Below are 922746 nucleotides of genomic sequence, written 5' to 3' on the forward strand. Positions count from 1 at the left end.
CAATGTGGCAAATGAATTAATGGGCGACGAGCAGCTGCGCCGCCGCTACCAGATCTGGCAGGTGTACTACCCCAGCAATGCGCCGCTGGCGGCCAACAACGCCGCCATCCGCCAGGCACTGCAAGCCACGCTGGCGCAGTTCGACCCTTCGGCCAAGGCCGATGCCGCGAACGACATGGTCTTGATCGGCCACAGCATGGGCGGCGTGCTGGCGCGCCTGATGGTCTCGGACGCCAGCAACACCCTGCTCGACGCCATCACGGAAGAATACAATTTGAAGGGCAAGAAGGCGGAAAAAGTACGCGCCGGGCTGGCGCCCTATCTGAATTTCACGGCCATGCCGCAGGTAAACCGCGCCATCTTCATCGCCGCGCCGCACCGCGGCACCTCGTTCGCCAATCACAAGGTGGCGCGCTGGATCGCCAACCTCGTCACCTTGCCCATCACCATGCTGGACCAGTTGTCCGACGCGGCCGGCAGCCTGGCGCAGCTCGACACGGGCAGCAGCGAACCGCTGCGCATCCCCAACAGCATCGATAACCTCAGCGACAAGGACCCGTTCGTGCGCCTGGTGGCCGACCTGCCCATCAGCCCGAAAGTGCGCTACTACTCCATCATGGGCAACGATACGCCCGAGCTGCCGCTGGCGGAATCGAGCGATGGCGTAGTGCCCTACGCCAGCGCCCACCTCGACGGCGCGCTGTCGGAAAAAGTCATCCCCTCGTGGCACAGCGTGCAGGAAAGCCCGCAGGCGATCCTGGAAATACGGCGGATTTTGCGGCTGCCGGACTAGGCGAGTGCCATCGTTCTACGCCGGCTCGCGCCACTTGTCCTTGATCTCCAGCATGGCCGGCAAGTGTTCGACAAACAGCGCCAGCAGGTCCGGGTCGAAGTGCGTGCCGCTGTCGCGCTGCATGGTGGCGATCGCGTCCGATACCGTCCAGGCAGGCTTGTACGGACGTTCGCTGGTGAGCGCATCGAAGACGTCGGCGATGGCGACGATGCGTCCTTCGTGGGGGATTTCCTCGCCTTTCAAGCCGTGCGGATAGCCGCTGCCATCCCATTTCTCGTGATGCGTCAGGGCGATGGTGCGCGCCATTTTCAACAGGCCGCCCGCGTGCTCGCCGATGATGGCCGCGCCGATTTCCGCATGGCGGCGCATGACATTCCATTCGTCCGCATCGAGTTTGCCCGGCTTTTGCAAAATGGCGTCGGGGATGCCGATCTTGCCCACGTCGTGCATGGGCGCCGCGTTGAGCAGGTCTTCCGCCCTGCCCGCGCTGTAGCCGGCCGCCAGCGCCAGCTGGCGCGCGTAATAGCTCATGCGGATGACGTGCATGCCCGTCTCGTTATCCTTGTATTCGGCCGCCTGGCCCAGGGTCTGAATCACCTGCAGGCGCGAGCGGCGCAACTCCTCTGCGTCCACCAGCGACAAATGCGTGCGCACGCGGGCGCGCACGATGGGCGGGCTGACCGGTTTGGTGATGTAGTCGACGGCGCCGGCGTCAAATCCGTCCGCCTCATCCTTCACGTCGCACAGGGCGGTGACGAAAATGACGGGGATGGACGCGGTGGCCGGCATGGCTTTGAGCTGGCGGCACACTTCATAGCCCGTCATGGAGGGCATCATGATGTCGAGCAGGATCAGTTCGACGGGGTTGTTCTGCGCCAGTTCCAGCGCCTTCTCGCCATCCTTGGCATACAGCAGGCGGTAATCGTCCTGCAGGATCTGGCGCAGCACCTGCAGATTTGTCGCTTCGTCGTCCACCAGCAGCAGGATCGGTTTTTCTTCGTGTAAGGTCATCGTTAGCCCAATATCAGGAAAGGTCGGCAGGTGCCGGTGCTGCCAGCCACGCCAGCAACTGGCGCAGCACGCCTGCTGCACGCGCAAATTCAAAGTCGTCAATGGCACTGGCCAGCGCCTGCAGGCGCTGCTGCTGACCGTGCGGCGCCAGCATGGCGGCGATCTGCGCCATCAGGACGTCGTCCAGCTGCCCGCCTTCCAGGCTGGCGATGGCTTGCCGCAGCAAGGCGTCAGCGGCGGGCGCATCGAGCGGCGCGCTGGCAGCCGGCGCTGGCATGGCAACGGGCGACACCAAAGGCGCCTCGGCGCCCGCCTCCAGCTCACCGGCGAGCGCCATGAAGGCGGCCGCCAGCTGCACCAGCAATTCGGTCGCCGGCAGCTGGCGCGCGATCGCTTGCTCGATGCGTCCCAGCAGGCTTTCCACCTGCACGAGGCACAGGTTGCCCGCCGCGCCCTTGATACGGTGCAGCAGGTGGCCAGCCACGCTGCCGCCGCCACGTTCCAGCTCTGCGGCCAGCATGGCGGCGCAATCGCCATTGGCCTGCACGAAGCGGGTAATAGCCCGCTGCAAGGGCTCGCGGCCGCCCCACAGCGCGATGCCGCGCTGCCAGTCCACCTGGCCGGCGGCGGCACGCGCCGCCGCGCCGGCCGCAGGCGGCGGCATGGCCACGGCGATATCGAGCAGGCGGGCGATTTCCGCCGTCAGCTTGTGCATTTCCAGCGGCTTCGAGGCGAATCCGTTCATGCCCGCCGTCTGCGCGGCCCGCCGGTCCTGTTCCAGCACACTGGCCGTCAGGGCGATGATGGGCGTCGCCTTCAGGCCCTGTTCGCGCTCGTATACACGGATCAGGCGCGTCGCTTCCAGGCCATCCATGCGCGGCATCTGCACGTCCATCAGGACAATGTCGAAGCTGCCCTTGCTGAATTCACGCACGGCGCTCTCGCCATCGCTGGCGGCGATCACCTGGTGGCCGGCCGCGCCCAGGCTGATCAGGAGCAGCTCCACGTTCTGCGGCACGTCGTCGGCCGCCAGGATGCGCAGCGGCGGCAAGGCCACCACGGGCTGCTCGCTGCGGCGCGCCACAGCCTTGCCCGGCGCCAGCGGCAGCAGCACGTGGAACACGCTGCCCACGCCCAGGGTGCTTTCCACCGTGATGGTGCCCCCCATCAGTTCGACCAGTTGCAGCGAAATCGTCGTGCCCAGGCCCGTGCCGCCAAAGCGTCGGCTCATCGAGGAATCGGCTTGCGTGAACGGGGCGAAGATCTTGTCCAGGCGGTCGGCGGGGATGCCGATGCCCGTATCGTGCACGGCGATATGCACCTGCTCGCCCTGCATGGCGACGGCCACGCGCACATGGCCTACTTCCGTGAACTTGACGGCGTTGCCGATCAGATTCGTCAGCACCTGCTGCACCCGGCGCGCGTCGCCCAGGAAGAACTGGCCCATGCCCGGATCGACATCCACATGCAGCACCAGGTCGCGCGCCTGCGCCGTGACGCGCAGGGAGGCCGCCACGTGGTCGACCAGGTCAGGCAGCGAAAAGTCCACCAGTTCCAGCTCGGTGGCGCCTTTTTCCAGCTTGGCCGTGTCGAGGATGTCGTTGAGCAGTTCGAGCAGCGAACGCGCCGACTGGCGCACCGTGCCCAGATGGCGGCGCTGCAGGCTGTCCAGGGCAGTCCCCAGCAACACTTCCGTAAAGCCGATGATGGCGTTCATCGGCGTGCGAATTTCATGGCTCATGTTGGCCAGGAAGCTGGTCTTCGATTCGGCGGCCAGTTCGGCGCGGTCTTTCGCCGCGCGCAGGTTTTCCTGCATGGCGCGCCGTTCGCTCACGTCGGTGGCCAGCTTGACCACCTTGAACGGCTTGCCGTCCGTGTTGAAGATAGGGTTGTACGAGGCCTGTATCCACACTTCCCCGCCATGCTTGTCGATGCGCTTGTACTCGCCCGTGTTGAACTGGCCATTGGCCAGCTGCTGCCAGAACGCAATGTAGTCCGGCGAGGTGACATACCCCGGTTCGCAGAAGATGCTGTGGTGCAGGCCCAGCACGTCGTCGAGCTGGTAGCCAACCAGGTCGAGGAAGTTCTGGTTCGCCGCCAGGATGCGTCCCTGCAGGTCGAACTCGATGACGGCCATCGCGCGCGAGATGGCCGTCACCTTGCCTTCGTATTCGGCGTTGCGCAATTCGCTTTCCGTGATGTCGAGGATGACGCCGTCGATCCAGCGCACCACGCCATCGTTGTCGAGCACGGGGCCGCTGCTTTCGCGCACCCAGCGCTCGCGCCCATCGCGGTGGATCAGGCGATAGACGTTCTCGAAATCGCGCCGTTCGCCGGCAGCCTGCACGCAAGTGTCGTTGACGCGCTGGCGGTCATCGGGATGCACGAGGTCGAACAGGCTGACCCGCCCTTCGATGAAGTCCTGCGGCATCCAGCCTGTCAGGTTGAAGACGGCATCGCTGATAAAAATCATCTTCCATTCGGGTCCGAAGCTGCAATGGAAGGACACGCCGGGAATATTGCGGATCAGGGTACGGTACTGGCGCTCGCTGTCCTTCAGCGCCTGCTCCATGCTGCGCGAGGAGCGCATATCCGTGACAAAAGCCACGAACAGGGGTTGGCCCGGCGTGTCGATCTTGCCGATCGCCACGCGCATGGGCAGTACGGCGCCATCCTTGTGGCAACCATCGAGTTCCCGGCCACTGTCGAGGATGCGCGAGGCGCCCGTTTCCAGATAGTCGCGCAGATAGCCTTCGTACTCGGCGGCGTCGGCCGGCTGCAGCAGCACGCTGGCGTCGCGCCCCACGATCTCCGCTTCGCGCCAGCCAAACAGGCGTTCCGCGGCGGGATTGAAGGAACGGACCTGGCCCTGGCCATCGATGGTGATCAGGCCATCGGCCGCCGTATCGACGATGGCGCGCAGGCGCGACTCGCTGGCGCTGGCATGGCGCAGCAACTGGCGGTAGCGCAGCAAGCCGTTCGCGGCCACCACGAAGACGGTCAGGGTGACGGTGATCAGGGCCACGGCCAGGGCTACGAACGAAGCTTGTACCGTAATCGTGTTCTCGCCTGCCGTGGGCGTGCCGGAAAAGCGCGCCGCCAGCATGCCCGTGTAATGCATGCCGGAAATGGCCAGGCCCATCACCACACTGCTGACCAGCAGCGCCGCCAGCGGACTGAGGCGCTGACGCAAGGCATTCAGGCCGAAGCGTATCCACAGCGCCAGCATGGCCATGACGACGGCCACCAGCAGCGACAGGACGAACAGCCACGGTTGATAATGCAGGGTCAGCGAAGTTTGCATGGCGGCCATGCCGCTGTAATGCATGGAGCCGATGCCCAGCCCCACCAGCACGCCGCCCACCACCAGCTGGCGCCAGCTGATGCGCGGGCGCGCCAGCAAGTGCAGCGCCACCCACGAAGCGGCCACGCCTGGCAGCATGGACAGCAGGGTCATGCTGGGCTCGAAGGACACGCGCGTGCAGATGTCGAAGGCCAGCATGCCAATGAAGTGCATCGACCAGATGCCGCCGCCGAGCGCGATGGCGCCCGTGATGATGGCTGTCTGGCGCTGGAAGCCCCGCTCGCTGCTGCGCGCCATGCCGGCGATCTGCAGGGCCATGAAGGAGGCGAAAATGGCGATGCCGATGGAAAACAGCACCAGCCAAGCATTGTGCGTGCCATAGATATAGGCAAGCGTATTGTCCGATACATCAAACATGGAACTAAGCATACTGTCGTGGCATAAGGTGAGTGAAACGTGACGTCGTAAAACATGACGGCGCACCGCGCGTGCCGGTGCCACGCCTTTTACTAAAGCGGCAACACAGCGGAAATGACAACGGTAGCAGTCGACCAGGGCAAGGCTCGGTCATCACGCCCGCGCCTGCCGCGCGGGGGAAAGGTGCTTTTTACACAATGAAAAAGCGGAATGCGTACGAACTCTGGCGCGGATGTCTGGCCGCCAGCGTGACGATGATTTTCTAAAGAGCCATGAGTATAGTTGCTTTGCGAACATATTCATAGGACTTCAGCAATATAATGGCAATAAAAGCAACATTCTGCGGCCCTGATGCGACAAGGCCCCGCCGCTCAGGCTGACGGCCACTGGGCGCGTATTGCGGACGATGCCTGATAGGAGGGACCGGCCCGCACGGCCACGGGGATACCGGCCAGCGTACAACGGCGACTCAGCTCGTCCTTGATCTGCCGCAACGACCAGCGCTGCGGAACGGGCAAATCCATGCCGACTACGCGGATCAGCGGGCAGTCCTCAAGGGTCGTGTGCAGCAGCAGCTCCAGGCGCGCCATCGGTGGCCCGCCGCGGTAGACATCCACCGGGCCCGCGTAGCTGACCACCTCCAGCTCGCGTATCTGCTGCGGCGCCAGCTGCAGCTCCCTCTCATGGCCGGGCAAGCGCCGCGCCACCCGGCGCAGCAACAGGCCAGCGTCGTTGATCTCGACATGAAAAGACAGATTGGTATCCGGCAGCAGGACCAGGCCGACAATCCAGATGACCAGCGCCGGCAGGAGCAGCAGCACTGCCTCGCCCGCGTACGACACATCGCGCCAGACGGCTTGCAGGACAAAGGCGAGGATCAGGGCGCAGCCACCCAGCAGCACGCTGCGCCACAGCACGGGACGCAGATTGGCCATCATCGCCGCATGCGAGCTGGCATCGTCAGCCGGCGAAAAACGGATCCATTCGGCGCGCGCCGGCTTGCAAGGCCTGGCGCGATTAGCGCTCAAGCGTCGGGCGCCAGCATGCCGCGGAACCACGCCAGTTGTTCGCGCGTCAGGTAATTGGCGCCATCGCCATGCAGGAGGACGATCTCGATCTCGGGAGGAATCGAAGCGATCAGCTGCGCTCCCGTGATGGGAATCTTGGGGAAGGCGATACCCGCCAGGAAAGCCGGGTCTTCCGCCACCGTCACGCACTGGCGCTCGGGATTGGGCGATGGCACGAGGAACAGGTCGATCTGCTCGCTTTGCCCGCCGATGACGACATGCAATTGCGCGGCCAGCAGTTCGGGCAGAATCAGCTCGATGTTATTCTCGGCGCGCGATTGCTGGAAAGCGCTTTTCAGGGGCGTGAGGACTGGCGTGGCGGACATGGGAGCAGTGTAAAAGTGAAGACGGCGGCAGTGTAGCAGAGGCGCCGCCAGTGCGCGCTCCGCTGGTGCGCCGAAGTAAGGGCTACAGCTTGTAGTTCAAGGACAGCAGCACGCTGCGCGGCGCGCCGTAACGCTCCAGCCCGCCCGACCAGGAATAGCCTAGGCCCTGGTAATAGCGGCGGTCCAGCACGTTATCGACACTCACGCGCAACTGCAGCTGCTCGCTCAGGCGGTAGGCTGCCGTCAGGCCGACGATGGCGTAGCCGCCCTGCTGCGTCAGGTAAGCCGTGTCGCGGCGGTCAATCTTGTCCTGCGCGTAGACGGAGGCGCCCAGATTCCACCGCGCCAGGCTGCCGCTCAGCTGCACAGTCGTGTACAGCTTGAACAATTGCTTCGGCTCATCCGTGGCGATGCGCTGGCCGATGTTCGCCGTCACGCTGTCTTTCGTATACTTGGCCAGTACATAGGTGTAACCGCCCGCGATCTGCCAGCCCGGCACAGGCGATCCCGACAATTGCAGATCGATGCCTTCGCTCTGCACCTGCCCTGCCGCTCGGGCGCAATAGATGGCGCCGCCCGTGGGACAATTGAGCTCGTCGGCCATGGCGCGGTTGTTTTGTTTGATGCGGAACAAGGCGCCGCTGGCATTGAGCCTGCCGCCAAAATACTCGCCCTTGATGCCCGCCTCCAGGTTGGTGCCGCTCAAAGGCGGCAAGGTATTGCCCTTTACATCGAGTACGCTTTGCGGCTGGAAGATCTGCGTGCCGCTCGCATACACGGAATGATGCTGGTCCAGGTCGTAGACCAGGCCCGCATACGGCGTGAACTTGGCGTTTTCCGTCAGGTCGCGGCGCCATGTGGCGTTGGTGGCATACCAGCCCGTGACATCCTGCGCATACCAGCCGAAGCGCCCGCCCAGCACCAGGCGCAGCGGATCGGCCAGGCTGAAGTTGCCGGCCGCATACAGGCCCTTCTCCTCCGTCTTGCGGCCCCAGTTATAGGGCTCGAACGGCCCGCCGCGCATCGGGTAGGCACGGGGATTCCACTGGCGCAGATCGAACAGGCGCGTCCCGGCGCCTTCCCAGCTCTGGCCCGCATCCGAATCGTCATGGCGGTAGCTGGCGCCAACGATGACGTCATGCTGGCGGCCGAACCAGGTGACGGGGCCGCTCAAGCGCCAGTCGGCCACGACTTGTTGCGTGTTGTACTTCCAGCCCGTTTCCGACTGTTCCAGCAAATACGCTTCACCATCGACGCGGCTGTTGGTGGTATTGCGCGTCGATGAAGAGGCATCGATGCGCGTGACGGCGAAGCGGCTGCGCCAGCCCTTCTCCAGCCGCGTTTCCAGGTCCGCGAAGACGACGTTGTTGTCGCGTTTCTGGAAGGAATCGGCATTGTTCAGGAAAGTCGAGCGGGGCAAGTCCATGTGGTGGCCGTCGGGCAAGGTCGGCAAGCCGACGAACACGCCGTCGGTGCGGCTGTGCTGGCGCGAAAAGCCGATGCCGGCCGTGGTCGAAGGCGTCAGGTCCGCTTCCACGATCGCATACACGGTGCCGTTGGTGTTGTTAACCACGTCGACAAAGCTGTCACTGTCGCGCCAGCTGGCCGCCACCCTGCCGCGCACGCTGCCCGATTCATTCAGCGCATTGCTGGCATCCACCGTCAATTGCCGGTCCTTCCAGCTGCCCAGGTGGGCAGACGCGTTCAGCAATGGCGTGGCCGTGGGACGCTTGCGTATCATGTTGATGCTGCCCGACGGCGCGCCCGCCCCTTCCATCAGGCCCGTGGCGCCGCGCACCACTTCCACGCGGTCATACATCAGCATGTCGGCCGAGACGTTGCGTTCATTGAAACCCGTGACATCGAGCGGCAAGCCATCGACATTCACGTGGCTCAAGGCGAAACCGCGCGCAAAATACGTGGTTTCCTGGTCGGATACGCCCTGCGTCTTGCCATACAGGCCGGGTGTGGCGCGCGCCACGTCCTGCAAGGTGGTCAGGTCGAAATCTTCCATTTGCTGGCGCGAAATGACACTCACCGTTTGCGGCGTGTGGCGCTGCGACAGGTTCAGGCCCGTGGCCGTCGACATGGCGCGCGAGGTATATAAACCCGTGCCTTCCGTGGCACGGTCCGCCTCGGCGCTGACGACTACGGCGGGCATGCTGTCCAGGCCGCCGTCGGCCGTGCTGACATTAATCTTGCGCAAAAGATAATTTCCATTGCCACCATCCGTCACTTCCAGGCCGCTGCCCTGCAGCAGTTTTTGCAGGCCGGCGGAGACGCCATGGCGCCCCTGCAAGCCCGGCGTCGCCAGGCCGTCGAGCGCCGTGCCCTGGGTAGACAGGTTGATCCCTGCGGCGATGGCGAACGTGGACAGCGCATCGCGCAGGCTGCCAGCAGGAACGCTGTAGTCGCGCACAGTGGCGGCCGGGCTGGACTCGGCAGCCAACACCGCCTGCGGCACGCCGGCGCCGGCCCCTGCCACGGCGAGGAGCAGGACCAGCGCGGCGCGCACGGCGCCGGTGGTGGGATGGAGCGGCATGCGTGCTGTTGTCAAACTGCGGTGCTGCAAAGCCATGTGGACCCTTTCGATGGTTCGGATTGTTCGTTCTCTACCTTGTATGACGAAGCAAGCCGCAAAAAGGGACAGGCAAGAAGTAAATTGGAGCACGTCGGCTTACGCCCTGCGGGCTAAGCCGACCTACCATACCCGACAGGCGTAGGTCGGCTTAGCGTGGCAAGGCCACGCGTAAGCCGACAATCTCAAGCCGCCTCGACACTGATCCAGTAGCGCGTGCGGCGCGCCAGCCGGATCGGCAAGGAGCGCTGCAGCAAGAGCAGGATGTTGTCCGGGTCGTTTAACTGGAAGATGCCGTCCACGGGCATGGCAGCGCACGCGGGATCGCAGCGCAGCACGCCGTAGCGATAGCGCGCCACCTGCGCCAGCACTTCGCCCAGCGGCATGCGCTCGGCGATCAGCACGCCCTGCACCCAGCCGGCAGCGTGCGGCGCCAGCGGCGTCAAGGCAGAAACGGCATCATCATCGAAACTGCCCTGCCGGCCCGCATCGACCCTGCGCAAGGCACCGGGAGCTTCATTTGGCTGTATCTCGACGGCGCCTTCGCTGACAGCCACCTGCGTGCGCGGCGCCAGGACGCCGCCACCCAGGCGCACGCTGAAGTGCGTGCCCAGCGCGCGCACGATGCCATTGCTGCTGCGCACGAAGAATGGGCGCGCGGGCACCGCCCCGTCGTGCGCCGTGGCGACATGGAGTTCGCCCGCATGCAAGACCACCAGCCGCGCCGCGCCGTCAAAGCGCACATCGATGGCCGTGTCCGTATTGAGCACCAGTTGCGTGCCATCCGGCAATGTCATGTGGCGGATTTCCCCCCTGGCCGTGCGGATGGTGGCACGCCACGCTTGCCATGGTAGCGAATGGCTGGCCAGCCACAATGCCGGTCCGGCCGCGATCAGCCCGGCCAGGCCGTAGAGCACGGCGCGCCTCTGCGGCGACTGCGGCGCCGCGTCCGCCGTCCGGCGCAGCGCGGGCGGCACGCTGCCCAGGGTGCTGCACACCAGTTCGGCCCGCTGCCACGCCGATTCGTGCGCGGGGTCGCTGGCGCGCCAGGCCTGGAAAGCTTGCTCCTCTTCTGGAGTCAAGGCGCCCCCGTGCAGGCGCACCAGCCATTGCGCCGCCGCGCGGGCGGCGCGGGGATCGATGGCAGTCAGGTTGGCGCTCACAGAATCAGCAGAATGCAGCGCTCGAACGCCTGCACCATGTAGCGCTTGATGCTGCGCTCGCTCACGGCCAGGCGCCGGGCGATTTCCCCGTAAGCAAGGCCATCGACATGGGCCAGCAAAAAAGCGCTGCGCACCAGCGGCGGCAAGCCATCGAGCATGGCATCGATGCGCTGCAAGGCTTCCAATACCAGCAAGCGCTCTTCCGGCGACTGCATCAGCAGATCGGGCTGCTGCGCCAGGGTTTCCAGCCATGCCTGCTCCAGGGACAGGCGCCGGTAATGGTCGATCAGCAGGCGCTGCGCCACGGTGGTCAGGTAGGCGCGCGGTTCGCGCAAAGTCTGCCGGCCTTCGGGCGGCGCCGCCAGCACGCGCACGAAAGTATCCTGCGCCAGGTCGGCCGCATGGTCGGCGCACTGCAGCTTGGCGCGCAGCCAGCGCATCAGCCAGCCGTGGTGGTGGCTGTAAATGACTGCGATCGACTCGCTGGACTGCGCAATGCTCACTAGGGACTCCGATGCGCTCAAGGCAAGGCGCGGCTAACTGATAATAATTCTCATTATCACAAACCATTGCCTCCGGCGTCAATGCCGGCGCCTGCCCATGCCTGGAAACTGTTGTTTCAGCGTGGCTGCCAGTGCTTTATATACTGTCGTGGTCGATCAGGTGGTCGCGGGCGATTATGCCGGATGGCGTTTCTCTGGCCTTGCGGCCAGCACGAAGGGAATGGCAAACGGCCCAAGAAACACCACCAGGATGGCCCTGACAGCAGTTGTTTTCAAAGAGCGGCGTTTGGCAATGAAGAGGCAGACGAAGGCCGACAGCGACCAGATCAAGGCAGGCAGATAGGTACTCATCATGGACTCCGGATGCGCCTCGGAAGGCAGGAAAACCATGCTGACACGGAAATGTGGGCGCCGCAACGGCAGATTGTGCATCCTGCCTGCGGTGCGCCGGTGTGGACGCATCTTTCAGGCATTCTTAAGTCTGCAGCGACGCTTGCCGGCTTGTGCGCGCAGCGCCAAGCCGGCTTACGCCGTTTCCAACTATGCCATGCTTAGTGCTGGCCGATCTTCATGATTTTCAGCGCATTCGTGCCGCCGACCTTGCCCATCGGCTCGCCCCAGGTCAGCACGACGGTGTCGCCCTTGGCCACGACTTTATGTTCCAGCAGCAAGTCTTCCGCCTGTTGCAAGACCTTGTCGCGGTCCGTGCCAGACGTCAATTCCAGGGTGCTGACGTTGCGGTACAGGGCCAGCTTGCGGCGCGTGCCCACGCTCGGGGTCAGCGCGACGATGGGGATATCGATGTTGCAACGGCTCATCCACAGGGCCGTGGAACCCGATTCCGTCAGGGTGGCAATGGCTTTCACGCGCAGGTGATGGGCCGTAAACAGGGCGCCGTAGGCGATCGACTGGTCGATGCGCGAGAACGTGGCGTTGAGGAAATCGGCGTCCAGCTTGCAGGTATCCCATTTTTCCGCGTCCAGGCAGATGGCGGCCATCGCTTCCACCGTCTCGATCGGGTAGCGGCCCGAGGCCGTTTCCGCCGACGTCATGACGGCATCCGTACCGTCGAGCACGGCATTGGCCACGTCGGATACTTCGGCGCGGGTCGGCACGGCGTTGACGATCATCGATTCCATCATCTGCGTGGCCGTGATCGCCAGCTTATTCGACGCGCGCGCCATCTTGATCATGCGCTTTTGCAAGGCCGGCACGGCCGCATTGCCCACCTCGACCGCCAGGTCGCCGCGTGCCACCATGATGCCGTCGGACGCGTCGAGAATCTCTTGCAGTGCAGGAATGGCTTCCGCACGCTCGATCTTGGCGATCATCATCGGCTTGTGGTCCCACGCTTCGCCGGCGATATTGGCCAGCTGGCGCGCCATCACCATGTCGGTGGCGTTTTTCGGGAAGGACACGGCCACGTAATCGGCCTGGAAACTCATCGCCGTTTTCACGTCTTCCATGTCTTTCGCTGTCAAGGCCGGCGCCGACAGACCGCCGCCCTGGCGGTTGATGCCTTTGTTGTTGGACAACTCGCCGCCGATCTTGACGGTGGTGTGGATTTCGCTGCCGACGACTTTATCGACCGTCAGCACGATCAAGCCGTCGTTGAGCAGCAGCACGTCGGCCGTGCGCAAGTCGCGCGGCAATTCCTTGTAATCGAGGCCGCAGCGCTCGATGTTGCCCAGTTCGCCGTTTTCACCCCATTTCGCGTCGAGAATGAACTTGGCGCCGTTTTCCAGGAAAATTTTGCCATCTTCAAATTTGCCGACGCGAATCTTCGGACCTTGCAAGTCGGCCATGATGGCCACTTCGCGACCGCACAGGGCTGCCGCCTCGCGCACCATGCGGGCGCGGTCGATATGGTCTTGCGCCTTGCCATGCGAAAAGTTCAGACGCACGACGTCGACGCCGGCCTTGAACATGCGGACCAGGGTATCGATATCGTTCGAAGCGGGGCCGATGGTGGAAACGATCTTGGTGGCGCGTTGCTGTACTTGCATGGTCATGGTGTGCTGCTTTCTATAATGAGTTACTACAAGGGCCAGCCTTGTGGGCCGGCCGTCCTGGTGCGCTGGATCAGCGGTGGTTCTTGACTTACTTGGCCGCCATCAGGGCGACCGTGGTGTCGAGCATGCGGTTCGAGAAGCCCCACTCGTTGTCGTACCACGACGACACTTTCACGAGGCGGCCCGAGACCTTGGTCAGGGTCGAATCGAAGTTCGACGAGGCGGGGTTGTGGTTGAAATCGATGGAAACGAGCGGCTCCGTCTGGTACGTCAAAATACCTTTCAGGGTGCCTTCCGAGGCCGTTTTCAGCAAGGCGTTGACTTCCTCGACCGTGGTGTCGCGCTTGGCGATGAAGGACAGGTCGACCAAGGAGACGTTGATGGTCGGCACGCGGATGGCGAAACCGTCCAGCTTGCCATTCAGTTCCGGCAAGACCAGGCCGACAGCCGCCGCCGCACCCGTTTTGGTGGGGATCATCGAATGCGTGGCCGAGCGGGCGCGGCGCAAGTCTTCATGCATCACGTCGGACAGCACCTGGTCATTCGTATAGGCGTGCACCGTGGTCATCAGGCCCGATTCGATGCCGATGGCGTCATTGAGCGGTTTGACCAGCGGCGCCAGGCAATTCGTCGTGCACGAAGCGTTGGAAATGACCGTGTCCGATGCCTTCAACACATGCTGGTTGACGCCGAACACGATGGTGGCGTCCACGTCCTTGCCACCAGGGGCCGAGATGATGACTTTTTTCGCCCCACCCTTCAGGTGGGCCGAGGCTTTTTCCTTGGTGGTGAAGAAACCCGTGCATTCGAGCACGACGTCGACGCCCAGTTCGCCCCACGGTATCAGGGCCGGGTCGCGCTGCGCGAAGACACGGATGCGGTCGCCGTCGACGATCATATTGTCGCCGTCGATGGTGACGACGCCGGGAAACTTGCCGTGCACCGTGTCGTAGCGCGTCAAATGCGCATTCGACTTGGCATCGCCCAGGTCGTTGATAGCGACGATTTCGATATCCTGCTGCTTGCCGCCTTCATAAAACGCGCGCAAGACATTGCGGCCGATGCGGCCATAGCCATTGATGGCAACTTTGATGGTCATGCTGTCTCCTTGTTGTTTTACTTAAAAGCAACCCAAGTGCAAAATCCGGGGTCAGACCTTAAGGTCTGACCCCAGCATTTGTTGTTGGGTTAGAAAGAATCAACCACTATTTCTCAGCCCTGCCGCGATGCCGTTGATCGACAAATGGATGCCCGTGCGCGCCGCCGCATCCTGCTTGCCTTCGCGGAAGCGTTTCAACAGCTCCACCTGCACGTGATTGAGCGGGTCGATATACGGGAAACGGTTGCGTATCGAGCGCTGCATCAGCGGATTGGCTTGCTGCAACTCTTCCTGGCCCGTGATCAGTTTCAAGGCGTCCAGGGTGGCCGCGTATTCGGCGCGGATGCGTGTAAAGATGGCCTCGCGCAAAGCCTTGTCCTTGACCAGTTCCGCATACTTGCCGGCAATGGCGATATCGCTCTTGGCCAGAACCATATCCATGTTCGACAGCAGCGAGGTGAAGAATGGCCAGTCCGTGTACATGCCGCGCAGCACGTCCGCACCATCGGTGGGATGGGCGGCCAGGTAGGCTTGCACGGCGGAACCAAAGCCGAACCAGCCCGGCAGCATCAAGCGGCATTGCGCCCAGCTCAAGACCCAGGGAATGGCGCGCAAATCCTCGATGGACGTGGATTTCTTGCGCGACGCCGGACGGCTGCCGATATTGAGCGCGGCAATTTCCGCGATCACCGTCGATTCCCAGAAATACTGCTCGAATCCTTCCGTGCCGTAGACCAGGTCGCGGTAAGCGTTCAGGGCCGTGCCGGACAGCTCTTCCATTGCGGCCAGGTGGCCCGCGCCGGCCGAGGCCTTCGGCTGCAGCTGTGCCTGTGGCAACAGGGTCGACTGGATGGTGGCAGCCACCAGCACTTCCAGGTTGCGGCGCCCTACTTCCGGGTTCGCATACTTGGCCGTGATGACTTCGCCCTGCTCCGTCAAACGGATCTGTCCCTGCACGGCGCCCGCTGGCTGGGCCAGGATGGCTTCATAGCTGGGTCCGCCACCGCGGCCGACGGAACCGCCGCGGCCGTGGAACAGGCGCAGCTTGATCTGGTATTGCTTGAAAACGGTCACCAGTTCGATCTCGGCCTTGTAGAGTTCCCAGCCGGACGTGAGGAAGCCGCCGTCCTTGTTGCTGTCCGAGTAGCCTAGCATGACTTCCTGCTGGTCAGCGCGCGACGCAAGCAAAGCCCGGTAGAACGGCAGGCCAAAGGCGCGCGCCATGATGGCGGGACCGGCGCGCAAGTCGGCGATGGTTTCAAACAGGGGGATGATGTTGACGTCCACTTCGCGGCTGTCCTGGCGCAGCAAGCCCACTTCCTTCAGCAGCAGCGCCACTTCCAGCAAGTCCGAGACGCTGGCCGCCTTCGAAATGATGCAATTCGGCACCGATTCACGGCCGTACTTGACATGGGCTTCGCGCACGGCGCGGAAAATGTCGAGTTCAGAGGTGGTTTCCTCCGAATAGTGCGCATACGGCGACGTCAGCAGGCGTGGCGACTCCAGTTCGGCCAGCAGCACGGCGATGCGCTGCTCTTCATCGAGGTCCAGATACACGAGGCCCGGCTGGGCGCCCGCGAACAGTTCACCCACGACGCGCTCGTGCACGTCGGAGTTCTGGCGCAAATCGAGCGGCGCCAGCGAAAAGCCGAACACCTTGACGGCGCGGCGCAGCTGGCGCAACCGGCCACGCGCCAGCGCGCGCAAGCCATTGCTGACCAGTGAATGCTGGACCACGTCCAGATCGGCCAACAATTCAAACGCCGCAGCGTAGGGCTGCACGCCTTCGGCTTGCTTGCCCTTGCCGCACAAGGCGACGCGCGTGGCTTCCAAGCGTGCATGGATGCCATGCAGCGCGCGACGGTACGGCTCGTCGACCCGGTGCGGCGAGGCATCGGCCGAGCGTTCGGCCAGCGCGCGCAGCGGCTCGCTGCATGCATTGAGTATTTGCGCCAGGGACAGTTGCGAAGCGAGCTTGCGCAATTCGCCGAGGTAGAAATCGAGCACTTTGTCGGCCTGCGTCTGCAGGGTGCTGCGCAGGATGTCGGCGGTGACAAAGGGATTGCCGTCGCGGTCGCCGCCTATCCAGCTGCCGACCTTCATGAAATTGGGCAATTCCGCATCTTCCCAGCGGGCATCGCGCTGGGCCAGCATCGTTTCCAGCGAGGAATACAATTTCGGCAGTTCGCGCAGGATGGTGTGGTCGTAGAACGACAGGCCATTGGCCACTTCATCCATGACGGACAGTTTGCTCGTACGCAGCAAGCGCGTCTGCCATAGCGTGACGATGCCGCGGCCCAGCGCTTCTTCGTTTTGCTCCGCCTCTTCCGGCGTCATTTGCACGCGGTCGCGCTCGCTCAACAGGCGCGCGATGGCCATCTGGCAATTCTGGATACTCTTGCGCTGCACTTCCGTCGGATGCGCCGTGAAGACGGGGCTGACGAAGGCATCTTCAAAGAAGGTTTCCAGTGCATCGGCCTTGCCCGCGTCAAATACGTTGCCGACGGCATGGCTGAGGCTACCCTGGCGCGGCGGCGAACCGGCGATCAAATGGGCGCGCGTGCGGCGGATGTGATGTTGATCTTCCGCAATATTGGCCAGCAGCGAGAAATAGCTGAAAGCGCGCGTCAGTTGCGTGGTTTCTTCCTGCGACAGCGCTTGCAGCGCGTCCGACAGCTGCGCGCGCGCCGCTTCATCATTGTCGCGCCGGAAACGAATGGCCAACTGGCGCACATGTTCGATGCGCTCGAAGGCGGGGTCGCCCAGGTGGCTGCGGATGGCGTCGCCCAGCAGACGGCCCAGCTGGCGGATATCGCTGCTCAGCAGCTCGTCTTTCACTTCATTCATTTGCATGGTATTCATTTCCCGGGGCGGCCACGGCGGCACCGCACAGATTGCGTAGTACGCGCTTCCCGGCCCGGGAAACGCCCATCATCCATTTTGTAGTAAATTTACCTTATTGTCTCACCATCCTCTTGATTTTCATCAATAAAAGCCACGCCCAAAGGGTCGCGAAGGGCCTACAAGCTGTTTAGCAGGGCAATAATATGAAAATTTACTACGCATTTACGCGAAAGGCAATCAACTTTTGTCTTTCCAAGCTGAAAAAGTGATGGCGCAAGTCACATGGCGGTGGCAATGGCCAGGCACTCTCCTGTATGCTGGCGGCTTGAAACAAGGATGTAATCCACATCTTTATAAGCGAACCTCATGCGACTGACTGCCTATACCGACTATACCCTGCGCACCCTGATGTATCTGGGCGTGCACCGCGACCGCCTCGTGACCATCCAGGACATCGCCGACCTGCATGCGATTTCAAAGAATCACTTGATGAAAGTGGTGCACCAGCTGGGCCTGTCAGGCATTGTGGAAACGGTGCGTGGAAGGAATGGCGGTCTGCGCCTGGCGCGCGATCCGGCCGAGATCAATATCGGCACGGTGGTGCGCGAGACGGAAAACGATTTTTTCATGGCGGAGTGTTTTAACAAGGAAAACAATACCTGCCCGCTGACGCCAGATTGCCTGCTGAAAGCCAAGCTGGGCCAGGCCACAGCCGCCTTCCTGGCCGTGCTCGACACGGTGACCCTGGCAGCCATCCTGGAGCCCGCAGGCAATGCGCCGGCAGCAGCGGCGGGCGTGATTCCCCTGCACCTGGCAAAGTAAGCCCGAGGGTAAGCACGCCAAGCGGTGCGCTAAAACAACAATGCCCGGCAAGCCGGGCATTGTTCATTTCTAACGCGACAGGATCAGTTTAGTGCGCGCTGGCACCGGAGGCGCCGATACCCGTTTCCGAACGCATTTGCTGCGCTTCATAGCCGGCGCGGTCGATGCGTGCGCGCGGGCTCTTGTCGAGCACCGAGAACAGCCAGATGCCGACAAAGCCTGCCGTCATCGAAAACAGCGCCGGCGAGGCGTACGGGAACAGCGCTGCCGGATGACCCAGCACGTCGACCCACACGGACTTCGACACCACCGTCAGCGCGACGGCCGTGGTCAAGCCCAGGAAGCCGCCTATGGTGGCGCCCCGGGTAGTGCAGTCTTTCCACAGCACCGACATGAACAGCACGGGGAAGTTGGCCGAGGCGGCGATGGCGAAGGCCAACGAGACCATGAAGGCGATATTCTGCTTTTCAAAGGCGATACCCAGCACCACGGCGATAATGCCCAGCACGATCGTCGTCACGCGCGACACTTTCAATTCATTGGCGCCCGTGGCCTTGCCCTTCTTGATGACGGTGGCATACAGATCGTGCGATACGGCCGAAGCGCCGGACAGGGTCAGCCCCGCCACGACGGCCAGGATGGTGGCAAACGCGACAGCAGACATGAAGCCGAGGAACACATTACCACCCACGGCCTTGGCCAGATGCACGGCCGCCATGTTATTACCACCCAGCAACTTACCGGCAGCATCCTTGAACTCGGGATTGGTACTCACCAGCACAATGGCGCCAAAACCGATGATGAAGGTCAGGATGTAGAAGTAGGCGATCCAGGTGGTGGCCCAGAACACGGACTTGCGCGCTTCCTTGGCGCTAGGCACCGTGAAGAAACGCATCAGGATGTGCGGCAAGCCGGCCGTACCGAACATCAGCGCCATGCCGAAGGAAATGGCCGAGATCGGGTCCTTGATGAAGGAACCGGGGCCCATGATGGCTTCCTTGGTGGCATGCACGTCCACCGACTTGGCGAACAGCGCTTCCGGGCTGAAGTTGAATTGCGCCAGCACGGCCACGGCCATGAAGGTGGCGCCGCCCAGCAGCATCACGGCCTTGATGATCTGCACCCAGGTGGTGGCCGTCATGCCGCCAAACAGCACGTAGATCATCATCAATGTACCGACCAGGACGACGGCGATCCAGTATTCCAGGCCGAACAGCAGCTTGATCAGCTGGCCTGCCCCCACCATCTGCGCGATCAGGTAGAACGCCACCACGACCAGGGTGCCGGACGCCGAGAAAATGCGGATCGGCGCCTGCTTGAAGCGATAGGCGGCCACGTCGGCAAAGGTATAGCGCCCCAGGTTACGCAAGCGCTCTGCCATCAGGAAGGTGATGACGGGCCAGCCGACGAGAAAACCGATGGCGTAGATCAAGCCATCGTAGCCGTTCAAGAAGACGGCGGCGGAAATGCCGAGGAAGGAAGCGGCCGACATGTAGTCGCCCGCAATGGCCAGGCCATTCTGGAAGCCCGTGATGCCGCCGCCGGCCGTGTAGAAATCGGAGGCCGACTTGGTCTTCTTGGCTGCCCACTTGGTGACGAACAGGGTAAAGATGACGAAGGCGGCGAACATGGTGATCGCCGTCCAGTTGGTGGGTTGCTTGACTGCCTGGCCCAGGTCGGCGCCGGCCGCCAGCACGCTGTTGCTGGCGCCAGCCAGCAAGGTCAGGGCTGCGAGGCAGGCGAGCTTGCGTTGCGTCAATGGAGCGCCGTTCATGCTTGCACCCGTGCCTGAATGGCGCTGGTCAGATCGTCGAATTGCTTGTTGGCGCGGCGCACATAAATGCCGGTGATCACCACGGTAAACACGATGACGAACAGGCCGATCGGCATGCCCCAGGTCATCACGCCAGTGCCCGTTTTAGTGGCAAGAAATTCCTTGTTGAAGGCGATGAGCAGGATGTAGCCGTAGTACACCAGCATCATCAGGCCCGTCAGCGCCCAGCCGAAGCGTGAGCGCACCCTGAGCAATCGATGATAATTGGGGTCGCTCTTGAGTTTTTGTACCAGATCGTCATGCATGTGTTGCCTCCTGTTATGTGAGCGTGCTCTTTTCTTTTCGAGCTTGCATTCACAATACGGCGCGAGACTTACCCGCCCCTTACGGCAGCGTTTTTTTCTCGCAGCAGCAACACGGGGCAGGCAAGGTCAATTCAGCGCGGCGGCCGGTCCGAAGAACTCATGGTGCGTCTGCTGTTCCGGCACGCCCAGCTCGCGCAAGTATTGTTTGACGGCGCGCATGAACGGCTGCGGCCCCAGGAAATAGGCATCGACGTCGCGCGAGGCCGGCAGCCAGTGCGCCAGCTGCTCTTTATCGAGCAAGCCGACGGCGTCCGGCGCGACGGCGTCCGGCACATCTTGCTCGCCGCCATGTTCCGCGTAGCAGTAATAACGCTGCAGCTGCGGGTGCTGTGCAGCCAGTGCGTCGATCTGCGCACGGAACGCATGCACGCCCTGGTTGCGCGCCGCATGGATGAAATGCACGGGGCGCTTGCCGCGCAGGGCCGCCGTCAGCATGGCCAGGGTCGGCGTGATGCCCACGCCGCCACTGATCAGTACCAGAGGTTTTTCGCTGTCGCGCAGCACGAAGTCGCCCGAGGGCGGCGTCAGCTGTACCGTGTCGCCCGCCTGCACATGGTCGTGGAAGAAATTGGACACCTTGCCGCCCGCTTCCCGCTTGATGCTGATGCGGTACGTCTGGCCGTTGCTGGCGGCCGACAAGGAGTACTGGCGGCGCATGGGCACGCCATCGACGCTGGCCAGTACGCCGATATACTGGCCTGGCGCAAAGTCGAGCACGGGCTGGTCATCGGCGGGCGCCAGCAGGAAGGAAGTGATCTCGCCGCTTTCCACCGTCTTGCTGCGCACGGTAAAGTCGCGTGCGCCGCTCCAGCCGCCGGGCGCGGCCGCCTGCGCCTTGTAAATGCGCCCTTCCTCGCCGGCCAGGATGTCGGCCAGCTGGCCATAGGCCGCGCCCCAGGCGTCGATGACGGCGTCGCTGGCCACCTCGGCGCCCAGCACTTCTCGGATGGCTTGCAGCAGGCTGGCGCCCACCAGCGGATAGTGCTCGGCGCGGATCTGCAAGGCCACGTGCTTGTTGACGATGGTGGCCACCAGGTCGCCCAGCGCAGCGAGTTTATCGATATGTTTGGCATACATCAGCACGCCATTGGCCAGCGCGCGCTGCTGGTCGCCGCTGTGCTGGTGCGCCTGGTTAAAGTACGGCAGCACTTCGGGATGGTCGCGGAACAGATTCTTGTAGAAATGGCGGGTCAGCGCTTCACCGCCCTGTTCGAGGATGGGGACGGTGGCCGTGATGATGGCGCGTTGTTCTTGGGTCAGCATGTAAAACTCCTGTATGTCTATTAATTAGTAAGCGGTCTCATGCCAGCGTTTCAACGGCTGGATATAACTCGGTGTCTTCGCGCCGCATGCGCTGGTACAGCGCGTGCAGCACGGTATTGGCTTCGCTGCGGAACGCTTCCGGCTCGGCGGCCAGGCGCATGGGCGTATTCCAGCGACCGGCAAAGTCCAGGTAGGCACCGGCGATGCCGTGCATTTCATGTTCGTACTGGCGCCCCAGCCGGGCCACCTTGGCCACGCCGCAGGCCTGCGCGGCCGGATACAGGTAGCGCTGCTCGACGGCCAGGTGCAGCTTGATCAAGCCGCTCATGGCGATGATCTGTTCGGCAATCGCCTGCGCACGTGCGGCGACACCGCCGCGCGCCAATTGGCGCAAGTCATCGATGGCGGCCAGGATGGCCAGGTGCTGCTGTTTGAACTTGTCGATATTCATGGCGTGTTTCTCTTGTTGAGAGTTGCCAGTGTAGCGGAGTTCGCTTAAACATGCAAATTATATGCATGTTTAAAACTTCCGTGTTTCCTGCGGGAATCTGGATCGACATGCGCCACTATGTGCGGCACAGAACACAAGCCACGGCCCTCCCTGCCTATAATTTATTCATCACAGCGCGTGCCCGTTTGCGGCCGTGCCGCACCCTCCACTCCAGCCAAGGACCAGCATGAAAATCAAGACGGGCACGGGCCAGGCGCAGCAACTGGCCGGCATCATCAACGAGCACCACACGGAACTGCTGGAAGGCTGGATGGCCGGCCTGATCGCCCGTCTGGTACGACGCGACAAGATCGCGGAAAACGAGCTGCGCCAGCAGGCAGCGCAATTGCTGCCGCTGCTGGCGGGTGCGCTGGAAAGCGGCGACTCTTTCGACATCGAAGGCGGCGCCTGGGACGACACACGCGCGCTGCTCGCGGAAATATCGCAATCACGCGTGCGCCAGGGCTATTCGCCGATCGACACGGCCAGCTTCATGTTCGCCCTCAAGGAGCCGCTGTTCGCTTACCTGCGCAAGGAAATCACGGCGCAACCGCAGGAACTGGGGGACGCCATCGTCAGCACCAGCAAATTATTCGACGAGCTGGGCCTGCTGACCATTGCCATTTACCAGAAGGCGCGCGAACAGGTGATCTTGCGCCAGCAGCAGGAATTGCTGGAACTGTCCACGCCCGTGGTGCAGCTGTGGCAAAACGTGCTGGCCCTGCCCCTGATTGGCACTCTCGACAGCGCCCGCACGCAGGTGGTGATGGAAAGCCTGCTGCAAAAGATCGTCGACACGGGCGCCCTGATCGCCATTATCGACATCACTGGCGTGCCCACCGTCGACACCCTGGTGGCGCAGCACCTGCTGAAAACCATCGCCGCCGCGCGCCTGATGGGCGCAGACTGCATCATCAGCGGCATCCGCCCGCAGATCGCGCAAACCATTGTGCACCTGGGCGTCAACCTGGAAGACGTGATCACCAAGGCCACCCTGGCCGACGCCTTTGTCGTGGCCCTGAAACGCACGGGCTCCAGCATCACCTACCAGCAGCAACAACACTGAGGCGCCTATGGAAAGAATCCCCATTTTACGCATGGGTCGGCTGCTGCTGGTGACGATCCAGGTGGACATGCATGACCGCCTGGCGATGACCTTGCAGGACGACCTGACCACGCGCATCGTGACGGACCGCGCCACGGGCGTGCTGATCGACATTTCCGCGCTCGACATCGTCGACTCCTTCATCGGCCGCATGATCAGCAACACGGCGGCGATGGCGAAAATCCTCGACGCGCGCACCGTGGTGGTGGGCATGCAGCCGGCCGTCGCCATCACCCTGGTAGAGCTGGGCCTGGCGCTGGAAGGTGTGAGCACGGCGCTCAACGTGGAACGGGGAATCAAGCTGCTGGAACGGGGCGGCACATGCGCGTGACGGGGGCGCCGTGCTAGGCGCGCAAGCACAGGAACGCGCGCAGGCAGTGGCGCAGATCCTGCCCCTGCACAGCGATGAAGATGTCGTGCGGCTACGCAAGCAGGTACGCGACAGCATGGTCGCCATGGGTTTTGGACTGATCGAACAGACCAAGATCATCACGGCGGCGAGCGAACTGGCGCGCAACACCCTGCGCTACGGCGGCGGCGGCGAAGCGCGCATCGCGCGCGTCAGCGATGGCGCGCGCCAGGGCCTGGAACTGCGTTTCATCGATGCGGGGCCGGGCATCGACGATATTCCCCTGGCGCTGACCGATGGCTATACCAGCGGCGGCGGGCTGGGACTGGGGCTGGGTGGCGCCAAGCGCCTGGCCGACGCCTTTCACATCGACACGGCGCCCGGCGTGGGCACCACCGTCACCATCGCGAAATGGAAGCTGTTTTGAACCACCTTGACCAAGCCCCTGACATTGCCAGGCAACGCAGTTTTCCCATCGGCGAACCGAGCGAGATCGCTGCGGCCCGCCGCGCCGGCAACGAACTGGCGCGCCGCATCGGTTTCGACGACGTGCGCACGGGCCAGCTGGCCATCATCATCAGCGAAGCGGCCACCAACATCGTCAAGCACGCGCAGCGCGGCGAAATCCTGCTGCGCAAGGTGCTGCGCGGCGGCACCAGCGGCATCGAAGTGCTGGCCATCGACAGCGGTCCCGGCATGGCCAATGTGCGCCAGCACATGCAGGATGGCCATTCCACCACGGGCACCTACGGCGTGGGACTGGGCGCGATACGCCGCCTGGGGCAGGAATTCGACCTGTACACGGCGCCCGGCAAGGGCACGGTGCTGATGGCGGTGGTCTGGGGGCAGCATGCCAGCAGCGCCATTCCCGCTCATCCGAACTGGCGGATCGGCGCCGTATGCCTGCCGCTGGCGTCGGAACAGGTGTGCGGCGACGCCTGGAACGTGGTCTGCGAGGGCCATGAATTGAGCCTGATGGTGGCCGATGGCCTGGGCCACGGCCCCCTGGCTGCGCGCGCCTCGGAATGTGCCAGCGCGCTGCTGGAACACGACACGCCCGGCCTGCCGCCCCTTCCCGCGTCCTTCATCGAACTGGCCCACGGCGCCCTGCGTAACACGCGCGGCGCAGCGCTGGCGGTGGCGCATATCGATAGCGCGCGCCGCGAATTGCGCTATGCGGGCGTGGGCAACATCGCCGCCTGCGCCTTCGATATGCAGCAGCGCCGGCATTTGCTGTCGCATAACGGCATCGTCGGCAGCAACCTGCGCAAGGTGCAGGAATTTTGCTATCCGTGGCAACTGGGCGCGACACTGATCATGCATACCGACGGCCTGCATACGCGCTGGGATCTGGAACAGTATCCGGGTCTGATGCACTGCCATCCCAGCATCATCGCCGCAGTGCTGTACCGCGATTTTTCGCGCGGGCGCGACGACGTCACGGTGGTGGTGCTGCGCGAACATGAGGACCACCAGGCTGTTACAGCAGAAGGGACAGGTGCGGCATGACACAACGCATATTGACAGCCCATATCGGCAGCGAACTCGATGTGGTGGGCGCTCGCCAGCGCGCGCGGCAGATTGCCGCCCTGTGCGGCTTTGGCGCGCAAGACCAGGTGCGCATCGCCACGGCCGTGTCGGAACTGGCGCGCAACGTCTACAACTACGCCGGCAGCGGAAAGGTGCATTTCGCCATCGATGGCCTGACGGCGCCGCAGGTGCTCAGCATCCGCATCGAGGACCAGGGCCCCGGCATCGCGCAGCTCGAACAGATACTGGCCGGCACTTACCGCTCGCACACGGGCATGGGGCTGGGCATCCTGGGCGCGCAGCGATTGATGGACCGCTGCCACATCCGCAGCGCGCCGGGCGATGGCACGCACATCACCTTGCAAAAGTTATTCCCGCGCGACGCGCCCCTGCTCGACGGGCAGGGCATCGGCGCCCTGTCCGGCAGCCTGCAGGCGCTGCCATCGGACATCACACTCTCCGAAGTGCAGCAACAGAACCGCGAGCTGCTCGCCACCCTGGCCGAACTGAAGACGCGCCAGGACGATTTATTACAGCTGACGCGCGAACTGGAAGACACCAACCGGGGCGTAGTGGCGCTGTTCGCGGAACTGGATGAAAAAGCCGACCACCTGCGCCGCGCCGACCAGATGAAATCGCGCTTCCTGTCGAACATGAGCCATGAATTCCGCACGCCGCTCAGCTCCATCCGTGCCCTGTCCAAGCTGCTGCTCGACCGCATCGACGGCGAACTGTCGGAAGAGCAGGAAAAACAGGTGCTGTTCATCCTGCAAAGCGCCGTCAGCCTGAGCGACCTGGTGAACGACTTGCTAGACCTGGCCAAGATCGAGGCGGGCAAGGTCGACGTGCATGCCAACAATTTTCAGGTCGCCGATCTGTTCAGCGCACTGCGCGGCATGCTGCGCCCGCTGCTGGTGTCCGATTCCCTCTCGCTCACCTTCATCGACCCCGATCCGGCGCTGCACATTCATACGGATGAAGGCAAGCTGTCGCAAATCCTGCGCAACTTCATCTCCAACGCCCTCAAGTTCACGGAAGCGGGCGCCATCGTCGTCAGCGCCACGCCGCTGCCAGAGCAGAATGCCATCCGCTTTTCCGTCTCCGACACGGGCCTGGGCATCGCCGCCGAAGACGTGCAGCTGATTTTCGAGGAATTCAGCCAGGTGGAAAACCACATGCAGCGCAAGGTCAAGGGCACGGGCCTGGGCCTGCCCCTGTGCCGCAACCTGGCCACCCTGCTCAATGGCACCGTGTCCGTGGAAAGCACGCCGGGCCAGGGTTCGCTGTTTTCCGTCGTCCTGCCCACCAGCTACCATGCGCCCGAAGGCAGCCTGCCGCCGTGCGCGCCGGCCAACGACAACGGCAATGACCAGCGCATCGGCGTGCTCGTGGTGGAAGACAATCCGCCCATCCGCCTGCTGTATGAAAAATTTCTGGCCGGCAGCGAATTTCGCGTGATCCCCGCGCGCAGCGTGCGCGAGGCGCAGGAGCGCTGGGAACAGCAGCGCCCTGCCGCCGTCATCCTCGACATCCTGCTACACGGCGAAACGGCATGGTACTGGCTGGCCGAGCTGAAAAACGATCCGCTGCGGCGCCAGGTGCCCGTCATCGTCGCCACCGAGATCGACGACGTGCGCAAGGGCCTGGCCCTCGGCGCCGACGCCTACTATGTCAAGCCGCTGCTGCGCCAGCAATTGCTGGCGACCCTGCGCGCGCTGATAGGCAATCCACACCACCGGCAAGAGCCGGTTCCGCCGCAAGGCACAACCACCTGGGACAATGCGCATGCTACCGGATAACAATAGCGATGCTCTGATCCTGAACGTCGATGACAGCGACGGCGCCCGCTACGCCAAGTCGCGCATCCTCAAACGCGCCGGCTTCAAGGTCATCGAAGCCTCGAACGGGGGCGACGCGCTGCTGCGCGCCCGCCAGGACCGGCCCAACCTGATCCTGCTGGACGTCAAGCTTCCCGACATCAACGGCCTGGAAGTGTGCCGCCAGCTGAAAGCCGGCGCCGAGACAAACACCATCCTGGTGCTGCAGACGTCCGCGTCCTGTATCGGCACGGCCGACAAGATCCGCGCCCTGGACGGCGGCGCCGACAATTACCTGGTCGAACCGATCGAGGCGGATGAACTGATCGCCAACGTCAAGGCACTGCTGCGCCTGGGCCGCGTCGAGCGCGCACTGCGCGACGTGGACCGCCGCAAGGATGAATTCCTGGCCACCCTGGCCCACGAACTGCGCAACCCGCTGGGTCCCATCCGCACGGCGCTGGCCCTGCTGTGCAAGCTCGATCCCGTCGTGCCGGCCATGCAGGATAACGCGCGCCGCACCATCGGGCGCCACACGAGTCACCTGGTGCGCCTGGTGGACGACCTGCTCGACGTGTCGCGCATTTCGCAGGGAAAAATCTCGCTGCAATGGGAAAGGGTGAGCATGGCAAGCGTCATCCGCAGCGCGCTGGAAACGAGTTCGCACAGCGTCGAAGCGCGCGGCCATGCGCTCGATGTGAGCCTGCCCCGGGAAGAACTGTGGGTCTGCGGCGACGCCGTGCGACTGTCGCAGATCGTCGCCAACCTGCTGCTCAACGCAGCCAAGTTCACGGCGCCGGGCGGGCGCATCACGATTTCCGCCGCGCGCGAAGACGACAAGGTGCGTATCCGCCTGAGCGACAACGGCATCGGCATCGCCGCCGCCAGTATCGACAGCATCTTCGACCTGTTCGAGCAGAGCGGCCACGCGCCCGACCGGGTGCAGGATGGCCTGGGCATAGGCCTGTCGCTGGTGCGCAAGCTGGTGACCTTGCACGGCGGCCAGGTCAGCGTGCACAGCCCCGGCGTGGGGCTGGGTAGCACCTTCGAGGTCGTTCTGCCGCTCGACGCCCAGGTGCCGCCTCCGGCCATCGCGCCAGTGCCGGAGACGGCCAGCGGCGGCAGCCAGCGCATCCTCGTTGTCGACGACAACTGCGATGCAGCCGACACCCTGGCCGAATTGCTGGAAATGTACGGCCACACGGTGCGCACCGCCTATACGGGCGCGCAAGCAATCGAGCGCACCCTGGAATTCACGCCCGACATCGTCTTTCTCGACATCGGCCTGCCCGACATGAGCGGCTACGAGGTGGCAGGCAAGCTGCGCCAGTTGCCGATACCGCAGCAATTCCTGCTGGTGGCGCTGACCGGCTATGGCCAGGAACACGACCGCCAGACGGCCCTGCAGGCCGGTTTCAATGAGCACTTCGCCAAACCCGTCGATTTCGGCAAGCTGGCCATGCTGGGACTGCATATCGGGCCATGACGCTGGACTGGCAGCGAGTTGGTCTTTTATATAACGCTTCGGCTATAATCGGCCGTGCGAAACGCGACTGTTTCGGGCCACCTGGGATGAACAATTGCGGCAACAACCGATGTGTAACGGCGCTGCTGTGCCTTTTCTTCCATGGCTGCGCCCCCGTGCTTGGGTGGCCGCCTTGGCCGCCACGGCCTTGTTGGCGGTGCCGGCCAGCGCCGAAGAAGGCTTGCCGGCCAGGCTGGTATGCCATGACGATCTCTTCGTACCTTACTTCATGCAGAAGCACGGCCGCATCGAAGGATTGAACGTGGATGTGCTGCGTGAGGCGGCAGCCCGCCTGGGCATCGCCATTGAATTTCGCGCCATGCCATGGCGCCGGCTCGAAAGTGAGCTGGCCAGGCCGCAGGGCACGGTCGATTGCGCCTTCGCCATGAGCCGCACGCCGGCACGCGAGCAGTACCTGGAATTTGGCAAGGTAGCGCTGCAGCCGACCGAATATGCGCTGTTCGTGCGGCGGGACGACACGCTGCCGGCCGTGGGCAAGCTGGACGACCTGGCCGGCAAAGTGATAGGCGTGCGCGCTGGATTCCGCCTGCCCGAAGCCATCGCCGCCGGCGTCGCGCAGGGCCGCTGGAGCGTCGCCGAAGTACCGACGGATGCCGCCAATTTCCAGAAACTGGCGCTGCGCCGCATCGATGCCGTGCTGGCGGACGGCGTCGTCGGCCAGTACACGGTCAAACAGCTGAAACTGCAAGGCATCGTCCGCGTGGCGCCGCAACTGGCCCGCTTCGACAACTATATCGTGTTTCGCAAGAATAAAGGCTCGCCCGCGCTGGCCGCCGCCTTCGACCGCGCATTCCGGCGCATGCGCCAGGATGGCAGTTTCACGCGCATCACTTCCGCCTATCTGGGCGCACCGCTTCTGGAACCTTGACATGACAACCCGCACGCCGCTGCTGCGCATCACGATGATACTGGGCGCCCTGCACGCCCTGCTGGGCTGGCTGCTACTGCCTGCGCTGCCCGTCGGCCTGGCCGGCTGGCTGCTGGGCGGCCTGGCCTTGCTGGCTTCGACCATGTTGATGCCGATGACCATCTTCGCCCGCGCCGTCACGGCCAATGCGCGCCTGGCCGACCGTTTGAGCTGGGCCGGCTCGCTGTGCATGGGATTTTTTTCCTCGCTGTTCGTGCTCACCGTGCTGCGCGAACTGCTCATGCTGATTCCCGCCAGCCGCCCCCACGCGCAGGCGTCCGCCGTGGCGGCACTGGCCCTGGCGCTGCTGGCTACCATCCTTGGCTACATCAACGCCCGCAAGGTGGCGCGCGTGCGCGAGGTCGATGTGCCCATCGCCGGCCTGCCGCCCGCCCTGCAGGGTTACACCATCGTGCAGCTGAGCGACATCCATGTGGGCGCCACCATCAAGCGCGCCTACGTGGAGGCCATCGTCGCGCGCGCCAATGGCCTGCAGGCGGACCTCATCGCCATCACGGGTGACGTGGTCGACGGCACGGTGGCCCAACTGGGCGCGCACACGGCGCCGCTCGGCGACTTGAAGGCGCGCCATGGCGTCTTCCTCGTCACGGGCAACCATGAATACTATTCGGGCGCCGCGCCCTGGGTGGCGGAATTTCGCCGACTTGGCTTGCGCGTGCTGATGAACGAACACGCGGTCCTCGAACACGGCGGCGCGCGCCTGGCCCTGGCCGGTGTCACCGACTACAATGCCGCCGCCTTCGATACCGCCCAGGCTAGCGACCCGCAGGGTGCCATCGCCGGCGCGCCAGCCGGAATCCCGCGCATCCTGCTGGCGCACCAGCCGCGCAGCGCGCCCGAAGCCGAAGCGGCTGGTTACGACTTGCAATTGTCGGGCCACACGCACGGGGGACAATTCTGGCCGTGGAATTTGTTCGTGCCGCTGCAGCAACCGTACGTGGCAGGCCTGCACCGGCGCGGCCGCCTGTGGATTTATGTCAGCCGCGGCACAGGATACTGGGGTCCGCCGAAACGTATAGGCGCGCCGGCGGAAATTACGAAGCTGAGGCTGGTAGCGGCTTAAGCTTCACTCCTCCCAGCCGGTCATCCATGCCTCGAAACGCGCTACCACCGCCGGTGGATTCAAGCGCGCCATCGCGCCTTCCACTGGCTCGCTGTCGCTGACATCGAACAGCAGCACGGATTCGTCGCGCCGCGCGCCCGTGCCGAACACGCCTTCGGCGTCAACCTGCGCCAGCGCCGCGATGCAGGCGTCGAACACGCCCGTGCGGAAAGTGGCGAAATCTACATCGAATGGCAAGTCGCGGTGCGCCTGCAACAACAGGCGGTAGGCGCTGTCGAAGTAGGCGCCGCCGTCGTCATGCGCCCATTCGGCCGGATTCCACAGCATCTCTTCTGCATAGTCCGAGGCGGCCAGCGCTTCGCGGCTGTTGGCCATGGGGCCGATAGTCATGGCGCTGTCGTCGCTCACCAGTGCGAAAGCGTTGATATGCTGCTCCGGATGCGCACGGCGTACGGCATCAACGGCCAGGCGCGCGGCACCCGCCACCAGTGTTTGCAGCAGCGCGTAATCAAACACGGCCGGGTCGATGACGCTCTCGCGCGCCAACGTATAGCCATCAGCCAGAGCGCTGCGGCAATGCGCCTGGTAGGCGGCATGCGCTCCAGCGACACTGGCGTAGTCCTTGCGCGTCTCTTCGCCCCATGTCTGGACCGCGCCGGCTGCCGTCCATACGGTCGCGCCAAACACGCGCGCTTCCTGGAAGCGGGCCGGCTGATCGCCGTCAAAGGTGTAAAACAGGCTGTAATTGCTATACATAAGTGCGTCTCATTGTTTAATCGGGCCGCATCTGCGCGGCGAAATCGCGCTGGCGGAACTGCTCCAGCAAAAAATCGACGAACACGCGCGTCTTCGCCGGCAAGAGCTTCTTGCTGGCATAGTACACGGACAGCGGGCCTGAATCGGCATGCCAGCCGGGCAGCAAGCGGATCAAGGCGCCGCTGCGCAAGTGCTCCAGCGCGTGCGCCATGGGCAGCAGCGCCACGCCGACGCCCATGACGGCAGCCTGCGCCATCGCGTCCGGGTCGTCGAAGATGGCGCGCGGGCGGTACTCGGCCACGCCTTCGCCGCCCGAGCCATTACGCAATATCCAGCTGCGCAGTCTCCCGCTGCCGGCCGAGCGGCGCGCCACGCCGTCGAAGTGCGCCAGGTCCGACGGATGCACAGGCATGACCTTGCCCTGCATGAAGGCGGGCGACGCCGTGGCGACGACGTGGACGTGGCCCAGTTCGCGCGCCACCACGCCCGGCGCCAGCTCGATGCCCCCGCCGATGGCCACATCAAACCCTTCGCCGATCAAGTCCACTTGCCGGTTATCGAAATGGCAGTCGGGAACCACGCCCGGGTAGCGGGCGATGAAGTCGCCCAGCAGCGGGACCACGTAGCTGCGCCCGAACGACGGCGCCATGCTGATCTTCAGGATACCGGCCGGCTGGCCGCCCTCTTCGGCCACGCCGGCGATCGCCTCGCGCAAAGTGGACAGGGCGCCACCGATCTGCTGCAGGAAGCGCTCGCCCCCTTCCGTCAGGGTCAGGCGGCGCGTGCTGCGCTGGAACAACCGCAGTCCCAGACTCGCTTCCAGCCGCGCCACGTTCTTGCTGACGGCCGCCGGCGTCAGTCCCAGGCGGCGCGCGGCCGCCGAAAAGCTGCCCAGCTCGGCAGACAGCACGAAGGATTGCAAGTGATTCAAGGCGTCCATGCACCTATTTTACCCGCTCATTTGATAGTAATGGTTGAAAGTGATTGTAGCGATTCATGGCTTCCGCGCAGGCAATGGAAGGCAGATACTGACCTTCTCGACTCCTCACACAGAAAGCACATCATGCAAACCCAAGCTACCAGCAGCACTTCCCTGCCACTGCAAAACAAGATCGCCTTCGTCACGGGCGGCTCGCGCGGCATCGGCGCCGCCATCGTGCGCCGCCTTGCCAGCCAGGGCGCCAACGTCGTCTTCACCTATCAAAGCTCGGCCGCCGAAGCGCAGGCGCTGGCCGCCACGGTGGAAGCCAGCGGCGGCCAGGCGCATGGCGTGCAGGCCGATGCGGCCAATGCCACCGCCCTGACGGCCGCCATCGACAAGGTGGCCGCGCAGTTTGGCCGTCTCGATATCCTGGTCAACAACGCGGGCGTGTTCCTGCCCGGCGCCATCGACGACTTTACTCTGGCAGACTTCGACAAGACCTTGAACGTCAATGTGCGCGCCGTGTTCGTGGCCATCAAGGCGGCCGTGGCGCACATGCAGACGGGTGGGCGCATCATCAATATCGGCAGCACGAATGCGCACCGCATGCCGTTCGGCGGCGCGGCTGCCTACGCCATGAGCAAATCGGCGCTGAGCGGCCTGACGCAAGGCCTGTCGCGCGACCTGGGCCCGCGCGGCATCACCATCAACAACGTGGAACCGGGCCCCGTCGCCACGGACATGAACCCGCCCACGGGCGACTTCGCAGACCTGATGCACGGGCTGATGGCCTTGCCCCGCCACGGCACGGCCGATGAAATCGCCGGCATGGTGGCTTACCTGGCCAGCGAAGAAGCGGCATTCGTCACGGGCGCCGGGCTGAAGATCGACGGCGGTTTTGCCGCCTGATCCAGTCCGAACATCAGCGAGCGGTGTGCCGCTATGCCCGCCATGGCGCCATCAGCCACCGCGAACGCCACGCTGCCGGCCATGCGCCCCGCATCGCCACAGCAAAAGACGCCGGGCACGCTGCTGGCCTTTTGCTCGTCGGTGCGCACGAACGGTCCCATGGCACCCTCTTCCAGCAAGCAGCCCAATTCGCCAGCCAGGGAACTGGCCAGGCGGGTACGGGTCGCCACGAACAGGCCGGCCATCACGTGGCGGCTGCCGTCCGCCATCAGCACATCGGCAACCCCGTCGATCTGCGCCACAGGCGTGCGCACCAGCTTTACGCCACGCGCATCCAGTTGCGCCAGCTGCGCCGCGTCGGGTTCGAAGGCGCCATTCAGAAAAAAGGTGACCGTGCCCCAGTCGGGCAGCATCAGGGCATGGTGCATGGACAGGGGCCCGGTGGCCAGCACGCCGATGGCGCCCTGCTCCAGCTCATAGCCGTGGCAATACGGGCAGTGAAAGACGCTGCTGCCCCAGCGTTCGGCCAGGCCTTCGACGGTCGGCAATTCGTCGATCACGCCGGTCGCCAGCACCAGGCGGCGCCCGTGCACGACAATGCCGTCCGCCAGGGTCACGTCAAAGCCATCGCCATCGCCATCGCCATCGCTGCAGGCTACCGCCTGCGCGGCCGTGCCGTCCAGCCAGGTGACGGTGGCATACGCCAGCAATTGCGCCTTGCCTTCGGCCGCGATGGCGGCCGTTCCACTGCCGTCGCGGGTCAGGAAACCATGGGAATGGCTGGCGTAGCGGTTGCGGCGCTGGCCGCCGTCGATCACCAGTACGCGGCGGCGGGCGCGCGCCAGTTGCGTGGCGGCGGACAGGCCAGCATAACTGCCGCCGACGATGATGGCGTCGAACGGGGCGCGGGTCGTGGCGCCGTCCGCGCCCTGGGGTTCAGAAATGTGCATGGGGTGCTCCTCGATGTATGGCGTATTGTTGGCTGAAACGTTCGGCCAGGTCGGCCAGGGTGACGGCGCCGAAGCGCTGGATCAGCAACGCCTCGGCTTCATCAAAGGCGCCGGCCAGCGACTGGTTGACCACTTGCTCCACCAGGCAGCCCGGCTGATCGACGCGATTGCCCATGGCGAAGATGGTGGGCGAACCCACGGCCCCGTAAATGTCTTGCAGGGTCACGCTGTGCAAGTCGCAAACGATGCGCCAGCCGCCGCCATGGCCCTTGACCGACGCCACGTAACCGCGCTCGCGCAAGCCGGCCATTACGCGCCGCACCAGCACGGGGTTGGTGTCCAGATAGCCGGAGAGTTCATCGGACGTCATCGGGCGTCCCGCGTGGGCCATGTGCAGCAGCACATGGAGGATGGATGATAGTTTGCTGTCGCGTCTCATGTAACTAATGATAGTACATAATCCGCACACATGCAAACGAGTTGCAATACCTGAGCAAAAAAAGGGGCCAGACCCAGTCAGGTCTGCCCCCCAGCCTTTGCCATGATTTCAGGCTTACACCGCCTTGCTCCGCCGTCCCCGCCACCACAGCAGCAAGGCCAGCAGCACCAGCACGCCGACGATGATGCCCGCGCGGGCAAGGCCGATCAGGTTGGACGGCACCCCACCGTTGCGCAAGGTCGTCACCTGTTCCGCCGTCACTTTGACGTCGGGATTGCCGTACATCTTCTGCACGTAATTGCCCAAGGTGACGATCTGCTCGTCCGACAGGGTCTGGCGGAAGGCGGGCATCAAATGTCCCGCAGTATGACTACCCTTGCCATCCTGCCGTTCCACGCCATCGAGGATCGCCATCACCAGGTTGTTACTGTTGCTGCGGCCGGTCACCGAGTTGTGGAACAACGGCGGCAAGCTGCCGTCGAAACTGCCCTCGCCCCTGGCCTGGTGACAGCTGGCGCACTGCGCATCGTACAGCTGCGCACCCGACATCTTGTTCAGGTTTTGCGGCAGCGGCACGCCACGGATCGCGTTCAAATCGTCGCCAGCCTTGCCCCATTGCGTCACCGCTTGCGTGTCCGCCTTGTCGCGGATGGCGGGTACGGTTTTCAGGTAATGCGCCACGGCGTTCAAATCCGCATCGCTCAGGTGCTTCAGGCTATGGTCGATGGCTTCAGCCATCGGTCCGGCAGCCTGCGCCCTGTTGACCGCGCGCCCCGTGCGCAGGTAGCCGGCCAGCTCATGCTGGCTCCAGCTGCCGATGCCGCTGTTGACGTCCGAGGTGATGTTCGGCGCGTACCACGTGCCCAGGTCCGCGCCACCCAGCTCTTTCGACAGCTGTTCTGCCATCAGCACATTGCGCGGCGTATGGCAGGTGGTGCAGTGGGCCAGGCCTTGCGCCAGGTAGGCGCCGCGGTTCCACTCCATGCTTTTCGACGCATCGGCCACGAACGGCTTGGTATCGAGGAACAGCAAATTCCAGCCCGCCATCGACTGGCGGATATTGAACGGAAACGGCAAGTCCGTCTGCGTTGCCGGTGCCGTATCCACCGCTGCCACGCCATGCATGAAATAGGCGTACAGGGCTGCCGTGTCGTCATCCGTCACCTTGGCATAGGCCGTGTAGGGCATGGCCGGGTACAGGTGTGCGCCATCGGCCCGCACGCCGCGGCGCAGCGCATCGGAAAACTGCTGCAAGGTATAGTTGCCGATACCATGCGTTTTCGATGGCGTGATGTTGGTGGCAACGATGGCGCCCAGCGGCGTGGCCAGGGCCAGGCCGCCCGCCATCGGCTTGCCGCCTGGTACGCTGTGGCAGGCGATACAGTCGCCCGCCGTGGCCAGGTAGCGGCCACGTTCGACTGCCTGCACATCGGCGCCGGGGGCGTCCGCCGCCAGCACCGGCAAGGCCACGAGGGACAGCAAGGCGGCACTGGCCGCCAGTCGGAAGCTTGCCATCATGCTGCCACCCCCTGTTCGTCGAGAATGTGCTTGACGGTGCGCAAGGCTACGGCCAGGCCGTTTTCCGTCGAATTGCAGGTGCCGGACGTGGGCAACACGCCGGTGCTGCACAGGAACAGGTTGGCGTGATCAAAGGTGCGGCCCCATTGGTCGCACACGGCCTTGGCCGGATCGGAACCCATCGACAAGGTGCCGCAGATATGCTGGTTGTTGGCAAACACGCCTTCCTTGCTGTGGCGCAAATTGGTGCCGCCCATCAGCTTGGCGATCTGCTCGAAATCCTGCTTCGAGCGTTCGTGGCCCCGCTTGGTGTAGTCATCGATCGCATAATGCGCCTGCGGCTTGGGGATGCCCATGGCATCCTTTTCGCTGCTCAAGGAGATGCGGTTTTCCGGGTTCGGCAGCACTTCCAGCACGTTTTTCAAGCTCATTTCGCGCGCCGAGCGGAAACGCAGCTGTTGCTCGAACTCGGCGCCAAATACGCCCTTGCCGATCAACTCCCTGGTCGCGCCATCCACGCGCGAGATGTTGGTGAAATCCAGGCGGTACGGCGAATGCTGGCTGCGGAAGCCGCCGTCACGCATGCTGTTGATGGAATTGGGGCTTTGCGGGCCCCGGCCCAGCCACAGGTCTTCATCGGCGTCGAAAGTGATCGAAGTGCTCGGGTGATCCATCAGGTTGCGGCCTACCATGTCGCTTCTGTTGGCCAGGCCGTTCGGGTACTTGTCCGAGGCGGAAACGAGCAGCAAACGGGGGCTTTCGATGCCGTTGGCCGCCAGAATGAAGGTCTTGGCCGTGACTCGATGACTGTTCTTGTCGACGTCGTAGTACAGCGCGGCCGTGATGCGGCCCTGAGCGTCGTGTTCCAGCTTGTAGACGTTGGCATTGCACAGGATCTTGACGCCCGCGTCTTCGGCCTGCTGCGCGGCGATGCCGCCGTGGTATTGCGCGTCGATGGGGCAGATCGGCTGGCAGCTGTTGTTACCGCAGCAGGCCGGGCGGCCACCGTAGCTGACGCTGTTGCGCGCCACCGTGTTGCCGACCACCTTGAACGACGGGTCGAGACGCTCGCGGATGCGGCGCATGGCGTACGGCTCCGTCACGGACTCCATCGGAAATGGCTGCTTGCGCGGCGAACCCGTGTTCTCGGCACCCGAGACGCCCATGATGTCTTCCGCTTCCTGGTAGAACGGCTCCAGGTCGTCGTAGCTGATGGGCCAGTCCACGCCTACGCCATACAGCGTATGGATGCGAAAGTCGTTCGGCACATTGCGCCAGGCCTGCGCGGCCCAGTGCCACGAGGTGCCGCCGAACTGGCGGATGTATTCGGCCGGATACGGGTACGGGCCGGCCTGTACCAGGTAACCGTTATCCTTCGGCTGGTAGATAGGGTGCGGTGCCGTGGCCACCGAGGGATAGGGCGACATCCAGTCGCTGCGGCGCGTCGTGTTGCGGAAACGGGCGACGATTTCGCCGCGCGACACGCGCGGGCCCGCTTCGAGGATCAGCACCGAGGCGCCAGCCAGCGCGAGTTTGCGCGCGGCCAGCGAGCCGATGATGCCCGAGCCGATCACGAGGTAATCGGCAGTGAGTTGTTCAGCCATGATGGCTCCTTAAATTGGTTTTCTGGCCCAGCTGCCGTAGGCGCCGTAGGAATACGTGGGAGGTTTCAGCACATCGGCCACGACGGCGGCGTTCAGCGCCTGCTCGTAGGCGACGCAGACGGCCGCCTCGCCCGTGCCGACGATGCCCAGGTACCAGGCGCTGGCGATCTGGCGCGGCAAGGCCGCCAGCGGCAACTGCACCGGATCGAGCGCATCGAGCGCTTCCTGCAGGCCGGCCGCCTGCAAGCCCTGCGCATTGATCAGGGTCAACAGCGCACGCACCTTGGCGGGAAAGGCGGCGTCCTGCGCCACCAGCGCGTCATACAGGCGCTTGGCCAGTACGGGGTTGAGCACCTGGCGCCCGACCAGCATGGCCGACACGCCCAAAAAGGCGCCCTGCTCCGCATTGGCGACCGGCTCGGCCAGCGCCCAGGGAATCAGTGCCGCGGCTGATGCCGACAGCAAGCCGGCCAGCACCATGCGGCGGCCAGGATTGAGAGGGCCGCGGCCCTCCTTGTTATGTGTAGCGTCCAATTGAAGCTCCCGTGAGTTCAGCAACCGTTCAGAAAGAATGCTTGAGACCGACCATCACCACTGTCTGGCCACCATTCGACGATGGCGTGCCGTTTTGTGAATCGCCCACCGAGGCGACTGCGTCGACGATGGCGCCGCCCTGGCCCAGGGTCTGGCCGCGCGCCAGCTGGCGCGCTTCGATCAGGTAGATCGCCGTACGCTTGGACAGCGCATAGGTCTGCTCGAACGACAGCTGGCGGTAGCGCGCGCGGTCCGACACGCCATTGGCGCGGCTGGTGTAGGTGTCGCTGTAGCCGGCGGCCAGGAACCACTGCGGCGTCAGCTGGTAGCTGGAAATCAGGCCGGCCGTGTTGAAGATGGCGGTGTCGCGGAAGGTGGAGTGGCTGCCCGCCTGGTACTGCACGTTGCTGGCATTGGCGCCCACCATCCACTTGCCCATGGTGTAGCGCGCGCTGGCGGCAATGAACGCTATGCTTTCGGCCGAGGCATAGCCCCGGTTGAGGGCCGAGATACCGAAGCTGCCCGATGCGTTGTCGCTCCAGCCAGCGCCATTCTGTCCATTTTTCAGTTTCAGATAGCCGAGCGCGAATTCCGCCGGCGAGGTGCTGTACTTGACGGCGGCGCTGAAGCTGCTGCCCACGGCATTGCCGTCGGCCGCTTCACCGAAGCCGTATTGCGCGCTGGCCTGCAGGCCGCGCCAGGCTGGCATATTGTAGGTGACGGAATTGCTGATGCGCACGGTCGTATCGAGGCCGTCGATATCGCCCGGGTGGGCGCCGGTCGCGCCCGTCAAGACATTGCTCGACGCCAGCGAGCCCACCAGCAGATAGTACGGCGTGTACTGGCGCCCGGCCGTCACGCTGCCGTAGGCCTTCGATTGCAAGCCCACGTAGGCCTGGCGGTTGAACAGGGAGCTGGCCGAACTCTGCGCGCCCGTATCGCTTTCAAAGCCGTTTTCCAGCAAGAACAGCGCCTTTAGGTCACCGCCCAGGTCTTCCACGCCCTGGAAACCGATCTTGCTGGCGGACAAACTGCCGCTGCGCATATAGGTATTCGACTTGCCTCCCTGGTTGCTGGCGTAGGCGGTGGCCGCATCAACTACGCCGTAAATGGTGACATTGCTTTGGGCGCAAACGTTTGCGCCGATGAGCGAAGTGACGGCCAGCGCCGCAGCGCGCATGCATATAGTGTTCATTTTTTCCTGATTTTCCTGTTTTGTTGTACGTACAACAAGCATGTCCACCGCGATGGCGGAACACACGCTGTGACGCTGCGTTGCCGCCCCATCCGGCGATGGGGGCATCCGCTGTTCTTCTTGATTTGGATCAAGTGCAGCAAATTATACGCTTATTTGCTCACATGTAAGTGATTAACTATAAGGCGTAGTCTTATAGCAAAACATGGATAGCTCTTATAGCAAAACCGATAGATGCGCGGGCGCAAGCCCGGCATAATGGGGAAAAGCGTGGAACAGGCGTGACAAAAGCAGCGGCGGCGCGTGTTAAAAAAACACGCGCGGCGGAAGGTCAGACAGGCAGAAAACGGGGGGGACTGGACGATTCAGCGCAGGATGGCGGGCGCCACCGGCAGGGTTTCCAGGGCAATAAAGGCTTCCAGGGTACGGCGCATGTCTTCAAACACTTGCTTGCCGTAAGCCGCTTCCAGGTGTTCATATTGCAAGTCAATCAACTTGCCCATCTGCAGCAACAAGCTGGCGCCCGATTCCGACAGGTGCACCTTGCGGCGGCGCTGGTCGCCTTCAAACTTGCTACGCCCGATCAAGCCGATTTCTTCCATGCGCGCCAGGATGCCGCTCATGCTGGGACTGGAAATCTGGCAGATATTGCACAGCTCGCGCGGTTCCAGGGTAGGGCTTTCGTTCAGCGCGCGCATGATGCGCCACTGCTGCTCCGTCACGCCGAAGTGATTGAGGATGGGGCGGAAATGCTGGAGCAGGCTGTCGCGTGCCTTCAGCAGCAGTTGCGGCATGTTCGGATAACGGATCGGTAGCTGCAAGTGGAACTCCAGGGTGGCCAGCACAATGAGCGTAATTATACGACTCGCCCGAGGAAAATAGCGGCAAAAATGCCTTTCCCTGCCGCTCTTGATGCCATGGCGTCAGCCCCTGGCTTTTCTCTGCTCGGGAATAAAGTGTTCGCGCACGGCCTTGGCCAGCAGGCCAGGCGGCAGCAAACCCTGTCCCAGCAGGAAGTTGTTGAAGGCCAGGCGGTCGAATTTCTCGCCCAGCGCCAGCTCCGTTTCCGCGCGCAGCTGCAGGATGCGCGTATAGCCATAGAAATAGCTGCCCGCCTGCCCCGGCATATTGAAGGTGTAGCGGTCCAGCTCCTGGCGCGCCATCGCTTTCGACAGCATCACTTCATCCGTCAGGATGCGGCCCGCTTCTTCACGGGTGACCTGCCCCAGGTTCAGCATCGGGTCGAGCATGGCGCGTGCCGCGCGCAGCATGCGGAACTGCAGCGCGATGAACTGGCCTTCGGCCGGTTCGTAGGGAATCATCTCCGCTTCCGCATACAGCGCCCAGCCTTCCACGTTGACGCTGTTGAACGCGTACAGGCTGCGCGCCTGCGACACGCCCCGCTCCACCATGGCGCTGAACTGCAGCTCGTGGCCGGGCCGGCCCTCGTGCGCGCTCAGGGTCCATGCCGCGCCCGCGAAGTTGAAATCGTCATATGCTTCGCCCTTGCCGCTGGTGGCCGGATTGCTGACGGGGAGGACGAACTGGCCGTGTTCTCCCGTATTGCCGATCAGCGGAGGCGGCCGCATGTGCGGCGCCGGCTGGGCCGCCGATTCGGCATTCGATGCCAGGCGCATGGTCATGGCGCGCGCAGGAATATCGACGACGCGCTGCTGGGCGATGCGCTCTTCCAGCTGCGTATTGACGCCCTTGTAGTGCGCTTCCAGCTGCTCGTTCGGGATGGAATCGACTTTCAGCGCGCGCAGCACCTGGCGGTAATCGCTGCCGTCGACGCCCTTCAACGCCAGCCCGGCCGCCACCACGGGCGCCAGCGCCTGCATGGCGGCGCGCGTTTCCAGGTAGGCCACTTGCGCCCGTTCGACCAGCGCGCGCGGCTCGATGTCGATGCCCACCTGTTTCAGGCGGAAGGCGTACAACTCGGGCGCCATGCGGAAATCCGTGCGCGACAGGGGCAGCACCACTTGCTTCTCCCACGCCGCATATTCGTTCAACTGCTGTTCCATCGCCGCCAGCGCAGGTTCGGCGTCCGCGATCTGCATGTCGGCAAACAGCTTGCGGATGCCGGCGATATACGTCGGCACGTTTTCCAGCGACTGCTCCACCTGCAGGCGCACGGGACCGGCCAGGCCAGGCTTGCTGATTTTTTCCGTGAAGCGCGCCTTGGCCTGCTGCGTGATCGGCGTGCTGCCCGGGAACCGGCCCACATAGCGCTGCAAACGTTCGAGCGCCTTGGCGCGTCGCGCGGCCGGACGCTGCTCCTGCAGCAAGCTTTGCATGCTGCCAAAAACCATTTGCGGCACATCGACCCACGGTAAGGTGTACTTGGCGTCCAGCTGGGCGCCGGTGATTTCCTGGTCCACAGCCTGCGTCAGAATCTGCAGATCCTGACGGACGCGCTCATCTTTTTCCATCGCCAGCTTTTGCTGCAATTGCGCGCGCGCCTGCCGCATGGCTGCCACATAACGTTCGGTGATCTTCGGCCCCAGGTCGGCGGCCAGGCCGTCGTACTGCGCCAGGCCTGTGTCGGAAGCGTTTTCGGGCGAGAACTTCGCCTGCGCCGCCAGCACGATGGCCGCGTTACGGTTGCTGGCCTCGACCCAGGCCGATTCGGCGCCAGCCGCTGCCGGGGCGGCGGCCATGGCGGGCATGGCAAACGCTATGGAGAGTGCTGCGGCAAGCACGGTCTGGTGCAATTTCGGAATAAGGTACATCGGGGTTTCCTTCCTGGCAGAATCGGCGAACAAAACGGCGAACGAAGCGGCCAGTATCGGCGAGCGCCAGGGTGCTGTCAATCGGACGGGGACAGGCCGCGCCAGGCGACCCGTCCCGCGCCTGTCAGTACGCCAGCCCGTCGCCGAACTTGTACAGCGGATGGGCCGTGTCATACGGCACGTCCGATTTCTGCATCTGCACTTCGGCCATCGACGACGGCAACTCGAACGGCAGTTTGCCTTGCGGCTTGGCCTTGCCCGTCAGGACATCGAACAGCGCGCCGTCGCTCACGCCAAAGTTGGCGAGAATGGCGCTGGCCTTGTCCTGCACGTTGCCGAGGATGGCCGGACGGTCCAGGTACACCGTCACCACCGTCTTCGGCGCGTATTTCGCCGCGTTCTTGATCGCCTCGTAGTCGGCATTGCCATCGACGTAATCGAGGCGGCCTTCGTGCTGCATGCTGCCGAAGATGTAATTCGGGTGCAGGGTTTCATAGGGCGCGGCCACGCGCAGCAGGGCCACGTCCGCTTCCTGCGGCGTGGCCACCACCGTGTAGCCGTACTGCTTCGCCACGGCCGCATCGATGCCATACAGGTAGACTTTCTTGACGCTGGCCGCCAGCGGCAAGACCTTGTCCTTGTTTTCCAGCAAGACCAGCGAACGGCGCTGCGCATCCAGGCCAGCCTCGACGAATTCCGCCTTGCCCACCGTGGTGGATGCCTTGGCCGCATCGACAAACGGATGCTCGAACAGGCCTTGCTTGAATTTCTGGATCAGGATGCGCCGCGCCGAGGCGTTGATGCGCGCTTCCGTCAACTGGCCACGCTGCACGGCTTGCGTCAGGTACGGCGCTTCCGTCACGCCGCCAAACTGGTCCATCCCCGCCGTGACGGCCTTCACGTAACGTTCGGCCTTGGTGGCGTCTTCCATGCCCCACGGCGTGCCAAAGCCGATGAACGAAGGCGCGACGCCTGGCGGCGTGCCGTTGCGGCAGTTGGCGTCGCAGTCGGAAGTGATGCCCCAGTCGGACAGGATCACGCCTTCGAAGCCGTATTTGCCGCGCAGCAGATCGGTCAACATGGTCTTGCTGAAACCGGCCGCCACCTGCTCCAGGGTGATGCCGGCTATGGTGATATTACCGTCTGGCAGGGCGTACGTCGGCATGACGGAAGCCGCCTTGGCCGTGAACGCCCCTTCGAAGGGCTTCACGTGGTAAGCGAAGTTGTTGCCCGGGTAGGTCATGTAGCGGCCATAGTAATTGTGGCCGTCAAAGCCCTCTTTCGTGGCGCCGTAGCCTACCCAGTGCTTGACGACGGCCACCACACTGCCGTCATGCAAGCCCGTATTGCCATCCTGGAAGCCCTCGATATAGTGCTGCACCATGCGCTTGGCCAGGTCGGCGTCTTCGCCAAACGTGCCGTTGATGCGCGACCAGCGCGGCTCGGTGGCCAGGTCCGCCTGCGGTGATAGCGCCTGCGTAATGCCGACGGCCAGGTATTCCTGGCGCGCGATATCGCCGAAACGGCGCACCAGCGCATCGTCGCCGATGGCGGCCAGGCCCAGGGTTTCCGGCCACTGCGAGAAGCCCTTGGTACCGGCGCTGGCGCCCACCGTGTACTGGAAATGGTGGCGCGGATCCGTGCTGATGGACACGGGGATGCCATGGCGCGAGGTTTCGCTCAGGGCCTGCACCTTGTTGTACTGGGCCGCCATATTGGCCGTATCGCCCGCCATGCGCGTAATAAACGTGTTGACGTACTGCTTGACGATCAGGTCTTGCAGGGCCACCAGGTCATACGCGCCGCCCAGGCCGATGCCGGAAGGGTCGGACACGGTGGGCGCCGTGCCGTGCATCATCAGGCCTGCCTTTTCATCGAGGCTCATGCGCGACAGCAGGTCGTCGGCGCGCGCCTCGGCCGTCAGGCGCCAGTCTTCGTACGGCTCGATCTTGCCGTTGCGGTTCATATCCTTGAAGGTATAGCCGTCGACCTTGAGCTGGGTGTAAGTAGTGGCGCCGAACGCGGGCTGCGTGTAGCCCTCGCTTCCGGTATCGCTGCCGCAAGCGGCCAGGGCAAGCGTGGCGACGCAGCCGGCAACCACGCGGGCCATCGGTTTCAAAGTGCAATTCATCATTATCTCCAAGACTGTTTTTGTAGGTATAGGGCGCGGCAGCAAGGCCGGCCGAAAACAATATAGCGTGAGAATGCGTGAGTTTCTTTACCGCGCAGCACCCGTTTTATACCCGCGAGAACAATTTTTGGTGAGACGGCATGACAAGCAACAATCTCCTACAAAGTGCTAATATTTGTGAAAAAATACTACAACAAGCAGGAGACACCCTTGCACAAACCCGACACGCGCACGGTTTCGAACCGCATTGCGCAACAATGTGCGCGCACCATGCAGGCTGATGGCCACGATCCCGCCGACTTTTTCCGCCATACGGGCATCACGCCGGCGCAACTCACGGAACCTGGCGGCCGCATCAACGCCGAGCGGCACCGCCGCATGACGGCCTACGCCCAGCAGTTGCCGCAGCACCGGGCCATTCTCGATCTCGACGTGACGCACTGGTTCGCGCATTACTCGGGTATCGCCCACGTCTGCTTCAACCGCCCCACCCTGCGCAGCGCGCTGCACGAGCTGCTGCACTTGCGGGGTCTGATCGGCGAATTCGATTTCATGCTGATGAGCGAGAGTGGCACGCGCATCGAGATCGAATACCTGTCCGAGTTCTGCCCCATGGGGGGGGCCATGCAGGCGCTGGCCAATTTCCGCATGTTGTCGCTGGTGGCGCGCGCCTACGACGATGGCATGGCAACCGCCTTCCGTGCCAGCTTCCAGGGCAAGGCGCCATGGTTCGCGCCAGCCATTGCCGAGTGTTTCGGCGCCGCCGCCACCTTTGGCCAAGCGCGCAATACATTGACATTTGACGCGCCGGCGCTGGACCGTCCCTTCGCGCAGTTCAACGCCATGCTGGCGCCGCACGCGCTGCGGCACGCGCAGGGGCAATTGCAGCAGTTGCAGAGGGCGCAGCTGTTTTCGGCCCGCGTGGAGCAAGCCATCATCGATTTACTGGGCCAGCAAGGTGCGGGCGATACCGATGGCGCCTCGCTGCTGCCGGCCCTGTGCGACGGCCTGGCGATGAACCGCTGGACCTTGCAGCGCCAGCTGCAGCAGGAGCAGACATCGTTCCGCGCGCTGGAATTGCGCGCCAAGAGCCGAGAATCGCGCCGTTTGCTGCGAGAAACGAGCCTGAGCGTGGCGGAAATCAGCGACCGCCTGGGCTTTTCCTCGCAAAGCGCGTTTACCCGCTTTTTCAAGAACCAGTTCGAACTGCCGCCAGCGCGCTACAGGCAGGATGCCGCCGGAGCCTAGAGAAAGAGACAAGCAACAAGCAAACCGGCAAACCACGAATGGCCCTAGTCGAAGAGACGGGTTCCCCGGGCCAAGCGAGCCTGAAAAATGCCGAGGGCAAGGCGCAGCGACGCAGACAGTACGCAAGTACGGCAAGGAAGCTGCAACGCCGCCATCGGCATTTTCTCAGTCCCGCGTCTCCGGCCCGCTGTTCAAGCTATACAGCCTGCGGCCGTATTCTGAACCAGATCGCATACATCGCCGGCAGAAACACCAGGGTCAGCACCGTGCCGGCAAACGTGCCGCCGATCAGGGTGTAGGCCAGCGTTCCCCAGAAGACCGAATGGGTCAGCGGAACGAAGGCCAGGATGGCCGCCAGGGCGGTAAGGATCACCGGTCTGGCGCGCTGCACGGTCGCTTCGACGACGGCATCGAAAGGCACCAGCCCGGCCGCCTCGTTATGGTGGATCTGGCCGATCAGGATCAGCGTGTTGCGCATCAAAATGCCCGACAGTGCGATCAAGCCGACCAGCGCATTGATGCCGAACGGCTGCTGGAACAGGATCAGCGTGGGCACGACGCCGATCAAGCCCAGTGGACTGGTCAGGAAAACCATGACCATGGCCGAAATCGAGCGCACCTGCAGAATGATGATCAGCAAGGTCAACGCCAGCATGATGGGGAACAGGGGCAGCATGGCCTTCGTCGCCTTCGCCGATTCCTCGATCGAGCCGGCCTGCTCGATGCGGTAGCCGCCTGGCAGTGTATCGATGATGGACCGCAGCTGCGCCGTGATGGCGCCCGACACGTCGGGCGGCTGCATGCCGTCGGCGATGTCGCCGCGCACGGTAATCGTCGGCTGGCGGTCGCGCCGGCGCATCACCGGTTCTTCCCAGCGTACCTCGACCGTGCCCACCTGCGACAGCGCGATGCGCTCGCCGTTGGCGCCAGCCAGGGTCAGGTCGGCGATACGGGCAGGGTCCTGGCGCATGTCGCCGGCCGCGCGCGCCACCACCTGCACCGTGCGGATATCTTCACGCACGGCGGTGACGGCTACGCCGCTGAGCAGGAACTGCAACTGCTGCGCCACGGCGCCTGAGCTCAGCCCCATGGCTTGCAAGCGGTCCTGCTGCAGGCTGAAATGCAGGGTGGGCGTGCGCGTGCCCCAGTCAGTATTGACGGTGCGCATCATGGGACTGGCCTGCATCACGCGCTGCACCTGGCCGGCGATGGTGCGCAGCACCTCGGGGTCCGGGCCGCTGACGCGGTAGGCGACGGGAAACGGCGAGTATGGGCCGAACACCAGTTGTGTGACACGCACGCGCGCCTCCGGTGCCAGGCCTGCGGCAACGGCCACGCGCAAGCGCTGTTTGAGGGTGTCGCGCGCTTGCTGGCTGTCGGTGCGCACGACGATCTTGGCAAACGAAGGATCGGGCAATTCCGGCCCCATTGCCAGGTAAAAGCGCGGCGCGCCCTGGCCAACATAGGCCGTGACGATCTTCGCCTCGGGCTGGCGCGCCAGCCAGGTTTCCACTTTCATCGCCGCACCGCTGGTCTGCCCGATCCCGCTGCCGTAAGGCAGTTGTACTTCGATCAGCACTTCAGGACGGTCGGAGACGGGGAAAAACTGTTTCTTGACGATGGCCATGCCCAGCACGGCCAGCACGAACAGGCCGATCACGGTGGCGAACACCAGCCATTTGCTGGCGATCACGCGGCCCAGCAGGCGGCGAAAGCGGTGGTAGCGCGGCGTGTCGTACAACGCATCATGGCCGCCGGCGACCTTTTTCAGCTCGGGCAGGAGCTTCACGCCCAGATAAGGTGTAAACAACACAGCCACCACCCACGAGGCGATCAGGGCGATACCGACGATCCAGAACATATTGCTGGTGTACTCGCCGGCGCTGGAGCGGGCAAAGCCGGTGGGCATGAAGCCGACGGCCGTGACCAGGGTGCCCGCCAGCATGGGCGCGGCCGTATGGCTCCAGGCATACGCGGAGGCGGCAATGCGGCTGTAGCCCTCCTCCATCTTGACCACCATCATCTCGATGGCGATGATGGCGTCGTCCACCAGCAGGCCCAGGCCCAGGATCAGGGAACCGAGGGTGATGCGGTCGAAATTCTTGCCTGTCGCGGCCATCACGATGAACACGACGGCAAGGGTCAGCGGCACGGCGGCGGCAACGACGATGCCGACGCGCCAGCCCATGCTGACAAAACACACCAGCATCACCACCAGCAGCGCGGCGAGGAACTTGAGCATGAATTCATCCACGGCCGCGCCGATATTGACAGCCTGGTCGGTGACCTTGGCCAGGCTCATACCCAGCGGCATTTCAGTGCCGATGGCCGTCACTTCCCGCTCCAGCGCCTTGCCCAGGTCCAGGCCATTCCAGCCATCGCGCATGACCACGCCCAGCAGCAGCGCCGGCTCGCCGCCATTGCGCACCATGAAGCTGGCCGGGTCCTCGTGGCCGCGACGCACAGTGGCGATATCGGACAGGGCCAGCGTACGGCCCTGCGCCACCACCGGCGTGTCGCGGATCTTTTGCAGCGCGTCGAGCGCGCCGTCGAGGCGGATGAACACTTGCGGCCCCCGCGTCTGGACCGAACCGGCTGGCGTGAGCGCATTCTGGCCGTGCAGCGCCGCAAACACGTCCTGCGCCCTGACGCCCAAAGTGGCAAGGCGCTCCTGAGAAAACTCGACATAGATGCGTTCGGCCTGCTCGCCGATGATATTGACCTTCTTCACGCCCGGCACGTGCAGAAGGCGCTGGCGCAAGGTTTCAGCCTCGCGCACCAGCAGGCGCTGCGGCTCGCCCCGCGCCTTGAGCGCAAACAGGGCAAAGGTGACGTCCGCGTATTCGTCGTTGATCATGGGACCGATGACGCCGGACGGCAGGTTGGCCGCCTCGTCGCCAGCCTTCTTGCGCGCCTGGTAGAACTCGGCCTGCACCTGGTCGGGCGGCGTGCTGTCGAGCAGGGTCAGGGTGGTAAACGCCAGGCCGGGCGTGGTATAGGTTTCGGCGCGCTCGTACCAGCGCAGCTCCTGCAGGCGCTTTTCGATCTTTTCGGCCACCTGGTCCTGCATTTCGCGCGCGCTGGCGCCTGGCCAGGCGGTGACGATGGTCATCACCTTGACCGTGAAGGCCGGGTCTTCCGCCCGTCCCAGCTTGAAGAAGGACAAGAGGCCGGCCAGCGATATCAGGCAGATCAGGAACAGCGTGACGGAACGCTCGCGCACGGCCAGCGCCGACAGGTTGAAGCCCCCGCTCATGGCCGCGCTCCCGCACCCGCTTGCTCAAGTGCGACCTGCTCGCCGTCGCGCAGCAGGTGAGCGCCCAGCGCAACGATGCGTTCGCCGCTTTTGAGCTGGCCGCTGACGTCGGCGCCGTCATCGTGCAGGCGGCGCACCTTGACGGGCCGCCAGGCCAGCCGCGCCGGCTTACCCTGGATCAGCCACACGCCCGGCCCCTTGCCCCCATCGTGCAGGGCCGCGAGCGGTACCCGCACGGCATCGCCGGCATCGGCGCTACCGGCAATGCGCACCGTGACGGTGGCGCCCAGTGGCGCGCCCGACAGCGCTGCATCGAGCACATAGCGCGCCTCGAAGGTGCGCGTTTGCCGGTCCGCATTCTGCGACAGCTGCCGCAGCGTGGCCGGCACGCTGGCGCCCGGCCTGCCAAATAGCGTGGCCTGGGCGGTCGAACCAAGTGCCGGGCGCAAGGTTTCCGGCAACTGGATCGCCGCTTCGCGCCGCCCGTCATGGGCCAGGCGCACCGCCGGCTGCCCGGCAGCGAGTACCTGGCCCGGTTCGGCCAGCGTATCCGTCACGATGCCATCGGCATCGGCCACCAGCACTGCGTAGCGCAGCGCATTGCGCGCCACGTCGGCCTGGGCCTCGGCTGCCTTGAGCTGGGCAGCCGCGGCGTCGGCCAGCGCCCTGACCTGGTCGTACGCTGATGCCGAGATGGCGCCGGTGCCGCGCAAGTCGCGGTAGCGCGCCTCCTCGTCGGCCGTCTGGCGCGCGCGGGCGCGCTCGGCCGTGACCGCGTCCTGGCGTGCCTGGGCCAGCAGTTGCAAGTCCTGCGCATCCAGGCGCATCAAGGCTTGGCCACGCCGCACGGTCTGGCCGGCATCGACCAGGCGCTCCTGCACCTTGCCGGCGACCCGAAAACCCAATTCGCTTTGCACGCGTGGCGCGACGACGCCGGTAAAGGTACGCGCACCCGACTCGGCACCCTGCACCGTTACAGCGCGCACCAGCGGCATGGCGGTACGCGGATCGGCTTGCGCCTTCTCGCCGCAGGCGGTCAGGCCCAGGGACAAGGCCAGGGGCAAGGCGGAGATGACAGCAGATGAGGCAAGACGGCGCCAGCGCATAAGAATCCCATGAACGAATTGAATAGGGTTCTCATTCTGGTACTGGTGACCAAATAAGTCAACAGTCACAAACCGGCATTGTGACTAGGGTGACAAGCTGCGCAACACGAGGCTGGACAATTGTGCCGGCGCCGTCTCGCTCGTCTCCAGGCTGTGCTGCAGCAGCAAGGGATTGATGTAGGGGCGCATCACCAGGTAGATCGCGCTTGCTGTTTCGTCGAGCGGCGTCTTGCGCTCGAAGTCGCCCGTCTTGCGGCCCTGCTGCAAGATATCCTGCAGCAAGGCGCCCATGGCCAGCTCATAGGCCTGCACCGTCGGCCAGCGCCCGGTGGCGGCCGAGGCGGCGATGTCGTACAGCTTGCGGTCCTGGAAGAACAGCCGCAGGCTGGCCTCGACACTGGCCTTGAACATGCGCCGCAGCTTCTCTGGCGGCTGACCGGCGGCATCCACCGCTGCCCTGACCTCGGTTTCAATCTGGCGCAGACAGTTGCCGCAGATATGTTCGCCGATAGCTTGCTTGGACTCGAAGAACTTGTAGATATAAGCCTTGGAAAAGCCGATGGCCTTGGCCAGGTCGGACACGGTGGTCTTTTCGTAGCCATACAGGCTGAAATATTCGGTGGCGGCGACGACGATCTGATCGCGCACGTCGTGGCCGGCCGGGCCGCGCGCGGGCGACGGATTTGTTGGATGAAGTGTGGTGTGGTTCATGGCCACAGCTTAACGCGCCGCGCCAAAATGCACAATAAGTGACCAAAATGTATTATAGTCACACTCATTTTCTTTTTTTAACGAACAGGACAATCCCTATGCCCATCCCAGCCCTTCTGCGCCTCCCCTTCGTGCTGTGTGCCGCCGGCCTGGCCGCGGGCTGCACCGCCGGTGCCGATTACCACCGGCCCGCACTGCCGCAAGCGGCGCAGTATCTGCACCAGTCGGCAGTCGGCTTGCGCCAGGACGCCGATACAGCCGAACTGCAGCAGTGGTGGACGGCGTTTGGCGATCCGTACCTGACTCGCCTGGTGACGCTGGCACTGGCGCAAAACCTCGACCTGGCGCAGGCTGCAGCCAGGGTGCACCAGGCGCGCGCAGTGCTTGGCGCGGCCGATGCCGCATTGCTGCCCTCGGCCAATCTCGAAGGCCAGACCGCGCGCGCCTATCAATCGGTGCAGACGCCACTGGGCAAGGTGCTCGATGCCACGCCCGGGTTCGCGCGCGCCGGCAGCGCGCACGAAGTCAACCTGGAAGCGTCATGGGAACTCGACCTGTTCGGCGGCCTGCGCCGCGAACGCGAAGCGGCGCGCGCCGACTACGAGGCGACGGCAGCGGGATGGGCGGCAGCGCGCCTGGCCGTGGCGGCACAGACGGCCGACTTGTACCTGACCATCCAGGGCCTGCAAACGCGGCGCGATCTGGCACGCAAGCAGGTCGACACCCAGGCGGCGGCGCTGGACATCGCGACACTGTTGTACGGCAAGGGGTTGGTGAACGAGCCGACGCTGCGGCAAGCCGAGGCGGCACTGTCGCAGGCGCGCGCGGCCATGCCAGGCCTGGAAACGGCGCGCGAAGTGGCACTGCATGCGCTCGACGTGATGCTGGGCGCGGCGCCCGGTACCCATGGCCACGAACTGCCCGCCAGCGGCATCATCGCGGTCGCGCCACGCATCACGGCCGGGGGTACGCCAGGCGACCTGCTGCGGCGCAGGCCCGACCTGATCGTGGCCGAGCGGCGCCTGGCCGCAGCGAGCGCGCGCACCGGCGCGCAAATGGCCGAATACTATCCCAAACTGAGCCTGGGCGGCCTGCTCGGCAGCACCACCGCCGGCGGCTCCCTGTTTGCCAGCGGGTCCGGCCAGGTTGCGGGCGTGCTCGGCATGCGCTGGCGCCTGTTCGATTTCGGCCGCATCGCTGCGCAGATCGACGCCGCCCGGGGCCAGGAAGCCGAGTTACTGGCGGCCTATCGTCTGGCCGTGCTGCGTGCCGCGGAAGACGTGGAGAATGCCTGTTCGGCACTGCTCGGGTACGAACAGCAGGCAGGCCTGCTGGCGCAAAGCGTCGATGCGCTGCAGCGCGCGCGTGCCTCTGCACTGGCGGTCTTTCACAAGGGAGCGATCAGCCGCCACGATGTGCTGCAGGCCGACGCCCAGCTGTTGCGGGCCGAGGATGCGCACGCGCAGGCGCAAACGGCCGCCGCACGTGCGGCGGTCGCCACCTACAAGGCGCTGGGCGGCGGCTGGCAGGCGCCAGCGCCTGCGGCCCTTGCTGCGCGGTAAAGCCGGGACAGCGCTCAGAAAAAGTGGCGCATCCCCGCCATCACGCCATTCTGCGTGCGGCCCGCGCCCACGGTGCCGCCCGCGTCCAGCGCCACGGCGGCAGCGCCATCGTTGTCCATGCGGCCGATGGCGCTGTAGACGGCCGTGCGCTTGGACAGGTGATACGTCAGGCGCACGGTGGCCAGGGTGGCATCGTTGGGACTGTGCTTGACGGCCAGCCTCGCGATTTGCCCATCGAGGACCAGCGCGGGAGCGACCGGCCAGGCGGCGCCCACATACAGCAGTTGCGAGTCGACTTGCCCCGTGGCGGCGCGGATGGTGCGGTCGATGATGCCGCCGCCGATTTTCAGCTTGTCAGCCATGGCGTAGGCGCTGGCGATCACGCGGCGGTCGAAGTTGCGGCTCGATGTGAGGCCGTTGGCCGCGCCCGCGTTGCCGTACATGATGTCGTACGACGCCGTGGCGCCGTAGCGGCCTGTGTCATAGCCCAGCAAGGCAGTGATTTGGCGGCAGGCCTTTGCATTGCCCGCCACTTCGCCCGCGCAGCCCGTGGCCGCCGGCCCGCCCGCTGCCGAGGCATCGCGCCCCAGGCTGTAGGTGGCGCCCACCGTCACGTCGGAAAACGTGCCCAGGTAGCCGATGGCGTTGTCGCTGCGCGCATTCGGCAGGTACAGATCGAGGCTGCTGATGGAAAACAGGGCCGGGCCCATGATGTCGGACTTTTGCGTGGCCCAGAACGACATATTCATTTGCCGCCCCAGCATCACGCTGCCATAGCGCCCCTTCAAGCCCACGTATGACTGGCGGCCGAACAATCTCCCGCCCTGCCCCGCGATGCCCGTATCGACGCCGAAGCCCGATTCCAGCGCAAAGATCGCTTGCAAGCCGCCGCCCAGGTCTTCCACGCCCTTCAAGCCGAAGCGCGATGGCAATGAACCCGTCAAGGTGGGCATCTTGGTGACGCTGTCGCCGGCCGCGTTGGCATTCGTCGTGTAGGCCACTGAGCTGTCGAGCACTCCGTACAGGGTGACGCTGCTTTGCGCGTGGGCGCTGGTGCTCACGCCGTGGGCGCACGCGCCCAGCAGCGCCATGGTGATGGCGTTGATTTTTCTCATGCTTGTCTCCGTTTTTTGTGGTTTTATTCTGCGTCTGGCTGCACATCGGGGTGCGCCTGCTGAAAAGCCGGCAGCGCCTCGCAATGCGCGACGATGCGCAGGATCGTCGGATACGGCGCCAGGTCGCACTTGAATCGCAGCGCGTTGTATACCTGCGGCACCAGGCAGCAGTCGGCCAGTGTCGGCGTGTCGCCATGGCAGAACATGCCTGTATGTGCGCTGCTCGCCAACTCCGCTTCCAGCGCGGCCAGGCCCAGATGGGTCCAGTGCTGGTACCACGCATTCTTCTGTTCCTGCGACAGCGCCAAGGGCCCCGTCAGGTAATTGAGCACGCGCAGGTTGTTCAGCGGGTGGATGTCGCAGGCGCAGACCATGGCCAGCTGGCGCACGCGGGCGCGGCCCGGCGCGTCGGCCGGCAGCAGTTTTTGCCCCGCCTGTGTCTCGTCCAGGTATTCGATAATGGCCAGCGATTGCGTCAGCACGGCGCCGCCGTCCTCCAGCACGGGCAGTAGCTGCTGCGGGTTAAGGCTGGAAAACGCGGGCGTGAACTGCTCGCCGCCATTACGGCTCAGGTGCACATAGGCCGTATCGGCGTGGAGGTTCTTCAGGTTCAGCGCGATGCGCACGCGGTAAGAGGCGGAGCTGCGGTAATAGCCATGCAATTTCATACGGTGCTTTCAGTCAGGGTAGCTGGAACGGCGGCAGAGCGATTCCGGACGCGCATCAAACGACCCATGGCCAGCAGCGCCAGGGACGCCAGCACGGCCGGGATGGCCAGCAGGAAGAAGATGGTTTCGTTATCGAGTTTCAGGGTCAGCATCAGGCCACCGGCCATGGAGCCCAGCACGGAGCCGCTGCGGCCCACGGCGGCGGCCCAACTGACGCCTGTGGCGCGGCTTGACGTGGGGTAGAACGCAGCGGCCAGCGCATTGGCGCCCACTTGCGAACCGCTGACGCCAAAGCCCACGCCGAAGACGGCCAGCACCAGCAAGGCCAGGCTGCTGCCCGACAGGGCCACGACGACGATGCAGCCGGCGGCCGCCAGGTAGGCGATGCTCAGCACTTTATGGGGGCTATAGCGGTCCATCCAGCGGCCCAGCAGGATGGCGCCCACCGTGCCGCCCACCTGGAACATCACCGTCACCAGAGAGGCGTTAGACAGGGACAGGCCATTGCCGTTAAGCAAAGTCGGCATCCAGCTAGAGAGCAAATAGATGATGAGCAGGCTCATGAAGAACGTGGACCACAGCAGCAAGGTGCCACCAATCACGCCGGGACGGAACAGTTCCGCCATGGGGGAGCCTGCGAGTTTTTTGTCGCTGACCACGAGGCGCGGCAAGGCGGCCAAGGCGGGCGCGATGCGGCGCACGATGTTCAACACCTGGCTACCGTCGCGTCCTTTCAATACCAGCCAGCGCAGGGACTCGGGCAGCGCCAGCAGCAGCACAGGCACCAGCAGCAGGGGCAAGGCACCGCCCAGCATCAGCACCCCGCGCCAGCCGATCAGGTGCAGCAGCTGCGCCGAAGCCAGGCCGCCCAGCGCGGAACCGATGGTAAAGCCGCAGAACATCATGGTCACGAGGCCGGAACGGCGCTGCTGCGGGCAGTATTCGGACGTCATGGTCACCGACGTCGGCATGGCGCCGCCCAGGCCCAGCCCCGTGAGGAAGCGCAACACCAGCAGCATCGTCAGATCCGTCGACCAGGCCGACAGCAGGCTGGCCGCGCCGAAGAAGGCGACGGACACGATCAGCACAGGACGGCGGCCGTAGCGGTCCGCCAGGGGACCGAATAAAAATGAGCCAGCCATCAGGCCAAACAGCCCGGCGCCGAACAGGGGCGCCAGCGCGGCGGGGGTCAAACCCCATTCGGCGCGGATGGCAGGCGCGATGAAGCCGATCGAGGCCGTGTCGAAGCCGTCGATGGCGACGATCAAAAAGCATAGCCAGAGAATCAGCTTCTGGTAGCGGGAAAACGGGTGACTGTCGAGGAAGTGCTGGACGTCGGTGCTGGCATTGCTGTTCATGCTGTCTCCATTCTTGTTGGTGGCATTACCGGGCTGCGCGATCTGTGCCGCGCTGGCCCGGGGATGTTTATTGCACGGCGACGGTGATCGGCGTCAAGCCTGCGATGCGCGCCTCCATGGTTTGCCCGCTGGTGACGGCACCCACGCCTTCGGGCGTGCCCGTCATGATGATGTCGCCCGGCTGCAGCTCGAACAGGGTCGACAGATTGGCAATGACTTCATTGACGGACCAGATCAGGTGCGTGAGGTCGCTCGTCTGCACGACCTTGCCGTCCACTTCCAGCACGATGGCACCCGTGGTGATCTCGCCGGACGCGGCGATGGGCGTGAGCGCGCCAATGGGGGCAGAATAGTCGAAGGCCTTGCCGATTTCCCACGGGCGCCCCTGTTCGCGCATGCGCATCTGCAGGTCGCGCCGCGTCATGTCCAGGCCCACGCCATAGCCGAAGATGTGCGACGGCGCATCCTCCAGGGCGATATTGCTGCCGCCTTTGCCGATAGCGACCACCAGTTCGATTTCATGGTGGTAATTCGACGTCTGCGCCGGATATGGCACGTTGGCCGTCACGCCGGGCGGCACGGGCACGACGGACTTGTCGTCGTTCGGCTTGCAAAAAAAGAATGGCGGTTCGCGGTCCGGGTCAAAACCCATTTCGCGCGCATGGGCCGCGTAATTGCGGCCCACGCAATAGATGCGGCGCACGGGAAACTGGCTATCGGTGCCGACGATGGGCAGGCCGGCGATGGCTTGGGGGGCAAAGATGAAGTTGGTCATGTCAAAGTCCTGTCTGAAAAATCAATCGGTCAAAAACTGCTCGCGCAGCACGCCCATCGCTTGCTGCACGGGGCGGTCGGAAAAACTGAACAGCACCACGTCTTCCTGCGGGCAATCGAAGGAAACGGCGGCCCATGAAGGCACGACGAAGGTGTCGCGCGGGGCGAAGTCGAATAGCTGCTCGCCTATCGTCACCGTGCCACGGCCTTCGACCACGCTGTAGACAGTGCCGTCCGTGCTGCGCGCGCGCTTGCCCGCAAACCCTTTGGGCAGCAGTTGCATGAAGGTGGCCATGGTCGGCATGGGCGAGCCACCCGTCAGGGGGTTCACATATTTGAGCTTGTAGCCGTGCCAGCAGTCGATGGCGTCCGTGCGCGACAGCAGGTCCAGCGCTTCGCGCGAGCGGGCATACGGGTAGTTGAAGATGGGCGACGTGGCGCCCTCGTGCAGCCGCTTCACGGGCGCCATGTTGTAGCCGTAGCGGGCGAAGCTCTGGCCTTCCGGGCGGGTGACGGTCTGGCTGTCTTCCGTGTCGTTTTCCGCGAAACCGGAATCGAAATAGCGGAGCATGGGAATGTCGAGGCCATCGAGCCACACGACAGGCTCGCAGACGCCATCCACACCCAGGTTGCCATGGTCATGCCAGGTCCACGAGGGAGTAATGATGAAGTCCCCCGGATGCATGGTGGTGCGCTCGCCCGCCACGGTCGTGTAGGCGCCCTGCCCGCTCACGACAAAGCGCAGCGCCGACTGGCTGTGACGGTGCGACGGCGCCACTTCTCCGGGCAAAATCAGCTGCAAGCCCGCGTACAGCGATTGCGTAATCGAGGAGCGGCCCGGCAAGGCCGGGTTTTCCAGCACGAGGACGCGGCGCACGGCTTCGTGGGCCGTAATCACCTCTCCGGCGCGCGCCAGCTGCGGCGCGATGTCGGCATAGCGCCACAGGGCGGGAGCATACGGCGCCGTCGGATGGGGCGGCACCAGGGTGTGCAAGGATTGCCACAGCGGCGACAGATGCATGCCGCTCAGGGCTTCATATAAAGCCTCGCGTTCGGGCGTTTGATGGGAAGTCATGCTGCGTCCTTCTCGGTGGTGGCCAGGCAGGTTTGCGCCGTCCAGCCATACAGCCAGGCCAGCGCCTCATAGAATTGCGCGGGCGTGCGGCCGCGCCACAGGTCGTTACGCACCAGGCGTTCGACGCCTTTGGCGTGATACAGACGGCCCATTTCGCGCGCCGACAGCACGACGCGCGCGGTGCGGGCGATGCGCGAGGTTTGATACAGCTGGAAGGCGGCGGCCATGTCGAAATCGCAGGCGCGCACGGCCTCGCCCAGGGTCACGGCATCTTCCAGCGCCATGCAGGCGCCCTGCGCCAGGTATTGCAGCATCGGGTGGGCCGAGTCGCCCAGCAAGGTCATGCGCTTCGTGCTCCAGTTGGCGACGGGGTCGCGGTCGGCCGTGCTCCAGCGTTTCCACGAGGTAGGCTTGTGCAGCAGCTGGCGCGGCTGCGCGTGGACGCCGTCGAAGTAGGACAGCACTTCTTCCTTGCTGCCGTCCTTGACGCTCCACGCTTCCTGATCGCGGCTGTGGAAGGTCACTACCAGGTTGTATTGCTCGCCATTGCGCAGCGGGTAATGCACGAGGTGGCAGTTCGGCCCGGCCCAGACGACGGGCGCGTTCCAGCGCAAATCGGCCGGCATGTCGGCGGCCGGCACCACGGCGCGGTAAACCACGTGGCCGGAGACGCGCACCGCATCGCCCACGATACGCTCGCGGATCACGGACTTGACGCCGTCGCAGCCGATCAGTACATCGGCGCGGAAGCTGCGTCCCGCCGCATCGACCACGGTGACGCCCGTGTCGTCTTCCGTCACGTCCGTCACCTGCGACGACGTCACGAACGTGATCAGCGGCGAGGTGCGCACCGCGTCGAGGATGGCGCCGTGGATGTCGGCCCGGTGGATGACGGCGTAGGGATTGCTGAAGCGCTCACGGAAGGCCGTATCGACGACAAAAGTGCCTACCTCGGTCGCGTCGACGGCATCCATCATCACCAGGCGTTCCGTGAAGACGGCCTTGGCACGCGTGCGTTCTCCCACGCCCAGCGCGTCCAGCGCGGCGAAGGCGTTGGGCGCCAGCTGGATGCCGGCGCCGATCTCGCCCAGGGTCGAAGCCTGTTCCAGCACGGTGACGGCCAGCCCCAGGCGCGACAGGGACAGGGCGGCGGCCATGCCGCCAATGCCGCCGCCGACGATCAAGACCGACGGTTTGTGGGGTGCTTCCATTTCTTTCCTCCAATTGATCTGTGTGCTTGCGCGATGCACGTTTGACGTGCTCTTGGTATGACAAGCAGTGTGCCGACAGCTCAATATTTGGTAAAGCGATGGAATACAATAGCAACAATCAGGTTTTTAAATAATGGTAGGGAGGCTAGTCCATGTCGCGCTTCGATATCGAACTGCTGTTCATCTTTGACGAGATCTATAAAAGCCGTAATGTGACGCGCGCGGCGGAAAACCTGGGCTTGCCGCAGTCGACCGTGAGCATTGGCCTGGGCAAGCTGCGCACGCATTTCGGCGACCGCCTGTTCGCGCGCACCTCGAAAGGCATGGAGCCGACACCGCGCGCGCAAAACGCCGTGCAGGATGTACGCGCCGCAATTGCCGCCTGGCAGCACGCACTGGCCGACCAGCCCGTGTTCGACCCGGCCGCCAGCACGCGCGAATTTGCCATCTGCATGACGGACATCAGCGAAATCGTGCTGCTGCCCACGCTGCTTAACCATCTGCAGCAGATCGGGCCTGGCATCACCCTGGACGTGTCAAAGATCGCCACCGACACGCCCGAGCGCCTGGAAGGAGGCGAAGTGGACCTGGCCGTGGGCTTCATGCCGCACCTGGAATCGGGGTTTTATCAGCAGAAGCTGTTCGACCAGCACTTTGTCTGCCTGGTATCCAGCAGCCACCCGCGCATCCGCGACAGCATCACCGTGGAACAATTCCTGCAGGAGGGGCATATCGAAGTGAAAAGCTCGGGCACGGGACATTCCATCGTGGAAAAGGTCCTGGCGGCGGCTGGCGTGCAGCGGCGCATCGTGCTGAAACTACCCAGCTTCCTCGGTGTATCGCGCATCGTCGCCGAAACCCAGTACATCGTCACGGTACCGTACCGCTACGCGCTGCAAATGCAGGACCACGAAGCGTTCCGCATCCTGCCCCTGCCCGTGGCGCTGCCCAGCTTTTCAGTCAAGCAGCACTGGCACGAGCGCTACCATGAAGATGCATCGAACCGCTGGCTGCGCCAGACGATGGCGCAGCTGTTTGGGGCTGGCGACGCCACAACCTTGCCTATCGGATAATTTTTCCGCATACTGCCACACCTAGCCTTTTCACTGCCTTCCACTATGCCCATCAGCCTGCGTGCCGTCACCGCCGACAATTTTGACATCATCAGCGAACTGCCTTTGCTGCCTCAGCAGCGCGACTATCTGGCCAGCAACGACTATTCCATCGCGCAAGCGAGTTTCCATCCCGCCACCATGCATACGCGCGCCGTGTATGACGATGAGGAGGTGATCGGTTTCCTGATGTTCGTCTCGCCCGACGACGACGATCCGCCCGGCCACTACCAGATCTGGCGCTTCATGATCGATCACCGGCGCCAGGGACAAGGCCATGGCCGGACCGCCCTCGCTCTGGCACTGGCGGAAATCCGCACGCGACCGGATGCGCGCAGCATCGAAATCTGCTACAAGCCTGGTAATGCCAACGCGAAACAGTTCTATGCGAGCATGGGTTTCGTGGAAAAAGGCATGGATGCCGATGACAATGACATGCTGGCCGTCATTGATCTGACCTAACTGAGCTGACCTTCGGGGAAGGCATGCGCCGGGAAATGCCGCCGATCATGCGGCGTAGGTACAGCTTGATTGTCTGGCTGCGGCGGAAACTGTTTCGGCGCAGCCAGACTGGGCATGGCAGGCAAGAAAGGGCAAGATGCGCTAAGCTGCTTCCGCCCCAACACTTTACAAGGACCACCATGACCCTGATCGTCGTCGCCACCATCGATGCCCAAGCTGACCATATCGACGCCGTGCGCGCCGCCCTGGAAGCAGTCGTACCGCCCAGCCGCGCGGAAAGCGCCTGCCTGCGCTACGAGTTGCACATCGACAACAAGATTCACACGCGCTTCATCATGCTGGAAGAATGGGCCGACCAGGCGGCGCTGACGGCGCATTATGCGACGCCCCACTTCAATACGCTGGTCGCCGCCGTGGGCGACAAGGTCGTCAAGATCGACGTGGCTGAGTTGAGCAAGCTGAAATAAGGGCAAGCGCGTGGCCATAAAGAAATGTTGCCATCTATAATATGGCAACTATTCCTTATGGCCATCATGACACCATTTCCCAAGATACGCGGCGCCGCAGCGGCAGCCGCCTTGACTCTCTGCACCGGCGCCTCGGCGCAAGCGCCCATGCCCAAGCTCGCGGGCGAGTACAACTTGCTCTCCTCGACGACCGTGCCGCCCAGTACCTGGGGCTATTCCAAGGCCCGTGTTTCAATCAAGCAGCTCGACGACCGTCACCTGCTGATCCTGCTCGCCTGCGAATGGAAACGCGAACCGAAGGCCGTCTGCGGCGATTACTTCTATGCCCAGTGGCGCGACGAGGGCCTGTACCTGCAGGATATGAACACCTTCGCCATGCGCCTGTATTTCGATCCCGCCTCGCGCAAGCTCACCATCATTTCGCGCGGCGCCGACGCCAAGCAGAGCGTGCGGCACGAGGTCTTCGGCACGACGACCGCGCCGCTGGTCGACACAGCCCTCGTGCGGCGCATGAAGCGCGAGCAATCGAATGCCGACAGCAAGGAAAACCGGCGCGTGTTCGGGCCCCACACGAAGTGGGACTACCAGGAAAACCGCATCGAATTCCAGCGCCAGGACTTGACGGCTCCATGATGTCGCGTCTGATCCAGCCCATGCGGCGCCAGCTGCTGCGCCTTGCCGGCACCTTGCTGTGCTCTCCCATGCTTGCGCGTGCGGCCGATGACGGCCTGCCCGTCGCCGTGCGCCAGCGCATCCTGTCCACCCTCGACTCTCCGCTGCCCAAGGTGCTCAATGTGCACCATCTGGCGCTGATACGGCGCTTCAACATCGGCTGGTCGCCCGTGGAAAGCGGCGCGCCCATGCTCAATCCGGCCTACCCGCTGGGCAAAGGCGATACCCTGGCGCTGGCCATGCAAGCCATCGCCAGCAAGGATGCAGCGCTGGCCGCGCAGCGCCTGATGGAAGCGTCGCAAATGCTGCCCCACTTCGTGCACATGGCCGACCTGAAACCGGGCAGCTATGCCAACGGCAAGGCGCCCTTCGTCCTGACCGGACAACATGTGACATTGCTGCGGCAGCAGTCATGGATGTCGCTGGAAATGCTGGGCATGGGCGCGGCCGAGGATTACCTGGCCGAGGGCTACTGGCCCACCCCGTCCGTCGACGGCAAGCGCCCGTATGGCGACTTCACGAATTACCCGGTCGAGATGGCGCAAGCGCTGGGCCTGCCCGTGCGCCAGCAAGCGGACGGCAACCTGGCCATCACGCCCGCGCTCCGGACGGAGCTGAAGGTGCTGCACCAGCAAACCATGCCTGCACTGCAAGTGTTCGTGCGGCAGGCGGGGTTGAGGCGCAATACGCTCTAAGCGTGCCGGGCCGGATTGCCCGGCTTTACAGGGAATCGAGCCTGGCCAGCATACTGGCCGCCTGCTGCCGGAAATCCGCTATCGTCGCCGCGTCCATTTTCTCCAGCTGGCGATACGCCATGCCTATGCGGGGATTGCGTTCCAGGGTGTCCGCGTTGCGATGAAAAAAATCCCAGTACAGGGCATTGAAGGGGCAGGCACGCTCGCCGATGCGCGCCTTTTTATCGTAATGGCAGCCTTTGCAATAATCGCCCATGCGGTCGATATAGGCGGCGCTGGAGACATATGGCTTGGTGGCCAGCAAGCCGCCATCGGCGAACTGGCTCATGCCGACGGTATTGGGCAACTCCACCCATTCGAAAGCATCGATATAAATACCCAGGTACCAGCCATGCACCCTGGCAGGATCCAGGCCGGCAAGCAGCGCGAAATTGCCGATCACCATCAGGCGCTGGATATGATGCGCGTGTGCCTGCTCCAGTGACTGGGTGATCGCCTGCGACAGGCAATGCATCTTCGTCTTGCCATCCCAGAACCACGAAGGCAGCGGGCGCGTGTGGCCAAAGAAGTTCTTCTCCGCATAGCCGGGCATATGCGCCCAGTAAACACCACGCACATACTCGCGCCATCCGAGTATCTGGCGGATGAACCCCTCCACCGCAGCCAGGGGCGCATGGCCGGCGTGATAAGCCGATTGTGCCCTCGCGACGACTTCGCGCGGCTTGAGCATTTTCACGTTCAGCGCGAACGACAGCAAAGAATGAAACAAGCGCCATGCCTTGCTGCTCATCGCATCCTGGAAATCGCCAAAATGCGGCAATGCATGGGCGATGAAGGCATCGAGCTGCTGCAGCGCTTCGTCCCGGTTCAGCGCCCATGGCAGCCGGTCGGCCTGGGGAGCGCCAAAGCTTTTCACGCCTGCGGCGACGATGGATTGCCATAATTGCCCATGATCGTGCAGCGTGCGCGGGTCTTGCGGCTCGGCGGGCGTACCGCGCCAGGGCTTGCGGTTATCGTGATCGAAGTTCCATTGGCCGCCCACGGGTTTTTTCGCGTCTTCCATCAGCACCTGATGCGTGCTGCGCATCTGGCGATAGAAAAACTCCATCAGCCATTGCTTGCGTCCGGCAAAAATATCGGCCACCTCGTTGCGGGCCGTATAGAAATGGTCGCTGTCGACCATCAGCCAGGGGATGGTCGAGCGTCGTCCCGCCTGGTAGAGCTGCTGGTCAAGGCGCCATTCGTCCGGTGCCTGGTATTCGAAGGCGCCGGCGTCATAACGGGTAATCAGCGCTTCGATATTCTCCGGTATCGAGCGCGTGCTTGCCGCCTCGTCGATGGCGATGTAATGGACTGTGTGGCCGAGCTGGCGCAGCTGGCGCGCCAACTCCCGCATGGCTGCGAAGATCGCCAGGATTTTCTGCGCATGATGCAGCACGTAATCCGTTTCTTGCCGCACTTCCATCAGGACATAGATGGTGGCGTCATCGACTTCGGTGAACCAGCGATGCTGCGCATTGAGCTGGTCGCCGAGTATCAGGCGCAGTGTGGGCTTGTGTGAGGTCATGATTATTCTTTGCGATGGTTGAATTTGCCATGGCGGCGGCGCCTACCCTTGCGGCACCGGGACCGGCACCGGCGCCGGAGCGGGTTGCGGTGCCGGGGATGGCGCCGGCTCCTGCACCGCCTTGCCATGCGACTCCTGTCCACCCTCGCCTTCGGCCGGCATGGCCAGCGGCGCTGGCGGCGCGCCTTCCTGCAGCAAGTTGCCCGGCTCTTCCACCGGCTCATCCTGTGGCTCCTCGACCACTTCCACATGGCGTAGCGGCGGTGGCGGCTTGCCGCCGGGGAAGATGGCGTCGCGCGACAGCTTGCCCGTATCGAGCGCCGTCTTGAAGAAGTCGCCCACCACCAGCACGGCGTTGTGGCCGCCCTGGCCCCAGTAATTGCTGCGCATGGTGACCCTGGCGTCATTGAAACCTACCCAGGCCCCGCCCACCAGTTCCGGATGCATCAGGATAAACCAGCCATCCGCATTGTTTTGCGTGGTGCCGCTCTTGCCAGCCACGTCGGAGCGGATGCCGAAGCGGCTGCGGATGGCCGTGCCCGTGCCGCGGTCGATCACGCCGCGCATCATGTCCGTCAGGGTGGCGGCCGATGCCGCCTGCATGGCGCGCGTGGGCTTGTCTTCGCCAAAACGGGCGATGACCGTCCCTTCGCGGTCTGTGATGTGCGTCACGACGAACGGCAGTCGCGCCTCGCCCTGGGCCGCGATGCTGGCGTAGGCGTTGACCATTTCCAGCAAGGTGACGGGACTGGTGCCCAGCGCCAGCGACGGCACTTTTTCCAGCTTGCTGTCGCGGATGCCCAGTGCGCGCGCCAGCTTGATGATAGGCGGCAAGCCGACATCCTGCATCACTTGCGCCGTGATGGTGTTTTTCGAGTAGACGAGACCGTCTCGCATGGTCATGTCGCGCCCCGTGGTGCCGCTCATGTCCGTGGGTCGCCATATCGTGCCGTCGGATGCCTTGATATCCATCACGGCATCGCGGTAGACGTGTTCGGGACTGAGGCCCTTTTCCAGCGCCGCGCCATACACGATAGGTTTAAAAGTGGAACCGGGCTGGCGTGCCGCCTGCGACACATGGTCGAATTGTTCGCGCGCAAAGTCGCGGCTGCCTACCCAGGCGCGCACGGCGCCCGTGGCCGGGTCCATGGCCGCAAAGCCCGCTTCCAGGCGCGTCTTCGACTTGCGCAGGGCCGCCATGAAGGCGCGGTCGCCTTTCAGCTGCGCCAGCGCTGCCTCTGGCGTGCCGCCGGCGGCCGTCAGCTTGCGGTAGTCGCCCGACTCGCGCACGAAGGCGTCCAGCAGGGCCGGATGCGATTTCCAGAAGTAATCGAACGGCACGCTGCCGCCCTGCATGCCCGCATACATTCCCGTCGAGGTAGACGACGGCACCCCGGCGCGGCTCCATTCCACGTCGGCAATGGCCTGCAAGGCGTTCGCCTGGCGCTCGACGGCGCGCTCGGCCGCCTGCTGCAAATCATGGTCGAGCGTGGTGTGCACCACCAGGCCATCGCGCTCCAGGTTGTAATCGTTCTCGTCAGCCCAGTCGATCAGCCACTTGCGCACATAGGCCGTGAAGTGGCTGTCCGACTGCGCCCGCTCGCTCTGGCGTTCGAAATGCAGGCGCAGCGGACGCTTGATCAACTGCTGGTAACGCGCTTCGTTGATAACATCATGTTTGCGCATCTGGCCCAGCACCACATTGCGCCGCTGCAGGGAACGCTCGGGATTGCCGACGGGATTGTAGTAATTCGTGCCCTTGAGCATGCCAACCAGGGTGGCGCTTTCCAGGATGTCGAGGCGCGACGCGGGCTTGTCGAAATACGTACGGGCCGCCATTTCGATGCCGTAGGTGTTGTACAGAAAAGGTACCGTGTTCAGGTAGGCTTCCAGGATTTCCGTCTTGCTGTAGGTGGCCTCGATCTTCAGGGCCGTGATCAGCTCCTTCAGCTTGCGGTTCAGGTTGCGCGAGCGGCCAATTTCCTCGGGGAACATATTGCGCGCCAGCTGCTGCGTGATGGTGGAACCGCCCTGGGGGTTGCCCCCGGCCGTGTGCAGGATGGCGCCGGCAGTTCGCGTGAAGTCGATGCCGTGGTGTTCGTAGAAACGGTGGTCTTCCGTCGAGATCAATGCGCTGATCACGTTCGGCGAAATCTGCTTCAAGGTGACCCGCTCCTGCAAGCCCTGGTCGAAACGGACCAATTCCTTGCCATCGGCGCTGACCATGGTGCTCGGTGCGGCCGCGCGCGCCTGGCGCAAGTCGTGGATGCTGGGCGTCAAGGGGATCAGCAGCAGCATGTACAGCGTCACCATGCCCAGCACGGCCAGGAAAGACCATAGTCCCAGCACCAGCGCGCGTCGCACGGGCGGCAAGGTCATCAAGTGCGCGTGGCCGCGCCGGTACAGCGCCACCGCCTTGACCCACGCCAGCCCCGCCACGCGAACGACCTGCGCGCGCGCCTGTATCAATGCCTGCCGTGCTTTTTCCTGAAACTGCTCCATGCCTGATGCCATGCTTGTAACCTTGTCTGATGCCGGATGATCCGTTTCAGCAAGTATATAGGGCGGGCAATGTGGCGGGATGGAAATAAGTAAGCGGAAGTACGGAAGATGTCAGGATTATTGCCCATCCGTACAACAAGCAGTTATTATCGGGAGGCAACCCAGCCACACTCAATGAAGGACGAAGCGATGCCAACTCTGTCTGCACGCCAGCAACTGCAAGCCATCTTCCTTGCCTCCTGCGGCTTTGCCGTGTTTTGTTTTGGTATCCGGCTCGGTTATCAACTGGCCCATCGGCTTCTCTCGGGGGCCTAAGCGAGACAGGCATCGAGCCGCGCCAAGGTGATGCCCACGTGCTCGCCCACGCAGCGTGCGTCCCGCGTATAAAAAGCATCTTCCACTAGCAGCAGGCCGCAGTCGCACACGACGGGGTCGACGCTGATCACCTCGCCCAGCGCCAGGTAGCGCCAGCCTTCGAGCCGCAGCAGGCGCTTTTCGCGGCCAGGATTGGCGCTGAAAATGCCGTCCCAGTCATCGCGCTCGCTGGCCATGGGCCACAGTTCGGCCTGGAACTGCGTGCCGGCGGCCATTTGCCCGCCGCCGAACTCGTCCATCACGTGCAGGCGCTGGCCGCCCACCTCGATCACGGCTTCCAGATAGTCGCCCTCGGTCACAATGAAGGTGGCGGCAACGATGCTGGCCGTCACTTCTGCGCCTGCTCCAACAGGGCCGGCAACTCTTTCAGCATGGCGTCGCGCGTGCGCAGTCCCGCCGATGGCAGGCCTTTCTGCTCGTCCTGCACCAGGCGCGCGAAGACGATGCTGCGCTCGCCCTTGCTGGCCCAGCCCACGAACCAGCCATAGCCATGCGCTTCGTCAAAGCTGCCGTCGGCCTTGCGCGGGAAGGCCGCACCCGTCTTGCCATGCACTTGCCAGCCGCCCACGTCTGCCAGGCGCGTCAGGCGCTGCGTTTCCTGCATCGCCTGCTTGCTCACGGGCAACTGGTAATTGACCAGCTTGCGCAAGAAACCCAGCTGTTCCAATGGTGAAATTTTCAGCGAAGAGCTGATCCACGAGCGCTCCAGGCTATTGTCCTTGCCCGGGTCGCCCGAGACGTCCGCATTGCCATAGCGCAAAGCCCTGGTGTATTTCTGGAAGCGCTCGGCGCCCAGCGCCTGCGTGATCTGCTGCGAATACCAGACGACGGAATACTGCATCCAGCGCGACGGGTCCGTATCCTGGCGCCACGCTTCACCGCCCCAGTCCACATAGCCCTGGCGGTATGGCAGGATGGGCTTGTGCTCATCCTTGAGGAAACCGGCGTCATAGCCCATCAGGCTGAGCGCGATCTTGAACGTGGAGGCAGGGGTAACGCGGTCGATGCAATTGCCTTCTTGCAGCAAGACGGCGCCCGTCCTGGCGTCGGCCATGGCGGTGCAGATGGTGGCGGCCTGGGCTTGCGAGACGGCCAGAGTGGCGCCTGTCAGGCCGAGGATGAACTGGAAAAATGCGCGATATTTCATGGGCCTCCGGGGTTGGGGGAGCAGAACAAAGCGAAATTGTACCGGGCAGCGCGGCGCGATGCCAGCGGCCATCGATCACCGTGGCCCTGTGACCCTGCAAACTAGCGCCCTGCCGGCGCGCCCGGTTGGCGTTCCCGCTTCAGGTGCTCCTCTTCCAGCTCGTCCATGCCCAGCTTTTCCTCGTCGATCAGCGCATGGTCGCGCCGTTCGCGCTCGAGTTCCTCTTCCAGGCTGGCTTCGCCAGGCTCCTGCGTGATTTTCTCCGGCATGCGGTCTTCCTCCACGGTGGTTGAGTGAAAAGCTCAGGCAAGCTGGCCCGCCTGTGCCACGGCATCGTGCGGATGCAGGCTTTCCATATGCCGTACGGTAACACGCGCCTGCGCATAAGGTGGCGCAAGCGCCGCCTGCACGCGGCGGGCCGCGTCTTCCACATACATCAGATTAGCACCATTGAGGCGCGCGAACGCCTGCTCGTCGGCCCGTTTCACGGCCGTCTGCAGCGGCGTCGCCAGCGCTGCCTCTACAAGGTCGATCAGGGGAAACAGGTTCAGCTCCGCCTGTTCCGTCAATGGCACGGTGACCGTCGCCGTGCTGCGCTGGCTGTGCGGCGTGGCCAGGCTGGCGTGCTCCCGCAGCCAGGCGCGGGCGGCAGCGGCGTCGACGCTTCCTCTGCCGAACTGCGCAGCAAAGGCGTCGGCCAGCAACTGCCGCGCCAGCGCCGCCGAACATGGACAGGTCGACGAATAGCCGATCTCCACCGTCAGGGACAGGGCAAAGCCCTGCGGGGAGCAACTGGACTGCAGACGCACGGGATACGATTTCCAGCCCGACAGTCCCGCCGTCAACAGCGCCGGCTGCCGCCGCAGCACGGGGAACGCCAGCGCCATGCGCGCCTGCGTGCTGCCGCAATCGGCGTGACTGTCCACCATGCGCCGCAACACGGCGGCCAGCGCGCCTGCATCGAGCGGCTGCGCGGCGGCAAACGCATCGAGCAGCAGATACAGGCGTGACATGTGGATGCCCTTGACGTGCGGGTCGGGCAAATCGACTTGCACGTCGGCCCAGGCATGCACTTGCTGCGCCTGCCCACCCTCCTCCAGCCACAGCGGCAAGGCGATGCCCTGCATGCCCACCCACTCCAGCGGCAAGGGGCTGCCCAGATGGGGGCCGGCCGCCACGTCGGGCAGGGGCGAGGAAAGGCAAGTGCGCTTCATGGTGATGACTCCATATGCAAACAAGTTGCATATGATGCAGAAACTCACCCTCTTTTGCAAGTTAATTGCATTACTGGGGCAGGTGCACGCACAGCCTGGCGCCAGCTCAGGCAGCCTTGCGGAACGTCAGATTGATTCGCTGCGCGCCCAGCAGCGCGTGTTCGCCCTCCTTCAGGGGCGCCACGCCATGGAAGCGCAGGCGGTCGGCGCCGCCCCACACCACCACGTCGCCATGCTGCAGGGCGATGCGCGCCGCCTTGTCACCGCGCTCGGCGCCGCCGAACAGGAAAGTGGCGGGCAAGCCCAGCGAGACCGAGACGATGGGCGCGTTGAAATCGCATTCATCGCGGTCCTGATGCAGGGCCATGCGCGCGCCAGGCGCATAGCGGTTGACCAGGCAGGCGTCGGGCGTGAAGCCCGGATAGCCGGCTGCCAGCGCCGCCTGCCGCGCCAGGCGCAGGAATACGGGCGGCATTGGCGGCCACGGAAGGCCGCTGGCCGGATCGAACCGCGCATAGCGGTAGCCGCGTCCATCCGTGATCCAGCCCAGGGGGCCACAATTACTCATGGCAACCGACATGCGCAAGCCCCCCGGCGTGGCCATGTGGCGCAGGGGCGCCGCCAGCACGATGGCGTCCAGCGCCGGCAGCACCTCGTCCAGGTAAGGCAGAGCGAAGCCGCGCAGCAGAACCGACGCGGACGTGCCGGGCACCAGCGGCGCCGGGCCGGCCTGGGCGTAGTCTTCATCGGCAAACAGGGACAGGTTCATGCAGCCTATTGTAGGCCTCACATGGAAAAAGCGCGCGCGCCTGGCCCATGGTGCGCTACAGTAGCGTTTCCAGCCACTACCACCCGCCACCACGATGGATCATTACGCCGATTTGCTGCACACCCTGGCGCAACAGGAAGAATCCCTGCAATTCGAACGCTTCGACAATGACGCCGCGCTGGCCGTGGGCCTGTGGATCGTCGAGGAAGTGCGCCGACGCGGCAAGGCCGTCACTGTCAACATCACGCGCAACGGTCAGATCCTCTTCCACCACGCCATGACGGGCGCCACGGCGGACCAGGCGGACTGGATACTCCGCAAGAACAATACGGTACAGCGCTTTTGCCGCAGCTCCTACTACATGGGTATCTCGTACAAGAGCCGCGGCAGCACCTTCGAAGACGTGAAATACCTCGATGACATCGAGTACGCGGGCCACGGCGGCGCCTTTCCCCTGTTGATACGCGGCGTGGGCCTGGTCGGCACGGTAACCGTCTCCGGCCTGGCGCAGGCCGACGACCATGCGCTGGTGGTGGCCGCGCTGCAGGCGCAGCTGGATACGCAGCTGACTCGGTAATCAGGCGGCCAGCGCCCTGCGCAAGGCCGCGCGCGCCAGCAGCCGCGTGGAGTCCAGGGTCGGCAGCGGCGAATTGGCATCGCTGATGATCAGCGGGATTTCCGTGCAGCCAAGGATGACGGCGTCGCAGCCCTGCTCCCGCAAGCCAGCGATGATGGCCTGGAAGCGTGCCACGCTGTCCGGTTTGACCACGCCCGGCACCAGTTCTTCCATGATGATGCGGTTGATCTCGCTGCGCGCATCCTCGTCGGGCCGCACGCAAGCGATGCCGTGCGCCGCCAGCATGTCCTGATACACGGCGCTGTCGACCAGCCAGCGCGTGCCCGTCAAACCGACTCGCTGGTAACCACGCGCGGCCGCTTCGGCGGCCACGACATCGGCGATATGCAGCCAGGGCAGCGGCGAATGAGGCGCCATCAGGGCAAACGCCTGGTGGATAGTGTTATCGGGGCAGATCAGGAAATCGGCGCCGGCGGCGGCCAGCTTGTGCGCCGACGCCAGCATCAGCCCGGCCACACCGGCCAGGTCGCCCCCGTTCAGGCAATCCACATAGCGCGCCAGCGACGGCGTGTGCAGCGTCACTTCCGGGTGTTCATACGCGCCCAGCGCATGCGCGCCCTCTTCGCAAATCGTGCGGTAGCACAGGGCCGCGCCTTCGGCCGAGCAGCCGACGATGCCGATATGTTGTGTCATGTGCTCTTCCCTTTCAATTAAATGCGCTGGCCGCCGTCGATGGGAATTTCCGCGCCCGTGATGTACGAGGCGCGCTCGCTGCACAAAAACTCCACCAGGTCGGCCACTTCAGCCGTCGTGCCCAGGCGGCGCAGGGGAATTTGCGTATCGACGATGTGCGAGGTGCCGGGCGACAGGATCGCCGTGTCGATCTCGCCCGGTGCGATGGCGTTCACGCGCACGTTCAGCGGCGCCATGTCGTTGGCCATTTCGCGCGTCAGCGACGCCAGGGCCGCCTTCGAGCTGGCGTAGGCGGAGCCGGCGAACGGGTGCACGCGGTAGCCGGCAATCGAACACAGGTTCACGACAGAGCCGTGCGCGTTCGACAATTCCTGCGCAAAGCCGCGCGTCAGCGCCAGCGGGGCAAAGAAATTCGTGTTGTACATTTCCTGCCAGGTCTGCATGTCGGTGGTCAGCGAATTGACGCGCGAGCCGCCCGGCCCCTTCGGCGACACGCCCGCGTTGTTGACCAGCGCGTGCAGTTTCGAGTCGCCCAGCATGGGGCGCAGCGTATCGACCATCTGCCCGATCTGGCTCAGGTCCGACAAATCCATGCACACATGTGTGTTGTGCTCCTGGCTGCGCGGACAGCCGCCGGGAATCGGGCTGCGCGACACGGTGATGACCCTCCAGCCCAGGCTGCGGAAGCGTTCCGCGACGGCATGGCCGATGCCGCGGCTGGCGCCCGTGACGATGGCCGTTTTCTGTTCAATCTTGTGCTTGATATGCGTCATGTTCATCCTTGTCTTGTAGTGTTGCGCCGGCGTGGATGCGCTCCTGGCGCATGACATAGGCCAGCATTTGCGTGCCGCCGTCGAGAATGTCCTGTTCGATGGCGCGCCGCGCGGCCGCGCTGTCGCGCTGGCGCAGCGCGCTGATGATGGCGTGGTGATGACCGACACGCATGTCGGGCGAAAAGCTGGCGTAGCCGGCGGCAATCAGGGGCGCCGTTTGCATCCACAAATGGTCGACAAAGCGTTTCAAGGTCGGCATGCCGGCAGCTTGCGCCAGCGCCAGGTGAAACGCCTGGTTGCATTGCAGGGCCGCAGGCAGGTCGTGCCGCGCGATGGCGACTTCATTCGCTTGCAGCAGGCGTTCCAGGTCGGCCAGGGTGGCGCCGTCGATGCGCTGCGCCGCTTCAAACGCGCCCAGCCCTTCCAGTTCCAGGCGCAGCGCGCGGATTTCCAGGTAGCGCGCCACGCTGAGCACGGGCACGCGGAAGTCGCGCGGCGAGCGCAGCACCAATGCCTCTTCCTGCACCAGCTGCAGCATGGCGTCGCGCACGGGCGTGACGCTGGTGCCCAGCTGCAGCGCCAGCTCGCGGATGCGCAGCCGGTCATTCGGCTGGAAGCGCCCCGCCGCCAGCGCGTCGCGCAGCGTCGCATATACGGATTTTCCCAGATTGACGTGCACCAGGCTGTCCAGCGGAGAGTTCATTGGTATTTTGAGTAAGTGCTTTGAAATTGGCATTATGATGCATCATACATCAACATGAAAACAAGCGTTTTCCCATGCGTGCGCAAGAGACAGGAGGCGCCGCAAGAACGTACAATCAGCCGCCACCGTATCGAAAGGAGCGCACTTGAACTGGGACTATCCGCACGCCCACACCCTGCCCGTCATGCCCGTAGCGGCCGACATCGACGGGCTGCAGCATACGAACAATGCCGTCTACGTGCGCTGGTGCGAACATATTGCCTGGCATCACTCGGCCGCTCTGGGGCTGGATCTGGACGATTACCGGCGCCTGGACCGCGCCATGGCGATACGCCGCGGCGAATACGATTACCTGCTCCCCACCAGGATGGGTGAAGCGCTGACCCTGGCCACCTGGCTATGCGCCAGCGATGGCCGCTCCAGCATGGAACGGCGCTTCCAGCTGATCCGCGACAGCGACGGCGCCACCGTCGTGCGCGGACGCTGGGAATTGATCTGCATCGAACTGAGCAGCGGCCGCGCGCGCCGCCTGCCGCCCGAGTTTCTGGCCGTGTACGAACCTGCCATCGTCGCGGCGCGCCAACCGGCGCAGGATTAAGCGGTCAGGCGCGCCGGCTCCAGCGCGATCAGGACGAGCAAGATGCCCAGCGGCACGGCCAGCGCGGCAAAGCCCACGGCCAGGTAGGCAAAGGCGGCCAGGATGGCGCCCACGGCAAAACCCAGCAGGGGCCAGAAGAATTTGAGGCAGCGCTCGCGCGTGGCGCCATCAGCAGCGCCGCGCAGCACGTCGACCGTATCGATCACCAACTGCGTCACATTGCCTGTCATCATGGACGTGGGCGCCAGGTGCGCCAGCAGCAGCCGGCTGATGGCGCTATGCGCGCCCATGGCGGCCGCGCCGAACAGTCCTGCCGTCATGGCCAGCGCGCCCGGCTCCGCAGCCAGCGGTTCGGCCAGCACGCCAGACACCATGAAACCGAGCAGCAGCGCCAGCTCCAGCAGCAGCGTCAGGCGCAGCGCCGGTCCGCCGCGGCGCTCGGCCGCCACGCTCAAGAGCCGCGCCGCCGCTACGCCCAGAATAAACGCGGGAAACGCCAGCAGCTTGAGGGCGATCGAGGCATGCGTGGCATTGGCCAGCGCCGCGCCGATCAGCACGAAGTTGCCCGTCACATGGGCTGTGAACAGGCCAAACAGGGCGACAAAGCCCAGGGTGTCGACATAGCCGGCCAAAAAGCCCAGGCTGATGCCTTGCAAACGGCTGCGCTGCGCAGGGTTCATACACGCTCCTTGAAATTTGCCATCATGATACCGTGCCGCGAGCGCAGCCTGCAGCGGTTTTACACGCCGTTCGGCGAAGTTGCGGGGCTTTTCTTGCGCCCCCGCAGTGCAACATGCATTTCGCTCCTGATTTGCACGCCCATGCTTTAGAATCAGCGACCTCAGCCCCGTAAAAACAGGATAAAACATATGACGGCAGTCGGGAATACCGAACCACAAGAGCTCAAGCGCGGCCTGAAAAGCCGTCACATCCAGCTCATCGCCCTGGGCGGCGCCATCGGCACCGGCCTGTTCCTGGGCATCGCGCAAACCATCAAGATGGCCGGCCCTTCAGTACTGCTGGGCTATGGCATCGCCGGCGTCATCGCCTTCCTGATCATGCGTCAGCTGGGCGAGATGGTGGTCGACGAACCCGTCGCCGGCTCCTTCAGCTATTTTGCCGACAAATACTGCGGCCACCTGCCCGGCTTCCTGTCGGGCTGGAATTACTGGGTACTGTATGTACTGGTCAGCATGGCCGAGCTGACGGCCGTCGGCATCTACGTGCAGTACTGGTGGCCGGGCGTGCCTACCTGGGTCTCGGCACTGATTTTCTTCTGCGCCATCAACGCCATCAGTTTGTTGAATGTCAAAGCCTTCGGCGAAATGGAATTCTGGTTCGCCATCATCAAGGTGGTCGCCATCATCGGCATGATCGTCTTCGGTGCTTACCTGCTTGCTTCCGGCGACGCGGGCCCGCAGGCGTCGGTGGCCAATCTGTGGCAGCACGGCGGCTTTTTCCCGAATGGCTGGCAAGGCCTGGTGATGGCCATGGCCGTCATCATGTTCTCGTTCGGCGGCCTGGAACTGGTGGGCATCACGGCGGCCGAGGCAGATGACCCGAGCACGACGATTCCGCGCGCCACCAACCAGGCCATCTACCGCATTTTGATTTTCTATATCGGCGCACTGGGCATTTTGCTGTCGCTGTACCCGTGGCAAAACGTCGTCACCGGCGGCAGCCCCTTCGTGCTGATCTTCCATGCGCTCGACAGCAACCTGGTGGCCACGGCCCTGAACGTGGTGGTGCTGACGGCCGCCCTGTCCGTCTACAACAGCGGCGTGTACTGCAACACGCGCATGCTGTTCGGCCTGGCCAAGCAAGGCAATGCGCCGCGCGCCCTGCTGCACCTGAACCGCCGCGGCGTGCCGCTGGCGGCGCTGGGCGTGTCGGCCCTGGCCACGGGTGCCTGCGTGGTGGTCAATTACTTCATGCCGGGCGAAGCGTTCGAAGTGCTGATGGGACTCGTGGTGTCGGCGCTGATCATCAACTGGGCCATGATCAGCTGGATCCATTTGCGCTTCCGCGCGCAGAAAAAGATCGAAGGCAAAACGACCTTGTTCCAGAGCCTGGGCTACCCGTTTACCAACTACCTGTGCCTGGTCTTCCTGGCCGGCATCCTGGTGATCATGTACCTGACGCCGGGCTTGCGCATCTCCGTCTACCTGATTCCCGTGTGGCTCGCCGCGCTGGGCGTCGGTTACTGGATCAAGCAAAGCAAGGCCAAGGCGTAAGCTGTTTGCGCCGCATCAAACAAAAAGCCCGTCTTCGCAGGAAGACGGGCTTTTTGCATTGGACGCGCTCAATCGCTAAGCGGCGACGGCCTTGTCCTGCTCCGGCAGCACATCGGCTTGCCACAGGCTGATGGTCCGGCCCGCATACGACTGCAGCAACACGTCATCGCTCAAGGTCAGCAACGCCTGCTTGCGCTGTTCCAGGCGCGCCTCGGACGTCATGTCCTTTTCGCCCGACTTGTACGGCCCCAGCACGGGCAGCAAGTCGCGCAGCACGGAATAATTGCCCGGCGTGGTCTTGTCCGACTCCAGCTTGCCCAGGAAATACTTCATCACGTGCTCGGACTGGTTGCCCTCCTGCCGCAAGCTCGCCTTCACCATCTTGCCATCCTTGTAAGCCACTTGCGCATCGCTGTTGGCCGTATCCTCGATCTGGTGGTAGGTGTAGTTCTGCGATTCCGTATTGTCCAGCAGGCGCAGCGGCACGCCGGGGACCAGCGTTTCATGGAAGCTGGCGCTCAGCTTCGATTGCTGCTGCTGCCTGATTGAACGCGAGTCCTGACTGGCGCCGGCCTGCTCCGTCTTTTGCGACACTTCGTAATTGAAGCCATCCTTTTCCGCGCTGCGCATGGGATTGCTGAATTTCACAGTTTGCGACACGGAGGCGCTGAAATCGGCCAGTCCCGTCAGAATGGACTTGTCCTCGGCCGCCAGGCGCCACTTGCCCGTCGCGGGATTGTCCGTGGCCACTTGCGGCGCGGCGGCATTGCTGTGCAAGGCCGTGAAGCTATCCTTGAGCATGGCCACCAGGCCCGCGTCGCCATGGCCGCGCGACGCCGCCTGGTCGAACTGCTTCATATAACTGTCCAGCGCCTTGGCTTGCCGCTCCTTGCTGCCCAAGGTATTGAGTTGGCTGGCGTCAACCTTCAGGTCCAGGCTGCCGGCCTCGCCGCTGAAGCTGACCTTGCGCTGCGCGCCGTCGGCCTGGAAATCCAGGGTTTGCACGCTTTCCGGCTCGCCGCGCACCTTCACTTCCGCATGCAGCTTCACCGACTCCAGCACTTGCTGGTCGAACTGCATCAAGCCTTCGAGCTTGATTTTCGGCGTACTTTGTCCCATGCCGTCGATGGCTTCCTGAAAACCTTTTGCCAGGTCGCCCAGGGCGCTGGCTTCAGCGTCGCTGAGGTCGCCGCTCGTCGTCATCTTCACGGCCAGTCCATCGCCCTGGCTGTCGAGTGCCAGCTTGACTTCCACGCCGCTTTTCGTCGTGATGCTGAGGGTAACCCGGTCTTCGCCATTACCGTGCAGGCTACCCGGCGCGATGCTGGACGCCGCATAGACATTCGGCGTGGTGCTCGGCGGCGGCTGGCGCATCGCCTGCGAGAAATTGTAGTTGCCCAGCTTGGCCTGACCCAGCATGGCCGCGCCCAGGCCGCTGAAGCGACCGCCAAACGCATACGAAGAGAAGCTTTTCGTCATCGCCTCGCTCACCTTGTCGCGCGACGCGCTTTCCCACACCATCGGCGAAGGCACGAGAGATGACGCGGCCGGCGGGCCGCCGAAGGCGACGATGGCGGAAGGGGGCGACGCCGGGGATGAGGGCGTGTCCGCCCTGCTTGCCGTAGCGGCAGGCACGCGGGACGGGCTTGGATTCCAGCTCGGGATCGGGGAGACGGAGGTCATGGTCGTTATGCCTTGCTAAACGAGTAGTGGTGTATGGGTGAGATATTCATAACTTTCAGTTTTTGATAACAATCAACCGTCAAGCTAGCCCACTTTCAGCAAGACGTGGGATACACGCCGCTTCAGGTGCCAGGCTGACACAGCTATAACGACGCGAAAGGTGAAATCATGAGCGCAATGTGGCATGAAAATTTTTCATTCTTGATACAAATCACGTTCCGCTGCCAGGCCAGCGTTCGCATCTGTTCGCCATCTAACTCATTCTTCACTGTCGTCGCAGGTATATTTCTACTGTTGCTCAAATGCTGAAAGTGACTATGTGTGACATTCCACCAGCCCGCAATCACTATGATCGCTGAGTGCTTTGCAATAAATCCGCATTAGCTTATGCGAAACAGCAAGCACGGCCTTAAGGAGGCAGCATGAGATCTCTGAACTTGACCATCGCCAAGCGGCTCGGCCTGGGCTTTGGCCTGGTCGCCCTGTTCCTGTTGCTGGTCATCGCGCTGGGGCTGACCAGCATGCGGCAAATCCAGGACCGCATGGATGAAGCGACCAAGGTCAACGACGTCGAAACCAGGCTGGCCCAGACGATGGACTTGACTGTGACCGAGCGGGCGCTGGCGCTGCGCAATCTGATTTTGCTGAAAGAGGACAAGGAAATCCAGATCGAGGTCGCGCGCATCGAGGAGCAGGAAAAGAAGTACGCCATCGCCCAGCAAAAGCTGGGGGCGATGTTTGCCAGGCTGCGGGGAACGTCGAGCGAAGAAAAGAGCCTGCTCGAACAGATCCGCACACAAAGCGAGCTGGCGGCCCCCTTCATACAACGGGCCGCCGCGCTGGCGCTGCACCAGAAGCAGGACGATGCCTACAAACTGCTGCGTTATGAATTCCGCCCCGTGCAAAAGCGCTGGTGGGAATTGCTGCGCACCTTGATCGCCGTCGAGGAAAAGCAGAATAACGAAGCGTCAATCAATGCCGAGGCTGCCTACAGCCAGGCACGCCTGGTGATGCTGAGCATCGGCTCGCTGGCCCTCGTCACCAGCCTGCTGGCCGCTGTGCTGATCACGCGCGGCGTGACGCGCCAACTCGGTTGCGAACCCGATGAAGCGGCGGCGATTGCCGGTCAAATCGCCAGCGGCAACCTGGCCGTCCCCATTCATACCCGCGCCGGCGACACGCACAGCCTGCTGTACGCCATGCAATCGATGCGCGACAGCCTGGCGCAAATCGTCCAGCAAGTTCACGCCAGCACCGAGACCATCGCCACGGCGGCGGGACAAATCGCCATGGGCAACCTGGACTTGTCTTCGCGCACGGAGCAGCAGGCCAGCACGCTGGAGCAAACCGCATCGTCCATGGAAGAACTGACCAGCACTGTGCGCATTAACACCGACCATGCGCGCAAGGCCAACGGACTGGCCGAATCGGCCTCCGATGTCGCCACCAAGGGCGGCGCCGTGGTGGCGCAGGTGGTCGACACCATGGCGGCCATCGATGTCTCGGCGCGCAAGATCGTCGACATCATCGCCGTCATCGACGGCATCGCCTTCCAGACGAATATCCTGGCGCTGAACGCGGCGGTCGAGGCGGCACGTGCCGGCGAACAGGGGCGCGGCTTTGCCGTGGTCGCCACCGAAGTGCGCAATCTGGCGCAGCGCTCGGCCGCCGCGGCCAAGGAAATCAAGGATTTGATCGGCGATTCGGTCGACAAGGTCCAGGCCGGCAACCGCCTGGTGGAACAGGCAGGATCGACCATGCACGAGGTGGTCGCCAGCGTCAGACGCGTCACCGGCATCATGTCTGAAATGATGTCCGCCAGCCAGGAACAATCGGCCGGCATCGAGCAAATCAATATGGCCGTGACGCAAATGGACAATGTGACACAGCAAAATGCGGCGCTGGTCGAGGAAGCCGCCGCCGCCGCACAAGCGATGCAGGAACAGGTCAACAGCCTGAACGAGGTGGTCAGCGTCTTCCGTTTAGGCAACATCGCCAGCGGCCGCGAAGCGCCACCACGCGTGCTCAGCCGTCCGCCACCGCCGCTGGCGGCGCGACGCCTGCCCGCCACGACGAAGCCGGCACGGCCAGTCGCCGCCAAGCCCAGCGAAATCGAATGGGAGCAGTTTTGAGCCGGCAACGGGGGAGTGGCGCACGTGGGTAAACGAGAACAGATCGCCGCTGCGGGCGGCGGGGCGCAACACATCTTCCCGCATACGGGCCATATCGGCAAGGAGCAGCGGGGTCTGCTGGCCGGCCAGCGGGCCGCGACGCTGTGGCTTACCGGCCTGAGCGGCGCAGGCAAGTCGACGCTGGCGTACGCGCTGGAAAGGCGACTGCTGGCGGAGGGCCGCCTGAGCTGCGTGCTCGACGGCGACAATATGCGGCACCACCTGAATGGCGACCTGGGCTTTTCTCCCTGCGACCGCCGGGAAAATATCCGCCGCAGCGCCGTCGTGGCCAGGCTGATGAACGATGCCGGCATGATGGTCATCTGCGCCTTCATCTCGCCGCTGCTCAGCGACCGCGAGATGGCGCGCCAGATCATCGGCAGCGACGATTTTATCGAAGCCTACATCAGCACGCCATGCGCGCTGTGCGAGGAACGCGATCCCAAGGGACTGTACCGGAAAGCGCGCGCCGGACTGATCCCGGCATTTACGGGCGTGTCGGCGCCCTACGAAGCACCGCAGGCACCGGCGCTGACGCTCGATACCGGCACGCTGTCTCTGGAACAGGCGTGCGAACGGCTGTTCCAGCAGCTGTGCCCGCGCTTCATCTGATGCCGCGCGCCCAAATTTCGAGGAATGATGAGATGAGCAGCAGCCCCCCTCCCGGCCACGGCGCGCGCCCGCGCCCTGTCATGATGATCCCCCTGCGCCGCTGCGGCAGCCATGCGCTGCGCCTGCGCCTGAACCTGTCGCCCCAGTTTTATTCACCGTATCCGCTGCACCTGGTCGATATGATGCCGCTGCTGCCCCTGTACGGCGACTTGCGCGACGACCGCGCCTACTTTCGCCTGGTCGTCGATGTGGTGGGCCTGGCGGCAGTCAGCATGGTCAAGTGGCCGGGTGGCGACTTCGATCCGGTGGAAGTGTTCGAGACATTGCGCGGCCAGCCGCGCAGCATCCACCGCGTGGCATGGGAGCTGCTGCTGCGCGCGGGCGAACGCCGCCAGGCACAGGTGGTGATGGACAAGTCGCTCGACAGCGTGCACTACGCCGACGACATCGTGCGGCTCTATCCGGACATGCTGTTCCTGAACGTGGTGCGCGATCCGCGCGCGCAAGTGGCGTCGATGAACCGCGCCATCATCCACGACTTCGACACGCTGCTCAATGCCAGGACCTGGCTGGCCGCCCACACGGCCGCCGACCAGGTCCTGCAACGCCATCGGCAGCGCGTGCTGACGATACGCTATGAAGATTTCCTGTCGCGGCAACAAGAGACGCTGGAAGCGGTATGTGACTTTCTCGGCATCGCCTTCATGCCGCAGATGCTGGACGTGGCCGCGTCGGCGGAAGCGCGGCACATCGCGCAGTTGTCGTCGCTGTGGTCGGCCAATTGCTATGCGCCGATCGCGGCCAACATCGACAAATTCAGGCAGCAACTGTCGGACGATGACATCAACCTCATCGAAACGCTCACCGGCCCGTACATGGACCGCTACGGCTACACACGCCTGAGCCGGGGCGACGCCAGCATCACGCCCGCGCGCATCGAGATGGCCGGCAGGCACTCGGCGCAAGGACGCGAACGCGCCTGGCGCGACCTGGAACAGGATAACTTCCGCGATTACGTGCTGCGCCGCTGCCGCGCCGACTATCTGGCCCAGCTGCATGCACGGCTCAGCCAGGCCAGCGACGTACCGGGCAGTAGCAGCATCGTGACGCTGGATCACCTCGACCCGGGCGCGTTTGTCGTCAGCGATTAAAAGCCTGGCCATCGCCTGCCCCAGGCTGCGCTCCTGCGTCTGAATGCGACTTTTTGACCGGATACCTCCCCCGCCGCAACAAGCATCGGTACGCCGCCGCTGCCGGCCCGGCAAGCCGTAATCAATGCCCTTTGTTTTCTAAAAACAACAATTTCAATATTGATCGGCAATGTCCACTAGAATAGTGAACATATGAAACACATGATTAGCGCGCCGGTCGCCAGTTTCACCGATTTACTGCTCGACGCCGTGTGCATGGTCGATGTGAACGGGCGCTTTGTCTTCGTCAGCGCCGCCTGCGAACGCATCTTCGGTTACACGCAGCAGGAAATGATCGGCAAGCTCATGCTCGACCTGGTCGCTCCCGCCGACCGTGCGCGCACCCTGGCCGCCGCGCAAGCCATCATGGATGGCCATGCGCAGACGCACTTTGAAAACCGCTACCTGCGCAAGGATGGCAGCCTGGCGCACATCATGTGGACTGCCCGCTGGTCCGTCGCCGACCAGCTGCGCGTGGCGGTGGCGCGCGACATCACCTTGCTGAAACAGGCACAGGCAAAGCAGGCCGCGCTGTACGCCATTTCCGAAGCCATGCAGGCGACACAGGACTTGCCCGCCTTGCTGCACCGCATCCAGCACATCATCGGCGAACACTTGCCGACGCGCAGCCTGACCTTGCTGCTGCATGACGAACACGGCGCACAGCCTCCCATAAGCTGCCATGCCGACGACAGCGCGCCCCAGCCAACGTCGTCCCTGGCCAGCCTGCTGTGCGACGAAGTCCTGCGCAGCGGCCGCCCCCTGCTGCTGCAGGCGGGACAACTGGCCGGTCTGCCTGCAGCGCTGCAAACGGCGGCCTGCTCCCTGTCCTCTTGCTGGCTAGCCGTGCCGCTGTATTCCTCCATGGGCAGCATCGGCGCGCTGGCCTTGCAAGGATGCCAGGACGCCGTCATCGGCACGGAACAGGATCAGGATTTGCTGCAATTTGTCGCCAAGCAACTTGCCACCGCCATCGAGCGCCGGCAGTTGCAGACGCAAATGCAGTTCATGGCCATGCACGATGAGCTGACCCGCCTGCCGAACCGCCGCCTGTTTCTCGACCGCCTGCACACGGCGTTCGCGCGCGCGCACCGCCAGGAAGGCCGGCTGTCGCTGCTGTTCCTGGACCTCGACCACTTCAAGCGGGTCAACGACGAGCACGGCCATGCTTGTGGCGACCTGCTGCTGCAGACGGTGGCGAGCCGCCTGCGCGATTGCATGCGCGAAACCGACACCCTGGCCAGGATGGGTGGCGATGAATTCGTCGTGCTTCTGGAAAGCAATGCCACGCCGGTGGACGTCGGCCTGATCGAGCAGAAAATCCACGCGGCCCTGGCCACGCCGCTGCTCCTGGGCAACGGACAGCAATTGCGGATCGCCGTCAGCATCGGCGTGGCCCACTATCCGGAAGATGGCGATACCATGCAGCTGCTGCTGCGCCATGCGGACCGGGCCATGTACGCCTCGAAGGTACTCACCGCCGCCTCGCGCTAGCGGTCGCCTGCTCTTGGCGGCAGTGCCCCTATGCTATACTTTTCGGCAATGCTAAGACTCTTCAAAACATGGCTGATCCTGCTGTTGATCACGGCGGTGCCGCTGCAAGCGGCCGCTGCGGCCGCCACGCGGACGTGCGCGCCGCTCGCTGCCCTGCCTGCCGCCACGATGGCAGCGGACTGCCAGCAGCATCATGCCCAGCCATCCGCCGCCCAGGACGGCGCTGGCACGCCAGAAGAAAATACAAGCCCTGCCAAGCACCCCGCGTGCGGCGCCTGTTCGAGCTTTTGCCTGGGTGCACTGATGCCGCCCTGCCTCGCCCTTCCTGCCGCGGGCTGCCCCGGCGCGCAACAAGTCGCCATCGCAACGGCCACCTTGCTGACGGGATTCATTCCCGACGGCCCGCGCCGGCCCCCGCGGCCGCTTTCTGCTTAACTACCAAGCAGGCCACCCGCGTGGCCACGATAGACCCTCTCCGTCTGAAAGCAACACATGATCCAACTTTTCCTATTGCGCGGCACCTTCGCCGCCATGCTGGGCCTGCCCACGTTCGCCATGGCAGCCCTGCCCGTCATTGAAGTCTACAAGAGCGCTTCCTGCGGCTGCTGTTCCGAATGGATCAAGCACCTGGAAACGAACGGCTTTACCGTGCGCGCCAAGAATGTCGAGATGCCGGCGCAATACCGCAAGCTGGCCGGCATTCCCGACCAGCTCGGTTCCTGCCATACGGGCCTCGTCAACGGCTACGCCATCGAAGGCCATGTACCGGCCAGCGAGATCAAGCAGTTGCTGCGTGACAAACCCAAGGCCAGGGGCCTGGCCGTACCGGCAATGCCCATGGGCTCGCCAGGCATGGAAGGGCCGCGCAAGGATGCGTATGACGTCTTGCTGGTCAAAAACGATGGCAGCACCAAGGTCTACAAGCACTACCGGTAAGACTGCGGGACAATGAAAAACGCCGCCGGGATCACTCCCGGCGGCGTTTTTTATCTTGCAGCAGTAAACAACTTACTGCCTGTCAGGACCGTATCAGATGCTGTCGAGCACGGCATTCAGGCTGGCGCTAGGACGCATGACCGCTTCCGTCTTCGCCGGATCCGGCAGGTAGTAACCGCCGATATCCGTTTCCTTGCCTTGTACTGCTTTCAGCTCGGCGACGATCTTCTCTTCATTCTCGGCCAGGGCATTCGCCAGTGGCGCGAAATGCGCTGCCAGTTCCGCGTCGTCCTTCTGCGCTACCAGCGCTTGCGCCCAGTACATGGCCAGGTAGAAATGGCTGCCGCGGTTGTCGAGCTCGCCGGTACGTGGCGATGGCGACTTGCTGTTGTCCAGCAGCTTGCCGGTGGCTTCGTCCAGGGTTTTGGCGAGGATTTTGGCCTTCGCATTGCCCGTCTTGATGCCCATGTCTTCCAGCGACACGGCCAGGGCCAGGAATTCACCCAGCGAATCCCAGCGCAAATGGTTTTCTTCCACCAGTTGCTTGACGTGTTTGGGGGCCGAACCGCCCGCACCCGTTTCGTACATGCCGCCACCGGCCATCAACGGCACGATCGACAGCATCTTGGCGGACGTGCCCAGTTCCAGGATCGGGAACAGGTCGGTCAGGTAGTCGCGCAGGATGTTGCCGGTCACCGAGATAGTGTCCAGGCCGCGGAATGCGCGTTCCAGGGTGTAGCGCATGGCGCGCGTCTGCGACATGATCTGGATGTCCAGGCCCTTGGTGTCGTGCTCCTTCAGGTAAACCTGTACCTTCTTGATGACTTCATTCTCGTGCGGACGGTAGGAGTCGAGCCAGAACACGGCAGGCATGCCCGAGTTGCGCGCACGGGTGACGGCCAGCTTGACCCAGTCGCGGATCGGCGCATCCTTGACCTGGCACATGCGCCAGATATCGCCCTCTTCCACCGTTTGCGTCAGCAGCACTTCGCCCGTTTCCAGGTCGGTGATGTTGGCAGTGCCGCCTTCAGGCACTTCAAAGGTCTTGTCGTGCGAACCGTATTCTTCCGCTTGCTGCGCCATCAGGCCAACGTTCGGCACGGTGCCCATGGTCTTCGGATCGAAGTTGCCGTGCCATTTGCAGAAACCAATCATTTCTTGGTAGATACGCGCGAAAGTCGATTCCGGCATGACTGCCTTGACGTCTTTCGGACGGCCATCGGCACCCCACATCTTGCCGCCGATACGGATCATGGCAGGCATGGACGCGTCGACGATGATGTCGTTCGGCGAATGGAAGTTGGTGATGCCCTTGGCCGAATCGACCATGGCCAGTTCCGGACGATTCGCATGGCAGGCGTGCAAATCTTTCAACACTTCATCTTTTTGCGACGCTGGCAGGGTTTCGATCTTGTCGTACAGGTTGCTCATGCCATTGTTGACATTCACGCCCAGCTTGTCGAACAGTTCAGCGTGCTTGGCGAACGCATCCTTGTAGAAAATACGTACGCAGTGGCCGAAGACGATCGGGTGCGAGACCTTCATCATGGTCGCCTTGACGTGCAGCGAGAACATCACGCCCGTCTTGAAGGCGTCGTCGATTTCTTTCTCGTAGAACTCCAGCAGCGCTTTCTTGCTCATGAACATGCTGTCGATGATTTCGCCCGCTTGCAGGGAAACCTTCGGTTTCAGCACGATGGTCTTGCCGGAGGCGGTGACCAGTTCCATCTTGACATCGCGTGCCTTTTCCAGGGTCAGCGATTTTTCGCCATGGTAGAAATCACCATGATGCATGTGCGAGACGTGGGTTTGCGATGCCTGGCTCCACTCGCCCATCGAATGCGGGTGCTTGCGTGCATACTCTTTGACAGCCTTCGGCGCGCGGCGGTCGGAATTGCCTTCACGCAAGACCGGGTTGACCGAGCTGCCGATGCACTTGCCGTAACGGGCCTTCAAGGCTTTTTCTTCTTCCGTCTTCGCGTCTTCCGGATAGTCCGGCAGCTTGTAGCCACGGCCTTGCAATTCGCGCACGCAAGCGATCAATTGACCTTGCGAGGCGCTGATGTTCGGCAGTTTGATGATGTTGGTGTCCGGATTCTGGGTCAATTTGCCCAGTTCAGCCAGGGTATTCGGGACTTTTTGCGCGTCCGTCAGGAATTCGGGAAATTCGGCCAGTACACGCGAGGCCACCGAAATATCAGTGGCGACCACGTCCACGCCAGCCGGCGCGGTGAATTTTTTGATAATTGGCAGCAGGGAATACGTCGCGAGCAGCGGCGCCTCGTCAGTCAGCGTGTAGATGATTTTGGATTTTTGTGTTGCCATGTTCATTCCCTTGTATGCGGTGAGGCCTGGTGGTTAACTTTCTTCATTCCAAACACAGGACGGTTAGCCTTGCTTTGGACGGCTAGTGTGCCGGCGGTGACGCCGTGCTTGCCCACCACGTATTTTAGACTGTCCTGCCGCTGTTTGTGTATCAGATGCCGAGGAATCTTATATAAGACAGCAAATATGCCCGGTAGACAGGTGCAGTTGACGGTTTTCCGCAGTGAAATAGGTGCATTCGGTCCGGCAAGCCATGTACAAGATATAGGAAACAAATATTTTTTTACAAATAAAATCACTTAAACGCTGTCACGAGCGCTCGTTCTTTACGATGCCACGCACGTTCGTCAGCGCCAGGCAAGCATTCAGGACGATCAGCGCCCAGGCCCCGTCTTGCCAGCCCCAGCAGACCCACAGACCATTGCTGAACAAAAATACCCAGAAGCCCGCAAAGCGCCGAGCGGCCGCGCGCGACCCCACCAGCCAGGCCGCCAGCAGCGAGGCGGCCATGGCGGGCCACTGCAGCAATTCGATGATATCGGGCATGGCGGCTCCCTTGCGTGAAAGATTAGACAATATTGGCGTTTTTGCCGGCTTCCTGGCGCGCGCCTGCCACTTCTCCCTCACTTCCGCGCAATATCGACTTGCCACGGGCAGCCAAGACCAACCTGATCGCCTGATCCAGCGACGTGTTTGCGCATGGCCAGCCGTTCGTCAACAGGGCTGCATCAGCATTTACGGCAAGTTTTCAATCAACCTGGCCGTGAACGTCAAGTCGCATCCCTATTTTCGCCCGCCGCGAGCGGTCAAGCGGCCAAGCGGCTCACTGCCGGCTTGAAGGCAGCCCGCGAGAGAGGCGCCTTGATGGCGACATGACTGGTATTGCGGCTACCTTCGGGATCGGCGGTGAGCTGGAAAACGCCGACCACTTCGGCTAGCATCAGCGCTTCTTTCTGCAGCGATGCGGCTGCGCTGCTGGCTTGTTCGACCATGGCGGCGTTCTGCCGGGTCGCTTCGTCCATCTCGCCTACGGCTTGGTTGACCGACTCGATACCGGTGCTTTGCTCCTGGCTGGCCAGGCTGATCTCTGCCATGATGTCGGTGACGCGTTTTACGCTACGCACAATCTCTTCCATCGTAGTGCCTGCATCGTCAACCAGGCGCGCGCCTATATCAACCCGCTGCACGGAACTGCCGATCAGGGCCTTGATTTCGCTGGCGGCCGAAGCCGAACGCTGAGCCAGGTTACGCACCTCGGTTGCCACGACAGCAAAGCCGCGGCCCTGCTCGCCGGCGCGAGCCGCTTCCACCGCGGCATTCAGCGCCAGGATATTGGTCTGAAATGCAATCGAATCGATCACGCCGATGATGTCGACAATTTTCTTTGACGATTCGTTGATTGCAGCCATAGTCTCAACCACTTGCGCTACCACGGCACCCCCACGTACGGCAACTTCGGATGCGGACTCTGCCAGTACATTGGCCTGCCGCGCATTGTCGGCATTCTGACGCACGGTGCTAGTTAAGTCCTCCAGAGACGATGCGGTCTCTTCCAGCGTTCCTGCCTGGCGTTCGGTGCGCGATGAGAGATCAAAGTTTCCGGCTGCGATCTCGGTCGAAGCGTTGAAAATTGTTTCGGTGCCGGTCCGCACCTGCGCAACGATATCGACCAGGTTGTCGCGCATTTTTTTCATGGCGAACAGCAGGCTGCTGTGGTCGTCTTTCGCTGTGTGAATCGCGACGGACAGGTCGCCAGCAGCGATGCGGGTGACGATACTGACGGCATAATCCGGTTGCCCGCCGAGCTGCTTCAGCAACCCGCGACCGATATACCACGCACTGCTTACGCCGGCGGCAATGGCTACCGAACACAGCACTAGCATCCAGGTGAAGAAGCTGCCGCTCAGCGCGCGGGCACCGGCGGTAGCGTCCTGGCTCATCTTTTCCTCCAGGTCGATCAGCTTATTCACCGACGCCAACCAGTCCACGAAGGCCGGGCCGACCTGTTGCGCCAGCAGGCTGGAAGCTTGCGCAAATTGCTCGGCACTCCGCAACTCAATCACCTTGGCGATCAACGGTTGCACGCGGCGCTCGGTGTCCTTGATATTGCTCAAGGCTGCTTTTTCATCGGCAGTCACGGCACCGGCAAATAAGGCATCGAGGGGGGCCGCCGATTGCTGGTATTTTTCATCAAGCGCCTTGATTTTGTTCACCTGCGCCTGGACGGCGGCGGCGTCAGTGGCCAACACCACGTCGCGCACGGCAATCGCACGGTCATGGACGCTGCCGCGGAAGTTGATCGCGTGGCGCTGTTTGACGTTATTGACATCGTTGACGCGGCTGAGCGTCTGATCGATACTGCCGACTCGATTCATGGCTAGGCCGGTGAGCAAGATTGTCAACGCGAAAGTGATGCCGAAACCTATCGTCAGACGGGTGCCGACGGTTTGAGTGGAATTGTTCATACAAGTCTTTATGTAGGTTGCCGGACAGCGCGATAAGGAAGCCATTGTCCGATAAATGATGATTCTTTGCGGCAACGTCTTTAGCGAGCAGATAGCGGTTGCAAATTTAAAATTAGCAATCTTTAATTTCTTGCAATGGGCACGCAGCGCGGAAAGGCAGGATTTTTCTAAAAGGCGTGAATTTATTCAGGACGGAAACTGCCTATCTGTTTCTCAGCCGTTGCTTGTGTAGCGTTTCTTGTTGTCGAGGATGAAAGTTGGGCCATCAGCTGCCTGATGGGTCATCGCGCCTTGCCTCATGCATGGCTGGCGAAGCTGGTGGCAAGCAGGCTTGCAGCAGCGACGACAGACAACTGTAGCCTCAGCGGTAAATACCACCCGGGCAGCCCGGCGTGCCTGAATAGCCGCCAGTCCTGCAAGTAATGGACGCCAAAGCCGGTCGCCAGCAAGGCACTGCCGGCAAGCGGGTCAAGCGCCAAGGCCAACCAGGCCAGCAAGGCGGGAATCACACTCCAGGCAAAGCAGACGTTGCGCTTACGATCACTGACGAATGGCACGCTCATGGCAAAACCCCAATGCAGCGCGCCTACAAAACTGAGGATCACAGCGCCGTATTGAAGTGATAATTGCTGCCAGACACTGCTACGCTGCGCATCGAGCCAGCTCGCCGCCAATAAGGCAAGGAACGGTATCAGGCCAGCGTAAGCGAGGCCGGCAACGATGCGCGGCGTGCTGCCCCGGCTCATTTGAACCACCCCATGCAGCTTGTGGCGCCACCGCTGGCGCACAACTGACAGGCAACACAGCGTATCTTTTCCTGCGCCAGACTGGTAACGGCATCGGGCGGGGCGGCCCCCTCCAGCTCGCCGGCCACCGCCGCATTCAATGCTAGCTTGTTCATGCAACCCTCTTTGTTTATCAATGTCATGCGGCGTTTATCGCTGCACTAGCAAGTATGGCGAGATTGTAGCTATAATGAACCGCATAGTCCAATATAAACTGGTTCAATGTAGGTTCACCGCAACAAGTGATAACAATTTGAAGAGGCCATATCATGCCCAATCCTGACGAAAACAGTGTCACGACAACCGTTTTTTTTGATGGCTCCTGCCCTTTATGCCGATGGGAAATCAGCCTCTATCAAGGTGCTGTGCCGACAAGTCCCATCCAATGGATCGATGTCAGCGATACCAAGCAAACGGCAATCGAGGGTTGCAGTTGCAGGGAGTTGATGGCGCGATTTCATGTGCAAACCAAGGAAGGCGCCATGCTGAGCGGCGCGGCGGCGTTCGTTGCCCTCTGGCTGTTATACCCGTCGTGGCGCTGGCTAGGGAAACTGGGCTCCTTACCCGGCATGCAAGCGCTGCTGGAGTTGCTTTATCGTGGCTTCTTGCACCTGCGTCCCGGCATCCAGTGGCTGGCCAGACAATTCGCCACTGCCAAGCGGTAGTAGTGCAAGTATTGTCGGGCACGGCGTAGCTTCAACAACTGCCGATACAATGAACCGAATATGAACCGTCTTTGACACAGGAAACAGCAAAACACGCTGGACACGCACAACGCCGGCCGATAAGCTCAAGCTGGGAATCGCGAATTGCAGGTTCGTCCGACCAGATCCAGTTGCCATGGCCAAGTCGGTATGAGCGCCAGCGTGCTTTGTAACGGCAGCAACAACAAGGAAACTGAGGATGAGAAAATTATCCTGTCCACAGGCTCCGGCGCACAGTTTGCGCAGGGCCAGTACAGGCAGCGGAGTCGGCATAGCGAAGTCAGGCAACGCTCACAGGCACTTGAGGAAACAGATAGCTACACCCCCACCTTTGAATGGAGCAGCATGCCATGATGTCCAGCCTTCCTGATCAGTTTAACGCGCTAGTGCTTGGAGCGTCGGGCGCGATCGGCGCCGCATTCGTCGACCTGTTGAGCGCCATGCCACGCTGCGCATCTGTGTGCGGCCTGCATCGCCACTCGACACCACGACTCGACTTTACCGACGAAAACAGCATTGCCGAGGCCGCAAGAGAACTTGCCACCAAGCCCCGCTATCACCTGATCATCAACGCCGCAGGCATGCTGCACGACGGCAATCTCATGCCTGAGAAACGCCTGGCCGACCTGAATTATCAGCAGATGCAGGCAATTTTCCAGACCAACACCATGGGGCCGGCACTAGTCATGCGCCATTTCTTGCCCCTGCTCGATGGTGAACGCGCCATCATGGCCATGTTATCGGCGAAAGTGGGCAGCATAGGTGACAATCAGCTAGGCGGCTGGTACAGCTACCGCGCTTCGAAGGCCGCACTCAACATGCTGGTCAAGACGGCAGCCATTGAATTGGCGCGCAACCAGAAGCACAGCGTGCTGGTCGCGCTGCATCCGGGCACCGTCAACTCCCGGTTGTCGCGGCCATTTCGCGGTGAGCTTATAGGACGTCCGGCACATGACGCCGCCAGCGACATGCTCACCGTGCTAGACACCCTGAGGCCGTCTGACAGCGGCACATTCCTGGCATACGACGGCACGCGGCTCCCCTGGTAGTACGCACTGCGCCGGCACGCGCGCCACGCTTAAGCGGAGCCGGCAATGATGCGTTGTGCCAGTGCATGACCGCTAAGCCAGGCAGCCTCCACTGTGCCACCGTTCAGCCAATCGCCGCAGATACCCAGACCCTGCCCTGCCTCCCAAATGCAGACATCGTTGCGCGCCTGGGGCGTACTGGCATAGCGCCAACGGTGTACGCTCCAGCGTTGCGGTACCTGCCCGCCCAAACTGATAAAGGCTGCGAGCAGCTGCGCGGCAATGCTATCGGCATCGAGCTCAATGTGCCTCTCGCTCCATTCGGCACTGGCATGCAACAGCCAGCTTTCGCGACCGCTACGGCCAGGCTTGGCGCTGTCGCGTGCCACCCAGCGCAGCGGACCGGAGTTGAGGAAAGCCGCATTGAAGTCCAATGCCAACGGCTGCGCAAACTCCAGCATCATTGCCCAGCAGCCTGCCATGCTTGTCCCAGCCGCCAGCGCGGCCTGCAATGGCGCCACCTGATTCAGCAGTGGTACCGCCTGCGGCGCCGGCACGGCAAGCACTACCATGTCATAGCGCTGCGCAAGAGGCCCCTCGTCCTGCACATGCAAGCGCCAGGCGCTGTCTTCACGTTGCAAGGCACTGATCGCAGTCTCTGTGTGCAATGCCAGATCTGCGGCCAGCCACGCGGCGATAGATGACATGCGCGGAACGCCGACGAAGCGCTCGACGGGTGCACCGCCGCTGCATCCGTCGGCATCGGGGCTGCGCAGCTGCAGCTGCCAATGCCCAGCCACGCCGGCCTGCTCCCAGCGGGTCACCTCGGCCCGGAATTCAGGGTTGCGCGCAGTAAAGTACTGTGCGCCATGGTCGCATTGCCAGTCGGCGCCGCGCCGTGTGCTCATGCGCCCTCCCGCGCCGCGGCTTTTGTCAAACAGACTCACCTGGAAGCCTGCCTGCCTCAAGGCCGTGGCACAGGCCAGACCGGCGATGCCGGCGCCAATGATGGCGATGCGAGAAGAGCTCGTCATGAGATTTTCAGCCTCTTGCGCAGTGCGCAGTGGGCTTTTGTGATGGTGGAATACGGCATAGTGCTCCTGATAAGTGATGACCTTGCGCTTACAGGCCCGCCGGCAAAGGCAGGGCCTCCGCCCGGGCAAGCCGCAACAGTGCTTCCTCCAGGACCATGCGGGCGGTTGCGGCGGCGTGCCCCAACTGCTCATGCAGCAGCGCGTCGGCCACATTGCGCGACGAGCATTGTTCGCTGTAACGCTCGAAGCTGTTGATCATTAACAAGATGTCCGTCAGATGGCGCGGGCACTCACAGTGGACAGTACTGCTGGCCGCCGCCAGCTCCGCCAAAGCCCGGTCGTCGAAGCGGCGCGGGACAGGCGCCGCCGGGCGCTGCCGCGCAAGCTGAGCTTGCGCCAAGGGCAACGCAGCCAGCGCCGCCTGGCACAGCAACACTATTTCTGCCACATCGCTGGGTACGCGCGCAACCAGGCAGCCCTGAGCGCGCAACTGGCGTATGGTCGCGCTGGCGCCGAAACGGTACAACACCACCAGCGCCATTCCCAGTGTTTGGCGCAGCGCGCAAATCGCCGGCACCACGTGCTCATCGAGTTCCGATATTTCCATCAACAGCAGTTGCGCACCGGTGCCGGCCCATGCCGCGGCCGCATCGTCCAGATTCTGAAAGTTGGCGACGATATCGAGCGCCAGCAACTCTCGCCCGCCGACGGCCAGGCGTCGCGCCAGAGCCGCACCCATCAGCGCCAGGCGCAGAGGCTGCATAGGCACGCCAGGCTCCGGTACCAACGCAAACTGGCCCAACTGTTCCAACTGCAGCTTCGCCAGCGCGCCAATTGGATGACCCTGGTCGACCAGTTGCTTCATAAGCCGCAGCCGACGAACCTGATCCTCGGAATACAAGCGCTGGCCATGCGCGCTACGGCCGGTGTCGGAGATGCCGTAGCGACGCTCCCACACCCGCAACGTTTCAACCGGCAAGCCAGCAAGTCTGGCGGCGACCCCGCTGCGATATTGAACAGCCTGGCTGTTGTCGACCTGAGGAGGGAGTAAAGATTGCACCATAGCTAGAACCGATAATGAACCTATAATATCTGATTATATCGCGCAATCGGCAGACAACAGACGAAAAATACCGAAGACAGCGGTGCAAATCCAGTTCATCGCCACAGCAACTCCTGGTGAGACGGGGACAGACCCCACTTTTTTGAGTTAAAAGCAACAAAATTGAACATGAACCCGCCGCAAACGGCTGATTCCTCGACAGATTTCGTGCAGATGAGATGGCGCGTCGCCCTTATGCCCGGCCAAGGACCGCAGCGCCAGCCATCAGCTCGTCGACCAGCGAGAGCGAACTGTCTCCGCCAAGTGCGAACGGATCGAACTCGGGAAGCATCGAGTAGCGCAGCAGCGTGCCCGGATTGAGCTTGTCGAGGTTGGTCTGCCCCATCGTCCAGCCAGCGTAGCGACGCTCGCTCATTTCTTCATAGTGCAGCAGTGTTACTCCCGTGTGTCGTGCATCGGCGAGAATGCGGGCATACAGGATATTGACCTGTTCGCGTCCGCCTTCGATCAGCTGCAGGTAAAACCGTTCGCTGTGGCATAGGACGCCGGTGATGCCGCTGGGTGGATTGTGGCGGCGGGACTGCTGGAGTATGGCGCCGATGGTAGCGACATCGATAGTGCCCGTGGTGCGGCTGGCATACAGTAAACGGACGAGCATAGGAACTCCTTTGGATGGTGTATCAGCGTTTGATCAGTGAGAGGAACTCGCGCCGCAGCGCGGGGTCCTTGAGGAATGAACCGTGCATGACGCTATTGATCATACGCGCGTCATTGTCTTTAACGCCACGCCACTGCATGCAGAAGTGATCGGCCTCCATGATCACGGCCAAACCGTCCGGCTTGACCTTTTCCTGCAGCAGTTCTGCCAGCTGGACCACGGCTTCTTCCTGGATCTGCGGGCGGCTCATGATCCATCCCGCCAGCCGCGCATACTTGGACAGGCCAATCAGGTTGGAGTGCTGGTTGGGCATCACACCTATCCACACCTTGCCCATGACGGGGCACAAGTGGTGCGAACAGGCGCTGCGTACGGTGATGGGACCGATGATCATCAGCTCGTTCAGGTTGGCGGCGTTGGGAAATTCTGTCACGGGCGGCGGGGCGATGTAACGCCCGCCGAACACTTCCAGCAAATACATCTTGGCCACGCGGCGCGCCGTATCCTGCGAGTTATGGTCGTTGGCGGTGTCGATCACCAGACTCTCCAGCACGCCCTGCATGCGCAGGCTGACCTCGTCCAGCAGTTCATCCATTTCGCCGCTTTCGATGTAGTCGGCGATATTGTCGTTGGCGTGGAAACGGACACCGCTCGCCATCAAGCGGGCGCGTATGCGTGCGGAGGCAGGCGTGCCGGCGACACGGTAGTTAAGCTGCTTTTCATTCGTCATGGGAATTCCTTGTTGTTGGTAGTGCGATGTATCGTTTATCCGAGCAGTACAGGGTTGCGCTGCCAGATGCTGAAGCACAGTACCCCGGCAAAGCTGACCCATGCCAGGTAGGGCCATAGCAGCATGGCGGCGAGGCGTTCGCGGCGGCCGAACAGCACGATGGCAGCCGCGATCATCAGCCACAACACGACGATGCACACAAACGCCGCCGCGCCCCGATGCCAGGAAAAAAATAGCCAGCTCCATAGTGCGTTGACCGCCAGCTGCGCCAGATAGAGCAGTAGCGCCGGGTACGCGCGCGGTGCAGCCGTGCGACCGATGCGCCAGGCGGCGATGGCCATCATCAGATACAGCAAGCTCCACACGGGACCGAACAGCCAGGCGGGCGGTGCCCAGCCGGGGCGGTCCAGCTGCGCATAAAACACGGCCGCGTGAACGGAGGCGAACGCGCCCAGCGCCGCAAAAGCGGCGGTCAGCGCGATCCAGCCGGCCAGCTGAAGGAATGCGCCCGGCTTCATGGACTTGGCCGCGCTCATGCCCTCCTCCCCTTTGTTGCTGCATCGGGCACCGGTACGCGGAAGCGGCCGCGCAGCCATCGGATCGGGGCGCCGACCAGTGGCAGCTTTTCCAGCAGCTCTTCGGCGGCATCCCAGTAATCGCGGTGCATCACGACCAGGCCGTCCGCATTGAAGCGCAAATGGCTGCCGCCGGAGATCTGATACGGCACGCCGCGCAAGTGGAACACGAATAGCCAGGTGACGAAGGCCTGGTCGCCCTGCACCACGCGCTCGCCGATGATGAAGCGCGGCTGCTCGGTGTGGACAAACATGTGGCGAAAGATCGCAACTATCGCTGCAACGCCGCACACATCGTTGAACGGATCGCGAAACTGCGCGTCCGCCGCGTAGAATCCGCCCGCCCGTCCAACGGTGTCCGGGGTCAGCGAGGCATACCATGCCAGGAGTGGTTCAGTATCGTTCATTTTGCCAGCAAAAAGTAAGTGAGGGCGATGGGCCGGTTCAAGGGGCGCATGCGCGCCCGCCGAACATCAGCGTGACCTGGCCCAGGCGGCACAGCAACGTCATGGCCGACTAGGCCTTCTGGAGCAGGAATTGAACAACATCGGTTCGCCCCTCGTCAAAGGCAGCCTCGCAATAGGCGAAGTACATATGCCAGATCCGCATGAAGGGTTCGTCGAAGCCCAGGCCCGCGATCTGCGGATGGTGCAGGCGGCAGCGAGCATCCCAGCGGCGCAGCGTTTCGGCGTAGTCGCGGCCGAAGGCGTGGCGTTCGACCGGGCGCAGGCCGCTGCGGGCCGCATGGCGTTCGAAACGTTCGACGCTGGGCAGCATTCCGCCGGGGAAAATGTACTGCTGGATGAAATCGGTGCTGCTGCGGTAGCGCGCAAAATGCTGTTCGCCGATGGTGATTGACTGTACCAGCGCCTGTGCACCGGGCTTTAGCCGCGCCGCGACGGTGCGGAAATACTGCGGCCAGTACTGCTCGCCCACGGCCTCGAACATTTCAATCGACACCACGGCATCGTACTCGCCACCCAGGTCACGGTAATCGCACAGCTCCAGCTGCACGCGTTCGTTCAGCCCCAGCGCCTGCACGCGGCGCTGCGCCACCTCCAGCTGCGACGGCGAAATCGTCACGCCATGCACGTGAATACCTTGCTGCGCGGCATGCTCGGCAAAGCCGCCCCAGCCGCAGCCGATTTCCAGCACGCACTGGCCGGGCCGTAGCTCTAGCGTGTCGATGATGCGCTGGTATTTGCGCCGCTGCGCGTCCTGCAGCGTCAACTGGTAGTCGCCGTCGAACAGCGCGCTGGAATACGTCCAGCTGGGATCGAGCCAGAGCTGGTAGAAGTTGTTGCCGATGTCGTAGTGCGCGTGGATATTGCGCTGACTGCCCTTGCGCGTATTGGGGCGCAGCCAGTGCCGCAGCCGGTACCAGCAGCGCGCCAGCGCGCCGCCGAACACCAGCTGGTCCAGCGACGCTTCGTTGCGCAGTGCCAGGCGCAGCAGCGCGGTCAGATCGGGCGTGCTGGCCCAGCCAGCCGCGTAGGCCTCGGCAAAGCCGATGTCACCCGCGCGCAGTATGCGCTGGCAGGCGCGCCAGTCGTGCAGCTTGAGCGTCGCGCCGGAAGACGCATGGGCGTCGCCGAACACCATGCGCGTATCGCAGGGTGTGATCAGTTCCAGGTGCCCGTGACGGATATTGTTCAGTAGCCTGAGGAATAGCCGCGCGCCAGCGGGGGCGGACAGCGTGGCGGTGGACAAGGTGCGATTCATCGGACAGTCTCCTGGTGCACGGTGGTTTGATGGGCGGGGGCAGGCGGCTTGCTGAAGAACGGAACGTGTTTCAGCCAGAGCCTGAACGCCTGCCAGTGAATGCGGAACACAATGCCGAGCCCCAGAAGCGGATAGCGCAGCAGGGCAACAGCCAATGCGCTGTCGGTCATCGGCACGGGGCGGCCGCTGAGCGCGGTGCGCAGTAGCACGCCGTCGCCGTCGTGATAATCAAGCCCGGTGCAGTGGCTGGCACCGTCCAGGCGAAAGCGAAAGCGATAGTGTCCCTGCACCTCGCAGAACGGCGACACGTGCAACTGCTTGACAGCAGTGGCCGTGGACGCCCCACCCGCCGTGTTGCCGATGCGCATCAGGTAGCGGTGGCTTTCGCCGAAGGTGTTGTTGACCTCGGCCAGCACGGCGCGCAGCTGCCCAGCCGCGTCGTGGCAATGCCAGAAGCTCACGGGATTAAACACATAGCCAGCCACGCGGGGAAAGGTTTGCAGCCAGATTTCGCCGTCGGCGTCGATGTTGTGGTCGCGCAGTAGCGCGCGCATCCATTGTTCCAGACTGGAGCCATCGCGCGGGCCATAGTCGCGCCGCCATATCGACAGGGGCCGCCAGCGGTCCACGCCGAACCAGCGAGAATGACATTCGTCCAGCCGGTCCAGGTTCAAGCGCACATAAAATAGCGGATAGACGAAACGGTGCGGCACCGGGCGCAGGCGCACATGCGTCACCTGGCCGTGCAACAGTTGGGCGGCAGGCTGCTTCATGGCAGCACACTCCAAAGTGGCGCCGTATCGAATGCCGCAGCGATGCGCAGTGCCGATTTGAGGCCGTCTTCGTGGAAGCCGTAGCCGGTCCAGGCGCCGGCGAACCAGACACCGCCCTTGCCCTGGATCTGCGCAAGCTGCTGCTGCGCGCGTACGGTGGCCAAGTCCATCACCGGGTGGGCGTAATCGAACTTGGCCAGCATTTTGCTGTCGGCCGGCAGGGTGTGCGGATTGAGCGTCACGATCACTGGTGTTTCGAACGGCAATGCCTGCAGCTGGTTCAGCCAGTAGCTCACGCACACGGGACGCTGTCCGTCCGACTGCGCGCCCGCCAGGTAGTTCCAGGCCGACCAGACCTTGCGCCGCCGAGGCATAAGATTCGCGTCCGTGTGCAGGTAGGCCGTGTTGGGCTGGTAGCGCACGCCGCCGAGGATAGCGCGCTCTGTCTGGCTGGCGTCGTGCAACATGGCCAGCGTGGTCGGCGCGTGGATAGCGAACACGACGGCGTCGAACTCGTCGGCGCCCGCTCCATTGCTCCACACCTGCATCCTGCCAGCGCTGCGCCGCACGGAATGCACCGGCGTGTTCAGACGAATGTCAGGCAGCGTGGCGGCGATCTTGTGGACATAGTGGCGGGCTCCGCCTGCGACCGTGCGCCACTGCGGACGGTCGTTGACCTGCAACAGACCGTGGTTCAGACAGAAACGCAAAAAGGTCGCTGCGGGAAACTGCAAGATATCGCTTGGCGAACTGGACCATATTGCTGCCGCCATCGGCAGCAGATAGGCGTCGCGGAAGCGCGCGCCATAGCCCTCCTGCTGCAAAAGCTGTCCCAGCGTCAGCGCTGTCTGGTTCGACCATTGCAGAAAGCGCTCCGCGTTGCGGTTGAAATGCAGGATGTCCCACAGCATGCGCAGGAAGGAAGGCGAGCCGGCGTTGAGGCGCTGCGCGAACACGGTATCGAGGCTGGAGCCTGCCCATTCCAGCGCTCCGCCGTCCATGGACACGCCGAACGACATGTCGCTGGCGATGCTGTCGACGCCCAGCTCGTCGAACAGCGCCACAAGGTTGGGATAGGTGCGCTCGTTATAGACCAGAAAGCCCGTATCGACGCCATGGCAGCGCCCTTCCAGCGTCACATCCACGGTGTTGGTGTGGCCGCCAAGATAGCCGCCGGCCTCGAACAGCACGACGTCGTGCTTGCGGTTGAGGAAATAGGCGCTGGCCAGGCCTGAGATGCCGGAGCCGATAATGGCGATACGTTTACGTGGCGGGTTCATGTAGTTTTGTTGTATATGCTGACCATTTTATTACTGGCATGCTAATATTACTACCATCGAACAACAAAAGCTACTGATTAGTATCGGAAATTTACCAATGAGTATCATCCCAAGACTAAGCTTTAAAAATCAAGCATTTAAGCTGCGCGAGAACGCTATCCTGGATGCCGCGACGGCGGTACTGAGCCAAAAAGGCTATGACTTGATGACCATGGATGACGTCGCCGGCATGGTGGGCATCTCCAAACCCAGCCTTTACAAGCACTTCAAATCAAAGGAAGAGCTAGTCGGTGAGGCGCTGATACGCCTGCTCGACGGCGCTCTCGATTATGTCGCTGCGCTAGACACCTCACTCAGTCCGCTGCAGAAATTGTCCTCCCTGCTGGAGTGGGCGCTGCGGGTACGCCTGGACGGCGGAATGCCGTTCCTGCCATCAACCAGCCCGCACGTGCGCGACATGTTGATCCGCAATGTGAAGTACATGCTGCGCGTCATGAAACTGAACCGGCAACTGGAGGCCTTGGTCAAGCTGGCGCAGCAGCAGGGGCAGTTGAACCGCGAACTGCCCACCGACGTTATACTATTCAGCTATTACGCTCGAACCTGTGACCCTGCGGTCGAGTATTTACAGAAATACAGCAAGATGGAATCTGACGATATCATCCGCCATATGCTCAAAGTATCGTTTGAAGGCTTGAAGTGAAACAGACTCAAGCGCCCTACCCGCGCTGCGCCAACTGGTGGCACGACTGGGCGCTGCTGCGCCGTTTTGTATCGGACCTCATGCATGCTGAATTGCTCATGATGCGGCGCGGGAGCGCCGGTTTGCCGTCGTTGCCGTGGGTTGATGGCCTGAAGCTGGAAGCTGACTTGGGTATCGATTCACTGGAGCGCTACACCCTTGCGACGGCGCTGTCCGCTTGCCTGCACCTGCACGAGAGTGGCGCCGACCAGGCGTTGCTGGGGTGCACCACGCTCGAGCAGTGGATCGCCTGCGCCAGTAACGGCCTGGACCAGTACAGCGCCGCGCAGAGCTTTACAAGCTCCGGCAGCAGCGGCGTGCCCAAGTCCTGCCCCCACAACCTTGACATGCTATGGCAAGAGGCGTGCTTTTTCGCAGCACAACTGACGCAGACGCGGCGCGTCTTATATACCGTTCCTGCGCATCACATTTACGGCTTCCTGTTCAGCGTGCTACTCCCGCTGGCATGCGGCCCGGTGCGCGCCTCGCTGGTCGATGCGAGAAATATGCTTCCAATGGAGTTGATCGCGCAGGCCACGGACGGGGACGTGATCATCGGCTACCCGGAACTTTGGTCCGCCGTTGCCCGACACGCCCCCATTTGGCCCAATGGTGTTACGGGCGTGACGTCGACAGCGCCCTGCCCGCCCGACCTGGCGCTGCAACTGACGGCGTCCGGCCTGTCTATGGTAGAAGTATACGGTAGCAGCGAAAGCGCAGGTGTGGGCTGGCGCACCGATGCGCGCCGGCCCTATGTCTTGCTGCCGCACTGGCGGCGCTCCGCGTCCGGCGACACTTTGCTGCGCCAGGTGCCGGACGGCACCGAGCTGCGCTGCGACTGCCCGGACCAGATCGACTGGCAGGGCGAGAATGATTTCGTACCCGTGGGACGGCGCGACCAGGCAGTACAGGTCGGTGGCACGAACGTTTATCCGGCGCAGGTGGCAGAGGTGCTCAAGCGCCATCCTGGCGTCAGCGAGGCCCACGTGCGGCTGATGCGTGCGGACGAAGGGCAGCGGCTGAAGGCGTTCGTGGTGGCCGCGCACTTCGGCGGAAGTGAGCGCCTGCCGGACCAGTTGGCGTCCTGGGTCAGGGAGCGCTTGCCACCTGCGGCGCGCCCTGTGTCGTTCACCGTCGGCGCCGCTCTGCCGGTGAACCGGCAAGGCAAACCAAGCGACTGGATCATCAGCGATGGCCCCTGGGCAGACGAAGCGTAATATAGATGACCAAGCGACGCTCGTATGGACGCGCTACTGAGTGAGGCGTGGATACCCGATACAGCGTGATTAACACGACAACAGAGATCCACTTGCGATACGTACAGGAGCAGCCAACAATGAACATGCAAGCAGAAATACAGTTTGACCAGCCTGGCATCTCCATGCTCCTGGAGACGATGGATGAAGCCGCGCTGAATGCACTCGACTTTGGTGTCATCGGCTTCGGAAGGGACGGTCGGGTTCAGCGCTACAACACCTTCGAATCGAAGGCGGCAGGCCTCGGCGTCGAGCGCGTGCTGCAGCAGGAGCTGTTCACGGTGATCGCGCCGTGCATGAACAATTTCCTCGTCGCGCAGCGATTTGCGGACGCGTATGAAAGCGGGCAAGCCCTGGACGACACGATCAGCTATGTGCTGACACTACGCATGCGGCCGACAAGGGTCAAGCTGCGTTTGCTGTCGGATCCGGCGGCCGAACTATCCTACGTCCTGGTGCACCGTTTATGAGCAACCTCAGCCATTCTACGGAATCTCAGGAATACGAAGCATTGCTTCAGTTTCTGTACATGGCGCCGGTCGGCCTGGTTCAACTCTCGTCGGACGGTACCATCATCATGCTCAATCCGCTTTCGGCCCAACTGCTGATGCCGCTGAGCCGAGATGGCGAACTGACCAACCTATTCGATGCGCTCGCGCCGGTTGCACCAGACCTGCAACTGCAGTGCAGCAAGTTTAGTGCAAGCTATGGCCAAATCTGCGATGCAACTCGGCTGTACCTGCACGCGGACGGCGCGGCCAGCGGCCCGCAGGTGCTCTCGTTGAGTATGCTGAAGCTGGATGCGGAGCGGCTGATGGCGGTACTGAACGATATCACCATGCAGGACAGGCGCGAACGACAGCTGCGCAAGACCGATGCCTGGCTTAACGCGATCATGACCAATATTGCCGACTACGCCTTGGTTAGCTTGGACAAGCGAGGTCGCATCGAATCCTGGAATGAAAGCATTGGCCGAGTAACTGGCCATACACCGAGCATCAAGGGGCAGCCATATGCCATTTTTTACCCCTCCGAGGCTACTATCCCAGAACAACAACTGGACCGTTTGCGGGAGGCAGACGAGAACGGCTGGGCTTTGGATGAGGGGGCGAGGCTACGCGCCGACGGCAGCGAATTCTGGGGCAGTTCAATGATTTCGCCACTGCCCATCCGTATCGATGAGAGCTCTCAGCCCATTCAGTTCAACGATGAAGAAGCTGCCTATTGCATGATCCTTCGGGACATTTCAGATAAGCGTGATGCCAGCGAGAATCTTCGCAAGGCAGCATATTGCGACCACCTCACCGGCCTGTCAAACCGCCGTGCTTTTTTCGAGGCTGCCGATCTGGAGCTACTGCGCCGCAAAAACGCCTTGCGGCCGGTGTCGCTGATCATGCTCGATGCCGACCACTTCAAGGCAATCAACGACCAGTACGGTCATCCGGCAGGCGATGCAGTGTTGTGCCATCTGGCAGCCACAATGAAGAGCGTATGTCGACAGGTTGACGTACTGGCGCGTATCGGAGGCGAAGAATTTGCGGTGATTTTACCCTCTGTGGATCTGGCCGATGCAATGGCGGTGGCGGAGCGCTTAAGGGCCCAGGTACAACGCATTCCCGCCATATATGAACAGCATGTCATCGCATACACTATTAGCATAGGCGTTGCGGCAATGGACGATAGCCTGACGGGATTCGACGGGCTGATGAAACGCGCCGATCAAGCCCTGTATGCAGCAAAACGCGGAGGCCGAAACCAAGTCGCATTCTTTGACACTGATGCAGCTGATTTTCCTACATAACATTTAGGAGTAGGCCATGAGCGGTGAAAATGACAGTGCCTATGAGGCCTTGATACAGTTTTTGTATCGTGCTCCTGTTGCCCTCATACAGCTGCAAAAAGACGGCAGTATAGAGATGCTCAATCCTATGGCTTCACAATTGCTGATGCCGCTCTCTCTGGACGGGGATCTTGTCAATTTTTTTCAGGTGCTACAGCCGTATGCACCGGGTCTGCTGCGCCTGTGCACCAACTTCACACCTGAGCAAGGACTGATCTGCGAAAGCATGCGGGTCGCGGTCAATGAGAATCACCGACATCATCCTGAAAGTCCCGCAGTACTGTCATTAGGCCTGCTCAAGATTGATGACAATCGCTTAATGGCAATATTGCTGGACGCGACCCATGAGGTAGTCCGGGAGCAAAGCATACTGGCTAGTCGCCTCGCGAGTGCAGCAAAGCTGGATGCGTTGACACAGTTGCCCAATCGCGCGGGCGCACTGGAATTGTTACATGCGATGACGCAGCGCGCACGTGCCCGCAGTGGCGATTATTGCGCGGTGCTGTTCGTCAACTTTGATCGCTTCAAGCAGATTAATGACACTTTAGGCAATGAGGTCGGAGATCAGGTCATTGTTCTTGTGGCGGAACGCCTGCGCACGACGCTGAGATCGCTTGGCCAGCTACCTGGAAGGCACACTTCGACTGCGCTGACAGCAAGAGTGGGGGGTGACGAGTTCGCAGTGCTATTGGATGGACTCGCTGATCCTGGCGTCGTATCAGGCATTGCTGCGCGCTTGCTCGACCGCCTGAGCAAACCCTACATCATTGGGAATCATGAGCTCACATGCACGTTCAGCGCCGGTGTAGTGGTGCTGAACTCTGAAGCCTGTGATGCTGATGATCTGCTTCGCGACGCTGCGATAGCCATGGCCATTGCCAAGGCCGAAGGAGGAGACCGTTTTGAGGTATTTCGCCAGCAGATGCGCGAAGATGCGCTGCGGCGTGGAGGCATGGAAACCGATCTCCGATATGCAATAGAGCGAGGCGAATTATATAATTTATACCAACCTGTGGTCGGACTCCTGGCGGGCGGAAAATTTGACCCGGCAGCCGGCGTCGAAGCCTTGGTAAGGTGGCAACATCCGGTACGAGGAGTCGTCGGTCCCGTGGAGTTCATCGGCATCGCCGAGGACTGTGGCCTGATCGGTGCAATCGGTGAAAAAGTGTTGGAAATGGCATGCCGCGATTTTGTACGCTGGAAGCAACGATTGGGAGCGCGAGCGCCGCGGCTGCTCGCAGTCAACTTATCACGCGCACAACTGAGCCAAGACGATTTATGCGACAAGGTGAATGTCATTCTTTCCGCCAGTGGAATGGAGCCAGACAAATTGCAGTTGGAGATTACCGAAAGTTTGGCGGCCCAGGGGAAAGATATCCAAGAACAGTTACTCCGCCTGAAAGCGCTTGGGGTCAAGCTTGCCCTGGATGATTTTGGAACCGGTTATTCCTCGCTATCGAGCCTGCACCTATTGCCCGTCGATACCGTCAAGATTGACCGTTCCTTTGTTACCTTGGTCGGTACCAGCCTCCATCACGAAGTTTTGATAGAGGCAACTGTGAAAGTCGCGCGTAGCTTGGGCATGAATACTGTCGCGGAAGGAATAGAGACTGAACAGCAAGCAGCCGTGGTTTACTCCCAGGGATGCGACAAGGGCCAGGGCTATCTATATAGTCGGCCTATCTCCGGAGACGCAATTGAGGAATGGTTAAGTGAAATGGCTTAGTTTAAACAGTACAGCGTATACCACTGCCCTTCCCCCGCCATGACGAACGGTACTCCCCCCCCCATTTTTAGAGCACGCTAACAGTCGAAATTGAATGACCAAGGCGAGTTTCTGTTTCGGCGCGATGCCGCCAAATTCCGTGTTGGGCCGGTCGTGATTGTGAGTCCACAGCCAGCGGCTTGCAAAATCCTGGATCTCATCGAGCGTTTCAAACTGGTGATGGGCCAAGCAATCGTAGAGCGCCGTGCGCTTATAGCGTGCAACAGTGGCATTCTGTTGCGGCTGGGCAGGCTGGATAAAGTTGATGCGTATGCCACGCTTGGCCGCCCAGGCTAAGGTCACGGAGCTGCTGTACTCCGAGCGGCAACGGTTCTTCCCGCACCAGCCGACGACGTGGCTTGATGCGCAGGTTCAGGTCCAGTTCGCGATAGATCCGATAGACGCGCCGTGCTTCCATGTAACCCCCTTCACGTTGCGCAAATACAGGAAGCAGAGGCCAAAACTCCAGTTGCGCTGCTTGTTGCTCAGGCGTACCAGCCAGTCAGCCGCGCCAGCGTTTTCCGCGTCGAGCTTGGCGCGATAGCGATAGCAGGTCTGGCAAATGCCAAACGTCTATTTGTAGAACGTGGAATGTCCACCCCGCATACGCCACTGCCGCGGCACATGGCGGGTTCGAATGCCTGAATGGTTATCATTTTATAACTCTCCTGTCGTGCCTGTTACCGGACAATAGGCCCGATATGGCCAGGAAAATAGCGCGGCGGCACAATGTGCCACATGTATTTGCAAAAACATTGATCTCGCGATGGCTGACTTGCAAATACCCGGATTTTTCATCGCGCGATGACCTTCGGGTAAGTATGATGTCAGCATGAACTGCCATGCTCAGGTGGTTATCAAGGAGAGCAAGCGATGTTCTTAGCGCGCACATGCATGGTGCTGTCTGCCCTGGTTTTCAGCAATGCGGTCCATGCGGATGTCCACTGCACGGATCCGATTGCCGACTGGAAACCTCGCGAGCAATTGCAGCGGCAAGCCGAACAGCGCGGCTGGACGGTCCAGCGCATCAAGATCGATGATGGCTGCTACGAGCTCAGAGCCATTGATCGCAACGGCAATAAAATCAAGGCCAAATACTCCCCGGCGTCGCTGCGCATGCGCAGCCTGGCGGTGGACTTCGGCAGTGACGGAGACGCCGCCGACTACCTTGCCCCCGTGCCGCAGGGGCCAGTCAGGCGGCGTACAGGCCCAACATCCCATGGGGAAAAGCAATGAAAAACATGACAGTCTGCGCCTGCCTTGCAGGTGCATTGGCGCTGCCCGGTCTCGTCCAGGCACGCCCGGTCACACTCACCGCGCAACTGAAGAACTACGCCGGCAACGGCGCCTACCTGGCGGTGTATGTCACGGATGCCGCCGGCAAGTACAAGAAAACGTTGTGGATAGCTGGAAAGAAGACGAAGTATTACAAGCACCTGAGCGACTGGGCACGCGGCAGCGGCCTGAAGGCGAGCGAATTTGACGGGGTCAGCGGAGCGAGTGTCGGCAGCGGCAAGACCCTCAAGGTGACGGTCGAACTGGCCGACACCCTGATTGATGCAGGCTACGAGATCCGGGTCGACAGCGCGGCAGAGGACGGGCGCGATAATCCGGCCGACGTGCGCACGCCACTGAGCAAACAGGGTGCCGGCAAACCCGTCGGTGGACGCGGCTACGTCAAGTCCTTCATTTACGACATGTAGCCACTGCCCCGCATGTTGCGACAGATACATTCGCTCGCTGGCCTGATCAGCGCACTGCTGGTCATCCTTATCGGCTTGACGGGCGCCGTGCTGTCGATCAACCCCGCGCTCGAGCGGCTGGCGACCAGCGTGCCGGCGGGCGTCAGCGTTGCCGAACTCGCGGGCCGGGTGGCGCGCCACTATCCGGGAGCCGAGCAGATCCAGCGCACGGCCTCCGGAACCATCATCGTCTACTACAGCGCCGGCGACGTCTCGGGCGTGGACCGGGTCGACCCGTCCAGCGGCAAGGCGATCGCGCCCTATGCGCCGCCGGCGTACGCGCGCTGGTTCAAGGAGTTGCACAGGTCACTATTGCTCGACACGCCCGGCAGCGCCGCAGTCGGCATCACCGCCCTGCTGATGCTGTTGGTATCAGTCTCCGGGCTACTCCTGCTGGTCAAGCGGGTGGGCGGTTGGCGCCAGCTGGCACGTCCACCGCATGGCAATCGCAGCCAGCGCTGGCACGCCGCGGTTGCCCGTTTTGCTGTTGCCGGCCTGCTGTTGTCCGCCTTGACCGGCAGCTATATGTCGGCGGCGACCTTCACCCTCATTGCCGATGGCAGCCAGGACGAACCCGATATCCCCGCCACCACGTCCGGCGGCTCGCCGCTGCCCGCTGCCCGCTTGCCAGCCTTGCTGGCAACCAGGCTGGTCGATCTGCGCGAGCTTTCCTTTCCGCTTGCCGGTGACAGCAGCGCCGTCTATACCTTGCGCACCCGGCAAGGCGACGCCTATGTCGACCAGTCCAGCGGCGCGCTGCTTGCATTCCGCGCGCACAGCAATGTCCGGGAAGCCTTTGAACTGATCTACCAGTTGCATACGGGCGAAGGCCTGTGGTGGCTGGGTCTGGCGCTCGGCCTGAGTGCGCTCGGCGCGCCCTGGCTGGCGGTGACGGGCATCGCCGTATGGTGGCAGCGGCAGCGGGCCAAACCGCGCATCGCCAACAACTCGGCTCCGGCTTCGGCCGACAGCGTGATCCTGGTGGGGAGCGAAAACAACAGTACCTGGGGCTTTGCTCGCGCGCTGCACGATGCCTTGCGACAGGCCGGACAACGCGTGCACACGGCGCCGATGAACCAGTTCTCATCGCGCCACAACGCCGCGCGCCAGTTGTTCATCCTGACGGCGACGTATGGCGATGGCGACGCCCCCGCCAGCGCCACGCACTTTCTGACCAATTTGGCCGGTATTGCCCCCAACCAGGCGGCAAGTTACGCTGTACTCGGTTTCGGCGACCGCCAGTTCCCCACGTTCTGCCAGTTTGCACAGGAGGTCGACGCGGCGATGGCGGCGCGCGGATGGCGCCGCTTGCTGGAACTGGCCCTGATCGACCGCCAGTCGCCGCAGGAATTCGCGCGCTGGGGGAGCCAGGTCGGCGCGCTGCTGGGCCACGAGCTCGTACTCGACTATGCGCCGGCACATCCGCACACGCATGCGCTGCAGTTACGCGAGCGCATCGCCTACGGCGAGGAGGAGCACGATCCCACAGTGGTGCTGCGCTTCATAGCCGCCCCGCCGCCGGCCAGCGCCGGTTGGATGAAAAGCCGGCTTGCCTCCCACCGACTGCCCCGCTTCGAGGCCGGCGACCTGGCTGGTGTCATGGCGCCCGGCAGTTCCATGCCGCGCTTTTATTCGCTGGCGAGCGGATCGGGTGACGGCGTACTGGAAATTTGCGTGCGCAAGCAGCCCGGGGGCGTGTGTTCGAGCTACCTGCACAACTTGCTGCCGGGGGACCGCATCGCGGCCTTTATCCAGCCCAATCCGCAATTTCGTCCGGCTCTGGGCAAGGCGCCTGTCATCCTGATCGGTGCCGGTACCGGGATCGGGCCGCTTGCCGGTTTTATACGCAACAATACCGGCAAGCATCCGATGTATTTGTATTGGGGTGGGCGCCATCCCGCTTCCGATTTTCTGTATGAGCCCGAACTGCGCAACTATCTGGCCGACCGCAGGCTGACGCAGCTGCACACGGCCTTCTCCAGGGTCGAGAACGGCGTCCGCGTGCAGTCCCGGCTGATAGACGACGCTGACAATATGCGCCGCCTGATTGCCGACAATGGCCAGGTACTCGTCTGCGGCAGCCGCGCCATGGCTGCCAGCGTGAGGCAGGCCCTGGACCAGATACTCGCACCGCTCAAGCTGGATGTGTCGGCGCTGCGGGAAAAAGGAAGGTATCGTGAAGACGTCTTCTGAACAGGCGCTGCGGCGCTACAGCCTGAATGGCGAGACCATGGGCGGCCGCTATACGGCCATATTCTATGCGGCCGCACAACCGGACCTGGCCGCCATCGCCGCCAGCCTGTACGCCGCCGTCGACAGGGTCGACCGGCAGATGTCGACCTGGAACACCGCCTCGGATCTGTGCCGCATGAACGCGGCGCCGGAAAACACCTGGCTTCCTGTGCCGCGGGAGCTTGCGCAGGTGCTCGCTGCGGGGCTGCTGGTCAGCCGCGAATCGGGCGGCGCCTTCGACATGGCGGTTGGCCAGCTGGTGGAGGACTGGGGATTCGGTCCGTCGCAATGCGTGCCATCGCCGCAGATCGCGGCCCAGCATGGCAAAACGTACTGCCCGGCCACGGAGGCCTTGGACGTGGATCTGGCGGCTCTGCAGGTGCGCAAGCGCGCGCCGCTGACGCTCGACCTGTCGGGCATCGCCAAGGGTTTTGGCGTCGACCAGCTGGCGCATTGCCTCGATGGCTGGTCCATCGCCAGCTACCTGGTCGGTATCGATGGAGAAATGCGCGCGCGCTCGACCAGACCCGATGGCGAGGCATGGACCGTGGCGATAGAAAAGCCGATACCTGGCATCCGTGAAATCGGTGGCGTGATGGAACTGCACGACATGGCCATTGCCACCTCGGGCGACTATCGCCGCTGGGTCGACATCGACGGAACCCGCCATGCGCACACCATGCATCCGGCCTTGCATCAACCGGTAGCGAACCGTCTCGCGGCCGTTACCGCACTGGCCCCCAGCTGTATGCTAGCCGATGCCTGGGCCACGGCGTTCATGGTCCTGGGCGAGGTAGACGGTGTCGCGCTGGCCAGGAAACGGAGCATGGACGTGCTGTTCGTCCTGCGTCACGGCGCCTTGCTCGAGGAAATTCTGATCATTGACGGGAAGATTGTCTGATCTGCATTGCCGTGCATCAATGCACGGCCGCGCCACGCGGCCATCGCCATTTCGGCAAGCCCCACTTGACGCACTCGAACCAGATGATGCCGAGCACGGCGACAAATGCACACTGCATCAGCAGTGGCAGGTCCGGGAGCGCGAAGGCAAACAGCTCGCGGATCGCCGCCACGCCCAGCACCAGCAACAGCAACAGCGAGGCAGATATGCTGATCCATGCGAATGCCCGGTTCGACTTCAGCCCCCTCCTCCATGACGGCTGGGTCCATTGGCGGTTGACATAGATCAGTCCCAGGTTCGACGCTACAAGGCTGAGGAAGGTCGTCGTGCGCGCCACCTCGTCGGAATGGCCAGCCCACCGCACCAGCACGTGGAAGCAGACCAGCATGGCCAACAATCCTGCCCCCTGCAACAAGCCGCGCAGCAGTATTTCACGATCGAACAACTGCATGTCCGGCCTTCTGGGTTTGCTCACCATGGCATCGGCTTCGATCGGCTCGGCCTCGAACACGATCGAGCAGGCGGGGTCGATCACCATTTGCAAGAACAGTATGTGCACGGGCATCAGGAGCAAGGGCCAGCCCAGCAGCACCGGCAGGATGGACAGGCCAACGATGGGCACATGCACGGCGACGATGAAGACGATGGCCTTGCGCAGATTGGCAAACAGGCGGCGGCCATGCTGCACCGCCAGCAGCAGGGAAGAAAAGTCATCCTTGAGCAATACCAGCGCTGCCGCTTCGCGCGCGACATCGGTGCCACGGGCGCCCATGGCCACGCCTATGTTGGCCGCCTTCAATGCGGGCGCGTCGTTGACGCCGTCGCCGGTCATGGCGACGATATCGCCACGGCGGCGAAAAGCTTGCACCAGGCGCAGCTTCTGCTCCGGCGCGATGCGGCAAAAGACGTCGGTATCCGCCAGGCGCGCCTGTAGTGCCGTGTCGTCCAGCGCAGCCAGGTCCATGCCGGACATCAAACCGCTGGCCATGCCGGCGATACCGGCCTGCTGCGCGATCGCCAGTGCCGTGGCGGGATGGTCGCCCGTGATCATCACCACGCGTATCCCCGCCGCGTGACATTGCGCCACCGCATCAGGAACTTCCGGGCGTACCGGGTCATGCAAGCCTAGCAGCCCAAGAAATTGAAAATCAAAGACATGCTGGTTGTCAGGCAGGGGCGGCGCGGCAAAGGTGGCGCTGGCGACGCCAATCACACGCAAACCGCCGTTCGCCATGGCCAGCACCTGCGCCGCGATGGCGGCGGCGCGTGCCGGCGCCAAATGGCACAGATCGATGATGGCCTCGGGCGCGCCCTTCGCCGCCACCAGGAACTCGGAACGGTCCGGCGATTGCCATACCCGCGACATGGCCAGCATTTTCCGCGACAGCGGATAATCGTCTATCAGCTGCCAGTCGGCATGCAGGTGCTCCGTATTTGCCAGCAGCCGGGCGCCGGTCTGGCTGATGGCAGACTCCATCGGATCAAACGCCCGCCTGTGGCTTGCCAGGACGGCATACTCGAGCAATCCATGCAACTCCTCCTGCAAGGCCCCGGGGTGACTGCTGTGACAATCATGGGCGCAGGTTTCCGACCACAACTGGGCCACGTCCATGCGGTTCGCCGTCAGCGTGCCCGTCTTGTCGACGCACAGCACCGTCGTCGCGCCCAGCAATTCGATCGCGGGTATGCTGCGCGCCAGGATGCTTTCGCGCCCCAGGCGCCAGGCGCCCAAGCCCAGGAAAAGCGTCAGTATCACCGGCAATTCTTCAGGCAGGATCGCCATGGCCAGCGTGAGACCTGCCAGCAGTCCTTGCAGAGCGTCGCCGCGCAGCCACCAATAGGCCAATGCCAGGCCTGCGGCGAGACACAAGCCGCCAATGGCGACATTCCTGACGACGCGGCGTGTTTCCAATTGAATCGGTGTCAACTCGCTCCCCATGGTGGCAAGCGAGGCGCCGATGCGGCCAAGCGCGCTGTGCGGGCCGGTGGCGACCACCAGGCCGCTCGCCGTGCCTTGCGTGATCAGGGTACCGGAATACACCAGGCTGGCCGGACTGGCGCCAGTCTCGGCGGAGCCATGCTTGACTACCGGCACGGACTCGCCCGTGAGCATGGACTCATCGGCCGTCAAATTCGATGTACTGAGCAGTTCGATATCGGCGGGCACGCGGTCTCCCTCGGCAAGCAGCACCAGGTCTCCGGGCACCAGGTCCCTGCCAGCGATGCGCTCCTGTTTCCCATCGCGTATCACCAGGGCCCGTGGACAGGAGAGATCGCTTAGCGCATGCAGCGAGCGCTCCGTGCGCCTGCGCTGAAAAAAAGTGATGCCCATGACGAGGCAAACAAAGCCCAGCAGCATCAGCGCTTCATTGCGGTCGCCAAGCAGCAGATAGATGACGCCGCAGGCGACCAGCAGCAGGAACATCGGTTCGGAAACGACATCGAGCAGCAGGCGCCCGGCACTCAAGGGACGCGAGGCGGGCAAGGCATTCGGCCCGTTTTCCAGCAAGCGCTGCGCGGCCTGCGCAGCTGTCAGCCCGTCACTGCTTTGCGGCTCCGTCATGGCATCGAACCTTTCCCTGCGTGGCAGATCGTAGTGCTTAATCGTGCCAGAGATGCGTGTGGATTGAGGCTTGAGCGTAGCACAATTGCAACGCCAAAGCGCCACAAGTTCATGCTCTGCAGCCATATGGCCGCCAGGCCAGGTCAAAGGGTATCCCGGACGCTGCTCTCCTGCCAGGTGACCTCGTCAGCTTGCTTCGAGCATGCTCAACATTTCCAGTATCAGGGTAAGGTGTTGCGGCAGCAGCAGCAGCAGCAGCAGCAGTAGCAGCAGTAGCAGTAGCAGTAGCAGCAGGCAATGCGAGCGAACCCACATCCGGATTCGGCTTTTTTCAAGATGTCGCGCTCCTTGGTAACGCGCTTCAATTCTGCCTTCAGTCGCCGCATCTCGTCAGACTGGGCGTCCTGAGCTTGGCGCTCGGCTTCGGGCACGTCCTGCGCTTTGTCCACGCATACATGCTGTGGATATTGGCTGCCGCCTCGGCGCGCCAGTCGCGGAACGAAGAACGGGAACCATGTACGGTAATGTCGTCAAACTGCATGCAGCGCAAGACTGCCGTCAAACTCATGTCCGACAACTGAGCGCTACGCTTGCGACCTGAAAAGATGACGTCCCCTTGACGCGGACTGCGCGCAGCAGCGCAAGCGCCTCACCAGACAGCGGCACGCGATGCTCCTTGCCGGCCTTCATCCGCTGCGCTGGAATCGCCCACAGCGCCGCCTCCAAGTCAATCTCCCGCCACCGCGCCCGCCCCCTGACCTCTCCTGAGCGGGCGGCCGTCAGAATCGCAACGCCAGCGCAGCGTTCCTCTCGTTGTCCTGCATCGTCCACATTGATCCAAGACTGTTTCCCGTACTTTTCCCGTACCAAACAAAAAAGGCCTACACTGGATCAGTGTAAGCCTTTGATATAAAACGAATTCTTGGTGGGAAGTGCAAGTTTCGAACTTGCGACCCCTGCAGTGTGAATGAGGGGGTCCAATTCGTCGACTTCATAGGGGAAACATGCGCTTAGCGCGGGCGAATAATATCATTTTGGTGGAATGTTTGTCGAATTTGTCTGTGCGACGCACGAACATGTTTGCATTCGCCACTAAGCGGCTGCGGACGGCGCATTGACGGGCGGGGCTAAAGCAATCATAAATTGAGCTATACTTACTGGACATTTAGGAGGAGCTATGAAGCAGCGTGAAAAAATTTCGGTGATGCGGTTTGCCCAGGCAGACCGAGGAGAGGCGCGCGGCCCGTCGAAGCGATCTGCAACTTCCTCGGTGAAGAGTTTCGTGCTTAGTTCGCAGCAGCAGGCGCTTTACGGCAAAATCACTGAGGAGAACGGTTTCTCCATGGACGCCGAATTGGAGCGTTTGCAACGGGCAAAGCCAATCAAAACGTCTTGCTAGCTAAGGGGATTTGCTTGGGCAAAATGCTTATCCGATTCACTCCACAGTTAGAGCAGTCGCTTACCCCCGCAGACAGAGCCCAGTTTCTTTCCGACTTCAAAGAGTGGAGAGGGATGCCGAACAACGCGAAGCAAACGGCCGTGTTCGGCAGAAACGTCCTGAATAATGGCTCGATATATCTCAGGCATGTCCACATGGTGCCATTCACTCCCGGCCCTCCGCCCGTTATCGCCACGGTGGCTGTCCCGGCCGCGTCCGGCCCTGCTGTGTCTGTGGTGACCTCACCCGCCCCCTCGCCAGCAATGCTTGCGCTTCAAAAGTGGCGTGATGTTTATAACCATAATCAACAGCACAGCGCGAACCAAGATCAAACAAGCAATCGCTACTTGTTCTACGCGATGGACAAAAACCATGGATTTTTGCTGATCGCAATGATCAACATCGGGGCGCATAGCATTTGGGATTCGAAATACGCACCAGTGCTGAGCAACTGGGAGAGCATAGCTAGCGATTTTGTAAATCTTGGCACCATACCTGATGCGTAATTTCCCGGATGAAACTGCCCTTATGCCATTGATAATGCAGCAATACCTACGTGCAACTTTTACTAGCTAATTTCATATAGTATGACTGCGGTGTATAAGCTTGGAATGCGCATCATCAGTCCCCCTATGGTCCCCTTCTGTATCACGCCAACAGTTTCACGCCAAGGTGTTCAACAAAAGTAATGGCACTGCTCTGTTTAAGAGTTGGCGCTCCAAATGCGGCAGGCATGAGGTGTTTAGGACGTTTTCCGATCTCCTAGGATTCTTGTTGCCACCCCAAATAAACCTTGAGCGCCTCACATCACCATGCCAGCTCCGGCCCTTCAAACATATCAAAAAAAATATGCCAAAGAACGGATACCCTCCTCTGCTTTTCAACATCTTGGAAGGAATGTATTACAACCCTCACATTGAAAATCCGGACAAGGCGAAGACCAAGCAGCTGTGGCAAGAGCTCATGCGGCAGATGATAGACGCGCCTCCTCTGAAGCCTGAGGATTCAAAGACCTTTCACCTCAGGTGGACAGAGAGCGCTCACAAAATGCGCGAGCTAGTGGCCGATGACTATTTGCTTCTGGACATGCTGAGAATTTGGTTGCCAGCTTACTCTGGACAGGACCACATCCTGTATCGAGGCGAAAGCATCGAGCGTTGGGAGGATGGCTCTGTCGGGAGTGGCTGGACACCAAAACTTGAAACGGCGCAAATGTTTGCCGGGGGTCTAAACAACGTAGGAAAGGGCGGTGTCGTGCTCAGCACGGCGGCCCCGCACGCATCAATCATCGCGGGGCCCTCCTCGCACAGCATCTATCTTCAAGAGTTCGAACACACGGTCGATCGACGCAAGCTCAACCTCGTGTCGGCGGTTGAGTTTTTCCGAACAGGCTGAGCTCGCAACTATTCTGACAATTCAGAAATAAGCTGCTCGCGCAGTGGATGTGGATGTTCTTTCTGCTGGCCTTGTAGCAAGAGCCACGCGGAAGCTCCATCCTCGGCCTCCAGTTCTAGGTCTGCCCCAGCATCGAAGAGCAAGTAAAACGTTCTGTCGATGTCTTCGTTCCATGTCGCGTTACCGCATAGAGTAGTCATCGGCGTGTCGCCCGTCGCAGATTGAATGTTGACGTTTGCGCCGTTTTCAATGAGGTGATGCACAGCCCTTGGATGCGCTCCCCTGCCCCATTTCAAATTGCACATGGCATGGAGCGCAGAAATGCCGCTATCCTGTGTTTGACCATTCACGTCGAAGCCGCCCCACATCAGCGCGCGCAGGCAAGCAATCTCACCGTGCAGGCCCTCGAAGTCCATCTTATTCAGCGCGGCCCATGCGATCAATGGCAAATGCTTCGGGAGGCCCATCTCCATGCACACGAACGCGGCGATCATGTAGTTGTCCATCATGTCAGTCTGGACTTGGCTCACAAGGATCTCAGGATCGCTCATGTAATTGAGATAGGTGCGACGGAAGTCGCTGCCGATGTCGTGCGCACTCATAGCCGCTCTCGCTTGCTCGCACACAGCAGCGAAACCGACTTTAGACTGGTCTCCTTGCAAGTCCTCGGTGATCAAAGCTAACTTGAATGATTTATCGTCATTGATGCTGAACATCGTGCCCCCTATAAGTTCTAGCTAGCGCAAACCTCGTCCTGTCGTGTGCGAATGCGAGCCATCGCGCACCGTGGCATCCAACTCAGCTCCTCTGCTTTGTAGAAAGCTTTGGACGACGCAACTGCGGCCCGCCCGCCAAATTCGTGGATAGTCAGGCGCTCGGATACGCCCGTAAGCCGGCCCGTTAGGATGCCCGCGCAGATGTCCATGGGGCGGCCGTCCGGTTGGCTCGAAAACGGCCAAGTTCCATAGGCGTCGCGTTGGCCAGCCAAGATTGAAAACCCATAATAGCTATTGTTGTCGCCCTACCAGGCGCGAAGTCAGACCAAATCATCCAAACATTAGTCGGTGGAATACCATGATTGATAGCGCCCAGAAGTAATGGCGGCCCCGTCCTTTTTTTCAATTTGGTTGCAATGCACGCAGAGCAATTGCAAATTGCTGACGTCATTTAGTCCGAACTGCGCGAGAGAAACAATGTGATCATAGTTTTCCACATTCTCGATATTCGCCAAACCAGATAAATCACTGTCGCACAAGACGCAGCGCCCACGGTCTCGATAGAAAACGGCGCGTTGCGCCCACTTTGGCGGCCTTACTCGAAGCAGAGTTCCGCGAGGAGAAAGCAATGTATGATCCAAATCCTCCGCATCCTCGATGGTAGCGCCACTCAGAATACTCGACATGTAATCATTGAAATTTAATAACAATTTCCGATTTTGAAACAACACATGGAAGACCTCCCCAACCGTTTGATCCATAAGCTTTTCATATGACTCAGACAACCATATCTCATTCATGAAATCATATACATCATCGTCATCGGCATCAAGGTATGACTTGCCCAAATCGGCCAAATGATCCGCAAAGCTCTGATAATCAATACCGTGATGATCAAAGGCATTTTCAATTGGAAGCTTGTAAACATAAGAATCACCAAATTTCATGACTATCTTTCTGCCTAAATCCGTCATGCTATGGCAAGAGGGCAACTCCACCTCTTCCGCCTGTTCGGAGTGAACATCCCGGACAACAAATTCAATGAACTGATGGAATACGGAATATTTTTTGTAGGGAGCAAGCCATCCAGCCCATTGCCCATCGCAATGAAATGCCTCCAAAGCCACGATATTCTCAAACCTGTTCTTTAATATTCCATCAACGATAGAACATAAATAATAGGTGTCGTAAAATTTTGCCTCAATATGCATGCTATGGATCTGCTTAAACTAGACGTTGAATTCAGTCATTCGCGCCCTGCGTTTGACCCAAGATAAAAACACTATGATAGAAATCCCTACGCCCACACAACACGACACGCGAGATATTCGCTGAGCACAATATGCACGTAATTACCGTCAGTCTGCCCGGCAAGATACCGGTATCGCCCATCTTGAACCTCTATCCAGCCGTCTGCGACCCTCGCTCCGGATGGTAAAGCTCTCATGAATGCCCTCGATCCCAACTCGGGCCAGACAGCCATCACACCAAGCTCAGGACTCTCGAAAAACGCCTGTTGGGCCTCATCCATAAGGGCAAACGGGACGATTTCGAACACGTCCGGCTCTCCAAACTCCTGGATGCTGAGTTCGTAATCAAGATGCCCCCGCGCGAGCTTCAAGACCACATTTCGAACCCGATCCATCTCAACACTCCAAGTCTTATCTCCAAGTAAGTCCAAGGACATCGACGATTGAATCTGCGCGGCAAGCTGTGGAACCTGCAGGAGAATACGCCGGATATTGTCGCGCCGGACTAAAGCAGGATCTGCCGATCCACATATCACGCATTCCACTAGGCATGCCAAATATCGTTCGTCACTTGAAAACGACTGATTACATTGTTCACATGCTGCCACGACTGGGAGGTTCAATGGAAAGGGTTCGTCGAGCAAAACTTTTGACGGACAATGATCCCGGGTATCAGGCTTGGCTCCGCAAAAAATGCACATTCCGGTCATACGCGCATCAACAAAAAGCTTCTTCGGATCATTCACCAGTGAGCCCAATCAAAGAAAAATCTCACGAAAAGTGTCATTTAGATAACATCGAACAGTCTCCACTTTATCAATAACAAGGATTCTGCCGAGCCCCCTGCATTTATCGCACTTTTTTACAATTGTAAAATAAGCTTATTGAAAAATGAACATGAAGCGTGCTGTCTCTAGCCATCTGCTGTAGAATTTACCCAAATACAAGAAATTTGTTTATAACACAATTTGGCAGCGAAAACATGCCCAGCGGAACGTCGAAAATATCAAATAAACAATGCAACATGACAGCGACAAAGTGTCTAAAAAGTTTCATTTTTGAGCGCAGTCACTTCGCGGCAGAGGCCCGGACGCAAACGTGCGGATGATCGACACGAATATTGCCGACATGCGTCCTCTCAATCGTTTCCTAAAAATGGCAGTCGTGGCAGGAGTCGAGAGCGCGGTTCGAATTCACATCGATCGAGGCGACGATCTCAATGCGCGAGATGGAAATGGACTCACGCCCCTGATGCTGTCGGCGGCCAGAAACAAATTTACTATATGTAAACTCCTGCTCGACGCAGGAGCGAACAAAGGTTTACTAGCCCCGTCAGGAAAAACAGCGCATGCCATCGCCGTTGACGCAGGAGCGCACGAAGCGGCTTCGATATTGATGCCTGTGATTTTTCCGATCGATACATCTGACGGATCGCTCCCTAACGTGGCTCCGTCTCCAAGAGAAGCTTGCTCCTCCCCAGGCAATCCAGCCGTAGAGCCGCCCCTAACCTTCGGCGCCACGAACAGAGCTGAGGATATCGCTCTACTCAATATCCAAATCGACATAAAAGAGGACGAGCTGGAAACAGGGCTCGAATTTGACTTGTCCGGCTGGGAGCCGGAGGAGGACATGCCCCCTCCCGCGGTCGATCCGTCTGTGGCCCAAGCAGCAAGCACGCTCCAAGAGTCCATTTCAAAGCACGAGCCAATAGATTCATCGGAAGATTGGGAGGACATTGATCTATACCTGCCGGAGCGCTCGATGCCGTTGGCTCGCACTGGCGACGCCGAAACCCGCGAACTGCTGCGCGCATTGCTGCTTCGAGCTTCTCGAGAGGGCAGCGTTCCTCGTGCGTCGCTCGAAGCCTTGTCGCTAAACGATGACCAATCGGAAAACCCCGAAGCTGAGGCTCTGCTAACCATGGTTATCAACGATCTTGGTGCCGAAGTTGATGAGCGACTCGAATACGTCAGTTCAAACGAGAATTTCGAGGTCTTCGTCAAGCCCGAGGAAAATCCGGATGAGGAAGAAATAGTTGCGGATACGTTAGCATTTATTGACAACGTGGCTAGTCGCTACTCAGAACCTCTCCGCATCTACCAAAAGGAATTCCAGCGAGAGAGGCTAATTTCGGCCGACGAAGAGGTCGAGCTAGGCAAAGCCATGGAAGTCGAACTTGAACGAGCGCTTGACGTCTTGGCAACTTGGCCTCGCGGGATTAGCCTTGCGCTGGCCGCCGGGGGCATGATCAAGTCCAAGCAAAAACCTCTAACTTGGCTATCGCGTGGACCGACCGAAGCGCAACCAGATCTTGAATCAGAGCCTGATAGCGAAAGCGATGCCGAGATGGCTGGCATAGATCAGTCTGATGAAGAAGTCGAATCCGATGAAGACTCGCAATTCGACGTCAGCCTCCCACTTGGGGATTTCGCGTCAGAATTCTCAGATGCGGTGGACAGACTTGCCAGCCTTCCGATAGTTCCAGCTCAGCGCGGAGCTCAATGGCAGGCCGTCCGCGACACGCTATCGTCCCTCCGATTGAACCGCCGCTTTCTCTTGGAGCTGGCTGACGCTGAACCCAATGGTAATCCAGGCTCTGCGGCATTCGAATATAACAACGCTATGAAGGCTTACCAAGCCGCCCGAGAGCGGATGGCGGCCGCAAATTTAAAGCTCGTTTTCCATCTCGCAAAAAAGTATCTCTATAGTGGCGAACCCTTGGACGACTTGGCGCAAGAGGGAAACATCGGCCTGTTGAAAGCCATTGAACGCTACGATTGGCGCCGAGGATTCAAATTTTCCACTTATGCTACCTGGTGGATACGCCAGCAAATTGGGCGCCATGTCGCCGACAAAGGCAGAACAATTCGCGTTCCTGTCCATGTTTATGAGAAGACTCAACGTCTCACTCGCGAAACCCTTGCGCTTGAATCCGAGATTGGACGAGAGCCTGATCTGAATGAAGTCGCGACCCGCATGGAAATGTCTGCCCGGAAAGTATCAGCGCTTCTAAGCATAGCTCCTGAACCGCTACCAATACATGATCTACCTATTGATGAAATGATTGCCGTCGATGCACAGTCGGATTTCGTTTCGCCTGACCCTTTTGACATCGCGCTCAAATCCGACGTGCACAAAACAATTGGCAGAGTTCTGGCCACGCTCAAGCCGAGGGAAGAGCAAATTATTCGGCTACGCTACGGGATCGGGGTCGGCGACTCATTGACGCTAGATGACATTGGCCAGCGATACGAGGTCACAAGAGAACGCATTCGCCAGATCGAAGCCAAAGCAATCCGAAAGTTGATGCAACCTAGCCGCATCGATGCTTTATCGAGCGCATTCTTTGGATATCCATTTCCCAAAGAGGAGGTTGCTCAAGACGCTCCTTCCCAGCCTAGCGAGGCCGCGCACTCACAAGAAGCCAATCAGATACATTCAGATGCCTCTGCCATACATTCGCCTGCGATCGCCACCTCGCCTGCAAAGGCGTCAAGCATAGATAGACTAATAGAGCAGGCCACGGGCTTAGGTATTTCTATTGTCGATGAGCGTATAGGAACAACAGGAAAAATATGGATCAATTTTATTGATATACCTGACGACCGCTATCGAAAATTGACCCGCAAACTAATGGCTTTAGGATTCGAGTTCATGCTAGGGAAAGGCTATTGGAAATGAGTTCAAAAACACGAAGCGCGCCCCCACGCGCGATGGCAATGCTCGAATCTTTACGCGGATTAGGATACTCGACAGCAGCGGCTTTGGCCGACATCATCGACAACAGCATTTCTGCCGATGCAGAAGAAGTCCGCATTGACTTCACATGGGACGGGCCGAGTAGCCGCGTTACCATTCTCGACGATGGTCGTGGCATGGATGACGCCGAACTCGAAAGCGCGATGCGCCTTGGCGACAAAAACCCACTCGATGCTCGCTCCGCCCACGACCTCGGACGTTTTGGCATGGGCCTTAAAACATCGTCGTTATCACAATGTCGTAGACTAACTGTGGCTACAGTCAAAGGAGGCGTCACAAGTTGCCTACGCTGGGACCTAGACGAGCTCGCCGCGAATCCAGAGGGAGGCTGGCTTCTTTTCGAAGGCTCAGCCCACGGATCGAAACCCTTCCTCGCGGGCTTGAAAGGAAATAAGACCGGCACACTGATCCTATGGGAAACAATGGACCGTGTGGTCACTTCCGGCTACACATCAGACGACTTTCACGATCTCATTGACAACGTCGAGTCTCATCTGGCGATGGTCTTTCATCGGCTAATGCAGGGCCCTCGGCCAAAGCTTAAACTTTTTTTGAATGGACGTCTCGTCTCGCCTTGGGACCCGTTCATGTTAGGACATCCAGCAAAGCCATGGACATCGCCGACCACAAACCATACCACCAGCTACGGAATCGTGTCGGTGCAATGCCACGTGTTGCCGCACCGTGACAAGCTAACCGCTGCCGAATTCGAATCTAACGCCGGTCCCGGCGGTTGGACAGCGCAGCAAGGCTTCTACGTCTACCGAAACGAGCGGCTCTTGGTTGCGGGTGGATGGTTAGGGCTTGGCAATTCCCGCGCATGGAACAGGGAAGAAGCCCATCGACTAGCGCGAATACGCCTAGATATTCCTAACACAGCCGATGCTGACTGGAAAATCGATGTTCGAAAATCGACAGCCCGTCCGCCTGTATCGCTTCGCCCTTGGCTTATGCTCTTGGCCGAAAATACCCGCGAGCGGGCCCGGCGCGTATTCGCCTATCGTGGCACGCCAGCGCCCGCGAAAGGCAATATTCCCATTGAGCAGGCTTGGCGTGTAGAGCGCGTCAAAGCGGGCATGCGGTATAGGATAGAAGAGACTCACCCCTCCGTTGCTGCCGTCCTGGAAAGTGCCGGAACGCTCGCTCCTTTGATCAAGTCAATGCTTCGGGTAATCGAAGAGACTGTTCCCGTGCAGCGCATCTGGCTGGACACTGCTGAAAACAAAGAGACACCACGAACAAGCTTCGAAGGTGAGCCCAATTCGGCCGTAATCGAGGTCGCCGGAGTGCTCTTCAATGATCTGATCGAGCGCAAGGGCCTTAGCGTAGAAGACGCGCGCAGGTCTATGGCGCGCACAGAACCATTCCAAAAATATCCTGCGCTCGTCGCAAAACTAGGGAGTTAGAAATGATTGCAGCAGAAGAGGCCGTCGCGCAAACACAGCTACTCGAAGATGTCATCGCCACCGCGCAGCGACTAGTGAAGGCAGAGAAGGATTCGTCGAAGATTACCCCCTCCTACATCGCTGCCAAGGTGAAGTTGGCAGCGGCGATGTTCGCTACCGATCCACCTATCCCTTTGGACGAAGCCAAAGTAGTTGCCACTCTAATCCAACGGTTCAGTCATCGGATGGGCAAGGCAACTACCCTCGTCGACATCGCGGGGCACTTCGATTGGTTGAATGCCGCCCGCAAGAAAGAATGGCATTACTGGCGACGCTACCGCGACTATCAGGAGTCCAAATTGTCAGACGTGGTCGTCGATGGACTAGACGAAGCGACTGATGACATTCTCGGGCTTCTCGAAGATCCTCTGCGAACCGATTCCTGGGATCGACGGGGGCTCGTCGTGGGGCATGTGCAATCAGGGAAGACCAGCAACTACACGGGCTTGATCAATAAGGCTGCAGACGCCGGCTACAAGATCATCATTGTGCTGGCAGGCATGCACAACAACCTGCGCTCACAGACCCAGATGCGTCTCGAGGAAGGCTTCCTGGGATACGAAACAACGGCAGACCGCGACGCTGGCGCGGCCATCGGCGTGGCTGCGTATGGCGAGGACCTGAAAACAAACTCAGCGACGACCAGGGCAGAAAATGGCGATTTCAGCAAAGCCATCGCGAAACATTTTAATGGTATTTCCCCTGAAGAGCGACCTTGGATCTTCGTGGTTAAGAAACAAAAAACTGTGCTGACAGAGCTCCTTAAATGGATTCAAGCACGTGTAGCCGATTCACCAAGCTCAATGCCCAATTGGAAATTGGTCACCAAGCTGCCGCTTCTGATGATCGACGACGAAGCTGACAACGCCTCGGTGGATACAGGCGAACAGGCTTTCAACGATGATGGGACCCCCGACGAGGAACATCAGCCAAAAACAATCAACAGCCTCATCCGTCAACTTCTCCACTCCTTCACGCGAAAGGCGTATGTGGGATACACGGCCACGCCATTCGCAAACATCTACATTCATCATAAAGGCGCCACCGCAAAGGAAGGTCCTGACCTCTTTCCAAAAGCTTTCATCATCAACCTAGCCGCCCCATCGAACTACGTTGGCCCCGCCCGCATGTTTGGCAAACTGACCAAGGACGGCCGCGTGGGGGCTCTGCCGTTGGCACGCAGCATCTTGGACCACTATGATCCCGATTCCGACTCGGGATGGATGCCGCCCAAACACAAGAAGACACACCTCCCGCTCCATAAGGGCCAAGAGACGATACCGCTGTCGCTGCGCAACGCTATCCACTCCTTCGTGCTTATATGCGCGGCGCGAGAATTGCGCGGCCAAGGGATCGAACACAGCTCTATGCTGATTCACGTCACTCGATATGTAGCCGTCCAAGACCATGTGCGTGAGCAAGTAGAGGAAACAGTGCGCCGCATGCGCCAGAAGATCACCCGTGGCAGCGACGCTAATGAACTGCTTGCACAAATGCGCAAGCTCTGGGACGAGGACTTCATCCCCACACGAGATATGGTCGCGGAGCTCTCGCCCTCTGAGGAGCGCCCTCCTGAACTACCCTCATGGGATGATGTGGTAGCGAAGCTGCCAGATGTGCTCGGCGATATTGCCGTTCGCTCCATCAATGGAACGGCCAAGGACGCATTGGACTACGCCACACCCGGTGCAGCTCTAAAAGTCATCGCCGTCGGCGGGGACAAACTTGCTCGCGGCCTGACCCTTGAAGGCCTCTGCATAAGCTATTTCGTTCGCACGACCAAGATGTATGACACCCTTATGCAGATGGGACGTTGGTTCGGCTACCGCCCTGGTTATTTGGACCTCTGCCGACTCTACACATCCCCAGACTTGGTGAAATGGTTCGGCCATATCGCCGATGCATCCGAAGAACTCCGCGAAGAATTTGATTTCATGGCGAAGGCGAATCTCACACCGGAGCAATACGGCCTCAAAGTCATGTCGCACGAGAGTCTCACGGTCACGTCGCCCATGAAGATGCGCAACGCGCAGACACTGTCTCTGACTTACAGCGGCACGAGGCCTCAAACCATCCTGTTTCATCGGGATGCCAATATCCAGAAGGCAAATCTTGCCGCGACAGATGCGCTGATCTCCTCCCTTGGTATGAACTTCGTGCCCGGGCCGAAATACTCACGTGACGGCCAAGCCGATTCGTGGCAAGGAGCTCGCCTATGGAGAGACGTGGACGCCTTGAATGTGCTCGCATTCTTAGGTGCCTATGCTACCCATCCAAATGCAACGAGCGCCAAGGCGGGAGTGCTGACGGATTTCATCACAAAAATGATAGCCATCGGCAAGTTGAAGCAATGGAGTGTCGCCCTTGTTACCGGCGGCGAAGGGGCTGGTGAAAAGCACGTCTTCCCTGGCGACTTTGAAGTCGACTCCTTCCAAACACGCTGGACCGAAGATCCTGATACGCCAGGCGCCAAAGACCCGACCATGTTTGCGATCGGCGTTCTCACCGATCCAAAGGACGAGGGCATAGATCTCAATGATGATGCATGGCGAGATGCACTCGCGCGCACTCGCGCTGCATGGAAGCCAGAGCCAGCCCGAGGCCGCATTACGTTGCCGATCACTCCTAGCGGCAAAGGGATTCGCGAATCGCGAGACCGGCTTGGTGGCGATGCTGATCGCGGTCTGCTACTGCTCTATACGCTTGCCCCATACTACAAAGGCAAAGAAAAACTCCCTGAAAACCTCATTGTGCCTGGCTGGGACAAACCCATCATGGCTTTCGCCATCGCGTTCCCTGCAAGCGAAAACGGAATCCGGGTGGAATACGAAGTGAACCTTCTCTATTGGACACAGCAATATGGCCCGACCGAGTAACGAATTTCTCATGGCATGGACGTCGCTTACTGGCGCCGACATTGAGCCAGGATGGCAGGCCATCTCCCTGCCTTCGGCAGGGCCACTTCAAGTGCGCGCCGGCCGCCGCTCGCCTGACAACACTGAGGCGGTGTTGGTAGGCTTCCCCACCGTGCGGCTCGCCGCAGCCGACAAACTCCCCGAAGGCCAGGGCTTCTCGGTCGAGCGGGCCGACCCAGAAGGCAGCGGCAAGCTTTGGCTTGCCTTGACACGAAAGTCTGCGGGTAGCGCGGAGCTCTTCGCGGCCATGGCGTGCGATGTAGTCGGAGCTCTAGATGACGCTGTGATGGCCGGTGCCGACGAAAATAAACTCCTGCGAGTCTTCACAGGGCGCGTAGGGGCTTGGCAGGAATTCATGCGCAAAGGAACGCAAGTTCTCAGTCCTGAATCCGAGATCGGCTTAATTGGGGAGCTCACGCTACTACGCGCCATCGTCAACGCTGGCATCCCTTCGGCGCTAGCCATTGAATCATGGGTTGGCCCACTCGACGGAATACAGGACTTCGAGTTGGGCACTGGCGCGCTGGAGGTCAAAACCACACTGTCAACGGCAGGCTTCACAGCCAAGATCGGCTCGCTCGAGCAACTGGACGATTCGACGCGGCAACCTCTCTTTGTGGCCGGCGCTCGGCTCCGGCAAACCGAGAGCGGCCAGAACCTGCCGGAGATAGTCGATGCTATGCGGTTGACAATACGGGGCGATGCCGAGGCGGAGCGGCTCTTTACTGAGCGCCTGCTCGCTGCTGGCTACATCGACGCACACGCTGAGCGCTATCCACGGCGATTTGAGCAAGCAGAAACGCGCATTATCGAAGTAACGAGCGACTTCCCACGCCTAACCTTGGGATATGTGCCTGCGGGTATCATGAAGGCTATGTATGAAATTGACCTCGAGAAGGTGCCTGGCGAAAACGTTGGCACAGAGGGAGCATTAAGAAAATTGGGAGCAATTTAAGTATGAATTTGACTGAATTCCTGTGCGAGACGCAGGCCACCGTCCGCTCACAAATGCGTGACGGCGCGTTATACGAAGAATTGGTATTCGCGGGTATCGTAATGGACCACATGTCGGAAATAGGCATGACGTTCGAACCTGTCGAATGCCATTTTGAAGGCAAAGTGGGCAATGCGAATTTAAGGCTCAGCGGCTATTCCGTGTCGGAAGATAGCGACCAACTCGACCTGTTCGTCAGCCTATACGCCAACGTCGATATCCCCACGCCGATCCCGGATTCCGAGACGAAGACCGCTGTCGAGCAGTGTCTGCGTTTTCTGACACTATGCGCCGAAGGCAAGTTGGCTCCGAAACTTGATCCTTCAAGCGACGTGCGTTCGCTGGCGGAGACACTGCACGGCATCTACAACGACTTGGAGCAAATCCGCGTATACGTCATCACCGACAAGGTCGCCAAATCCAAAAGCTTCAAGACGCGCGACATAGGCGGCAAGGCCGTGCGTCTCGAAGTCATGGACATCGAACGGCTTCATCGCCATTGGTCCGAGGGAAAACCTCGCGACGAGCTGGTCGTGGATTTCAACGAGGTCTCCGGCGGGCCTCTTCCCTGCGTCTTCGTGCCTGGTGAAAACGATGACTACGACTACGCGCTTACAGCCGTCCCCGGAGAGGCTCTCCGACTGCTCTATGAGAAGTTCGGCGCTCGGTTACTTGAAGCCAACGTCCGCTCATTCCTTAGCGTCAAAGGAAAAGGAGTCAATGCCGGCATTCAAACCACTTTGCGTTCAGCGCCTGAGCGGTTCATGGCATATAACAATGGCATCGTAATCGTGGCCGATGAAATGCGCTTGGGCAAAAATGGCGACGGCGCGACGGGAATAGCGTGGCTTAAAGGACTTCAGATCGTCAACGGTGGCCAAACGACTGCCTCGCTCTATTTCACCAAGAAAAAATATCCCGACACCGATTTGAGCCATGTCAGAGTTCCGGCCAAGATTATAGTGATGAAGACCCAGGACTCAACCAAAGAGGAGGCGCTGGTCTCAGATATATCGCGCTTCGCCAACAGTCAGAATGCAGTCAAGCAGTCGGATCTCTCGGCGAACAAGCCCTTCCACGTCGAAATCGAAAAGCTCTCTCGTTCGGTATACTGCCCGGACGGTGTCGGCCAGTGGTTCTACGAGCGCGCGGCTGGTAGCTATAACACCCTGCTAACCCGCGAAGGCACAACACCAGCAAAACTAAAAGCGCTAAAGGATGCGATTCCGACGGCGCGGCGCATCACCAAAACCGATTTGGCAAAATACATCACTGCGTGGGACCGCAAACCGGATGTCGTTAGTCTAGGGTCTCAAAAGAACTTCGACCGCTTCATGGCTGCCCTCACTTCCTCCGATGGCCAAGAGGTGCCTGTGCCAACAGTTCCAGAGTTCAAGGCCATGATCGCAAAAGCCAAAATTTACCGAGACTCCCAAAAACTTTTGCGCCCAATGTTTCAAGCATTTCAGGCCAACGTTACTGCGTATACGGTCTCACTGCTATCGGAAAAACTTGGGTCCCGCATTGATCTCGACCGTATTTGGGCAAAGCAAGCAGTTTCCTCTGAGCTTCTTTCGCAGATTGCAGTTTGGGCCAAGGAAGTCAACGATGTGCTACATTCCTCCGCCGGTGGTCGCATGGTTTCTGAATGGGCCAAGCGGCCAGAATGCAAAGAAGCAGTGATGAGCGCCAGCTACTCGATAGCCGCTTCCAACATACCAGAGGTCAAGGTGGGGTAGGATATCCATGACGGAGGCAATCGACATTGGGGGATCGGCGCATGGCTGACATCGTGCCACCATCGGTCAGAAGTCGAATGATGTCCGGCATCAAGGGTAAGAACTCTCAGCCCGAGATGCTGGTCAGGCGTATGTTATTTGCCGCTGGATTCAGATTTCGGCTGCACCGACGCGACTTGCCAGGCACGCCCGACATTGTCATGCCAAGCCGAAAGATCGCCATATTTGTGCATGGCTGCTTTTGGCACGCTCACAAGGAATGCAAGTATTTTAAAATTCCGGCTACGCGGCCTGACTTCTGGGTTGAGAAACTGCAAGCCAATGTCGATCGAGACCAACGAGCCTTTGATGCGCTAACAGCCATGGGTTGGCGGGTTTTGTGTGTTTGGGAATGTGCCACTCGCGATCGAGAGACAGTCAAAACATTGTCCGACAGAATCACAGCGTGGATCAACCAAGACACCCCGTGCGGGGAAATTGGTCGAGGGTGAGTAAGCCACCGAATCGTTTTTCTTATGTCAATGGCTTACTCTTCACGGGAAGCTAAGAATTTATAGATAACCTTTGCTATTTTTCGCGCCAATAAAGGAGGGACCGCATTTCCGATCTGTCCATACTGCTCTGTCCTGTTTCCTTCAAAGAAGTAATTATCCGGGAATGTTTGCAATCTTGCCGCCTCACGAACCGTGAGGCTTCGGCATTGGGCAGGATCAGGATGTATGTAGTAATGGCCATCCTTTTTGATGTGGGCCACAACTGTAGATGAAGGCGCACCGCCAAGCTGGACCCTAAATCGATCTGCAAAAGGAATGCTCTCCTTTTCGGCATTCATATGGTCAGGCATAAGTTTGGGTGGGAAGTCATACAGTGTAGGCGCATAACCTCTTTCTTTTGCGAAACAAGCCGCAAATAGATAGCGATGCAAATCCGAGCGCATATGGCTACGCGTTTCGTGTTGTAGCACTCCACCTAGCCGGCTATCGAGATACCAAGAGCGCAATTCTTTGGGCATTTCTACACCAGGAGTCACTACCATAGGGATGAACGTTCCTCCCGAGGATGGTAATTTCTCTGCGGCCTCGACTGCGTTCTTCATCCGCGTTTCAATCTGGGTTCGTAAAGGCAAGCGCCACAAATTCAAACTCAATGGAGCTACTTTCATGACCCCGAGCCACGTCTTGTGCGAATCCGGTTCTTTGGAGATTCGACTACGCAGTGGCGGCAGACCCGACAATGCGGCATTTACGCTCGGCCTTGGAAAGGTTTTTCGCAGCAGGAATCGTCGTGGATTCCTCATAAGTTCTGGTGTAGCCTCAACAACATCGGACCTGATGCCAAACAGAATCACACGGTGGCGGCTTTGTGGGATGCCATAATCGTCCGATTCAATTACGTAATCCCGCGGCTTCAGTTCATTGCCATCCACAACCAAAGAGCGAATCTGATAGCTGAGACCATTTTTGGGCGCGGACAAGTCGGCCAAAATGCGTTCAAAAATCTTGGACTCGCCATGCTTGGAACTAAGCATCCCCTTGACGTTTTCCATGACAAAGACCGATGGCTCAAATTCCTGAATGATCCGAAGATACTCTGTATATAGAAAATGCCTCTTATCGCTCTCAAACGCTTCCGGGTCCTTCCCCCTAAGGCGCGAGCGTCCAGCCATCGAGTAAGCTTGGCATGGCGGCCCGCCGATCAACACCCAATTTCTCTTGCCGCCTATACCTTCTTTTATCCAAGCATCAATAGTTTCATGGGGTGTCGCGCCTAACTCTGCACAGCGAGCCTCTTTCGAGGCCTCTTCCGCAGCGTCTTTAATCTCCGGGTGGCTCAAAAATTCTTCGCGAGTCATGCCCCCACGGACATACTCGTAATAGCTAGCAGGCGCATTGCCTTTGGGAAATTTCCGGAACAAAGCCCTCAGCATCAAAGTTCGATGGGCAACCGGGTCTTTTTCGATGGAAACCTTAACGCCGAATCTTGGAAACCCATTTTCGTCCACAATGGAAGAAAAACCCTCACAAAGGCCACCCGGACCGGCAAACAAGTCGATAACGGGAATTTTGCTACGCTGTGCCATCAATTTTTTCTTCATATCATTATTCCAGGGATCACTCAGACCCCCGATAGAACGGCGAATACCACAACCGCTACGCCACCACTCAAAACTTTTCAAAACCCATCATTTTATCTCATATCAATCACAACGTCGCGAACGATGTGAAGGCCAAAACATCGATGATGTCTCCAGAAACATAACCAATATGCAAAAGTAAAAAAGGTAGCCTTTGTTCACCTTAAGTTATTAGATGTATCATTTTTTGTCGTATTCGGCGCCCTATTTCTTATGGCTCTCTATGGTAGTCATCTGCCTCTCCAAACCAAGCATGTATTCCGCCATCAAGTCAGCGTCCTTCACCGCTGACTTGATGGCCATCGGGTCAGCGCTCACAGCCTTGATCCAGTGCTGGAAGCAGGCCGCGAGGTTATCAATTTGACGTTGGGACATTGGCACACCTATCTCGGCACTGCGTCGCCGCGGGCCGGGCCAACTACGTGTGACTGTCGGGGGACATTGAATGAAACCGCAGAAAAAATTCATACTCACAAGAATTCTTAGCGCATAGATATTTTCATGAGAGCAACATTAGTAGGTTAAAATCATTCTTTTCGCTTGGCGAATCGTGTCCCGATTTTTAAGAGCGCCTATTGTGATTCGTGCAACCCTGAAGGAAGACATGGCTCCGTCCAACATGCAGCTCAAGCAACAACGACTCGACGCGTTGTTCGAAGAATGCCAACAGCACGTCTTCTCCCAGATTATCGGCCCATTCGGGCTATCGCCGGCCATGTTCGCCGACAAGGCCGGCGGCAATGTCACCACGGTCCAGAATTTCGAGAAAGGCATCGTCGCCACAGAAAGCGACAAGGCCTTGCACGACTCACTCACAGAGGCGTATGACCGGAGCAAGTATGAGCTGTCCCAAAAAGAATGGGCCGTAAAGCGTGATGAGCGGATCGCGCGTGGCGTGGATGAATACACCAATGAAGCGCTTTCGGCCAAACCAGAACTCGACCATTTCATCCCGATAAAAGAGGTAGCAACGAACGCCAAAATGCATCTGGCCCTCGGGGAAGTCAAAGACGGCAAGGTCTCGGTCGAGAAGATCAAGGCGCTGGTTAATGACGACGTGAATTTGGCGGTCACGGACATATCCATCAATCGTTCCAAGAAGGACCACGACGCGAAAGAATGGAGCGAGAAGGTGTCGACAGCGGACGCGGAAAAAAGCAACGCCGAGCGCTTCGCGATCGACCCCGACGCAGTGGCTAAGAAGCACGCCGAATCCAAAGAGAAATTCGACGGTGAGACAAACTCCGCCATGTTCAAAAAACAGGGTGGCGAGCTTCTCAAAACTGGGGGCAAGCAAGCTCTGGCCATGGGCCTGAGGCAATCTCTAGGCATCCTGCTAACGGAGCTAGTCAACGGGCTGTTCAACGAATTCAAAATCATGATTAAGGAAGGCTTCGCGCTCGCGGAGAATATGTTAGCGGACATCGGAGAGCGGCTTGGACGAGTCGCTCGCTCAGTAACGAAGAAGCTGCCAGACGCATTCAGTGCGCTCTTCGAAGGCGGCGCCAGCGGCTTCATGAGCAATCTGTTGACCTTTGTGATCAACTCCTTCGTAAGCACGGGCGAAAAGCTGGTTCGGGTGATACGCGACGGCCTGCTGGGTCTTTTCAAGGCCTTCAAGCTGATCGCTTTTCCTCCCAGGCACATAAGCCATAGCGATGCTGCCCAACAAGGTTTGAAGATCTTGACGACTGTCGTCATCACGTCCTTGGGCGTCATGATCGAACAAAGTGCAATCACTTTCATGGCCACGATACCATTCCTTAAGCCCTTGGCCGACATTGTCGCGCCGGTGCTGGTCGGGATCATGGTGGGCCTGCTTTCAGCCGTGGTGGCATATCAGATCGACCGGCTGTTCGACGCGTGCACCAATGCTGGCGACGAGCGCCGCCTCGATGAGTTAATTGAGGACTCGCAGCGCGTGGAAGCGTTTGCCACCGCAATGGAGGAACAGATCGGCTTCTCGCTAGCGAACCTCAACAACTACGCGACATCCATCGAGCTTTACAAGGATATCGGAGCGTCCTTCGGATCCGCAAGCAACGACGCTAATCTCATGCGGCTGAGCTTGGAAGCGAGCAATGCGGAGATGGCGCTCCAAATCGAAAGCACGACGGCGACGGTGGCTTACATCGAATCCTCGCAGCTCGAAATCGAACGCTTCTTGAAACATATGTGATTCGATCTACCTAGTCACCAAATCACTGAAACGCCTCAGAAAAAATCTCCAATGCAAACATCATCCGCTCCATCCACGCCACCGTCCGACAGTGCCTATGAATCTACTACTCCTAGGACTGACCTCGCTCTGAGCGAAATGCAAATCGTCGAAGCGTTTTCGAATGTCACGGTGCCAGAGGATATTTTAAGGAACAGCAACGTTCCGCAAATGGTCGAGGACATGAGGTCCACGAAAAAGCGTTTGGAAACCTCGGAGGAGAGGTTGAGCCAACTCCGCAGAGAGAAAAACGACGGCAATTTCATCTCGAACATATGGAATGACCGAAGCGATCAGATCGACGACGCCAAGGACAACGTGAACAATGAGTTCCGAAAGCTCGGCGTGCTCTCCTCAAATCTCCTGATACTTAATACGGCCATGGCCAAGATCATGAATGGTCAGCAAAAGGCATTGCAAGGTCAACAGATTGCGCTAGACCACCAAGCCAGCGACATCAAGAAGCAGAACAGCAACATCAAAGAACACCAAGAGCTTCATGCGAACACGCTACGCGAATTTAGCAAAGTGGTCGACTCATTGAAAGAAACCAAAAGTCTGACGCAGGCTCAAGCGATCGACCTTATTAAATGCGCGCAAAAGCTGGCTGAATCCGAGAAGGCTATGATTAAATCCCATGAGCTCCTCATAGACAAAGTCGAGGAGCGGCTGCGACTTATGTCTGGCGACTGGACAGAAATTATAGCCAACCGGCTTGCTCAATTCGACCAAGTCCATATGGCTATCGAAATGCGCGTAGCGGAGCGTTTGGCCATGAGCGAAACCACCGCACGAGATAAGTTTGTAGAAGCGGAGGCTTTGCAGCATAAACTCGATGTGAAACTCGAAATGATGGCCGAGCGCGAAGCCGGACTTTCACGAGCTCTCGAAACGCAGCGTAAAGGCATCCGCACGCATCAGATTATCCTCGCACTGGAAGGCGTGGCAATTGTCGCGTTTTTTATTTGGATGGCTATTGGCCAGCGCATTCTTCCGTCATAACCGGGGCTAAGGGGTCTCAATAAGGTTAACAACACAAATACATCGGCTCTGTTCAGGTTAAGAGTGGATAGTGAAAGTGCAGAAGGCATGATAGATTTGGGGAGTTAATAAGGATGATCATGACAAAAATGGCTTGGCGCCATACGTCGGAACGATAAGCCGGCTGATAATGCCCGCCGTCGTGATCGCCGGCGTCAACGCCTACACGCTTCGGCCAGGATCGCCATGCGGGCGAACCCATGCCAAGCGAGGCGAGCGCACCGCTGTGGTAGTGGCGCTGCGGCGACTGCTCGTAGAGGTAGCCGATCCCAGGCCTTTTGCCGCATAAGCATCCAAACACTAGACGCAGGGATGGCATGGACAAGGACGGCTCAGCGGAGTTCTTCGAAAACAACATCGCTGGAAGTTGGTTCGGCCTCGCGGCGTCAATTTTCGTGAGGCACCCACAAGTCAAATGACAAATGCCGTGATAGACGCCGCGCCCCTTAGACGCTGTGGTTGACGATGTAACTGGCCCGTTCGTAGAGCTCGTCGAATGTGATGATCTCGGGCCATACCGTGTTGCGGCGATAGAGCTCAAACGACCGGTATTGGTCTGCATTGACCCCGTGCTCGCCCATGAATTCGCTCAGGCTACCTATCACCAAAAACGAGCGTGGCTGGAAGCTGAAAGCCTCTTCGCCCGTCGGCGCGCCATGCTCATCCTTGCCGACAAATTTGTTTCCAATCTGCTCGACGGCCCCTTGGACTGTTCCCTGCACTTGAGCGACCGCCCCGACAAGCTCTGCCGAGGGTGCCCAGCATCCAACGCGATACGGTTTGTTGGACAACAGTTTGGTGGTGTGGATTTTTATCTCTACAAAGCAGAGGCTTGATATCAACCCGCGCGTCTTCATCAACGCATCCACTCTCTTTCCATGCGAGGCGACCGAGTGGCCTTGGACGACGCTTTCAAGCTTCTTGTCGTCGAGCGACGATAGGAACAAGTAGCCAAGGCCATATCCGAAGAACCACGTGTTCTTCTCAAAGAACCTTTGCCAAAGAGCCTCTCCATTGCATCCCTTGAACTCCTCGGCATGCACGAAATATTCAGGCTCATTGAGCAGACGCGCATACGCCGCTAGCTGCTCTTTGCGGTAGGCGATGGCGACAATATCTTCCTTGGTTATTTTGGTGCGGAGAACTTCGGCGAGTATATCTGGATTGTCTGTAAGCAGTTTGGTCGCTTGGCGCTCGGAAAGAATGAATCGACGAAGCTCGTCATCGGTGATGTTGACCCCGTGGTCATGATGGAAAATGTATTCTTGGATGTGCTTAGCGAACTCCAAGAATTTGGTGATCTCGTCGCCGATCAGGGCGAAGTTTGACTTGTGCGGAGAGCCAGTCGCTTCGGTGTAGGATTGGAGATTGAGCACGCTAACGGTGCGAGAGTCCTCGAAGAACGTCGCTTTGACTATCCGCTTCCCGCCCTCCTTCTGCCGAAGGAGTATCTCTTTTTTTACCGTAGCAAAGATCAACTCGTTGCTAGAGGCGTCGAAAGCCTTCGATGCGATGCGAACCTTGCGCTCCTTGTCGCTAAAGCCTTGCAGGGCTCGACTCATGTAAGTTTTGTCGGAGCGCTTGTTGATGTCGTAGTCTGAGTCGTCCATCGTTTCTCTCCGCGCGTCGATTCGCCACCACTAGATAGGATGGCGGCGATGACGCCACTGTGGGTGGCGGCCGGGCTAGGACCTATTATTCGTCGGCGGTCATTGGCTAGCGCTTTTCAAGCATGGCCAACATGTAGGCCGAAACCGTTCCGACGACTTCTATGCTGGCCTTTGCCTCGTGTTTGGACAGGCTTGCTGGATCTGGCCGGCCATGGCCCGTTCCCTGTTTGTTCCGCAAGCGGTTCACCGCGCAAGCCGATTGGAACATGGCGCGCTCAAGTCCGCGAACAGACTCTTCGCCAGGCTGGGCGGGCAATTCGGGGACGGCCATCCCCAATGCCATGAATGCCATGCCCAACAGCATTTGGAAGTTTGCGCCGGTGGCGGGATAGTTTCCATTGATCGTTTGCAGAACGTGCGCGGCGGTCGCCTCCATCAAATCCTTGCCGGTCCCCGCGACTAAAGCCGCGTCCTCCGCGCCTCGCTGCGCGCGCGCAGCATACGCCTTCAATGCCGCCGTCATCTCTGCGCCTTTAAGCGCGCTGAGAACCTTGGGGGCGACGGTGCCATCCGAAGACAGCACGAAGCCCTCAACCTCGAAGGCGGCGGCGAGATTCGCGATGGCCTCTTTGCCGACATAATTTGGCGATGCCTCTCGGAAACCGCCGCACGAGCGCACTTTTGAGATTAACGCTTCAATCAGCTTGGCGCCGGCGGCCTCGTCCTCGGCCAGCGCGTGCGTCAAAATTGTGCGGACCCTCTTGGCCTTGCCCACGGGTCCTTGGCGCGCCGGATCTGCGTGCAACAGTCTGGCGCTGCCGACGTAGAACTCGATGTCGGAGTGGGTGGGTTCGCGATAGACGCCTCCGCTCTTGGAGTCGTCGATCAGCTTCGATACAGACCCAATGATGGCGTCGTTGATTGGCAATGACATGTATTTACTTGGATGTTGCCAAGCCCACTGTTGTTGATCAATATATATTTATAAATAATAGTAGTTTATAGTCGTGTATTCATGCAACTACTGTTGAAGAGCGTCATGTAGTTGCCGAAATCCAAGTGAGCTAGAGTTTCAGGGGGATGCGCCATGCGCCATCGGCCGCCCTTGGTAACTTTTTTGGCCGACAACCCGTCGACAATTTGAGAAGGAACCGCAGATGAAATTGATTCGCGCGCGCGTGCAAAATTATCGATCCGTTGAAGACAGTGAAGAGTTTGAAATCGGGGACTTGACCTGTTTGGTAGGCAAGAACGAAGCGGGAAAGACGACGCTTCTCAACGCGTTGCGAGGTATCAAGCCCGCCCAGCCGTTTATCTATGACAAGGTGACGGATTATCCGCGTCGATTCTCAGCGCGATTCGATGAGCGCCATCCTGATGGAAAATCGGAGGTGGTGGAAACGTTGTGGCTTCTCGATCGCACCGATTTGGATGTTGTTGAGCAGCGTTTCGGCCCGAAAGCGCTGAGTGGGAACACTTTCACAGTCAAATTTGGATTTGGATACGAGCGACGAACTTGGACCTTGGAAGTCAACGCCGCCAAGTGCCTGTCGCATCTCATCAAACATCATGCCCTTGATGACACGGAGCGGGCGGTGCTTCTCGATGCGAAAGATGCGCGCCAAGCGGAAGAGGTCTTATCCAATTTGCCTGACCGAACTGCCGCGCAAGAAGAACTGTTTCAAGACATCAGAAGCTGTCGCGATCTGAACTTCACTTTGGCTGTCTACGATTTGCTTGGACCGAGGATGCCGAAATTTTTCTTCACGTCGCATTTCGAACGGATGTCTGGCGAGATATCAATAGAGCAGTTGCAGCTTGATCGCCAGGCAGGAGAGCTGAAGCCTGGCGATCAGATTTTCTTAGACTTTCTCGCCTATGCGGGGACGACGCCCGAAGAGCTCGCGGCGGCGGACAAGCGGGAAGCGTTAAAGGCCCAATGTGAGGCCGCAGGCAACGATATCACCGAAGAAATATTTCAGTTTTGGAGTCAGAACAACGCGCTGGAGGTGGTGATTGATTTTGATGCCGGCAGACCCGGTGATAAACCTCCATTCAACGCAGGCACTGTGGCGCAGGTGCGGATCAAAAACACCCATCACAAAGCGACGCTGCCGTTATCCGAGCGCAGCTCTGGCTTCGTTTGGTTCTTCTCCTTTTTGGCGCAATTCAAGCAACTCAAAAAGACCAACCCCAACGCCATCATATTGCTTGATGAACCTGGTCTGACGCTTCATGGCAAAGCCCAAGGGGATCTGCTGCGCTACATCGTCGAACGGCTTCTTCCCGAACACCAGGTCATTTTTACCACCCATTCGCCGTTCATGGTTCCAATAGGCCGGTTGGCCGATGTTCGGATTGTCGAGGACGTTGTCGAGGGCGACGGCCCGAGGCCTTTGGTGAAGGGAACCAAAGTGCGGTCGGATGTGCTCGAGGTCACAGGCGACACGCTTTTCCCACTCCAAGGCGCCTTGGGATACGAGGTGAGCCAGACGTTGTTCATCGCCCCAAACACTTGGCTTGTCGAAGGACCTTCGGACATCATCTATTTGCAGGTTCTTTCCCAAGCGTTGAAGAAGCGCAACCGCGAAGGCATAAGCGAGAAGTGGGTGGTGTGCCCAACCGGCGGGATCGACAAAATCGCGCCATTCATTCGCCTCTTCGGTGGAAACAAAATAAACGTCGCCGTGCTGTCCGACATTGGCAAGGGCGAAGTGGGCAAGATCGACAAGCTCAAAAAGTCGGACATCATGAAGGCCGGGCAGTTCTTCACCATCGCGGATTTCCTCGACCAAGCAGAGGCTGACATCGAAGATATTTTCGCCACGGAGCTTTTTGTCGACTTGCTGAATCAAGCATACAAGCCTCCACACACGCATACCGTGACATTTGAGTCGCTTGCCGCCGCAGACGAAACGACGCCGCGCTCAGTCAAAAAAGCGGAAGCGCTGTTCAAACTCATGCCGGAAGGCGTTCCTGAGTTCGACCATTTCAGTCCCGCGCGTTGGTTGCTCCAAAATCCCAACGTGTTGGATGGCGACTCAGCGCAGGTTTTGACTACGCTAGCGCGCGCCGAAAAGATCTTTTCGACATACAACCAGATGCTTAATTAGAGTGCCAGAGCCAGTCGATAGAGTCGCGAGGTGGAGCAAAGCGGCGCCTTGCATATATTGACAAGCGTGATTGACGGCGCATCGCTGCGCCTAAACTGGCTAGTGGTTTGATACTGTGGCGAGAATGCTATCGTTGTAATGTTTCGAATCTAGCAGAACCGTTGAACCTAAAGGCAAAAATGCAGCTTTGGACATGCGGGTGCTGGGCTCAAGAGGACGTGCCACAAAGTGTATTACTTTTAGCCTCGGCAAAAGGCTTTAAAAATTGCATGAGTGATCACAGATACAGAGGCAACATCTGATAGCACGCTCGTCACAGCCAGCTTAACAGTCGTTAGCATTTCAGTTCTTATCAAATGAGGGGCCTGAAAGCAAGGCACAGCCGCTAACAATTGCGATCATATTCCACGATCCATTCCTTGTGCACCTCCATGGAGATCATTTGTTTTTCCAACCCGAGCATGTATTCCGCCATTAGCTCGGCATCCTTGGCTGCTGAGAAGATAGTCATCGGGTCAGTGCTCACAGCCTTGATCCAGTGCTGAAGGTAGGCCGCGTGGTTGTCGATGTGGCTTTGAGACATTGGCACGCCTGTCTCGGCCGCCAGGATCGCCGAGCAGATCTCCGCCCTCAGCTCTTCCACGGCATATGCCTCGTCGCCCCAACGCTTGGCGATCGCCTCCTGCCGGTCCAGCCGCTTCTTGTGCAACGTGCTGTGCGCCCCCTCGTGAAGGGCCGTCGCATAGTAGTCATAGACGCTATGGAATGACTTTTTGGCCGGCAGACGTATTTCATCCAGGGCCGGCACGTAGCATGCATCGGTGCCACCATGAACGACGAGTAAGCCCGTCTTTTCTTTGAGAGCCTGGATCACCGCCTCCGCCCGGGCAACAGGATCGAACAGCTTTTCAGATGGGGCTTCAAGAGGTGGCACGCCATTCATTTGCTGAGCATTGAAGACGACGTATCGGCGAAGCGCGAAAGCCTTGCGCTCGGTCTCAGCTGTCTGCGCATTCCGCCCGCCTGAAGGTCCGCCTCCCGCGTCACCCCCTCCCCCACCCCTTCTACTTCCACTTCCGGCATTTGTATTGGCATTAGATCGAACGCTGTCGGCAGGCTGCCGATTGCCAGCCGAAGAGCTTTGATGCGCATCCGGGCTCGCAGATTTCCCGACTTCAACCAACTTCACGATCGGGGTCCCTTTCTCACCACGCCTGACCTGCCAGCCATTTGCTTGCGCCTGCTGATAGGTCGCCCACCGAGGATCGGAGCGTCCCTCGGCATTAAGACAGCTCCCCAAAGCAAGCAGCAGCCTATTTATGCCTCGATATCCATTGTTCGTGGCGAGATTCACTGGCCTGAGAGCTTGCGCCGCCCAAGGTCTTTGCCAGGGGGTATTCCCGCTCTTCATCGCTTCAATCAGTGTGAGAGCGATCTCAGATTTCACGTCTGCTTTATTTCCAACATTTTCGCCTGCAGAGCGAGCATGTCCGTTAGATTGCACAGCTGGGTTTTCGACACGCATGTCTCACCTCTTATTTTTGCCACTATGAAGACCTGATCAGATCGTTCCTCCCTACATTACAAAGACCTATTGGGGATCAATATCCTGATGCCCCCCTTCTGGTCCTGGGAAAACGCGCGCGGCGCTAGGCTTGCACCGCAAATTCTTTGATGAACTCGATCCATATGCGCCTGGTCCGTTAGCATTTTTCGGATCACATTTGCCAGTTCCCGCGACAAGCTGGCTCGCTCCACACAGCCACGTTCCTTTAACTTGCTGTGCAAGTAAAAGCAAAGTTCCAGCTTTACAAAAAGCATCCCCGCGTATTTTTCCTTGTCAGCTTGCTGATCTTGAATGCAAATCTTTCGAAATTTAGTATTGAGCTCGTCAATGGGGGCTTCCTCTTCAATAGGGGCTTCAATAGGGGCTTCAATGGGTGCGCCAATACCTGCTCGGTCACTTGAAGACGCCAAATCCTGGTCGTTGCCCAAGTCCCCAACAAGGTCGACATCCAGATCAGCTAGGACCTCGTCTTCGTTAGCAATGGCTTGAGTGGCTAACGAGGCACCTCGTGGGCTTTCGCGCACCTCCGCAAGGCACAGCCTATTGATGATGAAACCCGAGCAATTGAAACCGTTTTCTCGTCTTGATTTCATTTTTTTCATCAAACCTCCCATACAGCATGTTTTCGACATCCAACACCTGGCTTCTTGCTCCGGCCCTGCCCTCCCACCGCCTTCGCCGCTGATGCTGGCCACGTCCCCGCACCATTCCTTGCGGCCCTTGCCGGCAGCATTAGATATGCTTCTTCCGTTCAGCTATGCACGGGACTGCTTTGGCGCGTGGTTATTCGCCGATTGCTTGCCAGGAAATTGGCAAGACTGCGACGAGCGGTCGCCAGTCTTTTTGGATGCCCTCTTTTTTTTAAGATCAAGAGCTTCATTCAGCATAGCTGATAGCTCCTCCACGCTCGGCAAGCCGTGCAAATCGCTGGGCAGCTCACTGCGCACCGGCTCAATTTTGGTCAATGGCGCAAGTTCCGGGCGAAAATCTGTCCTCGATGCTGGCGAGTCAACGCTGGCTCCAAGTGGAACACGGGAAAAAGCGAACGAGCCAGACGAATCGGGATAAAAAGTGTTTGGCTCAGTGTGCCCGGCTGGAATTAGAGCCGTGCTTGCTGCTGGCACTGCTGATGCAGGAGCTGCCACTGAGGTTGTGCTAGAGATTGGAGCTGCCTTTGCGGCTGGCGATATTGTTGCAACTGGGGTTGCTGCTGGGGTTGCTGCAGGAATTGGCGCTGCGGCTAGGGTTGATGCTGTGATCGAGGCTTCGGGTGACACAGAAGGGCTACCAATAAACCCTACCCCTCTGCTAATTTCTTTTGTCCAAGCGGCTGGCACGTGAGCCTCCCTGGCCTTTTTCATTTTGTAATGTGGCCAGAACAGCTCGTATGCCTGGCCGCCGGTAAAGAGCGCCAAGCGCACCCCTTTACCATCTGCGGTCGGGCCAAGACGCGAGCCCAGCTCCGATGGCTTGTAAATGGCGATCTCGTCGCGCGCGAACGAAAGTGTCGTCGAGCTGCCTGAGCCAGTCCCTCCGCTGCCACCGTAGGAAATATTTGAGCGCTCGACCTCTCGGGAGCCCAAGGCCTTGCACATTTGCTCCGCGGTGTCTCCTTGCATGAGCTGCCCGACCAGGACGGTGCCGGCCATCGACACCATCGCCTTCACCATGAGCGCGCCATGGATCTCCTCCAGCTGCGCCAAGTCTTGGCAGGCCAGGATGCAGCGCACGCCTCGCGAGCGGCCGACCTCCAAAAGCGGCCGGATCGGAACCTTGCCCATCTGCGCCGACTCGTCCGCGATGATCCACAGCTTGCGGCTCTCGTCGTCATCCATCTCCACGCTGTTCACAATCGCAGAGACGGTGCCAATGATTCCCTCCAAATAGCCCTTGGTGAGCTCCGGATAGGCGCCATGCCCTTGAAGAATGATTTGCCGGCGCACGCCCCGGGAATGTTTCCCGCTACTTCTACGGCCACCTTCCCGCTCAACTTCACCGGCTCCTTTCGAGCTACCTTTCCGACGGGCTTCCCCTTCAACTGCCTCCCCGCCCTTCCTTTTACCTTTCCGGCCCGCACCTCCCTCAACGGGCTCACCATCATCTATGGCGCCGCGACCTTCAATGGCCTCGCCAACATCATTGGCTGGTATCCCGCCATGCGCCCATTCCACAAAGCTGACACGGCGATCCTCCGGTGTTTCGCCCCAAGCATCGGCCAGGTCAAAGATCGGCGCACAAAATGAAGACAAATTGATCAAAATGCCCTGCGTGGTGACGGATGCCCTCTCCACCGACCGCATTGCCTCTGGATGGCACGCCTCCATGATTTGCAGAATATTGGCCTGCGGGATGGACATCATCTCTGCCAGCTCGCGCCATCCCCACCCATTCCCTCGCGTCGTCTTCAAATAGATCATGAAGCCGACAACGATCTGCCGCGCCGCGTTGGACCACATCGGATCTTGGGCCTCCCTGATCATGGCTGCGGCAAAGCGCCGCATGTCCCCGATGTTCCGCATGTCCTTCGCGATGTCCCACGCCAGGGACCGGGCATCCCACGGCGCCATGATCTCGGGTTCGCCAAAGCCCTTTGTGAACTCTCCCTTCGGATCGAAAAGGAGCAGGCTCTCGCCCGCCTCGATCACCGCTTGGATCATCGGCTTGAGCGCCGTCGATTTGCCAGAGCCCACGCCTCCCACCACCAGGACGTGCCTAGTCCACATGTCAGCTGGATAAGGCACGTCCGGGGCAATCGGATGATCAGGCCGGCGCTTGACCCGGTCAGCGAGCATCAGATTCAGCGCCTCGACCGCTTGGGCGCCAACATGGCGCGCCGATCCTCTCAGCACAAGCAGGCCATTGCGCGGAGCGAGGTAGATTTTCGCCAGGAACACCGCGGGCAGGCACGCGACCCACAGCGCAAACATCAAGCGAGAAATCAAAGCAATTCTATCCCCCGCAGACAGCGATTCCAGAAATTGGGCATAGCTGCGGGCAGCATCTGAAAATGCCCAGCTCCAAACGCCATGCAAGGCCGAGCGAATGAGGTAGCTGAAATGGAGCGAGATGGAGCCCGGAGGGTCATTCAGCCAGGGCAGCGCCCGCCAGGACAACATCAGCGCCAAAATCCCGAGAAAAACTCCAAGCGTGGCGCTGGCGCCGATCCATCCCACCACATTCACCCGCCCCACTGATGGCGCGGCCGGGGCAGAAATGCCCCAGTCATATTCAGTCCGACCATTGTCGCTGTTCATCGCCTCTCCCAATTCCAATCAGGGCACTGCGGAGGGAAATCAGCTTCGGACATTGGCGCCGGCCGTCTTGACGAGCGGCCAGCGCCGCCGCTGATCAGACAAACAAATCCGGCTAGGCAGAAGACTCTTTCAAGTTGCAGTCGAAGGCAGGAAGACAATCACTCGGAGGAAGCAATGACAGCAATGACTCAATATGGAACGGTAGAAGAAACGATGCTCGCTTATACCAACATCAGCGCCCGCGAAAGGCAAATCTTGCAAGGAGTGGCCAGAAGATACATAAAGGGAACCCATTTCACCGAGCCCCTGGATCTGATGCATGAGGCTCTATACCTGACCGTGGAGCAGCGCCGCCGCTGGCCCAAAAGCGTTAATTTTGAAATCTACCTGGTCATGACCATGCGCAGCATTGCCGGCGCCGATCGCAACAAGCAGTTGACGCAGGCGGCATCGGGCATTCCAGTCGAGGACATTCTTGAGTGGTCTTTCCTGGGCGAGAACTTTCACATCTCCGCCGAAGAGACTGTCCTTCGCGCCGAGGAGCGCTTGGCCGATAGCATCTCCACAAAGACGATACTAGGCCAGCTCCGTGCCGGGGCCGACAGAGTCGCGGGGGACGTTCTTGCATGCCTTCTGTCGGACATGCCGGCTCGGGAAATCAGATCCTCGCTCGGCCTCACCGTTGGCGCATATGACGCGGCAAGAAAGCGGGTCTTGCGAAAGTTTAAAAAGTCGGAGAGACTCTGATCCGGCTGTGACGGCGGAAGCACTCTTCCTGCCGCTCATGCCACGCTGAGATCGCGGCGCATGGCGAAACGAAGAGGCTCTCTCCGATGATTCGAAACACTAAGAAAAATGGCGCGGGGAAGCCCGCGCCCCGTTCAAACCCCAGCAAGGCCAAGCCCGCAAGCGCCGGGCTCTCGCCACTCGAGGCGTTCATCATTGCTAGTGGCGAATTCTCCGCCGATGACATTGCGTCAATGACGAGCGACGACACCTTGCCCCAAAAGGAAACATCTGCGGAAGCGCCGTTGGAGCCCTATGGTCAGTGGCTCAGCGCCAGAAAAAACCGTGATGACGAGCCCTTCCCAACTCAAATGCGCTCCTCGATTCAGATCCCATCGACGACAGGCGCTGGCATGACCGCTGAGGAGAAGCACGTTGCGCGCATCGCCTCGGCAATTACACATGCAAAAAAACAAGTGCGCATTAATGGCGACTCGATGCGCGACCTTGGAATCAAGGACGGCGACATGGTCGACGTCGAGCTCAATGCCGAGCCAAAGGATGGCGACATCGTGTGCGCGGATGTAATAGGCATTGGCAGGATTATTAGAACACTAAGAATCATAGACGGCGCTCATATCTTGACCGCAGCGAATCCGGCAGTTGAGGCCATTCCGATCATCGACAGATCGCACATGCGCATCTTGGGCATCGTGATCACTCTTTCCAGCAGCATTCATTGATTTCATGCGTAAATGGCCTGGCGCTTGGGAGACCGTCATCTCCCAAGCGCCAGGCCATTTTTTAGCAAAAGTCATCGCCTCGGCCGAAAAACCCTAGAGCGTGGACTGCTATCAGCCAGCCCCATCGTAGCCAAGGCATCATCAACAATCGAGGTTGCCCGCGCCCGCGCCATGGCCTCCTCTTTCATCTTGCGAACGTGGGCGGTCTCTTCCTGCTCGTTTTTCTCGAGCGCCTCGGTCTCGGCAGCCTCCAGTGCCGAAAGGCAATCGCGCGCACAATACCACTCGACCAGGTCGTCTATGCAGACCATGGGGGTGAAATTGAAGATCTGATAGGGAATGAAAAATTGCCTATTGCGAATTAGTCTCCAAATAGTAGAGGGTGAAATGCCGAGGATGCGGGCCAGCTTGGTGACATTGATGAACGCCGATTCCACCTGATAGTCGTTGATGATCATAAGCTTCACGCGCATGCGCTCAGCTTCCGCAATGTCCGCAAGAGACGGGTTGTCGGCGGAGTCATCTTTTGAGCAGTCACATTGCCCGACGCAATTGCATTGTTTTCCATAAAAGCAGCTCATCTTTTCTCCGTTGAGTGAATGGCCGTGGCCGGTTGGCTGCGGCAGCCAATAGCACTGCTCAGAGTTAGCGAGCTCAGACTCTTCGCCGACAGAAGGTAGCTCTGCGACCTTCTGTCGGGGTCCACCACATTGCTGTTGGCAAACATGCCATCGACACCGTTGGGTTAGATCGACTCTTACATCCTTCGTTCAGTATGAATCTCCCACAACCACTTGATGGCGGTTGGTTATCAGAGCATCCTGTTTGTTGAAAACTTACAATTTGACGGCACATCCAACTTAATTCATACAAGTGTTGCGTTGTGCAGCCGGTGATGTATAGTTCGTGTATAGTCATTTTCAAAGTGAGTTTTAAGTGATTGATCGGACAGGCGTTCTGCCAAACCAACCGCTCTTTTATGTCTTGGCGTCGTTGCGCTTTCAACGGTGGCTCTCGCTACCGCATAAGATTGCCGAACTTCAAGACGCACTGCGCGAGCGGTTTCCCTTAATTAACCAGATCCATTATGGAGACCGTTCGCAAGAGTCCTCCACGCGCATGCCATCGTCCGAGCCGGCAGCTTGGGCGTTTCACACCGCTGACAGGAGCATGGGCTGCCAGATCATGCACGAGCAAATCGTGGTCCATACAACGCGCTATACACGGTTCACTGAATTTGCGGAAACGTTTCGATTTGTCTTGGAAGCAATCCAACCGCATATGAAACATTTCGACGTTGGCGCCATAGGCATCCGATATTTGGATCGGATCGCGCCCCGCCAAGGAGAAAATCTATCCGATTATCTGCCTGCCGAATACCTACCCAAACCTCTTCAAACTGCCGAATTTAGCGTGGAAAGCGGCCTATCGCAAACTGTCTACCGGACGAAAACAGGGATGCTGCAAGCTCGATTCTGGGCTGGCCGACAGTATGTGTCGGTCCCAGACGACTTGGTGCCCTTGTTTGTGCTGACACAAGAGTTCGGTCCTGCGGGGCCGGCGCTTCCTCCTTTAGAGATGGGGCATGGCGTGTTGGATTCGGATTCAATCTGGACAAGTTTGATTCCCGTGAGGATCGACGTGGACGAGGCGGTCGCAAAACTCAGTGCCCTGCACTCGCATTCCAATGAATTTTTCCGGACCGTTTGTGCGGAAAAAGCCTTCGCTGTATGGAGAGGAGAAGCGTAATGTCATTAGCTGTCATGGAATATGAGGGCTCTCGCTCATTGCGGGCCTTGAATCGCTCGCTGACGACGTCCGGCGTCGGAGCAATGGCAGAATCAGGGTCACGCCCGGTGCTCGACTTTTACTCAACATCCCCATCAATCGCTCGCGGCTACCAGCTTGTGATCGTGGAAGAAACAACGTCCGCAGCACTGGCTACTGACGTCGAACATTCTGGATGGGTTATCGGAATATTCGACGAGCTTTCAAGATTTGTTTGCACGGCACAATCAAGCTCGAAAAAAACGACTTTTGAACAAGCCTCCAAAATCGATGATGCAATCAACACCGTCAGCGACATCGCTTGGTTGCGCACAAACCTTGAGATCAGCATGAGCGAAATCGCCTCGTTATTTGGAGTTACTCGCAAGGCGGTCTACGATTGGACGAATGGAGCAAGAGCGACAAACGCCAGCTACATTGCTTCGGTAAAAACGATGATCGAGCAAGAGCTTCGAGCCGAATTGCGTCCCTACCTTAGGCAATTTTGGAATTTTGACGAGGCCGGAGGCGAGGCTCTGGTAGATATTTTGAAGTCGGGTGACGTGAGGCGGCTCGCGACCGCTCGTGGTGTGTTGAGCACGCTGTCTGGCCCCATTGGCAATTACGTTGCAAAGATTCGGTCAAGTCTCGACGAGACCGCGGTTTCCCACCTCCACAACCATGATGAATATAGATACCTCTGATGCCATTGTAAGCAAAATCAAAAACGCGGAATGGTGGCAAGGCTCAGTAGTTGAAGACGGAACGCTCCGCTCGGTCGAGCCCAACCTTCCCGAAGGTTTTGCTTATTGGATCATGGCAAGCCAAACATGCAATCTTTACAATAATGATTTTCAAAAAATAAGTAAGGTCGAGTGGATCGCCGCCAACGTCGTGAAACAAAGCACGACCGCGTGCCGAGGCGGGCGCAATCCTCGATTGCTGGAGACCAAAGCGTCTAGCTCCGAAGGAGAGACATGGTTGATATGCGACACGCAGGAACGCCACTGGGGTCGACGCGAAAACTTAGCTCTGTTAGCACCGTGCATGGCGCTTAAAAACATCCCAGCATTGGGTCAGTCCGAGCAACATAAAGACAACTTCTCCGCGTGGCTCGCACGAGGCTATACACGATTAGAGCTGTCCGATGAGTTGAACACAGCCCTCACTAAAGGGAAATTCATGTCGGCCATCGACAAATTGCTTACAGCTCACGAGGCGGATATTTTCGGGATTTTCATCAAGGTCTCAGATAATAACAAGAACTCACCAGAGCATGTTAAGCCGCCATGTGACATGGATTTACGAGTCGTGGTGTCAAAAGAAGCAACATTAAAGGATGTGAGAACTAAACTCGCAGAACTTTTTTCAACGGCAAACATTAAGGTGGAAAAGGGTGAAGCTAAGACGTCACGAGAAAAAATTCTGGCGGAAGATTTTTCTATCATCTTGGACCAGCAAGCACTACCTGCTCTTCGCTGGGACGCGACATTGATTGAGCAGCATTTGCGATTTAATTTCAGAGATTATCTGTCGGGGCCCGAAGAAGATGCCATGGAATAAATAAGAAAAAATAGAAAGCTATAAAAAAGCCGGTTTCCAACCGGCTTTTTTTATGGCTTTCCGCTGTGCGATCTTCAACGAATTTTGGCAGCGTAGAGTAAATATGCCAAGCACATCGCTAGCAGCCACGGGCTGTCCAAATCAAGTCAGCATGCACTAATTGTGTTGAACACATATAACATTTGGAGAAGGCGAAAAATAGGCCTTAGCCGTGGCCAGATGGCTTCGGCGGCATTAGGACGGCAAACGAACAGGGGTTTCTGTCGCCATGCAGACAGGCAACGGCTCGGCACCGCCTGTCCAATACGAGACACTGAGCGGAAGATCCACTCGCGGCCCGGCAAGCTTTAAAGGCTCAGTTGCCCTTGCTTGCGCAAGACACGGCGGGGAACATCTGGCCAACGGCGCTTTCCGCTTCAGAAAGCTGACGAGGCCAATCAACCGACGCGACGAAAACATGCTCAACCACTACGGAAAAGATGGCGCTCCATTGGACGCCTTGGCGCCAGAAGACGACTGGGACCTTCCTCAGCCGCCTCGGCAGCCGCCAAGACGCGAAGACCTACCTCCCCCGCCGATCAAGCACGAGCAGTCGCCAGCATCAGGGGAATTTGCGCGATCCGTGATTGAAAATGTGCCATCGCGCCTGCCAAGCCAAAGAGGCCTCGACCGATGTCCCGCATTCATGGTTAGAAGCGCCCTTTTCCGGGCTGGCAGGATCGTCTTAGGGGTAAGCCACGATGGCCCTGTAAAGGGACAAGGAAGCTATGATTTGACGCTGTCGGGGGAACGGCTGTATATGCGGGACAAACAGGTGTGGCAAGCGGTGATCAGCATCGTCAAACGAGCGCCTCGTCACGATGTTCCTATACGGATTGAGTTGGCGGCGATCGCAACAGTGATGGGTTCATCCGACCACTGCGGCGGAGCCTTGAGACGAATCTGGCAAAGCGTGGAAAGATTGTCGCGCGCAGCCATTCAGGTGAAGCTTAGCGACGGTCAAGTCCACGAGGGCAAACTGCTCTCGGCCGCATATCGTCAAGAAAAGAAGTATTTCGTTGAGCTGGACATGCAATGGATGGCCGCGGCCATGTGCTTGGATTATCAATTCAAAATAGACTGCAAGCGCCGCAACGGGCTGACCACCTCGCTAGCTCAGTGGCTTCATGATTTTTTGTCGACTCACAAAAGCTCTCCGGGCCTCTCGGTCGGCTACATGCGTGAACTGTGCGGCTTCGATGGACAAAATAGGAAATTTCCAGCGGCGATTCGCACCGCCCTGAGCGAGCTGAAAATCTCCGCAGCTGCGCTTGTCGCAGACTTTGAGATTATCAAAAACGGCAGATCCAGCGACGCTTGGACTGTAGTCATTGTGCGCGGCCCAGAACAGCCATCATTCTCCGGTCCGTCATCGCCCAAAGCCTTCGACGTGATGGAAAGCCTATGTATTCCAAAGTGTCGCAGGGTCGCGCTTTGAATGTCCGACCTGGCTTGCCGGAATCTGCTCATCGACAAGCCAGGCTGTCGGGTTTAACGGAGCAGATGACTTTGCGAATGCTCGCCATCTCGGGTGTAACTGGGAGGTTTCTCGGGTTTAAGGGGGAAGTTCAGCCAGACAGCTCGGGTTTAACCGGGAAGATGCTCGGGTTTAACCAGGAAGTTCCTCGGGTTTAACTGGGACGCACGGCCCACATCTATAGATGTTAATAAATATAAAAATAGAAGACCGTCGACTGCGGCCTTGCCTTGGGCAAGCCGCGTCTAGCCTATATACCCAGTTCCAAGCTTCCGCAGCGCCATCGCCGCGAATTTATTGGAATCCAAACCCCGCGCGATCAACGAAAACCGACGCTCGACCAGATCTAAGGATGTGTCGATAAATACCGCTTGTCCGAAACTTTTCCGCTGCAGCGGACTGCAGCGGAAAAAACATTTGCTCTAAATACTCCAAAAAATGTGCAATACAAGACGTTTTGGTGCTCAAAAGGCCATATTTTGTTGCAACGGAACGTATTTTTCTGTCTTTCTAGCAGGAATTTGGTGCCAGCGGCAGTAACTTTTCCGACCATACATAAAAAAATGGTGCGTCCGTAAACTCTTGCAAACCTTAGTTGTTTACGGGATCGGTTCCGTGTGGGCTGCTGCGCTGCAAATGTGCTGCAGAAACACTGTTCTAAGCTCCGACGAGCGGGTGGCTGAAAAGCCCTTTCGTCGGTAATGAATAAACCCACTTTTCAAAGCCGAACCAAGGAGAAAAATATGGCTACCATCATAGAAAGAACACGCAAAAACAAACCAAGCACTTGGCAAACAACAGTTAGAATCAAGGGGCAACTGCCCGTAACACGAACTTTTACTAACTGGGATGACGCCGATAAGTTCGCGCAACGCATTGAACTCGAGCTTAGAAAACTTGCGCTTGTAGAAGCCAAGAAAAAGGAGCGCCTTAAGCCAAAACAGGCAGGGGTTGAAAGCTTGCTTGATGAACGCTTGGACGAAATTTTGCAAAAATACTCCGTCAGCGGCGACTCGACTGAACGACAAAGGAAAAATCTACCGACGATCATAAAATTTGTCCGCCTTGTGCGCAGTGCTGAAAGTGTCGGCTGCAATTCTCTGCGCCAAATCACATCCTCTTGGAACAAAAAATACGTCGAACGTATGCGTAGGGAAAAAACAAGACGGAAAACAATTTTCTCCTATGAGACAATTTCTGTTCACTTGCAAATTATGGCGATTGCCTGCAAGTGGAGGGCCGAATGTTTAGATATGCCCGCTCCTGAACTCAACTTTTCAAGAAGGCACTTCCCCAAGCATTGGGAGAACAAACGGTCTCGACGCCTATCTGCCGACGAGCAAACACGCCTAGAAGCGACCATTGCCAGCCACCAGGCCCCATCAAAAGATCAATGGCTCCTCCTAATGCGATTAGCTTTGGAGACAGGTGCTCGCCTTCAAGAGCTGGTTCTTGCGGATTGGGCAGAATTTGCACTGCCTAGGAAGTTGTGGACCATACCTGCAGCCAAAACCAAGTGTAATAAGGAGCGCGCTGTTCCACTTTCCTCCTTGGCATTGGACTATATGAGGGAACTGCAGAGCGATGCACTTGATGGCAATACCCGTGTATTCCACCGGCTAGGCCAACCTCTTAGCGTCTCCGCGGGGTTCCACAAGTTCGTGAAAAAGACGGGGCTGATTGATTTTAGGTTCCATGACCTTCGCCACGAAGCGATCAGTCGGATGGTGCTCTACAAGCGAAGGCTGTCGGTCTTTGAAATCATGGCGATTGTTGGCCATAGCGACCTGTCCATGCTGGTCCGATACGCAAATCTTAGGGGCGATGAGCTGGCCGAACGGATGGACTAATGCTCGGCTTGGGGTGGCTTCCGAGCCGCCCTTTGTTTTCTCCCCTTTCTGGGAAAGGGACATTTGATATCAGAGGCGCCAGAAACAAGCGAGCTTGCCCCTCAGAAAGGAGGCGTCATTTGCTTTCAATCACGAAGATAAATTCCTCAACGAATCAAGTTAAGAAGGGGCATGGCTCCAAGAGATACCTTCATTATCTCGGAGGCCCGACAGACACGACCCGACAACGAGGCGACTTCGACGATTATGCTCGGGGCCGGGATGAGGATTTGGGGCCTCCGCCATTCTGGGCCGGCGGCGGAGTGCCACTGCTTGGCCTCGCCGGCTTGGCGGAGCGCGAGCACGTCGAGCGCCTGGCCAAAGGATTCCATCCGATTACAGGAGAGGCATTGGTCAAGGGAGCCGGCGAAGACCACGTGATGGGCCTGGATATGACCTTCTCCGCCGTCAAGGATGTCTCCGCGATCTTTGCCGGGGCAGACAAGGAGACGCGAGACGCGCTCATCGCATGCCTGCAGGACTCTGCAAAAAGCGCTCTTGCCTATGTGGAGAACAACTCGATCACTAGGCACGGCAAAGCAGGCAGAATAAAGCAGCAGGCGGGCGCCACGATCTCAGCCTGCTATACGCATTTCAGCAGCCGTGCCGGCGAACCCCAGTTGCATATCCATGGCTTCTTCTTCAACTTGGCCAAGCGCAAAAACAGCAAGGAATGGAGCGCCCTGGAACACCGCGCCCAGTTTGAGGCGAAGATTGCCACCGGCATTCTCTTTCGCGTCGAGCTCGCGAGCCGGCTGCGAGGCCTTGGCTTCGAAGTGGAGCCAGCAGGCCCCTACTTTACAATTCGCGGAATCGACCAGGCACAACGGGATGCCTTGTCGACGCGCTCCAAGCAAATTGCAGAATATGTGCGCGAATGCGGCATGCTTGAAGTGGATGGTGCCGTCGCGCGGGAAATTGCGGCCCTCAACACCCGCTCCGCCAAGTCCGAGCCCTCGCTGCCGGATCTTCTTAAAAACTTCAAGGAAATGGCCGCAAAGCTGGGCTTGACGCCTGAAACCGTCACATCAATGCGAACCGGCCACGACAAGCCTGCGCAGCCTGACATTGAAACACCTTTTGAAATTGATCGCGATGCAGTCTTGGCCGAGCTTTTGGAGAGCCAATCGTGCGCGACCGCCCAAGACGCCCTCACCCTCATCTGCGAAAAGGCCATGGGCCACTGGAACGCGGAGGAATGCCTGGCGGAGCTCGAAAAGTTCCTGGCTCACTCCAATGTCGTTCAGCTGGGCCGCACTGAGCATCTCACAGAGATCTTCACTTCGAAGGCCACCCTAGATCTTGAAGCCTCGATCAGCGCCTCGGTGGAGCGGCTCTCCCTGGATCGAGCGCACCAAGTCGCCCGCTCCGTCGTCGGCCGTGAGTTCGACCGCCTGGAACAGGAGCTCAAAGCCAAGCTGGGAGTCGGCGTCTCCCTGGAGCAACAGCGCGCCGCGGCCCTGCACATCGCCTGCGACACCGGCAGGCATGCCTTCGTGGAAGGCTGGGCGGGCACGGGTAAGACGACGCTCTTGAAAGCCTTGGGCGTGGCATATGCGGCCGCAGGGTTCAACGTCTCGGGCTGCTGCCAGTCGGCTGCGGCAAGCTTGAACTTGGCGAGAGAGGCGGACATCCCTTCGCGCACGATCGCCAGCCTGCTCCTGTCGCTTCAGAAGGGCAGAATGAAACTCGATTCCAAAAGCATCTTGATCCTCGACGAGGCTGGCATGGTCGGCTCCCGCGAGTTTGGCCTCCTGCAAGCGGAGGCCATCAAGGCCGGCGCGAAGCTGATTTCGGTCGGCGACGCAAAGCAGCTGCAGCCCATCGACGCGGGCGGGATCTTTCGGGCGCTTGCCATCCGCCACGGCAAGGCCGAGATTTCCAACATCCAGCGACAGCGAACCGACTTCTCGCCCCTGCTCAAATGGCTCGAAGAGCGCGGGAGTCTGTCGAAGATTCAAATCCAAACCTTGCGCGAGGCGCCGGAGGAGGCGCGGCTGGAGGCGCTCGAATCGATTTGCTCGGGCGACGCCAAGCTGGCGCGGGCCTTTGAAAAATGGAGGGGCCGCTACGATTTCGAATGGATGCGCAAGGCCGTGAAGCTCTTCGCCACCGGCGAGGCACGCGCCGGCCTGGAGATGCTTGACGAGCGCGGACGACTCAAGCTGGTCTCGGGGCACTCCGCCACCGTTGCCCAGTTGGTCGAGGCGTGGGACCAAGACAAGGCCGCATTGCCGCAGAAGGCGATCATCGCCGGCACGCGCGCCGAGGTCGCGGAGCTCAATGCCAAGGCGCGGGCCGCTCTTGTCGAAAGAGGCATCGTTCGCGATGCGGATGGAATTGAGGCCGAGATCATCCACCGCGACGACACTACCGACATCAAGCGCTTCGCGCCTGGTGATCGCATCGTCTTTACAAAAAATGACAGGTCGCTGGGCATCTCAAATGGCGTGGCGGCCAGCATTGCGGCAATTGAGCCCGCCGCGGCCGGCGTCATGCTCGTGGTGGAGCTCGACGAGCCAAACGAGCGCCAGGAAAAGATTGTTCGCATACCCGCGTCGTTTGGGCGCTTTGACCATGCCTTTTGTCTGACGAATCACAAGAGCCAAGGGCGCACATTCGAATCGGCCTATGTCCTGGTGAATCCACGCATGGCGGATCGCGAATGGAGCTATGTTGCCGCCAGCCGCTCCCGCTTCGCCACCACCCTTTTCGCAAACCTTGGCGCCTTGGGAGCTGGCGACCCCGAGTCCCATCAACAGCAGGACGGAGCGCCAAGCGAACGAAGCAAGGCGATGGATGTCTTGGCCTTTGGCATGAGGCGCAGCCGCGCTAAGGGGACCACGCTCGATTATGAGTCGCCAAAGGCGCCAGTGAGCGCATCTTCCCCAAGCTGGACAACATCGTTCCGAAATCTCATTTCGAGGGCAATTCGGCGAATGCGTTCGGGCTATCGGCCTTTCGGCCCCACTGCCAACGGCATCGCCAATCCCAATATCATGGCCAATGTCGGCGCCATCTCCCCAGCGCCATGCTCTATCCGCTTCTCTCCATTATCCACCTGGCTTCCCTCTTCCCCCATAGGTTTAGCTGTGCACTCCACCTCTGGCCCTCGGGACTCGGCCCATGGGCAGGTTCCATATAAAAGGCCACCGGCCATCCTGCTTGGAGAGCCCGAGTTAGGTCTGGTTCGCTAGAGATTTTTCAGTTCGGAGAACGGGTGAGATGAATGCTAGGAGCGCTGCTATGAGTGGTGTAAATGACAGGGTGATGCGTTGAACGAGAGAAATGTGACAAATCATGTGGAGCATATGAACGATATGAAAATGCCTATGGACGCAGCCAAGCAGCCCAGCAAGCCCAACCTATGGGAAAGCCGAGGCGTCTATCTACAACTCAATCCAAAACGAAAATCGCGGCTTCGTGAAATTGCCCGCTCAAGGGGAGTCGAGGAATCCCCGCTCAAAGCGCTGGCCGCATACATTGACGAGGCGCAGGACGGCCCGGACGTGTCATTGAAGGCCACGGAGTTCGACACTGCCGGCGACATTGACGATCTGCGCTCGTTGCTTTGCGGCCGCATCGACAGGCTGGAACAATCCATAGGGCAGATTCATCACTTGGTAAAAGAAAGCGCCAGCAGCAATCCTGGCATGGAGCCTGCCCTGGCTGCGCCAATGAAAGAAGATATCCTGTCATATGAGACCCCATCACTTCTCGCGTGGCTCGACTCGCCCATGGCGGAAGGTGGCCTAGAAGTGTATAGCTTGGCGTTGCTGCAAGCCTACTGGATTGCCACCAGGGCAGACGGTAGCGCCCTAGGCAAGATCGCCTTGGAGCTAAGTGTTGAGGCCTTGCATGTGGATGGATGCGCTGTAGACGACGGCGCTGAGATGCGAGTGATTCTGGAAAATATGGACCCGCAATGCGCGCTAGCCGCTGGCATAGCGCAGGCCCCGTTCGATCCCATTACTCTTGTTTGCAAAAAAAATGCCCAAGGCGGATGGCATATCGGCACCCTCCAGAGAAACGATGCCACTGGGCGCGGCGAGCAGCTCGCTTGGCATGGCCAATAGCATCATCGCACTGCTAGGCACTTTCAAATCCCACTATTCGGCATCAAGCGCGACCTGAAGCGAGTCAATATTCATGCTCTCGTCAAATGCCACCGACCAAACAGCCACATTGCGCATATCGTCTGGCGAGGTGTCCACATAGCGCTCCACCGCCGAGATGCCCGCGGACCAGACCGCAGGAGGACAACGATGCTCCTTCAAGATAGCATCCACGCGCGGGCGTTGAGCAGCCGCAAGGATCAAATGGCCATTTTGAATTATCAGGCGTTCTCCGGTCAAATCATCAATCATGCGATCCCCTTCATAGCCCCAGCTCAGAAACGGGGCGACATATGACTTAGAGAGTGCTGGGAGGTCCATCTCAGCGCTCATAGCAAAAGCATATACCAACGGTGCGTCAGGTGTATAAAAAAATGGGCTTCCGAATCGCCTCGGACGCCCGTTTCCCTATGAAAGTTAGAATGTCGCGTTTGTAAGGTTCACGAACCAGAGCCGCGCATCCCCATCAATGGCTCCCTGATATCCCATTTTGACGAATAGGGAGGAAAAAAGGTAATCCCCATTGGAATAAAATGTAGCGTCTTCGCCTGTTGACCGCGGCAAAAGTTGCGCCGGAATTCGTGGCCCTGCTGTTCGGAGTTGCCGGGAAGAATACATTGAAGGAGACATAAGTCCGCGATAAGCGTTCATGGCGCCAATGGACAAATATCGGTCATCTGGCTTGATATCCACGCTGCAAATCACAACACCCTCAATTTTTTGCGATTTCTTCTCAGAGGTCCATATCATCGCAGTGAATTTGATGCACTCCAACGGACGCGCCTCCTTCGCTAATTGCGAATATCTGGTGCTGGAATGCTCGCTTGACGCTAGTGTTTCAGAATAGTCATCAACATGGATACTCACGCGTGGCCAGTAATTCCCATAGCTCTCCAACGGGTAGCGCTCAAACAGCTTGTAAAGCGGAGTGCTCTCGATCGACTTCCCTACCCAGCGAGGATCTTTCGGGCGAGGACCGTCAATGATAATTCTTGACCCACTGATTACCTTGGGAGTGCCTTCACCGGCAGCGATAGTGGGGGCTGCTGGCCGGCTAGTTGGGTTAGTGGCAGTTGCCGAAGTCGGCACAGTCCCATTAAGCATGGCGCCCACCGTGTTGATGGCCTGCTGAAGCTGGACATTCGAGCCGCCCTGCATTCCGGGGTTGGCGCATGCGGACAGCACAAATGGGACGAGCGCAATCAAAGGCGCGGATAAAATTTTACGCATCAGTATTTCCTATAAGTTAATTAAAACAGATGAATGCTGTGGCCGCAGCAGCGGCAACGATCACTGGGCGAGGCGTGTGCCTTGCCCAGCGTCCTAGTCCAGCGCCTGCTATCGAGCAAGGATCTCAATTCGATCGATCCAGGTTGTAATTTGCGCCTTCGGATAGCCAACCATGAGCTGGAAGCGGCGCTTGCGGAGCTGCGAGCGCTCAAACTCGTCATCCTTGACGACTATTCCCAGCGCAAAGGTGGGCGCGGCGCCGTCGGTTTTTGCGGGAATTTCATCCAAGCTCGCCGTCGCGCAAGCGTCTTTGAGTGACCCGATCCACACGTCGCCATTCAACTCAACTACAGCGCGGCCACTCTTGTCGGCAGCAATGGTCCACGCTAGCGAGCCGTTGTCATACAGGGCATTTTCTAAAAATGCCTCGCCAAGACCTGCAAGCTCTTTAAGCTCGCTCACGCGCGCCATGCTAATTTCGCGTTCAGCCTTCCATGCAGCGCGTGCGCTAAGCCTTACCGCAGCCAAGCTATCCTGATGCTCGGTGACATAGGCATCCGCTCTCGCGTGTCCCATTGAAAATATTCTTTTTTGAATCGGCATCCAGTAACGATTGAAGTCGCTCGCCAGCACCGGGCCGATCTCCTTGAAGGATGCGTCAAAGTCAGGCGTGGAATGCCATTTTCGTTCAAGGCGGGCAGAGCCTTCTCTGACAAGCTCGTCGCCTCGCCATTTCACACTGATAGGTGTTCCAACCACAACCTCTTGAGAAAATGCAAAAAAGTAAATGCTAGTGCTATTTTCCTTGACGGCACAGGCCAGGTCTGACAACCGGAAAGCGCGATCAAAACGCGTCGAAATATCGTCTTTAATACCCAAGATAGTTACACCGACATTGTCGACATGGGATACCAACCTTGCCTCGTCGCGCTCGAAATTGATCATCAAATCGAACCGAGAACAGGAATAGCCCCACTCCGCTCCGTTCACGTCGCCACTGGCGACGCCGGCCTTGTCTGCGTAGGTGGGCGGCGCGGCGGCGCGAACCGCAGCTTTTTGCCGGTTGAGGAATGCCAAATCCACGATCCAAAAAATAATCACCGCGGGAATGCCAAGCATCGGGTAGACCACCGACGCCATGATTGAGAGCACGAATTTGTGTTTGAATTTACTGAACCACACCGCTCTGGGATTCACACTTTCACCCCGCTTCAATGCCGCTTTGAGGGCGACGAGGCCGCGCCGGTAGTGTGCGACCAATTGCCAAATCCAGAAAACAAACACCGCAGCTAACACCGCAGGTTTGGGCGTGGTCACTACCGCTACCACCGAACACAAAACTTTGATCGCGAAATATATGATGCTAGCGAGCAAGCTTTTCGGGGAATTAGACATTCTTACACCTTTCAATTTGTTGCCTGTTCAAACCTAGGGGTTCCGGGACATTGCATGAGAGAAAAACATGCAGCGAACGAATAATAAACTATTTTAGTTGTGTTTCAACTTTTTAAGTCCTTCAAACAAATAAGCCTAGTAGCCACCATTCGGGTTGAACCATCACAAGGACGCCCCATGGAATCTCAACGACTCAAAAAAATTTCCCAAACAGTGGGCGCCGCCATCGCGAGCCACAGAGTCCGAGTCGGCCTCACGCAAGAGGATGTTGCCGAGCGCTTGGGAATCGGCAACGAGGCCATCTCGCGACTTGAGCGCGGCATCGTCTTGCCATCGATCCCGCGCCTGTCAGAGCTCGCGGAGCTCTTTGATTGCAGAATGAATGAATTGCTGCTGACATCCAGCGATCGCAAAACCGACCAGGCCGCGGCCATTGAAGCCCATCTCAGCGGCCTTTCCCCAGAGGACCGAGCATTCGTCGTCGATCAGGCGCGCGCCACTGCCGTCTACCTGCGGGAAAGGGCTAACAACTACTTTTGCTCAACCATTTCTTCCCCCGACACTCCCTCAACGGGACAACACAAGAAAAATACAAAAAAATCTTGAAATAGAGAGCGCAAACTCCTGCGCCGGTGATTAAGCATTCCATTGCTCTCCGACAACCAGAAAAATAACGCAACGGCTGTCGAAAAGATTGAATCTATGCGACACCAGCAAACAGATTGGCAATATTGACGATATTGAAATTGAGGCTATTGAACTCAGATCGGCCTCAGAGCGAGATGCCATCCCAAGCGAGGGACTGCTAAATGGGATGTCTGCGGAGCGCGAGGCGTGGCGCAAGAGGAGCCACGAATGCTCGCGAGTTGAATCCGGGGTAGATATAGGCGGACGTAAATGGCAAACCAGCGAACAAACGCGGCAACCCGCGCATGCGGAGTCACCGCTCGCGACCGAATGTTGGCGCGCGCCCTACATGCCATCAGATAGAACTATGTCGGCAGCAAGAAGAAGTGGAATTGGAAGTGAAAATGGAAGGGAATAAAGAAGGATGTGGCCTTTAACGCCTGTCAAAGCCCACGTTAAGAGCGATCAAAGCCCAGGCTGTCGAAACCCTCAGCAATAAAGGGCTTATGACAAGATGGGCAGTTAAAGGCTGGGGCTTAGCGCTGGCAAAGTATTTTGGCTAAGGCGCATCAACTTGCGCATGAGACTAGGAGGCATTCCCGATGCGGTTTGAAATGCCCTGGTCATGTGGGCCAAATCAGAAAAACCTTCGTCAAAGGCAATCATCGTAAGGCTATCCAAGGATGAGAGGCGATGCGATGCGCGAACCAAACGCGACGCTTGCCTAAGCGCTTCGGCCGTTATACTTGACTCCCGCAACCGGCGCTCCAAAGTCCGCTGGTGACAACCCAGCTTGCGAGCAACACTTGCGATGGGAATGTGTCCCTCGCTTTCAAACACCAGAGCCACTTCTCCGACAGCGGACGTCTCCACACCCAGAATCTTGGCAGTGGTGGTCAAGCTGCGCCTCTCTGCTCCGCTCGGCAACTGCGCATTGCGTCGTGTGGTCGCCATCATGGTCTCCACAATCGCCAAGGTGCCTTGGCGACAGCTATCAGGATCGTCGCCATGAGCCATGAGCGATCCATCTGCGCCATTGGCATTGGCATTGGCATTGGCATTGTGCGAACTGTTGCGCGAGCCGCTATTGAGCCGGCGCGCGTAGCCACTTGAGCCGAGGCTGGTTTGCACGCCGAGTTTCGCGGACTGGTTATAGGCGTTAAACGCGACAAGCACATCGGCTTCGCGCTGGAATGACGAGAGAAGCAGATAGCCAGGGTTGATGTCGGTGGCGAGGAAGTCGTTGACCATGCGCTCGACGACACCGGCCCCAGCTCCCTCAGCCGTTCTGGCACGGCCGGCTGCATGGTAGCGCTGATACGGCAGGTGGCCACTGATGGCGTGCGACACCGCGGAGACGAACCTGGACATCGGCGTCCAGCCAGCCTTACCCTCGAGTGCATTTACGACAACGTGATAGGCAAGCGAGTTCGGCATTCCAGATTCCCAGTTTGTTATTTTGACGATGCTTCGGCAAGCGCTGGATCTATGCAAAGCGAACAACGGTTTCCCGTAAACGAAAATGGCCGCGAAGGTCGCAGCCATGGAATCATGCTTACAACGGGGAAATCCCCTGAGTGCCTCAATCGACAAACGCCAGTTACGAATTGCCATACTACAACACGGCTGGCGAAAAATGGCGTTTATATAAACATTATTATGTTCTATATCTTAAAAAATCAATAGCCAATGCCTCCATGCATGCGCATCAATAAGCGGCTACACAGCAGCCCATGAGCCATTCCTGCTCTTTTACGCCGACGCCAAGCATCTTGAATGTCGTGCTAGCTCTGACATCGCAGAATGCTTGGATAGATGGGCGCACTGGGCATCATCGAGGTGACGCCGTCGGCAAGCGATCCTATTTCTCTACGGAGCCCTTCTTCTCCGGCGCCATGTTCGCGTAACGCGCGGTCGTTTGCCCGTCCTTGTGCCCAACGACTGATCGAAGCTCCTCCTCAGTTTGAATGAAGCCAGCGTCGATCATATTGCCTTGCCGGATGCGCTCGATGGTCCGCTTCTGCAAGTTCGCCACGCTGCGGGCGCCAATCATATCTGCAATGGCCACTGGCGAAGAGGTGATGTCTTTAAGCACTCTTGAAATGAAGGAGCGACGAGTGTCATGCATGTGAATGCCATCAAGCTTCGCCCGCTCAAGCACTCGGCGGAATACGGTCTTGAAGCCCTCGATCTTGTAGTGAAAGACTCGCTCGTCCACTCGCGGAATAACCTTGAAGGCTGCCACCGCCTCCGGCAGCAAGATGACCAGGCGCTCCTCGTCAGCTTTCGTCTGATCCGCATCGAGATTGATGACGCCGCGCTCGATATCGATCTGGGACCATAGAAGGCCAAGGATCTCGGCCCTTCTCATGCCCGTGGATATGGCGACGGCAAAAATGAGCGGCATTTCCTTGTTCCGGCATTTGCGCAGCTCCTTAAGCAGCGCTTCCTCTTCGTCCGGCGAGATGATCCGCCGTCGGCGCCGCTCGCCGCCCTTCACCTTGGCCTTGTCTGCTTCTGCAAAGGGATTATGGCCGTTGAGGCGCTTCCACGCTTTATTGTCCGTGAAGCGCAGCTTGTTGACGACGGCTTGCAGGGCATATATCTCGCGCTTGACCGTGCTCTTGGCCTTGCCCTGCCGCAATCTGACATCGATGTATTCGGTTGTCTCCTGCTCCGTCAGGTCGTCGATATAGAAATCTCCGATCTTTTGCTTGGCGAAGCCCTTGGCATGCTCCCTCAGGCCTGCAAGCGGCCCTGACGGGACGACAAAACCGCTTTTGATGTAGGAGATCTCGATGTTTCGGCAGCTTTCCAGGCGCGCTCTGGCGGCCTTTGCTGTTTGCTGGACCTTGTCTACACCGCAATCTATCAATGGGGTCACGTAGGCACGCAGATAGCTGTCGATGGCATGACCAAGCGTGCAGCGCCCTTCCATGATGAATTCCGCGGCAAGGCGCTCGATCTCGGAAACCATCAGGCTCGCGCGGTCTCGCCCTTGGGCGATCAGAAGCCTGCCTTGCGGCGTCTTGGTGTCTGCCAAAAATATCTTGGCGCGCTCAAGCTCGTCTTGCCCGAATGAGCGGTCGACAACGAAGTCGCCACGCTCAACGCGCACTCTGTAACGTATGGATTTTGTTTTGTCGGCGTTTTTCCAGTCAATGACCCGGATGCCGCGAGGAATGGATGATGCCATGATTGGCCTTTGGCGTTGGTGGAATCGTTTGTCGAATTCCCCTATTTTTCACCATCAAGCCGGCATTTGCCGATGCCTTGAAACCTGCCGGCGAACGCCAAGACCTTGATTTCAAAGCTTAAATTTGGTGGGAAGTGCAAGTTTCGAACTTGCGACCCCTGCAGTGTGAATGCAGTGCTCTACCCCTGAGCTAACCTCCCGAAGCGAGGCGAATTATCGCATAGGTGTTGCGGCATCTGCAAGGGCTGGCAACAGTAAATTTGCCACGCCCACGCTTTTTTCTCAGGTGGCGGCCGGGGGAGCCGTGACGGCGGTCCAGATGCACTGGCCTTTGGCTGCCTTGTCGAGGCCAGCGATGGTCGCTTCGTGGGCGGCAAGCTCGTCGGCCGTGGTGCTCTGGAAGATGACTTCGGCCAGGGGCACGATTTCCAGCACCCCGCCATCGGCGGCTACTTCCACTTCTTCTTCCATGCTCAGGCTGTTCTGGCCGCGCGTCATGGCCAGGTAGACGTCGGCCAGCAATTCGGAGTCGAGCAGCGCGCCGTGCAGCTTGCGGTGGGCGTTCGACACGCCATAACGGTCGCACAGGGCATCGAGCGAGTTGCGCTTGCCTGGATGCATTTCCTTCGCCTGCACCAGGGTATCGATCACGCCATGCACTTGCTCATGCACGGGCGGCAGGTTCAGGCGCTTGAATTCAGCGTTGAGGAAGCCGATATCGAACGGGGCATTGTGGATGATCAGCTCGGCGCCGGCAATAAACGCGCGGAATTCTTCCGCGATTTCCGCGAACTTCGGCTTGTCGCTGAGGAATTCCGTCGTCAATCCGTGGACGGCCAGCGCGCCCTCTTCCGAATCGCGCTCGGGATTGATGTAATGGTGGAAATTATTTCCCGTCAACATGCGGTTGTTCAGCTCGACCGCCCCGATCTCCAGGATGCGGTCGCCCGTGCGCGGGTTCAGGCCGGTGGTTTCAGTATCGAGAACAATTTGACGCATGGCAGATTCAGTCGTAAAAGCAAAAAGCGAAGGGCACAGTATAGCAAACCTGTGCCCTTCGATTACGCCCTGCCCGCCGTTTCGCGACAGGAATTTTTAACATCAGGCGCGCACGGTTTCCACGCCCAGATTAGCCAGTTCATCGGCCCGCTCATTGCCCGGATGTCCATTGTGGCCGCGTACCCAGCGCCATTCCACTTCATGGACGGCCTGGGCCGTATCGAGGGCCTGCCACAGGTCGACGTTCTTGACGGGCGCCTTGGCCGCCGTTTTCCAGCCGCGCGCCTTCCAGCCATGGATCCATTCGCTGATGCCCTTCTGGACATACTGGCTATCGGTATACATCACCACTTGGCAGGGGCGTTTGAGCGCCGTCAATGCTTCGATCACGGCCTTCAATTCCATGCGGTTATTCGTCGTGTTCAGTTCCCCGCCGTAAATTTCTTTCTTGGCGCCATCGGCCACCATCAGCGCGCCCCAGCCACCCGTGCCTGGATTGCCCTTGCATGCGCCATCGGCGTAAATTTCTACCTTATCTTCAAACTTAGCCATCTTGCTGTTCCCGCCTTTTATTCGTGACCGGTGCGCCTGCGGGCGCCGTCGCCGGTTTCTTGGTCCACGCCGGACCGATCAAACGCATCCCTTTGACGCGCTTGATCGCCTGCACTATATACACTGCGCCCAGATATGGCCACCAGCGCGCGCCCGCCTTGTCCATGAAGGCGTTGCGGCGCAGCCATTTTTCTGTCCTGCAGGCTGGTGCGTAGCAGCCGAAATGGCTTTGGCTGACGCCCATGTTCAGCAATTTTAACCAGTCTTTCATACGCGGCATAGAGATCAGCTCGCCCGCCTGCGGCAGGTAATGACGTCCCGTGACCCGTCCCAGGCCCTGGCGCATGCCCCACAGGCTGGCCGGATTGAAGCCGCAGACGATCACGCGCCCCTCGGGGATCAGCACGCGCTCGACCTCGCGCAAGACCTGATGTGGCTCGGCGGCAAATTCAAGCACGTGCGGCAAGACCACCAGGTCCAGGCTTTGCGAGTCGAATGGCAGCTCGTCGAAGGCCGATACCAGGGTCAGGCGCCTCTCCTGCGGCGGACGCGACGGCAGACGCGAATCGAGCAGCCATTTGTTCGGCATGCGGCTGGCAGCCAGCGCGTCGAGCTGGGGCAAGCCAATCTGCACCGCATTAAAACCGAAGATGTCGACAGTCAGGCTATCGAGGCATTGCTGCTCCCAGGCGCGCACGTAGAGACCGGCCGGCGTCTGTAGCCAGCCGTCAAGCGCTATAATGGATTTTTCGGATGCTGCACTGTCCATTCAGTTTTCTCTTTTGCTCATGACACACTCCCCTGAACACGCTTTATCGGTACTTGCCGTGCCCGCCTTTGCCGACAACTACCTGTGGCTGATCCATGACGGCCGCCACGCCGCCGTGGTCGACCCTGGCGATGCAATGGCCATCCTCGATGCGCTGCAGGCCCATCAGTTGACCTTGTCCGCCATTTTACTCACGCACCACCACGCCGACCACACGGGTGGCGTGCCTGAATTGTTGCAGCACTTCGCCGTGCCCGTCTTCGGTCCACGCAATGAGGCTATCACAGCCATCACGGAACCGCTTGCTGAAGGCGATGTCGCCTATGTGGCCGAGCTGGGTTTGCAGATGACGGTCATCGACGTGCCCGGCCATACCAAGGGACATATCGCTTACGTGCGCCAGCGCGACGACCGCAGCGGCGCACCATGGCTATTTTCCGGCGACACCCTGTTTGCCGGCGGCTGCGGTCGCCTGTTCGAGGGCACACCCGGCCAGATGGCCGACTCGCTGGGCAAGCTGGCCGCCCTGCCCGACGATACCGAGGTATTTTGCGCGCATGAGTACACCTTGTCCAATCTGCGCTTCGCCAACGCCGTCGAGCCGGGCAATGTGGCCTTGCAGGAACGCATCGCCATCGACACGGAAAAGCGCCAGCAGGGTTTGTCCACCGTGCCGTCGACCATTGCCATGGAAAAAGCCACCAACCCCTTCCTGCGCTACCGCGAGCCCGCGATTTTGACCAGCCTGAAGGTGGAAGGCAAGCTGGCCACCGACGCCTCGCCCGTGGAAGCGTTCGCCGCGCTACGTATGTGGAAAAACAACTTTTAAGGTTCTGCTTCTAAAAAGAAAATCCCGGCGGCGCCATCAGGCATCGCCGGGATTTTTTTATGCTTCTATTTGATCAGGATCAGATTTCTTCGTAAAGAGGCAAGGTCAGGAATTCGGCGAACGATTCCGACGTCGACATTTCCTCGAAAATCTGGCCGGCGCGCACATAGGTTGGGCCGTCGCCGCCTGGCGCATCGCGCTGCACCTTGGCCAGCTCTTCCGGAATCATGGCGCGCACCATTTCGGCCGTCACCTTGCGGCCATCTTCCAGCACGCCCTTGCTCGAACGAATCCACTGCCACACTTGCGAGCGGCTGATCTCGGCCGTGGCCGCATCTTCCATCAGGTTGTGGATAGGCACGCAACCATTGCCGGCCAGCCAGCTGCCCAGGTAGTGGATGCCCACGTTGATGTTGTAGCGCAAACCCGCTTCCGTGATCGGCGCTTCCGGCTGGAAATTCAGCAAGTCAGACGCCTTGACGTCGATATCGGGACGCTGCTTGTCGATCTGATTTGGCTTGTCGCCCAGCACTTTGGTGAACTCGCCCATGGCCAGCTCCACCAGACCCGGATGAGCAACCCAGCCGCCGTCATAGCCGTCGGTGGCGTCGCGCGCCTTGTCGTTGCGCACGCCGCCCATGGCGATGTCGTTCTTTTCGGGATCGTTCTTGATCGGGATCAAGGCTGCCATGCCGCCAATCGCTGGCGCGCCGCGTTTGTGGCAGGTTTTCAGCAGCAGCAAGGCGTAGGCGCGCATGAATGGCGCCGTCATCGTGACCTTGGCGCGGTCTGCCAGGCAGAAATCCTTGTCCAGCTTGAATTTCTTGATGCACGAAAAGATGTAATCCCAGCGGCCCGCGTTCAGGCCCGAGCTGTGTTCTTTCAATTCGTACAGGATTTCATCCATTTCAAAGGCGGCCAGGATGGTTTCGATCAGCACGGTCGCCTTGATCGTGCCTTGTGGCAAGCCCAGCTCGTTTTGCGTCATGACAAAGATATCGTTCCACAGGCGCGCTTCCAGGTGCGATTCCATCTTCGGCAGGTAAAAGTATGGGCCGGCACCGCGCGCCAATTGCTCCTTGGCATTGTGGAACATGAACAGGGCAAAATCGAAGATGCCGCCGGAAATGCGCTTGCCGTCGACCAGCACGTGCTTTTCATCAAGGTGCCAGCCGCGCGGACGCACGACCAGGGTAGCGATCTTGTCGTTCAGCTTGTACGACTTGCCATTTTGCTCCAGCGAAATCGTCTTGCGCACGGCGTCGAACATATTGATCTGGCCCGTCAGCTGGTTATCCCAGTTCGGCGTGTTCGAATCCTCGAAGTCCGTCATGTAGCTGTCGGCGCCGGAATTGAAGGCATTGATGACCATCTTGCGCTCGACGGGGCCGGTGATTTCCACGCGGCGGCATTCGAGCGCCTTCGGAATCGGCGCGATCTTCCAGTCGCCGTCGCGGATGTGCGCGGTTTCTGGCAGGAAATCAGGACGCTCGCCCGCGTCGAGGCGCTTGGCGCGCTCCACGCGCACGGCCAGCAATTGCTGGCGGCGCGGCTCGAATTCACGCGTCAGCTTGGCCACCAGCGCCAGTGCCGCAGGCGTCAAAATCTGTTCGTAGCCGGGCTGGATTTCACCCGTGATTTGCATGCCTTCGGGAAGTGCGATCGTGTTCTGCGTCATGAAGTTCTCCGGTTTTTAATAAATGTAAGCAAAAGTAATCTGGTGATCCAAGTATAAGCTGAACGACTGTGCGGGCAAGCTGGACAGAGGTGCAAAGACACCCTGCCGGGCGGCGCGTTTATTCTATAGTATTGCACTATAAGGCATGGAAACGAGATTAAAAATCACTTCATCTATGCGTTTTTATCACAAGTGATGGCACCGCGGGAGCACGGCATGGGACAGTTCAGACAAATATCAACGTTCGTGGAAGTCGTGGCCAAGGGCAGCCTGTCGGCGGCCGCGCGCGCGGAAGGGATAGCGCCGGCCATGATAGGCCGGCGCCTCGATGCGCTGGAGCAGCGTCTGGGTGTCAAATTACTCCAGCGCACGACGCGCAAGCTGGCGCTGACGAATGAAGGCGTTGCCTTCCTGGAAGATTGCCAGCGTATCCTGGGCGAACTGGAAGAGGCGGAAGCGGCCGTGGCCGAGCGCAGCGTGAAGGCCAGCGGCCATTTGCTCATTTCCGCACCGGCCGGCTTCGGACGCCAGCATGTGGCGCCACTGATCCCCTCGTTTGTCGCCGAACACCGCGACGTGACGGTGTCGCTGAACCTGAACGACCGCCTGGTCGACCTGATCGGCGAAGGCATCGACGTGGCCATCCGCATCGCCAGCCTGTCCGATTCCACTCTGGTGAGCACGAAACTGGCCGATAACCAGCGCGTGCTGGTCGGTTCGCCCGCCTATTTGAAACGGGCAGGCACGCCGCGCATCCCCGCCGACCTGGCGAAACATAATTGCCTGGCGATCAGCAGCGAAGGTAGCCAGCGGGGCTGGACCTTCCGCGAAAACGGCAAGAACGTCATTTTAAAGGTGGCGGGCAATATGGTGTGCAACGATGGCGAAGTGCTGCACGACTGGGCCCTGGCCGGCAAGGGGCTGGCGTGGCGCTCGATGTGGGAAGTGGGTGCCGAAATCGCCTCGGGCCAGCTGGTGACGGTGCTCGATCAGTTCGCCGCGCCGGGCAACGACATCTACGCCGTGTTCGCCCAGCGCCGTCATTTGCCGCTGCGCATACGGGCGTTTGTGGATTTTTTGCGGCATAGCTATTCGCAAGCCGATTACTGGCGCGAACGCGCTATCTGAGGACGCCGGACCAACGCTGCTGCGCGTCTGCACAAGCCGCCTGCGATGCTCACCACCTCGGCGGCCCCGTACTGACGACGGTTGCGCTTCTCGGCCACCTCTGCCTTCCGCTTGCAATGGTGTTGTCCGGGTCGAGACGTCAATGGAGCAAATCGCAGCGGAGCAGCCTGGCCCCTGACGAAAAGTACGCAAAAAAGAGCTGCGGAACCCATAAAACACACGCAAAACCCATGCTTCACGGAAATTTAGGCGAAAAAAAATCCTCGGAGACCGAGGATTTCTTTATTTCGTTTGATCCAGCGTATTAGATTGGCTGAATGTTCGAAGCTTGCTTGCCTTTAGGGCCAGCGGTCACTTCAAAAGAAACGCGTTGGTTCTCTTGCAGGGACTTGAAGCCGTTCGACTGGATAGCCGAGAAGTGAGCGAACAGATCTTCGCCGCCTTCGTCAGGGGTAATAAAGCCGAAACCCTTCGAATCATTGAACCATTTTACGATGCCAGTTGCCATTACAATTTCCTATTTCAGTTAAGTTGGGCTTGCGCCCGTTATATCGTTTGAAGCAAGAAAGAAATGACAGACTAACTGCACTACTACCTCGAATCCAACGATGTCCAATTATACCAACAAAACCGAGAAAAACCATTCTTTCGCAAAATAAACTTGCGAACACTACTTTGATAGCCAAATCCCAGTCTTGCGGCGCCCCGTACCAGCGGCTTGAAGACACTATATCCTAATCTGCGACGCCGATGCTTTGCGTTGCATCAAATGAATCATAGTAACCACAATGCCTAGCTGTACTTATTCACACGCTGAAATGGGTGGCGCCCGCGTCGCGTGCGGCCCAGTGCAACAAGGCCTCCACTTGCCCCCGCACGGAGGGCCATTCCGCCACCGCCTGCGCCGGCGCATTGAGCATGGCGCGCACCTGCTGTTCGATGCGCCGGCATTCCTGGCCCAGCGCAGCGAAACCGAAGGTGGCGGCCGAGCCGGCAACCGCATGCAGCGCACGGTGCAGCTCCGTCAACGGTTCCAGGCGAGGGCCTTCGCTATCGCAGCGGCCGCTGGCCTGCGTGATCGCTTGCATCAGGGCTGGCACGCCGGCCGCATACTTCTCGTTCAGGGCGCGCAAACGCGCGCGATAATCCGGGTCGATCAAGGTTGCCATCGCAATACTCGCCTGAATGCGCTTACTTGGTGCCGAAGATGCGGTCGCCGGCATCGCCCAGGCCCGGCACGATGTAGGCGTGATCATCCAGGTGCGAATCAAGCGAGGCGCAGAACATCTTGACGTTCGGATGCGCGTTCTGGAACACGGTCACGCCTTCCGGTGCGGCCACCAGCGCCAGGAAGATGATCTGCTCGTCCGTCACGCCCCGCTTCTTCAGCACGTCAACGGCGTACACGGCCGAATTGCCGGTCGCCACCATCGGGTCGCACAGAATGAAGGTGCGCTCGTTCAGGTCCGGCAGGCGCACCAGGTATTCCACCGGCATATGCGTGGCCGGGTCGCGGTACACGCCGATGTGACCCACGCGGGCCGATGGCACCAGGTTCAGCAAGCCATCGCTCATGCCGATGCCGGCGCGCAGGATGGGCACAATCGCCAGTTTCTTGCCTGCAATAACAGGCGCGTCTATGGTCACCAGCGGCGTCTTGATTTCGCGCGTGGTCAACGGCAGGTCGCGCGTGATTTCATAGCCCATCAGCAAGGTGATTTCCTTGAGCAATTCGCGGAAGGTACGCGTCGACGTGTCGTGCTCGCGCATGTGGCTCAGTTTGTGCTGGATCAATGGATGATCGGTAATGAACAAATTCGGGAAGCGTGGATCTTGTTTCATCTTGTTTTTCTTTCTCTGCTATCTGGCGCGGCGGCAAGCATGGCCGCAGGCGCGTTGTGTGTCGATAAAATGATGGATTGCCGCATTATCCCAGCCCACAGCCCGCCTGTGGCTGGAATTTTCGAAATAATCGGATTTATCGGGGTCAATACTCGCGCAGAGCGCGCCTCAGGATAGCCGCGCAATCAGTGCCCGCCGGCAAGCGCCCATACGCGCCACCCGGCGCTTGCAACAGGCGCGACTGCAGGAATGCCTGCGCAACGAAGGGCGGCGCATGGCGCAGCAGCAATCCCGCCTGCACGGCCAGCACGATGCGCTCAGATAATTGCCTGGCGCCAAATTCATCGGCCTGCGGCCCGTCCAGTTCGGCCATCAGGCGCGTCCGGTACTCAGCAAAGGCGGCGTCGGTATCGCCGGCCAGCGCCAGCTCGGCCGCCAGGGCGTCGCGCGCGGCCGGCGACTTGCCGAAAGCGCGCAAGACGTCGAGACACATGACGTTGCCCGAACCCTCCCAGATCGAGTTGACGGGCAGCTCCCGATACAGGCGCGCCAGCGGCGCATCTTCCACATAGCCAGTGCCGCCCAGCACCTCCATGGCTTCCGCGCCGAAGCCGGGACCGCGCTTGCAAATCCAGTACTTGCCGGCCGGTGTCAGCACGCGGGCCAGCATGGCTTGCTGCGGATCGTCCTTTTCATCGAAACAACGGGCCAGGCGCAGGGCAAACGCGGTGGCGGCTTCGGATTCAAGCGCCAGGTCGGCCAGCACGTTCTGCATCAGGGGCTGCTCGACCAGCGGCTTGCCGAACACGGCCCGCTGGCGCGCATGATGCAGCGCCTGCGTCAGGGCGGCGCGCATGATGCCGGTGCTGCCCAGCACGCAATCGAGGCGCGTGTGGCTGGCCATTTCCAGGATGGTGGGAATGCCCCGCCCCGGCTGGCCCACCAGCCAGCCGTAGGCATTGGCAAATTCCACTTCCGACGAGGCATTCGAGCGGTTGCCCAGCTTATCTTTCAGGCGCTGTACACGGATGGCATTGCGGCTGCCGTCGGGCAGGTAGCGGGGCAAAAAGAAACAGGACAATCCCCCCTCTTCCGCCTGCGCCAGGATCAGATGGGCATCGCACTGCGGCGCCGAGAAAAACCATTTGTGGCCGACGATGCGCCAGGCGCCGCCAGCCTCGTCGCCGAACAGGGCCCGCGCCTCGTCCGGCGGCACGGGTACGGCGCGCGTGGTATTGCTGCGCACATCCGAGCCGCCCTGCTTTTCCGTCATGCCCATGCCGACCAGGGCGCCACGCTTCTGTTCCACGGGGAGGGAGCGGGGATCGTATTCGCGCGAGAGGATTTTCGGCAGCCAGCGCTGCGCGATTTGCGGCAGATCAAGGGCCTGGCGCAAGGCGGGCACCGAGGCATACGTCATCGTCACAGGACACTGCGTGCCGTTTTCCACCTGTCCTACTAATAGATAGGCGGCCGCGCGCGCCACCTGGGCACCGGGCCCTGGCGACGCCCAGGGCGCAGCGTGCGCGCCGGCGCCCACGAGGATAGCCATCAGCTCATGCCAGGCCGGATGGAATAGCACTTCGTCGATGCGGCGCCCGGCCCGGTCGAACTGCTGCAGCTCGGGCTTATGGATATTGGCCAAGCGCGCCAGCGCGTAGGTCTCGGCGTGGCCCAGCTTTTCGCCCAGCGCGTCGAGCTCCTGCAGCGCGGCGCCGCCGCCCTCGCGCAGCAGCGCTTCGATCAGCGCGGGATCGCTGGCGAAGAGATTGACGTTTTCAAACGGCGTGGCCTGGTTGAAAACTTCATGCGTGTCAAAGGCATTCATGGGGGTCTCCCGCGTTTTGTTATCATGGCGCCCTTGCCGTCGCTGGCGCACCGTCAACACCGTCTGCCAGCCAGACTAGCCTAAAGCGCATGTCAGGGCAAGCGCGCTACAGGAGACAGGTGCGGCAGAAAGTTTCCACAGGGAACGAAATGCCTGCGCATGTCGCGCGGGATGATTTTTTTCATGGAAGACAGGAATATTTACAAAACCTGAAGTAATGTTGCTCTATTTCATGTAATCGAATGCTTTTCAATGATACATTTCGTGTAGATCGCGTTCAGATATTTGCCCGCCGGCCCGCTGTGGCGCGCGTAGCGCACGATGCACTGTTTCCGTTGGCGCCCTGCCCTGCAGCGAGCGCCGGCACTGATAATAAAAAGGTAAAAGCCAGCACGATGTTTTCCAGTACCCCATCCGCCGCCCACCGCGAGGCACGCCACGAGTTGGACAACCTCATGGAAGAGGCCGGCGACGTCGTGTTCCGGCTCGATACGGACGGCCTGATCCTGTTCGCCAGCAAGCGCGCAGCCACCCTGTTCGGCGCACCATCGGGCCTGACCGGCCATTTGCTGCTGCCGCTGGCGGCCGAAGCGTCGCGCGCGGCGCTGCAGGCCGCGCTGGAAGATTCCCTGGAAGAACCTGGACGCCTGGAAGTGCGCCTGCAAACGCCGGACCAGGAAATCTGGTTCGAGCTGCGCCTGTCTTCTTATATGAACGCGGACGGCATCGCCGAATTGCTGGTGGTCGGGCGCGACACGTCGGCCCAGCACAACACGGAAGAACGCTTGCGCCACATGGCCACGCACGACGCGCTCACCGGCCTGCCGAACCGCCTGTTGCTGTCGGACCGTATCCGCATGGTCATCGCCCAGGCGGCGCGTTCGGGCCAGGGGTTTTCGGTCGCCACCATCGGTCTCGATGGTTTTAAAAAGGTCAACGATGGCCTGGGCCACCCCGTCGGCGACGCCGTGCTGCGCCTGGCCGCCGCGCGCCTGCGCAAGACCTTGCGCGACAGCGATACCCTGGCGCGCGTGGGCGGCGATGAATTTGTCGCCGTGCTGCCCGGCAGCGCTACCGATGCGCAAATCAAACTGGTGACGGGCCGCCTGCTGGCCACCCTGCAAGCGCCGTTCGAAGTCGATGGCCACACGATCTACGTGGGCGCGTCCGTCGGCGTAGCTATCTATCCGCAGCATGCGGAAGATGAAGTGCGCCTGGTGGCGCTGGCCGATGCAGCCATGTCGCGCGCCAAGGAAACGGGCAAGGCCCGCTGCCTGGTCTATAGCCCGCGCCTGAATGGCCCGTCGGAACATGATATTTCGCTGGAAGCGGCCATGTTCCACGCCGTGCGCGAAGGAGAATTTCTGCTCTTTTACCAGCCCATCGTCGATGCGCACACGCGGCAAATCCAGGGTTTCGAAACCCTGATGCGCTGGAAACACCCGACCCTGGGCCTGGTGCCGCCCGTGCGTTTCATCCCGATCGCCGAAGCCAATGGCCTGATCAACCTGCTGGGCGCCTGGGCGCTAAAGGCTGCCTGCGTGCAGCTCAAGCAGTTCCAGGAAGTGGCCAAGCGGCCGCTGTACATCTCCGTCAATATCAGCCCGCGCCAGTTCCGCAACGACAAATTCCTCGACGTGCTCGATGACGCCATCGCGTTTTCAGGACTCTCCGGCGAACACCTGGTGCTGGAAATTACGGAAGGCACCCTGATGATCGACCCAGTGCATGCGGAAACCATCCTCGTCAAGATGACGGAGCGCCGCGCGCGCATCGCCATCGACGATTTCGGCACCGGCTATTCCTCTCTCGCGTATCTGAAGCGCTTCCCCATTTCAGTACTGAAGATCGACCGTACCTTCATCAAGGACTTGCCCGAATCGAGCAAGGATGCGGCCATCTGCAACACCATTCTCGACCTGGCCAAGCATTTGAATTTGTCCGTGGTGGCCGAAGGCGTGGAAACGGAGGAGCAGATGCACTTCATGGAGTCGCGCGGCTGCCAGTATGTGCAAGGCTATTTGACGGGCAAGCCGATGCCGGCCCATGCCGCGCTATCGGCCTTGAGCGAAAAAACCTATGCGGCGCTGGTGCCCACGCCGTCTGCCAATGAACAGCGCGGAGGGGTGCAATGAATCCAGGTCATTTCACAGTGCCGACACAGCTCGGCAAAAACACCCTGGACCTGCTGTGGGCACGCACGCGCCAGCAGGGCGACATGCCCGGCTTCGCCAAGGCCATCAGCGCCATTCTGGGGGCCATGCGCGGCGAGGATGACCACGAATTCGATATCACGCAAACGGTGCTGTCGGATCCTGTCCTCACGCACAAGGTGCTCAGGCTGGCCAACAGTGGCATGTACTCGGCCTTCGGCCAGCGGGTCAACACCGTCTCGAAGGCCGTGCTGGTGCTGGGTATCGACGCCATCGGCCATCTGGCGCTGGGCCTGAAACTGATCGAGGAGCTGTCGCAGGCGTCGCCCGACTCCGTCAGCGCCCACGTGGAAATGGAAAAGGCCGTGCTGGCCGGGATGGTGGCGCAGCAGGTAGCCACCAGCGCCGGCAGCTTGCAGGCGGAGCAAGCCGTCGTCTGTTCGATGCTGCACACCCTGGGGCGCATGATGGTGACGTTCTACATGACGGACTTCTGGGCGCGCATGCAGGCGCATGCGGGTCCCGGCAATGAAGCGGCCGCCGCGCGCGAAATCCTTGGCCTGTCGCTGCCGGAAGTGGGCTATGCCACGGCCGCCCACTGGGGCTTGCCGCAGCACCTGATCAACGGCATGCGTCCGATGGATCCGTCGCCCGACAACGCGCCCGTCAGCGGCGCCGACTGGATGGCAGGATTGTCGACCATGGCGGCGCGCTGCGCCGACTCGCTGTGGCATGACGATGCGGCCGGCGCGGCACAGGTGCATGCGCTGATCGACGACTATGCGGGCACCCTGGGCATCACGGCGACGGACCTGGTGGTGGCCGTGGACAAGGCCAAGGCGATGGCGGCGGCCGACCTGTCGATCGCGCCCCTGTCGAAACCGGCCGAACGGCGCGCGCGCCAGCTGGCCTCGACGCGCATGCGCGCCGAAGGCAATCGCGTCTTGATCAGCGGCCTGGCAGACCTGCGCGGCGCCATCGGCAGCGCCAACCCGGGCCAGATGGTCTCGATGGCGCTCGAAACGCTGCACCAGGGCTTTGATTTCTCGCGCTCGGTGGCTTTCGTGCGCAACCACCGGGATCATTTGTACTCGGCGCGCATCAGCATGGGCGAAGGCATGGCCGACCTGCAGGACTTGATGGTGTTTGGCGACACGTATGAACCGAACGTGTTCCACGCGGCCCTCAATAGCGACCGCGTGATCTTCATCGACAATGCGCGCGACCCGAAATTTGCCGCCAAGCTGCCGCAATGGTGGAAAGCCACGCTGTCGGAGGCGCGCAGCTTCGTCGTGCTGCCCCTGTCGGCCAACGGCCACCCCACGGGGTTCCTGTACGGCGACTGGGACGACAGCTTCCCGCCGATCCAGCTGAACCAGACTGAATTTAACCTGATCAACGATATCAGGGCGTTACTGGTGCAGTCGGTGGAGATGCGGCACCAGCTCGAGCTGGTGGCAAATAAGGTAGCGTGACAGAAAACGCCAACGATGTTGTCGGATTACGCGGGGCGATGCCCCGCTAATCCGACCTGCACATGGCATGGGTCGTAGGTCGGATTAGGGCCGCAGGCCCGTCATCCGGCAACATTCAACTTACTTCAACTTCGGCGTATTCACCGACACATCGCCGCATTGCGCGCGGTGCATCAGGGCGTGGTCGATCAACACCAAGGCCAGCATGGCTTCGGCGATTGGCGTGGCACGGATCCCCACGCAGGGGTCGTGGCGGCCGAAGGTTTCCACCATCACGGGATTGCCCTCTTTATCGATCGAGCGGCGCGGCGTGCGGATCGACGACGTTGGCTTGATGGCAATCGACACTTTGACATCCTGTCCCGTCGAGATACCACCGAGTACGCCACCGGCGTTATTGCCGATAAAACCTTCCGGCGTCAGTTCGTCGCCGTGCTCGGAACCCTTTTGCGCCACCGAATCGAAACCGGCGCCGATTTCCACGCCCTTGACGGCATTGATGCCCATCATGGCGTAGGCGATGTCCGCGTCTAGCTTGTCGTAGATGGGCTGGCCCAGGCCGACCGGCACGTTTTGCGCGATCACGTCGATGCGCGCACCGATGGAATCGCCGTCGCGGCGCAATTGATCCATGGCCTCCTCCATACGCGCGATCAGGTCCGCGTCGCCGCTGGCAGCAAAGAACGGATTCGCATGCACGTGTTCCCAGGACTGGAATGGCACGGCAATATCGCCCAACTGGCTCATGCAGCCCTTGAAGGTGGTGCCGTATTGCTGCAGCAGCCATTTCTTGGCGATGGCAGCCGCGCCCACGACGGGCGCCGTCAGGCGCGCCGAGGAGCGCCCGCCGCCGCGCGGGTCACGCACGCCGTATTTATGCCAGTAGGTGTAATCGGCGTGGCCGGGGCGGAAGCTTTCCGCGATATTGCCGTAATCCTTGCTGCGCTGGTCTTCATTGCGGATCAGCAGCGCGATGGGCGTACCCGTCGTCACACCCTGGTACACGCCCGAGAGAATCTCCACCGTATCCGATTCCTGGCGCTGCGTCACGTGGCGCGACGTGCCCGGCTTGCGGCGGTCCAGCTCGGGCTGGATATCGGCTTCCGACAGGACCAAGCCCGGCGGACAGCCATCGATCACGCAACCGATGGCCGGGCCATGCGATTCGCCGAAAGTGGTAACAGTAAACAGTTTGCCAAAAGAATTGCCGGACATAGTAGGAAGTGTGAAAGACTGGAAAACTCAATTCTACCAGCCTGCGGGGCATGCCATGCCGCTAATGCCGCAGCAAGGCCCGATATTCCCCAGCCCACATCGCAATTTTCATATCCCGTGTGTTTTTTTCAACTAAAAAACACCAAGTATGAGTTGCAATCATGCAATACAAGAAATATTGCTCGACGGAATAGATTTAAAAAAACATTTTGCTTGTTAAATAGCTATATACTTGAACGATAGCGCGCCGACCATGTCCGATGCCAAGCCGGATTTGGGCTGCGCCGAGAGCACGTCACAACATGCCCGGGGCTAGGCGTCGTTGCCGAAGACAGTACGCGAGTACGGCGAGGCAGCGCAACAACACCATGGGCTTCTTTGACGTGCTCGTAAAAAATATCGAGTCATCTTGGAGAAGCTATACATGCCCGCACCGATCATCCCCCTTGACGCCAACAAGGACGATCACGACGACCTGGTATTCCTCGATGAGCAACCAGCGCCGCTGGCCGTCGCACCGCGCAGCGTCTGGCGGGTGATGATCATCGACGACGATGAAGACGTCCACTCCACCACCACTTTCGCCCTGGGCAACCTGGAAATGCAGCACCGCCCGCTGGAATTCGTGCATGCGTATTCAGCCGGCCAGGCGCGCGAACGGCTCAAGCATGAAGACAACATCGCTGTCATCCTGCTCGACGTGGTGATGGAACAGGATGACGCGGGCCTGCACCTGGTACGCTACATTCGCGAAACCCTGAAGATGACGGATGTGCGCATCATCCTGCGCACGGGCCAGCCCGGCTATGCGCCGGAAATCGACGCCATCCGTGATTTCGACATCAACGATTACAAGACCAAGTCCGAACTGACACGCATCAAGCTATTTACCACGGTGACGGCGGCCATCCGCTCGTACGAGCAGATACGTTCGATCAGCAACAGCCGGCGCGGCCTGGGCCAGATCGTCCACGCCAGCACGCAGCTGATGGCGCTGCACGGCGTGCAAAATTTCTCGGCCGGCGTGCTGGCGCAGATCGCCGACCTGCTGGACATCCGCGCCGACGGCGTGCTGTGCGTGCAAGACTTGCAGGACAGCGGCGCCAGGGAGCTGCTCGTCTCGGCCTGCACGGGCAGCTTTTCCGGCTTGCCGCACAGCGCGCTGTGCGGCCTGCAAAACCCCCGCGTGATGGCGGCCATCGAACACACGCTGGCGCAGCGGCGCAATGTCTACACGCACGACTACGCCACCCTGTACTTCGCGGGCAAGGCCAGCCGCGACGCGGCCGCCTACCTGGTGCTGCCGCGCCCCCTCTCGGCCATCGATGAAAGCCTGCTGGAAGTGTTCTGCAGCAACGTCGCCGTGGGCCTGGACAATGTCGAACTGGTATCGCACCTGCACAATGCCGCCTTCTACGACCAGTTATCGAAGCTGCCCAACCGCACGCGCCTGGTGGAAATCCTCGACGCTGCCCTGGCCGGTCCGGCGCGCGACGATGCCACACTGGCGCTGGTCGATCTCGACCACTTTGCCGAGACCAACGACGCGCTGGGACACCAGTTCGGCGACACCCTGCTGATCGCCGTGGCGGGCCGCCTGCAAACCCAGCTGGGGGCCCAGCTGACCGTGGCGCGCCTGGGCGGCGACATCTTTTGCGTGCTGGGCGACTCCTCGCAAGTCAATCCGGCCAATATCCTGGCCCTGTTCCAGGCACCGTTCAGCATCGATGGCCAGGATGTGCAGCTGTCGGCCACCCTGGGCCTGGTACGGCTGGGCGAACATGCGGGCACGGGCGCCGATGCGCTGAAGGATGCCGATATCGCCTTGAAACGGGCAAAAAGCCAGCAGCGCGCCGGGCACTTCTATTTCTCGCGCAGCATGGGCATCGAAATCCGCGAACGGGTGCGCATGATGCACGCGCTGCGCACGGCCTTCAGCCAGGACCAGCTGTTTGTCGTCTACCAGCCGCAGATCGACCTGACCACGCGCCGCCCGGTAGGCGCCGAAGCGCTGCTGCGCTGGCAGACGCCGGATGGCAAATTCATCTCGCCTGACCGTTTCATCCCCATCGCCGAGTATTCGGGCATCATCATCGACCTGGGCGAATGGGTGCTGCGCACGGCTTGCCGCGAACTGGTGCTGCTGCGGGAGCAGGGCCACCGCAACTTCGTCATGTCCGTCAACGTGTCGCAAGTGCAGTTCCGCCACCCCCTGTTCCTGGAAATGCTGCGCGCGGCGCTGGAAGAGACACAGGCACCGCCCGAGTTCATCGAGCTGGAAATCACGGAATCGATGGCCATGGAAGAGCCGGACATGCTGATCAAGATGTTGTGGCAGATCAAGCAGACGGGCGTCAGCATCGCCATCGATGACTTCGGCACGGGCTTTTCCTCACTATCGTACCTGCAGCGGCTGCAAGTCGACCGCCTGAAAATCGACCGCGCGTTCGTGACGGAAATCACGGGTTCCGCGCGCGGCAGCAGCATCGCCGAAATGGTCATCCAGCTAGGCCGCAACCTGGGCCTGGCCGTGATCGCCGAAGGCGTGGAAGACGAGCGGCAAGCACAAATTTTGCAGGCGCTGGGCTGTCCCATGGCGCAAGGTTTCCTGTTCGCCCGCCCCATGACGGCCACGGCGCTGGGCACCTGGCTGAACAACGAGGCGCTGCAGGGCGCGGCATAGGCGCCACTCGCCCCTGCAATGCAAAACGCCGGCAGTTGCCGGCGTTGCCTTTTATTGCATGAGTGAAGCTTAGTCGGTAGTTTCGGCCGGCCAGTCGCGGATATACGCCTTGAGCATCTGGTTTTCAAAGCTTTGCGCTTCGAGCACGGCGCGCGCCACGTCGTAAAAAGAGATAACGCCCAGCAAGGTCTTGGCGTTCATGACGGGCAGGTAGCGCGCATGCTTTTCCAGCATGATGCGGCGCACTTCGTTCACTTCCGTATCCGGGGTGACGGTGATCGGGTGGTCGTCCATGTGCTTGCGCACGGTGCCGCCACCGATCTGGCCCGCGTTTTCATGCAAGGCATTCAATACTTCGCGGAAGGTCAGCATACCGACCAGGTCGCCAAATTCCATGACCACCAGCGAACCGATGTCTTTTTCAGCCATGGTATTGGCCGCGTCAAGCAGGGGCTGGTCAGGCGTGACCGTGTAGAGGATGTTGCCCTTGACTTGGAGAATTTCAGATACTTTCATATTGGCCGTCCTGTCCGCGTGATTGGTATTTTAGTTATTCTAGCCCTTACTGCGACTGTAGCCTATGCCTGCGGAAAAATCCAGCCTTGCGCGCAATCAAATCGAAGAGGATTGCGCGCAACTTTTCATCACGCGCGGCGGCGGAACCAGCCTGCGATCGAAAGGCGTTCATGCGCCGTCGGCAGCACCTCGTGCAGCATCTCGCCCGACAGGAACATGGCCATGCGGCCAGCTACCGGCGCGATATCCACGTGGTCGCCGTCCTGCGGGTGCAAACGCAGCGCGCCGCCGTGTTCGGGCAGCCAGTCGTCGTTCAGGTACAGCACGACGGACACGGTGCGCTTGTCGTCGTCGCGGAAACGGTCCAGATGGGCGCGGTAAAAGGCGCCCGGCGCATACAGGGCGAAATGACTTTCGTATTCTTCCAGCCCCAGGAACAGCTCACGGTTGAGTACCTGGCGCAAGGCTTCCATGTGTTCCAGATAGCGGTCACAGACCTCTGAACGGCCCGCTTCCAGCCATGCGATATGGTCGCCGCGGATATCCGGCTGCAGCAGCGGCGCATGACCACCGCCCACGCCGGCACCCTTCATTTTGCCGCTGAGCATGGATTGCACGCATTCGGCGGCCAACTGGTGGCTGAGCTCAGGGGAGATAAAATGCTCTTGCATGTGCCAGCCTGCGCGGCACAAGCCGTCGACGATAGATGGTCCGGGCACGGCTAGGTCGCCGTCGAACGATATTGCGAGCATAAAATCTTTCCTGGTGGACATACATGAGAGTGCGCCTGAAGCCCAGGATTTCGTTCGCTTGCAGCTGTTTCCCCGCGGTGCGGCGCACGCGCAAAGGTCGAACAGCCCGAATATCGCTGACACGGCATCCTACCACCGCCACACATTGCCGGTCACATTTTTTCGACTTCAAGTTACACGCACGGCCCGCCAGGACGGCGCCATGCGCCCTGCACGCCAGCCCTTTTACTCGACTGCAAATCAGGTTACGATCTTGCCACTATAAAACTTGGCGGAGACACCATGAGCGGCCCGAAATACCCCGGTTTCGACACTTTATCCCTGCATGCGGGCGCGGCGCCTGACCCGGCCACGGGCGCGCGCGCCACGCCCATCCATTTCACCTCCTCGTTTGCCTTCAAGAGTTCGGAACATGCGGCCTCGCTGTTCAACATGGAACGGGCCGGCCACGTGTACTCGCGCATGTCGAACCCCACCAACGCCGTGCTGGAAGAGCGCATCGCCGCGCTGGAAGGTGGCGTGGCCGGCATCGCCACGGCCAGCGGCCAGGCCGCCATGCACCTGGGTTTATGCACCATCGCCGGCGCCGGCTCGCACATCGTTGCCTCGCGCGCCCTGTACGGCGGCTCGCACAACCTGCTGGCCTACACATTAAAACGCTTCGGCATCGAGACGACGTTTGTCGACCCGCGCGACGTGGATGCCTGGCGCAGTGCGATACGCCCAAATACGAAAGTGCTGTTTGCCGAAACCCTGGGCAATCCCGGCCTCGACGTGCTCGATATCCCGACGATTGCCGCCCTGGCGCACGAACACCAGCTACCGCTGATGCTCGATTCAACGTTCACCACGCCGTATTTGCTGCGCCCCTTCGAGCATGGCGCCGACCTGGTGTTCCACTCGGCCACCAAGTTCCTGTGCGGGCACGGCACGGCCATCGGCGGCTTGCTGGTCGATGGCGGCACCTTCGACTGGCAAGCCGCGTACGACAGGACGGGCCGTTTTGCCGAACTGTGCGAACCGTACGACGGTTTTCACGGCATGGTCTTCGCCGAGGAATCGACGGTGGCGCCGTTCGCCCTGCGCGCGCGGCGCGAAGGCTTGCGCGATTTCGGCGCCGCCATGAGCCCGCACAATGCCTTCGCCATCCTGCAGGGCATCGAAACCCTGGGCCTGCGCATGGACCGCCACGTGGCCAATACACGCAAGGTGATCGACTTCCTGCTGGCCAATCCGGCCGTGGATGCCGTGTCCTACCCCGAACTGCCGTCCCACCCCGACTACGCACTGGCGAAAACCCTGCTGCCGAAAGGCGCGGGCGGCGTCTTCACGTTCCGCCTGCGCGGCGACCGTGCGGCCGGCCAGCGCTTTGTCGATAGCCTCAAAATCTTCTCGCACCTGGCCAATGTGGGCGACGCCAAGTCGCTCGTCATCCACCCCGCCTCCACCACGCATTTCCGCGTGCCCGACGATCAACTGGCGCAGGCGGGCATCACGCAGGGCACCATGCGTCTGTCGGTGGGCCTGGAAGACGCAGACGATTTAATTGAAGACCTGGCCCGTGGCCTGAAACTGTCGCAGAAAGGCGCCTGAGATGTTATTCACCATCGAGAACACGAGGGCCTACTGTTATACGGGCGGCAAACCATTCAATCCGAGCCAGCCCACGGCTGTCTTCATCCACGGCGCGCAGAACGACCATTCCGTGTGGGCCCTGCAAACGCGCTATTTTGCCCACCACGGCTGGAACGTGCTGGCCGTCGATTTGCCCGGCCACGGGCGCAGCCTGGGCGCGGCGAAAACTAGTGTGGAAGCACTGGCGCGCTGGATCCTGGCCGTGCTGGACGCGGCTGGCGCGGCCAAGGCCCTGCTCATCGGCCACAGCATGGGCTCATTGATCGCGCTGGAGGCGGCGTACCTGGCGCCGGATCGCATCAGCCACCTGGCCATGCTGGGCTCCACCTACCCGATGAAAGTCTCGCCAGCGCTGCTGGAAACGGCGCTCAAGGACGAACAGGCGGCCATCGACATGGTCAATATATGGTCGCATTCGTCGATCGCGCAAAAGCCGTCGTTCCCTGGCCCCGGCTTTTATGCCATGGGCGGCGCGCGGCGCTTGAAACAGCGCATCGCCGCCCTCAACCCCGATCACGTGTTTCACACGGATTTTTTCGCCTGCAATGCCTATACGAACGGCGAAATCGCCGCCGCTTCGGTACACTGCCCCGCTTTATTCATTTTCGGCGCGCGCGACATGATGACGCCGCCCAAGTCGACCCGGCTGCTGACAGCGGCCATGGCGCATGGCACCGTGGTGCAGGTCGACAGCGGACATGAATTGATGGCCGAGCAGCCCGATGCCGTGCTCGACGCGCTGTTTGCGTTTGCGCAAAGCACGCCGGCATGACGCCATGACGCCATGCCACGCACACTTTTTTAGGATAGATCGATGATGTTGTTAAATACCCTGCTCGATGAATTGACTGGCCGCGGCAGCGGCACGGAAGCGGAACGGCACGAACGCTACAACTGGCTGGAGCAGCTGCGCTGCACCAATCCCCAGGCGGACGAAAATGGCCTCATGGCCGGCATACCCAGCTACCACTGGTTCCGGCTGCCGCAGGCGCTGCAGGTGGCGGGACAGCAGTCCGACCTGCTGGCCGGTACCATGAACGCCCAGTACCTGGTCTTCGAGGGCCGCCATGCGGCGGCGTTTGCGGCCGAACTGGGGCTGCAATACGACGCCAACAACCGCATCGACCGCCCCGGCGGCATCGACGAACTGCTCGACGCCTATGAAGAGCAGGACGACGGCAGCTGGACCACCGTGCCGAATGAAGCGCCTGCCCCACCGCTGGCCGGCTGGGACGACGTGTATTTCCGCGTGCGTGACCTGAGCGACGGCATAGCCATCCAGAGCGTGACCACCATCGCCTACGAGAGCAGCCGTTTTCCCGGCTACACCCTGCTCGGCACGACCCTGGTGGGCGCGGGCGCCATCGCCCACGACGACGAGACGGCGGAATATTTGCAACAAATCTTCGCCGACTGGGCTATCCAGCGCGAATGCGCCGCTACCTGCCTGCCTTCATCCACGCCCTGGCCATGCACGCCGCGCCAGGCGCCGCCCGCACCGTTCGATTGCGCCCGCAACCTGACTTACCTGGACGCGCTGCTCGCTGCCTACGGACGCGCGCAGGCGCAGGCGGAAATCGATGGCGGCGATGACGCGTACTGGGCGTGCGCGGCCGCCAGCACGGCTTATCAGGTATTCTCGCTGCGCTACACGGCTGGCTTGCCCTTGCTTGACGTGGAAACGGCGCTGGAAACGGCGATTGCCGCCTGCGAAACGGCGCGCGCGGCCCTGGCCGCCGCCTACGATGACGACGCCTTGCCCGCCTTTGATTTCGAACAATTGACGGACTATGCGCGCACCTTGCAGTTGCTGGGCGCCGCCCTGCTGTTCGGCCGCCACGACCTGGCTGCCCGCCTGGCCGCCCTGCAAACGGCATTCGATGGCGAAGACGGCGTGTATGAGGCACTGCTGTCGACCATCGATCCACAGCGTCCCGCCGTCGACGAATGGTATTTCGCCGAGCCCTATTCGGCCCTGTTCGAGTGCCTGGACGCGGACGATCCCGCACAGCAGCTGGAACACCTGCGGCAGTATCTGGCCAGCTGGCATGGCGCGCTGGTGCACGAAGACTGGTTCAACGGCCATTTGCGCGCGCAAGGCCTGGGCGGCTACTACGGCCTGTGGGCCTTCGAGGCGGCCGCCGCGGCAAAGCAGCTGGGACTCGATCGCAGCGCGCTGGCGCACTGGGTCATGCCGCCATCGCCCTGACTACCCCGTTCACCTTTACATAAATATCAATGATCAATACCGCAGCCCTGTTCAGCACCACCTTCCTGCCCGGCCAAGCCGGCTTCGACACTGACGCCATCACGGGCCTGGCTGAATGGCGACTGGACACGCCCATGCTGTTCAAGCTGCTCATCGGCGCCGATGCGCAAACCGTCGCCTGGCCCATCTACGGCGATGGCGAAGACTGCCCCTGCGTGCTGGCCGCGCCGATGGCGCAGGCGCAGGTCAGCTGGCAAGCATTGTCCGCGCTCATGGACAAGCCGCGCGACGCGGCCGCCATCGTCGCGCGCAGCGCCATCAGCGCCCTGCTGGCCGGTGGCCAGGCGTGGCTGATCCTCGATTGCGTGCAGCTGATCCCCCACGATATCGACACGCCGGAAACCGCCGCCGCGCTCGAGGCCCTGCGCGCCGAAGCGCAAGCCTTGCACTCTGCCCTGCAGCGCGGCGACCGGGAAGCGCTGGCGCCCCTGCTGGCCGCTGGTTCTGCAGCGCCTGCGACCGGCTACTGGTCTGCGTCCGCCATCGCGCAGCTGGCCAATGTCGAGGAACTCGGCGCGGAAGAGCTGCCTTTCCTGCAAGGCCTGGAAGTAGTGAGATGGAAGGAAGACGCGCTGTGCTATGAAGTAAGCACCGCCGGCGAACCGGCCGTCACCGGGCTGGTCACGCCTTATGGCCGCTGGATCGTGCCGCTGTCGCAGCGCTATGTCGACCTGTGTGCACACGATGCGGAAGAGGGCTGGATCACCTTTGCCACGGCAGACGCACCCGATGCGCACGGCGTGCTGGATCTCAATGGCACAGTGGTGCTGCCGCCCGCCCCCGGCGCCCTGTATGTGATCAGCCCCCATCTGGTGCAGCAGATCGATGCAGACGGCGCCAGTCGCTTGTTGCGCTTGCCCGATGGCGCGCTGCTCATCGACAGGTTAAACAACATGTGCGAGCGCGAAGACGGCTATATCGACATCGAGCGCCAGACAGACAATGACGACGAACGCAATGTCTGCGGCGTGCTCGACAAGACAGGCAAGGTCGTGGTGCCGCCGGCCTACAGCTCCGTGCAGGATTTCGGCACGAAGAAAAAAATCGCCGTCGTCAGTCAGCGCATCGCCGGGCGCTTCCTGTTTGGCCTGATCAATAGCCAGGGCGAACTGCTGGCGCCCTGCCAGTACGAAGCCATCGATAGCGCCACCACCTCGTCGCCGCCAAAAGTGCGCAAGAACCTGATCTTCGCCATCGACGCGCAAGGGCTGGCCTGCATGCTGACGCTCGATGGAAAACAGGCCTTCACGCCCCTGTATCCGCCCGCCCACCATTTGCGCGGCGTGGCCGTGCAAAGCGACTTTTTATATGTGGTCAAGGATGGCATGGCCTGGAGCATGGATTTCACGGGCCAGCTGCTGGAGCAGTTCGACACCGTGGAAAACTTCAAGGCGGCCATCACGGCCCAGTTGAGCGAGGCCATGGGGCTGAGCAAGAAAAAACCCGTCAGGCGCCGCAGCTTTACGCCCGCGCAGATCCTGGCAAAGGCTGACCGCGAGCAGTTGCGCGCCATGGCCGCCCTGCTCTTGCTGGGCGATGCGGCACTGGCCGCGCGTTGCGTGGACATCACTTTGGAAGAGCTGGCAGAGGACGACCCGGAAGAGGAATACGAAGGCGACACACCCGAAGCGGCATGCTTCTTCCTGCTCTGGTCCACGGCCGCCGATGCGCTGGGCCACGGCACCACCCTGGACTGGAAATCAGTCGATGAAGTGCCGCGCATCGGCCAGCATATCGGCCTGCCCGCGCTGCGGGACTTCCGCTGGACGGACCGGGAAGATGACGACGCGATGGCCGAGGGCCTGACCGCCATCGCCGCCCACTTGGCGCCGCACCAGCTGCGCCTGGTGAACATGCACGGTGGCGAAGACACGTATTACCTGGGCGTGGTGCGCGCGTCCGATGCGTCGGCGTTCAGCAAGTTGGCGCTGCAGGCGGCCTTGCGGCCCGTGCTGCTGTAAGTTTTTCCACCCGGCGGCGGCCATGCGGCCACGCCAGTTCAAGACAAGGTAGCCATGCGCGCGAAAAAATTCATCGATGATGTCGTCGCATCCAATGCTTCGCTTCTAGCGCTATATGCGCAGGGACGCGAGGGACAGACCCGGCTTGGCGCCCTGCTAGACGGGCTTGCACTGGCCGAGGGGCAGCGCGAGCAAATCCTGGCGATGCTCAAGCTGGCGATCGATGACACCACCTACCAACTGGTGTGTGGCATCGAGGGCAGCGCCTCGCTCGGCGACAGCCAGCGGGATTACACGCTGCTCGACGAAGAGGGCAATACGCTGACGGGCGCACTCGATACCCTGCTGTACGACAGACTGAACACCTGATCGTCCGTCAGGCGCAGCGCACTTCGCCAAAATGCTGTGCCAGGGTCAGGCCCAGCCCCTGCTCCACGGCGTTTTCCACCTGCGCCGCCAGGGCGGCCGCTTCTTCCGCCGCCTTGATGTCGCGTTCATTGGTGGAACCGACCGGATAACCGGAGTTCACGCGCATGCCGCCGAAGACGAATAAACGGTAGACGTCGGCCAGGCTGATGCGGTTGACATTGCCCAGCAAGACCCAGTGATCGGAACTGTCGGCCACGCGCTTGCCCCACTGCACCCGCACGGCGCCATCCACGTTGACCCTGCCCACCCAGCCCTGCTGCACCATCTTGTCGAGCAGGGTTTCCATCTCTTCGAAACCCAGGCGCGTGCTGCGGCGGATTTCGGCCGCCCCCACCAGGGCCGAATCGGCGCAGTGGCAGGCCTGGTGCAGCACTTTCAGGATGGCGACCGCGTCGACGAATTCGCTGCCCGGTGCCGCCTCGTACCACCAGCGTTCGTATTTCACGACGGGCAAGGCGGCCACCAGCAAAGCGCCCACCAGGGTGATCATCCAGCTCAGGTAAATCCACACGAGGAACAGCGGCAAGGCGGCCAGCGCGCCATAGATGCGCGAATACGTAGGGAATTCCTGGATGAATTCACCGAAGCCACGCTTGGCCACCTCGAAGGCCAGTGCCGCCAGCAAACCGCCCCAGGCCGCGTCGCGCCAGTCCACGTCGCGGTTCGGCACGGCGATGTACAGCAGGGTAAACGCCAGCATGGTCAGGCCGATCGACACCAGGGTATAAAACACGGCGCCGAGGAAAGGCACGGCGCCCACCACGCCGCTGGTGGCCATGAAGAGGCGCGAGGTCACCGTCAGCGACACGCCCACCAGCAGCGGGCCCAGGGTGACGATGGCCCAGTAGACGAGCAGGCGCTTGGTCCATCGGCGTTCCTGGCGCACGCGCCAGATGCGGTTGAAGACGCGCTCGATCAAGCCCATCATGCCCACCGAGGTGACGATGAGGGCGCCCGCGCCGATGGCCGACAGGCGCGTCGCCTTCGAGGCAAACGTGGTCAGATAGTCGAGGATGGTGTTCGAAATGCCCTTGGGCATCACGCTTTGCACGAAATAGTCTTCCAGCGCGTGGCGGAAGGTATTAAACAGGGGGAAAGTGGTGAAGATAGCCAGGGCCAGTGTGAGCAGGGGCACCAGCGCAAACACGGTGGCGAAGGTCAGGCTGCCGGCCACTTGCGGCAGGCTTTCCTCGCGCACGCGGCGGCGCGCGAACTGCAGCAGGTCGCGCGTTTCGGACCATGTCAGGCCGCGCACGACGGCCAGTCCCATGCTCAGGGCGCGCCACAGGTATTGAAAGAGGGGGAGTATATATTTTGAAAACATGTGCAAAATCAGAACGGCGCCATGACAGCAGTCGTATCAGGCTGTAAAGCGCCCTATAATACCAATGATGAAGCCAACCAATCTGATTATTCTCGTATTGTTTTATTCACGCCATGGCGCCACGCGCCAGTTGGCCGAGCTGATAGCCCAGGGAGTGGAAAGCGTGCCTGGCTGCGACGCGCGCCTGCGCACCGTGCCCGCCGTCTCCACGGTGACGGAAGCGACGGCGCCGGAAGTGCCGCCTGATGGCGCTCCTTATGTGGAACTGGAAGACTTGCAGGAATGCGCGGGCCTGGCCCTGGGGTCGCCCACGCGCTTCGGCAACATGGCCGCCGCCATGAAGTACTTCTGGGATGGTACGGCCAGCGACTGGCTGGCCGGCAGCCTGTCCGGCAAGCCCGCCTGCGTGTTTACGTCCACGGGCAGCCTGCACGGCGGCCAGGAATCGACCCTGCTGTCGATGATGATTCCCCTCTTCCACCACGGCATGCTGGTCATGGGCCTGCCCTACACGCATGCTGAACTGATGACGACGTCCACGGGCGGCTCGCCGTATGGCGCCACGCACTGGTCAGGCATGGCTGGCGACAAGGCACTCAGCGAGGATGAAAAACGCCTCGCCATCGCCCTGGGCCGGCGCCTGGCGGAAAACGCCGCGAAACTGGCAGGCGCATGATGCACGGCGTACTGCACAAGTATTTTCACTGGGGTGCCATCGCCAGCCTCGTCACCCTGATCATCTGGTGCCTGCTGTGGGAAACCATCGTCGCGCCGCTGCAGCCGGGCGGCTCCTGGGTCGTGCTGAAAGCCGCACCACTGCTCATTCCCCTGTACGGCGTCATCAAGCGTGACGTGTACACCCTGCAATGGTCGTCGATGGTGATCCTGCTGTATTTTACCGAGGGCGTGGTGCGCGGCTACAGCGACACGAACGCCACCTCGGCCCTGATGGCCTGGGGCGAGGCGGCCATCGTCTGCATTTACTTCTTCTGCGCCGTGCTGTATCTGCGCCCGTACAAAAAGGCCGCCAAGCGCATGGCCAGGGAACTGCTGGAAAAAGTGAATAAAGTGAGCATCAAGAAATGAGTGATCAAGACTATGAGTGAGCAAGCCGATTTCCTTACCGCCTGCCGCAACCTGCTGGGCGACACCTATGTACTCACCAGCGACGCCGAAATGTCGCCCTTCCTTACCGACTGGCGCGACAGGTTCACAGGCAAGGCGCTGGCCGTGCTGCGCCCCGCCAGCGTGGAGCAAGTGGCAGCCATCCTGCGCGCTTGCGCGCAATGGCAGATTCCCGTCGTACCGCAAGGCGGCAATACGGGCCTGGTATTGGGCAGCATCCCGGACGACGCCGGCACGGCCATCGTGCTGTCGCTGGCGCGCCTGAACAGCATCCGCGCGCTCGACCCCGTCAACCGCACCATTACGGTGGACGCGGGCTGCATTTTGCAAACCATCCAGGAAGCGGCCAGCGCCGCCGGCTGTCTGTTCCCCCTGTCGCTGGCGGCCGAGGGCAGTTGCACCATAGGCGGGAACCTGGCGACGAACGCGGGCGGCACGGCCGTGCTGCGTTACGGAAACACGCGCGAACTGTGCCTGGGCCTGGAAGTGGTCACGCCGCAGGGCGAAATCTGGAGCGGCTTGCGCGGCTTGCGCAAGGACAATACCGGCTACGACTTGCGCGACCTGTACATCGGCGCCGAGGGCACCCTGGGCGTGATCACGGGCGCAGTCATGAAACTGTATCCGCAGCCGAAGGCCTGCATCACGGCGCTGGCCGCCATGCCCTCGCCCGCCCACGCCCTGCGTCTATTAAGCCTGATGCAGGACCATTGCGGCGCCAGCCTGACGGGTTTTGAATTGATGTCGCAGTATTGCTTGCAACTGGTGGCCGAGCAGTTCCCCCAGCTGCCGCGCCCCTTTTCCTCCCCGCATGGCCAGTACGTGCTGCTCGAATTGTCCAGCAGCCAGTCCGAGGCGCACGCCGTGGAATTGCTGGAAGCGAGCATAGGCGAGGCCCTGGAAGACGCGTTGATCGAGGACGCCGTCGTCGCCAGTTCCGTGGCGCAGTCCGAAGGCCTGTGGCAGCTGCGCGAGCACATTCCGCTGGCGCAGGCGCAGGCGGGCAAGAACATCAAGCACGATATCTCGCTGCCCATTTCCTGCATCGCCGATTTCATCGCCGTTACGGACGTGGCTTTGGCAACGACCTTCCCCGGCTGCCAGCTCGTGTGCTTCGGCCACCTGGGCGACGGCAACCTGCATTACAACGTGGCGCCGCCTCCCGGCATGACGGACACGGATTTCCTGTCCAACCAGGAGGCGATCAACCGCATCGTGCACGACCAGGTCCATGGCTTCGGCGGCTCGATATCGGCCGAACACGGCATCGGCGCGCTGAAGAAGGATGACCTGGCCCGCTACAAGTCGCCGCTGGAATTGCAGCTGATGCGCGCCGTGAAGCAGGCGCTGGACCCGCAGAACATCATGAATCCGGGGAAAATCCTGTGAAATCGCCTTCCCTCCTGCTCTGCGCCATGGCCTTGCTGGCCGGTTCCGCCAGTGCGCAGGACGTCTACAAATGCGTGCAGGATGGCCAGACCAGCTACAGCGCCACGCCATGCACGGGCGGCCAGCTGCAGATCCTTGAAATCCCCTCACCGCCGCCTGCCGTCGACAAGGGTGCTGCCACGCGCCAGGAGCGTGTCGCCAGCCAGATGGAAGCGGCGCGCAAGAAGCGCGAACGCCTGGAAGACCAGGCGCGCGAACGGGCCGCCAAGCAGCTTGAGGCGCGCGACAGGCATTGCGCCCAGCTGCGTCTGGATCAGAAATGGGCGGCGCAGGACGCCGTCGGCGCCGGCGACAAGAACCGCGACGCGGCGCAATTGAAAGCGCGGCGCGCCGGCGAACGCCTGGCCGTCGAATGCGGCAATTGAGTGCGCCACTGGCCAGCGCGGCGACGACGCGCCTGCTGTCGCGCTGGCTGCTGCTGGGAGAATGGCGCGCGCATCCCGTGCGCGCCCTCGTCGCCATCCTCGCCATCGCCATCGGCGTATCACTGGGCTTTGCCATCCACCTGATCAACGCGGCCGCCTTCAATGAGTTTTCCACGGCCGTCAAAAGCCTGTCAGGCCAGGCCGACGTGCAGGTGTCCGGGCGCGAAGCGCTGTTCGACGAAGCCATCTATCCTTGGCTGGCGCAGCGCGATGGCGTGGCCGTCGCTTCGCCCGTGCTGGAGCTGCAAGCCGGCGTGGCCGGCAAAAAAGACGGCGGCCCGCTGCACATCCTGGCACTCGACGTCTTCCGCGCCGGCTTCATCTCGCCCGACCTGATCGGCGCGCCAGCCGAGGGGCAGCCTTTCGACACCCTGGCCGATGACGCCCTCTTCCTGTCGCCGGCAGCCTTGCGCTGGCTCAATGTCGCCGAAGGCGGCCAGGTCGCGCTGCAATCGGGCACGAGCACGGTGTCGCTGCGCGTGGCCGGCTCCCTGCAGCGGGCGCGCGCCGGACAGCGCATCGCCGTGATGGATATCGGCGCGGCTCAGTGGCGTTTCAACAAGCTGGGCAAGCTGTCGCGCATCGACTTGAAACTGCGCCAGGGCGTCAACCGCGACGCCTTCCAGGCGGCGCTGAGCAGCGCGCTGGAAGCGCAGTATCCGGGGCGCTACCAGGTGGGGCAGCCGAATGACGAGAACCAGAATAGCCGCAACAATAACCTCAGCCGCGCCTACCGCGTCAACCTGACGGTGCTCGCCCTCGTGGCCCTGTTTACGGGCGCCTTCTTGGTATTTTCCACGCAGGCCTTGTCCGTCATCCGCCGCCGCGGCCAGTTCGCGCTGCTGCGCGTGCTGGGCATGGAGCGGGGACAATTGCTGCGCCAGGTACTGCTGGAAGGCGCCAGCCTCGGTATCGTCGGCGCCGCGCTGGGCATCGCTGGCGGCTATGCCATGGCGGCCGTCGCCCTGCGCTTCTTTGGCGGCGACCTGGGCGCCGGCTATTTCGCTGGCGTGCAGCCGCAGGTGCAATTCACGCCCGTCGCCGCCTTCGTGTATTTTGCCCTGGGCCTGGGCGTGGCCTTGCTGGGCTGCGCCGCACCCGCGCTGGAAGCGGCGCGCGCCGCCCCCGCCATCGCCCTGAAATCGGGCAGCGAGGAAGTCGTGACGACGCGCCTGGCGAAAACCTGGCCCGCACTGGCTTGTTTGCTGCTGGCCGGCGCCCTGACCTTGTTGCCTCCCGTGTTCGAGCTGCCTCTTTTCGGCTATCTGTCCATCGCGCTGCTGCTGATCGGCGCCATCGCCCTGATGCCGCAGCTGGCGGCCGTCGTCTTCCGTTTCCTGCAGCGCACCTGGCTGCGCACGGGCGTGAGCAGCCACGCACCCGTGCGCAGCCTGACCCTGGCCCGCCTGGCGAATGCCTCGGGCCAGGCCGGCATCGCGCTTGGCGGCGTGCTGTCGAGTTTTAGCCTGATGGTGGCGATGGCCATCATGGTGTCGAGTTTCCGCGTCTCCGTCGACGACTGGCTGCTGCAGATCTTGCCGGCCGACCTGTATGCGCGCACGGCGGCCAGCGGCGGGACGGCAGGCCTGAATCCGCGCGAACAAGCCGCCATCACCGCCCTCCCCGGCGTGGCCAGGGTGGATTTCCAGCGCCTCCGTTCGCTGTCGCTGGCGCCCGACCGCCCGAACGTGGTGCTGCTGGCGCGCCCCATCAATTTACAGGACCCGGGCAAGAGCCTGGTGCTGGTGGGAAATACATTGCCCGTGCCAGATGGCGCGAAAGCCGTGTGGCTGTCCGAGGCGGCCGCCGACCTGTATAGCGTCAGACCGGGCCAGCAGTTAGACCTGCCGCTGGCGGGCGGCCTGCACCAGTTCTTCGTCGCCGGCATCTGGCGAGACTATGCGCGCTCCTCCGGCGCCATCCAGATGCCGCTGGACGACTACCGCGGGCTGACGGGCGACCTCGATGTCAGCGATGCGGCCCTGTGGCTGGACAAGGATGCCACTGGCGAACAGCTGCAGCAGCGCCTGAAAGCCCTGCCCTTCGGCGCCAGCCTGGAAGTATCGAATCCCTCGGCCATCCGCGCCCTGAGCCTGCAGATTTTCGACCGCAGCTTTGCCGTCACGTATCTGCTGGAAGCCATCGCCATCGTCATCGGCCTGTTTGGCGTGGCCGCCACGTTTTCCGCGCAGACCCTGGCGCGCGCCCGCGAATTCGGCATGCTGCGCCACGTGGGCGTGACGCGCGGCCAGATTTTAGCCATTTTGGCGCTGGAAGGCGGTGCGCTGACGGCGCTGGGCATCGCCACCGGTTTTGTTTTGGGCCTCTTGATCAGCTTTGTGCTGGTCTTCATCGTCAATCCGCAATCGTTCCATTGGACCATGCAACTGCACCTGCCGTGGCCCTTGATCGCCACCGTGGCCGGCGCCCTGCTGACGGCAGCCGCCCTCACTGCCCTCATCGCGGGCCGGCAAGCCCTGTCCGCTGGCCCCATCCGCGCCGTCAGGGAGGACTGGTAATGCGCCGTTTGACTTGTTTATTGTTGTTCTGCAGCGCCGCCGCCATCGCCGCGCCGCCCGCGTTCGCCCCCGTCACGCCGCTGCCGGCCGGTCAAAGCCTGCGCCTGCCGCACGACTTTGGCGCCCATCCCGCGTATAAAACGGAATGGTGGTATGCCACCGGATGGGTCAAAACCGCCGGCGGTGAACAACTGGGTTACCAGGTAACCTTCTTTCGCAGCGCCACGGCCACCGACACGATGAACCCCAGCGCCTTCGCGCCGAAACAGCTGATCATCGGCCACGCGGCCCTGTCCGACCCGAAGGTGGGCAAGCTGCTGCATGACGAGAAAAGCGCGCGCGAGGGGTTCGGCCTGGCCTACGCCAAGGTGGGCAACACGGATGTCAGGCTGGACGACTGGCGCATGCAGCGGCAAGCAGACGGCAGCTATCAGGTCAGCCTGGCCGCGCGCGACTTTAGCTTGCAGCTGACCCTGGCCCCCACACAAACCGTGCTGCTGCAGGGCGAAGGCGGCTACTCGCGCAAGGGCGCCCGGCCCGCGCAATCGAGCTACTACTACAGCGAACCGCAGCTTGCTACCCGTGGCACGATCGCGCGCGCGGGCGGCAAGGCGGAAGCCGTGACGGGCACCACCTGGCTCGATCACGAGTGGTCCAGCCAGGTGCTCGATGCGGATGCCAGCGGCTGGAACTGGATAGGCGCCAACCTCGCTGATGGCGGCGCCCTGATGGCCTTCCAGATCCGCAGCAAGACAGGTGCTAAACTATGGGCGCACGCGACATGGCGCGATGCGTCCGGTAAGATGACGCAGTTCGCCCCAGGGGACGTCGATTTCACGCCCACGCAGCTATGGCGTTCGCCCCGCACACAGGCCGAATACCCGGTCGCCACCGAGATCCGCACGGGCACCACGCGCTGGCAGATCAAGCCATTGCAAACCGACCAGGAGCTCGATTCGCGCCGCTCGACAGGCGCCGTGTACTGGGAAGGCGCCGTGACGGTGGAGCGCGACGGCCAACCGGTCGGCCGCGCCTACCTGGAAATGACGGGCTACGTGCAGCCGATGAAATTATAAGCAATTATAAATAAGCAATACCGGATACAGTACCTACTAAGCGAAAAACAATGACAACCAGCACAGATACAGGCAATACCAGCAGCACCGCAGCAAGCGCAGCCCCCTCCCCCGATACCGGCAGCAGCCGCGAACTGAAAAAAGGCAGCCTGGCCGCCTTCAAGGGCCTGATGCCCTTTTTGACGCCGTACCGCAAGCAGTTCTTCCTGGCCGGTATCGCGCTGGTGGTGGCCGCCGCCTCCACCCTGGCCATCCCCGCCGCGTTCAAGCAGATGATCGACCTGGGTTTCGGCGGTGCGGCCGGCTCCAAGAGCATCCAGCACGTCGACCTGGTGTTCCTCGCCCTGTTCGGTGTGGCGTCCATCCTGGCGCTGGCCACGGCGGCGCGCTTTTATACGGTATCGTGGCTGGGCGAACGGGTCACGGCCGACATCCGCAGCGCCGTGTACCGCCACGTCGTCACGCAAAGTCCCGAATTCTTCGAAACCACGCAGACGGGCGAAGTCCTGTCGCGCATCACCACCGACACGACCTTGATACAGGCCGTAGTCGGCACCAGCATCTCCATGGCGCTACGCAATGTGCTGCTGTTCCTGGGCGGCCTGGTGATGCTGTTCGTCACCAGCGCCAAGCTGGCCGGCATCATCATCGGCTTGCTGATCCTCGTCGTCGTGCCCATCATCGTGTTTGGCCGCCGGGTGCGCAAGCTGTCGCGCGATTCGCAGGACCGCATCGCCGACGCTTCGGCCATGGCTGGCGAAATCCTCAACGCCATGCCCACCGTGCAGGCGTTCACGCACGAGAAAATCGAATCGAAACGCTTCGGCGACTCCGTCGAAGGCGCCTTCATGACGGCCATGCGCCGCATCCGCGCCCGCGCCCTGCTGACCATGATCGCGATTCTGCTGGTGTTCGGCACCATCGTCTTCGTGCTGTGGCTGGGCGCGCGCGCCGTGCTGGAAGGCTCGATGACGGGCGGCGACCTGGGACAGTTCATCCTGTACGCCTCCATCGTGGCCGGCGCCATCGGGGCCCTGTCCGAGGTCATGGGCGAAGCGCAGCGCGCCGCCGGCGCCACCGAGCGCCTGCTGGAACTGATGGCCGTCAAATCGGAAATCGAGTCGCCTGTCGCGCCCCTGCCGCTGCCCGCGCGCGCCGCGAATGGCGCTTCGCTGTCGCTGGACAATGTCATGTTCTCGTATCCGTCGCGCCCGGATACCCATGCGCTGGACCATGTCAGCCTCGATATCCGCGCCGGCGAAACGGTGGCCGTGGTGGGGCCGTCCGGCGCCGGCAAGACCACGCTGTTCCAGCTGTTCCTGCGCTTCTATGACCCGCAAAGCGGCAGCATCCGCCTCGATGGCGTCGACATCAAGCAGCTCGACCTGCATACCCTGCGCGACGCCATCGGCATCGTGCCGCAGGATACCGTGATCTTCTCGGCCGATGCCATGGAAAACATCCGCTACGGCCGCGCCGGCGCCAGCGACGAGGAAGTCATCGCGGCGGCAAAAATGGCAGCCGCCCACGAATTCATCGAACGCCTGCCGAATGGCTATAAATCCTTCCTCGGCGAACGGGGCGTGCGCCTGTCCGGCGGCCAGCGCCAGCGTATCGCCATCGCCCGCGCCCTGCTGAAAAACCCGCCGCTGCTACTGCTCGACGAGGCGACCAGCGCGCTGGACGCTGAATCGGAGCGCCTGGTGCAAAAGGCCCTGGAAGCGGCCATGGTGGGCCGCACCACCGTCATCATCGCGCACCGCCTGGCCACCGTGCAGCGGGCCGACCGCATCATTGTCATGGAAGACGGCAAGATCGTCGAGACGGGCACGCATGCGTCGCTGGTCGCCTTGGGTGGCATTTACGCTAATTTAGCGGCCCTGCAATTCCATCACGTACAGCTCAATCCAGCAGAATAATCATGAACGCACTTTTTCACGCCAACCTGGGCATCACCGATTTCTGGACCTTTTTACTGGGGACCATCTTCATCGTCATCCTGCCCGGCCCCAACTCCATGTATGTGCTGTCGGTGGCCGCCCAGCGCGGCGTGCGGCCCGCCTACCAGGGCGCCTTCGGCATTTTCGCCGGCGACCTGATATTGATGGTGCTGTCGGCCTGCGGCGTGGCGTCGCTGCTGAAAGCCAGCCCGGCCCTGTTCTACGTGGTGAAATACATCGGTGCGGCCTACCTGGGCTGGATCGGCCTGCAAATGCTGATCGGTTGCTGGCGCAAGCTGCGCGCGCCAAGCCTGCCCGATGGCGAAACGCCTGCGGTACCCAACCCCGTCAAGGAAAGCGATCCATTCCGCAAGGCCCTGATCATCAGCCTGATGAACCCGAAGGCGATTTTGTTCTTCATCTCGTTTTTCATCCAGTTCGTCGACCCGGCCTTCCCGAATCCCGTGCTGTCCTTCATCGGCCTGGGGCTGATCTGCCAAATAATCAGCTTCACCTATCTGACGGCCATCATCTTTATGGGTGCGCGCCTGGCAGAGACCTTCCGCCGCCGTCGCCGCCTGTCGGCCGGCATGGGCGGCGGCGTGGGCGCCATGTTCATTGGATTCGGCGCGAAACTGGCCACCGCCACACTTTAACTGTACTGGAGATGCGCCGTGACCGACTTGAATGAGCTTGAACTGCGCCAGCGCTGCCATACCGTCCTGCCGGGCCACCGCCAGCCTACGCCAGCGGCCACTTTCACCGCCATGGCCGCCTGGTGCGACGCCAACGACATCGCGCACGACACCTATGGCGAAGGCGCGCTGATCGAACAGTTCGAGAAAAAGGTCGCCAGCCTGCTCGGCTTCGAGTCGGCCGTATTCTGCATCACGGGCACCATGACGCAAGTGACGGCCCTGCGCCTGGCCTGCCAGGACCGGGGTTCCTCCCTGGTCGCGCTGCATCCCACTTCGCACATCCTGCGCCACGAACGGGGCAACCATGCATTGCTCGAACACTTCACGGGCCTGATGATCGGCGACCCGCATCGCCCGTGGACGGTGGACGACTTGCGCGCCGTGCCCGATGCGCTGGGCGCCGTGCAGGTCGAACTGCCAATGCGCGAAATCGGTGGCCAGTGCCCTTCCTGGGAAGACTTGAGCCAGATCAAGCGGCACTGCCGCGAGCACAATATCCACCTGCACATGGATGGCGCGCGCCTGTGGGAAGCACAAGCGGGTTTTGGCCAGACCCTGCCCGCCATCTGCGACGGCTTTGATTCCGTGTATGTCTCGCTGTACAAGGGCATCGGCGGCCTCGGTGGCGCCATGCTGGCCGGCAGCTGCGGCTTTGTCGAACGGGCGCGCGCATGGTTTCACCGCCAGGGCGGCAATATCGTGCACCGTACACCCTACGTGGTCGCCGCCGCCATGCAGTTCGACGCGCGCATCGCCGCCATGCCCCGCTATTTCGAGCGCACGCAGTGGCTGTATGCGCTGCTGCGCGACTATCCGGCGATTGCCGTCAACCCTGCCCAGCCGCAGGCCAACATGCTGCACTTGCACTTGCCCGTCTCGCGCGAGCGGGCCATCGCCATCCGCAACCAGGTGGCCGCAGACCACGGCATCTGGCTGTTTGCCCGCGCCAGCCACGCAGCCCTGCCCGGGCATAGCGTGGTTGAATGGTATGTAGGAGATCAGTTGCTGGAGCTGCCGGACGACACGGTACGGCTGGCTTTGACCCTGCTGGATCAGGGCATGCGCGCCAGAGAGTAATCGACACAGGTCGGCGTCGGCCGGGTTAGCGTAGCGTAAGCCGACACCACCACCATCGTAACACCCAAAAAAAAGCGCCCGAAGGCGCTTTTTTCATTTCATGGCGGCCGGGTTGGCCGCCACTACCTGCTTAGAACTTGTAGTTATAAGCGAGACCGATCAACTGCATGCGGGTCTTGAACAGGCCCTTGGTGGTTTCACCGTTGCCGGTGCAGCCAGTCTTGACAGGCGAGCAGTCGTTTGTGTAGTTGACGTCAGCATCCTTGAAGTCGATATAGCTGTAGGCCAGGTCAAGCGAAGAATTGGCGTTCAGCTTCCAGTTCGCGCCGATCGAGTACTGCATGCGGTCGCTGTCTGGCAAGGCCGGGTGGCGCAGTTCGGCGCTGCGGACCGGCGCCTGGTCGTGGGCGATACCGGCGCGCAACATCAGGCTTTCGCTGTACTTGTAGTTGGTACCCAGCGAGACGCGGTAAGTGTCTTTCCAGCTCTGGCGGATACGCTCGGCGCCTTCGGCCGTCGGCGGGAACTGGATGTCCAGGTTCTCCAGGCGCGAAGTGCGGGTCCAGGTCACGTCGCCCATCAACGCCCACTTGTCATCCATCTGGTGGAAGGCGTTGACCGACAGGGTTTCCGGCGTGCGCAATTCCACCAGCGCCTCGGAATTGACCTTGTTCGAGGCTTTGGCGATGAAGGCGTTCACGGCAGGATTGCTCGTCACCTGCGAGAAGTCCCAGATGGTGCTGCCCTTGAGCTTGTGCGAAATCGACGAGCGGTAAGCGATACCGAAACGCGTGCCTTCATTCAGCTGGTACAGATAGCCCAGGTTGAAGCCGAAGCCCCAGTCATGGCCATCCATCGAAGCGTGGCCATCCTTGATTGGACCTTGCAGCGCGGCGCCGGCAGCTTGCGCCGCAGCCAGGCCTTGCGTCTTGGCGATATTGGCCAGGAATGCCTGCGATGCGCCAGGCGCAAACTTGCCCAGGAAGGCAACCGAACCCGGCACGTCCACGCCCTGGCCCAGTTCCGCCTTCATGTATTCGGCCGTCACGCCGAAACCGAACGAGTGGTGCTGGTCCAGCTTGAACGATACGGAAGGATTCAGTGCAATGGCTTCCAGTTTGATATTGGTGATCGCATAGCGGCCAAACCAGTCATTGCCGTAGTCGAGCTTGGCGCCGTAGGGCACGAACAGGCCAGCGCCGACGGTCCACTGCTCATTGATTTTCTTGCTGGCGTACAAGGCAGGCGCGAACACCGCGTCCGGCGCGTAGTCCTTGGTTTGCGCGTATGGCGCGCGATTGCCCGGGAAGAAAGGCTTCGAACCCGCATCCGTGTAGGTCGAATGCGGTACCACCAGGGTGCCGCCGCCAACGAACTGCGTGCCTTCCAGGCGCGACAGGCCGGCCGGGTTGTAGAAAATGGTCGACGCGTCGGCCGCTTCGGCGCCGCTGGCATCGGCCGTGCCTTGGGCGGACACGCTTTGCGAGCCAAAACGATAGCCCGATGCTTGTGCGGTGGAGGAGATGCCGGCGAAAGCGGCAACGATCAGGAGGGGCAGATATTTATGTTTCAAGTTAGTCTCTCTTTATTATATGAAATTGTCTTCGGCACACTATCGCGGGCATCACAAGCTGCCCCGTCTTGCACTTTTCTTGCCGCCGTGAACTCCAATTCACTGACGGCATGAGCGAAGCATATAATATTTTTTAGAAAAAAGCGAACGTTCGCTCTTTTTATGAAACAGCGTTGTTTTCCTCGTCAATCACGGGGCTGTAGGGTGGCAACACGGGCGCTGGAAGCGGTATCAGAAAGCGCTGGTGCATCAGCGCCAGCATCTGTTCGGCCGGCACAGGGCGCGAAATGAAATAGCCTTGCACTTCATTGCACTGCAACGCGCGCAGGATGTCGAGCTGCTCGCGCGTTTCCACCCCTTCGGCCACCACGCTCATGCCCAGCGCATGCGCCATCGACAGGATGGCGCGCACGAAGACCTCGCCCTGCTCCGAACGGCCCAGCTCCATGGTGAAGGCACGGTCGATCTTCAAGCCATCCATGGCGAACTTCTGCAACTGCGACAGCGAAGAATAGCCGGTGCCGAAATCGTCGACCAGCAGGCGCACGCCCAGCGCGCGGATGGCAGATAGCTGCTCCACGGCGCGGTTCTGTTCATCCATCATGGCCGATTCCGTGATTTCCACCTCGATCAGGCGCGCATCGATGCGGTGGCGCGTCAGCGCGGACGCCAGCACCTGGTGCACATCGCCACGGCCAAACTGGCGCGCCGACACGTTGATGGACACGGGCACCAGTTCCAGTCCGCTGGCCTGCCAGCGCGCCATTTGCAGGCACACTTTCTCGATGACAACTTCGCCCAGCTGCGAAATCAGGCCGCTGCTCTCGGCCACGGGGATGAATTCCAGCGGCGGCACCATGCCATGCTGCGGATGCTGCCAGCGCACCAGCGCCTCCATGCTGCACAGCTGCCCGCTCATGGCGTCGACCCTCGGCTGGTAGACGACAAGGAACTGGTCCTGCTCCAGCGCCGCCACCAGGCTTTGCTCCAGTTCGCGGCGGTTGCGGATGGTTTCAAACAATTCCGGCTGGAAGAAGCGGTGATGGCCCTTGCCTGCCACTTTCACGGCGTACATGGCGATATCGGCGTTCTTCAGCAGCACTTCCGTTTCGGCGCCATCGCGCGGATACAGGCTGATGCCGATCGAGGCGCCCATCTTGTGGCGTTCGCTGCCCAGGTAAAACGGTTCATCGAAGGCGATGGCGATGCGCTGCGCCACCTGCTCGGCGCGGCTGTCGTCTTCTACCGGATCGAGCACGACGACGAATTCGTCGCCGCCCAGGCGCACCACGTGGTCGCCCGGCCGCAGCACGGCCTTCAGGCGCAGCGACGCGGCGCGCAGCACCTTGTCTCCCTCCGCATGGCCCTGCGTGTCGTTGATATCCTTGAATCCGTCGAGGTCGATGAACAGCAGCGCCAGCATCTGCCGCGCAATGGCGGCGCGCCCCAGGGCGCCAGGCAGGAATTGCTGCAGCCAGTAGCGGTTGGGCAAGCCCGTCAAGCCATCTTCATTGGCCAGGCGGCGCAAATCGCGCTCGTGCTCCTTGGCCGTGCTGATATCTTGCAGGGTGACAGCCAGGCGGTCGCCGCTGCGCACCAGGCGCCGGCGTATCCAGCGCAGCTTGAATGGATTCCCTTCCGGCAACTCGATCTCTTCCTCGGAAAAACCGGACTGCATGGCGGCCCGGTAATTATGGATCAGGTCGCGGAAATACGGCTCGTGGGCGCGCGACTGCAGGCGCATACCCAGCAACTGCTCGCGGCGCACGCCGAAGTAGCCGGCGCCCGGCTCGTTGCAGTCAACGATCTCGAAATCGAGGATGCTGCCATCCTCGCCGCGCAGGGCGGCAATGATATAAAAGCCATCGCTCGTGCCTTCGGTGGCCATGCGGTAGGCATTGCGCACGCCTTCGGACTGGTGGTGGCGCCAGGCCAGGCGCAGCGACAGCATGGTGGCGACGGCGGCAAAGGCCAGCAGCAGTACGGTGACGGCCAGGGCGATGCCGATATAAATGGTGCGCGTTTCCGCGTAGGGGTGCAGCATTTCACCGTCAGACAGCCCGACCACGGCCGTAAACGGATAGGCTTTCAGCGCCTGCCAGCCTACATAGCGGCTTTGCTTGTCGGAAAACGCGATCCTGCCGCCCGAATGCACGGCACCGCTCTCCGTTTCCAGGAAGCTGGTGTCGAGAAACGGCGTGCCTTTGCCGCTCTGGCTCGGCAGCACGCGCGAACCGAGGCGCGTGCTGAACAGCTCGCCCTCTTCGCCCACCATGGCGGACATACCGAACTTGCCGAAATTGACACTATTGTAGAATTCGGAAAAATAGCTGGAATGGATGGAAATGAGCAGCACGCCGTCAAAATTGCCATCCTCGTCTTCCAGCCGACGCGTGAAGTGCACCAGGCTTTCGTCGGCGCCCGGGGTAGCCGGCGCCGCCTCGCTGGCCCTCCCCAGCGCGATGCGCAGCGCGCTGGAATTGCTGCGCCAGTGGCGCAGCAGGAAATCGCTGCGCTCATTGACCCGCAGGCGCTGCAGCGGTGCCGTGGCTGTCACGGGGTGGCCCTTGCGGTCGAGGATGGCGACGATGGCAAATTGCGGCAAGGCATACATGCCCTGCGTCTTCAAATGATCGAGGCGCAGCTGGCCGCGCGAATTTTCCCACTCATACTTGAGCTGCAAGGTCAGCTGGTCCATCTGTTCCAGGGTGCGCAGCAGATACTGGCCATACGCTTTCGACAGCGAAGACACGCTGTCAAGCGCCTGCTGCTGCGCCACCTTCTTTTCCGCTTCCAGCTGCAGCAAGGTGGCCGTCCACAGCACCGCGCACAGGACCAGCCCTAGCAAGGGCCAGGCCAGCATCAGACGCAGGTTGGCCTTGAGAAAATCGGCCCTGCTCATTTCCACCACGGCGGCGTTATTATTATTTACAATTTGTCGCAAGAACATGGTGCAGCATCTGCCGTTTCTGTGTATTTCTTTAAGGACACACAAATTACCACAGAGTCATGTTTGCAGGTGAAACGGCAGCGCATTTATGTGCGTGGACGGCAGCCCGCCTGTCGCGCCTGCGTTACAATCACCGTCCTTACCGTTGGAGAAATACATGCAGCAATATCAAGATTTGATCAAGACCGTGCTCGAAACGGGCAGCTGGCAAGACAACCGCACGGGCATCCGCACCCTGAGCGTGCCGGGCGCCATGATGCGTTTCGACTTGGCCAACGGCAGCTTCCCTGCCGTGACAACCAAGAAACTGGCTTTCAAATCCGTGATTGGCGAACTGTGCGCCTTCCTGCGCGCCTCGCGCAATGCGGCCGAGTTCCGCGCGCTGGGCTGCAAGGTGTGGGACCAGAACGCCAACGAAAATGCGCAATGGCTGGCCAACCCCTACCGCGAAGGCGAGGATGACCTGGGCCCCGTGTACGGCGTGCAATGGCGCTCATGGCCCGCGTACAAGCTGCTCGATGCCGACAAGCCGGCACAGATTGCCGATGCGCAAGCGAACGGTTTTACGCTGGTCGCCCCCATCGTCGACGATGGCGTGCAAAAAGTGCTGCTGTACAAGGCCGTCGACCAGTTGCGTGCATGCCTGGACACCATCATGAATAACCCGGGCAGCCGGCGCATCCTGTTCCACGGCTGGAACCCGGCCGTGCTGGACGCCGTCGCCCTGCCCGCCTGCCATTTGCTGTATCAATTCATCCCGAACGCCAGCACGCGCGAAATTTCCCTGTGTTTATATGTACGCAGCAACGATATCGGCTTGGGCACGCCGTTCAACATCGCCGAAGGCGCGGCCCTGCTGCATCTGGTGGCGCGCCTGACGGGCTATACACCGCGCTGGTTCACCTACTTCATCGGCGACGCGCATATCTATGAAAACCACCTCGACATGGTGGAAGAACAATTGAAGCGCACGCCCTTCCCCGCGCCGCGCTTCGTCATTTCCGACCGCGTGCCAGACTATGCGAAAACGGGCAAGTACGAGCCGGAATGGCTGGAAAAGATCGAACCGTCGGATTTCTCGCTGGAAGGCTATGAACACCATGCGCCCATCAAGGCGGCGATGGCCGTCTGATGGCGGTCGCTCCGCTGGCCGCCCTGCACCGCAAGCTGTTTGACGAAACGGATGGCAGCAAGTTCGCCCGGCTGAAGGAACGGCTGCTGAAAAAGCATGCGCCCGACGACCGGCTGGCCGTGCTGGACATTCTGATGGCGTATGCGCGCGATGGGCAACTGCTGCACTGGCGCAGCTTCCTGATGACGGATATCGTCGCGCTGGTCGAACCCGGCGAGCACGGCACATTTTTCAGCTGGAGTCTCGAGATGGCCGGCCTCGCCTACTGGGGCGTCGATGGCATGCTCAAAAGCATGGGCAAAGCGGCGTATGGCCCGCTGCTTGCGCTGGCCACCGCAGAACATACCACGCTGAGCGTGCGGGCCAAGGCCGTGAAAAGCCTGGCCGTCTTCAGCCGCCAGCCTTTCGATGCAGGTTTGCCTTACGATCCCGGTCACTGGAAGGCAGAGCAGCTGCAACTGGACGCCGTACTGGCCTGGCAGCGCGATGGCTATCCGGATGGCGCAGGCCACGCGCTGCCCGCCACGCATGCGGCGCTCGATGATCCGCGCACGCCACTGGAAAAAGCCGCGGCCATGCTGGATAAAAAGCTGGCGGCCAGACGCAGGAAAGAGCAGGACCTGGCGCAGCCATCGAACTGGCTGACCATCGCCAGCGCCGCCGACATGGCCGGCATCGCGCAACGCTGGGCCTTGCCGGAACACTACCGGCGCTTCCTGGCTTGCCATTCGCCGCTGCGGGTATGTATCGACAGCCCACAGTATTTCCAGGGTTTGAGCCTGTACGGCGCGGCAGAACTGATCAAGGCTCAGCACGGTTACGCCTGGAATCCCGTCAGCGGTGACGCCATCGCCGGCTGGCCGGAACAGTACCTGGTGATTGCCGACGCGGGTGCCGATCCGTATTGCCTGGACCTGGGCGCCATTGCCGACGGCGATGCGCCCGTGTACACGGCCGAGCATGGCACGGGCGCATGGTGCTTCGAGCACCATGCGGATAGTTTCATCGACTTCCTGAACGAGATCGCGACAGCGGCCTAGCCTGCTTCGCCTGCCGGTCCGCCCGGGCCTGGACCGCCCGGCCCGCGTCCGCCGGGCGGGCCGAAACGCGGTTCCCGCTCGCCTTCTTTCGCCGCCGTGGTGGCGCCGCCGAGGCGGTACGACAGCCCCACATAAATCATGCGCCCATCGAAGCGGCGTGTGCTCGTCTCGCGCAAGGAGGCACTGTTGATGACGGTTTCCATTTTGTTGGTGCTGAACACATCGGTCACATTCATGACCAGGCTCAGCTGCGGGGTTACCGTGTGGCGCAGACTGAGGTTCAAGGTGTTGTTCGGCGAGCGGTAGCCCTGTCCCGACAGCATCTTGCCTTGCATTTGCAGGGCCAGTTGCAGCTGGTTAGCCGGATTGATCTGGTAATTCAGGCGTGCGCGACCGCTCAGGGCATTCGCCGTGCGCGTGCTGCGGTTACCCAGGTCGTCCGAGCTGGTTTGCTGGCTGCGCGCCAGGTTGCCGCTCGTGTTCAGGGTCAGGGACGGCGTCAGCTTGCCGCTGACGCTGAATTCCAGACCGCTCGCATGGCTGCCTGCGCCGTTTTCGCGCGTGGTCAGCAGCACATTGTCGCTAATAAAATAGCGGTAATCGACGATGGCGTCCGTGTCGCGCCGGTGATAGGCGCGCAAGCTGCTTTCCAGGCCAAACAATTTGGTTTCATAGCCGATCTCGAACGAGTCCGTTTGCGTGGGTTTCAGCTTGGGATTGCCAGCCGACACATTGAACTCGTCGCGGTACACCACGTACGGGTTCAGGTCGCCCGCGTTGGGGCGGCGCAGGCGGTGCGCATAACTGAAGCGCAAATTGCTCTCGTCGCTGACTTTATAAGTGGCGAACAGGCTGGGAATGTAATTGACGTAGTTGTTGCTGGCCTCGACGCCGCCCGTGATCTGGCGCACGTTCAAGTCCGTGTATTCGGCGCGCAAGCCGGCCAGCGCGCCCCAGCGTTCGCTAAGGCGCATCTGGTAAGAGCCGTACAGCGCGATGGTGCGCTCATCCATCTCGAAACGATTGCTGCGCATGGGGTTGACGATCTCCGCCAGGCTGGCCGGGTTGATGTCCGTGTACAGGGTGTCGAAGCTGCTCTTGTTGTCGGCCACCTTGTAGCCCAGCTTGGCCGTGCCGCCCGCCAGCGGACGCTCGTAATCGCCGCTGAAGTCGATGATGCGGTTGCCCGTCTCGCTATGCTGGCGCGCGCGGCTGTCGAAGGCATTCACGGGCGTCACCGTGTAGGTGTTGGCGTAATCGCTGTCGCTCTCGTTGGTGGACGAGGACACGCGCAAGTCAATTTTGAGGGTTTCGCCCGGCAGTTCCCCCTTGTGGTCGTAGCGCGCGCCCCAGCTGTAATTGCGGCTGTCGCCATTGCGCACGGTGCTGCGCACATAGTCGACTATGGTGCCGCCCATGGTGTCGCCATTGATGTAGCGGTCGAGCGAGCGCTGGTCGTTGCTGCGCCCGTTATACGACATGCTGGCGGCCAGGGTGTCATTCGTATTCAGGTTGTAATTCACGGTGCCGTGCAAGCCCAGCGAGTCATTCAAGCCATTGCTGATGGAGCTTTGGCTGCTGGGGGCAAAGGCACCCATACCGGGCTCCAGGCGCTCGCGGCTGACCTCGCCCACGGAATTGCGGCCGTCGTGGCGCACATTGATGCCGCCCTGGTAGCCCCACGGACCTTCATTGTAGCTGCCGGAGACGGCGCTGTTATAGCGCCCGGCAATGCCCGCATTCGCATTCACGGTGGCAAAGCCACCCGGCTTGCGGTTGCGCCGCATCACCAGGTTCAGAATCGGGCCGCCACCGGCCTCGTTGCCGAACTGGGCGCCGGGATTGTTGATCACTTCCACCGATTCGATATCGTCCGCCGCCATGGCGTTCAGGGTGGCGCCGCGCGAGTCGCCCTGCAGCATGGCCGAAGGCTTGCCATCGATCAGGATTTGCACGTTGCTGCTGCCGCGCAGGGACACGGAACCGTCGGGGTCGACGGCCACCGACGGTACATTGTTCAAGGCGTCGGCCGCCGTGCCATTGCTGCTACCCACGTCGGACTTGACATCGTAGACTTGCCGGTCGATGCGGCCCGTGGGACGCTCGGCCGTCACGCTGACGGACGGGGTATCGGTGGCCGGCGCCTTGGCCGATACTGGCGCTGGCGCTGGTGCTGGTGCTGGTGCGGGCTTGATGACGGTGTCGCCGGTGACAGTTTGCGCCTGAACAAAGGCGCCGGAGACCAGCAGGCTACTGCCCGCCAGACAGTGGAAAAGGATTTTATGCATTTGGCTAAAAAATAATCGAGACGCTACGGATGAGGCGCTACGCCGCAGCGTGAGGGCACCGTCAAAGCATGCCACGAGTCCCGGGACCAAGGCAAATGCGAACCATTGTTATTTACTTCAATTTACAAATCTCTTCCACTTGGGGTCGTACAGCCTCATCCGATGAGCTTTGCGCCAGCTTTACACTATCTCAGCAAGCCCTTGCCGCGCGCCAGTGTCAGCCAGCCCGGATATTCCGTCATCAATAAGTCATACAGTTCCGCATCGCTGTGCTCGTCGGGCGAGCTGACGGAAAAGTAATTGGCGTTATCGACCAGGCGTCCCTGCAGTTCGTCGAGCTTTTCCAGGAAGGGGAAGTCGGAATCGGCAAAGGCGGCGAGGAACTTGCTTTTCGATTTGCGTCCTTTGCCGATGCCCATGAATTGCCAGAAAATCGGCTCATTGCTGGCCCAACGCAACTGTTTCTCTGTCGTCGCCTGGTCGCTCGTGCCGCCATCGGTCACGAACATGACGTACACGGGTAATTCCGCCGCGACCGCCCGCGTGCGCTCGCCGCCAGCCGCGTCGGGGAAATAGAACGCACGAATGGCTTGCATGGCAGCGCCATAACGGGTGTCGCCTTCCAGCGGGTGGCGCTGTATGGCTTGACCCACATAGCTATTGCAGTTGCTCAAGGCCATGGGCGCCGGATGGTGGACGTTCTTGCCGAACAAGAAAACATCGATCTCGCCATCGTCATCGAACTTGCAGCCCAAAGCGAGGATGCGCTCGGCAAAGCGCTGCACCAGGCCTTCTTTATACAGCCGTCCCATGGAACCGGAAATATCCAGACATAAACAGACCTTGGCGCGGTGGTCGGACAAGCCCACTTTTTGCAGGGACACGCCCGCCTGCTTGACCAGGCTGACCAGTTGCGGCGCTTCGCGTTCAACGCGCTTTTCCAGGTTGATCTTCGCCTGCATGACGGCCGAAGCCGCCGGGGCCGCCGCAGGAGCGGCCGGCGCGGCCTGGTCGACTTCGCCGCCGAAATGGCGCACCAGCGCATCGAGGCCCCCATTGAAACCCTGGTCCACGGCCATGCAGCGCCAGCCGCCATCCTTGCGGTAGAGTTCCAGCAGCATGACGGCTTTTTCTTGCGCAAAATCAGACCCTGCAAAGGTAAAGCGGGCCAGTTCGCGCCCGCCCGCCTGCAAGCGCACGTGGCCAGCTTGCAACTGCGACATCACGCCGCCGCCATCGATGGACGCCGTCACGACAAGGCGGTCGATATTGGCCGGCAAGCGCGCCAGCTGCAAGGCAAATTCTGCCATGTCGCCACCACTGCCGGCGCGCGCTTCCACGCCGCCGCACGGCGTGCGCGGTTGGTTGAAAAAAGTCATGTAGCGCTCGTCGGACAGCTTGCCCGCAGCATCGAGGCCAAAACAGGCCACGTCGAGCGCCAGCCCCTGCGCGGCAACGCCGACCTGCAGCACGCCATCGGGAACAAGATTGGCCAGCGGCAAGCGCTGACCCTTGGCCAAGGTTTCCATCAGTGCCTCCTAGGCGATATAGCGGCGCGGATTGTCCGCATTGAAATCATCCTCATCGTCCTTGTCCTCACCCTTGAAGACGACGGGGCCATTGAAGACCAGCTGCAGGTTCTCTCCCTGCCAGCTCAGCCACGGCGTCGCTTCGCTGCCGGGATCGGACGTCTTGCCGGACGGCTCCAGGATAATGCTATCCGGCGTGATGCGGGCCATGCCGATCACATAGGTGTAGACCGTGTCGTCCTCGGCCGCCTTGGACAGGCGGAAGTCGAAGTCGCACTCGACGATTTGCTGGCCGTATTGCATGACCATTTTCGGCCGCATGGACGCCACCGGGACGGCGCCGTTGGCCAGCGCAGAATACACGCTGAAAACGAGGCCCACCGTGCCGCCGTAATGCTGCGCCAGCGCTGGATTGACTTCCACCGTTTCCGTGGCAGGCTCCTTGCCTGACGCGCCCGCCACATCGCCCAGGTGGCGTACATACGGCATGGCGTCAAAGCTGCCGGGCGTGTCCGGCGCCTGGATGAAGCGCATCTGGCCATTCGGCAAGAGGATGCCGACCCGCAAGTCGAGATCGTCGTTATCATCGTCCCCATCGCCGTTATCGACCCAGGTGGCCTTGACGGTCAGTTTGCTGGGCGCGCCAGCGCCTTTTTCCAGCGACACCTTGTGCGTCTGGCCCGCCTTGGTCAGCGAGATTTTCGACAAGGAAATCTTGGGGGACGGCGCCGGTTCAGCGGCCGGCTGCGCCACTTCGCCGCCGAAATGGGCCACCAGCGCGTCCAGGCCACCATTAAAACCCTGGCCCACGGCCATGAAGCGCCAGCTGCCGTCCTTGCGGTAGAACTCGCCCAGCATGACGGCTTTTTCTTGCGCAAAATCAACGCCCGCATACGCGTAGCGGGCCAATTCACGCCCGCCGTCGAGCAAACGCAGGTAGCCGCTGCCCAACTGCGCCATAGTGGCCGCGCCATCGATGGCGGCCGTGACGACCAGGCGTTCGATGGACGCAGGCAAACGCTCCAGCTGGTAGCTGAAGCCGGCCGCATCGCCGGACGGCGCCGATGTTTCCACGCCGCCGCACGGCGTGCGCGGCTGATTGAAGAAGGTCATGTAGCGCTCGTCGGACAATTTACCGGCGGCATCGAGGCCGAAACAGGCAAAGTCCAGCGGCACGCCGGCGCTGGCGAGGCCCAGTTGCACGACATTGCCCGTGACGAGGCCGGACAGCGCCAGGCGCTGCCCCTTGATCAGGTTTTCCATGGGATCAGGTAGTAAGAAGGGTGATACAAAGGATAAGCAAAACCGGGCAGCGTGGCCGCCCGGCAAAGGTACGCCCTTTCAGGCGTCAACATGCTTTTTAAGCATTAATACCAAAGGAACGCGCCAGAGGGCCCAGGCCGCCTTTAAAGCCTTGACCAATCGCCTTGAATTTCCATTCGCTGCCGGCGCGGTAGATTTCGCCGAAGATCATGGCCGCTTCCGTCGAGCCGTCTTCCGACAGGTCGTAGCGGGCGATTTCCGTGCCGTTGTCGCCGTTCAGGCAGCGGATGTAGGCCTTGCCCACCATGCCAAAATTCTGCTTGCGGGCTTCCGCGTCGTGAATCGTGACGGCCACGGCGATCTTGTCGATGTCGGCCGGCACGTTGGCCAGGTCGACGGCGATTTTCTCGTCATCGCCATCGCCGCCGCCCGTGGTGTTATCGCCCGCGTGGACGATGGAGCCGTCCACCGACTTCAGGTTATTGTAAAAAATGAAATCAGCGTCGGAACGGGCCTTGCCGTCGGTTTTCAGCAGGAAGGCGCTGCCATCCAGGTCGAAAGCGGCGCCATCGGTGGCGCGCGGGTCCCAGCCCAGGCCAATCACGATTTTCTTCAAGCCAGGGGCTTCCTTGCTCAGGTTGACATTGCCGCCTTTTTGCAAACTGATCGCCATGGTATTTCCTCTTTAAAGTGGGGGTTGCATTCGGTGTTTCAGGTCACGTCGCCGTTACTCCGGCTTGATGAGCCATGAGCCTACCATAAAGTTACTGCTTGCCAGCCGCGCACTATTGAAAATAATGCCATACGGAAAAGACGGGGCCACTGCCCGGAGGCGCAAAATGACGGATAATGCCGCTCGACAAAAACTTTCACCATCCTGTACCCAGGCTTGTCCTTGAACAATACCAAAATACGACTCGATTGCATTCCTGGCACCTTGTGCGACGAGCGCCTGTGGTCGCGCCTGGCGCCTGCCCTGGGCCACGCCTTTGATCTGCAGCACGTGCCCCTGCACCAGGCGCGCACGCGCCCGCAAATGCAGCAGATGATCGCCAGCCATAGCGCTCCACAAGCCCATCTGGTGGGCTTCTCGCTGGGCGCCTACCTGGCGCTCGAACATGCGCTGGCGCACCCGCAGCGCGTGAAGTCGCTCACGTTGATCGCCAATTCGGCCCAAGGCTTGCTGCCGGCGGAAATTGAAGCGCGCCAGCGCATCGTCGCCATGCTCGAGCGCAATGCCTATGCGGGCATCACGCGCCAGCGCCTGCGCGAACTGCTGCACCCATTGCACCTCGACGATGTCGCCATCACGGGACTGATCCAGCAGATGGGGCTGGACCTGGGCAAGGACGTGCTGCTGGCGCAATTTCTCACCACGATAGACCGCCCCGACCTGATGGCGCGGCTGCCCGAGCTCGATTTTCCCGTGCTGATCGTGGGCGCCGAAGACGATAAGCTGGTCAATCCCGACGACCTGCGCGCCATGGCGGCCCGGCTGCCGCAAGCCACCCTGCACTTGCTCAAAGATAACACCGGCCACATGATCCCGCTGGAAGCGCCAGGCGCGCTTGCGCAAGCCATGCGTGCGCATCTGGAGGCGGCAAGCGATTTCAACGATAATGACGGGCATCGGGTCATGCCCCCACCACTTTTACAGAACCAATGAGCCATTTGACCATCATCGTCGCCACCGACCAGCAAGGCGGCATCGGCATTGACAACACCCTGCCATGGAAATTGCCGGAAGACCTCGCGCACTTCAAGCGCTTGACGACGGGCCATCCCATCCTCATGGGCCGCAAGACCTTCGATTCCATCGGCCGCCCGCTGCCGAACCGCCGCAACATCGTTATCACGCGCAATCCGGACTGGCGCCATGAGGGGGTAGAAGCGGTGTCGTCGGTGGAAGCGGCCATCGCCCTGCTCGATGGCGCGGAAGGCTATGTCATCGGTGGCGCCGAGATCTACAAACAGTCACTGACCCTGGCGCAGCGTTTGATCATCACGGAAATCGGCCAGACGTTTGACTGCGACGCCTTTTTCCCCGCCGTGGATCACGCCACGTGGCAAGAAACCGCGCGCGAAGCGCATGTCTCGGAGAAATCCGGCCTGCCTTACGCCTTTGTCACGCTGCAACGCAAAGCCTGATATGGTGATATAGATAGCCAGAATGTTGCTGTAATACCCCTGTCACACCCATGCGTCACGCTAGCGCAAGCGTGTGACGCTTTGCTACGATATTTTTTTCCCGCAGACGCCGCATTTCTGCGAGAATCCCGTTCTTATTTTTTTTCTGCGGCTGCCGGGTTGCACTACCGCCTGACCGTCGCGCCCTAGTCCGCCCCTTCACATCTGTCAGGGGCGGCTTGCTTTTTTGGAGACATGCATGAAATTTCGTTTCCCCATCGTCATCATTGACGAGGATTTCCGTTCTGAAAATACGTCCGGCCTGGGCATTCGCGCCCTTGCCGCCGCAATGGAAAAAGAAGGCATGGAAGTGCTGGGCGTGACCAGCTACGGCGATTTGTCGCAATTTGCCCAGCAACAATCGCGCGCGTCGGCCTTCGTGCTGTCGATCGACGATGAAGAATTCGGCGCCGGGTCCATCGAGGAAACCGATCACGCGCTCAAGTCGCTGCGCGCCTTCGTCGAGGAAATCCGCTACAAGAACGCCGACATCCCCATCTATCTGTACGGTGAAACGCGCACCTCGCGCCACATCCCCAACGATATTCTGCGCGAACTGCATGGTTTCATCCACATGTTCGAAGATACGCCGGAATTCGTCGCGCGCCACATCATCCGCGAAGCGAAATCCTACCTGGACGGCCTGTCGCCGCCCTTCTTCCGCGCGCTGGTGCACTACGCCAACGACGGCTCCTATTCGTGGCACTGCCCCGGCCACTCGGGCGGCGTGGCGTTCCTGAAGTCGCCGATCGGCCAGATGTTCCACCAGTTCTTCGGTGAAAACATGCTGCGCGCCGACGTCTGCAACGCCGTCGAGGAACTGGGCCAACTGCTCGACCATACGGGCCCGGTCGCCGCGTCGGAACGCAATGCGGCGCGCATCTTCAATGCCGACCATTGCTATTTCGTCACGAATGGCACGTCGACCTCGAACAAGATGGTGTGGCACTCGACGGTGGCGCCAGGCGACATCGTCGTCGTCGACCGCAACTGCCACAAGTCGATCTTGCATTCGATCATCATGTGCGGCGCCATTCCCGTGTTCCTGATGCCGACGCGCAACCACCTGGGCATCATCGGCCCCATCCCGCTGGCTGAATTCACGCCGGAAAGCATTGCCCGCAAGATCGAGGCAAATCCGTTCGCGCGCGAAGCGAAGAACAAGAAGCCACGCATTTTGACCATCACGCAATCGACCTATGATGGCGTGATCTACAACGTGGAAACCCTGCGCGAAATGCTGGACGGCAAGATTGACACCCTGCACTTCGATGAAGCATGGCTGCCGCACGCCACCTTCCACGACTTCTACAAGAATATGCACGCCATCGGCAAGGACCGTCCGCGCGCCAAGGAATCGATGATCTTCTCGACCCAGTCCACGCACAAATTGCTCGCCGGCCTGTCGCAAGCCTCGCAAATCCTCGTGCGCGAATCGGATACGGTCAAGCTGGACCAGGACGCCTTCAACGAGGCTTACCTGATGCACACCTCGACCTCGCCGCAGTACTCCATCATCGCCTCCTGCGACGTGGCTGCGGCCATGATGGAAGCGCCGGGCGGCACCGCCCTGGTGGAAGAATCGATCATGGAAGCGCTCGATTTCCGCCGCGCCATGAAGAAGATCGACCAGGAATGGGGCCAGGACTGGTGGTTCCAGGTCTGGGGTCCGGAAAACTTCAACGACGAAGGCATGGGCCAGCAGGAAGACTGGATGATACGTGCCGAGGATGACTGGCACGGCTTCGGCGATCTCGCTCCCGGCTTCAATATGCTCGACCCGATCAAGGCGACCATCGTCAACCCGGGCCTGTCGCTGGACGGCCAGTTCGGCGAGACGGGCATCCCCGCGTCCATCGTCACCAAATACCTGGCCGAGCACGGCGTCATCATTGAAAAATGCGGCCTGTACTCCTTCTTCATCATGTTTACCATCGGCATCACCAAGGGCCGCTGGAATACCCTGCTGACGGCCTTGCAGCAGTTCAAGGACGACTACGACAAGAACCAGCCGATGTGGCGCATCCTGCCGGAATTCGCGGCGGCCAACCCGCGTTACGAAAAAATGGGCTTGCGCGACCTGTGCCAGCAAATCCACGACTTCTACAAAGCCTACGACGTGGCGCGCCTGACGACGGAAATGTATTTGTCGGACATGATCCCGGCCATGAAGCCGTCGGACGCCTTCGCCAAAATGGCGCACCGCGAAATCGAGCGCGTGGCGATCGACGAACTGGAAGGCCGCATCACGTCCATCCTGCTGACGCCGTATCCACCGGGCATTCCCCTCTTGATCCCGGGCGAGCGCTTCAACAAGACCATCGTCGACTACCTGCGCTTCGCGCGCGACTTCAACGAGCGCTTCCCCGGCTTCGAGACGGATGTGCATGGCCTCGTGAAACGCGAAGTCGATGGCAAGCGCGGCTATTTTGTCGATTGTGTGAAATTGGATGAGAACGCCTAAAAACGTCATCGTTCCTTGAACTGTAGTCATGGACGCCGCCTGATGCAAATCTGGCGGCGTTTTTCATTTCAGGCCAGCGCGCACGCTTGCGCCAGATCAGACGGCGGGAATATCAGGCTACCCGCCTGAGTGACTCGTGCCAGGTTGTCTGGTTCGCGCCGCTTCAGGGCCAGCGGCGAAGCACCATGCGGAGAGAGCCTGCCCGGCGCAGGAGAAGAGCGGCTTGGTATGGCGCACGGCGTTTCGCCAATAGCGTATAAACCATCGTTTCCGAAGCTGCGGGTTTCCTTGTCAAGATGAGCGTTCAAACAAGCTTAATTGGCAGGAATGATTACGTCGCTTATACGCCACAGTGCACGTGCTCGACAAAAAGTAATTTTCATTTTCAAAAAGGAAACTTTGCACTAGTTCGGCAAAAACATCCTCAATTACACGCCAACACCAATTAAAAGCAAACCAGACCAATATGCAGCCAGTTAATTGGAAACAGGATTTTGTTCAACAAGCCCTACACTGAACGGGCGAGATTTTTATTGCCCGAAAGAAACCAAATGACTCATCCTGCTTTGCACCGTGTGCTGGTCATCACCCTACTCAGCCTGCTTGCCGCCTGCGGCGGAGGCGGCGACAGCAAGACCGGCGCCACCCAGAACCCGGACATCTCGGCAGTGCCGCCAGCGACCGCCGGGCCTGGCACCACGCCGGGCGACACTATTGCACCGCCGCCTCTGACCACGCCGCCGTCCAGGCAGACAGCCACCTTTACGCGCCTGGAAGCGTCGCGTTTCCTGGGCCGTGCCACGTTCGGGCCGAACATCGCGGCCATCGAGGCGCTGGCCGCCAGCGATAGCGACGCCTGGCTCCGCGCTCAGTTCTCCAAGCCGCAAACCCTGCACCGCAGCTACATCGACGCCATGCTGGCAGCGCAGGCCGCCGGCGGGCAAAAAGTGGGGGTTACGGGGGTATATGAAACCTTCTGGCAGCAGGGCATCCGTGGCGAGGACCAATTGCGCCAACGCATGGCCTTTGCCCTGTCCGAGATTTTCGTTATTTCCATGCAGAATGATGCCGTACGGCCGCAGGTGCGTGGCGTGGCCAGTTATTACGACATGCTGGGCCAGCATGCTTTTGGCAACTTCCGCGACTTGCTGGAAGGCGTGGCCCTGCATCCGATGATGGGGCTGTACCTGTCCCATCTGCGCAACCAGAAAGAATCGGCCACCCGTACGGCAGATGAAAACTTCGCCCGCGAAGTGATGCAACTGTTTACCATCGGCCTGTACCAGCTGAATGCGGATGGCAGCCTGAAACTGTCCGGTGGCAAACCCATCGACACCTATACGCACGACGACGTGGCGGGCCTGGCTCGCGTCTTTACAGGCTGGAGCTGGGCCGGTCCGGACCAGAGCGCTACGCGCTTCTATGGCGGCACGGCCGATCCCGACCGCGACTGGAAGCCGATGCAGAACTACGCGGCCTATCATTCCAGCGGCGACAAGCGCTTCCTGGGCCAGAGCATCTCCGGTGTCAGCAGCGGCCAGGCCGACCTGAAACTGGCACTCGATACCCTGTTCAATCATCCCAATGCGGGACCGTTCTTTGCCCGCCAGTTGATCCAGCGCCTGATCAGCAGCAATCCCAGCCCCGCCTACGTGGGCCGCGTGGCCGCCGCGTTTGCAAATAACGGTAGCGGCGTGCGCGGCGACATGCAAGCCGTCATCCGAGCAGTACTGCTCGACCCGGAGGCGCTGGCCCCAAGCGGCAGCACCTTGCGCACAGGCAAGCTGCGCGAGCCACTGCTGCGCCTGGCTGGCTGGATGCGCGCCTTCGATGCCAAGCCAGCTGGCGGCCGCTACAGCCTGTATTACCTCGACGATCCTTTGAGCGGGCTGGGCCAGAGTCCCTTGAATCCGCCTTCCGTATTCAGTTTTTTCCGCCCCGCTTATACGCCGCCCAATTCCGCCCTTGCCAGCGCGGGCCTGGTGGCGCCGGAACTGCAAATCACGGCGGAACCGTCGGTGACGGGCTACCTGAACTTCATGCAAGACGCCATCAATAGCGGTGTGGGCGAGAGCCGTGAAGTCAAGCCCGACTACACGCGTGAACTGGCGCTGGCAAGCGACACGGGTGCCCTGCTCGACCGCATCGACCTGCTCCTGATGCATGGCAGCATGCCAGCCAGGCTGCGCGGACAAATCCTGACCGCCGTCAATGGCATCAGCATCCCCACGGCGACGGCCAGCAATGCCACGCAAGTTGCCACCGCCAAGGCCAACCGCGTCAAACTGGCCATTTTCCTGACCATGGCCTCGCCGGCCTACCTGGTGCAAAAGTAAGAGCGATCACATGCAAAATTTCCCCTTTTCCCGCCGCCGCTTCCTCGGCTCCATGCTGAGCCTGGCCGGTACCACGGCCACCCCCTTCGCCATGAACCTGGCCGCCATGGGCAACGCCGCCGCGCAATCGGCCAACGACTACAAGGCCATGGTTTGCCTGTTCATGGCAGGCGGCAACGACGCCTTCAACACGGTGCTGGCCACCGATACGACCTCATGGAATGAGTACTCGCGCCTGCGCAACACGGGCGGTGCCGATTCCATCCATCTGCCCGGCGTGGGCGAGACGGGCGGCGTCTTGCCGGTCACGCCCGCCACCGTGCAAACGGGCCGCGCCTTCGCCCTGCATCCCCAGCTGGCGCCACTGAAAGACCTGTTCGACAATGGCCGCGCCGCCATCGTGGCCAATGTAGGCACCTTGATCCAGCCCGCCACTCTGGCGCAGTACAAGGCGGGCAGCGTCGCCCTGCCACCCAAGCTGTTCTCGCACAACGACCAGCAATCGACGTGGCAATCGGGTTCGCCGGAAGGCGCCAGCGTGGGCTGGGGCGGCCGAATGGCCGACGTGGCCGGCTCGCTCAATACGAATGCGATGTTCACGGCCATTTCCGCCGCAGGCAACACCGTCTTCCTCAGCGGGCGCCAGGTGCGCCAGTTCCAGGTGGGGCAGGCAGGTGCCGTGCCCATCCGTGGCCTGGGCGGCAGCCTGTATGGCAGCACGGGCGGCGCGGGTGCGCTGCAAGCGATCGTCAACGATGCGGGCAGCGACCTGATCGAACAGGAACACGTGGCCGTCGTGCAACGCGCCATTTCCAGCCAGAGCATCCTCAACGGCGCCATGCTGGCAGCCGGCGCGGGCGGCGTGCCCAATCCCCCACCCTACATCAATCCGAACACGGGCGTGTCCGGTGTCAATCCGCTGGCCGTGCAATTGCAGACGGTGGCGCGCATCATCGGCGGGCGCGGCGCCCTGGGGGCGAAACGGCAGGTGTTTTATGTGACACTGGGCAGTTTCGACACGCATGACCGGCAAAAAGTGCTGCATGCCGACCTGATGGCGCGCCTGGCGCACGCGCTGGCGTATTTCGACGCGACACTGGCCGCCCTGCAGGGCGCGGACGTGCGGCGTCAGGTGACAACGTTTACGGCGTCGGACTTCGGCCGCACCTTCAGCAGCAATGGCGACGGCACGGATCACGGCTGGGGCGCGCACCACTTTGTCGTGGGCGGCGCCGTGAAGGGCCGCGACATCTACGGCACCTTCCCCGTCACGGGGCTGGGCCATGCGCTCGATGTCGGTTCCGGCGCCCTGCTGCCGACCACCTCCGTCGACCAGTACGGCGCCACCCTGGCCAAATGGTTCGGCGTGGCCGACAGCCAGATGGCCGAGGTGTTCCCGAACATCGGCAACTTCAGCCGGCGCGACCTGGGCTTCATGACGGCAACTTAACCGTTCACGGCCACCGTCAGGGTCGCCACATAGCCCTCTGTGGCATCGCCCGTTACCGCGGCCATCTGCAGGCAGGTGCCGTCGCGGAAGATATTGTCGGAGGCATAGCTGATCTGCGCCAGGTTGTGCACGCTGGCCGTGTAGCCGCTGGCCGCGTAGACCTCGCTTAACGTTGCCATCGGAAAGGTGAACTGCGAGGTCTTGAGGCGGTTCGCGGCAGAGGCCGCCTTGGCCAGGCTGGGATAGACCTCGAGATGCACGTGCGGCATGCGCCCCGCGTAGCAGCCGGGAAAGATCGTCGTGAAGGCAAGGTTGCCGGCGCTGTCCGTTTCCTGCACGCCCCGCAAATAATTTTGCGCCGTCACGCCGCTCGAATACAGCGAATACTGGCCGTCGCGGTCACAATGCCATAAATAGACGGCGTAGCCGGCCAGGCTGGCGCAGCTGCCGCTGGCGTTGAGCAACTGCAGCTTGATAGTGAGTGGCACGCCCGCCGCCATACCCGTGGCGCCATTAAAACTGGCGCGAATATCGCTGCGCACCACCCCCGACTGGTTCAGCACGTTGATGATGCTGCCGCCATTCGTATTCGTGCCGTCGGCCGGATACGGCCCACCCGTTTCTTCGGGGATCACCGGACAGGCGCCCACCGTCGGTATCGTGACGGTGCCGCTGCCGGAAATGCCTGTGCTGGCAACGCTGGCTGCCACCGTGCCGCTGGCGTCCGAACCGCCGCCGCAGCTGCTCAGGGGCAAGGTAGCGGCGCCGGCCAGCAGCCAGCGCAGGACTTGCCGCCGCTCAACCGCATGGCGCATCATTTCGAGGTCGGATGCCAGACCGTGATCATGTAATTCCATACATATTCCAACAAGTGGGGCAAACCCGCCAAGGCAGGACTCAGGCTGGCGCACAGGAACAGCGCCTGCGTGGCCCGTGGCGAGAGCGCCTTCCTGGCAACCAGGGCGAGCTTGCGTTCCATGGTTCAGGCCGTTGTATTGACCAGGTTGCCGCTGGATGGCAGGCTGGCACTGCTGCCGGAAGCCCCCAGGCTGCCCGATAGCGCCTGCAAGAAACTGCTCAACTTGGCGCTGCTGTCGCCGCTGGTGCTGGCGCCGCCGCCCAAGGCAGTGATCAGACTGGAGAAGCTTGATTGCAAGTCCGAAACGCTGCTGTTATCGCTGCCCGTGCCGGACGACAGGGTCTGGATCAGGCTTTGCAAGTCCGATTTGATATTGCCATGCCCCCGTGCCCGTACCCCGCCGCCGTCCTTGTCGCCGTCCTTGTCTGCGCCGGCGCTGGCGCCAGAGCCACCCTGGGCATGCAGGCTACCCATCAACTGGTGCAGGAACGCTCCCAATGCCTGGCCGGCATCGCTGCTGCCGGCGGTGCTGGTGTCGGCGGTGCTGGTGTCGGCGCCAGTGCTGTCGGACGATACCGTGTCGGGCAGCGTCACGCCGATCGACGACAGTGCGCTGGAAACGGCATCGAGAAAGCCCTTATCGTCCTGCCTGGGCGGCCGCGCGCCGCCCACGCTGTCGGCGCTGCCGGTATTGCTGCCGCTGACGCGGTTGAAAGCACTCAGCTGGGTAGCGGCGCTGCTGGAACTCAAGGCACTGATGCTCATGCTCAATCTCCTGTCGTTGGATGATGTCGTTACTGGGGACGGTGCGGGCCGGGGCGGCTGTCGCGCCGCTGCTGCGCCTGCTTGCGTTGCTCCGGCGTCAGCACGGCCAGCAATTGCTGCTCCAGCCGCGCATGCAGCAAGCTGATCTGCGCCAGGGCTTGCGCCGCCGTACTCGCCAGTGCGCTGGCCTTCGCATCGTCATAGGCGCTGGATCCTGCCAGCTCGCGCAACTGCGCATGCGCCTTGAAGGCGATTTTTTCCTGTTCGCGCAGCAAGGGCGCCTGGGCGTAGGTGGCGGCGAAAACCTTGTCCTGCTGCGCTTCGCTCAGATCGATGCCGTGCAGAAACGGCGGCAAGCCTTGCGCGCCGGGGCCGCCCGGACCGTGACCGGGGCCATGGCCAAAGCCGGGTGGCGGCCCCGGCATGGCGCGCGGCGGCGTGCCGTCCGGCGCAGGCTCCTGCTGGGCCAGTGCGAGCAGCGGCATGCTGCAGGCGGACAGCAGCAACAGGGATACGGCGATACTCAGGTGTTTCATTGGGTTTTCCTTTCGTGGCGACCAGCCCTGATTGTCGGCGTCTGGCATGTAAAGCAACGTTAGGCTGGGGTAAAAGCGTGTAAAGGAAGGGGCGGAAATGTAAGCAGAGGTATGTAAAAGCGGGTAAAACCGTCCTGAACAGCCCCCCTTGACTGCTATCATCGGGCGATATTCACCCGAAAAAAGCACAGGCATGAGCAAGGTTTTGTTAATCGATGACGACGTGGAACTGGTTGGCATGTTTCAGGAATACCTGACGCAGGAAGGTTTTGACGCCCGCGCCGTGCATGACGGCGAAAGCGGCGCGGCCGAGGCACTGACAGGCCTGTACGCCATCGCCGTGCTCGACGTCATGATGCCGCGCATGAATGGCCTGGAAACCCTGCGCCGCATTCGTGGCGGCAGCAACCTGCCCATCCTGATGCTGACGGCACGCGGCGACGACACGGACCGCATCGTGGGCCTGGAGCTGGGTGCCGACGATTACGTGACCAAGCCGTGCACACCGCGCGAGCTGACGGCGCGCATCCGCGCCATCCTGCGCCGTTCGCAAGCGGCGCCGCACGATAGCTCGGGCCTGGCGCCGCTGACCGTGGGGCAACTGACGATGTGGCCGGAACAGCGCCGCATCGCCTGGGCCGGCACGCACCTGGAACTGACAAGCACTGAATTCAACCTGCTGGAAGTGCTGGTGCGCCATGCGGGCAAGCCCGTGAGCAAGAATCAGTTGTCCGAACTGGGCCTGGGCCGCCCCATGGCGCGCTTCGACCGCAATATCGACGTGCACTTGAGCAGCCTGCGCCGCAAGCTGGGCAGCCTGGCCGATGGCCGTTCCTGCCTGCAGACCGTGTACCGTCTCGGCTACCAGCTGATCAAGGAATAAGCGTGGGCCGTCTGTTCTGGAAGTTTTTTCTGTGCATCATGCTGGCGCAAGTCACGGCCACCATCGGTATCGGCGGCACTTTCTGGCTGAAAAACCGGGCGGCGCAACAGGAGCGGGCCCTCGACATCGATACCAGCCCGCCCGCACAGATGGCCATCGAAGCGGCCAGCGCCACCCTGGAAGCGGGCGGCAGCAAAGCCTTGCAGCAGTTTCTCGGCAAGATGGAACGCATGCGCGTATTTGCCGTCGATGAAAAAGGACAAGAACTGATGGGCCGCAAGGTCCATCCGGCCATACTCGGCAAGGCGCGCGCGCTGCTGGCGCAAGGCTCGCCCCATGCCGTGGTGCGCGAGGTCATCGGCAGCGACGGCGTGCGTTACCTGCTGTTCCTGCCCTCGTCCGTCCGCTTTCGCACTGCCGAGGCGGGCGCCGCGCGCGACACGCTCAACGCCGTCACCCTGAGCGGCCCGCGCGGCATGGGCGCCCCCCGTTCCGAAGCGTCCGGCATGCCGCCGCCGCACGCCGACTACCAGCGCGGAGGTCCGCGCGAGATGGGTGGCATGGGCGGCATGCCGCCGGGACCGCGCATGGACAACCCCTACCGCACCTTCATTCCCCTGGCCGCCGCCATCGCCGCCAGCCTGCTGTTCTCTTTCTTGCTGGCCTGGTATTTTGCGCGTCCCATCCGCGACCTGCGACAAGCGTTCGAGGCCGCCTCGCACGGCGACCTGGCGCCCCGCTTTCACGCCAGCGGCAAGCGCGGCGATGAATTGACGGACCTGGGCCGCGATTTCGACCGCATGACGGGTCGTTTGCGCAATCTCATGGAGAGCCAGACGCGTTTGCTGCATGACGTGTCGCACGAACTGCGCTCGCCGCTGGCACGCTTGCAAGCGGCCATCGGCCTGGCGCACCAGCAGCCGGACAAGATGGACGCCTCGATGCAGCGCATCGAACGCGAAAGCGAACGCATGGATAAGCTGATCGGCGAGCTGCTGACCCTGTCGCGGCTGGAAGCTGGCGCTGGCTCACCGCTCAGCGAAGACGTCGGCATCGCCGACCTGTTGCACGACATTATGGAAGACGCCCGCTACGAAGCGAAGGCGCGCCAGGTGGAGATAGCCCTCGCGGGCGACGCGGCCATCGCCGACGCCGCTGTCACGGGCCGGCCGGAGCTGCTGGCGCGCGCCGTGGAAAACGTGGTGCGCAATGCCGTCAAGCACAGTCCCGATGGCGGTACGGTGGAAGTGAATTTGTCGCGCCAGCATGATTGGCTGCGCATCGCCGTGCTGGACCGGGGACCCGGCGTCGCAGGTGCCGACCTGGCCAGCATTTTCCAGCCGTTCTTCCGCGCCAGCAATACCCAGCACAGTACGGACGGCCATGGCCTGGGCCTGGCCATCGCCCAGCACGTCATCAGCGCCCATGGCGGGCGCATCGGGGCCAGCTTGCGTAGCGGTGGCGGGCTGTGTGTGGAAATGTTGCTGCCCACCAAAACGCCAGGCTGACCTTCCGGCGAGCCTGGCGGCGAGCATTGCCGCTAACCTTGTTACGCCTGGGTATCGATGATGCTGCCCAGGGTCGACGAGCTTGATTTGGCCGGACTCGTCGCCGTATCGGCGCTGCTGGTCGTCTGAGGAGCTTGCTGCGCCGCCTCTTGCGCCGCTGCCGCCTGTAACTGGGCAATTTGCGCCTGCAAGGCCTGGATTTGTTGCGCCAACTGCTGCTGCAGCTTTTGCGACGCGTCCGTCTGCGCGCCCTTCTGCGATTCCGTCAACTGCTTTTGCGCCGCCGTGATCTGCTTTTGCAGCGCCGCGATCTGCGAACTGCTGCCCGAGCTGGCGCTACTTGCCGCACTGACCGCGCTGCCTGAACCGATTGCCGCTACCATGATGCCTCCTCAGTGTTTCACTACCAAGGTTAACGGCAAGCATGGGCGCGGATGTAGTGCTGCGGGTGTAAAGGCAGGTAAAGAAGGGAAAGACGGCTGGCGCCCCGCCCTTCCAGCAATCAGGTCTTCGGCAGGGTCACGCCAACCTGGCCCTGGTATTTGCCGCCACGGTCCTTGTACGAGGTTTCGCACACTTCATCGGATTCGAAGAACAGCACTTGCGCCACGCCTTCGTTGGCGTAGATTTTCGCCGGCAACGGTGTCGTATTCGAAAACTCCAGGGTCACGAAACCTTCCCATTCCGGTTCGAACGGGGTGACATTGACGATGATGCCGCAGCGCGCATACGTGCTCTTGCCCAGGCAAATCGTCAATACATTGCGGGGAATGCGGAAATACTCGACCGTGCGGGCCAGCGCGAACGAGTTCGGCGGGATGATGCAATAGCCCTTGCCAGACACATCGACGAAGTTATTCGCGTCAAAATCCTTCGGATCGACGATGGTAGTGTTGATGTTGGTAAACAACTTGAACTCGTCGGCGCAACGGATGTCATAGCCATAGCTGGACGTGCCGTAAGAAACGATGCGGTTGCCGTCGCGTTCCTTGACCTGGCCCGGTTCGAACGGCTCGATCATGCCCGTTGTTTCCGCCATGCGGCGTATCCATTTATCGCTTTTAATCGTCATCGCAGGGGCTCTTTCTAGAATATCGGAATGGCGGGGGCCGCACGCCTGCTGCAGGCGCGGCCCGAATGGCAGGATTTTACGCGAAAACCCGCCACTGTTGGCCCTTGCAAGATGAAAATCGTTGGCGTCAGGCTACTGCTTCGCCAGCAAGGAAGCGATCATCTCGCGCACCACTTGCGCCGTCAGTTCCGGGTTTTCCATGGGAAACAGATGGCCGCCCGGCACCTGGCGGAAAAACCTGCCGACCAGCTTGCGCGTGGCCTTCAAACCCGCCTGGCGGCATTCCACCGATGCCGTGCCGCCGATAAAACCGATGGGCACGGGAAAGCCATCCTTGACGAGGCCGCCGATATGATGCGGCAAGCTGCGATAAACATCCGTTTCCACTTCGCGCGTAAAGCGCAGCTGCACCCCGTCCGGGTGGGGAACCAGGCCGCTATCGATATAGTCGCGCAAGACTTGCGGCGCCCAGATCGCGAACATGTCTTTGGAGGCAAAGTGTGCATACGCGGCTTGCGCATCGGGCCACAACTTGCGCCGCCGGGCGGAAAAGCGCGACGGAGAAAACCGTTCGCCCAGCGCCGTATTGCGCGCCAGGCGCACCAGCAAGGCGCGCCAGCCCGCCACCACGGGCGAATCGAGCAAGACCACGCAGCGCACCAGGTCGGGGCGCTGCTTGGCCACCATGACGCTGAGCATGCCGCCAAGCGAATGGCCGACGAGGATCACGGGCGCGCTGTAGCGGCGTTCCAGGTCGTCGATGTATTCGCGCACCAGCTCGGGCCAGCCCGTGCTGACGGGGTAAGCGGGATCGTGCGCGTGCATGTCGAGCGCCTGCACGCTGTAGTGCTGACCCAGCAAGGCGAACAGCCTGCGGTAGGTGCCTGCAGGATAACTGTTGGCATGGGCAAAGTGCAGTTGCGGGAGTGTCATCGTGGGATGGTGCCGGTGAATGCGATAGGCAATTGTAATGGCATGCCGGCAAGCCGTATCAGAGGAAGGCCTCTAATTGCCGGGGTGCTTGCGCCATGCCGGGCACGAAGGAGGCCAGCACCGCGCCCAGCTCGGCACTTGATTCCACTATGCAAAAGGCGTCGTCGAACGCATGCTCGCGGTTCATATGATTGCGCACGATGATGCATTCCAGCCCGGCAGCCTTGGCGGCGCGCAAGCCGCGCGGCGAATCTTCCACGGCCACGCATTGGGCCGCGGCCAGCCCCAGGCGCTGCAAACCCAGCTGGTAGCCGTCGGGCGCCGGCTTGCTTTCCCCATACATTTCACGCGTCAGCACGAAGTCGAAGTGCGGCAACATGCCCGTGGCCGCATGGCTGAGCTGGAAATGCTGTGCGTAGGCGCTCGTCACCACGCCCATGGCAACATGCGGGCGCAGCGCCGCCAGCACTTGCCCGATGCCGGGCATGGCCAGCTGGCGCGCCTGGCGCAGCCGTTCCGCAAACAGCACGGTACGCTCGGCGCGCAGGCGATCGACCAGTTCGATAGCGTGGCCCTGTCCCAGCAGCACATGCCAGGCGCCGTAGTTATTGTCCAGGAACCAGTCAAAGAATTGCTTTGGCGTCAAGTCTATGCCGTAGGGCATGAGCAAGTCGCGGTTGCTTTCATAGAACAGCTGCTCGGTGTTGACCAGCACGCCATCGTTGTCCCACAGCACGCCCTGGATGGTTTTCATGGCTTGTTGTCGTTTAAAAACTTACTTGAAGAAGATGTCGTAAGACAATTTCACAATCAGCAGCACCAGGAGCACGAGGAACAGGATGCGCACGAAGGCGGCGCCGCGCCGCACGGCGATCCAGGTGCCCGTCAGGGCACCCAGGATGTTGCACACAGCCATCGGTGCGGCCACGGCGTATACCACGTGGCCGGCGGGAATGAAGAAGGCCAGGGCGGCCACGTTGGTGGCGATATTCACCAGTTTCGAGCAGGCCGAAGCGAGGATGAAATCAAAGCCGAAAACGCGGATGAAGAGGAAAATCAGGAAACTGCCAGTGCCTGGCCCGAACAGACCGTCATAAAAGCCGATGGCGCCGCCAATGACGATGGCAAGGATGCGTTCGCGCGGACCGATGGGGCGCGCTTCGCGCGTCGTGCCGAAATCCTTCTTGATGAAGGTGTAGATGGCCATGATGATGATCAATACCAGCACCATGGGGCGCACCACCTGTTGTGGCACATACGACACGGCGGCCGCGCCGATGAAGGACATGATGAAGGCGCTGGCCACGGCGGGCAGCACCAGCAGCCACGGGATATGCACCTTGCCGACAAAGGAGCGGGCGGCAAACGTGGTGCCGCAGGCGGACGCCAGTTTATTCGTCCCCAGCAAGGACGTGGAAGCCATGTTCGGCATCAGGTTGAACAGGGCCGGCAGCTGTATCAGCCCGCCCCCGCCCACGGCGGCATCGATCAGGCCGGCAAAGAAAGCAAATAAACACAGCAGCGAAATGGTCAGCATGATAGGCAATAAGGAATGGGCGACAGCGGCAGTATAGGCGCCGTGGATTTTTCCGGATGCAACTTCATATTGCGGAAAACGCAATCACACGTAACGCTTGACGGAATACGCCCCGTGCGGTCTACTGGCCTCTTTTGCCGGGAGTCACACGATGTCGATGAAACTGATGTGGGAGATCCGCGCCTTTTGCACCGTCGTCGAAAAGCGCAGCTTCATCCACGCGGCGCGCATGCTGGGACGCTCGCCGTCGGCCGTCACGCGCGCCATCCAGTTCCTCGAAGACGCCATCGGCGCCGAGCTGATCCTGCGCACGCAAAAGCAGTTCACCCTGACGACGGCCGGCGAAACGTATTACGCGTCGGCCAAGCACTTGCTGGAAACGCAGGCCGAGGCGGAAGACCAATTGGCCGAGCTGAGCAACTCACCGCAAGGCTGGGTGCGCCTCTCGGCGCCGGAAATCCTCTCGCTGGGCTTCTTGCCGAAGGTGGTAGCACAATTTTCGCGCGACTACCCGAACGTCTCCGTGGACATCCATTTTTCGGACAAATCAATCGACCCCATCCAGGAAAAGCTGGACTTCGCCATCCGCGGCGCCTTCCCCCAGTCGAGCGAGCTGATCGGTTATCCCCTGTGGAATTACCGCCGCTACATGTACGCTTCGCCCAGCTATATAGCCCGCATGGGCGCGCCGGACGAACCGGAAGAGCTGGCCGGCCACGACATCATCATGCACTCGGCCCCGCGCATCCTGCGCGACTGGCATTTCGTCTCTGCTACGCGCAATGTGCGCTACCAGGTGCAACCGCGTTTCCGCTTCACTTCCGGCATCGCCACCTTCCAGGCCGCCCTCGAAGGCGCCGGCATCGTGCGTCTGGCCAGCTGGCTGGCCGAGCCTGCCGTGGCCGCCGGCACCCTGCGCCGGGTCTGCACGGCGTACCGGCTGACGTCGTCAAAGGAGCTGGACCCCAGCATCCACGCCGTCTACGGCACCTCGCGCATGGCCAAGGGGGCGCGGCTGTTTCTGGAGTATGTGCGGCAGCGGGGGCTGGAGATACCCGACGAACGGGCAAGTTAGCGCCTATTGCGCGACGACGGCATCGCTATACACGGCAAACTGCGCGCCATCGAAAACAAAACCGGCCACTTCGCGCATGCCCAGCCTCTCATGCGCACGCAGCGAGCCGATATTGTCGTGCCGGATGAACAGCACCGCCTCCGCCCCGCCATGCTGCGCGCGCAGGGCTGCGTACAGCAGCGCCAGCAAGCCCTGCCCCCGCTCCGAGTCCGCAATGCAGACGGGGCCATACACATAGGCGTTGTCACTTCCCGCATACGCGGCAAGCATGGCCAGCACCACGGGCGCCTGCACGGTGGCTGGCGCCGCACTGAACAATACGCCAACGACAGGCCCATCGGCCACGCGCCGCGCCACGATGACGGGCGAAGCGCCATCCGCCATGGTCGCCACCTTTTCCAGTGAAAACTCGCCCGTCAGGCTGCCGCCCTGAGAAGGGGAGTTGGCTTGCAGCAAGGCAGTGATGGCGTCGATATCGGCGGTTTTGGCCGTGCTGACAAGATAAGTTGTGCCGGGGTACGTCAATTCATTCTCCCTTGAGCATCGCGACGGCGAGCCCGGCGCGCGCAGCAATTGGCGATTATTTTTTCACGTAAATGCAAAGCGGCGTATCCAGCACGCATGCCACATCATAAAGTGGCGCCTCGCCACGAAACGATATCGCGATCAGCATCAGCGGCGTCAATGTGCCGTGAGCAATAAACGTCTCCACATAACCCTCGGAACCGACGTGGTGGTAAGCCACCTCCGGCGCTTTCGGTGACGGCACTTCCCCGACCATGGAGCTTCCCTTGAATTGAAAAATCAGCGCACAGCCTTTTCTTTCCGCCTGTTGCGCCGCGCCTTGCAGTTCCTGAGACAGTGTCACGTAGGGGAAAATGCCCTGCAGTTGCCGCGAGTTCACGATAGCCTCGGCGGTTGGAAGGTCCGTCACATGAAACAGATACGGATGTTGCAGGCGAACGGCGTCAGTTTGCCTCCCCTGCAAGTCAAACTGACGGGACTTTGCCGGCTTGCTTTGCAAACGGATACGTTCCTCAAAGCCGACCTGCGGCATGGCCGCTTCTTTCTTGCACCAGTCAAACAGCCCCATCTTTATCCTTTTAGCATGGTCCAGGCAGCGACGTGCGCCGCCAAACCCCAATCATAGAGAGATGTGGCATGAAACTCAACGACCCAGGCCACTAGCGCCCATGCCAGTAGCGCGGCCGGCTGCTGCGATACAGCGTCACGTCAATATCCGCGCCAAACGCCAGCACCACTGCCCCCGTCACGTCCGTGCGCAAGCGGGTAATCCCCATGTCGCCATAGCGCGCATATACCTGCGCTTTCGGATGTTTATAGCGGTTGCGATGTCCGACCTGGAAAATCGCCAGATCGGGATGGACGGCGTTCAAAAACGCCTGTGTCGACGAGGTGCCGCTACCATGATGGGGCGCCAGCAGCACGTCGGCCGCCAGGTCGCCGTGCGCCGAGCGCGCCAGCAATTGCGCTTCCTGCGCCGCTTCGATGTCGCCGGCCAGCAAAATTGCATGCTTGCCCGCAGTGATTTTCACGGTGCAGCTGCGGGCGTTCGGTTTCAATGAAATGTCCGTGTGGCTGACGGGCAAAGGGTGCAACATGGTGAACTGTACGCCTTCCCAAGTCCAGCTCTGGCCCGCCATGCAGTGCAGATAGGGCCGGTGCAACTCCCGCCGGGCCTCGATGGCCGGGTGACCGTCGAACAGGGACGAGGCCAGCCAGCCCACGTCTATGTTTTCCAGCAAGGACATGGCACCGCCCGCGTGATCGAGGTCGCTGTGGGAAATAATCACGCCGTCGAGCTTGGCGATGCCGCGCGCACGCAAGTACGGCACGATGACCCTGCTGGCACCATCGGAATCGAGGCTGTAGGCGGGCCCCGTGTCGTACAGCAGGCGGTGGCCGTGGGTTTCCACCAGCACGGCCATGCCTTGTCCCACGTCAAAGGCCGTGATCCACATCTGGCCAGCTGGCGGGCTCGATGGCAAGGCTGTCAGCAGGGGCAGCCAGCCCAGCATGCCCGCCCAGCGATGGGGCCATCCCCTGGGCGCCAGCAGCCATGCCGTGCCAAACAATGCCCAGCAAAAACTCCACATTGGCGGCGCGGGCGCCGTCCACACGGCAAAGCGGCGTGCGCCCAGCCAGTCCAGCACTTGCGCCAGCACTTGCACGATGGCGTGCGCCAGCAGCAACAGCCAGTCGCACAGAGGCGCGGGCAGCAGGCTGCCAGCCAGCGACAGGGGCGTGACGACCAGGCTGATGACGGGAATGGCCAGCGCATTGGCCACGGGGCTGACCAGCGACACTTGCGAGAACAGCAGCATCGTCAGCGGCACCAGCCCCACCGTCACCACATACTGCGTGTGCGCGCCCAGCGCCACGGCGGCACGCATACGCCGCCAGCGGCTGGCGTTCTCTGGCAAGGGGGCCGTGGTGCGGCCCGCCGTCGCGTACAGCATGGTGGCGACGGCGCCGAATGACAGCCAGAATCCGGGCCACAGCACGGCCCACGGATCGAGCAGCAGCACCACGCCCAGCGCCAGGCACAGCACGTGGCCTATGCTGGTGATGCGCCCCAGCCACAAGGCCAGTGCCACCACCAGCAGCATGTATAAAGTGCGCTGCGCGGGCACGCCGAAGCCGGCCAGCAACACATAGACAAATGCCGCCAGCGCGCCGGCCAGCGCCGCCACCTTTTGCGCCGGCAGCAGCAAAGGCAGTTGATTGTCCGTGAAAAACGAGCGCCGCCACAGCGCGCCCGCTCCCAGGGCGAACAGGCCCGCGATCATGGTGATGTGCAAGCCGGAGATCGAAATCAAATGACTGACGCCCGTGCGGTTGAATACTTGCCAGTCCGACTGGGGAATGGCACGCTGGTCGCCCACCACCAGCGCCACGATCACGCCTGCATACTGTTTTCCTTCCAGCCTGCGCAGGATACGCGCGCGCAGTGTCGCGCGGCTGGCCTCCACCACATTGCCGAAAGCGGGCACGAAGGCTGCCAGGCGCAGGTTCGGCGTATCGGCGCGCGGCTGCGGCCGTACATAGCCCGTGGCGCGCACGCCCTGCTCCAGCAGCCACGCCTCGTAGTCAAAACCCATGGGATTCGCATTGCCGTGCGGACGCTGCAGCCGTACTGTCAAACGCCAGCGCTCGCCAGGCTGCACGTCGCCCACCTCGTTCGTCACTTCATCGCGAAAGCCCGCGTACCAGGACAGGGCGATCAGGGGCGGCACCTTCGCCCCCACCGACTTTTCCACGGCAAAATTGAAACGCACACCCTGCTCGAAGCGGTACGGCAGGCTGGCGACCGTGCCAGTGACGGTGATGGCCTGTCCTTCATCGGCCAGCGCCAGTTGTGGCGACAAGGCGGCCTGGGCCAGCCAGGCGGCCCAATAAAAGCCCAGTGCCACGCCAGCGGCGAAGCCGACAATGCAGCGCCAGTATGTGTGATGGCGCAGCAGCAGTACAGTCATCAGCGACACACCAGCGATCACCCACAGCAGCGCGCGCGCATGCGGCGGCAAGCTTGCCTGCGTCTGCAGCCAGGCGGCGCCAGCGGCAAAGCCAAGTATCAGGGTGCGCATGGGAAGGCAGGATCAAGGCAGGATCGTCGCTCGCTGCGAAAGGTACTCGGATACTCTGATCGTTTTCCACTCTTTGCCGTCTGATCTGGCGCAATGGTGACGTGGATAAGGACGTCCATGCACGCCATCCGTTGCCACCATTGACAATACTTCCCCCATGCTAAGATGACCATCCGGCGCCCGGGCGCCATGACTTGGCGGACCTTGCATGAGCCCACTGACAGCGGCCGAAACCTATTTGCACGACTTTCATCAAAGGCAAGTCGGCGTGACCAGTGCCGCGTTTGCCCACCTGCCCGCCCACTCCCCAACGGGCACCTGGGACTCATCCTATGCAGCACTGACCGACCTCGTGCCGGTCGGCAATAGCCCCTTGACGGTGCTCGACCTGGCCTGTGGCGACGGCCATCTGCTGGGCTTGCTGGCCGCCAGGCGGCAGCCAGCACTGCATTTGACCGGTATCGACATGAGCGACGCTGAACTGGCCGTCGCGCGCGCCGCCTTGCCCGCATCCGTACGCTTGCAACAGGGACGCGCCCAGGCGCTGGACTTGCCATCGTCCAGCGTGGATTATCTCGTCTCGCACATGGCGCTGATGCTGATGGACGATGTCGAACAGGTCATGCGCGAAATGCGCCGCGTGCTGCGACCCGGCGGCCAGTTGGCCGCCATCGTCGGCCGGACTTTTTTACTGGGCGAGGTGAATGACGTATTCATGCGCGTCTTCAAGCCCATCGCCAGCGACGCGCTGCCGCAGCTGCGCTTCGGCGACCGGCGTGCGGGGTCGGAGGCCGGCTGGCGCGAGCTGCTCGACGGCAGTTTCGACCACATCGCGTTTGACGACATCGACGTGCCCTGGTCGCCCACGCCAGGCGAACTGTGGGACGCCTTGCTGGACACCTACGATATTGACCGCCTGGACGATGACGCCAGGCAGCGCCTGCGCGGCGCGTTCCTCGATGCCGTGGCGCATCTGCAAACCGGTGACGCAGTGATCACCACCGGCTGGGGGCTGCGCCTGGTGCGCGCGCGCGCCGCCTGAAAACGCTGCACGGAAAATTACTTTCATAGTAATATTGCCTTTATGAAAATTATCGTTGACACCACGGCGTCGAGCGCAGTGTATGGTAGCGATAGGACACCATAAGGACACAGGCATGCCCCCATTCAAGAAACTGATCCTCGTCGCCATGCTGAGCTACGGCGCCACGGCAGCATCCGCTGCCAGCGTAGCCGAGTACAACAGTCCCGACAGATATGACTGGTGGAAATACTTGCAGTTACTGGAGAAAAATGTTCAGCAGGAAATGCCGGCCGGCTCTACAGTCCAGGCCTCGGATGCGCAGCGCATGCAATTGTTGCGCGCCGTGGGCTCACCGCTGCAGCGCCTGGGCACGGCGCGCGCGATGCTCGGTGACAGCATGGGCGCCATCGCCGCCTTCGATACCTTTGAGCAGCTCACCCTGTATCAGCAAAGAAAGGGGCAGCCGCATGCCGACGACGATGCGCGCCTGGCCGCCGCCACGCCTCGCGACGCCATACACGCCATTGTCGAAGCGGCCAGCAAGCGGCAGATCGTCATCCTCAACGAATCCCACCATGTGCCCATGCACCGGGCGTTTGCCGCGGCGCTGGCGCGCGAGCTGCGCAAGATCGGCTTCGACACCCTCGCGGTGGAGACCTTTGGCACGACTCCGAATGCATGGCCCTACATCCATGAACAGACCGGCTACTATTCGAATGAGCCCGTGTTTGGCCACTTCTTGCGCGAGGCGCGCCAGGACGGATGGGCCTTCGTCCAATATGAAGAAGAGCGCGCGGACCGTGGCGCGGACGACTATCCGCGCCAGCGCGAACTGGAACAGGCCGAAAATATCCAGTCCAGGATCTTCGCCAGCCGCCCCAATGCCCGCGTATTCATCTATGTCGGCTATTCGCACAGTGTGGAAACGCCCATCGCGAACAAAAGGGAGGACGACGTCCGCATGGCCTCGCACGTGCGCCGCATCACCGGCATCGATCCACTGACGATAGACCAGACCGTCATGTACGCGCACGCGGCGCCGGGTGCGGAACAGGCGTCATACCAGCAGGCGCAGGCCAAGTCGGACAGCCAGCGCCCCTTTGTGCTGCTCGGGCCGGGCGGACAACAGGAAGTATTTGGCGCCTACCGCAACGGCGTGGACATGCAGGTCATCCATCCGCGCTACGCCGCCGGCGCCAGCGGGCGTCCGGGATGGTACGCCATGCTGCCCCAGCTTCAGCCACATAGGATTCCCGCCAACCTCTACCCCGCCACCGGCAGAAAGCTGATCACGGCGCGCGCCACTGGCGCGGACCTGCATGCCGTGCCTTACGACGCCATCGTGATTTCGGCCGATGCGCCAGCACCGCAGTTGATGCTGCCGCCCGGCTCCTACACGCTGCTGGAAAGCCTTTGAAGGAGGCGGCGCCACCGTGCGCCGGGCAAAATCTTTTGCCCGGCGCACGGTATAATCGGCCTCGCTTACTTCAACACCCAGGCACGACATGACTTCCTCCGCACCTCCTCCCGATACTTCCACCGCCATTTCCGACAGCACCGAAGACAATAACGACGCAACCCTGGTCGCGGAACTGGGGGAACTGGCCGAGCATATCCGCCTGGTCAAGATGGAGGGGCGAGTCTTCGTGCGCTTTTCCGGCGTGGTCAAGGCGGGTCACCTGGTGGTGCCCTATGCGCTGGTGCCGGCACAGGGCGTGCTGGCGCGGCCGGCCAAGTGGCGCAAGATGGACCGCGAAACCAAGCTGGCCCTGGTGCGCGAACGGGCCAGCGCGGCCATCTTCGATGAGTTGCGCCAGCATGTGATGGATTTCGTCGCCGATATCGCTGGCCTGAGCGAAGACGTGGACACGGACCCGATGGTCTTCCTGCACACCTTGGCCGACATGCAGACGTCGGAACCTGCAGGCATGGTCTTCGACCGCATCCGCCAGCGCTTCAACCACGCCATCGAGCGCCAGCAGGAAGAGCAGCACGCAGCGCGCACGCGCCAGAGCATCAACCTGGCCGAGTATCCGGCCTCGTTCGAGATGGCGCGCCGCCTGCCGCGCCGCTTCATCGCCCTGCTGGGCCCCACGAATTCCGGCAAGACACACCGCGCCATGGAAGCGCTGGTGAAGGCGAAAAGCGGCATTTATCTCGCGCCCCTGCGCCTGCTGGCCCTGGAAAACTACGAACGCCTGCAGGAAGCCGCGCCGCATGGCAAGCCGCTGGCCGTGAGCCTGATCACGGGCGAGGAGCGTCGCGTCGTCGAGGGCGCCACGCACGTGGCCAGCACGGTGGAAATGCTGGACACGAAAACCGTCGTCGAAGTGGCCATCATCGATGAAATCCAGATGCTGGCCGACCCGGACCGGGGCGCCGCGTGGACGGCGGCCGTCTGCGGCGCGCCGGCCCACACCGTCTACCTGGTAGGGGCGCCCGAAGCGCGGCGCGCCATCGAAGCGCTGGCCGAACGCCTGGACTGCCCGCTGGAGGTGCATGTCTTGAAGCGCATGGCGCCCCTGTCGATGGAGCCGACCGCCGTGCGCAAAGTGCGCAACTTGCGCCGCGGCGATGCCGTCATCGCCTTTTCTCGCCGCGAAGTGCTGATGTGGCGCGACATGATTACGGAAACGGGGCTGTCGGTGGCCACCGTCTACGGCAACCTGTCGCCCGAAGTGCGGCGCGCGCAGGCGCAGCGCTTCCGTGACGGCACGGCCGATATCGTGGTCGGCACGGACGCGCTGGCGATGGGCTTGAACATGCCGATCGCGCGCATCGTCATGACTACCTGCGTCAAATACAATGGCCGCGAAGAAGAAGAGATTTCAGCGGCGCTGGCGCGCCAGATCGCCGGGCGCGCGGGCCGCTATGGCGTGCATGAAGAGGGTTTGGTGGCCGGCTACGACAACGAGACGCATGAAGTAATGCGCGCGCTGCTCCAGGAAAAGCTGCACCCGCTGAACACCAGCGGCTTTGCCGTGGCGCCATCGCTCGAACATCTGCACCGCATTTCGTCGGTGACTGGCGAGCTGTCGCTATCAAAACTGCTGCGCCGCTTCATCCACAATATCGACGTGCCGGACGGCTTTTTCTTCCCCCGCATCACGGAAGACCAGAAGGAGCGCGCCATCTGGCTCGACACCCTGCCCCTGTCCGTGGCCGACAAGTTCACCCTGTCGCTGGTACCTATCTCCAGCAAGGTGCCGTCCTTGCAAACGGCGTGGGAACACTGGTCGAAGAATCTGTCGTTGGGCAAGACCTCAACCCTGCGCCAGCACGCGTATGGCGGTGGCACACAGAATCTGCAGCAAGTGGAAGACACCTGCCGCTACTACTCCGCGTATGCGTGGCTCAGCTACCGCCTGCCAGAATTTTTCCCCGACATCGCCGTGGCGCAAAACCTGTCACGCGACGCCTCGGAACGTGTCGATTCCATCCTGCGCGCGCACAATGCGGCATCGCGCGGACGCTCCGGCAAAAAGTTCAAATAAGCGTCCGCTGATTTCCAGAAGCCAGCCCTGGTCGGTGGTGGGATGCCTGGCCGGTCGTAGAGCAATGAGGCGACCTCGCACTGAGCGAGGGCAGGCCATCGGCATTAAGGTTTGGGCGTCTCATAGTGCAGCTTCAGCACCAGGCCATTATGGTCATCGGCCATATAGATGTCGCCATCCTGTCCCAGCTTCACGTCGACGGGCGCGCCCCTGCCCTGCTTGCCCTTGCGCTCCCAGTTGCCGATCAACTCGACGGACTTGCCCAACGGCGCGCCCGCCTTGTCGGGCAGCAGGGCCACGAGGCGGTGGCCATTGCTGCGGTAGCCGTGGTAGCCGATGATCAGACTGTTCTTGTACAGATCCGGGAAGCGGCTGGCCGTATAGAACGTCATGCCCAGCGGCGCGGCGTGGCCGGGCAGCAGGCGCTGGGGCGCCGCGTATTGGGCGGAGCAAGCCGTCTTCGGATACTCCGGGCTGGCCACGTTGTCGTCATAGCAGTACGGCCAGCCGTAGTGGCGATCTGCCTTGATCAGATTCAGTTCTTCATGCGGCAGGTTCTCGTCGCTTTTCAGCTGCGGCAAGGCGGCCTGGATGGCGTCGCGCGCGTTTTCCGCTTGCCACAGCTCGCCCGTGGCCGGGTGGAAGGCCAGCGCCATCGAATTGCGCAAGCCGCGCGCATGCGTGCGCCAGCTTGTCACCGTGCCGGCAGGCCAGTCCATTTTGTATTCGCGGATGGCACCCAGCGCCTCCGGCCCCTCCGCCGAGGCGCATGGTTTGCTCGCATCGGGCGCCTTGCCATCGTTCTCGCAATGGTCGGTGCTGGAACCCACGTTCACATACAGGTCGCCCCTGGGGCTGAAGCGCATGTTCGTCAGCAGGTGCAAGCCCATGCCCGGCAGGCGCGGCGTCTTCGCCGTGCCGCCGATCACGTCGGTGCGGGTGCGCGTGGTGTCGCGCAAGTCGAAGCGGAAAATGCGTCCCACCTCGCCCACGTAGACCATGCCGTCCGGTCCCTGCACGATGCCATTCGGGCGATCGAGCTTGTCGAGCAGCAGCTTGCGCTCGTAGCCGGCGCCGGCAGCCTTGCGCTGCAACAGCCACAATTTACCTAGCTTTGGCGCCCATCCCGCCATGTCCGTAACGAGGATGTCGCCATTTGTCAGCGGCAGCACGCCACGGGGGAATTTCAGGCCGTCGGCCAGCACGGCCACGCAAAAGCCGGGCGGCGTGGTGACATCGAGGCGCGGCATGCCGTCGCACTGGCTGCTGGTCGTCGCCGCCATGGCGTGGCCAAACACGGTGGACATGCAGGCTGCCATGGCGCCCGCGAGCATTTTCTTGTTCATGGTCTCATTCCATCAAGGGTAAACGGGGCAGCACGGCGCGCGCATTGGCGCTGGTTTGCGCCGCAACGTCAGCAAGCTCCAGGCCGCGCAATTCGGCCAGCACGGCGCCGATGCGCGGCAATTCTTCGGGGCTGTTGCGGCCAGGGTGGATCCAGCTGGGAGAAATATCGGGCGCGTCCGTCTCCAGCACGATGGACGCCAAAGGCAGGTCCGTCGCCATGCGGCGTATCTGCAGCGCGCGGGTAAACGTCATGGCGCCGCCGAAACCGAGCTTGAAACCGAGATCGATATAACCCTGCGCCTGCTGGAAGCTGCCATTGAATGCATGCGCGATGCCGCCGTTCGGGCGGATCTGGCGCGCATGCTTGAGGACGATGTCCTGCGAGCGGCGCACATGTGTCAGCACGGGCAGGTCGAAGTCGCGGGCGATTTTCAGCTGCTCGCGCAAAAAATGCTCCTGCTTGGCGCGCATGGCCGGTTCGCACAGTATGGGAATGAAGAAGTCCAGGCCGATTTCGCCGATGGCGACGAAACGCGGGTCATTCATGGCCTGCGCCACTGCATCGCGCAGGGCGATCAAATCGTCTTCGGTGGCGTGCGGCACGTAGATCGGGTGTATGCCAAGGGCAAAGCAGGCGTTGGGCGCCATTGCCGCCAGGTCGCGCACGATGCTGAAATTGGCCCGTTCGACGGCGGGAATGACGATCATCGCCACGCCTTGAGCGCTTGCATGCGCCGCCACCTGCAGCGATTCGCTGCCGAATTCGTGCGCGTCGAGGTGGCAGTGCGTATCGATCCACAGCATGGCGGCTCCTTGGTATTGCTCAGTATTGGTAAGGCTGCAGCCCCTCATCCGTCAGGCGCAGCACGCGGTCGCAGCGCTTGGCCAGTTCGATATCGTGCGTGACGATGACGAAGGCCGTGCCCAGAGTGCGCGACAGTTCCAGCATCAGGTCAAAAATTTGTTCGGCGGTGGCGTGATCGAGGTTGCCCGTCGGTTCATCGGCCAGCACGCAGGCCGGCTGCGTGACGAGGGCGCGCGCCAGGGCCACGCGCTGACGCTCGCCGCCCGACAATTCGCCCGGCGTGTGCGTAACGCGCTTGGCCAGGTTCACCCGCGTGAGAATTTGCTGCGCCAGGTCGGTGGCCTGGGCGCGCTTCATGCGCCGTATCATCAGGGGCATGGCGACGTTGTCCAGCGCGGAAAACTCGGGCAGCAGGTGGTGGAACTGGTAGACGAAGCCCAGCGAGGCATTGCGCAAGTCGCCGCGCGCCTTTTCGCTGAGGGTGGCGAAATCCTTGCCCAGCAGGGTCACCTTACCACTGGTGGGCGTATCGAGCCCGCCCAGCAGGTGCAGCAGGGTCGATTTTCCGGAACCGGAAGCGCCGACGATGGCGACCCGTTCGCCACGGTGGATATCGATGTCGATGCCGGCCAGCACCTGCACCTTGTAGCTGCCTTGCGTGAAAGTCTTTCCCAGGCCTCGGCAGGACAGGACGGCAGAATCAGCGGAAGCGCCGTTGGAGGCAGGTTTGTTCAGATCGGTCATGGTAGTAGTCAGTGGTTTATTCATAGCGCAGGGCTTCCGCAGGTTTGACGCGGGCAGCCCACCAGCTTGGGTACAGGGTCGCCAAAAAGGCGAGGATCACGGCCAGCACGCCGATCTTGGTGACGTCGGGCCAGCGCAGGTCGGACGGCACGGTGCTGATGAAGTAAATGTCCTTGGAGAGGAATTGCACGCCCAGCAAATGCTCGATGAAGGGCACGATGACGTCGATGTTCATCGCCACCAGCACGCCGCCGCCCACGCCCAGTATCGTGCCCAGGATGCCCACCAGCGCGCCCTGGATCATGAAGATCTTCATGATGGAGCGGGGCGAGGCGCCCAGGGTGCGCAGGATCGCGATATCGGCCTGCTTGTCCGTCACCGTCATCACCAGGGTCGACACAAGGTTGAAGGCGGCCACCGCGATGATCAGGGTCAGGATGATGAACATCATGCGCTTTTCCGTCTGAACGGCGGCGAACCAGTTGGCGTTCAGTTTCGACCAGTCGCGCAGCCACAAGTCGCCCGGCATGGTCTTTTTCAGTTCCGCCGCCACTTGCGGTGCCTGGTTCATGTCGGCCAGACGCAAACGCAGGCCGGACGGGCCGTCGAGGCGCAGCAGGCGCTGGCCGTCTTCGATATTGATGAAGGCCAAACCGGCGTCGAATTCATTATGGCCCGCCTGGAAGATGCCGCTGACGGTGAAGCTGCGCATGCGCGGCAGCACGCCGGCCGGCGTGACCTGGCCCTGCGCCAGCATCAAGGTGACTTTTTCACCGAGGTTGACGCGCAGGGCGCGCGCCAGCTCGATGCCCAGCACGATACTGAAGGTGCCCGGCTGCAGCGCCTTGAAGCTGCCCATGCGCGTCTGGCCGGCCACGTCGGAGACATTCGGCTCTTCCTCGGGCAGCACGCCGCGCACGATGGCGGGGCGCAGCGCATCGTCGCGCAGCAGCATGCCCTGCGTTTCCACGAATGGCGCGGCGCCCTTGACAGCGGGATTCTTGAATGCCTGCGCAGCTTCCGCGCGCCAGTCCGGCATGCTGCCGCTGTTGTCGAACACTTCCACGTGGGCCAGCACGGACAGCATGCGGTCCGTCACTTCCTTCTGGAAGCCGTTCATCACGGACAGCACGACGATCAGCGCCGCCACGCCCAGGCCAATGCCGGCCATGGAAATGAGCGAGATAAAGGAGATGAAACTGTTGCGGCCACTGCGCTTGCCGGCCCGCGTGTAGCGCAAGCCGACCAGCCATTCGAAAGGAATATTTTTTAACATGCTCATTGATTCGCTATTTCTAAGGGGTCAGACCCGCCGGGTCTGAGCCCAGCAGTTTGTTGATCAGCCATTTACTCATAGCGCAGCGCCTCGGCCGGCTTGACACGCGCGGCGCGCCAGCTCGGGTAGATGGTCGCCACCAGCGCGAGGCCAAAGGCGATGAGGCCGATCTGCGCCACGTCCAGCCAGTGCACGTCCGACGGCACGGCGCTGATCTGGTAGATTTCCTTGGAGATGAAGTGCAGGCCGAAGATGCCTTCGATGAAGGGCACGATGACGCCCACGTTTAGCGCCAGCACGACGCCGCCGATCACGCCCAGGGCACTGCCCAGCAAACCCACCAACGCGCCCTGGATCATGAAAATCTTCATGATGGAGAATGGCGAGGCGCCCAGGGTGCGCAAAATGGCGATGTCGGCCTGCTTGTCGGTGACCGACATCACCAGGGTCGATACCAGGTTGAACGCGGCCACGGCGATGATCATGCTGAGGATGATGAACATCATGTTCTTCTGGCTTTGCACCAGCGCATACCAGCTGGCACTGGCGCGCGACCAGTCGCGCATCCACAGCTGGCCCGGCATCGACGCTTTGAGTTCGCGCGCCACCTGCGGCGCCTTGTTCATGTCGTGCAGGCGCAAACGCAGGCCGGATGGGCCATCGAGCTGCAGCAGCTGCTCGGCATCCTGCATGTTCACAAACGCCAGGCTGCCATCGAGTTCATTGTGACCTGCCTCAAAGATGCCGGCCACCTTGAGCGCGCGCATGCGCGGCATGACGATGCCGTTGGCCGGGTCGCCCGCCTTCGGCTCGCGTTCCAGCATCAGGGTGACGTTCTGCCCCACTTTCACGTCGAGCGCCTTGGCCAAGTCGATGCCCAGCACGATGTTGTACGAGCCTTGCGTCAAGTCCTTGAAACTGCCCTGCTTCATCTGGGAGGCCACGCTGGAGACGGTCGCTTCCTGCTGCGGCAGCACGCCGCGCACGATGGACGGGCGCATGGTTTCGTCATTGAGCAGCATGCCCTGAGTTTCCACGAACGGCGACACGGCCTTGACTTGCGGATTGGCGTAGGCGGCGCGCTCCTGCGCCTGCCAGTTGGGCATGGAGCCGCTGGTATCGAACACCTCGACGTGGGCCAGCACCGACATCAGACGGTCGGTGACTTCCTTCTGGAAGCCGTTCATGACGGAGAGGACGACGATCAGGGCGGCCACGCCCAGGCCGATGCCGGCCACGGAAATGAGGGAGATGAAGGAAATGAAGCTATTGCGGCCACTGCGTTTCCCGGCACGCGTATAGCGCACGCCAACCTGCCACTCAAAAGGAAATTGTTTGATGATGCTCATGCGCTCCCGCGACAACGATAATATGCGAGCGCGCAGTGTGCCACACAAATGACACTCATGCGTGAAACACATCACCGGGGCGCCACTTTTCGCGCGCCCGCCGCCAAGGGAAAAACCGCGGGGACTACTCCCCCGGCGCCACAATCGCCTACAATCTCGGGATGAATCAACTTACCCTCGTCCTGCCCTTCGCCTTGCCCAATGCCGAGCTGGCTGCCGACCTGCTCAAGGTCTTGCAGGCGCCCGCCCTGGCGGCACTGCTGTCACGCACCTCCACCTGCAATTTGGAAACTTTTGACAACGCCAAGCGCCTGCTGCCACACGAAACGTGGCTGGCGCACGCGCTGAGCCTGTCGCCCGCGCCCAACGGCGAAGCGGCGCAGGCGGCCTTTGCGGCCCAGGCCATGCGCGGCTACGGCCTGGCGCCGGAACCGGGCGCGCGCTATTTCCTGCTGCATCCAGCCCATCTGGCCATCGCCCGCAGCCATATCAGCCTGGAAGACTTGCGCCAGCTCAAGCTCAGTGAAGTGGACGGCCGCGCCCTGTTCGACATTGCGGCCCCGTATTTCGACGAAATCGGCCAACCGCTGGCGTATGGCGACGCAAGCACCTGGTTCATGCGCGCCGATGCCTGGAGCGACTTGCAGTGCGCCTCGCCGGATGCCGCCACCACGCAGGACCTGTCAGTCTGGATGCCGGAAGGCGAACACGCGCGCGCCGCGCGCCGCCTGCAAAACGAAGTGCAGATGCTGTGGCATGAACATCCCGTCAACGCGGCGCGCGAAGAACGTGGCCTGAAAGCCATCAACTTCTTCTGGATCTGGGGCGCCAGCGTGGCCACGGCTGAACCTGTGCGCTGCGCGGCCAGCCTGCATACCAAGGACGCAGCCGGCTGGCTGGCCGCGCTGGCGGAACCAACGCTGCGCGATGCCAGTCCAAACAGTGTGCTGGCAAGCAAACAGGACGCGATTGTCGTGCTGGGCGGCCTGATCGAGGCGGCGCAGGCCCAGGAATGGGGCATGTGGCTGCAGCAGTTGCAGGCACTGGAAGCCGACTGGTTCGCGCCCCTGCTGGCGGCCGTAAAAGATGGCCGGCTTGCGCAGCTGCGCCTGGTGCTGAGCCACCGCGACGCCTGGCTAGCTTGCAGCACCAGCAAGCATGCGCAGCGCAAATTCTGGCGCGCGATTACCCTGAACAAGTTGAAAGCATCATGACCCGCACCCGCATCGCCACCCGTCCCTGCCCTTACCGCGAATCCGAACTGCTGCGCCAGGGCGGCATCCATCCCGTGCTGGCCCGCCTGTACGCCTCGCGCGGCCTGTCCGACGCGAAAGAACTGTCGAGCGAACTGGCGGCCCTGATGCCGCCGTCCGGCTTGCTGCACATCGGCGCGGCCGGCGTCTTCCTGGCCGACGCGATTGCCGCCAAGAAGCGCATGGTCATCGTCGCCGACTACGATTGCGACGGCGCCACCGCCTGCGCCGTGGCCATCCGCGGCTTGCGCGCCATGGGCGCCGACGTCGATTTCATCGTGCCCAACCGTTTTGAGTACGGCTACGGCCTGACGCCGGAAATCGTCGAACTGACGGCCCGCGAAAAGTCGCCCGACATCATCATCACCGTCGATAACGGCATCGCCAGCATCGACGGCGTGGCCGAGGCCAACCGGCGCGGCATCCAGGTCGTCGTTACCGACCACCATTTACCGGCCGACACCCTGCCCGACGCGGCCGTCATCGTCAACCCGAACCAGCCCGCCTGCGGCTTCCCCAGTAAACATCTGGCCGGCGTGGGCGTCGTGTTCTACGTCTTGCTGGCCCTGCGCGCAGAACTGCGCCGGCGCGGCATCTTTGATGCGCAGACGCAACCCAAGCTCGATAATCTGCTCGACCTGGTCGCGCTGGGCACAGTGGCCGACGTGGTGCGCCTCGATACGAACAACCGCATCCTCGTCGCGCAAGGCTTGAAACGCATGCGCAAGGGCAATATGCATGCGGGCGTGGCCGCCCTGTTCCGCGTGGCGGGCCGCGAAGCGCGCAGCGCCACGCCATTCGACCTGGGCTTTGCCCTGGGACCGCGCCTGAATGCGGCCGGGCGCCTGCAAGACATGTCACTGGGCATCGAATGCCTGATCACGGATGACGAAGGCCGCGCCTGGGCGCTGGCGCAGCAACTCAACGATATCAACCTGAAGCGCCGCGAAATCGAGGCGGAAATGCAGGACACGGCCCTGCTGCACCTGGACGACTTCGAACCGGCCAACAGCAGCACCATCAGTGTGTTCGACGAGTCCTGGCACCAGGGCGTGATCGGCATTGTCGCCTCGCGCCTGAAGGAAAAGTTTTATCGCCCAACGATCACATTTGCGCCCGGCGCGGACGGTTGGATCAAGGGTTCGGGCCGCTCGATTCCCGGCTTCCACTTGCGCGATGCGCTCGACCTGGTGTCGAAACGGGCGCCCAGCCTGATTGACAAGTTCGGCGGCCACGCCATGGCCGCAGGCTTGACCATCCGCGCCGACGCCTTCGAGGCGTTTTCCAAGGCCTTCGAAGCCGTGGGCCAGGCCTGGCTCAGCCAGCAACAGCTGGAAAGAGTGGTGGAAACGGACGGCCCCCTGGAAGACGCGTATTACACGACGGCTTTCATCGAACTGATGGATGGGCAAGTGTGGGGCCAGGGTTTCGCCCCGCCCGTCTTCTGCGACGAATTCCGCGTCGTCAGCCAGCGCATATTAAAAGAGCGCCATTTGAAACTGCTGCTGGAAAAGAACGGCGTGCGCTTCGACGCCATCTGGTTCGGCCACACGGACGCCCTGGGCGAACGCACAAGGGTCGCCTTCCGCCTCGATGCGAATGAATACAATGGCACGACCAAGGTGCAACTGATGGTGGAGCACGCCGAACCTATCTGATGGCACCGGCCCAAACCTACTGCGCGTCGCGCTTTGCGGCCGGCGATGCTCAACGTGCCCTGGCACGGTTGCGCTTCTCGGCCACAAATCACTGCCGCTCGCTACGGTTTGGTCAGGTGCCGTGATGTTTGTGGTCTTGTTGCTGTATCTCAAACTTGTGTGGAACAAAGTCATATCAAATCATGGCGATGGCCGACACAGGCCTACCCCACCTAAAAGGTGCCAAGCACCATGTTGACCGGCCTGAACCACCTCACGCTGTCCGTGCGCGGCCTGCCGCGCAGCGCCGTATCCAGGCATGGTGTTCGAAGCTGATGCTTGAAACATTATATTTGATAAATTCATTAAAATCATTACCCCACCAATAAGATCAAGCGTCGTTGCTGTAAAAAACGCTGTCACACATCGATACCGCTCTGATAACCTTGTCTTTAAGGCTTAATCAGGCTGGCAAGATTGCCTCCTGCAATAGGCAAATCTGCCACGTTCCATTGCAAAAATAAAAATATTGATTGAAAATAGTTAACACTTATTTGGCAAATTCGCTAGAATCGATAGCGCATCAGGGTAAGTAGCGATGTATGATCAATTCTGAGGGCAAACCCGTCGAAAGACGGGGACGCAAAGCCACCGGCCTACCGCGCGCAAGCGCCACGGCAGCGGGGCTGCCAATGCAGGGCCGGGACCGCCAGCGCGGCACCATGCCAGGATGCATTGTCGAGATGTGGCCCTCGCCAACTCGGAGAGTTTCGCCATGAAAAAATTCAGCCCCCTGCATCCCCGTCACGGGCACCTGCTTCTGGGCGCCACTGCCGCCATCCTGCTGGGCGCTTGCGGCCCCGGCCAGGAGACATCGGCGCCGCCCGCCGTGATTGCCACGGCGGCAACCCAATTCACTGTCGAGGTACCCGTCATCCCCGCCGCCGTCGGCGCGCTGGTGGCGCAGCCGATGTTCCATGCGGCCCCCGCCCTGCTCGATGCGCCTGACGGGCGCGACAGCGCCAACAGCAGCGGCTCGGCCCACTGGCGCCCGCACATGCAGCGGGTGCCCGACGCCATGGCGAACATCAGCACGCGCCGCCTGACGGCGCAAAAGATCGCCGCCGCGGAACAGACGGCACAGGACATCGCGCCGCTGCAAGCCGGCGGCGCGGCGGACACCGCCGCCCCCATGGCTGGCAGCAGCGCGGTGGCAACGTACTCTCCCGCGCAAATCCGCGCCGCCTACGACTTGCCCGCATTACCGGCAGCGGGCACGGCGCTGACGCCAAGCCAGGCAGCCCAACTGGGCGCGGGGCAAACGATCTATATCGTCGACGCCATGCACAACCCGAACGCGGCCGCAGAACTGGCCATCTTCAACCAGAAGTTCGGTTTGCCCGGCTGCACCACCAAGGCCATCGCCACCAATGCCACCCTACCCTTGCCACCAGCGCCGGCCAGCGGCTGCGAGTTTTCCGTCGTCTACAACACGCCATCGAGCACCATGACGGCCACGGCGCCCGCCTATAACTCGGGCTGGGCCATGGAAATCGCGCTCGATGTGCAGTGGGCGCATGCCACGGCGCCGCTGGCACGCATCGTGCTGATCGAGGCGCCAGACGCTTCCATCAACAGCCTGCTGGGCGCCGTGCGCCTGGCCAACCTGATGGGGCCTGGCGTCGTGTCAATGAGCTTTGGCGCCGCCGAAGGCAGCTGGACGGCTTCCGTCGACAGCGCCTTCACGGGCAAGAACATGAGCTATCTGGCCGCCACGGGCGACTCGGGCAGCGGCGTGTCCTGGCCGTCCGTGTCGCCCAACGTGCTGGCCGTGGGCGGCACCACGCTCAGCTACAGCGGCAGCGGCGTGCGCAGCGAAGCGGCCTGGTCCGGCACGGGCGGCGGCATCAGCGCCTATACGGCACTGCCCACTTACCAGACGGCCAGCGTACCCGGCCTGAACAATCTGCTACGGCGCAACGTGGCCGACGTGGCCTTCAATGCCGACCCCGCCACTGGCCAGTACACGGCCGTGATGGCGCAGGGCAGCAGCACCGCCAGCTGGCTCAGCATCGGAGGCACCAGCCTGTCCACCCCACAGTGGGCCGGCCTGGTCGCCATCGCCAACGCCAGCCGCGCGCTGCAGGCCAAAACGGCGCTCGGCTTGCCGCACAACATGCTGTACGGCCAGATCGCCACCGTGCCCGGCACCTTTGCCAGCAGCTTTGCCGACATCACGCGGGGCAGCAACGGTAGCTGCAGCGTTTGCACGGCCAGGATCGGCTATGACCCGCTGGGCGGCCTGGGCACGCCGAACGTGAAAAACCTGCTGGCCAGCCTGTCGGGCACGCAGATCGCCCCCGCCGCCCCCGTGGTGGCGCCTGCCAGCATCAGCGGCGCAGCCGGCAAGCCTCTATCGTTTACCGTCTCGGCCAGCGCATCGAACCCCCTCAGCTACACCATGCTGGGCGCGCCGGCCGGCATGAGCATCGCCGCCACGGGCGTGGTCAGCTGGGCCGCCCCCATTGCGGGCAAGTATGCCGTGACCATGGTGGCGCGCGATACCGTCAGCGGCCTCAGTGGCCAGGGCGCCTACAGCATCGTCATCACCCCTGTCGCGCCGCCCGTCGTCGCCGCCGGAGCCATCACGGGCAAAGTTGGCACGGCCCTGGCATTCAATGTCAGCGTCACGGCCGCCAATCCCGTCAGCTACGCGCTGAGCGGCGCGCCGGCCGGCATGAGCATCAGCGGCACCGGACTGGTGAGCTGGGCCACCCCCGTTGCCGGCACCTATGCCGTCACCGTGACAGCCACCGACAGCAAGACTGGCCTGAGCGGCAAGGGCATCTATACGGTAGCCATCGCCGCCCTGCTGCCACCCGTGGTGTCAGTAGCCAGCGTCAGCGGCAAGCCCGGTGTTGCCCTGTCGTTCGCCACCACGGTAGTGGCGCCCAACCCCGTCACCTACAGCCTGTCGGGCGCGCCGTCCGGCATGAGCATCAATGCCGCCGGCGTCGTCAGCTGGGCCAAGCCCGTGCTGGGCAGCTACAACGTGACCATCATCGCTAAAGATAGCAAGACGGGCTTGAGCGGCCAGGCCGTGGCCACAGTGAAAATCGCCGCTGCCGGTCCCACGATCAGCGCCGCCGCCATGACGGGCGTGGCGGGCAAGGCCATGAGCGGCAGCATCGTGCTGACGGCACCTGGCGCGAACGCGCTGCAGGTCTCGATCAACGGCGCGCCGCTGGGCATGCAGTTTTCCATGAGCGGCCTGACCATCACGGCCTACTGGCCGCAGCCGGTGGCCGGCAGCTATACGCTGAAGCTGGTGGCGCTGGACAATAACGGCTTGACGGCGCAACTGACCGTGCCGGTCACCGTCACGGCAAAATAAGCCTGCACGGCCCGCCAACGGGGCGCACCGGGACACACGTCCTGGCGCGCCCCGTTTTTCATGCATGCGACCGTTGCAAAGAATCCGGAAAAGGAGTATATATAGTCCATAAACAGAGTTCCATTGGAGGAGTGCCATGAATCTCGCCTACGCCTATCCGAAAAGCCGCTTCGAGCCGGCCGTGCTTGTCGACTTGAACGCCAAAGCCGAACGCGAGCGCTTGTCGCAGGCGGCACTGAAGGGTTTTTTCAAGCTGGCCGCCGCCTGGAAGCTACGCGACGATGATGCGCGCGAATTGCTGGGCGGCCTGTCCAGCAGCGCCTATTACGAGTGGAAGAAGCACCCGGATCGCGTGCTGGAAGTGGACCGCATCACGCGCATTTCCTATTTGCTGGGCATCTACAAGGCCTTGCACATCCTGTACGGCGACAAGCTGGCCGACGAATGGGTGAGTTTGCCCAACAAGAACCCCATCTTCGGCGGCCGCACGCCCCTGTCGCAGATGCTGGCCGGCGGTTTGCTGGCCATGCAGACCGTGCGCAAGCTGCTCGACGCGCGCCGCGGAGGGCTGTAATCGTGCCTGCCGCCGCGAATGCACACCTGCCGCCGCTGGCCGCCCTGCGCCAGATCGACACTTGCCGTTTGATACCCTCGCGCTTTGCCGACATGGAAGACTCCGTGCTGGCGCCCCTGGCCGAGGACGACGAGCACCTGCGCGAGCTGTTCGAACTCGATAACGCGACCAACGCGCGCCTGGTGGCCGAGTATGGCGGCGCGCCAGGAATTGGCGTGGACGAGCTGGTTTTTGGCGTACCGAACTTTCGCATCATCAACGCCGCCTATACCTACGCCCGCCCGGAAGGGGCGCGTTTCAACGATGGCGAGCGGGGCGCCTGGTATTGCGCCTTCGACATGCAAACGGCGCTGACCGAGATCATTTTTCATAAAACCGTGGAATACCAGGAAATCGACTATTTCGACGACAGCGTCAGCTACCAGTCGCTGCTGGCCGATTTTTCCGCCAGTTTCCACGACCTGCGCGGCCAGGAGCACTACCAGGCTTGCCTGGACCCGGCCAGCTATATCGCCTCGCAAGACCTGGCCGCCATCCTGCTCGAAGCGGGCTCCATGGGCGTGATCTTCCCCAGCGTCCGGCACGCCAGCGGCACCAACCTGGCCTGCTTCCGCCCTGCCCTGGTGGGCAATGTTCGCAAAGGCGCCGCCTATCGGTTAACATGGCAGGGTACGCCGACGCCGCGCGTGGAAGCCCTGTAAGGCAAGCCTAGCGCGCGCAACGGCACCCGACTCACCGCAACTTGATATATCGCATGCAAACCAATCCTGAAAAAGACACCGAACTGCGCCTCAAAGTCAACAGCGAAACGGCCCGCCTGGCCTGGAGCGAACTGGAAAAGCACTTCGCCCAGGGCAATGTCGTCTGGGTCGCCAATGAACTCGATCTGGTCGAAGTGGCCGTGCGCATCTCGCACGACGACAAGGCCAGCATCACGCAATGGATGGTCGATGGCAAAGTGGCCAAGGTGTCGGACCAGCAGGCGCTGGACTGGCAAGCGGCCGATGCGGCCCTGTGGGCTGTCGTCGTCAGCCCGTTTATTCTGGTGCAGCAGGACAAGCCGACGAAACACTAAAGACTGCGTTCGAGCATCAGGCGCAGCGATGTATGCCTGGAATGCGGTGTCGTTGTACGCATAACGCCCTGCCTACACTACGGAAAGTCGTATCGCGCAGCGTGGCAGGTTCGACAATGCGCAGCAAGCGCATTGTCAGCGTACTGTCAGCTCGTCAGTGCCCGCCGCCCAGGTAGGCCGCAATCACCTTCGGATCATTTTTCAGGCTGTCGGCCGGGCCATGCACGGAGATGCTGCCGTTTTCCAGTACGTAGCCGTAATCGGCCACGTTCAGGGCGGCGGCGGCGAATTGCTCCACCAGCAGCATGGTCACGCCTTCCGCCTTTAATCTCGTGATGATGCGGAAAACCTCCTCGACCAGGATGGGTGCCAGGCCCATCGACGGCTCGTCCAGCAAGATCACTTCCGGATTCAGCATCACGGCGCGGGCCATGGCCAGCATCTGTTGCTCGCCGCCCGAGAGCGTGCCAGCCAGCTGGTCGCGCCGCTCCTTCAGGCGGGGGAACAGCTCCAGCGCCTTGTCCAGGTCGCCCTTGATGTCGCCTTTCGGGCGTGAGCGTGTAAAGCGGGGAAAGGCGCCCAGCAGCAGGTTGTCCGTCACCGACATGGAGGCGAACACGCGCCGGCCTTCCGGCGAATGGGCCAGGCCGGCGCGTGCGATGCGGTGCGAGTCGAGCCCCGTGACATCCTTGCCGCCCAGGGTGACAGTGCCCGATTTGGGTTTCAGCATGCCGGAAATGGCGCGCATGGTGGTGGTCTTGCCGGCCCCGTTCGAGCCGATCAGGGTCACCAGCTTGCCCTTCGGTACGTTGAGCGAAATGCCGTGCAAAACTTCGACTTTGCCGTAGGCGGCGTGCAGATTTTGAATGGTCAGCATGGTCTTCCTCTCAGTGCGCCGCAGGGCTTAGGGTGTCGGCGCTGCCGCCCAGGTAGGCTTCAATCACTTTTGGATCGCTCTGGACAAGCGCGGGTGCGCCTTCGGCGATCTTCTGGCCGAAGTCCAGCACCGTCACCACGTCCGACAAGGCCATTACCACGTCCATGTGGTGCTCGATCAGGATGATGGTGATGCCATGCTCGCGGATCTTGCGGATGATGGCCATCAGTTCCTTGATGTCGGGCGCCGTCAGGCCCGCCGCCGGTTCATCGAGCAGCAGCAAACGGGGATTGAGACCCAGCGCACGACCGATTTCCAGCAGCCGCTGCTTGCCATATGGCAGATTGCGCGCTTCTTCGTTGGCCAGGTCGGCCAGGCCGACAAATTCCAGGATGCTGGCGGCCCGCTCGCGCGCCGCCTTCTCTTCGCGCTTGTAGCGGGGCGTGTGCAGCATCACGTCCAGCACGTTCGACTTGAAGGTGTTGTGCAAGCCCACCAGCACGTTCTCGGTCGCCGTCATCTCGCCGAACAGCTGCACGTTCTGGAAGGTGCGCGCCACGCCGCCCAGCGCGATCTCGGACGGCGTACGGCCGGAAATCACGGCGCCGGCAAATTCCACCTTGCCCGCCGTCGGCTTGTAGATGCCCGTCAGCACATTCATCATCGTGCTCTTGCCCGAGCCGTTCGGTCCGATCAAGCCGTGCACGGAGCCCTGCGTGACGTTCAAGTCCACCTGGTTCAGCGCTTTCAGCCCGCCGAACTGCATCAGGGCCTGGTCCACGCGCAGCAGCGTTTCGCCGCGCTGGCCGCCCAGAGCGTGGTCAAAAGGCGCCACCCCGTGCGAAGCGACGGCCTGCACATGGCGCCGGCCCTTGCCGATAAAGCTCATCAGGAACCCGACGATGCCGTCCTGCAGGTAGTAGACGACAAATAAAGTCATCAGGCCGAAGATGGTCAGGCGCCAGTCGATCATATTATCCAGTTTATAGGAATATGCGGCCAGGCCGATGGTGGCGACCAGCGGCACGAGCACGCCGCGCACCGTGGAGCGCTTCTTGGCCAGCATGTAGATGGAACCGATCACCCCCAGCACGGCGGCAGCGACGGCGATCTTGCGGAACAGTTCGATGTCCGCCAGCAGGCTGGGCAGCATGACGACGATCAGGGCGCCGATCAGCGCGCCCGAGCGCGTCTTGCGCCCGCCCATGATGACGGCCAGCAGGAACAAGATCGTCAGCTCGAAGTTGTAGGTATTGGGCGAAATGTATTCTTCCGAATACGCGTACAGGCTGCCGGCCAGGCCGGCGAAACCGGCGCTGATGACGAAGGCATAGACTTTATAGCGATAGACGGAGACGCCCATGCAGTCCGAGGCAATGGGACTGTCGCGCAATGCTTCAAACGCCCGCCCCAGGTTCGACTTCAAGATACGGTGCACGACCACCAGCGAAATCACCATCAGCGCGGCGACCATGTAGTAGTACTCCACTTCCGACAGTTTGTGCCCGAACATGACGGGCTTGTGGATCTTGATGCCCATCGGGCCTTCCGTCAGGAAGCTCATTTCATTGATGAGGATTTGCACGATAGTGCCGAAGGCCAGGGTCACCATGGCCAGATAAGGACCCGTCACGCGCAGGGCCGGCAACGCCAGGATGGCGCCAAACAGGGCCGCCCCCACGATGCTGGCGGGGATGGCAAGCCAGAACGGCAGGCCCAGTTTGAACACCAGCACGCCCGTGGCATACGATCCGATGCCGAACAGGCCCGCGTGGCCCAGCGATACCTGCCCCGTGTAACCGACGACGATATCGAGGCCGAACAGCAGGATGGCGTAGATCAGGATGGTCTCGGCCAGGTGGATGTAATAGGGATTCGGGATGACGATGGGGAACAGCACGAGTGCGGCCAGGCCCGCCGCGCTCAACGCCAGCATGGTGATTTTCTTGTTCATGTGATCCTCAGACTTTCTTGATCGCGGCTTTGCCGAACAGGCCGGACGGCTTGATGGCCAGCACCAGCAGCAGCAATAGCAGGCCAGGCACTTCCTTGTAGCCGGTGGAAATGTAATAGCCGGTGGTCGTCTCGGCGATGCCCAGTATCAGGCCGCCGACGATGGCGCCCACGCCCGAGGTCAGGCCGCCGATGATGGCCACGGCAAAGGCCTTCAGGCCCAGCGAGGCGCCCATGGTGGCGCCCGTCAGCGTCAGGGGCGCCACCAGCACGCCTGCGAAGGCAGCCGTGGCCGATGACAGCGCGTAGGAAAAGGTGATGACCATGCCCGTGTTGATGCCCATCAAACCTGCCGCGTCGCGGTCGTTGGCTGTCGCTACCACGGCCTTGCCGTAGATCGATTTGCGGTTGAACATTTCGACGGCCAGCATGATGGCCAGCGCGCCGACGATGACGGCCACCTGCATCGGCTGTACGTTCGCGCCCAGCACCTTGAATGGCGCGGCTGATAGGGGCGACGGGAATGTCAGGTCATCCTTGCCCCAGATATTTTCCGCCACGTTCTTGAAGATGATGGCCAGCGCGATGGTCGACATGATCCAGCCGAATTCGGACTTGATCTTGATCGCGGGCCGCACGCCTATCCATTCGACGAACACGCCCTGCAAGGCGCCGAAGGCGATGACGACGGGGATCATCAGCAGATAGCTCATGTAGGGGCCGCCGTGGATGGTGCCCACCAGAGAGAGGCCCACGAGCGCGCCCAGCATCAGGGATTCGCCCTGGCCGAAGTTGAGGGTGCCGGACGTGGCAAAGGTCAGCTGGTAGCCGAAGGCGATGACGGCATAAATCATGCCCAGCGCGATGCCGCTGAAGACTAGCTGCAGGAAGATTTCCATGGTATTCCCCGAAGGACGGAAGATAAAAAAATGGCCAGTCCTGATTCCTCAAGGCTGGCCATGGCGTGGCAGGTGTCCGCCAGGCTTATTTCGCGAGGACGACCTTGCCGTCCTTGACTTCACCGAAAACGGTCAGGTCGGCCGTGATCGCCTCGTGGTTGGTCTTGCTGAACGGCTTGTTGTAGGTGGTGACGGCGCCTTCCACTTTTTCCGTCAGGTTTTCCAGCGCGGCGCGCACTTTCGGGCCATCGGTGCCGCCCGCCTGCTTGAAGGCCGCGGCCAGCAGGTAGATGGAATCGTAGCCTTGCGCAGCCGACACGGCCGACGGCATGCGGCCGCCCGATGGCTTGTAAGCGGCCACATAGGCGTCGATGAAGGCCTTGCGCTTCGGCGTGCTGGCATCCTGGATGAAGGTTTGCGGCATGCGCGTGCCGTCGCCGTTCTTGCCCGCGTTATCGATGAAATTGCCCATGGCCAGGGTCCAGCTGCCGATCAGCGGCACTTTCCAGCCCAGTTTTTCCATGCCGTTGGCAATCTGCGCCAGTTCCGGGCCGATGCCGTAGGTCAGCACGACTTCCGCCCCCGCCTGCTTGGCTTTCAGCAGCTGGGCCGTCATGTCGACGTCCTTGATGTTGTATTTTTCAACGACAACGGGCTTGATACCTTTCTTGTCCAGCGCCTTTTCCAGGTCTTCGCGGCCCAGCTGGCCATAGTTGGTGGAGTCAGCCAGGATCGCCACTTTCTTGAACTTGCGGTTTTCGATCGCCTCGTGCACGATCATGCCGGATTGGATGGTGTCATTGGCCGCATTGCGGAAGATGTAGTTTTCCGGCTGGTCGGCGAATTGCTTGGTGACGATGGAGCCCGTCGCCACATTGTTCATCACGGGAATTTTCGCTTCCTGGTAGAAGCGCTGCGAAGCCAGGGCCACGCCCGTGTTGATGTAGCCGACGGTGGCGGCGACCTTTTCCTTGTTGATGAGCTCCTGGGCGATCTGCACGCCCCGTTCGTTCTTGGCTTCATCATCGCGTTCGATCAGCAGCAGGGAACGTCCCAGTACGCCGCCCTTGGCATTGATTTCAGCGACAGCCAGCTTGACGCCGTCGCGCATTGACACGCCCATCGGCGCGGAACCGCCCGTGAACGGACCGGACACGCCGATCTTGATGGGGTCGGCTGCGACTGCCGCCTGCGAGAATCCCAAAACCAAACTTGCCACGAGCAATTTCTGTTTCAAATTCATTGTCATCTCCTCTGATACAACGTTTTTAATGCCACTTATTTTTATAGTCGTACGCTGGATAACCGCCCCATCGATAAATCATTGTAGGTGAGTAAACATGCACCAGCAACAACTACATATGACGCATCGCAACATGCAGAAAAGACCGGTTTTCTGGCCCGATGTCAGTCTTTTGTAAGGAAAATATGACGCTAATTTGCGCAGCTGCGCCATTCGCCAACCTGACTGTGGCAAAACGCGACAGGCAAGCAGACGAGCTCTGCTATTCCCCCGGCCCCTGATCTGGCGCAATACGGGCACTGTCCAGCATGCTAACGTCGGCCATGCCAGCGCGTGCGCGCCGGTCCAGTCAACCGCACCTACCACATGGAGGCCATATGCAGCGCCCGTCGAACACCTCCCTTTTTTCCCTGCTGCCTGGCGCCATCGCCAGCCTGCTGCTGGGCGGTTGCGCCACCGACCTGGCGCCCGTGCGCACCTTCGCCGAACAGACGCAGAAAATGTCGGTCCACTTCGACCCCATGCTGGCGGGCGGCGTCCACAGCTGCATGGACAAGGCCATGCGCAAGCGTCTGATCCTGGCAGAGCGTTTCGATGCGCAAGCCAGCGAGCAGGCGGCGCGCGCCGATTGCGCCGCCATCGCGCAGGCCAGCGCGTCGGTCGCCAGCCTGAACGACGTCCTGCTGCGCTATGCCCACACCCTGGCAGCGCTGGCCGGTGACAAGCTGCCTGTCTACAAGGAAGAGCTTGGCGAACTCGGCGATGCGCTGAGCGGCCTGGCACAGCCGGATGGCGGTGCGCCCCTACTCGATGCGGGCAAGCTGGACAAGGTGATGAAACTGAGCGAACACCTGAGCCGGCTGGCCACGCAGCGCCTGCAGAAATCGGCCTTGCGCGAACTGCTCGACGAGCAGGAAGCCATCGACATTGTCAGCAATGCGCTCAAGGAGTATGCCCAGCGCAGCTACCGTGCCGGCTTGCAGGATGAATTGCGCGACCTGGACCTGCTGCGCGGCGCCGTCGACAAGTCCGCGCCGCGCGAACCGCTGGCCGCCAACTACATCCGCACGCGTCTGTACCTGGAAGGACGGCAATTGAAAGAAAGGGAAAAGATCGTCGCCGCGTATGTCGCCGCCGTCGACGCGCTGCAAGCCAGCGTGGCCGCGCTGCGGAGCAATCTCGACCACCTGCAGGCGCCCGAACTGGAACGGCAACTGGCGCAGTTTTCACGCCACGTCGACACGCTGCAAAAACAGGCTGTTTTCTATGGCCCCGCCCGCTGGTAAGCGGCGCGCACACAGGAGTATCCCATGGCCCAACTGACCGAACTGACGAAGGACCAAAGCTACGCCATCGCCGACAGCCTGGCACAAGCGTCAAACCTGGTGCTGGAATTGCGCATCCGCGAACGGGAGGCGCTGACGCCAGACGAGCGCGCGCTGCTGGAGCAATATGAAGACCACCTGGACCAGATGGTGGCCCTGTTTCGGGCCTATGGCATTTACCTGACCGCCGCAGGCGCCGAGCAGGCACGCGGCGATATCGAGGGCGCCATCGCCAAGGGCAAGCTGCAGCTCAAGCGCATCGCCGACATCAAGGCGGCCATAGTCGCCGCTGCCAGGCTGGTCGACCTGGGCGCAGCCATTCTGTCGCGCGACCCGTTCGCCATCGGCGAGGCTGCGGCCAGCCTGCGGGCCAAGCCAAAAAAAGGTGTGCCAGGCTAGCTCAGGGTTCCGGCGTGCGGTGTCCCATCGCGTGCGTGGCCATTTTCAGGTACAGGAAGGACTGCTCCTCGTTGTGCGCATAGCCCATGCGTCCCTCCGCCAGCGCCACGGATTTCTGCTGCAGCGCTTCCGGGTAGTTCAGGTCGCAGGCAGCGTCGAGCCAGAAACGCGCCATGCCCTCGTCGCTATCCTGCAGCATGTTCGCCACGATAAACATGGCCGGCGCCACCTGGCGCTGCGCGGCCAGCTCCAGCCAGCGCAGCGCGGCGGCGCTGTCCTGCGCTCCGCCCATGCCGTTTTTCAGCATCAGGCCCAGGTAATACGCAGCGGGGCCGCTGCCCTGCCCCGCCGCCTGTTCGAACAGGGCGCGCGCCTGCGGCTGGGACGCTACTCCCGCGCGCATCAACACCTTGGCCCGGGCCGTGACATCGGGCGCCGCCAATGCCAGGGGTGACGCCAAGGCGGCTGCCAGCAGCCATGCCGCCCGCTTCATTTGGACAGGTCGAGCTGGTACTGCGCAAAGCCCTTGCCCGCGCCATCGTCGGCCTTCAGCTGCGTGACGTTATCGATACCGGCAGCTTTCGCCAGGTCGATCACGTTCGGCGCCGAATGGAAGACCACCGGGCCTTTCGTGACGACTTTGGCAAAGCGCCAGCTGCGCGCCGAGCCGTTTTTCGCGCGCGTCAGGTTTTTCTGCTGCGTGACGTAGGCGATCAGCAGTTCGCGGTTGTTGTCGGGCGAGGCCACCACCGTCTTGCTGCCGTCGAGGCCGGGGAAATTGCCGCCGCCGCTGGCGCGATAGTTATTTGTCGCGATGAGGAATTCCTGGCCCGCGTCCATCGGCTTGCCCTTATAGGTAAGCGCCTTGATGCGCTGGCCCGGCGGTTGCGTGACATCGATTTGGTAGCGCACGTCGGCGCTGGTGAGCGTATCGAAGTTGTAGCTCGGGTGCGCCGTGTTGACCAGTTCCTGCGGCTCCATCTTGTGCGGGGCGATGGTATTGAAACGCTGCGCCGACTGCTCCAGCCAGGCTTTCAGCTCTGCGCCATTCATCTTCACGCCATACAGCGCATTCGGATACAAATACAGGTCGGCCGCGTTGTTCAGCGCCACATTGCCTGCCTTGACGTCCGTGTAGTCGGACACGCCGGCCGAGCCGCTCTTGAACGGCGATGACATCGACAGCACGGGCAGGTGCGCATACTGCGGCAAGTTCGCCTTGACATAGGCGGCCAGGTAGCCCGATTGCGCCTGGTTCACCACTTCGATGGCGCTGACGTCGCCCACGTCGGCGAAATACGTCGACATGCGGAAGTCCGTGGCACCCACGGGCGTCTGCACGTAGGCGATGGTGGCCGCGTGTTCCTCGGCCACCAGTTTGGCGATGGCCGCATCGGGCTGGACATAGCTTTTGTCCGCATTCTGGATGCCGCGCGCTTCCACCGTGGTGGCACTCTTGTCGATGAGCCACTGCTTGCCGTCATGGCGCAGGCGCAAACCGATCACGCCCAGGTGCTTGCCCCACAAATTGGCCATCACGGTAGGCACGCCATTGACCAGGCCACGGGCCTTGTCGACGCCGGGCAAATTAAACTGCGGCACCGTGCTGCTGGCGTTCGGGAACAGCTGGTGCGAGTGGCCGATCAGCATGGCGTCCACGCCCGGCACTTGCGACAGGTAGTAATTGCCGTTTTCCATGGTGGGCGAGTACGGGCTGTTATCCAGGCCGCCGTGCGAGATCGCCACCACCAGCTCGGCGCCCTTGGCGCGCATCTCGGGAATGAATTTTTCCGCCGTCTCGCGCACGCCCTGCGTGTACACGCGGCCTTCGAGCCAGCGCTTGTCCCAGGCCATGATGGTGGGCGGCGCAAAACTGATGATGCCGACCTTCACGGTGCTCGTGATGGCCTTGCCATCGGGGCCGGTCGCCGTGATCTGCTTGTTTATGATGTGATACGGCGCAAACAGGGGCTTGCCCGTCTTGGCGCTGTAGACGTTGGCCAGCACTTGCGGGAACGCGGGGCCGGCGCAGCGCGGCTTGGCCGCGTCGACGCTGTCGACGTCAAAACGGTTGCCCGTCACCTGGCTCAAAAACGCCAGGCCGTAGTTGAATTCGTGGTTGCCGATGCCGCCGCCATCGACCTTCAGCAAATTCATGGCCTTGTAGATGGCCAGGGTCTGGTCGCAGGCCAGCGGTTTCACGAGGGCCTGGTAGTCGGCCAGCGCCGTGCCCTGGATGGTGTCGCCGTTGTCGAGCAGGAGATTGTTCGGGAACTCGGCACGTGCCTGCGCGATCAGTGCCGCCGTGCGTTCCAGGCCGATCGAGGGCTCCGCCTGCAGCTTGTAGTAATCATAACTGAGTACATTCGCGTGCAAGTCCGTCGTCTCCAGCAGGGCCAGGGTGGCGCTGCTGCCCGCCGGCGCCGCTGCCAGAGGCCGGGCCGGTTCGTGGGCGGCGGGCGGCAAGGCGCCGCAGCCGGCCAGCAGCAGCGGTAACAGGGCGAGACGGGGGAGTTGGCGCAAGGGTTGGCACATGAGTTATTCCTGTGGAAAGACAATATGGCCAGCATCATACGCAGCACGGCAGCCATCTTCAAGGCAAAAATATTGTCGCAAATATAGCAAAATCGTCATTTTATTGCCCGGTGCAGCAGCAATTGCGCCGCAGCGGCAGCGGAAACGCGCCGCGCTCGCGTATAATTCAAGGTTTGATTTCACCATAGAAGACCAGAACATTATGGAAGCCGAACGCATCAATATCATCTCCGCCCTGCTCAACGACCTGACGGTCCGCGAAGCCGAACTTCGGAGGTATCTTTGACTTCACTGTCAAGTCGGAGAAACTAGAGCAAGTCAACGAAGAACTGGAAGATCCGACCGTCTGGAACGATCCCAAGCGCGCCCAGGACCTCGGTAAAGAGAAGAAGGCGCTGGAAGCCATCGTCTTCACGCTGACCAAGGCTGATGCCGACCTGCGCGACACTCGCGACCTGTTCGACATGGCCCGCGAAGAAGGCGACGACGATACCCTGGAAGCGATCGAGCAGGACGTGCAGGAAATCCGCAAGGTCATCGAAAGCATGGAGTTCCGCCGGATGTTCAACAATCCGATGGACCCGAACAACTGCTTCATCGACATCCAGGCCGGCGCCGGCGGTACGGAAGCCCAGGACTGGGCTTCGATGCTGCTGCGCCAGTACCTGCGCTATTGCGAACGCAAGGGCTTCAAGGTCGAGATCCTGGAGCAGTCCGACGGCGAGGTTGCCGGCATCAAGACGGCCACCCTGAAGGTCGAGGGCGATCACGCCTACGGCTTCCTGCGCACGGAAACGGGCGTGCACCGCCTGGTACGCAAGTCGCCATTCGACTCGGCCAATGGCCGCCACACCTCGTTTACGTCGCTGTTCGTGTATCCGGAAGTCGACGATTCGATCGAGATCGACGTCAACCCGGCCGATATCCGCGTCGATACCTATCGCGCGTCGGGCGCCGGTGGTCAGCACATCAACAAGACCGACTCCGCCGTCCGCATGACCCATGCGCCGACCGGGATCGTGGTGCAGTGCCAGAACGACCGTTCGCAGCACCGCAACCGCGCCGAAGCGATGGAAATGCTGAAAGCCAAGCTGTACGAACATGAACTGCGCAAACGCATGAGCGAGCAGCAAAAGCTGGAAGACTCGAAAACGGACGTGGGCTGGGGCCACCAGATCCGCTCCTACGTGCTGGATCAGTCCCGCATCAAGGACTTGCGCACCGGTTTCGAGACGGGCAATACCAAGGGCGTGCTCGATGGCGACATCGACGAATTCATCTCCGCCTCGCTGAAACAAGGCGTGTAAGGATGAATGCATCCGTTCCAGCCCGGCGTGCCTTCCTGTTCGACATGGATGGCACGATCGTCGACAACATGGCCTTCCACACGACCTCGTGGCTGGCGTTCTTTGAACGACAGGGCCATGCGCTGGATGCGGACGCCTTTTTCCGCGACACGGCAGGACGGCAAGGACACGAAATTATCGCCAAGTACCTGGGCGAGGATGCCGACCATGTCACCCTGCTGGCTGAAAAGGAAGTCGTCTACCGCGAACTTTATGGCCCGCACCTGGCCACGGTGGCCGGTTTCGGCCAGCTGATCGCCAGCGCGCGCCAGCACGGCGTAGCGCTGGTGGTGGGCACCGCCGCACCAGACGAGAACATCGCGTTCACGCTCGACGGCCTGGACCTGCGGCACCGCTTCGACGCCATCGTCGGCGCCGCCGACGTGGAACGGGGCAAGCCGCACCCGGACGTGTTCCTGAAGGGCGCGCTACTGGCCGGCGCACTGCCGCAAGACTGCATCGTCTTTGAAGACGCGCCCCTGGGCGTGGAAGCGGCGCGCCGTGCCGGCATGCGCGTCGTGGTACTCACCACCACCCTGCCGGCCGAGGCGTTTGCCGCCTTCGACAACGTCATTGCCATCGTGCCGGATTTCTCCGCACTCGAGGTCGACGCACTGTTTGCCAGCGTGGCGCCAGCGCTGGCGCCACATCATCAATAATCACCAACGAAGAACACCATGACTACGGATATCCAAGAACAAGCCGCCGCCCCCGATGAAAACAAGATCATCGCCGAGCGCCGCGTCAAGCTGGCAGCACTGCGCGAACAAGGCGTCGCCTTCCCGAACGACTTCCGCCCCGAGCACAAGGCAGCCGACCTGCATGCGCAATACGGCGCCAAGACGCGCGAAGAGCTGGAAGAAAACCCCGTACACGTAGTGCTGGCCGGGCGCATGATGCTCAAGCGCGAAGCGGGCAAGAAAGCCGCCTTCGCCACCCTGCAAGACGCTTCCGGCCCGAAAGCCGACGGCCGCATCCAGATCTACGCCACGCTCGACCTGACGGGCGAAGCGGCCATGGCCGCCCTGCACCACTATGACCTGGGCGATATCCTGGGCGTGCAAGGCACACTGTTCAAGACCAAGACGGACGAACTGACCATCAAGGTCACCGAACTGCGTTTGATCACCAAGTCGCTGCGCCCGCTGCCGGACAAATTCCACGGCCTGGCCGACCAGGAAACGAAGTACCGCCAGCGCTACGTCGACCTGATCATGAACGAAGAGACGCGTCGCACCTTCAAGGCGCGTACCGCCGCCATCTCGTCGATCCGCCGCTTCATGGAAAAGAACGAGTTCATGGAAGTGGAAACGCCGATGCTGCACACGATCCCGGGCGGGGCCGCGGCCAAACCATTCATCACGCACCACAATGCGCTGGACATGCAAATGTTCCTGCGTATCGCGCCCGAGCTGTACCTGAAGCGCCTGGTCGTGGGCGGCTTCGACCGCGTGTTCGAAATCAACCGCAACTTCCGCAATGAAGGCGTGTCGATCCGTCACAACCCTGAATTCACGATGATGGAATTCTACGCGGCCTACACCGACTACAAATGGCTGATGGACTTCACGGAAGCCGTCATCCGCCAGGCCGCCATTGATGCGCACGGCACCGCCACCCTGACCTACGGCGGCCGCGAGCTGGACCTGGCCAAGCCGTTCCACCGCCTGACCATCGTCGAAGCGATCAACAAGTACGCTCCGGGCTACACTGCCGAGCAGTTGAACGATGCGGAATTCATCAAGGAAGAACTGAAGAAATTCGGCGTCAAGCCGTTCGCCACGGCCGGCCTGGGCGCGCTGCAACTGGCGCTGTTCGAAGAGACGGCTGAAGCGCAGCTGTGGGAACCGACCTACATCATCGACTACCCTGTCGAAGTGTCGCCACTGGCGCGCGCTTCCGACACGGTGGCCGGCATCACCGAGCGTTTTGAACTGTTCATGGTGGGCCGCGAAATCGCCAACGGCTTCTCCGAGTTGAACGACGCGGAAGACCAGTCAGCCCGCTTCCTGGCGCAAGTGGCCGCCAAGGACGCAGGCGATGAAGAGGCGATGTTCTACGACGCCGACTACATCCGTGCGCTGGAATACGGCATGCCGCCAGCCGGCGGCTGCGGCATCGGCATCGACCGCCTGATGATGATCATCACGGATTCGCCGAACATCCGCGACGTCTTGCTGTTCCCTCACCTGCGCCGCGAAGACTAATCACGGACGCAAGCCAGTAAAAAGCCGCCTGATCGCAAGATCAGGCGGCTTTTTTACTGATGCGGCCTGCTATCAGCCGGCCAGGGTCACGCGCTGGTGGCTGCGGCTGGCCTGCTGCGCCGCCAGCGCCGTGGCCAGCGCGCGCATGCCATCGTCGCCAGTGGCGGCCGGCTGCCCTTCGCCGCGCATGGCGCGCTGGAAGGCGCGCACCGAGCGCACATACAGGTTTTCATGTTCGACGGGGATGTCGACGCTGCCGCCATCACGGGTCAGGCAAATGGTGCCGATGGGGCGCTGCGTCATCACGCCGGTGGCGAAGATGGTGCCCTTGCTGCCGATGATTTCCACTCCCGACAGCGAATACGGCGCATTGAACGCGTCGTGCACCTGCACCAGGGTGCCGTTATCGAACTCGATGACGGCCATCAAACCCTCTTCCAGCCCGGCGACCGTCATGCCGCCGCTGGTGGCACAGGCGGTGACGTGGCGCGGCTCCGAGTCCAGCAAAAAGCGCAAGGTGTCGACGTCGTGCACGAACATGTCGAGCGTGACGCCACCCGATTCCGGCGCGTCCAGGCGCCAGCCGCGCAGGTGCTGCGGGAGGTTGTTCGCGTGCAGCACGCGGCAATACAGGGGCTGGCCGATCTCGCCCGCGCGTATCAGCTCGCGCACCTTGCCGTGGCTGGCGGCGTTGCGCAGGTGGTGGTTAATCCCCAGCACCACGCCCGCTTCGGCGCAGCCGTCGACCATGCGGCGGGCGTCGTCCATGTTCAGCGCCAGCGGCTTTTCGCACAGCACGTGCTTGCCCGCGCGCGCCGCCTGCAAGGTCTGCGCCATGTGCCACTCATTGGTGGTGCTGATGTACACGGCCTCCGCGCCCGGATGGGCCAGCGCCGCATCCAGGTCGGTATAACTGGCGCCGATGCCGAACTGCTCGGCGAAGGCGGCGCCGCGCGCGGCATCCGTGCTGACCAAGGCCAGCACTTCCGCGTCGCCCTGCTGGCGGATCGCGTCGACCATCCATTCGCGCGCCACGGTGCTGGCGCCGACCAAAATCCATCCGATCTTCTTCATTCGATTCTCCAGTTAAAAAGTGTGGCGCAGGCCGAGGTTCCAAGCCTGGTTGCCGCTGCCGTTGTCAGTGGCGTTGCCCACCACGTAGGCGGCGCCGTTGCGGTTGTCGATATGCGCATAGGCCGCGTACAGCGTGCTGCGCTTCGACAGCGCATAGGTGTAGCCGATGCCGATCTGGGAAGCGTCGCCGTTGGCGGCGCGCCGGTCGTCGCGCCGCACGTACGAGAAAGATACGCGGTGCGGGCCCACCGGCAAGGTGGCGCCCAGCATCAGGTCCGCGCTATCGACCGTGGTGGCGGCGCCCGCCGAGCTCTTGCTGACGGCAACGGCGCCGTGCGCCTTGACCACGCCGAAGTCCCAGGTGGCGCCAAGCACCGTGTTGCGCGCCCTTCCCCTCACCAGCGCGGCCGACAGGGTGTTGGCGTCCTGGTGTGCCATGCGCACATACAGTGGCCCGCTGGCATAGGTGGCCGCGGCGCCGGTGTAGCGCTTTGCCGCCGCGTCGCCAGGTACTTCGCCGTAGCCGTACGCCAGTTCGCCGGAAAGGCCGCCGCGCACGGGCGAGCTGTAGGTGATGCTGTTATCGACCCGGCTGATGTAGCCGGCCGTGAAGACATTGCTCATCCTGCCCGCAAAACCAAGGTAAAACGGATCCAGCGCGCCCAGGCTGCTATCGATAAAAGTGTACTGGCGGCCCAGCCGCAGCGTGCCCGCCTCGCCGGCGAGGCCGACGAAAGCCTGGCGCCCGAACAGCAGGCCGCCCTGAGCCGAAGCGCCCGTGTCAGCCAGGATGCCCGCATCCATCGTAAAGATCGCCGTCATGCCGCCGCCCAGGTCTTCGCTGCCCTTGAAACCCAGCCGCGAGCCGTTGGCGATGCCGCTGGTCAGCTTGAGCACCCTGCCGCCAGCACCGCCACTCTCGGACACCACGCCCAGGTCCGCGATACCGTACATGGCCACGTTCGACTGCGCCGAGCACAGGCCGCCGCAAGCGCCGGCGCCGATGATCATTGCTCCTACAACCTTGTTCTTCATGTCTTGCCCTGTCTGTCTTTTTATCGATACTGTTCTTAGCTCACCAGGTAGCGCGGACGCTCGCCGCGCAAGCCGGCCAGCAGGTTGTCCACGGCCTGCTGCGCCATGGCGTAGCGCGTTTCATGCGTGGCCGAGCCGATGTGCGGCAGCGCCACCACATTGGCCATGGCCAGCAGCGGATTGTCCGGCGCCACCGGCTCGCGCTCGAACACGTCGAGGCCGGCGCCATGGATCTGGCCCTGTTGCAGCGCCTCGATCAGCGCCGCCTCGTCGACGATGCGCCCGCGCGAACCATTGATAAAGATGGCGCCGGGGCGCATCAGGGCGAACTCGCGCCGGCCCATCATGCGTTCCGTCTGCGCCGTCAGCGGCAGGACCACGCAGACGAAGTCCGACCCGGCAAGCAGCTCGTCGAGCGCCACCTGGCGCGCGCCCAGCGCAGCCTCCACCTCCGGCACCGCTTCGCCGTTCACGTACAGCACCTGCATGCCGAAACCCAGCGCGGCGCGGCGGGCGACGGCGCGGCCGATGCGGCCCATGCCCAGCATGCCGATGGTTTTTCCATGCACGTTGACGCCGTACTGGCTTTCGCCCACGCTGCGCGTCCAGCCTCCAGCCTTGACGAATTCGGCCAGTTCGACGACGCGCCGCGCGCTGGCCAGGATCAGCGCAAAGATCGTGTCGGCCGTCGTTTCCGTCAGCACGTCCGGCGTATTGGCCAGCAAGATGCCCCGTTCGCGCAGGTAATCGACGTCGAACTGGTCGACGCCCACCGAAATGGTGGAAATGATGCGCAGCCCGGCAGCCGGGTCCAGCAGTTCTCGGTCCAGGCGCACGCTGGCACCCAGCAAGCCGTGCGCGCCACGGATGGCGGCGGCGAACGCGGCGCGGTTGCCCGCATCGATGGCCTCGAAATACGTCACATCGCATTCCGCACGCAGGCGCGCCAGCAGCGGTTCGGCCAGCTTTTTATAGACAACGACATTTTTTTTCATGTGTTTCCCCTGTTCGGTTCAAGATTGGACCAGCGCATCGAGCTGGGCGCGGGTCGGCAAACCTTCCATGTCGCCGGCCACCTGGATGGCGAAGGCGCCGACCCGGTTGCCGCGCCGTACCGCCTGCGCCAGCGGCAAGCCTTCCAGCAAGGCGCTGACCAGGCCGGCCGCAAAGCCGTCGCCGGCACCCACCGTGTCGACCACGTTGACCACGCGCTCGCCCGGCACCATGCCGCTGTCGCCATCGGCCGTGCGGTAATAGGCACCCTCGGCACCCAGCTTGATGACCACCAGCCGCGCGCCCTGTTGCAAATAAAAGCCGGCGACGTCGTGCGGCAGGTCGTGACCGGTGAGGATTTTTCCTTCCCCCAGGCCGGGCAGTACCCAGTCCGCCTTGGCGGCGAGGCGGTTGATCTGTTCGACCATGACGGCTTGCGAAGGCCACAGCGAGGGCCGCAGGTTCGGATCGAACGACACGCTCCGACCATGGTCGCGCATGAAGTCGAGCGCCTGACCGGCGAACGCCAGGCTGGTCTCGGATAGAGCCGCCGCCACGCCGGTGGCGTGCAAATGGCGCGCGGAAAGGAAATAGGCGGGGTCGAAGTGCTCGGGCGCCAACCGGCTGGCGGCGGAACCCTTGCGGAAGTATTCGACGATCGGGTCGGCGCCGTTCTCGGCCCTGGCCTTGAGCTGGAAGGCGCTGGTCTGGCCGGCGACGGCGACGACCCGGCTGCAATCGACGCCTTCGGCCTGCACGCTGGCGCGGATGAAGCGGCCGAAGGAATCGTCGCCCACCCGGCTCAGCCAGCCGACTTTCAGCCCCAGGCGTGCCAGGCCGATGGCGACATTCGTCTCGGCGCCAGCCAGGCGGCGCGTAAAATGCGCCACGGCCGCCAGGTCCCCCGTTTCCTCGGCAACGAACATCGCCATCGCCTCGCCGTAGGTGACGACGTCGAGCGCATACGCAGCCTGCCCCTCTTCTACCCGGCCCTCCTCATGCGGCATCATGCGGCCTCCAGCATCTGGATGTAGCGGCCCGTTTCGGCCACCAGGTCGGCGCCTTCGAGCGGGAATTCGATGGCCCGCTGCACGCCCGGTGCAAAGTGCGCGAAGACGGCGCGCCAGGCCGGATCAGCCTCGGAGACAGCACAGGCGGACAGCCGGCCCGCGTCCTCCAGGACAGCCTTGCAATGCACGTAGCGCACATACGGCGCCAGCAGGCGTGCCGCCTGCTGCGCATCCTCGCCCACCCAGCGCCAGTTGCCGATGTCGAACGTCAGTCCCACCGGCAGCCCGTCATCGCGCGCCGCCGCCAGGAAGCGCGCCATAGTTGACAGCTTGCCGCCATGGGCCGTCTGGTCGTTTTCCACCAGCAGCGCCACGGGCGCCGCCGCCAGCTGCGCGTTCAAGGCCTGCAGGTCCGGCGCGTCCGGGTAATGGCCCAGCGACACCTTCAGGTAGCGCGCCCCCAGGCGCGCCGCCTCGTCCAGCATCTGCTGCAGCAGCTCCTGCTGCAGCAGTCCGTCCGCGCCCCACAATTCGATGGGCGTGGAATACACGCTGTACAGGCCGCGCGCGGCCACTGCCGCGCCCATGCGCGCCAGGTCCGGCAAGTCGGAGGTGAACAGTTCGCGACGGATTTCGATGCCTGCGCCGCCCGCATCGGCCACCACGTCGATGAAATGGCTTTGACCCAGCTGCCTTACCCTGCTTGCGCCGTAGGCCGACGCTGCCACCAGGACGGGGCTCATTTGATCGCTCCCGCGCCGACGAACTGGCGCGCTTCGGGCGTTTGCGGGTTGCTGAAGAAGGCTTCGGACGGCCCGCTCTCCCACACCGTCCCCTGGTGCATGAAGACGGTGACGTGGGCCATGCGCCGCGCGAACTCCATCTCGTGCGTCACCAGCAGCATCGTCATGCCCGCCTGCGCCAGCTCTTCCATCACCTTCAGCACTTCCTGCGTCAGTTCCGGGTCGAGCGCCGACGTCACTTCGTCGAACAGCATCACCTGCGGTTCCATCGCCAGCGAACGGGCGATCGCCACGCGCTGCTGCTGGCCGCCCGACAGCTGCTCGGGATAGGCGTCGCGCTTGTGCTCCAGGCCCACCTGCTTGAGCACGCGCAGCGCCGTGGCGCGGCCTTGCACGTCGGGCACCTTCTTGACGATGCGCGGCGCCAGCATGACGTTTTCTTCCACCGTCAGGTGGGGGAACAGGTTGTAGCTCTGGAAGACCATGCCGACATCCTTGCGCAAGTCGAGCAAATGCTCCTGGCGCGCCGTCAGCGTATGGCCTGCCACGACGATGCTGCCGCTGTCGATGGTTTCAAGGCCGTTGATACAGCGCAGCATGGTGCTCTTGCCGGAGCCGCTGCGCCCGATCACGGCGATGACCTGGCCACGCTCGACGGCGAACGAAACGCCCTTGAGCACGTGATTGGCGCCGAAGCTCTTGCTGATATTGTCAATTTCAACGATGGGCATGGAATTTCCTTTCCAGTGAATGGCTGTAGCGCGACAGTGGGTAGCACATCGCGAAGTAGATCAGGGCGACGACGGGGAAGACGATGAAAGGCAGGAAGGTCGCGTTGCTGACCAGTTGCCCTGCCCGCGTCAGTTCCACCACGCCGATGATCGAGGTGATCGAAGTGTTCTTGATGATCTGCACCATGAAGCCCACCGTCGGCGGCAACGAATGGCGCAGCGCCTGCGGCAGGATGACGTAGCGCAGCTGCTGGTAGCGGTTCAGCGCCAGCGCGGCCGATGCTTCCCATTGCTGCCGCTGCACGCCTTCGATGCAGCCGCGCCAGATCTCGCCCAGGTAGGCGCTGGCAAAGATCGTCATCGCCGCGCCGGCCGCGATGATCGGCGACAGCTTGTAGCCGAACAAGGCCAGGCCGTAATAGGTGAGGAACAGCACGATCAGCACGGGCGTGCCCTGGACCAGCTGGATGTACAGGGCGCTGATGAAGCGCAGGAACGGGCTGCGCGCCGTGCGCAGCAGCGCCACCGCGAAGCCGGCGATGCCACCCGTGATGAAGACGATCAGCGACAGGCCGATGGTCCAGCGCGTGGCCTCAAGCAGAAATTGCAGGTTATCCCAGGAAAAATCACTGATCATGTCATGCTCCCATGCGCACCGCGCCCAGACGGCGGCGGCGTTTGAAGACGATCTGGCCCAGTACCCAGAAGCTGAAGCGGAACAGCAGGGCCAGCAAGATGTACAGCACCATCACGACGATGTAGATCTCGAAGCTGCGGAAGGTTTCCGCATCGAGCAGGTGGGCGGCGGCAGTCAGCTCTTCGGCGGAAATGGCCGACACCACGCTCGAGGCGAGCATCATCAGCGTGAACTGGCTGGCCAGCGCCGGATACACTTTTTCCAGCGCCGGCAGCAGCACTACATGGCGCATCACTTGCCAGCGCGTCATGCCCAGCGCCTGCGCCGCCTCCAGCTGCGACGGATGCACGGCGCCTATGCCGGCGCGCACGATTTCCGCCGCATAGGCGCCCAGGTTGACCGTCATGGCGACGAGCGCGGCGCCATTCGCGTCCAGCTGCAGACCCAGCGACGGCAAGCCGAAGTAAATAATGAACAGCTGCACCAGAAACGGCGTGCTGCGGATCACCTCGACATACGCGCGCACCAAAGCGCGGGCATAGGCGGGACCGTTCTTCAGGATGACGGCGGCGCACACGCCCACCGCCAGTCCCAGCACCATCGCCAGGGCGCTCAGGCGTATCGTCAGCGCCGCGCCCCACAACAGACGGTCCAGCGATTGCATGACGAGCTCGAAATGAAATTCATACGGCATACTCAACTCCTTATCTACGTGCACATCCCCGGCGGCGCCACCATGGTGGCGCGCCGTACGGACCAACACTTTCCCTATGCGGCTTGCGGTATCAGAAGGTCGGCAATGGCGGCAGCGGCGCGCCGCTCCACTTGCGCGCGATGGCGTCGAGTTCGCCGTTCAGCTTGACGTAGTAGATGAAGTTGTTGAGCCACTGATGCAGCTCGAAGTCGCCGCGGCGCACCGCCATCGAATTCGGTTGCACGGAATACGTGAACCTGACCTCGATCTTGCCCGCGCCGCGGGTCTTGATGATGTCGAGCGCCATCGTGCTGGGGATCGACACGGCGTCGACCTGCTTGCTGAGCAAGGCCTGGGTGACGGTGGCGTCATCCTCGAAACGCACGATGGCCGTGCCGGCCGGCGCCATGCGGCTCAGCGCCGTGTCATTCGTGGTGCCGCGCGTCACGCCCACCTTCTTGCCCTTCAGGTCGGCCAGGGCCTTGAATTTGCCGCCGACCGGCGCGACGATCGCCAGTTCGAACGCGCTGTAAGGCATGGTGAACATCAAGGTCTTGGCCCGTTCCGGCGTGGGCGCCAGGGTCGCCACAAGGAAATCGACCTTGCCCGACTCCAGCGACGGCACGCGTGAGGGCGCCGTCAGGGGCACCACTTCCACGGGCAGGTTCATGTATTTGCCGATCAGGTTGGCGACATCGACGTCATAGCCGACGGGCGCGCCCTTGGCGTCGATGCTGCCAAACGGCGGCGTGCCGCTGACCACGCCGATGGTCAGCTTGCCTTTCTTGATGAGGTCGCCAAGCGTCTGGGCGCCCGCGTCGGCGGCCGCGCCCAGGGCGCAGGTGGCGGCGAGCGCACAAGCCACGATCTTCGCGTAAAACAGTGTAGTCATCTTCATGCTTCAGTCTCCTGTGATCCCGGTACCGGCCTCGTCGAGGCACTTCCGGGAATATTGTCAAATGGACGATTTAGTTCGTCTCTTGCCGTGTCGTTTCAACCTCGTGCCAACCTCGTGCAACCATTGCCCTGCCTGCCTATCCATACTCCTTTCCAGTGAGAACATCTTCTATGAAACCGGTTCCATACCTTCCCCAAAAAAAAGGGCAACGCCCTCTTCCCCGTCAATCTGCACTCTTGCCCGCAATTCCTCCCTGGGTCGAGTTGCGCACAATCAACTTACCCGGCAACAGCACCTCGCGCGGCGGGCACTGCTCGCCCTGCAGGCGCGACAACATGCACGTCATCGCCGAAAAGCCGATCTCGTAAGTCTGCTGCTCGATCGTGCTCAGGCCCGCCAATGGCGACCACGGCAATTCGTCAAAGCCCAGCAGGCCCACGTCTTGCGGCATGCGCAGCGCGAGGCGCTGCAGCATCAGCGCCAGTTCCAGCGCCACCATGCCGTTCGACGCCAACAGCGCCACGCGGCGGCCGCGCCACTGCGCCAGGCATCGCCGCACATGCGCGTCGATGGAGGGCCGGTCGTCCAGGTCCACCGCCAGTACTTCGCCCACGCAGCCGGGATGCTCGGCCATCACGGACTGAAAACCCTCGGCGCGCATCAGCCGCGAACTGACGCCCGTCAATGGCGGCGCGACGAAGGCGATGGCGTCGAAACCCTGTTCGATCAGATGCGAGGTGGCCAACCTGCCAGCCTGTACATTGTCCAGGCCCACCAGGTCGAAATCGGCGCCCTCGATGCGGCGGTCGACCAGCACGATGGGCATGTCCGCCTGCTGCAAGTCAGACGATTGAATGTTGCGCCCCTGCGTGTTGACGATCAGCCCTTCCACGCTGTACGAGCGCAGCGCTGCCAGCGACTGCCGTTCGCGCAGTTCGTCATTGCCTGTATTACACAAGATCAAGGTATAGCCATGCTGCTGGCAAGCCGCCTCCACGCCTTGCAGCACTGCCACCGTGTAAGGGTTCAGCATGTCCGCCACGACCATGCCGATCAGGCGCGTGCGTCCACGCTTGAGGCCGCGCGCCATCTGGTTCGGCTGGTAGCCGAGGCGCGCGATGGTGCTGGTGATCTGCTGGCGGATATTCTCGGACAAAGCGTCCAGTTCGCCGCCGAGAAAGCGCGACACGCTGGTCTTCGACACGCCCGCCTCGCGCGCCACTTGGGCGATGGTCACGGGCCGGGCTGGCTCGCCGGAAACTGTTTTTTTATTGCCGCGTACTGAATCCAAGGTTGCTCTCCACTACCTGTTGACGTTCATATTTTTATTTTGGAACCGGTTCCAAAGATAGCACCCACGCATCGATGACGCAAGCGATTTGATTACTTGTGGTGGCGAAAGCACGCTGGGGGCAAATGTGAAAGGCGCCACCCTCCCCCGGCAAACGCAGGGAGAGAGCGGACGGTGACTTGCAACACCTGACAAAACCGTAGCGAGCGGAAGGAAGGCTGGGCGCCCCCGATGGCTCGGGAAGCGCAACTGTACGAAGTACGGGGCCGCCGAGGCAGTGAGCATCGCAGACCGCCAATTACGACGCGCAATAGGTTTTGATAGGTGTTACTAAGTAGCTTACTGGATCACGGTATAGCAAGGTACGTATGCCGTACCGGCCAGCTTCATGCGGTGCTGCGCCACGAAGGAGGCCAGCAGCGCATCCATGGGACCCATGATGTCCTTGTCGCCATGGATTTCGAAGTTGCCGTGCTCTTCGATCGAACGGATGCCGTCGTCCTTGACGTTGCCCGCCACTACACCGGAAAACGCGCGGCGCAGCTGGGCTGCCAGCAAGTGCGTGGGCTGGTTCTTGTGCAGGCTCAGGTTACGCATGTTTTCATGCGTGGGGTGGAACGGCTTCTGGAACTCGTGGTCGATCTTCAGCAGCCAATTGAAATAATAGGCATCGCTGTGGGCCTTGCGAAATTCGCGTACCAGGCGGATGCCTTCGAGCATTTCGCGCGCCACCAGTTCCGGGTCGTCGATGATGATTTTATAGCGCTGCTGCGCTTCCGGACCCAGGGTGTCGCTGATGAACTGGTTGATCTGCACGAAGTACTCGCGCGAGGTTTCCGGGCCCGTGAAGATCAGCGGGAAGGGAATATCGGCGTTGTCCGGGTGCAGCAGGATGCCGAGGATATACAAAATCTCTTCGGCCGTGCCCGCGCCGCCGGGGAACACGACGATGCCGTGGCCCGCGCGCACGAACGCTTCCAGGCGTTTTTCGATGTCCGGCATGATGACCAGGTCATTGACGATGGGGTTCGGCGACTCGGCCGCGATGATGCCCGGCTCGGTGATGCCCAGGTAGCGGCCATTGTGCAGGCGCTGCTTGGCGTGGCCGATGGTGGCGCCCTTCATGGGCCCCTTCATGGCGCCCGGGCCGCAGCCGGTGCAGATGTCGAGGCCGCGCAAGCCCAGCTGGTAGCCCACTTCCTTCGAATAATTGTATTCGGCGCGGTTGATCGAATGGCCGCCCCAGCATACCACCAGGTTCGGGTTGAGCTGGGTTTGCAGCACGTTCGCGTTGCGCAGGATATGGAAGACGGCGTCCGTCACGCCTTCCGTGCTCTGCAAGTCGAATTTCGGATTGCCCGTGACTTCATCGCTGACGAAGATAATGTCGCGCAGCACGGCAAACAGGTGTTCGTGGATGCCCTTGATCATCTTGCCATCGACAAAGGCGATGGCTGGCGCGCCCTTGATGTCGAGCTTGATGCCGCGCTCGCGCTGAATGATGGAGATTTCAAACGATTGGTAGCGCTCCAGCAAGGCGCGGCCATCGTCGATGGTGCTGCCGCAATTCAAGACCGCCAGCGCGCAGCGGCGGAAAGTGTTGTACAGGCCGCCCTGGCTGGTGTCGAGCAGTTTGTTGACTTCAGTCTTGGAGAGCACGTCCAGGCGGCCTTCCGGTGAAACCAGAGTATCGATAACGTCGTGTTCCATAATGCGAAAAATCCCTTTAAAAATCGATGCTCGAAGGTCTTGCAGCCTTAATATACGACAAGTCAGGCAAGTTGTGCTGTGCCGCCGCAAAATCGCCGGGGCCGCCCTTGCCTGCAAACCGGTTTGACTAATATGAAACAGTCATTCTTGCTAATGCAAATCGAAACTTACGCTCAGCGCAATTTGTAGATTAGAATGCCAGCCTATTGGAATTCCCGTGCGTGAGGTTCTTCATGAGAGTCCCCGCCGCCCGCAGGCTTCCATAAGTTTTTTTATCGATTGACTATAATAATTTTTCAGGAGGAACCGCATGAGCGGTGCGACTACGCCCAACAAGGAAGCCGTTATTCCCGAGTTCAAGCAGATTATGGGCCATCCAGGCCCATTATGGATGTTGTTCATGACTGAATTCTGGGAACGCTTCGCGTTCTACGGAGTTCGCTGGGCGCTGGTACTGTACATCGTTGCCCAGTTCCACGGCGGCGACGGTTCGGGACAGGCAGCGGCCAACCTTACCTACGGTTCCTTCCTCGCGCTGGTGTACGCCGGCGCTCTGTTCGGCGGTTACATCGCCGACCGCGTCATCGGTTACCAGCGCTCCATCCTGCTGGGCGCCGTCTTCATGGCCGCCGGCCTGTTCTGCATCTCGGTACCGAACCAGGACATCTTCAACCTGGGCCTGGCCACCATGATCGTCGGTAACGGCATGTTCAAGCCGAACATCTCGACCATGGTCGGCAAGCTGTACGCGACCGCCGATCCGCGCCGCGACAGTGGCTTCACGATCTTCTACATGGGCATCAACATGGGCGCCATGGCCGCGCCCGTCTTCACGCAATGGCTGGCAGGGTCGATCTTCGGCACCAGCGATATGCCTGCGTACAAGATGGTCTTCATGGCTTCCGGTTTCGGCATGCTGATCAGCCTGGTATGGTTCTTCATCGGCCGCCGTGCCCTGAAGGGCATCGGCGCACCTGAAGCCGGTGCCGGCAGCCCGATGCGCGTCGTCTGGGTGGCCGTCGGCTCGCTATGCGTGATCCCGCTGATGTACTTCCTGCTGACCGTTGGCGCTGAAAAGTTGCAAATCGTCCTGACCGTGTTGTTCGCCGGCCTGGCCGTCATGCTGATGATCGAAGGCATACGCAATGGCAAGGTGGCGCGCGACCGCGTCATCGCCATGCTGCTGATTTTCGTCTTCAACATCCTGTTCTGGATGTTCTTCGAACAGGCGGGCAGCTCATTCACCTTCCTGGCCGACAAGATCGTCAACCGCGACCTGGGCTTCGCGATCTTCCCGACCGCCTACTTCCAGACCGTCAATTCGGTGGCCATCATCGTCTTCGCGCCTATCATCGCCGCCGTCTGGGTCTACCTGGCGCGCCACAACGTCAATCCATCGATTCCGCGCAAATTCGGCCTGGGATTGCTGGGCAATGCATTGGCTTTCGGCTTGCTGATCTTCGCTCTGTCGAGCCTGGTTGGTGCTGACAACAAGATCCCGTTCTGGACGCTGGCGACCGTGTACATGCTGCAATCGATCGGCGAACTGTGCCTGTCGCCTATCGGCCTGTCGATGGTCACCAAGCTGGCCCCTGTGCGCCTGGTTGGCCTGGGCATGGGCGGCTGGTTCCTGTCGACCGGTATCGGCAACAACCTGTCGGGTATCTTCGCCAGCTACGTCAGCGGCGAAAGTGGCATGTCGGTGCAGTCGGCCCTGTCCGGCTATACCTTCGGCTTCTGGTCCCTGCTGGGCGCCGGTGTCGTACTGTTCCTGATCGCACCGCTGATCAACAAACTGATGCACGGCGTGAAGTAAGCGTCTTGTACTAGCTCAAAACGGCGGCCTGCGGGTCGCCGTTTTTCATTCCGCCAGCCGTTTCACCCTGGCCTGGCGGTACAATACCGCCATGGCCAGCGGCCACCCGACCAACCCCGATAAAGAATCCCATGTCCAGCATCTCCACCACCACGCCCCTCTCCGACGACGAATACGCCGAACTCGACACCCTGCTGGCCGCGCCCGCCCTGGCCGACGCCGCCATGGACGTGTCGATGCTGGAAGGTTTCCTCACGGCCGTCGCCCTGAGCCCGAAACAAATTACCGTTGAGCAATGGTTGCCCTGGGTCTGGGACAAGGCGGCGGGCAGCGCCGCGCCCGCGCCGGACGAGGCCAGCGAACGGGCAGCCAGCCTGGCGCTGCGCCACCACGCCTACATGGTCGAATGGCTGACGAAGGACCCGGACAGCTTCGAGCCCATCTACGTCTGCGGCCCCGAATGGAGCGTGCCCGCCTGGTGCGCAGGCTTCCTGCTTGGCACCAGCCTGGACAAGCCCCAGTGGGCGGCCCTGGCCGTCAGCCACCCTCAATACCTGGCGCCGTTCCAGCACCTGGCCACGGCCAGCGAGCTCGACGACGAGGCGGCCGAAACGGCCATGGATGGCGTGATTCCCGCTGTCATTGCCATCAATGCCGCCTGGGCGCGCCAGCGCCACCTGAAAAGTCAGGTGCAAAGCCAGTCCGGCGCGACGGTCTTGCGCGACGTACCGAAAACGGGCCGCAACGACCCGTGCCACTGCGGCAGCGGTAAAAAATATAAAAAATGCTGTGCCGACGCCGATAGCGCGGCTGGCCAAGGCTAAAGCGACGCCTCCTTGCGCCAGCTGCTGACGGCCCTGTTGCGTTTCCTGCTGCGCCACGCGCTGCAGTTCGCGCTCTTTATCGTCATCCTGCTGGCCGGGCGCTTGCTGCTGGCCGAATGGCGCGCCTACAGCGCCGCCAGCGAGGCCGTCACCGCGCTCAGGCTGGCCGCCAGCGGCGCCGATCATCATGGCGCCGGCCTGGCGGATGCCGCCACATCCAGGGTCAACGCCCTGCAAACAATCTCACAAACGGCCATCACCGCCCGCCTGGCGCAAGTACAAGCGCAATTGCGCCAGCTGCGCGCGCAGCAGCAGCCGTCGCTGTTTACCCTTCCCCTGCCCGACACGAGCACCTTGGCCATGCACGCACGGGAAGAAGCCACGCGCCGCGTGGAAATCGAGGTGCTGGCGCAGGAAGAACACTATTTGACCGCGCTTCAGGCGGCCCTGAACGGCGAGGATGCGCGGCATACCCTGGCGCGCCTGCATGCGGAACATGTCGACGCGTATGCCGCGCTGCAAAATAATGTGCGCCAGCGCCGCGAACTGGAAGCGCAGCACCCCGTGGCCGCGCGCCTGCCCGGCAGCGATGCTCACGCGCAGCTGTCGCAGCTCGAAGCGCAAGGCCAGCGCCTGCGAGACATCAACCTGCAAGTCTACAAGGCCTGGACAGCACAGCGGGCGCGCACCAACGATGCGGCCCGCCCCGCGCCCTTCGCCATTGACGACAGCGCGCTGGCCGGCGCACTGGCGCCCGTGCAGGCGGCGATTACGGCAGGAGAAGCACAGCTGGCGAGCAACTGGATCGCCCGCTGGCGCGGCCCGGTCATGGACGTGGTGCCCACGGCCGCCCTGCTGGTGCTGTCGGCCATCCTGCTGCCGCTAGCGATCAAGGCCTTCTTTTACTTCGTGCTGGCGCCATTGGCTTCGCGCCTGAAACCATTGTCCATCGGGCACGCGCTGAACGTGACAGCCACTACTCTCCCCCTGCCGCCCGATGGCCAGTCCCGCATTTCCGCCGTCTCGCAGGCGCTGCAACTCGGACCTGGCCAGCAGATGCTGATCCACCCGGCATACCTGCAATCGTCGCCCGTCAGCAGCACCAAGCGCACGCAGTGGCTGCTGGACTGGCGCTTCCCGTTCACCAGCCTGGCCGCCGGCATGGTGGCGCTGACCCGTTTGCACAGCGACGCGCCAGCGTCCGTGACGATTTCCGCCAGCGACGACCCGCTGCTGGAAATCGCCATCGTCCACCTGCCTGCCGGCAGCGCGCTCGTGTTTCAGCCGCGGGGCCTGGTGGGTTTGATCTGCGACTCGGGCCAGCAGTTGGCGATATCGAGCCACTGGCGTCTGGGCAGCCTGCACGCCTGGCTCACTTTGCAGCTGCGCTTCATCGTCTTTCGCGGCCCCGTCACCCTGATCGTGCGAGGCTGCCGCGGCGTGCGGATGGAGCGGGCAGGCCAGGGCCGCAGTATCAGCCAGTCCGCCACCCTGGGTTTTAGCACCGACGTGCTGTATTCGACCCTGCGCAGCGAAACCTTCATCCCCTACCTGCGCGGCCAGCAGGCCCTGCTCAACGACCGCTTCGACGGCGACAACGGCGTCTACCTGTACGAAGAAACCCCGCGCCACGGCAAGCAGCCGGGCAAGGTGGGCAGCTGGTTCGAGGGTTTCACGGACGCCCTATTGAAAGTGTTCGGCATCTAGCCGAAGCAAGCAAGATGAACGACTTCCTGTTTGCCGATTTTCTCGAGGACCAGGCCGTGTATGCGGCGGTAGAGGCCTACTGGCAGGCACGCCTTGCCTTCCTCAACGGTCTATGCGCGCCGTATCTGCGCACCGCGTTTGCCAATGGCCAGCCGTTCAATGACGGCAATCCCATCGTCAACCTGGCGGACCGGGCCGCTGGCAAGGCGGCGCGCATCGTGCAGGAATGCCCGCTGGAGTTCGGCCCCTGCTACACAAGCTTCGAGCAAGCCATCGAGCTGGCCTGCAGCGATGGACAGCGCCCGGCGCGGGAAAAAATCATCGTGCTGACCTTGACCGCAAACTCGGCGCAACGCGCCGAGGAAGAACTGCGGGCCTGGTTTGATCCAGCGTAAGGCCGCGCGCTACCAGAGGTAGGCCATGCGCAGGCCGACATTGCGCTGCTCGCCATAATTACAGGCCCGCGCCGAGAAACACGAGGCGACATGGTATTTGTCGAACAGGTTCTTGACCGTCATGCTGACGCTCAGGCCGCGCCAGACGCTGCGGGCCTGCCCCAGGTCATAGCGCAGCGACAGGTCGGCCAGGGTGAACGCCGGCACCTGGAAAGTGTTCTCCGCATCGCCCCAGCTGGCACCGACATGGCGCACGCCAGCGCCGGCCGACAGGCCGCGCAAGCCGCCGGCAAAGGCGTAATCGGCCCAGGCCGAGGCCATCTGCCTGGGCACTTCAAATGGCGACTTGCCCTGCACGTTCGAACCCCACCTGTCCGGATACGCCTTAGTCACTTTCAGGGGATTGTAGGTCAGGGACGCCAGCAGTTTCAGCTGGCTGCTCGGCTGTGCCGCCACTTCCAGTTCGATGCCGCGCGAGCGCACTTCTCCCTGCTGGATCGAAAAGTTCGGGTCATCCGGGTCCGTCGTCAGCACATTCTGGCGGCGCAGTTCAAATGCGGCTGCGGTCACGGAAAGATGCGCGCCAGGCGCGTACTTCACGCCGACTTCCACTTGCCGGGCCGTTTCCGGCGCGAACGGACGGTCCAGGCGGTCCGCGCCGGAGACGGGCGAGAACGATTCGCTGTAACTGGCGTAAGGCGCCAGGCCGTTCGCCGCCAGATAAGTGATGCCCGCGCGCCCAGTGAATGCCCTGGGCTTGCGCAAAGTCGTGGTCGAAGGCGATACCAGCAGATTGAGCTGCTCCTGGCGCGTCCAGTCCTGGCGCCCGCCCACGGTGAAGACCCAGCTGCGGTACTGCATGCGGTCTTGCAAATACGCCCCCAACTGCCGGTTATGCTCGCGGCGCAGGGCATCGGGTGCCAGCGCCGCCAGGTTCAGCGGACTGCCGTAGACGGGGCGGTAGATATCGATCTGCGGACCGTCGGCAATATACGAGCTGAACGAAGTATTGCTGCGGCTGTAATCGATGCCGGCAACCACCTCATGGCGCAGCGCACCTGTCGCCACATGGCCCGTCACGCTTGTATCGAGCGAGTACACGCTGCCCTTGCCGTCGCGCGTATCGATCTCGCGGTTGGTGATCGCCTTGTCGATCAAATTGCCGTAACGAAACATGTACTGTTCATGGTTATCCGCGTGCAGGTAGCGAAAGTTCTGCCTGACTGTCCATCCGTTGTCGAAGGTGTGGCGCGCCGCGTAGCCCGCCGAAGCGACGCGCGTTTCCTCACGGTCGAAGCCGGGCTCCCCCAGGAAACGCGTCAGCGGCAAGCGGCCGTTGGGATTGCTGCCGTTCAGGGCCTCCCACTGCACGTTCGACGATTGCATGGCGCGATTCTTCTGGACAAAGCCCAGCAAGGTGATGCTGGTGCGGGCGCTCGGCGTCCACGTCAGGCTGGGCGCCAGATAGTAGCGGTCGTCCCTCATGTCATCGATCTGCTGGTCCGCATTGCGCGCCAGCCCCACCAGGCGGTACTGCAGGCTGCCATCGTCCGCCAGCTTGCCGCCCACGTCGAGGGCCAGTTGCTTGCGCGCGTAGCTGCCGAGCGATAATTCGACCTGGTTCAGCTGGTCCGCCGCGGGGCGCTTGGCGACGAAATTGACGATGCCGCCCGGTGCGTTCTGGCCATATAACACGGACGAAGGCCCCTTCAGCACTTCCACCCGCTCGGCACCGTATGGTTCCACACCGAAGAAGCCCAGCGTCCCCATGGGCATCAGGCGCATGCCATCGAGGTAGAACGCGCCCGAGAACTGGCTGAAGCCGCGCACCGCCAGGCTGTCGTCGGCAGGATTGGCGCCTGCCGTGTTGCTGCGCAAGCCGGCCGTGTACTGAATCGCGTCGTTCAGGGTACGCACGCCCTGGTCATCCATGCGGTCGCGCGTGATGACGGATACCGATTGCGGCACTTCCAGCAAGGAAGCGTCGGTCTTCGTGGCGGTACTGCCGCGCCGCGCCACATAGCCGCTGACCTTGCCCCAGGGGTTTTCCTCTTCCGCCTGCGCGCTGACGGTCACGGGCGCCATCGTCTGCACGCCATCGGCCGCTGCGCCAGTAGCGGACGCGGTGGTGGCGCGCAGCGCATAGCCGCCACCGGCCGTACGCACGGCATCCAGCCCGGTGCCGGCCAGCGCGCGAGCGAGCGCATCGTCCACCGCATAGCTGCCGCTGACGCCACGGCTGCGCAATCCTTCCGTCGTGGCCGACCCAAAGGCGATCAGCAAGCCCGCTTCACGCCCCAGCCGGTTCAGCGTCGCTTCCAGCGGCCCGGCCGGGATGGCGTAGTGGCGCAGGGCCTCGGCCTGTCCGGCTGTCTGTGCCTGCGCCGGCGCGCCGGCCAGGCTGACCACGGCGCCCAGGCACAAGGCATGCACCAGGTGGGCGAGCGGCTTCATTGCCAGCAGGCCCGGTAGCCGGCTGCGCGTGGATGGGAGGAATGTGCTGCGATCGTTCATGGCATGCCTTCGTATCATGGGATGGGTGGAACGGGCCAAAACCTGTGCCCTCACTTCCCTTGACAAGGCAGCGTACAAAAACAGTCCATGTATTTTCAGTTTATTTTTTCGTGGCGCGCGGCCGCAGCGTGACCCAGAAGCGCGTCAGATAATGCAGCTCTACGGGCAAGGCCTCCACCAGCGCCAGTAGCGCCCTGTCGGTATCGGCCAGCGGATAGGCGCCCGATACCAGCAGATGCGCCAGCGCCGGGTCGCATGCCAGATGGCCGCGCCGATGGCGCGACAACTCCAGCAGGAAGGCGTCCAGGCGCATGTGCGCGGCGACCAGCATGCCGTCAACCCAGGCGCCCGCGCCGGCATCAAGCGCATGCGCCGCGCCCAAGCCGTCGCGGGTAAAACTGCCCTCCTCGCCCGCCTGCAGCACGCGTGCCTGGCCATGGGCCGCCGCAGGCCGCAGCTCGACAGCTCCTTCCAGCACGCCGACCTGCACGAAACCGTCGCGCTGACGCACGATAAAACGCGTGCCCAGCGCCCGCGCCGTGCCATCGGCGGTGTGCACGAGGAAGGGCCGCCGCTGCGCGTCGGGCGCCGTCTGCAGCAGTACCTCGCCGCGCAGCAGCTGCACCGCGCGCGCGCTTGCGTCGTAGCGCAGTTTGATGGCGCTGTCCGTATTGAGCACCAGCGTGCCGCCGTCCGGCAGGCGCAAGCTGCGCCGCTCGCCCGTGGCCGTGCTGGCATCGGCATTCCACGACTGCCAGACGGGTGCCTGGCGCAACAGGGCGGCGCTGCCGCCCGCAACCACCAGCGCCGTCAGCAGGCGCACCGCGCGGCGCCGCTGTGCGCCTGCAGGCGCGGCCAGAGCGGCGCTGGCCAACGGCGGCGGAATGCCCGCCAGCTGGCCGCTGACCGCCTCGATGCGCTGCCAGGCCCGTTCATGTTCGGCGTCCTCGGCGCGCCAGCGCTGCCAGGCATCGAGTTGTGCGGCAGTGGCGTCACCGCCCTGCACCGCCAGCCACCACTGCACGGCCCGCCGCGCCACGGCGGGCGCCACGCGTGCGGCGGCAACCAAGCTGCCCAGCGGAAGCTGTAGCTCTTCATCCATCGTGCTGCTCCGGGAAAAAGCAGCGCAGGGCCGCCCTGGCCAGATGGCGCTTGACGGTGGACAGGGAAATTCCCAGCTCGGCGGCGACCTCCTGCTGCCCCATGCCGTCGAGCTGCACCAGCAGGAAAGCTTGCCGGGCCTGCCCAGGCAGCGCGGCCAGGCGGCGGTCCAGCTCCACCAGCCGTTCCAGGAACATCAGGCGCACCTCGGGAGGCGGCGCCACCGGTTCCGGCATCAGGGCAAGAGCATCGAGGTAGGCCTGCTCGATGGCGCGCCGGCGCACATGGTTGATCAGCAGGTTGCGGGCGATCGTCGTCAGATACGCGCGCGGCTCCTGCACGCCTTGCATGCCTTGTGGCGCGAGCACGCGCAGGAAGGTGGCCTGTGCCAGGTCGGCCGCGTCGAAGGCGTTGCCCACCTTGCGCTGCAGCCAGCCACGCAGCCAGCCGTGATGCTGGCGATACAGAATGGCGATGTCATCGAAGTCATGCAGGGAGACGTGGTCGGCGGACATGGAGCGGCGGGTCTGGCGGATAGCACAAACTTAATGAGAATTATTCTCAATTATAGGCAGAAGTGAGCGACTCGGCAAGATCAGTGGCTGCCGCGGCCAGCGCAGGCGGCTCAATCCGCCCTGAAATCAGCCTGCAGCAAAGCGTAGACATGCAGGTCGACAAACACGCCGTTTAACCATTCCGCCTGCCGCAACACACCTTCGTGGGCAAATCCCAGCCGCCCGGCCAGCGCCATGCTGGCGTGATTGCCGGCCGCGCATTGCAACGCGATGCGATTCAATTGCAGCACGCCAAACGCATGCGCCAGGACGGCGCGTACCGCCGCGCTGGCGATGCCCCTGCCCTGGAACTGCCGTCCGACGTAATAGCCAATGCTGGCCTTGCGGTCCGCTGTATCGGTCTCTTTCAGGCGGATGCTGCCGCATAAGGCCGTGCCGGAAAAAATATGCCGTTCCAGAATGTCACCGCTGGCGGCGCGCGCGGCAGCGGCGCACAGATACTCCCGGGCATCGTCGACGCACGCCAAATGCACCACGGCGGGCAGGAAGGCGTGCAGGTGCTCACGGTTATGCCCCACCAGTTCAGCAAGGGCTTCGGCGTGTTGCGCCAGGGTTGGAACAATAGAGATATCAGGAAATGCTGAAAGATTCACGCACAAAACCCTGGCGGGCCGAAAAAGTGAAAGTAGAAAAAACTGGCTTGACCGCTACGCCGCAATCGAATGCGACACCGTCAGCCACTCGCCCGGCTGCAGCTTGGCCGCTGCCTCGCGGGTGGCCAGCACGCTGTCGGGGTCCAGGTCAGACCGGTTCAGCTTGTAGGAATAGGCGAAATCGTCGGCATCGAATGCCTGCCCCGCCTTGACGTAATACTTGAAGCCGACAAAGGAGTCGGGATTGGTGACGACAGTGTATTCAAGCGTGACGCTGTTCATGGCGGGCCTCGTCGACGTTGGTAAAGTATTCATTATGCGTCAATTCCGTCGGCAGCGACGCAGCAACGGCGCATCGCCGTCATGCGCACCCATAAAAAAAACCGCCCGGGTCGTTATGACACCGGGCGGTTTTCATTGGATAGGCTACAGCATCACGCCTGCGGGCTGTCCGCCTTTTTCTCTCTAGCGACGACGTACAGCAGCACGATGATGAGCGCATACGGCAGCAGTGACAGCGCGTCCGAATGCAGGCCCGCATAAAACGGGTTGCCGTGCTCGGCCCAGTCGGCCATCATCTGGTCGAAGTGCGTCAGCACGCCGGCTGTAATCGCAATGATGATGCCGGCCAGCGCGCCGCCGGCGATGTAGCCGGACGCCAGCAGCACGCCCGAACTGCGGTCGCCCGCCAGCTGGCGCTCTTCCTCGTTCAGTTTCGCGTTGTGTTCCAGCTTGTTGTTGCGGCGGTCCGCCAGCCAGCGCACCAGGCCACCGACGAAGATCGGCAAGGTCGATGACAGCGGCAGGTACACGCCCACGGAAAATGCCAGCGACGGGATGCCGGCCATTTCCAGCACCACGGCGATCATCACGCCGAACAGCACCAGGGTCCACGGCAGTTGCTGGTCGAGGATGCCCTTGATGATGTAGGACATCAGCACGGCTTTCGGCGCATCATATTTTTTCACTTCCGAGCCATCCGGACGCTTGCTGTAATGGCCATTGATGCCCGGGTCGACCAGGTAAGCCAGCTGGCCATCTTCCTTGACAAAATATTTGCCGGCCGGGCCGCCCACGGTGTCCGTCTTTTGCCAGACTTTATACGTATTGTGGTCAGCGTCGGCTTGCGGGCCATGCAGCTCGCCCGTCACGGTCAGCTTCGACGCGTCCACCGTCAGGCCAGGCGCTACTTGCGCGGCCGGCACGTAGACGGTGCTCGCCTCGTTCAGTTTCAGCAAAATCGGACCGAGAATCAGGGCGGACGACAGCGCGCCCGCCAGAATCGCATACTGCTGCAGGCGCGGCGTGGCGCCCACCAGGTAGCCGGTTTTCAAATCCTGCGACGTGGTGCCGGCATTGCTGGCGGCGATGCACACGATGGCGCCCACCGACAGGGCCGTCACATAGTAACGCCCGCCCGTCCAGCCCATGAGGAGGAAGATCAGACAGGTAAACAGCAAGGTGGCCACGGCCATGCCGGAGATCGGGTTCGACGAGGAGCCGATTTCGCCCGTCAGGCGCGAAGACACGGTGGCGAACAGGAAGCCGAAGACGAGGATCAGCAGCGCACCGAGGAAATTCATGTGCAGCGGCGTGGCGAAGGTGATCACGGCGATGATGGACAGACAGCCGATGATGACCCATTTCAGGGGGATGTCCTGGTCGGTGCGCAAGGTGGAATTGCTCTTGACGCCCTTGCCGATGCCTTTCAGGCCAGCCGACAGGCTGCGCCAGATCATGGGCATGGCGCGCACCAGGGAAATCAGGCCGCCGGCGGCCACGGCGCCCGCGCCGATATACAGCACATAGGCGCTGCGGACGTCGTCGGCGCCCATTTCGCTGATCAACTTGGTACCCGGCGAGAGCACGGTGGTCAGGCTGTCGCCAAAGAACTTGATCATCGGGATCAGGAGCAGGTAAGACAGTACGCCACCGGCCGCCATGGTGGCGGCGATGCGCGGGCCGATGATGTAGCCCACGCCCAGCAACTCAGGCGAAATCTCGGCGCCGATGGAGCCGCCCTTCAGCGGCGCGGCAAATTCCACGCCCGGCGTGTCCTTCCAGCCCTTGAACGAGATATTGAAGACCTTGTACAGCAAGCCGACGGCGAAACCGCCGAAGATGATCTTGGCGCGGCGCTTGGCGTCCAGCGCGGCAGCCGAATCCTTCTCGATGCTTTCGCCGGCGGCGATGCGCGATTCTTCCGTGGCGGCCGCCTTCAGTACTTCAGCGCAAGCCGTGCCTTCGGGGAATTTGAGTTCCTTGTGCTGGTCGACGATCATGGTGCGGCGCATGGGGATCATCATCAGGATGCCCAGCAGGCCACCGAGGATACCGACCAGCATGACGCGCGAGATTTCCAGGTCGAAGCCGAGGATAAGGATGGCGGGCATGGTCACGCCAAGGCCGAAGGCCAGCGATTCGCCGGCCGAACCGGCCGTTTGCGTGATGCTGTTTTCCAGGATTGACGAATCCTTGCCGCCCACCTTCTTGGCCAGGCCGAACAGGGTGATGGCGATCACGGCGACGGGGATCGAGGCGCTGACAGTCAGGCCCACTTTCAGCACCAGGTAGAGCGAGGAAGCGCCAAAGACCATCCCCAGGATGACGCCCATGAACAGCGCGCGGAAGGTCATCTCGGGCAGCTTCGCATCGGCCGGAATATACGGCTTCACGGCGCTCGGCATTGCATCTTTTGCCATAAATAAATCCTTAATTGTATAAAATAAACAGCCCGGATTGACGCCCGGGCTATTTGCTTGAAGCCGAGACTATCGCACAGCCACGTTTCGATGAAAAGGTTTTTTGCTCCCCGTCCCTGCGCCCCGGCCGCACAGGAAGCGCCGGCGCATTGGTCTATAATCGCTGCCACCGTGCCTTGCACGCTACTGTGAGACTGCCTTGACTGCCAAACGATCAGGATTCCCCTGGCCTTCCCGCCGCGCCACCATGCGCGGCTTCATCATCGCCGGCTGCGCCGCGCTGGCCGCCGCCGTGCTGCTGGCCGCCTACCTGTTCCTGTACGTTCGCCCCCGCCTGCCCGAGCTGGGCGTCATCACTGACTACCAGCCGAAGATACCGCTGCGCGTGTACACGGCCGACAATGTGCTGATCGGCGAATTCGGCGAAGAACACCGCGACTTCGTGCCGATTGCGCAAGTGCCGGAAATGATGAAAAAAGCCCTGCTGGCCATCGAGGACAGCCGCTTCTACGAACACCACGGCATCGACTTCGTGCGCGCCGGCGGCGCCGTGCTGTCGAACCTGCGCCACGGCTTCGGCCACGGCGGCGGCTCCACCATCACCATGCAGGTGGCGCGCAATTTCTTCCTGACGCGCGAAAAAGTCGCCTCGCGCAAGCTCAATGAAATCATGCTTGCCCTGAAGATCGAAGCGGCCCTGTCGAAAGAACAGATTCTCGAGCTGTACATGAACCAGATGTACCTGGGCCAGCGCTCGTTCGGCTTCGGCAGCGCGGCGCAGACGTATTTCGGCAAGCCTTTGTCCGAACTGTCGATCGCCGAAATGGCCATGCTGGCCGGCTTGCCGCAAAACCCCTCGCGCCACAACCCGATCAGCAACCCGAAGAAGGCGCACGCGCGCCAGCAACTGGTGCTGAAACGCATGCGCGAACTCGATTACATCAGCGAGGGCCAGTACCAGCAGGCGCTGGCGCAGCCCCTGCATATCAACAGCCGCGGCAAGCAGGGTTTTGATACGCACGCCGAATACGTGGCCGAACTGGCGCGCCAGGCCGTGTACGCGCAGTTCAAGGAAGACAGCTATACCAAGGGCATCAGCGTCTACACGACCATCCTGAAAGCCGACCAGGACGCGGCCTACGCCTCGACGCGCCGCAACGTCATCGCCTACGACCAGCGCCACGGCTACCGCGGCCCGGAAACCTTCATCGACATGCCGGCTGACCCCGAGCAGCGCGACGACGCCATCGATGCTGCACTGCAAAAACGCCCGGACAGCGACGGCTTGATCGCCGCCGTCGTCACGGAAGTCGGCAGCGGCAAGGTGGTGGCCGACACGGGCGACGGCGACGCCAAGGCCATCACGGGCGAAGGCTTGCGCTTTGCCGCCCCCGCGCTGTCGGCCAAGGCGAGCGCAGGCATCAAGCTGCGCCCGGGCGCCGTCATCCGCATCACCAGGGACGGCAAAGGCCATTGGTCCATCACGCAAGTGCCGCTGGTGGCCGCCGCCTTCGTCTCGCTGGACGCGGACACGGGCGCCTACCACGCCATGGTGGGCGGCTTCGACTACAACCTGCAGAAGTTCAACCACGTCACGCAGGCCTGGCGCCAGCCCGGTTCGGCCATGAAGCCCTTCGTGTATTCGGCGGCGCTGGAAAAAGGCTTTTCGCCGGCCACCCTGATCAACGACGTGCCCCTGGAAATGCAGGCGGGCGGCAAGGTGTGGGCGCCGCAGAACGACGACTTCAAGTTCGACGGCCCCATCACCATGCGCTACGCGCTGGCGCAATCGAAGAACGTGGCCTCGGTGCGCATCCTGCGCGCGCTGGGCGTGTCCTACACGCACGATTTCCTGGAAAAATTCGGCTTCGACCCGGCCCGCCAACCCAGCAATCTCACCATGGCGCTGGGCACGGGTTCCGTCACTCCCGTGCAGATGGCGGGCGCCTACGCCCTGTTCGCCAATGGCGGCCACCAGGTGGAGCCGTATCTGATTGACCGCATCGTCGACGCCAAGGGCACGGTATTGATGCAAACCAAACCGCCTGTCCCGAACGACGACAAGACCCTGGCGCTAGACCCGCGCAACGCCTTCGTCATGGACAGCATGCTGCGCGAAGTGGCCCGCACCGGGACGGGCGCGGCGGCGACGAAAAAACTGGGGCGCAGCGACATCGCCGGCAAGACGGGCACCACCAGCGACGCCGTCGATGGCTGGTTCGCCGGCTACGGCGGTGGCATCGTGGCCGTGGCGTGGATGGGCTATGACGAGCCGAAATCGCTGGGCGGACGCGAATTCGGCTCGACCCTGGCCATGCCGATCTGGATCGACTACATGCGCACAGCGCTCTCCACGCGGCCACAAGTGACGCGCGCCGTGCCGGCAGGCCTGAGCCAGGTCGATGGCGAGTGGCTATACGACGAGTTTATCGACATGAATGGCGTCAAGACGCTGGATATGGATGTGGAGACGCCGACGGACCCGGCGGCAGTGCCGGAGACGCTCCCCATAGAAACCACGAACTGATGAACCCGTAGGTCGGGTTAGCCGGCACGGCGTAACCCGACATGCGCCGCCGTCCGCGCGTGTCGGATTACGCTACGCTAATCCGACCTACCTCGCCTACGTCTTGACCATGCTCAGATACCCGCGCACCGTACTGACGACGCTATCGGCAAAATCGTCGACATTAACCTTCGCCGCGCGGTACTTCCAGCGCTTCACGTACCAGTCCTGGAACAGGGCCAGGCAGTGGGCGGCCAGCAAGGTGGGGTCGCCCTGCGGCTCCGGCTCGATTTCCCCGATGGTGGCGGCGATCAGCGTCTGCACATACAGTTCCGAATTCTTCGCCATGCTGCGCTGCTCTACCTGCAGCACGCGCGAATCCATGAAGACAAAATAAAACCACGGCTGCAGCACTTCGGACAGGTAGATCGACGAGCGTATCATCGCCTCGAGCCGGTCCAGCGGCGACTTCACGTCGGCAAACAGCAGCGGCAAGGCTTGCGTGGCGTGGCGCACCACGTCCTCGATCATTTCGGCCAGTTGATCCTTGCTGGTGATGTAGCCATACAGGCCGCCCATCGACAGCCCGGTCTCGCGGCACAGGTCGCGCAAGCTCATGGCGCGGAAGCCCACGTCATTGGCCAGACGGAAGGTGGCGACAAAGATGCGTTCGAGATTTTCCAGCGCCGGCTTGCGGCGCTTGACGCCGATACGTTCCGCGTGGCGGTCAAGAATATATTCCCAGATGTTTTCGCCATTTAAAGGCGTCATCTGCTGAAACTGTTCAAAATTAAAATGGGTCGACAAGTGCATTCCCAAGTAGCGGTGTAAGAGCGAGGTCCAGGCAATGCCTGTACGCGGCAAGGCAAGACGGCGGGACGGCTGATGCCGGGCCGATTATAGCTCAGGAAAACAAGTATTTGACCTTTCAACTATGCAATGGGCGCATACGCAACGCCAACTATCCACAGTTATTGCACTGCATCATACAATTCACTGCAATTTACATCCAGCAGTGCTACATTCAAAAAACCGAGCGCTCGCTATCTTTAATGCATCGATAGAATGTGAAGGGGCACACGGCACATCGCTACAGCATCGACATTTCCACTATTAATTGACTATGCATATAGTCGATCACTAATACATAACGGAGACAAAATGAAGACTCGCTTCTGGCAACTGCTATCCACCCTGCTGCTTTCCCTCGCCATCCTGCCTGGCAGCGCCAGCGCCGCCGGCTACACGCAAACGAAGTACCCGATCGTGCTGGTGCACGGCCTGTTCGGCTTCGACAAGCTCGGTCCCGTCGAATATTTCTATGGCGTGCCCGCCGCCCTGCGCAGCGGCGGCGCGCAAGTGTATGTGACTACCGTATCGGCTGCCAACAGCACCGAAGTACGCGGCGAGCAATTGCTGTCGCAGGTGCGGCAAATCCTCGCCGCCACGGGAGCTGCCAAGGTCAATTTGATCGGCCACAGCCACGGTGGCCCCACGGCCCGCTATGTCGCTTCCGTGCGGCCCGACCTGGTGGCATCCGTCACCAGCGTGGCCGGCGTCAACAAGGGTTCCAGGGTGGCCGATATCCTCAGCGGCGCCATTCCCAACACCAGCGGCGCGCTGGGCAATGCGCTCGCCTCCCTGATCGGCATTTTGTCGGGCAACAAGGGACTGCCGCAAAACGCGGGCGCCTCGCTGACCTCCCTGTCCACGGCCGGCTCACTGGCCTTCAACAGCCGACACCCGCAAGGCATCCCGACCACCGCCTGCGGTGAAGGCGCCTACCAGGTGCAAGGCGTGTACTACTTTTCGTGGAGCGGCGCGCAACCGTATACGAATCTGCTCGACGTGGGCGACCCTGCCCTGGCGGCCATCAGCCTGGCCTTCGGCGGCGTCAAGAACGATGGCCTGGTCAGCAGCTGCTCCAGCCACCTGGGCAAGGTGATCCGCGACGACTACGCCATGAACCACCTCGATGAAGTCAACCAGTTCGTCGGCATCGTCAACCTGTTCGAAACGAACCCCGTCACCGTCTTCCGCCAGCAAGCCAACCGCCTGCAAGGCCTGGGACTGTAAGGAGATGCGCATGCACGCGAAATGGATCATCGGCGGCAGCCTGGCAGCCCTGGCCCTGTACCTGGTGCTGCGCCCGGGCGAACCGCCCGCCCCGCCACAGGAAAAGCCGGAAGCGGACCTGTTCGCGTTCGTGCGCTCGATGCAAGGCACGCGGCCCGACGGCAACGTGACGGTGGCCGCCGGCGACAAGCTGGTGGTCGACGCGGAACTGGGCCATCTGTTCGACTACTACCTGGCGGGGCTCGGTGAAAAACCGCTGGCGGCCATCCGCAGCCAGATCGAGGCGGAACTGGACAAGCGCCTGGCGCCCGTCCCCGCCCGCGAAGCCAAGCGCCTGCTGGATGCCTGGCTGGCCTACAAACAGGCGCTGGCTGGCACGGAACAAGCCTTGCCGGCGCAAGCCGATGCGGCCCTGGCGGCGCGCGCACGCCTGCAGGCGATGCGCGCGCTGCGCGGCAATTATTTTACGCCCGAGGAAAGCGCGGGGCTGTTCGGCGCCAGCGATGCGTATGACGACGATGCCGTGGCACGCATGGCCATCCTGGGCGATGCGGGCCTGGACGAAGCACAGCGCCAGGCGCAATTGGCGGCGCTGGATCAAAAAATGTCGCCGGCCCAGCGCGCCGCGCGCGATGCCCCGCTGCAGGTGGCCCAGCTGGACGCCTCTGTGAAGACGCTGCGGGCACAGGGCGCCGGCGAGAATGAAGTCTATCGCCTGCGCGCCAGCACCTTCACGCCGGCAGCGGCGGCGCGCCTGGCGGAACTGGACCGCGAGGAATCACAGTGGCAGCAGCGCATCATCGCCTATCAGGCACAGAAGGCGCAGCTGGCCAGCCTGCCCGGCGGCGCGCAGGATACGGCAGCCATGCAGCAGCTGCGCGACGCCAGCTTCACGCCGGAAGAACAGCGCCGGCTGGGCGCCTACGAATAGCCATCAGGCCAGCTGCACCAGCAAAGCCGCAGCCGCCATCACGTCCGTGGTTTCGCGCCCCTGCCGGTAGCCGGCATGGACAGGGGCCAGAACGGCGTGCGCGGCGGCGCGGCGTCCTTGCACCAGCAGAACGGTCGCCAGGCTGGTGGCGCAGCGCAGTTCCCAGCCTGGCGCCTGCTGGCCTCTGGCCAGTTGCAACGCCTCTTCCAGCTGCACCCGTACGGTTTCCAGGCCGAGCGCATCGCCTTGCGCCAGCGCCCGCCAGCGGTGGTGCGCATCGCGGCGCAGCACTTCCGGCGCACTCCACGGCGCCACGCCCATGCGCGCGCGCCGCAGCGCCTGGCTATCGGCGGCGGCGTCGTGCAGGGTGGCCATCAAATCGATTTGTATAGGCCAGCTGCGCACCGAGGGCCAGGGAAACTCCGTCATCGCCTCGCCCGCATCGAGCAGGCGCTGGTAGGCGGCACCCCAGGCGCTCCAGTACAGCAGGCCATATCGGGCAGCATGCTCGCACAGCAGGCAAGTCCAGGCATGCGCCAGTCCTTTCTGCCCGCACCACAGGGCGACGGGGATGGCATTGATGGCCAGTGCCACGCACAGTGTGACACGATTGTGCTCGAATCCCACCGTCACCGCCTCGCGCGCCAGCGCCAGCGCATCGTCGGGACGGCCCTGCATCCACAGGCAGCGCGCCAGCGTGCCGCGCAGGCAGACCTGGTGATCGGCCAGCAAGGCATTGTTGAAGCCAAGCTGGCCGGCGCCCTCGGGGTGCGCCAGCACCATGCGCGCCAGTGCCGCCGACTGCGCGTAGCGCCCCCGCAAATACTCGCCCGCCGAGCGCATGCGCGCCAGCACCAGCCGCATCGCCGTGTCGTCGCGCGCTGCGCACAGGGCGGCAAGCTGGACCACGTAATTGTCGGCGCCCTGGAAATCGGCCATCTTCAGGCTGCAGATCCACATGCCGCAAATCGCCTCGGCGCGGCGGCTGTCGTCGTCCGTGCGCATGGCCAGCGCATAGCCGCGCTGGAAGGAGCGCAGCATGGTGCCGGTGACGCCCTGCGTATGCAGCAGCAGGTGCGCCAGCGAGGCATGCAGCTGCATCTCGCTGTCGGGATCCTCCACCGCATGGGTGGCCATGCATTCGAGCGCCCGCTCGACGCGCACGCGGTATTCATCCATCAGCGACAGCTGATAGAACAGGGTTTGCGCCGCCAGGGTCAGGGCCACGCCCAGCGCCACGTCACCGTCCTCGCCGAAGGCCCAGTCGATGGCTGCGCGCAGGTCATCGACATGGCGGCCGTAGCGCGCGCTCCAGTGCGCCGGGGCCATGCTTTCCCAGTCGGCGGCGATGCGTCCGGCCAGGCCCAGGCAATGGCGTGCATGGCGCAGCAGCACGGCGCCCGCGCCCCCGCTCGCCGATAGCTGGGCCGCAGCGTAGGCGCGCGTGGTGTCGAGCAGGCGGTAATACACATGCTGGCGGAAAAATTCGATGCTGACGAGGGACTTGGCCGCCAGGTCGGCCACCGTGTCGAAAACCTCGCAGCCCACCACGGCGCTGGCCGACTCCAGGCGGAACCGGCTCCTGAACACGCTCAGCGCCTGCAGCACCTGACGCTCCTGCGCATCGAGCAAGCCGTAGCTCCAGTCCAGGGTGGCGCGCAGGGTCTGGTGGCGCAAGGGCATGTTGCGCGCGCCGCGTGTCAGCAGACGAAAGCGGTCATCGAGCTGGCGGCGCAATTCGTGCAAGCCGAAATGGCCGATGCGCCCGGCCGCGAGCTCCAGCGCCAGCGGGATGCCGTCGAGCCGCCGGCAGATATCCACCACCACAGGCACATCGGCGTCGGCCAGCATGAAGGCATCGTCGACGGCCGCGCAGCGTTCGCAAAACAGCTGCACCGCCGCGAAATGGCGCGCCGCAGTCACATCGGGCACGGCATCGTCCGGCGGCAATTCCAGCGCGGGCAGGCGCAGCAACTGTTCGCTGGAGATGCGCAGCGGCTCGCGGCTGGTGGCCAGCACGTGCAGCAGCGGTGCGCCCTTGAGCAAGGCATCGGCCAGCGTGGCGGCCGCGCCGATCACGTGCTCGCAGTTATCGAGCACGATCAGCATGTGGCGCGGGCGCAGGTAGGCCAACAGGGCCGGCATGGCGTCGCCGGCCGGCACCGCCACTCCCAGCGCCGTGGCCAGCGCCAGCGGCACCAGGCGGCCTTCGTCCAGCGGAGAAAGGTCGACGAAACACACGCCGTCGGCATAGCGGCGCAGCACGCGCATGGCCAGGACGACGGCCAAGGTGGTCTTGCCGATGCCACCGGGGCCGGCAATGCACAGCAGGCGCAATTGCAGCAACTGGTTGGACATCGTTTGCAGCGCCTCGGCGCGGCCCAGCATGCGCGTCAGCATGACGGGCAGGTTATGCCACGGCTCCACGCCAGCCGTACCGGACTCCGGCCGGCCCGTGTGTGTCAGCGGCGCCAGGAAGCCGTAGCCGCGCCCGGGGATGGTGGTGATGTAGCGCTGGCCATCACGGCCATCGCCGAGCGCCTTGCGCAGCGCCGCCAGGTGCACGCGCAAGGTCGCGTCATCCACCACGGCATGGGGCCAGACGATGTTCACCAGTTCATGCTTGTCGACGATGTCGCCGGCGCGCTCCAGCAAGGCCAGCAGCAAGTCCATGGCCCTGCTGCCCAGGCGCAGCGCGCGGTCGCCCTCGAACAGCAGGCGTTCTAGCGGCAAAAGGCGAAACGGACCGAATACATAGGCCGGGACGGGACTGTTTATCATTCTTGCGTGGGGGAGAAAGTGGTCAAGCATGCGGCTGGCAGTGACCATATTTTACTGAGCATCCGCGCCACGCCGCATGGCGCCATGTTGCGGCGCTGTTACACGGCAGGCCGGCGCGCCAGCGGCCAGCAGCGCGGCCACGTCGGCCGCAGGTGCCGGGCGGTGCAGGTAAAAGCCCTGAACCTGGGGGCAGCCCAGGCGCCGCAGCTGCGCCAGCTGTTCGCCGTTTTCCACGCCCTCGGCCAGCACCTGCAAGCCCAGGCCGCGCGCCATTGCAATCGTCGAGGCGACGATCACAGCATCGCAGCCACTGCTCCCCAGGTCGCGGATGAAGCAGCGGTCGATCTTGATGGTCTGAATCGGCAGCATCCTGACATGGCTCAATCCCGAATGACCGGTACCATAGTCGTCGAGCGAAATGACCAGGCCCAGCGCGCGCAGGCGGCATAGCACCTGCGTTGCCTGCGCCATGTCGTCGATGCAGCAGCTTTCCGTCACTTCCAGCTCCAGCAGGGCGGGAGGAATGGCGTGCCGCTGCAGGCAGCGCAGTACAAAATCGGGCAAGTGCGGCTGGCACAGCTGGCGCGCAGAGACATTCACCGCGACAGGCACCAGAGGCAGGCCCGCCACGCGCCACTGCGCCAGCTGGCGGCAGGCGGCATCGATGCCCCAGTTGCCCAGTGCGGCGATGGCGTCGGTCTGCTCGGCCAGGCCGATGAAGGCGTTCGGGTAGATCAGGCCATGGTGCGGATGGTCCCAGCGCAGCAGCGCTTCCAGGCCGACCAGGCGCAGTTGCGCCGTATCGAACTTGCCTTGGTAGTGGAAGCAGAATTCGCCGTCGACGATGGCGCTGTCCAGGCGCGCCTGCAGCTCGCTGCTGCGCGCCGATGCGGGGGCTATGCCGCCTTGCCCCAGCAGCAACCGGCGCCGCGCCCACCACAGCATGGCGCAGCCCAGCGCCAGCGACATCAACGCCACCTGCGCTACATGCCGCAATGGCGCGCCGTCCAGCCAGATGCCCAGCGGCAGGCAGGCGGCCAACGCACAGCACAGCAGCGCCCGCGCGCGCGGGCCGCGCCTGAACCTTGCCAGGCGCGCCACTAGGCCAGCAGGCGCGGCACGGCCCGCGCAGGGCGACCCGCCAGAACCGCCGGCCCCTGCTGCAGGCGAAACACGCTGACCACCTGCAGCAGCTTTGCCGCCTCGCCTTCCAGCGATTGCGATGCCGCCGCCGCTTCCTCCACCAGGGCGGCGTTCTGCTGCGTCACTTCATCCATCTGCAGCACCGCCTGGCTGACCTGGCCGATGCCCGTGCTTTGCTCGGCGCTGGCAGCCGTGATGTCGGCCACCATCTGGCTGACCCGGCCCACGGCGGCCACCACGTCCTGCATGGTGGCGCCGGCCCGCGCGACCAGGGCGGCGCCTGCGTCAACCTGCTGGGTGGAATTGGCGATCAGGGCACGGATATCGCGCGCCGCCGCCGCGCTGCGCTGTGCCAGGTTGCGTACTTCCGTCGCCACGACGGCAAAGCCGCGCCCCTGCTCGCCCGCGCGCGCCGCTTCCACGGCCGCATTCAGGGCCAGGATATTCGTCTGGAAGGCTAGCATGTCGATTACGCCGATGATGTCGGCAATCTGCGCCGACGACGCGCTGATGGCGTCCATGGTATGGATCACCTGCCCCACGGCTTGCCCGCCGGCGCCGGCGATGTTCGCCGCCTCGATGGCCAGCACGCTGGCATGGCGCGCATTGTCCGCGTTCTGCTGCACGGTGGAGCTCAGTTCCTCCATGGCCGACGCCGTCTGTTCGAGCGCGCTGGCCTGCTCCTCGGTGCGCGACGACAAGTCGATATTGCCGGCCGCGATCTGCGACGATGCGGTGGCGATGGTATCCGTGCCGCTGCGCACCTGCTGCACGATCTCGAGCAGGTTGCCGTTCATGATGCACAGCGCGTCGAGCAGCTTGCCCGTTTCATCGCCGCCGTGACTGCCGAAAGTCGATGTCAGGTCGCCTGCGGCCACGGTCTGCGCCACTGTCAATGCGTGCAGCAGCGGCTTGACGATGCTGCGCGTGACCAGCCAGGCGGTGACGAGCGAGAACAGCACGGCCAGCGCGCTCAGCGCCAGCATCATCTTGCGCGCCGTGGCGTATTCCGCGTCCACCTGGGCGCCCGCCTCCTCCATCAGCTCATGCTGGAGCGTGATCAGGTTTTCCAGCGCCGCCATGTAGCGCAGCTGCTCGCCGCGCACCGTGCCGAGCAGCAAACTGGCCGCTTCGTCGCGCGCGCCCTCTTCCAGCAGGGCCAGCACCTTGTCGCGCCCGCCGTTGAAGGCGGCGCGCGCCTGGGTCACGGCCGCCATCAGTTGGCGGCCCTGTGGCGACAGCACCACCTTGTCCAGCTGCGCCAGTTCCTTTTCCGTTTCGGCGCCAGCCCGGGCGATGGTGGCGCGCTCCTGCGCCAGCTGCTGCGGCTCGCTCATCAAGAGCAGGTTGCGCGAGGAGCGCGCGATGATGTTGACATTCTTGATGATGTCGTTCGCCAGCACGGTTTTCGGATATTTATCATCGATCACGTCGCGCATGCGCTGTTCCAGGCTCGACAGACGCAGCATGCCCAGCGCGGCGGTCGCCAGCAGCAGCAAGGTCAACAACGCAAAGGAGCAGCGCAGGCGCGTGCCGATTTTCATATTTGCCATCTATTCGCATCCTTCAGTGTGGTGCATCGGCCATCGCGCCGGACTCGCATGCAAGGCTGACGGCAATGGCTGCCGCCTGCCACGAATGGCCGGACGCAACAGGCGAAGGGGGCAGCCGGGATGTGGCCGAGGCGGGAACAAGGGGTGGTACGGCAGGCAGTGTGAGTTATCTCACAAGCAATGTCGCGTTAAGTTTTGAAAAGATTTGCTTAGATAGCAAAACAGCTATTTATGTAACGCTGTTTTTTTAGTAAGTAGTAACCGCAGTGCACGCGTGGGCACGCAGGCAAAAACGGCCGCGCAGGGCGGCCGTCCGGAAGCGCATGCTGGCGCCGTCAATCCATCAGAACACTTCCCACTCGTCGTCGCGCGGCGCGCTGTTGCGCGAGGACGGTACGGCGTGCAGGGCCGGGCGGCCCGCGGCAGGTCGCGATGGCGGACGCGGTGCCGGCCGCTTCGGTACGGCGCTGGCCATCACGGCGCGCGGCGCGGGCGCCTTCGTGCGGGCGGCGGGCGCCTGTGCGCCATCGAGCTTGAAGACGCTGACCACACCAGCCAGCTGGCCCGACTGCTCCTGCAAGGATTCGGCTGCGGCGGCCGCCTCTTCCACCAGGGCCGCATTTTGCTGCGTCACCTGGTCCATCTGGCCGATGGCTTGGTTGATTTGGTCGATGCCCGAGCTTTGCTCCTGCGTCGCCAGGCTGATTTCCGCCATGATGTCCGTCACGCGCTGCACGCTGGAGACGATTTCGGCCATCGTGCTGCCCGCCTCGGCCACCAGCTTGCTGCCAGCGTCGACCGCCACCACGGAGTCGCCGATCAGGGTCTTGATTTCCTTGGCCGCCGCCGCCGAGCGTTGCGCCAGGTTGCGCACTTCTGTCGCCACCACGGCGAAACCGCGTCCCTGCTCGCCCGCGCGCGCCGCTTCCACGGCCGCATTCAGGGCCAGAATATTCGTCTGGAAGGCGATGCCGTCGATGACGGAAATGATGTCGACGATCTTGCGCGAGGAATCGTTGATGGCCTCCATGGTCTCGACCACCTTGCCCACCACCTCACCGCCCTTCACGGCGACGCCGGAAGCACTCAGCGCCAGCTGGTTGGCCTGCTGGGCATTGTCGGCGTTCTGCCGCACGGTGGAGGTCAGCTCCTCCATCGACGATGCCGTCTCTTCCAGCGAGCTGGCCTGCTCTTCCGTGCGCGAGGACAGATCCAGGTTGCCGCTGGCAATTTCCGACGATGCCGTGGCGATGGTCTCCGTACCGCTGCGCACCTGGCCGACGATGTTGACCAGGCTGGAATTCATGTCTTTCAGCGCCTGCAGCAGCTGGCCCGTTTCTTCCGTCGTGTGCACCTCGATGTGGCTGGTCAGGTCGCCCGAGGCCACCGTTTGCGCCACTTTCACGGCCGAATTGATCGGCTGCGTGATGGCGCGCGTGATGTAGGCGGCGCAGCCGATGCCCAGTGCCGACGCTAGCAAGCCCAGAAGCAGCATCAGGCTTTCCGAACGCACCACGGCAGCGCTGCCATCCTTGACGCTGGCATCGGCCACGCCATTATTGAGCTTGATGATCTCATTGAGGGTGGCTTCGGCCTTGCCGAACAGGCTGCGCGAATCCAGATACTGCTTGTAGAACGCCACGAACAGGGTCTTTTGCTGCTGCTCGTCGCGATTGTCGGCCAGCTGGCGCAGGATGGCGCGCACCCTGTCGTCGTCCGCCTTCCAGGCCGTCCACTCGCCCTGGAAGCGCTTCCACAGCACGGCTTCCTCCGGCGTCTGCGGCAACGGCTCGTACAGCTTGCGGCCCGCCTCGATATTGCTCCAGGCCTTGGTGCGCAGCTGCAGTGCTTCCGCGAACTTGTCTTGCGCCTGGTAATTGTTTTCATAGATGGCGGCCGTCAGGGTGGCGGCAGCGACGGCCGTCTGGCCTTCGCTGATCATCATCAAGCCCTGGATCGACGGCAGGCGCACCACGCCGATTTCATTGACTGCGGTGCCCACGGTGGCGATACCCGTGTAACCGCAGATGCCCACCACCAGCAAGGCCGCCATCATCACGGCGACGAGGGTCGCCAGCTTCCATTTGATCAGTAAATTCTTAAACATGGCTAGGTCCTTTATAAAGTCACGACGACTGCTGGCGAGGTTCGGGCTGGCATGTTCGAGTAAAACAGCTGACACTTGTATAAAGGTGGCGGGGATGGGGCGTACGCTTCGTTACAATTGGCGAGAATTCATAAGTGGAAGCATAGAGGAAAAATATGTTTATGGCTGATACATACTTGATACAAAACAAGATTTATTTCTTTACTGTGGCGCGTATTGCACAGCGGTCAGAAAAAATGGCCTGGCGCCCAGCTTTGGTGCAAAAAAATCCCCGTGCGCCACTACTGGCTGCGCAGTTCATAGTCGTATAAGATAGTCAACACGTACACCACAGGAACAGCATGGCTTATCCTATCGAACACAAACTGGTGATCGGGGTCGCTTCCAGCGCCCTGTTCGACCTGGCCGAATCGCACCAGGTCTACCTCGACAACGGCCCCGAGGAATACCGCAAGTACCAGGAAACGCATATCGACACGGTTTTGCCGCGCGGCGTGGCCTTTCCCTTCATCCGCCGCTTCCTGAACATCAACAAACACTATCCGCGCCAGTCGCCCGTGGAAGTGGTGCTGTTTTCGCGCAATTCGCCCGAAACGGGCTTGCGCGTCATGCACAGCATCGCCCACTATGGCCTGGACATTTCGCGCGCCGCCTTCATGACGGGCAAGTCGCCCTACCCCTACCTGCCCGCCTTCAACGCCTCGCTCTTCCTCAGCGCGAATGAAGACGACGTGCGCAGCGCGCTGGCCTGCAACTATCCGGCCGGGCTGGTGCTGCCGTCGCGCACGGAAGACGACGAAAACGACGAAGAACTGCGCGTGGCCTTCGATTTCGACGGCGTGATCGCCGACGACGAAGCGGAAACCGTGTTCAAGCGCAACAATGACGTCGATGAATTCCACGCCCATGAAACCCTGAACGTGGGCACGCCGCACCGCCCCGGCCCGCTGGCCGACCTGTTCCAGAAACTGGCCACCATGCAGCGCCTGGAAGAAAAGGCGCAGCGGCGCGACCCCGGCTACAAGAAGATACTGCGCATTGCCATCATCACGGCGCGCAACGCACCGTCGCACGAACGGGTCGTGACGACCCTGAAAAGCTGGGGTGTGGCGGCCGATGAGACATTTTTCCTCGGCGGCATGGACAAGTCGCGCGTGCTGGCCGTGTTCAAGCCGCATATTTTCTTTGACGACCAGCTGAGCCACCTGAAATCGGCGGGCGGCACCATCCCGATGGTGCACGTCCCCTTCGGCATTGCCAATGTCCGCGCATGATAAAACCTGCTGCGCGTCGCGCTTTGCGGCCTGCGATGCTCACTGTGCTCAAGCACAGTTGCGCTTCTCGGCCACAAATCACTGCCGCTCGCGACGGTTTTCTCAAGCGCGGAGATATAAGTGATGGTCTATAATCTCGCCTGTCAGCGCCGTCACTGGCGGCGCTGCGCGCACCACAGCTGTCCCACTCAACTGCCTCTGCCACTAGTGTCATCGCCTGCATGTCCTTAGACTTAAAAAAAGCTCTCCCCAAGCCTGGCAACCGCTACGCGCTGCCCGCCCTGTATGGTTCATCCGACGCCTATGCCCTGGCGCTGGCCGCTTTGGCCTTGAAAGCGCGGGGCCAGATGCTGGCCGTTGTGGTGGCGCAGGCCAGCGACGGCCAGCGCCTGCTCGATGAAATCCCGTGGTTTGGCGGCACGGAACTGCGCTGCCATCTGCTGCCGGACTGGGAAACCCTTCCCTACGACGCCTTTTCGCCGCACCAGGACCTGGTCTCTGAACGTCTGGCCACCCTGCACGAAATCCAGACGCGCCAGTGCGACGTGCTGATCGTGCCGGCCACAACGGCGCTGGTGCGCCTGGCGCCACCGTCCTTTTTGGCCGCCTACACCTTCTTCTTCAAGAAGGGCGAAAAGCTCGACGAAGCACGATTGAAGTCGCAACTGACCCTGGCCGGCTACAGCCATGTCTCGCAAGTGATGTCGCCCGGCGAATACTCGGTGCGCGGCGGCCTGCTCGACCTGTTCCCCATGGGCTCGGCCCTGCCTTACCGGCTGGACCTGTTCGGCGACACCATCGAAACCATCCGCACCTTCGACGCCGACACCCAGCGCTCGCTCTACCCCGTGCACGAAGTGCGGCTGCTGCCGGGGCGTGAATTCCCCATGGACGAAGCGGCGCGCACGACCTTCCGCAACCGCTGGCGCGAGCAGTTCGAGGGCGATCCATCGCGCTCGGTCGTCTACAAGGACATCAGCAGCGGCATCGCCTCGGCCGGCATCGAATACTATCTGCCCTTGTTCTTCGAGCAGACGGCCACCCTGTTCGACTACCTGCCGCCTGACGCCTCGCTGGCCCTGGTAGGCGAGATCGATGCGGCCATCGGGCGCTTCTGGACCGATACCCAGTCGCGCTACCGTTTTTTGAAGGCGGACCGCGAGCGGCCGATCCTGCCGCCCGAAGCGCTATTCCTGTCCGACGAACAGTTCTTCGGCCTGGCCAAGCCGTATCCGCGCCTGGCCATCACGAAGTCGAACGACGCCCTGGCCTCCGAACTGTCGGCGCCCGTGCCGAACATCGCCGTCAACCGCCGCGCCGACGACCCGCTGGCCAACCTGCGCAGCTATCTGCTGCAATCGGGCCGCCGCGTGATGATCTGCGCCGAATCGAACGGCCGCCGCGAAACCCTGCAGCAGTACTTTACCGAATACGATCTGCACCTGACACCAGTGGAAGGCTGCGACGGCTTCCTGCAGTCCGACGCCAAGCTGATGCTGGGCGTGGCGCCGCTGCACGCGGGTTTCGAACTGTTTACGCCAGAAGGCAATCTGGCCTTCATCACCGAGACGGAGCTGTATGCCGGTTCCGGCCGCCGCGTCGGCACCAAGAAACAGGAAGGCGTGACGCAGGTCGAATCGATGGTGCGCGACCTGTCGGAGCTGAAAATCGGCGACCCCGTGGTGCACATCAACCATGGCATCGGGCGCTACATGGGCCTGACCAGCATGGACCTGGGCGAAGGCGAGACGGAATTTTTGCACCTGGAATACGCCAAGGACACGAAACTGTATGTGCCCGTGTCGCAGCTGCATGTGATCTCACGCTATTCGGGCGCCTCGCCGGAAGACGCGCCATTGCACTCGCTCGGCTCGGGCCAGTGGGAAAAAGCCAAAAAACGTGCAGCCGAACAGGTACGCGACACGGCCGCCGAGCTGCTCAACCTGTACGCGCGCCGCGCGCTGCGCCAGGGCCACTCCTTCGAATTCTCCGCGCACGACTACCAGCGCTTCGCCGACAGCTTCGGCTTCGACGAAACGCCGGACCAGGCCGAGGCCATCCACAACGTCATCAAGGACATGACTTCCGGCAAACCGATGGACCGCCTTGTCTGCGGCGACGTCGGCTTCGGCAAGACGGAAGTGGCCTTGCGCGCCGCCTTCATCGCCGTCATGGGCGGCAAGCAGGTAGCGATACTGGCGCCCACCACCCTGCTGGCGGAGCAGCACGCGCAAACCTTCGCCGACCGCTTTGCCGACTGGCCCGTGCGCATCGCGGAATTGTCGCGCTTCCGCAGCGGCAAGGAGATCACGCAGGCATTCAAGGGCATGGCCGACGGCACGATCGATATCGTCATCGGCACGCATAAACTGCTGTCGGACGACGTCAAATTTACCCGACTGGGTCTGGTCATCATCGACGAGGAACACAGGTTCGGCGTGCGCCAGAAGGAAGCCTTGAAGGCCTTGCGCGCGGAAGTGGACGTGCTGACCCTGACGGCCACGCCGATTCCCCGCACCCTGGGCATGGCGCTGGAAGGCTTGCGCGACTTTTCCATCATCGCCACGGCACCGCAAAAGCGCCTGGCCATCAAGACGTTCGTGCGCAGCGAGGGCGAAGCCATCATCCGCGAAGCGTGCCTGCGCGAGCTCAAACGGGGTGGCCAGATCTACTTCCTGCACAACGAGGTGGAAACCATCCAGAACCGCCTGGCCATGCTGACGGAACTGCTGCCCGAGGCGCGCATCGCCGTGGCGCACGGCCAGATGCACGAGCGCGACCTGGAAAAGGTCATGCGCGACTTCGTCGCCCAGCGTTTCAACATTTTGCTGTGCACGACGATCATTGAAACGGGCATCGACGTGCCGACGGCGAACACCATCATCATGCACCGCGCCGACAAGTTCGGCCTGGCGCAGCTGCACCAGCTGCGCGGCCGGGTCGGACGCTCGCATCACCAGGCCTACGCCTACCTGCTGGTGCACGACGTGCAGGGCCTCACGAAACTGGCGCAGCGCCGCCTGGACGCCATCCAGCAGATGGAAGAACTGGGCAGCGGCTTTTACCTGGCCATGCACGACCTGGAAATTCGCGGCGCCGGCGAGGTGCTGGGCGAGAGCCAGTCGGGCGAGATGACGGAAATCGGCTTCCAGCTGTATTCGGACATGCTCAACGAAGCCGTGCGCTCGCTGAAAGCGGGCAAGGAGCCGGACCTGGCCGCACCGCTGGCCTCGACGACGGAAATCAACCTGCACGTGCCGGCCCTGCTGCCGGCGGACTTCTGCGGCGACGTGCACGAGCGCCTGTCGATCTACAAGCGCCTGGCCAACTGCGCCACGCAGGAGAAGATCGACGATATCCAGGAAGAACTGATCGACCGCTTCGGCAAGCTGCCCGACCCCGTGAAAGCGCTGATCGAGACGCACCGCCTGCGCATCGCCGCGAAAACCGTGGGCATCGTCAAGATCGACGTGCATGGCGAGGCGGCCACCCTGCAATTCATGGCCAAGCCCCCCATCGACCCGATGCGCATCATCGACCTGATCCAGAAGAACCGCCATATCAAGCTGCATGGCCAGGACAAGCTGAAAATCACGGCCGCCATGCCCGACCTGGCCGCGCGCGTGACGCAGATCAAGACCACCATCAAGCAATTGACGGTGTAAACAATTTCGATAATCTATGCAGGACTGCCCCATGACCAACACGACTTCCATCACCATGAATCTGATCCTGCAGGGTCTCGACGGCGACATGGCCAGGCTCGATCGCATCGCCGCCCTGGCCGCGCCGACGTCCATCACGCGCCTGGGCCCAAACGCCGTGCGCTGCGAAAAGATCGCCTATTCGCCCGCGCTGCGCCCCACCATCGAGGTGGCGGCCCAGGCGGCCCAGCTGGACGCCACCTACATGATGGGCCAGCGCGAACTGAGTGAATTCAAGCTGGTGGCGATGGACATGGATTCGACCCTGATCACCATCGAGTGCATCGATGAAATCGCCGACATGCAGGGTCTCAAGCCGCAGGTGGCGGCCATCACGGAAGCGGCCATGCGCGGCGAGCTCGATTTCGCCGCCAGCTTGAAGCAGCGCGTGGCCCTGCTCGAAGGCCTCGACGCGTCGGCCTTGCAGCGCGTCTACGACGAGCGCCTGAAACTGTCGCCTGGCGCCGAAAAAATGCTGGCGGCCGTACAGAAGGCCGGCCTGAAAACCCTGCTGGTATCGGGCGGCTTCACCTTCTTCACCGAGCGCCTGAAGCAGCGCCTGGGCCTCGACTACACGCACGCGAACGAGCTGGAAATAGTCGATGGCAAGCTGACGGGGAAAGTGTTAGGGGGCATCGTCGACGCCGAAGAAAAGCAGCGCACGGTGGAAAGAGTCTGCGCGGATCTGGGCATTACGCCATCGCAGGCCATCGTCATGGGCGACGGCGCCAACGACTTGAAAATGATGGGCATCGCCGGCCTGTCGGTCGCCTTCCGCGCCAAGCCCGTGGTGCGCTCGCAGGCCGATGTGGCGCTGAACTTTGTGGGTCTCGATGGCTTGCTGAACGTATTGACCTGACTTGGCGCCTGGTGGTGCGCGCACGATCGCATATTTTTGCTATATTGCAAACTTGTGATTACCAAGCTTGCCCACCGTGAAAGAACACCGCATGCCGCCATCGCTGCCAGAAGAGGTACAACGCCATCTGGACTTGTTTGTCGCCGCCGCGCAAACGGCATTCGGGGATGACCTTGTCGCCGCCGTGCTGTTTGGCTCGGCCGCCGACGGCCAGCTACGCGCCACGTCCGACGTCAACCTGCTGTTGCTGCTCAAGCGCTTTGCGCCGCCAGCGGCCGATGCGCTGCGCGGGCCCTTGCGCATGGCGCACGCCGCCATCGATTTGCAAGTGATGTTCCTGCTTGAAAACGAATTGACGGATGCGGCCGACGCCTTCGCCGTCAAGTTTGCCGATATTATTGCGCGCCATCAAGTGCTGCTGGGCAATGATCCCTTCGCCAGCCTGCATACCAGCCGCGACGCCGTGCTGCGCCGGCTGCGGCAAGTGCTGCTGAACCAGCAAGTGCGCATGCGCGAACGCTATCTGCTGCTCAGCCTGAACGAAGAACAGCTGGCCGGCGCCATCGCCGACGCTGCCGGCCCGCTGCGCTCGGCCGCAGCCTCGCTAGCGCAGCTCGATGGCCGGGCGCCGCTATCTGGCAAGCAAGCGCTCGAAGCGTTTGTCGACCAGCTGGGCGAACCTGCCCTGTACTCTGCCTTGCAAGCCATGTCGACGGCGCGCGAAACGGCGCGCCTGGCGCCGGGCCAGGCCCGGCCCGCCTTTACTGGCCTGATGACCATTACCGAACGCTTGCGCGAGCACGCGGAGCACATGCAGTGAACGGCGCGAATCCGTTTGACTGGAGCGGGCCGTGGTTCCTGCTGGCCTACCTGGTTTTCGGCCTGCTCGTGTACTACCTCGCGCGCGAATGGCTGATACGCCAGGAATTGCGCAATCCGCACGCCCAGCTGTCGCTGGCCGATGATCCCTACCGCATCGCCTTCCTGCGCGGCGGCGCCCTCGAAGCGGTGAAAATTGCCGCGATCGTGCTGGTCGACCGCGGCTTGCTGCGCGCCCAAGGTCCGCTGCTGGAAACGGCCAGCGCCGACAGCCTGCGCTTCGCCAGCCATGACATCGAACGCGACGTGCTGCGGCTCTACCTGGGCCGCCAGGGCCACAGCAAGGAACTGGCCGTGCAGGCCGACACACTGCCTTCGTGCCGCGCCTACCAGGACAGCTTGACGCAGCAGGAATTGCTGCTCGGCCCGCCGCTGCTGCGCCGGCGCGAACGCATCACCTGGGTCGCACACTACCTGCTGCTGACGGTGGCCGCCGTCAAGGCCGTCATCGCCATCGGCAACGGGCACTACAACCTGCTGTTCCTGGCACTGCTGCTGGCGATATTTTTGCTCAAGCTGCGCGGCTTGCGCAAGCGAACGGCCAGTTGGGGCGCGCAGCGGCTGCTGACCGACCTGCGCATGCTGTTTAGCCGCCTGAACATGCGCGCATCACGCCTGCAGGCGGGCAGCAGCAGTGGCGACATGGCACTGCTGGCCGCCATCTTCGGCATCGGCGCCCTGCCGCCGTCGGTGTACGCGTATGTCGCCGAGCTGTACCCCGTGCCCCGGCAAAGCACGGGCGGCGACGCGTCGTCCGGCGGCACGGGCGACTCGGGCGGCTCCTCCTCGGGCGGCGACGGCGGCGGCTCTTCGTGCGGCAGCGGCTGCGGAGGTTGCGGCGGTGGCGGCGGCTGTGGCAGCTAGCAAGGGGGCCGCACGCGACCGCGTCGGCCTGGGCTGGCGCGGCGAACTGGCTGCCGGCATCCTGTCCAACCTGGCGCAGATCGACATACTGGAAGTGATCGCCGACGATTATTACCACGCCCCGCGCGCAGGCATCGCCGCCCTGTGCAGCCTGGCGCGCCAGGTGCCGCTGAGCCTGCACAGCGTGGGCATGGGACTGGCGTCAAGCATTCCCGCCGACCCGCGCCGCCTGCATGCGATGGCGCGCCTGATGAAGACGGTACAGGCGGAGTCATGGTCCGAGCATCTGAGTTTCGTGCGCGCGGGCGGCGTCGAAATCGGCCATCTGGCGGCGCCGCCGCGCACGCCGCACACCGCCGCCGGCGCCGTGGCCAATATCGCGCTGGCCACCCGCATCGTCGGCAGTGCGCCGCTGATGGAAAACATCGCCACCCTGGTCCAGCCTCCCGCCAGCACGATGGCTGAAGCCGCATGGCTGGCGCAGATTATCCACGGCGCGCAAGTGCCGCTGCTGCTGGACCTGCACAACCTGTATGCGAATGCCGTCAATTTTGGCGAGGCGCCGGAGGAACTGCTGCTGCGCCTGCCCCTGGCCAGGGTCGGCGCCGTGCACCTGAGTGGCGGCCACTGGATAGCCGCGCCAGGCGGCGCTGGCAAGCGCTTGCTGGACGACCATTTGCACGATGTACCGCCCGCCGTCTTCGCTTTATTGACCTTGCTGGCGCGCCATGCGCCGCAGCCCCTGACGGTGATCGTCGAACGCGACGGCAATTACCCGTCGTTCGACCATGTGCTGGGTCAGCTGGAACTGGCGCGCGCTGCCTTGCGCGCGGGGCGGTGCGCATGAGTTCCGCCGCACTGGAAACCTATTTGGCAAGGCTGTACACGGACGACGCCCTGCGTGCTGCCTTCCTGCTCGAACCCTGGAAGCAAGCTTTGCTGCACGGCTTGTCTCAGCAGGAAGCCGAGGCGATGGCGGCGATGGACCTCATCGGCCTGCAAATGGCGGCGGCCAGCTATCGCGCCAAGCGCGACGGGCGCGCCGAACGCGGCCCCAAGGCCACGCCGGCGCAACGCTGGTGGCGACGGCTGCTGCAAGTCTGGCGCTGACGGCCCGCTACAGCGACTACAACTGCCACAGTCGCAGCGGCAGCAAGCCCCACCAGGCCAGCACCAGCAGCAGTTGCAATGCCGCCAGCAAGCCTACCCAATCCCATTTCGCCCACGAGCCGGCCTCGGCCGCCGTGCCGCGGCTGCGCCAGCAGCGCGCCAGGCCAAACGCCATGGCCAGCGGCAGCGCACCCGTGACCAGCGCCAGCAGCACGCTGGCGACAGTGACATCGCCCAGGCGCAGGTAAGACTGGAAATAGAACAGCGGCAGGGGCAAGAGCAGCGACAACAGAGACAGCAGGGGCGCGAACAGATGGTCGCCCCGTCGCAGGCTGCGCAGTGCGGCGCGCCAGACGCCCACCACCAGCACATACAGCAAGCCCGCCATGCCCAGGGCCAGGCTGCCCCACAAGACCAGCATGCGCAGCATCGACACCCGCTCATAGCTGCGCAAGCCGTCGCTGAGGATATGCTTGCCATCCTCTTGCATCAGCACATGCGACGCGGTGCTGCGGTCGCTGGCGCGGAACAGCAAGCCGCCCACCGGTTCCAGTTCCTTCGGCTCGCCCTGGAACGGGATCAGGAACAGCGACTCGCCATCCCATTTCAGGCGCGTAAAGCCGAAGACGGCATCGACCCAGGCCATGCTGGCCATGGGGCTGGGCGACGGCACGTACACACCCTGCCAGTTTTCCACCGTGGGGGCGGGCGTGCCCTGCGGAGCCGGCGCGCGCAGCGGCAGCTCCAGGTCGCGCAGCAGCAGACGGTTGAAGCGTTCATAGTCGGCCTGCTCCGCATCCGTATTGAAGGCCACGAAGAAGGCGCTGTCCTGCTCCGGGTAGATGCACAGCATGGCGCGGAAACCCACGGCCGTGCCCGGGTGGCAAGCGCCCACCACATTATGGCGGTCGCGTACGGCCAACGCCAGGCCGTGGCCCGTTGCCAGGCCCGCCTGCGCCGCATCCGTGCCGGCCGGTTCGGACAAGGCGCCCATCAGCGCCAGGTCGATGAAGCGCTTGCCCTGCAACTTGCCGTCGCCCATCAGGAATTGCGCCAGCTTGCCCATGTCGGCCGCCGTGGTGGTAAATTGCGCGGCCGGACGCAAATACTGCGGCACGGCCGGTTGCGCCACGCCATGCTCGAAGTGGCCCATGGCCAGGCGCGGATCCGCATGCGCGCCTGTCTGCGTGACGAAGCCAAACGTGCTGTCCGCCATGCCCAGCGGCTGCAGCAGCTGCGCATCGAGATAGCGTTCGTAGGGCTGGCCCGTGACTTTTTCGATCACCATGCCCAGCAAGCCATAGCCCATATTGGAATACGCATAGCGGCTGCCGGGCCGGGCGCGCACGCGCAGCAGATTGCCGTCGCCGTCAAAAGACTCGGCCAGCGGCGTTTCCGGTGCCGGGTTCAGGCTGAACGCCTGCCAGAAGCGCACATTGTCCAGGCCGGACGTATGCGCCAGCAGGTGACGGATGCGCACGGGGTCGCCGGTCTGCCACGGGTTTTTCAGCGCCAGTTCCGGCAGCACCTGCTGCAAGGGCGTGTCGAGCGTGAGCCTGTCTTCGCTGACCAGGCGCAAGACGCCCAGCGCCAGCGCCACCTTGCCCACGGAACCCACCTGCACGCGCGTGTCCGCCTGCATGGGCAATTTCTTGGCGACATCGCGCTGACCGGACGCGCCAACTTTGACTGTCCCATCTGGCAAGACTTCGCTCCAGACGGCGCCCGCCAGGCCCTCTTCCTTCAAACCAGAAACAAACTCCGCCTCCAGCGTAGGGCCGGCGGCATGGGCCACCGTGGCGCACAGCAGCAAGGCCGGCAAAGCGCAGCGCAGCCATGATCCGGCGCGCGCGGCCAAGGTGGGATGTGGATCTGCTTTCAACAATGTATTCCGCCTTTTTTCATGGATTGCACTCCTGCGCAACAGAGCTTGTTACAATAAAAAACTGATTCAAACATCCAGCAGGAGCCTGCATGTCACAAGATATGATTCTCGATACCCCACTCCAGCAGACCAGGAACCTCGCCTGGTGGCTGTACCTGATACATGGCGCCAGCTTTGTTTTTTCGCTGGGCGCGTTTTCCTTCATTCCGCTCATCATCAATTATGTGAAACGGGACGAGGCGGCCGGGACCTTCGTGTACAGCCATCACAGCTGGATGATCCGTTCCTTCTGGTGGTATGTGGCCTGGATCGTCGTCGGCGCCATCCTGTGGATCACGCTGATCGGCATTCCGCTGGCGCTCGTCGTGTGGGGAGTGGCCTGGCTGTGGAAAGCCTACCGCTTGCTGCGCGGCTTCCTCGACCTGAACAACAACACCCCCGTCCCCATGTAAAAGGTGCTTCGCGGCAAGCCAACGGCTTGCCGCTTCCTACATCGCCGCGAACGCCCGCTCGATATCGGCAATCAAATCCTGCGGATCTTCCAGCCCCACGTTCAGGCGCACCAACTGACCCGGCAACTGCCAGCCCTTGCGCATGGCGGCGATACGGTAGGGCATCACCAGGCTGTTCGCGCCGCCCCAGCTGTAGCCTATCTTGAACAACTGCAAGGCATCGACGAAACGGTCAGTGTGTGCCTCCGTATAGCGGGCATCGAACAGCACGGAAAACAGGCCTCCCGCGCCCGTGAAATCGCGCTGCCAGATGGCGTGGCCCGGGCAATCGGCGAAAGCCGGATGCAACACGGTGGCGATCTCGCTGCGGTCCTTGAGCCAGCTTGCCACCGTGCGCGCGCCCGCATCATGGGCATCGAAGCGCAGCTTCATGGTCGGCAAGCCGCGCAGCACCAGGTAGGCATCGTCCGCCCCCACGCCCATGCCAAGGCGCATGTGCGCCTGCGCCAGGCGCTCATGCAGCGCCCTGTCCCGCGTGATCAAGGCACCCATCAGCACATCCGAGCCGCCCGACTGGTATTTCGTCAGCGCCTGCATGATGATGTCCACGCCCAGGTCAAAGCCGCGCAGGGCCAGTCCGGCCGACCAGGTATTGTCCAAAGCCACCAGCACGCCGCGCGCATGGGCGGCCGCGCAGATGGCGGGCAAGTCCGGCACTTCCATGGTCACGGAGCCTGGCGCTTCCGTCCAGATGAGCTTGGTATTCTCCTGAATCAGGGCGGCGATGCCGGCACCGATCAGCGGATCGTAATAGCGGGCCGTAATGCCAAAATCCTGCGCCAGCCAGCGTCCCAGTTCGCGGTTCGGGTTATAGATGTTTTCCGGCAGTAAAACGTCGTCGCCCGTTTTCAGCAGGGCAAAGTCCGCCATGGCGATGGCCGCCAGCCCCGACGGCGCCAGCAGGCAGTGCTTGCCCCCTTCAATTTCAGCCAGCCGCGCTTCCAGCGTGAACGTGGTGGGCGTGCCGTGCAAGCCGTAGGTGTAGGCGTTCTTTTCTTTCCAGTCGCCCGAACGCATGGCGGCCACGTCCTTGAACAGCACGGTCGATGCATGGTGGATGGCGTTGGGAAAGGCGGCAAAGCCTTGCGGCGCCTGGTAATCGCTGTGGATCAGCGCCGTCTGGGGAGATTTGGGTGTGGTCATGGCATCGGCATCGAATCGTAGGCAAATAAAAAGGCGGGCCAGCAATTGCTGATCCGCCTTGATTGTAAGGGCTTATGCCCTTGCCTGCCGTACGTCTGACAGAGTGTTACACCTGCATAAAAAACGTTCAGGCCAAGGCGCGCTGCCGAAGACAGTACTTTACTGTACGGCAAGGCAGCGCAACGCAGGCATGGACGTTTTTTACTCGGCGGCGCCCCACAGGTCGTGCGCATCGGCCGAAGTGATTGTCACGTCGACGAATTGACCGACCGCCAGCTTGCGGTGGGGTTCGAATGGCGGCTTCACATACACGACGCCGTCGATTTCCGGCGCGTCGGCGGACGAGCGGCCCACGCCGCCGGTGCGGGTGACTTCATCGATGAGCACGCGCACGGTCTTGCCGACCTTGGCTTGCAGGCGTTTTTTCGAAATTTCTTCCTGCAGCAGCATCACGCGGCCGCGGCGCTCTTCGCGCAGCTCTTCCGGCACGGGATTGGCGATGGCGTTGGCGGTCGCGCCTTCGACAGGCGAGTAGGCGAAGCAACCCAGGCGGTCGATCTGCGCTTCCTTGAGGAAATCGAGCAAATACTCGAATTCCTCTTCCGTTTCGCCAGGGAAACCGGCGATGAAGGTCGAGCGGATGGTCAGGTCCGGGTTGATGGCGCGCCAGGCCTGGATGCGGTCCAGGTTTTTCTCGCCGCTGGCCGGGCGCTTCATGCGTTTCAGTACGTCAGGATGCGCATGCTGCATCGGAATGTCCAGGTATGGCAGGATGTGGCCGCCGCTCATCATCGGGATGATCTGGTCGACGTGTGGGTAGGGATACACATAGTGCAAGCGCACCCAGGCGCCGTAGGACTTGGCCAGTTCGCCCAGCGCTTCCGTCAGCTGCGTCATGTGGGTCTTCACGGGACGGCCATTCCAGAAGCCGGAGCGGAATTTCACGTCCACGCCATACGCCGAGGTGTCTTGCGAAATGACCAGCAATTCCTTGACGCCGGCCTTGAACAGGTTTTCCGCTTCGATCATCAGTTCGCCGATCGGACGCGACACCAGATCACCGCGCATCGACGGGATGATGCAGAAACTGCAACGGTGGTTACAGCCTTCGGAAATTTTCAGGTAGGCATAGTGCTTCGGCGTCAGCTTGACGCCTTGCGGCGGCACCAGGTCGAGGAATGGCGCATGCGGTTTCGGCAGGTGCAAGTGGACGGAATCCATCACTTCGGCCAGCGCATGCGGACCCGTGACGGACAGCACTTTCGGGTGCACCTTCATGATGATGTCGTCGCCGGCAGCATCTTTCTTGGCGCCCAGGCAACCGGTGACGATGACCTTGCCGTTTTCAGCCAGCGCTTCGCCGATGGCGTCGAGCGACTCTTGCACGGCAGCATCGATAAAACCGCAGGTATTGACGATCACCAGATCGGCGCCAGCGTAGGATTTCGCCGTTTCGTAGCCTTCGGCGCGCAGTTGGGTCAGGATTTGTTCGGAGTCAACCAGCGCTTTCGGGCAGCCGAGCGAGACAAAGCCCACTTTCGGCGCCGCACCTGGCATGGCCAGCATGGCCTCGGGCTGGGCGGAAGGAACAGGAATACGGTGAATTTCAGACATAGTTGGCAGCTAGTAAAATGGTGAGGCGAATCGGCTATTGTACCCCGAGCCGCCCCTTGCTGGCAGAACTATGCTGTTTTGATGACGCCAATACAACTCCCGGGCACTGAATGGCCCGTGAGTGCCTGGGTTTGACTACTTCTTGTCCGTTGGGGGAACAGGCGGAACGAAGGGGAAGGTGCCGAACAGATTCTTGCTCTGGCTCTGCATCTGCTCCTGCATCTGCACGAACAGACTCTTGCTCTGGTCGATGTAGTTGTTCATCATGCCTTGCATCATAGGACCCTGAACATTCATGAACTGGGTCCACATTTCCGGGCTGAATGGCTTGCCTTCGAAACTGCCGGCCGACGTGCCAGTGAACTTGTGCTGGATATCGGTGAACGCTTGCACGTTCTTTTCCAGGTAGGATCCCATCATGCCCTGCATGGCGTGGCCATAGTAGCGGATGATCTGCGACAACACGCTGCTCGAGAACATGGGCGCGCCGTTCGCTTCTTCTTCCAAAATGATTTGCAGCAAGATGCTGCGCGTCAAATCTTCATTGGACTTGGCATCGACGACCGTAAACACTTCATTGTCCAGCACCAGCTGCTTGACGTCCGTCAAGGTGATGTAGGAACTGGTTTGCGTGTCATACAGACGGCGGTTGGGATATTTTTTAATCAGGCGGTCTATACTTTTTTTTGCACTACTCATCACAAGTTCCACTTATTGCGCCGCAGCGCGTACAGAGTTAATCCGAAAAAAAAGCGAACGTGGGTCCGCTTTCGCACCTGCCTACTTTTTCCATTATAGAGTGGAAAACGGCTCCATTGCACATCAGGGTAGTAGATTCCCGCATTTATTGCAACGCAACTAAAAGTAGATTCCTGACAAGACCGGAGATTACGCCGGTCTTGCCTGGCGAGAAGCTTTCATACACTAATCTGCCCTGACTTTAACATACCGTCCTGGCGCCGCCTCGATTGCCGCGTGCCGCTTGTTCCCCGGCTTGCCTGGCGCCTTCACCTGCGCGCCGCCGTGCTCGGCCAGGAAAGCTGCCCATTCGGGCCACCAGCTGCCCACGTGCTCGGTCGCGCCTACCATCCATTGCTCGGCGCTCAATGGCTTGGCTTTCGCCGTGCGTGGCTGGTCATTGCTCCAGTAACTGCGCTTTTTCTTCGAGGCCGGGTTGATCACGCCGGCGATATGGCCCGAGGCACCGAGGATGAAACGGTTGGCTTTCGGCTTTTTCGGATTCAGCAAGGCCGTGCTGGCGTAGGCTGCGCCCCAGGGCACGATATGGTCTTCGCGCGAACCGTAGATGAAAGCGGGCGCGTCGATGCTGCTCAAGTCGACCTGTTCGCCGGCCACCGTCAGCTTGCCCGGCACTTTCAGGCTATTTTCCAGGTAAGTGTTGCGCAGATACCAGCAAAACATGGGGCCGGGCAAACCCGTGCCGTCGCCGTTCCAGTACAGCAAGTCGAATGCGGGCGGCTCCTTGCCTTTCAGGTAATTCGACTGCACGTAGTTCCATACCAGGTCGTTCGGCCGCAGGCTGGAGAAAGTGCTGCCCAGGTCGCGCCCCGTCATCAGGCCGCCCTTGGCCAGGCTTTGCTCGCGCAACGCCACTTGCGGCTCGTCAATGAAGACGTCGAGCGCGCCCGCGTCGCAGAAATCGAGGAAAGTGGTCAAGAGGGTCAGGCTGGCGGCTGGATTCTCACCCCGCGCCTTGAGCACGGCCAGCGCCGTCGAGACGATGGTGCCGCCCACGCAAAAGCCGAACATATTGAGCTTGTCCTGGCCGGAAATGTCCTGCGTCACACGGATGGCTTCGATCACGCCTTGCTCGACGTAATCGTCCCACGTCAGGTGCTGCATGCTCATGTCCGGATTGCGCCAGGACATCAAAAACACGGTATTGCCCTGCTCCACCGCATAGCGCACGAGCGAGTTTTCCGGCTGCAAGTCAAGGATATAGAATTTATTGATGCACGGCGGCACCATCAGCAGCGGCCGCTGGTGTACCGTGGCCGTCGTCGGCGTGTACTGGATCAGCTGGAACAAGGCGTTTTCAAACACCACCGTGCCCGGCGTGGTGGCCACGTTGCGGCCCACTTCGAAGGCCGATTCGTCGGACTGCGAAATGCGGCCCTTGCCCATATCGGACAGCATGTTGCTCAAGCCCTTGGCCAGGCTTTCACCCTTGGTCTCGATCAAGGTTTGCTGGGCGTCGGGATTGGTGGCAAGAAAATTGGCAGGCGACATGGCGTCGACGATTTGCTGCACGGCAAACGCAATCTTTTGCTTCTGGTGCGGCGTCGCTTCCACGGCATCGGCCATGGCGCTGAGAAACTCCGCGTTCAGCAAATAAGCTGCCGCATTGAAGGCCGACAGGGGGCTGGCGTGCCAGGCGGGAGCGGCGAAACGGCGGTCTTTCAGCTCCGGCGCCTTGCCGGCCATAAAGTCAGTCCACAAGCCCGTCAGCTTGGCCACATAGTCATTTTTCAGTTGCTCGATCGCTTCCGGCTTGATGCTGGCGCCCGCATCCTGCAAAATGCCGGCAATCGGATTGCCTGCCGGCTGCGGTACCATGTTGAACCACGTTTTCCACTGCTCAGGATTGCTGATCTGCGCCATCCATTCCTTGGTCATCATTTGAGGATCGGGCATATTCATAAAATGTAAGTCCATTCAAGAATTAATAAATAATTACTTCCGGGCCAACTGCATGCAAACTTTTACTGACTGCCACTACTCATGATGCTCATGACCGCTGTTGCCTGGATCTATGTCGTCGGCCTCATGGCGCTGACGGAACCATCCATCGTCGCCGGGGTGATGACCTTCGTGCTGTACTGCGTCATCCCGCTGTCCATCCTATTCTATCTGACGGGCTCGCGGCGACGCAAACGCAAGGCTGAGCGCGTCGCTGAACTGAAGGCGCGCGCCCTCGCCTCAGCAGACGATAAAACAAAAACGGCAGACACATAAGTGTCTGCCGTGCAGATTACTTGCGCCAGATCAAGCTGGCCTGTCTTCCCGTGACGCCATCGCGCCGGTACGAATAAAACTGCGCCACATCGCTGACGGTGCAGTATTCCCCGCCCGCCACTTGCGCCACGCCATCACGCAGCAGCATGGTACGCGCCAGGGCATAGATATCGGCCAGGTACTTGCCCGGCTTGCCGTCGATGGCAGCGAACGCGGCGCTCAACACTTGCCGCTCGGCAGCATCACGCGCGCCATCGCGAAACGCCTGCAGCACGTCCTGCCCTACCTCGAATTGCTGCGGACCGATAGCCGGCCCCAGCCAGGCGAGGATATCCGTCGCACCTTGCGCGCGCATGCTGTCCACCGTGCGCTGCAGGACGCCGTTGGCCAGGCCGCGCCAGCCCGCGTGGGCCGCGCCGACGACCAGACCATCGCTTGAGCTGAACAGCACCGGCAGGCAATCGGCTGTCATCACCACGCACACGGCGCCCGCCTGCGTGGCGATACTGGCATCGGCATCGGGCACGCAACCGTGCAGTTTGGCTGCGTCCGCCACGGCTACGCCATGCACCTGCGACAGCCAGGCGGGCTCGGATGGCAAGATGGCCGCCAGCCGCGCGCGATTGGCGGCCACGTGCGCGGGCTCGTCGCCCACGTGCGTGCCCAGGTTCAAGCCACCGCCGCCCTGCCCGTCACCATATGGTTGCTGGCTGACGCCGCCCGCACGCACGGTCGCCAGCGCGCCCACGTTGGCGGGCAGGCCGGGCCAATGGGGTATCAGGCCAGGCAACGGTGCCGTCATCAGACCTGTTCTGGCTCGGGAATGCCCGCTGTGGCGATCAGCTCGGCGAAATCATCGGCCAGCGGCACGATCCACTCGCACGCTTCCAGGGTGCCCGGATGCACCAGACCCAGGCGGCGCGCCTGCAATGCCTGGCGCGAGAAGACGGATACCAGGTGCTGCTTGCCGTATACGGAGTCACCGACCAGTGCAAACCCCAGATGCTGCATGTGCACGCGAATCTGGTGCGTGCGGCCTGTTTCCAGGCGGCATTGCATCAGGCTGACGGGACGCCGGTCGAGTTCGCCGCTGCCGATCAATTCATAATGCGTGATGGCGGGCTTGGCGGTGAAATTCTCCGAGACGGCCATCTTGACCCGGTCGCGCGGATGGCGTGCGATGGATGCGTCGATGGTGCCCGCCATTTTCGGCGTGCCCCACACCAGCGCAAAATACTCGCGCTTGACGGTGCGCGCCTGCAACTGGCGCACCAGGTCCGTTTGCGAGGCCAGGGTCTTGCCGACCACCATCAGGCCGCTGGTATCCTTGTCCAGGCGGTGCACGATACCGGCGCGTGGCACGCCAGCCAGTTGCGGACAGTGGTGCAGCAAGCCGTTGAGCAGGGTGCCCGACCAGTTGCCGGGGCCAGGATGCACGACCAGTCCGGCCGGTTTGTTGATCACGATGATATGCTCATCTTCGTGCACGATGTTCAATTCCATCGCTTCCGGCTTAAAAGCCTCGTCTTCCGGCGCGCTTTGCGGCAGAATGACGATCTTTTCGTCGCCATAGGCGGTCATGTTGCGTTTGGCAACTTTTCCATCGACGGTCACGAAACCGGCTTCCAGCCACAATTGCAAGCGGCTGCGCGAGTATTGCGGCACCAGCTTGGAGATGACTTTATCGAGGCGGTGGCCGCAGGCGTCCGGCGTCAGTTCCAATGTAATCGGGGCCATGATCTCGAAGGCGTCGTCGGCGGCAAAATCGCCGTCAAACGCATCTTCGGCGCCATGGTCAGAAAGGGAGTCAAACGCGGAGTCAGCCAAATTAGGCTTCGGAGTTAATATCACAGCATTCCCATCGGCTATAATCAGCCTATTGTAAAATCTTGGTTAAAACCTTCTTGCAAAACGTCATGCAAAAAAAATTATCGTTGGTAGTCGCTTCAGTCGTTCTGCTCGGCATGTCCGCTTGCAGCTTGTTGCCTGAAAAAGTGGATGAGACCAAAAACTGGTCCGTTACGAAATTATACTCGGAGGCGCGTGAAGAAATGGCCGGGCAGCACTATGAAGCTGCAATCGGCCTGTTCCAGAAGCTGGAGGCTAACTATCCTTTCGGCAACTATGCTCTGCAAGCGCAGATGGAGATCGCTTACGCGTATTATAAGGCGGGAGACCAGGCGCAGGCACTGGCTGCCGTCGAACGCTTCATCAAGTTGCATCCGAACCACGCCAATGTAGACTATATGTACTACTTGCGTGGCCTGATCAGCTTTAACGATCAGATCAGCTTCCTGAACTTCCTGTACGAGCAAGACCCGACCGAGCGCGACCCGAAAGCCACGCGCGAAGCGTTTGCGGCCTTCAAGCAACTGGTCGACAAGTTTCCAAATAGCAAGTACGCGCCCGATTCGCTGGCCCGCATGAACTATTTGATCGATGCAATGGCGAAATACGAAGTGCACGTGGCGCGTTATTACTACCGCCGCGGCGCCTACCTGGCCGCCGCCAACCGCGCGCAAACGACGGTCAGCGACTTTGCCGCTTCGCCCGCCATCGAAGAAGCGCTGTTCATCATGTACCGCTCGTATGACAAGCTGGGCCTGACCGACCTGCGCGACGACACTTTGCGCGTGCTGACCAAGAACTACCCGAACACGGCATTCCTCAGCCCGGAAGGGGTGAACAAGGAACGCAAGTGGTGGAAATTCTGGCAGTAAGCTGCAATAAAAAACCGGGCTAGCCCGGTTTTTTTACTTATTCAGCTACTTTGCGCCGGAACACCCAGCTCTTATCGTTCGACGCTTCCGGCACATACGCATAGCCATCGACATCGAACTGTTTCAGCTGCTGGGGATCGCGGATCTGGTTGACGGCCGCATAGCGGGCCAGCATGCCGCGCGCACGCTTGGCGTAAAACGAGATGATTTTATACTTGCCATTCTTCCAGTCCTCGAACACGGGCGCGATGACGGGCACGTCCAGCTGGCGCGGCTTGACGGATTTGAAATATTCTTCGGAAGCCAGATTGACCAGCACTTTCGCGCCCTGCTCTTTTGCCGTGCGGTTCAGGCCATTGGTGATGGTGTCGCCCCAGAACGCATACAAATCCTTGCCGCGCGCGGTCGACAGGCGCGTGCCCATTTCCAGGCGGTGCGGGTGGATCAGGTCCAGCGGGCGCAGCAAGCCGTACAGACCCGATAAAATACGCACGCGCGACTGGGCATAGTCGAGCTGTGCAGGCTGCAGGCTGCGCGCCTCGAAACCGGCATACACGTCGCCATTGAAGGCCATGATGGCCTGGCGCGCTTCCGCCAGCTTGGGCGTCCAGGAGGCGTAACGGGCCACGTTGAGAGCGGACAAGGCGTCGGAAATGCCCATCAGGCTACCCACTTCGGCGGGCGAGAACTGACGCATGCGCTCGATGAGCTGGGCGGAATGGTCGAGAAAATCGGGAGTGCTGTGCAACGAGGTTGTTGGCGGCGTCTCCAGGTCGAGACTCTTGGCGGGCGAAAGCACGATCAACATAAATTATCACTACAGAATAGAATTGCCGACATGATACCTGCTCCACAAAAACTCGTCCTCGACACCAACGTTTGCCTCGACCTCTTCGTCTTCAACGACCCCCGCTGGGCGGGCCTGCTGGCGGCCATGGAAAGCGGCGCCGTGCACGCCATCACGCGCGAAGATTGCCGCGCGGAATATCTTGTCGTATTGCATTACAAACACCTGCCGCTCGACGAAGCCAGCCGCGCGGTTGCCGCCGCCCGCTTCGACGCCCACATCACGGTGGTGGCGCCGCCCGTCTCCGGCGTGCGCCTGCCCGTCTGCACGGACAAGGATGACCAGAAATTCCTCGAACTGGCGCGCGACGCCAACGCCGACATTCTCATCACCAAGGACAAGGCCCTGCTGAAACTGGCCCGCAAGACGGCCAAGGCCGGCATGTTCAAGATCATGGTGCCGGAAGGCTGGGCCTTACCAGGCTGAGCCATCGCGGCCTGCACGGATCGACACGCGCTGCGCTAGAATGAGACACGATTCCACTTTGCGCACCGCGACCCTACCGTTCATGAACAGCCAGTCCCTGCCCCATCTGACTCCCAGCCTGACCTCCCGCTTGCCTCTAGTGGGCACCACCGTATTTACCCGCATGTCCAGCCTGGCGGCCCAGCATGGTGCCGTCAACCTTGGCCAGGGCTTTCCCGACTTCGATTGCGACCCCGCCCTGGTCGATCTCGTCAGCAATGCCATGCGCGCCGGCCACAACCAGTATCCGATGATGACGGGCGCCGCCCCCTTGCGCGAAGCGATTGCCGCGAAGATCGCCAGCCTGTACGGCCACAGCTATGATGCGGGCACGGAGATCACCGTCACGGCCGGCGCCACGCAGGCGCTCACCACGGCCATACTGTGCTGCGTGCACCCGGGCGACGAAGTCATCGTCATCGAACCGGCCTACGACAGCTACCTGCCCGCCATCGCGCTGGCCGGCGGCGTGCCCGTGCTGGTAGCCATGCAAGTGGGTGAGCAAGGCTACAGCGTGCCCTGGGACAAGCTGGCCGCGGCCGTCAGCCCCAGGACGCGCTTGATCATCATCAATACGCCCCACAACCCGACTGGCACCATACTGCGTCCTGCCGATGTGGCGGCGCTGGCCGACATCGTGCGCGGCACGCAAATGTTGATCCTCTCCGACGAAGTGTACGAACACATGGTGTACGACGGCGTGCCGCACGCTTCGCTCTCACGCCATCCGGAACTGGCGGCGCGCAGCTTCATCGTCTCCAGCTTCGGCAAGACGTATCACGTGACGGGCTGGAAAGTGGGCTATGTGGCGGCACCGTTGGCCCTGACGGCGGAATTTCGCAAGGTGCACCAGTACAACGTTTTTTCCGTCAACACGCCGATGCAGCACGGCATTGCCGGCTACATGGCCAAGCCGCAGCCCTACCTGGACTTGCCCGCGTTTTACCAGCGCAAGCGCGATTTGTTCCGCGACGGCATGGCCGGAAGCCGCTTCACCCTGCTGCCGGCCGACGGCACGTATTTCCAGTGCGTGCGCTACGATGCCATTTCGCAAGAGACCGAAGCGCAGTTTGCCGAATGGCTGACGACCGAGATCAAGGTGGCCGCCATTCCTGTCTCCGCGTTTTACGCGCAAGGCAAGGAGTCAAACATCGTGCGTTTCTGCTTTGCCAAGCAGGACGACACCTTGCGCCTGGCGCTGGAGCGCCTGCGCAGCATATAACTGGGTACCGCTCCGCCACGTCGGAGCAAAGGATGACAGCATGGTACAACGTCGCATCGGCCCGGCCGACCTGGTTCCCGGCGAACCCCTGCCCTGGGATCTGTATCTGGCTGACCATAGTGCCGGCCCGCAACTGCGCAAGGGGCAGATCATCACCGACGGCACGCAGTTGGGCCGTTTGCTGCAGCTGGGCCTGTATGTGGGCACGCCCGAGCAGCCGTCCGTCTTGCGCCTGGTCAACGAGGCGGCGCAGCGCCTGGAACGCCTGCTGCTGGACTTGCGCAGCGAAAGCAATGCCGAGCGCGACGTGCGCGACATCGCCCGCGACCTGCTGCGCGCACTCGAGCACGATGCCGACATCTCCCTGGCCAGCATCTTGCTCAACCAGATCGCCGGCACCTACGCCGTGCGCCACTGCATCGAAACGGCGCTGCTGGCCATGCTGGTGGGGCGCAGCATGCACAAGTCCCACGATGAACTCATACTGATCGGTGCCGCCGCGCTGACGATGAACGTGGGCATGTTGCGCCACCACGACAGCTTCCAGGACCGGCGCGGCCCCCTGAATGACGAAGAAATGCGCATCGTGCGCAAGCATCCGCAGGAAAGCACGGAACTGCTGCGCTGCGCCGGCGTCGACGACGAGGAATGGCTCAGTTGCGTGCTCTTGCACCATGAAAACGACGACGGCAGCGGCTACCCGCAAGGACGCACGGCCGATGAAATCCTGCAAAACGCCAAGCTGATCGGCCTGGCCGACCGCTATTGCGCCCGCGTCTCCGCGCGCAACTACCGCCGCTCCATCGTCCCCGACCAGGCGCTGCAGCATACCTTTCTCGACCAGGGCATGCCCATTGACCCGTTGCTGGGAGAACAGTTTGTCAAGCTGCTGGGCAAATATCCGCCCGGCACATTGGTCCGCCTGCGCAGCGGCGAACTGGGCGTCGTCACGCAACGGGGCGCCGCCCACGTGCATCCGCTGAGCGACCCGCTGGGCGCGCCGCTGGCCGCCGCCGAGCTGGCGCAACTGTCTCCCCGCGACACGGCCGACAGCCGCTTTGCCATCGTTTCGTCGCTGCATGAAGACGATGTCGGCTTGCATTTCAGCATGCGGAATGTGTGGGGCGATGAGGCGCGGCTGTAGCGCTGCTACAGGAACGCAAATTCAGAACTCTGGCGCATGTGTGGCCGTCGATTCCCGCAATCAGCCATCCAACGCCAGTGGAACACTGCTGGATCCTGCGCCTCAGTCCTGGCATGAGCGTGTGAATTGATACGTTTCCTACCGCACAGTTGCACTCAGCGTATCAAACAGCGGATGTGATTTTTTCTTTCGCCATGTTCTACATCATGTTGCACATGGAAAACTTATGAGACCGCGCGGAATTCCCCGTGTACACTCGTTCAGGCACCTGCCTTTCACATGGAGAGGTCAGCGATTAACCGCAGAGGTCATTCAATGAACATGCTCACTCATCTCATTTATGCAAGCACCTCTCCTCGCGAATTCGACAGGCAAGAACTCTTGATATTGCTAAAGAAGGCGCGTGCGGCAAATGCCATGCTCGACATAACAGGCATGCTTCTGTACGAAAACAAAAACTTCTTTCAGGTGCTGGAAGGATCCGAGTCGGCAGTCATGCAGCTGTTCGAAGAAATCTCCGCAGACAAGCGCCATCAAGCCATCGTCCGTATCATCCAGGAGCCCATCGCCAAGCGTTCCTTTTGCGATTGGACAATGTCCTTTTCGAACGTTTCTCGTGAAGAACTTTGCAATATCGAGGGGTTGAACGACTTCTTCGAAGGCAATTCGGTATTTTTGCAATTGGACGGCGGGAGAGCGAAGAAACTCCTGGCGGCATTCCAGCGCGGACGTTGGCGGCACAAGTTGGCCCCGCATCCAACGATGGCATTGGAGCATGTTGCATGACCGCCATCTTTACACCTTGCAATTCAGAGAGCCATGCCGCATCGATTGAATTCGGACATGCTTTCCAGCCCATTATCGACGTGGCCGCTCACAGGATTGTCTCGTATGAAGCGCTCATACGTGGAGCTCACGGCGAAGCAGCATCGCAAGTGTTCAGCTCTGTGGCACCAGAGGATATGCATCGCTTCGATGCCGCCGGCCGCGTGGAGGCAATCCGGCTGGCTGCCCAGCTAGGTATCGGCTGCGATCTCAACCTGAATCTATTGCCACAAAGCCTGCTGCTTTCCTCGTCGTCAATCGACAGCATGCTCGATGCCGCCGCAGAGTGCGGGCTTCCTGTCAGGCGCCTCGTGATCGAGGTTGCCGAAGGTGAAATGATACATGATCACGCACGCTTCTCTCAACTGATCAACGTGTATCGCAGGGCAGGTTTGAAGGTATCCATCGATGATTTTGGCGCTGGATATTCGGGCTTGAATTTGCTGGCGGAACTCCAGCCCGACCAGATCAAGATGGATATGGCTTTAATACGCGGCATAGAAAGCAACGGTCCCAGACAGGCCATCGTGCGGGCGATTGCCAGTGTATGTATCGATCTTGGCATTGATTTAATGGCCGAGGGCGTTGAAACACTGGATGAGTTCCAATGGCTGAGGGGTGAAGGCATACAGCTTTTTCAGGGTTATTTGTTTGCGAAACCCAGTTTCACGAGCCTTCCACCAGCGCAATTTCCAGACTGATTCCACGATTCATTGGCAACAATAAAATGCTCTTCGAACTGGCAAGCGACGCCAATCATAGCCTCAGCAACATTGAGCAACACTAGCGCCGGGGCATAAGTTCACTTGAGAGCACCAACGAAGTCTGGCGGTCAATGGCAATGCCATGACAGTCTCCACTTGCCTTCTTTAAAAGCCCCTAATACTGTCTTGGCCCTGCCCTTCGTAGTCATGACACATGCACGACGGGAGCAACGTTCACTACCTCCGTGGTCGTAAAGCACACAGTATTGGGGGCATCGGGGAATGTCCAGGCAGTGGTCATCTTGTTTGCGGGATCATCCGCTTCAGTCAAGTGGTACAAGTCCATCCCCCCATAGCTTGCGATGCTGCTTGCAGGGGGAGATGAAAGTTGTGCGCTAGGCCAGCGCTTATTTGGCGGTCGCCGCCGTCAACTGCACCAGCTTGCGCTCGACAAACGCCTGCAGCTGGGGCGACAGGGTTTGCAAGCCCTTGGCCCGTTCGTAGGCCTGGCGCGCCTGGGCCGGATGGTTGTCGGCTTGCAGGGCTATCCCCAGGCCCATCCACCATATGCTGTTGTCGGGCGCCGCCTGCAGGGCCAGCTGGTATTGCTCGGCTGCTTCGCGGTAGCGCTGTTCGCGCTGCAGCACGCCGGCCAGGAAGGCGCGGTAGTCGCCGTTATCGGAAGCATGTGGCAGGCTGCGCATCAGGGTATCGAGGGCGGCTGGGCCGTTGGCCTTGTCCAGCTGCAAACGGGCCAGCATCATCGCCTGCGCCGGCTGTTTCGGGTCCAATGCCAAACTCAGCTGCAATTGGCGGGCTGCGTCATCGGGGCGCTGCGCTTCGAGCAGCAGGCGCACCAGGGTTTCGCGTGCACCCTGGTGGCGCGGGTCCAGCTGCAGGGTCTGCTGCAAGGCCAGCATGGCGTCGGAGACGCGGCCATCCTGCAACTGGGCCAGCGCGCGCCGGTATTCATTTTCCACGCGCTGCTGGGGCGTAACTTGTTTTCCGTCCAGGATACGCTCGCTGGCGGCGGGCACTGCCGTCTTCACCACGGGGACAGGGACTGGGACAGGCCTGGCAGGTTTTCCCGTGATGCGGCGCAACTCCGCAGCACGCACCTCGGCGGACGCGGGGACGGCCTCCTCGGCAAGGAACACGGGCTCGGGTTTTGCTGCCACGACGGGCGCCGCCGGGGCGGCCACCACCGGTGTGGGCGCTGCGGCGACGGGCACAGGTACGGGCACCGGCGCAGGCGCCGGGGCCAAGGCCGGGATGTTGGCCACGCTGACCAGCACGGGCGGCACGGGCGGGCGTTTCAGGTAGACCCAGCCCAGGGCGATGGCGGCGGCCGTCAGGCCGGCCGCACCGCCGAAGACCAGCGCGCGAGAGACACCCCGCTCGCGTTCGGGCACGGAGCGGATGCCGGCCGCGTCGCCGCGTCCATCGGGGGTGCCGCGTGCATCGAGGTCTTGCAACATCTTGTTAATCAGGCTCATCTACAGGCTCATCTTCGTCATCGGTTCAATAAGGTCCAGCTCACGCCGCAAGCGGCGGCCAGCACACCGGCGCCGGCCAGCCACGGCCAAGGCTTCTGCCAAAAGCGGGCCTTGCTGGCCAGGGTATCGCTGGCGGCCAGCGCCACGTGGCGGCCGCTGACTTGCTGGCGGCCTTCGCCGTACGCCACCATCAGCGCCTTGTGCGCCATGATGTTGATCAGGCGCGGGATGCCTCCGGACGCCTTGTACAGCTTGCTCACGCCGCCACGGCTGAACAGGCGCGCGCCATCGAAACCGGCCACGCGCAGGCGGTGCGCCACATAAAAATCCACGTCGTCGCGGCACAAAGGCCCCAGGTGATAGTGAAAGGTGATGCGCTGCGCCAGCTGGCGGATTTCCGGCAGGGCCAGCTTGACGTCCAGCTCGGGCTGGCCGAACAGCACGATTTGCAGCAGCTTGCGCTTTTCCGTTTCCAGGTTCGTCAGCAGGCGCAAGGCCTCCAGGCTGTCGACGGGAATCGCCTGCGCTTCATCCAGGCACAGCAGCACGCGCTTGCCCTGCGCCGCCAGGTTGAGCAAGCGCAGGTTGAGCGACTTGAGGAGCTGATGCTGGTCAGCATCTTTCTCCAGCAGCACATCGAGGTCGTCGGCCAGCGCCAGGATCAGCGAACGGGGCGGCAAGTTCGGATTCGGGATGTAGGCCGTGACGAAATCCGGGCCCAGGGATTGCATGAACTTGCGGCACAGAAAAGTCTTGCCGGTACCCACTTCGCCAGTGATCTTGATGAAGCCCTCGCCATTGCGCGCCGCCACCAGCAAGGTGTTGAGCGCCTTTTGCGATTGCGGGCCGTTGAAGAAGAAACTGGTATCGGGCGTGAGGCCGAACGGCGCCTCACGCAAGCCGAAATGGGCCTGGTACATTTAGCGCCGCTCCGAAGGACGGCGCGGGTCGAGCGCCTCGATGCGCCGGCCCGAATCGAGCAAGTCCTCGTTCCAGCTGTTGGCGCCCTCGACGATGGTGGGCTTGATCAGCACCACCAGTTCGCGCTTCTGGATCACTTGCCCCGTATTGCGGAACAAGGCACCCAGCACGGGAATATCGCCCGCGCCCGGCACTTGCGAGCGGTCCGAGGTGGTGGCCTGGCGCATCAGCCCGCCGATGGCGACAATACGTCCATCCTGGCTGCGCACCATGCTGTCCATCTCCGAGGTGCTGGAAGCGGCCAGTGGCAATTTCAGCGAACCGGCACTGCCCAGGTCGATTTGCTTGTTGACGGTCGTCACCTGGCTGACGGACGGGTGCACGTGCAGGATGATGTTGCCCTGTTCGTCGATCTGCGGCGTCACGTCCAGCACCACACCGGAAAAGAATGGCTGCAGGGTGACGTTCGGGCTGGAGGTGGTGCCGCCCGTGGTGCCGGTCGACGTCACGGTGGTGCTCACGCCGGTGACGAAGAATTCGTCCGTGCCTATTTTCAGCACGGCCTTCTGGTTGTTCATGGTGGCGATGCGCGGGCTCGACAGCACGTGCACGGCGCCCTGCGACTCCAGGAAGGTAATCATGGCGGCAAAGTTGGCAGTCTGAAAGGCCAGACCGAACATCGAACCGGCCGCTGTGGCCGCAGAGCTCAAGCCAAAACCGCTGCTGGCCGTCAGCCCGTTGCCATTCGTCATGTTCGGCGGCTGGCCGCCGTTGAACGGCAGCGGCGCCAGGGTGCCGCCCGGCTGGATGAAGCCCGTCGAAATGCGATTCGTGTGGCCGCTCTTGATGGAGGCAAACGAAGCCCAGTTGATGCCGGTCTGGAAATTATCGTTCAGTTCCACTTCGAGAATCTTGGCTTCCAGGATCACCTGGCGGTCCACCGACAGCTGCGTCGCCTTCAGGTACAGGTCGACGGCGCGCAATTCCTCTGGCATGCCGCGCACGACGACGACGCCTGACTGCGGGCTGATCACCACCTTGCGGCCGTCGGCAGTGCCACCGATGATGGCGCCCAGCGACTCTTTCAGTTCGGCCCAAAAATTGCTGTCGGACGTGGTGCTCAGGTTGGAACTGTCCTGCACCACTTGCTCGCCCGGCTGGCCAGGCTGCTGCTGGTTCTGCTGCGACTGCTGGCCGTTGTTGCCCCCGCTCTGGCCGCTGTTGCTGATGCCGGCATTCGACACCGACGTCGAGGACACGCGCAAATTCGACGTGCCCTTGCGGTTGCCCGTCAGGTAATTGACCTGAAACATGCGGGTTTGCATGGTGAGGGGCCGTATCGAAATGCGCGTGCCATCGACCTTGTAATCATAGCCATACATCTCGCGCATGGCGTCAAGCGCCTCGAACAGGGTCACATCTTTCAGGTTGGCGGAAATGCTGCCCTGCACATCCGGATGCACGAGCATGTTGTAGCGCGTGCCGTTGACGAGCGAGTGAAAGAACTGGCGTGCCGGAACGTTGTTGAACGCGACATTGAAACGCTCGTCCAGCACGCCGCGCGCCTTCGGCAACTGCGCGGCCAGCGCGGACGCCGGCGGCAACAGTGCGTTTTCCACCGCAGCCGATTGCGCCGCCGGGCTGGTGGTGGCCACTGCGCCTGCCACCTGCTCCTTGATTGCATTGTAGGTGTCGCGCTTCACAGGCGCGACGTTGCAGGCACACAAACCCGCTGCAAGTCCCAGGACGCTTGCCCGCTTGCTTATTTCAAATATCTTACGCATTCCCGCCTTGTGTTTATTGGGTGACATGAACCTGTTTCCTTCGTACATGCATTGCATCATTCGCATCGACCGTCTTCGGGTACAGCCGCAGCGTTTCCAAGGTCTTGCCGCGCCGCAGCGCCACGCTCGCCTCGTCTATGCTGACGACGACAGCGCCGCCCACCTTGTCGCCCGCGCGCACGCTGCGGCCATCGATCACGGCCAGGCGCCGTCCGCCAGGCTGATGGGAGATCAACACCGATTGCAGCTGCGGCCGCGCCGCGCGGGCGGACACGGCACTGCCCTCGACAGGCGCCGCATCGGGCGGTCTGGTCGGATCGACCAGGCCCTGTCCAAAGGCCCATGGCGCCAAGGCCAGCAGCACAGTACCAACAGCGGCGCAGCGCCTGGCGCGCATCACAGCGCGATCCATTTCTCGTCCAGGCTGAGCGTGTACAGGGTCAGGCTCAGCGTGGCATTCGGGTACTGCTCGACTTGCATATTGACCTTGCCCCAGAACACATGGGCCGGCATGGCCTCCACGGCATCCATATAATTCACCATATCCAGATAATTCCCACGCAATACGATTTCCACACCATGACGGTATAGCAAGGCCGGCGCCTTCGCCGGTTCGGCATCCGCTGGCGACTGCCCGGCAGGCGCGGCCGCAGGTGCGGACGGCGCCGCCTTGGTGGCGACATGGCCGCCCTGCCCCATGGCGCCGGATGGCAATGTGGCCAGCGACACCAGGCGCAAGTTGGCCTGCTGTTTCAGCAATTGCTGCAGCATCGGCACGATGCGCTCGGGCGCCACCAGGCCGTTTTGCGTCGCTTGCAGGGATTGCCGCATCTGCTGGACTTCCTGCCTGATCCGTTCGAGCCGGATGCGGTCCTGCTGGTTGGGGTCGCCCGCATGCGCTGCCATCCTTTGCGCCATCTCGACATCGATGGCCGCGACGGCCTGCTGACGCTGGGCAATCGTGTCGGCCAGCGCCTTGCGCCTGGTCAACAGCGGATCGACGAACAGATAAACAACCATGAAAATCAGCAGCCCGGCACTGGCGCCAAAGACCATGATCCGTTCCCGCACGCTGAGCGCATCAAATTTCAGGGCAAATTGTTGCCATTGCTGTTTCATTGCTTGACCGCCCCTGCATCGCTGGCGGGTGCCGCCGACGATTGCAAACTGAATTCGATAAAGCGCGGCGCCGGTGCCGCCACGGCAGCGGCCGGCGCTGCGCCTGGCAATGCTGGCGCTGAGACGGCGGCCTGGGCAGGAAGCTGAGCGGTGGCCATGTCCAGGCGCGCGAACGATTTGCCTTGCAACGCCGATTCCCTGGACAGGGCGCTGATGTACTGGGGCAGCAAGTCCGGCTGCACGACGCGCCCCCGCAAGCCAATTTCCTTGCCGGCGCCGGCGATGCTCGCCCCCGTCAGCCACAAGCCATTGACTCTGGCGCGCGCGAAGGCGCGGAAATAATCGGCATAGCCCTGTGTATTGCCCAGTTCGCCGCCCTGCAGAATTTGCCCGGCTTCCAGCAAGGCGCCGCGGTCAGCCTCTGCCTGGCCCAGCGCGCCCGCGATCAGCGGGTCCTTGCCGGGCACGGGAAACCGCGCGAACACATCCGCCCGCCGCGCCTCGCGTGCATCGAGCACGACCTTGGCGTCGGCCGCCGTCCGCTCCAGCGCGGCCACCTGGCGCGCGCCGAACCAGACCACTGCCACACTGGCGGCAAGGACCAGACCCAGGCCACGCAGCAAGCCCACCGCCGACATCGCCTGCTTCTGTTTTTCAAACGCGGGGTTGAACAGATTGATTTGCTGGCTCACGCTGGCATCTCCTCCTGCCGCAGGGCCGCACCCAGGGCCAGGAAAAAGCGCGCCTGGCCGGCAGCGGCCAACAGGTCCGGCACCTTGGAAAAATCAAACAGGGCCGTCAGATCCAGCGCCTCGACCGGCATGTACAAATTGTCTGCCAGGTAAGCATGCAGGCCGTCGCTGCCGGTCGGCGCCAGAACCAGCCTGGCAACGGAAATAAAATGAAATTGACGGTCGAAATGGTCAAAGGAACGCTGCAGTTCCAGCGTGATCCTGTCGTAATACTGCTGCCGCTGTGTGTCGCTGGTATCGGCCAGCTGCGCCACGGTCACGTCGATGCGGCGCGCCAGATACAGTTCCCCATCGAACGTCACGGTCAACAGCCCCCCTTCGTCATCGAAAGACAGCATGGCCAGGCCGCGTCCCGGCGTTTCCATCAAGCCCGCGATATTTCGCTGGGCCATTTCCGGGATATCGATGACCGACAGGGCGATCTTGCTTTCGCCATACAGCGCCTGGCGCTGGGCCACGGCAGTGTTGCGCGCCGCGACGGCGAACAGCGATTGCGCGCGTCCCGGCCCGTTCTTGTCGGCGGGAATATCGATGACGTCGACGGTGGCGTCCGCCGCAGGAAAGTCGATCATGTCCTTCAGGCGCCAGCGGACGGCGGTCTTGAGCTCGTCCGGCGGCACGTTCGGCGCGTCGAGCGTCAGTATCTGATACTCGCCCGCGCCGAGCAAAGTGGTGTTTCGATAAGACTGGGCATGCACATCCCGGTTCATTTTTTCCAGGGTCGCCGCCGCCAGCGGCTTGCGTCCGGGATACATGACCGCCGCCTGCACCAGCGGCTTGTCATCCGCGCGCCGCTTGACCACGGCAGCGCACACGCCTTCCGCTGACAATGATGTCGCCAGCCAACCCTCGTATTTTTTTGCTTTTGCGAATAAACCCATGCCACCGATCCAGATAATGAAATGCTACGACAGCGGTGCCGTCCGAATGATGCATTCAGTCAATTTTAATTCATAGCAGGTATGAACAGGTTAAAAAAGAAAACATTGGCAACACATTTACAGGAAAACATCACGAATGTCACGACGCGCCGAAAAATCGCATGCCCTTCAATACATTTCGCGCATGTACAGCATGAACTCGCTCTTGAACGTGCCGATGGTTTGGCGCGCCTGTCCCGGCAGGTACGGTATCAGCGACTGTAGCGTAAGCGTGCCTTTTTTCGTCACGGGTGCGGCGGGCTTTGCCATCAGCACGCTGCCGGCGCCCTGCTGCAGCAAACCACTGTCGAGCGGCAAGGTGGTCGCGGCAGGCAACTGCGCATCCGTCAGGTTGAGATAATCCTTCAAGATGAAATTCTTGCGCAGCAGGGCCGTGCAATTGTCCAGCGTGTTGGCGGCATATGCGCTGCCGTTCCAGTATTGCGCGACCAAGGGCACCAGCAGCGCGCGCTTTTCCGAGCCATACATACTGTTGATGCGCAAGCGGCCATGACGCAGGCGGGTATCGCCGATGGCAACGCTGGCGGCGGGCGCGACCGCCAAGCCATTCACACTGGAAATGAGCGCGCCGTCGCTGTCGCTGATACCCACCACCAGCGAAAAATCGTCGTACGGGCCATCCTGGCCGCTGGCCAGTCGGTCAAAGCTGTGCAGTACCGTGATGCCGGTCGTGCCGCTGGGAATCGCCTGCTGCAGACCAGGCGCGGCGAGCGTAATGCTACCCGCGCCGGCAGTGCCTGCCTGCACCGTGTAGATGGCGCCGTCGCCGCCAAACTTGATCAGTTCGCCCGCCGACAGGCCGCCGCTGCCTGCCACCACCACTTGCGTGCTGCCGGCGGCATAAGCAGCACCATCGGTCGTGTAGGAACGCCCGCTGCGCCCCTGGTTCCACGCAAAGGCGGGCAAGGCTGGCGCCAGGCGGCCGATGGACAGTGCCGCGCCGGCATTGCCCGCACCCACGCTGACGCTGGCGATTCCGGGATAGGCGCTGCCATAGCGGGCCAGAATCTGGTTGCTCTTGCTTAATGCCGTCGCACCCAGCACGACGCCCAGTTCGCGCTGACCCATGTAGGTGAAGTCGCCGCAGGCCGCCGTCAGTGCGCCCGTGAGCGCGTAGTGGTCAGGGAAAAAGCGGCCGAAGACGGGCGCCGGGGTTTGCGCCTGGTTGGCGATATTGCAGCCAAACTTGCCATTCACGGCCGTATTGCTGCTGCTGCCAATGACGCAATCGGCAGGCTGGTCGACGCTGGTGTAGGCATTGTCGAGCACGGCCTCGGGCAGCATGCGGAAGGTGCCGACATCGCCATAGGTCACGCCGCTGTTGCTGGCCAGGCCGCTGGCCAGCACGGCCTGCCCCAGCGGAAACGGGCTGGCATTGGATGTCGACGCGAGGCGGTTGGAGTAGTCGGTGACACTGAGGAAACCGGTGATTTTCTGGCCTGCCGCGGTATTGTCGACCAGCGGCGTGCCGTTATAGCCGGCGACAGCCGCTGCGCTCAAGGTAAACTGGGCGCCCGCCGCCAGGCTGGGCGTGCCGCTCAGGCCGCTGTTGCTCATGTTGGAACTGAGCGTGAACTGCTGTGGCCGCACCGCGAAATTGTCGGTTGAACATCCCACATTGGCCGTGCCGCACACGGCCGCGGTGCAAGTCACGCGCACACGCACATCGCGGTAAGCGCTGTACTTGGGCGCCACGGCGCTGATGGCGCTGGCCGGGATGATCACATTGGCACTCGAATAGCCGCCCGTGAATGCCACCAGGCCCAGCGGAATGACCGCCGTCTGGGTCAGCGGGCAGTTATTCGCCCCCAGCGCGACGCCGGTGGCGGTATTGACCAGCAAATCCACCGTGGCCGCGCCGGCGAAATTCGTTTCCAGGCTGGCATCGGTTTTCAGTTTCACCAGGTCGAGCTTGAAGGCCGTGTCGGCCAGCTTGGTATTGAGGCGCGCATAGCTGATACTGCTGGTGCTGGGCACGCAACGGGGCGAGGTCGCCTCGCAGGCGTTGAAGCGCGCCACCGCGCACGCCTTGATCACCAGCGACTGGTCTTCCTGCTCCGTGAACTGCCCATCCGTCACATTGACGCTGACGGTGGCTGCCGTGCCGCTGCTCAGGCCAAACACGGCCTGGTACTCGCCGTTGAACAGATAGGTCGCCACGCCGTCGTTCAGCGCGCCATTGGAAAGCACGCCATAGCCCGAGATCAGGGCCCAGTCGCCGATGCCGTTCGAGGTACTCAGCTGGATTTGCGTGGTGTTGTTGGGCATCACAATATTGTTGTGATTGACGTCATGCGCCGTGACCGTGAGCGTGCTTTGCTGGCAGGTCAGGCCGGTACCCGTATTCGTCACCGCGTAATGGTTCAGGCAGCCCGCCTGGCTCAGGTTCTGGTCGCGCTGCACCAGCGCCAGGCCGCCTTCATAGTTATAGGCACGCAATTCGTCGATCGCGCCATCGGTGGAATTGCCGCTGCCGTTCTGCCCCGTAAATGCGCTGCGGTTGTCGCCGACAAACAGGGACCCGATGCGCGGCGACACTACCGCCGCCGTGGTAAACGCCGACTCCTTTTGCAGCACGCCATCGACATAGATACGCAAGTGGTCGCTATTGGACGCCGCCAGCGCATTGAAGCTCCAGCTCACGGCGATATGCTTCCAGGTGCCGGCGGGCACGCTATTGGCAGCCGTTTCCACTATGCGCTGGTTGCCCAGGCTGTCCGTGACGACGAAGCGCAAGGCGCCCGTGCTGCGCCGCACGAGAAAAAACCATTCGTTGTTCAGCTGGGTGGCGTCGAGCAGTTGCGCATCGCGCGCGCCGCTGCCCGACCAGGCCGTGTTGGCCTTGTACCAGAACGTGATGGTGCCGGCACCGCCCATACTGCCGGGCACGGAAAGGCCGCTGTCGACCGCATCGATGGCGGAGGTGCTGGTGTTGAGGGGGAAACTGGCGGCACGGCAGACGCGACCGGCAGCTATCGTCTGCGCGCCACCCAGCACCGTGCCATCACGACCGTTGCCGCTGGTATCGCTGACTTGCGCCGGCGTATTGTTCCAGCTGGGCTGCTCCATGCGGTACTCGAGCACCGGACGGGGAATGTAGAACTTGATCGCCGAGTTCGTCACCGGAAACCCTGTTTGCGGTGTGTCGTAATCGTTGCTGTCCGCCTGCCAGCCTATCTGCCCCAGCTTGGCGGACGGCCCCGCCACGGCGGCGCCATACTGGTAAACGAATTCACCGTTTTCCTGCAAGATCAATTGCAGCGTGTAGGAGCCCGTGGGATTGGCGCCCGTGGTCCATTCCGGCACATTATTCCAGGTCACAACGAAGCTGCGGTATGGCGCCGTGCCGATGGTGGCGTAACTGACATAGCAGGTGGTGCGGCTGGCGCAGGCGGTATTGTAGGTGGGCAGTTCCAGTTTCGAGGTGGGATCGAGATCGTTGCCATAGATGCGCATGGTGTAATTCAAGCTGCTGTCCGGATACGGCAGCGTCTGGACCGGGCTGCCATAGCCGCAGGTGACATTGTTATTGAATTGCACCCGGCCATTCGTCATCACGCGCAAGGTGGTGAAGGCCACGCCCGAATACATGAAGCTGAAACCGATAGGCAAGGCATCACTGAGCGTATCGTCGAGAATGGGCGGCGAGGTACCGCAGCCGGCAGAGCCGTTAAATCGGTAGGGCGTGGTGTTATAGCCGAGCTTGGCATGATTGCTGGCTTCGATCCAGCTGTAGGCAAAACTGGTGTTGGCGTAGGTTGCCGCCTGGGCTGGCGCGCAAGCAAGCAGGGCCACGACGGCTATCCATAAGGCGATGATTGCCTGCATATTACTCCTTTAACGTGCCGTGTTTAAAACTCCGCCTGCACGACGCGCTGCACATAATCGGGATTGTTGGTGGCGTTGGCAGTGGCGCAAACGCTGCCCACCGGCTGGTTGCAGGCGGTCGCAATCACTTGAAAACGGGGCAGTGCTCCCGCCGCCTGCGTGCAGCGCACGGTGACGCTGAAACCGCTCAGCGTGCCATTCGCGGGCAAGGCAAAACTGTTACTTGGCTCGCAAATGCCATTGATGCGCTGCTGGTACACGCCCCACTCCATGCCGGCCCGTGCCGCCTGGTAGGCGCGCGCGCCCTGCACGTCCAGCGCCGACTCGGCGTGCTGCATGGTCGAGATGGAAACTAGCGCCACGCCCAAGGCGGACAGCACCACCAGCAGGAAGATGGCGGTGATGATGCTGAAGCCGCGCGCCGGGCGGCATGGGCGCCGTCCACGCGGCATGGGGTAAATGGCTATTCTCATGGCGAATTATTGACCTGTGCCTGTTGCACCAGCGTGATCTGGCCCGCGTTGCCGCCGGACGTGCCCAGGGTCAGGCTGACACTGACCAGGCCCCGCTGCAGGTTGGGTAGCGTAGCGAAAGAAAAACCGCAAGCGGCGACCTGCGTCGCCATCAGTGCTGCCGACGGCGCGCCGTTGAGCGGCAGGCCAACGGTACTCTCCGGCTGGGCCACCTGGATCGTATAGCCGGCATAGCGCGTCAGCGTGCCCGTGCCGTTCGCATTCGGCGCGCAATGATAAGTCACGGCCGTACTCACCACCTGGAAACGATAACTGAGCGAAGGCATGGATGGTGTTTGCTCGACAAAGGGGTTCTTGGCCAGCGTGACATTGGTGCCGCTGATGGATGCGACCTGGGCGCGGTTGCACTGCCCACTGCAGTCATAGGCATTCACGGGAGGCTGGTCACCCAGATTGTTGACGACGATAAAGTCGCCGGGCACGATGGCTTGCATGCCGGACGGCGCGGCGCCAACGATGGTAAAGACGTTCGCAGTGCTCATCGGCGTGAGGGGATCGAAGGCAAGCACATTGCCCGGCACTAAGTTAGGATTATCGTCTTCCGACAGATAGCGTCCACCCGCCTTGGTCAGCAGCAGCTCCAGATAACTGCCGCTGCTATTGCTCGTCACGCGCACGCTGTTGGGCAGCGCCAGGCGCACGTCGCGCGTGATGCGCCGCGATGCCGTATCGGCCGCGTCGGCCAGTTCGGCGCGGGCGGTCACATCCAGATAGCTTTGCACGGGGGCACGGATGAACACCGTCACCATGCCAGCGACGATGGCCGTGATGATGATGACCACGATCAGTTCGATCAAGGTAAAGCCACGCGCGCGGCGCAGAGGGAAATAAGTGTTCATGGAATACTGTTCGGCGCGTAGCGCGTGCGGTAGCCGTCCAGCACGATCTGCTGATTCGCACCGTATGACACAGTGACCGTGATGCGCAGCGCCGTGGGATCGGTGGCCGAGGGAGCGTGCTGCAAACCTTTGTCATTTACCAAAACAGGGCTGATGACCACATCGGCGACATAGCCCTTCGGAAAGTCATTGCCAGCCACATCGGTGGTGGTATACGTATATGGCGGGTTGATCAGATTGTAATCGCTTACCCTGTAATAGGGGCGTATCGAATTTGCAGGCCCTTCCGCCAGCGTGCAATCGGCCACGCTGGTGGCCGTTTCCGCCGCGGGATCGTCCGCCGGACAATATGTAAACCGCGCCCCTTCGATCTCATCGAGCATGGCTTCCGCGATGGCCAGCGCCTGCTTGCGCAATTGCGGATCGGCGCTGCTGGCCGTGGTGCGGGCGAAAATTTGCAGCAGGCCAACGACGGCGATGCTGACCACCACGATGAAGATGACCAGTTCGATCAAGGTCACGCCCCGCTGCCCCGGCCCGCGCGCCGCGATGATGGCGCCCCTAGTAATGGACATAGCCGGTTTCCCCTTCGACCACGATAGTGCGCGGGATGCCGCCGCCGCTGATGCCGATGCTGACGCGCGCGGGAAAGCTGGAGACAGGTTCGGTGTCAGTGGACTCGTAAGGACGGCCCAGGGCATTGAAGTAAAAGGTTACCGCTTCCTGCGGCACGCTGTAGCTGATCTTGTCGGGCGCACCCTCGCACAGCCACGCAGTAGCATTCGCACAGGCGGCCAGGGTGGCCTTGCGGCCGCTGTTGCCGCCGGCTGGCGGCAAGACGCGATTGGCCGCCTCGCAGGCGGCGCTAAAGCACAGGGCAATGCGACTGCCGTTAAGCAGCACGAAGACGGGCCGGTTTTGCGCGATCGCCAATTTTTGCGCATAGCGCAGCATGCTCACGTTTTGATCGGCAAAACTGCGCGCATCAAAACTGTCTTGCTGGAAGAAGCGCGGCATGGCGACGGCGGCCAGGATGCCACCCACCACCAGCACGGCGATCAGCTCGACCAGGGTGAATCCGCGCTGCTGGCGTCCACGGCTGGCCGGTCCGGCAAACATCAAACCTGCTGGAGACAGCATTGTGTACACCTGTGGCAATGAGCGGCATGACGGCTGAAACATGCCGGGAAGAATAAAAACGCCTGGCGAGCCAGGCGGATTGCATGCAACGCGGATTGTCGCCGCATGCGGGGCTCACGTCATTGACAATTGGCAAGGGTAGGCGGGACGCTCACCGCCGCCGCCGCAGTCGCCGTGGCGACTGTATAGGTAAACGCGCAGGTAAGATGGTTCGCATCGGCGGCAATCGATACCGGTGCCGTACCCGTGACACTGTAGTCATTCAAGTCACCGGCCGCGATTACGATGCCTGCCGCATCGGGATAACCGTTCACCATGGCGATGGTTTTGCCATCCATCGTGACAGGAGGAATCGTACCGGTGGCAGTATTATTGACCAGCCATTGCGCATGGGCCAGGGAAGCAGCAGCCTGCACCGATGCGCGAGCACCGTTGACTTTCGCCAGACGGGCATCGGCAGACAAATTGATAAAACGGGGAATCGCGGTGGCCGCCAGGATGCCCAGGATGACGATGACGACGACTAACTCGATCAGCGTAAAGCCCGCTTGGGCACCTTGTTGAAAACGACGAATCGACTGCTTACTATTGCTGATCTTCATGCTGATCTCCAAAAAATCAAAAAAACCACTGGCAAAATTTACCCGCAGAATACAAAAACTATTTCAGCCCGCCCGCCTCGCCCATCTGCATCAATGCCAACTGCGGCGTATCCACCGGGCTTGAGGGCTTGGCCGAAGCAAGGGGCGCTTGCTGCAAGCTTACCTTGAATTGAAGCAACTCGGAACGGTATCCGCCAAAAATGTTGCCTCGATTTAATATATATATTAATTCTGCATTACTTTGATCAAAAAACCAATGACTTTGGGGAAGTTTTTCTATCGCCGGCGCCGTATATGTACCCAAATAATTGGCCGGCTTTTCAAGCAACCAATCGACGGGATTTTGCCCCGCCAGCGCCGGCAACTGGTTTTGCTGGCCAGCCACATATAGTTGCAGCACTTTCATGCGCAGGCCCGCGCGCAAAGCCGCGACCGTTTGCTGTACCGCGACCCGCTCCGCTTCCTGCTGCACCACTGTTATCCGGATCAGCAGCACGCCCGCCAGCACAGCGATGAGGGACGCCACGACGGCCAGCTCAAACAAGGTAAATCCCCGCTGCCTTGCCGAGCCAGCCACAACGTTGTTTTTTGGCGAATGGCACTTTGTCATTTATGCAGGGCGACCTTGCCCAGGTCCCACACTGGCAAGAAGATGCCCAGCGCCAGCACCAATACCATGACACCAAGAAAGGCGATCAGGATGGGTTCGATTTGCGCGGACAGGGTCTTCAATTCGTAGTCCACTTCCCGCTCGTACATCTGGGCGATTTCATTCATCAGCTCGTCCAGCGAGCCGGACTCTTCGCCGACGGCGATCATTTGCAGCACCACCGGCGTGAAAACGCCCGCCGCCACGGAGGTGCGCAGGATGCTGTCGCCGCGCTCGACGCCGTCGCGCATCTGTTCGACCCGGGCGCACAGGTAGGCGTTATCTACCGTTTGCGACACCACCGTCAACGCCTGCACGATGGGCACGCCGCTGGTGCTGGACAGGGCGAAACTGCGCGCGAAGCGCGCCATCGTGCCTTTCAGGATAATCTTCCCGGCGATGGGGAAGCGCAACTTGTAGCGGTCCCACGTGTAGCGGCCAGGCACGGTGCGCAACCAGGCACGAAAAGCGGCTATTGCGGCTATCGTCACTACCAGCAGCACCGGCCAGTACGCCACCATGAAGCCCGACGTGCCAATCAGGATGCGCGTCATCAAAGGCAGTTCGGCATTGAAGCTGGCGAACACTTTCACGAACTGGGGAATCACGAACATGTTGACGATCACCATGGCGACGACCATGGCCACGATCACGAAACTGGGGTAGCGCGTGGCCGTCTTCACGCGCGCGCGCATGTCGCGGTCGAATTCCAGGTGGTCGAACAGGCGCAGGAACACTTCATCGAGCCGCCCCGTCATTTCGCCCACGCGCACCATCGACAGGTAAAACTGCGAAAACACGGTGGGGTGGCGCGCCATGGCAGCCGACAGTTCGCGGCCTGCGTCAAGCGACTCGCGCACATCCTTGATGACGCGGCCAAATGCGGGGCTGATGGCGGATTCCTGCAGGCCGGCCAGGCCGCGCATGATGGGCACGCCCGCCTTGAGCAGGGTGTACAGTTGGCGGCTGAACAATTGCACGTCCATCGAGCTGACTTTTTTCTCCGTCAGCCTTTGCCACCAGCCGATATCGGCGCCGGTAGTGGCGGCTTTTTTAGTCGCCAGGATTTCCACCGGCGTCGCGCCGGTGGAAAACAACTGATCGGCCACGGCGCCGCTGTCGGCGCCTTCCATCACGCCGGTCAGCAGTTCGCCGCTGGCATTGCGCGCCTTGTAAGCAAAAAATGGCACCTCAATCCTCGCTCTGGTTGCTGATGCGCATTGCTTCCATCACCGTCGTGCGACCTTGCACCACCAGCTGCACGGCGTGGCGGCGCAGGGTTTCGCCCGCCATCTGCTCCATCGCCACCCTCATGAAGTGGGAAGGATCGGCATGGTTGGCGGCGTCGGCCACGGCGCGCGTAATTTCCAGCAATTCGTACACGCCCGTGCGGCCCCGGTAACCCATGCCGTTGCAATGCGAGCAGCCCTTGCCATGGAAATACTGGTTGCGTTCGACCAGCTCGCCCAGTTCCAGGCGCAGCCATTCGTATTCGTTGGGCGTGGGCTGGTACGGCGTGCTGCAGCTTTCGCAGATCACGCGCACCAGGCGCTGCGCCAGCACGGCTTGCAGCGAGCTGCCCACCATGTAGCGGGGCACGCCCATGTCCATCAGGCGCAGCGGTGTGCTGATGGCGTCATTCGTATGCAGGGTCGACAGCACCAAATGGCCCGTCATGGCGGCGCGCAGGCCGATTTGCGCCGTTTCCTGGTCGCGCATCTCGCCCACCAGCACGATATCGGGATCCTGCCGCAGGGCCGAGCGCAGCACGCGGGCAAAACTGAGCTCGATCTTGTCGTTCACTTGCACCTGGTTAATACCGGGCAAACGGTACTCGACGGGGTCTTCCACCGTGATGAGCTTTTTTTCCACAGAATTGAGCTCGGACAAGGCGCAATACAAGGTCGTCGTCTTGCCGCTGCCGGTCGGCCCCGTCACCAGCACCAGGCCATTCGGGCGGTTCACGATGGCGCGGAACTGTTGCACCAGCTTGGGCGGCATGCCGATGGCGTCCAGGCGCAAGGTCGTGCCGCCCTGGTTCAACAGCCGCATCACCACCGATTCGCCATATTGCGTCGGCATGGTGGAGATACGCACGTCGATGCGCTGATTTTTTACGCGGATGGCGAAGCGGCCATCCTGCGGCAGGCGCTTCTCGGAAATATCGAGGTCCGACATCAGTTTCAGGCGCAGCGCCAGCGAACTGGCGATCTTGCTGTCCGCTTCCGTCTGCAGGTGCAGCACGCCGTCGATGCGGAAACGGATCTGCAGCCGGCCTTCCTGCGGTTCAATGTGGATGTCCGAGGCGCGCACTTGCGTGGCGTCCTCGAACACCGATTGCAGCAACTTGACGATGGGCGCCTCTTCCAGGCCCGGATTGGCGGCCAGGGCGCCAAAGTCGACGGACACGTCGCCCAGGTCCTGCTCCAGCTCGCGCGTCAGGGTGGAGATATCTTCCGTCCGACGGTAGATGCGGTCGATGGCGGCCAGCACTTCCGTTTCATTGACCACGGCCAGCTCGATTTGGCGCTTGACCAGGCGCGCAATCTCATCGTACGCGAACAGGTCGGTGGGATCGGACATGCCAACCAGCAAGCCCTCGCGCCGGTCTTCCAGCACCAGCGCGCGAAAACGGCGCGCCTGGGTTTCCGGCAGCAGGCGCACCAGCTCGGAATTGATGTTGTAGAACTTCAGGTTGATGTAGGGAATGTCCAGCTGGCGCGCCAGCGCGCCCGAAATCTGCTCTTCCGTGACAAAGCCGTGTTCAACAAAAACGCGGCCCAGCTTGCGCCCCGAGCGCTTCTGTTCCGTCAAGGCCTGGCCCAACTGTTCTTCCGTCAGCAATTGCTGCTGCACTAAAATTTCACCGAGCCGGACTTTCTCTGGCCTTGCCATGCTTGCTCCTCGACAGATTCATCAGACGATGCACGCCAGCGGCGCGTGGGGGTATTTTATTCCAGAACCTGTTGTTTCTTAAAGAAAATACATTCCGTCACTTGATTTTCGTGCATTTCAACACTCTGCAAGGAAACACTTGCCGTGCACCTGCGCCCGTGCCAATAATGGTGACCGTACGCCGTCTTGCCTGCTGACCATTGCCCCTATGACCACCTGTTCCATCGAGTTTCACAACGTGCATCTGCAGTTGGCGGGCATCGCCGTGCTGCGCGGCGTCGACCTGCAGGTACGCGCGGGCGAACTGTTCGGCCTGGTCGGCGTGAATGGCGCGGGCAAGACCAGCCTGCTCAAATGCCTGCTGGACTTTTGCACGCCCGAGCGGGGCAACATCGCCATTTTCGGCCAGCCGCACCGGCACGGCACGGCGCGCCAGCCCCTGTCCTTTCTGCCGGAACGTTTCCAGGCGCCCTACTACCTGACGGGTGGCGACTTCCTGCGCTATTTGTCGCGCCTGCACAATGTGCGCCCCGATGCGGAAGCGCTGCAGCAAGCGCTGGGCGCGCTGGACCTGGCGCCCGATGCCTTGCTGCGCCCCGCGCGCGACTACTCGAAAGGCATGATGCAAAAACTGGGGCTGGCCGCCTGCTTGCTGTCGGGCAAGCCGCAATTGCTACTGGACGAACCGATGAGCGGACTCGACCCGAAGGCGCGCGCCCAGTTCAAGCAAGTGCTGCGGCAAGCGCGCGCCCAAGGCCGCGGCGCCCTGTTCACCTCGCATGCACTGGCCGACGTGGAAGAACTGTGCGACCGCATGGCCATCCTGCATGCGGGCCGCATCGTGTTTACGGGCACGCCCGCCGAATGCCGCGCACGCCACGGTGGCACGGCGGACGCCAGCCTGGAACAGGCGTTCCTCAATTGCATCGCAGCATGAACGCCGACACGCACGCCCCTCTTCCTGCGCCGCCCGGGCGGCCTTACGCACCGTCCCCGCACGGCATGTATCTGCGCCATTTCGACTTGCGCACCGCGCCCTTCGGCATCACGCCGGACCCGGCCTTCTTCTACCCCGGCAATACACGTGGCGAACTGCTCGCGGCGCTGCTATATGCCGTCACGCAAGGCGAAGGCATCATCAAGCTGACGGGCGAAGTGGGCAGCGGCAAGACCATGCTGTGCCGCATGCTGGCCGAACGCCTGCCGCCCCACGTCGATGTGGTCTACCTGCTCAATCCCCGCCTGGAACCGGACGAAGTCTTGCACGCCATCGCCGCCGAACTGGGCCTGGCGCTGGATGGCTGCCGCGCCGATGCCGTGCTGCGCGCCCTGCATAGCGAGCTGATCGCCAGGCATGCGGCCGGGCGCCAGGTGGTGCTGCTGGCAGAAGAAGCCCAAGCCATGCCGGGCGCCACCCTGGAAGCGCTGCGCCTGCTGACGAACCTGGAGACGGCCAGCCACAAGCTGCTGCAAATCGTCCTGTTTGGCCAGCCGGAATTGCAGCACACCCTGGACTTGCCCCAGTTCCGCCAGTTAAAAGAGCGCATCACCCACAGCTTCATCGTACCTTGCCTGCCGCAGGCCTTGCTGAACGACTATCTGACGTGCCGCCTGGCCGCCGCCGGCCGCACGGCGCCGCTCGTTTTCACGCCGGCCGCCCTGCGCCAGCTGGCGCGCTCCTCGCAGGGCATCGTGCGCAGGGTCAATGTCCTGGCCGACAAGGCCTTGCTGGCCGCGTATGCAGACGATGCTCAACAAGTGAGCGCGCGCCATGTGCGCCTGGCCATCGCCGACACTCCCTTTTATCGCGCACCCTGGCATGCGGGCAAGCTGCTGGCGGGCGCCTTGTGCGCGCTGATGCTGCTGCTGGCCGCTGCGCTGCTGTGGCAATGGCTGAGGCCGGGCCAGACAACGGGCATGGCGGCGCCAGCCACGCTGCAGGCAGCGGTCCAGCACCCCCGCTTGCCAGCGCCGTCAACGCTGCTCAACAGCAAGCTGGCCGAATCGCGCGGCTGGCTGGAACAGCAGGGGCCGCAGCAGCTGGTACTGCAGATTGCCAGCCTGCCTGCCAGCGAGACGGCCGCAGCAGAAACCTTTTTGCAGCAGGCGCAGCAAGCCATCGGCTTGCATGACGTCCACGTCTTTCGCCTGCCTGGCACAGCGCCCGCCAGCGCGACCGCGCGCCTGGCGATCGTCTATGGCAGCTTTGCCGACCGGGCCAGCGCCGAAGCCGTCTGGGCCAGGATAGCCCCCGCATCGCCGCAGAAAATATTGCTTAGAAGCATAGGTAGTATCCGCACGGAAATTAATGCCGCGATCCCGGCACAAGCAGGGCGTGGCGCACCCTAACTTTATTTCTCCATATTGCGTCCCGGGCCTGCACAGCCGATTGCTTTTAGGCGATCATGCTGGTTAAAATTACAAAAGCACAACACGACTCAAAGGGCGAACTTTTCATGAATCAACACCCTATTCCTGTGCTGGCCTCTTGGGTCACCCTCGCATGCAGCGCCATGCTGGCCGGTTGTGCCGCACATCAACCGCAGCTATCGCCTGGCCACATCAATGCCGCGCCCCCACCTGCTGGCGCCATTCCCGAACCGGTGCAGCAAAGCAGCGCGCTGGCCGCGCCCCTGCCCGCGCCCAAGGTGGAAACCTACAGCGTCACCGTGCACAAGGTGCCCGTGCAATCGCTGCTGTTTGCGCTGGCGCGCGATGCTGGCATGAACGTCGACATCCACCCGCAGATCGAGGGCAGCGTCACCCTGAATGCGCTGAACCAGACCCTGCCGCAACTGCTGTCGCGCATCGGCAAGCAAATCGACATGCGCTATGAAATCGATGGCAAGAACCTGACGGTGCTGCCCGACGCGCCCGTGTGGCGCAATTACAAAGTCGATTACGTCAACATGGCGCGCAGCACCAACAGCAGCGTGAATATCGCCACGCAAATCTCCACGGCGGGCGGCGGGTCGAACAACGCCAGCAATCCAGTGGGCAGTACGCAAGGCGGCAATGGCAACAACAATTCGACCACCCTGGTGGTGAATCGTTCGGAAAATAATTTCTGGTACAGCCTGGAAAAAAATATCCGCGACCTGCTGCGCGAGACCACGCTCAACGATGTGCAGGTGGACCCGCTGGCGCAGCTGAACCAGCAATTGACGAGCGTGCCCGGTCAGCAGGCGCAACAAGGACAGCCAGGCCAGCAGCAGAACCAGGCCGGCAATTTCCCCGCGCCGGGGCAGGCGGGCCAGTACGGCGCCCAGCCGCCGATGCAGAATACGGTGCCGAATGGCGGACAATATGCGCCGGGCCAGCAGGTGCCCGGCCAGAACGCGAACCCTGGCCAAGCGCTGGACGCGAACGGCATGCCGCTGCTGAAACTGGCCAACAAGGGCGGTCCCTCGTCCGTGGTCGTCAACGTCGAGGGCGGGCTGATCGCGGTGCGGGCCACGGGGCGCCAGCATGAAAAGATCGCTGAATTCCTCGATGCGGTCTTGCACAGCGCCAAGCGGCAAGTGCTGATCGAGGCGACCATCATCGAAGTGCGCCTGAGTAATGAATACCAGCAAGGCATCAACTGGGCGCGCCTGACGGGCAGCCTGCAGCTGAGGCAGGGGCAAGTGGGCACGTCGGTACTGTCCAGTGGCGTCACGCCCAATGTCACGCCGGGCATCTTCCTTCTCAATTATGTGAAAGACAGTTTTGCCACCACCATCCAGCTGCTCGAATCGTTTGGCAAGGTGAAAGTGCTGTCCAGCCCGAAGATCAGCGTGCTCAACAATCAGACGGCCATGCTGAAGGTGGTGGACAACAATGTCTTCTTTACCATCAAGGTGACGCCCGCCGTGATCAGCTCGACGGGCACCATCACCACGCCGGCCACCTATGAATCGAAGCTCGAGACGGTGCCCGTGGGCTTCGTCATGAGCGTCACGCCGCAGATTTCCGACAGCGATGAAGTTACCCTGAACGTACGCCCCACCATCACGCGCATCGTTGGCTACGTGCAAGACCCGAATCCGGCCCTGGCCACGGCGAATGTGCAAAGCCGCGTGCCCGTGATCCAGGCGCGCGAGCTGGAATCGATCATGAAAGTGAGCAATGGCCAGATCGCCGTGATGGGCGGCCTGATGCAGGATTCCGTCGACAATGCCAAGGATGGCGTACCGGGCCTGTCCAGCCTGCCTTTGGTGGGCAATTTATTTACTTATCGCAATGAGGCGAGCAGCAAGACGGAGCTGGTGATTTTCATGCGCCCCGTGGTGGTCAAGGATGCCAGCATCGACGGCGATTACCGCGACTACCGCTACCTGCTACCCGGCCAGGCGCCGCTCAACAGCCAGCCGTACACGGATGGCCCGCCAGCGCCCGCCGTCCAGCCGCAGGCACGCCTGCAGGGAGACTTCCCATGAGCTTGCTGATGCAGGCGCTCAAGAAGGCCGAGCGCGCCAAACAGAACAGCCTTTCCGACGAGGAGCTGGAAAAGCCGTCCGAAGCCTACGACCAGGTGCTGGAACTGGCGCCGGCCGACGCCGTGCAGCCCCTTGCCATGCCTGCCGCGCCGCCCGTGCAGGCGGCCAGCACCCTGAGCCTGGAACCGATGCCGGACGCCCCCGCGCCGCCGCCCGAGCCCAGTGCTGCCCAGCCGGGTTCACCGCCAGACCCGCAACCGGGTGCGCAGCAGTCCCCTCGCCCCGAAGCGCCGCCCGCCCGGCCACGCGCCAGCCGCAGCAATACGCCGCCAAAAGGCCCCACGGGGCCCATCAGCGTGGACCCGGCCACCATGCGCCTGGCCGTCCTGCTGGCGATTCTGCTGCTTGTGGCCGGTTCCATGGCGTACTGGTACTGGCGCGCCAGCACCAACCCAGGCGCGGGCGCCAACCTGCCCGGCGTGCCCATGCCGCTTACGGACGCCCCGGGCACGGCCGGTGTTGCCGGCCCTATCGTGGTGGTGCCGGGCGCAGGCACGCCAGGCGCGGCTACAGCCCCTGCGCCACAACAGCAAGCATTGCCGCCTGAATTACAGCAGGCGCCGCGCCAGCAAGCCGACGCGGCGGAACAGCAAGCCATGATACAGGCAGCGGCCGAGGCTGCCGTGGCCGCGCAACTGGCGCGCATGCCGCCGCCAGCACCGCCCAGCCTGCCGCCCGTGGCCGCGCCCGACAACAGCCAGATTCAGGTGCAACGCAGCGTCGCCGCGCCGCAAATCAACCCCGGCGTGCAGCAAGCCTATCAAGCCTTCAATGGCGGCCAACTGGGTCTTGCTCGTCAACAATACGAAACGGTGCTGCGGCAAGATGCCAACAACCGCGATGCGCTGCTGGGGCTGGCGGCCCTGGCCCTGCGCGAGAACCAGGGCGCGCAAGCGGCGTCGCTATACGTGCGTTTGCTGGAAATCAATCCCGACGATGGCGAGGCGCTAGCCGGCCTGATCGGGCTGCGCCAGGGCGACGTCGTGCAGAGCGAAGCAAAGCTGAAAGCCATACTGGCGCGTACCCCCGACAGCGCCCCCGTGCTGTTTGCACTGGGTAATGTGTACGCCAAGCAGCGCCGCTGGAACGAGGCGCAGCAGCAATTTTTCCGCGCCTATGGCGCCGCGCCAGGCAATCCCGACTATGCCTTCAACCTGGCCGTGGGCCTGGACCGGTTGAACCAGCCCCGGCTGGCCGCCACGTATTACCAGCGCGCATTGACCCTGGCGCAAGCCACGCCCGCCGCGTTCGACCGTGCCGTGGTACAGGCGCGCCTGCGCGACCTGGCAGCCCCCGCGCCGGCAGCAGCAGTGACAGTCCCGGCCCCGGCCGAGTCGGCCACTATTACCCCCCGTCAGGAATAAGTATTACATGGCAGAACAAGCAAAACTTCCGCTCGGCAAGTTGCTGATACAGAAAGGTGTGATCAGCGAAGACCAGCTGCGCATCGCCCTCATCGAGCAGCGGCGCAGCAGCGAACCGCTGGGCAAGCTGCTCATCACTTTGGGCTTCGTCACGGAAGCGACCGTGCGCGAGGCGCTCAGCGAAAACCTGAAACAGGTCAGCGCGGACCTCGCCAGCCTGGTGGTCGACGCCATCGCCCTGAAACTGATTCCGAAAGACGTGGCCAAGCGCTACCGTGTGTTTCCCATCGTCTACGAGCGGCAGGCGGACAATCTGATCCTGGCCATGGCCGATACCAGCAACATCGTTGCGCTCGATCAAATCAGCGCCATGCTGGTCAAGGGCATCACGATTTCCACCGTGCTCGTCAACGAATCCGATATTTCGCGCGCCATCGACCAGTACTATGGCTTCGAGCTGTCGATCGACGGCATCCTGCACGAAATCGAAACGGGCGAAGTCAGCTATCAAAGCATGGCTTCGCCGTCGGACGAGTACAGCCAGCCCATGGTGCGCCTGATCGACGCGCTGCTGGCCGACGCCGTGCAAAACGGCGCCTCGGACATCCATTTTGAGCCGGAACAGTCGTTCCTGCGCATCCGCTACCGCATCGACGGCATCCTGCGGCAAATCCGCAGCCTGCATAAATCGTACTGGCCGGCCATGGCCGTGCGCCTGAAGGTGATGTCGAACATGAATATCGCCGAGGCGCGCGCACCGCAGGATGGGCGCATCAGCATCAAGTTTTCCGGGCGGCAAATCGACTTCCGCGCCTCGGCCCAGCCCACCACGCACGGCGAAAACGTCGTGCTGCGCGTGCTGGACCGGCAAAAAGGCCTCGTGCCGCTGGACGCCCTGGGCCTGGCCGAGTCGGAACTGAACTTGCTGAAACTGATGATAGCGCGCCCTGACGGCGTGATCCTGGTGACAGGCCCGACGGGCAGCGGCAAGACCACCACCCTGTATTCGATACTCAACCATATCAATACGGAAAGCGTCAACATCATGACGCTGGAAGACCCGGTCGAGTATCCCATGAACATGATACGCCAGACCTCCGTCAACGAATCGGTCAAGCTGGGCTTTGCCGACGGCATCCGCTCGATGATGCGGCAGGACCCGGACATCATCCTGGTGGGCGAGATCCGCGACCGCGAAACGGCGGAAATGGCCTTTGCCGCCGCCATGACGGGCCACCAGGTGTATTCCACCCTGCATACGAGCTCGGCCATCGGTTCCGTGGCGCGCCTGCTCGACATCGGCATCCTGCCCGACATCATGGCTGGCAATATCATCGGCATCGTGGCGCAGCGCCTGGTGCGCCGCTTGTGTCCGCATTGCAAGGAAACCGTGATCGCCGACGACGTCGAGCGCCGCCTGCTGGGCCTGGCGGCAAGTGATGCGCCCGTGTCCATCTGCCGCGCCGTGGGCTGCGAACGCTGCGCACACCAGGGCTACAAGGGCCGCCTGGCCATCATGGAAATCCTCAAGATGACAGCCGAACTCGATGAATTGACGGCGCGCCGCGCCAGTAGCCGAGAATTGAAGAACGCGGCGCGCGCGGCCGGTTTCAAGGGTATCGTCGACGACGGTATGCGCCGCGTGATGGAAGGCGTGACCACCCTGGAAGAAGTGGGCCGCGTGGTCGATCTGACGGAAAGGCTGGCCTGATGCCGCAATATGTCTACCGCGCCATGGATGCCGCCGGCGGCTTGATTCCCGGCAGCATGGAGGCGGCCAACGTGCCGGACCTGGAAGCGCGCCTGCACCGCATGCAGCTCGACTTGATCGACTGCAAGATCACGGGCCAGTATCTGGTACTGCTGGGCAAGCGGATCATCCACCGCCGCGACCTCATCAATTTCTGCTTCCACATGGAACAATTGACGGGGGCGGGCGTGCCCATCCTGGAAGGCTTGAACGACTTGCGCGAAAGCACGGACCACCCGCGCCTGCGCGAAGTCGTCACGGACTTGATTGAAAGCATCGAGGGCGGTTTGCCTCTGTCGGGGGCGCTGGCCCAGCATGGCGACATTTTCGACGCCACGTTTACCAGCCTGATACTTGCGGGAGAACAAAGCGGCAGGATCGCCGACGTGTTCAAGAACCTGTCGGAAAGTCTGAAATGGCAGGACGAGCTGGCGTCGCAGACGCGCAAGATCATCATGTACCCCATCATCGTGGCCGTGGTAGTGGCTGCCGTGACGTTTTTCCTGATGATTTATCTGGTGCCCCAGCTGACCGCCTTCATTCGCAACATGGGCGGCGAGCTGCCGCTGCATACGCGCGTCCTCATTTTTATATCGAATGTCTTCATCGCTTACTGGTATCTGCTGCTGGCCTTGCCCGTGCTGCTGTTTTTCGGCCTGCGCGCACTCGTGCGCCGCAGCAGCGCGGCGCGCTACGCCTGGGATGGTCTGAAACTGCGGCTGTGGCTGGTCGGTCCCGTGCTGCACAAGATCATCCTGGCCCGCTTCGCCACTTTTTTTGCCTTGATGTATGCCTCCGGCATCACGATACTGGAATGCATCCGCCTGTCCGAAGGCATTGCCGGCAACCAGGTGGTGGCGGCCGGCCTTCGCCGCGCCGCGCAGCTGATCAGCGAGGGCTACGGCGTCACCGCCGCCTTCCAGCACACGGGCATCTTCCCACCGCTGGTGGTGCGCATGCTGAAGGTGGGCGAAGCGACAGGCTCACTGGACACGGCCTTGCGCAATGTCAGCTATTTCTACAATCGCGAAGTGAAGGAATTGATCGAAAAAGTGCAGGCCATGATCGAGCCAACCATGACGGTCATTCTGGGCCTGCTGCTGGGCTGGATCATGCTGTCGGTGCTGGGGCCGATTTACGACACCATCAGCACACTCAAGACCTGAGGCCGCCGTGTTCCGCAAACTATTACTCTACATTACCAGCGACGCCCTGTGCGCCTACGACTGGGACCACGGCGTGCTGGGCCAGGGCCAGACCTTCCCTGCCAGTACGGCCGGGGTGGACGGATTCGCCGCATGGCTGGAAGAACCGCAGGGACAGCGGCTCGATGTGCCCGCCTACCTGCTGACGGACCTGATCGAGGAAGATTTCCAGCGCCAGCTGCTGCCCCACGTGCGCGGCAAGGCGGGCCGGGCGCTGCTGGAGCGGCGCAAGCAGCAATTGCACCGCGATACACCCTACCGTGGCAGCACCTTGCTGGGCCGCGAAGACTCTGGCCGCCACGACGACCAGGTACTGTTCTTTGCGCTGACCAATCCCGCCTTGCTGCAGCCGTGGACAGAGACGCTCGAGCACTTGCGCGTGCCCGTGGCCGGCATTTATTCGACCAGCCTGCTCAGTATTGCGCTGGTAAAAAAGCTGTCGATCGCGCACGAACACCTGCTGCTGGTCACGCAGCAATCGGGCGGCTTGCGGCAAAGCTATTACGAAAAAGGCCAGCTGCGCTTTTCGCGCCAGACACTGGCCATCGCGCTCGATGGCGTGGCCGTGAATATTGCGCTGGAAACGGAGAAGACGCGGCAATTTCTCACCAGCACGCGCATGCTGGCGCGCGGCGACGTCTTGAACACCGTCATCCTCGCGCCGGCCGTGCAAATCGCCAAGCTCGAACTGCTGTGTGACAACGGCCTGGAAGTGGCTTACCACTTCATCGACCTGCAGCTGGCCGGCAAACGGGTAGGCTTGCGCCGGACGCCGGCGCTGGCCGACGAATTGCTGCTGACCTTGCTGGGCAAGCATCCGCCGTCCAGCCATTATCCGCCCGGCGCACTGGCCCGCTATTATCACTTCCAGCGCGCGCGCAACACGCTGTATGGCCTCAGCGCGCTGATCGGTGGATCGGCAGCCCTGTGGTGTGCAATTAACTTGCTCGGCGGCATTGCCGACGGTGCCGCCACGGAGCGCCTGGCGCAGGAAACGGCGTCCTACCAGCAGCGCTACCGCATAGTCATGTCGACACAGCCGCCGGCGCCGGCCAAGACGCAGAACATGAAAGTGGCCGTGACCCTGGGCCAGATGATCGCCAGCCAGGCGCCGGAACCGGGCCGGCTGCTGGGCATCCTGGGCGCCGCGCTGGACCAGGCGCCGCAGGTAGCGCTCAGCCAGTTGCACTGGCATGCGGGCCAGGCCCCCGCGCGCGCAGCCGGCAGCCAGCCAGCGCAGCAGCGAGGCGCCAGCTTGCAGGGCGGCAGCGCCCTGGCCGGCATTCCTGTCGCGCCGCCGCAGGCGCTGCGCATGGAAGCGGACGTGGCCATGCCGAACAATGACTACCGCGCCGCGCTGGCCACCATCACGGCCTTCGCGCAAACCCTGGCGCGCCAGCCGGGCATGCAGGTGACAATCGAGGAAACGCCGCTGGACTTGCGCCCCACCGTGGCCCTGTCCGGCAAGAGCGCCGCTTCGTCGCCGGACAGCCAGGCCCGCTTTACCCTCTTGCTCGCGTGGCAGCCATGAGCGGCCCCGTCAAGCAGCCGCCCCTTCCCGGCATGCAACGTGCCGGCAGACCCGCGCGCGCCCTGCCCGCCTGGCTTGGCGAACTGCATCTGGTGCGTAACGCCCTGCTGTGCTTTGCGCTGACCCTGCTGGCCAGCATGGTGCTGCTCAGCCTGAGCGCCACCTACCGCGCGCGCGAAGCGCAGCAGCTGGACATGGCGCACCGCACACGCTCGGCGGCCACCACCCTGTTCAACCACGCGGAAGCGGAGAAGCAGGAAATCCGCGCCTACGAACCGCAATTTCTGGCCCTGCGCCAGCGCGGCCTGATCGGCGAGGAAAACCGCCTGGCCTGGATCGACGCCATACGCCGCAGCCAGGAACAACGCAAATTACTGCCGATCAGCTACGAAATCAGCCCGCAACAAGCGCTGCAAGTGCCATTGCCCATGGTGATGGGGCAATATCATCTGCGCGGCAGCCACATGCGCCTTCGGATGGACTTGCTGCACGAGATGGACTTGCTGAACCTGTTTGACGATTTGCGCCAGGCCGGCTATTTCGCCGTGCAGGATTGCACGCTCAAGCGCCAGGCAGCGGCCGGGGGCGCCAGTGGGGCGCCGCCTACCCTGGGCGCCGAATGCGAGCTGCTGTGGCTGACTCTGGGCAGCGTGGCCGTGCCCGAACTGGGGCGGCCATGAGACGCGCCCTTGTCCTGTGCGCACTGCTGGCTTGCACCGCGCTGACGGCCCGCGCCCAGTCTTCCCATCTGGGACGATTGTTCCTGTCGCCCGAGCAGCGCGCCCAGATCGACGCGCAACGCTACGGGCCGCCGCCCGCCGATCCGGCCCTGGCGCCGCCCCCGCCGCCGCCGCCGCCCGGCCCGCCCGTGGAATTAAATGGCGTGGTGGTGCGCAGCAGCGGCCGCTCCACCGTCTGGCTGAACCAGGAAACGCAGAACGAGCCACACAACCGTCTCGCGCGCGACAAGTCCGGCATGCCCGGCACATTGACCTTGCGCCTGTCGACGGGCCAGGTGGTGCGGCTCAAGCCCGGCCAGCGCTACGACCCGGCCAGCGGCACGGTCACCGAGGCGCAGGAGATGCAGCAATGACGCCAGGACAGAAGTATCGCCAGCGCGGCGCCGCCCTGTTGCTGCTGCTGGCCGTACTGGGCCTGGGCGCGGCCAGCCTCCTGATCGGCGCCTTCGGCCGCAATACGGGCGAGGCCGCACGCCAGCAGCGCACCCTGGCCACCCTGGCGCAGGCGCGCGAAGCCTTGCTGGGCTTTGCCGCCACGCAAGGCCGCCTGCCCCGTCCAGCCGCCTCCGCCCTCGACGGGCGCGAACGGGCCGGCGACTGCGCCGACGACGCCCAGTGCAGCGGCTTCCTGCCGTGGGTGGCGCTGGGCGTGGAGGGCAACGACGCCTGGGGCAAGCTGCTGCGCTACAGCGTCACTCCGGCAATGGCGCGCGCGCCCATCGTCTCATTTTCCGCCATCGCCGACCGCGTCGTCCTCACACGCGATGGCCGCGGCGACTTCGCCTTCGTGGCGGGCCAGGAGCAATGCGACATCAGCGCCCAGTGCCTGCCTGTCGTCGTGTTCTCGCAAGGCAAGGATCATTACGGCACGGCCGCCAGCGGCGTGACCCAGATCAATACGGCGCACGGCAATATCGATGAAGCCAGCAACGACAGCGCCAGCCGCAGTTTCATTGCCCGTCCCGCCAGCGACAATGCCGCGCTACCCGGTGGCGCCTTTGACGATATCCTGAGCTGGATCACCTTGCCCACCCTGTATCAACGCATGCGCGCCGCGCGCAACCTGCCATGAGCAACATCTACTGCTCCCGACGCCGCCAGGGTGGCTTTTCCCTGATCGAAATCGCCATCGTGCTCGTCATCGTTGGCCTGATGATAGGCGGCCTGGTCACGCCATTGACGGTGCAGCTGGAACAGCGCAAGGTGGCCGAGACGCAAAAGGCCCTGGACGAGGCGAAGGAAGCGCTGACGGGCTACGCACTGCGCTACGGCTACCTGCCGTGTCCGGCCATCTCCGCCGGCAATGGCCTGGAAGACCGGCGCGGCGCCCGCTGCACGGGCGAAAAACGCGCCGGCTTCCTGCCGTGGGCCACCCTGGGGCTGGCTCAAGGCGACAGCTGGAGCAATCTGTTCCGCTACAGCGTGACGCCCGCTTTCAGCGACAGCGACCAGCTCTTCAGCCTGTCCACGCCGCGCGACATCAGCATCGTGACGCGCAATGGCGGCGCGCTGCTGCAGGCGACGGCGCTGAACGACATCCCCGCCATGATCATGTCCCATGGCAAGAACGGATTTGGCGCCACGAGCGTGCAGGGCCAGCGCCGGGCTGTGCCTTTTGGCAACAATGTCGACGAACGCAACAACGCGTCGAACGCCACCACCGTCATCAGCCGCGCCGCCAGCGGCCCGCAGCAGCCCGGCGGCGAGTTCGACGACCTCGTCGCCTGGCTGTCGCCGAACATCCTGTTCAACCGCATGGTGGTGGCACAGAGGCTGCCACGCTGATGCCGATGCTCTTGCCCACCTTCACCATCGCCCGCTACACGCTGCTCGAAGCGCTGCGCAGCCGCCTGCTGTGGCTATTCGTGCTGGCCGCCTGCGGCGCTGCCGGCCTGGCAGGCTTCCTGCAGCAACTGGCGCTGACGGAAAGCGGCGCCGTGCAGGCGGCGCTGCTGGCGGCCACCTTGCGCCTGGCCAGCGTCTTCCTGCTGGCCACGTTCATCATCACCAGCATGGCGCGCGAAGCGGCCGACCGGGGCCTCGAGTTGCTGCTGGCCCTGCCCATGCCGCGCGCCGCCTACCTGCTGGGCAAGCTGCTGGGCTATGGAGCGCTGGCGGCCGTGCCCGCCGTGCTGTTCGGGCTGCTGATGGCGCTGTTCGCCGCGCCCGCGCACAGCGCGCTGTGGGCGTTGTCCCTGCTGGGAGAACTGTGGATAATCGCCGCCTTCAGCCTGCTGTGCGCGGCCAGCCTGCAACAGGCCTTGCCTGCGCTGGCCGCCACCGGTGGCTTTTATGTGCTGGCGCGCATGCTGGGCAGCCTGCAACTGCTGGCGCACGGTCCACAGGCGGGCGACTCCTGGCTGCAGCGGGCCACGGCCGGCACCATCGACGTGCTGGCCCTGCTCCTGCCCAGCCTCGACGCCTTTACGCGCACAGACTGGCTGCTGTACGCGACGGGCGACTGGCAAGCCCTGGGCCGCGTGGCGGCGCAAACCATCATCTATGTCGGCTTGCTGGGCAGCTGCGCGCTGTGCGACTTTTACCGGCGCAACATCTGATGGCCAAGACCACCCAGCGCCCCTGGTCCAGCGTGCCGCGCCCCCTGTGCTGGCTGCTGGCGGCCTGTCTGCTGCTGCAGCTGGGCTGGCGCCTGGCGCAGCAGCACTCGCCGGCTCAGCCGCGGCCCCTGCCTGCCGCGCCGCCGGCAGCCGTGGCGCGCCTGGCCAGCTTGGGCGAGCCGCTGGCCATGGCTAAGGCCATGCTGCTGTACCTGCAATCGTTCGAGGACCAGCCCGGCGTCAGCCTGCCATGGCGCCAGCTCGACTATAATCGCCTGGCCAGCTGGCTGGAGACGGCGCAAACGCTCGATCCGCGCAGCCAGTACGCACTGGTGGCCGCCAGCGAAGTATATGCAGGCGTGGCCGATCCGCAGCGCGCGCGGCGCATGCTGGCCTTTGTCGCCGCCAGCTTCGCCGCCGACCCGGACCGCCGCTGGCCCGCCATGGCGCAGGCGGCGCTGGTGGCCAAGCACCAGCTGCACGACCTGCCGCTGGCGCTCAGCTACGCGCGCCAGCTGCGCCAGCTGGCGACAGGGCCGCAAGTACCATCCTGGGTGCGCGAGATGGAAGCGTTCATCCTGCAAGACATGGACCAGCTCGACAGCGCCCGCCTGGTAATCGGCGGCCTGATCGCCAGTGGCCAGATCAGCGACCCGCACGAACTGGCCTTCCTGGCGCGCCGGCTCGACGAACTTGCCAAGCAGATTGCCGCAAAGAAAGCAAAGATGCCGCCATGACCCGCAGCCTGAAATGCCATGCGCATCCGGCGCCAATTGCAGTAAACTGCGATATCAAGTCCCAGCACTTTTTTTCCAAGGAATCCCCATGCTCCCACGCCGCCAGCACGGCTTTACGCTCGTAGAAATCGCCATCGTCCTGGTCATCATCGGCCTGCTGCTCGGCGGCGTGCTCAAAGGGCAAGGCTTGATCGACAGCGCCAAGGTGAAAAACATCATCCAGCAGTCGAATGCGCTGACGGCCGCCGTCAACGCCTACCAGGACAAGTTCCGCGCCCTGCCCGGTGACGATATCCAGGGCACCACCCACGTGCCCAACTCGGCCGGCAACGGTAATGGCGACGGCCAGATCGGCGACGGCCAGCCGCGCGAATTCACGCTGGCGCCGCAGCACCTGGCGCTGGGCGGCTTCATTACCGGCTCCTACAACGGCACCTCGCAATTCATGACCAGTGCCCAGGGCGGCGCCGTCTACCTGTACAACGATGAAGTGGGCGGCCGGGCCGGCAACGGCATCCGTTTCGACAACCTCCCCGAAAGCTACGCCGAGCAGATCGACAGCAAACTCGACGATGGTGTGGCCAACACGGGCAGCGTGCGGGCGAACGCGCCCTATGGTAATACCGGTGCTATCATTCCCCGTACCGCCGTGTTTTTCTGACAAGGCAGTCACTATCAAAGGAGTACCATGTCATTGCACCATAAACTCATCGTCTCCCTGGCCGCCGCTTGCGCCTTGCTGGCCGGCAGCGCGCAAGCCCAGTACGTGGGACCGACGGCTGGCCCCACCGCGCCCAGCAGCGTGGCCGCCATCCTGAAAAATCCCGTCGACGACCAGGCCATCGTGCTGCGCGGCCACCTGCTGCGTAAAGTGGGCAAGGAGAAATACACCTTCTCCGATGGCACGGCGGAAATCCGCGTGGACATCGACGACAAGGTCTTCATGAACCGCAAGATCGATGCCAAGACCCAGGTGGAAATCCGTGGTGAAGTGGAAAAAGACTTCATGGAAAGCCCGGAAATCGATGTCGACGTGCTGACCCTGGTCCCGTAAATTTCCTTGCCATCCCGCCGCCATGGCGGGATGGGCGTTACCCCTCCTCTGTATGCCTTGCACAAGCTTTTTTCCATCCCAGAAACTAGGCTTGTCAGAACAATCAATTTCGTCTAGCATCTTTTCATTCAAGGTCAGCCAGCGCCAGCGTGAGCCTGCCTGTCTACTCATCCATTCTGGGAGCTTTCCGGGTGCAAGATTTGCCTTCGATACGCTCAAGAATTTCGTGGCTGGTGCTCGCCTGGGTCATTCCGACGGCGCTCGTGTTTCTCCTGCTCGTCGCGCATAGTTACACGCGCGAACGCGAGCATGTCGTCAGGGAAACGGCGCAAGCGGCGCTGGCGGTCGCCGCCGCCGTCGAACGCGACTTGAACGGCGCCCAGATGGCTGGGCGCATCCTGGCCACCTCGTCCGCCCTGCAGACCGACGACGTCGGCGCCCTGCGCGCCTTGAGCGACAGCCTGTTGCAGCCGGGTCTGGCCGTCAGTGCCTTCATCGTCTCCGACGCCAGGGAACGCCAGCTGATTAATACTGCACTGCCCGCCAGCCAGGCGGCGCCTCCCCTGCCGCAAAAATGGGCCGCCAGCATCGAGCGCACGCGCGAGTACGGCAAGCCGCGGCTGACCAGCCTGCTCTTGGCGCCGGACGACGTGCCGCGGCTGGCCCTGAACCTGCCCTTGCCTCGGGACAAGGGGCCCGCCTATGTGCTGACCGCGCTCTACCCGCCCGACTATCTGTCCGTGCTGCTGCGCGAGTTGCACCTGCCAGCCTACCTGGGCGCGGCCATCATCAATGCCGACGGCATCAACGTGGCGCGCACCCTGGCGCCGCAGCGCTATGTGGGCCAGCGCAGCACGGCGCCCCTGCTGGAACAGATACGCCAGGCGCGCGAAGGCGTACTGCGCCATGCCACCCTGGAAGGCCTGGACGTCTACACGGGCTTTCGCCGCGCTCCCGACGACAGCTGGACGGTGGCCGTCACCATGCGCACCAGCACAGTAGCCGAAGCCCTGCTGCGCTCGGTAGTCACGGGTTCCGTCATCCTGGCCCTGCTGCTGGGCGCCGGCTTTGCCCTGGCCTGGCGCGTGGGCGGCCGCCTGGCCAGCACTCTGGAGGAACTGACCTTGCAGATCCACGCGCTGGCGCAGGGCAAACCGCTGCTCTCGAACAGGCACACGGACCGCGAATCGGCCGACATGGCCAATGCCCTGGGCGCGCTGGAACGCGACCTGCGGCGCCACCGCACGCAGCTCGAAAGCCTGGTGGCCGAACGCACGCTGGCCCTGGAAAAATCCACGCGCCTGCTGGAAACCGTGTATGCGACCGCGCCCATCGGCATGCTGTTCGTGGGCCTGGACTTGCGCATCGTCATGATCAACCACTACCTGGCCGCCATCAACGGCGCCAGCGTGACGCAGCACCTGGGCCGTCCCGTGGGCGCCATGCTGTTCGACGACGCCGTGCGCGCGGACGTGGAGCGCTGCGTGCGCCAGGTACTGGAAACGGGCATCCCCATCGTCGACATGGAGTTGAAAGGCCATAGCGGACAGCAGCGCGAACAGCTGAGCCACTGGATCGTCTCGTATCACCCGATTTTCGGCCCGGACCAGCAGTTGCTGGGCGTATCGGGCCTGTGGCTGGACGTCAGCGAGCGCAGGCGCAGCGAAGCGGAATTTCGCCGTTCGAAACATCTGTTCGGCACCATTATCGAAAACATCCCGGCCATGGTCTTCGTCAAGCGCGCCGACAAGCTGAGCTTTGAAATGGTCAACCGCCACGCCGAACTGACCCTGGGACGCTCGCGCGAGCAATTGCTGGGCAAGACGGACCACGACTTCTTCCCGCCACAGCAAGCCAGCGCATTCATCAGCGCCGACCGCAAGCTGCTGGCCACGGGGCAGATGGTGGAAATCGAACAGGAGGCGATCAATACGGCCGACGGCACCACGCGCCACTTCACCACGCGCAAGGTGGTCTTGCGCGACGATGCCGGGCGCGCCAGCCACGTGCTGGGGGTATCGATCGATATCACGGAACGCAAGCGCGCCACCGAGGTGCTGCACGCCACCACCTTGCGCCTGGAACAGAGCGAACGCTTCATCCGCACCGTCACCGACAACCTGCCCGGCATGGTGTCGTACTGGGGCGCCGATTTGCGTTGCCGCTTCGCAAATAATTTCTATAATGAATGGTTTGGCCGCAACAGCGCCGAGCTGGCCGGCATCCACATGAGCGAATTGCTGGGGCAGGAACTGTTCGACGTGTATGCGCCCCATGTCGAGGGCGTGCTCGCGGGCCGGCCGCAAAGCTTCGAGCGCGACCTGCTCGATCCCGCCGGCCAGGTGTGCCATACGTGGACCAACTACATCCCCGATGTCGACGACGGCGGCGGCGTGCGCGGCTTCTTCGTGCTTGCCTCGGACGTGTCCGAACTCAAGCGCACGGAATTGCGCCTGCACGAGCTCAACGAGCAAATGGTGCGCGCGCGCGACAAGGCCGAGGCGGCCAGCACCGCGAAGAGCGAATTCGTCGCCAACATGAGCCATGAAATCCGCACGCCGATGAACGCCATCATCGGCCTGGCGCGCCTGCTGGAAGAGTCGCCGCTGGAGCGGCGCGAGCGCAGCTATGTCGGCAAGATCCAGATGGCCACGCAGTCGCTGCTCAATATCGTCAATGACGTGCTCGATTTTTCCAAGATCGAGGCGGGGCAGATGGTGCTGGAACAGCACCGCTTCCAGCTCGAACGCATGCTGGACAGCGTAGGCGTCTTGCTGGCCAGCAGTGCCTGGGCGCGCGGCGTGGAACCCGTGTTCGTGCTCGGCCCCGGCGTGCCGGACGAACTGGTCGGCGACGCCCTGCGCGTGGAACAGATCCTGATCAACCTGGTGGGCAACGCCGTCAAATTTACTTCGCATGGTGAAGTGGTGCTGGCCATCGCCAAGGTGGCCGAGGATGCGGCCAGCGCCACCCTGGAGTTTTCCGTGCGCGACACGGGCATCGGCATCGGCGCTGCGGAGCAGGAACGCATCTTCGACGCGTTTTCCCAGGGAGACAGCGGCACCAGCCGCAAGTACGGTGGTACGGGACTGGGGCTGGCCATCTGCCGGCGCATGGTGGAATTGATGGGAGGCAAACTCAGCGTGAAAAGCGCGCTGGGCGAAGGCTCCGACTTCCGCTTCAGCTGCCGCTTCGACAAGGTGGCGCCGCCGTCCGAGCCGCCCGCCAAGAGTGCGCCCAGGGCGCTGTCGCTGCTGATCATCGACGACAATGCCAGCGTGCGCGCCATGCTGGAAGACTGGTGCGCGGCGCAGGGTTGGCACAGCCGCAGCGCCGACAGCGGTGCGGCCGGCCTGGCGCTGCTGCGCGCCAGCGCCAGCGGCATGGACGGCTTGCCGCCGGCTGACCTGGTGATGCTCGACGCGGCCATGCCAGGCATGGATGGCATTTCCATGCTCACCGAGGCACGCGCCGACGAACACCTGGTGCTGCCGCCCGTGATCATGCTGGTGGCCGACCAGGATAGCGAAAACCTAGAACGCCTGGCCGACAGCCTGATGCTGGCCGGCATCGTCTCGAAACCGGCCACCCCGGCGCGCCTGCTGGCGGCCGTGACGGCCGTGCGCGAAGGCCGCAGCGCCCCGTCCGCACTGCCCGTGTCCACACCCCTGTCGGGCTTGCTGGAAGGCATGCGCGTGCTGCTGGTGGAAGACAATGAAATCAACCAGGAAGTAGCGCAGTACATTCTGCTGCACTCGGGCGCGCGCGTGGCTGTGGCCGCCAACGGCAAGCTGGCCGTCGACTTGCTCACCAGCACGCCGGACGCCTGGGATGCGGTGCTGATGGATTTGCAGATGCCCGTCATGAATGGCTACGACGCCACCCTGGCCATCCGCGCGCTGGGCTTGCCGGACCTGCCCATCATCGCCATGACGGCCAATGCCATGGATGAGGACCGCCTGCGCGCCATCGCCAGCGGCATGAATGCGCACGTGGCCAAGCCCATCGATGTCGACGAGATGATCCAGACCCTGACCCGGCTGGTGCAGGCGCCCCAGGGGAAGGGCAATAGCGCTGTCCACGCAGGCAATGCCGGCACGGAAACGCTGGAAGTGCCGGCCACGGTGCCCGGCATCGACCTGGAAGCGGCATTGCACCGCTTCGGCGGTGATTATGGCGCCTTCCTGGCACTGCTCAAGCGTTTTGAGAATTCGCAAGGCGATGCCGTCGAGGAAACCCGGCGCCTGCTGGCTGCTGGCCAGGCGCGGCAGGCGGCACAGCTGCTGCACCGCGTGTGCGGCGTGGCAGCCAACCTGGGCGCCGTCCACATCGCCAGCCTGGCTGGCGATGTGGAAAAGGCGCTGCAAGGGGGCCGCGCGCACGCCACCGCAGCCCTCCTCGGACAACTGGAACTGGCGATGGCCGAGGTCATCGAAGCGGCGCGCGCCCTGCCCTCGCCCCTGCGGCGCAGCCAGCCGTTGCCCCCCGCGCCCGGCAGCGGGCCAATCGACCTGCGTGCCGGCCTGGCCGAGCTGCTCGTCTTGATCCGCAACAATAACCTGAAGGCGCTGGCACAATTCCACGCGCTGCACCCCGCCTTGCAACAGTCAGACCGGGAAGCGGCTCTGGCGATGGCAAACGCGATCGAGACCTTGAATTTTTCCGAAGCGGAAAAGCTTGTGCTCGATCAGCTGAAACGAGAGGAAAACAAGTGAGCTGGACCAACCTTGCCATGAACGGGCGCATCCTCATCGTCGATGACGCCATGGAAAACATCCAGATCCTGCACCAGTTGCTGCGTGAGGAACACGACGTGCTGTTCGCCCTGAACGGCGAGAAGGCGCTGGAAATTGCGCATAATCAACTGCCCGACCTGATCCTGCTCGACGCCGTCATGCCCGGCATGGATGGCTATGCCGTCTGCAATGCGCTGCGCGAATCGACCATCCTGAGCGCCATTCCCGTCATCTTCGTCACAGCCCTGAACCAGCCAGAAGACGAGACGCGGGCGCTGGAAGCGGGCGCCGTCGATTTCATCACGAAACCGTTCAACGCAGCCGTCGTGCGAGCCCGCGTACGCAGCCAGCTGACCATCAAACGGCAGGCCGACGCCATGCGCGAACTGTCGCTGACCGACTCGCTGACGGGCGTGGCCAACCGGCGCAGCTTCAATGACACCATGGACAGCGAATGGCGGCGCTGCGCGCGCGATGGCGTGCCGATGGCCCTCATCATGGCTGATATCGACCACTTCAAGGATTACAACGATACGTATGGCCACCAGGCGGGCGACCTGTGCCTGCAGCAGGTGAGCGCCGCCCTGCGCCGCTGCGCCGTGCGCCCCCCCGACCTGCTGGCGCGCTATGGCGGCGAGGAATTCATCATCCTCCTGCCGCAGGAAACGAGGGACGGCGCCGAAGTGGTAGCCCGGCGCATGCTCGACGAAGTGCGCGCCCTGCACATCGCGCACGCCAGATCAAGCGTCGGCCCGCATGTCACGATCAGCCTGGGCGTGGCCAGCGTCATGCCCACCGAAGGCATGGACCCCAGCGCCCTGATCCGCGCCGCCGACGCCCTGCTGTACCGCGCCAAGCATACGGGGCGGAACAGGTATTGTGCGTCGGACGGGGCGTGAGATTGATTATTTACGGATAACAGCGCATCAAAAACTCCGCCACGCACACGGGTTTCGGGTCACCCTCGCGCTCCATGGTGACGGCCCAGTTCACTTGCGCCCCCTCCGGCAGATCGTCGACGCAAAGAATGTCGAGCCGCGCGCGCAATCGGCTGCCGACGGGCACGGGCGCGGGAAAGCGCACTTTATTGAGCCCATAGTTGATGGCCATGCGGATGCCGGCCATGTGCAGCGCCCCCTGCAGCATGGCGGGCAGCAAGGACAAGGTCAGGAAACCATGCGCCACGGTGCAGCCGTAGGGCGACTCGCGCGCGCAGCGCTCGGCGTCGACGTGGATCCACTGATGGTCGTCCGTGGCGTCGGCAAAGGTGTCGATGCGCTGCTGGGTGATGGTGAGCCAGTCGGAGACAGCCACGTGCTGCCCCGCCAATGCTTTAAAACCGGCAATGCCGGCGATATCACGCACGCGCCTGCTCCTCTTGCGCCACCGGGCGGCGGCCGAACATGCCCATGCCTTCCACCGTCGTCACCACGTCGCCATGCTGGTTGCGCACGCTCCACACGGAAATGACGATGCCACGGTCCGGCTTTGACGTCGATGGCCGCACCTCCTTGACCTGGTAGGTCAGGTGCAGGGTATCGCCCGCACGCACGGGTTTGAGCCAGCGGATGCTGTCCAGGCCGGGTGAGCCCATGCTGGACGAGTGCTTGAGCAGATTATCCACCACCAGGCGCATCATCATGCCGCAGGTATGCCAGCCGCTGGCGATGACGCCCTTGAAGATGGTCTTCTCGGCAGCCGCATGGTCGACGTGGAAGGGCTGCGGGTCGAAATCTGTGGCGAAGGCGATGATTTCCTTTTCCGTCACATGGCGCTGGCCCAGGTCGATTTCCAGGCCTTGCGTAAAGTCTTCGAAATACCAGTGTTTGGGTTTGATTCCGGTCAATGCGGTCATGCGGTCTCCGTCGGCAAGAAGCCCGGCTGGGCGATAAAGCGCTCGATATGGTGCTCCACGTCGCCCAGGGTCAGGCCGATCATGGACAGGCGCTTGAAGTGGTGGGCGGCGGGCAATTCATCCGTCACGCCCATGCCGCCATGCAATTGCACGGCTTGCTGGCCGACAAAGGTGGCGGCCAGTCCCACCCGCGCCTTGGCGGCGGAGACCGTTCGGCGGCGCTCCGCCACGTCGTCGCTATCGACCTTGGCGGCGGCCAGCATGGCCATCGAACGCGCCTGCTCCAGGTGAATGAACATGTCGGCCATGCGGTGCTGCAAGGCCTGGAATTTGCCGATCGGCGCGCCGAACTGCTGACGCGTCTTCAGGTACTCGAGGGTGGCGGCAAAGATGGCATCCATGGCGCCCACGGCTTCCGCGCACAGCAGCGTGGCGCCGTAATCCACGGCAGCATCCAGCACGGGCCAGCCTTGCTCCGCCTGGCCGAGCAGCGCGTCGTGCCCCAGTACCACCTGCACAAAGGTGACAGTGGCAGCGCGCTGGCCGTCGATAGTGCGATAGTCGCGCACGGAAACGCCCGGTGCGTCAACAGGCACGAGAAACAGCGAGATGCCGTCCGTCTCATCCTGGCCGCCGCTGCTGCGCGCCGAAACGATCAGGGCGCCCGCCTGGGCGCCGTGAATGACGACGGTCTTCTCGCCATCCAGCACGAAACCGTCGCCGCTGGCGATGGCCGTGGTGGCGATATCGTGCATATCGTGGCGCGACTGGCGCTCGCCCAGCGCACAGGCCAGCTTCAGGCTGCCGCTGGCGACCTGCTCCAGCACGCCATCATGGCCGCCGGCCAGGGTCAGAAAACGCGCCCCCAGCATGGTAGCCAGATACGGTTCGACCACCAGGCCGCGCCCCAGTTCCTGCATCACCAGCAGCATGTCCACGGCAGAGCCGTCGAAGCCGCCCGCGCCGGCCGGCAGCGGCAAGGCCGTCATACCCAGCTCGGCCAGGGTGGCCCAGGCGGAATCGGACGTGCCCGTGACCGAGTGGACGATTTGCTTGCGCGTTTCAAACGGGTAATCCTTGTCGACCCAGCGCCTGAGCGCGTCGGCAAATTGCTGCTGTTCCTGATTAAATTGGAAGTCCATGTCGTCTCCTTCTGGCTTACAGGCCCAGGATCATCTGGGTGATGATGTTTTTCTGGATTTCATTCGAGCCGCCATAGATCGATGTCTTGCGGTAATTGAAGTAGTAGGCGGCCAGCGGCGCGGCCAGGTCGTCGCCGCCAGCGCTGTGCGGCGCGCTGCCATCAAGAAAGTCGGGGTCGAAAGGCAAGGCTTGCGGGCCGAGCGCTTCCACCATCAGTTCCGTCAGTTGCTGCTGCAGTTCCGAGCCGCGCACCTTCAGCATGGAAGCCTGCGGTCCCGGTCCCTTGCCCTCTTCGCTGATGACGCGCAAGACCGTCATTTCCAGCGCCATCAGTTCGATTTCCAGATGGGCCACCTTGGCGGCAAAAGCGGGATCATGCAGCAGCGGCGCACCGCGCTTGGATTGCTGCATGGCCAGCTGCTTGAGGAAAGTCAGCTCGCGCTTGGAGCGGCCCACGGCGGCGATGCCCGTACGCTCGTGCCCCAGCAGATACTTGGCGTAAGTCCAGCCCTTGTTTTCCTGGCCCACCAGATTGCTGACGGGCACGCGTACATTGTCAAAAAAGACTTCATTCACTTCATGTTCTTCATCGAGCATGATGATGGGGCGCACGGTGATGCCCGGCGTTTTCATGTCGATCAGCAAGAAACTGATGCCTTCCTGCTTGCGCACCGTGCTATCCGTGCGCACCAGGCAAAAGATCATGTCCGCGTGCTGGCCCAGGGTGGTCCAGGTTTTCTGACCATTCACGATGTAATGGTCGCCGTCGCGCTGGGCCGTGGTTTTCAGGGAAGCGAGGTCGGAACCGGCGCCCGGCTCGGAATAGCCCTGGCACCACCAGTCGTCGCAGTTCAAAATGCGCGGCAAATAATAGGCTTTTTGTTCGGCGCTGGCGAAGGCCATGATGACGGGCGCCACCATGTTGATGCCGAAAGGCAAAATCGGCGGCGTGGCGGCGCGCGCGCACTCGTCTTCCCAGATATGGCGCTGCACGGCCGTCCAGCCCGTGCCGCCATGTTCGACAGGCCAGGCCGGTGCGGCCCAGCCTTGCTGCGCGACAATCTTGTGCCAGCGCACATAATCATCACGGTTCAGGCGCAGATGCTGGCGCACCTTGCGCTGCAAATCCGCTGGCAAATGCGTGTCGAGGAAGGCGCGCACCGTGTTGCGGAACGCCGTTTCCTCGGCCGTGTAATGCAAGTCCATGTCTGTCTCCTTGTTCTTATCGGTTGCCGTATTGACTGCACGCAAGGAAGCTCAGCGCACAAAAAAGCACGACCGTTCTCAAGGATTGTACAACAGAATGGGGGCGGCGCCAGGGGTTTTACAAAGGCTGGCGCGGAGAGGGAGTTGACTCGAATTGGCCAGCCGCCACAGACGGCGACCAGTGAGCCCATGCCCGATTGTAATGGCAGACACAGCCGCCATAGCTTCGCGACACAGTCAGGAATGCATATCCCAGAGTGAAGGAATAGGCCAAAACGGCATGTACTCATGCCAACCTACGAAGAATGAGAAGACTGCGTGGATTGCCGGCGACGAAGCAAAGGCCAGCAACACGTACCAAGCGAACTCGCTGCGCTGCATGCGCAACGCCAGCGGAGGAAGTGCAAGTGTTGCGGCAGCCGGGACGCCATAGTAGACCGGCCATGGAAACCCGGCGGTCGCACCGAACTTGGCAAAACACATGCCGACAACTACGACGACGAAAGCAATGCCGCAAGTGAGGCTAGCGGTCGGCATCACCGGCTTGGCACGCAAGGTCCAGCGCAGGATGCCGATGAATACGAGCAATGAAACCACAATGAAGATGAAGAAACGCGTGGGTGGCAAGTTTATTCCTTCAAGTAGGTGTGCATTACAGCCCGCTTTTGGCCGATAGTCGAAGTTCCCAGGAGCCTCGCCCACGTGTGTCGGTATTTACTGGCGGTTAGCTGGCTTTATTGTCGATCGATGGCCGAAAAAATCATGGCAAACATGGGTATTGCGGGAATTTTCTCTGGCAGCCTACGGATGATCTTGAATGCACTTTACGCCCTCGGCGACGTGCTCCGCCCAACCGGTTTTATGCGTTGCAAACCATGCCTCAATTTGTGGCTTTGTAGCACCACAATCCAAGGCAATTTTTTCAATTTCTTCCAGACTCTTCTCGGGCGGAGATTCGCTACATCCGGAAATGAAAGATACCAAAACGACGGTACCCAACCATAAATTATTGCTCATCAATTTCTTTCCTGTTTCAGTAGCACCACCAGCGCGGTCATCTGTTTGAGCGACTCCGGCAGGATACGGCCCAAGAGCTTAACGAATTGCCAATAAGAAAAATTCACACATTGTCACATCGATGCGAATATTTGCTGTTGGCCTATTGTGTTGAAAGACGCGGGCAAGCTGAAGTTTAGATAGAAATCCAGGCAAAAATCACCCATACAAATGCAGCAGCACCTGCACGGCGACGATCTTGACGATGGTCATGCTGGGGAAAATCATGGCATAGCCGAGGTTCGGGCGGTCCGACTTGGCCAGGCGGTTGGCGAACACCAGCACGGCCGGGTTGCCCGTGGCGCCTGCCGCAATGCCTAGCAATTCAGGAAACGGCAGGCGCAGGAAAATCTTGCCAAGAATCACGACGAGCGCCACTACCACCAGCACCGTCACGGCACCGAGCGCCAGCATGGGCAAGCCATCGGCGCCCACCTGCTGCACGAAGGGCAAGCCGGACGCCATGCCAACGGAAGCGAGGAAAATCGTCAAGCCATAGTTGCGCATGACCAGGTTGGCCGACAGGGGCAGGCGCCAGCTGATCTTGCCGACTCTGCCCAGGCGCCCCAGGATCAGCGCCATCACCAGCGGGCCGCCCGCCAGGCCCAGGCTAAACGAGCCTATCCAGGGCAAGGGGATCGGCACCAGTCCCAGCAACACACCCAGTACCATGCCCATGCCCAGCGAGACATAGCTGAATTCGGCCGTGGCCGTGATGGAATTGCCGAACAGCTTGCGCACGTCGGCCGCGTGTTTCGCTGGCGCAATGGCCATCACCCTGTCGCCAAATTCCAGGGTCAGGAAGGGATGGGGCAAAATCATGGCGTCGCCGCGGCGTATGAAGGCGATTTGCAAGGGGAAGTCTTTCGACAGGTTCAGTTCGCCCAGCGGCACGCCAACGATTTCCGCGTCGGACACAAACACTTCCGTGCCGTCGAACGCGCTGCGGTCCTTCATCAAACGGCCCGGGTCCAAATGGCCCAGCGCCGTGCGCGCCGCTTCCACGCCCCCCACCGTGCCCGACACCATCAACGCATCACCCACGCCGAGCACCAGCGATGGATCGGGCAAGCGGTTCTGGTGCCCCTGGCGCACGCCGATCACCTGCACGCCGGCCAGCGGGCCATCGGCCAGTTCGGACAGGGCCGCGCCCGCCAATTTCGCTTCGTCGATGGTAATTTCCGACACGACGATGGGCGCGGGCGGCGGCGTCAGCACGGGTTTCAAGATGCGCCCGGCCAGGTACAGACCCAGCATGGGGCCGACGACGCCGAAAGGATACGCGACGGCATAGCCGACGGCTGCGTCGCCATTGCCGTGCGACGCTTCCAGTGCCGCCTGCAGGGCCGCCGTGCTGGTCATGGCGCCGGCAAACACGCCGCTGGCCATGCGCAGCGAGATATCGATCCACTGCCCGCCCCATACGGACACGGCCAGGCCGCCCATGACGGCGGCAAACGCGATCAGATTGTGTTTTTGGCCCGCGCCACGCAAACCGGCGAAAAACTGCACGCCATACTGCACGCCTATGCCATACAGAAACAACAGCAAGCCGATGGAGCCGACCATAGTCGGCGGCACGGAGCCGGGAGCGAATGCGCCCAACGCCAGCCCCGCGAACAGCACGCCGCCCACGCCCAGCGAAAAACCGAACACGCTGATACGCCCCAGCGCATAACCGGCGCCGATGACGAGAAACAGGGCGAGGATGGGCGTCGACTCCAGCGTGTGGCGAAATAATTGAAGCATCAGACAACCTTGATCTGGAGAAAGCCCAGTTTAGCATGCACAAAAGCAACACGATGGCGATGATGACGAGCAAGCGTGCGCACGTTCATGCGGTCAAAAACGGGCAAAAAAAAGCCCGCTGCGGGAGCGGGCTGAATCTAATTCCTGTGAGGAAGTAGAGGAGACAGGTGCAATGATGCCGCGTTGCAGCATAACAATCCAATTGCATGTTGTGATGATAGAAATATGCTTTATCAATATCTTATGCCCGTTGCCGCGATGCTTCCCTGTGCATGGCTTCGCGCACGGCCGGTCTGGCGCCTATGCTTGCCAGCAAGGCCCTCACCTGCGGGAAAGCTTCCAGGTCGACTCTGGCAACATCCGACCAGCTGAGGATGGTGTACAGGTAGGCATCGGCCACGGTAAAGGTATCGCCCAGCAGGTACGGCCCGCAGCTGGCCAAGTGCCGCTCGACGTGGTCGAGCCGCGCGGCGATGCGTGAGCGGGCCACATTCTGCGCCTGCGTGCCGTATTCCGGGTGGAACAGCCAGGGACTGAAGGCCTTGTGCAGCTCGGTGGCGATAAACCCCAGCCACGATTGCAGCCGCACGCGCGCCAGCGAGCCCGGCGGCGGCGCCAGGCTGCTGTCCGGCGCCAGGTCGGCCAGGTATTGCACGATGGCTGTGCCTTCCAGCAAGATGGTGCCATCGTCCAGCGCCAGTGCGGGCACATACAGGTTGGGATTCACCTGCGCGTAATCGGCGCCCGTTTCCGTGACGCGTGGAATCTTGCGAATATCGACTCTTTCCAGCTCCAGCGCGATGCCCGCCTCGATGGCCACGATGTGCGGCGACAGGGAGCACGTTCCCGTTGCGTAATACAGTTTCATAATGCGCTCCTCGAAAAAGTTAGACGGACGCGGGATCGATTTTTTCCACGTCGATCCCGTATTGGGCGATGGCATCGCTAATCTTGCTGCGCGGCAGTTGTCCAGCGTCGGCCACCGCCGTCAGCGCGGCCAGCACGATGAAATGGCGGTCCACCTCGAAGAAGGTGCGCAAGGATTCGCGCGCATCGGAGCGGCCGAAGCCATCCGTGCCCAGGGCAACAAAGCGCCGGTCCGTCACGAACGGGCGCACCTGGTCGGCCACGATCTTCATGTAGTCGGTGGCGATCACCACCGGGCCTTGCCGGCCAGCCAGGCATTGCTGGATATATGGCACGCGCGGTTCGCTGCCAGGGTGCAGCATGTTCCAGCGCTCCACGGCCAGGCCATCGCGTCGCACCTGCGTCAGGCTGGTGGCGCTCCACACGTCGGCCGCCACGCCGAAATCCTGCTGCAGCAGAACGCCGGCAGCCTGCACTTCTCGCAGGATGGAACCGCTGCCCATCAGCTGCACGCGTGGCACAGCGGCTTCCGGGCTTTCCTGCAGCAGATACAGGCCCCGCAAGATGCCCGCCTCGGCTCCTGCCGGCATGGCCGGGTGCGGATAATTTTCATTGAGCAAGGTGATGTAATAGAAAATATCCTCTTGCTCGGCAAACATGCGGCGCATACCGTCGTGAATGATGACGGCCAGCTCGTAGGCATAGGTGGGATCATAGGAAATGCAGTTAGGAATCACGGACGACAGCACGTGGCTGTGGCCATCGTCATGCTGGAGACCTTCGCCCATCAGTGTCGTGCGGCCCGAGGTGGCGCCCAGCAAGAAACCGCGCGTGCGGGCATCGGCCGCCGCCCACGCCAGGTCGCCCACGCGCTGCAGGCCGAACATGGAATAGAAGATGTAGAACGGAATGGTGGCCAGGCCGTGGTTGCTGTACGACGTGCCGGCGGCGATCCACGAGGAAATCGCGCCCGATTCGTTGATGCCCTCCTGCAATATCTGCCCATCCTTGGCTTCCTTGTAATAGCTGAGCTGGCCCGCATCCTGCGGCGTGTACAGCTGGCCCAGGTAGGAATGGATGCCGATCTGGCGAAACAGCCCTTCCATGCCGAAGGTGCGCGACTCGTCCGGCACGATGGGCACGATGATCTTGCTCAAGGCGGGGTCTTTCAGCAGGGTGCCCAAAATGCGCACGAAGGCCATGGTGGTGGACGCGCCCCGCTCGCCGCTATCCTTGAGCTGGGTAGCGAACGCGGACAGCGGCGGTATGGGCAGCGGCGCCACCTTGCTGATGCGGGCGGGAATGTAGCCGCCCAGCTGTGCCCGACGGGCCGCGAAGTAACGCGCTTCCTCGCTGTCCGGCGCCGGCTTCAAATACGGCATCTCTTCCAGCTGGGCATCGCTGACGGGCAGCGCGAAGCGGTCGCGGAAGGCGCGCACGGCGTCGGCGCTCATCTTTTTCAGCTGATGGTTGATATTCTGCCCTTCGCCCGCCTCGCCCATGCCGAAACCCTTGACGGTTTTCGCCAGGATCACGGTCGGCCGGCCAGTCGTGCGCATGGCTTCCGCGTAGGCCGCGTGGACTTTTTCGGGATCGTGGCCGCCACGCGTCAACTGCCAGATGTCGTCATCCGTCATGTGCGCCACCAGCGCCAGCAGTTCCGGATACTTGCCAAAGAAATGCGCGCGCACATACGCGCCATTCTGCGATTTGAAGGTCTGGTAATCGCCGTCCACGCATTCCATCATGCGCTGGCGCAACAAGCCGCTCGTGTCACTCTGCAATAAAGCATCCCAGCCGCTGCCCCAGATGACCTTGATGACATGCCAGCCCGCCGCGCGGAAGGTCCCCTCCAGCTCCTGGATAACCTTGCTGTTCCCGCGCACGGGACCGTCCAGGCGTTGCAAATTGCAGTTGACTACAAAGATCAGGTTATCGAGCCGCTCGCGACCGCCCAGGGAAATGGCGGCCAGCGATTCCGGCTGGTCCATCTCGCCATCGCCGAGGAAAGCCCACACCTTGCGTCCCTGGTGCGGCTTCAAGTCGCGGTACTCGAGGTAGCGCATGAAACGCGCCTGGTAGGCGGCCGTCAGCGGCCCCAGTCCCATCGATACCGTGGGGAATTGCCAGAAATCAGGCATCAAACGGGGATGCGGATACGATGACAGGCCCTCGCGGCCTGCTTCGCGGCGGTAATTGTCCAGCTGCGCTTCCGTGATCCGGCCTTCCAGATAGGCGCGGCCGTAGATACCGGGCGCGGAATGGCCCTGGATGTAGACCAGGTCGCCGGCAAACTGGTCCGTATGGCCGCGGAAGAAATGGCTGAAGCCCACGTCGTACAGCACGGCCGCCGACTGGTAGGTGGCGATGTGGCCGCCCACGTTCGAGTGCTTGGCTGCGCGCAACACCATCACCATGGCATTCCAGCGGATGTAGGCATTCAGGCGGCGCTCGATGGCCAGGTCGCCGGGATAAGCGCTCTGGCGCGCCGTGGCGATGCTGTTGGTGTAGGCGGTGGTAACGCGGCCGTGCATGCCGCCGTGCTGCGCGGCGTCAATTTCGACCAGCTGGTCGAGCAGGTAGTGGGCGCGCGGGCGCCCTTCCACGGCAACGACGGCCTGCATCGCCTCCAGCCATTCTTTGGTTTCCTGCGGATCGATATCGGGTACAGCGAGGGATGAGGTCATGGCAGTCTCCTGGGGGTGGGCATTCATCGTCATTATCGATTGCCATTGCAATCATTGCATTTGCAATCGTTATGCCGGCCATTGTATAGCGCTATAATTGCATTTGCAACTGTGATCGTTTTGGAGGAGTACCGATGTCCGCAACTGAGTCTGCAAGCAAGTCCGCAACCGCGCCCGACCTGTGGTTTTCGTTCGTGCGCTCGCACCGTTTGATGATCCGCGAGATCGAGCGCCGCCTGGCGGCGGCCGACCTGCCCGTATATGCGTGGTATGACGTGCTGTGGGGACTCGAAAGCGGCCCGGACGGTTCGCGCCGCATGCACGAACTGGCCGACGCGCTGGCCATTGAGCGCTACAACCTGACGCGCCTGGTGGACAAGCTGGAAACGGACCGGCTGGTGACGCGCACGCGCTCGCCGGAAGACGGGCGCGCCGCCTTCGTGTCCATCACGGAAGATGGCAAGGTCTTGCGCAAGAAGATGTGGACCATCTACCAGGCCACGGTAGCCGACCTGTTCCTGGCGCAATTTGACAGTGCCGAGCAGCAGGACTTCAGCGCCGCCCTGGCCCGCGCCGCCGAGGCGGCACGCGATGCCGCTCAGAGCAAGGCGTAACGCCGCAGCGCGTATTCGACGAACTGCAGTGGCAGCGCGCCGTCGTCGGCAAGGGCCTTCAAGGCGGTGACGGCCAGCCATGGCGCACTCGTTTCCATCCTGGTATCGGCGCCGACGGCGATGAAGCGCCCGCGCACGTGGCCGCCGATCTGCCCCGCGATGTGCTGCCCGTAGCCGGTGACGGCGATGACGGGTGCGGCACTGTCGCCGAGGCAACGCCGCACATGCGCCAGTCTTGGAGTGGCGCGCGGGTGATGCAGGTTCCACTGCTCCGCCGCCTGCGCATCGCGCGCCAGGCGCGTATAGCTGGGGCAACTCCACACTTGCGTGGCGATATCCCAGTCTTCCTTCAGCAGGCGGGCGGCCTCGGCAACGACAGCCAGCATCCTTCCCGCGCCGCACAGCCGCACCCGGCATGATGCCGGACCCGGCGACGGCATGCGGTACATGCCCAGGCTGGCCGCTGCCGCATCGGCGGCCGACAAGGGCGCCGCCGCAGCACCCTCATTCGCATCTTCATCCGCACCTTCGTCATGGATGGCCAGATAGTAATAGCCTGACTGCTGTTCCAGGTACAGCGTTTCCAGTGCCGAGCGCAGGATGGCGCGTACTTCCTCGCCCGTCGCCGGGTCGAACGGCGTGCAATTGTGCTGTGCGGCAAGCCAGGCGGGCAGCGCGGGCTGCACGCCTTTCGGCCAGCGCGAGGCTTGCGTTTCAGCATCGTTGCAGACGATGCCACGCTCACCCGACTCGACCAGCAGCGCGCGCAGGGCCTGCAGCGTGGCGGGGCTGCACAGGTAGAGCAGCGGCTTTTCTGCCTGGGTCGCGGCAGGGCGATAGCGCATAGCCCAGGCGCCCGCAGACGCTCCCACATCCCAAGAGTCGCCGTCCGGGCATGGCGGCGCCTGCGTACCCACGCTGCGCACCCGCGCCACCACGGCGCCGCCCTGCTTCAGGCTGCCGGCCATGGCGCCCAGCGCGCGGCGCGGCGAAGCAGGTGGCAGCAGGAGTCCTGACGCTGGCGCCAGCGCGGCCAGGCAGGCATGGGCGACGTGGCCCGTTTCGCCGCCTGGCAGTGGCGGCTGGAAAAATGAAGGGGGTGTATGCATGGCGGCTCCTGTCTCGGTTTCGCTTGCGCATGGCAGACATTGCCTATACGATTGCAAATGCAATGATTGTAGTTGCAATCCTTTGCGCGGACAAGGGACACACGAGCCAACCGAAATTCCTGCCTTCAAGGTGAAAAAATGACGCTGAACAATCCTGAAACCGTGCGCATGGCCTATGCCGTGAAACTGACGAATGCGCAAGTCGAGGCGGCCAAGCGCCTGTATGCCGCGCATTTCGGCACCACGGACAACCCGCAGGCGCTGGCCGCCATCATCGCGGCGCTGGCACGCAATTACAGTTCCGCCGTAGCGGCGAACGTGCTGTAGCGCACGACGCATGACGCGGGCAAAAAAAAGCCCGCTACGGGAGCGGGCTGAATCTAATTCCTGTGAGGAAGTAGAGGAGACAGGTGCAATGATGCCGCGTTGCAGCATAACAATCCAATTGCATGTTGTGATGATAGAAATAGCTATTCCCTATATCTGCCCTCTCCCCCTGCCTTCCTCAGGCGACGTTGTCGCCGCGCAAGGTTTTTGCCGCCGCCACCATGTTCGCCAGCGCGGGAATGACTTCTTTCCAGCCACGCGTCTTCAGGCCGCAATCGGGGTTGACCCACAGGCGATGCGCGGGGATGCGTTCGGCTGCCTTGCGCATCAGCTTGACCATCTGTTGCTGGCTCGGAATGTTGGGCGAGTGAATGTCGTAGACGCCAGGGCCGATTTCGTTCGGATACTTGAAATCATCGAAGGCGTCCAGCAATTCCATGTCGGAGCGTGAGGTTTCTATCGTGATGACGTCCGCATCCATGTCGGCGATTTGCGCGATGATGTCGTTGAATTCCGAATAGCACATGTGCGTGTGGATTTGCGTTTCGTCAGCCACGCCATTGGCCGTGATGCGGAACGATTCCACGGCCCAGCGCAGGTACTCGGCCCACTGCGATTTACGCAGCGGCAAGCCTTCACGCAGTGCCGCTTCGTCGATCTGGATCACGCGGATCCCGGCCTGTTCCAGGTCCCGCACTTCGGCGCGGATGGCCAGCGCCAGCTGGTAGCACGATACGGAACGGGGTTGGTCGTCGCGCACGAAAGACCAGTTCAGCATGGTGACAGGCCCCGTCAGCATGCCTTTCATCGGTTTGTCCGTCAGCGACTGGGCGTAGGTGCTCCACTCGACCGTCATCGCACGGGGGCGGCTGATGTCACCGAACAAGATGGGTGGTTTCACGCAGCGCGAACCGTACGATTGCACCCAGCCGAACTGGCTGAAGGCGTAGCCGTCGAGTTGTTCGCCGAAATACTCGACCATGTCATTGCGTTCCGCTTCGCCGTGCACGAACACGTCCAGGCCCAGGGTTTCCTGTTCCCTCACGCAATGGGCGATTTCCGCCTGCATCCGTTTTTTGTAGCTGGCGTCGTCCAGCTGGCCGCTGCGGAACTGGCTACGCGCCTGGCGGATTTCCGCCGTCTGCGGGAAGGAACCGATGGTTGTCGTCGGATACAGCGGCAGTTGCAGCAACGCGCCTTGCTTGGCGGCACGCACGGCATAGTCACTGGCGCGCTGGCCCAAGGTCGCATCGATGCGGGCAACCGCCGCTTTCACCTCCGGATTGTGCACGCGGCTCGACTGGCGACGCGCTTGCACGGCCGCATGGTTGGCGTCCAGCGCCGCTTGCACAAAGGCGCGGCCATGGTTCAGTGCGCCGGCGATGGTGTGCACTTCATCGAGCTTTTGGCGGGCAAAGGCCAGCCAGGAACGGATATCGGCATCGAGCTTTTGCTCACTGTTCAGGTCGACGGGTACGTGCAGCAGCGAGCACGACGGGGCGATCCACAGGCGCGACTGCAGGCTGCGGTGCACGGGTTCAAGCCATGCCAGCACTGCGTTCAAGTCCGTCTTCCAGATATTGCGGCCGTTCACCACGCCCAGGGACAGCACGCTGGTGGCGGGCAATTGGGTGATGACTTGCTCGACTTCATCGCGGGCGCTGATGGCGTCAAGGTGCAAGCCTTGGACTGGCAATTTGCACGCCAGTTCCAGGTTCTCTTGCAGCTTGCCAAAATACGAGGCCAGCAGCAGTTTGACGTGATTGACCTTGCTCAATGCGTCATAGGCCGTGACCAGCGCCTGCTGCCAGGCGCTGTCGAGTTCCGTGACGAGTATCGGTTCGTCGATCTGCACCCATTCCACGCCTTGGGCGGCCAATTCCTGCAGCAGTTGCACGTAGACGGGCAGCAAGCCTTGCAGCAGCGCCAGTTTGTCGGAGTCATCCTTGGCCTTGCCCAGCCACAGGTAGGTAACGGGGCCGATCAGCACGGGCTTGGCTTTCACACCCAGCTGGCGCGCCTGCGCCAGTTGCAGCAGCAGGCGGCTGCTGTCGAGCTTGAATTGCGTGTCGGCAGCGAATTCCGGCACGATGTAGTGATAATTCGTGTCGAACCATTTCGTCATTTCACCGGCATGCACACAACTGCAATCGCTGTCGCTGGCCGAGCGGCCACGGGCCACGCGGAAATAATTATCGATCGCCGCACCGCCCAGATTGCGCACGCGCTGTGGCAAGTTCCCCAGGGTAAAGCTCAGGTCCAGCACCTGGTCATAGAAGGAAAAGTCACCGACGGGCGCCAGGTCCAGCGCGCTCTGGTCTTGCCAGTGGCGCTGGCGCAATGCGGCGCCATGGCCTTCCAGCGCTTCCAGGCTGCTTTGGCCCTTCCAGTAATCTTCCAGGGCGAATTTCAATTCGCGTTTGGCGCCGATGCGCGGGTAGCCCAAATTATGTGTCGTGACGGTCATGGTGGTAATGCCTCCTCGTGAAGTATGGAGACATCATAAAGGCTTCTATCCATGAAAAATAATGGTAAAACTTCATGCATTCATGATTGATATTCATGTGAACTCATGCTCGAACGCATTCACCTGGCCGTGCTGCGCGAAGTCGACCGCCTCGTTCGCCGAGCGTGCCGGCCGGTACCAAGGCCAAGACGACAGGCAAAAAAAAGCCCGCTGCGGGAGCGGGCTGAATCTATTTCCTTGGAGGAAGATAGAGGAGACAGATGCATGATGCCGCGTTGCAGCATATAAAACCACTTTATATTCGTGATGTCAGAAATACGCAGCAGTGATATTAGGGGCAACACATCATTCTATGCGGCAACTTTTTACGCTGCTGTTTCCGTTTTCCCGTCGCCGGAACGCAACATATTCTTGATGCCGCGTAATGCTTGCCGCACCCTGGCTTCGTTTTCGATCAGGGCGAAGCGCACGTATTCGTCGCCGTATTCGCCGAAACCGATACCGGGCGAGACGCTCACCTTGGCTTTTTGCAGCAGCAGCTTGGCAAACTCGAGCGAACCCAGGTGGCGGTAAGCTTCCGGGATATGCGCCCAGATATACATCGAGGCCTTCGGCTTTTCTACCATCCAGCCCGCTTCATGCAAGCCTTTCACCAGCACGTCGCGGCGACGCTGGTACTGGGCGCAAATTTCCGTCACGCAGCTTTGATCGCCTTCCAGTGCGGCGATCGCCGCCACCTGCACGGGCGTAAAACTGCCGTAGTCGTGATAGCTCTTGATGCGCGCCAGGGCCGACACCAGTTCCGCGTTGCCCACCATGAAACCGATGCGCCAGCCCGCCATGTTGTAGCTTTTCGACATGGTAAAAAACTCCACTGCCACGTCGCGCGCACCGGGCACCTGCATGATGGATGGCGCCTTCCAGCCATCAAAAGTGATATCGGCATAGGCCAGGTCATGCACTACCAAAATATTGTGCTGCTTCGCCAGCGCGACGACCCGTTCAAAGAATTCCAGCTCCACGCATTGCGCGGTGGGGTTGGACGGGAAGCCCAACACCATCATCTTCGGTTTCGGGTAGCTTTCGCGGATGGCCCGTTCCAGTTCGGCAAAGAAATCCACGCCAGGGCCCATGCGCACGGAACGGATGTCGGCGCCTGCGATCACGGCGCCCCAGATGTGGATGGGGTAACTGGGATTGGGCACCAGCACCGTGTCGCCACGGTCGAGTGTCGCCAGCATCAAATGGGCCAGGCCCTCTTTCGAGCCGATGGTGACGATGGCTTCGCTGTCCGGGTCGATATCGACCTCGTAACGCTTCTTGTACCAATGTGCAATCGCGCGGCGCAGGCGCGGGATGCCCTTGGAGGCGGAATAGCCGTGCGTGTCGGGGCGTTTCACCGTTTCGACCAGCTTGTCCACGATGTGGGCCGGCGTGGCGCCATCGGGATTGCCCATCGACATGTCGATGATGTCCTCGCCACGGCGGCGTGCGGCCATCTTGAGCTCGGCAGTGATATTGAAAACGTAAGGGGGAAGACGATTGATGCGCGAAAAGCTGCGCGGAGCTTGGCTGTCGGTCATGATATCTCTATACGTAAGCGCCCGGATCCGTCCGAGCGACGTTGGCGCAATGGGTGCGCCTGCAACGATACTAACCCGGTTTGTGCAGCACTGGCAAGGGTGCTGCAGAGCCGTTACAATGCAGGCAGATCGAAAATGAGCGCACCGGTTGGTAACCCGGTAAGTGCCTGGCGCAGTCCAGCATGCTCCCGCCCACGCGGACCCACGGCGCTGACCCTTGGCTGTTACACCAGCCGGGGAGGTGTTCTGGTTCGTGCATGTTTTTCGCCGCGCCATCCCTCCCCTGCTTTTTTTACTTTAGGAATGAGACGGATGGCAACACACGACACTGCAGCAAGCAGCATGACCCTGGATCGCGCCGGCATCGAGCAGCAACTGGCGCAATCCGTGCACCATTTCATCGATTGCACCTTCGATGGCGAAGATTTGTCGCGCCTCGATCTGCAGGGCTGCACCTTCGAGCGCTGCACCTTTGCCGAAACCAGCTTGTTCGCCAGCAAACTGGCGCGCAGCACCTGGCGCCGCTGCCGCGCAGGCAGCGCCGATTTCGAATCCGTGGACGCCGTCGATGCCACGTTCGAAGGCTGCGACCTGAACAACACGAAATGGCGGCGCGCCAAGCTGGCCTCGGTCACGTTCCGGGGCTGCAAGCTGACGGGCGCCTCGTTCGAGGAAGTGGCCCACCTGGGCCTCACCTTCGAAGACAGCCTGCTGGTGGGCGCCGACTTGCGCGGCTTCTCCTTCCGCAAGGCCATCTTGAAACAACTGGACTTTTCCGATGCCTACCTGGCAGGCTGCGACTTCCGCGACGCCGTCTTCGAAGGGGGCAGCTTGCGCAATGCCACCATCAAACTGGCGAAGTTCCAGGGCGCCGACTTGCGCGGCGCCGACATCGACGGTTTCAAGCTGAGCGAAGCGTCCTTGCTGAAAGGCGCCGTCATCACGCATGCGCAGGCAGCCAACTTCATGCGCGCGCTCGATCTGGTGGTGATTTAATCTCAACAGGCAAAAAAAAAGCCCGCTGCGGGAGCGGGCTGAATCTATTTCCTTGGAGGAGATAGAGGAGACAAGTGCATCTTGCGGCATTGCGGCATATCACGCCACTTTATATTCATGATGATAGAAATACCTGTCAGTGATAATGGGGCTGCATCAGCGCTTCAAGCCGTACGGCGCGTGGCCAGCGGCAAAAATTCTGCCAGCCACACCAGCAAGGCCAGGCCCGGCAACGCCATGCCGGTCAGCAAGGTCGCTGGCCAGCCATAGCTGGCGTACACCCAGGCGCCGATGGCCGAACCGGCCGCGCCACCGGCAAAGAACAGCGCGAAATACAGGCCGTTCAGGCGGCCCCGCACTTCCGCGCCCAGGCTGAAGATGGCGCGCTGGCCCAGCACCAGATTCGCCGCCACACCCATGTCGAGCACGATGGAAGCGATGACCAGCAAAGCCAGCGCCACATGTTTTGATTCCGGTGCCAGCATCGGCAAGGCAAAGGCGACGATGCCCAGCACCAGTGCAGCGGCCGTGGCCGGCAAGGTATGGCCCGCATCGGCCAGGCGGCCGGCGATGGGCGAGGCAACGGCGCCTGCCATGCCCACCAGGGCAAAGATGGCGATGCCCGTTTGCGTCAGGCCGAACGCGGGGCTGGCCAGCACCAGCGGCGTGACGGTCCAGAACAGGCTGAAGGCGCCGAACAGGCCGGCATGATAGGCGGCGCGGCGGCGCAGCACGGGCGTGCCCAGCAGCAAATGCCACAGCGAAGCCATCAAGGCCGGATAGCGCATGTTCGAGACAGGCTGGCGCACGGGCAAGGCGCGGCGCAGGACTGCTGCCAGGGCCAGCATCAGTACGGCGGCGCCGCCGAACACCACGTGCCAGCTCGCATGGGCCGCCACCAGCGAGGCCACGGGTCGGGCCAGCATGATACCCAGCAACAAGCCGCTGACGACCTTGCCCACGGTTTGTCCCCGCGTCGCTTCCTGCGACAGGTGAGCGGCAAACGGTACGATCACTTGCGCCGCAACGGAACCGAGGCCAATGGCCAGCGCGGCAGCCAGGAATACCACGGCGCCCGTGGAGAGGGCCGCCACCACCAGGGCCGTGGCCGTCACCAGTAAGGCGGTGATGATCAGGCGGCGGTTTTCCAGCAAGTCGCCCAGGGGCACGACAAACAAAAGTCCTAGCGTATAGCCCACTTGCGTCAGGGTGACGATCAGCCCGGCCGCCTTGGCAGACAGGCCCGTCGAGGCGCTGATGGGCCCGACGAGGGTTTGCGCGTAATACAGATTGGCCACGATCAGGCCGGAAGCGATGGCCAGCAGCAGCACCATGGCTGGCGCAATGTCGTGGGGAGCAGAAGATGAGGCCTTGTTCATGTTGTTTCCTCGGTTCGATAGGGATGTCGCCATTCTAGGCAAAACCGGGCCTCAGATAATTAGGGCATAATCCACTTACACCTTTCACATAAGATGAACAATTAAAACGAAAGCTATCCCTTGGACAAGATCAAGGCCATGCAGACCTTCGTGCGCATCGTCGAAGCCAACAGTTTTTCCAAGGCGGCCGAGACCTTGAATTTGCCGCGCGCCGCGCTGACGGCCACCCTGCAAAAGCTGGAAGCCTACCTGGGCACACAATTGCTGCAGCGGACCACGCGCCGGTTGTCCCTGACGCCGGAAGGCGCCGAGTACTTTCACCACTGCATCGACATCCTGAAGGCCGTCGACATGGCGGAACTGGCATTCCGCGGCCCAGACGCGAAAAAACCGCGCGGCTTGCTGCGCATCAACCTGCCCAGTACGGTGGGTCGCCGTCTCGTCATACCGCATATCGCGCAATTCCACGCTGCCTATCCGGACGTGCAATTGCAGCTGAGCCTGACGGACCGCCTGGTCGACCTGACGCAGGAAGGCATCGATTGCGCCTTGCGCGTGGGCACCTTGCAAGATTCCGCCTTCATCGGCAAACAGGTCGGCCTGATGCGCTTCGTCACGTGCGCCGCACCCGCCTACCTGGCACGGCACGGCACGCCGCAGACCCTGGCCGACCTGGCCGCGCATCAGGGCATCATGCATTACTCGGGCCGCACGGGTCGCGCCTTCGACTGGGATTTTTTTCAGGGAAATGAAGTGCAGCGCGTGCAGATGGCCGGCCCCATCGCCGTCAACGATGCCGACGCCAGCGTTGCCTGCGCCTTGCAGGGGCTGGGACTGGCGCAGGCCGCCGTATATCAGGTGCGCGAACACCTCGACAGCGGCGCGCTGGTCGCCGTGCTGGCCGACCACCCGCCGACGCCCATGCCCATGTCGCTACTGACGCCGCAAGGGCGGCTGGCCACGCCCAAGCTGCAGGCGTTTGCCAGCTGGATCACGGCCCTGCTGGGTGCCCAGCCCGACGTGCAACTGCCCACGCACAAAATCTGAGGCAAAAAAAAGCCCGCTACGAGAGCGGGCTGAATCTATTTTCTTGGAGGAGAATAGAGGAGACAAATGAATTATGCTGCATCGCGGCATATTGATCCAATTGATTGTTGGAATGATAGAAATACGCCAAACGGATAACTGATCGGGGCAAAAAAAAACCGGCGCCGCAAGGAGCCGGTTCTTCACGCCACAACAAGCCTTACTTCGCTGCCGTCACCGGCGTCGCCTTGGTATCTGCGCCATACGGCAAGACCTTGGATGCCATGCGAGTATCGGCCTTGATCAGCGCCACTTCGTCGGCCAGGATGCGCGCCGCTTCGTTCAGCAGCACGTCCTTGGCGCTCTTGGCGGCCGTTTCGGCGTCCAGCTCGGCGCTAAGGGCCCGCTCGTCGCCCTGCAAGCCATCGTCGGTGCGCAAGGCGCCCTTCACGGCGGCGATCTGCTTGGCAGTCTTGCTGGCCGCTTTCGCACCCTTCAGCACATCTTTCGGATCGGGAATCACCACCAGGTCGTCGGCAGGATTCGAAATCTGTGCGATCAGGCGTTTTTCACGGGCCTTGGCGCGCGCTTCCTGGGCATCGCGCTCCTTGCGGCGCACGGTTTCGTTGAGCGAAATCTGGTTTTCCTTGCGCTGCTTGACGACGAGGGCTATGTCATCGAGCAAGTACTGGAAATCCTTGTCCTTGGCCACGCGCGCTTCATGTTTCTTGTCCAGCAGCGGCACGATCTCCTTCAGGTCGCCCGTCGGCATGTAGGGCGCCGGCTTGATGGCCACCCAGGGCAGAGCATTGTCATAGCTCGATTCGCCGAAGTTCTCCGTGTCCGACATGGCTGGCAGCTTGATGTCGGGGGTGACGCCGCGCAACTGCGTGGTACCGCCATTGATGCGGAAGAACTGGGCGATGGTCATTTTCAGCTCGCCAAAACGGGCTTTCTCGCTGCCGCCAAAACGGTCGAGGTTGAACAGGGTCTGCACCGTACCCTTGCCGAAGCTGCCTTCGCCGATGATGACGCCACGGCCGTAATCTTGCACGGCGGCGGCGAAAATCTCGGAAGCGGAAGCCGAGCCGCGGTTGATCAGCACGCCCATCGGGCCATCCCATGCCAGACCGGCATTGGTATCGCTTTCCACGTCGACCTTGCCTTCGGCATTGCGCTGCATCACGACCGGGCCCTTGTCGATGAACAGGCCCGTCAGTTCGACGGCTTCGTTCAGCGAACCGCCGCCGTTGTTGCGCAAGTCGATCAGCACGTTGTCGACCTTATCCTTCTTCAACTCGACCAGCAAACGGCTGACGTCGCGCGTGGCGCTTTTAAAGTCTTTGTCGCCACGGCGGCGCGCTTCGAAATCCTGGTAGAACGTCGGCAGGGAAATCACGCCGATGCGGCGCTTGACGCCGTTTTCCCGCACTTCGATGACCGATTTCTTCGCCGCCTGCTCTTCCATGCTGATTTTCTTGCGCACCAGCGGCAAGACCACGTGCTTGGCGTCCGGGCCGGCGTCGGCCGGCAGGATGTCGAGGCGCACCACGGAATCCTTGGCGCCGCGGATCAGCTGCACCACGTCATCGATGCGCATGCCCAGCACTTCCGTGATGGGGCCGCTTTCGCCCTGCCCCACGCCGACGATGCGGTCGCCAACTTTCAGCTTGCCCGACAATCCCGCCGGGCTGCCCGGCACGACTTCGCGCACCACCGTGTATTCATCGCGCGTCTGCAGCACGGCGCCGATGCCTTCGAGCGACAGCCGCATGGCGATGTCGAAGTTATCCGAGGCGCGCGGGCCCAGGTAATTGGTGTGCGGTTCGATCGACATGGCATACGCGTTCATGAAGATCTGGAACACGTCTTCGCTGTTGAGCTTGCGCGCACGGGTCGTGTAGCTTTCATAGCGCTTGTCCAGCGTCTCGCGGATGGCCTTGTCTTCCTTGCCCGCCAGTTTCAGGCGCAGCCAGTCGTTCTTGACGCGCTTGCGCCACAGGTCGCGCACTTCCTCGTCGTTCTTCGGCCAGGCGGCCTTTTCGCGGTCCAGCTGGTAGCTCTCGTCGGCGGCGAAGTCAAACTTGGTTTTGAGCAATTCACGCGCATACGCCATGCGCTCGTCGAAACGCTGCTGGTAAAGGTTGTAGATGGCAAATGGCGCCGTCAGGTCTTCATTGATGATGGCGTCATCGAGCTTGGTGCGCAAGGGCGCGAAGCGGTCGACATCGGCCTGCACGAAAAACAGTTTCTCCGCGTCCAGGGACTTGAAATAGCGGTCGAAGATTTTCTCCGACATGGCGTCGTCGAGCGGCATGGCCTTGTAATGGACGCGCGTCAATACGCGCGAAGCCCACAAGGCGGCCTGCGTTTGCTGGGCCAGTGGCTTCATGGTTAGCGGAGGAGCGGCGCTCTTGTCCGTCTGGGCTGCGCCAGCGTGGGCTGACAGGGCAAGCACCAGGGTGACCAGCATCATTTGCTTCTTCATCGGCTTCTCCGAAAATTAGTTAAATCAATTCCAGGCGGCGCAGCTACACATGCGCCAGCCAGCAAGACAGTAAGGGGAATACACGACTGGTCTGCATATTATTCTACAGGATACGGCCTGGCAGTCTCCCATGGAATATCAGTTTCTTCCCGGAAGCTTAAACGCGGATTAAAGGCGGCGTCTCATTCATTACAAAGTGAAACATTCGTGAGGAAATACTTCGCCCGGCAGTGCCGAATATTCAAATCCGTAATACGAAACTCAAAAAGTCAATGGGTGACTTCATGAATCCTTGATGCAGATGATGTTTTTATGCGAAATAATGGTTCCTGCGGGAAACACTTAGTAACAAAAAGCAAGCGACATGCTATCATCTCGGCCTGAAATTTTGCATGCCTGTGCACGCTTTCCTAGCGGGCACGCCGCCGTTTCAAGCGTATTCCCCACCAGATCCCCTCCCCGCGTGTCATGTCATGACCAGGAATGGCCGAGCTGATTACCCTTTGCCAGACTCAAACTATGCCTACCAATTCGTTCTCCCTTCGTCACTTTAGTGTCGGGGGCAAGATTACCGCCTTCACGTTTGCGCTGGTCAGCCTGATCCTGGCCAGCCTGACTACCCTGATGACCAACCATACCTCGCGCGTGCTGGAACAGCGCGCCGAAGCGGCCGTCATCAGTGAGCTCAATAGCGTCATGACGACCACGGAAGTATTCCATACCGCCATGGTCAACGAAGCGGCCAGTTTCGCCCGCCTGTTCGCGGCCGAATTCCCCGGCCCGTTCACGGTCGACACAGGCGCCATGGTGGCCGTGGCCGGCAAGGCCACGCCGGCCCTGGCCAACGGCGGCAAGGTGCTCAACCTCGACACGGCCATGGTCGACCGCTACACGGCGCAAACGGGCGTGATCGCCACCATCTTTGCCGCCAATGGCGATGAATTCGTGCGCATCAGCACCTCGCTGAAAAAACAGGATGGCGAACGGGCCATCGGCACCCAGCTCGACCACAACCACCCCAGCTATGCGCCGCTGCGCGCGGGCCAGCGCTTCGTCGGCATGGCCACCTTGTTTGGCAAGCAATACATCACCCAGTACGACCCCGTGCGCGATGCAGGCGGCAAGGTGGTAGGCGTGCTGTTCATCGGCCTCGATATCAGCAAGAATCTGGCCATGCTGAAAGACAAGATTCGCCAGGTCAAGATTGGCCAGACGGGCTACATCTATATCGTCGACACGGCCCCCGGCGCCAATTACGGCCACCTGGTGCTGCACCCGAACAGCGAAGGCAAGAGCGCGCTCGATTTCAAGGCCAGCGATGGCCGCCTGTTCATCCAGGAAATGCTGGCGCAGCAAAATGGCGCCATGCGCTACACCTGGACGGCGCCAGGCGAAACGGGCGCCAGCGCGCGCGAAAAGCAGCTGTATTATCGTCAATTCAAGGATTGGCAATGGATCATCGCAGGTGGCACGTTCACGGACGAGATCACGCTGGAGGCGCGACAGCTGCGCAACCAGCTGGCCATTTCCGGCTTCGTCGCGCTGCTCGTCTTCGTCCTGCTGCTGTACTGGCTGGTGCGCGCCCTCGTGTCGCGCCCGCTGGCGGCCGCCGAAACGGCCGCCGCGCAAATTGCCGCCGGCGACCTGACCGTCCACCTCGAGACGACCAGCCACGACGAAATCGGCCGCCTGCTGCTCGCCATGAACCGCATCAGCGACAAGCTGTCGCAAGTGGTCAGCAACGTGCGCGGCAGCGCCGGGCAAATCGCCACGGCGTCCGGTGAAATCGCCAGCGGCAACCTGGATTTGTCGAGCCGCACGGAACAGCAAGCCAGCTCGCTGGAAGAAACGGCCGCCTCGATGGAAGAACTCAGTTCCACCGTGCGGCAGAACGTTGATCACGCACAGCAAGCGAGCAAGCTGGCACGCGACTCGTCGACGCTGGCAGCCGAAGGCGGCGCGGCCGTGGCGCAAGTGGCCAGCACCATGGATGCCATCCGCAGCTCATCGGGCAAGATCGCCGACATCATCGGCGTGATCGACGGCATCGCCTTCCAGACGAATATCCTGGCCTTGAACGCGGCAGTGGAAGCGGCCCGTGCGGGCGAGCAGGGACGCGGCTTTGCCGTCGTCGCCACCGAGGTTCGCACCCTGGCGCAGCGCTCGACGGCCGCGGCGAAAGACATCAAGGATTTGATCCAGGCGTCCGCCGGCACAGTGGACCTGGGCCATGCGCAAGTGAGCCAGGCCAGCGCCACCATGGACACCGTGGTGGCCAGCGTGCAGCAAGTGAGCACCATCATGGCCGAAATCGCGCAGGCGAGCGAAGAACAGCGCAGCGGCATCGAGCAAGTCAACCAGGCCATCGCCCAGATGGACCAGGTGACCCAGCAGAACGCGGCCCTGGTGGAAGAAGCGGCAGCGGCCGCCGACGCCCTGCAGGAGCAGGCGCAGGATCTGAACCAGGTGGTGGGCGTGTTCAAGCTGTAAGCTCAAGCCTGGTGCTAAGATGGGGACGAACCCACCTTGCCAGGAGACGCGATGCACGACGACTACGTTTTAATAGCCCGGCTGATGATACCGACGGATGCGCACGTCATTCGTGGATGCCTGGCAGCGGCCGGCATCGACGTGCTACTGACGGACGACCAGCACATGCAGGCCGACATGCTGCTGGCGGCCGCCATTGGCGGCGCCCGCGTCATGGTGCGTGAACACGACGTGGCGCGCGCCAATGAAATACTGGCCGCCTTCGAGCGGGGCGATCTGGCCTTGTCAGATGATGCGGACGTGGGCGCGCCCGTCGCCGAATAAGCCTACGAGTAGAAACAGCGCCCGCATGCCTGGCGGTAACTCTCGTTGCCGCCAATACTGATCTGCTCGCCTTCCTTGATGCGGCGGCCCTGCTCATCCACGCGGATGTTCATCGTGGCCTTCTTGCCGCAGGTACAAATATTTTTCAATTCCTCGATATCGTCGGCCAGCGCCAGCAGATAGGCCGAGCCGGGAAATGGTTCGCCCTTGAAATCCGTGCGCAAGCCGTAGCAGATGACGGGCACGCCCTTTACTTGCGCCAGCTGGTGCAATTGTTGCACTTGTGCCGTGCTGAGAAATTGCGCTTCATCCACCAGCAGGCAAGCCACCTGGGGAATATCGTTGAGGAAATTCGTATCGGCATGGAAGATATCGACCTGGCGCTGCGGGCCCAGGCGCGAAGTGACACGGCCCACGCCGTAGCGGCTGTCGATGGCTGCCGTGTACAGGCGCACCTGCTGGCCCTGCTCTTCATAGTTATGCGCGACTTGCAACAAGGCTGTCGACTTGCCCGCGTTCATCGCGGAATACCGGAAATAAAGTTTTGCCACTGCCGCCTGCCCTGTTTGGTTGATTTTCAATACTATTTAGTATCTTTTCGAGGCGTGATTATAAATCGCAATGGTGAGCTTGCGGCAGCTTAATACGCGCGTCGCTGGCGCGGCAAGCGGGCGAAAAACGGCGCATACTCGAATCGCCCGCGCTGCAAGCGATATGCACAGGGCGCATATGCAAGCATGGAAACATTCGTTCGCCGCACTCGTCCACCCGCCTACACTGCGCGGCACGGAAGGCTGCTCGGGACACAATCCGGAGCGGCTGTTTCTCTGACAGGAGCCACCATGAATGATCGAATGCCATCCCCATCCCAGCCGCCAGCGCTATACAAGCTGATCGGCAATACCCCACTGGTCGAAGTGACCAGGCTCGATACGGGCCTGTGCCAGCTGTTCCTGAAACTGGAATCGCAAAATCCCGGCGGTTCCATCAAGGACCGCATCGGCCTGTCCATCATCGAAGCGGCCGAAGCCGACGGCCGCTTGCAGCCGGGCGGCACCATCATCGAGGCCACCGCCGGTAACACGGGCATCGGCCTGGCGCTGGTGGGCCGCATCAAGGGCTACCGCGTGATTCTCGTCGTGCCAGACAAGATGTCGACGGAAAAAGTGCTGCACTTGAAAGCCCTGGGCGCTGAAGTGCACACCACGCGCTCGGACGTGGGCAAGGGCCATCCCGAGTACTACCAGGATTACGCGGCGCGCCTGGCGCGCGAACTACCGGGCGCCTTCTTCGCCGACCAGTTCAACAATCCCGCCAATCCGCTGGCCCACGAAACGACGACGGCCCCCGAAATCTGGGAGCAAAGCGGGCACGACGTGGACGCCATCGTCGTCGGCGTGGGTTCGTCGGGCACCCTGACGGGCCTGACGCGCTACTTCCGCAAGGCGCAGCCCAAGCTGGAATTCGTACTGGCCGACCCGCAAGGCTCCATCCTCACCGAATACATCGATACGGGCAAAGTCTCGGACACGAGCGGCTCGTGGGCCGTCGAAGGCATCGGCGAAGATTTCATTCCGTCCATCGCCGACATGGACAGCGTCACGAAGGCCTACACCATCACAGACCAGGAAAGCTTCGACAGCGCGCGCGCCCTCTTGCGCGCCGAAGGCATTTTAGGCGGCTCGTCGACGGGCACCCTGCTGGCCGCAGCGCTCAAGTACTGCCGCGAACAGACCACGCCAAAGCGCGTCGTCACTTTTGTCTGCGACACGGGTACTCGCTACCTGTCAAAAGTCTACAACGATGGCTGGATGCGCGACCAGGGCTTATTGCAGCGGGCCGTGTCGGGCGACTTGCGCGACCTGATCGGGCGCCGCTACGACGAGGGCGACGTCGTCAGCGTGGCGCCGGGCGACACCCTGCTCACAGCCTTCAACCGCATGCGCGCCAGCGACCTGGCGCAGCTGCCCGTCATTGATAGCGGCCAGCTGGTCGGCATCCTCGACGAATCGGACTTGCTGCTGCACGTCTCCGGCGACGCCGCCCATTTCGCGTCGCTGGTGGGCGCCACCATGACGACGCAGATCGAAACGCTGGCCCCATCAAGCGGCTTGCCCGCCCTGCGCGCCACCCTGGACCGGGGCTTGACGGCCGTCGTCGCCGACGCTGACGCCTTCTATGGCCTGATCACCCGCTTCGACCTTCTCAACCACTTACGCAGGACACTATCTTGAGCAAAGAAACTATCCGCAAGCGCCACCTCGCCACGCGCGTCATCCACGCCGGCCAGTCGCCCGACCCGTCGACGGGCGCCATCATGCCGCCCATTTACGCCACCTCCACCTTCGTGCAGGAGAGCCCCGGCGTGCACAAGGGATTGGACTACGGCCGCTCGCACAATCCCACGCGCTGGGCGCTCGAGCGCTGCGTGGCCGACCTGGAAAGCGGCAGCGCGGCCTTCGCGTTTGCCTCGGGCCTGGCCGCCATCTCGTCCGTGCTGGAGTTGCTGGACGCGGGCAGCCACATCGTCGCCGGTGACGATATGTACGGCGGCACCTACCGCTTGTTCGAGCGCGTGCGCCGCCGCTCGGCCGGCCACCAATTTACCTATGTCGATCTGACGAATCCGGAAAACCTGCTGGCCGCACTGCGCCCGGAAACAAAGATGGTGTGGGTCGAAACACCCACCAACCCGATGCTGAAACTGGCCGACCTGCGCGCAATTGCCGACATCTGCCGCGCACGGGGCATCATCGCCGTGGCCGACAATACCTTCGCCAGCCCGCTGGTGCAGCGTCCTCTGGAACACGGTTTCGACATCGTCGTCCATTCGACCACCAAGTACTTGAACGGCCACTCGGACATCATCGGCGGCATCGCCATCGTCGGCGCAGAAGAACGCCAGGCGGAATGGCGCGAGCAGCTGGGTTTTCTGCAAAATTCGGTGGGCGCGATTGCCGGGCCGTTCGACAGCTTCCTCGCCTTGCGCGGCGTAAAAACCCTGGCCATCCGCATGCAGCGCCATTGCGAAAGCGCCCTGGCGCTGGCGCAGTGGCTGGAGCAGCAGAAAGAGGTAAAACAAGTGTTTTATCCGGGCCTGGCCTCGCACCCGCAGCACGCGCTGGCGCAGCGCCAGATGGATGGTTTCGGCGGCATCATCTCCATCGACCTCGATACGGATTTAGCCGGTGCGCGGCGTTTCCTGGAGCGTTGCGAGGTGTTCGCCCTGGCCGAGAGCCTGGGCGGCGTGGAAAGCCTGATCGAGCATCCGGCCCTGATGACGCACGCCAGCATCCCGGCCGAGCAGCGGGCCAGACTGGGCATAGGCGATGGCTTGATCCGGCTGTCGGTGGGGATTGAAGACCTGGAAGACCTGCGGCATGACTTGCGCACGGCGCTCGACGCGATTTGATCGGCCGGCTCCTGTTTTTCCAGGGTGGTAGCGGCGCTCCAGGCGCTGTTCCACCTGTTCCGGATAAACAGCACCTCCTTGAACTCACCCCGCGCATGCATGGCCGCCTGGTCCTGGAAATGGGGTGAGCGCGGATCGCTGCTCTGGCCCTACGCGGCCAGCGCGCGCCACTTGCCCGAAGCGTAAGGCACGCGCGAACTGGCATGGTCAACTCCGCATCAGGACGCGTCGATCAAGGCTGCAATACGCTGCTCGAGTTCCGCGTTTTGCGCCTGCAGCTGCGCCACCCGCTGTTTCAGGCTGGCGATCTCGCCGCGCAGGCGCTCCGCTTCGGACGGTGTCTGGGCAGCATTTTCCGCCCACGGCTCATTGCCCGTCTCCGGCGTATCTTGCGAGACGTGGCCTTTCGGCGCGCGCGGCGTGCGCGTGGCGGCGCGCTGTTCGCGGATTTCCTTGGCCGCCTGGCGTAATAACTTCTTGCCACCGGCGACGGCCGCCACCTGCTCTTCCGGCGGCAGGGATGCCACGGTGGCGGCCGCATTGATGGAGATCGTACCCGAACGGACCGCTTCCACCAGTTCCGGCGACGCCGCCTTCTGAATCTTTTCGATCTGGCTGATCTGGTTGCTGCTCAGGCGGGCGGCCTTGGCCACCTCTTCGCGCGTGCTCATGGGCGGCTTCGGCGCATTTTCGCCGTCCGGCGCATCCTGGGTGCTGACGGGAGCCGGGCTGCGCGCGGCGACGATTTCCTTCTTGCGCAGGGCCAGCACGCCGCGCTGGAAGTCCGAGACGCTGCGCCGCGCCAGGTGGTTGTCGATCATCCACAGCATGACGTCGTCGAGCGAGGTAAAGCTGGTGTTCTGGATGGTCTTGAATTCGATGCCGTGCTGGCGGCAGATGGCGTAGCGGTTATGCCCGTCGATCAGCACGTCGTTCCACAGCACCAGCGCGTCGCGGCAGCCTTCGGCAAGCAGGCTGCGCTCGAGCGCCGCGTATTCGCTGGCGGTGAGCGGGTCGATATACGACTGCAGCACCTGATTGATAGTGATATTCATGGTTGTCCTCAATATAGCGGCGCGATGGTCCGCGCCGGCACGAATGCTACACCATCCGCCTCCCCTGGCCGGGTAAAATCATGGCGGCACAGCTCAATCAAAAACACGGACCATGAAAAGAAAGTACGCCACCGCAATCATTTTTACCGTTGCCGCCATCGGCTTCACCTGGGTCAGCCCCTACATCGCCATGTACCGCATCAGCATCGCGGCGAAATCCGTGCGCCTGGAAAACCTGGCGCAGCAGGCGGACCTGCCCGCCGTGCGCGCCAGCGTGGCGCGCCAGTTGCGGGCGGCCGGCGACACGGCCAGCGAAGACGACTTCAAGGAAATGCTCGACACCATCGTCTCGCCGCCCGGCATCACGGTGCTGATCCTGCACGGCAAACAGGGGGCCGACGGCAAGCGCCACGACTTCGGCATGGCTTACCGCTCGTGGAACGAAGTGGTGTTGCGGCGCAGCGGCGCCGGCCCCGCCGCCAGCCAATTTTTGCTGCGCCGCCACGGCATCTGGGACTGGAAACTGACGGATATTACCTTGCCGCCAGAATTACTCTGATGAAACTTGATCTAAAACAACACTTACTTAAACCGTCATATTGATTTTGGGAAATATTATGTAGAATGCCAACACTTCAGGCGCACCGGGTCGCCAGGCATCCGAGAGATTGCACGATGAAAAGAATGATGCTTCTCGCTGTAGTGGCACTGGTCGCGCTGGCCGGCGTCTTCTATGGCAGCCCGTATTTCACCATGAACAAGATTCGTGCGGCGACCATGGACGAAGATAGCCAGGCCTTGGCTGCGCAGATCGACCTGGAGCTGCTGCGCAGCAGCCTGGGGCAGCAACTGCACACCCTGTTCTCGGCGCCGGAAGTGGCCGACGATATCAGCCCCGACGTCATTGACCCCTTGCTTGATACCATGCTGATGCCTGAAGGCATCGTCGCCTTGATGAAGCTCAATGACCGCTACGAGAAGCCAATCGCCAAGGTCAGCGACATCAGCGGCCGCAAGCGCAATGCCAAGCCCGACTACAAGCTGCGCTACACCTCGTGGGACAGCGTCGTGGTGCAGCGTGCCCACAGCAAAAGCCATATCGGCGAGCTGACCCTGACGCGCGATGGCATGTGGGGCTGGAAGCTGACGTCGGTGGCACTGCCCAGGAATCTGCTGGCCGACGCGTAAAACGGCCGCGCACTGCTATCATCTGTCCATCCACATTCATTTGGAGGCAGCATGACTGACCTGGTACACCACGCACTGGCCCACGCGGCCAAACCGGCCACCACGCCCTGGGTCGTCACCCTGGTCAGCGGTGAAAAGCTGACAGGCCCCATCACCGCTCTGGCCGACGGCTGCTACGCGATCGGCCTGGGGCAAATCAAGTATTTTTCCAGCGACAAGGTCGCCAGCCTGAATGTCTCGGGCGCGGGCGCGTTTCCTATCTGAGCCATCTGATGCGTTTTCCTACGGACGGTGCGGATCTGGCAGCGCATTTGCAGGCGCTGGAAGCGGCGCTGCAAAGCCGGGCTGTGCGCGCCGATAGCGTCAGCCTGGCGGCATTGCTAGCTGACGAGTTCGTCGAATTCGGCAGTTCCGGCAATGTCTGGACACGGGCGGCGACCCTGGCTGACCTGCCTGCGGAACAATTTATCTCGCGCAGCATCAGCGAGTTTCAGGCGCAGCTGCTGGCCGAGGACATCGCGTTTGTTACCTACCGCTCGCAGCGGCACGCAGCGGGCACCCAGCCCGCCAGCGCCAGCCTGCGCAGTTCGCTATGGAAGCGACGTGATGGCCGCTGGCAAATGGCGTTTCACCAGGGCACGCCCATTCCCGCCTGAGACAGCTCCCGCTCACGCCGCCAGGCGCGTGCCGTCAGGTTGCGCGAGGTCGGGCAAGCACGCCAGCGCCGCTTTCAGGGCGGCAAAACACTGCGCGTCGATGGCTGTGCCCACCGTCTCGGCCATGATCTCGAGCGCTTTGGGTATCGGAATTGGTCCCCGATAAGGCCGGTCGGCCGTGATGGCGTCGAAAATATCGGCCGTGGTGATAATGCGCGTTTCCAGGCTGATGTCGTCGGCCGTCAAACCCCGCGGATAGCCCTTGCCATCGAGCCGTTCATGGTGCGCAGCTGCCACGACAGCCAGTTCGGCAAACGCATCAATGCGTGACAGAATCGTTTCCGTATAGTGTGCGTGCTGCTGCACTGCCAGCCACTCATCGGCGTCGAGTTTGCCAGCCTTGTCCAGCACGCTGTTGCTGACGCCAAGCTTGCCGACGTCATGCAGCAAGGCACCCCGCTTGAGCCAGCGGCGCCGCTCCGGCGTCACACCCAAGGCTTCGGCGATCATGTCCGTGTACAGCGCAACGCGCTCGCTGTGGCCGCTCGTGTACGGGCTTTTCGAATCGACCACCTGGCCGAACGCGGCAGCGATGTCGTCGAGATAATCCTCATCCACCGGCACGGAACGGTTCGCCGGTTCCAGCGCCGCCACGGCGGCCGTCAGGTCCTGCGAGCGCAACATGGACCAGAAGGCGCCCGACTGCGCCACCCGCTCGAATGCCTGCACCAGTTGTGGATCAAACCAGGTCGCCGAGCGCTGGCGCACTTCCGCCTGGGCCGCGCGCGCGCCATCGGCCGTATGAAAGACGTCGACCACCTGCGCCAGCAGGGCAATGCGCGAAAACAGGGGAATCGCCTGGCCTGCCAGTTTGTCCGGCTTGCCCTGGCCGTTATAGTGTTCGTCGAGGCTGTAGATGCCCTGTGCCACGGTTTCCGGAAAGCGCAGCAGGCGCGCGATGTCGGCGCCGCGCTGGCAGCGCGTGGCGATCAGCTCCTGCGCGATGTGCGGGCCGTCGCGCAAGATCGTCATCACGGCGCGGAAGCGCTCGGCCAAGCCGGCCTTCAGGCCCGTGTGCTTGAGGACGAATTTGAGCACTTGCGGCAGGCTGTCGCCCACAGTCTTGAAGCCTTGCTTGAAAGACAGATCATCCGTCAGGTAGAGCTCGCAGATGCGCGCGGCATTGCTGCTGCAGCCCAGGTCCTTGAGCAGCAGGGTGTAATACAGATTCCACAAGTCTTCATCCGCCATGCCCAGTTCGCGTCCCACATGCATGCCGATCCAGCAACAACGGATGCAATGGCCTTCCGGCTGCCCCTCCGTGATGTCCAGGGCCTGGCTGAGGGCGGCGATCAGTTCGGAGAGCCGGATGCCGTCAACGGCCGGTGCACTTGCAGATAAAATTATCATGGCAGAAATATAAGTTTCCAATTTGCAATAGATTACATTCTACGCGAAATCCTGCATGTAGATGCCTTGTGGCAACCTCATTGCCCCTGCATGCGCCGCGCGGGTGCAACTGGCAGGCAACATGCCATCCCATGATGTGGCAATACAACAACATCGCATGGCAAAAAGAAAGAGGGGGAACTGTCGTATTTTTCGCACTGCGCACTGGCCGCTCACACGCCATGGCGTCGGCATGTTTGCGCTGTCGCAGGGAAAACCTTCGGTGGCCAAGCGGCCGTCTGCGCTGGCAAAAGCCTTGCGGCACCTCACTATGCACCCGCCCGATATTGACGACAAATACGATTTTATTCAGGTATTGAGTCGAAACGAATATAAATAGTTTGGCCTGGAAAATGGCATGAATACCAAAACTTTCCGTGCTAGCATGATTTTTCGTCTAGCGGACTTGCGCCTGCCTGGACCTTACGAACAAACTTGACCGACAGGAGCCGTTTCATGATGACACCGCATGCCAGCACACACGCCAGCACAATCCGCCACACCCTGATTGCCCTGGCAATCACTGCCGCCTTTCCCCTGCAGGCGCTGGCGCAAGACAGCGTCCCGGCGCCAGCCGCCGACGCACCTGCCGCTCCGGTGGCACAGGCCGGCCCTGGCCAGCTGGAAACGGTCATCGTGACGGCGCAGCGACGCGCGGAAAACATCAAGGACGTGCCCATGTCCATCGCCACCCTGAAGGGCGACAAGCTCGACACCCTGACGGCCGGCGGCGCCGACATCCGCTTCCTCAACAGCCGTTCGCCCAGCGTCTCGGTCGAATCTGATTACGGCCGCACCTTTCCCCGCTTCTATATTCGCGGCCTGGGCAACACCGATTTCGACCTGAACGCCTCGCAGCCCGTGGGCCTGGTGATGGATGACGTGGTGCAGGAAAACGCCATGCTGAAGGGTTTCCCCGTGTTTGACGTGGATCAGGTCGAGGTGCTGCGCGGCCCGCAAGGCACCCTGTTCGGCCGCAACTCGCCGGCCGGCGTGATCAAGTTCGATTCGGCCAAGCCCGTCTTCAAGACGGAAGGCTACCTGAGCGGCGGATTCGGCAAAGATGGCATGAAGAACCTGGAAGGCGCTTTCAACGTGCCCGTCAGCGACACCGTTGCCCTGCGATTTTCCGGCCAGACGCAGCGCCGCGACGACCGCGTGCACAACCCGCGCCCCACCGGCACGCGCGACTTTGAAGGTTATGAAGACAGCGCCGCCCGCCTGCAAGTGCTGGTCAAGCCCACGCGCGACTTCACTGCCCTGTTCAACGTGCACGCGCGCGACCTCGATGGCACGGCGACGCTGTTCCGCGCCAACATCCTGAAACAGGGCACCAATGACCTGGTCGACAATTTTGATTATGGCTCCTACCCTACCGATGGCATCAACCGCCAGCACCTGAAAACCAAGGGTGGCAGCATGCGCCTGAAATGGGACTTGCCCGGCGTCACCCTGCACTCGATCACCGGCTACGAAAAGCTCGACTTTTACAGCCGCGCCGACGTCGACGGCGGCTATGGCGCCGTGTACGCCCAGCCGATGGGCCCCGGCTTCATTCCTTTCGTCGTGGAAACGGCCGACGTGATTCCCAAGCACAAGCAGATTTCGCAGGAATTCCGCGCCGAATCGAGCGCCAAGGGCCCGCTGCAATGGATAGGCGGCCTGTTCTACTTCAAGGAAGATATCCAGATCGACAGCATCAGCTTTGACAGCCTGGCGCCCGGCAATCCGCAAAACAGCGCCTACGCCACGCAAAACCAGAGCTCGAAGTCGTACGCGGCCTTCGGCTCGCTCAACTACACGGTCTCGGACGCCCTGAAACTGCGCGCCGGCCTGCGCTACACGAGCGACAAGAAGGATTTCTCGGCCAAGCGCGTGGAAGCGACCACGGCCGGGCCATTCAACCTGAATGACACCTCGCACAACGTCAGCTGGGACCTCAGCGGCACCTATGTGCTGACGCCGGAAACCAACGCCTACGCGCGCATCGCCACCGGCTACCGCGCGCCATCGATGCAGGGCCGCCTGAACGGCCTGGCCGACCGCCCTTCGTTTGCGGGCGCCGAGAAAGCGCTGTCCGTCGAGGCGGGCATCAAGCAAGACCTGTTCGACAAGCGCGCGCGCCTCAGCCTGGCCGTGTTCCAGTACCGGGTCAAGGACAAGCAACTGACAGCCGGCAGCGGCGCCGTCAACATGAACCAGCTGATCAACGCCGACAAGGCCACCGGCCGGGGCGTGGAACTCGATTTCCAGGCTAACCTCAGCGATTCGCTCAGCATGACCCTGGGCGGCAGCTACAACCACACGGAAATCCAGGACAAGAAGCTGTTCGTGCAAAGCTGCGGCAACGCACTGAACAACCCGGCCAGCGGCTGCACCGTCACCGACCCCGTCGGACCATTCAAGGGCACATCCTATATCGACGGCAACCCGCTGCCACGCGCACCGGAATGGCAAACCAACTTCACCCTGAAATACAGTATCCCCCTGGCCAATGGCGAGTTCTACGCCTACACGGACTGGGCCTATCGCACCAGCTACAATTTCTTCCTCTATGAAGCGAAGGAATACAAGGCCAAGGAACTGCTCGAAGGTGGCTTGCGCGTCGGCTACAAGTGGGACAAATACGAACTCTCCGCGTATGGCCGCAACATCACCAACCAGATCCAGTCACTGGGCGCCATCGACTTCGACAACCTGACGGGCATCGTCAACGAACCACGCACGTATGGCGTGCAGTTCAAGGCGACGTTTTGATGGCGGGTAGATGAAACCAGGCTGTCCGGTGCGAACCGGACAGCATTTTTCTCCCACCACGGCAGAAACCTGGCTGTGGATGCGAGACCATCGCTCCGGCACAAGATGGCATTACGGGCATCACCTGTGCTAGAATCTCGCCGCGCTGCCCGGATGGTGAAACTGGTAGACACTGGAGACTTAAAATCTCCCGCCTGTAAGGGCGTGCCGGTTCGATTCCGGCTCCGGGCACTTAGAGACATTTTTGCAGCACACGATAAAAGGCGATAAACCCAATAGAATCAAGGGTTTATCGCTTTTTTTTCGTTCCGTCAGGCGTTAGTAATTGCTATACGAGACGTTTAAAAAGCTGCACCAACTCCCCAAAAACTCCCCAGAACGTCCCTAATTCCGTTCACTTAAGCAAAAAAAGCACCATTTCCTAAATAGGATTTGGTACTTTTTTCATGGAACTTCTGCCTAAATCACTCGTTTTTTTAGTCCGCAATGAGGAGACAAACCCTTAACTGGACGGCATCACCATAATGGCCCATGTTTTCCTCGGGAGATTACCTTACCATTTGCCAAAATTTACCAATGAATTTACCAAAATGCCAATCCCGGTCCAGGATGGCAAGTTTTGGCGATATCGCTTCATGCTCAAGGGTGTCCGGGTGTTCGGCACTTTCAAAAAAGTGGCGGCCGCTCGCTATGACTTCAGGCGGTTCGCCGAGTGTGGTTTTGTCCATCGTCATACGTATCCTTTCTAGGGATAAATTTTATCGTATGACATCTTTTACACAAAAATCTGACCGGCTAGGGCTCGGACAAAATCAACCAGCGCTTCCCAGCTATGGTGCGCAGGCTCGATGCATCCATGGAATACCTAACTATTTGCCAATAAACCGGGCGCGATCACGCCGAGCCAGAACCGGCGTGAAGGCAGGACTCGGTACCATGTACTTCCGCCAATGAGTTCGGGCATTCTTCTTCCTTGACGTATAAAATACTTGCAATATTGCATAGAAATTGTGGCCAGCATTACCTCGCTCTCGTCAATTCTGCGTAACAGGCCTGCGGACCGCGTCCAATCATCGCTCGCAGAGTGCCCGGCAGTGCCGACATTTTTGCAACAACGTCCATCGTTCCTCTCGCTACTCCACGACTTCCTACTGATATAATACTTGCAATGAAGTAAGACTCCGAAATGTGCGCCTCCAGGCTCCCGCAACCGTCTGTGTACTGCTAGCCCAGCCCATGAGCTCCCTTTTCGACCACGAGATCATCAAACAGCTGCACAGCGGTGACCGTTCACGCGTTTACCGCGCCAGGGCTACCGATGGCACCACGCTGATCGTCAAGAAGCCCAATCAGCAGTTCCCTTCCTTCCAGCAGCTGGCACAATTCAAGCGCGAGTATGCGATCGCGCGCCGCTGCCGCCATCCTGGCGTGGTGCGTCCGCTTGCACTGCAGCTGCACGGAGGATGTTGGACGATGATCCAGGAAGATGCCGGTGGCCAGGCGCTCGACCAGGTTTTACGCACCCAGGTAGCGGCGCGCAGGACGACGGCGCAGCCGGCGCTGGCGCTGGACGATTTTTTCGACATCGCACTGCAACTGTGCGCGGCGCTGGAAGAGGTCCATCGTCATGGCGTGATCCACAAGGACATCAATCCATCCAATCTGGTGTGGAATGCCGATCGACGTCTGCTGCAACTGATCGATTTCGGCATCGCCTGTGAACTGCCATACGAAAGCCATGGCATCGACAATCTCCAGTCACTGGAAGGTACGCTGCGCTACATGGCGCCGGAACAGACCGGGCGCATGAATCGGCGGGTCGACTGGCGCGCCGATTTCTACGCGCTCGGGGCCACATTGTACGAATTGCTGGTCGGCCAGGCGCCATTCGAGGCGGGCGACGAGATGGAACTCGTGCATTGCCACATTGCCCGCAGTCCGGACTGGTCGCACCCGGCGCTTGCCGGCTTGCCTGGCCAGCTGCTGCCGATCATCCAGCGCCTGCTGGAGAAAAATGCCGATCAACGCTACCAGAGCTTGCAAGGCCTGCGCAGCGACCTCGAAGCATGCCGCGCAGACAAGCCGGCGCGGGCGCTCAAACTGTCCGATCACAACGGCCGCTTCCTTGTGCCACAAACGCTGCACGGGCGCGAGGATGCCATCGCAGCGCTGCTGGCGGCGTTTGAGCGCAGTGCGGCCGGCACCTGCGAGATGCTGCTGGTGGCCGGCCATTCAGGCATAGGCAAGTCGGCGGTCGTCAACGAGGTGCAGAAGCCCATCATCGCCCGGCGCGGCTGTTTTTTGTCCGGTAAATTTGACCAACTCCAGCGCGACGTACCCTATGCCTCGCTGATCCAGGCCTTCCAGGGGCTGGTGCACCAGCTGCTCGGCCAGCCCGAGGAAACATTGAGGCAATGGTCCGGCAAACTGCGCGATGCCTTGGGCAGCGGCATGGGCGTGCTGGTCGAACTGATTCCCCAACTGGCCTTGATCGTCGGCCCCACCGATGCGACGCCCGCGTCGGCGCCGGCACAGGCCCGGCTGCGCCTGGACCGCCTCTTCCCCCGCTTCGTTGAAGTATTCGCCTGCGCCGGGCATCCGCTGGTGCTGTTCCTCGACGACCTGCAATGGGCCGACGCGGCCACGCTGCGGATGATCGAACTGCTCATGGTGTCCTGCGACAAGAGCTGCATGCTGTTCATCGGCGCGTACCGCGACAACGAAGTGAGTGCCGCGCATCCGCTCACCGCCCTGCACGACAAGCTGCGCGCGCGCGGTGTGCGCCTGTCCACGCTGTTACTGAACCCACTGACCGAGCCGCAGCTTGCGCAAATAGTGTCGGCCACCGTGCGCGTGGCGGCCCCTGACTGCGCACCATTGACCCGCATTTGCTACCGCAAGACCGGCGGCAATCCATTTTTCCTCAATCAGTTCCTCGCTTCGCTCAATGAGACGGGCCATCTGCGCTACCGGGCCGACGACGATTGTTGGGACTGGGACATGCGCGCCATCGAACAGGCCAAGTACACCGACAACGTAGTCGAGGTGCTGCTGGAGAAAATCCGCCGCCTTCCCACGGCAACCCAGCACCTGCTGCAACTGGCCGCCTCCAGCGGTAACCGCTTCACGCTCGACACGCTTGCACTGGCAGTGGAGCGCGCGCCGCGTCACACGCAGCAAGCCTTGTGGCCGGCGCTCCATGCAGGACTGATCCAGCCGCTCGACGAACGCTATAAATACGTCAATGGCGACACCCGCGCCGGCCAAAGCGGCGTCAAGTACCGGTTCCTGCACGACCGGGTGCAACAGGCAGCCTACCTGGTCGCCGATGCCAATGCCCGCACGGCCAACCATCTTCGCATCGGCCGCCTGCTCCTGCGTCATGCGACGCCGGAGCGTCAGGATGGCGCACTGTTTGAAATCGTTGAACAGCTCAACGCCGGTCGCGCGCTGATCGACGATGCGGGCGAGCGCGTGCATCTGGCGACGCTCAATCTGCAGGCCGGCGTCAAGGCACGGCGTTCTGCCGCGTTCCAGGCCACGCTGGAGCACATGCGAATTGGTCTGGGCCTGCTGCCGGCGGATGCATGGAGCGTCCACGCCGACCTCTGGCTCGACCTGCAGCTCGGCGCGGCCGAAGCGGCTTACCTGTGCGGGCAGTTCGATACCGCCGAGGCGATCTATCCACTCGTGCGCGCCCGCACTTCGAGCCCGCTGCTGCAGGTACGCTGCATTGCCATCCAGGCGCACCAGTATCAATTGCAGGGCCGCCTGCTCGACGCCATCGCCGTGCAGCGCGAAGGCCTGGCGCAGTTGAACATCGCCATACCGCACGATGTCGCGCACATGAAGGCGCACTTCGACGAAATCCTCGCCGACATCGGGCGCCTGCATGGCACGCAGACGCCCGACACGTTGCTGGAGGCCGGCGAAATGTGCGAGCCGGACGCGGTGGCCGCGATGCAGATGATGCAGGGCCTGTGGATGGCCAGCTATTATGCCGGCCAGCAGGACCTCAGCGCCCTGATGGTGGTATCGATGACGCGGCTGTCCATGCAGCGGGGGAACAGCGATTTCAGCGCCGTCGCCTATGTTGGCTACGCGATGATGCTAGCGCTGTACGGCGGCGACGTGGCGCGCGGCTACGAATTCGGCGCGATGGCGCTGGCGCTAGCCAGGCGGCGTGCCAATCTGCAGACGCGCACACTCACGGGCCTGATGTTCGGTGCGCTCATCAGCCACTGGACGCGGCCCCTGCGCAGCTCCGACGCCCTGTACGAAGAAGCCTTTGCCTGGGCACTGGAAATCGCCGATTTCGTGCAGGTCGGCGTGGTGGTGGCCGTGCGCGCCACCGAGCGCATGATCCTCGGCGACTACCTGCCGCACCTGATGCACGACATAGAGCACGACCTGGCGCTGATGCGCGCCAACGGCCAGCAGGCGATGGCCGACTGCTGCGTCGCCGCAGCGATCCAGCCGATCAAATGCCTGATGGGCAGCCTTGCCCATCAAACCAGCTACGATGATGCGACGTTCAGCGAGGCGCGCTTCCTCGAACAATATGGCGGCTCGCAGCTGTACCGCGCCTACTATTTGCAAGGCAAGATCCGCAACGCCTACCTGTTCGACGGCGCCGACGCCGAACTGTTGGCGGGCCAGTTAGGCATCGTCACCCAGATCATGCGCGGCCAGGCCAAGGTTGTCGAATCGAGCTTCTACGCCGCGCTGATATGGATCCGCGCCTTGCGGCGCGACCCGGAGCGCCCTGATGCAAACGATGTGCTGGCCGTGATCGACGCACTGCAGGCGCGCCTTGCCGGCTGGGCCACCGAGGGCTCGGACAATAGCAACGCCAAGCATCTGCTGGTGATGGCCGAAATGGCACGCTACCGGCACGATTTGCAGCTGGCCACGCGCCATTACCGGCAGGCGATCGACGCCGCCGGCCTGGCTGGCTACGTCAACGTGCAAGCGCTGGGCAATGAACTGTGCGGCGAATACTGGTGCGAGCAGGGCCACGCGCGCGTGGCCGCCGTATTCATCCAGGACGCCATGGCGCACTACGGCCAGTGGGGCGCGCAGGGCAAGGTGGAGCAACTGCGGGCACGCCACGCTGCGCTGCTGCCGAGGATGGATGGCCGCGCCACGCTGTCGCATGTGGGCCCCAACACGCACGGCAGTTCCGCGCTCGACCTGGTGTCGCTGTTGAAAGCGGCGCAGATCCTGTCGAACGAGGTCGGCTTGCGCAATGTCCTGACACGCCTGATTTCCATCGTGTGCGAAAACGCTGGCGGGCAAGTGGCGCGTCTGCTGCTGCTGTCAGAAGGCAGCTACCAGCTGGAGGCCAATATCGATGGCGATGGCGTCACCGTCCTGCAAGCGCGGCGGCTCGACCTGAATGCCGCCAGCGACCCGCAGTTCCCGCTGTCGCTGCTGCGCTATGTGATTCGCACTGGCGCGGAGGTGATCGAAGACAGTATCACAGGCGTCTCGCGCTTTGCCGCCGACCCGTACGTGCAGCTGCAGCGGCCGCGTGCCGTCATGTGCCTGCCGATACGGCACGGCGGCCAGATCGACGGCATCCTGTACTTCGAGAACCGGCTTGCAGAAGCCTCGTTCACGCAGGAGCGCGTCGCGTTCCTGCGCATGCTCGGTGTACAGGCGATGATCTCGATCTCCAGCGCCAGGCTGCATGACAGCCTGGAGCGGCGCGTTGCCGAACGCACGGAACAGCTGGAAGACGCCAACCGCAAATTGGCAACCCTGTCCATCACCGACGGCTTGACCGGCCTGGCGAACCGGCGGCATTTCGACGACGTGCTGCGCAACGAATGCGCACGTGCCACGCGCGTCGGCCAGCCGCTTGCCGTCATCATGCTCGATGTCGACTACTTCAAGCGCTTCAATGACCGGTACGGCCATCAGGCCGGTGACGCATGCCTGATCCGTGTCGCGCACGCGCTGGCGAGCGGCATGCGGCGCGCGGGCGACCTGACTGCGCGCTACGGCGGCGAAGAGTTTTCGATCGTGCTGCCGAACACCGGCGCGGACGAAGCGCGCCAGATCGGCGAAGCGCTGCGGCGCGCCATCGAAGAGCTGGGCATCTCCCATGAAAGCGCGGATGCGCAGCAGGTTACGATCAGCGTCGGCATCGCGATCCATTCGGCGCCGGGCGCCGCCGATCCGGATGCCCTGCTGCGCCTGGCCGATGCCGCGCTGTACCACGCCAAGGATGCGGGGCGCAATTGCGCGGTGCTCAAGGTGCTGCCGCCTTGCTGATCAGCATGCGCCGCGCGCCGTGTCCACGGCGTGGGGCGGGTCCTCAATCGCTGCCGTGACTGTTCTCGCGCGCCTGGTCCCTCGCCACTTCCTTTGAGGCCAGGCCATTGAAGAACAGATTGAGCAGCACGGCTACGATGGCAGCCAGCAGGATGCCACTGTGCAGTAACGGCGACAGGGCCTTGGGCATGTGCTGCGCGTATTGCTCGGCCACCAGCGGCAGCATGCCGAAGCCGATCGACAGGGCCACGATGAACAGGTTGTTACGGTTGCTTTTGTAGTCGACGCCGGCCAGGATGCGGATGCCCGTGGCGGCGACCATGCCGAACATCACCAGCCCTGCCCCGCCCAGCACGAACGCCGGCACGGCTTCGGCCGTTTGCGCGATCTTCGGGATCACGCCCATGACCACCAGGATGATGCCGGCCGCGACACAAACCCAGCGGCTGCGCACGCCCGTCACGCCCACCAGGCCCACGTTTTGCGAGAACGAGGTATACGGGAAGGTATTGAAGATGCCGCCGATGAGGGTGCCCAGGCCATCGACGCGCAAGCCGCGGCTGATATCGTCCTGCGTGATGCGCTTGTCCGTCATTTCGCCCAGCGCCAGGAACATGCCCAGCGATTCGATCATGACGACGATCATCACCAGACTCATGGTCACGATGGCGACCACGTCGAAGGTAGGCATGCCGAACTGGAACGGCGTGACGATGGCGAAGGCCTTGGCGCTGGCCACCTTGGCGAAATCGGCCTTGCCCAATACAAACGACAGGGCCGTGCCGGCAATGATGCCGATCAATACCGCGATATTCGACAGGAAACCCCGGCCATACTTGGCCACCAGCAAGATGACGGCCAGCACGAAGAAAGCGATACCCATATTATCCAGCGCACCGTAGCCGGGGTTGGCAATCAGGGGCACGGGACCGGCAGGCGCAGGCAAGCCGGCTGCCGTGGCAGCAGCGGCCATCTTGAGGAAGGCGGGATCGGCAATTTGCGCCATGGCGGGCGGCCCGCCCATGGCCCAGTTCACGCCCACGCGCATCAGCGACACGCCAATCACGGCGATGATGCTGCCAGTGACCACGGGCGGAAACAGGGCCAGCAGGCGGCTGATGAAGGGAGCGATCAGCATGGAGACGACGCCGGCGCCAATCACGGCGCCAAAGATGCCGGTGATCCCCAGGGTCGGGTTGTTCGCCATGGCCAGCATGGGACTGACGGCGGCAAAGGTCACGCCCATCATGACGGGCAGGCGGATGCCGAAGTACTTGCCTATCCCCAGGGACTGGATCAGGGTCACCAGGCCGCAGCAGAACAGGTCGGCACTGATCAGTGCCGCCACCTGCTCGGGTGGCAGCTTGAGCGCGCGTCCGACAATCAGCGGTACGGCGATGGCGCCCGCATACATGACGAGCACATGCTGCAAGCCCAGGGTAAACAGCTTGCCGGCAGGCAGGATTTCATCGACGGGCGATGGCGCTACAGGCATGGTGCCGGGCACGCTGCGATGGATGGATTTCAGACGGGGAGTGGCCATTTACGCTCCATTTCCTGGGTGACCGCAGCCCGGATGGGCGCAGGTGAAAGGGAAAAGCAAGAGAGAAACGGGACAACAGGAACACGATGGTGACCGATGATGCATGCGAAGCTCCTTGGATGGGACGACTCCAGCAAGCCATGCACGCTTCGTGCCAGGTAGTGTGTATACAGTTTATGGCGACAAACCAGCATGACTGAGCATGGTGCTTCCCCCTTCGCACCGATTTCAGGCGCGCCGCTTGGTCCATGCACTAAAAGAGGACGCCAGCGCCGTCAACGTCGCGCCCGCACCTCCTTGACGGCAGCGGCAGCGTCCGCCGCCAGTTCACCGATATCCTTGTCGCGGCGCCGGTCGAACCAGCGCACGCTGGCACTCACCAGCCACCACGCCGGCAAACCGACGAGCGCCATCAGCGGTGCGGCGATGAACAGGAAGCCCGTGGCCGGATCACAGCCATACAGCGCCGCCACCGTTTGCGCGCTGTCAAACAAGCCGGGCCACCACGCCAGCACCGCCGACACCAGGACGGGACCGGCAAAGGTGGCAATGATGATGCTGGAGCAAATACGGATGAGCGCCTCCTTGCAGTTGCGTGGCCACATGACCATGAAGCTGAGCAAGGTGGCAAAGAAGGCGGCCAGCAAGGGGACGCCCAGCAGCTTGATCCAGGCAGCCCCTGCGGCGGTGATATCGATATGCATGATGTGCTTTCAGTTGCGGCAAGAAAAAGCTGCGCTTGGCAGCTTGCTTGCTGTCATTCATTTGAGAAGGCCGCTTGCCACCCTAAGCTTGTGCCGGACCAAACAACGCCGCCACCAGCGGATCGCGACGCGCCGCACCGCCTGGCCAGCAGGCCGTGCGGCGCACTTGCGGCGGCAGTTCGGCCCAGCCGTCAACGTCCTCGTCCTGTTCTCCCAGTGCGTACAGGGCGGGCCGCTGGCGCCCCGGCTCCGTGCAGTGGCGCTGCGCCAGGTGAATCTGTCCCATGCCGCACATGTAGCGCAAATAGCGACTCATGGTGCCTGCATCGAGTCCCAGCAAGGCGGACAATTGCGCCGCGCTGGCCTGGCCCTGCTCTTGAATGTACTGCACGATGCGGGCGATATGCAGCTGCGACTTCTTGTTGCGTGCCTGTAACTGGCGCCCCTGCCGCGGCACCGCCCTGCTTTCCACCAACTGACTGCTGTTCAACATTTGCCTGACCTCCCGTGGTGTCGCCAAGCCGCAAACGCTGTAGTGCGTTTGCGACAGGCAACGAGTGGACTTTATCAATCGCTAATGTTAAAGTCAAGCATTTGGTAATTTATCAAACGGTAAATTTCGGGTTTAATGTGGAGATGAATATGTATCAATACAGACGCGACCGCCTTCTGGCCCTGATCCGCGAGCACTACGACAACACGCGCAAGAAGATTTCCGACGTCAGCGGCTGGAGCGAGGCGCGCATCTCGCAAATCCTCTCGCCCACGTACCGCGAGGGACGCGCCTTCAGCGAAAAAATCGCGCGCAAGCTGGAAGCGGACTTGCAGTTGGACAGCATGTACTTCGACCAGGGCGCGGCGCCCGACCAGGCGGAACTGGCTGCGCGTGCCTTGGGCGCGCTGGGTGAGGCACAGCCGGTGGTGGTGGTCGATGGCGAAGATGCGCGCTTCTACCCGATCCGCAAGGTCAAATTGCGCCTGTCAGCCGGTATCACGGGCTTTGCGATCGAGCCGGAAACGCACGACGGCAGCACCATCAGCGTGCCGCGCAGCTGGGTCGAGCGCAATGGCTACCACCCTGAAAAACTGGTGGCGATCAAGGTCAAGGGAGAGAGCATGGAGCCGGCCCTGTACGAGGACGATGTGGTGATCATCAATACGGCCGACAACCGGCCGGCCGACGGCATCGTGTTTGCCATCAATTACGAAGGCGAACCCGTGGTCAAGCGCATGGCGCGCGATATCGGAGAATGGTGGCTGACGTCGGACAACCCGGACCAGCGAAAATACCACCGCAAGCTGTGCCGCGGCAATGAATGCCTGATCGTGGGCAGGGTCGTGCGCAAGGAAAGCGACCGGATTTGAGAACGAAGTGTATCAATTGATAAATTTCGTTCTCGTCACGGAACTTACGCCAATGCTGCCTGGATCTGCTGCAGCGACGCCGGATCGTCCATCGACGTCAGGTCGCCCGGGCTGCGACCTTCGCAGATGGCCTGGATCGAGCGGCGCAGCAACTTGCCCGACCGCGTCTTCGGCAACTGCAGCACGAACAGCACGCGCGCTGGCCGCGCCACGGCGCCCAGCTGGCGGTCGACCACAGCCATCACTTCGCGTTCCAGCGCCGCTTTCGCGTCAAGGCTGTCGAAACCCTGCGGGTCCTTCAGGATCACGAAAGCCATCGCCACCTGGCCTTTGAGCTTGTCTTCCACGCCCACCACCGCTACTTCCGATACATTCGGATGGCTGGTGATGCTCTCCTCGATTTCGCGCGTGCCCAGGCGGTGGCCGGCCACGTTGATCACGTCATCGGTGCGGCCCAGAATGAAGTAATAGCCATCCGCGTCGCGCACGCCCCAGTCGAAGGTGGAATACACTTGCCGGCCGCTGAAGGTGGACCAGTAGGTCTCGACGAAACGCTCGTCGTCGCCGTAGACCGTCTGCATGCAGCCGGGCGGCAGCGGACCTTCCAGCACCAGCACGCCCTTCTCGTTGGTGCCGCACTCCTCGCCCGTCGCTTCGTTGAGCAGCTTGACCTGGTAGCCATACATGGCCAGGCCAGGGCTGCCCAGGCGCGTCGGCGTGTCGGACACGCCTTTCGCCACCGACAAAATCGGCCAACCCGTCTCCGTCTGCCAGTAGTTGTCGATGATGTCCACTTTCAGCTCGTCGGCGATCCATTGCGAGGTGGTTTCATCGAGCGGCTCGCCCGCCAGGTACAGCGCCTTCAGGGAAGACAGGTCGTGCTTGCGCATCAGTTCCACAGGATGCTTGCGCAGCACGCGGATGGCCGTAGGCGCCGAAAACATGCGCGTGACCTTGTATTTTTCAACGATGCTCCACCAGATGCCTGCATCGGGACAAACCGGCAAGCCCTCATACAGGATGGTGGCCATGCCGGCGATCAGCGGGCCATACACGATGTAGGAATGCCCCACCACCCAGCCGATATCCGAGGTGGCAAAAAAGGTTTCACCGGGCTTGCCGCAGAAGTTGTACTGCATCGACGACGCCAGCGCCACTGCATAGCCGCCCACATCGCGCTGCACGCCCTTGGGTTTGCCCGTCGTGCCCGAGGTGTACAGCACATACGACGGCTCGTTCGATTCGAGCCAGGTGACGGGCACCTGCGCATCGAGGTGCTGCTCGCGCAGTGTCGCGTAATCGACGTCGCGGCCTGGCGTCAGCGCCATCGGCACGAGATGGCGGTCGACCAGCAGCACTTGCTGCGGCTTGTGCGCGGCGATGCGGATGGCTTCATCGAGCAGCGGCTTGTAGGCAATCGCCTTGCCGTTGCGCGAACCGGCATCGGCGGAAAACACCAGCTTGGGCTGCGCATCGTCGATGCGGCTGGCCAGGCTGTTGGCGGCAAAGCCGCCGAACACCACGGAATGCACGGCGCCGATGCGGGCGCAAGCGAGCATGGCGAACGCCGCCTCGGCGATCATCGGCATGTAGATCAGGACGCGGTCGCCCTTGACGACGCCCAGTGACAGCAAAATGGCGGCGCAGCGTTCCACTTCGCGCTGCAGTTCGCGAAAGCTGTAAGTGCGCTCGGTATTGGTTTCGGTGGAAATGGCGATCAGCGCAGCGGCATCGCCCTGGCTGTCCACCCAGCGGTCGACGGCGTTGTGGCACAAATTGGTGGTGCCGCCGACGAACCATTTGGCGAACGGTGGACGGGAATAATCGAGCACTTGCGAAAACGGGGTATGCCAATCGATCTTGTCCGCTTCCTCGCGCCAAAACGCCTCAGGCGTGTCGATCGAGCGTTGATAAAATGCTGCGAAATTCATATCTCCTCCGGTATGCGTGCAATCTGTGTCGAGCTTGGGCGAACTGGCCTGGCCGCCACTTGATGTGTGCCGCCTGGGTGTCATCTGCCTGCCATCTGCCTGCGTATTTCCTCCTACAACGCGTCGCCGGGAATGCGCACAGCCCCTTCCATCAGCACGCGCGCGCTGCGGCTCATGATGGCCTTGGTGACGCTCCATACGCCATCGGCGAGCGCCGCTTCCGCCCCCACCATCAGGGTGCCGGACGGGTGACCGAAACGCACGGAGTTGCGGAGACCACCGCCAGCCGCCAGATTGACCAGAGTGCCGGGAATGGCCGCTGCCGTGCCGATGGCGACAGCCGCCGTGCCCATCATGGCGTGGTGCAGCTTGCCCATGGACATGGCGCGCACCAGCAAGTCGATCTCGCCTGCGTCCACCTTTTTTCCGCTCGACGAGACATAGCTGGCCGGCTTGGCGACAAAGGCCACTTTCGGCGTATGCTGGCGCTTCGCCGCCTCGTCGAGGTGGGCAATGAGCCCCATGCGCAGGGCGCCACGCGCGCGGATGGTCTCGAAGCGGGCCAGCGCGGCGGGATCGCCATTGATGGCGTCCTGCAGTTCCGTGCCCGTGTAGCCGATGGCGTCCGCATCGACAAAAATCGTCGGTATACCGGCATTGATCAGGGTGACTTTCAACATTCCGATACCCGGCACGTCGAGGTCATCGACCAGGTTTCCGGTAGGGAACATGGCACCGCCGCCGCCCTCTTCCTCGGCTGCCGGATCGAGGAATTCCAGTTTCACTTCGGCTGCAGGGAAGGTCACGCCATCAAGCTCGAAGTCGCCTGTTTCCTGCACTTCGCCATTCGTCATGGGCACGTGAGCGATGATGGTCTTGCCGATATTGGCTTGCCAGATGCGCACCGTGGCCACGCCGTTGTGCGGCACGCGTGCAGCGTCCACCAGCCCACTGGCAACGGCGAACGAACCGACGGCCGCCGACAGGTTGCCGCAATTGCCGCTCCAGTCGACGAAGGGCTTGTCGATGGAGACCTGGCCGAACAGGTAATCGACGTCGTGCTCCGGCCTATCGCTGGCCGCCAGGATCACCGTCTTGCTGGTGCTGGAGGTGGCGCCTCCCATGCCGTCGATCTGCTTGCCGTACGGGTCGGGGCTACCGATCACGCGCAGCAGCAAGGCATCGCGCGCCGCGCCAGGCACTTGCGCGCTGGCGGGCAAATCCTGCAGGCGGAAAAATACGCCCTTGCTGGTGCCGCCGCGCATATAGGTTGCGGGGATGTTGATTTGGGGGGTGTGGCTCATTGTATATTTCCGCAGAAGTTCTTTGCACGCGCTGCGAGGACGACAGCCTCCCCGCAGCACAAAGCTGGGGTCAGACCCGGCGGGTCTGACCCCTGGTTTACGTACCCGTCAGGCTGCCTTGGACGACTCGAGGAAATCTTGCGCGAAGCGCTGCAAGACGCCGCCGGCCTCGTAAATCGACACCTCTTCCGCCGTATCGAGGCGGCAGGTGACGGGTACATCGAGCGTTTCACCGTTCTTGCGATGGATGAGCAAGGTCAAGGTGGAGCGCGGCGTACGCTCGCCCACGACGTCGTAGGTTTCGCTGCCGTCCAGGCCCAGGGTCTTGCGATTCACGCCTGGCATAAATTCCAGCGGCAAGACGCCCATGCCCACCAGGTTGGTGCGGTGGATGCGCTCAAAACCTTCGGCCACGATGGCTTCCACGCCGGCCAGGCGCACGCCCTTGGCGGCCCAGTCGCGCGAGGAACCCTGGCCATAGTCGGCGCCGGCGATGATGATCAATGGCTGCTTGCGCTCCATGTACACCTCGATGGCTTCCCACATCCGCGAAATGGTGCCTTCCGGCTCGATGCGCGTGAGCGAACCGGCCTTCACCTTGCCATCTTCGATTACCATCTCGTTTTTCAGCGTCGGGTTGGCAAACGTGGCGCGCTGCGCCGTCAAATGGTCGCCCCGGTGCGTGGCGTAGGAATTGAAGTCTTCCTCCGGCAAGCCCATCTTCGCCAGATACTCGCCGGCCGCGCTATCGAGCATGATGGCGTTCGATGGCGACAAATGATCGGTGGTGATGTTATCGCCCAGGACGGCCAGCGGACGCATGCCTTTCAATGGGCGTGCGCCAGCCAGCGCGCCTTCCCAGTACGGCGGACGGCGGATGTACGTCGTCTGCGGGCGCCAGTCGTACAGGGGGCTGACCTTGATGCCATCGTCCGCCTGCGCGGCAAACATGGGGATATACACCTTGCGGAACTGCTCCGGCTTGACGCTGGAAGCGACGATGGCGTCGATTTCCTCGTCCGATGGCCAGATATCCTTCAACTGGATAGGCTTGCCGTCCGGGGCAATGCCCAGCACGTCCTTCTCGATATCGAAGCGGATGGTGCCGGCGATCGCGTAGGCCACCACCAGCGGCGGCGAGGCGAGGAAAGCCTGTTTCGCGTACGGGTGAATGCGGCCGTCGAAGTTGCGGTTACCCGACAAAACGGCCGTAGCGTACAGGTCGCGCGACACCACTTCATCCTGGATGACAGGATCAAGCGCGCCCGACATGCCGTTGCACGAAGTGCAGGCAAATGCCACCACGCCGAAGCCCAGTTGTTCCAGCTCGGTCATCAGACCCGCTTCCTGCAGATACAGTTCCACGGTTTTCGAACCGGGTGCCAGCGACGATTTCACCCAGGGTTTTCGCGTCAAACCGAGACGGTTCGCATTGCGTGCGATCAGGCCGGCGGCGATCATGTTGCGCGGATTGTTCGTGTTGGTGCAGCTGGTGATGGCGGCGATGATGACGGCGCCGTCCGGCATCTTGCCCGGCTCGTTTTCCACCACGCCGGAGATACCCCGCGCAGCCAGTTCCGATGTCGGCACGCGGTTGTGCGGATTCGATGGCCCCGCGATATTGCGCACGACGGACGACAGGTCAAACGTCAGCACGCGCTCGTATTGCGCGTCGACCAGGCTGTCGGCCCACAAGCCCGTTTCTTTGGCATACAGTTCGACCAGTTTCACCAGCTCATCGTCGCGGCCCGTCAATTTCAAGTACTTGATGGTTTGCGCGTCGATGTAGAACATGGCGGCCGTGGCGCCAAATTCCGGCGCCATATTGGAAATCGTGGCACGGTCGCCCAGGGTCAGGTGCGATGCTCCCTCGCCGTAGAATTCCAGGTAGGACGAGACGACCTTCTGCTTGCGCAGAAATTCCGTCAGCGCCAGCACCGTATCCGTGGCCGTGATGCCCGGCTGCGGTTTGCCCGTCAGCTTGACGCCGATGATGTCGGGCAAACGCATCCACGAGGCGCGGCCCAGCATCACGCTTTCCGCTTCCAGGCCGCCCACGCCGATGGCGATCACGCCCAGCGCGTCGACCATCGGCGTATGCGAATCCGTGCCGACCAGGGTGTCGGGATAGGCCACTCCATTTTGCACCTGGATCACGGGCGACATGCGCTCGAGGTTAATCTGGTGCAGGATGCCATTCCCCGGCGGGATCACGTCGACGTTTTTAAAGGCTTTCTTGGTCCAGTCGATGAAGTCGAAACGGTCTTCATTGCGACGGTCTTCGATGGCGCGGTTCTTGGCGAAGGCATCGGGGTCAAAGCCGCCGCATTCGACGGCCAGCGAATGGTCGACCACCAGCTGCGTGGGCACGACAGGATTGACCAGGGCCGGGTCGCCGCCCTGGGCTGCGATGGCGTCACGCAGGCCGGCCAGGTCGACCAGGGCAGTCTGGCCCAGGATGTCATGGCAGACGACGCGGGCGGGGAACCATGGAAAATCGAGGTCGCGGCGGCGCTCGATGAACTGGCTCAGCGACGCGTTCAGGGTGGCAGGGTCGCAGCGGCGCACGAGGTTTTCGGCCAGCACGCGCGAGGTATAGGGCAAGGTTGCGTAAGCGCCTGGCTGGATCGCATCGACGGCGGCACGCGTGTCGAAGTAGTCTAGCTGGGTGCCCGGCAAAGGCTTGCGATGCAGGGTGTTCATATTAGGGGTCATTATTTGCGGTCCTTGATCGGCACGAATTCCAGGTCTTCCGGGCCCACATAGTTGGCGCTCGGGCGGATGATCTTGTTGTCGATGCGCTGCTCGATGATGTGGGCGGCCCAGCCCGAGGTGCGCGAAATGACGAACAGCGGCGTAAACATCGCCGTCGGCACGCCCATCATGTGGTAGGACACGGCGGAGAACCAGTCCAGGTTCGGGAACATGTTCTTGATTTCCCACATGACCGATTCCAGGCGCTCGGCGATATCGAACATTTTCGTGGAACCGGCTTCCTGCGACAGCAAACGGGCCACTTCCTTGATGACTTTATTGCGCGGGTCGGAAATCGTGTAGACGGGGTGACCGAAGCCGATCACCACTTCCTTGTTGGCCACGCGCTCGCGGATGTCCGCTTCCGCTTCGTCGGCATTGTCGTAGCGTTTCTGGATATCCAGTGCCACTTCGTTCGCGCCGCCGTGTTTCGGGCCGCGCAGCGCGCCGATGGCGCCCGTGATGGCCGAATGGATGTCCGAACCCGTACCGGCGATGACGCGGCTGGTGAAGGTCGAAGCATTGAATTCGTGTTCCGCGTACAGGATCAAGGACGTGTGCATGGCTTTTTCCCACGACGCGGACGGTTTTTCACCGTGCAGCAGATGCAGGAAGTGGCCGCCGATCGAGTCGTCGTCCGTTTCCACCTCGATGCGCTTGCCGTTATGGCTGTAGTGGTACCAGTACAGCAGCATGGAGCCGAACGACGCCATCAAACGGTCGGCGATATCGCGTGCGCCCGGCGCGTTATGGTCGTCTTTTTCCGGCAAGGTGCAGCCCAGCACGGAGACGCCCGTACGCATCACATCCATCGGGTGGGCGGCGGCCGGCAGCGCTTCCAGCGCCAGCTTCACGGCCGACGGCAGGCCGCGCAAGGACTTCAACTTGGCCTTGTAGCCTTTCAATTCTGCGGCGGTCGGCAACTTTCCGTGTACCAGCAGGTAGGCGATTTCTTCGAATTCGCAGCTGTCGGCCACGTCCAGGATGTCATAGCCGCGATAGTGCAAATCGTTGCCGGTCTTGCCGACCGAGCACAGCGCCGTGTTGCCAGCGGTAACGCCGGACAGGGCGACGGATTTTTTAGGCTTGAAAGTAGCGACTTGCGATGCGGTCATTGTGTTCTCCAGAAGATGATTGTCAGTCCAGTGCAGCGGGCCAGGGCCTCCCATGACCCGCTCTTTTGTCGGTGCTTACTTCTTTTGCGCGGCGAACAGCGCGTCGAGCTTTTGCTCAAAATCATGGTAGTTGATCGATTCATACAACTCCATGCGCGTCTGCATGGTATCGACAACATTCTTTTGCGTACCGTCGCGGCGCAGTGCGCGGTAGACGTTGTCGGCCGCCTTGTTCATCGCGCGGAAGGCCGACAGCGGGTACAGGGCCAGGCCCACGTGGGCGCTGCGCAATTCGTCCAGGGTGAACAGCGGCGTGGAACCAAATTCCGTGATGTTGGCCAAAATCGGCACATTGACTGCCTTGGCAAACGTGGCGTACATGTCCAGGTCCGTGATGGCTTCCGGGAAGATCATGTCGGCGCCCGCCTCGACGCAGGCGACGGCACGCTCCAGCGCCGCTTCCAGGCCATCGACGGCCAGCGCATCGGTGCGCGCCATGATGACGAAGTTCGGGTCCGTGCGCGCATCGACGGCCGCCTTGATGCGGTCGACCATTTCTTCCTTGCTCACGATTTCCTTGCCCGGACGGTGGCCGCAGCGCTTGGCGCCTACCTGGTCTTCGATGTGCAGGCCGGCGGCGCCGAACTTGATCATCGATTTCACGGTGCGCGCCACGTTGAAGGCAGACGAACCGAAGCCCGTGTCGGCATCGACCAGCAGCGGCAGGTCGCACACGTCAGTGATGCGGCGGATATCGGTCAGCACGTCATCCAGACTGGAAATACCCAGATCGGGCAAGCCCAGCGAGCCGGCCGCGACACCGCCGCCGGACAAATAGATGGCCTTATAACCGGCGCGCTTGGCCAGCAAGGCGTGGTTGGCGTTGATGGCGCCGACGACTTGCAACGGGGATTCTTCCTGGACGGCCTTGCGGAATGCGGCACCTGCGGAGTATTGAGTCATGTGTTCACCTTATGGGATTCGGGTCGTCCCGAATGTTTCATGGACTTGCTATGAGCATCACTATTGCAATTGCCGTGCCAGGGTCGCGCGGCACCCCGGAAAGTACGCAGAACCACAGTGAAATACGAGGGAAACGGCCATGTATGGGCGTGGCGCGCAGTGTCACGCAAGGGAACATCAATGTCACAATAAAGGTCAGAGATGTTTCACCTATGTTTCAATTATTTCACATGAAACATCATATTGAAACATGAAACAGGCCGTGTATTTAGAGGGATGAGCGCAGAACTTGCGGCGCACCAAACGCAAAACAGCCGGCGGGCGCCGGCTGCTGGAACACAATGAGACTCAAAAACAAAAAACTAGGCCAGCCGCACCAGCGGGTTGGCGATGATGTTGTCGATCTGGCGCACGGCCTCTTCGCAGGCAGCGGCAATCGCGCCATCCTCGTCGTCGCGCACGAATTGCATGGTCGAGCCTTCGAACACTTCCAGGCCTTCCGCCGTGGCGCGTTCGATGTCGCAACTGGCCGACCATTTGCCGTCGGTAGTAGGCACGGCCAGGGGAACGATTTCCCAGCCTTTATAGTGAATTTTAGAACTGTTATCCATGGTGTGCCTCCTTCGGGACTGACTCAATAGTGGAAATCGTAGCATGAAGCGGGATCGCTAGCGACGTGTTTCACGCACGAACGGCGCAATCGGGCTAAACGATTTACGCTGACTCAAGGACGCAGCAGATTATCCACTTCCGTCCTGGCCACTTCCAGGCCGGCCGTGCAAGCCGTTTCTGGCGCCGCGTAGCCACCCAGGGTACGGCTGCGCGTGATCGCCTGCGCCGCGCTCTCGCCCTCGCGCTGCAGGCGATAGGTAAAATCCCATAAATCGTCGTTATCCTTTTGCGGGGTCACCGAAATCGTAAAACCGCGGTACTGTTCGCTGCGTGCAGTGGTATCGTCCATAAACTCCTCCTTGTAGAACGAGGTTACCACGCTGCAAGCGCCAGGGTGCGCACGACTGTGACGGGCGCATGCATGCGCTCTTATCTGTTTTTCGCATGTTCAATGTCAATTCTCAACATTTTTTTAGCCTGCTCTGGCGATATAATGCACTTCCCTGTCCGTACCTTGCCGCCGCGATGACTCCACAAATCCAAGCTTTCTTCGACCCCGCCACCGCCACTGTCACCTACGTCGTGTACGAGGCAGATGGCCAGGACTGCGCCATCATCGATTCCGTGCTCGACTACGATCCGAAGGCGGGCCGTACCTCGACCGCGTCGGCAGACAAGGTGATCGCCTTCGTGCGCGAACACGGCTTGCAATGCCGCTGGCTGCTGGAAACCCATGCGCATGCCGATCATCTTTCCGCCGCGCCCTACCTGCAGCAGCAGCTGGGCGGCGATGTGGCCATCGGCGCCGCCATCCAGACGGTGCAGCAAGCCTTTGCCGCCGTCTACCACCAGGATGACGCCCGGGCCGACGGCTCGCAATTCGACCAGTTGTTCGCGCCCGACCAGGTGTTTCATATTGGCAAGCTGGAGGTGCGCGCCCTGCACGTGCCAGGCCATACGCCGGCCGACCTGGCTTACCAGATCGGCGACGCCGTCTTCGTAGGTGACACCCTGTTCATGCCGGACGTGGGTTCGGCCCGCTGCGACTTTCCAGGCGGCTCCGCGTCCCTGCTGTACCGCTCCGCGCAGCGGCTGCTGTCGCTACCGCCGCAAACGCGACTGTTCATGTGCCACGACTACCCGCCCAACGGCCGCGCGCCGCGCTGGGAAGTGACGGTGGCCGAACAGCGCGCCAGCAACATCCATTTGCGCGACGGCATCACGGAAGAGCAATTCGTTGCCATGCGCACGGGCCGTGACGCCACCCTGGACATGCCGACATTGATCCTGCCCGCCATCCAGGTCAATATCAATGCGGGCAAGCTGCCCGAGCCGGAAGAAAACGGCGTGCGCTACCTGAAGATACCGCTGAACGCGATCTGATTCCCCGGGCGTTCCCCGCCCGGCGCTCCTCCTTTCTTGACACCACGCAAACTCCAGCCCAGGCAATCCGCATACAGTGCAGATTGCCTGGGTTCGCTTGGGCACCGCTTTTTCAAGTTCAACATTGACGGAGCGCCCATATGTCGCCCGACCCTACGCTCGATACGAATTGCATCCTGCTCGCCGAGGCCGATGGCGCGTATGCGCCCTACCGTTCCCAGGGCAAGGGCGATGCGCAAGCCGAGGCGGCTAGCAAGGAATTCAATGCCTGGCGCAAGCAGGAAATCCAGAACTACCTGGCCGCCAGCCAGCTGGCGCAGGCGCTGACCCTGGAAGTGCCGGACTTCGACTTCCTGCCACAGACCCTCAATTCGCCAGCGCTGCTGGGTGAAATGGGCGCCGGCACGGCGCTGACCAACGTGGTCCTGGGCATCGCCCACGCGAACCACGTCGGCAAGAGCGTGCTGGTGGCGGGCACCAGCGATCCTGACAGCGCTAGCTGCGTGCTGGTGTTGCCGCCGGCCACCGTGCGGCCCATCAATCACGAGAAACCGTGGTGCCGCGCGCGCGGCGAAAACAATGCCTGCTTGCCGTGGTGGGGCATCCGCCACGATGCGGCCGACGATCTGCAGGGTTACTCGCAGTGAGGAGGCGAGCCCCCCTTACTCCGTTTGCTCCGGGGCCCGCCCGATCTCGCCATCAATATTGGCCAGGAACCAGGCCAGCGACGACATCAGCGCCACGTTGCGCTTCAGGTTCTCCGGGTCGACCTTGTCCAGCGTGTCGGCCGGCGTGTGATGGTAGTGGAAGTAGCTGTGGCTGTCGACCAGCGGCTCGAAGCTGGGCACGCCGCCCGTTTCCAGGCGGTGCAAGTCACCCGTGCCCAGCGCGTCGCGGCGCGTGAACGCGTGCGCACCGATTGGCTGCAAGGCGGCGCGCAGGGGCGCGAACAGCTTTTCCGACTTCGGCCCGACGCTGGCCAGGATGCCGAACGGGCGGCCGGCGCCGCTGTCCATCTCGATGGCCGCATATTGCTTACCAAGCGCCTGCTTGTGGGCTTCGAAATAGGCCTGGCCGCCACGGCCGCCATTTTCCTCGTTCATCCACGCGATCACGCGGATGGTGCGGCGCGGGCGGTAATCGAGCTTTTTCAGGGTTTCCACCACGCCCATGGCCGCCACCACGCCGGCGCCGTCGTCGTGCGCGCCCGTCGCCAGGTCCCAGGAATCGAGGTGGCCCGAGACCACCACCACTTCGTCAGCCTTGTCCGTGCCCGGCCAGTCGGCGATCACGTTATAGCTGTCCGCCTCGGGCAGGTTTTGCGGCGTCAGTGTCAGGTGCATTTTCAGGGGACCGCGCGCGGCCAGGCGGCCGATCAACAAGGCGTCTTCCACCGTGACGGCGGCGGCGGGAATGCGTTTATTGTCATCGAGGCCCGTGGCGCCCGCATGCGGGATGCGGAAGTTCGCGCCGCCGATCGAGCGCACCAGCGCGGCAGCCGCGCCCAGGTCGGCCGCCGCCTTCGGTCCATTGAAACGGAAGCGCGAACCCTGGCCGTAAGTCACGCCGGCCAGGCCCCGTTCGGCCATCTCCTGGTCGAACGGCGTATCGATCAGCACGATGGCGCCCTTCACTTGCGCCGCACGCGCCTTGAGCTCCTCCAAGCTTTTGACAATGATGAGGGGCGCCGTCAGGCCGGCGGCCGGAGTGGCACCGGAGCCGCCCAGTGCGGTGAGCACCACGCGTTGCGACACGCCCTGCGGACGGCCCGCATAGTCGACGATTTCCGCCGTTTCCACACCGCGCACCCAGTGCGGCACTTTGACGGGCTGCAAGGTGACAGTGGCGCCCAGCTGGCGCATGGCCTCGGCCACCTGCTGCACGGCGGCGGCAGCGCCGGCGGAGCCAGACAGGCGCGGGCCGATCAAATCCGTCATGTCAGCCAGGCGGGCATACGCCCAGTCGCTTTGCAGCGCCGTGTCGCGCACCTGCGCCAGCGCCTGCGGCGCATCTCCTGGCGCGGCGGCAAAGGCGCTGGTGACGCAGCCAAGGGCGATGGCAATGGCGATGGACAAGGACGAACGGCGCAGTGGCGCGCCAGTCAAAATGGTATGCATGTGATTTCAGTTCCAGTCAACAAGGTCGAAGCGGATACGCCGTGGCCAGGGGCAAGGCGCGGCTTTCTACGATAGCGTATTTATTCTGTCATTGCAGCAACTTTTACGGGATCGATTGCCTCTTTCCTCCAGAGTCGATACCATGCAAAGCGTGATCGTTACCGGATACCTCCATGCTCAAGGGAACACTCTGTACCGTCCGGCATTTGCAGGCTGCGGACCTGAATGCCTATATTTCCCTCGTCAACGACCTGCCCTCGCGCGGCGAGTTTTTCTCCATGCAATTCAAGTCGCCCGAGGCCATGCGGCGCGATTTCCTGCAATCGGGCTTTGTCACCGAGGACAGCGAATTGTTCCTCATCGAAGACAAGGCCCAGCACATCATCGGCACGATCACGCATTTCAAGAGCCGCACGCCAGCCTCGCGCGAGATCGGCTACCGCCTGTTCGACCGGCAGCGCGATGGGCAGGGCTACATCAGCGAAGCGACGCGCCTGGTGATCGACTACCTGTTCAACGCCTATCCGTATCACCGCCTGGAACTGCTGATGGATCCACTGAACATCGGCTCCGAGCGCATCGCGCAAAAGAACGGCTTTACCCAGGAAGGCTTGATGCGCCAGGCCTTTTTTATCAACGGCGCGATGCACGATGTCAAAATGTACAGCCTGCTGCGGCCCGAATGGCAGGCGCGTGCACGCTGACTTGTTACCATCGGAGCAGGATTGTAATAAGTTGTATTAGACATGGAACAAGCGGGGAGCAGCAGATATAGTCCAGTCCATGCAGATCATTGTGATCTCGCCGGAATGGAAGGAAATGCCATGTTGAACAAGAAACTCCTGGGTGCGGTAATGGTAGCGGCAGTGGCTGTGTCTTCGGCCGCAGTCGCCGGTGACCGCGACTTCAATACCGTTGCTGGCGCCGTCGTCGGAGCGGCCATTGGCAACAGCACCGGCGGCCGCAATGGCGCGATCGTCGGTGGCGTGCTTGGCGCCGCCGTCGGCAACAGCATCAGCACGAATGACCGCTATTACGACCGTGGCGGCTATCGCGGCGGCTACCGCGAAACCTATTATGCGCCTGCGCCGCAACCGGTGTACTACGCCCCGGCGCCGCAACCCGTGTACTACGCGCCGCCACCGCGCTACTACGGCCCGCCGGCTGTCGTCTACGTGCAACCGGGCCGCGGCTACTACCGCGACCATGGCCGCCGCGGCTACTATGACCGGGACTACCATGACCGCGGCCACGGCTGGGGCCATCGCCGTTAAGCACCGCCCTGCACCATGCGAAACCTGCGCCAGCCTGCTGCCGCAGGTTTTTTTGCGAGATAGGCAAGGTATCACCGCTGCACAATTTCGGCTAAGCTGTGTCCTATGATCAACTTAACTGGCCGCCTGGACCGCACCGACCGATGCATTTAATCAAAGACGCGCTTGACTTCGGCCCCTGGATCGATGCCGCCGCCGGCACCAGCGTGGGCGCCGGCCCCATGCCGCGACGCGAAAACCAGGATAACTTCCTGCTGATCGATGCCAGCGGCCACGCCGTCTGCCTGTCGCGGCAGGCGCCATTCCACTGCCAGGTGCCGGGCTGGCCGCGCGGCCATGTGCGCGCAGCCGTGCTCGACGGCATGGGCGGCCACGGCCATGGGCGCGAGGCGGCGGAAGCGGCCGTGCAAGGCTTGCTGGCCATGCCCGCTTGCCTCGACACGACTACCCTGGCAGCCAGGCTCGACGCCTTGCACACGCGCTTGCAGGACAGTTTCGCAAGAAGCGCACCCGCCCAGGCGCGCCCCCCCGGCACCACCCTGACCTTGCTGGAAGTGCCGCCCGGCGAAGCCCCGCTGCTGTATCACGTGGGCGATTCGCGCCTGTATGAGCTTGCCGACGGCGCGGCCAGCATCCTGACCGTCGACCACGTGCCAGCCACCGTGTACGCCATGCGCGGCGCGCTCGACGAGACGCGCTGGCGCGCTGCCGTGCACGGCGAGCACCATCCGCAAATTTCGCAGGCATTTATTTTAGGCAACGCCATCAGCGACAGCTTGCAGCTCGACAAGCCCCTGCGCGGCCTCGATGCGGCCACCTTGCCGCCCTTCCTGGCGCATCTGGGCGACCGCCGCGTGCTGCGCGTGCGGCCCGGCGCCCACTATGTGCTCGCCAGCGATGGCTTCTGGGCCTGTGACGATCCGCTGGCTCTCACAGGCCGCTGGCCCGCCTTGTGTGCCGGCAAGAGCGCAGCACAGGCCGTCGGCGCCCTGTTTGACGACTTCCTCGCCCACCCGCCAAAAGGCTTGCATAGCGACAACATTACCTTGCTGGCGCTGCGCTTCGATGCGGCGTTCACCGGCCCAGGCGGCTAGCTGCCAGATAACCGGCCGTTGCCGACGCGGCCGACAACACGCTGCCCCAGGCCATGTCGATCATCGTCAAGCCCAGCGGCCAATCGCGCAAGGTCGCGTAATTACTCAAGTCATAAGTACCATAGGCAAGCAGGCCGAGCAGCGCGCCCAGTGCCGCCGCCGTGCGCCCGCGGCGCGCACGCAGTCCGGGCAGGATGGCAAAGACCAGCAGCCCCGCCACGTACAGCAGATAAAACAGCGTGGCCGGCGCCCAGCGGGGCGACTCCGCCAATAGCGGCCCCAGCGCCGCGGCATACACGGGCCGCATCAACACCGCCAGCCACAGGGCATCGATGGCCAGGAACACAGACAAGGTGGCGCCATAGGCTATGGCAAGCTGAAGCGGGCGTTGGGCAGGCATAGTCGTCTTTCGATTCAAACGTGAGGGGATCGGCTGCGCCAGCATAATGCAAAACGTCCCAGGCTCGCATCGCGGGCGTAAAAATACCCAGCCGGCGCGCACGTGCATCGAGGGGAAGCGATTCCATGTAATATCAGAACAACATATCAAGAAAGATATAAAATATGTTTTTGAGCAATGGTTTCCTTGGCGCGTATTGCATGGTGTGACCGGGAACATGAATTCGGGCAAAAAGAGCGCATTCCGGCGCTGCGAAAGTTGCCAAGCAGGCGCAAAAGCGCGTAAGCTCTCATGTAGAACAGAGGGCAAAATGCCCCCGCTCGATTCGAGTCAGAATGTCATGAAAAAATGCAGCAACCCGGAGCACCCGCACTGTACGTTCTGGGTCTTGCCTGGGGAAACAGTCTGTGCGGGCAACCACCCGCAAGCGACCAATGCCCCCAGCAGCTACGACCTGTTGACCGCACTGCGCAGCGCCCGTTCCGAGCCATCGGCAACGGCGCTTTCGCACGCCCCGGCCCATGATCCAGCCTTTCAGGCCGTGAGCAGCAATGTGCCGCTCTCCACCGCGCCTCCGCCATTCACGCCAGCCGCCGTTGCCGCGCCAGCGGCTGCGCCGGCCTACCAGCCCGTACAAACCCATCTGCACATCAGCGGCTTCGATCCCCGTGCGGCAGGCGGACGGCAAACCCTGAAAATGGAACTGCGCGGCATGAGCGCCGCCTGTGCGCCGCAACTGACCTTGCGCCTGCGCTCGGACCTGATACCCCGTGGCCATGTGCAGCATGATTTCGTGCGTACCACCCGCGGCGACTGGCGCCCCGTGTTTGTCGAGTTCTCCTCGCGCAACAAGGAACACGGGCAGTACCAGATCGAAGTGGAAGTGCACAGCCATGTCGACGGCGCCGTGGCGCAGAAATGGGTGTGCACCTTCGTCATCCTGGTGCCGCGCCGCGATGCCACCCTGACGGAAATCCACCAGATCTTCCTCAGCACGCACAAGAATGTGCGCGTGATGGCCGACGACGCCTCGATCGCCCGCGTCACGGGTGGCGACGGCTGTAACCTCGACGTGACGGCGCGCAATGCCGGCATCGCCCACGTGGATTTATCTGCGCCGCAAGGCAAGATCGACATGGGTTTTACCACCATCGCCTGGGACGAGGAGTTGATCGAAGTCGACCTGCCCGCCGCCAGCCACTGCCATCCGCATCCGAGCCAGGCCGCCTGCCTCGTCAATGCGGCGCCGGAAGCGGGCGAACAGCGCCAGATCCGCCTGTTCGCGCTGGAAGAATGCATGCTGGGCCGCTTCGAGCTGGTGGACCCGGAAGCCGATGTGCTGCTCAGCCATTTCAACCCCGACGGCCAGGACAACAATGGCTTGACACGTCGCCTGTCAGGCCGCCATGCCATCATCCGCCGCGGCCAGCAAGGCTTTGAAATCGAGGACGTGTCACGCTATGGTGTGTTGCTCGACGGCGTATGGCCTGGCAAGCACAAGCCAGTCGCCCTGCGGCTGGGCATGCGCATCGAACTGTCTGCCAGCATCAAGGGCATCGTCGTGCTCAGCGTCACGGCCATCCTTGCGCACGGCGTAATCCTGCACCGCATCGACCACGGCGCCCGCGCCGAATGTTTTTACCTGCTGCTGCCGGAAGCCCAGCCCTCGCCAGCCACCCACCTGGCCACGCCGCAGGCCAGCTGCCTACCCGTGCTCTTCCACCGCAACGGCGGTTTCTGGCACCTGGACACGGCCAGTGGCAAGGAAACAGCACTGGCCCCCGCTACCGCTCTGGATAAACTCAGCGGCTTCGCGCGGCACAAACGCTTCGCCAGCGAACCGTATCCGGAATGCTGGATCATCCGCACCGAGGGTGCGGCGCTGTGCGATAGTAGTACCATGCAAACCGCCTGATACAACGACGTCCTGCACCTCCCTGATCGCTAGCGCGGCACCAGTACGAGAAAAATCATCGACAAGCCGAGTATAAACACCGCTTCCAGCGTAAACACGATGGCGGGGATCTGCAATTCGCGCGGGATTTTCATGGCAAGACCTCTTCAAAACGTAGGACTACCTTCAGCATAGTGCGCCCCGCGCCAATTGCATTATCAGCCACACAATACACTTGACTGGCCGGCATGCGTTGCCGAGCTCGCTGGCAAGGCCATTCCGACACACAATTTAACAAATTATCGCCAGATATTCTGCAAATACTCCCCCTTCACGCCCTTGCATACTGTATATTCATCCAGTTAATATCCCTTGCATTTCACAAAGCGCCCGCATAGCGTTTTACATTTCCTATGGCTTCCAACAAAGCGCACCATGCGACCGGCTGGGCTGCCGGCGTGATTGCCGCGGCCCTGGTCGCGCACGCTGACGCCGGTGGACCCTATCAAGTGCTGAGCATGCTCGCCTTTATCATGGGCGCGCTGGGCGGCACGGCGCCCGACTGGCTGGAAGTGGCCTGGTGGGCGCGCACGCACCGACTGTGGATCACGCACCGCACCTGGACGCACTGGGGCCTGGCCTGGATCGCCCTGCTCATCTACACCTACCTGCAATTGCCGCACCACCTCTGGGCGCCGCCCCTGTTCGGCTTTGCGGCGGGCGGTATCATGCATCTGCTGGCCGACTGGCCCAATCCGCTGGGCGTGCCGTGGATCTTTCGCCGCCACTCTCTGCGCTGGTGGAAAAGCGGCCGCCATGACATCATCGTCATCGCCGCCGCCTGGCTGGCCGCCACGGTCGTGGCCGACCATGTATTTTTCGATGGCATCCACCTGCGGCGCACCCTGCTGGCGCTCGACAGCCTGCTACACTGGTCCGCCACTGCCCTGCAGCAAGCCTGGGCGGATCTGCAACAGTGGCAGGAACGCTGGCGCCTTGGTGGTGGCGCCAATTGACGCCGGCGGCGTGGCAATGTGATAATGAGTATCATTCTCAAAAAGCCCAGCCAGCCGGCACACCGCGTTCCGTCAGCCCAGCTCTTCCCTTGCCTGGAGAACGCAGTGAGTACCGTCAGCCCCACCCATGCCAGCCACCTGAGCACCCTGTACAGCGAGCACCATGGCTGGCTGTATGGCTGGCTGCGCGGCAAGTTGGGCAATCGCGCCGAGGCGGCCGACCTGGCGCAGGACACCTTTTTGCGCCTGCTGGGCAAGCGCGATGCGGAGTGCCTGCGCGAGCCGCGCGGCTACCTGGCGACGATTGCGCGCGGCTTGCTGATCGACCGCTACCGACGCCAGGCGCTGGAGCACGCCTACCTGGAAGCGCTGGCCCAGCAGGCCGAACCGGTATCGATGTGCGCCGAAACGCATGCCATCATCATTGAAACCCTGCTCGCCATCGACCGCCTGCTCGACAGTCTGGGCGCGCGCACGCGGGCCATCTTCCTGCTGGCGCAAATCGAGGAGCTCAGCTATGTGGATATCAGCCGGCGCCTCGGCATATCCCTGCCGACCGTCAAGAAACACCTGGTGCGCGCCTACACGGAATGCCTGATGCTGGCGGCCGGCTGATGTTTGGCCCTTCCGCCCCGCATTCAGCCCCAATCCCCCGCAATGTGCTGGCCGCCGCCGCCCACTGGCATGTGGAACTCCAATGCGGCAGCGCCGACCCGGCAGCGCTGCAGGCATGGCGCGACGCCAGCGCCGAGCATGAACGGGCCTGGGAACTGCTGCAGCGCATGGATGGCCAGCTGGGCACGATACCCGCCAGCCTCGCCCTGCCCGCGCTGCAGGCGGCGCAGCAACGCCGGCGCGCGGCCGCCAAGATACTCGCGCTGCTGGTGGCGGCCGGCGGCGGCATCGCGCTGGGCCAGGCAGGCCTGCAGTCGAGCCCATGGCAAGCCTTGACGGCGTCCTTGCGCACGGCGCCGGGCCAGCGCCGCCACGTCACCTTGGCCGATGGCGGGCGCCTGGAGGTCAATACGGATAGCGCCCTGGATGTCGCCTACAGCGCCACGCAGCGCCGCATCCGCCTGCACCATGGCGAAATCATGATCACGACGGCGCCCGATCCGCGCCCCTTCCTGGTCGACACCCGGCACGGCGTGATCCGCGCGCTGGGCACGCGCTTCGGCATACGATGCGACGCCGATGGCAGCACCGTCAGCGTCTTCGAGCACGCCGTAGAAGTGCGCTGCGCTGCACGACCGGACGCCGTGCGGCGCCTGGAAGCGGGTCAGCAGCTACGCTTTGGCGAAACTGGCGCGGATAATGTGCAGGCCACGCAAGCGCACCAGGACAGCTGGCTGCGCGGCATGCTGGTGGCCACCGACTGGCCCCTGCAGCAACTGGTGCGGGAACTGGCGCGCTACCGGCGCGGGCGCCTCGTATGCGACGCCAAGGTGGCGCGGCGGCCCGTCACGGGCACCTACCGCCTCGACGATATCGACGCCGCGCTGGAAAGCCTGTGCGCCTCGCACGGGCTGCAAGTGACCTACTTCACACGCTACTGGGCCACGGTGGCGGCCAGGCCCGCATAATTATTTTCAGCCTTTTTGCGCCAGGGGTTGGTGTTTCGATGCGCTGCTTCGGCTTGATAAGTAAGAAGCAGATTCAGCCACCATTTACCACACCCTGAGCAGAAAGACCGAGCATGCAGCTGACCACCCCCGTCCTCCATCCCGCCGCGCGCGCCATCCGCCTGGCCGTCCTCGCCATGGCTTGCGCCGCCCCCGCCGCCTTCATCGCCGCACCCGCCCTGGCGCAAGGCCAGGCTGCCGCCGCAGCACCGCAACCCTACGCCGTGCCAGCCGGCCCGCTGGCCACCGCCCTCAACGATTTTGCCGTCGCCGCCGGCGTCAGCCTGTCGACCGATCCCGCGCAGACGCGCGGCCTGCGCTCGCCCGGCGTGCGCGGCAGCTTCAACGTAGCCCAAGGCTTTTCCCAGGTGCTGGCCGGCAGCGGCATGGAAGCGGTGCAGCTGCCGAACGGCGCCTACGTGCTGCGCCAGGCGGCGCCATCCTCCACCTCGGAGGCTGGCGTAGAAAAGACCATGGCGCCCGTGATGGTCAGCGCCAGCATGGAGCGCGACCCCGTCAGTGAGCACAGCAGCTCGTACGCGGCACGCGCCGTCACCGTCGGCAAGGGCGTGCAGACCCTGCGCGAAATTCCCCAATCCGTCAGTGTCGTCACGCGGCAGAAAATGGACGACCAGAACCTCAGCACCATCGACGCCGTGCTGGCCAATACCACCGGCATCACCATGTACGATAGCCCCATGGGCGGACGCTATGTGTATTCACGCGGTTTCATGGTCGAGACCTACCAGTTCGATGGCGTCAACCGCGCCATGTACTACCCGCAGGCGAACAGTTTTACCAGCAATACCGCCATGCTGGATCGCGTGGAAATCGTGCGCGGCGCCACGGGACTGCTGCAGGGCACGGGTTCGCCGGGCGCCGCCATCAACATGGTGCGCAAGCGCCCGCTAGCGGAAAAACAGACGCAACTTGCGCTCAGCGCGGGCCGCTGGAACGACGTGCGCGGCGAAGTCGACGTCACCGGCCCCTTGAACGAGTCGGGCAGCATCCGCGGCCGCGTCGTGGCTGCGCACGACCAGCGCGATTATTTTTATGACGTGGCCAACAGCCGCACCGACGTACTGTACGGCGTGCTGGAATTCGACCTGGCGCCGGGCAGCAAGCTGACGACGGGCGCCAGCTACGAAAAACTGCACTCGACCCCGTTTTTCTCCGGCATGCCCCGCTACCTCGACGGCAGCGACCCGAAACTGCCCCGCTCGACCTACCTCGGCGCCGATTGGAACCGGTGGGACAGCCGCCAGACGGCCGCCTTCGCCGAATTCGAGCACCGTTTCGATGCCGACTGGTCGCTGAAAGCCAGCGCCAACTACACGCGCGAACAGCATGACGTGAAATACATGTTCAACCTGGGTGCGCTCAACCCCGCCACCCTGGCCGGCATGATGATGTACGCCGGCGTGTTCGACTATGGCACCACCAACAAGGGTGTCGACTTGTCGCTCGATGGCAAATTCAACGCCTTTGGCCGCCGCCACGGCTTCAGCGCGGGCATCAGCACGAACCGGCTGGAAAACGACAGCGATTACAGCCTGGCCATGATGAAGCTGCCCAATAGCGCCCTGCAACCCAATCACGGCGTAGCGGAACCGAGCGATGCCTGGCTTCGCGAAAATCGCTATGGTGGTGCTCACAGCCTGACGACCATGACGCAGACGGGCGCGTATGGCGTGGCCCGTTTCAGCGTCAGCGACCCGCTCACCGTGGTGGCCGGCGCGCGCGTGTCGAACTACAAATCGAGCAGCGTGTACCGCGACACGGGCGAGGTGTATCTCGACCCCTACCGCGAAAACGGCGTCGTCACGCCGTATGGCGGCGTGATCTACGCATTCGACAAGGACTGGTCCGGCTACGCCAGCGTCTCCGACATCTTCCAGCCGCAAAACCAGCGCACGGCCGATGGCGCCTTGCTCGACCTGCTCAAAGGGCGCAACCTGGAAGTGGGCGTGAAAGGTGAACTGTTCAACGGCAAGGTCAATACCTCGCTGGCGCTGTTCCGCATCGAGCAGCGCAACCGCGCCGAGGCCGATCTGGTCAATATCTGTACCAGCGGCACGGAGTGCTATTTCTCGACGGGAAAGGTGCGCAGCGAAGGCCTCGACGCTGAAATCAGCGGCGAAGTGGCGCCGGGCTGGCAGCTGTTCGCCGGCTACACCTTGAACAACTTCAAATACCTGGACCAGACCTCGATTGTGGGCGTGATGTTCGCCAGCACCTACTCGCCGCGCCACATGCTGCGCGCGTGGAGCGACTACCGCCTGGCCGGCGCGTTGCAGAAGTGGAGCGTGGGTGGCGGCGTGAACTTCCAGACGGAGAGCTCGCGCACCACGCGCGACGTGAAGGTGGCGCAAGGCGCGTACGCCTTGTGGAGCGCGCGCGCCGCCTACCAAATCGACCGCAACTGGACGGCGGCGCTGTCCGTGACGAACTTGCTCGACAAGCGCTACTACCAGACGGTGAGCGCGCCTGCGTGGGGCAATTTCTATGGCGAACCGCGCAAGGCGCAACTGACCTTGCGCGCGCGTTTCTAAACGAAATGCCTATGCCGAAGGCCGCAATGGCGCCTTCGGCAGCGGAATGAATTCCGTCTCGCCCGGCACCTGCCCCATGCGCTGGGCGCTCCAGTCGTCGGCCGCCTGCGACAAGCGCTCCTTGCTCGATGAGACGAAATTCCAGAACAGGAAGCGGTGGCCGTCCAGCGGCTCACCGCCGATGACAACAAACTGCACCGGGCCGCTGCCTGCCGTCACGACAGGCACCTTGCCCTCCTCCAGCAAGGCCATGGTGTGCGGCAGCAGCGCCACGCCATCGACCAGCACGTCCCCGCTGATCGGGTAAATCGCCGCTTCCGCCGGCAAGCCCTCCAGGCGCAGCGCCTTGCCCGCCTGCAGCGCCACGTCCAGGTACAAGGCCTGCATATAGGTGCGCACGGGCGAGGTCTTGCCAAACGCCGTGCCGATCAACACTTTCACGATGGCGCCATCGAGCGGCACGACGGGAATGTCGGCCTGCGGCGTGTGCGTGAAACTCGGTTCATCCTCTTCATGCGCCTTCGGCAGCGCGGCCCACAGTTGCAAGCCGTGGGTACGGTGCGGTTGTCCCGCCAGGTCGTGCGGCGTGCGCTCGGAATGCACGATGCCGCGCCCGGCCGTCATCCAGTTGATGGCGCCCGGTTCGATGCGCTGATAAGACCCTATGCTGTCACGGTGGTCGATCGCGCCTTCGAAGAGATAGGTGACGGTGGCCAGGCCAATATGCGGATGGGGGCGCACGTCGTGGTTGGCGTCCGGCGCCACGTCGATGGGGCCGAAATGGTCAAAGAAAATGAAGGGGCCGACGGCCTGTTTTACTGCAGAAGGCAGCAAGCGCCGCACGACGAAGCCGCCCCCGAGGTCCTTTTCGTGGCTTTTCAGGATAGCCGCGCTCATGCCAGCACCGTCGTCACTTCGGTGGTCACAGCCGTCATCAGCTTGTGCAGCGGGCATTTGCCGGCTGCGGCCAGCAATTCCTGGCGCTGCGCGTCGCTCAAGTCACCGGTCAGGTGCAGGGTGGCGGCCAGGCGGTACACGCCCTTGCGCTCTTCGCTGGCATCGCGCTCGGTCGATACTTCCACGTGTTCCAGGGGGATGCCCTTGTGCCTGGCATACCAGACCACCGTGAGCGCCTTGCAGGCCGACAGGGCCGCGTCGTACAGGTCGTGCGGAGACGGGCCGGCATCGCCGCCACCTTCCTCTATCGAGGCGTCGGCGGAGATGATGTGATCGCGCACGTGCACGATGTGGCGCATGGGTTGCGACTGGTCGCGGATGGCTTTGATGGTCATGGCGTTCCTTGGTGCGTTTGGAAAGCCACAATTTACACCGTTTGCCCGCTTTGCGCAGCCCGCTCCCGGGGCGCCTGGCTATTTGATGCGGAACACGGCGTCGACCGTCTGCGCCATCTTCAGGCTGGTGACGATCAGCATGTCGTCGGGATTTTTCTGCGCGCGACTGTTGGCGCGCTGGTAACGATCGGACGGCACCAGGCCCACCGCATTACCCAGGTTTTTCAGCTGGTCCGACGAGATGCCGGCCACGGCGCCCGCGCGCTTGCCGAAGCCGCGCGCCATCGCGTCGGCCTTGCGCTGCGCATCCTTGACGGCCTCGCCCACCAGTTCCTCCTCCAGGCGGACGCGCTGCGTGGCGCCGAAGGTGGTGGCAAACGCATCGAGATTGGGCATGGCCAGCAGCGGGCGCATGACGGCGGGCCACTTTGACAGATCCGCCACGTTGATATGCACGCTGGCCTTGATCAGGTACTGCGGATTGGCCGGGTCCTGCTCGGCGCCCTTGCGGATTTCCTTGCGTACGTCGCGCACCTCGATGCCTGCCGCCGCCTCGGCCAGGCCTTGCTCCAGCAACAGCGCCTTGATTTCCGTGATGCGCGTCTGCACGAGGGCCGTGGCCACCTCCGGCACGGGGTCGTAGACGCTGACGTCGAAGTCGATCTCGCCCAGGTCCGGCATGATGAAACTGTAGGCCGTGCCCGTCGCATGGATGAAGGGGTAGGCAGGCAAGTCGCCGGCAAGGGCAGGCATGGGCAGGCAAACGAAGAGGATGGACAGCAGGCGGTTCTTGAACACGGATACTCCAGCGCAGTTAAGATGCATGAAGTATCCGTCAAGATGACACTTTTGACAATTAATTAGTCGAGCGTGCGCGCCACCCGGAAGCCCACGATGTCGTTCGACAGCACGGTGGAAAAGCTATTGCGCACGGCCGAGCGCAGGTAGCGCGGGTGGTACAGCCAGGAGCCGCCGCGCAGGATGCGCCGGCTGCTGTCGCAGCCCTCTTCCCACGCGCTGCCATCGACGGGCGCGCCTTCGTAATTGTCGTGCACCACGTCCTGCACCCATTCCCACACATTGCCATGCATGTCGAACAAGCCCCAGGAATTCGGCGCGAAGCTGCCCAACGGGCTGGTGCCGCCGCGGTACACACCGCGCGGGCCGCCATTGTAGACATACAGGCCATCGTAGTTGGCTTGCTCGGTGCTGATCGTTTCGCCCACGTTGAAGGCGGTGCGCGTGCCGGCGCGGCAGGCGTATTCCCATTCGGCTTCGCTGGGCAAGCGGTACTGCCGGCCCGTGCGGTCGCTCAGCCACGCCAGGTACAGCTGCGCATCATTCCAGCTCACGCCCACCACCGGGTGCTGGTCGTTCTGCACGAACCCAGGATTGTCCCAGTCCGTTTCGGAACCGCCCGCCCATTGCGTCGCTTGCACAAAGGCGCGCCATTCTCCCACGCTGACGGGATGGCGCGCCAGCGCGAACGGACGCTCGATGCCGACCCAGTGCTGCGGCGTCTCTCGCTCGAGCCAGGCCTGCTGCGAGCCTGCCTGGATGGCGGCCTTGTGTTCCGTCTCGTGCGCACCCATCTGGAAGCGGCCGCTGGGAATGAGCACCAGTTCCGGCCCCTGCCCCGGGCCATCGAGGAAATCATCGCGCAAGATGCCTTCGGCATTGGCCACCGGTGCCACGTGTTCCGTTTCTGCTGCCGGCACGGATGCCGGCGCCGGGACAGATGCGGCGGCGGCGCGGCTGGCCTCTTCCCTGCGCGCGCGTTCCTGCTCGGCGCGATAGGCCGCCTCCGCCTTGGCGACGATGGCCTTGCGCTGCAATTCCTGGTGTTCCTGCAAGGCGGTGGCGGCATCAGCTTCGCGGCGCGCGCGCAACTGGCCGCGCAGCGCTTCCTTGCGCAGCTTGCGCGCCTCTTCGGCTTCGAAATGGCGCTGCGCCTCCTGCTCGCGGCGCAGTTTGTCCTGCCGCTGCTTTTCCAGCGCAGCGGCCTGGATTTCCGCCTTGCGCCGCTGGTCCAGTTCTTCCTGGCGCGCGCGCGCTTCCTTCAGCGCCGCTTCGCGGGCCTGTTCGGCGGCCAGCGCCGCCTGCTTTTGCTGCTGCGCCGCCCGCGCCTGCTGCTGGCGCGCCTGTTCCGCCAGTTCTTCAGGCGACGGTCCGGCGGCGCGCTCCAGCCCTTCCAGCAAGGCTTGCACGGAGTGCGGCCGCAATTCCGCCATCAAGGAAAAGCCGTTCTGCAGCACCTGCCACTGCGCTGCATTGAGCGACTGCGGTGACGACGGCAAATGGCTGGCGCTGCGCGCATCGTCGAACGGCATGCGCCCTTCGAGCATCTGGTAAATCATCACGGCCACCGCATAGACATCCAGGCGCGGGCTGGGCTGGCGCTGATTGGCGCCTGCCTCGGGCGCCCGATAACCGTGCGTGCCCGCATTCGGCGTTTCCAGCGCCAGGCTGCTGTCCGCATTGCGCACGCGTGTAGCGATGCCGTAATCGAGCAGCTTGATGTCGCCTTTCGCCGTCAGGAAGACATTCCCCGGCTTGATGTCGCGGTGCACCAGCTTGTGCTTTTCCCACGCATACGACAAGGCATCGGCTACCGGCTGCAGCAATTGCTGCACGGTCGACAGAGGCAGCGTGCCCTGGCGCCCAAGATAGTGCTCGAGGTCTTCTCCATCGAGGCATTCCATGATGATGAAATAGCTGGCCGTGGCCGGGTCTTGCGCCCACTCATAGACGCGCACGATGTTTTCATGCGCGAGTTTGCGCGCCTGGGTGGCTTCCTCGATCAGCAGCTTGGCATGCGTGGCGCTCTGCGTCAGCTGCGCCGGCAAGATCTTCAGCGCCACCATTTCGCTGCTGCCCAGCTCCGCGTGCGTGGCCAGGTCGGTGGCTTGCCACACCTGCCCCATGCCGCCCGTGCCGATCAGCCGTTCGAGCCGGTAGCGGCGGTTTTGCGGGCCGATTTCCTGGCCCGTCATGAAGCCCAGTTCCGTACCCTGGCGCACGGGCAGAGGCGCGGGCGCGGCGCCCGGCGGCGCGTACTCGGCGTCAAGGATGGCGTTCTTGCGGCGTTCAAATTCCTGCTCGCTGAGCAGCCCGTCGTCGTGAAGGGCGCGCAGTTCCCGCAGTTTGTCTCGTGCTTTTTGCATCATCTGGGGTGAAACGCTTCCATCAAGGCTGCAGGGCGACGCCGCAGGCGGCGCAGAATTTATCTTCCGGATGGCCTGCGCGCTGCGCATGGCCGTTCTTGCAGCGTGCTGGCGCGGCAGCAGCGGCACCTGGCTGCAGCGCCTGCGCCACGGCCACACCCAGCTGCGCCTGCGCCGACAGGCCATGCGCGTGCGCAGCGTTGTGCAAGTTGATCAGGTCCAACTGCTGGCGCCGTTCACGCTCCGCCTGGCCTTCCAGGTAGCTGCGCTCCTGCGCCACGCTGTCCTGCGCCATGCGCATGGCATCCAGCGGCGCGACGCTGTTCTCGGCCGCCGCCAGCGCAGCCAGCGCGTGGATCTGCTCGGCGCTCATGCCTGCCTGCAACTGTACCTTCAGCACTTGCGCCAGCGCGGCCGCATTCTGCCCGGCGGCCATGGCCACCTTGCCCGTGTCGCTCAGCGTGCCGATTTTCTCGATGCGATCGATGTCGATGCGCGCCAGTTCGGCGGCATGCGCCTGTTGCGCCAGCAAGGCTTCATATTCGCCCTTCCAGCGCGCGTAGTCGCTTTCGCGCTGCTGCGCCATGGCCAGCAGATCGCGCTGCCATTGCGCTTCCTGCTCCAGCTGGCGCAGCTGCTGGCGCTGTTCCTCGATGGCCAGCGCGTCGAGCTGCGCCAGCTGTGTTTGCTGCTGCAACTGGCGTGCGTGCACGCCATCGGCCTCGATGGTGCGCAGCAGCTTTTCCTGCTGCGCGATGGCGTCCTCGCGCGCGCCGCCGCGCCGCAGCACCGCCACTTTTTCCGCGATTTCTGCCGCCTGCACCTGGGCCGCTTCATCCTTGTGCGCCTCGGCGCGCAGCAGCTCGCGCTGGCGCGCCAGCTGCATCTGGTCTTCCCACTCCTGCACCCGCTCGGCTTCGCGTTTGCGCGCCGCATTCGCCAGCATCAGGCCCTGCCAGGCTGCCTGGTGCTGCTCCGCCTCCAGCTGCGCCTCGCGCTGCGCCGCATCCGCTTCGGCCTGGCGCAGGCGCGCCAGCTGGGTGCGGCGCCCGGTTTCGTCGTCGATCAGCAGCGCGCTTTCAATTTGCTGCGCGATCGACTGCAAGTGGACTTGATGGGTAAAGCGCTGCTGCGCCAGCTGGATTTGCTCGCGCCCATGCAGTTGCGACAGTTCCAGCTCGCTGCGCATCTTGATGGTGGCCAGCGCGCGCACGTGTTCCCAGTTGGCCGCTTCATCGGCGCGCTGCGCGCCCTTTTGCGCCAGTTCCTGTTCCAGCTCACCCAGCGCCAGCGCGGCGCCATGGTCGAGCGCCTGGCGCCGCGATTTCGCTTCCAGGATGCGGCCATAAAGGTCGATCTGGCGCCCGCGCAGCGCTTGCAGGCGCTCCGCTTCCTGGTAGCCCTGCTCCGCCTTTTCCACCGTCGCATCCTGCTGCAGCTCTGCGCGCCGGTGCGCATGGCGCGCCGCCAGCTCTTCGCGGCGAATGCGCTGCCACTCTTCCTCGTCATACAGCTGGTCGAGCTGCTTCATGCGCTCCAGGCTGTGCTGTTCCAGTTCCTGCGCCGGCAAGCCGCCCAGCCACAGGGTGCCGATGGCTGCGTCGCCGTTGCCCTCGCGCTTGTCGTGCCGCAGGCTGAGGGTGTCCACGCGCGCCACGGCCAGGCCGCTGGGCGCCAGGCGTTGGGTCAGGGCCGATTGCAGGCGTTCGTTCAATTCGGGCCGCAAGTCGGCATTCGCGTCCATTTCGCGCAGCGCGCGGCTGCCGATGAATTCCAGCGCAATCTGGCGCACGGACGGCAGCAGCAAGGCGTGCAGGTGGGCGCGCGTGACGGCGCCCGGCGCGCGCATGAACTGGCGCGCGAACGCATCGGGCTGGCCCAGCGCGATATCTACGCGCAGGGATGCGGCGACGTTCAGCAACTCCGTGCTGGCCAGGCCGGGCAGGTCGAATTCCAGGCTGACCGCGTCGGCGCGCGCAATCAGCACTTCCGCCGGACGCGCCGGCAGCAGTGCAGGCAGGCGCGCAAAGAAGGTGGCGCTATCGTAGTCGCCGGCTGGTATCAAGGTGAAAGCGTCCGATTGCACGATCCAGGCACGCGACTCGGCGGGCACCTGCAGGCGGCGCGCCGCGCCGCCGAACAGCGAGGACAGTTCGCGCACGCCGAAGAACAGGGCCAGTTGCCCATCGGCAAGATGCCACTGATTGGCGTGCAGCACCGCGTCGCTGTCGGGGGCGCCCAGCGACAAGCCGCAATGCGCGCAATAGCCGGCGGCAGCGCCGTTCTTGTGCTCGCAGCGCGGGCAGCGGGCGCCGCCAAAACCAAACAATTGGAACATGTGTGACTCCTGATGAGAATGATTGTGTGCACAAGTATGTGCAACACCGCTGCCATGCCGATTCTAGCAGGACAGCTGGCGCAGCACCTGGCACGCGCCATGTGTGCGCGACGCGGCTCACAACAGGCGCACAACACTGTGCAGTGTCAAATAATGCCATAGGGAAATTGCATTCATATCTAGGGATACAGGGCGAATTAGGCCTCAATTCAAGCGGTCGCCCCCAGTACCGGGCGCAGGCATTTCAGCGCCGTTTTTTTGCAGGCCATCCCGCCAAAACCACGGCTGGTCGCATCCGCATGGCGCATGGGCGCGCGCATGGCTACAGTGCAGACATACCCACCCGCCACCAGAAAGGAACGATCATGAAAGCCTTGAAAAACATGGAAGCCATCTTTACCGTCGCCGTCGCCGTCGCCATCGCCTGCGGCGCCAGCTATGCCAGCTTCGCCCAGCCAACGGCCACGAAAACAGCCGCTGCGACGCAAGCCGGCGCCATCCCCGTGGTGGTGGTCAGCGCCAAGCGCCTGACGGAACAGGAAAAGAAAATCTCGCTGATCGAGGAACGGCAAGCCTTGCTGGGCAACGCCACCGCCAGCACCATGTGAAGCATCCATGCTGACTCCACGCCGCCTGGCGCCCCACGGCTAGCCAACGCGTCAGGCCGCCATTTGTATCTGCCACGGATACACGGACACACATTATTGTGTCAATTGTAATAAGTTGAATCAAAGGCGAAAAACCGCCAGCAAGCGCCTATAGTCCATTTCATGCAATCACCGAAATGGAGAACACCATGAAACCCATCACACTCTACGCAGCAGCCATGCTTGCCATCAGCGCCGCGGCCTTCTTGCCCGTGCAGGCCATGGCACAGAATCAGCTCGGCGTCAGCATTGTCGTCGGCAACGCCCCGCCTCCCCCACGCTTTGAAAGCGCGCCAGCTCCGCGTGCCGGCTATGTCTGGGCACCGGGCTACTGGAACTGGGATGGCCAGCGCCATGTCTGGAACAGCGGCGAATGGCTGCGCGAACGCGGCGGCAACGAGTACCGCCGGGCCGCCTGGATACAAGAAAACAACCGCTGGCGCCTGGACCGTGGCGGCTGGGTCGCCGCGCAAGTGCAGCCCGTGCGCTATGACGAGATCCGCATCGCCCCGCCGCCACCGCGCCGCGAAGCCATCCCGCGCGCGCGCCACGGCTACATCTGGGCGCCCGGCCACTGGGAATGGCGCGGCCAGCGCTACGCCTGGACGCCAGGCGTGTGGATCGCCGAACGCCCCGGCTATGTGTATGCGCCGCCCGCCTGGAACCAGCGCGATGGCCGCTGGCAGATGGAGCAAGGCCGCTGGTCGCCACGCGGGCCGAACGGCGACCGTGACCGCGACGGCATCCCCAACCGCTATGACCGCGACAATGGCAATCGCCACGACCGCGACGGCGATGGGGTACCGAACCGCGACGACCGGCGTCCGAACAACCCGAACCGCAGCTAATACGCGGCAGTAGTTCCCACCAAGGCCACCCATCGCGGTGGCCTTGTCATTTTCCGGACATATCCGTGTATTAAAATCTCGCGACGATCAATCACACTGCACGAGAAAGATTCACGATGGCGATGGAAACTGCCGGTTTCACCTATGGTTCGGACACCTCGGGCCTGGTCTGGGGCTTCCTGTTTGGCCGCGCGGTGCAGCCGCTGGCGCTCGACTCGACGGCCGCGCTGGCCTGGCTGGCCGATGGCGCAGCCAGGCCGGCGCAGGAATTTGTCTGGCTGCATTTCAATTTGTCGCATGCGGCCAGCGAAAAATGGCTGATGACGCATACGCAGCTGGCCGACGAATTCTATGAAACCCTGCACCAGGGTTCCCGCTCCACGCGTATCGAACAGGCGGAAAACACCCTGATCGCCGTGGTCAACGATGTGGTGCACAATTTCTCGTTCGAAGCGTCCGATATTTCCACCATGTGGGCCAGCGTGGCGCAAAACCTCGTCATCACGGCGCGCCGCGCGCCGCTGCAGTCGATCGAGCGCCTGCGCCAGGCCGTCATCAAGAACCACGAGCCGATCCGCTCGTCGGTGGAACTGCTGATCCATCTGCTGCGCGACCAGGCCGACGTGCTGGTCAACATCGTGCGCGATGCCGTGGCACGGGTCGACGATATCGAAGACCATTTGCTGGCGGGTCGCCTGGTGCCCAAGCGCGAAGACCTGGGCGCCATGCGACGCGTGCTGGTGCGGCTGCAGCGCCTGCTGGCGCCGGAACCGGCAGCCCTGTTCCGCCTGCTGCAACGCCCGCCGGCGTGGGTATCGGAGCTGGACAGCCTGGAACTGCGCCAGTCTACGGAAGAATTTTCCGTGGTGCTCAGCGACATGTCGTCCTTGCAGGAACGCATCAAGCTGCTGCAGGAAGAGATTGCCGCCAGGGTCAACGAGGAAAACAGCCGCAGCCTGTTCGTGCTGACCATCGTCACCGTGCTGGCCTTGCCGATCAATATTATCGCCGGCATGCTGGGCATGAATGTGGGGGGGATTCCGCTGGCCCAGCACCCGCAGGGTTTCTGGATCATCGTTGCCATTATCATCACGTTTACCGTCGTGGCGGGATGGCTGGTGGTGCGCGTGCAACGCAATAGCTAATGATTGGAAACACGGCCAGACAGGCGAACGGCAGGCGCCGTCCGCCATCACGATTTAACGGTGGTATTCGCCGGCCCGTTCAGGCTGATAAACGATTTCCTCGATCTTCACCTTCACCACGCCGCCCGGCATGGGCCAGGCGATGCTGTCGCCGATGGATAAGCCCAGCAGTGCGCTGCCGACGGGCGCCAGCACGGAAATGCGATCAGCCTGGCCTTCCACATCCTTCGGATACACGAGCGTCAGGCAGAATTCCTCCTTGTTTTCTACCGTGAAGCGCACGGTGGAATTCATCGTCACGACGGTGGGCGGTATTTCTTGTGGCTCGAGCACCTCGGCACGGCCCAGCTCATCGAGCAAGGCGGCCTTGTCCGGCGACAAGTTATTTCCCAAGGCATACAACAACGCTTCCAGTCGTTCCAGGTCTTGTGACGACAAAATAATTTTTGGTTTTTTTTCCAAGATATCCTCACTATTGATCATTAGGGCGACGTCCGGTTTTGCTGGCGGCAGTTTACTTGGCCGCGGCAGACAAAACAAACAGCATCAGAACGTCCATCATCAGCGGATTATGGACGAACTCGCGGAGCAAGGCCATAGCGTTCTCGCATTCTTCATTAAAATTTATTAAAATCAATGACTTGCAATGCCCGATACAGACAAAAATATTAATCCCTGCTGAGATGACAGGAGGCAATCAAGTTATTCTTCATGACATTTTGTTTACCTGCAGCATGTTTTTAAGAGAAAAAACCCACCAGCAAAAAAAGGATTAAAATTCAGTCTGCATTATTATTAGAAAGACACGCCCCGCATTTTCCGCCTGACTTGTCGCCTTGCATGCGGCCATCGGCCTGCGGCATGGCCACTAAATTGCCGCGCACCCTGTACTTTCACGCTGCGAAATGACAATATATCGGCCTTAACAACACGTTGAGAGTTCCGGCTCACTTCGGTTTTCATCAGACTGGAACGTAAAGTATGGCAGGGCGAGGCGGGATCACACGGGGCGGCGGCAAGCGGGGCCGGCAGGAGAATGCGTCATGATGGCGCCATTGATGCTGCCCTTGGTGCAGTTGCGTGGTGACCGAATAGCCAGGCTGAATCTGCTGGCCGCAGCGGCCATGCTGGCCACGGCCAGCATGCTGCTGATCCTCTTCCAGTTGTTTTCCCTCCAGGCATCTTTCCAGCGCAACCTGCGCATCCACGCCGACATGCTGGCGCCTGCTGCGACACTAGCCATGCGCCGGGATGATCGTCTTGCGGCGCAACAGCTGCTCGCTCCCCTCGCCGCCGTCCCGCATGTCCAGCAAGCGCTGCTCTACAGTCCGTATGGCACGCCATTCGCCCGCTACGCACGCAGCGCCAGCGACGCCGCGCCCACGGCGCCGCGCACCGGCCTGCAGATCGATTACCTGGACGGCAGCGCCGCCCTCCTCAAGACCTTGCCCGGCGGCGGCGCACTGTATCTGCGCGCCAGCCTGGCGCCGCTGTTTGGCAGCCTGGCGCAATTTGCCACCTTCACCCTGCTGGTCTGCCTGTGTGCCTTCGGCCTGACGCTCCTGATGGTGCGGCGCACGCGCACCGCCGCCGAGCAAGCGGAAAGCCATTTGCACTACCTGGCCCACGTCGACCCTGTCACGCAACTGCCGAACCGCCATGAATTCAACGGCGCCCTGGCCTACGCGCTGGCGCGCGCCGACCGCCAGGACAGCAGCGTGGGACTGCTGCTGCTGGACCTCGACAACTTCAAGGTGGTCAACGATACGCTGGGTCACCACTGTGGCGACCAGCTGCTCAAACTCGTCGCCGAACGCCTGGTGGAGATCCTGCGCGGCACCGACATCACCTGCCGCATCGGCGGCGACGAATTCGTCGTCATCGTCGAACCGGCCGACGACGCCTCGGAAATGGCCAGCGTGGCGCGCAAGATCCTCGCTGTGCTGGCCCCGCCGTTCGCACTGGACGGCCACCAGCTGTATGTCAGCGCCAGCATCGGCGTGAGCCTGTATCCGTTTGACGCGCAGGACGTGGCCACCCTGACCCGCAATGCCGACACGGCCATGTACCACGCCAAGCACCAGGGCAAGAACCGCTACGCCGTGTTCAAGGCCGAAATGGAATTGCGCGCCCAGCGCCGCCTGCGCATGGAAGCGAACCTGCGCAAGGCCCTGCAAAACGAAGAACTGTATCTGCACTACCAGCCGCAAATCGACTTGCGCAGCGGGCGCATCGTCGGCGTGGAAGCGCTGATACGCTGGCATTGCCACGAGATGGGGCAGCTCAGCCCCAGCGAATTCATTCCCGTGGCCGAGGAAAGTGGCATCATCGTCGAACTGGGGCACTGGGTGCTGCAAAGCGCCTGCCGCCAGGCGGCCCTCTGGTGCAAGGCCGGCCTGCTTGATTCGCTCGAACACGTGGCCGTCAACCTGTCGGCCTGCCAGGCGCGCGACCCAGGACTGATGGACGGTATCCGCGCCATCCTGCATGAGACGCAACTGCCGCATGGCTTGCTGGAGCTGGAAATCACGGAAGGGGTCTTGATGGACAATATTCACGCCAACGTGGAACTGATGCGCCGCCTGCAGGAAACGGGCATCCACCTGTCGATCGACGATTTCGGCACTGGCTATTCCTCGATGTCGTACCTGAAGCGCCTGCCCATCGATCAATTGAAAATCGACCGCAGCTTCGTGCACGACCTGCCCGGCGAGGGCGAAGCCATCGTCACGGCCATCATCGCCATGGCGCACAGCCTGCATCTGAAAGTGGTGGCCGAAGGCGTGGAAACGGTGCAGCAGGTGGAGTTTTTAAGAAAGGCCGGCTGCGACAACGTGCAGGGCTTTTTCTTTGCGCGCCCCATGACGGCGGCGCAGTTGACGGCATTGCTGCTGGAGCGGCGCGACTGGAGTACGCGCACCGTCATGACGGCATAAAAAAAAGCAGAACCGCTGGTTCTGCCTCTCAAGCTTACTGCAGATGCATCAAGCCAGCTTGGCCGAGTGTTCCCGCGTCGCATGGAACGTCAGCTTCGGCCAGCGCTCTTCCGTCAGGCGCAGGTTGACGCCCGACGTGGCCAGGTAAGCCATGTTGCCGGCCGCATCGTAGGCCACATTGTGGCCCAGTGCGTTCTCGAAGTCCTGCAGGACGCGCTTGTCGTCGCAGCTGACCCAGCGGGCGCTGCTGATGCTGGTGCCCTCGAACACGGCATCGACGCCATACTCGTTGAGCAAACGGCTGGCCACCACTTCGAACTGCAGCACGCCGACGGCGCCCAGTACCAGTTCGCCGCCCTGCACCGGCTTGAAGACCTGTACCGCACCCTCTTCGCCCAGCTGCTGCAAGCCCTTGTGCAACTGCTTGATTTTCAAGGGATTACGGATGCGCACGGAGCGGAAGAAGTCTGGCGCAAAGTACGGAATGCCCGTAAAGGTCAGCATCTCGCCTTCGGAAAAACTGTCGCCGATCTGCATGTTGCCGTGGTTCGGCAAGCCGATGATGTCGCCCGCGTATGCCTCTTCCACCTGTTCGCGCGAGGACGCCATGAAGGTCACCACGTTCGATACCTTGATCTCACGCCCCAGGCGCAAGTGCTTGACCTTCATGCCGCGCTCGAAACGTCCAGAGCACACGCGCAAGAAGGCGATGCGGTCGCGGTGCGCCGGGTCCATATTGGCCTGAATCTTGAAGACGAAACCGGTAAACGGCTGCTCGGACGGCGCCACCGACCGTACGGTCGCGTCGCGCTCGCGCGGTGCGGGCGCCCAGTCGACCAGCGCGGAGAGAATCTCGCGCACGCCGAAGTTGTTGATGGCAGAACCGAAGAACACGGGCGTCTGCACGCCGGAGAGGAATTCCTCCAGGTTAAACGGATTCGACGCGCCGTGCACCAGCTCCACTTCCATGCGCAACTGATCCATCTCCAGCGGGAACATCTCCTGCAGGCGCGGGTTGTCGATGCCCTTGATGATTTCGAAGGCGCCGTCAGCTTTTTCTTCGCCGGCCTTGAACAGCATGATCTCGTCATTCAGCAGGTGATACACGCCGCGGAAGTTCTTGCCCATGCCGATAGGCCAGGTGACGGGCGCGCACTGGATCTTCAGCACCGATTCGAGTTCGTCGAGCAGGTCCAGCGGATCGCGCGTCTCGCGGTCCATCTTGTTCATGAAGGTGACGATGGGCGTATTGCGCATGCGGCAGACAGCCAGCAGCTTGATCGTCTGCGCTTCCACGCCCTTGGCCGCATCGATCACCATCAGCGCCGAGTCAACTGCCGTCAGCACGCGGTAGGTATCTTCCGAGAAGTCCTGGTGGCCCGGGGTGTCGAGAAGGTTGACGACGTGGTCGCGGAATTCGAACTGCATCACCGAGGATGCGACGGAAATGCCGCGCTGCTTCTCGATCTCCATCCAGTCCGATGTCGCGTGGCGACCCGATTTACGGGCCTTGACGGTACCGGCCATCTGAATCGCACCCGAGAACAGCAGCAGTTTTTCCGTCAGGGTGGTCTTGCCCGCATCCGGGTGGGAAATGATGCCGAAGGTGCGGCGGCGTTGTACTTCACGCGCGATCACGGCAGGCGCCTTGCTGCTGACTGACGCTGCGGCGTTGTCCGCATTGTCAGTGGAATCGGGGGTAGTGATGTCGTTCTCGTTGGCCATATTGGTGACCATAATATGGCCCTCGCAAAAAACCCTCGATTTTACAGAAGGATCGCCCTTCCGTGTGAACTGCTTCACTGTGGCGGAAAGCAAAATCGCCCACTTCATCAAGGGGTCACAATCCGCAGGCAACATTGCACTGCAGAAATGTTGTAACCCTACCCTGGAAACCCGATGAAAATCCTCCTCACTCCCGCCATCCGACTCATGCAGCGCTTGCGCCTGCTGCCCAAATTCATGCTTGTCTGCCTGGTCTTCCTGCTGCCGCTGGCGCTGGCGACCACCTTGCTGATCTCGGAGCTGGGCAAGTCGCTGGCCCAGGCGCAGGATGCGCAGCGGGGCGTGACCTATGTGCGCCAGCTGCAGGAAAGCACGCGGCTGCTGCAGCAGCGGCGCGGCCTCGAGCACTTGCGCCTGAACGGCAAGTCGGGCATGGACAACTCGGCCCTGAATGCGCGCATCACGGCCGCGCTGGCCTCCCTGGCGCGCTTGCCCGCAGGTGCTGGCCTGCCCCAGGCGGCCGAGCTGACGAAGCAGTGGCAAGCCCTGCTGGGCCGCCAGGCGGGCCTCGCGGCGCGCGACAGCTACGCGGCGCACACGGCGCTGCTGCGCCAGGCGGCCAAACTGGGCCAGCTGGTAGCCGACCGTTCGCACCTGAGCCTGGACCCGGACGCAGGCGCCAACCACCTGAGCGCCGCCTTCACGGCCACCCTGCCCGACCTGGCCGAGAGCCTGTCCGACATCGCCGGGCGCGGCGCCGCCTACATCGACACGGGCCTGTTCGAAGCGAACGAAGATCAGCTCGTCAACGCCAACGCGCTGATCGCGCGCCACGAACTGGAGCGCCTGCCGGCACGCTTCGACGAAATCCTCGCTGCCAAGCCGGAATTACGCACCAGTCTGCAAGGGGCGCTGAAAGCAGTGCCTGCGGCGCTGGCCTTCCTCGAGCGCACGAAAAATGAAGTGACGAATTCCTACGACCAGACCTCGGGCGCGCAATTCCACGCCGCTGGCATGCAAGCCATCGACGCCTTGCAGGCGCTGTCCGGTGCCTCCGCTAGCGCCCTGGACACCCTCCTGGCGCAGCGCATCGCCCGCGACGAGGCGCGCCGCGGCCTGATCCTGGCGGCCATGCTGCTGGTGCTGCTGGCCGCCGCCTACCTGTGCGCGGGCTTCTACGCCGCCTTCGCGCGCGACGTGACGCAACTGCGCGTGGCCGTCGGCGCGGCGGCGGCGGGCGACCTGTCACAACGCATCACTTCGCAGGCGCACGACGAGATCGGCGACCTGGTGCGCGACTTCGGCGCCATGACGCATGGCCTGGCCACCCTGGTGCAGGAAATCCGCGGCGGCGCGGCCGTCATCGCGGCGGCAGGCGCCGATATCGCTCAGGGCAATGCTGCCCTGTCCGGCCATACGGCCACGCAAGCGGACGCGCTGGGCGCCACCGTGGACTCGATGCGCGAGCTGACGGCCACCGTGGGCCGCAACGAAGCCCATGTAGGACAGGGGCGAACCCTGGTGGCCACGGCGGCCGACGTGGCCCTGCGCGGCGGGCAGAGCGTGGGCGCCGTGGTCGAGACCATGGCCTCGATCAAGGCCAGCTCGCACAAGATCGTTGACATCATCGGCGTCATCAACGGCATCGCCTTCCAGACGAATATCCTGGCCCTGAACGCGGCCGTGGAAGCGGCGCGCGCGGGCGAGCAAGGGCGCGGCTTTGCCGTCGTGGCCTCCGAAGTGCGCAGCCTGGCGCAGCGCTCGAACGAGGCTGCGCTGGAAATCAAGCGCCTGATCGGCGATTCCGTGGCCACCGTGGATGCGGGTGGCGACCTGGTCAATGCCGCCGGCAGCACCATGCGGCAAGTCGTCGATGCGGTGCAGCAAGTAGCCGTGGTGATCGGGCGCATCAGCAGCGCCGGCGCCGAGCAGAATGGCGAGATCGCGCGCATCAACCAGGCGCTGGCACAAATCGACGACATGACGCGCCAGAACGCAGGCCTGGTCGACGAGGCGCGCGCCGGTTCGCAGCGCCTGCACCAGGAAGGCGAGGCCCTGACGCAGGCGGTCAGCCGCTTCCGTCTGGGTGAACACGAGGTGCCTGGCGCGCGCCAGGCGAGCGCCGCGACCATGCGCGACGGCTTGCCCAGCGTGCGTCCGGCCGGCCTGCGGAGCGCCAATAAACCACGCGTCATATCACAAAATCGCGCAGAACGGCGCAAGGCTAGCTAGTCAAAAGTGTGCGCGTAGGACAAGGACTACAAATCCGCCTCAAAAGAGACTACAAAGTGGCGACTGCTAATCTTATGTTCGCCACTTACATAAGCTTTTAAAGTAGCTACATCGCGATCTGCAGCGCGCGGTCGAAAAAAACGTCGTTACCACTTTGAGTCGGCGGCTTTTTTGACCAGCAACGCGGCAGTCGCACTCCGATGTAAAAAGCCTGTGAGGAATACTATGAGCCATACTCAACTTATCGCCCCGGTCCAGAAGAACCAGTTGCTGCCGCGCGCCATGCCGGCGGCAGGACGGGAAATCAAGCTTGCGTCGCGGGTTAGCCTCAGCAGTGCACAACAAAATGAATTGCTGGCCGCCCTGCCGCGCGCCGCGCTCGAATCGCTGTTCGAAGACCTGGAACTGGTGGAACTGCCTTTCGGCAAAGAACTGTATGCCTACGGTAACAACCTGGAATACAGCTATTTCCCCACTACAGCCATCATTTCGCTGCTGTATGTCATGGAAGATGGCGCCACCACGGAAATCGCCGTCGTCGGCCATGAAGGTGTGGCTGGCGCCTCGCTGCTGGCAGGCGAGCGCGCCATGTGCACGGCTGTCGTGCAAAGCGCCGGCTACGGCTACCGCCTCAAAACGCAAAGCTTGCGCGATGCCTTCAATCAAGGTGGCGCCCTGCCCCAGTTGCTGATGCGCTATACCAACGCCTTGTTTGCGCAAATGGCGCAGAACGCCGTTGGCGGCCGCCACAGCTCGATCGAGCAAAAACTGTGCCGCTGGCTGCTGGACCGCCTGGACCGTTCACCATCAAACGAATTGAAAGTGACGCAAGAGCTCATTTCCATCATGCTGGGCGTGCGCCGCGAAAGCATCACGGCCGCCGCCGGCAAGCTGCAGGAAGAAGGCTTGATCCATTATCGCCGTGGCAATATCACCGTGCTGGACCGCGCCGGACTGGAATGCTATGCGGGCGAATGCTACAAGGTCGCCAAGACGGAATATGACCGCTTGCTGCGCGACGTGTCACGCTGCTGATGCGAAACGGCCGCTGACACGGCAGCATGAACAAAAAAATGGCCGGGCTACATGCCCGGCCATTTTCTTGCATCCAGAAACACTCAAACGCTGGCGTCTTCGTCGATCTCTTCCGGTTCCGGCGTCAGCGGCAAGGGAATCACGGCTTCCACACAAGTCCCCTTGCCTTCCGGCCCCTGGCGCACAGTCAGGGTGCCGCCCAGCAGCAAGGCCCGTTCGCGCATGCCCAGCAAGCCGTGCGACATGGGTTTTTGCAGGGCATCTTCGGTGATGCCGATGCCGTCATCGGTCACGCGCAGCACCAGGCCATGTTCATTGCGTTTCAAGGTCACGCTGACCATGCCGGCGCGCGCATACTTGAGGATATTCGTCAGCGATTCCTGCACGATGCGGAACAGGGCGATCGTCAGGGTCGCTTCGCGGTTGTCGATATTGATGGCCACGTCCGTTTCGCAGCGCACAGAGCTCATGCGGGCAAAATCCTCGCAATAGCTTTCAATGGCGGCACACAGGCCCAAGTTATCCAGCAGGCTGGGGCGCAAATCCTCGACGATGCGGCGCTTCAGTTCCACCGTTTCCAGCAGGGTGGCCTTGGCGCGGCGCAATTGCGCGGCCAGTTCCGGCCGCGTGTGGGCCAGTTGCTGCGTGACGGCGCCCAGGTCCATGCTGATCGAGGTCAAATTGGCGCCCAGTTCATCGTGCAGCTCACGCGCCAGGCGCGCCTTCTCCACTTCATTGACGCTGATCAAATGGCGCGACAGCACGGATAGCTGCTCCGTGCGCTTGCTGACTGTCGATTCCAGGTTGTCGTTGGCATTTTGCAGCGCATACTCGACGGCCGCGCGGTTCTGGAAGCTGCGCCGCACCAGCTGGTAAAACATGATCAGCACGAGAATGGCCAGGGCATTGATACCGATGCCAAGCAGCACGGCTTTCTGGTACTCATGATAAAAAGCCGCACTGCCGGACGACAGTGCCTCATTCTGCTCGCGCGTCATGATCACCACCTGCAGTCGGATTTCGTCCATGGTGGCGCGATCATCGGTCACGCGCGAGATATTGACGATTTCGGCCAGCCCGCCCTGCTTGTAGACCTCGATCGACTCTTGCAGCATCGACATCTTGCGACGGATCAAGCTTTTCAGCTGGCCCAGGTTTTTCAGCTGCGTGGGACTGCCTGCGAGCAAGGTTTGCAACTCCTTGAATTCGTTTTCGATTTCGGTGTTAGCCGTCTTCGACGGCCCCAGATATGTTTCGGAGCCGGAAATGAAATAGCCGCGCAAGCTGCTTTCCGCGTCCAGCACGAGCACGTTCAAATACTGCAGGCGGTCCGCCACACGGGCGCTTTGGCTGAGCAAGGCGTTCGTGCCCTTCAGCGATTGCAGATTATGGAAGAGACTGAAACCATTGAGTACAAGCAACAAGGCGCAAGCCACGCACAGTATCGTCTTGTAGAGGGGCAGGCGGTGATTCGGGGCCGGTTCAACGGTGAAATACATCCTGATGTGCATCCTTAGCAAGGTTCGGCGCGGGAGAAAGCGCCGGCGCCGGCCAATTATAGTCCTCGCCACAGACTGCTGCACCGCACAAATCGTGCTAGCTAGCTGGCTGAGCGATCATGTTTCCATGATCGCACTGCAGCGCTAGTCAAGCAAATTGTTTTTCATTGCGTAATAGGTCAAGTCGCTGTTCGATTGCAAGCCCATTTTTTCCATGATGCGCGTACGGTAAGTACTCACCGTCTTGATGCTCAGCGACAAGGCCACACCGATATCGGACACGGTGGCGCCACGCGCCAGGCGCAGGAAGACCTGGAATTCGCGGTCCGACAATTCTGTATGCAGTGCGGCATTCGTGTCGCGGTCGAACGACTGCGCCAGCAACTCGCCCACGGTGGAACTGACGTAGCGGCGCCCCTGGAACACGGTGCGCACGGCCGTCATCAGCTCATCGGCTTCGCATTCCTTGTTCAAATAGCCATTCGCGCCCATCTTGAACAGGTTCAGCGCGTATTGTTGCGCGGGATAGCCGCTGAGTATCAGCACGGGCAATTCCGGCTGGCCCTGGCGGATCGTGCGCAAGGTATCGATGCCGCTCTGATCGGGCATGGCGATATCGAGCAGCAATACATCGCATATTTCGCGGCGGGCGATATCGAGCGCTTCACGCCCCGTACCGGCTTCCGCCACCACACTGAAATCGCTTGACGACGAAAAAATTTGCTTGAATCCAGCTCGTACTATTTGGTGATCATCACAAATGGCAACGCGTATCATTGTTTCCCCTTAAATTTTCCTGGCTTGGGAAAGACTACCGGAACCTGAACGCTGCTCCGGCTTAGCGTCACTAACAAAAACGCAACATTAACATTATATTCAAAATAGGGCGCGCCGCAGGCTACCGGCAGCGCCCGGGCAGCCAGCCCATGCAATATAGTCAGCCCGTATTGGACAACCTCACCTATATTGGTACAAATCTTATTTTAGCAAGTTTAAAATCGCAATTAATTCATTGCGTATCCACGCGCGGTCCAGCGGCTCTTCCTGCGGCACGACGGGCATGGCCGGCAGCACAGGCAACTCATCAAGGATGGCATGCGATGCACCACGGCTATCGAGCTTGTTGCGCGCACCACTGATGGTAAAGCCTTGCTCATACAGCAATTCGCGGATACGACGTATCAGCAGCACCTCGTGGTGCTGATAATAACGGCGATTGCCACGTCGTTTGACCGGCTTGAGCTGGGAAAACTCCTGCTCCCAATAGCGCAGTACGTGCGGTTTGACCCCGCACAACTCGCTCACCTCGCCGATCGTGAAATAGCGTTTCGCCGGAATGGGCGGCAAGGCGATCAACTCGGTTTTACTGATGCGCTCGTTCATCGCCACTCACTCAGGCAGCACGTGCCAGCGGACTAGTCTCTTCGACCATGCTCTTCAGCTTCTGGCTCGCATGAAAGGTCACGACACGGCGTGCGGTAATGGGAATCTCTTCGCCCGTCTTCGGATTGCGGCCCGGCCGCTGCGGCTTGTCGCGCAGTTGGAAATTGCCGAAACCGGACAGCTTGACGGCCTCGCCACGCTCGAGCGCATTGCGGATCTCATCGAAAAAGGTCTCGACCATATCCTTCGCTTCGCGCTTGTTCAGACCCACTTGCTCGAACAACAGTTCGGCAAGTTCCGCCTTGGTCAAGGTGGGTAAATCTTTTTCCGCTTCCTGGCGCACTTTGGCAACCAGCATGGCCCGATGCAGATCGGCGGCCAGTGCTGATTGCAGTACGGCGGAATCAACGTCGCTGTTATTAATTTTCCTGCCCTGCCTTTTCTGTGCGCCCGAGCCCGCCACATGGCAGGCTCGTCTACTGTTGACGACGGAAAGGCCGTCACGCTAGGCGACGGCCAGTCCGCAAATTACGAACGCAGTTTAGCGTCGTGGCCCTGCTTGGCGGCATCGATCAGAACAGCCATCAAGCCATCGACGACATCGTCCTGCAGGGTGTTTTGAGTATCTTGCAAGCTAATCCGGAAAGCAAGGCTTTTTTCATCCGCTTCCAGCCCTTTTCCACGATATTCATCAAATAAAACAATGGCTTGCACGATACGCGCTGCAGGGCTTGCCTTGACGGCAACGTGGAAGCTGTCGAGCAGATCCTGCACCGCCACCGATTGCTTGACGACCACGGCCAAGTCGCGGCTGGCGCCAGGGAATTTGGAGATTTCCTGGTACACGGGCACGACTCTTTGCGTCAAGGCAGCGGCGTCGACTTCGAACAGCACGGGCGCCAGCGGCAAGTCGTACTTTTGCATCCAGCGCGGGTGTAATTCGCCGATGAAACCGATGACTTTGCCATCGAGTTCCACGTTGGCCGAACGGCCCGGATGCAGGGCCGGGTGCTCCGCCTTGGTGAAACGCAAGACCAGCGGCGCGAACAGCGCTTCCAGGTCTGCCTTCACGTCAAAGAAATCGACCGTGCGTGTAGCCTGGCCCCACTGCTCGTCGGCCACCGGGCCATACGCCATGGCTGCCACACGCTTCGGCTGGGCGTAGCCAGCCACCGACAAGGGGCCGTTTTCCACGCTGTCATCGCGCTGGTAGATGGCGCCCACTTCGAAGATGCGCACGCGGTTCGTCTTGCGGTTCAAGTTGTAGCGCACATTGGCGATCAGGCTGCCGATCAGCGAGGAACGCATCACGCTCATCTGACTGGCGATCGGATTCTGCAATTTGATAGGATTCGTGTTGCCCGAGAAATCGCGCTCCCATGCCGTATCGACAAAGCTCATATTAACCACTTCCTGGAAGCCCAGGTCGGCCAATTCATGACGTACCGCAAACAGGGAGCGAGTATTTTCTGGTGCAATCTGCATCACGTTCGCTGCCACGGGCGGCAGGGTCGGGATGTTTTCAAAGCCGTACACGCGCGCCACTTCCTCGATCAGGTCTTCCTCGATCTCGATGTCGAAACGGTAGCTGGGCGACGTCACGGAAAAAACGCCGTCCGCCAGGGTGAATGGCAGGGCCAAACGCGTGAAGATATCGGCGATCAACTCATCGTTGAGCGGCACGCCGATGACCTTTTGCGCGCGCGCCGTGCGCATGGACACTGGCTGGCGTTGCGGCAAGTTCACAACATGGTCGTCCACGGGGCCGACGGTCGTTGCCGGCGTACCGCAAATTTCCACGATCAGGGCCGTGATGCGCTCGATGTGCTCGACGTTGGTGGCGAAATCGACGCCGCGCTCGAAGCGGTGCGCCGCATCGGTGGAGAAATTCAAACGGCGGGCGCGGCCTTGAATCGCGTTAGGCCACCAGAATGCCGCTTCCAGGTAGATGCTGTCCGTATCGTCCGATACCGAACTGGCGTCGCCGCCCATGATGCCTGCCAGCGATTCGATTTCCTGGTCATCGGCAATGACGCCGATCCACTCGTCGACGGCGACGGTGTTGCCATTCAACAGTTTGACCGATTCGCCCGCCTTGCCCCAACGCACGTCGAGGCCGCCGTGGATCTTCGCCAGGTCGAACACGTGGCTGGGACGGCCCAGTTCCAGCATCACATAGTTGGAAATATCGACCAGGGCCGACAAAGGACGCTGGCCGCTGCGCTCGAGACGCTGCTTCATCCAGTCAGGCGTGACGGAACGGGCGTTCAAGCCGCGGATGACACGGCCCGTGAAACGGCCGCACAGGTCCGGCGCGCTGACTTTTACGGGCAAGACTTCGTCGCTGGACACCGGCACGGTGCGGAACTGCGGCACATTCAGCGCCACGCCCGTGAGAGCCGACACTTCACGCGCCACGCCCAGCACGGACAGGCAGTCCGCTTTGTTCGGCGTCAACTTGATGGTGAATTTCAAGTCGTTCAAAGCAAAGTAATCACGGAAATTCTGGCCAATCGGCGCGTCATCCGGCAATTCCATCAAGCCGGCGTTTTCTTCCGACAATTTCAATTCGCGCGCGGAGCACAGCATGCCTTGCGACTCGACGCCGCGCAGCTGGCCAACCTTGATTTCAAACGGCTTGCCATCGGCGCCAGGGGGCAGCACGGCGCCCGCCATCGCGCAAACGACTTTCAAGCCCGGGCGCACGTTCGGCGCGCCGCAGACGATGTTGAGCATGGTGCCCGTGCCGACATCGACCTGGCACACATTCAGGCGGTCCGCATTCGGATGTTTTTCCATCTCCAGGACCAGGCCTACCACCACGTTCGAGAACGGTGGGGCGACGGGATCGACGTCCTCGACTTCAAGACCGGACATGGTCAGCAGATGGGCCAGTTCGTCCGAAGTCATCTTCGGATCGACCATGGTACGGAGCCAGTTTTCGGAAAATTGCATAATCAAGCCTTCAAAGGGTCAAAGCTCACAGCGCGAGCGCACAGGCGCTCAAGCGCCATGAATCAAACGGAACAACGCTTTAGTTGAATTGCTTCAAGAAACGCAAGTCGCCTTCATAGAACAGACGCAGGTCGTTGATGCCATAGCGCAGCATCGTCAAGCGTTCCAGGCCGGAGCCGAAAGCAAAACCGATGAATTTCTCAGGGTCGAGGCCGAAGTTCTTCACCACGGTCGGATGGACCTGGCCGGCGCCTGACACTTCCAGCCAGCGGCCCTTCAATGGACCCGAGCCAAAGGCGATGTCGATCTCGGCCGACGGTTCCGTGAACGGGAAGTACGACGGACGGAAGCGCACTTGCAAGTCGTCCGTTTCAAAGAAGGCCTTGACGAAATTCAGGTACACGCCCTTCAGGTCGGCAAAGCTGATGTCTTCGGCGATCCACAGGCCTTCGACCTGGTGGAACATCGGCGAATGGGTAGCATCGCTGTCGACGCGGTAGGTGCGGCCCGGCGCGATAACCTTGATCGGCGGCGTATGCGTGCGTGCATAGCGCACTTGCATCGGGCTGGTATGCGTACGCAGCAGCAAAGGCTTGCCATCCGTGTCGTTACCGTCGATATAGAAGGTGTCCTGCATGGAACGGGCTGGATGGTTTTCCGGGCTGTTGAGCGCCGTGAAATTGGTCCAGTCGTTTTCGATTTCAGGGCCGTCGGCCACGTCAAAGCCGATCGAGCGGAAGATTTCCTCGACCCGCTCCCACGTACGCATCACGGGATGGATGCCGCCGGGCATGCGGCCACGGCCTGGCAGGGTCACGTCGATCGCTTCGGCGTTCAGACGGCCTTGCATCTGGGCATCGGCGAGTGCATCACGGCGCGCCGTCAGCGCATCCTCGATCTGCACTTTGACGGCATTGATCAGGGCGCCCTGCGCCTTGCGCGCGTCCGGGTCCAGTTTGCCCAGGCCCTTCATCATTTCGGTAATCTGGCCAGTCTTGCCCAGGTAGCGGGCTTTGGCGTTTTCAAGTGCGGCAGCGTCTGCGGCGGCGATAAAGTCAGCCTGAGCCGAGACGACGAGTTCTTCTAGGGAGTTCATGCGGCATTTCCTGTTTTGGACATCAATTCTGGACTCGGTTATCAAAAGTCCAACAATCAAAAACGGAAACGGGGCATAAGGTTCACACCCCTGCCCCGCTCTTTATGACGTCACCCTACGGATGACGTTGTGCAATCACCGATGCTTACGCAGCGATTTTTGCTTTAACTGCGTTGACAATCGCAGCGAATGCTGGCTTGTCCATCACAGCCATATCGGCCAGGACTTTACGGTCCAGTTCGATATTTGCTTTTTTCAAGCCGTTCATGAATACGCTGTACGTTACGCCATGCTCACGGGAAGCGGCGTTGATACGGGCGATCCACAGGCGGCGGAAAACGCGCTTCTTGTTGCGGCGATCGCGGTAAGCGTATTGGCCAGCGCGCATAACTGCTTGCTTGGCAACACGGTATACACGGCTGCGGCGACCACGGTAGCCTTTAGCTTGAACAAGAATCTTTTTATGACGGGCACGAGCTGTAACCCCACGTTTTACTCTAGGCATAGTAACTCCTTAAATTGAGTGTGAGATTAAGCAGTCGGCATCATGCGGTAGACGGATTTCACGTCAGACGCAGCGACATTGGTGGTACCGCGCAGAGCGCGTTTCAGCTTGGTGGTTTTCTTGGTCAAGATGTGGCGTTTGAACGCATGACCACATTTAACAGTTCCACCCGGACGCACGCGAAAACGTTTTTTCGCAGAGCTTTTGGTCTTCATTTTAGGCATAGCAATCTGTCCTCTTACGGACAGCTCCATTTATAACAGGATTGCAGGTGGCAACACGACGCTGCGCTTAGATGCCTGCTTTCACATGTTGTGCAGCGGATGCGAGTCCGCTACAGTTTGCGCGGCCCGCACATTGCTGAGCGGGCCGCGCAAATTCTGCCTGGAATCTGGTGTCGCACCAATGCTGGCACAAACCACGTCGATCCACAGTAAAACGCTATTGTAGCTTACTTCTTCTTCTTAGGCGAAAGAACCATGATCATTTGGCGCCCTTCCATCTTCGGGAACTGCTCGACCTGGCCGTACGGCTCCAGATCGGCTTTCAGACGTTCCAGCATGCGGAAGCCAATATCCTGATGCGCCATCTCACGACCGCGGAAACGCAGCGTGATTTTGGTTTTATCGCCATCCTCAAGGAACTTGATGAGATTACGCAACTTGATATTGTAGTCACCATCATCAGTCCCCGGACGGAATTTGACTTCCTTCACGAGGATGATCTTTTGCTTCAATTTGGCTTCGTGAGCTTTCTTTTGCTCCGAATACTTAAATTTGCCGTAGTCCATCAAACGGCACACCGGTGGCTGCGCGGTAGGCGCAATTTCCACCAGGTCGACGTTTGCCTCTTCCGCCAGGCGGAAGGCTTCAGCCAAACTTACGATACCGAGTGGCTCGTTATCGACCCCGCTTAAACGCATTTCAGGGGCAGTGATTTCGCCATTGATGCGATGTGACTTGTCAGTAGCTATTGTAATTTCCTTTAAAAATCTTGTAAGACGGTCGTGCAGCGAGTTTCCTCGTCAGGCCTTGGTGTCGACTTCATGTTTGAGTCGCTCAATCAGGGCATCGACGGACATGACGCCCAGATCGACATTGCCCCGCGCCCGCACGGCCACTGTATTTGCATCCCGCTCTTTGTCGCCAATTACTAAGATGTAAGGCAATTTTTGTACGGAATGTTCACGTATTTTATAGGTAATCTTCTCGTTACGCAAATCAGCCTGTACGCGCAGCCCCGCTTTGCGCAGTTTTGTTGTAACTTCCTGTACATAGTCAGCTTGAGCGTCGGAAATATTCAACACCGACACTTGCACCGGCGACAACCACAACGGCATGGCACCCGCATAGTGCTCGATCAGGATGCCGATGAAACGCTCCAGCGAACCCACGATCGCGCGGTGCAGCATGATCGGCACCTGGCGCGTGTTGTCCACGGCCACGTATTCGGCGCCCAGACGGCCTGGCATCGACGGATCGATCTGCACGGTACCCACTTGCCATGCGCGACCCAGACTATCTTTCAGGTGATATTCGATCTTCGGACCGTAGAACGCGCCCTCGCCCGGCAATTCCGTCCATTCCACGCCGCAGGCGCGCAGGGCCGAACGCAAGGACTCCTCGGCGAAATCCCAGGACTCTTCCGTGCCGATGCGATTATCGGGGCGCAAGGCCAGTTTCACGTCGATATTCGTAAAGCCGAAAGCCGTGTACACATCCATGGCCTGCTGGTGGAAAGCCGTCACTTCGCCGGCGATCTGTTCTTCCAGGCAGAAAATGTGACCATCATCCTGCGTAAAGCCGCGCACGCGCATCATGCCGTGCAAGGCGCCCGATGGCTCGTTGCGATGGCATTGACCGAATTCGCCGTAGCGCAATGGCAGGTCGCGGTAGCTGCGCATGCCATTGTTGAAAATCTGGATATGGCCAGGGCAATTCATCGGCTTCAGCGCATACGCGCGGTTTTCCGATTCCGTGATGAACATGTTTTCACGGTAATTGTCCCAGTGACCCGTTTTTTCCCACAGGCCGCGGTCGAGGATTTGCGGCGCCTTGACTTCCTGGTAACCATTGACCTGGTACACATTGCGCATGTATTGCTCGACCTGCTGCCAGATCGACCAGCCCTTCGGGTGCCAGAAGATCAGGCCTGGCGCTTCTTCCTGGAAATGGAAGAAATCGAGCTGCTTGCCCAACTTGCGGTGATCGCGCTTTTCCGCCTCTTCCAGGTTGTGCAGGTACAGTTCCTGGTCTTCCTTCTTGGCCCAGGCCGTGCCATAGATACGCTGCAACATCTCGTTTTTCGAGTCGCCGCGCCAGTAGGCGCCAGCCAGCTTCATCAGCTTGAAGACTTTCAGCTTGCCCGTCGATGGCACGTGGGGGCCGCGGCACAAGTCCGTAAACTTGCCTTCGGAATACAGCGACACTTCCTGGTCGGCCGGAATCGAACCGATCAGCTCAGCCTTGTAGGCTTCGCCGATACCCTTGAAGTATTCGATGGCTTCATCGCGGGCAACAACCTTGCGCGTGACTTGCTCGTCCTTCTTGGCCAGTTCGGTCATTTTCTTTTCGATCGCCGTCAAATCTTCCGGCGTGAACGGGCGTTTGTAGGCGAAATCGTAGTAAAAGCCGTTGTCGATCACGGGACCGATGGTCACTTGCGCTTCCGGGAACAATTCCTTGACGGCATACGCCAGCAAGTGAGCCGTCGAGTGGCGGATCACTTCCAGGCCATCGGCGTCCTTGTCCGTGACAATCGCCAGTTCCGCGTCTTGCTCGATCAAATAGGAGGTATCGACCAGCTTGCCATCGACCTTGCCGGCCAGTGCAGCCTTGGCCAGGCCAGTACCAATATTGGCCGCAACCTGGGCCACGGTGACCGGCCCGTCAAATTGACGGACGGAACCATCGGGAAGTCGGATTGTAAGCATATTGATCTCCATATCGGCGCTGACGCCAGGTAAAACTGCGATGTGATGGGTGAAATAACTGAAAGGAAAACGCAGACGCAAAAAAACGCGGACTAGCCGCGTTTTTCACTTTCTTGAGACAAAGGAAACCCGTTCGACTAGCGTCACTCCCAAAGCTTGGTAGTAGTTCGCGGTGTCATAACCGGTTTTACCTTTCTCTCTAACTGCATTCTGGTGGGCGGTGAGGAATTCGAATCCCCGACCCCTTGGATGTCGACCAAGTATTCTAACCAGCTGAACTAACCGCCCGTAAAACTTTTGTTGATCATTGTATTTCAAATGACCGCTTGCGGCTTGCGCCAGCTTAAAACCATCTACTGCCAAATTCTGGTGGGCGGTGAGGAATTCGAATCCCCGACCCCTTGGATGTCGACCAAGTATTCTAACCAGCTGAACTAACCGCCCCGAAGACCAGCATTATAGAGAGGCTTTCCCAGAATGACAAGGGCTGTTTTGCAGGAAACTTTAATCTGTTTTTCATCCGCCTCCCGGGCGTCAGCCCCCTTTATACAGAGTCGGCCCGGCGCACGCGGAATGCCGCTAGAATCGCGGCATGAACTCCACCTTATTAGCCTGGCTGAAAACCCTGAGCCGCGTCTGCGGTTTCGAAACGGCCGATTCCTTCCCGCCCGGCCACCCGTATGCGCGCACGCGCTGGAATGCGGCGTACTTCGATATCGCTTCCGACGTGAAACCGGACGAGATGGAACGGCGCATCTGCGCGGCCATTGCCAACACGCCGAGCGTCTTCGCCTACATCAGCAATCCCACGCCGCGCATGCAGCGCGCGCTGCTGAGCGTGATCCACGACCGGCTGCGGCGCCAGCCCGGTGCGGGGGCCACGGACCTGGTCTTGTTATTGATCAATGCCTACGCCAGTCCCCACATCACGGAAGCCGTGCCCGGCCTGCGCACCCTGATCTTCAACACGGAACATGAAGACACAAATCTGCGCGTGCATGCCATCCTGGAATTGCTGGTGGGCACGCCACGGGGGCTGGACGTGATCGATATGTAGTGAACGAGCTGTCAATCAGGCGTGATTGGCGGGAACATAGCGCGCCCGCAAGCGCATGAATGGTGTTTCCACCACTCTATACAAGAGCCAGCCCGTGACGATGCTGAGCACTATCATCAACAGCATGGCCGGCAAGCTGTCCGGCCCGTAACCCATATCCTGCAAGATCGGGCGCAGCAGGATGCACAACTGCTTGTGCAACAAATAAATCGCATACGACCACAACGCCAGGCTGGCAGCACCCGGCACGCGCACTGTGTAGAGGACACTGGCGGGACTCAGCGCGGCAATCAGCAGCAGGGTAAAGCTGGCGGCCAGCACCGGATAGCCGAACACCGTCACCCAGTAGCCATAATGATCGGCAAGAAACACATAAAACATCAGTGCCGTACCAGCGATACCCGCCAGCAAGGCGCGGTTGCCATATGAGGTCAGGCGCGTCCAGGCGCCCGGATGGTAGTTTTTCAGCAGCGCCAGCGCCACGCCCGCCACCAGCTCGTCGAAGCGGCACCAGGATGCGTAGTAAATGTACTTGTAATAGCCGAGGCCGCCGCGCGGCACTTGCACATATTCATCCCACAGAGTCGCGCGCACCAGCATGCCGACGATAAAGCTGGCGGCCACGGCCACCCACGCCCACAGCAGCGACTTGCGGCAGGCGGCGACAAGCAAGGCCACGGCCGGCAGCAGCACATAGAACTGCTCTTCCACACATAGCGACCATGCATGGGAAAACGCCGTGCCCGGTGTCAAATTGATGTTTTGCGTAAAGGTGAGGAATTTCCACAGGGGCAGCAGCGCACTATCGCCGCGAAACGCGGGCCACAAATAATACAGGGCCAGCACGACATAGAAATTGGGCAAGGTGCGCAGGAAGCGCCGCGCATAGAAGCGGGGCAAGGAAAAGCCGCGCTCGCTGCGCAAGGAGGCGAAGATCTGGTTGCCGATCAGATAGCCGCTAAGGGCAAAGAACAGGTCCACACCCGTCCAGCCGATTTCTCCCCAGAAACCAAATGCCCCGCCATCGCTGACGAACAACAAATAGTGGTTCATGAACACCAACACGATGGCCAGCGCGCGCAAGGTATCGAGACCGTACAGGCGTGAAGAAGATGAAGACGACATGGATATCAGCAATGGAAAACAACGGTGGCGCCGATCATGCCATGCCGCACACTGCCATGGTCAACTTTTTCCAGGCGGCCAAGGCGAATCCCGCTAAAATATGCCGACCCCGCTTTCCCTTCCCGCAACCGCATAGGATATGTCCAGCATGAGCAGCGCACTCCACTTCAAGTCCATCAACTACACGGGCCAGGGCAGCGGCCCGCGCCTGATCGTCACGGGCGCCGTGCACGGCAATGAAACCTGCGGCACCAAGGGCATCCACCGCGTAATGGCTGAACTCGACAGCGGCGCCCTCTCCATTCTGGCCGGCAGCGTCACCTTCGTGCCCATCACCAATCCACTGGCCTACGCCAAAGGCGTGCGCAGCGGCGACCGCAACCTGAACCGCAATCTGTTTCCGAACGACAATCCGCAGGATTTCGAAGACCGCATCGCCAACTGGCTGTGCCCCTTGCTGGGCCAGCACGACGTGCTGCTGGACTTGCACTCGTTCAATGCCGACAGCCAGCCTTTTGTCATGGTGGGACCGCGCAACAACGACGGCCCGCTGCAACCGTTTCAACATGAAGACAAGGAACGCGCGCTGGCGCGCCGCCTGGGTGTGCGCCGCTTCGTTGATGGCTGGCTGCACGCTTACGGCCAGGGCGTGCAACGCCGCCTGGGCAATAGCGACCAAGTGGGCCTGGTCTTGCGCTACGGCGTGGGCACCACTGAATACATGCGCTCGACGGGTGGCTACGCCTTGACCCTGGAATGCGGCCAGCACGCGGACCCTGCTGCGCCGGATGTCGCCTACCGCGCCATCAAGAATACGCTGGCCTTCCTCGGTTTCATTGATGCACCGCAACCGGAAGCCATCGCGGACGCCGACATGGAAGCACTCAATATGGTCGTCGTGCACGACAAGCTGCACGCGGACGACCGCTTCATCAAGACCTGGTCCAGCTTTGACAAGCTCAAACAGGGCGAGCAGATCGGCGTGCGCGCGGACGGCACCCCCGTGACGGCCGAATTCGACGCCTACATCCTCTTCCCGGACGTCAACGCGCAAGCCAATGCCGAGTGGTATTACCTGGCAAGAGTTGCCGCCAGTTTCTGATTAATGACCCACTGACTTGGAGAAAAGGTTAATCACCAGCACGCCGGCAATGATCAGCCCCAGGCCGATCAAGGCTGGCGTATCCAGGCTCTGCTTGAACCAGAACCAGCCCACGGCAGAAATGAGCACGATGCCCACGCCGGACCAGATCGCATACACGATGCCGGTAGGAATGACCTTCAAGGTCAGGGACAAGCACCAGAAGGCGATACTGTAGCCGACCACGGTGATGACGCTGGGCCACAAGCGGCTAAAGCCCTCGGACGCCTTCAAGGCGCTGGTAGCGACGACTTCGGCGACGATGGCGATGGCCAGGTAGAAATACGTCATGGCAAGGCTCATGCGACAGTCCTTTCAAGGTAAATAGGAACAACAACGCCCCGCCCGCCCACCGCCTGTTCGATCATGGCGGCACGGCGGCGCAGGGCGCATCGGGGAAAACCACGTTACTGCGGGCTGAGCAGCTTCAAGCCCAGGATGCCGGAGACGATCAATGCGATGCAAGCCAGCGCAGCCGCCTTAGGTATTTTTTTGCTAAATACGGAAGCGATGCCCTCCCCCACCAGCCAGCGCCCGTCGCGGACTTTGCAAACCTGCACCGCACTGTTTTCAGCAAAACCTGTCTGCGCCGGTACGAAGGCATTCGATCAACTGTCGCTGAAAAAAGTAGCGCTCTGTTTTTTCGAAGACAACCTTGGCATCAGTCATGATGCGAAAACGCACGTCATTGATTTCAGTCTTTCCGTAATTTCATCCATTGCGATTCCCAGCTGCAGCAGACTCGGAGCCTCACCCTGGCAACCGCCATTATGACCCATATGGTGTTATCAAACTTCAGGATGCCGCAGCCGCGCACGCATGGCCGGCGAATGCCGGAAGCAATGAGGGCCCTCTTCGAGATCATCGCCACCGAATAGTCCGGCAGATACCCTCTTCGCCACTTGAACACAATGTTAGATCGCTCGCTCCAACTGAGATAGCAATATGACCGGTGCATAAACCTCAACAGTCACCTTCAGCCTGAAGCTGCGTGGAATTCATGGATGGAAAGTTTGCCCCCTTACAGCCAAGCTAACTTAGGCCCCCTGAAGCACTCAATTTGATCTGACAGTCACAGGCTTGAAACCGAATAATTGTCAATGATAGCTCGATCATTACAGCTCGATCCGTTCGCATGTCACTAGCCCAGACACGGATTTTTTTGCGGAAGTTGAAATGAAATGTCTACCTGAATTTCCTCAACTCCACCTAAGAATTCGAACTCTTAATGGCCTTTATAGTTACATAAAAGATATTATTGCCATGTTTGAATTTATGATGTAGAGTTGCAAGAAAATTCACTAAATACTTCCTGGAGTGGACTGTCAAGTGTGTACGATACTTCCCGTCGAGGAAAACACGATTTCTCAACGACTGATCCGGCGGATAGCCATTTTCTTGCGCGTTCGGCTCGCAATTACTAATGTGATTTTACTTATTTCAGTGGCATTTTGCACAAACGCGCTCGCGGAGAATTTTTCTTATATGCATAGCCTAAAGTCAGCTGAGAAGTCCATTGGGGATCTAGATATTTTTTCCAGGCTTGAAAACTTGAGCCCGGACAAAGTAGAGTCGCTGTACGAGAGCAAGGGCAATGACATTCAGAAACTAATGACAATGCGTTCTCTTACTGGAGACTCAACCGGTGCGGCTGAAGCCTTCCGCTGGCGGTATTTTCTGTCAAAATCAAAACCAAGCATTGCTCAAGAAAATCAGGAAACATTGGAATCAGTAACTGCAGAAAATGCACTTGAAGCGATTGTGGCAAAGGCAAAAATGCATCAAATCGTTATCCTCAATGAAGCTCACCAAGAACCGATACATCGTGTTTTTGCGGCTAAGGTCGCCCGCGAGTTGAAAAAAATCGGATTCAATTATCTGGCAGGTGAAACGTTCCGGCCGAACATTCCACAACAGCCAGGGTACGTCGACACCAGTATGGGGTTTTATTTACGTGAACCTATGTTCGGAGAATTTATACGGAATGCGATTAAAGACAAATGGAACTTCGTTGGATATGACGTCTATCCAGAAGGCCAAAATATCGCCGATCTGGCCAGGGAACGGGAATTTGGTGCGGCGCAAAATATCATCCGCCAGATTTTTTCCAAAGATCCTAATGCCAAGGTATTTATTTATGTCGGCTACGGACATGCCCGAAAAGAACCCGCATATACGGACGAAAAAACATACGCTTCATTGGCAGCAGTGCTGCAGCATCGGCTCGGTGTAGAACCACTCACAATCAATCAATCGGATATGTTTAGCCACGGCGATAAAGAAACAGATAATCCAGTATATCGGAAGGTGCTTGAGCGCTTTCCAAGTTCAAATCCCATTGTTCTCAAGAAAACAGAAGGAGAATATGCAGTTTTAAGCGGCCGACCGGGATATGACATGGAGGTATTTCATCCCGATGGCACAATGCTGTCAGAGACTGGACGCCCAATTTGGATGCAGAAAGCAGCTGGCCTGCATGCTCTCGCTATCCCGTCTGAGCTTTTACCGAAGGACAGGCGACGACTAATCCAGGCATTTCACGTAGAGGACGGTCCGAATGCCGTTCCAGCTGACATGGTAATGGTTGAAGTCGGTCGCCCGCCCAAGGCTTTAATGCTACCAGCAGGCAAATTTCGTCTGACTTACGAGGAGTGAACAACCAGTAACCCCCCATTTTTAGAGCGCGCGAAAAGTAGCGGTTGTGCAGCAAAGACAAGCTTTTGTTTTGGCGTGATGCCGCCAAGTGCCATATTGGGCCGGTCGTGATCGTAAGCCCACCACCAGCGGCTTGCGAAATCCTGAATCTCATCGAGCGTTTCAAACAGGTGATGGGCCAACCAGTCATAGCGCGCCGTACGGTTATAGCGCTCGACATCAGCGTTCTGCTGCGGCTGGCCAGGCTGGATAAAAACGATGCGTATGGCATGCCTGGCGGCCCAGGCCAGCATCACAGCACTGATGTACTCGGGGCCGTTATCGCCGCAAATGACCTGGGGTTTGCCACGCCATTCGGTGATCCTCTCGAGTACCACATGGCGCATCAGGAAATGTATTACTGCGGGCTGAGCAGCTTCAAGCCCAGGATGCCGGAGACGATCAATGCGATGCAGGCGATGCGCGCGGCGCTGGCCGGCTCACCGAGCACCATGATGCCGAAAATGGCAGTGCCGACAGTACCGATGCCGGTCCAGATGGCGTACGCCGTGCCCAGCGGCAAGGTGCGCAAGGCCAGGCCCAGCATCACCACGCTGCCCAGCATGGAAACGGCCGTCAGTGCGGAGGGCACGAGGCGGGTAAAACCGGCACTGTATTTGAGACCGATGGCCCAGCCAATTTCAAGCAAACCCGCCAATACCAGAATGATCCACGCCATCTCTTTTCTCCCGAGGCGGCAGGGTCGTCCCCGCCATACAGCCCCCACATCGAGCGGGGTCGTCCCCACAGGAGCAAAGGGAAAAGTATACCATTGGGTGAAAAGTCTTGCCGCAAGCACACTATCGCTAGTACGGCCGCTCTAATCGAAAATTGCCAGAAAACAGGCGCTTGGCAGCATAATTGCTGCATCCATTCACTCTCGGGAACAATGATGCTGCTTATGGCCCAAATCCTTACCGCCCTCATCTTGCTGCTGCACGTCTACATCGTGCTGCTGGAAACCGTGCTGTTCGATGCGCGCGGACGCAAGGTGTTTGGCCTGTCCAAGGAAAAAGCGGAGATCGTGCGCCCCGCCATGTCGAATCAGGGTTGCTATAACGGCTTTCTTGTCGCGGCGCTGGCGCTGGGCTTTTTTCACCCGGACGCCGCCATCGCCCATGCGTTCACCGTGTTCGGCCTGGCCTGCATCGCCGTGGCCGGCGCGTGGGGTGCGGTGACCGTCATGACGCGCATCCTTTACCTGCAAACCGTGCCTGCCGTCATCGCCCTGCTGCTGTTCCACTTCAATTGATTCCTGCCGGGCGGAGCTGACGGCCGCCCATCCCCTTCCCTCCTTGAAAAATGCACGCCGCCAGCACGTTATTTACTTATATCGTACTATAGCGATATTGAAATTTACAAAAGACGATACATATATCGTCCACAGACGAACATCGACAGGAGAAACACCATGGACATCGACGCCATCCACAAGGCGCTGGCCAATCCCGTGCGGCGACAGATCCTGCAATGGCTGAAGGAACCGGAGCAGCATTTCGCCCAGCAAGACCATCCGCTCGACTTCGGCGTCTGTGCCGGACTGATCGACCGCAGCCTGGGCCTGTCGCAATCGACGGTCTCGGCTCACCTGGCCACCTTGCAAAAGGCCGGCTTGATTTCCGCCAGAAAAGTCGGGCAGTGGAGTTTCTTCAAGCGCAATGAAGCCACCATCCAGGCTTTTCTGGAACATATGCAGCAAGGTTTGTAACCGTAGCCCATCCATATCGCCGTCCGCGGCACTCTCGACAGGAAAAATAGCAATCATGACAACCTTATTCGACCCCATCACCATTGGCAGCCTGCAACTGAAAAATCGCATCATCATGGCGCCGCTGACGCGTTCGCGCGCCGGCAATCCTGGCCGCGTCCCCAACGCCCTGATGGCCGAGTACTACACGCAGCGCGCTTCGGCCGGCATGATCATCTCGGAAGCGACGGCCGTCACGCCGCAAGGCGTGGGCTATGCCGACACGCCGGGCATCTGGTCAGAGGAACAGGTAGAAGGCTGGAAACACATCACCAAGGCCGTGCATGACGCAGGCGGCTTGATCGTGCTGCAACTGTGGCATGTCGGCCGCATTTCGGCGCCCGCCTTCCTCGATGGCGACTTGCCCGTGGCACCCAGCGCCGTCAAGCCGGCCGGCCATGTCAGCCTGCTGCGCCCGAAACAGGAATTCGTCACGCCGCGCGCGCTAAATACGGAAGAAATTCCCGGCATCGTGGCGGCTTACCGCCTGGGCGCCGAGAATGCGAAAAAAGCCGGCTTCGACGGCGTGGAAATCCACGGCGCGAACGGTTATTTGCTCGACCAGTTCCTGCAGGACAGCACCAACTTGCGCACCGACAACTACGGCGGCTCGATTGAAAACCGCGCACGCCTGATGCTGGAAGTGACGGATGCATGCATCGAGGTATGGGGTGCCGACAAGGTGGGTATGCATCTGGCACCGCGCCGCGACGCGCACGACATGGGCGATTCCGACCCGCGCGCCACCTTCGGTTATGTGGCACGCGAGCTGGGCAAGCGCGGCATCGCCTTCATCTGCGCGCGCGAAGCGCTTGGTGAAGACCGCCTGGGTCCGTACTTGAAGCAGGAATTTGGCGGCGTATACATTGCCAACGAGAAAATGGACAAGGCGGCGGCCGATGCCTTGCTGACCAAAGGCGAAGCCGATGCCGTGGCCTTTGGCCTGTGGTTCATCGCCAACCCCGACCTGCCCATCCGCCTGCACAGCGACGCGCCATTGAATCCCCTGAATCCGGACACGCTGTACGCACCCGATGCGGCCGGCTACACGGACTACCCGGCACTCGCGGCACAGGCTTAAACAACACTCCGGACGACAGCAGCGGCACTTCGTCGCTGCTGTCTGTCCCTCAGCGCCATCGGCGCCTTGCCGGCCGGGCCGGGCGGCGCGCGTGCACACTGCTGAACACACGGCGTATCACCTCGGCCGGCACCGCGAGCCCACGCAAGCAGGCTGTCGCCACCGTCCGGCCAAGGGCGTGATGAAACGCCACACCCCGCTCGACGAGCCCGGCCATCACCTTGTCCGTTCGGACATGCTCCCCCGCCACTTCATCGATACTGTTTTTCATGCCATGGCTCCCTGTCGCGTGGATCTACCTTGCATCAAGTTTTGACCACATTGTGTGCATTTGGTGCCCGGCACTGTGGCAAAGCATCGTTAAAATAGCAGCAATAAACACCCCGATGCCGCATGAATAGCGGCCTCGGCTGCTTGTCGCCACCGCCAGCCCCGTATAGAATGCCTGCGCAGAATTTTTGCTTCAAGGAAAATGGCCGCTAGCGCCATCCCATTAAGAATAGTGTCACTGAAGGGTATCAATGGACGATTTATTTGTACAAGCGGGCGACTTGCCGACCTGGCACCAGCGTTGCGCGCTGCGCGTGCTGCAGCTGTTTGGCTGGCGCATGCGCTTCCGCCCCTTGCCGGGGCCGCGCGGCATCGCCGTCGTCTACCCGCACACGTCCAACTGGGATTTCATGGTGGGCCTGTTCGGCAAATGGGCGCTGTCCCTGCCGTTCCGCTGGCTGGCCAAGGATTCCTTGTTCCGCGGCCCCATGGGCAAGGTGCTGCGCTACCTGGGCGGCGAACCCGTCGACCGCAGCACCACCAGCGGCACCATCGGCCGCCAGGCCGAGCGCATGCAGGCCGCCGACTGGTACTGGCTGGCCATCACGCCGGAAGCGACGCGCAGCTACCGACCGAACTGGAAAAGCGGCTTTTATCACCTGGCCCTGGCCGCCAAGGTGCCCTTGCTGCTGGTCTATATCGACTATCCGAATAAGGTGCTGGGCGTCGTCGACCATTTATACTTGACGGGCGACAAGGACGCCGACATGGCGGCCATCGCCGCCGTGTATGCGGGCCACCAGGGCTTGCACCCGGAAAAGGCGGCGCCCATCGTCTTGTCGGACAAGCGCCCCGGCGCTTAAGCAAGCCCCATCAAGACCACGCCGGCGGCCGTCAAGGCCACGCCGGCCACGCGCAGCATACGCTCGGCCAGCACCTGGCCAAGGAGACGCCCGGCACACAGCAAGCTGGCCGAAGCCAGCATGAAGCCGCACGCGGCCGAGGCGGCTGGCAACTCCTGGCCATGCGCATTGCCGTGCGCCAACGCAAATACGCCCACCAGGCCCATGCCGAGCCAGTTCGGCAAGGCCAGCGCCAGCGCGATGGCCAGCCCCACCAGGGCCACCGTGGCGGCGACGCCCGTTTCCAGCCCGGGCACCGTCAAGCCCGCCATGCCGGCCAGCGCACCGAGCAGCATCATGCCGAGGAAGGTGGCGGGCTGGGCCAGGCTGCGGCGCTGCTGGCCGCCCCATATGCCCACACCCAGCATGGCCAGCAAATGGTCGATGCCCGTGAACGGATGGGCGAAACCGGCCAGGAAACCCGCGCTCTCGCCATGGCCGGGATGCGCCATGGCGGGCAAGGCCAGCAGGCACAGTGCCGCCACGGCGGCTGTTTTTATCATCACTCTTGCACTCATTGCAGCTCCTTGCCTGGTTGGTCGAGCAAACCTTGCTCGCGGATAAAATCGATGACGACCTGCACACCGTCGCCGCTGCGCAGGTTGGTAAACACAAAGGGGCGCTCGCCGCGCATGCGCTTGGCATCCTGCGCCATCACGTCCAGATTGGCGCCCACATACGGCGCCAGGTCCGTCTTGTTGATAATGAGCAAATCCGAGCGCGTGATGCCGGGACCTCCCTTGCGCGGGATTTTTTCGCCGCCCGCCACGTCGATCACGTAAATCGTCAGGTCCGACAGTTCCGGGCTGAAGGTGGCGGCCAGGTTATCGCCGCCCGATTCGACCAGGATCAAGTCGAGATTCGGAAAATCAGCTTGCATGCGCGCGATCGCTTCCAGGTTGATCGATGCATCTTCGCGGATGGCCGTGTGCGGACAGCCGCCCGTCTCCACGCCCATCAGGCGCTCGGCCGGCAAGGCGTCCGCGCGCAGCAGAATTTCCATGTCTTCCTTGGTGTAGATGTCATTCGTGATGACGGCCATGTCGTAGCGCTCGCGCATGCCCTTGCACAGCATTTCGCACAGGGCCGTCTTGCCCGAGCCGACCGGGCCGCCGATGCCTACGCGCAGGGGATTTGAGGTAATCGATGTCATGTTGTAGTCTCTCGGTGTAGTGTTCAGGAACGGTACAAACGGCTGTACTGCACTTCGTGCCGCATCGACAGCAGCGACAGGCCGGGCGCCCAGTTGTCCATCTCTTCGTCTTGCAAGGTTTGCGCCGTGCGGGCCGCCGCTTCCAGCTCCGGCCGCAGCGACAGCAGCAAACGCTGGCCCGCTACCTGCCCCAGCGGCACGGATTTCACGCAGACCAGCACCTGGTTTTCCGCCCAGGCGAACAGCATGGCCAGCAGCGCCTCTTCGCGCGGAATGGCCAGCGCCGCCACGGCGCAGGCATAGGCCGTGGGCAGCGCCACTTCCGGCTGGCCCTGCAGCATGTCGATCAACACGCCATCAGCCACGCCCAGCTCGGCCAGCAGCTTGGTCAATGAATAGCCCATCTGAATGGTTTCGGCGCGAAATTCCGCCGTGTCGCGCGAGGCGATGAAGCGTTCGCTCCAGCGCTGCACGCCACACAAATCCTGCGCTTCGAAGGCCTGGATCAAACGCCAGCACAGGGGCGCTTCCCAGCGCGCCACCACCAGCGTCAGATGCTGCGCGATCCAGTCGCGCGCCGTGGCCGCATCCACCACCAAGCCGCATTCCAGGGCCGCTTCCAGCCCCTGCGAATAGCTGTAGGCGCCAATCGGCAAGGCCGGGCTGGCGAACTGCAGCAAATGCAGCAGGGCCGATGCCTGCATCATGCGGTGCCCGGTGTGTCGCTGGGGCGGTGAATCTTCTGGCGCAGCGGCACGGGCGCCAGCAAGTGCTGGCCATGGCCGTCGTGGTGGCCATGGCCGCCGCCATACGCGCCCGCTTCCGGCTCGAATGGCGCGCTTTCCTCCGTCACACTCGCCTGCAAGCCTTCCAGCATCTCCTTCAGCACCACGTCCTTGCGGATGCGCAAAAAGCCGTCACCCACCTGCGCCTGCGTGTGGCGGTTACCCAGGTGGAAAGCGCAGCGCAGCAGGGTGTGGGCGTCAAGGCAGCGCACCAGGTAGGTCGGTTCGCGCGCGGCGACGATCTGCACTACGAGCCCTTCCGGTCCCGTCATGCGCTCGCCGTCGCGCAGCACCGTGCCGCGCACGGTGAACACGGCTACCTCGTCGCCATTCGACAGCACGGCGCGCAGCCGGCATTTTTCGCGCTGGTCATAGGGCAACACAAGTTGGGCAACGGCGGCGCGACTATCGTCAGCCGCCAGCTTGGTATGCAAAGTGAGCATGATGTCTCCTGCTTAAAATAAAAAATAGCGCTGCGCCATGGGCAGCACGGCGGCCGCCTCGCACACCAGCAGCTGGCCGTCGGCGCGCACGGCATAGGTTTCCGGGTCCACTTCCATGTGCGGCGTGGCGCTGTTATGTATCATGTCGTGCTTGCGCAAGCCGCGCATGTTCTTCACGGCGATGACGGATTTATTCAGTTTCAGCTGATGCCCGATATCGAGGTCGTAGGCCGCCTGCGAGACAAAGGTGAAAGACTTTTTCAGACCGCCGCCGAAGGCGCCGAACATCATGCGGTAGTGCACGGGCTGCGGCGTGGGAATCGACGCATTCGGGTCGCCCATCTGCGCAGCGGCGATCATGCCGCCCTTTAAAATCATCGATGGCTTGACGCCGAAGAAGGCGGGCTTCCACAGCACGATGTCGGCGATTTTGCCCGCCTCGATGGACCCGACCACGTGGGAAATCCCATGCGTGATGGCCGGGTTGATCGTGTACTTGGCGATATAGCGCTTGGCGCGGAAGTTGTCGCTGCGCGCCGTGTCGGGCGCCAGCGGCCCCCGCTGCACCTTCATCTTGTGCGCCGTCTGCCAGGTGCGCATGATCACCTCGCCGACCCGGCCCATGGCTTGCGAGTCCGACGACATCATCGAGATGGCGCCGATGTCGTGCAGGATATCTTCCGCGGCGATGGTTTCGCGGCGGATGCGCGACTCGGCAAACGCCACGTCTTCGGCAATCGCCGGGTCCAGGTGATGGCACACCATCAGCATGTCCAGGTGCTCGTCGAGCGTGTTGACGGTAAACGGGCGCGTCGGGTTGGTCGACGAGGGCAGCACGTTGGACTGTCCCACGGCGGCGATGATGTCTGGCGCATGGCCGCCGCCCGCCCCTTCCGTGTGAAAGGTGTGGATGGTGCGGTCCTTGAAGGCGGCAAGGGTGTGCTCCAGAAACCCGCCCTCGTTGAGGGTATCGCTGTGCAGCGCAACCTGAATATCCATGCGGTCCGCGACGGACAGGCAATTGTCGATGGCGGCCGGCGTGCTGCCCCAGTCCTCGTGCAGTTTCAGGCCGATGGCGCCCGCGCGCACCTGCTCCTCCAGTGGCAGCGGCAAGCTGACGTTGCCTTTCCCCATGAAGCCAAGATTCATCGGGAAGGCGTCGGCGGCGGCCAGCATGGCGTGCAAGTGCCATGGTCCCGGCGTGCAGGTGGTGGCGGCCGTGCCCACGGCCGGCCCCGTGCCGCCGCCCAGCATGGTCGTCACGCCGCTCATCAGGGCTTCCTCGATCTGCTGCGGGCAAATGAAATGGATGTGCGTATCGACGCCGCCGGCCGTAACGATCATGCCTTCACCGGCGATAATCTCGGTCGCGCCGCCGATGGGCAAGGTCACGCCAGGCTGGATGTCCGGGTTGCCCGCCTTGCCGATGCCGAAGATCAGCCCATTCTTCAAGCCGATATCGGCTTTCACGATGCCCCAGTGGTCGAGGATGACGGCATTCGTGATAACGGTATCCATCACCTCGGCCGCGCAGCGCTGCGACTGGCCCATGCCGTCGCGTATCACCTTGCCGCCACCGAATTTCACTTCTTCGCCGTAGATCGCATAGTCATGCTCGATCTCGATGAACAGTTCCGTGTCGGCCAGGCGGATGCGGTCGCCCGTGGTGGGGCCGAACATTTCGGCGTATGCGCTGCGGGGAATGCTGGCCATCTCAATCCTTTCCTGGTGGAGTGTCTTGCAGTTCGCCCATGACTTCACCATTGAAGCCGTAGACCTTGCGCTCCCCCGCCAGCGCCACCAGTTCCACCGTGCGCTGCTGGCCCGGTTCGAAGCGCACGGCCGTGCCGGCCGTGATGTTCAGGCGCATGCCGTAGGCGCGCCAACGCTCAAAGGCCAGCGCCGGGTTGACTTCAAAAAAGTGAAAGTGCGAACCGACCTGTATCGGCCTGTCGCCCCGGTTGGCCACCACCACGGTGGCCGTGGCGCGGCCCACATTGAGGCTGATTTCGCCTTCTTCCAATTTGTATTCGCCTGGGGTCATGAGGGACTCCTTCAAAGATCGCGTTACGCTTGCCGGCGGGTCGCCAGCGCAAAAACAGCCATGACGCGGGTGGCGCCCTGGCCAATCAAAAAACTACGGTATCGGGTGGTGCACGGTCACCAGCTTGCTGCCATCGGGAAAGGTCGCTTCCACCTGGATATCGGGGATCATCTCGGCGATGCCGTCCATAACGTCCGCACGTGAGAGTATTTTCGTACCGTCCGACATCAGCTGCGCCACCGATTTTCCATCGCGCGCACCTTCCATGATGGCGGCGCTGATCAGGGCCACCGCTTCCGGGTAATTGAGCTTCAAGCCGCGCGCCAGGCGCCGTTCGGCCAGCAGCGCGGCCGTAAAAATGAGCAGCTTGTCTTTTTCGCGGGGAGTCAGGTCCATGGTTTTCCTTGCGCTTCTTTCCTGATTAAGTGTTCCAGATGCGGGGCACGACGGCGTCGCGTCCCAGCATGGCGGGGCGTAGCAGCTGCCAGGCGGCCAGCATGATCGTGCGCGCCGCCTCGCTGTCGCCGCACAGCAGGCGCACCACCACCAGCGATTTCATCTGCGTGGCGCCAAACGCGGCGCCGGCAGGCACCTTGATCTCGCGCAAGGCAGCCAGCACGGCGGCAGAAACGGGTGTGCCGACGGCGATCAGGGTGGCGCACACCGTGTGCCCCCCCAGTCCCAGTGGGCTGGCCATCAGCGCGCCGCCGGCGGCCAGCACGCCCTGCTCCCACCACAGCAGCTTGCCGCCGCGGCGGATCTGCACCTGCTGGGCGATGCTGCCTTCATTAAAAATTTCGCCAGAGGCGCTGCGGCCCAGGCAGACGATGTCGCAGCCGATATAGCTGGCGTCCGCCGCCAGTTCCACCTCGTGACGCAGGCGCACGCACGCCTGGTCGAAGAAAATGCTTTCCTGCGGCAGCCACTCGATGGAAGCGCCGCTACCGGCGCGCAGCACGATGTGCTGGCCCGAGACGTGGCCATTCGCGCGGTACCACTTGGCCGCCCCCGGCGACGTGAGAAACGCGTGCGCGCCTTCGCCCACCGTGACGTCGACAGCCAGCTGGTCGCCGCCCACCACGCCGCCGGGCGGATGGATGATGATGGCGTGGCAGACGGCATCGCCTTCCGGATACAAAGGCTTTTGCACGCGCAGGGGGCCGCTGTGCGTGCGCTCGACCAGACGGCTGACGCCATCGTGCCAGGCAAATCCCAGGCGCAAGTGCGCCTGCCAGGCGTCATGTGCGTTGGCCTGTGAGGGCATGGCTGGGTGAGTACTATCTGGCATGCGGGGCAATCGCGTAAATAAGCGATTACCTAAGCAGGATATGTGCCAGCATCAAGGGATGGAACCGTGAGAATTGCGCACCACGCTGCGGCAGACGCACCCGCATGGTGCATCGGCCGCACCGCGGCGTCTACGCCACGGCCAGCGCGCGCCGTTCGCGCAGCAAGGCCGTGAATGGTGCAGCAGCCAGGGGACGGCTGAAATAATAACCCTGCATTTCGTCGCAGCCGTGTTCCGTCAGGAAGTCCACCTGTTCGCGCGTTTCCACGCCTTCGGCGATGACGCGCATGTCCAGGTTGTGCGCCAGCGAGATGACGGAACGCGCGATGGCCGCGTCGCTGCTGCTGGTGGTGACGTCGTCGACGAAGGATTTGTCGATCTTCAGCACGTCGATGGGAAAGCGCTTCAGGTAACCCAGGCTGGAATAGCCGGTGCCGAAGTCATCGAGCGAAATGCCCACGCCGATATCCTTCAGGCGCGTCAGGGCGGCCACCGCCTTGTCCGGGTCGCCCATCACCGTGCTTTCCGTGATCTCGATGCCCAGGCAGGCGGGCGCGATGCCGTATTTGCGCAATGCCGCTTCGACGAAAGGCACCGTACGGTCCTGCGCGAACTGTTTACCAGACAGGTTGACGGCCACCTTGATGCTGCCCAGGCCCGCGTCGTGCCAGGCACGGATCTGCGCGCAGACGGTTTCGAGCACCCATTCGCCGATGGCGGTGATCAAGCCGTATTCCTCGGCCAGCGCGATGAACAGACCGGGCGGCACATTGCCCAGCACCGGGTTATTCCAGCGCAGCAGAGCCTCCGCGCCCAGCATGGCGCCCGTGCGCAAACACATTTGCGGCTGATAGTGCACTTCGAATTCCTCGCGGCCGATGGCGCCGCGCAGCTGCTGCTGCATGGCCAGGCGGGCGCGGATATCGCTGCCCATGCGCTCCGTGAAGAAAGCGTAATGATCGCGCCCCATTTCCTTGGCGCGCACCAGGGCCGTGTCGGCGTGGCGCAGCACGTCGTCGAGGCTGTCGCCGTCGGCCGGGCACATGGCGATGCCGATGCTGGTGGTCAGCGCCAGGCGCTCGCCACCGACACTGAGCTCTTCGCGCAAGCCGGCCAGGATGGTCTGCGCCAGCGCCAGCGTGCGGCCCAGCAGGGCATCGTCCTGCAGCAGGATCTGGAATTCGTCGCCGCCCTGGCGCACCACGGTGTCGCCCTCGCGCACGCAGCCGGACAGAAAACGCGCCACCACTTGCAGCGCCTTGTCGCCCACGGCCTGGCCGTGCGAATCGTTGATGTTCTTGAAGCGGTCCAGGTCCAGGCACATCAGCACCACTTGCTGGCTGTCGCGCAGGGCGTTGGCGCGCGCCTGTTCGAAGCGCTCGCGCAGCAGCACGCGGTTCGGCAAGCCAGTCAGCGCGTCGTGGTAGGAGAGGAAGTCGATCAGATGCTGCTCGGCCTTGCGCTCGCTGATATCGAGGAAGACGCCCACGTAGTTGACAACGCCGCCGTCCGGGCCATGCACGGTGGACACGCTGAGCAAACAGGGATAGGTGTCGCCGCTCTTGCGCCGCGTCTGCACCTCGCCCGACCAGCAGCCGCTGCTGCGCAAGCCCTGGCGCATGGCCAGCAGCACCGCTTCGCCCGTATATTCGGCGTGCAGGCGCATGATGTCCGTGCCCACCACATCCTGCGCCGCGTAGCCAGTGATGCGGGTAAAGGCGGGATTGGCCGTGACGATGATGCCGGCCGGATCCGTGATCAGGATGGCGTCCTGAGTGGCTTCGAAGACCTGGCCCGAGAGGCGCAGCAATTCCTCGTTGGCGCGGCGGATTTGCACTTCGCGCGCCAGGGTGCTGGCCACCTGTTCCAGTTCGGCCGTGCGTTCGGCCACGCGCCGTTCCAGGTTGGCGCGCTCCTGCGCCAGCTGCAGCTGCGCCCGCGCCAGGCGCACATGCGCATCGGTGCGGGCCAGGATTTCCTCGGCCTGGAAGGGCTTGGCGATGAAATCGACGGCACCCAGCGCAAAGCCGCGCACCTTGTCGTCCGTATCGTACTGGGCCGACAGGAAGATTACCGGCACCTGGCGCAGGGACGGAATCTCCTTCAGGCGGCGGCAGACTTCAAAGCCGTCGAGACCCGGCATGCGCACGTCGAGCAGGATCAGCTCAGGCGGGCGCGCCTGAGCCGTCCACAGGGCCAGCTCACCGTTCGGCGCCTGGCGCACCGCATAGCCGGCGCCGCCCAGCAAATCGCTCAACAGCTTCAGCGAAGCCGGCGTATCTTCAACGATCAGTACTTCGCCCTTAGCATTCACTTCGGAAAAATCGCGGTGCATGTAGCAGTTCTCTCAGCTTTGGATGAGGCGCGGCGGTCAGTTGCCACGCTGGACAAGACATTTCTTTGCGGTGAACTACGTACTATCATCATAATCTTTATTGCAATTTAGCACCATCCATCGGCGCCACTTAGTCCGTCTTTTCATCGAATCCGATGTTGTCAGCCCACACTTTCAGGCATGTGCCAGCGCGCCCTCGCTATCCAGCAAGACACACAACTGACGGTACTGGTGCTGGTCGAGCATGGCCTGCAGCGGCGCCAGCAACGGCGCCGCCGACGCAGGCATGGCCGCCAGCAGCTGTGCCACCCGGGCCAGGTTCAATTCGCGCAGCGCCACCAGCAAGGCGGCGCGCTCTTCCCAGGCCAGCAGACGCAAGTCTTGCGCCTGCAGTGCAGGCAGCACTGCCGCCTGCGCTGGCGGGGCCGGCGGCACGGATGCCAGCATCCGTGCCTGCGCCGCCTGCGCTGGAATACTGAAACGGAAGGTGGCGCCCTGCCCCGGCGTGGACTCCACCGTCAGCTCGCCCTTCATTAACTGCACGAATTCGCGCGAGATGGCCAGGCCCAGGCCCGTGCCATCCTTCGGTCCCGCGCTATCGGCCTGCACGAAGGGTTCGAAGATGCGCTGCTGGTCTTCCGGGGCGATGCCGATGCCCGTGTCGCTGACTGCGAAAGACAGGCGCCACGTGGCATCGTCGCGCCGCTCGCCGCGCACGCGCAAGGTGACCTTGCCGCTGCCGGCGAACTTGACGGCGTTCGACATCAGGTTCAGCAGCACCTGGCGCAAGCGCGTCGCATCAAGCAGTACCGCAGCCGGCAGGTCCGCGCAATCGAGGTGCAGGACCAATCCCTGCTGCTCGGCGGGCATGCCCAGCATGTCCATCACTTCCTGCAACAGCGGCGCCAGCGCCACCACGGTCGCCTGCGCCTGCAAGCGCCCCGCCTCGCCCTTCGACAGTTCGAGGATTTCATTGATCAAAGTCAATAAATGATTGCCGGAGCGGTGGATGATGGCCAGGTTGCGTTTTTCATCGTCCTGCATGTTGGGCGAGGCGGCCATCAGGCGCGAAAAGCCGATCACGGAATTCAAGGGCGTGCGCAGTTCATGGCTCATGTTCGCCAGGAAGGTGCTCTTGGCGCGGTTCGCCGCCTGCGCCTGGCTGACGGCCACCGACAGGGCGCTCGTGCGCTCGACCACCAATTCTTCCAGGTGATGGCGGTGGCGCAGCAGTTCCAGTTCGGCCTCGCGGTGCGCGGTGATGTCGTAGTTTGAACCCACCAGGCGCACGGGCCGGCCCCGCCCGTCGCGGAAGATCACGGCATCGGCCTTGATGTAGCGGATGGCGCCATCGGGCCACAGGATCCGATACTCGTGCGTGAACGCATGGCCTGTGCCCAGTACGGCGCGCAAGGCCTCCTTGGCGGCCGGCACATCGTCCGGCACCAGCGCCGCGCGCCAGATCGCCGCCGGCGACATGTTGCCGGACGCATCGGCCTTGAATTGCGCGTACATCTGTTCATCCCACTGCAATGCGTCGCTGCTGACGTTCCAGTCCCATATGCCGATGCTGGCCGCGCCCGTCGCCATCTGCACGCGCTCCTCGCTGCGTTGCAGGGCGCGGTAACGGCTGTCGAGCAGCGCCACCATGTCGCGGATGGAACGGTACAGGGTGCGCAGCTCGCCCAGGAACCACGCTTTCGGCGGCGTGCCGAAGGCTTCGCCCTGCCCCGCCTTGACGCCGGCCGCATACTGGCCAATCGCCTTCAGGGGCTTGAGCATCAGGCACCACATGAGCAGCCAGATGCTGGCCACCAGGATCACGTCGAGCGCCACGATCATGGCGCCGATGCCCAGCGCGCGCTGCCGCAGCTGCGCGTGCAGCAAGGCCGGCGTCGCATACACGGCGACGCTGCCGATGACTTGTCCACCCATCGTCACGGAGCGCCGCTGCACCAGCCAGCCCGGTTCGGCGGGCAGCGCGGCGAGGCTGTCGATGGCGCCGTCCGCATTGCGGCGCAGGACCAGCGCTTCCTTGCCGATGCCCGGCGTCAGGGAGCTGGCCACCAGTTCGCGCTTGCCCAACATGCTGCGCATGATGGCCTGCATCTGCTTTTCATCCAGGTTCCACAAGGGCAGTTCGATGGCCACGGCCAGCTGGTCCGCGCTGACGGCCAGGCTTTGCTGCAGCTGCTGCCAGCGCTGTTCGCGCTCGGATTGGTAAAACAGCACGGCAAACACCAGCAGCAGCACGGTGACGACAAAGGTCAACGTTACGCTGACGGCCAGCACGATGGACACGCCGCCCAGGCGGGCGCCCTTGGGTGCGTAAAAAGTCATGCGTCTTCGCCCTGCGGTTCGCTGGCCATCTGCGCCAGCAAGGCGCACAGTGGCTGGTACTGGTGTTGTTCCAGCATGGCGGCGATATGCGCGGATAGCTGCGGCAGGCCAGTTGCCACGCTGGCCAGCACAATGGCGCTGCGCCGCAAATCGAGCGCCTGCACGGATTCGAGCAGCGCCTGCCGTTCGGCTGCACCCAGCTGGCCCAGCGCCTGCGACAGGTCAAAGGCCGGCGCGGGCACGCGCGGCGACGCGGCGGTGGTGCGCTGGAAGCGCACGCCCAGTTGCTGCTCCAGCATGGCGAACAGGTGTTCCTGTTCGATCGGCTTGCGCAGGAAACCGTCGGCGCCGGCCGCCAGCGCCTCCTGCTTTTCTTCTTCGAAGGCGGAGGCGGTCATGATCACCAGGCGCGGCTGCACCAGCACCGGCTGCGCGCGCAGCCAGCGCGTCAGCGCCAGGCCATCCATGCCTGGCATGCGCCAGTCGCTCAACACCATGTCGTAGCGCTGCGCCGCCAGCATGGCTTGCGCCTGCGCGCCGCCCGCCGCTTGCTGCAACTGGAAGCCCAGTGGTGCCAGCAAGCCGGCCAGCAGCTTGCGGCAGTTGTCGTCATCATCGACCAGCAGCACCATGCGCCCGCGCTGGCCCGGCGGCAGGCGCGCCACGCGGCCCGGCGCCAGCGCCGCGATGGCCGGTTGCTGCAGCACCGGTGCGCGCAAGTCGAAACGGAATACGGAACCCGCTCCCAGCGTGGAATCGACGCGCAACTCGCCGCCCATCAGGCGCACGAATTCGCGCGAAATGGTCAGCCCCAGTCCCGTGCCGGCCTGCGCCACGGCGCTGTCGGCCTGCACAAACGGTTCAAAGATACGTTCCAGATCCGCTTCCGCGATGCCGCTGCCCGTATCGCGCACGGCAAACGACAGCGCCGTCTGCCCATCTTCTGCCGCCTGGCACGCCAGCGACAAGATCACACTGCCCTGCTCGATGAATTTGAGCGCGTTCGACAACAAATTGAGCAGCACCTGGCGCAGCTTGGCGCCATCGAGGCGCACCAGCGGCGGCACGCCGGAACGTTCGATCTGCAGCGCGATGCCCTGGTCGCTCGAGCGCATGCGCACCATCTCGAGCACCTCGTCGAGCAAACCATTCAAGTCCACGGGTCCCGTTTGCAGCTGCATGCGGCCCGCTTCGATTTTCGACAATTCCAGGATATCGTTGATCAAGGTCAACAAGTGGTGGCCGGCGCGGTTGATGATGGCCAGGTTATGCTTTTCTTCCTCGAACATGCTGCTCGAATCGGCCATCATCTGCGAAAAACCGATCACGGAATTCAATGGCGTGCGCAATTCGTGGCTCATGTTGGCCAGGAAAACGCTTTTCGCGCGATTCGCCGATTCGGCCTCGGTGACGGCCACAGACAGGGCGGCCGTGCGCTGCTGCACCAGTTCTTCCAGGTGGTCGCGGTAGCCGAGCAATTCCTGCTCGCTGTGCTTGCGCTCGGAAATGTCGACGATGCCGCTGCGTACCAGGCGCCGCCCTTCCATGGGCAATTTGACCAGCCGCACCTCGCAGGGAAAAATGCTGCCGTCGGCACGCCGCACATTGCGCTCCACCAGGACAGGCTCGCCCAGCATGGCGCGGCGCAGATGCTCTTCCATCATCAGTCCCAGCGGAAGGCCATCGGGCTGCTTGCCGGTATACAGGTCGAACGGCCCGCGCGCCAGCAGCGCTTCGCGCGACAGGCCCAGCATGCACTGCGCGCTGCTGTTGGCGTCGACGAAGCGATCCAGGTCCAGGTCGTACACCAGGATGGCTTCCGGCGCATGCTCGACCAGGATGCGGAAGCGCTGCTCGCTCTCGCGCGCATCGCTCTCGGCGCGCCGCAGGCGCCGCCGCTGCAGCAGCAAGGCGCTCAGCAAGCCGACCATCACGATAAAGACGCCGCCCACCAGCAGCACGGCAACGCGGTGTTCATGCCACAGTTGCGGTGGCCGGTTGAGGAACAGCGTGTGCGGCGGCAGGCGGCTGATGTCGGCATCCCAGCGCTGCAGCTGTTCCCAGTCGTACATGGGCACCGGGCGAGCGGGCTGCAGCAAGGCGCCCGGCGCCGCGGGCGCCTTGCCCGCCAGCACCGCGAGCGACATTTGCGCCACCTGCTGCGCGGCCTGTTCGATGTGCAGGATGGAGCCACCCAGGATGCCCTTGCCGACCGTCGCGTTGTACATGCCAAAGGTGGGCACATTCGCCAGCCGCGCCAGTTGCACGGAAAACTGCACGGGCGTGGCGATGGCGCCGTCCACGTCGCGGTTGACATTGCCCGCCACCAGCACGGCATCGGAGGGCAGCCGCGCCACGGCCGCGCGCATCTGCTCCAGGGTCAGGTTGTCGAGGTAGCGCATGGCCACCTTGCCCTGCCACGCCAGCGCCGCCTGCTGCATGTTGCGCTTCAAGACCTGGTCGGCCTCGCTGGTACCGACGGCCATGACGATGGTCTTGGTGTCAGGGAACAGCGCCATGGCTTGCGCCAGTGTGCCGGGAAAATCGACATTCGCCTTTTGCTGCCAGATGGCAGCCGGGCTGCCGGCAGGCAAGGCCATGCCTGAGGTGTTAATCGCCAGCACGGGCACGTCGCGCGCCAGCGGCGCCAGGTCCGACAGCAAAAAATCGAGCGCTGGCTGCTGCATGGCGACGATCAGGTCGGCCTTGCGCCCCATTACCTCAGTGTATCTTAAAAGCAACAAATCGCGCATCTCATTGCGCAGCGCCGGGTCTCCCTGGGTATTCATGTTCAGGTGCTCGACCATGATGTCTTCGCTGGCCAGGCCCGCGGCGGCCATGGCGGCGACATAGGTGCGCGTGTACGATTCCACGCCGGCGCGGCCATAATCGTAAGCGTTGAGGAACAGCACGCGCTGCCCCTGGTGCGGCGACGCGGCGGCGGGCGCCGATGCCGGCAAAGCGGCGCAGGGCGCGGCGACACAGAACGCCAGCAGCAATGCGCGGCAGCAACGGCGCACCGCTGCCCTGCCCTGCCCACCGCCCGGCACTTCACGCATCACTCGCCATGCCCATGCTCACTCCCGCCTGTCACCATGTTTCAACCATGCGCTGGCTGGTCAGCCACCGACACTTACAAAAACATGATAACGTCAACTGCAGGGGCAAGTCTATTGCTTAGGACAATCTTTTCACGATGCACCCAATCCCAACGCCAACCATCGTTACGCGGCGGTGCCGCTGATACCGAACAATTCCAGCTTCAGCCCTTTTATACCAGACGGCACATAAATCGCAATCGCCTGGGCCTTGATCATGCTGTCATAAATACTGCCCTTGTTATCGATCGAAAAGTAATACGTATTCGGGCGCACCGGCACTTCAGCAGGAACCTGTGCCATATGCCGCAACTCAGCACCCGGAAGTGCCCGGCTCAGTAATAGTTCGATATTGTCCGGAGACGAAATTTTGAATTGCAACGGCACCGTGGCGACCAGTTCCAGCGCAGGCATATCGGCGTTTACCGCAAGACAGAATTCGGTCTGACGGTCAATCCGCGTGGCATCGAGCAAGCCGTGATAGTGGGTGTTTTGTTGCATGTCATTGTTCAATGCAATCGGGAAGTAACGCGACAGGAGCACAGTATCGATCAGGTCGCGAATGATGCCATCGAGCTTGCCGAAACCGGGAGCAGCGTCATCGTGACGATAAGCCGGCAAGTCGTTCAATGTGTATTTTTTGGAAAATGTCATCAAGCCGCCAGCCAATGCCATCAATTTTTCAAACAAATACACGGGATGGTGGCGCCGGTAACTGGCGCAATGACTGAGCGTGGCACCCGCCGTGCTCAACGTATTGAGCATCCAGAACGAGGAGACGTCCCCGCCATGAAATTCAACCGTATTTTTACCGGGCTGACGGTGACGGCTGTACAGCGCTTCAATTTTCGCGCCCATACGATCGATCAGCGAATCGAGCATTTTCTGCAGCGAAGACTCGGCGCTGATGGTCAGGCAAGGCGGAATGAAGGAAGTATCGATTTCAAAGCCGCCGTTACCCGCGCGGTACAAGCGGATCACCGGGATGGCAAGGTAATCATTCAGTGGGTCCAGTTGCGACAGCAGGTGCACGCGTTTTTTCAGGTAGGCCACGTCTATGCTGACTGCCTCGCTGTACAAATCCGGGGTCTCGATATCCGCCTGGACATAGCGCGCGCCCGCAGAGCTCAAATTGCCGCCATGTGCCTGCATCCCGGGCAGCGCGGCATAAAAAGTAAAACTATGTTCACTGGAAGGTAGCTTGGACAGGTCTACAGCACTGGGCAGTACGTCGCCAAGCGGCGCTTCGAACAGTTCTCCATCCTGAAAGACGAGCGACATGGTGTCCGCCCGCAGGCTATTGTTGGCCAGTGCATCCGCATTCCAGCTGACGCCATGCACGCCCCATAAATGTGGATTAATTAATGAGGCCAGACGCTGCAGGCGCGCTTCATGGTAGCGGTCCAGTTGCTGGAATTGCTGGGGACCGATGGCCAGGCCCTCGGACCACAGTAATTTGGATGGCAATGTCATTGCGTTCTCCATGTTGACCGTTGGAATCTTGCTGCCTTGCCATTCTGATGTTGCCAGCTTGGACGTCCTTGATGTTGCGCAGCAACCCTGTTCAATTATTTGCGCAAACGCAATTTCCCCTTGAGCAAACGCTCGGATACTGGCCATTCCACCGCAAAGACACAGGGAAAGTGAGATGGAGGACTTGCTGCCGTATTTCGAACGCGAGCTGGTGATGCTGCGGCGGCATTGCCGTGAGTTTGCCGAACGTTATCCGAGAATCGCAGGCAAATTGCACATGTCCGGCGAGTCTTGCGAAGATCCGCACGTCGAACACTTGATCGAATCGGTGGCCATGCTGGCGGCACGCATTTCAAAACGGCTTGATGACGACTTTCCGCAATTTACCGAAGCCTTGTTCGAAGCCCTGTTCCCACATTATCTGCGCCCCTTCCCATCGTGCACCATCGTGCACCAGTCCGCCCCGGCAGCCGGAGCGGGCGTATTGCACCTGCCGGCCGGCAGTGAAATGGACGCAACGCCTGTGCGCGGCGTGCGCTGCCGCTTCAAGACGGCCTACGACATGACGACAGGAGCATCGATACTGGAAAGCGCAGGTTTCGATGCGAAGATCAAGGCACCGCCTGGCGTACGCCTGCCAGCATCGGCCAGCTCCTCGCTGAACATCGGCATCCGGCATCTCGATGCGGCGCCCGCATCCCTGCGCGTGTTCATTGATGGTGAAGCTTCTTTTTCCGCCGCATTGCGCGATGCCTTGTTCATGCACACAGTCTGCGCTTTTGTGTCAATCGACGCGGCACAATGGATGGCATTGCCCGCCGTGCCTTTGACGCCCGTCGGCTTCGCCGACACGGATGCCTTGATACCTTTCGGTGCCCGCTCGCAGCCGGCCTACCGCATCTTGAGCGAGTATTTTGCATACCCGGAAAAATTCAATTTCTTTGACATTGATATCGCGGCGCTGGGTGCGGCCCTGCCACCTGGTTGCCAGCGCTTTGGCCTGCATCTGTGCATGGCCGGCTTGCGGCCCGATTCCGCTTCGGCACGCATGTTGTCCAGTATTTCCAGCGCAAACTTGAGACTGGGCTGCAGTCCCGCTGTCAATCTCTTCCGCCAGGAAGGCGTGCCGATTGCCGTCACCCGGCAGAAAACCGACTATTCCGTGCTGGCACATGCTACCCATGCCCATGGTTACGAAGTCATCACTGTCGATGCGGTGCGTTTGTTGCGCCAACGGGGAGGCGAAAGCACGCTGACCGAATTTCGCCCGCTGTACAGCCTGCGCCATGGAGAGGGTTCGGCGCAACAAGGCCATTACTGGATCATGCGGCACGACATGGCTTTGGCCATCAGAAGTCCTGGCCATGAAAAGAAAATCACATTGGTCGATAGCGACTTCAATCCCCTGATCCATGAAAAGGCAAGCCTGTCGCTGTCGCTGACATGCAGTAACCGAGATCTTCCCCTTGCACTCAAATACGGCCAGCCGCAAGGAGACTTGCAGCCGTGTGACGGCGGACCTGCGCTGCACATGCTGCGACGTCCCAGCCAGCCACGGCGTTTTTCACCGGGCGCGGGCCTGCACTGGCGCCTGATTTCGCATCTGGCGCTGAATCATCATGCACTGGTCCAGGAAGGCATGCCGGCGCTGCGCGAAATGCTGACGCTGTACGACTTATCCCAATCGGCCACCTCGCAACGCCAGATCAGCGGCATCGTCGCGTTGGCGCACTCGCCGACCACGACGTGGCTGCGACACAAGCGCGGCACCTCTTTGGCGCATGGCGTGGAAGTGCGCATCACGCTTGACGAGGAAGCGTTCGTCGGCAGCGGCATGCACCTGTTTGTGCAGGTGATCGATCACTTCCTTGGGCTGTATGTGCAAATCAACAGTTTCATCGAACTGGTGGTGCTATCACTGCAAAGCGGAGAGGAGCTGATCCGATGCAAACCAAGAAGCGGACTGCAGAATCTGGTGTAGTCCGACACTTGCTAGCCGAGCCGTACCGTTACCAGTTCGTGCAGGCGGTACGTATTCTGCTGTGCTGGCTACGTAGTCAGCATGTGTCACAGGCGCAAGCCTTCAGCCAGGTGTTGCGCTTCAAGAACAGCATGTCCTTGAATTTCCCCGCCAGTGAAATTGAGCACCTCTCGCTCGACGACAATGAACAACTGATATTGATACCGACGTTCATGCGTTTTCTGGGCGTCGGCGGCACCTTGCCCTTGCACCACTCAGAACGCATTGCCGCCTACCGCATGTCGAGCAAAGACGCTGGCGTCTCGGCCTTCCTCGATATCTTTTCGCACCGCATGGTCGTGCTGTATTACCAGGCGTGGGAAAAGTATCGATTGGAATCCACGCTCCAGACCCAGGCAAACGATGCCCAATTGCCCTTGTTGCTGGCACTGGCCGGCGTGCGGCGCACTGCGCTGCCGTCGAGCGCCGAACCTGAAGCCGTGACACAGGACGTCGCGGCCTGGTACGCGGGTCAGCTGCGCTGCCGCCCCGTCTCCGCGCAAGCGATTGGCCCCGTACTGGCCGAGTACTGCGGTGTGCCAGTCGTCCTGCAACAATTTGTCGGTGGCTGGGACTATCTGGGAAAAAATCGGCGCAGCCTGCTGAGCAGTGCCAACTTTACCCTGGCGCGCGGCGCAACCGTTGGCCTGCGGCTTTGGCGCCAGGACATGCGCGTATGCCTGCATATCGGCCCGCTGGATCCCGCCGGCCTGCAACGTTTCCTGCCGCGCAGCGCAGGTGCGGCGGCACTGGCAAAGATGCTCGCGCTGTTCGGCGTACCAGACTTGCAGTATGAAGTTCGGCTGATATTGAGTCCGCCATGCATTACCCCCCTGCTCCTGAGTTCCCAACTTTCAGAGAGACGACGCCTTGGCTGGACGACGTTTCTGCAGACAGCACAAGGCAAGGCAGGCGGCGCCGAAGTGCGTTATTTGCTGCACCTGGCTTGAGCAGTCATCCCTGGAAAGCGAGGCAAACATGAAACATGCGGGACGCGGCGTCATCCGGCTAGGAGACGCAACTGATCACGGCGGGAAGGTCACCAGCGCATCGTCTGGCAGCACCGTGATGGGGAAGACGGCGGCGCTGGCAGATGACACGACCTTCTGCCCAAAGTGCAAAGGCAGCTTTCCGATCACGCCGGATGGCGCTGGCGCAAAACACATGGGCAAGGCGTACGCCTATGACGGCGATGCCACCGCCTGTGGCGCCCACCTGATCACATCCCTATAACGGAGGCAGGCCATGCATGCAAGCATCCAGGCGGCACTGTCGGCCTTCGACCTCGCCGCGCAAGAGCGGCGCCTGCTGAAGATCGACTTCCCCCATGAAGATGGACCGGGCGGCACCATCCTGCTGGTCAATTCGCTGACCGCTAGGGAAGAGGTATCGCGCGACTTCCGTTTCGAGGCCGAATTGCTGTCCGATGACGCGCACATCGCGCTCAAGGCCATGATGGGCCGCATGGTAACCATTTCCATGGTGCGCGACGATGGCACGCTGCGCCACTTTAACGGCTATGTGGGCGAGTTTTGCCTGCTGCGCGCCGATGGCGGCTTTGCCTGGTACCGCATGGTGCTGCAACCCTGGCTGGCCTTCGCCCGGCTGCGTCAGGACAATGTGTCCTTTCATGGCCAAAGCGTGATGCAGCTGACCGAAACAACATTTGCGCACTACGGGCAGCGCGACTGGAAAACCAGCATTCAGGGCGACGATCCACAGCTCACCTGCGCCAATCAGCACAATGAAACCGACTACAACCACCTGCACCGGCGCTGGGAAGCGCTGGGCTGGCATTACTGGTACGAGCACCGCGCCGACGGCCATACGCTTTGGCTCGCAGACAACAGCACCCTGGCGGACATGATCGCCACGCTATCGGGCGACGGCGCGATGCGCTTCCACTGCGAATCGGGTTCCATGGAAGACGATGGTCTACGACAGTGGCAAGCCGTGCGCCGGATCGGCTCCGGGCAGCTGACCTTGGCCAGTTTCGACTATAAAAATCCGCAGCCACGGCTTGCCAGCGGCTACTCCCTGAACCGCCAGGGTGATGTATTTGCCCACGAACTGTACGAAAACACGGGCGCCTATGGCTATAAGAATGTCGATGATGGGGAATCGCTGGCACAACGCCGCATGGAGGAAAGCGACCATCTGCGCCAGTATTTCGAGGCGGCCGGCAATCACCGTGGCGCACAGTCTGGCCTTTGTTTCCGGCTCGATGGACATTTCAGCGCCGAGGAAAAACGCTACCAGCCTGGCCAGGAGCGCCCTGACAGTATTGCCGAACGCGAATACCTGATCCTGTCAGTGCTGCATAGCGCCAGCAATAATTATCAGGTTGGCCCGAACGCCCCCTCCCACTATGTCAACAATATGATGTGCGTGCGCCGGGACATCCGCTGGCGGCCGGGCCGTGGCTACAACAGCACGCCATGCATCGTTGCCGGCGTGCAGACGGCGCTGGTGGTCGGGCCGGCCGGAGAAGAAATCCATACCGATGCCCTGGGACGCATCCGCCTGCAATTTCACTGGGACCGCCTGGGTACATTCGATGAGCGCAGCTCGCCATGGATACGCGTCATGATGCCGATGGCGGGCCCGCAAATGGGGCAAATCGCCTTGCCGCGCGTGGGTCAGGAAGTCGTCGTGCAATTCCAGGACGGCAATATCGACCATCCCATCGTCATCGGCGTGGTCTACAACAGCGCCAATCCGCCTCCTTGGCAATTGCCACAGCAACGCGCCCTGTCCGGCTTGCGCAGCCGCGAACTGGGCGCCCGCAGCGCCAACCATCTCGTGCTCGACGACACCAAGGGCGCGATCCAGGCACAGCTGCGCAGTGCGCACCAGGATAGCCGGCTTTCATTGGGCAATATCACCCGCATCGACGACAATGCTGGTCGCAAGGAAGCGCGCGGCGTTGGCTTTGAATTGGCCAGCAACTCCTGGGGTGCACTGCGCGCAGCCAAAGGCATGCTGATCACCACCGAAACATCAACAGGAACGGAATCAGTCAAACAGCTCGACGAAACACAAGCCCGCCTGGCGCAGGCACGCCAACTGCAAGAGGGACTGGCCGGCATGGCCGTTGACGCGGGTGCGCAAGACAGCGCCGCACAACAGGGCGCCGTCGCCGTATCCATCCAGCGGCAAAACGCCGCCATCAAAGGTGCCGGCGACGATTTCCCTGAGCTGTCCGAACCACATCTGCTGCTGGCCAGCCCGGCCGGCATCGAACTGAGCACGGCCCAGTCCATCCACCTGGCCGCCAGCGAGCATGTGGCGCTCACCAGCAGCGAGCATATTTCACTCGCCAGCGGCGACAGCATGTTTGCCAGCATCGCCAAAACCTTCAGCCTGTTCGTGCACAAGGCCGGTATGAAACTGATCGCCGCCAGCGGCAAGGTATCCATCCAGGCGCACAGCGACGAGGTCGAAATCCTCGCCCAAAAAGTGCTGTCGCTGATCAGCGAAGCAGACTGGGTCAACATCAAGGGCAAGAAAGGCATACGCCTGCACGGCGCCAAGCACATGCTGGAAATCAGCGACAAGGTGCAGTTCTTCACCTCATCCCCCGTGCTCTTCAACGGCAACCTGGAAACCTTGGCGCCGAAGAGCGTGTCGCAGGAATTTAATGAACGGCCAGTAGCGCGTTTTGATCAGGCCGTTCGACTGCTGCAAGTCGATGGCACACCCGCTCCCGATATAGCTTTTGAGTTAATACGCGAAGATGGCCACAGAATCAGTGAAAAGAGTAGCAGTGGTGGACTTACCCCAGTACAGAAAGGGGACGGCATGGATAGCTACACAATACGCTACAAAGGAGAACTTCCATGAATGACGATACGGATCTGAATGAACACGGCAATCACCAAGGCGAGTTTCGGCAGAGTGTTGGCGGATGGGCTGAATACACCGTCAATATGACTGAAATAATAGATACGATTCGTCATGACGTAACTATTCCGCCCAGGAAAATAATACCAATCATATTTCTACCGGGTGTTATGGGTAGTAACTTAAGAATGACAAAAAAACGTCAAGATGATCTGAAGCGACCAGATAACAGATCATGGAGGCCTGATGACATGGTAGACAAATCTGGAAATTTGGCGGTTGCAACCGGTAGCGGTCTAGGTGGTTGGTTCAGGAGTGCGTCCCCCAGAGATCGACAATTGGCTTTTGATCCGAATGAAACTGAAGTTGAGTACTATCAATATTCAATTGAAAATGAACGCTTCTTTCCAGGTGGTGATATCACCAAAGGATCCGACGTACGCCACAATAATGTTCCTGACGATTTCCTTGGAGTTCCACCATTGATTTCTGTTAGCACTAAAAAGAATGCACAAGTAGATTCTATTCAGAAACCTGGAGTAATGGGAAGATTTATTCCCCGCGAGGTACGTGAAACGCCAGCACATATTGCACGGTGGCGCGGATGGAGTGAAGTTCTTTTCGCCGGAGCCTATGGAGAAATGCTTCAAAAGACAGAATTTTTCATGAATAATATAACAAGAAAAGGACAAGTTTTACCTCATTGGAAAATTGATCCTTCCGATCAACAAACTGGTAGATATTCATTTGGCCAACAAGCCTACCCACCTATTGCCAAGCTTCTGATAAAAGATCCAAAAGAATTTGGCGGTTCTTCCGGAGTACCAATTAACAATTCTGACATGCTAAAGATTGCTCCATGTTGGTATCCGGTTCATGCGTTGGGATACAACTTCCTACAGAGCAATGCCATTTCTTCCACTGTTATTGCCGAACGCATACGCGGCATAGTAAAAGGATATCAGAAATGCGGCTTCAAATGCGGCGAGGTCATTCTCGTCACGCATAGTATGGGAGGTTTGCTCGCCAGATCCTTGATGCACCCTAGATATGGAAATATGCTTAATGACAAGGATATAAAAATACTTGGAATATATCATAACGTGATGCCTACCTTAGGCGCCGCCAGTGCATATAAACGCATGCGTTTCGGTTTTCAGGAAAAGAGTGGCCCATTAAATACTCTCGCAGCCCAAGTTCTTGCCATTGACGGCGAACATGCCACAGCAATTCTCGCAAATACGCCAGCTCCTCTAGAGATGATGCCCGGCATGGCATATGGTCAAGAGTGGCTCAAAGTTGTTGACGCAAGTGATAAGTTGCTTTGGAGTTGGCCACGAGATAAGGAGAGTGCGCTGGAGGGCATTTACCTGCAACCTGCAAATGCTTGGTGGAGGCTAATAAATCCTTCGTGGGTGAACCCGGCAAATATTCCACTTAACAAAGGAGGAGGCATCGACAATGTCATGCAACGATTGAAAGATGCCTCTGCCTTATTAAAGGAAATAGAGAAAATTTTTCATCCAAATACATATGCAAGCTATTGCGCATCAAAAGAGTTCCTAAGCTATGGAGAAATAACGTTCAAAGTCATTGAAGGTCTTGAAATAAAAAAATCAGCCAACCAGGAAAATACAACGCCCCCACCAAATAAATGGAGGCTACTGACTGATGATGCAAAAGGCAACCTTACTATACAGGCGGGAACACGTGTTTTGAAGCTAAAATTACAACCAGCAAATTCCGCTGGCGATGAAACCGTCCCATCGGATCGTTCAGCAAAACACATACCTGGAAAAAAATTTGTCCATGGAGAGAAAGCTGGAACTGGATATGAACATCAAAATAGCTATACTCATCCACATGTTCTAGCATCTATGCTTTATTCAATTGTGCAAATTGCAAAAACAGCCAAATGGGAATGAGTATGCCAAATTATAAAAAAGTCCTTATATTCATCATTTCTATTCTATCGATCCAAACAAAGGCAAATGAGATTGAGCCGCAAAAAATACATGAGGCAAAAGAAATGAACGAAAACAGCATTCAAAGAAGAAAAATAGAAACATTATTCCAGAGGACAAAAAATATATGCTTTGGCAGATACCTGTTAAATCTACCGAACGAAGCAGAATTAATAGTCGGAAATTCGGCAGTGGATTTATTTAAAGGAGGCCCGGATAATTTAAAACGCCAGGCAGAAATTGATTTAAAAAAGATTCAATCCTTGAACATCTCACCTGAAATTATTTACAATGACAATGGTCCAATAGAAAACAGCTGGCAACTTCGATACTACAATAGCAGCTCAGCCAAAGAAGCCAATTTTATAATTTACCGGACGTTAATCAACAAAGGGGATTTCATATTTGCCATAGGCGATGCTGTAGGTAATGGCGACACCGAAAGAGCAACTGCAGAAAGACAGCTCATTCAAGCAAAAAGTCTCCGCTTGCGCGCTACTGAAGAGGTGCCAACCATGCCAGGCATTTGCGTAGAACACGGATTCATGAGCGAAAATCAGTATAAATATCAAGAAATAGACGACGTAGGTATTTATTTACCCAGCTTGCCAGATGTTACTTTCTCCATCAGCTCAAATAAAGATGCATACGGTGACTACCCACCGGCAGAATTTGAGTCAAGATTGCGCGGAGAACTATCGCTACTCCATCGCATACAAGACGCAAAAAAAATTCAAGGCAACAACTACCCCAAGCGCACTCTGCTGCGCGAAGGCAAGCGCACAGTTCAACACTGGAAAGGCGAAGAGTCGCTGATACGACGTACCGATGGCGTACATGATTTTGAATGGGCATTGGTGGGCAAACCGAAAGACATCGCAAATCCGTCTGTGCTGGAAGTCAAGATGTACACCAAAGTCGCCCACAACATGGTCGGTGCCGCCGAAGCAGCGTCGCTGACCGACGAGGAGGCGATAGCCTTGTGGGACAAGCTGCTGTCGGGCTTGAAGTTCCGGGTGAAAGTGCCGGGGGCACCGCCGGGTTCGTATTATATCGATCCGGACAAACCGGCGCAGTGACAGCTGGATAAGCTCATGCTGGCGCCATGCCGGCGATTACGCTAGCATGGCCTTTTGCCCGGAGCTTCCATGCCCATCACCCTGCGCCCCGCCCTGCCCGACGATATCGACGCCCTGTGGGCCTTGCGCACGGTAGCCGTGCGCGTCAGTTGTGCCACGCATTATGCGCCGGAGCAAATTGCTGTATGGACGGCTTCGACCGTGCCGCCTGCGTATGCCGCCATGCTGGCCGCAGGTGGCGGCATCGTGGCGATGCAGGATAATGCCATCACCGGCTACGCCATGCTGGACGCAAATAAGCAGGAAGTCGATGCCGTGTTTGTCGACCCCGCGTGCGCGGGCCTGGGCATCGGCAAGCGGCTGCTGGCGGCGCTGGAGCTGCTGGCGCGCCAGCGCGGCATAGTCCGCCTGCACCTGTCCGCGTCGCTCAATGCCGTGCCGTTTTACGCTGCCGCCGGCTTTGTTGCCTTGCGCGAGGAAGCGTATGCGCATCCCAGCGGCATCAGCCTAGCCAGCGTGGCGATGGAAAAGGCGCTGGCGGCCGCCTGAGCCGTCAATCGCCTGTCGCAGCAGCTTCGGACTCGGCCAGGCAGTGCTGCAGTTTCGCGATCAGGGCGCGCACTTCGTCGCCGGCCAGGTCCAGCGGGTCGCCCTGCGCGCCGACGGCGATCAGGCAGATGGCCGAGCCGTCGTACCAGGCGTCGAGGCGTTCTTCCTGATTATTCATAGTGTCTGGCTTCCTCTCGCAGGTCGGCAAGCAGATCAGCAGGCGCCGCGATGCTGGCGCTGCCCTGCGGCACGGGAAACACGGAAGCCAGCTGGTGATTGCTCGCCATGCCAGGCAGCCACTTGTTCAAAAAATCGTCGAGGGCGATGGCGCGCGGCTGGAAATACTCCCAGTCGCCGCTGGCGCACGCTTGCGCGAATACCGCTTCCGGCCAGAACGGGATGACGACCTTGCCGTCGACTTGCGCCGTGGCCCAGCCGTCGTGGTACAAGCCCCACACTTCTTGCGTATCGGCCACTTTGCGCACAAAGTAGGCATGGCGTTCGGCGGACGGCAGCCCCGCCACCTGCTTGAACTTTTCAGGATGCACGGTTTTCCCCTACCCCGTCCCAAACCCGTAAGTGCGGCGCGCACCAGCCCGTCACCATGTCGAGGGCGTCCAGTATCACGTCTTCCAGCGGCCCCTCCTGCGTGGCGGGGCGCAGTTCGTGCAGCAAGGCGGCCACTTGCGCGGCCGTCACGCCGCTGGCCTTATAGCGCAGCAAGATGGCGCGCAGCGCGAGCAAACCTGCCCTGGCGTCCAGCGCGGCCAGCAAGTCCCGGTCGATGTCGGCGATGATGGTTTGCGTGGTGTGCGCCATCTCAATCCGCCTCCCATGCGATGGCGGCCGGCCGCGCGCCGCCTGTCCTGAAAAACGCGACAAAGGCACGCTGGCAGTGTTCCACCTCCACGCACCATGCCTCGGGATACTCGTCCACCTGGCCATTGGCCAGCAGATAGCTACAGGTGCCCTCTGCCTCCTCGTCACCCAGTGTATGAAAACTCAAGTCGTCCTGCCCCGACAGATACATCAGCCAGGCATTGCCGCCATTGCGCAGCATGCACAGGGCCGGGCCCTGTTCCGCCTCCGTGGCCCTGGTCAGCCACAATTCGCATTGCGCCAGCGCACACGCTTCCTGCAGTGCCTGTTCCAGCGCCTGCACGCTGTCGAGCACACGCGGCTCGCCATGCAAATTCAATTCCATCATCATGTTTTGCTCCCGCTCAGATCGTTTGTCGCCAGCGCCGTGCTCAGGTACAGCTTGCCGCTCAGGTCTTGCAGCAGGCTGCTCTGGCGCAGGCGGTCCATCACGGGCCCTTTCACCTCGGCCAGGTTCAGGCTGATGCCGCGCTTGATCAGCGCGCCGTTGAGCTCGATCAAGCCCAGCAAGGCCGTGCTGTCGATCTGGTTGACGGCCGACAAGACCAGCACCAGGTGGCGCGCCGTCGGATGGCCACGCAATTCGTCCTCGACGCGCTCCGTGACGGCTTCCACATTGCCGAAGAACAGGCCGGCATCGATACGCAGCAGCAACACGTCCGGCAGGGTTTGGGCCTCGTAGCGCTCCACGTTGCGGAAGTGCTCGCTATTCGGAATACGCCCCAGCACGGCGATGTGCGGACGGCTCGCGCGCCAGATCAAGGTGCCCATCGACAGCAGCACGCCGATCACCACGCCCGCCTCCACGCCCAGCACCAGCACGCCGGCCGTCGTTGCCAGCAGGGCCAGCGCATCGCTGCGGTCGTAGCGCCATGACAATTTCAAGGTGTCCCAGTCCAGCAGGCTGGCCACGGCAAAGATGATGGTGGCCGCCAAGACCGGCAGCGGCAACAGTGCCAGCCAGCCCGTGGGCGCCACCAGCGCCAGCGCCAGCAAGCCCGCAGTGATGATGCTGGCCAGCGGCGTATTCGCGCCCGCCTGGAAATTGACGGCCGAGCGCGAGATGGAACCGGTGACGGGGAAGCCGCCCGACAGCGCGCTGGCCACGTTGGCGGCGCCCAGGCCCAGCAGTTCTCGGTTCGTGTGCAGTTTTTCACCGCGCTTTTGCGCCAGCGTCTGGGCGGCGGACATGCTCATCAAAAAGATGATGAAGGCGATCAGCAGCGCCGGCGACAGCAAGGTGCGCCAATGAGCGCTGGAGGTGGCCAGGTTCAGGCCCGGCAAGCCGCTGGGCACGTGGCCCGTCGTCTGCACGCCCATCGCTTCCAAGCCGCCATAGGCGACGAGCGCGATGCCTGCCAGCACCAGCGCCATCGGCGCCAGGCGCGCGCCCACGTCGGCCACCACCTTGTTCAAGCCGCAACGCTGCATCAGGCGCGACGCGTAGCGCTTGGCCAGCCACAGGAACAACAGGCCAGACAGCCCCAGCACGAGGCTGGGCGCATGCCAGTGGGGAATGCTGGCACCCAGCAAGGGCGTGATTTGCCCCCAGATGATCAGGATGGCGGCGCCATTGCTGAACCCGCTAATCACGGGGCGCGACAAAAAGCTGGCCATGAAGCCCAGGCGCAGCACGCCGCACAGCAGCAGGACCAGGCCGCTGATGAAAGCCAGCTGGGCGGCCAGGACGATATATAAGGAGGAACCGGGGTCGGCCAGCGGCGCCAGCGCGGCGGCCGTCATCAGCGAGACGATGGCCATGGGGCCTACCGATTGCGTCATGCTGCTGCCGAACAAGGCGTACAGCACGGGCGGCAGGATGCTGGCATAGATGCCCACCACGGGCGGCAAACCGGCCACCAGCGCGTAGGCCATGCCTTGCGGCACCATCATCATGGCGACAACGATACCGGCAGTGATGTCCCCGGCCAACAGAGGACGCCGGTATTGCCTGAGCCAGAGCAGCATGATGAAATCCCAAAATCTGAAAACCGAAGCCTATCATGCGACGAGGCTGGCTGACAGGGGGAGCGTGCTTAGTCTGCCAGCAATTGCGCCTTCACGGCATCGAGGATTTCCGCCGACAGGGCCTCGTCATCGACGGATCGGGCCAGCACCATGGCGCCCACCATGGCGGCAAACGTGGCGATCGCCTGCTGGCGACGCTCTTCCGGCGCACTATCGGGCAGCAAATCCTGCAGCAGCGCGAACTGCTGCTGCGTGGCTTGCGTAAACGCAGGACGCGCGCCAGGCGACATGCGTGCCGCATCGACGCCCATGGCCGCCGCCGGGCAACCGCTGCCCGGCTGGTCGCGGTGCCTGGTGGTCAGATAGTTCTCGATAATGGCCGGCAGCGCCCGCTGCGGGTCGCTGGCAACCTTCCCCCGCCAGCCTTCCAGCGATTTATTCAAGGCATGCTGGCACGCCTCGATCATCAAGTCTTCCTTGGACGCGAAATGACCGTAGAAGCCGCCATGCGTGAGGCCAGCGTTCTTCATCAGGTCAGCCACGCCGATGCCGTCGTAACCCTTTTCGCGGAACAATCTGGCCGCCACGTCCACGATGCGCTCGCGGTTCAACGCCGCCTGTTCCCTGCTCACTTTCATGCTGGCCTCCCACTATGATGTCAATCATCATATAATTTTACACCCGTTTGCGCCACTCTGTTAGCAAGCGCACCGTCGGATGCTGGCGCCGCGCCGATACTGAATCTTCGTTTCCACGGAGGCCAGCATGAACGAGAACAAGGACCAGTCCGCCGGTAACTTGCAGCGCCGCATACAGCAGGAGCAGGATGGCCGCGATGCAGCCAAGCCCACCGAGCAAAAAAGCAAGTCCCCCGTGCAGACAGGCAGCCGTAGCCAGCCAGTCCCTCCCCTGCCCGCCCAGCACCTGGCCAAGCCCGGCATCGAAGCGCAGATGCAGTTGAAACCCCGCTTCCTGGCACCCGACTACTGTGGCAGCGGCAAGCTGGCCGGCATGGTGGCCATCATCACGGGCGGCGATTCGGGCATCGGCCGCGCCGTGGCCGTGCTGTACGCGCGCGAAGGGGCCGATGTCGCCATCATTTACCTGAACGAACACGCGGACGCCAACGAGACGCGCCGCTATGTGGAAGCGGAAGGCCAAAGCTGCCTCCTGATCCCCGGCGATGTGCGCGAACAGGGCTTTTGCCAGCAAGCCGTCAGCCAGGTGATGGAACGGTTCACACACATCGACGTGCTGGTCAACAACGCGGCCTTCCAGGAACATGCCGAATCGCTGCTGGACTTGAGCGAGGAACGCTTCGACCTCACCATGAAAACCAATGTGTACGGGTACTTTCACATGGCCAAGGCCGTGCTGCCCCATTTGCAGCGCGGCGCTGCCATCATCAACACGGGGTCCGTGACGGGTTTGCGAGGGTCGAAGCACTTGCTCGACTATTCCACCACCAAGGGCGCCATCCATGCCTTCACCATGGCGCTGGCCGGCAACTTGCTCGACAAGGGCATCCGCGTCAACGCCATCGCACCGGGCCCCGTCTGGACGCCGCTTAACCCAGCCGACAAGACGCCGGAGGACATCCAGAAATTCGGCGCGGACACGGACATGCGCCGGCCGGCCCAGCCGGAGGAATTATCACCCGCCTACGTCTTCCTGGCTTCGCCCGCCTGTTCCAGCTACATCACGGGCATCGTCCTGCCCGTCACCGGCAGCGCGGGAGAATAAGCGATGGCGCGCGCACTGTGGAAAGGCGCCATCAGCTTCGGCCTCGTGCACATCCCGGTCGAGCTGATTTCAGCCAGCCTCGAGCACGAACTGGATTTGTCCATGCTGGATCGGCGCGACTTCGCGCCCATCGGCTACAAGCGCTACAACAAGCGCACGGGCAAGGAAGTCGAGTGGGACGACATCATCAAGGGCTATGAGTACAAGAAGGATGAATACGTGGTGCTGTCCGATGAAGATTTAAGGCAGGCGAATGTGAAGGCCACGCAAACCATCGCCATCGACACCTTTGTCGATGCGGTCGAGGTGCCGCTGACCTTTTACGAGCACCCGTATTACCTGCTGCCCGCCAAGGGCGGCGAAAAAGTCTATGCGCTGCTGCGTGAAACCTTGCGCAAGGCCAATAAGGTGGGTATCGCCAGCGTGGTCATGCGCACCAAGCAGCACCTGTGCGCGCTTGTGTGCGTCGGCGACGCCATCGTGCTCAACACCCTGCGCTACGCCGATGAACTGCGCCCTACGGATGACCTGGACTTGCCCGGCAGTACCCTGAAGGCAGCGGGCATATCCGAGAAAGAACTCAAGATGGCCATGTCGCTGGTGGAAGGCATGAGCGACACGTGGCAAGCGGCGCAATACCACGACAGCTATCGCGCAGACGTGCTGGCGCTGGTGAAGAAAAAGATCAAGGCGAAACAGACCAGGACCATCACGCCGCCTGCGCCCGAAGCGGCCGAAGAACGCAGCGGCAATGTGATCGACCTGGTCGCCCTCTTGCAGCAAAGCCTGGGCAAGAAAATGCCCGCCGCGCCAGTGCGCAAGCGCACGGCCTCCTCCACCTCCCGAAAACCGCCGCCAGCCAGACACAAGGCGGCCTGAAGCACGTATGGCCCCCGGGAGACTCTTTAATAATATAAATGCATTGACTTTGATCAAGCTTCTCGCTAGCGTATGCACACAGCCTGCCGCCCGGCAAGCCCTGTCATGCCTGCGGAAGAACAATGGATGCCGAGTTAGATCAGCTTATCCTCAACGGCGCCCCTGGCGGCGTTGTCATCACCAACGAAGAGCATGTCATCGTGCGGTGGACCGCCGGGGCGCAGCGCATTTTTGGCTATGCCATCGACGAAGCACTGGGCCGCACACTGTGGGAACTGGTCTCGCTGCCGGGTCAGGCGGAAGCGGCCCCGCTCATCAACGAGCAACTGGCGCTGCATGGCTGCTATGACCGCGAATCGCTGCGGCGACGCAAGGATGGCGAACTCATCTACGTCGATGTGGCCTGCCAGGCCGCACGCGCCACGCCCGACTCCCCCTGCTACCTGATTTCCACCATGAAGGACACGACCTTGCTGAAGGCGGCGCGCGACGCCCAGTTTGTCGATGTGCGCTACCGGGTGCTGTTCGAATCGACGCCGGACAGCGTCATCATGGTCAATGCCACGGGCGCCATCGTGCTGGCCAACGAGCAGGCGCAGCGCCTGTTCGGCTATGCGGAGGGCGAATTGAGCGGCCGGCAAATCGATACGCTGTTGCCGCAACGCCTGCGCCACGCGCATGTGGGACACCGCGTGCGCTACTTTGACCAGCCCCGTACGCGCACCATGGGCGCCGACCTGGAATTGCTGGGCTTGCGCAAGGACAATGTCGAGTTCCCCGTCGAAATCAGCCTCTCTCCCATCCAGACGGAGATCGGCACCTTCGTCATCAGCGCCATCCGCGATGTCAGCGACCGGCGCCGGGCCGAGCAGAAGTTCCGCGGCTTGCTCGAATCGGCGCCGGACGCCATCGTCATCGTCAACGGCAATGGCGAGATTGTGCTCGTCAACTCGCAAACGGAACGCCTGTTCGGCTATTCCCGCGCGGAGCTGCTGGGACGCAATGTGGAAGTGCTGATCCCGGCCCGCTACGCGCATGATCATCCGCAACACCGGCAAGCCTTTTCCACGGCGCCGCGCGCCCGCTCCATGGGCGCAGGCCTGGAACTGTATGGCTTGCGCCGCGACGGCACCGAATTTCCCGTCGAAATCAGCCTGTCGCCGCTGGAAACGGACGAAGGCGTGCTGGTTTCGTCAGCCATCCGCGACATCACCGAGCGCAAGCGCATCGAACACACGCTCAATGAGCAGAAAATCGAACTGGAACGGGCCAGCCAGGCGAAGGACCGCTTTCTCACCAGCATGTCGCACGAATTGCGCACACCGCTGAATGCCATCCTCGGCTTTGCCCAGCTGCTGGCCAACGAATCGCTGCCCGCGACCGTGCTGCAAAAGCGCGCCTTCGTGCAAAACATCGTCACCTCGGGCCGCCACCTCCTTACCCTGATCAATGAAATCCTCGACCTGGCGAAGATCGAGTCAGGCAGCCTGAGCCTGTCGATCGAGCCGGTGGCGCTGCCCGCGCTGATCGAGGAAGTGCGCGTGATGATGGAAGAACAGGCGCAGCAGCGCCAGCTCGAGATGGCCTTTTCGGACTGCGAGCAGCTGACCGTCAGGGCCGACCATACGCGCCTCAAGCAGGTGCTTCTGAACCTGCTGTCGAACGCCATCAAATACAACCGTCCCTCCGGCAAGGTAGTGCTGGAAATTTCGCAGCCCGATGTGCAGCGCGTGCGCATCGCCATCCGCGACACGGGCAAGGGCCTGGACGAGGCGCAGATGGAAGAACTGTTCCAGCCGTTTAACCGCCTGGGGCAGGAAGCGGGCAGCGAGGAAGGTACGGGCATCGGCCTGGTCGTCACCAAGCGCCTGGTCGAACTGATGGGCGGCACCATGGGCGTGCACAGCTGCGTCGGCGTGGGCAGCGTGTTCTGGATAGAACTCGACACCATGGCCGCGCCGCCCGAAAGGATGTCACTGGCCACGGAGGGGCTGGCCGAGCCTGCTGGCGACGCCGCGACCGATGCCGGCGGCCAGGCCCTGCTGCTGTACGTGGAAGACAATCCGGCCAGCCTGCGGCTGGTGGAAGACATTGTCAGCTTCCTGCCCCATCTGCGCATGATCTCGGCCACCGACGCGCGCCAAGGCATCGCGCTGGCGCTGGAGCGCCGCCCTGATGTGATCTTGATGGATATCAACCTGCCCGGCATGAATGGCAACCAGGCGCAGCGCATCCTGCGCAACGATCCGCGCACGGCGCACGTCCCCGTCATCGCGCTGACGGCCAATGCCATGAAGGGCGACATCCGGCACGGCCTGGCCGCGGGCTTTTTCCGCTACCTGACCAAACCCGTCGAGATTCCCCAGCTCAACGCTGCCATCGACGAAGCCCTGCAACTGACGCGCGCCGCCCTGCCATTCAAGCCGGCGGACTGAAACCCAGCTTTTTCATGGCCGCATCGATGCCCCTGGCGCTGCGCGCATAGCCAGCCCAGGGCGCATTGCCCACGTCGAGGCGGCTGTGGACGTTGCTCACCGTCCATTGATCGCCTGCCTTCAGCTTGTCGAGCTCATCCCAAGCCAGCGGCACGGAAATACCCAACCCCGAACGCGTGCGGGCCGACCACGCGCATACGGTGGTGGCGCCCCGGCCATTGCGCAAATAATCGATGAAAGTCTTGCCGACGCGGTTGGCGGGACCGCTCTTGACGACAAAACGCGCCGGTATATGCTGCGCCAGGTGCGCCACGATGGCTTGCGAAAACGCCTTTACGGTATCCCAGTCGTATTTCGGGCGGATCGGCACGACCACATGCAAGCCCTTGCCGCCGCTGGTTTTCAACCAGGCGGGCAGCCCCAGCTCCGTCAGGAAGGCGCGCAGCAGCACCGCCGCTTCGCGGATGGCTGGCCAGACCACGCCCTTGCCCGGGTCCAGGTCGAACACCAGGCGGTTCGGCATGTCGTAGGCGCTGGCGAGCGCGTTTTGCGTGTGAAATTCCACCACATTCCACTGCGCCGCCGACAACAAGCCCTGTACGCTGGCCACTTCCAGCATGGGGGCATGCTGCGGGTCCAGGCCGGGATCGAGCTGTCTGATACCCGGCATTGTCGCGGTATCCGCGTGCTTCTGGAAAAACAGTTCGCCGCCCACGCCGGCCGGCGCGCGCACCAGCGACACGGGCCGGCCCCGCAGATGCACGAGCATCAGCTTGCCCACCAGCGCGTAGTAGCGCACCAGGTCGATCTTTCTGGCGCCGCTGTCCGTGTCGATCACCCTGTCCGCATGGCTGACCTTGAAACTGGCCGGCAAGACGCTGTCGGGCGTGGATTGCTTCTGCATGGTCTTCTCCCTGTCGATCCGCTGCGCCCGCTCGCGCACGATGGCGGCCGGCTTTTTATCCTCGCGCAAGCCGTGAAACACGGCGTGGCGCACGGCACCGCCACTGGTCCATTGCGCAAAACTCACTTCGGCCACCAGCTGCGGCTTGACCCAGATGGGCTGGCGCACGCCCCCCGCCTTGCCCGCGAACGGACTGGCATTAACGGACAGAGCGTCGAGGCGGCGCCGCAAGTCGCGCAAGACGGCATCGTCAAAGCCGCTGCCCACATTGCCTGCGTAGCGCAAATCCCCGTGCGCATCATGCACGCCCAGCAGCAGTGAACCGATCCCTACACGCGCGCCCTGCGGCACCGTATAGCCACCGATGACGAATTCCTGGCGCAACCCGCATTTGAGCTTGATCCAGTCGCCGGAGCGCCGCGTGACGTAGGGCGAACCGCGCCGCTTGCCGATCAACCCTTCCAGCCCCAGGCGGCAAGCCTGGTCCAGCAGTTGCTGCGGCGCAGCATCGAGCGCCACACTGAAACGCACCAGGGGCGAGACGGGCAATTTTTCCAGCAACCCCTGCAGCAGTGCCCTGCGCGCCTCGACGGGCTGGCTCCGCAAATCGTGACCATCGAAATACGCCACGTCGAACAGGTAATACACAATGTCGCTGCTCGTTTGCGCATCGAACGCGCGCTGCAAGGCACCGAAATCCGGATGGCCGCTGGCGTCGTTGACGACGATCTCACCGTCGTACCAGCCTGGCGGCAAACCCATCTTTTCCAACGCCTGCCGCAGCGTCGGCAATTTGGCCGTCCAGTCATTGCCATTGCGCGTGATTAAAACAACATGATCACCATCGCTACGCGCGAGCAGGCGGTAGCCGTCGAATTTCACCTCGAACAACCATTCCTGCGGGTCTGGCGGCGGAGCGTCAACCAGGGTGGCCAACTGGGGCGACAGGGTGGCGGGCAGCCTGGCGGCTGGCGCTGCAGCCTGCTCCACGCTCTTCTTACGCCTGGGCATGGCCTTGTTCTTGACGCTGTCGGGGAATTCGTCCACGACGGAAAATTCCACTGCCGGCCGGGCAAACGCGTCTTTTTCCTTGATCAGCAGCCAGGCAGGCTGCTTTTCGCTGCGCTTGTCTCCCCCGCCTTTCATGCGCACCAGCACCCAGTTCCCCTGCATCTTATGGCCATGCAAGGTGAATTTCAGCTCGCCGGCCGCCAGAGCCGCGCGCGCGTCCGGCGTCGCAGACTGCGCTTGCCATGTCCCGTGGTCCCATATGATGACCTTGCCCGCGCCATACTGTTTTTCGGGGATCGTGCCTTCAAAACCGGCGTAGGCCAGGGGATGGTCTTCCACCTGCACCGCCATGCGCTTGTCGCGCGGGTCGTAGCTGGGCCCTTTCGGTACGGCCCAGCTTTTCAGCGTGCCATCGAACTCCAGGCGAAAGTCATAGTGCAAACGGCTGGCCCAGTGCTTCTGGATCACGAAGGTGAGCACCTCATTCGCATCCTCGCCGCCACCTGCCGGCTCCGGCGTGGCGGCGAAATTGCGCTTGGCTTGATAGGTTTTCAAGGCGGCTTTCATGGCGGACCCATGCGGTGACGATGGCATCGAGTCTAGGCTGCCGAAGGCTGTGGCGCGGTACGCCAGCTAACAGAGTGCGTCTACGCTGCAGGCCATGCGGCAAGGCAGTCACACGGCAAGTGTAAGTATTTGTAATGGCGTGTCAACGCAATTGCCGCACGGCGCGTTTTTGGCTCAGTGACAGGGGAAATGCATCTCCTGAACGACAACCCACTTCTCGAGGAACTGCACCATGAAAAAAGTAATCGCTACTCTGATCGCCGGCTTGTTCGCTACCGCAGCCTTCGCTCAAACGCCAGCAGTGCCTGCCAAGGCCGAAGCCAAGCACACCAAGGAAGTGGCTAAAGCAGAAGCGAAAGAAACCAAGGCTGTCGTGAAAGCCGATGCCAAGGAAGCCGCCGTCGCAGCTGATGCAAAAGCCGATGTCGCCAGCGCCAAGGCCGATGCCAGCGCCACCAAGGCCAAAGCCCATAAAAAAGCGAAAAAAGCCAAGGCCAAGGCTGACGAAGCCAAAACTGAGGCAACCGCAGCAGCAGCCAAGTAATCAGTTCCGCGCGTTTTCCGCGCCACATAAAAAGACAGCTTCGGCTGTCTTTTTTCGTTTTCATGCCGCCATCATTCAGCAACAGCCAATAAAACAGCTGATTGTAAGAAAGTGTAAACAAGGTCAACGGCAAGCTTGCGGGGCGCGTTTTATGCTCAGTGACACGGGAATCATCCCGGCACCAACAGACATACCAGACAAACCACCACTGAGGACTGCACCATGAAAAAACGCATTTTCAACCTGAGCGCTACCCTGATCGCCGGCCTGTTCGCTACCGCTGCCTTTGCTCAAACACCCGCAGCGCCAGCAGCCTCGGTTCCCGCCAAAGTGGAAGCGGCCCATACCAAGGCTGTCGTGAAAGCCGACGCCAAGGAAGCGCAAGCCGTTGTGAAAGCGGATGCCAAAGAAGCGAAAGCCGTCGTCGCCGCTAAAACGGAAGTGGCAAGCGCCAAGACCGAAGCAACTGCCACCAAAGCAAAGGCACATCACAAGGCCAAGCACACCAAGGCCAAGGCCGACGCAAAAATGGCTTCGGCCACCGCTGAAGCAGCACCAGCAGCAGCCAAGTAATCATCGACACACCATCGCTCACCACTCGCCAGGAAAACAAAATGAAAAAAGTTATCGCCACCCTCGTCGCCAGCCTGTTCGCTACCGCAGCCTTCGCCCAAACCCCTGCCGCCCCGGCAGCGCCCGCCAAGGCGGAAGCGGCCCACACGAAAGCCGTGGCCAAGGCAGAAGCCAAGGAAACCAAGGCTGTCGTGAAAGCAGATGCCAAGGAAGCGGTCGTCGCCGCCGATGCAAAAGCCGATGTCGCCAGCGCCAAGGCCGATGCCAAAGCCACCAAGGCCAAGGCCCATCACAAGGCAAGCAAAGCCAAGGTGAAAGCGGATGCAGCGAAAGCGGCAGAAACCGTTCCGGCAACGCCAGCACCAGCGAAGTAAACGCGAACACAGCCACGGGAGCGCGTCCGCCGGGTCTGCGCTAGCGTGGCCACTTCGCCTGCAATACCAGGGACAGCTTCGGCTGTCCCTTTTGCATGGCGCAGTCTCCGCCGCGCCTTCATGCGAACTTCATCGAACAGGTCAGCTTGCGCGCGACAAAGCGCTGCACATGAGCGACACTGGCACTCCGTCCATCGCCACGAAAGCTGTCCATGCGCCGCCTGCCCCTGTCATTCCTCGCTACTCTCCTCATGTCCTGCGCCGCCCTGGCGCAGGACAGCGCCTCCGCCACCATCGCGCAAGTCCTGCAAGCCCAGGACGGCGACATCCATGGCGACCTGCGCGCCGTCGTCGTGCTGCGCGACGGCGCCATCGTGGCCGAGCGCTATTACAACGGCGAGACGGCCGACACCCTGCACGACATCCGCTCGGCCGGCAAAAGCATCACCGCGCTGCTGGTGGGCGCGGCCGTGGAGCGTGGCCAGCTGGCGACAACAAAAACGGCGGGCGACTACTGGCCGGGAGTGGCAGGCAGCCCAGCAGGCAAAATCATCCTCGACGACTTGCTCACCATGCGTTCGGGCCTGGCCGCCTTTGACGAAGACGAACACTCGCCGGGCAATGAAGACAAGCTCGACGAGGCGTCCGACCCCGACGCCTTTGTGCGCGGCGTGCCGGCCGCCGCTGCACCGGGCAGCATCTACCGCTACAACTCGCTGGGTTCGTATATCGCCGGGCGCGTGGTGGAAAGCGCCAGCGGCGCCGACCTGGAAGACTATGCCGCCAAGGTCCTGTTCGCGCCGCTGGGCATCACCCGCTGGAGCTGGGGCCGCGACGTCGCCAACCACCCGAAAGGACAGGGCAATCTGTCGCTGCGCGCACGCGACACGGCGAAGATTGGCCAGATGGTGCTGGACAAGGGCACGGTCGATGGCCGACCGGTCATCGACGCCGCCTGGCTGCAAGCCGCGCTGGCGCCGCGTGCAGCCATCGGCGCCGTGGACCGCTACGCCGACAGCTACGGCTATTTCTGGTACGCGAAAACGCAGGACATAGGGGACAAGAAGATCGCCGTGCATTTCGCCTCGGGCAATGGCGGCAACAAGATCTATGTGATCCCCGCGCGCCGCATGGTGGTGAGCATCGCATCGAGCGCGTATGGAAAGGGCTATGGACAGCGCCGTTCGGAAGACATCCTGAAGGCCATCCTGAAGGCGGATGCAACGCAGATGTAAGCGTTTGTAATGACCGTCAACGCAAGCGTTCGGGGGCGCGTTTTATGCTCAGTGACACGGGAATCATCCCGGCACCAACAGACACACCAGACAAACCACCACTGAGGACTGCACCATGAAAAACGTAATCGCCACCCTGATCGCCGGCCTGTTCGCTACTGCTGCCTTTGCTCAAACGCCTGCAGCTCCTGCCACCCCGGCAGCCTCGGTTCCCGCGAAAGTGGAAGCGGCACACACCAAGGCCGTCGTGAAAGCGGACGCCAAAGAAGCCAAAACGGTCGTCAAAGCCGATGCGAAAGAAGCGAAAGCAGTCGTTGCCGCGAAAACGGAAGTAGCCAGCGCGAAAACCGACGCTGCCGCTACCAAAGCCAAGGCGCACCACACCGCCAAGAAAACCAAGGCCAAAGCTGACGAAAAGCTGGCATCGGCCACCGCCGCTGCACCAGCACCGGCACCAGCCAAGTAATTCCGACACACTATACTGACCACACCATACCAAGGATCTCATCATGAAAAAAGTTATCGCCACCCTGATCGCCAGCCTGTTCGCCACCGCCGCTTTCGCCCAGACGCCAGCCGTCGCGCCAGTCGCTCCCGTGGCACCGGTTCCTGTCGTCGCCCCTGTCGCCAAGGCAGAAGCGCCGGCAGCCGCAGTCAAGCCAGCGGCGCACAAGAAAGCCAAGCATCACAAGGCGAAAAAAGCCGCAGCGGCAACGCCAGCAGCTCCGGCCGCAGCGGCAGCTTCCGCACCGGCAGCAGCGCCAGCCAAGTAATCGCAGCGGCACCAAGCAAAAAGACAGGGTTTTCCCTGTCTTTTTTTTCGTCCGATTTTTCGTCTGTTTATTTCGGCATCAGCACCGTGTCGATGACATTGATCACGCCATTCGATTGATACACATCGTAGGTACTGATGTTGGCGCTATTGCCGCCCTCATCCATTACGACGATGTTGTGCATGCCGTTCATGGCGAACATCAGCTTGCCCCCGCTGGCCGTGGGCAGGATCGCTTTGCCGTCGTGCATCTTGATTTCCTTGGCCAGCGCCTTGAAGTCATATTTGCCGGGCACCACGTGGTAGGTGAGGATTTTGCTCAGCGTCGCCTTGTTTTCGGGTTTGACCAGGGTCTCGACAGTGCCGGCGGGCAGCTTGCCGAAGGCCGCATTCGTCGGCGCGAACACGGTAAATGGCCCCTTGCCTTTCAAGGTATCGACCAGGCCGGCAGCCTTGACGGCAGCCACCAGGGTCGTGTGGTCAGCCGAATTGACAGCGTTATCGACGATGTCCTTGGACGGATACATGCTCTGACCACCCACCATGGTCGTCATGTCGGCGGCAAAGGGGGCGCTGGCGGCCAGCATGGAAGTGATGAACAGTGCTGCGGGAACGAAGGTGCGCATGGTGATATCTCCTGGATGACTGCGTTTGCGTGATTGCAGGAGTATTTACGCGCCCTTTGCGCAAACGGATTCAACTGACTGCAAACAAAAAAACGGCGCCGTGCAAACGCACGACGCCGTTCCCGATATGCATCCCTTGCCGCGGGCAGGACACTCCAGCCCGCGGTGCCGGGAAACTAGTTGGCCGCGACCTGCGGCTCCGCCTCGCCCCAGCCGCCGCCCAGGGCGCGGATCAGCGCCACCGTGGTGACGGCGCGGTTTCCGCGCAATTGGACGGCGTTGCGCTCGATGGTCGCCAGGTTGCGCTGTGCGTCGAGCAGATCGAGGTAGCTGGAACGACCCGCGTCGTACAGCTTTTGCGCCAGGTCGGCCGAACGGCGCGCCGAGACGACGGCTTCGTCGATCTGCTGCGTCTGGCCCGACAGGATGCGCAGGCCGGCCAGGTTGTCTTCCACCTCGGCGAAGGCCACCAGCACGCTCTGGCGATACGTCGCCACCGACTCTTCCAGCTGCGCTTCGCTGCGGCTCACGGCAGCTTTATTACGTCCGCCGTCGATGATGGGGATCGACATCAGGGCGCCCAGCAGCCAGGAGCGGCTGCTCCACTTGAAGATGTCCGAGAAGGTGTCGGACGCACCGCCGCCGGAGGCGTTCAGGGTCAGGGCCGGGAACATGGCAGACTTCGCCACGCCGATGCGCGCATTCGACGCTTCCATGGTGCGCTGCGCCGACGCGATGTCGGGACGGCGCTCCAGCAGGGACGATGGCATGCCGGCCGGGATCACGGGCAGGAAGCCGCTGTCCTGCAGCGGGTTGACGGTCGCCGTGAAGCTGGCGGCCGGCTTGCCCAGCAGGACGGCCAGCGCATGTTCGCTGGTGGCGCGCTGGCGCTGCAGACCGATGGCTTCGGCGCGCGTCGTCGACAGCTCCGTGCGGGCACGGGACAGGTCGAATTCGCCGATGTCGCCCAGGTCATAGCGGCGCTGGTTCACATGCACGCTTTCCTCGCGCAGGCGCACCGTCTGTTCCAGGGTCGCCAGTTCGGCATCCGTGGCGCGCAGCTGGAAGTAGGTTTGCGCCACGTCCGCCTGCAAGGACAGCAGCACCGAACGGTAGGTCGCTTCCACGGCCAACGCATCGCTGCGCGAGGCGCTGACATTCGATGCCACCCTGCCGAACAAATCGACTTCGTAGCTGGCCGTCAGGTTGGCCTGGTAGACGTTGGTCGCCGCCACCGGTGCGCCGTTCGGCAAGCCGAGCGACACGGCCGAAGCGCGGTTGCGCTGGCCGCCCACGTTGACGCCCACTTGCGGAATGCGGTCCGCTTCTGCGATGCCGGCAATGGCCCTCGCCTGCTTGACGCGGGCCGCGGCCACCGCCAGATTGGCGTTGGCTTGCGTGGCTTCGTTGATCAGGCTGGTCAACGCCGGATCATTGAAGGCCAGCCACCATTCGCCGCGCGCCTGGCGCTCGGCAGGCACGCCCTGCTTCCAGCGCGTGCCATCGGCTGCTGTCTGCACGGCCGGCAAGGTTTGCGCTTCCTTGAACGCCGTCGGCGTCTCGATCTGCGGCTGCTTGAACTCCGGCGCCGCGCAGGCGGCCAGCAGCACGGCGGCGGCCATGGCGGTCAGCACGGGCTTGACGCGCCCGACGATTTCCTTGGTTTTCAATATATATCTCCTTCCAGGTCCAGCGCTGGCGCGGCGACAGGCTTGGCGGCAGCGGCGGCTGGTTTTTTCTCAAAACGCTGCGCCAGGGTGCGCAGCAGTACATAGAACACGGGCGTCAGGAACAGGCCGAAGAAGGTCACGCCCAGCATGCCGGCGAACACCGCCACGCCCATGGCATGGCGCATTTCCGAACCGGCACCGTGCGAGAACACGAGGGGCACCACGCCCATGATGAAGGCGATCGACGTCATCAAAATCGGACGCAGACGCAAACGGCACGCTTCCAGCGCCGCTTGCACGACGGTGCGGCCATGTTCTTCCAGTTCGCGGGCAAATTCCACGATCAGAATCGCATTCTTCGACGCCAGTCCCACCAGCACGAACAGCGCGATCTGGGTGAACACATTGTTGTCGCCACCGGTCAATTTGACGCCCAGCAAGGCGCACAGGATCGACATCGGCACGATCAGGATCACGGCCAGCGGCAGGGTCCAGCTTTCGTACTGGGCAGCGAGCACCAGGAACACCAGCAGCACGCACAGCGGGAACACATAGATCATCGTATTGCCGGACAAGATGTCCTGATAGGTCAGCTCCGTCCATTCATACGAAATCCCCTGCGGCAGCACTTCCTTGGCGATGCGTTCCAGCGCGACTTGCGCCTGGCCGCTCGATACGCCAGGGGCTGCGCCGCCGTTGAAATCGGCTGCGGCGTAGGCGTTGTAGCGCTGCACGCGGTCCGGACCATAGCTGTCCTTGACGCGCATCAACGACGACAACGGGATCATTTCGCCCTTGTTATTGCGGACTTTCAGCTGCGCGATATCCTGCGCATGCGAGCGGAACTCGGCATCGGCTTGCACGCGCACCTGGTAAGTGCGGCCAAACTGGTTGAAGTCATTCACGTACAGCGAACCGAGGTTGATCTGCAAGGTCTGGTAAATCGTTTGCAGCTGCACGCCCATCTGCTTGGCCTTCACGCGGTCAACGTCGGCGAACAGCTGCGGCACGTTGATCTGGTAGCCCGAGAACACGCCCGCCAGTTCCGGCGTCTGGTACGCTTTCGCGGCCAGCGCCTGGGTGGCGTTGTACAGCGCGTCGTAACCGAGGTTGCCGCGATCTTCGATCATCATCTTGAAGCCGCCGATGGTGCCCAGGCCGTTGACCGGCGGTGGCGGGAAGACCATGATGAAGGCGTCCTGGATGCCGCCCAGGCGTTTGTTGATCTCGGCCGCGATGGCACCGCCCGACAATTCCTTGGTGGTACGCTCGTCGAACGGCTTCAGCGTGGCGAAGACGATGCCGGCGTTCGGCGCATTGGTAAAGTCGTTGATCGACAGGCCGGGGAAGGCGATGGTCGACTCGACGCCAGGCACCGACTTGATGACGTCGGACATACGGCGCACGACATCTTCCGTGCGGTCCAGCGAAGCGGCGTCAGGCAATTGCGCAAAACCCACCAGGTATTGCTTGTCCTGCGCTGGCACGAAGCCGGCCGGCACGGACTTGAAGGTGAAAATGGCGGCGACGACCAGCAGTGCATACACGCCCAGCGAGGCGCTCTTGCGGCCCAGGACGCCCTTCACGCCCGCTTCATAGCGGTGCGAAGCGCGGCCGAAGAAGCGGTTGAACCAGGCGAAGAAGCGGCCGAAGACCATGTCCATGCCGCGCGTCAATGCGTCTTTCGGCGCATCGTGCGGTTTCAGCAGCGCGGCCGACAGGGCGGGCGCCAGGGTCAGCGAGCTGAAAGCGGAGATCACGGTCGAAATGGCGATGGTCAGCGCGAACTGGCGATAGAACTCGCCCGACAAACCAGGCACGAAGGCGATCGGCACGAACACGGCGCACAGCACCAGGGCGATGGCGACGATGGGACCACTGACCTCTTTCATGGCCTGGATGGTGGCGTCGCGCGGCGACAAGCCTTCCTCAATGTTGCGCTCGACGTTTTCCACCACCACGATGGCGTCATCGACGACGATACCGATGGCCAGCACGAGGCCAAACAGCGACAGCGTGTTGATCGAGAAGCCAAAGCCCAGCATCACGGCAAAGGTACCAACGATGGAGACAGGAACAGCCAGCAGCGGAATGATGGACGCGCGCCAGGTTTGCAGGAAGATGATCACCACCAGCACCACCAGGGCGATCGCCTCGAGCAGGGTATGGATCACGGCTTCGATGGACGAGCGCACGAACTGCGTGGGGTCGTACTCGATACGGTATTCCACACCCTGCGGGAAGTCTTTTTTCAGCTCGTCCATCTTGGCGCGCACGTCGGAAGACAGTTGCAGCGCATTGGCATTCGGCGCCTCGAAAATACCCATGCCGACGGCAGGATTATTGTTCAGCAGCGAACGCAGCGAGTAGCTGTTGGCGCCCATTTCCACGCGCGCCACGTCCTTCAGGTGCGTCACGGCGCCGTCGGCATTGGTGCGCACGATGATGGCGCCAAATTCCTCGGGCGTCTGCAGACGGCCCTGGGTATTGACGGTCAGCTGGAAGTCCGAGTTCTTCGCTGGCGAAGCGCCGATCACGCCGGCGGCCACCTGCACGTTCTGCTCGCGGATGGCGTCGACGACGTCATTGGCCGTCATGCCGCGCGCCGCTACCTTTTGCGGGTCGAGCCAGATACGCATGGCGTAATCGCCCGCGCCGAAGATCTGGATGTCGCCCATGCCGGGCAGACGGGCCAGCTGGTCCTTGACGTTCAGCACCGCATAGTTACGCAGATACATGTCGTCATAGCGCTTGTTCGGCGAGACCAGATGCACCACCATGGTCAGGTTGGGCGAGGACTTGACGGTCGTCACGCCGATCTGGCGCACTTCCTCGGGCAGGCGCGGCAAGGCGCGCTGCACGCGGTTCTGCACCTGCGTCTCGGCCTGCTCGACGTTGGTACCGATCTTGAAGGTCACGGTCAGCATCATCGAACCATCGGACGTGTTTTGCGAGGACATATAGAGCATGTTCTCGACGCCGTTGATCTGCTCTTCGAGCGGCGCGGCCACGGTTTCGGCGATCACTTTCGGGTTGGCGCCCGGGTACTGCGCGCGCACCACCACCGATGGCGGCACGACGTCGGGATATTCGGAGATGGGCAGGCCGAATATCGACAGCAGCCCGGCCACGAATATGACAATCGACAGCACCGCCGCGAAAATCGGCTTGTCGATGAAAAAGCGGGAAAAATTCATGTTTATTCCTTGGAAGTCGATGCTGCTTTCGCGGCGATCTTGGCGTCTTTTACTTCAGGTTTCGCAGGGACGACTGGTGCGGTCGGGTCAAAATCCATGGCCACCATCTGCGGCGTCACGGGCGCGCCGGGGCGTACGCGCTGCAAGCCGTTGACGACGATCTTTTCGCCCGCTTTCAAGCCTTCGCGCACGACGCGCAAGCCGTCCGAGTTCGGGCCCAGCTTGACGGCGCGGTATTCAGCCTTGTTGTCTGCGCCTACCACGTAGACGTATTTGCGGCTCTGGTCCGTGCCGACGGCACGGTCGCTGATCAACAAGGCCGTACTTTGCGCATGCGGGCCATTGCCGCCATCGAGCTGGATGCGCGCGAACAGGCCGGGCACCAGCTGGCGCTCGGCGTTGGCAAAGGTGGCGCGCATGCGCACGCTGCCTGTGGCCGGGTCGAGCTGGTTGTCGACGAATTCCAGCTTGCCTTCATGCGGGAAGCCCGTTTCATTGGCCAGGCCCACCTTGACGGTGACGGGCGTGCCCTTTTGCGCCGTGCCGGCCACGCGCAAATACGTATCTTCATCGCCGTCGAAGCTGGCGTAGATGCGGTCCGTCGATACCACGGAGGTCAAAATGGCGGAAGCGTCGATCAGGTTGCCGACCGTGATTTCCGCCTTGCTGGCACGGCCGCTGATCGGCGCCTGCACCTGCGTGTAAGACAGGTTCAGTTTGGCCGCTTCATACGCGGCTTGCGCCGAGCGGGCGTTCGCGTCCAGCTCTTTCAGACCCGAGGCCTTTTCATCGAATTCGCGCTGGGCGATGGCTTTTTCAGCCAGCAGCTTTTCAGCACGCGACAGTTCCAGCTTGGCCAGTTCCGCCTTGGCACGGGCCGAGGCGGCCGTACCTTCGGCGCGCGACACTTCGGCCTGGAAGGGGCGTGGATCGATGACGAACAGCACATCGCCCTTTTTCACTTCGCTGCCCGGCTTGAAGTTGACGGCGGTGATGAAGCCGCCGACGCGCGAGCGGATTTCCACGCGCTCGATCGCTTCCAGGCGGCCCGAGAATTCCTGTGTTTCCGTGATCTGTTTTTCGATGACGGCGGCGGCCGAGATGGGCGGGCCGCCGGCCGCTGGCGCGTCGGGCACCTTGCTATTGGCCGTATCGCAACCGGCCAGGCTCACGGCCACCAGTCCTGCCAGCGCGAGCGAGGCAGCCAGGGGCTTCAGCAGAGTGGAAAATTGTTGAACGTTTTTCATTTTATTTCCCTGTTTTATGAAAATTTCTAATGGTATGGGCGACAGAAAGCAACCCAGCTAAAAGTGGAAACTACAGCGTATGGTGGTGCCATGGCGCCCGACGGCGCTCGATCAAAGGTAAACAGGCCGCCAGCTGCGTAAAAGCGGACGGGGACGACGAAGCTGGCTGTGCGAGCGCACAACGCAGACAAGATGGGAACTACACTGCGTAGTGTAGCAACCGAAACTCAAAAAGTAAACTAGTTAGTGTAAGTTTTTTTGCGTTGCCGCAGATGGCGGCGTCATGACTCGGGCTCCTGCCCCAGTCCAGCGACAAAGCTGGCGATTTCACCCAATACCTGCACCTTGCAGGCGCACTCATTGCGGGCACCTGCATCCTGCAGCGGCGCGGCGGCCATGCGCCGTACGGTGGTCTTGATGCCGCAGGCGATCAATTTGCTGCCGTATTGTTCAGCCTCGTCGCGCAATGGGTCATCTTCGCTGGACAATATCAAGGCTGGCGGCAGGTTCTTCAGGCGACTCGACTGCAATGGCGACGCGTACGGATGGGTACGGTCAGCGGCATTCGGCAGGTAGCCACGGTAGGCGGCGGCGCATTGATCGGCCACTTCCGCCAGGTCCGGACAGGTCGGCAAGTGGCGCATCGAGCAGGTCGACAGGCCGGGGTCGAGCATGGGCATGATCAGCACCTGGCCCGCGAGGGGCGGTCCGCCCCGGTCGCGCGACATCATGGCGCATACGGCAGCCAGGTTGGCGCCCGCTTCGATGCCCGACACCACCATCTGCTTGCCCGTCCAGCCCAGCTTGGACTTGTTCTTTTTTGCCCACAACAGCACGGCATGCGCGTCTTCCACGGCGGCGGGGAATGGCCGCACCTTCGCCAGCGTGTAGTTCGCGGCCAGCACCACGTGGTCGGGATTGCTCAGTACGAGGCAGCGCAGGAAATCGTCCGCGTCTTCCAGGTCGCCGTCGACAAAACCGCCGCCATGGAAGAAGACGATCAGGCTGGACTGCTTGGCGCCCGGCACGCCGGCCGTGTAGACGCGCGCGGCGAGCGCATCTTGCGCGCCCTGCACCTGGATGTCGCGTATCTTCAGCGCCTGGCCAGGTGCCAGTTCGGCCGAGGTCTCGGCAACGCTCATTGCGCTACCACCGGCTGCACCGCAACATCGCGTACCGCGTCGTTCAGGCACAACAGGGCGACGCCGCCCACCTCATGGGTCAGGGCGCTATACGCACTGGCTTCGCTTTGCGCCGCCAACGAATATGCATCCGTCGATACCATCGCGGCCAGAGCGAGCGAGCTCATGGCGAGAGCAAGCACTGCAAAGATTCCATTCCGATGACCCATGATTTTTCTCCTGTTGTACTTCCTGCGGCATCACATTTATGCTGCAGTACAACAACTATAGACTTGATCTACAATCTAATAAAGAGTGCAATGACGAATTGATTGTTCAGGATTACGAACAATCGCGCATAACATGATAAGGAATCAAGTGAACAAGCTGCAAGCCATGGAAGTTTTCATCCAAGTCGTCGATGCGGGCGGCTTTACGCGCGCGGCGGAAAACATGCAGCTGCCGAAAGCCACCGTATCGACGCTGATCCAGTCGCTGGAAGCGAGCCTGTCGGTCAAGCTGCTCAACCGCACCACGCGCCATGTCAGCATCACCTCCGACGGCGCCGCCTATTACGAACGCTGCGTGCGCATCCTGTCGGACGTGCGCGAGGCCGAGGAATCGCTGTCGCGCACGCGATTGAGCCCCAGCGGACGGCTGCGCGTGGATGCGCCCACGGCTCTGGCTAGCGAACTGATCATCCCCGCCCTGCCCGACTTTTTCGCCCGCTACCCCGACATCTCGCTGGAGCTCGGCTGCAGCGACCGCCCCGTCGACCTGATCGAGGAAGGCGTCGACTGCGCCGTGCGCGGCGGCGAGCTGGGCGACCTGAACCTCATCGCGCGCCGGGTCGGCGTGCTGCATTTCATCACCTGCGCGGCGCCCGGCTACCTGGCACGGTATGGCACGCCCCTGCACCCGAACGACCTGGCGCAGCACCGGGGCGTGAATTTTTTCTCCGCCAAGACAGGCAAGACGTTCGACTGGGATTTCACCCGGGCCGGCGAACGCATCCAGATGTCCATGCCCAGCCATATCGCACTGAACGACTCGAACGCCTACGCGGCGGCCGGCCTGGCAGGCCTGGGCATCGTGCAAATGACGCATTTCATGCTTGCGCCGCTGATAGAACAGGGCAAAATGGTGGAATTGCTCGATGAATGGGAATCCGACCCGCTGCCCATCCACGTGATCTATCCGCCCAACCGCCATCTGTCCGCCAAGGTGCGCGTGTTTGTCGAGTGGGTCGCCGACATGTTTACCAACCACCCGGCCACGCAACTGAAGGGCAAGAGCAATCTTCCCGCGCGTGCCGCCCAGACCGAGGCCCAGCCATGACCGCAGCAAGCACAACGCCCCACCGCATCGTCTTTCTCGACCGCGACAGCCTGATCGCCAAAGTGCGTCCGCCCGCCTTCGACCACAGCTGGGAAGAGTATCCGCACACCAAGGGCAGCGAACAGACGGTTTCCCGTCTGCAAGGCGCCAGCATCGCCATCACGAACAAGGTGCCGCTGCGCGCAGCTGAGCTGGACCAGCTGCCGGACCTGAAGATGATCGCCGTAGCCGCCACCGGCACGGATATCCTCGACCTGGCCGCCTGCCGCGAGCGGGGCATCGTGGTGGCGAATATCCGCGACTATGCGCGCGCCACCGTGCCCGAGCATACGCTGGCCCTGATGCTGGCCCTGCGCCGCCAGCTGGTCGCCTACCGGGCGGACGTGGACGCGGGCCTGTGGCAGGCATCGGAGCGCTTCTGCCTGTTCGGCCACCCGATCCGCGACCTGGCCGGCAGCCGCCTGGGTTTGCTCGGCTATGGCGCGCTGGGCAAGTCCGTGGCCCAGCTGGGGCGCGCCTTCGGCATGCAAGTGCAGGTGCACAATCGCTCGCCCATCGAGGACAACGGCGTGACGCAGGTGAGCTTCGACGAACTGCTGGCCACGTCCGACGTACTGAGCCTGCACCTGCCGCTGACGGACAAGACGCGCAACATCATCGGTGCGCAAGAACTGGCGCGCATGCAGCCCACGTCGCTCCTGATCAACACGGCGCGGGGCGGCCTCGTCGACGAGGCGGCCCTGGCCACAGCATTGACGAACGGCGTCATCGCCGGCGCCGGTTTCGACGTGTTATCGAAGGAGCCGCCGCTGCCCGACAACCCGCTGTTGAACTTGCGCCTGCCCAATTTCATCCTCACACCGCACACGGCCTGGGCCAGCGGGGAAGCCATGCAAAAGCTGGCTGACATCTTGATCGGCAACGTGGAAGCGTTCGAACGGGGCGCCCCAACGAACGTCGTGGCATGAGCGTATTGCACGAGCTCGATGAACTGCTGTGCAGCGACGACGAATACGACCGCCTCGACCTGTTTCTCGAAGCGGCCGAGCTGATCGGGCAACTGCGGACGGCTGACGTGCCTGCGCTGCTGGCCCTGTGGCAGCAGCGCGATCTATCTTGGCAGCAGCGCTACACGCAAGCGAGCGCTTCCATCGACGGCGCCGTGCTGCGCGCACTGCTGGCGGGCTTGCCGCAGATCAAGGAGACACCGCACGGCGTGTTTGAACTGATGACACGCTTGCCTGCGACAGCCGACGCCTCCCCGCTCAGCGACGCCCTGCTCGACTACGCCGAGCAAGCCTGGCATGCGAACCAGGAGCGGCAGCGGCAAATCCAGATGAGCTGCTGGAGCTGCGGGCTGTCGGGCCGGCTGCTGAAGCGGTTGGGACTGGCATCGTGGAAGGATGCGGGGCTGTAGGAACTACGGCGAGCCAGGTCGCTCGAATGAAAATCCCGGCGCATAGGCGTGATAGCCGTCGAAATCGCCCTTGCCGATGGCCGCGCCGGCGCTGCGGGCGATCGCATACGCCATGCCGAAGTGAAAATAGAAATTCGGCAGGATGTACAAGTTCAGATATTCGCCGGCAGGCAGCGCGATGTCGGCGAAGCCGGCGCGGTCGCGGCAGATGCGGCCGGGCGGCCCGTCAAAACGTTCCGCAGGAATGGCCATGAGGTAGCACATGGTTTGCGCGATCTGTTCCTGCAGGCTGGGGGCGGCGCTGAAATCGGCCACGTCCAGCCCCGCCAGCGGGCAGCAGCCGCGCAGGGAAAAGCTCACGGCCGCGCGCACTTGCTGGGCGAATGGCAGCATGTCCGGGTGCAGACGCGCCGCCAGCAGTTCCGGTGCGGTGCCGGTCTTGTCGAGCATGGCGGACAGCTGTGCCAGCGAGCGGCAAAAGATGGTGGCGGGGTTGGTCCGCATCAGCTCCGTCATGACTGGCCCTCCTGTGTGGCCACCTTCTTCAGCACGCGAATCAGCCGGCGTTCATGGCGACCCACGGCATCCCAGTGCCAGGCGTCGGGCGAACCGAATGCCGGGTAATGGCGCTGCCATTTTTCCGCGCGTTTCTGCGTATTGACGCTCACGTTCGAGTCCAGGCCCTTGCCGCTGGACAAGCGCAGGTAGACGCGGATGACGCCCCAGCCTTCGCACACGTAGCGGTAGGTGAGACCATCGCACTTGGCCGGGTCGAGCGCGATACGGGTCGGGGCAAACTGCCCGCCCATGTCCGGGTAATGCACGGCCAAAAGAACCTCGCTGGCGCCTGCGGCCTCCAGCCTGGCCGCATACGCACACAGTTCCGTCGCCGAATGAAAATGCAGCGTTTCCTGTTCCGCCTCCGAATACGCTTCTGCCACAGCTGCGCCGGGCTTGGCGAAGATTGCCTCGGCCATGGCCGCGATACCTGCCTCTGACATTGCCAACGTGCTACCCCTTCCCCTGATTTGCCGCATAGCACTGCAGCGATGGCCGCCATCCTAGCATGGCGTCAGCGGCGATGGCGGCTGAAAAATTCCCACATCACCTCATTCGCATCGATGGCGCGCGTGGTCTTGCCGATGGGCAGGCCGATATTGAAGGCATCGGCGCCGGGCCACGTGTGGCCGCCGTCCTGGACGGTGAGCAAGGCTACACTGACGCCGCCGGCACCCTGCTCCAGCCAGCTCACCTGCGTGGTGTCGCCAGCCGCGCCAGGGAGCAAGCGCGGTTGCGGCGTGGCACCGCCGATGCCGTTGTGCCTGCGCCAATAGGCGAAGGTGTCTTCCGCCGACAGGTAGCTGGCAGCCTTGCCCTCAAACAGCACCACCTTGTCGGCCCTGCCCTGTATCAGCAGCATGCCCACCTTGTCCGTCTTCTGGTGATGCTGCAGCACCGGTTCCGGCATGGGCGCGCCCACCGAGGCGACGGCAGCGAACTGCTGTGGAAGCTCGGCCGCCAGGCGCAGGGCAAAGAAACCGCCGCGTGACAGGCCCGTGGCATACACGCGTTTGTCATCGATGCGGTAATCCTGCTTGAGTTTACGCAACAAGGCTTGCGTGAAACCGACGTCATCCGTGCCCGCCAGATAATCCATGCCGAAACCCACGTTCCAGTCCTGCTGGATGCCTTGCGGATACACGACGATGAACTGGTGCCGCTCGGCCGCCCCGTTCATCTGCGTGTACAGCATGTGCTCCGCCATGCTCATGCCGCCGCCATGGAAATTGAAGACGACGGGAAAGGATTGCTGCGGCTGGCTTTGGTAGGCTGCGGGCGTATAGACGATGTAGCGGCGTTTTTCGCCTTTATGGACGAGGCTGCTCACTTGCGCCAGCGCGGGAATGCATGTGCACGCCAACACGAGCAGGCTGATAAACAATTTCATGCGGCTTTCTCCGTTGATCAAGAGCTTGCAGCTTAGGCAGGCGCCGGTGAAATCGCGGTGAAATCCGTCTGGTTTTTATTGTTTTTGGAGAGTGAAAATATCGACTCGGTAGTGCGCCTCGCCTGGATGAAAACGGATGTCCCAGCGCATGGCCTGGGCCAGGCGCAGCAGCAGGTTCTGGCCGTGCGCAAAACCCTGGACGCGCTGTGGCTGTCCCGGCGGCACGGTATTGACGATGCTCAAACGGCCTTGCGCAAACGCCATGCTGATGCGGCAATCGGGACCGCCATGGAACAGGGCATTGGCCAGGCAATTATTGATGAGCAACATGATCAGCTGCCCGTTGCCGGCCACGTCCAGCCGCTCGGGCAGCTCCAGGGTCAGCAAACCGGCATCCCATGAGAAATCGTCAAGCAGGCGCAACAGGCACTGCTCTATGCAGCCGCGCAACTCCACCAGTTCGCCGGGCAGCTGCTCGGCCCGCGCCAGCGCGAACAGCACCTCGATGGTGGCGCGCATGTCGTCGACGGCCTGCTGCAGCTGCGCCTGCCCTTTTGCCGTCAAGGGATGCGCATCGGCCAGCGCCAGGGTGTTGTGCATCAGGGTCAGCGGCGTGCGCAGTTCGTGGCTGACGTCGCGCGCGAAGGCGTGCTCGCGCTGCAACGCCGATTGCAAGGCGTCGAACGTGGTTTCCAGGCGACGCGCCAGGAAACCGATTTCGTCGGGGCGGTCGCGCGCGCTGAAATGGACGGCGCTGCCGGGCGCGCATTGCTTTGCTTCCTGGGCCAGGCGTTGCAAGGGCTGCACGAGACGCCGCGCCAGCCAGTAGGCCAGCAGCAGGGCCAGGGCGATCAGCGCCAGCGCCACGCCCAGCACGACGCCGCCCACTTCCGGCAACAGGCGGGACACCACCAGCACGGGCGCCACGTCGGCCAGCAGATAGCTGCGCTGCGGCTGGCCAGCGGCAACGAGGTCCAGCGCCAGCACGTGATAATGCTGGCCCGTCGTGGTAAACACTTCGGCACGCGTGGCCGATGCTGGCATCTTCTCACGCACCGCTTGAGGCAATGCAAGGTAGCTGCCATAAATCGTGATGAGGTCGCTGCCAGACGGCGTCAGCTCACCGTGCTGTCGCAGGCGCTGGCCGACCGCCACCGCTTCGCGTTCGAGCAGGCGCTGCACCAGCATGTCTTCCGTCACATACGCAATCACCAGCGCCAGGCCCGTATAACACAGGCACAGCAGAACGGTGAAGCCGGCCAGGGCCGCGAACAGGCTGCGGCGGATCGACTTGCTCATGGGGGCGCCGCAGAATCGAGCGCAAGGCGGTAACCCAGCTGCGGTATGGTCACAAGCACACCCGCCGCGCCGGCCAGCTCCAGTTGCTTGCGCAGCGCATAGATATGCGATTTCAGGGCGTCACTATCGGGCGGCTGGCTGCCCCACAGATGTTGCAGCAAGGCCGAGCGCGATACGGCATGCGGATGTTCGCGGCACAGCAGCAGCAAGATCTTGACACCCGTCTGTGTCAGCGGCAGCGCCGCATCGCCGTACGTGGCGCGTCCTGTGCGCGTCTGCAAGGTAAACGGCCCCACGCGCATTTCCTGGTGCACGTGCAACTGGTGGCGGCGCGCCAGCGCTTCACAGCGCAAGGCCAGTTCACGCAAGTCGAAGGGCTTGGTCAAATAATCGTCGGCGCCATCGCGAAAGCCCCGCGCCTTGTCTTCGTAGGCGTCGCGTGCCGTCAGCATCAAGATCGGCACATTGCTGGGCGCCCCCGCCTTGATGGCGCGGCACACTTGCAAGCCATCGATGTCAGGCAGGTTCAAGTCCAGCAGCACCACGTCATAGCCGTTGCGCGTCGCCAATTGCATTGCTAGCGCACCCGTGCCCGCATGGTCCGTCTGCCAGCCCAGGCCGTCGAGAAAATCGAGCACCTGGCGCGCGATGCCCAGGTGGTCTTCCACCAGCAGGATGCTCAAGGGAAGCTTGCTCATGACATGCCGGCAATGCACGCGTACAGCCAGAAGTTACCGGATCTTCCACGAATTTGCCGGTAGCTGCGCAGATAACCTTCGCGTGCAAAATGGCAGCGCTCCAGCACGCGGATCGAACGTTCATTGCTCTCCAGTACGGTCGCCTGGATGCGCAGCAAGCCGAGGCGATGGAAGCTCCAGCCCACGACAGAATTCACGACGGAGGTGGCCACGCCCTTGCCCCACACGGCAGGCGACAGGTCGTAGGCGATCTCCGCCGTGCGATGCTGGAGGGAAATGGCATTCAAGCCGATGGTGCCCACCAGTTGGCCACCGTCGCGCAGCACGACGGCCAGGCGCATGGGCGACGCAGGCCGGGCCGACGCATAGTCATCGACATTGGACTGCAAGTCGTCTATGCTGCGCAAGTCCCAGCTCGTGTGCTCCACGACAACAGGGTCGGCCAGATACGCATACCAGGCGCGCGCATCGTCGCGCTCCAGGTGGCGCAAGGTCACCAGCGGATGGGCGGAACAGGGCAAGTCAGCCGGTTTCATCGTTCGCTCCTGCAATACTTCAATCGACGGGGCAATCGTCGGCCAGCCAGGCCGCGAAATCATCGGCCGCCAGTTCGAAATCGTCGCGCTGCATCGAACCATGCCCCACCAGGTACACAGCCGTTGAGGCGCCATCGAGCGCCAGCATGACGGCGCGCCCGCCGCTGTCATCGCCGATGGCGATATAGCCGGGACATGCTTGCTGCGTGTCATACGTTTCGTTACGTTCCCGCAAGCTGTCCAGGCCGTACAACATGACCTGTTCGCCGCGCAGGCCATCTTGCCAGTCCGCGAGAAAACGCAGGTAGTGCGCCGGCAAGGCGTGGCCCAGCCAGCGCTGGACGGCGTCGATGTCTTGCCCGCTCACGCGGCGCCCTTGCGCCGTGCTTCCCACGTGCGCCGCAGCAAACCGTACAAGGCCGAGTCGCTGACATGGCCGTCGACGATCCAGCGTTCGGGCAGGAAACCCTCCTGGTTAAAACCCTGGCGCTCCAGGGCGCTGGCCGAACCGGCGTTGTGCGGGTCGATATCGGCTTCCAGGCGGTTCAGGTCGCGCTCGATGAAGGCGAATTCCAGCAGTGCCGACAGGGCTTCGTGCATATAACCGTTGCCCCAGTACGGACGGCCCAGCGCATAGCCGATCTCGGCGCGGCGGTTCTGCCGGTGCTCGGAAAACAGGCTGCAACTGCCCAGGTATTCACCCGTCGCCTTCAGCTCGATGGCGAAGCGGAAAAAATCCTCCTTCTCGAAAGCGGCGATATCTTCGGCAATCTGGCGCGTGGCGCGGCTGGCATCGGCCCATGGCGGTTCGCTGAAATAGCGCATTACTTCCGGGTCGGCATGCATGGCGAATTGGGCCGCTTCATCGGATGGCTGCGGCTTGCGCAGGATCAGGCGTTCAGTGCTAATGGTCTTGCTGTAGGTCATGGCGCTCCAGTATGGCGGCAAACGGACGAATGCTTATTATTCCATGCAACTATAACGATGTGGCAACTTTGCGATCTTGTTTTTTAATGTAGTATGGCAAGGTTTTACCATATCATTGATGCAACTTCATGATCCGCTTATGCATGCAGCAGAGAATGCCACACACACCGAAGCCGACCATGTCCATCCCTAGAATCCACCTCACCATGCCGCTCGCCGTCGGCGCACTGGCCGTCTGGCTGTGCTTGAGCCTGGGCGGCCGCTGGCTGGAATCGGCCGGCTACGCCTTACCGGGCGCAGCCGTCACCGGCCGTATCGGCCTGTCGTGGGCGCTGGCCGCCGTGTTTGCACTGGCGCTGCTGCTGGCATCAAGCCGGCGCCGCGAAGCGGGCCTGGGTGCGCCGCAGCCATGGAAAACGCTGTGGCTGGTCTGGCCGCCCCTGCTGTATGCGCTGCTGATGCTGTTGCTGGCCTGGGCAGGCGGCTGGCCACAGCCGCGCGTGCTGCTGATCGTGGCCTGCAATGCGGCGCTGGTGGCCATTTCGGAAGAACTGATGTTCCGCGCCATTTTGCTCCAAGGCATGCTGGATCGGTACGCCGTCTGGCCTGCCGTCTTGATTTCCTCGGCGCTGTTCGGCCTGGCCCACACGGCCAATGGCCTGGCCACGGGCGACGTCAGCGGCGCCCTGTGGCAAGCCGTCGCCGCCACCTTGCAGGGCGTCGGCTATGCCGCCATCCGTCTGCGCACCCGCTCGGTATGGCCCATGGTGCTCGTACATGGACTGTGGGATTACGCGCTGGTGACGGCCACCTTGCCGAACCCTGCCGAAGACGGCGCGTCTATCCTGCCGACTATCGCCCTGCTGGCCGTGCTGCCCCTGTGCCTGTATGGCGTCTACCTGCTGCGCCCCAGCCAGCGCGCCACCATATCGCAGCTACAACTATAATATTGCGACAAGATTTTCCATCCATAGACTGAGGAAGGTGCATGGCGTTTTTTTCACGTGATTACGAAGTGTTCCTGCTGCTGGCGGCGCCCGATGCTCCGCCGCTGTGGGAGGCGGCGCAATGGCTGCCGTTTGCCGCCAGCCTCGATGGTGTCGTGGCGCAAGCACGAGGCAAGGCCAGCGTGCGCAGCCATCAATACAATCCCAAGGGCAAGCCGATTCCCTTTGGGCGCCTGGGCTGGGACGCCAAATCGCACGCCAAGTGGACGCACACGCCGCAGACGACGGAAGTCCGCTTCATGAGCCTGGAAGCGTGGGCGCCCACCTGGACCATTTGCGAAAAAGACGACCAGGCACCCGATCTGTTCCTCGCACTGGCCAATGAATCGTTGCTGGGACTGGCAGGCAAAACCTTGCAGTTCAGCCAGCGCCTGGTGTGCGCCATCGCCACGGACATGGGCCCGGAAGCGGCCGCCACCTTGCGGCTATCGCTGGCCCAACTGGCCGCGCAGCAAGAGGCCGTCGTCTTCGCCCACACGCAGCGCCAGTGGGGCCGCGCCGCGTACGGCGGCTTCACTGGCGCCATCCAGGATATGCTGATCGGCGGCCTGTTCCAGCCCGACGACCCGCATGCGCGGTCGATCGATGCGGCCACGTTCCGCGAGCCATGGACGCGCATGGAGCAGGCTTGACAGTGCGAGCCATCGCATGGCATCGTTCAGCCATGCAATCGACATTTCCTCCCCTGACCACCATTATTGCCACCATTCGACCGATGGTGGCTTAACAGGATAATGATTGCCAAAGCCGCCTGCAGGGCGGCTTTGATATGCAGCAACTGGTCAAGACGTCTCGCAGGTTTTATTTTTCACTTCAGCGAGCGACCATGCACACCACTTCCAGCATCCCAGTTACCCCCACCCTGCACCTCGTGTGCGGCAAGATAGCATCCGGAAAATCCACGTTGACGGCCCGGCTGGCCTGCGCGCCGCAGACCGTGCGCATCAGCGAAGACAGTTTGCTGGCGCAGCTGTATCCGGGCCAGATCGCCTGTCTTGCCGACTACGTGGCCTGCGCGGCGCGGCTGCGCGCGGCCATCGCCCCTTTGTGCTTGCAGATGCTGCAGGCGGGCGTGTCCGTCGTGCTCGATTTTCCCGCGAATACGCCCGCCAGCCGCGCCTGGATGCGCGAACTGTTCCAGCAGGCGGGCACGCCGCACGTGCTGCATTACCTGGACGTGCCGGACGACGAATGCAAGGCGCGCTTGCGCCTGCGCAATGCAAGCGGACTGCACCCGTTCTCCACCAGCGATGCTGATTTTGACGCCATCACGCGCCACTTCGTGCCGCCCGACGCGTCGGAAGGCTTTGATATCGTGCGGATCGCCCCTTAAAACGTGCCCGGCAGCAGGATTTTCTTGTCCACATGCTGCAAGTCGCGCAAGCCGCAAAAGGCCATCGTCAAGTCCAGTTCATTGCGGATGATGTCCAGGCATTTGGTGACGCCGGGGCCGCCCATGGCACCCAGACCGTACAGGAAGGGGCGGCCGATGTACACGCCTTTCGCGCCCAGGGCCACGGCCTTGAGCACGTCCTGGCCCGAGCGGATGCCGCCATCCATGTGCACTTCGATCTGGCTGCCGACGGCGTCGACAATGGCAGGCAAGGCTTCGATCGACGATTGCGCGCCGTCGAGCTGGCGCCCGCCGTGGTTCGAAACGATCAGCGCGTCGGCGCCACTGTTGACGGCCAGGCGCGCATCGTCCGGGTCCATGATGCCCTTGATGATCAGCTTGCCACCCCAGCGCTGCTTGATCCATTCCACGTCCGCCCACGACAGGCTCAGGTCGAACTGCTGCTGCGTCCAGGCCGACAGCGAGGACATGTCGGAAACGGACGTGGCGTGACCGACGATATTGCCGAAACCGCGGCGTTTCGTGCCCAGCATGCCCGCCACCCAGCGCGGCTTGGTGGCCATGTTGATGATGTTGGGTATGGTCAGTCTCGGTGGCGCCGACAGGCCGTTGCGCAAATCCTTGTGGCGCTGGCCCAGCACCTGCAAGTCCAGTGTCAGCACCAGCGCGCCGCACTTGGCGGCCTTGGCGCGGTCGATCAGGCGGTTGATGAATTCGCGGTCTTTCATCACGTACAGCTGGAACCAGAACGGTTTTGTCGTGTTCGCCGCCACGTCCTCGATCGAGCAAATGCTCATGGTTGACAGGGTGAACGGCACGCCGAATTTTTCAGCGGCCTGGGCGGCAAGGATTTCGCCATCCGCATGCTGCATGCCCGTCAGGCCCGTGGGCGACAGGGCCACCGGCATCGATACGTGCTGGCCCACCATGGTCGAGGCCAGGCTGCGGTTTTCCAGGTTGACGGCCACGCGCTGGCGGAACTTGATCCTGGCGAAATCGCTGTTGTTGGCGCGGTACGTCGATTCCGTCCAGGAACCGGAATCGGCGTAGTCGTAAAACATGCGCGGCACCCGTTTCTGGGCCAGCACGCGCAAGTCTTCGATGCAGGTGATGATACTCATGCGTTTCCTCGGTCGATGGCAAGTCGAACCATGATCGTGCATTTGCCGGCAATTGTCTATCCGACAGGCAATGCCAGCGGCCCTGGCGCCACACTTACCAGTCGCGCGCGCCAAGGATCTTCTCGCCCAGCGCAGTCAAGCGCGCCTGCGGATAGCGCAGCTTTTCCTTTTCTTCGGGGTCGCCGGGAAACGCATAGCCCTGCGGCGCGCTGCGCTCGCGCCAGCTTTGCACACGCCAGCCGCGCAAGGTTTGATTGTCTTGCTGGGCTGGCGTAAAGGAAATGTATTGTGCCAGGCGCACCTGGTCGGTCGACGTGTTCGGGCGAATGCCGTGCGCCAGCAGGCTGTTGAAGATCAACAACTCGCCTTTCTTCATGGCGATGAATTCCATCGGGTATGGCACCGTCTCCAAATCCGGCTGCCATGGGTTGCGATCGAGCGGCACGGTCTTGCGCCACGCCAGCAAGTTGTTGAACAGTTCTGGATAGCATTGAAAACCGCCGATCTCGGGCGTGGTATCGGACAGGGCCAGCACGCCCTGCACGTTGACGGGCAGCGGGTCGAGCGTGGTGTCCGCATCCCAGTGGATGAAGCCGCCAAACTTGCGCTTGCCCTTGTTCGGCGTGTTCAGGTTGGCGCGGTCGATGGTCACCCACAAGTCTTCGCGGTCCCAGATATCGACAAAAGCGTCGTACACGCGCTGCGTCTGGCGGTTATCCCACAAGGTCTGGTTGTGATAGGCCTCGACCATGCCGGAACCATTGAGTTCCTTCATCGCGTGGTCGCGCAGCTGGTCCCGGTTCCAGGTGGCGGGGTCGTGCTGGTCCAGCCCCTGGAATTCCCACAGGAAATCCGTCGTGCGCCGTACCTGCTCGGGCGACACTGCATCCTTGACGATGACGTAGCCATAGGTTTGCCAGTGCAAAAAATCACTGTCGGACAGCACGCGCAAAGGCAGCTGTTTCTGGATGTCGCGCAACTGGGTCTGCTCCGTGTAGGCTACGGACGGATTGCCAGGACGGCCTTCGCCGTATTGGTATGGGATCTGCATTGCTGTCTCCTCTGTTGGTATGGGACAGATTGTGCGATGGCACGGCCAGTTGAAATGCGCGCTAAGCGGCCAATACTGATACTATCCTGACTATCCATACCATCAAATCGTCACAATGACGCCTTTATTCGAACAAGTCACGATCCCCGTGGGCCACTCCTGGGGCTTGCTGTGGCGCGAACTCGAGGCCATCCCCTTCATCTGGCATTACCACCCGCAGTTCGAGCTGACCCTGACGGTCAATGCCAGGGGCCAACGCTATATCGGCGACCACCTGGGCGACTTCGAGCCGGGCGACCTGGTGCTGCTGGGGCCGAATTTGCCCCACACCTGGTCAGCCAGCGAGCGCATCGATCGCGCGCAGCCCATGCTGGCCGTCGTCGTGTGGTTTTCACTGGAATGGGTGGAGCAGCTGGCGGCCTGTTTTCCCGAGTTGCACAGCTTGCGGCAACTGGTGGCACGCGCCGGTCCCGCACTGCACTTTTCGCCGGCAACGAGCGCGCACAGCGCGGCCAAACTGCTGCAACTCAATGCCCTTACCGTGCCGCAGCGCTTGCCGCTTCTGCTCGACGTGTTGCTGGCACTGGCCGGCGATGCAGGTGCGCGGCCGCTGGCCTCAACAGCGCAGGCGCCGATGCCCGATGGCCAGCAAAAGCGCATGGCCAACGTGTTTGATTTCATGCACGGGCATTTCAGGGAAGAGATCGCACTGGAAACCCTGGCGCGGCAGGCGGCCCTGTCGCTGGGCGCCTTTCACCGCTGCTTCAAGCGCCACGCGCATTGCACGCCGGGCGAATACCTGGCACGGCTGCGTATCGGCCGCGCCTGCCAACAGCTGATCGAAAGCGATCTCGCCATCGCCGTCATCGCGCAAGAGGCGGGCTATCGCAACCTCGCGCATTTCAACCGCCAGTTCCGCGCCGCCAGGCAAGTCACGCCGCGCGCGTTCCGCCTGCAATACCGGCGCGGCGCCAAAGGCGCATCATAAATCCATTCGGAAACGAAAAAGGGGATCAGATTTTACAATCTGACCCCCAATATTCTGGTGCGGCTGGCAGGAATTGAACCCACGACCCCTTGGTTCGTAGCCAAGTACTCTATCCAGCTGAGCTACAGCCGCCTAAGACAAGATTATAGCAGGGCTTTGCAGAATGGCAAAGGGCGTCGCGGCGATATTTCACAATTGACGGCCGCCCCTGTTTTTCAACAGCAGGCAGCACCGCTGCCGCCCGGACGAACGAACGAACGAAAAAAAACCCGGAAAGTCACCTTTCCGGGTTTTTTTTTACTGCTGATACTGGTGCGGCTGGCAGGAATTGAACCCACGACCCCTTGGTTCGTAGCCAAGTACTCTATCCAGCTGAGCTACAGCCGCAAACTCTGACACACTTCGCCGAACGGCACGAAGCTTGAAACTTTCATCAAAACCAGGCAGACCTGATCTTGGCAATACTGGTGCGGCTGGCAGGAATTGAACCCACGACCCCTTGGTTCGTAGCCAAGTACTCTATCCAGCTGAGCTACAGCCGCAAAACTTCTACAACAGCTCCGGTACAACATGGAGGTCAAACTTTTTACAACAAAACCAGGCAAAGTCTGATTTTCAGTATTCTGGTGCGGCTGGCAGGAATTGAACCCACGACCCCTTGGTTCGTAGCCAAGTACTCTATCCAGCTGAGCTACAGCCGCGCAGGCAAACATTATAGCGTATTCATTTCGCTTTGAAAAGTTCGATTTTTCAATCGCTTAGCTGATTTTGCAGAATACCGCCCCGCACCATCGCCCACTTTTTCACTGCCGAAAAGCCTACGCCTTTCATCGATGTACACCGCTGCTTTCACAATGGTATCCAGCGTATCGAGAAGTTGCTGTCTCGAAAGAAGCGGGATTATAGGGACTGCCTTCCCGCCTGTCCAGTGCTATCTGCAGGCGGCAGGCAAGCGTGCGGTGGCGCCGCCCCGCTTGGGGCTACAATACCAGCCAGACAGGGACACTTGTGCCTCCTCTGCTTCATGACGGCAGGCACTCCCCTCATGACCCATTAACTGAGCTTAGCGACGGCGGCCCGGCTGGGCAAAAGCCCGTGCGGCAGACTCACCGTTGCAGGATTTCCGATGGCTAAGCATGACCGCAAGCAGGATCTGCTACCCCCATCAGCGCCGCTGAGCCTGTCAGACGAGCGCTTGACCAACTTGCTGGAGAGCATAGCAGACGGCTTTTGCCTGCTCGACCACGATTGGACCATCCGCTACATCAATACGCGCGGCGCCGACATGCTCGCGCCGCAGCGCCCGCCCGGCAGCCAGCTGGCAGGCAGCAGCCTGTGGCAAGCCTGTCCTCACTTGCAGGGCACGGAACTGGAAGTGCAATACCGACGCAGCATGGCGCAGCAGCACAGCGGCAGTTTCGAACTGCAGTATCCGCCGCTGGGGCGCTGGCTGGAAGTGCGCATCTTCCCGTCCAGCGAAGGCTTGACCACGCATATCCAGGACATCAGCCAGCGCAAGGCGGCCGAGGAAAGCTTGCGCCAGAGCGAGGACGATTTGCGCACGCTGGCCAATTCCATCCCGCAACTGGCCTGGATCGCCAGCTTCGACGGCACCATCGCCTGGTACAACCAGCGCTGGCACGACTACACGGGCACCAGCGCGGAACAGATGGCGGGTGACGGCTGGAGCATCGCCTATGACGCGCAATACCTGCCGCCCATGCTGCAAGGCTGGAAGGCCGCTTTGCACGATGGCACGCCCTTCGAAATGGAATTTCCCATCCGCGGCGCCGACGGTCAGTACCGCTGGTTCCTGACGCGCGCCAATCCCGTGCGAGACCGGGGCGGCCAGCTGCTGCGCTGGTTTGGCACGAGCACCGACGTCGACCAGGTCAAGCGCGTGCAGGAAGCCTTGCGCGATGAAACCTGCGTGCTGGAATTGCTCAACAACACGGGCGCGGCCCTGGCCGCCACCCTGGACTTGCCGGCCCTGCTGCAGGAAACCGTCGATGCGGCCACGCGCATCAGCGGCGCGCGCTTCGGCGCCTTTTATTATGACGATGCGGGCGATGTCCACCCTGCGGCACGCGCCGTCAACGGCATCAGCCTGCGCCAGGCCGAGACCATCGCCACGGCACTGCGCCAGGGACCGGCTATGTGCCAGAACGACTTGCTGGCCGCGCCCGAAGCCAGCGCCGATGGCGCGCCGCCCCTGCGCAGCTGCCTGAGCCTGCCCATCAGCTCGCGCTCTGGCCTGTTGCTGGGGCGCTTGCTGCTGGGCCATCCACAGGCGGGCATGTTCAGCGCGCGCAGCGAACGCATCGTCTCGGCCATCGCGGCGCAGGCCGCCGTCGCGCTCGACAATACGCGCCTGTACGCGGCCGCCACGCGCGCCGCCGAAGAGCGCAAGGTGCTGCTCGACAGCGAACGTGAGGCGCGTGCCGAGGCCGAGCGCACGAACCAGCTGCAGGATGATTTTCTCGCCACCCTGTCGCATGAACTGCGCACGCCACTGTCGGCTATCCTGGGCTGGGCCCAGGTGCTGCGGCGTGGCACGCGTGACCAGGCCGACCTGCACCGTGGCCTGCAAAGCATCGAACGCAATGCGCGCGCGCAGGCGCAACTGATCGAAGACTTGCTCGACATGAACCGCATCACCTCCGACAAAGTGCTGCTCGACCTGCAGCCCCTCGCGCCCGCCAGCGTCATCGCCTCGGCCATCGAAACCCTGCGCCCGGCGGCCGACGCCAAGCACATCACCATCCACAGCAGTATCGCCAGCGATGCGGACACGATCATGGGCGACCCCGGCCGTATCCAGCAAGTGATCTGGAACCTGCTGTCGAATGCCCTGAAGTTCACGCCGCAAGGGGGACAGGTCGATATCGGCGTGTGCCGCGAGGCGACCCGTCTAGCCATCACGGTGGCCGACAATGGTGTGGGCATCAAGAAAGACTTCCTGCCCCACGTATTCGACCGCTTCCGCCAGGCCGATGCCTCCACCACGCGCAAGCATGGCGGCCTGGGGCTGGGACTGTCGATCGTCAAGCACCTGGTGGAGCAGCATGGCGGCACGGTCACGGCCAGCAGTGCCGGCGACATGCAGGGCGCCAGTTTCACCGTGCGCCTGCCGCTGGGCACGCCGGCCACTGCGGCGCGCAAGGCGGTCGGCGTCCCGTCCGCCAGCCATGACTTGCGCGGCATCAGGGTGCTGCTGGTCGATGACGAAGCCGATGGGCGCGAACTGACGCAACGCATCCTGCGCGACCACCACGCCGAAGTGCATGGCGCCGGCAGCGTGGAGCAAGCGCTGCAACTGCTGGCGCAGGTGCGCCCACATGTGCTGGTCAGCGACATCGGCATGCCCGATGCCGACGGTGTCGACTTGCTGACGCAAATCCGTGCGCACACTTCCCCGGGTACCGCCCGGCTGCCTGCGTTGGCGCTGACGGCGTTTGCGCAAGCGCAAGATCGCCAGCGGGCGTTGGCCAGCGGCTTCCAGGCCTGGGTCGCGAAACCGCTGGACCCGGCCGAATTGGTGGCAGCCGTGGCGCAACTGGCGGCGACGCGCGTCACGGCTACGCCCTTAAAAAGATGATGCAAAGAAATACATAGTGCAGAATAAAATGACTATTTTTGTGGGTTGGCCTTCCTACTTCCAGACGCGGCACTGTCCTACAAGCAACTAAGCTGAAGTTTGCTACACTTAAATGCAGTAGCACACCTGCACGGCAGGCAGGAGACAGGCAGCCTTGGCTGCCATCAGTGGCAGAAGCGAGTTCAAGCGCTGTTGTGCGCCTCATCTTGTTGCAAGGCGCTACTATCTTTCTCACCGCCGTCAGCCGATCACCAGCGGTAGAAGCCAGCGTTGCATAGACCGTATTAACCGAGACCCTACATGCCCAGCCAAGATGAGATTTTGAAAGCCAAAATTTTGGTCGTCGACGATTCGCCCGACAATGTCGACCTGATGCTGGAAATCCTGCGCGATGCCGGCTATACCAATGTCACGGCCACCATGCGTCCGGCCCAGGTCTGCCCCCTGCACCGGGAGCATTGCTACGACTTGATCTTGCTGGATCTGCAAATGCCGGAACTGAATGGTTTTCAGGTCATGAAGGGCTTGAAGGAAATCGAGCATGGCGGCTACCTGCCCGTGCTGGCCCTGACGGCGCAGCCGAGCTTCAAGATCGCCGCCCTGGAAGCGGGGGCGCGCGACTTCATCAGCAAGCCCTTCGACCTGATGGAAGTGCACAAGCGCATCCATAACATGCTGGAAGTGCGCCTGCTGTACAAGGAACTGGCCCAGTACAGCAAGCAGCAGCAGGAACTGGCCCTGCACGACCCGCTCACGGGCCTGCCCAACCGGCGCCTGCTGGAAGACCGCATCGAACATACCTTGCGGCAATCGGCCCGCAACCGGGGCAAGTCGGCCATCCTGTACCTGGACCTGGACGGCTTCAAGACCATCAACGACAGCTACGGCCACGGCTATGGCGATGAGATCCTGAAGATGGTGGCGGCGCGCCTGGTGGGCGCCTCGCGCAAGGAAGACACGGTGGCGCGCATCGGCGGCGACGAATTCGTCATCGTGCTGGGCAACCTGGCCGGCAAGGGCGACGCGCGCGAACCCGCCGCCAAGCTGATCGAGGTAATTTCCGAACCGTATTTCATCAACGACCTGACCCTGCGCCTGTCGACCAGCATCGGCATCGCCATCTACCCGGACGACGCCAGCACGGTCGAATCGCTGCTCGGTGCAGCCGACACGGCCCTGTATGAAGCCAAGCGCGCGGGCAAGAACCGCTTTTGCTGCTCGCCCCACGAAGTAATCGCCTCGCAGGTGAACATGCAGAAAAGCGGCATGCCCTTGATCGCCTGAGCTTACTTTCCGCGCGACACATGAAAAAACCGGCAAGCCTCACGGCAAGCCGGTTTTTTTCTGCCTGGGAGGCTTTATTTCTTGCCAGCCGTCACTTGATGCTGGCCCGCGTGCTGATGGTCCGTTTGCGCATTCACGGTGTCCGGCGCCACTTCGATGCGCGTGATACCCGCATCGACGGAAATCGGGTCGCTGGCGGGGAAAGTCATTTCCACGGCGTCGTCGAGCAGTTCTTCCTTGGCCCGTTCTTCGCCGCTCATGCCCTCCTCATCGGCCAGGATGGCCAGCGCACTGGCCCATTTGACGAAATTGAGGTTGGACAGTTCGCGCACGGTGTGCACGCCAAACGCCTGCTGCAAGGCCTTGGCATCCTTCGCGCTGACGCCGCGCAGGGCGCTGATGGGGGCATTGACGATGTCGCGGAAGCTTTTGTCGGCATATTCCTGGTCGACGATGGTATCGATATTCATGGCATGTCCTTTCGTTTCGGTAAGCGGGCCTCTGCGCCCTGCGCCGCGAGGCGCCAAGGCTGCAGGGGGTAATGCACAGCCCCACTATGGCAGCGTGCGGTGTCCCGGTATGTGCGCAGCCGTACGTAACGACGGTAACTGTGCCCCCTTGGCGCAAACGATAATCTTGCCTATGATATAAAAATGATGGGAGGAGATTAAAATTGCCGAAAAGACAGAAATTTTCCATCCATGCGCCCTGTGATGAAATCCTCATGTATGATCCACCACTTGAATTTGGTCCACCTTTCACCATTCACGGGGCGCTATGTCCGCACAAACAGATCCGAACAAGGAAGCGGCCCAGGCCGATGCGGAACGCGCCGCCGATCTCAGCGAGTTGCTGGGTCATGTCAACACCAGCTGGGATAATGAACGGCGCGCCCTGTCGCGCCAGCTGCACGACAGCCTCGGTTCATCGCTGACGGCGCTGACCATGCACCTGTCGCTGCTGACGCAAAAAATGCCGCAGGAAGCGGCCCTGCTTGACCGTGCTGCGACCATGAAGCAATTGCTGCTGAATGTGATTGAAACCAACCGGCAAATGCAGATGAAGCTGTGGAACGACAAGCTGGAGTTTCTTGGCGTCAATGTGGCGCTGGGCGAACTGGCCGCGCAGTTTGCCGAACAGCACAAAATCACCGTGCGCTGCAGCCTGCCCGACGATGAACTGATTTGCCCCCGTAACGTGGGCGTGGCGCTGCTGCGCACACTGGAAGAGGCGCTCAGCAACATCGCCACGCACGCCAACGCCACAGAAGTGGACATCATCATCGATGACAATGACGAAGCGCTGATGATGACCGTCAAGGATAACGGCAATGGACTGCCGGCCAGGGAACCCGTCGAAATGAGCAAGCACGGCCTGCGCTCCGTGCGCGAGCGCGTGCACTACCTCGGCGGCAGCCTGAGCCTGACCGCCAACCCGCAAGGCGGCACGGCCCTGACCGTCGTTTTGCCGCGCATTAGTCCGAAAGAATAGTCCTTACCAGGCAGCACCAAGCCAGATGCCTGCGGGAGCGCTCTGCCCCGCGCAGCGATTCGACGACAGGAGACCTCATGCAACGACTCATCCCCACCCTGCTGGCAGCGCTGCTGGCCATGAGTACCGCCCAGGCTGCGGAAAAAACCGTGCCGCCGCCCGAAACCGTGGACAAGCTGGCCTGGCTGGCCGGCTGCTGGAACGTCGACGGCGCCGAACCCGGCTCCGGGGAACAATGGAGTACGGCCGCCGGCGGCACCCTCCTCGGCACCAGCCGCACCGTCAAGGGCGGCAAGACGACAGCCTTTGAATTCGTGCAGATCCGCCTCACCGAACCGGGCCAGTTGGCCTACATCGTGCAGCCGTCAGGCCAGCCGCCTGTGATTTTCAATCTATTGCGCCAGGACAAGCCGAATGAATTCATCTTCGCCAACCTGGACAATGACTTTCCCAGCCGCATCATCTACCGCCACGACAGCGAGCGCATCTTGCACGCCAGCATCACCGGCACGATGAAAGGCAAGCTCACCACCATAGCCTTCCCCATGACGCGGGGCCGCTGCGAAGCGGCGCCAGTGGCGCGAAGCAAATAAAAAGGGGCCGCAAGGCCCCTTTTTATTGTTGACATCAACGGTTTAATGCAGCTTGACCTGCGGCGTACTGCGCTTGATCAGGAAGCGCCCCATGGCCATGACGGCCGTGCGCACGCCGCCCAGCACGGCATTGTGGTGCATCAAATGCAGGCTGACATACATCATGCGCGCAACAAATCCTTCCACGAACCAGCTCAGCCCCTTCAGGGAACCCATCAGGGTGCCCACGGAGGTAGTACGTCCGAACGACACGAGCGATCCGTAGTCGAGGTACTCGTACGGCTTGGTTTGCGGCGGCTTGCCCTTCGCTTGCAGCAGGAAGGTTTTCAGCAGGTAATCGGCTTGCTGGTGGGCAGCCTGGGCGCGAGGCGGCACCAGCTTGCCGTCCGGCCCCGTGCAGGCGGCGCAGTCGCCCAGCGCGAAGATATTCGCATGGCCCTGCACATTGAGCATGCCCGTCACTTCCAGCTGGCCGGCGCGGTTGGTCGGCAAGCCCAAAGTCGACAGGAATTCCGGCGCGCGGATGCCGGCGGCCCACACGCAGATATCGGCCGCATAGCTGGTGCCGCTGGCCACCGTCACCTTGTCGGCTTCGATCGTGGTGACGCGCGTATCGGTCACCACGCTAATGCCATGCTTGTGCAGCAGTTTCGAGGCGGCGATGGACACACGCTCGGGCAGCGGCGCCAGGATGCGCGGCGCCCCTTCGAGCAGGGTGATGCGCACGTCCTTGATGGCGTTGAGATTCTGAAAACCATACGCGGCATACACGCCACTCGCTTCGCGCAATTCGGCCGCCAGTTCCACGCCCGTGGCGCCGCCGCCGATGATGACGATGTCAACCCCAGGATGACCTGCATCGCCCTGGCGCTGCTCGGCCATGGCCAGCAGTTTCAACAGCGTCAAACGGAAACGTTCGGCGTCTTCCGTGGCATTCAGGGAAATGGTGTTTTCCTTGGCACCGGGCACGCCGAAGTAATTCGAGGTGCTGCCCACGGCCAGCACCAGTTGGTCATAGCTGACCGTGCGCTGCGGCAAGAGCTGTTCATCCTTATCGGTGGCGATGGCGCCCACGGTGAGGCTGTTCGACGCGGCGTCGAGCGCGATCAGGGGGCCATAGACATAGGTAAAACCATTGTCATGCGCCAGCATCTGGTACGACAGGCCCTCTTGGTGAATATCCAGGGTACCGGCCGCCACCTCATGCAGCGACGGCTTCCATATATGGTAGAGGCGGCTGTCGACCAGGGTCACCTGGCCGGGGCCGAGCTTGCGGCTGAGTTTGCAGGCCAGCTCCAGGCCGCCTGCGCCGCCACCTACGATGACGATTTTACTATGCAAATATCCTCCTGCTTGCTTGTTTAGTCCCTGCGCCCGTTGCCGTTGCCATGGCCTCTGCCCGGATTGTCATCATGCTTGTCGCGCCTGCCTTCATGCTTGTCGCGCTTGTCATCATGCTTGTCATCATGGCCGCGATCACGGTCATGGTCATGGTTGCCGTAGTCCGGGCGGCCATGCTGTTGCGGCGGACGTCCACCGGGACGACCATGATCGCCATGCTGCTGGCGATAGCGGGGAGCATATTGATTGTTATACCAACTATCTTGGACGAAATACACCTCTTGGTTACAGGCATTATACCTGCGGCAGTGCTTGGACCAGTTTTTCGCATGGCCGGGCGGCACGCGCAAATAGATGGGCCGGGCGGCACGCGCAAATAGATGGGCCGGGCCGAATAGTATTGCGGGCGCTGCACGATGACTGGCTGGGCGTAGATCAATTGCGGCGCGGGATAATCGCCGATGTCGAGGCGTCCGTAAAAGCCGGGCTGGCCGACGGTGACGGAGACACCGACCTGGGCAACAGCGGCGGTGGCGGCCGACAGCAAGACGGCGGCAAGCACAAGGGTTTTCATGGGGACATTCCTTTTATCAGTTATGCCGCCATTGTAGACCTTGTGCGCCACCCTGTTTGTTCGCAAGGACACATAAGGAATGGCGTTACCATCTCACCACAGCTTGCCCAAAGGCACGACCAGTCCGCTGAATAGCGACCAGTCCGGCGACGACGCCGTCAAGCCCCGCGCCATGCCGATATCGACGGCCAGCCGTGGCGTGGGACTGTAAGTGGCTGCCAGCAGCAACTGCGCCGTGGCCGGCGCACCGCGCAAACGCGTTCCAGACACTTCCGCCGTGGCACCCCAGCGCGCGCTGACTGGCGTGGAAAAGGAGGCCGCCCAGCCCGTTTGCACCCTGCCCGTCGCCGGGTCGGACGCGCCCAGGCGCGTGGCGTTCAGGTTGACGTCCATGTGCACGGCGCCCAAGTCGCGGCTGACAATGCCGTTCAGCGACACGTCGCTCTTGCCGCTGCCGATGGCGTCCTTGGCCGTCGCTAACTTCCAGCCCAGTTCCAGGCCCAGCGCCGTTGCGCTGTCGAGCTCAAAGGCGCGCTTGAGCACGACGGTCGTGTCGCCCAAGCCCGTCTCGCGCCGGCCCGTTTCATCGCGCGCACGCACGATCCCCTCGCCTTCGAGCAGCACGCCCCATTCGGGCGTGAACGCCAGCTTGAAGGTGTATGGCAGGCTGGCGCGGCGCGTATCGTCCGTTTTCGACAACAGGCCACCGGCCTCGAATTCCAGCTGGCCCGGCACGGGCAGCTGGGCGGGGCTGGCCACGGAAGGCCGGTAAGGCAGGACAGGATCACCGTCCTGCGCCAGCGCCAGGGCCGGCAAGGACAGCAGGGAGAAACACAGCAACGGCAAGCGGAGAGAAGACATGGAAGACCCGGAAGTGGCAAATGCGCAAAAGCGACAGCCTACCACCAAGCCCAGGCGTGCGTGTTGCGCCCGGTACTGCCGCGGTCAAGCCAGGCGCCGCACTCCCTGCCTGGCGGCGGGCGCTGGCCGGCGCAGCGGCGTGACGTTGCTGGCCGGGGCCGCGGCCAGCTGTTGCGCCTGGGCATGCAGGCGGAACACGCCCACCAGTTCCGTCAAGGTCTGCGCCTGGTCTTGCAGCGATTCGGCGGCGGCGGCAGCCTCTTCCACCAGGGCCGCATTCTGCTGTGTCACCTGGTCCATCTGCAGCACGGCCTGGTTGACTTGCTCGATGCCGGCGCTCTGTTCGGCGCTGGCGGCCGTGATTTCCTGCATGATATCGGCCACCTGGCGCACGCTGGCGACGACTTCATCCATCGTCTTGCCCGCGTCATGCACGAGCCTGGAACCGATTTCCACCTGCTCGACGGAGTCGCCGATCAGGGTCTTGATTTCCTTGGCGGCCTGGCTGGACCTTTGTGCCAGGTTGCGCACTTCGGACGCCACGACGGCGAAACCGCGCCCCTCCTCGCCCGCCCTGGCCGCTTCCACTGCCGCGTTCAAGGCGAGGATATTGGTCTGGAAGGCAATGCTGTCGATGACGCTGATAATGTCGACGATCTTGCGCGAAGAGGCATTGATCGATTCCATCGTCTGCACCACCTGCCCCACCACGGCGCCGCCCTTGCCGGCCACGTCGGACGCGGCGCCGGCCAGCGCATTAGCCTGGCGCGCATTGTCCGCGTTCTGGCGCACGGCCGAGGTCAGCTGCTCCATCGAGGACGCCGTTTCTTCCAGCGAACTGGCCTGCTCTTCCGTCCGGGATGACAGGTCGAGGTTGCCCTGGGCAATTTCACTGGAGGCCGTATGGATGGTGTCCGTACCCGAACGCACCTGGCTGACGATGCCCACCAGCTTGTCGCGCATGGTTTTCATGGCGAACAGCAGGCTGGCGTTGTCATGGCTGACCGTGCGGATATCCACGGTCAGGTCGCCCTCGGCGATGGCGCCCGCGATCTTGACGGCATACGCCGGCTCGCCGCCCAGCTGGCGCGTCAGTCCGCGCGTGATCAGCGCGCCCAGCGCCAGACCGGCCGCCATACTGCCCAGCACCAGTGCGAGCATGAAGCTGCGGCTGGCCTGATACACGCCCGACGCCTGCGCCGCTGCGGCCTTGGCGCGCTCTTCTTTCTGCAGCGAGAGTTTATCCAGCATGCCGTCGAGCTCGTCCGCATGCTGGCGCGTCTTGTTGAGCAGTTCAAGCAGTTGCGCGCTGCGCTGGGACAGCGGCTCGGCTGCAGCCAGCGCCAGCGCCTGTTGCATGGTGGCGATATATTCCGCTTCGACGGCGGAAAAACGGGCAAACAGCTCCTTGGCGGCCGGCGTGACGAACAGCGGTTCCGCCTTGGCAAGGTAGCTTTTGTTTAATTCGAGGAATTTTTCGATGTCGGCCTGGCGCATGGCGCGCTCCTCGGCGGTAGTGGCCAGCAAGAAATTACTACGGGCGCGGCCCACTTTGATCAGGGCGATGTTGGCTTCCTTGATGTGCGACAAGCCCAGCAATTCGCTGTTGTACATCTGCCCCGCCATGGTATCGATCTTGCCCATATTGAAGATGCCGATACCGGCCACGACGGCCCCCATCAGCGCAACACAAAAAAATGCCGCCAGCAAGCGCGTTCCCACCTTCATCCGGTTCAACATGTTTTCTCCCATAGACTGGCCGATACTCGATGCAACTGGAGCTTACTGGCTTGAATATAAAGAAAAAACACAGAAAAAAATGCTCGGATTGTCACCAAATAATAATTCCTTGATATGCAACAACATGCAAAACGGCTTGCCATGCTAGGCAAGCCGTTCGACCTGACACCGGTCATGCGGGAGACTAATGCCCGCTGTGGCCGGCCGGCTTGCGCACCGTCATCTCGACGCCGCCCTTCACGGCCGGTTTGCCGGCGCCCTGGCCGCGCACCGGCTCCGGCAACGCGCCCGTCCATTCATAGGCCACGCTGCCGGCCGGGTGCTTGTACCAGCCCGGGTCGCGGTAGTCGCCCGGCTTCTGGTCCTTGCGCACCTTCACCGTGGTAAACATGCCGCCCATGCCGATGGCGCCGAAGGGGCCGTCGCCGGCCATCATCGGCAAGGTATTGTCGGGAATCGGCATCTGCATCTCGCCCATGTCGGCCATGCCGCGCTCGCCCATCACCATGTAGCCGGGCACAAGCTGGTTGATCTTCGCCGCCACGCCCTGGTGGTCGACGCCGATCATGGTGGGCACGTCATGCCCCATGGCATTCATCGTGTGGTGCGACTTGTGGCAGTGGAAGGCCCAGTCGCCCAGGTCCGTGGCCATGAATTCCACGGCCCGCATCTGGCCCACGGCCACGTCCGTCGTCACTTCGGGCCAGCGCGATTCGGGGCGCGTCCAGCCGCCATCGGTGCCCGTCACCTCGAATTCATGGCCATGCATGTGAATCGGGTGGTTGGTCATGGTCAGATTGCCCACGCGCACGCGGACCTTGTCGCCCTGGCGCACCACCATGGGATCGATGCCTGGGAAGACGCGGCTATTAAACGTGAACAAATTGAAATCCGTCATGGTCATGATCTTCGGCGTGTAGCTGCCGGGATCGATGTCGTAATTACTGAGCAAGAAGACGAAATCGCGGTCCACCTTCATGAAGTTCGGGTCTTTCGGGTGCGTCACCCAGAAGCCCATCATGCCCATGGCCATCTGCGTCATTTCATCCGCATGCGGGTGGTACATGAAGGTGCCAGGCCGCTTGGCGACGAATTCATACACGAAAGTCTTGCCGGGAGGAATGCCCGGCTGGGTCAGGCCCGTGACGCCATCCATGCCGTTGGGCAAACGCTGTCCATGCCAGTGCACGCTCGTGTGTTCCGGCAATTTATTGGTGACAAAAATGCGCACACGGTCGCCTTCCACCACTTCGATGGTGGGGCCAGGCGACTGGCCGTTGTAACCCCACAGGTTGGCTTGCATGCCGGGCGCCAGTTCGCGCACGACAGGCTCGGCCACCAAATGGAATTCCTTGACGTTGTTGTTCATGCGCCAGGGCAAGGACCAGCCATTCAGGGTGACGACGGGGTGGTACGGACGCCCGTTCGGTGGTGGCGGCGGCGCCTTGGTGTCGGCGCCAGCCATGCTGACGGCTTCCGGCAACGATGCCGCACCCACGCGACTCACCGCTGCCGCACTCAGGGCGACGGCACCCGCATTCATGAAAAAGTTTCTACGTGTAATCATCATTATTCCTTCGCGGCTGGGCCGCTGCCATTGATGGCCGATTGCAATTCGGTTTGGGCGATCCAGAAATCGCGCTGGGTCTCGATCGCGCTGTTCACGCTGGCGACCTGTTCGCGCGCATCGGCCAGCAATTCGAACACGCTGGCCAGCATACCGTTGTAGCGCAGTAATACTTCATGCGAGATCGTCTTGCGCAGCGGCACGACTTCATCGCGGTAGTGGCGCGCCAGGTCGTAGGCCGTGCGGTAGCTGGAATACGCTACGCGCACTTCGGAGCGGGCCTGCACCGCCGTGCCTGCCGTGCGCTGCAGCGACTGCTCATACAAGGCTTGCGCCCTGGCGTTGCGCGCCGAGCCCCAGTCGAACAGGGGCAATTCCAGCGACACCTCATAGCCATTCTCGCGCGGCGCCTCGCTCGTGCTCTTGTTGGTATAGCCCACGTCGAGCACATTGACGAAACCCGTGACCTTGGCCAGGCCCAGTGCGTCGGCCGTGGCATGCGCATCAAGTTTCGCTCTTTGCACGTCGAGGCGCTGTTCCATGGCCTGCGCCTCGATATTGCCCGCCTCCACCGCCTGGGCCGGCAAGTCGGGCAGGCGCGACGGTAAAGTAAAGCTGGCCTGCTTGCCCCACAGGCCCAGCAGACGCGTCAGGTGCTCACGCGTCACCAATGCCTGATGGCGCGCGCGGGCCAGGTCGCCGACAGCATCGGCATAAAACACTTGCTGGCGCGCCTGGTCGAGGCGGCTCCAGTTGCCCGCCTGCTGCAAGCGCGTGGCCAGCTCGGCACCCGCCTCGGCCGACAGCAGTGCCCGCTGCATGAAAGCTTCCGTCTGCACGGCGGCGACAGCATTGAAGTAGGCGCGACGCGTGTCCGACGCCAGTTGCACGGCGCTGATGGCTGCCTGCAGCTTGGCTTGCTCGAAACGGCCCCGCTCGATATTCACGCGCATCGGCATGGTCAGCAGGCCGGCCAGGTCGAAACTGACGCCCCGGTCGATTTCATTGCCATGGCTACCATGCGAGCGGCCGAATGACAGGCCGGGATTGCGCAAGCGCCCCGCCTGTACCAGGTCCGCCTCGGACGCGCCAAGTTCGGCCAGCGCCACTTTCATGCCGTGGTTGTTCATCAGGGCGATGCGCACGGCGCTGTCGGCGTCCAGGGGTTGGGCCAGCAATTGCGCCAGCCTGTCTTCGCCTTTGTCAGCCAGCGCTGCGGGGACACCCGTGCGGGCGTCGGCCAGCGCGGACACCGTTTGCATGCCGCCATCCGGGCTGAAGCTGGCGCAGCCACTGAGCAGCAGGACGGCCGCCAGCGCCAGCGGCGTGAGGCAAGTTGATTTTGTGAAACGGGCCATGTCAATGTCCTTCATGCTGGTGTTGCGGAGCCGGCTGGGGGGCCGGCTTGGCACTGGGCTTAGCCATTGGCGTCTTGTGGCCTTCCATCTTGTGGCCCTCCATCTTCATCATGCCCATGTGGCCGCCCGCCTTGCCGACTTTCTCGTTGAGGGCACGCCAGGCCTGGTCGGGCGTGGCGTCGTCTTCGGCGGCGGGTCGGTAGCCCGCGAAGGCGGAGCGGTATGTGGTGGCAGGCACGGGCGCTTGCGCCTCTTGCGGGGCGGATGGAACTGGCGTCGATGCGGCAGGGCTGGCAGCACTGGCGGCCAGCGGCAGCACGGCCAGCGCGAGGCTGAACAGGTGTTTCATGGTATTCCTTGATTGACAGGGTATGGCGCGGCAGGCGCGCTACTGGAACGCTGGCGCGGCCGGTGCAAGCTGCAGGATCAAGATGCAGGGACGTGCGACGGCGGCACCGCCAGGTTCAACGGGCGGTCAGGCGGAGTGCGTGCTTCTCGGGGGACGTTCGGGACCAAGCGGGATATGCCCGGCGAACAGGGAATCGGGCGCCAGCGCGGGAGGCGGCGCGCGCAGGGTCAAGGCGTGCAAGACTGGCATGCCGGGCGGCGCCGTGGCGCCCACGGTACACGCCCCATGGTTGCTGCAATCGTGGCCATGGTGCGTGGCGCCGCCATCGTCCATGGCCATTTTCATGGGCTGGTCCGTCATCCGCATGTCGGCCATATTGCCCATATTGCCCATATCGTGGCACTGGGGTGCCTGCACCTGCGCTGCCACGACGGTGACCGCCGCCGCCAGCTCGCCCACACAGCAGCTGCGCATGGCCGACGCAAAGCCCTGCAAGGGCAGCGTGACGGCCAGCAGCCAGAGCAGCGAGCGGGCGAGAAAGCGGAAAAAGGCGTGGTTCATGACAGGACTATAAACCTTCCCACATGAGGAAGGTCAAGTCCCTGTCAAGCTCGGCGGCCGTGCGTCAGCCAGATCACGTACACGCCGTAGTAGCCCTGCCCCTCCAATATGACCTGGCCATCGGCAAAATGGATTTTCTCCACTTTATTGACGGTGAAATACGCGCGGCCATCGGACGCCTCCACGTCGCCCCGGTAACGGGCGCGGGGCCGGCAGTAGCCGCTGGCGCGCCCGATGGCCCACATCAGGTCGCCGATCATGAAGTCGTCAATCATTTCGGCCAGCAGCGGCCGGTGGCCCGCCAGCATGCCCGTGATGTCGGGGTAGCCGGCGTCTCTGAGCGCGGGCAAGTCGCTTTCCTCGTATTGCAGGTCGTCTTCGCGGCAATCCTGCACGAAACTGTTGAACGGTTCGTCGAGCAGTCCCGCGAGCGCCGTTTCCGGCACGCTCAGGCGGAACGGATGCAGCGGCAGCACGCTGTGCTGGCCATAATTGAGTTCGCGGCAACCGAGATAGGCCAGCGGGTGCAGCTGGCCATTGACCTCGCAGCGGATGCCAAGTTCTTGCTCAAACGTCATCAATACTCATCCCTGCCATTTCTGCCATGCCCATTACTCTCTCGTTGCACCTTATCTTGGCCTCATGGTAAGCGCTGGCGGGCAAACCGGACAGACTCAGATTCAACAAAAAACAGCGGATCAGTTTATGCCGCACGGCACGCCTGTCAGGCCGGCTCGGCGAGACCCACCCGGTTGCGCCCATTTTCCTTGGCCACATACAGGGCCGCGTCGGCCGCCAGCAGCACGGCGTCCGCGCCGCGCTCCCCGTGCGCCGACGAGACCACGCCCAGCGAGACCGTAACGGCGCCCGCGCCGGGAATCACGGCGGCGGCCACCTTGGCGCGCAGGCGCTCGGCCACCTGCATGGCCACGTCCAGGTCGGCATCGGGCAACAGCATGATGAATTCATCGCCGCCATTGCGGCACAGCACGTCGGCATCGCGCGAACAGGCGCGCATCAGCTGCGCCAGGCGCAGGATGACGTCGTCGCCCACGGCATGGCCCCACTGGTCGTTGACTTGCTTGAAATGGTCGATGTCGATGGCGATGACGGAAAACGGCCGCGCCTGCGCCTGCCACTCTTCCAGCGCTGCCGCCATGCCACGCCGGTTCGACAGGCCCGTCAGCGGGTCCGTCTGCACGTCGGTCTTCAGCTTGCCGATCTTATTCTGCAGCAACGCCAAGCCTTTCAACAGAGCCTTCTTGATCTGTGCCGCCTCCACATACCAGGAGCGGATGGCGGCAATGTGCTCGGCCGTGCCCGCTGCATCCATGCGCCGTGCGCTCTCGGCCAGCTGCACCAGGGGCCGCGATATCAGACTGGCCAGCCACCAGATGAATGGCAAGCTCAGCAAGGCGATCGGCAGGGAATACCATATCGTATTGGCCATCAGCTGGTTCAGCGGTGCCAGGGTCATCGCCGTCGGCCGCTGCGCCACGATGCCCCAGCCCGTCGACGGCATGACGGCGTAGCCGGCCAGCATATCCACGCCCAGGCTGTTATGCATGCGCCGGCTGCCACCGCCCTGCTGCGCGATGATGGTGTCGATGACATCGTTGCTGCCAGCCACGTCGCCCAGGCGCTCGGGGTCCGGGTGGTACAGCAGGCGCCGGTTCTGGTCCACCACGTACAGATACGAGCCATCGCGGTAGTAATGCTGGCCCAGCATGGTGTACAGGATGTTTTTCTGTTTCAGGTAGATGCTGCCGCCCACATAGCCCAGGTAGCGGCCATCCTTGTCCACGATGGGATGGGAAATGAAGACCACCAGGTTGCCGGCAGAGGACATGTACGGCTGCGTCACCAGCGGACGCCGCTCGCGCAGCGCCTGCACGGCGCCAGCCGAATCGAGCGTGCGGTACTTGAGGGCCAGGGTTTCCGGCGACACCCCCAGCACCTTGCCCTGGGCGTCGACGATGAGCACGGAGTTGAAGCTGTTCGTTTGCAGGCGCAGGCGCTGCGCCTCGTCCGTCAGCCAGGCGTCATCCCCCATGCGCGGCGCCAGGCCGCCAGCGCTGTAGGCCAGCTGCTGGCGCGCCGACTGCAGGAAATCCTCGGCCGTGCTGGCCAACTTGCTCGCGTAGGCGTGGTTCGCTTCCAGCGTGGTATCGATCAGCAACTGGCGCTGCACGCTGTAGCTGGCAAAGAACGTATTGGCCAGGGACACCAGGGCGCTGGCAAAGGCCACGAGCACGATCAAACGGCGCAAATTCATGCGCAGAACAGGTTTAGTCCACATGGCGTCGGCAAGAGATAGGGAAATATTGCGCTAAAGAAAGGGCGCATTATACCGAGACACCCGTGCCAATATTGAAATGTTGGCATCCATAATCAAGGAACGTGTACAAGCGGCAACGCAGAGCGCTGCCGCCTTGACCTGCATCAAGCGTGGATGGCGTGCTTGCGTACCCAGTCCACATAGCGCTGCATCCAGCCCTGGAAGAAGCCCAGGCTGGCCGGGCCTATGCCGCCATGCTCGTCGAACAGGCCTTCCTTGGCCTGGATAAACATTTCGGGCTGGCCCAGCAGCGGCACATCCAGGTAAGCGAGCACGTTGCGCAAATGCTGCTGCGCCAGGGCCGTGCCCGTGGCACCCACGGAGACGCCCAGCACGGCGCCCGGCTTGCCGCCCCACACGCTCTGGCCATACGGGCGCGAGCCGTGATCGAGGGCGTTTTTCAGCACGCCGGGGATGGAACGGTTGTATTCGGGGGTGAGGAAGAGCAAGGCTTGCGACGCGGAAATGTCGGATTTGAGGCGCAGCACCTGCTCGGCCTGCGCGCCATCGTCATCCTGGTTGTACAGCGGCAAGTCGCCGATGTCGATATGTTTGAAGGAAAACTCGGGCGGCGCCAGCTTGATGATGGCGTCGGCCAGTTTGCGGTTGAAGGAATCCTTGCGCAGGCTGCCGACGATGATTGCAACTTGATATTGGCTCATGAAAGTCCCCGATAACGGTTAAAAGAAAGCCCTGGAGTGAAGCTCATACCAGGGCTATCTTGCCACACAATCATCGGTTTTGCGCTGCCTAGCGTGCGAAGTCAGCGCGCCTGAAAAAATGCTCAGGGCCAGGCGCCTTGCCGAAGACAGTACGAATGTACGGCAAGGCAAGGCAACAACGCCATGGGCGTTTTGGCAGGTTCGCTAACGTGCCAAGCCCCGGTATTCGCGGTAGTAACGCCCGCCCAGGTTGGTCAGCACCTCATAGCCGATGGTATTGGCCATGGCCGCCACCGCGTCAACCGGGTGTTCGGCGCAGATCAGGTCGACCAGGCTGCCCGGCGCGACACGCTCCTCGGCGATGGCGCTGACGTCCAGGGTAATGGAATCCATGGAAATGGCGCCGATCTGCGGCACTTTCACGCCATCGACGATGGCCAGGCCCTGGTTGCTCATGCTGCGCAGCCAGCCATCGGCATAGCCGACGGAAATAGTCGCCACCTGGCGCGGCTCGCTGGCCGTGTAGCGGCGGCTGTAGCCCACGTGGTCGCCGGCGGCAATCGTGCGCGTCTGCATGACCTTGCCTTGCAGGCGCACCACGGAACGCAGGGGATTGGGCTCGCCGCCCTGCGGCGCGATGCCGTACAGGGCCGCACCGGGGCGCACCAGGTCAAAGTGAAAATCGGGCGACAGGAAAATGCCCGAGGAATTGGCCAGGCTGGCGCGGTATTGCGTCAAACGGGTGCGGATGGCGATGAAACGGGCCAGTTGCTCGCCATTCATGGGGTTGTTGCGCTCGTCGGCACACGCCAGGTGGCTCATGATGTAGCGAACGTTGATGCCGTCAAGAAAGTGTGCATCATCCAGCCAGGCGTCGATTTCCTGCGGCGACAAGCCCATGCGCGACATGCCCGTATCGACCTGCACGACGGCGTTCAGGGTGGTGCCCAGTGCTTGCGCATGTTTGCGCCAGCCCGCCACCTGCGGCTCGCTGTTGAGCACTGGCGTCAGGCCGTGGGCCGTGAATTCAGCTTCCGTATCGACGGGCGGGCCATGCAGCACGAAGATTTCCGCGTCCGGCGCCACATGCGGGCGCAGGCTGATGCCCTCTTCCAGGTGGGCCACGAAGAAATGGCGGCAACCCTCTTCATACAGGGCCGCGCCCACTTGCGCGGCGCCCAGGCCATACGCGTCGGACTTCACCACAGCCGAGCAGGCGGCCGGGTGCGCCTTGTCGCGCAGCAAGCGGTAGTTGGCGCGCACGGCGTCCAGGTCGACCGTCAGGATGGCGCCGCTACGCTCCTTGGCAGGCATGCTACCGGCCATCTCAGGCTCCCGCGTATTGCAATTTGCCGCCGCGCTGCGCGCCGCTGTAGCGGCTGACAGACAGGTCGTCGGCCAAAATGGCCGGCTGTTTCGACGACATCAGGTCGGCCAGCAATTGCGCCGAACCGCAGGACATGGTCCAGCCCAGGGTGCCGTGGCCCGTGTTGAGGAACAGGTTGCGCAGCGGCGTGCGGCCGACGATCGGCGTGCCGTCCGGCGTCATCGGGCGCAGACCAGTCCAGAAGGTGGCTTCCGCCGTGTTGCCGCCGCCGGGGAACAGGTCGTTGACGACCATTTCCAGGGTTTCGCGGCGGCGCGGATTCAGGTTCAGGTTGTAGCCGGCGATTTCCGCCATGCCGCCCACGCGGATGCGGTTGTCGAAACGCGTCACGGCAATCTTGTACGTTTCATCGAGGATGGTCGACACGGGCGCCTTCGCCGCGTTGACGATAGGCACGGTGATCGAATAGCCCTTCAGCGGATACACGGGAATATCCAGCAGCGGTTTCATGAAGCCCGTCGAGTAGGAACCCAGGGCCACCACATAGGAATCGGCCTTGACGATTTCCGCGCCGCATTGCACACCAGCGATTTCATCTCCCTGCGTGAGCAAGGCATCGATCGACACGCCGTAACGGAACTTCACGCCCAGCGCCTCGGCCATCTCGGACAGGCGGGTGGTAAACAGCTGGCAATCGCCCGTTTCATCGTTGGGCAGGCGCAAGCCGCCGAACAGTTTTTCCTTGACCGCTTCCAGGGCCGGCTCGGCACGCGACAGCTCGTTGCGCTGCAGCACTTCATACGGCACGCCCGCGTCTTTCAATACTTCGATATCCTTGGCGGCGTCGTTGTATTGCTTTTCGGTACGGAACAATTGCATCGTGCCTTGCTGGCGGCCTTCATAGGTGATGCCGGCCTCCGCGCGCAGCACTTTAAAGCAGTCGCGGCTGTATTCAGCCAGGCGCACCATGCGTTCCTTGTTCACCGCATACGCTTCCGGTGTGCAATTACGCAACATCTGCCACATCCATTTGAGCTGGGCGGCGCTGCCGTCGAGCGAGATGGCCAGTGGCGCGTGGCGCTGCATCATCCACTTCACGGCTTTCAGGGGAATGCCGGGCGCGGCCCATGGCGAAGCGTAGCCGGGCGAGATTTGCCCCGCATTCGCGAAGCTGGTTTCCAGTGCCGGGCCCGGCTGGCGGTCGATGACGGTCACCTCATGTCCTGCCTTGGCCAGATAGTAAGCACTGGTGACGCCGATGACGCCGCTACCCAGAATCACGATACGCATAGTTTCCTCATTATATTTTTTAGGCTGGTGCCAGATTAACCGCTATCATATTGGGAAAGAGCCAGTATTTGTTCACGTATAAATCGAGATATTCAGCAATAAATCATGAGAATCCTTAAAGAATCGGCACGTGGCCTCGACAAGCTGGACCGCCACATCCTGCGCATCCTGCAACAGGATGGCCGCATCTCGATGAAAGACCTGGGCGAACAGGTGGGCCTGTCGATCACGCCCTGCATCGAGCGGGTCAAGCGCATGGAGCGCGACGGCGTCATCACGGGCTACCACGCCAAGGTGAACCCGGCCGCGCTGGGCGCCAAGCTGCTCGTCTTTGTGGAGATTACGCTCAATCAAAAATCGGCGTCTGCCTTCGAACAATTCCGCCGCGAAGTGCTGCAAATTCCCGAAGTGCAGGAATGCCACCTGGTGTCGGGCGACTTCGATTACCTGATCAAGGCGCGCATCCATGAAATGGCCGAGTACCGCAAGCTGCTGGGCGACATGCTGTTGCAACTGCCGGGCGCCGCGCAATCGAAAAGCTATGTGGTGATGGAAGAAATCAAGGAAACCCTGGCGCTCTCGACCGACGTATTGCAGAGCAGGTAAAAAGTAGCGCCAGCCGGTACCGGCAGCATCGTTTTATGCTCCTTTGTATAATCTTGTAGCACATTCGTGGCGACCCAAGCACACTCCCTCCTGACATCACGCCCGTCCCCTCTGAGATTGGAAGCAGTGATGCACATTGGGAGTCCGTATGAACACATTGATAAAACTGGCAGCTTCCTGCCTCGCGGGCCTGGCCGTGGCCATGTGCACCGCCAGTGAATACAAGGTCAACCGCGCGCCGGACAATGGCGCCATCTACCAAAACATCAAGGTCGGCAAGACCACCCGCCTCGACCTCGACGCGGCCCTGGGCAACGCCACCGTGGTCAGCTTCGATCCAGGCTATGAAGTCTGGGTCTACAAGAACCAGCTGCAAACGCCCAAGGTGACGCGGCTGATCCCCCTGCTGGGCGAAAAAGGCACGCGCGAAGTGGCTGTCATGTTCGACCAGGCGGGTGTCGTCAGGAAATTCCGGATACACGAGCCACGCAAGTAGGCGGCCGATGCGCCGCAGCGCAAGCCACCACGCCCGCCAGTAACAGCATGCTGGCCGCAGCCTCGGCAAGCGTGGGCCAGCGCTGCTCCCACAGATAGCCGTACAGCAAGGCAAACAGGAATTCAAACACAATCATCTGCCCCATCAGGGTCAGCGGCAAGACCCGGCTGGCATGGTTCCACAAGCCATTGCCAACGACGGAACACAGCAGCGCGACACCCGTGACAACGCCGGCAAACTGCAGCCAGGCCATGTCGGCATGCGCGGCGGGCGCGGCAAGTGCGACGGGAATGGCCAGCAGCAGCGCGGCACCACCCGTGACCACGCCCGTCAGCAAATTCCACTCCTGCGCCGAGACCGAGCGCAACCGCCCCAGCCAGCGGCTGTTACCGACCGCATACACCGTCCACGACAGCAGCGCAGCCAGCGCACACAGCAAACCCAACAGGGATGCATGGCCCGCATGCCCGAGCGACTGCCAGCTAATGCAGGCCAACCCGGCTGCGCTCAGCAGTAGCGAGGGAAGCAGGCGCCGTAACGGCACGGCATGCCGGTCGCGGCTGCCCACGAGCGTGACGACCAGCGGCAGCAAGCCGATCACCATCGACGTCATGGCCACGCCACCGGCCTGCACGGCGCTGGCCAGCAGCACGTAATACACGATATTGCCTGTCAGGCTGAGCCAGATCAGCCCGCGCCATTCGCGCCAGGTCAGTACGCGCAGCAGGCGCCGCCACGACGGCGCGACCAGCACGGCCGCGATCAGGCCATACGCGAGGTAGCGGCCCACGGACAGTTCCAGCGGCTGGAAGGCGGGGATCAGCGCCGGCGCCAGGAACACCAGCCCCCATAGCGCGCCCGCGGCTATGCCGGCCAGCATGCCCAGCAGGCTCTTGTTTTCTTGATGCATGTTCAATCTCCTGAAAAGGAGATTGTGGCAAGTCTGCCGCGTCCATTCTTGGCACCAGCTACTGCCTTGTTGACCGTTTCTCGCGACATGCGCGCCGGTAGGCGGCAGGCGTGACATCCATGCTGTCGCGCATGGCCCGCGTCAGCGCGCTCTGCTCGGAAAAGCCGGCCGCCAGCGCGATCCCGGCTAGGCTGGCGTCGCTGGCGGCAAGCAGTTCGCAAGCGCGCGCCATGCGCTGCTGCAACAGCCAGGCATGTGGACTGGCACCCATTTCCTCGCGGAACAACGCGTGCAGGCGGCTGACACTGAGGTTGGCGAAGCGCGCCATCGACGCCGTCGACCAGGGCAAGCCAGGCTCGGCTTGCACACGGGCAATGAGCGCCCCCAGGCGCGAACGGGGCTGCGGGTCTCCCACCAGCAAGGTATCGAGCAATAGCGGCGTCCAGGCCGTGACGATGGCCGGCGTCAGCGCCTCCTGCTGCGCCATCAGGCCCAGGTATTCGATCAGCTTGCGGGCGCCCGGCCCGATCGCCGTATAGGGACGCTCCAGCAGCAACTGCCAGCAGCCCCTGGCCACGGTGGCCGCATCCACATCGAGGATGATGGAGTGGTTGGCCACCTGGCTATGCTGGGCATGCCATGTATTGGCCGGGATCACCACGCCCAGCTGCGTATCCACCTTCCCCGGCCTGCCGTCGATGTCCAGCAACAGCTGGCCATGCAGGGGCAGCACCAGTTGCACGAAATCGTGCCGGTTCGGCGCGCCGATTTCCGCATAGCTGCGAAAGCTGAAGTCGATGGCAGAGTGTGGTGTGCTGGACATGGCGAGGCCGCCTGGGCGAAGAATCCCCCATTTTATCAGCAGGCAGGTGCACCGAGACGCGCGCCTGGCGCTGCCCACTTGCCCTACACTGGCATTTTATCTTTCCCTACCTCCATGCAACGACCTGCGAACCTCGCCCACATTTCGGTGGAAAAAGACTGGCAACACACCACAGCGTATCCACCGCTCGGCTTCGCCCCCTTCTTCGAAGGTGCGCTGGGCAATGGCGACACCTTCGGCCTGTACTGGCCCATCGGCCGCGAAGGGGCCGAACCGATCGTCGTCGAAACCTGGCACGACGAATGGCGTATCCAGCCGCACTTTTCCAGCCTGGCGGCGTTTTTGCAAGCCCATGCGGCTGCGGAGGACGAGTACGTCGCCACGCCCTCGCTGGCCGACGACCCCGCCTCGCCGCGCGCCGCCTTCCTGGCGGCCAAGGAACAGATCGCCCAGCGCAACCCGGACGAGGCCATCGCCCTGCTGGAAGCGGCGCTGGCCATCGTTCCCGAATATACGGATGCGCTGGTACTGCTGCATGGCCAGTATGTGCGCGCGGGAAGAACCGATGCAGCCGTCAAGGTGGCCATCCAGGCGATCATATCGCCACCGTCCTTTGGCGGCCCGCCATTCAAGGCCTTGCAATGGCTGCGCACGCAGCCGGTGCCGGATGGGGAACTTGATCCCATCTGGCGCGCCTGCGGGCAGCTGTCGTTCAACTTTGGCGGCAGCAAGGAGAATACGGACTACCCCGTGCTGCTGGCCGCCATAGAAAGCTATCTGGAGCACGGCAACTACCGTTGCGCCTCGACCCTGATGCAGACGTATGCGGAACTGATGAGCGCGGAAACCGTGTCCTTCCAGGAGCGCTACGCTTTCGAGCCGGCCGCCTTCATTGCACGGCAAATCGCCGTCAGCGCGAGGCTGCCCCAGGGCAGCCGCGACCCGGCAGCGCTATGGTTGTCGGGCATGGCTTAGTTGCTGCCGGAACAGCTTGCGATACGCCGAAGGCGACGTCTGCAGGCTGGCGCGGAAATGCTGGCGCAGGGACAGGGCCGTGCCGAAGCCGGCCTCTTGCGCCACGACATCGATCGAGGCGGCGCTTTTTTCCAGCAAGCCTTGCGCATGCGCCAGGCGCTGGCTCAGCAGCCACTGCTTGAACGAGGTACCCATGGCCTGGCGGAAGTGGCGCGTGAAGTTGCGCCGGCTCATGGCAGCCTGTTCGGCCAGCGCGTCGATGCTGTGCGCCTGGTCCAGCTTGGCGGTCACGCTAGCGAGCACGTCGGCAAAGCGCCCTTCGCTGCCGGACACGGGCAGCGGGCGCTCGATGAATTGCGCCTGCCCGCCCTGGCGGTGCGGCGCCACCAGCAAGCGGCGCGCCACCCTGTTGGCCACCTCGGCGCCCGCCAGCTGGCGCAACAGATGCAGGCAGCAATCGAGGCCGGCCGCTACGCCGGCCGACGTCAGCACGGCGCCATCGTCCACATACAGCACTTCCCGGTCCACCCTGACCTTGGGATAACGGGCCGCCAGCCGCTCCGCCATGCCCCAATGTGTGGCCGCGCGCTTGCCATCCAACAAGCCTGCCTGCGCCAGGGGAAACGCGCCCAGGCACAGTCCCACCATGCGCGCCCCGCGCCGGCCGGCCGCCTGCAGCGCCGCGACCAGGGGCTGCGGCGCATCGCGGCAATCGTCGTGCCAGGCCGGCATGATGACGATATCGGCGCCCTCCAGCCCTTCCAGTCCGAACTCGGGCGTAATGGCAAAGCCGGCCGTCGTGCGCAAGGGCGCGGGATCGGCGGCGCACACGCGCACATGAAACTGCGGCAGATCGGCCTCGTCCGTCTGGGCGCCAAACACGAGGCAAGGCACGGACAGGTGAAATGGCGTCATGCCGTCGAAAGCGATCACGGCGATGCTCAAGGGAGCGGAAGAAGCGGGAATAGTAGGCATGGCCCGATTTTATCGCATAAAGTCCTTTGGGCCACTTTTTGTTTGCATCGCGCGGCCTGACAATGGCCTTATCGAGGAGCTAATTCCTCCTTTCAACCTTGCCAGGAGAACCCATGTCCACCGAAATATCCACCACCGCGCGCCGCGCCCTGCTCGTCATCGATGTGCAAAATGAATACTTCACGGGCGACATGCCCATCGAATATCCGTCCGTCGAGATATCCCTGCCGAATATCGTCACCGCCATGGCCGCCGCCCGCGCCGCCGGCGTGCCCGTGATCGTCGTCCAGCACGACGCGCCGGAAGCCTCCCCCATCTTTGCCAAAGGCAGCGATGGCTGGCTGCTGCATCCGCAAGTGGCCGCCTTCCCCGCCAACCACCGCATCAACAAGACCATGGGCAGCGCCTTTGCGGGTACGGACTTGCGCGCCTGGCTGGAGGACCATGGCATCGATACCCTAACGGTAATCGGCTACATGACCCACAACTGCGACGCCGCCACCATCTACCACGCCGCGCACGACGGCTTGCAGGTGGAATTCCTGCAAGACGCCACCGGCACCCTGTCCTACGCCAACGCGGGCGGCACGGCCAGCGCCGAGGAAATCCACCGCGTCTTCAGCACCGTGTTTCATTCGAATTTCGCCGCCGTCGTCAGCACGCAGGACTGGCTGGCTGCCGTGCGAGAAGGCAAGCCGCTGGAAAAGGACAATATTTATCTGTCGAACCAGCGCGCGCGCAAGGCGCAGGCGAACTGACGCCGGCGGGAATGGACGGGTATCATGCGTCCATTCCCTACTTGACGATGAACAATGCGAAAAATAACTGTGCTGGGCTTAACGACTGCGGGGGTTTTCCTGCTGGCCACGACAGCGCTGGTGCTGGCGGGACTCAACGACAAGCTGGCGCCCGCCGACGTGATCGTCGTGCCCGGCAATACGATCATGCCGGACGGCACGCCCAGTCCCCGCCTGCAGGCGCGGCTCGACGTGGCGCTCAAGCAGTTCCAGCAACACAGGGCGCCGCGCATCCTTGTCAGCGGTGCGACGGGCAAGGAAGGGTTCGACGAAGCGGCTTCCATGGCCCGCTACCTGGTCAAGCACGGCGTGCCGGCCAGCGCCATCATCGAGGATAATCAAGGCTGGACCACGGATGCCACGGCGCGCAATACGGCGCTTCTCATGCGCGCGCACGGCTGGAAGACAGCCATGGTAGCCACGCAATACTTTCACGTGCCCCGCTTCCGGCTGGCTCTGGCGCGGGCCGGCATAGCCGTCAGCGGCAATGTGCATGCGCCCTATTTTGAGCTGCGCGATTTATATTCAATTCCCCGGGAAACGGCAGGCTATGCAGTGTATTATTCTTTTCACCACTAATTATAAAGGGGATGGAATACATGCGGAAATTGCTACTGGTTTTTTCTTTTATTGCCGCCTGCGGCGTCCTCAATTCCGGCTTTGCCCAGAAAATAGAAGAAATCGCCTTGCGCGATTTCACGAAATGCAGCGCCGACAATAAAAGCACGGGTTATGCCACACCGTGCAAAGATGCGCTGGCCAGCACGGATGTGGAAAAAGCGCTGGCATTGTCCGCAAAACAAAACTTTTCACTCCATATTGAAGGCGATACGCTGTTGCTTGCCGCGAAGGTCGTCTCCGGCGATATTCAGTACGCAGGCAAGCCTTATCTGTGCTGCGACATACAGGCTTATCTCGACCCCATCGCCGATGGCATCTATGCAGCGAAGTTTCGCTGGAAAGAGATGGACAAATCGCTGCTGGAACTATCCCTAATGAATGTAGCCCAACCTTCCAGCCGTAGCATTACCTACAATGGCAGCGGGCAATTTCCTGACCCACTCAGCAACATAGATAAATCCGTGCTCAAGAATGCGGGCATGGAACTGACCGAACACGCATTTGAAATCAACCAGGAATTCGGCATGCGCAAGATCACCGTCATCAAAGGTGATGCATGCCTGCTAAGCGTAGCGCCATGCCAGGTAATTTACACGGCCGATGGCAAGTCACTCGAATTCATGGTCAAAAGAGCACTGCTCGATAAACGCGATTTGAGCCGATTTGTTTTTGTGGGCATTCATGCATCGGAGGATAAGGAACATGCGATTAACATCCGCATTGAAGAATTATTATTTGGCTACAATCCGGCCCGTTATGACGCCTTCATGCACTTTGTCACAGTCACGCTGGTGCAGCAGATAGAAAGACAGGCTGCTCCGCTAGCGCGCTACAGCGCAGGCTATTCGAATGGCGGCGCGTGGGCACTCGATATGCTACTGGACAAGCCCGATGTATTCAGTGGCGCCATTATCATGTCGCCGGCGCAGTGGCAATCGCGCACGGATACCCGCCTGCCGGCGCGCCGCGTCTTCGTAGGCGCCGGCCTGCTAGAAACGTCCTACCATGTCAATGCGCGTACCGTGACCACGAACCTGCGCGCACGCGGCGCCCTGGTGCAGGAAACCTACGTGCCCAGCGGTCATAGCATGAATACGTGGAGCAATGTCTGGAGCCGCTCACTGCTGGCCCTGTCGCAAGATGCACCGGTGCAGCGCCCATGATCGCCTTCAGCCTCGGTTTCATCCTGACGAGCTTGCTTGCCGTGCCGTCGTTGGCCGCCGCCGATGCGGAGCCGATTGGCGCCGCTGCAAGCCTGTATCTGTTTGGCGTGCTGATGCTGGGGGTGTGCATCGCCGCCTTTGGCGCGCTGGCGCGGCGTGTGGACGTGGCGCATGGCCACTGGCTGTCGTCCTGCGCGGGCGCGCTGTGCGGCGCGGTGCTGTATGGCAGTTTCGCGCTGGCATTTGCAACGCCATCGATCACAGCGAGCATAGCCTATGCCGCCAGCGCCCTGTGTGCCGCAGGCGCGGCCCTGTTGCTGCCGGGCCTGCTGAAGCGTGTAGCAAGGCTTATGACAAGGCCAGGCCAGTAAGCCGTCACTCGCTCCAGTCGCGCGAGCGCTCCACGGCGCGCTGCCATTTGTGCAGCCGCGTCAGGCGCTCGTCGGCCGCCATGGCCGGTTCAAAACGGCGTCCCACCTGCCACTGGGCGGCGATTTCTTCCTGCGATTCCCAGAAACCCACGGCCAGGCCCGCCAGGTAGGCCGCGCCCAGGGCCGTCGTTTCCGTCACCACGGGGCGCACCACGGGCACATTCAAGATGTCGGCCTGGAACTGCATCAGCATGTCGTTGCGCGCCGCGCCGCCGTCCACGCGCAACTCGGATAGCGCGATGCCCGCGTCATCCTGCATGGCGGACAGGACGTCCACGTTCTGGTAGGCCACGCCTTCCAATGCGGCGCGCGCGATGTGCGCCTTGCCCGTGCCGCGCGTGATGCCGATCAGGGTGCCGCGCGCATACGGGTCCCAGTACGGTGCGCCGAGTCCCGCGAATGCGGGCACGAAGACCAGGCCGCCCGAATCGGGCACGCTGGTAGCCAGCGCTTCCACTTCGGACGAGTCGCGGATGATGCCCAGCCCATCGCGCATCCATTGCACGGCCGCGCCCGCGATAAAGGCGCTACCTTCGAGCAAGTAGTCAGTTTTATTTGTTCCCGGCCCCAGGCTCCAGCCCACCGTCGTCAACAACCGGTTTTTCGAGGGCAAGGGGCGCTTGCCCACGTTCATCAGCATGAAGCAGCCGGTGCCGTAGGTATTCTTCGCCATGCCCGGTTTCAGACAGGCCTGGCCAAACGTGGCCGCCTGCTGGTCGCCCGCGATGCCGGCGATCGGCACGGACACGCCCAACAGTGCCGCATGCGTGTGAGCGGCCACGCCGCTCGATGGCACGACGTCGGGCAGCAGCGCGGCGGGAATGTCCAGCAGCGCCAGCAAATCCGTGTCCCATTGCAGGGTATGGATGTTGAACAGCATGGTGCGCGCCGCGTTGCTCGTGTCCGTCAAGTGGGCGCCGCTCATCTTGTAGATCAGCCAGCTGTCGACAGTGCCGAAGGCCAGCTCGCCCCGCTCGGCGCGCGCGCGGGCGCCGGGAACGTTGTCGAGCAGCCATTTCAATTTGGTGGCGGAAAAATAGGCGTCCAGCACCAGGCCCGTCTTGCGCTGGATCAGGTCCGCCTTGCCCTGCTCGACCAGTTGCTCGCAATAAGCCGCATTGCGCCGGTCTTGCCACACGATGGCGTTGGCGACAGGCTCGCCCGTGGCGCGGTCCCACAACACCGTCGTTTCGCGCTGGTTGGTCACGCCGATGGCGGCCACGTCGGATACGGCCACGCCGCTGTCGCGCAGCACCTGCTGCAGCACGCCCTCTTGCGAAGCCCAGATTTCGCCCGCGTCATGCTCGACCCAGCCCGGCTGGGGAAAAATCTGGCGAAATTCGCGCTGCGCGCTGGCGTGCGGCCGCCCCGCATGGTCAAACAGGATGGCGCGCGAACTGGTGGTGCCTTGATCTAAAGCAAGTATGTATTTGGTCATGGTCGCTACTACGTCTTTACAGTGAAAGGGGCACAGGCAAACGCCCGTGCCCCGGGACAACGGCGGCGGAAGTTTACACGACTACCTTACCTTGCCTTCTTTCCAAGCCTGCAATAATTTATCGTAGGCAATCGTTTCACCCTTCGGCTTTTCATTCGCCAGCTTTTTCCATGGGGCATGCTGATCCGACAAGTACTGGTTCGGATCGCCCTTGGCATTGAGCTTGGGCGCGCAGGCCTTCATGCCGGCCCGCTGCAGGCGCGCCATGACCTGGTCCATTTCCTCGGCCAGGTTATCCATGGCGGCTTGCGGCGTTTTTTCCGCCGTGATGGCCGTGGCCACGTTTTTCCACCACAACTGCGCCAGCTTCGGATAGTCGGGCACGTTGTTGCCCGTCGGTGTCCATGCCACGCGGGCCGGGCTGCGATAGAACTCGATCAAGCCGCCGTATTCGTTCGCGTGCTTCGTGAAGTAATCGTGGCGAATGTCGGAATCGCGAATGAAAGTCAGGCCGACAATCGATTTCTTCAGCGACACGGTTTTCGACGTGACGAATTGCGCGTACAGCCAGGCGGCTGCCTTGCGGTCGTCCGGCGTGGACTTGAACAGGAACCAGGAACCGACGTCCTGGTAGCCATTCTGCATGCCCTCTTTCCAGTACGGGCCGTGGGGCGACGGCGCCATGCGCCATTTCGGCGTGCCGTCCTTGTTGACCACTGGCAAGCCAGGTTTCGTCATGCCAGCCGTAAATGCCGTGTACCAGAAGATTTGCTGGGCAATTTCGCCCTGCGCCGGCACGGGGCCCGATTCCGAGAAATTCATGCCGTTCGCCTGCGGCGGCGCATATTTCTTCATCCAGTCGATATATTTCGTCAGCGCAAACACGGCCGCCGGCGAATTGGTGGCACCGCCGCGCGACATCGATGCGCCCACGGGCGTGCACTTGTCGGCCGCCACCTTGATGCCCCACTCGTCAACCGGCATGCCGTTCGGAATGCCCTTGTCGGCTGCGCCAGCCATCGACAGCCAGGCATCGGTGAAACGCCAGCCCAGGGACGGATCTTTCTTGCCATAATCCATGTGGCCATAGACTTTCTTGCCGTCCAGTTCCTTCACGTCATTGGTAAAAAAGTCGGCGATATCTTCATACGCGGACCAGTTTTGCGGCACGCCCAGCTCGTAGCCATACTTGGCCTTGAACTTGGCTTGCAAGTCCTTGCGCGCGAACCAGTCGGCACGGAACCAGTACAGATTGGCAAATTGCTGATCGGGCAATTGATACACCTTGCCGTCCGGCGCCGTGGTAAAACTGATGCCGATGAAATCCTTCAAGTCCAGGCCCGGGTTCGTGAATTCCTTGCCCTTGGCTGCCATGTAGTCGGACAGCGGTTCGACTGCGCCGTAGCGGTAATGCGTGCCGATCAGGTCGGAATCGGAAATCCAGCCGTCATAGATGCTCTTGCCCGACTGCATGGACGTTTGCAGCTTTTCCACCACATCGCCTTCCTGGATGATGTCGTGGCGCACCTTGATGCCCGTGATTTCCTCGAATGCCTTGGCCAAGGTCTTCGATTCGTAGACGTGGGTGTCGATGGTTTCCGAGACCACGGAAATTTCCTTGATGCCCTTGGCTTTCAGCTTGGCCGCCGCATCGATGAACCATTTCATTTCAGCAAGCTGTTGCTGCTTGCTCAGGCTGGATGGCTGGAATTCCTTGTCGATCCAGGTTTGCGCCTGCTTGGCGTCCGCCAGGGCCGCATTCGACACGAGCATGGCCGCAGCCGCGAAGACCGTGAACTTCAATTTCATCGTGAATCTCCTTTTATTGTATTGCCGGCCGCCTGCTGACGGTCCGGCCTCCATCAACACCGGCAAGCCGGCTCACCCCCAACGCATTACCACTAATAAAAGTACAAAACTGATGGCAGCCCCGATGGCCTGCTGCATTTCCGTGAAACCGGCCCACGCCAGGTTGACATAGGCGGCCGTAAGCAAGCCGATGAACAGCCGGTCGCCGCGCGTGGTCGGCATGGGCAAAAAGCCCTTGCGCTCTATGCTGGGCGAGCGGATTTGCCACACCGTCATGCCGGCCAGCATCAAGCCGATGCAAATGAAAAAGATGGCCACTTCCGGCGTCCAGGCCATCCAGCCGAACAGGCTGGCCGTGCTATCGGTATTTTCCATGTCACACCCTCCCCATCGCAAAACCCTTGGCAATGTAATGCCGCACGAACCAGATCACCAGCGCACCGGGCACGATGGTCAGCACGCCCGCGGCCGCCAGCACGCCCCAATCCATGCCGGCAGCCGACACGGTACGCGTCATGGTGGCGGCAATCGGCTTGGCATTGACGGAAGTCAAGGTGCGCGCCAGCAGCAATTCCACCCAGCTGAACATGAAGCAGAAGAAGGCCGTCACGCCCACGCCCGACTTGATCATCGGCAAGAAGATGCGGATGAAGAAACGGGGAAAGCTGTAGCCGTCGATATACGCCGTCTCGTCGATTTCCTTCGGCACGCCGGACATGAAGCCTTCCAGTATCCACACGGCCAGCGGCACGTTGAAGACCATGTGCGCCAGCGCCACGGCCAGGTGCGTATCCATCAGGCCCACCGTCGAATACAGCTGGAAGAAGGGCACGAGGAAGACGGCGGGCGGCGTCATGCGGTTGGTCAACAGCCAGAAGAACAGATGCTTGTCGCCGACAAAGTTGTAGCGCGAAAACGCATACGCGGCCGGCAAGGCGACAGTGACCGACATCACCATGTTCAAGGCCACGTAAATCATGGAATTGATGTAGCCGCTGTACCAGGACCGGTCCGTGAAGATCGTGTGGTAGTTGGCGAACGTCAGTTGCCGGGGCCACAGGCTCAAGACCCCCACGATTTCCTCGTTGGTCTTGAGCGACATGTTGAGCATCCAGTAGATGGGCAACAGGGACGCGAGCAAAAAGACGGCGAGGATGGCGCTGCTCATTTTCTTGTGCATCATTTCTGGTCTCCCGTGCCGACGCGCTGCATCCACGTGTACAGCACAAAGCAGAACAGCAGGATGATAAGGAAATAGATCAGGGAAAAGGCGGAAGCCGGCCCCAGGTCGAACTGGCCCACGGCCTTTTGCGTCAGGTATTGCGACAAAAAGGTGGTGGCATTGCCCGGCCCGCCGCCCGTCAGCACGAACGGTTCCGTGTAAATCATGAAACTGTCCATGAAGCGCAGCAACACGGCGATCATCAGCACATTGCGCAGTTTGGGCAGCTGAATGTAGCGGAACACGGCCAGGCGCGAAGCGCCGTCGATGCGGGCCGCCTGGTAATACGCGTCGGGAATGGCGCGCAAGCCCGCATAGCACAGCAGCACCACCAAGGGCGTCCAGTGCCAGATATCCATCACCATCACCGTCAGCCAGGCGTCGAGCGAATTACCGTTGTAGTTGTAATCAAAGCCCAGCTGGTTCAGGGTATAGCCCATCAGGCCGATGTCGCCGCGGCCGAAGATTTGCCAGATGGTGCCCACCACGTTCCAGGGAATCAGGAGCGGCAGCGCGATCAGCACCAGCGCCAGCGACGCCTTCCAGCCATCGGCCGGCATGCACAGGGCGATCAGAATGCCCAGCGGAATCTGGATCGCCAGCACGGAGCCGGAAAACAGCAGCTGGCGCAGCAAGGCGCTGTGCAAGTCGCCGTCCAGCATGACCATGCGGAACCACTCGGTGCCTACAAATACCTTTTGCGTGGGGCTCAGGATATCCTGCACGGAATAGTTCACCACGGTCATCAAAGGCAGGATGGCGGAAAAGGCCACGCACAGCAGCACTGGCAGGATCAATAACCAGGCGCGGCGGTTGTTATCGGTTTTACCATTATGTATCATCAGGCCACCCGCTTATCGTTGACATAGAACAAGGTGCGTTGCGGCGGAAAGCGCAGCCGCACAGCATTCCCGACGACAGCGTCGATGGCGCGCAGCTTGGCCGCCACCATCGCGCCACCCAGCTGGAATTCCGCCAGGTAATGCGTGCCCATATTGCGTACGGCCGTGACCGTCGCGTCCAGGCAGTGCTCGCTACCCTCGCCTGCCGGCAGGCATTCAACGAATTCAGGCCGCACACCGAGCGTGATTTTCCCTTGCGCCCCTAGCAGAGCCGCGCGGGCGGCGGCGGACACCGACAGTGCCTGTCCCGCCACGCGCAAGCCGCCATCGTCCAGCGCGCAATCGAGCAAGTTCATGCCCGGGTTGCCGATGAAATAGCCGACAAACGTATGCTCGGGCTCCTCGAACAGCGCTTGCGCGCTGCCCGTCTGCACCACTTCACCCTGCGTCATGACGACAACCTGGTCGGCAAAGGTCAAGGCTTCCACCTGGTCGTGCGTGACGTAGATCAATGACAATTTCAGTTCGTGGTGGATTTCCTTCAACTTTCTGCGCAGCAGCCATTTCAAATGCGGGTCGATCACCGTCAGCGGTTCGTCGAAGAGCACGGCCGCCACGTCAGGGCGCACGAGGCCACGTCCCAGGGAAATCTTTTGCTTGGCGTCCACGGACAGACCACTGGCGCGCAATTTCAAGTCGCCCGTCAACTCCAGCATTTGCGCTACCTGCTGCACGCGCTTTTTCACGTCAATCTCTTTCCAGCCGCGATTGCGCAGCGGAAACGCCAGGTTGTCGTGCACGGTCATGGTGTCGTAGATGACGGGAAACTGGAACACTTGCGCGATATTCCGCGCCTCGGTGGGCAGCTGCGTCACATCCTTGCCGTCGAACAGCACCTTGCCATGCGACGGTTTGACCAGGCCGGAGATGATATTGAGCAAGGTCGTCTTGCCGCAGCCGGATGGTCCCAGCAAGGCATAGGCACCGCCGTCATGCCACGCCATGCTCATGGGCCGCAGCGCGTAGTCGGTGGGTTCCGTCGGGTTCGGTTTGTAGGCGTGGGCCAGGTCGACCAGTTCAATGCGCGCCATGTCAAGCTCCTCCCGACGTAGCGACGCCCGACGCTACGGCGCCTGGAGCGAACAGCAAACCGCCATCGTCCGCGAATATCAGCAAGGCATGCGGCTGGCAATACACAGTGCAGGCGCTGCCGATGTCCAGGTTGTGCACGCCACCGAGCTGCGCCACCAGAGCCAGCTCGCCGCGGCGCGCGTGCACATAGGTTTCCGAGCCGCTGATTTCTGCCAGGTCCACCTGTGCCGCGATGGCCACGTCGCCATCGGACTGGGGAGATAAATGCAGGCTGTGGGCGCGCACGCCGAGAATCACGTCGCGGCTGTCGCCCAGGCGGGCGCGCTGCTCGCCGCTCAGGTGAATCGCCAGACCATCAGCCGCCTGCGCCACGCCCTGCGCATCCACGCGCGCAGGAATCAGGTTGATCGGCGGATCGCTGAAGGTGCGCGCCACGGCGATGGAATTGGGGGCGTTGAAGACGTCCAGGGTCGGCCCCTGCTGCAGCAGCCGTCCCTCGTGCAGCACGGCCACGTGACCGCCCAGCTGCAGCGCTTCCAGCGGTTCCGTGGTGGCATACACGACCGTCGTGCTGCCGCTGGAAAACAGTTCCGTCAATTCACGGCGCAGTTCCTCGCGCAGTTTGTAATCGAGGTTGACGAGCGGCTCATCGAGCAGCAGCAGCGAGGCATCCTTGATCAGCGCGCGTCCCAGCGCCGTGCGCTGCTGCTGGCCGCCCGACAGTTCGCCGGGCGTGCGCTGCAGATACGGGGTGATATGCAGGCGCTCGGCCAGCGCCAGCACTTTCGCGCGGATCTGTTCCTCGGGCACCTTGCGCAGGCGCAAGGGCGAGGCGATATTGTCGTAGACGGTGAAGGCCGGATAGTTGATGAATTGCTGGTACACCATGGCCAGATTGCGGCGGCTGACGGGCACGCCCGTCACGTCGACGCCGTCGGCAGTCACTGTGCCCCCGCTGGGCTTGTCCAGGCCCGCCATCACGCGCATCAGGGTCGTCTTGCCGGCACGCGTGGTGCCCAGCAAGACGTTGATGGCGCCCGGCACCAGCGCCAGCGACATCGGATATAAAAAGTCGTCAGCCCCCTGCTTCCTGCTGATCTTGTCCAGTACCAGTTGCACGCGCTTCTCCTCCAGTGATGGTTTCTTATTCTTCGCCGCACCCTCTGCGGGGCGCGGTCGCCAACGTATTCTGCGCTCTTCTTACGACACCAACGGATGCTGCAACAGCCAGGCGTCGAGCCTGCCCGCCGTCTCGCGCGGCAGGTGCAGGCCCAGCTTGGAGCGCCGCCACAGGATGTCGGCCGCGCTGACGGCCCATTCATGGCGCCGCAAATAATTGACTTCCGCCGCGTACAGGCCGGCGGCGATTTCCTCGCCCATGGCCGCCACGTTCTTGCACCCATCGAGCAGCACATGGATGCGCGTGCCGTAGGCGCGCGCATAGCGCGCCACCAGCGCCGCCGGCAGCCAGGGGTACTCGCCCTGCAAGCCTTGCACGAACTGGTCGAACTCGCGCACCGACCTGTTCTGCGGCGTGCTGCCGAACACATCGCCGCCGGGCAGGCAGGCGTTAGCCGTCCAGGCTGGCCGCGTATTGCCCAGCAAGGGCGCCAGCAGATCGAGTGCTTCCTCGGCCAGCTTGCGGAAGGTCGTGATCTTGCCGCCGAAAACACTAAGCAGCGGTGCACCGCCCTGCTCCAGCTCGAAGCGGTAATCGCGCGTGACGGCCTTGGCATCGGCCGCCGCGTCTTCCACCAGCGGACGCACGCCTGCATACGTCCAGACCACGTCGGCAGGCACGACGGGCTTGCTGAAATAGTAACTGGAAAGCTCGCACAAGTAACGAATTTCCTCGTCATCGATTTCCACCTTGCCGCTATCGCCGTGGTAATCGAGATCTGTGGTGCCGATCAGGGTGAAATCATGCTCGTAAGGAATGGCAAACACGATGCGTCCGTCCGGATGCTGGAAGATATACGCATGATCATGCGCGAACAGGCGCTTGACGACGATATGGCTACCTTTGATCAAGCGCAAATGGCGGCCCGTACCACCGGGCGCCGCCTGCTGCAGGAACTCGGCCGTCCATGGCCCGGCCGCATTCACGACGCTGCGCGCGCGCACCAGCGTCTGCCTGCCGCCGGCGTGTTGCAAGGTGGCCAGCCAGGTTTCGTTCTCGCCCGCACCCTCGCGTGAGAGGGCCGTGCAGCGCGTCTGCGTCAGTACGTGCGCGCCCTTGTCTGCCGCATCGATGGCGTTGAGCACCACCAGGCGCGCATCGTCGACCCAGCCATCGGAATACACGAAGCCGCGCTTGAACTGGGGTTTTAACGGTTTTCCCGCCGCGTGGCGCTCAAGGTCGATGCCGTGCGAGGCAGGCAGGATTTCGCGCTTTGCCAGCATGTCGTAGAGAAACAGGCCGGCACGTATCAGCCAGGCCGGGCGCTGGCCCTGCGCATGCGGCATGACAAAGCGCAGCGGCCACATGATGTGCGGCGCCGAGCGCAGCAGCACTTCACGCTCGATCAGCGCCTTGCGCACGAGGCCGAACTCATAGTATTCGAGGTAGCGCAGGCCGCCGTGTATCAGCTTGGTGGAAGCGGACGAGGTGTGGGCAGCGAGGTCGTCTTTTTCGCACAGCACCACGGACAGGCCCCGCCCGGCCGCGTCGCGCGCGATGCCGGCCCCGTTGATGCCGCCGCCCACCACCAGCAGGTCGCATGCCATCGCCGGCTCCGGCACTGCGTCGATTCCCTGCTGTACTGAAGCCATCGGAACTCCATCGTTATCAAGGACAGGCGACCAAGAAAGACTAGGCACACCCGGCGACTGTGGTTAAGATCAATACTGATGTCATACGAATTCAATATGGATAAGATTACGCCATAAATCGAACTCATAGCAACATATTTTTACCCGCATTTGTTCGATTTTGTTCGTTTGTGAAATTTTAAAGAGACACGCTCATGAATTTGAATCCCCGCCAGCGCCGCTTGCTTGAAGTGGTGCGCCAGAAAGTCACCATGTCGGTAGAGGAGTTGGCCCAGCAACTCGACGTCACTCCGCAAACCGTGCGGCGCGACGTCAAGCAGATGGAAGAGGCGCGCCTGCTGGCCCGCTATCACGGTGGCGTGGGCTTGCCCTCGTCCGTGGAAAATATCGATTACAACCAGCGCCAGGTATTCAACAGCGAAGCCAAGCGGCGCATCGCCGCCGCCGTGGCGGCGCAAGTGCCGCATGGCTGTTCGCTCCTGATCAATATCGGCACCACTACCGAGGAAGTGGCGCGCGCGCTGGGCCGGCACACGGGCTTGCACGTGGTGACGAACAACCTGAACGTGGCGGCCATCCTGGCCGACAATGCCGCCTGCGAAGTCATCGTGGCGGGCGGCGTGGTGCGCGGGCGCGACCGCGGCATCGTGGGCGAAGCCACCATCGACTTCATCCGCCAGTTCAAGGTCGACATCGGCATCATCGGCATTTCCAGCATCGACGAAGACGGCAGCTTGCGTGACTTCGATGCGCGTGAAGTGAAGGTGGCGCAAGCCATCATCGAGCAGTCGCGCGAAGTGTGGCTGGTAGCCGACCAGCATAAATTCGGCCGCAAGGCGCTGGTGCGACTGGCCGACCTCGCGCAAATCGATATCTTGTTTACGGATGCGCCTCCGCCGGCCCGCTTTACCGACGTACTGCGCGACGCAGGCGTGAAGCTGGTGGTGGCCTGAGCGGCCGGCATATCGGCATGAAAACACGCACTGTCGCGCAGCCAATACGGCAGGTAGAGGCAAGCGCAGCGAATGATATGAAATATTTATCAATTCAGTAAAAAAGCTGTTACCATTGAGGCAACATGAGTTATTTTTTTAATCTTCCTCTCCGGCAATACGATTATTTGCTTGATATTGCTTTTTATCTATCCAGAGCAAGGAAATAAGGAAAAACTCTTTGCCGGTCGGTGATTTCCTGTGAAAACAGTGTTAGAACTACCTCAAGCACGATGATTGTTCCCAAACAAACCACTCGACAGCAAGCGTGAAGGCCTTGACCATGCCCGTAACGCCGCCCAGTGAAGGAAATAAAATGAGCCATAGTTTTGAAACGGCCGCCTCGCCGCAAGCCGCCCACCCCAACAGCGTTCCCGTCAGCGAACTGGAAGCCCATCTCGGTTACTGGCTGCGTTTCGTGTCCAACCACGTTTCCCACAGCTTCCAGAAAAAAGCGGAAGCCAATGGCGTGACGGTGTCCGAATGGGTGGTGCTGCGTGAAATGTTCCGCCTGGGCTGCACCTCGCCCACGGTGCTGGCGCAAGTGTCCGGCATGAGCAAGGGCGCCGTGTCGAAGCTGATCGACCGCCTGGAAAGCAAGGGCATGGTCAGCAAGTCGATCCTGCTGGCGGACCGCCGTCAGCATTCGATCGAACTGACCACGGAAGGTGAAGCGCTGGTGCCCGTGCTGGCCGAGATGGCAGACCAGAACGACGAGGAATTCTTCGGCAAGCTGCCGCGCCAGCTGCGCGACGACCTGCTCGAAGCGATGAAGGAAGTGGCGCGCACACATCAGCTCAAGAGCGCACCCCTGAATTAAAGCGACTTGGGCAAGGGTGAGACGGTAGCTCGGGCGCTTCGGCTATGATGCTGGCCTGACCGTCTACCAGGAACACGCATGGCCCTGCACATCGAAACCCCTCTGCTCAACTCGCGCGCCCTGAGCCTGCACAGCGAACGCGCGATCTGGCTCAAGCTCGAAGCCTTGCAGCCCCCCGGCTCCTTCAAGATCCGCGGCATCGGCCTCGCCTGCGAAGAATACGCGCGGCGCGGCGCCAGTCGTTTCATCTCTTCTTCCGGTGGCAATGCCGGCATCGCCGTGGCCTACGCGGGACGCCAGCTGGGCATTCCCGTCATCGTCGTGGTGCCAGAAACGACCAGTGCGCGGGCCAGGGCTCTGATCGCGCAGGAAGGCGCCGAAGTCATCGTGCATGGCACCGCCTGGCAAGAAGCCAACGCGCTGGCGCAAGCCATGCTCACGCCGCAAGACGCTTTCCTGCATCCCTTCGATGACCCGCTGCTGTGGCAAGGCCACGCGGGCATGATCGATGAAGTGGCCAGCGCGGGCCTGAAACCGGATGCGGTCGTGCTGTCAGTGGGCGGCGGCGGTCTGCTGGCCGGCGTGGCCGAAGGCTTGCAGCGCAACGGCTGGGACGACGTGGCCCTGGTGGCCGTGGAAACCGAAGGCGCCGCCTCGCTGGCCGCCGCCGTGGCCGCGCGCGAACACGTGGCCCTTCCCGCCGTGAACAGCATCGCCACTTCGCTGGCCGCGCGCCAGGTGTGCGCGCAAGCCTACGCCATCAGCCAGACGCGTCTGCTGCACAGCGTGGTGGTCTCGGACCGGGCCGCCGTCGATGCCTGCCAGCGCTTTATTAGCGACCAGCGCCTGGTGGTGGAGCCGGCCTGCGGCGCCGCGCTGGCCGCCGTCTACGGCAAGGCGCCGGAACTGGCGCCCTACCGCAATGTGCTGGTCATCGTCTGTGGCGGCGTCACTGCCACCACGCAGCAGCTTGACCACTGGAGCGCCGCCCTGTAACGCCGCCTACGGCGCCGCCTCAAGCAGCGCCACGCCATCGCGGCCCTGCCCCTTGGCGGCATACAAGGCCTGGTCCGCCAGGTCCAGCAACTGCGCCGGCGTCAGCGCGCCTTCGCGGAAGATGGCGATGCCGATGCTGGTCGTCACCGGCAGCGGGCCGCTGGCCAGGTCGAAGGGGTGGCGGATGGCATCGATGATCTTCGCGCCGATCTGGCGCACTTCGGTCGCGCTGTTTACGCCTTCGAGAATGATCACGAATTCATCACCGGCCAGGCGCGCCACCAGGTCGCTGGCGCGCACGCTGCGCACCAGGCGCGCGGCAAATTCCTTCAGCACCTCGTCGCCGGCATGGTGGCCCAGGCTATCGTTGATGGCCTTGAAGCGGTCGATATCGAGATAGGCCAGCGCCATCGGCGCGCGCGCAGCGCGCGTACGCTGCATGCTTTGCGCCAGTTGTTCGTCGAAGCGGCGGCGGTTGGCGATGCCCGTCAGTATGTCGGTGGCGGCGGCAAACTGCAGCGCCGTATGCACCGCCTTGGTCTTGGTGATTTCGTGGATCAGGCCATACACGCCTTCCACCGTGCCGCTCTCGCCCACATCGGGCACATAGCTGGTCTGGAAGGCACGCTGGCCCGCCTCCCCCTCGCCATCAATGCTGAATTCATATTCGACCTCCTCGCCCGCGAAGGCGCGCTGCAGGTAGGCTTCGCGCAATTGATACGCTTCTTCGCCCAGCACATCGCGTATCGACTGCATCATGCTTTCCTTGCGCGACCGGCCGAACCATTTTTCAAACGTGGCGTTGATGAACTGGTAGCGGTGCTCGCGGTCGATGTAGACGATCACCACGGGTACATGGTCCGTCAGCAGCTTCAAGCGCCGCTCGCTGTCGCGCGTCTGCGCCTCGGCGATTTCGCGCTCGGCCACCAGCGAGTAGAAATCACGGCTCAAGTCACCGATTTCATCGCGCCGTTCGATTTGCAGCGCCTCGATGCCCAGGCGCTGGCGGCGGATCTGGTGCACCTGGCGGCGCAGGCGTTCCAGTGGCTGCAGCAAACGCAGCACCACGCGCCAGCCGGCCAATCCGGCCAGCACCGCCAGCAGCACGGCAGCCAGCAATATCTTGCTGCGCATCGCATGCAGTGGCGCGAAAGCCTGATTCATCGGATAAACCGAGGCCAGTATCCAGCCCGTGCCGGCAATGCGGTGGTAAGCAAACAAGGCATCGACACCATGCGTGGTGGTGCCCGTCAGCCAGCCCTCGAAGCCCTGCATGGCGCGCCGGGTCGGTTCGCTGACGGGGCCATTCGCCTCGATACGCTGCATGATGCGCGACTTGTCCGGATGCTCGACGATGACGCCTTCACTGGTCATGATGTACAGGTAGCCGCCCGTGCCCGGCTTGAGCGCGCCCAGGCGCCCCAGGAAATCGGGCTGGCGCAGGTTCACGCTGGCCGCCAGCACATAGCGCATGGCGCCCTGCGCATCGAACACGGGCTGCGTCACCACCACGATGGGCATGCCGGAAATGCTGCCATTGAGCGGCGCGGAGATCACCGAGCGCCGGGTCGCCAGCGTCTGATCAAAGTAGGGACGTCCCTTCAGGTTCAGTCCCGCCTGCGGCTTGAAGGGGCTGAGGGTGGCCAGGACAACACCATCGATACCAACCACGCCGGCCGTATAAAACTCCTTGCCCAGCACCGTTTGCGCACCCAGGAAGCGCTGCAGGCTGGCGCCATCGTGCGCGCCGCTGGCCGCCAGGCTGTCCGCCATCGCGCGCAGCACATTGCGCTTGGCGTCGAGTTCTTCTTCGATGAAGACGGCGGCGCTGGCCAGCGATACGTACTGCTGGCGCCCAGTCACGTCGCGCATGCCGCGCTCGGCCACGCTCAGGGTGGCCAGCGCCAACGAGGCCACGGCAGCCAGCACGAGCAGGAAGACGACCACGCTCATGCGCGCCTTCAGGCTGGCCGGCAGGCGTCGGCGCAGCAATTTACGCAGTCTCATACGCATCGTCGCCACGCCGTCACAGCCGCTGCTGCAAGTACCGGCACAGGCGCTCGACCGATTCTTGCAGCGCCAGCACCTCGGTGTCGAGGCTCAGGGCGGGCGACAGCGGCGTCTCGTAGGGAGCGGAAACGCCCGTGAATTGCGCGATCTGGCCCGCGCGCGCCTGCGCATACAGGCCTTTCGGGTCACGCGCCTCACACTCGGCCAGCGGCGTGCTGACATGGACTTCGATGAAATGCGCCGCGCCGATGATGTCGGCGGCCATGGCCCGGTCGGCGCGGTACGGCGAAATGAAGGCGGCGATGACGATCAGACCGACCTCGTTCATCAGGCGCGCCACTTCGGCCGTACGGCGGATGTTTTCATGCCGGTCTTGCGGCGTAAAGCCCAGGTCGCGGTTCAAGCCATGGCGCAGCTGGTCGCCGTCGAGCAGCGCCACGGCGCGGCCCTGCGCCTTGAGCGCTTGCCCCAGCGCCAGCGCGATGCTGGTCTTGCCGGCGCCGCTCAAGCCCGTCAGCCAGACCGTGGGGTGTTGTGCTGCTGTCATCACACTGCCTCTCCATTATAGAGCTGGCAATATAACAAAGCCGTGCCGGAAAGGACAGATTTTCAGGCCGCGCTGCGCGCCTCAAGCAGCAACTGTCGTATCTCCGGCACGCAGGAGCCGCAATTGCCGCCCGCCTTGACGCAGGCCGTCACCTGCGCCGTCGTCGTCAGTTTTTGATCCTGGATGGCGGCGCAAATGGTGTTGCGCCCCACCCCAAAGCACGAGCACACGGTGGGGCCGGCGTCGACGCTCTTGCCGATGGGCTGGCCCAGCAGCACACCGGCGCGATCCGCCGCATCCATTTGCGCGTGCGCAAACAGGCCCGCCAGCCAGCTGCGCGACGGCAGGTCGGGACGGGGCGAGACATACACGCACTGCGCGATGCGCCCTTCGTCCAGGTGCACGGCGCGGTACACGCCGGCGCTGGCGTCCGCATAATCGAGCCAGTCGGCGTTGTCGTCCGAGACGCCGAGCAGTGCGCGCGCCCATACGCCCAGGTCGGCAATGCGCTGGCGGCCCGCCAGCTCGTAGCGCAGGAATTGTTCGCCCTGGATGCGCGTCCAGTGCGCCACGCCGTCAAGGTTCAGGGGCGTGCGGCTCAGGACAAACGCATGCCAGTGCACGCGGAACTGCTCGATGCGCACGGGCGTGTGCTTGAACTCTGGTTCGCCCGAGACGGGATCGACCACCGGATTGACGACGGCGCCCACGCGCGCGTCGGAGGCATTCGCGTCGCTCCAGTGTATCGGCACGAACACCTGGCCGCGCGCGATGCCGCCACCATGCACGACGCGCGCCACCATCGCGCCCCAGGCACTGGAAACGCGTGCCAGCTCGCCTTCGCGCACGCTGTACAGCAGCGCATCCTGTGGGTGGATGTCGATGAAGGCTTCGGCGACGTGACCCGACAGCTTGGCCGCCTTGCCCGTGCGTGTCATCGTATGCCACTGGTCGCGCACCCTGCCCGTATTCAAGATGAGTGGATAGTCCTCGTCGGGCATATTATGCGGCGCGCGCGGCGCCGTGGGCACGAAGCGCGCACGCCCGTCCGCATGCGCGAAGCGGCCGTCGCCGAACAGGCGCGCCCGGCCCTGCGGCCATTGCTGCGGCACCAGGGCGTCGTATTGCGCCGCATCAAGGTTGTCCAGGCCCGCCAGGTTGAACAGGCGCGCCGTTTCTGACGCGTTGCGGAAGGTGGACAGGCGCGCGTGTTCGTCGAAGATGGCCTGCGGCGAGGTGAAATCGAAGCCTGCGTAGCCCATGCGCGTGGCCACGTCGCACAGCACCTGCCAGTCGGCGCGCGCCTCGCCGGGCGCCGGCAAAAAAGCGCGCTGGCGCGAGATGCGCCGCTCGGAGTTCGTCACCGTGCCATCCTTCTCGCCCCAGCCCAGGGCCGGCAGCAGCACGTCGGCATACGCATTCGTGTCCGATTCGGCGCTGATGTCCGACACCACGACCAGTTCGCATTGATCCAGCGCGCGGCGCACCTGCTCGGCGTCCGGCATGCTCACCAGCGGATTGGTGGCGATGATCCACACGGCTTTCACCTTGCCCGATTCGATCGCGTGGAACAGTTCCACGGCTTTCAAGCCAGGTTTGCCGGCGATGCGGGGAGAGTCCCAGAACGTTTGCACGGTGTCACGGTGCAACGGGTTGTCCAGCTCCAGGTGCGCCGCCAGCATGTTGGCCAGGCCCCCTACCTCACGCCCGCCCATGGCGTTCGGCTGCCCCGTCAGGGAAAACGGCCCCATGCCGGGCTGGCCGATGCGGCCCGTCGCCAGGTGGCAGTTGATGATGCTGTTGACCTTGTCCGTGCCGGAGGAGGACTGGTTTACGCCCTGCGAAAAGGCCGTGACGACCTTGCGCGTGGCGGCAAAGGCCTGGTAAAACGCCAGCAAGGCCTGCGGGTCGACCTTGCAGATGCGCGCCACCTGCAGCGGGTCGCCGCACTCCACATGCGCGGCGGCCAGCGCCTCATCGAGACCGCGGCTGTGCCGCGTGACGAAAGCGTCGTCGATCACGCCTTCTTTCGCCAGGTGGCACAGCAAGCCATTGAACAGCCATACGTCAGTGCCTGGCTTCACGGGCAGGTGCAAATCGGCCAGCTCGCACGTGGCCGTGCGGCGCGGGTCGATCACCACCAGTTTGACGCCTGGCCGGCTTTCCTTGAGGCGCGCGATGCGCTGGAACAGGATCGGGTGGCACCAGGCCGTGTTCGAGCCCACCAGCACCACCATGTCGGCCAGTTCCAGGTCTTCATAGCAGCCCGGCACGATATCCTCGCCAAACGCGCGCTTGTGGCCCGCCACGGCCGACGACATGCACAGGCGCGAATTGGTGTCGATATTCGCGCTGCCCACATAGCCTTTCATGAATTTGTTGGCGATGTAATAGTCTTCCGTCAGCAGCTGGCCCGAGACATACAGGGCCACGGCGTCAGGCCCGTGTGCATCGATGATGGCGCGCAAGCCGCCAGCCACCTGATCCAGCGCAGCATCCCATGAAGCGCGCTGCAGGACGCCATCGACGCGCACCTGTGGAGTCAGCAGGCGCTTGTCGAGGCCCAAGGTGTCGCCCAGCGCCGAGCCTTTCACGCACAGGCGCCCCAGGTTGGCGGGATGGCTGATATCGCCGGCGATGCGGAGGGCGCCGTCGGGCAGGCGTATCGCTTCCACGCCGCAGCCGACGCCGCAGTACGGGCAAGTGGTTTTTACGGGCGTGCACGTGGTCATGGGCGTATCCTGTTGGTCGCTGTCAGGCGGCCTGGCCGCACAGGGCCTGGCCAAACAATAAATGGGAGCGCAACTGGCTGATGTCGCGGCGCTGCTGGATCAGGTCGAAATACCAGGGACCGTCCTGTACCTCGCCATACAGCACGGCGCCCACCAGGCGGTTGCCCTGCACCACCAGGCGCTTGTAGACACCGCGGCGCGGATCGCGCAGCACCAGGTCTTCGCTGCCCTCGCCGCCGATGATGTCGCCGGCCGAATACAGGTCGATGCCCGTCACTTTCAATTTGGTGGCGCTGGCCTGCTGCACGTAGCGCCGGTGCCCGGCGCCAGCGAGGTGCGCGCCGCACACGCGCGCCTGCTCCCAGATGGGCGCCACCAGGCCGAAGGTGGCGCGGCGGTGCTGCACGCATTCGCCCACGGCGTACACGCGCGGGTCATAGCTTTGCAGACAGTCGTCGACGACGATGGCCCGTTCGCAGTGCAGGCCGGCAGCTTGCGCCAGGGCGATATTGGGGCGCACACCGGCCGTCATCACCACCAGGTCGGCGGGAATGCTGCTGCCGTCAAGAAAACGCACGCTTTCCACCCGCTCGCGGCCCGTGATCTCGGCGGTCTGCGCCTGCATCAGGAAACGCAGGCCGCGGGCCTCCAGCGCCGATTTCAACAACATCGATGCGGGCGCATCGAGCTGCTGGTTCATCAGGGCGCCGCTCATGTGCACGACGGTGACGTCCATGCCCTGGCGCTGCAAGCCGTTGGCCGCTTCCAGTCCCAGCAAGCCGCCGCCGATGACCACCGCATGGCGGTGCGTGCGCGCCGCCTGCAGCATGGTGTCGACATCGCTGATGTCGCGAAAACCGATCACGCCTGGCAGCGCGTGGCCCGGCACGGGCACGATGAACGGCGTCGACCCGGTGGCCAGCAGCAGGCGGTCATAAGGCACCTCGATGCCCGACTGCGCCTCCACCTTGCGCGCCTGGCGGTCGATGCGCACAACGGGGTCGCCCGCGTGCAAGGTGATGCCGTGCTGCGCATACCAGGCGCGCGTGTGAAGCATGATGTCGTCCACCGTCTTTTCACCGGCGAGCACCGGGGAGAGCAAAATGCGGTTGTAATTGCCATGCGGCTCGGCGCCGAACACGGTGATGTCGTACAGGTCAGGCGCAAGTTTCAACAGCTCCTCGACCGTGCGCATGCCAGCCATGCCGTTGCCGACTACCACGAGCGAGGGGCGCGCAGTTGCCTTGGCTGGCGGGTTCACAGGGCCACCCACACCATGTCCGCAAACAAGCGCGCGGGCCAGGATGTGACCGAATGCTCGGGCGCTTCCAGGCACTCGCCGCTGGCGAGGTCGAAGTGCTGCTTGTAGATGGGCGAGGCGACAACGACGCGCTCGCCGATGCTGCCCACCAGGCCACGCGACAGCACGGAAGCGCCCGCGCTCGGGTCGACATTGTCGATGGCGTACACGCGCGGCGCCGCATCGCCGACGCGAAACACGGCCACGTGGCGCCCACCCAGCAGCGCGCACACGCCCGTGTCGGGCACGATGTCAGCCAAGGGGCAGATGGCCACCCAATTGTCGGCGCTGGCGCCAGTCAGTTCATTCATCGCATTCATGCTTCACGCCTCCACGGCAAGGATGGGGATCACGGTGCTGCGGCGTTCGATGGGCGTGGCGGGCCGGATCTGGCCCCGCTCTTCCACGAACACCACGTTTTCATCGTTTTTCTCGCTATTGACGAAGTGGCGGAAACGCTGGCGCACGGCGGGGTTGGAGATGGCTTCCTTCCACTCGCAGGCATAGGTGTCGACCACGTGCTGCATGTCCGCTTCCAGCTCGTGGGCGATGCCCAGGCTGTCGTCGATGACGACGCGCTTGAGGTAATCGAGTCCCCCTTCCAGGTTGTCGCGCCACACACTGGTGCGCTGCAGGCGGTCGGCCGTGCGCACGTAAAACATCAAAAAGCGGTCGACATAGCGCACCAGGGTGGCTTCATCGAGATCGGACGCCAGCAATTCCGCGTGGCGCGGCTTCATGCCGCCATTGCCGCACACGTACAGGTTCCAGCCTTTTTCCGTGGCGATCAGGCCGATATCCTTGCCCTGCGCCTCGGCGCATTCGCGCGTGCAGCCGGAGACGCCGAACTTGATCTTGTGCGGCGTGCGCAAGCCCTTGTAGCGGTTCTCCAGTCGGATGGCGAAACCCACGCTGTCGGCCACGCCGTAGCGGCACCAGGTGGAACCGACGCACGATTTGACCGTACGCAAGGATTTGCCATAGGCGTGGCCCGATTCGAAGCCGGCCGCGATCAATTCTTCCCAGATGGCGGGCAACTGGTCCAAGCGGGCGCCGAACAGGTCGACCCGCTGGCCGCCCGTGATCTTGGTGTACAGGCCGTATTTCTTCGCCACCATGCCCACGGCGATCAAGCCGTCGGCCGTCACTTCGCCGCCCGGCATGCGCGGCACCACCGAATACGTGCCATCCTTCTGGATATTGCCAAGGAAATAATCATTACTATCCTGCAGGCTGGCGTGCACAGGCGAAAGGACGAAATCGTTCCAGCAAGACGCGAGGATATTCGCCGCCACGGGCTTGCACACGTCGCAGCCCAGGCCCTGTCCATGCGCGGACAGCAGAGCGCCGAAGCTGCGGATTTTGCCCACGCGTACCAGGTGGTGCAATTCCTGGCGCGAATATGCAAAGTGCTCGCACACGTGATTGTTGACGGCCAGGCCCCGCTTCTGCATTTCCGCCTTCATGATCTGCGTCACCAGTGGCACACAGCCGCCACACGCGGTGCCGGCCTTGGTGCAGCTTTTGAGGGCGCCGATACTCGTGGCGCCCTCGGCGACAGCGGCGCACAGCGCGCCTTTCGAGACGTCATTGCACGAGCAGATTTGCGCCGACTCGGGCAAGGCGTCCACGCCCAGTCCCACCTTTTGCTGGCCGTCGGCCTGCGGCAAGATCAGGAATTCGGGGCATTCCGGCAGCTCGATTTTATTCAGCATCATTTGCAGGAGCGTGCCGTATTCGCTGGCGTCGCCCACCATCACGCCACCCAGCAGGTATTTGCCGCAATCGGAGACGACGATCTTCTTGTAGATCTGCTTGCGCTCGTCCGTGAACTGGTAGGAGCGGCTGCCCGGCGCGTTGCCGTGCGGGTCGCCCAGACTGGCCACGTCCACGCCCATCAACTTGAGCTTGGTGCTCATGTCGGCGCCCTTGAACGCGGCTTCTCCCTCTTCCTGCAACACATGGCGCGCGCAAATGCGCGCCATGTCATAGCCGGGCGCCACCAGGCCAAAGATCAAGCCGCCCCACAGCGCACATTCGCCGATGGCGTAGATATCCGGATCGGACGTGACGCAGCTGTCGTCGATGACGATGCCGCCGCGTGCTCCCACGTCCAGGCCGCAGGCGCGCGCCAGTTCGTCACGGGGGCGGATGCCGGCCGAAAAGACGATCATGTCCGCTTCCAGGTAACTGCCATCGGCAAACTGCATGCGGTGCATGGCCGCTACACCGTCGACGATGGCCAGGGTATTCTTTTGCGTGTGCACGGTCACGCCCAGTTCCTCGATCTTGCGGCGCAGGACGCGCGCGCCGCCTTCATCGACCTGCACGGCCATCAGGCGCGGGGCGAATTCCACCACGTGAGTATCGAGCTTCAAATCGCGCAAGGCCTTCGCGCATTCTAGGCCCAGCAGCCCGCCGCCGATGACCACGCCCGTGGTGGACTTGGCGCCCCAGGCCAGCATGGCTTCCAGGTCTTCGATGGTGCGATAGACGAAGCAGCCATCGCGCTCCTTGCCCGGCAGCGGCGGCACGAAAGGCGTGGAGCCGGTGGCGAACACCAGTTTGTCGTAGCGCAATACCTCGCCCGTGCTGGTCGTGACGCTCTTCGCCAGGCGGTCGATGGAGATGGCCCGCGCATTGAGCTTCAACACGACGTTGTCCTTGTCGAAGAAACCGGGCGCCACCAGCGACAGCTCTTCCGCCGATTTGCCGCTGAAAAATTCGGACAGGTGCACGCGGTCGTAGGCGGGACGCGCTTCTTCGCACAAGACCGTGACGTGCAGGTGCGGGGCGTCTTCCAATGCCAGTCGTTCGAGGAACTTATGCCCGACCATGCCATGGCCGAGGACGACGATCTTCAAAGGGTGGTTCATGCTTGCTCTCCTCAGGCCGCAGCCATGTTCGGTTCCGCCGCCAGCCCCGTAAATCGGGCGGCGATGGCGCACAAGGCCGAGATCACCACCAGCGCGCTGAGGATGATCAGGGTCTGGCGAATGTCGCCCGTGCCCTTCATCAGGAAACCGGCCGCCACGGCGCCCACATTGCCGCCCGCGCCGATGATGCCGGCCACGCCGCCGAGCGCACGGCTATCAATAAAGGGCACCAGCGCGTAGGTGGCGCCGCAAGCCATGTGGGTGAACAAGCCGAAGACCAGCATGGCGATGACGGCGTACGTGACGCTGTCGACTTTCGCAAACCACAGCAAACCCACGCCTTCGCCTATCATCAGGATGAACAGCAGGGTCACGCGGCTGTTCAGGTTGCCGCGCAGGGCCAATTTATCGGACATCCAGCCACCCAGGGCACGGGCAAACAGGGCCAGCAAGCCGAAGCTGCCGGCGGCCAGGCCTGCGGATTTCAACGACAGGCCGAAATGGTCGACGTAGTACACGGCGGCGATGTTGTGGATGAAAATCTCGATGCCGAAGCAGGCGCCGTAGGTGACGAACAGCAGCCACACGCGGTAGTTGGAACTGGCGGCCTTGAAGCTGTCCCAGCCCCCGCTTTTGCCACCACCTTTGCCACCCTCGATGGCCGCGCCAGCCTTGCGCAAGTCTGAATAATTTCCTTCCGGGCAATCCTGCGTATAGCGCCAGTAGAGGACAGCCATCAGCAGCATCAGCACGCCCGGCACCAGCAGGGCGATGCGCCAGCCCAGCGACTCGGACACGCCCAGCATCAGCACGGCGCCGAGCAGCAGCGGCATCAGCGCCTGCGCCGCGCCGCCGCCCGCATTGCCCCAGCCGGCGGCGGCCGCATTCGCCGTCCCCACCACGCGGGGCGCAAACATCACGGAGGTGTGATATTGCGTGATGACAAAGCTGGCACCGACGGCGCCGATGCCCAGGCGGAAGAACAGAAAGCTTTCATAACTTTGCGAAGCGGCTACGCCCAGCACGGGAATGGCGCCCAGCAGCAGCAAGCCCGTGTACGTCTTGCGCGGGCCGTAGCGGTCGCACAATGGCCCCACGATCAGGCGCACGAGGATGGTGATGGCGACGGCCGCGATATTGATATTGGCCACTTGCGCCAGGGAAAGGCCGAACTCGCCCTTGATGACCGGCATCAGCGGTGCGCAGGCGAACCAGGCGAAGAAACACACGAAAAATGCCATCCACGTCAGGTGGAATGCCCGCATGGGCGGGGTGGCGAGGGAGAAGAGCGCGATGCGCGTTGCTTTTTGGCTGGCCATGTCAGGTTCCCGAAATATCCCGTTGATAAAACAAAACGGCGCCCGCCCTCGCCGATGATAAAAATCAGCCTGGGCGGACGCCGTTGTCCATGTGGTCCCACGTTGGACCGTTGTGCGTTTATTCAGGGGATCGCCGTTGATCCGTATCTCTTGTGTAGCAAGCGCCGTGCCAGCTTCTCCAGGGGCATGCGGCGCCAATGACACCTGCTTTGCGCCGGATCATGGTGCCTCATGGTGCAAGCACGCCACTTGCTGGTGCATGCGGGAACCAACGATGGCATATCTTGTCTAAACCACATTTGAAGCAGTAGCGGGAGACTACAATGGTCAATACCCTGCGATGCCGATTTTGCTCACCTTGGCCACCCTGGCCGCCATGCCTTGCTTGCATGTGCGCTGGCGTGTTGCTCCTTACATGGAGCAACAGTGCTGCCGCGCACGAGCCTAAGGAACACAGCGAACTCGACGCCACCGTCGTCGCACACTTCCGCGCCGCAGCCGGTGCGCGGACAAGCCCGGCGCACACATTTATCGTGTGGCTCGCCTATCCCGACGAGGGCCGCACCCATGCGGTGCGCTGGACATTGACACTGTCCGGCCCCGGCCCGCAAGGCGCCATGCAGAGGCGCTGGTCAGGCACACATGAGGTGGGCGCTGGCGGCCAGAACGTCACCCTGCCCTGGGATGGCCGCGCCGACGCCGATGCGCGCGAACGGCGCGCGCGGGTTCCTGACGGCTTGTACCAGCTGCGCCTGCTGGCCGTGGCAGACGCCGGCACGCCGCAGCAGACGCAGGTGGAGCAGCAATGGCACATCCAGCTGCTGCGGGGGCGTGGCACGGCGCCCAGGGTGCCCGCCTTCCAGGCCGCCCAGCAACAACTGCCCGGCCTGGATGGCCAGGTGGACTACCGCATCGTCTACGCCAACCTGCACAGCCAGACGCGCCACAGCGACGGCGGCGCGGCGCTCGACGCCTGCCATGGCGCACAAGACCCGCAAACGGCGCCCTACGGTCCCATCGATGCCTACCAATATGCGCAGCAACATGGGCTAGACGCGCTGCTGACGTCCGAGCACAACCATATGTATGACGGTTCTGACGGCACGAATGGCGCTGCCACCGCTGCCGAAGCGACAGCTCTGTACCAGACGGGACTGGCCGAAGCGGCCGCCTACACGGCTGCCCACCCCGGCTTCCTCGCCCTGTACGGCATGGAATGGGGCGTCATCAACAAGGGTGGCCACCTGAATATCTTCAATAGCGAGCAGTTGCTGGGATGGGAAAGAAATGCCAGCGGCGAACTGCTGGCTGACGTGGAAACGCCGAAGGGCGATTATGCGGGCCTGTACGCGCTGATGCGCGAACGGGGCTGGATAGCCCAATTCAACCATCCGGCGCAAGCGGGCCAGTTTCTCGTCAACGGCCAGCCGCTGGGCTACACACCCGATGGCGACGCGGCCATGGTGCTGTGCGAAGTGATGAATACCTCCGCCTTTTCCACCAGCGACAAGGAATCGGAGACGCGGCGCAGCAATTACGAGGCCGCTTGCAACCGGGCCCTGGCGGCCGGCTACCACGTGGCTTTCAGCAGCAATCAGGACAACCACTGCGCCAACTGGGGCGCGTCGTATGGCAACCGTACGGCCGTGCTGGTGGCCAGCCCGGTCGCCGGCATGCCCTTGACACGCGACAGTTTCCTGGAGGCACTGCGCGCGCGCCGCGTTTTCGCCACCATGGACAAACATGCGCAGCTGCTGTTGACGGCCAATGGCAAGTTGATGGGCGAGCGTTTCGACAACCACGGCCCCTTGCAGCTGGTCACCCATTTCAGCAACAGGGCGGGGCGGCAAGCGGCCGCCGTCGCGGTTTTCCACGGCGTGCCGGGCGGCAATGGGTCCGTCACCCAACTGTCGGACCAGGCTGACATCACCCTCACGCCCGCGCCCGGCCCGCATTTCTATTATGCGCGGCTGACGCAGGATGACGGCAACATCATCTGGTCCGCGCCCGTGTGGGTGAATCAGTTGCCGTGAAGGGAGCTTAGCGTGGCGGCAGAAATTCCCGCGTGTCTGGCTGCAGCGGCGCCTGCTGCGCCATCAATTCGACGACCCAATCAATAAATACGCGCAGCTTCTTGCTGACATGGCGGTTGGGCGGATATGCCAGGTACAAGGGCATGGGATCGATCTGCCAGTCCCCGAACAAGGGAATCAGGGCCCCTGCCGCCACATGCGCCCTGGCCATGTAATCCGGTAGCCACAACGCGCCCAGGCCCGCCAGCCCCGCCGCCAGATAGGCATTGCCATCGTCAATCGACAGCGCATACTGGCCCTGGATCGTCACGCTCCTGCCATCGTGCCGCAGCACAGTGGAAAAGCCGTTGCCGCCACGCCCCCAGCGAAAGCGAACGATACGGTGCCGTGCCTCTTCCAGTTCCTGTGGATGGCTGGGCGTGCCTGCGCGCGCCAGGTAGCCTGGCGCGGCGTACACGGCCAGTTGCAAGTCGCCGATCTTGCGCGCCATCAAGGACTGGTCGCGCATCTCGCCGCCACGAATGACGCAATCGACATTGTCGCCAATCACATCGACCATGCGGTCGCTGGCGCCCATATCCAGCTGGATGTCCGGATAACGCGCGTAAAATTGCGGCAGCGCCGGCACCAGCAGCAGGCTGGCGAGCGGGCTGGGCACATCCACCCGCAACTGGCCACGGGGTAGCGCCGCAGCGCCGGGCAAGCTGGCTTCAATGTCGTCCAGGCTGGCCAGCACGGGCACGATGCGTTCGTAATACTCGGCGCCATCGGCCGTGACATTGACCTTGCGCGTCGTACGGTTGAGCAACTTAAGGCGCAAACGGGCCTCCAGCTGCTGCACCAGCTGCGTCACGCTGGTACGACTCATGTGCAAGGTGTCGGCCGCCTTGGTGAAGCTGCCCGTCTCGACCACCCGCACGAACGCCCGCATCGTATCCAACTTGTCCATCGCCACCTCCCCATACCGATTATTTGGATTATACAAACAGTCTTGGGGTAGTTTGCCCCTTTATCTGCGCGCCGGGCGTGGCTAAAGTTCTGTCCAGGCCGCCGTTGGGCGGCATCACCAAAGGAGCATGCCATGAACAATGCAATGACCACCCGCGACGTCGTCTTTCCACCTGGTCGCCAGGCGCTGTATGAAAAAAACCGCTATTCCCCCGCCGTGCGGGCCAACGGCTTGCTGTTCGTCTCCGGCCAGGTGGGCAGCCGCGCCGATGGCTCGCCAGAACCGGAACTGGAAGCGCAAGTCAGGCTGGCCTTCGACAACCTCAACGCCATCCTGCAGGCCGCCCATTGCACATTCGACGACGTGGTCGACGTGACCCTCTTCCTGGTCGAACCGGAAGCGACATTCCAGCGCATCTGGGACATTGTGCTGGCCGAGTACTGGGGCGATGCACCCCACCCCACCGTCACGGCCGTGGGAGTGACGTGGCTGTACGGCTTCCAGTTTGAGATCAAGGTAGTGGCAAAGTTGCCAGCGTAGTACTTCCCACGAAGCACGAAATTAAAACCCGTAGACACCGCCCAATGACGCAGAAAATATGGCCAACAGGATTCAAATAAAATATTATATGAAACACATGCCAAGTCTATCGTAATAGCGATACCACACTGGTTCCTCACAGCAATCCATGGCACCATGAACGCGCCGTTTTGCCTGCAACGCGGCCTCCATCGGACCAACCAGGAACCCTTTATGTCGTCATATCGCACCTTTGCCAGCAGCATGCTGCTCGGCCTGGCCGCAGCGGGCATCGCCCATGCACAAGCACCCGCACCCGCCGCTTCCACTTCTCCGGCCGATCCCCATTTGTGGCTGGAAGAAGTCCTCGGCGACAAGCCGCTGGCCTGGGTCAAGCAGCACAATGCCGTCACCACCAAAGAATTGGAAGCCCGGCCCGGCTTCCCGGCCCTGCAGGCGCGCCTGAAAACCATCCTCAATTCGAAGGAACGCATTCCCTACGTCAGCAAGGAAGGCGATTTTTACTACAATTTCTGGCGCGACGCCCAGCATGTGCGTGGCATCTGGCGCCGCACCACGCTGGCGCAGTACCAGCTGGCCGAACCGACCTGGGAAACCGTAATCGACCTCGACCAGCTGGCCGCCGGCGAAAATGAAAACTGGGTCTGGGGCGGCGCTTCCTGCCTGTATCCGAAGGGCGAACGCTGCCTCATTTCCCTGTCGCGCGGCGGCGGCGATGCCAAGGTGGTGCGTGAATACGACGTGGCGAAACGCACCTTTGTCGACGGCGGCTTCACCCTGCCGGAAGCGAAGGGCAGCGCCAGCTGGATCGACCAGGATACCCTGTTCGTCTCCACCGATTTCGGCCCAGGCACGATGACCAGCTCCGGCTACCCGCGTATCATCAAAGAGTGGCGGCGCGGCACGCCGCTGGCGCAGGCGCAAACGCTGTACGAAGCCAAGGCCGACGATCTGAGCGCCGGCGCCTACAAGGACTTCACGCCTGGCTACGAACACCAGTTCATCGAGCGGCAGATCGATTTCTACAGCGGCGAAATGTTCCTGCGCGACGGCGCCAACTTGAAGAAGGTGCCAAAACCGGACGACGCGACGGCATTCACCGTGCGCGACCAGCTGGTCATCACACTGCGCTCGGACTGGAAAGTGAACGGCAAGACCTATGTGCAAGGCTCCCTGCTGGCCACCGACTTCAAGTCCTTCATGCAGGGCAAGCAAGAGCTGGAAGTACTGTACGCGCCCACGGCCACGTCTTCGCTGGACAATGTCACGCCAACGAAATCAACCATCCTCGTGACAACCCTGGACAAGGTCAAGAACCGCCTGACGGAACTGCGCCACGTGAACGGCAAGTGGCAGCGCCGCGCCGTCGATGCGCCAAAACTGGGCACCCTGGCCGTCAGCGCGCTCGATCCCGTCGACTCGGACCAGTACTTCCTGACAGTAACGGACTTCCTCAACCCGACCACCCTGTATCTGGCCACGGCGCAAAGCGACAAGCGGACCAAAATCAAGTCGCTGCCCGCCTACTATGACGCGGCGCCGTACAAGGTGGAGCAGTTCGAATCGACGTCGAAGGATGGCACCAAGGTGCCGTATTTTGCCATCATGGGCAAGAAGACGAAGTTCAACGGCAGCAACCCTACCGTGCTGTATGGCTATGGCGGCTTCGAAGTGTCACTCAAACCGAGCTACAGCGGCACCACGGGCGTGGCCTGGCTGGAAAAGGGCGGCGTGTATGTGCTGGCGAATATCCGCGGCGGCGGCGAATTCGGCCCCCGCTGGCACCAGGCGGCGCTGAAGGAAAACCGCCAGCGCGCGTATGACGATTTCATCTCCGTGGCGCAAGACCTGATCAAGCGCAAGGTTACCAGTCCGCGCCACCTGGGCATCATGGGCGGCAGCAATGGCGGCCTGCTGACGGGCGCCGTGCTGGTGCAGCGCCCCGACCTGTTCAACGCCGTCGTCAGCCAGGTGCCGCTGCTCGACATGCGCCGCTATAACAAGCTGCTGGCGGGCGCCTCGTGGATGGGAGAGTACGGCGACCCGGACGTGCCGGAACAATGGGCTTACATCAGCAAGTACTCGCCGTACCAGAACGTCTTCAAGGACAAGAAATATCCACGCGTGCTGTTGACCACCTCGACGCGCGACGACCGGGTCCACCCCGGCCATGCGCGCAAGATGGTGGCGAAGATGGAAGAACAAGGCCACGACGTACTGTACTGGGAAAACACGGAAGGCGGCCATGCGGGCGCCGCCAACAACGACCAGCAGGCGCTGATGTGGGCGCTGACCTACACCTTCCTGCTCGAGCAGCTGAAATAAAACGGGCCTGACGGCACCTGGCAAGACAGAACGCCTGCACCGGACTCCGGCGCAGGCGTTCTTTTTTTGGGGAGCTTACTTCAGCTGCGCGCTGGGACGTTCGGCGATGCGGTCGCGGTAGGCCTGCAAGTGCTGCAGCCCTTCCGCGCCCGGCCGATACTTCATCAGGCCCCGTGCGAATTCCAGCGCGCAAAAGGCCGTGATGTCGGCAATCGTGAAACGATCGCCGGCGATGTAGGGCTGGCTGGCCAGCACCTGGTCCAGCCATTGCGCCGTTTCGCGCAGCTTGCCCGCCTGCGCCGTGGCGAAATCGGGAAACTGCGGGTTTTCCAGCGCCACCAGGGCCGGATGGCCGTGGCGCACCCAGTTGGCGGCGGCGCTGAACAAATGCAGTTCCACGCGGCGGTCGGCCATTTCAATGAAGGCGCGCTCCTCGAAACCCTCGCCCATCAAATTGGGCTGCGGCTGCAAACCTTCCAAGTAGGTGCAGATGGCGCGCGTCTCGGTCAAAACGCGCCCGTCCGCCAATTCCAGCACGGGCACGCGGCCCAGCGGGTTTTTCGCCAGGAAGGCGGGATCGCGGTGCTGGCCCGCCATCAGGTCGAGCGCCACTTCCTCGATGCCGGTGATGCCCTTCTCGGCGATGAACATGGTGACGCGGCGTGGATTGGGCGTGCGGGGGCTGATAATCAGTTTCATGGGCGTGGGTCTCGTCTCGTTGTGGTGGAAAATCAGCTGCGGGACTGGCCTGTGGCAGTACGGCCAGTCACCCATCATACCAGCGTGCGGCAGGCAAGTGCCGCCCCGGGCGCGTTGACTTTGCCCCCGTTTCGCCTTAGATTGCTGCAGGGGAACGCTGGCCGCCAGTTCCAGCGATGTCCCCCACACGTCATCAACGCTCGCGGCCTACCCGGCTGGCGGGCGTTTTATCCATGAACCAAGGGCATACCATGCACCGTACACCGACACCGCGTTTCCGCCGCAGCCAACTGGCCGCCGCCGTCCTGGCACTGGCTGCCGTCACCGCCTTCAACCCGGGCCACGCCGCACCCGCCGCCAAATACGCCTCGGCCAGCCACGCCGCCACGACCACCACGCAGCTGCCGCGCGGCGTCAGGCCTTTGCACTACATTGTGTCGATCACCCCGGACGCCGCCGCCGCCACCTTCAAGGGCGAAGCGGCCATCAAGGTGGCCGTCGACACGCCAACAAGCAGCATCACCTTCAATGCCTTGAACCTGGCGTTTGCCGCCGCCGCCATCGAAGGCGCGGGCGGCAGCAAGCAGGTAACGCGCAAGATCGAGTTCGATGCGGACAAGCAGACGGCCACCGTGCACTTTGCCGAGCCCGTGGACAAGGGCGAGTACCTGTTGCGCATCGATTACAGCGGCAAGATCGGCACGCAGGCCACGGGCCTGTTCTCGCTCGACTACGACACGCCGCAAGGGCGCCAGCGCGCGCTGTACACGCAGTTCGAGAATTCCGATGCGCGCAGCATGCTGCCGTCATGGGATGAACCGGACTACAAGGCCACCTTCGCGCTGGACGTGGTCGTGCCGAGCAATCAGATGGCCGTCGGCAACATGCCCATTGCCCGCAGCGAGGAGCTGGGCTATGGCATGAAGCACGTGTACTTCGCCACCACCCCGCGCATGTCGACCTATCTGCTGTTCTTCGGCCTGGGCGACTTCGAACGGGCGACAAAGATGGCCGACGGCACGGAAGTGGGCGTCATCACGAAAAAGGGCGCGCTGGCGCAAAGCCGCTTCGCGCTCGACGAATCAGCCGCCCTGCTGCGCGAATACAACGATTACTTCGGCGTGCGCTACCCGCTGCCCAAGCTCGACAACATCGCCGCGCCGGGCCGCAGCCAGTTCTTCGGCGCCATGGAAAACTGGGGTGCCGTGTTCACCTTCGAATATGGCCTGCTGCTCGACCCGGCCATCTCGACCCAGTCCGACAAGGAAAACATCTACACCACCCTGTCGCATGAAATGGCGCACCAGTGGTTCGGCGACCTGGTCACCATGCGCTGGTGGGACGACCTGTGGCTCAACGAAGGCTTTGCCTCGTGGATGGAAAGCCGCACCACGGAACGCCTGCACCCTGAGTGGAACACGGCCCTGTCCAACGTGGGCGGGCGCGAATCGGCCATGAGCCAGGACGCGCTACGCACCACGCATCCCGTGGTGCAGCGCATCGCCACCGTGGAGCAAGCCAGCCAGGCCTTCGACGGCATCACCTATCAAAAAGGCGAAGCGGTGATACGCATGCTTGAAGCGTACGTGGGCGCCGACACCTGGCGCACGGCCGTGCGCAGCTACATGCGCAAGCATGCGTATGGCAATACGGTGTCGGACGACCTGTGGCGCGAAGTCGATGCGGCCGTCGGCAAGCCTGTCAGCGCCATCGCCCATGATTTCACCCTGCAGCCGGGCGTGCCGATGATCACGGTGGGCCAAGCCGTGTGCAGGAAGGGCAGCACGCGCGTGACCCTCACGCAGACGGAATTTTCCAAGGACCAGCCGGACAAGAAGCCGCTGTCGTGGAAAGTGCCGGTGATCGCCTCGACGGTCGGCAGTCACAAGCAGGCGCGCGTGCTGGTCAAGAATGGCAAGGCGACATTGAACGTGCCCGGTTGCGGCGCCCTGCTGGTAAACGCGGGCCAGAGCGGCTACTACCGCACCGTGTACGCGCCCGCCAACACGCGCGCGCTGGCGCGCAGCTTTGCGCGCCTGGCGCCCATCGATCAACTGGGCTTGCTGTCGGACAGCCAGTCGCTGGGCCTGTCGGGCGCGCAAAACCTGGCCGACTTCCTGGAACTGGTAAAAGCGACGCCCCTGTCGGCAGATCCGCAAGTGCTGGGCAAGGTGGCCGCCTCGCTGAACGGCCTGTATGAACAATATGCGGGCGATGCCGTGCGCCAGCAAGCCTTCGGCCGCTTTGCCATCGCCCGCCTGGCGCCGATGATGGCGCAGACGGGCTGGGAAGCGCGCGCAGGCGAAGCGTCCAGCGTGGCGACCCTGCGCGGCCGCCTGATTGCCATCCTCGGCGACATGGGCGAGCCCGGCGTGCTGCAAGAGGCGCGCCGCCGCTACGCGGCCAGCGAACAGGCCGGTGAGCAAAATGCCGCCGCCATGCCCGCGCCGCTGCGCCGCACCATCCTGGGCGTGGTGGCCCAGCATGCGGACGCCGCCACCTGGGAACAGCTGCACGCCAAGGCGCAGCAGGAAAAGACGCCGCTGGTCAAAAACCAGCTGTACGACCTGCTGGCCTCCAGCGATGATCCTGCCCTGGCACAGCGCGCGCTGACACTGGCGCTGACGGACGAACCGGGCGTGACCAACAGCCCCGCCATGATCTCGCGCGTGGCGCGCACGCATCCGGATCTGGCCTTCGACTTTGCGCTGGCGCACCTGGAACAAGTCAATGCGCGCATCGACGCCAGTTCGCGCAGCCGCTACTTCCCGCGCCTGGCCGCCGGCTCGGCGCAGCCGGAGATGATCGCCAAGCTGAAGGCGTACGCGCAAGCCAACCTGCCCGAAGGCGCGCGCGGCGACGCCGACAGTTCCGTGGCTGGCATCGAGTACCGCATCAAGCTGCGTGCAGAACGGCTGCCAGCGGTCGATGCATGGCTGGCGAAACAGGCGGGCTAAGTGGAATTGCCGGCGCTACGGCGCCGGGAACGGATGAAAACGCAGGCAAAAAAAACCGGCTTCGCAAAGTGCGGTAGCCGGTTGAAACGCTGTTTCAGAGCGCAGGGATAAACTGGGAAAAACAAGAAAGCGGAAATCGTGCCGGTCATTGAGGTGTCCGGCAACCCTGCGCCCGGGGTTTCCGTGCACCATGACTCCACTATGCCAGCCCTTCGTTGAGACAGGCTTAGGACTTCATTAAATTCCCGCCCCATCCCTTCATTTCCCCTGCTCCGCCCTGCGATCATTACTATAAAATAAGTTTTACGTGTCTGGTGCCGATGGTTGAGCTCACCGGCTAAGCTGTTGAGTCATGCCTGCATCCTATCGCTCCCGGAACGTAGTGATCTGCGCACCGCATGCTGTGTGCCAACGAAAGCATCATAACAGCGGCATATGACGGCTGTATGACGCAGCGCTAACATTGCACGCGCGCCGACGCGCAGATCGCGTACTATTCCCCCATCGCCCCAGCCCCTTGCGCCCATGCCCAGCCAGAAACACCGCCTGCCGTCCGCCATATGCACCACTTTTCTGCTTGCATGCACCGTGCTGGCGGCCTGCACGCCCTTGCCTCCCGCTCCTGCCCAGGCACCTGCGCCGGCCGCCCCTGCCGCCATGCCCGCGCCCGCGTGGCAACAGCCGGGCATGCGCGTCCTGCATATCGTCCCGCAGGAATCCCTGCTGACCATCACCGTGCGGCGCGGCGGCGCGCTGGCCCGCCTGGGGCATGACCATGTGATCGCCAGCCGCACCCTGCAAGGCGTGGTGGCACCTGCGCCGGGACGCGCACAATTCCAGTTCCGGCTGGACGAGATGAGCGTGGATGAAGAGAGCTTGCGCCAGGCGGCCGGCCTGACAACGACGCCGTCGGCGGACGCCGTCGCCGGCACGCGCCACAATATGCTGGTGCGCGTGCTCGACGCCGAGCGATATCCGTGGGTGCGTATCGAGGCCCGCCGCACGGGCGACAAGGAGGTGCTCGACGCCGACATCACCCTGCATGGGGTGACGCGCACAGTGCAGCTGCCCGTGCGGGTGGCGGAAGCGGCCGATGGGCGCGGCTTGCAGGCCAGTGGCAGCCTGCTGCTGAAACAGAGCGACTTCGGCATCGTGCCGTTCGCCGTCCTGGGCGGCGCCATGGCCGTGCAGGATCAGATGGAACTGGCGTTCCGCATCACCGCCCGGCAGGAAGTCAGCGCGCCAGGATCAGGCGCAGGCCCAGGCCGATGAAAATGGTGCCGGCCACGCGGTCCAGCCACAGGCCGGCGCGCGGGCGGCGGTTGAGCCAGAGGCCGACGGCGCCGGAAAAATAGCCGAGCAGGCCGAACAGCACGCAAGCTTGCGCCGTGAAGACCAGGCCCAGCTGCGCCGTCTGCCAGCTGGCATTGCCCTGGCCTGCGACAATGAATTGCGGCAAGAACGAGAGGAAAAACAGCACGACTTTCGGATTGATACTGTTGGCGAACAAACCCTTGCCGAACAGGCGCAGCAGCGATTCGTCGGGCAAGACAGCCGCACCGTCGACTTTCGCGCCGCCACGGCTGCGCAAGGCGCCGATGCCCAGCCATACCAGGTAGAGGCCGCCAGCTACTTTCAGCGCGGTAAAGGCGATGGGCGAGGCGGCAAGCAGGGCCGACACGCCGACGGTCGCCAGCACCGTGTGCGTGAGGCAGCCAAGGGCGCAACCCAGGCCGAACGCCATGCCCTGGCGGCGCCCGCGCGACATGCCCACGCCCAGCACCATCAGGTTGTCGGGGCCGGGACTGGCGGTAATCAGGACGGCGGCGGCCAGGAAGGCCAGGAACTGGTCGGGACTGAGCATGGAGGTCTCGCGGGCAAAAGGCGCCATGATACCGGAGTGTGCGCCATGCCGGCAGGACATGAAATTGTCCTTATGCCACCGAGAGTCGATTAAAATGAGTCATCTACAGCAAACGGCATTGCCGCCAGTCCCGCGCGACCATCACCACACTCATCGATGCCAGCCCACCCGCCCCCATCCCGCCACCGCGCGCCCAGCTCCCGCGTCAGCGTCTGGCTATGCGGCTGGCCGCTCCTGATCGGCCTGCTGTTCGGTCTGCTGGGGCTGACGGGCGCGGCGCAGGCGGCATCCTTGTCCCTGAGCAAGCAAGGCATCCATCACCTGGGCAGCGGCGGGCAACTATTTCTCGCCGGAAATGACAGCGCGCCCGCCGATGCCGCCGCCCTGCCCGCCTGGCTGGCGCGCCAGCGCCCGGCCGACCAGGTCGACCTGTTCGGCGGCGCCTACTGGCTGCATGCGCAAGTGCGCAACGACAGCAGCGTAGCAGCCTGGGTCATCGACCCGAACGACACCCTGATCGACCTGGTCGACCTGTACGTGTATGGCCCCGGGCCGCACACGGCGCCGCAGACCTTGCTGACGGGCTACCAGCGCCCGCACGAGTATTTATTGCACTACGGCAGGAACGTGCAACTGGCGCCTGGCGCCACGTATGACATCCTGATCCGCTTTTCCAGTCCGTATTACGCGCGCGCCCCCCTGTTCGGCATGAAGACGCAGCAGGACTACCGCAAGCTGGTGGGCAAGGAAAACTTCCTGATGGTGGCGTCCATCGGCGCCCTGCTGGCGCTGGGCCTGTTTAATTTCTTCATCTTTTCCATCACCCTGGACAAAGCCTCGGCCTATTACGCGCTGTACGTGCTGACCTATGGCCTGGCCTGGGCCATGACCTTCCACGTCTTTGCCGACCTGTTCGACTGGCACCAGTTGCAGTTGCATTACGTGCCGTTTTTCCTGCTGCCCGTCTTCAGCACCCTGTTCTACATGCATTTCCTGCACCTGCGCGACTACTCGCTCCTGCTGTACCGCATCAGCAAGGTCAACCTGGTGCTGCCCCTGCTGCTGCTACCCAGCTGCTTCTTCGCCCTGTCGTATGCGCACACCCTGGCCACCATCGCCATCAGCATCTGGATGCTGCTGGCGCTCATCTGCGGCATCGTCGTCTGGTGCCGCGGCTACCAGCCGGCGCGCTTCTTCGTGCTGGCCTTCGTCGCCCTGATGCTGCCCGGCTTTCTGATCCTGCCGGCCAACCTGGGCCTGATGCCGGCCATGGTGGCCAATGCCCAGCTGGTAACCCTGCTTGGCGGCACCTTCGACGGCTTGCTGCTGGCGTTTGCCCTGGCCGACCAGATCCGTCTGCTGCGCAACAATCTGGAGCAACGCGTGCGGGAGCGGACGTTGGCGCTCACCCTCAGCAACGACGCCCTGCTGAAGGCCAAGGAGCACGCGGAAGTGGTCAGCCGCCACCGCATCGATTTCCTGTCGGCCATGAGCCACGACATCCGCACCCCGCTGGCCGGCGTGATCGGCATGCTGAAATTCGCCCTGCGCGACCAGTCCGTCAAAGGCCGCACGCAGGAATACCTGCGCATCGGCCTGCACAATGGCGTCTCCTTATTGACCATTCTCAACGATATCCTTGATTTCTCGAAGATCGACGCGGGCAAACTGACCCTGGAAACCGTGGACTTCGACCTGCTGGCGCTAATCGGCGACGCGGCGGGCATCGTGCAGGGCCAGGCCGACGCCAAGAGCCTGCTGCTGCGCCGCGAACTGGCGCTGGACCTCCCCCGCTACGTGCGCGCCGATCCCACGCGATTGCGGCAAATCCTCATCAATCTGCTGGGGAACGCGCTGAAATTCACGGCGAATGGCGAAGTGCTGCTGGAAGTGCGGCGCGCCCGCACGCTGCCGCGCGGCGATGGCCGCAGCGACATCGAATTCATCATCAGCGACACGGGCCCTGGCATCGATGCCGACACCTTGCCGCGTTTGTTCCAGAAATTCGAGCAAGCCGACCATTCCACCACGCGCCGCTACGGCGGTACGGGCCTGGGCCTGGCCATCTGCAAGGAACTGGTCGAACTGATGAATGGCACCATCGGCGTGGAAAGCCGGGTCGGCATCGGCTCGCGCTTCCATTTCACTTTACCGCTGCAAGACGGCAGCGCGCCGGCGGCCGACGCGCGCCGGCCAGTACGCCAGGCGCGCCATGCCTGCCGCCTGCGCATCCTGTGCGCCGAAGACGTGCGCACCAACCAGATCATCATCGGCACCCTGCTGGAGGGCATGGGCCATGACGTCACCATCGTCGAAAACGGCGAGCAGGCGCTGCGCGCGCTGGGCACAGGCGCCTACGACTGCGTGCTGATGGATGGCCGCATGCCGCTGATGGATGGCGAACAGGCCGCGCGCCTGATCCGCGACGGCGGCAACGCGCAATTCCCCATTCCCGACGCGCACATCCCCATCCTCGCGCTGACGGCCAACGCCAGCGAACATGACCGGCAACGCTATCTGGCATCCGGCATGGACGACTTCCTCAGCAAGCCCGTCGACGAAGCGCTGCTGTTCGAGAAAATCGACGCCATCATCGACCTGCTGCTGGCGCGCGGCCATGCCCTGCCGCCGGCCGCGCCCACCGAGGACGAGACCCTGGCGCACCAGTTCGGCCTGGACGTCGCCGACGACGAACCATCCGCGCCGGCCGATCCCATGACGGCGCCCGTGCACATCCTTCCCCTGGCAGGCTTGTCGCCGCAGCACTTGCAGCGTATCGCGCAAGCGTTCCTGCTGGAAGCGCCGCGGCGCCTGGACCTGGCATGCCACGCCGTGCGCGATGGCAATGCCGGCGCGGCCGCGGCCGCCTTCCACGCCTTGAAAGGCAGCGCCGGCTACCTGAGCCGCCCCACCCTGCACAGCCTGTGCCACCAGATGGAAACCCTGGCCTCGAACGGCCAGCTCGATAACGTGGAGCAATTCCTGCCACAACTGCAGGCGGCGCTGGACGTGGCGCGACACGACCTGGAAGATCAGCCCGGAGCTTGAACCATCCAGTCATGCGATTGCAGCCACGCCAGCAACAGTTGCGGCCAGGCGGCCGGCTCGCTGCCCGGCTTGCCCAGGCCCCAGCCATGGCCGCCGCTCTGGAACTGGTGCAGCTCGACGGGTACGCCCGCGCGGCGCAGAGCCGCGGCCATCAGCACACTGTTCTCGGGGGGAGAAATGGGATCGTCCAGTGCCTGCGCCAGAAACACTGGTGGCGTGCGCGCATCGACTTGCAATTCAACCGACAGCGCGTCGCGCGCCGCCTGCGTCGGATGGGCGCCCAGCAACTGCTTCTTCGCATGCGTCGTGTCGTATGGCCGCTGCATGGTCAACACGGGGTAGAGCAGTACGGCAAAGTCGGGCCGCGCGGATAAGACGTCCATCGCGTCGACAGGCGCATACAGGGCGGCGTCGGGCTGCACTGCCGTCATGCCGGCCAGGTGGGCGCCAGCGGAAAACCCGAGCATGCCGATACGCGCAGGGTCAATCCCCCACTCTGCCGCGTGCGCACGGATCACGCGCATGGCGCGCTGGCCGTCCTGGAATGGCGCGTCCACCCCGCCGCCCTCCTGCGGCAAGCGGTACACGAGTTCAAACGCCGTAATGCCCTGCGCCTGCAGCCAGCTGGCGGCCGGGGCGCTTTCCTTGCCCGCTTCGATATGTGCATAACCGCCGCCGCTGACCAGCAGGATGGCCAGGCCGTTCGGCTGCGCAGGGCGGTGCACGATCAGATAGGGTTGTTCGACCTGCGTGAGGGAGCCCTTGGCATTATCGCGCTGCGGGCCGGGCGCCGCGCCACCGGGCGGCGCACCGGGCCACAACACAATGGCGCCAGCCGGCGCGGCGCTGGCATGCAGGTGGACAAGGACAAGACACAACAGCATCAGGCAGCGCATGGCTAGAAGTCCTTTTCGCCCTGGATCACGGCCGGATAGCCCGTCATGGCCCGCGACGTTTGCATGCCAGCCATCACGGCCGCTTCCACGCAGCCCGCGTTGAGGCCCGTCTTGATCCAGTCGCCTGTCAGGAACAGGTTGGAAAAGCCCGACTGGTCGGTGGCCAGCCGGTACTGCGTGCTGTTCACCACCGACATCACGTAGCGCTCGGAAGGGTCGACATTGGCGCGCCAATACTGGCTGTCGAAGCGCGCCGGTCCGCTACCCGCCTTTGCGTCGACCAGCCATTGCCACGGAAACGCGCCCGGCTCGCCCGCCTCGGGCCACAGCGCGCCGATCTCGCGCTCCAGCTGGTGCAGCGCGCCCTGTTTCGCCTTGGCAGCGCAGCGGGCAGGAAAGCCCGTATCGGTGACGGGCGGGTAGCTATCGACGGGGAAGGCGCTGCAAAAGTAGGACACATTCTTCGGTTCCAGCCCCGCCGGCCAGTCTTCGTGCGCCAGCAGCTGGTCCATGGGCGCCCACGTGTCGTACGGCTCCGTGAAAGCCGACAGCACAGGTTGCTGGCCTTTCGGCTGCGTGGTCCAGCCCATCTGCGCCAGGTTTTTGTTCAGCCACACCTGGTAAGCCTGCGTGGCCACGGTTTTCACCTTGTCGGCCGCCAGTTGCAGGGCCGGGCTTTGCGCCAGCAATTGCGGACATAAAGCCTGCAGCGAGCCGATGGAAATGCCGAACACCACCTTGTCGAAATCGACGCCCTTCTGCAAGACCGTGACGGGCAGCGCGCGGCCGAACGCCTGCTGGTACTGCTGCGGCCAGTCGCTCCAGTACGATTCCAGGTTGACTTCCTGCTCTTGCAGCAGCGCCGCTTGCGCTGGATCAAGCTGCGCGTAATCGGGCGCGCTGGGCCAGCAAGCCAGGCCTTTCACATCCACCAGCGGCGCGTAGCCGGCAGCCGAATCCTTCAATTGCACCTGCTGCGTGATACGGATGCTGTCGATGTCGCCCGCGCCCGGCACCAGCTCTTCCACGCGCTGGAAGAACTTGAATTGCACGCCGCGCTTGGCGAGCACTTCGTACAGGGGCGTAAAAATCGTGTCGCCCATGCCGGCCTGCATCTTGAACATGATGCCGCCCTTGTAGGCCAGGCCGATGCGCGCCATGGCCCGCAGCAAGGTGCCCGCCTCGATATTCGGCTTGGAGAAATCGCCGCCCTCGTAGGCGAACACCAGGTCGTAAAAGCCCCGCACGGGTGCCGAGTTGACGCTGAACTGCTCGTCGCCGCCATGCTTGCGCAGCCAGGCGCGGAAATCGATGTCGTTGATGACGTCAAAGCCGTGCTTGAACACGCCATCCTCGAACATGCCTTTCATGACCGTGATGCCCAGGTCCAGGCAGGTGAACAGGCGACGCAATTCATCGTCGCCATCGATCAGGGTCCGGTAGCGCAGGCGCAGCCAGGCGCGGATGCCGTTCAGGGTGCTGGCCAGCAGCTGGTGGCGGGCCTGGTCGTGGCGCGTGGAATCCGGCGCCAGGTCGGCCACCAGCGCCGCCAGCGCGCCCACGGACAGGCCCACGTCCAGGCCCAGTTCATCGGCCTGGCCCACCACTTCGTCGGCCAGGCGGCGCAGCCAGCCCGGCCACACGCCCTCGCCTTGCGATGCGCTGGCGCGGACGATGCGCGCGTCGGCGTCCGCCACTTGCCGGATCTGGCGTATCCACTGCTCGATCCATCCCACCATGGCAATGGCCATCTGCCACAGGGTGATGTCTTCACCGCCCTCGCCCGGCTCGCCCGGCAAGGTGGGAAAGACGATGGACCAGTTGCGCCACTTGCCCTTCACGTCTTCCGACAGTGCCACGTAATCGTGCTGTTTAAAAGCATCGCGCCAGGTGGCCAGCGGGGCACCGGGCGGGCGCTCCAGGCTGGCGTAGGCTTCCTTGATCATCCTGAAGGCATTGGCATAGAAGCCGAACCAGATGTGCAGGCCGTGCTCCTCGATGCGCTGGCCCACTTGTGCATTGCGTCCGCTGGCGCCCTTGCCGCCCAGGCGCCAGCCCAGCTGATAGACGGTGATGGCGTGCTGGTTTTGCCAACCCGGCTGGTTCGTCAGGTAATACGCGGCCGTCATGGCCGCCACGCCGCCGCCCAGGATGGCGATCTTTTCCGGCGCGATCTGCGAATTATCGACCAGCTCCTCGCCTGGCATGGCCGTAAAGTCGAAATTCACATTGAACGGCAGGATGGCCGCCTGCGGTCCCAGCTGCAAACCCAGGGTCTGGTCCAGCGGGAAGCTGTCGAAGGCGTGCAAGGTACATTCGTATTCATAGCCGAGCAGGCGCGCACTGTGCAGACGGTTGATCTCGGCCGGTGCGGCCACCAAAGCCTGGTACACGGCTTTCACGCCCGCGCTGTCGGGAAACTGCTTGAGGAAAATCTGGTCGATGCGGGGCTTGCGCAGCAGCGACAAAATATCAGCCCAGCCGGCTTGATCCATGTCAAAGAAATCGGGAATCGACAGGAAAATCTTGAAGGCTTGCTCGATGAGTTCGAGGAAGCTGTTGACGCTCTTGTGCTGTCCCGTCTGCACGGTGGCATTGACTTCCAGCAGCGGGTGCAGGGCAAGTTTCGTTTCCGGCGAAAAATGCTGGAACCCCTTGGCGGCCACGGAACAGCGCAGCGGCTCGCTGCCGGCGGTGGGAATGTCGTATTCGCACAGGTATTTCGGATAGCCGAACAGTTCGCGCCCGTTGATCAGGGCCATGGCATCGTCGACGAAAATATGGCAAGGGTACCAATAGATATGCGCCAGCTTGCCCGCCGCATCCATCTCGCCGACCATGATCCAGGTGACGATGTCGACTTCCGTGATCCAGCCCTTGGCCTGGTCGACGGGATTGGCGGAGTCCGCGTGGTTGACGCGCGTAAACGTCAGCATCACATACGGCGACAGCGCTTTCAGGGTCATTTTGCGGCCCGCCACCTGGTTCAGGGTGGTGTTCACGGTCGCTTGCAACTTCGCCAGGTCGCCCCTGACGAAATAACCGTACATTTCCGACTGTTTCAATTGCAGCGGCGAGTGCATCATCACCGAACCGCCCTGATAAATATACGAAGGTCTTGCCGAAGGTATCGCCGTCATTGCCCTGTCCCCTTAAGTTTCAGTCAAACAAGATTTCTACAGTGTATTTGAGAAAGAACAATGAATGATATGAAATAAATTAAAGGATTTGCCAAGATGCATAGCTTTACTTCCATCCCGGCAGCAAGGTGCTTGCGCACGGCAGCTGGGGCAAGCCCGTGCCATCGGGTGTACGATGAAACATCCTGACCGCTCCGAGCACCCTGCCATGGCAATGATTACCACCGACTACGTTTCCACCTATTCCGGCAACCGTTTTTATCCCTTGCGCCCGCATATCGACAAGGTCGCCATCGAAGACATCGCCCACGGCCTGGCTTACCAGTGCCGTTTCAATGGGCAGACGCAAGTGTTTTACTCGGTCGCGCAGCACAGCCTGATCGTCGCCGAACTGGTGCCGCCCCATTTGCGCCTGGCCGCCCTGCTGCACGACGCGGCAGAAGCCTACCTGGGCGATATGGTGAAACCCCTGAAAGTGCTGTTGCCGGAATTTGCCCTGCTGGAAGACAAGGTCAGCGCCATCATCGCCACCACCTATGGCCTCGACTTTTCCGATTACGCGCCCATCAAGCGGGCCGACCTGATCGCGCTGGCCACGGAAAAGCGCGACCTGATGCCGCATTCGGCGGAACGCTGGGCTTATCTTGACGACATCGCCCCCTTGCCCGGTATAATCGAAGCCATGGGTCCGGCCGAAGCCAAGCAGCGCTTCCTGCATGCCTTTGCCCAGTTGGGCGGGCTTGGGCTTGCCGCATGAATGCATCCACCCTGCCGCACGAACCGGCGCTAAGCCCCGGTTTTTGCACGGCTTTTTTAGATATCCACAGCAACTGTGGATAAAGTTGTTGATAAGCCCCTCTTGACAAGCCGCAACACCAGTATTAATGCGGGTTTCAACAATTTGCTGATTTCACAGGCAATTTTTTACCCCAATGAAATCAATGACTTAGAATCGTGATTTTGCGCCTGAGCAAAGTTACTCTGCGAGCATGAAAATATATTTTGCTGTGCATAAGCAATCCTGCTCCACGCCGTCTTGCCTGAACCGCATTGTTTTGACAAACCCCGCAGACTGGCATAGTGTGGAATGAGCGAACACAATCAACGGTGGATAAATGCATGAATATGGATAGCGACAGTGCCGCCAAGGGTGCGGACGACCCCGACTGGCTGGTCGATGAGCCACTCGGTCGGGCAGACGCGGCGGCAGAAGCACCCACCGCGGCACCATGGCGCGTGCTGATTGTCGATGATGATGTCGACGTCCACGTGGTGACCAAATTCGCCCTCAGCCAGGCCAGCTTCCAGGGCCGCAGGCTGAGCTTTATGCATGCGTATTCTGGCGCCGAGGCGCTCGCCTTGCTGCGCAACACGCCCGATATCGCCGTGGTGCTGCTTGATGTCATCATGGAAACCCAGGATGCCGGGCTGCAAGTGGCGCGCCAGATCCGCGAAGACCTGCACAACAGCGCCGTGCGCATCATCCTGCGCACGGGCCAGCCCGGCCAGGCGCTGGAGCACCGCATCATCATCGACTACGACATCAACGATTTCTGGTGCAAGACCGACCTGACCACGCGCAAGCTGTTTACCACCGTGATCACCTCGCTGCGCACCTACGCCACCTTGCGCGAAGCGCAGCAACAAGTCGCCGACCTCGCCGCCGCCCTGGTCCACTGCGGCGACGCGCCAGCAGAACCGGCGGACGGCAAGCCCTGAAACGCCGCCGCTACTTTCAGTCATAAAACAAGAGCACTGGATAGGCATACAGGCTTGTGCAATGCCCTGTTTTGGGCTGGCGCGACACTGCATTTGCAGCGCCGATCCGGTGCCACTATCTAAGTGGCGGATTGTTAAGCGCTTTTTCAGATATCCACACTGACTGTGGATATCTTTGTGGATAAGGGCCTATTGACAGGCCTCAAAGCCACAGCCCGTGCGGCTTTCAATAAACTGCTCAATCAAACAGCAAAAATAAACCCCAATAAAATCAATCACTTAGAAATTCACACATAATCACAAGAAAAATATTTCGGTATTTTCGCTAAGCCATCATTTGTGCATAACTGAGCCGAAATGATCAATCCGACAACACCGTACTCCGGCTGCCGGCAACACAGTTGCCGTGCGAATACTCAATGCACGGTCTGGCGGCGCTGCTCAGGATGCAGCAGCACGCGTTCGATCAGTTCGGGGGCAACATTGTATGACTTCAGGTATTCCAGCGCACACAAGGTACTGAAGGCAGCCTGCACGGCGATGCCCAGGTTGACGATATCGGACATCTTCTGATCGAGCCGGGCATGCAGCACCACGGTATTGACGGGCATATGCAGCGTTTCTGTGGAATTAAGCATGATGAACAACTCCTGCGAAGGGGGACGGAGGGGGAGACGGCGTAGCGGTACGCACCGCGCCAGCGCGGGCAAGAACAGCGGTCGTGTTGCCGATAAAGTATTGCTGATAAACTCTCGATGTCAATGGCAGGGAAACATGAGCCACAGTTTTTTCTTGCTGGCACAACAGGGGGGCGAAAGCGATGGACAAGCGCAATCGGCCACGGCGATAATCAGCGATGCCCTCGCCGCCCCCCTTCCCGCCCGACCTGCCCCGCCCGCAACCGGCTTCGCTGGCCGACCTGTTTTTCTCGTTTACCTGGTTGGCCCTTCAGGGGTTTGGCGGCGTGCTGGCCGTGATCCAGCGCGAAATGGTCGAACGCAAGCGCTGGCTGACGCAAGAGGAATTCCTGGAAGACTGGGCCGTGGCACAAATCATGCCCGGGCCAAATGTTGTCAATCTGTCGCTGATGGTGGGCGGACGCTATTTCGGCTTGCAAGGCGCGCTGACGGCGCTGGCCGGCATGCTGGCCGTGCCCCTCGTCATCGTGCTGCTGCTGGGCGTGCTGTACACGCACTATGGCGACAACCCGCAGATGGCGGGCGCCTTGCGCGGCATGGCGGCCGTCTCGGCCGGCATGATCGCTGCCACGGGCGTGAAACTTGCGGCCGCGCTGGGCAAGCATCCGCTGCCCTTGTGGCTGACTCTGCCGATCACCATGCTGGGCGTGCTGATGGTGGCCATCCTGCACTGGCCCCTGCTGTACATCCTGCTGGGCCTGGGCGGCATCGGCTGCCTGCTGACATACCGGAAGCTGTCCTCATGAACCCGCCCTTGCAACTGGTCCTGAGCGCGGGCGACTGGCTGAACCTGTTCGGCCATTACCTGATGCTGTCGCTGATGTCGATCGGCGGCGCCATTTCCACCACCTCCGAAATGCACCGCTTCCTCGTCGAACAGCACGGCTGGCTGACACAGGCGCAATTCAATGAATCGATCGCCATCGCGCAAGCCGCGCCCGGCCCCAACGTGCTGTTCGTCGCCCTGATGGGCTGGAACGTGGGCATGAATGCGGGCAGCTACACGGCCGCGTACCTGGGTGTGCTGGTGACCATGGTGGGCATCATGCTGCCCAGCACCACCCTCACCTACGTGGCAGCCCAGTGGGGCTACCGCAACCGCGACCTGCGCCCCGTGCGCGCCTTCAAGCAAGGCATGGCGCCCATCGTCGTCGCCCTCCTGATTTCCACGGGCATGATTTTGGGCGGCGCCAATCACGACATCCGCACGGACTGGCCCCTGTGGAGCCTGTCCATCGTGGCCGGCCTGATCATCTGGCGCACGAAGATCCACTTATTATGGCTGCTGGCCGCTGGCGCCGTGCTGGGCTGGCTGCAACTGGTGTAAGCCTACACGGCCAAATGCCGCTTCACATCCTCGCCATCCATCTGTGCAGCCAGTCCGCTGGCGACGACACTGCCGCGCGACAGCACGATGAATTCGTCGGCCAGTTCGCGGGCAAAGTCGAAATACTGTTCGCACAGCACGATGGCCATGTCGCCCCGCTGCTTTAACAGCGCAATGACCCTCCCGATATCCTTGATGACGGAGGGCTGGATGCCTTCCGTGGGCTCGTCAAAAATGATCAGCTGCGGCTCGGCCAGCAAGGCGCGGGCGATGGCCAGCTGCTGCTGCTGCCCGCCGGACAAGTCGCCGCCGCGCCGCTGCAGCATCTCCTTGAGTACCGGAAACAGTTCATACACGTGCGGATCGATGCGCGAGGCTTGCCTGCCCCGCTTGACGGCCATGCCCATCAGCAAGTTTTCCTCGACCGTCAGGCGCGCAAAGATGTCGCGTCCCTGCGGTACATACGCCATCCCCAGCTTTGCCCGCGCGTGGGGCGCCAGTGTCGTGATGTCGCGCCCATCGAGCACGACTTTGCCTTGGGCCACGGGCAACACGCCCATCAGGCATTTCAGCAAGGTCGTCTTGCCGACGCCATTCCTGCCCAGCAAGGCCAAACACTCGCCCTTGCGCACGGACAGGTCGATGCCGCGCAAGGTGTGCGAGGAGCCATAGTATTGATTTAATTGTTGCACTTCCAGCATGGCTTACCTTCCCAGATAGACTTCGATCACGCGCTCGTCGGCTTGCACCTCATCCATGCGCCCCTGCGCCAGCACAGAGCCTTCGTGCAACACGGTGACGATGCCTTGCTGGGCAATGTCCGTGACGAAACCCATGTCGTGCTCGACCACCATGATGGAATGCTTGCCGCGCAATTCATTGAGCAACTCCGCCGTGCGCGCCGTTTCCGCGTCCGACATGCCGGCCACCGGTTCATCGAGCAATATCAGCTGCGGCTCCTGCATCAGCAGCATGCCGATTTCCAGCCACTGCTTTTGCCCGTGCGACAGCAAGCCGGCCGGCCGCGCCTCCTGGCCATTCAAGCGTATCAGGCGCAATATGGCCTCGATCCGGCCCGCCTGCTCGGACGTGAGCCGCGCAAACAGGGTCGGCGCCACGCGCTTGTCCATCTTCATGGCAAGTTCCAGGTTGTCAAACACCGTGTGCTGCTCGAACACGGTGGGGCGCTGGAACTTGCGGCCTATGCCCGCGTGGGCAATTTGCGCTTCCGTCATGGTGGCCAAATTCATGGTCTGGCCGAACCAGGCTGTGCCGGATGTGGGCCGCGTCTTGCCGGTGATCACATCCATCATCGTCGTCTTGCCTGCGCCATTCGGGCCTATGATGCAACGCAATTCACCCACGGAAATATCCAGGCTCAGCTTGTTAATAGCCTTGAAGCCGTCGAACGACACGCTGATGTCTTCCAGATACAGAATGGCGCCATGCGTCGTGTCGACGCCCTCGCCTTTCACGCGCGAATACGTGGGGCCAGCTTCGGCGCTGGCCATGCCTGGCAGCATGCGGATGCTCATGCGTTCTCCTCTGCCACGATGGGCTTGCGTTTGAGCTTGCTTAACACGCCCAGCATGCCTTGCTGCATGAACAGGGTGACGACGATGAACAGCAAGCCCAGCGCGAACAGCCACAGCTCCGGCAAGGCGGCCGTGAACCAGCTTTTCAAGCCATTGACGGTAAAGGCGCCCAGGATGGGACCGAGCAAGGTGCCGCGTCCGCCCACGGCCACCCACACGACCATCTCGATGGAGTTCGCCGGCGACATTTCGGACGGGTTGATGATGCCCACCTGCGGCACGTACAGGGCGCCGGCGATGCCGCACAGCACGGCCGACAAGGTCCACACAAACAGCTTGAACCACAGTGGGTTGTAGCCGAGAAACATCAGCCGCGCCTCGCTGTCGCGCACGCCCTGCAGCACCCTGCCCAGCTTGGAGCGGACGATGGCGCGCGCGCCCACCAGCGCGGCCAGCAGGAAGGCCAGGGTCAGCAGGAACAGCACGGCGCGGGTGGCGGGTGCCGTCACACTATGGCCCAATATCGTCTTGAAATCCGTGAAACCGTTGTTGCCGCCAAAGCCGGTGTCATTGCGGAAGAACAAGAGCATGAAGGCATACGTCATCGCTTGCGTGATGATGGAAAAATACACGCCCTTGATGCGCGAGCGAAAGGCGAAATAACCAAACACGAAGGCCAGCACGCCCGGCACCAGCACGACGAGGGCCATGCAATACCAGAAATGTTCCGTGAAGGCCCAGTACCACGGATAAGTTTTCCAGTCGAGAAAGACCATGAAGTCGGGCAAGCTGCTGTGGTACTGGCCCTGGTCGCCGATGGCGCGCATCAGATACATGCCGTGCGCATACGCGCCCAGCGCAAAGAACACGCCGTGGCCCAGGGACAGGATGCCCGTGTAGCCCCAGACGAGGTCCAGCGCCAGCGCGGCCAGCGCATAGCACATGAACTTGCCCACCAGCGCCACCGTGTAGGCGGACACATGCAGCGCATGCCCTTCTGCAAACGCCAGGTTAAAAATCGGCAACAGCGCCGCCAGCACCGCGCATGCGGCAATCGCCAGCCAGACGGGCCGCGTAAACAGGCCTTGCTTGGATAGACAGGAGGTAGTCATTCGACGCTGCGTCCCTTCATGGCAAACAGGCCCTGCGGCCGGCGCTGGATAAAGATGATGATGAATACGAGAATGGCGATTTTCGCCAGCACGGCGCCCGCCACCGGTTCGAGGAATTTGTTCACTTCGCCCAGGCCCAGCGCGGCGATCACGGTGCCGGCCAGCTGGCCCACGCCACCGAGCACCACCACCATGAAGGAATCAACGATGTAGCTTTGGCCCAGGTCCGGCCCCACGTTGCCCAGCTGCGACAGGGCCACACCGCCCAGCCCCGCGATGCCGGAACCAAGGCCGAAGGTCAGCATGTCGACCTTGCCCGTGGCCACGCCCACGCAATCGGCCATGCGGCGGTTTTGCGTTACGGCCCGCACGAACAGCCCCAGGCGCGTCTTGTTCAGGATCAACCACACTGCCACCACCACGACGATGGCGAAGGCTATGATGGCCAGGCGGTTGTACGGCAGCACGAGGCCGCCCAGCACGGTCACGCCGCCCGACATCCAGGCCGGGTTGGCCACTTCCACGTTTTGCGCGCCAAAGATCGTGCGGACAAGCTGCATGAGGATCAGGCTGATGCCCCAGGTGGCCAGCAGGGTTTCCAGCGGCCGCCCGTACAGCCAGCGGATCACGGTGCGCTCGAGCACCATGCCCACCAGTCCGGCAACAAGAAAGGCGGCCGGCAGCGCGGCCAGCAGGTAGGCCTCCTGCATGCCGGGCAGGTAGGTGCGGAAAAACAGCTGGCACAGATACGTCGTGTAGGCGCCTATCATCAGCAATTCGCCGTGCGCCATGTTGATGATGCCCATCAAGCCGAACGTGATGGCCAGCCCCAGCGCGGCCAGCAACAGCACGCTGCCCAGTGAAATGCCATAGAACACATTGCCGGCGAATTCCATGCGCGCCACTCTAGCCTTGATCTGGCGCATGGTCTCGATGGCGGCCAGCTGCACGGCTTCGTCCGGCTCGCCATCCTTTTCCAGCATGGCTTGCAGCACGGGCAGCAAGCGCGCATCGCTGCTGCCGGACAGCGCCTGCACGGCGGCCTTGCGCGTGGCGGCGTCCGGCGCATGCAGGTTGGCGCTGGCGATCAGCACCTGCAATAGCTGTTTAATGTCAGCATCGTTTTCCCGCGCCAGCGCCTTGCGGATAAGGGGGATTTGCGCGGGGTCAACGGCCTTTTGCAAGGCTTGCGCGGCCGCCAGGCGGGCGCTGCGCTCCGGCGCCAGCAGCTGCAAGCCGGACAAGGCGCCCGCCACGGCCGCGCGCAAGCGGTTGTTAACCATCACGCCATCGAGGCCATCGGGCAGCGGAACGCTCTGGCCGATGGCCGGGTCATACGCCTGCTCGCCGTCGACGACATACACTTTGCCGTCCGGCCCGGCATACAGGCCGTCGTCCTGCAAGGCTTGGAGCACCTTGGCAGCCTCGGGCGTGGCCAGGGCGGCGATCTGGGCGACGGCAGCGACCCTGGCGTCAGAATCGTCGGCAGCCAGCGGTTTGAGCAGTTCAGGAGAGATGGCGGCCTGCGCCAGCGAGGACAATAACAGGCAGACGAGGACCAGCAATTTGGGGATAAGCTGCATATGCATAGATACCATGTAGTAAAGCCGATGTCTTGATAAGTATCCTTCCCCCATAGGCAAGGACAGGGGTCAGACCCGGCGGGTCTGACCCCAGCTCTTTGCCTGGGGTTGCGATGACCATTCGACGCGCAAGCGCCTACAGCTTTTGCTTGCCCTCATTGCCCTTGATAAAGGGGCTCCACGGCTGGGCGCGTATCGGCTCCTTGGTTTTCCACACAACATTGAATTGCCCATCAGCCTTGATTTCGCCGATCATCACGGGCTTGTGCAAGTGGTGGTTGGTCGGGTCCATGGTCAGGGTAAAGCCAGACGGCGCCTTGACGCTCTGGCCGGCCATGGCGGCGATCACCTTGTCCGTGTCCGTCGATTTGGCTTTTTCCACCGCTTGCGCCCACATGTGGATGCCCACATAGGTCGCTTCCATGGGGTCGTTCGTCACCACCGAACCCGCGTTCGGCAACTTTTGCGCCACTGCATACGCTTTCCACTGCTTGATGAAAGCCGTATTCACGGGGTTCTTGACGGATTCAAAATAATTCCAGGCCGCCAGGTGACCGAGCAAAGGCTTGGTATCGATGCCGCGCAGCTCTTCCTCACCCACGGAAAACGCAACGACGGGGACGTCCGTAGCTTTCAAGCCCGCATTGCCCAGTTCCTTGTAAAACGGCACGTTGGAATCGCCATTGATGGTGGAAATGACGGCCGTCTTGCCGCCCGTGGAAAATTTCTTGATGTTGGCGACGATGGTTTGATAGTCGGCGTGGCCGAACGGCGTGTAGACCTCGCTAATATCGCTATCCTTGACGCCTTTGCTCTTCAGGAAGGCGCGCAATATCTTGTTGGTGGTGCGCGGGTAAACGTAATCCGTGCCCAGCAGCACGAAGCGCCTGGCGCCGCCGCCATCCTTGCTCATCAGGTATTCCACGGCGGGAATCGCCTGCTGGTTCGGCGCGGCGCCCGTATAAAACACATTCTTTTCCAGCTCCTCGCCTTCGTATTGCACCGGATAAAACAGCAGGCTGTTGAGTTCCTTGAACACGGGCAAGACGGATTTACGGGACACGGACGTCCAGCAACCAAACACCACGGCCACTTTATCTTGCGCCACCAGCTGGCGCGCTTTTTCCGCAAACAAGGGCCAGTTCGACGCCGGATCGACCACGACGGCTTCCAGCTTCTTGCCCAGCACGCCGCCCTTGGCATTGATCTCGGCGATCGTCATCAAGGCCACGTCTTTCAGCGACGTTTCGGAAATGGCCATGGTGCCCGACAGGGAGTGCAAGATGCCCACCTTGATGGTGTCGGCGGCCAGGGCTGCCTGCATGGTGATGGACGTGGCCAGGGCCAGGGCGCCGGCGGCGGCCGCTTTCAGGATGATGCGTCGTGACATGGGGACTCCTGTGATGTATTCGTGGGGGACGGACTGGGCATACGATGTTGTTAAAGCAGAATGCATGCCAGCACCAGCAGGCGTCCGCCATGGTGCACGCGGCTCTCTCCGCACGAAAAAAAACCTGGCTGCACAAGGACTGTGCAGCCAGGTTTCAAATTGCCGTAAAACGGTGCGCCGGACGCATTAATCCTTGCGCTTCAATCCTTGCGCGGCACGCCCCGCAAGCGGCGCCAGCCCTTGCGGCCCAGCGGAAACAGCAGCACGAAAGCGATCAGCCATGGCAGGATATACGCCATGGCCGTGATGGCGTTGGCCACGCCTTCCGACAGGTTTTCCGTGAAATTGCCCAGTGCGCGCTTGACGGGGCGCCAGAACGACTGCTTGCCTTCGGCACTGATGGCCACGTTCAGCAAGTCCGTATCGATGCGCTGCATCAACAGCGCATTGGCCGCCGTCGCCTGCTCCAGTTCCACTTGCACGGTGGCCAGTTCCTTGGTCACCTTGATCAAGGCATCGACGTTCACGCCCGAGCGTTTTTCCAACTCCTGCAATTGCGCCTGGTATTGCTTGAGCATTTCCAGGCGTTTCTTGCTGTCGAGCACAGGACGGCCCAGATCTTCCACCTTGGTGCCCTGGCTGGTAACGTCGCCTCCGGCCGCAACCAGCGCCACGAGCTTCTTGATGCCGGCGGGCTTGGCGCGCATGCTGATGCGCGCATGCACGTGACGACCGCCGTCTATGCTCGAGTCGAGCAGCAGACAGCCATTGTCCGTATCGGCCTTGCAGGCGGCGACCACTTTTTCATACAGGGGCCGCACTTGCGCTTCATTCGTATCGACGCCGACATTGTGTTCATACGCAAGAAACTCGCTGCCTTTTTCCTTGCCGTCGAGACGCGCGGCACTGGACTGGCCCGCGCTCTCTCCCTTGCCGCCGCAACCGGCCAGCAGCAACAGGCTTATCAAACATAGGGATACTTTTTTCATGATTTCTTTCGTCGAGTTATTTGTGCCGCGGCAGCAATTGAATATCGGGCAAATGCGCGGCCACCTCCTGCACCGTGGCATAAACGGTCAAGGATGCCACCACCTGTGGCAGCGGTGCCGGCCAGATTTCAGGCAAATCGCACTCCTCGGGCGCCAGCACGGGAAAGGCCAGCTGCTCCTGCGGCGGGGTGAAGGCGGCGGCGACACCGGGCTTGTTGCCACGCGCATCGATGCGGTACCAGCCAAACTCTTGCAGGTACACGGCATTCAAGCCATGCAGGCAAAACGGCGGCCCCACCTCGCCCACGGCCAGGCGCTGATAGCACAGCCCGGCCGGAATGCCATTGGCGCGCAGCAGCGCGGCCAGCAGATGGCTTTTCGCATAACAATAGCCCGTGCCATGCTGCAACACGTCAGAAGCGCGGCAAGTGACGGGATTGCGCTGGTAGTCCCAGCTGTGGGCAATCTCATCGCGCACGAAGGCAAAGCAGCGGGCCGCGATGGCGGCATCGCCCGACGCGCCGGCGGCCAGCTCGGCCGCCCTGGCGCGCACGGCCGGATGGTCGCTGTCTATGTAAGTGCTGCTGGCTAGATATATGGAAAAGTCGGGGGAAAAGTCGGTAGACATGGCGTCAAGGTCTTGCATAAAGATAATGCGCGATTCTAGTCGAAGCAGACCGAAATCGAGCGTTTCCTTGCGCAGGAACAAAGAAAATCCACGTTTCAGGCTCGCTGGGCGGGGGCCGGCGACTTTGGCGACGGCCCGGTAGCTGGTATCATTCGGGCAAACGCCAGCCGGCCCCATTGGGCCGGCGCATGCAACACCTTGCGAAGCGGTTCCGCGCCGCCGACGCCTCCCCTACAGATCAGAGAAACGAGTTCCTATGAGCACACCATCGTCCCACCCATCGTTCTGGCGCCGCGTCCCGCTGGCTTTCGGCGCCTTCTTCAGCACCCTGTCGGACGCCGCCTATGCGGCCCGCGTCGAAAAACTGTCCTTGCCCGAGGCTGCGCCCGTCGCTCCCGTGGCTCCGGCACCCGCTCCCGTGCCGACGCCGGCCGCCGCCCCCGTCATATTGAAAGAAGCCACGCCGGACGCCGCCCTGCAGTTACTTGCTTTACTGCAACGCGAAGCGCGATTGATCGACTTCACCCAGGAAAACCTGGGCAGCCATGCCGACGCCGACATCGGCGCGGCCGCCCGTGTGGTGCATGAAGGCTGCGCCAAGGTCATGCGCGAATACTTCACCATCGAGGCCGTGCGCCAGGAAGCCGAAGGCAGCCGCATCGTCCTGCAGGAAGGTTTTAATTCCGCGCAAGTGCGCCTGACGGGCAACGTCGTCGGTTCCGCGCCGTACACGGGCACCCTCAGTCACCGCGGCTGGCGCGCCTCCAGCGTACGCCTGCCGAAACTGAGCGAGCAACACGACGCCGCCATCCTGGCCCCGGCCGAGGTGGAACTGTGAACGATACCGTCAACCCTACCCCGCGCTACGCCATCGGCATCGACCTGGGCACCACCCATAGCGCCCTCTCGTATGTGAACCTGGTCGAGAGCGACGGCGAAAAGTCCAGCCACGGCGTGCTGAAAGTGCCGCAGCTGTCGGCGCCCGGCACCGTCGAAGAACTGCCGCTGCTGCCATCGTTCGTCTACCTGCCGCACGCTGACGAAGTGGCGGCGGGCGACCTGGCCCTGCCCTGGGTGACCGAAGAAGCGGAGGCGCCGTTCGTCGTCGGCGAAATGGCCCGCAGCCGCGGCGCCACCACGCCCATCCGCCTGGTGTCGAGCGCGAAAAGCTGGCTGTGCCACCCGGGCGTAGACCGCCGCGCGGCGATCTTGCCGAACGACGCGCCGGCGGAAGTGGCGCGCATCTCGCCCATCACGGCGGCCACGCGCTATCTGACGCATTTGCGCCAGGCCTGGGACAACGCCCACCCGCAAGCGCCGTTTGCGCAGCAGGAAATCACGGTGACGATTCCTGCGTCCTTCGACCCGGCCGCGCGCGAGCTGACGATGGAAGCGGCGCAGGCAGCCGGCTACACTTCATTGACCTTGCTGGAAGAGCCGCAGGCGGCCCTGTACAGCTGGATCCAGACCAGCGAGGGACGCTGGCGCAAGGAAGTCAAGCCGGGCGACATCATCCTCGTCGTCGACGTGGGAGGCGGCACCAGCGACTTTTCGCTGATCGCCGTTCTGGAACGCGACGGCGTGCTGGAACCGCACCGCGTCGCCGTCGGTGAACACATCCTGCTGGGCGGCGACAATATGGACCTGGCGCTGGCCCACCTGGTGGCCCGCAAGCTGGCCGCCAACGGCACCCAGCTCGACGCCTGGCAAATGCGCGCGCTCACTTATGGCTGCCGCAGCGCCAAGGAAAGCCTGCTGGCTGACAGCGGCCTCGATGTGACACCGATCGTCGTGCCGAGCCGCGGTTCGAAACTGATCGGAGGCTCCATCCGCACGGAACTGACGCGCGCGGAAGTGTCCACCTTTATCCTCGACGGCTTCTTCCCGCAAGTGGAAGCATCGAGCCGCCCTGCCGTGCGCACGCGCGCCGGCCTGACGCAACTGGGCTTGCCGTATGCGCAGGACGCGGCCATCACGCGCCACCTGGCCGCGTTCCTGGGCCGCCAGGTGGCGGCGACCAGCGAACTGGATGGTTTTGCGGGCCGCCAGGCGGACGGCGCCAGCTTTTTGCACCCGACGGCCGTGCTGTTCAACGGCGGCGTCTTCAAGTCGGACTTGCTGGTACAGCGCATCATGGCCACCGTCAACGACTGGCTGTACATGGAAGGCGCGGAACCAGCGCGCATGCTGGCCGGGGCCGACCTGGACCTGGCCGTGGCCCGTGGCGCCGCCTACTACAGCTACGTGCGGCGCGGCCATGGCGTGCGTATCCGCGGCGGCACGGCCAGCGCCTTCTACGTGGCCATCGAATCGGCCATGCCGGCCATCCCCGGCATGGAACCGCCGATCCAGGCCCTGTGCGTGGCGCCGTTCGGCATGGAAGAAGGCAGCGAACTGGAATTGCCAGGCCAGCAATTCGGCCTGGTGGTGGGCGAACCCGTGCACTTCCGCTTCTTCGCCTCGTCCACGCGCCGCAACGACCAGATCGGCGACCTGCTCGATTTCTGGGGCCCCGATGAATTGCAGGAACTGAGCGAAATCCACGCGACGCTGTCTGCCGAAGGCCGCCAGGCTGGCGACGTGGTGCAAGTCAAGCTGCACGCCAGAGTCACGGAAGCGGGCACCCTGGAGCTGCTGGCCGTCTCCCCTGATGGCGCCGAGCGCTGGAAAGTGGAATTCGACGTGCGCGGCACGCCGCAGCAATAAGCATGCGCGGCGCGAAGGTGCAGCCGGCCTGGCTGGTCGGCATCGACCTGGGCACCACCAACACGGTGGTGGCCTATGCCAATGCGGCCGATGCCCAGGCGGGCATACAGCTGTTCGCCATTGAGCAGCTGCTCGCTCCCGGCGAAGTGGGCGCACGCCCCCTGCTGCCATCGCTGCGCTACCACCCTGCCCCTGGCGAGCTGGCGGCCGGCGATTTGCAGCTGCCGTGGCCACAGGACGATGTCACCAGGGCGGAACATCCGGTACTGGGCGCCCTGGCGCGACAGCTCGGCGCGCAAGTACCGGGCCGGCTCGTTTCCAGCGCGAAGAGCTGGCTGTCACATGCGAACGTGGACCGCCAGGCGCCCATCCTGCCGTGGGGCGCCGATGCCGACGTGGCCAAGGTATCCCCCGTGGCGGCCAGCGCCAGCTACCTCGCGTATGTGCGCGCCGCGTGGAATCACCGCTTTCCGGATTCTCCCCTTGAAAACCAGGAACTGGTGCTGACCATCCCCGCTTCCTTCGACGAGGGTGCGCGCGCACTCACGCTGGAAGCTGCCCGCCTGGCGGGCTTGCCCACGCTACGACTGGTGGAAGAACCGCAGGCCGCCTTTTATGACTACCTGCACCGTCGGCGCGACACGCTGCACCTTGACCTGGCGCAAACGCGGCGTATCCTGGTCTGCGACGTGGGCGGTGGCACAACCGATTTCAGCCTGATCGACGTCGCCTTCGATGAGGATGGCGAACCGCAGCTCACGCGCAGCAGTGTGGGCAATCATTTGATACTCGGCGGCGACAATATGGACCTGGCGCTGGCCCACCTGATGGAAACGCGCATGGCGGCAAGCGTCGAAGGCGGCATGAAGCTCTCCGCCGCACGCCTGTCGCAGCTGATGGAACGCTGCCGCGCCGCCAAGGAACTGCTGCTATCGAGCGACGCACCGGACAAGGCCACCGTCACCCTGCTGGGCGCCGGCTCTCGCCTGATCGGTGGCAGCCGTTCCGCCGATATCACGCGCGAAGAAGTGGCGGCCCTGGTGGTCGACGGCTTCTTCCCAAAGGTGGAACTGAGCGAGACGGCGAAAAAAGGCCGCGCCGGCATCGTCGAATTCGGCCTGCCCTACGCGCAGGACGCGGCCATCACGCGCCATCTGGCCAGTTTCCTGCAGCAGCATCAAGGCGAACTTCCCGACACCTTGCTGCTGAACGGCGGCGTGTTCCGCGCCGACGCGCTGGCGCGCCGCCTGGCCGAGACGCTCGCGCACTGGCGCGGCGCGGCCCTGCCCCTGACTATCCTGCACAACGACAATCCCGACGTGGCCGTGGCGCGCGGCGCCGTCGCCTACGCGCTGGCGCGCCGGGGACAGGCCCCGCGCATCGGCGGCGGCTCCCCGCGCAGCTATTTCCTCGTGCTGGGCGAGGCGGGCAAGGACAACCGCGCCGTCTGCATCCTGCCCCGTGGCAGCGCCAGCGGCGAGGAAATCGGCCTGACGGAGCGCCTGTTCGCCCTGCGCCTGGGCCGCCCCGTGCGCTTCCACCTGGCATCCTCGATTGCGGAAACGGGCACGCCGCCGCAACTGGGCGACATCGTCGACCTGGACGCCGGCGAGTATCTGCGCCTGCCGCCGCTGGCCAGCGTGCTGCACGATAAAGAGGATGCCAGTGACAAGCGCGAAATCACCGTGCAGCTGGTCACCGTCATGACAGAAGTGGGCACCCTGGAAGTGCATTGCGTGGCCGAAGCCGATGCCGGCCAGCGCTGGCTGCTGGAATTCCAGTTGCGCGCTGGTGAGGAAGAGCAAGGCGATAGCGAGCCTCAAGCCGTCTCGCCGCGCATCAAGGAAGCCATCGAGAAGATCGAGCGCATCTTCGGCGGCAAGGCGCAAAAGGTCGAGACCAAGGAAGTGCGCCAGTTGCGCCAGCACCTGGAACGTGGGCTAGGCGGGCGCGAGAGCTGGGATACGCCGCTGCTGCGCCAGCTGTTCGACGCCCTCATGCTGCGCACCCGTGGCCGGCGCCGCTCCGCCGAACATGAAAAAGTCTGGCTGAACCTGGCCGGCTACTGTTTGCGCCCCGGCTATGGCGACGCGCTCGACCCATGGCGCATCGAGCAGCTGTGGGCCCTGTTCGACACGGGCATCCAGCATCACAAGGATAACCAGGTGTGCGCCGAATGGTGGACCCTGTGGCGCCGTGTGGCTGGCGGCTTGAGCACGCAGCAGCAATTGCGCCTGCTCGACGACTTCGCCTTCAACCTGCAAGCCGATGCGGCCCAGCGCGGCAGCCGCCCCCTTACCCTGGTCAACGGCAGCGATGACGACATGCTGCGCCTGGGCGCTTCGCTGGAGCGCATCCCCGGCGCCTACAAGGCGGAAGTGGGCGCCTGGCTGATCAAGCGGCTGGAGAAAGCCAGCAAGAAGGGAGAAGCGGCCGATACGAATACCCTGTGGGCGCTGGCCAGGGTCGGCGCGCGCCAACCCTTCCACGGCAGCGCGCACGAAGTGGTCGACAGCGCCACCGTGGCCGGGTGGTTGCAGGTGCTGCTGGCGCTGGACTGGAAAAAAGTTGAACCGGCTGCCTTCGCCGCAGCCCACCTGGCGCGGATGACGGGCGACCGCTCGCGCGACATCGGCGACGAGCTACGGGCGACCATCCTGACCCGCCTGAAAGCCGTGGGCGCCCCGCCCCTGTGGCAAGCCATGGTCAGCGAAGTGACACAGCTGGACGAAACAGCTACCCGGCGCATGCTGGGCGAGGCACTGCCACCGGGGTTGAAGCTGATCGGCTGATCGGATTCCTGTGCAGCCTGTCCTCCAGCCCTACGCCAGCGCCACCACCAACAGCACTACCGCCAGCGGCGCCTGCACCAGCACGATGCCTGGATGCGTGCGGCGCAGCTGGGCCCACACGGACAGGCCCGGCACTTCTTCGTGCGGATGGTGGGCTTCATCGCGCAGCGACATCGCATGCAGGAACATGCCGGCGATCAGGGGGCCTGGATTGACCCACCAGCCCTGCTCGAGCAAGCCGCGCGACAGGTAGATGGCCAGCGCGCCAATGGCAAACGGCGAAGCCCACACCAGCACCAGCATCAAGCGGATGCCATAGAATTCCGCCAGGGTACCCATGCGGTGCAGGCGGCTGAAATCGTGGTCTTCCATGCGCTTGTCGATGGCCAGCTCGGCCCGGCCGTACAGGGTCCACAAGCCGCCGAACAGGCAGCCCAGCAGCACCCCGATGACGATATCAGCCGCGAACACAGCATATTTGTTGACGTCGGCCGTGCCGATGCCGAGCGAGGTGTGGGCGGCCGCATGCAGGTGCAGGCTGGCCTGCTCGCCTTCTGCCGTCGTATAGCGGTCGCGTACGTCATACGTGCTGCCGATATACACGACGTTCTTGCGCAGTGCCCCGGCATCCACGCCAGCCTGGCCCTCGATCAGTTTGACGCGCGCGCGCGTGGGGTTCAGGAATGCCGGCGCCACGGCGGCCGGGTGAAACGGCGCGGTGACGGCATTCTGTTCGGCCGCCGCCTTGGCGTCGCCGCGGATGACGGGTTCGAACGCCCAGCGCGCCAATTCCTTTTCACTGCCCGTGCGCCGGGCCAGCTGGCACACGCGGCAGGCCAGCGCCACCACTTCCTTTTGCTCGGACAAGACGGCCGGCATGGGCTGCTTCTGCTCCTGCTCGTCGGCCCCATGCGCCAGCTCGAAGGCCACGGCCGCCAGCACGGGACTTTTCAGCTCGATGCGCGTGACGGCGCCCATGCGTTCGCGGATTTGCGGGCTGGCGAAATGGATGCCGGCCGCGCAGCGCGCGCGTATCCACGGCAGGTTCGCGTTCCGGTCCGATTGCTCGGGCAGGATCAGCACCACTTGCCGGCCATCGGCGGCCAGCTGGTCGAGCAGGCGGTCCAGAGGGCGCTCGCCCGCCTTGTGCTGCTCATACACGGCCGGCGCCAGGTCCAGGTCGATGGCCAGCACCTTGCTGCCGCGCGCGGCGGCGCTGGCGATCACTTGCTCCAGGCGCGTGCGTTCCAGAGGTTCGCGCTCGTCGAAGACTTGTTCGAACGCAGGCTGGTCGATTTCGATGATGCCGGGCCGATAAGCTGCGCCCGGATCCTTGCCCCGGTTCAACAGCTGGCCCTGTGCCGCACTGGCGCGCAGCATGGCGGCATCGAGCCATTCGAGCACGTGAAAACCTTCCAGCGCCAGCATCAGCGCGGCGATCAGGCTGGCGCCGATTACGTGGTGCAGCAGGTGCGTGCCCGTCAGTTTAAAGGCCGAGCCCAGTTGGGCAACCGGCCACAGCAGGCGCCGCCAGAGCGGCGGGCGTGGTTGGTCTGGCTGGCTGGTTTCCACAGTGCGTTCCCCTTGCGTGCGGCGCTTGAGTTAACACTCAAGCAATATTCAATGACAAAGGGATAGTGTATTGCAGTTATGCCCCATCCGCAGCACGTCTGGCGTGGCCCCGACTGGCTGCCTACTTCGGCTTGGCCAGCAGCAGCTTGCCCAGCGCTTCGAAGGCCGGCGTGGTGGTCGGATCGTTGGCCGCATTGGCCGCCGTCGGCGTGGAGGCGAAGCGCACGATCACCATTTCCGCCTTCGGATCGACATAGATGCGCTGACCGTACACGCCGCGCGCCATATAGGCGCCATGGTCGTTATGCGTGACCCACCACATGTCGCGGTAACTCCAGCCCTTGAGCAAATCGTAGCCGCCCTTGGCGAACAGCTGCTTGTCGCCGCCGCGGCGGATATCGTCGACAGCCGCCTTCGGCAATATCTGCTGGCCGTTGTAGCGGCCATCGTTGCGCAGCATCTCACCGAAGCGGGCCAGGTCGCGCAAGCCCGCATTCAGGCCGCCGCCGGCAAACGGCGTGCCGGTCGAATCAACCGTCATGTAGGCATCCTGCTCGGCGCCCAGCTTTTGCCAGATATGCTCGGACAGATACTCGTTGACGTTCTGCCCCGTGACCCTGGCGACGATCCAACCCAGCACGTCGGAGTTGACCGTGCGGTAGCCGAACGCCTCGCCATGCCGGCCCTCGTGCTGCACCGTTTGCAGATATTCGAAATAGCTGCGCGGCCCAGTGTAATCCTTGGGCTTGGGCAGCGGGCTGCCGGCTGCCGCGTGCTGCCACACTTCCGCTTTCGGGTCGGCGTAATCTTCGCTGAATTTCAGGCCCGTGGTCATGTCGAGCACCTGGCGCACGGTGGCGTCGCCGAATGCAGATTTGGCCAGTTCCGGCACATACTCGGCCACTTTCCTGTCAGGATCGAGCTTGCCTTCGGCCACCAGCGCCGCGCCGATGGTGCCCATGACGGACTTCGTTACCGACATGGCGCCATGCTGGCCACTTTCCTTCAGCACGCCAAGGTAACGCTCATACACGATGCGGCCCCGGTGCAGCACCACGATGCCGTCCGTGTAGTTGGCGCCCAGCGACTGCTCCCAGGTCATGGTTTCCTTCGCGCCCAGGGGCGTGAAGCGCAGGCTGTCGATATCGCTGCGCAGCGCGCGCGGCAAAGGCACGGGCGCTTTCAGGCCGCGCGCAACTTCCACCGTCGGCATCAACTGGCGGAAGTGCGACACGCTCCAGCGCAGCTGCGGGAAACTGAAGTAGCTGCCATCGTCGAAGCGGATGATTTTATCGGCCGGTGGCGGCGCGCCTACCATCCATTTCAATGCAGCCGGATCGCTGGCGGCGGCCGACATCGGCGTCCCCGCCACCTTGGCCGTCTCGGCCGCATGGGCACCGGCAGCCAGCGCGAGGCAGGCGGCCAAGGCCAGGCATGTCATCTTGGGCAGTACGTTCATGCGATGTTCTCCTTGATAGTCAGGCAGATATTCAGGTTCACCACGCGCACCTTCTTGACGAAGATAGGGTTCGCCAGCAGCGGGCGCAGCACGCCAGCGATCACCACGGGCGCGCCAGCAGGGCCAGGACGAGTGAACGGCGCACCGGGAACATCGCTTGCATTGCCATAGATATGCCTTGCGCCAGATGACTGTCCATTTGACCGAATGTTATCAGAGATGCTCTTTTTTATTGTTGAGAAGCATCCTATTGTGCGGACCACGCGCTGAGACTAAGGTCTCAGGTGCGCGCCATGCTGCAGCGCAGGATGCGCCGCCCGGCGCTTCGTGCTAAAAACGGAGGCGACAAGCGAAATACCATAAAAACACCAGATACCGAGACACTGGAGAGCTCCATGCCCTACGTCCGCCAGACCAGCCATATCGACCGCGTGCGCGACCTGATCGCCGGCAGGATCGTCAATCCGGGGGCCGATACGGCCAGGCTGGCCTCGTCCTACCGGCGCTCGCTGGACGACTACCGGCTCGATCCCGCCTCCACTACCGGGCCGCGCATTCTGACAGGCGCCGAACTGCGCACCATCCAGCAATCCGAGGAAGGCTTCTTGCGCTCCACGGGCCAGTGCCTGCCGCGCCTGCACGCCATGGTGCGCGAAGCGGGCTACTGCGTCATCCTCGCCAATGCGCACGGCGTGACCATCGATTACGTGGTCGACACGGCCCAGCGCAAGGATTTCAAGAAGGCGGGCCTGTACCCGGGTTCGTGCTGGTCGGAAGAAGAGGAAGGCACCTGTGGCATCGCCTCCGTGCTGCTCGACCACGAAGCCATCACCGTCCACAAGACCGACCATTTCCGCGCCGCGTTCACGGGCCTCACGTGCAGCGCCGCACCCATTTTTTCGCCGCACGGCGACCTGATCGGCGTGCTCGATGCCTCGGCACTGAACTCGCCCGACGCGCGCGACAGCCAGCGCCTGGTCAAACAGCTGGTGCGCCAGGGCGCGACCTTGATCGAGGACGGCTTTTTTCTCAAGTCCTACAGCCATTGCTGCATCCTGCTGGCGCACCGCAACCGCCACTTCGTGGAAGTGCAGCCGGAAATGCTGCTCGCCATCGACGAACATGGCAACGTCATCGCCGCCAACCGCTGCGCGCGCGACGTCATCGCAGGCCTCGATAGCCTGCCGCGGCCCGTCGCCGAGGTGCTGGAAGTACGCGCCGAACGGCTGTTCGATGCGCGCGCGGGGCACAATCTGCTGTCCCTGCGCCTGGCGGGCGGCAGCACCTGGCTGCACGCCCGCGTGCGCGCGCCGCTGCGCCAGGCCAGCGCGCGCCCGCGCGCCGCACGCGAGCTGCCTGTCGCGGACGGCGTGCCGGAATACACGCCGCCGGAGCTGGCCGAGCGCACGCGCATCGTCAACGCCATGAACGCCGCCAAATGGCGCCCGCTGCAGGCGGCGGCCATGCTGGGCGTCTCGCGCGCCACCCTGTACCGGCGCCTCAAGCAGCTGCACATCGTGCCGCCGCACCGGCAATGAAGCGCAATGAAGCGATCAACGCACTGAGACTTCCGTCTCAGTAGCCGCCATGCTGCAATGCGAGATGCGGCGCCAGAACGCCAGTGTTACAACATCGTCAGCGGCAACACAGCCGCATCCCATCATAAAGTCAGCAGACTTGGAGGAGACACGATGCAAACCGAAAACACCCCGCTTGACCTGGCCGTGGCAGGCATCCTGGAGCAGCTAGAGGGCTTACTTCGCGCCAGCGACAGCACGGGCGCTGCGCAGCTGTTCGAACAAGACGGCTACTGGCGCGACCTGGTGCTGTTTACCTGGAACCTGAAAACCATGGAAGGCCGCGAACAGATCGCCGCCATGCTGGCCGCCCAATTGGGCACCGTGCAGCCGGTCTCCATCCGCATCGCCGACGGCGAGCACGCCAGCGAGGCCGGTGGCGTGCTGCAAAGCTGGATCACGGTGGAAACGAAGGTGGCGCGCGGTGTAGGCTTTATCCGCATCCGCGACGGCAAGATCTGGACCCTGCTCACCACCATGAGTGAATTGAAGGGCTTTGAAGAAGCCAAGGGCGGCCGCCGTCCGATGGGCGCCGAGCATGGCGCGCGCACGGACCGCAGCAGCTGGCTGGAACAGCGCGAACAGGAAGCGGCAGAACTGGGCTACGCGCGCCAGCCCTATTGCGTCATCATCGGCGGCGGCCAGGGCGGCATCGCGCTGGGTGCGCGCTTGCGCCAGCTCAATGTCCCCACCATCATCATCGAGAAAAACGCCCGTCCCGGCGACAGCTGGCGCAAGCGCTATAAATCGCTGTGCCTGCACGACCCCGTCTGGTACGACCACATGCCGTACATCCCCTTCCCGGACAACTGGCCCGTCTTCACGCCCAAGGACAAGGTGGGCGACTGGCTGGAAATGTACACCAAGGTGATGGAGCTGAACTACTGGGGGTCGACCAGCTGCGAATCGGCCAGCTTCGACGAAGCCACCGGCGAGTGGACGGTGCAGGTGCTGCGCGATGGCCAGGCCATCACCCTGAAACCGAAGCAGCTGGTGCTGGCCACGGGTATGTCGGGCAAGGCAAACATGCCGAAGTTCAAGGGCATGGACGTGTTCCAGGGCGAGCAGCAGCACTCGTCGCAGCATCCGGGACCGGACGCCTATGTCGGCAAGAAGGTTGTGGTGGTCGGCGCGAACAATTCCGCGCACGATATCTGCGCCGCCCTGTGGGAAGCGGGCGTGGACGTGACCATGGTGCAGCGCTCGTCGACGCACATCGTCAAGTCGGACTCGCTAATGGACCTGGCGCTGGGCGACCTGTACTCGGAACGGGCGCTGGCGGCCGGCATGACAACGGCCAAGGCCGACCTGACATTCGCCTCTATCCCGTACAAGATTCTGGCCGACTTCCAGAAACCCGTCTTCAAGGCCATCCGCGAGCGCGACGCGGACTTTTATGCGCGCCTGGAAGAACGGGGCTTCATGCTCGATTTCGGCGACGACGATTCCGGCCTGTTCATGAAATACCTGCGCCGCGGCTCCGGCTACTACATCGATGTGGGCGCCTCGGAGCTGGTCGCCGAGGGCAAGATCAAGCTGAAAAGCGGCGTCGGCGTGCAGGAGCTGAAAAGCCGTTCCATCGTGCTGTCCGACAGCACGGAGCTGCCCGCCGACCTGGTGGTGTACGCTACCGGCTACGGCTCCATGAATGGCTGGGCGGCCGACCTGATCTCTCCCGAGGTGGCCAACAAGGTGGGCAAGGTGTGGGGCCTCGGTTCCGCCACGACGAAAGACCCTGGTCCGTGGGAGGGCGAACAGCGCAATATGTGGAAGCCCACGCAGCAGCAAGCCCTGTGGTTCCACGGCGGTAACCTGCACCAGTCACGCCACTATTCCCAGTATCTGTCGCTGCAGCTGAAAGCGCGCATGGAAGGCTTGACTACCCCCGTGTATGGGCAGCAGGAGGTGCATCACTTGTCGTGATGGCAGGGACAAGCAGATAAAAAAATGGCGGCGGACCGAAGTCCGCCGCCATTTTTACGGTGCAGCGAAAATGTGGGGTCAGACCCGCCGGGTCTGACCCCAGCAGTTTATTGCTTGATCGCTTCGATCGCGAAAGTCAGGGTGACATCATCGCTGACGGCTGGCGCATATTTGCCGGCGTTGAATTCCGAACGCTTGATCTTGGCCGTGGCGTTGGCGCCGCAAGCGTCTTTTTTCAGCATCGGGTGCGGTGCGCAGGCAAACGAGGTGACGGTCAGGGTGACTGGCTTGGTCACGCCTTTCAGGGTCAGGTTGCCGTCGACGGAGGCCAGCTTGTCGCCGTCGAAATTGAACTTGGTCGATTTGTAGGTGGCGACCGGGAACTTGTCGGTTTCAAGGAAACCATCGCCCTGGATGTGCGTATTGAACAGGGTCGAACCCGTGTCAACGGACTTGGTGTCGATCAGCACTTCGACGGAGCCCGTCTTGGCGGCGCGGTCCAGGGTGACCTTGCCGGTGGTGTTATTGAAACGGCTCTGCTGCGTCGAGAAGCCCATGTGGGTGTACTCGAAACGGGGGAAAGTGTGGCTGCCATCGATGACATAGACTTCAGGAGCGGCAACGGCGGACAGCGAGAAGCCGGCAGCGGCGATAAAAGCGAGCAGTTTTTTCATTGTAAATTCCTGATTGGGCGTGGTGGATGTCAAAACCGCAATCGGCTGCAGGCGTAAAGCGTATGCGGCTGATTGTCTGGCTTCAGTTGCAACAGATTATGCATGGCATGCAGATCGATGTAAAACGGAAAATATACCTAGTTAGCATCGATAAAATCGATAATACAGACATCAAGGTGTGCGACAGCGCGTTCTGCTGCCGATTATTGTCTGCATTGCCAAAAATATCCAGCGTTATCCAGCGCCTCAGATAATACATCCAATGAGAATGATTCTTGTTATTATTCTGCGGGATTGCTATCCTCGCGGCCCCGGGGGACATGCAGCGTCGCCTTGATTCATCCATAATAGAGCCGAACACCGAGCAGAACCCAGAGCAGAAAAACATGACGGCCACCCGCCACGCCACGAGCACATTGAACGCGCACCGCACCACCAACCTGCCCCGCAGCCAGGGCCTGGCTGCGGGTGCATTCGCCTGATGCGGGAGCCGCTCGCCCAGTCCCCGCTGCGCGAAGCGCACGGCGTGCGTCTGCGCCGCTGGGCCTGGACCGCCGCCGGCGCCCTGATGGTGCTGCTGGGGATCATCGGCGCCATGCTGCCCGTCATGCCAACGACGATTTTCCTGATCCTCGCCCTGGCCTGCTTCAGCCGCGCCTCGCCGCGCCTTGAGCACTGGCTGCTGCAGCATCCCCGCTTCGGCCCGCCGCTGCGCCAGTGGCGCGAACACCGCGCCGTCTCGCGGCGCGGCAAAGCCATGGCTTGCCTGGGCATGGCCATCGGCTTTGTCGCCATGTGCCTGGGCCATCCGCCCTGGTGGGTCATCGTCATGGTGGGCGCCATGGAAATCGCCGTCCTCATCTACCTGTTGCGCCGTCCTGAAGGCCCTGCCGCCAGCGGAGCAGAATCTGCCCGCGAAGTGGACAATAGCAGGTAGTAAACGACCCTGCTTGCCTCAAAAAAACGGCAAGTCAGCCGAACTTCACATAAAAACACCGCGATGCCCGCGCATGGCGCGTCGAACTTTTCACCAAGATGCGGCTACTTCGCGCCCGCCCACGGGATTAAATTCGGCACATATATCACTTTCCCGCTTTTTCAACTTAAAAACAAGCGCATAGACATTATTTGCATATTCAAAGCAAGATTCTGTCGTAGGAGTAATAACACGATCGGAGGTATACTACGCAACCGACGTAACAGGCTGGGCGATTTGGCCCCTGCAAGCAAGCCTGTCACGGTCCAATAAAAAAGGAAACACTGCATGACCACACCACACCGTACGCCGGTGATTCGCATCGACGGCGCGAACAAGACCTTCGCGCTGCCCAAAGGCGAACAATTCCACGCGGTCAAATCGGTCACGCTGGAAGTCTATCCCGGTGATATTTTCGGCCTGATCGGCAAGAGCGGCGCCGGCAAATCGACCTTGCTGCGCCTGATTAACCTGCTCGAGCGCCCCGACAGCGGCACCATTACCGTGGCCGGGCGCGAATTGACGCGCCTGGGCAAGAGCGAACTGCGCGACGCACGCCAGAATATCGGCATGATTTTCCAGCAATTCAATTTGCTGCAAAACGCCAGCGTCTTCGACAACGTCGCCTTCCCCTTGAAAATCCATGGCACCACCAAGGGCGAGCAAATCGCCGCCCGCGTCGAGGAATGCCTGGCGCTGGTGGGCCTGTCCGACAAGCTGCACAGCTATCCGGCGCAATTGTCGGGCGGGCAGAAACAGCGCGTGGCGATTGCACGCGCCCTGGCCAGCCACCCCGATGTGCTGCTGTGCGACGAGCCGACATCCGCGCTGGACGCGGAAACCACGCGCGCCCTGCTCGACACCCTGCGCGACATCAATGCGCGCCTTGGCGTGACCATCGTCATCGTCAGCCATGAGCTGTCGGTACTGGGCGCCATCTGCAACCGCGTGGCTGTCGTGGAAAACGGCGCCATCGCCGAACAATTCGATTTGAGCGACACGGCCACCCCGCGCAAGACGGCGCTGGGACGCGAACTGGCGTATTACGGCACCGAGGCGTTTGAAGCCACCGCATGGAAGGATGCAACACATGTTTGAAGAATCGATCAATAACGTCATCAAGCTGCTGCCGGAAATCTGGGTGGCGCTGGGCCAGACCATGACCATGCTGGGCATCGGCTTGACGGCCGCCATCCTGATCGGCGGCCCGCTGGGCATCCTGCTGTTCCTCGTATCGGAAGGCCAGTCGCTGGAAAACCGTCCGCTATCGACGATTTTGGGCTGGCTGGTCAACACCGTGCGCAGCTTCCCCTTCATCATTTTGCTGGTCGCCCTGACGCCGTTTACGCGCATCATCGCGGGCACCTCGATCGGCCCGCTGGCAGCTGCCGTGCCGCTGTCGTTCGCCGCCATTCCCTACCTGGCGCGCCTGGTGGAACAGAACCTGCGCGAAGTGCCGCGCGGCGTGATCGAGGCGGCGCACGCCATGGGCGCATCGGAGATGCAGATCATCTTCCGCGTGCTGCTGGTGGAAGCGCGCTCCGGCCTGGTACTGGCCCTGACCGTGCTGTCGATCAGCTTCCTGTCGTATTCGGCCGTGGCCGGCGTGGTGGGCGGCGGCGGCATCGGCGACCTGGCCATCCGCTACGGCTACTACCGCTTCGAGACGGACATCATGGTCGCCACCGTGGCCATCCTGATCGTACTGGTGCAAACCATCCAGTTCGCAGGCACGCGCATCGCCAAGCGCCTCGACAAACGTTAATTTAAATTCAGAAACAAGGACACACATGAACCAACTTCGCCGCAACCTGCTCCTGGTCGCCACCAGCCTGGCCTTCGCTACCGCCGCCCACGCAAAAGACCCAAAAGAACTCGTCATCGGCACCAGCTCCGGTCCGTATTCCGACCAGCTGAAGCTGGGCATCAAGCCCATCCTGGAAAAACAGGGCTACAAGGTCAAGATCGTCGAATTCAACGACTACGTGCAGCCGAACTACGCGCTGGCCGAAGGCTCGCTGGACGCCAACGTGTTCCAGCACATCGTCTACCTGACCAAGTTCGCCACCGATAACAAGCTGCCCTTGAGCCCCCTCATCACCGTGCCGACCATGCCGATCGGCCTGTACGGCGGCAAACAGAAAACGCTGGCCGAAGTGAAGAACGGCGCCACCATCACCATGCCGAACGATCCGACCAACCAGGCGCGCGCGCTCGTGATGCTGGCCAAGATGGGCTGGATCAAACTGAAACCGAACGTCGATCCGCTGCGTGCTTCCGAGCGCGACGTGCTGGAAAACCCGAAGAAGCTGAAACTGGTGCCGCTGGAAGCGGCGCAGCTGCCGCGTTCGCTGGCGGACGCCGACTACGCCTTCGTCAATGGCAACTTCGCCTTGGCCGCCGGCATGAAGCTGACGTCGGCCCTGAGCGTGGAAAAGATCTCGGACAGCTACATCAACCTGGTGGCCATCCGCACGGCCGACAAAGCCAAGCCATGGGTCAAGGACCTGGAAGCGGCCTACCGCTCGCGCGCCTTCCTCAACGCGACGAACAAATACCTGCCCGGCTACGAAAAGACGGATTACCAGCTGGCACTGGAAAAGACGCTGAAAAAATAAACCGCTGCAGCTAATGTAAAAAGGACGGCAAAGCCGTCCTTTTTTATTGTGCGCGCCACGCAGGCGCTGTCATGCCATGCTTAGAAGCGGTAACCGACGCCTACGCCGATCAGGACAGGATCGACCTTGACTTCGCTGGCCTTGGCGCCACCGATGAAGACGTCGCTGCGGATCTGCACTTTCTTGATGTCGAAGTTCAGGGACCAGTTCTTGTCCAGCTTGTAGTCGACACCGGCTTGCAGCGAGTAACCCCAGCTGTCATGCTCCAGGCGGCCGGCGCCGTTCAGCAATTTCACGTCCGAAATATTCGTGTAGTTGATGCCGGCACCCACGTAAGGGCTGAACTGTTTTTCAGGCATGAAGTGGTATTGCAGCGACAGGGTCGGCGGCAGGTGTTTGAAGGTACCGATATTGTTGCCGTCGAGCTTGACGTCATGCTTTTGCGGGTAGGTCAGGATCAACTCGGCAGCGATATTCGGGGTAAAGAAGTACGAAATATCGATTTCAGGAATCGTCTTGCTGCTCACATGCAAGCGGTCGGATGCACCGACACCACCAACAGGAGCAGATTTATCGGCCGGATCGATGTGCACGGCGCGCGCGCGCACCAGCCATGGGCTTTCCTGAGCCATTGCATTGCCGGCGAATGCGCCGATGGCGGCCAGGACGATTGCTGCTGCAGTTGCGGACTTCTTCATTCTAGTTCCCTCTTTTTGTCGTTAAGTAACGCTGCGAAGTCTAAGAGTGCAGTGCAACAAAAACTTTGATCCACATCAAATAGTGCTAGATGGCATCACTAGAGGGATTTTTTTCTTTGCCCAGGTCAAGAAAATGCCGCAGCGCAGCGCGACCATACCAATTAATGCACGCCGTCAAACAGGCTGGCGACCCAATCGGCAAACACGCGCACGCGCGCCGACAATTGCCGGTGATGGGGGTACAGCACGGACACGGGCAGCGGGTCGGGACGACAGTCCCGCAGCACTTCCACCAGCTCGCCAGCTGCCAGCGCCTGCTCCAGGTGGTAGCGGGGTGCCTGGATCAAGCCCAGGCCCGCGCGGCAGCAGGCGTGATACGCGTCGGCATTGTTGACCGATACGGTGCCCGGCAAGGCCACGCTGTGCCGCTGTCCTGCCACCTTGAAATCGAAGGGCCAGACCTTGCCCGTCTGGGTAGAAAAGAAATTCACGGCGCGGTGGCCATCGAGCTGCGCCAGATTCTCCGGCGTACCGTGGGCGGCTAGGTAGGCGGGGCTGGCGCACGTCAGCTGTTCCAGCAGCGCCAGCCGGCGCGCCACCATGGACGAGTCGCTCAATTCGCCCACGCGCAGCACGCAATCGACGCCTTCGCGCACCAGGTCGACGAGGCGGTCGCCCATGCCAATTTCCAGTTCGATCCGCGGATAGCGGGCGCAAAACTGGTCCAGTACGGGCAGGACGAAATGCATGGCCAGGGTCGCGTGCAGGTCGATGCGCAACTTGCCTGCCGGCTGCTTCTGCGCCGAGGAAAACACGGCTTCCGTTTCTTCCAGGTCCGCCAGCAGACACACGCAGCGCTGGTAATACGCCTCGCCATCGGGCGTGGGCGTCACCTGCCGCGTGGTCCGCTGCAGCAGGCGCACGCCCAGCCGCGCTTCGAGTTGCTTGATCGCATGCGTGACGGTCGCCTTCGGATAGCCAAGGTCATGCGCCGCCTGCGTGAAACTGCGCAGCTCGACGATGCGGGTAAACAGACGCATTGCATCAAATCGGTCCATACCCCCTCCATTATTATTTCCTGCTGCACAGTGTATCGATTTGAGCGCCACTTTTCCATATTGAACGAACACCCTGGCATCAGTTGCCCGCCACGCAATCGTCACTTGCGCCGAGGTCACTGGCTTCCCAGCTGACTGCACCGCATACTATCCCCAGTTCGCACATGAGAATGGTAATGATTATCATTTGCGATATAATGCAGATTCACGCTGGGGCGTGCGCTCCGGCGATCATAAAAGGAATGGGAGACATGGATATATTGAGGGAACTGCGTGATTCGGGCTTGAAAGTGACTATCCCCCGCTTGCGGATTCTGCAGCTGTTTCAAGAAGGAGGCATCAAGCACCTGAGTGCGGACGATGTCTACAAACTCTTGCTGGCCGAAAAGATCGACGTGGGCCTGGCCACCATCTACCGCGTGCTGATGCAGTTTGCCGAAGCGGGCATCCTGTTTCGCCGGCATTTCGAATCGGGCCATGCCGTCTTCGAACTCAATGAAGGCCAGCACCACGACCACCTGGTTTGCACGGGTTGTGGCAAGGTCGATGAATTTGTCGATGAAGGCATCGAACTGCGCCAGAATGAAATCGCCACCGAGCGGGGCTTCGTGCTGCACGAGCACGCGCTGTCGCTGTACGGCACCTGCGCCGAGTGCACGGCGAAGAAAATTCCGCCACGCCGGGCCTGAGGCCAGCGCGCAGCGTAGCGCTCGGCACCTTGCCTGCGCTACACTGCGCGCAAGCTCGACAAAGGACAAGCATGTACATCGGAGAAATCGCCCGCCTGGCGGGCACCTCGCCCAAGGCCTTGCGCCACTATGAAACGCTGGGCTTGCTGGGCGACGTGCGCCGTTCCGGCGCCTACCGCGTCTACACGCAGCAAGACCTGGCGCAAGTCAGGCTCATACGCCAGGCGCAGGCCCTGGGATTCCGCCTGGCCGAACTGCTGCCCATCCTGGCCGGCGACAACACGGACTGGGCCGCCCTGTCGCGTCACATCGCCGCCAAGCGCACACAGATACAGCAGGATATCGCCCGCCTGCGCCAGCTCGACGCGCAGCTGGCCGATATCGACACGGAAATCAGCGACTGCCTGGCACGCCAGCACTTGCAAGCGGCGGCCTGAACCTGTCACCTCACGCCGCGCTTGACTCTGCCATTAGGGGCAGGCTTTAGCATGCAAGCTGTTCTTTACTGGAAAGCCTGCATCATGCCCAACACGGTACCAAAACGCATCCTGATCATCCTCGGCCACCCGTCCAGCGACAGTTTCTGCGCCGCCCTGGCCGAGGCCTACGCCGCCACGGCCCGCAGCGAAGGCCATACCGTGCGCGAGCTGCGCCTGGGCCAGCTAGACTTCGACCAGAACCTGCATGAAGGCTACCGCCAGGTACAGCCGCTGGAGGCGGACTTGCTGGCGGCGCAGGAAGCCATCAGCTGGGCCGAACACCTGGTGTTCGCCTACCCCATCTGGTGGGGCGGCGCGCCGGCCCTGCTGAAGGGGTTTGTCGACCGCGTCTTCCTGCCCGGCTTTGCCTTCAAATACCGCCCGGGCAAGGCTTTCCCGGCCCAGCTGCTGAAGGGCCGCACGGCCCAGCTGCTGGTGACGATGGATACGCCGCCCTGGTATTTCCGCTGGGTCTACCACATGCCCGGCATCCACCAGCTACGCAAGACGACCCTGGAATTCTGCGGTGTCAAGCCCGTCAAGGTGGCCAGCTTTGGTCCCATGATCGATTCCACCGAAGCGCAGCGGGCGCGCTGGCTGGCACAGGCGCAGGCGCTGGCCCGGCGCCTGTGACTTGCTTGCCATGCAGCCATCTTGCATACGGTTTTGACAAGCTGGTAATCAAGCCGTCACATTCAAAGGCTACCATGATGATATTGCCTGTTTGTCAGTCGCCTTGCCGTCGCGACAACAAGGGTCCGATTGTCATGTAAAGGTAGCCGCTGTGGAGTTCAACGCTTCTCGATTGCATCTTCCCCGTTATCGCACCTCCGTGGCGTTTGATCTGTGCATTCCCACGGAATCAGTGCAGGCCGACGCCAGCAATTTCGCCGTGCTGGAGCTGTTCACGGAACGGCGAGACATGATGAGCCTGCCAGTTACGGAGCAGCAGAAGCCCATCGGCTTGATCAGCCGCAACATCTTCATGTCGCAGATGTCCAAGCCCTTCTATCACGAGGTGTACGGCAAGAAAAGCTGCATCGCCTTCATGGACAAGGAACCGCTGATCGTCGATGGCGCCATGAGCATCGAGGACCTCACCTTCCGTGCCGTGGAAGCGGGCGAAAAAGCGCTGGCCGATGGCTTCATCATCACCGAGGATGGCGCGCTGGCCGGCGTGGGCTTCGGCTTGCAGCTGATGAACGTGGTGGCCACCATGCAGGCCGAAAAGAACCGGCAAATCATGCACAGCATCGATTACGCCAGCGTGATCCAACGCGCCCTGCTGCGCACCTCCGATGCGCAATTGCGCGCCACCCTGCCCGACGCCCACCTGGAATGGCAGCCGCGCGACGTCGTCGGCGGCGATTTCTACTTCTTCGAACGCCACGCAGGCGGCTGGTTTGCCGCCATCGCCGACTGCACGGGCCATGGCGTGCCGGGCGCATTCATGACCCTGATCGCCTCGTCGGCCCTGAGCCAGGCCTTGCGCGAACTGGGGCCGCGCGATCCTGCCGCCCTGATCGGCACCGTCAGCCGCGCCATCAAGACCTTGCTGGGCCAGGACGGCGCCGGCAGCGACAACGCTGGCCACGCCGGTTCGAACGACGGCATGGATTGCGCCTTCTTGTGTTACGACGACGCCAGCGCCAGCCTGCGTTTCGCGGGGGCGAAACTGGCGCTGCACGTGGTGGCGCCCGGCGAAGAGGCCCTGCGCGCCATCGATGGCGCGCGCATGGGCGTGGGCTATGTCGATACGCCCGCCAGCTACTGCTGGCACAACGAGACGCTAGCCATCCCCGCCGGCAGCCTGCTGTTCATCACTACCGACGGCTTGCTCGACCAGATCGGCGGCGCGCGCGACATCGCCTATGGCAAGCGGCGCATGCGAGAGCAGCTGCTGGCGCAGCGCGACGCGCCCGCCAGCGAGGCGGCGGCGGCGCTGCTGCTGGACAGCGTCGCCTGGCAAGGCAAACAGCCGCGCCGCGACGACCTGACCTTTTTCTGTTTCCGCCTGTAGTTGGGCGCCCTCGAACCACCTTATCAACAAGAAACCGGGTCACCGGCTAGCCAGGAGCACGGACGTGCTGTACGAAGAATTCAACGAGTTTTGGGATGTGGCGCGCAAGCGCAACATCATCTTTTTTTACGTGGGCTATTTCTCGCAGCACGTGGTGAGCGCCATTTCCGAAACCATCAAGGCGCGCCTCGACACGGCCGGCGCGGCCGGGCCGACGCGGCGGCGCATCTTTTCCTCGTTCATCGAGATGTCGCAAAACATCATGCACTATTCGGCGGACAGCCTGACGCCCGATGCGCAGCTGGACCAGCAGATGCGGCGCGGCTCGTTTTGCATCGGCACGCGCGGCGACAGCTTTTTTCTGCTGTGCGCCAACCCCGTCTCGACGGACAACGTGGCGCAGATCCGCACCCGCCTGGAGCCGCTGCACAGCATGACGATGGAAGAAATCCGCCTCGCCTACAAGAAAGCCCTGCGCGAGGAAGCACCGTCCGACAGCAAGGGCGCGGGCCTGGGTTTCCTCACCATGGCGCGCGATGCCAGCGAGCCGCTGGAATTCGAATTCGTCCAGGATCCCCAGGAGCCGGGGCACACCATCTTCTGCATCAAAGCCATCATTTGAAAGAGCCGACTCAGGAAAGCATATGCAATTACCGTCACCACTGTTCATCGCCGCGACCCCGAGTTCGCCCGAAATCGACTTCCGTTTCGAGCAGCACACCCTGTCAATCAAGGGCGAGTCATATCCGGAAAACGCGGCCGCCTTCTATGGCCCGTTGATCGCCGCCGTGCGCGCCTACCTGGACGGCTGCCACGAGAGCGCCATCACCGTCAACGTCTCGCTGGCCTACTTCAACAGCTCCAGCACGAAGATGCTGTTTACCCTGTTCGACATCCTGAACCAGGCAGCAGTGGAGGGCAATCAAGTGCGCCTGAACTGGTATCACGATGAAGACGATGACACGATCCTGGAATTTGGCCAGGAGCTGCAGCAGGACTTTACGGCCCTCGACTTCCACGACCATCCCGTGCAAGGCAGCTAGAGCATGCACGCCGCCATCTCCGAGTCCGCCCTGGAACCCGACCTGTTCACCGTGGAAGCGGCGGCGCTTGCTGCCGCGCGTCGCATGCACGCCGACGTCCATGCCAGCGGCGAGGCGCAGCGCCGCGTGCTCGGTGAACTGATCAATCACTACGAACGGCTGATGCGCGAGACGCGGCGCCTGATCGGCCGCAGCGACCGCGCCGAGCGCGACATGCATTTGCTGAACCGGCAATTGCAAACCCTGGCCGGCCAGCTTGAATATCGCGCCACGCACGACCCGCTGACGGGCGCCCTGAACCGCGGCGCCGTGATAGAGCATGCCTCGCGCTGCCTGGCCCAGGGCGACATGGCCCTGATCGTGCTCGACATCGACCTGTTCAAGCAGGTCAACGACGATTTTGGCCACCCGGCCGGCGACGGCGTGATCCAGGCCGTGGTCGACTGCCTGAAGGGCTTGCTAGGACAGGAAACGGCCATCGGCCGGGTCGGCGGTGAAGAATTTTCCGTGGTCTGGCCCACCTCTTCGCGCGACGACGCGGCGACAGTGGCGCAGCGCATCTGCGAGAGCGTCGGCCGCCAGCGACATGCGGCGCCCATCACGCGGGCCATCACCGTCAGCGTGGGCCTGAGCTGGAACCGCGCCGGAACAGCCTTCGAGACGGCCTACAGCCATGCGGACCAGGCCCTGTACCAGGCCAAGCGCGAAGGACGTAACTGCGTGCGCCAGTGGCTGGAAAGCTGAATCAGCGGCCAGGCTCGCGCGCCATGCTGCCGTCGCGGCGCATGGCGGCAGCGGCGCGCTGCATGGCAGCCACCTGCGCCTCGGGCACCTTGAGGTTGCAGGCCAGGTAAGTCTGCACGCGATTAAAGGTCAGCAGCGGTTCCACCTTGCCCTCCCACTCCTTGCCGACAAACGGCTTGCTGCCCACCGCCATGCCCACGGCCCACAGATCTATGCGCCCAAGCAACAGTTTTTGCGGATTGAGCCACTCCTGCGTCACGGGCGCCACGCTCAGGCCATGCTGGCGCAGGTAGTCGTCGCGCGCGTCGCCCAGCACCGTACCGATCACCAGGCCGCGCGCATCGGCTAGCGTGCGCAGCGTCAGATGCCGCTCGGCCAGGCCATACAGTATCCACTCCGCTTCGTTGAGGGGGCCGATCCAGCGAAATTGCGCTTCGCGCTCTTGCGTGCGGGTGGTGGAAAAGATGCAGGTGTCGGCTTCGCGCAGCGCCTGCGCATACGCGCGCTTCCACGGCAGTAATTCGATACTGTGGGCGATGCCGGCGCGCGCCATGATGTCGCGCACCTTCGTGGTTTCGCGTCCGACAACGACATTGCCTTCCATCATGCTCGATGGCGGCAAGTGCTCGCCAACGATGCGCAGGCCAGCCGCCGCGGCCAGCGCCGGCATCAGCAGCGCCACTGCCAGCAGCCGTGCCATGCTTGCTTGTTTCATGCTTGCTTTCATCTGCTACAGGGGGATTTCCGCCGATGTTACCATCGGCCCGCGTCAGCATCGCTGCATATTGCCAATTACACCATTCATTTTCCGCAATGTGGCAACAGGCCAACGCCGGGACGATCACTGTGCAGGGGAAAAAGGGAAGAATAACTGGCGGAAAACAGTAGGAGTCGAACCTACGGGAGAACGTCTGACGCCCTCCACCGGGTTTGAAGCCCGGCCACATCACCGGATGAGTGTGCTTTCCGCGGTGCCTGAGCTAGCTGTTGGGCAAGGCTGCACTATAGGACCACAGTGCTTGCGGGCACAATAGATGCCCATTGCCAACACGGCGAGTATAACCGACGCGGTCAAAGAATTCCAAGACCTGGATCGCACGCTTGCGGCCCAGGCCGCTGGCGTCGCGGAAGGTCGCCGCCCCGACGGCGCCACTGCCGGCCGGCAAGCCGCCACCCTCTTCCGCCCCTTGCGCCAATTCCCGCACCAGTTGCGCCAGCTCGGCAAGCGCCGCCTGGTGATAAAACAGGTCGTGCACCACCTGACTGATCTGCCCTGCCTTGGCAAGTTTACGAAGTAGCTTGCGCGTTTCGTCCTCGGCCAGGCCGAAGTCGCGCGCCAGGTCGCGCGTCCACGCCGGCTCGAAGCGCCCCTGCAGCAAAGCCGCCAGCAAGGGCTCGGCCACCGTTTGCTCCTGCGGCGTCAGTTCCACGCTGTGCGTCGGCAGATGCAGGCTGGCGCCGCGCGCCTGGAGCTCGCCGCGCGCCAGCAAGCCTTCGACCAGATGGCTCCACAAGGCGTCTTCCATCTCTGCGTCGACGATGCGCTTCAGGCGCCACAGTTCCGGCCCCGCTTCATCGGGTGCGCGCGCGTGGAACACCGCCAGGGCGGCCAGCACGCGCTCTTCCAGCGCGGCCTGCGCCGCCGGCGCCAGCAGCAGGGCATCGCCACCGCGCAGGGCGATGCGCCGCGTATCGGCCGGCAGCGCGATGGCGTTCGCCGGCAGCAGCGACAGGCGCACCAGCAGCGACTCGCGCAAGCCCAGCGGGCTTTGCGCCAGCAGCGCCGCATAGTCGCCCTGCGCGACAAAGGCAGCGAGGGCATCGAGCCAGGCAAACCTGGCCGGGCTGCGCCGCTTTCGCGCGGGGCCGAACGGGTCGAGCACCATGCCGCCGCCCACCGTCTGCGTCGCTTGCGCATTGCGCACGACGAAACGGTCGCCCGGCACGCCGTGCATGGGGGCGTCGAATACCAGCTGCACTCTCCCCGTCTGCCCCGGCGACAGCGTCTCGCCATCGAGCATGACGGCGCGCGCCAGTTGGTGCGCTGCGCCCAGATGCACGTGCAGCGGCGACCAGGCTTTCAATTGCACGCCGGCGTCGGGCAGCAAAGTCAGTTCCACGTCGATACGCTCCGAGCATTGCGCCAGTTCCGGCGCGACGATCCAGTTGCCCCGTTCGATGCGTTCGCGGTCGATGCCGGCCAGGTTCAGCGCCAGGCGCTGGCCCGCCATGCCCGTCTCGGCTGCGCGGTTTTGCGCATGGATGCTGCGCACGCGCGCGCTTGCGCCGCCGGGTGCCAGCTGCAGGGTGTCCCCCACCCTGGCCATGCCGGCCAGCGCCGTGCCGGTGACGATGGTGCCCTGTCCCGACAAGGTAAACACGCGGTCCACGCCCAGGCGGAACAAACGTCGTTCATCGCGCTGTGGCAAGCTGCGCGACACTTGCGTCAAGTGCGCCAGCAAGGCGGCCACGCCGGCATCGTTGTCGCGGCTGGCGGCCGTGGGGAAAATCGGGCTGCCCACCAATGGCGTGCCGGCCAGCAGCGCCTCGATCTCCGCTTCCACCTGCGCCACGCGGGCGCTGTCGGCGCGGTCGATCTTGGTCAGCGCCACGGCGCCCCGCGTCACGCCCAGCAACTGCAGGATGGCCAGGTGCTCGTACGTCTGCGGCATGATGCCATCGTCGGCCGCCACCACCAGCAGGGCAAAGTCGATGCCCGTCACGCCGGAAGCCATGGTGCGGATGAATTTTTCGTGGCCGGGCACGTCGATCACGCCCAGCACCGTGCCGTCCGCCAGCGGCAGATAGGCATAACCAAGTTCAATCGAGATGCCGCGCGCCTGCTCTTCCTTCAGGCGGTCCGTGTGCACGCCCGTCAGCGCCCGCGTGAGCGTCGTCTTGCCATGGTCGATATGGCCTGCGGTACCGACGATCATGCGGACAACTCGTCGAGCTGCGCGATGAAGGCCGTCTCGTGCGCCGCTTCCAGGCAGCGCAGGTCCAGCCACAGCGCTTCCTGGCCGATGCGCCCGATGACGGGGCACGGCAAGGCGCGCAGGCGCTGCTCCAGCATTCCCAATGGATTGCTCAGGCGCGAGCCGGGGGCGCTGCGGATGGCCAGGCCAAAGCTGGGCAGCTGGTCGACGGGCAAGGCGCCGCTGCCGATCTGGCTTTTCATGGCTTCGGCGGTGACCACGTAGGCAGCACCGAGCACGCTTTGCAACTGCGGCAGCAGCAGCTCGGCTTGCGCGCGCATGGCGCCGGCGGCGCGCGTCAGCAGGCGCAAGGTGGTCAGGCGTTCGGCCAGCAAGTCCGGCGCGCGGTACAGCTGCAGCACCGGGGCCAATGCGGCCAGGGTCAGCTTGCCCACACGCAGCGCACGTTTCAAGGGGTTGCGCTTGATCTTCGCGATCAGGTCGGCGCGCCCGACGATGACGCCGCATTGGGGCCCGCCCAGCAATTTATCGCCGCTGAAGGTCACCAGGTCGGCGCCGGCTGCTATGGTTTCGCGCACCGTCGTTTCATGTGGCAGGCCGTATTGCGCCAGGTCGACCAGAGTGCCGCTGCCCAGGTCCACGGCCGTCGGCACGCCGTGTTTGGATGCCAGCGGCACGAGTTCGTCGAGTTCCACGCTTTTCGTGAAACCGGTGATCGCGTAATTGCTGCAATGGACCTTCATCAAGAGGGCCGTGTCCTCATTCACGCCATTGGCGTAATCGGCCAGGTGGGTGCGGTTGGTGCTGCCCACTTCGCGCAGCACGGCGCCCGCGCGCGTCATCACGTCGGGGATGCGGAAGGCGCCGCCGATTTCCACCAGTTCGCCGCGCGAGACGACGACCTCTTTATTCTGCGCCAGGGTATTGAGCATCAGCAGCACGGCGGCCGCATTGTTGTTGACGATGGTAGCCGCTTCTGCTCCCGTCAGTTCGCGCAGCAATTCCTCGACCAGGTCGTCGCGGTCGCCGCGCTTGCCCGTTTCCAGGTCGAACTCCAGGTTCATCGGCCACTGCAGCGCTTCCACCACGGCTTGCACGGCGGCGTCGGGCAGCAGCGCGCGGCCCAGATTCGTATGCAGCACGGTGCCCGTCAGGTTGAACACGGCGCGCAGCTGCGAGCGTGATCGGGCCTGCAGCCGCTCGGCCATTTGCGCGACGATGGCAGCAAGCGATGCGCCCTCTTCGCAGACTGCACCGGCCAGCATGGCCGCGCGCAGTTCCGCCAGCACGGCGCGCGCGCAGGCCAATGTTTGCGCGCGGCCGTAGTGCGCAATCAGGGCGAGGCAAGCCGCGTCGCCCAATATGCGGTCGACCGACGGCAGGCGCACGGTTTGCCCCGTCGTCATGGCTGCGGGTCCTCGCTGCTGTCGTTCTTCCCCAGCCACAGCAGCGGATTGCCGCTGGCGCGCTGGTAGCCCGCTTCGCCCACCAGCAGGTCAAGCATCAGGCTGGCCAGGTCGTCGGCCAGCGGCTCGACGTTGTAATCGTGTTCCTGGTTGAAGACCTTGCGATAAGTATGGCAATCGTCGCATGTTTCCGCGCGCGCCACCTTCTTCGGATCATTCGCCTTGTTGGGCAATTTGTCGTCCTTCGCCGCCACGGGGTCGAACGGCTTTGCGTCGGCCGCGTCCAGGCCCTGGTAGGCGATCTTGCCATTCTGTTCGCAGGTGGAGCACTTCACGCGCACCATATGCCATTCGCTTTCGCAGATGCCGCAGTGCAGGTAGCGGTAGCCCTGGGACTGGCCGCCGATGCGGATTACGCTGGCGACGGGGTGCGAACCGCAGACGGGGCACAGTGTGCCCGTTTCCAGGTCCGGAACGCGCGCGGCGCGCAATTCGCTGGCCGACACCGACCATAAAATCTGCAGCGCGGCGGCGACGAACGGCGCGTGCATGGGGTTCAGGTTGTCGCCGTTTTCATCGAGCACGGCATCGGCGCAGGCGTCTAGCGCTGGCGCGTCGAGCGCGCGCAACTGCGCCAGCACCTGGGTCAGGCCGCCCGATAATGCCGGCTGGCTGGCTGCCGTGGCGGCCAGTTCATCGAGCAGGCTGGCAAAGATGTCGCGCCAGACGGGCGGACGGGCGCCATTCACGGGCAGCACCGGCATGCGGTGCTGCATCGCGCGGCGCAGCGCGTCGGGGTCGGCGGCAGGCACGGCGCCGGGCGCAAGTTTCCCCACCACGGCGGCCTGCGCATCGGCCAGCGCGGCCATCAGCACCAGGTAGCCCTGCATGCCCGCGTCCACGGGGATGCCCTTGATCTTGCCTTGCGCCAGTTCGCGCAAGCGCAAGGCGCGCGCCTTGAACAGGCTGTCAGGCTGCGGCAGCAGCAGGCGCGGAATCGCGTTGTGGTCCAGGCCTTCGATTTCGCCTGGCTGAAGAATGCGTTGTACCAATGGAGTTTTCCCATCAAAAAAGGGGGCTGTAAAGTATTCTAATCGATATGGTGCAGCGCAAGCCGCAAAGGAAAACCGGGGTCAGACCCGTCGGGTCTGACCCCAGCTCTTGCACTTGGGCTAATTAAGCAAAAAACCGTCAGTCTTTGCTGTTGCGAATGACAGCCTCAAACCACTTCGGATGGTGCTTGCGCGCCCAGCCATAGGTGACGGTACCGCGCACCATGGCGCCGATCGAGCCCTTGACCCACAGCGCCGCATAGATATGCACGATGATGGCGCAGATGATGGCAAAAGCACAAGTGGCATGCAACAAGGCGGCAAAACGCACCACGTCGATCGGGAAGTAGAACGCAAAGTACGCGCGCCAGATCACGATGCCAGACAGCAACAGGCCAATCATGCTTGCCAGCAGCACGAAGAACAGGATCTTCTGGCCGGCATTGTATTTGCCGATCTTCGGAAGCTTTTCCTCGCGGTTGTTGAGCACGTCGTCCATCTGTTTCAGCCACTGCTTGTCGCCGTCCTCGAACTTGTTGTGGTGCCAGAAGCGCACCACCAGGATGGCGAACGAGACAAACATCACCAGGCCGGCAAACGGATGCAAGATGCGCGTCCATTGGCCGCCGCCGAACAGGTTCGCCAGCCACGCCATCGAGGGATGGAACATGGCCAGGCCGGACAGGGCCAGCATGACGAAGGTGATGGCGGTCACCCAATGGTTCGTGCGCTCGTTCGGATCGTAGCGCTGAATCAGCGGGTTGCCATCCTTGTCGTACCGCTTTCCATCATGCAGGTCATTGTGGCTCATGGTCTTCCTCCCGGATGCGCTTGGCCTCTTCCAGCGCTTCGCGCTCTTCGTCCTTGCTCACTTCGTTCGGACCGACACGCGTGTAATGGAAGAAGCCTGCCAGCGCCGTGGCAGCCATGCCGGCCACGGCCAGCGGCTTGGACCAGCCCTTCCAGAAGCCCACCATCGGGCTGATCCGCGGGCGTTCCGGCAAGTTCGAATACAGCTTCGGCTTGTCGGCATGGTGCAGCACGTACATCACGTGCGTGCCGCCCACGCCCAGCGGATCGTACAGGCCCGCGTTTTCGAAACCGCGCGACTTCAGGTCGACGATGCGCTCTTCCGCATGCACCTTCATGTCTTCCTTGGTGCCGAAAACGATGGCGCCCGTCGGACAGGTTTTCACGCAGGCCGGTTCCTGGCCCACGGCCACGCGGTCCGAGCAGAGCGTGCACTTGTAGGCGCGGTCGTCCTTTTTCGAAATGCGGGGCACGTCGAAAGGACAGCCAGCCACGCAGTAGCCGCAGCCGATGCAGTTTTCCTGGTGGAAATCGACAATACCGTTCGTGTATTGCACGATGGCGCCCGGCGCCGGACAGGCCTTCAGGCAGCCCGGGTCCTCGCAGTGCATGCAGCCATCCTTGCGGATCAGCCACTCGAGGTTGCCGTCGTTGTTTTCGTGTTCGGCAAAACGCATCACCGTCCACGATTGCGGCGTCAAGTCCGTCGGATTGTCATAGGTGCCATGGTTTTCGCCGACTTCATCGCGCAAGTCGTTCCATTCCATGCACGCCGTCTGGCAAGCCTTGCAGCCGATGCATTTCGACACATCGATCAGCTTGGCAACGGTGCCCGTCACCGGGCTGCGCGCTTGCGGCGGCGTCACCGTGGTAGCCGACAGGCGCCGGATATCTAAGGATTGCAGTGCCATTATTGAGCTCCCATCATGCTTTTTCCACCTTCACCAGGAAGGACTTGAATTCCGGCGTTTGCGAATTCGCATCCCCCACGCCCGGTGTCAGGGTATTGATCAGATACCCCGGCTTGGCCACGCCCGTAAAGCCCCAGTGCAGCGGCAGGCCCACGGTATGCACCTGCTTGCCCTCGATCATCAACGCCTTGATGCGCTTGGTGACGACGGCCTTGGCGATGATGTGGCCCCGCTTGGAACTGACGCGCACTTCACCACCGGCAACGACGCCGATGCTCTTGGCCAGCTCTTCGCCGATTTCGACGAATTGCTGCGGCTGGATAATGGCGTTCAGGCGCGCATGCTTGGTCCAGTAATGGAAATGCTCGGTCAGGCGGTAGCTGGTCGCCACATGCGGATACTCCTCATGCGTGCCGAACATTTTCCGGTCATCGGCGAACACGCGCGCGGCCGGATTGCTGGTCGCCTGCGGGTTTTTCGGATGCATGGGGTTGTAGCCCAGCGGATTTTCGAACGGCTCGTAATGCTCGGGGAACGGCCCTTCGGCCATGGCGCCACGCGCAAAGAAGCGCGCCACGCCCTCGCCCAGCATGATGAACGGGCCCATGCCATTTTCCGGCGGCTCGTCGACCTTGAAGTCGGGAATATCGGCCCCGCTCCAGTTCGTGCCATTCCACTCGATCAACTTGCGGGTCGGGTCGAAAGGCTTGCCCTTCAAGTCGCACGAGGCACGGTTGTACAGCACGCGGCGGTTGGCCGGCCACGCCCAAGCCCAGCCCAAAGTCTGGCCGATGCCCGTCGGGTCGCTATTGTCGCGCCGTCCCATCTGGTTGCCCGCCTGCGTCCAGCTGCCGGCGAAGATCCAGCAACCGCTGGTAGTCGTGCCATCGTCGCGCAGTTGCGCAAACGAGGCCAGCTGCTCGCCCTTTTTCACCAGCAACTTGGTGGCGTCCTTCGGATCGTACAAGTCAGCCAGCGCACGGCCGTTGAATTCGCGGGCGATTTCTTCCGGCTGCGGGTTATGCGGCTGCGCATAATTCCACGTCAGGTTGACGATAGGATCAGGGAACTTGCCGCCCTCTTTCTTGTACATGCTACGCATGCGCAAGAACAGGCCCGACATGATCTCCAGGTCGCTGCGCGCCTGGCCCGGCGGTTCGGCCGCCTGCCAGTGCCATTGCAAGACGCGCGAAGAGCTCACCAGCGAACCGCGTTCTTCGGCGAAGCAGCTGGTCGGCAAGCGGAACACTTCCGTCATGATCTTGGTGGGATCGACTTCGTGGTATTGCCCGTGCGGCTTCCAGAATTCGCCCGTTTCCACGGCCAGCGGGTCCATGATGACGAGGAACTTCAGCTTCGACAGCGCTTCCGTGACTTTCTGCTTGTTCGGCGCGGACGCCAGCACATTGAAGCCCTGGCAGATATAACCCGTCATCTTGCCTTGGTGCATGTTCTCGATGGCTTGCATCAAGTCATACGGCTTGTCGAGTTTCGGCAGGTAGTCGAAGGCGTAATTGTTTTCGGCCGTGGCGAAATCACCCCACCACGTCTTCATGAAGCTGACGTGGAATTTGCGGTAATTGCTCCAGTAGCTGAGCTGGTTCGGCCGCAGCGGCTTGGTGGCGCGTGCGGCGATGTACGCATCGAAATCCTGCTCGCCCTCGTTGGGCAAGGTCATATAACCTGGCAACAGGTTGGACATCAGGCCCAGGTCGGTCAAGCCCTGGATATTCGAGTGGCCGCGCAAGGCGTTCATGCCGCCGCCAGCGATACCCATATTGCCCAGCAACAGCTGCACCATGGCGCCCGTACGGATGGTTTGCGCGCCCGTCGAGTGGTGCGTCCAGCCCAGTGCGTACAGGATGGTGCCGGCGCGTCCCGGCACGGCGGTCGAAGCCATGGCTTCCGCCACCTTGTGGAACTTGTCGGCCGACACGCCGCACGTACGTTCGACCATCTCGGTCGTGTAGCGCGCGTAGTGCTTCTTCATCATCTGGTAGACGCAGCGCGGGTGTTCCAGGGTCGGGTCGACCTTGGCATAACCATCGTCGCCGATCTCGTAATCCCAGGTGGCCTTGTTGGTGTACTTGTTCTTTTCCTTGTCGAAACCCGAGAACAGGCCATCCTCGAACGCATAGTCTTCGCGCACGATGAAGGGCATGTCCGTGTAGTTGCGCACGTACTCATGCTGGATCTTGTCGTTCGTCAGCAGATAATTGATGATCGCGCCGAGGAAGACGATGTCCGTGCCGGTACGCGTGGCGCAGTAGTAATCTGCCACGGATGCGGTACGGGTAAAACGCGGATCGACAACGATCAGCTTGGCCTTGTTATGCGCCTTCGCTTCCGTTACCCATTTGAATCCGCAAGGATGTGCTTCTGCTGCATTGCCGCCCATGACCAAAATCACATCGGCATTCTTGATATCGACCCAATGATTCGTCATCGCGCCACGGCCAAACGTCGGGGCAAGACCTGCCACCGTCGGTCCGTGTCATACACGCGCCTGATTATCAAAGGTCAGCATCCCCATGCTGCGCACTGTCTTGTGGGTCAGGTAACCGACCTCGTTGCTGCCGGCGGACGCGGCAAGCATGCCGGTGGAGAGCCAGCGGTTGACGGTCTTGCCGTCGGCATTCTTTTCGATCAGGTTGGCATCACGGTCATCCTTCATCAGGCGCGCGATCTTGTCGAGCGCCACATCCCAGGAGATCGGCTGCCATTCCGTGCCGCCTGGTGCGCGGTATTCGGGCACTTTCAGGCGGTTCGGGCTGTGGATGAAGTCGACCAGGCTGGCGCCTTTCGGGCACAGCGTGCCGCGGTTCACCGGGTGATCGGCATCGCCTTCCACGTGGATGATGCTGGAGACGGCATTTTTCGCGCCGTCGCCCAGACCATACAGCAGGACGCCACATCCTACCGAACAGTAAGGACAGGTATTACGTGTCTCGGTCGTGCGAGACAGCTTGTATTGCCGCACTTCCGCCATCGCCTGGCCCGGTGCGAAACCGAGCAGGGCGAGGCTGGAACCAGCAATGGTCGCGCCAGTTACCCGAAGGAACTGGCGCCTGGACATCTGAACCATATTCAGGCCTCTATGATGTGAGTAAATAAGAGTCATACTACGTCGTCGTGGTCTCATATCACGAAGATATAAGCACCATGACTGTGCCGTATGACACCATTTTACCCCTCAAACTCCGTCAAGGCTCAGAGCGCCGGAAAAAATTGCACTTAGTCAACAATATTTTATAGGAACCGAACAGTTCTTCTAAACAATGCCAACCTGCCGTTACCGGCCTGGCAGCGGTGCTGTGCACTTGCATATCGCTATCCAGGCATGAAAAAACCCGCTCGCAAGCGGGTTTTTCGGGGTGCGGCGAATGACAGCCTGCTTACAGGCTGTAGCGCAAGGTCAGCGCCACAGTGCGCGGCGCGCCCGGCAAGCTCAGGTTAGGGCTGGAACCGTGACCGGAAACGATGTAGCGCGTGTCGCCGATATTGTTGACGTTCAGCTGCACTTCATAGCGCCCCGTGCGGTAGGCGGCCATGGCGTCGGCCGTCACGTAGCCAGGCAATACCACCGTATTGCCCGGATTGGCGAAGCGGCTGCCGACGGCATTCATGCCTCCGCCCACGGTGTAGCCATGGCCCAGGTCTTTCGTCAGCCACAGGTTGGCCGTATTGCGCGCCGTCAACGTGGCGCGCTTGCCCTTGATGGCGACGGAACTGGCCGTCGTTGTGCCCGCTACGTTGACGCTCTTGTCGACGGCGATGGAATCCGTGATGGTGGCGTCCAGGTAGGCATAGCCGGCCACCATCTTCCAGCCATCATGCAGGTCGGCATTCAAAGTCAGCTCCAGGCCGTCCGTGCGCTGCGTGCCGACAGGTACGATGCGGTTCGTGATGGGGTCGCTGGTCTTGATATTGTCGCGTTCCAGGCGGAACAGCGACACAGTGGCGTTGGCGCGGCCACCCCACAGCTCGTACTTGGCGCCCACTTCCGTGTTGCGCGTGGTTTCCGGCGCCAGGTCGGCATTGTTGGCGGCCAGGGCGAAGTTCTCGCCGCTGGGCTGGAACGAGCGGCTCCACGACGCATAGTACGATTGCGTGCTGCCCGGTTGCCAGACGAGGCCGGCGCGGGGGCTGTAGGCCGCATCCGTGCGCGACAGCTTCGCCGTCGTCACGCCGGCCGCATTGGCCAGGCGCGACTGCTGCTGATAGCTGTCATAGCGCAAGCCGGCCAGCGCCTTCCACTCGTCGCTGAAGCTGATGGCATCCTGCACGTAGGCGGCGGCCGTATCGTAGGTACCGAAAGTATCGCTGCGCGCGCCCAGCTTGCTGCGGTCGACCTGCGGCAGCACAGGGTTGAAGATCGATACATTCGTCGCCACCACGGTCGAGGCCCAGCTGTTGGCATCCTTGTTTTGCTTGCCAAACTCGGCGCCGTACAGCACTTCATGGCGCAGGCTGCCGGTGACCAGTTTTTGCGTCAGTTCCGTCTGGTTGAACCAGCCGCTCTCGTCGCGGTTCAGCTTGGCGTGGCCGAAGTTCATCGTGCCTTTGACTTCGTTGACGTTGCCGGAAATATTCGTGTTGTTGCGGTCCAGGTGGTAATCGTAATAGCGGAAGGCATTGCGCAGCGACAAGGACTCGCTGAACTTGTGCGTCAGGGTGGCGGCCGTGGAGACCACGCGCGACTGGCTGAAATCGCTATCGCGGGCGTTGGCGGCGCCGTAGTAAGTGCTCGCATCAACAGCCACCGGGCGGCCATGCCAGGACGGGATGCCGAAGTCTGTCAGGCGACGGTCTTCCAGGTAGTCGCCCTGCAGCAGCAGCCTGGTCGCGCCAGAGAGGCGGATGGCCACCGATGGCGCCAGCGCCGTGCGGTTGATGAATTGCTGGTCGCGGTAGCTGTCCGACAATTCACGCGCGCCAGTAAAACGCCAGTCCACCGTCTCGCCAACGCGGCCCACGTCGACTTCGCCGCGGCGCCCCGCGGTGTTCGTCAAGCTCAGGGCCAGGTCCGTGATATCCACGCCCGGTTTTTTGGAGATGCGGTTGACCAGGCCACCCGAGGAACCGCGGCCGTACAGGACGGCGGCCGGCCCCTTGATCACTTCCAGCCGTTCCACATTCGACAGGTCGCGGAAATACAGGGCGTCATCGCGGAAGCCGTCGACAAACTGGTCGCCGATGGCCGTGAAGCCGCGGATAAACACCTGGTCACGCTGGCCGTCTCCCGTGGACAAGCCCACGCCAGGAATGTTCTTCATGATGTCCTGGATCGACATGGCGTTCTGGTCGCGGATGACCGCGGCCGGCACCACGTTGATCGTCTGCGGCACATCGCGCAGGGCCATTTCCGTCTTGGTGCCGCTGGCGGACGTGCCGGCGACATAGCCATCCTTGTCCTTCGATGCCGTCACGGTGACGGCGGGCAAGCTTTCCTGCGCCCAGGCCGCCAGTGGCACGGCGCCCAAGGTCAAGGCGCCCAGTACGGCGATGGTGATCGGTTTACATCCTGGCTTGCGCTGCATACAACTCCCTGGTCGATTATTTAATACGAATGATTATCATTAGTATTTTACCAGCAGACACAGCGAAAAGTAAGGCGGGATGTAAGTGATAGTACTTATGGACCAGGTACTTGATGTAAAAAAGCAACAATAAATTAATATCAAAAAGTAATTAAAATTGCTTTGGAAAACTATTTCCGTGCGTCAATGCTATACTTGCGCTTGCTGGTTAGCGGATTCCCACGCCGCCACACCCCTTGCTTCACCTCCAACGCCGCGCACTGCGCGGCGCGCCGCAACGCATGCACGCGGCACCCGAAGACCCCGATCCCCTGCGCCTTGCGGCGCCTGTCCGCCCCTGCTGGCGGCGGCGATCATGACTATTAAACTGCTAGGAATTACATGAAAAACCTGAACATCGGCAGCCGCCTTGGCGTCGGCTTTGCTGTCGTATTGCTGTTGCTTGCCGCCTTGACCATCACCGCCCTCGTGCGCATGCAAACGGCCAGCGACCTGACTTACCGCCTCATCAATACCAGCATCAAGAACCAGCGCATGGTGGCCGAATGGTCGAAGATCATTGAACTGAACAGCGTGCGCGGAGTGGCCTCGTTTGAAATCACCGATCCCATCGTGCGCGCCAAGATCGAGGAAGACTTGAAAGTCGATGCGGAGCGTTCCAGCAAGCTGCAGGACGACATCATCGCGTCGCTGCTCAACCCGGCCGTGATCGAGCAATTCAAGGTCGTGCGCAAGGTACGCACCGATTATGTGACGACGCGCGCACGCGCCTTCAAGATGAAGGCCGACGGCGACGTGGCGGGCGCCAAGGAAGTATTCGAGAAGGAAGTCACGCCAATCACCACGGCCTACCTGGCCGAAGTGAAGCGCTTTGCCGGCATGCAGATCAAGGCTGCCGACGGCGTAGGCGCCAGCATCATCGAGGCTTACAGCAGCACCCGCATCTTCCTGATCACCATGGGCGTGCTGGCCGTGCTGATGGGCATCGGTTTCGCGTGGTGGATCACGCGCTCGATCACAGGTCCCATCCGCGATGCCGTGAAAGTGGCGGAAACCGTGGCAGCGGGCGACCTGAGCAGCACCATCACGGCCCAGGGCCGCGATGAAACGGGCCAGCTGATGCACGCCCTGAAAACCATGAACGACAGCCTGGTCGGCATCGTGGGCCAGGTGCGCAGTGGCACCGACACCATCGCCACGGCCTCAGCGGAAATCGCCGCAGGCAACCAGGACCTGTCGTCGCGCACGGAACAGCAAGCCAGTTCGCTGGAAGAAACGGCCTCGTCGATGGAAGAGCTGACCTCGACCGTGAAGCAGAATGCGGACAATGCGCGCCAGGCAAACAAACTGGCGGGCGACGCAGCCGGCATCGCCAGCCGCGGCGGCGCCGTGGTAGCCGAAGTGGTGGCCACCATGGGTGAGATCAATACCTCGTCGAAGAAAATCGTCGATATTATCTCTGTCATCGACGGCATCGCCTTCCAGACCAACATCCTTGCCCTGAACGCGGCCGTGGAAGCGGCACGCGCCGGGGAACAGGGACGCGGCTTTGCCGTGGTGGCCACGGAAGTGCGCAACCTGGCGCAGCGCTCGGCAGCGGCGGCAAAAGAAATCAAGGGCTTGATCGACGACTCCGTGCAAAAGGTCGAGGTGGGCACGGACTTGGTCGACAAGGCCGGCAAGACGATGGAAGAAATCGTGCAAAGCATCGGCTTCGTCACCTCCATCATGAGCGAGATCAGCAACGCCAGCGAAGAACAGAGCGCAGGCATCGAGCAAGTCAACCAGGCCATTTCCGAAATGGACCAGGTGACGCAGCAAAATGCAGCCCTGGTGGAAGAAGCCTCGGCCGCAGCCGAAGCGATGCAGGAACAGGCGAGCGAACTGGCGCAGGTGGTCAGCGTCTTCCGACTGGATGCCAGCGCGGCGGCGACCGACCGTTTCAGCGTGACAGCGGCGCAGCGCAGCGCGCCGACAGCTCCAGCAACCCCGGCCGCGCCTGCCCGCAAGGCCCCTGCCCTGCGCCTGCCCGCAACGCGCGCCAGCAGCAAGGCAACAAGCCCTGCCCAAGGCGAATGGGAAGAGTTTTAAAGTGTGACGATCAATGCGTGGCAGCCAATGCCACGCATGCCAAACAGCCAGGCATCAGCACAGCCTGGTTTGCGCATCTTCGATGAGTTTCGCCAGTTCGCGCGGCGCGGATTGTCCCAGGAATGCCAGCGCCAGCGCTTCCGGATCGATGGCCGCGTCCAGCGGCAGGCCATGCTCGAAGCCGCCCACCATATAGCGGCAGAAATGCGGCGATTCGGCCCGCGTTTCCACATACCAGCAGCCCGCATGACCCTGCACAAAGTATTCGCCGATAAAGTAGCCGAGCATGGTTTTCACCCATTGCCAGCTCTCGTCTCGGATAACGATGGTGCGCATGGCAGCATCGATGTACGGCAGGTATTCGGCCGCGTTCGTCAACACTTCGTGCGCGGGCTGGATCCCCAGGCGCTCGACAAAGTTCACCAGCGACGTACCCAGCGCGTCATAGTAAGCGTCGAAACCCGCTTGGCTTTGTTGCAATAATTGTTCTTGTTCGTTCGACAGCATTCACACTCCACAGACATTCTACAATTCCGCCCATTGTCGAGAAACGGCGCGGATCCAACCTTCCCATATTTTACGCCACGCTCACCACCACGCCAGCGCGTTGCAGCAGGACCTGGTTGCGGGCGGACAAATGCATCACCTGCAGGTGCTTGCCCGCCTTGTCATAGCGCTCATACAAGGTTTCAATGGCGGCGATGGCCGAGTGATCGGCCATATGCATGTAGCGGCAATCGAGGATGACGCAGGCCGGATCGGCGGTCGGCTGGAACAGTTCCTGGAAGTGCGTGGCCGAAGCGAAAAACAGGGTGCCGTGCGGCACGTACACGCGCACGCCCGGAGTCTTGTCATCGATGTCGGCGCGCATGTCGCGCGCATGTTGCCAGGCAAAATTCAAGGCGGCGATGACGATGCCGCACAGCACGGCCATCGCCAGGTCGGTGAATACCGTGATCACCGTCACGGCAACGATCACCAGCGCATCCTGCAACGGCACCTTGCCCAGCACGCGCAAGGAACCCCAGGCAAACGTCTGCTGGGCCACCACGAACATCACGCCCACCAGGGCGGCCAGCGGTATGCGCTCGATCAGCGGCGAGAGGAACAGGATGAACAGCAAAATCATCACGCCGGCCGTCACGCCCGACAGGCGCGAGCGGCCGCCGGAACTCAAATTGATCATCGTCTGCCCGATCATGGCGCAGCCGCCCATGCCGCCAAACAGGCCCGAGACGACGTTCGATGCACCGAGCGCGATGCATTCGCGGTTCGGCTGCCCCCGCGTTTCCGTTATCTCATCTGTGAGATTAAATGTGAGCAAGGTTTCCAGTAGCCCCACCATGGCCATCAGCGCCGCATACGGAAAAATGATGTGCAAGGTGCCCATGTCCAGCGGCACGGTGGGGAAATGCAGGGCTGGCAAGCCGCCGGCGATATGCGCAAGGTCGCCCAGGGTACGCGTCGGCAAGTTCAAAACATGGCTGAGCACGCCCACGCCCAGGATGGCCACCAGTGCTGGCGGCACGACCTTCGTGATGCGCGGCAGCACGTAGACGATGGCCATGGTCAGGGCCACCAGCCCTCCCATCACATACAAGGGCATGCCTTGCAGCCATGCTTCACCTTGCGCGGTGGCCTGGCGAAAGTGTTCCAGTTGGGCCATGGCGATGACGATGGCCAGACCATTCACAAAGCCCAGCATCACGGGATGGGGCACCATGCGGATCAGCTTACCCAGGCGCAAGATACCGAACATGGCCATCAAAATGCCACTCAGCACCACGGTCGCCAGCAGATACTGCACACCGTGCTGCGCCACCAGCGCCACGATCACCACGGCCATGGAACCGGCGGCGCCCGAAATCATACCGGGACGTCCGCCAAAGATGGCCGTGCATGCACAAATGATGAAGGCGCCATACAGGCCCATCAAGGGGTTCAACTGCGCCACCAGGGCGAAGGCGATGCACTCGGGCACCAGGGCGAAGGAGGTGGTCAAGCCCGCCAGGACGTTTTTTTGCAGGTTCGAGTACCACTCATCCCGAAAAGTTGTGTTGATCATTGATGCGTATCCAAAGTCGGAACAGGAAAATGCGGGCCTGATGGGCAATAAACAGGCGCAGCCATGCCAGCGGGTGTCACAGAAAAGCTGCGCTGAGGTCGATCGGAGCAGGAAAGTCGTCAGTGACTACATCGGTATGGCGGAAAGGGGAAGTTTCATCAAGGCGCCAGGCGGCGCGGCTGAGCTTGCCGGCATTATACAAGATGCGCAACCGGCAAAAATATGGACAAAAAAATAGCCCACTCGAAAGCGGGCTATTTTTTTCATCTGGAGGCGAGGACGGGAATCGAACCCGTCTAAACGGCTTTGCAGGCCGCTGCATAACCTCTTTGCTACCTCGCCAGAGGAACTGCTTGGATGCGCCTTGCGGCCCACCTTGATAACTGGAGCGGGAGAAGAGTCTCGAACTCTCGACCTCAACCTTGGCAAGGTTGCGCTCTACCAACTGAGCTACTCCCGCATTGGAGCTTGGTTACTGCCTAATCACGCCGCGTGCTGTGGCGGATAAAAAAAGGAAGCCAGCTTAGCTTCCCTTTAGAATTCTGGAGCGGGAGAAGAGTCTCGAACTCTCGACCTCAACCTTGGCAAGGTTGCGCTCTACCAACTGAGCTACTCCCGCATTGGAGCTTCTATTTTCTGCTACTGCCATCTTGCTGTACTGCTTCCAGCTTGCGCTGGAGCGGGAGAAGAGTCTCGAACTCTCGACCTCAACCTTGGCAAGGTTGCGCTCTACCAACTGAGCTACTCCCGCATACGAACCACTATTTTACTGCTTTTTACTACCGTTTACCAGTGCTGCTTTACTGCTGATCCAGCATTCACTGGAGCGGGAGAAGAGTCTCGAACTCTCGACCTCAACCTTGGCAAGGTTGCGCTCTACCAACTGAGCTACTCCCGCAGTGGACAACATTGTATCAGAAGCTCTACTACATCGCCAGTACTACTTTTTACTGCAGCTGCTGTTTTTACCTATGACACGATCCAGAAAACTGGAGCGGGAGAAGAGTCTCGAACTCTCGACCTCAACCTTGGCAAGGTTGCGCTCTACCAACTGAGCTACTCCCGCGTCATCAACAACAGGCCAGCATTATAGAGGGATTACAGGGGCTGTCAACGGGCAATATCTGGTCTTTTGCAAAATATTCCGCACAAAACAGCCGCCTGCCTGTTCTTAGTGCAAATTCCCCGCTTTTTCCTTGATGAGAGGCCATGCCAGGCGCAGGTAATAGAACATCGACCATACCGTCAGCACGCAGGCGATCCACAGCAGTTTTTCGCCCCACACATGGGTATCGATCGCGCCGAAGATCACATCGTGGTAGAGCAGCAAGGGGATGGCCGTCATTTGCGCGGCCGTTTTGATCTTGCCGATCGAGCTGACTGCCACCGATTTCGATGCGCCGATCTGCGCCATCCATTCGCGCAATGCGGAAATGGTGATTTCGCGGCCGATGATGATGAAGGCCAGCACGGCATTGACACGGTCCAGCTGCACCAGCACCAGCAAGGCGCCCGCCACCATCAGCTTGTCGGCGACCGGGTCGAGGAAGGCGCCAAAGGCCGAGGTCTGGTTCCAGCGCCGCGCGAGGAAACCATCGAACCAGTCGGTCACGGCGGCAACAATGAAGACCAGGGTGGCAACCAGGTTCTGGTCGCCATGCAGCAGCATGGACGGCGGCAGATAAAACACGCCGACGACGAGTGGAATCAGGGCCACGCGCAGCCAGGTCAAAAGGATGGGAATATTAAAAGGCATAAGGAAGCAATCGGCCGACGGGTAAATTGAACATGAAGAAAGCGTGAAGAAAGCGCCACTAGTCTACATGGCCCGGGGGTATTAGCCTAGTCCGCTTGCGGCAGCGCCGGGCCAGGCCATCATCCATCAATGCAGCTGCTTGTAGATTTCTTCCGCAAGTTGCGTCGAAATCCCCTCCACCGACATCAAATCCTCAACGCTGGCATCGACCACGCCGCGCAAGCCGCCAAAGCGCGACAGCAGTTTCTGGCGGCGCTTGGCGCCTATGCCCTCTATCTCTTCCAGGCGCGAAGTCTGGCGCGTCTTGGCACGCTTGGCGCGCATGCCGGTAATGGCGAAGCGGTGCGCCTCGTCGCGGATTTGCGCGATCAGCATCAGCGCGGCCGATTCCTTGCCCAGTTCCTGCGCCGGGCGGCCATCGACGAACAGCAGTGTTTCCAGGCCCACCTTGCGCCCTTCCCCCTTGGCCACGCCGACAATCAAGCTGATATCGAGTCCCAGTTCGGCAAACACCTGGCGCGCCATTTCAATCTGCCCCTTGCCGCCGTCGATCAGCACCACGTCGGGCATGACGCCATCGCCATTCGCCACTTTTTCATAACGACGCATCAAGACCTGGCGCATGGCCGCGTAATCGTCGCCGGGGGTGATGTCATTGATGTTATAGCGCCGGTATTCGCCATTCTGCATGGCGTGGTGATGGAATACCACGCACGACGCCTGCGTCGCCTCACCCTGCGTGTGGCTGATGTCGAAACACTCCACGCGCAGGCTGTCGAGGTCCTCCGTTTCCAGGCGTAGCGCTTCGGCCAGCGCGCGCGTGCGCGATTGCTGCGAACCCTGCTCCGACAGCAAGCGCGCCAGCGAAATCTCGGCGCCCTTTTGCGCCATCTCCAGCCATTGACGGCGCTGTCCCTGCGGCTGGAAGATCAGGTTGATGCGGTGGCCGCACTGTTCCATCAATGCCACCATCAGGGCCGGCTGGTCGAATTCGATACTCAGGATCAGGGTGCCGGGGATGAATTTTTCCGTGTAGTGCTGCGCCAGGAAAGCGGCCAGAACTTCCACCTCGATCGGCTCTTCGGCAATCGCCGCCGCATCGCTGAGCTGGCTGGGGAAGTAGGCGCGGTCGCCCAGGTGACGCCCGCCCCGCACCATGGCCAGGTTGACGCAGGCGCGTCCGCCCTGCACCAGCACGGCGAGGATGTCGACATCGGCGTCGCCCGTCGTTTCCATGCTTTGCTGGTGCAGCACGCGCGATAGCGAAGCGATCTGGTTGCGCACCACCACCGCCTGCTCGAATTTCAGCTCGGCGGCAAAGGCGTGCATTTTCTTTTCCAGGTCAGCCATCACTTCGCTCTGACGCCCGCGCAGGAAGCGTGCCGCGTTTTCGACGTCGTTTTTATAATCTTCCTTGCTGATCAGGTCCACGCAGGGCGCGCTGCAGCGGCCGATCTGGTGCAGCAGGCAGGGCCGCGTGCGGTTGGCGTAGACGCTGTCCTCGCAGATACGGATCAAGAACACCTTTTGCAGGATCTGCATCGATTCCTTGACGGCCCAGGAACTGGGGAACGGCCCGAAATACTGGTTCTTCTTGTCCACCGCGCCCCGGTAATACACCATGCGCGGCGCATCGCCGCTGGTAATCTTCAGGTAGGGGTAGGACTTGTCGTCGCGGAACAGGATGTTGTAGCGCGGCTGCAGCGCCTTGATCAGGTTGTTTTCCAGGATCAAGGCTTCCGCTTCGCTGTGCGTGACGGTGGTTTCCAGGCGCGCGATGCGCTCGACCATCATGGCGATGCGGGGACTGGCCAGGTTTTTCTGGAAGTAACTGGAGACACGTTTTTTCAGGTCTCGCGCCTTGCCGACATACAGCACCTTGTCGGCGGAGTCGAAATAGCGGTACACGCCGGGCAAGTTCGGCAACTTGGCGACAGTGGCCAACACCTGCACGCGCGGGTCGGGCGGCGTTTCCGCCAAGGATGGTTCTGGGCTTGCTTCGGTCATTGCTGGCTCATTGTGCACTTATAGTTACACTGCTTGCTCTACGATCACGAACGCGACCGCATATTCTTCTTCATCGCTGATCGTCACTTGCGCGCTCAGCCGGTTTGTTGCCATGAAGTCCGCCAGCACGCCGCTGCAGACGATCATCGGCTTGCCGCTGGGGTGGTTCAGCATCTGCGCGGCGGGCCATGTCATCGGCATGCGCAAACCCAGGCCGATGGCCTTGGAAAACGCCTCCTTGGCCGCAAAGCGGGTGGCCAGGAAGCGCACGCCGCGCACGGCGTTCCTGGCGCTGCGGGCACGGAATTTTTCCAGCTCCTGCGGCCCCAGTATTTTCTGTGCAAAACGCTCGCCGTGGCGGGCCAGGGCCGCCTCGATGCGGGGAATCTTGCAGATATCGGTACCGATGCCGTAGATCATGGCGGTCTCCCTTGTGCGTGCGTTTATGCTTTGTTGCCCAGGCGCGTGGCCACCATGATGGCCTTCATTTCACGCACAGCATTCTCCCAGCCGACAAACACGGCGTGCGCGACGATGGCGTGGCCGATGTTCAGTTCAGTAATATCCGGAATGGCGGCAATCGCCTGCACATTGGTGTAATGCAAGCCGTGGCCCGCGTTGACCTTCAAGCCACGGCCCACGCCGAACAGCACGCCCGCCTTGATGCGTTCCAGCTCGGCCAATTGCTCGGCGCCTGCCGTATCCGCGTAGCGCCCCGTGTGCAGCTCGATCACGGGCGCACCGAGTTCGGCGGCGGCGGCGATCTGCTGCTCGTCGGCATCGATGAACAGGCTGACGCGGATGCCCTCGCCTTGCAATTGCTTCACCGCCGCCTGCACTTCCTTGAAGTAGCGCACCACGTCCAGGCCACCTTCGGTGGTCACTTCGGTGCGCTTTTCGGGCACCAGGCAGACGTCGGCAGGCTTGATGCGGCAGGCGAAATCGATCATTTCCTGCGTCACAGCCGCTTCCAGGTTCATGCGCGTGAGCAATTGCGGTGCGATGGCGATCACGTCCGCATCCTTGATGTGGCGCCGGTCTTCGCGCAAATGCAGGGTGATGGCATCGGCGCCCGCCTGTTCGGCCAGCAGGGCCGCGCGGATTGGGTCCGGATAGGCGGTGCCGCGCGCATTGCGCAAGGTGGCCACGTGGTCGATATTGACGCCCAGGTCGATGACGGGGCCGGAAGGCTGCAGAAAGCTCATAGTGATGGTATCCGTAAAGTGCCGTAGCGCTGCAATGTAAAGAGCAGCACTACAGCTGCATTAAATCGATCAGTATCTGGCGCGTATTCAAGGTGGCGCCCCCCAGTTGATGGGCCAGCAAAAAGCGCATCAGCAACTTGCTTTGCGCCTGCGTGGCCACGTCAAGATAATCTTCGCGCTCCATGTCGAGCAGGGTCTTGCCCGTGATCTTCGGCCAGACATCGCTGGCGCGTGCCGGACGTGGCCCCCGTTCCGGGTCGACCACGTACACCTGCCCCGCCTCGACGGCCTGGCGCGTGCCCGTGCAGCACGTCAGGTCGGCCGCCACGCCCGTTTCCTTGAGCAGGGCGCGCTCGAACTTGCGCAGCACGATGGGTGGCGGCTCATTGTGCGCCAGTTGATTCAAGGTAGCAACGTAGTGGTCGAACAGGACGGGATGCGGGTCGTCGCGCGCCAGCAGTTTCACCAGCAATTCGTTCAGATAAAAGCCGCACAGCAGGGCCGTCTTTTCCAGCGGCAGCATGCCTCCCACCCATTCGGCGCCCGTCAAAATACGCAGTTCGGATTTGCCCGTCCAGCCCGCCTGCAGGGGCTGGAAGGTCTGCAGTACGCCGCGCAACTGTGAATGGGGCCGCTTGGCGCCCTTGGCGACGAGCGCAATGCGGCCGTATTCGCGCGTAAACACGTCGACGATGAGGCTGGTTTCTTTATGCGGATAGCTGTGCAGCACGAAGGCTGGCTGGCCCGTGACCTTGCCGTCGCGCGCGGGCGGACGGCTGCGCCTTGGCGGCGGTGCGGAAGTTGCGGCCGGCGGCGCGATGGCCACCGGCGCGGGGACAGGTACGCAGACAGCAGATGAAGCTGGCGCGAGCTCAGACTGCGCTGGCGTGGTGGTGCTCATGCGTGTGGCGTCGCCCCCGGGTTGCGGATTACTCGTAGCCGTAGGCGCGCAAGCCCGCCTCGTTGTCGGCCCAGCCCGATTTGACCTTGACCCAGATTTCCAGGTACACGGGGCCGCCGAACAGTTTTTCCATGTCCAGGCGGGCCTGGGTGGAGACTTCCTTCAGGCGCGCGCCCTTGTTGCCGATAATCATGGACTTGTGCGTATCGCGCTCGACCAGGATGGCGGCGAACACGCGGCGCAGATCGCCTTCCTGCTCGAATTTCTCGATCAGCACGGTACTCGTGTACGGCAATTCGTCGCCCACGAAGCGGAACAATTTTTCTCGCACGATTTCCGAGGCAAGGAATTTCTCGCTGCGGTCCGTGATGTCGTCAGGTCCGAAGATGGGCTGGTTTTCCGGCAAGAAGCGCTTGATCTCGTTCTGCAAGCCTTCCAGCTGAAAATGCAGCTTGGCGGACACGGGCACGATGGCGGCGAAGTCGCGCATGGCGGCGATCTTTTGCGCGAACGGCAGCAGCACGGCCTTGTCCTTGACGCGGTCGGATTTGTTGATGACGAGGATGCATGGCACTTCCTTCGGCAGCAGGTCCATCACTTGCTGGTCGGCCGGACCAAAGGTGCCCGCCTCGATCACGTACAAAATCACATCCGAGGAAATCAGGGTGTTCGTGACGGTCTTGTTCAGCGTCTTGTTCAGCGCGTTCGAGTGGCGCGTCTGGAAGCCGGGCGTGTCGACGTAGATGAACTGCGCATCCGGCACCGTCTGGATGCCCGTGATGCGGTGGCGCGTGGTTTGCGCCTTGCGCGAAGTGATGCTGACCTTCGCGCCGATCAGCACGTTCATCAGGGTCGATTTGCCCACGTTGGGGCGGCCCACGATGGCGATATAGCCACAGCGGAAGTTGTCGGGCATTTTAGTGGCTGTCATGCTAGTGTCGATTCTGTTTAGTGTGAGCGGCGATCGCCGGGGCCGCAGGGGCTGCCGCGTCGTCGCTCTGGATGGTGGCAATGCCGGCCAGCTTGAGCTGGGCGGCGCGCGGTTTGGGCTTGCGGCTGGCGGCTGGCGACTTCAACAGCGCCTGCTCGGCCACGTCCAGCGCCAGTTTTGCGGCGGCTTGCTCACCGGCGCGGCGGCTTCCGCCACGGCCGTAGACCTGGATGTTCAATTTCGGCACCAGGCACTCGATCTCGAATTCCTGGCTGTGGGCGGCGCCATGGGTGGCCACCACGTTATACTGTGGCAGCGAAATTTTCTTGCTTTGCAAAAACTCCTGCAGCAAGGTCTTGGCATCCTTGCCCAGGGTTTGCGGATCGACCGAATCGAGGATGGGAATGTAGAAGGCGCGGATCACCGTGCTGGCGGCGTCGAAACCCGTATCGAGGAAAATCGCGCCCAGCAAGGCTTCCAGGGTATCTGCGAGGATCGATGGACGGCGGAAACCGCCCGACTTCAACTCGCCTTCGCCCAAGCGCAGGAATTGCGACAATTCCAGCTTTTGCGCGATCTCATACAGCGACTGCTGCTTCACCAGGTTGGCGCGCAGGCGCGACAGGTCGCCCTCGTCGATGGACTTGAAGCGTTCGTACAGGATGGAGGCGACCACGCAGTTGAGGATGGAGTCGCCCAGGAATTCCAGCCGCTCATTATGCAAACTGCTGTGGCTACGATGCGTCAAGGCTTGCTGCAACAGGCCAGCATCCTGGAACGTATAGCCTAAACGGGTTTGCAATAGCTGAAGATTCATTGTTGTTTCTGTATCATCTGAGTAATTCGGCTGGCCGCCGCGCGGGGAATCGGCGCGGCAGCCATGGGTGGTCTCTGGAGACCTGGCCGGCCTAGTGTATGCCGCCCACGCGTTTCGGGTTACTGAAGTTCATCCACACCAGGAATGCCTTGCCGACGATGTTCTCGTTCGGCACGAAGCCCCAGTAGCGGCTGTCCGCGCTATTGTCGCGGTTATCGCCCATCATGAAGTAATTGCCTTGTGGCACCACACACGTAAAACCGTCTTCGTTGTAGTTGCACGCATCCTTGTGCGGGAAATCCTTCACTTCGCGCAAGTTCAACGTGGGAGCCGGTTCGTCGTTGAGGATGCGGTGGCTCACGCCCGTCAGATTTTCTTCCAGCTGCTTGTGATACACAGTGCTTTCGTCATCGAGGTAGTCGTCCAGCGGCGTGTACCGCACTTCCTTGCCGTTGACCGTCAAGCGCTTGTTTTCATAGGTGATTTTATCACCGGGCACGCCGATCACCCGCTTGATATAGTCTTGCGACATATCTTTCGGGTACTTGAACACCATCACGTCACCGCGCTGCGGATCGTTGACTTCAATGATGCGCTTGTTGACGATCGGCAAACGGATGCCATAGGTGAACTTGTTGACCAGGATCAAATCGCCCACCAGCAAGGTCGGCACCATCGAGCTCGACGGGATCTTGAATGGCTCGTACAGGAACGAGCGCAGGCAGAACACCAGGGCGATGACGGGGAAGAAGCTGCCCGAATACTCGACCCAGGTCGGCTGGCGCAACAGCGCTGCCTCAATGGTCGCGCGGCTGCCGCCCGCATCGGACTTGATGCCCTCAGCGGCCAGCTTGGACTGGCGCGCATCGAAATCAGCCAGGGCGCGGTCGGCCGCCTTGCGGCGCTGCTTGGACAGATAAAACACATCCAGGCACCAGACCAGGCCCGTCAACACCATCAGCACGAACAGGATTAAAGCGAAGTTCCCTAAAATTACTTGCAGGTTCATTATTAACCATCCACTTGTAAAATTGCCAGGAATGCCTCTTGCGGGATTTCCACGGAACCTACTTGCTTCATGCGTTTCTTACCCGCTTTTTGTTTTTCCAGCAATTTTTTCTTGCGGCTGATGTCGCCGCCATAGCACTTGGCCAGCACGTTCTTGCGCAAGGCTTTCACGTTCTCGCGCGAAATGATGTTCGCGCCGATGGTCGCCTGGATGGCCACGTCGAACATCTGGCGCGGGATAAGTTCGCGCATCTTGGCGGCCACCTGGCGGCCACGGTACTGGCTGTTCGAACGGTGGACGATGATGGCCAGCGCATCGACTTTTTCGCTGTTGATCAGCATGTCGACCTTGACCACGTCGGCCGCGCGGTATTCCTTGAACTCGTAATCCATCGAGGCATAACCGCGCGACGTCGATTTCAGGCGGTCAAAGAAGTCCAGCACGATCTCGGCCATCGGCATTTCATACACGAGCTTGACCTGGCGGCCGTGGTAGCTCATGTCCATCTGGATGCCGCGCTTGCCGATACACAGGGTAATCACGGAACCCACGTATTCCTGCGGCATATACAGATTGACCGTGACGATAGGCTCGCGCACTTCCTCGATGCGCGACGGATCGGGCATCTTCGACGGGTTGTCGACGTTGATCATGGTACCGTCGCGCTGGATCACTTCATACACCACGGTTGGCGCCGTGGTGATCAGGTCCATATCGAATTCGCGCTCGAGGCGTTCCTGCACGATTTCCATGTGCAGCAAGCCCAGGAAGCCGCAGCGGAAGCCGAAGCCCAGCGCCTGCGACACTTCCGGCTCGTACATCAGGGCCGCGTCGTTCAGTTTCAGCTTTTCCAGCGAGTCGCGCAGCGCGTCGTACTGGTTCGCTTCCACGGGGAACAGGCCGGCGAACACTTGCGGCTGCACTTCCTTGAAGCCAGGCAATGGCGCGGCGGCAGGACGGCTGACCAGGGTGACGGTATCGCCCACCTTGGCCGCCTTCAATTCCTTGATGCCGGCGATGATGAAGCCCACCTGGCCTGCCGACAATTGCGGCAAGGATTGCGAACGGGGAGAAAATACGCCGATGTCTTCCACCAGCTGCACCGAATCGGTGGCCATCAGGCGGATCTTGTCTTTCGGTTTCAGGGTGCCGTTGACCACGCGTACCAGCATGACCACGCCCACATAGGCGTCATACCAGGAATCGACGATCAGCGCCTGCAGCGGCGCATCGGGGTCGCCCTTCGGTGGCGGCACCTTGACGATCAGCTGCTCGAGCACGTCCAGCACGCCGAAGCCCGTCTTGGCCGAGCAATGCACGGCGTCGGCCGCGTCGATGCCGATCACGTCTTCGATTTCGGCAATGGCGTTCGGTGGGTCCGCGTTCGGCAAGTCGATCTTGTTCAGGACGGGCACCACTTCCACGCCCAGGTCCAGCGCCGTATAGCAGTTGGCGACCGTTTGCGCTTCCACGCCTTGCGACGCGTCAACCACCAGCAGCGCGCCTTCGCACGCGGACAGCGAGCGCGACACTTCATAGCTGAAGTCGACGTGACCCGGTGTATCGATCAGGTTCAGGTTGTAGATCTGGCCATCGCGTGCCTTGTAGTGCAGGGCCGCCGTCTGCGCCTTGATGGTAATGCCGCGCTCGCGCTCCAGATCCATCGAATCGAGCACCTGCGCCTCCATCTCGCGGTCGGACAAGCCGCCGCACAATTGAATGATGCGGTCAGCCAGGGTCGATTTACCGTGGTCAATATGGGCGATGATGGAGAAGTTGCGTATGTTATTCATTAACTAATATATGTGCGAGTGACAACACTGCTTTAACAGGAATCAAGGGGATCATGTCCGGGCCAAACAGGGCCAACACCGGGCGCCCCACTCATGATGAAAAAAGCGCTCCGAGCAGGACATCTGCATGCCCAGGCGAGCGCTTTTGAAGCGACAGAAGCTGCTGCCTCGGACAGTAGCTTTTTCGACCTTCCCATTTTACCGGATTTCAGAGTAGAAAGCCCGTCTTTCAGAGGCCGGCACTGGGCAAGCCGACATTTTCAGCTGTTTACAGCACCAGGATGGTGCAATGCAGCGTGAATATTGTTATTTAAGCTACGAAAGGTAGCGACGCACGGCAGCCTCGTCCAGAAAATAATGGCAGAGCTCCGGCTGCGCCAGGTCGCCAAACAGCACCGGCACCAGTTCGTCGAAGCGCGCCAGCAGCGAGGCATCGGGCGAGGCATCGATATCGATCACTTCCACCGTAAACGGCTTGTCAGGCGACTGCAACAGGAACAATGCGTCAAGCATATCCTGGCATAAATGGCAGTAACTGCGGGAATAGAGAGTGAAGTGCATATTTTTGTGACGGCGCAGAGGAAGGCTGGGGTCAGACGGGGACGCCTAGTCCCGACGGGGGAATTCAAGCCAGTGGCTTGAATTCCGATCCCGCAGGGACTACCCCCAGAATTTACTTGGCTGACGGGCGCAGCGAGACGAATTGCGCCGTATTGCCACGGCGCACCAGCACGGCCGACGGCTTCTTCGGATCGAGCTTGGCCACCAGGGCATTGAACTGCTTGGCATCTTTCACGGCAACGTTGTTCAATTGCAAGATCACATCGCCAGGCTGCAGGCCCGCCAGGGCCGCCACCCCACCCGCATCGTCGACCAGCGCGCCCGCGTCGATCCTCAATTCCTGCTTTTTCTCGGCCGGCACGTCGCTGACCTTCAGCCCCAGTGCATTGACGGCTTGCGCTTCCGACTTCTTGGCCGTCTTGTCGCCTTCCAGTTCGCTCACGGTGATGGGCAAGGTCTGCTGCGCGCCATTGCGCCAGATGGTGATGTTGGACTTGCCATTAAGAGTGGCGTCACCGACCAGGCGCTGCACGTCGGACCAGCGCTCGATGGCCGCGCCGTTGAATTTCAGGATGATGTCGCCCGGCTTGATACCCGCCTTGTCGGCCGCGCCACCCGGCTCCACCATCGACACTTGCGCGCCCTTGGCGTTCGGCAAGCCCAGCGATTCCGCCACGTCCTTGCTCACTTCGCCGATCTGCACGCCGATGCGCCCGCGCACCACTTTACCCGTCTTTTTCAGCTGCTCGCCCACGCGCATGGCTTCATCGATCGGTACGGCAAATGAAATGCCATTGTAGGCGCCGGACAAAGTGGCGATCTGCGAGTTGATGCCGATCACTTCGCCGCGCATATTGATCAAGGGACCGCCCGAGTTGCCAGGGTTGACGGCCACGTCGCTCTGGATCAGGGGCAGGTAGTCGCCCGTATCGCGGGACTTGGCGGAAATGATGCCGGCCGTCACCGTATTTTCCAGGTTGAATGGCGAACCGATGGCGATCACCCACTCGCCCACGCGTATCTTGTCCGAGTCGCCGATGGTCAGGCGCGGCAGGTTGGCGCCCTCGATTTTCAGCAGGGCCACGTCGGTGCGGGCGTCAGCGCCGATCACCTTGGCCTTGAATTCGCGCTTGTCCGTCAGGGTCACGTACACCTCGTCGGCGCCATCGACCACGTGGGCATTGCTCAGCACGTAACCATCGGCCGAGATGATGAAACCGGAACCGACGCCGCGCTGCACTTCCTGCTCCTGCGGCACGGCGCGACGACCGCCACGCGGTGCCTGCTGGCGCGGCACAGGCATGGCGCCGCCAAAGAAGCGGCGCAGGAATTCCTGCATTTCCTGTTCATCCTGGCCGCCCGCACCGGGCGTATTCATCTTCAGGCGCTCGGTGGTACGAATATTCACCACGGCCGGACCGACGGCATCGACCAGGTCAGCGAAATCAGGCAACTTCACGGCCGGCACGGCCGCGTGCGCCTGTGGCGCCAGGCCCAGCATAGTGGGAGCGAGAAAGAGACCAGCCGTACCGAACAATAAGGCGGAAAGCGTCTTCACTGAAAACGACTTGCTGGCGACACACATGTTTTTTTTCATGGAAAGGATCTTTTCGAGTATTAAAACGGATCAGGCGATTGCCTACGCGCATGATTGGCCGTCATGACGGAGACCCAGGGGTAAACACACCTGGCAGCGCGCATGGAAAGCAATGCAACAATATATCGCAAAAGCAAGATATTGCCAGCACAGAGTGTCAATCGTAGCGAAGTCCGGTGTCAAGAGGGCCAGGGGCAAGTTAAGCCTGGCATAAGATGCCGCAGCGCTAGCGCTGTGCCAGCGGCCCCGCCTCCAGCGGCTCGGCAGTGCCCAGCGGCACGATGGCAGAGGACAGGGGTTGCAATGGCTCCGCGTGGACAGCCTGCTCGTCAGGCGCCGCCTCGGCGGCCAGGCGCCTGGCCAGGCGTGCGTCGAATTCGGCGCCCAAGGCATGGCCGCACTGCTCCGAGCGCAGCACGTCACCGATCAGGCGATAGGCATTCCAGGCTTGCCGCCCCGATGGCGTATCGAGGGCCGCGAAAGCCAGTTCGAGTTCGCTCGCCGCCAGCTCACCATCGGCCAGGGCGGAAATCGTCTCGTGCAATCGTGTATGCGTATCCATGATGGGTCCTGCCATTTCAAGAGAATAGTTGCGGAAACCGGACGCAGCCATGCCAACCTCATACTCCCCAGATTACCAGCGCTTGTCAATCGGCATATCCAACAACGGTTTCAATTTCTCCGCGATCACTTCGCGCGCGCGAAAAATGCGGCTGCGCACGGTGCCAATGGGGCACGCCATGATTTCCGAAATCTCTTCATAGCTGAGGCCCTCGATCTCGCGCAGCACGATGGCCGTGCGCAGCTCGATGGGCAGCACTTCCATGGCCGCATTGACGGTGACTGCAATCTGCTTGCTGGCCAGCACGGATTCGGGCGTATTGTTGTCGCGCAATTTAGTGCCGTCATCGAAGGATTCCGCCTGCTCGACGTCGGCATCGCAGGACGTGGCGGCGCGCCGCCCCTGCGTGACGAGATAATTCTTGGCCGTATTGATGCCGATGCGATACAACCAGGTATAAAAGGCGGCATCGCCGCGAAAATGGCGCAGCGCCCGGTATGCCTTGATAAAGGTTTCCTGCACCACATCTTCGGCCTCCGCCGGGTCATTCACAAGTCGCGACACAAGACGCATCAAGCGGCGCTGATATTTCGATACCAGCACATCGAATGCCCGTTTGTCGCCAGCCTGCACCCGCTCGACCAGTAACTGATCATACTCGCGCTCTGTGCTCACGCCCGATGCCCCTGTTCGCATGCAGCGTGGGCGCCTGTATGGATATAGAGTTGGCCCGCTGCAAGAAGTTCAGTGTTCGCCCCACTTTTATTCGTCCCCGCTCCGCGCCGCAATGGCCCGGCACGCCACGGCCAGCGGACGGAAGGCGGTGCAAGCGCTGCCACGCTGCACCAGCACCTGCGTGCGTCGCCCCGCGGCATCGGCCAGGCACAGCACCAGCAGCGATGGCCACAGGGTCGAACCGGGCAACAGGCGCAGCACAGGCGGCACCAACGGCGCCCCGCCATGTTCCAGATATACCCCCAGCCGCAACTGGCCGACCGGCGAAATATCAAGCACCTGCGGCTTTCTGCGCTTGCGCAGCAAAGCCAGCAAAAACACGCCGCCAGTCGCACTCGGCAGGGCACCGGGCCAGCCCAGCGCATAGCCGCCCACCAGCTGGCCGGGGCCAGGCTCGGACAGGGCCGCAACGCGCCACGCGCCGCTCAAGGGGCAGGCTGCCAGCACAGCACACAGCCCCAGCACCGCTTGCAGCAGGCGCAAACAGACAGGCGTGCGAATGACAGCCGCTACCGCGATCGACATAGTGACAACTCAAAGGGGAAAACATCAGGCGCGCCGGCACCATGCCGGGCAAATTCAGGCACCAACGAACGTTGGCACCGAATCAGCGCTCACTACGGTTTGACCGTAGCGAGCGCTTGAAAGTTCCTGCTTATTTCGCTTTACCGAAAATCAGCGTGCCATTCGTTCCGCCGAAGCCGAACGAATTCTTCACCGCATAATCGATCTTCATATCCCGCGCCGTGTTGGCACAGAAATCGAGATCGCAAGCCGGATCCTGGTTGAAGATGTTGATGGTCGGTGGCGACACCTGATGGTGCAACGCCAGGACCGTAAACACCGCTTCCAGACCGCCCGCGCCGCCCAGCAAATGGCCCGTCATCGACTTCGTCGAGTTGACGACCATATGCTTGGCATGCTCGCCGAAGGTGCGTTTGATACCCATCACTTCCGCCACGTCGCCTTGCGGGGTCGACGTGCCGTGCGCGTTCAGGTACTGAATCTGATCCGGATTCAAGCCTGCGTTGTTGAGGGCCGCGATCACCGATTTGCTGCCGCCGCTACCATCTTCCAGCGGCGAGGTCATGTGATAAGCATCTGCGCTCATCCCGAAACCATGCACTTCGGCATAGATCTTGGCACCACGGGCCACCGCGTGCTCATACTCTTCCAGCACCATGACACCAGCGCCCTCGCCCAGCACGAAGCCGTCGCGGTCGGCATCCCACGGACGCGATGCCGTTGCCGGATCGTCGTTGCGGGTCGACAAGGCACGAGCCGAGGCGAAACCGCCCAGGCCCAGCGGCGACACGGTCGATTCAGCACCACCGGCGATCATGACGTCGGCATCGCCGTACTCGATCATGCGCGCGGCAGCGCCTATGCTGTGCAAACCGGTGGTACACGCCGTCACGATCGCCAGATTCGGACCCTTCAGACCATATTTGATCGAAAGGTTGCCAGAAATCATGTTAATGATCGAGGCAGGCACGAAAAATGGCGAGATACGGCGCGGACCGCGCTTTTCGTACTCGGATTTGGTTTCCTCGATCAGCGGCAAGCCGCCGATACCGGAACCGATGATCACGCCGATGCGCTCGGCGTTTTCCTCGGTCACTTCCAGACCGGAGTCCTGCATCGCCTGGATGCCTGCAGCCATGCCGTAATGGATAAAGGTATCCATGTGGCGGGCTTCCTTACCGGAGATGTACTCTTCGATATTGAAACCTTTGACTTCACCGGCAAAATGCGTGGTGAAGGGCAATGCATCAAACTTGGTAATCGTGGCAATGCCGGATTTACCTTCAATGATTGCGCCCCACGCCTCGGCAATAGTATTGCCGACAGGTGAAACACAGCCCAGGCCGGTGACAACAACACGACGGTTTTTAGAACGGCTCAAGCGATTCTCCTGAAGTCGGTCAGACAGGCTTAGGCCTTGACGTGTGCGGTGGCGTAGTCGATCGCCTGTTGCACGGTGGTGATTTTTTCAGCTTGTTCGTCAGGGATTTCCATTTCGAATTCGTCTTCCAGGGCCATGACCAGTTCCACGGTGTCCAGGGAATCGGCGCCGAGATCGTCGACGAAGGAGGATTCGATTTTGATGTCTGCTTCTGCAACGCCCAGTTGCTCAGCGACGATTTTCTTAACGCGTTGTTCGATATCCGACATGTTATGGCTCCAAAGTGTGTGTTACGGAAAGTGCGCGCATTTTATCAGGTTTGCGCGTCCGAATACTAATTTCGGTGTCTGCTGCTAATTCGACCGAAGCTGCTGCTAAAAGATGTGATTATAGACAAAAACGATCGTTGAATCATGCCACAAACGCCCGCCCTGCCTGCCTTTCACATCAATTCATGTACATTCCGCCGTTCACGTGCAGGGTCGTGCCCGTGATATACGCCGCTTGCGGCGAGGCCAGAAAGGCCACCGCCGCTGCCACGTCTTCCGGTTTGCCCAGGCGGGACAGGGGAATTTGCGTCAACAGGGCCGCGTGCTGCTCTTCGCTCAGGGCCTTGGTCATGTCGGTATCGATGAAGCCGGGGGCGATGCAGTTCACGGTAATGTTGCGGCTGCCGATTTCGCGCGCCAGGGCGCGGCTCATGCCTTCCACGCCAGCCTTGGCCGCCGCGTAATTCATTTGCCCCGGATTGCCCGACGAGGCCACCACCGACGTGATATTGATGATACGCCCAGCTTTGGCCTTCATCATGCCACGCAGTACTGCGCGCGACAGGCGGCCGACGGCCGACAGGTTGGTGGAAATGACGCTATCCCACTCGTCATCCTTCATGCGCATGGCCAGCTGGTCTTGCGTGATACCCGCATTGTTGACGAGGATCGACAGGCTGCCATAGGTTTTCTGCACTTCATCGACGACGGCCGCGCAGCGCGCCGCATCGGTCACGTTCAGGACCAGACCCTTGCCCGCCACGCCTTCGGCGGCCAGGTAATCGGTGATGGCTTGCGCGCCGCTTTCCGAGGTGGCAGTGCCAACTACGGTGGCGCCCTGCTTGCCCAGTTCGGTGGCGATGGCGCGACCGATGCCGCGCGAAGCGCCCGTCACCAGCACGACTTGATTTGCTAAATTCATGAGTATCCTTAAAAACAAGCGCGGCAGGCAGGCTGCCGCAATCTGATGTTTATTTGAGCTGCGTCAAAATGCGTTCCAGCGAGGCCTGGTCAACAATGGCGTCGCCCACCAGCACCGGATCGATGCGCTTGGCCAGGCCCATCAGAACCTTGCCCGGACCGCACTCGATCACTTGCGTGATGCCGTCGGCAGCCACTTTCTGCATGGTTTCCACCCAGCGCACGGGGCTCGCTGCCTGGCGCACCAGCGCATCCTTGATGCCGGCGACATCGTTGACGATGGCCACGTCGACGTTGTTGATCAGGGCGATCTGCGGTGCGGCGAACGCCAAGCCGGCCATGTACTCGCGCAAGCGGTCCGATGCTGGTTTCAGCAACGACGAATGGAATGGCGCCGAGACGGGCAGCTTCATGGCGCGCTTGGCGCCCTTGGCCTTGGCCAGTTCGCAGGCACGCTCGACTGCAGCCGTGTGGCCGGCGATGACGACTTGCGCTGGGGCATTGAAATTGACAGGCTCGACCACCAGGGCCGGGTTCTCCGCCGCCGCTTCCGCACAGGCGGCGCGCACGTCGTCATCCGACAGGCCCAGCACGACGGCCATCGTGCCCTGCCCTACCGGCACGGCTTCCTGCATGGCTTGCGCGCGGAAGCGCACGAGCGGCACGGCATCCTTGAACGAAATGACGCCGGCGGCGACGAGCGCCGAGTATTCACCGAGACTATGGCCAGCAACAACGTTCGGCACGGGACCGCCCGCTGCCAGCCAGGCACGGTAGAAAGCCACGGCCGCCGTCAGCATCACGGGTTGCGTGTTGGTGGTCAGGTCCAGCTCTTCCTTCGGCCCTTCGGCGATCAGCTTGCCCAGGTCGAATTGCAGGGCTTCCGACGCTTCGGCCACGGTCTGCGCAACCACGGGGTTGCCGGCGAAACCGTCGAGCATCGCAATCGCTTGCGAGCCTTGGCCTGGGAAAACAAATGCAAATTGTGTCATGTCGACTCCGTTTTTTAATAGTATTGCGGGATTACATGCGCGCCAGCACGGCGCCCCAGGTAAAGCCGCCGCCCACGCCTTCCATCATGACGTTGTCACCCTTCTTGACGCGGCCGTCGCGCACGGCGATGTCCAGCGCCAGCGGGATAGACGCTGCCGAGGTATTGCCATGCTGGTCGACGGTAACAACCATCTTGTCCAGCGGCAAGCCGAGTTTCTTGGCCGTGCTGTTCATGATGCGGATGTTCGCCTGGTGCGGGATCAGCCAGTCGATCTGGTCCGATGTCATGTTGGCGTGGGCCAAGGCTTCGTGCGCGACCTTTTCCAGCACGGACACGGCCAGTTTGAACACGGCCGGGCCATCCATGTACAGGAAGGCACTGCCGGCCAGCGCCCCGCCTGCCACGCTGCCTGGTACGCTGAGGATGTTCGAGTGGCGACCATCTGCATGCAGCTTGGTAGCGAGGATGCCGGGCTCCTTGGAGGCCGTCATGACAATGGCGCCGGCGCCGTCGCCGAACAGCACGCAGGTGCCGCGGTCGTCGAAATTGAGGATGCGCGAAAACACTTCCGCGCCGATCACCAGCACATTCTTGTGCATGCCAGATTGAATAAAGCTATCGGCGGTAGCGACTGCATATACAAAACCGCTGCAGACGGCTTGCACGTCGACGGCGGCGCAGTTATTCGTGATGCCCAGCTTGCTCTGCACGATGCAGGCGGTGCTGGGGAAGCTGCCGAAGAAATCGGGGGTCGAGCTGGCGACGATGATCAGGTCCAGGTCGTTGCCGCTCAGGCCCGCCATTTCCAGGGCTTTTTTGGCCGCTTCCACGCCCAGGTCCGAGGAGTTTTGCGACGGCGCCGCGTAATGGCGCGCCGAGATACCGCTGCGCGAGACGATCCATTCATCCGACGTCTCGATGCCCTTGGCGGCGAGCTGTTCTGTCAAGTCCTGATTGGTGACGCGCTTCTCCGGCAAGTAGCTGCCGGTGCCGATAATTTTGCTGTAAGTTTTGCTAAAAACAGTCATGCAAGTACCCGTCCACTAAATGGTAGAGCTTGTTGAAGTAGGTTCATCCGGTACTGGCGTGCGCGGCATCAGCTCGGCGATCAGACTGGCCAAGTGCGCTTGCACGTCATTTTTTGCCGCATCAAAGGCACGGCGCAAGGCCCATTCAAACGAATAGGCATCGGCGCTGCCATGGCTCTTGAAGACAAGGCCACGCAAGCCCAGCAGGCTGGCGCCGTTGTAACGCGAAGGATTCAGGCGGTTGCCGATGGCCCTCAGGGCACCCCGGGCGATCAGTGCACCCAGCATGGTGATCGGGTTGCGCTTGAATTCGGAAGTGAGCACGTCCTTCATGAGGCGCGCCAGGCCCTCGATGGCCTTCAGGGTGACATTGCCGACAAAACCGTCGCAGACGACGATATCGGTCGTACCCTTGAAAATATCGTTGCCTTCCACGTTGCCGTAGAAGTTCAGCGCGCCACGCTCGTGGTCGGCCTGCAGCAGCTTCGCGGTGAGTTTCACCACTTCATTGCCCTTGATATCTTCCGTGCCCACGTTCAGCAAGCCGATCGTCGGGCGGGCTATACCTTCCATGGCGGACACCAGCACGGAACCCATGATGGCGAACTGGTGCAAGTGATGCGGTTCGCAATCGACGTTGGCCCCCAGGTCCAGCATGTAGGTCGGGCCGTTCTTTTGATTCGGCAGGATGCTGCAGATGGCCGGGCGGTCGACGCCGGACATGGTTTTCAATACATAGCGCGACACGGCCATCAGGGCTGCCGTATTACCGGCGGAAACGGAGGCTTGCGCCGCGCCGCTCTTGACCTGTTCGATGGCCACGCGCATGGAGGAATCCTTCTTGCGGCGCAGGGCCACTTCCAGGGGATCGTCCATGGTAACTTGTTCGGAGGCATGCAATACAGACAGGCGCGGATGCGTGTCGGCTTTATGTTTCTTCAGTTCGGCACGGATCACGTCTTCCAATCCAACAAGGATCAGTTCGGCTTCAGGCTCATGTTTTACGAAGGAAATTGCTGCGGCGATAGTGACTGAGGGACCATGATCTCCGCCCATGCAGTCGATAGAAATTTTGATTGTCATTTGTGTTGATTCAATACCGCTGCGGGCGTGCGGCAAGATGTGAATCGGACTGGAGCATATGCAGGGCGCAGCATGTCATGCACAGACCTGGACAGCGTGATTCAAAATGACGGGTGCGCAAGATGAATTGCAGCCGATAGAAAAGAAGAAGCGGCGCCACGCCGAATAACCACGCAACACCGCTTTCATCTTACCCAACAAAAACGTTGATTACTCGTCGTTTTTGGTCTTCAACACTTTACGGCCACGATAGAAGCCGTTAGGGCTGATATGGTGACGCAGGTGTGTTTCGCCGGTAACTGGCTCGACGCTCAATTGCGGCGCGACCAGGAAGTCGTGCGAACGGTGCATGCCGCGCTTGGAAGGGGTTTTCTTGTTCTGTTGAACTGCCATGATGACTCCTAATACATAAGTTCTAAAATTTTAGCACAATCGATTGGCAAATACATGCGAATCGAGTATCCCAGCGGCAAAGACTACCCGAAAATAGCCCGGACCGACATCGTTTATTACAATTACATTTTCACTACACTTGCCATACTCGATTACAACACGCGTTTGACACGTTCTTTACGCACTACAAATTATTCTGGCTTCAAGTCCTTCAGGGCCGCAAACGGCGACTTCTTTTCAGTCTTGAGAGCATCGAGCTGCGCCGTATCGGGGCAGACGTCGTGTTTGGGTACCTGCGGCAGGGCCAGCAAGGCTTCATCTTCGATCAGGGCCGCGGCATCCATGCTGCGGCTGCCGACGATCACGTCGATCGTTTCATCGTTGATGATTTCTTCGATCTCGTCCGCGTGCTCGTCATCCTTGCCCAGCATCAGAGTGGTCGTCGAATCAATTGCGTAAGCATACGGAGTCAGGCAGCGCTGGCAAACCAGCTGAACGGTGCCGTTGACCGACAAGGTCAGTTGTGGGTAGCCCAGCTTGCTGGTGCCGCCGACGATCTTCCAGGCGATCTCGCCGGAAGCATCTGCACAATCCTTGGTCAACCGGGTCATTTCAGCGACAGGAGTTACACCCTCGCGGCTCCCGCTGATACGACAAAAATCAAAGGCGTCGATCACAAAAGCATTCATTGGTAGAAAATTTCCCCGGAAAACCTGCGATAATAACAGGGTTTTCAGCACCGAGTCAAAGCCTAAGCATCTTTTTTGACGCAATGATTGCCGTATTCGTGACAAACTCAGTTATAAATTCATCAACACCGTCATGCCGCATGGGGCCTCAGTTAGGGGCTCTGCGCCCTGGAATTTGCGTGAAATTCCACTGACATCGACCAGTGCGGCCATGCCGGCCGCCATCCACTACCGAATGATACCAACTTCCGCCCCATTGCGCTTGATTCTTGCATCGAGTTCGACCTACCGCAAGGAATTGCTGCAACGCCTGCGCCTGCCTTTCGAGGTCGCCGTGCCCGATCTCGACGAAAGCCCCCTGTCAGGCGAAAGCCCCAGCGCCACAGCCCTGCGCCTGGCCCAGGCCAAGGCGCAGGCCGTACTCGACCGCCACCCTGGCAGCCTCGTCATCGGCTCCGACCAGGTCGCCACCCTGGATGGTGCGCAAATCGGCAAGCCGGGCAATCACGGCAATGCCCTGCTGCAGCTGCAAACCATGCGCGGGCGCCAGACCGTGTTCCACACGGCGCTGTGCCTGCTCGACGGGCGCCAGTCGCCCGCCGTGGCGCAAGTGGAAGATATCCAGACCCTCGTCACCGTGCGCGACTTGCCCGATGCCGAACTGGACGCCTACCTGCGCATCGAGCAGCCATATGATTGCGCCGGCAGCGCCAGGAACGAGGGCCTGGGCATCGCCCTGCTCGAACGTATCGACAGTGTCGACCCTACTGCCCTCACCGGCCTGCCGCTGATCGCCCTGACGGGCATGCTGCGCCGCGCTGGCGTGACGTTTTTTACATTTTAATCACCCTGGGGCCAGACCCGACGGGGCAGTGTGTTCCAGTGGAGCGCACTGCGATCCCGGAGGGACTGACCCCGGCCAATACAAAGCTAACAATATGACCGGCACCCTGTACCTGATTCCCAACCACCTCGGCCTGTCCGACAGCCCGGCCGACCCGCTGGCCCACATCATTCCCGAGCAGGTGCGGCAAATCACTTCGCAACTCGATTATTTCGTTGCGGAAAACGCCAAGACGGCGCGCGCCTTCCTGAAATTGATCGGCAACCAGCATCCGCTGGCCAAGCCCTTGCAGGAAATTACGATTTCCGAACTGAACGTGAATACCCCGGCGCAAGCGCTGGCCGGCTTGCTGGCGCCGCTGCTGGCGGGACGCGATGCGGGCCTGGTGTCGGAAGCGGGCGTGCCCGCCGTGGCCGACCCGGGCGCCGACCTGGTGCGCCTGGCGCATCAGCACGGCATTAAAGTGCGCCCGCTGGTAGGCCCGTCGTCGATCCTGCTGGCCGTGATGGCCAGCGGCTTGAACGGCCAGAGCTTCGCCTTCAACGGCTACCTGCCCACCGATGCGGCCCTGCGCGCCAAACGCATCAAGGAACTGGAACTGCGTTCGCGCATGGAAAAGCAGACCCAGCTGTTCATCGAAACGCCGTACCGCAATGCCGCCATGCTCGAAGCGCTGGTGGCGCAATGCGCACCTTCGACGCTGATCTGCGTCGCCACCGACCTGAGCCTGGACACGGAAAGCGTGCAAACGTGGAATGGCGGGCAGTGGAAGAAACAATTGGCTGCCGGCAAAGCACCGGACTTCCACAAGAAACCGACCGTGTTCCTGTTGTTGGGACAGTAAACGACAAACGCCACGAACATATTTGCCGTGGCGTTTTACTTTGCTCAACTACGATAGTTACGACACCTGACAAAACCGTCGCGAGCGGAAGGGAGAGGTGGCTAAGAAGCGCAACCGTACTCTAGTATGGTGAGCATCGCAGGCCGCCTATACCGACGCGCAGTAGGTTTGGCCAGGTGTCCTCAGACTCGGCGTGTGCCCGTGTTTTTCTGGCCGCCCTTACCTGTTTCCAGCACGAACTTGGCACCATCGTCGCGGCCCAATACCTTCACCAGGTACGGCATGACTTCGCGCAACATCGGCTCCAGCGTGTACGGCGGGTTCAAAATGAACATGCCGCTGCTGTGCAAGCCGAAACCGTCCGGCGACGGCGTGTTGACCGTCAGAGTCACGTGCAGCCAGTCCGAGCTGGGCAGTTGCTTGAGCTTGTCGGCGAACTGGCGCGATTCCATGCGCTGCAGCACCGGATACCAGACAGCGTAGATGCCCGACGGGAAGCGCACGAGGGCGTCTGCCAGGGTATCCTTGACCTTGCGGTAATCCATCTTGTCTTCATACGGCGGGTCGATCAGCACCAGCGCGCGGCGCGATGGCGGCGGCAGCAGGGCTTTCAGGCTCTGGAAGCCGTCGGCCTTGGTGATGAGCACGCGCTTGCCGCGCACGGTAGGACGCTCGCCCTGGGCCAGCGCATGCGCCTCGACCTTGCGGAAGTTGTCAGCCAGAATCTTTGCATCGGCAGGATGCAGCTCGAACAGGCGCAGACGGTCTTGCTCGCGGCTGACCTTGTCGGCGCAGTACGGCGACCCCGGGTAGTAGCGCATCTTGCCGCTCGGATTCATTTCCTTGATCAGCTTCATGTACTCGGCCAGCGAAGCGGGCAAGTCCGTGCGATCCCACAGGGGCGCGATGCCCGTTTCGTACTCGGCATTTTTCGAAGCATAACCACCGTCGAGCGCATACACGCCCGCGCCGGAGTGGGTATCGATATAACTATAGGCGGTATCTTTTTGATTCAGATATTGCAATAACTGAATCTGCACATAATGCTTCAACACATCGGCGTGATTACCCGCGTGAAAGGCGTGGCGGTAACTCAACATAAGCTGGCTAATTCCATAATAAAAATAAACAAAGGCGGGGCTGCGCTGACACCGGGCAGGGCATGAAAACAGACTGGAGGAGTCAGGCTGCGGGGCCAGGAAACAGCATGGACCAGCGTAATCAGCGCGCAATTACCAGCATTATCCACCAGAAAGGTGTATTGCATCAAAAAACACCGTTAAACAAGGCCATGCTTTCCCGGGACTGCCGCGGTCGGGCGCGGTAGAATACGCGCATCGGGCGCCCCGCGCCCATCAGACGACTAATTAGACACAGCCATGCACAGCCTGACCCTCACGACCGATAACCGCGCCGATGTCGCGGCAGCCCTGGCCGGCCCACGCTGGACGGTGGCCTGCCTGTGCGCGCTGTGGTGCGGCACCTGCGGCACTTACCGCGCCACGTTCGAGGAACTGGCCGCGCGCCACCCGGACACCGTCTTCGTCTGGATCGACATCGAAGACCAGGCCGATGTGGTGGGCGACCTCGACATCGACAACTTCCCCACCCTGCTGATCCAGCGCGAGAACAATGTGGCTTTCTTCGGCACGGTGCTGCCCGACGGCGGCCTGGCGCACCGCATGGTGCAGGCGCAGCAGGCGCTCAGCGGGGACGAACTGGCGGCGCTGGCCAGCAGCACACAGGAGCGGCGCGACTGGCAGCGCGACTGCAATTTGCGCAACATGCTGGCCGCCACCCTGGCACAATAAACATCAGGCCAGCCGCAGCGGCAGGCTGCGCAGCCGTTTCCCCGTCAAACTGAACACGGCATTGGCCACGGCCGGCGCGATCGGCGGCGTACCGGGTTCGCCCACGCCTTCGGGATGTTCGGCGCTGGCGATGATGATGGTTTCCACTTCGGGTGCCTGGCCCATGCGCAGCACGGGATAGTCGTGGAAATTGCCTTGCTCGACTTTGCCATCCTTGAAGGTAATCTCGCCACCCAGCGCCGCCGACAGGCCGAATAGCACGGCCGACTCCATCTGCTGGGCGATGATGTTCGGATTGACGGCAATGCCGCAATCGATGGCGCACACCACGCGCTGCACGCGGATTTCGCCATTTTCCACGGACACTTGCGCCACCTGCGCGACGATGCTGCCAAACGACTGGTGCAAGGCCACGCCATGCGCATGGCCGGGCGGCGCACTGCCCGCCTTGGCAACTGCCGCGTCGAGCACGGCCAGGTGGCGCGGATGTTTCGATAGCATGGCGCGGCGGAAAGCAATACTGTCCTGTCCGGCCGCATGCGCCAGCTCATCGATAAAACTTTCCTTGAAGAACGCATTGTGCGAATGCCCCACCGAGCGCCAGTAGCCTATCGGCACGGCACTGTCGGCGATCACGTGGGCGATGCGCTGGTTGGCGATTTCATACGGCATGTCGAATTCGCCTTCTGCCGTGGTCTTGTCAGGCCCCGCGCCGGGCAAGCCGAAGTTGCGTTGCAGAAACTGGTGCGTAATGGAACCGCTGACGGATTTATTATCCCAGGAGGCGATGCGGCCATGCTCGTCGAGGCGTGCCGAAAAACGGGCCAGCGCGGCGGGACGGTACATATCGTGCTGTGTATCCTGTTCGCGCGTCCACACCAGCTGCACGGGTGCACCATCGCACTGCAGCGCGATGGCCACGGCTTGCGCCACCATATCCACCTCCAGGCGGCGGCCAAAACCGCCACCGAGCAGCAGCACCTCGATCGTCACATCCTTCGCGTCGACGCCAGCCACCTTCGCCGCCACGTCAACGGCGATGCCGGGCGCCTGCGTCGAGACCCACAGCATCACCTTGCCATCCTTGACCTGCGCGGTACAGTTGACGGGTTCCATGGCAGCGTGCGCGAGGAACGGCGCGCGGTACTCGGCCTTGACGCTGCGCAAACCCTGCAAGCCCTTGCCCTCGACCTCGCCGCTGGCGTGGTAGGCATGGCCAGCTTCCGTGTCCAAGCGGCGGGCAAACTCCGCGTAGACGCCGGCGCTGGACAGGCCCGCTTGGGCACCGGCCTTCCACTGCATCGGCAAGGCGGCGGCGGCCTGCCTGGCGCGCCACCAGGTATCGGCCACCACGGCGACGCAAGAGGCACTGCGCTGCGCCAGGTGCGGCGTCAAGTCCAGCACCTTTTTGACGCCGGGCATGGTCAGGATGGGTGCCGCATCGAACGCGGCGAGGGTGTCGCCCAGGCGCGGCGGCAAATGCAGGGCCGCGTACAGCATGCCGGGCGGGCGCGCATCGATGCCGAAACGTGCGCTGCCATTCACTTTGGAAGGCGTGTCGCGGCGCGGCGCTGGCTGGCCGATCAGCTTGAAATCCCTGGGCAGTTTCAGCACGGGCGTGCCCGGGGCTACGCTGGCGGCGCGCTGCGCCAGGCTGGCGTAGCTGGCGCGCCGGCCGTCCGGGTGGATCACGGCGCCATCCTGCGTGCGGCATTGCGCGGCCGGCACTTGCCACTGCGCGGCGGCGGCGCCCACCAGCATGGCACGCGCGGACGCTCCCGCTTCGCGCATGGGAGCCCAGCCATCCTTCACGCTGGACGAACCGCCCGTGACGATCACGCCCAGCTCGCGCGCGGCCTTGGCCACCGTCCATTGCGCCAGCGCCTTGAGGCGGCCCTGGTCGTCCGGGTGGAAAGGCAGGCTATCCTTGAGCATGGCGACATTGCCAAAGATTTTATCCATGGGCGCCTGGATCAGCTTGACGCTGCTCAAAGGCACGTCGAGTTCCTCGGCCACCAGCATGGGCAAGGCCGTATGCACGCCCTGTCCCATCTCGCTGCGCGGCATGGCCAGGATCACCATGCCGTCCCCACCGATGGCGAGCCAGCCGTTCAGGGCCACGGCGCCATCCTGGAGCGGCAGCGGCGCGCTGCCGTTCAGGCGCTGGCGCGGCGGCAGCACGCCCCAGCCCAGCACCAGGGCGCCCACGCCGGCCACGCCGAGGCCCAGGCCTCCCAGCAGGAAACGGCGGCGCGACGGGGAGGATTGTGCGGCCATGGGCTATCCTTTATGGTGGTGATTGATCGATCCAGCGCTCTAGCATATCCTGCGCCAGCACCGGGCGGCTATAAAAATAACCTTGCGCCAGCTTGCAGCCATGGCGCAGCAGGAAGGCGGCCTGCTCTTCCGTCTCCACACCCTCGGCGATCACCGACAAGTGCATGCTCTTGCCCAGCTGGATGATGGCAATCGCAATCGCTTCGTCATTCACGTCCGTCGAGATATCCTTGATGAAAGAGCGGTCGATCTTCAGGGTTTGCACGGGCAACTGTTTCAGATACGCGAGCGAGGAATAGCCGGTGCCGAAGTCGTCGATGGCCAGTCCCACGCCGATGGCATGCAAATCGTTGATGAAACCAAGCGCATCGCCCGTATTCATGATCACCGATTCCGTCACTTCCAGCTGCAGGCGCTGCGGCTCCAGGCCCGTTTCCTGCAAAATATCGGCCACCATGCCGGCGATGCTGCCCCGCTCGAACTGCTTGACGGACAGGTTCACGGCCATCTTCGGCACGCGCAAGCCCTGCGCCTGCCAGCGCATCATCTGGCGGCATGCCTCGTCGAGCACCCATTTGCCCAGCTGGTTGATGAAACCGCTGTCCTCGGCCAGCGGGATGAAGCGTGCCGGCGGCACCAGGCCCAGTTCCGGGTGGTTCCAGCGCACCAGCGCCTCCACGCCGACCAGGCGGCCCGTGTCAATTTCCACCTGCGGCTGGTAATTGAGGAACATCTCGTTCTTTTCCAGCGAGCGGCGCAAAAAGGTTTCCAGGCGCAGCCGCTCGACGCCCTCGCCCGTCATCGACGGCGCATAGAAACGGTAGCCATTGCGCCCGCGCGCCTTGGCCTGGTACATGGCCACGTCGGCATTGCGGATCAACATGTTCAAGTCCAGCGCATCGTCCGGATACAGGCTGATGCCCACGCTGCAGGTGACGAACAATTCGTGGTCAGCCACCGTGAACGGCTGGTCGAACATGGTCATCAGCTTTTCCGCCACCTGCGTGGCGCCGTACTCGCCGTCGATGCATTCGAGCAGCACGATGAATTCATCGCCACCCAGACGCGCCAGGGTATCGCCCTCGCGCAAGCGGGCAGCCAGCTGGCCGGCCACCTTTTGCAGCAATTCGTCGCCCACATGGTGGCCCAGGGTATCGTTGACGTTCTTGAAACGGTCCAGGTCGATGAACAGCACGGCCAGCTGCTCCTGCTCGCGCGCGGCGCGCAGCAGGGCGTGCTGCAGGCGGTCGTGGAAAAGCAGCCGGTTCGGCAACGCCGTCAACGGGTCGTGGTGCGCCATGTGGTCGAGCTTTTCCTGCGACTCCTTGATCAGCGTGATGTCACTGAACACGCCCACGTAATGGGTGGTGACGGCGCGCGTGTCGCGCACGGCGCTGATGGTCAGCCACTCCAGGTAGATTTCACCGTTCTTGCGCTGGTGCCAGATTTCGCCGCGCCAGAAACCGCTGGCCTTCAACTCGCTCCACATGGCCTGGTAAAACGCCGCGTCGTGGCGCGCCGAGCGGTTCAGCGATGAATGGCGGCCCAACGCCTCCGCTTCGCCGTAGCCCGTGATCTGCGTAAAGGCGGGATTGACAGTGACAATGATGCCCTCGGCGTCGACCACCATCACGCCGTCGGCGATGTGTTCCAGCACGGTGGCCGACAGGCGCAGCTTTTCTTCCGCTTCCTTGCGCGCCGTGATATCGGCGTACACCCAGATGCTGCCTTCGTTGGGGCGCAGGGGGTCGAGCGCACAGCCGCTGACCAGCGCCCAGAACAGGCTGCCGTCGCGGCGCTTGTACTGGCGCTCCTCGCTGAAATCGCCGCCCATCGCCAGCGCCGGATACTGGCGCTCGCCCGCCTCTTCGAAGTCATACGACGTCATGAACACGATGGCGGTTGAACTGCCCGTCATTTCGGCGTGACCGTAGCCGAACAGCTCCTCGCAGCGGCGGTTGACGGAAATGATGCGGCGGTGGCGCACGAACATCACGCCGAACATCACGTTGTCGAGGATGGCGCTTTGCTCCGTCAGCAGCGCCTCGATGCGCATCTCGTGGTGCTTGCGCTGGCTGATGTCCGCAATGATGCCGTCGACCCAGGTGACGCCCTGCTCGCCCGCCTGCGGCTGGCCATTCTCGGCCACCCAGCGCTCGATGCCGAAGGCGTCGATGATGCGGTATTCCAGCGCATACGGCCGCACCTCAAGCACCGCCTGGCGCACGGCGCGGCGGTGCTCGCGGCGGTCTTCCGGGCAGATCAGGTCGGCCCAGGCGTGCGTGGTGCCCCGCATGAACTGGCGCGCCGAATAGCCGGCGATGTCTTCGATGGCATCGCTGACGAAATCGATGGGGCCGTCGGGCCGGTAGCGGAAGACGGCGCCCGGCACCTGCGTGACAATGGTGCGGAAACGCTCTTCGCGCTGGCCCACATCCTCGAACAACTGGCGGATGGCGGCGCGCATTTGCTCGAGCTGGGCCGTCAGGCGCCCCAGTTCGTCGTTGCTGTGCGAGGCCAGGGGCGTGTCGAAATCGCCGTGCGACAGGCGGTCGGAAAAGCGCGTCAGGCGGCGCAGGGGCTTCAACAGGCGGCGGTTCAGGAACAGCACGATCAGCGCCATCGACACGGCCAGTTGTGCGCCCAGCACGAAAATATAGGACATCTGCTTTTCGCGCAGCTCCTGCTGGCTGCGCGCATCGTCCATCTCGACGACGACGTGCCCGATGCGTTCGCCGCGCACGAGGATGTCGCGCTCGGCACGGTACAGATTGCCCACGGGCCGCTGCGGTGCCTGCAGGCTGATGAATTCCGTGTCGCCCTGCCCCAGCACTTTCACCAGCAGCACGGAGCGGTCGCGCATCACCGACTCGACCAGTGAATGGGCCGATTCCGCATTCATGTTCCACAGCGACTCCTGCATGCCCAGCGCCAGGATGTCGGCATTGCGCTGCAAGGCTTCGTTCAGACTGGTCCGCGCCGACTGGCGCTCATGCACGCCGACCAGCAGATAGCTGCCGAAGATGGCCGGCACGACCAGGCCCCCGAACACCACCACCAGCAGGGCGCCATAGATCGACGAGCCGTACAGCACGCGCAGGCTGGCGCGCAGGCGCTGATAGGGCGAATTAAACATGCGGCAACAGGGCAACAGGGATCAGGCAGGCGATCATGGAATTTTTTACAGGGGAATTCGGGTGATATGGCGGGGGAAAACTTTTTCAGGAGCAATTATGCATGGAAAAAGCGGGAAAAGTCACCAATAAACACGTGCCAATGGCGACGTCATGCCATATAGACAGGGCTGAAAAACCACACGCAGGCTGGCGCACCGGGCAAGCGCCAGCAGAAAAACGCGCGGCTTGCTATCATCGCGCCACTTTACCTCGAGGAACCACCATGACCTTCTCCATCTACTCCGCTTCCATCCCCGTCTTCAAACAGATCCTGGGCAGCCTGGCCGCCATCCTGGACAAGGCGGAAACGCATGCGCAAGACAAGAAAATCGACCCGAACGCCTTGCTGCAATTCCGTTTGTTCCCGGACATGCTGCCGTTCGTGCGCCAGATCCAGATCGCCACCGACTTCGCCAAGGGCTGTGGCGCGCGCCTGGCCGGCGTGGCCGTGCCACCGTATGAAGACAGCGAACAGAGCTTTGCAGAGTTGAAGGCGCGCATCGTGAAAACCATCGCCTTTCTGGAAAACCTGCCGCAAGCGGACATCGACGGCAGCGAAACGCGCGCCATCACCACCGGCAGCGGCGAAAAGACCAAGCACTTCACGGGCCAGACGTATTTGTTCCACTACGCGCTGCCGCACTTCTTCTTCCACGCGACGACGGCGTACGACATCTTGCGCCACAATGGCATCGAAGTCGGTAAAAAAGACTTTATCGGCAGCTATTGATCGTTGACGCTGAAAGATCTGGGGTCAGACCCTCGCGGACGCTGGCGCTGAGCTCAGCGTTAGCGGCCTTGGGGGTCTGACCCCGGCAGTCCAGGGGGTCTGACCCCGGCAATTGCTGCTGGCTTACCTAAGTATTCCGGCGCGGATAACCTTGAGAAAGAATCCGCACCCACACCACTTCCTTCTCTTCATCCGTCATCGATACCCAGTGGGCCACTTCCACTACACTGCGGCCGCAGCCGCGGCAGATTTCATCGAAGGTCGTCGAGCACACGGCCACGCAGGGCGTGTCTGGACGCGGCGGCAATTCCTTGCCACCCATCAGGACACCTTCGGCAAGCCGAGCTTTTCCCAGCCTTCGACGCCTAGCGCTTCCAGGGTGGCGATATTCTTGTCAAAAATCTCCGACGCTTCCGGAAAGGCTTCGACGGCGCGCTCGATGCTGTCTTCGCGCAGCAGGTGCAGGGTTGGGTAGGGCGAGCGGTTGGTGTAATTGCTGATGTCATCCTCGAATGTCTCGGCAAACTGGTAATTCGGGTGGAAACTGGCTACTTGCAGCTCGCCGGCCAGGTGCATGTCTTCCACGGCCGCGTCGGCCACATCAAGAAACTCGTTGTAGTCGAGAAAATCATTCAGTGTGTACGGATGGATCAGCAAGGTCGTGTCGATCTGCTCGGGGTCCGTGTCGGCCAGGGTTTGCAGCTCGTCCATCAGCATGGCCAGCAAATCTTCCGGATTGCTCGATTCGCACACCACATAGCGAATCTGCTTCTTGACGTGCACGGCCTTGGCGAAAGGGCACAGGTTCAGGCCGATCACGGCCTTTTCCAGCCAGGCAACAGTATTGGCGATGATGACGGCGTTGTCGTCGTCGTGGCGCGGCGGGGTGTTCATATGCATGACTCTCTATCAATATGGCGGCTGGCAGCCGAATGGCCGGCCAAAGCCAAATTGTACGCACTCTTTGCTCAGTCTCATACCGGACGACTGCCAGGCTTGCGCCAACCTCCCCGCCATGTATGCTATAACAGCGGCCGAATCACGCATCGGGCAAATTAAATTTGCAATAATGACAGCATTTGCGAATGGAAACTCAGTCGTTTCCCACTTATTGCCGCTTATTTCCTGTCATCATGCTGACATAATTCTTGACTCCAGCATGTGGATATACGTACACTCGCAGCTTGATCATGGGTCTGTCCGATGTTTCTCCGACGACAACAATGGAACACTATGCACGAAAACTCCTTTAAATCTACCGTCCTGGCGGCGTTGGCCTTGGCGCTTGCGCCCGCCCTCAGCCAGGCGTACGAAGCCGGTGTTGAGAGCGATAACGCGCCAGTCGCCGCCGCCACCGCACCGGCCCTGATCCCGATGACCGCCCAGGTCACGGCGAAACTCCCCACCCTCGACAACCGCCTGCAAAAGACCGACCGTCTGCTGAAAAATCTCAGCGACAATTCCGATCCCCTGCGCGAAGCCGACGTCTGGGGCCGCATCCGCAGCGGCTATGCGATTCCCGACATCAACAACCAACTGGTGGCCAACCACGTCAACTGGTACGCCACCCGCCCCGACTACATCGCCCGCACCACGGCGCGCGCCTCGCGCTACATCTTCCACGTGGTGCAGGAACTGGAAAAGCGCGGCATGCCGACGGAACTGGCCTTGCTGCCATTCATCGAATCCGCCTTCAACCCGCAGGCATTCTCCAGCGCCAATGCGGCCGGCATGTGGCAATTCGTGCCCGCCACCGGGCGTGATTTCAACCTCAAGCAAAACATGTTCAAGGACGAGCGCCGCGGCGTACTGGCCTCGACCGATGCGGCCCTGACGTATCTGCAGCGCCTGTATGACATGTTTGGCGACTGGCAACTGGCGCTGGCCGCCTACAACTGGGGCGAAGGTTCGGTGCAGCGCGCCATCAAGAAAAACCAGGCGCTGGGCAAGCCGACCGATTTCGAAAGCCTGGCCGACCTGATGCCGGCCGAAACGCGCAACTACGTACCCAAGCTGCAAGCGGTGAAAAACATCATCGCCAATCCGGCCCAGTTCGGCCTGACCCTGCCCGTGGTCGACAACCAGCCCTACTTCACGGCCATCGACAAGACCAGCGACATCGACATCACCGTCGCCGCCCAGCTGGCCGAACTGTCGATGGATGAATTCAAGGCCTTGAATCCGCAATTTAACCGCCCTGTCATCATCGGCGGCGAAAAGACCAAGATTCTGCTGCCGCAGGAAAACGCCGCCAAGTTCACCACCAATCTGGCGCAATGGGGCCATGCCTTGTCGAGCTGGACCACGCACAAGATCACCAATGCGCGCGAACGCATCGAAACCCTGGCGTCGAAATTCGGCACCACGGCCGACGTGCTGCGCCAGGCCAACAACATTCCCCAGCGCACCAGCCTGCGCGCCGGATCCACCATCCTCGTGCCGAAGACTTCGGCCACGATGAACAAGGACATCACCCAGGAAATTGCCGACAGCGCCACCATGCTGCTGGAAGCGGACCGGCCGGAACGGGCCGCCAAGGCACTGCGCCGCGTCGCCAAGGGCGGCAAGGTGCAGGCCGCGCCAATTTCCCTGGTAAAACCACGCATCCAGCGCGGCGGCGGCAATCACCGCGCCAAGGCCCGCCATTAAACTGCGCTACGTCTGATTCGTACTGGAAACACGCCACCGGCCGCCACAGCTTTGCTGTCGCGGCCGGTGGTACATCCGCCCCACCCACCCAGACAGGAGTCGTCATGGCTTTCTTGCAAGGCAAAAAAATCCTCATCACGGGCCTGCTGTCCAACCGCTCCATCGCCTACGGCATCGCCAAGGCTTGCCACCGTGAAGGCGCCACCCTCGCCTTCACCTATGTGGGCGAGCGCTTCAAGGAACGCATCACGGAATTTGCGGCGGAATTCGGCAGCGAACTGGTGTTCGACTGCGACGTTTCCAGCGATGAACAGATCAGCGCCGTCTTCAGCGATCTGGCGCACCACTGGGATCAATTGGACGGCCTGGTGCATGCCATCGGTTTTGCCCCGCGCGAGGCGATTGCCGGCGACTTCCTCGACGGCCTGTCGCGCGACAGCTTCCGCATCGCACACGATATTTCCGCCTACAGCTTCCCTGCCATGGCCAAGGCCGCGCTCCCCCTGCTGCATCCGGGCGCCTCGGTGCTGACCCTGACCTACCTGGGCGCCGCGCGCGCCGTACCCTATTACAACACCATGGGCCTGGCCAAGGCGTCACTGGAAGCGTCCGTGCGCTACCTGGCCGAATCGCTGGGTCCGCGCGGCATCCGCGCCAACGGCATCTCCGCCGGCCCCATCAAGACCCTGGCCGCTTCCGGCATCAAGGATTTCAGCAAACTCCTGGGCTTCGTGGCCGAGCACGCCCCGCTGCGCCGCAACGTCACCATCGAAGAAGTGGGCAACACGGCCGCCTTTCTGCTGTCCGACCTGGCCTCGGGCATCACGGGCGAGATTACCTACGTCGATGGCGGTTTTTCGCAAGTGATGGCGGTCAATCCCGAAGCAGATTGATACGGTGATGGCCGATATTGGCGGTATCGCATGCTGCCGGCCTCGCACCCCTAGAAAGACATCCGGGCGGCACTGCGCCACGCGGAAAGCCAGGGCTGGCGCGTGGGAAGGCAGCCCCACCATCTGGCACCTGGCCGACGTAGCGCAATCGACCCGGCAACATCAAGCTTGCTGGGGAAACGGCACAGGCGCCACCGCTGCCCGCCGACGTCGCCATCCCCGCCATGTTTGCCTGACTGATGGAAAACTACGTATTCCTACTGATTTCACATAGGAAACATGTTCAAAACGTGGTAGGACTTTCGTTTCCTCCCATTTAGACCGTGCAAAACGGCGGCAAATACGGTATAGTGTCGTTGTGCGCTGCAATATGTTCCCTTGAAGCGATGGCAACACGGCAGTAATCGCACTACAAACTTAGCAGCTTCGCAAGCCTTAGCGCATCCACAGGATGCCGCTTATAAAGCCCTCCCGCCTTGTGTGTCGCACCTGACACCGTCCCGGCGCAAAGCTTTTGTGCCGAAATTTCTTTCTAGTTGAGTCATTTCGTTTTGGTTGGCGTTGCTATTTTGCGTTCTGCTTTTTGCAAGAACGCTGATTTTTACGAAAGAAAAGAATGACATTTGAATCCTTAGGCCTGCATCCGTCCATCATCGCCGCTCTGACCGAATCGGGCTACACCGCGCCAACCGCGGTACAGTCGCAAGCGATTCCAGCCGCGATCGAAGGCCGTGACCTGCTGGTCTCGTCGCAGACCGGTTCGGGCAAGACCGCAGCTTTCATGCTGCCGTCGTTGCACAAACTGGCCAGCGCCGAACAAAGCGCCGCCGGCAAGACGCCGAACCAGGAAATGCAAGCATCGCGCGCCCGCGGCGAGCGTCCACGCTTCAAGGCTGCCCAGCCAAAAATGCTGGTCCTGACGCCAACGCGCGAACTGGCCCTGCAAGTGACCACCAACACCGACAAGTACAGCACCGGCATCCGCCGCATCAAGGCCGTGTCGATTCTGGGTGGCATGCCTTACCCTAAACAGATGCAATTGCTGGCCAAGAATCCAGAGATTCTGGTCGCCACCCCAGGCCGTCTGATCGACCACATGGATTCGGGCAAGATCGACTTCTCGCAACTGGAAATCCTGGTGCTGGACGAAGCCGACCGCATGCTGGACATGGGTTTCATCGATGACATCGAAAAAATCGTGGAAGCGACGCCAGAAGGCCGTCAAACCATGCTGTTCTCGGCAACGCTGGACGGCGTGGTTGGCAACATGGCCCGCCGCATCACGAAAAACCCGCTGGTCATCCAGATCGCCGGTTCGTCGAACAAGCATGAAAACATCACCCAGCGCGTCCACTTCGTCGACGATCTGTCGCACAAGAATCGCCTGCTGGACCACCTGCTGCGCGACGAAACGCTGGACCAGGCTGTTGTGTTCACCGCCACCAAGCGTGACGCAGACACCATCGCTGACCGTCTGAACATCGCCGGCTTCTCCGCTGCCGCCTTGCACGGCGACATGCATCAGGGCGCACGCAACCGCACCCTGGACGGCATGCGTCGCGGCCAGGTCAAAGTGCTGGTCGCCACCGACGTTGCCGCCCGCGGTATCGACGTACCGACGATCACCCACGTGTTCAACTACGATCTGCCGAAATTCCCGGAAGACTACGTCCACCGCATCGGCCGTACCGGCCGCGCTGGCCGCAATGGCCTGGCCATCTCGCTGGTAAACCACGCTGAAGGCATGAACGTCAAGCGTATCGAGCGCTTCACCAAGCAATTGATCCCGGTCAATGTCATCGAAGGTTTCGAACCTAAGAAAACGGCCTCGGCACCACGCTCGAGCGCTCGTCCAGGTGGCTGGAAACCAGGCGACAACCGTGGCGGCGCGAAGCCAGCGCAACGCACGTTCAGCAAGCCAGGCGCACCACGCAAAGATGGCGCACCTAGCACCGGCGGCGGCTACAAGGGTTCCAACCCGCGCAGCACCGACGGCGCACGCCGCAGCTACGGCGACCGTTAATCACGGCGCCATGCCGCCAGTAGGCGGCACGCAATAAAGAACGGCCACCAGATCACTCTGGTGGCCGTTTTTTTATGCCCGCCGCCCTTATTTCTTCGACACCCTCTGGCGCGACAGCTTGCGCAGCTTGGCTTGCTCAAAGCGCAGCTGCTGCTCCGGCGTTTCCAGCACCAGCGGCGGCACGGCCACCGGCTTGCGATTGGCGTCCACGGCCACCATCGTGAAATAGCAGCTGTTGGCATGGCGCACCAGGCGCTGCTGGATGTTTTCCGTCACCACGCGGATGCCCACTTCCATCGAGGTCGTGCCCGTGTAATTGATGGAGGCGAGGAACGTCACCAACTCGCCCACGTGGATAGGCTGCAAGAACATCACCTGGTCCACGGACAGGGTCACCACATAGCTGCCCGAATAGCGGCTGGCGCAGGCGTAGGCGACGCTGTCGAGGTATTTCAGGATGGTGCCACCGTGCACGTTACCGGAAAAATTGGCCATATCGGGCGTCATCAAGACCGTCATCGTCAGTTCGTGGGCCGACCAGTTCATCGCACTGTCCAAAAGTGTTCTCCAAGGGGGAAATAAAAGTGAGGGGATGTGAAAACCGGCCCCAGGGGCCGGCTGCAGACCTTACAGGCCCAGGGTGTCGATATCGGCCAGCGAGTCGCGGCCCTTGTCGGAAATGTCGTGGCCCTCGCCTTCCGCGCGCGCCACGATGTGGGCTTTCTTGCCCAGGAAATAAGCCACGTCCGAGTCCAGCTTGGTCAGCGGATCGACGGCGACAGCGCGCAAACCCATGATGCAGCGGCGCAGGAACAGCAGCTGTTGTGCTTTCTCGGTGATGGACAAACGGCCATCGCGTGCATAGCTGAGCAGCTTCAGGCCGGACAGGCGCTTGGCATTGCGGGCAACGCAAGCACTGGGGCGCTCGGTTTTGATGCCGCGTGCAACTTGCTCCAGCGCGTCATATTCATCGGTTGTTAATTTCTCGTTCTTCATTACTTTTCCATAAAAGGCCAGGTGTTCGGCCCCCATGGTACGCGCCCCGCTGCGCATCGGCAACAGGCAACGTGATTCAGCCGCCGCCCGCCTCACGGACGGCGTGCTGAAAATGCGCGTGGCGCGCGCTTATTTGTAGGTGCGCAGCAGCAGCCATGCCAGGCCGCAACCAGCCACAGCGCCCGCCAGGGCCAGCGCTGCGAGGTTTTTGCTGGTGATCACAGGGCGCCGGCCCAGGTAGATTTTGTTATGCAAGGAATTGCCCATGATGGTCTCCTGTACAAGAATTTTTATGATGTCTCATTATAAGAACAGAATCGTGACGGCCGCATGACACACAGCAGTTAGCGCTCTATTTGTATCCGCAAGGCAACGTTTATTGGCATTTTTGTTGTTTAAATGGCGTGGCAATCCCGCCGCCCGCGCAATCCATTTCCGACTAGAAATAAACAGCGCCCCGCAGTGGCATGCCAGCCTGGGTGCGCCCGGGTGCGCGACGACTTGCTCTTAACCCATCTTGACGGGCGGCGGCGGCGGCGTCGGTTCCTCGACGGGTACGGGATCCATATGCGGCGGCTGTTCGGGCGGCGGCGTCAGGGGATCGCCTTCTGGCGGCGGGATATCCGGTTCAGGCGTGCTGTGCGCACGCAGCGGGGCAGGACGGAATTGTGATGGCATGGTGACCTCCTTTGCCCCACTGTAGCCGATGACGGAAAAGACTGGCGCCCGCGAGCCGCACTACTCAAGCGTGAAAAAAACTCCCGCTGCAGGACACGCAATGAGCCTTGATTGGCCAATTGAGCTGTAATAAGCCTGCGCGTGTGAAGGCTGCGTAAAACGTCGATTTTTTTTACACAAACGCGAAAAACGGCAAGCCTGTTTTTATAAGCTGTTGAATTTAAATACAAATATTACATGGTACGAATTCTGCTCCAAGGGCGTATGAGGTTATCTGAGGCAGCCGCCACAGTGACCTGGTCCGATCAACCCTCACGCTGAAGGAAATGCCATGAAACCACTGTCCTCATTCCTGCGTTTCGCTCTCTCCGCGGCCGCCATCAGCGCCGCGCTGATCAGCGCTCCCGCACTCGCCGGTCCTTTGTTTACCGTCAACGAAGGCTCCGTCCCCGGTACCGCAGCCAATCAGGTTGTGGCCGACCGCATCAGCTTTGAATATCACGCGCGCGTCGAACAAACCATCGTTGGCGGTTTGGGTGGTGGCAACGACCCCTTCACTCAAACAGGCTTTCTGACCAAGGCCGCTTTCGGCAGCCCCACTGGCGGCAGCGTACCATCGCAATTGAATGCCCTCAATGGCTATGGCATATATGGCTTGTTTACCATTACCGGCCAGTCGGATACGCTGGCTGGCGGGATCCACGCCAACTTTCAAACCCTGACCATGACGCTATACATCGACCCCAACCAGGACACGTCATTGTCAGTCAGTAACGTAGCAGGCTCGCCAGTGAATGTGGGCGGCGCCTCCGGGGATGACTATGCGATCGTGACTTACACGCTCGATCTGGGCGAAGCCCACATTTTCGCCGGCCTGGCCCAAGGCGACTTCAAGGCCTTGCTGAACGCCACGCTGACGCCGCAAGGACAGTTGTTTTTCGTCAATCCCAACCCGTTTTTCCCGCTGGAGTCCCTCAGCGGGAATACGAACAGCTTCATCGGTGGCAGCCTGACCAACAGTTTCATCGCGATGGCCGACGGCGGCGGCCTGGAATTATTTCAGGCAGCCGTACCTGAGCCAGGCACCATTGCCCTGCTCGGCATCGGCCTGTTTGGCCTGGGCATGACTGCGCGCCGCCAGCAAGGCGGGCAGCGCCAGGCTTGACATGCGATCGTCCTCTTGAAAGGCCGCCGATGTCCTCAGCGGCTTTTTCGCTGCAGCCACCGGCAAACGCCTGGCGCTCACGCAGGCGTCCCCGCGTCGACCGGCGCCACCAGCAAGTCTTGCAGCGGCCGGCGCAAGGAACGCGCCTGGGCCGCCGGACCGGCGCCGATGCGGCCAAGGAACACGGCCCGCTCGACCACCACCGCACCCAGCACGGCCTGGCATTGCAGCGCCAGTTCCTGCGCCAGCTCCAGCATGCCGTCGGTGCGCGAAAAGGCCCGCCGTTCGCGCACATAACGGGAGAAGATCAGCGGTGTCAGTTCCGGCTGCAATTGCAGGCCCAGCTGCGTGGCCGCCAGCCAGAAGCGCTGCATGGCGCGGCCCGCCGCCACGTAATCGTCGATATGGCGCGGCGGCGCCTCGGCCAGCAGCGCGAAATGCGCAGCGCAGTACAGACCAGGCAACAAATCCATCTGCAGCCGGGGCGCGACGGTGCCCGCCAGCCAGGTATTGAAAAAATCCACGCGGCGCCAGCTGTGCATGACCCAGCGCATCAGCTTTGCCGTCATCGGGTCGACGCCCAGCGCCTGCTCCGGGATGCGGTCGTTGCTGAAGCGCGCGCCCCATTCGATCACGTCGCGGTGTACCTTATGCGCTTCGGGCATGGTCAGGCGCAGCTTCGCATTGTCGAACATCAGGCGCGCACAGGCCAGACGCACGCGCCAGCCTTCGAACCACTGCACAGTGTAGCCAAGCGGCAAGCTGGCAAGCAGCGCGGCCTTTTCGCTGGCGCGCAGGGGGCGTGTGCTGAGCCGTCGCCGCTGCACGCTGCGCTGCGGCAGGAAGGCTGCCAGCGGGTCGGGCAACATGCCGGGGCTGTCGACAAAGCGCACGTCAAACGTAGGCAGGGTGTCGGGCAAGCCGCCGCGTCGGCGCGCTTCCATGCGCATGCCATGGCTGCTGGCCGCCAGTGCCATGCTTTCGAGCAAGGCGCCCAGCGATAGCTGGCTGGGATGGCCGTCGAGGTCGTAGACACAATGGCTGCGCGTATCGAAGCCATGCACGACGACATGGCGCTGCGCCACGACTTCAAAGCGCCACGGCTGCGTGTTGTCGCCGCTGGGTGCCCAGCGCGCCTGGTCGAGGAGGTTTTCCAGCACGGGATCGATCAGCAATGCTTGTGCCATTTATGCCCCCTGCGCCGCGCGGCGGCGCTTGATGATGGCCATCGTCAGCCGTTGCAGCGGATGACGGTAGCCGCCGGGACGCCAGGTACGCACGAGCTTGTTGCGGTAGGCGTCGAAATGCATGCCATGCGGCGCCGCCATTACCTTGCCGCGTTTCAGTAAAATTTTCAGCGCCTCGGTGGCGGCCGCGCCCGCGCACAACTGGCAGCCCATGATGGTCGACGGTCCGCGCCGCTCCTTCAGGTTAATGGCCGACGGGTCGATCAGGTAAGGGCCGTGCAAGCCGGCCGGCGCCAGCCCGACGAGAAAGCGCAGGGCTTTTTCTTCCTCGGGCAAGTCGCCCCAGCCAAAATACTCTTCGAACGTCATGCCGCGCGGCATGAAGCTGAGCACGGCCGTGCCCATGCCCAGCGGCGCGGCCGTGATGGCAGGGATGCCCAGGCGCGCGCAACTGGCGAAGGTGGCCTGGCGCGCGGGAAAGGCAAAGAAATCCAGGCCATCCACATACAGATCGACACCGGCAAAAAACTCGGCCAGATTGCTGTCGTGTATGCCGTCAGGAAATTGCTTGATCTCCAGTTCGGGATTGATGTCCATCGCCATCTGCGCCAGCACCGCCACCTTGGGCTGGCCCAGGGTGGACATCATGGCGCCGGCCTGGCGATTGAAGTTGGCGATATCGAAGGTGTCGAAATCGGCGATGTGAAAAGCGCCGATGCCCAGCCGCGCCAGGGTCAGCAAGTGCACCCCGCCCACGCCGCCCATGCCGGCAATGGCCACGCGCCTGCCACGCAAACTGTCCTGCTCAGCCTGCGTGACCCAGCCCAGGTTGCGGGCAAATGCCGCGTGATAGGAAAAACCGTCTGTCATGCTTACCTCTTCTGTGCGTCAGCGAAGGACCAAGAATGGTTTGACAGACGGTCGGGCGACAAGTTCCCGCTATGACGGTTTAGCGCGCCAGACGGCGCTGCACTGCCGGTGCAGCGGCTACGCGCGAGGGCGCCGCCGCATGCCGCGCCACTGCACCCACCTTGAACACGCTGACGATCTGCGCCAGCCCGGCCGCCTGCTCGTTCATGGCCTGCGCCGCCGCCGAAGCCTGCTCGACCAGGGCCGAATTTTGCTGCGTCATGTTATCCATCTCGACGATGGCCTGGTTGATCTGCTCGATACCGGCGCTTTGCTCGGCGCTGGCCGAGGAAATCTCGGCCACGATATCGGTCACATGCTGCACGCTGGAGACGACCTTTTCCATTGTCTCGCCCGCCAGCGCCACCAGTTTTTCACCGGCGCCCACTTGCTCGGCCGAACTGTCGATCAATTGCTTGATTTCCTTGGCGGCCGCAGCCGAACGCTGCGCCAGATTGCGCACTTCACTGGCGACGACGGCAAAGCCACGGCCCTGCTCGCCCGCGCGCGCCGCTTCCACGGCGGCGTTCAAGGCCAGGATATTCGTCTGGAAGGCGATACCGTCGATGACAGCGATGATGTCGCCGATCTTTTTCGACGAAGCATTGATGGCGCCCATGGTGTCGACCACCTGGCTCACCACGCCGCCCGCCTGTGTCGCCACTTGCGAGGCGGAAATGGCCAGCTGGTTGGCCTGGCGCGCATTATCCGCATTCTGGCGCACGGTCGAGGTCATCTCTTCCATGGTCGAGGCCGTCTCTTCCAATGATCCCGCCTGCTGTTCCGTGCGCGCCGACAGGTCGTGGTTGCCCGAGGCGATCTCGCCCGACGCCGTGGAAATGGCATCGGCATCGTTGCGCACCTGGCTCACCAGATGCGCCAGGTTGTCACGCATGGCCTTGATGGCCATCAACAGACTGGACGTATCGCCGGGACGCGTATCGATCTGCGTGGTGAGGTCGCCCTGGGCGATTTGCGCCACGATGGCGGCTGCATAGTCGGGTTCGCCACCGAGTTGGCCCAGAATACGGCGCAGCATCAAGGCCGCCAGGGAGCCCACTACCAGCATCAGCGCACCGCCGATGGCCAGCAGCACGCCGGCCTGGGCCCAGAACTTGTGGTTGATGTCATCGATGTAAGTGCCCGTGCCGATCAGCCAGTCCCACGGCGCAAATTTCACCACGGCATACATCTTCGCCACGGGGTCAGTCACGCCGGGACGCGTGCCGTCCGCCTGCACCAGGCCGATGCGGCTGTTGGCCAGCGCGGCCCGGTAGCGGTCGCCCGACTGCCGCATATTCTTTTGCGGCGTGCCGATGCGTGAGGGATTCGGATGCACATACAGCAAGTCGGTGCTGAAATCGCGCACAAAGTAATACATCTCATCCTTGACGAAGCTGCCGATGGCCAGCTTGGCCTGTTGCTGGGCCTGCTCACGCGTCAGCTTTCCCGACTGTTCCAGCGCATACGCCTTTTCCACCGACGCGTTGGCCAATTCCACCAGCACAGTCAATTGCTCGACCCTTTCGGCCATCATGGTCTGGCGCAAGGAATACAGGGAAAACGAGGCGATGAGGACGATGCCCAGCAAGGTGCTGAAACACAATAAAAGAATACGCGAACGGAGAGTCATGGGAGCCTGGGTGGAAAATAAAGCATGGAATTATAAACAATTTCCATATGGAAATCTTTTCAGAAAAGCAAAGCGGGCGGCGCTACCAGGCTGATGCCCGGCAGGCACCGCCCGCTTTGTTATTACTCGCTTGTTTTTAGAGGATCACGCCAGCGCTTCCTTGGCCGCCTCTTCCGGCGTCAAGCCGTCGTAGAACTGATCGGTAAACCACTCGACCTGCTCTTCGATGTGGTCTTGCGCCTGCGCCACGGTGGCGCCGCCAGCCACGAGGAAGCCTTCGACCTCGATACACCAGTTGATCAATTCCAGGGTTTCCGGATCGAGCTCTTCTTTCTTAGCCATCGTATTTCCTTGCTTGTTAAATTGCGATCAAATTCATCAGCAGCAGTTTAACAGCTTCGCCACCCCGCCGCTCCTGCAATGGAACAATAAAAATTACTTTAAGGTAACATTTTTGCGTTCCGGATACAGCACCACCTGCACATAATTGTGCATGTCCAGGTAGCGCTGCGCCGCCTGCTTGACGGCTTGCGGCGTGATCGCCCGCACGCGCTGCTCGTAGCGCAATATCTGCGCGGGATCACGGCCCTGCGTCACCGAACCCATCAGTTGGTTCATCCAGTAATTATTTTCCCGCAATGACTTCTGCTGGCGCGTGATCCAGTTCAGCTTGACCTTTTCCAGGTCGGCCACGGACGGCCCCTCGGCCTTCATCTTGTTGATTTCGGCAAAGGCGGCGGCGATCACCTTGTCCACGTTTTCCGGGCCCGTCGGCAAGTTCAGCGCCACCGAATAATGGCCATACGGATGCTGGCCCATGGAGGTTTCGAAGCCGCCGCCATAGATCATGCTCATCTTTTCGCGCAGCACTTCGATGACTTTCAGATTCAGCACCTCGCCCAGCGCCTGCAGGGTCAGCTTTTGCTCGTCCGAATACGTCGCGGCGCCATTGAAGGTGATGGAAATCGTGCTTTTCGGCTCGCTGCCCATATAGATGTCCTTCTTGACGATCCCGGCCACCGGGCGCATGCCCACGTCCCGGTAGGCGTGCGCCACCTCGGTCACGGGCAAGGTACCCAGGTAGCTGGCGATCAGCGGCTTGATCTTGTCGAGCTCGAAGCTGCCCGTGAAGATGAAGGTCATGTCGCGCGCGCTGGAAAAGCGCTGGCGGAAGATCTCCAGCGAGCGGTCCAGGCCCACCTTGTCGAAGTCGGCCGCGCGCGGTACGCCATCGACGCGCGGGTTGTCGCCAAACATGGCGTGCTGGATGGCATCGTAAAACACGGCTTCCGGCTGCGCCATGCTGTTTTTCGCCAGGTCCTGCTGCTTGCCGATGAAGGACTGGTACAGGCCCGCATCCTTGCGCACGTCATGGAAATACAGGGTCACCAGTTGCAGCATGGCTTCCACGTCGGCGCTGCTGGCCGAACCGCCAAAACCTTCGCTCAGTTCGCCCAGCGAAGCACCCACGTTGACCGTCTTGCCGGCCAGCACTTTTTGCAAGTCCAGCGGCGCCAGGTCTTTCAAACCCATGCTGCCGACCACGGCGCTGGCATAGCGGGCATTGTAGATGTCGGCGTCGCCAAACAGGGACTGGCCGCCGAAGCGGGTCGAGCCCATCAGCACCTGGTCATTCTTGAAATCCGTCGGTTTCAGCAGCACGCGCACGCCATTGCCCAGGGTCAGTTCCGTCACGCCGATGGCGCTATTCAACTTTTCAGCGACGATGCTGCCGCCGGCCGGCGGGCCATCCATCAGCTTGCTGGCCAGCACTTTTTCCGTGCGCGGCTCGACCTTTTGCCGCTCGGCTTGCGCCACCGCGTCGAGCAATTGCTGCTGTGTCGGCACAGCCGAGGCCGTATCGCCCGCTTTCGGCTCGCCCCCCATGAAGACGACGAGTTTCTTTTGCTGGTCGGGGATGACCCTGGCCACCGTCTCATTGATTTCCTGCAAGGTTACCTGCGGCAAGAGTTCCTGTGCGTACAGCAATTCATTGGCGATGCCGGGGATGGCTTCCTGCTCCAGGAAGTTGCGCGAATACTCTGCCACGAAACCGGAGGAATCGGACTTGTCGCGCTCGCTGTATGCGCGCTCGTAATTGCGCAGCATGTTCTTGCGCGCGCGGTCCAGCTCATCCTGGCTGAAACCAAAGCGGCGCGCCCGCTCATCTTCGTGCACCAGCGCGTCGACAGCCGGCTGCACGCCGCCCTTGCCCAGCAAGGCGTACGCGCTGAACGATTCGTAGCCACGCACCAGCTTGCCCATGCTGCTGCCGCCCTGGATGAATGGGGGATGGGCTTGCTGCGTCAATTCCTGCATGCGTGCGCTGAGCATCTGGCCGTACAGGTTTTCGATCATCTGGCGGCGGTAGTCGGCAATGGTGACGGGCTCCTGCGCGGCGCGGACCGGGTAGCGGATGAAGACGGTGTCGTCCGGCGCTTCCTTGTCCGTGATCACCAGCGCTTCCGTCTGCGAGCGCTGCGGCACTTCCGCATACAGGCGCGGCCGGGGTTTCGCGGGGTTTTTCAGCTTGCCGAAATGCTGCTGGATCAGCTTTTCAGCCTGTTTCGGCTCCACGTCACCGACCACCATCACGGCCATCAGGTCGGGCCGGTACCAATCCTTGTAGAAACGTTTGATGGCTTCCGGCTTGAAGGTTTTCAAGACGGATTCCTTGCCGATCGGCATGCGTTCCGCATAGCGCGAACCGTTCAGCAGCTTGGGATACAGGACCTTGTTCATGCGGTCGCTGGCGCCCTTGCCCAGGCGCGCCTCTTCCAGCACGATGCCGCGCTCGCTGTTGATGTCGGCCGGATTGAATTTCAAGCCATGCGCCCAGTCTTCCAGCACGAGGAAGCCCTTTTCCAGGTTTTCCTTCTTGTTCGTCGGAATCGGCAGCACGTACACAGTTTCATCGAAACTCGTGTAGGCGTTCAAGTCGGCGCCGAACTTCACGCCGATCGATTGCAGATACGAAATCAGCTCATTGCGCTTGAAATGCGTGGAGCCATTGAAGGCCATGTGTTCGGTGAAATGCGCCAGGCCCTGCTGGTCGTCATCTTCGAGGATGGAGCCGGCTTTCACCACCAGGCGCAACTCCACTTTCTGGGCAGGACGGGCATTTTTCTTGATGTAGTAGGTCAAGCCATTCGGCAATTTCCCGACGGTCACTTCTGGTGCCAGTGGCAGGGGGTCGCTCAAACGGATTTCCGCCTGGGCCATGCAGGCGCACGCCAGCAAGACGGCGCCCGAGATCAGGCGTAATTTACTCAGCTTCATGTATTCTCAACGGTAAGATTCAGTAGGCGTACCTTACACTGAAATCGTCTTTCGGCCATTAAAAACAGCTTAGGAAAGACGGCTTTCCCCAGGCAGCTTTGCCGCACAAGAAACTCAGCAGTACCCTGTCACATTTTTTCAATTGTGCTAAAGTATTGCCGCCGGTCATGTGGACCGGCACAACAATACGTCTTCGGGGCGGGGTGCGATTCCCCACCGGCGGTAAGACCGGCAACGGTCAAGCCCGCGAGCGCCTGTCAAACTTCGTTTGGCAGGGTCAGCAGATCCGGTGTGATTCCGGGGCCGACGGTATAGTCCGGATGAAAGAAGATGTGCAGTAAACGCGATGTCCCATCGACCCGTCGATGCGGCCGGCTGCGTCTATTCGCTTGCCCTGCAGCGTTTTTCGCCTATGCGAGGAGCGTTTCACCATGTTAGTCAACAGCTATACCCTGCTTTCCAACGACCTGGAAGGTCGCATTCAATCCGCACTGGCCGCCATGCGCGCCGGCATCCCCGTCATCCTGCTCGACGATTTCGACCGCGAAAACGAAGCCGACCTGATCCTGTCTGCGGAAAAAATCACGAACGAAACCATGGCTCTGCTGATCCGCGAATGTAGCGGCATCGTCTGCCTGTGCCTGCCCACGGACGTCGTCAGCGCGCTGGAATTGCCGCCCATGTCGTCCGACAATGGCAGCCGCTACGGCACGCCATTTACCGTCTCCATCGAGGCGCGCGACGGCGTCACGACGGGCGTGTCGGCCGCCGACCGCGTGACCACCATCCGCGCCGCCATCGCGCCGAATGCCAAGCCGGCCGACCTGGTCCGTCCCGGCCACGTCTTCCCCCTGCGCGCCGCGCCCGGTGGCGTGCTCGAGCGCCGTGGCCACACGGAAGGCTCCGTCGACCTGTCGCGCATGGCGGGCCTGAATCCGGCCGCCGTGCTGTGCGAACTGATGAACCCGGACGGCAGCATGATGCGCGGCGACGATATCGAGCGCTTCGCCGAACTGCATGGCATGCCGATCCTGACCATCGAAGAACTGGTGGAGTGGCGCAGCACGCGCGAGCAGTAAGCGCTCAGGCGGCGGCCACGGCCTTGGGCAAATGTACGTGTCTGTACACGAGGCACGCCGCCAGGCCATACGCGGCGGCAATCGTCGCGTAGGCCAGCGGCAAACGCAGCGACCAGTCCTGCACCATGTGCAGGATGCTGCCGATCAACGCCACGCCCACCAGGGCACCGATCTGGCGGTTGGCATTCAGGGCCGCCGCCGCGCTGTTCGCATGCTGCTTGCCGGCCACCCGCATCACGGTGGCCGTCATGGCGGGAATGGCAATGCCGATGGCCACGTTCATCACAGCCGTGCCCAGCGCCAGCAGCGCGTAAGGCGTACCCGGACGCAAGCCCATCAGAAGCAAGGCCATGACGGCCCCCACCAGCAAACCTGACAGCATGGGCAAGCGCGTGCCATGACGTGCCGCAATACTTCCTGCCATGAAGTTCCCCACCGTATAGGCCGCCATCATGGGCAACAGGCGCAAGCCCGACTGCAAGGCATCGGCGCCGCCAGACTGCTGCAGGAACAGGCTCAATAAAAACAGCTGGCCGAATACGCAGAAATTAATCAAGAAGCCCACGCCATTGGCCGCGCCAAAGCTGCTGCTATGAAACAATTCACGCGGCAACAGCGGATGGCTGCCGCGACGTTCGCGCCGCAACAACTGCCAGGCCGACAGGACCATCAATGCCCCCGCCGCCAGCACGCCAGGCGACAGCCAGCCCAGCACTGGGCCTTCGATCAAGATAAAACTCAGGCCAGCCAGCGCCGCCACACCGAGCACATGACTGAACAGCGACAAGGCGCGCTGCTGGCGTGCCGGCGCGGCCAGCAGCACTTGCGCCATGACGATGGCCAGCACGCCCAGCGGCACATTCACCCAGAAGACGCTGCGCCAGCCGAACTGGTGCACAAGGATGCCACCGATCAGGGGGCCGGACGCGCCCGCCACGCCCACCAGCGCCGACCAGGCGCCCAGCATGCGCGTGCGTTCGCGCTCGTCGTCAAAGCTGTGCGTCAGCAAGCTGAGCGAACTGGGCATGAACAGGGCCGCGCCCGCACCCTGCAACAGGCGCGCCGCCGTCAGGAAATGCCCGTCGGGTGCGGCGCCGCACAACACCGAACCGAGGATGAAGATGCCCAGGCCGCCCTGGTAGACGGCTTTCGGGCCAAAGCGGTCCGCCAGCGCGCCGCCGGCCAGCAACAGCGCGGCAAACGTCAGCGTATAGCCGTCGACGACCCAGACCAGACCCGTCAGCGGTATGGCCAGGTCCAGCGCGATATCGGACAGGGCCACGTTGACGGCAGTGACGTCAAGCATGGCCATGACGAAGCCAAAGGCCAGGGTCAGCAGGATCAAGCCGCTGGCGCGGCGCGGTGTGGCGGTAGACATGATATTCCTTGCAGTGACGGCGGGGCAGCCATTATGGGAGCGTTGCACAATGCGGTAAACAGGCATAAACTCGGCGCTATGATGCAAAAATGCATCATGCAACCGAATAAGGAATGCCATGGACTGGGATAACGCGCGCATCTTTCTCGCCATCGGTCGCGCCGGCACCCTGCGCGGCGCGGCCGCCCTGCTGTGCATCGACCAGGCCACTTGCGGGCGCCGCCTGGCCGCGCTGGAAAGCTCCTTGGGCGCCACCCTGTTCCTGCGCACGCCTTCCGGCTACGTGCCCACGCCGGCTGGCGAACTGGCGCTCACAGCCGCCGAAGCGATGGAGCGGGCGGCCGACAAGCTGCAGCGCGAGATGCAGGGCGTCGACAACCGCCTGTCCGGCCTCGTGCGCGTGGCCACCACCGACACCATGGCCAGCCATTTCGTCATCCGTGCCATGCAGCAGCTGCACGCGGCCCACCCCGACATCCGCATCGTGCTCAACGTGGCGCCCGCGCTGGCCAGCCTGACGCGGCGCGAAGCGGACCTGGCCGTGCGCGGCGTGCGCCCGACCGACCCGGACCTCATTTCCCGCCACCTGGTCAAGCGCAGCCTGGGCCTGTACGCGTCGCAAGCCTACCTGGCCGAACGGGGCGAGCCCGTGCGCGGCACGGCGCTGGCCGGGCACGACATCGTCATTTACCACCATTCCGTGACGCCCCGTCATGGAGAAAAAATTGCCGGCGAGCCCGTCGCCAACGCCAGGGTCGCCATGGAAGTCAATTCGGCGGCGATGCTGCAGGAAGCCACGCGCGCCGGCCTGGGCGTGGCCGAGCTGGCCACCCACCTGGGCGACATCGACCCGCAACTGGTGCGCATCTGGCCCGAGCGGGCGGAAGCGTACGACGTATGGCTGGTCATGCATGCGGACCTGAACCGTTCGGCACGCGTGCGGGCGGCGGCCGACGCGATTATCGCCAGCGTGGCCGGACAATAGGGCCGCCCGCGCACGCCTGCACGGCCAGGGAATCGCTTGTATCGAGCGCATCCAATGTTAAGATGCCATGATGACCCTATCCGTCTCCCTCATCATCAGCCTGCGCCGCCTGCACCGGGCCACCATGGCCTGGCTGGTCAGCTGGTGGCGCATGCTGCATTTCGCCACCCTCGTGTTTTCGCTGGCCCTGTCGCCGTCGAGCTATAACCGCGACAACCGCCCCATCCTCGCGCACCGCCTGGTGACAAACACGGCGCCCAATCTCGTGTGGTTCAGCGTGGCCTGCGCGCTGGTCAGCCTGGTCCTCATCCGCATCGTTGTCGTCAGCGCGCAAAGCTACGGCCTGTCGCGCTATGCGCTGGAAATGGTGGTGCGCGTGCTGGTGCTGGAACTGATACCGCTGACGGCCGCCCTGTTCGTGGCCCTGCGCCTGACCCTGCCCGACGGCATTGCGTTTGCGCAAATGCGCTCGAGTGGCGTGCTCGACACCATGCAGCACCAGGGCGTCGACCTGCTGCGCCGCGAATACTTTCCGCGCGTCATGTCCGGCATCTTCGCCGTGTGGATGCTGGCCATCGTCAGCTGCGTCACCTCGCTGATCCTCGCCTACCTCACCATCTATGGCTTTACGCCGTGGGCGCTGCAAGGCTACACGCGCGTGGTCGGGCAAATCTTCAATCCGGCCGTGGCCCTGATCCTGATGCTCAAGGTCATCTTCTTCAGCTTTGCCGTGGCCCTGATCCCGCTGGCCTCCTCGTATTACCCGGAGGAGCCGCACGGCAGACGCAAGCGCCTGTGGGCCGCGCACGGCCTGTCCGAAATGCTGCGCCTTTTTTCCGTCATCCTGCTGATCGAAGTGGCTTCGCTGATGGGCAATTACTACTGATGCCCCGCCCGCCACCGCCAGCGATCCCGAATTACCCATACGAGAGCCAGAATCCATGAGCCAGAGCCAGCCCCCCAATCCCGACCAGGTCGACGTCACCGCGCCTGCCGGTCTCACGCAAGATGCCGTCCTGCCCGCCCCGCCGCCCGTGCGCCACGCCGAACTGAAGGCGGCCATCCTGCTCGTCTTCATGTTCGTGCTGGTGGTCGGCTCCGTCGTCTACCTGATGTACGCGCGCGGCGCCTTCGAGGCAACGCAAACGCTGGTGCTGACTACCGACGATTCGGACGGCGTGGGCGTGGGCGCCGACCTGACCTTTTCCGGCTTTCCCATTGGCCGCGTGCAGCGCATCGAGCTGGCGCCGGACGGCAAGGCCCGCGTCATCATCGATGTGCCGAGAAAAGACGCGCACTGGCTGCGCAGCAGCTCCATCTTCACGCTGGAACGGGGCATCGTGGGCGGCGCCAAGCTGCGCGCCTATAGCGGCATCCTGACGGACCCGCCGCTGCCCGACGACGCCACGCGCGACCTGCTGGTGGGCGACATGGCGGCGGAAATCCCCCGCCTGCTGGCCGCCGCCAAAGACCTGTTGAACAACCTGGGCAGCCTGACGGGCACCGATTCCCCGCTCGACGGCACCCTGCGCAATGTGCAGGCCGTGACCGGCAAATTGAGCGGCCCGGGCGGCGCCATGGGCTTGCTGACGGGCGACGACAAGCAGTCGCGCCTGCTGGTCGAACGGGCCAACGCCCTGCTGGTCACGGCCGACCAGCTGGCGCGCCGCACGGATGGCCTGGTAGCCAATGCCGATACGCGCGTATTTGGCGAAAAAGGTGTCATGACGGATGCCCAGGCGACCATCGTGCAGCTGAACGCCCTCTTGGCCGACACGCGCGCCAGCCTGAAAAAGGTCGATGCCGTGCTGGTCGAGGCGCAAGCCGTGGGCGCCAATGCCAGGGTAGCGACAGCCGACCTGGGCCCGCTGCGCGCGGACGTGGAAAGCAATCTGCGCAAGGTCGAGCAACTGGTCAATGAAATCAACCGCAAATGGCCATTCAAGCGCAATCCGGAGATCAAACTGCCATGAGAAATATCCATATCCTCCTGTCTGCCCTGGCCATGACAGCGCTTGCAGCCTGCTCCAGCGGCCCGCCCGTGCCGGACTGGAAAATGAATGCGCAAAGCTCCGTCGAACGGTTTCAGGCGGCTTACTTGAATGGCAACACCCTGGTCGAACAGACGGAATTCCGGCGCGCCCGCAGCCAGGTGGCCGGCACGGGCAAGCTCGACCTCGTGGCACGCATCGAACTGCTGCGCTGCGCCGCCCGCGTGGCCAGCCTGGCATTCGAGGACTGTGCCGGCTTTGACGCCCTGCAGGCCGACGCGACAGCCGCCGACCGCGCGTATGCGGCCTGGCTGGCCGGCAAGGCGCAGGGGCCCGACATCGCCCTGCTGCCGGAAACGCAGCGGGCGGCAGCCAGCGCCAGCTCGGACACGGCCGCCGCCAGCGCCGTGGCAGCCATCAAGGACCCGCTGTCGCAGCTGGTGGCGGCCGGCGTACTGCTACGCTCTGGCCGCGCCACGCCGGACCTGCTTGATACGGCCGTGGCTACCGCCTCGGATCAGGGCTGGCGCCGTCCTCTGCTGGCGTGGCTGGGCGTGCAGCGCCTGCGCGCCGAACAGGCGGGCGACACGCAAGCGGCGCAGCGCATCGCGCGGCGCATGGCGATCGTGGAGCAGCCGCTGGCGCCTTGAGCGTGCCGATGGCGAGCCTGGAGCAGGCAGAATCAGGCATAATCGAGCCAGGATGACAGCTATGCCGTGCAGCAGCGAGGTGTGACGATGCAGTTCGAGGATTTCGACCTTTCTACTCCCGATGCCGGCCGGCAAGCCGGGGCGGCGCCTGGCGATGAAGAGTCGGCGGCCACGGCAGTGCGTCTGCAATACCTGCTCGACAATACGCCCTCCATCATCTATTGCACCGTACCCAGCGGCGACTTCAAGATGACTTTTGTCAGCAACAATGCCTTGAATGTGCTGGGCTACCGGCCCGCCGAGATGGTGGCCGACCCCAATTTCTGGTTCGACCACATCCATCCCGAGGATGCGCCCGGCATCTTTTCCAGCCTGGCGCAGATCTTCGTCGAAGGCGCGCGCGCCTATGAATACCGCTTCCGCGTGCGCGACGGCAGTTACCTGTGGATGCACGACAGCCTGCGCCTGGTGCGCGACGAGCACGGCGTGCCGTTCGAGATCATCGGCTCGCTGACGGATATTACCGAACGCAAGCACATGGAAGCGATGCTGCAGGCGCGCGGCGAAGAACAGCAACTACTGATCAGCAAGTTGCAGGAAGCGCACGACCAGCTGCTGCAATCGGAAAAGATGGCCTCCATCGGCCAGCTGGCGGCCGGCATCGCGCATGAAATCAATAACCCGATCGGCTTCGTCAACTCCAACATGAGTTCGCTGCAAGGCTATGTCGACACCCTGTTCGGCGTGATCGCCCAGTATGAAGCGGCGATGCGCGAGACGCTCGACGGCGCTGCCCTGGCCGCGCGCGTGGCCCAGGTGCGCGCGCAGGCCGACCTGACCTTCCTGCAGGACGACATGGTGGACCTGGTCCGCGAATCGATGGATGGCCTCAAACGCGTGCGCGACATTGTGCAGGCACTGAAGGATTTTTCCCACGTGGGCGAGACGGACTGGCAAGTCGCCAGCCTGCATGCTGGCCTGGACAGCACGCTCAATATCGTTGCCAACGAATTGAAATACAAGGCGCGTATCGACAAACAGTATGGCGAACTGCCGCCGATACTCTGCCTGGCCTCGCAGCTGAATCAGGTGTTCATGAACCTGCTCGTCAACGCGGGCCAGGCCATCAGCGGCGAAGGCGTGATCAGTATCCGCAGCGGTCATGCGGACGACTGGGTGTGGGTGGAAATCGGCGACACGGGTGCCGGCATCGCGCCCGAGCACCTGAATCGCATCTTTGAACCGTTCTTCACCACCAAGGCTGTCGGCAGCGGCACAGGCCTGGGCCTGTCGCTCTCATACGGCATCGTCAACAAGCACGGCGGACGCATCGAGGTGGCATCCGAAGTGGGCCAGGGCACGCGCTTTACCGTGCACTTGCCCGTATCACCCCCGACGGCCCGGGCCGCGCCCTAGCCTTCCTTGACGGGCGCGTACACGCGGATGCTGAGCCGGCCGCCATTCTTGGCTTCGAAATCGAACAGCTGGGCAATCACGCGGGCCGTCAGCACGTGTTCGGCGGCAAGCAGCATCAGGCCATCGCGGCTGATCAGGTCGCGCGACAGCACCATGCCCGGTTCCAGCTGGCCCGACAGCACGGTCAGATCGCGCGCCGGCGGTTCCGTCTCCTCCATGATGGCGCGGAATGCGGCCACCACGGCAGGGTCGTAGCGCTTGCCGATGCTGTCGTAGATCAGGGTGCGGGCTTCTTCGGCGCGCAGGCTGCGCTGCACCATGGCGCCGATCTGCAAGCCGTCATAGTCAGACGCCAGCGCCAGGATGCGCGCGCCCAGCGGAATGGCCAGGCCCACCATGCCATCAGGAAAGCCGCCACCGTCGAAGCGCTCCAGTTGCGAGCGCAGGATGACGGAGACGGCGCGCAATTCATCGAGCGCCATCAGCAATTGTTCGGCGCGCAGCGGATGCTTGCGGAAGGCCGCCAGCTGCTCGCCCGTCCAGGCGCTGGCCGGCAGTTCCAGTACATCGTCGCTCAAGCTGAGTTTGCCGATATCCTTGAGCAGGGCCGCGATGAACACGTCGCGCGCTTCCTGCCCTTGCAAGCCCAGCGCCTGCGCCAGCTTGCGCGACAATTCCGCCACGCGCCGCGCATGGCCGACCAGCTTGCCGCCACGCATCTCGATCAGATTGGAAAACACCTTGATCGTCGTCACGAACGTGGCTTTCAGGCGTTCGTTGGCCGCCTGCACTTCGTCGTGCGAGAGTTTCAGCTGCTGCGTGCGCGTGGCCACCTTCGCTTCCAGGCTGGCGTTGAGCGCCTGCAGCTGCACGTTCTGGCTGGCCGTCAGCGCTTCCAGGCGCAGTTTTTCCTGTTCCAGCGCGCGCCGTTCCAGCGCGTGGCGCACCACCAGCACCATATCGTTCTCGTCCCACGGCTTGGTCACGTAGCGGTAGATTTCGCCCTGGTTGATGGCGTCGAGGATGGACTGGATGTCCGCGTAGCCCGTCAGCAGCAAACGCATGGTGCCGGGCCAGCGCTGGCGCACCTGGGCCAGGAATTGCGCGCCATCCATGTGCGGCATGCGCATGTCGGAAATGACCAGGTCCACCGTCTCGCTCTCGAGCAGGGCCAGGCCCGCCGCGCCGCCGTCGGCTGTCAGCACGCGGTAACCGTGCGGGCGGAACAAACGCCGCAGCGACGACAGGATGTTCGGTTCGTCGTCGACGCACAGGATGGTCGGCGCTGCGGCCGCGGTGCTGGTGCTCATGTTTTCCCGTTCGGTCATGGTATGGCGGCCTGCGCCTGGCGCACGGGCAAGGTAATGCGGAAGGTGGTGCCGAGGCCGATGCTGCTGCGCACGTCGATGCGGCCGTGGTGCTTTTGCACCGTGCTGTAAGCCAGCGACAGGCCCAGCCCCGTGCCCTTGCCGACGGCCTTGGTGGTAAAGAAGGGATCGAAGATGCGCGACAGGTGTTCGGGCGCAATGCCGCCGCCCGTGTCCTCGATCTCGATCCACACTTCCCTGGCGTTGTCGCTGCCCGTGCGCAGGGTGATGCGTCCGCGCGCCTCGCCCATGGCGTGGGCGGCATTGACGACCAGGTTCATGATCACCTGGTTCAGCTCGGAAGGCTGGCATTCGATATCAGGGATGTCGCCATAGTCGCGCACCACGTCTGCCTTGTACTTGACCTCGTTATTCACGATATTGAGCGTGGTGTCGATGCCCTGGCGCAGGTCGGCCCAGACCCACTCCTGGTGCGCATCCGTGCGCGAAAAATCCTTCAAGTCCTGCACGATGCGGCGCACGCGCGAAATGCCTTCCTTCGATTCGCCCATCAGCAGCGGAATGTCGGTGCGCAGGAAATCGAGGTCGATCTGTTCGCGCAAGGCGCGCAGGCGCGCCGCCACCACGGCGTCGGCGACGGCCGGCTCGGCTTCCTCATAGGCGTCGAGCATGCTGAACAGATCGTCCAGATACCCTTCCAGGGTGCCGACATTGGAAAACACATAGCCGATGGGATTGTTGATCTCGTGCGCCACGCCGGCGGCCAGCTGGCCGATCGAGGCCAGCTTTTCCGACTGCAGCAGCTTTTGCTGGGCCAGCGACAGCTTGCTGTTCAATTCCGTCAGGGCCAGGTTACGCTCGCGCAATTCCATATCGGCGATCTGGCGCTGGCGGATATCGTCGGCCAGGCGCTCGTTCATTTCCGCCAGCTGGGCCGTGCGTTTGGCCACCAGATGTTCCAGGTTGTCGTGCGCCTTGCGCAGCGCGAGTTCGGCAAGGCGCCGCTCGCTCACGTCGCGCAGGGTTTCGATGGCGCCCACCAGGCGTCCCTGGCGGTCGCGCAGGGGCGCCGCCGTGAAGTGCAGCCAGTGACCATCGGGGCCGATATCGGCAAAGAAATCCTCGGCCTCGTAGGCGCCGGGGATCACGGGAGAGCGCTTCAGCTTGCCCAGGTAGAGGTCGTTTTCGCCGAGCGCGATATCGTCGGCCACCAGCAAGTCGGCCAGGCAGGCGCGCGGCTGCGGATAAAACGCCTTCCAGTGCTCGCGCGTGCCGACCATCTCGGCGGCCGTAAAGCCCAGCAACTGTTCGCAGGCGCTGTTCCAGTGCGTCACCACGTGGTCCGTGTTGATGGCGAAGGTGGCCACGGGATGGCCATCGAAAAACGCCGATAGCGCGATGGTATCTCCCTGGCGGCGTTCCGGCGTGGCGGGCAGCGCCTGCCCTGCGTCTGTTTCCATGGCCTCTATCCTGTTCATGCCAGCATGATCCGCGACATTTCATCGAAGGTGTGTTCCGTTTGCCGCAGCAGCGCCAGCCACGCTTGTTCGTCCAGGGCAAGGTTGCGCCAGACTGCGGGCGACAGCGGTGGTACCAGCGCGTCGTCGACACCGGCCAGGTCGAGCGCCAGAGCGATGGCGTTGGCCATGTGCACGGCCAGAGGCAAGCCGCCCGCCTCCAGGCGGTCGATGGCGTAGTGGTCAGCCACCGCCTGCTGTATCGCCTCGGGAAACTTCCAGTAGGCGGCCAGGGCGCTGCCCACTTGCGCGTGATCGATACCGATGACGGCCAGCTCCGCCTCGGCCATCTGGCAGTCGTGCGCCTGGCGGTAGCTGCGCACGAGCGCGTGCTCGGCCGGGAAGCGCGTCACCAGCACCAGGGTGCCCAGGTCGTGCAGCAGCCCGGCCGTGAAAGCCGTCTCGGGATTGACACCCAAGTGCGGCGCCAGCAGGCGCGCGGCGATGGCCGTGGCCAGCGAATGGCGCCAGAATGCCTGGAAGTCGAAGCCGCCGGCCGCCGGCGCGAAGCTGCTCGTCAGGGCGCAGGCCGTGACGACGGTGCGGATGCTGTGAAAGCCCAGCACGGAAACGGCTTGCGGAATACTGGTGACCTTCGATTGCATGCCATAGAAAGAGGAATTGGCGATGCGCAAGGTCTTCGCCGCCAAGGCCTGGTCCAGCTCAATCTTTTGCGCCAGCACATGCACGTCCGTGTCGTCCTGGTCCATGCTCGACAGCAGTTCCAGCACCACCACCGGCAGCGAAGGCAGTTCCTGTATCTGGCGGACGATGTGCTCAAAACTGAGGCGTATCATGCCGCATCCCCCTGCCGGTAGCGCTGCAGCAGCGCCAGCAGTTGCGCCCCGGAAGAATCGGGCGGCGTGGCGCGGAACAGCACCGCCAGCCGTTCCAGGCGGCGCAAGCGTTCCTGCTCGGCAAGCTCCTGCGCGGCGGGGTCCAGCGTCTCTTCCATGACGACGTAGCAGCGCTCCACATTGCGCCTGCGCAAGGCCGTCAGGCTGGCCGCCGTCAGGGTGGCGCCCTGGGCCAGCAGCACGGCGCCGCTGGCGTCGCTCAGCGCCTGCGCCAGCACCATGCCTTCCTGCGCCTGCTCCATCGAAATCTCGCGTCCGCTTTCACTCACGCTCTCACTCATTTATCCACTCCATGACGACTCAGTGTGACCAGGCTGCCGCGCGAGCGCGAATGCAAGCCCATGGGATGGATCGCCACGACATACGGCTGCCCATCGATGGCGGCCAGGCGGGGCGTGTCCTGCCCGTCGAACAGCTGCGGCAAGACCAGCGCCGCCTCGTTGCCCAGCAGGGCCGCGCCCCGCTCGAACAGGTTGGCTGCCGCCGCATTGATGAAGGCGATCATGCCTTCGTCGTCTAGCCCGATCACGGGCAGCGGCAGAAATTGCAGCAGTTCGCGCGCGATGCCCAGACTGACCTCATCGCGGCTGATCTGATGCTGCTGCTGGCGCACCAGCGCCTGCATGGCGGCATTGGCTGCCGCCAGCGCCAGGTTGGCCTCGCGCAACTGCTCGTTGAGGCGCACATTGTCGTCGTCGATGCCCTTCAGACGGAAGGCTTCGGCGATATGTTCGCGCAGCTGATGGTCGTCCCAGGGCTTGGTGAGGAACTTGAAGATGGCGCCTTCGTTGACGGCGTCCGTAACGGCCTGCAACTCGGTATAGCCCGACAGCATGATGCGGATGGTTTGCGGACACAGCAGCTTGGCCTTGCGCAGGAAGTCGGCGCCCAGCATGCCGGGCATGCGCTGGTCCGACACGATCACATCGACCGCATGGCTGGCCAGCACGTCCAGCCCTTCCTGGCCGCTGCCGGCCGTGAGGATATGGTAGGCATCGCGCCGCAGCAGGCGCTTGAGGGAAGCGAGGATATTCGGCTCGTCATCGACCAGCAGCAAGGTGCGCGGCTGCGTCGCTGGCTGCTGCACGGCGTCCGCCGCCGGCACCGCGATGCCTGGCATACCATGCTCGTCGTGCAAATCCATGGGACCATCCTCTCATCGCCACGGCGATATGGGAGCTTGCCTGGAGCGGGAAGCTGTCGCGCGAGACAGTCTTGCGAGTCTTGCGCGGCATCCCGCTTGCGCTGAAATTATACGACTAAATATTCCTTCATAGCACTTATCCGCCACTTATCCGCGCCGTGCCGGACAGGGCGTGTCGCGGTAGAACACAAAGCCGCCCAGGCCGATGGCCTTGGTATCGGCTTTCACGCCATATACCAGCATGTTCTTGTCCGCCTCGATGCGCAGCAGGTTCAGGTGCTGCACGATTTGCGCGTGCGACAGTTCCAACGAAGGGGTCGGCGCCAGTTGCAAACGCAGCTCTGACGTGGCCGCATCGTAGGCCCAGCGGCCCGGATTATAGAAGGCGAAGCCGCCATCGAAACGCAGGCGGCCATCCTTGAACTGGGTCAGGCAAATACCGGGAAATTCGCTGGGCGGGTTGTACCAGGTGGCGGCCACGGCCGCATCGGCCGGCGTCTTGCCCGGCATCTGCATGCCAGCCGTGTCACCGACATTATTACCGTCCCCGCCCATGCCGGCGCAACCGGCCAGCGCCAGCGCGCAAGCCCATGCGCCCGCGCGCGTGATGAATCTCATGTGCATTCCCGTCCCCTTGCTTTATAGAAACATAATCTTAGTCCGGGAAACTTGGCTGTTCAAGCGGCCACCGCACATAAGGCGGATTTAATTGCCTCCGGACGCCTTGGCAGCCGCCTCGCGCAATTTATCTTTTTTACTCTTGCGCGCGCCCTTCACGCCACCATTGACCGTATCCGTCACGGCACTCACGGGCGTGGGCAGTTCCGTCGGCTCGAAACCGGCCACCACTTCGCGCACGATGCGCAAGTCGTTGCGGTTTTCGATCAGGCGGAAATGCGCTTCCGTATCGGCCGTCACAAAACTGATGGCCGTGCCGCTTTCGCCGGCGCGGCCAGTGCGCCCGATGCGGTGCGTGTAGTCGACGGCCGAGCGGGGCAAGTCGTAATTGACGACGGCAGGCAAGCCGGCGATGTCGATGCCGCGCGCGGCCACATCGGTGGCCACCAGCACCTGCAAGCGCCCCGCCTTGAAGTCGGCCAGCAGCTGGCTGCGCGTGCCCTGGCTGAATTCGCCATGGAAGGCGCCCACGTGCAGGCCCGCGCGCTGCAGCTTGTCGGCCACGTGTTCAGCCGCGTACTTGGTGGCGACGAACACCAGCACCCTATCCCACTGCTGCTGCAGGATCAGGTAGCGCAGCAGCTGCGTGCGGCGCGGCACGTCGACCGTGATGGCCCGCTGCACGATATCGGGCTTGTCCTGCGGTTCGGACGCCACCTCGATGCGCACGGGGTCCGTCAACAGGCTGTCGGCCAGCGCCTGCACGCTGTCGGGGAAGGTGGCGGAGAAAAACAGGTTTTGCCGCTGCTTGGGCAGCAGCGCCAGAATCGCGTTGATTTCCTCGCTAAAACCCATGTCGAGCAGGCGGTCAGCCTCGTCCAGCACGCACAGCGACACGCCGCCCAGTTTCACGGCATTTTGCCGCACCAGGTCCAGCAGGCGGCCCGGCGTGGCGACGACGATATCGGCGCCGCCGCGCAAGTCCATCATCTGCGGATTGATCGACACGCCGCCGAACAGCACGGAAATCTTCAATTTGACGGGCAGCGGCTTGGCCAGCGCGTGTACCGTCTGTCCCACCTGCGCCGCCAGCTCGCGCGTGGGCACGAGGATCAGCGCGCGCACCTGGCGCGGGCCGGAAACGGGCGCCATCAGCGCCTGCAGCAGCGGCAGCGCGTAGGCGGCCGTCTTGCCGGAACCCGTCTGCGCCGCGCCCAGCACGTCGCTGCCGCGCAGGATGGCGGGAATGGCGGCCGCCTGGATGGCCGTCGGCGCGGCATAGCCGGCCTTGTCAACGGCACGGACCAGGGAGGGAATCAGACCCAGTGAGGAAAATGGCATAGCGGGCCTTCTTGTATATTCGTAAAGTGAGACCGGCCGCAATGTGCGGCCGGTCGGATATGGTGACAGTATAAAGCAAGGGTACGATTAACCGGACAAAATGCTCAGGGCCAGGCGCCATGCCGCAGACAGTACGCTAGTACGGCAAGGCAATGGCAACAACGCTCTGGGGATTTTGTCGGCTATTGCTTGGGCACTTGCAGCTTGGGGTAGCCATTGTCATCGTAACCCGGCATGCCGCGGCGGATGGCGTGCGAAAAGTCCGCATCGTCGTTGGCGGCCCGCGCGCGCGCCGTGATGTGGCCCCCTGTACGCAGCTGCTGGAAGCTCTGGCCAGGCACCAGGCCCTTGACGTCGAACAGATAGCGGTCCAGGTAGCCCGAGGCCAGCAGGCGGTAGTCGAACGGCAGGCCCGGCACGATGCGGCGCACCATCTCGAAGACGATGGTGGTGCAGTTGGCCGTCAGCGTGTTGTAGAACTGCGGCTTGGCCTTCAGCGCTTGCGCTTCGTCCAGGTAGGCGAGGAACAGCGAGCGCATGGCCGCTTTCGGCATCATCACGCGGTACAGATGCATGTCCTCGTGCCGCGCATTCGTGCGCACGCGCAGGATGTCGCGCTCGTCGGCGGCAATCAGGCTCATCTCGAAATGCTTGAAAAAGCCGCCGATGGCGGAAAAGCTCTCGCCCTTTTCCTTGCGGATCTCGATGGAAAACGTCAAAAATCGCCCGTCGGCAAAGCCGAACGAGATCAGGGTATGCGCAATGTAGGGCCCCGTCCAGTACGACAGCGCCGTGTCCACCGTGCGCAGCTCGTCGAGGTCGTAGCTGCGCTGCTCCCACTTGACCGTGTAGTCGTCATCGCTGCGCCAGTCGAAATTGCGCACATTGTCCAGCGTGACGCGATTGCCCGTCACGGTGCCCGCGACATTGCGCGCCACGTCATCGGCCCACACGCGCTGCTGCTTCGGCGTGATCAGGCTCCACCACAGGAGCAGCAGGATAAAACCACCCGCATACGGCAGCAGCACGCGCGCATCGCCGCGCGTCCACCACAGCACCACGCTGGCCACGCCCAGCGCGCCCCACAGCAGCGCGCCGATGGCTTGTGCCGCCGTGCCGCCAGAGAGCTGGTACCACAGCGCCAGCGCACCCCACAGAGCAGTCAACAGGAGAATCAGGGAAACGGCCATTTTGCCGATGCTGCCCAGCACGGAGCGGGCACGAAATGATAAGAAAGTCATGCCTCAATTATAGGGGCAAGTGAAGATGCGCAAGTAGTTCGGGCGTGTCCAGCGTATCTTGGAACAGACACGCAATATTATTTCGATGGCATAATGATTTCTTTTGCAATTAATTCTGCCTTCGCATGCAACTCCATGGTTTTTCCATCGTCAAAGGTTTAACTAAGATCTTGCTTGAAGGGCAAGAACTTGACCTGCACAACGATTACGAATTCAGGCATCTCGACTACTGCATCGCTACGCGGCGGCTGCAGCTGCATTGGGTACGCCATGCCGGCCACTGGGTCAGGCCATCCATGCCCCCGGCGCTGACACTGGTTTGCGCAGGCGTGCATATGCTGAAAATCCGGGAATCCGGCGACGATGAGCATGCCAACGGGGAAAAATGCCTTTCCTCGATCGGCTTCCTGTGGAATGCCATGCGCGATGACATGGATGGCGTCGCGTCGCATGCAGCGAGCGAAGGATGCACGGATCTCTCGTGCATTTTCATGAGTGGCTTGAGCATCAAGATTGCCGCCATCGAAGCGCGCATCACAACCACGACAACATTCAGGTGACACCTTGCAGCATCAAGCGCTCTACGCCCTCGCCGGCAGTCTCAATTCCCTCTTCATCGTCGTCAGCCTGCTTGGTCTGTGGTCGCAGCTGCAAAAGATCTGGCGGCGCAAGCACGATGCCGGCATCGGCGCGGGCAAGACGACGGACATCCTTTCCATCAACCAGTTCACCGTCAGCTTCCTCGCGTACTGCGCGTTCTTTGTGTACGGCTATTCGATCACGCCGTTCAACCACTACATCGTCTGGCCCCGTTTGATCGCCTCCCTGATCGCGCTGGCCATCCTGTATGAAATCGCCCGCGACCGCCGTAGCCTGGCCTCGCGCAATGCGCTGCTGGCCTGCATGCTGCTGCTGTGCGCGGGGGTGGCGGGGCTGGCCTTCGGCCCCACCTTCAGCGACGAAAAGCGCGTGATCTCGCAAAGCCTGATCGTCGCCGTCACGGTGCTGCTGGCGCAGGGCTATGCGCATCAGATCCGCCTGATCTGGCGCTCGGGCAAGACGGGCGCCGTGTCGCTGAAAATGAGCCAGTTCATCCTGGCGATGGATATCAGTACCATCTTCTTTGCCTGCGTCATGGGACTGAAAACAGGCTGGCCATTGCTGCTGCTCGCCTGCGTCAGCGCCACGACCAAACTGATCATCATGTGGCTGTTCCGCTGGGAAAAGACCAGTCCCGCCGCACAGGTGAAACGGCAGGCGCCGGCCTGAGGCTAGAATGGTGGCCTTGCCACCTTTGTTGAAAGAGCCGCCATGCAGCTGTCCCCCGCCATCCCCATCCTGCGCAGCTTTTCCGAAGCCAAGGCGCGCGAGTTTTACCTCGATTTTCTCGGTTTTACCCTGGACTGGGAACATCGCTTCGAGCCCACGGCACCGCTGTACCTGCAGGTGACGCGGGGCGAACTGGTGCTGCACCTGAGTGAGCACTACGGCGACGCCACGCCCGGTGCGGCGCTGCTGATCCCCGTCGATGACATCGCCGCCCTGCACGCGGAGCTGCAGGCAAAGGATTACCCGTATGCGCGGCCCGGCATCCGCGACGAGGACTGGGGCCGCATCCTGGAAGTGGCGGACCCGTTCGGCAACAAACTGCGCTTCTGGCAAACAACGCAATAACGCTCGCTCCCCGTTCAGCGCGCGCATCTCCGCCTACAGGTTCGCCAGCATACCTGCAGGCGCAGGGCACGCCCGACGAACTGCCACGCCACCGTTGCATCGACAGCGGCCGCCTGCGCGTGGTGCTGGCCGACTATGCGCTGGCGCCGGCCGACCTGTACGCCTGCTACCCGAGCCGCCACCAGTTGCCCGCCAAAGTGCGCGCTTTTATCAATTTTCTCGGCCAGCAGTTGCAGCCGGAAGCGGCCACGGCAGCCGAATCAGGTTAAACTACAATATTGCGATATGGCAATATTTTGAAGGAGTAAGTTTTGCTAGTCATACTCGGATTTCTCGTCGTGCTGTTTTCCGTCTTCGGCGGCTTCGCCTTGCAGGGCGGCCACCTGGCGGCCCTGTTCCAGCCGCTGGAGCTGCTGATGATCGGCGGCGCCGCGCTGGGCACCTTCTTTGTCGGCAACGATGCCAAGGCCATCCGCGCCACGTTCGCCGCCCTGCCCACCCTGTTCCACGGCTCGCAGTACACGAAGGCGCGCTACATGGAACTGATGGGGCTGATGTATGAAATCCTCAGCAAGATCCGCAAGGAAGGCTTGATGTCCGTCGAGGACGATATCGACGATCCGTACCGCAGTCCCATCTTCGTGAAATACCCGTACACCCTCGGTGACGAGCACATCCTGGAATTCATCACCGATTACCTGCGCCTGATGGTGTCGGGCAATATGGATGCCTACCAGATCGAAAACCTGATGGATAACGAGATCGAGACGCACCATGAAGATGCGGAAATGCCGATCCAGACGATTTCGCAGCTGGCCGACGCCATGCCAGCCTTCGGCATCGTGGCCGCCGTGATGGGCGTGGTGCATACCATGGCATCCGTCGGCTTGCCGCCGGCCGAGCTGGGCGTGCTGATCGCGCAGGCGCTGGTGGGCACCTTCATCGGCATCTTGCTGGCCTATGGCTTCATCGCCCCGCTGGCCAGCTTGCTGCGCCGCAAGCACCATGAAACGGCGAAGATGTACCAGTGCGTGAAAGTGACCTTACTGGCCAGCCTGAACGGCTATGCGCCGGCGCTGGCCGTGGAATTCGGTCGCAAGGTGATTTCCGCCACGGAACGCCCTTCGTTCAGCGAACTGGAAAACCACGTGCGCCAGGTGCGCACGAAGAACTGATCCGGCCTGTTTCGCTTGCTCCGCGCCTCAGGCTTCCGGTGCCGTCCAGACCAGGTTCCACAGGTGGCCATCGATATCCTCGAAACCCTGGTCATACATGAAGCCATGGTCCTCGGGCGGATGCGGTATGCGGCCACCTGCGGCAACCGCCTTGGCGATCAGGCTGTCCACCTCTTCCCGGCTTTCGCAACTGAGGCAAATGACGAATTCATTGGCTTCCTTTGCATTCACGACTGGTTTGTCGATCAGGGACTGGAAGAACGGTTCGGTCGTCAGCATGGCCTCGATGGCGCCGTCGACGATGGTCATGAACGCCGCGTTCTCTCCGCTAAAGCGGGAATTGAAGGAAAAGCCGAGCGCGGAAAAGAAGGCCCTGGATTTGCCCAGGTCCTTCACGGGCAGGTTGAGGATGATCTGTTTCTTCATGGCGTTTCCTTGCTGAAGGTGAACTGGGCAATCGGTGCCTCGTCCCTGCGACGGGTGACGGCACACAAAATCGACACGCTGGCGAAAAAATAGTTCCTCTAGAATATCAATAAATAATGAAAATGCAAAAAGTGACGGGCAAAACGGCGTGATCGATGGCATGCACGCAAGACTGGCATTCTTTCCAACTATGTCTGATTGACCTGTCCGCCGCTGGCAGACTACGGCACGTCAAGACGTTAAATCACCTGATAGCGGCTGTCAGCGCAAGTCTGCGCGACGACACCTGATACGCCAGTGCGCTTTCGGCCGATTGCTGTCCTTGGCTGCTTTCGCCCCATAGCGGACTGCCATTCCCTGGCTGCAAATTGATGCGGCCTAGGAACGCGATTAGAAGACCACTAGCGTCCCATCAGGTAACAGACCACATGGCCAATTGCCGTCGCGATAATTCATCAAAGCGTCAAACCAAAAACTAGGTTGGGCATTCAAGACTTCCAAGGTAGCCATCCGCACACAATAGATTGCCGAATCTTTAGCCGCTTGTGTGAAGTCGTTCGCCCCAGAGAAAATCGTCCTGTCGGGCACCACCCTCAATGATTTCAATGCCAACTTGTAGGACTCCAAGACTTCTTGCTGGTACGCAGCTCCATTGTCCTTCAAGATGGTCCTGAGGTACTCTCCATGGATCGGGTCGGGTTGATCGCGGGAGCTGGGCAGCCAGTCCATATCTGAAGCAATTTTTGCTAAGCTAGTGTCTAACTCCGCTGGGAAGCGTGGCCTGTCCCAGGCACTCAAATTCGGGAGAGCTATTTGGCCTTCGCTAGGGTGATAGCTACCTAGTGCGCTAAACCACTGGGCGTTAACGACTGCATGTCTTATTCTGTCCATTAATCAACCAGCCTCTTAAGTCCAAGCATTTTCTACAAGGCCAGCTCCCGCAGCGATAGAGTCATGCTCTGCGCTTACGTGACTGGCCGGTTTTGGCCGGTTGCCGCTGTTGGCGGGGTCCGCCCCAAAGCAGACATTCATGACACGACCGTTAACTTCCACCCAAGAGGACACGCAAGGCAGGGCTCACTTGGCGGAAACGCTGGCACAGATGGAGTGCCTTCTTGGTTGCGGAACCGGCTTACTACCACGGTTCAAACTCCAGTCCCGCGTAGCGTTCATGGTTTGCACCGATGGCGAATGCCTTTTCAATCCACGCTGAGCTTTCACCGATCGTTATAACTACAGTAAATGAGCCTCCCCGAGCGGGTACTGGAAAGTCCACTGCTACGATCTGCAAGAAACGTGCGTCGTCTACATCGTCAGGTATTCCGTCAATGAAAAAAAACTGAACAGTGTAGTCCTCCTCATCGATTAGCCCGAAGAAATTGCCTTGAACGCCCCTGCCATCTGCCCAGTGATTGAGCGCTTCGTTAAGCGTTAAATCGCGCGCTGCGGATGATTCCACAACGTCTTCCAGGTCCTGCCAGTATGCTTTCATTGTATGAACCATCATCATCCTTTTCGTGTCGCTTGAGGTCCAACGCGGTAGCACATCGCAGCTCTAGCTGGGCGCGGTCACTGTCCGCTCCTGGCCGCTTGCCGCCGTTGGCAGCCCCCTACGCGGACGTTAAATCATCGTTTAGTTATTCTACGAAAGACAAGGTGCGAACTGCCTGTTCGCTGCACAGGAATGCTCCTATTTGGTCCTGCGCCGAAGGTGAAAGACCGCTGTATTCTTCGTCCAGCCACGATGTGGCAGTAGCGGTATCCCAAGGGCCGAGTGAAGCCATGTAGTCATCATACTCATCTTGAATCTCACGCCAAGACGCATACGGTTTCCTAGAAATCAGTACTTCTTTTCTAGTCAGGATAATGTGCACTTCCGTCATGAAATATCCCCTATAGAATGCGCTTCACATACGCAAACCAAGTGTCTGCTCTTGGCTGCGGATTCAATCGGTCAACGCAACACACTGTTCAAATCGTTGAGCCGGTGTTTGGTAGTGTAGCGTCTTCCTGGGGCGCTCGTTTAGTCTTCTGGCTACCGCATCGAGTTGCTCTTGCGAATACGTGGAAATATCCAATCCCTTGGGGAAATACTGGCGCAACAGGCCATTGGTATTTTTATTTGAACCGCGCTGCCATGGATTCTGTGGATCGCAGAAGTAGACCTGGATGTCGGTGGCCAACGTAAAGCGTTTATGCCCAGCGAGCTCGCTGCCGCGATCCCAAGTCAGTGACTTCTATAGTTCTTGGGGTAGCCTGCGGGCATTGTCGATCAATGCGTTGACCACCGTTTCGGTATTCTTCGCGGCGACCTTTATCAGCATGACATAGCGCGTCTGGCGCTCAACCAAGGTCACGATCTGGCTGTTGTGGCTGCCGCATAGCAGGTCGCCCTCCCAATGCCCGGGCACCGCTCGATCCGCTGCCGTCGCTGGACGCTCGCTGATCGACACGGCGTCGACAATTCTGCCGTGGTTGTCCGTCTTTTGGGTGTGATGACGTGAACGGCGCATGGCGCGCGTCCGGCGTAAATGCTCCAGCAGCTCCTTCTTTAGGGCGCCTCGGGCCTGGATGTAGAGGCTGCGGTAAATGGTTTCGTGCGACACGTGATACTCCTCGTGGCGCGTGAACAGCTGCTTGAGCCAGCCAGCAATCTGTTCCGGCGACCACTGCAATTGGAGCTTGCTGGCAACCATGTTGGCCAGCATGTGGCTCTCCGTCAGCTTACAAGGTTTGGGGCAGCGCGCCTGATCCCAAGCATGCTGATCCGCCTGGATCGCACGATATGTTTCGCGGCCACCATTGCGCCTGAGTTCCCTGCTGATGGTCGATGGTGCTCGGCCAAGGCGCCTGGCAAGTGCGCGGATGGATACGCCGGCAACGACGGCACGCGAGACCTCCTCGCGCTCGGCCAGTGTCAGCGCCAGTCTGGAACGGCATCGCGGCGCTGGCCGTATGCCACCAGATTCGGCCAGAATCCGCTGTATCGACGAGTGATTCCGATCAAATAGCTGGGCTATCATCTGCAGGGAGTCGCCATGTTTCCAGCGCTCCCACATCAAGGCCTTCTGGCTCTCGGTGTAATAAATGCGTGGTTTCTGTTTCATCTTCAACACTCCTGTAACCTGGGCGTTTAGGTTAGAGTGTTGCGACCACCGATTGAATCCGCAGCCGGTGGCCGTCGTTGACAGTTTACCCGGTCATTGACCTGCAAACAAAGCCGACCGGAATTGTTGAACAAATCCGGCTTGGCGCGAGTCCGCTCAGAAGGTCAGGATTTTTGCGGCAAAATCAGGCCGCTTTGAAACGCCAGCTTTATATCCCTTTCGTGCGAGTAGGCGAAAGATTCCCAAACCTCCCCCGCTTGAAGCTTAGTGAATGTCTCAATGATATTACGCCGCCACGGGGATGGTCTGGAAGCGACGTATCCATTGAAAAATCGCTGCGCCTGGTCTTGGGTTCCGAAGCACAACAAGAATGACAAAGGGGTAGGCGTTGGATCGCAAATGGCGGGAAAACCGCCCCCATACAACGCAAGATGTTCAAGCGCCTGCGGGCGATCGGCGAACAAAGAGAACAGCGGCAGGGTGCGTTCGGTGAGCAACTGGCACATCTCCTCGATCGAGGAACGCGCTGTCAAACCCGCCACCTGCCAGATAATGGCGCTGAGATTTTTGTCGGGCCGACGTAACCCACCAAATAGAACGAAGCCATCGTAACCGGTTCCGGTCCCTCTCTCCGCAAGCCACCTTTTAAGAGCTTTGCTGGCGATGGAAAGGTCGACCGTCATGCGAACATCGCTGCGGGAATTATAGCGCTCGGACTCGAAGGATACCTGGAAAACAGTGTCCTTATCGGCAGCCATCTTCTTCCAAACGGTTCCTGCTTTGTTGGGTTTAAAACCATGCGGCGCGAGAAATTTCCCGACCTCTTGGCAAGCATGAAGAAACTGGGTTTTTGGATCTCGCTGACGGTTGGCGGGATCGGCCGACCACGCTTGCCATTGGCTGAAGCGCTGGTCGAGGATGGGTTTCAGTTGATCGAATTTCTCCCAGGTATTCTGGACGTGATAGACGCTGCCATACTCAAAGCCATGCGCGGCGGCGTGGCGGTTGAATACGTCACAATAGTCTTGCATAAAGCTGCCATGCTGTTGGGCGAATGTCGACTTTTCATCGTAATAGTCAACGGTGAAAGCATTGCCCTGATCGTTGAGATCCTCTTCCCATAGCTTGCCATCGCAAGCATCGATCAGAAATTGAAGTCCGGTAATTTCCCGACTTGCCAGACGCCTTAGCTCCTCGGGGGAGTCTGTGCGGTGGAAATCGCTCGCCATATCCTGGCTAACCAACCAGGCCAAGAACATGCCGATATGGATGCCGCCATTTTCTTCCGGCAAATCATCGGGATATTTCCCGCCAGAATGCCAATCAATCCTGTCATACGCCATTGTGCAAACCTATAAAAATATCTAAATAATAACTCTTAGTTGCTCCAGCGCAATTTCCAGCGTGCTTGGTAACGCCCTGATCTGGGTAGTGGACGTCACTTATCCGCCTCAGAGTATCCTAATTATCTTTGCTTTTCTCAGTCCGCTATTGGCCGGTTTCGGGCGCTCGGAATGGCTCAGCGCACGAAACTGTGACCCTCATGGCTGGCAAGGGGTTTTGTTCGGCGCGCCAAGTCTTCTCCCTGCTATTTCCGCTCTCCGCCATTTACATGGCCGGCGCGGTTTCATCCGGGCAGCTGACCTCATCCTCTTGTGTATATAAGGTCATCGGCACGCGCTGGCCGTCGACTTCCAGCTCGCGCACCTTCGGCGGCACCAGCTGGAACTCGCCCGCCTGCAGTTTCTCGCGCAAGGGCTTGCAGCGCAGGGCATCCACGGGGATTTGCCCGCGCGCAGTCCAGCTGCCATCGTCCTTTTCCGCCAGCAAGACCGACGAGGCGCGCGGGTCATTGCTGATCAGCAACACATCCTGCTTGCCATCTCCATCGAAATCGAGCAGATACGCATCGCACTGCGGCCCTGCCCGCTTCAAACAGGCGGGCAAACGCCAGGCCGGACTCACTTGCGTCCAATCCTGGCGCAGGAAACTCTCCGGCAGCTTCGCCGTGGCCGGGCGCAGGGTCAGGTTGATCGACACGTCGCTCAGCGCACCCGTCTCGTCCAGGCGGTTCTGGCGCTTGAGCATGGCCTCGGCGCGGGCCCGCACTACTGCTGCGTCAGCGCCGGTCGTGCGTTTCGTCAATTCCTGCAGGGCCGCCTGGCCATAGCGGGCACCCTGGAAGCGCAGGTATTCGAAATCGAACTTGTCCACGCCAACCTTGCCGCTGTCCAGGCGCGCCATCTGGCTGGCCACGGAAATGCGCGCCGGGTCCGCCAGCGGCGAGAACAGCGCGAACAGCACCAGCAGAGTGACAAAGGCGGTGGCCACGTTGACGTTGGCGATCAGGTGCAGCCAGTCGCCATACTTGCTGGCCGCCCACGCATAGCCGGCGGCGTAGCAGGTGGCGACCAGCAGGCAGGCGGCAGCGATGAGGCGGTCGGCCGTCCAGCCATGCGACATCACGCGCAAGGTTAGCGCATAGATGGCGATGCCCACCACCCATGGCAGCAACAGGCAGGCCAGGCGCGTGCCCAGGCGGATGCCGCGCGCCACGCCATGGCCCACTTCGCCATTCTGGAAGGCGGCATTGATCAGTACCACCAGCACGCCGGCCATGCCCAGCAGCACGGACGCCGCATGGCGCGTGGCCCACAGGCGCTCGAAACCGATGAAGGGCAGGGTCAGCAGGAAGCCGGAGACCAGCACGGCGGCGATCGGCATCAGCCATGACAGCAGCACCAGAAGCAAGGTGCGGATGCCGCGCACGATGGACGGGCGCACGTCGGTGATGTGGATGGCAAACGAAAACGCGAAGCAGATGACGGGAATCACGAACCAGGCCTGGCCCAGCAGCTTTTTCAGGAAACTGAGCTTGATCAGCAGGAACAATTGTCCGCCCAGCCACAGCACCAGCCACAGGCCCAGCACGAACAGCAGGGAAAACAGCAACTGGATGCCCAGCTTCCAGGCGATTTCAAAATAGGTGGGATAGCGGGCGATGCGCCGGCCATCCTGGGCGCTGGCCAGCACCAGGGCATGGGCGATATACAAGCCCACCACGCAAAAACCGAACAGCTGGGCGGAAATCACGCGCAGCGGTGCGCCCGGCTTGTAATTGCCCCAGATCACATGCTCGGCGCCGCGCGCCACGTCATGCCAGGCCAGCACACCCAGCACGACGGCCGCACCGGCCATCCACAGGGCGATGCGCCGGAGCGACATATGGCCCAGGCTGGAGACCAGCAGGATGGGCAGCAGCAAGCTGATCAGCATCAACGGGCCAAGCAGGTAAGCTTCCGTGGCGGGCCACACCTTGTCTTGCGCCGTGCTGTACAGCCAGTACAGCAGCAAGCCTTGCAGCAGGCCCGTCACCAGGCGCGTCACCGCGATGCGCGGCGCCACCACCGGATCGAGCAACGCCATGTTTTTTCCTGCGGCATCCTGCTGCATAGTCATTCCCTTAAAGTCGTTTATTGCTGTAAAGCACGGCCATTATTGCATTTCGTTATCGTCATCTCAACAGCGATTCGCGCGGCTGCCCTGCCCGCGCGCCTTCGTCGGAGCGCAGCGGCAGGCTTTGTGCCAGGCCCCAGGCCAGTTCCGGCACGAGAAACAGCCACAGCAGGGGCTGGCCCGTCACCAGCAGCGCCCACGCCATCCAGGTGGAAAACAGGTAGCGCGCCGCCGCATCGAAACGGCCGAAACGCGGCAGCGGATCGAGCATGCGCAGCACGGACCAGACCATCACCACGCTGCCCAGCAAGCTGCTGATGAGCAGATGAAACGGTCCGAAGTCGGGCAGCGGCACGCCGCCCAGGCCCACATTGAGGGCGCTCAAGTGCTCGCGCATGAGCAAGAACGTCCACGGCGTGGTAAACGGGGCAATCATGAACACATCATAAATGGCGCTGGCGCGCACCACGCTGCGGAAAGCAGAAACGGACAACATGGCAACTCCTGTCTATGGAAAGCGCCCATGATCGAGGTTGGAGTACACTCCATGGTCAAGCATTTTATGAAAGAAAAATAACCATGCAGATCGGCGAGATGGCGCAGGCGACGGGCTTGAGCCGCGATACCCTGCGCTTCTATGAAAAACGGGGCTTGCTGCGCGCGCGGCGCGGCGCGAACGGCTACCGCGACTACCCGCCCGAGGCGGCCGACTGGCTGCGCTACCTGCGCACGGCGCAGCAGCTGGGTTTTACGCTGGCGGAAATCGAGGCCGACATGCCGCTGCTGGCCAGTGCCGGCGACCCCGCCACGGCGGAATTGCTGCGCGCGGCGCTGGCGCGCAAGCTGGGTGACATCGATGCGCGCATCGCGGGGCTAACACAATTGCGCGGCGAACTGGTGCAGCGGCTGGAACCGCAGGCGGCGACCTGCCCATTGCGCGGGGATGCCGACGCGGCGCGCTAACTTACCGCCGTGGCTGCTGTTGCCGGGCGCGGGCGACGCGCAAGCCTCCCTGAAAAACAAAAACCGCCTGTGCTGAGCAGCAGGCGGTTTGATCTCGGACAAAACCAGGCTTACTTGGCGGCCTTGCGGCGGCGCAGGAAACCCATCAGGCCCAGGCCAGCCAGCAGCATGGCGTAGGTTTCCGGTTCCGGCACGGCGGCCATCACGGACACGTTGTCGATCACGGCGCCCGAGAAATTGTCGAATGGCGTGCCGGCCTTGGCAGCGCTGGCAAACGACAGGGTCGCCAGGCCAGAGCTGGCAGCCGTGAAACTCAGGGTATTGCTGTACAAGGTGTTCGAAGCGTCGGCCGTCGAGTAGAAATCGCCTGCCACGCCGCCGAAATTGACGCTCACGCCCTGGCCTGCCGGGCCGCCGGAATTGCGCGCCATATCGAAGCTCAGGTTATACGTTTGGCCGGCAACCACGCTGAAATTTTGCGACAGGAAACCCGGACCTGGCGTACCCAGCAAATCAATGCTGTAGCCATTGATGGCATTGTAGGCATTGCGGATCAGGTCGACGGAACTGGCGCCCACGGTCCAGCCAGTGATGGCCGACGAACCGCTGCCGACAACTTTGAAACCGCTGTCGATGGTGTAGCCGGAAGCGACCGTTTCAAAATCGCCATTCGTGATCAGGTTGACGGGGCTGGCGCTGGCGGTGCCTGCAGCAAACAGAGCGACAATTGCTGCGATGGTGGCGATTTTCATGAGCTGATTTCCTTGCCTTGTTGATATTAAAGTTACCTTAAGTGAATTCATATCTCAGCCATGATGAAAATCAAAGAACTTTACAAAAATATATTTAATGTAGACAATTTGCAACGTCATGAGTTGCATTGCCTGTGCCTTTAATCAAGCTCCTGCCGCGCCACCAGGACGCCGTCCGCATCGGCGTAGATCCAGTCGCCCGGATGCACGGTCACGCCACTGAGCTGCACGCGCACGTTGCGCTGGCCCGTGCCCGCCTTGTTGCTCTTGCGCGGATGCGTGGCCAGGGCGCGCACGCCGATCTGGCAGACATTGATTTCCTCGCTGTCGCGGATGCAGCCGTCGACGACGATGCCGGCCCAGCCGTTGCTTTCAGCCAGCACGCCCAACTGGCCGCCCACCAGCGCGCGGCGCAGGCTGCCGCCCCCATCGATCACCAGCACATGACCCTGGCCCGGCGTTTCCAGGGTGCTGCGCACCAGGGCATTGTCCTCAAACACTTGCAAGGTGGTGGCGGGGCCACTGAAGCGCACGTGCTGGCCAAAGGCGCGGTACACGGGCGGCAGCACGGCCAGGGTGCCATCGTCCAGCATGGCTGCATAGTCGTCGCACAAATCGGTGGTGGCAAAGGTCATGGCAACTCCTTTAGTGACAGATAGCAACGATTCTATGCCTTTTGCAGCGCCGCAGCGCGCGTTTTACCGCCCACGCCGACGGCCGTGGCAATGGCTAGCGCCTGGAACACGCCAATGAAGACGAACAGCAGGGCCGGATGGTCGCCATCCATCAACGCACCAAAAAACAGGGGCCCCACGGCCAGGCCGCTGTCGAGGCCCGAATACACGACGCCATACACGCGCCCCGTGGCATTCTTGGGCGCCGCAGCGCGTATCATCAGGTCGCGCGAGGGTCCCGCCACGCCGGATGTCAGGCCAATGGCGCCCATCAGCACCACCGCGCCCCAGGCCGGCACGACGGCCATGGACAGCAGCACGGCCAGCAGCGCGGCGGCAGAAAAGGCGATCGCCACGTTGCGGTCCGGCTGCTTGCTGCGCGCGCCCACCACGCCGCCGGCCAGCATGCCCACGGCCGAGGCCAGCATATAGGCCGTGTAGGCGCTGGTGGCCAGCGCCAGGCTCATGCCGTACAGCTTGACCAGTGCCACGCTGGCAAAGCTCTGGATGCCGCCCAGGGCGATGGCGGTAATAAAGAAGAAGGCAAAACACATCCACACGGCCGGCAGGCGCAGGAAATCCAGCGTGCCTTCGCTGGCCACCTGGCCTGGCGCCGCCTGCTTGACAGGCTCGGGACGAATCGCGTGGCGGTTCAAAAACAGGATCAGCAGCACGCCAAACGGCAGCACGGCCGCGCATTGCAGCGCCACTCGCCAGTCATACTGGGTGGCGACATACGTCATGAACAGTGGCGCCAGCGCCCAGCCGATATTGCCGCTGATGCCATGCACGGAAAAACCGTAAGCCACGCGGGCCGCCGAGACGCGCTGGTTGAGTATGGTGTAGTCGGCCGGATGGAACACGCTGTTGCCCATGCCGGCCAGCATGGCACCCAGCATCAGCGCCGCATAGCTGTGGGCCGTGGACAGGGCCAGCGCCGACACGCCCAGCAGGAAAATGCCGGAAAACAGCACGGCGCGGGCGCCGAAGCGGTCGACGACAAAGCCGGCCAGCGCCTGCCCCACGCCCGAAATGATGAAGAACACCGTCATCAGCAGGCCCAGTTCCGCATACGACAGGTCGAACGCAGGTTTCAGCCAGACGAACAGGGCCGCGAGGATCAGATGGTAGAAGTGCGACACGCCATGCGCCAGACCCACCAGGCCAATGACGCGCGCGTCGCTGCGCAAAGTTGGCGCTGACTGCGGTGGCAAGTCTATTGCCGAGTTAGTTGTTATCATGTCATACCCTGTCTTATACTGGTGAAGCTCAAGTGTATGCAAAATACCATCGTCTGTTTTCCGACGGAATGACATAATTTATCGAATTAAGGCCAAGCTGATGGGTGTACCTATCCTCCACCATACCCGCATGTGTCCGCCACGGGAAGCGCCCAGCGCGACTATCCCCGTGACGATGATCGCGCGCGACCTGCAATCCGACGAATTCTTGTTACCGCACAGCCATCCCTGGGGCCAGGTGACGATGGCACTCGAAGGCGTGCTGCGCATCACCGCCAACAACAGCAGCTGGGTGCTGCCGCCCATGCGCGCCATCTGGATCGCACCCAACGTGGAACATGCCGTCACGATACTGGAAAAAACCCGCTTGCGCCCCCTGTGCGTCCATGCCGCGCGCGCGCCGTTCGCGGGCCGCGACTGCAAGGTACTGGAGGTATCCAACCTGCTGCGCCAGCTGATCATGGCGCTGGAACAGCTGGACCCGGGCCAGGAACCGGCGCGCGAAGCATTGCTGGCCGAACTGATACTCGATGAATTGAAACGCTCGGCCACGCGGCCCATCCGCGTCCCCTTGCCTGGCGACAAGCGCCTGAAAACGCTGTGCGACAGCCTGATCGAAAAACCGGGCTCGAATCAGACCCTGGAACACTGGGCGCAGCAGGTCGGCGCCTCGGAGCGTACCCTGGCGCGGCTGTTCGAACGGGAATTGGGCATGAGTTTTGGCCAGTGGCGCCAGCAGGTGCGCCTGGCGCACGCGGCGCCCCTGATCGCGCGCGGCGTGCCGCTGTCGCAGGTGGCCGAAGAACTGGGCTACGCCAGTCAGTCGGCTTTTTCCGCCATGTTCAAGAAAACCTTCGGCAGTTCGCCATCGGCCTTCTTTGCGCAGGGTGGACGTCCTTAGGCCATGAAGTCGAACAAGGAGTTCTTGCCCGTATAACCGGGAAGGGCCGAGTTCGTTCCCATCTGTTCCTGGGCGGAATAGGCTTTCACCAGCGCCTGCGCCTGGGCCGTCAGCGCCTTGGCCAGCACGGCTTTCTTGTTGGTGAGGGTGGTGATGTCCTTGCCCACCGATTGCACTTCCTTGCGGATGATGCTCGTCTCGCCCGTCAGTTCACCGATCTTGCTGGAAAACTGGTCCGCCACACCCTTGCCGTTATTCGTAAACAGCTTGCTCACGGCGTCAGGATCGGCTGCGATGGCGGCCTTCAGTTTCTTATCGTCGAGCACCAGCTCGCCGCTCTTGCCCAGGGTCACGCCAGCGCTGCCCAGTATGGAAGCGGGCACGCCCGTGCTCGCCGTGCGCAGCACTTGCTCCATCTGCGAACGCACCTGGCCCAGGGCTGTATCAGACTTCAAATCGCCCTGCTGCAGGCTTTGCAGCTTGCTGTTGAGTTCGTTGTAGGCAGTCACGAAGCTGGCCACGTTGCTGGCGATCTGGCTGCTATCCTTGGCGATGACGAGGTCGGTCGTGCCCTTTTTCTTCAATTCGATGGTGGCGCCCTCGACGGCCGTGGTCAAGGTATTCGTGGCGCTCTTGATGTCCTTGCCGTCGACGGTGAGCAGCGCGTCCTGCGCCGCGGCCGTCTGCTGCAAGCCCTTGCTGGACCCTGGAGCGTAGGCCAGCAGGTTGCTGACGGCCGCGTCGCCCGACACGCTGATGCGCATGCTGCTGTCGGCGCCGCTCTTGCCGTTCAGGGCCAGCGAATAGCCATCGGCGCCCTTCACCACGCTGGCGTCGATACCCTGCTTCTTCAGCGCGGCGGCGATGCCGTCGAGGCTATTGTTGCTGCTGTCGATGGTCAACGAAATGATCTTGCCGCTGCCGGGGGTAAATTGCTTGCCGTCGGTCGCGCCCACTTCGATCTTCACCAGAGCCGGCGCGCCTGTGCCGATCGCCGCGCTCGATGATTTCTGCGCTCCGCTGAGCAGGGTCTGCCCCTGCGCCAACTGCTTGACGTTCAATTCATGGCTGCCGCTGACAGCCTTGTCGGTGGTGGTGGCGCTCAGCACATCCTTGGTGCTGGACGTGGCCGCTGTGGCCAAACCGCTGCCGGCCATGTTCTTGGCCACGGTCTGGAATTTCGCCAGCGCCGATTGCAACTGGCCCAGGCCAGAGAACTTGGCCTGGTCGCGCGCCAGGCTGGCATTGAGCTTGACGACGCCCGTGTTCTGCGACTGCATCTGGCGCTCCACCTTCGCATACACATCGGCCGAGATATTGCCCTGCGTCGTCTGCTGCGTGTTGTTGGTGTAAGCCCTGCTATTGATGGTCGAATTAAACATGGTCGGCGTTCCCGTCAGGTGTTAGGTCATGGCACACGGTTCAGGTCTTGACCGCGCGCTGGGCTGGAAACGGACATCAAGCGCGCGTGACGCGGCAAGGTCCCTCTTCTGGTTGATAATTATGCAGTATTACCGGAATATCAAAACAGCGAACAGAACAAGTTTTTCCTGACTGCAAACCCATATGCACCATTTTAGCGCAATTACCTGGCGCCCATCTCCGGGCATGCCTCAGCGCATGAATTTCGAGATGGCACTGCTGACAGCCATGTCCAGCTGCAGGAAAGTGAGTCCCACCTTGAAACCCGCACTGCTGAAAATGCAGTGCGAGACGGACACGCGCGCCTCGATAATGTGTACAGAGCCATCGTAAAACAACTCGAACAGCACCTTGCCCTGTTTGCCTGTCGGCACCGGTTCAGCGATGACGGCCGACATGCCACCCGGCCCCACATCGAGGGTGCGTGCCGCCACAGGGCCCGCGCCATCCATTACCAACATTGCCTTGGCACGCAATATCTTGCGTGCGCCCTGCCTTTGCTCAACTGACACTGTATTCCGCTTCTCTAGCTATGCATTGCCGATGCGAACTCGCTGCGCGAATCCATCAGACAAATATTATAGTTCTAAACGGAAATTCTGTTTGACTTGTCTCAAGCTTGGCATTTAAACCATACCAACTTTTACTCCAGATCGCGCAACTTGTTGAATGCCTCGTCGATACGCTCGACGCCGATGACCTTGAGGCCCTCGATGGCTTGCTTGGGCAAGTTCGACTTGGGCACCACGGCCAGGGTAAAGCCCAGCTTGGCCGCTTCGCGCAAGCGTTCCTGGCCCCGTGGCGCGGGGCGGATTTCGCCGGCCAGCCCCACTTCGCCAAACACCACGAGTCCCCGCGGCAAGGGCTTGTTGCGCATCGACGAGTTAATCGCCAGCAACACGGCCAGGTCGGCCGCCGGCTCCGTGATCTTCACGCCGCCCACTGCGTTGATGAAAACGTCTTGGTCGAAGGCGGCGATGCCCGCGTGGCGGTGCGCCACGGCCAGCAGCATGGCCAGGCGGTTTTGCTCCAGGCCGACGGACAGGCGGCGCGCATTCGGCAGGTGGCTGGTATCGACCAGGGCCTGGATTTCCACCAGCAGCGGGCGCGTGCCTTCCTGCGTCACCATCACGCAGGAACCGGGCACCTGGTTGTCGTGCTGCGACAGGAACAAGGCGGACGGGTTCGACACCCCCTTCAGCCCCTTTTCCGTCATGGCGAACACGCCCAGTTCATTCACAGCGCCAAAACGGTTCTTGATGGCGCGCACCAGGCGGAAGCTGGAATGGGCATCTCCCTCGAAATACAGTACCGTATCGACGATGTGTTCAAGCACGCGGGGACCGGCCAGCGCGCCCTCTTTCGTCACATGGCCCACCAAGATGATGGTCACGCCCGTCTGCTTGGCCGCCCGCGTCAGTTGGGCCGCGCACTCGCGCACTTGGGCCACCGAACCGGGCGCCGAGCTGAGCGCGTCCGAATACACGGTCTGGATCGAGTCGATCACCACCACTTCCGGCTTCAGGTCGTTCAAGGTGGACAGGATCTTTTCCAGCTGGATCTCCGCCTGCAATTTCAATTCCTTGGCGTCGATGACGAGGCGCTTGGCGCGCAGGGCGATCTGCGCACCAGATTCCTCGCCACTGACGTACAGCACGCGCTTGTGATGCGACATATTGGCCAGCGCCTGCAGCAGCAAGGTCGACTTGCCGATGCCGGGGTCGCCGCCGATCAGCACGACGCCGCCCGCCACCATGCCGCCGCCCAGCACACGGTCGAATTCCTCGATGCCGGTGCCGAAGCGGGGCACGTCGATGGCGTCGATATCGTCGAGCGACAGCACGGGCGCCGTCTGCGCCAGCGACATGTGCTGCGGGTTCGAATAGCGGTTGTTGCCGCCCGTTTCGGGCAGGGTTTCCACCATGGTATTCCACTGGTTGCACGAGGTGCACTGCCCCATCCATTTATTGCTGATGGCGCCGCAATCGCTGCAGGTGTAGATGGTCTTGACTTTTGCCATGGTGTACTTTGCCCGGGTAAGGTGAAACTGCTGTTTATATATACAGTATATACAAACGGCGGGCCGCCGTCACTGTGTCGCTACGATCACGGGCACGCGCGGCGCCAGTGCGCACATCAGCTCATAGCCGATAGTGCCGGCGGCCAGGGCCACCTCGTCAATCGGCATGCCCTGGCCCCACAGGGTGACGGAACTGCCGACCCGCGCACCGGGCACGCGCGTCAAATCAACCATCAGCATGTCCATCGAGACCCGGCCAATGAGCCCCGTGCGCACGCCGTCGACCAGCACGGGCGTGCCATCGGGCGCATGGCGCGGATAGCCATCCGCATAGCCGCAAGCCACCACGCCCACCTTGATATTGCCAGCCGCTTCGTAGCGGCTGCCATAGCCCACCACCTCGCCGGCGGCGATCTCCTGGATGCCGATGATGCTGCTGCGCAAGGTCATGGTGGGCAGCAAGCCGAACGCTTGCGCCGACGTGCCGCTGGGCGTGCCGCCATACAGCATGATGCCGGGGCGCACCCAGTCGCTGTCCAGATGGTGCAGCAGCAATCCGGCCGAATTGCACAGGCTGCGCGGCAAGGCCGTGCCGATGCTGGCCACCCCGGCCTCGAAGCGCAGCATCTGCTGGGCCAGCGGCAAGCGCGTGGGCGCCGCCGCGTCCGCATTGGCGAAATGCGTCATCAGGGTGATCGTGCCAACGTGCGGCATGGCGCGCAGGCGCGCATACGCGGCGGCGATGGCTTGCGGCGTAAAGCCCAGGCGGTTCATGCCCGTATTCATCTTCAGGTGCACATCGATGGCGCGCGGCAAGCGCGCCGCTGCCAGCATGGCGATCTGCTCTTCGCAATGCACGCTGCCATTCAAGCCATATTGCGCCATGACCGGCAAATCGCTGGCGTCGAAAAAGCCTTCCAGCAGCAAGATGGGCTTGGTCCAGCCCAGTTCGCGCAAGCGCACGGCGTAATCGACCTCGACCAGCGCCAGGCCATCGGCGTCGGCAAAGCCCCGCATAGCTTGCTCCAGGCCATGGCCATAGGCATTCGCCTTGACGACGGCCCACACTTTGGCACCGCGGGCGCAGGCACGCGCGCGCGCCAGATTCTGTTGCATGGCATCGAGATGGATGGTGGCGATGAGGGGCCTGGGCATATGCGTCGTTCACGGCGGGTGGGAAAGCCGTATTTTAACGGATGGACCAGATGCGGGGCGGCAAGACTGCCAGGCGGACGGGGGCGATGGCCGCCCACGACAGCATGTATAAAATGTTCACATGTGATGTATTTTTCTACGGCAGAAAAATTAAGCTTCCCTTAGGCAAGACTATGCGAGGCAGCCCCGGCCAAACTTGGGGTTTGCCGTTTTTTCGTGGTATAAAGCAAGCCAGATATGATTTCAGGCAATCCAGAATGAATCGTGGTTTTTATACCATCATGGCGGCGCAGTTCTTTTCCTCGCTGGCAGATAACGCCCTCTTTTTTGTCGCCGTCGATTTATTGGTGTCCATGAAATCCCCGGCTTGGATCACGCCGCTACTCAAATTGTCGTTCGTACTGTTTTACGTGCTGTTGGCCGCTTTTGTTGGCGCTTTCGCTGATGCATTGCCGAAAGGCAAGGTCATGTTCATCGCTAACATGGTCAAGATCTTCGGCTGCGCCCTCGTCTTCTTCCACGTGCACCCGCTGCTGGCCTACGCCGTCGTCGGTTTCGGCGCGGCCGTGTATTCGCCCGCCAAGTACGGCATCCTGACGGAACTGCTGCCGCCGGAAAAGCTGGTGGCGGCGAATGGCTGGATCGAAGGCTTGACCGTCACCTCCATCATCCTGGGCACCGTCATGGGCGGCGCGCTCGTCAGCGGCCACGTGTCCGACATGCTGCTTTCCATCGACATCCCCCTGATCGATACGGGCATCAGCAACAAGACGGAAGCGGCCTTGTGCGTGGTAGTCGGCATCTACGTGATGGCGACCCTGGCCAACCTGAAGATTCCCGACACGGGCTGCGTGTATCCGCATCAGGAACGCAATCCTATCAAACTGATCACCGATTTTGCCAATTGCTATTCCATCCTGTGGAAAGACAAGCTGGGCCAGATTACCCTGGCCGTGACGACCCTGTTCTGGGGCGCTGGCGCCACCTTGCAACTGATCGTGCTGGAATGGGCCAAGCAGTCGTTGAACATGCCGTTCGACAAGGCGACCAGCCTGGTGGGCGTGGTCGCCATCGGCGTGGCCGCTGGTGCCGTGCTGTCGGCGCGCTTCATTCCGCTGCGCAAATCGCTGACCGTCATTCCGCTGGGCATCGCCATGGGCGTGATCGTCATGATGATGACGCAAGTGCACTCAGTGTGGATCGCCTACCCGCTGCTGATACTGATCGGCGCCCTGTCCGGCTTTTTCGTCGTGCCCATGAATGCCCTGCTGCAACACCGCGGCCACGTCCTGATGAGCGCAGGCCATTCCATCGCCGTGCAGAACTTCAATGAAAACCTGTCGATTCTCACCATGCTGGCCGTGTATTCGATCATGATCCGTTTGCACCTGCCGCTCAATATCATCATCACCCTGTTCGGCCTGTTCGTCGCCGGCACCATGTACATGATCATGCGCAGGCACAAGCTGAACCAGCTCGAACACGACAATCTGTCCTTGATTGGCGAGCAGAAACATTAATTCGGGGTCAGACGGGGACGCCGAGTCCCGTCGGGGGAACGCATCCCAATGGGATGCATTCTGATCGCGTAGCGACTGACCCCAACATTACGTTGGCAGCATACCCGCCAGCCGCCGCCCAGCAGCCTGCTCCGTCCAAGTATCGGGCACGACAAAACCACGCGTGCGCTCCACTTCCCAGCCGTCGACATGGTCCACCGTGGCCACCATCACCGCTTGCACCAACCCAAACAACTGCGCGCGCAAGGCATCGACGTCGAGCACTTCCACCTCGCGTCCCTTGAACGGCGCCAGCCATTGCAAGCGCGGCAGCACGATATAGCGCTGCTGCGGCAATTCTGTTGGCGTGCACCAGAAGCCGTGTCCATGTTCCAGGGAAATGCCCTCCATGCCGGGCGTGGCGCCTGCCGCATAAAACAGCCAGCCCTTGACCAGCGCCTGCGCCGCACGCACGGGCTGCGCCAGCAGGCTTTGCGCGGCCGGATGGCGTGACAAGGCCAGTTGCTTGTCGAGGATCTTGCGCATTTTCAATCCCAAGGTGTCGGCCAGGTTGGGACCGATCAAGTGGTTGAAGACACCGGCATCAGGCGCGCCTTCGAGCAGGTAGAACTTGGTGGCGAATTCCCAGTGCAACAACGCCTCACCATCCGCGCCATCGCGCAACAGGAAATCGAACTCGCCCACTGTGTCATTGCGGTTCACTTGCACCTGCAAGCCATGCGCTTGCAATACACCATGTTGCTCAAAATAAAAGGCCAGCAGCTTTTCAGCATACAGGCCCAGGCGGGAATAGAATCGGGGACCGAGCGCCGCATCGAGCGGCGACGGGTCATCCTGCAGCGCCCCCAGCCAGGCGGTCACGGCAGGCGTGACCGGGTCCAGGCTGGCGATGCGCCCGCCCCAGTGGGGGCTGGCCGGGTCCAGCAAGTCGGGCGAATCGAGCAGCCAGGCCAGCGCCCGCACGCGGGGATGCGTCAGATGCCCCCAGCGGCGTTCGAAGCGGGCCTGAAAAGTGCCGATGGCCGGGTCAGCCGCCTGCATGCGTGCTTTTCGCCAGGCACAGGTCGGCCCAGGCACGCGCCTTGGCCTTGCCCGTCTCGTCCTGCAACAGCATTTCCGGGTGGAAGGTGGCCACCACGGAAGCATTAGCTAGCTGGCGCACCTTGCCACGCACGGGTTTTTCACCGGGATTGATACCGGCTGCGGCCATCGAACCCAGGGTGACGATGGTGCGCGGCTGCAGCAGGGCCAGTTCACGCTCGAAATACGGGCGGCAGGCGGCGGACTCCGATTCGGTGGGCAAGCGCTCCTGGCCCGCCTCGTCAAGCGGACGGCATTTCAGCAAATGGGTGATATACACATCACTGCCCGCATCGACTTCGATGGCTTTCAACATATTGTCGAGCAATTTACCCTGCTCGCCCGGCAAGGCGCGCCCTTCGCGTTCTTCCGCGCGCGACGGGCTGCTGGCCAGCATCAGCCAAGCGCCCTGACGGTCGCCACGCCCCATGACGACGCCCTTGCGCGTCTTGCACAAGTCGCAGCGCGCGCACTTGGCGACGGCGGCCGTCAAGCCATCCCAGTCGAGGGCGGCGATATCGGCATCACTCAGCTGTTTGGCGGGCGGTGGCGGGGGAGCATCGTCGAACCAGGCCGTGTCGTCGGGCATGGCGGCAGGTTCCGGTGTCACGGCAACGGCAACGGGCGCCTCGACCTTCACCTCGGCGACCACATCAGCCACTGCTTCCGCTTCTGTTTCTGCAGCTGCGGCCACAGGCTCCGCCACGCTGGCTTCCCTAGGCACAGGGGCCTCGACAACGGCGTCAGCGGGCTCGGGCGCGCTCCCCTGGCGCAAGCGCCACAGGGGACCAACGCCCATTTCATCGAGGAAAACGGCGCTGCGGCTCATAAGGTATAACGCATCACGATGGCGTCCTCACGTTGCGAGTTGCTGGCCGGATAGTATCCCTTGCGCCGGCCTATCTGTTCAAATCCATAGCGCTGGTAAATATCGAGCGCGCGCACGTTCGACGGACGCACTTCCAGCAGCATCGATTCCATGCCCAGCTGGCGCGCGCAGGCGCAGGACTGGTTCAGCAGAAAACGGCCCAGGCCCTGGCCCTGTATGGCGCCTTCGACGGCCACATTGAGCAAGTGCGCCTCATCGACGACCAGCATCAATAAAAAGTAGCCGAGCAAGGTGCCGTCCACGTCGCGCAACACCCAGGCCGGATAGCCGCTCTTGAGCGAATCGACGAAGTTACCGTGCGTCCAGGGATGCGGATACACGCGCTGTTCCAGCGCCAGCACTTCGGCCAAGTCCGTCTCGGCCATCGGTTGATAGTCGAGACGCAGCAAGTCCCAGCCTGTCGCGCTGTCCAGAACCTTGCCCGCCACGCTCATTGCGCGGACTCCGCAGCGGCCTTGGCGACCTGCATGTCGAGGCGCTCTGCGCTCGTGTAGGCGATCTTGTTGCGCAAATACAAAGGCTGCGCCTCGGCCGCCGTCACGAACTGACCGGCCGCAAAGGCGATGCGCGCCAGCTGGCCCACCTGCACGGCGTGCGGCATGATGGCGTCATCGGCCGTGGCGGCACATGGCAGCACGGCCAAGGCGTCGGCATACGCGCCAAAACCGTTGCCACAGCCAACCACATCGCCTTGCGGCGCCACGCCGGCCGGCGCGCTCAGGGCCGGCGGCGACACGGCTTGCAAGCCATCCTGGTAATCGTATTGCGCCCAGTACACTTCGCCCATGCGGGCGTCGAGCACGGTCACGATGCGCTGCGCGCCATGCTGCTGGTGGCAGGCCAGCGCCATGGCGTCGAGTGTCACGACGGGCACGACGGGCAGACTGGCGCCGTAGGCCAGCCCTTGGGCGATGCCGCAGGCCGTGCGCACGCCCGTAAACGAGCCGGGACCGGAGCCGTAGGCGATGGCGTCGACGTCGGCCAGGGTCACGCCCGCCTCGGCCAGCAATTCCTGCACCATCGGCAAGATCGATTGGGAATGCGTGCGCACGCCCGACGAGGCACGGGACAGGACGACATCGCCGCGCAGCAGGGCGCATGAGGCGAGTTCGGACGAAGTTTCAATAGCAAGTAAGGTGGGAAGTAAGATAGGCATGGCGTATTTTACCTTGCCGCGCCATGGCGCGGCACTCCCCGCTACGCCATGCCTGGACCAGCCGGACAGCGATCAGGGCGATGCGGCTTGCACAGCAGGCCCGCGAGGACGGCTATAATGAAAGACGCAGCTTATTAATTGACCGTGACCGGCATCAAGTGTGCCGCGCCAAGCAATCGTTCAGCCATTACTAAGCAACATCGCTAAGCAACATCGTCTTTCCACTCTTGCCCTGGTCCGTTCCGTGAATCCACATCTTGCTAAACTGCAACCATATCCATTTGAAAAGCTGCGCCAGCTGTTTGCCGGCGTGACGGTCAACCCCGAGTATGCGCCCATCAGCCTGGGCATGGGCGAACCCAAGCACCCGACGCCAGCCTTCATCGAGCAGGCATTGGTCGACAATATCCACGGCCTGGCCAGCTATCCGACCACCATCGGTTCGGAAGCCTTGCGTACCGCCATCGCCGGCTGGCTGGAACGCCGCTATGGCATCCCCAAGCTCAATCCTGCCACGCAAATCCTGCCCGTGAACGGTTCGCGCGAAGCGCTGTTTGCGCTGGCGCAAACGGTGATCGATCCGTCGGCCGGTTCGCTGGTGATCAGCCCGAATCCGTTTTACCAGATCTATGAAGGCGCGGCTTACCTGGCCGGCGCCGAACCGTATTTCGTCAATTCCGATCCCACGCGCAATTTCGGCTGCGACTACGACGCTGTGCCGGCATCCGTGTGGGAAAAAGTCAAGCTGCTGTTCCTGTGTTCGCCAGGCAACCCGACGGGCGCCGTGCTCACCCTGACGGACTGGGAACACCTGTTTGCCCTGTCCGAGCGCTACGATTTCGTCATCGCCGCCGACGAGTGCTATTCCGAGATTTACCACGGCGACACGGCCCCGCTGGGGGCGCTGCAGGCGGCGCACATGCTGGGCCTGTCCACGATCGAACGCCCGTATGCTCGCCTGGTGGTGTTTTCCAGCCTGTCGAAGCGTTCGAACGTGCCGGGCATGCGCTCGGGCTTTGTCGCCGGCGACGCGGAAGTGCTGAAAAAATTCCTGCTCTACCGAACCTACCACGGCGGCGCCATGAGCCCCGCCGTGCAGGCGGCCTCCGTCGCGGCCTGGAACGACGAAACCCATGTCGAGGAAAATCGCGCCAAGTATCGCGCCAAGTTCGATGCCATCACGCCGCTGCTGCAATCGGTGATGGACGTGCAATTGCCGGACGCCGGCTTTTACCTGTGGGCCGACGTCAGCCGCACGGGACTGTCCGACACCGAATTCGCGCAACGCCTGTACGCCGAATATAATGTCACGGTACTGCCTGGCAGCTACCTGGCACGCGACGCGCACGGCATCAATCCGGGCCGCAACCGCATCCGCATGGCCCTGGTGGCCGAAACGGCCGAAGGGCTGGAAGCGGCATTGCGCATAGTAAAATTCTGCCAGCAGCTTTCCGCATCCGCATCAACTCCGCATTAACCAATACATAAGACATCATCATGAGCCAACAACTGCAAAACATCATCGACCAGGCCTGGGAAAACCGTGCCGAGATCAATCCGGGCAACGGCACGGCCGAACTGCGCGACGCCGTGTCCCACGTCATCAATGGCCTGGACAACGGCAGCATCCGCGTGGCGGAAAAAACCACGGGCGACTGGGTTGTCAACCAGTGGGTCAAGAAAGCCGTGCTGCTGTCGTTCCGCCTGGAAAACAACGTCGTCATGCCATCCGATGGCACGATGCAATTCTACGACAAGGTGCCGACCAAGTTCGCCAACTACACGCCGGAAGACTTCGCCAAGGGCGGTTTCCGCGTGGTGCCGCCAGCCGTCGCCCGCCGCGGCAGCTTCATCGCCAAGAACGTCGTGCTGATGCCGTCCTACGTCAACATCGGCGCCTACGTCGATGAAGGCGCCATGGTCGACACCTGGGCCACCGTCGGTTCCTGCGCCCAGATCGGCAAGAACGTCCACCTGTCCGGCGGCGTCGGCATCGGCGGCGTGCTGGAACCGATGCAAGCGAACCCGACCATCATCGAAGACAACTGCTTCATCGGCGCCCGCTCGGAAATCGTCGAAGGCGTGATCGTCGAAGAAAACTCGGTCATCTCGATGGGCGTCTACATCGGCCAGTCGACCAAGATCTACGACCGCGCCACGGGCGAAGTGACCTATGGCCGCGTGCCAGCCGGCTCCGTCGTGGTGTCGGGCAACCTGCCTTCGGAAGATGGCAAGTACTCGCTGTACTGCGCCGTCATCGTCAAGCGCGTGGATGCAAAAACCCGCGCCAAGACCGGCATCAACGAACTCTTGCGTGGCATTTGATCGTTGCGCTGTGAAGCATCAGTAATACCTGAATGTCCCGCCCCGGCGGGACATTTTCATTTCAAAAGAACAACTTCAATCGTCCTGCTATCCCCTCCCATCCTGTCCTATACTGGATGGCATGAATACTCCTCCCGTATTGATCGTCGGCGCCGGTCCTACCGGCCTCATGCTTGCCTTGCGCCTGGCGCGCCATGGCGTCGATTGCCGCATCATCGATAAAAACAGCGGCCCCGGGCAAGCGTCGCGAGCCATGGCCGTGCATGCGCGCACGCTGGAGTTTTACCAGCAGCTGGGCTTTGCCGACGAGCTGGTCAGCCTGGGCATCAAGATCAATGCCATGCACATCCACGAAGGGGGAGAGGAACTGGTGAAACTGGCGCTGGGCGAGATCGGCGAAGGCCTGAGTCCCTACCCTTTCGTGCTGAGCCTGCCCCAGGACGAGCATGAGCGCTTTCTCATCAGCAAGCTGGCGGCGGCCGGCGTGCATGTGGAATGGAATGTGGCGCTGGACCTGTGGACGCAGGACGATAGCGAAGTGCAAGCCATCCTGCTCAAGGATGGCGAACGCCAATATTGCACGTTTGACTATATTTGCGGCTGCGATGGCGCCCGCAGCGCTGTGCGCGAGATCGCCGGCTTCGACTTTTCCGGCGGTACTTACGACCACCTGTATTACGTGGCCGATGCGCAAGTGGCCGGCAGCAATACGGATTTGCACGCCCACCTGGGCGCGAATTCTTTTGCGCTGATGTTGCCCGTGCGCACGAGCGGCATGCAGCGCCTGATCGGCATCCTGCCTGACCGCCCGGACGGCGCGCCGGCCCCCGTGTTTGACGATGTGCGCGAACAGGTGCAAGCCTTGCTGGGCATCCAGGTCGAACACGTGAACTGGTTTTCCACGTACAAGGTGCATCACCGGGTGGCGGCACAGTTTCGCGAACGGCGCTGCTTCATTCTCGGCGACGCGGCCCATTTGCACAGCCCCGTAGGCGGCCAGGGCATGAACACGGGCCTGGGCGACGCCGTCAACCTGGCCTGGAAACTGGCGCAGAAACTGCACGGACAAAGCAGCGACGCCCTGCTCGACACCTATGAAAGCGAACGCATCGTGTTTGCCCGCAAGCTCGTCGCCACCACGGACCGCGCCTTCCAGGCCATCGTCGCGCAAGGCATGGCCGGGCAATTCCTGCGCCGCTGGCTGGTGCCCCATGCGCTGCCCTTCCTCTCCAGCTTCGGGCGGGCGCGCCGCTTGCTGTTCCAGACCGTGTCGCAAATCCAGATCAGCTATGAAGACAGCGCCCTCTCGGCGGGCCACGCGGAATACCTGCGCGGCGGCGACCGCCTGCCCTGGTTCTCCGATGGCACGCAAGACAACTTTATCTCCCTGCGCAGCATGGACTGGCAATTGCACATCTATGGCGAAGCGGCGCCCGAATTGCTGGCCGAGGCGCGCGTGCTGAAACTGCCCGTGCATTGCTACACCTATAACGTGGCCGCCAAGCTGGCCGGCCTGGGCCGCGACGCGGCTTACCTCGTGCGCCCGGACGGCCACATCGCGCTGGCGCTGCACCAGCAGGAAAGCGGCGCCCTGCGCGCCCTGGCCTTGCGCCTGGGCCTGCATTTCGGCCCGGCAGAGATGGGCAAGGCGGCGCCACGGCCGGTGTAGGGGAATCACGGGGCCGTGTTGCAGCGCCGCATCGACTGCCGCATCGACTGTATAATGGCGGCTACCATCGCATTTTTCCCTGGCGCAAGCGCCGCGATCAAGCGAACCGCATTCATTCCCCTTTGCCCTACCCATGACGACCATTACACTCTACGGTATCCCCAACTGCGATACCGTCAAAAAGGCCCGCACCTGGCTGGCCACGCAGCAACTCGATTTCACTTTCCACGACTTCAAGAAACTGGGCCTGGAACGCACCACCGTCGAAGCGTGGCTGCAGCAATTACCGTGGGATGTGCTGGTCAACAAAAAAGGCACGACCTGGCGCGCCCTGTCCGACGAGCGCAAGGCCGCCACCGTCGACGCGGCCAGCGCGTTGACCCTGATGCTGGAAAACCCGTCCATCATCAAGCGCCCCGTACTGGACAAGGATGGCCAGTTCAGCGTGGCGTTTTCCGATGCACAGTACAAAGCCATTTTTTCAGTTTAAACCCGACACCTGCAAGGCTGGGGTCGTACGGGGACGCCGAGTCCCAAGGGTACGACCCCGCTCTACACCATGACCACCTCCAAAACCCTCGCCCTGACCGAAAAACTGATCGCCCTGTCCTCGGTCACGCCCGATGACAAGGGCTGCCAGCAGCACCTGATCGACCTCCTCACGCCGCTGGGCTTTGTCTGCGAAACGATACAGTCGAACGACGTCACCAACCTGTGGGCCCGCCGTGGCACGACCTCCCCCGTGTTCGTGTTTGCCGGCCATACGGACGTGGTGCCCACGGGGCCCGTCGAGCAATGGCGCTCGCAGCCCTTCATCCCCACCCATCGCGACGGCAAGCTGTACGGCCGTGGGGCGGCCGACATGAAGACCTCGATCGCCGCCATGGTGGTGGCCTGCGAGGAATTCATCGCCGCCACGCCCGGGCATACGGGTTCCATCGCTTTCCTGATCACCAGCGACGAGGAAGGCCCGGCCACGGACGGCACCGTCATCGTCTGCGACAAATTGAAGGAACGGGGCGAGCAGATCGACTATTGCCTGGTGGGCGAGCCAACGTCGAGCGCGCAACTGGGCGACATGATCAAGAATGGCCGCCGCGGTTCCCTGTCGGGCCGCCTGACGATCAAGGGCGTGCAAGGCCATATCGCCTATCCGCACCTGGCGAAAAACCCGATTCATGAAGCGGCGCAGGCGCTGGCCGACCTGGTCGAAGAGAAATGGGACGCGGGCAACGAGTATTACCTGCCGACGTCGTGGCAAATGTCCAACATCAACGCGGGCACGGGCGCCAATAACGTGATTCCGGGCGACATGGTGATCGATTTCAATTTCCGCTTTTCTACGGCCAGCACGGCGGAAAACCTGCAGGAACGTGTGCACGCAATCCTCGACCAGCATGACTTGCAATACGATTTGCAGTGGACCCTGAGCGGCCTGCCCTTCCTCACGCCGCGCGGCACCTTGAGCGATGCGCTGTCCGCCGCCATCCTGGAAGAAACGGGCATCACGACGGAGCTGTCGACCACGGGCGGCACCTCGGATGGCCGGTTTATCGCGCAAATCTGCCCCCAAGTGATAGAATTCGGGCCGCCCAATGCCAGTATTCACAAGATCGACGAGCACATCGAACTGCGCCACATCGATCCCCTGAAGAATATTTACCGGCGCACGCTGGAGCATTTGCTGCCCGTCTGAACCAGAATACCGAGGCCCGTCACGGCGGGCCAGAACACCGTCTTTTCGAGAATGCCATGACCCCGAACCCGTTTTCCACGCCACGCGACCTGCTGCGCTACGCCGTTACCCGTTTTAATACCGCCAAGCTGTTTTTCGGCCACGGCAGCGCCGAAGCGTTCGACGAAGCGGCCTATCTGATCCTGCACACCTTGAAGTTGCCGCTCGACAAGCTTGAACCGTTCCTGGACGCCAAGCTGCTGCCGTCGGAAATCGCCAGCGTGATGACGGTCATCGACCGCCGCAGCATCGATCGCGTGCCAGCCGCCTACATCACCAAGGAAGGCTGGCTGGGCACGTATAACTTCTACGTGGACGAGCGCGTGATCGTACCCCGCTCCTTCATCGCCGAGCTGATCCCCGAATACTTTTCGCCATGGGTGGCGGAACCGGAAGCGGTGGAAAACATCCTGGAACTGTGCACCGGCTCGGGCTGCCTGTCCATCATGATGGCCGACGCCTTCCCGAACGCCAGCGTGGACGCCGTGGACATTTCCGCCGACGCGCTTGCCGTAGCCAAGCGCAACGTCGACACGTATAAACTGCAAGACCGCGTCAAGCTGATCGAATCGGACCTGTATACCAACGTGCCGGCCAAGAAATACGACTTGATCATCAGCAACCCGCCGTACGTGAATTCCGCGTCGATGGGCGCCCTGCCCCAGGAATACCTGGCCGAACCGCAAATCGCCCTCGACGGCGGCAGCGACGGCATGGACCTGGTGCGCAAGATCATCGCCGGTGCGGCTGAACGCCTGACGGACGATGGCATCCTGATGATTGAAATTGGCAACGAACGCGCCTACGCGGAAGCGGCCTTCGGCGAGCTGGGCCTGACCTGGCTGACGACGAGCGCTGGTGACGACATGGTATTCCTGCTGACGGCCGAGCAGCTGAAGCTGGTGTGATCGACTTGGTAGGTCGGATTAGCGTAGCGTAATCCGACAAATGTGCGTGCTGCCCGTCGGATTACGCCATTCTGGCTAATCCGACCTACCTGAATTTTACGGCGCGGGTTCATTCCCAGCCTTTACAAAGAAAAAAATGATACGTTTCCTACAAGTAAGCCTGATGCGCGGCATCAAACCGTTGCTCGAACAAGTCGATGTCACGCTCAACCCGGGCGACAAGATCGGCCTGATCGGCGCCAATGGCGCGGGCAAATCGAGCCTGTTCGCCATGATGCGTGGCGAATTGCACCCTGACCAGGGCGAGATCGATTTCCCGGCCAAATGGCGCGTGGCTTACGTGGCGCAGGAAACGCCACCGCTGGACCGTGCCGCGCTCGACTATGCGATCGATGGCGACATCACCCTGCGCAAACTGGAAGCGGAACTGGCGCGCCTGGAATCGGAGCCGGCCACGTCGGAAAACGGCATCGCCATCGGTGAAATCTACAGCGCCATGGCCGATGCCGACGCCTACACCGTGCAGTCGCGCGGCGAGCAATTGCTGCTGGGCCTGGGCTTTACCCTGGACCAGATGCAGCAACCTGTCGCCAGCTTCTCCGGCGGCTGGCGCATGCGCTTGAACCTGGCGCAAGCGCTGATGTGCCCGTCCGACCTGCTGCTGCTCGATGAACCGACCAATCACTTGGACCTGGACGCCATCATCTGGCTGGAAGACTGGCTGAAACGCTACGCCGGCACCTTGCTGATCATTTCCCATGACCGCGACTTCCTCGACGAAGTGGTCAACGTGGTCGTGCATATCGACGAGCGCAAGCTGAAGCGCTATTCGGGCAACTACTCGAGCTTCGAGCGTCAACGCGCGGCGCAGATGATCCTGGCCGCCGGCGCGCTGGAAAAGCAGCAGCGCAAGCGTGCCCACCTGGAATCGTTCGTCAACCGCTTCAAGGCGCAAGCCTCGAAGGCGCGCCAGGCGCAAAGCCGCATGAAGGCGCTGGCAAAGATGGAAGAGCTGGCGCCATTGCGCGCCGCCGCCGAATTCTCGTTCGAATTCCGCGAGCCGCTGTCGGCCCCGAACCCGCTGCTGGTCATGGAAGACGTCGATGCGGGCTACAAGATCGAAAACGAAGCGACGGGCGAAATCACGCATAAAACCATCGTCAACGGCATCAAGTTTTCGCTGCAGATCGGCCAGCGCATCGGCCTCCTGGGCCAGAACGGCGCCGGCAAGTCGACCCTGATCAAAACCATCGCCGGCGAACTGATGCCGCTGACGGGCGACGCCACCATGGGCAAGGGCTTGAACATCGGCTACTTCGCCCAACACCAGGTGGAAATGCTGCGCCACGACGAATCGCCGCTGTGGCATCTGGCCAAGATCGCCCCGACCGTGCGCGAGCAGGAACTGCGCAACTTCCTGGGTGGCTTCAACTTCCCCGGCAATATGGTGACCGCGTCGATCGCACCGTTCTCGGGCGGCGAAAAAGCCCGCCTGGCGCTGGCCCTGATCGTCTGGCAGCGTCCGAACTTGCTGCTGCTCGATGAACCGACCAACCATCTGGATCTGGAAACGCGCGAAGCGCTGACGGAAGCCTTGGCCCAGTTCGAAGGCACGCTGGTCGTCGTTTCCCATGATCGCCATTTGCTGCGCGCGACCACCGACGAATTCATCATCGTGGCCGACGGCAAGCTGCAACCGTTCGACGGCGATCTGGACGACTACAAGGACTGGCTGTTCAAGACCAAGCTGGGCAAAGGCACGGATGTGCTGCCGGCCGCCGGCAAGGCCAACAAGACAGACTTCCCTGTGACCTCTTCCGTCCCTTCGCCGGTAGCGGCCGCCCCTGCCGCGCCCGTGCGCGACAAGCGCCAGGAAGCGGAAGACCGCCAGAAGGCTGCTGCCCTGCGCAAGCCGATCGAAAACAAGATCAAGCGCCAGGAAGAGCAAATTGCCAAGCGCAACGCGCAAAAGGCGGAAACGGAAGCCAAGCTGGGCGAGCCGACCATCTATGACGCGGCCAACAAGGCCAAGCTGAAGCAGTTGCTGGCTGACCAGACCTTCTTCACCAAAGACCTGGCGCAACTGGAAGCGGAATGGCTCGATCTGCAGGATCAGCTGGAAAAGCTCGGTTAATCAAGTGACGACAAAAGACGACCCTCGGGTCGTCTTTTTTTTCAGGCTGCTTGCATGGGGCTGGGGCTGCGGATGGCCATCAGGCGGTCGATATCGACGAGGATCAGCCGGCGTCCCGACACCATGCCCAGGCCCATCAGGTAATCGGCTTCCACCTCGCCCAGGCCGGGTACGGTGGCGATGTCGGCGGGCGCCAGGCTGACGATATCGGTAACGCCATCGACCACCATGCCCATCACGCCATTGCTCAGCTGCAGGATGATCACGTCGGTGGACGGGTCGGGCGCGCCCCGGGTGCTGCCGAACGCGGCGCGCATGTCGACGATGGGGATGATCACGCCGCGCGAGACGGCCACGCTGTGCAGCACCTCCCCTTCCGAGGAGAAGCGATCGAGTTCCTTCAGCGGGCGCAATTCCCGCACGCAGCGATAATCGAGGCCGTATTCCAGGCCGCCCAGCCGGAAGCTCAAGTACTGCGTCAGGTATTGCTCCGTTGCGGCGCCAGGCGTAGTCGTGGGCTGCATGGTGATCCTTTCATCCGGTAAGCGCTGCCAGAATGCGCAGTGGCGCAACGTTGGCCCCATGCTAACCAGCATCGCCGCTCCCTGCGTTGAGAAACATCAACTTTCCCGGGAGCCATGCTTAGCCTCCGCCCCCAGCCTTGCGCCGCCGCAGCCATCTTCCCTTACAATAGCCACATCGTTTTCCCACAGGCAGGCCATGCAACACCTCGTCAATCCCGCTGAAGTTGAATTCTCCGCCATCCGCGCCCAAGGGCCGGGCGGGCAGAACGTCAACAAGGTTTCCAGCGCCATCCATTTGCGCTTCCCCATCGCCGCCTCGTCGCTGCCGGAAGCGTACAAGGAAAGGCTGCTGGCCCTGCGCGACAGCCGCATCAGCAAGGATGGCGTGCTGGTGCTCAAGGCGCAGCAGTCGCGCAGCCAGGAACAGAACAAGGAAGAAGCCTTGCGGCGCCTGCAGGAAATCATCGACAGCGTGACCTTCCTGCCTGCCGTGCGCCGCGCCACCAAGCCCACGCGCAGCTCGCAACGGCGCCGCCTCGACAGCAAGAGCACGCACAGCGTGCTCAAGCAGTCGCGCGGCAAGGTCACAGACTGATTACGGCGCTGGCTGGTACGTCCAGTCCAGGCTGCCGCTGCTGTCCGCAAACACGGGCTGCGTGGCTGGCGTGGCGCTGCGCAACAGCGCCTTGATCTCCTTCGGCGGCCGGTCGTAGACCTTGGCCGGCCCGGGCGGCACGACCATGGCGCGCACGGCCGTTTCACCGTCCACCAGTCCCAGGGTGCAACGCGACTGGCCCGCCGTCGCTTGCCGCTGCTGGCGCAGCTGCTCCACCAGCGCCAGCATTTGCGCGTGCAGGATTTCCGACTGTTTTACTTCCACGCGCAGGCGCGCCACTTCTTTCAAGACGGGGGCGATGCGCGCCGCCAGCTTGTCGTACTGCGTTTGCTGCGCCGGCTGCAGCTGCAGCTCGCCGCGCCGCAGCTGGCCCGCCAGGGTCAGGTAGTTGCGCACCTCGGGCAATTGCGCGATGGCATCAATTTCCTGCTGGCGCTTGTGCTGCGCCTGCTGATATTGCGCGGCCCGGGCCAGGCTTTCCGCGATCTTTTGGTCCAAGCCGCTCAAATCGGGCACCAGCGGGAACAGCAGCATCTCCACCTGCTTGCGGGGACCGGCGCTGCCGATGCGGATGGTGCGTGCCGCCACGGCACAGCCTTCGGCCAGCTCGATGACGACCTCGTCGGCGATGATCTCGCAATTGCTGGCATGGTCGATCACCACGCGCGTGCCGGCGATGACGCAGCTTTCGGCACGCTTCAAGTGCACTTCGCCACTGAGCGCCTGCAGCACGGAACCGGAAGCGACGCCCTCGACGCGCACGTCGCCGTGTTCATTAAAAGCCGTGCCGCCCACCAGGTTGCGCTGTAACCATATCAGCCCGCCATGCGAATGCAGATGGCCGTACACGTCGCCATGGATGGTGATGTCGCTGCCGTCGACCTGGCGCTGCTCCTGCACTTCGCCATATTCCTCGTACGCGGCGCGCAGCTTCAAATTGCCCGTGGTGCGGCTGCTGACGCCTTCGCGGCTGACGATCTTGTTTTCGATGGAGAGCTTGCCGTGCGCATCGACATTCACATAGCCATCCTGGGTGGCCACGACGTAATCGCCATCGCTGAAGCGCTCGACCGCCGTGCCCACACCTGCCACCGCCGCCGGGTCCAGCTCCAGCGGAGCGGGCGGCGGCAGCAGCGTGCCGTCCAGGTCGTAGCCGGGCAAGCCGGGCGCACCGGGCAACAGCCGCAGCAGGCGCGCGTGTTTTTTCACTTGCGGAAAGCGGTTCTTGAAGCTCAGCAAATCCAGGCGGCCGTCGGAGCGTTCGCGTGGCGCATCGTCGCGGTGGATGCCTTGCGACACTTCGACGAACCGGGCGTCGCGCCCCGGCTGGGCCGGCAGCGCGCGCGCCACCGTGATGCGCTCGGCTTTGCCGCTGCCGAGAATGGCGCGCACGGCAGCGCCATCGATGCCATAGTGCACGCCCTTGCACCACAGGTCGGCCACCAGTTCGTCAAACTCGCGGCGGGCAGGCACCTGGCCCTGCGCGTCAGGCGCCAGCGCTTCAAAGTAAAACTCGGCGCTGTCGCCGCGGATCTTGATTTGCTTGTACAGCGCGCGACGCTGGGGCGGGAATGGCGCCACGCGGGAGGCGATGCGCAGCAAGGCGTCGCTCTTGGGCGCGGCGCGGGGCGCGGGGGCATGGAACAGGGTCAGCAGGAACAAACCGTAGTCGAGACCCGCCAGCAGCTGCCCCGACTGGAACAGCTGGTCGACGGCGGCGCGCAACTGCGCGGGCGACATGGACAAGTCCAGGCACACGCCCTCGTCGCGCTGGACCAGGCCATGCGGCAGGCCGCCTGCGGGGGCCGCATCAGGAACAGGTGCGTCGTCGTCGCTCACCACTTGCCTCCCCCAGCAACACAGTCATAGAATTGCCTCAATGCACTAGAACAATATCACGGGGCGTGGCCGTGTGCATGACTCGGCAAAAATGTGCCGCCAGATGCAAACAGGGCCATGTCTTGCGAGATGGCCCTGTCGGATGGGGTGGAGGATGCCTAGCGGCGAGGCGGATTGGCGTAAATATCCTGGCCCACTTCGTTGATCTGGCGGCGCAGGTCGCGGCGCTCGTCGGGCGTCATGCGACCCGTGCGGCGCGAAGCCTCGGCGCCTTCGCTGGCGCGGCGCTGCTCTTCGGCGCGCGTGTCGAAACTGCGTGCGTCACGCTGTTCGCGCAGTCGCGTATCATTGCTATTGCTGCGCTGTACCTGTTCATAGCGCTGGGCCTGCACTTGCGGCTGGTCTTCACGGCGTGGTGGCGGCTGGTTTTGTGCCAGCGCCAGGCTGGTGACCAGCACGGAGCAAACGGCAAATGCGGACAGCACAGTCGTACGTGCGGCAATAGCTGCGCTGGGAGCGGCGTGAATTTTTTTAGTAAAGATATTCATTGAGTTCCTCTTCCGCGATGCCGTATAAACTTAAAGCTGATTTCCACTGTGGCCCCAGTGTATGATGCTTTACACGGTGCAGTAAGAGCAAATGGGTAAAGTTTGTAACACTTTGTAATGGGTCGGCATACCCCCTTGCCGACACCGCGCGAGGCGTTACTATAGCAACTAATATACGATAACACGACACCTTAAATGACCACAACCTCCACTTCCGGCAGCAATACGCCTACGCAATCGATCCACGGCCACCAGGCAAAAATCATGGTGGTCGATGACGATGTGCGCCTGCGCGACCTGCTGCGCCGCTACCTGACTGAACAGGGTTTCAATGTCTTCACGGCAGAGAGCGCGACGGCCATGAACAAATTGTGGCTGCGCGAACGCTACGACTTGCTGGTGCTCGATTTGATGCTGCCCGGCGAAGACGGCCTGTCGATCTGCCGCCGCCTGCGCGGCGCAGGTGACCAGACACCGATCATCATGCTGACGGCCAAGGGCGAAGACGTGGACCGCATCGTGGGTCTGGAAATGGGTGCCGACGACTACCTGCCGAAACCGTTCAACCCGCGCGAACTGGTGGCCCGCATCGGCGCCGTGCTGCGCCGCAAGGGTCCCGATGAAATCCCGGGCGCGCCGTCGGAAACGCCGCAAACCTTCGAATTCGGCGACTTCGTGCTGGACCTGGGAACGCGCACATTGAAAAAGAATGGCGAAACGGTGCCACTGACGACGGGCGAGTTTTCCGTGCTGAAAGTGTTTGCCCGCCATGCGCGCCAGCCGCTGTCGCGCGAGAAACTGATGGAACTGGCGCGCGGCCGCGAATACGAAGTGTTCGACCGCAGCCTGGACGTGCAAATCTCCCGCCTGCGCAAACTCATCGAACCGGACCCGTCGAGTCCGCTGTTCATCCAGACCGTGTGGGGTCTGGGCTACGTCTTCATCCCGGACGGACAGCCGCGCTAATCGCAGGCGAGGCATGATGAAGCTTGTTCCCGATATCAGCCTGGCGCGGCTGAAAAGCGGCCTGTTCTGGCGCACCTTTTTGCTGCTCGGCACCTTGACCACGGTCAGCATGATCACCTGGATAGGCATGATTTCCGTCATCCAGCGCGAGCCGCAGGCGCAGCAGATTTCCGCCCAGATCATTTCCGTCGTCACCATCACGCATGCGGCACTGACGCACTCGGCGCCCGAGCTGCGCCGCGAGCTGCTGTTCGACCTCGTCAGCAACGAAGGCATCCGCATCTTCTCGCTGGAAGAGGACGACCGCATCGAGCCGCCGCCCGACAATTACCTGATGCCCGAGATCGAGGCGCAGGTGAAAGCCAAACTGGGCAAGGACACGCGCTTTTCCGCGCGCGTCAACGGCGTGGCCGGCTTCTGGGTCAGCTTCAAGATCGACGACGATGAATACTGGCTGATGCTGGACCGCGAGCGCCTGCGCGGCTTGACGGGCTTCCAGTGGCTGGGCTGGGCCAGCCTGGTGTCTTTGCTGTCCCTGCTGGGCGCGGCCATCATTTCCAGCCTGATCAACTTACCACTGTCGCGTTTGACAGCGGCAGCGCGCGACATCGCCAAGGGCAAGCAGCCGGCGCCGCTGCCGGAAAAAGGCCCGATCGAAATCATCGAGGCGAACCGCAGTTTCAACCAGATGGTTGATGATTTAAAACAAGTGGAATCGGACCGGGCCGTGATTTTAGCGGGCATTTCGCACGATTTGCGCACGCCGCTGGCGCGCATGCAGCTGGAAGTGGAAATGGCGAATCTGTCGGACGAGGCGCGTATAGGCATACAGTCCGATATCGGGCAAATGGACGCCATCATCGGCCAGTTCCTCGACTACGCCAAGCCGACGGAAGCGTCGAGCTTTACGGACGTGGACCTGAGCGGCTTGCTGGGCGACATGACACGCGAAGCCATGCGCCTGCAGGACGTGACGATCAATGCCACCATCGCCGAAGGCGCACATGCGATGGGCAACCCCACCGACCTGCGCCGCGTAATGAACAACCTGATCGAGAATGCGCGCCGCTATGGCAAGACGCCGGGCAGCGAGATGACGGAAATCGACATCGCCTGCCATGTGCGCACCAGCCACGGCGCGAAAAAGGTGATCATCGAGGTGCAAGACCACGGCACGGGCGTGCCGGCGGAAAAGATCGAGCAACTGATGAAACCCTTCACCCGCCTCGACACGGCGCGCGGCCAAGCCAATGGCGCCGGGCTGGGCCTGGCCATCGTCGACCGCGTGCTGCTGCGCCATGGCGCCGAATTGCAGGTGCGCAACCGCGAAGGCGGCGGACTGGCGTTTCAGATCAGCTTGCCAGCGGCGTAAAATATAATCGGGCCTGCTCACTCCGGTGTTTGCGCCAGCAGTGCAGGCGATGCAGGTCGGATTAGCGGGAACCGCGTAATCCGACAAGAACAGCCAATAAGGTTGTCGGATTACGGCCTTACGGCCTCATCCGACCTACGCTGCCGACGCCGCTTCCTGCACCAGCAATTTATTCATCAGCAATTCTGTCGCCCCGTAGCCGTACAGGGAATCACTTTCCATGCCCGGCGTATCGAAGGGTATCGATTCCTCGCGGTTCAGCTTGGCAGGGTCGGCGTCCGCATAGCTGGCGCGCCAGGCGCGCTGCAGCGATTCATTGCGGCGGATAAAGGCCGGCATGGGCCAGGCATCGCGCTCCCAGTGCAGGCTGTCGCCCAGCAGGGGCCAGCGCTCGTTGAGCAGGGCCATGTCGCCCGTGCGCAGGCGGCGCACGGCCTGTTCCGGGCGCAAGCCTTCCAGCTCTTCCAGCGCAGGCAGGCTGTCGCGTTTCGGCCCGAACATATACGCCAGCATGATACGCCCGGCGGGCGCCCGGCGCGCCACCACGCCGACGGCATAACCGCCGCCCGGCAAGGGCACGGCAAACCAGCTGCCTTCTCGGTATGGTAATGATCTCATCGTTGCAAACTCTCCCAAAATCGTGTTCGGGGCACAGTCTACGCGAAGAAAGGCGAAAGTGGCGCATGGTACACCACAGCAACAAACCAATAGTTACAATATTTTCTCGTCATAGTGATATTGGGCAACAATCGGTCCCGCCTTGAACAGCGCTTCCTTCATGGCCGTGTCCAGGCGCGCATCGCGGCGGCGCATCCATTCGAGCAGCATGGCCGCTTCCTTGCGGCTGGTATCTCCCGCATGCGCCAGCACGCGGCGCAGTTCCGGGTCCGTGCACGCCTCGAAACGCTGGCTGTTCAAGTCCAGCGCCTGCAGCGCGGCGATGGTGGCGCCGATGGCGCGGTGCATGTCGAGTGCCGTGGCCGGCAAGCCGGATTCTTCCAGTGGGACGGTGGTCATGCGCATTCCTTTTCGCGTGGTGGTGACATTGGCTGCATTCTCCACCGCGCGGGCGAAAAGCTCAAGCGTCCACGACACGTTTCCACCCGTTCGGCCATAATCATGATTCAGCAATAGCCTAAACCTCAGCGGCAGGAGCCCCATGTTCAATTTCGACTTTTACAATCCGACGCAAATCCTCTTCGGCCAGGGCCAGATCGCCGCCATCGCCAGCCTGATCCCGCCACAGGCACGGGTCCTGATGACCTACGGCGGCGGCAGCATCAAGCAGAACGGCGTCTATGATGAAGTCAGGGCGGCGCTGGCCGGCCACACAGTGCTCGAATTTGCCGGCATCGAACCCAATCCCAGCTATGAAACCCTGATGCAGGCCGTGGCCATGGTGAAAAGCGAGCGCATCGATTTCCTGCTGGCCGTCGGCGGCGGCTCCGTGGTCGATGGCACGAAGTTCATCGCCGCCGCCGCCCTGCATGAAGGCGAGGCCTGGGATATCCTGGCGAAAGGCGGCAAGGTCGTCGAGGCCGCCCTTCCCTTCGGCACAGTCTTGACCTTGCCGGCCACGGGTTCCGAAATGAATGGCTCGGCCGTGATCACGCGCAAGGCCACGCAGGAAAAGCGCTCGTTCATGAGCCGCAAGGTGTATCCTAAATTTTCCGTGCTGGACCCCTCGAAGACGTTTACCTTGCCGCTGCGCCAGGTGGGCAATGGCGTCGTCGATGCGTTTGCGCATGTCATGGAACAGTACCTGACTTACCCTGTGAACGCGTCCGTGCAGGACCGCTTTGCCGAAGGCATCCTGTTGACCCTGATCGAGGAAGGCCCGAAAGCCCTGTCGCACCCGGACGACTACGATGTGCGCGCCAACGTGATGTGGAGCGCTACCCTGGCCTTGAACGGCCTGATCGGCGTGGGCGTGCCGCAGGACTGGTCCACGCACGCCATCGGCCACGAATTGACGGCCCTGTATGAGCTCGACCATGCGCAAACCCTGGCCATCATCCTGCCCAGCATGCTGCGCGTGCGCAAGCAGGCCAAGCGCGCCAAGCTGCTGCAATACGCGGCCCGCGTCTGGGGTCTCGATGGTGGCGACGAGGATGGCCGCATCGAGGCAGCTATCGCGCGCACGGAATTTTTCTTCCGCCACATGGGTGTCAAGACGCGCCTGGCCGACTATGGCCTGAACCACGCCAGCGTCGACGCCGTCGTGTCCGCCCTGGAAGCGCACGGCATGACGGCACTGGGGGAACAGCGCGACATCACGCCCTCCGTCAGTCGCAAGGTGCTGGAATTGAGTCTGTAAAGGCCTGGCCGGCCTACAGTTTGCGCAGGATGTCGATGCCCTTGTTGAGGGTGAGCGCACACAGCAGGCCGACAAACACCCGGCACACGGGCGGGCGTTCAGCGGTTAGCAAGGCGATCAGCAGCAGCGGCCCGACGAACACATGGTACTTCTCATTCAGACGCAAGTTGATCCTGCGCATGTAATCTGCCATCGCCGTTTCCACATCGCAATTAGTAAAAACACATTTTGCCAGAAATGTTCGTCCACGCTTCCCGTTCAGCCCATGTGTTGTAAAACGGTCAGCCAGTGGGACAGCTGGCCGTGCTTCATGCTAAGCTCTCGGTTCGCTAGGGGTCCTGGAGCAGTCATCCGGGTGAGAGATACCCTTCGTACCTGATCTGGATAATGCCAGCGAAGGAAAGCGCAAAGTACCTCCCTCCTTTGATAGCTCCTGCGTTGGCGCCAGCCGAACAAGCAGCCTGCCGTACTTTTTCCCAAGAGACGGCTTGAACCACGAGCAATCTATGTCCACACCGAATTTATCCGTTTCTGTTCTGACCCTGGCGATCCTGCACGCGTTTGCCGCGCCCGCCCTGGCTGCAAATGACACCGCCGAAGTGCAGGCCGACACGCAAAGCATGGCCGAAGTCGTCGTCACGGCCAGCAAGGCGCCGGCCGCCAAGCGCGCCTCCGTGGGCGGTTTTTCCGACGCGCCCCTGCTGCAGACGCCGGCGTCCGTCACCGTCATTTCACAAAAAGACATGCAGGACTTGCAAATCCGTAATCTCAGCGATGCCGTCAAGCTCGACACCAGCATCAACGACGCCTACAACGCCGTCGGCTATGCGGAGCAATTTTCCATCCGCGGCTTCAAGCTCGACAACAATTCCAGCTACCGCAAGGATGGCGTGGCGATTCCTGGCGACACGCAAATTCCGCTGGAAAACAAGGAACGCATCGAAGTGCTGAAGGGCCTGGCCGGCTTGCAGGCCGGCGTGGCCGCGCCGGGCGGGGTGATCGACTTCATCGTCAAGCGCCCCACCGCCGCGCCATTGCGCACGGTCACCGTGGAAACGCGCGAACGGGGCACCCTGTACGGTGCCGTCGACCTGGGCGGACGACTGGAAGACACGCGCTTCGGCTACCGCGTCAACGTGGCGGCCGAGCGCCTGCGCTCCTACATCAAGGGCGCGGATGGCAACCGCAAATTCATTTCCGGCGCCTTCGACTGGCAAATCTCGCCGCAAGCGCTGCTGCAAATCGATGCCGACTACCAGGACAAGGCGCAGGCGACGGCGCCCGGCTTCCAGCTCCTGAATAACACCACCTTGCCGACCGGCATCAGCGCCGACGCCATGCTCAACCGCCAGCCGTGGACGCGCCCCGTGGAAACCGTCACCAGCAATATCGGCCTGCGCTTCCAATACGCATTCAGCGACGACTGGCACGCCACCTTGTCGGCCAACCAGCACTCGTTCAAGCGCGACGACTACACGGCCTTCCCGTATGGCTGCAGCGGGCAAGAGCTGTACCCTGGCTTCTGCGGCAATGGCGACTTCGATGTGTATGACTACCGCAGCCTGGGCGAAACGAAAAAGCCCCTGAGCGCGCAAGCCATGATTCAGGGCAAGTTCGCCACCGGTGCCCTGCGCCACGAATTCACGGCCGGCGTATCGACCTTCCGCCGCAAGGACCGCGCCGGCCTGTACGTATACGACTGGGTGGGCGTGAGCAACATCTATCAGCCACAAATCGTCGGCACGTCGCCCGGCGTCACGGGTCCTGTGCGCCTGGTGCGCAAGGATACGGAAAACTCCGTCTTCGTGCAGGATATCGTCAGCCTGGCCCAAAACTGGAAGCTGCACGGTGGCTTGCGTCATATCAATGTCGATGGCTACCAGTACGTGCTGAAGGCAGCCACGGAAATCCGCGCCAAGCATGACTTCCTGCTGCCCAACGTATCGCTCGTCTACACCCCGCTCGACAATGTTTCCTTGTATGCAGCCTACTCACAGGGCATGGAACATGGCGGCACGGCCGACCGCAAGGCGATGAATGCCAACGAAGAGCTGACGCCCAGCCGCTCGAAGCAGATCGAATTCGGCGTGAAGATGGATGTGACGCCCGACTTCATGGTGGCGGCCAGCCTGTTCCAGATCCGCAAGGGCCTGGAATTCCAGAACGCCGCCGGCTACTTCGTGCGTGAAGGCCAGGCGCAGCACCGTGGCCTGGAATTTTCCGCCCAAGGCAAGCCGACCCGCGATCTGAACCTGGGCGTCTCGTTCACGGCCCTGAACAGCCAGCAATCGAACACGGGTGAAGCGTCGCTCGACGGCAAGCGCGTGCCCAACGTGCCCGCCTTCAAGGCGGCCGTGCATGCAGACTACGCCGTGCAACAGGTGGCGGGCTTGAGCGTCAATGGCAGCTGGGAATATGCGGGCAAGAAAGCGTTTGAGTACAACAACACCACTTTCGTGCCGTCGTACCACGTGTTCAACCTGGGCGCCGCCTACGCCACGCGCATCGCCGGCAAGACAGCCGTACTGCGCGCCGCCGTCAACAACGTGGCCGACAAGTTCTACTGGCGCGACGTGACGCCGGAATCGGACGGCTACCTGTACCCGGGCGCCAGCCGCACGTTCAAGCTCTCGGCGCAGTTCGACTTTTAATTGAGGGAAATGGCAGGCGCTGCAGCGAGCGCCTGTTGCAACAGGGGCGCCGCCTGTTCCAGGCGCGCCTCCAGGCTGTCGTGCAATACGTGATAGACGATGCCACGTGCGTCGAGCGCGTCGAGCAGGTAGCGGTAGATCAGCTGGCGCACGGCTTCCGACTCGCGCTGCAAACCGTCGGCCACCCACGGGCTGTCGGGCGCCGTCACCAAGGTCACATCGTACTGCGTGGCATCGGCCAGCGCCGCCAGGGGCGCGTCCGCGCCATTAAAATAATGGCGGCTGTAGACCAACGTCATCAAGGGCGTCGTGTCGCAAAACAGGAAGTGACGGGCTTGCGCGGCGGCTGCCGCTTCGCGTTCGACTTGTGTCAACGCAATGCCATACTGGTCGGCCGCGACGGGCACCCTGCCCTGGGTTTCGACGAATTCGCGCAGGTATTCAGGCACCCAGACGGTGCCGTAGCGCTCGGCCAGGGCGGCCGCCAGGGTCGACTTGCCCGACGATTCCGCGCCCAGGATCGCCACGCGCACGCAACGCTCCATCACTTGAGGACCATGGCATCTGGCGCGGCCGGCGCCGACTTTCTCCACGCCAGCAAGCCGATGAAGGCCATCACCACGAAGAAGGCATACAGCACGGCCGTCAGGGTCAGGCCCTTGTGCAGATACAGCCAGACATACAGCACGTCGACGACGATCCAGGCGATCCAGTTTTCCAGCTTCTTGCGCGACAGCAGGAATTGCCCCACCAGGCTGCCAGCGGTGAGGAAACCGTCCGCATGGGGCACGTCCGTGTCCGTCGTCGTCAGCAGCCAGGCAATGAGCAGGAAACCGATCAGCCAGCCCACGGCGCAGGCCAGCCAGCCGCGTCCATTCAGACGCGTGACGGGCAGGGTCTTGCCGCCGCTGGCCGGATGCAGCCACTGGTACCAGCCCCAGAACGAGACGCTGATGAACAGCAGTTGCAAGGCCATGTCGCCATACAGGCGCGACTCGAAAAACACGAAACCGTAGGCTGCCGAGGAAATGATGGCGAACAGCCACGCCCAGTGATTCTGGCGGATGTTCAGCGCAACGGTTGTCAGTGCCAGGACAAAGGAAATCAGTTCAAGCGGCGTGGTGGCAAAACCCAGCAGGAGAAGCGTATCGTTCATGGGAATCGTGATGAGGCTGGTGGCGCAGTATGCAATACCGGCCATGAATAAGCAAGATTGCCCGCGCCGTCACGCCCCCTCCCCCCTCAGGCAAAGCCCCCTTTGACGGCGCGCGCCAGCGAGCGCTGCACAATCAGCTTGTGGAAAGGCCGGATCAGCAGGATGTAGGCACGGCCCACCCTGTTGTGGCAATGCACGACGCTGGACACGGTGACGCTGCCATGCCGCCCCGCGCCACGGTTGCGCAGCACGGACAGGCGGAAATCGAGGTGACTGTCATCCTCGCCCAGGATGATTTCATCGTCGCTGACGGCAAAGATGCGGAAGATGCCAATGCGCTTGCCTGGCCTGGCTTCCATCTGCTTTGCCGTCCGGATGCCGAAGCGCGCCACGATGGCGTCGCGCAGCACCATCAACTTGCGCGCCCAGCCCGGCTGATTGCCCAGCAGCTGGCGCGCCAGGCTTTCCATGTCCAGTTCGCGCGCGCCCGCGTTCGGCAGGTCGACGGCATACGCATCGGCCAGGTTGCTGCCCGGGTACAAGGGGGCGATGCTGGCGCCGGGCGGCAAGGCCACGGCGCGGACGGCGATGTTCATCTCTTGCATGTGCTCTCCATGTGTTCAGTGATAACATAACCATCATACACGACAATGTGAACAGCGATAACATAGAATGACGACAACGAGTACCTATCATCACGGCAACTTGCGCGACACCCTGGTCGCCACCGCCATCGCGCAACTGGCGCAGCAGCACGACGCGGCCCTCTCGCTGCGCGAACTGGCGCGCACGGTGGGCGTATCGATCGCCGCCGTGTACCGCCACTTCCCCAGCAAGGAAGCCTTGCTGGCCGATGTGGCGGCGGCCGGTTTCGCCAGCCTGATCGCCAAATGGGAGGCAGAACTGCCACCGCCGGGCAGCCTGCCCGCGGAGCAGCGTTTTCAGCTGCTGGGCCAGCAATACATCGAATTCGCCCTGGCCGCGCCTGCCCATTACCGGCTGATGTTCGAACACCAGGACGTGCGCCAGTTCCCCGCCCTGCAGGAAGCGGCGCAAGCGTGCTTCCAGTACGTGCTGCAGACGGCCGGCGCGGCCGTGCGCGAAGCGGGCCTGGATCCCCGCTGGGACAAGGCCGCCGCCAGCGCCGGCTGGTCGCTGGGCCACGGCTACGTGATGCTGCTGCTGAGCGGGCGCCTGGCCATGGCGGACGGTGGCGACGATTTGTCGCCGGCCATGGTGCCGAGGTTTTTTCAATTGCCGGTGGAGGCGCTGCGGCTGGCCAGGGATACAGCGGGACAACCGCAATAAGATCAAATTGGCGCAGTGTTATCGGCAGGCGCCGACTTCAGGAGCTGATGATTCATGAATAACATATCGATAGATACGCTTTCCGTGATCGCCAGGCAATGCATTGCGGTCACGTGCCTGCAACGCTTTTGCCAGCGGCATGCCCTTCACCATCGGGCGCTGTCCGCGTTCGCCGGCCACGTGTGGGAGGTGGCGCAGGTCGAGCCCGGGGATTTTGCGGCCTGGGTGCGGGGCTTTGCGTCCTTGCCTGTGACGGGCATGGGAGACCCCTGGCCGGACGATCTCCGCATGGCCATGCCCGGGTACCTGCTCGGTGCGCTGGAGCAACTTGTCGGGCATGTGCTGGAAACGAGCGCCTGTACCTGGTATGGCGATGACCTGCCGGCAAGCCGGCGGCAGCTGGAAGCCGTCCTTGACATCTGTGTCCGGCATGAGGTGGCTGTACCGCAGCTTGAACACTATGTGCAGCACGATGCGGCGCTGCGTGGCGGCTGGGGGCCATTGCTGACGGACGGGGAAGTCCGGGCATGGCAAGCCCTGATATAGCATTCAGCCCGCAGTTGCCCCGTCTTGCATGGCTTTGCCCCCGGCCAGCCGCAACTGGTCGAGCAGACGTTCCTCTTCATCGGTATCGGCATCGACTTGCGTGACCACGGTCCAGAATCGCGCGCACGTCTTGATCTGGTCGAAAGCATGGCTCGTTTCAAGCCGCACCATCGTTTTCCTGAGACTGTGCAGATAGCCTTCTTCAATGGCGCCCAGCTGCTCGTCATCGGCGGCCTCGATCAGCTCGCGCAGCGCACCTTCGATCCTTCCGTGGCCGTCCTCCCACAGTTGGCCAATTTCCGGTACATCGTCTTCCATGCACTCGTTCGACCAGTCCGGAGGATAGTCATCGCGCTCCCGGTTATCGGGATCGGTGTCAAAGCTCAAGGAAATGGATGGAAACGATACGGCATTGAAGGCAAAGGCTGAAAATGCCTGATCCTTGAAAGCGGACGCGCCAAGCAGCGCCAGCGAGGCGCTGGCCAGCCTGAACCAGGTTGCTTCAACGTCATAGGCCGTTTCAAACGCGTGCCAATCCGGCGGCAAATCGGGAGTCTGGGGCATGGGGGCCTGTCAAAAAAGAATAGCGGTGGGTAGTGGAGGAATTATACGTGGCACAGCCAATGCTGCAGACGGTGGCGCGTGAACAGTGCGGGCGATGCCGGGACCGCAATCCGGCCGATTGCCAGTATGCGGAAAATGGCGCGGCCGGCGCGTCGCTGTGCAAGCCGGTGGGACGCAGCGCATAGTCGACGACCAGGAAATATGGTTTTTGCAACAGCGAGGCGGCGCTTGGCTGCGGGATGGCGGGCGGCGGGCGGACGCCCATGGCGGCGTCGAGCAAGCTCTTTCGTTGACCATCCCACGGCGGCAGATCGGCCGGTGGCAATGGCAGGATTTTATCGAGGTTGGGAAAGCGGCGATTGGGGTTGAAGCCGAGGGCGTTACTAAGCATACGATATCGCTCTCCACGAGCCTTGTCCACATATGGCGCCAGCATATCGGCAAGATCAAAAGGCGAACCAAATTCAATTGCCAATGCATTTGCACAATCCTCGCAACCAAACTTAACACCTTCATGTAACACCTTTAATGCACGACTTTTTGTTTCAGCGTTACGCCGTCCATTTATTTCTCCACTGGCAGCACGCGGAGACAAATACAAAAAATGCAATTGATAGGCTGCTAGACCGTTTCCTTGGCCAAAAGCACACTCCAACATTTTTGTCGCTACCGGAATATTGGACCAATAACCCGCGCCCTCACTACTCGGTCCCACTTTTAATTTACCCGCCAAAAATGCCATCGCTTGCGGGTTACCCATCTGCGCCGCCTTTTGCCAGAAGGCATAAGCGCGAGTGATGTCGCCGTTGACACCCGTGCCATTCGCGTAATACGTCCCCATCCGGTCATATGCCGCCGGTATGCCCAGCCGCATCGCCTTTCCACCAGTTGAACCGCCTCTTCCTCACCATATAGAGGATCGCGCCCTTCCACATACAGGCTGGCCAGATTGAGCATCGCCTTCCAGTGCAACCGCTCTGCCGCCTGACGCGTCAGAGCGACGATTTTTTTGTAATCGCGGTCTTCCACGAAAATTTCAGGATCTTCCATGGCGCGCGCTTCGAGAAACCAGTCCTCCGCTTGCGCATCGATGGGCGGCACCTTGCTCGACTCGGTTTCACAGATAAAATCCGCGACATGCGGATTGAAAAGCGGCAGGCTTTGGTTGCGTGGCCAAACCTTGTCGCCTGGTACTTTGCAGGCAAGCAGGCAGCACAAGAAGACAAGCGATGCGAGGCGTCCTCTCGTGCCAGCCATGCTGGATTGATTGCTATCCATTGCATCCTCCATCGCTGCCGCGCCGTCCTATCCAAGATCAGGAAGGGACATATCCATCAAATGCCACGTCACCTCGCCATCTGGCAAATCCAGCAGCCAGTCGCGGCGCGGTTGCGGGAACGGCGCGCCCTGGGTCAGCCAGGCCTGGCGCCAGTACTGGTTGACGATGGCCTGCAGCGGATGGTCGGCCGCTACCCACGGTTGCCAGACGCCGCTGACCGGACAGGCTTGCCCGCAAGTGCAGCTCAATAAAGGCTCGGGGCGCGCCACCTCGCGCAGCAAGCCGTGCGCCGCGCGCGGTTCCACTGCCCCATGGTTATGCCGTATCGTCAGGCACTGCTCCCACGTCACGGGGCCATAACGACTCTTGCCAGCGGCATCGAGCACACTGAAATGGCGGAACTCTTCGCCTTTGCGAAATAGCCGGGCCGGCTCCGTCAAGCCCTGCCCAGCGGCCGGTTGCCAGTATGCGGAAAATGGCGCGGTCGGCGCATCGCTGTGCAAGCCGGTGGGACGCAGCGCATAGTCGGCGGCCAGGAAATACGGTTTTTGTAACAGCGAAGCGGCGCTTGCGTGCGGGATGGCAGGCGGCGGACGCACACCCATGGCGGCATCTAGCAGGCTCTTTCGTTGACCATCCCACGGCGGCAGATCGGCCGGTGGCAATGGCAAGATTTTATCGAGGTTGGGAAAGCGGCGATTGGGATTGAAGCCGAGGGCACGATTAAGTACCGCATAACGTTCGCCGCGAGCCTTGTCAATGAACGGCACTAACATATCGGACATATTGAAAGGTTGGCTGAACTCTATTGAGAGATCGCGTGCGCACTGCGCACAACCCAGGCGGACACCTTCATGTAAAACTTTTAGTGCGCGGTCTTTTGTTTCTGGCGTCCGATGGTCGCCAATTATTGTGCCATCTGCAGTTCTTGGCGCAGCATATAAATAATATAAATCATATGCCGCAGGACCATAACCTTGGGCAACAGCACACTCCAGCATTTTGGTCGCTACAGGAATGTTGCCCCACATATCAATACCTGGGTGATCCTCTCCAGCAGTCAATTTTTCGCCGAGAAACCCCATTGCCTGTGGATTTCCCATCTGCGCCGCCTTTTGCCAGAAGGCATAAGCACGCGTGATGTCGCCGTTGACACCCGTGCCATTCGCATAATACGTTCCCATCCGGTCATACGCCGCCGGTATGCCCAGCCGCATCGCCTTTTCCACCAGTTGAACCGCCTCTTCCTCACCATATAGAGGATCGCGCCCTTCCACGTACAGGCTGGCCAGGTTGAGCATCGCCTTCCAGTGCAACCGCTCTGCCGCTTGACGCGTCAGAGCGACGATTTTTTTGTAATCGCGGTCTTCCACGAAAATTTCAGGATCTTCCATGGCGCGTGATTCGAGGAACCAGTCCTCGGCTTGCGCATCGATGGGCGGCACCTTGCTCGCCTCGATTTCGCAAATAAAATCCGCGACATGAGGATTGAAGAGCGGCAGACTTTGGTTGCGTGGCAGGACTTTGTCGTTAGGCATTTTGCAAGCAATCAAAGGAACAAAGAGAGGAACTGCCAACGCAAAAAATGGCAGGCGAAAAGATACGGTATTTTTCTTACGCATGATCAACCCAGACGTATGGTGGAGCTGCGTTTGTCTTCCAATGGCAGCAAAAAACCAGTCATTTTCTTGAAAATTGCAGTTTCGGATTTGTTGAATTTTTTCTTGCGGTTTTCCTTCATAAGTTTTGTCCAATTTTCAAACGCCAATGCAATCTCCGCCTTCGTCCCTCCCCCGCCATCGACCAATCCCCCGCTATGCATGCGCCACACCCGCTTGCGCAAATCGCGGGCCACGCGGCGGTCGATGGTGGCGATATTGATTTCGCTGTCGACGGCCATGCTGCGCTGATTCAGGTTGGCGCTGCCCAGCGTCATGAACACGTCGTCGACCAGCATCAATTTGGAATGGATGTAGATTTCACGGTAGCGCCAGCGGTCCTTGTCAAACGCGCTGACATTGAGCATGGCCACCGATACCTTCAGCCCGAATTCGCTCTCGAGCGTCATCACGCCGGGTTTGTTGATGCCATTGGAATGCTGCACCACGTCGGGCAACTTGACTTCCGCCTCGGTGGAAATGCCGAATCCTGCCCTGACACGCCGGGTTTTGGGTCGCTTGTTATAGTCGTCGATCATGGTGTTTTGCCCCGTCATGCCCGCGTGCTGCCCCAGTGTCGCTAGCGTATCGTGGGTGCGCGGCACCATCTGCGCGCGCTCCGGTACCGGAATGACGATGAATACGTGCATGACCGGCATATCTTCAAGACTCTTGCCCGCCTTGACACTGCCGGCCTTCCAGGCGGCGACCACCTTCTTGCGCTCGGCCAGCAAGTGCCGGGCCCATTCTTCATACTGGAAATACTGGTTTTCCACATACAGGTAGCCGGCCGCCAAGCTGGCCTGGGTCACCGCGCGAAAGTAGGTTTCCTTGATGGTCTTGTCTTGCTCCTCGGGCTGCGTCAGGACGATCTGCACGGTGGAGTCGTCCGGCCCTGCCTCGCGCAACAGCCGCGCTGGTGGGCTGCCACATGGCAACTCCCGGCTAACACAGTCGGTGGAAGCCGAACGCGTGCGGTCGTCGATCGCGCGGTCCCATGCCTTCACGAAATTGTTGTACAGCGCGATCAATGCCTTGCCACCGTCGATGCGGCAGGCATAATCCTGATACGGTTTCAGCGTGGCGAACCCGCCGTCCGCGACCATTCCCTGCAAACACTCGCGCTGCTCGTTGACGCCGCCCTGTTCACGGCGCGTATCGTCGAGCAGATGGGCCGTCGTATCCCAATAATCGGTCACCGAGTTCAGGCCCATCACGTAACCGACGGCCTTGGCTCCCTCTTCGTGGGCGAAATCGATCAAGACCGGCTTTTGGTGGTGCGTGCCCAGGTATTGCATGCCGGGCTTTTCGATTTCCCCCATCGTCAAGCCGCCCGGCTGGTTTATTTCGGTCGCGATACTCTTGCTGATCGCGGCGCTGTCGCCATGCCGCAAGCGAATCTCCAGGCCCTCCAACAAGCCATGGAACGCGGCCGCATACCAGCTGTGACAATATTCTTGACGCGCCATTATCGGAATATTCTCGGGCCGGACGTATTCGCCCCAATAACCATTGCCTAAAACATGTTTCTTGTTTTGGACCGCATCGTGCAACATCGCCAGGCTGGCTTTGGCGCCGATATTGTCGGTGCGTTGTCCATCGGGGTTCCATGACGAGGTGCCGTGCGAATAGCCCGGCATAGTACGCGCTATCGGCGAACCGATCCGGTCATACCAGACCAGCAGGCGCACCCTGACGTGACGCCGTGCGGCGGCGATCAGCAAGTCGCCAAACGTTTCGCCCCGCGGCCAGGTGGCGCTGTTGCCGCGCACCAGTTCCATGCCCGGGTCGAAACCCCAGCAGCACAGGTCGATCGAATGTTTAGCCCTGGCGATCTCGGCGGCGATGTCGGCGAACCCTTCCTGTCCGCAAATGAACAGCGTCAGCTTGTTGTTATGTGTAATCGGATGAGTGGCCTTGCCCTTCAGGTTACGGTTTTCCAGCAGCCACTGGAGCGAACTCGTCGCAGTGCGTCCGACTTCGTCGATGTGGGTGGTTTCGATGCGGCCGCTCGATTCCGGCATGGCGCTCTCCTGTCGGTGTCGTGCATCATTGAACAGCGCGGCCGTCGCTGGTGTCGTCGAACGCGCGCAAACCGCGATTCGACAGCTTGTGTTCACCCTCCGGCGCCGCGTTCGGGTCGAAGCGCGCACTCGCCTGCAATGAAAACTCTTCGCCATTGCCAAGGACGACACGGTAGCGCGGCGTGCCGTCCTGATGCGCGATCAGGATGCGGCCAAATTCGTCGGTCAGGCCTTGCTCGACTTCGGCTTCCCCCTTGTACAGCGTGTACGGTACATTGGCGTACTGGCCGCCATCCGCATGAGCCTGTATCGTATGCTGCAACTGCCCCGCTACCGGCGCGATGGGGGGCTCCAGCTCCGGTTGCGGCCGGTTCTTGGGCGCCAGCGTTTCCAGGTTTCCATGGAACAGCGTCGGCGACGCGGTAAAAAACTGTACCTTGTCGCTGATTTCAAGCATGCAATCGGCGCCATGCAGGCGCACGCCTTTGCGGCCGCGAATATTCACCCAGTCGGCCTGGCTGATCAGCTCCAGCACCTTGTGGGCGACGATTTCGACCGCATCGGTTTGCGCCGCAATCTGCACGGGGCCAGCTGCGGCGATCAGTTTCATGCCAGCCTTGTGGACGAACAGGCGCAGCGCTGCGCCGATGCTGGCGAACAGGCCGCCGCCGGCCGCCAGCGACAGGTCGCACCCGGTCGTCAGCGCGGTGTGTTCGGCGCTGGCGATGTGCGTCGATTGCGCGCTCGTCGTTTCGATACCGGCCGGACTGGCCAGCACCAGATGCGGCTTAGATAATTCGGGAAAGGCGTTTTCGCCATTGCCGGCACCACCCTTGATCCCGGCATGCTGGGCTTTCAGCACATCGGCGGCGGCGCCCTGCTGGGCGGCACTTTCTTGCGCGCCGTAATGCTGCGCCAAGGCGGCAAGCGCCTTGTGCCGCTCAGCAGCCTCGGCCAACCGGCGCAAGGTTTCATCCATGCTCTTGATATGCGAGGCGGCGCCAGGGCGCGCTTCGGTGGTCAGCAACATGCCGCGGCCGGCGCGCGCCACGCCCCAGGCGTCTGACGCCAGTTCCCAGCCCTCGCCACGCGCATCCTTACGCCCGCTGGCGTCTTCGATGCGGCTGATACAGCCGAGCGACAATTGGCTGTGCTGATGATCGCTTTTCAGTTGCGCCTGGATGTGCTGGTGCGTATCGTCGAGCACCAACTGGTTGCCGCGCACGCCGTAGCCACCACCAGGCATCAGCTCGGCGCTGCGCCAGCCGCCCAGCATGCGTTGGCCCGGCAAATTCCACGGCGGCGCATGCTTGCCGTTGTACACCGCGCCAACAATGACGGGACGGTCGATATTGCCGTCGAGAAACTGGATCAGCACTTCCTGGCCGATGCGCGGCAACGCGATCTGGCCGAAGGCCTGGCCCGCCCATGGCGTCATGACTCTGATCCATGGCGAACTGCCCGCGTCGAACTTGCCCAGCCGGTCCCAGTGGAATTGCACCTTCACCCGGCCCAGCGCGTCGGTATGGATGGTTTCGCCTGCAGGTCCGGTGACAATTGCCGTCTGCACGCCGGGCAAGGCACAAGGCGTGCTGTTGAACTGCCGCCCCGGATACCAGCGGATGCTCTTGCGGATGCAGCTAAAACGGTTTTCATAATGCGACTTCGCGCCCGTCCCTGCCTGGTAATTGTTGCTGGCGATATGATCGACCGACAGGATCAGGTATTCGCGCGAGCCGATGTCAGCGCGCGCCGCTTCACCTCTGGCCGGCATGGCTTGCTTGCCACTGAAGTGTCCACCCAGCGTGAAACTGCGCCCGGCCTGGGCGCAGCGGTGATTGCCGCCAGCTTCGAAGGTTTGCGCCTGGCAGTTATGCTCCTCCAGGCGGCGTTGCGCCAGCGCTTCGCCGCCACCCATGTCGGCATAGCCATAGCCGGCATTTTGATACAGTTCATGGGCAAACACGTCGCCCTGCTGGTGCAGCGCATAGCCACTGGCGCGACTGGCAAACGGATGCTTGTAGTTGAAGCTGGCCAACGTGAGCGAGCCCGAAGCGATCTTCCGTATTGCCTGCCAATCGCGTATGCCGTCGCACTCCTGCGAGCCCGCGTCGCTGCGAAACACCATCTCGTCGGCTTCGCTGGCATCGCGGTCGCTTGGGTCGATGCTGTCGCTCAGCCAGGTATTGTCGCCCAAACAGAGCGTATGACCGTCGGCGCGATGTTCATACCAGTAATGGATACCCTGGTCTTCCCAGCGCCGGTGCAGATGGTTGTAATCGGTTTCATTATGCTGGTTGGCGCAGCTTAATATCGCTTTTTCCTCATGCAGCCGGTTTTGCCAGTCGCGCTGCAAATAATGATTGAAGGTCGTTTCGGTGATGTCGATGACCGTGCGTTCGTGGAACGAGACGTTGTCCATGCGCAGCCTGGAAAACGCCAGCCAGGGTTGCAGCACCATCTGGTAGAACGCGAAACCTCCATCGCTGCGCAACAAGCGAAATTGGCCGACATAACCATTAAAATAGCGCAAACTGCCGTCATCGCGCACCATCGAAATCGTGACCATGCGTCCCATCATCGCTGTCAGGGGAAGGTGGAGATTGTCGGACAGCAGTTCGACGTCGAAGCGGAAGTCGCGTGACATTTCCTCGTGTGCCCGCAAGCTGTTGACCAGCAGCGCGGTATTGGGCGGACCATCGTCGCGCGGAAAATCCATGCGCAGCAAGCGGCTGTCCTGGGTTCGCCAGCCCGCTCCGAAAAGGCGCGCCAGATCGGCTGCCAGCTCGCCATCATCCATATCGCCTCCTTCGGATAGTTACACTAGCCCATGCTAACCATGGTGAACGCTGGCATATTGATGGAACGCAAACTAGTTACCCATACGTAAAAAAGCCGCATCAGCCCTGCGGCGGATGCGGCTTTGCGCTAGCGCAAATTAACGCTTACTTCTTGGCAGTCTTCACTGGCTTCGGATACTTGATCGTCATTTCCTTGAGCAAGTTATCGGCATGGTCCACTTCCTTCATCACCCACAGCATGTAGCGGATGTCGAGGTGGATGGCGCGCGTGATGGCCGTGTCGAAGTACCAGTCCTTGGTGATCGATTCATACGTCGAATCGAAGTTCAGGCCAATCAGCTCGCCACGCTTGTTCATCACGGCCGAGCCGGAATTGCCGCCCGTGGTGTCGGCGCTGGTGAGGAAGTTGACGGGCACCGTGCCCAGTGCCGGGTCGCGGAACTGGCCGTAGCGTTTTTCCTTGACGGCGTCAATCAAGCCTTGCGGCGCTTCGAACGGGGCCTTGCCCGTGACTTTCTCGACGATGCCTTCCACCGTCGTGAACGGGCCCTTGGTCAGCCCATCGCGCGGCGAGTACGGCGAGACCGTGCCATACGTGACGCGCAGGGTCGAGTTGGCGTCAGGATACACCGGCTTGCCTTGCGATTTTTTCCAGGCGATCACGGCTTGCATGTATTGCGGAATCACGCGTTCCAGGTTGCCGTCGATTTCCTTGCGGCGCTCTTCCAGCGACAACTCCACCGGCTGCAGCTTGACGGCCAGTTGCATGAAGGCGTCGTCGGACTGGGCAACAGCAGCCTGGTCCTTTTCCAGCCAGGCCAGGCGCTTGGCCGTGTCAGCCAGTTGCGTCTGCTGGTACAGGGCCGCCACGGCCACTGGCGCCGGCAGCAGCGCGTCCAGGCCTTGCGGATGGCTCTTCGCGGCCAGCTGCGCGTAACGCTTCAGGCCCGCTTCAAAACGCGCCTGATCGACCTTGTTGACATACGACTGCTCCAGGCGGGCCAGGCGGGCCTTGATGAAGGCCAGGTCGCGCTGCTGGAAGCCCGATTCGCGCTCGGCGTCCGCTTTCTGGCGCTCCAGCGACAAACGGTAAATGGTGCGCGCACTTTTCAGCAAGTCGCTGTTGGTGGCCACCGACCAGGCGAACTCTTCTTCGCTCAAGGCCATGTCGCTGGCGATTGCCGCGTCCAGTTCGGCCAGCAAGGTGGGCGAGACGTTCGGCTGCTTCGCGTACCAGGCGCGGAACTCGGCATCTTGCACGTCCTTGATGGCGGCAATGTCCTTGCGGGCAAAACCGTCGAGCAAGCCCTGGGTTTTCTTCAGCACGTTGTTGATGCTTTTGACCACGCTCGCATAGCGCACGGCAGCGGCCGCGTCGCCATTCGTCGCATCGGCCATCACGGCCAGGTCGGCTTGCAGTTCCGATACTTTCAGGGGGAAGGCCGTATCGCGCGCGAAGCGGATTTCCGCCGGAAGCTTGTAGCGGCTGGTGCGGCCGGGATAGCCCGCCAGCAAGATGCCGTCGCCGGCTTTCAAGCCTTCGGCCGAGACCACCAGGAAGTCCTTCGATTTGTACGGCACGTTGTCGGGCGACGGGTCGGCCGGACGGCCATCCTTGCCCACGTAGGCGCGCAGGAACGAATAATCGCCCGTGTGGCGCGGCCATTCGTAGTTATCGATGTCACCGCCGAAGTTGCCGATCTTGTCAGAGGGCGCGTACACCAGGCGCACGTCGCGTATCATCATCTGGCGGATGCGATAGTACTCGAGGCCGCGGTGGAAGGCGGGCACGGAGCAGCGGTACATCTTGTCCGTTTCGCATTCGGCGATCAGGTCCTTGATGCGCTTTTCCACGGCTTCGTGGCGCGCACGGCCGCTCATGTCGGCCGTCAAGCCTTTCAGCACGCGCTCGCTGACGTTCTCCACCTTGTCCGTCACATACACCAGGCTGTTCGGACCGCCCGGCAGCTCGCTCGCGCGCGTCTTGGCCAGGAAACCGTCGGTGATGTAATTGTGTTCCGGCGTGGAATTGCGCTGCACGGCGCCATACGCGCAATGGTGGTTCGTCACCACCAGGCCCGCGTCGGAGACGAAGGCGGCCGAGCAGCCGCCCAGCGACACGATGGCGCTCATCGGGTGCTTGCTCAGGTCGGCCAGCTTTTCTGCAGGAATGTCGATGCCGACCCGTTTGAGTTCGGCTTTCAGCTGTGGCAGTTGGTGTGGTTGCCACTGCCCTTCGTCGGCGTGTGCGCCGGCGAACGCGCCCAGTAAGGCGACTGGTAAAACGATTGTTTTGAACAAGATATGCCCCTCCATAAATAGCAGGCGAAAGTATAGCCTGTCCAGGGGGCCTGAGTCGGCAAAAAATTAACCCATTGCAATTGCTATATCAGGCAGCAGGCCGCCCCGTCCCCGTCAGGGGAATATGCAGGAACAGGCGGCAACCGGTACCCGACGCCGGCGTGCCCACCTCGAAATGCCCGCCAAGCGCCGTCACCCGCTCGGCAATGCCGATCAGGCCAAAGCACTGCTTTTTGCGCTGCTGCTGCGGCGTGATGCCGATGCCGTTGTCGCTGATAGCCGCATACACGGCGCAGGCATCCGAACTGAGCTCGATCTCGACCTGGCTGGCCTGGGCATGGCGCATGACGTTGCTGAGCGCTTCCTGCACGATGCGGAACAGGACGATCTCGACCTGGCTGCCGATGGCGGCAAACAGGGCCTCGTCGCGTATCAGCAGGCGGCAAACGACGCCGCTGCGCTTGCGGAAGTCGCCCACCTGCCATTCGATGGCGGCCTGCAAGCCCAGGTCCAGCGCCATCGGGCGCAGTTCGTTCATGATGCCGCGCACGCTCTTGATGGTGGTGTCGACATTGCTGAGCACGGCGCCGACCCGGCGGTGCAGGCGCGGATGGGAACCCTCGGTGCGCGCGCTGAGCATGGAAATATCGATGCGCAGCGCCAGCAGGTTTTGCCCCAGTTCATCGTGGATATCGCGCGAGATGCGCTTGCGCTCGTCTTCCTTGGCCGTTTCCATGTGCAGCGCCAGCTGGCGCAGCTGCGCATGCGACTGACGCAGGGCGCCATCCATCAGCTTGCGTTCAGTAATGTCCGTGTGCGCCACCACCACGCGCAGCGGACCTTCGCCCAGAAAACGGCTGACCCGGGCCTGTGACCAGCGCGCCCCGGCCTCCGTGGCGAATTCATATTCCAGCGCATAAGCATCGGCGCTGCCGGCGATCACGGCGCGGATGCCCGCGGCCAGCTCGCGCCCGGCGCTGCGCTTCCAGCGCGGGTCCCTTTCGCAGAAATCCAGATAATGCAGCTGTCCCGGCGCATGGCTGGCAAAGGCCATGCAAGCCTGATTGGCATGCACCAGGCAGCCGGCCTGGTCCAATACCAGCACGCGGTCGGACAGGGAATCGATGGTGGCGTGAAAAAAACGCTCGGCGTCGCGCAAGGCTTCCTGCGCCCGCTCGCGTTGCTGCACTTCCAGCTGCAAATGCAGGTTGGCCCGCAACAGCTCGGCCGTGCGGTCGATGACGCGCTGGTCCAGCTCCCGGTGCAATTCACGCAGCGTGGCATCGGCCAGCTTGCGCTCGGTAATATCGGAAAACACCCCGACAAAATGGCTGGTGTCGCCGTTCGGCATGCGCATGGGCGTGATCGACAACGACTCGACGAAGCGCTCGCCATTCTTGCGCCGGTTCACCAGCTCGCCATACCAGCTGCCATCCTGCCTCAGGCTGCGCCACATGGCGGCATAGAATTGCGGCTCGTGCGTGCCGCCGCCCAGGAAGGAGGGATCGCGCCCGATGGCCTCTTCCGCCTGGTAGCCAGTGATGGTGGTAAACGCCCGATTCACGGAAATGATGCGGTTATCGCTGTCGGTCACCAGCACGCCTTCGCGGATGGTGTCGAGAATCAGGAAGGCGCGCCGCAAGGCTGACTCGCGCACATACTCGTCGCCCAGGTCCGTCACCAGCATACGCACGCTGGCGCTGTCCACATCAAGATTGGCTTCGATGCGCACGACGCCGCCGCCCAGCACATCGTCGAATAGCCGCGCTTCCAGCACTTGCGGCGTGCCACTGCTAAAAATGGCATCGAGGAAGCGGCGGAATGCGCCCTGCGCCTGCGGCGCGATGAATTGCTCGAAACGTCGACCCAGCAATTGATCCTTGTCGCGTTGCAGCAAACCGCTGGCGGCCACGTTGACGCGCGTGATAACGCCTTCGCGCGCCAGTGAGAAGTAGCTGACAGGCGCATGTTCATACAGCTGCGCATAACGGTCGCGGCTGCTTTTAAATTCATTCTTGAGTTTTTCCAGCTCCGCCAATCCGGCGTTCTGTACTTCCAGCTCGATCTGCCTCACCCGCAACTCATGCAGGTGGCGCATCATCTCTTCGTTCGACAGCGATCCTGCCGCCAGCAGCGCCCGCTGCGCAGGCTCGCACAAGTTCTCGTCAGCGGGTCCGCTGTCGAACGGTTCATTCATGGCGCGCTCTCACGTGCCCCTCTGTTCGCCACTGCGCCCGACTGTATCAGGCGCAGCTCGGCTTCCAGCAACTTCGACTCGGTAATGTTAATGAAGGTCACCACCACGCCATCGATCACGTTTTCCACCGTTCGGTACGGCATGATGCGCACCGTGTACCAGCGCCCGTTCTTGGTCTGCACCTGGCGTTCGCAAAACACCAGGCTGCGGATGACTTCCTGCGCATCCGTTTCCAGGTCTGGATAATCGAGGTCGTTGACGATGTCACTGAGCGGACGGCGCAAGTCCGTCTGGATCAGCTTGTAGATTTGCGTGGCCGGTGCCGTGAAGCGACGGATGCGCAGCTCGCTGTCGAGGAAAATGGTGGCGATATCGGTACTATTGAGCAGATTTTTCATGTCGCTGTTGACCAGTGACAAGTCGTCTACCTTCGATTGCAGCTCGGCATTGACCGTGTACAACTCTTCATTGAGCGACTGCATCTCTTCCTTCGATGTGGTCAGCTCTTCGTTCGCCGATTGCAGTTCTTCATTGGTCGACTGCAATTCCTCATTGGCCGATTTGAGTTCTTCGCGCGAGGTCTGCATTTCGTCGCGCACGGCCTGGATTTCATTGCGCGCCTGGATCAGCTCCTGCTCCAGTTCCAGCACCTTGGGATTCGGCGAGCGGCCCCGGCGCGGGGTGGCCGCCAGCGGCACGCTGGCAAACGTGACGAAGACCATGCCGCGCAGCGCGTCGGGCTGGCGCAAGGCTTCTGCCGTCAAATCCACGCCCTGTGCCTTCCCTGCCTGCTCCTTGAGCACCAGGCCTTTCAGGCATACCTGGGTGTCGCTTTGCAGCGCCAGCTTGATCAAGCCCGCCAGCTCGTAGCGCAAGCCGTCGCGCGCCATCGCGTGGATATTCCAGTTGGCCTTGCCTGCAGCTGGTTCCAGGAAGGCGCCGGTGCGCCCGTTGATATACAAAATGTCTCCATCCTGGTTCAGCAACACGGCTGCAGGCGAGTATTTCTGGAGCAATAATTGCTCGACATGGGATTGGATTCTTCCGGGCATGCTGACTTCTCTCATGTCGCTGGGGGTAGGAGGAGTGGCCGACGATACTTTCGTGGGAAAGTAGGTCAGCAAGCGCTGGCGCGCCAGGTTGTCGAGACGACGGTACAGCCTGGTGGATGTCGTCAGCGGCGCGAACAGCTCGGAAAAGTGACCGGGCGTGTCGGCGCTGCCCAGTAGCAAGATCCCATCGCGATTCAAGGCGTAATGAAACAGGGGAATCAAACGCTGCTGCAGCTTGGCATTGAGATAAATCAACAGGTTGCGGCAGCACAGGATATCGAGCTTGGTGAAGGGCGGATCCGAAATGATGTTTTGCTGGGCAAAGATGATCATGTTGCGGACCTCTTTCCTGACCAGGTAATCACTCTTGTCCTGCAAGAAAAACCGCTCCAGGCGCTCGGCCGACACATCGCTTACTATCGTTGGCGGAAACCGGCCCTGGCGCGCGCGGTCGATGGCGTCGGCCGACAGGTCAGTGGCAAAAATCTTCAGGCTGTACTTCGACGGCGGCTTGCTGCTGGCCACCACTTCATGGAAGACCATGGCCAGCGTATAGGCTTCCTCTCCCGTGGAGCAGGCCGGTATCCAGGCCTTGAAGGCGCGTCCTTCCGGGTGAGCCGCCAGCATTTGCGGCAAGACCACCATCTTCAGATATTCCCACACTTTCGCGTCGCGGAAAAAATTCGTCACGCCGATCAGCAACTCCTTGAAAAGCAGGTCGATTTCCGAGGGATTGTTGCGCAGATAGGGAATGTACTCTTCCATCGACGTCATCTGGTACAAGCTCATGCGGCGCTCGATGCGACGCAGTACCGTGTTGATCTTGTAGTCCGTGAAGCTGTTGCCCGTATGTTCGGACAGCAAGGCGACAATTTCCTGCAAGGCATTGCGCCCGCCAGGCTCCTTGCCCGGCAACTCCAGGAAGCTGCTGCGAAACAGGTAACTGGCGATCTTTTCCGGCATCTTGTCGGGAAAATCGACAAGGTCCACGGCATCGGCGGCGATGGCGCTTTGCGGCATCATGTCGAACTTGGCCGTGTCGGGATGCTGGGCCAGGGTCAGGCCGCCCGCCTGCTTGATGGCTTGCAGGCCGCGCGTGCCGTCGCTGCCCATGCCGGACAGAATCACGCCCACGGCCAGTTCGCCCAGCTCGGCCGCCAGGCTTTCGAAGAAAGCATTGATGGGCAAGCGGTGTCCGCGCAGTTGCAGCGGCTCGCTGAGCACAAAGTGCCCCTTGGACAGGCCCAGGTCCGCATTCGAGGGAATCACATAGATATGGTTCGGATGCAGTGCGGCGCGCTGCGTGATTTCCGTGACGGGAATGCTGGTGGCACGTTGCAGCAGTTCCGGCAACATGGCTTTTTGCGTGGGATCAAGGTGCTGGATCACCACATAGGCGATGCCGCTATCGGGCGGCACGTTCGTCAGGAAAGCGATAATCGGGTCGAGACCGCCAGCCGACGCGCCGATGGCCACCACGGGAAAATCGATGGCGGCCACCTCCGGCGCTGGAGCTTTGCTGTGTTTGCTGCGTGTCATCGTCGGCAAGAATGCAGCCGCGGCACGTGCGCCAGGCTGGCGGATGGATAATCTTGCATTTTAGCACCCAAGCCGCGCGTAAAAACGCGAATTTGGCCCGGGGCGCTAACCGGCGCCCGCCTGCCGCCTACTGCGTCTGCGGCACATGCCAGCCGCCGCCCAGCGACTGGATCAAGGCCACGGCCGTCGTCTGCCGGTCAGCCTGGGCCTGCACCAGCGAACGGCGCGCCGACAGGGCCGTCACTTGCGCCGTCACCACGTCCGTATAGCCGACCTGGCCCGCGTTGTAGCGGTTCAGCATTTGCTGCTCCACCTGGTCGGCGGCCGACGACGCCTGCTGGCGCAAGGCCAGCTGCTCGGCCAGCGCGCGCGTGGCCGACAACTGGTCTTCCACGGCGCCAAAGGCTGCCAGTACCGTCTGGCGGTAGCGTGCCACGGCGGCCTCATGCCCCGCCTTGGCCGCATCCACGCTGGCCGTGGTGGCGCCCGCGTTGAACAGGGTTTGCGCGGCCGACACGCCCAGCGACCACAGGCTCGACGAAGCATTGAACAGGTCGCCCACACGGCTGGCACCGGATCCGTAGGAACCCGTCAGGTTCAGGCTCGGATAGTAGGCGGAGCGGGCAATGCCGATCTGCTCGTTGGCCACGGCCACCCTGCGCTCGGCGGCGGCGATGTCGGGACGGCGCTGCAGCAGGGTCGACGGCACGCCCAGCGGCACCTCGGGCACGGTCAGGGTCCACGGCGCAACGGCCAGGCTGAAGTCGGACGGCGCTTTCCCCAGCAGGATGGCGATCGCATGTTCGAGCTGGGCGCGCGCGCGCACCTGGCTGGACAGATCGATCTGCGCATTGGCCAGCTGCGTCTGCGCCTGCAGCAGGTCGGACTTGGCGGCGATGCCGGAATTGAAACGGTTGCTGGTGATGTCGAGCACGCGCTTGTAGCCGGCGATGGTGGCGTTCAGCAGCGCGATCTGCGCATCGCTCTGGCGCAGCGAAAAATAATTGATGGCCAGCTCGCCCTGCGCCGACAGGCGCGCGGCGGCCAGGTCGGCCGCGCTGGCACTGGCGCTGGCGTCCGCCCCCGTCACGCCGGCGCGCAGGCGGCCCCAGATATCCGGTTCCCACGAGGCGCCGATGGCCGCCTTGAAATTATTGTTCGTCTGCTGCTCGCCCCCGCCGCCGGAGCGGGCGCCGCTGCCCGTCAGGCTCACGGTAGGAAACAGCGAGGCGCGCTGTTCGCGCACCAGAGCGCGCGCCTGCTCGTAGGAGGCAACGGCTTCGGCCACGTTCTGGTTCGATACTTCAATGCCTTCGGCCAGCTGGTTCAATTGCGCGTCGCCGAACAGGGTCCACCAGGGACCCCGTTCCAGGGTATCGGCCGGCACGGCCGCTTGCCAGCCGGCCGCCTCCTTGAACGTTTGCGGCGCGGCGGCCGTGGGTACTTCATACGCGGGGCTGACGGCGCAGCCGGCCAGCAGGGCAGCGGCGGCCACTGCCAGCAAATGGCGGGCAGGAACGGTGGATACGATAGGTTTTACTTGCTTCATGATTGTGTGCTCGGGTTATCTGGCCCAGGAATGCGGCTCAATTGCTGCTCGTCGGCACTGCGCGTGCGCAGCTTGTCGAGCAGGATGTAGACCACCGGGGTGGTCAGCAATGTGAGTAACTGGCTGGCAATCAGGCCGCCGATGATGGCGACCCCCAAGGGCTGGCGTAGCTCTGACCCCTCGCCGAAACCGATCGCCAGCGGCAAGGCGCCAAGCGCCGCCGCCAGAGTGGTCATCAGAATGGGGCGGAAACGCAGCAAACATGCCTCGCGCACCGCCTCCACAGCTGTCAGCCCGCGCGAACGCTCGGCCTCCAGCGCGAAGTCGATGATCAATATAGCATTTTTCTTGACGATGCCGATCAACAAAAACACGCCGATCAGGGCGATGATGGAAAACTCCATGCGGAACAGCAGCAAGGCCAGCACGGCGCCCACCCCCGCCGACGGCAAAGTCGACAGCACGGTAATCGGATGTATCAGGCTTTCGTACAGGATACCCAGCACGATGTAAATCACCACGATGGCCGCCAGGATCAGCAGCGGCTGCTCCTTGTTGCTGTCCTGCGCACTCTTCGCCGAACCCTGGAAGCTGCCGCGCACATTCACCGGCATGCCGATCTCCGACTCTGCCTGGGCCACGGCGGCCTGGCCGTCGCTGAGCGGATAGCCGTCGCTGAGATTGAACGACACGGTGGTGGCCAGCTCCCCGCCCTGGTGATTGATGGAGGTCGCCGTCGAGCTTTCGGCAAAGCTGCTGAACGACGACAGCGGCACCATCGTCGCCAGGGTGGTACTCAATGCCGAGCCGCTGGACGGATCGCGCGCCGCCGTCGTGTTTGAGGTGGTGGCAGTCACCGCCGAGGTGACGGCAGAGGTGGTCGTGCTGGCGCTGGTGCCGGTGAACGCGGCGACGGCCGCCGCATTCGACGCCGGCACATACACGGAGCGCAGCGCTTCCGGGCTTTGCGCGTAGCGGGGCGCCACTTCCATAATCACGTGGTACTGGTTCAGCTCATCGTAGATGGTCGCCACCTGGCGCTGGCCGAAGCTGTTGTACAGCGCATTGTCGATATCCTTGACTTGCACGCCCAGCTGCGTGGCCCGGTCCTTGTCGATGCTGACAAAGGTTTCCACGCCGTTTTCCGCCTGGTCCGTATCGACGTCGATCAGGGCCGGCTGCAGCTTCATCTGGTCGGCCAGTTTCGCCGCCCATTTCTTCAAATCGGCCTGGTTGTCGCTGATCAGGGTGTACTGGTAGGTCGAATTGCTGGAACGCCCGCCCATGCGCAAGTCCTGCACGGGATTGAGGAACAGCGAAATGCCCGTCACCTTGGCCAACTGCGGACGCAAACGGGCGATCACGGCCTGGCCCTTGTCCGTGCGCTGCGAGGCCGGTTTCAGATCGATGAACATGAAACCGCCCCCTGCCCTGCCCCCGCCCGTAAAGCCGACGACGGTGGCGACGGCAGGATCGTCCTTGATGATGTTGACCAGCTGGCGCAGCTTGCCCTGCATGGCCTGGAACGAGATGCTCTGGTCGGCGCGCATGCCGCCGTTGATCTGCCCCGTATCCTGCTGCGGGAAGAAGCCCTTGGGCGCGGCCGCGAACAGATACACGTTCAGGCCGACGACGAACACCAGGATGGTCATCACCAGCGCGGCGCTGGACAAGGCCCAGTCCAGGCAATGCTCATACACTTTCAGCATGCGCTCGAAGCCACGTTCGAACCAGCGGGCCACCGCGCCCGGCGCCTTGTGCTGCTCGCCGCTTTTCAGCAGCCAGGCGCACATCATCGGCGTGGTGGTCAGCGAAATGACCAGCGAAATCATGACGGCGGCCGACAAGGTCACGGCAAACTCACGGAACAAACGCCCGACCTGGCCGCCCATGAACAGCAGCGGGATGAAGACGGCCACCAGCGACAGGCTGATCGACAGCACCGTGAAACCCACTTCGCGCGCGCCCAGCAGGGCCGCCTTGAAGCGGTCCATGCCTGCCTCGATATGGCGCTGCGTATTTTCCAGCACCACGATGGCATCGTCGACGACAAAGCCCGTGGCCACCGTGAGTGCCATCAGGGACAGGTTATTCAGGCTGAAGCCCAGCATGTACATCACGCCGAAGGTGCCCAGCAGGGAGACGATGGTGGCCACGGCGGGGATGATGGTGGCGCGCACGCTGCGCAGGAAGGCGCTGACCACCAGCACCACCAGCACGATGGACAGGATCAGGGTGAATTCGATCTCGTGCAGGGACGAGCGGATGGAGTTGGTGCTGTCGGATGCCACTTGCAGCTTGATGTCGCCGGGCAGCTGCGCCTGCAGTTGCGGCAGCAGCGCGCGCACGCCGTCCACCGTGGCGATGACGTTGGCGCCAGGCTGGCGCGTGATCAGCACGATGACGGCCGGGTCGCCGTTGAACAGGCCAAGGGTATTCGTGTTTTCCACGCCGTCGACCACTTCGGCCACGTCGTCGAGGCGGATGGCGGCGCCATCGCGCCAGGCCACCACCAGGCTGCGGTAGTCGGCCGCGCTGCGCCCGCCCGAAGCCGTGCTGGCGCCCGAATAAATCTGCAGGCTGCGCTCGTCGCCGGAAATCGCCCCCTTGGGCCGGTTGGCATTGGTGGCCTGGATGGCCGCGCGCACATCTTCCATCGACACGGCATAGTGATTGAGCTGGTACGGCAGCAGTTCCACGCGCACGGCCGGCAGCGAGCCGCCGCCCAGTTCCACGTCGCCCACGCCTTTGACTTGCGCTACTTTCTGCTGCACCAGGTTTGACACGGCATCGTAGATCTGGCCCGGCGTGCGCGTTTTTGACGTCAGCGCCAGGATGATCACGGGCGCGTCGGATGGATTGGCCTTGCGGTAGGTGGGATTGCTGCGCAGAGTGGCCGGCAAGTCCACGCGCGCAGCGGCAATGGCCGCCTGCACTTCGCGCGCGGCCGAATCGATCTTCCGGTTCAGGTCAAACTGCAAATTGATGCGCGCCGAACCCGTGCCCGACGACGACGTCATTTCGTTCACGCCGGAGATCACGCCCAGGCGCCGCTCCAGCGGCGTGGCCACCGAGGTGGCCATGGTCGCGGGGCTGGCGCCGGGCAGGCTGGCGCTGACGGAAATGGTCGGATAATCGACCTGCGGCAGCGGCGAGACAGGCAGCACGAAGAAGGCGCCGACACCCGCCAGCGCGATGCCGATGGTCAGCAGCACGGTGGCGATGGGACGCTTGACGAACGGTTCGGACAGGTTCACGCGGCGCTCCCCGCATTATCGGCTGGCTTGTCCAGGTTGACGCCCCGCGTTTTGGATGCAAAGCGCTGGCCCAGGCGGTCGAAGCCCAGGTAGATGACGGGCGTGGTAAACAGCGTCAGCACCTGGCTGACAATCAGGCCGCCAAAGATGGCCAGGCCCAGCGGACGGCGCAACTCTGCGCCCTCGCCCCAGCCCAGCATCAGCGGCACGGCCGCGAACAGGGCTGCCAGGGTGGTCATCAGGATTGGGCGGAAACGCAGCAGCGCCGCCTGGTGGATGGCTTCCTGCGGGCTCTTGCCTTCATCGCGTTCGGCCTCGATGGCGAAGTCGATCATCATGATGGCGTTCTTCTTGACGATGCCGATCAGGAGAATGATGCCGATGATGCCGATCACGCCCAGGTCCTGCCCGGAAATCATCAGCGCCAGCAAGGCGCCCACGCCGGCCGACGGCAAGGTCGACAAAATCGTCAGCGGGTGGATGTAGCTTTCGTACAGCACGCCCAGCACGATGTAGACGCAGACGACGGCGGCCAGGATCAGCCACAGCTGGTTCGACAGCGAGTTTTCATACGCGCCGGCCGCACCGAGGAAGGTCAGGGTCACCGATGGCGGCAAGGCGATATCCTTGGCCGCCTGCCGGATGGCGTCGACGGCGCTGCCCAGCGCCACGCCTTGCGTCGTATCAAAGCCCAGCGTCGTGGCCGGGTATTGCGCCACGTGCGTGATCTGCAGCGGCGCCTGTTTTTCGCTGACGCTGGCAAAGGCGGACAGCGGCGTCGACTTGCCGGAACCCGTGCGCACCTGCAGTTCCGACAGGCCGGCCGGCGTGGTGACAATGCCGGGCTGCGCTTCGAGGATCACGCGGTACTGGTTGGTTTCCGTAAAAATGGTCGAGATGATGCGCTGGCCGAAAGCGTTGTACAGCGCGTCGTCGACAGTGGCCGTAGTGACGGACATGCGTGCGGCGCTGTCGCGGTCGATGGCCACCACGACGGCGGCGCCCGTGGCGCCCGCGTCCGTGACCACATTGCGCAGCTGCGATTTTTCGCGCATGCGGGCCGCCAGCTTGCCGGCCCACTCGGTGACGGTGGCCGTGTCGGCCCCTTCGAGCGAGACGCGGTATTGCGTCGGCCCCGATTCCGCATCGATGGTCAAATCTTGCGTCGGCTGCAGATACAGGGTCACGCCGGCCACCTTGGCGACACGGTTGCGCAGGCGCTCCATGATGTCGTCCTGCTTGCCGCTGCGAGAGCGCTTCAGGTTGATCAGCATGCTACCCGTGTGCAGCATGGTATTGTTGGCTGCATCGACGCCCACCAGGGAACTCAGGGTATCGACATCGGGGTCCTCCAGCAGCGCGCTGGCCGCCGCCTGCTGCAAGGTGGCCATGCGTTCGTACGACACGGCTTGCGAGGTTTCGATGCGCGCCTGCAGCTGCCCTGTATCCTGCGTGGGGAACAGGCCTTTCGGGATGGTGATGTACAAAATCACCGTCAACAGCAAGGTGGCCAGGGCCACCAGCAAGGTCAGTCCCTGGCGTTTCAAGACCCACACCAGCGCATGGTCGTACTGGACGATCACGCGGTCGAGGAAAGCCTGGATGCGCTGGCCCGTGGCGCTGACTTTTTCATCGGCATGGCTTTTCAACCAGCGCGCCGACATCATCGGCACCAGGGTGAGCGAGACGACGGCGGAAATCAGGATCGTGATGGCCAGGGTCATGGCAAATTCGCGGAACAAACGGCCCACCACGTCGCCCATGAACAACAGCGGAATGAGCACGGCGATCAAGGACACCGTCAGCGAGATGATGGTAAAGCCGATCTGCGACGCGCCCTTCAGGGCGGCGGCCATCGGCGTTTCGCCCTCTTCGATGTAGCGGGCGATGTTTTCGATCATGACGATGGCGTCATCGACGACAAAGCCGGTGGCAATGGTCAGCGCCATCAGGGACAAGTTATTCAGGCTGTAGCCGAGCAGATACATGACGCCGCAGGCGCCGATCAGCGAGATCGGCACGGACAGGCTGGCGATCACGGTGGCGCGCATGCTGTGCAGGAAGGCGAAAATCACCAGCACCACCAGCAGCACGGACAGCAGCAACTCCATCTCCACGTGTTCGACGGAGGCGCGAATGCCCGTGGTGCGGTCGCTCAGCACGTCGAGCTTCATGGCCGCCGGCAGGCTGGCCTGCAGGTCGGGCAGCAGTGCCTTGATGGCGTCGACCGTCTTGATGACGTTGGCGCCGGGCTGACGCTGCACGTTCAGGATGATGGCCGGCTGTTTGCCCGACCAGGCGCCCAGGCGCGTGTTTTCCGCACTGTCGACCACATTGGCCACATCAAGCAGGCGCACGGGCGCGCCATTCTTGTAGGTGATGATCAGGCGCTTGTAGTCTTCCGCCGTCACCAGTTGATCATTCGCATTGATGGTAAACGAGCGCGTGGGGCCGTCGAAACTGCCCTTGGCGCTGTTGACGTTGGCTCCCGCGATGGCCGTGCGCAGGCTGTCGAGGCCCAGGCCATACGACGCCAGCAATTTGGTGTCGCCCTGGATGCGCACGGCGGGACGCTGGCCGCCCGACAGCGACACCAGGCCCACGCCATTGACCTGGCTGATCTTCAGCGCCAAACGCGTGTTGACGATGTTTTGCACCTGCGTCAGCGGCATCGTGTCCGAGGTAATCGCCAGTGTCAGCACGGGCGCGTCGGCCGGATTGATCTTGGCGTACACGGGCGGCGCCGGCAAGTCGGTAGGCAGCAGGGAACCGCCCGCGTTGATGGCCGCCTGCACTTCCTGCTCGGCCACGTCCAGGGTCTGGCCCAGGGTGAATTGCAGGGTGATGATGGAGACGCCGGCCGCGCTGGTGGAACTCATGCGCTGCAGGCCAGACATCTGCCCGAACTGGCGCTCCAACGGCGCCGTGACGGTCTGCCCCATGACTTCGGGACTGGCGCCCGGGTACAGGGTCTGCACCTGGATGGTGGGGAAGTCCACTTGCGGCAAGGCGGCCAGCGGCAGGAACTTGAAGCCGACCAGCCCCGCCAGCACGATGGCCAGCATCAGCAGCGCCGTGGCGACGGGGCGCTTGATGAAGGGAGTCGATGGACTCATTGCGCTGCGCCCTTCGCCGGCGCGGTGGCTGGCGCTGCGGCTGGCGCACTGGCCGGTACGGATGCGGAAGCCGATGCACTGGCCGCGCCGTCAGCCTGCTGGCGACGGTGGCGGCGTTCGCCGTTCGCGCCAGTTGCACCGCGCGCGCCGGCCGGCTTGTCGCCAGCCAGGGTGACTTTCGCGCCTTCCTTCAGGCGGTCGGCGCCTTCCGTGATGACTTGCTCTCCCGCTTCCAGGCCGGCGCGGATTTCCACCATGTCGGTGGTGGCCTGGCCGCGCGTGACCATGCGCACGGTGACGGTTTTATCCGCTTTCAGCACATATACGAAGTCGCCATTATTGCTGTGACGCAGGGCCGTGACGGGTACCAGCACGGCGCCCGTGATATTGCCCAACTCCAGGCGCACGTTGACGAACTGGCTGGGGAACAGGGCCATCTTGTCATTCGTGTAGCGGGCCTTGGCACGCACGGTACCCGTCTGCACATCGACCTGGTTATCGAGCGCACTCAAGCTGCCCTTGTCCAGGGTATGCGTGCGCGTGCGGTCCAGCGCCAGCGCCGGCAGGGCCGAGCCGGCATTCAGGCGCTCCTGGATGGTCTGCACCTTATCCTGTGGCACGGAAAACTGCACGTCGATGGGCGACAGCTGCGTCACCACCACCACGCCGCCCGCGTCGCTGGTATTGACCAGGTTGCCGATATCGACCACCTTCAGGCCCGCGCGGCCGCTGATCGGCGACACCACCTTGGTATAACCCAGGTTGAGTCTGGCAGTGCCTTCTGCGGCGCGGTCCGTCATCACCGTGCCTTCCAGCTGCTTGACCAGGGCGGCCTGCGTATCGACGTCCTGGCGCGCGATGGAGTCCTGGCCCAGCAGGGTTTGATAGCGCTTCAGTGTCAGGCGCGCGTTTTCCAGCTGCGCTTCATCGCGCTGGCGCTGGCCCGTGGCCTGCATCAGCGCCATCTCGAACTGGGCAGGATCGATTTGCGCCACCACCTGGCCCGCCTTGACCATGCCGCCTTCCTTGAATTTCAATTCCTTCAGGATGCCCGATACTTGCGGGCGCACCGTCACGGTGGACGCCGCCGTCACGGTGCCCAGCGCATCGAGCACCACGGGCAGGTCCGATTTCACGGAAGTGGCCACGCCCACGGTGGTCGAGGGCGCGCCACGGCGCCCGCCACCGGGGCCACCAGGACCACCTGGCCCGCCGGGTCCGCCCATGCCGGGGCCGCCCTGGGCACTGGTGCCGGAGTGGGTCAGGTACCAGGCACCGCCCCCCAACGCAGCCATGACGGCCAGCGCAATGACACTGCCGACGATTTTCGAACGGCGGCTGCGCCGCGGGGTGTTGGGTGTTGTCTGCGAATCCATCGCTTATCCTTGTATAGGCCGCTGGCACGGCGAGTCTGTGGCGCCGGCCGAGGTGGGACACACTCAGGCCGGACGACCGTTTTTCGGGGTTGTTTCGGTACACAGCCGGGGGAGTCAAGAGCTGAAAGTCAGCTGAAAAAACATCGCTCCCTGGCGTGAAACGACTCTAGCATAGTCATGTTTCTGTTTCATTTCTACTTGAAACAATTACACACAGCCAGACTGGCATGGGAGGATCAGGAGGACCGGCTGAGGTGCCGCCGCTGTGGGGGAACGTCGGAAAAATCAGGCTTGCGGGGCGTCGCGCTGCGACGCCAGCCGTGCGCGAGCGCCTCGCATGCAGATACAAAATCGCTACAAATCTCCCGCCATCGGCCTTGACCTGGCGCCATACGGCTGCTCGGGCGACGGAAACTCTTTACCTCGATTTACAAGGTCAAGCCGAGGATGACATCCTGATAGTCGGTGCGGCCCACGCGGAAAGTGCGCCGGCCCACTTGCGCAAAGCCGCAGCGCGCATAAAACGCCAGCGCATCGTGGTTTTCCGCGTAAACGCCCAGCAGCACGCGCCCTGCGCCGCTGGCGCGCGCCTGGCTCAGCGCCGCCTGCATCAAACGCTGTCCCACGCGCTGGCCCTGGAAGCGGTGCAGCAGGTAGATGCGCTTGATTTCCAGATCTTGCGGATGCGGGTCGGCCACTGGCAAGCTGGCGGGACTGAGCACCAGATAGCCCACGGGCGCGCCGCCGGGCCTGGCTTCGGCCAGCCACAAACGCATGGCCGGCAGCGCCAGCCAGTCGCGGTACAGCTGCGCGTCGTGCTGGCGCTGGCAATGGGCGATGACGTCGGCGCCATCGAGGATACCGGCGAACGCTTCCAGGAAGGTGGCCTGCCCCACAAGCGCCAGCGCCTGTTCATCGCCCTGCACGCATGGGCGGATGGCGATCGCCGTGTCAGTGTGTGTACTCATGTCGTTTGCCATGCATCGCTCCTGATATGAAACAAGCCGGACGAAGCCGGCTTGGGTATGCAGTTTATGTGGATGTTACTTGCCGCCCAGAGGCACCTCGCACAAGCAGTGCGTGAGGGCCATGAATGGTTTGTGCTCGCGCGTGATGCCCGACAGCCAGCTCAGGTCCTGCGCCATGCCCAGCGCCGCGTCGGCCGGCAGGCCCGTGCTGGCCAGGCCCAGTTTCACGTGCTCGCCCAGCCCCAGTGTGGCCATGGCCTTGGAGCCGAACATGCCGATCAAACGGTCCACGTTCGACGTTTCCTGCTCCAGGTAGGTCACGCGGTAGTCGCTGCCCAGCTTGGCGCGCTTGGCGGCCGAGGCCAGCGCATCGCCATAGCTGCCGATACGGTCGACCAGGTTGCGTTCTTTCGCCTGCAAGCCCGTCCAGACGCGGCCCTGCGCCACTTCATTGATCTTTTCAGGCGTGGTCTTGCGCGCCTTCGCGGCCAGGTTCAGGAAATCGCCATACACGTGGTTGATCGAGCCCTGGATCACTTGCGCAAAACGGGGGTCGAGCGGACGCAGGGGGTTGCCCGCGTCGGCCAGCCAGGTGGTGGGCGAACCTGCCGTGTGGATGCCCAGCTTTTCCACTACCTTGTCGGCCGTCGGCAAAATCGCGAACACGCCGATGGAACCGGTGATGGTGGCTGCGTCGGCGATCACTTCATCGGATGAGGTGCTGATCCAGTAGCCGCCCGAAGCGGCCACGTTGCCCATCGAGACGACCACCGGCTTGCCGGCGGCGCGCGTCAGTTCCAGTTCGCGGCGGATCAGTTCCGAGCCGAAGGCGCTGCCGCCCGGCGAATCGACGCGCAGCACGATAGCCTTGATCGATTTGTCTTCGCGCGCCTGGCGGATCAAACGCGAGGTGGACAGGCCGCCGATGGCGCCCGGTGGCGCGATGCCGTCGCCGATTTCACCGGAAGCGATGACCACGCCGACGGCGTCGCCGATGTGCACGGGGCGCAGGCGCGCCAGGTAATCCGTGTAATTGATCTGGCGGAAGTTCGTGCCTTCCGTATTTTTGGCGCCGCGCGCCATCATGAACTGGCGCAGTTCATCGCGCGTTTTCAGGCCGTCGACCAGCTTGGCATCCAGCGAAAGCTTGCCCAGGTCGCCGCCAGCCGCCGTCATCAAGGCAGGCAGATTGTCGATCGATTGCATGATGGCGCCGGCCGGCAGCTTGCGCGCCTTTTCCACGTCCGACGTATAGGTGGTCCACAAACCGTTGTTCAGGTAGCGGTCCGCTTCGGCCGCCGCTTCGGACGGGCCGTTGGCGATGAAAGGCTCGGCCGCGCTTTTATACGTGCCCACTTTCAGCAGGTTGACCGTCACGCCCACTTTGTCGAGCGCGTCGCGGTAGTAATTACGGTAGCGGCCAAAGCCTTCCAGCATGACGCCGCCCATCGGGTGCAGATACACCTCGTCGGCCTTGGCAGCCACCAGGTACTGGCGCTGGTTGTAGCTCGAACCCCAGGCCGTGACTTTCTTGCCCGTGGCGCGGAAGCGTTCCACGCCGGCCGCCACTTCGCGCAGCGAAGCGAGACCGCCGCCTTGCAACTCGTCGAGCAGGATCACCATGGAGCCGATGTTCTTGTCCTTGGCCGCCGTGTCGAGCACCGCCAGTACATCGCGCAACTGCACGCTTTTCTTGACTTCGCCGCTGACATTGGCCAGCACCGCCTCGCGCACGCCGCCCGGGGTTTCCTCGACCAGCGGCCCTTGCAAGTCCAGCACCAGGGTGGTCTTTTCCGCCAGGGGCTTGGCGCCGCCGCCAAAGATGGCGATCAGGATGGCGATGACGATCAGCAGGAAAATCAGATTGATGACTGCGCGGCGGGTGGCGTCCAGCGCGCGCCAGAATGCGCCAAAGCCGCGGCGCAGCGGCGGGAAGGGGTTCAGTGACATTGATGCTCCGTGAGGTGATATGCCTAAAGGAAATCAATATAGCTGAAAACGGCCGGAATCGTCGTAGGATTCGTCTTATTTTGACAATATTACGCGCTCTTGCCTCCCCGCCCTGACGGCATGGAAATGAGAAACAGCCCCCCCAGCACCAGGGCACCATTCAATATCAGCAATTCCAGGCCGATGCGGTAATGCTCGAACAGCCGCGCCTGCTCCCCTTCGATCAGGGCGCACAGCAATGGCCCGGCGATGGCCACCAGCGGCACCCAACGGTCGCGCACGTCGCGCCGGCTCAGCAAGCCGAAGGCGAACAGGCCCAGCAGCGGCCCATAGGTATAGCTGGCCAGCTTCAGGATCACGCCTATCATGCTGGGACTATCGATCCACTTGAAGGCAATGATCAGGATCAGGAACAGTGCGGAAAAGCCCAGGTGGACGCGGCGGCGCCAGCGCATCTGCGCCACCGGGGTCAAATCCGTCCTGCGCTGCAGGCCCAGGATGTCGATGCAAAAAGTCGACGTCAAGGCAGTGAGCGCCCCGTCCACGCTGGGAAACAGGGCGGAAATGAGGGCGATGAAGAAAATCAGCTGCACCACGGCGGGGAAGTGCCCGAGCACCACGGCGGGGAACAGTTTATCGCCCGTGGCCGTCACGCCCGCCAGCGGCGCATACAGGTGCAGCAAGCCGCCGAGGAAGAGAAACAGCAGCAGCACGCCCGTCAGCACGACGGTCAGGCTGAGCATATTCTTTTGCGAATCGCGCAAGGTGCGCACGGAGATGTTCTTTTGCATCATTTCCTGGTCCATGCCCGTCATGGCAATCGTGATGAACATGCCGGCGAGAATGTGCTTCCACACATACGCGGGGCTGTCGGGGTCCACATTGAACATGCGCGTGAGTCCCTGCGCGCGCATGTGTTCCAGGCTGTCGACGAGGGACAGGTCCATCTCGCGCAGCAGGAATATGCTGCAGATGACGAGGCCTGCCAGCATGCACGCCGTTTGCAGGGTATCGGTCCAGACGATGGTTTTCACGCCACCTTCATACGTGTAGAGCAAGATCAGCAGCAGCACGACACCGGCCGTCAGCCAGAATGGCACGCCCAGGCTGTCGAGTATCGTTGCCTGCAGGATATTGACCACCAGATACAGCCGCGCTGTGGCGCCCAGCAGGCGCGAAAGAATAAAGAACGCCGCCCCGCTCTGGTAGGAACGCCGGCCCAGGCGCAGCTCCAGGTAACGGTAAATGGAGGTCAGCTGCAGCCGGTAGTACAGCGGCAGCAGAATAAACGTGATGGCAAGGTAGCCCAGTACATAGCCGATCATCAGCTGGACGTAGCCGAAACCATTGCTCCCCACGGCGCCCGGCACGCTGATGAAAGTGACACCCGTGAGCGTGGTGCCCACCATGCCGAAGGCCACCAGCATCCAGTTGCTATCCTTGTTGCCGATGAAAAAACTGTCGTTGGTGGCGTGGCGCGAGGTGCGCCACGCCACGCCCAGCAGGATCAGGAAATAGGCGAGGACGACGGCAAAAAGGATGGTGGGCGACATGGGCGTTGCGCTGGCGGCAAAGTGGAACAGGGGCAGAAATATACAGCAAAGCCCCTATTTACGCCGGTCTCAGCAGCCGGTCGGTTTCACGCGCTCCACTTCCAGGCCGAACCACGGGCGCAAGCGCGTGCCGACGACATTGCCGACGAAGGCGCACACCAGCCACAGCCAGCCGTGCAGGCTGCCCGAGACGATACCGCTGAAATACGCGCCGATATTACAGCCGTAGGCCAGGCGCGCGCCGTAGCCGAGCAGCAAGCCGCCCACGACGGCGGCGATGATCGAGCGACGCGGGATGCGCCACACGGGCGCATAGCGGCCCGCCAGCGCGGCGGCCAGCATGGCGCCCAGCACGATGCCGATGTCCATCACGGACGTCTTGTCTTGCGTCAGCGGCGCGGCCAGGGCGGCCGCGTTGGCCTTGGTGGACCAGTAAGCCCAGCTGGCCGTGTCAATGCCGACCACGGATGCGGCTTTCGCGCCCCACAGGGCGAACGCGGACGTCACGCCCCACGGCTTGCCCGACAGCGCCAGGGTGGCGAAGTTCAGCACGACGAGCGCCACGGCGCCCGCCACCAGCGGCCACGGGCCGTGCAGCCAGGGCGACGACTGCGCCGGGCGCAGCGGTGTCGCGACGAGCTTGCCGTGGCGACGCTTTTCAACGAGGACCGTGATGCCTGCGATCAGCGCGAAAACGATCCAGTTCAGCGCCAGTGCCGGTACCAGGCCCAGGGTCGTGACGAGGGAAATGGGCTTGAGTTGCGGCAGCGAGGTCCAGAATGGCATGTGCGCCGTGCCGATCACGGAGCCGACAATGAAGGCAGCCAGGGTGACAAGCATGCGCGTGCTGCCGCCACCGACCGTGTACAGGGTGCCGGAGGCGCAACCGCCGCCCAGCTGCATGCCGATACCGAAGATGAAGGCGCCAAAGATCACCGAGGTGCCAGCGGGAGAAACCAGGCCCGCGACGGGCGTGCCGAACAGGGTGCCGGCCGATAGCGCGGGGAAGAACAGGGCCACGCCCACGGCCAGCATCAGCATTTGCGCGCGCAAGCCGTCGCCGCGGCCATCGGCAATGAAAACGCGCCAGGCGGACGTGAAACCGAAGGCTGCGTGATACAGGGTGATGCCGAGCAAGGCGCCCACCACATACAGCGCGGCCTGGTTGATGCCCACGGTGTGCGCCAGATACCACGCACCCAGCAGGATGAGCACAAGCGCAACGCCCAGCGGTTTCGGATTGATATCGGTGCGCAGGCGTAGCGATGAAGCTGCAGTATCGGACATGGTAGGGAACGCTAAAGGAAGGGAAGCGCCATTTTCCCCCGTTTTGCTGTTTTCTGCCAGCAAGTTAGCTTGCCTTGCTGCCCCACCAGCAATGCAAAGATGGCGGGCGGCACGCCGGCAAGGAAGGCCTGCCCCCCTGCCCTGCGTACCTGCAGCCCTTATCGGACGGCGCGCATCATTTCGACAGTTTCACCTGCGTCAGTTCCGCCGTCAGATAGCCGACAGCGCCGCTGGCCTTGCTGTTGTAGTTGGTGTTGATGATGATGTTGATCTGATCCTTCAGCGCCGATGGCAGGCCGGGGAAGCGGTTCCACTCATCACCCGGATGCTGGAAGTTGCTCATCACATAGGTCCAGCCATTGATCTCATCGACCGCATGCAGACCGGTCGATTCCGCGCCGGCCGGGCAGGACAGCAAACGTTCCAGCTTCCTGGTATCGACGTTGTACGCCCACAGGAAGTTGTTCAGGTGGTTGCCGCTGTCCTCGCCGATGAACAGGGTGCGCAGTTTTTCTGAGAATTTCAAGTTGTCGGGACTGGCAATCTTGGCCGGGTTGGCGGTATTGCCCAGGCCATCGGCCGCGATGTCCTCACCTGCGATCAGCAGGGTCGATTCGCTCGGCACCCATTCGCTGTCGATCGCCGCGCCGGTGTCATCCTTCTGTCCGCCCGCCAGCTTGTGCGACACAACGCCGCCCGCCACCAGTTTCTTGAACTTGACGTTGTTGCCGGCCACGTAGCCCGCACCGCCTTCGACCATCGAGTCCTGGATGTTGGCATACGCCGAGTAGGCAATCTTGTCCTTGGCGTTGACCGTCGTGCCTTCGTTCTTGGTAAATGCCATGCTGCCACCCTTGAGGGCGGCGTACCGGTGGGTTTCCAGAAAAGCGGCGGCTTTTTCCTGGCCAGCCTTGACTCTGACCCAGGCGGTTTTCTTGTTCAGGACGATCTTCGTGTAGCTGGCATCGGACGGATCGACCAAGGTCGAATCCATGATGTCGGTGGCCTTGATGCCACCGTCGACCAGCGCCTTGATCTCGGCGTGCGTCGCATGGCCCAGCTTGACCCATTGCAGCTTGCCGGTGGTGGTCTCGGTCAGCTGGGTGGTGTATTTGGCGACGTACAGGGTGCCGCCTGCCGCCAGGTCGGCGATCTTGTCGGCCACAAACATGAACAGCCCGCCATTCGTATAGTCGTCACCGCCCAGGATGGTGCGCTGGTCTGGCATCACCTGCACCAGTTCGCGCGAGTAGCGGCCCAGGCAGTAGTGCTTCTTGATGCTGCCGGTGCCGTCCGGGTTTACCGACACTTCCGGCAGGTGGCCGTAGTCATACGCATTGGCGGTAGTCGTATCGCCAAAGACGTTCTTGCTGAATTCCTTGAGCACGGCCAGGGTCTGGCCACCCAGGCCTTGGTCGAAGGCATCGGGTTCATACTCTTCGCTCGACAAATGGGTGTTCCAAGGCGACAGGCTGGCGCCGCAGGTAATCCACAGGCCTTTGACGGACGAAGTATCGACATTGTGGTATTTCACCAGCGACAACTTGCCGGTGGTCTGGTCCTGATCCAGGGTCAGCACGGCGATCGGCGACGGCAGCGTGCCGTAGGTGGATGCGCCGGCCTGGTTGAGCGAGTTATATTCAAACTGCACGACGGCAAACACAGGCTTGCCCTTGACGCCGGTCACGGTGGCGTTGGCCACCGTCAGCATCGAGCTGCCGTCTGGCGAGTCCGAGAAGAACTGGCGTTCCTTGCCCGGCACCGAGCTGTCGATGATAGGCTGGTTCCTGATGTCGAAGTAGCCGCCCGCAATCACCGTTCCGCCCTTGCCATCAGGCACACGGTCGCCGGTCAGGAAGAAAGGTTGGTACGCCAGGTTGTAGCTGTTGCTGCTGCCATCGCTGAAATTGACCTTGAGCTTGGAGCCGACGGTGGTTGTGGCCAGCGCGGCAGGCGCGCTCGCCAGTGGCGCCGCCATGCCGGTGAATTCTGCCGTGGTAAAGGTCGCAGCCGGGGTGCCTGTGCCTGGCGTGGTCACCGGCGGCACGTCGTTATTCGAACTACCGCCACAACCGGACAGAAAGGCGCTGACACCGGTCAAGCCGGCCAAAGGCAGCATGGGTGCACCGGCAAACAGTTGCAACAGGCGGCGACGTGAGGACTCAGGGACGAAATTCGACATTTTTTGTTTCTTCCGTTATAAATAAATATCGTGGGACAGACCAGCTTGAATACGAGGCCGGAGCATAAACGACAAATATTTCAGCTTGATTACAGGCAAACTGTTCCGGGAAGTAAGGGCAAGCGGGCACTCAGGGTTTCAATGGCCTGTCGCATGCATCGATTTTTCGCCGGCAGCCCGCACGGGGATAGGGTTCAATCGATCCAGGCGGCCGCTCAGGGCCGTCAAGCCAAATGCACCGAGCACGACGAGGGCGCCGATCCAGCCCGTGTGCACGAGGCCCAGGTGTTCCACGATCAGACCGCCGCCCCAGGCGCCGCCGGCGATGCCCAGGTTGAAGGCGGCGATATTCAGGCCCGAGGCCACGTCCACGGCGCGTGGCGTGAAGTGCTCGGCTTGCTGCACCACATACACTTGCAAACCGGCCACGTTACCGAAGGCCACGGCGCCCCACAGCAGCACGGTGATGACAACGAGCACGGGATGCGGCGCCGTGAAGGTCAACAGCAGCAAGACGGCTGCCAGCAGCAAAAAGATCAGTTTCAGGGCACGCACGGGGCCCTTCTTGTCGGCTAGCTTGCCGCCCCAGATATTGCCGAAGGCCACGGAAACGCCATACACGAGCATCACCGCGCCCACGGCGCCGGCGCTGAAACCCGATACTTGCTGCAGGATCGGCGCCAGATAGGTGAAAGCGATGAAGGAGCCGCCATAGCCGACGGCCGTCATGGCGTACACCAGCAGCAGGCGCGGCTGGCCCAGCACCTGCACTTGCTGCAGCAAGGAAGCAGGCTTGCTGTGGGCGATGGTCGATGGCACGTACAACAGGCTGCCGACAAAGGCCACCAGTCCCAGGGCCGAGACGGCGAGGAAAGTTTCACGCCAGCCAAAATGCTGGCCGATGAAGGTGCCCAGCGGCACGCCCGTCACCAGGGCCACGGTCAAGCCCGTAAACATGATGGCGATCGCGCTGGCCGCCTTGTCCTTCGGCACCAGAGAGGTGGCGATAGTCGAACCGATGGAAAAGAACACGCCGTGCGCCAGCCCCGTCAGGATGCGGGCGATGACCAGGGTTTCATAGCCGGGCGACTTCCAGGCCAGCAAGTTACCCAGGGTGAACAAGACCATCAGCGACAGCAGCAGGGTCTTGCGGGGGATCTTGCCCGTCAGGGCAGTCAGCACAGGCGCGCCGACGGCGACGCCCAGCGCATACAGGCTGACCAGCAGGCCGGCCGATGGCAGGTTGACGCCCAGGTCCGCGGCGATGGTGGGCAACAGCCCGACAATGACAAACTCGGTGGTTCCGATGGCAAATGCGCTGAGGGTCAGCGCGAGCAAGGCAATGGGCATGACAAACTCCGATAAAAGATGTAGTCATGCAGTATCGGGGTTTTCTTTGTGGCGAAAAATACCTGCTCAGGCAGAAGATAATTGCGCGGCAATCAACAATCAATGGATCTGCTACACTGGCCCGATCGAAACCGGAGCTGTTGCATGAATTCAGAAAAACTGGCGCTGCTGGTCACGCGCGAAATGCCATATGGGAAATATCAGGGGCGGCTGCTGGCCGACTTGCCGGGACACTACCTGGGCTGGTTCGCGCGCGAGGGCTTCCCCTCTGGAGAACTGGGCAGTTTAATCGCGCTGATGTACGAGCTCGATCACAACGATTTGCGTGGCTTGCTCGACCCCTTGCGCACGCGCAAATCGCCATGGCGGCCGGGCGAGTAAGTAGAGTCGTAAGGCGGGTCTTAAAACTGGCGCACCTTCTTCGCCAGCATGGCGCTGAACTCGCCATTTTCCACCAGCTTTTGCAGCTCGCTGGCGCCACCGATGAGCACGCCGTTGACAAAGACCATGGGGAAAGTTGGCCAGCCCGTCCACATTTTCAAGGCATTGCGGCGGTGCCACTGGTTCAGATAACTGCCGTATTGCAGGTACTGGTAGGGCGTACCCAGCACGTCGAGGATCTTGCGCGCCTTGCGCGGAAACGGATTGAGCGCCATGCCGACGACGACCACCTGGTGCGCGGCAATGGCAGCCTGCACTTCGCGCACAATGTCCATATGTTTGCTGCCGATCAAAGGGCGGGCGGCGGGATGGATCTGTGCTTCGTCGAGGATGGCGCGGGTCATGAAAGTCCTGGGGTGAGTGGCATGCGGATCACGCATTGTGCCACGCATACAGGCTGGCGTGGGCTACACTGCGCCTCTTCCCCTCTTCGCGTGGAATATATGCAAGGAATCACTTCCATACCGCAATGCCGCACCCGCCGCCTGCTCGGCGCTCTTCTGCTCGCCGCCAGTTGCACCAGCGCCCTCGCCGCTGCCGATCCTGGGCTCGAAATGGGCCTGATCCATGCGCTGCACCTGAAAAAGGGCACGACAGACAGAGTGGGCACCTCCGGCAAGGCCATCCGGGCCTACATGCGCGAACGCTACCTGCCCAAGCACCCCGACCAGCGCGCCGATTACACCGATTACTACCTGCTGAAGAAGCCGGCAAGCTTCATGGGACATGAACTGGTGCTGATCGAGGAAGAATACATCACGCAATACATCGGCTGCTGCGCCAGCCCCGGCGTTGGCGTGACGGTAAAGGTGCGCGGCAACACGCAGAAACTGCAAGCGTTTGCCCGCACCCAGCGCTGCACCTTGACCGACCCCGTCAATGTTCAACATAAGCTGAGCGAGGTGGCCATCAAGACCAGGATGCCCAAGGGCCATTACGCGTCATTGAGCTGCCGCCAACGCGATGCCGAGCGCGAAGAGCCGTAAGCTGCCGCCGCCATGATGGCCTGCAGCTGCTCGCCGACCCCTATTCAGAACAGCTCGTCGAGCAGCAAATGAAATTGCAGTTTGCCTTGATCGATATCAAGGAGCCCATATTGCTCAACAAACCTTTGCTGCAGCGCGGCGTCCAACTCTCCGAGAGCACGCCAGACGATGGCCAGGTCCTGGTAGCGGTCGGCAATGCCGGCCCGTCCCACGTCGATACAGCCGCTAATGGCACCTTCCTGCATCAGGATATTCTCCGGCGAGAAATCGCCATGCGTAACGACCAGTTCTGGCGTAATCGGCAGGCAGTCCTGCAGCGCCGCCCACACCTGCTCAGCCGTCCAGCCTTCCCGGCCGGCATCGAAATCGTCGGCATCAACCAGGCCTGCATCAATGCGCTGGCGCGCCTGGGCCAGCCGAACGGCAGAGCCAGCATCGATCGGGCAGTCGCTCACGGGCAGCGCGTGCAGGCGGCGCAAAAAGGCCGCCAGCGCGTCGACCACGGCGGGCCTCAGCTGAGGGCTCGCTTTTAGCACCGCGGACGCCCTTATGCCAGGCATGGCCGTCATCAGCAGCCATGCCTGGTCCGGGGCTGCCACGCGGGCGAACTGGACCACGGCCGGCACAGGCAGGTACTGCGCCAGCCAGCGCAGCCGCGCCATTTCATGGGCAATGTCGGCGGCCGCCGCCCCCCCGCCGTGTTTCAGGTACAGGTCCGGCCCACCATCCCGGCCCTGCAGGCGGTAGACGGCAGCGCCCGACTCACCGGCGCTGTCGCGCGTCCACAGAGAAGCAGCCACGGCGGCGCGCAGGCTGGCGGGCATGGCTGCCGTCATGGCGACTTGCCGGCTTTTGGATATGCTCATCTGTCTGGCCTTTGCCCTATCCCAGCGGAACGTGCAAGCCCATCTTGAGGCAGGTCAGTGCCACCGAGGTGCGGTAGCGCCGGATATTGTCGTCGCCGCCGAACAAACGCTCCGTCAGTGCCTCGTATTCGGCCATGCTGCTGGCGGTAATGATCAGCAGGTAATCGGCCTCGCCCGTGATGCCGTAACACTGCTGTATGGCAGGCTCGGCCATGATGCGCGCGCGCATGCCCGCCGTGCGCTGCGGATGCTCGTCGTGCAAATGCACTTCCACCGTCAAGATCAGGGGGCGGCCCAGGCGGCTCGCGTCGAGCACGGCCACCTCGTTGCGGATCACGCCGCTCTCGCGCAGGCGTCGGATGCGCCGCTGCACGGCCGGTGCGGACAGGTGCACGGTCTGGGCGATTTCGCGCTGCGAGGTCGTGTTATCGCGCTGCAAAATATCCAGGATCGCCAGGTCGAAGGCATCGAGGGCATCGAGGGCAAGGGAAGGCGTGAGCGAAAGTTGCGTCATGGAGGTCAAAATGCAGTGCAAATATCGGAGCAGACACAATAAACTTTCGCTATTCCGATATCAAGCCTTTTATCCCCATGCCATTACGCCGCTATTCCTCCCTGATTCCCCTGCTGGCCATCCTCGGCTCCGTCACCTGCCTGGGACTGGGCACTTCATGGGCCAAGCACAGCCTGTTCCCACTAGTGGGTGCACAGGGCACGACGGCCGTACGCGTGGGCTTCTCCGCCTTGCTTCTACTACTGTTCTGGCGTCCGTGGCGCTGGCAGCTGAGCCGCGCCGACCTGCGCACGGTGGCCCTCTACGGCGCGGCGCTGGGCTTGACGAACCTGTGTTTCTATATGTCCCTGCGCACGATCCCCTTCGGCATCGCCGTGGCGATCGAGTTTTCCGGCCCGCTGGCCGTCGCGCTGCTGGCCTCGCGCCGCCCGCTCGACTTCGTCTGGGTAGCTTTGGCCGTGGCGGGACTGGCGCTGCTGCTGCCGCTCGGCCACGACGTCAGCAAGCTCGATCCCACAGGCGTGCTGTTCGCCTTGGGGGCCGCCGTCTGCTGGGCCACCTATATTATCTTCGGCAAGCGCGCCAGCCATTTGCACGCGGGCCATTCCGTCGCCCTGGGCCTGGCCATGGCAGCGCTGGTGGTGGTGCCCGTGGGCGTGGCGCACAGCGGCGCCGCCCTGCTCTCGCCCGTCGTGCTGGGCGTGGGCCTGGGCGTGGCCTTGATTTCCAGCGCAATACCGATCTCGCTGGAAATGGTGGCCCTGAAGCGGCTGACACCGCAGGCCTTCGGCATCATGAGCAGCATGGAACCGGCCGTGGCCGCCATGCTGGCCTTCATCCTGCTCGATGAACGGCTGGATGCACCGCAATGGCTGGCCATCGCCATGATCATGGCCGCCTCCATGGGCAGTTCCTATATGGCGCAGCGCCAGAAACGGGCGCCGGCCGCCGCCGTGCATACCTGAACCGTACCCTTAATGCCCGGCTGCCCCCGCCACGTGGACGGCCAGGTTGCGGCGCGCCAGCCAAGCCAGCGGCAGCAGGGCGAGCAAGGCGGCAGCCACGCCGGCCCACGGCGACGACGCCATCAGCTGGCGCGAGACCATTAAGGCACCGAGCATGGAGCCGAAGGAAATGCCCAGGTTAAACGCGGAAATGTTCAGGCCCGAGGCGAAATCGACGGCTTGCGGCGTATAGCGCTCGGCCGTGGCCAGCATGCCCGCCTGCAGGGCGGGCGACAGGCCGAAGGCGAACACGCCCCAGACAAACAACATCACCGTCATCATCCATGGCGAACTGATGCTCAACGCCACGCCCACTTGCGTGGCGGCCAGCAACAGCAGCATCAGGCGCAAAGCCTTTTGCCAGCCCAGGTGGCTCGTCAGGTAGCCGCCCGCCAGGTTGCCAGCAAAGGTAGCGATGCCGAACACGATCAGCAAGGCGCTGGCCATGGTGGCGGAAAAGCCCGTGACATCGGTCAGGATGGGCGTGATGAAGGTGAATGCGGCAAAGCTGCTGCCGAAGCCGAACGTCGTCACGGCCATCATGGTCAGGATAGGACCGCTGCCGAGGGCCGCCAGCTGCGTCATGGCCTTGCCACCTTTGCCCTGCTGCAAGCCTGCCGGCAGCCAGCGCGCCATGGCGCCCAGGCCCACGGCAGCGAGCACTACGACGGCAAAGAAGGGCAAGCGCCAGCCCATCAAATTGCCAAGGAAACTGCCGAAGGGCACGCCGATCACCATCGCCAGGGTCAGGCCCGCAAACATCACGGAAATCGCCCTGCCCGCCTGCGCCTTCGTCACCAGGCTGGCGGCCACGGTGGCGCCGATGGCAAAGAAGGTGCCGTGCGCCACGGCAGTGATAACCCGTCCTGCCAGCAACAGTTCAAACGTGTGGGAAAAGGCGGCCAGCAGGTTGCCGGCCAGGAAAACGCTCATCAGGCCCAGCAAGGCAGCCTTGCGCGGCAGGCGCGACATCAGCAATACCAGCAGCGGCGTACCAATGGCCAGGGCCAGCGCATACAGGCTCACCAGCGAGCCGGCCGATTCGATGGAAATATGCAAATCCTTCGCAATGGTGGGCAATATGCCCACGACGATGAATTCGGTGACGCCGATGGCAAAGGCGCCGACGGCCAGCGCCAGCACGCCGGGCGGCATCTTGCTGGCTGAAGTGGAAACAGGGCTTGCGGTGGTCATGATGGCTCCAACAATGGTTCAAGCCAGCCAGTGTACCGAGACAAATACTTTTGATATAGACTCTCATAATGGAAGCACTTATGAAATGGATTCAATAATGGCCAGGCAAGACATCAACCGCGCGTTCGAGATGGCCGTGTTCGTGGCCGTGGTGGAAACGGGCGCCTTTTCCGCCGCCGCGCGCCGCCTTGCCCTGACGCCATCGGCCGTCAGCAAACTGGTCAGCCGGCTGGAAGCGCGTCTCGGCGCGCGCTTGCTCCAGCGCAGCACGCGGCAATTGCACACCACACCCGAAGGCGACGCCTTCTTCGTGCAGTGCAAGCGCATCCTCGACGATATCGATGGCGCCGAGCGCGAGGCATCACAGGGCGCGGCGCCGCGCGGGCGCTTGCGCATCAATTGTTTCGTGCCATTCGGCGTGCACCATCTGCTGCCCATCCTGCCCGAGTTCGCGCAGCGCTATCCCGACATCGTGCTCGACGTGGTCGTCAGCGATGCCATTGTCGACTTGCTGGAAGACCGCACCGACATCGCCATCCGCACGGGCAAGCTGAAGGAATCGAACCTGGTGGCGCGCAAACTGGGCGAAGACGCGATGATCGTCGTCGCCGCGCCCGCCTACGTGGCGCGCCATGGCCTGCCGCGCACGCTGCAGGAGCTGTCACAGCACAATCTGCTGGCATTCAATTTCCGCTGCCAGAACGAAACCTGGCCCTTCCTCGACAAGGAGAGCGGAGCAACCTTGCAGGTGGCGCCGCAGGGCAATACCTGCGTCAGCGATGGCGAAAGCATGCGCCAGCTGGTGCTGGCCGGCATGGGGCTGGGACGCTTTTCGCGCCAGCATGTGCAGCGCGATATTGCGCAAGGTCACTTGGTGGAAGTGCTGCAGGACTGCAACCCGGGCGACACGGAACTCGTGCACGCCGTCTTCGTGGGACCGGGCCTGCAAGTGCCGGCCCGCGTGCGCGTGATGCTCGATTATCTGCTGGAAAAGGTCAAGCTGGGCCAGCCTTAAACGACGGCCTCGCCCAGGCGCAGGCGCTTGCCATCGCCCAGCATCACTTCGAATTCCGCCGCCGGCACGGCCGGACTGAACAGATAGCCTTGCAACTGATCGCAGCCCAGTTCGCGCAGGAAGCGCATCTGCTCGGCCGTTTCCACGCCTTCCGCGACGATTTCCTGGCGCAGCTGCTGCGCCATGGTGACGATGGCGCGGGCGATGGCGCAATCGTTTTCCTCGAAGGGCAAGCCGATGACAAACGAGCGGTCGATTTTCAATGTGCTGATGGGGAATTTTTTCAAATACGCGAGGCTGGAGTAACCGGTGCCGAAATCGTCCAGCGCCAGCGACAGACCCATGGCCACCAGCTGGTTCATGATGTCGATCACCTTGTCGGCGCCACGCATCAACAGGCTTTCCGTGATTTCCAGCATGATCTGGTCGGGCCGCACCTGGTAGCGTTCCAGCACGGCCGCTATGCGCGCTGGTAACTGTTCATCGAACTGGCGCGCCGACAGGTTGACGGCGATGGCCGGCATGTCCAGGCCGCGGTCTTCCCAGTTGCGGATCTGGCGGCAAGCCTCGTCCAGCACCCAGGTGCCCAGCTCCAGAATTAAACTGGTTTCCTCGGCCACGGGAATGAAGAGGCCGGGCGAGACCATGCCGCGCATCGGATGCTTCCAGCGCAGCAAGGCTTCCGCGCCCACGATGCGCCCGCTGGCCAGGCTCACTTTCGGCTGGTAATGCAATTCCAGCTCCTTGTCGCCCAGCGCCAATCGCATTTCGCTTTCCAGGCGCAAATGTTCCTTGGCGCGCCGGTTCATGTCTTCGCGGTAAAACAGGAAGGTCGATTCGATGCTCTGCCCCGCCTTCGCCACGGCCACGTCGGCAAAGCGGAACAGGGCCGGCGCTTCCAGGCCGTCTTCCGGATACACGGTAATGCCAATGCTGGCGCCAACGTGCAGCGCGTGCGCATCGATATTGATCGGTGCTTCGAGCAAGTTGAGCAGTTTTTGCGCCACGTTCGCCGCATGTTCGCGCTTTTCGATATGCAGCAGCGCCACGACGAATTTGCTGTTGTCGACCCGCGCCAGGATGTCGGCGTCGCGCAGGGAACCACGGAACAGCTGGCCGATGGCGATCACCAGCTGGTCGCCCACTTCATGGCCCAGCGTGTCGCTGATGGAACCGATACGGCTGATGTCGATGACCATCAGCGCGCCATGCGTCCCTTGCCGTTTCGCTTCGGCCAGGCCCTGGTCGACCAGCTGGTTCAGCAGGCAGCGGTTGGGCAAACCCGTCAGGCTGTCGTAATTGGCCATGCGCTGCATGCGCGCCTCGGCATCCTTGTGCACGCTGATGTCGGAAAACAGGGAAAACACATGGCTGATCTCGCCATATTCGTCGCGCACGACGCTGATGGTGACGTCCTGCGGGAACAGTTCGCCATTCTTGCGCTTGCCGATGATTTCGCCGCGCCAGGAGCCGTGCCCCCGCATGGCGGCGCGCACCTTGGCGCGGAAGTCGGGATCGTGCACGCCAGAGCGCAACAAGTCCGGCGTGCGGCCGATGGCTTCGGCCGGCGAATAGCCGGTGATGCGGCTGAAGGAACTGTTGATGGAGACGATGCGCTCTTCCGCATCCGTGATCAGCACGGCTTGCTCGCTATCTTCAATGATGCGCGCGTGCAACCTCACCTTGTCCACGTCGGAGAGCGGTTCGCTCATGGCCGACAGGCGCACGGCCATGCCGCAAGCCTTGCCCGCCTGGTCGTGGATCACGTGGCGGTGCATGCGCAGCCAGGTCACCATGCCCGACTTCTTGCGCCGGCGCACATCGGTGGCCACGTCGCCCTGCTTGAAATGCAGTTCCAGCACGCTCGCTTCCGCGTCGTCTTCGGGATACAAAAACAAGATGTGCTGGCCCAGCGCTTCCAGTTCGGAATAGCCGAACATCTGTTCGGCGCCATGGTTCCAGCCAATCAGGAAACCATCAGGATCGATCTCCAGCAAGGCATCGGCCGGGGCCACGCGCACCACGGGCCGGCTGGCGCCGCGCAGCTGCTCCAGCTCGTCCTGCAGCCGCGCCAGGGTGGCGGCCTGCTGCGGCCCCGCCTGTTCACGGGCGTCCTGGGCCAGGCGCAGGCACAGCGCGACCTTCGCCTCAAGCATGGCAACCCCGCGCGTATGCCAGGTCAGGGGAACATATCAGGGGCGCTGCGGTGTGTGTAATCATCAAAATCCCACTATGGGGCATGGAAGTCGGAGCAGAAAGACGGTCGAAATACTGTGAATATGGTAACTTAAAAATGTTGGCATATGTCAACATTTTAAGGCCTGCGCCGAATGGCACGGCACTGCGACCCGGAGTGCCGTGCCTGTGTGTCACGCCCGGCCCGGCAGATGCTGCGCCAAACGGGAAAACACATCGGGTTCACGCATGCGCGCCATCCACCAGCGCAGCGCGGCGCCATCCTCGCCCACGCGCCACGCCAGGTAAAACGTTTCCGACGGTTTCGGCTCTTCCACGGCCTTTTCCACCAGCAAGCCACGCGCAATGGCGGCGCGCGCGCACGGCCCCGGCAGGAAGCCAAAACCCAGCCCCAGCACCTGGTAATCGAACTTGACCTGCATGTTCGGCACGCTCAAGGCATCTTGTCCCAGCAACAATCCCACGGTGCGCGGCGCCATCTGGCGCGCCGAGTCGGCCACGACCACGGCCCGGTGCTGCTGCAGGTGGCCGCGCGACAAAGGTTCCGCTACCTGCGCCAGCGGGTGCGTGGGCGCCACGGCAAAAACGAAATCGAGCATGCCTATCGGCTGCGCGATATAGCCGCCGCCCGCCGGACCGTCGCCGGGCGCGCCCACCAGCAAGTCGACCCTGCGGTCCAGCAAAGCTTCCCAGGTGCCCGACAGGGCATCTTGCGACAGGCGCAAGCGCGTCTGTTGCGCTACCTCATAGAAGGCGCGCACATCGTCGGCCAGGGCCACGGCGGAAAACATGGAATCGATGCCGATGGACAACTCGGTTTCCCAGCCGGACGCCACCCTGCGCACGCGGTGCTCGAGGTCCTGTGCCGCCTTCAATAAATACCGGCCCTCTTTCAGCAATTCCTGGCCGGCCGCCGTCAGCATGACTTTCGGGCCATTGCGCTGGAACACTTGCACGCCCAGGTCGTCTTCCAGCTTGGCCACCGTATAGGAAATGGTGGACGGCACTTTATGCAACTCCTTGCCGGCCGACGAGAATGATCCACGGCGGTCGATGGCGTCGACGATTTGCAAGGCTTCCAGGCTCAGTCTTAACATTCGATTTTTTCGATCATAGTACGGTAGATTTTCCGTTTTTCTTTCTGGACTGGGCGGCCTATACTTTCTCCATCGTACAGCGAAGGGCAGAAAAGAAGCCAGGGCGTAGCGCCAGGCAACGGTCCTTCGAAATTATCGCACATTCACTGATAGAAACGGAGTCCACCATGTTACAGATTCGTCATAGCGAAGAACGCGGCGCCGCCAACCACGGCTGGCTCAATTCCCACCACAGCTTTTCCTTCGGCAGCTACCACGATCCCCTGCACATGGGCTTTGGCCCCTTGCTGGTGATCAATGAAGACCGGGTCACGCCCGGCCAGGGCTTCGGCACGCACGGCCACCGCGACATGGAAATCATTTCGTATGTGCTCGACGGCGCGCTCGAACACAAGGACAGCATGGGCACCGGTTCCGTACTGCACTACGGCGACGTGCAGCGCATGAGTGCCGGCAGCGGCGTGCGCCACAGCGAGTTCAACCATTCTGCCACGGATGGCTTGCACTTCCTGCAGATCTGGATCCAGCCAAACGTGACGGGCATTCCACCTAGCTATGAAGAGAAACACTTCACGCCGGAAAGCAAACGGGGCAAGCTGCGCCTGATTGCATCGAGCGACGGGCGCCAGGGTTCCGTGCTGATACACCAGGATGCTGCCATCTACGCCAGCATCCTGCAGGAAGGCGAACAGGCCGAGCATGGGCTGGACGAAGGCCGCCTAGCCTATGTGCACCTGATCCGCGGCAGCCTGGTGGTCAATGGCACGCCCTTGAAAGCGGGCGACGCATTGAAACTGACGCAGGAAGCGGCCGTGACGATTACCCAGCCTGAAGATGCAGAATTCCTGCTCTTCGACCTGCCTAAATAATTGATGAATATAAAGAAAAAGGAAACCAGCATGAAAAACAATACGGATATCCTGCTCCCCCTCGGCCGTGCCGCCCTTGGCGTGCTGTTCTTCGTTTCGGGCTTGCTGAAAATCGGCGGCTTTGCGGGCGTGGCCGGCTACATGGCCAGCCAGGGCTTGCCGCTGGCGAACATCCTTCTGGTGGGCGTGATCGCCCTGGAGGTAGGCGGCGGCTTGCTGCTGATCACGGGTTGGCAGGCGCGCTGGGCGGCGTTGGCGCTGGCGCTGTTTTTGATACCGACCACGCTCATCTTCCACGCGTTCTGGAGCGCCGATGCAGCCCACTTCCAGGACCAGCTGACCAACTTCCTGAAGAATCTGTCCATCTTCGGCGGCATGCTGTTACTGGTGGAACGGGGCTTCGGCAAGGCCAGCCGCCTTGCAAAAGCCTGATCCGGCCGCAATTAGAGGGCTATCACCAGGCATTCCTGCCGTCAAATCTCAGCCAGGGGGAATGGTTTCCCCTGCTTTTTGGTATGATGACAGGGCGCGCCGGTACCGCAGTGGTACGGCGCGCCTCCATTTTCGAACATTACCTATATGAGCACAACCATGCAAAGCGGCGCAGACCTCCTGGCGACAGGCGAATTGGATTACACGACTTCCTGCGCACTGCCGACGCCTTGGGCCCAGTTTACCCTGCACGCCTTTGTCGAACACGCCACGGGCAAGGAACACCTGGCCATGGTGCTGGGCGATGTCGGCAACGGCGAACCTGTACTGGCACGCGTGCATTCCGAGTGCCTGACGGGCGACGTGCTGTTTTCCCAGCGCTGCGATTGCGGTGCCCAGCTCGAAGGCGCCTTGAAACGCATCGCCGAGGAAGGCCGCGGCATTTTGCTGTACCTGCGCCAGGAAGGGCGCGGCATTGGCCTGATCAACAAGATCCGCGCCTACCGCCTGCAGGAAGCGGGTGCCGACACGGTGCAGGCGAATGAACAGCTGGGCTTCAAGGCCGACGCGCGCAACTACACCCTGTGCAAGCCCATGTTTGCGCAATTCGGCATCCACAGCCTGCGTTTGATGACGAACAACCCGCGCAAGATTGCCGCCATGGAAGCGCTGGGCATCACGGTGGCCGAGCGGGTGCCGCTGCTGGTCAACCGCAACGCCTTCAACCAGCATTACCTGAATACCAAGCAAAGCAAACTGGGCCACATGATGACGCCGGAAACGGCGCCAGCACTGGAAGACGGCGCCCTGTAATTCCCCGGGCTGGCGCAGCGCGTGCACACTGCCGCACCGGGCCGGCCCCGCTCCTGCTCACGCATAAAGGATGCATGAAATTATCTAACTTCGCCTTCTTGCTGGCCAGCCTGTGCGCCGCCGCAGGCGCACACGCGGCTCCGGCGCCTGCGCCAGCCGCGGCCACCACCGCTTCGACTCCCCTCGCCAAACCGCCACCGGCCACCGCCGCGCCCGCCGCCACCGAACATGCGGCCTTGCCGCCACCCTCGTCCGCCGCGCAAAAGCTGTACACGGCCGCGCGCGCCGACATGCTGCAGGTGCGCGTGCTGCTGAAAAACGGCCGCACGCAATCGTCGGTAGGTTCGGGCTTCCTGATCGGCACGGGCGACCTGGTCGTGAGCAACTATCACGTCGTGTCGCAATTCGCCCTCGATCCCGATACCTACGTGGGCGAATGGGTCGACACCAGCGGCCAGCGCGGCAATGTGGAATTGCTGGCTGTCGACGTGCTGCACGACTTGGCCGTCTTGCGCGTGAACCGCCATGGCACGGGCTTTTTCAACATGCCGGAATCGCTGGCGCCCCTGACTCAGGGCCAGTACCTGTATTCGATGGGCAATCCGCTGGACCTGGGCTTCGCCATCTCGGAAGGCTCGTACAACGGCATCGTGACGCGCAGCTTCTACGACCAGCTGATGTTTACGGGGCCGATCAATTCCGGTATGAGCGGGGGCCCCAGCGTGACGGCCAGCGGCGATGTCGCCGGCGTGAACGTCTCGAAACGCCTCGATGGTGAACTCGTCAGTTTTCTCGTTCCTGCCCGCTATGCCCAGCAATTGCTGGCCAAGGTGGCCCTGCAAGGCAGGGCGCCGAAAGACTTCAAGCCGCTGGTGACGGCGCAGCTGCTGGCGCATCAGGAAGTGATGCTGGCGCGCCTGCTCGACACGCCCTTGAGCCTGAAAGCCATGGGCCCGTACCGCGTGCCCGTGCGCGAATCGGACCAGATGCGCTGCTGGGGCCGCTCCAACGTGAAGTCCGACAAGCCCTACATGCTCGACAACACCAGCTGCGCCATGGAATCGGCCATCTTCATTTCCGGCGCACTGCAGACGGGGCAAGTGTCGATGCGCCACGAATTCCTGCGCAGCAGCGAACTGGGCGCGCTGCGCTTTTCCGAACTGGCCAGCGCCTCGTTCAAGAATGAAAGTTTCGGCAGCTACAAAAGCGTGCACCTGACGGGGCCACATTGCACCGAACAGTTCGTCAAAAACAAGACCCTGCCCCTGCGCGCCGTCCTGTGCGTGCGCGCCTACCGCAAGTTTACCGGCCTGTACGACTTTGCCCTGCTGGCCGCCAGCACCGATGAGCCACTGATGAGCCTGCAAAGCCGCATCGACGCGCGCGGCGTGTCTTACGCAAACGGCATGCGCGTCACGCGTACCTTCCTCGAAGCGCTATCGCGCGCTCCCTCCGCCACCGGGACGCGCAAGCCATGAAGGCGCCCTATTACCTTGAAATCCTCGCCGAGAACGGCGAAGTGCAGCAGCGCCAGCGCATCGATGCCTTGCCGATCCGCATCGGCCGCGGCTACGACAACGACTTCATTCTCGACGACGCGCATACGGCCGCCCGCCACGCCGTCATCGAAGACGATGGCGCGGAAGGCCTGCTGCTGCGCGACCTGGGCAGCCAGAATGGCGTGATTTACCGGGGCCAGCGGCAACTGCAAGTAGCCTTGAACGGCAACAGCATCGTGCGCCTCGGTCACACGCGCCTGCGCGTGCGCGCCAGCGATCACCCTGTTGCGCCCGAGCTGAGCGATACCACCAGGCACGACTGGGAAGGCTTGCGCCCCGCCGTCGCCGGCCTGGCCATGATCGCCACCTCGGCCGCCTTCAGCAACTGGCTGGGCGACGCGGAAGCCTTCGACCCGATTTCCTACCTGATGATCGTCGCCTACGCACTGGCCGGCGGCCTTGTGTGGGCATCGATCTGGGCCGTGGCGAACCGCCTGTTCGGCCATGTGGCGCGCTTTGGCCGCCACCTGTTCATCATCGGCTGCGGCTTGCTGGCCATGGAAGTGTGGGAACTGGGCAGCAATGTGGCGGCGTATGCGCTGTCGCTGGAAGTGCTGACGCGCTACGGGCGGCATATGTTCATCGTGATTGTATGCGTCATGATCTACTACCATTTGCGCACGATCAAACCCCAGCACCCGCGCCGCTTCGGTCTCGTTGCCGTCGTGCTGGCCATCGTCGGCTCGACCCTGATTTTGCTGAGCAACCTGCAGATCAGCGGTCGCCTGGCCGACGAGGCCTACATGTCGGCAATCTACCCGCCTGCACTGCGTCTGAGCCCGGATCACACGACGGAGGTTTTCTTCCGCGATGCGGCCAGCCTGCAGCGCGCCGTCGATGCCGAACGGGGCAAGGCGACCAAGGGGGCCGAGGAAGACGAGGACAGCGGCGACTGACAACGCGCAAAAAAAAGCCCGCCGTGTCCTGGCGGACCGGCGGGCTTTTTTACGTGCGCAGCGAAGCCCGCACTGTCTCCCAGCTTAGAACTTGTCGTCTTGCCTGCGGCGTGCCGTGAAGCCCAGTAAGCCCAGGGTGGTCAGCAGCATGGCGTAGGTGCTCGGTTCCGGCACAGCCGACACCAGGTCATCGCTGCTGGAAAAACTGGCGAAATCGCTGTTTCCCGCCTTTAACTGGACTTGCTGGCCTTCATCGCAGCAGCCCTCCAGGCCATCGATACTCAAGCTACGATTACCTGCCGACATGGTGCCAGAACCGGCGAGGAACTGGCTGCTGCTTTGGATGTTAGCAGCCCACCACAGGTCGCTGCTCTTGCCGTCCAGCGCCGCGCCGGCATTCACCACGGACGGGTAAGCGGCAGCTTGCAAGCCAGTATTCGAGTAATCGGAGGTGACGGTAATGGTGCTGGCGTTCGCGTGGGCAAACACACCAGCAGCGATCAGGGACAGGACGATTTTAGGCAAATTTTCCATGATAAGTATCCAGTCAGTAAGTATTCAACGGGCGCAGCGGGCGTGCTTGAGCTGAATACACGCTGCATTGAGGCGTGTCGGCATCGCGCTGGCAATTGCAAGGATGAGCGGTCGGGGGCCTGGCTTTCGCAGAGCTTCGCGGGCTTGCGGCATGCCATGGCGGCACTGCAAGCGTCCTGGAACGGGTTCGGGTTCCCGGACAAAGCCAGACAGTTGACGGGTCAGGTAAAACGTTGAATCTATTGTATCTTAAATTCCCTGGAGGAAAAGTATTTTTCTTTTTACCATGTAAAATATTTTTATGACAATCGCGCTGAAGGCAGCTAAAACGGCCTGGATAGCCTTGCTGCCCGGGCAGCACTGTCGCCGCGCAGACTGGCTCGGTGTCGCACCAGCACCACAAAGGCACGCGCCAGTGTCGCATCTTGCGCATTTCTTTTCGCATGCCGCTGCACCACGCGACGAAACAGCATGGCAAAATGCAGTCATGCAGTTATCTGTCCGATGAGGGAGAAAGAGGAAATGGTCGACCTGGAAGAACTACGCTATCTGGCATTGTCGTTTCCCGACACCACCGAGGAAGAACACCACGACCGTCCAGCCTTCCGCGTAGGCGGGAAGATCTTTGCCACCCTGCCCGACGACAAGCACATCAACGTGCTGCTCGATGCGGAAGCGGCGCATATCGCCACCGTCATCACGCCGTCCGGCTGCGAAAAACTGTGGTGGGGCGAGCGGCTGGCCGGTATCACGGTATGCCTGGCGGATGCCGAACTGGACATGCTAGCCGCCGCCCTGACGGCCGCCTGGCGGCGCAAGGCGCCCAGCGACCTGGCCAAGACCATCGCCCCGACAGGGTAGTTACAGCGGCCAATTGCGCAACAGCAAGCCCACCATCTGCTGCAATTGCTCGCGCGATACGCCCGCCGCCGCCTGAATGGCCATGCCCTGCGACAGGGTCACGACAAAGCGCGCCTGCTGCTCGGGGCAGGAATCGGGCGGCAAATCCCCCTCTTCCTTGGCGCGCCGCAAGCGGTCGCGCAATTTGATTTCACCGCGCAGACGGCGCGCAAACAATTCATCGCGGATCGGCAAGGCATCGTCGCTGCAGGCGAGCGCCGCATTCACGCCCATGCAGCCGTGCGGACCATCGGGCATGGTTTGCGCATCGACATACTGCGTCAGCAAGGCTTCCACCACCTGGCGGGCCGTCGGCTGTTCCAGCGCAGCATCGAAAAACTGCATGCGCGTGTCGCTGTAGCGCTCCAGTGCCTTGTGGAACAATTGCTCCTTGTTGCCGAAAACGGCGTACAAGCTGGGCCGGTTCATGCCCATGGCTTTCGTCAATTCCGGCAAGGAACTGCCTTCATAGCCTTTCTCCCAGAACACTTTCATGGCGCAATCGAGCGCTTCGTCCGCGTCAAAGGTGCGTGGCCGGCCCGTTTTCGCCTTGACCGCTTGCTCTTTTTTATCTTGTTTCATACCGTTCGGTAAAAAATTATTGACAACAATGTCTGCCTGGCCTGATTATATACCGACCGGTTAAAAACCTCTCGGCTTTTCAGGACTCCCCATGCAAACACCACCCGCTTCCCCCTCCGCCCCGGCGGCCACCAGCAACGATACCACCGTGGCGCCCTGGCTGGCCGTCTTATCGGTCGGCATCGGCGCCTTCGCCCTCGTCACGTCCGAATTCCTGCCCGTCGGCCTGCTGCCGGCCATGGCTGCCGAACTGGATATCAGCAAGGGCCAGGCGGGGCTGATGATCACCACGCCCGGCATCGTTGCCGCGTTTGCCGCCATCTTCGTCACCGTCGGTTCGGGCCGCCTGGACCGCCGCATCGTGCTGCTGGCACTCACCGCCCTGCTGGTCGCTTCGAACCTGCTGGTGGCGCTGGCGCCCTCATATGGGGCGATATTACTGGGCCGCGCCATGCTGGGCGTGGGCGTCGGCGGCTTCTGGGCGATCGGCAGCGCCATCGGCCCGCGCCTGGTGGCGCAGCAACATGCGTCGCGCGCCATGTCCATCATCTTCGCCGGCGTCTCGCTGGGCACGGTGGCCGGCGTGCCGGCCGGCGCGCTGGTGGGCGAACTGGTGGGCTGGAGGGTCGCCTTCGGCGCGGCCAGCGCCATTGCCGTGCTGGTCTTCCTCGGCCAATTGTTGCTGCTGCCCAAGCTGCCACCGACACAGGCCATCCGCTTGCGCCAGTTGCCGATGATTTTCGGCATCCGCAAGGCCAGGCTGGGCCTGATCGCCACGGCCATGCTGTTCACGGGCCAGTTCGCCGCCTACACGTATATCGCACCCTTCCTCACGCAAATTTCGCACCTGTCCGCCGGCACGGTCAGCGCCATGCTGCTGGTATATGGCGCTTCCGGTTTCATCGGCAACCTCGTGGGCGGCTGGGCCGCCGGCCGCTACGAACGGGCCGCGCTGATGGTCACAGGTGCAGTGCTGGGCCTGTCCACCCTGGCCTTGGCCGCGTTCGGCAGCCATGCGCTCGCCGCCATGCTGCTGGTGGCCGTGTGGGGCTTCGGTTTCGGCGCCATGCCGATCGCCGTGCAAACGTGGATGTTCAAGGCGGCGCCGGACTTGATGGAAGGCAGCAGCGCGCTGTTTGTTGCGATTGTGCAAGTGTCGCTGGCGTCCGGCGCCCTGCTCGGTGGCATGGCCGTCGACCGGCTGGGCGTATCGAGCGCGATGGTGGTGGGCGGCCTGTTCGCCCTCGGCTGCGCGTTGACGATCGCGCTCTTCGGCAAGCCGCAGGCCAGCGCCAAGGCCGGCGCGTCCTGCATCGCATCGTAGGAAAGTGATATCAGATGCGGCCGCGCCGAAATTCGCCGAGGAATTTCAAGACTTCGGCCGGCGTCATCAAGACGTCCGCGTCGCCATGATACGCATACAGGAAGGGCGTGCCGCCCAGGCGGTCCGTCAGCTTGGCGAACAATAAAAAACGGCTGCCCAGCGGGTAGCGCTGCAGGTCCACCAGGCGGCGCGAACACTGCACGGCCAGTTCGGGCGAAAAGGCCTGGCCCGGCACGGGGCGAATTTCCACGCGGCCATCGATGGCGCGCGATTCGACGGCAACGTGCCGGTATGCATAAGTATCACGGGCCATGCCGCCACCTTGTCTTGAGTAAAGGCGCCATCTTAAGCGAAGATGGCGCCTGCCGTACTACTGCCCCACGATGCGCAGCAAGCGGCCGTTGTCCTCATCCGTCAGCGCATACAGGTAGCCGTCCGGTCCCTGGCGCACGTCGCGCACGCGCGCGCCGATTGCCAGGCGGTCCTGCCCCGTCACCTTGCCATTCGCATCGACGGCGATGCGGCGTATATCCTTGGCCGCCAGGCCGCCGCTGAAGATGCTGCCGCGCCAGGCGGCAATCTTGTCGCCCGTGTAGACGGCCAGCCCTGACGGCGCCGGCGACGGCACCCAGGCCACGCTCGGATTGATCATGCCCGCCACTTCATGCTTGCCGACGGGTTCATGCGTCTTGTAGTCGGCGCCATTGCTTTGCAGTGGCCAGCCGTAGTTGCCACCCGCCACCACCAGGTTCAGCTCGTCGCCGCCATACGGGCCATGTTCCGTGGCCCACACGCGGCCGGAAACGGGGTCGAGCGCCAGGCCTTGCACGTTGCGGTGTCCATATGACCAGATTTCCGGCAAGGCGCCCTTGGCCGCCAGCGGATTGCCGGGCGCCGGCTTGCCATCTTCCGTCAGGCGCAGGATGGAACCCTGGTGCGTGGCCAGGTTTTGCGCCTGCTCGCGCGCCAGGCGGTCGCCTATGCGCAGCGGTGGATTGCCGCCGTCGGCCACGCTCATCAGCAAGGTGCCGTCCGGTAACCACAACAGGCGCGAGCCGAAGTGCTGGCCGCCACTCTTGTCAGTCGCCACCTTGAACAGGGTCTGGATGCCCGTCACCTTCTTGCCGTCGAATACGCCGCGCACCAGGGTCGTGCGGTTCGCGTCATTGGTGCCCGTTGACAGCGTCATGTACACACGCGGATTCGGCTTGCTGGCATCCTGCGGGTGCAGCGTGATATCGAGCAAGCCGCCCTGCCCGCCCGTAAACACCTTGGGCATGCCTTCCAGCGCCACGTCGGTAAAAGTCTTGCCGTTCAGCAAATGCAAGCTGCCCTGCTTGCTGGTCACCAGCGCGCGCCCGTCGCCCAGCCAGGCAATGCCCCAAGGCTGGCGCACGCCTTCGGCGACCGTCTCGGCCTTCCATCCCTGTTTCGCGGCGGGCGGTTCGCCCGTGGCTTGCAGTTCGGCCCAGGCCGACGGCGCGGCGGCCAATGCCCATGCAAGCAAGATGCTGGTGCGGCGTAACTGGAACATGCTCTCTCCTGTCAGTGAATGATGCGAAGGTGGTGTATCAGGCGCGCAGCAGCAAGGCCACGGCTTCGGCCGCGATGCCTTCTTCACGGCCCAGGTAGCCCAGCTTTTCATTCGTCTTGGCCTTGATGTTGACCTGACCCACGGCGACGCCCAGGTCTTCGGCCACGTTGGCGCACATGGCGCCGATGTGCGGCGCCATCTTCGGGCGCTGGGCGATGATGGTGGCGTCGATATTGCCGATGATATAACCGGTGGCTTGCACGCGGCGCACGGCTTCGCGCAGCAGGGTGCGCGAATCGGCGCCCTTGAATTGCGCATCCGTATCGGGAAAATGGCGGCCAATGTCGCCCAGCGCGGCGGCGCCGAAGATGGCGTCGGTAATCGCGTGCAGCAGCACGTCCGCATCGGAATGGCCCAGCAAGCCCAGGTGATGGGGAATCTTCACGCCGCCGATGATCAGGTCGCGGTTTTCCACCAGCGCGTGGCAGTCATAGCCCTGGCCGATGCGGAAAGGAAGTACGGGAGTCGTTGTGTTCATGCGGGTCTCTCTGGAATTCAAGGATGTGCCAGGTACAGCTCGGCCGTGTGTATGTCGCGCGGTAAAGTGACCTTCAGATTGCGCGGATGGCCTTCGACCAGCCTGGGCGCCAGGCCCAGGGCTTCGACGGCGCTGGCGTCGTCCGTGATGGCGTGCGGGTCGGGCGCCTGCGACAGGGCCCGGTGCAGCAAGGCATAGGAAAACATTTGCGGCGTCTGCGCCAGCCACAGGTGATCACGCGGCACCGTCTGCGCCGACAGGCTGCCCGGCCCTGCCCGCTTGACGGTGTCGACCACGGGCAAGGCCAGCAAGCCACCGGCCGGATGGTCACCCACTTCAGTGATGAGCTTGCCGATCAGCGCTGGCGTCAGGCCCGGTCGCGCCGCGTCGTGCACCAGCACCTGGTCGAGGGCATCGATGCTGCCGTGCAAGGCCTGCAAGGCATTCAAGATCGTTTCCATGCGCGTGGCGCCACCGCAGCGCAACACGGTAACGCCGTACCCGGCGCCTTGATCTGGCACAAGCCCATCGATCTGCCCATCGTCTGCGCTGACGACGATGTACGTGTGCGCGATCAGGGGACTGGCGAGAAAGGCGTCAAGCGCGTGGCGCAGCATGGGCTTGCCCGCGATGGGTAAATATTGTTTGGGGCTGCCCGCTTCCATGCGCGCGCCCACGCCGGCGGCGGGGATCAGCGCAAAGTGGCGGACCGTGTTCGGTGCTGCTGTCATGCCATTCCTTGTCTAGTTGGCGGGCGCTGCCTTGCCCGACAGGATATTCTGGATCTCGCCTTTGCACGCCTTGCCCAGGCGTGCATATTCCTGCGGCGAATCGATGGCCGCCTGCAAGGTTTCCACCTTGCGCATTTCGGCCTTGACGTATGGCAACCAGCCCGTGTCGATCTCGCGCGCCAGCGCCGCCTTCGCCGTGCCGCTGGGCGCATACAGGGGCCGCGCCTCGAAGCGCTTGGCCAGGGCGGCGCGCACAGTCTTTTCCACGCGCGGCAAGTGTTCCATATAGGTTTTCATGTGCCGCAGCTCGTGCGTGAGTATTTCATCATACGCGCAAGTTCCGGGAGCAAACTCGCGGCCGATATAGATCACCACGGGCGCATACGTGAGGGTCACGGTAATCTGCGGCGCCACGCATTCATAGCCGCTGGCCGGATCCTGCAGCATGGGGCCGGCCAGGGCGATGGCCACACGCGAATCCGTCCTGGTCAATCCCAGCACCCAGGTATTCGCGCGCGCCGTCCCCTTCATCACCGTCAGGGCCTTGTACGGCAGGTGCGTATCGATGCTGTAGCCGTTCTGCTGCGCCGTCAGCACGGACACCGTCTTGCTGATCGTGTCTTCGCAGCGCACCTGGAACGGCGTGCGCGGCTGCGCCTGTGCACCCACGGTGACACAGGCAAGCAGCAGGAAAAGAGCCGTACGCATGCGCAGGATCAAGCCGCTTGCCAGGCGCCGCTGGTAATTTTGTCTAGCCAGAAGATACCGATGACGGTTTTCACATCCGTGATCGTGCCATCCTTGACCCAGTCGAGCAGCTGCGGCACCGTGGCGGTAAACGTTTCCAGAAATTCGCCCTCGTCGAGCTGGCGTTCGCCGGCCACCAGGCCGCGCGCCAGAAACAGTTCCAGGTGCTCGTCGGAATAGGCGATGGCGTTATGGATGGTGGAGACGAATTGCCAGTCGCTGGCCGTGTAGCCCGTTTCCTCCAGCAATTCGCGCTGGGCGCAAGCCAGGTGCGATTCTCCCGCATCGATCTTGCCAGCCGGGAATTCAATGAAGACCCGGTCCAGCGGATAGCGGTACTGGCGTTCCATCAGCACCGTGCCATCGTCGAGCAGCGGCAGGATGACGACGGCGCCAGGATGCAGGACGAATTCACGCGCCGTGATCTTGCCGTCAGGCAGGGCGACACGGTCGCGCTGCACGCGCAAGAAGCCCCCTTGGTAGACGAGCTCGCCGTCCACCTTGGTTTCAGTTAAATTCATATCCATGCGTTCTGTATCCATACCTTGATTATGCTCAATAAAAAAAAACGGCGCCAGAGGCGCCGCTTTCGGAGGGGAGGAACACTGACAAAACCGTAGCGAGCGGCAGTGATTTGTGGCTGAGAAGCGGAACTGTGCTGTAGCACAGTGAGCATCGCAGGCCGCAAAGCGCGACGCGCAGCAGGTTTGGTCAGCGTTCTAGCGACGTTTGCGCAGATAGCGTGTTACGAAGCCGGGAAAGGCCAGCACCAGGAACAGGCATCCGGTGATGGCGTAAAACTCCCACGTCTGCGGGAAGCCGTTGCCGATGCGCGCTTCGAGCGCGAACGCCACGGCGCCGACGATGAAGTACAGAATCACCATCTCCAGCAGGCGCAGCGCCAGCGGCTTGCGCCAGCCTTTGCCGTCCTCTGCCTGCGCCGCCTTTTTCAGGGGCACGGCGGCAAACAGTTTCTCGTTCAAGAATGGCAGGTTGGCGCCCAGGATGCCCAGGGCGATCACCAGCCAGCTCGAGGCGGTGACATCCATCGGTCAGGACGCCAGGGTCTTGGTGATGGCTGTCGCGCAGGCAGCCAGGATGCTGTTAGGCATCACACCGAGGGCCAGGACGAACACGCCGTTCAGGGCCAGCACGACGCGCATGTCGCCATGCACGACCAGCGCGTTGGTGTCCGTCGGCTCATCGAACCACATCATTTTCACGACGCGCAGGTAGTAGAAGGCGCCGATCAGCGAGAACAGCACGGCAGCGATGGTCAGCCACAGCTGGCCGGTAGCCAGCACGGAGGCCAGCACCGAGTACTTGGCCATGAAGCCCATCAGCGGCGGCACGCCGGCCAGCGAGAACATGAACAGGGTCATCACCAGCGCGAAAATCGGGCTGCGTTTGCCCAGGCCCTTGAAGTCGGCCAGTTCTTCTGCTTCGAAACCATTACGTGCCAGCAACATGATCACGCCAAAGGTACCCAGGGTGGTGAACACGTAGGTGATGACGTAGTACATCGAGGCGCCGTAGGCGGTGGCCGCGCCAGCCGCGTTCAGGGTGTTGTTCGGCGCATCGACGGTGCCGGACAGCAGACCCAGGAGAACGAAGCCCATTTGCGCGATGGTCGAATACGCCAGCATGCGCTTCAAATTGGTTTGCGCGATAGCGGTGAAGTTACCGATTGCCAGCGACATCACGGCCAGTACCAGCAGCATTTGCTGCCAGTCATGCGCCATCGGCAGCAAGCCCTCGCCCAGCAAACGCAGGGTGATGGCGAACGCGGCCAGTTTCGGCGCGCCGCCCAGCAGCAGGGTCACGGCTGTCGGCGAACCTTGATACACGTCAGGCACCCACATGTGGAATGGCACGACGCCCAGTTTGAAGGCCAGGCCGGCTACCAGGAAGACCAGGCCGAAGACCATGATGGTGCCGTTGGTCTTGCCGTTTTCCAGCGCCACGCGCAGTTCACCCAGGTCCAGCGTGCCGGAGGCACCGTACAGCATGGAGATACCGTACAACATGAAACCGGAAGCCAGCGCGCCCAGGATGAAGTATTTCATGGCCGCTTCCGTGGCCTTGGCATTATCACGGCGCAAGGCGATCAGCGCGTACAGCGACAGCGACATCAGTTCCAGACCCAGGTAGATGATCAGGAAGTTGTTGGCCGAGATCATGATCATCTGGCCCAGCAGTGCAAACAGGGCCAGCACGTAGAACTCGCCGCCCAGGTTACCCGACAGCATGCTGCGGTCGGTGGCATAGGCACGCGAGTAGATCAGGGTCAGCGCCACGGCGCCGTACGAGAACAGTTTCAACAGCTGCGACATCGGGTCCGACACGAACATGTTGTGGAACGTGTAGACGGTGGTGCCCGCGTTGAAGTCGCCCACGGTCAGCAAGGCGCAGCCTGCCAAAGTCAGCAGCGACAGCGCATAGGTGATCGATCGCTTCGCCGCAGGCAAGAACATATCGATCAGCAAGAGCGCCGACGTGGCGATCAGCAGAAAGATTTCCGCGTACAGCGGTACCAGATTAGGTGCATTAGTCATGTTATCGGTCTTCTATTTAAGGCAACTTGCTGATGGCGACATGCTGCAACAGGTCGGCAACCGAAGTTTGCATCGTGTCGGTGAACGGGGCTGGGTACAGACCCATCACGAGCACGGCGATGGCCAGCACAGCAAGCATGAAGAATTCACGCTTGTTAATGTCGGTCAATTCGGCCACATGCTTGTTCTTGATCTTGCCGAACACCACGCGCTTGGCCATCCACAGCGAGTACGCCGCGCCCCAGATCAGTGCCGTTGCAGCCAGCAGACCAATCCAGAAGTTGTATTTCACCGCGCCCAGGATCACCATGAACTCGCCGACGAAGCCGGAAGTCGCTGGCAAGCCGCAGTTGGCCATCGAGAACAGCACGAAGAAGGCGGCAAATTTCGGCATGCGGTTTACGACGCCGCCGTAGTCGGCGATGTTGCGGGTATGCATGCGGTCATACAGCACGCCGATGCACAGGAACATCGCGCCGGAGATGAAGCCGTGCGAGACCATCTGCACGATACCGCCCTGCACCGAGATGTCGTTGAACATGAAGAAGCCCAGGGTGACAAAACCCATGTGCGCGATCGACGAATAGGCGACCAGTTTTTTCATGTCGGTTTGCACCAGGGCAACCAGACCGATATAGATGACGGCGATCAGCGACAAGGCGATCATGAAGCCCGACAGGTAGTGGCTGGCGTCCGGCGTGATCGGCAGCGAGAAACGCAGGAAGCCGTAGGCGCCCAGTTTCAGCATGATGGCGGCCAGCACGGCGGAACCACCGGTAGGCGCTTCCACGTGGACGTCCGGCAACCACGTGTGAACGGGGAACATCGGCACTTTCACCGCGAAGGCCATCAGGAAGGCCAGGAAGATGAAGATCTGTTCGTTCATCGTCAGCTTGAATGCATGCCAGGCCAGGATGTCGAAGCTACCCGTCACATTGCGCAGGTAGATGATGGCAACCAGGGTCAGCAGCGAACCGAAGAAGGTGTACAGGAAGAACTTGAACGACGCGTACACGCGGTTCGAACCACCCCAGATACCGATGATGATGAACATCGGGATCAGGGTTGCTTCAAAGAAGAAGTAGAACAGCAAGCCGTCCAGCGCGCAGAACACGCCGATCATCAGGCCCGACAGGATCAAAAAGGCACCCATGTACTGGGCGATGCGCTTCTCGATCACTTGCCAGGCCGAAATGACGACGATGACCGTGATGAAGGCCGTCAGTGGAATGAACCACAGCGACAGGCCGTCGATACCCAGCGAGTACCAGATATTGAAGGTGGCTATCCACGGTGCTTTTTCGACGAATTGCATGCCGTGTGCGGCGTTGTCGAAATGCTGGATCAGCGGCAAGGTGCACAGCATGCTGAGCACCGCGCCAGCCAGCGACAGCCAGCGGGTAAAGCCCGCTTTGCTGTCACGGCCGAGAGCCAGGACCAGGACGCCGCAAATGATCGGCACCCAGATCGACAGACTCAGGTAAGGAGGTAGTGTAGAAATCGTAGACTGCATCATGGTTCTCAGTATTCTTTTATCAGGTCAGCTTACTTAGCGGGCCAGAATGGCAGGAAATAGATCAGGAAGCCCAGCACGCCCAGGATCATCACGAATGCATAGTGATAGATGTAGCCGGTCTGCAACACTCGCGACAGCGAGGACAGCCAGGCGACAACCTTGGCGCTGCCATTGACGACGAAACCGTCGATCAGCTTCTTGTCACCGAAGTTCCACAGGCCATTACCCAGCAAGCGGGCACCGCCGGCGAACACGACTTCATTGAACTTGTCCATGTAGTACTTGTTGTCCAGCAGGGTGTGGATCGCGTGGAACTTGGCAAAGAACCAGGCCGGTACACGCGGGTTGACCATGTAGCAGTAGTAGGCTGCCACCACGCCGGACAATGCCAGCCAGAACGGAGCCGTCGACAGGCCGTGGATCGCCATCGCCATCGCGCCGTGGAATTCATGCGACAACTCTTCCATTGCTGGATGGTTTTCGCCAACAAAAATCACGCCCTTGAAGAAATCGCCATGCAGCATCGGGCCGATAGTCAGGTAACCGATCAGCAGCGACGGGATCGCCAGCATCACCAGCGGGAACCATACGACGAATGGGGATTCATGCGGCTTCTGGCCAGGTTCCAGACCGTGGTGGCCGTGGTCATCCTCTTCCTCTTCGTGATGGTCATCATGTGCATCGCCGTGCGCGCCATGGGCCGCTTTCGGTGCGTGATGGTCGTCATGGCCGTGCGCATGCGCCTGGCCGAAACGTTCCTTGCCGTGGAAGACGAGGAAATACATGCGGAACGAGTAGAACGCGGTAACGAAGACGCCAGCCAGTACGGCGAACTGGGCAAAGCCAGCACCCCAGATGTGCGTTGCTTCGACGGCTTCGATGATGCTGTCTTTCGAGTAGAAACCGGAGAACAGCGGCGTGCCGATCAGGGCCAGCGAACCGACCAGCGACGTGATCCAGGTGATCGGCATGTACTTGCGCAGGCCGCCCATGTTGCGGATGTCCTGGTCATGGTGCATGCCGATGATGACGGAACCGGCGCCCAGGAACAGCAGTGCCTTGAAGAATGCGTGCGTCATCAGGTGGAACACGGCCACGGAGTACGCGGACGAGCCCAGCGCGACAGTCATGTAGCCCAGTTGCGACAGGGTCGAGTAAGCGACGACGCGCTTGATGTCGTTCTGGATGATGCCCAGGAAACCCATGAACAGCGCCGTGATGGAGCCAATCACCAGGATGAAGGACAGTGCCGTGTCGGATAGTTCGAACAGCGGCGACATGCGCGAGACCATGAAGATACCGGCCGTCACCATCGTCGCGGCGTGAATCAGTGCCGAGATCGGGGTAGGACCTTCCATCGAGTCAGGCAGCCATACGTGCAGCGGGAACTGCGCCGATTTGCCCATCGCGCCGATGAACAGGCAGATGCAGGCAACGGTCAGCAGCGCCCAGTCGGTACCAGGCAAGCTCAACAGCGCCAATTCGTCTTTCTTGGCGAACACTTCCTGGTAGTTCATGGTGCCGGCGTAAGCCAGCAGCAGGCCGATGCCCAGGATGAAGCCGAAGTCGCCCACGCGGTTGACCAGGAAAGCCTTCATGTTGGCCACGATGGCCGTCGGACGCTGGTACCAGAAGCCGATCAGCAGGTAAGAGACCAGGCCCACGGCTTCCCAACCGAAGAACAGTTGCAGGAAGTTGTTGGCCATGACCAGCATCAGCATCGAGAACGTGAACAGCGAGATGTAGGCGAAGAAGCGGTTGTAGCCTTCGTCGTCCTTCATGTAGCCGATCGTGTAGATGTGCACCATCAGGGAGACGAAGGTGACCACGCACATCATCATCGCCGACAGCGAATCGATCTGGAAGCCCACTTCCATCTTCAGGGTGCCGATCGTCATCCAGTTATAGATCGTGCCATTGAATGTCGCGCCATCCATCACTGCCAGCAATGTCTGCACGGACAGGATGAACGCAATCAGTACGCCAAGGATCGTCGCGGTATGCGACGTCTTGCGTCCGACCAAATTACCCAGGAACTGGGTGCCAAGCAAACCTGCAATCGCGGCACCGGCCAGCGGCGCCAGCGGTACGGCAAGAAGGAGGTTAGGGTTGAGGAGTTGCCCCGCCATGATGAACCTTAATCGTTATTATTCGAGAGATCGAGTCTGAAAAACATCAGCCTTTAAGGCTGTCCAGGTCTTCGACGTTGATGGTATCCAGATTACGGAACATCACCACCAGAATAGCCAGACCGATAGCCGACTCAGCGGCGGCAACCGTCAGGATGAAGAAAACGAAGATCTGACCGGCCGCGTCGCCCATGAAATGGGAGAACGCGATGAAATTCATATTCACCGCCAGCAGCATCAATTCGATTGCCATCAGCAATACGATGATGTTCTTGCGATTCAGGAAAATACCGACGATCGAGATTGCGAACAGGATCGCGCCCAGGACCAGAAAATGTGTGAGCGATAATGTCATGGTGCCTCCTTAACTTCCGGCTCAGCCGCAGGACGCTCGACGACCGCGTCCATCTTGATGATCTTCAGGCGGTCGTTGCGCTTGACGCGTACCGCATCGCCCGGAGCAAAATGCTTGGTGTCCTTGCGTTTGCGCAGGGTCAGTGCAACCGCGGCAACGATGGCCACCAGCAGCACGACGGCAGCGATCTCGAAGGCGAACACATATTTCGTGTAGATCAGCAGGCCCAGTTCCTTGGTGCCGCCCAGATTGACGTTCACCGGAGCGATGCTAGGCGCAAAGTTGCGGAAACCGTGCCACAGGACAGCGGCCATTTCCAGCACGATGATCACGCCCACCGTCACGGACAGCGGCAGGTAGCCCCAGAAACCTTCGCGCATGCGGTCGATATTGATATCGAGCATCATGACCACGAAGAGGAACAGCACCATCACGGCGCCGACATACACCAATACCAGCACGATGGCCAGAAATTCAGCTTGCAGCAGCATCCAGATGCCCGCTGCGGAAAAGAAGGACAGTACCAGGAACAGTACTGCGTGGACCGGATTACGGGCCGTGATAACGCGCGTCGCTGCCAGAATCAAGATCAGCGCAAAGGCGTAAAACAAAATTGTTTTAAAGTCCATAAAAAACCCAATAGACGTACAGATGAACGAGGGGCGCGCCGTAGCCAGAGGCTACGGCGCATCCATCAGCGATAAGGTGCGTCGGCGGCGCGCGCAGCGGCGATGTCATTTTCATAACGATCACCCACGGCCAGCAACATCTCTTTCGTGTAATACAAATCCCCGCGTTTCTCGCCGTGGTATTCCAGGATTTGCGTCTCGACGATCGAATCGACCGGGCAGGACTCTTCGCAGAAACCGCAGAAGATGCACTTGGTCAAGTCAATATCGTAACGCGTGGTGCGGCGCGAACCGTCGTCACGCTGTTCCGATTCGATCGTGATGGCCATCGCCGGGCAAACTGCTTCGCACAGTTTGCAGGCGATGCAACGTTCCTCGCCGTTCGGGTAGCGGCGCAGCGCGTGCAAGCCACGGAAACGCGGCGAGATCGGTGTCTTCTCTTCCGGGAATTGCACCGTGATCTTGCGCGAAAACATGTACTTGCCTGTCAGCGCCATGCCCTTGATCAGCTCGCCTAACAAGAGGCTGCTGAAGAAATCTTTTACCTTATCCATTCGTATGCACTCTCTTACTTCCAAATATTCCAGGATGTCTGCATCCAGGCAGCGACGAAGACCAGGTAGACCAGCGTCAACGGGATAAACACTTTCCAGCCGAGGCGCATGATCTGGTCATAACGGTAGCGTGGGAAAGTACCGCGCACCCAGATGAACACCGACACGATGAAGAAGGTCTTGGCGAACAGCCAGAAGAAGCCGCCGAAACCACCCCAGAACTCAAGGAAAGCAAATGGTGCGGACCAGCCACCGAGGAACATGATCGAAGCCAGGGCGCCGATCAGTATCATGTTGGCGTATTCAGCCAGCATGAACATGGCGTAGGCCATGCCCGAGTACTCGACCATGTGGCCGGCAACGATTTCCGACTCGCCTTCGACGACGTCGAATGGGTGACGGTTGGCTTCAGCCAGGCCCGACACCAGGTAAATGACGAACATCGGCAGCAGCGGCAACCAGTTCCACGACAGGAAGTTCACGCCCTTGTCAGCGAAGAAGCCGATTTGCTGGCCGCTAACGATGTCGATGAAATTCAGGCTGCCCGATACCATCAGCACGATGACCATCACGAAGCCCATCGGGATTTCATACGAAATCATCTGTGCCGAAGCGCGCATGGCGCCCATGAACGAGTACTTCGAGTTCGACGCCCAGCCGGCGATGATGATGCCGTAGACTTCCATCGAGGTAATCGCCAGCAGCATCAGCAAGCCCGCGTTGACGTTGGCCAGCACGGCTTGCGGACCGAACGGCACGACCGACCAGGCAGCCAGGGCCGGCATGATGGTCATGATCGGACCGATCACGAACAAGCCCTTGGCGGCCTTGGACGGGATGATGATCTCTTTGAACAAGAGTTTCAGCGCATCGGCGATAGGCTGCAGCAAGCCCAATGGGCCCACGCGGTTCGGACCGACACGGATCTGAATCCAGCCGATCAGCTTGCGTTCCCACAAGGTCAGGTAGGCAACCAGGCCCATCAGCGGCAACAGCACGCACAGGATCTTGATCAGGGTCCAGAAGAACGGCCAGGAGCCGCCCAGCAAATCCTGGCCACCGCTGTTGATGACGTTTACAAATTCAGGCAGAGCCATCAGATTTTCCCCTCTGCTGTTTCAACTGTGATGTCACCGAACATGCCGCCCAGGCTAGCCGTCGAGGCATGCGCCGCCGACACTTTGACCACATTGGCTGGCAGGCCGGCATGAATAGCCGCCACCAGAATGGCGCTGCCGGAGCCTTGCGCCACTTTGACCTTGTCGCCTGCCTTGATGCCCAGCTTGTCAGCCAGCGCCAGGGACAGGTGCGCTTGCGGCGCGGCGCCATCGACCGTGCGTTGCAAAGGTTCGGAGCGGCGTACCAGCGCGTCGGCGAAGTAGATCGGCACGTCGGCGATGCGTTGCAGCGCCGGCGAGGCCGGTGCGTAGCTTGCCGCTTCCGGTGCGTTCTTGGCGATATTGTTCAGCTGTGCCGACAGATCGGTCACGCCAGCGCCAAACGCTTCGTCGCGGATCGCTTCGGAGGTGTCGTAGTCGAAACCGGCCAGGCCCAGGATGTTGCCCAGCACGCGCAGCACTTTCCAGGCTGGACGGGTTTCCGCCAGCGGTTTCACGGTGCCGTTGAAGCTTTGCGCGCGGCCTTCGCAGTTCACGAAGGTACCCGAGGTTTCAGCGAACGGCGCGATCGGCAGCAAGACATCGGCGTAATCCATGCCGTGCTTGAAGGCCGACATCGCCACGACCATGTCGGCGCCATCCAGGGCGGCGCGGGCCGTTTGTGGATTGGCAGCATCGAGTTCCGGCTCGGCGTGCAGCAGCACGTAAGCTTTCTTCGGCACGGCAAAGGCAGCTTGCACATTGGTGCGCGGCTTGGCGACCAGGTGCGCGCCAACCGTGTTGGCCGCTTCCGTCAGGTAACCGAGCTTGGCGCCCGTCTGTTCGGCGATCCATTGCGCGGCAGCATGCAGTTGCGACGCTTGCGGGTGTTGCGTTGCCGCGTTACCCAGCAGCACGGCGCCATGATCGCCAGCCATCAGGCTGGCGGCGATGGCGACAGCCACGTCCGAAGCGGTCACCGCTTCAAAACCGTTTGGCGCGGCGATTTCTTTCGCTTTAGCAACAGCAGCGACCACTTCCGACAGGGCCGCCAGCCAATCGCTAGGCGCCACGATCATCTTGTTGGCGATGGTGATCAGTTGATCATCGTCCGAGGCGTGCAGGATGGACAGCTTGGCGCCGCCCTTGACGGACGCGCGCAGACGCGTAGCCAGCAATGGGTGATCCTTGCGCAGGAACGAGCCGATGACGAAGGCGCGCTTGATCTGGCCAAATTCATTGATCGGCATGCCCAGCCATGGCTTGACGCCGGCATCGAGCGCGAAGTCGGTCTGGCGCAGGCGGAAGTCAACGTTCTCGGAACCGAGGCCGTGGACGACTTTTTGCAGCAGGACCAGCTCTTCGACGGTCGAATGCGGGGTGGCCAGCGCGGCGATGGCGTCAGCGCCATGCTCATGCTTGATATTTTTCAAACCGTGCGCCACGTATTCCAGCGCCGTTTGCCAATCGACTTCTTTCCACTCGTTGCCTTGTTTCAGCATCGGGGAAGTCAGGCGTTCAGCGCTGTCCAGCGCTTCGTACGAGAAACGATCCTTGTCCGAGATCCAGCACTCGTTGACAGCTTCGTTTTCCAGTGGCAATACGCGCTTGACCTTGCCAGCTTTCACTTGCACGATCAAGTTGGTACCCAGACCGTCATGCGGGCTGACCGATTTGCGGCGCGACAGTTCCCACGTACGGGCGCTGTAACGGAATGGCTTCGAGGTCAGTGCGCCGACGGGGCACAGGTCGATCATGTTGCCCGACAGTTCGGAGTCGACCGTCTGGCCAACAAACGACACGATTTCCGAGTGTTCGCCGCGGCCGATCATGCCCAGCTCCATCACGCCGGCCACTTCCTGGCCAAAGCGTACGCAACGGGTGCACTGGATGCAGCGCGACATTTCCTGCATGGAAACCAGCGGACCGGCTTCCTTCGGCTGCACCACGCGCTTGTCTTCCTTGTAGCGCGATTCGCTCTTGCCGTAGCCCACTGCCAAGTCTTGCAACTGGCATTCGCCGCCCTGATCGCAGATAGGGCAATCAAGCGGGTGGTTAATCAGCAAGAATTCCATGACCGACTTTTGCGCCTGCACAGCTTTATCGCTGGCGGAGCGCACGATCATGCCGGCACTGACCGGGGTCGCACAAGCGGGCAAAGGCTTGGGCGCCTTTTCCACTTCGACCAGGCACATGCGGCAGTTCGCTGCGATCGACAATTTCTTGTGATAGCAGAAGTGCGGAATGTAGGTTCCCAATTTGTTGGCGGCGTCCATCACCATGCTACCAGCAGGGACTTCGACTTTTTTGCCGTCTATTTCGATTTCAACCATGGTGATCGTTACCTGACGCAGCTTAGATATATGCGGGCACTAAGCAATGCTTGTGCTCGATATGATATTCAAATTCTTCACGGAAATTCTTAATGAAGGCCCGTACCGGCATGGCAGCCGCATCGCCCAGCGCGCAAATGGTGCGGCCCTGGATGTTGTCGGCGATCGAGTTGAGCATGTCCAGGTCGTCTGGACGACCCTGCCCCTGCTCGATGCGATGCACCATGCGGTACATCCAGCCTGTGCCTTCACGGCAAGGCGTACACTGGCCGCACGATTCTTCAAAATAGAAGTAGGACAGGCGTTCCAGCGCCTTCACCATGCAGCGTGTTTCGTCCATCACGATGACAGCACCCGAACCCAACATCGAACCGGCTTTCGCGATCGAGTCATAGTCCAGGTCGGTCTGCATCATGATGTCGCCGCGGATCACCGGAGCGGACGAACCGCCAGGGATCACGGCCTTGATCTTTTTGCCACCGCGCATGCCGCCTGCCAGTTCCAGCAGGGTCGCAAACGGGGTGCCGAGCGGCACTTCATAGTTGCCCGGTTTTTCCACGTCGCCCGAGATCGAGAAGATCTTCGAACCGCCATTGTTCGGCTTGCCCATCGCCAGGTATTTCTCTGGACCGATGTTCAGCACGAAGGGCACGGCCGCGAAGGTTTCCGTGTTGTTGATCGTCGTCGGCTTGCCGTACAGGCCAAACGAGGCGGGGAAAGGCGGCTTGAAGCGCGGCTGGCCTTTCTTGCCTTCCAGCGATTCGAGCAGGGCCGTTTCTTCGCCGCAGATGTAAGCGCCATAACCATGGTGCGCATGCAACTGGAACGAGAATTCGCTGCCCATGATCTTGTCGCCCAGGAAACCGGCGGCACGCGCCTCTTCCAGCGCTTCTTCGAAACGCAGGTATTCCTGGAAGATTTCACCGTGGATATAGTTATAGCCGACGGTGATGCCCATCGCATAAGCGCCAATGGCCATGCCTTCGATCAGCGCATGGGGATTGTAACGAATGATGTCGCGGTCCTTGAAAGTACCCGGTTCGCCTTCATCTGTATTGCAGACGAGGTATTTCTGACCCGGGAACTGGCGCGGCATAAAGCTCCACTTCAAGCCGGTAGGGAAACCCGCGCCGCCACGGCCGCGCAAGGACGAAGCCTTGAGGTCGGCGATGATCTGTTCCGGCGTGATTTTCTCTTCCAGGATACGCCGCAGGGCCGAATAGCCGCCGCGGTTCACATAGTCTTGCAAATGCCAGTTCTTGCCATCCAGATCCTTCAGGATCAATGGATCGATATGGCGGTTGTGGAGTGACGTCATTTCTTGAGTTCCTCCAGCATGGCGTCGATTTTCTCGTTCGACATCCAGCTGCACATGGTTTTATTACTGACCAGCAAGACAGGCGCATCGCCGCAAGCACCCATGCACTCGCCTTCAACCAGGGTGAACTGGCCGTCTGCGGTGGTTTCGCGGAAATCGATACCCAGTTTCTGCTTCAGGTACTCTGCAGCGCGCACGCCGCCCGACAGGGCGCATGGCAGGTTGGTGCACACGGTAATCTTGTGCTTGCCCACGGGCTTGACGTTGTACATATTGTAGAACGTGGCCACTTCCTGCACGGCAATCGCCGGCATGCCGATGTAATCGGCCAGTTCCTTCATGGTTTCCGGCGCCAGCCAGCCCAGTTCATCCTGGGCATGGGCCAGCGCGGCCATGACGGCCGACTGACGCTGGTCGGCCGGGTACTTGGCCAGCTCGCGGTCAATTTTCTTATAGCATTGCTCTGATAACAACATACTTTTTGCCTCTTAGCGGTCAATACTGCCGAACACGATATCTTGCGTCCCGATGATGGTCACGGCGTCGGCAAGCATGTGCCCACGCGCCATCTCGTCGAGCGACTGCAAGTGAGCGTAGTCTGGCGCGCGCAGTTTCATGCGGTACGGCTTGTTGGCGCCATCGGACACCAGGTACACGCCGAACTCGCCCTTCGGATGTTCCACGGCGCTGTAGGCCTCGCCTGGCGGCACGTGGAAACCTTCGGTAAACAGCTTGAAGTGGTGAATCAGCGATTCCATGTTGGTCTTCATGTCGACGCGGCCCGGAGGCGCTACCTTGCGGTTGCTGGTCATGACAGGACCTTCATTGTTGCGCAGCCACTCCACGCATTGCTTGATGATGCGGTTCGACTGGCGCAGCTCTTCCACGCGGACCAGGTAGCGGTCGTAGCAATCGCCGTTGGTGCCGATAGGAATGTCGAAATCCATCAGGTCGTACACTTCGTACGGCTGTTTCTTGCGCAAGTCCCACTGCACGCCCGAGCCGCGCAGCATGGCGCCCGTAAAGCCCATGGCCAGCGCATCTTCCGGGGACACCACGCCGATGCCGACGGTACGCTGTTTCCAGATACGGTTGTCGGTCAGCAAGGTTTCGTACTCGTCCACGGAATTCGGGAAACGGCGCGCGAAGTCTTCGATGAAGTCCAGCAGGGAACCCTGGCGGTTTTCATTCAGCTTGGAAATCGCCTTGGCATTGCGAATGATCGACGCCTTGTGCTGCGGCATTGCGTCCGGCAAGTCGCGGTACACGCCGCCCGGACGGTAGTAGGCTGCGTGCATGCGCGCGCCCGAGACTGCCTCGTAGGCGTCGAACAAGTCTTCGCGGTCGCGGAAGCAATACAGGAACGGGCCCATGGCGCCAACGTCCAGCGCGTGGGTGCCCAGCCACATCAGGTGATTCAGGATGCGCGTCATTTCGTCGAACATGACGCGGATGTATTGCGCGCGCAGCGGCACTTCCAGGCCCAGCATCTTTTCGATGGCCATCACGTACGCATGCTCATTGCACATCATCGACACATAGTCGAGACGGTCCATGTACGGCACGGATTGCAGATAGGTCTTTTGCTCGGCCAGCTTTTCGGTGGCGCGGTGCAACAGGCCGATATGCGGGTCGGCACGCTGGATGACTTCGCCATCCATCTCCAGCACCAGGCGCAGCACACCGTGCGCGGCCGGATGCTGTGGCCCAAAGTTCAGGGTGTAGTTCTTAATCTCAGCCATTATTTCATCCCGTAATGTTCTTCGCGGATCACGCGCGGCACGTTTTCCCGCGGCTCGATCGTCACGGGCTGGTAAATCACGCGCTTCTGTTCCGGATCGTAGCGCATCTCGACATAGCCGGAGACGGGGAAATCCTTGCGGAACGGATGGCCGATGAAACCGTAGTCGGTCAGCAGGCGGCGCAAGTCGTTGTGGCCTTCGAAGAGGATGCCCAGCAAGTCGAACGCTTCGCGCTCATACCAGTTGACGGCACGCCAGATGTTCACCACGGAGGGCAGCAGCGGCATGTCGTCGTCCGGTGCGAATACGCGCACGCGCACGCGCCAGTTGTGCTTGACCGACAGCAAGTGCGAGACGGCCGCAAAACGCAGGCCATCCCAGCTACCGTCGCCATAGGTCGAGTAGTCGACGCCACACAGGTCGAGCAATTGCTCGAAATGCAGGGTCGGATCGTCGCGCAAGGTCTGCATCACGGCCAGGTAGTCCTCGGCCTTGACGACCAGGGTGACTTCGCCCAGCGCAACCGTCGTGCTAACGCGATCACCCAAGGCAGTGCCGAGGGCGTTTTGCAATACTTCTAAATGTGTTGTCATAATCTGAAGCGGCCCGGTTAGCGTGCGATCGTGCTGGTACGCTTGATCTTGTTCTGCAACTGCATGATGCCGTACAGCAAGGCTTCAGCGGTCGGAGGACAGCCAGGCACATACACGTCGACAGGCACGATGCGGTCGCAGCCGCGCACCACAGAATAGGAGTAATGGTAGTACCCGCCGCCATTGGCGCAGGAACCCATCGAGATGACCCAGCGTGGCTCTGCCATCTGGTCGTAGACCTTGCGCAAGGCCGGCGCCATCTTGTTGCACAGGGTGCCGGCAACGATCATGACGTCGGACTGACGCGGCGACGGACGAAACACGACGCCGAAACGGTCCATATCGTAGCGGGCTGCGCCCACATGCATCATTTCGACCGCACAGCAGGCCAGACCGAACGTCATCGGGAACATAGACCCGGTGCGCGCCCAGTTGATCAGCTTGTCGGCCGAGGTGGTGATGAAACCTTCGCTTAATACGCCTTCAATAGCCATGGCTTATTCCCAGTCAAGGGCACCTTTCTTCCAAATGTACCAAAATCCGACCACGAATTCAGCGATGAATACCATCATCGTGACGAAACCGGCCCAACCCAGGTCGCGCATTGCAACGCCCCACGGGAAAAAGAATGCCGTTTCCAGATCGAACAAAATAAACAGGATTGCGACCAGATAGTAGCGCACATCAAATTTCATGCGCGCGTCTTCGAATGCTTCAAAGCCACATTCGTACGGGGAGAGTTTTGCTGCGTCAGGCTTGTTAGGACCTAACAGGCGCCCCAGGAGCTGGGGAGCGATACCGACACCAAGGCCGATAATAATAAACAGCAGGACGGGGAAGTAATTTTCGAGGTTCACGATTGATAAGCTTATATTGAACGATCGGTTAAATGAGGACGCTGCGATCATTTGCAGCGTATCTAACGCACGACCCCAATCAAAGCTAAGACCAGGATCGAACGACACATCCTCGTAAAAAAAGCCAGCAACTTTGTACGAGCCATGGCTCGTGCGCCGTTGCTGGCTTCTGATTTCTGGTGCCGACGACGAGACTCGAACTCGTACAGCTTTCGCCACTACCCCCTCAAGATAGCGTGTCTACCAATTTCACCACGTCGGCGGTAAGGCCCGTATTCTACTCTGCTTTGCCGCTAAAGTTAATGCACAAATGCATCAAAACACAGATAAAAACGATAAATTTTTACATCTTCCAGCGCGTCACGATTTTTTCCTGCCGCGCTGCTAAAACATTGAGCAATAATCTGCCCGTAATGAGAACTACTCTCGATGAGGTATCGAGATGCTGCTCAGTGACGACACAATTACTTCGGAATCGCGCCTGCCGGAGTGCTGGCAACCGGTGCCGCAGCTGCCGGAGCGCTGGCGACCGGTGCTGCTGCAGGTACCGTCGTCGGGATCGCGCCCGCACCGGTGACTGGCACTGGCTTGACGACCTTATCCATCACGCCGCCGCCGACAGTGGTGGCGCGCTGATTGGCCATCAGCGACAGGGCCAGGGTGGCGCCAAAGAAGATCGCGGCGGCAACGCCCGTCGACTTCGACATGAAGTTCGACGAACCCGTCGCACCGAACAGGCTGCCCGAGGCGCCCGAACCGAAGGCGGCACCCATGTCGGCGCCCTTGCCGTGCTGCAGCAACACCAGCGCGATAATCGACAATGCCGAAATAACCTGTACTACCACTACCAGATTGAACATCATGTTCATTGCAATTCCATTCTTAGTTTAAATTAATTCAATCAGCGGCGTGAATAATCGCCAGGAAATCCACCGCCTTCAATGCTGCACCACCGATCAGACCGCCATCGATATCCGGCATCGCCATCAATTCTTTTGCGTTCTCCGGCTTCATGCTGCCGCCGTACAGGATTTGCACGCCGGCCGCCGCTACCGCATTCTTTGCCGCCAGCTGGCCGCGCAACACCTGATGCACGTCCTGCGCCATTTGCGGCGTGGCTGTCTTGCCAGTGCCGATGGCCCAGACTGGCTCGTAGGCCAGCACCAGTTTCGCCACGTCGTCGGCGGAAATCGCCGCCAGCACGGCGCCCAACTGCTGCGCCACGACCGCGTCGGTCTGGCCCGCTTCGCGCTGCGCCAGCGTTTCGCCGATGCAAACGATAGGCGTAATGCCCGCCGCCAGCGCAGCTACCGTCTTGGCCGCCACCAGCGCATCGCTCTCGCCATGGTAGGCGCGGCGCTCGGAATGCCCGATCACCACATAGCTGCAGCCAAAATCCTGCAGCATCGCGACCGAGATTTCGCCCGTGTAGGCGCCGCTGGCGTGCGCGGACACATCCTGCGCGCCCCAACCAAGAGCCGTGCCTGCCAATTGCGTCTGGCACTGCGCCAGATACGGCGCGGGCACACAGACGGCGCTGGCGGCGCCAGAGGCAGCCAGGCCAGCAACTATTTCAGACAATAACACCGCGTTCGAGGTGCGACTGCCGTTCATTTTCCAATTTCCGACGACGAGTTTGCGACGCATAGTAGCCTAAATTCTAATAACCCGTCATTCTAACTCCGGCGCCGATGCCGGTCAAACAGGCAGTGCCCCGTTTCAGGCAACTTGCAACATGATCTTGCCTACATGCGTGCTCGCTTCCATCAAGGCATGCGCCTCGTTGGCTTTTTCCAATGGGAAGGTTTGATAGATCACAGGCTTGATCTTGCCCGCCTCGATCAGGGGCCAGACGGTCGAGCGCAGGTGGTTCGCGATGGCCGCCTTGAAGGCGACAGGACGGGGGCGCAGGGTCGAGCCGCTGACGCTCAGGCGGCGGCGCAGCACCTGCCCCAGGTCCAGGGTGGCCTTGCTGCCGCCCTGCACGGCGATCAAGCCGATGCGGCCATCGTCGGCCAGGCAATCGATCTCGCGCGGCAGGTAGTCGCCACCCACCATGTCGAGGATGACATCCACACCGCGGCCTGCCGTCAACTCCTTGACGACGGCAACGAAATCTTCCGTGCGGTAATTGATGCCCCGTTCGGCGCCCAGCGCCTCGCAGGCGCGCGCTTTTTCATCGCTGCCCGCCGTGGCGAACACGCGGTGACCGAGCGCGGCCGCCAATTGAATGGCCGCCACGCCAATGCCGGACGTGCCGCCCTGCACCAGCAAGGTTTCGCCGTCGGCCAGCGCGCAGCGATCGAACACATTGCTCCAGACGGTGAAGAAGTTTTCCGGCAGGGACGCGCCTTCCAGCGCCGTCAAGCCTTTGGGCAAAGGCAGGCATTGGCCGCTTGGGGCTGCGCAGTATTCGGCATAGCCGCCGCCCTGCACCAAGGCGCAGACCAGGTCGCCCTTCTTGAATACAGTGTCAGTAAAATCGCCATCGACGACTTCGCCAGCCACTTCCAGGCCGGGCAAGTCAGACGCGCCGGCGGGCGGCGCATACTTGCCCAGGCGCTGCAACACGTCGGGACGGTTGATGCCGGCCGCGTGCACCTTAATCAGCAGTTCGCCCGCCTTATAGTGCGGCATGGGACGTTCGGCGATCTGCAAAACGTCGGCGGGACCTGGCTGGCTGATGGCAACTGCACGCATGGCGGGACTCTTTCAAGGGAAAATGGCGATTGTACGCCAAGCCGCCAGCCCTTGCAGACGACCACTCCCCCTCAACCGGCGCCCGTCTTCGACTGGCGCGGCAAGGGCCTGCCCGGCTTCCATTTCGCCGACAGGGCCTGCCCCTCCTCGACTTGCTCATGCGTCATCTTGCGCACCACGGCGGCGCGCTGGTCGGCCGCATTTGCGTTGCCATTCGCGGCCGCCAGGTTCCACAGCATGTAGGCGATGACGTTGTCCTGCTGCACGCCGCCCATGTGGTAGCGATACATCAGGCCCAGCACCTGCTGCGCCTCCGCATGATTCTGCTCGGCAGCCTTGCGGAACCAGCCCACTGCCTGCTTGTGATCCTGCAGCACGGCATTGCCCGTGTAATACATGGCGCCCACCACATACTGGGCGTCAGCCTTGCCCTGCTCGGCCGCCTTGCGGTGCCAGAACATGGCTTGCTTGTAATCCTGCGGCAAGCCCCGTCCCATGTAATACATCAAGCCCAGCAAATGCTGGGCATCGGCGTTGCCCGTCTTTGCAAGGGGCAATATTTCCTTGTAGGCTAGCGCGTAATTCTTGTTGTTGTAAGCACTGGCGCCTTCGGCGAAACCAGCCCGCGCGGGTAGCTGTATCGTCAACAGCATGAGTAATGTAATGATCAGTTTTTTCATCGGAATGGGATGTGGTCTGACTACTTATTCTTGTCCTGCCAATAAGATCTGCGGCAGGATGCTTTTACTTCCAGCTAACTTTGCCCAGGCCCTCGACGCTGACATCGCGGTTGGCCGGCTTGCCGTACACCACCACCGACCCGAGTCCGCTCAGGTTCAGCTTGGCATTCGTATGGGCATTCACTGTGGCATTGCCGAGGCCGCTCAATTCCAGGTTGACGGCGTCCGCCTCGAATTGCTGCGCATTCAGGCTGCCCAGGCCGCCCAGGCTGGCTTTCAGGATGCGTCCGCGTCCGCCAAGTACCACGGAACCGGCACCCTGCAAGTCCAGCTCCGCTTTGTCGTTATTGCCGATCCAGAGCTGCATGCTGCCCACGCCGCCCAGGCTGGCATTGAGCTTGCGGTAGTCGCCCACCAGCTTGATGCTGCCCGCCCCTTCCAGCGACAGGGTCAGCTCCTCGCCCTTGAAACCGGTGATGTCGGTGCTGCCAAAGCCTTCCGAGCTCAGTTCGCGCAAGTTCGGCAAGACGAGGTCGGCGCGTATCGACGAGGGACCGATCTTGAAGCCGCGCACTTCCGTCTCGATGTGCAGGGTATCGCCGCTTTGCGCCGTGCTGACATCGGCGATGTAGCGCTTGTCGGCCGTGATGCTCAGCGAAGGCACGTTGCCCTGGCGAATGCGCACTTCCATCACGCCATCGAGCTTGACGCGTACCACGCGGGCGTCGATGTTGCGCATTTCCAGCAAGCGGGTCTCGGCGGCCGCGCCGCGCACCAGGCCCAGTGCCGCCAGGAACAGCAGCGCCAGTTGGAGTGTCTTTTTCATGTAATGCATCCTCGGTATCTTGTTTTTATCTGTCTGGCCGCCCGCCGGGGGCGCCCGCATTGCTCGCGCAGCACCACTGTAGCAGCGCGGAAAATTGCTGACAATCAATTATGCAAAACGGGATTTTTCCGCGGCACTGAGGCGCTTGGCCTTGATCACCACCACTTGCATGGCAGCCTTGTTCGCTGGCGCGGCCAGGGTGGCCGTGGAACTGGCCACTTGCAGGGCCGGGGCGGCCGGGGCAATGGCGTAGCAGCTGGCGCTGACCAGGATGGCGGCGGCAACGGCAATGACTTCCATGTTTTTAGCGACGTTCATGTTGTTCTCCTCGGGTGTCTGGCAGTGGGCTTGCGGTATGGTGTCACTATAGCCATACCGCCCCCGGCCGACGCGCCGATTGCGACGAACTGCGCTTTTGGCAGGCTGACCTGACAAAAACGCGGATGAACGTGCCGAATAGGCGTCGCGAATCAACGTCGCGACTGCTGCGCGCTTAAAACTCTTCCCACTCGTCGGCGCCGGACTTCGCTGCCTTGACCGGCTTGCTTGGCGACAGCGCGCGGGCCGGCGCGCGCGGCGCTGGCGCCGCTGGCCTGGCCTTGAGGCGCGTCACGGGTGCGGACGCCGCGCTGGCACCTGCATCTCCGAGGCGGAACATGCCGACGGCCTGCGCCAGGTCCACCGCCTGCTCCTGCAAGCTTTCCGCGGCGGCCGCCGCCTGCTCGACAAGGGCCGCGTTCTGTTGCGTCATGGTATCCATGTGCGTAACGGCCGTATTGATTTCGCCGATGCCGGCACTCTGTTCGCGGCTGGCCACCGTGATCTCGCTCATGATGGTCGTCAATTGCTGCACCGAGGCCACCACCTGATCCATGGTCTGGCCCGCCTCATCGACGAGCCTGCCGCCGGCGCCCACCTTTTCCACCGAGTCGCCGATCAATTCCTTGATTTCCTTGGCTGCCTGGCTCGAGCGTTGCGCCAGGTTGCGCACTTCGGACGCCACCACGGCAAAGCCCCTGCCCTGCTCGCCTGCGCGGGCCGCCTCGACGGCCGCGTTCAGGGCCAGGATATTCGTCTGGAAAGCGATGCCATCGATCACGCCGATGATGTCGACGATCTTGCGCGAGCTTTCCTGGATGCCTGCCATGGTGCCCACCACCTGCTGCACGACGCGGCCACCCTTGGCCGCCACTTCCGAGGCGGACATGGCCAGCTCGTTGGCCGCATGCGCGTTTTCCGCATTCTGCTTGACGGTCGAGGTCAGCTCATCCATCGAACTGGCCGTCTCTTCCAGCGCGCCCGCCTGCGCTTCCGTGCGCGAGGACAGGTCGGCATTACCGGCGGCAATGTCGGCTGACTCACTGCGCACCAGGGTGCTGATGCTGCGGATCTGCACCAGCACGGTGGCGATTTTCTCGACGAACAAATTGAAGGCCTTGGCGATCTGCGCCAGCTCATCCGCACCTTCCGCGTCGAGGCGGCTGGTCAGGTCGCCGTCGCCCGTGGCGATCGCTTCCATCGCATCGCGCACCAGGCCCAGGCGGCGCAAGGCGCGCGCTACCAGCACGCTCAATGCCGCGGCGGCCAGGGCCAGCACCAGCAAGGCCGTCAGGGCCGAGGCGCGCAGCATGGAGCTCAGGGCTTGCGTGGCTTCCGCGCGATCGAGCACGGTAGCCAGCAGCCAGTCGCTGCCCGGCACCTTACTCACATGCAAGATACCTTCGCGCTCGCCAAGGCGAATGGCGGCACCATCGCCGCTCTTTTCAATATTGCCCAGCGCCTGCGCGCTCAAGCCCGGATCGAGCTCGGCCAGCGGCTTCAGGGTCAGCTTGCCGTCCGGGTGGGCGATGATCTTGCCGCCGCCATCGACGAGGAAGGCGTAGCTGGCCGCGGTTGGCTTGATCGAGGCGACATTTTGCACCACGGCATCCATCATCACGTCGGCCGCCATCACGCCCGTCACGCTGCCCTTGCCGCCCAGCGGCTCGGCAAACGTCACCACCAGCTTTCCCGTGCTGGCGCCGATATATGGCGCCGTGATGATGGGACCGCCCGACTCGGACGCCTGCTTGTACCAGGGCCGCGCCGTAGGATCGTAGTCGGCGGCGCGCTTGCGCTCCTGTGAAAAGACGGCATGCTTGTCGGCAAAGCCGATATACGCCATGTCAAACGTGCCAGCCTGCTCGGCCGCCTTCAGGGCCGGCAGCGGATCGGCCGCCGTGGCACCCTGCTTGAGCGAGCCCACGACGGCTTGCTTGGAGCGCAGCCATTCGGCGATGGCTGCCGCATGGCTGTGCGACAACTGCAGCATCTGCGTATCGAGCGCGGCAAGGGTGCTTGAGCGCGTGGTATAGAAATTGGCGATGGCGACGGCCAGCATGGCCAGCACGACGGTGGAAACGGCGATGGCGATCAGCCGCGCCTTAAGGGAGGACAACATGGTGCATCCAATAAAAAAGGGGAAATCGGGAGGGATGCGCCATGGTCGATGAATAAGATTTTGTCGTCAAGTAATACTGACTCTCAATTACCCATAAACAACAATTGATACCGTCTATTAACTCCATATCAACTACATCTCGCCGCGCAGCTTGCGCAAGGCGTGCGATTCGCCGCCCGTGGCTTCGATGCGGAAACGGGCAAACGCCTGCTCCAGCTCGGGGTAACGGCGCTGGCTGCCTTCGTTAAAGTAGCGCCCGCCCGGGATATCGCCCCATGGCAGGGGCGCATTCAAGGCGCCAGCAGCCACCTGCGCCTGCGCCGGCATGGATGTGGATGTGACGGCGATGGAGATGGGCAGCAGCACCGGCGTGGATGCGTTGTCCAGCCCGCATAGGGTGCGCATGCTGCATTCCCCTGGAAGACGCGTTCAGGGGAAGACCCCTTCCCGAATCGACAAGGCGTGGCAGCGGACGATACGCACTGGATCAAGGCCGGCGCACACGTCGGCACTCACCTTCGATACAGCGCAAACGCGGCGCATAAAAAAAACCGCCAGGGCTTGCGCACTGGCGGTTTTTGAGCATGCGGCCGAGGCCGCACTCAGGCTAACTTAAGCGGCTGGCGCTTCGTTGCCTTCAGCAGCTTTCATCGACAGCTTCAGACGGCCGCGGTCGTCCGTTTCCAGGACCTTGACGCGAACCAGCTGGCCTTCTTTCAGGTAATCGGCCACGGCATTGACGCGCTCGTTGGCGATCTGGCTGATGTGCAGCAAGCCGTCTTTGCCTGGCATGACTTGCACGATGGCGCCGAAGTCCAGCAGTTTCAGCACGGTGCCTTCATAGGTCTTGCCCACTTCGACGGAAGCGGTCAGTTCTTCGATGCGGCGCTTGGCTTCCTGGCCGGCAGCAGCGTCGACGGAAGCGATGGTGACCACGCCTTCGTCGCTGATGTCGATCTGGGTGCCCGTCTCTTCGGTCAGCGCGCGAATCACGGCGCCGCCCTTGCCGATCACGTCACGGATTTTTTCCGGGTTGATCTTGATGGTGATCAGACGCGGTGCGAAATCGGACAGTTCGGTTTTGACGTGCGGCATGGCTTTTTGCATTTCGCCCAGGATGTGCTCGCGGCCTTCCTTGGCTTGCGCCAGTGCCACTTGCATGATTTCCTTGGTGATGCCCATGATCTTGATGTCCATCTGCAGCGCCGTGATACCGTTGCGGGTACCGGCTACCTTGAAGTCCATGTCGCCCAGGTGATCTTCGTCGCCCAGGATGTCTGACAGCACGGCAAACTTGCCGCCTTCCTTGATCAGGCCCATGGCGATACCGGCCACGTGTTCTTTCATCGGCACGCCGGCGTCCATCAGTGCCAGGCAACCGCCGCAGACGGAAGCCATCGACGAGGAACCGTTCGATTCCGTGATTTCCGATACCAGACGCACCGAGTAGCTGAACTCTTCAGCTGCTGGCAGGGCGGCGATCAGCGCGCGCTTGGCCAGGCGGCCGTGGCCGATTTCGCGGCGCTTAGGCGTACCGACACGGCCCGTTTCGCCGGTGGCGAACGGAGGCATGTTGTAATGCAGCATGAACGAATCGGTGAACTCGCCCATCAGCGCATCGATCTTCTGGCTGTCGCGGGCGGTGCCCAGGGTGGCGACGACCAGCGCCTGCGTTTCGCCGCGTGTGAACAGGGCCGAACCGTGGGTGCGTGGCAGCACGCTGGTGCGGATCGAGATCGGACGCACGGTGCGCGTGTCGCGGCCGTCGATGCGTGGCTCGCCGTCCAGGATTTGCGTACGCACGATTTTCGCTTCGATGTCGAACAGGATGTTGTTGACTTCTGCGCTATCGATGGAAGCGCCGCCGGCAGCAGCCGCTTCAGCCGACAGGTCGGCGATCACTTCCGACGTCGCTGCTTTCAGCTTGGCCGTACGCTCTTGCTTGTCCTTGGTTTGATACGCGTCATTGATCTTGGCGTTGGCGAAATGCGCGACGCGGGCGATCAGTGCTTCGTTTTTCGGCGCAGGCGCCCATTCCACTTCTGGCTTGCCGCCGTCACGCACCAGGTCGTGAATCGCGTCGATGACGACTTTCATCTGGTCGTGGCCGAAGACCACGGCGCCCAGCATGATTTCTTCGGACAGCTGTTTCGCTTCCGATTCGACCATCAGCACGGCCGTTTCGGTACCGGCGACCACCAGGTCCATTTCCGACGTCTTCAGTTGCTGAACGGTTGGGTTCAGGATGTACTGGCCATTGGCGTAACCGACGCGCGCAGCGCCGATAGGGCCGTTGAAAGGCACGCCCGATACGCACAGGGCAGCCGATGCGCCGATCATGGCGGCGATGTCCGGATCGATTTCCGGGTTGACCGACAGCACGTGAATGATAACTTGCACTTCATTCAGGTAGCCTTCCGGGAACAGCGGACGGATAGGACGGTCGATCAAACGGGATGTCAGTGTTTCTTTTTCGGAAGGACGGCCTTCGCGCTTGAAAAAACCGCCCGGGATTTTACCGGCAGCATAGGTTTTTTCAACATAATCAACCGTCAAAGGGAAGAAATCCTGGCCTGGCTTGGCATCTTTGCGTGCCACTACCGTTGCCAGAACGACGGTATCTTCGATCGACACCAGCACTGCGCCGGATGCCTGACGTGCGATCTCGCCGGTTTCCAGGGTCACTTGGTGTTGACCGTACTGGAAGGTTTTCGTAACTTTGTTAAACATGGGGTATCCCTTTTCTAATTGCCGACAGATTTTCAGGGGCTGTCGTTCACCTCACCACAGGCGGCGCAAACATCGTTGCCGCCTTTACCACTTTACTTTTAAAACATGATATCGGTAGAGAATACTGCACTTACCGATATAAATCAGGAATTCAAATGACAAAATGCCCGCGTCAGCGAACTGGCGCAGGCATTTCTGTATAAACCTTGTACGGCAAAAATTACTTGCGCAGACCAAGTTTAGCGATCAGGTCGCGATAACGGGTAGCGTCTTTAGCCTTCAGGTAGGACAACAGGCTCTTACGACGGTTGACCATCATGATCAGGCCGCGGCGGGAGTGGTGATCTTTCGAGTGGGCTTTGAAGTGGCCGTTCAGTTCGTTGATGCGAGCTGTCAGCAGTGCAACTTGCACTTCAGGGGAGCCGGTGTCGTTTTGACCACGTGCGTTGTCCGCGATGATAGCGGCTTTGTTGATGTTTTCTACTGTCATGATAAACCTTTCACATGCGGTGCACAGAGTCTGAACCCTATCCACCGTGAACTACGATTATTAAAATACTGGTCTATGCTTACAACCAGACGCGCAAGTATATCGGAAAAATGCCCGCCTGTATCCTGCCGTGCGGCCTTTTCTCGGCGCATGATAGGATTTTCCTGCATTTGAGGAGCATAAACATGAAAACCATACTCAAATTAGCAACACCTGTGCTGCTTGCCGTGCTCGCGGGCTGTTCCAGCCTGGGCGGCCCGCCGCCGCAGCCGGGCGAACCGCGCACCGCAGTGGAAGCGCGCCTGGGCCGGCCGACTGCCATTTACCAGCTGCCCACGGGGCCGGAACTGGAATACGCCACGGGGCCGTACGGCCAGTACACCTACATGGCGCGCTTCGGCCCGGATGACAAGCTCATTTCCTACGAGCAAGTGCTCGACACGCCAGGCTTTGCCCGGGTCAAGGTGGGCTTGTCGACCCAGCAGGACGTGCTGCAACTGCTGGGCCGCCCGACGGAAAAATCCTATCTGTCCATCCCTAAACTGGTCGTCTGGTCTTACCGCTACAAGGAATCGGGCGCCTGGGATTCCATGATGCACGTGCACTTCGACCACGACGGCATCGTGCGCATGATGATGAACGGCCCCGATCCGGACAAGGAGGAGCGGCGGTTTTTCTGGTGACAGATTGCTAGCGTAACGACGTCCTTTACTACGGCTGCGGGTCGATGCGCTCATCCTTGGCATGTAACTTGTTCAGCGCCGACAAATACGCCTTGGCCGACGCGACGATGATGTCCGGGTCCGCACCCACGCCGTTGACGATACGCCCGTCGCGTGAGAGGCGCATCGTCACCTCGCCCTGCGACTGCGTGCCCGTACTGATGGCATTCACGGAAAACAAGACCAGCTCCGCGCCACTGGCGGCCGCGCTTTCGATGGCATTGACGGTAGCATCGACGGGACCGTCACCCTGCCCTTCGCAGCTGCGCTGCACGCCGCCGACGAGAAATTCCACGCGCGCATGAGGCACGGCGCCCGTCGTCGACTGCTGCGCCAGGGAAATGAAACGGTAGTGCTCACTCTCCTGCGCCTGCTGTTCCTCGCTGACGAGGGCCATGATGTCTTCGTCGAAAATCTCGGATTTCCGATCGGCCAGCTCCTTGAAACGCAGGAAGGCAGCGTTGACTTCCGCTTCCGATTCGAGCGCGATGCCCAGCTCGTGCAGTCGCTGCTTGAAGGCATTGCGGCCCGACAGCTTGCCGAGAACAATCTTGTTGGCCGTCCAGCCCACGTCTTCGGCACGCATGATTTCATACGTCTCGCGCGCTTTCAATATGCCATCCTGGTGGATGCCCGACGCGTGCGCAAAGGCGTTCGCACCCACCACCGCCTTGTTCGGCTGCACGGCAAAGCCCGTAATTTGCGACACCATTTTTGACGCCGCCACGATTTGCGTCGTATCGATGCCTACCGTCAAGTTGTAATAGGCAGCGCGCGTGCGCAGCGCCATCACCACTTCTTCCAGCGCCGTGTTGCCGGCCCGCTCGCCGAGGCCATTGACCGTGCATTCGATCTGCCGCGCGCCGCCTATCATGACGCCGGCCAGCGAATTGGCGACTGCCAGCCCCAGGTCGTTATGACAATGGACAGACCAGATGGCTTTATCGGAATTCGGTATGCGTTCGCGCAAGCGCTTGATGGTATTGCCGAAGATTTCAGGCACGGCGTAGCCCACCGTATCGGGGAAATTGATGGTCGTGGCGCCCTCGGCGATCACGGCTTCCAGCACACGGCACAGGAAATCCTCATCGGAGCGGCTGCCGTCTTCGGGACTGAATTCAATATCGTCCGTGAACTGGCGCGCGTAGCGCACGGCGTTCTGCGCCTGCAGCAAGACTTCCTCGGGCGTCATGCGCAGCTTCATCTGCATGTGCAGGGGCGAAGTGGCAATGAAAGTGTGAATGCGCTTGCGCTCGGCCGGTTGCAGGGCTTCGGCGGCGCGGGCGATGTCGCGGTCGTTGGCGCGCGACAGCGAGCAGATGGTCGATTCGCGCACGGCGCCGGCAATCGCCCGTATCGACTCGAAGTCGCCCTGCGAGGCGGCGGCGAAGCCCGCCTCGATCACATCGACCTTCATGCGTTCGAGCTGCTTGGCGATGCGCAGCTTTTCCTCGCGCGTCATGGAAGCGCCCGGCGATTGCTCGCCGTCGCGCAAGGTGGTGTCAAAAATGATGAGTCGGTTGCTGGTGCTCATGGCTGCTCCTGGCTGGCTGAAGACTGGCGACGCTACCGACTCTGCGCATCAATGCTCGGGGTCGGTCTGAATGATGCTGACGGGCTTGCCCTTCGCCATGCGCCAGAAGAACACGGCGTAGCCGGACAGGCCATAGGCGACGAAAATCGGGAACAGCACTTTCGGCGGGTCGATGGAAATAAGCGCGAAGAACAATGCCAGCAGGAATACCACGATGAAGGGCACGGACTTGCGGAAATTCACATCCTTGAAGCTGTAGAACGGCACGTTGGTGACCATGGTCAGGCCCGAGAACAGGGCGATCGTCCACGATACCCAGGCCAGCTGGTTGCCGGCAAATTCCAGGTCATTCATCAGCAGGATGAAGCCGGCCACCATGGCTGCGGCAGCCGGGCTGGGCAAGCCCTGGAAGAAGCGCTTGTCGACCACGGCGATATTCGTGTTGAAGCGGGCCAGTCGCAAGGCGGCACCGGCGCAATACACGAAGGCGGCCAGCCAGCCCAGCTTGCCCATGCCGCGCAGCGACCATTCGTAGATCACCAGCGCCGGCGCGGCGCCAAACGACACCATGTCGGACAGGCTGTCGTACTGGGCGCCGAATTCGCTCTGCGTATTCGTCAGGCGCGCAATGCGGCCGTCCAGACCATCGAGGATCATGGCGATGAAGATGGCCCAGGCCGCGTGTTCGAATTTCTGGTTCATGGCCATGACGATGGCGTAGAAACCGCAAAACAGGGCTGCCGTCGTAAAGGCATTCGGCAACAGATAGATGCCGCGGCGACGCAAGGTTTTCTTGCCAGTGCCATCGTTCACCGGCTGGCGCACGAATTTGCTGAAGCGGGACGCTTTGGATACTGCGGGGGTGCCGTTCTTGCCTCTACGACGGGGGAAGTTTGCCATGTTGTTCCATATCTTGTGTACTGCGGGGGATTCGGTGCCAGATGGCAGGCGCATTCGTCTTGCGGCATGCGCCTGCCGATGTTGCCATTATAGAGGAGCCACCGCCAAAGAAAAGCGCGGCGGCGTCAAGCTGGCAATATTGACGCCTATTCAAGCATCATTTGAACTTGACCTTCGCCACCAGGCCCATGTTCAGGGTCGTTTCGCCCGGCTCGAAGCTCGGTTCGGCCACCTGGTTGCCGCCATAGCCCACGGAGTCTGCACTCATGTTGCGCGCGCCGGCCACGCTGACGCGCTGGGCGTAATTGCCCGAGCCTTCGAAATCGATGGTATCAATCACGGCGTCATTGACATTGCGGCCCATGGCGCCGGCGATGGCGGCCACGCGCTCATTCAGGTTCTTGTAGGCGGCGGCGATGCGCTGGTCATCGAGCTTGCGGACCGTGGCGGGCGCCAGGCCGAAGTTCAAACGGTTCAGGGTCAGTACGCCTTGCGCTGCGGAAACGGTTTTCGGCAAGGCGGCCAGGTTCGTCGTCGTCACCTGCAAGTACTGGCCCACTCTCCAGCCGGTCGGCACTCTTGGCTTGGCGGCGACGCCCGGCGGCAGGGGCGCCGCTTCCGGGTACACGGCATACGTGTAGTAGCCCTGGGTCTTCAGCACGGCTTGCGGGTCGGCTTTCTTGACGATGGCCGCGCCCTGGTTCATCTTCTGGTTGACGCGCGAGGCGGCGGCGGCCTTGTCCTTGTCCTGCTCTTCGATGGCGAGGGTGACGGTCACCTGGTCATTCGCATGCACCACTTCGCCGTTGGCGGGCACCACGACGAGGGTGCCGGAAGTGGGCAGGCTTTGCGCTTGGGCGGACAGGGCAACGGTAACGGCGGCGGCAGCCAGCATAGCTTTCATGACGATCATGGTGTTCTCCTGGAAAATAATGGGGCAAAAACGCGCATGGGGCCAGCAGCCCCATGATTTTCACAACATGCTAATGTGGAAATATTTCCACGCTGGCGTGCTTACTTGAACTTGACCTTGCCGACGACGCGCATGTCGAGGGTGGTCTCGCCCGGCTCGAAGCTTGGCTCGGCCACGACGCTGTCTTCGGCCATCTTGGCGCTGCGCATCATCATCGGTGCGGCGGCAGGACGGCTTTCGTTGGCATAGTTGCCCGAACCTTCAAAGTCCACCGTATCGAGCACGGCGTCGGACACGTTGCGGCCCATGGCCTTGGCGATGGCGGCCACGCGCTCATTCAGATTTTTGTAGGTTGCGGCGATGCGCTGGTCGTCCAGCAGGCGGATGGTTTCCGGCTTCAGGCCGAAATTCAAGCCATTCAGGGTCAGCACGCCTTGCGCCGCCGACACGGTTTTTGGCAAGGACGCCAGATTGGCCGTTGTCACTTCCAGGTACTGGCCGACTCTCCAGGCCGTTGGCAAACGTGGCTTGGCGACGGCGCCGGCTGGCAATGGACGCTCTTCCGGGTACACAGGATAAGTGTAGTAACCGTACGATTTCAGCGCCGCCGACGGATCGGCCTGCTTGACGATGGCGATACCCTTGTTCATCTTCTGGTTCACGCGCGACGCAGCGGCAGCCTTGTCCTTGTCCTGTTCTTCGATGGCCAGGGTAGCGACCACCTGGTCATTGACATGCTTGACTTCGCCAAATGCGGGTACGACCACCAGGGTGCCGTTGGTTGGCAGGGATTGGGCTTGCGCGCTCAGGGCAACGGTGGCTGCGGCGGCAACAAGGACGGATTTCATCACGGTCATGGAGGTACTCCTAGGTAGTTAATATGGCTGACAGCAGGCAGTGGGGCATGCACTGCACGCCCCCATTTCGCCTGAGAAACTTGTCAAACTGTGTAGATTCTAACGCCTCATTCGTTCCCGTGGCGCAAATTAACAAATCGTCACAAAATGTGTCTGCCAGTCACATCTGCTCACATTTCAACACACCATCATTCAAAATAACAGCGTTATTAGTGGCCCAGCACCGCGCCGCCACTGCGCCGGCCCGGCTTGAAACTGTGGCGGTGCGCGCACCAGGCGATAGTCAATGCCACCAGCAGCAAGGCCAGCATGGCCCAAGGGAACGACGCCGCGCCATAGCCGTCGAGCAGCATGCCGCCCGCCAGGCCGCCGCCCGCGATGGCCACGTTCCAGATGGTCGCCACCATCGCCTGCGCCACATCCATGCCGTCGCCGGCTGCGTCCGCCGACGCCGTCTGCAGCAAGGTGCCGGCGCCGCCGAAGGTGACACCCCAGATGCCCATGCTGATATAGATGACGGCGGGCGAGTCCATCGCCAGTCCCAGCGCGACCATCACGAGGGCAAAGGCGGCGATGCAGCCCAGCACGAGCGGGCGCAGCCAGCGGTCGATCAGCTGGCTGACCAGCCAGATGCCGGCCAGTGAACCCAGGCCATATACGAGCAGCACCAGGTCGACGCGGGGGCGCAAGCCGGACGGCGCCAGGAACGGTGCGATATACGTATACAAAATGTTATGCGCCAGCATCCAGGCGACGATGACAGCCAAAATAGGCCGCACGCCCGGCGTCATGAACACGGCACGTATCGACAGGCGTTCGCCATTCTTTTGCCCAGGGTAATCGGGCACAACCAGCAGCACCCACGCGACCAGCACCACGGCCAGGCCGGACATGATGCCAAAGATGCTGCGCCAGCCCAGCACGCCACCCATCAAGGTACCCAGCGGCACGCCCAGCGACAGCGCCAGCGGCGTGCCTATCATGGCAATGGCCATCGCCCTGCCCTGCTGTTCGACGGACACCATGCGGCGCGCATAGCCAGCCATCAAGCCCCAGGCCAGCCCGGCGGCCATGCCAGTGACGAAGCGCGAGACCAGGGCGACAATATAGTTGGGCGACAGGGCCGTCGCCGTATTGAAGATCAAAAAGCCGATGATGGCCAGCAGCAAGACATTTCGCCGGCGCCAGCCGCTCGTCAGGGCCGTCAGGGGAATCGCCGTCAGGATCGAGCCGATGGCGTAGACGGTCACCAGCTGGCCGGTCATGACTTCGGAAATATGAAGATCCCGGGCAATCTGCGGCAGCAGGCCGGCCGGCAGGGTTTCCGACAGGAGGGCGAGAAACGCCGTCATGGCCAGGGCCAGCAAGGCCAGGATGGGAAGCCGTTCGGAAACGGAAGATTCGGCAGTGCCCGGCATGGGTACTGTCGTGGTAATGCGGTCGGTCATAGGGGTCCTTCAGGATGCGCAAGCGGCTGATCAACTAGCGCCTGGCGTGCTACAAAAGCGGTGATGCGCGTTGCGGTCGGCAGATACCGAAACAGATGCAGTCAATAGGAAACTGCAAAGGAAGGGCGGAATTATAGCGCAAACGCACCAAAAGCGTGCGCACAAGAACAGCTGCCCTCAAGCTGGCGTCATGCAGGCATCATTGGCCGCCTTGCGTGGCGAAAACCAGGCATTCGATTTCGGACTGAACAGGAAGGCGCAGATGACGACGAACGTGAGCACGCCAGGCAAGACGCTCATCTTGAGTGGCACGGTCGCCAGACTGAGCGCAATGTCGATCACGCCCCACACCAGATAAACAGTGCGCGCGCCACGCTGCCTTTGCAGCATAGCCAGCGCTGCCACCAGGGTGATGCCCAGGCTGGCGAACAACATCGCGTATTGCACCTCGGCGGAAATCGCGCTGCGCGCCATCCAGGCCAGCATGGCGGGATCGTCGCGGCCGAGGTAAGCCGACACCAGGGATGACAGCGAGCCGAAGATCAGAAACCAGCAGCTGATGGCAACCGAGACGGGGCGCTTGATCAGATGAAGATTCCCAACGAAAACTTTAGAAAAAACAAGCATGGTGCTGGCGGTATTTTTGAATGGGCCTGATTGTAACGGATGTTGCGTGCCAAGCGCCTGCGCACAAAAAAAAGCCGGCTTGCGCCGGCTTTGCTGTGCAACAGACTGCTTAGTTCTTCGACTGGTCAACCATCTTGTTCTTGGCGATCCAAGGCATCATGGCGCGCAGTTTGGCGCCCACTTCTTCGATCTGGTGCTCGGACGTCAAACGGCGACGCGAGATCAGGGTCGGTGCGCCTGCCTTGTTTTCCAGGATGAAGCTCTTCGCGTATTCGCCCGTCTGAATGTCTTTCAGGCATTGACGCATCGCATCCTTGGTGGCCGAAGTCACGACTTTAGGACCGGTCACGTATTCGCCGTATTCGGCGTTGTTCGAGATCGAGTAGTTCATGTTGGCGATGCCGCCTTCATAGATCAGGTCGACGATCAGTTTCAGTTCGTGCAGGCACTCGAAGTAAGCCATTTCAGGCGCATAACCCGCTTCCGTCAGGGTTTCGAAGCCGGCCTTGATCAGTTCCACGGCGCCGCCGCACAGCACGGCTTGCTCACCGAACAGATCGGTTTCAGTTTCTTCACGGAAGTTCGTTTCGATGATGCCGGCACGACCGCCGCCGTTGGCCGAGGCGTACGACAGGGCGATATCGCGGGCGATGCCCGATTTATCCTGGTACACGGCGATCAGGTGGGGCACGCCGCCACCCTGGGTGTAGGTAGCGCGCACGGTGTGGCCCGGGGCTTTCGGCGCGACCATGATCACGTCCAGGTCGGCGCGGGGCACGACTTGGCCGTAATGCACGTTGAAGCCGTGGGCAAAGGCCAGGACGGCGCCCTGCTTGGCGAACGGAGCGATGTTTTCGTTGTAGACCTGGGCGATGTTTTCATCTGGCAACAAGATCATGATGACGTCGGCCGCTTTCACGGCGTCGTTCACTTCCGCCACTTTCAGGCCGGCTTGCTCGACCTTGGCCCACGAAGCGCCGCCCTTGCGCAGGCCGACGGTGACGTTGACGCCCGAATCGTTCAGGTTTTGTGCGTGCGCGTGGCCTTGCGAACCGTAGCCGATGATGGCAACGTTTTTGCCTTTGATCAAGGAGAGGTCAGCGTCTTTGTCGTAAAAAACTTTCATGGTATTTCCTATAATTTGATGATGCGTTGTTGTTTTAAATGCGGCGCCAGGGCCGCGTAGTGCTACTTATATTTTTATACTTTGAGGATGCGTTCGCCGCGGCCGATGCCGGAACCACCCGTACGGACGGTTTCCAGGATGGCGGCGCGGTCGATCGAATCGATGAACGCGTCCAGCTTGACCTTGTTGCCGGTCAGTTCGATCGTGTACGTCTTTTCGGTGACATCGATGATGCGGCCACGGAAGATATCGGCGGTGCGCTTCATTTCCTCGCGCTCCTTGCCCACGGCACGAACCTTGATCAGCATCAACTCGCGTTCGATATGCTGGCCTTCGGTCAGGTCCACCACCTTCACCACTTCGATGAGGCGGTTCAAGTGCTTGGTAATCTGCTCGATGATGTCGTCCGAGCCGCTGGTGACGATGGTCATGCGCGACAGGGTCGAGTCTTCCGTCGGCGCCACGGTCAACGTTTCGATGTTGTAGCCGCGTGCCGAGAACAGGCCCACCACGCGCGACAGGGCGCCCGCTTCGTTTTCCAGCAAGACAGAAATAATATGGCGCATGATTAGAGATCCTCCGAACCGAGCATCATTTCGGACAGGCCCTTGCCGGCTTTCACCATTGGCCACACGTTTTCGGACTGGTCGGTAATGAAGTTCATGAATACCAGCCTGTCTTTCATGCCAAACGCCTCTTTCAGGGCGCCGTCGACGTCGCCCGGTTTTTCAATTTTCATGCCCACGTGACCATAGGCTTCAGCCAGCCTTTCGAAGTCGGGCAGCGAATCCATGTACGACTCGGAATAGCGCGAACCGTAATCGATTTCCTGCCACTGGCGCACCATGCCGAGGAAACGGTTGTTGAGCATGATGATCTTCGGCGTCAGGTGGTACTGCTTGCACGTGGCGAGCTCCTGGATGCACATCTGGATCGAGCCTTCGCCGGTAATACAAGCAACGGTGGCATCCGGATTGGCCATCTGCACGCCCATGGCGTAAGGCAAGCCGACACCCATGGTGCCCAGGCCGCCGGAATTGATCCAGCGGCGCGGCTTATCGAAGCCATAATATTGCGCCGCCCACATCTGGTGCTGGCCCACGTCGGACGTGATGAAAGCGTCGCCCTTGGTGATCTGGAAGACCTTTTCCACCACCGATTGCGGCTTGATGACCAGGTCGGAAGTCGGGTATTTCAGGCATTCGCGGCCACGCCATTCGGCGATCTGCTTCCACCAGTTACTCAATGCATTGACGTTCGGCTTGGCTTCGGCCGCGTCCAGTTGCGCGAGAAACTCGATCAGCACGTCCTTGACGTTGCCGACAATGGGAATATCGACCTTGACGCGCTTGGAAATCGACGATGGATCGATGTCCACGTGGATGATCTTGCGTGGATGCGAGGCGAAATGTTTCGGGTTGCCAATCACGCGGTCATCGAAACGGGCGCCGATGGCGATCAGGACGTCGCAATTCTGCATCGCCATGTTCGCTTCATAAGTGCCATGCATGCCGGGCATGCCGACATACTGCTCGCTCGATGCGCGGTAGCCGCCCAGGCCCATCAAGGTGTTGGTGCAAGGGAAACCCAGGCGGTCGACCAGCTTGTTCAGCTCGGGAGCCGCATTCGCCAGGATGACGCCGCCACCCGTGTAGATCATCGGGCGTTCGGCTTGCAGCAACAGCTGCACGGCCTTGCGGATCTGGCCCGAATGGCCCTTGTCGACGGGACGGTAGGAACGCATCTCGACTTCCTTCGGATAGTCGAAATGGCATTTGTGCATGCTGATATCCTTGGGGATATCGACCAGCACAGGTCCCGGACGGCCGGTACGGGCGATGAAGAAGGCTTTCTTGATCGTTGCCGCCAGGTCCTTGACATCCTTGACGAGGAAGTTGTGCTTGACCACGGGGCGGGTGATGCCGACCGTGTCGCACTCCTGGAACGCATCCTGGCCGATGGCGTGGCTCGGCACCTGGCCAGAGATCACCACCATGGGAATCGAGTCCATGTACGCGGTCGACAGGCCCGTGACGGCATTCGTGACGCCCGGACCGGACGTGACGATGGCGACACCGACTTTGTTCGAGCTGCGCGAATAGGCATCGGCGGCGTGGATCGCGGCCTGCTCGTGGCGTACCAGGATATGCTGGAATTTGTTTTGCTGGAAGATGGCGTCGTAGATGTAGAGTACGGCTCCGCCCGGGTATCCAAAGACGTGCTCGACGCCCTCTTCAGCCAGACAGCGCACGACAATTTCTGCGCCCGTAATTGGTCCTGCTGCTGCTTCGGTATTCATGAAACATTCCTTTCAAGGTCCATTGGAGATTGATCGGATGTTCTTTCCTGACGAGGTACGCCTAACGCAACAGTGCTCCTGCTTCCCTTTTCATGCGGTCACGCAATTTCTTTGGGCACCCATAGATACCTTACAAAACAACGCTTAACGCAACTCGTTTGGCCGGAGTTTCTGTGGCGCCTGTACGAACCGCTCGCGCTTGTGGCGCGGGTTAGAACAAACTGCCTACAAATGAAAGCGCGTCTTGCCGCGGATGGCCTTGTGTGCCGGTCGCGACCTGACCATAGGGCTTTGGGGTGTTCAAAGCGTCCCATACGTTATCGCGTTGCACCATTATGGTCAAGGAAAATGTCAGCCTCGCTGCATTTTTGCTCGCACGACGTGCAAAAACCCTGCGGAAACGCACATTTTTTGCTAGCATGCACGGGGTTGCAAAAAGCATACCCGTCCCCAATTCGCCCACCGCACCCGCAGCCGCTAAGATCCCCATACCGCATGGCAACAGACAAAGAATTATCCGACTTTCTAGAAAACGTCGAGCGGCGCGCGTTCAAGCAAGCCGCCTACGCGGTCCGCAAGGAAGAATCGGCACTCGACATCGTGCAAGATGCCATGATCAAGCTTGCCGAGAAATACGGCGACAAGCCGGCCGCCGAATTGCCGATGCTGTTCCAGCGCATCTTGCAGAACACCATCCTTGATTATTTCCGCCGTGAAAAAGTCCGCAACACCTGGGTCAGTCTGTTTTCCGGCATGAAACCCTCGGGCGACGAGCATGAAGATTTTGATATACTTGACACTTATGAATCGGAACAGGGTTCCAGCGCCGCCGAATCTTCGGCCGACCAGGTCGAGCGCGCACAAATCCTTGATCTGATTGATGCAGAGGTACAAAAACTGCCTTCACGTCAACGCGAAGCCTTCCTCATGCGTTATTGGCAGGACATGGATGTGGCTGAAACAGCGGAAGCGATGGGTTGTTCCGAAGGTAGCGTGAAAACACATTGCTCTAGAGCTACCCACACGCTCGCCGAATCGCTGAAAGCCAAGGGAATAAAATTATGAACACCGACGATCTCAATTTCGCCTACAAAGTGCGCCATGCACTGAACGAAAAACTCGACGACCTGCCCGCATCGGCCACCGATCGCCTGGCAGCGGCACGCAAGCTGGCCCTGTCGCGCAAGAAGGCAGACGCACCCGCAGTCGTTGCCGTGCGCAAGGACGTCTTCGCCGGCATCGCCAGCCACCTGTTGGTCGAGCCGCTGTCGTGGCTGGGCCGCATGAGCGTGATCATCCCGCTGCTGCTGCTGGTTGGCGGCATGGTGGGCATCTATCAGTTTGAGCAGGAGCAACATATTGCCGAACTGGCAGAAATCGACGCAGCCGTTCTGTCCGACGAATTGCCGCTCTCCGCCTATATGGACCATGGCTTCAACGCCTACCTGACGAAACGCGAGCAATAAGCATGGCACGCTTGAGCGTACGCAAAGGCTGGCTGGCTGGCGGCTTGGCTCTGGGCGCCTGCGCCCTGGCTGGCGCTGCATGGGTAGGTGCGCAGCAACATCCCGCGCCCGTCGCCCCTCCCGTGGCGGCAGCGCCCGTGGTGGCGCCGGCCCCGGCCGTCAAGACCGGCTCGCCCCGCACGGCCGGCAAAGGCGGCACGCCGCCCAAGGCCAGCGACAACCCGTCCTGGAACAAGCTGTCGCACGCGCAGCAGGAAGCCCTGCAGCCGCTGGCGGGCGAATGGAACAAGCTGGAAGCCCTGCGCAAGCAGAAATGGCTCGATATCGCCAACCGCTTTGCCTCGATGTCTCCCGACGAGCAAACCCGCGTGCATGAACGTATGCGAGAATGGATCAAGCTGACGCCGGCACAGCGCAGCCTGGTGCGCGAAAACTATGCGCGCACGAAGAAGATCGATCCTGGTCAAAAAACCGCCCAATGGGAGCAATACCAGCAATTGCCGGAAGAGCAAAAGAAAAAGCTGGCCACGGAACTGGTACCGAAAAAACCGCTGGGCAAGGTGCCTGCGATCAATTCGAATACCAGCAAGCCAGCCTTGATCCTGCCACCCGCCACGCCGGCAGCGCCTGTCGCCGCCGCGCCCGTCCTGCCGCCCGCTCCTGCGGCGGCAAGCGTGCCGGTAAGCGATCCTGCCGCAGCTCCCGCCACCGTGCCCGTCACGCCGCCTGCCACGCCTGCCCCCCTGCCGAACTATGCCAAATAGCACGCCTGCCGCCAGCATCACTTCCCATCCCACGATCAAGCGCCGCCTGATTTCCATGGTGTACGAGTCACTGCTGGCCCTGGCCGTGCTGTTTTTGCCCTTCCTGCTGTTTGAGCTGGCCGTGCAGAGCGCGCATACGCCACTGACGGAACACATGCGCCAGTGCCTGGCCTTCCTCGTCATGGGTGCGTACTTCATTCACCAGTGGAGCCGCGAAGGGCAAACCCTGGCCATGAAGACGTGGCGCCTGAAAGTCGTGCTGCCGGGCCACGCCCACGTGCCACTGCGCGTGGCCGCCTTCCGCTACATCCTGTCATGGATGTGGCTGCTGCCGGCACTGCTGGTGTCCTATGTATTCGATTTGCAGCACTGGACAGCCCTGAGCGCCATCGGCGTGGGCATCCTGGCCTGGTCAGGCACGGCCCTGTTCACCGGCAATGGGCAATTCCTGCACGATAAGCTGCTGGGCACGCAGATCGTGCAATTGCCGGCCCCCGCCAAGAAGTCAAAGAAAGTCGCCGCCTGAGTTTTTTCTGGGGCTTGACCTGGGTCATTGAAGCGCCACGGGGCCTCTGCGATCATGGCGTGCCATGAATAATACCGCCCCCCTCCCCCACACGCGCTTCGCCCCCTTTCGCGAGGAAGTCTGCAGCGAAGACGAAGTCAAGCATCTCGTCCACACGTTTTATGCGGCCGCCCGCGACGATGCCATGCTGGGCCCCATCTTTGCCGCCGAGGTCAAGGATTGGGATGCCCATCTGGCAACACTGGTCGATTTCTGGTCGGGCTTGCTGCGCGGCACCATGCGCTACCACGGCAAGCCGCTGGCCCAGCACGCGCAAATGGAACACCTCACGCCCTGCATGTTCCGCCGCTGGCTGACCCTGTTCTTTGCCACGACCGAAAGCATGGGCAACCCGGCCCTGCAAGAGAAGGCCGATACCATTGCATTGAATATTGCCGAACGGCTATGGAAGAGCTTTGCGGAAAGCCATGCCATCGTGGCGCCGCAGCTTTAGAATCTTTCGTAGCCTTGCAGATAACGCCATTGCCCCACGGGCATGGCGCCCATCGGGATGCGGCCGATGCGCAAGCGCTTCATGGCGACCACTTCCAGTCCCACCATCTTGCACATATGGGCGATCTGGCCCGGTTGCACGTTTTTCAGGGCGAAACGCAAGCGCGTTTCATTCTGCCAGCTGACCTTGATCGGCGGCAAAGGCTTGCCATTGAAAGGCAAGCCGTGATTGAGCAGCGCCAGGCCGTTTTCCGCGATGGCGCCCGACACTTCCACGATGAATTCCTGCTCCACCGTTTTCGCTTCGTCGACCAGCTTGCGGGCAACGCGGAAATCCTGCGTAAACACCAGCAGGCCGGAAGCCATGGTGTCGAGCGGATTGGTGATGGTCAGGCCGATCAGGTGGCGCTTGAGGAAGCGCGTGACGGCGCTGGGCAGCACGTTTTCCGGGGTGAACAGCTCTTCGGGACGCAAACAGGCCAGGGCCGGCTTGCCTTCGCTGCCCACGCCGCCGTTGATGCCGGCCGGCTTGTGCAGCAAGATCGTCACGGGCGGCATTTCTTCCAGGGTGGCGTTCGGCAACAGCACCACCGCTTGATTGTCGGCTACGCGCGCACCCGATTCTTCCACCAGCACGCCATCGACCGTGACCCAGCCGCCCTCGATATACAGCTCGGCCTCGCGGCGCGAGCAGGGCACGTCTTCAGACAGGCGCTTGGCCAGGCGGACGGTGGGCATTTCGTGTGGTGTGGTCATGGGGGAGGCGCAAAAAGCAAGAGGAGGAGAAAGCCGGTATTGTAACCGACCCGCTCCTCCTCTCGGGTGCGACAGCGTATGCTTACGCAGTGGCCTTGGCCAGCTCTTCGGCAAAGAAGCGGTGACCCATCTCTTCCAGGCCCAAGGTTTGCAGCACTTCCTGCAGGCGCTCCGTCGGACGCTGGCGCGGCAAGTTCTTGTAGCTGGCGATGATCAGTTCATTCTTCATCGAATGCTCCCAGCCCACCAGTTCCGTCACGCTGACCTGGTAGCCATGCGCTTCCAGCTGCAGACAGCGCAGCACGTTGGTGATCTGGCTGCCGAACTCGCGCGTGTGCAGCGGGTGGCGCCACAATTCCGTCAACACATTCTTGCCCAGGCTCTTGCCCTTGTTCTTCTTCAATACAGAAGCGACTTCGGCCTGGCAACAGGGCACCAGCACCATAAATTTCGCCTTCTTCTTCAAGGCGAAATGGATGGCGTCATCGGTGGCCGTGTTGCACGCATGCAAGGCCGTGACGATGTCAATCTGCTGTGGCAGCAAGTTTGACTCCGTCGATTCGGCTACGGACAGTGGCAGGAAGGACATGCCCGGGAACTTGAATTTCTTCGCCAGCTCTTGCGAGCGCTGCACCAGCTCTTCGCGCGTCTCGATGCCGTAGATGTGCGAACCGTCGTTGCCGCTCTTGAAGAACAGGTCGTACAGGATGAAGCCCAGATACGACTTGCCGGCGCCGTGATCGACCAGCGACACGCCGGGATGGTCCAGCTGCACTTCGCGCAGCAGCGGCTCGATGAACTGCGTCAGGTGGTACACCTGCTTGAGCTTGCGGCGGCTGTCCTGATTCATCTTGCCGTCGCGCGTCAGGATATGCAATTCCTGCAGCAGGGCGACCGACTGACCATCCTTGATCTCGGGCATGTTGCTGGCGGCAGTGATGACGTCTTTCGGCACTGCGACTGCGGTGGCGGCCGCTGCCGCGCCCTTAGCGCGCTTCATCGATCCACGCCATCTGTATCGCTTCGAGCACTTTTTCGCCGCCGCGCGTATGGTCATCGTCGAAGCCGTCCAGCTCCACCACCCAGTTATGCAGGTCGGTGAAACGCACGGTCAGGGGATCGATGTCCGGATGCGCGTCGTACAGCGCTTCGGCGATCACATGGATGTCGGACCATTTCATGTTAGTGACTGCCTTCGCTGACCTGGTTGATCGTGTATTTCGGGATTTCGACGACGAGGTCTGCCTCGGCCACGATGGACTGGCACGACAGGCGCGACACGGCTTCCAGGCCCCAGGCCTTGTCCAGCATGTCTTCTTCCAGTTCCGTCGCTTCGTTCAAGGATTCGATGCCTTCACGCACCAGCACGTGGCAGGTGGTGCAGGCGCACGATTTTTCGCAGGCGTGCTCGATGTCGATGTCGTTTTCCAGCAAGATGTCGCAGATGGACTTGCCGGCAGGGGCTTCGATGACGGCGCCGTCCGGGCAAAGCTTGGCGTGCGGCAGAATGACGATTTGGGGCATATTACCTCTACAATTTCAATGATTCGGAGCGCTGCCGCAGCAAGTGCACGCGGCGCGCATTTCAGTTATCTTTAAACGACCTGGTCGAGCGATTTGCCCTTCAGGGCAGTGCGCACGCTGCGGTCCATGCGGCGCGAGGCGAAATCCTCGGTGCCGTCGGCCAGCGCTTCGATCGCCAGCTTCAATGCCTGGTGGTCGACGGCGCCGCTTTGCGATTGCACAATGGCGTCGCGCACCTTGTTCATCAAGCCATCCACTAGCACGCGCTCCGCGTCATCGAGCAAGCTGCCGTCTTCATCGAGGGCCGACTGCGTGGCAAGCAGGATGCGCTCCGCTTCCACCTGCTCTTCGCGCAACGCGCGCGCCACCATGTCGACGTCGGCCGAGGTGTAGGAATCCTGCAGCATGCGGGCGATGTCGTCGTCGCCCAGGCCGTAGGCAGGCTTGACGCTGATCGACGCTTCCACGCCCGAGCGCAGTTCGCGCGCCGAAACGGACAGCAAGCCATCCGCATCGACTTGATACGTGATGCGGATGCGCGCGGCGCCCGCCACCATCGGCGGAATGCCGCGCAATTCAAAACGCGCCAGCGAACGGCAATCGCTCACCAGTTCGCGCTCGCCCTGCAACACGTGTACGGCCAGGGCCGTCTGGCCATCCTTGAACGTCGTGAACTCCTGCGCGCGCGCACAGGGAATGGTCGAATTGCGCGGGATGATCTTTTCCACCAGGCCGCCCATGGTTTCGATGCCCAGGGAGAGCGGGATCACGTCCAGCAGCAGCCAGTCGTCGCCGGCGGCGCGGTTGCCGGCCAGCAAGTTTGCCTGGATGGCCGCGCCCAGCGCCACCACTTTATCAGGATCGATATTCGCGTGCGGCGTCGTGTGGAAGAATTCGCTGACGGCACGCTGCACGTGCGGCATGCGCGTGGCGCCGCCCACCATCACCACGCCATCGACGTCGTCCGCATCCACGTTCGCGTCGCGCAAGGCTTTCTTGATGGCGTTCATGGTCTTGCCCACCAGGTGCTGCGTCATGGCCGCAAATTCCGTCGCCGTGATGCGCAGGTGGATCTCTTCGCCCGAGTTCAGGGCCGCGTCGATCATCGTTTCCGACTTGGTCGACAATGTTTCCTTGATTTCGCGCGCTTTCACCATCAGGATCGCCGTGTCTTCATCCGACAGGGGCGCCAGCTTGGCGTGTTCGCTGATCCAGCAGAACAGGCGGCGATCGAAATCGTCGCCGCCCAGGGCCGAATCGCCGCCCGTGGACAGCACTTCAAAGACGCCCTTGCTCAGTTTCAGGATCGAGATATCGAAGGTGCCGCCGCCCAGGTCATACACGGCGTACACGCCTTCGGAGGCGTTGTCGAGGCCATACGCAATGGCCGCGGCCGTGGGCTCACTCAGGAGGCGCAAGACATTGATGCCGGCCAGCTGCGCCGCATCCTTGGTGGCCTGACGCTGCGCGTCGTCAAAGTAGGCGGGCACGGTGATCACGGCGCCGACCAGGTCGTCGCCCAGCGAATCTTCCGCGCGCTGGCGCAGGGTGGCGAGGATTTGCGCCGACACTTCGACGGGACTTTTCACGCCGGCCACGGTTTTCAGCTGCACCATGCCAGGCGTATCCTGGAAGTCGTAGGGCAGGTTTTCCGCGTAGGCGATGTCGGCCAGGCCGCGGCCCATGAAGCGCTTGACCGACACGATGGTGTTCTTCGGGTCGGTGGTTTGCGCGGACAGGGCCTTGTAGCCGATGTTCGCATGGCCGTTCGGCAGGTAGCGCACGACGGAGGGCAGCAAGGAGCGCCCGTCCTCGTCGTTGAGTACCTCGGGGATACTGTTGCGGACAGTGGCGACCAGGGAATTGGTGGTGCCCAGATCGATGCCGACGGCCAGGCGGTGCTGGTGCGGCGCGGTCGACATGCCTGGTTCGGAAATTTGCAGAAGTGCCATTGTATTCGTGCCTCGATTAATTTTTTGCGTGATGCTGCTGATGCCTGTCGCGCATTATAAGACGCGTGCCAGACTGGCGCTTGGCACGCGGGTCAAGCGATCAGCCAGTCAGGCTTCCATGGCTTCGTATGCAAAGCGGACTTCCTCGCCGAATTTGTCCAGGAACATCAGGGCGCGCACGCTTTGCGCGGCGTTCACATAGTCGCCCCCGTCGAGCTGGGCCGCCACCTGGGCCAGCAAAGCCTTGCGTTCGCCGCGCAGCTGGCGATCCAGGGCGTCGAGCGCGTCGGCATCCTTGCCGGCACGGGCGTCGCCCAGCTCTTCGCGCCATTCCATCTGTTGCATCAGGAAGCTGACGGGCATGGCCGTGTTCGATTCCGTCTGCAAATCGACGCCATTGAGCTCGCACAGGTATTGCGCGCGCTTCTGCGGGCTTTTCAGGGTTTGATAGGCTTCATTGGCGCGCGTGGCCCATTGCATCGCCACGCGCTTTTCAGCGCTGCTGGCGTTGATGAAACGGTCCGGATGGACCTTGCCCTGCACGTCGCGATAGGCCGCGTCGAGCGCGCTCATGTCGAGCCCGAACTGCGCCGGCAACTGGAATAATTCGAAATGGTTTTGCATAATTGTCGGTGGTCGCTGTACCGCAATCGATGGGTACAGCGCACCGACCGGGGTCTTGCCAGCTGTTTAAATCCTGAAGGACTCGCCGCAGCCGCAGGCGTCTTTTTCGTTCGGATTGTGGAACTTGAAGCCTTCGTTCAAGCCTTCGCGCGCGAAATCGAGTTCCGTGCCATCGATGTAAGGCAGGCTTTTCGGGTCGACGAATACCTTCACGCCGTGCGATTCGAAGACGCTGTCTTCGGCCGCCACTTCATCGACATATTCGAGCTTGTAGGCCAGGCCCGAGCAGCCCGTGGTGCGCACGCCAAAACGCAGGCCCATGCCCTTGCCGCGCCGTTCGATATAACGGTTGATGTGTTTCGCCGCTTTTTCGGTCAGTGTGATCATGTATTTCTCCGCAACTGCCCCGGCCTTGCGGCTGGGGCGGGCTGCCAACGTTTAAGCTGCTACTGGATGGCGGGTCTGGTAGTCCAGAACAGCTGCCTTGATGGCGTCTTCCGCCAGGATGGAGCAGTGGATTTTCACTGGCGGCAGGGCCAGTTCTTCGGCGATCTGCGTGTTCTTGATGGCCAGCGCCTGGTCCAGGGTCTTGCCCTTGACCCATTCGGTCACCAGCGAGCTCGACGCGATGGCCGAACCGCAGCCGTAGGTCTTGAATTTCGCGTCTTCGATCAGGCCATCGGCGCCGACCTTGATCTGCAGCTTCATCACGTCGCCGCAGGCAGGCGCGCCCACCATGCCGGTGCCGATGGTTTCATCACCCTTGTCGAAAGCGCCCACGTTGCGCGGGTTTTCGTAGTGATCGAGTACTTTGTCCGAGTAAGCCATTTTGATGCTCCTTTAATATGCTTGCCGGCCCCGTGAGCGGGACCTGCGTGATGGTTAGTGTGCCGCCCATTGGATCGAATTGATGTCGATCCCTTCCTTGAACATGTCCCACAGGGGCGACAGCTCACGCAATTTATGTACTTTCGATTTCAGCAGGTTCACGGCGAAGTCGATGTCTTCCTCGGTCGAGAAGCGGCCGATGGTGAAGCGGATCGAGCTGTGCGCCAATTCGTCGCTGCGGCCCAGGGCGCGCAGCACATACGATGGCTCCAGGCTGGCCGAGGTGCAGGCCGAACCGGACGACACGGCGATATCCTTGATGGCCATGATCAGCGACTCGCCTTCGACGTAGTTGAAGCTGACGTTCAGGTTGTGCGGCACGCGGTGGTCCATGTCGCCGTTGATGTAGACTTCTTCAATCTCTTGCAAGCCCTTGGCCAGGCGGTCGCGCAAGGCCTTGATGCGGCCGATTTCGCTGTCCATCTCTTCCTTGGCAATGCGGAACGCTTCGCCCATGCCGACGATCTGGTGCGTAGGCAGGGTGCCCGAGCGCAGGCCGCGCTCATGGCCGCCACCGTGCATTTGCGCTTCCAGGCGCACGCGCGGCTTGCGGCAGACGTACAGGGCGCCCACGCCTTTCGGGCCGTAGGTCTTGTGCGCCGTAAAGGTCATCAGGTCGACCTTGGTCTTTTGCAGGTCGATGACGACCTTGCCCGTCGCTTGCGCGGCGTCGCAATGGAAGATGATGCCTTTCGAGCGGCAGAACACGCCGATCTCGTCGATCGGCTGGATCACGCCGATTTCGTTGTTCACCAGCATCACCGACACGAGGATGGTGTCCGGGCGCACGGCCGCAGCCAGTTGCTCGACAGTGATCAGGCCATTGTCCTGCGGTTCCAGATACGTTGCTTCGAAGCCGATGCGTTCCAGTTCGCGCACCGTGTCGAGTACCGATTTATGCTCGGTCTTGACGGTGATGATGTGCTTGCCCTTGGTCTTGTAGAACTGCGCCGCGCCCTTGATGGCCAGGTTGTTGCTTTCCGTCGCGCCGGAAGTCCAGATGATTTCGCGCGGATCGGCGTTCACCAGAGCCGCCACGTAGCCGCGTGCCTCTTCCACGGCTTTTTCCGCCGTCCAGCCATACATGTGGCTGCGCGACGCCGGATTGCCGAACTGCTCGCGCAAGTAAGGAATCATCTTGTCGGCGACGCGTGGATCAATCGGCGTAGTGGCCGAGTAATCCATATAGATCGGAAAATGCGGTGCGGTTTCAAAGTGCACTTGGCCTACGTTTTTTTCAGGGGCGTTCATCAATAACTCCAATGCAATCAGCAACTTAGTATTTTATAATGTTCAACCGACGGCGGCGTGATTACGGTGCATCACCATCACGCTTTGTTCGGCAATCTTTTGTCTCTGCTGGTCGACCAGGTCCTGCAAGGACACAGAATCCAGATAGTCGACCATTTTTTCGTTGAGCGTGGACCACAATTCATGCGTCATGCAGCGTGCCCCCGTTGCCGCATCGGCGCCGTGGCAATGTTCCTTTCCGCCGCACTGCGTGGCATCGAGCGGCTCATCGACGGCGATGATGATGTCGGCCACCGTCACCTTGTCGGCACGGCGCGCCAGGCTGTAGCCGCCGCCGGGGCCACGAATCGATTCGACGATCTCATGGCGGCGCAACTTGCCAAACAGCTGTTCCAGGTAGGACAGGGAAATCGACTGGCGCTGGCTGATGCCGGACAAGGTGACCGGTCCCTTGCCCTGGCGCAGGGCAAGATCGATCATTGCAGTCACGGCAAAACGGCCTTTTGTAGTCAGACGCATACATCCTCGGTCAACTGTTCAATAACTGGTTTAAAATATTGCGGCTTTTCAACTTCTCAAACCCTGAGTAGTTGAATGATTTAGTCAAGTATAACAAATTCGGCGGGGTTTGTCAGAGCGCCCCTCGAAGACCACAGGGCTGGCAGGGGCATGGCCGGCCGCGCCAGGCGCGGCGGCATCAGGAAAACAACATGACGGAAAATCGCTGGCATCCTCACCCGCGCAGGGCTGTCCGTACTTTCATTAATTCAAAACCCAGCAAGTTCAAACCATCCCAGCGCGATGGATCGCCGATACGCGGATTGTCCGACGCCAGGCCCACGCCCCAGATGCGATCGACGGGACTGGCTTCGACGATGACGCGCTCGCCCGTGCCCAGCAAAAACTTGCGCAGCGCGGCTTTTTGCGAGAACTTGGCAAAGTTGCCATCGAAGACGATGCCGGCGCGCGCCGCCTCCCAGACCCTGGCGTCAAAGTTCGCCACTTCGCGCCCCAGCTTTTTCACTTCCGACGGCCGCCCGGCCGCCACGATACGCGCCTGCACGGCCGTGTCACCAAACAGGGCCGCCTTTTGCGCCATCATGTAGTGCTCGGCCGTCGCATACGTCACGCCAGCGAGGCTGAATGGCGACGGAAACCACTGGCTGAAGCAGCTTTTGTCGGGCACCTGCGGCTGTGCTGGCGTGTGCCCCCAGAAATACAGATAGTCGGGCACGCCGCCCGCCTCTATCCATGCCTTCAATTCTTCCACATTACTAATTTGCATATTCCCCGCACTTCCGCCAGACAGGCGCCAATTCAAGCACGCAATAGTTGCATCGGACCAAACAAGGCCTGCATGTCACGATTGCCGATAAAGGACAGATTATACGGATGTTCCGCCGTCACCTGCGGCAAGGATGCCGCCACCGGCAGGCGCTTGATGAGCTCGGCAATCTTGCCCCACAACACCAATTGCGGCGCGGCCGCCCCGCCCTGCTGCGCCAGCGCTTCCAGCACCACTTGCAAGAAGGGCAGCCAGCCGCGCGCATCCTGCGCGGGCGGCACGTGGGAACGGAACACCAGCGCCGCGTTGAGCAGCAAGAAGCCCTGCTCCGTCATCTTGCGCTGCAAGTCGGGCAGGGTCTGGATCACGCCGCTGCCCGGCAGTTGCGCGGCGGCCGCCACGGGCGCCATGGCCATGCCGGACGTGTCGCCTCCCTGCAACTGACCATCGGCCACCAGCAGCATCTTCATGAAGTTGCGCAAGGAGGTGGCGCGGTTGACGGGCTTGGACAGGCCTGTCGCCGACCATAAACTGCCGACGGCGCCATCCATGAAGCACACGCCCGTGGCGCTCTCAGCGCGCGGATACGGCCCCTCACCCACCAGCACGTAGCGCACCTGCTCCAGCGGCAAGGCAAAGGCGGCGAACAGCCGGCCCTGCGTGGGCAGATAATCGTCAATAGCCAGCGCCGGCAGGTAGGCGGGATCGGCCGCCATCACGGCGTGCAAGCCGCGCAGCAGGACGGGACGCCAGGAAGGATGCGCCAAGGACAGGGCATCGATGATGCCGGAAGGAACGGTGGTAGCAGTCATGGCGCGGGAAGTATTTGGACAAACGCAAATTGTAGCGCACCGGCAAGCTGGCATTGACTGCCCCACATCAAGCACGCATAAAAAATCCCCGGCCTGTTGCCAGGCCGGGGATTTTTGAGTGCGCTACATCAAGTCTATTCGGCGTCAGGCTGCTGCGACGGATGGGCAGCGGCAAACGCAGGCAAGCCGGCGCAATGCGCATGGATGCGCACCACGCGCGGGTACGGCGCCAGGTCGATGGCGAAACGCTGCGCATTGAACACTTGCGGCACCAGACAGCAATCGGCCATCGTCGGACTGTCGCCATGGCAGAACAGGCCCGTGCCGGCAGGGTCGCCCTGCGCCAGCAGCGCTTCCACGGCCGCCAGTCCCTCGGCCATCCAGTGGCGGTACCACTCCTGCTTGGCCTCGTCCGACAGGCCAAGCGTGTTTTTCAGGTATTTCAGGACGCGCAGATTCGTCAGCGGATGGGCGTCGCAGGCGATCGCCAGCGCCAGCGCGCGCACGCGGGCGCGTCCCAGCGCGTCCGCCGGCAACAGCGGCACGCCAGGACGCGTCTCGTCGAGGTATTCGAGCATCGCCAGCGACTGCGTCAGGATGGCGCCGTCGTCATCGAGCGCCGGCACCAGCGCCGACGGGTTGACGGCGCGGTAGGCTGGCAGCAGCTGCTGGCCGCCATCCTGCAGCAGATGCACGGGAATGCTGTCGTAAGCGATGCCCTTCACATTGAGGGCGATGCGTACGCGGTAGGCTGCCGAACTGCGGAAATAGGTGTACAGCTTCATGCTCATGGCGAGGCGTCCTTTCAGGCGCGACCGGCGTACAGCGCGACCGTCTGCTCGATGCTGCCGAAGATGCTGGCGCCCGCCGCGTCGCGCATCTCGATGCGCACCGTGTCGCCGAACTTCAGGTACGCCGTCTTTGGCGCGCCGTGTTCGATGGTTTCATACATGCGCACCTCGGCCAGGCAGCAATAGCCCACGCCGCCATTGTCGATGCTGGAACCGAACAGATTGCCCTGCTTGTTCGACACGGTGCCGGAACCGACGATGCTGCCGGCGCCCAGTTCGCGCGTCTTCGCCGCATGAGCGACCAGCTGGGCGAAGTTGAATGTCATGTCTTCGCCCGCATTCGGCTTGCCGAAGGGCTTGTCGTTCAGCTCCACCAGCAGCGGCAGGTGCAGCTTGCTGTCCGACCAGTCGGCACCCAGTTCATCGGGCGTGACGGCGACGGGCGAAAACGCGCTGGCCGCCTTGGACTGGAAGAAGCCAAAACCCTTGGCCAGTTCGCCCGGAATCAGGTTGCGCAGCGAGACATCGTTGACCAGCATGACCAGGCGAATCGATGCCGCCGCATCGGCCACGCCGGCGCCCATGGCCACGTCGCCCGTAATCACTGCCACTTCCGCTTCCAGGTCGATGCCCCACTCTTCCGACAGGGCGAAGATCGGGTCGCGTGGGCCGATGAAACTGTCCGAGCCGCCCTGGTACATCAGCGGGTCCGTGTAGAACGAGGCTGGCACTTCCGCGTTGCGCGCCTTGCGCACCAGTTCCACGTGGTTGATGTAGGCGGAACCGTCGGCCCACTGGTAGGCGCGCGGCAGCGGCGAGTGGCACAACGCTGCATCAAACGGCTGCGCGTCCGGCGCCTGGCCCGCGTTCAGGTCGGCGTAGGCCTGTTCCAGCTTTGGCGCGACGGCGTCCCAGTTGTCGAGTGCCGCCTGCAGGGTGGGAGCGATGGCGGCCACGCGCTGATACTGGCGCAGGTCGCGGCTGACGAGGATCAGGGCGCCGTCGCGGCTGCCGTTTTTCAGGGTTGCGAGTTTCATGGTATTCCTTGTTCGGTGGTTGTTTCAGAAGGTATCGGTCTGCAGCGCTCAGGCTTCGGCCGGCGCGTGCATCCAGGCGGCGTGTTTCGGCGCACGGCGCGTCTGCGACCATTCTTCCAGCATTTCCCATTTGACGGCGTCCAGTTTGGCCATCATTTCCGGCGTGCCCACGTTGGCCGCCAGTTCCAGGCGGTGACCGTTCGGGTCAAAGAAGTAAATCGACTGGAAGATCGCGTGGTTGACAGGGCCCAGCACCTCGATGCCTGCGGCCACCAGGCGCTCCTTGGCGGCCAGCAGTTCTTCCATGCTGCCCACTTCCAGCGCCAGGTGCTGCACCCAGGCGGGGGTATTGCGGTCGCGGTCCATCGGCGGCTGCGTCGGCAGTTCAAAAAAGGCCAGCACATTGCCCTGGCCCGCGTCGAGGAAGACATGCATGTACGGGTCCGGCGCCTTGGTCGACGGCACCAGGTCTTCGGCGATGGCGAGGACGAAATTCATGTTCAAATGCTTGACATACCACTCGACGGTTTTCTTCGCGTCGATGCAGCGGTAGGCGACGTGGTGGATTTGCTTGATTTTCATGGTCTGTCTCCAATGGATGCGCTCAGGGCGCGATGGCTGGCGTGTTTTTCAGCTTTTCACCATTAGAATCGAGTTACAGCTATCATACAAACAATTTTTAACCATTGATTTATCGGATTATCTTATGAGTCCCAGCCTGCGACAGATGCGCGCCTTCGTGGCGCTGGCCAAGACCGGCAGTTTTACCCTGGCCGCCGAATACCTGCACGTGACGCAGTCCGCCTTGAGCGGCTTGATCAAGGAACTGGAAAGCGTGCTGGGCGTGCGCGTGGTCGAGCGCAGCACGCGCAAGACGCAGCTGTCGGAAATCGGCCGCGAACTGTATCCGCTGTTTGAAAAGATGATCGAGGATCTCGATGGGGCCATGGCCGGCATCGCCCAGCGCAAAGCCCTGAAAACGGGCATGGTGCGCATAGCAGCGCCGCAGATGATGGCGTGTACCCTGCTGCCGGAAGTGATCGCCGCGTACCGCCAGGCCCATCCGGATGTGCAGCTGCGCCTGGTCGACTGCCCCGTGGAGAATGTATCGAGCCGTGTCTTCAGCGGCGAAGTCGATTTCGGCATCGGCCCCGAGCGCGATCCGACGGCGGAAATTGCCGCGCAAGTACTGTTCGAAATGCCCTTCGTGCTGGTCTTCCCGGAGCAGCACCCGCTGCAACAGAAAGACCGCGTCACCTGGGCCGACGTGGGCGACTACCCGTTCATCTCGCTGCAGGGCCAGTTTACGGAACGCCTGCTGCGCGACATGCACGGCAGCTTCCGCGACCTGTCGCTCAATCCCTACAATGAAGTCACGTTCATGACAACGGCGCTGGCCATGGTCAGCGCCAACCTGGGCATCACGGTCTGCCTGCCGTATGCAGAACCGATGGTCAAATTATATAAATTGCAGATGCGCGCCCTGCACGAGCCGGAACTGACGCGGCGCTTTTTCGTCTACACGAAGACGGGCCGTTCGCTGTCGCCGGCGGCCGAAAGCTTCATGGCCTTCCTGTTCCAGTTCGTCGAGACGCACGAGTGGAATGTGGGCGCGGGCGGCGACGCGGCACGCGATAGCCTGCCAGCGGGCAACCCTGCGGGCAGCGCTTTATAATGGCGCATCGCCCCTTTGCAAACACGCCATGACCCAGCCTGACCAGCACGACCTGTCGCCCATCGACGCGGCCACCATCGCCATCAACCAGCGCATGAACAAATTCGACGGTCATGAACAAGTCTGGCTGTTCGGCTATGGCTCCCTGATCTACAAGGCGGACTTTCCCTATATCGAGCGCCGCCCGGCCAGCATCGCCGGCTGGACGCGGCGCTTCTGGCAGGGTTCGCACGACCATCGGGGCACGCCCATGGCGCCGGGCCGGGTCGCCACCATCGTGCCGCAGGCGGGCGCCGTGTGTGACGGCATGGCTTACCTGATCACGCCAGAAGTCTTCGCCCACCTCGACCACCGCGAAAAAAATGGCTACCTGCGCCTGGCCACCGACATTAGCTTCGAGGACGGCGGCAAGGTCGAAGGCCTGGTGTACATCGCAAACGAGGAAAACGCCGCTTTCCTCGGTGCCGCCCCGGAACTGGACATCGCGCGCCAGATCGCCCGATCAAACGGCCCCAGCGGCCCGAACAGCGAATACCTGCTGCACCTGGCCAACGCCCTGCGCGAGCTGGGCAAGAACGACCCGCACGTGTTTGCCATCGAGCAACATCTGGCGCAACTCCAGACACCTACCCAGCACAGCGCAGCAGCACACCCCTGCAGCAACAGCACTGACGCCGGTGTAGCTTAAAACAGATCCAGCTGCCCCGCATTCGCCCCTTTTGCCTTGTTCCCCAACGGCGGCACCACCAGCGGCCGGCGGAACTGCGTGCAATCGAGCTGCTTGAAACGCCCCCCCTTGCCGTGCAGCCCCAGCCGATGCACGGCCTTTTCAAAGCGCTGGTGGATGAGGTCGGCCCATACGCCTTCGCCCCGCATGCGCGCGCCGAACGCGCTGTCGTAATCCTTGCCGCCACGCATTTCGCGCACACGGTTCATCACGCGCTGGGCCCGCTCCGGGAAGTGCGCCTCCAGCCATTGCTGGAACAATGGACTCACTTCCCACGGCAGGCGCAGCACCACATAATGGGCGTGGATCGCGCCCGCGTCGCGCACGGCTTCAAGCAGCTGCTCGATTTCCGGCTCCGTCACGAACGGAATGATGGGCGCGATGCTCACGCCCACGGGAATGCCCGCCTCCGTCAGGGTGCGGATGGTGCGCAGCCGCCGCGCTGGCGCGGCCGCGCGCGGCTCCAGGGTGCGCGCAATGGCAGGGTCGAGCGTGGTGACAGTGACGGCCACGGCCGCCAGGCGCCTGGCCGCCATGGGCGCCAGAATGTCGATGTCGCGCTCGATCAGCGACGATTTTGTGATCAGCGCCACGGGATGTTCGCACTCGTGCAGCACTTCCAATACGCGCCGCGTCAGCTGCCGTTCGCGTTCGCACGGCTGATACGCATCGGTATTGACGCCCAGGGCGATCGGTTCGGGCACATACGATGGCTTGGCCAATTCGCGCCGCAACAGTTCGGGGGCGTTCACCTTGGCATAGATGCGGCTCTCGAAATCCAGGCCCGGCGACAGGCCCAGATAGCTGTGCGTGGGACGGGCAAAGCAATAAATGCATCCGTGTTCACAGCCCCGGTACGGGTTCAGCGACACATTGAAGGGCAAGTCGGGCGAAGCATTGCGCGTGAGGATGGTGCGCGCCTGCTCGTCGCTGACCTGCGTCTTCCAGCCCGAAGCGACCTCCTCCCCGGCCGTTTCATCCAGGCCACCCACGCTCCAGCCGTCATCGAAACCGGCGCGCGCATGCGCCTCGTAGCGCCCTTGCAAGTTCGACACGGCTCCGCGCCCCTTGTGAGCTTTCAGCGATTGCGGCGGCAACATGGCTTGCCCGGCGAAGCTGTCATCGTGCTCTGGAATGATTGCTTTCATGAACGGCCCCATTAACTGTATATACGTACAGTATACTATGCCGCTGCGCGGGCAAGATCAAGGGCTGGCGTGATGCCTTTTCACGCTTTTTCAGCATGCTGCATGACATAACTCAACTGCTGCGCGACAAAACCGTCAAATGCCGTGATCAAGGGAACGAACCGGGGTGCATCCTGCTCCAACTGCATCAAGGCATAGCATGTCGCTTCCAGGGTCGATAACTGGTCTGGCGCGTGTGCCTTGCGGATCAGGTAATGGGAAGCGGGCGTGTCGCGCAAGGGCAGGCGCGGCAACTGTTGCAAGCGGGGATTCAGGTACAGCATCTTGCGGCTCTTGCGCCAGGTGGCGTCCAGCACCACCAGCTGCAAGCGGGCCGGATCGAGCAATGTGGCGGGGTCGAGCGCAGGCGGCGGCGCGATGCCCAGCGAACGATCGCCTGGCGTATCCGGGTACAGCAGCACAGTGTGCTTGTCGGCCAGCAATGCGGCGAGCGTGTCAGGGGCAAACTGCTCGCCCGTCAGCATGCGGCTGTTGGGTAGGCTCAGGTGCAGCAAGCGGGCGCTGCCCTTGGCGTTGTTGACTTCCAGCGGATGCTGAAGGATCAGCACGTCCACCGCGTGGGCAACGGGGGTGATCCAGCGGCAGATGCAGCTGGTTTCGGCGCGCAGACAGATTGGACAGCGCGCGCGTTTTGCGGTTTCAGCCAAGGAGGAGGATGCAGCGGTATGGCTGGAGCTAGAACTGGAGGTACGGCGGGTGGTCATGGCGGAGCGCGTTCGCGGCTGTCTTCAAGCCGCGATTGTAGCGCCCGCGCCATGCCACGGGGAGTCTGCGCTTAAAACTCTTCCCATTCGTCGGCGCCAGACGCCACCGGCGCCTTCGGCGCGCGTGCGCGCATCGCTTCCGCTGGCGCCGCCACGGGCTGCGCTGGCGCACGCCGCACGGCGGCTTGCACGGCAGGCCGCATGGCCGTTCTTGCCGGCGCAGACGCTTTCACAGACGAAGCAGCCCTGGTGGAAACATATTGCTGCGTGGCATCAAGCTTGAATACTCCCACCACCTCGGCCAGCTTGGCTGCCTGTTCCTGCATGGATTCGGCCGCTGCGGCAGCCTCTTCCACCAGGGCCGCATTTTGCTGTGTCACCTGGTCCATCTGGCCGATGGCCTGGTTGACCTGTTCGATGCCGGCGCGCTGCTCGTCGCTGGCATCGGTGATCTGGTTCATGATCTGCGTCACATGGCTGATGCTCTGCACGATCTCGTCCATGGTGCGGCCCGCCTTGTCCACCAGTTGCGAACCGGCCTCGACCTTTTGCACGGAATCGTCGATCAAGCCCTTGATTTCCTTGGCCGCCGCGCTGGAGCGCTGCGCCAGGTTGCGCACCTCGGAGGCCACCACGGCAAAGCCGCGGCCCTGTTCGCCAGCCCTGGCCGCTTCCACGGCCGCGTTCAGGGCCAGGATATTCGTCTGGAAGGCGATGGCGTCGATGACGCTGATGATATCGACAATCTTGCGCGAGGAATCGTTGATCGAGCCCATGGTGCTGACCACTTCCGACACCACCACGCCGCCCTTGCTGGCGATCTGCGAGGCGTCGATGGCCAGCTGGTTGGCGCTACGTGCATTGTCGGCATTGAGTTTCACGGTCGAGGTCAGCTCTTCCATCGAAGAAGCCGTCTCTTCCAGCGAACTGGCCTGCTGCTCCGTGCGCGACGACAAGTCAAGGTTGCCGGCGGCAATTTCGCTCGACGCCGTGCTGATCGATTCCGTGCCGGCGCGCACCTGGCCGACGATACTGACCAGTTTATCGTTCATGTTCTTCAGCGCATGCATCAGTTGCCCCGTTTCATCGTGGCTTTCCACCACGATATGGCTGGTCAGGTCGCCAGCGGAAACGGCTTCCGCCACCTGCACGGCGCGCGTGATGGGACGCGTGATCGAGCGCGTGATCCAGTATGCGCAGGCGATGCCCAGCAAAATGGCGAGCGCGCCCAGCGAGATCAGCAGCAAACGGCCGCTTTCATAGCGCGAACGGATTTGCGCGGCCGCTTCGTCCAGCAATCTGGCTTCCAGCACTTCCAGCTTCTTCAGCGCCGCCAGATAAATGTCGCGCTTGGCGACCATCTCACCTTCGTACAGGCGCTTGCCCAGTTCCAGGTCGCCCGCGTTCTTGGCCTTGAACACATTCTTGCGCACTTCCGTATACGCCTTGCGCGTGCTCAGCACCTCCTGGTACAGCGCCTGCTCTTCAGTGTTCAGCTCGCTCTTGCCGATATCGTTCTGGATTTCCGTGGCGCGGGCAGACGACACCGCCATTTCCTTTTCAAACTGCTTCTGGTGTTCAGGATCGCTGACTTTCCAGGCGGCGGCCGTGCGTGCCGCGTTCACCTCGATGACCTTGGTCCATTCGGCGATCAGGCGCTCATTGCGCACCTTGACATTGACCAGTGTGTCGGTTTCCTTGCTGGCGCTTTGCATCTGCACGATGCCCACCACGGTCAGGCTCGTCAACAGGAGCAGGACGGCGGCAAAAGCGCCACCGAGACGCACGCCGATTTTGAGGTTTTTCATTGCGTGATTCCTATCTGAAAAAAAACAATGCACAGACGCCACGAAACCGACCTGCTGCTACCTAGCAATATAGCAGGCATCTGCCGTGCGGCAATCACGAACGGCGACGCAACGCTACCGCCTCGCCAGAATGGCAGCACGCCGCAGCGCACCACTTTGGAGCAGATTGTGAGTGAATCAGGATGGCATTGCAAGAAATAACATGCAGGAAAGCAACAACTGGGAGACACTATGCCGCCACGAATGGGCGGCAGGCAAGCAAGCTCAGTTTTGCTTCACATAGATCAATTTTGACGTATCGAAACCCAGCCCCCGGGCTTTCTCGATCAATCGTTGCTGCAAGCCAGCGTCCATGGTGGGCGTGCGCGACAGCAACCACAAGTATGACTTGTCGGGGCCGCTGATCATGGAATAGCTGTAATCTTGCTGGTCCAAATCAAAAACGATGTAGGAACCATAAAAGGGGCCGAAAAACGACACTTTCAGGTAGCCCACGTCTTTCTTGTCCACGAAATACGCCTTGCCTTCGGCTTCCGTCCACTTCGCATCCGCGTCCTTGTAGCCGCGATTAAGCACTTTCAAGCCACCATCCTGGCGCAGGCTGTAGTCGGCCGTCACATGGCTCAGGCCCCGTTCGAACGAGTGGTCCAGACGCGCAATCTCATACCACTTCCCCAGATAGCGGGTCGTGTCGAAGTGATTGACGGGATGAATATTCTCGGGCCGGCCCACACAGCCGGCCAGTACGAGCACACACAGGAACAACAGTTTTTTCATGGTCTTCTCCAGATGGTGAAATCAAGGCAGCTGCATCAGGGCAGCAATGCGTGGTCGACGATGCGGCGGATCGCGCCATTATTTTGCATGCGCACGATGGCGGCATTGAATTGCTCGATAAAGTCATCACGATAAGGGTAGGCGGCCGGCCGGCGGGCCGTAAAGCCCAGGTGGCCCTGCTGGCTGGCCAGCTGCGCCGTTTCCTGGATCGCCTGCATCGGCGTGCCCGGCGGCCCATCGCGCCGGATGCGCTGCAATTCCCACTGCGCCGACAGGCGGTCGCTGACATAGCAATCGATGCGCCCGCGCATCAGCTTGAGCAGATTCGTGCGCGTGCCCTTGGCCGGGTCGAGCACGATTTTTTCGGCGCGCAAGGACGCCGTCAGCGCCGCATCGCCAAGCAGGAAACCCGCGTTCACGCCGATGTGCAGGCCGCCGTAATCGGCGGGCCACTGGCGCAGTGCGCGCTTGGCCAGCACGTCCTGATTGCACAGCACCACCAGCTGCTCCATCAGCAGCGGCACGGAATAGCGCACATACGGCCGTTCGCTGCGCCACGAATACGGCGGATACAGGGCAAACGCCTCGCCCGTCTGCAGCATCAGCAGTCCCCGCTTCCAGGGCACCGGGCGCAGCTGCACCGCATACTGCGGCATCGATTGCAAGGCGACACGCACGATCTCCGTGTAGATGCCTTTCAGCTGGCCATTCTCGACGTAGGAGTACGGCGGATAATCGTCGTCGCCATAGATCACCAGTGGCGTCGCAGCCCCGGCGTGCGCGCTGGCAGCGATGGACAGGCATAGCGCGGCAGGCAACATGAGCATTCTGAGCATGCCCAAAGATTAGCATGGAAGCGCCAACAGCGATCAGCCGTTCGCGCTGTTCGTCCCCAGCATCTCATCGAGCTGTGCCAGGGTGCCCGAGTCCTTCACGACGGCACGCAGCCACAGGTGCAGCGGCAATTCTCCCCAGCTGGCGGCCTTGTCGGCCAGGTAGGCGACGGGACTGTGCGGCTCCGTGCGGCGGAAGAAATCGGCCACCTGGCGCAGCTGGGCCAGCGCCTGCTGGCGCTGCACGATGGCGCCCCCGCTGCTGCTGGCACCCTGGCCAGCGGCGGGCGGCGCGCCAGCGAAGTCCACGCCAGGCGACAGTGGCGCGATGAAATGAATGACGTTTTCCAGCGCTTCTCGCGCGGCGCGAAAACTCGGGCCATCGGCGCCGAAACGCGCATCGACGCTGCGTTCAAACGCCAGCAGCGACTGCATGCAGTATTGCGCATCGGCCAGCAAGCCATCGGAAAATGCGCGCGTATTCCTTTGCTGCGCCGCCTCCATCTGTGCCAGTGTCTCACCGTCGTCGTGGCGCGTATCGCCCCAGCCCTGCTCTGCACCGCCCTGCGCCAGACTGGCCGCCGCGCGCTGGCGCGCCACATCGAAATCCTGCAGTGAAAACAGGCCATTGGCGCCTTCGGTCAACGGGATCTCGCGCAGCAGCTGCGGCGTGCGCGACAGCAGCCAGAAGACATTGCCGATACGCTGTTCCTGGTCGCCCTCTTCTGCTGGCGGGTACAGACCATCCCAGTAGCGCTCGCACAGGCCAGCCAGCAGCGCGTAACCATCACCCAGGCCGCGGAAGTGGCGTGTTTTCGCATGCGCCTCGGCCAGCCACACGGCCACGCGCAAATCCTTGCTACTCGTTGCGATCAGCTGTTCGCAGCGCGTCGCCACGAAAGGCCAGTCGGCTTCCTTCAGCGCCGTCACCCACTCGCCCTGGTCCAGGCTCGGGTCATCATGCTGGCGCGCCCGCGCGATGGCGTCGAGCTCCTGGCTGAAAGTGATGTCTTCGCCACAGGGGCTGACGGCGCTGACGGGGTGCAGCAACTGCTCCAGATTGAACATGGCGCTCTCCGGCGGTTGACGTTATTTGATGGCGTTACTTGATCGCGTATTTGAACTGCCCCTGCTTGCCGGCGCTGACGCGTATCGAGGCTATCGGCTCGCCTTCGGCCATGCGCGCCAGCACCGCTTCGGCGATCGCCGGCAGCAGGCTGCCGTTGAGGACCTGGTCGACGTTGCGCGCGCCCGAGTCGACCTCGGTGCAGCGCGCCAGCACCGCGTCGACCAGGCCCGCGTCATGGCTGAACTGCGCCTGGTGGTTGCGCGCGATGCGCGCGCCGATATGCGCCAGTTTCAGGGCGATGATCTCGGCCAGCACCGCGTCGTTCAAGGGGTAGAACGGCAGCACCTTCAAGCGCCCGAGCAAGGCCGGCTTGAAATGCGCCACCATCTGCGGACGCACCAGTTCTTCCAGCGCGGCCGGCGTGGGCAAGTCGTGCGCCGCCCGGTTCAGGCAGGCGGCCATCATGGCGCCGGCACCCAGGTTCGAAGTGGCGATGATGATGGTGTTGCGAAAATCGACTTCGCGCCCTTCAGCGTCATCGAGCACACCTTTGTCGAAGACCTGGAAGAACAGTTCCAGCACGTCGGGATGGGCCTTTTCCGCTTCGTCAAGCAGCACCACGCTATAGGGCTGGCGCCGGACGGCTTCCGTCAGCACGCCGCCCTCGCCATAGCCGACATAGCCGGGCGGCGAGCCTTTCAGGCCGGCCACGCTGTGCGCCTCCTGATATTCGCTCATGTTGATGGTAATGAGCTTGCGCTCGCCGCCATACAGCAGGTCGGCCAGCGCCAGCGCCGTTTCCGTCTTGCCCGTACCGGACGGCCCCGTGAACAGGAACACGGCTTGCGGCTTGTTCGGGTCGTCCAGGCTGGCGCGCGCCGTGCGCACGCGCTGCGCCACCGCCGCGATGACGTGGTCCTGTCCCAGCACCCGTTCGCGCAGCGCCCCATCCAGGGTCTGCACCGTGCGGATCTCGTCCTTGAGCATTTTCCCCAGCGGGATGCCGGTCCAGCCGGCGACGATGCCGGCCACCACCTGCGCATCGACTTCCAGCGGCGACAGAGGCGCTTCTCCCTGCAGGGCCGCCAGCTCTTCCTTCAGCGCCAGCAGGCTTACCGCGCCGGCCTCGCCCGGCCGCTCGCCGCGCTGCTGCGCGCGCAGGTCGCCGATCTGCGCCACCAGCGACTTTTCGCGCTCCCAGCGCTGCGCCAGGGCCGCGACCGCCGCCTGTCCTTCCTCATGCTCGCGCCGCAGTTGCGCCAGGCGCGCGGCACCGGCTTTATCGGGCGCTTCGCCGTCACTTGCCTCGCGGGTCAGGGCGGCGATTTCCGCGCCGATGCGTTCCTGCCGCCGGTTTGCGTTTTCCAGCTGCGCCGGCGTGGCGCACTGGCCCAGCGCCACCTTGGCACACGCCGTATCGAGCACGCTGATGGCCTTGTCGGGCAACTGGCGCCCGCTGATGTAGCGGTGCGACAGGCGCACCGCATCGACGATGGCGGCATCGCGCACGCGGGTGCCGAAATGGCGTTCCATCAGCGGCGCCATGGCGCGCAGCATGGCGCAGGCGACATCTTCGCTCGGCTCCTCCACCTTCACCACCTGGAAGCGCCGTGCCAGCGCCGCATCCTTTTCAAAATATTTTTTGTACTCGCTCCAGGTAGTGGCGGCAATCGTGCGCAGGGCGCCGCGCGCCAGCGCCGGCTTGAGCAAATTGGCCGCATCGTTCTGCCCCGCCTGGCCACCGGCGCCGATCATGGTGTGCGCCTCGTCAATGAAGAGGATGATGGGATGCGGGCTTTTCGTCACCTCGTCGATAACATTCTTCAAACGGCTTTCGAATTCTCCCTTCACGCTGGCGCCAGCCTGCAGCAAGCCCATGTCGAGCGCGTGGATGCGCGCCCCCTGCAGCACCTCGGGCACGTCGCCGGCGGCGATGCGCAAGGCCAGGCCTTCCACCACGGCCGTCTTGCCCACGCCCGCCTCGCCCGTGAGAATGGGATTATTCTGGCGCCGGCGCAGCAGGATATCGACGGCCTGGCGTATCTCCGCCTCGCGGCCGATTACGGGATCGAGCTTGCCGTCGCGCGCCAGCTGCGTCAGCTCGGTGGTGAACTGGTCCAGCGCCGGGGTTTTGCTAGCCAGGGTCGCAACAGGATCGTCGGGTGTGCCGGAAAGCTGCGGCACGGCCGCGCTTTCCTCATCGGAGCCGTCCGTCAGCCTGTCCGGATGGTGCTTCAATTGTTCCACGCTGAAGCGGGCGAACAGCTTCGAACCCCGATACGCGAGCTGCGACAGTTCCGGGTCCGTCAGCAGCGCCAGCAACAGATGGCGGCTGCGAATGGGTCCCGGCTGCGCCGTATCGAGCGAGGCGACCAGCCAGGCATGCTCGAACAACAGCGGCAAATGGGGCGAAAACACGGGAGTGCGCGCACTGCCGGTCCGGAAGCTGCCGATCTCGCGGCGCAGGTCCGACTCCAGCGCCGTCAGACTGATTTCACTACGCCGCGCGATGGTGACGAAATCGCTGCGCTCCTGCTCCAGCAGCGCCAAGAACAGGTGTTCGATATCGACTTCGTACTGGCCCAGTCCCACGCAGATGCCGGCGGCGCGGGTGGCGGCCGTGCGCGCCGTGTCATTCAGTTTGGCGATCAGGGTTTTCAAATGATTGCTCATGCGGCGGCTCCCTTGCGGTTGATCGAATAGCGCAACGACGATGGCTGCAGCACGGCGTCGAAATTGACCGTCTCGCCGGCGGACATCACGGCCAGGGAGCCGCTGATGACAAAGCCGACGCGGTTGATACTGCCCGCTTCGCGCTCCAGGCGGGCGCGCACATTGCGCAGGCGCGGTTCGTGGCGTTCGATTGCTGCCTTCAGCGCGGCGCAGATGCTTGCGCGGTCATCGCTGCTGGACAAACACATGCCGGCGAAATCGATCAAGCCATAGTTGACGATGGAGGCCGCGCATTCCGGATAGGCGTCGAGCGCGCCGGGCGGCAGGGCCACGCGCGTGTTGAGCAACTCTTCCAGGTCGCGCGCCACCGCATCCTTCAATTGTTCCAGCGACAGGCGTGCCGCCACGCCGCCCGCCGCCGCACCGCCGTCGCCCATCAGGCGGTCGAACAGGCCAGGTACAAAACTGTCCATGCGCTCTCCTGAAAAGTCGGCGCGACGCGCAGGCGAAGGTGGCCGCCGCACGCCGCGCACGATGGATCAAGCCACGCGGTTCGCGGCCAGGTCCCAGCCGCCCGAGGTATTGCCGCCGGCGCCGCCCGTCACTTTTTGCTGCGTGTATTTCCACTTCACTTTCGAGAACTTGAAGCCGACGTGTTCACCCAGGATATCGCCTTCTTCCACGTTCGGCGTCACGGCGCCGATCAGCACATTCTCGATTTCGATTTCAAAGTACTTGACGCGCTCGCCCTGGCCGTCGGCGCGCATGAATTCGAAGCGCGCCTTTGGAATGGTCTTGCCGGCCGAGCAGGTCTGCAGCAGCACCGGTGAGGCCAGGTCGGCCAGCTTGGAGATGACGATGTCCTTGTGCTCGCAGCGTTCGGCCGTATGGCCGCCGCCCGTCGAGGCGGTGGCGGACTTCGGCTGCTCGACGCTCCAGTTGACCGATTTGCACTCGATCCAGTCCTTGTGCTTGTCATCGGTGGACTCGCCCTTGATGCCGTCTATCTGCAGATATACATCGATTGCCATGGTGTGCTCCTCTGGTTGAAAGATGGGTGAATCAGGAATTGGTCGACTTCGGCAACTCCGCGACCAGTCGGAGCGAAACGGATAATTCATCGAGCTGGAAGTGCGGCCGCAGGAACGACACGGCGCGGTACACGCCGGGCCGGCCCGACACTTCCTGCACTTGCACGGATGCCTCGCGCAGGGGGAACTGCGCCTTCTGCTCCTGGCTGGCGTTATCGTCGAGCAGCACGTACTGCATCAGCCAGCGATCCAGGAAGTCTTCCACGTTGGAGGCGGCGGCAAAGCTGCCGATCTTGTCGCGCATCATGGCCTTCATGTAATGGGCAATGCGCGAGACGGCGAAGATGTACTGCAGCTGCGACGACAGCACCGCGTTCGCATTGGCCGCGTCGCTTTTGTACTTGCGGCTTTTCTGCGCCGACTGGGCGCCAAAAAACGCTGCATACGCCGTGTTCTTGCAGTGCACCAGCGAGATGAAGCCCAGGTCCGACAATTCCTTTTCGCGGCGGTCAGTGATCGCCACTTCGGCCGGGCATTTCAGGGCCACGTCCCCCTCGTCCGTCTTGAAGGTGTGGGTGGGCAGGTCGTCCACCAGGCCGCCGCCCTCCACGCCGCGGATGGCGGCGCACCAGCCATAATCGGCAAAGGCGCGCGTGAGCTTGCTGCCGAATGCATACGCGGCGTTGCACCACAGGTATTTGTGATGGTCGCTGCCATCGACTTCCTCGACAAAGTTAAAACCTTCAACGGTGGTGCCATCGACGGGATTGAAGGGCAGCCGGCCCAGGAAGCGGGGCAAGGTCAGGCCCACGTAGCGTGCATCCTCGGATTCGCGGAAGGCCTTCCATTTCGCGTACTCGATGGTGTCGAACACCTTGGCCAGGTCGCGCGGCTTGCCCAGGTCACCGTAGCTTTCCAGGCCAAACAGTTCCGGCGCGGCCGAGGCGATGAACGGTGCATGCGCGGCGGCAGCGATGTGCGACATCTGCTCGACGAAATACATGTCTTCCGGCTGGCGCGAGATGGCGAAGTCTCCCAGCAGCGCGGCGAACGGCGCGCCGCCGAAGGTGCCAAATTCCTCTTCGTAGACCTTCTTGAACATGCAGCTCTGATCGAACTCCAGCGCCGCCTGGAAATCCTTCACCAGTTCGCGCTTGGTGGCGTTGAACATGCGGATCTGCAGGCGCGTGCCCGTATCGGAGTTGCCGACCAGGTAGCGCAGCCCCGTCCAGCTTTGTTCGAGCTGCTGGAACGGCGCCGCGTGCATGATTTCGCTGAGCTGGGAGGAGATCAGGCGGTCGATTTCCGCCACGCGTGCGTCCAGGGTGGCCGACAGGCTGCTGGACATCAGCACCGTGCCGTCAAGCACCTGCGCCACCAGTTCCGAAATGAGGTCGCGTGCGCGCGCATGTTCGGCGCCCGACTTGGCGACGCGGCTTTGCTCGACGATCTGGTCCAGCAAGTCGGTCGCCACCGGCGCATCGGATGCGGATACTGCAAGGGCTTCTGCATGGGCGCTCATCTCAATCCTCCTGCGTCGGGAAGCGCGGTTTCAGGGTGGCCAGGCTGTCCGTGTTGTTCAGCACCTCCGTCAGCAAATCTTCCAGCTTGTCATTGCCGGCCAGCTTGTTGCGCAAGTCGGCCAACTTGGTGCGCGCCTCGAGCAGCTTGCGCAAGGGGTCGACCTGGCGCACCACCGATTCCGGGCGAAAGTCATCCATCGAGCGGAAGTGCAGGTCGACGGCGAACGTGCCACCCGCCTCGCTCATGCGGTTCGGCACGGCGAAGCGGGCCACCGGCTCCACGCCGGCCAGCACTTCGTCGAAGTTTTCGTGGTCGATGGCGACGAACTTGCGGTCCTTCAGGCGTTTTTTCTCATTGTCAGAATTACCGCCAAAGTCACCCAGCACACCGACCACGAAGGGCAGCTCCTTGTTTTCAATCGCGTCGCCAATCTCGACGTCATAGGTCATTTGCACGCGCGGGGCGCGTATCTTTTGCAGGCGTTTCTGCACGCTGTCGGACTTGGACATGTCGCTTCCTTTGCAAGGAGATGGTGGGGATGCTGGCTTATTTCAGGCCGCTGAACGGATCGGCCCCGCTGGCTGGCGCTGCCGCGCCCTTCGCCGCCGGCGTGCCGGAACCGGCTGCGCGCTTGCCAGCCGCCGCCGGGCGCCTGGCCGGCGGCACCAGCACATCTTCGCCGATGCTTGCGCGCAGCAGCTTGGCCAGGTCCTGCGCTTCCGAGCGCAGCGAGCCATTCAGATTGTTTTGCCGCGACAGATCGGCCAGCGCCTTGCCGGACAGGCGCAAGCCGCTGACGGCGACGATGCTGTTGGCGACCTTGTCGTCCGGGTCGCGCTCCAGCGCTTCGAGCGCATGGCCGATGGCGTCGCCGTACTGACCACGGTCGAACTTCATCTGCGCCATTTGCAGCCACGGCGCCTTGTCGGCCGGGTAGCTGCTGCCGCCGCGCTGAAGCAGGATCATGGCGCGCTCGTACTGGCCGGCGCGCGCGGCAGCATCGGCGTCGCTCATCACTTGTGCCAGGGTGGGCGCGGCAGGTTTCTTGGGCGCCGGCTGGTCTGGCGTGGCGCAGGCGGCCAGCAGCAAGGCGCTGGCGAAGCAGGCAATACGGGGCAACATGGTGGCTGGCTTCATCGGGCATTCCTTCACGTGGAGGACGCTACCGCTGGGAAAAATGGGCGGCGCCTTGGTGGAGGCCATTATTGATCGCCAATTTTCATGGCAGATTGAGATTAATCAGCAAAGAAGAAGTTCCACATCACAGCCACGTGCAGCCGCCTGAATCCTGATCTGGCGCAGGAACTGCGTTGAACGCAGGCGGACTTTGCGCCAACGCAAGCAGGCCGCCGGTGCATGCGTTTAAATGACTGCAACACTTTTATTTCCACCCTCCATTCTTCAAAAGAAAACCCATGCCACCTGACGCCCCGCTCCGCCGCCTGGCGCGCGCCACCCCGCTACTGCTGCTGGCCTTGCTGCAAGCCGGCTGCGCGGGCGGCGCCATCGGCACCCTGGCCAACGCGGCGCTGCAAATGGCCGGCGTGGCCAAGCCGCCGCCCGAACTGCCTGACGCGCAAAAACCACCGCGCAATGTCAGCATCCGTCTGCACGCGGCGCAGCGCATCAACACCGATGCCGAAGGCCGGTCGCTGGCGCTGGTGGCGCGCATCTACAAGCTGCGCCAGAGCGCCGCCTTCGAGCAGGCCCACTACGACAGCTTCCTCGACGCGCAGCGCGAAAAGGCGGCACTGGGCGCCGACCTGCTGGAAGTGAAGGAAGTGCTGCTGGTGCCGGGCCAGCGCTACGAAGTTCTGGAAAAAGTCAGCGGGGAAGCGTATTTCATCGGCGTGGTGGCCTTGTTCCGCGCGCCTGCGGCACAGCGCTGGCGCGCCACCTTTGCCGCCGCCGATGCGGAACGCGGCGGCATCACCGTCGGCCTGCACGCCTGTGCGCTCAGCGTCACTAGCCTGGCCGGCATGGGCAGCGGCATGGTGCCGCTGTCCGCCCTGCGCTGCCAGTAACGGAGCAGCGGCACGCCACACATTCAAGGAGAAACGAGATGGGCATGGCAGCGAAAGTCTTGTGGGGAGAAGGCCTGTTCCTGCGGCCGCAGCATTTCCAGCGCCAGGATCAGTATCACGAAGCGCGCCTGCATCACACGGCCAGCGCGCTGCATCCCTACCTGTGGGGCGTGGCGCAGCTGCAGTGGGATCTGGCGGCGCTGAAGACGGGCACCCTGCGCCTACAGGCCCTGTCGGCGATCTTCCGCGACGGAGAAGTGTTCGAGGCGCTGGGCGACGGTGCGCCCGGCAGCGATACGCTGCCCCCGCCGGTGGACCTGGAAGCCCTGCCGCCTGCGGTGCAGGAAGTGACGTATTACGCGGCGCTGCCCATCCTCAACCGCGAAGGCATGAATTGCACGGCGCAGGCGTCAAAGACAGGCACGCCTACAGCCACGCGCTTTGCGCATGCCATGTGCGCCACGCCCGACCTGTTTACGGAGTCCACCGTAGCCGACGTGGCGTATCTGAAGAAAACCGTGCGCCTGATTCCCGACAGCGAGGCGCGCGGCTCCTACGACTGCCTGCCGCTGATCGCCCTGCGGCGCACGGTGTCGGGCGGCTTCGAGCCTGTGCCCTCGTTCATGGCACCCAGCCTGGCGATCGCGGGCGCGCCGCGCCTGCAGGGCGTGCTGGAACACTTGCTCGACGCATTGCAGGCGAAAGTGAGCGCGCTGCACGGCCACCACCGCGAGCCGAGCCGCAATGTGATCGAGTTCCGCTCGGGCGACGTGTCCTCGTTCTGGTTGCTGCACACGGTCAGCGCGGCCGCCGCCGCGCTGATGCACTATGTGCGCCATCCGGCCCTGCATCCGGAGCGCCTGTACGAAGCGCTGCTGGGCCTGGCGGGCGGCCTGCTCAGCTACTCCAGGCATTACACCCTGGCCAGCCTGCCCGCCTACGACCACGCGCAGCCGGGCGCCTGCTTCGATGCCATCGACGGCATCATTCGCGAACTGCTCGACACCGTCATCTCGTCGAAGTATTTTTCCATCGCCCTGCTTGAGGACAAGCCGTCGTATTACCTGGGCAAGCTCGATTCGGACAAGATCGACCAGCACACCACCTTGTACCTGGCGATTCGTGCCGCCATGTCCGCCATCGAACTGGTTGACGTGGTGCCGCTGCGCGTCAAGGTGGGCGCGCCCGACGACGTGGAAAAATGCGTGCTGACGGCCATGCCCGGCCTGAAACTGTCGCACGCGCCGCAAGTGCCGGCCGCCATTCCCGTGCGCCCCGAAACCTATTATTTTGCGATTGAAAACCGCGGCGCGCTATATGAGCAGATGCTCAAGGCGCAGTCGATTTCCGTGTACGTGCCGGCCGGCATACGCGACCTGCAGCTGGAACTGATCGCGGTGACGGCATGAGCCAGCTCATCGAACGGCGCGCGGCGCCATCCCTGCTGGGCCCCCGCAGTGCCGCCCCTGCGGTCAGCAGCCGGCATGCTGGCAGTGCCCTGCCGGACCTGATGCACGAAGGCTTTTACATGCTGTTCATGCTGAAGCACGGTTCGGCGCCCGGCGACGAACAGATCTTCATGGACCGCATCACGGCCTTCCTCGACGACTTCGAACGCGAAGCGAAAAAGATCCGCGCCGACGGCGACGATATCGAAGCGGCCAAATATGCATTCTGCGCGGCGGTCGATGAAATCATCCTGGCCTCGCCTTTCGACCTGCGCAAGCAGTGGGAGCGGCGCCCGCTGCAGCTGCTGATCTTTGGCGACCAGCTGGCGGGCGAACACTTTTTCGATCGCCTCGACGCCCTGCGCGGCAAGGGCCCCATGCGCGTGCAGGCGCTACAGGTTTTCCATATGTGTTTGTTGCTGGGATTCCAGGGCAAGTATGCGATCGACGGCGGCGAAAAACTCAGCTACCTGACGGCACGCCTGGGCGACGAGATTGCCCACATCAAGGGCAAGAGCCGTGGCTTCGCGCCGCGTGCGGAACGCCCCGACCAGGTGATCAACAAACGCGGCAGCGACGTGCCGCTGTGGGCGTTGTCGAGCTTTTTCGCCCTGCTGGCCATCTGCGCTTACCTCGGCCTGAAAACGCATCTGACGCGCAACACGCAAACGACTCTGGCCGCGTATGCAGACCTGGTCAAACTGGCGCCGCGCCCAGCACACCTGACCATCACCCTGCCCTGAACACCTCACAAAACCTACTGCGCGTCGGTTTAGGCGGCCTGCGATGCTCACCGTGCTCTAGCACGGTTGCGCTTCTCGACCGCCTCTCCCTTCCGCTCGCTACGGTTTTGTGAGGTGTCAACCCAATCTATTGCGCGATCCTGAACTCGATGCGCCGGTTTCTCGCCCGGCCATCGGCCGTGGCGTTGCTGGCCACGGGACGGTCCGGCCCCTGGCCCGACACCAGCACCGAATCGGCCCCGACGCCCTTGCTGGCCAGGTGGGCACGCACGGCTTCGGCGCGCGCCTGACTCAGTGCCACATTGCTGGCGCGCAGGCCCGTATCGTCCGTGTGGCCGATCACCTCCACCTTGCGGCCCCGCAACTTGAGCATGACGGCAGCCATTTCGTCGAGGATGGCCAGGCCGGCCGGCGTAATGGACGCCTTGCCGCTGTCGAATTCGATGATGCGTTTATCCAGTGCAGCATCGAGCAAGCCCTGCTCGGCCTCGGCCGCCCTGACCCGCAAACCATTGCTGACGATGTAGGTGGGATTGAGGCTGGTGGCGATGTCGCTGGCGATCTGCTGGCGCTGCGCCTCGTTCGCCACCTCGCCGCGCACGCTGACGTCGTTGCCGGCTATGCTGATCTGCCCCCGTGAAATGAGCTTCAGGTTCGGCGCGATGAGCTTTTGCACGTAAGCGTTCCAGTTGGCCGGCATGGCAACGTTGCCGATGGCGATCTGGTCGACCACGCGCTCGGCGCCATACAGTTCGCGCAGTCGGGCCAGCACGGCAGCCTTGCCCGCCTCGTCGGCCAGGGTGCCCGTGACGAGGATTTGCCCCGGCATCGGCGTCTGGGGCGCCTGGGCCTGGGCGTGGCAGGAAGTGGCTGCAGGAAGCAGCAGCGGCAGCAGGAAAATGTGTGACTTCATCGCAATCCTTCAGGCAAAGGTATCGGCAAACATCACGCAGGCCGAGCGCAGCGACAGCTGCTCCTGCTCCAGGCAGGCGGAAAACTGACACAGCGCCGCATCGTCTCCCAGCTGCCCGTCAACCCAGTCCAGCTGGTCGAACAGGATCAGCCTTTCGCTGCCGGCCTGCGGATCGATCAGCGCGCGCAAGCCATGCGGGTCGGCGCCGCAAAAGCCGATCACCAGTACGGGTGCCTCGTCGAGGTGGGAGAAAAACAGCGCCAGTTCGAAATCGGCCTGGCGCAGGAAAGGCGCGATCAGGTGCAGCCAGAGGCTGGCCACCAGCTCGCGCAGCTGCACGTCTTGCGGCAGCGGCAGCACCAGGCTTTTCTCCAGGCGCGGCAAGCCGCTGTGGCGCACCGGCTGCAGCAGCAGGCCCAGGCCCAGCAGCAATTCGCGCACCGTCACCGGAAACGCGGGCGAGGCCAGCATCGCCTGCAAGTCATGCACGGTCTGCGCCTGCAAGAAGGCGGATAACCGCGCCGCATGGCCAGGCGCGGCCGGTTCGACTTCGACCACATTGCCGGCCAGCGCCAGCAAGGCCGGTCCGGGTTCGTCGCTGGCCACGATGCCCTGCGACAGCTGCTCCACCTGCTGCCACAGCGGCGCCAGCACCAGCGGGCTGCAAGCGACGAAGGCTTCGGCGTCATCGACTTCCAGCGCGCCCATGGCCATGAAGGGAAACCGCCGCTGCGACTGGTCATTGCTCGCTTCCAGGCGCCCGGCGATGGCGCGCCGGCTGCGCGTGCCGACGAAGGCAAAGCGCAGCGGCGGCAAGGCATCGTAATTGAGCTTCCAGCGCGGGTTCACCGTCAGGGCATTCATGACCTGCGCCAGCCAGTCGTCAAGCAGCTGCACCAGCGCGTGATTGTCGCAAGCCTTGATGAAATCGCCGCGCGCGGGGATCTTGCCGAAGTACCCGAGACGCACCTGTTGCGCCGCGCGCCTCATGGCGAAACTCCCGCTGCAGCTACAGCAACGGCGGCAATGGCTGGCGGGGGTGCTGGCGTGCCGACGATGGTCTCGGGCAGCTGCATGCCGCGAAACCCCTGCTCCTGCACCGCCGCAGTCCCACCCGCGCCCGCGCCTGTCGTTTCGGCGCTGCTGGTGATTTTCAGGTCGACCGCCACGGCCACCTCGCCGCGCACCCAGCGCAGTTCGAACACGCCGCCATCCTTGCGCTTCTTGGTGGCCGCATCGATCATGCGCTTCAAGCCGAATTGCCCCGGTTCGTTGAACAGCTCCAGCGTGCGCCCGTCAAAGGTGACGGCGGTGATGCGCGCGCCCTGGAGGCCCGCCGCGCCTTGCGGGCCGGGATGGACCATGTTCGTCCACTGCGCCGGCGTGTTGCGGTAGCGCAGCTGCTGGCCGTCGATCTCCACCGTGTACTCCAGGGTGCCGGGCGCGGGCGACGGCTGGATCTGGAACACGGTTTGCGCCACGCTGGAGGTGGCCGCCACGCCACCCGCGCCCAGCGGCGCAATCCAGCCGGGGAAGCGCGCCACCACTTGCGGCGACAGGCTGATGCCCATGTCGGCCCAGGTGCGCGGCGCCAGCACGTCGCCGCGCCGCACCACCAGGGGGCCCATGGAGGTGGTGACGAATTTTGCCACCAAGCCTTCAGGACCGAAGTACTGGCCGATCTCCAGGCTGCTCGCCTCGATGCGCGCGCCTGGGGAAAACGGATATTTATTGGCCAGCGATTTCTGGAACGGTTCATATACCTGCGCCGCCCAGGTCTTGTTGATATCGAGTTCGGCCGGTGCGACGATGACGGCAAAAGTCTGCATCAATGGCCGTACGAGGATGGGTCGTATGGCCTGTTTTTGCGCGTCGCTCATCCCCGTGAGCATCTGCTCGTCGACCAGCTTCAGGGCGTCGGCCAGTTCGGAACCGCTGCCTTCCAGGGTCTGCTGCATGAACTGGCGCGCGCCCGGTCCCGCGTCGCCCTGGTTCTTCAGCAAGTTCAAACGACTGCGCAGTTTCGACAGCGCCTCCAGATACGCGCGCATCAACGAGGCATTGTTGTCCCTGGCCGCCACCAGCTTGCCCACGCCGGCAAATTCGCGCCCCACGGGACCCATGGGTTTGTCCAGTCGGGCCGGGTCGATCTGCGCATTCATTCCCGGATTGGCCGTCAGCTGCGATGGCGCACGGCGCAGCACCGTTTCCTTGAACCAGGCGATGATGCCCCGCTCGGCCTTGCGCAACTGCGCATTTTGCAGGGCAGGATTGTCCCACGAGGTTTCCTCGTAAATGGTCGTCAGCAGTTTGGCAATCGGCGACGCTTGCGGGTCACCCAGGCGGTTCATCGCCTGCACGGCGCCGTCAAAGCCCTTCAGATCGGCGACAGCGACGCCCTGCACGAATTTTTGCCACTCGCGCGCGTAGTCGGCCTTGTACATGGCCACCAGGTTTTTCTCGATCTGCTCTGGGCTGCCTTCCAGGGTCAGGTCGTCGGTGGAAGCGCTTTTCAGCACCCAGTCGGCGCTTTGCAGTTCGTGGTTGGCAGCGCCGCGAAACGCGCCCTCGACGAACTTTTCCCACGCCTGGCGCGTAAAGGCGCCGGAGACGGCGTAACTGCCCGCCAGCAGTGCCTGATCCTGTTCGCCGACGATGCGCGCCACCGTCATGCCGGGAAAGCGCGTCGAAGCGCGCGCGCGAATGTCGGCATACACGCGCTCGCGCGCCGGCATGCCCTGCACCACGCGGCGCAGGTTTTCGCGTGCCTGGTCGACCAGCGCCAGCTTCTGCTCGATGCGCGGCCAGGACGGGTCGCCAATTTGCGCCAGGTAAAACGTCAGTAGCCGCTCGGCGCTGCGTATCATCTGTTCGCGCGGCATGGCGCCGCGGTTGCCTTCCAGCCAGGCGCGCCAGAAACGCGTCAGCTGGTCGTTCAGGTGGCTGCTCTCGGCATGCGTCTTATCGGCCAGCATCAGATAGGTTTTCAGCGCGTTGTAGGCATCTTCCACGTTCGTCGGCGACGCGGCCTGGTACTGGAACGATCGCGCGGCCGGTGAAGTGGCCGGGGCGGCGGCCGGCGTCTGCGGCGTGCGCGCCGCTGGCTGTAGCTGGTCGGCGCTGGCGTTCATCTCGAACAGCAAGGCTTCCAGCGCGCCCGCCACGGGGACCAGCATGACCTGGCGCGCGCCGGCAAAGTATTCTTCGCGCAGCTTGCGCTCAAGCAGATCGCCCTGGTACAGGCCCAGGCGCAATGACCAGGGCCGTTGCGTGCGATACGCTTCCAGCTGCTCTATGCGGTCCTGCAAGATCTCCAGCGCTTCCAGGCGCGACTGCAAATCCAGGCGCCGCTCCTGCAGCTTCACCACTTTGTTTAAATCGGCCTCCACGTTGGCAACCAACTGGCGGTTGCCCAGGTAAGACCAGCTCCAGCCACCCAGGCAGGCGCCCAGCGACACCGTGGCGGCAAAGAACACGGCGTACTTGAAGCGCAGCTTGGCGCGGTTGGCATAGTTGGCCACCAAATGCTTGTCGGCAAAAATCACTTTGCGGAACAACTCCAGCAGGAAATAACCATGTTGGCGCGCACCTGCGGGCAGCAAGGCCGGGGTTGGCGCGTAGGCCAGGTCGAAGCGGCGCGCCACCTGCTGCGAGGAAGCACTGACTGGCTCGCCCTCCTGCAGCGCGCTGGTGAAATAGAAGCCGCGGAACACGGGCTGGAACTGGAACGGGTTTTCCTCGAACAGGGTGGCGATGAAGGCGCGCAGGGCCGGCTTGATGGCGGTAAATTCCAGCGGGAAGGTAAACACGCCGGGCGCCATCGTCTTGCGTTGCCGGTGCGCCATGTTAGCCAGGCTCAGCTCCGTCAAGCCATCGTGCAATTCATCGAAACTCTGGTCGAAAAACGCCAGCAAGTCGGCCGTGGGCAGCTTGCGCTGATAAGGCATGGTGGCGCCCCAGACGCGCTCGCGCTCGCTACGCTCGGCATCGGCAAAAAACTCTGTGAAGCCGGCGATCAGATCCGCCTTGGTAAACACGATGTACAGGGGTGCGAACACTTCCAGGCGTTCGATGACGTCCTGCACGCGCTTGCGCAGGCTGCGCGCCAGTTGCATGCCCACGTCGGGGTCACCTTTCAATTCGTCGATGCTGACAGCAATGAGGATGCCGTTGATGGGTGCCTTGCGCCGGTATTTTTTCAGCAAGTCGAGAAAACCGAACCACTCCCCACGGTGCTCGTCGACGACGCAGTAGCGTCCCGCCGTGTCGAGCACGATGCCATCCGTGGTGAAAAACCAGTCGCAGTTGCGCGTGCCGCCCACGCCTTGTACGATCTTGCCATCGGCGAAAGGGAACTGCAGGCCCGAATGCAGGATGGCGCTGCTCTTGCCGGCGGCCGGATTGCCAATGATCATGTACCACGGCAATTCGTAGAGAGCGGCAGCGCCAGATTTGAGGCCCAGCTTGGACGTCTTGATGGTCTCGATGGCGGCCAGCATGCCCGTGCGCACGGCGTCGAGTTCGCCATGCTGGGTGCTGCTGGGCGTCGAGACCGAGGCCGCTTGCGCGGCGGCGATCTCGGCCTCGTTGAGGATGGCTTGCCCCAACGCCTGGGCATTGCGCCGTGCGCGGCGCCGGCGCCACAGCCACAGGCCAAGCCAGGTGACAAAGGCCAGCAGCAACAGGGCAAGCGCCCAGATCAGCGCCACTTCCAGCACCTCGGCGCCCAGGTACAGGAACACGGCCAGCGCCACGAAGCCGAGGATGGTCAGATGGCGGCTATCGGTGAGGAAATGCCAGATTCGTCGCAGCATGATGAGCCCAGGGTGAGGTCGCAAAACATGAGGAACGCCGCCGCGTAACTAGGCGGATTCGCCCCATCCTGACAGCAATGCGGCGCGCCTTTGTTGACATAGGACAAGTACCAGACGCCAGCGCACGGCGGGCGCTGGCGTGCCATTGACGCTGCGCAAGCAAGCTTGCAGCTGTGAAAATAAAGCCGCGCTGCGGCGCTAGAATGGCTGGCGCTGCTTACTTGCCCAGCACGCGCGGTTGCGGCAATTCCGTGTGGCCAAAATCCATCATGGTCCAGCGCCCGCCCCAGCGCAGGCCCACCGATTCGGCCGTCACGCCATACAAACGGTAGCCGCGCATGGCCCAGGCATTTTTTTCAGAAAGGATGAGTTTTCCTTCATGCATGAATGCGCAATCGGCGGCCAGGCCATACTGGTGATAGCTTTGAAACGCCCTGGCGTTGGTCACGTTCGGGCCGGCCGCCGCCAGCTGGTCCTGGCGCGCGGGGCTGCGATAGCCTTCCAGCAAGACCATCTCGTAGCCATGCACGTCCTTCATGATCTTGAAGACCAGCAGCAGGCGCTGCGCGTAGTCGTGGTCGAGCAATTGCCAGTTGCGGCTGGCGCCGCCCAGCAGCGGGCGCAGCTGCGTCACTTCCGCCGTGGAAAACAGCAGCGGCGGCAGGCTCAAAGGCGGCACCAGCTGCTCGCCTTTCAGCAAATCGCTGACCTGGTCGTTGATGACATGTTGCCGGTCAGCATAGCCGCGCAGGGCGATGTGATTGCTGGACAGCCACGCCAGCAAGGGCGGCACGATGACCACCACGCTACCTGCCAGACTCAGCCAGCGATGCCGCAACAGCAGCTGCCAGGCATGCGCCATGCCCGAGCCCGTACGCCGCTGCATGCGCTGCCATTGCGCGCCGCTGCCGCCCTTCAGATGCTGCGCGCGACGCTGCATGCGCCAACCCAGATTGACGAGCGTGTGCAGCACGATGGCGCGGCCGCCGGGAAACAGCAGCAGCCAGCAGGCAAAACAGGCCAGCAGGAAATACATCAGGACCAGGGCGACGAACATGGGGCGCTCCGTGACAGGGATGGGCGTGGGCCGGACAGCAATTTCCCGGCCGTATTGCTAGATCGTAGGCGTCCGCGGTCCGCATGAGCGCGGTTTACATCAAGGTCAGTCGAGTTTGATCCACTGTGGAGGTGATATTTTGTCTTTATTGAAAACCGGGGAGTGCCAGGCGTGCGGTCCTGACCTGCTGAGCAAGGCTGGCGTGGCTGACGTGCACATCGAAGGCAAGGGCATCCTGTCGCAGCTCGAACACGGCGTCGCCGCGCCTGTGGCCAGACCCGCCCTGCGCTGGCGCCCAGGACGGTGGCACTGGGCCGCTGCTGCGCTGTGCCTGGCGGTGCTGATTACGGCCGTGCTCGCTTATGACACGACCATCGTGCCCCTGCCGGCAGCACCCGCCACGGCTATGACGGCGCCCGTAATGCCAGCGCCAACGGTACTGCCGCTTGCCGTGCAAGCGGCCACCATCGTCAATACGGCGGCCCCGCCCTTGCCTGCGGCGTCCGCCACGGCAGCAAGCGCAAACGCGCCGCACAAGACGCCGCCACCCATGCGCCAGGCGGCCGCGCGTCCACAGGGGGCGAGGCCGGCCGCCGCGCCCGGCGACAGCGACGTCGCCTTGCTGACGGCGATGGTCGCCCATGCGCACCGGCAAGAATCCACGGTGGCGCCCGTGCGCGACGTGGTGCTGCGCCAGCAGGAACAGGAGAAGGAAACGGCGGAACTCTTGCAGCGCTGTCAGCAGCTGGGCCTGATCGAAGGCATGCTGTGCCGTTCGCGCATCTGTTCGGGCCGCTGGGACAGCGATCCCGCCTGCCATTGAGCGCCCGCGCGCCCAGTAACATGTCAGGCGCGCTCGGACACTCGCGTCAGCTTGCGGTCCCGTGGCCCGTCAGCCTGCCTTCGGGTGAGTGGCCGCGTCCATGCGGCCTTGCAAAAAGCCTTCCATCAGCGCCAGCAATGCCTGCGGCTGTTCCTGGTGCGGTGTATGGCCGCATTGCTCGACGATGGCGGGTACGGCGTTGAGCGCCTGCGCCACGATGGTGTCGACCTGGGCCGCGCTGCCGTACTGGTCCTCGCTGCCCTGCACCACCAGCGCCGGACATTCGACGGATGGCAGCAGGTATTCGATGTTCCAGAACTGGAATCCATAGCTGAGCCAAGTATGCGACCAGGCCTTGAAGATGGCTTCCGTCTTGTCGCCATGGTATTTCGCCAGTGCGCGCAGCTTGCCCGCGCCAAACGCCGCGTCCGCCACACGGATGCCATCGAGCGTGATGCCTTCGACAAACACGTGCGCCGCTTCGGTGATGATGCCGCGCAAGCGCGGCGGCTGCTGCGCCGCGTAAATGAGGGCGATGCTGCCGCCATCGGAGTGGCCGACAAGAAAATGGTCCTGCCCCGGCAGCAGTGCAGCGAGCACTTGAGGCAGCTCGCACAGCGCGTAGTCGTGCAAATAATGGAGTTGGCGGCGCGCCTCCAGCGGCGACGATTGCCCATAGCCGTGGCGGTCATACAGCAAGCCGCGGCAGCCCGTCGCCTGGCATAGCTGCGCGGGGAAATCTTTCCACATCGCACAACAGCCGAGCCCCTCGTGCAGGAATACCAGGCAGGGCTTGGCGGGGTCGCCTTCGATCAATTCGTAATAGATATCTGTTTCGGCACTCAGGTTCAGTATCGGCATGGGCTAGGCTCGCAACGGGTTGCGTATCGACAGGTCGGCTGCGCCTATTGTGCCATTGTCCTGCCCGGCATGCGTGGTGCCCCCCAAAAATAGCCTGCGGGAAAAGATCTTGCCACTTGCCTGCAAGGTGTTTGCGCCAGCACAAATGAGCGCCGTTTTGCATGGCCAGATCACGCCTTTTTGCTAGCTTGCGGGCCTAGAATTCATCTCTGCACTCTCGGAGCAGACGGCTACCTTATCAGCCAGGACGTGACACTGGCCGTCACGGCAACAGATAGGGCGTCTTGCCGCACGACGTCAGGCGCGGCGTCCAAACTATTAATCAGGAGCGCATCATGGATATGAAAGTAGAACATCGCACCGGTAGCAATCTGGCCCTGGAAACCGCGGATCTGCCGATGGAACAGGACGGCAAAAGCGCGAAAGGCGCGGCTGCTCAGGCCTTGAACCTGAGCGCCGCCGCCTTCACCACCTATTACACGTGGACGGCCAATGGCGTGCATCCTTCGGTCAACTTCGCCAATCCCAACGTGAAAGCCAATTCGCGCGTCTTGCTCAACATCAGCGAATATGGCGCGACTCCCCAGGACCGTTTTATCGGCTCAGCCCGCATGGCCGTATACAACATCGCACCATACAATGGCGGCTTCCGTGCCTGGGTGGATATTTCCTGGGGCAGCCCGCTCAAGGTGCGTTTCGACGTGTTTGTCGATCCCTGATCCGGGAAACACTGCGCCTGCCCCTGCTACCAGCGGGCCGGCATCGCACACGTCGCTAAAACACGTAAGGGATGGCAAGCGTGGATGGAAAACCGTGCGCGCATGACAAAAGGGCCACGTGTTGCCACGTGGCCCTTTGCTGCTGCTTGTTCTGGCTCCCCGACCTGGACTCGAACCAGGGACCTGCGGATTAACAGTCCGTCGCTCTACCAACTGAGCTATCAGGGAAAGGAGGCCGAATTATATACGTCAAAATTTCTCATGTCCAGTTGTTGCTGCATGCCCGGCAAAAACAGGCTTCCTGTGGCTGCCTGCCTCGCTGGGCCGTGAACGAATGGCGGGCGCTGCGGCGCGCCTTCGCCTTGAGCATAGGCGCTGACTGGGCGCTGCTGTGGCATGGTGCGCGTGCGCCGGACGGGACGCCGACGCCGGACGGCGCAAGCCTGCGGGTAGCCGCCGCGTCCGTCTGCGCGGCGCCACGCAAGATAGTAGAATAGCCAGGCCTTCCCGACACGGAAGGCGCTAACGGCATGCCGCCAACGGGGCGTCGACCACGCCACCGTGCGGGCATGTGCTTGCAAGGCTCATCCTTGCCCCTGGCTGACTGCTCTCACCCGACATGACAGAATCAAGCGCAACCCTGGTGGAAAAGCACGGCAGCGGCGACAGCTCGGCAGAGATTGCCGAGCATATGACGGCAGCCATCGTGGCGCGCCAATTGCCGCCCGGTACGCGGCTGCGCGAAGAGGCGCTGTGCCGGCTGTATGGCGTCAGCCGCACCAAGATCCGCGCCGCCCTGTTGATCCTGTCCAAAGACAAACTGATCCGCATGGTGCCCGACAAGGGCGCCTTCGTCAGCCAGCCCACTGAAGCGGAAGCGCGCGACATCTTCGCCGCACGGCGCATCATCGAGGCGGCCCTGGCGCGCGAGTTTGTCGCGCGGGCCAAGCCCGCCGACTACCGGATGCTGGAGCGGCACCTGAAAGCGGAGCGCCTGGCGCTGATGCAAGCGACGCCGCTGCGCTCGCAACTTCTGGGCGACTTCCACGTTTTGCTGGCCGACATCGCCGGCAACGCCGTCCTGCGCGACATCGTGCGTGAACTGGTGGGGCGCAGCTCGCTGATCACCATGCTGTACCAGTCCAGCCATGCTGCCGCCTGCTCGTATGACGAACACGGCCGCTTTCTTGAGGCCGCGCGCAGCGGCGATGCGGACCTGGCGGCGCGCTTGATGGTCGAGCACCTGGCACATGTGGAAGCGGCCTTGCGCTTCGATGGCAGCGCCGGCGACGCCAAAAAAGACCTGGTGGCGGCGCTGCTGATGTGAGCGACGCCATGATCAAAAAAAAGGCCGCCCCTGCGGATGCCCGGGCGACCTGTCTCATGCGACGGCAACTGCTTGCCAGCAACCTGGCTATTCGCCCAAGTAGATAAACTTGAACAGGAAGATCGCGGCGATGATGTAGGCTACCACCGACACTTGCTTGCCCTTGCCAGTCAACAATTTTAATACCGCATACGTAATGAAACCGAACGCCACGCCGCTGGCCACCGAGTAGGTAAACGGCATCATCAGCGCCGTGATGGCAGCCGGAATGCTTTCCGTGCTGTCATCCCAGTCGATATAGGTCAGTTCGCGCAGCATCAGGCACGCCACGTACAGCAGTGCAGGCGCCGTCGCGTACGGCGGCACCGTGTGCGCCAGCGGGGCGAAGAACAGGCTGCCCAGGAACAGCAGCGCGACGGCCACGGCCGTCAAGCCCGTGCGACCACCGGCTTGCACGCCAGCCGCGCTTTCCACGAAGGCCGTGGTGCTGGACGTGCCCAGGCAGGCACCGGCGGCAATCGCCGTGCTGTCGGCCAGCAAGGCCTTGTTCATGCGCTCCATTTTGCCGTCTTTCAACAAGCCGGCACGGTTGGCCACGCCCATCAGGGTGCCCGTCGCATCGAACAATTCCACCAGGAAAAATACCAGCACCACGTTGACGATGCCGATCGACAGCGCGCCCATGATGTCGAGCTTGAACAGCGTCGGTTCGATGGCAGGCGGCGCCGAGATGATGCCGTTGAACTGGTTGCCGCCAAAGAAGAAGCTGGCGATGGTGATGGTGAGGATGCCGATCAGGATGGCACCAGGCACTTTCAGGCGGTCCAGCGCGACGATGATGAAAAACCCGAGGATGGCCAGAATGGGCGCCGCCTTGTGCAAGTCGCCCAGAGCGATGATGGTGGCGGGGTTCGACACCACCACACCCGCGCTTTTCAGGGAGATGATTGCCAGGAACAGGCCGATACCGACAGTAATCGCCGTGCGCAGCGCGGGCGGGATGCTGTTGATAATCAACTCGCGCACCTTGAACAGGCTGACCAGGATGAACAGGCAGCCGGAAATGAAGACGGCACCCAGCGCCACTTCCCAGCTCATGCCCATGCCCTTGACCACCGTGTACGAGAAATAGGCATTCAAGCCCATGCCTGGCGCCAGTGCGATCGGATAGTTCGCGTACAGGCCCATGATCAGGGTGCCGATGGCGGCCGCCAGGCAGGTGGCAACAAAAACGGAGTCTTTCGGCATGCCCGCGTCGCCAAGGATGGACGGGTTGACGAAGATGATGTAAGCCATCGTCAGGAATGTGGTCAGGCCGGCCAGCAGCTCCGTGCGCACATTGGTCCCGTTGTCCTTCAGTTTGAAATAGCGTTCCAGGAACTGCATGATTAACCCCTTGTTTTGGTAAAACCGCGCGCGTGGTCTTGGACTATGCGCATCTTTTTTTCTTGCAAAAAATACTTACTTGGTCGGCGCGCTGGCCGGCTTGAAGGCCCACCAGCGGCTGCCCGCAAAATTCCAGACCAGCCCGATTCCCGTCGCCAGCACCTGCGCCAGCCAGTAATACCAGCCCAGTTGATGTACCAGCAGCCACATCAGGCCCGTATTGATGCACCAGCCTATGCCCAGCAGGGTGAAATACTTGCTGGCCGCTTCGCCATGCCCCTTGTCGCTTTTAAACGTGAAAAAGTAATTGAGGATGTAGTTGACGACGGAACCGAGGATGTAGCCGATGCCGGAAGCGGCGGCGGCGCTGATGCCAGCCCATTCCACGCCGCCCCACAGCACGCTGTATTGTACGGCCGTGCCGGAAGCGCCGACGGCGGCAAAACGTAAAAATTGGTGATGCAGGGAATGGGACATTGTCAATTTTCAAATGAGGCGTAAGCCAGGATCGGGCCAGAATAAAAAATGGCTACGATTGCTCGTAACCATTTTTCAGCCTGCATTTTACTGCAAGTTGCGTCCAACGTTCATAGTCGCCGCCGTTTCGCCACCGCTTCGACTCTTAAACGTTGCGTTGACGGCGTCGGCGCAGCCACACCAACAGCGCGATCAGCAGCAAGATGCCCGCGATGCCGCCGGGCAGCATGAAGGGTTGCATGCGCGCCAGCACGGGCTTCTCGCCGCCGCTGCGCGCCTGCGCCACGTACGCGGGAGTGACGGACACGTCCGGATTACCGTACTGCTTCAGCACGTAGTTGGCGATCGAGGCGATCTGCTCATCCGTCAATGGCTGTACGTAGGAACGCTGGTCGAAACGGGGCATGAAGGCTTCGTGCTCCTCCCCTTCGATCTTGCGCTCGACGCCAAACAGAATGGCCGACACCAGGTTGGCCGGCGTGTTGCCGCCCGTCGCCGTGTTGTTGAACAGGGCCGGGTAACTCTGGCCCGTGCTGCCGGCGCCGCTGGCCGAATGGCAGCTGGCGCAGTAGCCGGAAAACAGCACCGCACCGCTGTTCAGTGAATGGTGCTCGGTGGAACTGGCCATGCCGCGCAGCACAGCTTCCTCGCTGGCCGCGCTGCCATGGCTGAACGCGGCCTTGGTCTGCCCCGGCGCGCGCACGGCCGGTACCGTGCGCAAGTACGCCACGATCGCGGACACGTCGTCATCGCGCAGGAATTGCAGGCTGTTCTGGATGGCTTCGGCCATGCCGCCCGCCGCCTGTCCCTTGCCTTCCACGTGGCCCGTCTTCAGGTAGGCGGCAATTTCCCCGTCCGTCCAGGCGCCGATACCGCTGACCTTGTCGGACGTGATGTTGGGCGCGTGCCAGGAACCGAGCGACGCGCCCGCCAGGGTCTGGCTGCCGATTTCCGCCATCAGCGCATTGCGCGGCGTATGGCAGGCGCTGCAGTGCGCCAGGCCTTCGGCCAGGTAGGCGCCCCGATTGATCTGCGCGCTCTTCGCTGGATCTGGCACAAAGCGCTTATTGTCGAGGAACAAGGTATTCCAGCCCAGCATGGACAGGCGCACATTGAACGGGAATGGCAGGGCCGTCTGGCGCGCCGGTTCATCGACGGGCTTGACGGCCTGCATGAAGTAGTAGTACAGGTCGCCCACGTCCCCGTCCGTCAACATCGCGTAGCTGGTGTAGGGCATGGCCGGGTACAGATGACTGCCATCGGCGCGCACGCCTTCGCGCAGCGCGCGCGCAAAGTCGGCTTCCGTGTAGTGGCCGATGCCGCCTTTTTTCGATGGCGTGATATTCGTCGCGTAAATCGTGCCCAGCGGCGAATCGATGGCATAACCGCCCGCATACGGCTTGCCGCCCGCTGCCGTATGGCACGCCATGCAGTCGGCGGCGATGGCCAGGTAACGGCCCCGCTCCAGGCGCGCATCGGGGCCAGCCGCAGCGACTGCAGCGACTGCAGCGGGCGCGGCCGGGCGGTCCGGCGTCAGCGTGACGGGCGGAACAGGTGGCGCAGCGTGCACGGCCAGCGGCAAACCGGCCGCCAACGCCAGGCCAAGCAAGAAACGGCGCATCATGCTGCCTCCCTTGCCAGGGTGCGGGCGATGTCGTCGGCCGCGCGCAAACCGAGCGCGGCCATGCTGAGGGTGGTGTTGACGACGCTGGCCGACGGCATGGCGCCGCCGCCCGGCAGCCACAAATTGGCATGGTCGTGGGCGCGGCAATTGCCGTCGACCACGGAGTCAAGACGATTCGAGCCCATGATGACGCCCCCCATGATGTGGTTATTCGCGTTCAGGCTGCTGGTGATGTTGAATTCCACGGCGCCGAACAGCTTGCCGATGTGCTCCAGCTGCGCGTGGGCTGCCTTCGCGCCATCGCGCACGTAATCGCCCACGTCGTAATAAATATCGGGACAGGCCAGGCCCAGCGGGTCCTTGCGCGTCTTGCTCAGGGTCAAGCGGTTATGCGCTTCGGGCAGCGGCTCCAGGCTGATCGACAGGTCCACGCCAAAGGCGGCGCGGCGGCGGATTTCATCGTCGAGATCCTTGCCCACCAGGCCCAGTTTGAGCGACTGCTGGGTAGCAGGTCCAACGCGGGTAATATTGTTCAGGATCATCTTGTTGGCCGAATACTGCGAACGGAAGGCGCCGTCGCGCGGCCCCACCAGACAGCTGCTCTGCGCCGGGCCGCGGCCCGTCCAGATCGGTTCATTGGCCAGGAAGGTACAGTGGAAGCCCGAGTGATCCATCATGTTGCGGCCGACTTGATCCGAACTGTTGGCGATACCGTTCGGATTGTTCTGGTTCGCCGCCAGCAACAGCAAACGGGGCGTTTCGATGCCATTGCAGGCAATCACGAAAGCCTTGCCGGTCGCCATGTGCGACTGTTTTTTTGCGTCATACCAGTGCACGGCCGTCACGCGGTTGTTGTGGTCCGTGTCGATGCGGTAGACGACGGCCTCGGCCAGCACGCCAGCGCCCTTCAACTCGGCACGCTCCACATGGTGGATGCCGTTGTACATGGCGCCGATGGGGCAGATCGGCTGGCAATTGTTATTGCCACAGCAAGTCGGACGGCCCTGCCACGGACGCGTCGAGCGGCCTTGCGGAATCGGCACGGAACGGTAGCCGTGCGGGTTGACCACTTCGGCGAAGCGCTTGTCGCCATAGCCCCAGGGCACCATGTCCATCGGGTACGGTGCACTGCGCTCGCTGGGCGACTGCAGTGCCGGATCGTTGGGCCCGGCCACACCCATTTCCTGCTCGGCGCGGCAATAGTACGGTTCCAGCTCATCGTAGGAAATGGCCCAGTCGCGCCCTACCCCGTAATCGCTCTTCATGCGCATGTCGGACGGCAAATGGCGCCAGCATGAAGCGGCCCAGTGCCAGGTGGTGCCGCCCACCGTGCGCAGATAGCCCTGCTGGAAACTGCTGCCGCTGGGGCCGGACAATTCCACATAGTTATTCTTTGGGAAATACAGGGGCGCGGGCGCGTTCTCCGCCTGCGGATACAGGCCCTGGAAGTCGGAACCGACGCGGTTTTCGAACGGCATGTTGCGCCAGTTTTCCACGGCCTGGCCCCGCTCGATGCGCAAGCCCGCTTCCAGCATGATCACGGAATGGCCTTGGGCGGCCAGCTGGTCGGCCATCATGGCGCCCACGACGCCTGTACCGACGATGACGACATCGGCGACGACGTCGCCATTACTCTTGAATTGGGGTGATTTCATTTTGCTTGCTTGCCTTTCGGTTCGGGAGTGCCGGTGGTGGCCGGGGCCGGTACGGGTTTCGGTGCCACGGGCGCGGAGACGCGCACGGCCGGCGGTGCCTTCAGCCACCACAGGGGGCCGTAGTTGCAATAGGTGGGCACGACCTGGCCATCGGCCACCGTGCGGTACATCAGGGCTTCCGCATACGCGACGACGATGGACTTCGTGCCCTGCGCCGGGTTGCCGGCCACGGTGCCCGTGTACCAGGCGGTGACGATAGCCAGCGCCAGCTCGCGCAGGCTGGCATCCACAGCGGTGGCGGCCGCCAGCAGCGCCTTGGCTTCCTGGCCCGTGACGAGCAGCGCGCCCAGCTGCGGCAAGCGCTCGGCAAAGCCGGGCAAGTTCGCGCGCATGGCTTGTTCGATGCGCGCCGCCGTACCGGCGGACAGATCGCGGTGGCCCGTGATCGTTTGCGACAAGGTATAGAACAGCATGGTGGCGGGCGCCAGACCGGCAGCCGGAGCGCTGGCCGGCGCCTGCATGGCGGCGGACAGGGGATTGCTCCAGAAACCGGCCTGCGCCAGCAAGGCGGCCAGACCGATCAGGGCGTGGCGGCGGCTGATGCGGGGAAGGGATGACACGGATGTTGCAGATGGTTCGCTGCCTGGATGGTTCATGAGACTCCCGCAAGACTTGTTGTTTTGTTGACTTGGATGATTGCGTTACATTGCATTTGCGCATATGGAACCGGTTCCATCATTATCCTACATAAATAAATTGTTTGCCAATGGAGTATTACTACTGGGACAGTAGTGGGCAATAGACCTGCCGCAGTCGCAGGGCATCGCTCGCAGGCTTGTCGGTGCAGACGGTGCAGACGGTGCAGGATGCATGACCATCCCTCTTGAAATGATTGCAAGCTTGCTTAAAAATTGGCAGCATAGCGAATAGGAAAACGCCTGCAATACCGCCTGGGGCGTATCCACCAGTCCATCCCTGAACCGGAGCATCGATGCACACTTTGCCGCCTCCCCTCCTTGCCGCCCTGCCCGCCCCCTATCAATTGCGGCTACAGCACGACGGGGACGATGCCTTTGCCGCCGCGCTGTACAGTGCCACGCGCGATGACCTGCGCCAGATGCAGGCCGAGCCTGCCCTTATCGAAGAGTTGATCGCCATGCAGCGGCGCATGCAGTCGCACGGCTACCGCCAGCATTTTCCGCAAGCGGCCTACCTGGTGTTGCTGTACGGCGACAGTCCCATTGGCAGGCTCGTCATCGAGCAGCGGGAACAGGCGCTGCGCGTGGTCGATATCGCCGTGCTGCCGGAGGCGCGGGGCCGGGGCGCAGGCAGTGCCGTGCTGCGCTGTCTGCAGTCGCTGGCCGAGGCGCAGCAATTGCAGATCCACCTTGGCGTCAACCGCAATAATTTGGCCGCGCGTAAGCTGTATCTGCGGCTGGGATTTCAGGTACAGGCGGAAGACCAGGTGCAGGAGCAGCTGGTATGGCGAGCAGCGCGATGCCACTGACCTTCGATGTGGCCCGCATGCTGCACCCGGCTCAGTTGCCGCTGCCCCGCCTCGGCCTCGCCCCACGGCCGCGCAGTTGCAAGCGATGCGCGCGGCGGCGTGCACGCGACATAGGGCACGGCCTTCCACGGCGATCCGCCGGTGCCCAGGACGACTGCCAGATCGATGATTTTTTTGCAGCCAACTATCTGAAGAGGAGGTTTGTCGACGCACCCGATGAAAACCATGCGAGCCGCATGACCCTCGCGTACCCCATGCAGCTGTTCAAAGGCGGCGCGCAATATGCCGCTGCAATCAACCTGAAACTGACCCTGAAACCATGATAAAAAAAATGACCCTGGCAGTACTCTTTACCGCCCTGTTTCCCTTCTACGGATGCCAGGCGCAAACCACGGCTGAAGCAAAACCCGTTTCCGCTGAAGTCACCACCACCCTGACACCCGACATCGGCGGCATCAAGCAGGTGGTGGAAATCAAGACTGACGACGCGACCAAACCCGTGCTCCTGTTCTTGTCCGGCGGGCCGGGAAGCTCCATGATCAAGGGTGCGGATACCTTTACCAATGCGCTGAAAAGCAGATACACGCTGGTGCAATGGGACCAGCGCGATGCCGGGAAAACCTTGAAACTGAATCCTTCCCCCACGCAACCGTCCGTCGCTCAGATGGAGCAGGACACGTATCAAGTCATACAATTTCTGCGCAAGGAATTAAAGCAGGAAAAAATATACTTGCTGGGTAGCTCCTGGGGTAACGTCCTGGGCTTTTATATCGTCAAGCATCACCCGGAACTGCTGCATGCCTATTTCGCGTCGAATCCTGTCGTGAGCCAGCTGGAAAGCGAAAAAGAATTGCTGCAAGCCTTGAAAGTGCACTTCAAGGACAATGCCGTCGCCAGTCAGGAACTGGACAGCGTCAGTTTCCCGTTTGCCGGTGACGAAAGCATGTTTTATTTAAGAAAATGGCTTTTTTACAAGGATGGCAAGGCATTTGCAACGAGCGAGGGTTTCAAGACGGGCTTTCTTCAATGGTCAAAAACCTGGTCGCCAGTCTGGAACGAGGTCATGAACATTGATTTGCCAAAGACCTTGAAGAGCGTTGATTGCCCCGTGTATTTCTTCGTCGGCAAAAATGATATCCAGACCTCGACCAGGATCACGCAAGCGTATTTCGAGACCTTGAAGGCGCCAAAGAAGGGACTGTTTTTCTTTGATCATTCCGGGCATCAGATACACCAGGATGAACCTGCAAAGTTCCAAGAAGCCATCATCAAGACATTGGATACGGCTGGCAATTCCTGACGCCACGCGCTGGATAAACAAACTGCCCCGACTCTGGTGTTGCCCATGACACCATGCTCGGGAGCTGGCCAGCCGGCCAAAACAGCGCCGCCTCACTCGCCGGCAATGCTCGCAACGGCCCTCCCGATCAGCGACGCCAACGCATGGGCTTGCAAAGCAAGGAATCGACAGACTCGCCTCGATCCGGCACAAACGCCGCAATGCAGACCAATGCCTGGGCCTTGGCATCGTTCCCCGCTTGCGTGACCACGGCGCCGCCATACGAGTGAGCGACCAGGACCACAGTCGCTGGATGCCTGGCGGTCTATGTGGCGGATCAAGGGCAGGCAACATGGGCGTCTCGTGCGGGCTTTGAAACGCAAAAAGCCCAACCGGTAAAGGCTGGGCTTTTCGATACTGCTGATGTTCTGGCTCCCCGACCTGGACTCGAACCAGGGACCTGCGGATTAACAGTCCGTCGCTCTACCAACTGAGCTATCAGGGAAAAGAGGCCGCATTCTATAGGGTAAATTTTGCGATGTCCAGATTTCCTCCTGAAAAAGGTATATTTTCCTGCCTCACCTTGCCAGACACTCAGCCAGGATGCTCTTGCGGGTAGTAGTCAAAGACCAGCACCCGCCCCAGCCAAGGCTTGAGCTGCTCGACAAAGGCCAGGTGGGCCGGATGGGTCAGATACACGTCGCGCGCAGCAGCGTCATCGAAGGTCAGGGTAAAGCAATCGGTAAAGCCATCATCGAGGCCTTCCGGGCTGACGTTCGGCCCCCACTCAAATTGCCGCACGCCGGGAATGCGGTGTTTCAGTTGAGAAAACTCATAGACGAGCTCGGCATGCTTGGCGGAGGTGATGCCATCGAGAAAGTCGCACAGGACGATGTGGCGCAAGGCGGAGGTACAAGTCATGGGAAGGTGCTCCTGAAGTGATGCCTTCAGGATAGCGCAAAACGCGATCACGCACAGCCCAGCTGGCAGCAAAGGAAAACAAAAAAGGCCATGTTTTTCAACATGGCCTTCCGAATTCTGGCTCCCCGACCTGGACTCGAACCAGGGACCTGCGGATTAACAGTCCGTCGCTCTACCAACTGAGCTATCAGGGAAAAGAGGCCGTATTATATAGGGCAACTATTCACATGTCCAGATTCCCATAGGGAAATTCTTATCCTGCCAATCTGCCCGCGTCTGCGGCGGAAAACAAAAAAGGCCACGTTTTTCAACGTGGCCTTCCGAATTCTGGCTCCCCGACCTGGACTCGAACCAGGGACCTGCGGATTAACAGTCCGTCGCTCTACCAACTGAGCTATCAGGGAAAAGAGGCAATATTATATGTCGCTTGCTCCACATTTGCAAGACTGAAACTGCATCTCGACAAACACGGCCACAACCGACTTTCTACCGCCATCAGCGCCGCACTTGCATGCAGCGCCGAAGAAGCAAGATCTTAAAGCACTTTGGCGATCGCGTCAATAACGATGTCGATATTGCGCGAATTCAACGCTGCCACGCAGATGCGGCCCGTGTCGACGGCATAGATCGATTGCTCGCGCAAGGACGCCACTTGCTCCTTGGTCAGGCCCGAGTACGAGAACATGCCGATCTGCTGGCGCACGAATTCGAAGTCGTGCGCTGGCGCCTTGGCTTTCAGCTTTTCCACGAAGGCATTGCGCATTTCACGGATGCGCACGCGCATGCCGGCCAGTTCCTCTTCCCACAGCTGGCGCAGTTCCGGCGTGGCCAGGACGGTAGCAACCACCTTGCCGCCATGCGTAGGCGGGTTCGAGTAGTTGGTACGCACGACGCGCTTCAATTGCGACAGCAGACGGGCAGCTTCATCGGCGCTCGCAGCGACGACGCTCAGGGCGCCCACGCGCTCGCCATACAGCGAGAACGATTTCGAGAACGAGTTCGACACCAGCAGCGGGCCGCCCGCGTCGGCGAAGCGGCGCACCACAGCGCCATCTTCGGCGATGCCGTTGGCAAAGCCCTGGTAAGCCATGTCCAGGAACGGCACCAGGCCGCGCGACGTGACGATGGCGATGATCTGGTCCCACTGGGCCACGCTCAGGTCGGCGCCGGTCGGGTTGTGGCAGCAAGCGTGCAGCACGACGATGGAGCCGGCTGGCATGGCGTTCAGGCTGGCCAGCATGCCGTCGAAGTTCACGCCGTGGGTGGCTGCATCGTAATACGCGTAGTTATTCACGACGAAACCGGCGCTTTCAAACAGCGCGCGGTGGTTTTCCCAGCTTGGATCGCTGATATAGACCTGGGCACCCGGCGCGAAGCGCTGCAGGAAATCGGCACCGATCTTCAGTGCGCCCGTGCCGCCGATGGCTTGCACGGTGATGGCGCGGCGCTCTTGAATAACGGCACTATCGGCACCAAATACGAGTTCTTGCACCGCCTTGTCGTAGGCGGCCAGGCCTTCGATCGGCAGATAGGTGCGTGGCGAGGCCTGTTCGATCAGAATGGCTTCTGCCTTGCGTACGCAAGCTAACAGCGGCACTTTACCGTTGTCGTCATAATAGACGCCAACGCCCAGATTGATTTTGGCGGGATTCTGGTCCGCGTTAAATGCTTCGGTGATGCCCAGGATCGGGTCGCGTGGGGCCATCTCGATGGCGCTAAACAGACTGGCAGAAACAGTTGGGTTCGTCATGATAAGATTGGATTCGATTGGAAGCAGGTTCACAGCGGAGTTGTAGACAGCGCCCCGAATACAACGCCAGGGCCGCCAGCAGAGCACTATTCTAACAAAGGTCTGATTCACATGCCCGAATTATCTACCGCCAGCGAGGCGGAAAGCGCAATTATCTCTTTCCCGGACTCCCCCTTCAAGCTGCACCAGCCCTTCCCTCCGGCTGGCGATCAGCCGGCGGCGATCGCCCAGTTATCCGAGGGGATTGCCGATGGACTGGCCTTCCAGACCCTGCTGGGCGTGACCGGTTCGGGCAAGACCTACACCATGGCCAACGTCATCGCGCGCATGGGCCGGCCGGCCATCGTCTTCGCGCCCAACAAGACGCTGGCGGCGCAGCTGTACAGCGAGTTCCGCGACTTTTTCCCGCAAAATGCGGTCGAATACTTCGTCAGCTACTACGATTACTACCAGCCAGAAGCCTACGTGCCGCAGCGCGACCTGTTCATCGAAAAGGACTCGTCGATCAACGAACATATCGAGCAGATGCGTTTGTCGTGCACCAAGTCGCTGATGGAGCGGCGCGACGTCATCATCGTCGCCACCGTCTCGGCCATCTACGGTATCGGCAACCCGAACGAATACCACCAGATGATTCTGACGTTGCGCGTAAAAGACAGGGTCGCGCAGCGCGACGTCATCGCGCGCCTGATTCAGATGCAGTACACGCGCAATGAAGTCGACTTCGGCCGGGGCACCTTCCGCGTGCGCGGCGATACCATCGACATCTTCCCCGCCGAGCATGCAGAGCTGGCCGTGCGCCTGGAAATGTTCGACGACGAGATCGAATCGATCCAGCTGTTCGACCCGTTGACGGGCCGCGTGCGGCAAAAAATCCCCCGCTTCACCGTGTACCCGGGTTCGCACTATGTGACGCCCCGCTCCACCGTGTTGCGCGCCGTCGAGACCATCAAGGACGAACTGCGCGAGCGTCTCGAGTTCTTCCGCAAGGAAAACAAGCTGATCGAAGAACAAAGGCTGGAACAGCGCACGCGCTTTGACCTGGAAATGATGGCCGAAATCGGTTTCACCAAGGGCATCGAAAACTATTCGCGCCACCTGTCCGGCGCGCTGCCGGGCGAACCGCCGCCCACCCTGGTCGACTATTTGCCCGCCGACGCGCTGATGTTCCTCGACGAGTCGCACGTGCTGACGGGCCAGCTGAGCGCCATGTACAACGGCGACCGTTCGCGCAAGACCAACCTGGTCGACTATGGCTTCCGCCTGCCGTCGGCGCTCGACAACCGGCCCTTGAAATTCGAGGAGTTCGAACAGAAGATGCGTCAGACGATCTTCGTCTCGGCCACCCCTGCCGACTACGAAAAAACGCATTCCGACCAGGTGGTCGAGCAGGTCGTGCGCCCGACCGGCCTGGTCGACCCGCAAATCATCGTGCGCCCCGCCAGCAGCCAGGTGGACGACCTGATGTCGGAAATCGTCGAACGCATCAAGAAGGATGAGCGCGTGCTGGTAACGACACTGACCAAGCGCATGTCGGAGCAATTGACGGAATACCTGGGCGACCATGGCATCAAGGTGCGCTACCTGCACAGCGATATCGAAACGGTGGAACGCGTGGAAATCCTGCGCGACCTGCGACTGGGCACCTTCGACGTCCTGGTGGGCATCAACTTGCTGCGCGAGGGCCTGGACTTGCCGGAAGTGTCGCTGGTCGCCATCCTCGACGCGGACAAGGAAGGCTTCTTGCGCTCAGAGCGCAGCCTGATCCAGACCATCGGCCGCGCCGCGCGTAACCTGAACGGCACGGCAATCCTGTACGGCGACCGCATCACGGACTCCATGCGCCGCGCCATCGACGAGACAGAACGCCGCCGCGCCAAGCAGATCGCTTTTAATACGGCCAACAACATCATCCCGATCGGCGTCAAAAAATCGATCCGCGAAATGATTGACGGTGTCTACAGCCCGCAGGAAGCACGCGAAAACCTGCAAGTGGCGCAGGAAGCGGCGAAGTTCGAGGCCATGAGCGAGAAACAGGTCAGCAAGGAAATCAAGCGCCTGGAAAAACTGATGGTCGACCACGCCAAGAACCTGGAGTTCGAAAAGGCGGCGCAAGTGCGCGACCAGCTGCACCTCCTCAAGCAGCAGCTGTTCGGTGCACCCGGCACCGACAATGTGGCGTCGATCCTGGGCAAGTAAGCGCCAGCAATGGTGTCGGATGACGGCGCTTCGCGCCTGATCCGGCCTGCCCCATCTTCCCGGTTTTCAACGCTCCTGAACAAAGGCCGTCACCGCGTCGATCAGCGCGGGCGCCAGCGGCAGCTCGGGATTGCCATACGACGGCATTTGTTGCGCCAAATCGCCACTGACCATTTTCAATACATGGTTCATGCCTGGCACGATCAGCAACTGCGCCCTCGGCGCGGCCGCCGCCAGCGCCTGCGCGTCGACCACCGACACCTGCAGATCGGTCGCCCCTTGCACGATCAACAGCGGCATGCGCAGCGCGGCCACAGCATCGCAGGGCGAATACTTCAGCGACGAGATCAGATACGGCTGCACGGAAGGCCGGTAAAGCGCCATCAGGGCCGGCGGCACGTCCTTTGCCAGCTCCCCCTGCCTGAGCGAGACCAGAATGCGTTCGTTCTGCGCATACAGCCCGGGCGGCAGGCGCGGCTTGAGCTGCGCGCGCAGGATTTCGTCGAGCGTGCTACCCGCGCCAGCGATCGAGATGCAGGCATCGGCAGGCACCCTCTGGCAAGCTAGCGCAGCGATCAGCGCGCCTTCGCTATGGCCAGCCATCACGATATGCGAAAAGCGTGGATCGGCGCGCAATTGCCGCAGCCAGGCCGTGGCGTCGTCGATATAGTGGTCGAAACGCAGATCAGCCTCGCTCAGCCCTGCCTGCGTGCTGGCGCCGATGCCGCGCTTGTCATAGCGCAGCGTAGCGATGCCATTGCGCGCCAACGCGTCAGCCAGCATGCGCAGCCCATCATTGTGGCCCGGCAACATGGCGCTGTTGCCATTGCGGTCAGTCGGACCGGAGCCGGCATGCAGCAGCACCACCGGCACCTTGCCATCCACCTTCGGCAGCGACAGTGTGCCGTGCAATACGCCGCCAGTCACCGCCAGCGTCACCTCCTGTTCACCACCGGTGGCGGCGCGTACCGACAAGCACACCATCAAGACCAACATTCCCAGCGTCCATCGCAACATGCTTCCCTCCTGTCAGTGAATTTCCAGTTGATCCTTGTCCAAGCGCTTGCACTGCAGCAACGAGTACAGGATGGCCAGAGGCGCCCAGGCCAGCGCCAGCACCAGCAGCAGCCAAGCAGGGGCGCCCAGTGCCAGTGCGACCAGTCCCAGCAGACCGCTGCCCACCATCAGCCTGGCCGCCAGTCGGTGGGTGACATACCATACGCGCTCACTGGCCAGCGTCCACGGCGTGCGGATGCCGAGATAGAAATTGCGGCGCACCTTGCCCATTGGATTGCCAGCCAGTATCAGCATCACCAACAGCCCGGCCGGCACCGCGCGCGCTATCGGCACCGCCATGCCCATGGCGCTGGCCAGGACCAAGCCATGCACGTACGCGAGCAGGCCCATCACGACCACGAAGCTGTAGTAAAAGGTGGGCGCGAACGGCTGCACTTCAAAGCGACGCGGCGACAGCGATGGCAGCAGCAAGGCCAGCAGCAGGAGGAAGGCCATCAGGCCCGGCCCCAGCAGCCACAGCACCGCGCGCGGCGCGTAGCCATCCACCTCGCCCCGGTAATTCCAGTGCACGGCCACCACCTCGGGCAACTGCGGCCAGGCGTACAAGGTGGCCGCAATGACGGCGGCGATCATCAACAGGCTCAGGGCGATAAAGCGCGCTTTCATCATTTGCTCTCCTTATGGTCGGTATCGGTCAGGTCCAGCATCCACGCCAGCACATCCTGCAGCACAGTGGTGTTGAGGCCATACCAGATGGTCTGGCCTTCGCGCCGGCGCGTGATCAGGTCGGCATCCGCCAGCACCGCAAAATGGTGCGACATGGTCGGCTTGCTCATGTCGAAACGGGCGGCCAGGTCGCCGGCCGTCATTTCACCGGCCCGCAGCAGCCGCAGGATTTCGCGCCGCGCAGGGTCAGCAATCGCCTTGAAGGCACTGTTGGCGGCATTCATATTAAGATAAACATCTAATTAGATAGTTATCTAAATATAAAGCCAGCTGCGGCTGGGGTCAAGCGATTTTCAGTACCCGCCCGGACAAGAAGACGGACGGGACACGATTCCCGGCCCTGCTCTCAGGCCCAGCCCGGCACCGCCCTACTCCGGCAGCGAATAGTCGATGTCGTAAAAATGCTGGCCGTTTTCAATGCGGATGGCCATCGTCCCGCTGATGCCCGGCAGTTGCCCCGTGCCGGAATACGGCACGATGACGATACTCAGCTCCTGCCTGCCGTCGGCCATCGTGCCGAAATGCTGGGCCACGAAACTGCCCTCTTTTCCCTGCAGGACGCCCGTGATGGCTTCCATCGCGACATAACCGGCAGCGCCTTTGGTGTCAGTCACGCCATTCAGCATTTGCCTCGTGGCAGTGGCGACAAGGTCGCCCGCATACACCTTGTCAAGCAGCACCCTGCCCAAGGTCGTGCGCCCCGCGCGTTGCGGCGCCGTGGCCGGCGTCATGGTGATGCTAAAACTTCCCGTAGCGTGCGCGTGCATGCGATGATTCCCCTCTGTAGACGAGGCGGCGCCGGCTGGCGCCACCGATAGACAACATGCGGCCAGCATCAGGCCCGGCCAACTGTGTTATTTCATGATTCCCTTCCGATCAATGCGAGAGGACCAGCTTAAGGCCGTGCAGGAGACAAATATTGGATAAAGCCGACAGCGCGGCCAATCTGCTTGCCGTGCGCGGGCAAGCACCGAAAGGCATCGTGGATCCACAGGCGGCGGCCCGCCGCATACGCCTGGCGACCTATCCACCGGCTGCAGCGCTGGCGCCGTTCGTCGAGTATTGCTGGGTGGTCGAATGGGACCGGCGGGGCTGCGCACCGGAGACGCAGCGCGTGCTGCCGTATCCGAACGCCCATCTGGTTTTCGATGCCGGACGCACTGCCATTCATGGCGTGGTGCGCGGCGCCTTTGACAGGCCATTGATCGGTGCAGGCAAAGTACTGGGCGTGCGTTTCGCGCCAGGTGGCCTGCGCCCGTTCATCACGCAGCCACTGTCAAGCTTCATCGACACGACCATCGCGGCCGAGGCGCTGCTGGGCATGCCTGCAGCGCAAGCCGAGGCGCGGGTGTTAGGCAAGTCCGACGATCTGGCCATGGTGGCGCAGGCACAGGCACTGCTGCTGGCAAGACTGCCGCAGGTCGATGATGCTGCCCTGCTGTCCGCCCGCTTGACTGCCGCGGCAGCGGCCCATAACGGTCCGGCGAGTGTGGCGCAACTGTGCGAAAAAATGGCCATTGGCGAACGCAGGCTGCAGCGCCTGTTCGCCAACTACGTAGGCGTGCCGCCGAAATGGGTCATACAGCGCTACCGTCTGCAGGAGGCGATATGGCGCCTGGCGCAGCCCGATGCACCCGACCTGGCCAGCCTGGCACATGAACTGGGCTTTTTTGACCAGGCCCATTTCAGCCGCAGTTTTGCGGAACTGGTGGGCAGCACGCCGCTCGACTATCGCCGCTCGCAATTGGCGAAAGTCGCCTAGCCCGGCGCTTCAGTGCACTCACCACATCGCACTGCACTGCAGTCATGTTCGCCGCCCCTGCTTTCCTATGCTCGCGCTCATCATGTCGAACAGGGTGCGTGACGCGGGCGGCATCGCATACTGATGCCGGCTAATCAAGCCCAGTGTCCGCTTCACGGCAGGATTGACGAGCGGCACGCCGACCACCGTGCTTTGCCGCTCCGGCAAAATGGACAGCCCCGGCACCGCTGCCACGCCCAACCCCGACTCCACCAGCGCCAATATGCCTGATACATGGTTGATCTCGCACGAGATCCAAGGGTGCTTTTCCACGCCAGCCAGCGCTGCATCGAGCACGCTGCGGTTGCCGCTCGACTTGGCCACCGAGATATAGCGCTCGTCGACGGTGTCCTTCCAGTTCAGTTTCTTGCGCTTGGCCAGCCGGTGATCGTGCCGCATCGCCAGCACGTAGGTCTCGACGTAGATGGGCTGGAAATTGATCTCCGGATTTTCCGCGCCGGTAAAGCTGATGCCGAAATCCGCCTCCCCCGCCAGCACGAGATTGAGCACGTCTTGGGCGCTTTCGTCATGCACACGCACGCGGATTTTCGGAAACTGCGCGCTGAAGCGCTTGAGCACGTCAGGCAGGAAATGCCATACGGCCGAAGGCACGCAGGCGAACGTCACCGTTCCGGTGCGGTGTGCGGCGAGGTCGGCGACGCCCAGTACGGCATCCTCCAGGCCATTGAGCGCATCGCGTACGTTCACCAAAAACACCTGTCCGACATTGGTTAGCTGCACGCGCCGGGTGGTGCGTTCGAACAGCTTGACACCCAGCGCATCCTCCAGTTTTTCGATGCGGCGGCTGAGCGCCGGCTGCGACAGGAACAGGTCGGCTGCGGCCTGGCGAAAGCTGTTGCGCTCCGCCACTGCCACGAAGGCCTGCAAATCATGAAGTTCGTAATTGATGCGTGCCATGCATTAATCCCTGGAAAAATTGCAATTATCAAATTATGCCATTTCAACGATGATGGGATCCTAATACTGAGCCTCGCCAAGAAGGCATCACTTAAAAAACGGAGACACCATGCCCGCCATTTGCAGCGGCGTCAACAACACAAACCGCTGGGGCGTGCGCGGCCAAAGCCGAGAAGCTGTGCGACCGGCAGGCCTGGACCGACCTCAAGCCGCCGCTCGGATCGGTGTATCTGGGACGCCAGGCGACCATGCTGGGCGACACCAACGCGCCGTTGGACCCGCTGGCGATCCGCTGCGCCTCCCTCCATCTGAACATCGACATCGCGCAGCGCCACGGGCCATGTCGATGACGGCTTCCAGCGCGCTTTCGCCTACCCGGAAAAAAACGCTCTCGCCACGCTCGGCCCTGGACCTCGAATTGGACTACACCCTGTGGCAAGGCGATACCGCCGGCGTCACAGGAGCGCGGGCCAACGACCGCAAAGGCATGAGCCTGACGTTCGGCCTCATGCGCAAATTTTAACGACAGGAGAAACAACGATGCTTCAACATATCCTGGTGCGGCGATCCGCCCCCATACTGGCCGGCTTCATGCTGCTCGCCGCCGGCGTGGCCCACGCCGCCGACATCCGCGTGGTCAGCTCAGGCGGTTTCGCGCAGGCCTACAAAAACCTGGCGCCCACCTACGAGCGCGCCAGCGGCAACCATCTGCTGTCCGAATGGGGGCCGTCGATGGGTACCACAAAGAATGCGATCACGGCGCGGCTGGCACGCGGCGAACCGATCGACGTCGTCATCATGGTGGGCGACGCGCTCGACAAGCTGATGCAGGAGGGGCGCCTGGTCCCCGGCAGCAAGGTAGTCCTGGCGAATTCGCCGATTGCCTGCGCCGTGCGGCGCGGTGCGGCAAAGCCCGACATCAGCACCACCGAGGGCTTGCGCAGCGCTTTCCTGCACGCGAACAAGGTGGCCTATTCGGACAGCGCCAGCGGCGAATACATCGAGAAGCAACTGATGAAGAAACTGCACATCTCGGAACAGATGCAGGGCAAGGCCGCAAAAATTCCCGCCACCCCCGTCGGTGAAATCATCGCGCATGGCGAGGCAGATTTTGGCTGCCAGCAGCGCAGCGAACTGCTGCCGGTCGAGGGCATCGACATCGTCGGCCTGCTGCCGCCGGAAGTACAACTGATAACGCAGTTTTCGGCAGCGCTGGTCCCGGGCGGCAAAGAACCAGAAGCCGGCCGCGCCTTGCTACGCTTCCTCGCCGCCCCTGCCAACGCCGGCGCGATCGAAGCAACCGGACTGGAACCGGTATCGGCACCCATGCCAATCACACACTAGACGACGTCACTCATCTTTCATCAATAGGTAAACCATGGCCATTCCATCCACCGTCACGCCCAACGCCAAGGCTGCGCCGCCGCGCGCGCAGGTGCGCCCTCCCTCGCGCATCGCCACCGTCATCCGGGTGACGAGCGGGAACTTCATCGAAATGTACGATTTTTTCCTGTTTGGTTTTTACGCGACGTATATTGCCAAGGCCTTCTTCCCAGCCACCAGCGAATACGCGGCCTTGATGATGACGTTCGCCACCTTCGGCGCGGGTTTCTTCATGCGGCCGCTGGGCGCCATCATCCTCGGCAGCTATATCGACCGCATCGGCCGCCGCAAGGGCCTGGTGCTGACCTTGGCCATCATGGCTTCCGGCACGGCGCTGATCGCCTTCGTGCCCGGTTATGCAACCATCGGGCTGCTGGCGCCGTTCCTGGTGCTGATCGGGCGTTTGCTGCAAGGCTTCTCCGCCGGCGTAGAACTGGGCGGCGTATCGGTCTACCTGTCCGAGATGGCGACACCGGGCAACAGGGGATATTACGTAAGCTGGCAATCGGCCAGTCAGCAAGTCGCCATCATCTTTTCCGCCGCGCTCGGCTACTGTCTCAACGAAACCTTGAGCAAGGAATTCATCGCGGACTGGGGCTGGCGCATCCCGTTCTTCATCGGTTGCTCTATCATCCCGGTGGTGTTCTACATCCGCCGTTCGCTACAGGAGACCGAGGCCTACCTGACGCGCAAGTCCCATCCGACGTTCCGGCAAATGCTGGGGACTATCACCCTCAACTGGCCGCTGGTCGTCGCCGGAACGATGCTGATCGTGCTGACGACGGTCGCGTTCTACCTGATCACCGTCTACACGCCGACCTTCGGCAAGAACGTGCTCAAGCTGAGCACAGAGGAAAGCCTGCTCGTCACGCTGTGCATCGGCTTGTCGAACTTCATCTGGCTGCCCCTCATGGGCGCTCTGTCCGACCGGATCGGGCGCTGGCCAATCATGGCCGCGTGCTCGGCGCTGACGGTGCTGACCGCCTATCCGGCCTTGTCCTGGCTGGTCGCCCATCCCAGTTTCGACCACATGCTCATGGTGGAGCTGTGGCTGTCCTTCCTCTATGGCAGTTACAACGGGGCCACCATCGTCGCGCTGACGGAAATCATCCCGGCCAGCGTCAGGACCACGGGTTTTTCGCTGGCCTACAGTCTGGCCACCGCGCTGTTCGGCGGCATGACGCCGCTGGTATCGACCTTGCTGATCGAAAGCACCGGCGACAAGGCGGCGCCAGGCTACTGGATGGCAGGCGCCGGCGCCATCAGCCTGCTGGCCACGTGGCTGATCTATCGCGGCATCGTCAAGGAGCGCCATCCCGTCCCGGCATGAACCCGTCCCACCTGGCCAGACGGCATGTCATGGTGTCATGGCCAGGCGGGCCGGCGCATGTGAAACAGGCTGTCCGGTCCGATCTCAAAATAATCGGCCGGCCCGCCACCGCGCAATATCGGTGCAGCGGCGGCCGTGTCGTACACGCCATCGCTCAACAGATGGCGCGCGATATGCACGCCCACCACTTCACCCAGCACCAGCCAGCTGCCGACACCATCGCCATTGACGCCTTGCAGCTCGATGATTTGCGTGCGCCGGCATTCGAAGGACACGGGGCTTTCGGCTACGCGCGGCACATTGACGATGCGCGAGGCGGCCGGGCTCAAGCCGGCCAGCGCGAATTCGTCGACGTCGGGCGGCGCCGCCGCGCAGCTGAGGTTCATCGCCTCGGCCAGCGGACGCGTCGCCAGGTTCCACACGAATTCGCCCGTCTGCTCGATATTGCGCAAAGTGTCCTTGCGGCCGATGCTGGAAAACCCGATCAGCGGCGGCGTGTAATTGAAGGCGTTGAAAAAACTGTAGGGCGCCAGGTTCAGCACGCCTGCGCTGCTGCGCGTGGCGATCCAGCCGATCGGCCGTGGCCCCACAATCGCGTTGAAGGGATCGTGCGGCAGGCCGTGGCCCTGCGCAGGTTCATAAAAGTGAATGGGGTCAAGCACGCGCGTTCCTGAAGTCAAAAGAAGTCAAAGGCGCCCGGGGATGGAGCGCCTGAAACGACAGCTTACTGGAATTGCCGCCACCACGTTGCCAGCCCGCCGGCGCCAGGTGCGCTCGTACACAGACGACCAAGGCGACAATTGTATGGCGCGCCCCTGCACGCCTCGCTTATGATGGCACAACTCAACCCTTATCATAGCGCTACCGCCCATGCATACACTCACGCTGCACCAGAAAGTGTTCTTGCTCCTCTTGAGCATCGTCACCATCGGCTTCGGCTGGATACTGGCGCCATACGCTGGCGCCATCTTCTGGGGCGTCATCCTGGCGATCCTGTTTGCACCTGTGTATCGCTGGCTGCTGCGGAAAACCAAGGGCCGCGCCGGCCTGGCGTCGGTGCTGACCTTGCTGCTCATCGTCGTCATCGTGATCCTGCCGCTGTCGCTCATTTCAGTGTCGCTGATGAACCAGGCGGCCAGCGTAGTGGAAATGGTACGTTCGGGCGAAATCACGGTCGGCATGTTCTTCAATAAAATCATGGCGGTGCTGCCGCAATGGCTGATCAATTTGCTCGAGCGCTTCAATCTGAGCAGCCTGGCCAGCCTGCAGGACAAGCTGGCCGAGGGCGCCACGCAGCTGAGCCAGGTGGTGGCGGTGAAAGCCATCAATGTGGGCCTGTACACCTTTGAATTCCTCACCAGCCTGTGCATCATGCTGTATCTGCTGTTTTTCCTCATGCGCGATGGCTCCGCCCTGTCGGCCCGCATCAAGGGTGCCGTGCCGCTGAGCCGCAAGTACAAGCAGCGCCTGTTCACCAATTTCACCACGGTGATCCGCGCTACGGTGAAGGGCAACATCCTCGTGGCGATTGCCCAGGGTGCCCTCGGTGGCCTGGCGTTCTGGTTCCTGGACGTGCCCGCCCCCCTGCTGTGGGCAGTGCTGATGGCCTTCCTGTCGCTGCTGCCAGCCGTCGGCGCCGCCCTCGTCTGGGCGCCCGTGGCCGTCTACTTCCTGGCCACCGGCGCCATCTGGCAAGGCGCAGGCCTGGCCGCCTTCGGCGTCTTCGTCATCGGCCTGGTCGACAACGTGCTGCGCCCCATCCTGGTGGGCAAGGACACCAAGATGCCCGACTACGTGGTGCTGCTGTCGACCGTGGGCGGCATGGCCCTGTTTGGCCTGAACGGCTTCGTCATCGGCCCCGTCGTGGCGGCCCTGTTCATCGCTTCGTGGGATCTGTTCGTCTCGGCCAGCGAGTTCCAGGCCGAGGATTAAAGCGTGGCGACCTGGCCAAGCGGGAAACAGATGCGCATCAACCCTGCACGACAGGAGCATGATTTTTCTCTCGGCCAGCGTCCCCATGGCCGCTACATCGCCGCGATTATCCTGCTGCACCTGGCGCTGTTCTGGGCCGCTACGCAGCCCGTACACACCAGCATCGAGCACGATGACCGGGTCTGGCTGCAGCTGACGCCACCACTGCCGCCAACACGAGGGTTGATTCCACCCGCCGAGCCAGATCCAGCGCCGGCACCTCCGCCAACCCTTCCATCGAGCACGGCAAGCGTGTCGCCACAGAAGGAGGCGCCAGCACCGGTGCAGGACCAGCCGCAAGACGATGCCCTGTCGGCAGAACCGGTGCCTGCCGCACCCAAGGCCGCCCCCCTCACCCTGGCGCAACAGGCGCTGCAGGCAGCCGGCGCCATCGACCGCCAACTACGCGCAGAGCATCCGCAGGAATTCGTGGCGCCGCCCGAGACGCCGCACACGCGCCTGGCGAAAGGCTTCGCGGAAGCGCATGCGGCGGTCAAGCCGAAGTGGTTCGAAGCAGCACGTATCGAACTGTGGAGCGCACCAAACGATCCCAAGCGCATCTACCGCGTCATCACGGCGACCGGTGAATACTGCATCTATTTGCCGGACAAAGGCAATATGACGCTGAACCTCAGCGCGCGATCCGGCTACGCCGGTTTTGGCGAAGGGACTGCGGCGCCTTGTCCCATCAGGTTCTAACGACGAGTGAAGGTGGGTAGCGGGAGGTGTACGAACAGCCCGGATCGCTTGCATTGACACTGCCATTGCACTATCGTTACAGCACGCGCGTGTTGCCAACCTTGCAAAACAACCGGAGATCCTACCGTGTCGCTCATCCTCTACGGCCATCCTTTTTCCTCGTACACGCAGAAGGTGCTCATTGCCCTGTACGAGAACGCCATACCGTTCGACTTCCGCTGCCTGGCACCGGACATGCCGCAGCACCTGCAGCAGTGGCTGGCGCGCTGGCCGCTGCGCAAGTTTCCGCTGCTGGTGGACGGGGAGCGCAACGTCGCCGAGACCAGCATCATCATCGAATACCTGCAAGTGGCCCATCCCGGCCCGCTGCGCCTGCTGCCGGACGACTCGATGCAGGCGCTGGAAGTGCGCTTTCTCGACCGATACTTCGACCTGCATGTCATGACGCCCGTGCAGCTTGCCGTCGGCGCGGCCCTGACTGGCGACCCGGCGAAGACTGAGGAAAGCCGCGCGTTTGCCGGCGAAAAACTGGACCTCGCCTACGCCTGGCTGGAAACCCACCTGGCGGGCAGGACGTGGGCCGCCGGCGAAGACTTTACCCTGGCCGACTGCGCCGCCGCCCCGTCGCTGTTCTATGCCGACTGGACGCAGCCGATTCCCGCCGCGCTGCCCCTGCTGCGCGCCTACCGCGCGCGCCTGCTGGCCCGCCCATCGTTCGCCCGCGCTGTGGAAGAAGCACGCCCGTATCGCCACCTCTTTCCCCTGGGCGCGCCGCAGCGCGATTGAGGCGACTCAGGCAAACACGGGGCGGAAAAAACTGCGCTCGTAGCTGACGATGCAGCGCGTCTCCTCCGCGTAGCGGAAAGCGGCCTGGCACTCGGCGTCCTGCATCGAGTCGCTGCGGTACTGCTCGTACAGGGCCAGGCTGGGGAATGAAAACATGGCCAGGGCCACGTTGCTGGTGCCTTCGGACGGTAAAAAGTAACCGTGGTGCTGGCCGCCGAAGCGTTCGACCAGCGGTATCCACAGCTTGCCGTAGGCTTCGAATTCCGTCAGTTTGTACGGGTCGATGATGTAGCGCAAATAACAGGTGATCATGCGGTTTCCTTGTAAACGTTCACATCCATCAGCATGCCCGCTTCCCAGGAGCCGATGGCGGCCAGTGGCGAGCCAGGCAAAAAGTCCAGCGCGCAGGGATACGTAAAAGCGTCTTGTGCCAGCACGCCGAGCCCCGGCCAGCCGTAAAACAGCAGCTTGCCCTTGCCGATACGGCCCAGCGCGCTGCCGTCGGGCAGCCAGCGCAAGCCGTTACCCGTGCCGCCCCCCGCCTCCACGGGCACCTTGCCCAGGCAACTGCCGTCGGCCAGCGCGTACATGGAAAGGAATTCCGTGCCGCCCGCGTGGTGCAGCACGGCCAGATATTCCCCATCTGGCGACGGCGCGCACGACATCAGGCCTGGCAGCGACAACACTACCCTCCCGCCGCCCGTCCGCAGGGGCCAGTCCCACACACTGCAGTAGTCGGGCGGCTGCAGCAGCCCCTCGTCCACCGACTTGACGCCGTGCTGTACCAGTAAACGCCGCCCGCCATCGATGGCGTCGATCGTGTGCATGGCGCGCAGCATCTCGCCAGCATGCACCTGCGTGAAGAGCACCTCGCCCGTTTGCGCGTCGCGCAGCCGCAGGCTGCCATCCCAGCCGCCATCGGCCAGATATCGCCCGCACGGCGACCATGCGGGGCCGCAGCCTTCGCCATCCTTCTTGTTTCGGAAGTTCAGCAGCAGCTGGCCCGCCTGCGCATCCACCACGGCCATCTGGCCCGTCGTGCTCTTGATGGCCAGTTGACTGCCGTCGGGCGAAAACGCCATGCCCGACATGTGCGCGATGAACTTGCCGCGCCACAGTTTCTGCCGTGCCGCCACATCCCACAAGACCAGGTCGCGCCCCAGCACAGCCAGGCGCGTGCCATCGGGCGAAAAGCGCACGCCGTAGCTGCAACCGAGCTTCAGGGGCTTCGGCCTTGCCGTCATGGGCGCGCCAGACGGTACACGACGCTATCGATGTCGTAGTGGCGTTCCATGCCCGCGTATTGCATGCCCAAACGCGTCATGACCTTGATCGAGGCGGCATTGTCCGGGTGCGCCACGGCCACCACTTCAGGCGCACCGACGACGTCGAAGGCATGCGCGACGATGGCGGCGGCCGCCTCGCTGGCATAGCCCTGCCCCCAGCCGGTGCGGGCCAGACGCCAGCCGATTTCATGCGGCCTGGTTTTGTCGCCATCGAGATGCTGCAGGCACGCCATCCCCACCATCTCGCCATCGTCGAGACGGATCAAGGCCCACCACGAATAGCCCCATTCGGCCCAGCGACCTACCAGACGCGTGACGGCAGCGCGCGTGTCCTCTTCCGTTTCGGGCTGGCCCGCGTTCAGATAAGTCATCACCTCGGGATCGGTGTTGAGAGTGCGCATGCGCTCGTAGTGGTTTTCGGTGATCGGTTCCAGGCGCAGCCGCGCCGTCGTCAGTATGGTCATCGCATTTCCTTGGACGAAAAAAAAGACGATACACGATCGTCTTTTTTTTGCAAGCGCGCACGCAATTACTTGCCTGCTTCGCCCTTCTTGATCCATGCCGCCAACTGGTGCGGGCGCAGGCCGTCATAGTCTTCGAACGGCTGATGGATCCACGGGTTGTGCGGCAATTCGTCGAGGAAGTAGTCTGGACGCACGACGGAGCAGCCTTTCAGCCAGATCACGGCCGATTTGACTTCGGTCACGTCAGGGAAGTTTTCCTTCAGGTGACGCGTGACCTTGTCCAGGGTGACGCCGGAATCGGCCAGGTCGTCGACCAGCAGGATGCGGCCAGCCAGCGGACCCTTGGTCATGGTCATGTACTTGGCGATATCGAGGTCGCCGCGCACGGTGCCCGCGTCTTCGCGGTAGGAGCTGGTCGACAGGATGGCCAGCGGCAAATCAAAAATGCGCGAGAACACGTCGCCAGGACGCACGCCGCCGCGCGCCAGGCACAATACCTGGTCAAACTTCCAGCCTGATTCGTAGACCTTGAGCGCCAGGCGCTCGATCAGGCGGTGGTACTCTTCCCAGTTGACCCAGAGATGTTGATCGTTCGATTGTGGGGTAGTCATGATAGTGAAATCTTATTATTAGCGTGATTAAAAAAATCCGCCTTGCGGCGGATTGTGTCCAGCAGCTTACTCGAATGGGTGGCGCAGCACGATCGTTTCTTCACGATCCGGACCGGTCGAAACCATGTCCACCGGTACGCCGACCAGTTCTTCGATGCGCTTGATGTAAGCGCGCGCCGTCGCCGGCAAGGCAGCCAGCGATTTCGCGCCGACCGTGCTTTCCGTCCAGCCTGGCATCTCTTCGTACACCGGTACGCAACGTGCGGCTTCTTCAGCGCCCGATGGGAAGATGTCCGTGGCCACGCCGTCGATGGTGTAGCCAGTGCACAGTTTCAGCGTTTCGATACCGTCCAGCACGTCCAGCTTGGTCAGGCACATGCCCGTCACACCGTTGATCTGCACGGAACGGCGCAGCAAGGCGGCGTCGAACCAGCCGCAGCGGCGGGCGCGGCCCGTCACGGTGCCGAATTCATGGCCCACTTGCGCCAGGTGATGGCCGACGCCTGCATCCGTTGGCAATTCCGAAGGGAAAGGACCGGAACCGACGCGCGTCGTGTAAGCCTTGGTGATGCCCATGATGTAGTGCAGCATGCCTGGGCCTACGCCCGAACCGGCAGCGGCATTGCCGGCCACGCAGTTCGACGAGGTGACGAACGGATAGGTGCCGTGGTCGACGTCAAGCAGGGAACCCTGCGCGCCTTCGAACAGCAGGTTTGCGCCGGCCTTGTGCGCCTTGTACAGCGCGCTCGACACGTCGGTGACCATGGGACGCAGACGCGGCACATAGGCCAGCGCGTCGTCGAGGGTCTTCTGATAGTCGACTTTCGGTGCTTTCAGGTAGTTTTCCAGCACGAAGTTGTGGTAATCGAGGTTCTCGGCCAGCTTTTCGGCAAAGCGCTTCTCGTTCAGCAGGTCGGCGATACGGATCGCGCGGCGCGCCACTTTGTCTTCATAGGCCGGGCCGATGCCCTTGCCGGTGGTACCGATCTTCGCATCGCCACGCTTGGCTTCACGCGCCAGGTCGATCGCGGTGTGGTACGGCAGGATCACGGGCGCAGCGTCCGACACTTTCAGGCGCGAGGCGACTTCGACGCCCACAGCTTCGAGTTTGTCGATTTCGCGCAGCACGTCCGGCACGGAAACGACCACGCCGTTACCAATGTAGCAGGCTACGCCTGGACGCATGATGCCCGAAGGGATCAGTTGCAGCGCGGTTTTCACGCCGCCGATGACCAGCGTGTGGCCTGCATTGTGGCCGCCCTGGAAGCGCACCACACCCTGGGCGTGATCGGTCAACCAATCGACGATCTTGCCTTTACCTTCATCGCCCCATTGGGTGCCGATGACAACGACGTTCTTTGCCATAATTTTCTTTGACATCACTCAACCTAAGTTTTTAAGAATCCAGCTACTACCATTATCGGCAAGTACCAGCACGCGATCGCACTCGAACTCGTCTTGTTCATTACTGTGACCCGGCATACTCTGGATCACGACCTCGCCCGCCTTGCGCAACTCGGCGATTTTTTCCTTCAATTCTGGCGCGCTGCCCCACGGCGCGCGGATCGAATGCTTCCGTTCCGCGGTCGGTAACAGGCGCGCCAGTTCGCGCAAATCGAGCGAGAAGCCGGTCGCGGGACGAGCCCGGCCGAACGCTTCGCCGACGTGGTCATAACGGCCGCCGCGCGCAACCGCGTTCGGCAAGCCAGGTACATACAGCGCAAACATCGCGCCGCTTTCATATTGGTAGCCGCGCAGGTCGGCCAGGTCGATCGCCACTTCGGCGCGGCCCATGGCGGATCCTGCCAGCGCGGCCAGCTCGGCCAGCGCCTTCAGCACGCCCGGCAACGGCGGCAGCACTTGGCGCGCACGCGCCAGCACGTCGATGTCGCCGTACAGGTTCGGCAAGGCCAGCAAAGCATCGCGCGTGACGGGATCGTAAGCGGCAGTCAGCGCACGCAGGCCCGGCGCATCTTTCGCGCGCAGCAAGGTGTACAGCGCAGCCTCGTCGCGCACGGCAGCAGCGTCTTGCGCAATGATAGCGCGCAACAGGCCGACGTGGGACAAATCCAGGCGGACAGAGTCGAAACCGGCCAGTGCCAGCGAAGCGAGCGCCAGTTCCTGGATCTCGGCATCGGCTTCCAGGCCGGCGTGGCCATAGATTTCGGCGCCGATCTGCAGCGGTTCGCGGGTGGCATGCAGACCCGACGGACGGGTATGCAGCACGCTGCCGGCATAGCACAGGCGGGTCACGGTGGCACGGTTCAGCAGGTGCGCGTCGATGCGCGCCACTTGCGTCGTCATGTCGGCCCGCAGGCCGAGCATGCGGCCCGACAGCTGGTCGACCAGTTTGAACGTGCGCAGGTCGGTATCCTTGCCAGCGCCAGTCATCAGCGATTCCAGATACTCGAGCAGCGGCGGCATGACCAGTTCATATCCGTACAGACGGAAATTATCCAGCATGAGGCGGCGCAACTCTTCGATCTTGCGCGCTTCCGACGGCAGAACATCGGCAATATTTTCGGGCAAAAGCCAATTCGGCATGAGGGAGCGAGATACGGAAGAAAGTTGAAAAAATGCATCATGCGAGGCAGCGGCGAGCGCGCCAGGCAAGAGGCCGAACCTGATATTTTACGCGAAAACACGGGCCTTTAGGGACAAGTTCTCCGAATAGCTGCCACACAGCCCTAAAAACACCGCATTTTACGCCTTCCCGCAACAACTAGACGGGCACAAAAAAACGGGGCCGGCGTCGATGCCGGCCCCGCTGCTGCTGCCACCCGTCCTTGCGGCCAGGTGCAGTCTGGATGCTGCCTTACTTCTTGGACGGAGCGGCCGTGCCGTTACCCTTGAAGTACTTGAAGAATTCCGAACTCGGATCGACTACCATCACGTCGCCCTTGTCCTTGAACGTGGCGCGGTAGGCTTCCAGGCTACGGTAAAACTTGTAGAACTCCGGATTCTTGCCAAACGCTTCCGCGTAGATTTGCGACGCCTTGGCATCGCCCTCGCCGCGGATCTTCTCGGCTTCGCGATACGCTTCGGCCAGGATCACGGTGCGCTGCTTGTCGGCGTCGGCGCGGATTTTCTCGGAGTCGGCCGAACCGGTCGAACGCAGCTCATTGGCCACGCGCACGCGCTCGGACTTCATGCGTTCGTACACGGAGTTGTTGATCTGCTCGACGTAATCGACACGTTTCAGGCGCACGTCGACGATTTCCACGCCGATGGCCTTGGCTTCCGCCGAGACCTTCGCCAGGATCGCTTCCATCACCTTGCCGCGCTGGCCCGAGATCACCTCGCGCACGGTGCGCTTGGTGATTTCATCGTTCAGCGCCGCCTTGACGATTTGCGACATGCGGTTGCGGGCCGGTTTTTCATCACCACCGAAGCTGCGGAAATACAGCCGCGGGTCGGCGATGCGCCACTTCACGTAGGCGTCGACGAGGATGTTCTTCTTCTCGGCCGTGATGAAGCGTTCCGGCTCCGGCGTATCGAGCGTCAGGATGCGCTTGTCCAGGTACAGCACGTTCTGGAACGGCGGCGGCAGCTTGAAATACAGGCCCGGCGTGCTGATGACTTCCTTGACTTCACCGAGGGCGAAGACGACCGCATACTTACGCTGGTCGACCACGAACACGGTCGAGGACAAGAGCATGATCGCGATAAAGCCCGCGATCAGGGCGGCTACGATACGGTTCATTAGCGGCTCTCCCGTTCACGCGAAGAGCGGCTGTCGCGGCGCGTATTGACTTCTACTGTCTGCATGGCTTCCTGTGGCAAAACGGTATTGGCTGCGGGTGTCGCGGCAGCACGGGCGGCGGCAGCGGCAGCATCGGTGGCAGCCGTCTGGGCGATCAGCTTGTCGAGCGGCAGATACAGCAGATTGCTGCCCGTCTTCGCGTCAACCATGACCTTGCTGGCACTGCTGAACACTTGCTGCATCGTTTCCAGGTACATGCGGTCGCGCGTGACAACGGGCGCCTTCTGGTACTCAACCAGCACCTGTTTGAAACGCGAGGCATTACCAGCGGCGTTTTCAGTCACCATCGAACTGTACGCTGCGGCTTCCTCCATCAGGCGGAAAGCGGCGCCGCGGGCTTTTGGAATGACGTCATTGGCGTAAGCCTGGCCTTCATTCTTCTGGCGTTCGCGATCCTGTCCAGCCTTGACGGCATCGTCGAAAGCGGCTTGCACCTGCTCCGGCGGCTGCACGGCCTGCATCGTCACGTTGGTGATGACAGCGCCAACCTTGTAGCGGTCCAGAATTTGCTGCATCAGCTGCTGCGTATCGTACGCGACCTTTTCGCGGCCTTCGTACAGCACGAAGTCCATCTTGCTGCGGCCGACCACTTCGCGGATCGCCGTTTCGGCGACCTGGCGCAGGGTGTCTTCCTGGTCGCGCGTGTTAAACAGCCACGCCACGGGATCTTTCAGCGTGTATTGCACCGCGAACTGGATGTCGATGATGTTTTCATCGTCCGTCAGCATCAGCGACTCGCTGGCCTGCTTGTTGCGCAGCGACTGGCGGTAACCCACTTCCACCGTGCGCACCTGCGACACGTTGACCGTTTCGTCGGTCTGGAACGGGTACGGCCAGCGCCAGTTAAAACCGGCCGGCGTAGTGTGGCTATACTTGCCGAACGTGAGCACGACGCCGTTCTGGCCCTCTTGCACGATGAAGGCGCCACTGGCGAGCCAGATGAAGACGGCGATCACGCCGACCACGCCGGCGGTGATGCCAGCGCCCTTCATGTCGGGACGCGGGCCGCTGCCACCACCGTTGTTATTGCCGCCGTTGTCGGGACGGTTCTTCTGTCCGAAAAAGGCATTCAGGCGCTGATTGAAATCGCGCCACAACTGATCGAGGTCCGGCGGACCTTCGCCGGGCTTTTTGCCTTCTTGGGCTTTCTTGCCGTCGTCCTTGCGATTGCCCCAGCGGGGATCGTTCAGGGACAACTTCAAGCCTGTTTTTTTGAGTAGGGAGACAAGCATAACTATCGTGTTCCGACTTGGGAGTGGGTGGAAATCCTATCGTCCTCGCCAGGCTCTTCGTCCTGGTCCGGGGCGGCGCCATCGTGCTGGTCGTGCTGGTCGTACTGACCGTCCAACTGATCTTCCTGCTGTGCTTCGTCGTTCTGATACAGGTGGGCCGAGCGAGGCGCCTTCCTGGCCATCTCGACGATCGCATCGCGCAGCAGGTCGAGCCCGCTGCCCTTCTGCGCACTGACAAACACGCGACTGATCGTAGCATATTCGTCGCGCTCCACCGAGGGCTCCAGCCCGGCCGCATCGATCTTGTTCCACACGAGGATTTGCGGAATATGATCGGCGCCGATCTCTTTCAAGACCAGATTGACCTGTTCGATCTGCTCCATGCGTACCGGCGACGCAGCGTCGACGACATGCAGCAGCAAATCGGCATGGATGGTTTCTTCGAGCGTGGCGCGGAAAGCGGCCACCAACTGATGCGGCAATTCGCGCACGAAGCCGACCGTGTCGGAGATCACCACGTTGCCCACTTCCTGGCCCAGGTAAACCCGGCGCGAGGTGGTGTCCAGGGTGGCGAACAACTGGTCGGCGACATACACGCCAGCCTTGGTCACGGCATTGAACAGGGTCGACTTGCCGGCATTGGTATAGCCGACCAGGGACACCGAGAATGTGTGATTGCGGCCGCGCGCACGGCGCTGCGTTTCGCGCTGCTTGTGCAGTTTTTCCAGGCGCGCGCGCAGGGCCTTGACACGGTCGCCGATCAGCCGGCGGTCCGTTTCAAGCTGCGTCTCGCCGGGACCGCGCAAGCCGATACCGCCCTTTTGCCGCTCAAGGTGGGTCCAGCCGCGGATCAGGCGCGTGGCCAGATGCTGCAGCTGGGCCAGCTCGACTTGCAGCTTGCCCTCGTGGCTCTTGGCGCGCTGCGCGAAGATGTCGAGGATCAGGCTGGTACGGTCGAGCACCCGCACGTTCAGGCGCTTTTCCAGATTGCGCTGCTGAGCAGGTGACAGGGCGTGATTGAAGATGACGATTTCCAGGCCATCGTTGACGACGACGTCGCCAATTTCATCGGCCTTGCCGCTGCCGACGAAATACGCGGAATCGGGACTGGAACGCTTGGCCGTGATGGTGGAAATCGGGTCAGCGCCAGCCGAGCGCGACAACAGCATGAGTTCCTCCATGCTGGCGGCGAAGTCGCTGTGACCGAAGTCAACCCCGACTAGTACGGCGCGCATGATGGCATCAGACAAGTTGCGGCGGACGCCGACGCCGATGCAAACGCATCAGCGCCGCTGGCGCGGACGGGGGCGATGGAGGGTGAAAGGCGCTGGGCCTTCAAGCTCAACGCTTTACTCCGCTTCAGATTCAATATTGAGATTGACGGCACGGGCCGGCACCACTGTCGAGATGGCATGCTTGTACACCATCTGTGTCACTGTATTGCGCAGCAATACGACATATTGATCGAACGATTCGATATGGCCCTGCAATTTAATGCCATTGACCAAGTAGATCGAGACAGGAACATGCTCTTTGCGTAATGCATTGAGGAATGGGTCTTGTAACAGTTGCCCTTTGTTGCTCATAACAGCTCCGTTTGTTTATGTTGTTGTGTAAGAATTGGAGGCGACTCGCTTGATTTCAAGTGCTCTCACACCTTTCAAAGAGAGAAAGATGCGTCATAGCTACTGTAACCTGTTTTCACGATCGCTGTCGCGCATGGCGCATTAACACTTTATTATTTTCGTGCAAATGCCGTTGAATTGGCAGTCGGCGCCGCATTATCTCTGCGGCGCCTTAATATGCACTTAATTCAGCCGAAATCGTTACTTGCTCGGCGTGCGTGCAAACGGATTTTTACCCGTGCGCAGTTCAATGCGCAGCGGCGTGCCGACCAGGGCAAATGTATCGCGGAAATGTTTTTCCAGATAACGCTTGTATGGATCGCCAACGGCGTCGAGCGCATTGCCGTGTATCACGATCACAGGCGGGTTCATGCCGCCCTGGTGGGCATAGCGCAGCTTCGGACGAATCGAGCCTTTGCGACGTGGTTCCTGTTTCTCCACAGCCTCGATCAAGGCGCGCGTCAGCTTCGGCGTCGACAGGTCGCACATGGCGGCTGCATACGCGGCGTTGAGCGACTTCATCAATGGACCGATGTTGGTGCCCTTCAGCGCCGAAATGAAATGCATTTGCGCGAACGACAGGAAATCGAGCTTGCGGTCGATATCGATCTTGATTTCATCACGTTCGTGCGATTGCAAGCCATCCCACTTGTTCACGGCCACCACCAGCGCACGGCCCGATTCCAGAATGAAGCCGGCGATATGCGCGTCTTGTTCGGAAATATCCTGCTGCGCGTCAAGCATCAGCACCACCACGTTGGCCTCGGAAATCGACTGCAGGGTTTTCACCACCGAGAATTTCTCGATCGCTTCAAACACCTTGCCGCGGCGGCGGATACCGGCCGTGTCGATCAGCGTGTATTGCTGGCCATCGCGCTCGAACGGAATCTCGATCGAGTCGCGCGTCGTACCCGGCATGTCGAATGCGATCACGCGCTCTTCGCCCAGCAGGGTGTTGATGAGCGTCGACTTGCCCACGTTCGGACGGCCCACCAGGGCAATCTTGATGCCGCGGTCCGTCTTTTCCAGCTCTTCAGGCTCATCAGGACGCTGCGCAAAAGCGAGGTCCAGCATCACTTCGACGAGGTCGTTGACGCCGTCGCCGTGCGCCGACGAGATCGCATACGGATCGCCCATGCCCAATTCATAGAATTCGGACACGACGGCCGTATAGCGCATGCCTTCGCTTTTATTGACTACCAACAAGACCGGGCGTCCGCTCTTGCGCAGGAAGTCAACGATGGTCTTGTCATGCGGGGTCAGGCCTTGGCGGCCGTCCACGATGAAGACCACCACGTCGGCCTCGGCCACGGCCTGCTTGGTCTGCAGTGCCATCTGGTGCATGATGCCTTCCTTGGCGACGGGTTCGAAACCACCCGTATCGATGACCAGGAAGGGACGTTCGCCGACACGGCCTTCGCCATAGTGACGATCGCGCGTCAACCCAGGCAAATCCGCCACCAGCGCATCGCGCGAGCGGGTCAGACGATTGAATAAAGTCGATTTCCCAACATTGGGTCGACCTACTAGTGCAATTACCGGCTTCATTGTATTACTCGACCGCGAGAGCGGTCACTGTCCCTGATTGGGTTTGAAAAATCAAATTCGAACCGGCAACAACGGGAGCCGAAACAATCGGGCTACCGTCGGTACTGACACGACCTATTAATGCGCCATCTTCCCGTGACAGGAAGTGGATATAACCTTGATAGTCACCGACGGCGACGCTGCGGCCAAAGGAGGCCGGCGTCGACAGGCGGCGACGCGCCAGCGCCTCATTCTTCCAGGCGCTCTGACCGGCTTCGCGGCCGAACGCCACCACCGAGCCCTGGGCGTCAGCGGCAAACACGAAACGCTGGTCGACGGCCACGCCCACATCGGACGAGATCGGCTTGGTCCAGCGGGGCACGCCCGTGGCAGCATCGAAGCAGCCCACCTTGCCCTGGTACGTGACGGCGCACACTTCGCCCTCGAACACCACCGGCGTGCCGGCGATGTCGGAGACGCGCTCCAGTTCGGTGGCGCCACGCGGTTCGCTGACGACGATCTCCCAGCGTACCACACCGGTGGCGGCCGTCAGTGCCAGCAGCTTGCCGCCCGGCTGGGCCACGTAGACATTCGCGCCACCCATCACCATGCCCGGCGCATTGCGCAGGGTCAGTGCCGGCGTGGCGCGCTGCACCGTCCACTTGCGCTCGCCCGTCTTGGCATCGAAGCCGACGATGCGGTTGTCCACGCTGCGCACTACGACCACGCCCTGTCCGACTACAGGCGGGGTCAGCACTTCGCTGGACGCCTGTGCCTTCCACAGTTGCTTGCCATCAGTATCAAAGGCCAGCACGGCGCCCTTGGCAGCGCCCACGGCCACCAGCGCGCCATCGCTACCGGCGCTGGAAGTGATGTCGCTGCCGGCCTTGATGCGCCACGTTTCACGGCCGCTGGCCGCATCCAGGCGCGCCAGCGCGCCATCGGCATTGACCACGTACAGGCTGTTGCCGGCCAGCGCAGGCGTAAAGGCGTACACGCCGGCCTTGCCGATCGAATACTTCCAGGCGTCGCGTACGGCAATGCTCGATTTTAACTCGACCAGCTTGGCCGGTTCGACTTTCGGATCTTTCGAGGCAAACGGGTTCCAGGACGAGCAACCGGCCATCAGGGCCAACAGACTTGCAGCTACCAGCTTTTCAGTGACACGCATAAGTGTTATCCAACCTTTTTCTTGTACTTGTAAGGGCAAGGCAGGCGGCGCAAAACGCCGCATGGCCGAACCATCAGTGTTCCTGTCAGGCGGCGGCCTTCTCAGCCTTGGCCTTGTCTTCCGGTACCGTGCCGCCAATCGCCTCCAGTTTGACCTGGATCAATTGACGACCTGGATTATTCTTGTCCGTCGCGGCCAGCGCGGCCTGGTAGGCCGTGCGGGCATCGGCCAGCTTGTTTTGCGCCACGAGGATATCGCCCTTGCGGTCGGCCACGGCGCCGGCAAATTGCGCTACGCTGGCCGTTGCCAGCACTTTCAACGCTTCTTCGTAGGCTTTCTCGTCCAGCAGGACACCCGCCAGGCGCAGCTTGGCCATGGCCTTGTACTCTTCCGTGCCATGCTCGGCTACCCATTGCAGCTGGGTCTTGGCCGTCTTCAGGTCATTCGCGTCAAACGCCACTTTGGCTGCGGCCAGCGCGCTCATCTGCGCATACGCCGTGCCGCTGAAACGCGATTGCATGTCGCCGGCCGCGCGCATCACCTTGGCGGTGTCCTTGGCGGCGATGGCGTTTTGCAGTTCGTCGTACAGCTGGCCCGCTTGCGCAGCTTGCGTGCGCTGGTAGTACTGCCAGCCAGCCCAGCCGCTATAGCCTGCCAGCGCCACGATCAGGACCCAGGAGGTCAGATTGCCATTGCGCTGCCACCAGGCCTTGAGGGTTGCCAGTTGTTCTTGTTCTTCGTGATCGTATGCCATGGGTCGTCAGTTTTAATGAGTAGTTGATCGAGGGTAGTACGGTCTTGCTTCAAATCAATGGTGGTGATGCACGTGACCGCCAGGACCGTGGTCGTGGCCGCAATCATGGTCACCGATGATCTGGTCCACCACGTAATCGACGACATCGTCGAACGGTACCGTGTTTTGCTGCGCGCCCGCATCGGCTTCGCGCATGGCTTTCACCGTAGCGACATTGTTGGCGATTTCATCATCGCCCATGATCACGGCAAACGCCGCACCGCTGGCATC

Annotated in this window: 830 protein-coding genes, 20 tRNA genes, 5 pseudogenes and 3 riboswitches (2 of these 858 only partly in view); of the genes and pseudogenes, 321 read left to right on the plus strand and 534 right to left on the minus strand. The window is 62.1% G+C overall.

The genetic code is table 11. From position 1 onward, the window contains the following. On the plus strand, window positions 1–793 hold the 3' end of the coding sequence (locus tag CLU92_RS08390; protein WP_180338463.1) for a triacylglycerol lipase. The gene continues 1067 nt to the left of window position 1, outside the view; the window shows 793 of its 1860 coding nt (coding positions 1068–1860); its start codon lies off the left edge, out of view; its stop codon occupies window positions 791–793. A gap of 15 nt (window positions 794–808) precedes the next feature. On the opposite strand, the gene CLU92_RS08395 is transcribed toward CLU92_RS08390, so the two are convergent. The 11 genes from CLU92_RS08395 to ppc form a co-directional block, all read right to left on the minus strand. Then, on the minus strand, window positions 809–1804 hold the full coding sequence (locus CLU92_RS08395) for an HD domain-containing phosphohydrolase (RefSeq protein ID WP_101481507.1): 996 nt from the start codon (window positions 1802–1804) through the stop codon (window positions 809–811). Between the two features lie 13 nt (window positions 1805–1817). After that, on the minus strand, window positions 1818–5525 hold the full coding sequence (locus CLU92_RS08400) for a PAS domain S-box protein (protein ID WP_257561034.1): 3708 nt from the start codon (window positions 5523–5525) through the stop codon (window positions 1818–1820). A gap of 371 nt (window positions 5526–5896) precedes the next feature. Further along, window positions 5897–6553: a hypothetical protein gene (locus tag CLU92_RS08405; protein WP_101481509.1), complete on the minus strand. Its 657-nt coding sequence runs from the start codon at window positions 6551–6553 to the stop codon at window positions 5897–5899. After that, entirely contained in the window at window positions 6550–6918 is a 369-nt protein-coding gene (locus tag CLU92_RS08410) for a hypothetical protein (protein ID WP_101481510.1), read from the minus strand. Before CLU92_RS08410 ends, CLU92_RS08405 begins: the two co-directional genes overlap by 4 nt. A gap of 82 nt (window positions 6919–7000) precedes the next feature. Beyond that, on the minus strand, window positions 7001–9460 hold the full coding sequence (locus tag CLU92_RS08415) for a TonB-dependent receptor (RefSeq protein ID WP_257561035.1): 2460 nt from the start codon (window positions 9458–9460) through the stop codon (window positions 7001–7003). A gap of 221 nt (window positions 9461–9681) precedes the next feature. Further along, window positions 9682–10659 (minus strand): FecR domain-containing protein, encoded by a 978-nt coding sequence (locus CLU92_RS08420; RefSeq protein ID WP_257561036.1) that lies wholly within the window; start codon window positions 10657–10659, stop codon window positions 9682–9684. After that, entirely contained in the window at window positions 10656–11162 is a 507-nt protein-coding gene (locus CLU92_RS08425; RefSeq protein WP_101484568.1) for a sigma-70 family RNA polymerase sigma factor, read from the minus strand. The genes CLU92_RS08420 and CLU92_RS08425 overlap by 4 nt, the downstream gene beginning before the upstream one ends. Before the next feature lie 174 nt (window positions 11163–11336). Further along, window positions 11337–11594: a hypothetical protein gene (locus tag CLU92_RS08430; protein ID WP_101481512.1), complete on the minus strand. Its 258-nt coding sequence runs from the start codon at window positions 11592–11594 to the stop codon at window positions 11337–11339. 119 nt (window positions 11595–11713) lie between these two features. Beyond that, window positions 11714–13174, minus strand: coding sequence for a pyruvate kinase (gene pyk, locus CLU92_RS08435; RefSeq protein ID WP_101481513.1), 1461 nt, complete (start codon window positions 13172–13174; stop codon window positions 11714–11716). Between the two features lie 88 nt (window positions 13175–13262). Then, entirely contained in the window at window positions 13263–14273 is a 1011-nt protein-coding gene (gene gap, locus CLU92_RS08440) for a type I glyceraldehyde-3-phosphate dehydrogenase (RefSeq protein ID WP_101481514.1), read from the minus strand. A gap of 99 nt (window positions 14274–14372) precedes the next feature. Continuing rightward, window positions 14373–17126, minus strand: a complete 2754-nt coding sequence (gene ppc, locus CLU92_RS08445) for a phosphoenolpyruvate carboxylase (RefSeq protein WP_218973454.1) — start codon at window positions 17124–17126, stop codon at window positions 14373–14375. 357 nt (window positions 17127–17483) lie between these two features. Between ppc and CLU92_RS08450 the strand changes: the two genes are divergently transcribed. Beyond that, entirely contained in the window at window positions 17484–17939 is a 456-nt protein-coding gene (locus tag CLU92_RS08450; RefSeq protein ID WP_101481515.1) for an Rrf2 family transcriptional regulator, read from the plus strand. An 88-nt stretch (window positions 17940–18027) separates the two neighbouring features. Here CLU92_RS08450 and CLU92_RS08455 read toward each other — a convergent pair whose 3' ends face one another. The 4 genes from CLU92_RS08455 to CLU92_RS08470 form a co-directional block, all read right to left on the minus strand. Further along, window positions 18028–19713: a cation acetate symporter gene (locus CLU92_RS08455; RefSeq protein WP_180338464.1), complete on the minus strand. Its 1686-nt coding sequence runs from the start codon at window positions 19711–19713 to the stop codon at window positions 18028–18030. Continuing rightward, window positions 19710–20018, minus strand: a complete 309-nt coding sequence (locus tag CLU92_RS08460) for a DUF485 domain-containing protein (RefSeq protein WP_101481516.1) — start codon at window positions 20016–20018, stop codon at window positions 19710–19712. Before CLU92_RS08460 ends, CLU92_RS08455 begins: the two co-directional genes overlap by 4 nt. 126 nt (window positions 20019–20144) lie before the next feature. Beyond that, entirely contained in the window at window positions 20145–21341 is a 1197-nt protein-coding gene (gene hmpA / locus CLU92_RS08465; RefSeq protein WP_101481517.1) for an NO-inducible flavohemoprotein, read from the minus strand. A 37-nt stretch (window positions 21342–21378) separates the two neighbouring features. After that, window positions 21379–21792 (minus strand): hemerythrin domain-containing protein, encoded by a 414-nt coding sequence (locus tag CLU92_RS08470; RefSeq protein ID WP_101481518.1) that lies wholly within the window; start codon window positions 21790–21792, stop codon window positions 21379–21381. 226 nt (window positions 21793–22018) lie between these two features. Here CLU92_RS08470 and CLU92_RS08475 point away from each other — a divergent pair, with 226 nt between their 5' ends. The 8 genes from CLU92_RS08475 to CLU92_RS08510 all read left to right on the plus strand — a co-directional run bounded on the left by CLU92_RS08475 (window position 22019) and on the right by CLU92_RS08510 (window position 30169). Continuing rightward, window positions 22019–22897: an STAS domain-containing protein gene (locus CLU92_RS08475; RefSeq protein ID WP_101481519.1), complete on the plus strand. Its 879-nt coding sequence runs from the start codon at window positions 22019–22021 to the stop codon at window positions 22895–22897. A 7-nt stretch (window positions 22898–22904) separates the two neighbouring features. Continuing rightward, complete coding sequence (locus tag CLU92_RS08480; RefSeq protein ID WP_101481520.1) at window positions 22905–23267, plus strand: STAS domain-containing protein; 363 nt, start codon at window positions 22905–22907, stop codon at window positions 23265–23267. Between the two features lie 10 nt (window positions 23268–23277). Continuing rightward, the gene (locus CLU92_RS08485) at window positions 23278–23712 is read left to right on the plus strand and encodes an ATP-binding protein (protein ID WP_243858041.1); all 435 of its coding nucleotides are present in this window, start codon (window positions 23278–23280) and stop codon (window positions 23710–23712) included. Beyond that, window positions 23709–24794, plus strand: a complete 1086-nt coding sequence (locus CLU92_RS08490) for an ATP-binding SpoIIE family protein phosphatase (protein WP_257561037.1) — start codon at window positions 23709–23711, stop codon at window positions 24792–24794. Before CLU92_RS08485 ends, CLU92_RS08490 begins: the two co-directional genes overlap by 4 nt. Continuing rightward, the gene (locus CLU92_RS08495) at window positions 24791–26614 is read left to right on the plus strand and encodes an ATP-binding protein (protein WP_101481522.1); all 1824 of its coding nucleotides are present in this window, start codon (window positions 24791–24793) and stop codon (window positions 26612–26614) included. Before CLU92_RS08490 ends, CLU92_RS08495 begins: the two co-directional genes overlap by 4 nt. Then, window positions 26601–28118 carry a response regulator gene (locus CLU92_RS08500; protein WP_101484572.1) on the plus strand — a complete coding sequence of 506 codons (1518 nt, stop codon included), beginning with the start codon at window positions 26601–26603 and terminating at the stop codon, window positions 28116–28118. Before CLU92_RS08495 ends, CLU92_RS08500 begins: the two co-directional genes overlap by 14 nt. A 127-nt stretch (window positions 28119–28245) precedes the next feature. Next, entirely contained in the window at window positions 28246–29046 is an 801-nt protein-coding gene (locus CLU92_RS08505) for an ABC transporter substrate-binding protein (RefSeq protein ID WP_180338465.1), read from the plus strand. 1 nt (window position 29047) lies between these two features. Further along, on the plus strand, window positions 29048–30169 hold the full coding sequence (locus tag CLU92_RS08510; protein WP_101481524.1) for a metallophosphoesterase: 1122 nt from the start codon (window positions 29048–29050) through the stop codon (window positions 30167–30169). 3 nt (window positions 30170–30172) lie between these two features. Here CLU92_RS08510 and CLU92_RS08515 read toward each other — a convergent pair whose 3' ends face one another. Beyond that, window positions 30173–30925, minus strand: a complete 753-nt coding sequence (locus CLU92_RS08515) for a DUF4303 domain-containing protein (RefSeq protein WP_101481525.1) — start codon at window positions 30923–30925, stop codon at window positions 30173–30175. Window positions 30926–30941: 16 nt separating this feature from the next. Then, window positions 30942–31865 (minus strand): LysR family transcriptional regulator, encoded by a 924-nt coding sequence (locus CLU92_RS08520; RefSeq protein ID WP_101481526.1) that lies wholly within the window; start codon window positions 31863–31865, stop codon window positions 30942–30944. Window positions 31866–31988: 123 nt separating this feature from the next. Here CLU92_RS08520 and CLU92_RS08525 point away from each other — a divergent pair, with 123 nt between their 5' ends. Beyond that, window positions 31989–32756, plus strand: a complete 768-nt coding sequence (locus CLU92_RS08525; protein WP_101481527.1) for an SDR family oxidoreductase — start codon at window positions 31989–31991, stop codon at window positions 32754–32756. Here the strand turns inward: CLU92_RS08525 and CLU92_RS08530 are convergent. From CLU92_RS08530 to CLU92_RS08570, 9 genes are all read right to left on the minus strand, one after another. Further along, complete coding sequence (locus tag CLU92_RS08530) at window positions 32684–33706, minus strand: NAD(P)/FAD-dependent oxidoreductase (protein ID WP_101481528.1); 1023 nt, start codon at window positions 33704–33706, stop codon at window positions 32684–32686. The genes CLU92_RS08525 and CLU92_RS08530 overlap by 73 nt on opposite strands. After that, a complete protein-coding gene (locus tag CLU92_RS08535; RefSeq protein ID WP_101481529.1) occupies window positions 33693–34145 on the minus strand; it encodes an Rrf2 family transcriptional regulator in 453 nt (150 codons plus the stop codon). Before CLU92_RS08535 ends, CLU92_RS08530 begins: the two co-directional genes overlap by 14 nt. A gap of 114 nt (window positions 34146–34259) precedes the next feature. Beyond that, window positions 34260–35663: a cytochrome c gene (locus CLU92_RS08540; RefSeq protein ID WP_101481530.1), complete on the minus strand. Its 1404-nt coding sequence runs from the start codon at window positions 35661–35663 to the stop codon at window positions 34260–34262. Further along, window positions 35660–37267: a GMC family oxidoreductase gene (locus CLU92_RS08545; RefSeq protein ID WP_101481531.1), complete on the minus strand. Its 1608-nt coding sequence runs from the start codon at window positions 37265–37267 to the stop codon at window positions 35660–35662. The genes CLU92_RS08540 and CLU92_RS08545 overlap by 4 nt, the downstream gene beginning before the upstream one ends. 9 nt (window positions 37268–37276) lie before the next feature. After that, window positions 37277–37801 (minus strand): sorbitol dehydrogenase family protein, encoded by a 525-nt coding sequence (locus tag CLU92_RS08550; protein ID WP_243858039.1) that lies wholly within the window; start codon window positions 37799–37801, stop codon window positions 37277–37279. A 28-nt stretch (window positions 37802–37829) separates the two neighbouring features. Next, entirely contained in the window at window positions 37830–38996 is a 1167-nt protein-coding gene (locus tag CLU92_RS08555; RefSeq protein ID WP_101481533.1) for a porin, read from the minus strand. Between the two features lie 365 nt (window positions 38997–39361). Beyond that, window positions 39362–39817 (minus strand): homoprotocatechuate degradation operon regulator HpaR, encoded by a 456-nt coding sequence (hpaR, locus tag CLU92_RS08560; RefSeq protein WP_243858038.1) that lies wholly within the window; start codon window positions 39815–39817, stop codon window positions 39362–39364. 102 nt (window positions 39818–39919) lie between these two features. Next, on the minus strand, window positions 39920–41728 hold the full coding sequence (locus tag CLU92_RS08565) for a DUF885 domain-containing protein (RefSeq protein ID WP_218973455.1): 1809 nt from the start codon (window positions 41726–41728) through the stop codon (window positions 39920–39922). A gap of 124 nt (window positions 41729–41852) precedes the next feature. Next, complete coding sequence (locus CLU92_RS08570) at window positions 41853–43862, minus strand: glycoside hydrolase family 3 N-terminal domain-containing protein (RefSeq protein ID WP_101481535.1); 2010 nt, start codon at window positions 43860–43862, stop codon at window positions 41853–41855. A gap of 207 nt (window positions 43863–44069) precedes the next feature. Between CLU92_RS08570 and CLU92_RS08575 the strand changes: the two genes are divergently transcribed. Beyond that, window positions 44070–45107, plus strand: coding sequence for an AraC family transcriptional regulator (locus tag CLU92_RS08575; protein ID WP_101481536.1), 1038 nt, complete (start codon window positions 44070–44072; stop codon window positions 45105–45107). A gap of 196 nt (window positions 45108–45303) precedes the next feature. On the opposite strand, the gene CLU92_RS08580 is transcribed toward CLU92_RS08575, so the two are convergent. The 3 genes from CLU92_RS08580 to CLU92_RS08590 all read right to left on the minus strand — a co-directional run bounded on the left by CLU92_RS08580 (window position 45304) and on the right by CLU92_RS08590 (window position 50180). Then, window positions 45304–48363 (minus strand): efflux RND transporter permease subunit, encoded by a 3060-nt coding sequence (locus CLU92_RS08580; protein WP_101481537.1) that lies wholly within the window; start codon window positions 48361–48363, stop codon window positions 45304–45306. Further along, window positions 48360–49469 (minus strand): efflux RND transporter periplasmic adaptor subunit, encoded by a 1110-nt coding sequence (locus tag CLU92_RS08585; RefSeq protein WP_101481538.1) that lies wholly within the window; start codon window positions 49467–49469, stop codon window positions 48360–48362. The genes CLU92_RS08580 and CLU92_RS08585 overlap by 4 nt, the downstream gene beginning before the upstream one ends. Before the next feature lie 84 nt (window positions 49470–49553). Further along, window positions 49554–50180, minus strand: a complete 627-nt coding sequence (locus tag CLU92_RS08590) for a TetR/AcrR family transcriptional regulator (protein WP_101481539.1) — start codon at window positions 50178–50180, stop codon at window positions 49554–49556. A 98-nt stretch (window positions 50181–50278) separates the two neighbouring features. Here CLU92_RS08590 and CLU92_RS08595 point away from each other — a divergent pair, with 98 nt between their 5' ends. After that, window positions 50279–51742, plus strand: a complete 1464-nt coding sequence (locus CLU92_RS08595) for an efflux transporter outer membrane subunit (protein WP_101481540.1) — start codon at window positions 50279–50281, stop codon at window positions 51740–51742. 14 nt (window positions 51743–51756) lie between these two features. On the opposite strand, the gene CLU92_RS08600 is transcribed toward CLU92_RS08595, so the two are convergent. The 6 genes from CLU92_RS08600 to CLU92_RS08625 all read right to left on the minus strand — a co-directional run bounded on the left by CLU92_RS08600 (window position 51757) and on the right by CLU92_RS08625 (window position 57943). Beyond that, complete coding sequence (locus tag CLU92_RS08600; RefSeq protein ID WP_101481541.1) at window positions 51757–52857, minus strand: porin; 1101 nt, start codon at window positions 52855–52857, stop codon at window positions 51757–51759. Window positions 52858–52880: 23 nt separating this feature from the next. After that, a complete protein-coding gene (gene maiA, locus CLU92_RS08605) occupies window positions 52881–53525 on the minus strand; it encodes a maleylacetoacetate isomerase (protein ID WP_101481542.1) in 645 nt (214 codons plus the stop codon). Beyond that, window positions 53522–54883: an aromatic acid/H+ symport family MFS transporter gene (locus CLU92_RS08610; protein WP_101481543.1), complete on the minus strand. Its 1362-nt coding sequence runs from the start codon at window positions 54881–54883 to the stop codon at window positions 53522–53524. The genes maiA (CLU92_RS08605) and CLU92_RS08610 overlap by 4 nt, the downstream gene beginning before the upstream one ends. Window positions 54884–54950: 67 nt before the next feature. Further along, window positions 54951–55658: a fumarylacetoacetate hydrolase family protein gene (locus CLU92_RS08615; RefSeq protein ID WP_101481544.1), complete on the minus strand. Its 708-nt coding sequence runs from the start codon at window positions 55656–55658 to the stop codon at window positions 54951–54953. Window positions 55659–55679: 21 nt separating this feature from the next. After that, window positions 55680–56732 (minus strand): gentisate 1,2-dioxygenase, encoded by a 1053-nt coding sequence (gene gtdA / locus CLU92_RS08620; protein WP_101481545.1) that lies wholly within the window; start codon window positions 56730–56732, stop codon window positions 55680–55682. Beyond that, window positions 56729–57943, minus strand: a complete 1215-nt coding sequence (locus tag CLU92_RS08625; protein ID WP_101481546.1) for a 3-hydroxybenzoate 6-monooxygenase — start codon at window positions 57941–57943, stop codon at window positions 56729–56731. The genes gtdA and CLU92_RS08625 overlap by 4 nt, the downstream gene beginning before the upstream one ends. Window positions 57944–58095: 152 nt before the next feature. Here CLU92_RS08625 and CLU92_RS08630 point away from each other — a divergent pair, with 152 nt between their 5' ends. The 5 genes from CLU92_RS08630 to CLU92_RS08650 all read left to right on the plus strand — a co-directional run bounded on the left by CLU92_RS08630 (window position 58096) and on the right by CLU92_RS08650 (window position 61351). Beyond that, entirely contained in the window at window positions 58096–59016 is a 921-nt protein-coding gene (locus CLU92_RS08630) for a LysR family transcriptional regulator (RefSeq protein WP_101481547.1), read from the plus strand. Between the two features lie 45 nt (window positions 59017–59061). Further along, entirely contained in the window at window positions 59062–59517 is a 456-nt protein-coding gene (locus CLU92_RS08635) for a GNAT family N-acetyltransferase (protein WP_101481548.1), read from the plus strand. A 179-nt stretch (window positions 59518–59696) separates the two neighbouring features. Next, window positions 59697–59984 carry a putative quinol monooxygenase gene (locus tag CLU92_RS08640; protein ID WP_101481549.1) on the plus strand — a complete coding sequence of 96 codons (288 nt, stop codon included), beginning with the start codon at window positions 59697–59699 and terminating at the stop codon, window positions 59982–59984. Between the two features lie 66 nt (window positions 59985–60050). Continuing rightward, window positions 60051–60617 carry a hypothetical protein gene (locus tag CLU92_RS08645; protein ID WP_101484574.1) on the plus strand — a complete coding sequence of 189 codons (567 nt, stop codon included), beginning with the start codon at window positions 60051–60053 and terminating at the stop codon, window positions 60615–60617. Next, window positions 60614–61351: a hypothetical protein gene (locus CLU92_RS08650; RefSeq protein WP_101481550.1), complete on the plus strand. Its 738-nt coding sequence runs from the start codon at window positions 60614–60616 to the stop codon at window positions 61349–61351. The genes CLU92_RS08645 and CLU92_RS08650 overlap by 4 nt, the downstream gene beginning before the upstream one ends. Window positions 61352–61376: 25 nt before the next feature. Here the strand turns inward: CLU92_RS08650 and CLU92_RS08655 are convergent, their stop codons facing one another. The 7 genes from CLU92_RS08655 to alkB form a co-directional block, all read right to left on the minus strand. Then, window positions 61377–62918 carry a cryptochrome/photolyase family protein gene (locus tag CLU92_RS08655; protein ID WP_101481551.1) on the minus strand — a complete coding sequence of 514 codons (1542 nt, stop codon included), beginning with the start codon at window positions 62916–62918 and terminating at the stop codon, window positions 61377–61379. A gap of 42 nt (window positions 62919–62960) precedes the next feature. Then, the gene (locus CLU92_RS08660) at window positions 62961–65432 is read right to left on the minus strand and encodes a penicillin-binding protein 1A (RefSeq protein WP_101481552.1); all 2472 of its coding nucleotides are present in this window, start codon (window positions 65430–65432) and stop codon (window positions 62961–62963) included. A gap of 299 nt (window positions 65433–65731) precedes the next feature. Continuing rightward, on the minus strand, window positions 65732–66127 hold the full coding sequence (locus tag CLU92_RS08665; RefSeq protein ID WP_101481553.1) for a hypothetical protein: 396 nt from the start codon (window positions 66125–66127) through the stop codon (window positions 65732–65734). Continuing rightward, the gene (gene blaOXA / locus CLU92_RS08670; protein ID WP_101481554.1) at window positions 66124–66942 is read right to left on the minus strand and encodes a class D beta-lactamase; all 819 of its coding nucleotides are present in this window, start codon (window positions 66940–66942) and stop codon (window positions 66124–66126) included. The genes CLU92_RS08665 and blaOXA overlap by 4 nt, the downstream gene beginning before the upstream one ends. Window positions 66943–67043: 101 nt before the next feature. After that, on the minus strand, window positions 67044–67211 hold the full coding sequence (locus CLU92_RS27735; protein WP_180338466.1) for a hypothetical protein: 168 nt from the start codon (window positions 67209–67211) through the stop codon (window positions 67044–67046). A 33-nt stretch (window positions 67212–67244) separates the two neighbouring features. Then, window positions 67245–68156: a GTP cyclohydrolase FolE2 gene (gene folE2, locus CLU92_RS08675; protein WP_180338467.1), complete on the minus strand. Its 912-nt coding sequence runs from the start codon at window positions 68154–68156 to the stop codon at window positions 67245–67247. Between the two features lie 106 nt (window positions 68157–68262). Further along, entirely contained in the window at window positions 68263–68925 is a 663-nt protein-coding gene (alkB, locus tag CLU92_RS08680; RefSeq protein WP_101481555.1) for a DNA oxidative demethylase AlkB, read from the minus strand. Window positions 68926–69019: 94 nt separating this feature from the next. Between alkB and CLU92_RS08685 the strand changes: the two genes are divergently transcribed. Next, window positions 69020–69502 (plus strand): heme-degrading domain-containing protein, encoded by a 483-nt coding sequence (locus tag CLU92_RS08685; RefSeq protein ID WP_101481556.1) that lies wholly within the window; start codon window positions 69020–69022, stop codon window positions 69500–69502. Here the strand turns inward: CLU92_RS08685 and CLU92_RS08690 are convergent, their stop codons facing one another. From CLU92_RS08690 to CLU92_RS08700, 3 genes are read right to left on the minus strand one after another with little or no spacing between them, the layout of a single operon-like run. Beyond that, on the minus strand, window positions 69503–70195 hold the full coding sequence (locus CLU92_RS08690) for an aspartate/glutamate racemase family protein (protein WP_101481557.1): 693 nt from the start codon (window positions 70193–70195) through the stop codon (window positions 69503–69505). It lies immediately after the preceding gene. A gap of 17 nt (window positions 70196–70212) precedes the next feature. Next, window positions 70213–70968, minus strand: coding sequence for an SDR family NAD(P)-dependent oxidoreductase (locus tag CLU92_RS08695; RefSeq protein ID WP_101484576.1), 756 nt, complete (start codon window positions 70966–70968; stop codon window positions 70213–70215). Then, window positions 70943–71671, minus strand: coding sequence for a GntR family transcriptional regulator (locus tag CLU92_RS08700; protein ID WP_101481558.1), 729 nt, complete (start codon window positions 71669–71671; stop codon window positions 70943–70945). Before CLU92_RS08700 ends, CLU92_RS08695 begins: the two co-directional genes overlap by 26 nt. 145 nt (window positions 71672–71816) lie before the next feature. On the opposite strand from CLU92_RS08700, the gene CLU92_RS08705 reads away from it, so the two are divergent. Then, the gene (locus CLU92_RS08705; RefSeq protein ID WP_208327707.1) at window positions 71817–72269 is read left to right on the plus strand and encodes a thioesterase family protein; all 453 of its coding nucleotides are present in this window, start codon (window positions 71817–71819) and stop codon (window positions 72267–72269) included. Here the strand turns inward: CLU92_RS08705 and CLU92_RS08710 are convergent. After that, window positions 72266–72949, minus strand: a complete 684-nt coding sequence (locus CLU92_RS08710) for a YoaK family protein (protein ID WP_101481559.1) — start codon at window positions 72947–72949, stop codon at window positions 72266–72268. The two genes, CLU92_RS08705 and CLU92_RS08710, sit on opposite strands and share 4 nt — an antisense overlap. 189 nt (window positions 72950–73138) lie before the next feature. On the opposite strand from CLU92_RS08710, the gene CLU92_RS08715 reads away from it, so the two are divergent. Continuing rightward, complete coding sequence (locus CLU92_RS08715; protein ID WP_101481560.1) at window positions 73139–74503, plus strand: amino acid permease; 1365 nt, start codon at window positions 73139–73141, stop codon at window positions 74501–74503. A 75-nt stretch (window positions 74504–74578) separates the two neighbouring features. On the opposite strand, the gene CLU92_RS08720 is transcribed toward CLU92_RS08715, so the two are convergent. Further along, window positions 74579–76186, minus strand: coding sequence for a hypothetical protein (locus tag CLU92_RS08720; protein WP_143452571.1), 1608 nt, complete (start codon window positions 76184–76186; stop codon window positions 74579–74581). 422 nt (window positions 76187–76608) lie between these two features. Here CLU92_RS08720 and CLU92_RS08725 point away from each other — a divergent pair, with 422 nt between their 5' ends. The 6 genes from CLU92_RS08725 to CLU92_RS08750 all read left to right on the plus strand — a co-directional run bounded on the left by CLU92_RS08725 (window position 76609) and on the right by CLU92_RS08750 (window position 82589). Further along, a complete protein-coding gene (locus tag CLU92_RS08725) occupies window positions 76609–78318 on the plus strand; it encodes a methyl-accepting chemotaxis protein (protein WP_101481562.1) in 1710 nt (569 codons plus the stop codon). A 24-nt stretch (window positions 78319–78342) separates the two neighbouring features. Further along, window positions 78343–78969, plus strand: coding sequence for an adenylyl-sulfate kinase (gene cysC / locus CLU92_RS08730; RefSeq protein WP_101484578.1), 627 nt, complete (start codon window positions 78343–78345; stop codon window positions 78967–78969). Window positions 78970–79001: 32 nt separating this feature from the next. Further along, the gene (locus CLU92_RS08735) at window positions 79002–80120 is read left to right on the plus strand and encodes a sulfotransferase (RefSeq protein WP_101481563.1); all 1119 of its coding nucleotides are present in this window, start codon (window positions 79002–79004) and stop codon (window positions 80118–80120) included. A 192-nt stretch (window positions 80121–80312) separates the two neighbouring features. Beyond that, complete coding sequence (locus CLU92_RS08740) at window positions 80313–81653, plus strand: diguanylate cyclase domain-containing protein (protein WP_101481564.1); 1341 nt, start codon at window positions 80313–80315, stop codon at window positions 81651–81653. 48 nt (window positions 81654–81701) lie between these two features. After that, window positions 81702–82088 (plus strand): hypothetical protein, encoded by a 387-nt coding sequence (locus tag CLU92_RS08745; RefSeq protein WP_101481565.1) that lies wholly within the window; start codon window positions 81702–81704, stop codon window positions 82086–82088. Window positions 82089–82145: 57 nt separating this feature from the next. Then, entirely contained in the window at window positions 82146–82589 is a 444-nt protein-coding gene (locus tag CLU92_RS08750) for a DUF411 domain-containing protein (RefSeq protein WP_101481566.1), read from the plus strand. Window positions 82590–82682: 93 nt separating this feature from the next. Here the strand turns inward: CLU92_RS08750 and CLU92_RS08755 are convergent, their stop codons facing one another. Beyond that, entirely contained in the window at window positions 82683–84914 is a 2232-nt protein-coding gene (locus CLU92_RS08755) for an NADP-dependent isocitrate dehydrogenase (RefSeq protein WP_101484579.1), read from the minus strand. 309 nt (window positions 84915–85223) lie between these two features. After that, window positions 85224–85460: a hypothetical protein gene (locus CLU92_RS08760; RefSeq protein WP_101481567.1), complete on the minus strand. Its 237-nt coding sequence runs from the start codon at window positions 85458–85460 to the stop codon at window positions 85224–85226. Here CLU92_RS08760 and CLU92_RS27445 point away from each other — a divergent pair. Continuing rightward, window positions 85459–85752: a hypothetical protein gene (locus CLU92_RS27445; RefSeq protein WP_143452573.1), complete on the plus strand. Its 294-nt coding sequence runs from the start codon at window positions 85459–85461 to the stop codon at window positions 85750–85752. The genes CLU92_RS08760 and CLU92_RS27445 overlap by 2 nt on opposite strands. Here the strand turns inward: CLU92_RS27445 and CLU92_RS08765 are convergent. The 3 genes from CLU92_RS08765 to CLU92_RS27740 form a co-directional block, all read right to left on the minus strand. Continuing rightward, window positions 85721–87379, minus strand: a complete 1659-nt coding sequence (locus CLU92_RS08765) for a methyl-accepting chemotaxis protein (RefSeq protein ID WP_101481568.1) — start codon at window positions 87377–87379, stop codon at window positions 85721–85723. The genes CLU92_RS27445 and CLU92_RS08765 overlap by 32 nt on opposite strands. Before the next feature lie 296 nt (window positions 87380–87675). After that, window positions 87676–88125, minus strand: coding sequence for a DUF3429 domain-containing protein (locus tag CLU92_RS08770; protein ID WP_101484580.1), 450 nt, complete (start codon window positions 88123–88125; stop codon window positions 87676–87678). Continuing rightward, the gene (locus CLU92_RS27740) at window positions 88122–88280 is read right to left on the minus strand and encodes a hypothetical protein (RefSeq protein ID WP_180338468.1); all 159 of its coding nucleotides are present in this window, start codon (window positions 88278–88280) and stop codon (window positions 88122–88124) included. Before CLU92_RS27740 ends, CLU92_RS08770 begins: the two co-directional genes overlap by 4 nt. A gap of 153 nt (window positions 88281–88433) precedes the next feature. On the opposite strand from CLU92_RS27740, the gene CLU92_RS08775 reads away from it, so the two are divergent. Next, the gene (locus tag CLU92_RS08775) at window positions 88434–88829 is read left to right on the plus strand and encodes a DUF393 domain-containing protein (RefSeq protein WP_101481569.1); all 396 of its coding nucleotides are present in this window, start codon (window positions 88434–88436) and stop codon (window positions 88827–88829) included. Between the two features lie 392 nt (window positions 88830–89221). Then, on the plus strand, window positions 89222–89917 hold the full coding sequence (locus CLU92_RS08780; protein WP_218973491.1) for an SDR family NAD(P)-dependent oxidoreductase: 696 nt from the start codon (window positions 89222–89224) through the stop codon (window positions 89915–89917). Window positions 89918–89946: 29 nt separating this feature from the next. On the opposite strand, the gene CLU92_RS08785 is transcribed toward CLU92_RS08780, so the two are convergent. From CLU92_RS08785 to CLU92_RS08825, 9 genes are all read right to left on the minus strand, one after another. Continuing rightward, a complete protein-coding gene (locus tag CLU92_RS08785; RefSeq protein WP_101481570.1) occupies window positions 89947–90930 on the minus strand; it encodes an NAD(P)/FAD-dependent oxidoreductase in 984 nt (327 codons plus the stop codon). 88 nt (window positions 90931–91018) lie between these two features. Next, complete coding sequence (locus tag CLU92_RS08790) at window positions 91019–91993, minus strand: MerR family transcriptional regulator (RefSeq protein WP_101481571.1); 975 nt, start codon at window positions 91991–91993, stop codon at window positions 91019–91021. Between the two features lie 232 nt (window positions 91994–92225). After that, window positions 92226–92651: a BLUF domain-containing protein gene (locus CLU92_RS08795; RefSeq protein ID WP_101481572.1), complete on the minus strand. Its 426-nt coding sequence runs from the start codon at window positions 92649–92651 to the stop codon at window positions 92226–92228. A gap of 22 nt (window positions 92652–92673) precedes the next feature. Next, window positions 92674–93381 carry a GTP cyclohydrolase I gene (gene folE / locus CLU92_RS08800; protein ID WP_101481573.1) on the minus strand — a complete coding sequence of 236 codons (708 nt, stop codon included), beginning with the start codon at window positions 93379–93381 and terminating at the stop codon, window positions 92674–92676. 35 nt (window positions 93382–93416) lie between these two features. After that, a complete protein-coding gene (locus CLU92_RS08805) occupies window positions 93417–93917 on the minus strand; it encodes a TspO/MBR family protein (protein ID WP_208327706.1) in 501 nt (166 codons plus the stop codon). Then, window positions 93914–94363 (minus strand): nuclear transport factor 2 family protein, encoded by a 450-nt coding sequence (locus CLU92_RS08810; RefSeq protein WP_101481574.1) that lies wholly within the window; start codon window positions 94361–94363, stop codon window positions 93914–93916. The genes CLU92_RS08805 and CLU92_RS08810 overlap by 4 nt, the downstream gene beginning before the upstream one ends. Window positions 94364–94472: 109 nt before the next feature. After that, on the minus strand, window positions 94473–95678 hold the full coding sequence (locus CLU92_RS08815) for a cyclopropane-fatty-acyl-phospholipid synthase family protein (RefSeq protein ID WP_101481575.1): 1206 nt from the start codon (window positions 95676–95678) through the stop codon (window positions 94473–94475). Beyond that, complete coding sequence (locus tag CLU92_RS08820; protein WP_101481576.1) at window positions 95675–96451, minus strand: DUF1365 domain-containing protein; 777 nt, start codon at window positions 96449–96451, stop codon at window positions 95675–95677. Before CLU92_RS08820 ends, CLU92_RS08815 begins: the two co-directional genes overlap by 4 nt. Further along, the gene (locus CLU92_RS08825) at window positions 96448–97731 is read right to left on the minus strand and encodes an NAD(P)/FAD-dependent oxidoreductase (protein WP_101481577.1); all 1284 of its coding nucleotides are present in this window, start codon (window positions 97729–97731) and stop codon (window positions 96448–96450) included. Before CLU92_RS08825 ends, CLU92_RS08820 begins: the two co-directional genes overlap by 4 nt. Window positions 97732–97828: 97 nt before the next feature. On the opposite strand from CLU92_RS08825, the gene CLU92_RS08830 reads away from it, so the two are divergent. The 5 genes from CLU92_RS08830 (at window position 97829) to CLU92_RS08850 (ending at window position 103295) form a co-directional block, all read left to right on the plus strand. Next, window positions 97829–98434: a TetR/AcrR family transcriptional regulator gene (locus CLU92_RS08830; protein WP_101481578.1), complete on the plus strand. Its 606-nt coding sequence runs from the start codon at window positions 97829–97831 to the stop codon at window positions 98432–98434. Beyond that, window positions 98431–99690 (plus strand): AMP-binding protein, encoded by a 1260-nt coding sequence (locus tag CLU92_RS08835; protein WP_101481579.1) that lies wholly within the window; start codon window positions 98431–98433, stop codon window positions 99688–99690. The genes CLU92_RS08830 and CLU92_RS08835 overlap by 4 nt, the downstream gene beginning before the upstream one ends. Window positions 99691–99809: 119 nt before the next feature. After that, on the plus strand, window positions 99810–100199 hold the full coding sequence (locus tag CLU92_RS08840) for a phosphonate transporter (protein WP_101481580.1): 390 nt from the start codon (window positions 99810–99812) through the stop codon (window positions 100197–100199). Then, the gene (locus CLU92_RS08845) at window positions 100196–101530 is read left to right on the plus strand and encodes a sensor domain-containing diguanylate cyclase (protein WP_101481581.1); all 1335 of its coding nucleotides are present in this window, start codon (window positions 100196–100198) and stop codon (window positions 101528–101530) included. Before CLU92_RS08840 ends, CLU92_RS08845 begins: the two co-directional genes overlap by 4 nt. Window positions 101531–101546: 16 nt before the next feature. Continuing rightward, window positions 101547–103295 carry a bifunctional diguanylate cyclase/phosphodiesterase gene (locus CLU92_RS08850; protein ID WP_101481582.1) on the plus strand — a complete coding sequence of 583 codons (1749 nt, stop codon included), beginning with the start codon at window positions 101547–101549 and terminating at the stop codon, window positions 103293–103295. Window positions 103296–103394: 99 nt separating this feature from the next. On the opposite strand, the pseudogene CLU92_RS28215 reads toward CLU92_RS08850, so the two are convergent. After that, window positions 103395–103907: pseudogene (locus CLU92_RS28215) on the minus strand (integrase core domain-containing protein); the annotation flags it as partial. A 300-nt stretch (window positions 103908–104207) separates the two neighbouring features. On the opposite strand from CLU92_RS28215, the gene CLU92_RS08860 reads away from it, so the two are divergent. The 4 genes from CLU92_RS08860 to CLU92_RS08875 are packed head-to-tail and all read left to right on the plus strand — an operon-like array spanning window position 104208 to window position 108209. Then, on the plus strand, window positions 104208–104570 hold the full coding sequence (locus CLU92_RS08860; RefSeq protein WP_101481584.1) for a PepSY domain-containing protein: 363 nt from the start codon (window positions 104208–104210) through the stop codon (window positions 104568–104570). Next, window positions 104567–105037 carry a DUF2271 domain-containing protein gene (locus tag CLU92_RS08865; protein WP_101481585.1) on the plus strand — a complete coding sequence of 157 codons (471 nt, stop codon included), beginning with the start codon at window positions 104567–104569 and terminating at the stop codon, window positions 105035–105037. The genes CLU92_RS08860 and CLU92_RS08865 overlap by 4 nt, the downstream gene beginning before the upstream one ends. Before the next feature lie 12 nt (window positions 105038–105049). Further along, window positions 105050–107269 carry a PepSY domain-containing protein gene (locus CLU92_RS08870; RefSeq protein WP_101481586.1) on the plus strand — a complete coding sequence of 740 codons (2220 nt, stop codon included), beginning with the start codon at window positions 105050–105052 and terminating at the stop codon, window positions 107267–107269. Then, entirely contained in the window at window positions 107253–108209 is a 957-nt protein-coding gene (locus CLU92_RS08875) for an FAD:protein FMN transferase (protein WP_257561038.1), read from the plus strand. The genes CLU92_RS08870 and CLU92_RS08875 overlap by 17 nt, the downstream gene beginning before the upstream one ends. Before the next feature lie 16 nt (window positions 108210–108225). Here the strand turns inward: CLU92_RS08875 and CLU92_RS08880 are convergent, their stop codons facing one another. From CLU92_RS08880 to CLU92_RS28475, 4 genes and pseudogenes are all read right to left on the minus strand, one after another. After that, complete coding sequence (locus tag CLU92_RS08880; protein WP_101481588.1) at window positions 108226–110772, minus strand: cation-translocating P-type ATPase; 2547 nt, start codon at window positions 110770–110772, stop codon at window positions 108226–108228. Window positions 110773–110958: 186 nt separating this feature from the next. Beyond that, the gene (locus tag CLU92_RS28220; RefSeq protein WP_257562746.1) at window positions 110959–111087 is read right to left on the minus strand and encodes a hypothetical protein; all 129 of its coding nucleotides are present in this window, start codon (window positions 111085–111087) and stop codon (window positions 110959–110961) included. Between the two features lie 11 nt (window positions 111088–111098). Continuing rightward, a pseudogene (locus CLU92_RS28225) lies at window positions 111099–111235 on the minus strand (IS3 family transposase); the annotation flags it as partial. Between the two features lie 12 nt (window positions 111236–111247). After that, window positions 111248–111558: pseudogene (locus CLU92_RS28475) on the minus strand (tyrosine-type recombinase/integrase); the annotation flags it as partial. A 391-nt stretch (window positions 111559–111949) separates the two neighbouring features. Between CLU92_RS28475 and CLU92_RS08895 the strand changes: the two are divergent. The 3 genes from CLU92_RS08895 (at window position 111950) to CLU92_RS08905 (ending at window position 113605) form a co-directional block, all read left to right on the plus strand. Further along, window positions 111950–112171 carry a hypothetical protein gene (locus CLU92_RS08895; protein WP_101481590.1) on the plus strand — a complete coding sequence of 74 codons (222 nt, stop codon included), beginning with the start codon at window positions 111950–111952 and terminating at the stop codon, window positions 112169–112171. Between the two features lie 113 nt (window positions 112172–112284). Beyond that, window positions 112285–112716: a hypothetical protein gene (locus CLU92_RS08900; RefSeq protein ID WP_143452576.1), complete on the plus strand. Its 432-nt coding sequence runs from the start codon at window positions 112285–112287 to the stop codon at window positions 112714–112716. 343 nt (window positions 112717–113059) lie between these two features. After that, a complete protein-coding gene (locus CLU92_RS08905; RefSeq protein WP_101481592.1) occupies window positions 113060–113605 on the plus strand; it encodes a hypothetical protein in 546 nt (181 codons plus the stop codon). Window positions 113606–113613: 8 nt separating this feature from the next. Here the strand turns inward: CLU92_RS08905 and CLU92_RS08910 are convergent, their stop codons facing one another. From CLU92_RS08910 to CLU92_RS27450, 3 genes are all read right to left on the minus strand, one after another. Then, window positions 113614–114321, minus strand: a complete 708-nt coding sequence (locus tag CLU92_RS08910) for an ankyrin repeat domain-containing protein (RefSeq protein ID WP_101481593.1) — start codon at window positions 114319–114321, stop codon at window positions 113614–113616. 341 nt (window positions 114322–114662) lie between these two features. After that, window positions 114663–115532 (minus strand): HNH endonuclease, encoded by an 870-nt coding sequence (locus tag CLU92_RS08920; protein WP_101481595.1) that lies wholly within the window; start codon window positions 115530–115532, stop codon window positions 114663–114665. A gap of 86 nt (window positions 115533–115618) precedes the next feature. After that, window positions 115619–116317, minus strand: coding sequence for a hypothetical protein (locus CLU92_RS27450; RefSeq protein WP_143452577.1), 699 nt, complete (start codon window positions 116315–116317; stop codon window positions 115619–115621). A gap of 358 nt (window positions 116318–116675) precedes the next feature. On the opposite strand from CLU92_RS27450, the gene CLU92_RS08930 reads away from it, so the two are divergent. The 6 genes from CLU92_RS08930 to CLU92_RS08955 are packed head-to-tail and all read left to right on the plus strand — an operon-like array spanning window position 116676 to window position 126914. Beyond that, window positions 116676–119252, plus strand: coding sequence for a sigma-70 family RNA polymerase sigma factor (locus CLU92_RS08930; RefSeq protein WP_101481597.1), 2577 nt, complete (start codon window positions 116676–116678; stop codon window positions 119250–119252). Between the two features lie 38 nt (window positions 119253–119290). Continuing rightward, the gene (locus CLU92_RS08935; RefSeq protein ID WP_101484583.1) at window positions 119291–120736 is read left to right on the plus strand and encodes an ATP-binding protein; all 1446 of its coding nucleotides are present in this window, start codon (window positions 119291–119293) and stop codon (window positions 120734–120736) included. A 2-nt stretch (window positions 120737–120738) separates the two neighbouring features. Beyond that, a complete protein-coding gene (locus tag CLU92_RS08940) occupies window positions 120739–123651 on the plus strand; it encodes a Z1 domain-containing protein (RefSeq protein WP_101481598.1) in 2913 nt (970 codons plus the stop codon). Beyond that, window positions 123635–124645 carry a PD-(D/E)XK motif protein gene (locus CLU92_RS08945; protein ID WP_101481599.1) on the plus strand — a complete coding sequence of 337 codons (1011 nt, stop codon included), beginning with the start codon at window positions 123635–123637 and terminating at the stop codon, window positions 124643–124645. The genes CLU92_RS08940 and CLU92_RS08945 overlap by 17 nt, the downstream gene beginning before the upstream one ends. Before the next feature lie 2 nt (window positions 124646–124647). Continuing rightward, entirely contained in the window at window positions 124648–126423 is a 1776-nt protein-coding gene (locus CLU92_RS08950) for an AIPR family protein (RefSeq protein WP_101481600.1), read from the plus strand. A 41-nt stretch (window positions 126424–126464) separates the two neighbouring features. Beyond that, window positions 126465–126914, plus strand: a complete 450-nt coding sequence (locus CLU92_RS08955) for a very short patch repair endonuclease (RefSeq protein WP_101481601.1) — start codon at window positions 126465–126467, stop codon at window positions 126912–126914. Between the two features lie 35 nt (window positions 126915–126949). On the opposite strand, the gene CLU92_RS08960 is transcribed toward CLU92_RS08955, so the two are convergent. Continuing rightward, window positions 126950–128518: a DNA cytosine methyltransferase gene (locus tag CLU92_RS08960; RefSeq protein ID WP_242428393.1), complete on the minus strand. Its 1569-nt coding sequence runs from the start codon at window positions 128516–128518 to the stop codon at window positions 126950–126952. A gap of 243 nt (window positions 128519–128761) precedes the next feature. Further along, on the minus strand, window positions 128762–128932 hold the full coding sequence (locus tag CLU92_RS27745) for a hypothetical protein (RefSeq protein WP_180338469.1): 171 nt from the start codon (window positions 128930–128932) through the stop codon (window positions 128762–128764). Window positions 128933–129161: 229 nt separating this feature from the next. On the opposite strand from CLU92_RS27745, the gene CLU92_RS08965 reads away from it, so the two are divergent. Both CLU92_RS08965 and CLU92_RS08970 read left to right on the plus strand, forming a co-directional pair. Next, complete coding sequence (locus CLU92_RS08965; RefSeq protein ID WP_101481602.1) at window positions 129162–130736, plus strand: hypothetical protein; 1575 nt, start codon at window positions 129162–129164, stop codon at window positions 130734–130736. Between the two features lie 138 nt (window positions 130737–130874). Further along, window positions 130875–131777, plus strand: a complete 903-nt coding sequence (locus CLU92_RS08970) for a hypothetical protein (protein WP_101481603.1) — start codon at window positions 130875–130877, stop codon at window positions 131775–131777. 485 nt (window positions 131778–132262) lie between these two features. Here CLU92_RS08970 and CLU92_RS08975 read toward each other — a convergent pair whose 3' ends face one another. Further along, window positions 132263–133426, minus strand: coding sequence for a Shedu immune nuclease family protein (locus tag CLU92_RS08975; RefSeq protein WP_101481604.1), 1164 nt, complete (start codon window positions 133424–133426; stop codon window positions 132263–132265). 106 nt (window positions 133427–133532) lie between these two features. Continuing rightward, a complete protein-coding gene (locus tag CLU92_RS08980; RefSeq protein WP_101481605.1) occupies window positions 133533–134360 on the minus strand; it encodes an abortive infection family protein in 828 nt (275 codons plus the stop codon). A gap of 223 nt (window positions 134361–134583) precedes the next feature. Between CLU92_RS08980 and CLU92_RS08985 the strand changes: the two genes are divergently transcribed. After that, window positions 134584–136539 (plus strand): AAA family ATPase, encoded by a 1956-nt coding sequence (locus CLU92_RS08985; protein ID WP_101481606.1) that lies wholly within the window; start codon window positions 134584–134586, stop codon window positions 136537–136539. Window positions 136540–136924: 385 nt separating this feature from the next. Here CLU92_RS08985 and CLU92_RS08990 read toward each other — a convergent pair whose 3' ends face one another. The 3 genes from CLU92_RS08990 to CLU92_RS09000 form a co-directional block, all read right to left on the minus strand. Next, complete coding sequence (locus CLU92_RS08990; RefSeq protein WP_101481607.1) at window positions 136925–138064, minus strand: ArdC family protein; 1140 nt, start codon at window positions 138062–138064, stop codon at window positions 136925–136927. Window positions 138065–138120: 56 nt separating this feature from the next. Next, a complete protein-coding gene (locus tag CLU92_RS08995; protein ID WP_143452580.1) occupies window positions 138121–138708 on the minus strand; it encodes a hypothetical protein in 588 nt (195 codons plus the stop codon). Between the two features lie 153 nt (window positions 138709–138861). Beyond that, on the minus strand, window positions 138862–141360 hold the full coding sequence (locus tag CLU92_RS09000) for a type IV secretion system DNA-binding domain-containing protein (RefSeq protein ID WP_101481609.1): 2499 nt from the start codon (window positions 141358–141360) through the stop codon (window positions 138862–138864). A 174-nt stretch (window positions 141361–141534) separates the two neighbouring features. Between CLU92_RS09000 and CLU92_RS09005 the strand changes: the two genes are divergently transcribed. Together CLU92_RS09005 and CLU92_RS09010 are read left to right on the plus strand one after the other, a co-directional pair. Continuing rightward, complete coding sequence (locus CLU92_RS09005; RefSeq protein ID WP_143452581.1) at window positions 141535–142107, plus strand: hypothetical protein; 573 nt, start codon at window positions 141535–141537, stop codon at window positions 142105–142107. Window positions 142108–142193: 86 nt separating this feature from the next. Continuing rightward, window positions 142194–142829 (plus strand): LexA family transcriptional regulator, encoded by a 636-nt coding sequence (locus CLU92_RS09010; protein ID WP_101481611.1) that lies wholly within the window; start codon window positions 142194–142196, stop codon window positions 142827–142829. Window positions 142830–142900: 71 nt separating this feature from the next. Here CLU92_RS09010 and CLU92_RS09015 read toward each other — a convergent pair whose 3' ends face one another. Then, window positions 142901–143410 carry an AlpA family transcriptional regulator gene (locus CLU92_RS09015; RefSeq protein WP_101481612.1) on the minus strand — a complete coding sequence of 170 codons (510 nt, stop codon included), beginning with the start codon at window positions 143408–143410 and terminating at the stop codon, window positions 142901–142903. A gap of 355 nt (window positions 143411–143765) precedes the next feature. On the opposite strand from CLU92_RS09015, the gene CLU92_RS09020 reads away from it, so the two are divergent. The 7 genes from CLU92_RS09020 to CLU92_RS09050 all read left to right on the plus strand — a co-directional run bounded on the left by CLU92_RS09020 (window position 143766) and on the right by CLU92_RS09050 (window position 153640). Continuing rightward, complete coding sequence (locus CLU92_RS09020; protein ID WP_086146510.1) at window positions 143766–144578, plus strand: TIGR04255 family protein; 813 nt, start codon at window positions 143766–143768, stop codon at window positions 144576–144578. Continuing rightward, window positions 144578–145300 (plus strand): hypothetical protein, encoded by a 723-nt coding sequence (locus CLU92_RS09025; RefSeq protein WP_101481613.1) that lies wholly within the window; start codon window positions 144578–144580, stop codon window positions 145298–145300. Before CLU92_RS09020 ends, CLU92_RS09025 begins: the two co-directional genes overlap by 1 nt. After that, window positions 145278–146159, plus strand: coding sequence for a hypothetical protein (locus tag CLU92_RS27455; RefSeq protein ID WP_143452583.1), 882 nt, complete (start codon window positions 145278–145280; stop codon window positions 146157–146159). Before CLU92_RS09025 ends, CLU92_RS27455 begins: the two co-directional genes overlap by 23 nt. 772 nt (window positions 146160–146931) lie before the next feature. Next, entirely contained in the window at window positions 146932–147636 is a 705-nt protein-coding gene (locus tag CLU92_RS09035) for a hypothetical protein (protein ID WP_101481615.1), read from the plus strand. A 782-nt stretch (window positions 147637–148418) separates the two neighbouring features. Further along, window positions 148419–149525: a site-specific integrase gene (locus CLU92_RS09040; protein ID WP_180338471.1), complete on the plus strand. Its 1107-nt coding sequence runs from the start codon at window positions 148419–148421 to the stop codon at window positions 149523–149525. Window positions 149526–149644: 119 nt separating this feature from the next. Then, window positions 149645–152761 (plus strand): MobF family relaxase, encoded by a 3117-nt coding sequence (gene mobF, locus CLU92_RS09045; protein WP_101481617.1) that lies wholly within the window; start codon window positions 149645–149647, stop codon window positions 152759–152761. Between the two features lie 114 nt (window positions 152762–152875). Then, window positions 152876–153640 carry a hypothetical protein gene (locus tag CLU92_RS09050; protein WP_143452584.1) on the plus strand — a complete coding sequence of 255 codons (765 nt, stop codon included), beginning with the start codon at window positions 152876–152878 and terminating at the stop codon, window positions 153638–153640. A gap of 33 nt (window positions 153641–153673) precedes the next feature. Here the strand turns inward: CLU92_RS09050 and CLU92_RS09055 are convergent, their stop codons facing one another. From CLU92_RS09055 to CLU92_RS09065, 3 genes are all read right to left on the minus strand, one after another. Continuing rightward, window positions 153674–153931 (minus strand): hypothetical protein, encoded by a 258-nt coding sequence (locus CLU92_RS09055; RefSeq protein ID WP_143452585.1) that lies wholly within the window; start codon window positions 153929–153931, stop codon window positions 153674–153676. A 165-nt stretch (window positions 153932–154096) separates the two neighbouring features. Then, a complete protein-coding gene (locus CLU92_RS09060) occupies window positions 154097–154909 on the minus strand; it encodes a hypothetical protein (protein WP_071076886.1) in 813 nt (270 codons plus the stop codon). A 108-nt stretch (window positions 154910–155017) separates the two neighbouring features. Continuing rightward, window positions 155018–156226: a hypothetical protein gene (locus tag CLU92_RS09065; RefSeq protein WP_139174404.1), complete on the minus strand. Its 1209-nt coding sequence runs from the start codon at window positions 156224–156226 to the stop codon at window positions 155018–155020. Between the two features lie 255 nt (window positions 156227–156481). On the opposite strand from CLU92_RS09065, the gene CLU92_RS09070 reads away from it, so the two are divergent. Then, window positions 156482–156910 carry a helix-turn-helix domain-containing protein gene (locus CLU92_RS09070; RefSeq protein WP_071076884.1) on the plus strand — a complete coding sequence of 143 codons (429 nt, stop codon included), beginning with the start codon at window positions 156482–156484 and terminating at the stop codon, window positions 156908–156910. 543 nt (window positions 156911–157453) lie between these two features. On the opposite strand, the gene CLU92_RS09075 is transcribed toward CLU92_RS09070, so the two are convergent. The 6 genes from CLU92_RS09075 to CLU92_RS09100 form a co-directional block, all read right to left on the minus strand. After that, a complete protein-coding gene (locus CLU92_RS09075) occupies window positions 157454–158476 on the minus strand; it encodes a helix-turn-helix domain-containing protein (protein ID WP_180338472.1) in 1023 nt (340 codons plus the stop codon). A gap of 316 nt (window positions 158477–158792) precedes the next feature. Continuing rightward, window positions 158793–160127 (minus strand): site-specific integrase, encoded by a 1335-nt coding sequence (locus CLU92_RS09080; RefSeq protein WP_257561039.1) that lies wholly within the window; start codon window positions 160125–160127, stop codon window positions 158793–158795. A gap of 125 nt (window positions 160128–160252) precedes the next feature. After that, a tRNA-Val gene (locus tag CLU92_RS09085) sits at window positions 160253–160327 on the minus strand. An 82-nt stretch (window positions 160328–160409) separates the two neighbouring features. After that, window positions 160410–161126, minus strand: a complete 717-nt coding sequence (dnaQ, locus tag CLU92_RS09090; protein WP_101481622.1) for a DNA polymerase III subunit epsilon — start codon at window positions 161124–161126, stop codon at window positions 160410–160412. Between the two features lie 102 nt (window positions 161127–161228). Continuing rightward, on the minus strand, window positions 161229–161678 hold the full coding sequence (gene rnhA, locus CLU92_RS09095; protein ID WP_101481623.1) for a ribonuclease HI: 450 nt from the start codon (window positions 161676–161678) through the stop codon (window positions 161229–161231). Next, the gene (locus CLU92_RS09100) at window positions 161671–162447 is read right to left on the minus strand and encodes a class I SAM-dependent methyltransferase (RefSeq protein ID WP_101481624.1); all 777 of its coding nucleotides are present in this window, start codon (window positions 162445–162447) and stop codon (window positions 161671–161673) included. The genes rnhA and CLU92_RS09100 overlap by 8 nt, the downstream gene beginning before the upstream one ends. A gap of 19 nt (window positions 162448–162466) precedes the next feature. On the opposite strand from CLU92_RS09100, the gene gloB reads away from it, so the two are divergent. Further along, window positions 162467–163276: a hydroxyacylglutathione hydrolase gene (gene gloB, locus CLU92_RS09105; protein ID WP_101481625.1), complete on the plus strand. Its 810-nt coding sequence runs from the start codon at window positions 162467–162469 to the stop codon at window positions 163274–163276. A 79-nt stretch (window positions 163277–163355) separates the two neighbouring features. Here the strand turns inward: gloB and aceB are convergent, their stop codons facing one another. Next, window positions 163356–164954, minus strand: a complete 1599-nt coding sequence (aceB, locus tag CLU92_RS09110; RefSeq protein ID WP_101481626.1) for a malate synthase A — start codon at window positions 164952–164954, stop codon at window positions 163356–163358. A gap of 216 nt (window positions 164955–165170) precedes the next feature. On the opposite strand from aceB, the gene CLU92_RS09115 reads away from it, so the two are divergent. After that, window positions 165171–166082, plus strand: coding sequence for a LysR family transcriptional regulator (locus CLU92_RS09115; RefSeq protein ID WP_101481627.1), 912 nt, complete (start codon window positions 165171–165173; stop codon window positions 166080–166082). A 304-nt stretch (window positions 166083–166386) separates the two neighbouring features. Here CLU92_RS09115 and CLU92_RS09120 read toward each other — a convergent pair whose 3' ends face one another. From CLU92_RS09120 to CLU92_RS09135, 4 genes are all read right to left on the minus strand, one after another. Continuing rightward, window positions 166387–166590, minus strand: a complete 204-nt coding sequence (locus CLU92_RS09120) for a cold-shock protein (protein ID WP_010398811.1) — start codon at window positions 166588–166590, stop codon at window positions 166387–166389. A 298-nt stretch (window positions 166591–166888) separates the two neighbouring features. Then, window positions 166889–167251, minus strand: a complete 363-nt coding sequence (locus tag CLU92_RS09125) for an Hpt domain-containing protein (RefSeq protein WP_101481628.1) — start codon at window positions 167249–167251, stop codon at window positions 166889–166891. A gap of 22 nt (window positions 167252–167273) precedes the next feature. Continuing rightward, window positions 167274–167924, minus strand: a complete 651-nt coding sequence (gene upp, locus CLU92_RS09130; RefSeq protein ID WP_010398816.1) for a uracil phosphoribosyltransferase — start codon at window positions 167922–167924, stop codon at window positions 167274–167276. 145 nt (window positions 167925–168069) lie between these two features. Further along, window positions 168070–169752 carry an isovaleryl-CoA dehydrogenase gene (locus CLU92_RS09135; protein WP_101481629.1) on the minus strand — a complete coding sequence of 561 codons (1683 nt, stop codon included), beginning with the start codon at window positions 169750–169752 and terminating at the stop codon, window positions 168070–168072. 395 nt (window positions 169753–170147) lie between these two features. Here CLU92_RS09135 and CLU92_RS09140 point away from each other — a divergent pair, with 395 nt between their 5' ends. Both CLU92_RS09140 and CLU92_RS09145 read left to right on the plus strand, forming a co-directional pair. Continuing rightward, window positions 170148–171887: a bifunctional diguanylate cyclase/phosphodiesterase gene (locus CLU92_RS09140; RefSeq protein WP_101484584.1), complete on the plus strand. Its 1740-nt coding sequence runs from the start codon at window positions 170148–170150 to the stop codon at window positions 171885–171887. Further along, window positions 171884–173380 carry an HDOD domain-containing protein gene (locus tag CLU92_RS09145; protein ID WP_101481630.1) on the plus strand — a complete coding sequence of 499 codons (1497 nt, stop codon included), beginning with the start codon at window positions 171884–171886 and terminating at the stop codon, window positions 173378–173380. The genes CLU92_RS09140 and CLU92_RS09145 overlap by 4 nt, the downstream gene beginning before the upstream one ends. Before the next feature lie 120 nt (window positions 173381–173500). Here CLU92_RS09145 and aroC read toward each other — a convergent pair whose 3' ends face one another. Continuing rightward, window positions 173501–174595 (minus strand): chorismate synthase, encoded by a 1095-nt coding sequence (aroC, locus tag CLU92_RS09150; protein ID WP_101481631.1) that lies wholly within the window; start codon window positions 174593–174595, stop codon window positions 173501–173503. 424 nt (window positions 174596–175019) lie between these two features. On the opposite strand from aroC, the gene CLU92_RS09155 reads away from it, so the two are divergent. Further along, a complete protein-coding gene (locus tag CLU92_RS09155; protein WP_101481632.1) occupies window positions 175020–177278 on the plus strand; it encodes a bifunctional diguanylate cyclase/phosphodiesterase in 2259 nt (752 codons plus the stop codon). Between the two features lie 69 nt (window positions 177279–177347). On the opposite strand, the gene CLU92_RS09160 is transcribed toward CLU92_RS09155, so the two are convergent. Together CLU92_RS09160 and CLU92_RS09165 are read right to left on the minus strand one after the other, a co-directional pair. Then, window positions 177348–177794 (minus strand): CBS domain-containing protein, encoded by a 447-nt coding sequence (locus CLU92_RS09160; protein ID WP_010398828.1) that lies wholly within the window; start codon window positions 177792–177794, stop codon window positions 177348–177350. 128 nt (window positions 177795–177922) lie between these two features. Then, window positions 177923–178546: a 2OG-Fe(II) oxygenase gene (locus tag CLU92_RS09165; protein WP_101481633.1), complete on the minus strand. Its 624-nt coding sequence runs from the start codon at window positions 178544–178546 to the stop codon at window positions 177923–177925. A gap of 282 nt (window positions 178547–178828) precedes the next feature. Between CLU92_RS09165 and CLU92_RS09170 the strand changes: the two genes are divergently transcribed. Genes CLU92_RS09170 through CLU92_RS09190 form a run of 5 tightly spaced genes read left to right on the plus strand, consistent with a single transcriptional unit; the run spans window position 178829 to window position 184780 of the window. After that, window positions 178829–180139, plus strand: a complete 1311-nt coding sequence (locus CLU92_RS09170) for an O-acetylhomoserine aminocarboxypropyltransferase (RefSeq protein ID WP_101481634.1) — start codon at window positions 178829–178831, stop codon at window positions 180137–180139. 1 nt (window position 180140) lies between these two features. Then, window positions 180141–180953 (plus strand): alpha/beta fold hydrolase, encoded by an 813-nt coding sequence (locus CLU92_RS09175; RefSeq protein ID WP_101481635.1) that lies wholly within the window; start codon window positions 180141–180143, stop codon window positions 180951–180953. Window positions 180954–180995: 42 nt separating this feature from the next. Beyond that, a complete protein-coding gene (locus CLU92_RS09180; protein WP_101481636.1) occupies window positions 180996–182390 on the plus strand; it encodes a PoNe immunity protein domain-containing protein in 1395 nt (464 codons plus the stop codon). 29 nt (window positions 182391–182419) lie between these two features. Next, window positions 182420–184411, plus strand: coding sequence for a WG repeat-containing protein (locus tag CLU92_RS09185; protein ID WP_101481637.1), 1992 nt, complete (start codon window positions 182420–182422; stop codon window positions 184409–184411). Between the two features lie 54 nt (window positions 184412–184465). Beyond that, entirely contained in the window at window positions 184466–184780 is a 315-nt protein-coding gene (locus tag CLU92_RS09190; RefSeq protein ID WP_101481638.1) for a hypothetical protein, read from the plus strand. Window positions 184781–184787: 7 nt separating this feature from the next. On the opposite strand, the gene CLU92_RS09195 is transcribed toward CLU92_RS09190, so the two are convergent. After that, window positions 184788–186164 (minus strand): YihY family inner membrane protein, encoded by a 1377-nt coding sequence (locus CLU92_RS09195; RefSeq protein WP_257561040.1) that lies wholly within the window; start codon window positions 186162–186164, stop codon window positions 184788–184790. 67 nt (window positions 186165–186231) lie between these two features. Between CLU92_RS09195 and wrbA the strand changes: the two genes are divergently transcribed. The 9 genes from wrbA to CLU92_RS09240 are packed head-to-tail and all read left to right on the plus strand — an operon-like array spanning window position 186232 to window position 196473. Continuing rightward, complete coding sequence (wrbA, locus tag CLU92_RS09200) at window positions 186232–186840, plus strand: NAD(P)H:quinone oxidoreductase (RefSeq protein ID WP_101484585.1); 609 nt, start codon at window positions 186232–186234, stop codon at window positions 186838–186840. Further along, window positions 186837–187250 (plus strand): DUF2069 domain-containing protein, encoded by a 414-nt coding sequence (locus CLU92_RS09205; protein WP_101481640.1) that lies wholly within the window; start codon window positions 186837–186839, stop codon window positions 187248–187250. The genes wrbA and CLU92_RS09205 overlap by 4 nt, the downstream gene beginning before the upstream one ends. A gap of 12 nt (window positions 187251–187262) precedes the next feature. Further along, complete coding sequence (locus CLU92_RS09210; protein ID WP_101484586.1) at window positions 187263–188678, plus strand: FAD-binding oxidoreductase; 1416 nt, start codon at window positions 187263–187265, stop codon at window positions 188676–188678. Beyond that, window positions 188675–189103 carry a DUF4124 domain-containing protein gene (locus tag CLU92_RS09215; protein ID WP_101481641.1) on the plus strand — a complete coding sequence of 143 codons (429 nt, stop codon included), beginning with the start codon at window positions 188675–188677 and terminating at the stop codon, window positions 189101–189103. Before CLU92_RS09210 ends, CLU92_RS09215 begins: the two co-directional genes overlap by 4 nt. Then, entirely contained in the window at window positions 189091–191682 is a 2592-nt protein-coding gene (locus CLU92_RS09220) for an FtsX-like permease family protein (protein WP_101481642.1), read from the plus strand. The genes CLU92_RS09215 and CLU92_RS09220 overlap by 13 nt, the downstream gene beginning before the upstream one ends. Then, window positions 191682–192758, plus strand: coding sequence for a lipocalin-like domain-containing protein (locus tag CLU92_RS09225; protein ID WP_101481643.1), 1077 nt, complete (start codon window positions 191682–191684; stop codon window positions 192756–192758). The genes CLU92_RS09220 and CLU92_RS09225 overlap by 1 nt, the downstream gene beginning before the upstream one ends. A 50-nt stretch (window positions 192759–192808) precedes the next feature. Then, window positions 192809–194677, plus strand: coding sequence for an ABC transporter transmembrane domain-containing protein (locus CLU92_RS09230; protein ID WP_101481644.1), 1869 nt, complete (start codon window positions 192809–192811; stop codon window positions 194675–194677). A 2-nt stretch (window positions 194678–194679) separates the two neighbouring features. After that, on the plus strand, window positions 194680–195354 hold the full coding sequence (leuE, locus tag CLU92_RS09235; RefSeq protein WP_101481645.1) for a leucine efflux protein LeuE: 675 nt from the start codon (window positions 194680–194682) through the stop codon (window positions 195352–195354). A gap of 27 nt (window positions 195355–195381) precedes the next feature. Further along, window positions 195382–196473, plus strand: coding sequence for a low specificity L-threonine aldolase (locus CLU92_RS09240; protein ID WP_180338630.1), 1092 nt, complete (start codon window positions 195382–195384; stop codon window positions 196471–196473). A 130-nt stretch (window positions 196474–196603) separates the two neighbouring features. Here CLU92_RS09240 and CLU92_RS09245 read toward each other — a convergent pair whose 3' ends face one another. Both CLU92_RS09245 and CLU92_RS09250 read right to left on the minus strand, forming a co-directional pair. Beyond that, window positions 196604–198046 (minus strand): OmpP1/FadL family transporter, encoded by a 1443-nt coding sequence (locus CLU92_RS09245; protein WP_101481647.1) that lies wholly within the window; start codon window positions 198044–198046, stop codon window positions 196604–196606. A gap of 160 nt (window positions 198047–198206) precedes the next feature. After that, on the minus strand, window positions 198207–200996 hold the full coding sequence (locus CLU92_RS09250) for an EAL domain-containing protein (protein WP_243858034.1): 2790 nt from the start codon (window positions 200994–200996) through the stop codon (window positions 198207–198209). A gap of 157 nt (window positions 200997–201153) precedes the next feature. Between CLU92_RS09250 and CLU92_RS09255 the strand changes: the two genes are divergently transcribed. Together CLU92_RS09255 and CLU92_RS09260 are read left to right on the plus strand one after the other, a co-directional pair. Beyond that, window positions 201154–202128, plus strand: coding sequence for a thymidylate synthase (locus tag CLU92_RS09255; RefSeq protein WP_101481648.1), 975 nt, complete (start codon window positions 201154–201156; stop codon window positions 202126–202128). Further along, window positions 202128–203168 (plus strand): SMI1/KNR4 family protein, encoded by a 1041-nt coding sequence (locus CLU92_RS09260; RefSeq protein WP_101481649.1) that lies wholly within the window; start codon window positions 202128–202130, stop codon window positions 203166–203168. The genes CLU92_RS09255 and CLU92_RS09260 overlap by 1 nt, the downstream gene beginning before the upstream one ends. On the opposite strand, the gene CLU92_RS09265 is transcribed toward CLU92_RS09260, so the two are convergent. The 4 genes from CLU92_RS09265 to CLU92_RS09280 all read right to left on the minus strand — a co-directional run bounded on the left by CLU92_RS09265 (window position 203165) and on the right by CLU92_RS09280 (window position 208921). Continuing rightward, a complete protein-coding gene (locus CLU92_RS09265; RefSeq protein ID WP_101481650.1) occupies window positions 203165–205456 on the minus strand; it encodes an outer membrane beta-barrel family protein in 2292 nt (763 codons plus the stop codon). The two genes, CLU92_RS09260 and CLU92_RS09265, sit on opposite strands and share 4 nt — an antisense overlap. Window positions 205457–205641: 185 nt before the next feature. Beyond that, window positions 205642–206985: a VWA domain-containing protein gene (locus tag CLU92_RS09270; protein WP_101481651.1), complete on the minus strand. Its 1344-nt coding sequence runs from the start codon at window positions 206983–206985 to the stop codon at window positions 205642–205644. Window positions 206986–206994: 9 nt separating this feature from the next. Continuing rightward, window positions 206995–208248: a TerD family protein gene (locus tag CLU92_RS09275; RefSeq protein ID WP_101481652.1), complete on the minus strand. Its 1254-nt coding sequence runs from the start codon at window positions 208246–208248 to the stop codon at window positions 206995–206997. A gap of 97 nt (window positions 208249–208345) precedes the next feature. Beyond that, entirely contained in the window at window positions 208346–208921 is a 576-nt protein-coding gene (locus CLU92_RS09280) for a TerD family protein (RefSeq protein ID WP_101481653.1), read from the minus strand. A gap of 222 nt (window positions 208922–209143) precedes the next feature. Between CLU92_RS09280 and CLU92_RS09285 the strand changes: the two genes are divergently transcribed. From CLU92_RS09285 to CLU92_RS09305, 5 genes are all read left to right on the plus strand, one after another. Further along, the gene (locus tag CLU92_RS09285) at window positions 209144–209914 is read left to right on the plus strand and encodes an alpha/beta fold hydrolase (protein ID WP_101481654.1); all 771 of its coding nucleotides are present in this window, start codon (window positions 209144–209146) and stop codon (window positions 209912–209914) included. Further along, window positions 209911–210396, plus strand: a complete 486-nt coding sequence (locus CLU92_RS09290) for a dihydrofolate reductase (RefSeq protein ID WP_101481655.1) — start codon at window positions 209911–209913, stop codon at window positions 210394–210396. Before CLU92_RS09285 ends, CLU92_RS09290 begins: the two co-directional genes overlap by 4 nt. A gap of 238 nt (window positions 210397–210634) precedes the next feature. Next, window positions 210635–212899 carry an arginine/lysine/ornithine decarboxylase gene (locus tag CLU92_RS09295; protein ID WP_101481656.1) on the plus strand — a complete coding sequence of 755 codons (2265 nt, stop codon included), beginning with the start codon at window positions 210635–210637 and terminating at the stop codon, window positions 212897–212899. A 551-nt stretch (window positions 212900–213450) separates the two neighbouring features. Beyond that, window positions 213451–215235: a DUF1800 family protein gene (locus CLU92_RS09300; protein WP_101481657.1), complete on the plus strand. Its 1785-nt coding sequence runs from the start codon at window positions 213451–213453 to the stop codon at window positions 215233–215235. A gap of 10 nt (window positions 215236–215245) precedes the next feature. Beyond that, on the plus strand, window positions 215246–216685 hold the full coding sequence (locus CLU92_RS09305; RefSeq protein ID WP_101481658.1) for a DUF1501 domain-containing protein: 1440 nt from the start codon (window positions 215246–215248) through the stop codon (window positions 216683–216685). Here the strand turns inward: CLU92_RS09305 and CLU92_RS09310 are convergent. The 4 genes from CLU92_RS09310 to CLU92_RS09320 are packed head-to-tail and all read right to left on the minus strand — an operon-like array spanning window position 216682 to window position 218845. Next, window positions 216682–217542, minus strand: coding sequence for an intradiol ring-cleavage dioxygenase (locus CLU92_RS09310; RefSeq protein WP_101481659.1), 861 nt, complete (start codon window positions 217540–217542; stop codon window positions 216682–216684). The two genes, CLU92_RS09305 and CLU92_RS09310, sit on opposite strands and share 4 nt — an antisense overlap. Continuing rightward, on the minus strand, window positions 217500–217664 hold the full coding sequence (locus tag CLU92_RS27750) for a hypothetical protein (protein ID WP_166674759.1): 165 nt from the start codon (window positions 217662–217664) through the stop codon (window positions 217500–217502). Before CLU92_RS27750 ends, CLU92_RS09310 begins: the two co-directional genes overlap by 43 nt. A 3-nt stretch (window positions 217665–217667) precedes the next feature. Beyond that, the gene (locus tag CLU92_RS09315; protein ID WP_101481660.1) at window positions 217668–218309 is read right to left on the minus strand and encodes a hypothetical protein; all 642 of its coding nucleotides are present in this window, start codon (window positions 218307–218309) and stop codon (window positions 217668–217670) included. Window positions 218310–218338: 29 nt separating this feature from the next. Further along, window positions 218339–218845, minus strand: a complete 507-nt coding sequence (locus tag CLU92_RS09320) for a Spy/CpxP family protein refolding chaperone (RefSeq protein WP_101481661.1) — start codon at window positions 218843–218845, stop codon at window positions 218339–218341. A 193-nt stretch (window positions 218846–219038) separates the two neighbouring features. On the opposite strand from CLU92_RS09320, the gene CLU92_RS09325 reads away from it, so the two are divergent. Together CLU92_RS09325 and CLU92_RS09330 are read left to right on the plus strand one after the other, a co-directional pair. Next, window positions 219039–219728: a response regulator transcription factor gene (locus tag CLU92_RS09325; protein WP_101481662.1), complete on the plus strand. Its 690-nt coding sequence runs from the start codon at window positions 219039–219041 to the stop codon at window positions 219726–219728. A 2-nt stretch (window positions 219729–219730) separates the two neighbouring features. Beyond that, window positions 219731–221236 carry an ATP-binding protein gene (locus CLU92_RS09330; protein WP_101481663.1) on the plus strand — a complete coding sequence of 502 codons (1506 nt, stop codon included), beginning with the start codon at window positions 219731–219733 and terminating at the stop codon, window positions 221234–221236. A gap of 41 nt (window positions 221237–221277) precedes the next feature. Here the strand turns inward: CLU92_RS09330 and CLU92_RS09335 are convergent, their stop codons facing one another. The 5 genes from CLU92_RS09335 to CLU92_RS09355 form a co-directional block, all read right to left on the minus strand. Continuing rightward, window positions 221278–221619, minus strand: a complete 342-nt coding sequence (locus CLU92_RS09335; protein ID WP_101481664.1) for a FlxA-like family protein — start codon at window positions 221617–221619, stop codon at window positions 221278–221280. A 119-nt stretch (window positions 221620–221738) separates the two neighbouring features. Further along, window positions 221739–222308 carry a dCTP deaminase gene (gene dcd / locus CLU92_RS09340; protein ID WP_035819543.1) on the minus strand — a complete coding sequence of 190 codons (570 nt, stop codon included), beginning with the start codon at window positions 222306–222308 and terminating at the stop codon, window positions 221739–221741. A 132-nt stretch (window positions 222309–222440) separates the two neighbouring features. Continuing rightward, entirely contained in the window at window positions 222441–223241 is an 801-nt protein-coding gene (locus CLU92_RS09345) for an alpha/beta fold hydrolase (RefSeq protein WP_101481665.1), read from the minus strand. 58 nt (window positions 223242–223299) lie between these two features. Next, on the minus strand, window positions 223300–223995 hold the full coding sequence (locus CLU92_RS09350) for an HAD family phosphatase (protein ID WP_101481666.1): 696 nt from the start codon (window positions 223993–223995) through the stop codon (window positions 223300–223302). 21 nt (window positions 223996–224016) lie between these two features. Beyond that, window positions 224017–224778: a TSUP family transporter gene (locus tag CLU92_RS09355; RefSeq protein ID WP_035819546.1), complete on the minus strand. Its 762-nt coding sequence runs from the start codon at window positions 224776–224778 to the stop codon at window positions 224017–224019. Between the two features lie 151 nt (window positions 224779–224929). Between CLU92_RS09355 and CLU92_RS09360 the strand changes: the two genes are divergently transcribed. Continuing rightward, a complete protein-coding gene (locus CLU92_RS09360) occupies window positions 224930–225853 on the plus strand; it encodes a LysR family transcriptional regulator (protein ID WP_101481667.1) in 924 nt (307 codons plus the stop codon). Window positions 225854–225856: 3 nt separating this feature from the next. Here CLU92_RS09360 and CLU92_RS09365 read toward each other — a convergent pair whose 3' ends face one another. From CLU92_RS09365 to CLU92_RS09375, 3 genes are all read right to left on the minus strand, one after another. Next, window positions 225857–226378, minus strand: a complete 522-nt coding sequence (locus tag CLU92_RS09365) for an N-acetyltransferase (protein WP_101481668.1) — start codon at window positions 226376–226378, stop codon at window positions 225857–225859. Window positions 226379–226433: 55 nt separating this feature from the next. Then, the gene (locus CLU92_RS09370) at window positions 226434–226946 is read right to left on the minus strand and encodes a hypothetical protein (RefSeq protein ID WP_101481669.1); all 513 of its coding nucleotides are present in this window, start codon (window positions 226944–226946) and stop codon (window positions 226434–226436) included. Between the two features lie 91 nt (window positions 226947–227037). After that, the gene (locus tag CLU92_RS09375) at window positions 227038–229461 is read right to left on the minus strand and encodes a DNA internalization-related competence protein ComEC/Rec2 (RefSeq protein ID WP_101481670.1); all 2424 of its coding nucleotides are present in this window, start codon (window positions 229459–229461) and stop codon (window positions 227038–227040) included. A gap of 208 nt (window positions 229462–229669) precedes the next feature. Here CLU92_RS09375 and CLU92_RS09380 point away from each other — a divergent pair, with 208 nt between their 5' ends. From CLU92_RS09380 to CLU92_RS09390, 3 genes are all read left to right on the plus strand, one after another. After that, window positions 229670–230503: a class I SAM-dependent methyltransferase gene (locus tag CLU92_RS09380; protein ID WP_180338473.1), complete on the plus strand. Its 834-nt coding sequence runs from the start codon at window positions 229670–229672 to the stop codon at window positions 230501–230503. A 115-nt stretch (window positions 230504–230618) separates the two neighbouring features. Beyond that, on the plus strand, window positions 230619–231902 hold the full coding sequence (locus CLU92_RS09385; RefSeq protein ID WP_101481671.1) for a hypothetical protein: 1284 nt from the start codon (window positions 230619–230621) through the stop codon (window positions 231900–231902). A gap of 88 nt (window positions 231903–231990) precedes the next feature. Beyond that, window positions 231991–233979 carry a helicase-related protein gene (locus CLU92_RS09390; protein WP_101481672.1) on the plus strand — a complete coding sequence of 663 codons (1989 nt, stop codon included), beginning with the start codon at window positions 231991–231993 and terminating at the stop codon, window positions 233977–233979. A 104-nt stretch (window positions 233980–234083) separates the two neighbouring features. Here CLU92_RS09390 and CLU92_RS09395 read toward each other — a convergent pair whose 3' ends face one another. From CLU92_RS09395 to CLU92_RS09415, 5 genes are all read right to left on the minus strand, one after another. Then, entirely contained in the window at window positions 234084–235325 is a 1242-nt protein-coding gene (locus CLU92_RS09395) for a sorbosone dehydrogenase family protein (protein ID WP_101481673.1), read from the minus strand. Window positions 235326–235329: 4 nt separating this feature from the next. Continuing rightward, window positions 235330–236127: a TatD family hydrolase gene (locus tag CLU92_RS09400; RefSeq protein ID WP_101484588.1), complete on the minus strand. Its 798-nt coding sequence runs from the start codon at window positions 236125–236127 to the stop codon at window positions 235330–235332. Window positions 236128–236149: 22 nt separating this feature from the next. Continuing rightward, on the minus strand, window positions 236150–236875 hold the full coding sequence (gene lolD / locus CLU92_RS09405; protein WP_101481674.1) for a lipoprotein-releasing ABC transporter ATP-binding protein LolD: 726 nt from the start codon (window positions 236873–236875) through the stop codon (window positions 236150–236152). Window positions 236876–236891: 16 nt separating this feature from the next. Next, window positions 236892–238157 carry a lipoprotein-releasing ABC transporter permease subunit gene (locus CLU92_RS09410; protein WP_101481675.1) on the minus strand — a complete coding sequence of 422 codons (1266 nt, stop codon included), beginning with the start codon at window positions 238155–238157 and terminating at the stop codon, window positions 236892–236894. A gap of 65 nt (window positions 238158–238222) precedes the next feature. Further along, window positions 238223–239500, minus strand: coding sequence for a lipoprotein-releasing ABC transporter permease subunit (locus CLU92_RS09415; protein WP_101481676.1), 1278 nt, complete (start codon window positions 239498–239500; stop codon window positions 238223–238225). Between the two features lie 161 nt (window positions 239501–239661). Here CLU92_RS09415 and CLU92_RS09420 point away from each other — a divergent pair, with 161 nt between their 5' ends. From CLU92_RS09420 to CLU92_RS09445, 6 genes are all read left to right on the plus strand, one after another. Continuing rightward, window positions 239662–240714 (plus strand): hypothetical protein, encoded by a 1053-nt coding sequence (locus tag CLU92_RS09420; protein ID WP_101481677.1) that lies wholly within the window; start codon window positions 239662–239664, stop codon window positions 240712–240714. Next, a complete protein-coding gene (recJ, locus tag CLU92_RS09425; RefSeq protein ID WP_101481678.1) occupies window positions 240711–242411 on the plus strand; it encodes a single-stranded-DNA-specific exonuclease RecJ in 1701 nt (566 codons plus the stop codon). Before CLU92_RS09420 ends, recJ begins: the two co-directional genes overlap by 4 nt. A gap of 586 nt (window positions 242412–242997) precedes the next feature. Continuing rightward, window positions 242998–243084, plus strand: a riboswitch (cyclic di-GMP riboswitch). Window positions 243085–243165: 81 nt separating this feature from the next. Next, window positions 243166–245784: a putative Ig domain-containing protein gene (locus CLU92_RS09430; protein WP_101481679.1), complete on the plus strand. Its 2619-nt coding sequence runs from the start codon at window positions 243166–243168 to the stop codon at window positions 245782–245784. 136 nt (window positions 245785–245920) lie between these two features. Further along, a complete protein-coding gene (locus CLU92_RS09435) occupies window positions 245921–246358 on the plus strand; it encodes an MbcA/ParS/Xre antitoxin family protein (RefSeq protein WP_046682984.1) in 438 nt (145 codons plus the stop codon). A gap of 2 nt (window positions 246359–246360) precedes the next feature. Beyond that, entirely contained in the window at window positions 246361–247059 is a 699-nt protein-coding gene (locus CLU92_RS09440) for an RES family NAD+ phosphorylase (protein WP_180338474.1), read from the plus strand. Between the two features lie 53 nt (window positions 247060–247112). Next, window positions 247113–247433 (plus strand): DUF2288 domain-containing protein, encoded by a 321-nt coding sequence (locus CLU92_RS09445; protein WP_101481680.1) that lies wholly within the window; start codon window positions 247113–247115, stop codon window positions 247431–247433. Window positions 247434–247587: 154 nt separating this feature from the next. Here CLU92_RS09445 and CLU92_RS09450 read toward each other — a convergent pair whose 3' ends face one another. From CLU92_RS09450 to CLU92_RS09465, 4 genes are all read right to left on the minus strand, one after another. After that, complete coding sequence (locus CLU92_RS09450; protein WP_101481681.1) at window positions 247588–248310, minus strand: ABC transporter ATP-binding protein; 723 nt, start codon at window positions 248308–248310, stop codon at window positions 247588–247590. A gap of 10 nt (window positions 248311–248320) precedes the next feature. Continuing rightward, window positions 248321–250264, minus strand: a complete 1944-nt coding sequence (locus CLU92_RS09455) for an ATP-binding cassette domain-containing protein (RefSeq protein ID WP_101481682.1) — start codon at window positions 250262–250264, stop codon at window positions 248321–248323. 7 nt (window positions 250265–250271) lie between these two features. After that, window positions 250272–251162, minus strand: coding sequence for a branched-chain amino acid ABC transporter permease (locus CLU92_RS09460; protein ID WP_101481683.1), 891 nt, complete (start codon window positions 251160–251162; stop codon window positions 250272–250274). Window positions 251163–251247: 85 nt separating this feature from the next. Further along, window positions 251248–252405 (minus strand): ABC transporter substrate-binding protein, encoded by a 1158-nt coding sequence (locus CLU92_RS09465; protein ID WP_101481684.1) that lies wholly within the window; start codon window positions 252403–252405, stop codon window positions 251248–251250. 377 nt (window positions 252406–252782) lie between these two features. On the opposite strand from CLU92_RS09465, the gene CLU92_RS09470 reads away from it, so the two are divergent. Continuing rightward, window positions 252783–253691: a hypothetical protein gene (locus CLU92_RS09470; protein ID WP_101481685.1), complete on the plus strand. Its 909-nt coding sequence runs from the start codon at window positions 252783–252785 to the stop codon at window positions 253689–253691. A 24-nt stretch (window positions 253692–253715) separates the two neighbouring features. Next, window positions 253716–254129, plus strand: coding sequence for a hypothetical protein (locus tag CLU92_RS09475; RefSeq protein WP_101481686.1), 414 nt, complete (start codon window positions 253716–253718; stop codon window positions 254127–254129). Window position 254130: 1 nt separating this feature from the next. Here CLU92_RS09475 and CLU92_RS09480 read toward each other — a convergent pair whose 3' ends face one another. Beyond that, window positions 254131–254589 carry a tetratricopeptide repeat protein gene (locus tag CLU92_RS09480; RefSeq protein ID WP_143452587.1) on the minus strand — a complete coding sequence of 153 codons (459 nt, stop codon included), beginning with the start codon at window positions 254587–254589 and terminating at the stop codon, window positions 254131–254133. A gap of 29 nt (window positions 254590–254618) precedes the next feature. Continuing rightward, the gene (locus CLU92_RS09485) at window positions 254619–256664 is read right to left on the minus strand and encodes a bifunctional 2',3'-cyclic-nucleotide 2'-phosphodiesterase/3'-nucleotidase (protein WP_101481688.1); all 2046 of its coding nucleotides are present in this window, start codon (window positions 256662–256664) and stop codon (window positions 254619–254621) included. Here CLU92_RS09485 and CLU92_RS27755 point away from each other — a divergent pair. The 4 genes from CLU92_RS27755 to lysS all read left to right on the plus strand — a co-directional run bounded on the left by CLU92_RS27755 (window position 256663) and on the right by lysS (window position 260217). Next, the gene (locus CLU92_RS27755; protein ID WP_180338394.1) at window positions 256663–256950 is read left to right on the plus strand and encodes a hypothetical protein; all 288 of its coding nucleotides are present in this window, start codon (window positions 256663–256665) and stop codon (window positions 256948–256950) included. The two genes, CLU92_RS09485 and CLU92_RS27755, sit on opposite strands and share 2 nt — an antisense overlap. After that, window positions 256867–257971, plus strand: a protein-coding gene (prfB, locus tag CLU92_RS09495) for a peptide chain release factor 2 (protein ID WP_133990783.1) whose coding sequence is annotated in 2 segments (ribosomal slippage) — window positions 256867–256947 and window positions 256949–257971 — 1104 coding nt in all. Because the reading frame shifts where the segments join, the coding sequence is not laid out codon by codon here. Before CLU92_RS27755 ends, prfB begins: the two co-directional genes overlap by 84 nt. A 2-nt stretch (window positions 257972–257973) precedes the next feature. Then, on the plus strand, window positions 257974–258669 hold the full coding sequence (locus CLU92_RS09500; protein ID WP_101481690.1) for an HAD family phosphatase: 696 nt from the start codon (window positions 257974–257976) through the stop codon (window positions 258667–258669). 18 nt (window positions 258670–258687) lie between these two features. Beyond that, window positions 258688–260217 (plus strand): lysine--tRNA ligase, encoded by a 1530-nt coding sequence (gene lysS / locus CLU92_RS09505; protein ID WP_101481691.1) that lies wholly within the window; start codon window positions 258688–258690, stop codon window positions 260215–260217. A 72-nt stretch (window positions 260218–260289) separates the two neighbouring features. Here lysS and CLU92_RS09510 read toward each other — a convergent pair whose 3' ends face one another. The 11 genes from CLU92_RS09510 to ppnN all read right to left on the minus strand — a co-directional run bounded on the left by CLU92_RS09510 (window position 260290) and on the right by ppnN (window position 271033). Continuing rightward, window positions 260290–261291, minus strand: a complete 1002-nt coding sequence (locus CLU92_RS09510; protein ID WP_101481692.1) for a Gfo/Idh/MocA family protein — start codon at window positions 261289–261291, stop codon at window positions 260290–260292. Window positions 261292–261303: 12 nt separating this feature from the next. Next, on the minus strand, window positions 261304–262326 hold the full coding sequence (locus CLU92_RS09515) for a porin (RefSeq protein WP_101481693.1): 1023 nt from the start codon (window positions 262324–262326) through the stop codon (window positions 261304–261306). A gap of 35 nt (window positions 262327–262361) precedes the next feature. Then, window positions 262362–263321, minus strand: coding sequence for a D-glycerate dehydrogenase (locus tag CLU92_RS09520; protein WP_101481694.1), 960 nt, complete (start codon window positions 263319–263321; stop codon window positions 262362–262364). Between the two features lie 18 nt (window positions 263322–263339). Continuing rightward, entirely contained in the window at window positions 263340–264329 is a 990-nt protein-coding gene (locus CLU92_RS09525) for a sugar kinase (RefSeq protein WP_306821365.1), read from the minus strand. After that, on the minus strand, window positions 264326–265072 hold the full coding sequence (locus CLU92_RS09530; protein WP_101481695.1) for a sugar phosphate isomerase/epimerase: 747 nt from the start codon (window positions 265070–265072) through the stop codon (window positions 264326–264328). The genes CLU92_RS09525 and CLU92_RS09530 overlap by 4 nt, the downstream gene beginning before the upstream one ends. Next, on the minus strand, window positions 265069–265803 hold the full coding sequence (locus CLU92_RS09535) for an amino acid ABC transporter ATP-binding protein (protein ID WP_101481696.1): 735 nt from the start codon (window positions 265801–265803) through the stop codon (window positions 265069–265071). Before CLU92_RS09535 ends, CLU92_RS09530 begins: the two co-directional genes overlap by 4 nt. Further along, window positions 265790–266440, minus strand: a complete 651-nt coding sequence (locus tag CLU92_RS09540; RefSeq protein WP_101481697.1) for an amino acid ABC transporter permease — start codon at window positions 266438–266440, stop codon at window positions 265790–265792. The genes CLU92_RS09535 and CLU92_RS09540 overlap by 14 nt, the downstream gene beginning before the upstream one ends. Window position 266441: 1 nt before the next feature. Continuing rightward, a complete protein-coding gene (locus tag CLU92_RS09545) occupies window positions 266442–267134 on the minus strand; it encodes an amino acid ABC transporter permease (protein ID WP_101481698.1) in 693 nt (230 codons plus the stop codon). 91 nt (window positions 267135–267225) lie between these two features. Next, the gene (locus CLU92_RS09550) at window positions 267226–268032 is read right to left on the minus strand and encodes a transporter substrate-binding domain-containing protein (RefSeq protein ID WP_096235825.1); all 807 of its coding nucleotides are present in this window, start codon (window positions 268030–268032) and stop codon (window positions 267226–267228) included. 223 nt (window positions 268033–268255) lie between these two features. Beyond that, window positions 268256–269323 carry a LacI family DNA-binding transcriptional regulator gene (locus CLU92_RS09555; protein ID WP_101481699.1) on the minus strand — a complete coding sequence of 356 codons (1068 nt, stop codon included), beginning with the start codon at window positions 269321–269323 and terminating at the stop codon, window positions 268256–268258. Window positions 269324–269662: 339 nt separating this feature from the next. Beyond that, window positions 269663–271033, minus strand: a complete 1371-nt coding sequence (gene ppnN / locus CLU92_RS09560) for a nucleotide 5'-monophosphate nucleosidase PpnN (RefSeq protein ID WP_101481700.1) — start codon at window positions 271031–271033, stop codon at window positions 269663–269665. A gap of 310 nt (window positions 271034–271343) precedes the next feature. Between ppnN and CLU92_RS09565 the strand changes: the two genes are divergently transcribed. From CLU92_RS09565 to CLU92_RS09580, 4 genes are all read left to right on the plus strand, one after another. Then, on the plus strand, window positions 271344–272849 hold the full coding sequence (locus CLU92_RS09565; protein ID WP_101481701.1) for a peptide MFS transporter: 1506 nt from the start codon (window positions 271344–271346) through the stop codon (window positions 272847–272849). Window positions 272850–272980: 131 nt separating this feature from the next. Further along, a complete protein-coding gene (locus CLU92_RS09570; protein ID WP_101481702.1) occupies window positions 272981–273673 on the plus strand; it encodes a UPF0149 family protein in 693 nt (230 codons plus the stop codon). A 12-nt stretch (window positions 273674–273685) separates the two neighbouring features. Then, entirely contained in the window at window positions 273686–275380 is a 1695-nt protein-coding gene (locus CLU92_RS09575; RefSeq protein WP_101481703.1) for a hypothetical protein, read from the plus strand. Between the two features lie 14 nt (window positions 275381–275394). Further along, window positions 275395–275775: a hypothetical protein gene (locus tag CLU92_RS09580; RefSeq protein WP_101481704.1), complete on the plus strand. Its 381-nt coding sequence runs from the start codon at window positions 275395–275397 to the stop codon at window positions 275773–275775. Window positions 275776–275784: 9 nt separating this feature from the next. On the opposite strand, the gene CLU92_RS09585 is transcribed toward CLU92_RS09580, so the two are convergent. From CLU92_RS09585 to CLU92_RS09610, 6 genes are all read right to left on the minus strand, one after another. After that, window positions 275785–278289 carry a TonB-dependent siderophore receptor gene (locus CLU92_RS09585; RefSeq protein WP_101481705.1) on the minus strand — a complete coding sequence of 835 codons (2505 nt, stop codon included), beginning with the start codon at window positions 278287–278289 and terminating at the stop codon, window positions 275785–275787. 100 nt (window positions 278290–278389) lie between these two features. Further along, window positions 278390–279391: a FecR domain-containing protein gene (locus CLU92_RS09590; RefSeq protein WP_101481706.1), complete on the minus strand. Its 1002-nt coding sequence runs from the start codon at window positions 279389–279391 to the stop codon at window positions 278390–278392. Beyond that, on the minus strand, window positions 279384–279905 hold the full coding sequence (locus tag CLU92_RS09595) for a sigma-70 family RNA polymerase sigma factor (RefSeq protein WP_101481707.1): 522 nt from the start codon (window positions 279903–279905) through the stop codon (window positions 279384–279386). The genes CLU92_RS09590 and CLU92_RS09595 overlap by 8 nt, the downstream gene beginning before the upstream one ends. A 110-nt stretch (window positions 279906–280015) precedes the next feature. After that, entirely contained in the window at window positions 280016–280558 is a 543-nt protein-coding gene (locus CLU92_RS09600; protein WP_180338475.1) for a GNAT family N-acetyltransferase, read from the minus strand. A gap of 54 nt (window positions 280559–280612) precedes the next feature. Beyond that, window positions 280613–280840 (minus strand): hypothetical protein, encoded by a 228-nt coding sequence (locus tag CLU92_RS09605; RefSeq protein WP_096235832.1) that lies wholly within the window; start codon window positions 280838–280840, stop codon window positions 280613–280615. Between the two features lie 152 nt (window positions 280841–280992). Continuing rightward, window positions 280993–283260: an OPT family oligopeptide transporter gene (locus CLU92_RS09610; protein WP_257561041.1), complete on the minus strand. Its 2268-nt coding sequence runs from the start codon at window positions 283258–283260 to the stop codon at window positions 280993–280995. Window positions 283261–283507: 247 nt separating this feature from the next. On the opposite strand from CLU92_RS09610, the gene CLU92_RS09615 reads away from it, so the two are divergent. Beyond that, window positions 283508–285787, plus strand: a complete 2280-nt coding sequence (locus CLU92_RS09615; RefSeq protein ID WP_101481710.1) for a penicillin-binding protein 1A — start codon at window positions 283508–283510, stop codon at window positions 285785–285787. A 96-nt stretch (window positions 285788–285883) separates the two neighbouring features. On the opposite strand, the gene CLU92_RS09620 is transcribed toward CLU92_RS09615, so the two are convergent. Beyond that, a complete protein-coding gene (locus CLU92_RS09620) occupies window positions 285884–286537 on the minus strand; it encodes a TetR/AcrR family transcriptional regulator (protein ID WP_243858032.1) in 654 nt (217 codons plus the stop codon). 390 nt (window positions 286538–286927) lie between these two features. Between CLU92_RS09620 and CLU92_RS09625 the strand changes: the two genes are divergently transcribed. Together CLU92_RS09625 and CLU92_RS09630 are read left to right on the plus strand one after the other, a co-directional pair. Continuing rightward, entirely contained in the window at window positions 286928–287842 is a 915-nt protein-coding gene (locus CLU92_RS09625) for a triacylglycerol lipase (RefSeq protein ID WP_101481712.1), read from the plus strand. 10 nt (window positions 287843–287852) lie between these two features. Further along, the gene (locus CLU92_RS09630; protein WP_101481713.1) at window positions 287853–288773 is read left to right on the plus strand and encodes a lipase secretion chaperone; all 921 of its coding nucleotides are present in this window, start codon (window positions 287853–287855) and stop codon (window positions 288771–288773) included. A 3-nt stretch (window positions 288774–288776) separates the two neighbouring features. On the opposite strand, the gene CLU92_RS09635 is transcribed toward CLU92_RS09630, so the two are convergent. From CLU92_RS09635 to CLU92_RS09650, 4 genes are all read right to left on the minus strand, one after another. Continuing rightward, window positions 288777–291506, minus strand: coding sequence for a winged helix-turn-helix domain-containing protein (locus CLU92_RS09635; protein WP_180338476.1), 2730 nt, complete (start codon window positions 291504–291506; stop codon window positions 288777–288779). Window positions 291507–291605: 99 nt separating this feature from the next. Then, window positions 291606–292595: a bifunctional diguanylate cyclase/phosphodiesterase gene (locus CLU92_RS09640; protein WP_101481715.1), complete on the minus strand. Its 990-nt coding sequence runs from the start codon at window positions 292593–292595 to the stop codon at window positions 291606–291608. A 59-nt stretch (window positions 292596–292654) separates the two neighbouring features. Further along, window positions 292655–294250, minus strand: a complete 1596-nt coding sequence (locus tag CLU92_RS28425; RefSeq protein WP_101481716.1) for a methyl-accepting chemotaxis protein — start codon at window positions 294248–294250, stop codon at window positions 292655–292657. A gap of 343 nt (window positions 294251–294593) precedes the next feature. After that, window positions 294594–296357 carry a methyl-accepting chemotaxis protein gene (locus tag CLU92_RS09650; RefSeq protein ID WP_101481717.1) on the minus strand — a complete coding sequence of 588 codons (1764 nt, stop codon included), beginning with the start codon at window positions 296355–296357 and terminating at the stop codon, window positions 294594–294596. A 341-nt stretch (window positions 296358–296698) separates the two neighbouring features. On the opposite strand from CLU92_RS09650, the gene CLU92_RS09655 reads away from it, so the two are divergent. The 7 genes from CLU92_RS09655 to CLU92_RS09685 all read left to right on the plus strand — a co-directional run bounded on the left by CLU92_RS09655 (window position 296699) and on the right by CLU92_RS09685 (window position 305047). Further along, window positions 296699–297631: a 5'-nucleotidase gene (locus CLU92_RS09655; RefSeq protein WP_101481718.1), complete on the plus strand. Its 933-nt coding sequence runs from the start codon at window positions 296699–296701 to the stop codon at window positions 297629–297631. Between the two features lie 221 nt (window positions 297632–297852). Then, window positions 297853–301296 (plus strand): transcription-repair coupling factor, encoded by a 3444-nt coding sequence (gene mfd, locus CLU92_RS09660; protein ID WP_101481719.1) that lies wholly within the window; start codon window positions 297853–297855, stop codon window positions 301294–301296. Between the two features lie 55 nt (window positions 301297–301351). Then, window positions 301352–302194 carry a phosphoserine phosphatase SerB gene (gene serB, locus CLU92_RS09665; RefSeq protein ID WP_101484591.1) on the plus strand — a complete coding sequence of 281 codons (843 nt, stop codon included), beginning with the start codon at window positions 301352–301354 and terminating at the stop codon, window positions 302192–302194. A gap of 91 nt (window positions 302195–302285) precedes the next feature. Next, the gene (locus CLU92_RS09670) at window positions 302286–303014 is read left to right on the plus strand and encodes a nucleotidyltransferase domain-containing protein (protein ID WP_143452589.1); all 729 of its coding nucleotides are present in this window, start codon (window positions 302286–302288) and stop codon (window positions 303012–303014) included. Next, entirely contained in the window at window positions 303011–303937 is a 927-nt protein-coding gene (locus tag CLU92_RS09675) for a TIGR04222 domain-containing membrane protein (RefSeq protein WP_101481721.1), read from the plus strand. The genes CLU92_RS09670 and CLU92_RS09675 overlap by 4 nt, the downstream gene beginning before the upstream one ends. Continuing rightward, complete coding sequence (locus tag CLU92_RS09680; RefSeq protein ID WP_180338477.1) at window positions 303927–304784, plus strand: DUF692 family multinuclear iron-containing protein; 858 nt, start codon at window positions 303927–303929, stop codon at window positions 304782–304784. The genes CLU92_RS09675 and CLU92_RS09680 overlap by 11 nt, the downstream gene beginning before the upstream one ends. After that, window positions 304781–305047: a hypothetical protein gene (locus CLU92_RS09685; protein WP_101481723.1), complete on the plus strand. Its 267-nt coding sequence runs from the start codon at window positions 304781–304783 to the stop codon at window positions 305045–305047. Before CLU92_RS09680 ends, CLU92_RS09685 begins: the two co-directional genes overlap by 4 nt. 16 nt (window positions 305048–305063) lie before the next feature. Here the strand turns inward: CLU92_RS09685 and CLU92_RS09690 are convergent, their stop codons facing one another. Continuing rightward, complete coding sequence (locus CLU92_RS09690; RefSeq protein WP_180338478.1) at window positions 305064–306929, minus strand: serine hydrolase; 1866 nt, start codon at window positions 306927–306929, stop codon at window positions 305064–305066. Window positions 306930–307021: 92 nt separating this feature from the next. Between CLU92_RS09690 and CLU92_RS09695 the strand changes: the two genes are divergently transcribed. After that, complete coding sequence (locus CLU92_RS09695; RefSeq protein ID WP_101481725.1) at window positions 307022–307384, plus strand: hypothetical protein; 363 nt, start codon at window positions 307022–307024, stop codon at window positions 307382–307384. Between the two features lie 36 nt (window positions 307385–307420). On the opposite strand, the gene CLU92_RS09700 is transcribed toward CLU92_RS09695, so the two are convergent. From CLU92_RS09700 to phaC, 4 genes are all read right to left on the minus strand, one after another. Next, window positions 307421–308587, minus strand: a complete 1167-nt coding sequence (locus CLU92_RS09700; protein ID WP_101481726.1) for a cystathionine beta-lyase — start codon at window positions 308585–308587, stop codon at window positions 307421–307423. 201 nt (window positions 308588–308788) lie between these two features. Further along, on the minus strand, window positions 308789–310144 hold the full coding sequence (gene rimO, locus CLU92_RS09705; protein ID WP_180338631.1) for a 30S ribosomal protein S12 methylthiotransferase RimO: 1356 nt from the start codon (window positions 310142–310144) through the stop codon (window positions 308789–308791). Window positions 310145–310336: 192 nt separating this feature from the next. Further along, window positions 310337–310900, minus strand: coding sequence for a polyhydroxyalkanoate synthesis repressor PhaR (gene phaR, locus CLU92_RS09710; protein ID WP_010399000.1), 564 nt, complete (start codon window positions 310898–310900; stop codon window positions 310337–310339). A gap of 225 nt (window positions 310901–311125) precedes the next feature. After that, entirely contained in the window at window positions 311126–312862 is a 1737-nt protein-coding gene (gene phaC / locus CLU92_RS09715) for a class I poly(R)-hydroxyalkanoic acid synthase (RefSeq protein WP_180338479.1), read from the minus strand. An 81-nt stretch (window positions 312863–312943) separates the two neighbouring features. On the opposite strand from phaC, the gene CLU92_RS09720 reads away from it, so the two are divergent. After that, the gene (locus tag CLU92_RS09720) at window positions 312944–313177 is read left to right on the plus strand and encodes a hypothetical protein (RefSeq protein WP_257561042.1); all 234 of its coding nucleotides are present in this window, start codon (window positions 312944–312946) and stop codon (window positions 313175–313177) included. A gap of 16 nt (window positions 313178–313193) precedes the next feature. Here the strand turns inward: CLU92_RS09720 and pgeF are convergent, their stop codons facing one another. Together pgeF and CLU92_RS09730 are read right to left on the minus strand one after the other, a co-directional pair. After that, complete coding sequence (gene pgeF, locus CLU92_RS09725; RefSeq protein ID WP_101481729.1) at window positions 313194–313979, minus strand: peptidoglycan editing factor PgeF; 786 nt, start codon at window positions 313977–313979, stop codon at window positions 313194–313196. Then, the gene (locus tag CLU92_RS09730) at window positions 313979–315004 is read right to left on the minus strand and encodes an RluA family pseudouridine synthase (RefSeq protein ID WP_101481730.1); all 1026 of its coding nucleotides are present in this window, start codon (window positions 315002–315004) and stop codon (window positions 313979–313981) included. Before CLU92_RS09730 ends, pgeF begins: the two co-directional genes overlap by 1 nt. An 89-nt stretch (window positions 315005–315093) precedes the next feature. Between CLU92_RS09730 and CLU92_RS09735 the strand changes: the two genes are divergently transcribed. After that, entirely contained in the window at window positions 315094–315897 is an 804-nt protein-coding gene (locus CLU92_RS09735) for an outer membrane protein assembly factor BamD (RefSeq protein WP_071076763.1), read from the plus strand. A gap of 37 nt (window positions 315898–315934) precedes the next feature. Here CLU92_RS09735 and yaaA read toward each other — a convergent pair whose 3' ends face one another. Continuing rightward, a complete protein-coding gene (gene yaaA, locus CLU92_RS09740; protein ID WP_101481731.1) occupies window positions 315935–316705 on the minus strand; it encodes a peroxide stress protein YaaA in 771 nt (256 codons plus the stop codon). Between the two features lie 30 nt (window positions 316706–316735). Between yaaA and CLU92_RS09745 the strand changes: the two genes are divergently transcribed. The 5 genes from CLU92_RS09745 (at window position 316736) to CLU92_RS09765 (ending at window position 321101) form a co-directional block, all read left to right on the plus strand. Further along, window positions 316736–317170 carry a putative toxin-antitoxin system toxin component, PIN family gene (locus CLU92_RS09745; RefSeq protein ID WP_034755336.1) on the plus strand — a complete coding sequence of 145 codons (435 nt, stop codon included), beginning with the start codon at window positions 316736–316738 and terminating at the stop codon, window positions 317168–317170. An 82-nt stretch (window positions 317171–317252) separates the two neighbouring features. Next, a complete protein-coding gene (locus CLU92_RS09750; protein WP_101484592.1) occupies window positions 317253–318431 on the plus strand; it encodes a pyridoxal phosphate-dependent aminotransferase in 1179 nt (392 codons plus the stop codon). Between the two features lie 40 nt (window positions 318432–318471). Further along, complete coding sequence (locus CLU92_RS09755) at window positions 318472–319575, plus strand: HD-GYP domain-containing protein (RefSeq protein ID WP_101481732.1); 1104 nt, start codon at window positions 318472–318474, stop codon at window positions 319573–319575. A 315-nt stretch (window positions 319576–319890) separates the two neighbouring features. Beyond that, complete coding sequence (locus CLU92_RS09760; RefSeq protein ID WP_101481733.1) at window positions 319891–320361, plus strand: BLUF domain-containing protein; 471 nt, start codon at window positions 319891–319893, stop codon at window positions 320359–320361. Next, window positions 320358–321101: an EAL domain-containing protein gene (locus CLU92_RS09765; protein ID WP_101481734.1), complete on the plus strand. Its 744-nt coding sequence runs from the start codon at window positions 320358–320360 to the stop codon at window positions 321099–321101. Before CLU92_RS09760 ends, CLU92_RS09765 begins: the two co-directional genes overlap by 4 nt. 410 nt (window positions 321102–321511) lie before the next feature. On the opposite strand, the gene CLU92_RS09770 is transcribed toward CLU92_RS09765, so the two are convergent. From CLU92_RS09770 to CLU92_RS09845, 16 genes are all read right to left on the minus strand, one after another. After that, window positions 321512–322600: a tetratricopeptide repeat protein gene (locus CLU92_RS09770; protein WP_257561043.1), complete on the minus strand. Its 1089-nt coding sequence runs from the start codon at window positions 322598–322600 to the stop codon at window positions 321512–321514. A gap of 17 nt (window positions 322601–322617) precedes the next feature. Continuing rightward, on the minus strand, window positions 322618–323520 hold the full coding sequence (locus tag CLU92_RS09775; RefSeq protein ID WP_101481735.1) for an ExeA family protein: 903 nt from the start codon (window positions 323518–323520) through the stop codon (window positions 322618–322620). Next, window positions 323521–325305: a pilus (MSHA type) biogenesis protein MshL gene (gene mshL / locus CLU92_RS09780; RefSeq protein ID WP_101481736.1), complete on the minus strand. Its 1785-nt coding sequence runs from the start codon at window positions 325303–325305 to the stop codon at window positions 323521–323523. Between the two features lie 13 nt (window positions 325306–325318). Next, window positions 325319–325717, minus strand: a complete 399-nt coding sequence (locus tag CLU92_RS09785) for an MSHA biogenesis protein MshK (RefSeq protein ID WP_257561044.1) — start codon at window positions 325715–325717, stop codon at window positions 325319–325321. After that, window positions 325702–326424, minus strand: a complete 723-nt coding sequence (locus CLU92_RS09790; protein ID WP_101481738.1) for a type II secretion system protein M — start codon at window positions 326422–326424, stop codon at window positions 325702–325704. Before CLU92_RS09790 ends, CLU92_RS09785 begins: the two co-directional genes overlap by 16 nt. Then, window positions 326421–327116, minus strand: a complete 696-nt coding sequence (locus tag CLU92_RS09795; RefSeq protein WP_101481739.1) for an MSHA biogenesis protein MshA — start codon at window positions 327114–327116, stop codon at window positions 326421–326423. Before CLU92_RS09795 ends, CLU92_RS09790 begins: the two co-directional genes overlap by 4 nt. Continuing rightward, window positions 327113–328057 carry a type IV pilus biogenesis protein PilM gene (pilM, locus tag CLU92_RS09800; protein WP_101481740.1) on the minus strand — a complete coding sequence of 315 codons (945 nt, stop codon included), beginning with the start codon at window positions 328055–328057 and terminating at the stop codon, window positions 327113–327115. Before pilM ends, CLU92_RS09795 begins: the two co-directional genes overlap by 4 nt. Before the next feature lie 168 nt (window positions 328058–328225). Further along, a complete protein-coding gene (locus CLU92_RS09805) occupies window positions 328226–331945 on the minus strand; it encodes a LamG domain-containing protein (protein WP_101481741.1) in 3720 nt (1239 codons plus the stop codon). A 23-nt stretch (window positions 331946–331968) separates the two neighbouring features. Then, window positions 331969–332418 carry an agglutinin biogenesis protein MshP gene (locus CLU92_RS09810; protein WP_101481742.1) on the minus strand — a complete coding sequence of 150 codons (450 nt, stop codon included), beginning with the start codon at window positions 332416–332418 and terminating at the stop codon, window positions 331969–331971. Continuing rightward, entirely contained in the window at window positions 332415–333317 is a 903-nt protein-coding gene (locus tag CLU92_RS09815) for a prepilin-type N-terminal cleavage/methylation domain-containing protein (protein ID WP_101481743.1), read from the minus strand. The genes CLU92_RS09810 and CLU92_RS09815 overlap by 4 nt, the downstream gene beginning before the upstream one ends. After that, the gene (locus tag CLU92_RS09820; RefSeq protein WP_101481744.1) at window positions 333314–333892 is read right to left on the minus strand and encodes a prepilin-type N-terminal cleavage/methylation domain-containing protein; all 579 of its coding nucleotides are present in this window, start codon (window positions 333890–333892) and stop codon (window positions 333314–333316) included. The genes CLU92_RS09815 and CLU92_RS09820 overlap by 4 nt, the downstream gene beginning before the upstream one ends. Continuing rightward, entirely contained in the window at window positions 333879–334457 is a 579-nt protein-coding gene (locus CLU92_RS09825) for a Tfp pilus assembly protein FimT/FimU (RefSeq protein ID WP_101481745.1), read from the minus strand. The genes CLU92_RS09820 and CLU92_RS09825 overlap by 14 nt, the downstream gene beginning before the upstream one ends. A 119-nt stretch (window positions 334458–334576) precedes the next feature. Then, the gene (locus CLU92_RS28430) at window positions 334577–335059 is read right to left on the minus strand and encodes a type II secretion system protein (RefSeq protein WP_101481746.1); all 483 of its coding nucleotides are present in this window, start codon (window positions 335057–335059) and stop codon (window positions 334577–334579) included. Between the two features lie 58 nt (window positions 335060–335117). Next, window positions 335118–335669 (minus strand): type II secretion system protein, encoded by a 552-nt coding sequence (locus tag CLU92_RS09835; protein WP_101481747.1) that lies wholly within the window; start codon window positions 335667–335669, stop codon window positions 335118–335120. Then, on the minus strand, window positions 335666–336898 hold the full coding sequence (locus CLU92_RS09840; protein ID WP_101481748.1) for a type II secretion system F family protein: 1233 nt from the start codon (window positions 336896–336898) through the stop codon (window positions 335666–335668). Before CLU92_RS09840 ends, CLU92_RS09835 begins: the two co-directional genes overlap by 4 nt. A gap of 1 nt (window position 336899) precedes the next feature. Continuing rightward, entirely contained in the window at window positions 336900–338603 is a 1704-nt protein-coding gene (locus CLU92_RS09845) for a GspE/PulE family protein (protein ID WP_101481749.1), read from the minus strand. 208 nt (window positions 338604–338811) lie between these two features. On the opposite strand from CLU92_RS09845, the gene CLU92_RS09850 reads away from it, so the two are divergent. From CLU92_RS09850 to CLU92_RS09880, 7 genes are all read left to right on the plus strand, one after another. Further along, complete coding sequence (locus CLU92_RS09850) at window positions 338812–339540, plus strand: ABC transporter ATP-binding protein (protein WP_101484594.1); 729 nt, start codon at window positions 338812–338814, stop codon at window positions 339538–339540. Then, window positions 339537–340952, plus strand: coding sequence for an ExeA family protein (locus tag CLU92_RS09855; RefSeq protein WP_257561045.1), 1416 nt, complete (start codon window positions 339537–339539; stop codon window positions 340950–340952). Before CLU92_RS09850 ends, CLU92_RS09855 begins: the two co-directional genes overlap by 4 nt. Before the next feature lie 107 nt (window positions 340953–341059). Beyond that, window positions 341060–343021 (plus strand): secretin N-terminal domain-containing protein, encoded by a 1962-nt coding sequence (locus CLU92_RS09860; protein WP_166674752.1) that lies wholly within the window; start codon window positions 341060–341062, stop codon window positions 343019–343021. Further along, complete coding sequence (locus CLU92_RS09865; RefSeq protein ID WP_101481752.1) at window positions 343018–344445, plus strand: tetratricopeptide repeat protein; 1428 nt, start codon at window positions 343018–343020, stop codon at window positions 344443–344445. The genes CLU92_RS09860 and CLU92_RS09865 overlap by 4 nt, the downstream gene beginning before the upstream one ends. A gap of 7 nt (window positions 344446–344452) precedes the next feature. Beyond that, complete coding sequence (locus CLU92_RS09870) at window positions 344453–346156, plus strand: GspE/PulE family protein (RefSeq protein ID WP_101481753.1); 1704 nt, start codon at window positions 344453–344455, stop codon at window positions 346154–346156. Continuing rightward, complete coding sequence (locus CLU92_RS09875; RefSeq protein ID WP_101481754.1) at window positions 346156–347361, plus strand: type II secretion system F family protein; 1206 nt, start codon at window positions 346156–346158, stop codon at window positions 347359–347361. Before CLU92_RS09870 ends, CLU92_RS09875 begins: the two co-directional genes overlap by 1 nt. Before the next feature lie 7 nt (window positions 347362–347368). Continuing rightward, entirely contained in the window at window positions 347369–348931 is a 1563-nt protein-coding gene (locus CLU92_RS09880) for a hypothetical protein (protein WP_101481755.1), read from the plus strand. 393 nt (window positions 348932–349324) lie between these two features. Here CLU92_RS09880 and CLU92_RS28480 read toward each other — a convergent pair whose 3' ends face one another. Next, window positions 349325–349375 (minus strand): hypothetical protein, encoded by a 51-nt coding sequence (locus tag CLU92_RS28480; protein WP_373918920.1) that lies wholly within the window; start codon window positions 349373–349375, stop codon window positions 349325–349327. A 232-nt stretch (window positions 349376–349607) separates the two neighbouring features. On the opposite strand from CLU92_RS28480, the gene CLU92_RS09890 reads away from it, so the two are divergent. From CLU92_RS09890 to CLU92_RS09930, 9 genes are all read left to right on the plus strand, one after another. Beyond that, window positions 349608–350024 (plus strand): hypothetical protein, encoded by a 417-nt coding sequence (locus tag CLU92_RS09890; RefSeq protein WP_133990687.1) that lies wholly within the window; start codon window positions 349608–349610, stop codon window positions 350022–350024. Further along, window positions 350021–350743 carry a hypothetical protein gene (locus CLU92_RS09895; protein WP_101481757.1) on the plus strand — a complete coding sequence of 241 codons (723 nt, stop codon included), beginning with the start codon at window positions 350021–350023 and terminating at the stop codon, window positions 350741–350743. The genes CLU92_RS09890 and CLU92_RS09895 overlap by 4 nt, the downstream gene beginning before the upstream one ends. Next, window positions 350740–351456: a type II secretion system protein gene (locus CLU92_RS09900; RefSeq protein WP_101481758.1), complete on the plus strand. Its 717-nt coding sequence runs from the start codon at window positions 350740–350742 to the stop codon at window positions 351454–351456. Before CLU92_RS09895 ends, CLU92_RS09900 begins: the two co-directional genes overlap by 4 nt. After that, the gene (locus tag CLU92_RS09905; protein ID WP_243858027.1) at window positions 351456–352229 is read left to right on the plus strand and encodes an ABC transporter permease subunit; all 774 of its coding nucleotides are present in this window, start codon (window positions 351456–351458) and stop codon (window positions 352227–352229) included. Before CLU92_RS09900 ends, CLU92_RS09905 begins: the two co-directional genes overlap by 1 nt. Continuing rightward, window positions 352229–352966, plus strand: coding sequence for a hypothetical protein (locus tag CLU92_RS09910; protein ID WP_101481759.1), 738 nt, complete (start codon window positions 352229–352231; stop codon window positions 352964–352966). Before CLU92_RS09905 ends, CLU92_RS09910 begins: the two co-directional genes overlap by 1 nt. A gap of 88 nt (window positions 352967–353054) precedes the next feature. Next, the gene (locus CLU92_RS09915; protein ID WP_101481760.1) at window positions 353055–353627 is read left to right on the plus strand and encodes a prepilin-type N-terminal cleavage/methylation domain-containing protein; all 573 of its coding nucleotides are present in this window, start codon (window positions 353055–353057) and stop codon (window positions 353625–353627) included. Window positions 353628–353654: 27 nt separating this feature from the next. Beyond that, window positions 353655–354020, plus strand: a complete 366-nt coding sequence (locus CLU92_RS09920) for a YgiW/YdeI family stress tolerance OB fold protein (protein ID WP_101481761.1) — start codon at window positions 353655–353657, stop codon at window positions 354018–354020. A gap of 233 nt (window positions 354021–354253) precedes the next feature. After that, the gene (locus CLU92_RS09925; RefSeq protein ID WP_101481762.1) at window positions 354254–358735 is read left to right on the plus strand and encodes a PAS domain-containing protein; all 4482 of its coding nucleotides are present in this window, start codon (window positions 354254–354256) and stop codon (window positions 358733–358735) included. Continuing rightward, entirely contained in the window at window positions 358732–359655 is a 924-nt protein-coding gene (locus tag CLU92_RS09930) for a diguanylate cyclase domain-containing protein (RefSeq protein ID WP_101481763.1), read from the plus strand. The genes CLU92_RS09925 and CLU92_RS09930 overlap by 4 nt, the downstream gene beginning before the upstream one ends. A 10-nt stretch (window positions 359656–359665) precedes the next feature. Here CLU92_RS09930 and CLU92_RS09935 read toward each other — a convergent pair whose 3' ends face one another. The 9 genes from CLU92_RS09935 to aceE all read right to left on the minus strand — a co-directional run bounded on the left by CLU92_RS09935 (window position 359666) and on the right by aceE (window position 369319). After that, window positions 359666–360121, minus strand: a complete 456-nt coding sequence (locus tag CLU92_RS09935) for a MaoC family dehydratase (protein WP_101481764.1) — start codon at window positions 360119–360121, stop codon at window positions 359666–359668. Next, on the minus strand, window positions 360114–360611 hold the full coding sequence (locus tag CLU92_RS09940; RefSeq protein WP_101481765.1) for a MaoC family dehydratase: 498 nt from the start codon (window positions 360609–360611) through the stop codon (window positions 360114–360116). Before CLU92_RS09940 ends, CLU92_RS09935 begins: the two co-directional genes overlap by 8 nt. After that, window positions 360608–361753, minus strand: a complete 1146-nt coding sequence (locus CLU92_RS09945) for an acyl-CoA dehydrogenase family protein (RefSeq protein WP_101481766.1) — start codon at window positions 361751–361753, stop codon at window positions 360608–360610. Before CLU92_RS09945 ends, CLU92_RS09940 begins: the two co-directional genes overlap by 4 nt. A 16-nt stretch (window positions 361754–361769) precedes the next feature. Further along, complete coding sequence (locus tag CLU92_RS09950; RefSeq protein ID WP_101481767.1) at window positions 361770–362960, minus strand: acyl-CoA dehydrogenase family protein; 1191 nt, start codon at window positions 362958–362960, stop codon at window positions 361770–361772. 237 nt (window positions 362961–363197) lie between these two features. Next, a complete protein-coding gene (locus CLU92_RS09955; RefSeq protein ID WP_101481768.1) occupies window positions 363198–363587 on the minus strand; it encodes a hypothetical protein in 390 nt (129 codons plus the stop codon). A gap of 174 nt (window positions 363588–363761) precedes the next feature. Continuing rightward, window positions 363762–363977 carry a hypothetical protein gene (locus CLU92_RS27465; protein WP_143452593.1) on the minus strand — a complete coding sequence of 72 codons (216 nt, stop codon included), beginning with the start codon at window positions 363975–363977 and terminating at the stop codon, window positions 363762–363764. 198 nt (window positions 363978–364175) lie between these two features. Further along, entirely contained in the window at window positions 364176–365765 is a 1590-nt protein-coding gene (locus CLU92_RS09960) for an aspartate:alanine exchanger family transporter (protein WP_101481769.1), read from the minus strand. Between the two features lie 241 nt (window positions 365766–366006). Further along, the gene (gene gstA, locus CLU92_RS09965) at window positions 366007–366633 is read right to left on the minus strand and encodes a glutathione transferase GstA (protein ID WP_101481770.1); all 627 of its coding nucleotides are present in this window, start codon (window positions 366631–366633) and stop codon (window positions 366007–366009) included. Window positions 366634–366652: 19 nt separating this feature from the next. After that, complete coding sequence (aceE, locus tag CLU92_RS09970) at window positions 366653–369319, minus strand: pyruvate dehydrogenase (acetyl-transferring), homodimeric type (RefSeq protein WP_101481771.1); 2667 nt, start codon at window positions 369317–369319, stop codon at window positions 366653–366655. A gap of 134 nt (window positions 369320–369453) precedes the next feature. Between aceE and CLU92_RS09975 the strand changes: the two genes are divergently transcribed. After that, window positions 369454–369933, plus strand: a complete 480-nt coding sequence (locus CLU92_RS09975) for a MarR family winged helix-turn-helix transcriptional regulator (protein WP_101481772.1) — start codon at window positions 369454–369456, stop codon at window positions 369931–369933. On the opposite strand, the gene CLU92_RS09980 is transcribed toward CLU92_RS09975, so the two are convergent. Beyond that, window positions 369918–371042, minus strand: a complete 1125-nt coding sequence (locus CLU92_RS09980) for a pyruvate dehydrogenase (protein ID WP_101481773.1) — start codon at window positions 371040–371042, stop codon at window positions 369918–369920. The two genes, CLU92_RS09975 and CLU92_RS09980, sit on opposite strands and share 16 nt — an antisense overlap. A gap of 138 nt (window positions 371043–371180) precedes the next feature. Here CLU92_RS09980 and CLU92_RS09985 point away from each other — a divergent pair, with 138 nt between their 5' ends. After that, window positions 371181–371369, plus strand: coding sequence for a hypothetical protein (locus tag CLU92_RS09985; RefSeq protein WP_101481774.1), 189 nt, complete (start codon window positions 371181–371183; stop codon window positions 371367–371369). A 178-nt stretch (window positions 371370–371547) separates the two neighbouring features. Here CLU92_RS09985 and metE read toward each other — a convergent pair whose 3' ends face one another. Together metE and alaC are read right to left on the minus strand one after the other, a co-directional pair. Further along, complete coding sequence (gene metE, locus CLU92_RS09990) at window positions 371548–373836, minus strand: 5-methyltetrahydropteroyltriglutamate--homocysteine S-methyltransferase (RefSeq protein WP_101481775.1); 2289 nt, start codon at window positions 373834–373836, stop codon at window positions 371548–371550. A 365-nt stretch (window positions 373837–374201) separates the two neighbouring features. Next, window positions 374202–375419, minus strand: a complete 1218-nt coding sequence (gene alaC / locus CLU92_RS10000; protein ID WP_101481777.1) for an alanine transaminase — start codon at window positions 375417–375419, stop codon at window positions 374202–374204. Between the two features lie 342 nt (window positions 375420–375761). Here alaC and CLU92_RS10005 point away from each other — a divergent pair, with 342 nt between their 5' ends. After that, the gene (locus CLU92_RS10005) at window positions 375762–376415 is read left to right on the plus strand and encodes a pentapeptide repeat-containing protein (protein WP_101481778.1); all 654 of its coding nucleotides are present in this window, start codon (window positions 375762–375764) and stop codon (window positions 376413–376415) included. Window positions 376416–376579: 164 nt separating this feature from the next. Here the strand turns inward: CLU92_RS10005 and CLU92_RS10010 are convergent, their stop codons facing one another. Beyond that, entirely contained in the window at window positions 376580–377794 is a 1215-nt protein-coding gene (locus tag CLU92_RS10010) for an MFS transporter (RefSeq protein WP_101481779.1), read from the minus strand. A gap of 120 nt (window positions 377795–377914) precedes the next feature. Here CLU92_RS10010 and CLU92_RS10015 point away from each other — a divergent pair, with 120 nt between their 5' ends. Beyond that, a complete protein-coding gene (locus tag CLU92_RS10015; RefSeq protein WP_101481780.1) occupies window positions 377915–378841 on the plus strand; it encodes a LysR family transcriptional regulator in 927 nt (308 codons plus the stop codon). Window positions 378842–379040: 199 nt separating this feature from the next. Here the strand turns inward: CLU92_RS10015 and CLU92_RS10020 are convergent, their stop codons facing one another. Next, the gene (locus CLU92_RS10020; protein WP_101481781.1) at window positions 379041–381308 is read right to left on the minus strand and encodes a carboxy terminal-processing peptidase; all 2268 of its coding nucleotides are present in this window, start codon (window positions 381306–381308) and stop codon (window positions 379041–379043) included. A 519-nt stretch (window positions 381309–381827) separates the two neighbouring features. Between CLU92_RS10020 and CLU92_RS10025 the strand changes: the two genes are divergently transcribed. Together CLU92_RS10025 and CLU92_RS10030 are read left to right on the plus strand one after the other, a co-directional pair. After that, window positions 381828–383798, plus strand: a complete 1971-nt coding sequence (locus CLU92_RS10025; protein WP_180338481.1) for a Cache 3/Cache 2 fusion domain-containing protein — start codon at window positions 381828–381830, stop codon at window positions 383796–383798. A gap of 51 nt (window positions 383799–383849) precedes the next feature. Next, on the plus strand, window positions 383850–384122 hold the full coding sequence (locus CLU92_RS10030) for a putative signal transducing protein (RefSeq protein WP_101481782.1): 273 nt from the start codon (window positions 383850–383852) through the stop codon (window positions 384120–384122). A 2-nt stretch (window positions 384123–384124) separates the two neighbouring features. On the opposite strand, the gene CLU92_RS10035 is transcribed toward CLU92_RS10030, so the two are convergent. Beyond that, complete coding sequence (locus tag CLU92_RS10035; RefSeq protein WP_034778598.1) at window positions 384125–384673, minus strand: thymidine kinase; 549 nt, start codon at window positions 384671–384673, stop codon at window positions 384125–384127. Between the two features lie 291 nt (window positions 384674–384964). Between CLU92_RS10035 and CLU92_RS10040 the strand changes: the two genes are divergently transcribed. Both CLU92_RS10040 and CLU92_RS10045 read left to right on the plus strand, forming a co-directional pair. Next, complete coding sequence (locus CLU92_RS10040; protein WP_373917764.1) at window positions 384965–386356, plus strand: pyridoxal-phosphate dependent enzyme; 1392 nt, start codon at window positions 384965–384967, stop codon at window positions 386354–386356. Further along, the gene (locus CLU92_RS10045; protein WP_101481784.1) at window positions 386353–387534 is read left to right on the plus strand and encodes a PLP-dependent aspartate aminotransferase family protein; all 1182 of its coding nucleotides are present in this window, start codon (window positions 386353–386355) and stop codon (window positions 387532–387534) included. The genes CLU92_RS10040 and CLU92_RS10045 overlap by 4 nt, the downstream gene beginning before the upstream one ends. A gap of 218 nt (window positions 387535–387752) precedes the next feature. Here the strand turns inward: CLU92_RS10045 and CLU92_RS10050 are convergent, their stop codons facing one another. Beyond that, entirely contained in the window at window positions 387753–388589 is an 837-nt protein-coding gene (locus CLU92_RS10050) for a hypothetical protein (RefSeq protein WP_101481785.1), read from the minus strand. A gap of 112 nt (window positions 388590–388701) precedes the next feature. On the opposite strand from CLU92_RS10050, the gene CLU92_RS10055 reads away from it, so the two are divergent. The 4 genes from CLU92_RS10055 (at window position 388702) to CLU92_RS10070 (ending at window position 390433) form a co-directional block, all read left to right on the plus strand. Further along, a complete protein-coding gene (locus CLU92_RS10055; protein ID WP_101481786.1) occupies window positions 388702–389148 on the plus strand; it encodes a DUF2939 domain-containing protein in 447 nt (148 codons plus the stop codon). Window positions 389149–389273: 125 nt separating this feature from the next. Beyond that, entirely contained in the window at window positions 389274–389777 is a 504-nt protein-coding gene (locus CLU92_RS10060; protein ID WP_180338482.1) for a DUF2939 domain-containing protein, read from the plus strand. Between the two features lie 51 nt (window positions 389778–389828). Then, on the plus strand, window positions 389829–390041 hold the full coding sequence (locus tag CLU92_RS10065; protein WP_092709745.1) for a hypothetical protein: 213 nt from the start codon (window positions 389829–389831) through the stop codon (window positions 390039–390041). Between the two features lie 8 nt (window positions 390042–390049). Then, window positions 390050–390433: a DUF4440 domain-containing protein gene (locus CLU92_RS10070; protein WP_101481788.1), complete on the plus strand. Its 384-nt coding sequence runs from the start codon at window positions 390050–390052 to the stop codon at window positions 390431–390433. Between the two features lie 12 nt (window positions 390434–390445). Here the strand turns inward: CLU92_RS10070 and CLU92_RS10075 are convergent, their stop codons facing one another. Continuing rightward, the gene (locus CLU92_RS10075) at window positions 390446–391843 is read right to left on the minus strand and encodes an HD-GYP domain-containing protein (RefSeq protein ID WP_101481789.1); all 1398 of its coding nucleotides are present in this window, start codon (window positions 391841–391843) and stop codon (window positions 390446–390448) included. A gap of 121 nt (window positions 391844–391964) precedes the next feature. Here CLU92_RS10075 and CLU92_RS27470 point away from each other — a divergent pair, with 121 nt between their 5' ends. The 3 genes from CLU92_RS27470 to CLU92_RS10085 all read left to right on the plus strand — a co-directional run bounded on the left by CLU92_RS27470 (window position 391965) and on the right by CLU92_RS10085 (window position 394870). Then, window positions 391965–392222, plus strand: coding sequence for a hypothetical protein (locus CLU92_RS27470; protein ID WP_143452595.1), 258 nt, complete (start codon window positions 391965–391967; stop codon window positions 392220–392222). A gap of 119 nt (window positions 392223–392341) precedes the next feature. Beyond that, window positions 392342–394639, plus strand: coding sequence for a TonB-dependent receptor (locus CLU92_RS10080; RefSeq protein ID WP_101484598.1), 2298 nt, complete (start codon window positions 392342–392344; stop codon window positions 394637–394639). Window positions 394640–394786: 147 nt separating this feature from the next. Beyond that, window positions 394787–394870: transfer RNA gene (locus CLU92_RS10085), tRNA-Leu, on the plus strand. Between the two features lie 317 nt (window positions 394871–395187). Here CLU92_RS10085 and CLU92_RS10090 read toward each other — a convergent pair. Continuing rightward, window positions 395188–395373 (minus strand): hypothetical protein, encoded by a 186-nt coding sequence (locus CLU92_RS10090; RefSeq protein ID WP_101481790.1) that lies wholly within the window; start codon window positions 395371–395373, stop codon window positions 395188–395190. A 502-nt stretch (window positions 395374–395875) separates the two neighbouring features. Here CLU92_RS10090 and CLU92_RS10095 point away from each other — a divergent pair. After that, window positions 395876–400918 carry a diguanylate cyclase domain-containing protein gene (locus CLU92_RS10095; protein WP_101481791.1) on the plus strand — a complete coding sequence of 1681 codons (5043 nt, stop codon included), beginning with the start codon at window positions 395876–395878 and terminating at the stop codon, window positions 400916–400918. Window positions 400919–400961: 43 nt separating this feature from the next. Here CLU92_RS10095 and CLU92_RS10100 read toward each other — a convergent pair whose 3' ends face one another. From CLU92_RS10100 to CLU92_RS10110, 3 genes are all read right to left on the minus strand, one after another. Next, window positions 400962–402413, minus strand: coding sequence for a nucleobase:cation symporter-2 family protein (locus CLU92_RS10100; RefSeq protein ID WP_101484599.1), 1452 nt, complete (start codon window positions 402411–402413; stop codon window positions 400962–400964). A 323-nt stretch (window positions 402414–402736) separates the two neighbouring features. Next, window positions 402737–403165: a hypothetical protein gene (locus CLU92_RS10105; RefSeq protein ID WP_101481792.1), complete on the minus strand. Its 429-nt coding sequence runs from the start codon at window positions 403163–403165 to the stop codon at window positions 402737–402739. 82 nt (window positions 403166–403247) lie between these two features. Continuing rightward, window positions 403248–403658, minus strand: a complete 411-nt coding sequence (locus tag CLU92_RS10110; RefSeq protein ID WP_101481793.1) for a winged helix-turn-helix domain-containing protein — start codon at window positions 403656–403658, stop codon at window positions 403248–403250. Window positions 403659–403807: 149 nt separating this feature from the next. Here CLU92_RS10110 and CLU92_RS10115 point away from each other — a divergent pair, with 149 nt between their 5' ends. Further along, window positions 403808–404530 (plus strand): S24 family peptidase, encoded by a 723-nt coding sequence (locus CLU92_RS10115; protein ID WP_101481794.1) that lies wholly within the window; start codon window positions 403808–403810, stop codon window positions 404528–404530. 44 nt (window positions 404531–404574) lie between these two features. Here CLU92_RS10115 and CLU92_RS10120 read toward each other — a convergent pair whose 3' ends face one another. The 7 genes from CLU92_RS10120 to CLU92_RS10150 all read right to left on the minus strand — a co-directional run bounded on the left by CLU92_RS10120 (window position 404575) and on the right by CLU92_RS10150 (window position 413558). Next, window positions 404575–406461 carry a propionate--CoA ligase gene (locus CLU92_RS10120; protein ID WP_101481795.1) on the minus strand — a complete coding sequence of 629 codons (1887 nt, stop codon included), beginning with the start codon at window positions 406459–406461 and terminating at the stop codon, window positions 404575–404577. A gap of 113 nt (window positions 406462–406574) precedes the next feature. Then, window positions 406575–407765: a 2-methylaconitate cis-trans isomerase PrpF gene (prpF, locus tag CLU92_RS10125; RefSeq protein WP_101481796.1), complete on the minus strand. Its 1191-nt coding sequence runs from the start codon at window positions 407763–407765 to the stop codon at window positions 406575–406577. 108 nt (window positions 407766–407873) lie between these two features. Next, window positions 407874–410468: a Fe/S-dependent 2-methylisocitrate dehydratase AcnD gene (gene acnD, locus CLU92_RS10130; RefSeq protein WP_101484600.1), complete on the minus strand. Its 2595-nt coding sequence runs from the start codon at window positions 410466–410468 to the stop codon at window positions 407874–407876. A gap of 11 nt (window positions 410469–410479) precedes the next feature. After that, window positions 410480–411634: a 2-methylcitrate synthase gene (prpC, locus tag CLU92_RS10135; protein WP_101481797.1), complete on the minus strand. Its 1155-nt coding sequence runs from the start codon at window positions 411632–411634 to the stop codon at window positions 410480–410482. A gap of 75 nt (window positions 411635–411709) precedes the next feature. Continuing rightward, a complete protein-coding gene (gene prpB, locus CLU92_RS10140; protein ID WP_096236075.1) occupies window positions 411710–412597 on the minus strand; it encodes a methylisocitrate lyase in 888 nt (295 codons plus the stop codon). 362 nt (window positions 412598–412959) lie between these two features. Beyond that, window positions 412960–413208 (minus strand): hypothetical protein, encoded by a 249-nt coding sequence (locus CLU92_RS10145; RefSeq protein ID WP_076571626.1) that lies wholly within the window; start codon window positions 413206–413208, stop codon window positions 412960–412962. 113 nt (window positions 413209–413321) lie between these two features. Beyond that, window positions 413322–413558, minus strand: coding sequence for a hypothetical protein (locus CLU92_RS10150; protein WP_101481798.1), 237 nt, complete (start codon window positions 413556–413558; stop codon window positions 413322–413324). A gap of 176 nt (window positions 413559–413734) precedes the next feature. On the opposite strand from CLU92_RS10150, the gene CLU92_RS10155 reads away from it, so the two are divergent. Together CLU92_RS10155 and CLU92_RS10160 are read left to right on the plus strand one after the other, a co-directional pair. Beyond that, window positions 413735–414592 carry an MBL fold metallo-hydrolase gene (locus CLU92_RS10155; RefSeq protein WP_101481799.1) on the plus strand — a complete coding sequence of 286 codons (858 nt, stop codon included), beginning with the start codon at window positions 413735–413737 and terminating at the stop codon, window positions 414590–414592. Between the two features lie 140 nt (window positions 414593–414732). After that, complete coding sequence (locus CLU92_RS10160; protein ID WP_101481800.1) at window positions 414733–415239, plus strand: hypothetical protein; 507 nt, start codon at window positions 414733–414735, stop codon at window positions 415237–415239. Window positions 415240–415254: 15 nt separating this feature from the next. On the opposite strand, the gene CLU92_RS10165 is transcribed toward CLU92_RS10160, so the two are convergent. After that, window positions 415255–416709 carry a M20/M25/M40 family metallo-hydrolase gene (locus CLU92_RS10165; RefSeq protein WP_101481801.1) on the minus strand — a complete coding sequence of 485 codons (1455 nt, stop codon included), beginning with the start codon at window positions 416707–416709 and terminating at the stop codon, window positions 415255–415257. Window positions 416710–416882: 173 nt separating this feature from the next. Between CLU92_RS10165 and CLU92_RS10170 the strand changes: the two genes are divergently transcribed. From CLU92_RS10170 to CLU92_RS10180, 3 genes are all read left to right on the plus strand, one after another. Continuing rightward, window positions 416883–417413 carry a GNAT family N-acetyltransferase gene (locus CLU92_RS10170; RefSeq protein ID WP_101481802.1) on the plus strand — a complete coding sequence of 177 codons (531 nt, stop codon included), beginning with the start codon at window positions 416883–416885 and terminating at the stop codon, window positions 417411–417413. A 120-nt stretch (window positions 417414–417533) separates the two neighbouring features. Next, window positions 417534–417983, plus strand: a complete 450-nt coding sequence (locus tag CLU92_RS10175) for a glycine zipper 2TM domain-containing protein (RefSeq protein ID WP_101481803.1) — start codon at window positions 417534–417536, stop codon at window positions 417981–417983. 143 nt (window positions 417984–418126) lie between these two features. After that, window positions 418127–419077: a PP2C family serine/threonine-protein phosphatase gene (locus CLU92_RS10180; protein WP_101481804.1), complete on the plus strand. Its 951-nt coding sequence runs from the start codon at window positions 418127–418129 to the stop codon at window positions 419075–419077. Here CLU92_RS10180 and CLU92_RS10185 read toward each other — a convergent pair. Then, on the minus strand, window positions 419058–419477 hold the full coding sequence (locus CLU92_RS10185) for a DUF2177 family protein (RefSeq protein ID WP_101481805.1): 420 nt from the start codon (window positions 419475–419477) through the stop codon (window positions 419058–419060). The genes CLU92_RS10180 and CLU92_RS10185 overlap by 20 nt on opposite strands. Before the next feature lie 340 nt (window positions 419478–419817). On the opposite strand from CLU92_RS10185, the gene CLU92_RS10190 reads away from it, so the two are divergent. The 5 genes from CLU92_RS10190 to CLU92_RS10210 all read left to right on the plus strand — a co-directional run bounded on the left by CLU92_RS10190 (window position 419818) and on the right by CLU92_RS10210 (window position 426561). Continuing rightward, window positions 419818–421392 (plus strand): FHA domain-containing protein, encoded by a 1575-nt coding sequence (locus CLU92_RS10190; protein ID WP_243858021.1) that lies wholly within the window; start codon window positions 419818–419820, stop codon window positions 421390–421392. Window positions 421393–421784: 392 nt separating this feature from the next. Next, on the plus strand, window positions 421785–422387 hold the full coding sequence (locus CLU92_RS10195; protein ID WP_101481806.1) for a metal-dependent hydrolase: 603 nt from the start codon (window positions 421785–421787) through the stop codon (window positions 422385–422387). 105 nt (window positions 422388–422492) lie between these two features. Continuing rightward, on the plus strand, window positions 422493–423002 hold the full coding sequence (locus CLU92_RS10200; RefSeq protein ID WP_257561046.1) for a sigma-70 family RNA polymerase sigma factor: 510 nt from the start codon (window positions 422493–422495) through the stop codon (window positions 423000–423002). Then, on the plus strand, window positions 423002–423970 hold the full coding sequence (locus tag CLU92_RS10205) for a FecR domain-containing protein (RefSeq protein WP_180338483.1): 969 nt from the start codon (window positions 423002–423004) through the stop codon (window positions 423968–423970). The genes CLU92_RS10200 and CLU92_RS10205 overlap by 1 nt, the downstream gene beginning before the upstream one ends. Window positions 423971–424083: 113 nt before the next feature. After that, window positions 424084–426561, plus strand: coding sequence for a TonB-dependent receptor (locus CLU92_RS10210; protein ID WP_101481808.1), 2478 nt, complete (start codon window positions 424084–424086; stop codon window positions 426559–426561). Window positions 426562–426570: 9 nt separating this feature from the next. Here CLU92_RS10210 and CLU92_RS10215 read toward each other — a convergent pair whose 3' ends face one another. The 5 genes from CLU92_RS10215 to CLU92_RS10235 all read right to left on the minus strand — a co-directional run bounded on the left by CLU92_RS10215 (window position 426571) and on the right by CLU92_RS10235 (window position 433355). Beyond that, entirely contained in the window at window positions 426571–427458 is an 888-nt protein-coding gene (locus tag CLU92_RS10215) for a pirin family protein (protein ID WP_101481809.1), read from the minus strand. After that, entirely contained in the window at window positions 427455–427853 is a 399-nt protein-coding gene (locus tag CLU92_RS10220; RefSeq protein ID WP_101481810.1) for an OsmC family protein, read from the minus strand. The genes CLU92_RS10215 and CLU92_RS10220 overlap by 4 nt, the downstream gene beginning before the upstream one ends. Window positions 427854–427931: 78 nt before the next feature. Next, window positions 427932–428651 (minus strand): SIMPL domain-containing protein, encoded by a 720-nt coding sequence (locus tag CLU92_RS10225; RefSeq protein WP_243858019.1) that lies wholly within the window; start codon window positions 428649–428651, stop codon window positions 427932–427934. A 62-nt stretch (window positions 428652–428713) separates the two neighbouring features. Then, window positions 428714–431020, minus strand: coding sequence for an SUMF1/EgtB/PvdO family nonheme iron enzyme (locus CLU92_RS10230; RefSeq protein ID WP_180338484.1), 2307 nt, complete (start codon window positions 431018–431020; stop codon window positions 428714–428716). Window positions 431021–431039: 19 nt separating this feature from the next. Continuing rightward, a complete protein-coding gene (locus tag CLU92_RS10235) occupies window positions 431040–433355 on the minus strand; it encodes a hypothetical protein (RefSeq protein WP_101481813.1) in 2316 nt (771 codons plus the stop codon). Window positions 433356–433720: 365 nt separating this feature from the next. Between CLU92_RS10235 and CLU92_RS10240 the strand changes: the two genes are divergently transcribed. The 3 genes from CLU92_RS10240 (at window position 433721) to CLU92_RS10250 (ending at window position 435995) form a co-directional block, all read left to right on the plus strand. Next, window positions 433721–433963, plus strand: coding sequence for a hypothetical protein (locus CLU92_RS10240; protein WP_101481814.1), 243 nt, complete (start codon window positions 433721–433723; stop codon window positions 433961–433963). A 188-nt stretch (window positions 433964–434151) separates the two neighbouring features. Beyond that, a complete protein-coding gene (locus tag CLU92_RS28250) occupies window positions 434152–434850 on the plus strand; it encodes a YXWGXW repeat-containing protein (RefSeq protein WP_243858018.1) in 699 nt (232 codons plus the stop codon). 116 nt (window positions 434851–434966) lie between these two features. Further along, entirely contained in the window at window positions 434967–435995 is a 1029-nt protein-coding gene (locus tag CLU92_RS10250) for a transporter (protein ID WP_180338485.1), read from the plus strand. 54 nt (window positions 435996–436049) lie between these two features. Here CLU92_RS10250 and rnk read toward each other — a convergent pair whose 3' ends face one another. Beyond that, complete coding sequence (gene rnk, locus CLU92_RS10255) at window positions 436050–436457, minus strand: nucleoside diphosphate kinase regulator (RefSeq protein WP_166674740.1); 408 nt, start codon at window positions 436455–436457, stop codon at window positions 436050–436052. A gap of 581 nt (window positions 436458–437038) precedes the next feature. Between rnk and CLU92_RS10260 the strand changes: the two genes are divergently transcribed. Beyond that, on the plus strand, window positions 437039–438931 hold the full coding sequence (locus CLU92_RS10260; protein WP_101481815.1) for a bifunctional diguanylate cyclase/phosphodiesterase: 1893 nt from the start codon (window positions 437039–437041) through the stop codon (window positions 438929–438931). Between the two features lie 48 nt (window positions 438932–438979). Here the strand turns inward: CLU92_RS10260 and CLU92_RS10265 are convergent, their stop codons facing one another. After that, entirely contained in the window at window positions 438980–440656 is a 1677-nt protein-coding gene (locus CLU92_RS10265) for a peptide chain release factor 3 (RefSeq protein ID WP_101484606.1), read from the minus strand. Window positions 440657–440830: 174 nt separating this feature from the next. On the opposite strand from CLU92_RS10265, the gene CLU92_RS10270 reads away from it, so the two are divergent. Next, on the plus strand, window positions 440831–442888 hold the full coding sequence (locus tag CLU92_RS10270; RefSeq protein WP_101481816.1) for a methyl-accepting chemotaxis protein: 2058 nt from the start codon (window positions 440831–440833) through the stop codon (window positions 442886–442888). A gap of 225 nt (window positions 442889–443113) precedes the next feature. Next, a complete protein-coding gene (locus CLU92_RS10275) occupies window positions 443114–443923 on the plus strand; it encodes a Crp/Fnr family transcriptional regulator (RefSeq protein WP_034783188.1) in 810 nt (269 codons plus the stop codon). A gap of 83 nt (window positions 443924–444006) precedes the next feature. Here CLU92_RS10275 and CLU92_RS10280 read toward each other — a convergent pair whose 3' ends face one another. The 12 genes from CLU92_RS10280 to CLU92_RS10335 form a co-directional block, all read right to left on the minus strand. Then, the gene (locus tag CLU92_RS10280; RefSeq protein ID WP_101481817.1) at window positions 444007–445422 is read right to left on the minus strand and encodes a CHASE3 domain-containing protein; all 1416 of its coding nucleotides are present in this window, start codon (window positions 445420–445422) and stop codon (window positions 444007–444009) included. Between the two features lie 144 nt (window positions 445423–445566). Beyond that, window positions 445567–446199, minus strand: coding sequence for a response regulator transcription factor (locus CLU92_RS10285; protein ID WP_034783185.1), 633 nt, complete (start codon window positions 446197–446199; stop codon window positions 445567–445569). A gap of 201 nt (window positions 446200–446400) precedes the next feature. Further along, a complete protein-coding gene (locus tag CLU92_RS10290) occupies window positions 446401–446805 on the minus strand; it encodes a MerR family transcriptional regulator (protein WP_101481818.1) in 405 nt (134 codons plus the stop codon). A gap of 10 nt (window positions 446806–446815) precedes the next feature. Continuing rightward, complete coding sequence (locus tag CLU92_RS10295; protein ID WP_010399205.1) at window positions 446816–447163, minus strand: integration host factor subunit alpha; 348 nt, start codon at window positions 447161–447163, stop codon at window positions 446816–446818. A gap of 170 nt (window positions 447164–447333) precedes the next feature. Beyond that, window positions 447334–449760, minus strand: coding sequence for a phenylalanine--tRNA ligase subunit beta (pheT, locus tag CLU92_RS10300; RefSeq protein ID WP_101481819.1), 2427 nt, complete (start codon window positions 449758–449760; stop codon window positions 447334–447336). A gap of 79 nt (window positions 449761–449839) precedes the next feature. Then, window positions 449840–450856 carry a phenylalanine--tRNA ligase subunit alpha gene (gene pheS / locus CLU92_RS10305; RefSeq protein WP_034751917.1) on the minus strand — a complete coding sequence of 339 codons (1017 nt, stop codon included), beginning with the start codon at window positions 450854–450856 and terminating at the stop codon, window positions 449840–449842. A 145-nt stretch (window positions 450857–451001) separates the two neighbouring features. Next, window positions 451002–451361 (minus strand): 50S ribosomal protein L20, encoded by a 360-nt coding sequence (rplT, locus tag CLU92_RS10310; protein WP_010399214.1) that lies wholly within the window; start codon window positions 451359–451361, stop codon window positions 451002–451004. 26 nt (window positions 451362–451387) lie between these two features. Beyond that, window positions 451388–451585 (minus strand): 50S ribosomal protein L35, encoded by a 198-nt coding sequence (gene rpmI / locus CLU92_RS10315; protein WP_010399216.1) that lies wholly within the window; start codon window positions 451583–451585, stop codon window positions 451388–451390. A 227-nt stretch (window positions 451586–451812) separates the two neighbouring features. Further along, window positions 451813–452373, minus strand: coding sequence for a translation initiation factor IF-3 (gene infC, locus CLU92_RS10320; protein ID WP_205711303.1), 561 nt, complete (start codon window positions 452371–452373; stop codon window positions 451813–451815). A 12-nt stretch (window positions 452374–452385) separates the two neighbouring features. Further along, window positions 452386–454293, minus strand: a complete 1908-nt coding sequence (gene thrS / locus CLU92_RS10325) for a threonine--tRNA ligase (protein WP_101484607.1) — start codon at window positions 454291–454293, stop codon at window positions 452386–452388. 211 nt (window positions 454294–454504) lie between these two features. Next, a tRNA-Val gene (locus tag CLU92_RS10330) sits at window positions 454505–454581 on the minus strand. Window positions 454582–454660: 79 nt separating this feature from the next. Continuing rightward, a tRNA-Val gene (locus tag CLU92_RS10335) sits at window positions 454661–454737 on the minus strand. Window positions 454738–454885: 148 nt separating this feature from the next. Between CLU92_RS10335 and CLU92_RS10340 the strand changes: the two genes are divergently transcribed. Then, window positions 454886–455350, plus strand: a complete 465-nt coding sequence (locus CLU92_RS10340) for a hypothetical protein (protein ID WP_101481820.1) — start codon at window positions 454886–454888, stop codon at window positions 455348–455350. A gap of 15 nt (window positions 455351–455365) precedes the next feature. Here the strand turns inward: CLU92_RS10340 and CLU92_RS10345 are convergent, their stop codons facing one another. Continuing rightward, complete coding sequence (locus tag CLU92_RS10345) at window positions 455366–456475, minus strand: acyltransferase (RefSeq protein ID WP_101481821.1); 1110 nt, start codon at window positions 456473–456475, stop codon at window positions 455366–455368. A gap of 139 nt (window positions 456476–456614) precedes the next feature. Here CLU92_RS10345 and CLU92_RS10350 point away from each other — a divergent pair, with 139 nt between their 5' ends. Beyond that, on the plus strand, window positions 456615–457577 hold the full coding sequence (locus tag CLU92_RS10350) for a succinylglutamate desuccinylase/aspartoacylase family protein (RefSeq protein WP_101481822.1): 963 nt from the start codon (window positions 456615–456617) through the stop codon (window positions 457575–457577). On the opposite strand, the gene CLU92_RS10355 is transcribed toward CLU92_RS10350, so the two are convergent. Further along, window positions 457578–457907, minus strand: coding sequence for an SMR family transporter (locus CLU92_RS10355; protein ID WP_101484608.1), 330 nt, complete (start codon window positions 457905–457907; stop codon window positions 457578–457580). 147 nt (window positions 457908–458054) lie between these two features. Between CLU92_RS10355 and CLU92_RS27765 the strand changes: the two genes are divergently transcribed. Both CLU92_RS27765 and CLU92_RS10365 read left to right on the plus strand, forming a co-directional pair. Next, on the plus strand, window positions 458055–458390 hold the full coding sequence (locus tag CLU92_RS27765) for a hypothetical protein (protein WP_180338487.1): 336 nt from the start codon (window positions 458055–458057) through the stop codon (window positions 458388–458390). A gap of 651 nt (window positions 458391–459041) precedes the next feature. Then, entirely contained in the window at window positions 459042–460271 is a 1230-nt protein-coding gene (locus tag CLU92_RS10365; RefSeq protein WP_143452598.1) for a hypothetical protein, read from the plus strand. 47 nt (window positions 460272–460318) lie between these two features. On the opposite strand, the pseudogene CLU92_RS10370 reads toward CLU92_RS10365, so the two are convergent. Together CLU92_RS10370 and sugE are read right to left on the minus strand one after the other, a co-directional pair. Beyond that, window positions 460319–460642 (minus strand): annotated as a pseudogene (locus CLU92_RS10370) (integrase core domain-containing protein); the annotation flags it as partial. Window positions 460643–460668: 26 nt separating this feature from the next. Beyond that, on the minus strand, window positions 460669–460989 hold the full coding sequence (gene sugE, locus CLU92_RS10375; RefSeq protein ID WP_101481825.1) for a quaternary ammonium compound efflux SMR transporter SugE: 321 nt from the start codon (window positions 460987–460989) through the stop codon (window positions 460669–460671). Window positions 460990–461202: 213 nt separating this feature from the next. Here sugE and CLU92_RS10380 point away from each other — a divergent pair, with 213 nt between their 5' ends. The 3 genes from CLU92_RS10380 (at window position 461203) to CLU92_RS10390 (ending at window position 463138) form a co-directional block, all read left to right on the plus strand. Next, window positions 461203–461562 carry a DUF1304 domain-containing protein gene (locus CLU92_RS10380; protein WP_101484609.1) on the plus strand — a complete coding sequence of 120 codons (360 nt, stop codon included), beginning with the start codon at window positions 461203–461205 and terminating at the stop codon, window positions 461560–461562. Window positions 461563–461721: 159 nt separating this feature from the next. Then, entirely contained in the window at window positions 461722–462018 is a 297-nt protein-coding gene (locus CLU92_RS10385; protein ID WP_101481826.1) for a helix-turn-helix transcriptional regulator, read from the plus strand. A gap of 55 nt (window positions 462019–462073) precedes the next feature. Continuing rightward, window positions 462074–463138: an alkene reductase gene (locus CLU92_RS10390; RefSeq protein ID WP_101481827.1), complete on the plus strand. Its 1065-nt coding sequence runs from the start codon at window positions 462074–462076 to the stop codon at window positions 463136–463138. Between the two features lie 49 nt (window positions 463139–463187). Here CLU92_RS10390 and CLU92_RS10395 read toward each other — a convergent pair whose 3' ends face one another. Next, the gene (locus CLU92_RS10395; RefSeq protein ID WP_101481828.1) at window positions 463188–463409 is read right to left on the minus strand and encodes a hypothetical protein; all 222 of its coding nucleotides are present in this window, start codon (window positions 463407–463409) and stop codon (window positions 463188–463190) included. A gap of 250 nt (window positions 463410–463659) precedes the next feature. On the opposite strand from CLU92_RS10395, the gene CLU92_RS10400 reads away from it, so the two are divergent. Further along, window positions 463660–464271 (plus strand): 1-acyl-sn-glycerol-3-phosphate acyltransferase, encoded by a 612-nt coding sequence (locus tag CLU92_RS10400; RefSeq protein WP_101481829.1) that lies wholly within the window; start codon window positions 463660–463662, stop codon window positions 464269–464271. Here the strand turns inward: CLU92_RS10400 and CLU92_RS10405 are convergent. The 12 genes from CLU92_RS10405 to tssK (CLU92_RS10460) all read right to left on the minus strand — a co-directional run bounded on the left by CLU92_RS10405 (window position 464268) and on the right by tssK (CLU92_RS10460) (window position 479269). Then, the gene (locus tag CLU92_RS10405; protein WP_101481830.1) at window positions 464268–464813 is read right to left on the minus strand and encodes a HupE/UreJ family protein; all 546 of its coding nucleotides are present in this window, start codon (window positions 464811–464813) and stop codon (window positions 464268–464270) included. The two genes, CLU92_RS10400 and CLU92_RS10405, sit on opposite strands and share 4 nt — an antisense overlap. A gap of 11 nt (window positions 464814–464824) precedes the next feature. Further along, on the minus strand, window positions 464825–465463 hold the full coding sequence (ureG, locus tag CLU92_RS10410; RefSeq protein ID WP_092714505.1) for an urease accessory protein UreG: 639 nt from the start codon (window positions 465461–465463) through the stop codon (window positions 464825–464827). Between the two features lie 23 nt (window positions 465464–465486). Beyond that, a complete protein-coding gene (locus CLU92_RS10415) occupies window positions 465487–466167 on the minus strand; it encodes an urease accessory protein UreF (RefSeq protein WP_101484610.1) in 681 nt (226 codons plus the stop codon). Next, a complete protein-coding gene (gene ureE / locus CLU92_RS10420; RefSeq protein WP_101481831.1) occupies window positions 466167–466691 on the minus strand; it encodes an urease accessory protein UreE in 525 nt (174 codons plus the stop codon). The genes CLU92_RS10415 and ureE overlap by 1 nt, the downstream gene beginning before the upstream one ends. 12 nt (window positions 466692–466703) lie before the next feature. Beyond that, the gene (ureC, locus tag CLU92_RS10425; RefSeq protein WP_101481832.1) at window positions 466704–468404 is read right to left on the minus strand and encodes an urease subunit alpha; all 1701 of its coding nucleotides are present in this window, start codon (window positions 468402–468404) and stop codon (window positions 466704–466706) included. Between the two features lies 1 nt (window position 468405). Beyond that, the gene (locus CLU92_RS10430; RefSeq protein ID WP_101481833.1) at window positions 468406–468735 is read right to left on the minus strand and encodes an urease subunit beta; all 330 of its coding nucleotides are present in this window, start codon (window positions 468733–468735) and stop codon (window positions 468406–468408) included. 93 nt (window positions 468736–468828) lie between these two features. After that, a complete protein-coding gene (locus tag CLU92_RS10435) occupies window positions 468829–469131 on the minus strand; it encodes an urease subunit gamma (RefSeq protein ID WP_034751936.1) in 303 nt (100 codons plus the stop codon). A gap of 25 nt (window positions 469132–469156) precedes the next feature. After that, window positions 469157–470023 carry an urease accessory protein UreD gene (locus CLU92_RS10440; RefSeq protein WP_180338488.1) on the minus strand — a complete coding sequence of 289 codons (867 nt, stop codon included), beginning with the start codon at window positions 470021–470023 and terminating at the stop codon, window positions 469157–469159. A 130-nt stretch (window positions 470024–470153) separates the two neighbouring features. Beyond that, window positions 470154–472358: a GGDEF domain-containing response regulator gene (locus CLU92_RS10445; protein WP_101481834.1), complete on the minus strand. Its 2205-nt coding sequence runs from the start codon at window positions 472356–472358 to the stop codon at window positions 470154–470156. 174 nt (window positions 472359–472532) lie between these two features. Then, window positions 472533–474698, minus strand: coding sequence for a HAMP domain-containing sensor histidine kinase (locus tag CLU92_RS10450; protein WP_101481835.1), 2166 nt, complete (start codon window positions 474696–474698; stop codon window positions 472533–472535). Next, on the minus strand, window positions 474695–477757 hold the full coding sequence (locus tag CLU92_RS10455) for a PAS domain-containing hybrid sensor histidine kinase/response regulator (protein ID WP_101481836.1): 3063 nt from the start codon (window positions 477755–477757) through the stop codon (window positions 474695–474697). Before CLU92_RS10455 ends, CLU92_RS10450 begins: the two co-directional genes overlap by 4 nt. A gap of 165 nt (window positions 477758–477922) precedes the next feature. Next, window positions 477923–479269, minus strand: coding sequence for a type VI secretion system baseplate subunit TssK (tssK, locus tag CLU92_RS10460; protein WP_101481837.1), 1347 nt, complete (start codon window positions 479267–479269; stop codon window positions 477923–477925). A gap of 175 nt (window positions 479270–479444) precedes the next feature. On the opposite strand from tssK (CLU92_RS10460), the gene tssF reads away from it, so the two are divergent. The 7 genes from tssF to CLU92_RS10500 all read left to right on the plus strand — a co-directional run bounded on the left by tssF (window position 479445) and on the right by CLU92_RS10500 (window position 488724). After that, a complete protein-coding gene (tssF, locus tag CLU92_RS10465; protein ID WP_101481838.1) occupies window positions 479445–481250 on the plus strand; it encodes a type VI secretion system baseplate subunit TssF in 1806 nt (601 codons plus the stop codon). Continuing rightward, entirely contained in the window at window positions 481214–482239 is a 1026-nt protein-coding gene (tssG, locus tag CLU92_RS10470; protein WP_101481839.1) for a type VI secretion system baseplate subunit TssG, read from the plus strand. The genes tssF and tssG overlap by 37 nt, the downstream gene beginning before the upstream one ends. A gap of 118 nt (window positions 482240–482357) precedes the next feature. Further along, entirely contained in the window at window positions 482358–482522 is a 165-nt protein-coding gene (locus tag CLU92_RS28485) for a PAAR domain-containing protein (protein WP_373918924.1), read from the plus strand. A gap of 12 nt (window positions 482523–482534) precedes the next feature. Beyond that, window positions 482535–485132, plus strand: coding sequence for a type VI secretion system Vgr family protein (locus CLU92_RS10480; RefSeq protein WP_101481841.1), 2598 nt, complete (start codon window positions 482535–482537; stop codon window positions 485130–485132). Continuing rightward, complete coding sequence (locus CLU92_RS10485; RefSeq protein WP_101481842.1) at window positions 485129–487057, plus strand: triacylglycerol lipase; 1929 nt, start codon at window positions 485129–485131, stop codon at window positions 487055–487057. Before CLU92_RS10480 ends, CLU92_RS10485 begins: the two co-directional genes overlap by 4 nt. A gap of 2 nt (window positions 487058–487059) precedes the next feature. Further along, window positions 487060–488175 (plus strand): T6SS immunity protein Tli4 family protein, encoded by a 1116-nt coding sequence (locus tag CLU92_RS28255; protein ID WP_257561048.1) that lies wholly within the window; start codon window positions 487060–487062, stop codon window positions 488173–488175. A gap of 69 nt (window positions 488176–488244) precedes the next feature. Continuing rightward, window positions 488245–488724, plus strand: coding sequence for a GNAT family N-acetyltransferase (locus CLU92_RS10500; protein WP_101481844.1), 480 nt, complete (start codon window positions 488245–488247; stop codon window positions 488722–488724). A gap of 4 nt (window positions 488725–488728) precedes the next feature. Here CLU92_RS10500 and CLU92_RS27775 read toward each other — a convergent pair whose 3' ends face one another. From CLU92_RS27775 to CLU92_RS10525, 6 genes are all read right to left on the minus strand, one after another. Next, entirely contained in the window at window positions 488729–488902 is a 174-nt protein-coding gene (locus CLU92_RS27775; protein ID WP_180338489.1) for a hypothetical protein, read from the minus strand. Continuing rightward, the gene (locus CLU92_RS10505; protein ID WP_101481845.1) at window positions 488895–489272 is read right to left on the minus strand and encodes a DUF2750 domain-containing protein; all 378 of its coding nucleotides are present in this window, start codon (window positions 489270–489272) and stop codon (window positions 488895–488897) included. The genes CLU92_RS27775 and CLU92_RS10505 overlap by 8 nt, the downstream gene beginning before the upstream one ends. Further along, window positions 489262–489543, minus strand: coding sequence for a hypothetical protein (locus CLU92_RS10510; protein WP_101481846.1), 282 nt, complete (start codon window positions 489541–489543; stop codon window positions 489262–489264). The genes CLU92_RS10505 and CLU92_RS10510 overlap by 11 nt, the downstream gene beginning before the upstream one ends. Before the next feature lies 1 nt (window position 489544). After that, the gene (locus tag CLU92_RS10515) at window positions 489545–489934 is read right to left on the minus strand and encodes an Imm1 family immunity protein (RefSeq protein ID WP_101481847.1); all 390 of its coding nucleotides are present in this window, start codon (window positions 489932–489934) and stop codon (window positions 489545–489547) included. Then, on the minus strand, window positions 489931–491571 hold the full coding sequence (locus tag CLU92_RS10520; protein ID WP_101481848.1) for a SulP family inorganic anion transporter: 1641 nt from the start codon (window positions 491569–491571) through the stop codon (window positions 489931–489933). Before CLU92_RS10520 ends, CLU92_RS10515 begins: the two co-directional genes overlap by 4 nt. Window positions 491572–491639: 68 nt before the next feature. Beyond that, entirely contained in the window at window positions 491640–492209 is a 570-nt protein-coding gene (locus CLU92_RS10525; protein ID WP_101481849.1) for a TetR/AcrR family transcriptional regulator, read from the minus strand. Window positions 492210–492336: 127 nt separating this feature from the next. Here CLU92_RS10525 and CLU92_RS10530 point away from each other — a divergent pair, with 127 nt between their 5' ends. The 3 genes from CLU92_RS10530 (at window position 492337) to CLU92_RS10540 (ending at window position 496628) form a co-directional block, all read left to right on the plus strand. Next, window positions 492337–493314, plus strand: a complete 978-nt coding sequence (locus CLU92_RS10530) for an SDR family oxidoreductase (RefSeq protein WP_101481850.1) — start codon at window positions 492337–492339, stop codon at window positions 493312–493314. A gap of 3 nt (window positions 493315–493317) precedes the next feature. Continuing rightward, window positions 493318–494193, plus strand: coding sequence for a Ku protein (locus CLU92_RS10535; protein WP_101481851.1), 876 nt, complete (start codon window positions 493318–493320; stop codon window positions 494191–494193). Between the two features lie 122 nt (window positions 494194–494315). Then, a complete protein-coding gene (locus tag CLU92_RS10540; protein ID WP_180338490.1) occupies window positions 494316–496628 on the plus strand; it encodes a PAS domain S-box protein in 2313 nt (770 codons plus the stop codon). Here the strand turns inward: CLU92_RS10540 and ligD are convergent. Next, window positions 496612–499110: a DNA ligase D gene (gene ligD / locus CLU92_RS10545; protein WP_101481852.1), complete on the minus strand. Its 2499-nt coding sequence runs from the start codon at window positions 499108–499110 to the stop codon at window positions 496612–496614. The two genes, CLU92_RS10540 and ligD, sit on opposite strands and share 17 nt — an antisense overlap. A gap of 232 nt (window positions 499111–499342) precedes the next feature. On the opposite strand from ligD, the gene CLU92_RS10550 reads away from it, so the two are divergent. The 6 genes from CLU92_RS10550 (at window position 499343) to CLU92_RS10575 (ending at window position 502609) form a co-directional block, all read left to right on the plus strand. Further along, window positions 499343–499654: a hypothetical protein gene (locus CLU92_RS10550; RefSeq protein ID WP_101481853.1), complete on the plus strand. Its 312-nt coding sequence runs from the start codon at window positions 499343–499345 to the stop codon at window positions 499652–499654. Window positions 499655–499876: 222 nt separating this feature from the next. Continuing rightward, a complete protein-coding gene (locus tag CLU92_RS10555) occupies window positions 499877–500227 on the plus strand; it encodes a hypothetical protein (protein WP_101481854.1) in 351 nt (116 codons plus the stop codon). A gap of 41 nt (window positions 500228–500268) precedes the next feature. After that, complete coding sequence (locus tag CLU92_RS10560) at window positions 500269–500601, plus strand: hypothetical protein (protein ID WP_101481855.1); 333 nt, start codon at window positions 500269–500271, stop codon at window positions 500599–500601. A 212-nt stretch (window positions 500602–500813) separates the two neighbouring features. Further along, window positions 500814–501836, plus strand: a complete 1023-nt coding sequence (locus CLU92_RS10565) for a serine hydrolase (RefSeq protein ID WP_218973457.1) — start codon at window positions 500814–500816, stop codon at window positions 501834–501836. A gap of 115 nt (window positions 501837–501951) precedes the next feature. Beyond that, a complete protein-coding gene (locus CLU92_RS10570; RefSeq protein ID WP_101481857.1) occupies window positions 501952–502302 on the plus strand; it encodes a hypothetical protein in 351 nt (116 codons plus the stop codon). A gap of 43 nt (window positions 502303–502345) precedes the next feature. After that, window positions 502346–502609 carry a hypothetical protein gene (locus CLU92_RS10575; RefSeq protein ID WP_101481858.1) on the plus strand — a complete coding sequence of 88 codons (264 nt, stop codon included), beginning with the start codon at window positions 502346–502348 and terminating at the stop codon, window positions 502607–502609. A 67-nt stretch (window positions 502610–502676) separates the two neighbouring features. On the opposite strand, the gene CLU92_RS10580 is transcribed toward CLU92_RS10575, so the two are convergent. From CLU92_RS10580 to CLU92_RS27780, 6 genes are all read right to left on the minus strand, one after another. Then, window positions 502677–503234 carry a fasciclin domain-containing protein gene (locus tag CLU92_RS10580; protein ID WP_373917799.1) on the minus strand — a complete coding sequence of 186 codons (558 nt, stop codon included), beginning with the start codon at window positions 503232–503234 and terminating at the stop codon, window positions 502677–502679. A gap of 176 nt (window positions 503235–503410) precedes the next feature. After that, a complete protein-coding gene (locus CLU92_RS10585) occupies window positions 503411–504856 on the minus strand; it encodes an efflux transporter outer membrane subunit (RefSeq protein WP_101484614.1) in 1446 nt (481 codons plus the stop codon). A 44-nt stretch (window positions 504857–504900) separates the two neighbouring features. Further along, window positions 504901–508101 carry an efflux RND transporter permease subunit gene (locus tag CLU92_RS10590; protein ID WP_101481859.1) on the minus strand — a complete coding sequence of 1067 codons (3201 nt, stop codon included), beginning with the start codon at window positions 508099–508101 and terminating at the stop codon, window positions 504901–504903. 2 nt (window positions 508102–508103) lie between these two features. Beyond that, the gene (locus CLU92_RS10595; protein WP_101481860.1) at window positions 508104–509348 is read right to left on the minus strand and encodes an efflux RND transporter periplasmic adaptor subunit; all 1245 of its coding nucleotides are present in this window, start codon (window positions 509346–509348) and stop codon (window positions 508104–508106) included. A 281-nt stretch (window positions 509349–509629) separates the two neighbouring features. Continuing rightward, window positions 509630–510490, minus strand: coding sequence for an alpha/beta hydrolase (locus CLU92_RS10600; protein WP_101481861.1), 861 nt, complete (start codon window positions 510488–510490; stop codon window positions 509630–509632). Continuing rightward, on the minus strand, window positions 510487–510657 hold the full coding sequence (locus CLU92_RS27780; RefSeq protein WP_166674734.1) for a hypothetical protein: 171 nt from the start codon (window positions 510655–510657) through the stop codon (window positions 510487–510489). Before CLU92_RS27780 ends, CLU92_RS10600 begins: the two co-directional genes overlap by 4 nt. A gap of 190 nt (window positions 510658–510847) precedes the next feature. On the opposite strand from CLU92_RS27780, the gene CLU92_RS10605 reads away from it, so the two are divergent. The 3 genes from CLU92_RS10605 to CLU92_RS10615 are packed head-to-tail and all read left to right on the plus strand — an operon-like array spanning window position 510848 to window position 513224. Next, entirely contained in the window at window positions 510848–511807 is a 960-nt protein-coding gene (locus CLU92_RS10605; RefSeq protein ID WP_101481862.1) for a LysR family transcriptional regulator, read from the plus strand. Then, window positions 511804–512775: a D-2-hydroxyacid dehydrogenase gene (locus tag CLU92_RS10610; protein WP_101481863.1), complete on the plus strand. Its 972-nt coding sequence runs from the start codon at window positions 511804–511806 to the stop codon at window positions 512773–512775. Before CLU92_RS10605 ends, CLU92_RS10610 begins: the two co-directional genes overlap by 4 nt. Beyond that, window positions 512772–513224, plus strand: coding sequence for a hypothetical protein (locus CLU92_RS10615; RefSeq protein ID WP_101481864.1), 453 nt, complete (start codon window positions 512772–512774; stop codon window positions 513222–513224). The genes CLU92_RS10610 and CLU92_RS10615 overlap by 4 nt, the downstream gene beginning before the upstream one ends. A 3-nt stretch (window positions 513225–513227) precedes the next feature. Here CLU92_RS10615 and CLU92_RS10620 read toward each other — a convergent pair whose 3' ends face one another. The 8 genes from CLU92_RS10620 to CLU92_RS10655 form a co-directional block, all read right to left on the minus strand. Continuing rightward, window positions 513228–513740 (minus strand): DUF1993 domain-containing protein, encoded by a 513-nt coding sequence (locus tag CLU92_RS10620; RefSeq protein WP_257561049.1) that lies wholly within the window; start codon window positions 513738–513740, stop codon window positions 513228–513230. Continuing rightward, window positions 513737–514201: a hypothetical protein gene (locus CLU92_RS10625; RefSeq protein ID WP_101481865.1), complete on the minus strand. Its 465-nt coding sequence runs from the start codon at window positions 514199–514201 to the stop codon at window positions 513737–513739. The genes CLU92_RS10620 and CLU92_RS10625 overlap by 4 nt, the downstream gene beginning before the upstream one ends. Window positions 514202–514296: 95 nt before the next feature. Then, on the minus strand, window positions 514297–515172 hold the full coding sequence (locus CLU92_RS10630; RefSeq protein ID WP_101484616.1) for a PHB depolymerase family esterase: 876 nt from the start codon (window positions 515170–515172) through the stop codon (window positions 514297–514299). Between the two features lie 75 nt (window positions 515173–515247). Then, a complete protein-coding gene (locus tag CLU92_RS10635; protein WP_101481866.1) occupies window positions 515248–516471 on the minus strand; it encodes a HAMP domain-containing sensor histidine kinase in 1224 nt (407 codons plus the stop codon). Then, window positions 516468–517169 (minus strand): response regulator transcription factor, encoded by a 702-nt coding sequence (locus tag CLU92_RS10640; RefSeq protein ID WP_101481867.1) that lies wholly within the window; start codon window positions 517167–517169, stop codon window positions 516468–516470. Before CLU92_RS10640 ends, CLU92_RS10635 begins: the two co-directional genes overlap by 4 nt. Further along, window positions 517166–517705 carry a GNAT family N-acetyltransferase gene (locus CLU92_RS10645; RefSeq protein ID WP_101481868.1) on the minus strand — a complete coding sequence of 180 codons (540 nt, stop codon included), beginning with the start codon at window positions 517703–517705 and terminating at the stop codon, window positions 517166–517168. Before CLU92_RS10645 ends, CLU92_RS10640 begins: the two co-directional genes overlap by 4 nt. A gap of 19 nt (window positions 517706–517724) precedes the next feature. Further along, a complete protein-coding gene (locus CLU92_RS10650; RefSeq protein WP_166674733.1) occupies window positions 517725–518072 on the minus strand; it encodes an SMI1/KNR4 family protein in 348 nt (115 codons plus the stop codon). Beyond that, entirely contained in the window at window positions 518069–518632 is a 564-nt protein-coding gene (locus tag CLU92_RS10655; protein WP_101481870.1) for a GNAT family N-acetyltransferase, read from the minus strand. The genes CLU92_RS10650 and CLU92_RS10655 overlap by 4 nt, the downstream gene beginning before the upstream one ends. 179 nt (window positions 518633–518811) lie before the next feature. Here CLU92_RS10655 and CLU92_RS10660 point away from each other — a divergent pair, with 179 nt between their 5' ends. The 3 genes from CLU92_RS10660 (at window position 518812) to CLU92_RS10670 (ending at window position 520972) form a co-directional block, all read left to right on the plus strand. Beyond that, the gene (locus CLU92_RS10660) at window positions 518812–519579 is read left to right on the plus strand and encodes a CPBP family intramembrane glutamic endopeptidase (RefSeq protein ID WP_180338491.1); all 768 of its coding nucleotides are present in this window, start codon (window positions 518812–518814) and stop codon (window positions 519577–519579) included. A 41-nt stretch (window positions 519580–519620) separates the two neighbouring features. Next, window positions 519621–520271: a hypothetical protein gene (locus tag CLU92_RS10665; protein ID WP_101481872.1), complete on the plus strand. Its 651-nt coding sequence runs from the start codon at window positions 519621–519623 to the stop codon at window positions 520269–520271. A 194-nt stretch (window positions 520272–520465) separates the two neighbouring features. Continuing rightward, on the plus strand, window positions 520466–520972 hold the full coding sequence (locus CLU92_RS10670; RefSeq protein ID WP_101481873.1) for an ATP-binding protein: 507 nt from the start codon (window positions 520466–520468) through the stop codon (window positions 520970–520972). On the opposite strand, the gene CLU92_RS10675 is transcribed toward CLU92_RS10670, so the two are convergent. Beyond that, window positions 520969–522114: an alpha-hydroxy acid oxidase gene (locus CLU92_RS10675; RefSeq protein ID WP_101481874.1), complete on the minus strand. Its 1146-nt coding sequence runs from the start codon at window positions 522112–522114 to the stop codon at window positions 520969–520971. The genes CLU92_RS10670 and CLU92_RS10675 overlap by 4 nt on opposite strands. A gap of 94 nt (window positions 522115–522208) precedes the next feature. After that, the gene (locus CLU92_RS10680; RefSeq protein ID WP_101481875.1) at window positions 522209–523165 is read right to left on the minus strand and encodes a phytanoyl-CoA dioxygenase family protein; all 957 of its coding nucleotides are present in this window, start codon (window positions 523163–523165) and stop codon (window positions 522209–522211) included. Between the two features lie 115 nt (window positions 523166–523280). Here CLU92_RS10680 and CLU92_RS10685 point away from each other — a divergent pair, with 115 nt between their 5' ends. Beyond that, window positions 523281–524153 carry an AraC family transcriptional regulator gene (locus CLU92_RS10685; RefSeq protein ID WP_101481876.1) on the plus strand — a complete coding sequence of 291 codons (873 nt, stop codon included), beginning with the start codon at window positions 523281–523283 and terminating at the stop codon, window positions 524151–524153. A gap of 55 nt (window positions 524154–524208) precedes the next feature. On the opposite strand, the gene CLU92_RS10690 is transcribed toward CLU92_RS10685, so the two are convergent. The 4 genes from CLU92_RS10690 to CLU92_RS10705 form a co-directional block, all read right to left on the minus strand. Beyond that, window positions 524209–524285 (minus strand) — tRNA-Arg (locus CLU92_RS10690). Window positions 524286–524463: 178 nt separating this feature from the next. Further along, a tRNA-Arg gene (locus tag CLU92_RS10695) sits at window positions 524464–524540 on the minus strand. A 78-nt stretch (window positions 524541–524618) separates the two neighbouring features. Next, window positions 524619–524695: transfer RNA gene (locus CLU92_RS10700), tRNA-Arg, on the minus strand. Between the two features lie 82 nt (window positions 524696–524777). Next, a tRNA-Arg gene (locus CLU92_RS10705) sits at window positions 524778–524854 on the minus strand. A gap of 425 nt (window positions 524855–525279) precedes the next feature. On the opposite strand from CLU92_RS10705, the gene CLU92_RS10710 reads away from it, so the two are divergent. After that, window positions 525280–527751 (plus strand): ATP-binding protein, encoded by a 2472-nt coding sequence (locus CLU92_RS10710; RefSeq protein WP_101481877.1) that lies wholly within the window; start codon window positions 525280–525282, stop codon window positions 527749–527751. A gap of 300 nt (window positions 527752–528051) precedes the next feature. Further along, the gene (locus CLU92_RS10715; RefSeq protein ID WP_101481878.1) at window positions 528052–529035 is read left to right on the plus strand and encodes a diguanylate cyclase domain-containing protein; all 984 of its coding nucleotides are present in this window, start codon (window positions 528052–528054) and stop codon (window positions 529033–529035) included. Window positions 529036–529109: 74 nt separating this feature from the next. Here the strand turns inward: CLU92_RS10715 and CLU92_RS10720 are convergent, their stop codons facing one another. Continuing rightward, the gene (locus CLU92_RS10720) at window positions 529110–529505 is read right to left on the minus strand and encodes a hypothetical protein (protein ID WP_101481879.1); all 396 of its coding nucleotides are present in this window, start codon (window positions 529503–529505) and stop codon (window positions 529110–529112) included. Between the two features lie 307 nt (window positions 529506–529812). Between CLU92_RS10720 and CLU92_RS10725 the strand changes: the two genes are divergently transcribed. Both CLU92_RS10725 and CLU92_RS10730 read left to right on the plus strand, forming a co-directional pair. Further along, the gene (locus CLU92_RS10725) at window positions 529813–530526 is read left to right on the plus strand and encodes a sensor histidine kinase (protein ID WP_101481880.1); all 714 of its coding nucleotides are present in this window, start codon (window positions 529813–529815) and stop codon (window positions 530524–530526) included. Window positions 530527–530603: 77 nt separating this feature from the next. Beyond that, complete coding sequence (locus CLU92_RS10730) at window positions 530604–531119, plus strand: DUF6265 family protein (RefSeq protein ID WP_101481881.1); 516 nt, start codon at window positions 530604–530606, stop codon at window positions 531117–531119. Window positions 531120–531161: 42 nt separating this feature from the next. Here CLU92_RS10730 and CLU92_RS10735 read toward each other — a convergent pair whose 3' ends face one another. The 13 genes from CLU92_RS10735 to CLU92_RS10795 form a co-directional block, all read right to left on the minus strand. Then, window positions 531162–532460 carry an NAD(P)/FAD-dependent oxidoreductase gene (locus CLU92_RS10735; protein ID WP_101481882.1) on the minus strand — a complete coding sequence of 433 codons (1299 nt, stop codon included), beginning with the start codon at window positions 532458–532460 and terminating at the stop codon, window positions 531162–531164. Next, window positions 532453–533034 (minus strand): hypothetical protein, encoded by a 582-nt coding sequence (locus CLU92_RS10740; protein ID WP_257561050.1) that lies wholly within the window; start codon window positions 533032–533034, stop codon window positions 532453–532455. Before CLU92_RS10740 ends, CLU92_RS10735 begins: the two co-directional genes overlap by 8 nt. Before the next feature lie 93 nt (window positions 533035–533127). After that, window positions 533128–533895 carry a transporter gene (locus CLU92_RS10745; protein WP_243858011.1) on the minus strand — a complete coding sequence of 256 codons (768 nt, stop codon included), beginning with the start codon at window positions 533893–533895 and terminating at the stop codon, window positions 533128–533130. An 84-nt stretch (window positions 533896–533979) separates the two neighbouring features. Beyond that, window positions 533980–535635 carry a methyl-accepting chemotaxis protein gene (locus CLU92_RS28435; RefSeq protein WP_143452600.1) on the minus strand — a complete coding sequence of 552 codons (1656 nt, stop codon included), beginning with the start codon at window positions 535633–535635 and terminating at the stop codon, window positions 533980–533982. Window positions 535636–535819: 184 nt separating this feature from the next. Continuing rightward, complete coding sequence (locus CLU92_RS10755) at window positions 535820–537202, minus strand: multicopper oxidase family protein (RefSeq protein ID WP_101481884.1); 1383 nt, start codon at window positions 537200–537202, stop codon at window positions 535820–535822. A gap of 2 nt (window positions 537203–537204) precedes the next feature. Next, window positions 537205–538560, minus strand: a complete 1356-nt coding sequence (locus CLU92_RS10760; RefSeq protein WP_257561051.1) for a TolC family protein — start codon at window positions 538558–538560, stop codon at window positions 537205–537207. 1 nt (window position 538561) lies between these two features. Next, window positions 538562–538909 carry a hypothetical protein gene (locus CLU92_RS10765; RefSeq protein WP_101481886.1) on the minus strand — a complete coding sequence of 116 codons (348 nt, stop codon included), beginning with the start codon at window positions 538907–538909 and terminating at the stop codon, window positions 538562–538564. Window positions 538910–539035: 126 nt separating this feature from the next. After that, entirely contained in the window at window positions 539036–539470 is a 435-nt protein-coding gene (locus tag CLU92_RS10770) for a hypothetical protein (RefSeq protein ID WP_101481887.1), read from the minus strand. A gap of 44 nt (window positions 539471–539514) precedes the next feature. Beyond that, window positions 539515–540048: a hypothetical protein gene (locus tag CLU92_RS10775; RefSeq protein ID WP_101481888.1), complete on the minus strand. Its 534-nt coding sequence runs from the start codon at window positions 540046–540048 to the stop codon at window positions 539515–539517. A gap of 146 nt (window positions 540049–540194) precedes the next feature. Further along, the gene (locus CLU92_RS10780) at window positions 540195–541769 is read right to left on the minus strand and encodes a sensor domain-containing diguanylate cyclase (protein WP_101481889.1); all 1575 of its coding nucleotides are present in this window, start codon (window positions 541767–541769) and stop codon (window positions 540195–540197) included. 143 nt (window positions 541770–541912) lie between these two features. Further along, on the minus strand, window positions 541913–542470 hold the full coding sequence (locus CLU92_RS10785) for an NADPH-dependent FMN reductase (RefSeq protein WP_101481890.1): 558 nt from the start codon (window positions 542468–542470) through the stop codon (window positions 541913–541915). A 204-nt stretch (window positions 542471–542674) separates the two neighbouring features. After that, complete coding sequence (gene alr, locus CLU92_RS10790; RefSeq protein WP_101481891.1) at window positions 542675–543796, minus strand: alanine racemase; 1122 nt, start codon at window positions 543794–543796, stop codon at window positions 542675–542677. Between the two features lies 1 nt (window position 543797). Next, window positions 543798–545087, minus strand: a complete 1290-nt coding sequence (locus tag CLU92_RS10795; protein WP_101481892.1) for a D-amino acid dehydrogenase — start codon at window positions 545085–545087, stop codon at window positions 543798–543800. Window positions 545088–545192: 105 nt separating this feature from the next. On the opposite strand from CLU92_RS10795, the gene CLU92_RS10800 reads away from it, so the two are divergent. Then, window positions 545193–545693 carry an Lrp/AsnC ligand binding domain-containing protein gene (locus CLU92_RS10800; protein ID WP_034754979.1) on the plus strand — a complete coding sequence of 167 codons (501 nt, stop codon included), beginning with the start codon at window positions 545193–545195 and terminating at the stop codon, window positions 545691–545693. Window positions 545694–545841: 148 nt separating this feature from the next. Beyond that, the gene (locus CLU92_RS10805; RefSeq protein ID WP_101481893.1) at window positions 545842–546189 is read left to right on the plus strand and encodes a hypothetical protein; all 348 of its coding nucleotides are present in this window, start codon (window positions 545842–545844) and stop codon (window positions 546187–546189) included. Here the strand turns inward: CLU92_RS10805 and CLU92_RS10810 are convergent. Both CLU92_RS10810 and CLU92_RS10815 read right to left on the minus strand, forming a co-directional pair. Then, the gene (locus CLU92_RS10810; RefSeq protein WP_101481894.1) at window positions 546155–547099 is read right to left on the minus strand and encodes a DMT family transporter; all 945 of its coding nucleotides are present in this window, start codon (window positions 547097–547099) and stop codon (window positions 546155–546157) included. The two genes, CLU92_RS10805 and CLU92_RS10810, sit on opposite strands and share 35 nt — an antisense overlap. 58 nt (window positions 547100–547157) lie before the next feature. Continuing rightward, the gene (locus tag CLU92_RS10815) at window positions 547158–547922 is read right to left on the minus strand and encodes an AraC family transcriptional regulator (protein ID WP_101481895.1); all 765 of its coding nucleotides are present in this window, start codon (window positions 547920–547922) and stop codon (window positions 547158–547160) included. A 114-nt stretch (window positions 547923–548036) separates the two neighbouring features. Between CLU92_RS10815 and CLU92_RS10820 the strand changes: the two genes are divergently transcribed. Then, on the plus strand, window positions 548037–548897 hold the full coding sequence (locus CLU92_RS10820; protein ID WP_143452601.1) for a tetratricopeptide repeat protein: 861 nt from the start codon (window positions 548037–548039) through the stop codon (window positions 548895–548897). Here CLU92_RS10820 and CLU92_RS10825 read toward each other — a convergent pair. Continuing rightward, window positions 548874–549872 (minus strand): GlxA family transcriptional regulator, encoded by a 999-nt coding sequence (locus CLU92_RS10825; RefSeq protein ID WP_180338492.1) that lies wholly within the window; start codon window positions 549870–549872, stop codon window positions 548874–548876. The genes CLU92_RS10820 and CLU92_RS10825 overlap by 24 nt on opposite strands. 113 nt (window positions 549873–549985) lie before the next feature. Here CLU92_RS10825 and CLU92_RS10830 point away from each other — a divergent pair, with 113 nt between their 5' ends. Genes CLU92_RS10830 through CLU92_RS10845 form a run of 4 tightly spaced genes read left to right on the plus strand, consistent with a single transcriptional unit; the run spans window position 549986 to window position 552824 of the window. Next, window positions 549986–550630, plus strand: a complete 645-nt coding sequence (locus tag CLU92_RS10830; RefSeq protein WP_257561052.1) for a cysteine hydrolase family protein — start codon at window positions 549986–549988, stop codon at window positions 550628–550630. A gap of 54 nt (window positions 550631–550684) precedes the next feature. Further along, window positions 550685–551248, plus strand: coding sequence for a YdcF family protein (locus CLU92_RS10835; protein WP_243858008.1), 564 nt, complete (start codon window positions 550685–550687; stop codon window positions 551246–551248). A 20-nt stretch (window positions 551249–551268) separates the two neighbouring features. After that, the gene (locus tag CLU92_RS10840) at window positions 551269–552453 is read left to right on the plus strand and encodes an alpha/beta hydrolase-fold protein (protein ID WP_180338493.1); all 1185 of its coding nucleotides are present in this window, start codon (window positions 551269–551271) and stop codon (window positions 552451–552453) included. After that, the gene (locus CLU92_RS10845) at window positions 552450–552824 is read left to right on the plus strand and encodes a hypothetical protein (RefSeq protein WP_101481899.1); all 375 of its coding nucleotides are present in this window, start codon (window positions 552450–552452) and stop codon (window positions 552822–552824) included. Before CLU92_RS10840 ends, CLU92_RS10845 begins: the two co-directional genes overlap by 4 nt. A gap of 4 nt (window positions 552825–552828) precedes the next feature. On the opposite strand, the gene glpK is transcribed toward CLU92_RS10845, so the two are convergent. From glpK to glpD, 8 genes are all read right to left on the minus strand, one after another. Continuing rightward, entirely contained in the window at window positions 552829–554322 is a 1494-nt protein-coding gene (gene glpK, locus CLU92_RS10850) for a glycerol kinase GlpK (protein WP_101481900.1), read from the minus strand. Window positions 554323–554403: 81 nt separating this feature from the next. After that, window positions 554404–556131 (minus strand): ABC transporter substrate-binding protein, encoded by a 1728-nt coding sequence (locus CLU92_RS10855; RefSeq protein ID WP_101481901.1) that lies wholly within the window; start codon window positions 556129–556131, stop codon window positions 554404–554406. Between the two features lie 72 nt (window positions 556132–556203). After that, the gene (locus CLU92_RS10860) at window positions 556204–556479 is read right to left on the minus strand and encodes a DUF2160 domain-containing protein (RefSeq protein ID WP_034779613.1); all 276 of its coding nucleotides are present in this window, start codon (window positions 556477–556479) and stop codon (window positions 556204–556206) included. A gap of 28 nt (window positions 556480–556507) precedes the next feature. Further along, window positions 556508–557314, minus strand: coding sequence for a carbohydrate ABC transporter permease (locus tag CLU92_RS10865; RefSeq protein ID WP_373917817.1), 807 nt, complete (start codon window positions 557312–557314; stop codon window positions 556508–556510). Continuing rightward, window positions 557311–558195, minus strand: a complete 885-nt coding sequence (locus CLU92_RS10870; RefSeq protein WP_034754965.1) for a carbohydrate ABC transporter permease — start codon at window positions 558193–558195, stop codon at window positions 557311–557313. Before CLU92_RS10870 ends, CLU92_RS10865 begins: the two co-directional genes overlap by 4 nt. Beyond that, window positions 558195–559286 (minus strand): ABC transporter ATP-binding protein, encoded by a 1092-nt coding sequence (locus tag CLU92_RS10875; RefSeq protein ID WP_101481902.1) that lies wholly within the window; start codon window positions 559284–559286, stop codon window positions 558195–558197. The genes CLU92_RS10870 and CLU92_RS10875 overlap by 1 nt, the downstream gene beginning before the upstream one ends. Before the next feature lies 1 nt (window position 559287). After that, complete coding sequence (locus tag CLU92_RS10880; protein ID WP_101481903.1) at window positions 559288–560406, minus strand: ABC transporter ATP-binding protein; 1119 nt, start codon at window positions 560404–560406, stop codon at window positions 559288–559290. Between the two features lie 81 nt (window positions 560407–560487). After that, on the minus strand, window positions 560488–562059 hold the full coding sequence (gene glpD, locus CLU92_RS10885; RefSeq protein ID WP_257561053.1) for a glycerol-3-phosphate dehydrogenase: 1572 nt from the start codon (window positions 562057–562059) through the stop codon (window positions 560488–560490). Window positions 562060–562253: 194 nt separating this feature from the next. Here glpD and CLU92_RS10890 point away from each other — a divergent pair, with 194 nt between their 5' ends. From CLU92_RS10890 to CLU92_RS10900, 3 genes are all read left to right on the plus strand, one after another. Next, window positions 562254–563012, plus strand: a complete 759-nt coding sequence (locus CLU92_RS10890) for a DeoR/GlpR family DNA-binding transcription regulator (RefSeq protein ID WP_101481904.1) — start codon at window positions 562254–562256, stop codon at window positions 563010–563012. A 355-nt stretch (window positions 563013–563367) separates the two neighbouring features. After that, a complete protein-coding gene (locus CLU92_RS10895; RefSeq protein ID WP_101481905.1) occupies window positions 563368–563871 on the plus strand; it encodes a MarR family winged helix-turn-helix transcriptional regulator in 504 nt (167 codons plus the stop codon). 78 nt (window positions 563872–563949) lie between these two features. Further along, the gene (locus tag CLU92_RS10900; RefSeq protein WP_101481906.1) at window positions 563950–564867 is read left to right on the plus strand and encodes a pyridoxal-phosphate dependent enzyme; all 918 of its coding nucleotides are present in this window, start codon (window positions 563950–563952) and stop codon (window positions 564865–564867) included. Window positions 564868–564873: 6 nt separating this feature from the next. Here CLU92_RS10900 and CLU92_RS10905 read toward each other — a convergent pair whose 3' ends face one another. The 7 genes from CLU92_RS10905 to CLU92_RS10935 all read right to left on the minus strand — a co-directional run bounded on the left by CLU92_RS10905 (window position 564874) and on the right by CLU92_RS10935 (window position 575651). Then, the gene (locus tag CLU92_RS10905; RefSeq protein WP_180338494.1) at window positions 564874–566874 is read right to left on the minus strand and encodes a diguanylate cyclase domain-containing protein; all 2001 of its coding nucleotides are present in this window, start codon (window positions 566872–566874) and stop codon (window positions 564874–564876) included. A 19-nt stretch (window positions 566875–566893) separates the two neighbouring features. Continuing rightward, window positions 566894–567424, minus strand: a complete 531-nt coding sequence (gene cysC, locus CLU92_RS10910; protein WP_101481908.1) for an adenylyl-sulfate kinase — start codon at window positions 567422–567424, stop codon at window positions 566894–566896. A 62-nt stretch (window positions 567425–567486) separates the two neighbouring features. Next, complete coding sequence (locus CLU92_RS10915) at window positions 567487–570156, minus strand: nitrate reductase (protein WP_101481909.1); 2670 nt, start codon at window positions 570154–570156, stop codon at window positions 567487–567489. A 22-nt stretch (window positions 570157–570178) separates the two neighbouring features. Further along, a complete protein-coding gene (locus tag CLU92_RS10920; RefSeq protein ID WP_101481910.1) occupies window positions 570179–571417 on the minus strand; it encodes an NAD(P)/FAD-dependent oxidoreductase in 1239 nt (412 codons plus the stop codon). Further along, complete coding sequence (nirD, locus tag CLU92_RS10925) at window positions 571414–571767, minus strand: nitrite reductase small subunit NirD (protein WP_101484621.1); 354 nt, start codon at window positions 571765–571767, stop codon at window positions 571414–571416. The genes CLU92_RS10920 and nirD overlap by 4 nt, the downstream gene beginning before the upstream one ends. 12 nt (window positions 571768–571779) lie before the next feature. Next, a complete protein-coding gene (gene nirB, locus CLU92_RS10930; RefSeq protein ID WP_101481911.1) occupies window positions 571780–574332 on the minus strand; it encodes a nitrite reductase large subunit NirB in 2553 nt (850 codons plus the stop codon). Window positions 574333–574343: 11 nt separating this feature from the next. Further along, window positions 574344–575651, minus strand: a complete 1308-nt coding sequence (locus CLU92_RS10935; RefSeq protein WP_101481912.1) for an MFS transporter — start codon at window positions 575649–575651, stop codon at window positions 574344–574346. Window positions 575652–576052: 401 nt separating this feature from the next. Between CLU92_RS10935 and CLU92_RS10940 the strand changes: the two genes are divergently transcribed. Next, complete coding sequence (locus CLU92_RS10940) at window positions 576053–577684, plus strand: CehA/McbA family metallohydrolase (RefSeq protein ID WP_257561054.1); 1632 nt, start codon at window positions 576053–576055, stop codon at window positions 577682–577684. A gap of 7 nt (window positions 577685–577691) precedes the next feature. On the opposite strand, the gene CLU92_RS10945 is transcribed toward CLU92_RS10940, so the two are convergent. After that, window positions 577692–578633 carry a LysR family transcriptional regulator gene (locus tag CLU92_RS10945; RefSeq protein WP_101481914.1) on the minus strand — a complete coding sequence of 314 codons (942 nt, stop codon included), beginning with the start codon at window positions 578631–578633 and terminating at the stop codon, window positions 577692–577694. A 144-nt stretch (window positions 578634–578777) separates the two neighbouring features. On the opposite strand from CLU92_RS10945, the gene CLU92_RS10950 reads away from it, so the two are divergent. Both CLU92_RS10950 and CLU92_RS10955 read left to right on the plus strand, forming a co-directional pair. Further along, window positions 578778–579173 carry a RidA family protein gene (locus CLU92_RS10950; RefSeq protein WP_101484622.1) on the plus strand — a complete coding sequence of 132 codons (396 nt, stop codon included), beginning with the start codon at window positions 578778–578780 and terminating at the stop codon, window positions 579171–579173. A gap of 213 nt (window positions 579174–579386) precedes the next feature. After that, window positions 579387–581498 (plus strand): prolyl oligopeptidase family protein, encoded by a 2112-nt coding sequence (locus tag CLU92_RS10955; RefSeq protein ID WP_101481915.1) that lies wholly within the window; start codon window positions 579387–579389, stop codon window positions 581496–581498. Between the two features lie 75 nt (window positions 581499–581573). Here the strand turns inward: CLU92_RS10955 and CLU92_RS10960 are convergent, their stop codons facing one another. After that, window positions 581574–582197 (minus strand): glutathione S-transferase family protein, encoded by a 624-nt coding sequence (locus CLU92_RS10960; RefSeq protein ID WP_101481916.1) that lies wholly within the window; start codon window positions 582195–582197, stop codon window positions 581574–581576. A 251-nt stretch (window positions 582198–582448) separates the two neighbouring features. On the opposite strand from CLU92_RS10960, the gene CLU92_RS10965 reads away from it, so the two are divergent. Beyond that, a complete protein-coding gene (locus tag CLU92_RS10965) occupies window positions 582449–585154 on the plus strand; it encodes a M1 family metallopeptidase (RefSeq protein ID WP_101481917.1) in 2706 nt (901 codons plus the stop codon). Between the two features lie 525 nt (window positions 585155–585679). Then, entirely contained in the window at window positions 585680–586426 is a 747-nt protein-coding gene (locus tag CLU92_RS10970; protein WP_257561055.1) for a YceI family protein, read from the plus strand. On the opposite strand, the gene CLU92_RS10975 is transcribed toward CLU92_RS10970, so the two are convergent. Next, a complete protein-coding gene (locus CLU92_RS10975) occupies window positions 586389–587018 on the minus strand; it encodes a LysE family translocator (protein ID WP_101484623.1) in 630 nt (209 codons plus the stop codon). The two genes, CLU92_RS10970 and CLU92_RS10975, sit on opposite strands and share 38 nt — an antisense overlap. A gap of 156 nt (window positions 587019–587174) precedes the next feature. Between CLU92_RS10975 and CLU92_RS10980 the strand changes: the two genes are divergently transcribed. Further along, window positions 587175–590066 carry a hybrid sensor histidine kinase/response regulator gene (locus tag CLU92_RS10980; protein ID WP_257561056.1) on the plus strand — a complete coding sequence of 964 codons (2892 nt, stop codon included), beginning with the start codon at window positions 587175–587177 and terminating at the stop codon, window positions 590064–590066. On the opposite strand, the gene CLU92_RS10985 is transcribed toward CLU92_RS10980, so the two are convergent. Next, window positions 590051–590962, minus strand: coding sequence for an alpha/beta hydrolase (locus CLU92_RS10985; RefSeq protein ID WP_101481918.1), 912 nt, complete (start codon window positions 590960–590962; stop codon window positions 590051–590053). The two genes, CLU92_RS10980 and CLU92_RS10985, sit on opposite strands and share 16 nt — an antisense overlap. Window positions 590963–590964: 2 nt before the next feature. Next, entirely contained in the window at window positions 590965–594102 is a 3138-nt protein-coding gene (locus CLU92_RS10990) for an NAD(P)-binding protein (protein ID WP_257561057.1), read from the minus strand. Window positions 594103–594277: 175 nt separating this feature from the next. On the opposite strand from CLU92_RS10990, the gene CLU92_RS10995 reads away from it, so the two are divergent. Together CLU92_RS10995 and CLU92_RS11000 are read left to right on the plus strand one after the other, a co-directional pair. Then, on the plus strand, window positions 594278–594859 hold the full coding sequence (locus CLU92_RS10995; RefSeq protein ID WP_257561058.1) for a phosphohydrolase: 582 nt from the start codon (window positions 594278–594280) through the stop codon (window positions 594857–594859). Between the two features lie 362 nt (window positions 594860–595221). After that, window positions 595222–595821, plus strand: a complete 600-nt coding sequence (locus CLU92_RS11000; protein WP_257561059.1) for a two-component system response regulator — start codon at window positions 595222–595224, stop codon at window positions 595819–595821. A 416-nt stretch (window positions 595822–596237) separates the two neighbouring features. Here CLU92_RS11000 and CLU92_RS11005 read toward each other — a convergent pair whose 3' ends face one another. Then, a complete protein-coding gene (locus tag CLU92_RS11005; RefSeq protein ID WP_101481921.1) occupies window positions 596238–596459 on the minus strand; it encodes a hypothetical protein in 222 nt (73 codons plus the stop codon). A gap of 218 nt (window positions 596460–596677) precedes the next feature. On the opposite strand from CLU92_RS11005, the gene CLU92_RS11010 reads away from it, so the two are divergent. Next, window positions 596678–597265 (plus strand): chromate transporter, encoded by a 588-nt coding sequence (locus CLU92_RS11010; RefSeq protein WP_101481922.1) that lies wholly within the window; start codon window positions 596678–596680, stop codon window positions 597263–597265. After that, window positions 597262–597846: a chromate transporter gene (locus CLU92_RS11015; protein ID WP_101481923.1), complete on the plus strand. Its 585-nt coding sequence runs from the start codon at window positions 597262–597264 to the stop codon at window positions 597844–597846. The genes CLU92_RS11010 and CLU92_RS11015 overlap by 4 nt, the downstream gene beginning before the upstream one ends. Before the next feature lie 2 nt (window positions 597847–597848). Here the strand turns inward: CLU92_RS11015 and urtE are convergent, their stop codons facing one another. The 7 genes from urtE to CLU92_RS11050 all read right to left on the minus strand — a co-directional run bounded on the left by urtE (window position 597849) and on the right by CLU92_RS11050 (window position 605101). Beyond that, entirely contained in the window at window positions 597849–598547 is a 699-nt protein-coding gene (urtE, locus tag CLU92_RS11020; protein ID WP_101481924.1) for an urea ABC transporter ATP-binding subunit UrtE, read from the minus strand. A 3-nt stretch (window positions 598548–598550) separates the two neighbouring features. Further along, window positions 598551–599381: an urea ABC transporter ATP-binding protein UrtD gene (gene urtD / locus CLU92_RS11025; RefSeq protein WP_101481925.1), complete on the minus strand. Its 831-nt coding sequence runs from the start codon at window positions 599379–599381 to the stop codon at window positions 598551–598553. Continuing rightward, window positions 599378–600493, minus strand: coding sequence for an urea ABC transporter permease subunit UrtC (gene urtC / locus CLU92_RS11030; RefSeq protein ID WP_101481926.1), 1116 nt, complete (start codon window positions 600491–600493; stop codon window positions 599378–599380). Before urtC ends, urtD begins: the two co-directional genes overlap by 4 nt. Next, window positions 600490–602076 (minus strand): urea ABC transporter permease subunit UrtB, encoded by a 1587-nt coding sequence (gene urtB, locus CLU92_RS11035; protein ID WP_101484626.1) that lies wholly within the window; start codon window positions 602074–602076, stop codon window positions 600490–600492. The genes urtC and urtB overlap by 4 nt, the downstream gene beginning before the upstream one ends. A gap of 136 nt (window positions 602077–602212) precedes the next feature. Further along, window positions 602213–603466 (minus strand): urea ABC transporter substrate-binding protein, encoded by a 1254-nt coding sequence (gene urtA, locus CLU92_RS11040; RefSeq protein WP_101481927.1) that lies wholly within the window; start codon window positions 603464–603466, stop codon window positions 602213–602215. 200 nt (window positions 603467–603666) lie between these two features. After that, window positions 603667–604455, minus strand: coding sequence for a DUF4349 domain-containing protein (locus tag CLU92_RS11045; RefSeq protein ID WP_101481928.1), 789 nt, complete (start codon window positions 604453–604455; stop codon window positions 603667–603669). A 16-nt stretch (window positions 604456–604471) separates the two neighbouring features. Further along, entirely contained in the window at window positions 604472–605101 is a 630-nt protein-coding gene (locus CLU92_RS11050) for a transglutaminase family protein (RefSeq protein WP_208327698.1), read from the minus strand. Window positions 605102–605339: 238 nt separating this feature from the next. Here CLU92_RS11050 and CLU92_RS11055 point away from each other — a divergent pair, with 238 nt between their 5' ends. The 3 genes from CLU92_RS11055 to CLU92_RS11065 are packed head-to-tail and all read left to right on the plus strand — an operon-like array spanning window position 605340 to window position 610581. Continuing rightward, entirely contained in the window at window positions 605340–605921 is a 582-nt protein-coding gene (locus tag CLU92_RS11055; protein WP_101481929.1) for a DUF2760 domain-containing protein, read from the plus strand. Continuing rightward, window positions 605918–607789 (plus strand): Hsp70 family protein, encoded by a 1872-nt coding sequence (locus CLU92_RS11060; RefSeq protein ID WP_101481930.1) that lies wholly within the window; start codon window positions 605918–605920, stop codon window positions 607787–607789. The genes CLU92_RS11055 and CLU92_RS11060 overlap by 4 nt, the downstream gene beginning before the upstream one ends. Before the next feature lie 2 nt (window positions 607790–607791). After that, window positions 607792–610581: an Hsp70 family protein gene (locus tag CLU92_RS11065; protein WP_101481931.1), complete on the plus strand. Its 2790-nt coding sequence runs from the start codon at window positions 607792–607794 to the stop codon at window positions 610579–610581. Between the two features lie 30 nt (window positions 610582–610611). On the opposite strand, the gene CLU92_RS11070 is transcribed toward CLU92_RS11065, so the two are convergent. Both CLU92_RS11070 and CLU92_RS11075 read right to left on the minus strand, forming a co-directional pair. Next, window positions 610612–612153, minus strand: coding sequence for a CHASE2 domain-containing protein (locus tag CLU92_RS11070; protein ID WP_101481932.1), 1542 nt, complete (start codon window positions 612151–612153; stop codon window positions 610612–610614). 121 nt (window positions 612154–612274) lie between these two features. Beyond that, window positions 612275–613612, minus strand: a complete 1338-nt coding sequence (locus CLU92_RS11075) for a serine hydrolase domain-containing protein (RefSeq protein ID WP_373917829.1) — start codon at window positions 613610–613612, stop codon at window positions 612275–612277. A 395-nt stretch (window positions 613613–614007) separates the two neighbouring features. Between CLU92_RS11075 and CLU92_RS11080 the strand changes: the two genes are divergently transcribed. Next, complete coding sequence (locus CLU92_RS11080; protein ID WP_101481933.1) at window positions 614008–615150, plus strand: sigma-54-dependent Fis family transcriptional regulator; 1143 nt, start codon at window positions 614008–614010, stop codon at window positions 615148–615150. 153 nt (window positions 615151–615303) lie between these two features. Beyond that, window positions 615304–617112 carry an NAD(P)/FAD-dependent oxidoreductase gene (locus CLU92_RS11085; RefSeq protein WP_101481934.1) on the plus strand — a complete coding sequence of 603 codons (1809 nt, stop codon included), beginning with the start codon at window positions 615304–615306 and terminating at the stop codon, window positions 617110–617112. A 107-nt stretch (window positions 617113–617219) separates the two neighbouring features. On the opposite strand, the gene CLU92_RS11090 is transcribed toward CLU92_RS11085, so the two are convergent. Then, complete coding sequence (locus CLU92_RS11090; RefSeq protein WP_101481935.1) at window positions 617220–617786, minus strand: YceI family protein; 567 nt, start codon at window positions 617784–617786, stop codon at window positions 617220–617222. 481 nt (window positions 617787–618267) lie between these two features. Here CLU92_RS11090 and CLU92_RS11105 point away from each other — a divergent pair, with 481 nt between their 5' ends. The 4 genes from CLU92_RS11105 (at window position 618268) to CLU92_RS11120 (ending at window position 621380) form a co-directional block, all read left to right on the plus strand. Next, window positions 618268–618723, plus strand: coding sequence for a YbaN family protein (locus tag CLU92_RS11105; protein ID WP_101481938.1), 456 nt, complete (start codon window positions 618268–618270; stop codon window positions 618721–618723). Between the two features lie 327 nt (window positions 618724–619050). Beyond that, window positions 619051–619860, plus strand: a complete 810-nt coding sequence (locus CLU92_RS11110) for a methionine ABC transporter ATP-binding protein (RefSeq protein WP_070222288.1) — start codon at window positions 619051–619053, stop codon at window positions 619858–619860. Beyond that, complete coding sequence (locus CLU92_RS11115) at window positions 619853–620527, plus strand: methionine ABC transporter permease (RefSeq protein ID WP_099380715.1); 675 nt, start codon at window positions 619853–619855, stop codon at window positions 620525–620527. Before CLU92_RS11110 ends, CLU92_RS11115 begins: the two co-directional genes overlap by 8 nt. Window positions 620528–620552: 25 nt before the next feature. Next, complete coding sequence (locus CLU92_RS11120; RefSeq protein WP_101481939.1) at window positions 620553–621380, plus strand: MetQ/NlpA family ABC transporter substrate-binding protein; 828 nt, start codon at window positions 620553–620555, stop codon at window positions 621378–621380. Window positions 621381–621460: 80 nt separating this feature from the next. Here CLU92_RS11120 and CLU92_RS11125 read toward each other — a convergent pair whose 3' ends face one another. Then, entirely contained in the window at window positions 621461–622078 is a 618-nt protein-coding gene (locus CLU92_RS11125) for an OmpW family protein (RefSeq protein ID WP_101481940.1), read from the minus strand. Window positions 622079–622239: 161 nt separating this feature from the next. Further along, window positions 622240–623136: a LysR family transcriptional regulator gene (locus tag CLU92_RS11130; RefSeq protein ID WP_101481941.1), complete on the minus strand. Its 897-nt coding sequence runs from the start codon at window positions 623134–623136 to the stop codon at window positions 622240–622242. A 251-nt stretch (window positions 623137–623387) separates the two neighbouring features. On the opposite strand from CLU92_RS11130, the gene fur reads away from it, so the two are divergent. The 7 genes from fur to CLU92_RS11165 all read left to right on the plus strand — a co-directional run bounded on the left by fur (window position 623388) and on the right by CLU92_RS11165 (window position 628111). Continuing rightward, a complete protein-coding gene (fur, locus tag CLU92_RS11135; RefSeq protein ID WP_101481942.1) occupies window positions 623388–623825 on the plus strand; it encodes a ferric iron uptake transcriptional regulator in 438 nt (145 codons plus the stop codon). A gap of 71 nt (window positions 623826–623896) precedes the next feature. After that, window positions 623897–624262, plus strand: coding sequence for a MerR family transcriptional regulator (locus tag CLU92_RS11140; protein ID WP_101481943.1), 366 nt, complete (start codon window positions 623897–623899; stop codon window positions 624260–624262). 51 nt (window positions 624263–624313) lie between these two features. Beyond that, entirely contained in the window at window positions 624314–624937 is a 624-nt protein-coding gene (locus tag CLU92_RS11145) for an NAD(P)H-dependent oxidoreductase (protein ID WP_257561060.1), read from the plus strand. Window positions 624938–625109: 172 nt separating this feature from the next. Next, on the plus strand, window positions 625110–626324 hold the full coding sequence (locus tag CLU92_RS11150; protein ID WP_218973459.1) for a SpoIIE family protein phosphatase: 1215 nt from the start codon (window positions 625110–625112) through the stop codon (window positions 626322–626324). Between the two features lie 64 nt (window positions 626325–626388). Next, the gene (locus tag CLU92_RS11155) at window positions 626389–626946 is read left to right on the plus strand and encodes a SiaB family protein kinase (protein ID WP_101481945.1); all 558 of its coding nucleotides are present in this window, start codon (window positions 626389–626391) and stop codon (window positions 626944–626946) included. Between the two features lie 22 nt (window positions 626947–626968). After that, entirely contained in the window at window positions 626969–627367 is a 399-nt protein-coding gene (locus CLU92_RS11160; protein WP_101481946.1) for a DUF1987 domain-containing protein, read from the plus strand. Between the two features lie 3 nt (window positions 627368–627370). Next, window positions 627371–628111: a GGDEF domain-containing protein gene (locus tag CLU92_RS11165; protein ID WP_101481947.1), complete on the plus strand. Its 741-nt coding sequence runs from the start codon at window positions 627371–627373 to the stop codon at window positions 628109–628111. A 1-nt stretch (window position 628112) separates the two neighbouring features. On the opposite strand, the gene CLU92_RS11170 is transcribed toward CLU92_RS11165, so the two are convergent. From CLU92_RS11170 to CLU92_RS11210, 9 genes are all read right to left on the minus strand, one after another. Continuing rightward, on the minus strand, window positions 628113–628826 hold the full coding sequence (locus tag CLU92_RS11170; protein WP_257561061.1) for an ABC transporter substrate-binding protein: 714 nt from the start codon (window positions 628824–628826) through the stop codon (window positions 628113–628115). A 157-nt stretch (window positions 628827–628983) separates the two neighbouring features. Continuing rightward, window positions 628984–629079: transfer RNA gene (locus tag CLU92_RS11175), tRNA-Sec, on the minus strand. Window positions 629080–629091: 12 nt separating this feature from the next. Continuing rightward, entirely contained in the window at window positions 629092–631047 is a 1956-nt protein-coding gene (selB, locus tag CLU92_RS11180; protein ID WP_101481948.1) for a selenocysteine-specific translation elongation factor, read from the minus strand. Further along, window positions 631044–632453 carry an L-seryl-tRNA(Sec) selenium transferase gene (gene selA, locus CLU92_RS11185; RefSeq protein WP_101481949.1) on the minus strand — a complete coding sequence of 470 codons (1410 nt, stop codon included), beginning with the start codon at window positions 632451–632453 and terminating at the stop codon, window positions 631044–631046. Before selA ends, selB begins: the two co-directional genes overlap by 4 nt. After that, window positions 632450–633505 (minus strand): formate dehydrogenase accessory protein FdhE, encoded by a 1056-nt coding sequence (gene fdhE, locus CLU92_RS11190; protein WP_101481950.1) that lies wholly within the window; start codon window positions 633503–633505, stop codon window positions 632450–632452. Before fdhE ends, selA begins: the two co-directional genes overlap by 4 nt. A gap of 139 nt (window positions 633506–633644) precedes the next feature. Continuing rightward, window positions 633645–634316, minus strand: coding sequence for a formate dehydrogenase subunit gamma (locus CLU92_RS11195; RefSeq protein WP_101481951.1), 672 nt, complete (start codon window positions 634314–634316; stop codon window positions 633645–633647). Continuing rightward, window positions 634303–635226 (minus strand): formate dehydrogenase subunit beta, encoded by a 924-nt coding sequence (fdxH, locus tag CLU92_RS11200; protein ID WP_101481952.1) that lies wholly within the window; start codon window positions 635224–635226, stop codon window positions 634303–634305. Before fdxH ends, CLU92_RS11195 begins: the two co-directional genes overlap by 14 nt. A gap of 13 nt (window positions 635227–635239) precedes the next feature. After that, on the minus strand, window positions 635240–638311 hold the full coding sequence (gene fdnG / locus CLU92_RS11205) for a formate dehydrogenase-N subunit alpha (RefSeq protein WP_101481953.1): 3072 nt from the start codon (window positions 638309–638311) through the stop codon (window positions 635240–635242). 310 nt (window positions 638312–638621) lie between these two features. Beyond that, window positions 638622–640766, minus strand: coding sequence for a TonB-dependent siderophore receptor (locus tag CLU92_RS11210; RefSeq protein ID WP_101481954.1), 2145 nt, complete (start codon window positions 640764–640766; stop codon window positions 638622–638624). Window positions 640767–641147: 381 nt separating this feature from the next. Here CLU92_RS11210 and CLU92_RS11215 point away from each other — a divergent pair, with 381 nt between their 5' ends. Continuing rightward, the gene (locus tag CLU92_RS11215) at window positions 641148–642857 is read left to right on the plus strand and encodes a methyl-accepting chemotaxis protein (protein WP_101481955.1); all 1710 of its coding nucleotides are present in this window, start codon (window positions 641148–641150) and stop codon (window positions 642855–642857) included. A gap of 54 nt (window positions 642858–642911) precedes the next feature. Here CLU92_RS11215 and CLU92_RS11220 read toward each other — a convergent pair whose 3' ends face one another. Next, window positions 642912–643364 carry a hypothetical protein gene (locus CLU92_RS11220; RefSeq protein ID WP_101481956.1) on the minus strand — a complete coding sequence of 151 codons (453 nt, stop codon included), beginning with the start codon at window positions 643362–643364 and terminating at the stop codon, window positions 642912–642914. Window positions 643365–643434: 70 nt separating this feature from the next. Beyond that, entirely contained in the window at window positions 643435–644922 is a 1488-nt protein-coding gene (locus CLU92_RS11225) for a SulP family inorganic anion transporter (RefSeq protein WP_101481957.1), read from the minus strand. Here CLU92_RS11225 and CLU92_RS11230 point away from each other — a divergent pair. Then, entirely contained in the window at window positions 644912–645160 is a 249-nt protein-coding gene (locus CLU92_RS11230; RefSeq protein ID WP_133990300.1) for a hypothetical protein, read from the plus strand. The two genes, CLU92_RS11225 and CLU92_RS11230, sit on opposite strands and share 11 nt — an antisense overlap. Window positions 645161–645190: 30 nt before the next feature. On the opposite strand, the gene CLU92_RS11235 is transcribed toward CLU92_RS11230, so the two are convergent. From CLU92_RS11235 to CLU92_RS11370, 28 genes are all read right to left on the minus strand, one after another. Further along, window positions 645191–645264: transfer RNA gene (locus CLU92_RS11235), tRNA-Cys, on the minus strand. A 42-nt stretch (window positions 645265–645306) separates the two neighbouring features. Next, window positions 645307–645382: transfer RNA gene (locus CLU92_RS11240), tRNA-Gly, on the minus strand. A gap of 83 nt (window positions 645383–645465) precedes the next feature. Then, a tRNA-Gly gene (locus CLU92_RS11245) sits at window positions 645466–645541 on the minus strand. Window positions 645542–645597: 56 nt separating this feature from the next. Further along, window positions 645598–645673: transfer RNA gene (locus CLU92_RS11250), tRNA-Gly, on the minus strand. Between the two features lie 71 nt (window positions 645674–645744). After that, window positions 645745–645820, minus strand: a tRNA-Gly gene (locus CLU92_RS11255). Between the two features lie 92 nt (window positions 645821–645912). Next, window positions 645913–645988: transfer RNA gene (locus CLU92_RS11260), tRNA-Gly, on the minus strand. A gap of 105 nt (window positions 645989–646093) precedes the next feature. After that, the gene (pgsA, locus tag CLU92_RS11265; RefSeq protein ID WP_101481959.1) at window positions 646094–646678 is read right to left on the minus strand and encodes a CDP-diacylglycerol--glycerol-3-phosphate 3-phosphatidyltransferase; all 585 of its coding nucleotides are present in this window, start codon (window positions 646676–646678) and stop codon (window positions 646094–646096) included. 126 nt (window positions 646679–646804) lie between these two features. Next, window positions 646805–648685, minus strand: a complete 1881-nt coding sequence (uvrC, locus tag CLU92_RS11270; RefSeq protein WP_101481960.1) for an excinuclease ABC subunit UvrC — start codon at window positions 648683–648685, stop codon at window positions 646805–646807. Between the two features lie 24 nt (window positions 648686–648709). Beyond that, a complete protein-coding gene (gene acpS / locus CLU92_RS11275; protein ID WP_101481961.1) occupies window positions 648710–649105 on the minus strand; it encodes a holo-ACP synthase in 396 nt (131 codons plus the stop codon). Window positions 649106–649128: 23 nt separating this feature from the next. Then, the gene (pdxJ, locus tag CLU92_RS11280) at window positions 649129–649890 is read right to left on the minus strand and encodes a pyridoxine 5'-phosphate synthase (protein ID WP_101481962.1); all 762 of its coding nucleotides are present in this window, start codon (window positions 649888–649890) and stop codon (window positions 649129–649131) included. Window positions 649891–649939: 49 nt separating this feature from the next. Further along, a complete protein-coding gene (gene recO, locus CLU92_RS11285; protein WP_101481963.1) occupies window positions 649940–650791 on the minus strand; it encodes a DNA repair protein RecO in 852 nt (283 codons plus the stop codon). A gap of 28 nt (window positions 650792–650819) precedes the next feature. Next, a complete protein-coding gene (gene era, locus CLU92_RS11290; protein WP_034749612.1) occupies window positions 650820–651722 on the minus strand; it encodes a GTPase Era in 903 nt (300 codons plus the stop codon). A gap of 1 nt (window position 651723) precedes the next feature. Next, window positions 651724–652539, minus strand: a complete 816-nt coding sequence (gene rnc / locus CLU92_RS11295) for a ribonuclease III (protein WP_077406693.1) — start codon at window positions 652537–652539, stop codon at window positions 651724–651726. Window positions 652540–652630: 91 nt separating this feature from the next. Next, window positions 652631–653548 carry a signal peptidase I gene (gene lepB / locus CLU92_RS11300; protein ID WP_101481964.1) on the minus strand — a complete coding sequence of 306 codons (918 nt, stop codon included), beginning with the start codon at window positions 653546–653548 and terminating at the stop codon, window positions 652631–652633. A 2-nt stretch (window positions 653549–653550) separates the two neighbouring features. Beyond that, on the minus strand, window positions 653551–655341 hold the full coding sequence (lepA, locus tag CLU92_RS11305; protein ID WP_101481965.1) for a translation elongation factor 4: 1791 nt from the start codon (window positions 655339–655341) through the stop codon (window positions 653551–653553). A gap of 315 nt (window positions 655342–655656) precedes the next feature. Continuing rightward, a complete protein-coding gene (locus tag CLU92_RS11310; protein WP_101481966.1) occupies window positions 655657–655902 on the minus strand; it encodes a glutaredoxin family protein in 246 nt (81 codons plus the stop codon). 112 nt (window positions 655903–656014) lie between these two features. Next, window positions 656015–657499, minus strand: a complete 1485-nt coding sequence (locus CLU92_RS11315; protein WP_101481967.1) for a DegQ family serine endoprotease — start codon at window positions 657497–657499, stop codon at window positions 656015–656017. Window positions 657500–657725: 226 nt separating this feature from the next. Beyond that, window positions 657726–658061 carry a sigma-E factor negative regulatory protein gene (locus CLU92_RS11320; RefSeq protein WP_101481968.1) on the minus strand — a complete coding sequence of 112 codons (336 nt, stop codon included), beginning with the start codon at window positions 658059–658061 and terminating at the stop codon, window positions 657726–657728. Between the two features lie 72 nt (window positions 658062–658133). Next, the gene (gene rpoE, locus CLU92_RS11325) at window positions 658134–658736 is read right to left on the minus strand and encodes an RNA polymerase sigma factor RpoE (RefSeq protein WP_101481969.1); all 603 of its coding nucleotides are present in this window, start codon (window positions 658734–658736) and stop codon (window positions 658134–658136) included. Between the two features lie 87 nt (window positions 658737–658823). After that, the gene (locus CLU92_RS11330; RefSeq protein WP_101481970.1) at window positions 658824–659321 is read right to left on the minus strand and encodes a hypothetical protein; all 498 of its coding nucleotides are present in this window, start codon (window positions 659319–659321) and stop codon (window positions 658824–658826) included. A 130-nt stretch (window positions 659322–659451) separates the two neighbouring features. Next, window positions 659452–660702, minus strand: a complete 1251-nt coding sequence (gene fabF, locus CLU92_RS11335) for a beta-ketoacyl-ACP synthase II (RefSeq protein ID WP_101481971.1) — start codon at window positions 660700–660702, stop codon at window positions 659452–659454. 29 nt (window positions 660703–660731) lie between these two features. Then, the gene (gene acpP, locus CLU92_RS11340) at window positions 660732–660971 is read right to left on the minus strand and encodes an acyl carrier protein (protein WP_008449912.1); all 240 of its coding nucleotides are present in this window, start codon (window positions 660969–660971) and stop codon (window positions 660732–660734) included. A 178-nt stretch (window positions 660972–661149) separates the two neighbouring features. After that, window positions 661150–661893, minus strand: a complete 744-nt coding sequence (gene fabG / locus CLU92_RS11345; protein WP_099763133.1) for a 3-oxoacyl-ACP reductase FabG — start codon at window positions 661891–661893, stop codon at window positions 661150–661152. Between the two features lie 49 nt (window positions 661894–661942). Next, window positions 661943–662884: an ACP S-malonyltransferase gene (fabD, locus tag CLU92_RS11350; RefSeq protein ID WP_101481972.1), complete on the minus strand. Its 942-nt coding sequence runs from the start codon at window positions 662882–662884 to the stop codon at window positions 661943–661945. Between the two features lie 31 nt (window positions 662885–662915). Further along, complete coding sequence (locus CLU92_RS11355) at window positions 662916–663914, minus strand: beta-ketoacyl-ACP synthase III (protein WP_101481973.1); 999 nt, start codon at window positions 663912–663914, stop codon at window positions 662916–662918. Between the two features lie 15 nt (window positions 663915–663929). After that, window positions 663930–664997: a phosphate acyltransferase PlsX gene (plsX, locus tag CLU92_RS11360; RefSeq protein ID WP_101481974.1), complete on the minus strand. Its 1068-nt coding sequence runs from the start codon at window positions 664995–664997 to the stop codon at window positions 663930–663932. Window positions 664998–665207: 210 nt separating this feature from the next. Next, window positions 665208–665390 (minus strand): 50S ribosomal protein L32, encoded by a 183-nt coding sequence (gene rpmF, locus CLU92_RS11365; RefSeq protein WP_010399517.1) that lies wholly within the window; start codon window positions 665388–665390, stop codon window positions 665208–665210. 191 nt (window positions 665391–665581) lie between these two features. After that, window positions 665582–666079, minus strand: a complete 498-nt coding sequence (locus CLU92_RS11370; RefSeq protein WP_101481975.1) for a DUF177 domain-containing protein — start codon at window positions 666077–666079, stop codon at window positions 665582–665584. Between the two features lie 235 nt (window positions 666080–666314). On the opposite strand from CLU92_RS11370, the gene CLU92_RS11375 reads away from it, so the two are divergent. Together CLU92_RS11375 and CLU92_RS11380 are read left to right on the plus strand one after the other, a co-directional pair. Next, window positions 666315–666923, plus strand: coding sequence for a Maf-like protein (locus tag CLU92_RS11375; RefSeq protein ID WP_101484631.1), 609 nt, complete (start codon window positions 666315–666317; stop codon window positions 666921–666923). Window positions 666924–667017: 94 nt separating this feature from the next. After that, window positions 667018–667767, plus strand: coding sequence for an SAM-dependent methyltransferase (locus CLU92_RS11380; RefSeq protein WP_101481976.1), 750 nt, complete (start codon window positions 667018–667020; stop codon window positions 667765–667767). A gap of 182 nt (window positions 667768–667949) precedes the next feature. Here the strand turns inward: CLU92_RS11380 and CLU92_RS11385 are convergent, their stop codons facing one another. After that, a complete protein-coding gene (locus CLU92_RS11385) occupies window positions 667950–668867 on the minus strand; it encodes a 23S rRNA (adenine(2030)-N(6))-methyltransferase RlmJ (RefSeq protein ID WP_101481977.1) in 918 nt (305 codons plus the stop codon). A 279-nt stretch (window positions 668868–669146) separates the two neighbouring features. Between CLU92_RS11385 and CLU92_RS11390 the strand changes: the two genes are divergently transcribed. Then, a complete protein-coding gene (locus CLU92_RS11390; protein ID WP_101481978.1) occupies window positions 669147–669578 on the plus strand; it encodes a thioredoxin family protein in 432 nt (143 codons plus the stop codon). A 3-nt stretch (window positions 669579–669581) separates the two neighbouring features. On the opposite strand, the gene CLU92_RS11395 is transcribed toward CLU92_RS11390, so the two are convergent. Together CLU92_RS11395 and CLU92_RS11400 are read right to left on the minus strand one after the other, a co-directional pair. Next, window positions 669582–671855: a xanthine dehydrogenase family protein molybdopterin-binding subunit gene (locus CLU92_RS11395; protein ID WP_180338496.1), complete on the minus strand. Its 2274-nt coding sequence runs from the start codon at window positions 671853–671855 to the stop codon at window positions 669582–669584. A gap of 10 nt (window positions 671856–671865) precedes the next feature. Then, window positions 671866–674991, minus strand: coding sequence for an EAL domain-containing protein (locus CLU92_RS11400; protein WP_101481979.1), 3126 nt, complete (start codon window positions 674989–674991; stop codon window positions 671866–671868). A gap of 263 nt (window positions 674992–675254) precedes the next feature. On the opposite strand from CLU92_RS11400, the gene CLU92_RS11405 reads away from it, so the two are divergent. Then, window positions 675255–675761, plus strand: coding sequence for a DUF1993 family protein (locus CLU92_RS11405; RefSeq protein ID WP_101481980.1), 507 nt, complete (start codon window positions 675255–675257; stop codon window positions 675759–675761). A 127-nt stretch (window positions 675762–675888) separates the two neighbouring features. Here CLU92_RS11405 and CLU92_RS11410 read toward each other — a convergent pair whose 3' ends face one another. Next, window positions 675889–676083 carry a DUF1289 domain-containing protein gene (locus CLU92_RS11410; RefSeq protein ID WP_101481981.1) on the minus strand — a complete coding sequence of 65 codons (195 nt, stop codon included), beginning with the start codon at window positions 676081–676083 and terminating at the stop codon, window positions 675889–675891. After that, the gene (locus tag CLU92_RS11415) at window positions 676083–676661 is read right to left on the minus strand and encodes a DUF1415 domain-containing protein (protein ID WP_373917852.1); all 579 of its coding nucleotides are present in this window, start codon (window positions 676659–676661) and stop codon (window positions 676083–676085) included. Before CLU92_RS11415 ends, CLU92_RS11410 begins: the two co-directional genes overlap by 1 nt. Window positions 676662–676994: 333 nt before the next feature. Between CLU92_RS11415 and CLU92_RS11420 the strand changes: the two genes are divergently transcribed. The 3 genes from CLU92_RS11420 to CLU92_RS11430 all read left to right on the plus strand — a co-directional run bounded on the left by CLU92_RS11420 (window position 676995) and on the right by CLU92_RS11430 (window position 681326). Beyond that, window positions 676995–678410 carry a transglycosylase SLT domain-containing protein gene (locus CLU92_RS11420; protein ID WP_101481982.1) on the plus strand — a complete coding sequence of 472 codons (1416 nt, stop codon included), beginning with the start codon at window positions 676995–676997 and terminating at the stop codon, window positions 678408–678410. 104 nt (window positions 678411–678514) lie between these two features. Continuing rightward, window positions 678515–679303: an enoyl-ACP reductase FabI gene (gene fabI, locus CLU92_RS11425; protein WP_101481983.1), complete on the plus strand. Its 789-nt coding sequence runs from the start codon at window positions 678515–678517 to the stop codon at window positions 679301–679303. Window positions 679304–679919: 616 nt separating this feature from the next. After that, window positions 679920–681326, plus strand: a complete 1407-nt coding sequence (locus CLU92_RS11430; RefSeq protein ID WP_101481984.1) for a DEAD/DEAH box helicase — start codon at window positions 679920–679922, stop codon at window positions 681324–681326. Window positions 681327–681413: 87 nt separating this feature from the next. Here CLU92_RS11430 and CLU92_RS11435 read toward each other — a convergent pair whose 3' ends face one another. From CLU92_RS11435 to CLU92_RS27790, 4 genes are all read right to left on the minus strand, one after another. After that, window positions 681414–681872 carry an acyl-CoA thioesterase gene (locus tag CLU92_RS11435; RefSeq protein ID WP_101481985.1) on the minus strand — a complete coding sequence of 153 codons (459 nt, stop codon included), beginning with the start codon at window positions 681870–681872 and terminating at the stop codon, window positions 681414–681416. 81 nt (window positions 681873–681953) lie between these two features. Beyond that, a complete protein-coding gene (locus tag CLU92_RS11440) occupies window positions 681954–682322 on the minus strand; it encodes a hypothetical protein (protein WP_101481986.1) in 369 nt (122 codons plus the stop codon). A 129-nt stretch (window positions 682323–682451) separates the two neighbouring features. After that, window positions 682452–682589 carry a hypothetical protein gene (locus tag CLU92_RS27785; RefSeq protein ID WP_166674638.1) on the minus strand — a complete coding sequence of 46 codons (138 nt, stop codon included), beginning with the start codon at window positions 682587–682589 and terminating at the stop codon, window positions 682452–682454. 240 nt (window positions 682590–682829) lie between these two features. Beyond that, window positions 682830–683000: a hypothetical protein gene (locus CLU92_RS27790; RefSeq protein ID WP_166674727.1), complete on the minus strand. Its 171-nt coding sequence runs from the start codon at window positions 682998–683000 to the stop codon at window positions 682830–682832. A gap of 331 nt (window positions 683001–683331) precedes the next feature. On the opposite strand from CLU92_RS27790, the gene pepA reads away from it, so the two are divergent. Further along, window positions 683332–684165: a flocculation-associated PEP-CTERM protein PepA gene (gene pepA, locus CLU92_RS11445; RefSeq protein ID WP_101481987.1), complete on the plus strand. Its 834-nt coding sequence runs from the start codon at window positions 683332–683334 to the stop codon at window positions 684163–684165. 77 nt (window positions 684166–684242) lie between these two features. Here pepA and CLU92_RS11450 read toward each other — a convergent pair whose 3' ends face one another. From CLU92_RS11450 to CLU92_RS11470, 5 genes are all read right to left on the minus strand, one after another. Continuing rightward, on the minus strand, window positions 684243–685352 hold the full coding sequence (locus CLU92_RS11450) for a nitroreductase family protein (protein WP_101481988.1): 1110 nt from the start codon (window positions 685350–685352) through the stop codon (window positions 684243–684245). Continuing rightward, window positions 685353–686222 (minus strand): ThiF family adenylyltransferase, encoded by an 870-nt coding sequence (locus tag CLU92_RS11455; protein ID WP_101481989.1) that lies wholly within the window; start codon window positions 686220–686222, stop codon window positions 685353–685355. 79 nt (window positions 686223–686301) lie between these two features. Continuing rightward, a complete protein-coding gene (locus tag CLU92_RS11460) occupies window positions 686302–687894 on the minus strand; it encodes a methyl-accepting chemotaxis protein (RefSeq protein ID WP_101481990.1) in 1593 nt (530 codons plus the stop codon). Window positions 687895–688038: 144 nt separating this feature from the next. Next, entirely contained in the window at window positions 688039–688236 is a 198-nt protein-coding gene (locus CLU92_RS11465) for a hypothetical protein (protein WP_010399555.1), read from the minus strand. 93 nt (window positions 688237–688329) lie between these two features. Next, complete coding sequence (locus CLU92_RS11470) at window positions 688330–691173, minus strand: pitrilysin family protein (protein WP_101481991.1); 2844 nt, start codon at window positions 691171–691173, stop codon at window positions 688330–688332. Window positions 691174–691358: 185 nt separating this feature from the next. Then, a riboswitch (FMN riboswitch) is annotated at window positions 691359–691509 on the plus strand. Window positions 691510–691604: 95 nt separating this feature from the next. Here CLU92_RS11470 and ribB point away from each other — a divergent pair. Then, entirely contained in the window at window positions 691605–692252 is a 648-nt protein-coding gene (ribB, locus tag CLU92_RS11475) for a 3,4-dihydroxy-2-butanone-4-phosphate synthase (RefSeq protein ID WP_101481992.1), read from the plus strand. 4 nt (window positions 692253–692256) lie between these two features. Here the strand turns inward: ribB and CLU92_RS11480 are convergent, their stop codons facing one another. Further along, a complete protein-coding gene (locus CLU92_RS11480; RefSeq protein WP_101481993.1) occupies window positions 692257–693630 on the minus strand; it encodes an MFS transporter in 1374 nt (457 codons plus the stop codon). A gap of 118 nt (window positions 693631–693748) precedes the next feature. On the opposite strand from CLU92_RS11480, the gene CLU92_RS11485 reads away from it, so the two are divergent. From CLU92_RS11485 to CLU92_RS11505, 5 genes are all read left to right on the plus strand, one after another. After that, a complete protein-coding gene (locus CLU92_RS11485; RefSeq protein ID WP_101481994.1) occupies window positions 693749–694615 on the plus strand; it encodes a LysR family transcriptional regulator in 867 nt (288 codons plus the stop codon). Window positions 694616–694685: 70 nt separating this feature from the next. After that, window positions 694686–695501: an ABC transporter permease gene (locus CLU92_RS11490; RefSeq protein ID WP_166674871.1), complete on the plus strand. Its 816-nt coding sequence runs from the start codon at window positions 694686–694688 to the stop codon at window positions 695499–695501. A 55-nt stretch (window positions 695502–695556) separates the two neighbouring features. Beyond that, entirely contained in the window at window positions 695557–696588 is a 1032-nt protein-coding gene (locus CLU92_RS11495; RefSeq protein ID WP_101481996.1) for an MlaD family protein, read from the plus strand. Further along, on the plus strand, window positions 696585–697256 hold the full coding sequence (locus tag CLU92_RS11500; RefSeq protein ID WP_101481997.1) for a hypothetical protein: 672 nt from the start codon (window positions 696585–696587) through the stop codon (window positions 697254–697256). The genes CLU92_RS11495 and CLU92_RS11500 overlap by 4 nt, the downstream gene beginning before the upstream one ends. Window positions 697257–697343: 87 nt before the next feature. Next, window positions 697344–698672 (plus strand): ATP-binding protein, encoded by a 1329-nt coding sequence (locus CLU92_RS11505; RefSeq protein ID WP_101481998.1) that lies wholly within the window; start codon window positions 697344–697346, stop codon window positions 698670–698672. On the opposite strand, the gene CLU92_RS11510 is transcribed toward CLU92_RS11505, so the two are convergent. From CLU92_RS11510 to CLU92_RS11545, 8 genes are all read right to left on the minus strand, one after another. Beyond that, complete coding sequence (locus CLU92_RS11510) at window positions 698669–699982, minus strand: HD domain-containing phosphohydrolase (protein ID WP_180338497.1); 1314 nt, start codon at window positions 699980–699982, stop codon at window positions 698669–698671. The genes CLU92_RS11505 and CLU92_RS11510 overlap by 4 nt on opposite strands. A gap of 14 nt (window positions 699983–699996) precedes the next feature. Continuing rightward, window positions 699997–701460 (minus strand): ATP-binding protein, encoded by a 1464-nt coding sequence (locus CLU92_RS11515; protein ID WP_101482000.1) that lies wholly within the window; start codon window positions 701458–701460, stop codon window positions 699997–699999. 14 nt (window positions 701461–701474) lie between these two features. Then, on the minus strand, window positions 701475–702314 hold the full coding sequence (locus CLU92_RS11520; RefSeq protein WP_101482001.1) for an HDOD domain-containing protein: 840 nt from the start codon (window positions 702312–702314) through the stop codon (window positions 701475–701477). Further along, window positions 702311–702655: a hypothetical protein gene (locus CLU92_RS11525; protein ID WP_143452602.1), complete on the minus strand. Its 345-nt coding sequence runs from the start codon at window positions 702653–702655 to the stop codon at window positions 702311–702313. The genes CLU92_RS11520 and CLU92_RS11525 overlap by 4 nt, the downstream gene beginning before the upstream one ends. Next, window positions 702652–703518: a response regulator gene (locus tag CLU92_RS11530; RefSeq protein WP_101482003.1), complete on the minus strand. Its 867-nt coding sequence runs from the start codon at window positions 703516–703518 to the stop codon at window positions 702652–702654. Before CLU92_RS11530 ends, CLU92_RS11525 begins: the two co-directional genes overlap by 4 nt. 147 nt (window positions 703519–703665) lie before the next feature. Continuing rightward, on the minus strand, window positions 703666–704136 hold the full coding sequence (locus CLU92_RS11535) for a hypothetical protein (protein WP_101482004.1): 471 nt from the start codon (window positions 704134–704136) through the stop codon (window positions 703666–703668). An 87-nt stretch (window positions 704137–704223) separates the two neighbouring features. Continuing rightward, entirely contained in the window at window positions 704224–705477 is a 1254-nt protein-coding gene (locus CLU92_RS11540) for a DEAD/DEAH box helicase (protein WP_101482005.1), read from the minus strand. Window positions 705478–705659: 182 nt separating this feature from the next. After that, window positions 705660–706718 carry a DUF4105 domain-containing protein gene (locus tag CLU92_RS11545; protein ID WP_180338498.1) on the minus strand — a complete coding sequence of 353 codons (1059 nt, stop codon included), beginning with the start codon at window positions 706716–706718 and terminating at the stop codon, window positions 705660–705662. Between the two features lie 125 nt (window positions 706719–706843). Here CLU92_RS11545 and CLU92_RS11550 point away from each other — a divergent pair, with 125 nt between their 5' ends. The 5 genes from CLU92_RS11550 (at window position 706844) to motA (ending at window position 709567) form a co-directional block, all read left to right on the plus strand. Further along, window positions 706844–707278, plus strand: coding sequence for a hypothetical protein (locus tag CLU92_RS11550; RefSeq protein WP_101482007.1), 435 nt, complete (start codon window positions 706844–706846; stop codon window positions 707276–707278). Window positions 707279–707282: 4 nt separating this feature from the next. Then, the gene (locus tag CLU92_RS11555) at window positions 707283–707987 is read left to right on the plus strand and encodes a hypothetical protein (RefSeq protein ID WP_101482008.1); all 705 of its coding nucleotides are present in this window, start codon (window positions 707283–707285) and stop codon (window positions 707985–707987) included. Between the two features lie 42 nt (window positions 707988–708029). After that, a complete protein-coding gene (locus tag CLU92_RS11560; RefSeq protein ID WP_101482009.1) occupies window positions 708030–708392 on the plus strand; it encodes a glyoxalase superfamily protein in 363 nt (120 codons plus the stop codon). A gap of 119 nt (window positions 708393–708511) precedes the next feature. Beyond that, window positions 708512–708661, plus strand: a complete 150-nt coding sequence (locus tag CLU92_RS28270; protein ID WP_257561062.1) for a hypothetical protein — start codon at window positions 708512–708514, stop codon at window positions 708659–708661. Window positions 708662–708703: 42 nt separating this feature from the next. Next, complete coding sequence (motA, locus tag CLU92_RS11570) at window positions 708704–709567, plus strand: flagellar motor stator protein MotA (protein ID WP_101482011.1); 864 nt, start codon at window positions 708704–708706, stop codon at window positions 709565–709567. A gap of 27 nt (window positions 709568–709594) precedes the next feature. Here motA and CLU92_RS11575 read toward each other — a convergent pair whose 3' ends face one another. The 7 genes and pseudogenes from CLU92_RS11575 to CLU92_RS11610 form a co-directional block, all read right to left on the minus strand. Next, window positions 709595–709993, minus strand: coding sequence for a VOC family protein (locus tag CLU92_RS11575; protein ID WP_101482012.1), 399 nt, complete (start codon window positions 709991–709993; stop codon window positions 709595–709597). 1135 nt (window positions 709994–711128) lie between these two features. Further along, window positions 711129–711503 carry a hypothetical protein gene (locus CLU92_RS11585; protein ID WP_101482014.1) on the minus strand — a complete coding sequence of 125 codons (375 nt, stop codon included), beginning with the start codon at window positions 711501–711503 and terminating at the stop codon, window positions 711129–711131. Between the two features lie 127 nt (window positions 711504–711630). Further along, window positions 711631–711876: a hypothetical protein gene (locus tag CLU92_RS11590; protein ID WP_101482015.1), complete on the minus strand. Its 246-nt coding sequence runs from the start codon at window positions 711874–711876 to the stop codon at window positions 711631–711633. A gap of 63 nt (window positions 711877–711939) precedes the next feature. Beyond that, window positions 711940–713100: pseudogene (locus tag CLU92_RS11595) on the minus strand (IS30 family transposase). A 164-nt stretch (window positions 713101–713264) separates the two neighbouring features. Then, window positions 713265–714443: a hypothetical protein gene (locus CLU92_RS11600; RefSeq protein ID WP_101482016.1), complete on the minus strand. Its 1179-nt coding sequence runs from the start codon at window positions 714441–714443 to the stop codon at window positions 713265–713267. 265 nt (window positions 714444–714708) lie between these two features. Next, the gene (locus CLU92_RS11605) at window positions 714709–716526 is read right to left on the minus strand and encodes a DUF4153 domain-containing protein (RefSeq protein ID WP_101482017.1); all 1818 of its coding nucleotides are present in this window, start codon (window positions 716524–716526) and stop codon (window positions 714709–714711) included. A gap of 88 nt (window positions 716527–716614) precedes the next feature. Beyond that, window positions 716615–717052: a hypothetical protein gene (locus CLU92_RS11610; RefSeq protein ID WP_101482018.1), complete on the minus strand. Its 438-nt coding sequence runs from the start codon at window positions 717050–717052 to the stop codon at window positions 716615–716617. 83 nt (window positions 717053–717135) lie between these two features. Between CLU92_RS11610 and CLU92_RS11615 the strand changes: the two genes are divergently transcribed. Continuing rightward, window positions 717136–717519, plus strand: coding sequence for a MerR family transcriptional regulator (locus CLU92_RS11615; RefSeq protein WP_101482019.1), 384 nt, complete (start codon window positions 717136–717138; stop codon window positions 717517–717519). Window positions 717520–717629: 110 nt separating this feature from the next. Here the strand turns inward: CLU92_RS11615 and CLU92_RS11620 are convergent, their stop codons facing one another. The 3 genes from CLU92_RS11620 to CLU92_RS11630 form a co-directional block, all read right to left on the minus strand. Then, window positions 717630–718271: a choice-of-anchor C family PEP-CTERM protein gene (locus tag CLU92_RS11620; protein ID WP_257561063.1), complete on the minus strand. Its 642-nt coding sequence runs from the start codon at window positions 718269–718271 to the stop codon at window positions 717630–717632. A 140-nt stretch (window positions 718272–718411) separates the two neighbouring features. Beyond that, window positions 718412–718906 (minus strand): ribonuclease E activity regulator RraA, encoded by a 495-nt coding sequence (rraA, locus tag CLU92_RS11625; RefSeq protein WP_101482021.1) that lies wholly within the window; start codon window positions 718904–718906, stop codon window positions 718412–718414. 32 nt (window positions 718907–718938) lie between these two features. After that, on the minus strand, window positions 718939–720186 hold the full coding sequence (locus CLU92_RS11630; protein WP_101482022.1) for an MFS transporter: 1248 nt from the start codon (window positions 720184–720186) through the stop codon (window positions 718939–718941). 100 nt (window positions 720187–720286) lie between these two features. Between CLU92_RS11630 and CLU92_RS11635 the strand changes: the two genes are divergently transcribed. Beyond that, complete coding sequence (locus tag CLU92_RS11635; RefSeq protein WP_166674724.1) at window positions 720287–721087, plus strand: helix-turn-helix domain-containing protein; 801 nt, start codon at window positions 720287–720289, stop codon at window positions 721085–721087. Here CLU92_RS11635 and fliD read toward each other — a convergent pair. From fliD to alr (CLU92_RS11655), 4 genes are all read right to left on the minus strand, one after another. After that, window positions 721084–722469, minus strand: coding sequence for a flagellar filament capping protein FliD (gene fliD, locus CLU92_RS11640; protein WP_101482024.1), 1386 nt, complete (start codon window positions 722467–722469; stop codon window positions 721084–721086). The two genes, CLU92_RS11635 and fliD, sit on opposite strands and share 4 nt — an antisense overlap. Window positions 722470–722700: 231 nt before the next feature. Then, the gene (locus tag CLU92_RS11645; RefSeq protein WP_257561064.1) at window positions 722701–723021 is read right to left on the minus strand and encodes a PilZ domain-containing protein; all 321 of its coding nucleotides are present in this window, start codon (window positions 723019–723021) and stop codon (window positions 722701–722703) included. A 131-nt stretch (window positions 723022–723152) separates the two neighbouring features. Further along, window positions 723153–724529, minus strand: coding sequence for a DNA repair protein RadA (radA, locus tag CLU92_RS11650; RefSeq protein ID WP_101482026.1), 1377 nt, complete (start codon window positions 724527–724529; stop codon window positions 723153–723155). Between the two features lie 69 nt (window positions 724530–724598). Next, on the minus strand, window positions 724599–725684 hold the full coding sequence (gene alr / locus CLU92_RS11655; protein WP_101482027.1) for an alanine racemase: 1086 nt from the start codon (window positions 725682–725684) through the stop codon (window positions 724599–724601). Between the two features lie 257 nt (window positions 725685–725941). Between alr (CLU92_RS11655) and lplT the strand changes: the two genes are divergently transcribed. Next, entirely contained in the window at window positions 725942–727204 is a 1263-nt protein-coding gene (gene lplT / locus CLU92_RS11660) for a lysophospholipid transporter LplT (RefSeq protein ID WP_101482028.1), read from the plus strand. An 87-nt stretch (window positions 727205–727291) separates the two neighbouring features. On the opposite strand, the gene CLU92_RS11665 is transcribed toward lplT, so the two are convergent. The 4 genes from CLU92_RS11665 to tsaB are packed head-to-tail and all read right to left on the minus strand — an operon-like array spanning window position 727292 to window position 730329. Continuing rightward, window positions 727292–728245: a DUF1853 family protein gene (locus CLU92_RS11665; protein ID WP_101482029.1), complete on the minus strand. Its 954-nt coding sequence runs from the start codon at window positions 728243–728245 to the stop codon at window positions 727292–727294. Next, window positions 728232–729113 (minus strand): uracil-DNA glycosylase, encoded by an 882-nt coding sequence (locus tag CLU92_RS11670; protein WP_101482030.1) that lies wholly within the window; start codon window positions 729111–729113, stop codon window positions 728232–728234. Before CLU92_RS11670 ends, CLU92_RS11665 begins: the two co-directional genes overlap by 14 nt. Continuing rightward, window positions 729110–729607 carry a ribosomal protein S18-alanine N-acetyltransferase gene (rimI, locus tag CLU92_RS11675; RefSeq protein WP_101482031.1) on the minus strand — a complete coding sequence of 166 codons (498 nt, stop codon included), beginning with the start codon at window positions 729605–729607 and terminating at the stop codon, window positions 729110–729112. Before rimI ends, CLU92_RS11670 begins: the two co-directional genes overlap by 4 nt. Beyond that, the gene (gene tsaB, locus CLU92_RS11680) at window positions 729604–730329 is read right to left on the minus strand and encodes a tRNA (adenosine(37)-N6)-threonylcarbamoyltransferase complex dimerization subunit type 1 TsaB (protein WP_180338499.1); all 726 of its coding nucleotides are present in this window, start codon (window positions 730327–730329) and stop codon (window positions 729604–729606) included. The genes rimI and tsaB overlap by 4 nt, the downstream gene beginning before the upstream one ends. 244 nt (window positions 730330–730573) lie before the next feature. Between tsaB and dapC the strand changes: the two genes are divergently transcribed. The 7 genes from dapC to CLU92_RS11715 all read left to right on the plus strand — a co-directional run bounded on the left by dapC (window position 730574) and on the right by CLU92_RS11715 (window position 739100). After that, window positions 730574–731806 (plus strand): succinyldiaminopimelate transaminase, encoded by a 1233-nt coding sequence (dapC, locus tag CLU92_RS11685; protein ID WP_101482032.1) that lies wholly within the window; start codon window positions 730574–730576, stop codon window positions 731804–731806. Window positions 731807–731826: 20 nt separating this feature from the next. Then, window positions 731827–732654, plus strand: coding sequence for a 2,3,4,5-tetrahydropyridine-2,6-dicarboxylate N-succinyltransferase (gene dapD / locus CLU92_RS11690; RefSeq protein ID WP_101482033.1), 828 nt, complete (start codon window positions 731827–731829; stop codon window positions 732652–732654). Between the two features lie 121 nt (window positions 732655–732775). After that, window positions 732776–734323 carry an FAD-dependent oxidoreductase gene (locus tag CLU92_RS11695; RefSeq protein WP_101482034.1) on the plus strand — a complete coding sequence of 516 codons (1548 nt, stop codon included), beginning with the start codon at window positions 732776–732778 and terminating at the stop codon, window positions 734321–734323. Between the two features lie 133 nt (window positions 734324–734456). After that, entirely contained in the window at window positions 734457–734813 is a 357-nt protein-coding gene (locus tag CLU92_RS11700; RefSeq protein WP_101482035.1) for an ArsC family reductase, read from the plus strand. 69 nt (window positions 734814–734882) lie between these two features. Then, entirely contained in the window at window positions 734883–736019 is a 1137-nt protein-coding gene (dapE, locus tag CLU92_RS11705; RefSeq protein ID WP_101482036.1) for a succinyl-diaminopimelate desuccinylase, read from the plus strand. A 56-nt stretch (window positions 736020–736075) separates the two neighbouring features. After that, complete coding sequence (gene prmB, locus CLU92_RS11710; RefSeq protein WP_101482037.1) at window positions 736076–736966, plus strand: 50S ribosomal protein L3 N(5)-glutamine methyltransferase; 891 nt, start codon at window positions 736076–736078, stop codon at window positions 736964–736966. 136 nt (window positions 736967–737102) lie between these two features. Continuing rightward, window positions 737103–739100, plus strand: a complete 1998-nt coding sequence (locus CLU92_RS11715; protein WP_166674723.1) for an ATP-binding cassette domain-containing protein — start codon at window positions 737103–737105, stop codon at window positions 739098–739100. 41 nt (window positions 739101–739141) lie between these two features. Here CLU92_RS11715 and CLU92_RS11720 read toward each other — a convergent pair whose 3' ends face one another. Then, entirely contained in the window at window positions 739142–739624 is a 483-nt protein-coding gene (locus CLU92_RS11720; RefSeq protein WP_101482039.1) for a chemotaxis protein CheW, read from the minus strand. A gap of 196 nt (window positions 739625–739820) precedes the next feature. Between CLU92_RS11720 and arfB the strand changes: the two genes are divergently transcribed. Next, entirely contained in the window at window positions 739821–740219 is a 399-nt protein-coding gene (gene arfB / locus CLU92_RS11725; RefSeq protein WP_034749850.1) for an alternative ribosome rescue aminoacyl-tRNA hydrolase ArfB, read from the plus strand. On the opposite strand, the gene CLU92_RS11730 is transcribed toward arfB, so the two are convergent. Both CLU92_RS11730 and CLU92_RS11735 read right to left on the minus strand, forming a co-directional pair. Next, window positions 740220–742079: a FapA family protein gene (locus CLU92_RS11730; protein WP_257561066.1), complete on the minus strand. Its 1860-nt coding sequence runs from the start codon at window positions 742077–742079 to the stop codon at window positions 740220–740222. 158 nt (window positions 742080–742237) lie between these two features. Continuing rightward, complete coding sequence (locus CLU92_RS11735; RefSeq protein ID WP_101482040.1) at window positions 742238–742627, minus strand: hypothetical protein; 390 nt, start codon at window positions 742625–742627, stop codon at window positions 742238–742240. 264 nt (window positions 742628–742891) lie between these two features. On the opposite strand from CLU92_RS11735, the gene ompR reads away from it, so the two are divergent. After that, window positions 742892–743593, plus strand: coding sequence for a two-component system response regulator OmpR (gene ompR, locus CLU92_RS11740; RefSeq protein ID WP_223278807.1), 702 nt, complete (start codon window positions 742892–742894; stop codon window positions 743591–743593). 13 nt (window positions 743594–743606) lie between these two features. Continuing rightward, complete coding sequence (locus CLU92_RS11745) at window positions 743607–744965, plus strand: sensor histidine kinase (protein ID WP_101482041.1); 1359 nt, start codon at window positions 743607–743609, stop codon at window positions 744963–744965. A 135-nt stretch (window positions 744966–745100) separates the two neighbouring features. Here CLU92_RS11745 and CLU92_RS11750 read toward each other — a convergent pair whose 3' ends face one another. Together CLU92_RS11750 and CLU92_RS11755 are read right to left on the minus strand one after the other, a co-directional pair. After that, window positions 745101–745583, minus strand: a complete 483-nt coding sequence (locus CLU92_RS11750; RefSeq protein WP_101482042.1) for an Imm26 family immunity protein — start codon at window positions 745581–745583, stop codon at window positions 745101–745103. 93 nt (window positions 745584–745676) lie between these two features. Further along, complete coding sequence (locus CLU92_RS11755) at window positions 745677–745982, minus strand: hypothetical protein (RefSeq protein ID WP_034750230.1); 306 nt, start codon at window positions 745980–745982, stop codon at window positions 745677–745679. Between the two features lie 142 nt (window positions 745983–746124). On the opposite strand from CLU92_RS11755, the gene CLU92_RS11760 reads away from it, so the two are divergent. Then, the gene (locus tag CLU92_RS11760) at window positions 746125–747282 is read left to right on the plus strand and encodes an iron-containing alcohol dehydrogenase (RefSeq protein ID WP_101482043.1); all 1158 of its coding nucleotides are present in this window, start codon (window positions 746125–746127) and stop codon (window positions 747280–747282) included. 13 nt (window positions 747283–747295) lie between these two features. Here the strand turns inward: CLU92_RS11760 and CLU92_RS11765 are convergent, their stop codons facing one another. After that, window positions 747296–747475, minus strand: a complete 180-nt coding sequence (locus CLU92_RS11765) for a hypothetical protein (protein WP_101482044.1) — start codon at window positions 747473–747475, stop codon at window positions 747296–747298. A 128-nt stretch (window positions 747476–747603) separates the two neighbouring features. After that, window positions 747604–747701, plus strand: a riboswitch (TPP riboswitch). Between the two features lie 87 nt (window positions 747702–747788). Here CLU92_RS11765 and CLU92_RS11770 point away from each other — a divergent pair. Further along, entirely contained in the window at window positions 747789–749933 is a 2145-nt protein-coding gene (locus CLU92_RS11770; protein ID WP_101482045.1) for a TonB-dependent siderophore receptor, read from the plus strand. Here the strand turns inward: CLU92_RS11770 and CLU92_RS11775 are convergent. From CLU92_RS11775 to CLU92_RS11785, 3 genes are all read right to left on the minus strand, one after another. Next, a complete protein-coding gene (locus CLU92_RS11775) occupies window positions 749930–750478 on the minus strand; it encodes an AAA family ATPase (protein ID WP_101482046.1) in 549 nt (182 codons plus the stop codon). The two genes, CLU92_RS11770 and CLU92_RS11775, sit on opposite strands and share 4 nt — an antisense overlap. Continuing rightward, on the minus strand, window positions 750478–751089 hold the full coding sequence (gene pnuC / locus CLU92_RS11780) for a nicotinamide riboside transporter PnuC (RefSeq protein ID WP_101484636.1): 612 nt from the start codon (window positions 751087–751089) through the stop codon (window positions 750478–750480). Before pnuC ends, CLU92_RS11775 begins: the two co-directional genes overlap by 1 nt. A gap of 86 nt (window positions 751090–751175) precedes the next feature. Beyond that, entirely contained in the window at window positions 751176–751694 is a 519-nt protein-coding gene (locus tag CLU92_RS11785) for a DUF2867 domain-containing protein (protein WP_243857995.1), read from the minus strand. Between the two features lie 67 nt (window positions 751695–751761). Between CLU92_RS11785 and CLU92_RS11790 the strand changes: the two genes are divergently transcribed. Then, on the plus strand, window positions 751762–752397 hold the full coding sequence (locus CLU92_RS11790) for a TetR/AcrR family transcriptional regulator (protein ID WP_101482047.1): 636 nt from the start codon (window positions 751762–751764) through the stop codon (window positions 752395–752397). Between the two features lie 54 nt (window positions 752398–752451). Continuing rightward, a complete protein-coding gene (locus tag CLU92_RS11795) occupies window positions 752452–752943 on the plus strand; it encodes a hypothetical protein (protein WP_101482048.1) in 492 nt (163 codons plus the stop codon). A gap of 3 nt (window positions 752944–752946) precedes the next feature. Here the strand turns inward: CLU92_RS11795 and CLU92_RS11800 are convergent, their stop codons facing one another. From CLU92_RS11800 to CLU92_RS11890, 19 genes are all read right to left on the minus strand, one after another. Further along, entirely contained in the window at window positions 752947–753507 is a 561-nt protein-coding gene (locus CLU92_RS11800; protein WP_101482049.1) for a DUF4303 domain-containing protein, read from the minus strand. Next, window positions 753464–754267, minus strand: a complete 804-nt coding sequence (locus CLU92_RS27480; RefSeq protein WP_143452603.1) for a DUF6396 domain-containing protein — start codon at window positions 754265–754267, stop codon at window positions 753464–753466. Before CLU92_RS27480 ends, CLU92_RS11800 begins: the two co-directional genes overlap by 44 nt. Beyond that, window positions 754225–754785: a hypothetical protein gene (locus tag CLU92_RS11810; RefSeq protein WP_143452604.1), complete on the minus strand. Its 561-nt coding sequence runs from the start codon at window positions 754783–754785 to the stop codon at window positions 754225–754227. Before CLU92_RS11810 ends, CLU92_RS27480 begins: the two co-directional genes overlap by 43 nt. Window positions 754786–754812: 27 nt before the next feature. Next, on the minus strand, window positions 754813–756408 hold the full coding sequence (locus CLU92_RS11815; protein WP_180338500.1) for a tetratricopeptide repeat protein: 1596 nt from the start codon (window positions 756406–756408) through the stop codon (window positions 754813–754815). A gap of 2 nt (window positions 756409–756410) precedes the next feature. Beyond that, window positions 756411–758468 (minus strand): phosphatidylserine/phosphatidylglycerophosphate/cardiolipin synthase family protein, encoded by a 2058-nt coding sequence (locus CLU92_RS11820; protein ID WP_101482053.1) that lies wholly within the window; start codon window positions 758466–758468, stop codon window positions 756411–756413. 25 nt (window positions 758469–758493) lie between these two features. Beyond that, window positions 758494–761268 carry a type VI secretion system Vgr family protein gene (locus CLU92_RS11825; protein ID WP_101482054.1) on the minus strand — a complete coding sequence of 925 codons (2775 nt, stop codon included), beginning with the start codon at window positions 761266–761268 and terminating at the stop codon, window positions 758494–758496. A 145-nt stretch (window positions 761269–761413) separates the two neighbouring features. After that, entirely contained in the window at window positions 761414–763570 is a 2157-nt protein-coding gene (locus tag CLU92_RS11830; RefSeq protein WP_373917879.1) for a S46 family peptidase, read from the minus strand. A gap of 88 nt (window positions 763571–763658) precedes the next feature. Next, window positions 763659–765767 (minus strand): PAS domain S-box protein, encoded by a 2109-nt coding sequence (locus CLU92_RS11835; RefSeq protein WP_257561067.1) that lies wholly within the window; start codon window positions 765765–765767, stop codon window positions 763659–763661. Further along, window positions 765764–768358 (minus strand): chemotaxis protein CheB, encoded by a 2595-nt coding sequence (locus CLU92_RS11840; protein ID WP_101482056.1) that lies wholly within the window; start codon window positions 768356–768358, stop codon window positions 765764–765766. Before CLU92_RS11840 ends, CLU92_RS11835 begins: the two co-directional genes overlap by 4 nt. A 127-nt stretch (window positions 768359–768485) precedes the next feature. Continuing rightward, a complete protein-coding gene (locus tag CLU92_RS11845; protein WP_180338501.1) occupies window positions 768486–769907 on the minus strand; it encodes an efflux transporter outer membrane subunit in 1422 nt (473 codons plus the stop codon). Then, entirely contained in the window at window positions 769904–773164 is a 3261-nt protein-coding gene (locus tag CLU92_RS11850) for an efflux RND transporter permease subunit (protein ID WP_101482057.1), read from the minus strand. The genes CLU92_RS11845 and CLU92_RS11850 overlap by 4 nt, the downstream gene beginning before the upstream one ends. Continuing rightward, window positions 773161–776280, minus strand: coding sequence for an efflux RND transporter permease subunit (locus CLU92_RS11855; RefSeq protein WP_101482058.1), 3120 nt, complete (start codon window positions 776278–776280; stop codon window positions 773161–773163). The genes CLU92_RS11850 and CLU92_RS11855 overlap by 4 nt, the downstream gene beginning before the upstream one ends. After that, a complete protein-coding gene (locus tag CLU92_RS11860; RefSeq protein WP_101482059.1) occupies window positions 776277–777656 on the minus strand; it encodes an efflux RND transporter periplasmic adaptor subunit in 1380 nt (459 codons plus the stop codon). Before CLU92_RS11860 ends, CLU92_RS11855 begins: the two co-directional genes overlap by 4 nt. Before the next feature lie 428 nt (window positions 777657–778084). Next, window positions 778085–778624, minus strand: coding sequence for a GNAT family N-acetyltransferase (locus CLU92_RS11865; RefSeq protein WP_101482060.1), 540 nt, complete (start codon window positions 778622–778624; stop codon window positions 778085–778087). Between the two features lie 75 nt (window positions 778625–778699). After that, complete coding sequence (sppA, locus tag CLU92_RS11870; protein WP_101482061.1) at window positions 778700–780574, minus strand: signal peptide peptidase SppA; 1875 nt, start codon at window positions 780572–780574, stop codon at window positions 778700–778702. 89 nt (window positions 780575–780663) lie between these two features. Continuing rightward, window positions 780664–782127 (minus strand): sodium:solute symporter, encoded by a 1464-nt coding sequence (locus tag CLU92_RS11875; RefSeq protein ID WP_101482062.1) that lies wholly within the window; start codon window positions 782125–782127, stop codon window positions 780664–780666. A 69-nt stretch (window positions 782128–782196) separates the two neighbouring features. Continuing rightward, complete coding sequence (locus CLU92_RS11880) at window positions 782197–783414, minus strand: YeeE/YedE family protein (protein ID WP_101482063.1); 1218 nt, start codon at window positions 783412–783414, stop codon at window positions 782197–782199. A gap of 175 nt (window positions 783415–783589) precedes the next feature. Beyond that, on the minus strand, window positions 783590–785596 hold the full coding sequence (locus CLU92_RS11885) for a PhoX family phosphatase (RefSeq protein ID WP_101482064.1): 2007 nt from the start codon (window positions 785594–785596) through the stop codon (window positions 783590–783592). Window positions 785597–785734: 138 nt separating this feature from the next. Beyond that, window positions 785735–786946, minus strand: a complete 1212-nt coding sequence (locus CLU92_RS11890; protein WP_101482065.1) for an MFS transporter — start codon at window positions 786944–786946, stop codon at window positions 785735–785737. Window positions 786947–787090: 144 nt separating this feature from the next. Here CLU92_RS11890 and CLU92_RS11895 point away from each other — a divergent pair, with 144 nt between their 5' ends. After that, window positions 787091–787327, plus strand: a complete 237-nt coding sequence (locus CLU92_RS11895) for a DUF3820 family protein (RefSeq protein WP_071076391.1) — start codon at window positions 787091–787093, stop codon at window positions 787325–787327. 20 nt (window positions 787328–787347) lie between these two features. On the opposite strand, the gene CLU92_RS11900 is transcribed toward CLU92_RS11895, so the two are convergent. Continuing rightward, complete coding sequence (locus tag CLU92_RS11900; protein ID WP_101482066.1) at window positions 787348–787731, minus strand: glutaredoxin domain-containing protein; 384 nt, start codon at window positions 787729–787731, stop codon at window positions 787348–787350. A gap of 99 nt (window positions 787732–787830) precedes the next feature. Here CLU92_RS11900 and CLU92_RS11905 point away from each other — a divergent pair, with 99 nt between their 5' ends. Continuing rightward, window positions 787831–788373, plus strand: a complete 543-nt coding sequence (locus tag CLU92_RS11905) for a hypothetical protein (protein WP_101482067.1) — start codon at window positions 787831–787833, stop codon at window positions 788371–788373. A 44-nt stretch (window positions 788374–788417) separates the two neighbouring features. On the opposite strand, the gene CLU92_RS11910 is transcribed toward CLU92_RS11905, so the two are convergent. Together CLU92_RS11910 and CLU92_RS11915 are read right to left on the minus strand one after the other, a co-directional pair. Beyond that, window positions 788418–789239: an APH(3') family aminoglycoside O-phosphotransferase gene (locus tag CLU92_RS11910; protein WP_101482068.1), complete on the minus strand. Its 822-nt coding sequence runs from the start codon at window positions 789237–789239 to the stop codon at window positions 788418–788420. Window positions 789240–789255: 16 nt separating this feature from the next. Then, window positions 789256–789753, minus strand: a complete 498-nt coding sequence (locus tag CLU92_RS11915; RefSeq protein ID WP_101482069.1) for an Lrp/AsnC family transcriptional regulator — start codon at window positions 789751–789753, stop codon at window positions 789256–789258. A 77-nt stretch (window positions 789754–789830) separates the two neighbouring features. Between CLU92_RS11915 and CLU92_RS11920 the strand changes: the two genes are divergently transcribed. Then, a complete protein-coding gene (locus CLU92_RS11920) occupies window positions 789831–790718 on the plus strand; it encodes a DMT family transporter (protein ID WP_101482070.1) in 888 nt (295 codons plus the stop codon). 9 nt (window positions 790719–790727) lie between these two features. Here the strand turns inward: CLU92_RS11920 and CLU92_RS11925 are convergent, their stop codons facing one another. Beyond that, entirely contained in the window at window positions 790728–791951 is a 1224-nt protein-coding gene (locus CLU92_RS11925; RefSeq protein WP_180338502.1) for an MFS transporter, read from the minus strand. 85 nt (window positions 791952–792036) lie between these two features. Here CLU92_RS11925 and CLU92_RS11930 point away from each other — a divergent pair, with 85 nt between their 5' ends. Beyond that, entirely contained in the window at window positions 792037–792966 is a 930-nt protein-coding gene (locus tag CLU92_RS11930; protein ID WP_243857993.1) for a LysR family transcriptional regulator, read from the plus strand. Here CLU92_RS11930 and CLU92_RS11935 read toward each other — a convergent pair. Further along, window positions 792963–795122, minus strand: a complete 2160-nt coding sequence (locus CLU92_RS11935; RefSeq protein ID WP_101482073.1) for a bifunctional diguanylate cyclase/phosphodiesterase — start codon at window positions 795120–795122, stop codon at window positions 792963–792965. The two genes, CLU92_RS11930 and CLU92_RS11935, sit on opposite strands and share 4 nt — an antisense overlap. Window positions 795123–795335: 213 nt before the next feature. Continuing rightward, a complete protein-coding gene (locus CLU92_RS11940) occupies window positions 795336–796259 on the minus strand; it encodes a LysR family transcriptional regulator (protein ID WP_101482074.1) in 924 nt (307 codons plus the stop codon). 167 nt (window positions 796260–796426) lie between these two features. On the opposite strand from CLU92_RS11940, the gene CLU92_RS11945 reads away from it, so the two are divergent. From CLU92_RS11945 to CLU92_RS11965, 5 genes are all read left to right on the plus strand, one after another. Continuing rightward, the gene (locus CLU92_RS11945) at window positions 796427–797128 is read left to right on the plus strand and encodes a pirin family protein (RefSeq protein WP_101482075.1); all 702 of its coding nucleotides are present in this window, start codon (window positions 796427–796429) and stop codon (window positions 797126–797128) included. A 30-nt stretch (window positions 797129–797158) separates the two neighbouring features. Continuing rightward, entirely contained in the window at window positions 797159–797560 is a 402-nt protein-coding gene (locus tag CLU92_RS11950; RefSeq protein WP_101484640.1) for a DoxX family protein, read from the plus strand. 159 nt (window positions 797561–797719) lie between these two features. Further along, entirely contained in the window at window positions 797720–798373 is a 654-nt protein-coding gene (gene ribA, locus CLU92_RS11955; protein ID WP_035820484.1) for a GTP cyclohydrolase II, read from the plus strand. 74 nt (window positions 798374–798447) lie between these two features. Then, window positions 798448–799851: a serine protease gene (locus CLU92_RS11960; RefSeq protein WP_101482076.1), complete on the plus strand. Its 1404-nt coding sequence runs from the start codon at window positions 798448–798450 to the stop codon at window positions 799849–799851. Beyond that, window positions 799848–800828: an FHA domain-containing protein gene (locus CLU92_RS11965; protein WP_101482077.1), complete on the plus strand. Its 981-nt coding sequence runs from the start codon at window positions 799848–799850 to the stop codon at window positions 800826–800828. Before CLU92_RS11960 ends, CLU92_RS11965 begins: the two co-directional genes overlap by 4 nt. 84 nt (window positions 800829–800912) lie before the next feature. On the opposite strand, the gene CLU92_RS11970 is transcribed toward CLU92_RS11965, so the two are convergent. Continuing rightward, a complete protein-coding gene (locus CLU92_RS11970; RefSeq protein WP_101482078.1) occupies window positions 800913–801362 on the minus strand; it encodes a CCXG family PEP-CTERM protein in 450 nt (149 codons plus the stop codon). Between the two features lie 504 nt (window positions 801363–801866). On the opposite strand from CLU92_RS11970, the gene CLU92_RS11975 reads away from it, so the two are divergent. Next, window positions 801867–802223 carry an MmcQ/YjbR family DNA-binding protein gene (locus CLU92_RS11975; protein WP_257561068.1) on the plus strand — a complete coding sequence of 119 codons (357 nt, stop codon included), beginning with the start codon at window positions 801867–801869 and terminating at the stop codon, window positions 802221–802223. Here CLU92_RS11975 and CLU92_RS11980 read toward each other — a convergent pair whose 3' ends face one another. Further along, entirely contained in the window at window positions 802224–802844 is a 621-nt protein-coding gene (locus CLU92_RS11980) for a TetR/AcrR family transcriptional regulator (RefSeq protein WP_101482080.1), read from the minus strand. Between the two features lie 91 nt (window positions 802845–802935). On the opposite strand from CLU92_RS11980, the gene CLU92_RS11985 reads away from it, so the two are divergent. Continuing rightward, window positions 802936–804168 carry an MFS transporter gene (locus tag CLU92_RS11985; RefSeq protein ID WP_101482081.1) on the plus strand — a complete coding sequence of 411 codons (1233 nt, stop codon included), beginning with the start codon at window positions 802936–802938 and terminating at the stop codon, window positions 804166–804168. 10 nt (window positions 804169–804178) lie between these two features. Here CLU92_RS11985 and CLU92_RS11990 read toward each other — a convergent pair whose 3' ends face one another. The 32 genes from CLU92_RS11990 to rpsO form a co-directional block, all read right to left on the minus strand. Further along, a complete protein-coding gene (locus tag CLU92_RS11990; protein WP_101482082.1) occupies window positions 804179–804481 on the minus strand; it encodes a hypothetical protein in 303 nt (100 codons plus the stop codon). A gap of 57 nt (window positions 804482–804538) precedes the next feature. Further along, window positions 804539–805702 carry a PQQ-dependent sugar dehydrogenase gene (locus CLU92_RS11995; protein WP_101482083.1) on the minus strand — a complete coding sequence of 388 codons (1164 nt, stop codon included), beginning with the start codon at window positions 805700–805702 and terminating at the stop codon, window positions 804539–804541. A gap of 37 nt (window positions 805703–805739) precedes the next feature. Further along, on the minus strand, window positions 805740–806240 hold the full coding sequence (ispF, locus tag CLU92_RS12000; RefSeq protein WP_101482084.1) for a 2-C-methyl-D-erythritol 2,4-cyclodiphosphate synthase: 501 nt from the start codon (window positions 806238–806240) through the stop codon (window positions 805740–805742). A 17-nt stretch (window positions 806241–806257) separates the two neighbouring features. Next, window positions 806258–806971: a 2-C-methyl-D-erythritol 4-phosphate cytidylyltransferase gene (gene ispD / locus CLU92_RS12005; protein WP_101482085.1), complete on the minus strand. Its 714-nt coding sequence runs from the start codon at window positions 806969–806971 to the stop codon at window positions 806258–806260. 12 nt (window positions 806972–806983) lie between these two features. Continuing rightward, window positions 806984–807679 carry a hypothetical protein gene (locus tag CLU92_RS12010; protein ID WP_180338503.1) on the minus strand — a complete coding sequence of 232 codons (696 nt, stop codon included), beginning with the start codon at window positions 807677–807679 and terminating at the stop codon, window positions 806984–806986. An 8-nt stretch (window positions 807680–807687) separates the two neighbouring features. Further along, window positions 807688–808245 (minus strand): NUDIX domain-containing protein, encoded by a 558-nt coding sequence (locus CLU92_RS12015; RefSeq protein WP_101484641.1) that lies wholly within the window; start codon window positions 808243–808245, stop codon window positions 807688–807690. 192 nt (window positions 808246–808437) lie between these two features. Further along, on the minus strand, window positions 808438–808767 hold the full coding sequence (locus tag CLU92_RS12020) for a DUF2818 family protein (RefSeq protein WP_101482087.1): 330 nt from the start codon (window positions 808765–808767) through the stop codon (window positions 808438–808440). A 3-nt stretch (window positions 808768–808770) separates the two neighbouring features. Beyond that, on the minus strand, window positions 808771–810273 hold the full coding sequence (nuoN, locus tag CLU92_RS12025; RefSeq protein ID WP_096236656.1) for an NADH-quinone oxidoreductase subunit NuoN: 1503 nt from the start codon (window positions 810271–810273) through the stop codon (window positions 808771–808773). A 16-nt stretch (window positions 810274–810289) separates the two neighbouring features. Further along, the gene (locus CLU92_RS12030; protein ID WP_101482088.1) at window positions 810290–811789 is read right to left on the minus strand and encodes an NADH-quinone oxidoreductase subunit M; all 1500 of its coding nucleotides are present in this window, start codon (window positions 811787–811789) and stop codon (window positions 810290–810292) included. A gap of 29 nt (window positions 811790–811818) precedes the next feature. Then, window positions 811819–813918, minus strand: coding sequence for an NADH-quinone oxidoreductase subunit L (gene nuoL / locus CLU92_RS12035; protein ID WP_101482089.1), 2100 nt, complete (start codon window positions 813916–813918; stop codon window positions 811819–811821). A gap of 46 nt (window positions 813919–813964) precedes the next feature. Beyond that, window positions 813965–814273 carry an NADH-quinone oxidoreductase subunit NuoK gene (gene nuoK / locus CLU92_RS12040; protein WP_010399724.1) on the minus strand — a complete coding sequence of 103 codons (309 nt, stop codon included), beginning with the start codon at window positions 814271–814273 and terminating at the stop codon, window positions 813965–813967. Continuing rightward, window positions 814270–814902: an NADH-quinone oxidoreductase subunit J gene (locus CLU92_RS12045; RefSeq protein WP_034779507.1), complete on the minus strand. Its 633-nt coding sequence runs from the start codon at window positions 814900–814902 to the stop codon at window positions 814270–814272. Before CLU92_RS12045 ends, nuoK begins: the two co-directional genes overlap by 4 nt. Window positions 814903–814967: 65 nt before the next feature. Beyond that, window positions 814968–815456, minus strand: coding sequence for an NADH-quinone oxidoreductase subunit NuoI (gene nuoI / locus CLU92_RS12050; protein ID WP_010399726.1), 489 nt, complete (start codon window positions 815454–815456; stop codon window positions 814968–814970). A 14-nt stretch (window positions 815457–815470) separates the two neighbouring features. Beyond that, window positions 815471–816553 (minus strand): NADH-quinone oxidoreductase subunit NuoH, encoded by a 1083-nt coding sequence (nuoH, locus tag CLU92_RS12055; protein ID WP_101482090.1) that lies wholly within the window; start codon window positions 816551–816553, stop codon window positions 815471–815473. Next, the gene (gene nuoG / locus CLU92_RS12060) at window positions 816553–818886 is read right to left on the minus strand and encodes an NADH-quinone oxidoreductase subunit NuoG (RefSeq protein WP_101482091.1); all 2334 of its coding nucleotides are present in this window, start codon (window positions 818884–818886) and stop codon (window positions 816553–816555) included. The genes nuoH and nuoG overlap by 1 nt, the downstream gene beginning before the upstream one ends. Window positions 818887–818908: 22 nt before the next feature. Beyond that, entirely contained in the window at window positions 818909–820204 is a 1296-nt protein-coding gene (nuoF, locus tag CLU92_RS12065) for an NADH-quinone oxidoreductase subunit NuoF (RefSeq protein WP_010399729.1), read from the minus strand. After that, window positions 820201–820680, minus strand: a complete 480-nt coding sequence (gene nuoE / locus CLU92_RS12070) for an NADH-quinone oxidoreductase subunit NuoE (protein WP_035820520.1) — start codon at window positions 820678–820680, stop codon at window positions 820201–820203. The genes nuoF and nuoE overlap by 4 nt, the downstream gene beginning before the upstream one ends. Window positions 820681–820692: 12 nt before the next feature. Next, entirely contained in the window at window positions 820693–821946 is a 1254-nt protein-coding gene (locus tag CLU92_RS12075; protein ID WP_010399731.1) for an NADH-quinone oxidoreductase subunit D, read from the minus strand. Continuing rightward, a complete protein-coding gene (locus CLU92_RS12080) occupies window positions 821946–822539 on the minus strand; it encodes an NADH-quinone oxidoreductase subunit C (RefSeq protein WP_101482092.1) in 594 nt (197 codons plus the stop codon). The genes CLU92_RS12075 and CLU92_RS12080 overlap by 1 nt, the downstream gene beginning before the upstream one ends. Before the next feature lie 17 nt (window positions 822540–822556). Beyond that, window positions 822557–823033, minus strand: a complete 477-nt coding sequence (locus CLU92_RS12085) for an NADH-quinone oxidoreductase subunit B family protein (RefSeq protein ID WP_010399733.1) — start codon at window positions 823031–823033, stop codon at window positions 822557–822559. 3 nt (window positions 823034–823036) lie between these two features. Then, window positions 823037–823396 (minus strand): NADH-quinone oxidoreductase subunit A, encoded by a 360-nt coding sequence (locus CLU92_RS12090; RefSeq protein WP_010399734.1) that lies wholly within the window; start codon window positions 823394–823396, stop codon window positions 823037–823039. Between the two features lie 177 nt (window positions 823397–823573). After that, window positions 823574–823658: transfer RNA gene (locus CLU92_RS12095), tRNA-Leu, on the minus strand. A 202-nt stretch (window positions 823659–823860) separates the two neighbouring features. Next, a complete protein-coding gene (secG, locus tag CLU92_RS12100) occupies window positions 823861–824265 on the minus strand; it encodes a preprotein translocase subunit SecG (RefSeq protein WP_101482093.1) in 405 nt (134 codons plus the stop codon). A gap of 28 nt (window positions 824266–824293) precedes the next feature. Beyond that, complete coding sequence (gene tpiA, locus CLU92_RS12105) at window positions 824294–825043, minus strand: triose-phosphate isomerase (protein WP_101482094.1); 750 nt, start codon at window positions 825041–825043, stop codon at window positions 824294–824296. A 72-nt stretch (window positions 825044–825115) separates the two neighbouring features. Continuing rightward, window positions 825116–826096, minus strand: coding sequence for an NAD(P)H-quinone oxidoreductase (locus tag CLU92_RS12110; RefSeq protein WP_101482095.1), 981 nt, complete (start codon window positions 826094–826096; stop codon window positions 825116–825118). Between the two features lie 71 nt (window positions 826097–826167). Further along, the gene (locus tag CLU92_RS12115) at window positions 826168–826776 is read right to left on the minus strand and encodes a tetratricopeptide repeat protein (protein ID WP_101482096.1); all 609 of its coding nucleotides are present in this window, start codon (window positions 826774–826776) and stop codon (window positions 826168–826170) included. Between the two features lie 64 nt (window positions 826777–826840). Then, window positions 826841–827602 (minus strand): GIN domain-containing protein, encoded by a 762-nt coding sequence (locus CLU92_RS12120; RefSeq protein WP_101482097.1) that lies wholly within the window; start codon window positions 827600–827602, stop codon window positions 826841–826843. Window positions 827603–827710: 108 nt separating this feature from the next. Continuing rightward, the gene (locus CLU92_RS12125; protein ID WP_101482098.1) at window positions 827711–827920 is read right to left on the minus strand and encodes a hypothetical protein; all 210 of its coding nucleotides are present in this window, start codon (window positions 827918–827920) and stop codon (window positions 827711–827713) included. 175 nt (window positions 827921–828095) lie between these two features. After that, entirely contained in the window at window positions 828096–830042 is a 1947-nt protein-coding gene (locus CLU92_RS12130; RefSeq protein ID WP_180338504.1) for a methyl-accepting chemotaxis protein, read from the minus strand. A gap of 132 nt (window positions 830043–830174) precedes the next feature. Then, window positions 830175–830447, minus strand: a complete 273-nt coding sequence (locus CLU92_RS12135) for a hypothetical protein (RefSeq protein ID WP_101482099.1) — start codon at window positions 830445–830447, stop codon at window positions 830175–830177. 207 nt (window positions 830448–830654) lie between these two features. Beyond that, window positions 830655–832772, minus strand: coding sequence for a polyribonucleotide nucleotidyltransferase (gene pnp, locus CLU92_RS12140; RefSeq protein WP_010399742.1), 2118 nt, complete (start codon window positions 832770–832772; stop codon window positions 830655–830657). 220 nt (window positions 832773–832992) lie between these two features. After that, window positions 832993–833262, minus strand: coding sequence for a 30S ribosomal protein S15 (gene rpsO, locus CLU92_RS12145; RefSeq protein WP_010399743.1), 270 nt, complete (start codon window positions 833260–833262; stop codon window positions 832993–832995). Window positions 833263–833447: 185 nt separating this feature from the next. Here rpsO and bamE point away from each other — a divergent pair, with 185 nt between their 5' ends. Beyond that, window positions 833448–833945 (plus strand): outer membrane protein assembly factor BamE, encoded by a 498-nt coding sequence (bamE, locus tag CLU92_RS12150; RefSeq protein WP_101482100.1) that lies wholly within the window; start codon window positions 833448–833450, stop codon window positions 833943–833945. Between the two features lie 28 nt (window positions 833946–833973). Here bamE and CLU92_RS12155 read toward each other — a convergent pair whose 3' ends face one another. The 9 genes from CLU92_RS12155 to CLU92_RS12195 all read right to left on the minus strand — a co-directional run bounded on the left by CLU92_RS12155 (window position 833974) and on the right by CLU92_RS12195 (window position 843688). Continuing rightward, a complete protein-coding gene (locus CLU92_RS12155) occupies window positions 833974–835518 on the minus strand; it encodes a 2-isopropylmalate synthase (protein ID WP_101482101.1) in 1545 nt (514 codons plus the stop codon). A 48-nt stretch (window positions 835519–835566) separates the two neighbouring features. Further along, window positions 835567–836418 carry a CDP-diacylglycerol--serine O-phosphatidyltransferase gene (gene pssA, locus CLU92_RS12160; protein WP_101484643.1) on the minus strand — a complete coding sequence of 284 codons (852 nt, stop codon included), beginning with the start codon at window positions 836416–836418 and terminating at the stop codon, window positions 835567–835569. Between the two features lie 157 nt (window positions 836419–836575). Further along, window positions 836576–837331, minus strand: coding sequence for an SIMPL domain-containing protein (locus CLU92_RS12165; protein WP_101482102.1), 756 nt, complete (start codon window positions 837329–837331; stop codon window positions 836576–836578). Window positions 837332–837432: 101 nt separating this feature from the next. Next, window positions 837433–838188 carry an SIMPL domain-containing protein gene (locus CLU92_RS12170; protein WP_101482103.1) on the minus strand — a complete coding sequence of 252 codons (756 nt, stop codon included), beginning with the start codon at window positions 838186–838188 and terminating at the stop codon, window positions 837433–837435. A gap of 209 nt (window positions 838189–838397) precedes the next feature. Beyond that, window positions 838398–839636 carry an MFS transporter gene (locus tag CLU92_RS12175; protein WP_101482104.1) on the minus strand — a complete coding sequence of 413 codons (1239 nt, stop codon included), beginning with the start codon at window positions 839634–839636 and terminating at the stop codon, window positions 838398–838400. A 177-nt stretch (window positions 839637–839813) separates the two neighbouring features. Beyond that, on the minus strand, window positions 839814–840263 hold the full coding sequence (locus CLU92_RS12180) for a hypothetical protein (RefSeq protein ID WP_101482105.1): 450 nt from the start codon (window positions 840261–840263) through the stop codon (window positions 839814–839816). A gap of 109 nt (window positions 840264–840372) precedes the next feature. Then, entirely contained in the window at window positions 840373–841389 is a 1017-nt protein-coding gene (gene ilvC / locus CLU92_RS12185) for a ketol-acid reductoisomerase (RefSeq protein ID WP_101482106.1), read from the minus strand. A gap of 74 nt (window positions 841390–841463) precedes the next feature. After that, window positions 841464–841955, minus strand: coding sequence for an acetolactate synthase small subunit (gene ilvN / locus CLU92_RS12190; RefSeq protein ID WP_010399754.1), 492 nt, complete (start codon window positions 841953–841955; stop codon window positions 841464–841466). 2 nt (window positions 841956–841957) lie between these two features. Continuing rightward, the gene (locus CLU92_RS12195) at window positions 841958–843688 is read right to left on the minus strand and encodes an acetolactate synthase 3 catalytic subunit (protein WP_100873806.1); all 1731 of its coding nucleotides are present in this window, start codon (window positions 843686–843688) and stop codon (window positions 841958–841960) included. Between the two features lie 495 nt (window positions 843689–844183). On the opposite strand from CLU92_RS12195, the gene CLU92_RS12200 reads away from it, so the two are divergent. From CLU92_RS12200 to CLU92_RS12220, 5 genes are all read left to right on the plus strand, one after another. Further along, window positions 844184–844753, plus strand: coding sequence for an RNA polymerase sigma factor (locus CLU92_RS12200; protein WP_034779551.1), 570 nt, complete (start codon window positions 844184–844186; stop codon window positions 844751–844753). Next, window positions 844750–845154, plus strand: a complete 405-nt coding sequence (locus CLU92_RS12205; RefSeq protein WP_101482107.1) for a DUF3619 family protein — start codon at window positions 844750–844752, stop codon at window positions 845152–845154. Before CLU92_RS12200 ends, CLU92_RS12205 begins: the two co-directional genes overlap by 4 nt. A gap of 2 nt (window positions 845155–845156) precedes the next feature. After that, entirely contained in the window at window positions 845157–845918 is a 762-nt protein-coding gene (locus CLU92_RS12210; RefSeq protein ID WP_101482108.1) for a DUF3106 domain-containing protein, read from the plus strand. Next, window positions 845908–846444: an RDD family protein gene (locus tag CLU92_RS12215; protein WP_101482109.1), complete on the plus strand. Its 537-nt coding sequence runs from the start codon at window positions 845908–845910 to the stop codon at window positions 846442–846444. Before CLU92_RS12210 ends, CLU92_RS12215 begins: the two co-directional genes overlap by 11 nt. A 64-nt stretch (window positions 846445–846508) precedes the next feature. Next, on the plus strand, window positions 846509–846937 hold the full coding sequence (locus CLU92_RS12220; RefSeq protein ID WP_101482110.1) for a group III truncated hemoglobin: 429 nt from the start codon (window positions 846509–846511) through the stop codon (window positions 846935–846937). Here the strand turns inward: CLU92_RS12220 and CLU92_RS12225 are convergent. The 15 genes from CLU92_RS12225 to CLU92_RS12295 form a co-directional block, all read right to left on the minus strand. Continuing rightward, window positions 846934–847692: an rRNA pseudouridine synthase gene (locus tag CLU92_RS12225; RefSeq protein ID WP_101482111.1), complete on the minus strand. Its 759-nt coding sequence runs from the start codon at window positions 847690–847692 to the stop codon at window positions 846934–846936. The genes CLU92_RS12220 and CLU92_RS12225 overlap by 4 nt on opposite strands. Window positions 847693–847774: 82 nt before the next feature. Continuing rightward, complete coding sequence (locus CLU92_RS12230) at window positions 847775–848692, minus strand: SAM-dependent methyltransferase (RefSeq protein WP_101482112.1); 918 nt, start codon at window positions 848690–848692, stop codon at window positions 847775–847777. After that, window positions 848679–848873: a Fe-S cluster assembly protein IscX gene (gene iscX / locus CLU92_RS12235; RefSeq protein WP_071322763.1), complete on the minus strand. Its 195-nt coding sequence runs from the start codon at window positions 848871–848873 to the stop codon at window positions 848679–848681. Before iscX ends, CLU92_RS12230 begins: the two co-directional genes overlap by 14 nt. Window position 848874: 1 nt before the next feature. After that, entirely contained in the window at window positions 848875–849216 is a 342-nt protein-coding gene (gene fdx / locus CLU92_RS12240; RefSeq protein ID WP_034750070.1) for an ISC system 2Fe-2S type ferredoxin, read from the minus strand. A gap of 71 nt (window positions 849217–849287) precedes the next feature. Then, window positions 849288–851168 (minus strand): Fe-S protein assembly chaperone HscA, encoded by a 1881-nt coding sequence (gene hscA, locus CLU92_RS12245; protein ID WP_101482113.1) that lies wholly within the window; start codon window positions 851166–851168, stop codon window positions 849288–849290. Window positions 851169–851276: 108 nt separating this feature from the next. Continuing rightward, the gene (hscB, locus tag CLU92_RS12250) at window positions 851277–851792 is read right to left on the minus strand and encodes a Fe-S protein assembly co-chaperone HscB (protein ID WP_101482114.1); all 516 of its coding nucleotides are present in this window, start codon (window positions 851790–851792) and stop codon (window positions 851277–851279) included. Window positions 851793–851858: 66 nt separating this feature from the next. Next, a complete protein-coding gene (gene iscA, locus CLU92_RS12255) occupies window positions 851859–852179 on the minus strand; it encodes an iron-sulfur cluster assembly protein IscA (RefSeq protein WP_010399774.1) in 321 nt (106 codons plus the stop codon). 51 nt (window positions 852180–852230) lie between these two features. Then, on the minus strand, window positions 852231–852620 hold the full coding sequence (gene iscU, locus CLU92_RS12260) for a Fe-S cluster assembly scaffold IscU (protein ID WP_076567031.1): 390 nt from the start codon (window positions 852618–852620) through the stop codon (window positions 852231–852233). A gap of 54 nt (window positions 852621–852674) precedes the next feature. After that, a complete protein-coding gene (locus CLU92_RS12265; protein WP_101482115.1) occupies window positions 852675–853931 on the minus strand; it encodes an IscS subfamily cysteine desulfurase in 1257 nt (418 codons plus the stop codon). Between the two features lie 42 nt (window positions 853932–853973). Further along, entirely contained in the window at window positions 853974–854450 is a 477-nt protein-coding gene (iscR, locus tag CLU92_RS12270) for a Fe-S cluster assembly transcriptional regulator IscR (RefSeq protein ID WP_101482116.1), read from the minus strand. Between the two features lie 214 nt (window positions 854451–854664). Continuing rightward, the gene (locus tag CLU92_RS12275; RefSeq protein WP_101482117.1) at window positions 854665–855216 is read right to left on the minus strand and encodes an NADAR family protein; all 552 of its coding nucleotides are present in this window, start codon (window positions 855214–855216) and stop codon (window positions 854665–854667) included. A gap of 32 nt (window positions 855217–855248) precedes the next feature. Continuing rightward, window positions 855249–856028 (minus strand): uracil-DNA glycosylase, encoded by a 780-nt coding sequence (locus tag CLU92_RS12280; RefSeq protein ID WP_101482118.1) that lies wholly within the window; start codon window positions 856026–856028, stop codon window positions 855249–855251. Window positions 856029–856162: 134 nt separating this feature from the next. After that, entirely contained in the window at window positions 856163–856813 is a 651-nt protein-coding gene (gene maiA, locus CLU92_RS12285) for a maleylacetoacetate isomerase (RefSeq protein WP_101484644.1), read from the minus strand. Between the two features lie 20 nt (window positions 856814–856833). Next, window positions 856834–857856 carry a fumarylacetoacetate hydrolase family protein gene (locus CLU92_RS12290; RefSeq protein ID WP_101482119.1) on the minus strand — a complete coding sequence of 341 codons (1023 nt, stop codon included), beginning with the start codon at window positions 857854–857856 and terminating at the stop codon, window positions 856834–856836. Between the two features lie 48 nt (window positions 857857–857904). Beyond that, on the minus strand, window positions 857905–858438 hold the full coding sequence (locus CLU92_RS12295) for a VOC family protein (RefSeq protein WP_070224143.1): 534 nt from the start codon (window positions 858436–858438) through the stop codon (window positions 857905–857907). Between the two features lie 124 nt (window positions 858439–858562). Between CLU92_RS12295 and CLU92_RS12300 the strand changes: the two genes are divergently transcribed. Then, window positions 858563–859531, plus strand: a complete 969-nt coding sequence (locus CLU92_RS12300) for a LysR family transcriptional regulator (RefSeq protein ID WP_101482120.1) — start codon at window positions 858563–858565, stop codon at window positions 859529–859531. A gap of 61 nt (window positions 859532–859592) precedes the next feature. Then, entirely contained in the window at window positions 859593–860219 is a 627-nt protein-coding gene (locus CLU92_RS12305; protein ID WP_243858300.1) for a gamma-glutamylcyclotransferase, read from the plus strand. Here CLU92_RS12305 and CLU92_RS12310 read toward each other — a convergent pair. The 12 genes from CLU92_RS12310 to CLU92_RS12365 all read right to left on the minus strand — a co-directional run bounded on the left by CLU92_RS12310 (window position 860216) and on the right by CLU92_RS12365 (window position 873022). Then, on the minus strand, window positions 860216–861406 hold the full coding sequence (locus tag CLU92_RS12310) for a PA0069 family radical SAM protein (RefSeq protein ID WP_373917909.1): 1191 nt from the start codon (window positions 861404–861406) through the stop codon (window positions 860216–860218). The two genes, CLU92_RS12305 and CLU92_RS12310, sit on opposite strands and share 4 nt — an antisense overlap. 80 nt (window positions 861407–861486) lie before the next feature. After that, window positions 861487–862170, minus strand: coding sequence for a tRNA-uridine aminocarboxypropyltransferase (locus tag CLU92_RS12315; RefSeq protein WP_101482121.1), 684 nt, complete (start codon window positions 862168–862170; stop codon window positions 861487–861489). A 71-nt stretch (window positions 862171–862241) separates the two neighbouring features. Further along, window positions 862242–863978, minus strand: a complete 1737-nt coding sequence (locus CLU92_RS12320; RefSeq protein ID WP_101482122.1) for a methyl-accepting chemotaxis protein — start codon at window positions 863976–863978, stop codon at window positions 862242–862244. A gap of 264 nt (window positions 863979–864242) precedes the next feature. Continuing rightward, complete coding sequence (locus tag CLU92_RS12325; RefSeq protein ID WP_101482123.1) at window positions 864243–864755, minus strand: lipocalin family protein; 513 nt, start codon at window positions 864753–864755, stop codon at window positions 864243–864245. 35 nt (window positions 864756–864790) lie between these two features. Further along, complete coding sequence (locus CLU92_RS12330) at window positions 864791–865591, minus strand: ABC transporter substrate-binding protein (RefSeq protein ID WP_101484646.1); 801 nt, start codon at window positions 865589–865591, stop codon at window positions 864791–864793. A gap of 33 nt (window positions 865592–865624) precedes the next feature. Further along, on the minus strand, window positions 865625–866656 hold the full coding sequence (gene tssA, locus CLU92_RS12335; protein WP_101482124.1) for a type VI secretion system protein TssA: 1032 nt from the start codon (window positions 866654–866656) through the stop codon (window positions 865625–865627). A 34-nt stretch (window positions 866657–866690) separates the two neighbouring features. Further along, window positions 866691–869330 (minus strand): type VI secretion system ATPase TssH, encoded by a 2640-nt coding sequence (gene tssH / locus CLU92_RS12340; protein ID WP_101482125.1) that lies wholly within the window; start codon window positions 869328–869330, stop codon window positions 866691–866693. Next, a complete protein-coding gene (gene tssE, locus CLU92_RS12345; RefSeq protein WP_101482126.1) occupies window positions 869327–869803 on the minus strand; it encodes a type VI secretion system baseplate subunit TssE in 477 nt (158 codons plus the stop codon). Before tssE ends, tssH begins: the two co-directional genes overlap by 4 nt. A 66-nt stretch (window positions 869804–869869) precedes the next feature. Further along, on the minus strand, window positions 869870–870361 hold the full coding sequence (locus CLU92_RS12350) for a type VI secretion system tube protein Hcp (RefSeq protein WP_101482127.1): 492 nt from the start codon (window positions 870359–870361) through the stop codon (window positions 869870–869872). A 31-nt stretch (window positions 870362–870392) separates the two neighbouring features. After that, window positions 870393–871883, minus strand: coding sequence for a type VI secretion system contractile sheath large subunit (gene tssC, locus CLU92_RS12355; protein ID WP_101482128.1), 1491 nt, complete (start codon window positions 871881–871883; stop codon window positions 870393–870395). 1 nt (window position 871884) lies between these two features. Next, a complete protein-coding gene (tssB, locus tag CLU92_RS12360) occupies window positions 871885–872394 on the minus strand; it encodes a type VI secretion system contractile sheath small subunit (RefSeq protein WP_101482129.1) in 510 nt (169 codons plus the stop codon). Between the two features lie 37 nt (window positions 872395–872431). Continuing rightward, window positions 872432–873022 (minus strand): hypothetical protein, encoded by a 591-nt coding sequence (locus tag CLU92_RS12365; protein ID WP_243857991.1) that lies wholly within the window; start codon window positions 873020–873022, stop codon window positions 872432–872434. Window positions 873023–873300: 278 nt separating this feature from the next. Here CLU92_RS12365 and tssJ point away from each other — a divergent pair, with 278 nt between their 5' ends. From tssJ to icmH, 3 genes are read left to right on the plus strand one after another with little or no spacing between them, the layout of a single operon-like run. Next, window positions 873301–873909, plus strand: coding sequence for a type VI secretion system lipoprotein TssJ (gene tssJ / locus CLU92_RS12370; protein WP_101482131.1), 609 nt, complete (start codon window positions 873301–873303; stop codon window positions 873907–873909). Window positions 873910–873947: 38 nt separating this feature from the next. Further along, window positions 873948–875318, plus strand: coding sequence for a type VI secretion system baseplate subunit TssK (tssK, locus tag CLU92_RS12375; RefSeq protein ID WP_101482132.1), 1371 nt, complete (start codon window positions 873948–873950; stop codon window positions 875316–875318). After that, complete coding sequence (gene icmH, locus CLU92_RS12380) at window positions 875315–876100, plus strand: type IVB secretion system protein IcmH/DotU (protein ID WP_101482133.1); 786 nt, start codon at window positions 875315–875317, stop codon at window positions 876098–876100. Before tssK (CLU92_RS12375) ends, icmH begins: the two co-directional genes overlap by 4 nt. Window positions 876101–876227: 127 nt before the next feature. Here the strand turns inward: icmH and CLU92_RS12385 are convergent, their stop codons facing one another. The 4 genes from CLU92_RS12385 to CLU92_RS12400 form a co-directional block, all read right to left on the minus strand. Further along, window positions 876228–877013, minus strand: coding sequence for an OmpA family protein (locus CLU92_RS12385; RefSeq protein WP_101482134.1), 786 nt, complete (start codon window positions 877011–877013; stop codon window positions 876228–876230). 9 nt (window positions 877014–877022) lie between these two features. Continuing rightward, window positions 877023–878003 (minus strand): type VI secretion system-associated protein TagF, encoded by a 981-nt coding sequence (gene tagF / locus CLU92_RS12390; RefSeq protein WP_101482135.1) that lies wholly within the window; start codon window positions 878001–878003, stop codon window positions 877023–877025. Continuing rightward, complete coding sequence (gene tssM / locus CLU92_RS12395; RefSeq protein WP_101482136.1) at window positions 878000–881827, minus strand: type VI secretion system membrane subunit TssM; 3828 nt, start codon at window positions 881825–881827, stop codon at window positions 878000–878002. Before tssM ends, tagF begins: the two co-directional genes overlap by 4 nt. 217 nt (window positions 881828–882044) lie before the next feature. Then, on the minus strand, window positions 882045–882884 hold the full coding sequence (locus CLU92_RS12400) for a M15 family metallopeptidase (protein ID WP_101482137.1): 840 nt from the start codon (window positions 882882–882884) through the stop codon (window positions 882045–882047). 139 nt (window positions 882885–883023) lie between these two features. Between CLU92_RS12400 and CLU92_RS12405 the strand changes: the two genes are divergently transcribed. Beyond that, complete coding sequence (locus CLU92_RS12405; protein ID WP_143452606.1) at window positions 883024–883707, plus strand: hypothetical protein; 684 nt, start codon at window positions 883024–883026, stop codon at window positions 883705–883707. 69 nt (window positions 883708–883776) lie between these two features. Here the strand turns inward: CLU92_RS12405 and CLU92_RS12410 are convergent, their stop codons facing one another. Beyond that, window positions 883777–884568 carry an alpha/beta fold hydrolase gene (locus CLU92_RS12410; protein WP_101482139.1) on the minus strand — a complete coding sequence of 264 codons (792 nt, stop codon included), beginning with the start codon at window positions 884566–884568 and terminating at the stop codon, window positions 883777–883779. A gap of 335 nt (window positions 884569–884903) precedes the next feature. Here CLU92_RS12410 and CLU92_RS12415 point away from each other — a divergent pair, with 335 nt between their 5' ends. Continuing rightward, complete coding sequence (locus CLU92_RS12415) at window positions 884904–885287, plus strand: hypothetical protein (RefSeq protein WP_257561069.1); 384 nt, start codon at window positions 884904–884906, stop codon at window positions 885285–885287. A 152-nt stretch (window positions 885288–885439) separates the two neighbouring features. On the opposite strand, the gene CLU92_RS12420 is transcribed toward CLU92_RS12415, so the two are convergent. Next, window positions 885440–885515: transfer RNA gene (locus CLU92_RS12420), tRNA-Asn, on the minus strand. A 391-nt stretch (window positions 885516–885906) separates the two neighbouring features. Here CLU92_RS12420 and CLU92_RS12425 point away from each other — a divergent pair. Next, window positions 885907–886614: a GntR family transcriptional regulator gene (locus tag CLU92_RS12425; protein ID WP_101482141.1), complete on the plus strand. Its 708-nt coding sequence runs from the start codon at window positions 885907–885909 to the stop codon at window positions 886612–886614. An 87-nt stretch (window positions 886615–886701) separates the two neighbouring features. On the opposite strand, the gene CLU92_RS12430 is transcribed toward CLU92_RS12425, so the two are convergent. From CLU92_RS12430 to CLU92_RS12450, 5 genes are all read right to left on the minus strand, one after another. Continuing rightward, a complete protein-coding gene (locus tag CLU92_RS12430) occupies window positions 886702–888000 on the minus strand; it encodes an NCS2 family permease (RefSeq protein WP_101482142.1) in 1299 nt (432 codons plus the stop codon). A gap of 75 nt (window positions 888001–888075) precedes the next feature. Next, complete coding sequence (locus tag CLU92_RS12435; protein ID WP_101482143.1) at window positions 888076–888477, minus strand: GtrA family protein; 402 nt, start codon at window positions 888475–888477, stop codon at window positions 888076–888078. Between the two features lie 145 nt (window positions 888478–888622). Then, a complete protein-coding gene (locus tag CLU92_RS12440) occupies window positions 888623–890101 on the minus strand; it encodes a cytochrome c (RefSeq protein ID WP_257561070.1) in 1479 nt (492 codons plus the stop codon). Then, a complete protein-coding gene (locus CLU92_RS12445) occupies window positions 890098–891756 on the minus strand; it encodes a GMC family oxidoreductase (protein WP_101482144.1) in 1659 nt (552 codons plus the stop codon). Before CLU92_RS12445 ends, CLU92_RS12440 begins: the two co-directional genes overlap by 4 nt. Then, window positions 891753–892412 (minus strand): sugar dehydrogenase complex small subunit, encoded by a 660-nt coding sequence (locus CLU92_RS12450; protein WP_101482145.1) that lies wholly within the window; start codon window positions 892410–892412, stop codon window positions 891753–891755. Before CLU92_RS12450 ends, CLU92_RS12445 begins: the two co-directional genes overlap by 4 nt. Before the next feature lie 335 nt (window positions 892413–892747). Between CLU92_RS12450 and CLU92_RS12455 the strand changes: the two genes are divergently transcribed. Genes CLU92_RS12455 through CLU92_RS12460 form a run of 3 tightly spaced genes read left to right on the plus strand, consistent with a single transcriptional unit; the run spans window position 892748 to window position 894563 of the window. Continuing rightward, window positions 892748–893263, plus strand: a complete 516-nt coding sequence (locus CLU92_RS12455) for an N-acetyltransferase (RefSeq protein WP_101482146.1) — start codon at window positions 892748–892750, stop codon at window positions 893261–893263. Beyond that, window positions 893254–893586, plus strand: a complete 333-nt coding sequence (locus CLU92_RS27485) for a hypothetical protein (RefSeq protein ID WP_143452607.1) — start codon at window positions 893254–893256, stop codon at window positions 893584–893586. The genes CLU92_RS12455 and CLU92_RS27485 overlap by 10 nt, the downstream gene beginning before the upstream one ends. 8 nt (window positions 893587–893594) lie before the next feature. Then, a complete protein-coding gene (locus tag CLU92_RS12460; protein WP_101484648.1) occupies window positions 893595–894563 on the plus strand; it encodes an alpha/beta fold hydrolase in 969 nt (322 codons plus the stop codon). A 408-nt stretch (window positions 894564–894971) separates the two neighbouring features. Here the strand turns inward: CLU92_RS12460 and CLU92_RS12470 are convergent. The 5 genes from CLU92_RS12470 to CLU92_RS12490 all read right to left on the minus strand — a co-directional run bounded on the left by CLU92_RS12470 (window position 894972) and on the right by CLU92_RS12490 (window position 897213). Continuing rightward, window positions 894972–895047: transfer RNA gene (locus CLU92_RS12470), tRNA-Asn, on the minus strand. Between the two features lie 89 nt (window positions 895048–895136). Beyond that, the gene (locus tag CLU92_RS12475; RefSeq protein WP_101482147.1) at window positions 895137–895463 is read right to left on the minus strand and encodes a Dabb family protein; all 327 of its coding nucleotides are present in this window, start codon (window positions 895461–895463) and stop codon (window positions 895137–895139) included. Window positions 895464–895581: 118 nt separating this feature from the next. Beyond that, window positions 895582–895657 (minus strand) — tRNA-Asn (locus CLU92_RS12480). A 134-nt stretch (window positions 895658–895791) separates the two neighbouring features. Further along, a tRNA-Asn gene (locus CLU92_RS12485) sits at window positions 895792–895867 on the minus strand. 131 nt (window positions 895868–895998) lie between these two features. After that, a complete protein-coding gene (locus CLU92_RS12490) occupies window positions 895999–897213 on the minus strand; it encodes an amino acid aminotransferase (RefSeq protein ID WP_180338505.1) in 1215 nt (404 codons plus the stop codon). A 111-nt stretch (window positions 897214–897324) separates the two neighbouring features. On the opposite strand from CLU92_RS12490, the gene uvrB reads away from it, so the two are divergent. After that, window positions 897325–899412, plus strand: coding sequence for an excinuclease ABC subunit UvrB (gene uvrB, locus CLU92_RS12495; protein WP_101482148.1), 2088 nt, complete (start codon window positions 897325–897327; stop codon window positions 899410–899412). A 66-nt stretch (window positions 899413–899478) separates the two neighbouring features. On the opposite strand, the gene CLU92_RS12500 is transcribed toward uvrB, so the two are convergent. From CLU92_RS12500 to CLU92_RS12515, 4 genes are all read right to left on the minus strand, one after another. Next, on the minus strand, window positions 899479–900429 hold the full coding sequence (locus CLU92_RS12500; RefSeq protein ID WP_101482149.1) for an alpha/beta hydrolase: 951 nt from the start codon (window positions 900427–900429) through the stop codon (window positions 899479–899481). 12 nt (window positions 900430–900441) lie between these two features. Further along, window positions 900442–901098 carry an SdpI family protein gene (locus tag CLU92_RS12505; RefSeq protein ID WP_257561071.1) on the minus strand — a complete coding sequence of 219 codons (657 nt, stop codon included), beginning with the start codon at window positions 901096–901098 and terminating at the stop codon, window positions 900442–900444. Beyond that, complete coding sequence (locus CLU92_RS12510; RefSeq protein ID WP_101482150.1) at window positions 901095–901379, minus strand: autorepressor SdpR family transcription factor; 285 nt, start codon at window positions 901377–901379, stop codon at window positions 901095–901097. The genes CLU92_RS12505 and CLU92_RS12510 overlap by 4 nt, the downstream gene beginning before the upstream one ends. A gap of 144 nt (window positions 901380–901523) precedes the next feature. Then, complete coding sequence (locus CLU92_RS12515; protein WP_101482151.1) at window positions 901524–901922, minus strand: DUF3224 domain-containing protein; 399 nt, start codon at window positions 901920–901922, stop codon at window positions 901524–901526. A 152-nt stretch (window positions 901923–902074) separates the two neighbouring features. Here CLU92_RS12515 and CLU92_RS12520 point away from each other — a divergent pair, with 152 nt between their 5' ends. Further along, window positions 902075–902917, plus strand: coding sequence for a helix-turn-helix domain-containing protein (locus tag CLU92_RS12520; RefSeq protein WP_257561072.1), 843 nt, complete (start codon window positions 902075–902077; stop codon window positions 902915–902917). A gap of 42 nt (window positions 902918–902959) precedes the next feature. On the opposite strand, the gene CLU92_RS12525 is transcribed toward CLU92_RS12520, so the two are convergent. Next, the gene (locus CLU92_RS12525; RefSeq protein WP_101482152.1) at window positions 902960–903874 is read right to left on the minus strand and encodes a LysR family transcriptional regulator; all 915 of its coding nucleotides are present in this window, start codon (window positions 903872–903874) and stop codon (window positions 902960–902962) included. Window positions 903875–904220: 346 nt separating this feature from the next. On the opposite strand from CLU92_RS12525, the gene CLU92_RS27795 reads away from it, so the two are divergent. Genes CLU92_RS27795 through CLU92_RS12540 form a run of 3 tightly spaced genes read left to right on the plus strand, consistent with a single transcriptional unit; the run spans window position 904221 to window position 906587 of the window. Continuing rightward, on the plus strand, window positions 904221–904397 hold the full coding sequence (locus CLU92_RS27795) for a hypothetical protein (protein WP_180338506.1): 177 nt from the start codon (window positions 904221–904223) through the stop codon (window positions 904395–904397). 17 nt (window positions 904398–904414) lie between these two features. Next, window positions 904415–905218: a substrate-binding domain-containing protein gene (locus CLU92_RS12535; RefSeq protein WP_101482154.1), complete on the plus strand. Its 804-nt coding sequence runs from the start codon at window positions 904415–904417 to the stop codon at window positions 905216–905218. Between the two features lie 34 nt (window positions 905219–905252). Further along, on the plus strand, window positions 905253–906587 hold the full coding sequence (locus tag CLU92_RS12540; protein WP_101482155.1) for an MFS transporter: 1335 nt from the start codon (window positions 905253–905255) through the stop codon (window positions 906585–906587). Between the two features lie 35 nt (window positions 906588–906622). Here CLU92_RS12540 and CLU92_RS12545 read toward each other — a convergent pair whose 3' ends face one another. Beyond that, window positions 906623–907249, minus strand: coding sequence for a flavin reductase family protein (locus tag CLU92_RS12545; RefSeq protein WP_101482156.1), 627 nt, complete (start codon window positions 907247–907249; stop codon window positions 906623–906625). A 208-nt stretch (window positions 907250–907457) separates the two neighbouring features. Here CLU92_RS12545 and CLU92_RS12550 point away from each other — a divergent pair, with 208 nt between their 5' ends. The 3 genes from CLU92_RS12550 (at window position 907458) to CLU92_RS12560 (ending at window position 910043) form a co-directional block, all read left to right on the plus strand. Beyond that, on the plus strand, window positions 907458–908519 hold the full coding sequence (locus CLU92_RS12550; RefSeq protein WP_101482157.1) for an AI-2E family transporter: 1062 nt from the start codon (window positions 907458–907460) through the stop codon (window positions 908517–908519). 3 nt (window positions 908520–908522) lie between these two features. Further along, window positions 908523–909257 carry a hypothetical protein gene (locus CLU92_RS12555; protein ID WP_133990064.1) on the plus strand — a complete coding sequence of 245 codons (735 nt, stop codon included), beginning with the start codon at window positions 908523–908525 and terminating at the stop codon, window positions 909255–909257. 126 nt (window positions 909258–909383) lie between these two features. Beyond that, entirely contained in the window at window positions 909384–910043 is a 660-nt protein-coding gene (locus tag CLU92_RS12560; protein ID WP_101482159.1) for a glutathione S-transferase family protein, read from the plus strand. Window positions 910044–910049: 6 nt separating this feature from the next. Here CLU92_RS12560 and CLU92_RS12565 read toward each other — a convergent pair whose 3' ends face one another. The 14 genes from CLU92_RS12565 to hisS all read right to left on the minus strand — a co-directional run. Then, the gene (locus CLU92_RS12565) at window positions 910050–910355 is read right to left on the minus strand and encodes an NIPSNAP family protein (protein WP_101482160.1); all 306 of its coding nucleotides are present in this window, start codon (window positions 910353–910355) and stop codon (window positions 910050–910052) included. After that, complete coding sequence (locus CLU92_RS12570; RefSeq protein ID WP_101482161.1) at window positions 910352–911287, minus strand: WD40 repeat domain-containing protein; 936 nt, start codon at window positions 911285–911287, stop codon at window positions 910352–910354. The genes CLU92_RS12565 and CLU92_RS12570 overlap by 4 nt, the downstream gene beginning before the upstream one ends. Then, complete coding sequence (locus tag CLU92_RS12575) at window positions 911284–911793, minus strand: GNAT family N-acetyltransferase (RefSeq protein WP_101482162.1); 510 nt, start codon at window positions 911791–911793, stop codon at window positions 911284–911286. The genes CLU92_RS12570 and CLU92_RS12575 overlap by 4 nt, the downstream gene beginning before the upstream one ends. 65 nt (window positions 911794–911858) lie before the next feature. After that, window positions 911859–912404: a phosphoribosyltransferase gene (locus CLU92_RS12580; protein ID WP_034752020.1), complete on the minus strand. Its 546-nt coding sequence runs from the start codon at window positions 912402–912404 to the stop codon at window positions 911859–911861. 66 nt (window positions 912405–912470) lie between these two features. Further along, window positions 912471–913784, minus strand: coding sequence for an adenylosuccinate synthase (locus CLU92_RS12585; protein WP_034752021.1), 1314 nt, complete (start codon window positions 913782–913784; stop codon window positions 912471–912473). Window positions 913785–913787: 3 nt separating this feature from the next. Then, window positions 913788–914948: an ATP phosphoribosyltransferase regulatory subunit gene (locus CLU92_RS12590; protein WP_101482163.1), complete on the minus strand. Its 1161-nt coding sequence runs from the start codon at window positions 914946–914948 to the stop codon at window positions 913788–913790. A gap of 271 nt (window positions 914949–915219) precedes the next feature. Then, on the minus strand, window positions 915220–916107 hold the full coding sequence (hflC, locus tag CLU92_RS12595) for a protease modulator HflC (RefSeq protein WP_101482164.1): 888 nt from the start codon (window positions 916105–916107) through the stop codon (window positions 915220–915222). After that, a complete protein-coding gene (gene hflK, locus CLU92_RS12600; protein WP_101482165.1) occupies window positions 916107–917399 on the minus strand; it encodes an FtsH protease activity modulator HflK in 1293 nt (430 codons plus the stop codon). Before hflK ends, hflC begins: the two co-directional genes overlap by 1 nt. Before the next feature lie 2 nt (window positions 917400–917401). Next, window positions 917402–918634: a GTPase HflX gene (gene hflX, locus CLU92_RS12605; protein ID WP_101484652.1), complete on the minus strand. Its 1233-nt coding sequence runs from the start codon at window positions 918632–918634 to the stop codon at window positions 917402–917404. Window positions 918635–918748: 114 nt separating this feature from the next. Beyond that, window positions 918749–918985 (minus strand): RNA chaperone Hfq, encoded by a 237-nt coding sequence (gene hfq / locus CLU92_RS12610; protein WP_008450615.1) that lies wholly within the window; start codon window positions 918983–918985, stop codon window positions 918749–918751. Window positions 918986–919225: 240 nt separating this feature from the next. Then, window positions 919226–920572 carry a ribosome biogenesis GTPase Der gene (gene der / locus CLU92_RS12615; RefSeq protein WP_034752028.1) on the minus strand — a complete coding sequence of 449 codons (1347 nt, stop codon included), beginning with the start codon at window positions 920570–920572 and terminating at the stop codon, window positions 919226–919228. Window positions 920573–920576: 4 nt separating this feature from the next. Continuing rightward, window positions 920577–921722: an outer membrane protein assembly factor BamB gene (gene bamB, locus CLU92_RS12620; RefSeq protein WP_101482166.1), complete on the minus strand. Its 1146-nt coding sequence runs from the start codon at window positions 921720–921722 to the stop codon at window positions 920577–920579. 85 nt (window positions 921723–921807) lie between these two features. After that, window positions 921808–922476 carry a tetratricopeptide repeat protein gene (locus CLU92_RS12625; protein WP_101482167.1) on the minus strand — a complete coding sequence of 223 codons (669 nt, stop codon included), beginning with the start codon at window positions 922474–922476 and terminating at the stop codon, window positions 921808–921810. A gap of 54 nt (window positions 922477–922530) precedes the next feature. Beyond that, a protein-coding gene (gene hisS, locus CLU92_RS12630; RefSeq protein WP_101482168.1) for a histidine--tRNA ligase crosses the window boundary here: on the minus strand, window positions 922531–922746 show its end. It continues 1146 nt past the right edge of the window; only the last 216 of its 1362 coding nucleotides appear in the window; the start codon falls outside the window, past its right edge — the gene reads right to left on this strand; the stop codon is at window positions 922531–922533.

This window comes from Janthinobacterium sp. 61 (assembly GCF_002846335.1).
GTDB lineage: Bacteria > Pseudomonadota > Gammaproteobacteria > Burkholderiales > Burkholderiaceae_D > Janthinobacterium.

Coding starts and splice junctions, on each gene's coding strand:
- CLU92_RS08395 (WP_101481507.1), bottom strand. CDS start 1,804: ATGACCTTACACGAAGAAAAACCGATCCTGCTGCTGGTGGACGACGAA.
- CLU92_RS08400 (WP_257561034.1), bottom strand. CDS start 5,525: ATGTTTGATGTATCGGACAATACGCTTGCCTATATCTATGGCACGCAC.
- CLU92_RS08410 (WP_101481510.1), bottom strand. CDS start 6,918: ATGTCCGCCACGCCAGTCCTCACGCCCCTGAAAAGCGCTTTCCAGCAA.
- CLU92_RS08415 (WP_257561035.1), bottom strand. CDS start 9,460: ATGCCGCTCCATCCCACCACCGGCGCCGTGCGCGCCGCGCTGGTCCTG.
- CLU92_RS08430 (WP_101481512.1), bottom strand. CDS start 11,594: ATGCACAATCTGCCGTTGCGGCGCCCACATTTCCGTGTCAGCATGGTT.
- pyk (WP_101481513.1), bottom strand. CDS start 13,174: ATGACCATGCAAGTACAGCAACGCGCCACCAAGATCGTTTCCACCATC.
- gap (WP_101481514.1), bottom strand. CDS start 14,273: ATGACCATCAAAGTTGCCATCAATGGCTATGGCCGCATCGGCCGCAAT.
- ppc (WP_218973454.1), bottom strand. CDS start 17,126: ATGCAAATGAATGAAGTGAAAGACGAGCTGCTGAGCAGCGATATCCGC.
- CLU92_RS08450 (WP_101481515.1), top strand. CDS start 17,484: ATGCGACTGACTGCCTATACCGACTATACCCTGCGCACCCTGATGTAT.
- CLU92_RS08455 (WP_180338464.1), bottom strand. CDS start 19,713: ATGAACGGCGCTCCATTGACGCAACGCAAGCTCGCCTGCCTCGCAGCC.
- CLU92_RS08460 (WP_101481516.1), bottom strand. CDS start 20,018: ATGCATGACGATCTGGTACAAAAACTCAAGAGCGACCCCAATTATCAT.
- hmpA (WP_101481517.1), bottom strand. CDS start 21,341: ATGCTGACCCAAGAACAACGCGCCATCATCACGGCCACCGTCCCCATC.
- CLU92_RS08470 (WP_101481518.1), bottom strand. CDS start 21,792: ATGAATATCGACAAGTTCAAACAGCAGCACCTGGCCATCCTGGCCGCC.
- CLU92_RS08475 (WP_101481519.1), top strand. CDS start 22,019: ATGAAAATCAAGACGGGCACGGGCCAGGCGCAGCAACTGGCCGGCATC.
- CLU92_RS08480 (WP_101481520.1), top strand. CDS start 22,905: ATGGAAAGAATCCCCATTTTACGCATGGGTCGGCTGCTGCTGGTGACG.
- CLU92_RS08495 (WP_101481522.1), top strand. CDS start 24,791: ATGACACAACGCATATTGACAGCCCATATCGGCAGCGAACTCGATGTG.
- CLU92_RS08500 (WP_101484572.1), top strand. CDS start 26,601: ATGCTACCGGATAACAATAGCGATGCTCTGATCCTGAACGTCGATGAC.
- CLU92_RS08510 (WP_101481524.1), top strand. CDS start 29,048: ATGACAACCCGCACGCCGCTGCTGCGCATCACGATGATACTGGGCGCC.
- CLU92_RS08515 (WP_101481525.1), bottom strand. CDS start 30,925: ATGTATAGCAATTACAGCCTGTTTTACACCTTTGACGGCGATCAGCCG.
- CLU92_RS08520 (WP_101481526.1), bottom strand. CDS start 31,865: ATGGACGCCTTGAATCACTTGCAATCCTTCGTGCTGTCTGCCGAGCTG.
- CLU92_RS08525 (WP_101481527.1), top strand. CDS start 31,989: ATGCAAACCCAAGCTACCAGCAGCACTTCCCTGCCACTGCAAAACAAG.
- CLU92_RS08530 (WP_101481528.1), bottom strand. CDS start 33,706: ATGCACATTTCTGAACCCCAGGGCGCGGACGGCGCCACGACCCGCGCC.
- CLU92_RS08535 (WP_101481529.1), bottom strand. CDS start 34,145: ATGAGACGCGACAGCAAACTATCATCCATCCTCCATGTGCTGCTGCAC.
- CLU92_RS08540 (WP_101481530.1), bottom strand. CDS start 35,663: ATGATGGCAAGCTTCCGACTGGCGGCCAGTGCCGCCTTGCTGTCCCTC.
- CLU92_RS08545 (WP_101481531.1), bottom strand. CDS start 37,267: ATGGCTGAACAACTCACTGCCGATTACCTCGTGATCGGCTCGGGCATC.
- CLU92_RS08555 (WP_101481533.1), bottom strand. CDS start 38,996: ATGAACACTATATGCATGCGCGCTGCGGCGCTGGCCGTCACTTCGCTC.
- CLU92_RS08565 (WP_218973455.1), bottom strand. CDS start 41,728: ATGTACCTTATTCCGAAATTGCACCAGACCGTGCTTGCCGCAGCACTC.
- CLU92_RS08570 (WP_101481535.1), bottom strand. CDS start 43,862: ATGATGAATTGCACTTTGAAACCGATGGCCCGCGTGGTTGCCGGCTGC.
- CLU92_RS08580 (WP_101481537.1), bottom strand. CDS start 48,363: ATGAGCGGGGGCTTCAACCTGTCGGCGCTGGCCGTGCGCGAGCGTTCC.
- CLU92_RS08585 (WP_101481538.1), bottom strand. CDS start 49,469: ATGCGCTGGCGCCGTCTTGCCTCATCTGCTGTCATCTCCGCCTTGCCC.
- CLU92_RS08590 (WP_101481539.1), bottom strand. CDS start 50,180: ATGAACCACACCACACTTCATCCAACAAATCCGTCGCCCGCGCGCGGC.
- CLU92_RS08595 (WP_101481540.1), top strand. CDS start 50,279: ATGCCCATCCCAGCCCTTCTGCGCCTCCCCTTCGTGCTGTGTGCCGCC.
- CLU92_RS08600 (WP_101481541.1), bottom strand. CDS start 52,857: ATGAGAAAAATCAACGCCATCACCATGGCGCTGCTGGGCGCGTGCGCC.
- maiA (WP_101481542.1), bottom strand. CDS start 53,525: ATGAAATTGCATGGCTATTACCGCAGCTCCGCCTCTTACCGCGTGCGC.
- CLU92_RS08610 (WP_101481543.1), bottom strand. CDS start 54,883: ATGAACAGCAATGCCAGCACCGACGTCCAGCACTTCCTCGACAGTCAC.
- CLU92_RS08615 (WP_101481544.1), bottom strand. CDS start 55,658: ATGACCAACTTCATCTTTGCCCCCCAAGCCATCGCCGGCCTGCCCATC.
- gtdA (WP_101481545.1), bottom strand. CDS start 56,732: ATGACTTCCCATCAAACGCCCGAACGCGAGGCTTTATATGAAGCCCTG.
- CLU92_RS08625 (WP_101481546.1), bottom strand. CDS start 57,943: ATGGAAGCACCCCACAAACCGTCGGTCTTGATCGTCGGCGGCGGCATT.
- CLU92_RS08630 (WP_101481547.1), top strand. CDS start 58,096: ATGTCGCGCTTCGATATCGAACTGCTGTTCATCTTTGACGAGATCTAT.
- CLU92_RS08635 (WP_101481548.1), top strand. CDS start 59,062: ATGCCCATCAGCCTGCGTGCCGTCACCGCCGACAATTTTGACATCATC.
- CLU92_RS08640 (WP_101481549.1), top strand. CDS start 59,697: ATGACCCTGATCGTCGTCGCCACCATCGATGCCCAAGCTGACCATATC.
- CLU92_RS08645 (WP_101484574.1), top strand. CDS start 60,051: ATGACACCATTTCCCAAGATACGCGGCGCCGCAGCGGCAGCCGCCTTG.
- CLU92_RS08650 (WP_101481550.1), top strand. CDS start 60,614: ATGATGTCGCGTCTGATCCAGCCCATGCGGCGCCAGCTGCTGCGCCTT.
- CLU92_RS08655 (WP_101481551.1), bottom strand. CDS start 62,918: ATGACCTCACACAAGCCCACACTGCGCCTGATACTCGGCGACCAGCTC.
- CLU92_RS08660 (WP_101481552.1), bottom strand. CDS start 65,432: ATGGCATCAGGCATGGAGCAGTTTCAGGAAAAAGCACGGCAGGCATTG.
- blaOXA (WP_101481554.1), bottom strand. CDS start 66,942: ATGAAATATCGCGCATTTTTCCAGTTCATCCTCGGCCTGACAGGCGCC.
- CLU92_RS27735 (WP_180338466.1), bottom strand. CDS start 67,211: ATGCCGGAGAAAATCACGCAGGAGCCTGGCGAAGCCAGCCTGGAAGAG.
- folE2 (WP_180338467.1), bottom strand. CDS start 68,156: ATGAAGCGCACTTGCCTTTCCTCGCCCCTGCCCGACGTGGCGGCCGGC.
- alkB (WP_101481555.1), bottom strand. CDS start 68,925: ATGAACCTGTCCCTGTTTGCCGATGAAGACTACGCCCAGGCCGGCCCG.
- CLU92_RS08685 (WP_101481556.1), top strand. CDS start 69,020: ATGGATCATTACGCCGATTTGCTGCACACCCTGGCGCAACAGGAAGAA.
- CLU92_RS08690 (WP_101481557.1), bottom strand. CDS start 70,195: ATGACACAACATATCGGCATCGTCGGCTGCTCGGCCGAAGGCGCGGCC.
- CLU92_RS08695 (WP_101484576.1), bottom strand. CDS start 70,968: ATGACGCATATCAAGCACAAGATTGAACAGAAAACGGCCATCGTCACG.
- CLU92_RS08700 (WP_101481558.1), bottom strand. CDS start 71,671: ATGAACTCTCCGCTGGACAGCCTGGTGCACGTCAATCTGGGAAAATCC.
- CLU92_RS08710 (WP_101481559.1), bottom strand. CDS start 72,949: ATGAACCCTGCGCAGCGCAGCCGTTTGCAAGGCATCAGCCTGGGCTTT.
- CLU92_RS08715 (WP_101481560.1), top strand. CDS start 73,139: ATGACGGCAGTCGGGAATACCGAACCACAAGAGCTCAAGCGCGGCCTG.
- CLU92_RS08720 (WP_143452571.1), bottom strand. CDS start 76,186: ATGACCTCCGTCTCCCCGATCCCGAGCTGGAATCCAAGCCCGTCCCGC.
- CLU92_RS08725 (WP_101481562.1), top strand. CDS start 76,609: ATGAGATCTCTGAACTTGACCATCGCCAAGCGGCTCGGCCTGGGCTTT.
- CLU92_RS08735 (WP_101481563.1), top strand. CDS start 79,002: ATGAGCAGCAGCCCCCCTCCCGGCCACGGCGCGCGCCCGCGCCCTGTC.
- CLU92_RS08740 (WP_101481564.1), top strand. CDS start 80,313: ATGAAACACATGATTAGCGCGCCGGTCGCCAGTTTCACCGATTTACTG.
- CLU92_RS08745 (WP_101481565.1), top strand. CDS start 81,702: ATGCTAAGACTCTTCAAAACATGGCTGATCCTGCTGTTGATCACGGCG.
- CLU92_RS08750 (WP_101481566.1), top strand. CDS start 82,146: ATGATCCAACTTTTCCTATTGCGCGGCACCTTCGCCGCCATGCTGGGC.
- CLU92_RS08755 (WP_101484579.1), bottom strand. CDS start 84,914: ATGGCAACACAAAAATCCAAAATCATCTACACGCTGACTGACGAGGCG.
- CLU92_RS27445 (WP_143452573.1), top strand. CDS start 85,459: ATGGCGGCTCCCTTGCGTGAAAGATTAGACAATATTGGCGTTTTTGCC.
- CLU92_RS08760 (WP_101481567.1), bottom strand. CDS start 85,460: ATGCCCGATATCATCGAATTGCTGCAGTGGCCCGCCATGGCCGCCTCG.
- CLU92_RS08765 (WP_101481568.1), bottom strand. CDS start 87,379: ATGAACAATTCCACTCAAACCGTCGGCACCCGTCTGACGATAGGTTTC.
- CLU92_RS08770 (WP_101484580.1), bottom strand. CDS start 88,125: ATGAGCCGGGGCAGCACGCCGCGCATCGTTGCCGGCCTCGCTTACGCT.
- CLU92_RS27740 (WP_180338468.1), bottom strand. CDS start 88,280: ATGAACAAGCTAGCATTGAATGCGGCGGTGGCCGGCGAGCTGGAGGGG.
- CLU92_RS08775 (WP_101481569.1), top strand. CDS start 88,434: ATGCCCAATCCTGACGAAAACAGTGTCACGACAACCGTTTTTTTTGAT.
- CLU92_RS08780 (WP_218973491.1), top strand. CDS start 89,222: ATGTCCAGCCTTCCTGATCAGTTTAACGCGCTAGTGCTTGGAGCGTCG.
- CLU92_RS08785 (WP_101481570.1), bottom strand. CDS start 90,930: ATGACGAGCTCTTCTCGCATCGCCATCATTGGCGCCGGCATCGCCGGT.
- CLU92_RS08790 (WP_101481571.1), bottom strand. CDS start 91,993: ATGGTGCAATCTTTACTCCCTCCTCAGGTCGACAACAGCCAGGCTGTT.
- CLU92_RS08795 (WP_101481572.1), bottom strand. CDS start 92,651: ATGCTCGTCCGTTTACTGTATGCCAGCCGCACCACGGGCACTATCGAT.
- folE (WP_101481573.1), bottom strand. CDS start 93,381: ATGACGAATGAAAAGCAGCTTAACTACCGTGTCGCCGGCACGCCTGCC.
- CLU92_RS08805 (WP_208327706.1), bottom strand. CDS start 93,917: ATGAGCGCGGCCAAGTCCATGAAGCCGGGCGCATTCCTTCAGCTGGCC.
- CLU92_RS08810 (WP_101481574.1), bottom strand. CDS start 94,363: ATGAACGATACTGAACCACTCCTGGCATGGTATGCCTCGCTGACCCCG.
- CLU92_RS08815 (WP_101481575.1), bottom strand. CDS start 95,678: ATGAATCGCACCTTGTCCACCGCCACGCTGTCCGCCCCCGCTGGCGCG.
- CLU92_RS08820 (WP_101481576.1), bottom strand. CDS start 96,451: ATGAAGCAGCCTGCCGCCCAACTGTTGCACGGCCAGGTGACGCATGTG.
- CLU92_RS08825 (WP_101481577.1), bottom strand. CDS start 97,731: ATGAACCCGCCACGTAAACGTATCGCCATTATCGGCTCCGGCATCTCA.
- CLU92_RS08830 (WP_101481578.1), top strand. CDS start 97,829: ATGAGTATCATCCCAAGACTAAGCTTTAAAAATCAAGCATTTAAGCTG.
- CLU92_RS08840 (WP_101481580.1), top strand. CDS start 99,810: ATGAACATGCAAGCAGAAATACAGTTTGACCAGCCTGGCATCTCCATG.
- CLU92_RS08845 (WP_101481581.1), top strand. CDS start 100,196: ATGAGCAACCTCAGCCATTCTACGGAATCTCAGGAATACGAAGCATTG.
- CLU92_RS08850 (WP_101481582.1), top strand. CDS start 101,547: ATGAGCGGTGAAAATGACAGTGCCTATGAGGCCTTGATACAGTTTTTG.
- CLU92_RS08860 (WP_101481584.1), top strand. CDS start 104,208: ATGTTCTTAGCGCGCACATGCATGGTGCTGTCTGCCCTGGTTTTCAGC.
- CLU92_RS08865 (WP_101481585.1), top strand. CDS start 104,567: ATGAAAAACATGACAGTCTGCGCCTGCCTTGCAGGTGCATTGGCGCTG.
- CLU92_RS08870 (WP_101481586.1), top strand. CDS start 105,050: ATGTTGCGACAGATACATTCGCTCGCTGGCCTGATCAGCGCACTGCTG.
- CLU92_RS08880 (WP_101481588.1), bottom strand. CDS start 110,772: ATGACGGAGCCGCAAAGCAGTGACGGGCTGACAGCTGCGCAGGCCGCG.
- CLU92_RS28220 (WP_257562746.1), bottom strand. CDS start 111,087: ATGTGGGTTCGCTCGCATTGCCTGCTGCTACTGCTACTGCTACTGCTG.
- CLU92_RS08895 (WP_101481590.1), top strand. CDS start 111,950: ATGAAGCAGCGTGAAAAAATTTCGGTGATGCGGTTTGCCCAGGCAGAC.
- CLU92_RS08900 (WP_143452576.1), top strand. CDS start 112,285: ATGCCGAACAACGCGAAGCAAACGGCCGTGTTCGGCAGAAACGTCCTG.
- CLU92_RS08905 (WP_101481592.1), top strand. CDS start 113,060: ATGCCAAAGAACGGATACCCTCCTCTGCTTTTCAACATCTTGGAAGGA.
- CLU92_RS08910 (WP_101481593.1), bottom strand. CDS start 114,321: ATGTTCAGCATCAATGACGATAAATCATTCAAGTTAGCTTTGATCACC.
- CLU92_RS08920 (WP_101481595.1), bottom strand. CDS start 115,532: ATGCATATTGAGGCAAAATTTTACGACACCTATTATTTATGTTCTATC.
- CLU92_RS08930 (WP_101481597.1), top strand. CDS start 116,676: ATGATCGACACGAATATTGCCGACATGCGTCCTCTCAATCGTTTCCTA.
- CLU92_RS08935 (WP_101484583.1), top strand. CDS start 119,291: ATGCTCGAATCTTTACGCGGATTAGGATACTCGACAGCAGCGGCTTTG.
- CLU92_RS08940 (WP_101481598.1), top strand. CDS start 120,739: ATGATTGCAGCAGAAGAGGCCGTCGCGCAAACACAGCTACTCGAAGAT.
- CLU92_RS08945 (WP_101481599.1), top strand. CDS start 123,635: ATGGCCCGACCGAGTAACGAATTTCTCATGGCATGGACGTCGCTTACT.
- CLU92_RS08950 (WP_101481600.1), top strand. CDS start 124,648: ATGAATTTGACTGAATTCCTGTGCGAGACGCAGGCCACCGTCCGCTCA.
- CLU92_RS08955 (WP_101481601.1), top strand. CDS start 126,465: ATGGCTGACATCGTGCCACCATCGGTCAGAAGTCGAATGATGTCCGGC.
- CLU92_RS08960 (WP_242428393.1), bottom strand. CDS start 128,518: ATGAAGAAAAAATTGATGGCACAGCGTAGCAAAATTCCCGTTATCGAC.
- CLU92_RS27745 (WP_180338469.1), bottom strand. CDS start 128,932: ATGTCCCAACGTCAAATTGATAACCTCGCGGCCTGCTTCCAGCACTGG.
- CLU92_RS08965 (WP_101481602.1), top strand. CDS start 129,162: ATGGCTCCGTCCAACATGCAGCTCAAGCAACAACGACTCGACGCGTTG.
- CLU92_RS08970 (WP_101481603.1), top strand. CDS start 130,875: ATGCAAATCGTCGAAGCGTTTTCGAATGTCACGGTGCCAGAGGATATT.
- CLU92_RS08975 (WP_101481604.1), bottom strand. CDS start 133,426: ATGGACGACTCAGACTACGACATCAACAAGCGCTCCGACAAAACTTAC.
- CLU92_RS08980 (WP_101481605.1), bottom strand. CDS start 134,360: ATGTCATTGCCAATCAACGACGCCATCATTGGGTCTGTATCGAAGCTG.
- CLU92_RS08985 (WP_101481606.1), top strand. CDS start 134,584: ATGAAATTGATTCGCGCGCGCGTGCAAAATTATCGATCCGTTGAAGAC.
- CLU92_RS08990 (WP_101481607.1), bottom strand. CDS start 138,064: ATGCGTGTCGAAAACCCAGCTGTGCAATCTAACGGACATGCTCGCTCT.
- CLU92_RS08995 (WP_143452580.1), bottom strand. CDS start 138,708: ATGAAAAAAATGAAATCAAGACGAGAAAACGGTTTCAATTGCTCGGGT.
- CLU92_RS09000 (WP_101481609.1), bottom strand. CDS start 141,360: ATGAACAGCGACAATGGTCGGACTGAATATGACTGGGGCATTTCTGCC.
- CLU92_RS09005 (WP_143452581.1), top strand. CDS start 141,535: ATGACAGCAATGACTCAATATGGAACGGTAGAAGAAACGATGCTCGCT.
- CLU92_RS09010 (WP_101481611.1), top strand. CDS start 142,194: ATGATTCGAAACACTAAGAAAAATGGCGCGGGGAAGCCCGCGCCCCGT.
- CLU92_RS09015 (WP_101481612.1), bottom strand. CDS start 143,410: ATGAGCTGCTTTTATGGAAAACAATGCAATTGCGTCGGGCAATGTGAC.
- CLU92_RS09025 (WP_101481613.1), top strand. CDS start 144,578: ATGTCATTAGCTGTCATGGAATATGAGGGCTCTCGCTCATTGCGGGCC.
- CLU92_RS27455 (WP_143452583.1), top strand. CDS start 145,278: ATGATGAATATAGATACCTCTGATGCCATTGTAAGCAAAATCAAAAAC.
- CLU92_RS09040 (WP_180338471.1), top strand. CDS start 148,419: ATGGCTACCATCATAGAAAGAACACGCAAAAACAAACCAAGCACTTGG.
- CLU92_RS09050 (WP_143452584.1), top strand. CDS start 152,876: ATGAACGATATGAAAATGCCTATGGACGCAGCCAAGCAGCCCAGCAAG.
- CLU92_RS09055 (WP_143452585.1), bottom strand. CDS start 153,931: ATGATTGATGATTTGACCGGAGAACGCCTGATAATTCAAAATGGCCAT.
- CLU92_RS09060 (WP_071076886.1), bottom strand. CDS start 154,909: ATGCGTAAAATTTTATCCGCGCCTTTGATTGCGCTCGTCCCATTTGTG.
- CLU92_RS09070 (WP_071076884.1), top strand. CDS start 156,482: ATGGAATCTCAACGACTCAAAAAAATTTCCCAAACAGTGGGCGCCGCC.
- CLU92_RS09075 (WP_180338472.1), bottom strand. CDS start 158,476: ATGGCTGCGACCTTCGCGGCCATTTTCGTTTACGGGAAACCGTTGTTC.
- CLU92_RS09080 (WP_257561039.1), bottom strand. CDS start 160,127: ATGGCATCATCCATTCCTCGCGGCATCCGGGTCATTGACTGGAAAAAC.
- dnaQ (WP_101481622.1), bottom strand. CDS start 161,126: ATGCGTCAAATTGTTCTCGATACTGAAACCACCGGCCTGAACCCGCGC.
- rnhA (WP_101481623.1), bottom strand. CDS start 161,678: ATGGCTAAGTTTGAAGATAAGGTAGAAATTTACGCCGATGGCGCATGC.
- CLU92_RS09100 (WP_101481624.1), bottom strand. CDS start 162,447: ATGGACAGTGCAGCATCCGAAAAATCCATTATAGCGCTTGACGGCTGG.
- gloB (WP_101481625.1), top strand. CDS start 162,467: ATGACACACTCCCCTGAACACGCTTTATCGGTACTTGCCGTGCCCGCC.
- aceB (WP_101481626.1), bottom strand. CDS start 164,954: ATGACGCAGAACACGATCGCACTTCCCGAAGGCATGCAAATCACGGGT.
- CLU92_RS09115 (WP_101481627.1), top strand. CDS start 165,171: ATGGGACAGTTCAGACAAATATCAACGTTCGTGGAAGTCGTGGCCAAG.
- CLU92_RS09120 (WP_010398811.1), bottom strand. CDS start 166,590: ATGGCAACTGGCATCGTAAAATGGTTCAATGATTCGAAGGGTTTCGGC.
- CLU92_RS09125 (WP_101481628.1), bottom strand. CDS start 167,251: ATGGCAACCTTGATCGACCCGGATTATCGCGCGCGTTTGCGCGCCCTG.
- upp (WP_010398816.1), bottom strand. CDS start 167,924: ATGAAACAAGATCCACGCTTCCCGAATTTGTTCATTACCGATCATCCA.
- CLU92_RS09135 (WP_101481629.1), bottom strand. CDS start 169,752: ATGAATGCCTTTGACACGCATGAAGTTTTCAACCAGGCCACGCCGTTT.
- CLU92_RS09140 (WP_101484584.1), top strand. CDS start 170,148: ATGTTTTCCAGTACCCCATCCGCCGCCCACCGCGAGGCACGCCACGAG.
- CLU92_RS09145 (WP_101481630.1), top strand. CDS start 171,884: ATGAATCCAGGTCATTTCACAGTGCCGACACAGCTCGGCAAAAACACC.
- aroC (WP_101481631.1), bottom strand. CDS start 174,595: ATGTCCGGCAATTCTTTTGGCAAACTGTTTACTGTTACCACTTTCGGC.
- CLU92_RS09155 (WP_101481632.1), top strand. CDS start 175,020: ATGCCCGCACCGATCATCCCCCTTGACGCCAACAAGGACGATCACGAC.
- CLU92_RS09160 (WP_010398828.1), bottom strand. CDS start 177,794: ATGAAAGTATCTGAAATTCTCCAAGTCAAGGGCAACATCCTCTACACG.
- CLU92_RS09165 (WP_101481633.1), bottom strand. CDS start 178,546: ATGCTCGCAATATCGTTCGACGGCGACCTAGCCGTGCCCGGACCATCT.
- CLU92_RS09170 (WP_101481634.1), top strand. CDS start 178,829: ATGAGCGGCCCGAAATACCCCGGTTTCGACACTTTATCCCTGCATGCG.
- CLU92_RS09175 (WP_101481635.1), top strand. CDS start 180,141: ATGTTATTCACCATCGAGAACACGAGGGCCTACTGTTATACGGGCGGC.
- CLU92_RS09180 (WP_101481636.1), top strand. CDS start 180,996: ATGATGTTGTTAAATACCCTGCTCGATGAATTGACTGGCCGCGGCAGC.
- CLU92_RS09185 (WP_101481637.1), top strand. CDS start 182,420: ATGATCAATACCGCAGCCCTGTTCAGCACCACCTTCCTGCCCGGCCAA.
- CLU92_RS09190 (WP_101481638.1), top strand. CDS start 184,466: ATGCGCGCGAAAAAATTCATCGATGATGTCGTCGCATCCAATGCTTCG.
- CLU92_RS09195 (WP_257561040.1), bottom strand. CDS start 186,164: ATGTTTTCAAAATATATACTCCCCCTCTTTCAATACCTGTGGCGCGCC.
- wrbA (WP_101484585.1), top strand. CDS start 186,232: ATGAAGCCAACCAATCTGATTATTCTCGTATTGTTTTATTCACGCCAT.
- CLU92_RS09205 (WP_101481640.1), top strand. CDS start 186,837: ATGATGCACGGCGTACTGCACAAGTATTTTCACTGGGGTGCCATCGCC.
- CLU92_RS09210 (WP_101484586.1), top strand. CDS start 187,263: ATGAGTGAGCAAGCCGATTTCCTTACCGCCTGCCGCAACCTGCTGGGC.
- CLU92_RS09220 (WP_101481642.1), top strand. CDS start 189,091: ATGCGGCAATTGAGTGCGCCACTGGCCAGCGCGGCGACGACGCGCCTG.
- CLU92_RS09225 (WP_101481643.1), top strand. CDS start 191,682: ATGCGCCGTTTGACTTGTTTATTGTTGTTCTGCAGCGCCGCCGCCATC.
- CLU92_RS09230 (WP_101481644.1), top strand. CDS start 192,809: ATGACAACCAGCACAGATACAGGCAATACCAGCAGCACCGCAGCAAGC.
- leuE (WP_101481645.1), top strand. CDS start 194,680: ATGAACGCACTTTTTCACGCCAACCTGGGCATCACCGATTTCTGGACC.
- CLU92_RS09250 (WP_243858034.1), bottom strand. CDS start 200,996: ATGTTCTTGCGACAAATTGTAAATAATAATAACGCCGCCGTGGTGGAA.
- CLU92_RS09255 (WP_101481648.1), top strand. CDS start 201,154: ATGCAGCAATATCAAGATTTGATCAAGACCGTGCTCGAAACGGGCAGC.
- CLU92_RS09260 (WP_101481649.1), top strand. CDS start 202,128: ATGGCGGTCGCTCCGCTGGCCGCCCTGCACCGCAAGCTGTTTGACGAA.
- CLU92_RS09265 (WP_101481650.1), bottom strand. CDS start 205,456: ATGCATAAAATCCTTTTCCACTGTCTGGCGGGCAGTAGCCTGCTGGTC.
- CLU92_RS09270 (WP_101481651.1), bottom strand. CDS start 206,985: ATGGAAACCTTGGCCAAGGGTCAGCGCTTGCCGCTGGCCAATCTTGTT.
- CLU92_RS09275 (WP_101481652.1), bottom strand. CDS start 208,248: ATGGAAAACCTGATCAAGGGGCAGCGCCTGGCGCTGTCCGGCCTCGTC.
- CLU92_RS09280 (WP_101481653.1), bottom strand. CDS start 208,921: ATGGCGATCAGTTTGCAAAAAGGCGGCAATGTCAACCTGAGCAAGGAA.
- CLU92_RS09290 (WP_101481655.1), top strand. CDS start 209,911: ATGAGCCATTTGACCATCATCGTCGCCACCGACCAGCAAGGCGGCATC.
- CLU92_RS09295 (WP_101481656.1), top strand. CDS start 210,635: ATGAAATTTCGTTTCCCCATCGTCATCATTGACGAGGATTTCCGTTCT.
- CLU92_RS09300 (WP_101481657.1), top strand. CDS start 213,451: ATGACTCATCCTGCTTTGCACCGTGTGCTGGTCATCACCCTACTCAGC.
- CLU92_RS09305 (WP_101481658.1), top strand. CDS start 215,246: ATGCAAAATTTCCCCTTTTCCCGCCGCCGCTTCCTCGGCTCCATGCTG.
- CLU92_RS09310 (WP_101481659.1), bottom strand. CDS start 217,542: ATGGAATTACATGATCACGGTCTGGCATCCGACCTCGAAATGATGCGC.
- CLU92_RS27750 (WP_166674759.1), bottom strand. CDS start 217,664: ATGGAACGCAAGCTCGCCCTGGTTGCCAGGAAGGCGCTCTCGCCACGG.
- CLU92_RS09315 (WP_101481660.1), bottom strand. CDS start 218,309: ATGAGCATCAGTGCCTTGAGTTCCAGCAGCGCCGCTACCCAGCTGAGT.
- CLU92_RS09320 (WP_101481661.1), bottom strand. CDS start 218,845: ATGAAACACCTGAGTATCGCCGTATCCCTGTTGCTGCTGTCCGCCTGC.
- CLU92_RS09325 (WP_101481662.1), top strand. CDS start 219,039: ATGAGCAAGGTTTTGTTAATCGATGACGACGTGGAACTGGTTGGCATG.
- CLU92_RS09335 (WP_101481664.1), bottom strand. CDS start 221,619: ATGGTAGCGGCAATCGGTTCAGGCAGCGCGGTCAGTGCGGCAAGTAGC.
- dcd (WP_035819543.1), bottom strand. CDS start 222,308: ATGACGATTAAAAGCGATAAATGGATACGCCGCATGGCGGAAACAACG.
- CLU92_RS09345 (WP_101481665.1), bottom strand. CDS start 223,241: ATGACACTCCCGCAACTGCACTTTGCCCATGCCAACAGTTATCCTGCA.
- CLU92_RS09350 (WP_101481666.1), bottom strand. CDS start 223,995: ATGAAAACCATCCAGGGCGTGCTGTGGGACAACGATGGCGTGCTGGTC.
- CLU92_RS09355 (WP_035819546.1), bottom strand. CDS start 224,778: ATGCTGACCATTTCGCTGCTGTGTTTATTTGCTTTCTTTGCCGGCCTG.
- CLU92_RS09360 (WP_101481667.1), top strand. CDS start 224,930: ATGTCGATGAAACTGATGTGGGAGATCCGCGCCTTTTGCACCGTCGTC.
- CLU92_RS09370 (WP_101481669.1), bottom strand. CDS start 226,946: ATGGGGCTGTTTGACTGGTGCAAGAAAGAAGCGGCCATGCCGCAGGTC.
- CLU92_RS09375 (WP_101481670.1), bottom strand. CDS start 229,461: ATGCGCACCCTGATACTTGGCTTTGCCGCTGGCGCCGCCTGGCTGCAG.
- CLU92_RS09380 (WP_180338473.1), top strand. CDS start 229,670: ATGAGCCCACTGACAGCGGCCGAAACCTATTTGCACGACTTTCATCAA.
- CLU92_RS09385 (WP_101481671.1), top strand. CDS start 230,619: ATGCCCCCATTCAAGAAACTGATCCTCGTCGCCATGCTGAGCTACGGC.
- CLU92_RS09390 (WP_101481672.1), top strand. CDS start 231,991: ATGACTTCCTCCGCACCTCCTCCCGATACTTCCACCGCCATTTCCGAC.
- CLU92_RS09395 (WP_101481673.1), bottom strand. CDS start 235,325: ATGAACAAGAAAATGCTCGCGGGCGCCATGGCAGCCTGCATGTCCACC.
- lolD (WP_101481674.1), bottom strand. CDS start 236,875: ATGACCGATCTGAACAAACCTGCCTCCAACGGCGCTTCCGCTGATTCT.
- CLU92_RS09410 (WP_101481675.1), bottom strand. CDS start 238,157: ATGAGCATGTTAAAAAATATTCCTTTCGAATGGCTGGTCGGCTTGCGC.
- CLU92_RS09415 (WP_101481676.1), bottom strand. CDS start 239,500: ATGAGCATCATCAAACAATTTCCTTTTGAGTGGCAGGTTGGCGTGCGC.
- CLU92_RS09420 (WP_101481677.1), top strand. CDS start 239,662: ATGAATCAACTTACCCTCGTCCTGCCCTTCGCCTTGCCCAATGCCGAG.
- recJ (WP_101481678.1), top strand. CDS start 240,711: ATGACCCGCACCCGCATCGCCACCCGTCCCTGCCCTTACCGCGAATCC.
- CLU92_RS09430 (WP_101481679.1), top strand. CDS start 243,166: ATGAAAAAATTCAGCCCCCTGCATCCCCGTCACGGGCACCTGCTTCTG.
- CLU92_RS09435 (WP_046682984.1), top strand. CDS start 245,921: ATGAATCTCGCCTACGCCTATCCGAAAAGCCGCTTCGAGCCGGCCGTG.
- CLU92_RS09445 (WP_101481680.1), top strand. CDS start 247,113: ATGCAAACCAATCCTGAAAAAGACACCGAACTGCGCCTCAAAGTCAAC.
- CLU92_RS09450 (WP_101481681.1), bottom strand. CDS start 248,310: ATGCTGACCATTCAAAATCTGCACGCCGCCTACGGCAAAGTCGAAGTT.
- CLU92_RS09455 (WP_101481682.1), bottom strand. CDS start 250,264: ATGAACAAGAAAATCACCATGCTGGCGTTGAGCGCGGCGGGCCTGGCC.
- CLU92_RS09460 (WP_101481683.1), bottom strand. CDS start 251,162: ATGGAAATCTTCCTGCAGCTAGTCTTCAGCGGCATCGCGCTGGGCATG.
- CLU92_RS09465 (WP_101481684.1), bottom strand. CDS start 252,405: ATGAATTTGAAACAGAAATTGCTCGTGGCAAGTTTGGTTTTGGGATTC.
- CLU92_RS09470 (WP_101481685.1), top strand. CDS start 252,783: ATGCAGCGCCCGTCGAACACCTCCCTTTTTTCCCTGCTGCCTGGCGCC.
- CLU92_RS09475 (WP_101481686.1), top strand. CDS start 253,716: ATGGCCCAACTGACCGAACTGACGAAGGACCAAAGCTACGCCATCGCC.
- CLU92_RS27755 (WP_180338394.1), top strand. CDS start 256,663: ATGAGTTATTCCTGTGGAAAGACAATATGGCCAGCATCATACGCAGCA.
- CLU92_RS09485 (WP_101481688.1), bottom strand. CDS start 256,664: ATGTGCCAACCCTTGCGCCAACTCCCCCGTCTCGCCCTGTTACCGCTG.
- CLU92_RS09500 (WP_101481690.1), top strand. CDS start 257,974: ATGAATGCATCCGTTCCAGCCCGGCGTGCCTTCCTGTTCGACATGGAT.
- lysS (WP_101481691.1), top strand. CDS start 258,688: ATGACTACGGATATCCAAGAACAAGCCGCCGCCCCCGATGAAAACAAG.
- CLU92_RS09510 (WP_101481692.1), bottom strand. CDS start 261,291: ATGAAGAAGATCGGATGGATTTTGGTCGGCGCCAGCACCGTGGCGCGC.
- CLU92_RS09515 (WP_101481693.1), bottom strand. CDS start 262,326: ATGAAGAACAAGGTTGTAGGAGCAATGATCATCGGCGCCGGCGCTTGC.
- CLU92_RS09520 (WP_101481694.1), bottom strand. CDS start 263,321: ATGAAAAAAAATGTCGTTGTCTATAAAAAGCTGGCCGAACCGCTGCTG.
- CLU92_RS09525 (WP_306821365.1), bottom strand. CDS start 264,329: ATGATGCCGCATGAGGAGGGCCGGGTAGAAGAGGGGCAGGCTGCGTAT.
- CLU92_RS09530 (WP_101481695.1), bottom strand. CDS start 265,072: ATGAGCCCCGTCCTGGTGGCAGCGTCGGCCTACGGCGCAAGCAGGGTA.
- CLU92_RS09535 (WP_101481696.1), bottom strand. CDS start 265,803: ATGCCCATCGTTGAAATTGACAATATCAGCAAGAGCTTCGGCGCCAAT.
- CLU92_RS09540 (WP_101481697.1), bottom strand. CDS start 266,440: ATGATCAGTGATTTTTCCTGGGATAACCTGCAATTTCTGCTTGAGGCC.
- CLU92_RS09545 (WP_101481698.1), bottom strand. CDS start 267,134: ATGCCGTATGAATTTCATTTCGAGCTCGTCATGCAATCGCTGGACCGT.
- CLU92_RS09550 (WP_096235825.1), bottom strand. CDS start 268,032: ATGAAGATGACTACACTGTTTTACGCGAAGATCGTGGCTTGTGCGCTC.
- ppnN (WP_101481700.1), bottom strand. CDS start 271,033: ATGGAACACGACGTTATCGATACTCTGGTTTCACCGGAAGGCCGCCTG.
- CLU92_RS09565 (WP_101481701.1), top strand. CDS start 271,344: ATGAGCGGTGCGACTACGCCCAACAAGGAAGCCGTTATTCCCGAGTTC.
- CLU92_RS09570 (WP_101481702.1), top strand. CDS start 272,981: ATGTCCAGCATCTCCACCACCACGCCCCTCTCCGACGACGAATACGCC.
- CLU92_RS09580 (WP_101481704.1), top strand. CDS start 275,395: ATGAACGACTTCCTGTTTGCCGATTTTCTCGAGGACCAGGCCGTGTAT.
- CLU92_RS09585 (WP_101481705.1), bottom strand. CDS start 278,289: ATGAACGATCGCAGCACATTCCTCCCATCCACGCGCAGCCGGCTACCG.
- CLU92_RS09590 (WP_101481706.1), bottom strand. CDS start 279,391: ATGGATGAAGAGCTACAGCTTCCGCTGGGCAGCTTGGTTGCCGCCGCA.
- CLU92_RS09595 (WP_101481707.1), bottom strand. CDS start 279,905: ATGTCCGCCGACCACGTCTCCCTGCATGACTTCGATGACATCGCCATT.
- CLU92_RS09605 (WP_096235832.1), bottom strand. CDS start 280,840: ATGAACAGCGTCACGCTTGAATACACTGTCGTCACCAATCCCGACTCC.
- CLU92_RS09610 (WP_257561041.1), bottom strand. CDS start 283,260: ATGGCAAAAGATGCAATGCCGAGCGCCGTGAAGCCGTATATTCCGGCC.
- CLU92_RS09615 (WP_101481710.1), top strand. CDS start 283,508: ATGCGCGGCTTCATCATCGCCGGCTGCGCCGCGCTGGCCGCCGCCGTG.
- CLU92_RS09620 (WP_243858032.1), bottom strand. CDS start 286,537: ATGACGCCTTTAAATGGCGAAAACATCTGGGAATATATTCTTGACCGC.
- CLU92_RS09625 (WP_101481712.1), top strand. CDS start 286,928: ATGAAGACTCGCTTCTGGCAACTGCTATCCACCCTGCTGCTTTCCCTC.
- CLU92_RS09630 (WP_101481713.1), top strand. CDS start 287,853: ATGCACGCGAAATGGATCATCGGCGGCAGCCTGGCAGCCCTGGCCCTG.
- CLU92_RS28425 (WP_101481716.1), bottom strand. CDS start 294,250: ATGGCAAATATGAAAATCGGCACGCGCCTGCGCTGCTCCTTTGCGTTG.
- CLU92_RS09650 (WP_101481717.1), bottom strand. CDS start 296,357: ATGTTTAAGAATTTACTGATCAAATGGAAGCTGGCGACCCTCGTCGCC.
- CLU92_RS09655 (WP_101481718.1), top strand. CDS start 296,699: ATGGCTTATCCTATCGAACACAAACTGGTGATCGGGGTCGCTTCCAGC.
- mfd (WP_101481719.1), top strand. CDS start 297,853: ATGTCCTTAGACTTAAAAAAAGCTCTCCCCAAGCCTGGCAACCGCTAC.
- serB (WP_101484591.1), top strand. CDS start 301,352: ATGAATCTGATCCTGCAGGGTCTCGACGGCGACATGGCCAGGCTCGAT.
- CLU92_RS09670 (WP_143452589.1), top strand. CDS start 302,286: ATGCCGCCATCGCTGCCAGAAGAGGTACAACGCCATCTGGACTTGTTT.
- CLU92_RS09685 (WP_101481723.1), top strand. CDS start 304,781: ATGAGTTCCGCCGCACTGGAAACCTATTTGGCAAGGCTGTACACGGAC.
- CLU92_RS09695 (WP_101481725.1), top strand. CDS start 307,022: ATGTCACAAGATATGATTCTCGATACCCCACTCCAGCAGACCAGGAAC.
- CLU92_RS09700 (WP_101481726.1), bottom strand. CDS start 308,587: ATGACCACACCCAAATCTCCCCAGACGGCGCTGATCCACAGCGATTAC.
- rimO (WP_180338631.1), bottom strand. CDS start 310,144: ATGCCAGGTGCGGCGCCGAAAGTGGGCTTTGTCTCGCTCGGCTGCCCG.
- phaR (WP_010399000.1), bottom strand. CDS start 310,900: ATGAGTAGTGCAAAAAAAAGTATAGACCGCCTGATTAAAAAATATCCC.
- phaC (WP_180338479.1), bottom strand. CDS start 312,862: ATGAATATGCCCGATCCTCAAATGATGACCAAGGAATGGATGGCGCAG.
- CLU92_RS09720 (WP_257561042.1), top strand. CDS start 312,944: ATGATGCTCATGACCGCTGTTGCCTGGATCTATGTCGTCGGCCTCATG.
- pgeF (WP_101481729.1), bottom strand. CDS start 313,979: ATGACGGCACCGTTGCCTGGCCTGATACCCCATTGGCCCGGCCTGCCC.
- CLU92_RS09735 (WP_071076763.1), top strand. CDS start 315,094: ATGCAAAAAAAATTATCGTTGGTAGTCGCTTCAGTCGTTCTGCTCGGC.
- yaaA (WP_101481731.1), bottom strand. CDS start 316,705: ATGTTGATCGTGCTTTCGCCCGCCAAGAGTCTCGACCTGGAGACGCCG.
- CLU92_RS09745 (WP_034755336.1), top strand. CDS start 316,736: ATGATACCTGCTCCACAAAAACTCGTCCTCGACACCAACGTTTGCCTC.
- CLU92_RS09750 (WP_101484592.1), top strand. CDS start 317,253: ATGAACAGCCAGTCCCTGCCCCATCTGACTCCCAGCCTGACCTCCCGC.
- CLU92_RS09755 (WP_101481732.1), top strand. CDS start 318,472: ATGGTACAACGTCGCATCGGCCCGGCCGACCTGGTTCCCGGCGAACCC.
- CLU92_RS09760 (WP_101481733.1), top strand. CDS start 319,891: ATGAACATGCTCACTCATCTCATTTATGCAAGCACCTCTCCTCGCGAA.
- CLU92_RS09765 (WP_101481734.1), top strand. CDS start 320,358: ATGACCGCCATCTTTACACCTTGCAATTCAGAGAGCCATGCCGCATCG.
- CLU92_RS09770 (WP_257561043.1), bottom strand. CDS start 322,600: ATGAGCCTGATTAACAAGATGTTGCAAGACCTCGATGCACGCGGCACC.
- CLU92_RS09775 (WP_101481735.1), bottom strand. CDS start 323,520: ATGTACCAGGCCCATTTCGGCTTGCGTGAGGCGCCGTTCGGCCTCACG.
- mshL (WP_101481736.1), bottom strand. CDS start 325,305: ATGCGTAAGATATTTGAAATAAGCAAGCGGGCAAGCGTCCTGGGACTT.
- CLU92_RS09785 (WP_257561044.1), bottom strand. CDS start 325,717: ATGGATCGCGCTGTGATGCGCGCCAGGCGCTGCGCCGCTGTTGGTACT.
- CLU92_RS09790 (WP_101481738.1), bottom strand. CDS start 326,424: ATGAAACAGCAATGGCAACAATTTGCCCTGAAATTTGATGCGCTCAGC.
- pilM (WP_101481740.1), bottom strand. CDS start 328,057: ATGGGTTTATTCGCAAAAGCAAAAAAATACGAGGGTTGGCTGGCGACA.
- CLU92_RS09805 (WP_101481741.1), bottom strand. CDS start 331,945: ATGCAGGCAATCATCGCCTTATGGATAGCCGTCGTGGCCCTGCTTGCT.
- CLU92_RS09810 (WP_101481742.1), bottom strand. CDS start 332,418: ATGAGAATAGCCATTTACCCCATGCCGCGTGGACGGCGCCCATGCCGC.
- CLU92_RS09815 (WP_101481743.1), bottom strand. CDS start 333,317: ATGAACACTTATTTCCCTCTGCGCCGCGCGCGTGGCTTTACCTTGATC.
- CLU92_RS09820 (WP_101481744.1), bottom strand. CDS start 333,892: ATGTCCATTACTAGGGGCGCCATCATCGCGGCGCGCGGGCCGGGGCAG.
- CLU92_RS09825 (WP_101481745.1), bottom strand. CDS start 334,457: ATGCTGTCTCCAGCAGGTTTGATGTTTGCCGGACCGGCCAGCCGTGGA.
- CLU92_RS28430 (WP_101481746.1), bottom strand. CDS start 335,059: ATGAAGATCAGCAATAGTAAGCAGTCGATTCGTCGTTTTCAACAAGGT.
- CLU92_RS09835 (WP_101481747.1), bottom strand. CDS start 335,669: ATGACAAAGTGCCATTCGCCAAAAAACAACGTTGTGGCTGGCTCGGCA.
- CLU92_RS09845 (WP_101481749.1), bottom strand. CDS start 338,603: ATGGCAAGGCCAGAGAAAGTCCGGCTCGGTGAAATTTTAGTGCAGCAG.
- CLU92_RS09850 (WP_101484594.1), top strand. CDS start 338,812: ATGACCACCTGTTCCATCGAGTTTCACAACGTGCATCTGCAGTTGGCG.
- CLU92_RS09855 (WP_257561045.1), top strand. CDS start 339,537: ATGAACGCCGACACGCACGCCCCTCTTCCTGCGCCGCCCGGGCGGCCT.
- CLU92_RS09860 (WP_166674752.1), top strand. CDS start 341,060: ATGAATCAACACCCTATTCCTGTGCTGGCCTCTTGGGTCACCCTCGCA.
- CLU92_RS09865 (WP_101481752.1), top strand. CDS start 343,018: ATGAGCTTGCTGATGCAGGCGCTCAAGAAGGCCGAGCGCGCCAAACAG.
- CLU92_RS09870 (WP_101481753.1), top strand. CDS start 344,453: ATGGCAGAACAAGCAAAACTTCCGCTCGGCAAGTTGCTGATACAGAAA.
- CLU92_RS09875 (WP_101481754.1), top strand. CDS start 346,156: ATGCCGCAATATGTCTACCGCGCCATGGATGCCGCCGGCGGCTTGATT.
- CLU92_RS09890 (WP_133990687.1), top strand. CDS start 349,608: ATGAGACGCGCCCTTGTCCTGTGCGCACTGCTGGCTTGCACCGCGCTG.
- CLU92_RS09895 (WP_101481757.1), top strand. CDS start 350,021: ATGACGCCAGGACAGAAGTATCGCCAGCGCGGCGCCGCCCTGTTGCTG.
- CLU92_RS09900 (WP_101481758.1), top strand. CDS start 350,740: ATGAGCAACATCTACTGCTCCCGACGCCGCCAGGGTGGCTTTTCCCTG.
- CLU92_RS09905 (WP_243858027.1), top strand. CDS start 351,456: ATGCCGATGCTCTTGCCCACCTTCACCATCGCCCGCTACACGCTGCTC.
- CLU92_RS09910 (WP_101481759.1), top strand. CDS start 352,229: ATGGCCAAGACCACCCAGCGCCCCTGGTCCAGCGTGCCGCGCCCCCTG.
- CLU92_RS09915 (WP_101481760.1), top strand. CDS start 353,055: ATGCTCCCACGCCGCCAGCACGGCTTTACGCTCGTAGAAATCGCCATC.
- CLU92_RS09920 (WP_101481761.1), top strand. CDS start 353,655: ATGTCATTGCACCATAAACTCATCGTCTCCCTGGCCGCCGCTTGCGCC.
- CLU92_RS09940 (WP_101481765.1), bottom strand. CDS start 360,611: ATGACCGCATTGACCGGAATCAAACCCAAACACTGGTATTTCGAAGAC.
- CLU92_RS09945 (WP_101481766.1), bottom strand. CDS start 361,753: ATGGACTTCCAATTTAATCAGGAACAGCAGCAATTTGCCGACGCGCTC.
- CLU92_RS09950 (WP_101481767.1), bottom strand. CDS start 362,960: ATGGACTTGCATTACACGGCCGAGGAAACGGCGTTCCGCAACACGGTG.
- CLU92_RS27465 (WP_143452593.1), bottom strand. CDS start 363,977: ATGAGCAATAATTTATGGTTGGGTACCGTCGTTTTGGTATCTTTCATT.
- CLU92_RS09960 (WP_101481769.1), bottom strand. CDS start 365,765: ATGCTTCAATTATTTCGCCACACGCTGGAGTCGACGCCCATCCTCGCC.
- gstA (WP_101481770.1), bottom strand. CDS start 366,633: ATGAAACTGTATTACGCAACGGGAACGTGCTCCCTGTCGCCGCACATC.
- aceE (WP_101481771.1), bottom strand. CDS start 369,319: ATGACCTCATCCCTCGCTGTACCCGATATCGATCCGCAGGAAACCAAA.
- CLU92_RS09975 (WP_101481772.1), top strand. CDS start 369,454: ATGTCCGCAACTGAGTCTGCAAGCAAGTCCGCAACCGCGCCCGACCTG.
- CLU92_RS09980 (WP_101481773.1), bottom strand. CDS start 371,042: ATGCATACACCCCCTTCATTTTTCCAGCCGCCACTGCCAGGCGGCGAA.
- CLU92_RS09985 (WP_101481774.1), top strand. CDS start 371,181: ATGACGCTGAACAATCCTGAAACCGTGCGCATGGCCTATGCCGTGAAA.
- metE (WP_101481775.1), bottom strand. CDS start 373,836: ATGACCGTCACGACACATAATTTGGGCTACCCGCGCATCGGCGCCAAA.
- alaC (WP_101481777.1), bottom strand. CDS start 375,419: ATGACCGACAGCCAAGCTCCGCGCAGCTTTTCGCGCATCAATCGTCTT.
- CLU92_RS10005 (WP_101481778.1), top strand. CDS start 375,762: ATGACCCTGGATCGCGCCGGCATCGAGCAGCAACTGGCGCAATCCGTG.
- CLU92_RS10010 (WP_101481779.1), bottom strand. CDS start 377,794: ATGAACAAGGCCTCATCTTCTGCTCCCCACGACATTGCGCCAGCCATG.
- CLU92_RS10020 (WP_101481781.1), bottom strand. CDS start 381,308: ATGAAGAAGCAAATGATGCTGGTCACCCTGGTGCTTGCCCTGTCAGCC.
- CLU92_RS10025 (WP_180338481.1), top strand. CDS start 381,828: ATGCCTACCAATTCGTTCTCCCTTCGTCACTTTAGTGTCGGGGGCAAG.
- CLU92_RS10030 (WP_101481782.1), top strand. CDS start 383,850: ATGCACGACGACTACGTTTTAATAGCCCGGCTGATGATACCGACGGAT.
- CLU92_RS10040 (WP_373917764.1), top strand. CDS start 384,965: ATGAATGATCGAATGCCATCCCCATCCCAGCCGCCAGCGCTATACAAG.
- CLU92_RS10050 (WP_101481785.1), bottom strand. CDS start 388,589: ATGAATATCACTATCAATCAGGTGCTGCAGTCGTATATCGACCCGCTC.
- CLU92_RS10055 (WP_101481786.1), top strand. CDS start 388,702: ATGAAAAGAAAGTACGCCACCGCAATCATTTTTACCGTTGCCGCCATC.
- CLU92_RS10060 (WP_180338482.1), top strand. CDS start 389,274: ATGATGCTTCTCGCTGTAGTGGCACTGGTCGCGCTGGCCGGCGTCTTC.
- CLU92_RS10065 (WP_092709745.1), top strand. CDS start 389,829: ATGACTGACCTGGTACACCACGCACTGGCCCACGCGGCCAAACCGGCC.
- CLU92_RS10070 (WP_101481788.1), top strand. CDS start 390,050: ATGCGTTTTCCTACGGACGGTGCGGATCTGGCAGCGCATTTGCAGGCG.
- CLU92_RS10075 (WP_101481789.1), bottom strand. CDS start 391,843: ATGATAATTTTATCTGCAAGTGCACCGGCCGTTGACGGCATCCGGCTC.
- CLU92_RS27470 (WP_143452595.1), top strand. CDS start 391,965: ATGCCATCCCATGATGTGGCAATACAACAACATCGCATGGCAAAAAGA.
- CLU92_RS10080 (WP_101484598.1), top strand. CDS start 392,342: ATGACACCGCATGCCAGCACACACGCCAGCACAATCCGCCACACCCTG.
- CLU92_RS10090 (WP_101481790.1), bottom strand. CDS start 395,373: ATGACGATGGACAAAACCACACTCGGCGAACCGCCTGAAGTCATAGCG.
- CLU92_RS10095 (WP_101481791.1), top strand. CDS start 395,876: ATGAGCTCCCTTTTCGACCACGAGATCATCAAACAGCTGCACAGCGGT.
- CLU92_RS10100 (WP_101484599.1), bottom strand. CDS start 402,413: ATGCCTGTAGCGCCATCGCCCGTCGATGAAATCCTGCCTGCCGGCAAG.
- CLU92_RS10105 (WP_101481792.1), bottom strand. CDS start 403,165: ATGCATATCGATATCACCGCCGCAGGGGCTGCCTGGATCAAGCTGCTG.
- CLU92_RS10110 (WP_101481793.1), bottom strand. CDS start 403,658: ATGTTGAACAGCAGTCAGTTGGTGGAAAGCAGGGCGGTGCCGCGGCAG.
- CLU92_RS10115 (WP_101481794.1), top strand. CDS start 403,808: ATGTATCAATACAGACGCGACCGCCTTCTGGCCCTGATCCGCGAGCAC.
- CLU92_RS10120 (WP_101481795.1), bottom strand. CDS start 406,461: ATGAATTTCGCAGCATTTTATCAACGCTCGATCGACACGCCTGAGGCG.
- prpF (WP_101481796.1), bottom strand. CDS start 407,765: ATGAGCCACACCCCCCAAATCAACATCCCCGCAACCTATATGCGCGGC.
- acnD (WP_101484600.1), bottom strand. CDS start 410,468: ATGAACACCCTGCATCGCAAGCCTTTGCCGGGCACCCAGCTAGACTAC.
- prpC (WP_101481797.1), bottom strand. CDS start 411,634: ATGACCGCATCGCAAGTCGCTACTTTCAAGCCTAAAAAATCCGTCGCC.
- prpB (WP_096236075.1), bottom strand. CDS start 412,597: ATGACTCAATACTCCGCAGGTGCCGCATTCCGCAAGGCCGTCCAGGAA.
- CLU92_RS10145 (WP_076571626.1), bottom strand. CDS start 413,208: ATGGATAACAGTTCTAAAATTCACTATAAAGGCTGGGAAATCGTTCCC.
- CLU92_RS10150 (WP_101481798.1), bottom strand. CDS start 413,558: ATGGACGATACCACTGCACGCAGCGAACAGTACCGCGGTTTTACGATT.
- CLU92_RS10155 (WP_101481799.1), top strand. CDS start 413,735: ATGACTCCACAAATCCAAGCTTTCTTCGACCCCGCCACCGCCACTGTC.
- CLU92_RS10160 (WP_101481800.1), top strand. CDS start 414,733: ATGTCGCCCGACCCTACGCTCGATACGAATTGCATCCTGCTCGCCGAG.
- CLU92_RS10165 (WP_101481801.1), bottom strand. CDS start 416,709: ATGCATACCATTTTGACTGGCGCGCCACTGCGCCGTTCGTCCTTGTCC.
- CLU92_RS10170 (WP_101481802.1), top strand. CDS start 416,883: ATGCTCAAGGGAACACTCTGTACCGTCCGGCATTTGCAGGCTGCGGAC.
- CLU92_RS10175 (WP_101481803.1), top strand. CDS start 417,534: ATGTTGAACAAGAAACTCCTGGGTGCGGTAATGGTAGCGGCAGTGGCT.
- CLU92_RS10180 (WP_101481804.1), top strand. CDS start 418,127: ATGCATTTAATCAAAGACGCGCTTGACTTCGGCCCCTGGATCGATGCC.
- CLU92_RS10185 (WP_101481805.1), bottom strand. CDS start 419,477: ATGCCTGCCCAACGCCCGCTTCAGCTTGCCATAGCCTATGGCGCCACC.
- CLU92_RS10190 (WP_243858021.1), top strand. CDS start 419,818: ATGAAAAAATGCAGCAACCCGGAGCACCCGCACTGTACGTTCTGGGTC.
- CLU92_RS10195 (WP_101481806.1), top strand. CDS start 421,785: ATGGCTTCCAACAAAGCGCACCATGCGACCGGCTGGGCTGCCGGCGTG.
- CLU92_RS10205 (WP_180338483.1), top strand. CDS start 423,002: ATGTTTGGCCCTTCCGCCCCGCATTCAGCCCCAATCCCCCGCAATGTG.
- CLU92_RS10210 (WP_101481808.1), top strand. CDS start 424,084: ATGCAGCTGACCACCCCCGTCCTCCATCCCGCCGCGCGCGCCATCCGC.
- CLU92_RS10215 (WP_101481809.1), bottom strand. CDS start 427,458: ATGAGCGCGGCTATCCTGAAAAGCCACGAAAAGGACCTCGGGGGCGGC.
- CLU92_RS10220 (WP_101481810.1), bottom strand. CDS start 427,853: ATGACCATCAAAGCCATCCGCGACCAGTCGCAACCCATGCGCCACATC.
- CLU92_RS10230 (WP_180338484.1), bottom strand. CDS start 431,020: ATGATGCAAAAAGCACGAGACAAACTGCGGGAACTGCGCGCCCTTCAC.
- CLU92_RS10235 (WP_101481813.1), bottom strand. CDS start 433,355: ATGTTCCAATTGTTTGGTTTTGGCGGCGCCCGCTGCCCGCGCTGCGAG.
- CLU92_RS10240 (WP_101481814.1), top strand. CDS start 433,721: ATGAAAGCCTTGAAAAACATGGAAGCCATCTTTACCGTCGCCGTCGCC.
- CLU92_RS28250 (WP_243858018.1), top strand. CDS start 434,152: ATGAAACCCATCACACTCTACGCAGCAGCCATGCTTGCCATCAGCGCC.
- CLU92_RS10250 (WP_180338485.1), top strand. CDS start 434,967: ATGGCGATGGAAACTGCCGGTTTCACCTATGGTTCGGACACCTCGGGC.
- CLU92_RS10260 (WP_101481815.1), top strand. CDS start 437,039: ATGATGGCGCCATTGATGCTGCCCTTGGTGCAGTTGCGTGGTGACCGA.
- CLU92_RS10265 (WP_101484606.1), bottom strand. CDS start 440,656: ATGGCCAACGAGAACGACATCACTACCCCCGATTCCACTGACAATGCG.
- CLU92_RS10270 (WP_101481816.1), top strand. CDS start 440,831: ATGAAAATCCTCCTCACTCCCGCCATCCGACTCATGCAGCGCTTGCGC.
- CLU92_RS10275 (WP_034783188.1), top strand. CDS start 443,114: ATGAGCCATACTCAACTTATCGCCCCGGTCCAGAAGAACCAGTTGCTG.
- CLU92_RS10280 (WP_101481817.1), bottom strand. CDS start 445,422: ATGTATTTCACCGTTGAACCGGCCCCGAATCACCGCCTGCCCCTCTAC.
- CLU92_RS10285 (WP_034783185.1), bottom strand. CDS start 446,199: ATGATACGCGTTGCCATTTGTGATGATCACCAAATAGTACGAGCTGGA.
- CLU92_RS10290 (WP_101481818.1), bottom strand. CDS start 446,805: ATGAACGAGCGCATCAGTAAAACCGAGTTGATCGCCTTGCCGCCCATT.
- CLU92_RS10295 (WP_010399205.1), bottom strand. CDS start 447,163: ATGCTGGTTGCCAAAGTGCGCCAGGAAGCGGAAAAAGATTTACCCACC.
- pheT (WP_101481819.1), bottom strand. CDS start 449,760: ATGCAATTTTCCGAAAACTGGCTCCGTACCATGGTCGATCCGAAGATG.
- pheS (WP_034751917.1), bottom strand. CDS start 450,856: ATGAACTCCCTAGAAGAACTCGTCGTCTCGGCTCAGGCTGACTTTATC.
- rplT (WP_010399214.1), bottom strand. CDS start 451,361: ATGCCTAGAGTAAAACGTGGGGTTACAGCTCGTGCCCGTCATAAAAAG.
- rpmI (WP_010399216.1), bottom strand. CDS start 451,585: ATGCCTAAAATGAAGACCAAAAGCTCTGCGAAAAAACGTTTTCGCGTG.
- thrS (WP_101484607.1), bottom strand. CDS start 454,293: ATGCTTACAATCCGACTTCCCGATGGTTCCGTCCGTCAATTTGACGGG.
- CLU92_RS10340 (WP_101481820.1), top strand. CDS start 454,886: ATGAACTCCACCTTATTAGCCTGGCTGAAAACCCTGAGCCGCGTCTGC.
- CLU92_RS10345 (WP_101481821.1), bottom strand. CDS start 456,475: ATGTCGTCTTCATCTTCTTCACGCCTGTACGGTCTCGATACCTTGCGC.
- CLU92_RS10350 (WP_101481822.1), top strand. CDS start 456,615: ATGTCCAGCATGAGCAGCGCACTCCACTTCAAGTCCATCAACTACACG.
- CLU92_RS10355 (WP_101484608.1), bottom strand. CDS start 457,907: ATGACGTATTTCTACCTGGCCATCGCCATCGTCGCCGAAGTCGTCGCT.
- CLU92_RS27765 (WP_180338487.1), top strand. CDS start 458,055: ATGCCGGAGACGATCAATGCGATGCAAGCCAGCGCAGCCGCCTTAGGT.
- sugE (WP_101481825.1), bottom strand. CDS start 460,989: ATGGCGTGGATCATTCTGGTATTGGCGGGTTTGCTTGAAATTGGCTGG.
- CLU92_RS10380 (WP_101484609.1), top strand. CDS start 461,203: ATGCTGCTTATGGCCCAAATCCTTACCGCCCTCATCTTGCTGCTGCAC.
- CLU92_RS10385 (WP_101481826.1), top strand. CDS start 461,722: ATGGACATCGACGCCATCCACAAGGCGCTGGCCAATCCCGTGCGGCGA.
- CLU92_RS10390 (WP_101481827.1), top strand. CDS start 462,074: ATGACAACCTTATTCGACCCCATCACCATTGGCAGCCTGCAACTGAAA.
- CLU92_RS10395 (WP_101481828.1), bottom strand. CDS start 463,409: ATGAAAAACAGTATCGATGAAGTGGCGGGGGAGCATGTCCGAACGGAC.
- CLU92_RS10400 (WP_101481829.1), top strand. CDS start 463,660: ATGGACGATTTATTTGTACAAGCGGGCGACTTGCCGACCTGGCACCAG.
- CLU92_RS10405 (WP_101481830.1), bottom strand. CDS start 464,813: ATGATAAAAACAGCCGCCGTGGCGGCACTGTGCCTGCTGGCCTTGCCC.
- ureG (WP_092714505.1), bottom strand. CDS start 465,463: ATGACATCGATTACCTCAAATCCCCTGCGCGTAGGCATCGGCGGCCCG.
- CLU92_RS10415 (WP_101484610.1), bottom strand. CDS start 466,167: ATGCAGGCATCGGCCCTGCTGCATTTGCTGCAGTTCGCCAGCCCGGCC.
- ureE (WP_101481831.1), bottom strand. CDS start 466,691: ATGCTCACTTTGCATACCAAGCTGGCGGCTGACGATAGTCGCGCCGCC.
- ureC (WP_101481832.1), bottom strand. CDS start 468,404: ATGGCCAGCATTCCCCGCAGCGCATACGCCGAAATGTTCGGCCCCACC.
- CLU92_RS10430 (WP_101481833.1), bottom strand. CDS start 468,735: ATGACCCCAGGCGAATACAAATTGGAAGAAGGCGAAATCAGCCTCAAT.
- CLU92_RS10435 (WP_034751936.1), bottom strand. CDS start 469,131: ATGGACCTGACTCCCCGCGAAAAAGACAAGCTGCTCATTTTTACGGCC.
- CLU92_RS10440 (WP_180338488.1), bottom strand. CDS start 470,023: ATGCCAGATAGTACTCACCCAGCCATGCCCTCACAGGCCAACGCACAT.
- CLU92_RS10445 (WP_101481834.1), bottom strand. CDS start 472,358: ATGCACCGCGATTTTTCCGAAGTGAATGCTAAGGGCGAAGTACTGATC.
- CLU92_RS10450 (WP_101481835.1), bottom strand. CDS start 474,698: ATGACTTTTTACGCACCCAAGGGCGCCCGCCTGGGCGGCGTGTCCATC.
- CLU92_RS10455 (WP_101481836.1), bottom strand. CDS start 477,757: ATGCGTGAAGTGCCGGGCGGTGGGCAGGGCAGGGCAGCGGTGCGCCGT.
- tssK (WP_101481837.1), bottom strand. CDS start 479,269: ATGACATTGCCATCCAAATTACTGTGGTCCGAGGGCCTGGCCATCGGT.
- tssF (WP_101481838.1), top strand. CDS start 479,445: ATGGAGGACTTGCTGCCGTATTTCGAACGCGAGCTGGTGATGCTGCGG.
- tssG (WP_101481839.1), top strand. CDS start 481,214: ATGCAAACCAAGAAGCGGACTGCAGAATCTGGTGTAGTCCGACACTTG.
- CLU92_RS28485 (WP_373918924.1), top strand. CDS start 482,358: ATGGGGAAGACGGCGGCGCTGGCAGATGACACGACCTTCTGCCCAAAG.
- CLU92_RS10480 (WP_101481841.1), top strand. CDS start 482,535: ATGCATGCAAGCATCCAGGCGGCACTGTCGGCCTTCGACCTCGCCGCG.
- CLU92_RS10485 (WP_101481842.1), top strand. CDS start 485,129: ATGAATGACGATACGGATCTGAATGAACACGGCAATCACCAAGGCGAG.
- CLU92_RS28255 (WP_257561048.1), top strand. CDS start 487,060: ATGCCAAATTATAAAAAAGTCCTTATATTCATCATTTCTATTCTATCG.
- CLU92_RS10500 (WP_101481844.1), top strand. CDS start 488,245: ATGCCCATCACCCTGCGCCCCGCCCTGCCCGACGATATCGACGCCCTG.
- CLU92_RS27775 (WP_180338489.1), bottom strand. CDS start 488,902: ATGAATAATCAGGAAGAACGCCTCGACGCCTGGTACGACGGCTCGGCC.
- CLU92_RS10510 (WP_101481846.1), bottom strand. CDS start 489,543: ATGGCGCACACCACGCAAACCATCATCGCCGACATCGACCGGGACTTG.
- CLU92_RS10515 (WP_101481847.1), bottom strand. CDS start 489,934: ATGATGATGGAATTGAATTTGCATGGCGAGCCGCGTGTGCTCGACAGC.
- CLU92_RS10520 (WP_101481848.1), bottom strand. CDS start 491,571: ATGCTGCTCTGGCTCAGGCAATACCGGCGTCCTCTGTTGGCCGGGGAC.
- CLU92_RS10525 (WP_101481849.1), bottom strand. CDS start 492,209: ATGAAAGTGAGCAGGGAACAGGCGGCGTTGAACCGCGAGCGCATCGTG.
- CLU92_RS10530 (WP_101481850.1), top strand. CDS start 492,337: ATGAACGAGAACAAGGACCAGTCCGCCGGTAACTTGCAGCGCCGCATA.
- CLU92_RS10535 (WP_101481851.1), top strand. CDS start 493,318: ATGGCGCGCGCACTGTGGAAAGGCGCCATCAGCTTCGGCCTCGTGCAC.
- CLU92_RS10540 (WP_180338490.1), top strand. CDS start 494,316: ATGGATGCCGAGTTAGATCAGCTTATCCTCAACGGCGCCCCTGGCGGC.
- ligD (WP_101481852.1), bottom strand. CDS start 499,110: ATGAAAGCCGCCTTGAAAACCTATCAAGCCAAGCGCAATTTCGCCGCC.
- CLU92_RS10550 (WP_101481853.1), top strand. CDS start 499,343: ATGAAAAAAGTAATCGCTACTCTGATCGCCGGCTTGTTCGCTACCGCA.
- CLU92_RS10555 (WP_101481854.1), top strand. CDS start 499,877: ATGAAAAAACGCATTTTCAACCTGAGCGCTACCCTGATCGCCGGCCTG.
- CLU92_RS10560 (WP_101481855.1), top strand. CDS start 500,269: ATGAAAAAAGTTATCGCCACCCTCGTCGCCAGCCTGTTCGCTACCGCA.
- CLU92_RS10565 (WP_218973457.1), top strand. CDS start 500,814: ATGCGCCGCCTGCCCCTGTCATTCCTCGCTACTCTCCTCATGTCCTGC.
- CLU92_RS10570 (WP_101481857.1), top strand. CDS start 501,952: ATGAAAAACGTAATCGCCACCCTGATCGCCGGCCTGTTCGCTACTGCT.
- CLU92_RS10575 (WP_101481858.1), top strand. CDS start 502,346: ATGAAAAAAGTTATCGCCACCCTGATCGCCAGCCTGTTCGCCACCGCC.
- CLU92_RS10580 (WP_373917799.1), bottom strand. CDS start 503,234: ATGCGCACCTTCGTTCCCGCAGCACTGTTCATCACTTCCATGCTGGCC.
- CLU92_RS10585 (WP_101484614.1), bottom strand. CDS start 504,856: ATGGCCGCCGCCGTGCTGCTGGCCGCCTGCGCGGCGCCGGAGTTCAAG.
- CLU92_RS10590 (WP_101481859.1), bottom strand. CDS start 508,101: ATGAATTTTTCCCGCTTTTTCATCGACAAGCCGATTTTCGCGGCGGTG.
- CLU92_RS10595 (WP_101481860.1), bottom strand. CDS start 509,348: ATGAAAAACGTTCAACAATTTTCCACTCTGCTGAAGCCCCTGGCTGCC.
- CLU92_RS10600 (WP_101481861.1), bottom strand. CDS start 510,490: ATGAGCGTTGCCGAGACCTCGGCCGAACTGGCACCTGGCCAGGCGCTG.
- CLU92_RS27780 (WP_166674734.1), bottom strand. CDS start 510,657: ATGAGCTCGCTCGCTCTGGCCGCGATGGTATCGACGGATGCATATTCG.
- CLU92_RS10610 (WP_101481863.1), top strand. CDS start 511,804: ATGACCGCAGCAAGCACAACGCCCCACCGCATCGTCTTTCTCGACCGC.
- CLU92_RS10615 (WP_101481864.1), top strand. CDS start 512,772: ATGAGCGTATTGCACGAGCTCGATGAACTGCTGTGCAGCGACGACGAA.
- CLU92_RS10620 (WP_257561049.1), bottom strand. CDS start 513,740: ATGACGGAGCTGATGCGGACCAACCCCGCCACCATCTTTTGCCGCTCG.
- CLU92_RS10625 (WP_101481865.1), bottom strand. CDS start 514,201: ATGGCCGAGGCAATCTTCGCCAAGCCCGGCGCAGCTGTGGCAGAAGCG.
- CLU92_RS10630 (WP_101484616.1), bottom strand. CDS start 515,172: ATGAAATTGTTTATCAGCCTGCTCGTGTTGGCGTGCACATGCATTCCC.
- CLU92_RS10635 (WP_101481866.1), bottom strand. CDS start 516,471: ATGAGCAAGTCGATCCGCCGCAGCCTGTTCGCGGCCCTGGCCGGCTTC.
- CLU92_RS10640 (WP_101481867.1), bottom strand. CDS start 517,169: ATGAGCAAGCTTCCCTTGAGCATCCTGCTGGTGGAAGACCACCTGGGC.
- CLU92_RS10645 (WP_101481868.1), bottom strand. CDS start 517,705: ATGAAACCGGCTGACTTGCCCTGTTCCGCCCATCCGCTGGTGACCTTG.
- CLU92_RS10655 (WP_101481870.1), bottom strand. CDS start 518,632: ATGACCTACAGCAAGACCATTAGCACTGAACGCCTGATCCTGCGCAAG.
- CLU92_RS10660 (WP_180338491.1), top strand. CDS start 518,812: ATGTCCATCCCTAGAATCCACCTCACCATGCCGCTCGCCGTCGGCGCA.
- CLU92_RS10665 (WP_101481872.1), top strand. CDS start 519,621: ATGGCGTTTTTTTCACGTGATTACGAAGTGTTCCTGCTGCTGGCGGCG.
- CLU92_RS10670 (WP_101481873.1), top strand. CDS start 520,466: ATGCACACCACTTCCAGCATCCCAGTTACCCCCACCCTGCACCTCGTG.
- CLU92_RS10675 (WP_101481874.1), bottom strand. CDS start 522,114: ATGAGTATCATCACCTGCATCGAAGACTTGCGCGTGCTGGCCCAGAAA.
- CLU92_RS10680 (WP_101481875.1), bottom strand. CDS start 523,165: ATGCAGATCCCATACCAATACGGCGAAGGCCGTCCTGGCAATCCGTCC.
- CLU92_RS10685 (WP_101481876.1), top strand. CDS start 523,281: ATGACGCCTTTATTCGAACAAGTCACGATCCCCGTGGGCCACTCCTGG.
- CLU92_RS10710 (WP_101481877.1), top strand. CDS start 525,280: ATGGCTAAGCATGACCGCAAGCAGGATCTGCTACCCCCATCAGCGCCG.
- CLU92_RS10715 (WP_101481878.1), top strand. CDS start 528,052: ATGCCCAGCCAAGATGAGATTTTGAAAGCCAAAATTTTGGTCGTCGAC.
- CLU92_RS10720 (WP_101481879.1), bottom strand. CDS start 529,505: ATGAATATCGATACCATCGTCGACCAGGAATATGCCGACAAAAGCTTC.
- CLU92_RS10725 (WP_101481880.1), top strand. CDS start 529,813: ATGTCCGCACAAACAGATCCGAACAAGGAAGCGGCCCAGGCCGATGCG.
- CLU92_RS10730 (WP_101481881.1), top strand. CDS start 530,604: ATGCAACGACTCATCCCCACCCTGCTGGCAGCGCTGCTGGCCATGAGT.
- CLU92_RS10740 (WP_257561050.1), bottom strand. CDS start 533,034: ATGAAAACCCTTGTGCTTGCCGCCGTCTTGCTGTCGGCCGCCACCGCC.
- CLU92_RS10745 (WP_243858011.1), bottom strand. CDS start 533,895: ATGTCTTCTCTCCGCTTGCCGTTGCTGTGTTTCTCCCTGCTGTCCTTG.
- CLU92_RS28435 (WP_143452600.1), bottom strand. CDS start 535,635: ATGTTGAACCGGATGAAGGTGGGAACGCGCTTGCTGGCGGCATTTTTT.
- CLU92_RS10755 (WP_101481884.1), bottom strand. CDS start 537,202: ATGATTACACGTAGAAACTTTTTCATGAATGCGGGTGCCGTCGCCCTG.
- CLU92_RS10760 (WP_257561051.1), bottom strand. CDS start 538,560: ATGGCCCGTTTCACAAAATCAACTTGCCTCACGCCGCTGGCGCTGGCG.
- CLU92_RS10765 (WP_101481886.1), bottom strand. CDS start 538,909: ATGAAACACCTGTTCAGCCTCGCGCTGGCCGTGCTGCCGCTGGCCGCC.
- CLU92_RS10770 (WP_101481887.1), bottom strand. CDS start 539,470: ATGAACCACGCCTTTTTCCGCTTTCTCGCCCGCTCGCTGCTCTGGCTG.
- CLU92_RS10775 (WP_101481888.1), bottom strand. CDS start 540,048: ATGACGTTTGAGCAAGAACTTGGCATCCGCTGCGAGGTCAATGGCCAG.
- CLU92_RS10780 (WP_101481889.1), bottom strand. CDS start 541,769: ATGTGGACTAAACCTGTTCTGCGCATGAATTTGCGCCGTTTGATCGTG.
- CLU92_RS10785 (WP_101481890.1), bottom strand. CDS start 542,470: ATGAGCCAATATCAAGTTGCAATCATCGTCGGCAGCCTGCGCAAGGAT.
- alr (WP_101481891.1), bottom strand. CDS start 543,796: ATGGCCGGTAGCATGCCTGCCAAGGAGCGTAGCGGCGCCATCCTGACG.
- CLU92_RS10795 (WP_101481892.1), bottom strand. CDS start 545,087: ATGCGTATCGTGATTCTGGGTAGCGGCGTCATCGGCGTCACCAGTGCT.
- CLU92_RS10800 (WP_034754979.1), top strand. CDS start 545,193: ATGAGAATCCTTAAAGAATCGGCACGTGGCCTCGACAAGCTGGACCGC.
- CLU92_RS10805 (WP_101481893.1), top strand. CDS start 545,842: ATGAACACATTGATAAAACTGGCAGCTTCCTGCCTCGCGGGCCTGGCC.
- CLU92_RS10810 (WP_101481894.1), bottom strand. CDS start 547,099: ATGCATCAAGAAAACAAGAGCCTGCTGGGCATGCTGGCCGGCATAGCC.
- CLU92_RS10815 (WP_101481895.1), bottom strand. CDS start 547,922: ATGTCCAGCACACCACACTCTGCCATCGACTTCAGCTTTCGCAGCTAT.
- CLU92_RS10820 (WP_143452601.1), top strand. CDS start 548,037: ATGCAACGACCTGCGAACCTCGCCCACATTTCGGTGGAAAAAGACTGG.
- CLU92_RS10825 (WP_180338492.1), bottom strand. CDS start 549,872: ATGCCTACTATTCCCGCTTCTTCCGCTCCCTTGAGCATCGCCGTGATC.
- CLU92_RS10830 (WP_257561052.1), top strand. CDS start 549,986: ATGTCCACCGAAATATCCACCACCGCGCGCCGCGCCCTGCTCGTCATC.
- CLU92_RS10835 (WP_243858008.1), top strand. CDS start 550,685: ATGCGAAAAATAACTGTGCTGGGCTTAACGACTGCGGGGGTTTTCCTG.
- CLU92_RS10840 (WP_180338493.1), top strand. CDS start 551,269: ATGCGGAAATTGCTACTGGTTTTTTCTTTTATTGCCGCCTGCGGCGTC.
- CLU92_RS10845 (WP_101481899.1), top strand. CDS start 552,450: ATGATCGCCTTCAGCCTCGGTTTCATCCTGACGAGCTTGCTTGCCGTG.
- glpK (WP_101481900.1), bottom strand. CDS start 554,322: ATGACCAAATACATACTTGCTTTAGATCAAGGCACCACCAGTTCGCGC.
- CLU92_RS10855 (WP_101481901.1), bottom strand. CDS start 556,131: ATGAAATTGAAGTTCACGGTCTTCGCGGCTGCGGCCATGCTCGTGTCG.
- CLU92_RS10865 (WP_373917817.1), bottom strand. CDS start 557,314: ATGATGCACAAGAAAATGAGCAGCGCCATCCTCGCCGTCTTTTTGCTC.
- CLU92_RS10870 (WP_034754965.1), bottom strand. CDS start 558,195: ATGATACATAATGGTAAAACCGATAACAACCGCCGCGCCTGGTTATTG.
- CLU92_RS10875 (WP_101481902.1), bottom strand. CDS start 559,286: ATGGCGCGCATTGAACTGGTCGACCTGGCCCACGCCTACAAACCGAAC.
- glpD (WP_257561053.1), bottom strand. CDS start 562,059: ATGGCTTCAGTACAGCAGGGAATCGACGCAGTGCCGGAGCCGGCGATG.
- CLU92_RS10890 (WP_101481904.1), top strand. CDS start 562,254: ATGAATTTGAATCCCCGCCAGCGCCGCTTGCTTGAAGTGGTGCGCCAG.
- CLU92_RS10895 (WP_101481905.1), top strand. CDS start 563,368: ATGAGCCATAGTTTTGAAACGGCCGCCTCGCCGCAAGCCGCCCACCCC.
- CLU92_RS10900 (WP_101481906.1), top strand. CDS start 563,950: ATGGCCCTGCACATCGAAACCCCTCTGCTCAACTCGCGCGCCCTGAGC.
- CLU92_RS10905 (WP_180338494.1), bottom strand. CDS start 566,874: ATGAGACTGCGTAAATTGCTGCGCCGACGCCTGCCGGCCAGCCTGAAG.
- cysC (WP_101481908.1), bottom strand. CDS start 567,424: ATGACAGCAGCACAACACCCCACGGTCTGGCTGACGGGCTTGAGCGGC.
- CLU92_RS10915 (WP_101481909.1), bottom strand. CDS start 570,156: ATGACCACGTGCACGCCCGTAAAAACCACTTGCCCGTACTGCGGCGTC.
- nirD (WP_101484621.1), bottom strand. CDS start 571,767: ATGAATGAACTGACTGGCGCCAGCGCCGACAATTGGGTGGCCATCTGC.
- nirB (WP_101481911.1), bottom strand. CDS start 574,332: ATGAACCACCCTTTGAAGATCGTCGTCCTCGGCCATGGCATGGTCGGG.
- CLU92_RS10935 (WP_101481912.1), bottom strand. CDS start 575,651: ATGGCCAGCCAAAAAGCAACGCGCATCGCGCTCTTCTCCCTCGCCACC.
- CLU92_RS10945 (WP_101481914.1), bottom strand. CDS start 578,633: ATGGACAAGTTGGATACGATGCGGGCGTTCGTGCGGGTGGTCGAGACG.
- CLU92_RS10950 (WP_101484622.1), top strand. CDS start 578,778: ATGACCACCCGCGACGTCGTCTTTCCACCTGGTCGCCAGGCGCTGTAT.
- CLU92_RS10955 (WP_101481915.1), top strand. CDS start 579,387: ATGTCGTCATATCGCACCTTTGCCAGCAGCATGCTGCTCGGCCTGGCC.
- CLU92_RS10960 (WP_101481916.1), bottom strand. CDS start 582,197: ATGAAACTGATTATCAGCCCCCGCACGCCCAATCCACGCCGCGTCACC.
- CLU92_RS10965 (WP_101481917.1), top strand. CDS start 582,449: ATGCACCGTACACCGACACCGCGTTTCCGCCGCAGCCAACTGGCCGCC.
- CLU92_RS10970 (WP_257561055.1), top strand. CDS start 585,680: ATGCCCAGCCAGAAACACCGCCTGCCGTCCGCCATATGCACCACTTTT.
- CLU92_RS10975 (WP_101484623.1), bottom strand. CDS start 587,018: ATGCTCAGTCCCGACCAGTTCCTGGCCTTCCTGGCCGCCGCCGTCCTG.
- CLU92_RS10980 (WP_257561056.1), top strand. CDS start 587,175: ATGCCAGCCCACCCGCCCCCATCCCGCCACCGCGCGCCCAGCTCCCGC.
- CLU92_RS10985 (WP_101481918.1), bottom strand. CDS start 590,962: ATGCGCTGCCTGATGCTGTTGTGTCTTGTCCTTGTCCACCTGCATGCC.
- CLU92_RS10990 (WP_257561057.1), bottom strand. CDS start 594,102: ATGACGGCGATACCTTCGGCAAGACCTTCGTATATTTATCAGGGCGGT.
- CLU92_RS10995 (WP_257561058.1), top strand. CDS start 594,278: ATGAAACATCCTGACCGCTCCGAGCACCCTGCCATGGCAATGATTACC.
- CLU92_RS11000 (WP_257561059.1), top strand. CDS start 595,222: ATGAATATGGATAGCGACAGTGCCGCCAAGGGTGCGGACGACCCCGAC.
- CLU92_RS11005 (WP_101481921.1), bottom strand. CDS start 596,459: ATGCTTAATTCCACAGAAACGCTGCATATGCCCGTCAATACCGTGGTG.
- CLU92_RS11010 (WP_101481922.1), top strand. CDS start 596,678: ATGCCCTCGCCGCCCCCCTTCCCGCCCGACCTGCCCCGCCCGCAACCG.
- CLU92_RS11015 (WP_101481923.1), top strand. CDS start 597,262: ATGAACCCGCCCTTGCAACTGGTCCTGAGCGCGGGCGACTGGCTGAAC.
- urtE (WP_101481924.1), bottom strand. CDS start 598,547: ATGCTGGAAGTGCAACAATTAAATCAATACTATGGCTCCTCGCACACC.
- urtD (WP_101481925.1), bottom strand. CDS start 599,381: ATGAGCATCCGCATGCTGCCAGGCATGGCCAGCGCCGAAGCTGGCCCC.
- urtC (WP_101481926.1), bottom strand. CDS start 600,493: ATGACTACCTCCTGTCTATCCAAGCAAGGCCTGTTTACGCGGCCCGTC.
- urtB (WP_101484626.1), bottom strand. CDS start 602,076: ATGCAGCTTATCCCCAAATTGCTGGTCCTCGTCTGCCTGTTATTGTCC.
- urtA (WP_101481927.1), bottom strand. CDS start 603,466: ATGTCACGACGCATCATCCTGAAAGCGGCCGCCGCCGGCGCCCTGGCC.
- CLU92_RS11045 (WP_101481928.1), bottom strand. CDS start 604,455: ATGAAAAAAGTATCCCTATGTTTGATAAGCCTGTTGCTGCTGGCCGGT.
- CLU92_RS11050 (WP_208327698.1), bottom strand. CDS start 605,101: ATGCAAGACCTTGACGCCATGTCTACCGACTTTTCCCCCGACTTTTCC.
- CLU92_RS11055 (WP_101481929.1), top strand. CDS start 605,340: ATGAGCACACCATCGTCCCACCCATCGTTCTGGCGCCGCGTCCCGCTG.
- CLU92_RS11065 (WP_101481931.1), top strand. CDS start 607,792: ATGCGCGGCGCGAAGGTGCAGCCGGCCTGGCTGGTCGGCATCGACCTG.
- CLU92_RS11075 (WP_373917829.1), bottom strand. CDS start 613,612: ATGAACGTACTGCCCAAGATGACATGCCTGGCCTTGGCCGCCTGCCTC.
- CLU92_RS11080 (WP_101481933.1), top strand. CDS start 614,008: ATGCCCTACGTCCGCCAGACCAGCCATATCGACCGCGTGCGCGACCTG.
- CLU92_RS11085 (WP_101481934.1), top strand. CDS start 615,304: ATGCAAACCGAAAACACCCCGCTTGACCTGGCCGTGGCAGGCATCCTG.
- CLU92_RS11090 (WP_101481935.1), bottom strand. CDS start 617,786: ATGAAAAAACTGCTCGCTTTTATCGCCGCTGCCGGCTTCTCGCTGTCC.
- CLU92_RS11105 (WP_101481938.1), top strand. CDS start 618,268: ATGCGGGAGCCGCTCGCCCAGTCCCCGCTGCGCGAAGCGCACGGCGTG.
- CLU92_RS11110 (WP_070222288.1), top strand. CDS start 619,051: ATGACCACACCACACCGTACGCCGGTGATTCGCATCGACGGCGCGAAC.
- CLU92_RS11115 (WP_099380715.1), top strand. CDS start 619,853: ATGTTTGAAGAATCGATCAATAACGTCATCAAGCTGCTGCCGGAAATC.
- CLU92_RS11120 (WP_101481939.1), top strand. CDS start 620,553: ATGAACCAACTTCGCCGCAACCTGCTCCTGGTCGCCACCAGCCTGGCC.
- CLU92_RS11125 (WP_101481940.1), bottom strand. CDS start 622,078: ATGAAGAAGTCCGCAACTGCAGCAGCAATCGTCCTGGCCGCCATCGGC.
- CLU92_RS11130 (WP_101481941.1), bottom strand. CDS start 623,136: ATGGACCGATTTGATGCAATGCGTCTGTTTACCCGCATCGTCGAGCTG.
- fur (WP_101481942.1), top strand. CDS start 623,388: ATGGATATATTGAGGGAACTGCGTGATTCGGGCTTGAAAGTGACTATC.
- CLU92_RS11140 (WP_101481943.1), top strand. CDS start 623,897: ATGTACATCGGAGAAATCGCCCGCCTGGCGGGCACCTCGCCCAAGGCC.
- CLU92_RS11145 (WP_257561060.1), top strand. CDS start 624,314: ATGCAAGCTGTTCTTTACTGGAAAGCCTGCATCATGCCCAACACGGTA.
- CLU92_RS11160 (WP_101481946.1), top strand. CDS start 626,969: ATGCAATTACCGTCACCACTGTTCATCGCCGCGACCCCGAGTTCGCCC.
- CLU92_RS11165 (WP_101481947.1), top strand. CDS start 627,371: ATGCACGCCGCCATCTCCGAGTCCGCCCTGGAACCCGACCTGTTCACC.
- CLU92_RS11170 (WP_257561061.1), bottom strand. CDS start 628,826: ATGAAACAAGCAAGCATGGCACGGCTGCTGGCAGTGGCGCTGCTGATG.
- selB (WP_101481948.1), bottom strand. CDS start 631,047: ATGATCGTCGGTACCGCAGGCCATATCGACCATGGCAAGACGACGCTC.
- selA (WP_101481949.1), bottom strand. CDS start 632,453: ATGACGACGGGGCAAACCGTGCGCCTGCCGTCGGTCGACCGCATATTG.
- CLU92_RS11195 (WP_101481951.1), bottom strand. CDS start 634,316: ATGAGCCACAATGACCTGCATGATGGAAAGCGGTACGACAAGGATGGC.
- fdxH (WP_101481952.1), bottom strand. CDS start 635,226: ATGGCACTGCAATCCTTAGATATCCGGCGCCTGTCGGCTACCACGGTG.
- CLU92_RS11210 (WP_101481954.1), bottom strand. CDS start 640,766: ATGCAGCGCAAGCCAGGATGTAAACCGATCACCATCGCCGTACTGGGC.
- CLU92_RS11215 (WP_101481955.1), top strand. CDS start 641,148: ATGAAAAACCTGAACATCGGCAGCCGCCTTGGCGTCGGCTTTGCTGTC.
- CLU92_RS11220 (WP_101481956.1), bottom strand. CDS start 643,364: ATGCTGTCGAACGAACAAGAACAATTATTGCAACAAAGCCAAGCGGGT.
- CLU92_RS11225 (WP_101481957.1), bottom strand. CDS start 644,922: ATGATCAACACAACTTTTCGGGATGAGTGGTACTCGAACCTGCAAAAA.
- pgsA (WP_101481959.1), bottom strand. CDS start 646,678: ATGCCTTTTAATATTCCCATCCTTTTGACCTGGCTGCGCGTGGCCCTG.
- uvrC (WP_101481960.1), bottom strand. CDS start 648,685: ATGACCGAAGCAAGCCCAGAACCATCCTTGGCGGAAACGCCGCCCGAC.
- acpS (WP_101481961.1), bottom strand. CDS start 649,105: ATGATCTACGGCATCGGTACCGATATCTGCAAGATTCCCCGCATCGAG.
- pdxJ (WP_101481962.1), bottom strand. CDS start 649,890: ATGAGCTTTCTGCAGCCTTCCGGCCCCGTCATCGACCTGGGCGTCAAT.
- recO (WP_101481963.1), bottom strand. CDS start 650,791: ATGAGCACCACCACGCCAGCGCAGTCTGAGCTCGCGCCAGCTTCATCT.
- era (WP_034749612.1), bottom strand. CDS start 651,722: ATGACAGCCACTAAAATGCCCGACAACTTCCGCTGTGGCTATATCGCC.
- rnc (WP_077406693.1), bottom strand. CDS start 652,539: ATGAATCTTCAGCTATTGCAAACCCGTTTAGGCTATACGTTCCAGGAT.
- lepB (WP_101481964.1), bottom strand. CDS start 653,548: ATGAACCTGCAAGTAATTTTAGGGAACTTCGCTTTAATCCTGTTCGTG.
- lepA (WP_101481965.1), bottom strand. CDS start 655,341: ATGAATAACATACGCAACTTCTCCATCATCGCCCATATTGACCACGGT.
- CLU92_RS11310 (WP_101481966.1), bottom strand. CDS start 655,902: ATGCACTTCACTCTCTATTCCCGCAGTTACTGCCATTTATGCCAGGAT.
- CLU92_RS11315 (WP_101481967.1), bottom strand. CDS start 657,499: ATGAAAAAAAACATGTGTGTCGCCAGCAAGTCGTTTTCAGTGAAGACG.
- CLU92_RS11320 (WP_101481968.1), bottom strand. CDS start 658,061: ATGGATACGCATACACGATTGCACGAGACGATTTCCGCCCTGGCCGAT.
- CLU92_RS11330 (WP_101481970.1), bottom strand. CDS start 659,321: ATGTCGATCGCGGTAGCGGCTGTCATTCGCACGCCTGTCTGTTTGCGC.
- acpP (WP_008449912.1), bottom strand. CDS start 660,971: ATGTCGGATATCGAACAACGCGTTAAGAAAATCGTCGCTGAGCAACTG.
- fabG (WP_099763133.1), bottom strand. CDS start 661,893: ATGAATTTAGCAAATCAAGTCGTGCTGGTGACGGGCGCTTCGCGCGGC.
- fabD (WP_101481972.1), bottom strand. CDS start 662,884: ATGACACAATTTGCATTTGTTTTCCCAGGCCAAGGCTCGCAAGCGATT.
- CLU92_RS11355 (WP_101481973.1), bottom strand. CDS start 663,914: ATGACTGTTTTTAGCAAAACTTACAGCAAAATTATCGGCACCGGCAGC.
- plsX (WP_101481974.1), bottom strand. CDS start 664,997: ATGACAATCAAAATTTCTATCGACTGCATGGGCGGAGATCATGGTCCC.
- rpmF (WP_010399517.1), bottom strand. CDS start 665,390: ATGGCAGTTCAACAGAACAAGAAAACCCCTTCCAAGCGCGGCATGCAC.
- CLU92_RS11370 (WP_101481975.1), bottom strand. CDS start 666,079: ATGAATGCTTTTGTGATCGACGCCTTTGATTTTTGTCGTATCAGCGGG.
- CLU92_RS11375 (WP_101484631.1), top strand. CDS start 666,315: ATGATACCAACTTCCGCCCCATTGCGCTTGATTCTTGCATCGAGTTCG.
- CLU92_RS11380 (WP_101481976.1), top strand. CDS start 667,018: ATGACCGGCACCCTGTACCTGATTCCCAACCACCTCGGCCTGTCCGAC.
- CLU92_RS11385 (WP_101481977.1), bottom strand. CDS start 668,867: ATGTTGAGTTACCGCCACGCCTTTCACGCGGGTAATCACGCCGATGTG.
- CLU92_RS11390 (WP_101481978.1), top strand. CDS start 669,147: ATGCACAGCCTGACCCTCACGACCGATAACCGCGCCGATGTCGCGGCA.
- CLU92_RS11395 (WP_180338496.1), bottom strand. CDS start 671,855: ATGGCCGCACAATCCTCCCCGTCGCGCCGCCGTTTCCTGCTGGGAGGC.
- CLU92_RS11400 (WP_101481979.1), bottom strand. CDS start 674,991: ATGTTTAATTCGCCCTATCAGCGCCTGCGCGCCAGCCTGCGCGTGCTG.
- CLU92_RS11405 (WP_101481980.1), top strand. CDS start 675,255: ATGACCTTCTCCATCTACTCCGCTTCCATCCCCGTCTTCAAACAGATC.
- CLU92_RS11410 (WP_101481981.1), bottom strand. CDS start 676,083: ATGGGTGGCAAGGAATTGCCGCCGCGTCCAGACACGCCCTGCGTGGCC.
- CLU92_RS11415 (WP_373917852.1), bottom strand. CDS start 676,661: ATGCATATGAACACCCCGCCGCGCCACGACGACGACAACGCCGTCATC.
- CLU92_RS11420 (WP_101481982.1), top strand. CDS start 676,995: ATGCACGAAAACTCCTTTAAATCTACCGTCCTGGCGGCGTTGGCCTTG.
- fabI (WP_101481983.1), top strand. CDS start 678,515: ATGGCTTTCTTGCAAGGCAAAAAAATCCTCATCACGGGCCTGCTGTCC.
- CLU92_RS11430 (WP_101481984.1), top strand. CDS start 679,920: ATGACATTTGAATCCTTAGGCCTGCATCCGTCCATCATCGCCGCTCTG.
- CLU92_RS11435 (WP_101481985.1), bottom strand. CDS start 681,872: ATGAACTGGTCGGCCCACGAACTGACGATGACGGTCTTGATGACGCCC.
- CLU92_RS11440 (WP_101481986.1), bottom strand. CDS start 682,322: ATGAAGAACGAGAAATTAACAACCGATGAATATGACGCGCTGGAGCAA.
- CLU92_RS27785 (WP_166674638.1), bottom strand. CDS start 682,589: ATGGGCAATTCCTTGCATAACAAAATCTACCTGGGCCGGCGCCCTGTG.
- CLU92_RS27790 (WP_166674727.1), bottom strand. CDS start 683,000: ATGCCATCACAATTCCGTCCTGCCCCGCTGCGTGCGCACAGCACGCCT.
- pepA (WP_101481987.1), top strand. CDS start 683,332: ATGAAACCACTGTCCTCATTCCTGCGTTTCGCTCTCTCCGCGGCCGCC.
- CLU92_RS11450 (WP_101481988.1), bottom strand. CDS start 685,352: ATGGCACAAGCATTGCTGATCGATCCCGTGCTGGAAAACCTCCTCGAC.
- CLU92_RS11455 (WP_101481989.1), bottom strand. CDS start 686,222: ATGACAGACGGTTTTTCCTATCACGCGGCATTTGCCCGCAACCTGGGC.
- CLU92_RS11460 (WP_101481990.1), bottom strand. CDS start 687,894: ATGACTCTCCGTTCGCGTATTCTTTTATTGTGTTTCAGCACCTTGCTG.
- CLU92_RS11465 (WP_010399555.1), bottom strand. CDS start 688,236: ATGGCTAAGAAAGAAGAGCTCGATCCGGAAACCCTGGAATTGATCAAC.
- CLU92_RS11470 (WP_101481991.1), bottom strand. CDS start 691,173: ATGAAGCTGAGTAAATTACGCCTGATCTCGGGCGCCGTCTTGCTGGCG.
- ribB (WP_101481992.1), top strand. CDS start 691,605: ATGTTAGTCAACAGCTATACCCTGCTTTCCAACGACCTGGAAGGTCGC.
- CLU92_RS11480 (WP_101481993.1), bottom strand. CDS start 693,630: ATGTCTACCGCCACACCGCGCCGCGCCAGCGGCTTGATCCTGCTGACC.
- CLU92_RS11485 (WP_101481994.1), top strand. CDS start 693,749: ATGGACTGGGATAACGCGCGCATCTTTCTCGCCATCGGTCGCGCCGGC.
- CLU92_RS11490 (WP_166674871.1), top strand. CDS start 694,686: ATGACCCTATCCGTCTCCCTCATCATCAGCCTGCGCCGCCTGCACCGG.
- CLU92_RS11495 (WP_101481996.1), top strand. CDS start 695,557: ATGAGCCAGAGCCAGCCCCCCAATCCCGACCAGGTCGACGTCACCGCG.
- CLU92_RS11500 (WP_101481997.1), top strand. CDS start 696,585: ATGAGAAATATCCATATCCTCCTGTCTGCCCTGGCCATGACAGCGCTT.
- CLU92_RS11505 (WP_101481998.1), top strand. CDS start 697,344: ATGCAGTTCGAGGATTTCGACCTTTCTACTCCCGATGCCGGCCGGCAA.
- CLU92_RS11510 (WP_180338497.1), bottom strand. CDS start 699,982: ATGAGCACCAGCACCGCGGCCGCAGCGCCGACCATCCTGTGCGTCGAC.
- CLU92_RS11515 (WP_101482000.1), bottom strand. CDS start 701,460: ATGGAAACAGACGCAGGGCAGGCGCTGCCCGCCACGCCGGAACGCCGC.
- CLU92_RS11520 (WP_101482001.1), bottom strand. CDS start 702,314: ATGATACGCCTCAGTTTTGAGCACATCGTCCGCCAGATACAGGAACTG.
- CLU92_RS11525 (WP_143452602.1), bottom strand. CDS start 702,655: ATGAGTGAGAGCGTGAGTGAAAGCGGACGCGAGATTTCGATGGAGCAG.
- CLU92_RS11530 (WP_101482003.1), bottom strand. CDS start 703,518: ATGGATTTGCACGACGAGCATGGTATGCCAGGCATCGCGGTGCCGGCG.
- CLU92_RS11535 (WP_101482004.1), bottom strand. CDS start 704,136: ATGAGATTCATCACGCGCGCGGGCGCATGGGCTTGCGCGCTGGCGCTG.
- CLU92_RS11540 (WP_101482005.1), bottom strand. CDS start 705,477: ATGCCATTTTCCTCACTGGGTCTGATTCCCTCCCTGGTCCGTGCCGTT.
- CLU92_RS11545 (WP_180338498.1), bottom strand. CDS start 706,718: ATGACTTTCTTATCATTTCGTGCCCGCTCCGTGCTGGGCAGCATCGGC.
- CLU92_RS11550 (WP_101482007.1), top strand. CDS start 706,844: ATGCAACTCCATGGTTTTTCCATCGTCAAAGGTTTAACTAAGATCTTG.
- CLU92_RS11560 (WP_101482009.1), top strand. CDS start 708,030: ATGCAGCTGTCCCCCGCCATCCCCATCCTGCGCAGCTTTTCCGAAGCC.
- CLU92_RS11575 (WP_101482012.1), bottom strand. CDS start 709,993: ATGAAGAAACAGATCATCCTCAACCTGCCCGTGAAGGACCTGGGCAAA.
- CLU92_RS11585 (WP_101482014.1), bottom strand. CDS start 711,503: ATGATGATGGTTCATACAATGAAAGCATACTGGCAGGACCTGGAAGAC.
- CLU92_RS11590 (WP_101482015.1), bottom strand. CDS start 711,876: ATGACGGAAGTGCACATTATCCTGACTAGAAAAGAAGTACTGATTTCT.
- CLU92_RS11600 (WP_101482016.1), bottom strand. CDS start 714,443: ATGGCGTATGACAGGATTGATTGGCATTCTGGCGGGAAATATCCCGAT.
- CLU92_RS11605 (WP_101482017.1), bottom strand. CDS start 716,526: ATGGCGTTGCTCGATCCGGTGGTGGCGCCGCGCATCGCGGTGACGCGC.
- CLU92_RS11610 (WP_101482018.1), bottom strand. CDS start 717,052: ATGTTGTCCGTTTCTGCTTTCCGCAGCGTGGTGCGCGCCAGCGCCATT.
- CLU92_RS11615 (WP_101482019.1), top strand. CDS start 717,136: ATGCAGATCGGCGAGATGGCGCAGGCGACGGGCTTGAGCCGCGATACC.
- CLU92_RS11620 (WP_257561063.1), bottom strand. CDS start 718,271: ATGAAAATCGCCACCATCGCAGCAATTGTCGCTCTGTTTGCTGCAGGC.
- rraA (WP_101482021.1), bottom strand. CDS start 718,906: ATGACCTTTGCCACCACCGATTTGTGCGACGACTATGCAGCCATGCTG.
- CLU92_RS11630 (WP_101482022.1), bottom strand. CDS start 720,186: ATGATAACAACTAACTCGGCAATAGACTTGCCACCGCAGTCAGCGCCA.
- CLU92_RS11635 (WP_166674724.1), top strand. CDS start 720,287: ATGGGTGTACCTATCCTCCACCATACCCGCATGTGTCCGCCACGGGAA.
- fliD (WP_101482024.1), bottom strand. CDS start 722,469: ATGTTTAATTCGACCATCAATAGCAGGGCTTACACCAACAACACGCAG.
- radA (WP_101482026.1), bottom strand. CDS start 724,529: ATGGCAAAAGTCAAGACCATCTACACCTGCAGCGATTGCGGCGCCATC.
- alr (WP_101482027.1), bottom strand. CDS start 725,684: ATGCCCAGGCCCCTCATCGCCACCATCCATCTCGATGCCATGCAACAG.
- lplT (WP_101482028.1), top strand. CDS start 725,942: ATGAATCGTGGTTTTTATACCATCATGGCGGCGCAGTTCTTTTCCTCG.
- CLU92_RS11665 (WP_101482029.1), bottom strand. CDS start 728,245: ATGCAGGCGGCTGACCCGGCCATCGGCACTTTTCAGGCCCGCTTCGAA.
- CLU92_RS11670 (WP_101482030.1), bottom strand. CDS start 729,113: ATGAGCCGCAGCGCCGTTTTCCTCGATGAAATGGGCGTTGGTCCCCTG.
- rimI (WP_101482031.1), bottom strand. CDS start 729,607: ATGAGCGTGGCGGGCAAGGTTCTGGACAGCGCGACAGGCTGGGACTTG.
- tsaB (WP_180338499.1), bottom strand. CDS start 730,329: ATGCCTATCTTACTTCCCACCTTACTTGCTATTGAAACTTCGTCCGAA.
- dapD (WP_101482033.1), top strand. CDS start 731,827: ATGAGCCAACAACTGCAAAACATCATCGACCAGGCCTGGGAAAACCGT.
- CLU92_RS11695 (WP_101482034.1), top strand. CDS start 732,776: ATGAATACTCCTCCCGTATTGATCGTCGGCGCCGGTCCTACCGGCCTC.
- CLU92_RS11700 (WP_101482035.1), top strand. CDS start 734,457: ATGACGACCATTACACTCTACGGTATCCCCAACTGCGATACCGTCAAA.
- dapE (WP_101482036.1), top strand. CDS start 734,883: ATGACCACCTCCAAAACCCTCGCCCTGACCGAAAAACTGATCGCCCTG.
- prmB (WP_101482037.1), top strand. CDS start 736,076: ATGACCCCGAACCCGTTTTCCACGCCACGCGACCTGCTGCGCTACGCC.
- CLU92_RS11715 (WP_166674723.1), top strand. CDS start 737,103: ATGATACGTTTCCTACAAGTAAGCCTGATGCGCGGCATCAAACCGTTG.
- CLU92_RS11720 (WP_101482039.1), bottom strand. CDS start 739,624: ATGCAGCCCACGACTACGCCTGGCGCCGCAACGGAGCAATACCTGACG.
- arfB (WP_034749850.1), top strand. CDS start 739,821: ATGCAACACCTCGTCAATCCCGCTGAAGTTGAATTCTCCGCCATCCGC.
- CLU92_RS11735 (WP_101482040.1), bottom strand. CDS start 742,627: ATGAATATCTTTACTAAAAAAATTCACGCCGCTCCCAGCGCAGCTATT.
- ompR (WP_223278807.1), top strand. CDS start 742,892: ATGGTGGTCGATGACGATGTGCGCCTGCGCGACCTGCTGCGCCGCTAC.
- CLU92_RS11745 (WP_101482041.1), top strand. CDS start 743,607: ATGATGAAGCTTGTTCCCGATATCAGCCTGGCGCGGCTGAAAAGCGGC.
- CLU92_RS11750 (WP_101482042.1), bottom strand. CDS start 745,583: ATGAGATCATTACCATACCGAGAAGGCAGCTGGTTTGCCGTGCCCTTG.
- CLU92_RS11755 (WP_034750230.1), bottom strand. CDS start 745,982: ATGACCACCGTCCCACTGGAAGAATCCGGCTTGCCGGCCACGGCACTC.
- CLU92_RS11760 (WP_101482043.1), top strand. CDS start 746,125: ATGTTCAATTTCGACTTTTACAATCCGACGCAAATCCTCTTCGGCCAG.
- CLU92_RS11765 (WP_101482044.1), bottom strand. CDS start 747,475: ATGGCAGATTACATGCGCAGGATCAACTTGCGTCTGAATGAGAAGTAC.
- CLU92_RS11770 (WP_101482045.1), top strand. CDS start 747,789: ATGTCCACACCGAATTTATCCGTTTCTGTTCTGACCCTGGCGATCCTG.
- CLU92_RS11775 (WP_101482046.1), bottom strand. CDS start 750,478: ATGGAGCGTTGCGTGCGCGTGGCGATCCTGGGCGCGGAATCGTCGGGC.
- pnuC (WP_101484636.1), bottom strand. CDS start 751,089: ATGAACGATACGCTTCTCCTGCTGGGTTTTGCCACCACGCCGCTTGAA.
- CLU92_RS11785 (WP_243857995.1), bottom strand. CDS start 751,694: ATGCAAGAGATGAACATCGCCGTCCGCGCCGTGGCCTTGCCGCCCGGC.
- CLU92_RS11790 (WP_101482047.1), top strand. CDS start 751,762: ATGACGACAACGAGTACCTATCATCACGGCAACTTGCGCGACACCCTG.
- CLU92_RS11795 (WP_101482048.1), top strand. CDS start 752,452: ATGAATAACATATCGATAGATACGCTTTCCGTGATCGCCAGGCAATGC.
- CLU92_RS11800 (WP_101482049.1), bottom strand. CDS start 753,507: ATGCCCCAGACTCCCGATTTGCCGCCGGATTGGCACGCGTTTGAAACG.
- CLU92_RS27480 (WP_143452603.1), bottom strand. CDS start 754,267: ATGGGTAACCCGCAAGCGATGGCATTTTTGGCGGGTAAATTAAAAGTG.
- CLU92_RS11810 (WP_143452604.1), bottom strand. CDS start 754,785: ATGGATAGCAATCAATCCAGCATGGCTGGCACGAGAGGACGCCTCGCA.
- CLU92_RS11815 (WP_180338500.1), bottom strand. CDS start 756,408: ATGCGTAAGAAAAATACCGTATCTTTTCGCCTGCCATTTTTTGCGTTG.
- CLU92_RS11820 (WP_101482053.1), bottom strand. CDS start 758,468: ATGCCGGAATCGAGCGGCCGCATCGAAACCACCCACATCGACGAAGTC.
- CLU92_RS11825 (WP_101482054.1), bottom strand. CDS start 761,268: ATGGATGATGGCGAGCTGGCAGCCGATCTGGCGCGCCTTTTCGGAGCG.
- CLU92_RS11835 (WP_257561067.1), bottom strand. CDS start 765,767: ATGAATGAACCGTTCGACAGCGGACCCGCTGACGAGAACTTGTGCGAG.
- CLU92_RS11840 (WP_101482056.1), bottom strand. CDS start 768,358: ATGACACGCAGCAAACACAGCAAAGCTCCAGCGCCGGAGGTGGCCGCC.
- CLU92_RS11845 (WP_180338501.1), bottom strand. CDS start 769,907: ATGAAGCAAGTAAAACCTATCGTATCCACCGTTCCTGCCCGCCATTTG.
- CLU92_RS11855 (WP_101482058.1), bottom strand. CDS start 776,280: ATGAGTCCATCGACTCCCTTCATCAAGCGCCCCGTCGCCACGGCGCTG.
- CLU92_RS11860 (WP_101482059.1), bottom strand. CDS start 777,656: ATGGATTCGCAGACAACACCCAACACCCCGCGGCGCAGCCGCCGTTCG.
- CLU92_RS11865 (WP_101482060.1), bottom strand. CDS start 778,624: ATGAGTACACACACTGACACGGCGATCGCCATCCGCCCATGCGTGCAG.
- sppA (WP_101482061.1), bottom strand. CDS start 780,574: ATGTCACTGAACCCCTTCCCGCCGCTGCGCCGCGGCTTTGGCGCATTC.
- CLU92_RS11875 (WP_101482062.1), bottom strand. CDS start 782,127: ATGTCGCCCACCATCCTTTTTGCCGTCGTCCTCGCCTATTTCCTGATC.
- CLU92_RS11880 (WP_101482063.1), bottom strand. CDS start 783,414: ATGTCCGATACTGCAGCTTCATCGCTACGCCTGCGCACCGATATCAAT.
- CLU92_RS11885 (WP_101482064.1), bottom strand. CDS start 785,596: ATGTCGAATTTCGTCCCTGAGTCCTCACGTCGCCGCCTGTTGCAACTG.
- CLU92_RS11890 (WP_101482065.1), bottom strand. CDS start 786,946: ATGCCCATTGCCTTGCTCGCGCTGACCCTCAGCGCATTTGCCATCGGA.
- CLU92_RS11895 (WP_071076391.1), top strand. CDS start 787,091: ATGAATTCAGAAAAACTGGCGCTGCTGGTCACGCGCGAAATGCCATAT.
- CLU92_RS11900 (WP_101482066.1), bottom strand. CDS start 787,731: ATGACCCGCGCCATCCTCGACGAAGCACAGATCCATCCCGCCGCCCGC.
- CLU92_RS11905 (WP_101482067.1), top strand. CDS start 787,831: ATGCAAGGAATCACTTCCATACCGCAATGCCGCACCCGCCGCCTGCTC.
- CLU92_RS11910 (WP_101482068.1), bottom strand. CDS start 789,239: ATGAGCATATCCAAAAGCCGGCAAGTCGCCATGACGGCAGCCATGCCC.
- CLU92_RS11915 (WP_101482069.1), bottom strand. CDS start 789,753: ATGACGCAACTTTCGCTCACGCCTTCCCTTGCCCTCGATGCCCTCGAT.
- CLU92_RS11920 (WP_101482070.1), top strand. CDS start 789,831: ATGCCATTACGCCGCTATTCCTCCCTGATTCCCCTGCTGGCCATCCTC.
- CLU92_RS11925 (WP_180338502.1), bottom strand. CDS start 791,951: ATGACCACCGCAAGCCCTGTTTCCACTTCAGCCAGCAAGATGCCGCCC.
- CLU92_RS11930 (WP_243857993.1), top strand. CDS start 792,037: ATGGATTCAATAATGGCCAGGCAAGACATCAACCGCGCGTTCGAGATG.
- CLU92_RS11935 (WP_101482073.1), bottom strand. CDS start 795,122: ATGCTTGAGGCGAAGGTCGCGCTGTGCCTGCGCCTGGCCCAGGACGCC.
- CLU92_RS11940 (WP_101482074.1), bottom strand. CDS start 796,259: ATGTTAAGACTGAGCCTGGAAGCCTTGCAAATCGTCGACGCCATCGAC.
- CLU92_RS11945 (WP_101482075.1), top strand. CDS start 796,427: ATGTTACAGATTCGTCATAGCGAAGAACGCGGCGCCGCCAACCACGGC.
- CLU92_RS11950 (WP_101484640.1), top strand. CDS start 797,159: ATGAAAAACAATACGGATATCCTGCTCCCCCTCGGCCGTGCCGCCCTT.
- ribA (WP_035820484.1), top strand. CDS start 797,720: ATGCAAAGCGGCGCAGACCTCCTGGCGACAGGCGAATTGGATTACACG.
- CLU92_RS11960 (WP_101482076.1), top strand. CDS start 798,448: ATGAAATTATCTAACTTCGCCTTCTTGCTGGCCAGCCTGTGCGCCGCC.
- CLU92_RS11965 (WP_101482077.1), top strand. CDS start 799,848: ATGAAGGCGCCCTATTACCTTGAAATCCTCGCCGAGAACGGCGAAGTG.
- CLU92_RS11970 (WP_101482078.1), bottom strand. CDS start 801,362: ATGGAAAATTTGCCTAAAATCGTCCTGTCCCTGATCGCTGCTGGTGTG.
- CLU92_RS11975 (WP_257561068.1), top strand. CDS start 801,867: ATGAGGGAGAAAGAGGAAATGGTCGACCTGGAAGAACTACGCTATCTG.
- CLU92_RS11980 (WP_101482080.1), bottom strand. CDS start 802,844: ATGAAACAAGATAAAAAAGAGCAAGCGGTCAAGGCGAAAACGGGCCGG.
- CLU92_RS11985 (WP_101482081.1), top strand. CDS start 802,936: ATGCAAACACCACCCGCTTCCCCCTCCGCCCCGGCGGCCACCAGCAAC.
- CLU92_RS11990 (WP_101482082.1), bottom strand. CDS start 804,481: ATGGCCCGTGATACTTATGCATACCGGCACGTTGCCGTCGAATCGCGC.
- CLU92_RS11995 (WP_101482083.1), bottom strand. CDS start 805,702: ATGTTCCAGTTACGCCGCACCAGCATCTTGCTTGCATGGGCATTGGCC.
- ispF (WP_101482084.1), bottom strand. CDS start 806,240: ATGAACACAACGACTCCCGTACTTCCTTTCCGCATCGGCCAGGGCTAT.
- ispD (WP_101482085.1), bottom strand. CDS start 806,971: ATGACAGCAGCACCGAACACGGTCCGCCACTTTGCGCTGATCCCCGCC.
- CLU92_RS12010 (WP_180338503.1), bottom strand. CDS start 807,679: ATGCGTACGGCTCTTTTCCTGCTGCTTGCCTGTGTCACCGTGGGTGCA.
- CLU92_RS12015 (WP_101484641.1), bottom strand. CDS start 808,245: ATGGATATGAATTTAACTGAAACCAAGGTGGACGGCGAGCTCGTCTAC.
- CLU92_RS12020 (WP_101482087.1), bottom strand. CDS start 808,767: ATGGATGTCACCGCCTCGAGCTGGCTGGTGATCGCCCTGGGCATCCTG.
- nuoN (WP_096236656.1), bottom strand. CDS start 810,273: ATGACTAATGCACCTAATCTGGTACCGCTGTACGCGGAAATCTTTCTG.
- CLU92_RS12030 (WP_101482088.1), bottom strand. CDS start 811,789: ATGATGCAGTCTACGATTTCTACACTACCTCCTTACCTGAGTCTGTCG.
- nuoL (WP_101482089.1), bottom strand. CDS start 813,918: ATGGCGGGGCAACTCCTCAACCCTAACCTCCTTCTTGCCGTACCGCTG.
- nuoK (WP_010399724.1), bottom strand. CDS start 814,273: ATGACATTATCGCTCACACATTTTCTGGTCCTGGGCGCGATCCTGTTC.
- CLU92_RS12045 (WP_034779507.1), bottom strand. CDS start 814,902: ATGGACTTTAAAACAATTTTGTTTTACGCCTTTGCGCTGATCTTGATT.
- nuoI (WP_010399726.1), bottom strand. CDS start 815,456: ATGGATAAGGTAAAAGATTTCTTCAGCAGCCTCTTGTTAGGCGAGCTG.
- nuoH (WP_101482090.1), bottom strand. CDS start 816,553: ATGGCTCTGCCTGAATTTGTAAACGTCATCAACAGCGGTGGCCAGGAT.
- nuoG (WP_101482091.1), bottom strand. CDS start 818,886: ATGGTTGAAATCGAAATAGACGGCAAAAAAGTCGAAGTCCCTGCTGGT.
- nuoF (WP_010399729.1), bottom strand. CDS start 820,204: ATGACGTCACTCCACAACCGCCATATCGATCCATTGATCCTGAAGGAT.
- nuoE (WP_035820520.1), bottom strand. CDS start 820,680: ATGTTGTTATCAGAGCAATGCTATAAGAAAATTGACCGCGAGCTGGCC.
- CLU92_RS12075 (WP_010399731.1), bottom strand. CDS start 821,946: ATGGCTGAGATTAAGAACTACACCCTGAACTTTGGGCCACAGCATCCG.
- CLU92_RS12080 (WP_101482092.1), bottom strand. CDS start 822,539: ATGACAACACATTTAGAAGTATTGCAAAACGCCCTCGGCACTGCCTTG.
- CLU92_RS12085 (WP_010399733.1), bottom strand. CDS start 823,033: ATGGCTATTGAAGGCGTATTAAGCGAAGGTTTCATCACCACCTCGGCC.
- secG (WP_101482093.1), bottom strand. CDS start 824,265: ATGAACATGATGTTCAATCTGGTAGTGGTAGTACAGGTTATTTCGGCA.
- tpiA (WP_101482094.1), bottom strand. CDS start 825,043: ATGCGTCGCAAACTCGTCGTCGGAAATTGGAAAATGAACGGCAGTCGC.
- CLU92_RS12110 (WP_101482095.1), bottom strand. CDS start 826,096: ATGCGTGCAGTTGCCATCAGCCAGCCAGGTCCCGCCGACGTTTTGCAG.
- CLU92_RS12115 (WP_101482096.1), bottom strand. CDS start 826,776: ATGAAAAAACTGATCATTACATTACTCATGCTGTTGACGATACAGCTA.
- CLU92_RS12120 (WP_101482097.1), bottom strand. CDS start 827,602: ATGAAAAAGACACTCCAACTGGCGCTGCTGTTCCTGGCGGCACTGGGC.
- CLU92_RS12125 (WP_101482098.1), bottom strand. CDS start 827,920: ATGAACGTCGCTAAAAACATGGAAGTCATTGCCGTTGCCGCCGCCATC.
- CLU92_RS12130 (WP_180338504.1), bottom strand. CDS start 830,042: ATGTTGTCCTCCCTTAAGGCGCGGCTGATCGCCATCGCCGTTTCCACC.
- CLU92_RS12135 (WP_101482099.1), bottom strand. CDS start 830,447: ATGCGCACCCTATGCGGGCTGGACAACGCATCCACGCCGGTGCTGCTG.
- pnp (WP_010399742.1), bottom strand. CDS start 832,772: ATGTTTAACAAAGTTACGAAAACCTTCCAGTACGGTCAACACCAAGTG.
- rpsO (WP_010399743.1), bottom strand. CDS start 833,262: ATGACAGTAGAAAACATCAACAAAGCCGCTATCATCGCGGACAACGCA.
- bamE (WP_101482100.1), top strand. CDS start 833,448: ATGAAAACCATACTCAAATTAGCAACACCTGTGCTGCTTGCCGTGCTC.
- CLU92_RS12155 (WP_101482101.1), bottom strand. CDS start 835,518: ATGAGCACCAGCAACCGACTCATCATTTTTGACACCACCTTGCGCGAC.
- pssA (WP_101484643.1), bottom strand. CDS start 836,418: ATGGCAAACTTCCCCCGTCGTAGAGGCAAGAACGGCACCCCCGCAGTA.
- CLU92_RS12165 (WP_101482102.1), bottom strand. CDS start 837,331: ATGATCGTCATGAAAGCTATGCTGGCTGCCGCCGCCGTTACCGTTGCC.
- CLU92_RS12170 (WP_101482103.1), bottom strand. CDS start 838,188: ATGACCGTGATGAAATCCGTCCTTGTTGCCGCCGCAGCCACCGTTGCC.
- CLU92_RS12175 (WP_101482104.1), bottom strand. CDS start 839,636: ATGACCGACCGCATTACCACGACAGTACCCATGCCGGGCACTGCCGAA.
- CLU92_RS12180 (WP_101482105.1), bottom strand. CDS start 840,263: ATGCTTGTTTTTTCTAAAGTTTTCGTTGGGAATCTTCATCTGATCAAG.
- ilvC (WP_101482106.1), bottom strand. CDS start 841,389: ATGAAAGTTTTTTACGACAAAGACGCTGACCTCTCCTTGATCAAAGGC.
- ilvN (WP_010399754.1), bottom strand. CDS start 841,955: ATGCGCCATATTATTTCTGTCTTGCTGGAAAACGAAGCGGGCGCCCTG.
- CLU92_RS12195 (WP_100873806.1), bottom strand. CDS start 843,688: ATGAATACCGAAGCAGCAGCAGGACCAATTACGGGCGCAGAAATTGTC.
- CLU92_RS12200 (WP_034779551.1), top strand. CDS start 844,184: ATGGCAACAGACAAAGAATTATCCGACTTTCTAGAAAACGTCGAGCGG.
- CLU92_RS12205 (WP_101482107.1), top strand. CDS start 844,750: ATGAACACCGACGATCTCAATTTCGCCTACAAAGTGCGCCATGCACTG.
- CLU92_RS12210 (WP_101482108.1), top strand. CDS start 845,157: ATGGCACGCTTGAGCGTACGCAAAGGCTGGCTGGCTGGCGGCTTGGCT.
- CLU92_RS12215 (WP_101482109.1), top strand. CDS start 845,908: ATGCCAAATAGCACGCCTGCCGCCAGCATCACTTCCCATCCCACGATC.
- CLU92_RS12220 (WP_101482110.1), top strand. CDS start 846,509: ATGAATAATACCGCCCCCCTCCCCCACACGCGCTTCGCCCCCTTTCGC.
- CLU92_RS12225 (WP_101482111.1), bottom strand. CDS start 847,692: ATGACCACACCACACGAAATGCCCACCGTCCGCCTGGCCAAGCGCCTG.
- CLU92_RS12230 (WP_101482112.1), bottom strand. CDS start 848,692: ATGAAGCGCGCTAAGGGCGCGGCAGCGGCCGCCACCGCAGTCGCAGTG.
- iscX (WP_071322763.1), bottom strand. CDS start 848,873: ATGAAATGGTCCGACATCCATGTGATCGCCGAAGCGCTGTACGACGCG.
- fdx (WP_034750070.1), bottom strand. CDS start 849,216: ATGCCCCAAATCGTCATTCTGCCGCACGCCAAGCTTTGCCCGGACGGC.
- hscA (WP_101482113.1), bottom strand. CDS start 851,168: ATGGCACTTCTGCAAATTTCCGAACCAGGCATGTCGACCGCGCCGCAC.
- hscB (WP_101482114.1), bottom strand. CDS start 851,792: ATGCAAAACCATTTCGAATTATTCCAGTTGCCGGCGCAGTTCGGGCTC.
- iscA (WP_010399774.1), bottom strand. CDS start 852,179: ATGATCACACTGACCGAAAAAGCGGCGAAACACATCAACCGTTATATC.
- iscU (WP_076567031.1), bottom strand. CDS start 852,620: ATGGCTTACTCGGACAAAGTACTCGATCACTACGAAAACCCGCGCAAC.
- CLU92_RS12265 (WP_101482115.1), bottom strand. CDS start 853,931: ATGAACGCCCCTGAAAAAAACGTAGGCCAAGTGCACTTTGAAACCGCA.
- iscR (WP_101482116.1), bottom strand. CDS start 854,450: ATGCGTCTGACTACAAAAGGCCGTTTTGCCGTGACTGCAATGATCGAT.
- CLU92_RS12275 (WP_101482117.1), bottom strand. CDS start 855,216: ATGCAAATTAGTAATGTGGAAGAATTGAAGGCATGGATAGAGGCGGGC.
- CLU92_RS12280 (WP_101482118.1), bottom strand. CDS start 856,028: ATGACTGCTACCACCGTTCCTTCCGGCATCATCGATGCCCTGTCCTTG.
- maiA (WP_101484644.1), bottom strand. CDS start 856,813: ATGAAGCTGTACACCTATTTCCGCAGTTCGGCAGCCTACCGCGTACGC.
- CLU92_RS12290 (WP_101482119.1), bottom strand. CDS start 857,856: ATGAAACTCGCAACCCTGAAAAACGGCAGCCGCGACGGCGCCCTGATC.
- CLU92_RS12295 (WP_070224143.1), bottom strand. CDS start 858,438: ATGAAAATCAAGCAAATCCACCACGTCGCCTACCGCTGCATCGACGCG.
- CLU92_RS12300 (WP_101482120.1), top strand. CDS start 858,563: ATGAGTCCCAGCCTGCGACAGATGCGCGCCTTCGTGGCGCTGGCCAAG.
- CLU92_RS12310 (WP_373917909.1), bottom strand. CDS start 861,406: ATGAAAGCAATCATTCCAGAGCACGATGACAGCTTCGCCGGGCAAGCC.
- CLU92_RS12315 (WP_101482121.1), bottom strand. CDS start 862,170: ATGACCACCCGCCGTACCTCCAGTTCTAGCTCCAGCCATACCGCTGCA.
- CLU92_RS12320 (WP_101482122.1), bottom strand. CDS start 863,978: ATGAAAAACCTCAAAATCGGCGTGCGTCTCGGTGGCGCTTTTGCCGCC.
- CLU92_RS12325 (WP_101482123.1), bottom strand. CDS start 864,755: ATGAAAAAACTGTTGTTCCTGTGTGTGCTCGTACTGGCCGGCTGTGTG.
- CLU92_RS12330 (WP_101484646.1), bottom strand. CDS start 865,591: ATGCTCAGAATGCTCATGTTGCCTGCCGCGCTATGCCTGTCCATCGCT.
- tssA (WP_101482124.1), bottom strand. CDS start 866,656: ATGTTCAATCTGGAGCAGTTGCTGCACCCCGTCAGCGCCGTCAGCCCC.
- tssH (WP_101482125.1), bottom strand. CDS start 869,330: ATGAGCAATCATTTGAAAACCCTGATCGCCAAACTGAATGACACGGCG.
- tssE (WP_101482126.1), bottom strand. CDS start 869,803: ATGGACAGTTTTGTACCTGGCCTGTTCGACCGCCTGATGGGCGACGGC.
- CLU92_RS12350 (WP_101482127.1), bottom strand. CDS start 870,361: ATGGCAATCGATGTATATCTGCAGATAGACGGCATCAAGGGCGAGTCC.
- tssC (WP_101482128.1), bottom strand. CDS start 871,883: ATGAGCGCCCATGCAGAAGCCCTTGCAGTATCCGCATCCGATGCGCCG.
- tssB (WP_101482129.1), bottom strand. CDS start 872,394: ATGTCCAAGTCCGACAGCGTGCAGAAACGCCTGCAAAAGATACGCGCC.
- CLU92_RS12365 (WP_243857991.1), bottom strand. CDS start 873,022: ATGAAGCCAGCCACCATGTTGCCCCGTATTGCCTGCTTCGCCAGCGCC.
- tssJ (WP_101482131.1), top strand. CDS start 873,301: ATGCCACCTGACGCCCCGCTCCGCCGCCTGGCGCGCGCCACCCCGCTA.
- tssK (WP_101482132.1), top strand. CDS start 873,948: ATGGGCATGGCAGCGAAAGTCTTGTGGGGAGAAGGCCTGTTCCTGCGG.
- icmH (WP_101482133.1), top strand. CDS start 875,315: ATGAGCCAGCTCATCGAACGGCGCGCGGCGCCATCCCTGCTGGGCCCC.
- CLU92_RS12385 (WP_101482134.1), bottom strand. CDS start 877,013: ATGAAGTCACACATTTTCCTGCTGCCGCTGCTGCTTCCTGCAGCCACT.
- tagF (WP_101482135.1), bottom strand. CDS start 878,003: ATGAGGCGCGCGGCGCAACAGGTGCGTCTCGGGTACTTCGGCAAGATC.
- tssM (WP_101482136.1), bottom strand. CDS start 881,827: ATGCTGCGACGAATCTGGCATTTCCTCACCGATAGCCGCCATCTGACC.
- CLU92_RS12400 (WP_101482137.1), bottom strand. CDS start 882,884: ATGTTCGTCGCCCTGGTCCTGATGTATTTCCTGCTGGCCTGTTTTGCC.
- CLU92_RS12410 (WP_101482139.1), bottom strand. CDS start 884,568: ATGCCGATACTGAACCTGAGTGCCGAAACAGATATCTATTACGAATTG.
- CLU92_RS12415 (WP_257561069.1), top strand. CDS start 884,904: ATGGATATGAAAGTAGAACATCGCACCGGTAGCAATCTGGCCCTGGAA.
- CLU92_RS12425 (WP_101482141.1), top strand. CDS start 885,907: ATGACAGAATCAAGCGCAACCCTGGTGGAAAAGCACGGCAGCGGCGAC.
- CLU92_RS12430 (WP_101482142.1), bottom strand. CDS start 888,000: ATGCAGTTCCTGGAACGCTATTTCAAACTGAAGGACAACGGGACCAAT.
- CLU92_RS12435 (WP_101482143.1), bottom strand. CDS start 888,477: ATGTCCCATTCCCTGCATCACCAATTTTTACGTTTTGCCGCCGTCGGC.
- CLU92_RS12440 (WP_257561070.1), bottom strand. CDS start 890,101: ATGATGCGCCGTTTCTTGCTTGGCCTGGCGTTGGCGGCCGGTTTGCCG.
- CLU92_RS12445 (WP_101482144.1), bottom strand. CDS start 891,756: ATGAAATCACCCCAATTCAAGAGTAATGGCGACGTCGTCGCCGATGTC.
- CLU92_RS12450 (WP_101482145.1), bottom strand. CDS start 892,412: ATGAACCATCCAGGCAGCGAACCATCTGCAACATCCGTGTCATCCCTT.
- CLU92_RS12455 (WP_101482146.1), top strand. CDS start 892,748: ATGCACACTTTGCCGCCTCCCCTCCTTGCCGCCCTGCCCGCCCCCTAT.
- CLU92_RS27485 (WP_143452607.1), top strand. CDS start 893,254: ATGCCACTGACCTTCGATGTGGCCCGCATGCTGCACCCGGCTCAGTTG.
- CLU92_RS12460 (WP_101484648.1), top strand. CDS start 893,595: ATGACCCTGGCAGTACTCTTTACCGCCCTGTTTCCCTTCTACGGATGC.
- CLU92_RS12475 (WP_101482147.1), bottom strand. CDS start 895,463: ATGACTTGTACCTCCGCCTTGCGCCACATCGTCCTGTGCGACTTTCTC.
- CLU92_RS12490 (WP_180338505.1), bottom strand. CDS start 897,213: ATGACGAACCCAACTGTTTCTGCCAGTCTGTTTAGCGCCATCGAGATG.
- uvrB (WP_101482148.1), top strand. CDS start 897,325: ATGCCCGAATTATCTACCGCCAGCGAGGCGGAAAGCGCAATTATCTCT.
- CLU92_RS12500 (WP_101482149.1), bottom strand. CDS start 900,429: ATGTTGCGATGGACGCTGGGAATGTTGGTCTTGATGGTGTGCTTGTCG.
- CLU92_RS12505 (WP_257561071.1), bottom strand. CDS start 901,098: ATGATGAAAGCGCGCTTTATCGCCCTGAGCCTGTTGATGATCGCCGCC.
- CLU92_RS12510 (WP_101482150.1), bottom strand. CDS start 901,379: ATGAATGCCGCCAACAGTGCCTTCAAGGCGATTGCTGACCCTGCGCGG.
- CLU92_RS12515 (WP_101482151.1), bottom strand. CDS start 901,922: ATGCACGCGCACGCTACGGGAAGTTTTAGCATCACCATGACGCCGGCC.
- CLU92_RS12525 (WP_101482152.1), bottom strand. CDS start 903,874: ATGGCACGCATCAATTACGAACTTCATGATTTGCAGGCCTTCGTGGCA.
- CLU92_RS27795 (WP_180338506.1), top strand. CDS start 904,221: ATGACGGCTTCCAGCGCGCTTTCGCCTACCCGGAAAAAAACGCTCTCG.
- CLU92_RS12535 (WP_101482154.1), top strand. CDS start 904,415: ATGCTTCAACATATCCTGGTGCGGCGATCCGCCCCCATACTGGCCGGC.
- CLU92_RS12540 (WP_101482155.1), top strand. CDS start 905,253: ATGGCCATTCCATCCACCGTCACGCCCAACGCCAAGGCTGCGCCGCCG.
- CLU92_RS12550 (WP_101482157.1), top strand. CDS start 907,458: ATGCATACACTCACGCTGCACCAGAAAGTGTTCTTGCTCCTCTTGAGC.
- CLU92_RS12565 (WP_101482160.1), bottom strand. CDS start 910,355: ATGATCACCTGTTATTTGCGCTACATCATCGACCCGTACAAACTGACG.
- CLU92_RS12570 (WP_101482161.1), bottom strand. CDS start 911,287: ATGACGGCAAGGCCGAAGCCCCTGAAGCTCGGTTGCAGCTACGGCGTG.
- CLU92_RS12575 (WP_101482162.1), bottom strand. CDS start 911,793: ATGACCATACTGACGACGGCGCGGCTGCGCCTGGAACCGATCACCGAA.
- CLU92_RS12580 (WP_034752020.1), bottom strand. CDS start 912,404: ATGACTACCCCACAATCGAACGATCAACATCTCTGGGTCAACTGGGAA.
- CLU92_RS12585 (WP_034752021.1), bottom strand. CDS start 913,784: ATGTCAAAGAAAATTATGGCAAAGAACGTCGTTGTCATCGGCACCCAA.
- CLU92_RS12590 (WP_101482163.1), bottom strand. CDS start 914,948: ATGCCGAATTGGCTTTTGCCCGAAAATATTGCCGATGTTCTGCCGTCG.
- hflC (WP_101482164.1), bottom strand. CDS start 916,107: ATGAACCGTATCGTAGCCGCCCTGATCGCGGGCTTTATCGCGATCATG.
- hflK (WP_101482165.1), bottom strand. CDS start 917,399: ATGCTTGTCTCCCTACTCAAAAAAACAGGCTTGAAGTTGTCCCTGAAC.
- hflX (WP_101484652.1), bottom strand. CDS start 918,634: ATGCGCGCCGTACTAGTCGGGGTTGACTTCGGTCACAGCGACTTCGCC.
- hfq (WP_008450615.1), bottom strand. CDS start 918,985: ATGAGCAACAAAGGGCAACTGTTACAAGACCCATTCCTCAATGCATTA.
- der (WP_034752028.1), bottom strand. CDS start 920,572: ATGAAGCCGGTAATTGCACTAGTAGGTCGACCCAATGTTGGGAAATCG.
- bamB (WP_101482166.1), bottom strand. CDS start 921,722: ATGCGTGTCACTGAAAAGCTGGTAGCTGCAAGTCTGTTGGCCCTGATG.
- CLU92_RS12625 (WP_101482167.1), bottom strand. CDS start 922,476: ATGGCATACGATCACGAAGAACAAGAACAACTGGCAACCCTCAAGGCC.